The organism is Tenacibaculum sp. 190524A02b, from assembly GCF_964036645.1.
Taxonomy (GTDB): domain Bacteria; phylum Bacteroidota; class Bacteroidia; order Flavobacteriales; family Flavobacteriaceae; genus Polaribacter; species Polaribacter vairaonense.
Genome location: NZ_OZ038525.1, coordinates 3,787,402 through 4,710,147, shown reverse-complemented (window position 1 = coordinate 4,710,147; position 922,746 = coordinate 3,787,402). Strand labels below are relative to the sequence as shown.

General features: G+C 30.9%; 742 protein-coding genes, 9 tRNA genes, 4 pseudogenes and 1 riboswitch (2 of these 756 cut by a window edge). Of the genes and pseudogenes, 357 read left to right on the top strand and 398 right to left on the bottom strand.

The window, feature by feature from the left end:
- A protein-coding gene (locus ABNT65_RS19190) for a tRNA1(Val) (adenine(37)-N6)-methyltransferase (RefSeq protein WP_348707264.1) crosses the window boundary here: on the top strand, positions 1-69 show its 3' end. The gene continues 651 nt to the left of window position 1, outside the view; only the last 69 of its 720 coding nucleotides appear in the window; its start codon lies beyond the left edge, outside the window; it ends in the stop codon at positions 67-69.
- Between the two features lie 6 nt (positions 70-75).
- On the opposite strand, the gene ABNT65_RS19185 is transcribed toward ABNT65_RS19190, so the two are convergent.
- Positions 76-1,446 carry a saccharopine dehydrogenase family protein gene (locus ABNT65_RS19185; RefSeq protein ID WP_348746594.1) on the bottom strand — a complete coding sequence of 457 codons (1,371 nt, stop codon included), beginning with the start codon at positions 1,444-1,446 and terminating at the stop codon, positions 76-78.
- Positions 1,447-1,529: 83 nt separating this feature from the next.
- Between ABNT65_RS19185 and ABNT65_RS19180 the strand changes: the two genes are divergently transcribed.
- Complete coding sequence (locus tag ABNT65_RS19180) at positions 1,530-1,916, top strand: DUF423 domain-containing protein (RefSeq protein WP_348746593.1); 387 nt, start codon at positions 1,530-1,532, stop codon at positions 1,914-1,916.
- An 80-nt stretch (positions 1,917-1,996) separates the two neighbouring features.
- Positions 1,997-3,610 (top strand): phosphoenolpyruvate carboxykinase (ATP), encoded by a 1,614-nt coding sequence (pckA, locus tag ABNT65_RS19175; protein WP_348707261.1) that lies wholly within the window; start codon positions 1,997-1,999, stop codon positions 3,608-3,610.
- Positions 3,611-3,675: 65 nt separating this feature from the next.
- Here pckA and ABNT65_RS19170 read toward each other — a convergent pair whose 3' ends face one another.
- From ABNT65_RS19170 to ABNT65_RS19155, 4 genes are all read right to left on the bottom strand, one after another.
- Complete coding sequence (locus tag ABNT65_RS19170) at positions 3,676-4,566, bottom strand: T9SS type A sorting domain-containing protein (RefSeq protein WP_348707260.1); 891 nt, start codon at positions 4,564-4,566, stop codon at positions 3,676-3,678.
- A gap of 239 nt (positions 4,567-4,805) precedes the next feature.
- Positions 4,806-6,113: a UDP-N-acetylglucosamine 1-carboxyvinyltransferase gene (murA, locus tag ABNT65_RS19165; protein ID WP_348746592.1), complete on the bottom strand. Its 1,308-nt coding sequence runs from the start codon at positions 6,111-6,113 to the stop codon at positions 4,806-4,808.
- Complete coding sequence (locus ABNT65_RS19160) at positions 6,114-6,740, bottom strand: DUF4290 domain-containing protein (RefSeq protein ID WP_348707258.1); 627 nt, start codon at positions 6,738-6,740, stop codon at positions 6,114-6,116.
- A gap of 96 nt (positions 6,741-6,836) precedes the next feature.
- Positions 6,837-9,167, bottom strand: coding sequence for an ATP-dependent helicase (locus ABNT65_RS19155; RefSeq protein ID WP_348707257.1), 2,331 nt, complete (start codon positions 9,165-9,167; stop codon positions 6,837-6,839).
- 196 nt (positions 9,168-9,363) lie between these two features.
- Between ABNT65_RS19155 and ABNT65_RS19150 the strand changes: the two genes are divergently transcribed.
- Together ABNT65_RS19150 and ABNT65_RS19145 are read left to right on the top strand one after the other, a co-directional pair.
- A complete protein-coding gene (locus ABNT65_RS19150; RefSeq protein ID WP_348707256.1) occupies positions 9,364-9,876 on the top strand; it encodes a hypothetical protein in 513 nt (170 codons plus the stop codon).
- Positions 9,877-9,891: 15 nt separating this feature from the next.
- The gene (locus ABNT65_RS19145; protein WP_348740176.1) at positions 9,892-10,578 is read left to right on the top strand and encodes a hypothetical protein; all 687 of its coding nucleotides are present in this window, start codon (positions 9,892-9,894) and stop codon (positions 10,576-10,578) included.
- Here the strand turns inward: ABNT65_RS19145 and ABNT65_RS19140 are convergent.
- On the bottom strand, positions 10,575-11,915 hold the full coding sequence (locus ABNT65_RS19140) for a retropepsin-like aspartic protease (protein ID WP_348740174.1): 1,341 nt from the start codon (positions 11,913-11,915) through the stop codon (positions 10,575-10,577). The two genes, ABNT65_RS19145 and ABNT65_RS19140, sit on opposite strands and share 4 nt — an antisense overlap.
- Before the next feature lie 160 nt (positions 11,916-12,075).
- Here ABNT65_RS19140 and ABNT65_RS19135 point away from each other — a divergent pair, with 160 nt between their 5' ends.
- Both ABNT65_RS19135 and murB read left to right on the top strand, forming a co-directional pair.
- Positions 12,076-13,266 (top strand): pyridoxal phosphate-dependent aminotransferase, encoded by a 1,191-nt coding sequence (locus ABNT65_RS19135; protein ID WP_348740173.1) that lies wholly within the window; start codon positions 12,076-12,078, stop codon positions 13,264-13,266.
- Position 13,267: 1 nt separating this feature from the next.
- Complete coding sequence (murB, locus tag ABNT65_RS19130; RefSeq protein ID WP_348707252.1) at positions 13,268-14,269, top strand: UDP-N-acetylmuramate dehydrogenase; 1,002 nt, start codon at positions 13,268-13,270, stop codon at positions 14,267-14,269.
- Positions 14,270-14,491: 222 nt separating this feature from the next.
- Here murB and ABNT65_RS19125 read toward each other — a convergent pair whose 3' ends face one another.
- The 5 genes from ABNT65_RS19125 to aqpZ all read right to left on the bottom strand — a co-directional run bounded on the left by ABNT65_RS19125 (position 14,492) and on the right by aqpZ (position 18,602).
- Positions 14,492-15,160, bottom strand: a complete 669-nt coding sequence (locus tag ABNT65_RS19125; protein WP_348707251.1) for an SCO family protein — start codon at positions 15,158-15,160, stop codon at positions 14,492-14,494.
- Complete coding sequence (locus ABNT65_RS19120; RefSeq protein WP_348746591.1) at positions 15,144-15,713, bottom strand: hypothetical protein; 570 nt, start codon at positions 15,711-15,713, stop codon at positions 15,144-15,146. The genes ABNT65_RS19125 and ABNT65_RS19120 overlap by 17 nt, the downstream gene beginning before the upstream one ends.
- 3 nt (positions 15,714-15,716) lie before the next feature.
- On the bottom strand, positions 15,717-16,493 hold the full coding sequence (locus tag ABNT65_RS19115; protein WP_348746590.1) for a YHYH protein: 777 nt from the start codon (positions 16,491-16,493) through the stop codon (positions 15,717-15,719).
- A gap of 7 nt (positions 16,494-16,500) precedes the next feature.
- Positions 16,501-17,808, bottom strand: a complete 1,308-nt coding sequence (locus tag ABNT65_RS19110; protein ID WP_348746589.1) for a sulfatase-like hydrolase/transferase — start codon at positions 17,806-17,808, stop codon at positions 16,501-16,503.
- 107 nt (positions 17,809-17,915) lie between these two features.
- Positions 17,916-18,602: an aquaporin Z gene (gene aqpZ, locus ABNT65_RS19105; protein WP_348707247.1), complete on the bottom strand. Its 687-nt coding sequence runs from the start codon at positions 18,600-18,602 to the stop codon at positions 17,916-17,918.
- A gap of 112 nt (positions 18,603-18,714) precedes the next feature.
- On the opposite strand from aqpZ, the gene ABNT65_RS19100 reads away from it, so the two are divergent.
- From ABNT65_RS19100 to ade, 6 genes are all read left to right on the top strand, one after another.
- The gene (locus tag ABNT65_RS19100; RefSeq protein WP_348746588.1) at positions 18,715-18,918 is read left to right on the top strand and encodes a membrane or secreted protein; all 204 of its coding nucleotides are present in this window, start codon (positions 18,715-18,717) and stop codon (positions 18,916-18,918) included.
- A gap of 13 nt (positions 18,919-18,931) precedes the next feature.
- The gene (locus tag ABNT65_RS19095) at positions 18,932-20,038 is read left to right on the top strand and encodes a glycosyltransferase (protein WP_348746587.1); all 1,107 of its coding nucleotides are present in this window, start codon (positions 18,932-18,934) and stop codon (positions 20,036-20,038) included.
- Entirely contained in the window at positions 20,029-20,592 is a 564-nt protein-coding gene (locus ABNT65_RS19090; RefSeq protein ID WP_348707244.1) for an RNA polymerase sigma factor, read from the top strand. Before ABNT65_RS19095 ends, ABNT65_RS19090 begins: the two co-directional genes overlap by 10 nt.
- A gap of 83 nt (positions 20,593-20,675) precedes the next feature.
- Positions 20,676-21,893 carry an Nramp family divalent metal transporter gene (locus ABNT65_RS19085; RefSeq protein WP_348746586.1) on the top strand — a complete coding sequence of 406 codons (1,218 nt, stop codon included), beginning with the start codon at positions 20,676-20,678 and terminating at the stop codon, positions 21,891-21,893.
- A gap of 41 nt (positions 21,894-21,934) precedes the next feature.
- On the top strand, positions 21,935-22,804 hold the full coding sequence (gene lipA / locus ABNT65_RS19080) for a lipoyl synthase (RefSeq protein ID WP_348746585.1): 870 nt from the start codon (positions 21,935-21,937) through the stop codon (positions 22,802-22,804).
- 279 nt (positions 22,805-23,083) lie between these two features.
- Positions 23,084-24,706 (top strand): adenine deaminase, encoded by a 1,623-nt coding sequence (gene ade / locus ABNT65_RS19075; protein WP_348746584.1) that lies wholly within the window; start codon positions 23,084-23,086, stop codon positions 24,704-24,706.
- A 334-nt stretch (positions 24,707-25,040) separates the two neighbouring features.
- Here ade and ABNT65_RS19070 read toward each other — a convergent pair whose 3' ends face one another.
- Complete coding sequence (locus ABNT65_RS19070; protein ID WP_348707240.1) at positions 25,041-25,787, bottom strand: response regulator transcription factor; 747 nt, start codon at positions 25,785-25,787, stop codon at positions 25,041-25,043.
- 144 nt (positions 25,788-25,931) lie between these two features.
- Positions 25,932-26,672, bottom strand: a complete 741-nt coding sequence (locus ABNT65_RS19065) for a Bax inhibitor-1/YccA family protein (RefSeq protein ID WP_348746583.1) — start codon at positions 26,670-26,672, stop codon at positions 25,932-25,934.
- Between the two features lie 47 nt (positions 26,673-26,719).
- Here ABNT65_RS19065 and ruvC point away from each other — a divergent pair, with 47 nt between their 5' ends.
- Genes ruvC through ABNT65_RS19050 form a run of 3 tightly spaced genes read left to right on the top strand, consistent with a single transcriptional unit; the run spans position 26,720 to position 29,195 of the window.
- Entirely contained in the window at positions 26,720-27,271 is a 552-nt protein-coding gene (gene ruvC / locus ABNT65_RS19060; protein WP_348707238.1) for a crossover junction endodeoxyribonuclease RuvC, read from the top strand.
- Positions 27,272-27,304: 33 nt separating this feature from the next.
- Positions 27,305-28,429 (top strand): radical SAM family heme chaperone HemW, encoded by a 1,125-nt coding sequence (gene hemW / locus ABNT65_RS19055; RefSeq protein ID WP_348746582.1) that lies wholly within the window; start codon positions 27,305-27,307, stop codon positions 28,427-28,429.
- A 13-nt stretch (positions 28,430-28,442) separates the two neighbouring features.
- Entirely contained in the window at positions 28,443-29,195 is a 753-nt protein-coding gene (locus tag ABNT65_RS19050; protein WP_348746581.1) for a cyclase family protein, read from the top strand.
- A 280-nt stretch (positions 29,196-29,475) separates the two neighbouring features.
- On the opposite strand, the gene ABNT65_RS19045 is transcribed toward ABNT65_RS19050, so the two are convergent.
- Positions 29,476-30,000: a GNAT family N-acetyltransferase gene (locus tag ABNT65_RS19045; protein WP_348740152.1), complete on the bottom strand. Its 525-nt coding sequence runs from the start codon at positions 29,998-30,000 to the stop codon at positions 29,476-29,478.
- Positions 30,001-30,281: 281 nt separating this feature from the next.
- Between ABNT65_RS19045 and ABNT65_RS19040 the strand changes: the two genes are divergently transcribed.
- Entirely contained in the window at positions 30,282-31,514 is a 1,233-nt protein-coding gene (locus ABNT65_RS19040; protein ID WP_348707234.1) for an MFS transporter, read from the top strand.
- Positions 31,483-31,860: a VOC family protein gene (locus ABNT65_RS19035; protein WP_348740148.1), complete on the top strand. Its 378-nt coding sequence runs from the start codon at positions 31,483-31,485 to the stop codon at positions 31,858-31,860. Before ABNT65_RS19040 ends, ABNT65_RS19035 begins: the two co-directional genes overlap by 32 nt.
- A 76-nt stretch (positions 31,861-31,936) precedes the next feature.
- On the opposite strand, the gene metK is transcribed toward ABNT65_RS19035, so the two are convergent.
- Complete coding sequence (gene metK, locus ABNT65_RS19030) at positions 31,937-33,190, bottom strand: methionine adenosyltransferase (protein WP_348740146.1); 1,254 nt, start codon at positions 33,188-33,190, stop codon at positions 31,937-31,939.
- A 299-nt stretch (positions 33,191-33,489) separates the two neighbouring features.
- On the opposite strand from metK, the gene trxA reads away from it, so the two are divergent.
- From trxA to ABNT65_RS18975, 11 genes are all read left to right on the top strand, one after another.
- Positions 33,490-33,807 carry a thioredoxin gene (gene trxA, locus ABNT65_RS19025; RefSeq protein WP_348707231.1) on the top strand — a complete coding sequence of 106 codons (318 nt, stop codon included), beginning with the start codon at positions 33,490-33,492 and terminating at the stop codon, positions 33,805-33,807.
- A gap of 73 nt (positions 33,808-33,880) precedes the next feature.
- Positions 33,881-34,804: a DUF58 domain-containing protein gene (locus ABNT65_RS19020; protein WP_348746580.1), complete on the top strand. Its 924-nt coding sequence runs from the start codon at positions 33,881-33,883 to the stop codon at positions 34,802-34,804.
- 55 nt (positions 34,805-34,859) lie between these two features.
- Positions 34,860-34,933: transfer RNA gene (locus ABNT65_RS19015), tRNA-Asp, on the top strand.
- 92 nt (positions 34,934-35,025) lie between these two features.
- Positions 35,026-35,099: transfer RNA gene (locus ABNT65_RS19010), tRNA-Asp, on the top strand.
- Positions 35,100-35,480: 381 nt separating this feature from the next.
- A complete protein-coding gene (locus ABNT65_RS19005; RefSeq protein WP_348707229.1) occupies positions 35,481-36,431 on the top strand; it encodes a hypothetical protein in 951 nt (316 codons plus the stop codon).
- Positions 36,424-37,872 (top strand): threonine synthase, encoded by a 1,449-nt coding sequence (thrC, locus tag ABNT65_RS19000; protein ID WP_348707228.1) that lies wholly within the window; start codon positions 36,424-36,426, stop codon positions 37,870-37,872. Before ABNT65_RS19005 ends, thrC begins: the two co-directional genes overlap by 8 nt.
- A gap of 8 nt (positions 37,873-37,880) precedes the next feature.
- The gene (locus ABNT65_RS18995; protein WP_348707227.1) at positions 37,881-38,822 is read left to right on the top strand and encodes a phosphotransferase; all 942 of its coding nucleotides are present in this window, start codon (positions 37,881-37,883) and stop codon (positions 38,820-38,822) included.
- Between the two features lie 380 nt (positions 38,823-39,202).
- Positions 39,203-40,027: a prephenate dehydratase gene (locus tag ABNT65_RS18990; protein WP_348707226.1), complete on the top strand. Its 825-nt coding sequence runs from the start codon at positions 39,203-39,205 to the stop codon at positions 40,025-40,027.
- Complete coding sequence (locus ABNT65_RS18985) at positions 40,024-41,166, top strand: pyridoxal phosphate-dependent aminotransferase (protein ID WP_348707225.1); 1,143 nt, start codon at positions 40,024-40,026, stop codon at positions 41,164-41,166. The genes ABNT65_RS18990 and ABNT65_RS18985 overlap by 4 nt, the downstream gene beginning before the upstream one ends.
- Entirely contained in the window at positions 41,167-42,015 is an 849-nt protein-coding gene (locus tag ABNT65_RS18980) for a prephenate dehydrogenase (protein ID WP_348707224.1), read from the top strand.
- Between the two features lie 25 nt (positions 42,016-42,040).
- The gene (locus ABNT65_RS18975; protein ID WP_348707223.1) at positions 42,041-43,123 is read left to right on the top strand and encodes a bifunctional 3-deoxy-7-phosphoheptulonate synthase/chorismate mutase type II; all 1,083 of its coding nucleotides are present in this window, start codon (positions 42,041-42,043) and stop codon (positions 43,121-43,123) included.
- A gap of 85 nt (positions 43,124-43,208) precedes the next feature.
- Here ABNT65_RS18975 and ABNT65_RS18970 read toward each other — a convergent pair whose 3' ends face one another.
- On the bottom strand, positions 43,209-43,664 hold the full coding sequence (locus tag ABNT65_RS18970) for a hypothetical protein (protein ID WP_348707222.1): 456 nt from the start codon (positions 43,662-43,664) through the stop codon (positions 43,209-43,211).
- A 123-nt stretch (positions 43,665-43,787) separates the two neighbouring features.
- Here ABNT65_RS18970 and ABNT65_RS18965 point away from each other — a divergent pair, with 123 nt between their 5' ends.
- The 6 genes from ABNT65_RS18965 (at position 43,788) to ABNT65_RS18940 (ending at position 48,061) form a co-directional block, all read left to right on the top strand.
- On the top strand, positions 43,788-44,543 hold the full coding sequence (locus ABNT65_RS18965) for a DUF5995 family protein (RefSeq protein WP_348707221.1): 756 nt from the start codon (positions 43,788-43,790) through the stop codon (positions 44,541-44,543).
- A gap of 39 nt (positions 44,544-44,582) precedes the next feature.
- The gene (gene rsgA / locus ABNT65_RS18960) at positions 44,583-45,524 is read left to right on the top strand and encodes a ribosome small subunit-dependent GTPase A (RefSeq protein ID WP_348707220.1); all 942 of its coding nucleotides are present in this window, start codon (positions 44,583-44,585) and stop codon (positions 45,522-45,524) included.
- A 12-nt stretch (positions 45,525-45,536) separates the two neighbouring features.
- Positions 45,537-45,989: a D-aminoacyl-tRNA deacylase gene (dtd, locus tag ABNT65_RS18955; RefSeq protein ID WP_348707219.1), complete on the top strand. Its 453-nt coding sequence runs from the start codon at positions 45,537-45,539 to the stop codon at positions 45,987-45,989.
- Position 45,990: 1 nt separating this feature from the next.
- Entirely contained in the window at positions 45,991-46,635 is a 645-nt protein-coding gene (locus ABNT65_RS18950; protein WP_348707218.1) for a TatD family hydrolase, read from the top strand.
- A complete protein-coding gene (locus ABNT65_RS18945) occupies positions 46,632-47,348 on the top strand; it encodes a tRNA threonylcarbamoyladenosine dehydratase (protein ID WP_348707217.1) in 717 nt (238 codons plus the stop codon). Before ABNT65_RS18950 ends, ABNT65_RS18945 begins: the two co-directional genes overlap by 4 nt.
- A 71-nt stretch (positions 47,349-47,419) precedes the next feature.
- The gene (locus tag ABNT65_RS18940; protein ID WP_348707216.1) at positions 47,420-48,061 is read left to right on the top strand and encodes a YceI family protein; all 642 of its coding nucleotides are present in this window, start codon (positions 47,420-47,422) and stop codon (positions 48,059-48,061) included.
- A 54-nt stretch (positions 48,062-48,115) separates the two neighbouring features.
- Here ABNT65_RS18940 and lipB read toward each other — a convergent pair whose 3' ends face one another.
- Positions 48,116-48,814 (bottom strand): lipoyl(octanoyl) transferase LipB, encoded by a 699-nt coding sequence (lipB, locus tag ABNT65_RS18935; RefSeq protein ID WP_348707215.1) that lies wholly within the window; start codon positions 48,812-48,814, stop codon positions 48,116-48,118.
- 67 nt (positions 48,815-48,881) lie between these two features.
- Between lipB and ABNT65_RS18930 the strand changes: the two genes are divergently transcribed.
- On the top strand, positions 48,882-51,896 hold the full coding sequence (locus ABNT65_RS18930) for a reprolysin-like metallopeptidase (RefSeq protein WP_348707214.1): 3,015 nt from the start codon (positions 48,882-48,884) through the stop codon (positions 51,894-51,896).
- 68 nt (positions 51,897-51,964) lie between these two features.
- Here ABNT65_RS18930 and ABNT65_RS18925 read toward each other — a convergent pair whose 3' ends face one another.
- Together ABNT65_RS18925 and ABNT65_RS18920 are read right to left on the bottom strand one after the other, a co-directional pair.
- Positions 51,965-54,697, bottom strand: coding sequence for a carboxypeptidase regulatory-like domain-containing protein (locus ABNT65_RS18925; RefSeq protein WP_348746579.1), 2,733 nt, complete (start codon positions 54,695-54,697; stop codon positions 51,965-51,967).
- Positions 54,698-54,755: 58 nt separating this feature from the next.
- Complete coding sequence (locus ABNT65_RS18920; RefSeq protein WP_348740133.1) at positions 54,756-55,598, bottom strand: GLPGLI family protein; 843 nt, start codon at positions 55,596-55,598, stop codon at positions 54,756-54,758.
- 124 nt (positions 55,599-55,722) lie between these two features.
- Between ABNT65_RS18920 and ABNT65_RS18915 the strand changes: the two genes are divergently transcribed.
- The 3 genes from ABNT65_RS18915 to ABNT65_RS18905 are packed head-to-tail and all read left to right on the top strand — an operon-like array spanning position 55,723 to position 58,681.
- A complete protein-coding gene (locus tag ABNT65_RS18915) occupies positions 55,723-57,342 on the top strand; it encodes a HAMP domain-containing sensor histidine kinase (protein ID WP_348707211.1) in 1,620 nt (539 codons plus the stop codon).
- Positions 57,332-58,012 (top strand): response regulator transcription factor, encoded by a 681-nt coding sequence (locus ABNT65_RS18910; protein WP_348707210.1) that lies wholly within the window; start codon positions 57,332-57,334, stop codon positions 58,010-58,012. Before ABNT65_RS18915 ends, ABNT65_RS18910 begins: the two co-directional genes overlap by 11 nt.
- Before the next feature lie 54 nt (positions 58,013-58,066).
- Complete coding sequence (locus ABNT65_RS18905; protein ID WP_348707209.1) at positions 58,067-58,681, top strand: deoxynucleoside kinase; 615 nt, start codon at positions 58,067-58,069, stop codon at positions 58,679-58,681.
- Here the strand turns inward: ABNT65_RS18905 and ABNT65_RS18900 are convergent.
- Entirely contained in the window at positions 58,678-59,415 is a 738-nt protein-coding gene (locus ABNT65_RS18900) for an RNA methyltransferase (protein WP_348707208.1), read from the bottom strand. The two genes, ABNT65_RS18905 and ABNT65_RS18900, sit on opposite strands and share 4 nt — an antisense overlap.
- A 71-nt stretch (positions 59,416-59,486) precedes the next feature.
- Between ABNT65_RS18900 and ABNT65_RS18895 the strand changes: the two genes are divergently transcribed.
- From ABNT65_RS18895 to ABNT65_RS18875, 5 genes are all read left to right on the top strand, one after another.
- Positions 59,487-61,961, top strand: coding sequence for a BamA/TamA family outer membrane protein (locus ABNT65_RS18895; protein WP_348746578.1), 2,475 nt, complete (start codon positions 59,487-59,489; stop codon positions 61,959-61,961).
- Positions 61,962-62,052: 91 nt separating this feature from the next.
- Positions 62,053-63,111 carry a class II fructose-bisphosphate aldolase gene (gene fbaA / locus ABNT65_RS18890; protein WP_412766832.1) on the top strand — a complete coding sequence of 353 codons (1,059 nt, stop codon included), beginning with the start codon at positions 62,053-62,055 and terminating at the stop codon, positions 63,109-63,111.
- A 57-nt stretch (positions 63,112-63,168) separates the two neighbouring features.
- Positions 63,169-64,026, top strand: a complete 858-nt coding sequence (gene accD, locus ABNT65_RS18885) for an acetyl-CoA carboxylase, carboxyltransferase subunit beta (protein WP_348707206.1) — start codon at positions 63,169-63,171, stop codon at positions 64,024-64,026.
- Between the two features lie 147 nt (positions 64,027-64,173).
- Positions 64,174-64,443: a 30S ribosomal protein S15 gene (gene rpsO, locus ABNT65_RS18880; RefSeq protein WP_348707205.1), complete on the top strand. Its 270-nt coding sequence runs from the start codon at positions 64,174-64,176 to the stop codon at positions 64,441-64,443.
- A gap of 190 nt (positions 64,444-64,633) precedes the next feature.
- A complete protein-coding gene (locus ABNT65_RS18875) occupies positions 64,634-66,802 on the top strand; it encodes a polyribonucleotide nucleotidyltransferase (RefSeq protein ID WP_348707204.1) in 2,169 nt (722 codons plus the stop codon).
- 211 nt (positions 66,803-67,013) lie between these two features.
- On the opposite strand, the gene ABNT65_RS18870 is transcribed toward ABNT65_RS18875, so the two are convergent.
- A complete protein-coding gene (locus ABNT65_RS18870; RefSeq protein ID WP_348707203.1) occupies positions 67,014-67,145 on the bottom strand; it encodes a hypothetical protein in 132 nt (43 codons plus the stop codon).
- 218 nt (positions 67,146-67,363) lie between these two features.
- Between ABNT65_RS18870 and ABNT65_RS18865 the strand changes: the two genes are divergently transcribed.
- Positions 67,364-69,937, top strand: coding sequence for a TonB-dependent receptor (locus tag ABNT65_RS18865; protein WP_348746577.1), 2,574 nt, complete (start codon positions 67,364-67,366; stop codon positions 69,935-69,937).
- An 81-nt stretch (positions 69,938-70,018) separates the two neighbouring features.
- Positions 70,019-71,143 (top strand): 2-amino-4-hydroxy-6-hydroxymethyldihydropteridine diphosphokinase, encoded by a 1,125-nt coding sequence (folK, locus tag ABNT65_RS18860; protein WP_348707201.1) that lies wholly within the window; start codon positions 70,019-70,021, stop codon positions 71,141-71,143.
- A gap of 35 nt (positions 71,144-71,178) precedes the next feature.
- Here folK and gldC read toward each other — a convergent pair whose 3' ends face one another.
- Positions 71,179-71,517 (bottom strand): gliding motility protein GldC, encoded by a 339-nt coding sequence (gene gldC, locus ABNT65_RS18855; RefSeq protein WP_348746576.1) that lies wholly within the window; start codon positions 71,515-71,517, stop codon positions 71,179-71,181.
- Between the two features lie 3 nt (positions 71,518-71,520).
- Positions 71,521-72,453, bottom strand: a complete 933-nt coding sequence (gldB, locus tag ABNT65_RS18850; RefSeq protein WP_348707199.1) for a gliding motility lipoprotein GldB — start codon at positions 72,451-72,453, stop codon at positions 71,521-71,523.
- Between the two features lie 122 nt (positions 72,454-72,575).
- Here gldB and nadE point away from each other — a divergent pair, with 122 nt between their 5' ends.
- The gene (nadE, locus tag ABNT65_RS18845) at positions 72,576-73,364 is read left to right on the top strand and encodes an NAD(+) synthase (RefSeq protein WP_348707198.1); all 789 of its coding nucleotides are present in this window, start codon (positions 72,576-72,578) and stop codon (positions 73,362-73,364) included.
- A gap of 228 nt (positions 73,365-73,592) precedes the next feature.
- Here the strand turns inward: nadE and dnaG are convergent, their stop codons facing one another.
- Complete coding sequence (gene dnaG / locus ABNT65_RS18840) at positions 73,593-75,593, bottom strand: DNA primase (protein WP_348707197.1); 2,001 nt, start codon at positions 75,591-75,593, stop codon at positions 73,593-73,595.
- 130 nt (positions 75,594-75,723) lie between these two features.
- On the opposite strand from dnaG, the gene ABNT65_RS18835 reads away from it, so the two are divergent.
- Entirely contained in the window at positions 75,724-76,629 is a 906-nt protein-coding gene (locus ABNT65_RS18835; RefSeq protein ID WP_348740121.1) for a hypothetical protein, read from the top strand.
- 88 nt (positions 76,630-76,717) lie between these two features.
- Here the strand turns inward: ABNT65_RS18835 and clpX are convergent, their stop codons facing one another.
- From clpX to ABNT65_RS18810, 5 genes are all read right to left on the bottom strand, one after another.
- Complete coding sequence (gene clpX / locus ABNT65_RS18830; protein WP_348707195.1) at positions 76,718-77,956, bottom strand: ATP-dependent Clp protease ATP-binding subunit ClpX; 1,239 nt, start codon at positions 77,954-77,956, stop codon at positions 76,718-76,720.
- 90 nt (positions 77,957-78,046) lie between these two features.
- Entirely contained in the window at positions 78,047-78,706 is a 660-nt protein-coding gene (gene clpP / locus ABNT65_RS18825) for an ATP-dependent Clp endopeptidase proteolytic subunit ClpP (RefSeq protein WP_348707194.1), read from the bottom strand.
- Positions 78,707-78,831: 125 nt separating this feature from the next.
- Positions 78,832-80,163 (bottom strand): trigger factor, encoded by a 1,332-nt coding sequence (gene tig / locus ABNT65_RS18820; protein WP_348707193.1) that lies wholly within the window; start codon positions 80,161-80,163, stop codon positions 78,832-78,834.
- A 136-nt stretch (positions 80,164-80,299) separates the two neighbouring features.
- Positions 80,300-80,653, bottom strand: a complete 354-nt coding sequence (locus ABNT65_RS18815; protein WP_348707192.1) for a phage holin family protein — start codon at positions 80,651-80,653, stop codon at positions 80,300-80,302.
- A gap of 481 nt (positions 80,654-81,134) precedes the next feature.
- The gene (locus ABNT65_RS18810; protein WP_348746575.1) at positions 81,135-81,512 is read right to left on the bottom strand and encodes a hypothetical protein; all 378 of its coding nucleotides are present in this window, start codon (positions 81,510-81,512) and stop codon (positions 81,135-81,137) included.
- A gap of 144 nt (positions 81,513-81,656) precedes the next feature.
- On the opposite strand from ABNT65_RS18810, the gene ABNT65_RS18805 reads away from it, so the two are divergent.
- On the top strand, positions 81,657-81,917 hold the full coding sequence (locus ABNT65_RS18805; protein ID WP_348707190.1) for a hypothetical protein: 261 nt from the start codon (positions 81,657-81,659) through the stop codon (positions 81,915-81,917).
- Positions 81,918-82,013: 96 nt separating this feature from the next.
- Here ABNT65_RS18805 and ABNT65_RS18800 read toward each other — a convergent pair whose 3' ends face one another.
- Positions 82,014-82,781, bottom strand: a complete 768-nt coding sequence (locus ABNT65_RS18800; protein ID WP_348740115.1) for an alpha/beta fold hydrolase — start codon at positions 82,779-82,781, stop codon at positions 82,014-82,016.
- A 9-nt stretch (positions 82,782-82,790) separates the two neighbouring features.
- Positions 82,791-83,504, bottom strand: a complete 714-nt coding sequence (locus ABNT65_RS18795) for a pyridoxine 5'-phosphate synthase (RefSeq protein WP_348746574.1) — start codon at positions 83,502-83,504, stop codon at positions 82,791-82,793.
- A 91-nt stretch (positions 83,505-83,595) separates the two neighbouring features.
- Between ABNT65_RS18795 and ABNT65_RS18790 the strand changes: the two genes are divergently transcribed.
- The 8 genes from ABNT65_RS18790 to murI all read left to right on the top strand — a co-directional run bounded on the left by ABNT65_RS18790 (position 83,596) and on the right by murI (position 91,575).
- On the top strand, positions 83,596-84,255 hold the full coding sequence (locus ABNT65_RS18790; protein ID WP_348707187.1) for a CBS domain-containing protein: 660 nt from the start codon (positions 83,596-83,598) through the stop codon (positions 84,253-84,255).
- 36 nt (positions 84,256-84,291) lie between these two features.
- Positions 84,292-85,188 carry an NAD kinase gene (locus ABNT65_RS18785; RefSeq protein ID WP_348746573.1) on the top strand — a complete coding sequence of 299 codons (897 nt, stop codon included), beginning with the start codon at positions 84,292-84,294 and terminating at the stop codon, positions 85,186-85,188.
- Positions 85,189-85,294: 106 nt separating this feature from the next.
- Positions 85,295-85,975, top strand: coding sequence for a DUF6089 family protein (locus ABNT65_RS18780; protein WP_348707185.1), 681 nt, complete (start codon positions 85,295-85,297; stop codon positions 85,973-85,975).
- A 2-nt stretch (positions 85,976-85,977) separates the two neighbouring features.
- On the top strand, positions 85,978-86,730 hold the full coding sequence (locus tag ABNT65_RS18775; protein WP_348707184.1) for an isoprenyl transferase: 753 nt from the start codon (positions 85,978-85,980) through the stop codon (positions 86,728-86,730).
- Positions 86,723-89,284 (top strand): outer membrane protein assembly factor BamA, encoded by a 2,562-nt coding sequence (gene bamA / locus ABNT65_RS18770; RefSeq protein ID WP_348707183.1) that lies wholly within the window; start codon positions 86,723-86,725, stop codon positions 89,282-89,284. Before ABNT65_RS18775 ends, bamA begins: the two co-directional genes overlap by 8 nt.
- Positions 89,285-89,347: 63 nt before the next feature.
- The gene (locus ABNT65_RS18765) at positions 89,348-90,148 is read left to right on the top strand and encodes an OmpH family outer membrane protein (protein WP_348707182.1); all 801 of its coding nucleotides are present in this window, start codon (positions 89,348-89,350) and stop codon (positions 90,146-90,148) included.
- 40 nt (positions 90,149-90,188) lie between these two features.
- Entirely contained in the window at positions 90,189-90,698 is a 510-nt protein-coding gene (locus ABNT65_RS18760; RefSeq protein WP_348707181.1) for an OmpH family outer membrane protein, read from the top strand.
- A 70-nt stretch (positions 90,699-90,768) separates the two neighbouring features.
- Positions 90,769-91,575 (top strand): glutamate racemase, encoded by an 807-nt coding sequence (gene murI, locus ABNT65_RS18755; RefSeq protein WP_348746572.1) that lies wholly within the window; start codon positions 90,769-90,771, stop codon positions 91,573-91,575.
- Here the strand turns inward: murI and ABNT65_RS18750 are convergent.
- Both ABNT65_RS18750 and ABNT65_RS18745 read right to left on the bottom strand, forming a co-directional pair.
- Positions 91,572-92,543 carry a type IX secretion system membrane protein PorP/SprF gene (locus tag ABNT65_RS18750; protein WP_348707179.1) on the bottom strand — a complete coding sequence of 324 codons (972 nt, stop codon included), beginning with the start codon at positions 92,541-92,543 and terminating at the stop codon, positions 91,572-91,574. The genes murI and ABNT65_RS18750 overlap by 4 nt on opposite strands.
- An 85-nt stretch (positions 92,544-92,628) precedes the next feature.
- Positions 92,629-93,468, bottom strand: coding sequence for an AraC family transcriptional regulator (locus tag ABNT65_RS18745; RefSeq protein ID WP_348707178.1), 840 nt, complete (start codon positions 93,466-93,468; stop codon positions 92,629-92,631).
- 147 nt (positions 93,469-93,615) lie between these two features.
- On the opposite strand from ABNT65_RS18745, the gene ABNT65_RS18740 reads away from it, so the two are divergent.
- From ABNT65_RS18740 to ABNT65_RS18705, 8 genes are all read left to right on the top strand, one after another.
- Positions 93,616-94,545, top strand: a complete 930-nt coding sequence (locus tag ABNT65_RS18740; protein ID WP_348707177.1) for a dihydrodipicolinate synthase family protein — start codon at positions 93,616-93,618, stop codon at positions 94,543-94,545.
- Positions 94,546-94,634: 89 nt separating this feature from the next.
- Positions 94,635-96,239 carry an aldehyde dehydrogenase (NADP(+)) gene (locus ABNT65_RS18735; protein WP_348707176.1) on the top strand — a complete coding sequence of 535 codons (1,605 nt, stop codon included), beginning with the start codon at positions 94,635-94,637 and terminating at the stop codon, positions 96,237-96,239.
- A gap of 168 nt (positions 96,240-96,407) precedes the next feature.
- The gene (locus ABNT65_RS18730) at positions 96,408-97,415 is read left to right on the top strand and encodes a 4-hydroxyproline epimerase (protein WP_348707175.1); all 1,008 of its coding nucleotides are present in this window, start codon (positions 96,408-96,410) and stop codon (positions 97,413-97,415) included.
- An 87-nt stretch (positions 97,416-97,502) separates the two neighbouring features.
- Positions 97,503-99,764, top strand: coding sequence for a S9 family peptidase (locus ABNT65_RS18725; RefSeq protein WP_348707174.1), 2,262 nt, complete (start codon positions 97,503-97,505; stop codon positions 99,762-99,764).
- Between the two features lie 3 nt (positions 99,765-99,767).
- Positions 99,768-101,015: an NAD(P)/FAD-dependent oxidoreductase gene (locus tag ABNT65_RS18720; RefSeq protein ID WP_348707173.1), complete on the top strand. Its 1,248-nt coding sequence runs from the start codon at positions 99,768-99,770 to the stop codon at positions 101,013-101,015.
- Between the two features lie 71 nt (positions 101,016-101,086).
- Positions 101,087-102,544: a Na+/H+ antiporter NhaC gene (gene nhaC / locus ABNT65_RS18715; RefSeq protein ID WP_348707172.1), complete on the top strand. Its 1,458-nt coding sequence runs from the start codon at positions 101,087-101,089 to the stop codon at positions 102,542-102,544.
- Complete coding sequence (locus ABNT65_RS18710; RefSeq protein WP_348746571.1) at positions 102,531-103,712, top strand: aminotransferase class I/II-fold pyridoxal phosphate-dependent enzyme; 1,182 nt, start codon at positions 102,531-102,533, stop codon at positions 103,710-103,712. The genes nhaC (ABNT65_RS18715) and ABNT65_RS18710 overlap by 14 nt, the downstream gene beginning before the upstream one ends.
- A gap of 4 nt (positions 103,713-103,716) precedes the next feature.
- Positions 103,717-104,391, top strand: coding sequence for a metallophosphoesterase family protein (locus tag ABNT65_RS18705; RefSeq protein ID WP_348707170.1), 675 nt, complete (start codon positions 103,717-103,719; stop codon positions 104,389-104,391).
- On the opposite strand, the gene ABNT65_RS18700 is transcribed toward ABNT65_RS18705, so the two are convergent.
- A complete protein-coding gene (locus ABNT65_RS18700) occupies positions 104,388-104,894 on the bottom strand; it encodes a hypothetical protein (protein WP_348707169.1) in 507 nt (168 codons plus the stop codon). The genes ABNT65_RS18705 and ABNT65_RS18700 overlap by 4 nt on opposite strands.
- Before the next feature lie 556 nt (positions 104,895-105,450).
- Between ABNT65_RS18700 and ABNT65_RS18695 the strand changes: the two genes are divergently transcribed.
- From ABNT65_RS18695 to ABNT65_RS18660, 8 genes are all read left to right on the top strand, one after another.
- A complete protein-coding gene (locus tag ABNT65_RS18695) occupies positions 105,451-107,142 on the top strand; it encodes a hypothetical protein (protein WP_348707168.1) in 1,692 nt (563 codons plus the stop codon).
- Between the two features lie 204 nt (positions 107,143-107,346).
- On the top strand, positions 107,347-108,372 hold the full coding sequence (locus tag ABNT65_RS18690) for a hypothetical protein (protein WP_348707167.1): 1,026 nt from the start codon (positions 107,347-107,349) through the stop codon (positions 108,370-108,372).
- A gap of 11 nt (positions 108,373-108,383) precedes the next feature.
- Entirely contained in the window at positions 108,384-110,990 is a 2,607-nt protein-coding gene (locus tag ABNT65_RS18685; RefSeq protein ID WP_348707166.1) for a hypothetical protein, read from the top strand.
- 11 nt (positions 110,991-111,001) lie between these two features.
- Positions 111,002-111,244 (top strand): hypothetical protein, encoded by a 243-nt coding sequence (locus ABNT65_RS18680; protein WP_348707165.1) that lies wholly within the window; start codon positions 111,002-111,004, stop codon positions 111,242-111,244.
- Between the two features lie 84 nt (positions 111,245-111,328).
- On the top strand, positions 111,329-112,903 hold the full coding sequence (locus ABNT65_RS18675; protein WP_348746570.1) for an SAM-dependent methyltransferase: 1,575 nt from the start codon (positions 111,329-111,331) through the stop codon (positions 112,901-112,903).
- Between the two features lie 614 nt (positions 112,904-113,517).
- The gene (locus tag ABNT65_RS18670; protein WP_348746569.1) at positions 113,518-114,261 is read left to right on the top strand and encodes a hypothetical protein; all 744 of its coding nucleotides are present in this window, start codon (positions 113,518-113,520) and stop codon (positions 114,259-114,261) included.
- A complete protein-coding gene (locus ABNT65_RS18665) occupies positions 114,261-115,313 on the top strand; it encodes a glycosyltransferase family 2 protein (protein ID WP_348740095.1) in 1,053 nt (350 codons plus the stop codon). The genes ABNT65_RS18670 and ABNT65_RS18665 overlap by 1 nt, the downstream gene beginning before the upstream one ends.
- 12 nt (positions 115,314-115,325) lie before the next feature.
- Complete coding sequence (locus tag ABNT65_RS18660) at positions 115,326-116,216, top strand: alpha-1,2-fucosyltransferase (protein ID WP_348740093.1); 891 nt, start codon at positions 115,326-115,328, stop codon at positions 116,214-116,216.
- A 57-nt stretch (positions 116,217-116,273) separates the two neighbouring features.
- On the opposite strand, the gene ABNT65_RS18655 is transcribed toward ABNT65_RS18660, so the two are convergent.
- From ABNT65_RS18655 to ABNT65_RS18590, 14 genes are all read right to left on the bottom strand, one after another.
- Positions 116,274-117,941 carry an ABC transporter ATP-binding protein gene (locus ABNT65_RS18655; protein WP_348740092.1) on the bottom strand — a complete coding sequence of 556 codons (1,668 nt, stop codon included), beginning with the start codon at positions 117,939-117,941 and terminating at the stop codon, positions 116,274-116,276.
- Positions 117,938-118,702 carry a methyltransferase domain-containing protein gene (locus ABNT65_RS18650; RefSeq protein ID WP_348746568.1) on the bottom strand — a complete coding sequence of 255 codons (765 nt, stop codon included), beginning with the start codon at positions 118,700-118,702 and terminating at the stop codon, positions 117,938-117,940. The genes ABNT65_RS18655 and ABNT65_RS18650 overlap by 4 nt, the downstream gene beginning before the upstream one ends.
- The gene (locus ABNT65_RS18645; protein ID WP_348740090.1) at positions 118,702-120,078 is read right to left on the bottom strand and encodes a B12-binding domain-containing radical SAM protein; all 1,377 of its coding nucleotides are present in this window, start codon (positions 120,076-120,078) and stop codon (positions 118,702-118,704) included. Before ABNT65_RS18645 ends, ABNT65_RS18650 begins: the two co-directional genes overlap by 1 nt.
- Entirely contained in the window at positions 120,075-120,857 is a 783-nt protein-coding gene (locus ABNT65_RS18640) for a class I SAM-dependent methyltransferase (RefSeq protein ID WP_348740089.1), read from the bottom strand. Before ABNT65_RS18640 ends, ABNT65_RS18645 begins: the two co-directional genes overlap by 4 nt.
- Positions 120,850-122,316 (bottom strand): radical SAM protein, encoded by a 1,467-nt coding sequence (locus ABNT65_RS18635; RefSeq protein ID WP_348746567.1) that lies wholly within the window; start codon positions 122,314-122,316, stop codon positions 120,850-120,852. The genes ABNT65_RS18640 and ABNT65_RS18635 overlap by 8 nt, the downstream gene beginning before the upstream one ends.
- Complete coding sequence (locus ABNT65_RS18630) at positions 122,309-123,211, bottom strand: nucleotidyltransferase domain-containing protein (RefSeq protein WP_348740086.1); 903 nt, start codon at positions 123,209-123,211, stop codon at positions 122,309-122,311. Before ABNT65_RS18630 ends, ABNT65_RS18635 begins: the two co-directional genes overlap by 8 nt.
- Positions 123,212-123,630: 419 nt before the next feature.
- A tRNA-Met gene (locus ABNT65_RS18625) sits at positions 123,631-123,703 on the bottom strand.
- 228 nt (positions 123,704-123,931) lie between these two features.
- Positions 123,932-124,540: a hypothetical protein gene (locus tag ABNT65_RS18620; RefSeq protein WP_348746566.1), complete on the bottom strand. Its 609-nt coding sequence runs from the start codon at positions 124,538-124,540 to the stop codon at positions 123,932-123,934.
- Positions 124,541-124,566: 26 nt separating this feature from the next.
- The gene (locus tag ABNT65_RS18615) at positions 124,567-125,379 is read right to left on the bottom strand and encodes a matrixin family metalloprotease (RefSeq protein ID WP_348746565.1); all 813 of its coding nucleotides are present in this window, start codon (positions 125,377-125,379) and stop codon (positions 124,567-124,569) included.
- 18 nt (positions 125,380-125,397) lie between these two features.
- Positions 125,398-126,324: a T9SS type A sorting domain-containing protein gene (locus ABNT65_RS18610; protein WP_348746564.1), complete on the bottom strand. Its 927-nt coding sequence runs from the start codon at positions 126,322-126,324 to the stop codon at positions 125,398-125,400.
- Between the two features lie 187 nt (positions 126,325-126,511).
- Positions 126,512-128,179 carry a thiol-activated cytolysin family protein gene (locus ABNT65_RS18605; RefSeq protein ID WP_348746563.1) on the bottom strand — a complete coding sequence of 556 codons (1,668 nt, stop codon included), beginning with the start codon at positions 128,177-128,179 and terminating at the stop codon, positions 126,512-126,514.
- 377 nt (positions 128,180-128,556) lie between these two features.
- Positions 128,557-130,215 (bottom strand): thiol-activated cytolysin family protein, encoded by a 1,659-nt coding sequence (locus ABNT65_RS18600; protein ID WP_348746562.1) that lies wholly within the window; start codon positions 130,213-130,215, stop codon positions 128,557-128,559.
- A 305-nt stretch (positions 130,216-130,520) separates the two neighbouring features.
- Positions 130,521-131,048: an AraC family transcriptional regulator gene (locus tag ABNT65_RS18595; RefSeq protein ID WP_348740067.1), complete on the bottom strand. Its 528-nt coding sequence runs from the start codon at positions 131,046-131,048 to the stop codon at positions 130,521-130,523.
- A gap of 476 nt (positions 131,049-131,524) precedes the next feature.
- Positions 131,525-131,597, bottom strand: a tRNA-Met gene (locus tag ABNT65_RS18590).
- Between the two features lie 136 nt (positions 131,598-131,733).
- On the opposite strand from ABNT65_RS18590, the gene era reads away from it, so the two are divergent.
- On the top strand, positions 131,734-132,615 hold the full coding sequence (gene era / locus ABNT65_RS18585; RefSeq protein WP_348707148.1) for a GTPase Era: 882 nt from the start codon (positions 131,734-131,736) through the stop codon (positions 132,613-132,615).
- Positions 132,616-132,703: 88 nt separating this feature from the next.
- A complete protein-coding gene (der, locus tag ABNT65_RS18580; RefSeq protein ID WP_348707147.1) occupies positions 132,704-134,014 on the top strand; it encodes a ribosome biogenesis GTPase Der in 1,311 nt (436 codons plus the stop codon).
- A 268-nt stretch (positions 134,015-134,282) separates the two neighbouring features.
- On the opposite strand, the gene ABNT65_RS18575 is transcribed toward der, so the two are convergent.
- The 17 genes from ABNT65_RS18575 to ABNT65_RS18495 all read right to left on the bottom strand — a co-directional run bounded on the left by ABNT65_RS18575 (position 134,283) and on the right by ABNT65_RS18495 (position 150,543).
- Positions 134,283-135,131 (bottom strand): CPBP family intramembrane glutamic endopeptidase, encoded by an 849-nt coding sequence (locus ABNT65_RS18575; protein WP_348740064.1) that lies wholly within the window; start codon positions 135,129-135,131, stop codon positions 134,283-134,285.
- 12 nt (positions 135,132-135,143) lie between these two features.
- The gene (locus tag ABNT65_RS18570) at positions 135,144-135,476 is read right to left on the bottom strand and encodes a DUF3291 domain-containing protein (protein WP_348707145.1); all 333 of its coding nucleotides are present in this window, start codon (positions 135,474-135,476) and stop codon (positions 135,144-135,146) included.
- Positions 135,477-135,486: 10 nt separating this feature from the next.
- Positions 135,487-135,885 carry an NUDIX domain-containing protein gene (locus tag ABNT65_RS18565; protein WP_348746561.1) on the bottom strand — a complete coding sequence of 133 codons (399 nt, stop codon included), beginning with the start codon at positions 135,883-135,885 and terminating at the stop codon, positions 135,487-135,489.
- 55 nt (positions 135,886-135,940) lie between these two features.
- Complete coding sequence (locus ABNT65_RS18560) at positions 135,941-136,342, bottom strand: hypothetical protein (RefSeq protein WP_348707143.1); 402 nt, start codon at positions 136,340-136,342, stop codon at positions 135,941-135,943.
- An 11-nt stretch (positions 136,343-136,353) separates the two neighbouring features.
- On the bottom strand, positions 136,354-137,004 hold the full coding sequence (locus ABNT65_RS18555) for a metallophosphatase domain-containing protein (protein WP_348746560.1): 651 nt from the start codon (positions 137,002-137,004) through the stop codon (positions 136,354-136,356).
- 196 nt (positions 137,005-137,200) lie between these two features.
- The gene (locus ABNT65_RS18550) at positions 137,201-137,569 is read right to left on the bottom strand and encodes a hypothetical protein (protein ID WP_348707141.1); all 369 of its coding nucleotides are present in this window, start codon (positions 137,567-137,569) and stop codon (positions 137,201-137,203) included.
- 223 nt (positions 137,570-137,792) lie between these two features.
- On the bottom strand, positions 137,793-138,872 hold the full coding sequence (locus ABNT65_RS18545; RefSeq protein ID WP_348746559.1) for a DUF4932 domain-containing protein: 1,080 nt from the start codon (positions 138,870-138,872) through the stop codon (positions 137,793-137,795).
- Positions 138,869-139,444 (bottom strand): hypothetical protein, encoded by a 576-nt coding sequence (locus ABNT65_RS18540; protein ID WP_348746558.1) that lies wholly within the window; start codon positions 139,442-139,444, stop codon positions 138,869-138,871. Before ABNT65_RS18540 ends, ABNT65_RS18545 begins: the two co-directional genes overlap by 4 nt.
- Positions 139,445-139,462: 18 nt before the next feature.
- A complete protein-coding gene (locus tag ABNT65_RS18535) occupies positions 139,463-140,158 on the bottom strand; it encodes a hypothetical protein (RefSeq protein ID WP_348746557.1) in 696 nt (231 codons plus the stop codon).
- A gap of 120 nt (positions 140,159-140,278) precedes the next feature.
- Positions 140,279-143,935 (bottom strand): ShlB/FhaC/HecB family hemolysin secretion/activation protein, encoded by a 3,657-nt coding sequence (locus tag ABNT65_RS18530; RefSeq protein ID WP_348746556.1) that lies wholly within the window; start codon positions 143,933-143,935, stop codon positions 140,279-140,281.
- Positions 143,936-144,033: 98 nt separating this feature from the next.
- The gene (locus ABNT65_RS18525; protein WP_348707135.1) at positions 144,034-144,615 is read right to left on the bottom strand and encodes a nucleotidyltransferase family protein; all 582 of its coding nucleotides are present in this window, start codon (positions 144,613-144,615) and stop codon (positions 144,034-144,036) included.
- Positions 144,616-145,638 (bottom strand): XdhC family protein, encoded by a 1,023-nt coding sequence (locus ABNT65_RS18520; protein ID WP_348740050.1) that lies wholly within the window; start codon positions 145,636-145,638, stop codon positions 144,616-144,618.
- Positions 145,639-145,710: 72 nt separating this feature from the next.
- Positions 145,711-146,859: a hypothetical protein gene (locus tag ABNT65_RS18515; RefSeq protein ID WP_348746555.1), complete on the bottom strand. Its 1,149-nt coding sequence runs from the start codon at positions 146,857-146,859 to the stop codon at positions 145,711-145,713.
- A 5-nt stretch (positions 146,860-146,864) separates the two neighbouring features.
- Complete coding sequence (locus tag ABNT65_RS18510) at positions 146,865-147,263, bottom strand: hypothetical protein (protein WP_348746554.1); 399 nt, start codon at positions 147,261-147,263, stop codon at positions 146,865-146,867.
- A gap of 91 nt (positions 147,264-147,354) precedes the next feature.
- Positions 147,355-148,920 (bottom strand): protein adenylyltransferase SelO, encoded by a 1,566-nt coding sequence (locus ABNT65_RS18505; protein WP_348746553.1) that lies wholly within the window; start codon positions 148,918-148,920, stop codon positions 147,355-147,357.
- A 184-nt stretch (positions 148,921-149,104) separates the two neighbouring features.
- Complete coding sequence (locus ABNT65_RS18500; RefSeq protein WP_348707130.1) at positions 149,105-149,743, bottom strand: hypothetical protein; 639 nt, start codon at positions 149,741-149,743, stop codon at positions 149,105-149,107.
- Positions 149,744-149,973: 230 nt separating this feature from the next.
- Positions 149,974-150,543 (bottom strand): hypothetical protein, encoded by a 570-nt coding sequence (locus ABNT65_RS18495; protein WP_348746552.1) that lies wholly within the window; start codon positions 150,541-150,543, stop codon positions 149,974-149,976.
- A gap of 290 nt (positions 150,544-150,833) precedes the next feature.
- On the opposite strand from ABNT65_RS18495, the gene ABNT65_RS18490 reads away from it, so the two are divergent.
- The 3 genes from ABNT65_RS18490 to ABNT65_RS18480 all read left to right on the top strand — a co-directional run bounded on the left by ABNT65_RS18490 (position 150,834) and on the right by ABNT65_RS18480 (position 153,713).
- Positions 150,834-151,262 (top strand): hypothetical protein, encoded by a 429-nt coding sequence (locus ABNT65_RS18490; RefSeq protein ID WP_348746551.1) that lies wholly within the window; start codon positions 150,834-150,836, stop codon positions 151,260-151,262.
- A gap of 117 nt (positions 151,263-151,379) precedes the next feature.
- Positions 151,380-152,969, top strand: a complete 1,590-nt coding sequence (locus ABNT65_RS18485; protein ID WP_348707127.1) for a HAMP domain-containing sensor histidine kinase — start codon at positions 151,380-151,382, stop codon at positions 152,967-152,969.
- A gap of 6 nt (positions 152,970-152,975) precedes the next feature.
- Positions 152,976-153,713, top strand: a complete 738-nt coding sequence (locus ABNT65_RS18480; RefSeq protein WP_348707126.1) for a response regulator transcription factor — start codon at positions 152,976-152,978, stop codon at positions 153,711-153,713.
- On the opposite strand, the gene ABNT65_RS18475 is transcribed toward ABNT65_RS18480, so the two are convergent.
- The 10 genes from ABNT65_RS18475 to msrB form a co-directional block, all read right to left on the bottom strand.
- Positions 153,714-154,049, bottom strand: a complete 336-nt coding sequence (locus ABNT65_RS18475; protein ID WP_348707125.1) for a cyclic-phosphate processing receiver domain-containing protein — start codon at positions 154,047-154,049, stop codon at positions 153,714-153,716.
- A gap of 34 nt (positions 154,050-154,083) precedes the next feature.
- A complete protein-coding gene (locus ABNT65_RS18470; protein ID WP_348740042.1) occupies positions 154,084-154,578 on the bottom strand; it encodes a hypothetical protein in 495 nt (164 codons plus the stop codon).
- A 27-nt stretch (positions 154,579-154,605) separates the two neighbouring features.
- Complete coding sequence (locus ABNT65_RS18465; protein WP_348746550.1) at positions 154,606-155,733, bottom strand: serine hydrolase domain-containing protein; 1,128 nt, start codon at positions 155,731-155,733, stop codon at positions 154,606-154,608.
- Positions 155,730-156,638: a hypothetical protein gene (locus ABNT65_RS18460; protein WP_348746549.1), complete on the bottom strand. Its 909-nt coding sequence runs from the start codon at positions 156,636-156,638 to the stop codon at positions 155,730-155,732. The genes ABNT65_RS18465 and ABNT65_RS18460 overlap by 4 nt, the downstream gene beginning before the upstream one ends.
- 2 nt (positions 156,639-156,640) lie before the next feature.
- On the bottom strand, positions 156,641-157,297 hold the full coding sequence (locus ABNT65_RS18455) for a hypothetical protein (protein ID WP_348707121.1): 657 nt from the start codon (positions 157,295-157,297) through the stop codon (positions 156,641-156,643).
- 58 nt (positions 157,298-157,355) lie between these two features.
- Complete coding sequence (locus ABNT65_RS18450) at positions 157,356-157,739, bottom strand: hypothetical protein (protein WP_348707120.1); 384 nt, start codon at positions 157,737-157,739, stop codon at positions 157,356-157,358.
- A 708-nt stretch (positions 157,740-158,447) separates the two neighbouring features.
- On the bottom strand, positions 158,448-158,900 hold the full coding sequence (locus tag ABNT65_RS18445; RefSeq protein WP_348740035.1) for a DUF3291 domain-containing protein: 453 nt from the start codon (positions 158,898-158,900) through the stop codon (positions 158,448-158,450).
- Positions 158,901-159,023: 123 nt separating this feature from the next.
- The gene (locus ABNT65_RS18440; protein WP_348746548.1) at positions 159,024-160,016 is read right to left on the bottom strand and encodes a Gfo/Idh/MocA family oxidoreductase; all 993 of its coding nucleotides are present in this window, start codon (positions 160,014-160,016) and stop codon (positions 159,024-159,026) included.
- A gap of 5 nt (positions 160,017-160,021) precedes the next feature.
- Positions 160,022-160,555 (bottom strand): peptide-methionine (S)-S-oxide reductase MsrA, encoded by a 534-nt coding sequence (gene msrA, locus ABNT65_RS18435; protein ID WP_348740031.1) that lies wholly within the window; start codon positions 160,553-160,555, stop codon positions 160,022-160,024.
- Positions 160,548-160,997, bottom strand: coding sequence for a peptide-methionine (R)-S-oxide reductase MsrB (gene msrB / locus ABNT65_RS18430; protein WP_348746547.1), 450 nt, complete (start codon positions 160,995-160,997; stop codon positions 160,548-160,550). Before msrB ends, msrA begins: the two co-directional genes overlap by 8 nt.
- Before the next feature lie 105 nt (positions 160,998-161,102).
- Here msrB and ABNT65_RS18425 point away from each other — a divergent pair, with 105 nt between their 5' ends.
- The gene (locus ABNT65_RS18425) at positions 161,103-162,299 is read left to right on the top strand and encodes a Pycsar system effector family protein (RefSeq protein ID WP_348707115.1); all 1,197 of its coding nucleotides are present in this window, start codon (positions 161,103-161,105) and stop codon (positions 162,297-162,299) included.
- A gap of 673 nt (positions 162,300-162,972) precedes the next feature.
- Here the strand turns inward: ABNT65_RS18425 and ABNT65_RS18420 are convergent.
- Positions 162,973-165,375 (bottom strand): GAF domain-containing protein, encoded by a 2,403-nt coding sequence (locus ABNT65_RS18420; RefSeq protein WP_348746546.1) that lies wholly within the window; start codon positions 165,373-165,375, stop codon positions 162,973-162,975.
- A gap of 222 nt (positions 165,376-165,597) precedes the next feature.
- Here ABNT65_RS18420 and ABNT65_RS18415 point away from each other — a divergent pair, with 222 nt between their 5' ends.
- Positions 165,598-165,963 carry a DUF423 domain-containing protein gene (locus ABNT65_RS18415; RefSeq protein ID WP_348705017.1) on the top strand — a complete coding sequence of 122 codons (366 nt, stop codon included), beginning with the start codon at positions 165,598-165,600 and terminating at the stop codon, positions 165,961-165,963.
- Between the two features lie 316 nt (positions 165,964-166,279).
- On the opposite strand, the gene ABNT65_RS18410 is transcribed toward ABNT65_RS18415, so the two are convergent.
- Both ABNT65_RS18410 and ABNT65_RS18405 read right to left on the bottom strand, forming a co-directional pair.
- Positions 166,280-167,134, bottom strand: a complete 855-nt coding sequence (locus tag ABNT65_RS18410; RefSeq protein WP_348736567.1) for a hypothetical protein — start codon at positions 167,132-167,134, stop codon at positions 166,280-166,282.
- Between the two features lie 67 nt (positions 167,135-167,201).
- Positions 167,202-168,212 carry a glycosyl hydrolase gene (locus tag ABNT65_RS18405; protein WP_348736569.1) on the bottom strand — a complete coding sequence of 337 codons (1,011 nt, stop codon included), beginning with the start codon at positions 168,210-168,212 and terminating at the stop codon, positions 167,202-167,204.
- Between the two features lie 648 nt (positions 168,213-168,860).
- On the opposite strand from ABNT65_RS18405, the gene ABNT65_RS18400 reads away from it, so the two are divergent.
- The 7 genes from ABNT65_RS18400 (at position 168,861) to ABNT65_RS18370 (ending at position 174,302) form a co-directional block, all read left to right on the top strand.
- Positions 168,861-169,346, top strand: a complete 486-nt coding sequence (locus ABNT65_RS18400; protein WP_348703840.1) for a GyrI-like domain-containing protein — start codon at positions 168,861-168,863, stop codon at positions 169,344-169,346.
- 207 nt (positions 169,347-169,553) lie between these two features.
- Positions 169,554-170,216: a hypothetical protein gene (locus ABNT65_RS18395; RefSeq protein ID WP_348736571.1), complete on the top strand. Its 663-nt coding sequence runs from the start codon at positions 169,554-169,556 to the stop codon at positions 170,214-170,216.
- A 95-nt stretch (positions 170,217-170,311) separates the two neighbouring features.
- Positions 170,312-170,737 (top strand): RNA polymerase sigma factor, encoded by a 426-nt coding sequence (locus ABNT65_RS18390; RefSeq protein WP_348746545.1) that lies wholly within the window; start codon positions 170,312-170,314, stop codon positions 170,735-170,737.
- Positions 170,734-170,826, top strand: coding sequence for a hypothetical protein (locus ABNT65_RS18385; protein ID WP_348747836.1), 93 nt, complete (start codon positions 170,734-170,736; stop codon positions 170,824-170,826). The genes ABNT65_RS18390 and ABNT65_RS18385 overlap by 4 nt, the downstream gene beginning before the upstream one ends.
- 3 nt (positions 170,827-170,829) lie before the next feature.
- Positions 170,830-171,750 (top strand): FecR family protein, encoded by a 921-nt coding sequence (locus ABNT65_RS18380; protein WP_348703844.1) that lies wholly within the window; start codon positions 170,830-170,832, stop codon positions 171,748-171,750.
- Between the two features lie 12 nt (positions 171,751-171,762).
- Positions 171,763-172,338, top strand: coding sequence for a carboxypeptidase-like regulatory domain-containing protein (locus tag ABNT65_RS18375; protein WP_348746544.1), 576 nt, complete (start codon positions 171,763-171,765; stop codon positions 172,336-172,338).
- A 68-nt stretch (positions 172,339-172,406) separates the two neighbouring features.
- Positions 172,407-174,302: a TonB-dependent receptor plug domain-containing protein gene (locus tag ABNT65_RS18370; protein ID WP_348746543.1), complete on the top strand. Its 1,896-nt coding sequence runs from the start codon at positions 172,407-172,409 to the stop codon at positions 174,300-174,302.
- 45 nt (positions 174,303-174,347) lie between these two features.
- On the opposite strand, the gene ABNT65_RS18365 is transcribed toward ABNT65_RS18370, so the two are convergent.
- The 9 genes from ABNT65_RS18365 to ABNT65_RS18325 all read right to left on the bottom strand — a co-directional run bounded on the left by ABNT65_RS18365 (position 174,348) and on the right by ABNT65_RS18325 (position 183,054).
- Positions 174,348-175,148 carry a TPM domain-containing protein gene (locus ABNT65_RS18365; RefSeq protein WP_348703846.1) on the bottom strand — a complete coding sequence of 267 codons (801 nt, stop codon included), beginning with the start codon at positions 175,146-175,148 and terminating at the stop codon, positions 174,348-174,350.
- Positions 175,149-175,586, bottom strand: coding sequence for a TPM domain-containing protein (locus ABNT65_RS18360; RefSeq protein WP_348736579.1), 438 nt, complete (start codon positions 175,584-175,586; stop codon positions 175,149-175,151).
- A 5-nt stretch (positions 175,587-175,591) separates the two neighbouring features.
- Positions 175,592-176,176 (bottom strand): LemA family protein, encoded by a 585-nt coding sequence (locus ABNT65_RS18355; RefSeq protein ID WP_348736581.1) that lies wholly within the window; start codon positions 176,174-176,176, stop codon positions 175,592-175,594.
- Positions 176,177-176,195: 19 nt separating this feature from the next.
- Entirely contained in the window at positions 176,196-176,525 is a 330-nt protein-coding gene (locus ABNT65_RS18350) for a MerR family transcriptional regulator (RefSeq protein ID WP_348703849.1), read from the bottom strand.
- Positions 176,526-176,531: 6 nt separating this feature from the next.
- Entirely contained in the window at positions 176,532-177,500 is a 969-nt protein-coding gene (locus ABNT65_RS18345; protein ID WP_348703850.1) for a M23 family metallopeptidase, read from the bottom strand.
- A 269-nt stretch (positions 177,501-177,769) separates the two neighbouring features.
- Positions 177,770-178,606: a DUF4249 family protein gene (locus ABNT65_RS18340; RefSeq protein WP_348746542.1), complete on the bottom strand. Its 837-nt coding sequence runs from the start codon at positions 178,604-178,606 to the stop codon at positions 177,770-177,772.
- 4 nt (positions 178,607-178,610) lie between these two features.
- Positions 178,611-181,334: a TonB-dependent receptor gene (locus ABNT65_RS18335; RefSeq protein ID WP_348703854.1), complete on the bottom strand. Its 2,724-nt coding sequence runs from the start codon at positions 181,332-181,334 to the stop codon at positions 178,611-178,613.
- Positions 181,335-181,497: 163 nt separating this feature from the next.
- On the bottom strand, positions 181,498-182,502 hold the full coding sequence (locus tag ABNT65_RS18330) for a FecR family protein (protein ID WP_348703855.1): 1,005 nt from the start codon (positions 182,500-182,502) through the stop codon (positions 181,498-181,500).
- A 51-nt stretch (positions 182,503-182,553) separates the two neighbouring features.
- Positions 182,554-183,054 (bottom strand): RNA polymerase sigma-70 factor, encoded by a 501-nt coding sequence (locus ABNT65_RS18325; RefSeq protein WP_348703856.1) that lies wholly within the window; start codon positions 183,052-183,054, stop codon positions 182,554-182,556.
- A gap of 269 nt (positions 183,055-183,323) precedes the next feature.
- Here ABNT65_RS18325 and alaS point away from each other — a divergent pair, with 269 nt between their 5' ends.
- The 5 genes from alaS (at position 183,324) to ABNT65_RS18300 (ending at position 189,066) form a co-directional block, all read left to right on the top strand.
- Positions 183,324-185,939: an alanine--tRNA ligase gene (gene alaS / locus ABNT65_RS18320; protein WP_348746541.1), complete on the top strand. Its 2,616-nt coding sequence runs from the start codon at positions 183,324-183,326 to the stop codon at positions 185,937-185,939.
- A gap of 211 nt (positions 185,940-186,150) precedes the next feature.
- Positions 186,151-186,891 (top strand): DUF4272 domain-containing protein, encoded by a 741-nt coding sequence (locus ABNT65_RS18315; RefSeq protein WP_348746540.1) that lies wholly within the window; start codon positions 186,151-186,153, stop codon positions 186,889-186,891.
- A gap of 88 nt (positions 186,892-186,979) precedes the next feature.
- Entirely contained in the window at positions 186,980-187,456 is a 477-nt protein-coding gene (locus ABNT65_RS18310) for a hypothetical protein (RefSeq protein ID WP_348746539.1), read from the top strand.
- A gap of 42 nt (positions 187,457-187,498) precedes the next feature.
- Positions 187,499-188,119 carry a hypothetical protein gene (locus ABNT65_RS18305; RefSeq protein WP_348746538.1) on the top strand — a complete coding sequence of 207 codons (621 nt, stop codon included), beginning with the start codon at positions 187,499-187,501 and terminating at the stop codon, positions 188,117-188,119.
- A complete protein-coding gene (locus ABNT65_RS18300) occupies positions 188,116-189,066 on the top strand; it encodes a GSCFA domain-containing protein (RefSeq protein ID WP_348746537.1) in 951 nt (316 codons plus the stop codon). The genes ABNT65_RS18305 and ABNT65_RS18300 overlap by 4 nt, the downstream gene beginning before the upstream one ends.
- Positions 189,067-189,152: 86 nt before the next feature.
- On the opposite strand, the gene ABNT65_RS18295 is transcribed toward ABNT65_RS18300, so the two are convergent.
- Complete coding sequence (locus ABNT65_RS18295; RefSeq protein WP_348703867.1) at positions 189,153-189,461, bottom strand: rhodanese-like domain-containing protein; 309 nt, start codon at positions 189,459-189,461, stop codon at positions 189,153-189,155.
- Between the two features lies 1 nt (position 189,462).
- Entirely contained in the window at positions 189,463-191,220 is a 1,758-nt protein-coding gene (locus ABNT65_RS18290) for an aromatic amino acid hydroxylase (RefSeq protein WP_348746536.1), read from the bottom strand.
- A 115-nt stretch (positions 191,221-191,335) separates the two neighbouring features.
- Between ABNT65_RS18290 and ABNT65_RS18285 the strand changes: the two genes are divergently transcribed.
- Positions 191,336-192,121: a M48 family metalloprotease gene (locus ABNT65_RS18285; protein ID WP_348746535.1), complete on the top strand. Its 786-nt coding sequence runs from the start codon at positions 191,336-191,338 to the stop codon at positions 192,119-192,121.
- Between the two features lie 99 nt (positions 192,122-192,220).
- On the opposite strand, the gene ABNT65_RS18280 is transcribed toward ABNT65_RS18285, so the two are convergent.
- The 8 genes from ABNT65_RS18280 to ABNT65_RS18245 all read right to left on the bottom strand — a co-directional run bounded on the left by ABNT65_RS18280 (position 192,221) and on the right by ABNT65_RS18245 (position 197,939).
- Positions 192,221-192,604 carry a DUF393 domain-containing protein gene (locus ABNT65_RS18280; RefSeq protein WP_348746534.1) on the bottom strand — a complete coding sequence of 128 codons (384 nt, stop codon included), beginning with the start codon at positions 192,602-192,604 and terminating at the stop codon, positions 192,221-192,223.
- A gap of 81 nt (positions 192,605-192,685) precedes the next feature.
- On the bottom strand, positions 192,686-193,636 hold the full coding sequence (locus ABNT65_RS18275; protein ID WP_348746533.1) for a hypothetical protein: 951 nt from the start codon (positions 193,634-193,636) through the stop codon (positions 192,686-192,688).
- Between the two features lie 17 nt (positions 193,637-193,653).
- The gene (locus ABNT65_RS18270; protein WP_348746532.1) at positions 193,654-194,280 is read right to left on the bottom strand and encodes a hypothetical protein; all 627 of its coding nucleotides are present in this window, start codon (positions 194,278-194,280) and stop codon (positions 193,654-193,656) included.
- Between the two features lie 53 nt (positions 194,281-194,333).
- Complete coding sequence (locus tag ABNT65_RS18265; RefSeq protein WP_348736606.1) at positions 194,334-194,630, bottom strand: hypothetical protein; 297 nt, start codon at positions 194,628-194,630, stop codon at positions 194,334-194,336.
- 662 nt (positions 194,631-195,292) lie between these two features.
- Positions 195,293-195,598, bottom strand: coding sequence for a hypothetical protein (locus tag ABNT65_RS18260; RefSeq protein ID WP_348736608.1), 306 nt, complete (start codon positions 195,596-195,598; stop codon positions 195,293-195,295).
- A gap of 232 nt (positions 195,599-195,830) precedes the next feature.
- Positions 195,831-196,778 carry an HTTM domain-containing protein gene (locus ABNT65_RS18255; protein ID WP_348746531.1) on the bottom strand — a complete coding sequence of 316 codons (948 nt, stop codon included), beginning with the start codon at positions 196,776-196,778 and terminating at the stop codon, positions 195,831-195,833.
- Positions 196,779-196,801: 23 nt separating this feature from the next.
- Positions 196,802-197,497 (bottom strand): hypothetical protein, encoded by a 696-nt coding sequence (locus ABNT65_RS18250; protein WP_348746530.1) that lies wholly within the window; start codon positions 197,495-197,497, stop codon positions 196,802-196,804.
- 88 nt (positions 197,498-197,585) lie between these two features.
- Positions 197,586-197,939 (bottom strand): hypothetical protein, encoded by a 354-nt coding sequence (locus ABNT65_RS18245; protein WP_348746529.1) that lies wholly within the window; start codon positions 197,937-197,939, stop codon positions 197,586-197,588.
- A 769-nt stretch (positions 197,940-198,708) separates the two neighbouring features.
- Here ABNT65_RS18245 and gpmI point away from each other — a divergent pair.
- The 8 genes from gpmI (at position 198,709) to ABNT65_RS18205 (ending at position 208,568) form a co-directional block, all read left to right on the top strand.
- Entirely contained in the window at positions 198,709-200,226 is a 1,518-nt protein-coding gene (gpmI, locus tag ABNT65_RS18240; RefSeq protein ID WP_348746528.1) for a 2,3-bisphosphoglycerate-independent phosphoglycerate mutase, read from the top strand.
- A 14-nt stretch (positions 200,227-200,240) separates the two neighbouring features.
- The gene (locus ABNT65_RS18235; protein WP_348703880.1) at positions 200,241-200,771 is read left to right on the top strand and encodes a thioredoxin family protein; all 531 of its coding nucleotides are present in this window, start codon (positions 200,241-200,243) and stop codon (positions 200,769-200,771) included.
- Positions 200,772-200,800: 29 nt separating this feature from the next.
- The gene (gene map / locus ABNT65_RS18230) at positions 200,801-201,610 is read left to right on the top strand and encodes a type I methionyl aminopeptidase (RefSeq protein ID WP_348736612.1); all 810 of its coding nucleotides are present in this window, start codon (positions 200,801-200,803) and stop codon (positions 201,608-201,610) included.
- Between the two features lie 5 nt (positions 201,611-201,615).
- Positions 201,616-201,927 carry a cupin domain-containing protein gene (locus ABNT65_RS18225; RefSeq protein WP_348703885.1) on the top strand — a complete coding sequence of 104 codons (312 nt, stop codon included), beginning with the start codon at positions 201,616-201,618 and terminating at the stop codon, positions 201,925-201,927.
- A gap of 6 nt (positions 201,928-201,933) precedes the next feature.
- On the top strand, positions 201,934-202,704 hold the full coding sequence (locus tag ABNT65_RS18220; RefSeq protein WP_348746527.1) for a class I SAM-dependent methyltransferase: 771 nt from the start codon (positions 201,934-201,936) through the stop codon (positions 202,702-202,704).
- Between the two features lie 66 nt (positions 202,705-202,770).
- On the top strand, positions 202,771-205,647 hold the full coding sequence (locus ABNT65_RS18215; protein WP_348736616.1) for a two-component regulator propeller domain-containing protein: 2,877 nt from the start codon (positions 202,771-202,773) through the stop codon (positions 205,645-205,647).
- 7 nt (positions 205,648-205,654) lie between these two features.
- Positions 205,655-206,272, top strand: coding sequence for a response regulator transcription factor (locus ABNT65_RS18210; protein ID WP_348746526.1), 618 nt, complete (start codon positions 205,655-205,657; stop codon positions 206,270-206,272).
- 109 nt (positions 206,273-206,381) lie between these two features.
- Positions 206,382-208,568 (top strand): leucine-rich repeat domain-containing protein, encoded by a 2,187-nt coding sequence (locus ABNT65_RS18205; RefSeq protein ID WP_348746525.1) that lies wholly within the window; start codon positions 206,382-206,384, stop codon positions 208,566-208,568.
- A 141-nt stretch (positions 208,569-208,709) separates the two neighbouring features.
- Here the strand turns inward: ABNT65_RS18205 and ABNT65_RS18200 are convergent, their stop codons facing one another.
- The 3 genes from ABNT65_RS18200 to ABNT65_RS18190 form a co-directional block, all read right to left on the bottom strand.
- Positions 208,710-209,513 carry a hypothetical protein gene (locus ABNT65_RS18200; RefSeq protein ID WP_348746524.1) on the bottom strand — a complete coding sequence of 268 codons (804 nt, stop codon included), beginning with the start codon at positions 209,511-209,513 and terminating at the stop codon, positions 208,710-208,712.
- A 16-nt stretch (positions 209,514-209,529) separates the two neighbouring features.
- Positions 209,530-210,015 (bottom strand): hypothetical protein, encoded by a 486-nt coding sequence (locus ABNT65_RS18195; RefSeq protein WP_348746523.1) that lies wholly within the window; start codon positions 210,013-210,015, stop codon positions 209,530-209,532.
- Between the two features lie 124 nt (positions 210,016-210,139).
- A complete protein-coding gene (locus tag ABNT65_RS18190) occupies positions 210,140-211,132 on the bottom strand; it encodes an FAD:protein FMN transferase (RefSeq protein ID WP_348746522.1) in 993 nt (330 codons plus the stop codon).
- Between the two features lie 132 nt (positions 211,133-211,264).
- Between ABNT65_RS18190 and ABNT65_RS18185 the strand changes: the two genes are divergently transcribed.
- The 10 genes from ABNT65_RS18185 (at position 211,265) to ABNT65_RS18140 (ending at position 220,415) form a co-directional block, all read left to right on the top strand.
- On the top strand, positions 211,265-212,113 hold the full coding sequence (locus ABNT65_RS18185) for an OmpA family protein (protein ID WP_348746521.1): 849 nt from the start codon (positions 211,265-211,267) through the stop codon (positions 212,111-212,113).
- Between the two features lie 170 nt (positions 212,114-212,283).
- A complete protein-coding gene (gene rplM / locus ABNT65_RS18180; protein ID WP_348703905.1) occupies positions 212,284-212,739 on the top strand; it encodes a 50S ribosomal protein L13 in 456 nt (151 codons plus the stop codon).
- Positions 212,739-213,125, top strand: a complete 387-nt coding sequence (gene rpsI, locus ABNT65_RS18175) for a 30S ribosomal protein S9 (protein ID WP_348703908.1) — start codon at positions 212,739-212,741, stop codon at positions 213,123-213,125. The genes rplM and rpsI overlap by 1 nt, the downstream gene beginning before the upstream one ends.
- A gap of 121 nt (positions 213,126-213,246) precedes the next feature.
- On the top strand, positions 213,247-214,005 hold the full coding sequence (gene rpsB, locus ABNT65_RS18170; protein ID WP_348703911.1) for a 30S ribosomal protein S2: 759 nt from the start codon (positions 213,247-213,249) through the stop codon (positions 214,003-214,005).
- Positions 214,006-214,086: 81 nt separating this feature from the next.
- A complete protein-coding gene (tsf, locus tag ABNT65_RS18165) occupies positions 214,087-215,049 on the top strand; it encodes a translation elongation factor Ts (RefSeq protein WP_348703913.1) in 963 nt (320 codons plus the stop codon).
- A 106-nt stretch (positions 215,050-215,155) separates the two neighbouring features.
- Complete coding sequence (locus ABNT65_RS18160; protein ID WP_348745824.1) at positions 215,156-215,563, top strand: helix-turn-helix domain-containing protein; 408 nt, start codon at positions 215,156-215,158, stop codon at positions 215,561-215,563.
- On the top strand, positions 215,499-216,434 hold the full coding sequence (locus ABNT65_RS18155) for an IS3 family transposase (protein WP_348746520.1): 936 nt from the start codon (positions 215,499-215,501) through the stop codon (positions 216,432-216,434). Before ABNT65_RS18160 ends, ABNT65_RS18155 begins: the two co-directional genes overlap by 65 nt.
- 193 nt (positions 216,435-216,627) lie before the next feature.
- Positions 216,628-217,335 carry a UMP kinase gene (pyrH, locus tag ABNT65_RS18150; RefSeq protein ID WP_348702666.1) on the top strand — a complete coding sequence of 236 codons (708 nt, stop codon included), beginning with the start codon at positions 216,628-216,630 and terminating at the stop codon, positions 217,333-217,335.
- A 60-nt stretch (positions 217,336-217,395) separates the two neighbouring features.
- The gene (gene frr, locus ABNT65_RS18145; protein ID WP_348702665.1) at positions 217,396-217,950 is read left to right on the top strand and encodes a ribosome recycling factor; all 555 of its coding nucleotides are present in this window, start codon (positions 217,396-217,398) and stop codon (positions 217,948-217,950) included.
- Positions 217,951-218,048: 98 nt separating this feature from the next.
- Positions 218,049-220,415: an efflux RND transporter permease subunit gene (locus tag ABNT65_RS18140; RefSeq protein ID WP_348736630.1), complete on the top strand. Its 2,367-nt coding sequence runs from the start codon at positions 218,049-218,051 to the stop codon at positions 220,413-220,415.
- 249 nt (positions 220,416-220,664) lie between these two features.
- Here ABNT65_RS18140 and ABNT65_RS18135 read toward each other — a convergent pair whose 3' ends face one another.
- A complete protein-coding gene (locus tag ABNT65_RS18135) occupies positions 220,665-221,363 on the bottom strand; it encodes a hypothetical protein (protein WP_348746519.1) in 699 nt (232 codons plus the stop codon).
- A gap of 240 nt (positions 221,364-221,603) precedes the next feature.
- Between ABNT65_RS18135 and ABNT65_RS18130 the strand changes: the two genes are divergently transcribed.
- The 11 genes from ABNT65_RS18130 to ABNT65_RS18080 all read left to right on the top strand — a co-directional run bounded on the left by ABNT65_RS18130 (position 221,604) and on the right by ABNT65_RS18080 (position 240,471).
- Entirely contained in the window at positions 221,604-222,131 is a 528-nt protein-coding gene (locus ABNT65_RS18130) for a nuclear transport factor 2 family protein (protein ID WP_348736634.1), read from the top strand.
- 295 nt (positions 222,132-222,426) lie between these two features.
- Positions 222,427-223,341: a tail fiber protein gene (locus ABNT65_RS18125; RefSeq protein ID WP_348736636.1), complete on the top strand. Its 915-nt coding sequence runs from the start codon at positions 222,427-222,429 to the stop codon at positions 223,339-223,341.
- 18 nt (positions 223,342-223,359) lie between these two features.
- Complete coding sequence (locus tag ABNT65_RS18120; protein ID WP_348746518.1) at positions 223,360-231,900, top strand: LamG-like jellyroll fold domain-containing protein; 8,541 nt, start codon at positions 223,360-223,362, stop codon at positions 231,898-231,900.
- 125 nt (positions 231,901-232,025) lie between these two features.
- Positions 232,026-232,940, top strand: coding sequence for a hypothetical protein (locus ABNT65_RS18115; RefSeq protein ID WP_348702659.1), 915 nt, complete (start codon positions 232,026-232,028; stop codon positions 232,938-232,940).
- Positions 232,941-232,942: 2 nt separating this feature from the next.
- Positions 232,943-233,389, top strand: a complete 447-nt coding sequence (locus tag ABNT65_RS18110; RefSeq protein WP_348746517.1) for a hypothetical protein — start codon at positions 232,943-232,945, stop codon at positions 233,387-233,389.
- 354 nt (positions 233,390-233,743) lie between these two features.
- Positions 233,744-235,558 carry a sensor histidine kinase gene (locus ABNT65_RS18105; protein WP_348746516.1) on the top strand — a complete coding sequence of 605 codons (1,815 nt, stop codon included), beginning with the start codon at positions 233,744-233,746 and terminating at the stop codon, positions 235,556-235,558.
- Positions 235,548-236,198, top strand: a complete 651-nt coding sequence (locus ABNT65_RS18100) for a response regulator transcription factor (RefSeq protein ID WP_348746515.1) — start codon at positions 235,548-235,550, stop codon at positions 236,196-236,198. Before ABNT65_RS18105 ends, ABNT65_RS18100 begins: the two co-directional genes overlap by 11 nt.
- Before the next feature lie 83 nt (positions 236,199-236,281).
- Positions 236,282-236,680 carry a hypothetical protein gene (locus ABNT65_RS18095; protein ID WP_348736648.1) on the top strand — a complete coding sequence of 133 codons (399 nt, stop codon included), beginning with the start codon at positions 236,282-236,284 and terminating at the stop codon, positions 236,678-236,680.
- A gap of 201 nt (positions 236,681-236,881) precedes the next feature.
- Entirely contained in the window at positions 236,882-238,324 is a 1,443-nt protein-coding gene (gene asnS, locus ABNT65_RS18090) for an asparagine--tRNA ligase (protein WP_348736650.1), read from the top strand.
- Positions 238,325-238,408: 84 nt separating this feature from the next.
- A complete protein-coding gene (rpoN, locus tag ABNT65_RS18085) occupies positions 238,409-239,872 on the top strand; it encodes an RNA polymerase factor sigma-54 (protein ID WP_348736652.1) in 1,464 nt (487 codons plus the stop codon).
- Complete coding sequence (locus ABNT65_RS18080; RefSeq protein WP_348702652.1) at positions 239,872-240,471, top strand: hypothetical protein; 600 nt, start codon at positions 239,872-239,874, stop codon at positions 240,469-240,471. The genes rpoN and ABNT65_RS18080 overlap by 1 nt, the downstream gene beginning before the upstream one ends.
- On the opposite strand, the gene ABNT65_RS18075 is transcribed toward ABNT65_RS18080, so the two are convergent.
- The 6 genes from ABNT65_RS18075 to ABNT65_RS18050 form a co-directional block, all read right to left on the bottom strand.
- Positions 240,466-241,140, bottom strand: a complete 675-nt coding sequence (locus ABNT65_RS18075; RefSeq protein WP_348746514.1) for a porin family protein — start codon at positions 241,138-241,140, stop codon at positions 240,466-240,468. The two genes, ABNT65_RS18080 and ABNT65_RS18075, sit on opposite strands and share 6 nt — an antisense overlap.
- A gap of 104 nt (positions 241,141-241,244) precedes the next feature.
- Positions 241,245-241,715: a biopolymer transporter ExbD gene (locus ABNT65_RS18070; RefSeq protein WP_348736658.1), complete on the bottom strand. Its 471-nt coding sequence runs from the start codon at positions 241,713-241,715 to the stop codon at positions 241,245-241,247.
- 21 nt (positions 241,716-241,736) lie between these two features.
- A complete protein-coding gene (locus tag ABNT65_RS18065) occupies positions 241,737-242,366 on the bottom strand; it encodes a biopolymer transporter ExbD (protein ID WP_348736660.1) in 630 nt (209 codons plus the stop codon).
- 6 nt (positions 242,367-242,372) lie between these two features.
- Complete coding sequence (locus ABNT65_RS18060) at positions 242,373-242,813, bottom strand: hypothetical protein (RefSeq protein WP_348736662.1); 441 nt, start codon at positions 242,811-242,813, stop codon at positions 242,373-242,375.
- A gap of 11 nt (positions 242,814-242,824) precedes the next feature.
- Positions 242,825-243,550: a MotA/TolQ/ExbB proton channel family protein gene (locus tag ABNT65_RS18055; RefSeq protein WP_348702647.1), complete on the bottom strand. Its 726-nt coding sequence runs from the start codon at positions 243,548-243,550 to the stop codon at positions 242,825-242,827.
- Positions 243,551-243,798: 248 nt separating this feature from the next.
- Positions 243,799-244,833 carry an asparaginase gene (locus ABNT65_RS18050; RefSeq protein ID WP_348736664.1) on the bottom strand — a complete coding sequence of 345 codons (1,035 nt, stop codon included), beginning with the start codon at positions 244,831-244,833 and terminating at the stop codon, positions 243,799-243,801.
- Between the two features lie 78 nt (positions 244,834-244,911).
- Between ABNT65_RS18050 and ABNT65_RS18045 the strand changes: the two genes are divergently transcribed.
- The 6 genes from ABNT65_RS18045 (at position 244,912) to ABNT65_RS18020 (ending at position 251,174) form a co-directional block, all read left to right on the top strand.
- Entirely contained in the window at positions 244,912-245,607 is a 696-nt protein-coding gene (locus ABNT65_RS18045) for a zinc metallopeptidase (RefSeq protein ID WP_348702645.1), read from the top strand.
- 166 nt (positions 245,608-245,773) lie between these two features.
- A complete protein-coding gene (locus tag ABNT65_RS18040) occupies positions 245,774-246,220 on the top strand; it encodes a hypothetical protein (protein ID WP_348746513.1) in 447 nt (148 codons plus the stop codon).
- 160 nt (positions 246,221-246,380) lie between these two features.
- The gene (locus ABNT65_RS18035) at positions 246,381-248,747 is read left to right on the top strand and encodes an outer membrane beta-barrel protein (RefSeq protein ID WP_348746512.1); all 2,367 of its coding nucleotides are present in this window, start codon (positions 246,381-246,383) and stop codon (positions 248,745-248,747) included.
- A gap of 33 nt (positions 248,748-248,780) precedes the next feature.
- The gene (locus tag ABNT65_RS18030; protein ID WP_348746511.1) at positions 248,781-249,332 is read left to right on the top strand and encodes a hypothetical protein; all 552 of its coding nucleotides are present in this window, start codon (positions 248,781-248,783) and stop codon (positions 249,330-249,332) included.
- Positions 249,322-250,329 carry a sensor histidine kinase gene (locus ABNT65_RS18025; protein ID WP_348702641.1) on the top strand — a complete coding sequence of 336 codons (1,008 nt, stop codon included), beginning with the start codon at positions 249,322-249,324 and terminating at the stop codon, positions 250,327-250,329. The genes ABNT65_RS18030 and ABNT65_RS18025 overlap by 11 nt, the downstream gene beginning before the upstream one ends.
- Positions 250,330-250,412: 83 nt before the next feature.
- Positions 250,413-251,174 (top strand): LytTR family DNA-binding domain-containing protein, encoded by a 762-nt coding sequence (locus ABNT65_RS18020; RefSeq protein ID WP_348736678.1) that lies wholly within the window; start codon positions 250,413-250,415, stop codon positions 251,172-251,174.
- 68 nt (positions 251,175-251,242) lie between these two features.
- Here the strand turns inward: ABNT65_RS18020 and ABNT65_RS18015 are convergent, their stop codons facing one another.
- The 3 genes from ABNT65_RS18015 to lepA form a co-directional block, all read right to left on the bottom strand.
- The gene (locus ABNT65_RS18015) at positions 251,243-251,416 is read right to left on the bottom strand and encodes a hypothetical protein (protein WP_348746510.1); all 174 of its coding nucleotides are present in this window, start codon (positions 251,414-251,416) and stop codon (positions 251,243-251,245) included.
- Positions 251,417-251,424: 8 nt separating this feature from the next.
- Entirely contained in the window at positions 251,425-254,280 is a 2,856-nt protein-coding gene (locus ABNT65_RS18010) for a T9SS type A sorting domain-containing protein (RefSeq protein ID WP_348746509.1), read from the bottom strand.
- 189 nt (positions 254,281-254,469) lie between these two features.
- Positions 254,470-256,266, bottom strand: coding sequence for a translation elongation factor 4 (gene lepA, locus ABNT65_RS18005; protein ID WP_348702637.1), 1,797 nt, complete (start codon positions 256,264-256,266; stop codon positions 254,470-254,472).
- A 263-nt stretch (positions 256,267-256,529) separates the two neighbouring features.
- Between lepA and ABNT65_RS18000 the strand changes: the two genes are divergently transcribed.
- From ABNT65_RS18000 to dusB, 5 genes are all read left to right on the top strand, one after another.
- Positions 256,530-256,874, top strand: coding sequence for a hypothetical protein (locus tag ABNT65_RS18000; RefSeq protein WP_348702636.1), 345 nt, complete (start codon positions 256,530-256,532; stop codon positions 256,872-256,874).
- 15 nt (positions 256,875-256,889) lie between these two features.
- Complete coding sequence (locus ABNT65_RS17995; RefSeq protein ID WP_348746508.1) at positions 256,890-257,420, top strand: YceI family protein; 531 nt, start codon at positions 256,890-256,892, stop codon at positions 257,418-257,420.
- Positions 257,398-257,781, top strand: coding sequence for a hypothetical protein (locus ABNT65_RS17990; RefSeq protein ID WP_348702634.1), 384 nt, complete (start codon positions 257,398-257,400; stop codon positions 257,779-257,781). The genes ABNT65_RS17995 and ABNT65_RS17990 overlap by 23 nt, the downstream gene beginning before the upstream one ends.
- Positions 257,766-258,644 (top strand): DUF5777 family beta-barrel protein, encoded by an 879-nt coding sequence (locus tag ABNT65_RS17985; protein WP_348702633.1) that lies wholly within the window; start codon positions 257,766-257,768, stop codon positions 258,642-258,644. Before ABNT65_RS17990 ends, ABNT65_RS17985 begins: the two co-directional genes overlap by 16 nt.
- A 95-nt stretch (positions 258,645-258,739) precedes the next feature.
- Positions 258,740-259,720 carry a tRNA dihydrouridine synthase DusB gene (gene dusB / locus ABNT65_RS17980; protein ID WP_348702668.1) on the top strand — a complete coding sequence of 327 codons (981 nt, stop codon included), beginning with the start codon at positions 258,740-258,742 and terminating at the stop codon, positions 259,718-259,720.
- 40 nt (positions 259,721-259,760) lie between these two features.
- Here dusB and ABNT65_RS17975 read toward each other — a convergent pair whose 3' ends face one another.
- From ABNT65_RS17975 to ABNT65_RS17950, 6 genes are all read right to left on the bottom strand, one after another.
- A complete protein-coding gene (locus ABNT65_RS17975; protein WP_348746507.1) occupies positions 259,761-260,963 on the bottom strand; it encodes an ABC transporter permease in 1,203 nt (400 codons plus the stop codon).
- 81 nt (positions 260,964-261,044) lie between these two features.
- A complete protein-coding gene (gene rbfA, locus ABNT65_RS17970; protein WP_348736687.1) occupies positions 261,045-261,440 on the bottom strand; it encodes a 30S ribosome-binding factor RbfA in 396 nt (131 codons plus the stop codon).
- A gap of 155 nt (positions 261,441-261,595) precedes the next feature.
- Positions 261,596-262,243: a response regulator transcription factor gene (locus ABNT65_RS17965; RefSeq protein WP_348702667.1), complete on the bottom strand. Its 648-nt coding sequence runs from the start codon at positions 262,241-262,243 to the stop codon at positions 261,596-261,598.
- A gap of 44 nt (positions 262,244-262,287) precedes the next feature.
- The gene (locus ABNT65_RS17960; RefSeq protein ID WP_348702630.1) at positions 262,288-263,034 is read right to left on the bottom strand and encodes a sensor histidine kinase; all 747 of its coding nucleotides are present in this window, start codon (positions 263,032-263,034) and stop codon (positions 262,288-262,290) included.
- The gene (locus tag ABNT65_RS17955; protein WP_348746506.1) at positions 263,010-263,603 is read right to left on the bottom strand and encodes a hypothetical protein; all 594 of its coding nucleotides are present in this window, start codon (positions 263,601-263,603) and stop codon (positions 263,010-263,012) included. The genes ABNT65_RS17960 and ABNT65_RS17955 overlap by 25 nt, the downstream gene beginning before the upstream one ends.
- 15 nt (positions 263,604-263,618) lie before the next feature.
- Positions 263,619-264,311, bottom strand: a complete 693-nt coding sequence (locus ABNT65_RS17950) for a hypothetical protein (RefSeq protein ID WP_348736691.1) — start codon at positions 264,309-264,311, stop codon at positions 263,619-263,621.
- A gap of 279 nt (positions 264,312-264,590) precedes the next feature.
- On the opposite strand from ABNT65_RS17950, the gene mce reads away from it, so the two are divergent.
- The 5 genes from mce (at position 264,591) to truB (ending at position 267,805) form a co-directional block, all read left to right on the top strand.
- Complete coding sequence (mce, locus tag ABNT65_RS17945; protein WP_348702628.1) at positions 264,591-264,998, top strand: methylmalonyl-CoA epimerase; 408 nt, start codon at positions 264,591-264,593, stop codon at positions 264,996-264,998.
- 149 nt (positions 264,999-265,147) lie between these two features.
- Positions 265,148-266,026 (top strand): cell division protein FtsX, encoded by an 879-nt coding sequence (locus ABNT65_RS17940; protein WP_348702627.1) that lies wholly within the window; start codon positions 265,148-265,150, stop codon positions 266,024-266,026.
- 37 nt (positions 266,027-266,063) lie between these two features.
- Positions 266,064-266,306 (top strand): DUF3098 domain-containing protein, encoded by a 243-nt coding sequence (locus tag ABNT65_RS17935; RefSeq protein ID WP_348702626.1) that lies wholly within the window; start codon positions 266,064-266,066, stop codon positions 266,304-266,306.
- A 2-nt stretch (positions 266,307-266,308) separates the two neighbouring features.
- Positions 266,309-267,103: an undecaprenyl-diphosphate phosphatase gene (locus tag ABNT65_RS17930; protein ID WP_348702625.1), complete on the top strand. Its 795-nt coding sequence runs from the start codon at positions 266,309-266,311 to the stop codon at positions 267,101-267,103.
- Positions 267,104-267,805: a tRNA pseudouridine(55) synthase TruB gene (truB, locus tag ABNT65_RS17925; RefSeq protein WP_348746505.1), complete on the top strand. Its 702-nt coding sequence runs from the start codon at positions 267,104-267,106 to the stop codon at positions 267,803-267,805. It begins immediately after the preceding gene.
- Here the strand turns inward: truB and ABNT65_RS17920 are convergent.
- Both ABNT65_RS17920 and ABNT65_RS17915 read right to left on the bottom strand, forming a co-directional pair.
- The gene (locus tag ABNT65_RS17920; RefSeq protein ID WP_348746504.1) at positions 267,802-268,287 is read right to left on the bottom strand and encodes a hypothetical protein; all 486 of its coding nucleotides are present in this window, start codon (positions 268,285-268,287) and stop codon (positions 267,802-267,804) included. The two genes, truB and ABNT65_RS17920, sit on opposite strands and share 4 nt — an antisense overlap.
- A 9-nt stretch (positions 268,288-268,296) precedes the next feature.
- Positions 268,297-268,569, bottom strand: a complete 273-nt coding sequence (locus tag ABNT65_RS17915; protein WP_348702621.1) for a hypothetical protein — start codon at positions 268,567-268,569, stop codon at positions 268,297-268,299.
- Positions 268,570-268,663: 94 nt separating this feature from the next.
- Here ABNT65_RS17915 and ABNT65_RS17910 point away from each other — a divergent pair, with 94 nt between their 5' ends.
- Positions 268,664-269,197 carry a hypothetical protein gene (locus ABNT65_RS17910; protein ID WP_348746503.1) on the top strand — a complete coding sequence of 178 codons (534 nt, stop codon included), beginning with the start codon at positions 268,664-268,666 and terminating at the stop codon, positions 269,195-269,197.
- Between the two features lie 71 nt (positions 269,198-269,268).
- Here ABNT65_RS17910 and ABNT65_RS17905 read toward each other — a convergent pair whose 3' ends face one another.
- The 4 genes from ABNT65_RS17905 to ABNT65_RS17890 all read right to left on the bottom strand — a co-directional run bounded on the left by ABNT65_RS17905 (position 269,269) and on the right by ABNT65_RS17890 (position 278,438).
- Positions 269,269-275,469: an Ig-like domain-containing protein gene (locus ABNT65_RS17905; RefSeq protein WP_348746502.1), complete on the bottom strand. Its 6,201-nt coding sequence runs from the start codon at positions 275,467-275,469 to the stop codon at positions 269,269-269,271.
- Positions 275,470-276,177: 708 nt separating this feature from the next.
- Entirely contained in the window at positions 276,178-276,657 is a 480-nt protein-coding gene (locus tag ABNT65_RS17900; protein WP_348702618.1) for an ABC transporter ATPase, read from the bottom strand.
- A 131-nt stretch (positions 276,658-276,788) separates the two neighbouring features.
- The gene (locus tag ABNT65_RS17895) at positions 276,789-277,379 is read right to left on the bottom strand and encodes a thioredoxin family protein (protein ID WP_348702617.1); all 591 of its coding nucleotides are present in this window, start codon (positions 277,377-277,379) and stop codon (positions 276,789-276,791) included.
- 99 nt (positions 277,380-277,478) lie between these two features.
- On the bottom strand, positions 277,479-278,438 hold the full coding sequence (locus ABNT65_RS17890) for an NAD-dependent epimerase/dehydratase family protein (RefSeq protein ID WP_348702616.1): 960 nt from the start codon (positions 278,436-278,438) through the stop codon (positions 277,479-277,481).
- 142 nt (positions 278,439-278,580) lie between these two features.
- Between ABNT65_RS17890 and ABNT65_RS17885 the strand changes: the two genes are divergently transcribed.
- Together ABNT65_RS17885 and ABNT65_RS17880 are read left to right on the top strand one after the other, a co-directional pair.
- Complete coding sequence (locus ABNT65_RS17885) at positions 278,581-279,126, top strand: hypothetical protein (protein WP_348736706.1); 546 nt, start codon at positions 278,581-278,583, stop codon at positions 279,124-279,126.
- Between the two features lie 116 nt (positions 279,127-279,242).
- Positions 279,243-282,665, top strand: a complete 3,423-nt coding sequence (locus ABNT65_RS17880; RefSeq protein WP_348746501.1) for a T9SS type A sorting domain-containing protein — start codon at positions 279,243-279,245, stop codon at positions 282,663-282,665.
- A gap of 51 nt (positions 282,666-282,716) precedes the next feature.
- Here the strand turns inward: ABNT65_RS17880 and ABNT65_RS17875 are convergent, their stop codons facing one another.
- Genes ABNT65_RS17875 through ABNT65_RS17860 form a run of 4 tightly spaced genes read right to left on the bottom strand, consistent with a single transcriptional unit; the run spans position 282,717 to position 285,412 of the window.
- Positions 282,717-283,187: a regulatory protein RecX gene (locus ABNT65_RS17875; RefSeq protein ID WP_348746500.1), complete on the bottom strand. Its 471-nt coding sequence runs from the start codon at positions 283,185-283,187 to the stop codon at positions 282,717-282,719.
- Between the two features lie 4 nt (positions 283,188-283,191).
- Positions 283,192-283,593, bottom strand: a complete 402-nt coding sequence (locus ABNT65_RS17870) for a heme-binding protein (RefSeq protein WP_348746499.1) — start codon at positions 283,591-283,593, stop codon at positions 283,192-283,194.
- 36 nt (positions 283,594-283,629) lie between these two features.
- On the bottom strand, positions 283,630-284,340 hold the full coding sequence (locus ABNT65_RS17865) for a LytTR family DNA-binding domain-containing protein (RefSeq protein ID WP_348702611.1): 711 nt from the start codon (positions 284,338-284,340) through the stop codon (positions 283,630-283,632).
- 1 nt (position 284,341) lies between these two features.
- The gene (locus ABNT65_RS17860; protein WP_348746498.1) at positions 284,342-285,412 is read right to left on the bottom strand and encodes a sensor histidine kinase; all 1,071 of its coding nucleotides are present in this window, start codon (positions 285,410-285,412) and stop codon (positions 284,342-284,344) included.
- A 304-nt stretch (positions 285,413-285,716) separates the two neighbouring features.
- On the opposite strand from ABNT65_RS17860, the gene ABNT65_RS17855 reads away from it, so the two are divergent.
- The 3 genes from ABNT65_RS17855 (at position 285,717) to ABNT65_RS17845 (ending at position 289,869) form a co-directional block, all read left to right on the top strand.
- Positions 285,717-288,038 (top strand): outer membrane beta-barrel family protein, encoded by a 2,322-nt coding sequence (locus ABNT65_RS17855; protein ID WP_348746497.1) that lies wholly within the window; start codon positions 285,717-285,719, stop codon positions 288,036-288,038.
- A gap of 283 nt (positions 288,039-288,321) precedes the next feature.
- On the top strand, positions 288,322-288,843 hold the full coding sequence (locus tag ABNT65_RS17850) for a hypothetical protein (RefSeq protein ID WP_348746496.1): 522 nt from the start codon (positions 288,322-288,324) through the stop codon (positions 288,841-288,843).
- A 192-nt stretch (positions 288,844-289,035) separates the two neighbouring features.
- Positions 289,036-289,869: an FkbM family methyltransferase gene (locus ABNT65_RS17845; protein WP_348746495.1), complete on the top strand. Its 834-nt coding sequence runs from the start codon at positions 289,036-289,038 to the stop codon at positions 289,867-289,869.
- A gap of 74 nt (positions 289,870-289,943) precedes the next feature.
- On the opposite strand, the gene ABNT65_RS17840 is transcribed toward ABNT65_RS17845, so the two are convergent.
- From ABNT65_RS17840 to ABNT65_RS17825, 4 genes are read right to left on the bottom strand one after another with little or no spacing between them, the layout of a single operon-like run.
- Entirely contained in the window at positions 289,944-293,408 is a 3,465-nt protein-coding gene (locus ABNT65_RS17840) for an efflux RND transporter permease subunit (protein WP_348736722.1), read from the bottom strand.
- 16 nt (positions 293,409-293,424) lie between these two features.
- Entirely contained in the window at positions 293,425-294,597 is a 1,173-nt protein-coding gene (locus ABNT65_RS17835; RefSeq protein WP_348746494.1) for an efflux RND transporter periplasmic adaptor subunit, read from the bottom strand.
- Between the two features lie 7 nt (positions 294,598-294,604).
- Positions 294,605-296,020, bottom strand: a complete 1,416-nt coding sequence (locus ABNT65_RS17830) for a TolC family protein (RefSeq protein ID WP_348746493.1) — start codon at positions 296,018-296,020, stop codon at positions 294,605-294,607.
- A 2-nt stretch (positions 296,021-296,022) separates the two neighbouring features.
- On the bottom strand, positions 296,023-296,634 hold the full coding sequence (locus ABNT65_RS17825; protein WP_348746492.1) for a TetR/AcrR family transcriptional regulator: 612 nt from the start codon (positions 296,632-296,634) through the stop codon (positions 296,023-296,025).
- Positions 296,635-296,769: 135 nt separating this feature from the next.
- Here ABNT65_RS17825 and ABNT65_RS17820 point away from each other — a divergent pair, with 135 nt between their 5' ends.
- A complete protein-coding gene (locus ABNT65_RS17820) occupies positions 296,770-297,741 on the top strand; it encodes a polyprenyl synthetase family protein (RefSeq protein WP_348736726.1) in 972 nt (323 codons plus the stop codon).
- 53 nt (positions 297,742-297,794) lie between these two features.
- Positions 297,795-297,868, top strand: a tRNA-Ile gene (locus ABNT65_RS17815).
- 37 nt (positions 297,869-297,905) lie between these two features.
- On the opposite strand, the gene ABNT65_RS17810 is transcribed toward ABNT65_RS17815, so the two are convergent.
- Together ABNT65_RS17810 and ABNT65_RS17805 are read right to left on the bottom strand one after the other, a co-directional pair.
- Positions 297,906-299,426, bottom strand: a complete 1,521-nt coding sequence (locus ABNT65_RS17810; protein WP_348746491.1) for a patatin-like phospholipase family protein — start codon at positions 299,424-299,426, stop codon at positions 297,906-297,908.
- Positions 299,427-299,940: 514 nt separating this feature from the next.
- Complete coding sequence (locus ABNT65_RS17805; RefSeq protein ID WP_348736730.1) at positions 299,941-300,540, bottom strand: riboflavin synthase; 600 nt, start codon at positions 300,538-300,540, stop codon at positions 299,941-299,943.
- Positions 300,541-300,598: 58 nt separating this feature from the next.
- Between ABNT65_RS17805 and pdxA the strand changes: the two genes are divergently transcribed.
- The 9 genes from pdxA to ABNT65_RS17760 all read left to right on the top strand — a co-directional run bounded on the left by pdxA (position 300,599) and on the right by ABNT65_RS17760 (position 307,855).
- Positions 300,599-301,636, top strand: a complete 1,038-nt coding sequence (gene pdxA / locus ABNT65_RS17800; RefSeq protein ID WP_348736732.1) for a 4-hydroxythreonine-4-phosphate dehydrogenase PdxA — start codon at positions 300,599-300,601, stop codon at positions 301,634-301,636.
- Positions 301,637-301,706: 70 nt separating this feature from the next.
- Positions 301,707-302,249, top strand: a complete 543-nt coding sequence (locus tag ABNT65_RS17795; protein WP_348702595.1) for a DUF177 domain-containing protein — start codon at positions 301,707-301,709, stop codon at positions 302,247-302,249.
- Between the two features lie 8 nt (positions 302,250-302,257).
- On the top strand, positions 302,258-302,452 hold the full coding sequence (gene rpmF, locus ABNT65_RS17790) for a 50S ribosomal protein L32 (protein WP_348702594.1): 195 nt from the start codon (positions 302,258-302,260) through the stop codon (positions 302,450-302,452).
- Positions 302,453-302,604: 152 nt separating this feature from the next.
- On the top strand, positions 302,605-303,600 hold the full coding sequence (locus tag ABNT65_RS17785; RefSeq protein ID WP_348702593.1) for a beta-ketoacyl-ACP synthase III: 996 nt from the start codon (positions 302,605-302,607) through the stop codon (positions 303,598-303,600).
- Between the two features lie 24 nt (positions 303,601-303,624).
- A complete protein-coding gene (gene accB, locus ABNT65_RS17780) occupies positions 303,625-304,110 on the top strand; it encodes an acetyl-CoA carboxylase biotin carboxyl carrier protein (protein WP_348746490.1) in 486 nt (161 codons plus the stop codon).
- Positions 304,111-304,188: 78 nt separating this feature from the next.
- On the top strand, positions 304,189-305,526 hold the full coding sequence (accC, locus tag ABNT65_RS17775) for an acetyl-CoA carboxylase biotin carboxylase subunit (RefSeq protein WP_348702591.1): 1,338 nt from the start codon (positions 304,189-304,191) through the stop codon (positions 305,524-305,526).
- A gap of 69 nt (positions 305,527-305,595) precedes the next feature.
- The gene (locus tag ABNT65_RS17770) at positions 305,596-306,840 is read left to right on the top strand and encodes a 3-deoxy-D-manno-octulosonic acid transferase (protein WP_348746489.1); all 1,245 of its coding nucleotides are present in this window, start codon (positions 305,596-305,598) and stop codon (positions 306,838-306,840) included.
- Positions 306,841-306,879: 39 nt separating this feature from the next.
- Complete coding sequence (locus tag ABNT65_RS17765; RefSeq protein ID WP_348702589.1) at positions 306,880-307,431, top strand: YeeE/YedE family protein; 552 nt, start codon at positions 306,880-306,882, stop codon at positions 307,429-307,431.
- 10 nt (positions 307,432-307,441) lie between these two features.
- Complete coding sequence (locus tag ABNT65_RS17760; protein ID WP_348702588.1) at positions 307,442-307,855, top strand: YeeE/YedE thiosulfate transporter family protein; 414 nt, start codon at positions 307,442-307,444, stop codon at positions 307,853-307,855.
- On the opposite strand, the gene ABNT65_RS17755 is transcribed toward ABNT65_RS17760, so the two are convergent.
- The 4 genes from ABNT65_RS17755 to ABNT65_RS17740 are packed head-to-tail and all read right to left on the bottom strand — an operon-like array spanning position 307,852 to position 310,820.
- Positions 307,852-308,445, bottom strand: a complete 594-nt coding sequence (locus tag ABNT65_RS17755; RefSeq protein ID WP_348746488.1) for a DUF4230 domain-containing protein — start codon at positions 308,443-308,445, stop codon at positions 307,852-307,854. The two genes, ABNT65_RS17760 and ABNT65_RS17755, sit on opposite strands and share 4 nt — an antisense overlap.
- 60 nt (positions 308,446-308,505) lie before the next feature.
- Positions 308,506-309,078 carry a lipoprotein signal peptidase gene (locus ABNT65_RS17750; protein ID WP_348746487.1) on the bottom strand — a complete coding sequence of 191 codons (573 nt, stop codon included), beginning with the start codon at positions 309,076-309,078 and terminating at the stop codon, positions 308,506-308,508.
- Between the two features lie 54 nt (positions 309,079-309,132).
- Positions 309,133-309,846, bottom strand: a complete 714-nt coding sequence (locus tag ABNT65_RS17745; RefSeq protein WP_348746486.1) for a LytTR family DNA-binding domain-containing protein — start codon at positions 309,844-309,846, stop codon at positions 309,133-309,135.
- Positions 309,846-310,820 (bottom strand): sensor histidine kinase, encoded by a 975-nt coding sequence (locus ABNT65_RS17740; protein WP_348746485.1) that lies wholly within the window; start codon positions 310,818-310,820, stop codon positions 309,846-309,848. Before ABNT65_RS17740 ends, ABNT65_RS17745 begins: the two co-directional genes overlap by 1 nt.
- A 215-nt stretch (positions 310,821-311,035) precedes the next feature.
- On the opposite strand from ABNT65_RS17740, the gene ABNT65_RS17735 reads away from it, so the two are divergent.
- Both ABNT65_RS17735 and ABNT65_RS17730 read left to right on the top strand, forming a co-directional pair.
- Positions 311,036-311,899: an ABC transporter ATP-binding protein gene (locus ABNT65_RS17735; RefSeq protein WP_348746484.1), complete on the top strand. Its 864-nt coding sequence runs from the start codon at positions 311,036-311,038 to the stop codon at positions 311,897-311,899.
- Positions 311,900-312,023: 124 nt separating this feature from the next.
- Positions 312,024-313,553, top strand: a complete 1,530-nt coding sequence (locus tag ABNT65_RS17730) for an ABC transporter permease (protein WP_348746483.1) — start codon at positions 312,024-312,026, stop codon at positions 313,551-313,553.
- Between the two features lie 38 nt (positions 313,554-313,591).
- On the opposite strand, the gene ABNT65_RS17725 is transcribed toward ABNT65_RS17730, so the two are convergent.
- The 8 genes from ABNT65_RS17725 to ABNT65_RS17690 all read right to left on the bottom strand — a co-directional run bounded on the left by ABNT65_RS17725 (position 313,592) and on the right by ABNT65_RS17690 (position 348,893).
- Positions 313,592-315,484, bottom strand: a complete 1,893-nt coding sequence (locus ABNT65_RS17725; protein WP_348746482.1) for a peptidase M61 — start codon at positions 315,482-315,484, stop codon at positions 313,592-313,594.
- A gap of 103 nt (positions 315,485-315,587) precedes the next feature.
- Positions 315,588-316,232 carry a hypothetical protein gene (locus tag ABNT65_RS17720; protein ID WP_348702580.1) on the bottom strand — a complete coding sequence of 215 codons (645 nt, stop codon included), beginning with the start codon at positions 316,230-316,232 and terminating at the stop codon, positions 315,588-315,590.
- A 63-nt stretch (positions 316,233-316,295) separates the two neighbouring features.
- Positions 316,296-316,673 carry a TraR/DksA family transcriptional regulator gene (locus ABNT65_RS17715; protein ID WP_348702579.1) on the bottom strand — a complete coding sequence of 126 codons (378 nt, stop codon included), beginning with the start codon at positions 316,671-316,673 and terminating at the stop codon, positions 316,296-316,298.
- A gap of 4 nt (positions 316,674-316,677) precedes the next feature.
- Positions 316,678-320,085, bottom strand: a complete 3,408-nt coding sequence (gene ileS / locus ABNT65_RS17710; RefSeq protein ID WP_348746481.1) for an isoleucine--tRNA ligase — start codon at positions 320,083-320,085, stop codon at positions 316,678-316,680.
- A gap of 125 nt (positions 320,086-320,210) precedes the next feature.
- Positions 320,211-322,157: an OmpA family protein gene (locus ABNT65_RS17705; RefSeq protein ID WP_348746480.1), complete on the bottom strand. Its 1,947-nt coding sequence runs from the start codon at positions 322,155-322,157 to the stop codon at positions 320,211-320,213.
- Between the two features lie 13 nt (positions 322,158-322,170).
- Positions 322,171-323,094, bottom strand: coding sequence for a type IX secretion system membrane protein PorP/SprF (locus ABNT65_RS17700; protein ID WP_348704993.1), 924 nt, complete (start codon positions 323,092-323,094; stop codon positions 322,171-322,173).
- 30 nt (positions 323,095-323,124) lie between these two features.
- Positions 323,125-347,292, bottom strand: a complete 24,168-nt coding sequence (locus ABNT65_RS17695; protein WP_348746479.1) for a gliding motility-associated C-terminal domain-containing protein — start codon at positions 347,290-347,292, stop codon at positions 323,125-323,127.
- Positions 347,293-348,137: 845 nt separating this feature from the next.
- Positions 348,138-348,893 (bottom strand): TerB family tellurite resistance protein, encoded by a 756-nt coding sequence (locus ABNT65_RS17690; protein ID WP_348738472.1) that lies wholly within the window; start codon positions 348,891-348,893, stop codon positions 348,138-348,140.
- Between the two features lie 1,206 nt (positions 348,894-350,099).
- On the opposite strand from ABNT65_RS17690, the gene ABNT65_RS17685 reads away from it, so the two are divergent.
- From ABNT65_RS17685 to ABNT65_RS17655, 7 genes are all read left to right on the top strand, one after another.
- Positions 350,100-350,510 carry a BrxA/BrxB family bacilliredoxin gene (locus ABNT65_RS17685; protein WP_348746478.1) on the top strand — a complete coding sequence of 137 codons (411 nt, stop codon included), beginning with the start codon at positions 350,100-350,102 and terminating at the stop codon, positions 350,508-350,510.
- Positions 350,511-350,610: 100 nt separating this feature from the next.
- Positions 350,611-351,072: an Lrp/AsnC ligand binding domain-containing protein gene (locus ABNT65_RS17680; protein ID WP_348702857.1), complete on the top strand. Its 462-nt coding sequence runs from the start codon at positions 350,611-350,613 to the stop codon at positions 351,070-351,072.
- Positions 351,072-351,653 (top strand): HupE/UreJ family protein, encoded by a 582-nt coding sequence (locus tag ABNT65_RS17675; RefSeq protein ID WP_348746477.1) that lies wholly within the window; start codon positions 351,072-351,074, stop codon positions 351,651-351,653. Before ABNT65_RS17680 ends, ABNT65_RS17675 begins: the two co-directional genes overlap by 1 nt.
- Before the next feature lie 61 nt (positions 351,654-351,714).
- Positions 351,715-352,143: a dCMP deaminase family protein gene (locus tag ABNT65_RS17670; RefSeq protein ID WP_348702855.1), complete on the top strand. Its 429-nt coding sequence runs from the start codon at positions 351,715-351,717 to the stop codon at positions 352,141-352,143.
- Complete coding sequence (locus ABNT65_RS17665) at positions 352,130-353,689, top strand: S41 family peptidase (protein ID WP_348746476.1); 1,560 nt, start codon at positions 352,130-352,132, stop codon at positions 353,687-353,689. The genes ABNT65_RS17670 and ABNT65_RS17665 overlap by 14 nt, the downstream gene beginning before the upstream one ends.
- Before the next feature lie 77 nt (positions 353,690-353,766).
- Positions 353,767-354,102: a YciI family protein gene (locus ABNT65_RS17660; RefSeq protein WP_348702853.1), complete on the top strand. Its 336-nt coding sequence runs from the start codon at positions 353,767-353,769 to the stop codon at positions 354,100-354,102.
- An 11-nt stretch (positions 354,103-354,113) separates the two neighbouring features.
- On the top strand, positions 354,114-355,343 hold the full coding sequence (locus ABNT65_RS17655) for an RNA polymerase sigma factor (protein WP_348746475.1): 1,230 nt from the start codon (positions 354,114-354,116) through the stop codon (positions 355,341-355,343).
- A gap of 9 nt (positions 355,344-355,352) precedes the next feature.
- Here ABNT65_RS17655 and ABNT65_RS17650 read toward each other — a convergent pair whose 3' ends face one another.
- Positions 355,353-355,712: a helix-turn-helix domain-containing protein gene (locus ABNT65_RS17650; RefSeq protein ID WP_348702850.1), complete on the bottom strand. Its 360-nt coding sequence runs from the start codon at positions 355,710-355,712 to the stop codon at positions 355,353-355,355.
- Positions 355,713-355,961: 249 nt separating this feature from the next.
- Here ABNT65_RS17650 and ABNT65_RS17645 point away from each other — a divergent pair, with 249 nt between their 5' ends.
- The gene (locus ABNT65_RS17645) at positions 355,962-356,501 is read left to right on the top strand and encodes an NAD(P)H-dependent oxidoreductase (protein ID WP_348702849.1); all 540 of its coding nucleotides are present in this window, start codon (positions 355,962-355,964) and stop codon (positions 356,499-356,501) included.
- Between the two features lie 75 nt (positions 356,502-356,576).
- On the opposite strand, the gene ABNT65_RS17640 is transcribed toward ABNT65_RS17645, so the two are convergent.
- The gene (locus ABNT65_RS17640) at positions 356,577-358,070 is read right to left on the bottom strand and encodes a hypothetical protein (RefSeq protein WP_348702848.1); all 1,494 of its coding nucleotides are present in this window, start codon (positions 358,068-358,070) and stop codon (positions 356,577-356,579) included.
- A gap of 275 nt (positions 358,071-358,345) precedes the next feature.
- Here ABNT65_RS17640 and ABNT65_RS17635 point away from each other — a divergent pair, with 275 nt between their 5' ends.
- The 3 genes from ABNT65_RS17635 to ABNT65_RS17625 all read left to right on the top strand — a co-directional run bounded on the left by ABNT65_RS17635 (position 358,346) and on the right by ABNT65_RS17625 (position 361,037).
- A complete protein-coding gene (locus ABNT65_RS17635) occupies positions 358,346-358,669 on the top strand; it encodes a helix-turn-helix domain-containing protein (RefSeq protein ID WP_348702847.1) in 324 nt (107 codons plus the stop codon).
- Positions 358,670-358,758: 89 nt separating this feature from the next.
- Positions 358,759-359,787 carry a hypothetical protein gene (locus tag ABNT65_RS17630; protein WP_348702846.1) on the top strand — a complete coding sequence of 343 codons (1,029 nt, stop codon included), beginning with the start codon at positions 358,759-358,761 and terminating at the stop codon, positions 359,785-359,787.
- Between the two features lie 272 nt (positions 359,788-360,059).
- Positions 360,060-361,037, top strand: coding sequence for a hypothetical protein (locus tag ABNT65_RS17625; protein ID WP_348746474.1), 978 nt, complete (start codon positions 360,060-360,062; stop codon positions 361,035-361,037).
- A gap of 148 nt (positions 361,038-361,185) precedes the next feature.
- On the opposite strand, the gene ABNT65_RS17620 is transcribed toward ABNT65_RS17625, so the two are convergent.
- From ABNT65_RS17620 to ABNT65_RS17610, 3 genes are all read right to left on the bottom strand, one after another.
- A complete protein-coding gene (locus ABNT65_RS17620) occupies positions 361,186-362,103 on the bottom strand; it encodes a PhzF family phenazine biosynthesis protein (RefSeq protein WP_348746473.1) in 918 nt (305 codons plus the stop codon).
- A 43-nt stretch (positions 362,104-362,146) separates the two neighbouring features.
- Positions 362,147-362,563: a hypothetical protein gene (locus tag ABNT65_RS17615; RefSeq protein ID WP_348702843.1), complete on the bottom strand. Its 417-nt coding sequence runs from the start codon at positions 362,561-362,563 to the stop codon at positions 362,147-362,149.
- Positions 362,564-362,638: 75 nt separating this feature from the next.
- Positions 362,639-363,064: a hypothetical protein gene (locus ABNT65_RS17610; RefSeq protein WP_348746472.1), complete on the bottom strand. Its 426-nt coding sequence runs from the start codon at positions 363,062-363,064 to the stop codon at positions 362,639-362,641.
- A gap of 282 nt (positions 363,065-363,346) precedes the next feature.
- Here ABNT65_RS17610 and ABNT65_RS17605 point away from each other — a divergent pair, with 282 nt between their 5' ends.
- A complete protein-coding gene (locus ABNT65_RS17605) occupies positions 363,347-363,652 on the top strand; it encodes a hypothetical protein (RefSeq protein ID WP_348702841.1) in 306 nt (101 codons plus the stop codon).
- 108 nt (positions 363,653-363,760) lie between these two features.
- Here the strand turns inward: ABNT65_RS17605 and ABNT65_RS17600 are convergent, their stop codons facing one another.
- Both ABNT65_RS17600 and ABNT65_RS17595 read right to left on the bottom strand, forming a co-directional pair.
- Positions 363,761-364,489 (bottom strand): DUF3667 domain-containing protein, encoded by a 729-nt coding sequence (locus ABNT65_RS17600; RefSeq protein ID WP_348746471.1) that lies wholly within the window; start codon positions 364,487-364,489, stop codon positions 363,761-363,763.
- Between the two features lie 140 nt (positions 364,490-364,629).
- Positions 364,630-365,196 (bottom strand): hypothetical protein, encoded by a 567-nt coding sequence (locus ABNT65_RS17595; protein WP_348746470.1) that lies wholly within the window; start codon positions 365,194-365,196, stop codon positions 364,630-364,632.
- Between the two features lie 136 nt (positions 365,197-365,332).
- Between ABNT65_RS17595 and ABNT65_RS17590 the strand changes: the two genes are divergently transcribed.
- The gene (locus ABNT65_RS17590) at positions 365,333-365,902 is read left to right on the top strand and encodes a class I SAM-dependent methyltransferase (RefSeq protein WP_348746469.1); all 570 of its coding nucleotides are present in this window, start codon (positions 365,333-365,335) and stop codon (positions 365,900-365,902) included.
- Positions 365,903-366,011: 109 nt separating this feature from the next.
- On the opposite strand, the gene ABNT65_RS17585 is transcribed toward ABNT65_RS17590, so the two are convergent.
- The 18 genes from ABNT65_RS17585 to ABNT65_RS17500 form a co-directional block, all read right to left on the bottom strand.
- The gene (locus ABNT65_RS17585; protein WP_348746468.1) at positions 366,012-367,136 is read right to left on the bottom strand and encodes a T9SS type A sorting domain-containing protein; all 1,125 of its coding nucleotides are present in this window, start codon (positions 367,134-367,136) and stop codon (positions 366,012-366,014) included.
- Between the two features lie 7 nt (positions 367,137-367,143).
- Positions 367,144-368,046 carry a hypothetical protein gene (locus ABNT65_RS17580; RefSeq protein ID WP_348746467.1) on the bottom strand — a complete coding sequence of 301 codons (903 nt, stop codon included), beginning with the start codon at positions 368,044-368,046 and terminating at the stop codon, positions 367,144-367,146.
- Between the two features lie 435 nt (positions 368,047-368,481).
- A complete protein-coding gene (locus tag ABNT65_RS17575) occupies positions 368,482-369,093 on the bottom strand; it encodes a hypothetical protein (RefSeq protein ID WP_348738500.1) in 612 nt (203 codons plus the stop codon).
- A 418-nt stretch (positions 369,094-369,511) separates the two neighbouring features.
- Positions 369,512-370,063: a hypothetical protein gene (locus tag ABNT65_RS17570; RefSeq protein WP_348746466.1), complete on the bottom strand. Its 552-nt coding sequence runs from the start codon at positions 370,061-370,063 to the stop codon at positions 369,512-369,514.
- A 140-nt stretch (positions 370,064-370,203) separates the two neighbouring features.
- Positions 370,204-370,614, bottom strand: coding sequence for a hypothetical protein (locus tag ABNT65_RS17565; protein WP_348746465.1), 411 nt, complete (start codon positions 370,612-370,614; stop codon positions 370,204-370,206).
- A 115-nt stretch (positions 370,615-370,729) separates the two neighbouring features.
- Positions 370,730-371,332 carry a hypothetical protein gene (locus ABNT65_RS17560; protein ID WP_348746464.1) on the bottom strand — a complete coding sequence of 201 codons (603 nt, stop codon included), beginning with the start codon at positions 371,330-371,332 and terminating at the stop codon, positions 370,730-370,732.
- 237 nt (positions 371,333-371,569) lie between these two features.
- Positions 371,570-372,295 (bottom strand): SMI1/KNR4 family protein, encoded by a 726-nt coding sequence (locus ABNT65_RS17555; RefSeq protein ID WP_348746463.1) that lies wholly within the window; start codon positions 372,293-372,295, stop codon positions 371,570-371,572.
- A gap of 162 nt (positions 372,296-372,457) precedes the next feature.
- A complete protein-coding gene (locus tag ABNT65_RS17550) occupies positions 372,458-373,288 on the bottom strand; it encodes a YwqG family protein (RefSeq protein WP_348746462.1) in 831 nt (276 codons plus the stop codon).
- Between the two features lie 214 nt (positions 373,289-373,502).
- Entirely contained in the window at positions 373,503-373,727 is a 225-nt protein-coding gene (locus tag ABNT65_RS17545) for a hypothetical protein (RefSeq protein ID WP_348746461.1), read from the bottom strand.
- 32 nt (positions 373,728-373,759) lie between these two features.
- Positions 373,760-374,041 carry a hypothetical protein gene (locus tag ABNT65_RS17540; protein WP_348738508.1) on the bottom strand — a complete coding sequence of 94 codons (282 nt, stop codon included), beginning with the start codon at positions 374,039-374,041 and terminating at the stop codon, positions 373,760-373,762.
- Positions 374,042-374,266: 225 nt separating this feature from the next.
- The gene (locus tag ABNT65_RS17535; protein ID WP_348738510.1) at positions 374,267-374,632 is read right to left on the bottom strand and encodes a hypothetical protein; all 366 of its coding nucleotides are present in this window, start codon (positions 374,630-374,632) and stop codon (positions 374,267-374,269) included.
- A gap of 140 nt (positions 374,633-374,772) precedes the next feature.
- Positions 374,773-375,330: an MOSC domain-containing protein gene (locus tag ABNT65_RS17530; protein ID WP_348738511.1), complete on the bottom strand. Its 558-nt coding sequence runs from the start codon at positions 375,328-375,330 to the stop codon at positions 374,773-374,775.
- Positions 375,331-375,352: 22 nt separating this feature from the next.
- The gene (locus ABNT65_RS17525; RefSeq protein WP_348746460.1) at positions 375,353-376,849 is read right to left on the bottom strand and encodes a GH3 auxin-responsive promoter family protein; all 1,497 of its coding nucleotides are present in this window, start codon (positions 376,847-376,849) and stop codon (positions 375,353-375,355) included.
- A gap of 31 nt (positions 376,850-376,880) precedes the next feature.
- Positions 376,881-377,771, bottom strand: a complete 891-nt coding sequence (locus ABNT65_RS17520) for a M23 family metallopeptidase (RefSeq protein ID WP_348746459.1) — start codon at positions 377,769-377,771, stop codon at positions 376,881-376,883.
- Positions 377,772-378,350: 579 nt separating this feature from the next.
- Positions 378,351-379,229 carry a hypothetical protein gene (locus ABNT65_RS17515; RefSeq protein ID WP_348746458.1) on the bottom strand — a complete coding sequence of 293 codons (879 nt, stop codon included), beginning with the start codon at positions 379,227-379,229 and terminating at the stop codon, positions 378,351-378,353.
- Between the two features lie 67 nt (positions 379,230-379,296).
- Positions 379,297-379,731 (bottom strand): hypothetical protein, encoded by a 435-nt coding sequence (locus ABNT65_RS17510; RefSeq protein ID WP_348702824.1) that lies wholly within the window; start codon positions 379,729-379,731, stop codon positions 379,297-379,299.
- A gap of 62 nt (positions 379,732-379,793) precedes the next feature.
- Positions 379,794-380,174, bottom strand: a complete 381-nt coding sequence (locus tag ABNT65_RS17505) for a hypothetical protein (RefSeq protein WP_348746457.1) — start codon at positions 380,172-380,174, stop codon at positions 379,794-379,796.
- A 6-nt stretch (positions 380,175-380,180) separates the two neighbouring features.
- On the bottom strand, positions 380,181-380,744 hold the full coding sequence (locus ABNT65_RS17500; protein WP_348746456.1) for an RNA polymerase sigma factor: 564 nt from the start codon (positions 380,742-380,744) through the stop codon (positions 380,181-380,183).
- 176 nt (positions 380,745-380,920) lie between these two features.
- On the opposite strand from ABNT65_RS17500, the gene ABNT65_RS17495 reads away from it, so the two are divergent.
- Together ABNT65_RS17495 and ABNT65_RS17490 are read left to right on the top strand one after the other, a co-directional pair.
- Positions 380,921-381,328: a helix-turn-helix domain-containing protein gene (locus ABNT65_RS17495; protein ID WP_348745824.1), complete on the top strand. Its 408-nt coding sequence runs from the start codon at positions 380,921-380,923 to the stop codon at positions 381,326-381,328.
- Positions 381,264-382,199 carry an IS3 family transposase gene (locus tag ABNT65_RS17490; RefSeq protein ID WP_348746455.1) on the top strand — a complete coding sequence of 312 codons (936 nt, stop codon included), beginning with the start codon at positions 381,264-381,266 and terminating at the stop codon, positions 382,197-382,199. The genes ABNT65_RS17495 and ABNT65_RS17490 overlap by 65 nt, the downstream gene beginning before the upstream one ends.
- Positions 382,200-382,256: 57 nt before the next feature.
- On the opposite strand, the gene ABNT65_RS17485 is transcribed toward ABNT65_RS17490, so the two are convergent.
- From ABNT65_RS17485 to thiL, 8 genes are all read right to left on the bottom strand, one after another.
- Positions 382,257-383,120, bottom strand: a complete 864-nt coding sequence (locus ABNT65_RS17485) for a hypothetical protein (protein ID WP_348702821.1) — start codon at positions 383,118-383,120, stop codon at positions 382,257-382,259.
- Positions 383,121-383,185: 65 nt separating this feature from the next.
- Positions 383,186-383,773 carry a nicotinate (nicotinamide) nucleotide adenylyltransferase gene (gene nadD, locus ABNT65_RS17480; protein ID WP_348702820.1) on the bottom strand — a complete coding sequence of 196 codons (588 nt, stop codon included), beginning with the start codon at positions 383,771-383,773 and terminating at the stop codon, positions 383,186-383,188.
- A 5-nt stretch (positions 383,774-383,778) separates the two neighbouring features.
- Positions 383,779-384,381: a guanylate kinase gene (gene gmk, locus ABNT65_RS17475; protein ID WP_348738517.1), complete on the bottom strand. Its 603-nt coding sequence runs from the start codon at positions 384,379-384,381 to the stop codon at positions 383,779-383,781.
- Between the two features lies 1 nt (position 384,382).
- Positions 384,383-385,237, bottom strand: coding sequence for a YicC family protein (locus tag ABNT65_RS17470; protein WP_348746454.1), 855 nt, complete (start codon positions 385,235-385,237; stop codon positions 384,383-384,385).
- A gap of 43 nt (positions 385,238-385,280) precedes the next feature.
- Positions 385,281-386,177, bottom strand: coding sequence for a DMT family transporter (locus ABNT65_RS17465; RefSeq protein WP_348746453.1), 897 nt, complete (start codon positions 386,175-386,177; stop codon positions 385,281-385,283).
- A 218-nt stretch (positions 386,178-386,395) separates the two neighbouring features.
- On the bottom strand, positions 386,396-386,866 hold the full coding sequence (gene lysM, locus ABNT65_RS17460) for a peptidoglycan-binding protein LysM (protein ID WP_348702816.1): 471 nt from the start codon (positions 386,864-386,866) through the stop codon (positions 386,396-386,398).
- Positions 386,867-387,028: 162 nt separating this feature from the next.
- Positions 387,029-387,829 carry a hypothetical protein gene (locus ABNT65_RS17455; protein ID WP_348746452.1) on the bottom strand — a complete coding sequence of 267 codons (801 nt, stop codon included), beginning with the start codon at positions 387,827-387,829 and terminating at the stop codon, positions 387,029-387,031.
- Between the two features lie 139 nt (positions 387,830-387,968).
- Positions 387,969-389,015 (bottom strand): thiamine-phosphate kinase, encoded by a 1,047-nt coding sequence (gene thiL, locus ABNT65_RS17450; protein WP_348746451.1) that lies wholly within the window; start codon positions 389,013-389,015, stop codon positions 387,969-387,971.
- Between the two features lie 169 nt (positions 389,016-389,184).
- Here thiL and ABNT65_RS17445 point away from each other — a divergent pair, with 169 nt between their 5' ends.
- The 9 genes from ABNT65_RS17445 (at position 389,185) to ABNT65_RS17405 (ending at position 398,927) form a co-directional block, all read left to right on the top strand.
- Complete coding sequence (locus tag ABNT65_RS17445) at positions 389,185-390,651, top strand: choice-of-anchor B family protein (RefSeq protein ID WP_348702813.1); 1,467 nt, start codon at positions 389,185-389,187, stop codon at positions 390,649-390,651.
- Between the two features lie 2 nt (positions 390,652-390,653).
- The gene (locus ABNT65_RS17440) at positions 390,654-392,006 is read left to right on the top strand and encodes a hypothetical protein (protein WP_348746450.1); all 1,353 of its coding nucleotides are present in this window, start codon (positions 390,654-390,656) and stop codon (positions 392,004-392,006) included.
- Positions 392,007-392,010: 4 nt separating this feature from the next.
- A complete protein-coding gene (locus ABNT65_RS17435; RefSeq protein WP_348702811.1) occupies positions 392,011-392,769 on the top strand; it encodes an MbnP family protein in 759 nt (252 codons plus the stop codon).
- Between the two features lie 7 nt (positions 392,770-392,776).
- Positions 392,777-393,835 carry a cytochrome-c peroxidase gene (locus ABNT65_RS17430; protein WP_348702810.1) on the top strand — a complete coding sequence of 353 codons (1,059 nt, stop codon included), beginning with the start codon at positions 392,777-392,779 and terminating at the stop codon, positions 393,833-393,835.
- 114 nt (positions 393,836-393,949) lie between these two features.
- The gene (locus tag ABNT65_RS17425; RefSeq protein WP_348702809.1) at positions 393,950-394,279 is read left to right on the top strand and encodes an iron-sulfur cluster assembly accessory protein; all 330 of its coding nucleotides are present in this window, start codon (positions 393,950-393,952) and stop codon (positions 394,277-394,279) included.
- Between the two features lie 30 nt (positions 394,280-394,309).
- A complete protein-coding gene (sufB, locus tag ABNT65_RS17420; protein WP_348702808.1) occupies positions 394,310-395,758 on the top strand; it encodes a Fe-S cluster assembly protein SufB in 1,449 nt (482 codons plus the stop codon).
- Between the two features lie 63 nt (positions 395,759-395,821).
- Positions 395,822-396,574: a Fe-S cluster assembly ATPase SufC gene (sufC, locus tag ABNT65_RS17415; protein ID WP_348738524.1), complete on the top strand. Its 753-nt coding sequence runs from the start codon at positions 395,822-395,824 to the stop codon at positions 396,572-396,574.
- A 64-nt stretch (positions 396,575-396,638) separates the two neighbouring features.
- Positions 396,639-397,952 (top strand): Fe-S cluster assembly protein SufD, encoded by a 1,314-nt coding sequence (gene sufD / locus ABNT65_RS17410; protein WP_348702806.1) that lies wholly within the window; start codon positions 396,639-396,641, stop codon positions 397,950-397,952.
- Between the two features lie 261 nt (positions 397,953-398,213).
- Positions 398,214-398,927, top strand: a complete 714-nt coding sequence (locus tag ABNT65_RS17405) for a DUF547 domain-containing protein (RefSeq protein ID WP_348702805.1) — start codon at positions 398,214-398,216, stop codon at positions 398,925-398,927.
- A gap of 78 nt (positions 398,928-399,005) precedes the next feature.
- On the opposite strand, the gene ABNT65_RS17400 is transcribed toward ABNT65_RS17405, so the two are convergent.
- From ABNT65_RS17400 to ABNT65_RS17370, 7 genes are all read right to left on the bottom strand, one after another.
- Positions 399,006-399,380, bottom strand: coding sequence for a VOC family protein (locus ABNT65_RS17400; protein ID WP_348702804.1), 375 nt, complete (start codon positions 399,378-399,380; stop codon positions 399,006-399,008).
- Between the two features lie 49 nt (positions 399,381-399,429).
- On the bottom strand, positions 399,430-400,056 hold the full coding sequence (locus tag ABNT65_RS17395; protein WP_348702803.1) for an NAD(P)H-dependent oxidoreductase: 627 nt from the start codon (positions 400,054-400,056) through the stop codon (positions 399,430-399,432).
- 19 nt (positions 400,057-400,075) lie between these two features.
- The gene (locus ABNT65_RS17390) at positions 400,076-402,739 is read right to left on the bottom strand and encodes a carboxypeptidase-like regulatory domain-containing protein (protein WP_348746449.1); all 2,664 of its coding nucleotides are present in this window, start codon (positions 402,737-402,739) and stop codon (positions 400,076-400,078) included.
- A complete protein-coding gene (locus tag ABNT65_RS17385; RefSeq protein WP_348746448.1) occupies positions 402,726-403,481 on the bottom strand; it encodes a GLPGLI family protein in 756 nt (251 codons plus the stop codon). Before ABNT65_RS17385 ends, ABNT65_RS17390 begins: the two co-directional genes overlap by 14 nt.
- An 86-nt stretch (positions 403,482-403,567) precedes the next feature.
- Positions 403,568-404,041 (bottom strand): hypothetical protein, encoded by a 474-nt coding sequence (locus ABNT65_RS17380; protein ID WP_348746447.1) that lies wholly within the window; start codon positions 404,039-404,041, stop codon positions 403,568-403,570.
- A 246-nt stretch (positions 404,042-404,287) separates the two neighbouring features.
- Complete coding sequence (gene odhB, locus ABNT65_RS17375) at positions 404,288-405,493, bottom strand: 2-oxoglutarate dehydrogenase complex dihydrolipoyllysine-residue succinyltransferase (protein ID WP_348702798.1); 1,206 nt, start codon at positions 405,491-405,493, stop codon at positions 404,288-404,290.
- Positions 405,494-405,540: 47 nt separating this feature from the next.
- Positions 405,541-408,267, bottom strand: a complete 2,727-nt coding sequence (locus ABNT65_RS17370) for a 2-oxoglutarate dehydrogenase E1 component (RefSeq protein WP_348738526.1) — start codon at positions 408,265-408,267, stop codon at positions 405,541-405,543.
- Positions 408,268-408,536: 269 nt separating this feature from the next.
- Between ABNT65_RS17370 and ABNT65_RS17365 the strand changes: the two genes are divergently transcribed.
- Positions 408,537-408,610, top strand: a tRNA-Asn gene (locus ABNT65_RS17365).
- A gap of 61 nt (positions 408,611-408,671) precedes the next feature.
- A tRNA-Asn gene (locus ABNT65_RS17360) sits at positions 408,672-408,745 on the top strand.
- Between the two features lie 125 nt (positions 408,746-408,870).
- Here the strand turns inward: ABNT65_RS17360 and ABNT65_RS17355 are convergent.
- The 10 genes from ABNT65_RS17355 to ABNT65_RS17310 all read right to left on the bottom strand — a co-directional run bounded on the left by ABNT65_RS17355 (position 408,871) and on the right by ABNT65_RS17310 (position 422,299).
- Complete coding sequence (locus ABNT65_RS17355) at positions 408,871-410,502, bottom strand: MBL fold metallo-hydrolase (RefSeq protein WP_348738527.1); 1,632 nt, start codon at positions 410,500-410,502, stop codon at positions 408,871-408,873.
- A 314-nt stretch (positions 410,503-410,816) separates the two neighbouring features.
- Positions 410,817-411,728: a cupin-like domain-containing protein gene (locus ABNT65_RS17350; protein WP_348738529.1), complete on the bottom strand. Its 912-nt coding sequence runs from the start codon at positions 411,726-411,728 to the stop codon at positions 410,817-410,819.
- A gap of 173 nt (positions 411,729-411,901) precedes the next feature.
- Positions 411,902-413,296 (bottom strand): aspartate aminotransferase family protein, encoded by a 1,395-nt coding sequence (locus ABNT65_RS17345; protein WP_348702794.1) that lies wholly within the window; start codon positions 413,294-413,296, stop codon positions 411,902-411,904.
- Between the two features lie 402 nt (positions 413,297-413,698).
- Positions 413,699-415,078, bottom strand: coding sequence for an aspartate kinase (locus tag ABNT65_RS17340; protein WP_348738531.1), 1,380 nt, complete (start codon positions 415,076-415,078; stop codon positions 413,699-413,701).
- A gap of 213 nt (positions 415,079-415,291) precedes the next feature.
- Positions 415,292-415,957 (bottom strand): 4'-phosphopantetheinyl transferase family protein, encoded by a 666-nt coding sequence (locus tag ABNT65_RS17335; protein WP_348738532.1) that lies wholly within the window; start codon positions 415,955-415,957, stop codon positions 415,292-415,294.
- Positions 415,958-415,986: 29 nt separating this feature from the next.
- Positions 415,987-416,508, bottom strand: coding sequence for a UpxY family transcription antiterminator (locus ABNT65_RS17330; RefSeq protein WP_348702791.1), 522 nt, complete (start codon positions 416,506-416,508; stop codon positions 415,987-415,989).
- A 655-nt stretch (positions 416,509-417,163) separates the two neighbouring features.
- On the bottom strand, positions 417,164-418,492 hold the full coding sequence (locus ABNT65_RS17325) for a hypothetical protein (RefSeq protein ID WP_348746446.1): 1,329 nt from the start codon (positions 418,490-418,492) through the stop codon (positions 417,164-417,166).
- 11 nt (positions 418,493-418,503) lie between these two features.
- Entirely contained in the window at positions 418,504-419,433 is a 930-nt protein-coding gene (locus tag ABNT65_RS17320) for a hypothetical protein (protein WP_348746445.1), read from the bottom strand.
- Between the two features lie 62 nt (positions 419,434-419,495).
- The gene (locus ABNT65_RS17315) at positions 419,496-420,236 is read right to left on the bottom strand and encodes a hypothetical protein (protein WP_348746444.1); all 741 of its coding nucleotides are present in this window, start codon (positions 420,234-420,236) and stop codon (positions 419,496-419,498) included.
- A 95-nt stretch (positions 420,237-420,331) separates the two neighbouring features.
- Positions 420,332-422,299 (bottom strand): putative porin, encoded by a 1,968-nt coding sequence (locus ABNT65_RS17310; protein WP_348746443.1) that lies wholly within the window; start codon positions 422,297-422,299, stop codon positions 420,332-420,334.
- Between the two features lie 70 nt (positions 422,300-422,369).
- On the opposite strand from ABNT65_RS17310, the gene ABNT65_RS17305 reads away from it, so the two are divergent.
- Positions 422,370-422,969 carry a ribonuclease HII gene (locus tag ABNT65_RS17305; protein WP_348702786.1) on the top strand — a complete coding sequence of 200 codons (600 nt, stop codon included), beginning with the start codon at positions 422,370-422,372 and terminating at the stop codon, positions 422,967-422,969.
- Positions 422,970-423,465: 496 nt separating this feature from the next.
- On the opposite strand, the gene ABNT65_RS17300 is transcribed toward ABNT65_RS17305, so the two are convergent.
- Positions 423,466-423,993, bottom strand: a complete 528-nt coding sequence (locus ABNT65_RS17300; protein ID WP_348702785.1) for a hypothetical protein — start codon at positions 423,991-423,993, stop codon at positions 423,466-423,468.
- A 59-nt stretch (positions 423,994-424,052) separates the two neighbouring features.
- Here ABNT65_RS17300 and ABNT65_RS17295 point away from each other — a divergent pair, with 59 nt between their 5' ends.
- Positions 424,053-425,102, top strand: coding sequence for a nucleoid-associated protein (locus ABNT65_RS17295; RefSeq protein WP_348738539.1), 1,050 nt, complete (start codon positions 424,053-424,055; stop codon positions 425,100-425,102).
- Positions 425,103-425,196: 94 nt separating this feature from the next.
- Here the strand turns inward: ABNT65_RS17295 and ABNT65_RS17290 are convergent, their stop codons facing one another.
- A complete protein-coding gene (locus tag ABNT65_RS17290) occupies positions 425,197-426,639 on the bottom strand; it encodes a hypothetical protein (RefSeq protein WP_348746442.1) in 1,443 nt (480 codons plus the stop codon).
- Positions 426,640-426,881: 242 nt separating this feature from the next.
- Positions 426,882-427,472, bottom strand: a complete 591-nt coding sequence (locus tag ABNT65_RS17285) for a PhnA domain-containing protein (protein WP_348746441.1) — start codon at positions 427,470-427,472, stop codon at positions 426,882-426,884.
- A 61-nt stretch (positions 427,473-427,533) separates the two neighbouring features.
- On the opposite strand from ABNT65_RS17285, the gene ABNT65_RS17280 reads away from it, so the two are divergent.
- The gene (locus ABNT65_RS17280; protein ID WP_348746440.1) at positions 427,534-428,037 is read left to right on the top strand and encodes a GNAT family N-acetyltransferase; all 504 of its coding nucleotides are present in this window, start codon (positions 427,534-427,536) and stop codon (positions 428,035-428,037) included.
- Between the two features lie 38 nt (positions 428,038-428,075).
- Positions 428,076-428,504, top strand: a complete 429-nt coding sequence (locus ABNT65_RS17275) for a c-type cytochrome (RefSeq protein ID WP_348746439.1) — start codon at positions 428,076-428,078, stop codon at positions 428,502-428,504.
- A gap of 380 nt (positions 428,505-428,884) precedes the next feature.
- Here the strand turns inward: ABNT65_RS17275 and rimM are convergent, their stop codons facing one another.
- The 3 genes from rimM to ABNT65_RS17260 all read right to left on the bottom strand — a co-directional run bounded on the left by rimM (position 428,885) and on the right by ABNT65_RS17260 (position 430,286).
- A complete protein-coding gene (rimM, locus tag ABNT65_RS17270) occupies positions 428,885-429,421 on the bottom strand; it encodes a ribosome maturation factor RimM (RefSeq protein ID WP_348746438.1) in 537 nt (178 codons plus the stop codon).
- Between the two features lie 14 nt (positions 429,422-429,435).
- Positions 429,436-429,939, bottom strand: a complete 504-nt coding sequence (locus tag ABNT65_RS17265) for a 30S ribosomal protein S16 (protein ID WP_348702779.1) — start codon at positions 429,937-429,939, stop codon at positions 429,436-429,438.
- 155 nt (positions 429,940-430,094) lie between these two features.
- Positions 430,095-430,286: a cold shock domain-containing protein gene (locus ABNT65_RS17260; protein WP_348702778.1), complete on the bottom strand. Its 192-nt coding sequence runs from the start codon at positions 430,284-430,286 to the stop codon at positions 430,095-430,097.
- Positions 430,287-430,521: 235 nt separating this feature from the next.
- Here ABNT65_RS17260 and dnaE point away from each other — a divergent pair, with 235 nt between their 5' ends.
- From dnaE to ABNT65_RS17230, 6 genes are all read left to right on the top strand, one after another.
- Positions 430,522-434,850 (top strand): DNA polymerase III subunit alpha, encoded by a 4,329-nt coding sequence (gene dnaE, locus ABNT65_RS17255; protein ID WP_348702777.1) that lies wholly within the window; start codon positions 430,522-430,524, stop codon positions 434,848-434,850.
- 6 nt (positions 434,851-434,856) lie between these two features.
- Positions 434,857-435,219 carry a hypothetical protein gene (locus ABNT65_RS17250; protein WP_348746437.1) on the top strand — a complete coding sequence of 121 codons (363 nt, stop codon included), beginning with the start codon at positions 434,857-434,859 and terminating at the stop codon, positions 435,217-435,219.
- Positions 435,220-435,432: 213 nt separating this feature from the next.
- The gene (locus ABNT65_RS17245; protein ID WP_348705341.1) at positions 435,433-435,804 is read left to right on the top strand and encodes a hypothetical protein; all 372 of its coding nucleotides are present in this window, start codon (positions 435,433-435,435) and stop codon (positions 435,802-435,804) included.
- A gap of 8 nt (positions 435,805-435,812) precedes the next feature.
- Positions 435,813-436,712 (top strand): IS3 family transposase, encoded by a 900-nt coding sequence (locus ABNT65_RS17240; RefSeq protein WP_348746436.1) that lies wholly within the window; start codon positions 435,813-435,815, stop codon positions 436,710-436,712.
- Positions 436,713-437,230: 518 nt separating this feature from the next.
- Positions 437,231-438,097 (top strand): hypothetical protein, encoded by an 867-nt coding sequence (locus ABNT65_RS17235; protein ID WP_348746435.1) that lies wholly within the window; start codon positions 437,231-437,233, stop codon positions 438,095-438,097.
- Between the two features lie 99 nt (positions 438,098-438,196).
- Complete coding sequence (locus ABNT65_RS17230) at positions 438,197-438,703, top strand: hypothetical protein (RefSeq protein ID WP_348746434.1); 507 nt, start codon at positions 438,197-438,199, stop codon at positions 438,701-438,703.
- 211 nt (positions 438,704-438,914) lie between these two features.
- Here ABNT65_RS17230 and ABNT65_RS17225 read toward each other — a convergent pair whose 3' ends face one another.
- The 13 genes from ABNT65_RS17225 to ABNT65_RS17165 form a co-directional block, all read right to left on the bottom strand.
- Positions 438,915-440,264, bottom strand: coding sequence for an ATP-binding protein (locus ABNT65_RS17225; RefSeq protein WP_348746433.1), 1,350 nt, complete (start codon positions 440,262-440,264; stop codon positions 438,915-438,917).
- A gap of 316 nt (positions 440,265-440,580) precedes the next feature.
- Entirely contained in the window at positions 440,581-441,402 is an 822-nt protein-coding gene (locus ABNT65_RS17220; protein ID WP_348746432.1) for a hypothetical protein, read from the bottom strand.
- A gap of 1 nt (position 441,403) precedes the next feature.
- On the bottom strand, positions 441,404-442,060 hold the full coding sequence (locus tag ABNT65_RS17215) for a hypothetical protein (RefSeq protein WP_348746431.1): 657 nt from the start codon (positions 442,058-442,060) through the stop codon (positions 441,404-441,406).
- Between the two features lie 3 nt (positions 442,061-442,063).
- Positions 442,064-446,095, bottom strand: coding sequence for a hypothetical protein (locus tag ABNT65_RS17210; protein WP_348746430.1), 4,032 nt, complete (start codon positions 446,093-446,095; stop codon positions 442,064-442,066).
- A 13-nt stretch (positions 446,096-446,108) separates the two neighbouring features.
- Positions 446,109-446,804, bottom strand: coding sequence for a DUF4157 domain-containing protein (locus tag ABNT65_RS17205; RefSeq protein WP_348705585.1), 696 nt, complete (start codon positions 446,802-446,804; stop codon positions 446,109-446,111).
- A gap of 11 nt (positions 446,805-446,815) precedes the next feature.
- On the bottom strand, positions 446,816-447,676 hold the full coding sequence (locus tag ABNT65_RS17200) for a DUF6734 family protein (protein WP_348705583.1): 861 nt from the start codon (positions 447,674-447,676) through the stop codon (positions 446,816-446,818).
- A gap of 11 nt (positions 447,677-447,687) precedes the next feature.
- Positions 447,688-448,296, bottom strand: a complete 609-nt coding sequence (locus ABNT65_RS17195) for a hypothetical protein (protein ID WP_348746429.1) — start codon at positions 448,294-448,296, stop codon at positions 447,688-447,690.
- Positions 448,263-450,197, bottom strand: a complete 1,935-nt coding sequence (locus ABNT65_RS17190; protein WP_348746428.1) for a contractile injection system tape measure protein — start codon at positions 450,195-450,197, stop codon at positions 448,263-448,265. The genes ABNT65_RS17195 and ABNT65_RS17190 overlap by 34 nt, the downstream gene beginning before the upstream one ends.
- Positions 450,184-454,158: a hypothetical protein gene (locus tag ABNT65_RS17185; RefSeq protein WP_348746427.1), complete on the bottom strand. Its 3,975-nt coding sequence runs from the start codon at positions 454,156-454,158 to the stop codon at positions 450,184-450,186. The genes ABNT65_RS17190 and ABNT65_RS17185 overlap by 14 nt, the downstream gene beginning before the upstream one ends.
- Before the next feature lie 11 nt (positions 454,159-454,169).
- Entirely contained in the window at positions 454,170-456,881 is a 2,712-nt protein-coding gene (locus ABNT65_RS17180; RefSeq protein ID WP_348746426.1) for a hypothetical protein, read from the bottom strand.
- Positions 456,869-460,180, bottom strand: a complete 3,312-nt coding sequence (locus tag ABNT65_RS17175) for a baseplate J/gp47 family protein (protein WP_348746425.1) — start codon at positions 460,178-460,180, stop codon at positions 456,869-456,871. The genes ABNT65_RS17180 and ABNT65_RS17175 overlap by 13 nt, the downstream gene beginning before the upstream one ends.
- Before the next feature lie 17 nt (positions 460,181-460,197).
- Positions 460,198-460,608 carry a GPW/gp25 family protein gene (locus ABNT65_RS17170; protein WP_348705573.1) on the bottom strand — a complete coding sequence of 137 codons (411 nt, stop codon included), beginning with the start codon at positions 460,606-460,608 and terminating at the stop codon, positions 460,198-460,200.
- 157 nt (positions 460,609-460,765) lie between these two features.
- On the bottom strand, positions 460,766-461,056 hold the full coding sequence (locus tag ABNT65_RS17165) for a PAAR domain-containing protein (RefSeq protein ID WP_348705571.1): 291 nt from the start codon (positions 461,054-461,056) through the stop codon (positions 460,766-460,768).
- A 7-nt stretch (positions 461,057-461,063) separates the two neighbouring features.
- Here ABNT65_RS17165 and ABNT65_RS17160 point away from each other — a divergent pair, with 7 nt between their 5' ends.
- Positions 461,064-461,300, top strand: coding sequence for a hypothetical protein (locus ABNT65_RS17160; RefSeq protein ID WP_348746424.1), 237 nt, complete (start codon positions 461,064-461,066; stop codon positions 461,298-461,300).
- 57 nt (positions 461,301-461,357) lie between these two features.
- On the opposite strand, the gene vgrG is transcribed toward ABNT65_RS17160, so the two are convergent.
- From vgrG to ABNT65_RS17120, 8 genes are read right to left on the bottom strand one after another with little or no spacing between them, the layout of a single operon-like run.
- Positions 461,358-463,103 carry a type VI secretion system tip protein VgrG gene (gene vgrG / locus ABNT65_RS17155; RefSeq protein WP_348746423.1) on the bottom strand — a complete coding sequence of 582 codons (1,746 nt, stop codon included), beginning with the start codon at positions 463,101-463,103 and terminating at the stop codon, positions 461,358-461,360.
- Positions 463,103-463,834 carry a LysM peptidoglycan-binding domain-containing protein gene (locus tag ABNT65_RS17150; protein WP_348705565.1) on the bottom strand — a complete coding sequence of 244 codons (732 nt, stop codon included), beginning with the start codon at positions 463,832-463,834 and terminating at the stop codon, positions 463,103-463,105. Before ABNT65_RS17150 ends, vgrG begins: the two co-directional genes overlap by 1 nt.
- Before the next feature lie 10 nt (positions 463,835-463,844).
- Positions 463,845-464,009: a DUF5908 family protein gene (locus tag ABNT65_RS17145; protein WP_348705563.1), complete on the bottom strand. Its 165-nt coding sequence runs from the start codon at positions 464,007-464,009 to the stop codon at positions 463,845-463,847.
- A 1-nt stretch (position 464,010) separates the two neighbouring features.
- Complete coding sequence (locus ABNT65_RS17140; protein WP_348705561.1) at positions 464,011-464,445, bottom strand: phage tail protein; 435 nt, start codon at positions 464,443-464,445, stop codon at positions 464,011-464,013.
- Positions 464,446-464,455: 10 nt separating this feature from the next.
- On the bottom strand, positions 464,456-464,899 hold the full coding sequence (locus tag ABNT65_RS17135; protein ID WP_348705559.1) for a phage tail protein: 444 nt from the start codon (positions 464,897-464,899) through the stop codon (positions 464,456-464,458).
- 38 nt (positions 464,900-464,937) lie between these two features.
- Entirely contained in the window at positions 464,938-466,923 is a 1,986-nt protein-coding gene (locus ABNT65_RS17130; RefSeq protein WP_348738560.1) for a phage tail sheath family protein, read from the bottom strand.
- Positions 466,924-466,951: 28 nt separating this feature from the next.
- Positions 466,952-468,028 (bottom strand): hypothetical protein, encoded by a 1,077-nt coding sequence (locus ABNT65_RS17125; RefSeq protein WP_348746422.1) that lies wholly within the window; start codon positions 468,026-468,028, stop codon positions 466,952-466,954.
- 7 nt (positions 468,029-468,035) lie between these two features.
- Positions 468,036-468,611: a DUF4255 domain-containing protein gene (locus tag ABNT65_RS17120; protein WP_348746421.1), complete on the bottom strand. Its 576-nt coding sequence runs from the start codon at positions 468,609-468,611 to the stop codon at positions 468,036-468,038.
- A gap of 693 nt (positions 468,612-469,304) precedes the next feature.
- Between ABNT65_RS17120 and ABNT65_RS17115 the strand changes: the two genes are divergently transcribed.
- Positions 469,305-469,520 (top strand): hypothetical protein, encoded by a 216-nt coding sequence (locus ABNT65_RS17115; RefSeq protein ID WP_348746420.1) that lies wholly within the window; start codon positions 469,305-469,307, stop codon positions 469,518-469,520.
- 155 nt (positions 469,521-469,675) lie between these two features.
- Here the strand turns inward: ABNT65_RS17115 and ABNT65_RS17110 are convergent, their stop codons facing one another.
- The 32 genes and pseudogenes from ABNT65_RS17110 to ABNT65_RS16955 all read right to left on the bottom strand — a co-directional run bounded on the left by ABNT65_RS17110 (position 469,676) and on the right by ABNT65_RS16955 (position 501,510).
- Entirely contained in the window at positions 469,676-470,158 is a 483-nt protein-coding gene (locus ABNT65_RS17110; RefSeq protein ID WP_348746419.1) for a hypothetical protein, read from the bottom strand.
- Positions 470,159-470,376: 218 nt separating this feature from the next.
- Positions 470,377-470,787: a hypothetical protein gene (locus ABNT65_RS17105; RefSeq protein ID WP_348746418.1), complete on the bottom strand. Its 411-nt coding sequence runs from the start codon at positions 470,785-470,787 to the stop codon at positions 470,377-470,379.
- A gap of 231 nt (positions 470,788-471,018) precedes the next feature.
- Positions 471,019-472,313 (bottom strand): IS3 family transposase gene (locus tag ABNT65_RS17100; RefSeq protein ID WP_412766822.1). Its coding sequence is split into 2 segments (ribosomal slippage): positions 471,019-471,947 and positions 471,947-472,313, totalling 1,296 coding nucleotides; the frame shifts between segments, so codons are not numbered across the junction.
- A 414-nt stretch (positions 472,314-472,727) separates the two neighbouring features.
- A complete protein-coding gene (locus ABNT65_RS17095) occupies positions 472,728-473,672 on the bottom strand; it encodes an RHS repeat-associated core domain-containing protein (protein WP_348746417.1) in 945 nt (314 codons plus the stop codon).
- Between the two features lie 266 nt (positions 473,673-473,938).
- Positions 473,939-474,415, bottom strand: a complete 477-nt coding sequence (locus ABNT65_RS17090; RefSeq protein WP_348746416.1) for a hypothetical protein — start codon at positions 474,413-474,415, stop codon at positions 473,939-473,941.
- Between the two features lie 6 nt (positions 474,416-474,421).
- Positions 474,422-475,414 carry an RHS repeat-associated core domain-containing protein gene (locus ABNT65_RS17085; protein ID WP_348746415.1) on the bottom strand — a complete coding sequence of 331 codons (993 nt, stop codon included), beginning with the start codon at positions 475,412-475,414 and terminating at the stop codon, positions 474,422-474,424.
- A 116-nt stretch (positions 475,415-475,530) separates the two neighbouring features.
- A complete protein-coding gene (locus ABNT65_RS17080; RefSeq protein ID WP_348746414.1) occupies positions 475,531-475,962 on the bottom strand; it encodes a hypothetical protein in 432 nt (143 codons plus the stop codon).
- A 3-nt stretch (positions 475,963-475,965) separates the two neighbouring features.
- Positions 475,966-476,130 (bottom strand): hypothetical protein, encoded by a 165-nt coding sequence (locus ABNT65_RS17075; protein ID WP_348746413.1) that lies wholly within the window; start codon positions 476,128-476,130, stop codon positions 475,966-475,968.
- 183 nt (positions 476,131-476,313) lie between these two features.
- Positions 476,314-476,799 carry a hypothetical protein gene (locus tag ABNT65_RS17070; RefSeq protein WP_348746412.1) on the bottom strand — a complete coding sequence of 162 codons (486 nt, stop codon included), beginning with the start codon at positions 476,797-476,799 and terminating at the stop codon, positions 476,314-476,316.
- A gap of 2 nt (positions 476,800-476,801) precedes the next feature.
- Positions 476,802-477,674, bottom strand: a pseudogene (locus tag ABNT65_RS17065) (RHS repeat domain-containing protein); the annotation flags it as partial.
- A 486-nt stretch (positions 477,675-478,160) separates the two neighbouring features.
- Complete coding sequence (locus ABNT65_RS17060; RefSeq protein ID WP_348746411.1) at positions 478,161-481,859, bottom strand: DUF6443 domain-containing protein; 3,699 nt, start codon at positions 481,857-481,859, stop codon at positions 478,161-478,163.
- Positions 481,860-481,863: 4 nt separating this feature from the next.
- Positions 481,864-483,840, bottom strand: a complete 1,977-nt coding sequence (locus ABNT65_RS17055; protein WP_348746410.1) for a hypothetical protein — start codon at positions 483,838-483,840, stop codon at positions 481,864-481,866.
- 379 nt (positions 483,841-484,219) lie between these two features.
- Positions 484,220-485,248 (bottom strand): hypothetical protein, encoded by a 1,029-nt coding sequence (locus ABNT65_RS17050; RefSeq protein WP_348746409.1) that lies wholly within the window; start codon positions 485,246-485,248, stop codon positions 484,220-484,222.
- A 203-nt stretch (positions 485,249-485,451) separates the two neighbouring features.
- A complete protein-coding gene (locus ABNT65_RS17045; protein ID WP_348746408.1) occupies positions 485,452-486,264 on the bottom strand; it encodes a tetratricopeptide repeat protein in 813 nt (270 codons plus the stop codon).
- A 26-nt stretch (positions 486,265-486,290) separates the two neighbouring features.
- Complete coding sequence (locus ABNT65_RS17040) at positions 486,291-487,454, bottom strand: hypothetical protein (RefSeq protein ID WP_348746407.1); 1,164 nt, start codon at positions 487,452-487,454, stop codon at positions 486,291-486,293.
- The gene (locus tag ABNT65_RS17035; protein WP_348746406.1) at positions 487,454-488,743 is read right to left on the bottom strand and encodes an HlyD family efflux transporter periplasmic adaptor subunit; all 1,290 of its coding nucleotides are present in this window, start codon (positions 488,741-488,743) and stop codon (positions 487,454-487,456) included. The genes ABNT65_RS17040 and ABNT65_RS17035 overlap by 1 nt, the downstream gene beginning before the upstream one ends.
- 1 nt (position 488,744) lies before the next feature.
- Positions 488,745-490,937, bottom strand: coding sequence for a peptidase domain-containing ABC transporter (locus ABNT65_RS17030; protein WP_348746405.1), 2,193 nt, complete (start codon positions 490,935-490,937; stop codon positions 488,745-488,747).
- 3 nt (positions 490,938-490,940) lie between these two features.
- Positions 490,941-492,077, bottom strand: coding sequence for a hypothetical protein (locus ABNT65_RS17025; RefSeq protein WP_348746404.1), 1,137 nt, complete (start codon positions 492,075-492,077; stop codon positions 490,941-490,943).
- Positions 492,078-492,147: 70 nt separating this feature from the next.
- On the bottom strand, positions 492,148-492,324 hold the full coding sequence (locus ABNT65_RS17020; RefSeq protein ID WP_348705526.1) for a hypothetical protein: 177 nt from the start codon (positions 492,322-492,324) through the stop codon (positions 492,148-492,150).
- A gap of 293 nt (positions 492,325-492,617) precedes the next feature.
- Complete coding sequence (locus ABNT65_RS17015) at positions 492,618-492,806, bottom strand: hypothetical protein (RefSeq protein WP_348705524.1); 189 nt, start codon at positions 492,804-492,806, stop codon at positions 492,618-492,620.
- 22 nt (positions 492,807-492,828) lie between these two features.
- Positions 492,829-492,999: a hypothetical protein gene (locus ABNT65_RS17010; RefSeq protein WP_348705523.1), complete on the bottom strand. Its 171-nt coding sequence runs from the start codon at positions 492,997-492,999 to the stop codon at positions 492,829-492,831.
- A gap of 22 nt (positions 493,000-493,021) precedes the next feature.
- Positions 493,022-493,192, bottom strand: a complete 171-nt coding sequence (locus ABNT65_RS17005) for a hypothetical protein (RefSeq protein WP_348705521.1) — start codon at positions 493,190-493,192, stop codon at positions 493,022-493,024.
- 303 nt (positions 493,193-493,495) lie between these two features.
- The gene (locus tag ABNT65_RS17000; RefSeq protein WP_348705520.1) at positions 493,496-493,687 is read right to left on the bottom strand and encodes a hypothetical protein; all 192 of its coding nucleotides are present in this window, start codon (positions 493,685-493,687) and stop codon (positions 493,496-493,498) included.
- 201 nt (positions 493,688-493,888) lie between these two features.
- Positions 493,889-494,800, bottom strand: coding sequence for a gliding motility-associated ABC transporter ATP-binding subunit GldA (gene gldA, locus ABNT65_RS16995; RefSeq protein WP_348705519.1), 912 nt, complete (start codon positions 494,798-494,800; stop codon positions 493,889-493,891).
- Between the two features lie 42 nt (positions 494,801-494,842).
- Positions 494,843-495,787, bottom strand: coding sequence for a dihydrofolate reductase (locus ABNT65_RS16990; protein ID WP_348705517.1), 945 nt, complete (start codon positions 495,785-495,787; stop codon positions 494,843-494,845).
- Entirely contained in the window at positions 495,769-495,951 is a 183-nt protein-coding gene (locus tag ABNT65_RS16985; RefSeq protein ID WP_348705515.1) for a hypothetical protein, read from the bottom strand. Before ABNT65_RS16985 ends, ABNT65_RS16990 begins: the two co-directional genes overlap by 19 nt.
- 90 nt (positions 495,952-496,041) lie before the next feature.
- Positions 496,042-496,866 (bottom strand): thymidylate synthase, encoded by an 825-nt coding sequence (locus tag ABNT65_RS16980; protein ID WP_348705514.1) that lies wholly within the window; start codon positions 496,864-496,866, stop codon positions 496,042-496,044.
- A 91-nt stretch (positions 496,867-496,957) separates the two neighbouring features.
- Entirely contained in the window at positions 496,958-497,140 is a 183-nt protein-coding gene (locus ABNT65_RS16975) for a hypothetical protein (RefSeq protein WP_348705512.1), read from the bottom strand.
- Positions 497,141-497,248: 108 nt separating this feature from the next.
- Positions 497,249-498,973 (bottom strand): NupC/NupG family nucleoside CNT transporter, encoded by a 1,725-nt coding sequence (locus ABNT65_RS16970; RefSeq protein ID WP_348746403.1) that lies wholly within the window; start codon positions 498,971-498,973, stop codon positions 497,249-497,251.
- An 18-nt stretch (positions 498,974-498,991) separates the two neighbouring features.
- A complete protein-coding gene (locus ABNT65_RS16965) occupies positions 498,992-499,597 on the bottom strand; it encodes a bifunctional nuclease family protein (protein WP_348738583.1) in 606 nt (201 codons plus the stop codon).
- A gap of 148 nt (positions 499,598-499,745) precedes the next feature.
- Positions 499,746-500,699 (bottom strand): electron transfer flavoprotein subunit alpha/FixB family protein, encoded by a 954-nt coding sequence (locus tag ABNT65_RS16960; RefSeq protein ID WP_348705507.1) that lies wholly within the window; start codon positions 500,697-500,699, stop codon positions 499,746-499,748.
- A 70-nt stretch (positions 500,700-500,769) separates the two neighbouring features.
- The gene (locus tag ABNT65_RS16955) at positions 500,770-501,510 is read right to left on the bottom strand and encodes an electron transfer flavoprotein subunit beta/FixA family protein (protein ID WP_348705505.1); all 741 of its coding nucleotides are present in this window, start codon (positions 501,508-501,510) and stop codon (positions 500,770-500,772) included.
- Between the two features lie 263 nt (positions 501,511-501,773).
- On the opposite strand from ABNT65_RS16955, the gene ABNT65_RS16950 reads away from it, so the two are divergent.
- The 8 genes from ABNT65_RS16950 (at position 501,774) to ABNT65_RS16915 (ending at position 513,941) form a co-directional block, all read left to right on the top strand.
- Positions 501,774-502,754 (top strand): pyruvate dehydrogenase complex E1 component subunit beta, encoded by a 981-nt coding sequence (locus tag ABNT65_RS16950; RefSeq protein WP_348705503.1) that lies wholly within the window; start codon positions 501,774-501,776, stop codon positions 502,752-502,754.
- Between the two features lie 72 nt (positions 502,755-502,826).
- The gene (locus tag ABNT65_RS16945) at positions 502,827-505,355 is read left to right on the top strand and encodes a DUF5686 and carboxypeptidase-like regulatory domain-containing protein (RefSeq protein ID WP_348746402.1); all 2,529 of its coding nucleotides are present in this window, start codon (positions 502,827-502,829) and stop codon (positions 505,353-505,355) included.
- Between the two features lie 101 nt (positions 505,356-505,456).
- Complete coding sequence (locus ABNT65_RS16940) at positions 505,457-505,984, top strand: inorganic diphosphatase (RefSeq protein ID WP_348705499.1); 528 nt, start codon at positions 505,457-505,459, stop codon at positions 505,982-505,984.
- 117 nt (positions 505,985-506,101) lie between these two features.
- Complete coding sequence (locus ABNT65_RS16935; protein ID WP_348705497.1) at positions 506,102-508,375, top strand: sodium-translocating pyrophosphatase; 2,274 nt, start codon at positions 506,102-506,104, stop codon at positions 508,373-508,375.
- Positions 508,376-508,443: 68 nt separating this feature from the next.
- Positions 508,444-509,757 carry an anthranilate synthase component I family protein gene (locus tag ABNT65_RS16930; protein WP_348705495.1) on the top strand — a complete coding sequence of 438 codons (1,314 nt, stop codon included), beginning with the start codon at positions 508,444-508,446 and terminating at the stop codon, positions 509,755-509,757.
- Between the two features lie 54 nt (positions 509,758-509,811).
- Complete coding sequence (locus ABNT65_RS16925) at positions 509,812-510,645, top strand: lysophospholipase (RefSeq protein WP_348705493.1); 834 nt, start codon at positions 509,812-509,814, stop codon at positions 510,643-510,645.
- Complete coding sequence (gene tilS / locus ABNT65_RS16920; protein ID WP_348746401.1) at positions 510,638-511,972, top strand: tRNA lysidine(34) synthetase TilS; 1,335 nt, start codon at positions 510,638-510,640, stop codon at positions 511,970-511,972. The genes ABNT65_RS16925 and tilS overlap by 8 nt, the downstream gene beginning before the upstream one ends.
- 4 nt (positions 511,973-511,976) lie before the next feature.
- Complete coding sequence (locus tag ABNT65_RS16915) at positions 511,977-513,941, top strand: protein-disulfide reductase DsbD family protein (RefSeq protein WP_348705489.1); 1,965 nt, start codon at positions 511,977-511,979, stop codon at positions 513,939-513,941.
- Positions 513,942-514,320: 379 nt separating this feature from the next.
- On the opposite strand, the gene rpmA is transcribed toward ABNT65_RS16915, so the two are convergent.
- Together rpmA and rplU are read right to left on the bottom strand one after the other, a co-directional pair.
- Positions 514,321-514,581 carry a 50S ribosomal protein L27 gene (gene rpmA, locus ABNT65_RS16910; RefSeq protein WP_348705487.1) on the bottom strand — a complete coding sequence of 87 codons (261 nt, stop codon included), beginning with the start codon at positions 514,579-514,581 and terminating at the stop codon, positions 514,321-514,323.
- Positions 514,582-514,615: 34 nt separating this feature from the next.
- Positions 514,616-515,233 (bottom strand): 50S ribosomal protein L21, encoded by a 618-nt coding sequence (rplU, locus tag ABNT65_RS16905; RefSeq protein WP_348705486.1) that lies wholly within the window; start codon positions 515,231-515,233, stop codon positions 514,616-514,618.
- Between the two features lie 218 nt (positions 515,234-515,451).
- On the opposite strand from rplU, the gene ABNT65_RS16900 reads away from it, so the two are divergent.
- Positions 515,452-516,768, top strand: a complete 1,317-nt coding sequence (locus ABNT65_RS16900) for a pitrilysin family protein (protein ID WP_348738590.1) — start codon at positions 515,452-515,454, stop codon at positions 516,766-516,768.
- A gap of 19 nt (positions 516,769-516,787) precedes the next feature.
- Positions 516,788-518,845, top strand: a complete 2,058-nt coding sequence (locus ABNT65_RS16895; protein WP_348738591.1) for a pitrilysin family protein — start codon at positions 516,788-516,790, stop codon at positions 518,843-518,845.
- Between the two features lie 46 nt (positions 518,846-518,891).
- On the opposite strand, the gene ABNT65_RS16890 is transcribed toward ABNT65_RS16895, so the two are convergent.
- Positions 518,892-519,767 (bottom strand): DMT family transporter, encoded by an 876-nt coding sequence (locus ABNT65_RS16890; RefSeq protein ID WP_348705480.1) that lies wholly within the window; start codon positions 519,765-519,767, stop codon positions 518,892-518,894.
- A 94-nt stretch (positions 519,768-519,861) separates the two neighbouring features.
- Between ABNT65_RS16890 and ABNT65_RS16885 the strand changes: the two genes are divergently transcribed.
- Positions 519,862-520,359 (top strand): heavy-metal-associated domain-containing protein, encoded by a 498-nt coding sequence (locus ABNT65_RS16885; protein WP_348705478.1) that lies wholly within the window; start codon positions 519,862-519,864, stop codon positions 520,357-520,359.
- Positions 520,360-520,413: 54 nt separating this feature from the next.
- Here ABNT65_RS16885 and ABNT65_RS16880 read toward each other — a convergent pair whose 3' ends face one another.
- Genes ABNT65_RS16880 through ABNT65_RS16870 form a run of 3 tightly spaced genes read right to left on the bottom strand, consistent with a single transcriptional unit; the run spans position 520,414 to position 524,016 of the window.
- A complete protein-coding gene (locus ABNT65_RS16880) occupies positions 520,414-522,222 on the bottom strand; it encodes a lysophospholipid acyltransferase family protein (RefSeq protein ID WP_348705477.1) in 1,809 nt (602 codons plus the stop codon).
- A gap of 41 nt (positions 522,223-522,263) precedes the next feature.
- Positions 522,264-523,529 (bottom strand): aspartate kinase, encoded by a 1,266-nt coding sequence (locus ABNT65_RS16875; RefSeq protein WP_348738592.1) that lies wholly within the window; start codon positions 523,527-523,529, stop codon positions 522,264-522,266.
- A 4-nt stretch (positions 523,530-523,533) separates the two neighbouring features.
- Complete coding sequence (locus ABNT65_RS16870) at positions 523,534-524,016, bottom strand: GNAT family N-acetyltransferase (protein ID WP_348705474.1); 483 nt, start codon at positions 524,014-524,016, stop codon at positions 523,534-523,536.
- 161 nt (positions 524,017-524,177) lie between these two features.
- Between ABNT65_RS16870 and fbp the strand changes: the two genes are divergently transcribed.
- Together fbp and ABNT65_RS16860 are read left to right on the top strand one after the other, a co-directional pair.
- Positions 524,178-525,212 (top strand): class 1 fructose-bisphosphatase, encoded by a 1,035-nt coding sequence (gene fbp / locus ABNT65_RS16865; RefSeq protein ID WP_348705472.1) that lies wholly within the window; start codon positions 524,178-524,180, stop codon positions 525,210-525,212.
- Between the two features lie 83 nt (positions 525,213-525,295).
- Positions 525,296-525,724, top strand: a complete 429-nt coding sequence (locus ABNT65_RS16860) for a hypothetical protein (protein ID WP_348705471.1) — start codon at positions 525,296-525,298, stop codon at positions 525,722-525,724.
- Between the two features lie 93 nt (positions 525,725-525,817).
- On the opposite strand, the gene ABNT65_RS16855 is transcribed toward ABNT65_RS16860, so the two are convergent.
- Positions 525,818-527,029 carry a cysteine desulfurase gene (locus ABNT65_RS16855; RefSeq protein ID WP_348746400.1) on the bottom strand — a complete coding sequence of 404 codons (1,212 nt, stop codon included), beginning with the start codon at positions 527,027-527,029 and terminating at the stop codon, positions 525,818-525,820.
- A gap of 96 nt (positions 527,030-527,125) precedes the next feature.
- Here ABNT65_RS16855 and ABNT65_RS16850 point away from each other — a divergent pair, with 96 nt between their 5' ends.
- A complete protein-coding gene (locus ABNT65_RS16850) occupies positions 527,126-528,451 on the top strand; it encodes a serine hydrolase (RefSeq protein ID WP_348746399.1) in 1,326 nt (441 codons plus the stop codon).
- Positions 528,452-528,455: 4 nt separating this feature from the next.
- Positions 528,456-528,797: an SdpI family protein gene (locus ABNT65_RS16845; RefSeq protein WP_348705466.1), complete on the top strand. Its 342-nt coding sequence runs from the start codon at positions 528,456-528,458 to the stop codon at positions 528,795-528,797.
- 13 nt (positions 528,798-528,810) lie between these two features.
- Here ABNT65_RS16845 and ABNT65_RS16840 read toward each other — a convergent pair whose 3' ends face one another.
- On the bottom strand, positions 528,811-529,491 hold the full coding sequence (locus ABNT65_RS16840) for an SCO family protein (RefSeq protein ID WP_348705464.1): 681 nt from the start codon (positions 529,489-529,491) through the stop codon (positions 528,811-528,813).
- A 163-nt stretch (positions 529,492-529,654) separates the two neighbouring features.
- On the opposite strand from ABNT65_RS16840, the gene rseP reads away from it, so the two are divergent.
- Together rseP and dinB are read left to right on the top strand one after the other, a co-directional pair.
- Complete coding sequence (gene rseP, locus ABNT65_RS16835) at positions 529,655-531,001, top strand: RIP metalloprotease RseP (RefSeq protein WP_348705462.1); 1,347 nt, start codon at positions 529,655-529,657, stop codon at positions 530,999-531,001.
- Between the two features lie 76 nt (positions 531,002-531,077).
- A complete protein-coding gene (dinB, locus tag ABNT65_RS16830; protein WP_348705460.1) occupies positions 531,078-532,160 on the top strand; it encodes a DNA polymerase IV in 1,083 nt (360 codons plus the stop codon).
- On the opposite strand, the gene ABNT65_RS16825 is transcribed toward dinB, so the two are convergent.
- From ABNT65_RS16825 to ahcY, 3 genes are all read right to left on the bottom strand, one after another.
- Positions 532,157-534,070 carry a tetratricopeptide repeat protein gene (locus ABNT65_RS16825; protein ID WP_348746398.1) on the bottom strand — a complete coding sequence of 638 codons (1,914 nt, stop codon included), beginning with the start codon at positions 534,068-534,070 and terminating at the stop codon, positions 532,157-532,159. The two genes, dinB and ABNT65_RS16825, sit on opposite strands and share 4 nt — an antisense overlap.
- A gap of 6 nt (positions 534,071-534,076) precedes the next feature.
- Positions 534,077-534,811 (bottom strand): LytTR family DNA-binding domain-containing protein, encoded by a 735-nt coding sequence (locus ABNT65_RS16820; RefSeq protein WP_348705456.1) that lies wholly within the window; start codon positions 534,809-534,811, stop codon positions 534,077-534,079.
- Between the two features lie 312 nt (positions 534,812-535,123).
- A complete protein-coding gene (gene ahcY / locus ABNT65_RS16815) occupies positions 535,124-536,440 on the bottom strand; it encodes an adenosylhomocysteinase (protein ID WP_348746397.1) in 1,317 nt (438 codons plus the stop codon).
- A gap of 62 nt (positions 536,441-536,502) precedes the next feature.
- On the opposite strand from ahcY, the gene ABNT65_RS16810 reads away from it, so the two are divergent.
- The 7 genes from ABNT65_RS16810 to arfB all read left to right on the top strand — a co-directional run bounded on the left by ABNT65_RS16810 (position 536,503) and on the right by arfB (position 540,333).
- Positions 536,503-537,129 (top strand): 4'-phosphopantetheinyl transferase family protein, encoded by a 627-nt coding sequence (locus ABNT65_RS16810; RefSeq protein ID WP_348705453.1) that lies wholly within the window; start codon positions 536,503-536,505, stop codon positions 537,127-537,129.
- A 102-nt stretch (positions 537,130-537,231) separates the two neighbouring features.
- Positions 537,232-537,696, top strand: a complete 465-nt coding sequence (locus tag ABNT65_RS16805; RefSeq protein ID WP_348746396.1) for a hypothetical protein — start codon at positions 537,232-537,234, stop codon at positions 537,694-537,696.
- 63 nt (positions 537,697-537,759) lie between these two features.
- Positions 537,760-538,203: a hypothetical protein gene (locus ABNT65_RS16800; protein ID WP_348746395.1), complete on the top strand. Its 444-nt coding sequence runs from the start codon at positions 537,760-537,762 to the stop codon at positions 538,201-538,203.
- Positions 538,204-538,438: 235 nt separating this feature from the next.
- Positions 538,439-538,699 (top strand): thiamine-binding protein, encoded by a 261-nt coding sequence (locus ABNT65_RS16795; protein ID WP_348705450.1) that lies wholly within the window; start codon positions 538,439-538,441, stop codon positions 538,697-538,699.
- Positions 538,683-539,312: a nicotinamide riboside transporter PnuC gene (gene pnuC / locus ABNT65_RS16790; RefSeq protein WP_348705448.1), complete on the top strand. Its 630-nt coding sequence runs from the start codon at positions 538,683-538,685 to the stop codon at positions 539,310-539,312. Before ABNT65_RS16795 ends, pnuC begins: the two co-directional genes overlap by 17 nt.
- The gene (locus tag ABNT65_RS16785) at positions 539,276-539,929 is read left to right on the top strand and encodes an ATP-binding protein (protein ID WP_348746394.1); all 654 of its coding nucleotides are present in this window, start codon (positions 539,276-539,278) and stop codon (positions 539,927-539,929) included. The genes pnuC and ABNT65_RS16785 overlap by 37 nt, the downstream gene beginning before the upstream one ends.
- A gap of 2 nt (positions 539,930-539,931) precedes the next feature.
- On the top strand, positions 539,932-540,333 hold the full coding sequence (gene arfB, locus ABNT65_RS16780; protein ID WP_348738598.1) for an alternative ribosome rescue aminoacyl-tRNA hydrolase ArfB: 402 nt from the start codon (positions 539,932-539,934) through the stop codon (positions 540,331-540,333).
- Between the two features lie 33 nt (positions 540,334-540,366).
- Here the strand turns inward: arfB and ABNT65_RS16775 are convergent, their stop codons facing one another.
- The 3 genes from ABNT65_RS16775 to ABNT65_RS16765 are packed head-to-tail and all read right to left on the bottom strand — an operon-like array spanning position 540,367 to position 543,836.
- The gene (locus ABNT65_RS16775) at positions 540,367-541,908 is read right to left on the bottom strand and encodes an acyl-CoA carboxylase subunit beta (RefSeq protein ID WP_348746393.1); all 1,542 of its coding nucleotides are present in this window, start codon (positions 541,906-541,908) and stop codon (positions 540,367-540,369) included.
- Positions 541,898-543,346, bottom strand: a complete 1,449-nt coding sequence (accC, locus tag ABNT65_RS16770; protein ID WP_348746392.1) for an acetyl-CoA carboxylase biotin carboxylase subunit — start codon at positions 543,344-543,346, stop codon at positions 541,898-541,900. Before accC (ABNT65_RS16770) ends, ABNT65_RS16775 begins: the two co-directional genes overlap by 11 nt.
- Before the next feature lies 1 nt (position 543,347).
- Entirely contained in the window at positions 543,348-543,836 is a 489-nt protein-coding gene (locus ABNT65_RS16765) for an acetyl-CoA carboxylase biotin carboxyl carrier protein subunit (protein WP_348705438.1), read from the bottom strand.
- Between the two features lie 100 nt (positions 543,837-543,936).
- A riboswitch (TPP riboswitch) is annotated at positions 543,937-544,077 on the top strand.
- Positions 544,078-544,165: 88 nt separating this feature from the next.
- On the opposite strand from ABNT65_RS16765, the gene ABNT65_RS16760 reads away from it, so the two are divergent.
- Positions 544,166-546,526, top strand: coding sequence for a TonB-dependent receptor (locus ABNT65_RS16760; RefSeq protein ID WP_348746391.1), 2,361 nt, complete (start codon positions 544,166-544,168; stop codon positions 546,524-546,526).
- A 75-nt stretch (positions 546,527-546,601) separates the two neighbouring features.
- Here ABNT65_RS16760 and ABNT65_RS16755 read toward each other — a convergent pair whose 3' ends face one another.
- Positions 546,602-547,306: a Bax inhibitor-1 family protein gene (locus ABNT65_RS16755; protein ID WP_348746390.1), complete on the bottom strand. Its 705-nt coding sequence runs from the start codon at positions 547,304-547,306 to the stop codon at positions 546,602-546,604.
- 395 nt (positions 547,307-547,701) lie between these two features.
- Between ABNT65_RS16755 and ABNT65_RS16750 the strand changes: the two genes are divergently transcribed.
- Both ABNT65_RS16750 and ABNT65_RS16745 read left to right on the top strand, forming a co-directional pair.
- Positions 547,702-548,739, top strand: coding sequence for a zinc metalloprotease (locus ABNT65_RS16750; protein WP_348738602.1), 1,038 nt, complete (start codon positions 547,702-547,704; stop codon positions 548,737-548,739).
- 172 nt (positions 548,740-548,911) lie between these two features.
- On the top strand, positions 548,912-549,886 hold the full coding sequence (locus ABNT65_RS16745) for a M43 family zinc metalloprotease (RefSeq protein WP_348738603.1): 975 nt from the start codon (positions 548,912-548,914) through the stop codon (positions 549,884-549,886).
- 91 nt (positions 549,887-549,977) lie between these two features.
- Here the strand turns inward: ABNT65_RS16745 and ABNT65_RS16740 are convergent, their stop codons facing one another.
- Positions 549,978-551,411 (bottom strand): hypothetical protein, encoded by a 1,434-nt coding sequence (locus ABNT65_RS16740; RefSeq protein WP_348746389.1) that lies wholly within the window; start codon positions 551,409-551,411, stop codon positions 549,978-549,980.
- A gap of 203 nt (positions 551,412-551,614) precedes the next feature.
- Between ABNT65_RS16740 and ABNT65_RS16735 the strand changes: the two genes are divergently transcribed.
- The gene (locus tag ABNT65_RS16735) at positions 551,615-551,908 is read left to right on the top strand and encodes a hypothetical protein (RefSeq protein WP_348746388.1); all 294 of its coding nucleotides are present in this window, start codon (positions 551,615-551,617) and stop codon (positions 551,906-551,908) included.
- A 94-nt stretch (positions 551,909-552,002) separates the two neighbouring features.
- Complete coding sequence (locus ABNT65_RS16730) at positions 552,003-552,509, top strand: ferritin (protein ID WP_348738607.1); 507 nt, start codon at positions 552,003-552,005, stop codon at positions 552,507-552,509.
- Positions 552,510-552,588: 79 nt separating this feature from the next.
- Here ABNT65_RS16730 and ABNT65_RS16725 read toward each other — a convergent pair whose 3' ends face one another.
- From ABNT65_RS16725 to ABNT65_RS16670, 13 genes and pseudogenes are all read right to left on the bottom strand, one after another.
- The gene (locus ABNT65_RS16725) at positions 552,589-553,599 is read right to left on the bottom strand and encodes a TlpA disulfide reductase family protein (RefSeq protein WP_348705427.1); all 1,011 of its coding nucleotides are present in this window, start codon (positions 553,597-553,599) and stop codon (positions 552,589-552,591) included.
- Positions 553,600-553,656: 57 nt separating this feature from the next.
- Positions 553,657-554,673, bottom strand: coding sequence for a TlpA disulfide reductase family protein (locus ABNT65_RS16720; RefSeq protein WP_348738609.1), 1,017 nt, complete (start codon positions 554,671-554,673; stop codon positions 553,657-553,659).
- Positions 554,674-554,820: 147 nt separating this feature from the next.
- A pseudogene (locus ABNT65_RS21065) lies at positions 554,821-555,152 on the bottom strand (ATP-binding protein).
- Between the two features lie 81 nt (positions 555,153-555,233).
- Complete coding sequence (locus ABNT65_RS21060) at positions 555,234-555,329, bottom strand: hypothetical protein (protein WP_412766828.1); 96 nt, start codon at positions 555,327-555,329, stop codon at positions 555,234-555,236.
- A 232-nt stretch (positions 555,330-555,561) separates the two neighbouring features.
- Positions 555,562-556,779: an HlyD family secretion protein gene (locus tag ABNT65_RS16710; RefSeq protein ID WP_348746387.1), complete on the bottom strand. Its 1,218-nt coding sequence runs from the start codon at positions 556,777-556,779 to the stop codon at positions 555,562-555,564.
- Positions 556,751-559,138: an ABC transporter transmembrane domain-containing protein gene (locus ABNT65_RS16705; RefSeq protein ID WP_348746386.1), complete on the bottom strand. Its 2,388-nt coding sequence runs from the start codon at positions 559,136-559,138 to the stop codon at positions 556,751-556,753. Before ABNT65_RS16705 ends, ABNT65_RS16710 begins: the two co-directional genes overlap by 29 nt.
- A gap of 90 nt (positions 559,139-559,228) precedes the next feature.
- The gene (locus ABNT65_RS16700) at positions 559,229-559,540 is read right to left on the bottom strand and encodes a DUF4956 domain-containing protein (RefSeq protein WP_348746385.1); all 312 of its coding nucleotides are present in this window, start codon (positions 559,538-559,540) and stop codon (positions 559,229-559,231) included.
- A 37-nt stretch (positions 559,541-559,577) separates the two neighbouring features.
- A complete protein-coding gene (locus ABNT65_RS16695) occupies positions 559,578-560,324 on the bottom strand; it encodes a polyphosphate polymerase domain-containing protein (RefSeq protein ID WP_348746384.1) in 747 nt (248 codons plus the stop codon).
- Positions 560,325-560,400: 76 nt separating this feature from the next.
- Entirely contained in the window at positions 560,401-563,154 is a 2,754-nt protein-coding gene (locus tag ABNT65_RS16690; RefSeq protein WP_348746383.1) for a lamin tail domain-containing protein, read from the bottom strand.
- 612 nt (positions 563,155-563,766) lie between these two features.
- Positions 563,767-564,612: pseudogene (locus tag ABNT65_RS16685) on the bottom strand (YifB family Mg chelatase-like AAA ATPase); the annotation flags it as partial.
- On the bottom strand, positions 564,582-566,093 hold the full coding sequence (locus tag ABNT65_RS16680; RefSeq protein ID WP_348746382.1) for a recombinase family protein: 1,512 nt from the start codon (positions 566,091-566,093) through the stop codon (positions 564,582-564,584). The gene ABNT65_RS16680 and the pseudogene ABNT65_RS16685, both read right to left, overlap by 31 nt.
- 56 nt (positions 566,094-566,149) lie before the next feature.
- On the bottom strand, positions 566,150-569,227 hold the full coding sequence (locus ABNT65_RS16675) for a type IV secretory system conjugative DNA transfer family protein (protein ID WP_348746381.1): 3,078 nt from the start codon (positions 569,225-569,227) through the stop codon (positions 566,150-566,152).
- Positions 569,228-569,242: 15 nt separating this feature from the next.
- Positions 569,243-569,827, bottom strand: coding sequence for a hypothetical protein (locus tag ABNT65_RS16670; RefSeq protein ID WP_348746380.1), 585 nt, complete (start codon positions 569,825-569,827; stop codon positions 569,243-569,245).
- Positions 569,828-570,145: 318 nt separating this feature from the next.
- Here ABNT65_RS16670 and ABNT65_RS16665 point away from each other — a divergent pair, with 318 nt between their 5' ends.
- The 4 genes from ABNT65_RS16665 (at position 570,146) to ABNT65_RS16650 (ending at position 577,805) form a co-directional block, all read left to right on the top strand.
- Positions 570,146-572,842, top strand: coding sequence for a hypothetical protein (locus ABNT65_RS16665; protein ID WP_348746379.1), 2,697 nt, complete (start codon positions 570,146-570,148; stop codon positions 572,840-572,842).
- Entirely contained in the window at positions 572,839-573,888 is a 1,050-nt protein-coding gene (locus ABNT65_RS16660; protein WP_348746378.1) for a nucleoid-associated protein, read from the top strand. The genes ABNT65_RS16665 and ABNT65_RS16660 overlap by 4 nt, the downstream gene beginning before the upstream one ends.
- A gap of 293 nt (positions 573,889-574,181) precedes the next feature.
- Entirely contained in the window at positions 574,182-575,189 is a 1,008-nt protein-coding gene (locus ABNT65_RS16655; RefSeq protein ID WP_348746377.1) for a hypothetical protein, read from the top strand.
- Positions 575,190-575,456: 267 nt separating this feature from the next.
- Positions 575,457-577,805, top strand: coding sequence for an endonuclease (locus ABNT65_RS16650; protein ID WP_348746376.1), 2,349 nt, complete (start codon positions 575,457-575,459; stop codon positions 577,803-577,805).
- 101 nt (positions 577,806-577,906) lie between these two features.
- Here the strand turns inward: ABNT65_RS16650 and ABNT65_RS16645 are convergent, their stop codons facing one another.
- Together ABNT65_RS16645 and ABNT65_RS16640 are read right to left on the bottom strand one after the other, a co-directional pair.
- On the bottom strand, positions 577,907-578,419 hold the full coding sequence (locus ABNT65_RS16645) for a hypothetical protein (RefSeq protein ID WP_348746375.1): 513 nt from the start codon (positions 578,417-578,419) through the stop codon (positions 577,907-577,909).
- A complete protein-coding gene (locus ABNT65_RS16640; RefSeq protein WP_348746374.1) occupies positions 578,403-578,756 on the bottom strand; it encodes a helix-turn-helix transcriptional regulator in 354 nt (117 codons plus the stop codon). Before ABNT65_RS16640 ends, ABNT65_RS16645 begins: the two co-directional genes overlap by 17 nt.
- Positions 578,757-579,075: 319 nt before the next feature.
- On the opposite strand from ABNT65_RS16640, the gene ABNT65_RS16635 reads away from it, so the two are divergent.
- On the top strand, positions 579,076-580,476 hold the full coding sequence (locus ABNT65_RS16635; RefSeq protein WP_348746373.1) for a DUF3696 domain-containing protein: 1,401 nt from the start codon (positions 579,076-579,078) through the stop codon (positions 580,474-580,476).
- Positions 580,476-581,351: a hypothetical protein gene (locus ABNT65_RS16630; protein WP_348746372.1), complete on the top strand. Its 876-nt coding sequence runs from the start codon at positions 580,476-580,478 to the stop codon at positions 581,349-581,351. Before ABNT65_RS16635 ends, ABNT65_RS16630 begins: the two co-directional genes overlap by 1 nt.
- 176 nt (positions 581,352-581,527) lie before the next feature.
- Here ABNT65_RS16630 and ABNT65_RS16625 read toward each other — a convergent pair whose 3' ends face one another.
- The 3 genes from ABNT65_RS16625 to ABNT65_RS16615 form a co-directional block, all read right to left on the bottom strand.
- On the bottom strand, positions 581,528-582,415 hold the full coding sequence (locus ABNT65_RS16625; RefSeq protein ID WP_348746371.1) for a tyrosine-type recombinase/integrase: 888 nt from the start codon (positions 582,413-582,415) through the stop codon (positions 581,528-581,530).
- 41 nt (positions 582,416-582,456) lie between these two features.
- Positions 582,457-582,530 (bottom strand) — tRNA-Thr (locus ABNT65_RS16620).
- A 314-nt stretch (positions 582,531-582,844) separates the two neighbouring features.
- A complete protein-coding gene (locus tag ABNT65_RS16615; RefSeq protein WP_348746370.1) occupies positions 582,845-583,783 on the bottom strand; it encodes a site-specific integrase in 939 nt (312 codons plus the stop codon).
- Between the two features lie 130 nt (positions 583,784-583,913).
- On the opposite strand from ABNT65_RS16615, the gene ABNT65_RS16610 reads away from it, so the two are divergent.
- The 9 genes from ABNT65_RS16610 (at position 583,914) to ABNT65_RS16570 (ending at position 589,073) form a co-directional block, all read left to right on the top strand.
- Positions 583,914-585,086, top strand: a complete 1,173-nt coding sequence (locus ABNT65_RS16610; protein WP_348746369.1) for a type IV secretory system conjugative DNA transfer family protein — start codon at positions 583,914-583,916, stop codon at positions 585,084-585,086.
- 103 nt (positions 585,087-585,189) lie between these two features.
- Complete coding sequence (locus ABNT65_RS16605; protein ID WP_348746368.1) at positions 585,190-585,657, top strand: JAB domain-containing protein; 468 nt, start codon at positions 585,190-585,192, stop codon at positions 585,655-585,657.
- A 24-nt stretch (positions 585,658-585,681) separates the two neighbouring features.
- Positions 585,682-586,476 (top strand): DNA adenine methylase, encoded by a 795-nt coding sequence (locus tag ABNT65_RS16600; RefSeq protein ID WP_348746367.1) that lies wholly within the window; start codon positions 585,682-585,684, stop codon positions 586,474-586,476.
- Positions 586,477-586,504: 28 nt separating this feature from the next.
- Positions 586,505-586,702, top strand: coding sequence for a hypothetical protein (locus tag ABNT65_RS16595; protein ID WP_348746366.1), 198 nt, complete (start codon positions 586,505-586,507; stop codon positions 586,700-586,702).
- A gap of 89 nt (positions 586,703-586,791) precedes the next feature.
- Complete coding sequence (locus ABNT65_RS16590; RefSeq protein ID WP_348746365.1) at positions 586,792-587,013, top strand: hypothetical protein; 222 nt, start codon at positions 586,792-586,794, stop codon at positions 587,011-587,013.
- Positions 587,003-587,602: a hypothetical protein gene (locus tag ABNT65_RS16585; protein WP_348746364.1), complete on the top strand. Its 600-nt coding sequence runs from the start codon at positions 587,003-587,005 to the stop codon at positions 587,600-587,602. The genes ABNT65_RS16590 and ABNT65_RS16585 overlap by 11 nt, the downstream gene beginning before the upstream one ends.
- Positions 587,592-588,146, top strand: a complete 555-nt coding sequence (locus tag ABNT65_RS16580; protein ID WP_348746363.1) for a hypothetical protein — start codon at positions 587,592-587,594, stop codon at positions 588,144-588,146. Before ABNT65_RS16585 ends, ABNT65_RS16580 begins: the two co-directional genes overlap by 11 nt.
- Positions 588,136-588,570 carry a hypothetical protein gene (locus tag ABNT65_RS16575; protein ID WP_348746362.1) on the top strand — a complete coding sequence of 145 codons (435 nt, stop codon included), beginning with the start codon at positions 588,136-588,138 and terminating at the stop codon, positions 588,568-588,570. The genes ABNT65_RS16580 and ABNT65_RS16575 overlap by 11 nt, the downstream gene beginning before the upstream one ends.
- Positions 588,571-588,755: 185 nt before the next feature.
- A complete protein-coding gene (locus tag ABNT65_RS16570) occupies positions 588,756-589,073 on the top strand; it encodes a hypothetical protein (RefSeq protein WP_348746361.1) in 318 nt (105 codons plus the stop codon).
- 10 nt (positions 589,074-589,083) lie between these two features.
- Here the strand turns inward: ABNT65_RS16570 and ABNT65_RS16565 are convergent, their stop codons facing one another.
- The 6 genes from ABNT65_RS16565 to ABNT65_RS16540 all read right to left on the bottom strand — a co-directional run bounded on the left by ABNT65_RS16565 (position 589,084) and on the right by ABNT65_RS16540 (position 595,670).
- Positions 589,084-589,923, bottom strand: a complete 840-nt coding sequence (locus tag ABNT65_RS16565) for a hypothetical protein (protein WP_348746360.1) — start codon at positions 589,921-589,923, stop codon at positions 589,084-589,086.
- Positions 589,924-589,969: 46 nt separating this feature from the next.
- Entirely contained in the window at positions 589,970-590,422 is a 453-nt protein-coding gene (locus ABNT65_RS16560) for a hypothetical protein (RefSeq protein ID WP_348746359.1), read from the bottom strand.
- 91 nt (positions 590,423-590,513) lie between these two features.
- Positions 590,514-590,921: a hypothetical protein gene (locus ABNT65_RS16555; RefSeq protein WP_348746358.1), complete on the bottom strand. Its 408-nt coding sequence runs from the start codon at positions 590,919-590,921 to the stop codon at positions 590,514-590,516.
- A 14-nt stretch (positions 590,922-590,935) separates the two neighbouring features.
- Positions 590,936-593,683, bottom strand: coding sequence for a hypothetical protein (locus ABNT65_RS16550; RefSeq protein WP_348746357.1), 2,748 nt, complete (start codon positions 593,681-593,683; stop codon positions 590,936-590,938).
- Between the two features lie 11 nt (positions 593,684-593,694).
- A complete protein-coding gene (locus ABNT65_RS16545; protein ID WP_348746356.1) occupies positions 593,695-595,125 on the bottom strand; it encodes a T9SS type A sorting domain-containing protein in 1,431 nt (476 codons plus the stop codon).
- A gap of 365 nt (positions 595,126-595,490) precedes the next feature.
- Entirely contained in the window at positions 595,491-595,670 is a 180-nt protein-coding gene (locus ABNT65_RS16540) for a hypothetical protein (RefSeq protein WP_348746355.1), read from the bottom strand.
- Between the two features lie 219 nt (positions 595,671-595,889).
- Here ABNT65_RS16540 and ABNT65_RS16535 point away from each other — a divergent pair, with 219 nt between their 5' ends.
- A complete protein-coding gene (locus ABNT65_RS16535) occupies positions 595,890-596,288 on the top strand; it encodes a hypothetical protein (RefSeq protein ID WP_348746354.1) in 399 nt (132 codons plus the stop codon).
- Here ABNT65_RS16535 and ABNT65_RS16530 read toward each other — a convergent pair.
- The 5 genes from ABNT65_RS16530 to ABNT65_RS16510 all read right to left on the bottom strand — a co-directional run bounded on the left by ABNT65_RS16530 (position 596,277) and on the right by ABNT65_RS16510 (position 598,847).
- Positions 596,277-596,552 (bottom strand): hypothetical protein, encoded by a 276-nt coding sequence (locus ABNT65_RS16530; protein ID WP_348746353.1) that lies wholly within the window; start codon positions 596,550-596,552, stop codon positions 596,277-596,279. The two genes, ABNT65_RS16535 and ABNT65_RS16530, sit on opposite strands and share 12 nt — an antisense overlap.
- Positions 596,553-597,113, bottom strand: a complete 561-nt coding sequence (locus ABNT65_RS16525; RefSeq protein ID WP_348746352.1) for a hypothetical protein — start codon at positions 597,111-597,113, stop codon at positions 596,553-596,555.
- Positions 597,114-597,486: 373 nt separating this feature from the next.
- On the bottom strand, positions 597,487-598,014 hold the full coding sequence (locus ABNT65_RS16520) for a hypothetical protein (protein WP_348746351.1): 528 nt from the start codon (positions 598,012-598,014) through the stop codon (positions 597,487-597,489).
- Positions 598,015-598,060: 46 nt separating this feature from the next.
- Complete coding sequence (locus tag ABNT65_RS16515; protein WP_348746350.1) at positions 598,061-598,414, bottom strand: hypothetical protein; 354 nt, start codon at positions 598,412-598,414, stop codon at positions 598,061-598,063.
- A gap of 61 nt (positions 598,415-598,475) precedes the next feature.
- The gene (locus ABNT65_RS16510) at positions 598,476-598,847 is read right to left on the bottom strand and encodes a hypothetical protein (RefSeq protein WP_348746349.1); all 372 of its coding nucleotides are present in this window, start codon (positions 598,845-598,847) and stop codon (positions 598,476-598,478) included.
- A gap of 130 nt (positions 598,848-598,977) precedes the next feature.
- Between ABNT65_RS16510 and ABNT65_RS16505 the strand changes: the two genes are divergently transcribed.
- Positions 598,978-599,214 carry a helix-turn-helix transcriptional regulator gene (locus tag ABNT65_RS16505; RefSeq protein ID WP_348746348.1) on the top strand — a complete coding sequence of 79 codons (237 nt, stop codon included), beginning with the start codon at positions 598,978-598,980 and terminating at the stop codon, positions 599,212-599,214.
- Positions 599,215-599,255: 41 nt separating this feature from the next.
- Here the strand turns inward: ABNT65_RS16505 and ABNT65_RS16500 are convergent, their stop codons facing one another.
- Positions 599,256-600,152 (bottom strand): FlgO family outer membrane protein, encoded by an 897-nt coding sequence (locus ABNT65_RS16500; RefSeq protein WP_348746347.1) that lies wholly within the window; start codon positions 600,150-600,152, stop codon positions 599,256-599,258.
- On the bottom strand, positions 600,149-601,462 hold the full coding sequence (locus ABNT65_RS16495; protein WP_348746346.1) for a hypothetical protein: 1,314 nt from the start codon (positions 601,460-601,462) through the stop codon (positions 600,149-600,151). Before ABNT65_RS16495 ends, ABNT65_RS16500 begins: the two co-directional genes overlap by 4 nt.
- 306 nt (positions 601,463-601,768) lie before the next feature.
- Between ABNT65_RS16495 and ABNT65_RS16490 the strand changes: the two genes are divergently transcribed.
- The 3 genes from ABNT65_RS16490 to ABNT65_RS16480 all read left to right on the top strand — a co-directional run bounded on the left by ABNT65_RS16490 (position 601,769) and on the right by ABNT65_RS16480 (position 607,773).
- Positions 601,769-601,930 (top strand): hypothetical protein, encoded by a 162-nt coding sequence (locus tag ABNT65_RS16490; protein WP_348746345.1) that lies wholly within the window; start codon positions 601,769-601,771, stop codon positions 601,928-601,930.
- Positions 601,931-602,028: 98 nt separating this feature from the next.
- Positions 602,029-603,666, top strand: a complete 1,638-nt coding sequence (locus tag ABNT65_RS16485; RefSeq protein ID WP_348746344.1) for a tetratricopeptide repeat protein — start codon at positions 602,029-602,031, stop codon at positions 603,664-603,666.
- A gap of 132 nt (positions 603,667-603,798) precedes the next feature.
- Positions 603,799-607,773: an RHS repeat-associated core domain-containing protein gene (locus ABNT65_RS16480; RefSeq protein ID WP_348746343.1), complete on the top strand. Its 3,975-nt coding sequence runs from the start codon at positions 603,799-603,801 to the stop codon at positions 607,771-607,773.
- Positions 607,774-607,806: 33 nt separating this feature from the next.
- On the opposite strand, the gene ABNT65_RS16475 is transcribed toward ABNT65_RS16480, so the two are convergent.
- Positions 607,807-608,001: a hypothetical protein gene (locus tag ABNT65_RS16475; RefSeq protein ID WP_348746342.1), complete on the bottom strand. Its 195-nt coding sequence runs from the start codon at positions 607,999-608,001 to the stop codon at positions 607,807-607,809.
- Positions 608,002-608,016: 15 nt separating this feature from the next.
- Between ABNT65_RS16475 and ABNT65_RS16470 the strand changes: the two genes are divergently transcribed.
- From ABNT65_RS16470 to ABNT65_RS16450, 5 genes are all read left to right on the top strand, one after another.
- Positions 608,017-608,478, top strand: a complete 462-nt coding sequence (locus ABNT65_RS16470) for a T9SS type A sorting domain-containing protein (RefSeq protein WP_348746341.1) — start codon at positions 608,017-608,019, stop codon at positions 608,476-608,478.
- An 83-nt stretch (positions 608,479-608,561) separates the two neighbouring features.
- Entirely contained in the window at positions 608,562-608,903 is a 342-nt protein-coding gene (locus tag ABNT65_RS16465; protein ID WP_348746340.1) for a LytTR family transcriptional regulator DNA-binding domain-containing protein, read from the top strand.
- A 356-nt stretch (positions 608,904-609,259) separates the two neighbouring features.
- Positions 609,260-611,473 (top strand): cysteine peptidase family C39 domain-containing protein, encoded by a 2,214-nt coding sequence (locus tag ABNT65_RS16460; protein WP_348746339.1) that lies wholly within the window; start codon positions 609,260-609,262, stop codon positions 611,471-611,473.
- Between the two features lies 1 nt (position 611,474).
- Positions 611,475-611,735: a hypothetical protein gene (locus tag ABNT65_RS16455; RefSeq protein ID WP_348746338.1), complete on the top strand. Its 261-nt coding sequence runs from the start codon at positions 611,475-611,477 to the stop codon at positions 611,733-611,735.
- Between the two features lie 115 nt (positions 611,736-611,850).
- Entirely contained in the window at positions 611,851-612,111 is a 261-nt protein-coding gene (locus ABNT65_RS16450) for a hypothetical protein (RefSeq protein WP_348746337.1), read from the top strand.
- 79 nt (positions 612,112-612,190) lie between these two features.
- Here ABNT65_RS16450 and ABNT65_RS16445 read toward each other — a convergent pair whose 3' ends face one another.
- The 4 genes from ABNT65_RS16445 to ABNT65_RS16430 form a co-directional block, all read right to left on the bottom strand.
- Positions 612,191-613,249, bottom strand: a complete 1,059-nt coding sequence (locus tag ABNT65_RS16445) for an exodeoxyribonuclease VII large subunit (protein ID WP_348746336.1) — start codon at positions 613,247-613,249, stop codon at positions 612,191-612,193.
- Between the two features lie 16 nt (positions 613,250-613,265).
- On the bottom strand, positions 613,266-613,685 hold the full coding sequence (locus ABNT65_RS16440; RefSeq protein ID WP_348746335.1) for a hypothetical protein: 420 nt from the start codon (positions 613,683-613,685) through the stop codon (positions 613,266-613,268).
- Between the two features lie 32 nt (positions 613,686-613,717).
- Positions 613,718-614,836: a hypothetical protein gene (locus ABNT65_RS16435; protein ID WP_348746334.1), complete on the bottom strand. Its 1,119-nt coding sequence runs from the start codon at positions 614,834-614,836 to the stop codon at positions 613,718-613,720.
- 227 nt (positions 614,837-615,063) lie between these two features.
- Positions 615,064-616,092, bottom strand: a complete 1,029-nt coding sequence (locus ABNT65_RS16430) for a hypothetical protein (protein ID WP_348746333.1) — start codon at positions 616,090-616,092, stop codon at positions 615,064-615,066.
- A 472-nt stretch (positions 616,093-616,564) separates the two neighbouring features.
- On the opposite strand from ABNT65_RS16430, the gene ABNT65_RS16425 reads away from it, so the two are divergent.
- A complete protein-coding gene (locus tag ABNT65_RS16425) occupies positions 616,565-616,753 on the top strand; it encodes a hypothetical protein (protein ID WP_348746332.1) in 189 nt (62 codons plus the stop codon).
- An 11-nt stretch (positions 616,754-616,764) separates the two neighbouring features.
- On the opposite strand, the gene ABNT65_RS16420 is transcribed toward ABNT65_RS16425, so the two are convergent.
- The 4 genes and pseudogenes from ABNT65_RS16420 to ABNT65_RS16405 all read right to left on the bottom strand — a co-directional run.
- Entirely contained in the window at positions 616,765-617,403 is a 639-nt protein-coding gene (locus ABNT65_RS16420; RefSeq protein WP_348746331.1) for a hypothetical protein, read from the bottom strand.
- An 11-nt stretch (positions 617,404-617,414) separates the two neighbouring features.
- Positions 617,415-618,302 (bottom strand): DNA-processing protein DprA, encoded by an 888-nt coding sequence (locus tag ABNT65_RS16415; protein ID WP_348746330.1) that lies wholly within the window; start codon positions 618,300-618,302, stop codon positions 617,415-617,417.
- Between the two features lie 145 nt (positions 618,303-618,447).
- Positions 618,448-618,732, bottom strand: a complete 285-nt coding sequence (locus ABNT65_RS16410; RefSeq protein WP_348746329.1) for a helix-turn-helix transcriptional regulator — start codon at positions 618,730-618,732, stop codon at positions 618,448-618,450.
- Positions 618,733-618,907: 175 nt separating this feature from the next.
- Positions 618,908-619,609, bottom strand: a pseudogene (locus tag ABNT65_RS16405) (magnesium chelatase domain-containing protein); the annotation flags it as partial.
- A 200-nt stretch (positions 619,610-619,809) separates the two neighbouring features.
- On the opposite strand from ABNT65_RS16405, the gene ABNT65_RS16400 reads away from it, so the two are divergent.
- Genes ABNT65_RS16400 through ABNT65_RS16390 form a run of 3 tightly spaced genes read left to right on the top strand, consistent with a single transcriptional unit; the run spans position 619,810 to position 622,224 of the window.
- Positions 619,810-621,285 (top strand): hypothetical protein, encoded by a 1,476-nt coding sequence (locus ABNT65_RS16400; RefSeq protein ID WP_348746328.1) that lies wholly within the window; start codon positions 619,810-619,812, stop codon positions 621,283-621,285.
- A 20-nt stretch (positions 621,286-621,305) separates the two neighbouring features.
- Positions 621,306-621,758 carry an SRPBCC family protein gene (locus ABNT65_RS16395; protein ID WP_348746327.1) on the top strand — a complete coding sequence of 151 codons (453 nt, stop codon included), beginning with the start codon at positions 621,306-621,308 and terminating at the stop codon, positions 621,756-621,758.
- 19 nt (positions 621,759-621,777) lie between these two features.
- Positions 621,778-622,224: a cupin domain-containing protein gene (locus tag ABNT65_RS16390; RefSeq protein ID WP_348705410.1), complete on the top strand. Its 447-nt coding sequence runs from the start codon at positions 621,778-621,780 to the stop codon at positions 622,222-622,224.
- A gap of 80 nt (positions 622,225-622,304) precedes the next feature.
- Here ABNT65_RS16390 and ABNT65_RS16385 read toward each other — a convergent pair whose 3' ends face one another.
- From ABNT65_RS16385 to ABNT65_RS16360, 6 genes are read right to left on the bottom strand one after another with little or no spacing between them, the layout of a single operon-like run.
- Positions 622,305-622,886 (bottom strand): TMEM175 family protein, encoded by a 582-nt coding sequence (locus tag ABNT65_RS16385; protein WP_348705409.1) that lies wholly within the window; start codon positions 622,884-622,886, stop codon positions 622,305-622,307.
- A 5-nt stretch (positions 622,887-622,891) separates the two neighbouring features.
- Positions 622,892-623,329, bottom strand: a complete 438-nt coding sequence (locus ABNT65_RS16380) for a hypothetical protein (protein WP_348746326.1) — start codon at positions 623,327-623,329, stop codon at positions 622,892-622,894.
- 48 nt (positions 623,330-623,377) lie between these two features.
- Positions 623,378-624,514, bottom strand: a complete 1,137-nt coding sequence (locus ABNT65_RS16375; RefSeq protein WP_348746325.1) for a ferritin-like protein — start codon at positions 624,512-624,514, stop codon at positions 623,378-623,380.
- A complete protein-coding gene (locus tag ABNT65_RS16370) occupies positions 624,489-626,129 on the bottom strand; it encodes a GMC family oxidoreductase (RefSeq protein WP_348746324.1) in 1,641 nt (546 codons plus the stop codon). The genes ABNT65_RS16375 and ABNT65_RS16370 overlap by 26 nt, the downstream gene beginning before the upstream one ends.
- A complete protein-coding gene (locus tag ABNT65_RS16365; protein WP_348746323.1) occupies positions 626,126-626,659 on the bottom strand; it encodes a hypothetical protein in 534 nt (177 codons plus the stop codon). Before ABNT65_RS16365 ends, ABNT65_RS16370 begins: the two co-directional genes overlap by 4 nt.
- A 2-nt stretch (positions 626,660-626,661) precedes the next feature.
- The gene (locus ABNT65_RS16360; RefSeq protein ID WP_348746322.1) at positions 626,662-628,308 is read right to left on the bottom strand and encodes a phospholipase D-like domain-containing protein; all 1,647 of its coding nucleotides are present in this window, start codon (positions 628,306-628,308) and stop codon (positions 626,662-626,664) included.
- A 380-nt stretch (positions 628,309-628,688) separates the two neighbouring features.
- Between ABNT65_RS16360 and ABNT65_RS16355 the strand changes: the two genes are divergently transcribed.
- The 10 genes from ABNT65_RS16355 to ABNT65_RS16310 all read left to right on the top strand — a co-directional run bounded on the left by ABNT65_RS16355 (position 628,689) and on the right by ABNT65_RS16310 (position 636,997).
- Positions 628,689-629,375, top strand: a complete 687-nt coding sequence (locus tag ABNT65_RS16355) for a DNA-binding response regulator (RefSeq protein ID WP_348705398.1) — start codon at positions 628,689-628,691, stop codon at positions 629,373-629,375.
- 108 nt (positions 629,376-629,483) lie between these two features.
- Positions 629,484-631,073: a vitamin K epoxide reductase family protein gene (locus ABNT65_RS16350; RefSeq protein ID WP_348746321.1), complete on the top strand. Its 1,590-nt coding sequence runs from the start codon at positions 629,484-629,486 to the stop codon at positions 631,071-631,073.
- Between the two features lie 335 nt (positions 631,074-631,408).
- On the top strand, positions 631,409-633,595 hold the full coding sequence (locus ABNT65_RS16345) for a peptidase domain-containing ABC transporter (protein WP_348705394.1): 2,187 nt from the start codon (positions 631,409-631,411) through the stop codon (positions 633,593-633,595).
- Between the two features lie 129 nt (positions 633,596-633,724).
- Positions 633,725-633,898: a hypothetical protein gene (locus ABNT65_RS16340; RefSeq protein ID WP_348705393.1), complete on the top strand. Its 174-nt coding sequence runs from the start codon at positions 633,725-633,727 to the stop codon at positions 633,896-633,898.
- A 12-nt stretch (positions 633,899-633,910) separates the two neighbouring features.
- A complete protein-coding gene (locus tag ABNT65_RS16335; protein WP_348746320.1) occupies positions 633,911-634,114 on the top strand; it encodes a hypothetical protein in 204 nt (67 codons plus the stop codon).
- 17 nt (positions 634,115-634,131) lie between these two features.
- A complete protein-coding gene (locus ABNT65_RS16330; protein ID WP_348705389.1) occupies positions 634,132-634,314 on the top strand; it encodes a hypothetical protein in 183 nt (60 codons plus the stop codon).
- A 99-nt stretch (positions 634,315-634,413) separates the two neighbouring features.
- Positions 634,414-635,703 (top strand): HlyD family secretion protein, encoded by a 1,290-nt coding sequence (locus ABNT65_RS16325; RefSeq protein WP_348705387.1) that lies wholly within the window; start codon positions 634,414-634,416, stop codon positions 635,701-635,703.
- 83 nt (positions 635,704-635,786) lie between these two features.
- A complete protein-coding gene (locus ABNT65_RS16320) occupies positions 635,787-635,960 on the top strand; it encodes a hypothetical protein (protein ID WP_348705385.1) in 174 nt (57 codons plus the stop codon).
- A 63-nt stretch (positions 635,961-636,023) separates the two neighbouring features.
- Positions 636,024-636,254: a hypothetical protein gene (locus ABNT65_RS16315; RefSeq protein ID WP_348705384.1), complete on the top strand. Its 231-nt coding sequence runs from the start codon at positions 636,024-636,026 to the stop codon at positions 636,252-636,254.
- A gap of 134 nt (positions 636,255-636,388) precedes the next feature.
- The gene (locus ABNT65_RS16310; RefSeq protein ID WP_348705382.1) at positions 636,389-636,997 is read left to right on the top strand and encodes a superoxide dismutase; all 609 of its coding nucleotides are present in this window, start codon (positions 636,389-636,391) and stop codon (positions 636,995-636,997) included.
- Between the two features lie 36 nt (positions 636,998-637,033).
- On the opposite strand, the gene ABNT65_RS16305 is transcribed toward ABNT65_RS16310, so the two are convergent.
- The 3 genes from ABNT65_RS16305 to ABNT65_RS16295 form a co-directional block, all read right to left on the bottom strand.
- Entirely contained in the window at positions 637,034-637,903 is an 870-nt protein-coding gene (locus ABNT65_RS16305) for a cupin-like domain-containing protein (protein ID WP_348746319.1), read from the bottom strand.
- Between the two features lie 126 nt (positions 637,904-638,029).
- Positions 638,030-639,130: a biotin synthase BioB gene (gene bioB / locus ABNT65_RS16300; RefSeq protein ID WP_348705379.1), complete on the bottom strand. Its 1,101-nt coding sequence runs from the start codon at positions 639,128-639,130 to the stop codon at positions 638,030-638,032.
- A 63-nt stretch (positions 639,131-639,193) separates the two neighbouring features.
- Complete coding sequence (locus tag ABNT65_RS16295; protein ID WP_348746318.1) at positions 639,194-640,351, bottom strand: beta-ketoacyl synthase N-terminal-like domain-containing protein; 1,158 nt, start codon at positions 640,349-640,351, stop codon at positions 639,194-639,196.
- A gap of 119 nt (positions 640,352-640,470) precedes the next feature.
- Between ABNT65_RS16295 and ABNT65_RS16290 the strand changes: the two genes are divergently transcribed.
- Positions 640,471-640,902 carry a cytochrome c oxidase assembly factor Coa1 family protein gene (locus tag ABNT65_RS16290; RefSeq protein ID WP_348746317.1) on the top strand — a complete coding sequence of 144 codons (432 nt, stop codon included), beginning with the start codon at positions 640,471-640,473 and terminating at the stop codon, positions 640,900-640,902.
- Between the two features lie 76 nt (positions 640,903-640,978).
- The gene (locus ABNT65_RS16285; RefSeq protein WP_348746316.1) at positions 640,979-641,845 is read left to right on the top strand and encodes a hypothetical protein; all 867 of its coding nucleotides are present in this window, start codon (positions 640,979-640,981) and stop codon (positions 641,843-641,845) included.
- Here ABNT65_RS16285 and bioA read toward each other — a convergent pair.
- From bioA to nhaC (ABNT65_RS16255), 6 genes are all read right to left on the bottom strand, one after another.
- Positions 641,842-643,107: an adenosylmethionine--8-amino-7-oxononanoate transaminase gene (bioA, locus tag ABNT65_RS16280; RefSeq protein WP_348746315.1), complete on the bottom strand. Its 1,266-nt coding sequence runs from the start codon at positions 643,105-643,107 to the stop codon at positions 641,842-641,844. The two genes, ABNT65_RS16285 and bioA, sit on opposite strands and share 4 nt — an antisense overlap.
- Positions 643,104-643,715, bottom strand: a complete 612-nt coding sequence (gene bioD, locus ABNT65_RS16275) for a dethiobiotin synthase (RefSeq protein WP_348705370.1) — start codon at positions 643,713-643,715, stop codon at positions 643,104-643,106. Before bioD ends, bioA begins: the two co-directional genes overlap by 4 nt.
- The gene (locus tag ABNT65_RS16270; protein WP_348705368.1) at positions 643,715-644,092 is read right to left on the bottom strand and encodes a putative signal transducing protein; all 378 of its coding nucleotides are present in this window, start codon (positions 644,090-644,092) and stop codon (positions 643,715-643,717) included. Before ABNT65_RS16270 ends, bioD begins: the two co-directional genes overlap by 1 nt.
- A 15-nt stretch (positions 644,093-644,107) precedes the next feature.
- Positions 644,108-645,259 carry a pyridoxal phosphate-dependent aminotransferase family protein gene (locus tag ABNT65_RS16265; RefSeq protein WP_348746314.1) on the bottom strand — a complete coding sequence of 384 codons (1,152 nt, stop codon included), beginning with the start codon at positions 645,257-645,259 and terminating at the stop codon, positions 644,108-644,110.
- Between the two features lie 226 nt (positions 645,260-645,485).
- Positions 645,486-645,932, bottom strand: a complete 447-nt coding sequence (locus tag ABNT65_RS16260) for a GNAT family N-acetyltransferase (RefSeq protein ID WP_348746313.1) — start codon at positions 645,930-645,932, stop codon at positions 645,486-645,488.
- Positions 645,933-646,191: 259 nt separating this feature from the next.
- Entirely contained in the window at positions 646,192-647,679 is a 1,488-nt protein-coding gene (gene nhaC, locus ABNT65_RS16255) for a Na+/H+ antiporter NhaC (RefSeq protein ID WP_348738642.1), read from the bottom strand.
- Between the two features lie 80 nt (positions 647,680-647,759).
- On the opposite strand from nhaC (ABNT65_RS16255), the gene ABNT65_RS16250 reads away from it, so the two are divergent.
- Both ABNT65_RS16250 and ABNT65_RS16245 read left to right on the top strand, forming a co-directional pair.
- Positions 647,760-648,782 carry a metal-dependent hydrolase gene (locus ABNT65_RS16250; protein ID WP_348746312.1) on the top strand — a complete coding sequence of 341 codons (1,023 nt, stop codon included), beginning with the start codon at positions 647,760-647,762 and terminating at the stop codon, positions 648,780-648,782.
- A gap of 401 nt (positions 648,783-649,183) precedes the next feature.
- Complete coding sequence (locus tag ABNT65_RS16245) at positions 649,184-650,329, top strand: esterase-like activity of phytase family protein (protein WP_348746311.1); 1,146 nt, start codon at positions 649,184-649,186, stop codon at positions 650,327-650,329.
- Between the two features lie 66 nt (positions 650,330-650,395).
- Here the strand turns inward: ABNT65_RS16245 and ABNT65_RS16240 are convergent, their stop codons facing one another.
- Entirely contained in the window at positions 650,396-651,106 is a 711-nt protein-coding gene (locus ABNT65_RS16240; RefSeq protein ID WP_348746310.1) for a hypothetical protein, read from the bottom strand.
- A 772-nt stretch (positions 651,107-651,878) separates the two neighbouring features.
- Here ABNT65_RS16240 and ABNT65_RS16235 point away from each other — a divergent pair.
- From ABNT65_RS16235 to ABNT65_RS16225, 3 genes are read left to right on the top strand one after another with little or no spacing between them, the layout of a single operon-like run.
- Entirely contained in the window at positions 651,879-655,139 is a 3,261-nt protein-coding gene (locus tag ABNT65_RS16235; RefSeq protein ID WP_348746309.1) for an RHS repeat domain-containing protein, read from the top strand.
- A gap of 4 nt (positions 655,140-655,143) precedes the next feature.
- A complete protein-coding gene (locus ABNT65_RS16230; protein WP_348746308.1) occupies positions 655,144-658,854 on the top strand; it encodes a DUF6443 domain-containing protein in 3,711 nt (1,236 codons plus the stop codon).
- Complete coding sequence (locus tag ABNT65_RS16225; RefSeq protein WP_348746307.1) at positions 658,854-659,267, top strand: hypothetical protein; 414 nt, start codon at positions 658,854-658,856, stop codon at positions 659,265-659,267. The genes ABNT65_RS16230 and ABNT65_RS16225 overlap by 1 nt, the downstream gene beginning before the upstream one ends.
- Positions 659,268-659,425: 158 nt before the next feature.
- Here the strand turns inward: ABNT65_RS16225 and ABNT65_RS16220 are convergent, their stop codons facing one another.
- Positions 659,426-659,626 carry a hypothetical protein gene (locus tag ABNT65_RS16220; protein WP_348746306.1) on the bottom strand — a complete coding sequence of 67 codons (201 nt, stop codon included), beginning with the start codon at positions 659,624-659,626 and terminating at the stop codon, positions 659,426-659,428.
- Positions 659,627-659,984: 358 nt separating this feature from the next.
- On the opposite strand from ABNT65_RS16220, the gene ABNT65_RS16215 reads away from it, so the two are divergent.
- From ABNT65_RS16215 to ABNT65_RS16205, 3 genes are all read left to right on the top strand, one after another.
- Positions 659,985-660,278, top strand: coding sequence for an NTF2 fold immunity protein (locus ABNT65_RS16215; RefSeq protein WP_348746305.1), 294 nt, complete (start codon positions 659,985-659,987; stop codon positions 660,276-660,278).
- 299 nt (positions 660,279-660,577) lie between these two features.
- On the top strand, positions 660,578-660,850 hold the full coding sequence (locus ABNT65_RS16210; protein WP_348746304.1) for a hypothetical protein: 273 nt from the start codon (positions 660,578-660,580) through the stop codon (positions 660,848-660,850).
- The gene (locus ABNT65_RS16205; RefSeq protein ID WP_348746303.1) at positions 660,840-661,376 is read left to right on the top strand and encodes a hypothetical protein; all 537 of its coding nucleotides are present in this window, start codon (positions 660,840-660,842) and stop codon (positions 661,374-661,376) included. The genes ABNT65_RS16210 and ABNT65_RS16205 overlap by 11 nt, the downstream gene beginning before the upstream one ends.
- Before the next feature lie 726 nt (positions 661,377-662,102).
- On the opposite strand, the gene ABNT65_RS16200 is transcribed toward ABNT65_RS16205, so the two are convergent.
- From ABNT65_RS16200 to ABNT65_RS16190, 3 genes are all read right to left on the bottom strand, one after another.
- Positions 662,103-662,396, bottom strand: a complete 294-nt coding sequence (locus ABNT65_RS16200) for a type II toxin-antitoxin system RelE/ParE family toxin (protein ID WP_348746302.1) — start codon at positions 662,394-662,396, stop codon at positions 662,103-662,105.
- Positions 662,386-662,637, bottom strand: coding sequence for an addiction module protein (locus ABNT65_RS16195; RefSeq protein ID WP_348746301.1), 252 nt, complete (start codon positions 662,635-662,637; stop codon positions 662,386-662,388). The genes ABNT65_RS16200 and ABNT65_RS16195 overlap by 11 nt, the downstream gene beginning before the upstream one ends.
- Positions 662,638-663,619: 982 nt before the next feature.
- The gene (locus ABNT65_RS16190) at positions 663,620-664,834 is read right to left on the bottom strand and encodes an aminotransferase class I/II-fold pyridoxal phosphate-dependent enzyme (RefSeq protein WP_348705335.1); all 1,215 of its coding nucleotides are present in this window, start codon (positions 664,832-664,834) and stop codon (positions 663,620-663,622) included.
- A gap of 166 nt (positions 664,835-665,000) precedes the next feature.
- On the opposite strand from ABNT65_RS16190, the gene ABNT65_RS16185 reads away from it, so the two are divergent.
- Positions 665,001-665,468 carry an Lrp/AsnC family transcriptional regulator gene (locus tag ABNT65_RS16185; protein WP_348705333.1) on the top strand — a complete coding sequence of 156 codons (468 nt, stop codon included), beginning with the start codon at positions 665,001-665,003 and terminating at the stop codon, positions 665,466-665,468.
- Between the two features lie 9 nt (positions 665,469-665,477).
- Here ABNT65_RS16185 and ABNT65_RS16180 read toward each other — a convergent pair whose 3' ends face one another.
- Positions 665,478-665,951 (bottom strand): retropepsin-like aspartic protease, encoded by a 474-nt coding sequence (locus tag ABNT65_RS16180; protein ID WP_348705331.1) that lies wholly within the window; start codon positions 665,949-665,951, stop codon positions 665,478-665,480.
- Between the two features lie 45 nt (positions 665,952-665,996).
- Here ABNT65_RS16180 and ABNT65_RS16175 point away from each other — a divergent pair, with 45 nt between their 5' ends.
- Together ABNT65_RS16175 and ABNT65_RS16170 are read left to right on the top strand one after the other, a co-directional pair.
- Positions 665,997-666,761 (top strand): TatD family hydrolase, encoded by a 765-nt coding sequence (locus tag ABNT65_RS16175; protein ID WP_348746300.1) that lies wholly within the window; start codon positions 665,997-665,999, stop codon positions 666,759-666,761.
- Positions 666,754-667,248, top strand: a complete 495-nt coding sequence (locus ABNT65_RS16170) for a methylated-DNA--[protein]-cysteine S-methyltransferase (RefSeq protein ID WP_348705327.1) — start codon at positions 666,754-666,756, stop codon at positions 667,246-667,248. The genes ABNT65_RS16175 and ABNT65_RS16170 overlap by 8 nt, the downstream gene beginning before the upstream one ends.
- 22 nt (positions 667,249-667,270) lie before the next feature.
- Here ABNT65_RS16170 and ABNT65_RS16165 read toward each other — a convergent pair whose 3' ends face one another.
- A complete protein-coding gene (locus ABNT65_RS16165; RefSeq protein WP_348705326.1) occupies positions 667,271-667,717 on the bottom strand; it encodes a nucleoside deaminase in 447 nt (148 codons plus the stop codon).
- 95 nt (positions 667,718-667,812) lie between these two features.
- On the opposite strand from ABNT65_RS16165, the gene ABNT65_RS16160 reads away from it, so the two are divergent.
- The gene (locus tag ABNT65_RS16160) at positions 667,813-668,577 is read left to right on the top strand and encodes a UDP-2,3-diacylglucosamine diphosphatase (RefSeq protein WP_348746299.1); all 765 of its coding nucleotides are present in this window, start codon (positions 667,813-667,815) and stop codon (positions 668,575-668,577) included.
- A 46-nt stretch (positions 668,578-668,623) separates the two neighbouring features.
- On the opposite strand, the gene ABNT65_RS16155 is transcribed toward ABNT65_RS16160, so the two are convergent.
- The gene (locus ABNT65_RS16155) at positions 668,624-671,227 is read right to left on the bottom strand and encodes a TonB-dependent receptor (protein ID WP_348746298.1); all 2,604 of its coding nucleotides are present in this window, start codon (positions 671,225-671,227) and stop codon (positions 668,624-668,626) included.
- A 211-nt stretch (positions 671,228-671,438) separates the two neighbouring features.
- On the opposite strand from ABNT65_RS16155, the gene ABNT65_RS16150 reads away from it, so the two are divergent.
- From ABNT65_RS16150 to ABNT65_RS16090, 13 genes are all read left to right on the top strand, one after another.
- A complete protein-coding gene (locus ABNT65_RS16150; RefSeq protein ID WP_348705320.1) occupies positions 671,439-672,428 on the top strand; it encodes a MoxR family ATPase in 990 nt (329 codons plus the stop codon).
- Positions 672,429-672,504: 76 nt separating this feature from the next.
- On the top strand, positions 672,505-672,834 hold the full coding sequence (locus ABNT65_RS16145; RefSeq protein ID WP_348705318.1) for a hypothetical protein: 330 nt from the start codon (positions 672,505-672,507) through the stop codon (positions 672,832-672,834).
- A gap of 3 nt (positions 672,835-672,837) precedes the next feature.
- Positions 672,838-673,704, top strand: a complete 867-nt coding sequence (locus ABNT65_RS16140; protein WP_348746297.1) for a DUF58 domain-containing protein — start codon at positions 672,838-672,840, stop codon at positions 673,702-673,704.
- Between the two features lie 22 nt (positions 673,705-673,726).
- Positions 673,727-674,815, top strand: coding sequence for a hypothetical protein (locus ABNT65_RS16135; protein ID WP_348746296.1), 1,089 nt, complete (start codon positions 673,727-673,729; stop codon positions 674,813-674,815).
- Positions 674,805-675,809, top strand: a complete 1,005-nt coding sequence (locus tag ABNT65_RS16130) for a VWA domain-containing protein (RefSeq protein ID WP_348746295.1) — start codon at positions 674,805-674,807, stop codon at positions 675,807-675,809. Before ABNT65_RS16135 ends, ABNT65_RS16130 begins: the two co-directional genes overlap by 11 nt.
- 3 nt (positions 675,810-675,812) lie before the next feature.
- On the top strand, positions 675,813-676,856 hold the full coding sequence (locus tag ABNT65_RS16125) for a VWA domain-containing protein (protein WP_348705312.1): 1,044 nt from the start codon (positions 675,813-675,815) through the stop codon (positions 676,854-676,856).
- A 4-nt stretch (positions 676,857-676,860) separates the two neighbouring features.
- Positions 676,861-677,691 carry a tetratricopeptide repeat protein gene (locus ABNT65_RS16120; protein WP_348746294.1) on the top strand — a complete coding sequence of 277 codons (831 nt, stop codon included), beginning with the start codon at positions 676,861-676,863 and terminating at the stop codon, positions 677,689-677,691.
- A 92-nt stretch (positions 677,692-677,783) separates the two neighbouring features.
- Positions 677,784-679,538, top strand: a complete 1,755-nt coding sequence (locus ABNT65_RS16115) for a BatD family protein (protein ID WP_348746293.1) — start codon at positions 677,784-677,786, stop codon at positions 679,536-679,538.
- A complete protein-coding gene (locus tag ABNT65_RS16110) occupies positions 679,538-680,296 on the top strand; it encodes an SH3 domain-containing protein (RefSeq protein ID WP_348705307.1) in 759 nt (252 codons plus the stop codon). The genes ABNT65_RS16115 and ABNT65_RS16110 overlap by 1 nt, the downstream gene beginning before the upstream one ends.
- Positions 680,297-680,353: 57 nt before the next feature.
- Complete coding sequence (locus ABNT65_RS16105) at positions 680,354-680,650, top strand: hypothetical protein (protein WP_348705305.1); 297 nt, start codon at positions 680,354-680,356, stop codon at positions 680,648-680,650.
- A 178-nt stretch (positions 680,651-680,828) separates the two neighbouring features.
- A complete protein-coding gene (locus ABNT65_RS16100) occupies positions 680,829-682,364 on the top strand; it encodes a SulP family inorganic anion transporter (RefSeq protein WP_348705304.1) in 1,536 nt (511 codons plus the stop codon).
- Between the two features lie 129 nt (positions 682,365-682,493).
- Positions 682,494-684,356, top strand: coding sequence for a SulP family inorganic anion transporter (locus ABNT65_RS16095; RefSeq protein WP_348738660.1), 1,863 nt, complete (start codon positions 682,494-682,496; stop codon positions 684,354-684,356).
- 14 nt (positions 684,357-684,370) lie between these two features.
- Positions 684,371-685,000 carry a carbonic anhydrase family protein gene (locus tag ABNT65_RS16090; protein WP_348705301.1) on the top strand — a complete coding sequence of 210 codons (630 nt, stop codon included), beginning with the start codon at positions 684,371-684,373 and terminating at the stop codon, positions 684,998-685,000.
- Positions 685,001-685,070: 70 nt separating this feature from the next.
- Here the strand turns inward: ABNT65_RS16090 and ABNT65_RS16085 are convergent, their stop codons facing one another.
- The 3 genes from ABNT65_RS16085 to ABNT65_RS16075 all read right to left on the bottom strand — a co-directional run bounded on the left by ABNT65_RS16085 (position 685,071) and on the right by ABNT65_RS16075 (position 690,323).
- Positions 685,071-687,020: a DUF3857 domain-containing protein gene (locus ABNT65_RS16085; protein WP_348746292.1), complete on the bottom strand. Its 1,950-nt coding sequence runs from the start codon at positions 687,018-687,020 to the stop codon at positions 685,071-685,073.
- 83 nt (positions 687,021-687,103) lie between these two features.
- A complete protein-coding gene (locus tag ABNT65_RS16080; protein ID WP_348705297.1) occupies positions 687,104-689,356 on the bottom strand; it encodes an inorganic phosphate transporter in 2,253 nt (750 codons plus the stop codon).
- An 82-nt stretch (positions 689,357-689,438) separates the two neighbouring features.
- The gene (locus tag ABNT65_RS16075; protein ID WP_348705295.1) at positions 689,439-690,323 is read right to left on the bottom strand and encodes a metallophosphoesterase; all 885 of its coding nucleotides are present in this window, start codon (positions 690,321-690,323) and stop codon (positions 689,439-689,441) included.
- A 273-nt stretch (positions 690,324-690,596) separates the two neighbouring features.
- Here ABNT65_RS16075 and ABNT65_RS16070 point away from each other — a divergent pair, with 273 nt between their 5' ends.
- Entirely contained in the window at positions 690,597-692,672 is a 2,076-nt protein-coding gene (locus tag ABNT65_RS16070) for a M20/M25/M40 family metallo-hydrolase (RefSeq protein WP_348746291.1), read from the top strand.
- 68 nt (positions 692,673-692,740) lie between these two features.
- Here ABNT65_RS16070 and ABNT65_RS16065 read toward each other — a convergent pair whose 3' ends face one another.
- Positions 692,741-694,150, bottom strand: a complete 1,410-nt coding sequence (locus tag ABNT65_RS16065) for a DUF5689 domain-containing protein (RefSeq protein ID WP_348705293.1) — start codon at positions 694,148-694,150, stop codon at positions 692,741-692,743.
- A gap of 19 nt (positions 694,151-694,169) precedes the next feature.
- Positions 694,170-696,986: a TonB-dependent receptor gene (locus ABNT65_RS16060; protein ID WP_348705291.1), complete on the bottom strand. Its 2,817-nt coding sequence runs from the start codon at positions 696,984-696,986 to the stop codon at positions 694,170-694,172.
- Positions 696,987-697,152: 166 nt separating this feature from the next.
- Here ABNT65_RS16060 and ABNT65_RS16055 point away from each other — a divergent pair, with 166 nt between their 5' ends.
- Entirely contained in the window at positions 697,153-698,205 is a 1,053-nt protein-coding gene (locus tag ABNT65_RS16055) for an endonuclease/exonuclease/phosphatase family protein (protein WP_348705289.1), read from the top strand.
- A 31-nt stretch (positions 698,206-698,236) separates the two neighbouring features.
- On the opposite strand, the gene ABNT65_RS16050 is transcribed toward ABNT65_RS16055, so the two are convergent.
- The 7 genes from ABNT65_RS16050 to tyrS form a co-directional block, all read right to left on the bottom strand.
- Positions 698,237-699,478 carry a PepSY domain-containing protein gene (locus tag ABNT65_RS16050; protein ID WP_348746290.1) on the bottom strand — a complete coding sequence of 414 codons (1,242 nt, stop codon included), beginning with the start codon at positions 699,476-699,478 and terminating at the stop codon, positions 698,237-698,239.
- Positions 699,479-699,530: 52 nt separating this feature from the next.
- Positions 699,531-701,882, bottom strand: coding sequence for a TonB-dependent receptor (locus tag ABNT65_RS16045; protein WP_348746289.1), 2,352 nt, complete (start codon positions 701,880-701,882; stop codon positions 699,531-699,533).
- A 56-nt stretch (positions 701,883-701,938) separates the two neighbouring features.
- Positions 701,939-702,937 (bottom strand): transporter, encoded by a 999-nt coding sequence (locus tag ABNT65_RS16040; RefSeq protein WP_348746288.1) that lies wholly within the window; start codon positions 702,935-702,937, stop codon positions 701,939-701,941.
- Complete coding sequence (locus ABNT65_RS16035) at positions 702,900-703,931, bottom strand: cytochrome-c peroxidase (RefSeq protein WP_348705281.1); 1,032 nt, start codon at positions 703,929-703,931, stop codon at positions 702,900-702,902. Before ABNT65_RS16035 ends, ABNT65_RS16040 begins: the two co-directional genes overlap by 38 nt.
- A 69-nt stretch (positions 703,932-704,000) precedes the next feature.
- Positions 704,001-704,795 carry an MbnP family protein gene (locus tag ABNT65_RS16030; protein WP_348746287.1) on the bottom strand — a complete coding sequence of 265 codons (795 nt, stop codon included), beginning with the start codon at positions 704,793-704,795 and terminating at the stop codon, positions 704,001-704,003.
- Between the two features lie 136 nt (positions 704,796-704,931).
- The gene (locus ABNT65_RS16025; protein ID WP_348705278.1) at positions 704,932-705,255 is read right to left on the bottom strand and encodes a hypothetical protein; all 324 of its coding nucleotides are present in this window, start codon (positions 705,253-705,255) and stop codon (positions 704,932-704,934) included.
- 374 nt (positions 705,256-705,629) lie between these two features.
- Complete coding sequence (tyrS, locus tag ABNT65_RS16020) at positions 705,630-706,934, bottom strand: tyrosine--tRNA ligase (protein WP_348746286.1); 1,305 nt, start codon at positions 706,932-706,934, stop codon at positions 705,630-705,632.
- A gap of 193 nt (positions 706,935-707,127) precedes the next feature.
- On the opposite strand from tyrS, the gene ABNT65_RS16015 reads away from it, so the two are divergent.
- Entirely contained in the window at positions 707,128-708,162 is a 1,035-nt protein-coding gene (locus tag ABNT65_RS16015) for a hypothetical protein (protein WP_348705274.1), read from the top strand.
- 87 nt (positions 708,163-708,249) lie between these two features.
- Positions 708,250-709,260: an NAD-dependent epimerase/dehydratase family protein gene (locus ABNT65_RS16010; RefSeq protein ID WP_348738672.1), complete on the top strand. Its 1,011-nt coding sequence runs from the start codon at positions 708,250-708,252 to the stop codon at positions 709,258-709,260.
- On the opposite strand, the gene ABNT65_RS16005 is transcribed toward ABNT65_RS16010, so the two are convergent.
- The 3 genes from ABNT65_RS16005 to ABNT65_RS15995 are packed head-to-tail and all read right to left on the bottom strand — an operon-like array spanning position 709,257 to position 711,803.
- Positions 709,257-709,745 (bottom strand): DUF4296 domain-containing protein, encoded by a 489-nt coding sequence (locus tag ABNT65_RS16005; RefSeq protein ID WP_348705272.1) that lies wholly within the window; start codon positions 709,743-709,745, stop codon positions 709,257-709,259. The two genes, ABNT65_RS16010 and ABNT65_RS16005, sit on opposite strands and share 4 nt — an antisense overlap.
- The gene (locus ABNT65_RS16000; RefSeq protein WP_348746285.1) at positions 709,745-711,082 is read right to left on the bottom strand and encodes a dihydroorotase; all 1,338 of its coding nucleotides are present in this window, start codon (positions 711,080-711,082) and stop codon (positions 709,745-709,747) included. Before ABNT65_RS16000 ends, ABNT65_RS16005 begins: the two co-directional genes overlap by 1 nt.
- A gap of 1 nt (position 711,083) precedes the next feature.
- Positions 711,084-711,803, bottom strand: coding sequence for a polyprenol monophosphomannose synthase (locus ABNT65_RS15995; RefSeq protein ID WP_348705602.1), 720 nt, complete (start codon positions 711,801-711,803; stop codon positions 711,084-711,086).
- 53 nt (positions 711,804-711,856) lie between these two features.
- On the opposite strand from ABNT65_RS15995, the gene ABNT65_RS21055 reads away from it, so the two are divergent.
- The 15 genes from ABNT65_RS21055 to ABNT65_RS15920 all read left to right on the top strand — a co-directional run bounded on the left by ABNT65_RS21055 (position 711,857) and on the right by ABNT65_RS15920 (position 728,034).
- Positions 711,857-712,528, top strand: coding sequence for a DUF4271 domain-containing protein (locus ABNT65_RS21055; RefSeq protein WP_412766827.1), 672 nt, complete (start codon positions 711,857-711,859; stop codon positions 712,526-712,528).
- An 11-nt stretch (positions 712,529-712,539) separates the two neighbouring features.
- The gene (locus ABNT65_RS15985) at positions 712,540-713,286 is read left to right on the top strand and encodes a uroporphyrinogen-III synthase (protein WP_348705265.1); all 747 of its coding nucleotides are present in this window, start codon (positions 712,540-712,542) and stop codon (positions 713,284-713,286) included.
- Positions 713,287-713,400: 114 nt separating this feature from the next.
- A complete protein-coding gene (locus ABNT65_RS15980) occupies positions 713,401-714,087 on the top strand; it encodes a DUF2064 domain-containing protein (RefSeq protein ID WP_348746284.1) in 687 nt (228 codons plus the stop codon).
- 94 nt (positions 714,088-714,181) lie between these two features.
- Positions 714,182-717,397: a SusC/RagA family TonB-linked outer membrane protein gene (locus ABNT65_RS15975; RefSeq protein ID WP_348746283.1), complete on the top strand. Its 3,216-nt coding sequence runs from the start codon at positions 714,182-714,184 to the stop codon at positions 717,395-717,397.
- A gap of 13 nt (positions 717,398-717,410) precedes the next feature.
- Positions 717,411-718,838 (top strand): SusD/RagB family nutrient-binding outer membrane lipoprotein, encoded by a 1,428-nt coding sequence (locus ABNT65_RS15970; protein WP_348746282.1) that lies wholly within the window; start codon positions 717,411-717,413, stop codon positions 718,836-718,838.
- 12 nt (positions 718,839-718,850) lie between these two features.
- Positions 718,851-720,194, top strand: coding sequence for a sodium:solute symporter (locus ABNT65_RS15965; protein ID WP_348705254.1), 1,344 nt, complete (start codon positions 718,851-718,853; stop codon positions 720,192-720,194).
- Positions 720,176-721,012, top strand: coding sequence for a metallophosphoesterase family protein (locus ABNT65_RS15960; RefSeq protein WP_348746281.1), 837 nt, complete (start codon positions 720,176-720,178; stop codon positions 721,010-721,012). The genes ABNT65_RS15965 and ABNT65_RS15960 overlap by 19 nt, the downstream gene beginning before the upstream one ends.
- A gap of 43 nt (positions 721,013-721,055) precedes the next feature.
- Entirely contained in the window at positions 721,056-721,937 is an 882-nt protein-coding gene (locus ABNT65_RS15955; protein ID WP_348705249.1) for a sterol desaturase family protein, read from the top strand.
- A 25-nt stretch (positions 721,938-721,962) separates the two neighbouring features.
- Positions 721,963-722,565: a TIGR04282 family arsenosugar biosynthesis glycosyltransferase gene (locus tag ABNT65_RS15950; protein ID WP_348746280.1), complete on the top strand. Its 603-nt coding sequence runs from the start codon at positions 721,963-721,965 to the stop codon at positions 722,563-722,565.
- 108 nt (positions 722,566-722,673) lie between these two features.
- Complete coding sequence (locus ABNT65_RS15945) at positions 722,674-723,489, top strand: purine-nucleoside phosphorylase (RefSeq protein WP_348746279.1); 816 nt, start codon at positions 722,674-722,676, stop codon at positions 723,487-723,489.
- Complete coding sequence (locus tag ABNT65_RS15940) at positions 723,489-723,908, top strand: DoxX family membrane protein (RefSeq protein WP_348705241.1); 420 nt, start codon at positions 723,489-723,491, stop codon at positions 723,906-723,908. Before ABNT65_RS15945 ends, ABNT65_RS15940 begins: the two co-directional genes overlap by 1 nt.
- On the top strand, positions 723,905-724,873 hold the full coding sequence (arsM, locus tag ABNT65_RS15935; protein WP_348746278.1) for an arsenosugar biosynthesis arsenite methyltransferase ArsM: 969 nt from the start codon (positions 723,905-723,907) through the stop codon (positions 724,871-724,873). The genes ABNT65_RS15940 and arsM overlap by 4 nt, the downstream gene beginning before the upstream one ends.
- Positions 724,874-725,492: 619 nt before the next feature.
- Entirely contained in the window at positions 725,493-726,824 is a 1,332-nt protein-coding gene (locus ABNT65_RS15930; RefSeq protein ID WP_348705237.1) for a choice-of-anchor J domain-containing protein, read from the top strand.
- A gap of 114 nt (positions 726,825-726,938) precedes the next feature.
- Positions 726,939-727,751 (top strand): hypothetical protein, encoded by an 813-nt coding sequence (locus ABNT65_RS15925; RefSeq protein WP_348705236.1) that lies wholly within the window; start codon positions 726,939-726,941, stop codon positions 727,749-727,751.
- A gap of 58 nt (positions 727,752-727,809) precedes the next feature.
- The gene (locus ABNT65_RS15920) at positions 727,810-728,034 is read left to right on the top strand and encodes a hypothetical protein (protein ID WP_348705234.1); all 225 of its coding nucleotides are present in this window, start codon (positions 727,810-727,812) and stop codon (positions 728,032-728,034) included.
- 51 nt (positions 728,035-728,085) lie between these two features.
- Here ABNT65_RS15920 and ABNT65_RS15915 read toward each other — a convergent pair whose 3' ends face one another.
- Together ABNT65_RS15915 and ABNT65_RS15910 are read right to left on the bottom strand one after the other, a co-directional pair.
- Positions 728,086-729,762, bottom strand: coding sequence for a G-D-S-L family lipolytic protein (locus ABNT65_RS15915; protein ID WP_348738687.1), 1,677 nt, complete (start codon positions 729,760-729,762; stop codon positions 728,086-728,088).
- Between the two features lie 12 nt (positions 729,763-729,774).
- The gene (locus ABNT65_RS15910) at positions 729,775-732,465 is read right to left on the bottom strand and encodes a TonB-dependent receptor (RefSeq protein WP_348746277.1); all 2,691 of its coding nucleotides are present in this window, start codon (positions 732,463-732,465) and stop codon (positions 729,775-729,777) included.
- A 196-nt stretch (positions 732,466-732,661) separates the two neighbouring features.
- Here ABNT65_RS15910 and ABNT65_RS15905 point away from each other — a divergent pair, with 196 nt between their 5' ends.
- The 3 genes from ABNT65_RS15905 to serS all read left to right on the top strand — a co-directional run bounded on the left by ABNT65_RS15905 (position 732,662) and on the right by serS (position 735,318).
- Positions 732,662-733,597: a bifunctional riboflavin kinase/FAD synthetase gene (locus ABNT65_RS15905; protein WP_348705229.1), complete on the top strand. Its 936-nt coding sequence runs from the start codon at positions 732,662-732,664 to the stop codon at positions 733,595-733,597.
- Between the two features lie 152 nt (positions 733,598-733,749).
- Positions 733,750-733,977, top strand: coding sequence for a helix-turn-helix transcriptional regulator (locus tag ABNT65_RS15900; protein ID WP_348705226.1), 228 nt, complete (start codon positions 733,750-733,752; stop codon positions 733,975-733,977).
- Positions 733,978-734,043: 66 nt separating this feature from the next.
- Entirely contained in the window at positions 734,044-735,318 is a 1,275-nt protein-coding gene (gene serS / locus ABNT65_RS15895; RefSeq protein WP_348746276.1) for a serine--tRNA ligase, read from the top strand.
- A gap of 59 nt (positions 735,319-735,377) precedes the next feature.
- On the opposite strand, the gene ABNT65_RS15890 is transcribed toward serS, so the two are convergent.
- On the bottom strand, positions 735,378-735,521 hold the full coding sequence (locus ABNT65_RS15890) for a hypothetical protein (RefSeq protein WP_348738690.1): 144 nt from the start codon (positions 735,519-735,521) through the stop codon (positions 735,378-735,380).
- A 206-nt stretch (positions 735,522-735,727) separates the two neighbouring features.
- Here ABNT65_RS15890 and ABNT65_RS15885 point away from each other — a divergent pair, with 206 nt between their 5' ends.
- From ABNT65_RS15885 to mgtE, 4 genes are read left to right on the top strand one after another with little or no spacing between them, the layout of a single operon-like run.
- Positions 735,728-737,503 carry a tetratricopeptide repeat protein gene (locus ABNT65_RS15885; RefSeq protein ID WP_348705222.1) on the top strand — a complete coding sequence of 592 codons (1,776 nt, stop codon included), beginning with the start codon at positions 735,728-735,730 and terminating at the stop codon, positions 737,501-737,503.
- 47 nt (positions 737,504-737,550) lie between these two features.
- On the top strand, positions 737,551-737,880 hold the full coding sequence (locus ABNT65_RS15880; RefSeq protein ID WP_348738693.1) for a DUF4286 family protein: 330 nt from the start codon (positions 737,551-737,553) through the stop codon (positions 737,878-737,880).
- A gap of 38 nt (positions 737,881-737,918) precedes the next feature.
- A complete protein-coding gene (gene rsmA / locus ABNT65_RS15875; protein ID WP_348705218.1) occupies positions 737,919-738,731 on the top strand; it encodes a 16S rRNA (adenine(1518)-N(6)/adenine(1519)-N(6))-dimethyltransferase RsmA in 813 nt (270 codons plus the stop codon).
- Positions 738,712-740,061: a magnesium transporter gene (gene mgtE, locus ABNT65_RS15870; protein WP_348705215.1), complete on the top strand. Its 1,350-nt coding sequence runs from the start codon at positions 738,712-738,714 to the stop codon at positions 740,059-740,061. The genes rsmA and mgtE overlap by 20 nt, the downstream gene beginning before the upstream one ends.
- On the opposite strand, the gene ABNT65_RS15865 is transcribed toward mgtE, so the two are convergent.
- Both ABNT65_RS15865 and ABNT65_RS15860 read right to left on the bottom strand, forming a co-directional pair.
- Positions 740,048-740,737, bottom strand: coding sequence for a LysE family translocator (locus tag ABNT65_RS15865; RefSeq protein ID WP_348705212.1), 690 nt, complete (start codon positions 740,735-740,737; stop codon positions 740,048-740,050). The genes mgtE and ABNT65_RS15865 overlap by 14 nt on opposite strands.
- 15 nt (positions 740,738-740,752) lie before the next feature.
- Positions 740,753-741,796: a ferredoxin--NADP reductase gene (locus ABNT65_RS15860; protein ID WP_348746275.1), complete on the bottom strand. Its 1,044-nt coding sequence runs from the start codon at positions 741,794-741,796 to the stop codon at positions 740,753-740,755.
- Positions 741,797-741,959: 163 nt separating this feature from the next.
- Between ABNT65_RS15860 and ABNT65_RS15855 the strand changes: the two genes are divergently transcribed.
- The 5 genes from ABNT65_RS15855 (at position 741,960) to ABNT65_RS15835 (ending at position 744,905) form a co-directional block, all read left to right on the top strand.
- A complete protein-coding gene (locus ABNT65_RS15855) occupies positions 741,960-742,298 on the top strand; it encodes a PadR family transcriptional regulator (RefSeq protein ID WP_348705207.1) in 339 nt (112 codons plus the stop codon).
- Between the two features lie 11 nt (positions 742,299-742,309).
- A complete protein-coding gene (locus ABNT65_RS15850; RefSeq protein ID WP_348705205.1) occupies positions 742,310-742,978 on the top strand; it encodes a hypothetical protein in 669 nt (222 codons plus the stop codon).
- A gap of 2 nt (positions 742,979-742,980) precedes the next feature.
- Positions 742,981-743,622, top strand: coding sequence for a hypothetical protein (locus tag ABNT65_RS15845; protein ID WP_348705203.1), 642 nt, complete (start codon positions 742,981-742,983; stop codon positions 743,620-743,622).
- A gap of 3 nt (positions 743,623-743,625) precedes the next feature.
- Complete coding sequence (locus tag ABNT65_RS15840; RefSeq protein ID WP_348746274.1) at positions 743,626-744,318, top strand: hypothetical protein; 693 nt, start codon at positions 743,626-743,628, stop codon at positions 744,316-744,318.
- Positions 744,319-744,823: 505 nt separating this feature from the next.
- Positions 744,824-744,905: transfer RNA gene (locus ABNT65_RS15835), tRNA-Leu, on the top strand.
- 27 nt (positions 744,906-744,932) lie between these two features.
- Here the strand turns inward: ABNT65_RS15835 and ABNT65_RS15830 are convergent.
- Entirely contained in the window at positions 744,933-745,760 is an 828-nt protein-coding gene (locus ABNT65_RS15830) for a universal stress protein (RefSeq protein WP_348705200.1), read from the bottom strand.
- A gap of 157 nt (positions 745,761-745,917) precedes the next feature.
- Between ABNT65_RS15830 and rimP the strand changes: the two genes are divergently transcribed.
- From rimP to ABNT65_RS15810, 4 genes are all read left to right on the top strand, one after another.
- Positions 745,918-746,379 (top strand): ribosome assembly cofactor RimP, encoded by a 462-nt coding sequence (gene rimP, locus ABNT65_RS15825; RefSeq protein ID WP_348705198.1) that lies wholly within the window; start codon positions 745,918-745,920, stop codon positions 746,377-746,379.
- Between the two features lie 14 nt (positions 746,380-746,393).
- Positions 746,394-747,650: a transcription termination factor NusA gene (gene nusA, locus ABNT65_RS15820; RefSeq protein WP_348705196.1), complete on the top strand. Its 1,257-nt coding sequence runs from the start codon at positions 746,394-746,396 to the stop codon at positions 747,648-747,650.
- Positions 747,651-747,769: 119 nt separating this feature from the next.
- The gene (gene infB / locus ABNT65_RS15815; RefSeq protein WP_348705194.1) at positions 747,770-750,736 is read left to right on the top strand and encodes a translation initiation factor IF-2; all 2,967 of its coding nucleotides are present in this window, start codon (positions 747,770-747,772) and stop codon (positions 750,734-750,736) included.
- Positions 750,737-750,875: 139 nt separating this feature from the next.
- Complete coding sequence (locus tag ABNT65_RS15810; RefSeq protein ID WP_348705192.1) at positions 750,876-751,427, top strand: phosphatase PAP2 family protein; 552 nt, start codon at positions 750,876-750,878, stop codon at positions 751,425-751,427.
- A 6-nt stretch (positions 751,428-751,433) separates the two neighbouring features.
- Here ABNT65_RS15810 and ABNT65_RS15805 read toward each other — a convergent pair whose 3' ends face one another.
- The 3 genes from ABNT65_RS15805 to ABNT65_RS15795 are packed head-to-tail and all read right to left on the bottom strand — an operon-like array spanning position 751,434 to position 754,050.
- Entirely contained in the window at positions 751,434-752,423 is a 990-nt protein-coding gene (locus tag ABNT65_RS15805) for a glycosyltransferase family 9 protein (RefSeq protein ID WP_348746273.1), read from the bottom strand.
- Positions 752,424-752,467: 44 nt separating this feature from the next.
- Positions 752,468-753,076 (bottom strand): DUF4254 domain-containing protein, encoded by a 609-nt coding sequence (locus tag ABNT65_RS15800; protein WP_348746272.1) that lies wholly within the window; start codon positions 753,074-753,076, stop codon positions 752,468-752,470.
- Between the two features lie 53 nt (positions 753,077-753,129).
- Complete coding sequence (locus ABNT65_RS15795; protein WP_348705186.1) at positions 753,130-754,050, bottom strand: hypothetical protein; 921 nt, start codon at positions 754,048-754,050, stop codon at positions 753,130-753,132.
- 102 nt (positions 754,051-754,152) lie between these two features.
- On the opposite strand from ABNT65_RS15795, the gene ABNT65_RS15790 reads away from it, so the two are divergent.
- Genes ABNT65_RS15790 through mscL form a run of 3 tightly spaced genes read left to right on the top strand, consistent with a single transcriptional unit; the run spans position 754,153 to position 756,303 of the window.
- Entirely contained in the window at positions 754,153-754,755 is a 603-nt protein-coding gene (locus ABNT65_RS15790) for a thymidine kinase (RefSeq protein ID WP_348705184.1), read from the top strand.
- Positions 754,748-755,848 (top strand): alanine racemase, encoded by a 1,101-nt coding sequence (gene alr / locus ABNT65_RS15785; RefSeq protein ID WP_348705182.1) that lies wholly within the window; start codon positions 754,748-754,750, stop codon positions 755,846-755,848. The genes ABNT65_RS15790 and alr overlap by 8 nt, the downstream gene beginning before the upstream one ends.
- A 53-nt stretch (positions 755,849-755,901) precedes the next feature.
- Positions 755,902-756,303, top strand: a complete 402-nt coding sequence (mscL, locus tag ABNT65_RS15780; RefSeq protein WP_348705600.1) for a large-conductance mechanosensitive channel protein MscL — start codon at positions 755,902-755,904, stop codon at positions 756,301-756,303.
- A gap of 82 nt (positions 756,304-756,385) precedes the next feature.
- Here mscL and ABNT65_RS15775 read toward each other — a convergent pair whose 3' ends face one another.
- Positions 756,386-756,976 (bottom strand): carboxymuconolactone decarboxylase family protein, encoded by a 591-nt coding sequence (locus ABNT65_RS15775; protein ID WP_348746271.1) that lies wholly within the window; start codon positions 756,974-756,976, stop codon positions 756,386-756,388.
- A gap of 125 nt (positions 756,977-757,101) precedes the next feature.
- Between ABNT65_RS15775 and ABNT65_RS15770 the strand changes: the two genes are divergently transcribed.
- The 4 genes from ABNT65_RS15770 to ABNT65_RS15755 all read left to right on the top strand — a co-directional run bounded on the left by ABNT65_RS15770 (position 757,102) and on the right by ABNT65_RS15755 (position 760,301).
- The gene (locus ABNT65_RS15770) at positions 757,102-757,527 is read left to right on the top strand and encodes an OsmC family protein (RefSeq protein WP_348746270.1); all 426 of its coding nucleotides are present in this window, start codon (positions 757,102-757,104) and stop codon (positions 757,525-757,527) included.
- Between the two features lie 32 nt (positions 757,528-757,559).
- A complete protein-coding gene (gene recJ / locus ABNT65_RS15765) occupies positions 757,560-759,245 on the top strand; it encodes a single-stranded-DNA-specific exonuclease RecJ (protein WP_348738707.1) in 1,686 nt (561 codons plus the stop codon).
- A gap of 55 nt (positions 759,246-759,300) precedes the next feature.
- Positions 759,301-759,648 carry a hypothetical protein gene (locus ABNT65_RS15760; RefSeq protein ID WP_348705175.1) on the top strand — a complete coding sequence of 116 codons (348 nt, stop codon included), beginning with the start codon at positions 759,301-759,303 and terminating at the stop codon, positions 759,646-759,648.
- A gap of 110 nt (positions 759,649-759,758) precedes the next feature.
- A complete protein-coding gene (locus tag ABNT65_RS15755) occupies positions 759,759-760,301 on the top strand; it encodes a DUF2911 domain-containing protein (protein ID WP_348705173.1) in 543 nt (180 codons plus the stop codon).
- 96 nt (positions 760,302-760,397) lie between these two features.
- On the opposite strand, the gene aspS is transcribed toward ABNT65_RS15755, so the two are convergent.
- Positions 760,398-762,158 (bottom strand): aspartate--tRNA ligase, encoded by a 1,761-nt coding sequence (aspS, locus tag ABNT65_RS15750; RefSeq protein WP_348738708.1) that lies wholly within the window; start codon positions 762,156-762,158, stop codon positions 760,398-760,400.
- A 165-nt stretch (positions 762,159-762,323) separates the two neighbouring features.
- On the opposite strand from aspS, the gene ABNT65_RS15745 reads away from it, so the two are divergent.
- Positions 762,324-763,022 (top strand): M50 family metallopeptidase, encoded by a 699-nt coding sequence (locus ABNT65_RS15745; RefSeq protein ID WP_348705169.1) that lies wholly within the window; start codon positions 762,324-762,326, stop codon positions 763,020-763,022.
- Positions 763,023-763,145: 123 nt separating this feature from the next.
- Positions 763,146-764,378, top strand: a complete 1,233-nt coding sequence (gene dcm / locus ABNT65_RS15740) for a DNA (cytosine-5-)-methyltransferase (RefSeq protein WP_348746269.1) — start codon at positions 763,146-763,148, stop codon at positions 764,376-764,378.
- Here the strand turns inward: dcm and ABNT65_RS15735 are convergent.
- The gene (locus ABNT65_RS15735; RefSeq protein WP_348746268.1) at positions 764,375-765,082 is read right to left on the bottom strand and encodes a PmeII family type II restriction endonuclease; all 708 of its coding nucleotides are present in this window, start codon (positions 765,080-765,082) and stop codon (positions 764,375-764,377) included. The two genes, dcm and ABNT65_RS15735, sit on opposite strands and share 4 nt — an antisense overlap.
- 250 nt (positions 765,083-765,332) lie before the next feature.
- On the opposite strand from ABNT65_RS15735, the gene ABNT65_RS15730 reads away from it, so the two are divergent.
- Positions 765,333-765,683, top strand: coding sequence for a HopJ type III effector protein (locus ABNT65_RS15730; RefSeq protein ID WP_348705160.1), 351 nt, complete (start codon positions 765,333-765,335; stop codon positions 765,681-765,683).
- A 121-nt stretch (positions 765,684-765,804) separates the two neighbouring features.
- On the opposite strand, the gene ABNT65_RS15725 is transcribed toward ABNT65_RS15730, so the two are convergent.
- The 6 genes from ABNT65_RS15725 to ABNT65_RS15700 all read right to left on the bottom strand — a co-directional run bounded on the left by ABNT65_RS15725 (position 765,805) and on the right by ABNT65_RS15700 (position 771,406).
- Positions 765,805-766,611, bottom strand: a complete 807-nt coding sequence (locus ABNT65_RS15725) for an ABC transporter ATP-binding protein (RefSeq protein ID WP_348705158.1) — start codon at positions 766,609-766,611, stop codon at positions 765,805-765,807.
- A gap of 2 nt (positions 766,612-766,613) precedes the next feature.
- Complete coding sequence (locus ABNT65_RS15720) at positions 766,614-767,585, bottom strand: ABC transporter permease (RefSeq protein ID WP_348746267.1); 972 nt, start codon at positions 767,583-767,585, stop codon at positions 766,614-766,616.
- Positions 767,585-769,135 carry a phosphate ABC transporter substrate-binding/OmpA family protein gene (locus ABNT65_RS15715; RefSeq protein WP_348746266.1) on the bottom strand — a complete coding sequence of 517 codons (1,551 nt, stop codon included), beginning with the start codon at positions 769,133-769,135 and terminating at the stop codon, positions 767,585-767,587. The genes ABNT65_RS15720 and ABNT65_RS15715 overlap by 1 nt, the downstream gene beginning before the upstream one ends.
- A gap of 27 nt (positions 769,136-769,162) precedes the next feature.
- Positions 769,163-770,170: a hypothetical protein gene (locus ABNT65_RS15710; RefSeq protein ID WP_348705151.1), complete on the bottom strand. Its 1,008-nt coding sequence runs from the start codon at positions 770,168-770,170 to the stop codon at positions 769,163-769,165.
- On the bottom strand, positions 770,170-770,838 hold the full coding sequence (locus tag ABNT65_RS15705; RefSeq protein ID WP_348746265.1) for a hypothetical protein: 669 nt from the start codon (positions 770,836-770,838) through the stop codon (positions 770,170-770,172). Before ABNT65_RS15705 ends, ABNT65_RS15710 begins: the two co-directional genes overlap by 1 nt.
- Positions 770,839-770,902: 64 nt before the next feature.
- On the bottom strand, positions 770,903-771,406 hold the full coding sequence (locus ABNT65_RS15700; protein WP_348746264.1) for a hypothetical protein: 504 nt from the start codon (positions 771,404-771,406) through the stop codon (positions 770,903-770,905).
- 169 nt (positions 771,407-771,575) lie between these two features.
- On the opposite strand from ABNT65_RS15700, the gene ABNT65_RS15695 reads away from it, so the two are divergent.
- Complete coding sequence (locus ABNT65_RS15695) at positions 771,576-773,351, top strand: chloride channel protein (RefSeq protein ID WP_348746263.1); 1,776 nt, start codon at positions 771,576-771,578, stop codon at positions 773,349-773,351.
- A 268-nt stretch (positions 773,352-773,619) separates the two neighbouring features.
- Here the strand turns inward: ABNT65_RS15695 and radA are convergent, their stop codons facing one another.
- A complete protein-coding gene (gene radA / locus ABNT65_RS15690) occupies positions 773,620-774,981 on the bottom strand; it encodes a DNA repair protein RadA (RefSeq protein ID WP_348746262.1) in 1,362 nt (453 codons plus the stop codon).
- A 132-nt stretch (positions 774,982-775,113) separates the two neighbouring features.
- On the opposite strand from radA, the gene ABNT65_RS15685 reads away from it, so the two are divergent.
- Positions 775,114-775,476 (top strand): nuclear transport factor 2 family protein, encoded by a 363-nt coding sequence (locus tag ABNT65_RS15685; protein WP_348705142.1) that lies wholly within the window; start codon positions 775,114-775,116, stop codon positions 775,474-775,476.
- A 70-nt stretch (positions 775,477-775,546) separates the two neighbouring features.
- Here the strand turns inward: ABNT65_RS15685 and ABNT65_RS15680 are convergent, their stop codons facing one another.
- Entirely contained in the window at positions 775,547-780,277 is a 4,731-nt protein-coding gene (locus ABNT65_RS15680) for a fibronectin type III domain-containing protein (protein WP_348746261.1), read from the bottom strand.
- 318 nt (positions 780,278-780,595) lie between these two features.
- Entirely contained in the window at positions 780,596-781,987 is a 1,392-nt protein-coding gene (locus ABNT65_RS15675) for a dipeptidase (protein ID WP_348746260.1), read from the bottom strand.
- A gap of 157 nt (positions 781,988-782,144) precedes the next feature.
- Between ABNT65_RS15675 and ABNT65_RS15670 the strand changes: the two genes are divergently transcribed.
- The 4 genes from ABNT65_RS15670 to ABNT65_RS15655 all read left to right on the top strand — a co-directional run bounded on the left by ABNT65_RS15670 (position 782,145) and on the right by ABNT65_RS15655 (position 786,685).
- Positions 782,145-783,434 carry an aminopeptidase P family protein gene (locus tag ABNT65_RS15670; protein WP_348705136.1) on the top strand — a complete coding sequence of 430 codons (1,290 nt, stop codon included), beginning with the start codon at positions 782,145-782,147 and terminating at the stop codon, positions 783,432-783,434.
- A 74-nt stretch (positions 783,435-783,508) separates the two neighbouring features.
- Complete coding sequence (locus ABNT65_RS15665; RefSeq protein ID WP_348705135.1) at positions 783,509-784,855, top strand: alanine/glycine:cation symporter family protein; 1,347 nt, start codon at positions 783,509-783,511, stop codon at positions 784,853-784,855.
- Between the two features lie 281 nt (positions 784,856-785,136).
- Complete coding sequence (locus ABNT65_RS15660) at positions 785,137-785,616, top strand: hypothetical protein (protein ID WP_348705133.1); 480 nt, start codon at positions 785,137-785,139, stop codon at positions 785,614-785,616.
- Positions 785,617-785,800: 184 nt separating this feature from the next.
- Complete coding sequence (locus ABNT65_RS15655; protein ID WP_348738728.1) at positions 785,801-786,685, top strand: rRNA adenine N-6-methyltransferase family protein; 885 nt, start codon at positions 785,801-785,803, stop codon at positions 786,683-786,685.
- 78 nt (positions 786,686-786,763) lie between these two features.
- Here the strand turns inward: ABNT65_RS15655 and ABNT65_RS15650 are convergent, their stop codons facing one another.
- The 6 genes from ABNT65_RS15650 to hflX all read right to left on the bottom strand — a co-directional run bounded on the left by ABNT65_RS15650 (position 786,764) and on the right by hflX (position 796,635).
- Positions 786,764-789,589 carry a TonB-dependent receptor plug domain-containing protein gene (locus tag ABNT65_RS15650; protein WP_348746259.1) on the bottom strand — a complete coding sequence of 942 codons (2,826 nt, stop codon included), beginning with the start codon at positions 789,587-789,589 and terminating at the stop codon, positions 786,764-786,766.
- 36 nt (positions 789,590-789,625) lie between these two features.
- The gene (locus ABNT65_RS15645; RefSeq protein ID WP_348705128.1) at positions 789,626-790,393 is read right to left on the bottom strand and encodes an energy transducer TonB; all 768 of its coding nucleotides are present in this window, start codon (positions 790,391-790,393) and stop codon (positions 789,626-789,628) included.
- A gap of 160 nt (positions 790,394-790,553) precedes the next feature.
- A complete protein-coding gene (locus ABNT65_RS15640) occupies positions 790,554-793,301 on the bottom strand; it encodes a TonB-dependent receptor domain-containing protein (RefSeq protein ID WP_348746258.1) in 2,748 nt (915 codons plus the stop codon).
- A 215-nt stretch (positions 793,302-793,516) separates the two neighbouring features.
- Positions 793,517-794,242, bottom strand: a complete 726-nt coding sequence (locus ABNT65_RS15635) for an energy transducer TonB (protein ID WP_348705123.1) — start codon at positions 794,240-794,242, stop codon at positions 793,517-793,519.
- A gap of 163 nt (positions 794,243-794,405) precedes the next feature.
- Positions 794,406-795,125 (bottom strand): energy transducer TonB, encoded by a 720-nt coding sequence (locus ABNT65_RS15630; RefSeq protein WP_348705121.1) that lies wholly within the window; start codon positions 795,123-795,125, stop codon positions 794,406-794,408.
- A gap of 310 nt (positions 795,126-795,435) precedes the next feature.
- Positions 795,436-796,635 carry a GTPase HflX gene (gene hflX / locus ABNT65_RS15625; RefSeq protein WP_348746257.1) on the bottom strand — a complete coding sequence of 400 codons (1,200 nt, stop codon included), beginning with the start codon at positions 796,633-796,635 and terminating at the stop codon, positions 795,436-795,438.
- 36 nt (positions 796,636-796,671) lie between these two features.
- Between hflX and ABNT65_RS15620 the strand changes: the two genes are divergently transcribed.
- Positions 796,672-797,925, top strand: a complete 1,254-nt coding sequence (locus ABNT65_RS15620) for a Y-family DNA polymerase (RefSeq protein WP_348746256.1) — start codon at positions 796,672-796,674, stop codon at positions 797,923-797,925.
- A gap of 18 nt (positions 797,926-797,943) precedes the next feature.
- Positions 797,944-798,372, top strand: a complete 429-nt coding sequence (locus ABNT65_RS15615; protein WP_348705112.1) for a translesion error-prone DNA polymerase V autoproteolytic subunit — start codon at positions 797,944-797,946, stop codon at positions 798,370-798,372.
- A 52-nt stretch (positions 798,373-798,424) separates the two neighbouring features.
- Here the strand turns inward: ABNT65_RS15615 and ABNT65_RS15610 are convergent, their stop codons facing one another.
- Positions 798,425-798,748 (bottom strand): hypothetical protein, encoded by a 324-nt coding sequence (locus ABNT65_RS15610; RefSeq protein WP_348746255.1) that lies wholly within the window; start codon positions 798,746-798,748, stop codon positions 798,425-798,427.
- Between the two features lie 336 nt (positions 798,749-799,084).
- Between ABNT65_RS15610 and ABNT65_RS15605 the strand changes: the two genes are divergently transcribed.
- Positions 799,085-800,062 (top strand): endonuclease/exonuclease/phosphatase family protein, encoded by a 978-nt coding sequence (locus ABNT65_RS15605; RefSeq protein WP_348746254.1) that lies wholly within the window; start codon positions 799,085-799,087, stop codon positions 800,060-800,062.
- Between the two features lie 35 nt (positions 800,063-800,097).
- On the opposite strand, the gene glmS is transcribed toward ABNT65_RS15605, so the two are convergent.
- Genes glmS through ABNT65_RS15590 form a run of 3 tightly spaced genes read right to left on the bottom strand, consistent with a single transcriptional unit; the run spans position 800,098 to position 804,455 of the window.
- The gene (gene glmS / locus ABNT65_RS15600; RefSeq protein WP_348738736.1) at positions 800,098-801,954 is read right to left on the bottom strand and encodes a glutamine--fructose-6-phosphate transaminase (isomerizing); all 1,857 of its coding nucleotides are present in this window, start codon (positions 801,952-801,954) and stop codon (positions 800,098-800,100) included.
- Between the two features lie 9 nt (positions 801,955-801,963).
- Positions 801,964-803,628 carry a DUF4270 family protein gene (locus ABNT65_RS15595; protein WP_348738737.1) on the bottom strand — a complete coding sequence of 555 codons (1,665 nt, stop codon included), beginning with the start codon at positions 803,626-803,628 and terminating at the stop codon, positions 801,964-801,966.
- Between the two features lie 8 nt (positions 803,629-803,636).
- Complete coding sequence (locus ABNT65_RS15590; protein WP_348705100.1) at positions 803,637-804,455, bottom strand: glycogen/starch synthase; 819 nt, start codon at positions 804,453-804,455, stop codon at positions 803,637-803,639.
- A 95-nt stretch (positions 804,456-804,550) separates the two neighbouring features.
- Here ABNT65_RS15590 and panC point away from each other — a divergent pair, with 95 nt between their 5' ends.
- From panC to ABNT65_RS15575, 3 genes are read left to right on the top strand one after another with little or no spacing between them, the layout of a single operon-like run.
- A complete protein-coding gene (gene panC / locus ABNT65_RS15585) occupies positions 804,551-805,396 on the top strand; it encodes a pantoate--beta-alanine ligase (RefSeq protein ID WP_348705097.1) in 846 nt (281 codons plus the stop codon).
- A 51-nt stretch (positions 805,397-805,447) separates the two neighbouring features.
- Positions 805,448-805,798, top strand: coding sequence for an aspartate 1-decarboxylase (panD, locus tag ABNT65_RS15580; RefSeq protein ID WP_348705094.1), 351 nt, complete (start codon positions 805,448-805,450; stop codon positions 805,796-805,798).
- Positions 805,799-805,800: 2 nt separating this feature from the next.
- Positions 805,801-806,742 carry a lysylphosphatidylglycerol synthase transmembrane domain-containing protein gene (locus ABNT65_RS15575; RefSeq protein ID WP_348746253.1) on the top strand — a complete coding sequence of 314 codons (942 nt, stop codon included), beginning with the start codon at positions 805,801-805,803 and terminating at the stop codon, positions 806,740-806,742.
- Positions 806,743-806,769: 27 nt separating this feature from the next.
- Here the strand turns inward: ABNT65_RS15575 and ABNT65_RS15570 are convergent, their stop codons facing one another.
- Positions 806,770-807,426 (bottom strand): DUF2490 domain-containing protein, encoded by a 657-nt coding sequence (locus ABNT65_RS15570; protein ID WP_348746252.1) that lies wholly within the window; start codon positions 807,424-807,426, stop codon positions 806,770-806,772.
- A complete protein-coding gene (locus ABNT65_RS15565) occupies positions 807,427-808,005 on the bottom strand; it encodes a hypothetical protein (protein ID WP_348746251.1) in 579 nt (192 codons plus the stop codon).
- Between the two features lie 102 nt (positions 808,006-808,107).
- Between ABNT65_RS15565 and ABNT65_RS15560 the strand changes: the two genes are divergently transcribed.
- The 6 genes from ABNT65_RS15560 to ABNT65_RS21050 all read left to right on the top strand — a co-directional run bounded on the left by ABNT65_RS15560 (position 808,108) and on the right by ABNT65_RS21050 (position 815,701).
- Entirely contained in the window at positions 808,108-808,479 is a 372-nt protein-coding gene (locus ABNT65_RS15560; protein ID WP_348738747.1) for a BlaI/MecI/CopY family transcriptional regulator, read from the top strand.
- The gene (locus ABNT65_RS15555) at positions 808,476-809,552 is read left to right on the top strand and encodes a M56 family metallopeptidase (RefSeq protein WP_348738749.1); all 1,077 of its coding nucleotides are present in this window, start codon (positions 808,476-808,478) and stop codon (positions 809,550-809,552) included. Before ABNT65_RS15560 ends, ABNT65_RS15555 begins: the two co-directional genes overlap by 4 nt.
- A 148-nt stretch (positions 809,553-809,700) precedes the next feature.
- The gene (locus tag ABNT65_RS15550) at positions 809,701-810,801 is read left to right on the top strand and encodes a DUF4407 domain-containing protein (RefSeq protein ID WP_348746250.1); all 1,101 of its coding nucleotides are present in this window, start codon (positions 809,701-809,703) and stop codon (positions 810,799-810,801) included.
- Between the two features lie 148 nt (positions 810,802-810,949).
- Entirely contained in the window at positions 810,950-812,860 is a 1,911-nt protein-coding gene (locus ABNT65_RS15545) for a DUF3857 domain-containing protein (RefSeq protein ID WP_348746249.1), read from the top strand.
- A 100-nt stretch (positions 812,861-812,960) separates the two neighbouring features.
- Positions 812,961-814,928, top strand: coding sequence for a transglutaminase domain-containing protein (locus tag ABNT65_RS15540; protein WP_348746248.1), 1,968 nt, complete (start codon positions 812,961-812,963; stop codon positions 814,926-814,928).
- Between the two features lie 119 nt (positions 814,929-815,047).
- Positions 815,048-815,701: a lysoplasmalogenase family protein gene (locus ABNT65_RS21050; protein WP_412766826.1), complete on the top strand. Its 654-nt coding sequence runs from the start codon at positions 815,048-815,050 to the stop codon at positions 815,699-815,701.
- Between the two features lie 59 nt (positions 815,702-815,760).
- Here ABNT65_RS21050 and ABNT65_RS15535 read toward each other — a convergent pair whose 3' ends face one another.
- From ABNT65_RS15535 to ABNT65_RS15510, 6 genes are all read right to left on the bottom strand, one after another.
- Positions 815,761-816,627: an acyl-CoA thioesterase II gene (locus tag ABNT65_RS15535; protein ID WP_348705071.1), complete on the bottom strand. Its 867-nt coding sequence runs from the start codon at positions 816,625-816,627 to the stop codon at positions 815,761-815,763.
- An 8-nt stretch (positions 816,628-816,635) separates the two neighbouring features.
- Positions 816,636-817,844: a GNAT family N-acetyltransferase gene (locus ABNT65_RS15530; RefSeq protein ID WP_348746247.1), complete on the bottom strand. Its 1,209-nt coding sequence runs from the start codon at positions 817,842-817,844 to the stop codon at positions 816,636-816,638.
- Between the two features lie 38 nt (positions 817,845-817,882).
- Positions 817,883-818,623, bottom strand: a complete 741-nt coding sequence (locus ABNT65_RS15525) for a hypothetical protein (protein ID WP_348746246.1) — start codon at positions 818,621-818,623, stop codon at positions 817,883-817,885.
- Between the two features lie 9 nt (positions 818,624-818,632).
- Positions 818,633-818,887, bottom strand: a complete 255-nt coding sequence (locus ABNT65_RS15520; protein ID WP_348705065.1) for a SemiSWEET transporter — start codon at positions 818,885-818,887, stop codon at positions 818,633-818,635.
- Positions 818,888-818,973: 86 nt separating this feature from the next.
- Positions 818,974-821,790 (bottom strand): leucine--tRNA ligase, encoded by a 2,817-nt coding sequence (gene leuS, locus ABNT65_RS15515; RefSeq protein ID WP_348746245.1) that lies wholly within the window; start codon positions 821,788-821,790, stop codon positions 818,974-818,976.
- Positions 821,791-822,076: 286 nt separating this feature from the next.
- Positions 822,077-822,730: a hypothetical protein gene (locus ABNT65_RS15510; protein ID WP_348705059.1), complete on the bottom strand. Its 654-nt coding sequence runs from the start codon at positions 822,728-822,730 to the stop codon at positions 822,077-822,079.
- 285 nt (positions 822,731-823,015) lie between these two features.
- Here ABNT65_RS15510 and ABNT65_RS15505 point away from each other — a divergent pair, with 285 nt between their 5' ends.
- A complete protein-coding gene (locus ABNT65_RS15505; RefSeq protein WP_348746244.1) occupies positions 823,016-824,689 on the top strand; it encodes a hypothetical protein in 1,674 nt (557 codons plus the stop codon).
- 57 nt (positions 824,690-824,746) lie between these two features.
- Here ABNT65_RS15505 and ABNT65_RS15500 read toward each other — a convergent pair whose 3' ends face one another.
- From ABNT65_RS15500 to ABNT65_RS15480, 5 genes are all read right to left on the bottom strand, one after another.
- Complete coding sequence (locus ABNT65_RS15500; protein ID WP_348746243.1) at positions 824,747-825,823, bottom strand: alpha/beta hydrolase; 1,077 nt, start codon at positions 825,821-825,823, stop codon at positions 824,747-824,749.
- Between the two features lie 32 nt (positions 825,824-825,855).
- Positions 825,856-826,824, bottom strand: a complete 969-nt coding sequence (gene gwsS / locus ABNT65_RS15495; RefSeq protein WP_348746242.1) for a grasp-with-spasm system SPASM domain peptide maturase — start codon at positions 826,822-826,824, stop codon at positions 825,856-825,858.
- A 12-nt stretch (positions 826,825-826,836) separates the two neighbouring features.
- On the bottom strand, positions 826,837-827,010 hold the full coding sequence (locus ABNT65_RS15490) for a hypothetical protein (protein WP_348705047.1): 174 nt from the start codon (positions 827,008-827,010) through the stop codon (positions 826,837-826,839).
- A complete protein-coding gene (gene gwsG / locus ABNT65_RS15485) occupies positions 826,994-827,974 on the bottom strand; it encodes a grasp-with-spasm system ATP-grasp peptide maturase (RefSeq protein ID WP_348746241.1) in 981 nt (326 codons plus the stop codon). The genes ABNT65_RS15490 and gwsG overlap by 17 nt, the downstream gene beginning before the upstream one ends.
- Positions 827,975-828,113: 139 nt before the next feature.
- Entirely contained in the window at positions 828,114-828,311 is a 198-nt protein-coding gene (locus ABNT65_RS15480; RefSeq protein WP_348705042.1) for a hypothetical protein, read from the bottom strand.
- Positions 828,312-828,822: 511 nt separating this feature from the next.
- On the opposite strand from ABNT65_RS15480, the gene ABNT65_RS15475 reads away from it, so the two are divergent.
- From ABNT65_RS15475 to ABNT65_RS15465, 3 genes are read left to right on the top strand one after another with little or no spacing between them, the layout of a single operon-like run.
- On the top strand, positions 828,823-830,721 hold the full coding sequence (locus ABNT65_RS15475) for an AAA family ATPase (protein ID WP_348705039.1): 1,899 nt from the start codon (positions 828,823-828,825) through the stop codon (positions 830,719-830,721).
- 5 nt (positions 830,722-830,726) lie between these two features.
- Positions 830,727-833,474 (top strand): AAA domain-containing protein, encoded by a 2,748-nt coding sequence (locus ABNT65_RS15470; protein WP_348705037.1) that lies wholly within the window; start codon positions 830,727-830,729, stop codon positions 833,472-833,474.
- Positions 833,449-834,354 carry a 2OG-Fe dioxygenase family protein gene (locus ABNT65_RS15465; protein ID WP_348705034.1) on the top strand — a complete coding sequence of 302 codons (906 nt, stop codon included), beginning with the start codon at positions 833,449-833,451 and terminating at the stop codon, positions 834,352-834,354. Before ABNT65_RS15470 ends, ABNT65_RS15465 begins: the two co-directional genes overlap by 26 nt.
- Before the next feature lie 1,817 nt (positions 834,355-836,171).
- Here the strand turns inward: ABNT65_RS15465 and ABNT65_RS15460 are convergent.
- The 7 genes from ABNT65_RS15460 to ABNT65_RS15430 form a co-directional block, all read right to left on the bottom strand.
- Complete coding sequence (locus tag ABNT65_RS15460) at positions 836,172-836,777, bottom strand: hypothetical protein (RefSeq protein WP_348738769.1); 606 nt, start codon at positions 836,775-836,777, stop codon at positions 836,172-836,174.
- Between the two features lie 198 nt (positions 836,778-836,975).
- Positions 836,976-837,908 carry a cupin-like domain-containing protein gene (locus tag ABNT65_RS15455; RefSeq protein WP_348738771.1) on the bottom strand — a complete coding sequence of 311 codons (933 nt, stop codon included), beginning with the start codon at positions 837,906-837,908 and terminating at the stop codon, positions 836,976-836,978.
- A 99-nt stretch (positions 837,909-838,007) separates the two neighbouring features.
- On the bottom strand, positions 838,008-858,017 hold the full coding sequence (locus ABNT65_RS15450) for a non-ribosomal peptide synthase/polyketide synthase (RefSeq protein WP_348746240.1): 20,010 nt from the start codon (positions 858,015-858,017) through the stop codon (positions 838,008-838,010).
- A 9-nt stretch (positions 858,018-858,026) separates the two neighbouring features.
- Positions 858,027-874,241 carry a non-ribosomal peptide synthase/polyketide synthase gene (locus tag ABNT65_RS15445; RefSeq protein WP_348746239.1) on the bottom strand — a complete coding sequence of 5,405 codons (16,215 nt, stop codon included), beginning with the start codon at positions 874,239-874,241 and terminating at the stop codon, positions 858,027-858,029.
- 8 nt (positions 874,242-874,249) lie between these two features.
- Entirely contained in the window at positions 874,250-887,290 is a 13,041-nt protein-coding gene (locus ABNT65_RS15440) for an amino acid adenylation domain-containing protein (protein ID WP_348746238.1), read from the bottom strand.
- 12 nt (positions 887,291-887,302) lie between these two features.
- Positions 887,303-906,706, bottom strand: coding sequence for a non-ribosomal peptide synthase/polyketide synthase (locus tag ABNT65_RS15435; protein ID WP_348746237.1), 19,404 nt, complete (start codon positions 906,704-906,706; stop codon positions 887,303-887,305).
- Positions 906,706-922,746, bottom strand: partial view of a non-ribosomal peptide synthase/polyketide synthase gene (locus tag ABNT65_RS15430; RefSeq protein WP_348746236.1) — the 3' portion only. Its footprint extends 9,720 nt past the window's final position; 16,041 of the gene's 25,761 nt are visible here — the last part of the coding sequence; its start codon lies off the right edge, out of view — the gene reads right to left on this strand; its stop codon occupies positions 906,706-906,708. Before ABNT65_RS15430 ends, ABNT65_RS15435 begins: the two co-directional genes overlap by 1 nt.

Sequence of the window (922,746 nt, the reverse complement as noted above, 5' to 3'; positions counted from 1 at the left end):
GAAAAAGAAAGGCACCAGTACACTGATGCCTATATAAATCTTACGAAAGATTTTTATTTAAAAATGTAAAGTTAACTAACCTTTTACACTATCTGGGTTATATCCTAAATACGGAACTTCTTTTTCTATAAAGGTGATTCCATATTCTTCTAATTCTTTTAATATTGGTTCATAAACCTCTTTGTTAATTGGTAATTGAACACCTGGAGTTGTTATTTCTTTATTTAAAATTCTTAAAGTAGCCATTGCTACAGGTAAACCTACAGTTTTAGCCATTGCTGTATAAGTTTGGTCATCTCCCTTAATTACCATACTACTTTCAACCTGATGCTTTTCTCCATTCTTTTCATATCCAAAAATATGGTGCATCACAATCATATCTTTATCTTCTTCTTCTAAAGTCCAAGAATCCATTAATATTTTCTGCAATATTTGAGCAGGCGTAGCATTTTTTAAACCTACTTTTTTATTCGCATTAAAAAGGTCTAACTCTAAAAATTTATCCCACATTAGATCATCTTGATCAATCTTTAAATATGATCTAAATTTCAACTCTACAGAGTCACTTGGTGAATATGCTAAAAACAAATTCGTAAAGTCTCTATAACTCATATTTTCAGAATCTTCGATAGTATAGGTATCATCTGTCATACCCAACTGTACAAAAACATTCCATGCTCTAGAAAAACCAACTTTACGAACTGTTCCTCTATACATTGTTTTTATGTTCTCTAAACCATAAATACTCCTATACTTTAAAGAATCTCTATTAGCATAAGCCTCAAACTTTCCACTTCCATTAATAGTCAAAAATTCAGTTCTTCTAAATAACTTGTGATAAGGTATATATTTATAGGTTCCTTCCTGAATAAACATGGAAGCACCACCTTGTCCAGCTAAAACTACATTTCTAGGGTTCCAAGTAAATTTATAATTCCAAAGATTTGTATCACTTTCTGGAGCTACTAATCCACCACAAAATGATTCAAAAAGTAACATTTCACCATTTTCTTCTTTAATTCTATCAATTACTTGCATAGCACTCATATGATCTATTCCCGGATCTAAGCCAATCTCATTCATAAAGATTAGGTTTTTAGCTTTTGCTTCCTTATCTAAGGCTTTCATATCTTCTGAAATATAAGAAGCCGTGACCATATGTTTATTATAAGTTAGGCAATCTTTTGCTACTTCCATATGAAATCTTGCTGGTAACATCGAAATAACAATGTCAGCTGCTTTTATAGCCTCTACTCTTTCTTCAGGTTTGAAAACATCTAATTTAATTGCAGAAGCATTCTTATGTTCATTAACTTTAGATTTAGCGTTTTCTATAGATACATCTCCAATTGTTATATGTAGATTTTCTGTTGAAGATTTATCAAGTAAGTATTTTATAAGTGAAGAACTTGATCTACCAGCACCTATAATTAATATATTTCTCATATTTAAAAGTGTACTTTTGTTGAAACTCAATTTGGTTCTGCAATATCGTTAAAAAAGTTTAATTTTAAACAATTTAATAAATTATGTATAAAAATTTAACAATAACTGGGTTTCTAGGAATGCTCACTATTATTTTAGGAGCCTTTGGAGCGCATGCTTTAAAAGAAAAGTTATCTCCTGAAGCGATGAATAGTTTTGAAACTGCTGTAAAATATCAAATGTATCATGTTATTTTTCTTCTAATTATTAACTTAAGTAAAGAACTACCTACCTCACTAAAAAATAAAGTTAGCCTTGTTATTTTTTTAGGTATTCTTCTATTTTCAGGATCTATTTATGCTATACACCTTGTTAATATTCCAGCTAAAAACATATGGTTTATAACTCCTATCGGCGGAATTTTTCTTATATTAGGGTGGCTTTTAACTTCAATTTACTTTGTTAAAAAAGTTGTTAACAGCAATGGTTAATAAAATTTTCTGATGTGTAAGTTGTTTACACAAAAAGAACTATTTTTGTCAAAAATAAAACACAACTAAAATATTTTAAGATGACAAATCTTGATGCGAAAACGATTTCGATAGATTATTTAGGTATTAAAGATTCTACGGTTCGTTATCAATTGACTTCAGACGAGTTACATGATATTACTATTGAAAAAGGACAAGGTGAGGAAACTAGTTTTGGAGCTATCGCTGTTAAAACTGGTGAATTTACTGGACGCTCACCAATGGATCGATTTATTGTTAAAGATGACATCACCAAAGATGAAATCTGGTGGGGAGATATAAATATCCCTTTCGATTCTGAGAAATTTGATAAATTATACGATAAGGTTATTGCTTATCTTTCCAATAAAGAGCTTTTTGTAAGAGATAGTTACGCTTGTGCTGACGAAAATTACAAATTAAATATTCGTGTTGTTAACGAGTACCCTTGGAGTAACATGTTTGCTTATAATATGTTTTTACGTCCAACTACTGAAGAATTAAAAGGTTTTTCTCCTGAATGGACAGTGGTTAATGCTCCTGGGTTTATGGCAAACCCTGAGGAAGATGGAACACGTCAACATAACTTTGCTATTTTAAATTTTAGTAAAAAGATTGCGCTTATTGGTGGTACTGGTTATACAGGTGAAATTAAAAAAGGAATTTTTTCTGCTTTAAATTTTATTCTTCCTGTATTTAAAAACACATTACCAATGCACTGTTCGGCTAACGTAGGAAGTGAAGGAGATACAGCTATTTTCTTTGGTTTATCTGGAACAGGTAAAACTACCTTGTCTACAGATCCTAATCGTAGCTTAATTGGAGATGACGAGCATGGCTGGACTTCGGAGAATACTGTTTTTAACTTTGAGGGTGGTTGCTACGCTAAAGTTATAGATTTATCTCAAGAAAAAGAACCAGAAATTTACGGTGCTATAAAACGAGGAGCTATACTAGAAAATATTGTAATGGACGAAAAAGGTAATGTAGATTTTGCCAATACTTCTATTACACAGAACACTCGTGTTAGTTACCCAATTCACCATATTGAAAATATTAGAGTACCTTCTATTGGTAGTAATCCTAAAAATATATTCTTTTTAACTGCGGATGCTTTTGGGGTATTGCCTCCTATTTCAAAATTAACACCTGGTCAAGCTGCTTATCACTTTATTTCTGGATATACAGCTAAAGTTGCAGGAACTGAAGCTGGAGTTACTGAACCATTACCTAGTTTCTCAGCTTGTTTTGGCGCTCCTTTTATGCCTTTACACCCTACTCGTTATGCTGAAATGTTAAGTGAAAAGATGAAAGAAACAGGCGTAAACGTATGGTTAGTTAACACAGGATGGTTTGCTGGGCCTTATGGAGTTGGAAACAGAATGAAATTAAAGTATACTCGTGCTATGATTAATGCAGCTCTTACTGGAGGTTTGCCTTCTGAAATTACTTATGAAGATTATCATATACATTCTGTATTTGGTTTAGCACAACCTAGGAAATGCCCTGGAATACCTTCTGAGTTATTAAGTCAGAGACAAGCATGGAATAATGATGAAGGATATTATGAAACTGCTCATAAATTAGCTGATTCATTTAGAAATAACTTTAAAAAGTTTGAGGAGTTTGCTAATGACGAAATATTAGCTGGAGGCCCTCCAATTATAAAGAAATAAACTATAATATATATACATAAAAAAACCGAGAGATGTCTCGGTTTTTTTATGCTTTATTTCCTTGATTAATTCACTAAAAATGAAACAGTTTCTTTTCCGCTTTTTGCATAATAAGTTCCTTTAACTAAAGACACTTCATCTATATTAAAGTAAGTGTAATTATTTTCTTTTGTTCCATCTAAAATAGATTTTACTTTTTGCCCAAGAACATTATAAATATCAACTCTTTTTGAGTTTTCTCCAAACCTAAAAGTCATTCCTTTATTACTACTTACTGGAGACGGAAACGCATATGGTTTCTTTTCAAAAGTATTGACTTCTTCTATTGATAATGAAGCATCATTATATTTATACATGTCATAAATCCAACCATGAGTAGGTGTTTTGGACCACAAAGTTACATAAATAGTTGAACTTCCATCCGTAGGTATTGTTGAAGACGTGATACTATGAGAAGTTGTTGTTATTACACCAGACACATAATAAGAACTACTATTATATGTTCCTCCAACTTTCAAATCATATTCAGAGGCTGTTCCTCCTCCCCAAGTAAAAGTTGGGGTAGAAGTTGTAATTTCTGAACCAACCGTTGGACTAGTTATTTTAGCTTTTTCCTCACCTCCAAGATTTGCACAGGTATAAAAAAAATCTCCTCCATTTGACCAAGAACCATCCTTTTTATACCAAAGCCTAACATATAATGTAACACCATTAGTTGGTAGGTTATTAAAAGTGTGCGAAAGTTGATCAGTTTGACCTGAAGCAAATCTTCTATCACTTAAATAACTTCCTGCTACAAGTTCATATAATGTAGCACCAGACACCTCATCCCATGTAAAAGTCGCTGAATTACTAGTTAAAGTTGAAAAAGAAGCCGGTGACATTTGTGCTATTAAATTGGTTGAAAAAAATAATAAACCAATGCTATACAATGTAAACAGTATTTTTTTATTCATAATAAAAATTTTGAGTTAATCACATCAAAATTTAAACATTAAACACTGAATACCAAAACATTAAAATAACAAAGTAACAAAAATGTTAAAAAAACACAACTATAAGGTAATATAATACATAGCTATCGTGAAAAAAGCAAAAAAACTAATACTCTGATAATAAAATACCTCTAAAACTACCCCTTAAGCATTTTAACTGACATTTTTAAGCTATTCATAAGTAAATAAAAACCTTTAATTTATATTCTTTCTATTCTCGCTCCAATTGCTCTTAAACGCTCCTCAATATTTTCATATCCACGGTCAATTTGCTCAATATTATGAATAATACTTGTTCCTTTTGCCGATAAAGCAGCTATTAATAAAGATATACCTGCCCTAATGTCAGGAGAAGTCATCGTTGTAGCTTTTAACTGACTTTGAAAATCATGTCCTATAACAGTAGCTCTATGAGGATCACAAAGTATAACCTTAGCCCCCATATCTATTAATTTATCTACAAAGAACAACCTACTCTCAAACATTTTTTGATGGATTAAAACCGTTCCTTTAGCTTGAGTAGCTACTACCAATACAATACTTAATAAATCCGGAGTAAAACCAGGCCAAGGTGCATCAGCAACTGTTAAAACAGACCCATCAATATAACTCTGAATTTCATAACTATCTTGTGACGGAATAAATATATTATCTTCTCTTTTCTCTAACTTAATACCTAACTTTCTAAATACATTAGGTATTTGTCCAAGATCTTTCCAACTTACATTTTGAATAGTTAACTCAGAACGTGTCATAGCTGCCATACCAATCCAACTACCAATTTCAATCATATCAGGTAAAACTCTATGCTCACATCCTTTTAACTCTTTTACTCCTTCAATTGTTAGCAAATTGGATCCAACTCCTGTTATTTTTGCTCCCATACTATTCAACATTTTTGATAATTGCTGAATGTATGGTTCACAAGCCGCATTATAAATGGTTGTTGTTCCTTTTGCTAATACAGCAGCCATTATAATGTTTGCCGTTCCTGTAACTGACGCCTCATCTAACAACATATCAGTTCCTTTTAAACCTGAATCGGTTTCAACACCGTAGAAATACTCTTCACGATTATAACGGAATTTTGCCCCAAGACTTATAAAACCCTCAAAATGTGTATCTAAACGTCTCCTTCCTATTTTATCTCCTCCTGGTCTTGGTATATACCCTTTTCCAAAACGAGCTAGTAAAGGACCAACTATCATAATAGAGCCTCTTAAAGAACTACCATCTCTTTTGAATTCTGCACTTTCTAAATAGTTTAAATTGATTTCATCCGCTTGAAAACTATAAGAATTAGCGTCTAATTTTTCTGTTTTTACACCTAATTCACCTAAAATAAATATCAATTTATTTACATCAATAATATCAGGAATATTATTAATTATTACTTTTTCTGGGGTTAATAATACCGCACAAATAACTTGTAACGCCTCATTTTTTGCCCCTTGAGGAGTAATAGTACCATTTAACTTATGTCCTCCTTCTATTTTGAATGATGCCATTTATTTTTTTCTGTGTTTTTTATTGGTAGTTTTTCCTTTTTGACCTTGAGTATTTCTTTTTCTCAATAAATTTTTACTTTCAGTTAACTCTTCTTCTGTGTTTCTAAGATTAAGTTTTCCTTCAGACAATTCAAATAAATGATCAAAAATCACAGCATCTTCTACAGTATCTTTATTCCAATTTAAATAACATTTTTTCATATGATTAGCTATTGTAAAAACCAACGCTTCTTTCATATCACCATCATCCCATGTTAAGGCAACATCAATCATTGTTTGTATGTTAGTTCCATAAAAACGATATTTAGAAGCAGATTTCGGATACTCTAACTTTGTTGGTTTTTCCGTTAACTCTTCTTTTGATGGTGTTTCATAAGGAGAATCTACATCTAACTTAAAATCAGCCATTATATGTAATTGATCCCATAACTTATGCTTAAAATCAGGGACATCCCTTAAATGAGGCTGTAAATTCCCCATTACATCTATAATTGCTTTTGCCATTTTATTTCTTTCCTCTTTCTCCTCCAACGCCAAACAATGGTTTACTAATTTTTGTATATGTCTTCCATATTCTGGAATAATTAATGTCTCTCTCTCTGAATTGTATTCTAAATCAAACGTCATATATCTAGTTTTAGATGTATGCAAAATAGGTAATTAATGTGGATTAAACAGCTTACTTATTTACAAACATTTTTTGTTTTATAATTTTAGTTAAAGTTACCCGATAACTTTGAGTTTCGCAAATTGCAACAATAACTTCTTTTTACCTATTGTTCCAAATTCTATTTCTGCTTTTTTATTTGGCCCTTTCCCTTCTAAAGACAACACTTTACCTTTACCAAAACGATTATGTTCTACTACATTACCTACCACTATTTCTCCATCAAAAAGATTTGTATTATTAGTAGATGCTTCTGACACTTTTTTTAACCTTCCTTTAGTTGGTAACGTAGTTCCTTTATCCTTTTTAGATAGAAATTCTTTTCTTTTCTTTTGTATAGGTTTTTGAAAACGAAACTTAGATGGTGAATCATCTTCAAACATACTAGCATCAACAAACCTATTAACAGATGATTCAGGAACTTTTGGTGCTAAATATTCAAGGAATTGATCATCTATTTCTTCAAGAAAGCGACTTGGTTCTCCATCAGTTAACTTCCCCCACCTATATCTTGTCTGTGCATAGGTTAAATAGGCAACTTTTTCAGCCCTTGTTAAGGCCACATAAAACAGTCTACGTTCCTCTTCTAATTCATTTCGTGTATTCATACTCATAGCTGAAGGAAATAAATTTTCTTCCAAGCCAACAATATAAACGTATGGATATTCCAATCCTTTTGATAAATGAATCGTCATTAAAGATACTCTTGGTGTATCATCTTTTTCACTATCAAAATCGGTAGCCAAAGCTACATCTTCTAAAAATGCTGTTAAGGATGCATCTTCTCCTGTTTCTATTTTATCTGTAATAAAATCTTTAATACCGTTCAATAATTCTTGAACATTCTCTACTTTATTTATCCCTTCAGGCGTTCCATCTTTTTGTAAATCTCTTACCAATTGTGTTTGTTTCACTACTAAATCGGCTACTTCAAAAGCATTCTTGGTTTGCGCTTCTACTTGAAATCTTTGAATCATCACCTTAAAGTTTTCTAACTTGTTTTTAGTAGATGAATTCAATTTAATATCAACCTTATCCAGATGCTTAATAATATCAAAAATTGATTTATTATAATGATTAGCAGCAATCGTCAATTTATCAACTGTAGTTGCTCCAATTCCTCTTGCTGGATAGTTTATAATCCTTTTTAAAGCTTCTTCATCATTTGGATTGATTAACATTCTTAAATAAGAAAGTAAATCTTTTATCTCTTTACGTTGATAAAAAGAAATCCCCCCATAAATTTTATACTTTATATCTTTTTTACGCAATGCATCTTCTATAGCCCTAGATTGTGCATTAGTCCTATATAAAATGGCAAAATCATTATTCGTTAACTGATGATTCATTTGGTTTTCCCAAATAGATTGTGCTACAAACCTTCCTTCTTCTCCATCAGAAATAGAACGCATTACCTTAATCTTCTCTCCAGAATCATTAGCTGTCCATACCTCTTTATCTAATTTAACTTTATTCTTATCAATAACACTATTAGCAGCCTCTACGATATTAGAAGTTGATCTATAATTTTGCTCAAGCTTAAATGTTTTCGCATCTGAATAATCTCGTTGAAAATTTAAAATATTATTAATATTAGCTCCACGGAAACTATAAATACTTTGAGAATCATCACCAACCACACAAATATTTTGAAATCTATCAGCTAATGCTCTCACTATTAAATACTGTGAATGGTTGGTATCTTGATACTCATCTACCATTATGTACCTAAATCGATCTTGATATTTTGCTAATACATCTGGAAAACGAGCTAACAACTCATTTGTTCTCAACAATAAATCATCAAAATCCATTGCGCCAGATTTGAAACATCTATCCACATATTCTTTATAAATATCCCCTACTTTTGGACGACTGGCTTGTAGGTCTGCTTCTTGTAAATCTGAATTATTAAAGTAAGCTCTAACAGTAATTAAACTATTTTTAAAAGAGGATATTCTACTTAAAATTTGTTTCGGTTTGTACCTATCTTTATCTAAACGCATTTCTTTTATAATAGCTGTAATTAAACGGACAGCATCTTGCGTATCATAAATTGTAAAGTTAGATGGATACCCCAACTTATCTGCTTCTGACCTTAAAATCCTAGCAAAAACAGAATGAAATGTTCCCATCCATAAGTTTTTTGCTTCACCATAACCTACAACACTTCCAATACGTTCTTTCATTTCACGTGCCGCTTTATTGGTAAATGTTAATGATAAAATATTAAATGAATCGACCCCTTGCTGCATTAAATGAGCAATTCTATAGGTCAACACTCTTGTTTTCCCTGATCCTGCTCCTGCTATAATAATCATCGGTCCATCTTTTTGTAAAACAGCCGCTCTTTGTGGTTCGTTAAGTTGCTCTAAATAAGTATCCAAAGAAAAATAAATTGAAAGAATTTAAAAACGGAAAATTAACCATTCTTTTAGGTTTTATAAAATATCATTGCACTTTTTTATTCACATCCTTGTTCCTCATTACTTTTTGCTGCACTAAACTTATGTTTTATCCGTTTTTTTACTTGTGAAATGTTCTACAAGACTTGTATATTAGCAATTATAATTATGTATAATCATGGAAGATAAAATCATTGAAGGTTTTGCTTATGCTTTACCAGCCTTGGTTACTGGTGGTGTAGCCTATTTAATACTTAGTAAGTTTATTTCTTTAGACAGTAATGAAAAAAAATTCAACGCTTTAGTTCAAAAAAAGAAAGATAGTTTGCCTATTAAACTCCAAGCATACGAACGCTTACTTTTATTTTGTGAACGTATAAATCCTACAAAACTATTAATACGAGTAAATCCTATTGGTAATGAAACTTCTAATTACCTACAGCTTTTAATAGCCAATATAGAACAAGAGTTTGAACACAACTTAGTACAACAATTATACATATCAGAAGATTCTTGGAAAGTTGTTTTAGCTACCAAGCTAGCTATAATTGCCAAGCTTAGGAAAGTTGCTGAAACATCAGAAACCGCAAAAGAATTACGTGAAAACACTTTAATAGATTACAGTAAGGAAGAAAACCCTATTGAAACTGCTATAGCGATCTTAAAACAGGATGTAAAAAAACTGATCTAACATAACGTTTTTATTTTGAAAAAACTCATTAAAATACTGCTAAGCATAATAGTAATTGTTTTTTTATTATTAGCCATCTTTATTTATACTAAAAATGAAAAGCTACCTATAGGAACACAAGGTCAAGAAGCAGACATTTTAGCCAATAAAATGTTAACTGCTCTTAATTTTGAAGCTTATAAAAATACTCGTTATTTAGAGTGGAGTTTTAGAAACAAGCATTTTTACAAATGGGATAAAGTACAAAATATTGTTACTATAACATGGGATAATTATAAAGTTCTTATACATACTAAACAACAAAAGAATAGTGAAGTTTTTATTAATCAAAAGTTAACTGACAATCCTGAAATACTAAAAAAAGCTATTAACTACTTCAACAACGATAGTTTTTGGTTAGTGGCTCCTTATAAAATTTTTGATAAGGGAATTAAGAGAAGTATCATAGATTACGACAACCAAAAAGCCTTATTAGTTACCTATACTTCTGGTGGTTCAACCCCAGGAGATTCTTATTTATGGATTTTAGACAAAAACGGAATGCCTATCAGTTATAAAATGTGGGTATCAATCATTCCTATTGGTGGTATTGAAGCCTCTTGGAACGAATGGGTAAAGACAAAATCTGGTGCTTTATTACCCTCTACACACAAACTTCCTATAGGAACTCTAGACATGGGAAATGTAAAAGGTTATAATTAAATTCTAGGCTCTAATCTAAACTCATACTTTAGCTCTACAATACCTCTTTTTACAACCATTTTTATTTTTTTATTAGGTTTTAATTGAAATAGGGAAGTAATTGTTTCCAATGTATACTCATAAAAAGGTTTACCATTAATACTTAAAATAATATCATCTTTTTCAATTCCTGCTCTAAAAGCAGGCGAATCTTTTACGACACTTTCTATTTTGTATGACGGTCTAAACTTATAACTATAACTAGTAACAAACGAAATAACTTTTTTAGTAGTTGCTCCTCTATTTCCTCCAAAAGAATCTTTATCTACGCTACTTACTAGTGAACTCCCTTGTAATTTAACTAACTCTAGTCCATCGTGAACAACATGCAGTCCACTCATGTTATAATAGAACCCAGTTAAAGAACCACTTTTTTTCAGCATTATTTTTTTATTAGGATAATCAACCCAAACTTTAAAACGACTTAAAACATTTCCTCCAATACTACCATTCCTTTTACCAAACTTTCGAGCATCTTTAGTTGCTAAAGTATCTAAAAAAGAAACTGTAGGCTTTTTTATCTTAAACTTTCCTAATTTAAGAGTATTGATTCTACTTCTTTTACCATAAATAGTCCCACTTAACCCCACTCCTAATATATCTACAAAAAATTTTTCAGGAGTTTTGATTTCTCTATTGCTTCCTTCAAACAACCACATAGCATCACTTCCCCCAGAATCAACCAACATTTTAACCGGTACAAAATTCCCTTCCTCATCAACCTGAATTCCTACATCTATATATGGTTTCTTTTTATAAAATTCTAATTTTAATCTTTCACAGGAACGACAACGCGGTTCTTTGTATTTACTTGGTTTATAAAATGTAAGTTTTTCACTCGTATAATTTATTTTCAAAACCACATCTTTCAACAAATCATAACCTATTATTCCATTAATAGTTACTCCCATTTTTGCAGAAAGATTAAACTCATCATGTAAAATAACAAACACTTCTTGATTAGTACCTAAAAGATTTTCTATCCTAAACCTATTTCCTCTAGACAAAATTGCTTCTGCCGGCTCACCTTCTCCTAAACCTTTAATAAAAATTTTCCTCTTGTTATTTAGGGTTATACTATCATTTTGTGTTAAATTAAAAAGTACAGTTTTATTAACACCAGTATCTAAGATAAATGAGAGCTCTTTCCCATTTACATTAATTGGCACAACTATTAGGTTATTTACCATCTTAAACCTAACATCCTGCTTATGAACGCCTTTTAAAAAATTAAATTTTGATTGAGATTGCATACAAAATGCAACACATAACATGATGTAGAGTAATATTTTATTCAAATAAATGTGATTTTAGCCGAGTTTCTTTTCAATATACAACCATATTTTGAGATTTTTAGAAATTTATGATTTTTTTAACCTTTATTTTTTCCTGTTAAACTAATTAATTTTATCAAAATATTTTGCAAATTTGCGGTTCAAACAACTAATTTGATATAAAATGCCATCAATTTCTACCAAAGGAAATTCTATGCCTCAATCACCAATTAGAAAATTGGTTCCTTATGCTGAGGCAGCTAAAAAAAATGGAACTAAAGTTTTTCATTTAAACATTGGACAACCTGATATTAAAACACCTCAAGTTGCTTTAGATGCTGTTAAAAATAATGCTATTGAAGTTTTATCATATGCAAGGTCTGAAGGTTCTGAGGAATACCGAACAAAACTAGCTAATTATTACGGTAAAAATGACATTCATGTTTCTGCTAATAATATTATTGCTACTACAGGTGGTTCAGAAGCATTATTATTTACTATAGGTAGTATTACTGACCCAGGTGATGAAATCATCATTCCAGAACCATTTTATGCTAACTACAATGGTTTTTCAACTGCTTCAGGCGTTAAAGTTGTTCCTGTAATTTCTAAAATAGAAGATAACTTTGCTTTACCTGCTATTGAAGATTTTGAAAAATTAATCACCAATAAAACAAAAGCCATACTTATTTGTAATCCTGGAAACCCAACAGGTTATTTATACAGTAAAGAGGAAATTGAAAAATTAAAACAAATTGTTCTTAAACATGATTTATTTTTAATTGCTGATGAAGTATATCGTGAATTCACCTACGACGGTGAAAAGCACAATTCTGTTATGGCATTAGAAGGTTTAGAGCAAAATGCAATTATGATTGATTCTGTTTCTAAACGTTATAGTATGTGTGGTGCAAGAATAGGATGTATTGTATCAAAAAACGAAGAGTTTATTAATACAGCTATTAAATTTGCTCAAGCTCGTTTAAGCCCTCCTACTTATGCTTTATTAGCAAGTGAAGCAGCTTTAGACACTCCTCAAAGTTATTTTGATGAAGTAATAGAAGAATACGAAGGTCGCAGAAACACACTAATTACTGAACTACAAAAAATAGAAGGTGTTAGAGTTGCTAATCCCAAAGGAGCTTTTTATTGTATAGCGGAGCTTCCTGTTGATAATTCTGAAGACTTTGCTCAATGGATTTTAGAAAAATTTAATCATAACAATGAAACTGTAATGGTAGCTCCTGCTGGTGGATTCTACTCTACTAAAGGTGAAGGTAAAAACCAAGTACGTATTGCTTATGTTTTAAACAAAACCGACCTTAAACGTTGTGTTGAAATATTAAAAATAGCTTTAGAACAATATAATAGTTAATTTGAATATTCAAGAAAACATATCATTAAAAAAATACAATACGTTTGGTATCCATGTGAATGCCAAACGTTTTGTTTCTATAGATTCTTTTTATGATTTACAACAATTATTAAAAAAAGAACAAGATATTTTCATAATTAGTGGTGGCAGTAATATGCTACTTACTAAGGATATTGAAAAACTTGTTGTTCATCTAAATATAAAAGGAATTTCTATTGATAAAGAAGAAGATAATGCAGTATACTTAACTGTGAATGCTGGTGAAAATTGGCATGAATTTGTTCTATGGTGCATTGAACAGGGTTTTGGTGGATTAGAAAATTTATCTTTAATCCCTGGAAATGTTGGAACTTGCCCTATTCAAAATATAGGTGCTTATGGTGTAGAAGTTAAAGATACAATTACCAAAGTTGAAGCACTTGAAATAACTACAGGAAAACTAATTACATTTTCTAACAAAGATTGTAAGTTTGGTTATAGAAATTCTATTTTCAAAAATGAAGCTAAAAACAAATACCTAATCACTTCTGTAAGTTTCCAACTAACTAAAAAAGATCATACCTTAAATACTTCGTATGGAGCGATAGAAAACAAATTAAAAGACATTACATCTCCTACTATAAAAGACGTTTCTAATGCTGTTATTTCAATACGTAAATCAAAATTACCTGACCCAAGTGAAATAGGCAATAGTGGAAGTTTTTTTAAGAACCCTATTATCTCAATTGAACACTATAAAGACTTACTAGAAAAACATCCTGAAATACCAAGTTATAAGGTTTCAGAATCTGAAGTCAAAGTACCAGCTGGATGGCTAATTGAAAAAAGTGGCTTTAAAGGTAAACGCTATGGAGATACCGGCGTACATACCAAACAAGCTCTTGTTCTTGTTAACTATAACAATGCTAAAGGCATTGACGTATATAAACTAGCTCAAAAAATTCAAGAAACTATTAAAGAAAATTTTAATATTACCTTAGAAATTGAGGTAAATGTGATTTAGAATCTATTTCTTTTTTTATTATTTTCAACTCTAACCATAATTGGTTGAACTGACTTATTATTAAAAATAGAATTTAAAATAGATAAAAGATTGTTTACTAAAGAGTTCATAATATTTAATTTTAAGGGGTTTGTCTTACATTTATGACACTTCATTTTCCAGAAGGTCACAAATATAATTAAAAAAAGTCTTAAAAAAACACAAAATCCTAAATCAAGCTACTTACTTTTCTAGTTTTAACATTTTTATATGACGGATCAATCGTTCAATATCTATAGCTAGTGTTCCATTATACACTCCTCTTATCCTTCTTTTTTTATCTACTAAAACAAAATTCTCAGTATGTATAAAGGCTTCTTCATCTTTGGTTTTCACAAAATCTTCATCCGCAAAATACCCTTTTCTAGCAAGATTATAAATTTGTTTTTTATCTCCTGTGACTAAGTTCCACTTTTTACTATCAATATTATTTTTACTGGCATATTCTTTTAAAGCAGGGACAGAGTCTTTAACAGGCATTACTGTATGAGACAACAGCAATACTTCTTTATCTGTTTTAAATTCGTCTTGAAGTCTACTCATATTTTTCTCCAATATGGGACAAATACCAGGACAGCTCACAAAGAAAAAATCAGCTACGTATATTTTACCTTCATAGTTTTTATTCGTTACTTTTTTCCCATCTTGATTTGTTAATTCAAAATCAGGGATAGTATGTATTGATTGATATTTAGGATCATCTTCTTTAATCCATTCAGGTGTAAATAAAGCAGAATTAAAAAAAGGTAACGAATCCTCACTTACTATTGTTTTTCCCTTTTTACATGAAACCCCAAAAATCAACATACTCAAAAAAATAAAATTCTTTATGTGTCTAATTAATTTTTTCATCGATTGTGTTTACTGTATAACATTTTTTCAAGCCAATTAATCCAAAACGATCTCCATTCTTTACTATATAATTGGCTCTTAATTTACCATTAGGTTGCCACATTTGTTGACTTCCTTTTTCTTTTCCTTCCTCATAATTGAAAAACTTACATGGCTGCCCATTTTTATACCATTCTCTCACAATTCCATGATACTCTCCTGTTGTATTAAAATGATATTCAAACTTCAACCCTCCATTTTTCCACCAGCCTTTATGTACTCCTGATTTATTACCCTTAGTATAAAAGCGCTCTTCTGCTAACACTTCATTCTGATACTTCTTTAATTCTTTACCGTGTTTTTTACCCTCTTTATATTCTGATGTATTGTTTGTTTTATTCACTTTGTCAAAAGATAAAAGAACACCTGTATAAGCTTCTTCGTTATAAAACAATACGCCATTTTTAAGTTTAAATTCTTTTGTTAATGATACAACGAATTGTTCTTCTTTAGATTTTTTGATACAACTTAAAAACAAGATTAAAAAAACAACTATTCCTAAAGTTTTCCCCATATATTATTGTGAAATATTACCTGGTGAGCCATAATAGCCATTTCCATTTAAATAAGGATCTTCAGCTGTTATGTGATAATGATAAATTCCATCGGGGAAATCAACGGTAGCGGAAACATGCCCGTGATACACATCTAGATCTGCATTTGTAACTGTGCCTCCATTTTCTTCAGGGCCATATACAGGAAAACCATCTGCTAACAATCCTAGAAAACTAGATTTCCCAAACTTACCAGTTAAATAAGTTGGTTCAATATGGTAATGGTATTGCCCTCTATTTTGTGGATGTCCTAGATATTGATCAAATGAGTTTATCTCATTGGTTAATGGCTGATTATTAGGCCCTGCATATTGATTATAAAAAACCACTCCATTTACTGAAACGCCTATAGGGCCTAAACCTGTAGCTGTTTTATTAGCTGCTTCCTGAGGTTTTAATGGAATTCTAAAAACAATATTTTGAGTACTAATTGTATTTGGATTAAGATTCCAGTTAGGGTTTGTTCCATTATAAGCTTCATACAAAGCATGTCCCTGCTCCCAATAAGGGCTTTTATGATCTGGTAAACCATTGGTTGTTATCTCTACAAAGTCTCCATTTACACTATAGCTTAATCCATCAACATTATCAAATTTCGACAATATTGATGTTATATTGTAACTTGTTGGGTTTGTTGTTACTCCACCTCCATCAACATTTCCTTCATCATCTGAGCCACACGATATAAAAAAAAGACTCACTACTAAAAAAAACTTCGATATTACATGTAATTTCCTCATACTGTTATTATTTTAAATTATTAAGAGATTGTTTTAAACTTTCTAACTCCTCTGCATCCGAATTATCAAGCGTAGTATTTAGTAAATTACTTTGTTCAAAAGCGTCATTCACCAAATCAAATAAAGCTTCACTACCATTAGCAAACTGAATGTATTTGTGTGTTTTATTTCTTATTGTATGCTCTACTCCTTCCTCATTTTTTTGTTCTGTGTATGCAAAATCTCTAATACTACTTTTGTTAGATGATAAATATTCTTTAAAGCTCTTACTATCATTAATGGTTGTTGTATTTACCCCAGCAATTTCTGCTATTGTAGCAAACAAATCGGTTGTATTTACCAAGCCTTCTTCTATTTCATTTTTTCGCCATACGTTTTTCCCTGAAATTACCATAGGTACATTCACGCCTCCTTGATATAAAGTTCCTTTTGCTTTTCTAGGTCTATACTCTTGTACTACTCCTCCAGGCGTACCATTGTCTCCTATAAAAATAATTATTGTATTCTCTTTTTCTTCAATTGACATAGAATTCAACAACCTTCCAATTTGAAAATCCATAGCCTCAATCATTCCCATATAATAAGGTAAAGGATTTGCATCTACACTTGCCTGATCTGCTGGTAAATTTCCTTGTGAATGCATTCCTTCAGGAGGTAAATGAAATGGTGTATGTGGTGTGTTATATGCTAACCACAAAAACCAAGGTTGGCTTTGCTGTTTTACCCAATCAATAGCTAAATCGGTAAACTTAGTTGTTATATATTCTCTAGATGTGATTGTACTTTCATTTTGGGTTAAGTTCCATTCTGAATACGACTGAACACTTCCACTTAAAAGCCCTGCATAATAATCTATTCCCATTTGGTTAGGGTGAGTAACGTTTTTAGATAAATGCCATTTGCCTATAACAGCTGTACTATAACCTGTATTATTATTTTTTAAATATTGTTGAATAGAAACTTCTGAAGTAGACAACTCATCATCTACCTTCATCACATTCGTTCTAAAACCATATTTCCCTGTTAATATACCTGCTCTTGTTGGTGTACAGGTTGGATTAGACCAAACGTTTGAAAACCTCAATCCATTAGTAATTAGATTTTGTAAGTTAGGCATATTTGGCTTTGTTGTACCTACCGAATAACTTGGCGTAGCATCTAAGCCCATATCATCTGCAATGACTAATAAAATATTAGGCTTATCTATTAAGGAAACGGTTCTTATTTGTTCTTCTTGTTGAATTTGCTCCTCATTACTACAAGAAACAAATACTAATAAAATGATAACTAAAAAAGAAAGTTTGGGGAATCTCATAAATATTTATTTTTAAGTTAGACCCGCTAAAACGTAAAAAGTTTAACTTACAAAAAAAGATGCTTAAAACAGCACCTTTTCAATATGATTACGCTTTAAAACACTCATTACTCTTTATCAAACAATGCTTTATGAATAAAACCAGCTACAATTGCCCCAGCTATAGGCGCTACCCAAAACAACCATGACTGTGTTAAATACTCACCTCCTGCAAACAAAGCCTGACTCATTGAGCGTGCTGGATTTACTGATGTATTGGTTATTGGAATACTTATTAAATGAATTAACGTTAATCCTAAACCTATTGCTATTGGCGCAAATCCTTTAGGTGCTTCTTTACTTGTGCTTCCTAAAATAATTAATAAGAAAAATAAAGTTAACATAAATTCAGCTATAAAAGCAGCTCCTAAATTATAGCCTCCTGGTGAAAGTGTTCCATAACCATTGGCAGCAAAGCCTCCAACACCTTCAAATCCAGACTTATTAGATATTATTAAATATAAAGTTCCTGCTGCTAATACAGCGCCAATTAATTGAGAAGCAATATAAGGAACCAACTCTTTAGAAGAAAACTTTCCTCCAGCCCACAACCCAAAAGAAACCGCTGGGTTAAAATGCCCTCCAGAAATGTGTCCTACTGCGTATGCCATTGTTAACACTGTTAAACCAAAAGCCAAGGCTACTCCAGTAAAACCAATTCCTAATTCGGGATATGCTGCTGCAAAAATAGCACTACCACATCCTCCAAAGACTAACCAAAAGGTTCCGAATAATTCTGCGAAATATTTTTTCATTATATAAAGTTTAAATTTAGTTACTATGCTATGAGACCCTATTTTTTTTAAAATGTCACTTTATAAAAATAACTAAATAATAACTTATCTTTGCATTTTTAAAGTTATTAAAATGAAATTAGTTTTTGTTACTATTGGTTTATTAGCCATAGCTTTTGCAGGAATTGCCATTAAAATTTGGGCAAAAAAAGATGGTGAATTTGCTGGTACTTGTGCTAGCCAAAACCCGATGTTAAACAAAAGTGGAGAAGCTTGTGGTTTTTGTGGTAAAACCCCTGATCAATTTGATACTTGCGCCGAATCTCAACATAGTTAAACATTAATCATTTATGCTTTTTACTGTATTCTTCTACATTTTTGTAGCTATTACGGTTATCCAGTTTATTTATTATTTAGTTTTTGGTTTTTCTATAGCTAATAGAAAAAAGAACACGTCTATCACTTCTTTTAATAGTCCTGTTTCTGTAATCGTTTATATTAAAAACAACGTAGAAGATTTACAAAAAAACCTACCCTATATTATAAATCAAGATTACAATGAATTTGAAATAGTTTTAGTAAATCATGCTTCTACAGATAATAGTTCTGCCTTAATTGAAGAGTTACAAGAAAAGCATGCTAATATTAAAGTTGTTAATGTTGAAAATAAAGAAGCTTTTTGGGGTAATAAAAAATACGCATTGACATTAGGTATTAAAGCGAGCTCACATGATTACCTTTTATTTATTGATTGTAAGTTCCAGCCGTTCTCTAATCAATGGGTTAAAGAAATAACTAGTAACTTTAACACTCCGAAAGAAATTATTATTGGTTACAAAAAATTAGCTACCAAAAAATATTCTTTCTCAAATATTTTTGTACGCTTTATAAACTGTTTAACTTTTATCAAAGCTTTATCTTTTTCTAAAATCCATAAACCTTTTAAGGGGTTTCAAGAAAATATTGCATTTACAAAAAATACTTTTTTTAATGTCAAAGGTTTTATTAACCATATAAACATCCCTATTGGAGAAAGTGATTTATTCCTCAAAGACGCAGCATCAATTGAAAATACGGTATTTAGCATACAGACTAATAGTTTTGTTGTTCAACAAGAAAACTTTTCTTTTAAAAACTTTTTAGCCCAATATAGAAATCAACATTTTTTATTTTCTCAATATAATAATAGCCTTAAAATAATTATTTCTCTATTTAATATAACCAAGATATTTTTCTATCCTCTTGCTATAGTTACTTCTATATGGGACTGGAAATTATCTTTACCTTTTATAATCTTTTACTTTTTAATGCAATTTATTGCTTTACTGAAACCCATAAATACACTAAAAGAAAGAAGTTTACTTTATTTTTTACCTATATTAGATATTTATTATACTGTTTTTATAGTTTTAACGACTGTTACAAATACCTTTTCTAAACCTAAACCTTGGAGCTAGATTCTAAAATATTACTAGATCATATACAAAAAGCCAAAAAAGGCAATCAAATTTCCTTCAACTTTTTATTGGACAACTTTTGGGGCAGTGTGTATTACTTTCAGTTAAAAAAAATTGAAAATGATAATGATGCTGAAGATATTACCATTCAAACTTTTTCTAAAGCTTTTGATAAGATAGATACTTTCGATGAAAAATACCAATTCAAAACTTGGTTAATTTCTATTTCTAAAAATATTTATATCGATTTTCTTAGAAAGAAAAACGCCTCTAAATCAATAAAAACAACTAATGAAAAAGAAGAAGAAGCTTTTTATGTTATTGATGATGCTCCTTCCCCTGAAGATAAAATTATTAGAGAGCAAAATCTTGCCAAACTTTTAAAAGACATTAAAAAACTAAAACCTAAATATCAAGAAGTTATTAATTTAAGATTTTTTCAAGAACTTAGCTATAAAGAGATTTCTGAACACATAAAAGAACCTATTAATAACGTAAAGGTAAAACTACTTAGAGCTAAGAAATTACTTGCTGAAATCATAAAACACTCTTAACTTTTTAAAGTTTACTCAATATTCTTATTATACTTATATTTTTTAACTACTTTTAGCTAGTTTTAATTTATATCAACCAAACTGTGAATAAAACGATTTCTTCCTTAGGACCAGGACTATTATTTGCTGGTGCAGCAATTGGGGTTTCTCATTTAGTACAATCTACAAGAGCTGGTGCTGATTTTGGCTTTGGTTTATTATGGGCATTAGTTTTAGTCCATTTATTTAAGTATCCTTTTTTTCAATTTGGCCCAAGGTATGCTGCAGCTACAGGAGAAACACTTTTAGATGGTTATAGAAAGCTAGGAAAAGGAGTTTTAGTTACTTATTACATTTTAAACTTTGCTACCATGTTTACCATACAAGCCGCTTTAACAATCGTTACTGCTGGGTTGGCTTCTCATTTGTTTGGTTTTAGTAATGACTTAGTTCTTTGGGGAGCTATTATCTCTAGTATCTGTATTGCCATATTATTAGTAGGTAAGTATAAAATACTAGACAACCTTATGAAGTATATTGTAATAATTTTAACTATTAGCACCCTTATAGCTGTTACTGTAGCTATTTCAAGTACTGATAAAGGTTTTACATTCACACAAATTATTCCCTCTGGCACAGCTGAAATAACTTTTTTAATTGCATTTTTAGGCTGGATGCCTGCTCCTTTAGATATATCTATTTGGCACTCTTTATGGTCCGTTGAAAAAAACAAAACTACGTTTCAAAAAATCCCCCCAAAACAGGCTATTTTTGATTTTAATGTTGGTTATGTTGGTACTTTATTCTTAGGTGTATGTTTTGTTATATTAGGCGCAATGGTTATGTATCAATCTGGCAAAACCTTTTCTAGTAAAGGAACAATTTTTGCATCACAACTCATTAATCTTTACACTCAAAACTTAGGAGAATTCGCTCATATATTCATTGGTGTAGCTGCATTTACCACTATGTTTAGTACTACTTTAACTAGCTTAGACGCTTCTCCTAGAGCTATGGAAAAAGCATCATCTCTCCTACTTCGAAAAAAAATAAAACTAACTTATTGGTTTTGGATTCTTGTTTTAGCAATTGGCACCTATGTCATTTTAAAATACTTTTTATCAGATATGGGTTTTTTAGTTAAAATTGCCACTGTACTTTCCTTTCTAACAGCTCCTTTTTATGCCATTTTAAACTTTATACTGATTACTGGTAAACATACTCCTGAAAAACATAGACCTGGTAAAGAATTAAAATTTCTCGCTATAACAGGTATTGTTTTTTTAATTGTGTTTAGTATCTGGTTTTTACTTAATTTCTAAAGGTTTATTTGTAACTTTGCAGTTCATAATAACGTAAAAGAATGACTAAGGAGCCTGTTAAACTACCGGAAAGAGCAAAGAAACCAAAGTGGTTGCGCGTTAAACTACCAGTAGGAAAAAAATACACAGAGTTACGTGGACTAGTAGATAAATACAAATTAAACACAATTTGTACTAGTGGTAGTTGTCCAAACATGGGAGAATGTTGGGGTGAAGGTACTGCTACTTTTATGATATTAGGAAATGTATGTACACGTTCTTGTGGTTTTTGTGGTGTTAAAACTGGAAGACCAGAAACAGTGGAATGGGATGAGCCAGAAAAAGTAGCTAGATCGATTAAGTTAATGAAAATTAAACATGCCGTTATTACCTCTGTAGATAGAGATGACTTAAAAGACGGTGGGTCTATTATTTGGGGAGAAACTGTTGATGCTATTAGAAGAGCCAACCCGAATACTACTCTAGAAACTTTAATTCCAGACTTTCAAGGAAACGAAAAGTTAATTGACAGAATTATTGAAGTACATCCTGAAGTAGTCTCTCACAATATGGAAACTGTACGTAGACTTACTCGTGAAGTTCGTATTCAAGCTAAATATGATAGAAGCCTTGGTGTTTTAAAATATTTAAAAGATAATGGTATGCGTACCAAATCTGGTATTATGCTTGGTTTAGGAGAAACCGAAGAAGAAGTAATCCAAACCATGAAAGATCTTCGAGGTGTTGGATTAGACATTATAACGATAGGCCAGTACTTACAACCTACTAAGAAACATTTACCTGTTAAACAATTTATAACACCAGATCAGTTTAAAAAGTATGAAACTCTTGGATTAGAAATGGGCTTTATGTACGTAGAAAGTGGAGCTTTAGTACGTTCTTCATACAAAGCACATAAGCACGCAAGTTAAACTAACAATTCATTATATTTTATTTAACATTTTAACACTTTAAAGTTAAATAATTGTAAAATAAATAAAATTCAAATAATATTGGTTTTAATATAACTAATTTTGGCACAGAATTTGAAAACATAAATTCTGTAAAACAACAAGTTTTGTTTTCATTGTGTAAATTATTTGAATTAGTTGATTAACAAAAGCCCGCTCAATGAGCGGGCTTTTGGATTTCACACCTCAACATTACTATTTTACTAAAATTAAAAACTACTTTAGCTAAAAATTTACACCATGACCATACAAGGAAAAATTGTAGACATTCCAAATAAAAAAATTTTCAAAGGGGAAATCACTATAGAAAATAATACGATTGTTAATATAAGAGAAGTAAATCACACTATAGAAACCTACATTTTACCTGGCTTTGTAGATGCTCATATTCATATTGAAAGTTCCATGCTAGTACCATCAGAATTTGCCAAAATAGCTTTAACCCATGGAACAATAGCAACAGTATCTGATCCTCATGAAATTGCCAATGTACTAGGTGTAAAAGGTGTTGATTTTATGATAGAAAATGGCAATCAAGTTCCTCTTAAATTTAATTTTGGTGCACCTTCTTGCGTACCAGCTACTTCTTTTGAAAGCGCAGGAGCCATGATTGATTCTGAGGATATCAAAAAGATGCTCCAAAATCCAGATATTAAGTATTTGGCAGAAATGATGAACTATCCTGGAGTAATTTATAATGACGAAGAGGTACATAAGAAAATTGAATGGGCTAAGCATTTCAACAAACCTATTGATGGTCACGCCCCTGGTCTTAGAGGAGACGATCTATCTAAGTATATTAATGCTGGAATTTATACTGATCATGAATGTTTTACCTATGAGGAAGCTTTAGAAAAGTTACAAAAAGGCATGAAAGTTATTATTAGAGAAGGGAGTGCCGCTAAAAACTTTGATGCTTTGATTGATTTATTACCCGAACATTACAACAATATAATGTTTTGTTCAGACGATAAACATCCCGATGATTTATTACTTGGGCACATTAATCAACTTTGTGAAAGAGCTATCAATAAAGGGTTCGACATTTTTAAAGTACTTCAAACTGCATGTATTAACCCAGTTAAACATTATAATCTTGATGTGGGACTTTTAAACATAGGAGATTATGCTGACTTCATTATAGTTGAAGATTTAGAAAAATTCAATGTACTACAAACCTATATTAATGGTAAATTAGTAGCTAATAACGGACAATCCATTGTTCCTTCTGTTGCTTTTGAAATACTAAATAACTTTAATACTGAAAAGAAAAATATTGAAGATTTTAAATTCCATTCTTCTTCTGAAAAAATAAAGGTTATTGAAGCACTAGACGGTGAATTAGTAACCAATCAAATTGAAGCTAATTCATTAATCAAAAACGGAAATTTAGTTTCTGACACAGATAACGATATCTTGAAAATGACAGTGGTGAATAGATATCAAAACTCAGATCCCTCTATTGCATTTATCAAAAATTTTGGCTTAAAAGAAGGTGCTATTGCAAGCTCTGTTGGTCATGATTCTCATAATATTATTGCAGTAGGAGTCTCTGATGAAGCCATTTGCAAAGCTGTAAACTTACTTATTAAACATAAAGGTGGTATTTGTGCTTTAACTAATGATGAAGAAAAAATTGTTCCACTTCCTGTAGCCGGTATTATGAGTGACAAACCTGCTAGTGAAATAGGTAAAGCGTATGCTGAACTTGACACTTTGGCTAAAAAAATGGGCAGTACTTTAAGGGCTCCTTATATGACATTATCATTTATGGCTTTATTAGTAATCCCCTCTTTAAAATTATCAGATAAAGGATTATTTGATGGAAATTCATTTAAATTCACTTCAGTTGAAGTAAAGTAAACTACCTCGGGATATTATACCTTTTAGTGGTGCCAATAAAACCTTAGAATTAAAACTTTTAGTTTTCTAACTACAAAACAAGTTCAACTTCAAATCAACCTACTAGCAATTCCCCCTCTAAAAAGAAGGACAGTTATTTTTCAAAAAAACTGCCCTTCTTTTTATGCATCCCTTATCTCATATTACGTTAATATTTTTTTGTACACGAAAAATTTCCGCCAAAAAAAACGTGTACAGTTGGTGTACACGAAAAGTTTCTCCCAAAAAAAATGGGTACAATAGATATTATCAAAAGCACTCCGCTTTTAGTGACTAAACCAACTACTTATAAAATTCATTTAAGTGTTCTTACTTGTTTTACAATTCCCTTATATTTATCACTTAAAGTCACTTTATAATTTCCTGATAAAATAATAAGGTTATCTGACAGTACAATTTCTTCTACTTTATCTATATTTATAATAAAGTTCCTATGGGTTCTATAAAAAAGTGTTTTATCTAAAATATGCAGAATTTTTTTTAATGATATTAACACTACAAACTTTTCTTTTTCTGTTATAATATTACAATATTTTTCTTCTACCTCTATATAAACTATAGATTCTATATCAACTTTTTTTAAACTCTTTCCTTTCTTAACAAATAGATACTCTTTACTTATTATTGTATCATTAGTTCCTTTTAAAAAATCGTTATTGGGTGTATAAAATTTAGACACCGCCATTTCAATAGCATATAATATCTCCAATTCATTAAAAGGTTTCATCAAATAACTATAGGGATGCGTTAGCTTAGCCCTCATAAACACCTCTTTATCTACTGAATTAGTTAAAAAAACAAAAGGTTTTGCTTCTTCTAAATTAGCATGTAGCATCTCTGCAAAAGAAATTCCATCTGGGGTACCGTTGAGAAAAACATCTATAATAACAATATCAACTTTTACCTTGTTGTATACTGCAATAGCTTCTTTAAAACTTCTGGCTACTCCTGTTATATAATATCCATTGGCTTCTAAAAAACTCACTAATCGATTACTTTCTGCGGGGGTATCCTCAATAATAAATACATTTATATTATTCATTGAGTCATCTATTTAATCAAAGTGGTTATTGCACTCTTTATTTTACTACAAAGAGACTCAAATTTTACAATAAATTATTTAAAAAGACGCTAAAGCACAATATATGAAGCATAAGAACCAGATATTAAGGAATAAAGTTTTCTTTCATCGTATTGCTAGTTTTTTTAATAAGCGCAAAACCTCAACGTATAACCAAATTAAGGTTATTAAAAACCCCCATGTTGCTATCCATTCCCTTTCTTTTGAAGCCCTACCAATATACCTGTCTATATAATCAAAATCTAGCAGTAAACTTAAAGACGCCACAATAGCTGTTATCACATTAAATACAATAGCATACCATGAACTTCCCCATAAAAAAGGCATATTAATTTCTAACAACCATAAAATCCAACTTATAAAATATAACATAAAAATAGTTACAGATGCAGAAATAATAATGGATCTAAACTCTCTAGTTACTTTTATTAATCGCCATTTATACAACAATAACATTACAAAAAAAGTAAGTAATGTTACACCAATAGCTTGAAATGGTAAGTTAGGAAATCGTTTATGCGCATAAGCACTGATACCCCCTAAAAAAAAGCCTTTAGCTAAAGCATAAATAGGTAATAAGAATTTTGCAGATCTATACCTATAAGAAATATAGACACTACAAAACACCGCTATTAAAGCCCCTATAGAAGTATACCACTTTACGATAACTCCGCTAAAATACAAATGCCAAGTATAAAAAGCCGCACAACAAACAAGTATTAACATTACTAAGCTTTTAAATATAATGCCACTTAATGTCATTTTAGCTTTTGAGTAACTGTATTGTTTTTTCCAAAAGTAACTTGTAAATGCAGGATTGGAAGTTCTTAACCCGAAAACACTCATATAACTATATATTTGATTAGTTTTGCGTTAGTACAAAGTACAAAAATTTGAAGACAGAAAAAATCATATTAGGCATAGATCCAGGAACTTCCATTATGGGGTTTGGTATTATTAAGGTTATTGGTAAAAAAATGGAGTTCATTCAAATGAATGAACTATTGTTAAAAAAATATGATGACCATTACTTAAAACTAAAATTAATTTTTGAGCGTACCCTAGAATTAATAGACACTTATCATCCTGATGAAATAGCTTTAGAAGCTCCATTTTATGGTAAAAATGTGCAATCAATGTTAAAATTAGGTCGTGCGCAAGGAGTTGCAATGGCTGCTGGACTTTCTCGTCAGATTCCTGTTACTGAATATGCTCCTAAAAAAATAAAAATGGCCATCACAGGAAAAGGAACTTCTAGTAAAGAGCAAGTAGCATTAATGCTTAAGTCTTTATTAAACCTAAAAGAATTACCTAAAAACTTAGACGCTACTGATGGATTAGCCGCAGCTGTTTGTCATTATTACAATTCAGGCACTAAGGTAGGTGGTAAAAACTATACAGGGTGGGCAGCTTTTGTTAAACAAAACAAAAACAGAATAGAATAAACAGATATTAAATTTTGAATATTGATAACTTAAATGGCTGGCATTTATCTACACATTCCTTTTTGTAAAAAAGCATGTTACTATTGTGATTTTCATTTTTCTACTTCTTTAAAAAAGTATGATGAGGTACTTTCAAGTTTAAAAACGGAATTAATACTAAGAAAGGATGAATTAAAAAAGGAAATAATTGAAACTATTTATTTTGGCGGCGGCACCCCTAGCCTACTAAAAGTTGAAGATGTTGAATGGTTAATAGAAATAATTAAAACAAATTATACTGTTTCTGAAACTCCAGAAATCACCTTAGAAGCCAACCCTGATGATTTATCTATAGAAAAAATTGAAGCTTTAGCTAAATCTCCTGTCAATAGATTAAGTATTGGTATTCAATCTTTTTATGAAGAGGATCTGAAACTCATGAACAGAGCACACAACTCTAATGAGGCAAAAAATTGCTTAACAAATGCTACAAAATATTTTGATAATATTACTATTGATTTGATTTATGGTATTCCTAACATGAGCAATGTACAATGGAAAAAAAACTTACAAACAGCTTTTGATTTTGGAATTACACATATCTCTTCCTATGCCTTGACTGTTGAACCTAAAACTGCTTTGGATACTTTTATAAAAAATGGGAAATATCCAAATATTGACGAAACTGTAGCCAAAGAACATTTTGACATTCTTGTAAAAGAGACACACAAAAATGGCTTTATCCATTATGAAATTTCAAACTTTGGAAAACCCGATTACTTCTCCAAACATAATACGAGTTATTGGTTAGGCAAAAAATACATAGGCATTGGTCCTTCTGCTCATTCATTTAATCAAACCCATAGAAGTTGGAATATTGCTAATAATGCAAAATACATTAAAGCACTACAAAACGAAACACTTCCTAATGAGGTAGAGAAACTCACTAAAGAAGATCAATTTAATGAATACTTAATGACAGGACTCAGAACTATCTGGGGCATTTCATTAACAAAAATATTAAATGAATTTGGAGAAACTTTTTGTAGTAAATTATTAAAATCTTCTCAAAAATTTATAGACAAAGGATTATTAATTATTGAAAACAACACGCTAAAAACTACCCCTAAAGGAAAGTTTTTAGCAGATGGACTAGCTAGTGACTTGTTTATTATTTAGTTATTTTTACCCAATGAAAGCTACTATTGAATACCAGTCTAAAATATATACAATTGATTTATCTGAACCATTAGATATTTCAATACCTATTGATGTATCTAAACAAAATATAAATGCTTGGTATATTGACAACCCTAAAATTACACCTGTCTCTTTAGGCGATTGGATAGGAAGTGTAGCAAATGGAGCAGATGTAAACTTCAATAATATTAGTTTTAATCCGCACGCACATATTACTCATACAGAATGCGTAGGACATATTACTAAAAAAGTTTATTCTGTAAACAAAAATCTTTCTCGATTTTTCTTTTTAGCTGAAGTTATTAGTATTACTCCACAGATACTAAAAAACAGTGATGCAGTAATTACTAAAGAACAAATAAGACGTTTAATTGATTTAAAAAATATTGAAGCTATTATTATCAGGACACTTCCTAATAATAAAGAAAAAAAATCAGCAAGGTACTCAAACACCAATCCTCCATACTTATTAGAAGAAGCTGCTACTTATTTAAAAGAAAAAGGAATTAAGCACTTATTAGTAGACCTACCTTCAGTTGACAAAGAGAAAGACGAAGGAAAATTGTTAGCCCATAACGCTTTTTGGAACACAGGTGGCAAAATAAGGTTTGATGCAACCATTACAGAATTTATCTATGTTAATAATGAAGTTAAAGACGGAACGTACTTTTTAAACTTGATGGTAGCACCTTTTGAAAATGATGCTACCCCAAGTAAGCCAATTTTGTATGAAATTGTTATGTAATGTAGGTTTAGCGATTCTCGATTATAAGAGTAAGATATTCTTACTTTATTAGTTTCAATAAGAAAGCATGCTTAGTTACTTTATTTTATATTTTTACTTTGTTAGTAAAGTTGTCATTCTGCAAATGTTTCTTTTTAGGGACCTCTATCTGTTCGGCGAGATTTACTTTATGTTTCATTTACACTACAAAGATACAACCGCTTTTCAAGTTTAATTTTCAATATAAGATAAAATGTAATTTAGTGTCGATGAGTGGTTACTAATATTCTTTTAAAATCAATTAACTGTAGTTATTAATAGATGAGCTTTTATCAATAATATAATAAACTGCTTTATCTACTCCTTCAAAAATTCCTTTCTTCCATTGTTTCATCTCAAGTTTTTCTAACACTCTTATTGAAGCTACATTCTCAATAGATGCTCTTCCTATAATTTCTTTCAACCCTAAACTATTGAACCCATAATATAAACAAGCTTTTGCTGCTTCAGTTGCATACCCTTTATTCCAAAAGTTTTTAAAAAAACGAAAACCTATATCTACTAAATTTTCCTCGTTTCTTTTCAATCCGCACCAACCTATAAAAGTATTAGTATCTTTGCATATTACTGCCCATCTCCCAAACCCATTTTTAGTATAATCTTTATAGTTTTCCAAAAAACATTGAGCCTCCTCTACATTTTTAAAAGGAATATCACCTGTATACTTCATTACTTCTTTATCTGAATTAAGCTCGTAAAAAGATATCGCATCACTTATTATGAATTCACGTAACAACAATCTTTCTGTTTCTAAAACAACCTTCATATTATTTAAAATCAATATAAAAAACTAATATATATTTATTTTTTGGTAAACATATTTATTTTTTTCATAGTTTTGAGGAGCGAAAAAAGCACAAAATAATAAAATGACAATTTTTAATACATATAAGCAATGTTGGTCAACTGTCTTAAGAGATGGTAAACAGCGGGCTTTTTATGTATTATGATTATATAAAAATAAATCATATCTATTACAAAAAGTCCGACTTAACAGTCGGACTTTTTAATTTTACAAACATCAATAAATAACTAAATTTTAGCACTATGAAAAAACTCTATTTAAATTATTTAGACACTTTTAAAGGACTCTCAAATGAAGTTTGGTGGTTATCTTTAATTACATTAATCAACAGAGCTGGTACTATGGTAGTACCTTTCTTATCCTTGTATTTAACTAAAAATTTAGATTTTACCTTAAAAGATGTAGGTTGGATTATGACTTGTTTTGGCTTAGGCTCTGTTTTTGGATCTTTTGCTGGAGGAAAGTTAACAGACAAAATTGGTTACTACAAAGTCATGAAGGCTAGTTTATTCTTAACTGGATTGCTATTCATTGCTTTGCAATTTGTAACCAGTTTTATAGGTTTCTGTATAGGTATATTTTTAGTAATGCTTGTTGCAGATACTTTTAGACCCGCTATGTTTGTTGCATTAAGTGCCTATAGTAAACCTGAAAACAAAACACGTTCTGTAACCCTAATACGTTTAGCTATTAATCTAGGTTTTACAGCGGGTCCTGCAGTAGGTGGAATAATTATTTCTTCAATAGGCTATAGTGGTTTATTTTGGGTAGATGGCGTTACCTGTATACTAGCAACCTTTCTACTAATCAATGTATTAAACCCTAAAAAATCTAAAGTAACAGATGAAGTGGAAGTTAAGAACCCTATTTCTGTATTTTCAGATAATGCCTTTTGGGTATTCTTTGTAAGCATGTTTATTTTTGGTTTTATATTCTTACAATATTTTTCAACAATGCCTCTATATTATAAAGATGGACACCATTTATCTGAACTTGAAATTGGGCTATTAATGGGGATGAATGGTTTTGCTATTTTTATTTTGGAAATGCCTCTAATAAAATGGTTAGAAAATAGTAAATACACTAAGGAATTACTGATGTTCTTTGGTTTATTCTTAACAGGGCTAAGTTTTTTAGTATTAAACTTAACTAGCTGGGCAGGTATATTAATTATAGGGATGTTATTAATGACTATTGGAGAAATGATTGCTTTTCCTTTTTCAAATGCATTTGTAATGGAACGTGCTAAAAAAGGAAAACAAGGAGAGTACATGGCCTTTTATAGTATTGCTTTTTCTATTTCACATATATTCGGGCATAACCTTGGATTACAAATGGTAGATGGAATGGGCTTTAATAATACTTGGACGGTTATGATTGGGCTTTCTTTTATAGGAATGCTATCACTTCTAATTTTAATGAAAATTATAAAAAAAGAGAAACATGCGCTTAAACCAAGTAACCATACCCTCTAACAATGTTAAAAAATCTGTAGATTTTTATAAAAAACTAGGCTTGCATCTAATTGTAGATGCAAGTCCTAGATACGTTCGATTTGAACTTCCAGACGGTGAGAGTACTTTTTCTATTCACTATACAGAAAATCTCCCTAAAGAAAGTAGTATTACAGTTTATTTTGAAGATGATAATCTTGATGAACTTGTAAAACTTTTACAAGGAAAAGGAATTCAATTTACTTTACTTCCAACTGACCAAAATTGGTTGTGGCGTGAAGCTCATTTAATAGATCCAGATGGAAATAAATTAATTTTATTTACAGCTGGTGAAAATAGAAAAAATCCGCCTTGGCGAGTAAACTAATACAAATTAAAATCAACAACTAAAAAAACCTCGGATAATCTCCGAGGTTTTAGCATATATATAATTCTTTGGCTACTTACAATTGAAATGCTTCTTTAACTTTAGCTACATAATCTAACTTTTCCCAAGTAAACAACTCTACATCCATTGTTTTTTGTTCTCCATTAGGTTGTGTAAATGTTTTAGAAACTACTTCATTTACACGCCCCATGTGCCCATAAGCTGCTGTTTCGCTATACATTGGAGTTCTTAATTTTAAACGTTCCTCTATAGCATGTGGACGCATATCAAAAACTTCAGAAACTTTTTGAGCTATTTCTCCATCAGTTAAATCAACTTTAGCGGTACCATACGTATCTACAAAAATCCCCATTGGTTCTACTACACCAATAGCATAAGAAACTTGAACTAAAACCTCATCAGCCACTCCAGCAGCTACTAAATTTTTAGCTATGTGGCGCGTTGCATAAGCAGCAGACCTATCTACTTTACTAGGATCTTTCCCTGAAAAAGCTCCGCCTCCATGTGCTCCTTTTCCTCCATAGGTATCCACAATAATTTTTCTACCAGTCAATCCAGTATCTCCATGAGGACCACCAATAACAAATTTACCTGTTGGATTTATATGATATTTTATATCCTCATTAAATAATCCTTGAATTTCAGGGGTTAATTTTGCTTTTACCCTTGGAATTAAAATCTCTACGATATCTTTTCTAATCTTAGCTAACATTTCTTCATCTGCATCAAAATCATCATGCTGTGTAGAAACTACAATTGCTTCAATACGTTGCGGAACATTATCATCAGAATATTCAATAGTTACCTGACTTTTAGCATCTGGACGTAAATAAGTAATCTCTTTACTTTCTCTACGCAATACTGCCAATTCTTTCAAAATCAAATGAGACAAATCTAATGCTAAAGGCATATAATTTTGAGTTTCATTCGTAGCGTATCCAAACATCATACCTTGATCTCCTGCTCCTTGCTCCTCTTTACTGGCTCTATCTACTCCTCTATTAATATCATCTGATTGTTCATGTATAGCCGATAAAACCCCACATGAGTTCCCATCAAACATATACTCGCCTTTAGTATATCCTATTTTATTAATAACATCACGTGCTATTTTCTGAACATCTAAATAGGTGTTTGATTTTACTTCACCAGCTAAAACTACTTGACCAGTAGTTACCAATGTTTCACAAGCTACTTTAGAATCTGAATCAAATGCTAAAAAGTTATCTATTAACGCATCTGAAATTTGATCTGCAACTTTATCTGGATGCCCTTCTGAAACACTTTCAGAGGTAAAAAAATATGACATAAATAATTTCTTTTAAATATTTACACAGAAAGAAAGTTGATTTGATTGCTGCAAAAAGAAGTAATTTAAATACTGCTTTAGCATTTTTTAATGAGGTTGCAATCAGAACAAATTTCTCCTCTAAATTAATTTAGAGGGCAAATTTAAAGATTATTTATAGATTAAAAAACTTCCTTCAAATAAAAACAATTGATGCTCTGATAATAAAAACCAATTTTCTTAAAATTGCAATGGTAAAATATTTGTTTACTTTTGTACTGTAAACGAGAAATTAACCCTCAATATAAAATATAACATAAATGGCATTAGAAATAACAGATGCTTCTTTTCAAGAAGTAGTATTAAATTCAGACAAACCAGTATTAGTAGATTTTTGGGCAGCTTGGTGTGGACCATGTAGAATGGTATCTCCTATTGTAGATGAAATCAGTAGTGAATATGAAGGCAAAGCCATTGTTGGTAAAGTAGACGTAGATGCAAACCAAGAATTTGCTGCTAAGTACGGTGTAAGAAACATCCCTACCGTTTTAATCTTTAAAAATGGAGAAGTAGTTGATAAGCAAGTTGGTGCAGCACCTAAAAAAACATATACAGATAAAATTGATGCTGCTTTATAATTCTGTTAGCTAACAATAATACTTATAATAAAAGGTTTGGCAGTTGCCAGACCTTTTATTATTTTCGATGCATATGATAGAATTAAACAATGGACTTACTTCCGAAATAAAAAATCTAGAGTTATTAGCTAAACAAGTAGTTGAAGGTTTTATAACAGGAATGCATAAAAGTCCTTTTCATGGATTTTCAGTAGAGTTTTCAGAACATAAGCTCTATAATAAAGGAGAAAGCACTAGGCATATAGATTGGAAACTTTTTGCTAAAACAGAAAAATTATATACCAAAAAATACGAAGAAGAAACTAATTTAAGATGTCATATTATTATTGACAACTCTGCTTCCATGCATTTCCCTACAAGTAAAAACCAAAATATCAACAACTTAAATAAAATTGGTTTTTCTGCTATTGCTTCTGCATGCCTAATGGAAATTTTAAAACGGCAAAGAGATGCTGTAGGATTGAGTGTATATTCTGATACTTACGAATACTATGCTCCTGAGAAAGGAAGCGAACGTCATAGAAAAATGATATTAACACAACTAGAAAAATTAATTTCCAATTCGTCTACTAGTTCAACTCAAACGTACGAGTTTTTGCATGAAATTGCGGAAAAAATCCATAGGCGTTCCCTTATATTTATATTTACAGATATGTTTCAAACGTCAAAAAAAGAAGATGAACTTTTTGACGCTTTAAGACACTTAAAACATAATAAACATGAAGTAATTTTATTTCATACTTATGATAAAGAACTTGAACTTTTATTTAATTTTGACAATACCCCAAAAAAGTTTGTCGATGTTGAAACTGGCGATGAAATAAATTTATACGCCGAAAATGTACAAGAAAAATATAATGAACTCACCTCTGAATACTTCAAGAAACTAAAAAACAAATGCTTGCAATATAAAATTGATTACATTCCTGTAAACATTAGAAAAGGCTATAAAGATATACTTACCAGTTATCTTATCAGCAGGCGTAAAATTTTATAAAAAATTGCTTTTTTAATTAAAAAAAAGTTATATATTTGCATCCGCTTAGCGCAACGGTCTGGTAGTTCAGCTGGTTAGAATACATGCCTGTCACGCATGGGGTCGCGGGTTCGAGTCCCGTCCAGACCGCTAAGATTTTCTCAAAAAAAACGAGAATAGTTCTTTAAAAAATATTTGCAAATACAAAAAGTAATTTTATATTTGCAACCGCTTTAAGCAACGGTCTGGTAGTTCAGCTGGTTAGAATACATGCCTGTCACGCATGGGGTCGCGGGTTCGAGTCCCGTCCAGACCGCTAAAAGCTCTTCAATATTATATTGAAGAGCTTTTTTATGTTTATAAAAATAAGTAAAGACTCAGCACTAAAAGCTCCCAGCTTTAATCTCAAAAATTGCAAGCAAAAAACACATCACTTTTTTACCAGAAATAACTCTTCCCTAACTTTTTATAAAAACCCATTTAACATTATAGGTATTAAATAAATATATTATATTTGTTTTTAACAGAATTATTTCATCATAAATTAATTGATGAATATCAATGCTTTCCATCATTAAGGAAGAAAATAGGGAAATATTGGTACCAGTTATGGAAACCTCCATATACCTTAATCAGCTTAAAACTGATTTAGTATATGGAGGTTTTTTATTTTTAACATTAAAAAATAAAAAAACAAATGGCAGTTATTATTGAAAGGAAAGACATTCAAAACATCCTCCCTAAACTAAAAAGCGTTTCTCTTATGGAAGAGGCTTTTATAAAGTATAGTTCTGGAAAAGCTATAATTCCACCAGTAGCAGAGTTACTTTTTGAAAACCCTCCTGGTGATGTACATATTAAATATGGATACATAAAAGAAGATGATTTTTATTGTATCAAAATTGCTTCTGGTTTTTACGAAAACTCTAAATTAGGGATATCTTCAAGTCAAGGAATGAATCTTTTATTTAATCAAAAAACAGGTGAATTAAAAGCGATACTATTAGATGGAGGAGATTTAACCAACATCAGAACAGCCGCTGCTGGAGCACTGGTAGCAAAATATTTTGCCCCTAAAAATATAAATGCTATTGGTATCATTGGTACAGGAATACAAGCAAAACTGCAACTGCAATATCTTCAAGAACATACTCCTTGTAAAACTGTTTGGGTTTGGGGAAGAAGTATAACAGCTGTTAAAAAATATAAAGAAGAATTGAATACTGATTTTGACATCCATATTGCTGAAACTACTTCTGAACTAGCGAAAAACTGTAACCTCATTATAACTACAACACCTTCAGAAACTCCATTACTTTTGACAAAAGATATTCAACCAGGCACACACATAACAGCAATAGGTTCTGATACTGAAAATAAAAGAGAACTCGAAGGAGAAATATTAAAAAATGCAGATTTAATTATCTCCGACAGTATTTTTCAAAGTAAAACTAGAGGTGAAATTTTTAGAGCTATAAAAGACGGGGTAATTTTACCTGAAAATATTATTGAGCTTGGAAACGCTATACAAACCCCTTCTTTACAAAGAACAAATAATCAACAAATAACTGTAGCTGACTTAACTGGCCTAGCTGTTCAAGATATTATGATAAGTACCGCTACCTATAAAAATTATATAAATGGTTAAATACATAAGCATAACAGGAGGTGGAAAACCTGTAGACTTTGAGACAACTATCCTAGCAGGATATGCTCCAGATGGAGGATTGTACGTACCTCAAGAGCTTCCAAAAATTTCTAAACAACAGTTACAAAAATGGAAAAGCTTAGACTATATAGATTTAGCTTTTGAAATTTTATCGCTTTTCATAGATAGGAGTATTATTTCAAGCGCTGAATTAAAACAATTACTGAAGGAGTCATATGTTACTTTTGAAAAAGAAAACATAATCCCCTTACACCCTTTAAAGTCCATAGAAAAAACCTACATCATGGAACTTTTCCATGGCCCTACAATTTCATTTAAAGATGTAGGACTAGCTTTTTTGGTAAATTTAGTTAACTTTTTTCTAAAAAAACGAAATGAACGTCTTTCTCTTATAGTTGCAACAACAGGCGATACTGGCCCCGCTACTGCACATTATGCTGCAGGAAAATCTAATCTAGATGCATGGGTACTCTACCCTCAAGGAAAAATTACCCAAGAACAAGAACGACAAATAACAACACTACCCCATTCTAATATCCATCCTGTAAGCGTTGCTAACTGTAAAGACGGAGCTGACGACCTTGATGCTGTAATAAAAAAATTTTATGCTAAAAAAGAGTTTAGAGGTAAATTAAAATTATCAAGTGTAAACTCTATTAACTGGGGACGTATTATGATGCAAACTGTTCACTATTTTTATGGTTATTTTCAGGTTGTAGATACTATAGGAGAGCGTGTACACATGTCTGTTCCTTCTGGTGGTTTTGGAAACCTTTGTGCAGGATCATTAGCAAAAGAAATGGGATTACCTATAACAACTCTTTTGGCTGCAAATAATAAAAACGCTTGTCTACATCGTATTTTTTCACAAGGCTTTTTTTCAAAAGAAGACATTCACGAAACAGCTTCATCAGCTATTGATATATTAATCCCTATGAATTTTTGGAGACATTTATTTTTTCGCACCGGAAAAGACCCTTTAAAAATCAAAGCATGGAAAGACCAATTTGAAAGTACAGGTTTTGTTGAGTTTGATAACATTTCTCAAGAGTCTTATAAAAAAGATTTCCTTTCTTATAGCGCCTCAGATAAAGAAACTCTTAATACCATTAAAGAGATTTATGAAAATGAAGGTTATTTATTAGACCCTCATGGATCAGTTGCTGTAGTTACTGCTAAAAAATTAAAGAAAAAATTAGGAGACGGAAAAGTTATTTGTTTAGCTACTGCACATCCATCAAAATTTCCCGATATTATTAAAAATACGCTAGGAATAGAAGAATTACCTAAGCAAGGAAAACATCATTCTATTGAAACTGCAAAAAAACGCTGTCAAAAAGTACACATATGCGATCATTCTCATTTAGAAGAAGCACTACAGTACGCCATGGAGGCCAACTGGGATTTAAATAAAAGGTAATATATCAAATGTCAAAGTATACAATTTTAAATAAAGCTGCTATAAGTTCCATTGTTCAACAATATGGTTTTCAAAACATAAGTGCATATAAACTATTAAAAGGTGGTTCTGAAAACACTAATTACTGCATTGACACTATAAATACTAGGTTCGTATTGACTATTTGTGAACAGAAAACAGCAACTGAGGCATTAATGTTATCTAATATTTTAAAACACTTAGAAAAACATAACTTTACTACTTCTAAAATTGTAGACACTATAGATGGGAAAACATTGGGGACTTATAAGGGTAAACCTGTTTTAATAAAGAAATTTATCCAAGGGAAAGTTCTTAAAGAACTCCCCAATCACCTTTTAGAATTAGCAGGTCAACAAATGGGAAAGCTTCATACAATCAACGCACCAAACTACCTTCCAAATGAAATTAGTTATGGACAAAACCATTTTAATGAAGTAACAAAATATGCCCCAAATAGTTCTTTTGATATATGGTTGAAAGAAATCAAAACTTATATAACTCCATACCTTAAACTCAATCCTGTAAAATCATTAATACATAGTGACTTGTTCCCCAGTAATATTATTATTTCAAGTAAAGAGAAAGACATTATTATTATGGATTTTGAAGAAGCTGCATATTATTATCGAGTTTTTGATATAGGAATGGCGTTAGTAGGATTATGTTCTAAAGAAGAAAAATTAATTTTTAAAAAAGCTAAATGTTTTCTTAAAGGCTACCAAAAAGAAATTGAATTGACTCTTTTAGAAAAAAATGTTTTACAAGCTTTTACTGTATATGCAGCGGCAGCTATGACGTTTTGGAGACATAAACATTTTAACTATACAAAACCATTACCGGAACTAAAAAATCACTATAAAGAATTACAAAACATTACTAATTATATAAAAGACATATCGGTTACTCAATTTAAGACATTAACAAACTAATAAATAAACATCAAGTTCTCTATAGAACATTATTAACACCTTTGAAATAAATCACATCAATTAAATATTAATTTTAAACAAAGACTAAGTATTAGTTAAATTATAAACATAATTAATGTTATTTCCTTAATAAAACACAAGATTTGGAAATAGTTTTATTTTTTTTCACATAAAAAGTTTGGTTATTTAAAAATTATTTTCAAGATTTGTCCCGAACAAATAAAAAGACACAATTCGATGTTAAACAATGTATGGCAAGGTTTCTATTTTTACTTTTACTTTTTTAGTAAGAGCAGAGACTTTATGACATATTTTGAATAACAAAAAAATAGTATAACCATAAAGTCTCGATAACATCGAGGCTTTTTTTTTGCACAACAATGAAAAAAATAGCCATTCAAGGAATACAGGGAAGTAATCACCACATAGTTGCGGAGAACTTTTACGGGAAAAACATTCAGCTAAATGAATGTTTATCCTTTGACATTCTAACTGACAGCCTATTGTCAAAAAGCTCTGATGAAGCTGTTATGGCAATAGAGAATACTATTGCAGGGTCAATTATCCCTAACTATGCATTAATAGACAAATATAACTTACATATTTCTGGGGAATACTATTTACCAATCCATCATCACCTGATGGCTTTACCCAATCAAAATATTGAAGATATTAGAGAGGTATGCTCACATCCAATGGCTTTATTACAATGTAAAGAGTTTTTTAAAAAACATCCTTTCATAAAATTAGTTGAGGATGTAGATACTTCTGCTGTAGCAAAAACTATTTCAGAAGAAAAATTATCAGGTGTGGCTGCTATTGCTCCAAAAATTGCTGCTGATATTTTTGGTTTAGAAGTGATTGAAGATGAAATACAAACTATAAAAAATAACGAAACTCGTTTTGTTATACTACAAACTGAAAAACCTGAAAACAATATAAACAGTATCAACAAAGCTTCTTTACGTTTTGAATTAGATCATAAAAGAGGAAGCTTGGCTACTGTACTAAATGTAATGAGTGACTGTAAACTAAACCTTACAAAAATTCAATCATTACCAATTATAGATACTCCTTGGAAGTATGCCTTCTTTGTGGATACTACTTTTAATGAGTATAGCGATTTTGCCAAAGCAAAATCGATTATTGAAATCATGGCAAACAACTTTAAAATATTAGGCGAATATAAAAACGGAAGATTATGATAACTTTTGCAAATCGTTTACAAACCGTACAAGAATACTACTTCTCTAAAAAACTTAAAGAAGTTAGAGCGTTAGCTAATGAAGGCAAACCAATTATTAATATGGGAATTGGAAGCCCTGATTTACAACCTCCAAAGTCTGTAATTGAAGCTATTCAAAATAGCTTAACAGATTCTGGAGCACATAAATACCAAAGTTATCAAGGATTACCTGAGTTTAGAAATGCTGTAGCTGCTTTTTACAAAAGTAAGTATAATGTTACAGTTAATCCAGATAGTGAAGTACTTCCTTTGATGGGAAGTAAAGAAGGGATTATGCATATTTCTTTAGCTTTTTTAAATGAAGGTGATAACGTTTTAATTCCTAACCCAGGTTACCCAACCTATAGTTCAGTTACTAATTTGGTAGGAGCAAATCCTATTTATTATAATTTAGACGATAAAAACAATTGGCAGCCTAACTTTGATGAACTTGAACAATTAGATTTAAGTAAGGTTAAGCTTATGTGGGTAAACTATCCACATATGCCTACTGGCACTAAAGCTGTTAAAGAAACTTATGAGAAATTAATTTCTTTTGGAAAGAAACATCACATTGTTATAGTAAATGACAACCCTTATAGCTTTATACTTAACGAAGAACCTTTAAGTATTTTACAAGTAGAAGGAGCTAAAAACATTGCTTTAGAATTAAATTCATTAAGCAAATCTTTTAATATGGCTGGTTGGCGTGTTGGAAAGCTCATTGGCTCTTCTAACTTTTTAAATGAAGTTTTGAAAGTAAAAACCCAAATGGATTCTGGTATGTTTTATGGCATCCAAAAAGGAGCTATTGAAGCTTTAGAACTAGACAATCAATGGTTTGTAGAACAAAACAAAATATATAAAACAAGACAGGAGCTTATTTTTAACTTGGCTGATATTTTAAATTGTAGCTACGATAAAAATGCTACAGGAATGTTTGTATGGGCTAAACTTCCTAAAGGTCAGGAATCAGAAAAAGTAGTTGATAACCTACTATATAATAAAAATATTTTTGTAGCCCCAGGTACTATTTTTGGTAGCCAAGGAGAAGGATACATTCGCTTTTCGTTATGTGTCTCAGAAAAACAAATTAAGGAAGCGATAACACGATTTTAAATGAATGTATTTGTAATTGGACTGGGATTAATTGGTGGTAGTTTGGCATTAGACATTCAAACCGAATTTGAAAATGCTACTATTTATGGAATAGATAATAATGAAAATCATCTACTTGAAGCTTTAGAAATTGGTATTATTCAACACAAAGCTACTTTTAAAGATTTAGAAAAAGCTGAAGTAGTAATTATATCTGTTCCTGTTGACGTTTCTTTAAAACTAATAACTAAAGTACTTGAAATTATTGATGATAATACCTTAGTATTAGATGTTGGTTCTACCAAAGAAGATATCTGTGAAATAGTTAAAAATAACCCTAAAAGAAGAAACTTTTTAGCTACACACCCAATTGCTGGAACAGAATTTTCAGGTCCTAAAGCTGCATTAAAGAATTTATATAGAGGTAAAACAAACATTATTTGTGAAGTTGAAAAAACGGCTTTTAAATTACAAGAGAAAGCTTTAACTATTTTTTCAAAAATTGGCATGAGAATTCGATACATGGACCCAAAATCACATGACAAACATATAGCTTATGTTTCTCACTTGTCACACATAAGTTCATTTATGCTAGGAAAAACTGTTATTGAGAAAGAAAAAAATGAGCGAGATATTTTTGATATGGCTGGTAGTGGTTTTGCCTCTACTGTTAGATTAGCAAAAAGCTCTCCAGCAATGTGGACGCCTATTTTTCAACAAAATAAGACTAACGTTATAGAAACCTTAGACGAATACATAAACAATCTACAACAATTTAAAGAGTTGATGTTACAAGATAATTTCCAAGAGATTTATCAAGAAATGGAAAACACCAATCATATCAAACAAATTTTAAACGGAATACAATAAAAAACCTATATAACAACCAAAAAACATGGAGAATTCAAAACAACTAAGAACATGGCTTAACAACATGGAGCTTCCGCATCCATTAGTAATTGCAGGACCTTGTAGCGCTGAAACAGAAGAGCAAGTATTAACTATTGCTCACCAATTAAAAGACTCAGATGTAAACTATTTCAGAGCTGGTATTTGGAAACCTAGAACTAGACCAGGAAACTTTGAAGGTGTAGGCGCTTTAGGTTTAAAATGGCTTCAAAAAGTAAAAGAGGAAACAGGAATGAAAACTTGTACCGAAGTAGCTAACTCTGCTCACGTTGACCTTGCCTTAGAACATGATATTGATTTACTTTGGATTGGAGCTCGTTCAACAGTTAGCCCATTTATAATGCAAGAAATTGCAGAAGCTTTAAAAGGAACTGACAAAACCGTTTTAGTTAAAAACCCTGTAAATCCAGATTTAGCTTTATGGTTAGGAGGAATTGAAAGGTTATATTCAGCAGGCATTAAAAATTTAGGAGCAATACATAGAGGGTTTTCTACTTACGAAAAATCAAAATATAGAAATATTCCTGAATGGCAGTTAGCTATTGAATTCCAAAACAGATTTCCTGACCTACCATTAATTTGTGACCCTTCACACATTACAGGAAAAAGAGACATGGTTTTTGATGTTTCTCAAACTGCTTTAGATTTAAATTTTGATGGTTTAATGATTGAAACACACAATGACCCTGATAATGCATGGAGTGATGCAGCTCAACAAGTTACTCCTGATAGCTTAAAACAAATAATGGAAAATCTTAGAGTTAGAAAAGAAACTACCACAGATGAAACTTATAAAGAAAACCTAGATAATTTAAGAGCTCAAATTAATGTTGCAGATAGTCAGTTAATAGATACTTTAGGGAAGAGAATGAAAATAGCTGACAAAATTGGAGAGCTTAAAAAAGAGAAAAATGTTGCCGTATTACAATCTAAACGTTGGAATGAAATATTAGGAAACATGATTTTAGAAGGTGAGTCTAGAGGTTTAAGCGAAGAATTTGTTTTAAAAATGTTTAAAGCTATTCACCAAGAGAGTATTAACCACCAAGAAAAAATTATCAAAGGGTAATTTTAAAGCTTTCAACAACAACACACAACTAAAAAAGGGTCGTTTAATTAAATTTAAACGACCCTTTTTATATAAAAAAAATTAATTATTTTTTTAATCTTCTAAAGATAAAACGAGTTATAAAAATTCCATTTTTATCTCCTTTACCTCCATAACTTTCAGTTCCACTATTTACAAAAGCTAAATCCCATCCTTCTTCAATCATAGTATTAATTTTTGAAGTAATAACAGCATCATTAGCTACAATGTTTTGAAACCTGATTCCCCCTAAGTTAAAGAAGTTTAATAATTTTGTTTCATCAAAGTTTTTTACTCTAATTTCTGACCTACTAGACTTGTTTCTTTTGTCATTTTCTTCAGTTCTTGAAGATGTAAAATCCTTATAGTTTCTTGCTTCGTTTGATGATAAAAGTCTAGATCTCCCTAAACCATTTGGTATAATTGACTCTACACTTGTTACAATTTTATACTCATACTTTTGAGCATTAATTGACAAAGCTACAAACAAAACAAATACTATTGATAGTACATTTTTTTTCATAATAAATATTTTTAAAATTGGCACGAATATAATCTTTTAGGTTTAAAATCAGCACTTTTATTAAAATAAAAATAAATCTAATTTATTTTGTTTTACTTTACACAAAACCAAACTAAAAAACATATGCCAACTATTGAAACTATAGATGATGTAATAAATACATTAAAAAAAATTATAGATGAAGCCATTACAAACAAAAGTACTACTGGATATTTTGCAGCATTATATTTAAAAGTTACTGAAAAGGTTAAAGAAGGAATTTCAAACAATTTTTTTGAAAACGGAGAACGTATGGAGAAGTTAGATGTAATTTTTGCAAAAAGATACATTGAAGCTTATTATAATTACCAAAAAAACAAGCCGGTAACTTTATCTTGGGAAAAAGCTTTTTCAATTTCTGATAAATACTGGCCTATAGTTTTACAACATTTACTAATAGGTATGAACGCTCACATTAATCTTGATTTAGGTATTGCAGCGGCTCAAGTTTCTGAAGGAAAACCTATTAATGATTTAAAAAATGACTTTAACAAAATAAATACCATTTTAGCTTCTCTTGTTAATGAAGTTGAAAATGATTTATCTAAAGTTTGGCCTTTTTTAAAAAAGATTCTTAAATACACTCATAAAATTGACAACTTCTTAGTAAACTTCAGTATGGAACTTGCCAGAAATGGAGCATGGAAATTTGCTACCAAAGTTGCAAACACTCCCAAAAATGAGATTAGTGAAGTTATAAATCAGAGAGATATTAAAGTTGCAAAAAATGCTTCGATTATTATTTCTCCGGGCTTAATTCCTCAAATACTCTTTAGATTCATTAGAATTGGGGAAAAAGGATCTGTCAAAGATAAAATTGATGATTTAATGCAGAATTAGTCATAAGTACATTCAATTTTTATTCTCATCTTTGTTATTATGATTGGAACGGTATACAAATCTACAGGAAGTTGGTATTGGGTTAAACATGAAACTACATTGTATAAATGTCGTATTAAGGGTAAATTTAGAATTAAAGGGATAAAAAGTACGAATCCTATTGCTGTTGGCGATTTTGTAGAATTTCACCTTGAAACTAAAACGGATGATGAAACTGGAGTTATTACCAAAATACAGGAGCGTAAAAATTATATTGTACGTAAATCTGTAAATCTTTCTAAACAAACTCATATAATAGCCGCTAATATTGATCAAGTTTTTTTATTAATCACTATAGATAACCCACCTACGTTTACTACGTTTATTGATCGTTTTTTAGTTACTGCTGAGGCTTATTCTATTGAAACTATTTTAGTCTTTAATAAAATTGATTCCTATGAAATTGATCAAAAAGCTGAAATCTTATATTTAAAAGACATCTATGAAAAAATAGGGTATACTTGTATAGAAGTTTCTGCTACAAAAAATAAAAATGTTGATCTTGTAAAAGAGCTTATGCTAAACAAAGTTAGTATGTTTGCTGGACATTCTGGTGTAGGAAAAACAACCTTAGTAAATACTATTGAACCTGACTTAAATTTAAAAACTAAAGAAATATCTGAACAGCATAAACAAGGCCAACACACCACTACTTTTGCGGAAATGTTTGATTTAAATTTTGATGCCAGAATTATTGATACACCAGGGATTAAAGGGTTTGGAGTGGTTGACATGGATAAAGATGAACTAGGTGATTATTTCCCAGAGTTTTTTGCATTAAAACAAAACTGTAAATTCAATAATTGTATTCATGTAAACGAACCTAATTGCGCTGTAAAAGACGCTTTAGAAAACGATGAAATTTCATGGTCTAGATATAAAAGCTATTTACAAATTTTAGAAGGAGAAGAAGAGAACTACAGAACAGATATTTGGAAATAAACTTTCTTAAAAATGAAAGCAGTAATACAAAGAGTAAGTAAGGCTAGTGTGACTATTAATAATGAAAAAGTTGCAAATATTAAAGAAGGACTTCTTGTTTTATTAGGGATTGTTAATGAAGACACTCATGAAGACATTACTTGGCTATCAAAAAAAATAGTTAATCTGAGAATTTTTAATGATGAAAATAATGTAATGAACACATCTATTTTAGATTCTTTAGGCGAAATAATAGTAGTAAGTCAATTCACGCTTCACGCTTCTACCAAAAAAGGAAATCGCCCAAGTTATATAAAAGCAGCAAAACCTGATATAGCCATTCCTTTATATGAAAAGTTTATTACTCAGATTGAAAAAGATTTGGGTAAAAAAGTCCAAACAGGGCAATTTGGTGCCGATATGAAAGTTGAATTACTAAATAACGGCCCAGTTACTATAATCATTGACTCTAAAAACAAAGAGTAATATGAACTTTATTGATGTTCATACACACAATATTGATTCAGACACAGACATAACTTCAGTTGTAAATAACTTTCCAAACATAAAGGAACCAAATTCTTTTTTCTCTGTAGGTATTCATCCTTGGTATATAGATAAAAGTACTATCAATTCTGAAATCCAACTCTTAACCCAAAAATTATCTTATAAAAACTGTATAGCAATTGGAGAATGTGGGTTAGATAAATTATCTAAAGTTGATTTCAATATGCAAATTGAAGTTTTTAAACAACAAATTCAGCTTTCAGAAAAACACAATAAACCTCTAATCATTCACTGTGTTAGAGCTTACAATGAGATTATTGCTTTAAAAAAACAATTAAAATCTCAACAAATCTGGGTTATTCATGGCTTTAATAAAAGCGAACAAATAGCTCTTGAGCTGTTAAAAAGCAACATTATATTATCATTAGGAGCCTATTTATTAAACAATACAAAACTCCAAAATACAATTGCTAAAATCCCTATAGAAAATATTTTGCTAGAAACCGATAACTCCTCTCAATCAATTAAAAACATTTATAATACATTTGCCACTATTCAAGGAAAAGATTTAGAAACCGTAAAATTTAAAATAAATCAAAACTTTAATAGAATTTTTATAACATGAGTTGGTTAGAACGTACTGAATTATTAGTGCAAAAAGATGGAATAGAAAAATTAAAAAATGCTAATATTTTAATAGTTGGCTTAGGAGGAGTTGGATCATTTGCAGCTGAATTTATAGCCAGAGCAGGTGTTAATAAAATAACTATAGTTGATGGAGATGTTTTTGATGAAACCAATATTAACAGACAATTACCAGCACTACAAAGCACTATTGGAACCTCTAAAGCTCAATCCGTTGCTAAACGATTAAAAGACATAAATCCTGATATTAAACTCACAGTAATTGAAGAATTTTTAACCCCTGAAAGAGCCTTTGAAATCATGGATCCTTCTTTTGACTATGCAATGGACTGTATTGATAGCATTACCCCTAAATTAAACTTGATGATCGCTGCTAGAAGGAAAAAAGTCAAACTTATAAGCTCAATGGGAGCTGGTGGAAAACTTGATGCTTCTAAAATCAAAGTAAAAGATATTGCTAAAACCAAGAACTGTACTATGGCCAGGCTTTTAAGAAAACGACTAAAGCAACATAATATTAACAAAGGTATTAGAGCGGTTTATTCTGAAGAAGTTCAAATTCCTGAGAGTTTAAAGCTTACAGACGGGGCTAATTATAAAAAATCGTACTATGGAACAATAAGTTATATGCCAGCTGCGTTTGGGTTACAGGCTTCTTCTTATGTAATTAACCAATTATTAAACAAAAAATAATCTCCAAGGAAAATATTTTTTATTTACATTTGTTCTAAATTATAGTAATCAATTATTAAAAATCAAATATCATGAAAAAATCAATTTTAGCTATTGCTTTTGTTGCTTTAGGTGTTGTTTCTTGTAAAACAGACAAAAAAAAGGTAGAGGCAAAAGAAGAAGTAAAGGAAGTTAAAAAAGTTGAAAATGTAATCAACTCATATAAGGCTAACATAACTGAATCTACTTTAACTTGGAAAGGAACTAAGCCTACTGGATCGCATACAGGAACAATTTCTTTAGAAAAAGGGCTTTTAGATATAGAAAATGGAAATGTAAAAGCGGGTAGATTTTTAGTAAACATGTCTTCTATAGTATGTACTGATTTAGAAGCTGGTAAAGGTAAAGAAGACTTAGAAGGACACTTAAAAGCTCCAGATTTCTTTGACGTTGAAAAATATCCAACTGCAAAATTTGAAGTTACCAGTTCTGAAGTAAAAGATGGTAAAGTTAACATTACTGGTAATCTAACAATCAAAGACGTTACTAAAAGTATAACAATTCCTGCTACTATCTCAGAAAAAGATGGTTCTTTAAGCTTTAAAAGTGATTTTAGTATTGACCGTACTGAATTTGGTATTCAATATAAATCTAAAAAGTTTTTTGACAACTTAAAAGATAAATTCATTAATGATTTAATTGAGTTTTCTTTTGATATCAAAGCTATAAAGTAAAACATACTTTATTATATAAATAAAAAAGAGCTGTAAAATACAGCTCTTTTTTATTTATATAAATTCTTCAACCTCGAACAACTCCTTAAAATGTTTTAAGATTTTTTGCTTGACTTCTTCTTCTGGTACTTTCTTACCCAATTCCGCTTCCATTGAAGTTACAGCTTTACCCCTAATTCCACAAGGTATAATATTATCAAAATATCCTAAATTAGCATTTACATTTAAAGCAAACCCATGCATAGTAACCCATCTACTTGCTCTGATACCCATTGCACAAATTTTTCTAGCAAAAGGAGTCCCTACATCTAACCAGACTCCAGTTTCACCTTCACTTCTTTCACCTTTAATACCATACTCTTCAATGGTTAAAATAATTGCTTCCTCTAATAACCTTAAATACTTATGAATATCAGTAAAGAAATTTTCCAAATCTAAAATTGGGTAGCCAACTATTTGCCCTGGCCCATGATAAGTAATATCTCCTCCTCTATTAATTTTGTAAAAAGTAGCTTTTTTTGCTTTTAATTGTTCTTCATTAAGCAGTAGGTTACTTAAATCTCCTGACTTTCCTAATGTATAAACATGAGGATGCTCCACAAATAAAAAATGATTTGGAGTAATTATAGCTTCATTACCATTCCTTCTTTGCCTTTTCAAACTAACAATTTCATCTAACAATGAGGTCTGCAAATCCCATGTATCCTTATAATCTTTTATATGTAAATCTTTTACATGTACTTTTTTATTCATACCTTTAACTCGTAAACCCCTACTTCTATTAGAGATTCATTTTTTATTAGAAACTAAATAATTACAAATGAGAAAAATCACCCTTCTGTTGCTATTAACACTTGCAACTATTTCCAATGCACAAAATTACTGGAAAAAAATAGAAACTAATAGTGTTAATAACAAAACGATTAATTATGAAAGAAAGCACACCCCTAAAAAACATCATTTATTTTCATTAAATCTTAATGAATTCAGTGCCTATCTTTCTTCTAAACCTTCTACATCAAAAACTATAGTTGACTTACCAAACACAATTGGTAAATTTTCTAAATTCTACATTGAAGAAACCTCTATTTTAGCTCCAAAATTAGCTAAAAAATTCCCTACTATAAAGTCTTATACTGCTTATGGTATTGATGACCCTACTGCTACCGCCAAGATAAGTATTGGTATTGATGGAGTTCATGTTATTATTACTTCGGCTAATCATAACTCTCTATATATAGATCCTAAAACTAAAGATAAACAATACTACATTTCATATAATAGAGAAGATTATAATTATGATAAAAGTGATTTTGAATGTAAAGTTAATGAAGCAAAAGAGAAAATTATAGCTAACAAATCTATCAACCAGTACAACCGAAATGCGAATGATGGAAAATTAAGAACTTACAGAATTGCTATTGCTGCTACAGGTGAATATTCAAAATTTCATATTAGTAGACAAAATATACCTGATACAGCCAGTGACCAAGATAAAAAAGCTGCCGTATTATCGGCTATGAATACAACAATGACACGTGTCAATGCTGTATATGAAAGGGATTTAGCTGTTAGAATGATTTTAGTAAATGATAATGACAAACTTATCTTTTTAGACCCTGAAACTGATAACCTTTCAAATAACAGCGCAGGATCTCTAATCAATGAGAGCCAAACTGTATGTGACAACCTCATTGGTTCTAATGATTACGATATTGGTCATACTTTTAGTACTGGTGGTGGTGGACTTGCTGGCTTAGGTGTTGTATGTACTGAAGGACAAAAAGCAAGAGGTATTACTGGTAGAGGACAACCTATTAATGATCCCTTTGACATTGATTATGTAGCTCATGAAATTGGACACCAATTTGGTGCTACTCATACATTTAACAACTCTTGTAACGGTAATAGAACAGGATCTACTGCTGTTGAACCTGGTAGTGGTTCTACCATTATGGCTTATGCTGGAATTTGTTCGCCAAATGTACAAAACAATAGTGATGATCATTTTCATGCGGTTAGTATAAATCAAATGTGGAATTTAACACAAACAACTGCTACATGTGCCGTTCAAACTGATACAAATAACAATGCTCCTACAGCTAATGCAGGATCTGATGTTAGTATTCCTAAATCAACACCTTTTGTTTTAAAAGGACAAGCAACTGATGCAGATGGAACCTCAAGTTTAACTTATAATTGGGAACAAATTGATACTGAAATAGCTGTTATGCCTCCAGTAGCTACAAATACTGGTGGACCTTTATTTAGATCTTTATCTTCTAAAACTACTCCAGACAGATACTTTCCTGCTTTCAATACAATACTTTCTGGAAACACAGCTACACAATGGGAAGTTTTACCTTCTGTAGCCAGAGAAATGAACTTTGCTTTTACTGTTAGAGATAATAAAGCTGGTGGTGGAGCAAGTGCAAGAGATGACATCAGAGTTTCTGTAATTGACGCACCTGCTTTCACTATAAACAACCAAGCTACTTGGGCTCAAAATACTAGTAGAAATATTACTTGGGTCGTTGGACAAACTAACAGCTCACCTATTAATTGTCAAAAAGTTAACATTAAACTATCTACTGATGGTGGTACTACATTTACTATGCTTTTAGCAAACACACCTAATGATGGTAGTCAAAATATTACTTTACCTGCTAATATTCCTGATACTGAAAATGCTATTCTTTTGATTGAAGCTGCTGATAATGTTTTTTACAATATTACCTCTCAATTTAAAATTAGTTCTACACCTGATTTTGCTATTTCAAACATTACTGGTGATGCTTCTGTATGTAAATCAATTACCAATGAATTAACTTTTGAGTTTAGTTATACTGTATCTAATGGTTTTAACGAAACAGTAAACTTCACAGTAACAAAAAGCCCTACAGGCTCTACTACAAGTGTAATTCCTAGTTCACTTAGCACTGACGGAACAGTTACATTGAACATAGAAAACATACAAAATGTTGCAGATGGTGATCATATTATCACATTATCTGCTCAATCTGCCTCAATAAGTAAAACAGCTGAGGTTAAATTAAATATTAAAAGTACAGTTTGTAGTTCTTCAGGTAACCTTTCATATAATACAAGTACAACTTTTGTTAAGTTCAATACTTTCGAAAACAAAACACTTACTAAGAGTAAAGGATATGAAGATTTTAAATCTATTAATACCACTGTAAAGAGAGGACAAACACATCAATTAACAGTAAATACTAATACTGATGATTCTGCCACAACTCAATATACAACTAAAAGTATCGCTTGGATTGATTGGAATCAAGATTGTCAGTTTGACACAAAAGAAATTTATGATTTAGGTACAGTTACAGGTAGTGCTGATGGACAAACATCTTTAAGTCCTCTTAACATTATGATTCCTAATGATGCAGAATTTGGGTCAACAGTTTTAAGAGTTTCTACTAAATATGCAGACGATGGTGATCCAGGTTCTTGTGAACAAGGTTTTGATGGAGAAGTTGAAGATTATACTATTATTGTTGAAGACGAAACAGCTTCTTCCAATAATATATCTTTGAACGAGTTTAAACTATACCCTAACCCAACTAATGGTTCTTTTAAATTGGCTTTTGAAACTTATAATCCAAACAAAGTAACTGTTAAATTATTAGATCTTAGAGGAAGAGTTATTGATACTAAAAAGTTTGTTAACTTAATTGAAATCAAACCTAAAAACACTAGTGCACCTGCTATTTTTAATGAAAAAGTTACTTTTGAAAATGTACAGTCTGGAGTTTATTTAATTCAAGTTGAAAACAATGGTAATAATGCCATTAAAAAATTACTTATTAATTAAATAAAATACTTAAACTATAATTAAAAGGCTAGGTAAAAAATTACCTAGCCTTTTTTTTAAAAAAGAGGTTATAAACTATACTTTACATTTAGTGTAACAATTCTTGGTTGAACTAAATAACTGCTGTTAGTTATTAATAAATCATTACTGAAATTTCTATTAAGACTTTTGGTATCCAATAAATTAGTTCCTGTCAACTTATATTCCCATTTACTATTCTTTTTCCTATATATTAAATCAGCTTTTAAAAACCCATAACTATCTATAGCCCTTGAATTATTTAAAACATGATTGTATGTATATTTAGTAGAAAAAGAAAAAGATTTAAAAAAGAAAGCTTCAAAATTTATATATGGACTATGGGTTGTATACGTATTTTTAATTCCGTTTATATTTGTTTTATTTATTGCAACATTATAAGCTATATCAAAGTTTGGAGCATCTTTCAAATTTGTACTAAACTTTGTTTTATAAAACTGTGTAAACGACTTTGTCAACCGATTTAACAACCTATCAGTAAAGATATCCCTTACTAAACTATTCAATTTAGAATAATTGACATCTCCTCCTAAGGATATTTTAAACTTTCTATAGTCTTTTTGAAAGTTAATATTTGCAGAAACTGTTTCATCAGGAAACATAGAGTTCACTGAACTACTTATTATATTAACTCCTAAAAATTTAGTATTAGATGTAATACTATTTATTTTTTTATTATAATTAATGCTTCCAAAAATATTGGTATAATTAAACCTATTAAAATTCTGGTAACTTAAATTTAGATTGTGTGATAGTGTATTCTCTAAATTCCTATTACCAGCATACAAACTACTGTAATTATTAAGCACATAATTTTCAGCTAACTTTTCTACATCTGAAAAATCTGTTTGCATATTATAACGCAATCGAAGTGTTTCTGAGTTTTTCAGCTTTAATTTTATAGATGCATCTGGTAAAGCTTGTGTAAAAACTTGTTCTGTAACTAATCCTGATTGTATATTTCTTGATAAATATTTGTGAAAGGTAAACCCTTGATTAAAAGTAAATACTCCTGTTATAAATCGATAATTTAAACCTATGTATATATCTCTAAAGGAAAAATCTACATCATTATTAGAGTTTTCATTTTTCACAGCTTTCTTATTCCCATTTAAAATTTCAAAAATAGTTGAGTTAAACTGCTGATTATTTAAAATCCCTCCAATAGTTACATTTAAACTATTTCTATCATTTATTACTCTATAATAATCCAACTTATTCTCTAACCTGTTTGTTGTTACTAATTTACTCTGTCCAACATTAAATATATTATTAACAGTAGAGACTCCAATTAAATTTGCAAATGATAACTGTTCTAATTCAGCATTATAGAAAGGATCTTTCTTTTTCCATAAATGCTGAGCTTCAAATGAAAAAATATTCTTTTCATTTAATGTATAATAATAATTCAAATTTTGAGACAACGAAAAAGGAGATTGCTTTAAAATTTGATTAACCGGAACTCTTTCTGTTTGATTATTAAAATAGCTTCTGCTTGAAATAGTTGACTCTACTTTTTTTAAACCAGAAACTTTAGTAAATACATCATAGTTAAGTTGATTCTCTGAATTAGGTTTATAGGTAGCTCCGATTTTAAACAACCCTAAATTATTCTCCTGATAAACAAGGTTAGAAACACTCTCTTCTTTTATGATAAGACTATTAGATTGGGTACTATTAGTAGTATTTGTATAGATACTATTTGATAATTGTTCTGCATTAGTTTCATTTCCTGAATAAATAGCAAATCCATTAATATCCCATTCTTTTTTAGGCGAATAACTAAAGTTAACAGCTCCAAACTTAGCTTTCATTGCCTTAATACGATCGTTTTGCAATGTTAATAAAGATAAATCCTCATCAAGATTAAAACTAGTTCCTGAACCACTCATTAAACTCTCAAACCCACCTGAAAATTTAATATAATCTCGTATAGTAAATGGAGCTTTCCCTACATTATTAATATCCGTTATAATATTTAAACTATATTTTGGGCTATAATAAAACAACTTAGGATTGAAAGTATACCTTTCCTCTAACATACCTATACCTGAACCTCCTTCTACCTCTCCAAACCAAAAATTCTTTTTACCTTCTTTTAGTTTTAAGTTGATAACTACATTATCCTCATTATCTGTTACACTACTTAACTGATTTACTTCACTATGATTTTTTAACACCTCTATTTTATCAACTGCATCAGCAGGTATATTTTTAGTTGCTAATTTACTATCTCCTTCAAAAAAGTTTTTCCCTTCTACCATAACTTTTTTCACTTTTTTCCCTTCTACCTCTATCTCTCCATCTTCATTTACATTTACTCCTGGTAATTTTTTTAAAACATCTCCTAGTTTCCTCTCGGTACCTGTGGTAAAGCTGTCGGCGTTGTAAACAATAGTATCTCCTTTAATAGTTACAGGCATTTTATAAGATATATTTACCTCATCTAAAGTAGCATCATCCAATAGCACAAAATCTTTATTAATAGCCGTTTCCTTTGTGTTTAATAAATTTTCAGAAGGCTTTTTACCTATATAACTTATTTTAATAGTATAACTGGAATTCTTTTTTAAACTCAACAAGTAATTCCCTTTAGCATCAGTAAAACCATAAGAGTCTAGCTTTTTAGTTTTTTTATTAATTGCTATCACATTTGCCATTTCAAGTGGAGTTCCTATACTATCTTTTACCACTCCAGTCACTTTAATTTGCGCAATGGAAGTCCATGTAGTCATGAAAATGACTATTATTATTCTGATCATTATTTTTTATTTTGATTGTTTAGGAAATACTAAAATTGGCCATCTTCACGACTATCTTCTACCCTTGAATTTCTATACTAAAAGAGCTACCATCTTTACTTTTACGTCTATTTTTAAAACGCTCCATCATTTCCTCATTTTTTTCTCTCATTATTTTATCAAACTTTTCTTGAGTAACTTTTTTACCTTTGGTAGGTTCTTTTATTTCTATTTTTTTTGATGGATTAATTACTATTTCTGAACACACAATAGTTTGTTTCCCTTCTTGAATCTCTAATATTAATCCAGGTAAACCTCCATGCATCCCTGGTCCATTACTTATAGGAATCTCTGGAGTATACCATGCAATTGTTTCTTCTATTTCTTTTTTTCTTTCTTTTTTGTCCTTTCCTTCCTCTGAACTTGTAAAACTAACACTTTCTATTTGTTGTTCTCTTACAGCCTTATAGCATGTATATTTCCCTATGGTTTTGGTTTCTCCTGTCATTTCCCACTTCAAATCTAGAAACTTATCATTTATTAAAAATAATTTACCACTAATTTCCGTTTTGTTTAAATATCTATTTTCGCTTAAATTTTTATATAAAACATCATTAACACTTCCATTCCCTACAATTTCAATTTGTACACCTCCAGTAGAGAATTCAGGTTTTGAAAGTTTTTCTTTTTGTTTATACGTAGATTCTTGTGAGGTAAAACTTAATACATATGTTTTTTGAAATTGTTTTTTTAATTGTTCATTAATCGCTTTTTGAATATCTGAATTCCCCCCTACTTTTTTACTATCCAGCTTTACATCTATTTTTCTATGTGTTTTATAAATTGCTTTTCCTTGAATTTTCTGAGAAAAAATAGGTAGTGTAGCACACATAATTATTATTAACATTATAATTCTTACCATAATTTATCATTTTTTAAAATTTGATTTCACAAAGATGAAACTGATTAATATCTTTTTGAGTTAACTAGTGTTAACTAGTGTTAACACACTCTTTTTATTAACTTTACCTACGTACCTTTGTATTATGAGTATTAAAAAACACAACTGGATCCTCTACTTTATAAGTATAACAATTATTACTACTATTGCTGTTCAATTTTATTGGAATTACAAAAACTATGAACTAAATAAACAAAGGGTTATTAATGAAGTACAATACAGTTTAAATAAAGCTATAGATTTATATTTTTCTGACTTATCAAAAAGTAATTTTTTCGCAATAGTAGAATCCGATAGTATAGCTAACTCAAAAATATCTTTAAAAAATAAAGTATGGAATCAATTCATAACCGTTTCTAAAGATTCTAATAAGCAGACTTTATATAAAAATAAACTACCTGAAGAAGTCACTTCTTTAGATTTTTCAACTAGCGATCAAAAAAAGTTTAAAAAAATTGATTCTCTTTTTTTTAAAACAATCATTATAGATACTCAAAATGAGATACTAAATGATAGTGCCTATAAACAAACTCTTGAGATAAAACAAATAACACAGCTAGATAACAACCTTAAAAAAGGTATAAACATAAAAAACTCTGGTAACATTAATAATGTATCTGTTTTTCATGGTAAAAAAGCTACAGATAGCCTTAAACTAATTAAAGACTTAAAAACCATATTTATATCAATCCAAAATGATAGTTTAGAACTACAAAAAGTAGATTCAATTACCAAAACTATACTTTTGAAGAAAAAAATAAATACTAACTTCTACTTAGATCATTATAAATGTGATACATTGTATAACTCTTCAAAAATAACCAACTCTGCAAATTCATATGGATTAAAAATACAAGCTCTATCTAGTTTTTTAAAAAGCGGAGAAAATATAAATTTAATTTACTCTAACCCTACATTAGAAACTTTAAAAAGAAGTTCTACAGGGATACTATTATCTTTAATACTATCATTAGCTGTTATTGCTAGTTTATTTTATTTATTAAAAATAATTAATCAACAGAAAGAGTTAGCAGAAATCAAAAATGATTTAATTAGTAATATAACTCACGAATTTAAAACTCCCATTACAACAGTTTCTACTGCTATTGAGGCTATTGATAATTTTAACATCATTGATGATAAAGAAAAAACTAAAAAATACTTATCAATTTCTGCTGTTCAATTAAAAAAACTACATCAAATGGTTGAGAAGCTTCTTGAAACTGCAACTCTTGATAGTGAAAAACTATTACTAAAAAAAGAAGAAACAGATATTATTGAACTTATTGAGAAGGTTACTAAAAAGCACCAATTAATTAGTAATGATAAAACCATTCAATTTTTTAAAAACATTAACAACTATTCCATTAATATTGATGTTTTTCATATAGAAAATGCTATTTCTAACTTAATAGACAATGCTATTAAGTACGGAGGAAGTAAAATTGACGTTAATGTTTCTCTTATATTAAACACTATTGAAATTACAATTGCAGATAATGGTAATGGAATTGATAAAAACCAACAATCAAAAATTTTCGATAAATTTTATAGAGTTCCTAAAGGAAATACTCATGATGTTAAAGGTTTTGGCATAGGCTTATACTATACCAAAAAAATTATTGAAAAACACAATGGAGTTATTACACTAAGCTCAAACTCTGAACGTACCATTTTTAAAATTGATTTACCTAATGAACACTAAAATCAAACTTATCTTAGCTGAAGATGAACCTAGTTTAGGTCAAATTATTAAAGAAACTTTAGAAACAAGAAATTTTGAAGTCTACCATGCTATTAATGGTGAAGAAGCTTTCAATCTATATGAAGAAATTACTCCTGATATTCTAGTTCTTGATGTTATGATGCCTAAAAAAGATGGTTTTACGTTAGCTAAAGAAATTAGACAAAATAACAAAAGTATTCCTATCATATTTTTAACAGCAAAATCACAAACTAAAGATGTCTTAGAAGGATTTAATCATGGAGGTAATGATTACTTAAAAAAACCTTTTTCAATGGAAGAACTAATTGTAAGAGTACATTCTTTATTAGATAGAATACAATTAAAAAACAATAATGAATCAATTCCTATTGGAAATTATATATTCAACTATACTAAACAAACTTTACACTTAAATAACAATTCTGAATTATTAACTCATAAAGAGTCTGAATTACTATATCACTTATCACAAAAAAGCAATGAAATACTAGATAGAAGTTTCATTTTAAACAAATTATGGGGCAACGATGATTTCTTCAATGCTCGTAGTATGGATGTTTTTATCTCAAAGCTTAGAAAAAAACTACAAAATGATAGTTCTATACAAATTGTAAACATAAGAGGTTATGGATATAAATTGATTTGCTAAACTCTTTTGAAATCTTTTTTTTTGTGTAATTTTACCGCCGGAAAAACATAAATTATGCACGTAGCAATTGCAGGAAATATAGGCGCAGGTAAAACTACTTTAACTAAACTTTTAGCTAAACACTACAATTGGGAACCTCATTTTGAATCTGTAGATGAAAACCCATATTTAGATGATTTTTATGCTGAAATGGAGCGTTGGTCATTTAACCTTCAAGTATATTTTTTAAACAGTCGCTTTCGTCAAGTTTTAGAATTACGTAAATCTGGAAAAAAAATAATTCAAGATAGAACTATTTACGAAGATGCTCATATTTTTGCTCCCAATTTACATGCTATGGGATTAATGACCAATAGAGACTTTCATAACTATAGTTCTCTTTTTGAATTAATGGAGAATTTAGTAACTCCTCCTGATTTATTAATATACTTACGTGCTGATATTTCAACTTTAGTTGGTCAAATACATAAAAGAGGGAGAGAATATGAAAACTCTATTAGTATTGATTATTTAAGTAGATTAAACGAGCGCTATGAGGCTTGGATTAGTAAATACAATAAAGGTAAGTTACTTATTATTGATGTTGATGATTTAGATTTTGTTGAAAACAAAGAAGATTTAGGTGTAATTATTGACAAAATAGATGCTCAAATCAACGGGTTATTTTAGACTAAACTCCTTCTAAACTCGCTTAATAAAATACTAGTAGCTGTAGCTACATTTAAGCTTTCAGTTTGTTGAACATTTCCAAATCTTGGAATGGTTAACTTTTTATTTATTAAGCTTTTTATTTCTTGTGATATTCCATTAGCCTCATTCCCCATAACAATAATGGCCTTTTCAGGTAAATTTGTTTGGTAAATATTATCTCCTTCCATATCTGTTATATATATAGGAAGGTTTTTCGATTCTAAATAAGCTACCAAATCTACATATTCAATATACACCCTAGTTAACGATCCCATAGTAGCTTGAATAACTTTTGAATTATAACAATCAACCGTATTTTTAGAGCATATCAATTTTTTAACACCAAACCAATCACATAATCGTATTATGGTTCCTAAATTACCAGGATCATTAATCCCGTCTAGAGCCACTTCTATATCTTCCGTTTCCTCTTGAAACCTATTTTTAGGTATTTTAAATATTGCCAAAACTTTATTTGGGGTCTTCAATGTACTTATTTTCTTTAATTCTTCTTCTGTAATAATAGTGATCCTATCACTATTTATTTTTTCAGTACTATCCTCTGTTCCAAATAAACCATAAAGTTCCATTTTAGAGTTTAACAATTCATTTACAACTTTTACACCTTCAGCAACAAACAAACCATGTTTTTGTCTATACTTTTTTTGTTGTAAACTAGTTATTAATTTTATATTCTTTTTAGAGAAAATCATTAAATAATTTTTAACACCATCAAACAGCTAAAAAATAGTATTTTTGGTATTTAATACGAGCCGTAAAGTTAATGAAAAAACTTTCTTTTATTTGTTTATTATTAGGTATACTTAGCTCATGTAGCACTATAAAATATGTAAAAAAGAATGAGCTTTTATTAACTAAAAACATCATTTATATAGATAGCACCAAAACGTCTGATAATGAAATAAATGAACTTATTCTTCAACGCCCTAATGCAAAAACTTTTGGTTTACCATTAGCCTTATACTTTTATAACTTAGGCAATCCTTATGGACCAAAAACTCCAAAAGAATGGGGTAAAAAGCACCCAAAAACATACAATTTCTTTAAAAATATTTTTTCAGAAAAACAAAGTATATCTGTAGCCCAATCTGCTATCAATCTTAACAACTGGTTTATAAAAAGCGGACAGCCTCCTATTATTATCAATGATAAAAGAACAAGAAACACTGTTAAAAACCTTAAGACATATTTTCAAAACGAAGGTTATTTTAAAACTAAAATAAAAGCTAAAAAAGATAGTGTTTCTTCAAAAAAAGGAAAGGTTACTTATTATATAAACAAAGGTCAACCTTTGTTTTTAGATACGATTGTTAAGACTATAGAATCTCCCGTCCTAGATTCTATTAATAAAACAACTCAAAATCAAAGCTTTTTAAAAACAAAACAACAATATAAGGATGCTAATTTTATAAAAGAAGCAAACAGGCTAACTAAATTATTTCGGAACAATGGAGTTTATCATTTTGATAAAAATAAGAGTATCGATTTTTATGTAGCTGATACATCAGGCTATAAAACGAATATTGAACTGTTTGTATCTGATAGAATAATAGAAAGAAATGGTCAGTATATTTCAAAACCATATAAGGTTCAAAAAATTAAAAAGATTAATGTTTATACTGACTATTCCTATAGTAAGAAAGACGAACCTTATAAAGATTCCATTTCTTATTATGGTGTAAATTTCTTTGCTCATGATAAACTTAAGTATAATCCAAAATATCTATCACAATCTCTGTTTATTAAGCCTAATAGTATATATACAGATACTTTAAAAAATTTAACAAGAACACATTTAAGAGGTTTAAAAAATTTTAAATCTACCTCTATTCGTTATAGAGAATTAAATGATAATGAATTAGAAGCTAATATATACTTAAGCCCAATAGAAAAATACACTTTAGGAATTGAAACGGAGCTTTCCAGATCTAACATACGAAATTTTGATGTTTCAGCTAAATTCTCCTTGATTAATAGAAATACTTTTAAAGGTGCTGAAATATTTAAAATTTCTGCTTTAGGGTCATATTTTAACTCTAATAATGGTCCTGGTTGGGAAATTGGTGCTGATGCTTCTTTAGAAGTACCTCGATTTATGGCTCCTTTTGGGTTGCATAAGTTTGTTCCAAAAAGAATGTTTCCTAAAACAAAATTTTATACTGGTATTAGTATTCAAAAAAACATAGGTCTAGATAAACGTAATATTACACTTGGTATTGATTATAAATGGAACTTTACCAACAAAAAAACTATTCAACTAGAATTACTGAACGTTCAATATATACGTAACTTAAATGTTAGTAATTACTTTTCAATATACAACTCTGAATTCCAAAAACTATTACAAATAGGTGAAAATATTAATGTAAACGCTTCAACACCTCAAGACCCGAATGATTTAAACACAGCAATTGTTTATGCAATAGACTTGCTACTATCTACTGAAATTCAAAGTAATCCTCAAAAAATAAAGGACTTAGCTAACATACTGGAAAGATACAGGATAATCACTTCTGATTTCTTAATACCAGAAATCGCTTATAACTTTACCTATAACAATCAACAAAATATAAAGGATCAAAGTTTTTCTTATTTCAAAATACGAGTAGCAAACTCAGGAAACGTTATGGGATTATTATCAAAAGAAAAAAATGAAAACAACAAAACAACTGTATTTCAAATACCCATTGCTCAGTATTTTAAAGCTGACTTAGAGTATAAAAAATATTGGGATTTAGGTAATAACTCAACCCTCGCCCATAGAACTTTTATAGGTGCTATTTTCAACTATAATAATTCTGAAATTCCTTTTTCTAGAAGTTATTTTGCTGGTGGATCCAATGATATAAGAGCCTGGAGAACCTATGATTTAGGTCCTGGAGCTAGACCTCAAGGTATAGAATATAATATTGGAAGTTTTAAGTTTTTAACTAGTTTTGAATATCGTTTTGATGTATTAGGTTCTTTAAAAGGTGCTTTATTTTTAGATGCGGGTAATATTTGGGACATCACAAATCCTGAATTTGATGAATTTGAAAAATTAAATAATTTTGGTAGTTTTTTAAACAATATAGCAGTTGGATCTGGTTTTGGAGTTCGTTATGACTTTAAGTTTCTTATAGCTAGACTTGATTTAGGCTTTAAAATGCATGAACCATATTTAGACACCAATAAATGGTTTAGTAATTTCAGTTTTTCTAAATCTGTATTAAATATAGGTATTAATTATCCTTTTTAACAAAAACGTTATCGTAAAAAAATAATTACAACTTAGCTAAAAAAACGTAGATTTGCGCTAAATAACAACCATAAACTAAAAAATTATAATAATGATTAAAGCTGGAGTTGCCACGGGTAAAGAGGTTCAAGAAATTTTTAAACTAGCCAAAGAAAAAAAGTTTGCATTACCTGCTGTAAATGTTGTGGGGTCTAACACAATAAATACAGTATTAGAAACTGCAAAAGAACTAAATTCTCCTGTTATTATTCAATTTTCTAACGGAGGTGCGCAATTCAATGCTGGAAAAGGATTATCTAACGAAGACCAAAAAGCCGCAATCGCTGGTGCTGTTGCTGGTGCTAAACACGTACATCTGTTAGCTGAAGCATATGGTGTTCCTGTTATTTTACACACAGATCATGCTGCTAAGAAATTATTACCTTGGATTGATGGTTTATTAGATGCTAGTGAAAAGCATTTTTCTGAAACTGGAAAATCTTTGTATAGCTCACACATGATTGATTTAAGTGAAGAACCTCTAGAAGAGAATATTGAAATCTGTAAAGAGTATCTTTCTCGTATGAGTAAGATGGGAATGACACTTGAAATTGAATTAGGGATTACTGGTGGTGAAGAAGATGGAGTTGATAATACTGATGTAGATAGTTCTAAACTATATACACAACCTGAAGAGGTTGCTTACGCTTATGAAGAACTAATGAAAGTAAGTGATCAATTTACAATTGCTGCTGCCTTTGGTAATGTTCATGGAGTTTACAAGCCTGGAAATGTAAAATTAACTCCAAAAATTTTAAAAAATTCACAGGAATATATTTCAAATAAATACAAGGTGGAAAATAACACTATTGACTTTGTATTTCACGGAGGATCAGGATCTACCATTGAAGAAATAAGAGAAGCTATAGATTACGGTGTTATAAAAATGAACATTGATACTGACTTACAATATGCTTTTGCAGAAGGTGTTCGTGATTATATGAAAGAAAAATCTGCATATTTGCAATCTCAAATTGGAAACCCAGAAGGAGATGATGTTCCTAACAAAAAATATTATGACCCTCGTAAATGGCTTCGTGAAGGTGAACAAACGTTTAGAACTCGCCTAAAGCAAGCTTTTGAAGATTTGAATAACGTAAATACATTATAAAAAACTGAAAAAGAAAACCAAATAATAATAAACTAAATAACTAAAGACTAAATTATTATGGCTTGGTTTAAACGTAAAGACAAAGGAATTCAGACCCCAACTGAAGAAAAGAAAGACACACCTAAAGGACTATGGTATAAAACACCTAGTGGAAAAATTATTGATACAGATGAGTTAAAAAAGAACTTATACGTAAGCCCTGAAGATGGATATCATGTAAGAATAGGAAGTAAAGAGTACTTTGAATTATTTTTTGACGATGATAAATTTGAAGAACTAAACCCTAAATTATCTGCAAAAGACCCTTTAAAATTTGAAGATACTAAGAAGTATCCTCAACGTTTAAAAGATGCTCAGAAAAAAACAGGTTTAAAAGATGCGGTTAGAACTGCTGTAGGAAAATCAATGGGTAAAGATATTGTTATTGCAGCAATGGATTTTGCTTTCATTGGAGGTTCTATGGGAAGTGTTGTTGGAGAAAAAATAGCCAGAGCTATTGATTATTCAATTGAGCATAACATTCCTTTTTTAATGATTTCTAAATCTGGAGGTGCACGTATGATGGAAGCTTCTTTATCATTAATGCAATTAGTAAAAACATCTGCTAAACTAGCTCAATTAGCAGACGCAAAAGTTCCGTATGTTTCTTTATGTACTGACCCAACAACGGGTGGTACAACTGCTTCTTTTGCAATGTTAGGAGATATCAATATAGCTGAACCAAATGCTTTGATTGCTTTTGCTGGCCCTAGAGTTGTAAAAGACACAACAGGAAAAGATTTGCCTGAAGGCTTCCAAAGATCAGAATTTGTTTTAGAGCATGGCTTTTTAGATGCTATTTACGAAAGAAAAGATTTAAAGAGACAAGTAAATTTATATCTTGATTTAATTCAGAATCAACCTATAAGAGCATAATTTAAAAACAGCCTTTTGGCTGTTTTTTTTGTATATAAAAGAGACAAGTATTCATTACTTTAAAACATTTATTTAAAAAATAATTGTACATTTGCAGCTTCAATGTAAAAGCATTGAATACATAATAATCATTTAAACAATATTGGCATGTATTTAACAAAAGAAGTAAAACAAGAAATTTTTACTAAGCACGGTAAAGGAGGCAATGATACTGGTTCTGCAGAAGGACAAATTGCTTTATTCACTTTTAGAATTAATCACTTAACAGAACATCTTAAAAGAAATCGTAAAGATTTTAACACAGAACGTTCTCTAGTGAAAATGGTAGGTAAGCGTAGAAGCTTATTAGACTATTTAAAGAAAAAAGATATCAACAGATATCGTGCAATTATCAAAGAATTAGGAATTAGAAAATAATCCTTACAAAAAGAGGCAGGAAATCCCTGCCTCTTTTTTATTACTTTAAATCCAAGAAATTTCATTACTTTTATTTTCGTAATTTATTTTATACAGTTACAAAAGAAAGTATTTATACTTCCATTGAAACAACAACATATACAACAACACAACAACACAAAACGAATTAAAAAATTAGAAAAAAAACTTTATGATTCCAAAAGTATTTAGCCAAGTTATAGAGCTTGGAGATGGAAGGACGATTACGTTAGAAACTGGAAAATTAGCAAAACAAGCAGACGGTTCTGTTGTTGTACGAATGGGAGACACAATGTTACTTGCTACAGTAGTATCGGCAAGAACTGCTAACCCTGGTATTGATTTTTTACCACTTACCGTAGATTATAGAGAGAAATTTGCTGCATCAGGACGTTATCCTGGCGGTTTCATGAAACGTGAAGCTAGACCTAGCAATGAAGAAATATTAACCATGCGTTTAGTTGATCGTGTTTTGAGACCGTTGTTTCCAAAAGACTATCATGCTGAAACACAAGTTATGATTCAATTAATGTCTCATGATGAAAACGTTATGCCAGATGCTTTGGCTGGTTTAGCTGCATCTACAGCTATTCAGTTATCAGACATACCTTTTGAAGCTCCTATTTCTGAAGTTCGTGTAGCTAGAATAAATGGTGAATTTATTGTAAACCCTAGTTTTGCTCAACTAAAAGAAGCTGATATAGACCTTATGGTTGGAGCTTCTATAGATTTTGTGGCTATGGTAGAAGGTGAAATGGATGAAGTTTCAGAAGAAGAAATGGCAGAAGCTATTAAAGTAGCTCATGAAGCTATTAAAGTTCAATGCCAAGCTCAAATTGCTTTAACTGAAGCTGTAGGTAAAAAAGAAACTCGTGAATATGAGCTTGAAGTAACAGACGAAGAACTTGAAGCTAAAATCAAAGAAGCTGCTTATCAAAAATGTTATGATATAGCTAAAAAAGGTACATCTAAACAAGAAAGAGGTCTAGCATTTTCTGAAGTAAAAGAAGAAATATTAGCTACTTTTTCTGAAGAAGAACTTGAAGAAAAAGGTGAGTTAATTTCTAAATATTTTAATAAAGCACATAAAGCTGCAGTAAGAGATTTAACGTTAAATGAAGGTTTACGTTTAGATGGTAGAACAACTACAGATATTCGTCCAATATGGTGTGAAGTAGATTATTTACCAAGAACTCATGGTTCATCAATATTTACACGTGGAGAAACTCAAGCATTAGCTACCGTTACTTTAGGAACTTCTAGAGATGCTAATATGGTTGATAGTCCTACAATTCAAGATGAGGAACGTTTTTATTTACATTATAACTTCCCTCCTTTTTCAACTGGGGAAGCTCGTCCTTTAAGAGGTACTTCTCGTCGTGAAATAGGTCATGGAAACTTAGCTCAACGTGCATTAAAAGGAATGGTTCCTGAGGACTGCCCATATACTGTTCGTGTTGTATCTGAAGTATTAGAATCTAATGGATCATCTTCTATGGCTACCGTTTGTTCTGGTACTATGGCTTTAATGGATGCTGGTGTTCAATTGAAAAAGCCTGTTTCTGGTATTGCAATGGGGTTAATTTCGGATGGAGATAGATATGCTGTTTTATCTGATATTCTAGGTGATGAAGATCATTTAGGAGATATGGATTTTAAAGTAACTGGAACTGCTGAAGGTATTACTGCTTGTCAGATGGATATTAAGATTAAAGGACTTTCCTATGAGATTTTAGTAAAAGCGCTTAAACAAGCTCGTGATGGTCGTTTACATATCCTAGAAAAATTAACAGACACCATTTCTCAACCAAATGAAACTGTTAAATCACACGCACCTAAAATGGTAACCGTGAGAGTAGCTGGAGATTATATTGGTGCTATTATAGGTCCTGGAGGAAAACATATTCAAGAGTTACAAAAAGAAACTGAAACTACTATTGTAATTAATGAAGATGAAGTTACTGAAGAAGGTATTGTTGAAATTTTAGGTACAAGTCAAGTAGGTATTGATAAAGTTATCGCTAGAATTGATGCTATTACTTTTAAACCACAAAGAGGTAGTATTTATGAGGTAAAAGTTGTAAAATTATTAGACTTTGGAGCTGTAGTTGAATATACGGAAGCTCCTGGAAACGAAGTTCTATTACACATATCTGAACTTGCATGGGAAAGAACCAATAATGTTAGTGATGTAGTAAAGATTGGTGATATACTAGATGTTAAATACTTTGGTGTTGACCCAAAAACTAGGAAAGAAAAGGTTTCTAGAAAAGCCTTATTACCAAGACCCCCTAGAGAAGATAAAAAACCTAGACAAGAAAAAAAGGAAACTCAAAAATAATAAACTCCTTTTAATCTTAAATTAAATACAAAAAGGCTACCAAACGGTAGCCTTTTTAAATTAAGAGATTTTTGTGAAATTTAAGATCAAATTCCCCAATTATGACCTTAGCAAAAACCTTACTCTATTAAGAAATTCACATATAAAACAATTGAATCTTGTTTTACCCTACCTAAAAAAATATTTTTTTTCATTTTTTTAGGCACTATACTTAAAACAAGCTTAAAACTGTTAATTGTTTCTTAATTTGCTTATAAGTTCTTCTTCTCTGCCCATTAGAAATTTTAAAAGGTAATGAGATAATTAAGCCAACTAACTCACCTATTTGCGATAACTTTGCCATATACTTTTAACCTTTTATTTAGTTAGTAAATAGTTTTAAAAAAGCCTGTAATTTTATTTTTTTTAATCGACTCTTATTTATATAACTATGTAAAACTATTTTACCCTACCTATTAGCCTCTTTAAAATAAAAACTTTAACCTTTTCAACTAACTAATCAACTGTATTTCCCTTTTTATGTTATATTTAAATTTTAATCCCATAAATCAAATCTTACATTTGAAGAATACTATTACCTTTTTTTTCATTTTAGTGGGCTCTATTTGGGCTACATATTCTCAGGTTTCAAGTAAGTATAATAAATCTTTGAAAGAATCTTTTTTTGAACTAGAAAAAAAGTACAGCGTAAAATTTTCTTTTGCTGATGAAATTGTTTTCAATAAAACATTAACCAAAACTTTAAATAAGAAAACACTAAAAGAAAACCTTCTAATTATTAGTAATGAACTAAATTTAGAATTCAAAAAAATTACTAACAGATATTATACTGTTTCTGCAAGAAGTAAAACCAATATAAATATTTGTGGACACATATACGGATCCCTAAATAAATTACCGCTATCACAAGCAACCGTTAGTATAAAAGGAAAAATTTTAGGTACAGCAACAAATAATAAAGGGTATTTTAACTTAAAAAATCTTAACTATAATGATTCCTTAAAAATATCATATGTAGGCTATCAAACTATTATAAAACCTATTAATTTTTTTAAAAGCCAGCGTTGTCCATCCATTTACTTAAAAGAATCTAGCTCTATTCTATCAGAAGTAATTGTTAATGATAGACTCTCAAGTGGAATTAAAATTGCTGAATCAGGCAGTATTGAGCTTTCATTTCAAAAAATCAAGGCCTTATCTGGCTTAACAGAACCAGACATTTTTCAGACTATTCAACTTTTACCTGGAATTGTAAGCCCAAGTGAATCATTATCGGAATTACAAATAAGAGGAGGAAATGCAGATCATAACCTTGTACTTTTTGATGGCATAAAAATTTATAATTCTTCTCATTTTTTTGGAGCTATTTCTGCTTTCAACCCTCATATTGTAGATAATGTTTCAATTTACAAATCAGGAACAAGTGCCAAATATGGAAATCATATATCTGGTGTTATTGATATTCAAACCAATGACACCATAGCTAAAAAAACGTCTGGCGGTTTTGGCCTTAACCTTATTCAAGCAGATGCTTTTTTGAAAACACCGATTTCTTCTAAAACCAGCTTAAATATAGCTGCAAGAAGATCTATTATAGATGTATTCAACCTAGGTCCCTTTGATAAACTTGCCAATAAATCTTTTCAAAACACTAAAATATCAGATGATCAAAATAATACTTCTCCAACCTCTGTTAACAGAAGTAATTCTCGTTTTATTGATTATAATATGAAGTTTAACTACTCCCCTTCAAAAAAAGATCAATTCTCAATCAACCATTTATACACCAAAAACAATCTTAATCATTTTTTTAATGAAAATCCTGAAGATATTAAAGCATTCAATAGAACTAGTATTTTCAACATAGAAAATTATGGAGCAAATTTTAGATGGTGGCATAAGTGGAGTAAAAACCTTCAACATACTATAACCTCAAGTTATTCAAAATACAATCTTTCTACTGATAATTTTGACAATGATAATATTAATGAATTTCAATCTTTTCAAAAGAGGAATTCTATAAGAGATCTTAATTTTAGGGTTAATTTTGAGCAAAAATTAAACTCAAAAAACACTTTACGTTATGGCTATGAATATGAAAACAACAACTTTTATAATTCAGTGTATGAAATTGATTATGATGGAATAGAAAGGCCAAATAATTTTATTTTAAATAACACTAACAATTACCATTCCTTATATAGTGAGTATGCTTATAATACTAATAAATTCAATATTTCTTTAGGATCTCGATTCAGTTATAATTCATTTTCTAATAGTTATGCTTTTTCCCCAAGAGCTTATATAGATTTATTATTATTCAAAAATATAACACTCAGATCCTCTATTGAGTACAAGAACCAAAACTTTATTAAAGTTAAAGAAAACAGGTCTACTTTTTTCAGGTTAGAAAACTCAATATACCTTTTAACTGGCGGAAAAAACGATATTGCAATTCCTAAAAGTCTTCAATTCTCTTTAGGGTTAGTTATCTTAAATAAAAACAAATGGGTTATTGATATTGACACATATTATAAAATAATTAAAGATTATACTACTCTTTCTAACGGATTCAATATTGAATTTGACAGATATGATGTTGGTAAAAGTGTTTCTAAAGGAATAGAATTTTCAATAAAAAAAGAATGGAAAAAATATAACATGTGGTTAGGTTATACAATTTCTGAAACCAACTTAACATTCCCTAATATTAATAATGGTAAGCCATTTACAGGTAATTTTGACATAACACAAAACCTAACTTGGCTACACAATTTACAACTAGGAGCTTTTGATTTTTCATTAAGCTATAGCTATAGAACTGGAATTCCATTTTCAGAAGTTGGAGGTGCAGATAATAATAACTTTTTAATTTACTTAAGTGAACGAAACTCTAAAAGACTTGCTGATTATCAACGTTTAGATTTTTCTACTTTTTACAATTTTAGTTTCGATTATCTACAAAAATGGAAGGCTAAACTAGGAATATCATTATGGAACTTAACAAATCAAAAGAATACAATTAGCCGTACATTTCTTTATACAAGAGCTCCTGTTGGTCAAGCAGAGTTTTTTCAGTCTGATATTATTGGGCATTCTTTAGTTCCTAACTTGGTATTTAGGGTTAATTTTTAACACAGAAATTAAGTTTCTTGGAAAATAAAAAGCTTTTATCTATTTATTCTTTTTAATTTTATTTTTCTTTGCACCCCGTACATGAAAATACAAAGAATTACATATTTATCCCTAGGTACAAACCAAGGTAATAAGTTAGAAAATTTACAAAAAGCCATTGATTTAATTGCTAATAAAGTAGGTGCTATACTTAAAGTTGCTTCTGTATACGAAACTTCCTCTTGGGGTTTTAGTAGTAACAACTTTTATAACTCTTGTATTAAAGTTTCTACTTATTTACCTCCTGAAAAGTTAATTAATGTACTTCTAGATATTGAAAAAGAACTTGGTAGAATTAGATCAAATACCAATAACTATTCTGATAGAGTTATTGATTTAGATATTCTTTTATTTGATGATGAAATTATTTTTTCAAAAAACTTAATTGTACCACATCCAAGAATGTTAGATAGGAAATTTGCGCTAGCTCCACTAGCTGAAATAGCAAAAAACACTATACACCCAATAACAAAAACTAAGCTTTCTGTATGTTTTGAAAATTGTAATGATGATTCAGAAATAACTTTAATTTCTGAAAAACTAAATCGTCCTATACCTATTACAGAAAAGTATAACTATATAGCTATTGAAGGGAATATTGGAGCAGGAAAAACATCCCTTACTAATATGATGGCGGATGAGTTTAATGCTAAAATAGTTCTTGAACGTTTTGCTGACAACCCGTTCCTCCCTAAGTTTTATAACGATAACGAGCGTTATGCTTTCCCTTTAGAAATGAGTTTTCTTGCTGATCGTTATCAACAGCTTTCAGAAGATCTTGCTCAGTTTGATTTATTCAAAAACTTTATTGTTTCTGATTACTATATATTCAAGTCATTAATTTTCGCTCAAATTACATTGCATGATGATGAGTATACATTATATAGAAAAATGTTTGATATGATGTATAAGGAAATTACTAAGCCCGATTTATACGTGTATTTATATCAAAATACTGAGAGGCTTTTACAAAACATTAAAAAGAGAGGAAGAGATTATGAACAAAATATAGAAGCTAGCTACTTACAAAAAATTCATGATGGTTATAGTAACTTTATAAAAACACAACAAGATTTAAATATTTTAATTATTGATGTTTCTAACCTTGATTTTGTAAACAATAAAAATGATTATGAATATATAATAACCAAAATAAAAAACCATTAAAAAAGCTACCAATTGGTAGCTTTTTTAATGGTTTTTTATTTTTTAACCAGTTCTAATTTTTCCGCAAAATAATCGCAAAAATCTCGCATCGTAGCACTCATTTTCTCATCATTCGTTGCTCTCTCAAAAGTATTTGACATTGACACAAGTGTTTGATGGAAAAACTGCTTCATTTCATCTATAGGCATATCTTTAGTCCATAAATCCATACGCAATGTATCTTTCTTTTTATGATCCCATACAGACAGCATTACTGCTTTAGATGCTTCATTTTTTATACCACCATCTTCAGCATCCCAAGCTATCTCTTCAGGAACTCTATTCTCATCTAATCCAACTGTAAAAGTAATTTTTGAAGTATGTGCTATACTCATTATTTATCGTCTTGGTTTATATTTAGATTTTTTGAAGATTGTCTCTTCATCTGTTCTTATTAACTCGTGCAAAGATACGTCATTATTTCTCATATAGGCTTTTACTATTTGCCATCCTATCCACTCTCCTATTCGTCCTGGAGACCTATTATCTTCTTCCATATAAAATTTTGAAAAAGGAGCTACCTCTAAAAATCTTCTATCTAAATTTTTATCTGTACTAAACAACAAATTCTTCTCAATAAAATACTGCCATATTTGCTCTTCATTTGCTACAGCCCATTTATACTTTTCTTCTGCATACCCTATCTTATATTCATTCAAAACATCAGGTAAATAGCTATCTAATACAAACATTTTTTTGCCTTTGTTAATCATCTTACCTATAAAAGTTCTAGGCATTTTTCCCAAAATCTGTTTGTTCACCAAGTTTCTAGCTACATCTACAACTACCCTTCCTTTATGATTGTTTACCTTTATATATTCAGGATAATCTCCATAAAACTTATGATTTTTTCCAAGGTATGCATCTAAAGAAATTAGTAATAAACTATCTACATAAACAACTCTACTATCATAATCAATATTAGTTAACATAGTAATTACATTAGGACTCTTAAATTTTGGATTGTAATATTTTACATGTTTAAAAAATGAAGTAAGGTTTGCTTTTAACTCTTCAATATTATTAAAAATCTTTTGAGTTTCTTGAAACAGCTCCTGTTCATCTGTATTAATTTTCTTACTATTCCATACACTATCATGAACATTTTCAGGGAATAAAACTGGATATTCTTTTTTTAATTCTTGTAAATTTTTAGCAGAATTATTATAAAAATCCACATCAAATCTTTTTAATGCAAAACTAACGTCTACATTAGATAAATCTACTTTATTCTCTATATCATTTTTGCATGAGTATATTATCAAACTCATAAAAAAAAGTGCTACAATTTTTTGCATTAACTTTACTATATTTACGTTCAAAATTACAACGTCGAAATTACTAAAATAGTTTCATCAAGTAAAAAGCAATTATCTTAATAAATTTTTAGATTATGAATACACCTAAAGTTGTTGATCATATAGTTCACTGGTTAAAAGAATATGCTACAAATGCTAAAGTAAATGGCTTTGTTGTTGGAGTTTCTGGCGGCATTGATAGTGCAGTTACTTCTTCTCTTTGTGCCTTAACAGGGCTTCCAACTTTATGTGTAGAATTACCAATACACCAAGCTCAAAGCCAGGTTAACAGAGCTAATGAACACATTAAGCAACTTAGAAAACGTTTTAAAAATGTTTCTGAAGTAGAGGTAAATTTAACAAGTACCTTTGAAGATTTTAAAACTGTAGTCCCTGAGGTTGAAAGCTCAGCCAAAGTTGATTTGGCTTTAGCTAACACACGTGCTCGTTTAAGAATGACTACGCTATATTATTTTGCTGGGTTAAAAGGTTTATTAGTAGCTGGAACTGGGAATAAAGTTGAAGATTTTGGTGTTGGCTTTTTCACTAAATATGGAGATGGTGGTGTAGATTTAAGCCCAATTGCAGATTTAGTAAAATCTGAAGTTTATAAAATTGGTGAATACTTAGAAGTTCCTGTATCAATACTAGAAGCAAAACCTACTGATGGTTTATTTGGTGACAGTAGAACTGACGAAGACCAAATAGGTGCTTCATATGATGAATTAGAATGGGCTATGGATATGCAAACAAAAGGTAAAACTACCAATGATTTTAAAGGTAGGCAACTAGAAGTATATAAAATATACTCTAGATTAAATAGAATAAACCAACATAAAATGGTAGCAATACCAGTTTGTGAAATACCTACAGAATTAAAGTAGATTAATTGACACCATTTGCTGTTTAATTCTTTTGTAAGCTCGCTTTTTTTGTCCGTTGGAAATTTTAAAGGGGAGTAAAACTATTAGTCCAACTAATTCGAAAAATTGTAGCAACTTTCTCATAATTTAAAATTGATTTCTTGTTCTTCTTGTTGAGGCAAATGTACGAAAAAAAACAACACCTAATAAATCCCTTAAAAAAAACATACTAAACTCAAAAACAAAACGTTATATAACTCTATTCAATTTATCAAACAATAATTTTTTAAGTTCTGTATAGTTCCCTATCTCTTCTAGGTCTGGTGCTACTTGATTTGTTTGCATATCTGTTAAGATTCCCTGTATCTTTTTTTCTATCAAAACCCTTCTTAAATTCAAAATAGCATCTGTTACCAGTTTAGGTAAAATTTTTTCTATTTCTGTAACAAAAACCTCTTTTCTTTCCCAACTGCTTAATGTATATCGTTCTTCATCCATCAAAATATTAGTTACTAAACTTGATATTTCTGGGTTTTCGTGCATTATTAATTCATCAATAACTATTTTCTCTTTTTGATTAATTTGATGTACTAATTCATAATAAGTTAGTCTAAATATTTCATTAGAAAACTCAATTTCATCTTCTTGCATATTTAAATACAATTCATTTGATATTGTATTTTGGTATTCTTCCTTTTCTAAAATAGGTCTACCATGCTTATCATGTGCATCTACCCAATTAACAAACTCTACTACTTCATTCCCATACAATAATAATATTCTAAGAATCTCTTTTTCAAGAATTGATAATTGATCTATTTTTTTAGAGGCTCTTCCTGGTCTTTTTCCTTTTACCAGTTCCATCCCTCTTTTTTCATTCGCTCTTAGCTCCGCCTTAATTCTCCTATCATTAGCTGTATTACTTCTATTTCCTGCCCCTTTATTAAGTAACTGTGCCAGTTCACTAAACAAAACTTGCTCAGAAATATCCATAATTCTAGCACATTCTTGTACATATACTTCTCTTTGAATACCATCAGGAATCTTTGAAATACTTGTTACAATATCTCTAATAAGTCCGGCTTTTTTAACAGGATCATTTTTAGCTTCTTCCATTAACAAAGAAACTTTAAACTCTATAAAATCCTGTGCCTTATCTTCTAAAAACTGTTTTAATTCTGTACTAGAATGACTCTTCGCAAAACTATCTGGATCTTCCCCTTCTGGAAAAGACACAACTTTAACATTTAATCCTTGTTCAAGAATTAAATCTATTCCTCGCAAAGAAGCTCTAATACCAGCCGCATCTCCATCAAATAATACCGTAATATTTTGGGTTAATCTATTAATTAATCGAATTTGATCTGGTGTTAATGCAGTTCCAGAAGAAGCAACTACGTTTTCTACTCCCGACTGGTGAAAAGATATAACATCTGTATATCCTTCTACTAAAAAACAATTATCTTGTTTTGCAATTTCTTTTTTAGCTAAATATAAACCGTAAAGAATTTTACTTTTATGATAGATTTCACTCTCAGGGGAATTTAAATACTTAGCAGCCTTCTTATCATTGGTTAAAATTCTTCCTCCAAAACCAAGAATTCTTCCCGACATACTATGTATTGGGAACATTACTCTACCTTTAAATCTATCAAATTTTTTGTCTTCTGCTCCACCTTCTTTTACAATAGTTAAACCAGTATCTCTAAGATATTTTAAATCATATCCTTTTGCTAATGCAGCCTTAGTAAACCCATCCCATTCATCTTTACAATACCCTAAATCAAACTTCTGAATAATTTCTTCTCTAAAACCTCTCTCTTTAAAATAGGAAAGTCCTATAGCCCTTCCTTTTTGGGTATTCATTAAAATATCATGGAAATAATCTTTTGCAAACTTAGATACCAAAAACATACTTTCTCTTTCATTCATTTGCTGTTTTTGTTCGTCTGACTGCTCAGTTTCCTCTATTTCAATATTATATTTTTTAGCTAACCATCGTATAGCTTCTGGGTAGCTATAATGCTCATGCTCCATTATAAATGAAATTGCATTCCCTCCTTTTCCTGTACTAAAATCTTTCCATATCTGTTTGACTGGTGAGACTACAAAAGAAGGTGTTTTTTCATCTGTAAACGGGCTTAAGCCTTTAAAATTACTCCCCGCCTTTTTTAGCTGTACAAACTCACCTATTACTTCTTCTACACGGGCTATTTCAAAAACTTTATCTATCGTTTGCTGGGTAATCATATAATCTTAAAATACAGTTTGGCAAAGATAGGATTTTTGAACATTTACTTTAAACTTCTATTTTCATTAGTATTATTTTAACTTGACAAAATCAATCAAAATTATTAATTTTGAGAAAATTCCCCTAATTATGAAACTTGTCAGTACCTTCTGTGCATACGCACTTTTTATTACATTCAATTCATTTTCTCAAGAAACTATCATTATTCCAGATATTGGTTTAGAAGAAGCCTTGATTGATTTAGATATTGATTCAAATGGTCTTAATGGAAATATTTTAGTTAGTGATGCTAAATATGTAGTAAACCTAAATATTAACAATCCGCTTGAAAACAAACTTTTACCTAATGTTAATTCTAAAATCAAAGACTTAACAGGTATTGAATACTTTACTAACTTAAAACGTTTGGATTGTTATGGTAATGAAATTACCAAAATTGATTTATCAAAAAACACCGAAATTACCTTTTTAAATTGCAGCGATAATAAAATTGTTGAACTAGATTTAAGTAATAATAATAAGCTTATATCCGTTAGTTGTGACACAAATAAACTAGTTTCCCTTACTTTAGGAAAACAACCAGATTTAGTTGATTTATTTTGCAATAGTAACTTACTTGAATCATTAAATATAGAAAACTGTAACTCGCTTGAGAATTTTGATGCTAGCGGTAATAAAATAAATACAATTGTTATTAATCAAGAAGCTTATAACAAAAGTTCTGAAGGTTGGTATAAAGATGAAAAAACAGTGTACAAGACTAATTTAGAGGCTCCTATTATAGCTACTAAAAATGTTATTTCTGATGAAGTTTCAATAGCTGAACCTATTAAAAAAATTGAAAAGCCAGTTGAAAAAACATATGATGAGGCTTTTAAAAAATTAATAGTTGCTGAATATGAAAAAAGAGTTCTTGAAGAAGCTTATTTAAGATTGAAAAAAGAAGAAGTACAGCGTAAGTATAATTTAAGTGATGAAAAAATAACAAAGTGGATAGATAAATATAGTAAGCTTCCAAAAGTTACTAAACAGTAATAGTTAGTTTCATAAAATACAACAAAACTAAAAAAGCCCTTAAAATCAAATTTTAAGGGCTTTATTTTATATATACATCCTACTTTAACTAAGATGCCGCTTTTAGTTTTGTTAAAGCAGTTTTTGTTAGTTTATTTTCAGCGTACTCAACATCAACAATAAATTCTTTATCATCTCCACTTGGTAGCTCAAACATAGCATCAGTTAAAATTGCTTCACATAAAGACCTTAACCCACGCGCCCCTAATTTATATTCTACGGCTTTATCAACAATAAATTGTAATGCTTCTTCTGTCATTGAAAACTCAACATCATCCATAGAAAACAGCTTTTGATACTGCTTTATAATAGAATTTTTAGGTTCCGTTAAAATAGCTCTTAATGTTTTAGCATCTAATGGATTCATATAACTTAAGACTGGTAAGCGTCCAATAATTTCAGGAATTAAACCAAAGTTTTTTAAATCTGAAGGAATAATATATTGTAATAAGTTATTCTCATCAATTTTATCTTCATCTATAGAAGCGCTATACCCAACAGCTTGCATATTTAAGCGTTTACTTATAATTCTATCTATTCCAGAAAACGCTCCTCCAGCTATAAATAAAATGTCTTTAGTATTTACTTCAATAAATTTTTGTTCAGGGTGTTTTCTTCCTCCTTTAGGTGCTACATTTACTACAGCACCTTCTAATAATTTCAATAAAGCTTGTTGAACACCTTCTCCAGAAACATCTCTTGTTATAGAAGGGTTGTCACCTTTACGAGCTATTTTATCTATTTCATCAATAAAAACAATGCCTCTTTCTGCCTTTTCAACATCATAATCTGCCGCTTGTAATAAACGACTCAAAATACTTTCAACATCTTCCCCAACATATCCTGCCTGTGTCAATACAGTAGCATCAACTATAGAAAAAGGCACATTTAACATTTTAGCAATAGTACGAGCTACTAATGTTTTACCTGTTCCTGTTTCTCCAACTAAAACAATATTAGATTTTTCTATTTCAACTTCATTATCATCATCTTTAGACTGTAATAATCTTTTATAATGATTATATACAGCTACGGACATTGCTTTTTTAGTTTGATTTTGCCCAATAATGTACTCATCTAAAAAAGCTTTTATTTCTTTAGGCTTTTTTAAGGTTAAATCACTAGACAAACTACTTGTTTTAGCCTCTGCTATCTCCTCTTGAACTATTCCGTAGGCTTGCTCAATACATTTATCACAAATATGAGCATCTAAACCAGCTATTAATAAATCCGTTTCAGGTTTTTTTCGCCCACAAAAGGAACATTGTAAGTTTTCTTCTTTCGACATTATCTTGCTTTATTATAATACTATTATAAAAAGACAACAATGAAGTAACCTTAAAAGGTTACTTCATTTTATCTTTTACAATAATTGAAATTATTTTCTTTTTAAAATCTCATCAACCATTCCATATTCTTTAGCTTCTTCTGCTTTCATCCAATAGTCTCTGTCAGAATCTGCATGTACCTTATCAAAAGGTTGTCCAGAATGGTGAGAAATAATATTATATAATTCTGTTTTTAATTTCCCTATTTCTTTAACTGTAATCTCCATATCAGAAGCTTGTCCTTGAGCTCCACCTAAAGGTTGGTGAATCATAATACGTGAGTGCGGTAAAGCAGACCTTTTTCCCTTCTCTCCTGCACACATTAAAACAGCACCCATTGAGGCTGCCATACCAGTACAAATAGTTGCTACATCTGGTTTAATAAATTGCATTGTATCATAAATTCCAAGTCCAGCATAAACGCCTCCACCAGGAGAGTTAATATAGATTGAAATATCTTTAGTAGCATCAACACTTTCTAAAAATAATAACTGAGCCTGAATTACATTTGCCACCTGATCATTAATTCCTGTTCCTAGAAATATAATTCTGTCCATCATTAAACGAGAAAACACGTCCATTTGTGTAATATTTAACTGGCGTTCTTCCATTATATATGGTGTTAAACTGCTAGTTATTTTACCATAATAGCTGCTACTTATTCCGTGATGCTTAGTTGCGTATTTTTCAAACTCTTTTCCGTAATCCATTATATTAAATGTTTTTTCTGGTTATGAAGTTGTAAATATAAGAACTATTCAGTTAAAAAAATAGTGTTCTTTAAAGCAAAAACCTGAACTTGCGTTCAGGTTTGTTTTATATATTTAAGATTTTCTTATTTTCCGTCTACATTGTATACTTCCTTAATAAAATCTTCATAACTCACTTCTTTAGTATCAAACTTCATGTTCTCTTTAAAGAAAGCTACTAACTTTTGAGATACTAACTGTTCTTGTAAACGACGTGCCTCGTCTTGGTTTGATAAAACACGACCCGCTATTCCTTCTAGTTCTTCTTCTTCTGGGTTCATATTTCCAAACTGAGCCATTTGTGCTTTAATAAATCCTTTAGCATACTCAACTAACTCAGCATAATCAACCTTAATTTCGTTATCTTTCATGATTTTACCTTCAATTAATTGATAACGTAATCCTTTTTCAGATTTTTCGTATTCTGCTGCAGCTTCTTCTGCTGTTAACTCTTTTTCACCCGCAGTTTGTAACCACTTTTGTAAAAAATCTTTTGGTAAATCAAACTTCGTATTATCAACTAAAGTTTCAGTTACAGCATTTAATAACTGTTGATCTGCTTGTTGTTGAAATTGCTTCTCAGCATCTTCTTTTATCTTCTCTTTTAACTCAGTTACAGTTTTTACACTTCCATCAGGAAACAACTTATCAAATAATTCTTGATCTAATTCTGCTTTTTCTGTTTTATTTATTTCTTCTACAGTGAATGTAACTTTAATATCTAAATCTTTAGCATCATCATTAGAAACACCTAAAACTTGTTGCAACTTATTATCATCTTCAAAAAGCTTTTTAGTATCTAACTCAATAACATCTCCTACTTTAGCTCCGATTAACTTCTTTTCGTTTTTCTTTCCTTTTAAATCGTTAACTAAAAAAGTAGATTTTTTATTAATTTCTTTTTCTTCATTAACAAAAGTTCCTGTTACATTAGAATGCTCTTCACCTTCCTCTAAAGTAATTAATTTACCATAACGAGTTTGAATGTTTTCAACCTCCTTTTCAATTAATTCATCAGTTGCAACAATATTGTATCTTTTTACTTTCTTAGATTTTAAATCTACATCAAACTCTGGAGCCAATCCTAATTCAAACTCAAAAGAAAACTGCTCAGATTCCCAAGAAAAACTTTCATTTACTTTTGGTAATGGATTACCTAAGATATCTAATTTTTCTTCTACTAAAAATTTATTTAAAGACTCTTGTAAAAGCTTATTAACTTCATCAATCATTACAGCTTTACCGTATTGCTTTTTTACCATTCCCATTGGTACATGACCTTTTCTAAAACCTGGTATGTTAGCTGTTTTACGGTAGTCATTCAAAACTTTTGTTACTTTATCTTTATAATCATCTGCAACAATGTCAACCTTTACAATGGCATTTAGTGCATCTACGTTTTCTTTTGTTATGTTCATCTTAAAATCTGTTTCTTTAAAATCGGGTGCAAAACTACTACTTTTCTTATTGAGAACCAAGACTTTTAGAGAGAAGTAGTAAAGTACGCTTTATTTTACTTTTTTTATTGTTAAATACTGTATATAAGTTATTTGTTTATTTCTTTTTCTTTTTTTCTTTTAAAAATGAAAATAAAAAAGATCTAAATATTGATAAAAGGATACTAAAAAATAATGCAGAAAAAAAACCATAAACCTCAAACCCTGTTACCAATTTCCCTGCAAACAATATTATAACTGCGTTTATTACAAATAAAAATAGTCCTAATGTTAAAATAGTAACCGGTAAAGTAAACACTATTAACAAAGGCCTAACTAACATATTCAAAAGCGCTATAGTTATTGCTACCAAAAGTGCCGTTGTATAATTATTAACTTCAATACCTGGTAAAATATTTGCTAATATTATTACAGCCAATGCAGTTAATAGTATTTTTAAAAATATCTTCATATAAAACCTTTTCTTCTTTCTTGTCTAAAACTATACCAAATAGTTACTTCTGTTAATTTGGCAGACTTTATACATATTATCTTTATTTTATTAACATAAACAATTGCACTTCTTAATTTGAACTTATAATCACTATACAGACTCAACAGCTAGTTTAAATTCAAATTGAACACTTTAAGTTTAGATAACAGAGGAGGTTTAACCATATTTTTTGAATGAGAAATAAAAACATTAAACCAGTATGCTAAAGCTAAAGTTATATTTGCGGCTCTCTAATATATCTTCAATACCTACTATAAAGGAAAGTAGAATCACAGATTTATACCACAACAAACAAGTTTATTTCAATTTTAATAACCTTGACTAATTTACTAAAGTCAGAGCGATTAATTCCTCTGGTTTCTTTTTAACTCGAAGAACCACAAACAACATTACAAATTCAAAATAATTATTCTACTATTAATGGCAAAAACACTTTTACTTATTTATCATTTAAAACTTCTATAATTCGGTTATTCAAAATTTGAAGTATCTCTTTATCCTCAGACAGTAAAACCAATAATTTCTCCTTAACCTTAAACGTTAAATCTATTTCTCCATATGGGTCAGCTGGTTCTTCCGCTTTATTTTGTATCAACATAGTTCCTTGACCAGTTAATAACCATGTTGGGCTTATTTCTGGAAAAGCTTTTAGAATTTTGTTTAACACATTACTTTTAAAAGAAGCTTTTCTTCTTATTGCAGTACCTATAGAATTATTAGAAACATCAATTTTATTCTCAAAAGACCTTATATTCATATTATTATATATAATAACTTCCTCTACTCTTTTATATGTTTCATCAATAAAGTCGCTCATGCAAAATTAACTTTTTTCTAATTTTATTAGAATTATGTTTTAATTATAGAATTTTGTTTGTATATTTGTATCATATTAAGTACAAAACACGTACAAATATAAATTAAAACTAATGTCAACTACCAAAAAGAAACTATAGTTTTTATGATTACTAAAGTGCAACGAGAAGAATTAGAAAAAATAAAACCTTATAAATACCGAGAAAAAGTAAGGAACTATCTAAAAGAGAACAACTATTCTTTTTCTTTAGAAACCATACAAAAGGTATATGCTGGGAAAAGAAATAATTTAATAATAGCCAAAGCCATTATAACAGTTTTCAACAATCATAAAAGAGAAAAACGATTAGTTATTAATTCACATATAAATTCTGCTACAAACATTGATAACAAAGACATCCCTTAAAGATGGACAGAATGAGGAGGACAAAAGTGGGGTAGATTTTTTTCTACCTCGCTTTTAAAACTAACAAAATTCTAAACCAAACAGTGTTTTTAATTACTATTTGAGAAATTTAATTACTTTTTCATAAAACTCCAATGGGTTCTCTGCATGTAACCAATGCCCTGCTTTTGACACTTTTTCCACTGATGAATTTGGAAAATGTGCATTTATTAAAGGGAAATCTTCATTTGATATATAACCAGATTTCTCTCCAGCTAAAAACAACGTTACCCCATCATAAACTGTAAATGAAGGTAGAGCTACTCCTACTTCTTTATTATTTTCAGTTAATGATTTTAAATTGAATCGAAAAGCAAGTACTCCTTTTTCTTTCCAATATAAGCTTTTCAATAAAAATTGTCTAACCCCAACTTCTGAAATTAGTTCTGCCAGTTTTTCATCTACTAGCTTCCTAGAGTTCTGCACATTAAAATCTACTGAATTTAAAGCTGCTAAAATATCGTTATGATGTGGCGGATAATTTCTTGGCGAAATATCTGCTACCAGTAGCTTTTTTACAAACTCAGGAAACTCAACAGCAAACAACATTGCTGTCTTACCTCCCATTGAATGGCCTAAAATACTAACGCTTTCAAGTTTATAGTTCAGAATGTAATTATGTAAATCTTCAACTAATAATTCATAATCAAAAGCCTCTGCATGAAAACTTCTACCATGGTTTCGCTGATCTATTAAATGTACTTCAAAACCATCTTCAGCAAATTTATTAGCATGAGTTTTCCAATTATCACCCATCCCAAAATAACCATGTAATATTATCAATGGCTCACCTGTTCCTATTATCCTTGAATGTAAAACTTTCATAACTTGGAGTTATTGTAATCTATGCAAATACATATTAACTACATTTTCTATTCCTAAATAAATACTCTCTGAAATAAGCGCATGTCCTATTGAAACTTCAGCTAAATTTGGAATATTTTGTTTAAAAAATTGAACATTCTCAAGGTTTAGGTCATGTCCTGCATTAATTCCTAAACCAAGTTCATTTGCTAACATTGCTGCTTTTGTATAAGGTTCTACTGCTTCTTTATTGCCTTTTTCAAATTCTGTTGCATATTTCTCTGTGTACAACTCTATTCTATCTGTTCCTGTTTTAGCTGCTGCTTCAATTAATTTTAAATCTGTATCAATGAAGATAGACGTTCTAATACCTGCGGATTTAAATTCTTGGATTACTTCTTGCAAGTATGATTGATTAGAAATAGTATCCCATCCTGCATTTGACGTTAGCACATTTTCTCCATCTGGAACCAAAGTAACTTGAGTTGGCTTAATTTCTAAAACTAAGTCTGTAAACTTTTTAATTGGGTTTCCTTCAATGTTGTACTCTGTGGTTACTACATTTTTTAAATCATAAGCGTCTTGGTAACGAATATGCCTTTCATCTGGCCTTGGATGAATAGTTATTCCCTCAGCTCCAAACCCTTGAACATCTTTTGCAACTTGTAATAAATTTGGAACATTACCCCCTCTAGAGTTACGTAACGTTGCAATTTTATTTATATTTACACTTAACTTTGCCATGTATAATTAAAAATTTGCTTGTAAATATTTTGTAAACTTTTATAATTGGCAAAAGTAACTTATTAAATCATTTTAAACTATATTCGTACTAATGAATATTAACGATTTTATACTCAACGAAATTAAAGAATTAAGTTTAACTCATACTGTAGGCTGCGCCCAAGAAGTATTTGAAAACTTACCAATTACGCATATTCCTGTAGTAAAAAACAAAAAACTTGTAGGCTGTTTACCTGAAAGTGATATTCAAACCATTGATGATAAAAAAGGATATTTAAAAGATTACGACTATCTTTTAGATCACTTTTATACTCATGAAAAAGCAACTTTACTAGATTTAGTTACCTTATTTGCTGATAATGATTGTAATTTAATTCCTGTATTAGACAAAGATTTAAATTACATTGGTTACTATGAATTAGGTGATATCCTTGATGCGTTTGCTGACAGTCCTTTTTTACACCTAGAAAGTGAAACACTTATAATTCGTAAAAACAAAAATGACCACTCTATGAGTGAAATATCTCAAATTGTTGAAAGCAATAAGGGAAAACTTTTAGGTATGTATATTTCTCATGAAGGTCCTGACAAAATGCAAGTAACTCTAAAAGTAGCTTCTAATGAAATCAATGAAATTATTCAAACATTTAGAAGATATGATTATGATGTAGTTACACAACATGAAGATGATTTTTACTTAGAAGAACTTAAAGACAGAGCTAGATATTTGAGAAAGTATTTAGACATGTAACTTCTTTATTTTACCTACTATTAAATTTTTTAAAAAGTGAAAAAAGTAGCCATTTACGGACAAGCTTATACTATTTCTGCGGAAAAGGAAATAAAAATTCTTTTATCTATTTTAAAGAAATACGGGATTGTTGTTTTTTTTGAAAAGCAGTTTTACGATTTATTAATTAAAAACAAATCATTAGAAAAAAAATACCCAACCTTTACTCATTTTAATGATTTATCAAACTCTTTTGATGTACTTTTCACTATTGGAGGTGATGGAACAATTTTAAGAGCTGTCACTTATATTCGAAATCTTGACATCCCCATTATGGGTATTAATACCGGAAGACTTGGATTTTTAGCTACAGTTCAAAAAAACCAAATTGAAGAAGCTGTTGAACTATTATTAAAAAAAGAATATACAATTCAAGAAAGAACGCTATTACAAATAGAGACTTCTCCTATTGCTGAAGAACTTTCTGAATTGAATTTTGCTCTAAATGAAATAACCATTGCTAGGCGAAATACAACCTCAATGATTGGGATAAACACCTATCTTAACAACGAATATTTAACCAATTATTGGGCGGATGGCCTAATTATAGCTACACCAACCGGTTCTACAGGTTACTCTTTAAGCTGTGATGGTCCAGTTATACTTCCTAATTCAAAAAGTTTTGTTATTACCCCAATTGCACCTCATAATTTAAATGCACGCCCTATGGTAATACCAGATGAAACATCTATTCAGTTAGAAGTTAGTGCAAGAGAAAAAGATTTTTTAATTTCTTTAGACTCAAGAATAACCACCGTTGAACAAAACACTAAGGTCAAAATAAAAAAAGCACCTTTTACAATTAAAAGTATACTACCAAAAAACCAATCTTATTTAAAAACCCTTAGAGGAAAACTTTTATGGGGAGAAGACACTAGAAATGAAGCTTTATAAAAAAATTTACCACAATATTTTAGCAAAAAGGAAGTTAATCAAAAAAGACGGTTTATTAACTTTTTAAAGCAAATTCAATTCCCTATATTTGCACGCTATTTTTACAATGGAAAAACGATTTTTATTTATAACGCTTATACTAGCATCAGTAATCTGTAAAGCTCAAAGTCATGAAATAGGCTTCTTTTTTGGAGGCTCAAATTTCATTGGGGATATTGGTAAAGAAAACTACATTTACCCAAACAAAGTAGCTGGAGGTTTAGTATATAAATACAATTTAAACCCTAGAATTGCTCTTAGGGGAACTTATACTTACATACCAGTTTCAGGAGATAATACTGAATCGGAAAACCCTTACAGACAAACTATTGGAAGAAAATTCACAAATATAATACATGAATTTGCTGCTGGAATAGAGTTTAACTTTTATGATTACAATATAAGTGATTATAAGACAACGTATACTCCATACATTTTTACAGAAATAGCAGCCTTTAATTATAAAAGTCCAACAAAATTACTTTCTAATAACCAAGTACAATTAGAAAGTAAATTCTCTTATTCATTACCTTTTGGAATAGGTATTAAAGGATTACTTTTTAAAGATGTAGCCATTGCTTTTGAAATTGGCGCAAGATATTCTTTTACAGATGAGTTGGATTATAGCACTCCTAAAATAGACGCACTTAACTTTGGCGGTAATGGAAATGATTGGTATGCCTTTTCTGGTTTATCAATTGTTTATACCTTTGGCAGGCCACAATGTTTTAGTGGATTAACAGAATAAATATGGACGAAAAACTACGAAGCATTAACTTACATAAAGTACCAAACCATATAGCCATAATAATGGATGGAAACGGAAGATGGGCAAAAGGTAAAGGAATGCAACGTGTTTTTGGGCATAGAAATGCTTTAACTGCTATTAGAGAAACTGCTGATACTGCTTCTGAACTTGGCGTTAAATTTTTAACATTATATGCTTTTTCTACTGAAAACTGGAATAGACCAAAATTTGAGGTAGATGCTTTGATGAGTTTATTGGTAACTACTTTGAAAAAAGAACTACCTGAATTTATGAGGAAAGATGTGAAAGTTAATGCTGTTGGAAATATCAATAGCTTACCTCAAAATGCTCAAAAAATTCTGAAGAAAGTTATTGATGAAACCAAAAACAATAAAAAAATCACTTTGAGTTTTGCTTTAAGTTATGGCTCAAGAGAGGAAATTGTTAACGCTGTCAAAAACATATCTAAAAAAGTTGTTAATAAAGAATTAGAATTGGAAAAAATTGACGATAAAATTATAAATAATCATTTATATACCTTTAATTTGCCGGACGTTGATTTAATGATACGTACAAGTGGGGAACACAGAATTAGTAATTTTTTACTATGGCAAATGGCTTATGCAGAACTTTATTTTACGGAAGTACTGTGGCCAGACTTTAGAAAAGAACATCTTTTTGATGCCATTTTAAATTATCAAAACAGGGAAAGACGATTTGGAAAAACAAGTGAACAGATTGAAGCAAATGAATAAGTACTCGTACCTTTTAGCATTATTTATAACTGCTTTTACATTAGTAAACACACAAGCTCAGCAAAAAGAAAACAACAATTCATCAACAGTAATTCCTTATGAAAAAGGTAAGGAATATACCCTAGGCGGTATTACTGTTACAGGATTACAAAAATTTAGTGAACAAACCGTTAGAGTTTACACTGGGTTAGTTGTTGGACAACCAGTAAAATTACCTGGTGATAAATTAACTAGCGCTATAAAAAAGCTATATGAAAGTAAACAATTTAGTCAAGTTGATGTTTATTTATCTAAGTTAGATGGAGAAACTGTTTACTTACAATTTGATGTAATTGAACTACCTCAATTATCAAATGTTTCTATTTCTGGATTAAGTAAATCTAAAATTAAAGACATAAAAAAAGAGACCGAGTTAAAAAAAGGGGTTATGGTTACTGATAACTTAATTGTAACCACTCGTAACTATATAAAGAAAAAATACACTGATAAGGGATATTTAAAAACCAAAGTTACTTTAGATACTCAAAAAGACACGTCTGATGTTAATACTGTTAGCATGAGTATTTTTATTGATAGAGGAAACCGTATCAAAATAAAAGAAATTAATTTTGTTGGTAATAAAGCTTTAGCTGATGGATCTTTAAGAGGGGCTATGAAAAACACCAAACGTAAGTTTTTCGGTCGCTTTTGGAAATCATCAAAATATGTTATTGATGATTATAAAGCTGACTTAGAAAGTATTTTAGAAAAATACAGTGAAAGAGGTTTTAGAGATGCTCGTATATTATCTGACAACATTACTTGGAATGATGACAATACTATCAATTTAGAAATTAAACTTGAAGAAGGTCGTCAATATCGTTTTGCTGATATTCTTTTTGTAGGAAATAAAACTTACACAGACGAACAACTACAGAACATTTTGCGTATTGACAAAGGTGATGTTTATAATGGTAAAGTTTTAAAGGAAAGAATATCTGGTGATGGAACACCAACTTCTACCGATATTCAAACTTTATATCATAACAATGGTTTCCTTTTCTCACAAGTAAATGCAGTAGAAACAAAGGTTAAAAATGATTCTATTACTGTTGAAGTTAGAATTAGAGAAGACGAACAAGCCACTATTAAAAAGGTTACAGTTGTTGGTAATGACAAAACAAATGATCATGTTATTTATCGTGAACTACGCGTAAAACCTGGTGATTTATTTAGTAGACAAAATATTATCAGATCTATTCGTGAAATTGGACAATTAGGATTTTTTGATACTAATGTAACTCCTGATGTAAAACCTAATTATCAAGATAAAACAGCAGACATTGAATTTTCTGTTACTGAAAAAGGAGGTAGTCAAATTGAATTACAAGGAGGTTATGGTGGTGGATCATTCATTGGTACTTTAGGATTATCTTTTAATAACTTTTCTATTAGAAATATTTTTAACAAAGAAGCGTATAAACCTTTACCAATGGGAGATGGACAAAGTCTATCTTTAAGATTACAAGCAAGTAGAACATTTAACACGTATAGCTTTTCTTTTACTGAACCATGGTTAGGAGGAAAAACTCCACAATCATTGTCTTTCTCGGTATATTTATCTAATCAATACAGGTTTGACTTTAGATCTAATACTGTTAATAGAGATGAGAGTTTAAGTATTATAGGTGCTTCTATAGGGTTAGGAAAACGTTTAAATTGGCCTGATGATTACTTCCAACTTTCTCAATCTATCAGCTATCAAAGAATTGCTCTTCAAAACTATGGATATCGAGTAGGTTCTTCAAATGCAGTTTTACGTGATGGTGATCTTAACAATTTAGCATATAGTGTAGCACTTACTAGAAACTCTTCTGGTCCTAGTTTAGTGTTTCCTACCTATGGATCTGAATTTACAATTAGAGCAAAAGCTACTTTACCATATTCTTTAATAAGCGGTAGAACATTTGAAAACTCAAATAATTTTATTCAAGGTTCTCCTGAACAGCAAGCTTATTTTGCTGATAAATATAAATGGTTAGAATATTATAAATTATCTGCCAAAGGAAAGTGGTATTCTCAATTAGCTAAAAAGCTTGTATTAATGTCTAACTTTGAAATTGGCTATTTAGGAACTTATAATAAAGAATTAGGATTAACACCTGTTGAAAGATATTTTGTTGGTGGTGATGGAATTGCACAAGGTCAGTTAGATGGTAGAGAAGTTATTGGCTTAAGAGGTTATGAAAATAACCGTATTTCTTCTTTAGATGGAGGTTCTATTTACAATAAATTCCAATTAGAGTTACGTTATTCTATAACAGACAAACCATCTGCTTCAATTTATACATTAGGATTCTTAGAAGCAGGTAATTCATATGACAATTTTAGCGATTTTAATCCGTTTAGATTAAAGCGCTCGGCTGGATTAGGTATTCGTATATTTATGCCTGCTTTTGGACTATTAGGTATTGATTTTGCTCATGGGTTTGATCCTTTACCTGGTCTGGAAAATAGTATAAACCCAACAAAATCTGGTTGGCAAACACATTTTATTATTGGAAGACAGTTCTAAAACCTTACATTTGTAATGTGTCTGGTTTTTTGGCACGGTTTTTTCTAAACACATTATAACAAGATGAAGAAAAACATTTTATCGATCGTTCTTTTATTTTTAGCAACTATTACTTTTGCACAAAAAGGTCAGCGTATTGCATATATAGATATGGAATACATACTTCAAAATATTCCTGAATATATTGAAGCCCAAAATTCCTTAAATGCCAAAGTTGAGAAATGGAAAGCAGAACTAGATAAAGAAGCTAGAAGTATAGAGGTTTTAAAAACTGACTTATCAAACGAAAAGGCAATTTTAACCAAAGACTTAATAGAAGAAAGAGAGGAAGACATTAACATAAAGCAAGAATCATTAAGAAGACTTGAATCTTTATATTTTGGTCCTAGAGGTGATATGTATAATTTAAGAAAACAGTTGATTAAACCAGTTCAAGATCAAGTTTTCAATTCTGTACAAACCATAGCTAAAAGAAAAAAATATGATTTTGTATTTGACAAGTCTGGTGATTTAGTTATGCTTTATTCAAATAAGAAACATGACATTAGTGATTTAGTTGTTAAAATGATTAATATTGATCAAAAACAACAGGCTAAAAAAGATAAAATAGCAGCTAAAAAGGCATTATTAAAAAATGGTGAAGTAAGCGAAAAACAAAAATTATTACAAGAAAAAAAGGCAGCCTTAAAAAAGAAAAAATTAGACGCAAGAGCTGCAAAGGTTAAAGAAATAGAAGAAAAAAGACAGGCTAGATTAAAAGCCAGAGCTAAAAAAAGAAAGTTATTACAAGAAAAGAGAGATGCTTTAAGAAAAGCTCAAGAAGAGAAGAAAAAATTAGAGCAACAAAATAAAGAAAGCAAATAAAATCAAGAATAAAGACAATAATTAAATTAAAACAACAGAGATGAAACATTTTAAAACGTTATTATTAGTTGCAATTTTTACAGTTGGTTTTGGTGGGGTTGTTAGCGCGCAAAAAACTGCACATATTAACACTGATAAATTGTTAGCTGAAATGCCTGCAACAAAGGCTATGAAGGCAGAATTAGAGAAATTAAACAAAACTTACCGTGATGATATCGAAGCTTTATATAAGAAACTTGAAGCTAAGATAAAGAAATATGAAGCTGAAGGAAAAACTCAAACTCAAGAAGCTAATCAAAAAAGAGCAGTAGAAGTACAACAAGATAGACTTAAAATAAGTCAAGCTGAGCAAGCTGCTAGTCAAGAAATGCAAAAAAAATATCAAGAAAAAACACTTCCTATTTTAAAGAAAGCTGAAGATGCTATTAAAGCTGTAGCTGCTGAAAAAGGAATTATTTATGTGTTTGACGCTGCACCAGGTAAAGGTTTAATCGTTTACGAAAAAGGTGAAGATATTTACAACGCAGTTAAAGCTAAATTAGGATTCTAATATATTAGTTAAATATAATTTATTGTTAAAAACCTGCTTTTTACAGCAGGTTTTTTAATTTTGCATTTATATGAAAAGTGAATCTCCTATAGGCATATTTGACTCTGGTATTGGTGGAACCTCAATTTGGCAAGAAATAAGAGCACTTCTACCCCTTGAACATACAATATACTTATCAGATAGTAAAAATGCTCCCTACGGGCAAAAAACCAAAGAAGAAATTGTAAACCTATCTATAAAAAACACTGAGTTTTTATTAGAAAATAATTGTAAAATTATTGTTGTTGCTTGCAATACAGCTACAACAAACGCGATTAAAGTTTTAAGAGAAAAATATGATGTTCCATTCATAGGTATTGAACCAGCTATCAAACCAGCTTCATTAAAAACTAAAAATAATGTAATTGGTATTCTAGCTACTAAAGGTACTTTAAATAGTGAGCTTTTTGAAAAGACTTCTTCATCTTTAGAAAGCGATATAACCATTATTGAACAAGTAGGTGAAGGTTTAGTTGACTTAATTGAAAATGATGAGTTAAATAGTCTTAAAATGGATTATCTCTTAACCAAGTATTTAACGCCTATGAAGCAAGCTAATACTGATTGTATTGTACTAGGTTGTACTCATTATCCATATTTAAAACAAAAAATTCAGGATATTGTTGGTACTGACATAACAATAATTGACTCTGGTTATGCTGTAGCACTTCAAACAAAACGAGTACTAGAAAATTTGAAGTTATCAAATAAAAAAGAAGAAGTAAAAAAAATGTTAGAAGTTAAATACACTTTTTACATTAATAAAAACAAAAATACTCTAGGTAAAATCTTAAAAAATTATGCCACAGAAATTGAAATTATTGAGCATAATTTTTAAAAACTACCATTAATATTTGGACAAGCCGAAGCTCTTCTTTTTCTACATAAAATATTCATTCCAAGAGATATTTGATGAAAATTACCATTAGAGAATATTAAATCTCCTGTTTGCTTGGTGTAAGTATATGCAAACATAAATTTCTTATAATTTACACCCACTATTGGTGTAATGTATTGCGAATTCCCAAACACACTACTATCAAAGTTTTTTCTATAAGAAATAGCTCCCCATAATTGCATGTTTGTCATTTTTTTATACACCTTAAAATTCAAATCCATTATCTTTTCTCCTGTACCTTCTTTAAATTGAAACATTACAGATGGTTCATATTGTAATTTTTCTTCATCACCAAAAAAATATGCCCCACCAATAATAAAGTTTCTCAAATTTAAAGATTCAAAATTATCATCAAGTTTGCTCTTAGCGGATAACAATATATTTTTTATAGTTAAATAAGAAGAAAATCCTTTGTAATGATATCCCAAACCAAAATCAGCATTAAAATAAAAACTACTTTCTATAACCTGATTTACAGCTGGATCATTAAAAAAGCCCGTTTGGTCTACCTCATTTTGAACAGCAGACAACGACAATCCAAATGATAATTGGTTAAACAAATTCTCATTTCCAAAATTAATATGATAAGCGTAAGTCCCTTGAACTGCTCTCTGCGAATGATATCCATTACTATCATTAAATAATACTAGACCATAACCTGTTTTGGAATATTCTCCACCATTAGCATGAAAACTCAATGTTTGTAATTCAGGTGAATTTTTAACACCTACCCACTGCTGTCTGGCTGTCAATCTAATCTTTCCACAATCACCTATACCAGCTGCAGCTGGATGCAATAAGTATACGTTATCTGATAAATAATCAGCATAAATTGGTAAAGTTTCTTGTGCTTTTATTTGAACATAGCAACAAAAAAATAGTATTAGGAAATGTATCTGTTTTCTCATAAAAGAATAATAAGGGTCCCAAATATAAACAAGTTAAAACCTTTTTACCCTAAAAATATTGTGTACAATAGATTTTTTTTCTAAATTAATAAGCCAATCTATACTCAGAAGGTGTAACACCTTTTATTTCTTTAAATTTTCTATTAAAATTAGATATATTTTTGAACCCTGATTTCTCTGATATCTCCGTAATTAAAAACTCTCTATTTTGAAGAAGCTTACAAGCTTTCTCAACTCTAATTTCATTTAAAAAAGTAAAATATGTTTTATTAGTACGTTGTTTAAAGTATCTACAAAATGCATTAGGTGTCATATTTGCTACATCAGCCACTTCTTCTAAATCAATCTTTTTATCGTAATTTGTCAATGTATAATCCATTACATTCCCCATTCTTTTCCCTTCATTATCTGTATATTTTTTTGTATACAAAAAGGTTGATAATCTTTCTATATCAGAGTTTATCATTACCCTTAATATTTTCATAAAAATAATAAACCTATCAAAATCATCTCCTTTAGAAATCTTCTTAAAGTAATTCATCAACTTCTGTTTATTATTCAAAACTTTAAAACTCGTCTTAGCATTATCAAAGAATATTCCTAACTCTTTGAAGTCATCTAACTGAAAAAACACATCACCAAAGGATTCTCTTGTAAAAAAAAGAGAAATCATAAATGAATTTTTAATATTAGTAATATCACTTTTAAAAACATGTGGTTGATTTCCTCCAATAACTAACACATCACCACTTACATATTCATTAACAGAATCTCCGACAACAAGTGCGCCTTCACCTTTAACAATGTAACAAATTTGTATTTCTTCGTGTTGGTGTAATTTATCGTAAAAAAATGCTCCTTTATCTTCCTGATAAATTAGTCCTATATTTTTTGCCTTTGGTATTTTGAATGGTAATACTTTCATGAGATAATTTTCTTTTCAAATCTATTAAATATACACAATAAATCCTCATAAAACAACTTAACCTGTTAAAATAGTACCAACATGAGTTAATGAAATGCTTAAAAGCTATTCTTTTTCAATATAAATTTGTAAAAAAAACAATTTACAATGAGCATTCAATGGAAAGGCGTTATGCCCGCAGTGACAACAAAATTTACAAATGATGATACATTAGACTTAGAAATGTTTGCTATAAACATTAAAGCACAATTAGAAGCTGGTGTACATGGAATTATTTTAGGAGGTACTCTAGGAGAAGCTTCTACTTTATCAGATGAAGAAAAACGTGTAGTAGTTAGAGAAGCTGTACGCGTTGTAGATGGTGCTGTTCCTGTAATTATGAATATTGCTGAACAAACTACTAAAGGGGCTATTGAAGCTGCTAAAAAAGCAGAAGAAGATGGTGCTGCCGCTTTAATGATGTTACCTCCAATGCGTTATAAAGCTGACGCTAGAGAAACAGTTGAGTTTTTCAAACAAACTGCTAACTCTACTAACTTACCTATAATGGTATACAACAACCCTGTTGATTATGGTATTGAAGTTACTTTAGATATGTTTGAGGAATTATTAAACGAATGTCCAAACATACAAGCTGTTAAAGAATCTACAAGAGATTTATCTAATGTGACTCGTATTAAAAACCGTTTTGGTGATAGATTAGCTATTTTAAGTGGTGTTGATACCTTAGCTTTAGAAAGCTTATTTATGGGAGCCGATGGTTGGGTTGCTGGTTTAGTTTGTGCTTTCCCAGCTGAGACTGTTGCTATTTTTAATTTAGCTAAAGCAGGAAAATCAGAAGAAGCATTAGAAATTTATCGTTGGTTCCTACCTTTGTTAGAATTAGATATTAATGCTAAATTAGTACAAAACATTAAATTAGCTGAAGTAGCTACAGGTATTGGTACTGAAAATGTTAGAGCTCCTAGGCTACCTTTAATTGGTGAAGAGCGTGAACGTGTTTTACAAATTATTGAAGAAGGAGTAAAAAATCGTCCTGAATTACCAGACTATAAAGCTTTAGAATTAGCTATTTAAACTAAAAACAACAAACAACTAAGTGGAGGTATTATTTAAATATCTCTACTTTAGTTTTATATAAAAAAGCTTCATCAAAAAACTTAATTATGACTACAATAACCGCAACAGTTACAGGAAAAAACTATATCGGTAATAAACTTTCTGCTAAAGGAAGTGTTACTAACAAAACCTTCAACCCTCAACTAAACATAGAAAATGAATGTGATTTTTACGAAGCAACATTAGAAGAAGTAGATGAAGCGGTTGAGTTAGCTCACCAAGCATTTAAAGAATATAGAAACTTATCTGGAGCTAGAAAAGCTGAATTTTTAGATGCAATTGCTGATGAAATATTAGCATTAGATGATGCACTTATACAAATGTACACAAGTGAATCTGGTTTACCTGAAGGGAGAGCTATGGGAGAAAGAGGAAGAACAGTTTTCCAATTAAGAACCTTTGCTGAATTAGTACGTGAAGGATCATGGAAAAAAAATGTAATTGACACAGCAAACCCAACTCGTGAACCATTCCCAAAACCAGATATTAGAAGAATTAACATTCCATTAGGCCCCGTTGTTGTTTTTGCAGCGAGTAATTTTCCTTTAGCATTTTCAACTGCTGGTGGAGATACTGCAAGTGCATTAGCTGCAGGTTGTCCAGTAATTGTAAAGTCACATTCTATGCACGCAGGTACTGGAGAATTAGTTGCTTCTGCAATTATCAAAGCTGCTGAAAAAACAGGAATGCCAAATGGTGTATTTTCTAATATTGCTGGAAGTGGGCGTGTTGTAGGAGCTGCATTAGTTAAACACCCAAAAGTAAAAGCAGTAGGATTTACAGGTAGTATTGGAGGTGGAAGAGCTTTATTTAATTTAGCTGCTAACCGTGAAGAACCTATTCCTGTTTTTGCAGAAATGGGAAGTATTAACCCTGTTATCATAACACCTGCTTCAATTGCTAATAAATCAGAAGAAATAGCAACTACTTATGCTGGTTCTATTACTTTAGGAACTGGGCAATTTTGTACAAATCCAGGTTTAATTTTAACTATTGATGATGCCAATACACAATCTTTTATAAAAGATTTAGGGGAAAAAGCTACTGCCATTGCTCCTCAGTGTATGTTACACCCAAATATTAAAAGAGATTTTGTTAAAAATGGAGAATCAGTTTCATCTCAAGAAGGTGTTGAAATTATTTCTAAAATAGATGATAGTAACGTAGAGGCTAACTACGCTCCTACTCAAATTGCATCTGTTTCTGGTAAAGAGTTTTTAGCAAACCCAAAATTACATCAAGAAGTTTTTGGTCCTTTCTCTTTAGTAGTTAAAGCTAAAGATCAGGAAGAATTAGTAGATGTAATCAATTGCTTAGAAGGACAATTAACTGGAACTATCATTGCTGAGCCATCAGATTATGAAAATCTTTCTGATGTTGTAAATGCTTTACAAAATAGAGTGGGACGTATTATATTAAACGGTGTCCCTACAGGTGTAGAAGTTACAGAAGCAATGACACATGGTGGTCCTTACCCAGCTTCATCTGACAGTCGTTTTTCGGCTGTAGGAGTAAATTCAATTAACCGTTGGGTACGTCCATTTAGTTTTCAAGGATTCCCTGATGAATTATTACCAGAGGAACTTAAGAATGAGAACCCTTTAAATGTTACTAGAACTATTGATGGTCAGTTAACAAAAGAGACTATCTAAAATAGATTTTAATATTTCTTTAGATAAACTTATGAGTATAAAAAAATAATTTTTGACTTATTATCTAAAGAAAATTGTAATAACGCCAACTTGGAGTTTTCAAAATAGAAAAATAGTGAAGGGGTTTTTCTATAGAGAAATACAAGTTGGCAATTCAATTTTTATACAATGAGAAAAACTTTTTTTTGTGTTGATGCTCATACCTGTGGTAATCCAGTTCGTGTAGTTGCAGGTGGAGGCCCAAACCTTGAAGGGAATAATATGAGTGAAAAACGTCAACATTTCCTTAAAGAATATGATTGGATTAGAAAAGGATTAATGTTTGAGCCTCGTGGTCATGATATGATGAGTGGCTCTATACTTTATCCTCCTCACAATCCTGAAAATGATTTCGGTATTTTATTTATAGAAACTTCTGGTTGTTTGCCTATGTGTGGACATGGTACTATTGGTACTATTACTATTGCTATAGAGGAAGGTTTAGTTACACCAAAAGTGCCTGGTAAAATTCGAATGGAAGCACCTGCCGGTTTAGTTGAAATTGAATATCAACAAACAGGAAAAAAAGTAGATTGGGTACGTTTGACTAATGTTAAAAGTTACTTAGCTGCTGAAGGGTTAACAGTTGAATGTCCTGAATTAGGAGAAATAACTTTTGATGTTTCTTATGGAGGTAACTATTACGCCATTGTAGATCCACAAAAAAACTTTTCAGGAATTCAAGATTTTACTGCTTCAAAAATAATTCAATACTCGCAAATAGTTAGAGATAGAATTAATGAAAAATATCCTGACATGTTTATTCATCCAGAAAATGATACTATTAGAGATGTAAGTCATATGTTATGGACAGGCGATACAATAGATCCTACCTCTTCTGGTAGAAATGCTGTTTTTTATGGAGACAAAGCTATTGACAGGAGTCCTTGCGGTACAGGAACTTCCGCTAGGATAGCACAATTACATGCTAAAGGAAAACTTAAACAAGGAGAGGACTTTATACATGAAAGCTTTATTGGTAGTAAATTCATTGGCCGCGTTGTTGAAGAAACCACTTTAGATGGAAAAACAGCAATTGTTCCTAGCATTCAAGGATGGGCTAAGGTATATGGATATAACAATATTGTTATTGATGATGAAGATGACCCATACGCTTTTGGTTTTCAAGTTATCTAATTTAATTTTTAAATAAATTAAGGCCTGCATTATTATTTATTGGTGTAGGCTTTTATACCCTCATTTATATAACCTATACTCTATATCGTGAAACTACTACAAAACTTATTTATATTATTATTTATTTGTATTTCTTTTGTTTGTTATGGACAACAAATAAGCTCTGAAAACTATAAAAGCGCTGTTAGCTTTATGTATGCAAATTATAATAATAAAACAGCTTTTAATATACATACAAAAACTAATTGGTTTGAAGATGGTTCTGGTTTGTGGTTTACTAATAACAATACTCAAGGTAAAGAGTACTTGAAGGTTTCTTTTAAAAACAACAACGTAACTCCACTTTTTAATCACAAAAAATTAGCTACACTTCTTCAAAAGCAAAACGACCAAAAAGTCACGCCCTATAAAATAAACCTATCTAGCCTAAAAAAGTTAGATAAAAACAAACTTCAATTCAAATTCAATAAAAAACTTTATACATATAATACTAAAAATAATGTATTAAAATTGATTGAGTTAGAAAGTAAAAAAACTGAAAACTACTTTGAATCTACTTCTCCTGATAAGAAATGGATTGCTTATACAAAAGACTACAATCTTTATATAAAATCTACAAAAACCTCAAAAGAATATCAATTAACTTTTGATGGTAAAAAAAATTACGAGTATGCAACTTGGTACGGTTGGTATGACTTGATGGAAGGCGAAAACGGTGAACGCCCAAAGCACTTTTGGGTAAACTGGTCTCCAGACTCAAAATACTTAATGGCTAACTTATGTGATTTAACTAAGGCTAATAAAATGTACCTACTTGATAATAGTATAGACACTTTATATCGTCCAAAATTACTTTCATATTACAGAGGTTCTCCTGGTGATAAAAATATGGTTTACATGCAACCAAAATTTTTTAGTTTAGATACTAAGAAAGAAATACCTACTAAACTTCCTAAAAACACACATATTAATTCTGTTTCTATTGAATGGACAGAAGTATCGGGTATTGCTATTGCAAATTATTCTGAAAGAGGTTATCAAAAAGAATTTGTAAAGAAAGTTAATCTAATAACAAAACAAGAACAAACGGTTATAAAAGAAGGAAGCACTACTAATATTGATGGTTTTAACTATAGATTAATTAAAGATTTAGGTAAAATTGTTTTTTTATCAGAACGTTCTGGGTGGAAACAACTTTACTTGACTGATTTAGAAACCAATGAAACAAAATCAATCACCAATGGAAACTATGTAGTAAATAAAATTTCATTTATAGATTCCAAACGGAAATTAATTTATTTCTTAGCTTCAGGGAAAAATAAAAATATGAATCCGTATCATCAGCAACTGTACAAAGCTGATTTTTCAGGAAATGTAACTTTATTAACTCCTGAAAATGCACATCATATTATTTCTTTTTCTGAAGGTGGTGAGTATTTTGTAGATAACTATTCAACAGTATCTATACCTACACAAACAGTTTTACGCGTTTCTAAAAACGGAGCAATTAAAGCTAAATTAACTAAAGCTAATACTGAATATTTCACTAAAAAAGGATGGAAACATCCAGAAGTATTTTCATTAAAAGCAAAGGATAATAAAACTACTATTTATGGGGCTATGTGGAAACCTACACACTTTGATCCTAATAAAAAGTATCCAATTATAGACAGAACCTATACTGGACCGCATACACAAATGTTTCCAAAATCTTATGGTTCTATTTTCATGAATCAATCATTAGCTGAATTAGGTTTTATTGTAGTAGTTGTAGATGGTTTAGGTACTTCTAGTAGATCAAAAGCATTTCACAATCATTCCTACAAAAACATGGGAAATAATTTAGAAGATCATGTGAAGGCAATTAAGTATCTTAGTAACAAATATAGTTGGATTGATGGCGATAAGGTTGGGATTTTTGGACATTCAGCTGGTGGTTTTGACACTGGTAGAGCTATGCTTGCTTTCCCTGAAACTTTTAAAGTTGGTGTTTCTAGTGCTGCTGACCATGATTTTAGAATGGAAAAAGCCTGGTGGCCAGAAATGTATATGGGATGGCCTGTTGATGAAAGTTATCATAAAACCTCAAACATTACAAATGCAAAAAATTTGCAAGGTAAATTGTTATTAATACATGGAGGAATGGATAATAATGTAAATCCTTCAGCCACGTTTAAACTTTCTGAAGCATTGATAAAGGCTGACAAAGATTTTGACTTATTAATTTTACCAAGTCAAAATCATGGATATAAAGGATTACACAGAAATTATGTCATTAAAAAAAGATGGAACTACTTTGTTGAACATCTTTTAGGACAAAAACCTATATGGAATTTTAATTGGAATTAAACTATGAGTAAAAATGTTGTAGTTATTGGTGGTGGTATAATTGGATTATCTACTGCTTATTATTTACAAAAAGATGGGCATCAAGTTACTGTTATTGACAAAACTGATTTTACAGAAGGAGCTTCCCATGTTAATGCGGGAATTTTAACTCCTAGTCATATTATTTCTTTAGCAGCTCCTGGAATGATTAATAAAGGAATAAAGTGGATGTTTAGCTCTACGAGTCCTTTATCTATAAAACCACGTTTAGATTTTGATTTCATTCGTTGGTCTTGGTTATTTAAACAAGCGTCTACTGCTTCAAAAGTTGAAAGTTCAATTCCTGTAATTAAAGACATCAACTTGCTAAGTAAAGATTTATACGAAGGTATTAAAGCTAGTGGAGATATTGATTTCTTTTATCAAGATAAAGGGTTAATGATGTACTACCAAACTGAAAAAGCTGGTGAAGAGGAATGGAAAGTAGGACAAAGAGCTATTCAGGAAGGCTTAAAAGTAGAAAATCTAAGTAAAGAAGAAGTTCAAAAGTTAGAACCTAATGTTGACTTAAACATTAAAGGAGGTGTATATTTCCATTGTGATGCACATATGAGCCCAAGTGAATATATACATCAATTAAAATCATACCTAGAAAAAAACGGTGTTGCCTTAATTTCTAATGAAGAAGTAACTGATATTAATGTTTCATCTAATAAAATTACTTCTTTAACTACCAAGAATAAAAATTTCACTCCAGATGAAGTAGTTATTGCTACTGGCTCATGGACACAAAATTTTGCTAAAAAATTAGGCATTACTATTCCTGTTCAAGCAGGTAAAGGATACCGTATTAATGTTAAAAAAGAAACTGGTATTACTTTGCCAGCTATTTTAATTGAACGTAAAGTTGCCGTAACACCAATGGATGGTTTTACGAGATTTGCTGGTACTATGGAAATTAATGGAATTAACAATACAGTTAATTCCAAAAGAGTAGCTACCATTGCTAATGCAGCTGAGAACTATTACAATGGTTTACAAATAGACCAAAAAGATATTGCAAATGCCCAACCTGGTTTACGTCCTTGTTCTCCTGATGGACTTCCATATATTGGAAAATTATCTAAGGTTACAAATACAACTGTTGCAACTGGACACGCTATGATGGGATGGAGTCTAGGACCAGCTACAGGAAAACTAGTTTCTGAAATAGTTTCAGACCAAAAAACATCTTTAGATATTACACCTTTTAGTGTTGAGCGTTATAATTAATAAAACTCATAAAAAAGGATACTATTAGTTTAGTATCCTTTTTTATATTTATACTTTTAATCTACTAACCATTGAAAACTAATAAACTTAACACACTTCAACTTTTATTACCAATTATTTTTTTATTTATTTTAATAACTTTTGGGTTAATAATTGGTCCTCGGCTTTTTAACAGTACTCCTATTCCTTTAGAAATTATATTTTTAAGTGCCGCAATTTTTACAGCTGCACAATTACTTTTTCTAGGTTATGAATGGATTGACGTACAAAATGCCATTGTAAAAAAAATAACGCAAGGTTTTCCTATCATACTTATTTTCTTTTCTATAGGAATTTTAATTGGTTCTTGGATGATTTCTGGAACCATTCCTATGTTAGTGTATTATGGTATAAAAATAATTAACCCAGAGTATTTATATATACTTGCTTTTACCATTCCAATTATATTTTCAACATTAACGGGAACATCATGGGGTTCTATTGCCACTATAGGTGTTGTTATTATGGGAATTGCCACACTTGCTAATGTAGATTTAGGAATTACAGCAGGTGCTATTGTAGGTGGTGCTTATTTTGGAGATAAAATGTCACCTTTGTCAGATACTACTAATCTTGCTTCAGCAGCTACTGGAGTTAAATTATTTGACCATATACATTCTATGATGTACTCCACAATTCCTTCAGCAATTTTAGCAGCTATCGGTTTTTTTAGTTTATCTTTTATATACCCTCCATTGGAAAAAGTAGACAGTCAATTAACTTCACAAGAAACCTTAAATGCTATTGAGAACTTATTTAATTTCAATATTCTTTTAATTGTTCCGCCTGTTATTGTACTTATTGGTTCTATAAAACGAAAACCAACCGTACCAGTAATGATTTTATCTGCTTTTGCTGCTAGTTTATTAGCATTTATTTTTCAAGATTATACGTTTGAAAATATTATTCAAACCTTATTAAAAGGTTATAATACAACCATGGCAACTTGGGCGGAAAACATTCCTAATAATATAGGTACGCTTTTTAACAGAGGTGGACTATACGCTTTAAATGAAGCCATATTCTTTACGTTTATGGTATTTATTTTTATTGGTATTTTAGATGAAATTAAAACAATGCCAACCCTGGTTCAAATTGTTTTTAAAAATGTAAAAAAGAAATGGCAGTTAATCATTTCTTCATTAGTGGCAACCGCAGCTACCAATGCATTGACCTCTAACCAAAGTGCTACTAGTTTTATTATTGGTGATGCTTTTAAACCTGCTTATGATAAGTTAAAAGTTTCCAGAAAAGTTTTATCAAGATCTATTGAAGATTATGGTACAATGATAGAAACTTTAATTCCATGGACAGCTTCTACCCTATTTATTATAAATACACTGGGCGTTCCATTTGCTGATTATTGGCACTGGCAATTATTTTCTATTTTTAACTTTTTTATGGCACCTTTATTAGCTATTACTGGAATTGGGTGCTTTTATAAAAAACAACACGAACAAACAGAAAACAACATACATGAAAAAATCTAACATAGAAACCATACTTTCTCACGATGGTAAAAAAGCGCATAGTAAAGGAGCTGTAGTTCCACCTATTTATCAAAATTCGTTATTTACTATGAAAGATTGGGATGATGTTGACAGAACATTTGATGATAGAGTAAATAACTATATTTATACACGTGGGAACAACCCATCTGTTCGCATTGTTGAAGATAAACTAGCTGCTATTTGTGGTGGTGAAAAAGCTAAATTATTTTCATCAGGTATGGGTGCCATTAGTGCTACTATTCTTTCTTGTATAAAAAAAGGATCGCACGTTATTACTATTAAAAATATTTATGGCCCAACTAATACGTTTTTACAACGTTACTTAAAAGAGAAGTTTGAAATTGAAGTTACTTATATTTCTGGTACTGAAATAAGTGAGTTTGAAAATGCTATTCAAGATAATACTTCTTTAATTTATTTAGAAAGTCCTTCTTCTGTTATCTTAAGTTTACAAGATATTGAAGCCGTTGCTAAAATTGCCAAACCAAAGGGTATTAAAACTATAATAGACAATACTTGGGCTTCTCCTATTTATCAAAAACCATTGGCCATGGGTGTTGATTTTGAAATTCACTCTTGTTCAAAATACATTGGAGGACATAGTGATGTGGTTGCTGGTGTGGTTATTGGTTCAGAAAAAAACATTAACAACTTATTTGTACACGAATTTGAATTATTTGGAGCAAAAATAGCACCTTTTGAGGCTTGGTTATTATTAAGAAGTTTACGTACCCTAAAAATTAGAATGGATCAACACCAAAAATCTACCTTGAAAGTAGCACAATTTTTAGAAAAACATCCAAAAGTAAGAAAGGTAAATTACCCTGGGTTAGAAAGCTTTCCTCAATATGAATTAGGACAAAAACAGATGTCTGGTTATAGTGGCTTACTAAGTTTTCAATTAAACACGGATGATTTGGATAAAATTAAAGCCTTTTTCAACGGACTTTCTTTATTCCAAATTGGAGTTAGTTGGGGTGGTCATGAAAGTTTAATTTACGCACCTGCTATTAGTTATTTAAAAGAACTAACTGAAGAGCAATTTAAAGGTTTAGGTATTAATTTAGGTGATATGCGTATTTCTATTGGACTGGAAGCCGCAGAAGATTTAATTAATGATTTGAATGCGAATTTAGAACACCTATAAATTTATGGCTACTTACGCTATTGGTGATATTCATGGTTGTTATACTGCTTTAAAAACTATATTTAATCAATTCATAATCCAAGAAAAGGATACTGTAGTTTTTTTGGGTGACTATATTGACCGTGGTCCTAATAGTAAAGAAGTTATTGATTGGCTAATACAAAACCAGAATAATTACAATTTTAAGTTTATTCTTGGCAATCATGAAATAATGATGCAAACTGCTAAAGTATCGTCAGAAAGACTTTCTGAATGGCTTTACTTTGGCGGTTCAAATACTTTAAGTTCTTATAAAATTGGAAATGATGTAAATTGGGCTGATAAAATTACCTCTTCACATTGGAATTTTATAGATAACTGCCTCCCCTACTTTGAACTCAACAACTTTATTTTTGTACATGCTGGTTTAGAACTTAAAAAAAGTTTATCTCAACAAAACAAACATCATTTATTCTGGAAAAAATTTGAACGTCCAGAAAAGTATATGGAAGGTAAAACTGTTATTTGCGGGCACACTTCTAGAAAAAATGGACAGATCGCTAATTTTGGACATACGATTTGTATTGACACTTATGCTTATGGTGGAAAATGGCTGACTTGCTTGAATGTAGAAACTAAAGACTATATTCAAACTAATAATCAAGGAAGAGTAAGGAAAAGTAACTTGAATAAACCTTAATAATTTAATAAAAACTCCCTCTTTGCTTTTTTTGCTGCTATTTCTGCTTGCAGCATATAACTTTCTTGTTGCTTAGCAGCATACTTTTGTGCTAAGTGTTTTTCCCGCAACTGCAACCATTTTATTTGATGCTCTTTTAAATTGTTAGTATTCTGTAATAGTTGTTCACAAGCATGCATCCCACGTAAGTAACTCTCTATTATTAGGGTATCCTTTTCAATTTGTTCTTGCCCATTTCTAATTCTTCTGTCTAACTTTTTTACAACTGCTGTATAGTCCCTTTTCTGATTAATTTCTTTTCTTAAATTTTTTGACAGTTTTAATTCTTGCACTGTTTTACCCATCTCCAACGATTCAAACAACGGTAACAGTGTGTTTATAATTTTTATAGAAAATGTTCTTCTTCCTACTGTTATAGAGTTTATAAAGTCAACAGATGTCTCTGCATATAATGCCAATAGGGTATTATTTACTTTTAAGTGCTTTTTTATTTCTTTCAACATGTTTGTACAATTTTTTTTAAAGTTTTTTATTTTTTTGTACAGTAGTGTACAACTTTCTAAATAATGTTTTATTTTCTTGTACACTTTTGTACAATGCTAAAAATAAAAAATATTTTTATTGTACAGTTTTTTATATGGGAAAAAGCACAAGGTTCTTTTAGGTTGAAGATAAAAGGTTTCTTTGTTCGCGATCAGCTTTTAGACTATCTTATGTTCCTGATATAGCTTCACTCACTCTGAACTCACCACTCATAACTCTGAACTTTTACTTTCAACTAATAAACAGAAAACACATAACAAAATAATACGTTTGCACACTAAAACAGTACGTCGGCACTCCATTTTAAAACACTTATACATCTAATCATCTCCTTCTGTTTTCTTTTTAAATAATTTTGCTATACACTTACAAAACAAATACTTATATTTATTGTAAGTAACTTATTTTAAATAGAGTAATTGAAATTACGTTTAACAATCACTACTCTATTTGGCTATTTTTTCACTTTCCTCTTGTTATCAACTAACCAAGTTTAATTATTTAAAACTATAAAAAATGGACACAAACACAATTGTCTCAGCAACTACTAGTAGTGATTCAAACTCAACGAATCCCACAGTAAAAATCACTAACAACTTATCTTATACCATTGCTATTTACGATGTTTTTAACCCAAGTAGTGGTACCCAAAAACTTCCTTATCAATACACCAAATTAGGCACTATTGCCGCTGGTGCTACTAGTGAAATCCAAACCATTCATCAAGCTTCTCAATTACAAGCAATGCACACTGGGAACTTTAAAAAATTAAATGATTTTTATTTCTATCAATTTCCTATTAAAGTAATGGCTGCTGTACAATTTTCTTTTGGAAATCCTCCTCCTTTAGAATTTACAATCGCATCTTCTGATGAAGACGCTATGGTACAATCTTTCCTTTTTCATCGATATGCTATGGCAAATCCAAACTCAGCCTTGACTAAAAACTTATATGCTTCACTAAAAAAAGGAAGTGTTGATGATGTAAATGCTTTTTTTAGTGGAACAAAAAACTTTAGCTCTTGTACTTTAAGTTCATGGAATGCCATTTTAACATATCTCCAGATGTTTACTTCACCTTGGCAAGGTCCTTATTACTTATATGAAAAGGCTCCTAATCCTGCTCCAACAGGTTATATTCCTGCCTTAGTTGCTACTATGAATATTACATCAACTGAATCAGGGCAATCAGCTACTTTAAAAATTTGTTCTGAAGATTCAAAAGGCAATCCAATATACCCTAGTAACCCTCAAACCACACAAATTATAATGAATGGTGATGGAACCATGGGAGATAGTGATCCTGGATCTGATGTTTCTGTTAGCTTAACGCCTGTCTGGATGAATGTAATTCAAACCACTATGAAAAACGGCGTACCAAGTTCTAGTTATTTAGCAGGGCCTACTGTTACAGGAACTGTAGCTGGTAAAGAGGTAGTATCATCACAAACAGCACGTCAAATACCTGATAAACCTGCTAATAAAAACAAACAATCATCTTTTGATGCTTCTTTTGGTAAAATTTGCCAAGGAGTTGGTTTATTGGTTGGATTATTAATGCTAGGAGATTTTGCTAAAAAAATATTCTCTTCTGCTAAGGAAAAAATAACTAGTAAAAAAGAATCAGCCTCTTCTGAAAAAGAATTCAATACAGAAGAAGCTTCTATCAATTCAACACCAGATGCTACTGTTGTTTCTGAAGCTAGTAACTCAGAAGCAACATTTACATCGGATTCCTCTGATTTAGCTTCGGTATATTCTGAAACCTCAACCGCGCTTCAAGAAGATGTAATGAAACAGACTATGGAAGATACTATGAGTGATATTCAAAGTGAAATGCAACAACAATTAGAAGATGGCTATACACCTACAGAAAATTATGAAGAAGCTGTGAGTGATTTAAATGAATCTTTTAAAGACGCCCTTTCCGATATTGATAACGGTAATCTTTCTGAAGCAAGTGATACCATGAGTACTGCTTCTGAAAAAATTAATCATACACTTGAAGAAAGTAGTGAATCAATGGCAGAATGGGAAACTTCTTCTTTAAAACAATCTTCTGAAGCTGTTAGTGATGCCGCTGATGAATCTGAAGCTTTGGATACAGCTCAAGAAGATTATGAATCTGATATGTCTAACTCATCTGATGATTCTGGGTATGACTCTGAAGATGACGATTGGCCATCTGCTGATGAAATGGAGTTTTAATTTTAGAATGGTACCCCGAAACAATAAAAGCTTAAGACTTTAAAATACCTCTTGGGCTATAATATAAGCCCAAGAGTATTTATATGATCCTTATATCAATACGTAACTTACTATAATACCTAGTTACTTATTAATATTGGCAATCCACAATACTTTTTCCCTTTTCTCAAAACATTTATACAAACCAATTTAAAACATTATATTATGATTATTACATGGAATACTACCCCAGAAAGCGAAGCTTCAGAAGAAGAAAAACTATCATCTTATTATCAATATGACACTGTTTCAAAAAAACTAGTAAGAATCCGTTTAGAACTAGGAAGAGAAGAATCTACTGGACAGCCTAGGGTTATTTACAATGAAGATAGAGCCGTTGGTTTTTCTGATATTGATTTTATTGAGGAACAAGCAAAATATCCTGACTCAGATTTTACAATTGATCCAGAAACCAAACAATTATTAGTAAAAGGAGAGCCTATGGATACAGAACCTTCCATTGGAGCAAGTGTTGTTGATATGACATTAGGTACTACAAAACCTCATTTTGGGAATGCTGTTTCAGACAACCCTAATCTTCCAGAAGGAATTACCAACACACACTTAAGTTTAATTGCAAACAATACACTTATTAATGGTAAAGGAGGTATCATAACAGGTGCTGATTCCTCTGAAGCAACTCTTTCTGAAACTTTAAAAAATGTAGTTAGCGGTATTGTAAAAAAGCCTTTTGACGAAATTGACGACGACGATTTATTAAAGGTTTTAAAAAATCAAGTTACCAAAATAAAAAACATAGAGACGGCACCTACTAAAACAGCCTTAAGTGATAGCTTAGAAGATGCAAGTAAATTGATTGAGGTAATTCAGGAACAAATTACTGATGAAGGTATGGTTCCTACAGAACAATTTAATAAAAGTTATTCTGACTATGTTTCTAAAGTAACACAAGCAGAAGATGCTTTAAGTTCTGGCACTGGAGTGCAAAATGCAATTGCTGAATTAGCTACAGCAAAAACTGCTCTTAATGCCGCTTCTTCAGAACTTCAAAGTAGTTATTATGAGCGAATGGAAACTCAGTTTAATAGCTCACAAACCGCTATTGACACTGCTGTTACAGATGCGCAAACTTTTGAAGGTATTACTTCCGAATATGAAGCTGCTGAAAATGCAGATACTCTTGATCAATATGAACAAAGTATTGGTTTAGAAGAAACAGAAGCTATTTAAAAAATTGAATTATGAGCAATACAACCACCTTGCAAACTACCAACAATACCACGACGTCTTTTTTTCCCATAACGATTAAAAATACGTTAACAAAAGATATTGTTGTTTATGATGCTTTTCAAAATGACGCTACCGATAAGAGCTTAACCAATTTTTTTGGTACCCTAACCAGTATTACAACAATTAAAGCTGGTGCTAGCAATGAGTTCACTCCTATTCATGGACCTATATCAACCTATATCATTTTTGATGAAGAATACGCCCCAATTACTCGGGTTTTCTCTATGGGAATGCAATCAGAAACATATACTATAACCCAAGATGAGGTTACTATAATGAATTCAACGCAGGATTTTTTGAAATTAATACAAAATAGTCCCACGAATGCAGAAGTTATTCAATTTCAAAAATTGATAAAAAATGGACAGTCTTCTGCAGAAAAGGTGAATGCTTTTTTTGAAAGTACAACAGACTATAAAAACGTTACCTTTATTTCTTATATGCTTGCTGTTGTTGCTTTAGCTAGAACACCTAAAACACGTAATAAACCACCGCAAGAACAAACCTATAGCTTAAGCACTTTAGCTACCTATATGGGCTTTGATTGGCCTTCAAGCATTCCTGACATCACTTTATCACATATTAATTGTTCAGAAACTAATGAAGCTATTAGGGTTGGAGGGCAGTTAAATATTAATGATGTAACCTTCGACACAGGTGTTTTAGAGCATATCCAATCATTTTTACCAAATACAACTGTAGATTTTAAAATAGAGTTTATTTATAATGGTGGTTTATCAACTGGAATGACTTGTTTAATATTTAGCTTAGATAATATTAAAATTCCTATAAGCGATGGTAAAACGTTTGATATTGATAAACCAACTTTACTACTTACACTAAATCCTTTATTTAAATTTGTAATATTTGAAGTTAAGGCAACCATTCCTTTTAACATATTTAAAAGCCCTACTATTGACGCTAATATTGCCATGACTATTGACAATATTGAAGCTGAAATTGGGGTAGATTTACAAGGAAATACCACTAGCTTATTAACGCCTCCAGTAGTTAAAGGTTTGCACTTTGATTCTTTTGGTGTTGGTATGGGACTAATTTTTGAACCTCCTGGGTTTGCTATTGGTCTTGAAGGAACATTTCATATTGGAAACCAAGGTCAGGTAACTTTAACAGATGATAGTTTTGCTATTGTATGTGAAATGGAAGAAGAAGTTCCGAATCCTTTATATTTTGCTTTTTATGTTCCTAAACTAAATCTTGATGAAGTTATTACTATTTTTACAAACACTAGTACTTCATTAGATTTCCCTGTTACTTTTGAACAATTGTCTTTCCGATGGGCAGAAAACCCGATGGAACCTGTAGTTTTACCTGATGGTTCTTTAGCTCCAATGGGATATGGTTTTAGTGGGTTTATGGATCTTTTTGGACTCAAATTCTACGGGTATTTACAAATAGATATGAATACCGGTATACATGGTACTATTACCATGAATAAATTATCTTTTGGTAGTTTATTATCTATTTCTGGAGACGGAAAAGGAGTAACTATTAAAGAAATTAATGGGCAACCTGTTCCAAATAATACCATTCCTAAAACTGCTGAAGCACAAAAGGCTATTAAAAATGCTACTACAGCTACATTAATAACATCTGGTGGTCCAGAAATGAGCATCAGTACTTCTTCTTCTCCTTACTTTACTTTAGATGCTGCTATTAGTTTACTCGATTTAGTAAATGAAAAAATTGATGCAACAATTAGTAAAAGTGGAATTTCTTTTGAGTTAGATTATGGAGCTGTATTACAAACCTCTATGTCTTGTACATTAAAAGATTACCATAACTTTTCTGGTAGCTTTACTTATGGAATAGACATTGACATTCCTTTGCCTTCAATTGCAGGTTTCAGTCTAGGTAAAATTGATTTAAACGCTGATTGTGATGTAAATTTAGGTATTTCTACTTCTACTTCTGATCTTATTTTTTCTGTTGGAGGAGGCTTTGAATTTGATAGTGCTAAATTAAGCTTCGGTCCTTTTAATGCAGATGTAAATATTTCAAGTATCTCTAGTTTATTATCTGCTATAGAGCATGAAATTATTAGTGATGCTAGTTCAATTTTTAAAGATTTTATTGAGGATGCCAGTAAATGGGCTGGCTATGTTAAAAATGCCATTATTCATGGAGTTGAAGATGTTGCGAAAGGGTTAAAGCAAGCCTTTAAAAAGACTGCTTCTGAAGCTGCATCTATTATGCATGGTGCTGGTTATGGTATTCAAGAAATTGGTTCTGCACTACAATCAATATATGGAGCTGGAGCTAACGAAATTGCTTCTATTTTTGGTAGTTTAGGATTTTCTGATAGTGATGTAGCAAGTGTTTTACGAACATTGGGGTATCCTATTGGTGCTATAGCCACAGCACTTCAAAGTGCTTTTAATTTAAGTGCATCAGCTATCAATGATGTCTTGCAAGGTGTTGGTTATTCAGTTAATGAAATTAAAAATGCCTTTGAATCTTTAGGTGGTGATTTTGCTTCTTTTGCTAAAGATACCTGGGATAAAGTAAAAAAAGTAATGAATCCGTCTCATTGGTAAATAGAAACAATATGGAAAATAATTTTGAAAACCTAATTCATTTTTTAGCAACCGATCAAAATTGGGAAAAATTTGGCCCTGAACTCGCTTTAATTTCACCAGGTAATTGGAATACTGTTGTTAAATGGGCTACCAATAAAGGGTTTTGCTTTACAGCTGAGGAAGCCCAATCTATTGTAAAACAAATTAATCCTGAAACTATAGAAGCTATTATAGCACAAGATTCACAACTTAAACAATGGTTTAATTCTTAAAACTTTTACTCAGAGGTTGAATACTAGTTATGATACGAAAATTCAACCTCTTTTTTAATTACAAATAAAAAATATAAAGTCTACATGCAACGAGTTATTGGTACAATAAGTTCTTTACTAGATGTTAATCAAGAAATAACATATGAATGGTCTATCAGAATAAAAGCTAATCAAACAGTCATTAGAGATAAATACATATTATGGCTCCCAAAAAATACTTTTAAACACATTCCTTCTATTTTAAAAGTTCTTAATTGTCCAGAAAAACTTATTGAAACTCAAAAAAAACATGCTCAAAAAACCGTTAATATTGGTTTAGGTATATCAAACAAAGAAAATCAATGTAACGTATTATATATTCATTATTTAGAAAAGAATACCCTAAAGGATATATACAAAGCTTACCAATGGAATACTTCTAAAAAAATTGAAAAGCAGCAATATCACTTCTTCTTTTTCCCTGAAACTCCTAAGGGAATTAAACCAGAAAGCCTAGTTAGTACTCGATTATTAAAAGTTTACTACAAAGCTTATGAAAACTCACTCTTAAAAAAAAGTGCAGGGTTCTGGTTAAGAGAACATCGACAAACTTACAATCAAATTTGTATTTCTTATCCATGGCAACCCAAGCTTAGTGAAATTTTTAATTCACTTTCTTTATTTTCTAACTTTAATAAAAATGACCTTTTGATAAAACAATACAAAAACTTTCATTTTAAACATCTTGCTTTTAATAGAGATGAAAACAACCCGCATTTAACCGTTTACTTCTCTGGAAAAATGCAACTTAAAGAGCTATCTAATCTTAATTACGCAAAAAAAACAGCAAATAACCATACCAAAACTTTACATAAATATATTAAGCAAGGAATATTAGATAAGACCATTACTAACCTCCCTGGAAACAATACCTATCTCAGTGATTTTTATTCTACAGATGGAGTTGAATATTGGAAAAAAGTTTTAGGAAAAAATATGCACTATCATTTCGGGTTGTTTACTGAAAATAATAATGTTCCTAATTTAAAAAACAATACTGCCTTTGATAATGCTATAGAAACCCTTTTTAAATTTATTCCTTCTGGAAGCTCTATATATGATATGGGCTGCGGCTGGGGTGGTCCTGCTAAATTATTAACTGAAAAAAATGCTAATAAAGTTACAGGGATAACACTTTCAAAAACTCAGTTTAAATATTGTAATGATATTGGTATTCAAACCCGGCTTGGTAATATTGAGAATACCCTTCCTCCAGGATATTTTGATACTCTTTTAATGATGGAAAGCTTAGAACATATTCACAATAAATATCAATTATTGAAAAACTTACGATATTTTTCCGATCAGTTAATTATCAGAACGCATTGTCAGAATACCAATACTTCTAATTTGGTTTTTGGCAACACTATGAAAGTTATTTCTTCTGATTTGCTTGTAGATATTTTAACCAAGGCAGGTTGGAAAATAAAACATTTAAAAAATAGAAGAATGGAATCTTTACCTACTATTGATTTATGGAAATCAAGGTTTAAAAATATCCCTAAACAAAATGACCCTCACTTTGAATATTTTAGAAATTTTGTATACCGAGTTAGCAACTCAAAAAAGGAGTGGGCTAAAAATAATCCTCTCATTGAAATTGTTGCTGTTAAATCTTAACTTTTATAATTGTGATTTTTTAATTACGGGTTGTAAATCGCCAAACACTTGTCATACTGAGCGGAGTTTATGGAGTGAGGGAATCTTTTGCTTGGTATTCCTCATACGTAAAACTCGTAAGTGCTATAGTTGTAGGCTCATTTGGTTGGAAGGTTTGAGGCTCATAATTCCCCAATAATAAACAATTACACAAAAATGGTCAAAGCTATTTAATGGCAAACAAAACACAGAGCATAATTCAAAAAAATATCCTAAATAAATTTAAAAAGAATTCAAATTTATTTTTTTTATTTTTCGGACAATCTCTTCTTAATACTTGTACCATATTTTATATAATAAACTCTAAATAACTATTTCACCTCTATGTAATATTTCTTACATTCATAACCTGTTAGTCAAAAAATGTTTACTTCAATACGCATTATTTATTAGAATAACTACTGTTAAAATCTTCTAGTATTCTTACTTTAAATATAAAAATTTGGTTTTTAACCTTTAGCTATAAAGAATCTTTAATATTAAGTTTTTGTTTTTTATCAAAAACTCATAAATATGCACCCTTGACTTCAGTTATCTAAATTATTAATATATTTACTTTATAAAGGAGATCCTTAATGTTGAAAAACGTTGAAAATTTATTACTTACAGACAAACAAATTATTTTAGATGCTGAAAAATTAGTTACTTGGAAAAAATCTAAAAACTTATATAATTTTAAACAGCTCCCAAAAACAGCTATTCTTACTGTATATTCTAGAAAAAACAGCTTTATTTCTTCTTTTTTTAGAAAACCAATAAAAGGGATTAAAGGAAATCATTTTTTAATTGAAAATGGAACAATTCTTTTATGTACTGGATGTGGTTATGGAGCTCCTTATATTGTTAGTTTATGTGAAGAATTAAGAGTTCTGGGGGTTGCTAATTTTATTTTTATTGGTGTAGCTGGTTGTATAAATCAACGATATAAAGAAGGTGATTTGTTATATGTAGCAAAAACCTTTTCTGGAGTAGGAACCTCAAGTTATTATTCACAAGGAGAAATTATTCTCCCTTATTCTAAAAAGTGGAATAATCAACTGCAAAAAAATATACAAGCCCATCCTGTTTCATGCTGGAGTACCGATGCACCTTTTAGAGAATCACTGTCTTTAAAATCTTTTTATAAGGAAAAAGGCGCTCAAATTGTAGAAATGGAATGTGCTGCCATCTATGCTTTTGCTAATTATTACCAATTAAATACCGCATGTTTCACCATTGTTTCTGATCAACTTACCAATGAATGGATCCCTCCTGCTAATCCAAAAAAACTTGTGGCTATAGAAAGAGTTTTTATAAAAAACTTATTAAAAATGTTGTGATGAGTTTAGAACCAAGTAATCAATTAGTTTCTATAATCATTCCTTTTTATAATGAAGAAGATTATTTAGACAGGGCTATTTCTTCTGTTATTGAACAAGCCTATTCCAATATCGAAATTATTCTTGTTAATGATGGATCTACTGATAATTCAAAAACTATTGCTCAAACCTATAAAAAAAACCATAAAAATATAAAACTCATTACTACAAGTAATATAGGACTTGGTAATGCGCGTAATACAGGAATTAAGAATAGTAGTGGCAACTACATTCTATTTTTAGATGCCGATGATGCTATCACTAAAAATGCAGTTAATTTATTGGTGAAAAATATTGTAGAATATAACAGTGATATTTCTATATGTAAATTCAATTTATATGATTGTAATAAAGACTTAATTTCAGTCTCTGGTTTTAAAAGCTCTTCCAAAACTACAGATAATCTATCAGCATGTAAGGCAATGTATACTCATAATATTTCATCAACAGTATGGGCTAAACTTTATAAAAGAACTGTTATTAGTCAAATTCAATTTTTACCATCTGTATGGTTTGAAGACCGCCCCTATTTATTAGAATATTTTTTAAAAACTCAAAAAGTAAGTTTTGTAAATGATGCATTGGCTAATATTTATGCTAGAGAAAACTCTATTAGCAGAAGGTATATTAGTAAACGAAGAATTATAGATCATCATACAATATTTCTTAAAGAACTCAAACTAGTAAAAAAATATCAAAAGGAAAATGAATTATCCTATACAATTTTAGAACACCATTTATATGTTATGTTAGACAATTATCTAATTATTTCTATAGATAAAAATAGCATTTCACCTAGTGATTTTAAAAAATGTAAAAAGACATTTATAAAACATGTAAATTTATATTATGATGTATTAAAAAAAGATAAATACAAACTTAAATTAAAAAAACAAGTTCTCTTATTTTTATTGAAATCATCACAATTTATTCATTGGAATTTATTAGAAATACTTATCTCCAAAATACTTTATAGAACTAGGTATAGAATGATACAACATTTAAAAAATTAAAAATTTTATAAAATGATTGCATTCTCATTATTAGGAAAAAAAGGAAACTTAGGAAATCAATTATTTCAAATAGCTTCAACTATTGGAATTGCTAAGAAAAATAATCATGATTTTTTATTTCCTTACTGGCCATATTCTTATTTTTTTGAACATCAAATTCCAATGGGGGTTATAGACAGTAGTTTTAAAACTATTGTATATAAGGAATTTGAATATACTGAAAAAGAATTTAACAATGAAAGCTATGATATAGAAGGTTGGCTACAAACAGAATATTTTTTTGATACTAAAGCTACTAAACACTATTTTAAATTTAATCAAACTATACAAAAAGATTTACTAAAAAAGTATACTTATTTATTTAATAAACCTACCATTTTAATTACAGTTAGAAGAGGTGATTTTGTTAATAACCCTAAGTTTTATCAATTATCATATAAATATTATTTTGCTGCAATTTTAGAATTTTTTCCTTCATGGAAAGAAAAAAACTTAATATTCACTAGTGATGATATTAGTTATTGCAAAAAACATTTTAAAAATCTTAAAAATGCTTTTTTTATTGACAATCTTTCAGCCATGGAACAGTTAATTTTAACTAGCAATTGTGATGATTTTATTATTAGTAATTCTACTTTCTCTTGGTGGGTAGCTTGGTTAGGTGAAAAGAAAAACTCAAAAGTTATTTGCCCCATTAAAAATTTTTCAAAAGAATATACATTAGAAAACGACAAGGATTATTATCCTAAAAGATGGATTAAATTTGATTATATAGGTTATAAAATTCCTATTAAATATTATAAAATATATTTAGTGGGAAATCTATATGGAGCTTGGAAAAATTTTAAATATCAAGCTAAAAAGATTAAACTCATCAATTCAGCTGTTAAATTATTAAAGTAAACTACCTCTGGAGATTATACTCTTTGCTAGTCCCAATAAAAAACGTTTATTTTTAAATTATAGCAACACAATTTTTTTGTCCTTTACTTCATATGTTTTGTCGTAAAATTTCTCTAATTCCTTATTATGAGAAACTACTATAACTGCCATTTCATTCTGTTTAGCTAGATTATGTATTAAATGAAAAATTTTGTTTTCTAATACGGAATCTTGTTGATTTGTTGCCTCATCTAAAATTAAGAGCTTTGGTTTACTGTACAATGCTCTAGCAATACAAATACGTTGCTTTTGTCCTCCAGAAAAAAAACTATCATTTTGTACAATTTGTGTATCATACTTTTCTCTTAAATTACTAATAGTTGAGGATAGTTCTAATTTTTCACATAAGCTATTTAAATATTCATAATCAACATTTTCTTTTCCCATTGTAATATTTTCTAATACTGTTTTATTAAAAAGATAGGGCTGTTGGTTTACATAACTAGTAAAAGAAAGAAAATGGCAATCAACCTTTTTAGAGTCTACATACCTACTACCTAATTTAGGGTCTATTAACCCCATAATAATTTGTAGTAACGTTGTTTTACCAACCCCTGTAGCTCCTTTGACACCTATAATTTCTGTAGGTTTAATTGAAAAGTTAACATGGTTAAAAACTGCATCACTCTTTTTAAAGCCAAATGATATTTCTTTTAATTGAATTTCTTTTTTAAAACTTATTTCAGTTATTCTTTCTTCTTTTTTCTCTCTATCATATTTTATTAAAATATCTATAGAATAAGAATGCGCTTTAATAAGCGTAAGATAGTTTAATATCTTGTTTAAAGAAGGGATAATTTTAAAACCTATTCCAGCTAAAATCGAAAGATTTATAACACCTAAAGAATTGTTATAAAAATAATACCCCATTAAAGTTATACAAATCACAAGGCATATTTCAAAGTATTTTGAATAATTGTATCCTGTGGCTTCTAAAGTGGACGTAATTTGGTTTAATTCTTTATTTTTTGTTTTAAACCCTTCTATAAAAAAGGATTCACTTTGTGAGCTTTTAATATCAAGTACTCCGTTTAAAATATCTAAAATTATCGAACTAACTTTTGTATGCAGACTAAAAAACTGTTCATTAATTTTATGAATACTCATTCTTTTTTTTAGGTACATACTTATACCAAATATCATAAAAACAGAAAGTAGTAAAAGCATAAACTGCCATTGAATGTAAAAAGAAGTTGCTACTAAAATCAATAGTAATAATAATTCAGAAACCAATTGCATTAAAGGGTATAAAAGTTTAGAACAAAAATGTACCGTAGCTTGCATCACAACATTAATTAGCTCTCCCCTATCATATTCTTTGTAATACAAGTAATCTCCATTAATAAAGTTTTCAACTCTTTTTTCTGCAATTAAACTTTTTAACGTTTTTAAAAACTCTAAAAGGTTTTTATTTATTTTTATTTGAATGCTATTTTTTATGATATAGAAAAAAGTAAAAGCAATTAAAAAGATAATTAAATTAGTTTTTGTTATCCATTCAGGACCAACATTGTACTTTTCTAATAACTCAACAAACTTTTCTTTACTTAAAATTAATGTTATTATAGGTATTAAATAAGCAACTGAAATTAAATCTAATAAATTTAAAAGTAGTAGTTGTCCTTGGTATTTGAATAACGAACTTATCTTATATTGGGGTAATATTTGAATAATTTTATTTATCATACATTAAATAACCTTACCCAATAGAATGGGTTTACCTGTTTTCTTATTATCTTTTGATAAATACTTTTACTTGGCTTATATAGAATATCAAAATTCTCAATATCTTTAATTTGATGATGAAAATAATTCTTTGCCATTTCTGGATATCCTAAGTTAGTATAATAATCTATAGATCTTTGCCTTGCCTTTTCTAATTCATTCTCTTTATAAAAAGGACTATCAATAATATGTAACTCTCCTTTAAATTTTAATAAACTATTTAATTTATCAATTAATCCGTCAAAATTTTGAAAATACTGAACAGATGCATTTAAAACTATTAGGTCAAATTGTTTTTCTATTATTTTATCAAGCTGAAAAACATCTCCATAAGAAAAATTCAAATTCGTTTTTCTAAAAATACGTGCTGCCTGTTCTAACTCTTCTATATTTATATCTAGACCAATTATTTTATTTTGTGTAGAAACTTCAGCCATTAAATTCGTAAACCAACCATTACCGCAACCTAGATCTAAAATAGTAAGCTTTTCTTTTTTAGTTTTTAAATAATTTATAAATCGTTTAGTTGATTGTTGTCTTAACAACCATTCATGATAATGTGGATTATTTTTAGATGTAAAAGGTAGTTTTTTAACTTCATTATCTCCTAAAAACCGTTGTTCCTTATCTCTTATCTCTATATAAGCTTTTGAAAAAGTTTGCTTTTTGGGAGTTAAATAATACACACCGTTAGTACATATAACGTTTTTTAATACTAACATTATTTTGAAAATTTCATTGCAGTTTGCGCCAAAATAGACTTGGCTTTTAATTTTAAACTATGAATATAGTTTCCTTTTAATCGTTGTTTATATTGATTTACCTCACTAATTACATATGAAACGGCATAATCATAAAACTTCCTATCATAGGTTCTTTCAAAATCTATATCTCTATCTGTAGAGGTTTCCCATTTAGGTTGCTTGGTTATTTTTTTCTCTACTTCATTATACAAAGAGGTTCCTTTTATTGGATAGGCTACTGTGATGGTAAAATGTGTTGGGTTAGCTTCTTTTAAATATTGAACTGTATTATTTATATCTGTCATATCCTCTCCTGGATATCCCAACATTATAAACGTTCCGGTTTCTATACCTAATTTATTGGTATTTTGAATCGCTGCTTTAACTACATTTACATCTACGCGTCTATCCATAGCATCTATAATTTTTTGTGAACCACTTTCAGCTCCAATCCAAATTCTATAACATCCTGCTTCTTTTAATAGTTGCAATATCTCATCATTTAAACGCTCGGCTCTTGTTATACATTCAAAAGGGATTACCGCATCTTGCTCTAAAACTTCTTGATGAAAACTCTTTAACCATTTATGACTTACTGTAAAAACATCATCTACAAACCAAATAGTATCTGGCTTATAGGTAGTTTTTAACATTTTCAGTTCTTTAGCAACTAAGTTAGCTGGCCTTCTACGATAACTTTGCCCATACACTGCGGTACTACACCATTTACATGTATACGGACAACCACGTTGTGTGCTTACTGTCATAGAACTTTGCCCATGATGTTTTTTCCAAGTCTCTAAATATCTATGTACAGGAATTGCATCTCTATTGGGTAAGGGTAAGTCTTTTAGTTCTTTTATTTTTACTCTAGGAGGTGTTTTAATAACCTTTCCTTCAGATAAGAATACTATTCCGTTTATTTCATTATAATTTTCATTTTTTAAAATAGCTGAATACAACTCAAAAGAAGTTTGTTCTCCTTCTCCTATGATTAAAAAATCGGCACCTGCACTTAAATAGTTTTCGCAATTATAAGTAACATCTGGGCCACCTAGTACTATTTTTGGCTGCCCATATTTTGGTTCATTTCTTAATATTTTCATTAATCTAATCACATTAATTTTTGTCATTAAATTAGTGTAAATAGCTACTATTTTAGGTTGCTCTTGTTCTATAAATACTAATTGCTCTTCAAAAGAATAAAATGTACTATCATACACCTCATTTTTAATATCCTTTTCATTTAAATAACCAGATACATAGAGTAGTCCTAACGGAGCATACGGACGCATAATTTTTTGCTCCTTTTCATCTTCAAATAAATAATATGCATGGGTTAATACTACACTCATTTTTTAGTCAGTTCTATTAAAAAATGATCTGCATACCTTGCCAGAAACCTATTCGACAATCTTTTTTCTAAATTTTCTAAAATATTCCAAAAAGGTTTTTTCGTTAAAAATGATTTTTCTAAATATGATGGTGGCACTGTTATTCCTACTGGGAAATAATTAGTAACAGAAAAATGTTCTTGAGTAATCTCAACAATATCTTTAGGATTAAAATACCAAGTTGGTACTTTCTCTCCATCTACATTTACTAATAATGATTGATTTGTATTTCTTCTTTTTGCTTTTTTAACAGCTCCTTTTGCCAGAAAGTAAATTTGTTCCCAAGCACAATTTTTAGGCATTAATACCATAAATAATTTCCCTTGGGGTTTTAATAACTGAGATACTGTTTTAATAAAAGTGTTCAGCTCTTCTATAGATAGACAATTTAATCCGCCAAAGTTAGAAAAAACCATATCAAAGGATTCTCTAAAAGTATCTCTACGCAAATTCTTAACATCTAAAACTTTAAAAATTAAATTTTCATGATTATTTCTTGCGCTTGCAACTTTTATCATTTCTTCTGATATGTCTGTAGCTATTACATTATGATTCTTTTGAGCAAAAGTAACTGCATCTACACCTGTTCCACAATTTAGCTCTAAAATATGTAACTGCTTATCTGAAGACAAAACATAGGATAAGTTTTCATACACCTTATTACGCTGTGCTTTCCCTATTTTGGTATAGGTAAACGTATCATCATATGTTTTAGCTGCTGCGTCAAAAAAACTACTCATGCGTATTTTGTAATTTATTTAACTGTACTTTATCTATAGTAGAAGTTGTTATATAATAAGGAAGTAAAAAAATTAAACGCCATTCATGTTTTTTAAGACTTAAAGGAGTTTTAATCATTTTTTTTATGAAAGCTATTCCCTGACTTTTTCTAAAAGTTTTATGAACATACCGCTGTAGTTTTTTATAAAATTTAGAGTTAAATGTTCCTTTAAACATCATTGCTAAATCATCTGAATCTGTCCAATTAGCTTTTAGCTTTAAATCATCTTTTACCTTATCGTAAAATTTTGTCCCTGGTAATGGATAAGATACTGAAACTCCTATATTATCAGGCAACAATTCCTCTATCATGTTTATGGTTAAATCTATATCTTTTTTAGTTTCTGTTAAATATCCAAACTGAATAAAAAAGGCTATTCTAACATTTTTCTCTTTTAATAAACGTGTAGCCTTTTTTATTTGTGCAATGGTAGTTCCTTTATCCATGGCATCTAATATTTTTTGAGAACCGCTTTCTGCTCCAATCCAAACTTCTGTCAAGCCACTTTCAGCTAACGCATCAATCGTATCTTCTTGTAATAACAAGTCTGCTCTACTCTGTATGTAATATTGGATTTTTAAACGCTGTTTTTTTAATAACGTATTAAATTTTTGAACCCAGCCTGGTTTTAGCCCAAAAATATCATCACACATCCAAAATTTTTTAACACCAAAAGATTTATGTAAATAATCAATATGTTTAACAATGTATTCTGGTGAATGTGAATTGTATCGATTTCCATAAATAGGCTTTGCACACCAGTTACATTTAAATGGACAACCTCTAGTCGTAGCGATATTTAAGGTAAATTCATTGCCTCCTTCTTTCCAAATATTTTTATACGATTCTATATCTATTAAGTCCCAAGCAGGCATCGGGAAATCATCAAGTTCTTTATAAACAGCTCTTTTAGGTGTTTCTGTGATTTCTTCATTTGTATTTTTATACACAATACCTTTTATTGATGAAGTATCTTTTTTATTCTTTAAGTTATCTACTAATTCTTTCAGAGTTACTTCTCCTTCTCCCTTAATTACAAAATCAGCTCCAGCTTTTAGATACTTTTCAAAGTGATCAGTTGCATCTGAGCTACAAACAATCACTTTACATTTTTTACCTTTAGCTAACTGAATCATATCAAAAGCTGCCTCACGCATGTTTGTCAAACACATTTTAGTAAGGTAATTAAAACCATCATCATAGATTACAAAAACATCAGGAGTCTTATTTGCTAAAAATGAATTTATAGTACTAATATCTTTTAACAAACAGGTATCGAATAAACTAACATTATAACCATTCTCTCTTAATAATGAAGCTGCGTATATGGTTCCTAATGGAGGAAAAGGCGTTTTATTTTTCCACTGCTTTTCATCAAAAGGGTAAAAATAGGAATGTGAAAAAGCTACTTTAAACATTTTCAGGTGTGAATTTTATATTGTGTTTCTTTTCTATCTCTTTATACTTTTCATTTAATAAGTTTAAAACTTTATTCTGAAAATTCCTTGGATGACTTTTTGATACATTTTCAGAAGATTTAAAAGCTATTTCGAAATCTTTTTTAGATAAATGATTAAACTTACTATTCCATCTTTTTATGGTTATTTTCATAAAAAATTGTTCAAAAAAATCACCTAGCTTAGTATTTAAAATTCTTTCAAGGTTTTTTGAAAAAAGGTTTTTTGTAATATTTTTTACATGACTATTATCTCTTACAAAGTTTGGAAAAAAATCATAAACCCATTTATTTTTTTCTAGAAATTTTTCAAATGTACTTTTTCCGTACATAGGTATTAATGTGGCTATTTCTGTGGCTGTAAACCTATTTTTTTCATCTATTTCTAAATATCCTGAACTCATAAAATAATTGATACAAAAGAACTTATTTGAGTTTAGTAAAAATACTTTTTTGTACGACATTAGTAATGTTCTTGCCACCCAGAGTCTATTCTTTTCTATAATAATAAAAAAGTCAATATCACTTTCATCTTCAAAATATCCTTTAGATAGTGAACCTGATATACATACACTTTTCACATAAGGAAACTTGGCTATAAACTTGGCTATTTTCCATGCTTTAGGCATTATTTCTTCTGCTTTTTTATTCCCTTTTTCTCTTCTAACTATAATTTCTTTATTATTACTATCAGAATAATATCCTTCAGTATTATAAATTACACCTTTGCTTTTAAGTGTTGTTAACTCTTTAGCTAAAGTTTCTTTTTCTTTAATATCTGAATAATTAAAAATTTCTTCTAAGGTCAAAGGGTATTGAAAAATAGAAAAATAAGTAATTGTTTTAAGTGTATTCATATGTTATTAACTGCATATTTTTTATAAGTCGATAATGTTTATTTACTAGAATTATTTTAACTACAGACTTTACCTTCAAGCTTGAAAAGAGTTCTAAGAATGTTACTTTTGTCGTAAATATTTATCTTTTATTTCCAATTTTTAAAATAAAAAACTAACTGCTCTATTAATAACCCATAATTCCTTATTAGATTATATCAGTAATTAATAATTTTAGCGCTACTAAACTAAATCCTGTTTTTGGGGAGAGCAAAAAAGATACTTTTTCAATAATTAAAAAGAATGGAGCATAGTAAATCATTTTTTAGATTAAATTACATCTCCAAGATACTAAACTAATCTAAAAGGACAATAAAAGATATGTGGATTCCTTTTTATTGTAAAGTAAAAAAGCTTCTCAAAAGAGAAGCTTTTTTTAGTAGCGGGAACAGGACTCGAACCTGTGACCTTCGGGTTATGAGCCCGACGAGCTGCCTACTGCTCTATCCCGCGATTTGCGGTTGCAAACATACCACTTTTTATTAGTTTAAAACAACTTTTTATTTACTTTTTAATAACAAATATTTTAAAAAACTATAAAACAACATTTTAAACACCACTCTTAATAAAAAAATAACCTCCAGTATTTTTCACTGGAGGTTTATAGAATCATTTTTATGTCCCCTTAACTATAAACACCTAAAAATTATGTAATGGGAAACAATAAAAAATCTTCTAATTTTATTCTTTTATTACTTTTATAATATTCTCATAAGGGATTCCTGTTAAAAAAGTTACTTCTTGCGCTCCTCTTGGCAGTTTTAATGCTACCATAGTAGCTTGTGCTAATGTTTTTGCATTTAATAACAAGGTAGGATTGTTAAGATTTTTTTTAACGTTTAATTTTTGCCCTAGAACTTCATCTGAAAAAGGAACTTCCATTAAATTTTCTAATTGCATGGTATATAAATACCCTCTATGTTGCCCTCCTGTATCATCATTTAAAGCTGTAGACACATATTCTGGTTGTGGACTAGATATTATTAACCTAGTTAAATCTTGTGGCTTTTTCCCACTTCCGTTTGCTCCACAATAATATAAAATATGCGCTCTTACTTGTTCAATACTTAATGTTTTTCTTGGAAAAAAACCTCCTGCTTTTTCAATATCTTTTGGAGTTCTTGAATCTGATCTATATACAATATCTATAAAACCATCTCGCTGCTGAGTTTGGAGTTTATTTGTTTTATTTTGAACAGAATTAGACTCCATAGTGATTGTATCTTGTTCATTACAGCTTATTAATGTTAATACTAACATAAATGCTGGTATAATATTTTGTAATTTCATTTTATTATTTTTTTACTAATTATTTTTTATTCTGGATATAAAATTTGAACTGCTTTCATATCATATTCTGAAAAACCGTTCCATTCTAATTCTGGAGTACCTCCATTCATTACTGATTTAGGGTCAACTGAAGCTGTTCCTTGAATATGAATTGCAGCTGGTTCACGTAACTCTTTCCAGTTTGTATGTTTTAAACCAATAGCATGCCCTAGCTCATGAACCATATTATATACTCTTTGTGATTCACTTACTGGTTTCCCTGTGGTATTTGTATACTTAGTATTCACTAAAATATGCTTTCCTGCCCTGCCAGACTGTGGAGCCAAAGCAGCAGCAAAAGCATCTTTTGGTAACGTTCCTCTATCTGAAAGCACAACAACATCTGCAGCTTTACTATTAAAAACTTGTTTAAAACGTAAACTTGTATTAGGTATTTTGTTCCACTCTTTAACTGCTTTAAAAATGGCGTCCTCCCAAAATTCATTTGGAAAAGGTGTTACATTCAAACTTTTATCTACATAAACGTTTACACTTTTAGCATTTTTAATATCCATTAATTCGTCAGATCTTGATTGTCTATTTAAAACAGTTACTTTTGAAGTACTTTCTTTTGTAGGATATAAAAAGTCATCGCCTACTAAATAAAAATCTTCTGAAATTTGTTTGATTTGTGAATATTCCCAACCTTTTTTCAAAAGTTGTTGAACAATAGGATTACTCAAGCTAACTTCATATTGGGAAGTTACATACTGGTTTTGTTCTAAGGTTTCTTCATTTTGGCAAGACATTACCAAAAGCGCTGTTGCCATAGTTATAAACAACGGTTTATATTTTCTCATCTAATTAACTTTTATACATTATGGTAATACAACTTGCTTGCTTTCAACTTTGCCTTTACTTGTTACATTAAATATATAAGCTCCAGGTTTTATTGATAAGGGCAATACTTCTCTACTATTACCTATTATTTGTTTATCATATATTTTTTGTCCTGTTATAGAATATATTTTAACACTAGTATTAGGTTCAATTGTTTTAATTATATTTTCTCCTGAAGCATTAAATACTTTAAAAAAACTTTCTTCTTTCACTTTTTTAGAAATACTTGTTCTTTTAGAATTTAAATCCCCCAGAAACTTCAGTGCTTCTCCCAAATCATGGGGCTTGCCTGTTGATTTATAATACTGTATATAATCTACATCTTTTAAAGGTCTAAAGTTGTTATTGAAAACATCTATTTTAAAAAACAATGAAATTTGATTCCAATTGGTTACTATAGGTCTTAAAGGAGCATACATAATACTAGCTGAACTATAACTTCTTCCTACATAATTTCTCATCGCATCTGAACGGACAGATTCAGCAAATACTAAAGCTACTATATGAGCGCTATTAGCTGGAGCAGGGTTTAATAACGCATTTTTAATTCCTCCTAAACCATGCACGGTTGGTAAAACTGCAGGGTATCTTATTTCATGTTCTGGATAAGGAATAATATTAGGCGTATTCTTACCTATTGCTTGACCATGCCCAATGATATAAAAATCTTTTACGCGCATTTGAAAATACGTATACGCTCCAAAGCCTCTATTGTAACGCAATAACATATGTGTTTCTTTATTGTTTACAGCTACTTTTCTTGCATTACGAATATTATTAATTGTATTAATAAAGGTATGTTTATTATCAATCTTTATTTCTGTTCCTAGTTGAGCTTGTGCAGCTCCTCCTACAAAAAGGATTATTATAGCTAATACTTTTTTTAATTTTAGTTGTTTTATCATTGTTTAGGGTATTAGGTATTGTTTGTAATTATAAAATCATTAAGTTTTGTTTATAAAATGCCAAGTGTAGGCTCTTGGCATTACATCCAATTATTATTAACTATAAAAGAAATACTAGGATACTATAAGACCTACAATCCTTGTACAAATATTTCTTCTACTACTAATATTTAAAGAGAGTTTTTATCTAGTTTAACAAGTACAACCATACATTGGCTCTAGCTGAACCATTCCCAGTAAACCCTTTATCTCCAATTTGGTTTGAAGAAAAACTTACAGAGTTTTTCTTATTAACAGTTCCAGTGTATTGATCTGTATAATACCACCTATGTTCACTTCCTGGTCTATATTCAAATACTTTTGTAGTATTTTTATCTCCATACCTATTTTTTGAGCAATTATCTCCCGAACATTCAAATGTTTTTCCAGTAATTCTAAATTTTGCTCCTGGTACAGCTTCTATTTTAAAATCCATTGATCTACCTTCTCCTATTTTAGACTCAGCTCTAACTTTTGTAAACGGATAATGATCTACACGAATGTCAGCTGTACCAGTTCCATATCCCCAATACATACTATTTACATTTCTCCATCTTTGAGATTGTTGATCAAAAACATCAACTGTAATATTTCCATATAGTTCTAATCCAGAAGTTCCATGATCTTCATTTAAATTAGCAGTTGTTACACTGTAAGGCTCAACTCTAATTTTGTCAACTATTACTGGCTCACAATCTTGATAGGTTCCTTTTAATTGACTATATGAGTGCGAATATGTTTTACCATTAGAGGCTATTCCTACATTATATCCAATTGGATATCCTGGATTACTTTTACTAACCACTGCACTTTTTTCTAAAGTTTGTATTATTTTTTTGATATCTCCATCTAATGCATCAATAGTAGCGGCAAAAGTATCTCTTGGATTCCCTCCTATTTGATGTACAGACACACTAGTATTACTTAATGTTTTGTTATACTTAGCTTGCGCACTAGCATTTGCTGTACCAACTCCTTTATACTTAAACTCTAAAGCAGCTGAAATGTCTTTTACACTTTCTGAAGATTCGTATACTAAAGTTAAAAACCTTCCATACGAAATAGATTTCACAAATAATGCTGGATTACTTGCTCTATTTCCTTTAAAGTCTGTTACAATTCCTGTAAAATCTTTTTGATCTACTATATCTGAATTATACCAACCAAATTTTCCTAATAGACCTCTTAAAGGAGAAACTGTTACTTCGTAAAATTCTTGTTTTACTGTTACAGCTACTTTATTTTTTCCATTATTAAAATCCAAGTTCAACTTACCTGACAAAGAAACACTAGGACCTGAATACCCCGCATCCAATGCTAAAGAAACAGTTTCTTTACTTTTTAACTCCGTTACATTAAAAATAGTTTTACCTGCAAATGTACCTGCATCGTTAAAAGCATTGTTTAATATTTTATTAATACTATTACTTACTCTTCCTATATCTGGTCTGTCAACATCAACAAATAAATCTACACTTGTACCAGATAATCCAGTCACTCCAACTTCAATAGAGTTTCTTGCCTTCCCTGGAAAAGGAATTGAACTTGGTTTTCCTTGTTCCAAACTATTTTCCGTAATTATATTACCTGGCCACATGGCTGTTTGCCCTGTACTTAAATCCATAAAAGAAGTTAAGTCTGCACCTGTATAATCATAAGTTTTGGTTACGCAATGTGTATTATTTCTTGCTTGAAACGATTCTGTTTCTATCGATGCTAAATTTTCATTGTCTAACACTATATCGTCATCAACATTCTGACATGAAAATACGGATACTAAAGAGAGCCCTAATAAGGCATAATTCTTAAACTTCATAAGTTTAATTTTTAAATTTTGAGATGAATAATTAAGGTTTATTTTTTGTGATCACAAGACAAAGCTAAATAGCATTAAAGAAACTTTATTTATGAAATTTCACATCGATGGTTTTTGCTAAAAAGTTAAAAGCTTTTGTAAAAAAAATAAACTTTTTTAGTAACATCATAGCACAATAAGAAATTTAAGTTTTTTATTCTACACTTAAAATTGTAAAAAACAAAGACTATTCAATAGTATATCTTGAACTCAAAATATCTCCAATCATAATCTTCACATTATTTTAAAAAAGAAAAACCCTAGAAAAATTACTAGGGTTATATAACTTATTTCTGAAAGTATTATTAAACTAACAATTAGCTTGTATATTGATTAATCTAATTTAGTTTATATAGCCATACATTAATTCTTGCGCTTCCATCACCTTTATCTCCTATTTTTGAAGACCAAAAACTTACTGAATTTTTCTGACCTACTGAATTTCCTACATACTGATCTGTATAGTACCATCTACGTGTTCTATTGGGGATAAATTCAAATACTTTAGTTGTATTATGATCTCCATGATCATCTGCATGACAAGTTTTTGAGCATTCTGAGGTTTGGCCAGTTATTCTAAACTTGGCTCCTGGTACTGCCTCAATATCAAAATCCATGGATCTTCCTCCACCTACGGAAGTTTCAGCTCTTACCTTTGTAAAAGGAAAATGATCTATGGCCATATCCTCAACTATGTAACCCCAATGTAGTTTACGTACATGCTCCCAACTTTGAGTTCTTTGGTTAAACTTATCTACTGAAACATTTCCAAACAATTCTAAACCAGATGTACCATGGTCTTCATTCATATTACTTGTAGTAACGCTATATGGTTCTATTCGAATTCTATCAACTGTTATAGGCTCACAGTCTTGATAAGTCCCTTTTAATTGACTATAAAAATGAGAATATGTCTTTCCATTTGATGCTATTCCTACTGTATAACCTATTGGATATCCTGGATTGCTTTTACTAACAACGGCACTATTCTCTAAAGTTTGAATAATTTTTTTCACATCTCCATCAAATGCGTCTATTGTAGCTGCAAAAGTATCTCTTGGGTTTCCACCTATTTGATGTACAGACACACTAGTATTACTTAATGTTTTGTTATACTTAGCTTGTGCACTTGCATTTGCTTCTCCTACTCCTTTATACTTAAACTCCAAAGCAGCTGAGATATCCTTAACACTTTCAGATGATTCATATATCAAGGTCAAAAACCTACCATAAGAAATCGACTTTACAAATAAAGCTGGGTTATCCTTACGATTTCCTTTAAAATCTGTAACTATCCCTGTAAAATCTTTTTCTTCAACAACATCTGAATTATACCAGCCAAATTTACCTAACAAGCCTCTTAAAGGAGAAACTGTTACTTCATAAAACTCTTGCTTCACGGTAACCGCTACTTTATTTTTTCCATTATTAAAATCTAAATTTAATTTACCTGATAAAGAAACACTAGGGCCGGAATATCCTGCATCCAATGCTAAAGAAACAGTTTCTTTACTTTTTAACTCCGTTACATTGAAAATAGTTTTACCAGCAAATGTACCTGCGTCATTAAATGCTTTATTTAATATTTTATTAATACTATTACTTACTGTTCCTATGTCTGGTCTGTCAACATTAACAAATAAGTCAACACTTGTTCCTGATAATCCAGTAACACCTACTTCTATTGAATTTCTAGCTTTCCCTGGAAAAGGAATTGAACTTGGTTTTCCTTGTTCTAAACTATTTTCTGCAATTAAGTTACCTGGCCACATGGCTGTTTGCCCTGTACTTAAATCCATAAAAGAAGTTAAATCAGCCCCCGTATAATCATATGTTTTGGTTGTGCAATTTAATCTTGTTCTACTTCTAGCTTCTAAATTTTCTGTATCAGATATTAATAAATTTTCATTATTTAAAACAACATCATCTTCAATATTCTGACATGAAAACACAGTTGCTAAAGAAAGTCCTATTAAGACATAATTCTTAAACTTCATAAGTTTGTTTTTTATTTTTTAAAGAATAATTAAGGTTTTATTTTTTGTGATCACAAAACGAAATTATATAAGTGAAGAAACTTTTTATTCTAGAAATGTTAGATCATTTCTTTTTGTAACAAAATAGAAGTCTTTTGCTATAAAAGTTATATTCTCATCTTTCCAAATGTAAAATTAACAACATTAATTATTTTATATTTTATTAAAAACAGTAACGTATTAAAATGGAGTATCAAATATTAAAACTAAAAAAGAGTCACCTAAAAGGCAACTCTTTATTTAAAAACAATTAATTAAGATACTATTTAACAATAGAATTTTTGGAACTTTTTAGGTGAAACCTTATACTTCCTTTTAAATTCAGAATGGAAATAGGATATACTCCTAAAACCAGATAAAAAAGCTACTTCTTTTATACTATAATTAGAATATTTTAACTTTTTTGAAGCATACTGTAACCTATAATGCTTAATAAAACCTATGGCTGTATAATTTGTTATCTTTTTCATTCTTCTTAAAAAAGTATGTCGAGTCATATTTAACTCCTCAGCAATAAACTCTACACTAATATCTTCAGTGATATTTTGTTCAAGTATTTTTACCACTTTCTCTATAAGTTCAGACTGATATCCTTTTACGTAAATAGAAGAATTTAAATTAACTTCATCTAAACTATCAGGTTTATCTATTTTATTTAACACATTTTTTACCTCAGCAGCCTCTTCTGTATAAGAAGATGTTTTTGCCATAAAAAAGTTAAAAAGAGCTGGATTATTTAAACTTTTAAATTGTTTCAATTCATCTTCCAACTTAGTAATTACATTTTTTGTCAAACTTTTAAATTTGTTAGTAGGGGACATATTAATTTTGATTTTAGGGGTGATAGGAATGTTCTTAGTCTAAATCATTTTAATTCTGCTTGAATATAATTTTAGGGTGCTTTCAATATCTTAATTGTTTATTTATTTTTCTTCTATCTCAACATTAGGCAAAAGACATCTCTTGTTTTATAAAAAAACTTCTTTTACACTAAAAAATGTATTGATTGTACTTATGAATCTCACTCTAAAAATTTGTAGAATTAAACAATGTAGCCGTATTTTTAATTCTAAAATCTACTTTTCATATCAAATACAAAAAGTAAAGAATGAGCTTTATTCTGAAACAAAAGAAAAACTAAAAACCCTAATTAATTTTCATAGAAAAAATAAATGCGTAATAACTATTTCTTATACTTGAGGTATATTTTTTTCTTTTTCAAGCAAATAGCTAAAAATAAAAAAGCTTCCCAAAATGAGAAGCTTTTTAGTAGCGGGAACAGGACTCGAACCTGTGACCTTCGGGTTATGAGCCCGACGAGCTGCCTACTGCTCTATCCCGCGATTTGCGGTTGCAAATATAGTGTTTTTTTATTGTTATATCCAAATTATAATGTAACTTTATTAGTTTTTTAACTATTTAAAGTTTTCTAACAAATAAAAATAGGCATACTAAATCAAAAGCACGTATCTTTGTTTTATGACACATAAAGCAGGATTTGTAAACATCATTGGAAACCCCAATGTTGGAAAATCAACCCTAATGAATGCTCTTGTTGGAGAAAAACTTTCTATAATTACTTCTAAGGCGCAAACTACTAGGCATCGAATTTTAGGTATTGTAAATGGAGAAGACTATCAAATAGTTTTTTCAGATACACCTGGTATTATTAAACCAGCATATGAGTTACAAGAGTCTATGATGGACTTTGTAAAATCAGCCTTTGATGATGCAGATGTTTTAATATATATGGTTGAAATAGGAGAATCAGAATTAAAAAATGAAGCTTTCTTTAATAAGATAATTAATAGTAAAATTCCTGTAATTCTTTTATTAAATAAAATAGACCAATCTTCTCAAGATGAAGTTGAAGAGAAAATTAACTTTTGGAAAAAGAAAGTTCCTAACTCTTTTGTTTATGTTATTTCTGCTTTAGAAAATTTTAATGTAGAAACCGTTTTTTATAAAATAATAGAACTATTACCAGACTCTCCTCCTTTTTATCCTAAAGATCAATTAACAGATAAACCTGAGCGTTTTTTTGTTAATGAAACCATTAGAGAAAAAATACTACGTCATTATAAAAAAGAAATTCCTTATTCTGTTGAAGTAGAAACAGAAAGTTTTGTGGAAGAAGAAGGTATTATAAAAATACGCTCTGTAATTATGGTAGAAAGAGATACTCAAAAAGGTATTATAATAGGTCATAAAGGTAGTGCTATCAAAAGAGTGGGAACAGATGCAAGGAAAGACTTACAACACTTTTTTGATAAAAAAGTGTTCCTTGACTTATATGTAAAAGTCAATAAAAATTGGAGATCTAATGAAAAACAATTAAAAAGATTTGGTTACAAGGACTAAAACTTTGCAATTATATATTTTAAAATTATACAACTATTGAACAGTAATCAATAGTTGTTTTGTTTTTTAGAAACACTACCTTTGCAGCATGAGTAATATTATAGCTATTGTTGGAAGACCAAACGTAGGTAAATCAACCTTATTTAATCGTTTAGTTAAACGTCGTGAAGCCATTGTAGATTCTGTAAGTGGAGTTACAAGAGATAGACATTATGGGAAATCTGAATGGAATGGAAAGGAATTTTCTGTTATTGATACTGGTGGGTATGTTATTGGTTCTGATGACATTTTTGAAGGAGAAATTAGAAAACAAGTTCAGTTAGCAATTGACGAAGCTGATATTATTGTTTTTGTAGTTGATGTAGAACAAGGTATCACACCAATGGATGATGCAGTTGCTAGAATTTTACGCCAAGTAAAGAAACCATTATTTATGGCTGTTAACAAAGTAGATAACGCCATGCGTGATGCAGATGCTGTTGAGTTTTACAACTTAGGTTTAGGGGATTACTACACAATATCATCTATAAACGGAAGTGGTACTGGTGAGTTACTAGACGCTATTACTGAAGCTATGCCAGATCCTAGTGATGATGAGGAAGCTAAAGATGAATTACCAAGATTTGCTGTTGTTGGAAGACCTAACGCAGGAAAATCATCTTTTATAAATGCTTTAATTGGTGAGGATAGAAATATTGTAACTAATATTGCTGGAACTACTCGTGATTCTATTGATACTAAGTATAATCGTTTTGGTTTTGAATTTAACTTAGTAGATACTGCTGGGATTAGAAAAAAATCTAAAGTAAAAGAAGATTTAGAATTTTACTCTGTAATGAGAGCTGTTAGAGCTATTGAACACTCTGATGTTGCTATTTTAGTAATTGACGCTACCAGAGGCTTTGAAGGACAAGATGAAAAAATATTTTGGTTAGCGGAAAAAAACCGAAAAGGTGTAGTTATTCTAGTTAATAAATGGGATTTAATAGAAAAGGAAACCAATACTATGCGTGACTTTGAAGCTGAAGTACGTAGAAAAATTGCTCCTTTTACAGATGTACCTATCATATTTACTTCTGTACTAACCAAACAACGTATTTTTAAAGCTATTGAAACGGCTGTAGAAGTTTTTGAAAATAGAAAACGTCGTATTCAAACTAGTAAGTTAAACGAAACGATGTTAGAGATTATGCAACATAATCCGCCTCCAGCTACCAAAGGAAAATTTATTAAAATAAAATACTGTATGCAATTACCAACGCATACGCCTCAATTTGCTTTTTTTGCTAATTTACCTCAATACATAAAAGATCCTTATAAACGTTATGTTGAAAATCAGTTACGTGAGCATTATAACTTTAACGGAGTACCCATTAGTATTTATTTTAGACAAAAATAAGTTTAACATTTTATAGATAAACGCAATAGTTTTTTCTCATCTTTTGTACACTAAACATACTACAATTGACTATGAAAAAACTATTGTTGTTTTTATAACTTTTATAATACTACCAAATATCTTTTTACTAAACCCTATCCTTTTTTAAGTAACAAAAACTATTTAATCAAAAGAAGATCAAAAAGTTATTAAAGCTTTATTCATTCATCATGAAAACTAAAAGACAATGCTAACATTTCTTACACTATATCTAACGAGAAAAGTTTTTCTATTTTAAAGCTGGGTAGGTAAAGAATAAAAAATGAATAAAATTAAATGCAAAATGTAAAAGTATTGAGCTTTCTATTCTTTTAGTTTTGTAATAAATATATCCGTAAAAACCTCCTGCTACTGTAGCTAATATCACATATATAAAACCTCCTTTATAATGAGCAATACCAAATAATAATGAGGCTATTAATATGCTTACCATAGAAGCATACTTACCTTTTAAGGTACTGCTTATTTTTTGCTGTATTACCCCTCTAAACAAAGCCTCTTCTGCTAAACATGTAGAAAATAAATTAACTAAAACCCAAATAGGTGTAAAATACGGTAATTTAGGTTCAAATTTAGAATACCCCAATATAATTGCAAGCGCAAAAAACAACAGCACTTTAAAAAACAAAAACAGTAACACAAACCTTAGTATTTGTGAAATATTAAACTTTATATAATTAACACTAAAAGCGATTACAAATATTCCTATTAAAGTTTTATCTAAATTAAAATATAAATTATAGGGCACTGAATCACTTGTTAAAGATAGATTACTTAAATACTGATAATTATTAAAACCAAGCTCTGGATTATGAAGCATTAAGGGAATTGCTAATGCTAACACTATAAAAAACAATAAAAAATTCTTTTGTTTATAGTAGCTATACACTGATACTCCAAAGATTAATGTATAAACTAATGAAAACAATGAAGCTACTTTAAAAGTTATTGCTGTACTAAATGAAATGGTTAAAAAAAACAACCACAATGGAATTTGTTTAAATAGTTTATAAGGAATCCATGTAGAAATAACACTCAACAATAAAGCTCCGTAAATTAGAATAATATGTATATCCATTCTATATAAAACTTAATAATTATACACTTTTCCTTTTTCTAAAAGTTTCATGGCTTCTTTCCAACTTGGTAGTTTGTCTGTATCAATGGTTATGGTTCTTATTTCTTTAGCTATCTTACTACTTAACTTCATAGCCTCTAAATGCGCTCCACTTTGAGAAAATGCTTTTATCTCATCTTCATTATTCCATAAAGTCATGGTATAATGTTTTGTCCAAAACCCTTTCTTTTTAAAATCTTTACAAGAAGTTGTTTTTAATTGTCTAATTATTTTCAAGGCTTCATTTGAGAGGATAAAAAAACTAAAAAGACCTTTCAATTCTATAGAAGTTATTGTTGCTTTCATCTGTTTGGTATTATACTAACGTTCCTTTTTCTTTTAAAAACTTAAAAATCTTTTTATCTACTTCAGAAATAATATTTAAATCTTTAAAATCTAACCATTTTACTTCTTCAATCTCACTAGCTGGCTTTAAACCTCCTTCATAATCTGCTTTGTAGCAAATCATTTTTACTAAAACACCTTCTTTTGCTCCATCAGATTGTGCTTTAAATGTACCTACATACTCAATTGTTTCTTTTTTTATATCTACGTCTAACTCTTCTTTAATTTCCCTAACTAAGGTTTCTTCATCAGTTTCTCCTAACTCTCTTTTCCCTCCGGGTATATAATATTTTATTTTTCCTTTAGACCTTGTACTTAATACCTTTCCTTCTTTAGTTTCTATAAATGCTATTTTATCAATCTCTTTCATAATTAACGGCACTAAAAATTAATCACTTCAAACTTACTATAAAAAAACCTAATAATTAATCAAACAATTTTATCAGTCTATCTCTTTCTCGTTTTCTCCTAGATGATGCTGTCCAGAAAGGGATAGATATTCCACCATAAATTACGCCTCCAAGAATTACCGAACCTCCTACAACTTCTCCTATTATAGTATTATCTCCAGAAGCTAAAACTGTTCCAGAAACAATACCTAGAGCTGCGAATGAGGTGATTACAATTGCTACTACTTGATTGGTTTTTCTTTTTCTATCTAAACACAGTATTTTTTTTAAATCTTTTTGAATACTTAAATCATTTAGATTAAGACTATCCGTTTTAACCTGCAATGTATTTAGGATACGAATGTCTTTTCCTGATAAACTTTGTGCATTTAAACTATAGCTAATACATATTAAAGCTAGTACTAAAATTGTTCTCATTTTCTTTTATTTTACAATATACTTTTGGTTACTTTTTCTACTTCAAATACAATTGGTGTATTTGCCACTTGGTACTTAAAATTAACAACACTGGCATTTACAAAATCAACTCCAAAAAGATTTCGCTCACCATAGGCTTCATGAATGTGCCCACATATATGTATTTGAGGTTGAACTGTTTTTACTTTCTGTAATAATTCTACGCACCCCACGGATTGCCCTTGTAAGGTTGTATCTAACACTCCGTATGCAGGATCATGTGTTACTAAAACATCTGTATTATTAGGTATTAAATCCCAATGTTTTTTAATTTCACCTCCTCTTCTTCTATTAAAAGCCATATTACAAAACAAGGGTTGTATGGGTGATCCCCAAATTTTTATTCCGTTAATATCAATTCCTGAGTCGTTTAAATAAGTAATATTTTGGGGTATTCTTTTATTGATTTCTTCTTCATTTTCTTGCTCAAAAAAATAATCATGATTTCCTGCTATAAAAATTTTATATTCATAGTCAAGCTGAGTATACCAGTTTAAAAAGTCTATTACTTGATTTTCCCTACCACTCTGAGTAACATCTCCAGCGTGTATAATTACATCTCCTTCAGGAAGTTTTAGGCTATTATGAAAACCATGGGTATCTGAAATGCAAACTATTTTCATCTGATCATATTTATTATTTTTCAATAGTCATATGTAGTTTTTATATCAAAAAATTCCTATCTATTATCAACGACACCTTCACATCTTATCATTTTTAATTACTAACTACATTATGGAATAAATGTAGTTGTTTTTACAAAAATGTACATACTCCTATAAATCTTTCACTTAAGTTTATCAATATGATAACCTCAATTTAATTATAGCTTATTATTGCATCAGTAATAATCAAACTATCTTTTATAAGTATTATTTCTGGAGTATATCCTGGTTCTACATAACTCTTCGTACAAATAGTGTCAATATTTGTGTATACACAGGTTTTAAAAGTTCTTCCTCTATTTTTAAACTTATAGATAAATATATTATTAGTTAACACATCCTTCTTACCTATAAATACAAAGTTTTTACCCGAAGAAAATTCTATTCTTTCAATATTTTTAGTATCCTCAATACGCAATGTTACCTCTACATCTTCCCCACTTCCTACAACTAATGTTCCTTTTGTTCTATTTTTACAATTTAGCGTCAGTAACAAACTAATTAACAACCAATAACTCCTCATATAATTATTATTTACACAGAAATAATGTATTCACTTTTACTAGATGTTTTTTATTTTTAATTTGTAACGTTATCAAACCATTTATTATTACAATATCTACTCTGTTTTGCTCTTGGCGTTCTTGTCTTTTTTTGCATTTTGAACAACAATTTAAAAACACCTTTTCTTTATGCTCTTTTGGTATTCTTATAACTGTGTTTATAAAGAAAGAATCCTTTCTTTTTTATTTTGCCGATTCTCTTATTAGATGTATGCAATCCATGTACACTTTTTCAAACGAAATATCATTTTCTGGCTTATATTCAGCTAATCTTTTATAGATTTCTTTTCTAACGTCTTTGCATTTATTAAGAAAAAAGTTATCTCCCATATTATTTCCATCAAACCTTTTCATCATAAGAGCTTGAATTGGATATACAATCATATGATCAACTTTATCTATTACATCAATATCTTTACATTCTTTGCATATAGGTTTGTATTGTTCTAGTTTTCCTATATGCTTTTTTAGTAATTTATCTGTAAAAAGATGAGAGGTTTCATGGTATAAAATACCACGTCTATCGTTATTCAATTCTAAAAACAAATTGGTTAACATTGGTTTCTTTGGTGTTTTGCAAATATTCCCTAAAATGTAAGCTCTCTTTTTTGGATTGTAACTATCATAAAAAGGTACCGCTCTATTTACAGCATTATTTGTTAATTCAACAAACACTTTCAACTCTAAGTCTTTCTTATTATCCTGATAAAAACTCATCACTTTATTAAACAATTTTTCTTTTGAAACTTGCTTTTCTATTTTAGACATCGCTTTCTTATAATAATCTTTATTATTATTAAAGAATTGGTTAAATTCTGATTTTTGATAGAAATCAATTAATAATGGTTTTATAGAATCTAATGTTTTTATAGTTAGCCCTACAGCTTTTAATTCTTTTTTATAAATGGTATCAAATTCAAATTGTTTTAAGTCTTTATACATTAAACCTGTCACTGAAAAATCAATTCCTATATTTTCACCCTTCTTAATCCAATGTATAATAGGGTGATTTTTAAACTTCAGAAATTGATTATTAACTCTTTTTAAATATTCTGTATGACAAGGGCGGATATCTTCAGGTAAATCTTCTTGAACTGCAATATTGAAAATAGTTCTAAAAAACTCAGTTCGTTCATCAATTTTAAAAACAACTTTGTTTTCTAATTCTGTTATTTTTGATAATGTTTTCTCTTCTTTTTTTTCTTTACAACTTAACATTGTTACAACAATACAATAGCTAATTAACATATATGCTTTTCTCATACTATTTCTATAATAGAATATTTATTTTCATGTTTTGTAATTGAGTATTCTTTTATCCTGTTTTTAAATTTTAACAATACTACTACCTCCTGAGTTCCATGATAATTAGGTTTAAACTCAATGTTTGATTGATATTCAATTTTGTATTTTTCTAAAACTTCATCTATCTCTATTTTATCTAGCACTGAATTATAGTAGGCTTTTCTAAACTCATGTAATTTCTTGTACCCAATTCCTAAAAATGTAATTCCTACTGCTAAACCTCCCAAACAAACTTGTAAAGCATACATACTTGTAATAGCTGTATTTATGAAAGAAAAACCACTAATTATAAGAACACTTCCTATTGAAATAGTTATATAAAAATATACATGAACTGTTTTTTTCTTTTTTCGGATTCTTTCAAACTTTAAATTAATCAATGCTAACGTTTCTTGAAATTTATTTTCTAGTTTAATTTCTGAACATGTGTTTTTAAAGTTAGGCTTCTTGTTTGTTACTTTACAAATAAGTCCGTTTTTAAGATTTACTAACTCGTTTTCACATAATTTACAGTGGTTAGTGTGGTTCATGTGCAATTTATTAATCTTTTATTTTTCATTATCGATAAGCCATGGCCTTTTAAACTCCATTGTTTTTATCAATTCCTTTTTTAATTTTACTCGGTTTAAATACAATTCGGAATATTCCATCCTTTCAAAGAGTAAGTTATAAGCCGATTGATTCAGCCCATATTTTTTTAACATATAAAAATCTAATTTTGCTTTTTCAGAATTCAGATTATCATTATCAAATTCCATTTTTAATAGATCAACTAAAGTATCATTTACAAACTGATTCTCATAACTCTGTATTTTTTTACCCGCTTTTATTGAATTAAATTCTCGTATAATTGCATATACCATTGAGTCATTCTTCTCTACTTTTCTGCGATTCCAAAATTCTGTGTAATATTTGGATTGAATTTCTGGATTGATGTAAGTTAGTTCTAAACTATCCATTAAATCCTTAAAATTCTTTTTTATATAAACACCTTGAATTAAAAACTCATTTTCACTTTCTGAAATTAAGTTCTCTAATTTTTCATAACCGATTTTTTTTAATGATTCGTGGATCATTTTTAGATTTTTGGGGTTTCTTATCCACAAGTTTTTTGTCAAATCTCCATTCCTCAAATCAAAAAATGAAATTTGATTTTCTATATAAAATTCCATTTCACTTTTTTCTTTCTTTACACAAGAAATCAATAATAGAATCAGAATAGTTAATATTAGTAGTTTATTCATTCGAATTTTACACAAAAAAACTGTAATTGTTATTACTTATAATATATTTAAATAAACGGATGCTTCCAAAAAGAAAATTATACAATTATCAAAAAAAGCCTTATACTCTTTGGGTTACAATTAAAAAGCAAACCCTACACCAAAAGCAACTCTATTTTCATTAGCGTTTCCTTGAAAATACGAGATATTTAGCGTAAATAAATCAATTCCGCTTAGCCAAACTGAACCACCATAACTGGTATGCCATTTTTTAGAGTTTGTTGAATACGGACTCCAAACACGTCCGTAATCAAATCCTGCTGAAACACCTGCTTCTAATGGTAAAAAGCTTGTTTTTATTTCTCCAAATCGTACACGTAGATCATTACTATGGTAAAAACTTTCTGTTCCTGTAAATCGTTGACGATTGAATCCTCTTAAAGTGCTATCTCCTCCTAATGTTGCGGCTTGATACACCTCAAAACGATTTCCTATATTGATATGCGTTCCTATTTTTGAAGCCCATACTACAGAACGATTCTGCACTAGATTCTGGTAAATAGCCATGGAACTTTTTATATACCCAAAACGTCTATCAAAATCATTCAACTTTGATTTTGCTCCTATCGTAGTTTCAAAATCCATTCCTTTGGTTGGAAAACTTATGTCATCTGTTCTTTGATGTGTAAAACTCAATTCTCCACCAACAAAATAATTAGTGTCAAAAATATTTATAGGACTTAATGTGTAATTGGTAATGTTCCTATCAGGTGTATTTTGTACTCTAATTCCTTCAATAACTCCTGATAATCGTAATACATTTCCGCCTCTGTATCTTCTTAATAATGATGGCGTAAAACTTAGCTCGCTTCTTTTTATTCTGTAGAAATCTAAATCTTTATTCGTATCAAACTCACTTTCATTTCCCCAACCAAAAAAGTTAATCGCATAATTATCACTGGTAGCTTTAGCCCTTAGTGCTAAATTCCAATTTCCAATAAACTCGGTAAACTCTCCATTATACTCTACATCAAAGCCATTAATCGCTGAAAAATAATTTGCCGTAAATGTGTGCTCACTGGCAAAAGGCTGCTTTTTAAACCCTTGACGTGTATGTACTACAGAAGCACCAAAAAAGAAACCATCATCTGGATTACTTCCTATGCTTGGCAATACTAACGTAGTGTTATTTTCTATATCTCTATGATTATAAGTGTTTCTGTGATAGTTATCCGAACGTAAATCAGCCGTTTCTTTACTTCCGTTTATTGTATTTTTTTTAGATGCGTAATCATATATTTTCGTCTTTTTACTCCAACCAGAAACAGCCGAGGCATCTGTATAAACATCATGATCTTGTCCTCCTATCAATCTAAGCAAAATACTATTATCTACCTTACCAGAAATAGTAAATGTATCTTTTCCGTTTAAACCGTAAAGTTGTATCTCTTTGGTTTCATTGGTTTTAAAAACACGTTCAAATATTTTATGCTTTTTTTGATACACCGTAATCTTAGTTTCCTCGTTATTTACTCTTTCCACAATAAACACATCATCTTTATCTGTTCCTACTACTTGTACTGTTTTGGCTTGTTTTTTATAATATCTTCTAGCAATATCTTGTAATTTATCTCTTCGTGATTTTAGTTTAGCTATCGTTTCCTCTCCATCTAAAGCATAAATTTTAGCAGGTAATTTTTTAATAGCCGCTTCAATTACTTCATCGGTTAAATGTTTTTGAATATATGCTGCTTGCTTCAACCAATCTTTTAACGTTAGTTGATTTAAAAATTCAGCATCAAAAAAACGAGGATAATTATTATACCACTTCATGTTTTTTATATCATGATCAAACGTTTGCATATTCCTCACTAAGGGTGCTAATTGTTTAAATACCGGGATCATTACTCCATCAAACTTTGAAAAAGGTTGATCTCTATCTCTTGGTATTGGTCGGTAATAGGTTTTTCCTTTCTCTGTTTTAAATGAAGCCCAGCGCCATTGATCTTCATGTCTGTCCCAATCACCAATTACCATATCAAATAAACGAGAACGCATTGTCCATTGCTGATCTACAGAATGTTTACCATTTTTACGAAGCTTTTCTAATACATCCATAGTATTAATGATCTTCTTAGATTTTCCAAAACTTGCTACATCTTCTCTATCTCCTGCAGGACGTTCTTCTAATAAATACAAACCACCTCCAAAAATATCATTATAACTTCCCAAAGCTGGTTGCTTAGGCATGTAATACAATTTAGGATTGGTATGATAAATATTTACCGACTCTGCCATATCTGGAATTATAAAAGCTGCATATGGATGCGACATGGTAAAAATATCTTGTACCACATCTATTAAAAAGGTTCCTTTTAAAATTCCACCCATAATACGACTCCCATCTTTATACATGGAACGCAATACATACTGCTTTCCTTCACTATTTTCTAATCGTAAAGAATTGGTTTGGTTTCCACCACCTCTTCGTATTGGTTTTAAACCTCCAAAAACATTTTCTAATTCTAATACTGGTACTTTTATTTGCTCACCGTACTTTGCTCTGTGCAAATCACCCCACATAAATTCATGAAAACCGCTTACTTTAGTGTCTTCTTTTGGATAAATTGAAGCTTCTACATATTTTTTATGGATGTTGTATTCGGTAAAATCAAAACTAGCTGGTATTTTTTTCGGGGCTACTATTTCTTTACTGAATAGTAATGTGTTCCCGTCTTTTTTATTGGCTGCAAAATATTCAATTACAGCTGATCCGTCTTTGTAGTAATTTAATTTTGCGTATCCATGATTTCCGTAAGTAAAAGGTGCTCCATATCCTGCCAAAGCTGGTGATTGTTTTGATCCTGAACCGCTCACAACCTGCTTAAAACCATCATTTTCTATATACTGTAAGTTATGCTCGTGCCCGCTTACAAAAACAATATTATTTTTAAAATCATCAGCTAAAATTTCGATATCCTGAACAAATTCACTGTAACTTTTATTAAAATTATCGGTTTGAATTCCTACATGTGTGCGTAACATATTTTTAAATGTTCCTAAAACAGGAATAGGGCTCATATGGTCTTTAAAAGAATAACTTCCTCCATGAGGTCCGTTACTATATAGTGGATGATGCATGGCAACCACTACATTTTTATATCGATTCTTCTTAAATAAGCTCCATAATTCATCTAAAAAACGTTCCCGAGTTTTGATGTCACAATCTTCATTAATAGTTGGATAGTTGTTCCAATCCGTAATAAACCACTTACTATCAATAATAATTAATGTTAAGTCATCACTAACATCTACCTTCTTTAAACCGCAACCATTTTCTGGTAAGAAAGAATTTTTGCCTAATGCTTTCTCTACCATTTTCTCTTGACGTTTTAATCCTTTTATTCCGTTATACCAATCATGATTTCCTGGAATAAAAATGGGATTTCCTTTATAATTTTTAACAGCATCTATTTGTATTTGTAAACGATGTTCTGCTAAAGCTCTTTCTGTGCTTTCCTTTTTAGGCATTCCTACTGGATAAATATTATCTCCTAAAAACAAAGCGGTACTATTTTTTGTAGCTGTTTCTAAATCTTTTTGAAAGTAATCTAAAGTCAATAAATTTTCTCCTAAATCAGCATTCCCTGCATCACCTATCAAATAAAAAGAATGTACTAACTCTTTTTGAACCTGAATGGTTTTTGGCGCTTTTACATCTGCATACTTCGCTTGATAAGACGCACATCCCCAAAAAGATAATAGTAGTATAAAAACTGTTAGTTTTATAGTTTTCATTAAAAGTGTAATTTGATAAGCAAAAATAAGGCATTTTAAATTACTCCAATCCTCCTTTGGGATTCGTTTTAAAAAATCTCAAGTAATAAAAAGCTATCTTATTCCTTTAAAAGTTTATGATAATTAGTTAAGGTATCTATATCTGTTAAATTGCTATTCAATAAACTTAATACCTCACTTTTTAAAGTTATATTAAGTAACTTTCCTGCACCTTTATCTCCTGTTAACTCTTTTAGTTTTGAAAAGTACTTTTTAGGGAAAATAGCTGGTACTCCTATCTTATCACCATAATTAGATGCTATAATTTTAGCTTGATTTTTTTTACTTATTTCAATCAGTTTCTTTAAATAATCAGTAGTTATTTTAGGTTGATCTGCTAATAAAATGAGTACTTTATCAAAAGTATTTACTTCTATAGTATTGATACCAGTAACAATACTGGTACTCAACCCTTCTCTATAACTTTTATTTTCTATAATAGTTATAGAATAAGCATCTATACTTTTTTTAATCAACCCCATATTGGCTCCGAGTACTACAAAAGTGTCAGCTTCTTTTACAGCTATTACCTGCTCTATTGTCCAACCTAATAAAGTGGTATGCTTATAAGGTAATACTTGTTTTATACTACCCATTCTTGAAGAAGTACCTGCTGCTAATATTAGTATGGCTACTTTCATTTAATTGGTATGGATAGCTCCTGATATTTTTTTTAATGAGAAAACTTCTTTATTTCTCATAACAGATAATATTTCTGCGGTAATTGACATAGCTATTTCTTCTGGAGTTATCGCTCCTATATTTAATCCTGCAGGCGTATGAATTACATCTAAAAAATCATCCGTTACTTCTGGAGTTAATTCTAACAACTCATTTAACATTTTTTCTCTACGTTTAGCTGCTCCTAATACCCCTATATACAACGGTTTTGTTTCTTGTAACCTTACTAAATACCGTAAGTCATACGTGAAATTATGATTCATTATTACAACAGCTGTATGTTGATTTATGCTGGAAAGCTCAACTAATTCAGGCGTTTGTGCAATTACAGAAGTAGCCCCTGGGAAATCAGATAATTGTTTAGGGTCTTTTACTGATGTAATTACTTCTACTTGCCATCCTAATAGCTTAGCTTGTTTACACAATTTTACTGCATCATGTTCCCCACCTATAAGTAATAATTTAAATAAAGGAGCTAATTTTTGTTGGAATTGAATAACTCCAGTTTTCATTTCTTCTCTATTAAAACCATCATATAAATTATACATTCTATCTTCAAAAGATACTATAGAGCCAAAATTACCTGCTATTTCATCCTCTTTTTTATAGTAGGAAGTTATTATAAATGGTTTTCTTGCCTTTAAAAATTCAGCAAAATTAGTAGCTAATGTTACAGAAATGAATATGGGCTCTAGTAAAATATATAATATTCCTTCGCATCCCAATCGGTATCTTCCATCATAGGTAATGACTTTGGCTTTTTTAGTTTTAAATACCGTTTGTGCTCTTCTTTGCACTTCTTTTTCTACACAACCTCCACTTACAGCTCCCACCATTTTACCATTAGATGAAAGTAACATTCGTACGCCTGGCTTACGATATGAAGAACCATCTAAAGCAACTACTGTAGCTAATACATTAGCAATACCTTTTTGTTGATTTACAAATGCTTGTTGAAGAATTTCTTTAAACTCGTGTGTCATGTAGTCAAAAACTTTCTTTAAATGTACAATATTTTACAGATTTAAAGACTACATGATGTTTTTATATCATCTCTACTTAGATATAGGATTTACTGATGGAGAAAAATCTAATCCCCATTGTATTCCTAAAATTGTGGTGGTAGCTGATTCACTTTTAAAGTTTCTACCAAAACCTCCGTGTAACGTTAGTGATTTATTAATTTGATAACGAATGGTTCCAAATGACCTAGTTTCATTTTGCACCCCATCTCTTTGTAAATATTCATAAGCGACTGATAATTTATCCATTTCAAATTCTAATTTCCCTCCATAATCTGTATTCGTTGTTATGAATAATTTATTATCAGCATCTTTATTTAAACCATCTCTTAAATACCTATATATTCCATATACATGAAAATAGTTTGATTGATTAGTTGAAGGAAGTTTCAATGCTAAATCTCCCGAAAACCAAATTCCAAACCTTCCGAAAGCACTTTTAATATCTTGCGAAGCATCTCCCATAAAATGACTATATGCTATAGCTCCGTCTAGAGCAAATACAGGTTTTCCATTTACACTATTATACATAGCATCGTACACTTTTTTCCAACCATCAAGTGAAGTAATTGCTTTATCTAATTCTTCTAAAGTTAATTTTCCACTAGCTTGTTTAAATATTAAATCAGATACTGCAGACGAACTCATAAATGCTTCATAGTCTTTATAACTATTTTTTAATGTTTCTACATGTTTAATACCAACTATAGAAAGTAATCGAGTTCTTACACCCACGGATATATAGGATTGTGGTTTTTCAAAAACATCATAAGTACCATTCATAAAAGCTATAGAAACTGATAGTTTTTTCCATAAGTCTCCTAATGGGTTATAACTTACATAATCATCAACTGTAGGTTTTTGTTTTTTGGCTACTAAATTGTTATAGGTAAAAAAATTAATATCCGTTCGTTTTTTATACCAATACGGTTGTAGTTCAATTGCGTAACTATTAGGTGCTACATTATTATTACTATTCCCTGAAAAAGCATTTAACGTTTGAATGGATAATGCTTGGATACTTTGAGGTGTACTTATGGTAGTTGGTGTTACATCCATTAATACAAAAGCTGGAGAATTAGGTGGCGCTAAACTTTTTAACTTTACTTCCTTAGTACTATTTTGTGCCAAAACATGTCCTGATAGTGTAACTAAAAGTATATACAAACTCTTCTTAAACATCTTTTTTAACTTAAAGTTACTTCTGAATTTATAATACAAACTTTACTAGAGTATAAGGACTCTACTGTAAATGTAACAGAATAGTTAGGTGCATCTCCCCCTGTTAAAAATACTTTATAAGTATCTTTTATTTGTTTTATAGCTAAATTAAAGGTTTCTTCATTTGGAAATGAATTAAAGAAACGTAAAAAAGTAGCTACTTTTAAAGTTTTTCCATTAACTGTTCCTCCTTTATCAATAAGCTTCCATCCTGTTTTTATACTTGGATTGAATGGTGGAATATCTGGCTTTCCATTTTCTTGCCCAGTATCTTCAAGATAGGTATACGTAGTAGGAATTGCTTCTGATTGAACTTCAATTTTTAATTTTATGGGCTTTTTTGAGCCAACAACATAATTATCCATGATGTACAGTTAGGTTAGTTACTAACAAAGCTAACATTTTAAACAACTACATCCTATAGGAAAAAACCTTTTTTACATATAAAAAAGCTTATTATGAACTACAGGATAACATGGAACAACCTACTTTGTTACGTGCCCACTCTGGACGTTTTGTAAACCATTTCTCATAATTGGGTTGTTCTTCATATGGATTCTTTAAGAGTTGGTATAACTCCTCTATTAAACTATAATCTGCTTTGTTAGCTTTATCAATAGCTAATTGCGCCATATAGTTACGTAAAACATACTTTGGATTTACAGCATTCATTGCCATTTTTCTATCCACATCCAAACGTTTTTCTTTTTGTAATCGGTTTATATACATTGTAAACCAGTCTTCCCAATGTTTTTTTATTTCATTCTTATACTCTAATGGGTTGTAAAAAGCTTTTTGTATTTTTTCAATAGCTAAAAGAGCTGTATCATTTTTAGTTACATTTGATAAACATCTAAAAAAGATGGTCATGTCTACTTCCATTAAATGTAAACTTTCTTCCAATCTACCAATTAACTCTTTATCTTTTTCATCTTCCAATAGCAATCCTAATTTCTCTTTCATCATTTGCTCATACTTTACTATATATTCATCGTTATAACTATCCAAAATAGCCTGTAAAGGTTTCGTATCTTCTATTAACGGGTACAATGCATTTGCCAGTTTAAATAAATTCCATAAACCAATGTATGATTGATTGCCAAAACGATACCTCTTATGTTGTGCATCTGTGGTATTTGGTGTCCACCCAAAATCAAAACCTTCTAACCATCCATAGGGTCCATAATCTATAGTCAACCCTAGAATAGACATATTATCTGTATTCATAACGCCATGTACAAAACCTACGCGTTGCCAATGCACTAACATATCAATTGTTTTATGGCTAACTTTTGTTAACAATTCTAGATATTTTTCTTTTCCTGCGGTTTTAATCTCTGGATAGAAATGTTTAATTGTATAATCTGCTAATTGTTTTAAAGCGATATGATTTTCTCTTGCGGCTAAAATTTCAAAATTCCCAAATCGAATAAAACTTGGCGCTACTCTACACACAATCGCTCCCTTTTCATACGCTGCATTTCCATTATACATCATATCACGCAACACCTCATCTCCTGTAAGACTTAACGACAAAGCTCTTGTTGTTGGCACTCCTAAATGATACATAGCTTCACTACATAAGTATTCTCTAATAGAAGAACGTAAAACCGCTAATCCATCAGCAGTTCTTGAGTATGGTGTTTCTCCAGCTCCTTTTAACTGTAACGCCCATTGTTTACCTTGGTATTGTACTTCAAATAAATTAATAGCTCTACCATCACCTAATTGTCCTGCCCAGTTCCCAAATTGATGTCCTCCATAACACATAGCATACGGATGTGTATTATCCAACACCTTATTACCTGTAAAAACTTTTAGAAATTCTTCTGAATTTGCTTCTTCAGGTGTAAGCCCTAATTCTTCTATCATTTCCTCAGAAACATGTAACAATTCTGGTTTAGCTGTTTGCTTTGGTGTTACATATGAAAAACAGGCATCTATTACTTGACGTCTTGTATTTTCTAGGTTTTTATCTGCTGGTAATTCTTGGGTAAAGGTGTTGTTTAGGTTTAGATTCACTATGCTAAATGTATTAAGGGTTGTAAAACAATTATATAAAAAACAAAGTTACAATAACCTTAATTAATTTTTAAAGTTATAGAAAATACTTAAAAGTAAGTTTTTACTATTTTATTTATAATTAATAAAAAATTGATTGAATAGAATACTCCATTCAATCAATTAAATTCTTTTTTGTAAAATATCAACAAACTTTACCTGCTTTTATAGCATCTTCAATAAGCTGCTCTGCACTCATTATAACTAATGCAGCTTCAGCAATAAAAGCAATACCATCAGTAGCAAACCATGCTGTAATTTGTACAACTGCAATAGTTCCTGTCTTAACCCATTCCCACCAGGTCATTTCATCTTTTGCTATTTTAAAAGCAGCTTTAAAGCCTCCTGCTTTCCAAATACCTCCCATTAAAGCAAATAGTGCTTTAGATTTAGCCATAGCTCCTTTGGCTACAGAAAAATTATGAACAGCTCTAGAAAATCCTCTTAACGTACTAGGCCCTAATTTTCTTATCAGTGACCTTGTTAATCGTTCTTGATTAGAAATATGTAATCCTACTAACCCAAAAACAAACATTATAACATCTACTACAACTATAGCAATAGCTTCCTCACAAGCTGTTAAAGATAGTGTATCAAAATTTTCTTGATCTTTAACCGTAACGTGCTTAATTTCTTTAAGTGTTGGATGAACAGGTTTATTTTTATCTAAAAAATAATTGACTATTAATTCTTTATTTACTTCAAGGTTTTCAGTCTCCTCTGGAAACCACTCAATTAGTTTTTTTATCGCATTTTCAACTTGTTGCTTATTTATATCTTTCATAATAAAAATAGTTTTACCCCTACTCATTAGGCTTTTCGGATTCCGCCTCGTTTTTTATAGTTTCTGAACTCTATTTTGTTTGGTTTTTGAAAACTGTTTAACACTATTGATTGTTTTCTTATAAGAAAGTTTTGTTTCAATAAGTTAAACTTCTTAAATTTAGCTTTCCCCGTAAGTAGTTAGTTAAGTTTATAAAAAAGAATCATATTATAAATATGATTCCCTTTATACTATTTCTCAATTATAAATTTAGGATCTACTATAATGTAATTTATAGGCTTCGGATTTTTAGGGTCAGTTAGATCTATCAATATTAATTTCAGATGATAGCTTATCGTATCTCCATAATTGGGACTAGCTAAAACATGTGTATCTGGAACACTAATTTGAGCAGAACTCCCTTTTAAGTACTTATCTTTAGGCTCATCTATATCATCAAATCCGTGTGTTAACTCTACAAATTGAATTTCTTCATTATCTGAACTAGGAAGAGTTAAAGAGCCTTCCCATTTAGAACCTTTAGCAAAGCCATACATTACAATACCATAATTATCATCATTAGTTGGATTACTTGGACTTACAATCCACTTAATTGTATCACGTGGTTTTACCTTTAATTTAAAGTTATTGTCATTCCCTCCTACCAATTTAGATACTTTACCATTTTTATCTACTTTAGTTGCTACAAAATATACATTATCATTAAAAAGCTGGCCTCCTCCAACAGGATGACTCCATGTCCCTCCTTTTTTTACAAGTTTTAAATAATCTGTATTTACAAGCGTATTAATTATCCACATTTTAGTTTGGTTTAATTTCCCTACTCATAAGGCTTTTCGGGTTTCGCCTCGTTTTTTATAGTTTCTGAACTCTATTTTGTTTGTTTTTTGAAAACTGTTTAGCGCTATTGATTGTTTTCTGATAGTAAAATTACGCTTGAATAAGCTTCATTAAATGAACAAGTATGTAAACGACTAGCTAAAATTCGTAAATGCTATAAAAAAGAGAATAAACGTTTTAAATTCAACTATTAACTATTGTTATTCAGTTTAAAACCTAGTATATTGCATGTAACCAAACTTTTATAAAAATGGAAAACACAACTATTTTATATTCGGATATAGTTAAAGAATTTAAAGTTCAAAAAATAAGTGAAGTACAAACTCCTATTACTATTAATAACCACGTATCTCTAGGTCCTTTTGTTAGAATTACTCAAACAGGTAGCGAAAATTACATTTATACAACTTCTTTTTTTGACAGTAATACTATAAAAGGAGAATGTGAGGAATTTCATATTGATCCAATTATATCTTCTAAAAAATTAACAATAAAAATAAAATCAAAAAAAACAACAGATATTCATTCAAAAAAACAAGGTCTATTCTCTTTAATTTTCACTATAGATGATGATACGTTTAACGCTATAAAACAAATAAAAGTTGAGATTGATTTTAATAGTAAATCTAATGAACCAACAAGAGGAACTGTTGTTATACCTCCTGGTTCTACTTTATAAGAGGTGTTTTTTAATATCAGAATTCGTTTTTTTGTTATTTTTCTTTTTCTCAATAATCTTTCTTTTTCTCAACAATCTTTTATCGAAAGTTTTTTTATAGAGAAATGTAACTTTTGTATGAAATCTAATGAATTAAATAGAAATTCCTTTCTTAATAAGAAAGAATACTCTTGGCATAATGCCCATTTAGCTTTCTCTAAAAAAGATTACAAAAAAGTAAATCACTACTTATTAAATGATCATTTAACTAATGATGATGTAAAAACTATTTTATATAGTCATTTATTTTTTCGTTTGAAGCTACATGACAATGCAGAAAAAGAAATACGAAAACTAACTAACAATGATTATTCTCTAATTAAGCTAAAAAGCTTAGGCGATTTTTTTGAAATAAAGAACCAAGATTCTGCTGTTGTTTATTATGAAAGTGTTTTAAAATATGAAAAATTACCTGAACAGCTTTTAAATGAGGTAAATGAAAGTTTAGCTTATATCAACTTAACTAAGAAAAAATTCAAAAAGGCTGAGGCTTCGTACAAAAAATTGTTAAATACTTATAAAACTTATAATGACGTATCTTCTTCAACTAGAGTATACGCCAATTTAGGGAATCTTTATTTTGAACAATATCAAGACCTAAAAGCAAAACAATATTTTGACTCTGCTTATGTAACTTCTAAATCTATTAAGAACCTTAACCTAAAAAGTTCAATAACTCATAATTTATACATTGTTTCTGAGGCTTTAAAAGAACATAAACAGGCTATAAAATATTTAAAAGAACACAATATTTTACAAGATTCTATTCAAAAAGAAGCTACCATTTGGAAAATTGCGGAACAAAAAGAAGCTTTTAATCTAGCTAAAAAACAGGCTGAAATAGATAAAAAAACAGCGCAACGTAATATTCTTATTATTATTTCAATAGCTATTTTACTTCTATTAACCCTTACTTTTCTTTTTTATAAAAAGTTACAACAAAAACACCAACAAATACAAATTTTGAATAATGAGTTGGAGGAATCTAACTTACAAAAGAATCAAATGTTTAGTATTGTTGCCCATGATTTACGTAGTCCAGTAGCTCTTTTAAAACAGAAATTGCAATTAGCCACATCAAATTCAATACATAAAACAATTACTATTGATAACAATGTTATACCTATTATTGACTCATTAAGTTTTTTATTAGATAATCTACTAAACTGGTCATTGAGTCAATCTAATTTATTAGCTATTCAAAAAGACTGGTTTCCTTTATTTCCTGTTATCAATCAAGTAGCGCATCAATATGATTCTCTATTAAAAGAAAAAAACATCCAACTATCAATAAAAGATGTAAATTCTTTTTTAATTTTTGGCGACATGGAATTGTTTAAAATAGTACTTCGTAATTGTTTAGATAATGCTATAAAGTTCACCCCTAAAAATGGTGAAATTTTAATTTCTGGAATAGTTGAGGGTAATTTTTTAAAACTAAGTATTCAAGATTCTGGAGTTGGAATTCCTGAAACTGTTTTGAAAACATTGTTTGAACTACATACAAAAAAAGCGCAAAAAGATACAGAAGGTAGAAAAAGCTCTGGTTTAGGTTTACACCTAGTAAAATCTATGATTGAACTAAATAACGGAACTATCCACATTAAAAATCACCCAAAAGGAGGTACAGTTGTACATATATCTATACCTCATAAAATAATAGCTTAATTATATATGCAAAAGATTAAAATTTTAATTCTTGAAGATGATTTAGAGCAGTCAGAATTATTAAAGCAATTATTGGTTAAAAACTATACTGTCATTGGTTCTGCCTCTAATTATATGGAAGCTGTTGCATTATACCATATGCATGCTCCTGACTTAGCTATCCTTGATATTTTTATAGAAGACAAACGTGAAGGAATCCGATTTGCTGAATACATCAACAAAAACACTCCAATACCTATATTATTTTTAACGAATGCTAAAGACAACATAAGCTTCAGTGAGGCAAAAAACACAAAGCCTTATAATTATCTCTTAAAACCTGTAGATCCTTTTGGTATTAAGTTTACTATTGAATTAGCTATTGAAAAATTTGCCAATCAAGTAGGTCAGCTATCTACCAAGGAAAAAGCTAGTTTAAAAATTAATGATGAACTATTTATAAAAAAGAAAGATTCTTTATTTAAAATATCAAAAAATGATATGTTTTACATTGAGGCGGATGATAAGTATTGTCATATACATACAGAAAACACTCAATTTATGGTACAAAAAACTTTAAAAAGCTTTACTGAGGAGTTTAAAAACATCTTTATTAAAACGCACAGAAAATACTTGGTTAATAAAAGTAAAATAGCTAGAATTGACACTGTTGATTATAATATTATTCTTAAAAACAATATTTCTATTCCTCTGAGTCAGCGCCATAAAAAAGAAGTTATTAAGGCTTTACCTATATTTAAATAATTACTGCTTATTTAAAAAAGTGATATAATTTGTTAACAACCCTCTAATTTGTTCCGCTGCAACCGGGTTGGCTGAATGTACTTTAAATTGTAACCTTTTTAGGTTTAAACCAGATTCATACACCAACCATTTAGCTGCCGCTAAACCATCTGGTGCTACATTTCCATTTTTATCTAAGCCTAAATCATTATCAAAACTTATAAAATCTGGTAATCCATTAATTTTTATATGAGTAACAAATTCTTCATAAGTTCTAACTACAATAAATGTTGATATCTCCATTTCATCGTAAATCATATCTACGGTTCTAATATCATCTAAAAAAAGCTTTTTCATAGTACTCAGTATTTATACTACAAAACTCTAAAATTTAATTCACTTTTTTAATAAAAAACAGTGATATAATGGATGCAAAAATTCCAAAAATTAATGTAGTTATGAAATTTACCAACCCCAATGGATAACTATTTTGTATTCTATTTTCAACATTGGGTTCTAAATTATTAATAAAGGCTAGATAATCTTTAGGAATGGACGCATCTACTAAAAACAATATATAATCCATTAATAAATAAGTAATACATGCTACTAATAATGTTACTAGTACTACATTAGACCTTCTTCTAGACAATTCTGACCTTTTCTTAAATTTTTTAAGCAAATTAGGTTTCAAAAAAGTATAATTAAAAAATAAGGAAAATATAAACAGAAAGACACCGGAAATAACACTCATTAAAATAAATTCTACCTCAGTAAATCCATTACTTTGCCAGTACATTAGTACCATTAATGTGGCAAAAAAAGTTGCTGATCCTGTTAATACACCACTTTCAATTGTTCCACTCCATTTTTTTAGTTTGTTCATGTTTGTTGATTTTTATTTAGTTTGGTTTTATAAATAATCTTCTAATTCATAGAGTAGTTTTTTTGTTATTTTCTCAAATCGTAAATTGGCTGAGTTATCTACCAATATTAAACAAGTTTCTTTTTTAAAATTCTTTATCATTAAAGAGTTTGCCGCTAGCCATTTCCCATTATGCCATATTGAATTGTCTCTATTTAATACCCATCCAAATCCATAATCATTATAAGTTCCATCTTTTAATTGATGTGGTTTATATGCTTCTTTTAATTCTTCTTTACTTAATAATGAGTTATCTTCCCAAATTTTTGACCATTTCTCTAGGTCATTAATACTAGAAAAAATGGCTCCATCTCCAGCTACACCATCAATCCAAGTTGGTTTTAATTTTATAGGTTTACTTTTTAAATAAGCTTCAAAATCTTCAGCTATATTGGCAGTATTCTCAATGGTGTCTTTTGATAATAGATTCCAAACTCTAGTTTGAATTAAGCCTAGTGGTTTACATATTTCTTCTTTTATATATTCTTCAAAAGAAAGTCCTGTTACTTTTTCAACAATGTATGCTAAGAATATATAATTGGTATTGTTATAAACAAATTTGATATTAGGTACTAACTTATCTTCCTCCATAACTTTCAAGACAAGATGAACGGCGTCAGTTATAGACAGGATATAATTTTTACTAGGCTTATTTTTTTTTGCAATAGCAATATAGTCTACTAAAATTCCTGAGGTATGGTTTAATAAGTTTCTAATGGTTATCTGTTTATGTTTAAAGAAAGTTACATGTTCACTTACCAAATCATCATAGTGTATTTTTTCTTTTTTCACCAAATTCATAATCGCAAATGCTGTAAAAGATTTAGATAAGGATGCTATTCTTAGCATAGAACTTTCTGTTAAAGGTTTTTGTGTAGCTCCACTAACTCCCATAACTAGTTTAAAAATTACTTCGCCTTTATGAGTTAGTAAAGCTACTCCATTAAACTTTTTTCTACGTTCCAGTACTTTAAACCAACGTTTTATTGACTTTATTTTAGCTTCCTTATTTCCTTCTTTTACTTTAGGTATTTTAGGTACATTTGTTTCTATTTTCCATAAAATAATGACTAGAATTACGATACTGGCTACAATTAATACACTATAAAGAATCATTTTTTAATAGCGAGCTTTAAGACATTCTCCTTGTAAAGTTCGTATTTATTATTTATAGTTTCAAATATATATTTCCATTCATTATTTGTTATAAAAAAACCTAAAATCAAAATAAATAGGATTTGAAAATCATACAACATCATAAATATTCCTATTCCAAAATGCAAAGACATTGCTAAGAATAGCATGATAAATTTGAGTTTTTTATTCCATACTAAAAAAGGAAATAATAACTCTACTAGTATAGTACCATAAGTACTTAATGTTACAAAAACGCCATTCTTTACTAACAAACTATTCCATGGCGTTCCTTGAAATCTTTCCGATCCTAATACATAATACGTAGCAATTCCATTAAACCATACTTCTGCATTAATCTTGTGAATTGCAGAAATAAAATACACTAAACAAAAATGTATGCATAATGAATACCCTGCTAAATTGGATAGTAAATTAGCTACTTGTTCCGAAAACTCCGTTTTATATTTTAGAGGTTTAAGACTGTACTTATTATAGGAATCTATAAATATGAAGTATAAAATTGCAAATTTTAAAATGTTATCACCTCCATTAAGTGTTAACCATGCTAAGTTTTGTATTACTTCAATACTTATAAACAATAACAAGGCTGTTAGTCTTTTTCCTACTCCAAACATAAATAGGAGTATAAGGATAATATATATTGTATAAAATATATCAAAATTAGCTCTTACTGCAACTGTATTGATATTAAAAAACTCTAAAAAAGGAGCGCCTCCTGGTTCTAAAAAAGATTTTCCTTTATAAACTAAATCATTAAAACGCCACATAGTAATTACGTCTTTTAATAAATAAAAGCATATGAACAATCTAAAAAAAGGTGCGTAAAAGCTAAACTTATTTTCTTGTATAAATTTATTTATCATAATTACAATGTTATTTTATCACTTTTAAAAATTAACTTTTCTCGTACTCTTTTTTCCTTACCCAACAAATCTCTATCTGCAAACTTGGGCATATCTAATTGTGTTATTTCAATAGTTAGGTTATAGTCTTTTATATTTTTAATATTATTCCTTAACGCTACCATTTTAGCATATCTCTTTAATGTTACAAAGTTTGCTGAATTTTGTGTGTAGTCTTTACCTTTTCGTATTCTATCATCTATACTATTTTTTTGCTGAACAGAGTCTACCACCTCATCTTCAAAATTTAATGTTTGGTTTACAGCAAATAATCCATCATTAATATTATGTAATGTACTTGACAATACATAATCCAAAATATCTTCTGATGAGTTAAATGGTGCTTTACTACTTTTTCTTTCTTGTAATTTTTCTATTACTTCAAAAGTATATGATACTGTTGAGTCTTTTTTAGACTCGAAAGTAAAATAAAGCCTATCGTTGTATTTAGGAGGTGGAGCAAAGAATCCCCATTTTTGAAAAAAGAAGGTATCAAAAGTTCCTTGCTGATCAAAAAAAGCTATTTTAATGTAATTATCAGGACTAACAAAAAGTAAGGTAGCCAACCAATAAAAACCAAAAACAGCTACTATTAGCTTAAAAACAATTGTTTTTTTCATGTGTGGTTAGTTTAAATATTTATAAAGGAGTGGCTTGTACAAGCCACTCCATAAAAAATTAGCCTAGTTGTCTAATTTTTTGCTTTTTAAGTTTATTTTTCTCCTTTACATAATTTTCAGAGTGCTTATCAACACTATTAGCAATTACGTATGTAGATGCTGTTAATAATACTTGCTCAAGACCTGGAGCATTTACTCTATATACTTCTCTAGTATATGCTATAGCACGTCTAGTATAACCTACGGTTGCTCTGGCAGCTCTTGCAGTAAGTCTAAGTGCAGTAGCCAATACAGCTACCTTATCTCCTTCTACTTGTTCAACACCTTGTTTATCCACTAAATATGAATCTCCATACATGTCATCCGAAGCAGAACTAAAGCTCATAAATACAAAGGCCAGTGCTCCTAGAGCAATGAAACCTAATGATTTAATTTTCTTCATTTTTATAGTTTGGTTTTAAATTAATACACCTACTCTATTAAGGCTTTTCGGTTTCCGCCTATTATTGCGCAATAATTCTTTGTTTAATTTTTATATTATTTTTAGGAAGTATTTTACAGCTTATGTGACTAATCTATAATTAAGGTTAACACAATTGTTTTATAAAAAATAGAAACTGATAGAACAGTTATTTAGAAAAGTATATATAATACCCTACACATTTAACCTTACGAATTTGGTTAATTTGCTATATATTCAAGGGTAGGTTTGTTTGTTAGTTTTTATGTTTCAACAGAAATCAAATTATAATTATCCTCCTGATAATCAATGCTAAATTATAAACTTATTTATAAAAGTCAAAATTTTAACATCTTTTAACTAACTATCTCACAAACACTTAACAACATCAATAGAACTAAAATCTAGTGATTTACTTTTTATTTTTAAAGTTTAATATATTATACCAATTAAACATTAAAATGACGCATATAAATTCTTTCTTTTTAGTTTATTTGTCGTTTAAAAAAGACAACCTTAACTATGGCTATACTTGCTTTTTTAGCCTAAAACAATTCTAAAATTCAATTGGTATTACATCTAGGCTTAGCCCCAAAATAAAATGTGAATTTGAATAATTAACAGGTTATTTCAAATTCACATTTATTATATTGAAGTGGTTTAAACCGCTTTATTAAAAAAGAGTACTTATTAATCTATTTTAGGTTTAGAAAACCTTTTTCTAAAGTCAAATGCTTTTTCACTAGCTCCATTTTTTTGAAAATAGTCTAATTTTTCAATTGCTTCCTCTACAGTTGGAAATTCACCTTCTTTAATCCACCACAGGGCATAATGTGCCTTTCCATACTTTTGAAACCATTCTTTTCTTCTTTTCAAAAAATCTGTATGAAATGTTTTGTAAGTAAAGTTTTCTAGGGCTTCAACTGTTTCCCATACAGAAATATTAATAATCACTTGTTCATCATTGTACGGATTGAAGCTAGCTGCGTTGTTTGACTCATCTTTCAACCTCCACACAAATCCTTCACTCCCTTCTGCCAATTCATTTACCTTATCCAGATTATCAACAAACTCTTTCATTATGGGATCTTCCATATTTACCCCAACTATTCTACCTATATTTATTTGTGCTAATTGATACATTTAGTTGTTTTACATTGTTACAAGACCAATGTACAATTATGACGATCAGTTGGGTTATTTTATACTGTTATAGTTTTATTAAAGTTTCCTTATTTAAGATATTCACGAAAACTTACTAATGCACTATACTAATCTTCCTAAAATTTTATCCATTACCCAAGCAGTATGTGTTGCAGTTTTTCCATTTGAAGGATGTTTATAATTCTTATCAGAAAACTGTTTTTTCATATTCTGTACATGGTATATTTGAATATGCTTTGGGTTTTCTATAAAAACCTCTATTTCTTTCTCTTCTGTCTTTAGAGATAATGAAACTTCTCCAAAAACAGAAAACTGTACCTTTCCTTTACTCCCTATAATTTCTACTTTATCCTCATAAAAACTAGCTCCAAAATTCCATATTCCTGATCCAGTAGCACCACAGTCATGTAGCCAACAACCTGTAATTGCATCTTTTGCTGTATACAAATTTTGTTGATTGGTGCTTATTCCATGTGCTTCTTTTATATCTCCTAGCAGAAATGTAAATAAATCTAAACCATGACTTGCCAAGTCATCAAAATAACCTCCATAAGCTATACTAGCATCTGTTCGCCAATTTTTCTTTTTTAACGTATCTATTTCCTTTGTTTTTCTACTTAACATCCAGTTGATGTGTCTTACCTCTCCAATACTATTATTCACTAGCCATTCTTTTATTTTTAAAAACCTTGGAAGTGAACGCCTATAATAAGCTACAAATAATGGAATGTTCTTTTCTTTAAAGGCTTCATAAATAGCTAAACTATCTTTATAGTTTGTTGCTATTGGTTTTTCTATACAACAAGGCTTTCCTGATTTGGCTACTTTTAAAGCATAATACATATGAGAGTCAGGTGGTGTGGCTATGTAGATAGCATCAACTTCTTTATCTCCAATTAATTCATCTGCATTTGTATAATACTTCTCTACATGGTGCCTATCCGCATAATCTTTCAATTTCTCAACATCTCTTCTCATTACTGCATACAACTCAAAACCTTCAATTTGTTGGTAGGCTGGACCACTTTTTACTTCTGTAACAGCTCCGCATCCAATAATGCCCCATCGTATTGTTTTAGCTGAATTTAAACTCATACTTTCTAGTTTTTCAATTTATCAGCATATAGTTTTCTAAGTTTTGCTAATTTTGGAGTAATTACAAAGTTACAATAGCCTTGTTCTTTATTTTGATGGTAATAATTTTGATGATAGTCTTCTGCTTCAAAAAAAGTAGGTATTTCCGTTATTTCAGTTACAATAGGGCTTTCAAAATAAGGTTGCACTTGCTGTATTACTTCATTTGCTATGGCTTGCTGTGTATCATTATGATAAAAAATAACCGATCTATATTGAGTTCCAACATCTGCTCCTTGTCTATTTAAGGTCGTTGGATCATGAGTTGTCATAAAAATAGTCAGTAATTCAGCATACGAAATTACCTCTGCATCATAGGTTATTTGTATGACTTCTGCATGACCAGTTAATCCTGAACAAATTTCTCTATAAGTTGGTTTTCCTGGAACATTTCCTCCTGCATATCCTGATACTACTTTTTCAACTCCCTTTATCTCTAAAAAAATGGCTTCGGTACACCAAAAACATCCACCTCCAACAGTTGCTATTTCTTTACCCATCTTTTTCTAGTTTTATAGATAATGAATTAACGCAGTAACGTAATCCACTAGGTTCTGGTCCATCAGGAAAAACATGTCCTAAATGCGCATCACAGGTATTGCATAAAATCTCAACCCTTATCATTCCATGAGTAGTATCTTTATGGTATTTAACCGCATTTTTTTGTACTGGTTGTGTAAAACTTGGCCATCCTGAATGAGATTCAAACTTAATGCTAGAATCAAACAATGGTGTGTCACAACAAGTACAATTATATTTTCCTCCTTTAAAAGACGAACAGTGTTCTCCGCTAAAAGGCCTTTCTGTTCCTTTTAATCTAGTAATTCTATATTCTTCTGGTGATAAGAGTTTCTTCCATTCTTCGTCCGTTTTTTCTACTCGTTTTGTAGGAACAGGAGTACCATGTACACTAAACTCTATAATATGCTTCCATGTTAACATGCTTCTTTTCTTTAATAATTAGTAGTCTTTATTTACTAGTGCTAATTTACGGTTATTAAAAATGATAAACTTTGATTATTTTTACACTTTAAAAACAGCCTATTTATGAGTAATTTATTAGAAAATGTAGAACATTATGTGCTTAATTTTTTAAATACAAATTTAAAAAAGAAGTTTGTATACCATAATATTGCTCATACACAACGTGTAGTTGAAAAGGCTAAAGAGTTAGCCACTCTTGAAGGTTTAAATGAAGAAGACACTCAAAAACTCTTAATCGCTGCATGGTTTCATGACACTGGATACAGTAAAGATCCAAACAATCATGAAGAAGAAAGTGTAAAAATTGCTACAGGCTATCTAAAACAAGAAAATGCTGAAAATTTTGTTGAAGATATTACTCCTATTATCATGGCTACTAAAATGGGAAATACTCCTTCTACACAGCTAGATAAAATTTTAAAAGATGCTGATTGCTCTCATTTAGGAAGTAAAAACTATAATGATTTCTCTGAATTATTACGTAAAGAATTAGAACTTACCAAAGGGTTAGAATTTACCGATCCTGATTGGTTAAATAATAACATTCATTTTTTAACTAATGAACATCAATTCTACACAACAAGTGCTATAAAAACTTGGGAAAAGCAAAAAGGTAAAAATCTAGCACAGTTATTAAAAACTCAAAAAAAAGTAACCCAAGACTTAGTTAAACTAAAACAAAAAAAAGAAGAACTTGCTTTTAAAAAAAATAAAATTGATTTGCCTGAACGTGGTATTGAAACTATGTTTAGAGTAGCGTTAAGAAATCATATTACTTTAAGTGATATTGCAGATACTAAAGCGAATATTTTACTTTCAGTAAATGCTATTATTATTTCTATGACGCTTTCTACTTTAATTCCTAAACTAGATAATCCATCTAATAGCTATTTAGTAATTCCTTCTATTGTATTTATGATATTTACAGTCATATCTATTATTCTTTCTGTTATGGCTACACGCCCTAATGTTACACAAGGAAAATTTACCAAAGAAGATGTTGCTAATAAAAAGGTAAACTTAATATTCTTTGGAAACTTTCATAAGATGAGTTTATCTGAGTTTGAATGGGCTATGGATGAAATGCTAAAAGACCGTGATTATTTGTATGGTTCTTTAACTAAAGATTTATACTTTTTAGGATTGGTTTTAAATAGAAAATATAGTTTATTGAGAACCACTTATACTGTTTTTATGATTGGTATTATTGTGAGTGTATTAGCTTTTGCTATTGCTTTTTATATGCAGAGTGGTGTATAATACTATTTTCGAATACATTTTTATATATGCCAATAGGTAACTTCCTCAACATAACAAAAACGTCTCGCACTAGTGTATAGCCATTACTCAACATAACAAAACCTTCTCGCACTAGTGTATAGCCATTCCTCAACATAACAAAAACGTCTCGCACTAGTGTATAGCCATTCCTCAACATAACAAAACCTTCTCGCACTAGTGTATAGTCATTCCTCAATACAACAAAAGCTTCTCGCACTAGTGTATAGTCATTCCTCAACGCAACAAAAGCTTCTCGCACTAGTGTATAGCATTCCTCAACGCAACAAAACCTTCTCGCACTAGTGTATAGCATTCCTCAATACAACAAAAGCTTCTCGCACTAGTATATAGACATTCCTCAACGCAACAAAACCTTCTCGCACTAGTGTATAGCATTCCTCAACGCAACAAAACCTTCTCGCACTAGTGTATAGCATTCCTCAACGCAACAAAACCTTCTCGCACTAGTATATAGCCATTCCTCAACGCAACAAAACCTTCTCGCACTAGTATATAGCCATTCCTCAACAAGCATAAGAAATTTATTGCAGAAAATACTTTCAATTAGATGAATAAAAAAACTACTGTAAATGATAAAGCAAATGTTATACAACTAAAGTTTGCTTTATTTCCCTATTTAAAAAATTTAATTTTAACTTTTTAACTCTTTTTTTAAGTCCATAAAAAGTTCTTCTACAGAAATTGTCGGTTTCTTATTATTTTCATCATGATAAATCACCTCAACTCTCATAGCTTTTAATCCAGAAACTCCTTGTAAATCTTCCAACTCTAATTGCTCCAACTCTCCCAAAAGATTTTTAGATTGTAAATACTTGATATACTTTGTATATTCTCTAGCATCTTTTTCTTGAGAGTATACAATAGCTATTTTTCCAGGTACTGTTAAACGTTCATTGGTATTTTTAATATAAGCCTTATCAATACGCTTTTTTATAATTTCATAACGGATATTATAAGCACCGTCTACATCAAACTGCTTTTCATCCATTCTAAATTTAATAGCTAGTGAATTACTATGTACTAGGATTAAAGAAGCTACTTTTAAATCATGTGTTAATGTTTTTCTAGTTACATTGGCTAGGTTTTCCATTTCACACATGGTTTGTAGTTGCCATAAACGTAAGTTATACAAATACAAATCATCAAACTTTTTCTGCTTAGTTAAAGCTTGTCCTATATACATATTGTATTCTACTCCGTCCGTTTTATAACGTTCAAAATAGTGAGGAAACATTGCCTGTGCTTCTTCTTGCTTTTTATCTATAAACTTAGCCAATTTATCATTCAGCTTCGTTACACTTTCTTCATATGACTTACGTTTGTTATATACTACTTGTAAGTTTTTATCTAAACTGTTAGTATATGTCTTCACTAAATCTTTTAATGAAGTATCAATTTCTTTAATGTGATTGAATACTGGGTAAATATCTTTCTTTAAAAAGTCTAAAATACCTATTTCATCTCCTGCTTTTAATCCAGTCTTTACCTCATTCAAATATTCTTTAACACGAAACATCAACTCTTCATAGATAGGGAGTTCTTCTGTCTTACATGCTTCACACAAAACATTTATAGCCAATGTTAACTGTGTGGTTAAATCTTCTTTAATTGCTAGGTTTCTTGCTATAGAAGATCCTGAAATATCTATTTGCCCATACAACGGATATACATCTTCAAAAACAATTTGCTCTATTTTAGCATCTTCTTCTTTAGCATATAAAGCATTCTGATAGTTTTCAGCAGCTTCATAAAAACGCCATTTTACTGATGGATGAATGGATGTATAATGTTCTTGAATAGTAGCCTCTAAAATATTTAAAAACTCCTCAGAGTTACGTTCTGCTGCAGCTTCAAAAACAGGAATAATATCTTTTAGTTTTTGCTTATTTACCGAATTTAATTCATAAGCTCTTGGCGATGCTATCTCTAACAAAACCAAATCTTTTTCATTAGTAGTTTTTATAGGTATTAAAATAATACTACCTATATCATGGGCTTCTAATTTTTTATAAAATTGATTCTGATTGGTATTTCTTCCATAAGCTTCTACATCGGAAAGAACTACAGTTTCAGTATCACTAAATATTTTATTTAAAATATAATGACAAAAGAAATCATTACATGCAATAGCCGCTCCTTCTTCAATCACTAAACTTTCTGATTTTTTTACTCTTAATGATTCCGACTGTATATTACTGATATCAAATACAGAAAATCCAACTTTTAAATCTTTAATAGTATAAAATTCTTGTAGACTTGTTTGTAATTTTTCTACAATACTACCATCATCTTTTTCTAATAAATTAGTTCTAATGGCGCTCAATGTTTCATCTGCAGTCACATCAAACAAATTCATGATACCAAATCCCTTAAATATATATGAATTTGGAGGAAACTTTTCTCTCCATATTTCTATATTATCAAAGTTATCTAAAAGTACTTTTATATCTTCTTGAGTAATTTTAGGTGCATTTTCGGTAGGATACACCTCCATAAAATCACCATTAAAAGCTACTCTATAATGCTTCATTATCCCCAATTGCGTATCTGGAATATCAAAAAAGAATGGTCTTTTTAAATCTATAGGATAATTGTATACAATTGCTAAGATTAACGTACAAGAATAAATATACATTAAGTCATCCTCAAAATTCCTAGCTTGCAAATCATAACCTTCTCCTGCATTTTGTATTATACTAGCAAAACGCTCCGTAAACTTAAAAGCTGTAAATGAAAAAGGAATACTTGCCGCTTTAATTTCATTTCCGGATAACATTTCAGGAAATAATGGTTCTAACAATATATCTATAATTTCCTCATATTTTTCTAACAGTGTAAAATCAGAAAAACCTTCAATTAATTCTGGGTATTTTTCAATTTCTTGAATCATTCTTTTAGCTGACTCATGAAAAGGATGTTCCTTTAAATCATTACTAGCATATTTTTGAAACACCTCAAAAACTTTTCTAAAACTAATATTGAGTTGTAAGGGAAGTTCGAAATCTTGTATATCATTGATGTTTCGTATCTTCATTTTATTGCGAATTTCTTAGTGCAAATTTACGAAATTGTCATGGTATAGTCGTTTTTTCCTGATTTTACTTGCATTTAACTTCTCTTTTTTAACACTTTAATCTGTTCTTATTCTTTATAAAATTAACTGATTTAGTAATATTTTATTTAGTATTAACATTAGTACATAACTATACTATTACTTACTGTATATTTGTTTTCATTTTCAAATTAGTAATCTATTATGGAGCAAACCTTATTAATTTTTGGAACTATTTATGGTATGTTGGCTGTTGTTTTTGGAGCTTTTGGAGCACATGCTTTAAAAAAAGTGTTAACTGATGAGCAATTAAAGTCGTTTGAAACTGGAGTGAAGTACCAAATGTATCATGCTATTGTTTTATTAGTAGTTGGTTTTAATCTTAAACAGTTTAATACTTTATTAGGTTGGAGTTTTATAGTAGGAATCTTTTTGTTTTCTTTCAGTATTTATGGTTTAGTACTTTCTGATGCTAAGGGTAAAAAGCTACGTTTTTTAGGTCCGATTACTCCTTTAGGAGGTTTATTATTAATTATAGGTTGGATATTATTACTTGTTGAGGTATGTTGAAAATTAGTAGTTCAGTAGTTCAGTAGTTCAGTAGTTCAGTAGTTCAGTAGTTCAGTAGTTCAGTAGTTCAGTAGTTCAGTAGTTCAGTAGTTCAGTAGTTCAGTAGTTCAGTAGTTCAGTAGTTCAGTAGTTCAGTAGTTCAGTAGTTCAGTAGTTCAGTAGTTCAGTAGTTCAGTAGTTCAGTAGTTCAGTAGTTCAGTAGTTCAGTAGTTCAGTAGTTCAGTAGTTCAGTAGTTCAGTATGGAAAAATAGTTTTCTCCTTTATCAATTATTACAAACTCATATAAATTTTATACAAAAACAACTAACAAACTAATTACTTCAATACAAACTCATATAAATTTCCACCGCTACCATGGGCTTTTTCATCTGTGATATACACAGTTGTATTGTCTTTAAAAGTGACGCCTTCTTTTTGTGAAGTGTGTTTTAAATCATACTCCGTTAACTCTCCTTCAAAAAAATTATCACCTTCAAAATTGGTAAATACCAATAATTTATTGTGATTTAACAATGCTACTTTATTTTTATTTGGCGATATACTTGCTGAAGTTATCCAACAATGCATGTCTTTCATACAAGTTTCAAAAGTGCCTATATAAGTTGCTCTATAATTACCTGATTGTGCAGGTATTTTATACAAACTAGTTTTCCCAAAACTATTTTTTACTCTACTTTTTGTAAAAATGTACAAAGCATTGTTATAATATAGTATGGATTCTGCATCAAAAAAACGTTCTTTTTTCTTTGGAGGAAACTTCTCTTGATTATCGTATTTAAACTTTATTTTTTCTGCACTAACCTTACCCCCTTTAAGTACTTCTTGGTTTTGTACTTTATAAATAACTAAATTTTTACGCTTATTATCATTATTTCCAAAGTCTGCTATATAAAGATTCCCTTCTTCATCTGTAGTAACATCTTCCCAATCTTTGTTTTTTACCTCTAACTTAATTTTTTGTTGAATATTTCCCTCAATATCTACACCATACACCTCAGCTTTATTCCCACTGTCATTATGCATCCAAAGCAAATCACTTCCCTTTACCTTCGTTATTCCTGATACTTCTTCCAACTTATCAGGAACTTGTGTTATTACTTTTAATTGCCCATAATTAGTACAATTTAAGAAGTTTAATGTTAACAAGAATACAGGGATTATTTTTCTCATAAATATAAAAACGGATAGTTACACTAAGAATAAATCTTTGCTCTTAGAACAAAAATAAACAAAAGTTCTATTGTTTTATTGTCTTCAATTCCATTATAGATTCTTTGTTAAGAATTTTATCATCATTCAATAAAGCACCCACACCTTTCTTTCCTGTAAAGCCCCAATGATCTCTCCAAACTAAAAAGTAAACTGCTTCAGGAAACTCTTTATGCAACCAATCTTTTAATACGCTGTAATCAAAGGTGGCAGCCGTTTTTTTATCTCCTCCTTGTACGCAACCATATTCAGAAAATCCAAAAGGTTTGTTGTATTTCAAAATTTCCTTGTAATCATCTAATGCTTTTTTAGGTAAATCTGCTCCATACGAATCTAACCCTACAATATCTACATATTCATCTCCCGGATAATAGTCATGTATATTTCCTGGTCCTGCATCAGGAGACCAACACCAAAGCATATTGTCTAACTTTTTCTCTTCTACTAAATACTTATAGGTAAACTTCCATAACTCTGCAAAACGCTTACTTTTTCCCCACCAAAACCAATATCCATTCATTTCATGGTAAGGCCTAAACATAACCATTACTCCTTTTTCTTCTAGATCAGCAATTCCTTCAGCTATAAAATCTAATTCTTTTAACAAGTTTTTCTGAACCCGACTATTTGGTATAAAAATAGAATCAATATCTATTACATAATCCCATGCACTTGCTCCAGATTGTGGATTATTTATATGAAGTGATAAGTTAACCAATCCATTTTTAGGGTAATACTCTTTTATTGCTTGATTGGCTTTTTGATATATCCCTTTAGGCGAAGGAACAGAGTCTCTAAAATTCCCATAGTAATCAGCACCTAACATTCCTACCCACTGACCAGATAATTCATTAGCTTTTTTCATTTCTTCTAACGAAGCATTATAACTCCAACGAATAAATTGCCCAGAAACGCAACCTTTTCCTTTGATTTTTTTAAAGAAAGTAAGATAATCTTTTTTATTAAGTTTAGTAGATTTTTTGCTATTGCATCCTAATAGTATTACCAAACAAAAGATAATTAATCCTATTTTTTTCATGATTTAGTTTTGAATAGTTGGTTGTTTGTTATTACTGTGCAATATACAATTAAGCATTACTAGTTTAGCACTTGTTTTTACTTTTAACAAATCAAAACTTAATGTAAAAAAAACAAACAATTTTCTCTTTCAGCTTTATAAAACTACATCGCTTTATTAGCACCGCCAAAGGGTTATAATACCCCGAGGGTTGCCTCGAAATTAAACTTATTATCTTATTAAATGTCTCATTGCTTTCCCCGAGGTAGTTTACTTATTAGCAAACAATTAACAAACATTAGCTTTTTGTTTAGTTTGGTTATTTTTAAATTGCATTCGTTATGAAAGTTCTTTTTTAAAAACTTCAAACAAGAATAACTAAAAAATTAGCCTATGAATATTCCATTTTAAAACTGGTTTTTGAGTAAATAGCATACTCATTATTTTATATATAAAAACAACACTAAAAAGTAATATAAACGAAGTTATTCGAGTATAATTACACCTTAAAAATAGTTTTTATTTCATGTTGGTTTTTGGGAAAGTAACCTTGCAGTAATACTACTGTGAGGTTGCTTGTTTTTATAAGTTCTTTTCCTTTAATAGATGGCTGTTATAAAATTGAGTATTTTTACTGTTATAATAACATCATTAATTTTAAAATTAACAATGGGGTTTCCTATACCAAGAATTGAACAACTTAACGAAAAAAAGTTAATCGGTCATCGTATTACTATGAACTTGGTGAATAATAAAACGGGGCAACTCTGGAAGAAATTTTCTCCTAGAATTAAAGAGGTATCTAATAGAGTTTCTGAAGATAAAATCTCCATGCAAATATATCCTCCTTCATATTACGAACAGTTTCTTCCTAACAACGAGTTCGAAAAATGGGCAACTGTAGAAGTCCTTAATTTTGAAAAAATTCCTTCTAATATGGAATCGTTTGTTTTAAGAGCTGGACTTTATGCTGTTTTTGATTATAAAGGATCTAGTGCTGATACTTCTATTTTTCAATATATTTTCTCAGAATGGATTCCTAATTCTCCATATATCATTGATGACAGGCCACATTTTGAAGTACTTGGCATTAACTATAGAAATAATGATCCGAATTCAGAAGAAGAGATTTGGATTCCGATAAGCAAGAAATAAAGAATTACTTCTATATGAACACTGAAAACAAAAACACAATTAACCCACTACTAATCAACACCATAAACACACAAGACACTTCTAATTTAAAACTTTAAAAAAGACATCAAATTCTCCATTCAAAAAAAGAATAATAAAAAAAACGTAGGGAAAAAAATTAGCTATTTGTATTAAGTGTGAATAAATCACAAATTAAAATATTGATAGATGAAAAAATTAATTTTTTTAGCAATGTTAAACGGGGGATTATTGTTTACATCTTGTTCTAACGACGAAAACATGTTACAACCCCAAGACGCTTCTACAGCTACAACCTCCACTGAAAAAGAACTAGTTTTATATGATTTTGAAAGAAACGGTAATGGTTTTTATTTTACAACTACTGATGGTAAAAAAGGAATTAAAAATTTATCTTCATTAGATGCAGGAGATGGTAGATGTGGTCGTATTTATAGAGGTAAAGTAAATGAATTTACTAAATGGAAAGCTTATGATTTCTCAGGAAATAAAACAAATTTTATTGGATATGACATGGGGAAATGTGGAGGTGTATCTGATGGATTTGCTCATAGAGATTTTTCTTTAAGTAAAGATTATAAAAAAGGAAGTTTAAAAATTGCCTTCAAATATTATAAACCAGGAGACTTCACTGGATGGGATAGTTATTACTTTGACATTTATATTTCTAAACGAAATGAAAGTGATGTACTTAAAAATCACATTATTAAAATAGACCCAAAAGAGCACAAAGGTGGTTGGATCTCTTATAAAGAGAATTTAACAAAAGACCTTCCTAAAGGTCGTTATACACTTACTATTAGAGCTGGGGGTAGTTCTGCAATAGATGATATCGCTTTTATAGAAAACTAAGTATAAAGCAGTTTAAAATGTAGCACTAAAAAACTAGTAATCTACCTTAGTGTTGCATTTTTTTCAATTTTTTAAATTATGTATCTTTACTTTTAATGAAAAACACCAAGCAGTCACTATGTGCACCAGAAGTTTTTGAAGATGTATACAAGGCAAATGTACAAACTCTTCGAAACCATATTTATTACAAATGTGGAGATATTGACTTGGCAGAAGATATTGTTCATGATTGTTTTATAAAAATTTGGAATAATTGTGCAGAAGTTATTCTTACTACAGTAACCGCTTTTTTATTCAAAATAGCCAATAATGCTTTTTTAAACTCTATGAAAAAGAAAAAAATAATTCTAAAACATGAAAAGCTTATAAAAAAAGATACTGTTACCATTGAACATCCACAGTTCATTATGGAAGAAAAAGAGTTTTTAAAAAAGTTACAAGAAGCTATAGCTGATTTATCAGACAAAGAAAGAGAAGTTTTTCTATTAAATAGAATTGATAAAAAAAATATAGAGAGATAGCTGTACTATTAGACATTTCAATTAAAACCGTAGAAAAAAGAATGATGGGAGCTTTAAAAAAACTTCGTCAAACTATTGAAGGAATATAAATCATGAGTCAAGAAAAATTCACATATTTAATGAGTAAATGGATTGAAGGCACTCTTTCTAAAAAAGAACTACAATCTCTTGAACAGTTTGAGGAGTTTGATTCTTACAAGAGAATTCTTGAAGGGGCAAATGGTTTTTATACCCCTGAAATTAACAATCATGAATCATATATTAATTTTACAAAAAAAATTAAAAACCCTGCTATAATAAATATTCCAAAAAAGAAAAAAAGTAAATTATATCCTATAATTGCAATTGCTGCTAGTTTAGCTTTATTAATAGCATTCTTTATAGGTTACAATAAACATGAAGTATACAAAACTAACACAGGAGAACAGCTAGCCATTTTATTACCAGATAGCTCTCAAGCTATACTAAACTCAAAATCATCACTATCTTTTTCAAGAAAAAACTGGCATAAGAAAAGAAGTTTGAAACTGCAAGGTGAAGGTTATTTTAAGGTAAAAAAAGGAAAAACTTTTAAAGTATCTACCTCTGAAGGAGATGTACAAGTATTGGGTACAGAGTTTAATATTAAAACATATCCTCAATTTATAGAAGTTACTTGTTTTGAAGGAAAAGTAGCGGTTTCAAGAAATAACTCTAAGTTAATTCTTACTGAAGGTAATGTAGCTCAATGGATTGACACTTTGCCTCCTGAAAAGTGGAATACTATTCAAAAACAACCTTCTTGGCAACTAAATGAAAGTAATTTTAAAAACCTCCCTTTTAAGCTCGTTTTGGCTGAATTAGAAAAAGTATTTGGAGTACATATTATAATAACTAATGTTAATACTACTCAAAAAATATCTGGTAGCTTTCCTAATGACAATTTAAAATTGGCTGTAGAAAGTTTAGCCGAGAGTTTAAGCATTCAATGTCAAATTTCTTTAAGTGATAAAAAAGTACACTTCTTTAAATAAGTATTATTGTAAATGAGAAAATGGTTTGTTTTATTAAGCTGTTTATGTTCAGTTTTTTGTTTAGCTCAAAACCCTAAACCTTTAAAAGATTTTTTAATACAATTAGAAGAAGATTATAACATTAAATTTTCTTTTTCCGATGAGAATATTAACAGTAAATTCATCCTTGTACCAAAAACGTATAACCCAAGTTTAAATGAAGCATTACTACAAATTAACAAGCAAACTAAACTTATAGTAAAAAGAAAAAGTAAGCGATACTATGTTCTCACAAAAAAAAATAAAGAAACTTTTCAAATACTAGGAAAAATAATAGATAGTATTTCTGGGCTTCCACTTAACAATGTTTCTATTTTATATAAGAAAAACAAAGGAGTTGTAAGCAATAACAAAGGAAAATTTGTTCTCCAAAAAATCAGTAAAACCGATACTATAACCATAAGTCATTTAGGGTATCATTCTAAAAATATTACATTAAAAAAGGAAAATTCTTTAGAGTCATTAGTTATAAAACTTGTTGAAAAACCAGACTACTTAAATGAAGTTATTATTCCCAATTTCTTAACATCTGGAATGTTAAAAAAATAGATGGTACTATCGAGTTACTTCCTCAAAAGCAAGGGGTACTTCCTGGATTAACAGAACCAGATGTCCTTTTGAGTACTCAACAAATACCAGGAATAAATAGTCCTACTGAAACCGCTTCTGGATTGTATATTCATGGAAGTACTCCAGATCAAAATTTAATTTTATTTGACAATATTAAATTATATAATACAGCACATTTTTTTGGAGTAATTTCTGCTTTAAACCCTTATATTATAGATAAAGTATTAGTTATGAAAAACGCTACTCAAGCACAATATGGGAACCACATAGGTGGAGTAGTTTCAATAAAAACTCTTGAAAAAATACCAAATAAATCTTCCTTTGGGTTTGGTTTTAATTTAACTGGATTTGATTTCCATTCAAACTTAAAACTATCACCAAAAATAGCCATTCAAGCCTCTGCTAGGAGATCTCTTTCTGACATCTTAGAAACGCCAACAATTAAAAGGTTTTCTAAAAAAGTTTTTCAAAACACAGCTGTAAGCTCTGGCGAAGAATTAGCTAAACTACCTTTTATCGAAAGCATTAACAATTTTCATTTTTTTGACATTAGTACTAAAATAATCTATAAACCTAATCATGATTCTAAATTATCGCTTCAATACATTACCATTAAAAATCAATTAGACTATCAATTAAAAAACGAACAACTTATAGAACAACGCAATGATGGACTTGAAATACAAAATAATGGAGTTGGTTTGTCTTTTAACACCAATTTTAACCCTACTACTCAATTGTCAACAAATCTTTATTATTCCGACTATAACTTAGATTATAAAGGCATAAAAAAAAGAGAAACTGATATTTACGACTTTACTGAAAAAGAAAACAAGCTAACAGAAGTATCCTTCTACACCTACTTACTGAAAAAGTTTAAAAAACACAGATTTAAATTAGGGTATGAATATACTAATCATCAAGTATCATTTAACCTAAAAAAAGAAAATAACGTTGTTTTTTCTGAAATTTTATCTAAAGATGATCGTTTAGAAAATGTAAATGTTTTTGTAGGAAATTACCGATTTCAAAATGATGATATATTCACTCTGAATGTAGGCGCTCGTTATAGTTACTTAACAAAACTGCAAAAAGAAGTTTTTGAGCCTCGGATATTTACTAAAGTAAAAGTATTTCCTTTTCTATGGTGGCATGGTTCTGCTGAATTAAAGCAACAACATACTAGTAAAATTATTGAGTTTTTTACTTCAGATTTTGGATTAGAAAATGAACTTTGGGCTTTATCTGACAATGATAACATCCCTATCCTTAATAGCCAAAAATATAGCTCTGGCTTTTTATTAAAAAAATCGAATTGGTTTCTTGATATAGAATTATATCACAAGAAAATTGATGGATTAACTTCTTTAACTACTGGTTTTAATAATTACAATCGTTCTATATTTAATAGTAATGCTATCATTAATGGATTTGATGTTTTATTAAAAAAAAATTGGTCTTCAAAACTTAGCTCTTGGGTTAGTTACAGTTTTAATAACAGTAGTTTGCTTTTTGAAAACTTTAATAATAATCAATCCTTTTCTGGTAACTTTAATATTTCAAATTCACTTTATATAGCTCAACAGTTTAAACTAAACCGTTGGAATTTTTCATTAGGATGGAACTACCGATCAGGGTTACCTTTCAACTCTTTAGTTAATTTAAATCCAAACAATGGAATTGAAATAGAAAGATATAACAATGCTAACTTACCCGCTTATCATAGATTAGACTCTTCTGTTACATTTGATTTTTACTGGAATAACAATAAAAATATAAAATCAATGCTTGGTATTTCGTTTCAAAACCTGTACAACAGGAAAAATATCTTAAGACGGACTAAAGAAGTTTCTTTCGATAAAGATTTTAATGCCAGTTTACAAACTATTGAAACTTATGGTTTAGATTTCACTCCTAATTTTGTGTTCCGGGTAAAATTCTAGATCTATTTAACTTTTCTATTAATATTAAACCTTAACCCCAATTAATTACCAACCTCCAGTAGCTCCGCCTCCACCAAAGCCTCCACCTCCGAAACCTCCGCCGAATCCGCCTCCACTAAATCCTCCACCAGAAGATCCTCCAAAACCACCAAAGCCGCCTCTTCCAGAGTTGCTTAAGATAATTGTTTCTAATGGATCTGTACCTCGGTAACGTCTTCTTCCTCCTCTATTTCCTTTATTTCCATTGGAAATAATAATAAAAAAGATGATAAGGATAATTATAAAAATGATAAAACTAGGATCAAATTCACTAGATTGCTTTCTTGTTCCTTTGTATTCACCTTGTAATACTTTGAATATGGACTCAACTCCACTGTTTAGCCCTCCATAGAAATCACCTCTTTTAAAATGTGGAATTATATTGTATTCTATAATTTGACGAGAAACATAATCGGTAAGTAAGTGTTCTGTACCATAACCTGTTCTTATGGTTATTTTACGGTCTTTATGTGCTAATAACACAAATACTCCATTATCTTCTTTGGCTTGACCAATTCCCCATTTATGAGCCCAGTTAGTAGCTAAATAACCAATTTCTTCTCCTTCAGTAGAATTTATTACTGCAACTACTATTTGAGTTGAAGTAGTATCAGAATATTTAATTAATTTCTGTTCTAATCTATTCTTCTCTCCTTTAGAAAGTAAACCTATATAATCATAAACGCTTGTTTGATCTTTGTTTCTTTTAGGTTTTTCAGGAATTTTAAAACCCTGTGAAAAAGTATATTGAGCAAACAATATAGTTAGAAAAAGAACAACAATATGCGAAGCTTTTTTCAATTTCATTTAGCCTTTTGATATTTCATTTGACAATTCATCTTCATCATCCACCTGCCAAGGAAAATGTGCTTTTAATTCTTGACCAGCTTTAATTACACCATCAATAATTCCTTGTTTAAAATTGCCTTTTTTAAACTGCTCTTGCATAGTATTTCTGGTTGTATCCCAAAAGTTTACAGGAACTACTTCATCTATACCTTTATCTCCATAAATAACAAATTTATGATCTTCAACAGCCACGTATATAAGTACTGCATTTTGTTGCTTGGTATTAAACATTTTAAGCATTCTAAATACTTCTAGTGCTCGGTTATAATGAGAAATACTTGCTGTAGCCTCAATATGTACTCGAATTTCACCAGAAGTATTTTGTTCTGCTTGCCTAATAGCTAAAACAATTTCCTGTTCTTCTTGAACAGAAAGAAAGTCTTCTACTGTAGACATGTTTTTTAGAATTTAAAATCTACGTTTGGTGCTTTTTCTGAACCTGGATCAGATTTATATCTTGGCATTTGATCGAACCCAAATACACCAGCTAATAAAACTCCTGGAAACCTATCTATCTTTGTATCATATTTATTTACCTCATCATTGTATCTATCACGAGCCACATTGATACGATTTTCAGTTCCTTCTAACTGACTTTGTAATTCTAAAAAGTTTTTATTTGCTTTAATATCTGGATAGCGTTCAACAGAAACTAATAACTTAGACAAAGCCCCGCTTAACCCTTGCTGTGCTTGTTGAAATTGTGCTATTTTTTCAGGTGTAATATCTCCTGCATTAATAGTAGTTTGCGTTGCTTTTGCTCTTGCATTAATGACATCTGTTAAAGTAGACTTTTCAAAGTCTGCAGCTCCTTGAACAGTTTTCACCAAGTTTCCTATTAAATCATTTCTACGTTGGTAAGAACTCTCTACTTTAGACCAAGCAGTCTCAGCGTTATTTCTTAAACCTACAATTCCATTATATCCTGATATTGCCCATAGAACAACTGCTCCAACAATTAGTATAGGTACGATCCATTTTTTCATGATTTTTGATTTTTTGTATTTATAATTGATTTTTGATTTTTATTAATTCTGCTTTTACTGCTTCTAATCTACTAATTATTTCATGATTAGTTACCACTTTATCAGGATTTTTCTTTAGTTTTTGCTTAGCGCCTTCTAAAGTAAATCCTCTTTCTTTTACTAGATTAAAAATAAGTTTGAAGTTTTCTATATCTTCTTTTGTGAATAGCCGATTACCTTTTGCATTTTTTTTAGGCTTGATTACCTCAAACTCTTTTTCCCAAAAACGAATAAGAGAAGTATTGACGCCAAAGGCTTCAGCTACTTCTCCTATTTTATAATATCTTTTTTCAGGTAAATTTACGTGCATTCTGTATTAATCGTACGATTGTCCTTTTTGTTGAGAGGCTTTTTGCATAGCAATAAACTCCTCAGGTGTTAAATCTCCGTAGTAATAATAAATCGGATTTACTGGTCTACCATTTTTATGTACTTCGTAATGTAAATGAGGTGCAGCAGAACGTCCTGTATTTCCAACGTACCCTATTAAATCTCCTCTCTTTACTTTCTTACCTTTTCTGGCAACTATTTTACTCATATGTGCATAAATAGTTTTATAACCGTAACCATGATCTATATATACTACTTTACCAAAGGTAGAACTTCTATGTGCTTTTACAACTTTTCCATTACCAGAAGCAAAAATTGGTGTTCCTGTTGGTGCTGTAAAATCCATTCCATTGTGCATTCTCCATGATTTTAAGATTGGGTGCAAACGCATTCCAAAACCTGATGCCATTCTCTTTAAATCTTCATTCTTTACAGGTTGAATAGCAGGAATAGATGCTAACATTTTTTCCTTCTCTTTGGCTAATGATACAATTTCATCTAATGATTTTGATTGTACTACCATTTGTTTAGACAACACATCTAACTTTTTAGTCACATCTTTTATCATTAAGGTATTTTCAAAACCATCAAGGTGTTTATATCTATTAACTCCACCAAATCCCGCTTTTCTTTGCTCTTCAGGAATTGGGCTAGCCTCAAAATAAGTTCTATATATGTTATTATCTCGTTGTTGTAATTCTGATAAGATCTCAGAACTTTCTTCCATTCTTTTAGATAACAGTTCGTAATGAAGTTTTAAATTCTCTAACTCTCTTTTTTGAGCTCTTTCTTTTGGTGTTAATAAAATTTGGCTAAATCCAATAAACCCTAAAAAAGCAACTAATAGTCCACCTGTAACGAATAAAAAAGCTTTTTTATATTTTTCGCTTTTCCTTGTTTGAATTTTCCTGTAGGATAACGTATCTGGATCGTAATAATACTTAACTTTGGCCATATTTCTTAATACACTATTTTTGTGCCCTTTAAAGCTACATTTTGATATTTGAGGTTTAATTGAGGAACAACAAATTTACAAAATGTTTTAAAATAGCCTTTTTACTTGCCTTTTTTATGTAAAAATTAACATATTATTTTGTTTTTTCAGCATAATAGTTTCAATATTCAACCTAATTAAACCATATCTAAAAAACACATTACCAAACCTTTTATTAATTATTCCATAAGAACCCTACTTATACAATTTACGAATAAAAATTTTGTGTATTAAAAGTTTTTTGTTTTCGTAGTACTATTAAAAATCCCAAAAAAACCTAAAGCTCTTTCTCCTGTTTGTTTATTAATAATATTTCCTTCTAAGTTTGTGGGAGGAGTTGCAAAAAATTGCGAAAAAGGGTTATCTCCATCCGTGGCTAAAGCACTGTTTTGAGCCTCTACATTTTTCATGAACTTGTAAGTATAAAAGTCTACATTCATAACTCTAACTTCAGCTGTTTGCCCTGAATTATCGATTACAGAAAAGCCTAACCCGTTTTCAAAAAGCTCATCATTTGTTATGTTTCTTTGACTTGAAAGTATGCTTCCATTTTGCCCTGTTAAGTAAAAAAAGATTACATAAAAATCCCCCTTTTCAAGTGGATCCTTAAATGTTACTTTGGTCTTATTATCTTCTTTCGTTATATCTACAATCTCAACACTAGGAGCTACTTTTTCAGGAATTGACTCTAAAATAGTTCCATCTGAAAGTTCTATTTCTAACCAATATGAATTTCCTGTAATGGGTCGTATCTTTTCTCTTGTATCATATCTTTTTGCAGAAGTATCAAATACAAACTCATCTGTTACCAAAGAGGTTATTTCGTTAATATCTTTGCTATATAATTTAAGTTTAGCTGTACTTATTGTTTTTACCTCTTTGGAGGTAACCGGAACAGTTTCTCGAATAGTTACAGACACATAACTTTCTACTAGCTCTGTATTGATATTCCCATACACTAAGACTTTAGGTTCAAAAGCATTTTCCAATGGGACTTCTTTCGAACATCCAAAAGAAATTAAAGCTATTACTAATACCGAAAATATTTTAAATAATATTGTTTTCATTTCTTTAGAATTTGAAATTATATGTTATAAATGGAATGGGAGCTCCTAATAAAGAAAACTCTTTTCTTGTTAACTGATTAGCTCCTGAGGTATTAACAGAGTTGTTATAATATGTTGAAAAAACATTCTTTCTCCCATATAAATTATAAACTCCAAATCCCCAACTACTCTGCCAACTTGTATCTGGATTCCCTTTAGGCTCAAAGGTTATTGACAAGTCCATTCTATGCGTATCCTTTAACCTATAAGCATTTCTATCAGAATAAGTTAAATAAAAGTCATTCTCATTTTCAATTGCATTAATTCTCCCTGTAATTAATGTAGTAGGCCTTCCTGCTTGATATGTAAAAAATGTTTCCACACGCCAACAATTAGTTATTTGATACGCTAACATTGCGTTTAATAAATGTGGCTTATCATAATTTGAAGCAAAATAACTACCGTTGTTAATATTCTCATGAATAAACTCACTGGTTGTTTTTCTTCTTGAAACTGAGTATGTATAGTTAACATTTCCAGTAAGTTTTCCTTTATTTTTATAAGCTGCTAACTCAAGCCCGTAAGAATAACCTTTTGCTGGCAATAATTGGGTTTCTAAATTTTCTTTTATAAATAATTCCGCATTATTTATATACTCTACTAGGTTATTAAAATCTTTGTAATAACTATCTATTGTAAAATTAAACATCTTATTAGGCGTATCAAAAGCGTATCCAAACGCCACTTGGTTCACTTCTAAGGGCTTTATATGTTTTCCTGAAAGCTTCCATACATCAAAAGGTAATGCTGCAGTACTATTACTAATTAAATGGATGTATTGATACATTCGGTTATACCCAAACTTAAAAGCTTTTAAATCGTCTATATTATATTTTAAAGAAATACGTGGTTCAAAACCTGCATAGCTCTTAATTATTTCTCCATTGCTATAGTTAACTTCTTTAGAAATGGTATTTAAACTTTTAGGAAACCCATCTATATATTCCGCAACAGTTTGTGCTCCTACATTAAAAAAGAAAGAATACCTAAGTCCTAGATTTACTGATAACTTTTCCCATTTTTTTTCTACCTCTCCATAAGGCGCAGCTACAAATGCTTTCTCAGTCATGAAATTGATATTATTACCATTATCATCTTGATTATCTATCTCTGCTGGTGAAAACCTATAATGCGTTCCATGCAAACCAAATCGTACTTTGGTATCTAAATCCATGAAATAGGTAAAATCAGGTTTTAGTATATAATTATCAATATTAGAGCTCCATTTAAAAGAATTCAACCTCTGTGTTACCTGTGAAGGTCCACCTGCATTAATAGAATTTAAGGAGTAGTTATACCTACTAAAAATTGCAGAAGCGTTCATAAATAACTTACTTGAAAAAATATGATTCCAACGTAAAGTCAAGGTAGCATTGCTCCACCCAAAATCTATTTGCCCATCTGGTTGCTTTACATATTCTCCAGTTTCAATATCAAATCGATCACCTCTCAAGTATTCAGCTTTCATTACATCTTTTCCAAAATAACCAGATAAAAACAATTTATTATTATCGTCTATCTGCCATGTTAACTTTGTGCTCAAATCATAAAAATATAGTTTGTTATCATTAGCATCTTCACCTTGTAAAGCAGGAAGTAAAAAATCGAAATAAGTTCTTCTACCTGAAACCAAGTAGTTTATTTTATCCTTTTTAATAGGACCTTCTAGCGTTAACCTAGAAAATAATAGACCTACTCCTCCTCTGCCTCGAAATGATTTTGAATTTCCTTCCCTTTGTCTCATATCTAATACAGAAGAACCTCTACCTCCAAATCTAGCTGGAATTCCTCCTTTATAAAACTTAATATCTTTTATGGTTTCTGTATTTACTACAGAAAATAATCCCCATAAATGAGAAGAATTATACAAGGGCGCTTCATCTAATAATAATAGATTTTGATCTATGCCACCACCTCTTACATTAAAACCCGCTGTTCCTTCACCAACAGAACTCACTCCTGGCTGTGTTAACACAACTCTTGTTATATCTGGCTCTCCAAAAAAAGCAGGCACTTTTTCAATGTCATCTGGTTTTAAATTCACAGACCCTGTTAAAACATTTTTAACCTGACTTTTAGTATTTGTATTACTAGTTACAATTATTTCTTCGAGGCTATTTTCTTCTGGACTTAAATCTATATTTAACTTTACATTACTTACAAGTTTTATGTTAATTTGTTTTGTAGCAAACCCTAAATACAATACTTCAATAATATAATCTCCTTCAGGTAAGGTTAAAGAATAAAAACCATATTCATTAGTGACTGAACCTTTTTCAGCGCCTTTAATTAAAACATCAGCCCCTAAAAGAGTTTCTCCTGTAATTGCATCCTTAACTGTTCCACTTAGGGTGTACTTTGCCTGTTGTTCTTTATTTTTATTTTTTCTTTTTTTGGAAGACAGTATAATTAACCCATTTTTTATTTGGTAATTTATTTTGGCAGTATCAAACAACATTGGCATTACCTTATCTAGATCTTCATTAAGTACATTTATATCTATTTTTTTAGATATATCTATATCACTATTATTAAAAACAAAACTATAAGATGTTTGTTTTTCTATTTGGTTTAACACCACTCCTATCGGTTCTTTTTTTGAGTTTAAGGTTACTTTTCCTTGTGAAAAGCTATTAAACGCAACCAATTGCAAACAGAACAATAGATAGATTGAAAAAGTTAATTTCATTAAAAAAATATTTTCACGCGAAAACATTTTCAGCCTTATCAAGGCCAAATGCTGCTCAATTTTCATAAATTTGTGGTTGTTAAATGTTATTACTAATTTGTAGAAAGTATCATTAGCAATTTTTAAAAGTGAGAAAATGGCAGTTTTCTCACTTTTTATTTCCTTATTTTATAATCCAACTATTTTTCTCGTTGTCAAAAGTATATTCAAAGCTTTTTGTAATTGTAAGTACTTCTAATATCTCCTTTACTGGCATGTTTTTATTGAAAGCTCCTGTGAATTTTGTATTTGCTATAGTCTCATTTTCAAAACGAAGCTTCACGTTAAACTGATTTTCAAAATCTTCAGCAACTTCTTTAAACGATTTATTTTTAAACTGAATTTTATTCTCTTTCCAAAATAATACGTTTTCTCCTTCAGTTAACTCAGATTTTATAAACGCTCCATTATTTCTAGCTACTTTAACCCTATCATTAGGTAATAATACTACCTTCTGAGAAGTAGTTTTAGAGCTCACCTCAACTTTACCTGTTAGCAATACGGTTTCAGAATAGCTTCCATTTACATAGGCTTTTACATTAAAACTTGTTCCTAATGCTTTTACTAAAACTTTATCAGGTGTTTCAACGGTAAAAGGATTCTTTTTATCTTTTACTACATCAAAAAAAGCTTCTCCTTCTAATAAAATGGTTCTTGGAGTTTCTTTATCATAAGATATTTTACTAGAAGCATTCAACCAAGCTACTGAACCATCTAAAAGTGTTACTTTTTTATGTTCTCCATACCCCGTTTCTATAAATACTGAATCAGATGAAAATCCTTTATAAAACAATAAAGATGTAGTAAAAACTAAAGCAATCGCTGCTGCTATTTGCATAAGCCTTTTCTTAAAACCTATAGTTCTTATCTCTTTTTTTTCTTGTATTTGATTAGTATTTGATTTTGCTTCTAGTTTTGCAAAGAACTCTTTTTTCTTTGCTTGCACATCGACAACAGGTACTTCAATTTCCTCTGTTAGTTTATGAAGTGCTGATAAATCATTGAATAAGTCTTCATCAAAATCCTCAGAAGCTTCCAAATCTTTAATTTTCAACAATTCATCATCTTCAGCCTTACCATTAATGTATGACCAAATGTCCGAATCTATATTATTTTTATGGCCTTCCATAATTATCCTTTTAATATATAACGTTTAACAACTACCTTCACCCTATTTATTTTATAAAAAATTCTTTAATTCTTTTCTTAAAATCACCAAAGCCTTGGATATATGAGCTTCTACTGTTTTTACAGACACTTTTTTTATATCTGCTATTTCTTTGTACGAATGACCTCCATTTCTAGATAACTTAAAAAACTCTAACGTTTTCTCTGGTAACAATGCGTAAGCTTTTTTTATAGCTTCCGTTAATTCCCACTGACTATCTAATTCCTCCTCTACATTTTTATTTACCTTATACAGGTCTAAATTTTTACGTTTGACTTGTTGTTTCCTGTAATGGTCTATTATTTTATTCTTGAGTGTTTTTATTAAGAAAGCTTCAACTGAACGATCTTCATTTTTAATTAAGTCAACCCTTTCCCAAAGCTTCATAAATGTATCCTGAACCAAATCATTTGCGATATCTTCTTCTTTCAGAACCTTAAACGCATAATTAAATAAACGTCCGTAATGCTTATCAAAAATCTTCTCAAAACTTTGTTTTTCTCTGTCTCCCATTAAATATGGTATCTATTAATTTAAAATTGAAACCTCTTAAAAAGTAAAATTTCTCCTTAAACTTTACAAAATCATCTTAACTTTTCTTTATCGCTATTGCTATCTTTCCTATCCTCTTCTCTAGTAATGTTAAATATACTATTTTTGTGCTCGTTTAAGCATCAGGATTACTATTAAATTTGATGTGGGGAAGTCCGCTAAATTAAAAAATGTTTAGCAACTTTCTTTTTTAAACACTTAAATAATTAACAATTAAAAACAGGATTGGCATGAAATCCCAAGAAATCAGGAGTAAATTTTTAGATTTTTTTAAATCAAAACAGCACGACATCGTTCCTTCTGCACCTATGGTGCTAAAAAATGATCCTACCCTAATGTTTACCAATGCAGGTATGGTTCCTTTTAAGGAATTTTTCTTAGGAAATGCCGCCCCAAAAAACACTAGAATCTCTGATTCTCAGAAATGCTTACGTGTTTCTGGAAAACATAATGACTTAGAAGAGGTAGGTTATGACACCTATCACCATACTATGTTTGAAATGCTTGGAAACTGGAGTTTTGGTGATTATTTTAAAAAAGAAGCAATTGCTTGGGCTTGGGAATTACTTACCGAGGTTTACAAAATAGATAAAAATATTTTATACGTTACTGTTTTTGAAGGTGATGAGAAAGACGGTACTAAAATGGATCAAGAAGCATATGACTTTTGGAAAGCAATTATTCCTGAAGATCGTATCTTAATGGGAAATAAAAAGGATAACTTCTGGGAAATGGGAGATCAAGGGCCTTGTGGACCGTGTTCTGAAATACATGTTGATATCCGTTCCGAAGAAGAAAAAGCTAAAGTTGATGGTAAATCTTTAGTAAATGAAGATCATCCGCAAGTAGTAGAAATATGGAACCTTGTATTTATGCAATACAATCGTAAAGCAAATGGTTCTTTAGAAGAACTTCCTTCTAAACATATTGATACTGGAATGGGATTTGAGCGTTTGTGTATGGTGTTACAAAACGTACAGTCTAATTATGACACCGATGTTTTCACTCCTTTAATTAGAGAGATAGAAACTATTACTGGAGTAGCATATGGTAAGAATGAAAAAATAGACGTTGCTATTCGTGTAATTGCAGATCATGTTCGTGCGGTTGCTTTTGCGATTGCCGATGGTCAGTTACCAAGTAATAATGGTGCTGGATATGTTATTCGTAGAATTTTACGTAGAGCCGTTCGTTATGGTTTTACCTTCTTAAATCAAAAAGAACCTTTTATCTATAAATTAACCGAAACCTTATCTCACCAAATGGGAGATGCTTTCCCTGAAATAAGAAAGCAGGATACTTTAGTGCATAATGTTATTAAAGAAGAGGAACAATCTTTTTTACGTACACTAGATCAAGGGTTATTATTATTGGATAGAGTTATTGAAACTACTAAAGGTAAAGAGGTTTCTGGTAAAAAAGCTTTTGAATTATATGACACCTATGGTTTTCCTTTAGATTTAACACAATTAATTGCCAGAGAAAAAGGATATTCTGTAGATGAAACGGGATTCAATGAAGGTATGAAAGCGCAAAAGGATCGTTCTAGAGCGGCTTCTGCAAGTGAAACTGGTGATTGGGTTGTTTTAATGGATGATGAAACTGAAGAGTTTATTGGATATGATACCTTAAGTGCCAATGTAAAACTAACACGCTACAGAAAAGTAACGACCCAAAAAGACGGAGACCAATATCAATTAGTATTCAACTTAACACCTTTTTATCCGGAAGGTGGTGGGCAAGTAGGTGACAAAGGTGCTTTAGAAGCTCCAAATGGAGATCTTATTTATATTACCGACACTAAAAAGGAGAATAATGTAATTATTCACTTTGCTAAAAACCTTCCTAAAAACTTAAATGAAACGTTTAAGGCTGTGGTTAATGATGAGTTTAGAAGGTTATCTGCTAGTAACCATTCAGCTACACATTTATTACACCAAGCATTAAGAGCTGTATTAGGTGAGCATGTTGAGCAAAAAGGTTCTTTAGTAAACCCTAAATATTTACGTTTTGATTTTTCTCACTTTTCTAAGGTAGATAAAGATCAGTTACAGGAAATTGAAGAATTTGTAAATGCACGTATTCGTGAGAATCTTCCTTTGGAAGAAAAGAGAAATATTGCCATGGATCAAGCAATTGAAGAAGGTGCTATTGCTTTATTTGGTGAGAAGTACGGCGACAGTGTTCGTACTATCCGCTTTGGACAGTCTATGGAATTGTGTGGAGGAACACATGTACAGCAAACGGGTGATATTTGGTATTTTAAAATTAAATCTGAAGGTGCCGTTGCAGCAGGAATTCGTCGTATAGAGGCAATTACTAATATGGCTGTAGGTGATTACTTTGAAGAGGTTGAACGTACACATACAAATGTAAAGCAACTTTTAAAGAACCCTAAAGACGTAGTAAAATCGATTACTTCTTTACAGGACGAAAATGCTAGCTTAAAAAAGCAAATTGAACAATTATTAAAAGATAAAGCGAAAAATTTAAAAGGTGATCTTAAAAATCAATTACAAGAAGTAAATGGTGTTCACTTTTTAGCTACTCAAGTTGATTTAGATCCCGCTGGTATTAAAAATCTTATGTTTGAAATAGGTGGAGAAATAGAAAACCTATTTATGTTATTTGCTACAGCTCCAACAAAAGAAAAAGCAATGCTTACTTGTTATATTTCTAAAGATTTAGCAAATGAACGTGGTTATGATGCAGGTAAAGTGGTTAGGGAGTTAGGAAAGTATATTCACGGTGGTGGTGGTGGACAAAACTTTTTTGCTACTGCTGGAGGTAAAAACCCTGGTGGAATTCCTAAAGTATTAGAAAAAGCTGTTGAGTATTTAAATTAAGCTGAATAGCTTTTAATAACTTAATATCACTTAATAATTAAAAATATACAAAAAGTTCAAAAGGAAATATGCTTTTGAGCTTTTTGCATTAAAACATTATTATTCCTCTTCCCGTATATAAACCTCAAGAAATTATCTTTCCTTAAAAGTTTTTTATAATTATTCTTAAAATTTTATTATTGTATCCCATAACAATTCAAACAATTATGCCATGAGTTTTTTAAAAAAATTATTTGGAAAGAAAAACAATTTAGAAGAAACATCTAAAAAAGAAAATTCAGTAACTTCTAACATAAAAGATTTTAGACTTAAAGCATTAGCTACTTGTCATAACGCTGGCTTCAAACCTGCAAGTTCTTTACCTACAGAATGGGATAGACAATTAAGACCTTCTATTGAAATAGCACTAAGACTACATGCTATTAAAGCTCTTGTTTTATGGCTTATGATTCCTGAAGACAATTTACCTTCTAATAAAATTTTAAATTTCATTGACCAGAATAATCTTAGAAATTTTATGACTGATGAAGAAATACTAACTCTAGATTTGTCTAGGACTGATGAAGAGGCTAGAAACTCTATTGGCTGGAAATTTGAAAACGCCTGGTCTTTAGCATGGTATTTTGGTTACAAAGAACCAGATATAAACGGACAAATGATGAGCGGTGAGCAAATGCAGGATATCTTAGTAAACTATACTTGTTTACTTGATGAAAACATAGAAGAATGGGTTAAAAAACAAGAAATTGTATCTGAAGAAAGTGTTATTAATAAAGAAGATTTATTTTATTGTTTACATAATGCTGTTAGAAGTGCTCAACTAGGCCATGAAACTGTTCCAAATGACTTTGACCCTATTGCTAATGGTGGCGTTATTCATGAACGTAGACATTCTTTAACATGGATGCTTTCAAAAAACACGACATGGGACAACACTGATCTAAGTACGTAAACTATATATAAACCAATATTTTATTGTAATATTACTCCTAGTTATTTATTTAGTTTTGTGACTAAAAATAATTGCTAAAAATTACACTATGGAATACACTTTAGAAGGCTATGGAAACAGGTTAGATATTTATTATAAAAACACTAGTATATTTTATGCTATACGTAAACGTCGTTGGTTTAAACCTAATCACATTTATATCTGTGATCAGAATGATAAAATAATTTTAAAATTAGAAAAGGAAGCTCTTTTCTTATCTGATTATGATATCACTGAGTTTAGCAAAAGGTTTTTTTATACAAAACCTATACTCCTCTGGAATAGCTCTGCTTTAAAAACATCAGATAAAAAAATCCTTGAAATTAAAAGCAAATGGCTTCCTTGGTCACCTAAAGACATCAAACTTAATGAAAAAGTAATAGGACACACTAAACACAAACTTTTTAGTTGGGGACAAAATATAAAAATCAACTTCACTATGAAAGAAGAGAGTATTATTACACACTCGTTGATTTTACTTTTAATTAAATACTCTATTATTCATGAACGAAGTGAGCATTACTAAACAAAATGAACCTTTTATATTTGCAGTAAAAGAAAAGTAAAAATGAAGTCTATAAAAAAACTGTTTCACATTATCACACCTTTGATTGCTGTGTATTTATACGAGAATATGTTTAAGAAAGAGGTAGACTTTTATATCAATCTAATCCCTAAAACATACCACACCATTGGGTTAATACTACTTCTTATACTTTGTATTAGTAGTATATTTTTCAAGAAAAAACAAACTGATAAAAACACACTTTTAATTGCTACTGAAAATGATTACCAAAGAACTTATGTTTCTTATTCAGCAATAGTATTACCTTCTATTTTTTTATTTTTCTATGCTATACTTATTTCAATAAAAAACTTTGACTTCAATACTATCTTTACACTTTTAATTATTATAACTTTGGGTATAAAAGGAACTTTTTTACGCAAAACTTCTTCTTTTAAAATTGACAAAGGAAAATTATTCTTTGAACGAAAAAATGAAAAAAGAACTTTTTCAACACAAGACATTCAAGAAATTAAAATTACACCCTATGAAATTACCATACGTTACAACGATTCAGAAAAACTAATCTCTTTTCTTGAGCTAAAACAAGACGATTTTAAAGAAATTAAAACTTGGTTTCAAAAAAGACTTCCTTATATTACGGTTTCTAAAGTTTCATTATGATTTTACAAACGCAAATACCTTTAAAACAACAGCAACATAATACTATACAGTATAATTCAAACATTGTTTTATTAGGTTCTTGTTTTTCAGAAAATATTAGTAACAAACTGAATTACTTTCAGTTTCAAACACTTCAAAATCCTTATGGTATTTTGTTTCAGCCAAAAGCCATTGAACAACTAATAACCAATGCTATTAATGAAAAAGAATATACTGATGCAGATTTGTTTTTACATAATGAACGATGGCATTGTTTTGAGGCGCATTCTAGTTTAAGTGCGACTGAAAAAAACACACTTCTTTCTAATTTAAACACCGCTACTAAAACCACTTTAAAACAGTTAAAAAAGGCTTCACACATAATCATTACCTTAGGTACAGCTTGGGTATATCGACTTATTGAAACAGATAATTTAGTAGCTAATTGCCATAAAGTACCTCAGAAAAAGTTTTTAAAGGAATTACTTTCTGTCACTGATATTTCTGAAAGTTTAGCAGCTATTGATGTCTTAATAAAATCCGTAAACAAAAATGCTTCAATCATTTACACCGTTTCTCCTGTTAGACATTTAAAAGATGGTTTTATAGAAAACCAACAAAGTAAAGCACATTTGTTAAGCGCTATTCATAGTGTTGTTGAACCTAGAAAAAACACTTTTTATTTTCCTTCGTACGAAATTATGATGGATGAATTACGTGACTATCGTTTTTATAAAGAAGATATGATTCACCCCAATAATATCGCTATTGATTATATATGGGGAAAATTTCAATCTGTTTGGATAGATGAGAACTCGCAACAAATCATGCAAGAAGTAACCACCATACAAAAAGGATTGGCTCATAGACCTTTTAATCCTGATTCAGAGCAACACCAAGCTTTCTTAAAAAAGTTAGCACAAAAAAAGGAAATACTTTTAAAAGCATTTCCTCATATGTCTTTTTAATCGCAGGGCGATAGCCAAGTTATATCATTATGATCTATTCAAATAATTCTTAAAATCAGAAAGAATCACTTAACATAACATTTCATCTATAAATACTGATCTACATTTCCCCAAGGACCTCCGTTGATAATATCAACTCCTTGTCCTTGTAAAAATTCAGTTGCTTGTCCGCTTCTTCCTCCACTTCGACAAACAGCAATCACTGGTTTTTCCCAAGACTTAATTTCTTCTACGTTGTTAGGTATGGTATCTAAAACAATGTGTTTTGCTCCTTCTGAATGTCCTTCATTCCATTCTGCAACAGTTCTTACATCTAAAACCACTGCTCCTTTTTCTAAGTATTCTTTAATTTCGTTACTCATGTTTTTATTTCTAAATAAATTAAATAATTTCATTCTATGCTTGTTGGTATGAATGTAACAAATGTAAACCGTTTTCTATTAATGCTTGGTAGCTTTTGTTACTTTTAAGTCCAACTAAATGCGACTTTATTTCTTCTTTTATTGCATAATCTTTTTCCAATGCTAATTCATACAATTCAAGTGGTAGTAACCAATCGTTTTTGAATTTTGTTTGCAATATGCTAAATATTTGCTGTATTTGTTCTTCAGAAACCGTACCATTTTCTCTTAATTTTCTAACAACATCATACTGTTTATACAATTCTTTCTCTGTTTTTGAATACGTTATTTTATGTGTTTTTGTTTCAGAAACCTTTCCTATATCCGCAAAAGAGTCTACATCAGCAGGTCCTGCATACGCTGAGACTAATTCCTTTCCTATTGCCATGTCGTAAATCCCCCATTCTGGTTGGAATAATACGGTATCCTTATATGTTACTCTACAATCTTTTAACGAAACAATTAAAATTTTCCCTCTTAAATTCCTTGTACCTGTAATAGCTTTTCCTTTTACTACTACACCACTTTCAAACTCTAAAGTCATTTCTTCACCTTCATAAATCCCATAAGCTTTTAAATCTCTAGGGCTCATATCCTCAATAGGTAAATTAATTCCTTTTAACTTACCTACAGGACTCCCAAAGCCTTCAGCATGATAATTTACACCATGTCCTATCAATTCTTTATCTCTATTTGCCAAAGCAGTTGGCCCTGTTGTTTGAATATAAGCAACTCTGCCTTTATCATCTTTAATAACATTGGTAAAGATTCCTGAAATTTGTATTCCAGTACTTAATTCAACAGTACCTAAGTTTTTAGAGTCGATTAACTTTTCTACACCTTTCAAACCACCCGTTCTTAATGCCATTGTATTCGCAAATTCATCTAACACTAAGCTTAAATAAGCAAAATCTGGTGTAACAAATAATTGTGGTTGTGGCTTGGTAATATCAAAACTCATATTAGCAGCTTCAATTCCATAAGGTAACTTTTTTACCTCCTCTTGCATACACCATTTACTCTCTCCTATAGAAGACAACAAACCTGCTCCGTAGATTTTAGGGTCATCTACAGAACCAATCAAGCCATATTCAACCGTCCACCAATGTAAGTTTCTTATTTGTGCCATTTCAGACATCTCTCCCATATTGTTTTGCAACCATTCAACTTTTTCTTGAGCTTCATTAATCGCTGCTTCACTAGCGTTAGGATCTTCTTTTAAAATAGACAACAAACGAATGGCTTCATACATTTCATAATCTTTAGCAGAAGATATAGCTTTTGAGCCTATTTCTCCAAAGCGCCTAAGGTATTCAGAATACTCAGGGTTTGCTATAATTGGTGCATGACCTGCTGCTTCGTGAATAATATCTGGCGCTGGTGTGTATTCAATATGATTTATCGTTCGCATATCTGAAGCTATCACCAAAACGTTATACGCCTGAAACTCCATAAAAGCATTAGGAGGAATAAACCCATCTACTGAAACAGCTGCCCAGCCAATTTCTTTTAAGATACGATTCATACCTTCCATTCTTGGAATACTCTCTACAGAAATTCCTGTTTTCCCTAGACCATTCACATATGATTTGTGTGCTACTTTACTTAAATAATCTACATTCATTCGCATTACATAACGCCAAACTGCTTGGTTTTGGGCTGTATATTCACCATAAGGCTGTTTCACAATAAATTTATGTAAATGCTTGGGTAACTTTTTAGTTACTTCATTCCATTCAAAAGAAGCTTCCATATATAAGTAAGTTTTAACACTGTAAATTTAAGTCTTTTATAGCTTACAAAAAATCAACTCCTAAAAATTATATATTTCGTACCTTTAAGCTCTAACACAAAAAATCAGAAAACAAATGAGAACAAGAGGTGGATTTAAAATCCGTTTACTTATTGGCGTGGCTATTGTTGCCTTTGCCTACTTGAAAAAATGCAGCCAACAAGAAGAAAACCCGTATACTGGAAAAACCCAATCTATCAGCTTATCACCTCAACAAGAAATAGCCATTGGCTTACAACAAGCTCCTTCTATGGCACAACAACACGGAGGTTTATACCCTAATAATAATTACCAACAAATTGTAGATAATGTAGGGCAAAAACTAGTAAACAATACTGTTGCTAAAAGATCAGGTTACAAATATGATTTCCATTTACTAAGAGACGAAAGAGCTATCAATGCTTTTGCTTTACCTGGAGGTCAAATTTTTATTACTTACGCTTTATTTTCAAAACTAACAGACGGCAATGGAAGGTTAAATGAAGATATGTTAGCAGGGGTTTTAGGTCATGAAATTGGACATGTACTAGGTAAACATTCTAACGAAAGAATTACTGAAGCTAATTTTTGGAAATTATTAACCATGGGGGCTTCCGTTGGTGCTGATTTAGGGCAATTAGCCAATAGTATTGGACAAAACACTTTATTAAAAAATGGACGTGGTGATGAGTTAGAAAGCGATGAATTAGGTGTAAAATTAATGATTGATGCAGGATACGACCCTCGTTACTTAATTAACGTAATGCAAATTTTAAAAGCTGCTGCGGGACCAAATAGAGTTCCTGAATTCCAAAGTACACATCCTGATCCTGAAAATAGAATTGAAAAAATTAAGGAAACTATTCGTAAATATGGTAGGTAAACCGTAGTTATATAATGTAAAAAAATCCAGAATGTGTTGAAAAACAGCTTCTGGATTTTTTTAATTAATTATATAATATTTTTAATCTTTTCTTACTACTTACTGTACAAATTTTTCTAATAGTTCTTTTGATGGTAATATACAACTATCTTGCTTACCAAAAAGTGCATACCTATTGTTGGCTATTAATTTGTAACAAAAATCTCTAATAAACTTAGGTATCCATAAAAATACATGAGTCCACTCATACCCTTTAAGCTCTTTTGCTATTTTAAGAATAGCGGTTGATTTGGTATAAACCACATCATTATCTATCAAAACAATGGTAGACAAATCATTTATACCAGTTCCTTTCAGTTTTTCTTGAGCAAAGTCCGACTGCAAAGAGGCAAACTTAAATGCATTGTTTACATCTCTTTTTATTACAAATGTAACCGTGTTGTTACACAAGTTACAAACGCCATCAAATAAAATTGTTTTCATCTGTTTTTTGGTTTTTATCCGACGTATTTTTAAGTTGTTAATTTACAAAATTTATACGGTTATTTAAAGTAATTTATAAAATCACATATTAGCTTCACTTATCAACTCTTCTTTTTTATTAGCAAAAAATATTTTTTGAACAAAAGGTTTGCTTTTTGCCTTTTCTACTAATGATAGCCAAAACTTATTACTAATAAACATTCCTTGAACAACAATAAACAAGAACTGAAAATCATATAACATCATTAAAAAAGCAATACCTAAATGTAAAGCAATTGCAGAAAATATAAAAATTAATTTGGTTTCTTTAAACCAAACTAATACTGGGTAAAACAACTCAACTAAAATAGTTCCATATGTAGTTATGGTTACAACAAATCCGTTTTTTGCTAACCATTGGTTGATAGCATTTTCTCCTCCAAAACGCTCAGATAAAAAAGTATAATACGTTGCTACACCATTAAACCATAAATCTGCATGAATTTTATGCATTGCTGACACAAAGTATATTAGACATAGATGTATACAAATAGAATAACTGGCTAAATTTGATAGCAAATTACTTAGTTCTTGCTTCTCTGTAGAATTGAAACGTTGCTTTTTTATAGAAAAGAATTCATAGGAATTTATAAAAATAAGGTACATTAATATAAACTTTAAATAATTATCTCCTCCATTTAATGTTATGCTATTCAAAGCCTGCATAACATCCAGAAAAATAAACAAAATAAAAGCTACTATATTTTTTCCTACACCAAAGAAGAACAATACTATAAAAAAAAGATAAGTAATACTAAAAACACTGAAGTTTTCTATTACAAAATTAGTAGGTATTCCAAACAATTCTAACCAAGCTGCTTGGCCAAAGTTTTTTCCTTCAATTAAAGCTCCCTTTAGTTGATTTGTTAAAAAAATATCTTTTGCAAGATATAAACAAACAAAAATTCTTAAAAAACTTGAGTAAAACGAAAAACTATTCTCTGCAGATAGTTTTAAAATTAATCCGTTTAAAGTTCTTTTTTCTGCTTTCATGATAAAGTTAATATATTTTAAAATAAACGACTTTGAAAAACTAATAACTCCTCCATCTTTTTACTTTCGTTATTTCGTTCACCAAATTTAGGTATAGGTAAATAAGTTAATCGAAGTGATATTAAATGCTCATCTTCATTAATACCGTTCTTCTTAGCTACTTTTTTAGCATAAACCTGCAATGCTTTAAATTGCGGAGCTTCTTCAACATATTTTATCAGAATGCTATCTTTTTCTTTAGCATTAAGTACTCCATTATCTTTTTCCATATATCCGATAAGCTCATTTGCTGCTCTTATTTCATCATTGACCCCTATAAAGTTGTTTGACAATACATAATCCAATAAATCTGCTTTATTATTAAAAGGTGCTTTAGAGATTTTTTGATCTATAACAGGCTTTATTAGCTCTAACACTTTTACTTTAGTGCTGTCTGATTTTTTATGAATAACACAATATAATCTATCATTACTAGTAGGTGGTGGCGCAAAAAAACCCCATTTTTGAAAAAAAAACTTTTTAAAAACACGTCCTCCTTCCATTTGACTTATTTTCAAATAATTATCAGGTGCAGTAAAGAAAAAAGTTATTCCCCAGTAACCAGAAAAAAGAGCTAGTATTACAAATGATACTATTTTTTTCATATTTAAATTATTTTATATTAAAAAGAGGCGGTTACCCGCCCCTTTTAATTAGATTACTTATCTAATTTAGCAATGTTCTGATCTAAAGAAGCTGCATTTGCACCTCTTGGTCCTGGCGCTCCTGGTCTTCCTCCTCTTCTGTAATATCTATACGCCATATAAGCTACACGTGCCGCTACTGCTACTGCTGGTACACCTGCTTCTTGAGCATTAACAACATCTGTATCTGTTAAAGTTGTTTCTTTAGCTTCTCCTGAAACTACTTCCTCTGAAGTTAAGTTAATTGCCCCTAAAGTTAGAGTCCCTACTAATCCTAAGATTAAAGTCTTGTTTGAAAAAAATTTGGTCATTTTTAAATTGTTTTATAATAAGTTCCCCTTATTAACGTATAAGGAACTAACGCCTTTTTTATTGTGGTTTTGGTACCACGTTTAATGCTTTATCTATTAATAACCGGTCTAAATAAATTCACATCGTTTCAAATGTATTTGATAGAGTTTCAAAAAAAAAATGTTAAAACGTTAAAAAAACTACTCAAAAACCCTATAAAAAAGCTAATGGTTAACACTTATACACATAAGTGTTAACCATTAGATCTATTTGTTAAAAAACACTATAAAAAACAAAAAAACAACAATATAACATCAAGTTCTTTTTTTTGTTAAAAAAAACCTAACATAAAAAACCTACTAAATATGGAAGTCAATTTAGTCTATAGCTCCACACAAAAAGTGTGTTTTTTTAACAAAAAAACTAACCTACACACTAAAAACCATAGCCCTCTTTTTAGCTTTTAAGTAAATATGGTTTGTGATAAACTCAAATATTTCCACAATCAAAAGAAAAGCTACATAGCAATAAGTCTTAAGAAACAACTTTTTTAAAATTCCACGTATAATCAATAATATTAAATATCTATTAATAAGGCTCCATGAAGTAAAACTAATATTACACCTAACAATTTTTTACACTAAAAGTAAGTGAGGTAAGAAATCACCTCACTTAAAAACTACTATTTGTCTAATTTAGCAATTTCTTTTTCAATACTTTTACTCAAATAAAGAGCTCTCATAGCTGGTCCTGGCATACCATCTTGTCCTGCTATTCTTCTCTCTGCATCTTCATTTGCTCGAATAACAGGGCGTGTAAAATAAGAAGCAGCTCCTATATCCTGAATACGAACTCTATTATTATCATTTAAATTTATTTCCATAGCTATTCCAGAAATAAGTTCATCAGAAGTCAAGTTAATTGCTCCTAAAGTTAACGTTCCTACCAACCCTAAAACTAAAGCTTTGTTTGAAAATGTTTTAATCATTATTATTTTTATTATTAATACTTTCTTATTAACGTACAAGAAATTAACGCCTTTTTTTGAACATGATTTTGGTATCACTTCTAATGTTTGTTATTTAAGACCGGTTAAAACAAAATTACATCGCTCCAAATGTATTTAATACTTAAATAATAAAAAGTTTTAAAATGTTAAAACTAAATTAAGCAAGCTTCATATATCATTCACTTAAGTCTACATCAAATTATATATTAGCTTAACTTATCAACTCTTCTTTTTTATCATCGAAAAACATTTTTTGAATAAAAGGCTTACTTTTTACCTTTTCTACTAATGATATCCAAAACTTATCACTAATAAACATTCCTTGCAACGCAATAAAAAGCAATTGAAAATCATAAAGCATCATTAAAACTGCTATACTCAAGTGTAATCCTATTGCTGAAATAATAAACAATACTTTTGTTTCTTTAAACCATATTAGTACTGGATAAAATAGCTCAACAAGTATTGTTCCGTATGTAGATAGCGTAACAAATGTTCCATTTTTAGAAAGCCATTCATTAATAGCGTTTCCTCCCCCAAATCGTTCTAAAGACAACGTGTAATAAGTAGCAATTCCATTAAACCATACATCTGCATGAATTTTATGCATGGCAGATACAAAATACACTAAACACAAATGAATGCAAATAGAGTAACATCCTAAATTGGTCATGAAATTATTAAAAGCTGTATTCTTCCTATTTTTAAAGCGCTGTTTATCTATAGAGAAATATTCATATGAATTTATAAAAACCATATAGAGCATTACAAATTTCATTAAATTATCTCCTCCGTTTAGAGTAATCCAAGTGAAGTTTTGGATTACCTCATAAAACATACATAAAAATAATGCTATCAAATTTTTTCCCACTCCAAAAAAATACAATACAATAAGTATAAGATATATTCCATTAAATATTTCAAAATTATCTCTAACAAACTGCGTAGAAACACCTAATACATCAAGCAAAACCGAATTACCTGTTTCTAAATACATTTTACCTTTATAAAAAAGGTCTTTAAACTGCATTGTTATTATTACATCTTTAATTAAATACAGACATATAAATATTCTTAAAAATGCTGCATAAAAAGTAAAGTTGTGTTTGGTTGATAAGTTATCTATTATTTTATCGATAAAAAATCTTCTTGTTTCCATAATCTAGTTTATAAATTAAAAAATTAATTTTCACCATAAAGCTTTGGTTCATATCTATCAATTTTATTAATACTTTTTGAATCAAACAATTTACTTCTAAAAATTAACTCCTCCTTATCTTCATCAAGACTTACCTTTTTATCTCTATCTACAAATTTGGGTATCCTTATCTTAGTGAGCTCTATAGAAATTAAGCTTTCATCTAAATCTACACTCTTTTTTAAAGCAATTTCTTTGGCATATTTTATCAAAGTCTTAAAATGATTGGTTTCCTCTACTCCTTGTGTTAAAATTTCTTTACGTTCTTTTTCCGTTAATTTTCCTTTAGTTTCCATATATGCTATAGTTTTATTTAAAGAAACCATTTTATTATTAAGCCCAACAGTTGATGAAGATATCACATAATCCATTAAGTCTGCTTTGGAATTAAAAGGTGCTTTTTCAAGTTTTTCTTCAATAATTGGAGATACCAGTTCAAATACTCTAGAAACAACACTATCTTTTTTATTATGAATTACACAATACAACCTTTCATTTGTATTAGGTGGAGGTGCAAAAAAACCCCAATTCTGATAAAAAAAAGTTTCAAAAGCTCTATGCTCTTTCAATAGTTTTATTTTTATATAATTATCTGGTGTATTAAAAAAAATAGTAGTGAACCAGTAACATGAAAAAATAGATAAAACCGAATAATATATTATTTTTTGAATCTTTGTCATTTTTGATTAAGTTGGTTATACTAAATAATAATAGTAGTACATTTTAAAAGAGAGGCAAAACCTCACCTCTCTATCTAACACAAATACCTTAGTCTAAAGCACTTATTCTTTCATCCATAATTATTTCTAAATTATTAGAATGATGTGCAACAGGTATATTAAAAGCTGTACGTATGTACTCAGATGCTGCACGTGCATAATGAGGAGTTACTTCTCTTGTAACAACGTATGCTCTTTCTGCTGCTCTATAAACTCTTCGTGCATTACGAGCCAAAAACGCCCAAACAGCTGCTTCTTGAACATCCGCTTCATTGTTAACCACATAAGCAACCTCTTTAACTTCCCCTGTAGATACTTGACTTGAATTGAAGCTAACTGAAATTAGAGTCATGGCAGCTACTAGGGCAACAACTAAAGTTTTCTTTGAAAAAAATCGAATCATTTTTATAGTTTTTATATAAGTTTTCTCCTTAATTAACGTATAAGGAATTAACGCCTTTTTTTAATGTGATTTTGGTATCACATTTGATATCCAAATTATTAATAACCGGTCTAAATAAATTTTCATCCTTTCAAATTTATCTGATGCTTTTACAAAAAAAAAGCAATAAAGTGTTAAAAAAACTACCTAAAAACACTGAAACATCAATAAGGGTTTTCCATTAAACAACTAAGTATTAACCATTAACAAACAAACACTCAAAAACCCCTAAGCCCTCAAAAACATTGAATTGAAAAAGAAAACATTAAAATGTTAAAAAAATCTTAAAATTACAATTGATTCACTTCTAACTTTTCTTATCTTTTATTCAAAAAGTCTTTTTTTTAACAATTTTATATTATTATAAATTTCACAAAACACTAACACAAACACCAAATAAAAAACACACTTACAATAATTTAACTCCTAAAAACAGAACCAAAAACACTACCCAAAAACACTGAAATATTAGTAATTAAAAACCACTAAAAATTTAAGTATTAACCACTATACTCAACTACTCGAAAACACTTAAAAAAACTAATAATGTAGTTTACTAAATACAAGAGGTAGAGTATCATTATAAAACTCACACTATTTTTCTTAGTATGACACCTTCAATTATATGATTTATACTTTTTTTCTCATTAATCCCAATCGTAATCGGTTTCGTTAATTTTTAACTAATCCTCTAAAATCTTTCTTACTTTTACCTTTCAATTTTTAATCAATGAACAAGAAAGTAATTTTAATGATTTTAGATGGTTGGGGAATAACACAAAACCCTGATGTATCTGCCATATACAATGCTAAAACACCTTATATAAATTCACTATACAATAAATATCCTAATGCAGAATTGCGAACCGACGGTGAACATGTTGGTCTTCCTGAAGGACAAATGGGTAATTCAGAAGTTGGACACATGAATTTAGGAGCTGGTAGAATTGTTTACCAAAACCTGGCAAAAATAAACAATGCTGTAGCAGATGGAAGTTTAGCTAAAGAGCCTGAATTAATTAAAGCTTTTGAATATGCTAAAGTGAACAACAAAAATGTTCATTTTTTAGGATTGGTTTCTAATGGTGGAATTCACTCTCACATTAATCATTTAAAAGGATTACTTTCAAGTGCTAATGAGTATGGTTTAAAAGAGGTGTATTTACATGCTTTTACAGATGGTAGAGATTGTGACCCAAAATCTGGTAAGTTTTTCATTAATGATATTGAAAAACATATGGAGCAAACTACTGGAAAGTTAGCCACTATTACGGGTAGATACTATGCCATGGATAGAGATAATCGTTGGGAAAGAGTTCAATTAGCGTACAATGCTTTAGTAAACGGACAAGGTAGTTTCTCTAAAAATGCAGAAAATAGTATTTTAGATAGTTATGAGAATAAGGTTACAGATGAGTTCATTAAACCGATAATTATGGCTGATGAAAACAATCAACCTGTGACTACTATTCAACCTGATGATGTGGTTATTTTTTTCAATTTTAGAACAGATAGAGGAAGACAGTTAACCCAAGCACTAAGTCAAAATGATTTTCTAGAACAGCAAATGGAAAAACTTCCATTATACTTTGTTACTTTAACAAATTACGACGCTACTTTTAAAAACATTAATGTTGTTTACGACAATAAAAATATTGAAAATACTATAGGAGAAGTTTTAGCTAATGCTGGTAAAAAACAGATTAGAATTGCTGAAACAGAAAAATATCCTCACGTTACTTTTTTCTTTTCTGGAGGAAGAGAAAAAGAGTTTGATGGAGAAAAACGTTTATTATGCCCATCACCTAAAGTAGCTACTTATGATTTAAAACCAGAAATGAGCGCTTACGAAATTAAAGATGCTATTATTCCTGAATTACAAAAAGGAGATGTTGACTTTGTTTGTCTTAATTTTGCTAATGGTGATATGGTTGGACATACAGGTGTATTTGAAGCTGCTGTAAAAGCTTGTGAAGCCGTTGACATCTGCGTAAAAGATGTAATTTCAACTGCATTAGATAACGAATACACCACTATACTAATAGCAGATCATGGAAACTGTGAAACTATGATTAACCCTGATGGTTCACCACATACTGCACACACAACTAATCCAGTACCAATGATTTTAATTGATAATGATTTAAAAGAAATAAAAAATGGTATTTTAGGCGATATTGCTCCGACTATTTTACGACTAATGGACGTAGCACAACCTAAAGAGATGACACAACACTCTCTTATATAATACTAATTTAACTAATGAAGAAACTATTTTTTACTTTATCAATTGTACTATTTATAGCTTGTGGTAGTACTCAAAAATTTCCTGCAGCTAAAAACAAAGATGGTCATTTAGTAGGAATTGCTACTAAAAAAGATTTTCAGCAAGAACCTTATGGTAGTGAATGGTTTAATGATTTTTACTCGTATTATGAAGTTGATAAAAATACAAGTAAAAAATTAAAGCAAAACTTAAATAATGTTAGTATTAAAGCTTTTATGGGAACTTGGTGCAGTGATAGTCAAAGAGAAATACCCAATTTTTACAAACTTTTAGATGAGGCAAATTTTGACTACAAAAACCTTGAGTTAGTTACCGTTAATAAAAAGAAAAAAGCCAAAGGTTTAGAAAAAGGTTTTGATATAATTAGAGTACCTACTTTTATCTTTTATAAAAATGGAAAAGAAATTGGTAGATTTGTAGAACATGCCTTGGAAGGAAGTACTATAGAAGATGATATTTTAAAAATAATTTCAGGGCAACCTTATAAGCATCCTTATCAAAAATAACCGTAAATTTGCGCTTCAATATTTTCAAAATGATCAAACCAAAAACTAGAGAAGAAATAGAAATCATGCGCGAAAGTGCTTTAGTAGTATCTAAAACCTTAGGGATGCTTGCTAAAGAAGTTAAACCTGGTGTTACTACTTTATACCTTGATAAATTAGCAGAGGACTTTATTAGAGAACAAGGTGCTATCCCTGGATTTTTAGGATTATATGACTTCCCTAATACTTTATGTATGAGCCCAAACTCACAAGTTGTACATGGAATACCTAATGACACTCCTTTACAAGAAGGTGATATTATTTCTATAGATTGCGGTGCTTTAAAAAATGATTTTTATGGTGATCACGCCTATACTTTTGCTGTAGGTGAAATTGCTCCTGAAACTCAAAAGTTACTAGATATAACAAAAGAAAGTTTATATGTGGGTATTAGAGAGTTTAAAGCAGGAAACAGAGTTGGAGATGTTGGATATGCTATACAAAACTTTACTGAAAAACATGGTTACGGAGTAGTAAGAGAATTGGTGGGTCATGGTTTAGGTAAAAAAATGCATGAAGATCCAGAAATGCCTAATTACGGACGTAGAGGTCGTGGTAAAAAGTTTGTTGAAGGAATGGTAGTTGCCATAGAGCCTATGACCAATATGGGAACTCATAAAATTAGACAACATAAAGACGGCTGGACTATTACTACTTTAGATGACAAGCCTAGTGCACATTTTGAACACGATGTAGCTATTGTTAATGGAAAACCCGAATTACTTTCTACTTTCAAATACATTTATGAAGCTTTAGGTATTGAAAGCAACGAAGAAGACGAATTCAGACAAAACCTATAAAACACATGCATATTAACACTATCAAACCTAAGGAAATAGCTCCTGGTTTTTTGGCTAGATTTATTCACACTGAGACAAACACTATAGGTTATATAGATATCAAATCAGGAGCTATTTTACCAGAACACAGCCACGTTCACACACAAATCACACAAGTTATTGAAGGAAAATTAGAACTTATCATTGATGGCGTGTCTAAGGTTTTTGAACCCGGAATGGTTGCTGTAATTCCTTCAAATATTGTTCATAGCGGCAAAGCGTTAACCGAATGTAAAGTAACAGATGTTTTTTACCCTGTAAGAGAAGATTACAAATAAAATCTATTGAAAAAACTTTTTAAACTCATACTAAACACCATACCTCGTCCATTACTTATAAAACTAAGTTATTGGGTCAGACCAATCATCTCTTGGTGGTTAAAAGGTAAAAACTTTACAGATCCTATTGATGGTAAATCGTTTAAAAAATTACTTCCATATGGATATGGTAAGCAACGAGAAAATGCCTTATCTCCTTCTACACTTTCCTTAGAGAGACATCGCCTTTTATGGCTTTTTCTTCAAAATGAAACTGACTTCTTTACCAGTAACCAAAAACGTAAAGTATTACATATTGCTCCAGAACAATGTTTTTTAAAAAGATTTAGGAATCAAAAAAACATTGAATATATAACCTCTGATTTAGAATCACCTATTGCAGATGTTAAAGCTGACATTTGTGATTTACCTTTTAAAGATGAAGAATTTGATATTATTTTTTGCAATCATGTCCTAGAACATATTCCTGATGACACTAAAGCAATGCAAGAACTGTATCGTGTTATGAAAACTAATGGGTTTGGTATTTTTCAAATCCCTCAAGACATTAGTAGAAAAACTACTTTTGAAGATGATTCGATAACCGACCCTAGAGAACGAGCTAAAATTTTTGGTCAATACGATCATGTCCGAGTTTATGGTTTAGATTATTTTGATAAGCTTCGTAGCATTGGCTTTAAGGTTGATGAAATAAACTACACTCAAAAAACATCTGCTGAACAAATACAAAAGTATGCTTTAATGAAAGGAGAAATATTACCTGTTTGCTACAAGTAAAGCTATCCACACCTATTAAGCAACTTCCTTATTTTATTTTTTGCTGTATCTTGCGCAAAAAAACTATTGAGTTTAAGGCTGCCTCCATATTATTTTATACTATTATTTTTTTTCTCAAGCAAAATAGCTGCTCAGACTCCTATATACAAACATTTTTCTAGTAAAGATGGCTTGCCTCACGATATTACCTATGGTATTATACAAGACAGTAACAATTATATATGGATAGGTACTGATGATGGGCTCACCAAATTTGACGGAAAAAAATTCACCAATTATGGTTATGAAAATGGACTTACGTCTAATTATGTGATTGACATTTTAGAATTAAAAGAAGATAAATTTGCTATTGCTACTTGGGGTGGAGGCCTTCATTTTATGAAAAATGACACTATTTATAAATCCTCACAATATATAGATGACAATAACGAAAAAATAAACCAGCTAGCCGTTTTAAAAGACCAATCTATTTATGCTAAAACAGCAATTAATAGTTTTTCCATCTACAAGAAGAACAAAGAAAAAAGATGGTTTCTTAAAGCAAAGGATTCCTATTTATTATCAAAAAGTCAATTTTTTGCTTCAAGTAACAAAAGCTATGATATTTCTGAAAGCGTTGTTGATAGTATTGTTTTTATTCATAATACCATCAGAACCAAAACAACTCCGAACAGAAAGTCTTTAAAAGGAGTACACCAACTAAGAAACAACCAGTCTATACCTTCTTTTAAACAATTTAAAAACACTCCAGTCTATACTATTTACAAAAAATCAAAAGAGCATAAATACTACACTGGGTCTGATAACACCATATACATATCTAACAAAACTACCATTAGCAAAAGACTTAATTTTAACAATATTGAGCACTCGAAAATCATAAAAATTCTTCCCTATAAAAACTCAATATACTTTATCGCTAACTCCTACAAAACACTTCAAAGAAAAATCTATAAATACAACACTAGCACAAACAAATTATCTTGTTTATCTGAGCTATTAAAAATAGACAAAATGATTTCAGACTTTTTGATTGACAATCAAGAAAACCTATGGATAACTACCTATGGAAATGGAGTCTTTTTTATCCCTTATACCAAAAACAAATTTTTTAGCGATGAAACCTTTAGCAACTCAGATTTAAAAAGTGCCGTTATCATTAAAAATCAATTATACTTATTAGCCACAAATAAAATCTATAAATTAGACAACACAAAGGTTGCCACAACCTTCAACTTTCCTATTCATTCAGAAAGAATTACATATAACAAACACAACAACACCCTTAACATTCTAACCGAACACCAACTAAGTCAATTTAATAAAAAAACAAAAAACCTTAATTATAAAATTACATCTTATGACGGCTACACTATTGACTCTAATGGATTCTTAATAAAAATAGTAGACAACAATATCACTATATACAAAGACAATAAATTAGTAAAAAAAATAGCTAATAAGTTTATAGTTAAGAAAGCAATTATTAAAAACGACATCCTCTACCTATTAACCAAAAGAAAACAACTTCAAGTTTATGATCTACAAAAGAACTTAAAAATAAAAGAATACAATAGAAAATATAAGTTCCCTGCTGAAAAGATTAATAATTTTTTAATTAAAGAGAATGGTAATTTACTATTGGCCACCAATAGAGGCTTATTTAAAGTCACTAAAGACACCATACAACAGTTTACTACTAAAAATGGTCTGGCAAGTAATCATATAAACGATTTAATTATTGATAAATACGGTATTATTTGGCTAGGCACCCAACGTGGTCTAAATGTTATGCATGGAAAACAATTTTATACCATAGATGAATCTCAAGGTCAAAAATCCTCATTTATCACCAAAGTAATTTCACACAACAATTACATTTATGCTACAGGTAATAAAGGACTATTTAGATATGACAATTCAAAACCTTTCAAACCCAATACTCTACCTCCTTTAAAAATCACTCAAAAAAACAGTAGTTTTACTATTTTTCCTTTCAACTTAAAAAACAGCAAAAATGTAAAGATAGCTTATAAACTAGATGATACAAACTGGACAGAAGCTAATAATACTAATTTCAACTTTAATTATTTAGACCAAGGAAAACACTCCATAGTTTTTAAATATAAAGACAACCTAAGCTACTGGAAAAAAACTCCTCCTTATCACTTTACAATAATTTACCCTTGGTATTTACAAAGCTGGTTCTATACTCTACTAACCGTAGTTATTGCTATTATTATAATTATTTTCATTATAAAACTTCTTCAGAAAAGTATTCAAAAAAACAATGAATTAAAAAACACCATCCAAGAAAGAGAAAATTTAAAAAGGACATTAACTACAGTTAGAAAAAACTTAGCTCAGGACTTTCACGATGAATTAGGGAATAAACTAGCAAGTATAACCATGTTAACTAATCTGCTATTAGTAAAAAACCCAGAAAAGAACGACACTTACCTTAAACTTGAAAAAATTAAAGAAGATAGCAATTATTTATATTCAGGCATGAGAGATTTTGTTTGGTCATTAAATAACAATAGTGATAGCTTAGATGAAGTTCTAATTTACTTATCTGAGTTTGGCAAAAACCTCTTTAATAATACTGATATTCATTTCCATGTAGCATCCGAGCAGCCACAAAAAGATACTATCCTTCCATATTATTGGAGCAAACAACTCATTTTTATCTTTAAAGAAGCAATGACCAATGCTTTAAAACATAGTAAAGCTACAGAAGTTACTTTTTTATTTTCAATAATCAATAAAGAACTCTTAATTTCGTTATCTGATAATGGTGTTGGATTTAACATCGAAGAAATTCAAAGACAAAATGGTATTTTAAACATGAAAAACAGAGCTAAAAAGATAAATACACAACTTTTTATTTTCTCTGACAAGCAAAACACCATAATTACTTTTAAAGGACATTTAAATAATTAAAAAAGCTTTGACAAACGTATTAATAATAGAAGACAATCTTACCTTGTTAAACTCATTTACAGAGCTTATAAACTTACAAGAAGAATACAAGGTAACAGGAGCTTACACCTCTTATGAGAGTATCCCTTCAGATTTTGACATTACTCAAACAACAATTCTAATTACTGACATTCAACTACCAGGCATCAATGGTATTCAAGGACTTAAAAATCTAAAAAAAATGCATCCTGAATTAATTGTAGTTGTTATCACTGTTCATGAAGACTCTGAGTTTATATTTGACGCATTGTGCGCTGGTGCTATTGGTTATTTAGTTAAGAACCTAGACCCTACAAGCTTAATCAATTCTTTAGAACAAGCAAAAAATGGAGGTGCACCAATGAGTGCTAAAATTGCAAGAAAAGTAGTTGAATCATTCAACGCAACGCCCGTTGAAAAAAAACTCACGAATCGAGAAAATGATGTTTTACAACTATTAGCTAAAGGTAAAAGTTACCCATCTATTGCTAAAGAACTTTTTATTTCTTTGAACACTGTTAAAGGTCATGCAAAGCATATTTATGATAAGCTACAAGTAAATAGTAAACAAGAAATTATAGATAAGTATGGTACTCCTTATAAATAACAACAAAAACACCAGCACAAAAAAACCACCCTATTCGGGTGGTTTTTTGCTTTGGTATAGCGTCTAATTTTGCCCGCAATAATTAACTCATTTGTAAATACATATAATTATGAAAAAAATTACTTTTTTAGTAGTTTTATTTTTGTCGGCTACAACATTTTCTCAAATAGTTAACATCCCAGATGCTAACTTTAAAAACGCTTTATTAAATCATAATCCTTTAATTGACACTAACAAGGATGGTGAAATACAAATTACCGAAGCAGAAGTTGTTACCGAAATTAATGTTACCAATAAAAACATTAATGACTTAACTGGTATAAACGCTTTTAAAAATATTAAGATATTACGTTGTAGTAACAATAACTTAACCAACTTAGAGCTTACTATACATTATTCCTTAAAATTGTTATCAGCTCCTTACAATCAATTAACTTCGATTAAATTTGGAAAACTAGGATTAACCAATGTTTTTTTACAAAACAACAAATTAACTAGCTTAAATGTAGCACCCTTAGATGCTTTGGAAACACTAGATGCTTCAATTAACAAATTAACCGAAGTACAACTTGCTTTTCCTGTAAATCACATTCCTTTTAAAAGCCTAAACTTATCGGATAATAAGCTGACCTCTATAGACCTAAGCTTACTAACTGAACTTGAAGATTTACAAGTTCCCAACAACTTATTGACCTCAATAAATACTAGTAATAACAAAAAGCTACAAAAACTAATTGCATATACTAATCAAATATCAAGTATTGATATTAGCACCAATAAAAGTTTAGAAAACTTATACCTACAAAACAACCAACTGACAAGTTTAGACATTAGTTCACATACTAATATGCGTGTTTTATTTATTAATGGAAATAATTTATCTTTCCTTAATGTGAGTAATGGTTTTAATGGTGTTTTTCAAGGGTTCAGCGCAAAAAACAATCCAAATTTAAAGTGCATTCAAATAGACAATTTAAACATCTTAAACAACAATAGCGCTGTTTGGAATAACGGAATCAAAGACCCTACAGCAAGCTTTAATATTGATTGTACTCCAAAAACGTATGTACCTGACGATAACTTTGAACAAGCATTAATTGACTTAGGGCATGATTCTGGTGAGCTAGATGATTATGTGCCTACTGAAAACATTAGTAAACTAACCGACTTAGATATAAAACACAAGGAAATTAATGACTTAACAGGAATTGAAGATTTTACTGCATTATCATACTTAGACGCCTCAAGCAACAAACTATCTACAATTAATTTATCAAAAAACACAGAACTAAGAGAACTCCTTCTCAACGAAAACCAATTAACCTCCATTGACTTAAGAAACAACTTAAAACTATGGGATTTAATGATAAGAAATAACAATTTGACCAATTTAGAAATTATCAACAATACCTCATTAAAGGTTTTAACTGCTGAAAACAATAAAATTACTGAAATTAATTTTGGTAGTAACACCTCTTTAAATTCTATTTATATTAAAAACAATGATTTAACAACGCTTAAAAATCTTGATGGATTAAACAGCCTTTCCGTTTTGGATGCTACACAAAATAATTTATCTTCAATTGATTTAACTAAAAACACCAATCTTACCAATCTAAAATTATGGAGTAATCAATTATCAGAAATTGATTTAAGTCAAAACACGAATCTAAAAGTACTTAGTTTAAGCTTAAATCAATTTAGCAATATTGACATATCAAACAATCAAGAGTTAACTAATTTCAGTATTAGAGGAAACTCATTAAACACTATAGATGTTTCTCAAAACACCAAACTAGAAAGGCTTCATATTTATGATAATAAGATTTCTAATTTAGATGTTAGTAAGAATATTAAACTGAAGAGTTTATTAATTTACAATAACCAGTTAACAAATTTAAATCTTAAAAACGGTAAAAACTCTATCCTTACCGACTTTAACGCTACCTCAAACCCGAATTTAACCTGTATTCAAGTAGATAACGTAGCCTATAGTAATTCAAACTGGCCAAGAAAAGATGCAAGTGCTAGCTATAGTGAGAATTGTACTACAGCATCTACTGATAATATAGCTTTTAATAGCTTTTCAATTTACCCTAATCCAGTACATAAAAATTTATTAATAAATACAAACGAAACAATTACCAAAATTAGTATTCATAACTTAATAGGTAAGAAAGTTTATGAAGGAAAAACCAAATTATTAAAAACAGAAAATCTTCCTAACGGAATTTACCTATTGACTTTACAAACTCAATCTGGGAAAACTGGCGTGAAAAAATTCATTAAAAATTAAAAACTCCGACGATAGTTTTTAGACGTTATATTTTTTAAAAGGGGGATAAATATAACAAACTAAACCCAAGCTTATTCGCTTGGGTTTTTACTTATAACTTTTTTATGTGTAAAAAATATTTACACCCCTTTTTAATTAACATTATTTATTCCTCTTAAGAAAGTCTTCTATTTTTTCTAAAGTTTTTTCTTTAATAAAAACTTTACCTTCTTTAATTAATTGATATCTTTTTTTATCTAACCTTTTTATTTTCGTTTTCCCTTTATAACCTTCATTCTCCTCCTCATATTTTTTCTCTTTCCCTTTTTCCGAATACCAAATATCACCTTCTTCCCTACCAAAACTTCTTAACGCTCTTTTATAAAAGCTGCTTAAAAAACCCGTTTGAGAAACCGCTAATAGCTTGGCTTTTTCCTCTTTATTCTCAGTAAACATATAACCAAAAAAAGATTCGTTTTCATTCTTTTCTTTTTCTTTATACAATGAATACACACCACCTCCTAAAGCCTCTCCTAACACATACCATTCTTTATTTATTTTCACTGACCATTTACCATCTTCATCGTCAAACCTATCTATTTTATCGTTCTTTTTTAACTTTTTTAAATACCCTTCAATATCATCTGCTTTTATTTTCTTTCTTTCTTCCAAATCATAAATAAGTGTTTTTAAAACCTTACCCATATACATAACCAAATTACCATTGCCTCTAGGCATTGTAACTACACCATAATTATCAAAATCATCAAAAAATACTGAAGGCTTAGGCAGTAAAAAATCTTCTTTTGTTTGCAGCTTGAGAACTTTGATCTTCGACGGTTCTTTTACTCTATTTTTTAACAACAAATACCCTTCAAAAAACACAGCATCTTTGTAATTTTTTTCTTCCACTAATCTTTCTCCATTATCATCAATTACACCAAGCCACCCATCTTTTTTATACAATGCAACACCATAACTATTAAACGAAAAAATAGTATCTAAATGTAGAGTGAATTTTTCTTCTTTCTTTTTCCAAACATTTTTTTAGAGAGTCAATCCTTCTTAACTCTTTTTCTTTCCTTAGCTTTTCCTCCAACAACTTTTTTTCTTCTTCCTCTTTTTTTAAAACCTCTTCTTCTATCTCTACATACAATTCTAACATCTGATCATAACGATCAGTGGACTTGTTTTTAAATAAAGTAAAAAATTGTTTGGCGTAGTATTTTGCCTTTTGAAAGCCTTTTAGCTCGTAATAGATAAATGTACCTAACTCTGCTATATTAGCATTCGAAATAGTATCTAGTTTACTAACACCTTTATCAAAGTTAGCTTTTGCCAACTTATAATCAATAGCTTCAATAGCTTTTTGGGCTTTTTTAAAATAAACCCCAGCTATTTCTTCATTAGTTTGACCATATAGTGTTAATGACAACAAAAACAACACAATAGATAGTTTTACAGACATAACATATTTTATTATCCTATAAAAATACCACCTATATTTCTTTTTATGTTAACTAATTAATAAGGATTTTTCCTGTATTTAATTTCTTTAATATAAACCTCAAAAATTATTCTTTAAACAACTATTAAATAATAAGTTCTTTTAACTCTCCATCTTCATCTACATATAACAATACCACTTTCAATTCTGGGTGATTTTTCAAAAAAGCTTTCGTTCTATCTAACCCCATAGCTAAAAAAGCTGTAGCATAAGCATCCACATCAGCACAATCTCCTTTTAATCGTACAGAAACACTTAACAAATTACTTTCTTGCGCTAATCCAGTTTTAGGATTTATTGTATGTACAACTTTTTCTCCATTGGCATTTATTTTATACTTCCTATAATTACCAGAAGTTGCCATAGACTCATTATCTAATTCAATAATTTTCTGAATAGATCTAGTTCCATCCGTATTCGGCTTTTCAATAGCTACTTTCCAAAGCTTTCCTTTTTTACTTCCTCTAGCACGAATTTCTCCTCCAATCTCTATCAAATAATTTGAAATGCCTTTTTTTTCTAAAAATCTACCTATTATATCTAATCCATATCCTTTTGCAAAAGCATTTACATTAAATTCGATATTAGGGTGTGCTCTGTAAACTTTTCGTTCTTCAAGCCTCACCTTTTCAAACCCTACTCCAGTCATTAACCCCTTTATTTGATATTCAGTTAAACTCTTTTGCTCTTTCCCCGACCCAAAACCATAAGCATCTATCAACTTGCCAATAGTAGGATCAAAATATCCGTCTGTTTCATTATAAATTCGTTTTGCTTTCTTAAAAACCTCTACAAAAAAATCATCTACCACAACCGTAGAGTCTCCCTTGTTAATTCTAGAAATATCTGATGTAGGTATATATGTTGACAGCGAATGATTTATTAAAGTAAACAAACTATCTATAGAAGACTGGTAATTTATACTATCTAAATACTTAATATGGTATGTTGTACCAAATACACCTCCTTGTAATTTTGTTATTTCATCTCGTTTTTTTTCGGACTCATTCTCTTTATCAAGCTTACAGTTAACAAACAACAATATTCCTATTAAACTTACAAAAATTAGCTTCTTCATGTTTAGTATTTCAATATTCTTGGGCAAAAATAATAGATTACTTCATCATAAAAGATTGTTAATTATCTTTTATCTATTCTCATTTTTATAAATTTGCTTATATTTTTCAATCAGAATAAATTTATTTATAACATGAAAAAAGGATTTTTACTATTCGCTTTAGCTATATTAATTGCTTCTTGTTCTTCTTCAAAAGAAATGGAAGCCTTAAAAGCTAAACACGAAAAAACCAAAGAAGAGTTATTAGCCACTAAAACAAACTTAACCAAATGTTTAGTTGAAAAGGAGCGCTATCAAGAAAAATCAGCTTTATTACAAACTACAGTTGATGATTTACGTAAAGACAAAAAAGAAACTTTAAAACAAGTTGGTGATTTAACTGTTTTAACAAAAGGAGCCAATGACAATATTAAAGAAACATTAGCACAGTTAAGCAAAAAGGACAAATATATCAACAAAATTAGAGCAGCTGCTTCTAAAAAAGATTCTTTAAATTTAGTAGTAGCTTTTCACTTAAAAAAGGAATTACAAGATGGAATTGATGATGAAGATATTGAGGTAAATGTTGAAAAAACAGTAGTATTTATATCTATCTCTGATAAATTATTATTCAAGAGTGGAAGCTATACTATTAATGAAAAAGCCTCTAAAGTTTTAGAAAAAGTAGCAACAGTTGTTAACGGACAGCCTGAAATGGATGTAATGATTGAAGGACATACTGATGATACGCCTGTAGGTAGCAAATCTGCTTTAAAAGATAACTGGGACTTAAGTGTTAAACGTTCTACAGCTATAGTGCGTGAATTACAAAATAAATATAAAGTGGCTCCAAGTAGATTAATTGCCGCTGGTAGAAGTAGTTTTATTCCATTAGTAGAAAATAACTCACCTGCTAATAGAGCTAAAAACAGACGTACTAAAATTATTATTCTACCACGTTTAAATCAATTCTTTGATTTATTAGATCAAAAAGTAGAATAATTTTTTCAAAACATAACATTCTAAAAAGGAGTTACTTAATCGTAATTCCTTTTTTATTTAAATTAAACTAACCTACTATTTGTCAATACAATAAATAATTGTACTTTTGCAGTCCTTTTTAAAAGGAAAAAATTAATATTAATCATTTGACAAAAACTAATCGTGTAATTATGAACACATTAAGTTACAAAACAGTATCAGCTAACAAAGCTACCGTAAACAAAGAGTGGGTTTTAGTTGATGCGGACGGGCAAACATTAGGTCGTCTAGCTTCTAAAGTTGCAAAACTTATTAGAGGTAAGTACAAGCCAAATTTCACTCCTCACGTAGATTGTGGAGACAACGTTGTAATTATCAACGCTGAAAAAATCAATTTAACAGGTAAAAAGTGGACAGATAAGTCATACATCCGTCACACAGGTTACCCAGGAGGACAAAGATCGCTTACTGCTACTGAATTATTCGAGAAAGATCCAACAAGGATTATCGAAAAAGCAGTAAAAGGAATGTTACCAAAAAATAAATTAGGTAGCGCTTTATTCAGAAATTTATATGTTTATGCTGGTGGTGAGCACCAACAAGAAGCTCAAAGCCCAAAAGCTATTAACCTTAACGATCTTAAATAATGGAAACTGTACACAAAATAGGTAGAAGAAAAACAGCTGTTGCTCGTGTTTATGTTTCACAAGGAAGTGGAAACATCACTGTCAACAAAAGAGAGTTTAAAAACTATTTCACTACACCAACTTTACAATATAAAGTACAACAACCTTTAATGTTAACTGAAAACTTAGAGGCATACGATGTAAAAGTAAATGTATATGGTGGAGGTGTAACTGGTCAAGCTGAAGCTATCCGTTTAGCTATCACTAGAGCATTAGTTGCAATTAACGAAGAAAACAAAGCTATCTTAAAACCAGAAGGATTATTAACTCGTGATCCAAGAATGGTTGAGCGTAAGAAATTCGGTCAGAAGAAAGCACGTAAGAAATTCCAGTTCTCTAAACGTTAATCGTTTATTGGAACTGTTATTTTTAAAATTAAATTTTTTATTAACAGTTTAGTATCTAAATATTTCAGACGTAAAACTACTGAAGTATTGCGAAAACAGAACGTAAACACATTTTTTTAAAATGGCAAACATTCAAGAATTATTAGAAAGTGGCGTACACTTTGGTCACTTAACAAGAAAGTGGAACCCTAACATGGCTCCATACATTTATACAGAGCGTAATGGTGTTCACATCATTGACTTGTATAAAACTTCTGCTAAAATTGATGAAGCTTCTAAAGCTTTACAAAAGATAGCTAATTCAGGACGTAAAATTTTATTTGTTGCTACTAAGAAACAAGCTAAAGACATCGTTGCTGAAAAAGCTAAAAACGTAAACATGCCTTATATTACTGAGCGTTGGCCAGGTGGTATGTTAACAAACTTTGTTACTATCCGTAAAGCTGTAAAGAAAATGGCTTCTATTGATAGAATGAAGCAAGATGGTTCTTTTGATGCTTTATCTAAAAGAGAAAAATTACAAATTAACCGTCAACGTGAAAAATTAGAAAAGAATTTAGGTTCTATTTCTGATATGACTCGTTTACCTGGTGCTTTATTTGTAATTGATGTTAAAAAAGAACACATTGCTGTTGCAGAAGCTCAAAAATTAAACATTCCAATCTTTGCAATGGTTGATACAAACTCTGATCCAAGACCGATTGATTTTGTAATTCCTGCAAATGATGATGCTTCTAAGTCAATTGACAAAGTATTATCTTATGTTACTGATTCTATAGCTGAAGGTTTAGCTGAAAGAAAAGCTGACAAAGAAAAGGCGAAAGCTGAAAAGGAAGCTAATACAGAAGCTCCAGCTGCTACAACAGAAGAAGCTAAATAAATCTAAATATTTAAAGGTTTCATTACATTGGAACCTTTATTTTGTTTTAATTTTAACCACAATTTAAAAACAACAAACAAAATGGCAATAAGTGCTGCAGATGTAAAGAAATTAAGAGAAACTACCGGTGCTGGTATGATGGATTGTAAAAATGCATTAGTTGAGGCTGAAGGTAATTTTGATAAAGCAATTGAAATTTTACGTAAAAAAGGACAAAAAATCGCTGCTAAAAGAGCAGATCGTGAGTCTAGCGAAGGTGTAGCTATTACTAAAATTAGCGAAGATAACACATATGGTGTTGCTATCGTATTAGCTTGTGAAACTGATTTCGTTGCAAAAAATGATTCGTATAAGCAATTAGCGTCTCAATTTGTTGACATTGCTTTTACTTGTAAAACAAAAGAAGAATTTTTAGCTGCTGATTTTGGTGGTGTTACTGTAGCTGAGAAATTAATCGAGCAAACTGGAGTTATTGGAGAAAAAATCGATATTACTTCTTTTGAAAGAATTGAAGCACCTTATGTAGGAGCTTATACACACGTTGGTAAAATTGCTGCTATGGTTGGTTTAAGCAGTGCTGTTGATAAAGCAGACGTTTTAACTAAAGATTTAGCAATGCAAGCTGCTTCTATGGGAGCAACTACATTATCTTATAAAGATTTTGACCCTGCATACGTTGCTAGCGAAACTGAAGCTAGAATTGCAGCTATCGTTAAAGATAATGAAGAGTTAGTTCGTTTAGGAAAAACTTTAAAGAACGTTCCTCAATTTGTATCTAGATTACAATTAACTGATGAAGCTTTAGCTAATGCTGAAGAAGCAGCAAAAGAGCAGTTAAAAGCTGAAGGTAAACCAGAGCAAATTTGGGACAAAATCTTACCAGGTAAAATGGAAAGATTTATCTCTGATAACACTACTTTAGATCAAGAACAATGTTTATTAGATCAAAAGTTTATCAAAGATGAAAAGAAAACTGTTGCTGAATATGTAAATTCATTCGGCGATGTTGAAGTTCAAAATTTTGTTAGAATTACTTTAGGGTAATCTTATAAAACATATCTTTTTTAAAAACCATCCATTTTTATTGGATGGTTTTTTTATACCTTAAAGTGTCCCGTCCTAAAATAGCGTTACAACTAAAAGTTATTTTATGGATTCTAGGAAATCAGATTATGTAAAGCGAACCCAAAAGGATTATAGTTTGTCCTTTAAACTACAAGTTGTTCAAGAGATTGAGCAAGGATTATTAACCAGAACTCAAGCGATTGATAAATATGGTATTCAAGCAAGATCTACGATTCGTACTTGGTTAAAAAAATATGGTAAATTTGATTACGATTTTAGTATAAATCAAACCATGTCAAAAACACCTGAACAGCGTATTTTAGAATTAGAGCAACAAGTCAAGCTTTTAGAAAAGCAAAAAGCACGTGCTGAATATTTAGCAGAGCTTGCTGATAAAAAAGTCATCATTTTTGATATGATGATTGATATTGCTGAAGAAGAATTTAATATTCCAATCAGAAAAAGCACGTACCCGAGTTATCAAAAAATATAGTCAAGAAGCCAAAGAAAGCATAACAGCTACCTGTGATTTACTCGGGGTGAATAGGCAGGTATATTATAGAGCTATTCATTCATATAAAGAGAAACAAAAGCTTAGTAAAAAGGTTATTGATTTAGTAAATACTATCCGTATATCAATGCCGAGAATAGGTACAAGGAAATTATTTTATCTTTTAAAATCTGAATTAAAAGCAATTGGTGTTGGTCGTGATAAGTTGTTTAAAATATTAAAAGCTAATAATTTATTAATTCTACCAAGAAAAAAATATCATATAACTACAAATTCTCATCATAGATTTAGAAAACATGTAAATCAACTTAAAAATATAGAATTTGTAAGACCTGAACAAGTATGGGTGAGTGATATTACTTACATTGGAAAGAGAGAAAACCCATGTTATTTAGCGCTAATTACTGATGCTTACTCTAAAAAAATAATGGGGTATGATGTCTCTAATAGTTTAAATGTAGCAGGTTCTTTAAGAGCCCTAGATATGGCAATCTCTAATAGAAATTATAATAAAGAACCTATTATTCATCATTCAGATAGAGGGTTACAATATTGCTCTAATGAATATCAAAAAATGTTAAGTATCAATAATATCAAACCTAGCATGACTGAAAAATATGATCCTTATGAAAATGCTATAGCTGAAAGAATCAATGGGATTCTTAAACAAGAATTTGCAATTGATAAATACGACGTTTCTATACAAATTAAAAAGAAGTTAATTAAAAATGCAATCAATATTTACAATCAAATAAGACCTCATTTATCAAATTCAATGTTAACTCCTAATCAAATGCACCAACAAAAAAAAGTCAAAAGAAAAAGCTACAAAAAACTAAAGGTAGCAATTTAAAAATTACTACCTTTAATATATTAATTATTGTAACGAGTATTCAGGACGTCACAAAGTAAACTACCTCGGGGCAATCCCACTAAATATTTAGTAATACAATAAATTTAATTTCAAGACAAGCCTCAGTGTATTATATAGCCGTGCCAATAAAATCAAAAAAAATCATTAATTTTGCGCAACTTTCAATAAAATTATGCAATACAAAAGAATCCTTTTAAAATTAAGTGGCGAAGCTTTGATGGGAAATCGCCAATACGGAATTGACCCACAAAGATTAAAAGAATACGCACAAGAAATAAAACAAGTAGTTGAAAAAAATATAGAAGTAGCCATTGTTATTGGTGGTGGAAATATATTTAGAGGTGTAGCTGGAGAGTTAAATGGAATGGATAGAGTACAAGGAGACCACATGGGAATGTTAGCTACTTGTATTAATGGTTTAGCTTTACAAAGTGCCTTGGAAGATGAAGGTGTACAAACTCGTTTACAAACCGCTATTGAAATTAAAGAAATAGCTGAACCTTATATTAAAAGACGTGCAAACCGTCATTTAGAAAAAGGGCGTGTTGTAATTTTTGGTGCTGGTACTGGAAATCCTTATTTTACTACGGATACTGCTGCTGTATTAAGAGCTATTGAAATTAATGCAGATGCTATTTTAAAAGGCACTCGTGTTGATGGCATTTATACAGCTGATCCAGAGAAGGATAAAGACGCTGTTAAATTCAATAATATTACTTTTAAAGATGTTATTGAAAAAGGATTGAAAGTAATGGATATGACAGCATTTACTTTAAGTGAAGAAAATAAATTACCAATAATTGTTTTTGATATGAATAAAAAAGGTAACTTAGTAAAGCTTCTTTCTGGAGAAAAAATTGGAACAGTAGTTGATAATTAATAAAAAATAAATATTTTGCCTCTATAAATAAACTTTAGAGGTTTCCTAAATAATAACAAAATGAACGAAGAGATCGATTTTATTATAGACACAGCCAAAGAGGCTATGAATAAAGCTATAGAGCACTTAGAAAAAGAACTAAGAACTATTAGAGCTGGTAAAGCCTCTCCTGCTATGTTAGCCAATGTTCAAGTAGATTATTATGGATCAGCAACTCCTTTAAGCCAAGTAGCTAACGTTAATACACCAGATGCTAGAACTATTTCTATTCAGCCTTGGGAAAAAAACATGTTACAAGAAATAGAAAAAGCAATTATGATTGCTAATCTTGGTTTTAATCCAATGAATAATGGTGAGAACATTATTATTAATGTACCTCCTTTAACTGAAGAACGTCGTAGAGACCTTGCCAAGCAAGCTAAAGCTGAAGCTGAGCATGCTAAGGTTGGAGTTAGAAATGCTAGAAAGGAAGCTAATAATGACATTAAAAAAACAGACGCTTCTGATGATATGAAGAAAAATTCTGAAGCAGATATTCAAAATTTAACGGATCAGTTTGTTAAGCAAATTGATGATAAATTTGCCGTAAAAGAAAAGGAAATTATGACCGTATAATTTCCCAAACTTACTTAGTAAAAAAGAGTGTTTTTTAGACACTCTTTTTTTTTGCTTTTATTATCCTCATTTACCTACCTTTGCTAAAATTTTTTTGGATGACTTTTTGGACTAAAATCGCAGGTTTCATATTGCGAAATCGTTACTTTGTTTTATTACTTATTGCCGTTATTACTGGGCTTTTAGTTACTCAAATGAAGTACATGCGATTCTCTTATACAGAAGCTAACTTATTGCCCTCTGATCATGAAGCCAACGTCCAATACAATAAATTTCTAGACATTTTTGGTGAAGAGGGTAACTTAATTATTCTTGGTATAAAAGATAGTACCATTTTTACGCCAGAAAAATTCAATGCTTGGAACAACCTCACAAAGTCATTTGATAAAACAGATGCCGTAGATTTTACAGTTTCAATCTCTGACGTTAAACAATTAAAAGCCGATAGAAAACAACGAAAATTTGTTGTTGAACCTTTATTTAGTAAACCACCTCAAACTGATGAGGAAATTGAACATATAAAAACACAGCTTTTTGAAAAACTTCCTTTTTACGAAAATTTATTATATAATGATAAAGGTGTATTACAAACTGCCATATACCTAAATAAAGAGGTTGTTAATACGCCAATAAGAGCAGACTTTATTACAGAAACTTTAATTCCAAAAATTAAAGCCTTTGAAGAAGCACAAGGTATTAATGTACGTGTATCTGGAATGCCTTATATACGAACATTAAATTCTTTGAATATTACACAAGAAATGGGAATTTTTGTTGCTGGTGCATTATTAATTACTGCAATAATCTTCTTTTTCTTTTTCCGATCATTTAGAGCAACCTTTATTACACTACTTGTAGTTGGTATTGGTGTAGTATGGGCATTTGGCTTTATTGGCTGGTTTAGATATGAAATTACAGTACTGTCTGCATTAATTCCTCCTTTAATAATTGTTATTGGAGTACCCAATGCTGTTTTCTTAATTAATAAATATCAGCAAGAAGTAAAAAAACATGGAAATCAAGCTAAATCATTACAGCGTGTTATTTCTAAAATTGGAAACGCTACCTTAATGACCAATATTACTACGGCTTCTGGTTTTGCTACTTTTGTTTTTGTTAAGAGTCAATTATTACGTGAGTTTGGAATTTTAGCTTCAGTTAATATTATTAGTATTTTCATTTTAGCCTTACTAATTATTCCAATTATATATAGTTTTATGCCGCTTCCAGAAAAAAAGCATTTAAGCCACTTAGAGCAAAGGTGGATGGAAGATGTGGTAAACTGGATGGAACGTACTGTAAAAGCGCATCGTATAACCATATACATTACTACAGTTATTGTAATTATATTGAGTATGATTGGCTTGTATAAAATACGTGTATCAGGTAGTTTAATTGAAGATATGCCAAAAAGTATGGAGTTTTATAAAGACATTAAGTTTTTTGAAACTGAATTTGGTGGAATTATGCCTTTAGAAATACTTATTGATACTAAAAAAGATAAAGGTGTTATGAAGCTTTCTACTTTAAAAAAGATAGAAAAGTTAAATGAAACCATTGAAACATTCCCAGAATTATCAAAACCTATTTCGGTAACCAACTTAGTTAAATACTCTAAGCAAGCTTATTATAAAGGGAATCCAAAATACTACCAACTACCTACTTCACAAGAAAAGAGTTACATTTTTGCCTATACCAAAAACTCAGGAAGTAATGCTGGAATGCTAAAGAATTTTGTAGACAGTACTGGTAGGTATGCCAGAATTACTACGTTTATGAAAGACATTGGTACGGATAAAATGGATATTATTCAGGAACGATTAAATGCTGTAATTAAAAAACAGTTCCCAGAAGATCGATTTAATGTATCTCTTACAGGAAAAGCTTTAGTATTTTTAAAAGGAACTAATTACTTAATTAAAAACTTAGTAATTTCTTTATCACTAGCTATATTATTAATATCCATTTTTATGGCTTGGATGTTCCGATCACCGCAAATGATATTGATTTCTTTAATACCAAATATGTTACCACTATTAATGACTGCTGGTTTAATGGGCTTTTTTGACATTCCTATAAAACCATCAACTATTTTAGTATTTAGTATTGCTTTTGGTATTTCTGTAGATGACACGATTCATTTCTTAGCTAAGTATAGACAAGAGTTATTAGCCAATAACTGGAAAATAAAACCTGCAGTTTACGCAGCCTTAAGAGAAACTGGAGTAAGTATGTTTTATACTTCTATTGTTCTTTTCTTTGGATTTTTAGTATTTACAATTTCTAGTTTTGGTGGTACAATTGCACTTGGTGGATTGGTATCTGTAACACTTTTATTGGCAATGGTGTCAAACTTATTGTTATTACCTTCTCTCCTACTTTCTTTTGAAAAGAAAATAGCCAATAAAAAGGTATTGAAAGAAACAAACTTTAAGATTTTACCTCCAAAAGAAGAAGATAAGTAAAAGCTATTATTCTAAAACATTTTTGTTTCGATTTTTTTACATACCTATGGAGCAAAATTCACATACGTGTGGAAAAATATTTATACACATGTGTAATAATTTTTTCTCTTAAGAGAAAAAATATTTTCTTCTGTATGTAAATATTCATTCTATAGTTGGTATTAATTCACCTAAAAAAACATCAATTTTTACACTCATAAAAAAAGACTAGCATATAAATGTGTGCTAGCCCTTTCAATCTTATCTTATTTATTTTTTACTTTCTTTCACGGTATTCATCTTCACCAATTTTTCTTCATTCTCTTTAATACTTGTTTCTATTTGGCTAATTTTCTCTTTATTCTTACTCAACCTATTTTCAATTTTTGCCACTTTTCCCATTTTTTTGGTGTATTGTTCCTCTGTTATTTCTCCTGATGCCTTTTTAGTAGCTAAATCAGCTTTCTTTTTTGCCATCATAGCTTCAGTTTCTTTCGTTTTCTCTTTTAATGAAGCTATTTTTTCTTTTTTCTTTTCAATTCTTCTTTGCATCGCTTCCTTCTTATTCTCTTTATACTTTTTCTTATACTTTTTCTTATCCTTTTTTAATTCTTTTCTTTTTTCAGCCGTTCCTTCATGATAAGCCTTTAGCTTTGCTTTTAATTCAGGGTTTTTATCTATATAAGCCTTCTTTTCTTCTGGATTCATCCCTTTCATAGCTTCCTGATGCTCTGCTAAAATTTCTTTTCTTCCTTCTCTTAATTCTTTTTTCCTTTTTGCTAAAGCTCTTTTTTCCTCCTTTAGTGCTTTTCTTTGCTCTTTTTCTGCTTTTCTCTTTTCTTTTTTAGCTAAACGTTTCTTTTTTATTTTTTCTTTACGTTCCTCCTTTGTTAATTCTGTTTCTTGGGCATTAACAGTTCCTACTAGCCCTAATAACATTACAATTAATAAACATTTTAAAAGCTTCATGAGATATTTTATTTTATGGTTACTTGATTTATAAATATTCAAAACAGGCTCTCTTTTCATAAATATACTTATTCAAGTTCTTTTTCTCTAAATCATCAAACCGCATACATCACTGATTATCAATTTACTATTTTTAAATTTATTTATCTATAATAAATCTTTAATTTTTATAAAATATATAGGATTTTCCCAATTCATAAATACATCTAAAAACTACTTGATAATTTGTACCTTAATAAAATGAAATTTAACCACTTTGTTCTGTTATTATGCCTATCTGTAAATGTTCAGTATAACTATTCACAATCTATAAACAACCTAAAAGAAATAAACATTGTTTGGGCTAAATTTTATAAAGCTTTTGAAGCACTAGATGCAGAAATAATGGCTGAAATACACGATAAAGATTTAATTCGTATTTCAGGAGGTAAAAGAATTAGTAATTATACCACTTATATTAATAGTTATAAAAAAAGATTTGCATCAGCCCAAAATAATGGTGTGACCAATACAATAGCTTTGCGATTTTTTGAACGAATTAATAATGATTCCATAGCTAGTGAACGAGGCGTTTATCAATTAACTAGGCTAAACAAACAAAAAAACAAGAAAGTGTACTATGGTCAATTTCATGTACTACTTGTTAAAAAAAATAATACATGGAAAATTCTAATGGATTATGACTCTAATGAATCAAACACCATTACGAAAAATGATTTTCTAAAAGCTTTTCCTATAAATAACATAACGGTTTTTACTTCCAAATAAAGAATTCTTCCTATTCAAAAAAACATCCAAAGAACCTAAAAAAGCAAACACAAATCCTTTAAATAAACTACATACTGCTATGCAGTACGTACGTTCTACGTAGTATCACTTAGTATATACGTACTAGTACTTATTTACTTCACTCTTAATCAAAACTAACTTTGTTTTATCAATTAAAAACATGATAAAATGAAGAAAATTAAAATCAACAACCAACCTAATTTTACCAAAAACAGACAAGTACATAGTACTAATAACAACTCACAATTAAATTAACCAACTTAAAAACACAATCATGAAATCAAAAAAAAACTTAGTATTTACAATACTAGCTTTAGTAACAATACTAACAAGTCAAGCTCAAATATCATTTAGTAATGCAGGCATAGCTGTACAAGGTATAGCTCGAAATCCAGATAACAGTGCAAGAGTCTCTGAGACCTTAAGCCTTAAATTTGAAATTTATGCTAAAGATGGAGGAAATGAAGCCTCTATTGTATCTGAAACTAAAAACTTAACCACAGATGCCTTTGGTGTTTTCTCACATGTTTTAGAAGCAGGATATGCTAACAATCCAGCCATTTCTAATGGTACCGCTTACCTAAGAATTAGCGAAGGAACTACTGTTATATCTGATGAAAAATTAAATCATGTTCCTTATGCTATTTCTGCTAATAATGGTGTCCCTACAGGGTCAATAATGCCATACATAGGCACAACAGCTCCAACGGGATGGGTATTGTGTAACGGACAAAGTTTAACTTCAATAGAAGGATCTGAAAAACTAAGAGCCTTAGTTGGAAATAATGCTCCTAACTTATTAGGTATGTTTTTAAGAGGAACAGGAACCAACCCTACTTACAACCAATCCGGTCCTAATTTAAAAGCAACACAAGATGATACTTATGCATCACATATTCATGATGAAGGATCATTAAAAACTTCTAAAAACGGAGAACATGACCATGATACAAGCAGTGATGGAGGATTTAACAGGGTTTTAAAATTTGATAGTGAAAATACCGCCAAAGATTGGGGTGATAGTGGAGCTGGAGAAGACGAAGGACGTTACGAACCAAACTTAAACTGGTCTAAGGCTATTGATGACGATGGAGACCATACACATACAATTTCAGGAAATACAGGTTCTTCAGGAAGTAGCGAAACACGCCCAATAAATTATGGTGTAAACTACATCATTAAGTTGTAATTAAACCTCAAACTACTTATGAGAAAATTACGACTTTTAAGTTGCCTATGGCTGCTTAGTGCAAGCGTATGGGCACAAATTGAGGATGGTGCTAAGATTAGTACAGCCTCACAGGCAATACAATCAGAAAACTTTACCATTCAGGTAGGTGTTCCTTTTTTAGGGGTAAACAACAATACACATACTGTAAACCCAGTAGACGTTCGTTATCCTTGGGACGTATTGTATTTATTTGGAACATTTGCAGAAGAATCTTTTGACATTTCTAAAGGGTATTTTGGAGATAAAGTTCTTATTAATTGGACTATTAGAAATAACCAAGAAGATATAACTAGCTTAACTTTATACAGGCGTATTTATACCGTAGATAATAGTGAAGTGTTTAAACCTGTTTCTAATATATCTCCCACTACTACTACGTATGAAGACAAGTATGTTGAAGGTGGTGTTTTGTATGAGTACAAGTTAGTAGCAGAAGGCGTTAGTGATATTGAGGAAAAATATACTACCTATATAACTGGTATTGGGTATAGAAATCCTACAGCTGTAGTTACTGGAAATATAAGTTTTGAAGGTGGGAATCCAGTTAAAGATGTTACTATTAAAGCTACTTCAGAAGGGAGTGATATTAATACAGGAAGCGCCTTGTCAATTCCTACTTGGAATACATTAAAGATGGATAATATGAACAATCCAATAACAAACAAGGCAACCTTACAAGCTTGGATACGTTCAAAAGATGATATTGAAGATCCTGTAATGGATTTTTTCAGGTTAACTAATTTTGATGCAAATGAATTTACTATAGAGGTCATACCTGTTAAGACAAATAAGTGGTTATATGTATTTATAGACCGAATTGGGTATACCATTAAAAATTTCTTCCCGTCAGGTACTATTAACGCTAGAGGAGAAGACGAATTACTTTCCATAGAAAATTTTAACAAGCAGTTTGTGCACATTTCAGTAGTGCTAGAAGATGGTAAAACCCCATTATTGTACATTAATGGTAGACCAATAAATGAAGAATATGCAGCACAGGTAAATGCTAATCTTGATGCAGAAGATGAGAACTATAGTGGTCCATATATGGAAATTGTAGTTCCTGAGGAAACATCGGAATTAAGTCTTAACGGAAACGAAACCGTATGGCACGATGCATCCATAGGACGACGTTCAAGTATGATTGTAGATGAAGTGCGTGTATGGAATGATGTATTAGATGCTCAGAGAATACGTACCGATTACAAAAGATTAATTAGTGGTAATGACGCTAGATTAATAGCGTATTTGAGAGCTAACGAAAATGTAGGTGAATATGCCTATGATTTATCAAGAAATGGTTTTGAGTACAACAAAAATCATGGAGAATTTGTTCAGTTAAGAACCGTAAATGAAGGAGTATCTTGGATAAATGGGTCAGGGAATATTCCAACTTCTGATCAATTAGGTGTGCTAGGGGTAAGTGATGAAAACGGTAATTATGAAATTACAGGAATTCCGTATTCGGGAACAGGAGAATCTTTTAATATTACCCCACTATATGGTCAACATAAATTTGAGCCTAACCAACAATTGGTATTTTTAGGAGAAGGATCAGAAGTAGTAAATCAAATCAATTTTACAGATATTTCTTCTTTTGTTTTTAAAGGAAAAGTATTGTATGATACACGCAATGTATTTCCTTCTTATGTAGAAGCAGATGGCTCAGGTATAGAAGGTAACACACAAATTAGTGGCCCAGGTATTCTTGATGAAGGATACAACTATTACCAAAAGGGCAATGAAAAATTTAACAAAGGGGAATACTGGTATAATGATAATAATACACCAGATGATGATACAGATGATTACCTTGAACGTTATGCACGTATTGCCGTTGAAGATGTAAAAGTATTTATTGACGGACAAATTGTCTTAGATGAAAACAACACGCCTGTAACTTCTGATAGTAATGGGTATTTTGAAATCAGTGTTCCTATAGGTAATCACTACATCACGGTTCAAAAAGATGGCCATGAATTTACTTATGAAGGACGTTTCCCTGCCGAATCTGGTACCTTTAAAGAGTTTTTTGAAGACGCAGTAGAAACTACCTTGTTTGTTGATACTACTCGGGTTTCTTTAGTAGGAAAAGTTGTCGGTGGCGCTGTAGAAACTCAAAAAGTAATTGGTTTTGGTGAAAATGGTATCTATACAACTAAAATTACAGATGCCGATGGCAATGAAGAAACCCTTACGGTAAGTGCTAAAAACAATATTGGTACTGCTGATATTACTTTAGATTATAGCCCCATTGGTGGTACTGTAACTAAATATACACAGTTTAATTTTTCTACAAATAGTGAATCTGGAGAATACAGAGTATCTGTGTTACCTCTTGATTATGAAATTAGTTCAGACCAAGGTTTAAGAATACCTTCAAGTACAGCTAACATTTCAATTCTAGAAGCAAATGAAACTGTAAATTTATCAGAAAACGTAGCCCTAACCACCCCAGAATTTTTATATGACGATGAAGTTATTGCTACTGGAACACCTTATCATTTCGAAAAAAGCTTTGAATATAGATCTACCCCTGTGCTTAGAGTTACCTCACAAACATCTGCTGATGAAATAAGTATTGATGATGATACTACCATAAGTACAGAAGGCTTTACCTATCCTGTTTATAAACAATTCAGCTCTTATAATATTACTTTAAGTAGTTTTGAAAGGTATTTGAATGAAGATGGAGCCACACCAACTGAAGATATTGTTCCTGTAGTAGATGGCGAGTTATTAATTACCAACAATTTGGCTTTAGAAGGTTCAGAAGTAACAGAAGTAGATACTGATGATGCTAGTATTACAAATTATACTTTTAAAGCGGGCTTACCTTCTGTGTTTAGTCCATTCACCAAAACAATTAATATAAAATACAGGGTAAAAGGAAAAGATTATGAAGCAGAGAACTATAACAATACAGGTATTATTTTAGGAGGATTATCAGACGGAAGCCAAACCTTTGTTACGGCTGCTCCTGATACGCCAGATATTATTCTTCGTGATCCTCCAGGTTCTAATAGTTTTGCTTCTATAGAGGCTGGTGAAAGTATTTCTTTTACTGTTGATAATGACTTTGCAAGTTCAATCGGTGTATCTGAAAATTTAGAGTTAAAATTAGGAGTGAAATTTGGAGCTGGAGGAGGATTAGCTGGCCCAGTAATTGAATCGGAAACAACCAATAATGTTCAAGCAGGATTTTCATTGAATAGAACATCAAGAAATGGTGAAGATTTAACCAAAACGTACACATTCACACAAACCATTTCTACTAGTGATGACCCTGAGTATGTTGGTGCTGAAGGAGATTTATACATTGGTCAATCTAAAAACTATTTCTACGGTTCTTATGATGATATTCGCCCATCTGATACTGAACCAGCAAATGCCACTTCATTAGAACTTACCAATACTAAAGGTGAAAGCTTATTTATTAGTAAGCAAAAAGCCATGTATTTTGTTGAGGAACCTTCTGAAACATTCTTTACTTACACTCAAAAATATATTTTAACTTCATTAATACCTGAGTTAGAGTTAATTTTAAGTAACCTACAAAACGGAATTATTAGTACTGATGATGAAGGTGTACTTACTGAAGATCAGTATAAAGAACAAATACGTTTGTGGAAAAGTGTGATTAGAGAAAACGAAAGAACCAAGTACTTGGTTAAAAACGATCGTTCTACTTACAAATCAAACTTAACCACCATCGTTAACGACTTTAATACGGAAATTGAAACCATTATTACAAATAGTGAATTAACTTCCTTTTTAGAAAATAATTTAAAAAGTAAATTAACTGCTTCTAATAAAATTAAAACCCTATTAGAAACCAACTTTGAAGATAATATTTCTTTTGATGCTGGTGTAGGTGAGTTTACAAGAAGTGTAGAAACATCTGTTGTTTCTGGATCGTCAAGAGAAATTAATCTTACTATAGATGAAGATTTTGCATTTCAAGTAGGATTTACCTTAAATAAAATGGGATTAATAAGTACTACTTCTGGAATGTTTAATCAAGATATTAATGCTAGTTTATCTGAAGAAGAAACATCTACCACAACTATTAGCTATACTTTAAAAGATAATGACCCAGCTAACTTATTAAGTGTTGATGTAGTAAACTTATATGGCGGAAATGGTCCTGTATTTAGTACTATTGGTGGAGTAACTTCTTGTCCATATGAACCAGCAGAACTATCTTACTTCTATAACCATGACACCTATGATCCAGATGCAGATACTATAACATATATAGAAAACGAAGAAGATAGAGAACAACTAAGTTTTGCTACACAAAAAGCGGAAGCACCATTAATTAGTGTAGAGGTAGCTAGTGTTAGCAACGTACCAGAAAGTCAAAATGCAGAATTTGTTTTAAAGTTAGAGAATACTAGTGATTTTACTAGTGATGCTGCTAGCTTTAATTATTTTGAATTGTTAATAGATAATACCACCAATCCGTACAATGCAGAAATTAATTTAATGCAAAACGCAACTATAGTATATGTTCCTTATGGTCAACCAGTATATTATACGTTAACACTTGGCAAATCTGTTTCTGATGTATATGATTATGAAAACATTCGTGTTGTATTGCAATCTCGTTGTGATCCTGTTAATGTGTATGATGATGTACTTATTTCAGCGCATTTTACCCCATCATGTTCTGAGGTGGCAGTATCTGCTCCGTTAGATAATTGGGTGTATAATATAGATACTGCCTATAATAATGATGGTTCTTCTAATCCTATGAATATTGATTTAACTGAATTTAATACTACATTTAATAGTTTTCAAAAAATAGACTTAGAGTATCGATTAGCAACCGCTCCTACTTGGACTAGATTACACACTTATTATACTACCGAAGATTTTTACAATGCAGCCGATGCTGCGGGTGAATCTGAAATCTCATTGATTTCTAGTGCTACTTTAACACATCCATGGAACATAGCAGATGCTCAATTACCAAATGGGAATTATGAAATTAGAGCTAGAAGTACTTGTACTAATGATACTGAATTTATTTCAGAAGTAATTTCTGGAACCGTAGATTTAGACGCTCCACAACGTTTTGGGACACCTTTACCTACGGATGGAATTTTATCTTCTGGTGAAGATTTAAAGGTTAGCTTTAGTGAAGCTATTTTCTATAACCCAGCCATTAGTGCTATTGAAATTAAAGGAGCTACCAATCAATTACCTATTGATAATAATGTGTCCTTATATTTTAATGGTGTAAATAATACGGCTGAAATTAACAATCCAAGAATTACTTCAGGAGACCTTAGTTTAGAGTTTTGGATGAACAATGCTACAACTGCTAGTACAGCTACCATTATTCAACAAACCCAAGGAATAAACATTCGTTTAAACAATGGAGTGTTAAGTTTTACACTTGGTGGTGTTACAGCTTCTGGAGCTATAGCTACTGATGGACTGTTCCACCATTATACATTTACACATAAAAACAACACTGGTGAAATAGCTATTTATGAAGATGATAGAGAAATAGCTGGGGCTACTGGTAGTGCCAATCTTCAATTTACCAATAATAATACTTTAGTTATTGGAGGAAATAATTTTGTTGGAAACATCCACGCTTTACGCCTTTGGAACAAGTCATTAACCTTAGAAGAAGCCTACGCTTCTAGATTTGACCAACTAGTAGGTAATGAAAATAACTTAATTGGTTACTGGCCTATGAACGAAGGTAGAGGTAACACAGCTATAGATTTAGCTAGGTTTAAGCATGCTGTTATTAATGCTGATTGGGACATTAAACCTAAAGGAAATTCTTATGAATTTGCCAATGGTCAATATTTAGCTTTAGATAATGTAGATTTTGTGCAGCTTACTGATGAAATGGATGCTACTATTTCTTTCTGGATTAAAACTGCCAATGCTCAAAACGCCACTATTTTCTCTAATGGTAAAGGTGATGGTACAGATGTTATTCAATCTAACGGCAAGGCTAACAAATGGGCTATTAATATGGATACTAATGGTATGCTTTCTTTAGCTAGTGAAGGTTCTGAATATACATTAACCAGTAGTTCAATAGCTGATAACAATTGGCACCATGTTACTTTATTGTTTAATAGAATTGGTGCTTTACGTACTTATGTAGACGCTAACTTAGTTTCTTCTAATGAAATCTCAACTATTGGTGGTTTTTCTGGAAATAAAATCTGGTTAGGTGCTCGTGGTAGTAAAGATTTAGCTGGAAATGAATCAGTAGATAGAATTTTTACAGGTAAAATAGATGAGTTCCGTTTATGGAATACCTTAAGAAATGTAGAACAAATTACAAGAGATCAGTATAATGAAGTTTCTTTAGAAAGTATTGGACTAGTATTATATGCTAGGATGAATGCTCCTGAAGCAGCTACAGGAAATGGCCCAAGATATTACCATGCTTATAGCAATCAAACATTTATTCCTAGCAATGCAGTTATGAATACTGGTGTTGTTAATTACAATGATGATGTTCCTCCAATTAAAGGAGAACGTGCTTTAGTAAAGTTTGAAGTAAGTAATGTAATTAATGATGATGAGATGATTATTGAGCCTTTAATTACAGATTGGGCTTCTTTAGAAGGACAAGTGTTAGATATTACAGTTCATAGAATGTTTGATGCTGCTAATAACATACAAGAATCTCCTATTACTTGGACAGCCTATGTAAAACGTAATGAAGTAAGTTGGTATGCTGATGGGTTTGGTGATATTGTGGATATAGTTAAAAATGATGGTGAAGAAACTACATTTAACATCGTATTAGTAAATAAAGGAGGTAACGGACAGCCTTATAATATTAATAATATTCCAAGTTGGTTATCATTAAGCAGTACTTCGGGTACTTTAGAACCTGATAGTAGTGTTACTATTACAGCAACTGTTGATGCAAATTTAACTGCAGGAGAGTATTTAGAAAATTTATACTTAGAGACTGATTTTGGTTATGATGAAAAACTTCAAATAGAAGTTAGGTCTTTAGCTAATGCTCCAGATTGGACAGTTAACCCAACAGATTTTGACTACAGCATGAATGTAGTTGGTAAAGTTAAAATTGACGGTATATTCTCTGCTGATTCCTATGATAAAGTAGCTGCTTTTGTTGGTGATGAAGTAAGAGGTGTTGCTAATTTAGTATATGATGATGCTTTTCAAGAATACTTTGCTTTTGTTACTATATACAGTAATGTAAGTTCTGGTGAAACTATTGAGTTTAGTATTTGGGATGCTTCTCAAGGTGTAGAACTTAAGGCATCAATTAATGCTAGTTCTAGTCTCAATTTTATACAAAATGGCGTTATTGGAACATTAAGTAACCCAGCTATTTTTGAAAACACAGGTACTATTGCACAAGCAATTGAGTTAAACGAAGGATGGACTTGGGTTTCTTTTAATGTTGAAGATGCTAACTTTAATGATTTGAATGCATTTACCAATGGTATGACTTTAGAAACATCTGATAGAATATTAAGTCATGCGCCAGTACAATTAGAAGTTTACAATGAAGATATATCAAATGCTACTAACAATAGTTGGGGTGGAGATATTACAAATCAAGGTGGACTTAATACTCTAAAAATGTACAAAATAAAGTTAGCCAAAGCACAAGCCTTAAACTTACAAGGAAGTGCTGTAAATATTAATACTTGGAATTTTGACATTAAAGAAAACTGGAACTGGTTACCTTATCCTATTACCTCAAATGAAACCGTTAGTGAAGCACTTGCTTATTTTAACGCCACAGATGGTGATGTTATTAAATCGCAAAACTTATTTGCTATTTATGATGAAACCACAGGATGGAAAGGAACATTAAGTTATTTAGAAGCTGGTAAAGGATACATGATAAAGTCTGCAAATGAACAAACTTTTAATTATCCTACATATTTAAATACTTCAGCTAAAAACTTAGGGAAACAAAGTAGGTTACCAAAACAAGAAAAGATAGCTGATAATTTTAAAAAGTATGCACAAAACATGAATGCTATTGTTTCTTTACCCAAAGGATACAATGAACTTTGGGTATATGATACTAAAGGTATCTTAAAAGGTTTTTCTAAAACCCAAGAAGTAAACAATACTGATTTAAGTTTTATAACCATTTATGGTAATGCTCCAGAAAATCTAGTATTCTATGTTTCTAATGGTATTAATAAGTTACCAACTACGTTTGCAACAAGCTTTAAAAACAATGAAGTATTAGGTACTATTATAACCCCAATTACTTTAGAGGTATTAGACAATGCTATTAATGTATTTCCTAACCCTTTTAAAGAGGAATTGTTAATTAGCACCAATGCTACTCAAAGTGAAACTATACATATTCATTTGTATTCTTTAGCTGGTAGAGCTTTACTTTCTAAACAAGTAAAAGTCAATTCAGGTCAAAACATACATAAAATTATTCCTTCAAACTTAGCAACAGGAACTTATGTATTACAGATTGAAATGGCAGGAAATGTTGTTACTAAAAAAGTGGTAAAAACTAACTAATATATAAACTAGTAAAAGTAGTCTAATAAAGTAGTAAAGTTTTATATAACAAGAAAGAAACCTTATTATAACCTACACTATCTTTTATTAACTAATTAGGCTACTTTTCTCAAAAAAGATAAAACATGAAAAATCAAATATATAGTTTAGTTATGGTGCTATTCATTGGAATTAGCTCCTTTGCACAAGCTCCTAACTGGACAGTAAATGAAAATGAGTATGAATATACAATGACCTTTATTGCATTTTTAAATGTAAATGGAAAAACCTTAACAAATACTAATGACAAAGTTGCTGCTTTTGTTAATGATGAAGTAAGAGGTGTTGCAAACCTTTCATACAATAGTAATGCAAATGGGTATTTTGCTTATTTAACAGTATTTTCTAATACAGGAAATGAAACGATTAATTTTAAAATTTACGACGCGGAAAGTAATAGTATTTCCAATGCTGTACAAAGTCAAACTTTTAGTATTAATGAACATTATGGTTCTACATTTCAAGCATACAGTATTGCTAGTCCTGCTTTAAACAATGAAGCAGAAATTACCAATTTTGGTTTTGAAGGTGTAACAATAACCTCTCAAACCATTGCTAATGGACAAATAAATATAGTAGTAGACCAAAGTGTAAACATTACCTCTTTAAAAGCTAATTTTCAAACTAGTAACGGAGCTACCCTTTTTTATAATTCTAATATTGTAGCATCTGGTCAAAACACATTTGATTTCAGCAATCCAATTACTTTTGCTGTTCGATCTGAAGACCAATCTAAGGTTCAAAACTGGACTGTTACCATAACCAAAAGTTCAGGAGTAGTTACCTATTACAAAAAAGATGCTGTATGTTATAATGGTGGAGCTATAAAAGTAATCTTTAATAAAGATAATGCAGTTGTTACTCTTTATAAAAACAATGCTTTTTATGCTTCGCAAACAATTAATAACGGTGAAACTATTTTTAGAGATTTAGAACCTAATAATTACACCATAAACGTTAGCGGAAATAGTAAACAAATAACTATAAATCAAAAGCAATAATTATGATGACTAGAAAAATAATTAACATCGCAATGATAGTCCTTCTTACTATTTCTTTAGGTTGTAGTAATGATGATGAAGTTATAGAAGAAGCTGTTGTAGCAGAAACAACGGCTAAAAAAATAATCATTGGTAAAAATGATTTTATCGACATCCGTTTTGTGCATGAGGATGGAAGTGAAATTTTAGATGGAGAATGTATTGACCCTAATAAAACCTATGGTATTGCTATAGAACTTAGACTTAAAAGGTTTCCTAACTGGAAAACAGAACCTATTTTCTATACCGTGAATGGCGTTCTATACAATATGTCCTTTACTCAAAACGACACAAAAGTAAACCCAATTCGTCTTGAATTTGATACAAATCAAGCACAATTAGTAGAACAAGGAAGATTAGTTGATACTATTACTGTTCTTAATCAAGGTGATTTTGAACTTGTAGAATAATTTTTATTAGAAATCCCTCCGCAAAGGCATCTTTTTCATTTGTTTGACATGAATGAAAAGGTGCCTTTTTTAATTTTTAAAGTAAAAATGTTATTGTTGTTATGCCCGAGACTCGGAATTGTCTTTGTTGATAAAACAAAGGTATCAGCGAGTACCGGAAATAGTTCTTCACTATAAAAAAACCGTCCTCGGAACGTCACGGACGGTTCTATTCATTCAACAGAGGCTTCAGCGAGCCTCGGGGAAGCTTCTATTTTTATTAATTCACTTCAAAACAATTTAAAGTTTTACTATGTAGTGGTTATTATTTATATTTTATATGAATACCTTTGTAAACCAAACTTTTAAACTCTAATGAAGAAGTATTTTATACTATCTTTTTTAATCTTATCCATAAAACTAACTTATAGTCAAAAAGATAACGATTATAATACACTTAAAGAACAACTAACAAAGGCTACTACAGATGAACAAAAAGTACTTTCATTAGTAGCTTTAGCTGAATATTTAGTGTATAGAGATTTTAGCGAAGCAGAAGGAAAAGCTCTAAAAGCCATCAGTATTGTAAAAAGTAATTCAAAACTTTTAAAAGAAGGAGGTTTAGGCTCTCCCTATAACATACTAGGCATTATTAAAAGGAAACAAGGGGATTATGCCAATGCTGTAAACTTTTTTTTAAAAGCTAAAGATGCTTTTTCTACTGTTAAAGATTCGAGTAACATTGCCAACACCATGCACAACTTAGGCATGGTATACAGATCCATAAAAAATTACCCTAAATCCATTGAAAGCTATCAAAAAGCTATTTCAATATTGGAGAAATTAGGAAAAAATAAAAAAGGATTAGCGGCTAGTTATAATATGTTAGGTGTATCTTACAGAAAAATGAAGCAACTAGATAAAGCTTTAACTTACTACCAAAAAGCTCAAAAACTTTTCACCGAATTAAATAGTGAAGAAGATTTATATAGAGTTAAAGGTAATTTATCAGTTTTACATACTATAAAAAAAGAATACTCTAAAAGTTTACAACTTAATCTAGATAGGCTTAATTATTACACTAAAGTGGGAAATAAAGCCTCTATAATTTCAACCAACTATAATATTTCTGGAGTATATAAAAAGTTAAAAGATTGGAAAAATGCATTAAAGCATGCCAATACAAGTGTAAAAATGGCTAAAGCTGAAGGAATAAAACCATCTATCCCAAAATATTATAAAAGAATATCTAGAATATACGCTAAACAAAATAAATTTCAAAAAGCACTTGAAAACTACAAACTCTATAAAATATATTCTGACTCTTTAATTAATGATAAAAATTTAAAGAAAATTCAAAGATTAGAGTTAGAAAGTAAATTTAGAAAAGAAAAGCTAAATGATAGTTTACAGTTAGTAAAAGAACGTAAAATAGCGGAAACCAATGCAGAAGTACTCTTCATTAAAAATAAATTAAAATCGCAATGGATGCTATTTGGTGGTCTATTTTTTCTATCATTATTTTTAATTTATTACTTCATCCAGTCTAGGAACTTTGCCATAAAAAAACAAAAGCTTCAAGCTGAGTTTACTCGAAATTTGATTAAAGGACAAGAAGAAGAACGTAATAGAATAGCTAGGGAGCTACACGATAGTGTAGGTCAAAAATTAGTACTTTTAAGTAAAAAATCACAACATGAAAACAGTGAATTTAACAAAATAGTTACCAATACATTAACTGAAGTTAGATCGTTATCAAGAGGGCTTTACCCAGCTAATATTGATACTATAGGAGTAACCGCTGCCATTAAAGCGCTAATTAATGAAATAGATGCTAACACAAATACCTTCTTTACAAATGACATTGACAATATTGATAATCAATTAAATAAAACCACCTCTCTTCATTTGTATAGAATAATTCAAGAAGCACTTAATAATATTATAAAACATTCAGAAGCTAAGTCAGTTTCAATAACCATTCAACGAAAAAATAATTTTATTAATACCACAATAAAAGATAATGGAATTGGTTTTCAGTTTCAAGAAAAACTCAAACAACCAACCAGTTTAGGAATGAAAACCTTAATTAAACGTGCTAAAATTATTAACTCTATATTGAAAATAGAAAGCGAAATTAATTCTGGTACTACCTTAAACCTTACAACCCCCGTGTCTTATGAAGTCTAAAAAAGATGTTTCAATTGTTATTGCCGATGATCATCCTATTCTATTAAAAGGTCTCCACGATCAACTTACCTCTAATGGTTACAATGTAATTGGTCAAGCAGCCAATGGAATGCAAGCCTTAGAATTAATATTAACCTTAAGTCCAACTATTGCTTTACTGGATATTGACATGCCTTTACTTAACGGTTTTGAAGTTATTAAAACCGCTATAGACAAAAAAATATCTACAAAATTTATCATACTATCCTTCCATAAGGAAACTGAATATATAGCACAAGCAAAAACCTTAAATATTAATGGTTATTTATTGAAAGAAGATTCTTTCATGGAAATAGAAAATTGTATTTTATCTGTATGGGAAGGCAACTCTTATTTTAGTAAATCTTTCAACAATTCATCTTTATTATATGCTGATAATGAATTACGAAAACTACAGTACTTAACGCCTTCCGAAACTACAATCTTAAAATTAATTGCGCAACAAACCTCTACAACTGATATTGCTAATTCCTTGTCTGTTTCTAAAAGAACTATAGAAAAACATAGAAGTAATATTATTTCTAAACTTGAACTAGATAGAGAAACCAACACTTTAACAAAATGGACTCTCAATAATAAAAGTATTATTTTAGACTTATAAAATATCCATACGTACTAGTACGAATTTTTTACGTACCAGCACGTATTTTAAAATACAAAGGATACTCATAGTTTTGTATTACTATGAGTATCCCTGTTAAATTATCGTCTGTTGTCATAGCACACAGCTTACCACTTGTTAATACACATTTAAATACTGTTTTAAACACTTTACATTTTGATATTAAAGAAAATACTAATTCTGGCATAAAAGCTTTGAAAAGTATTCTTATTAACAATCCTGATGTGGCTATACTTGATGCCAACCTACCCTATTTAAATGCTATAGATATTATTAAAATCACTATAAGAAAAGAACTTACAACAAAGTTCATTGTTATTTGTAAAAATAACAATGAATACCTTTTCTTTTCAGAAAGAAAAAGACTAAAAACAATTGCTATTCAACTCAACAACAAAAACATAGAAAATTCCTTAACAACAATTTCAGCATCTATTATAGATGCTCTAAATACGCTATAACTTTTATAGTAAACTACCTCGGGGCAAGCCAACGAGGCATTTAATAAGACAATAAATTTAATTTCGAGACAAGTCTCGGGTATTATACCCTTTGGAGGTACCAATAAAAATATACTCCTATTTCGTAACAGACTAACATTGTTTATGTAGTACTAAAAAAGTATCTTTGCCTCTTGAATTTACTACATTAAATAATTTATAATGATAAAAAGTAGCGTTAAAGAACTATTACAGTCTGATAAGTTTTTACAAGAAGTACACGTAAAAGGATGGGTTAGAACTTTTAGAAGCAATCGATTTATTGCTTTAAATGACGGTTCTACTATTAATAATATTCAATGTGTAGTAGATTTTGAAAATTTAGAAGAAAGTTTATTAAAAAGAATTTCTACAGGTGCTGCAATTAGTATTACTGGAACACTTGTTGAAAGTCAAGGTAAAGGACAAAGTGTAGAGATTCAAACAAATACTATTGAAATTTTAGGTGACGCTGATCCTGAAGAAGTAAAGAATACTATTTTACAACCTAAAAGGCACTCTTTAGAGCTATTAAGAAAACAAGCACACTTACGTATTAGAACAAATACATTTAGTGCTATAATGCGTGTTCGTTCTGCACTTTCATTTGCTGTCCATCAATATTTCCAACAAAATGGTTTTTATTATGTAAATACACCAATAATTACAGGTTCAGATGCTGAAGGAGCTGGAGAGATGTTTAAAGTAACCAATTTTGAAGCTAACAAAGCACCTGTTGATGAAAATGGTAATATTGATTATAGTCAAGATTTCTTTGGTAAAGAAACGAACTTAACAGTATCTGGTCAACTTGAAGCTGAAACTTATGCTATGGCATTAGGTAAAGTATATACATTTGGCCCAACATTTAGAGCTGAAAACTCTAATACAACACGTCACTTAGCCGAGTTTTGGATGATAGAACCTGAAGTTGCATTTAATGATTTAGATGCTAACATGGATTTATCTGAAGACTTTATCAAATATGTATTACAATATGTTTTAGATAATTGCCAGGATGATTTAAAATTCTTAGATAATAGGTTAGCTCAAGAAGAAAAAACGAAACCTCAAGCAGAAAGAAGCGAGATGACGCTTATTGAAAAGCTACATTTTGTAGTTGACAATAACTTTAAACGAGTTTCATACACAGAGGCAATTGATATTTTACGCAATTCTAAACCTAACAAAAAGAAAAAATTTCAATTCCCTGTAGATGAATGGGGTGTTGATTTACAATCTGAACATGAGCGTTATTTAGTAGAAAAACATTTTAAATGTCCAGTAATATTATTTGATTATCCAGCAAACATTAAAGCATTTTACATGCGTTTAAATGAAGATGGAAAAACAGTTCGTGCTATGGATGTTTTATTCCCTGGTATTGGAGAAATGGTTGGTGGTAGTCAACGAGAAGAACGTTTAGATGTTTTAAAAGAAAAAATGGCTGCTTTAGGTATTGAAGAAGAAGAATTATGGTGGTATTTAGATACTAGAAAATTTGGTACTGCTGTGCATTCTGGTTTTGGATTAGGTTTTGAACGTTTGGTATTATTCACCACAGGAATGAGTAATATTAGAGATGTTATTCCTTTTCCTAGAACGCCACAAAACGCAGAGTTTTAAAAAAATCATAAAACTTAACAATATATATCGTCATTCCTCATAGAATGGCGATTTTTTTTTCTTGAATCGTTATATTTGTAAAATATGTTAAAACAAAGTTTACATCAAAAATTACTTCAAAAGTTATCTCCTCAGCAAATTCAGCTGATGAAGCTTATTCAATTGCCTACACAAGCATTTGAAGAACGTTTGAAACAAGAAATAGAAGAAAACCCTGCTTTAGATACAGGTAAAGAAGAATCTGACAATTTTGAAGATACTATTGCCAATGATACTGACTATGACGATTCTGGTAATGAAAAAATAGAAGCTGAAGATATTAATATTGATGAATATTTAAGTGATGATGAGTTTCCTAGTTATAAAACTCAAGCTAATAACTATTCTTCAGATGATGACGAAAAACAAGTGCCTTATGCAGCTGGAACAAGCTTTCATCAATCTTTAAAAAATCAGTTAAATACTTTTAGAATTGATGACGAAGAAAAAGCGATTGCTGAGTTTCTCGTAGGAAGTATTGACGATAGTGGTTATATACGAAGAGAAATTATTGATTTAGTAGATGATCTTGCTTTTACTCAAAATGTTTTTACTACAGAAGAAAAAGTTACTGAGGTATTAACTAATGTTGTTCAAAAGCTAGATCCTATTGGGGTTGGTGCATTAAATCTTAAAGAATGTTTAATTATTCAACTTAAAGCTAAATCTGAGAAAGAAAGTAGAGTTTTAGCAATCAAGGTTTTGGAAAATGCTTTTGATCATTTTGTTAAAAAACACTACAAAAAACTTTTAGACAAATTTGATATTAGTGAAGAACGACTTAAAGAAGTTATTTCAGAAATTAGCAAACTAAATCCAAAACCAGGAAGTTCATACGCAGGTAATAATAAAATAGCAGAACAAATTGTTCCTGATTTTACTATTAGAATAGTAGAAGGCACCTTAGAACTTACCTTAAACGCTAGAAATGCTCCTGAATTACATGTATCTAGAGAGTATAATAATATGCTTAAGGGATATCAAGATTCTAAAGATAAAAGTAAGGCTCAGAAAGATGCTGTATTATTTATCAAACAAAAACTAGACGCTGCTAAATGGTTTATTGATGCTATAAAGCAACGTCAGCAAACATTATTGGTTACCATGAGTGCTATTATGCATTATCAAGAAGAATACTTCTTAACAGGTGATGAACGCAAACTAAAGCCAATGATTTTAAAAGATGTTGCTGATGAAATAAATATGGATGTTTCTACAGTTTCTCGTGTAGCTAATAGTAAATATGTTTCCACTCCTTACGGAACAAAACTTATTAAGGAGTTCTTTTCTGAATCAATGAAAAATGATCAAGGAGAAGATGTTTCAACGAGGGAAATTAAAAAGATTCTTGAAAATGTTATTCAAGAAGAGGATAAGAAAAAACCACTTACAGACGAAAAACTTTCTAAACTTTTAAAAGAAAAAGGATATCCTATTGCACGAAGAACTGTTGCTAAATATAGGGAACAATTAGATATTCCTGTTGCAAGATTACGAAAGGAAATTTAATGAGTTGGCATAAATTCATATCAGGAATATTACACCCTATAGTAATGCCAACTATTGGCATTCTTTTGTATCTTATATTTTCTCCTGCTAACTTAAACCAACAACAGCAATTAACCGTATTAGGTATTGTTTTTGTGGCTACATATATTATTCCTTTACTATTATTAGTATTCTTAAAATCTGTAGGCTACATCAATTCCTATCAAGTTTTTAGCATAAAAGAGCGGAAAGTTCCTTTGTTTTTTATGATTGCACTCCTATTTTCTTTAGCACAATTATTTAAAAAACTAAATGCGGTTGAAGATTTAAGTTATCTTTTTTATGGTATTGTATTGGGCTTAGTTATTACATACCTTCTCTTTTTCTTAAAAATAAAATCTAGTTTACATCTTTTATCTATTGGTGGAGCTACTAGCTATTTTTTAATTTTTCAGATGATTCACCAAATAAATTTAATCCCTGTTGTTATTATCTTTATCTTATTATCTGGTCTCTTAGCTTCTTCTAGGCTTTACTTAAAAGCACATACTGTTAAGGAAGTATATATAGGCTTTTTTTTGGGCTTTACTTGTCAATTTATAGTCTATTACATTTTATAAAAGAAAGAAGCTTAAACCAAGTTTAAAATACTTTGTATCAATTGCTGCTCCATTATAATTTACATTTTTAAACAAGGGCGTTAATCCGTAATACATATAAAAGTTAAAAGCACTATATCCTGCAGACATAGTTAAGCCCATTTGCCACTTATTAAAATCATTTAGATTAGTTATTACGTTTCCTACATTGTTCACATCATATGTAAAACGATTATTTACATTATAAATTAACTTTATCCCTGCATATAATCTCCAAAATGAGTATTTCTTAGCATCAGAAGTTCTAAATCGTATCTGTATAGGCATTTCAATATTATGCAACCTTAATTTATTATTGGACGCTCCTTCTAATACTGGAAAAAAATTTGACTTATTATTTTCTTGTATTACATAAATACTGTGATTAAATGAATCATATCCATAACCTAATCCAACTCCTAAAGCAAGTTTTCCACTTCTCTTTAATGGAATATCTTTAATATACCCCATAGAAATTCCATAGGAAAAACTACTCGCTTTAAAACCTTCTGGTTGATTATATAAAACATTATACGTAAAATCCATGTATAATTGATCTTCAAAATAAGCATCACCAATTTGCAGGGAGTCTTTTTGAGAATACCCACAGAAAGAGACAAATAGTAATAAACATACAACTCTATAATTCATAGTATTGATTCTTTTATCAAATAAAACGTAAAAATATAAAACAATCGTATAAAAAAAGTGCAATCTATCGATTGCACTTTTTTAAATATTTAAAATAAATTAAATTACTTTTTAATTGCACTACCTGTATGTGTAGACAAACTTAGCTTAAGAGCATTTACATCTCTTAACTTCTCACGGATATCAGCTAAAGTACCAACACTTGACTCTCTATCTGCCTTGATTGAAGTAGTCATAAAAGGGATTTCAGCATCAGAAACATTCTCTCTTTCTAAAAAGATAAAAGAAGGTACATCTTCTGGCGTACCAATTTTATCATTTAACTGAATTCTATCATAACTCGTTCCGTATTTTCCGTCTTTTGCTTTACCTACGTATATAGTACTTACCAAGCTTTTACGTTCTAATTTCTTCACTTCAGTTGCACTAGGTAACCTAGGTGAGTCAATTAACAAATCCGTTTCTCTCATCGTAGTTGTTACCATGAAAAAGAATAATAACATAAAAACGATATCTGGTAAAGATGCCGTTGATACAGCTGGCATTCCTTTTTTCTTTTTTCCAAATTTAGACATAATCTATCTTGTTTTTAATTATTATTTTACACTTGTAGGATCTGTATCAGAAATAACTTGAGGATAGCTATCCTTAATATCCTTAACTTTTTTCTTTAAAGCTTCGTCCTTTCTATTACTATCTTTAAACGCTTGTTCTAGTTCAGTAAAACTCATCCCATACTTTTCTTGAGATAATCTGTTACGCAACTCAGTATAAGCTCTTAATAACTCATTCTGAACTGTAACATAAGTACCGTATTCAGTACCTCTATCACTCTCAACAGATATAATTGCTTTATTAGGGTGGTCAGAAGATTCTGGATCTCTTTCTCCCTTACAATAATTACATGGGCCAGTTTCAACACCTTCAACTACTTTACCTACTCCACCTCCGTTATCTATAAATTTAACAGCAGCTTCTTTCAAATCTTTTAACTCCATAATTTCACCTTCCACAAAAAGTTGATTATTACGGTTAATACTAATTTCAAAGATATTTTTCTGCTTAATAATCGGTGGCTTAAAATCAATAGGTGGTTTTTCAGCTAATTTCTTAGAAACACCTGAGTCAACATCCATTGTAGTAGTTACAAGGAAAAAGATAAGTAGCAAGAAGGCAATATCTGCCATCGAACCTGCATTAATTTCTGGGTTTTCTCTTCTTGCCATATTACTTTATGATTTAACTAATCCTTTTAATAAATCTATTATAAAAAATACTCCACCAACTCCTAGAAGGATTAAACTAACCCAAATTCCAGTACTGGTAAGCTTAGAAACTTGCGATTGTGCAGCTGCTATTACCTCTCCATTTGCATCATTAACTTGGTTATCTGGAGATAAAATATATGATACTAATAACACTACAGCTAAAGCTGCAATTCCAACTAATGCCTTTTTTAAAGCTGCAGGATTTTTTAACACTCCTAATAAAGAAGCAACAACCGCAGCAACCACAGCCAAACCTAGTAATGCTATAGAATAGGTTACTAATGGTGAAACTGCACTAGACATAGCTTCTGTTTGATCCTCATCAATACCCGATACTCTTAAGAATAAACCGATACCTACTAAAGATAAAACAGCAACTATAATTTTTAATATTTTACTATTCATAATTGTTATGATTACTTTTTATATTTAGCTAATAAATCGATTAAAGAAATCGATGCATCTTCCATGTTATTTACAATACTATCTACTTTAGATACGATGTAATTATAGAAAATTTGTAAGATAATTGCTACTACTAAACCAAATACAGTTGTTAAAAGTGCTACTTTAATACCACCTGCTACTACTGCTGGAGAAATATCATTTGCAACTGCAATTGCATCAAATGCTCCAATCATCCCAATTACTGTTCCCATGAATCCAAGCATCGGTGCTAAAGCAATAAATAATGAGATCCAAGAAATATTCTTTTCTAATAATCCCATTTGAACTCCACCGTATCCTACTACAGCTTTTTCAGCAGCGTCTAAACCTTCATCAGCTCTTTCTAAACCTTGATAAAAGATAGAAGCAACAGGACCTTTTGTGTTTCTACAAACTTCTTTAGCAGCTTCAACACCACCAGAGCTTAACGCTTCATCTACATTAGCTACCAATTTTTTAGTATTGGTTGTAGCCATGTTTAAATATATAATTCTTTCAATTGCTATAGCTAAACCTAAAATTAACGCAACTAATACAATTCCCATAAAGCCAGGACCACCTTCAATAAAACGTTGCTTTAACTCTTGGTGAAAAGTTTTCTCTACCGCATCAGCTGCTTCTTGAGCGTAAGTTGATTGAATAGCTCCTAAGAACATAAATCCTGCAATAGTTAGGATATTTACTACTTTTTTCATTTTGTTATAATTAATTTTAAATAGTTAACGGGTTAAAAATACAAATTTTACTATGATTTTAATAAAAAAACAACAATAAGTCCTGTATTTAGATACAGTTATTGTATTTTCTATTTTCAGAGTGGCAAGTAACAAAAAAATGTTGGTTATTAAAAAAAAAATAACGGTTTTATCTATTAACACTCGCTAAATAGTCTTTTTGTAACGATTTCAAGCTTTTACCAAAAAATAATTAACATTTTTTTAGGTTATTCGCTTATTTCTCCTCTTAATGGTTTTTCAAAATAAGCTCTAAATTCATCTTTTGTCAAGTTTTCTCCTAACAAATACATCATTTTAGCTACCGCAGTTTCAGTAGTTATATCCTTCCCTTCAATAACTCCAATTCTTTTTAAGTCAGAACTAGTTTCGTAATGTCCTAAAATAACACTTCCTCCTGCACATTGAGTAACACTAACTACATAAATGTTTTTTGCTACAAATTCTTCTAATAGATTTAAAAACCATTTTTTAGTAGGAGCATTCCCAGCTCCATAGGTTTCTAAAACAACTCCTCTTAGTCCTTCTATCTGCATATAACTCCTTACTACCTTTTCTGTAATTCCTGGAAATAGTTTTAGTATGGCTACATTATTATCAAACTTTTTTCTAAATATTAATTCGTTTGATTTTTTTTCATTCCTTAATAAAATTGGGTAGTTGAAATTCAAATGCACACCACTCTCTACTAAAGGTGGATAATTCATAGAAGCAAAGGCTTCAAAATGTTCGGCACTAATTTTTGTTGTTCTATTGGCTCTGTATAATTTATATTCAAAATACAAACCAACTTCCTGAATCACTGGTTCTTCATTTTCTTCCGCTGATGCTATTTGAATAGAAGTAATTAAATTTTCTTTAGCATCTGTTCGTAAATCTCCTATTGGTAATTGAGATCCTGTAAAAATTACTGGTTTTTGTAAGTTTTCAAACATAAAACTTATAGCTGAAGACACATAAGACATAGTATCTGAACCTGTTAACACAACAAACCCGTCAAACTTGGTATAATTTTCTGCAATTATCTCAGCAATATCTACATAAAAATCAACATCCATATTAGAAGAATCGATAGGGTCTTCAAAAGAAATTGTTTCAATATCACAATGTAATTGTTGTAACTCTGGAATTTTATTAGATATTTGACTAAAATCAAATGCTTTTAAAGCTCCAGTATTATAATCTTTAACCATACCAATGGTTCCTCCTGTGTATACTATAAGTATTTTAGGTTTTTTTGTCATTTTGACATTTTATTATTTGTTAGTATATTATGGAATAGTTTATGCTGTAAAAATATCAATTAAAAAGAATAAAAAAATATGGGATTTGAATATTACATCATCATAGGTGCTATTACCTTACTGAGTTCAATTGTAAGTAACACTCTTAAAAGAAAATTTAAAAAATATTCTAAAATTAGCTTACGGAATGGAATGAGTGGTGCTGAAATTGCTCAAAAAATGTTAAATGACCATGGTATTTACGATGTTCAAGTAATTTCTACACCTGGAAGACTTACTGACCATTACAATCCTAAAAACAAAACTGTTAATTTAAGTGAAGCAGTTTATAATGAAAGAAATTCAGCTGCTGCTGCGGTTGCTGCACACGAAGTTGGACATGCTGTTCAACACGCTACTGCTTATAAATGGTTAGAAATGCGTTCTAGTTTGGTTCCTATGGTGGGGATTTCTTCTCAATTTTCTAACATATTAATTATGGCAGGATTAGTTCTTGGAGCTACTTCTGGTTTAGGATATTATGCATTAGCAGGTGGTGTTGCTTTAATGGCCGTAGCTACATTGTTTAGTTTTGTAACCTTGCCTGTTGAATATGATGCTAGTAATAGAGCTTTAGCATGGCTAGAAAACAAAAATATAGTTTCTAGGGAAGAATATGCTGGTTCTAAAGATGCTTTAAAATGGGCTGCTAGAACTTATTTAGTTGCTGCTCTTGGGTCATTAGCAATGCTTGCTTATTGGGTTTTAAAATTAGTTGCTGCTAATAGGGATTAAAAACATTAACAAACATTAACACCTTAGTTATCAGGCTTTTTAAAATATTTTTGTTAGGTTTGTGAATTCAAAACGTCTAATCGTTTAACCCTTAAATATTTTCCCCATGAAAAAAGCATTAATTTACGTTTTTGTGTTTGTGCTTCAGATTTCCTATTCTCAAGACATGACTACTACTAAAATTGGCAACCTTTTAAATAGTGTAAGTGACGACATTGTTAAAAGTGAAAACCAATGGCATTTTAAAATTAAAGAAATTTCTTTAGTTTGTATTGTTGATTCTGACCACAATAGAATGCGAATTATTTCGCCTATTGCAGAAAGTGACAGTTTATCTAGTGAACTTAAAACCGCAACACTTGCAGCTAATTTTCACTCTACTTTAGATGTAAGATATGCAATTGCAGACAATGTTTTATGGTCCGTATTTGTTCACCCCTTAAAAGAACTGACATCACAACAAACCTTAGATGCTGTAAATCAGGTTTATCACGCCAGCAAGAACTTTGGTTCTAGCTTTTCTAGTTCGTCTTTAGTTTTTCCTGAAAGGAAACAAACATCAGAAATAGAACATGTTATTACACAAGAGAAACAGCTGGTTGATAGAATATAAACACCCTTTTCTTTGTATTAAAAAAGTGTTTTCTTTTTGAAAGCACTTTTTTTATTACCCTAAATCCAATTTAACGGAAATTTATCCCACTTCATCAGAATCTTATTTAATTTTTTAAGCTCCTACTTCATCTTTGCTTCAAATTAATTAAGATTCAATTATGCAATATCCTACTACCTTTTTATTGCTTCTATTTTTAGGAAGCTTTTCATTACAAGCACAACACAGTATCACAGGAAAGGTTACTGACGAAAATAACTTAGCTATACCATACGCTAACATTATTCTAAATTCAATTTCTAAAACTGCAACTCCAAAAGGTGTTATTTCTGATGAAAATGGCAACTATTCTTTCAATAATATACCACAAAACAATTATCAATTAGAAGTATATGTTTTAGGTTTTCAGTTAAAAAAATCAGCAACGTTTAATTTATCAGAAGATAAAAAGCTTGATTTCATTTTAAAAGAAGAAAGTCAAACATTAAATGAAGTTGAGATTACAGCTAAACGCCCTATTATTAAGCAAACAGCCGAAAAATTAATCGTTGATTTACAAAAGTCAGACATGGTTAATGCCAACTTACAAGATGTAGTTAAAAGAATTCCTGGTGTTTTAGTAACTAATAACGGAATTAATTTTGCTGGACGTACTGATGTTCGCATTCTTATCAATGGAAAAACCACACATTATATGGATGTTAAAAGCTTGTTACGAGATTTGCCTGCTGACGCCATTGCTAAAGTGGAATTAATTGAACAACCTGGGGCAGAATTTGATGCTGAAGGTTCAGGTCCAATAATAAACATCATTTTAAGTAAAAATACTCGTTTAGGAACTCATGGAACTATTAATGGATGGATTGGCGAAGATCAAGGGTTTGAGTTTGGAAGTAGCGCTTCCATTGCTAGCTATAAAAACAAACTGAACTGGCAAGCAAATATTGGGATATCTAACCCTACATGGCGGGAAGATCTTTTTATTAAACGAACTATAAAAGATACTACTTATGATCAAACCACCATTGAACCATATGCTCCTAAAAGCTCTTGGGCTGGAGGTAACTTGGATTATTATATCAACGATTCCCATTCTATTGGGTTTGGAGCTAGGTTTAACCGTACTAAATCTGATAGAATTTCAAAAAGTACTACTATTATTTCTAGTCTAAACATACGTGAGAATCAAATTTCAGAAAATAGTTTTGACCGAACTAGAAACACTTTCAATTTTAACCCTTATTACGAATATAAAACAGATAAAAACAAGTTAACTATTGACTTTAACTATGTTCGTTATACCAATAATAACATAGACAACATCTACCAAACTTCTGGTAACACAGTTCAATTTGCTAACCAACGTTACCTACAAGATGGTGAGTTTACCATACGTACTTTTAAAATTGATTACAACCAAACGCTTTCTAATCATTTAAAAATTAGTTTTGGTAGCAAATACGCTATTGTTGATACCTCTAGCGATTTAAAATACTTTATTCAGAATGCCACAAACAATGCTTTTGATTTTCAAAAGGATTTAAGCAATATTTTTAAAATAGATGAAAAAATAGTTGCTTTGTACTCAAAGGTAAATTTTAACAAAGACACTTGGTCTTTTTCTGGAGGATTACGATTTGAAAACAGTAATACTAAAGGGTTTTCAAGCAACACTCAAAAATCTAATGATAGAAAAATTACCAAACTTTTCCCAAGTCTTTCTATCAGTAAAAAATTAAACGAACATTTAGGTCTTAATTTTGCTTATAGCTATCGTATTCAACGTCCTTCATACAATAGTTTAAATTCTTTTGCACAATATTATGACCCTTTAACTTCTGAAGTTGGAAATCCCAACCTTAAGCCTTCTTTTACCAACAACTTACAATTCAACTTAACATTTGACAGTCAACCTTTTTTTACAATAAGTTATAGCACAACTAAAGATGCCTTATTTCAATTTATTTCTCAAGACGATACTACAGCACAAGTTCAACGCTCTATTATCAACTTATCAGATAGAGAAAACTGGAATTTCCGCTTGTTTGGCCCTTTAAACTTTATAAAAAAACTAGATGGATTTACTGGATTTATTGTTAACTATAATAAATTTCAATCTGCCAACCTAACTCCTAAATTACTTCTAACAAAATGGAATTACGGATGGTACACACAAGCTAACTATTCATTACCTTGGGACATTAATTTTGAAATATCTAGTTATTTTGGATCTGGAGCATTAGAAGGTCAAATTGATATTGGTTGGATTGGAAATTTAGATTTTTCGATAGGGAAAAAGTTTTTAAATAAAAAATTGAAGGTAAATCTTGGTTTTAACAAAATGCTAAATAGAGGATATGTTGGAACTGTTAATTATAATAACATTAATGCTGCAATTGAAAGTAATGGATCTAGACAAAACATTCAGTTACGTGTAACGTATAGTTTTGGTTCTAAATTTGGCAAGAAAAAATCGAAAAGAAATTCTTCTAAAGAAGAAGAAAATAGAATAAACGACAATAATTAAACCAATACATCAATAATTTCAACAGCAAAAAATATGCAAACGTATTATAAATTTTTATTTGTAATTGGCCTTCTTTTTGAGGTCTTTGGGCAAGTTTTATTATCAAATGGAAATGGTTTTGTTTATGCGCAACAACCTATTGATTTTACACATTGGTTTTTACTTATAGGTGTAGCTTTTATGATTCCTGCAATTGGTTTATTCCCTAAAAATATATATACTTATATTGGGGTTCCAATTATTATAATTGGTATTGTATGTATTATTGGTATGTGTGTACTTGATTTTATTTGGTGGAGTCAACCAACTCAAGAAATAAGAAATGAATTTGCTTCACATATAGCTAAATTTCCAGCTATATGGAAACCTTTTATTACTACTGGCCCTAATTTTTTAAATATTGGTTTATTACTTTTAAGCTTTAATTATTTAAGAAAAAACAGAATAGGCGTAGCGTTCATTATAATAGCTACTTTAATTGTTTATTTTGGTCGTTTTATTCCACACAGACTTATTTATACTTATTTAATTACTGCTATCGGCTATACTATCCTATTTTTTAAAAAACCTCAACATGGATACTAAATTTTCAAAAACCGACTATATAATTCTAGCTATTTTTTACACTGTAAGTGTCATTATAAATATCTTAGATTATTATGAAGATAATGAAGACTTAATAGAATATCTTATAGATATCCCTATGTTTGTTTCTACTTCCTTTATAGGTGTTATAGTATTCATGCATTTTATTATACCTTCTTTTTTAATTAAACAGAAAAAATACATACCTTTTACCTTATGGAGTCTACTAACTATAGTTACTATAGGTATTATTGAACGATTTACTGGTTTTTTGTCAAGTGGACAGGATTGGTCCAAATTCCCTACAACATTTAACTTAATTCTATATAGCATTTTTAATGGTTCTGATTCTATTGGATTACCACTAGGCATTTTGGTAACAAAAAAGTTTTACGAATCTCAAACTCAAATTTCAAATATTCAAAAACAACAAAAAGAAAATGAACTTAAACTTTTACGTTCTCAAATTGACCCACATTTTCTTTTTAACAACTTAAACACTTTAGATTCTCTTATTGACATTGATACTGAAAAAGCTAAAGAGTATATTAATAAATTATCTTCTACCTACAGGTATTTAATAAAAACCAAAGACAGCGAAGTTATGGAGTTAAATGAAGAACTTTCATTTGCTAAAAATTACATTTTTCTTATTAAAACCCGTTTTGCTAATGACTATCTATTTAACATTGATATTCTAAGTTCTGTTAACAACAAGTTTATTCCTACAGGAGCTATACAAACCTTACTTGAAAATGTAGTAAAACATAACATACCCAATAAAAACTCGTCTATTAATACTTTTATCAAAGTAGAAGAAAATTATTTAAGTGTTGAAAATCAAAAATCTAATCAACCATCAAAAAAAGAATCATTAGGAACTGGATTAAATAATTTAAAAACACGTTATGAACTATTATCTGATCAAAAAGTAATTATTATCAATACAGAAACTAGTTTTTCTGTAACCATTCCTATTATTAAACTTAGCAGTTAATTAAAAACACTACTATATGGTAAATTTACTTAAATCAACCATCAAATTAAGCTTTTGAAAATTCAAATCTAACAAAATGTAATATGAAAATTTTAATTTTAGAAGACGAAATTCCAGCCTATCAAAAACTAATTAATTACTTAAATGATTTTTTTAATGAATCATTTCAACACGATTGGGCACGTTCTTTAACAGATGGAAAAGATTTTTTAGAAAAAGAAACCTATCATTTTATATTATCAGATATTCAGTTATTAGATGGTATTTCTTTTGATTTGTTTGATGAACACCCTATTAATTGTCCTATAGTATTTTGTTCTGCGTATGATAACTATTTACTGAAGGCTTTTAATGCTAATGGCATTGCTTATATTCTAAAGCCCTATACTAAAACTGATTTTAAAAATGCCATCAATAAGTACCTAAAACTCTTTAGTAAAAATAAAACTCCTTTACTAAATAAACAGTCGCTTTCTGAATTAAGATCTGTACTTCAAGAGGAAAACACTTACAAAAAACGCTTTGTTATAAAAAAAGCAAATGGAATTCAATTACTAAACACTACTGATATTAGTTTAATCGAAGCTGCTGGTGATTTTTGTATTGCCATTGACAGTCAAGGAAAACGCCATAGTATTTCACAAAAATTAAGTGCTATTAAAATCCAATTAAACCCTGTGAAGTTTTTTAAAATAAACAGAAGTCAAATTATTAATATTGATTTTATTGATAAAATAGAAAACCACTTTAAGAATCGTTTACTTATTACATATTCAGGAGGTCAAGAAAAAGCAATGACTAGTACTGCAATTACCTCTGAGTTTAGGAAATGGCTAGAAAAATAAAACTCCTTTCGAAACACTTCAAAAGGAGTTTACATATTCAATAAATAGCTTTAAGTCTATAACTTTTTTTAATTACTAAACTTTATTTTTCCATACAGTAACAATACTACTCCAATACCAGTTGTTAAACCAGAAAGTAATCCTAACCAGAAGCCACCAATTACATCTATACTCATAATAAATACTGATACTAAAAGTAGCATCCCTCCTAGTACTCTTAAATAATTCTTACTCTTTTTCATACTAACACTTATTCTAAAATTATTTTGTTTGTATATGTATGCGTCCCATCTGTCATTTTTACAAAATAAACTCCTTTAGCACACTTATCTAAATTAAGGTTTAACTGTTTATTCTGTAACCCTCTTGTTTTACTATATACAATTCTTCCTTGTACATCAAATACCTGCGTATATGCTTTAGTATCAGAAAAGCTTAATAATGATGTATCTATAGTAAAAACTCCATTAGATGGATTTGGATATAATCTCATGTTTTTGTTTAACACTATATCTTTTTCTAACCCTAGAGTATCATCTCCTTTTATTATTGCTATATATCCTTGTGAAGACCCACTTTCTGCAAATTGTTTATCCTTACTAAAACTTCCTACACCTCTATAATATCCACCAACTGCTATTTCTCCTTCATTATTAACCGCCACACCAGATGCATTGGTTGTACCAGAAGCAGCAAATGTTTTAACCCATTCTACCTCTCCTAAACCACTATATTTTATGATATAAGTGTTTTGACCATTTTCATACCCTTTATTTAACTCTATATTTTCATTAATAAATAAAGTTCCTTGATATCGACCTGAAACATATAAATTCCCTTCAGTATCAAAATCTATAGAAGAATAATTAAAGAAACGATCATCACTACCAATGGTTTTTACCCAATCAAACTCATTATTACTATTTAATTTTGCATAATAGTGATTCCATCTTTCAGCACGAGAATCAAAAGATGGTTTTATATCTCCGAAAACAAACTCTTTTGATTCCATAGCAAAACCTCCTATAAATTTCACATCTCCCTTTGTAACGATAGAAGTAGGCCAAGAGCTATTATTATAATGACTTGGTGCATGGCCATAATTAAACACATTTAAGAAGTTAAAATCTTTATCTAGCTCAAAAAACACATTGTTTCCATTTTTTGTTTCATCACTTTGAGGTTTATTAAGCACTTCCCCTCCGTAAGTTACTGTATCTCCTACAAGCTCCCCTACAATGAAAGTTTTGCCATTCTCTCCCTTTGTTGCATCTAACAAGTAGATTATTCTTTCTGCTTTTATTTCCGCTGTTTTATTTACTGTTAAATCTGAATTAAATAAAATAATTCTAGCCTTTTCAGTATTTAATGATTGACAAACAACCACCTTACCATTGTCTAATGAAGCTACATCATAGAAACCATGCTTTTCTCCATCGGGAGGAATCATTGTTGCACTATTTGTTATAACACCTTCAGATGAAAATTTTGCTACCATTAGCATTGTTAAATCCTCATTAGTAGTTGTAAAAAAAGTATTTCCTACTACCAATTCCCCTTTCATATTTCCCGCCAAAGTAAGCACTCCATCACTAAAACTGATTGACTCTCCTATTCCAGAAACAGGCATAAAATCTCCTTCTATTTTTTTACTCCAAATAACATTATTATTATAATCCACTTTTATTAAAGTATGTTTTGTGTTATATGCAGTATTAATTTTTCTTCCGTCTTTGATTAAAGCATAATAATGGTTATCATTATCAGAAATCACATCAACAACAGTAGAGTTTTCACTGTTTTCACTAATCAATTCTTTACTCCATTGCTCATCATTATTAATAAACTTAGTGATCGTTAAATGTAAGTTATCTAAATTAACTTTAGATTTAATTTCCTCTCCGTTTAAGCCAAAAATTGATTTATCATTACCACTAATACTCGTAGAAACATTATTAAAAGTCCCTTCTTTAAAGTTTACTTTGTTCAAAGTTGTAGTTGATTGTACTCTATATAGAAAAGTCAATTCATCATTCTCATCATATAAAAAATTGACTTCTTTAACAAAATTATCTAGTGTCTCATATTTATCTTGAGGAAACCTTACTAAATCATTAACTAAACCATCAGTTTTGTTTACATTAATTATAAAAGGAAAGATAGAATTATCATTATCACCTAATGGCTTAATCAATGTGTTGTTGACAGTTGCATTACCACTTGTAGCCCCTGCTAAATATAACTTTCCATTTTTTTCATTAAACTTTCCTAATTTAGATAGTTTCATAAAACCAGTATTTAAATCATACGAAAAAACATGCCCCCAATCTGCTAACTGATCTTCTCCAATAGCCGCGTATACCAAACCAGTTCTTCCTCCTGTATAATCAAGTTGAATTGAATCAATAAGTACGGTTTGTGTGATTTCACCAGTAATAAAAATAGTATCATTAGAATAATGAACATCTGTTAATACTAGATTAGCATCAAAGCTTTTTAATAATGACATCCCCACTTGTTCTAGCTTATGTATTTCATTACCTTTTGCTAACAACACAACTCCATTTGAAGCATTTATACTTAATCTTGGTGTACCTTTTGTTACTTCTGGAAAAACTATTTCATGTATTTCAGACACCTCCCCATCTAATGTGTATTTTGCTAAGAAATAGTCTTTATAAATCCCACTTCCTCCCAATGTACGTCCAGATAATGTATCTTCAGATTTAAAGTCTCCTAAAACATACACAAAACCTCCATGCAACTGGAACTGGTATGCATTAACACTTCCATTTAGCTTACTATCACTGTTTGTTACCCATTGCAATACACCTTCTGCATTAAATTTTGCTAAAAAAATATTAGAATTTACGCCTTCACTATTTATAGTTTGAGTATCAATGGAAGTCTCTCCATAAAAATTCCCCAAAACATATAAATTTCCATCCGTATCTTTTTGCATTTCTATTACGGATTCTATTCCATTTCCTCCAAAGGTTAATACATTTTTCCAATCTGGTGGACTACCATATTCAGACGGAATCACTTGTGCTGTGCTAATTATTGATACAATTGCAAGGATAATTAAGAGTAGATTTCTCTTCATATTACTATTATTTATATTGAATTAATTACTTTTTCTTTACTAACCTCTATTATATTTAGAAGCTGCTATATTCTTAAAACAAAAAAGTCTAAAAGTAAACAATGTCACCTTTAGACTTTTTCAACTTAATTTCTTAGCGGGTGCTAAACTATAACATAAAACCCTAAGAAACAACAGTTAATTTATTTTTTAATCATTTAATTTTAAAACAGCCATAAATGCTTGCTGAGGAATCTCTACATTTCCTACTTGACGCATACGTTTTTTACCTTTTTTCTGTTTTTCTAATAATTTACGTTTACGTGAAATATCTCCCCCATAACATTTTGCAGTAACGTCTTTACGAAGTGCTTTTACTGTTTCACGAGCAATAATCTTTGCTCCGATAGCCGCCTGAATAGGAATATCAAATTGTTGACGCGGAATCAATTCTTTTAATTTTTCACAAATACGTTTTCCTATTGAATATGCATTACTATCATGTAACAATGCCGAAAGCGCATCAACTGTCTGACCATTTAAAAGCATATCTACACGTACTAATTTTGATTTTTTCATTCCTATTGGATGATAATCAAAAGAAGCATATCCTTTAGAAACTGTTTTTAATCTATCATAAAAATCAAATACAATTTCTGCTAATGGCATTTCGAAAATTAACTCAACACGCACAGGTGTTAAATAAGTTTGGTTTATAATTTGCCCTCGCTTTTCTATACACAAACTCATTACTTGTCCAACAAAATCTGATTTTGTAATAATAGAAGCTTTAATAAACGGCTCTTCTACCCTATCCAACTTTGATGGATCAGGTAAGTCTGTTGGGTTATTTACAATAATAATTTCATCCGGTTCTTTTTTTGTAAAAGCATGGTATGATACGTTAGGAACTGTGGTAATAACCGTCATATTAAACTCACGTTCTAAACGCTCTTGAATAATTTCCATGTGTAACATTCCTAAAAACCCACATCGGAAACCAAAACCTAAAGCAGCAGAACTTTCTGGCTGAAATACTAAAGAAGCATCATTCAACTGCAATTTTTCCATAGAATTTCTCAACTCTTCATAATCTTCCGTATCCACTGGATAAATACCCGCAAATACCATTGGCTTTACATCTTCAAAACCTTCAATAGTATCAGTAGTTGGGTTCACAAAATCGGTAATTGTATCTCCTACTTTTACTTCTTTTGCTGTTTTTATACCTGTAATTAAGTACCCAACATCTCCTGTTTTTATTTCTTTTTTAGGCTCTTGATTTAATTTTAAAGTTCCAACTTCATCAGCAAAATAATCATTACCTGTAGCCATGAACTTAATTTTCTGGTTCTTTTTAATTGAACCATCAATAATCCTAAAATAGGTTTCAATCCCTCTATATGAGTTGTATACACTATCAAAAATTAATGCTTTTAAAGGAGCATCAGGATTTCCTTTAGGAGCAGGTATTCTATCAATAATTGCTTCTAGTATATTATCAACTCCAAATCCTGTTTTCCCACTAGCAGGAATTACATCCTCAGGGTCACAACCTAACAAGTCAACAATATCATCTGTTACTTCCTCAGGATTTGCACTTGGTAGATCTACTTTATTTAGCACTGGAATAATCTCCAAATCATTTTCTAATGCCAAGTATAAATTAGATATTGTTTGTGCTTGAATACTTTGTGCAGCATCTACAATTAACAAAGCACCTTCACAAGCAGCAATTGATCGAGAAACTTCGTATGAAAAATCAACGTGTCCTGGGGTATCAATTAAGTTTAAGATGTATTGCTCACCATTGTGTACATAATCCATTTGAATTGCGTGTGACTTTATGGTAATACCACGTTCACGCTCCAAATCCATATTATCTAATAATTGATCTTGCTTTTCCCTCTCTGTTACCGTTTGTGTAAAATCTAACAAACGATCTGCCAAAGTACTCTTACCATGATCTATATGTGCAATGATGCAAAAATTTCTAATATTTTTCATGTACGTTATTCTAATCTACTGATGACCGACAAAGATACGCTATTTAACCATGTTAACAAATAAAACCTTATAGCAATAAAAGCTTTTTTTTAACAAAATCTAAGTAGGGTTTTTAGTTTTCAGAATGTTTTATAATTACCGAGTTGTTATATTTAAAACTTCATTTTATGTAGAAAATTTTACTTATATTTATTCCAAGGAAAATAAATCCTAGTATTTCTTTTCTAAGGAATGTTTAATTTTTAACTTTAAACAATCGTAACATGAACAACAAAACAAAAGTATTAGCATTTTTAAGTTTAGGATTATTTTTAACGAGCTGCTCAAAATCAGAGGTTCCAGTTACCCCTCCTCCAGCCGAAGAAATTACTTATACAAAAAATGTAAAAGTTATTGTAGACAACAGTTGTGCTACTTCTGGTTGTCATGCTGCAACAAGTCCTGCCGCAGGTTTAGCCTTAACAACCTTTCAACAAGTTAAAAACGCTGCCGAAAATGGTAACTTCCATGCAAGAATTGACAATAACACCATGCCTCCCTCAGCCCCACTTGCCTCAGATAAAAAAAGCATTATTGACAAATGGAAAACTGACGGATATCTAGAATAAAAATTAATTAACAATATGAGACTATTAATCGTTTTATTACTTGTTGGGCAATCAATTTTTGCCCAAAAGTATTTTACCAGAACTGGAACTACAGAATTTAAAGCTTCTGTAGACGCTTTTGAGCCAGTTGAAGCTACTAATAAAAGCACTTCTGCTATTTTAACTTCTAGTGGTGATGTCGCTTCACAACTTTTTGTAAACGCTTTTAAATTTAAAATAGCTTTAATGCAAGAGCATTTTAATGAAAACTATATGGATTCTGACACGCATCCAAAAGCTACTTTTAGAGGAAAAATTGAAAGTTTTGATGTTGAGAATATTTCTTCAAAAGCGTATAATTTAAAAGGAAAATTAACCGTAAAAGGTGTAGCAAAAGAAATTACCGTTCCTATTAAGTTAAAAAAGGAAGGTGACAAAATAAACTTAACTGGTAACTTTAATGTAAGTCCTCAGGATTTTAACATCAAAATCCCAAGTATCGTTAGAAAAAAAATAGCTGACAAAATTAATATCTCTATTGATTATGAGCTTAACAAAAAAAAGTAAATGGTTATTCATAATACTAGGAATTCTTCTTATTGGAGGATTCTTAGTTTATAAACAAATATACAAACCTCATAAAACAACTGAGGAGATTGAGGCTATTTACACAGGTTCTTCAACCAACTTTGTAAAAGAACTTGAAAAAGGTTTTGATCAATGGAACAACAAGACTATAGAGTTAAATGGTACTATTACCTCTATTGTTGATAATGGCTTTATTTTAGATGATTTTATTTTTTGTCAACTAAGAGAAGACAACACATTATCAAAAAAACAAAACGATCAAATAACAGTAAAAGGTACTGTTATTGGTTATGATGAACTATTAAATGAATTAAAATTAAACCAATGCATTATAAAATAATTTGTATTAAAAAAGCACTACTTTCTTTAACCTTATTATTAGCATCATCTTTTACTATCTTGGCTCAAGATGATTTATTAGATGAACTTGACAGCGATTCAAGTAATCAAACACAATTTGATTTACCAGCATTTAAAACTTTAAAAATAGGCAACTTACAATCAACTAAAATTGCTGACAAAGGAGATTTATATCTAATTGTTTCTCACAGATTTGGTCCTTTAGAAGAAGGTTTAGAAACATTTTTTGGTTTAGATCAGGCCAACACTAAAATTGAGCTTTTATATAGTTTTTGGGACGGCGTACAATTTAGTATAAGCAGGGAATCATTTGAAAGAACTTTTGCTGCTGCTGCTAAATTTCGTTTAGCTAAACAATCCAATAAATTCCCATTAAATTTAGCTGGTTATGCTACTATTAATAGAAATACAGAAATTAAGGATTCTTCCTTCCCTAATTTCACTTTAAAAGACTCTGATAAATATAGTTATTCTTTACAGTTATTAGCTTCTCGTAGGTTTTCTAAAGAGTTTTCTTTTCAAATAGCGCCAACCTTAATTAGAGAAAACTTACAGGTTTTAGATATTGTTAAAGAAGCCAATCATAATCAATTTGCCATGGGCTTTGGCGGGCGCTACAAAATAAGTAAGCGTGTAAGCTTAAATGCAGAATATGTTTACAATTTTAACAGACATAAAGATTCAAGATATACAAATCCATACACATTTGGGGTTGATATAGAAACTGGAGGTCACGTATTCCAATTACTATTCACCAATGCACAGTCAAGCAATGAACCTGGCTTTATAAGTAAGGCTAGTGGTGACATTGCCTTTGGTTTTAACATTGTAAGAGTGTTCTAAGCCTACTACATTTATTCTACGTTAAAAAGGTTTCTGTAATGGAAACCTTTTTTTTAGCTAAAAAATAAAGAGTAAATTTGCCAAAATTTTTTGGTTTGGTTAAAATAGATAAGATAGAGTTACCTGATTTTCCGCTTTTACTAGCACCAATGGAAGATGTTAGTGATCCTCCTTTTAGAGCTTTATGTAAAGAGAACGGAGCAGATGTTGTTTATACCGAATTTATTTCCTCTGAAGGTTTAATTCGTGATGCCGCTAAAAGCGTGATGAAGTTAGATATTTATGAAAAGGAGCGTCCAGTTGGTATTCAAATATTTGGAGCTAACCTAGATTCAATGCTACGTTCTGTTGAGATTGTTGAAAAAACCAATCCGGATATTATTGATATTAACTTTGGTTGCCCAGTAAAAAAAGTAGTTTCTAAAGGTGCTGGTGCTGGTATTTTAAAAGATATTGACCTGATGGTTAAGTTAACCGAAGCTATGGTTAAACATACTAGCTTACCTATAACTGTTAAAACTCGTTTAGGTTGGGATCATGATTCTATTAGAATCGTAGAAGTTGCCGAACGTTTACAAGACGTTGGTTGTAAAGCTATTTCTATCCATGGACGTACTAGAGCACAAATGTATAAAGGGAATGCTGATTGGAAACCAATTGCTGAAGTTAAAAACAACCCTAGAATGCACATTCCTGTTTTTGGAAATGGAGACGTTGACTCTCCTGAAAGAGCTATGGAGATGCGAGACAAATATGGTTTAGATGGATGTATGATAGGTAGAGCTTCTATTGGTTATCCTTGGTTTTTTAACGAAGTAAAACACTTTTTTAAAACTGGTGAACACTTACCGAAACCTAGTATTGTTGAACGTGCAGAAATGGCTCGTCGTCACTTAGAGATGTCTATTGACTGGAAAGGCGAACATTTAGGTGTTGTTGAAACTAGAAGACATTATACTAACTATTTTAAAGGAATTCCACATTTTAAAGAATATCGTCTTAAAATGGTTACTTCTGACGATCCTCAAGATGTTTTTGATACTTTTGAGCTAGTCAAAGAAAAGTTTGGTTCTTAGTATTAACTAAGAACCTTTTTTATATTGAATATGATTGTTTTTATCTCTCAAGAAATTCTAAAGATATTCTTGAACTTGCAATTTTAGAAGCAATAAAACCAAGTATTGTTATTGTTATTGTTACAACTATTAAGTTTATCCATTTGAACTCTACCGGATATGGTAAACTTTCTGATATCATAATTATACCATAATGTAATTGTAATAAAACTACTACAATTCCTAACAACAAACCTACACACATTCCCACTATGGCTAACAGGAAACCTTGGTAAACAAAAATCTTTTTTATATCCTTTACGCTACCTCCTAAATTCAGCAATGTTTTTAAATTGGTCTTCTTATCAATAATCATCATTATTATAGAACCAATTACATTAAATAAGGCTATAATTATTATTAACGTTGCCATTAGATAGGATATAAAGTTTTCTGTATTTACTACTTTATAATACAAGGCATTTAATTGCCTTTTTGTTTTCACACTAAAAGTTTCCCCTAACTCTTCTGCTAAATCATCTCTTACAGACATTGGATCTATTCCTTCTTTTAGTTTAAGCTCTATTCCTGTTACCTTGTTTTCTTCATATCCTAATAGTTCTCTAGCAAGATTTATATTGGTAAATACAAACTTATTTTGAAAATCTTCCGAACCTGAATAGACTCCTATAATTTGTGTTTTAACTGAATTAAAAGCATTATTAGGGTTAATGAATCCTTTACCTGGTTTTGGGACTAAAACTTGTAAAGGCTCTCCAAAATTCATGATTCCTAAAGATAATTTATAAGAAATTCCATAACCTATAACTGCCGTATTTTTATAATCAGTATTTAGCCAAGAACCAACCACTAAAGAGGAATCTACTTTGACTACTTTATTATAATTTTCTTCAACTCCTTTTATATAAGCGATATGATTTTTGTCTTTATACTTTAAAGAAGCGCGTTGTTCTATAACCGTTGAACTAGCTTGAATATCAGCTTTAGTTTTTAAAACTTCTTTTACCTTATTTGTATACTCAAACTGTTTCCCTTTTGATGCGGTTATTTTTATATCTGGATCAGAAGCTTCTAACAACGAATCACTAAATGTTCTTAAACCAGAAAAAACAGATAACACAATAAACAAAGCCGTAGTTCCAACAACAACTCCAAAAATGGCTATAAGTGTAATGATATTAATAGCGTTGGTTCCGCTTTTAGAAAATAAATATCGCTTAGCTATGTATAAAGAAAAGTTCAATAAATGGGTAGATTATTTGAAATCGTTTTATCATCCAAAATTAGGGATTTTTTCCAACTAACCTACCTTTTTTTGTAATACTTAACGCTTTTGACGTCTTGGTAAGATATCTGGATTTTTGATAGGGTTTTCATCTTCTCCTTTTAAAGACTTGTCGATCTCTTCAATATAATCTAAACTATCATCTCCAAAAAATAAAAGCTCTGGCATTCTACGTAACTGATTTCTTGTTCTTTGTGCTAATTCATGACGAATTAACGGTGTATTTGACACCACACCTTTTACTATTTCATCTCTTTTTTCAGAAGGAAAAACACTTAAGTACACTTTTGCAACTCCTAAATCTGCCGTAACGGAAACTTTAGAAACCGAAATAATTACTCCTTTCATTCCATCTTGTGCAGCACGTTGTAAAACATCTACTAAATCCTGCTGCAATACTCCTGCTATCTTACGTTGTCTATTTGTTTCTTCCATATTGCAAATTTACGGAATATTAGACTGAAATAACGAATAATTTTTTAGCTGTAAACAATCACTTTTTAAGTGATATTTATTTCTTATGGTTTCATAGAGCCTATTTACATTTAATTTACTTAATCTTTAGGAAATTTTTTGTACTAAACTTTTTCTTAAGGTGTATAAATTTTATTTTTGATAGCATACATAACTAGCCCTACTCTATTTCTCACATTTAATTTGGTAAATAAACTATCTCTATAGCCATCAATAGTTTTAGGGCTTAAAAACATTTTATCTGCAATTTCCTTATACGTCAACTCTGAACATGCTAAACGCATAAACGTTAATTCATTCTCTTTAAAACTCACGTTACTTCTACTGTTTTTACCTGATACAGAATCCAACAACAAATTGGTTACTTCTTTTGTATGATAAAAGCCATTTTCCATTAGCTCTAACAATGCTTTTTCTAAAACTTCTTTTTGAGTATCTTTTAATAGGTAACCTACAGCTCCTGCCTTTAGCATTTTTAAAATGGTATTATCTGCATCTTCAACTGAAAGTGCCATTACATGTACCTGTGGGTAATTTTCTACTATCCATTGGGTAGTTTCAATACCATTCATGACTGGCATATTTACGTCCATTAGTACGATATCAGGTACATTTCTGGGTGACCCTAAAAATTTATCCGATACTTCTTGTCCGTTTTTACAAGTGTACAACACTTTAAATTTATCAAAAGTATTTACCATTCCTTCAATGGCTTGTGATAACAACGTATGATCATCAACAACAACGACCGAGTATTTCATAATAATAGTATGGTTTGGTTAGTTATATTTTATCAACTGGGGAATACTTAAAAATAGTAATTAATTGTTAATGTTGTACCTTTTTTTTCTTCGGATTTTAACTCAGCCTCTGCTTTTATCAATTTTATTCTTGCTTTTATGTTTTTTAAACCAATTCCATTTAATGATACTTTATTAACATCAAACCCTACACCATTATCTTTTGCTTTAATATTCAACTTGTTATCCTTAAACTCCAATAACACTTCCAAACTAGTTGCTTTAGAATGTTTTATTGTGTTTGAAAAAAATTCTTGCAACACTCTAAACATAATAATTCCATGTTTTTGATTCACTTCTCTTTTCTCTCCAACTATTTTTAAGCTCGCCTCGATATAATTAAGTCTATTAAATCGTTCAATTTCTAACTGTAAAGCATCTACAAACTTTATATTATTAATAAACTCTGGATTGATTAGCTTAGATAAAGCCCGGATTTCATTTAAACTTTTCCCTATAGTTTCTGTGATGTCTTCTAAGCTTTCTGGAGTAGCATGTTGCAATTGTATTTTTGCTAAGGTTAAGAGTTGCCCAATATTATCATGCAATTCCCAACTAATATTCCGTAAGGTTTCCTCACGGATTTCTATTTGTGTTTCTGCTATTTCTTTTTCAAAACTTTTTTTAATCTCTTCCCTTTCTAATAATAATTTGTTTTTACGTCGTTGAAAAACCGTAAATAATATTACTAGAAATACGACAACTAAAACAATTATTACTGTTGTTACAATTAATACTCTTCCTTCTTGCTCCATAGTAAACCATAAATGATAAATAAGTTCATTAAGATAATTAATATCTTCAAAATGAAAAACAAATCTCTATCTTTCATATATTCCCAAAGTGTAAAAAAAGGAATTGCAGGTAGGTAAAATACTAAAAACCCTACAGAAACCCAAAATGGCATTAATTTTTTATAATTTAAAATTTCATTTGATAATAGTAATTGCCTTAAATAGAAAAACGAAAACATACTCGTACTTACTGATCCCACTATCAAAAGCTTATAAAACAAACTATCATCAAAAAGAGTAAACAATCCCACTAATAACAAAAAAAACAAGAGTATGTTACAAATTAATAAAATAATTTTTCCTTTTAAAATCTCTTTAAACAAAAGATATATAAGAACAAACATTAGTATTGTGTATATATTCCAAATTAATAAAATAGTTCCATCATAATAGCCCCAAACTTCTACAAAAGCAGAAACTACTATAATCACAACCAAAAATCTATAAAAACTTGAAGAATATTTCTTATACAAGAAACAAGAAATTAATGCCGTAATAATTTGTATGATTAGTGTGATATCTTTTAACATCTATGATTTCATTTTTTAATAAGGAGGTTTTCTAGTTCCCCAATTCCCAGCGCCACTTTCACCTTCGGCTCCTCTTAACGCAAAAGACTTAAATTCCTGTACATTTTGTGACTTTTGAGATTCTTGCTTTTGTAGATTCTCTATGCTGTAATTATTATCTTTTCGTTTTCCTTCCTTGTAAGCACCTTCTGTGTCATAAATCCAATTGTAACCATATTCCGCTAACATTTCTCTAAAAGTTACTAACTTACCTCTATTAGCCGATTGTACTGGGTCAAAAGCTATTTGTTCTCCATTCATTGTGGTAGTTGGAATATAAATTAAACTTCCGTATCCTTTTTCTTTCTCATCATGATTTGGTTTTACAGTATTTATAAAACTTATACCTGTAATTCTAATCCCAGCTTTTTTACTCAAATTCTCAATATGTCCTAAATACTTTTTAAACTGTAAAAAATCAAAAGTATTAACTCTGGAATCCTCGTAGCCTAACATACGTTCTACAGGTTCAATCCTTGTTAAGTCATAGTGTTTTAGCATTTCAATTACTTCTGGGTAACTTAACATTTCTTCCGTTCTTCCTTCATCTTTATAACAAAAGATACCTCTTTCACTACCTTTCTCTATACATTCTTCGCAGTCACACTCTTTCCCAAAGAGTCTTTTTAAAAATTCTACGATTATAGTTAGTACGTTTTTTTTGTTCATAATAAATTTGGTTTTTATGTTAGCCAAATATACATGCTTCTATCAGAGAAAAACAAGTTGTTTTTTTATTTTACTAAGTAAATCAACGTTTTACAAATAACTTTCAGGAAAAACCCCTTTCCTTACAAAGCGATTCCCCTGTAACGTTTTTATGGTTTTTACTCTTGATTGTTTTTCTTTTTTAGTAGTGTGATTAGTTTTTCGCTCAATTATCAGTTATCATCGTTCATTCTATTTATAACTATTATGATACTTGAAAATATTATGTACTTTTATCTTATGGATAAAATAGAACACATAGGTATTGCTGTTAAAGATTTAGAAAAGTCTAACAAACTATTTGCTTCACTTTTTGGAGAAGCGCATTATAAAATTGAGGAAGTAGCCAGTGAAGGTGTAAAAACTTCTTTTTTTAAATCAGGACCAAACAAAATAGAATTACTTGAAGCTACAAAAGCGGATAGTCCTATTGCAAAGTTTATAGAGAAAAAGGGAGAAGGTATTCATCATATTGCTTTTGCTGTAGATGATATTGTTTCTGAAATTCAGCGTTTGAAAAATGAAGGTTTTACTGTTTTGAATGAAACACCTAAAAAAGGTGCTGATAATAAGTTAGTGGCTTTTTTACACCCTAAAACTACCAATGGAGTGCTAATTGAATTATGCCAAGAAATAAGTAGGCAGTAAAATTAACTACTTTGTATATATCATAAACATAATCCCTTAAAATTTTATACGAACACTATTAACATTTTGTTATACAAAACATGTACTAATGATACACTGTGGAATAGAAAGTATTTAGTATCTTGCGGAGTTAAAATTTTTCACTAAAAATGTCTACATCTTTTGATTCTTTTCAAAAACGACGCTTACAATCTTCTTACGTTTCTGTAGTAGTAAGTATTGCTTTGGTTCTTTTTATGATTGGTATTCTTGGCTTAGTACTATTAAAGTCAACCAAAGTAGCAAATCATTTTAAAGAAAAAGTAGTTATGACTTTATTTTTAAAAGATAACGTAACTAAAAAGCAAGTAACCGATTTTAAAGCCACTATTCAGAAAGAAGACTTTACCAGAAACTTGGTATACGTTACTAAAGAACAAGCTGCTAAAGCTTACAAAAAGGATTTAGGAGAAGATTTTTTAAAGTTTTTAGGTGACAATCCATTAAAAAATGGTATTGACATATACTTAAATGCCGATTTTGTAACGCCTGAAAAAATGCAGGAAATTGAAAAGAAATACGAAAAAAATAGTTTTGTTGCTGAAGTAAATTATGACAAACCTTTGGTTGAGTTATTAACCAAAAACATTAAACGTATGAGTTTTTGGCTACTGATTTTAAGTGGATTCTTTGGTTTAGTAGCTATCATTTTAATCAACAGCTCAATACGATTAGCAATTTACTCTAAACGTTTCAATATCAAAACCATGCAAATGGTAGGTGCAACCAAACGTTTTATTAGAAAACCTTTTATTTGGCAAAGTATGAGGCTTGGTTTACTAGGTGCAGCTATTGCCTTAGTTAGTTTACTGGGCTTAATTTATTATGTAGACAAATATGTACCTACTTTAGAATTGTTGAAAGATTATGTTGCGTTAGGGTATGTAGCACTAGGAGTTATTTCTATTGCCTTTTTTATAACATGGATTAGTACATTCTTTGCTACACAACGTTTTTTAAACTTACAAACAAACGATTTATATTATTAGTAACTAAAATATTCAACTTATTGTTAAAATTTTCTTTATGAAAGATACTCATAAACCTGAACAAGAATTTTTATTTGGCAAACGTAATTACCTTATTATGCTTATTGGTATTGCTGTTATTGCCCTAGGCTTTATTTTAATGGCTGGTGGCGGTAGCGACAATCCTAATGTTTTTAATCCTGAGATTTATGGGTGGCGTCGTATTCGTTTAGCTCCAACTTTAGTTATTATTGGCCTTGGTATTGAAATTTATGCTATTTTAGCCAACCCAAAAAAATAAGCATGGATGTATTAGAAGCTATAATCCTTGGTATTATTCAAGGTTTAACTGAATTTTTACCGGTTTCTTCAAGTGGTCATTTAGAATTAGCCAAAGCTATATTTGGTGATACTTCTGTACCTGAAGAGAGCTTAACCTTTACTGTAGTTTTACACGCTGCAACCGCATTAAGTACTTTAGTTATTTTTAGAAAAGAGGTTGCTGATATTTTTAAAGGTTTGTTTCAGTTTAAATGGAACGAACAAACAAAATTCTCTTTAAAAATTGTGCTTTCCATGATTCCTGCTGTTATTATAGGTTTGGCTTTTGAAGAGCAACTAGAAAGTTTTTTTGGTGGTAAAATATTACTGGTTGGTGTTATGTTATTAGTTACTGCTGCTTTGTTATTATTAGCAGACAAAGCTAAAAACACCAACAAGAATGTCTCTTTTTCTAACTCGGTAATTATTGGTATTTCACAAGCTATTGCAATGCTTCCTGGTATTTCTAGGTCTGGAGCTACTATTTCTACCTCTGTTTTATTGGGAGTTGATAGGACCAAAGCAGCTCGTTTTTCTTTTTTAATGGTAGTGCCATTAATTTTTGGAAAGGTAGCGAAAGATATTTTAGGTGGAGATATTAATTTTCAAAGCTCTGAAATCTTGCCTTTATCGGCTGGTTTTATTGCGGCTTTTGTTTCTGGATTATTAGCTTGTAATTGGATGATTGCTTTAGTTAAGAAAAGTAAGCTATCTTATTTTTCTATTTACTGTGCTATTGTTGGTTGTATCGCTATTGCTTATTCTTTATTTTCTTAAATGACAGCTGAAGATTTTAAAAACGGACAGGTTTTATTAATTGATAAACCTTTAGAGTGGACTTCTTTCCAAGCGGTTAACAAGTTACGCTGGCACATTCGTAAACAGTTTAATATTAAAAAGATTAAGGTTGGACATGCTGGAACTTTAGATCCTTTGGCTACTGGTTTGTTAATTATCTGTACAGGTAAACAAACTAAAAACATTGAAACCTATCAAGGTCAAATTAAAGAGTATACGGGTACATTTACTATTGGTAGTACAACTCCAAGCTATGATTTAGAGACTGAGATTGACCATACATTTCCTACAGAACATATAACGGAAGATTTACTTCACAATACTACCGAAAAGTTTGTGGGTAAGATTCAACAAAAACCTCCTATTTTTTCTGCTATTAAAAAAGATGGAAAGCGTTTGTATGAATTAGCCAGAGCTGGTAAAACTACTGAAATCAAATCTCGCGAAGTAGAAATTACAGCATTTGAAATTACTAATATTGATTTTCCTAAAGTAGATTTTAGAGTGGTTTGTAGTAAAGGAACTTACATTCGTTCTTTAGCACATGATTTTGGAGCTGCTTTAAGTTCTGGTGCACATTTATCTGCATTAAGGCGCACTAAAATTGGTGATTTTTCTGTTGAAAATGCACAAAGTATTGATGGTTTTGTTTCGTCTTTGACTAATGAGAACCACGATTAGTGTATTGCTTCTATTTCTAACAATTTACTTTTTGCTAAAGAATCATTTGGAAACATCTCCAATGCTTTTCTGTATTGAAAGATTGCATTCTTAAAGTGTCCTTTTTTTAACCATTCATCTCCATCTTGTATAAAATAACTATACTTGGGTAAGTTATCTTGAATGTATTGTTCTTTTTTAGCGCTTATTAACTCTTTTTCTGTCTTATTAACTTCATAAACCATATGCCCCACAACCAACAGAAACATAAACACTAACATAAAAGCAATGCTTCGATGTTTTCTTTGCTCTAAATGAACTTGCTTTCTTATCCTTTTATTTACCTTATTTAGCTCAGATTGATCTATTTTTTTAAATATTAAATCTCCATTACTAGACTTTAAAAATTGTTTTTTATCTCGTGTATATAGTTTCTTTTCCTTAATCTTTCCTTTTATGTTACTTATTGCAACATTTAAGTTGTGCATCTTTCCTCCTGTCATGACTTTTTTTTAATTTAAAAGTAAATACATGAAAGGAAGTACGCAAAGTGTAATAATTATAAAAACCAAGGAATAATAAATCCTTCTTTCTTTTTTAGCTTTTAAAGCTATTTTATTTTTCAGTATTTCTAATTCTTCTTCAGGTAATTTTTTAAACGTTAATTCTACCTTTCTAGCTTTAAAAAGTTCTTCTCTCCCGTTTCTAAATGTACGTCTAATTAATAAATCTTTATTATTACGTATTACCGTAATCATAGCTTGTATACTTCCTTCTCCTCCCATATTTTTTTTATTTATTGGACGTAACTTTTCTTATTTTGTTACAATTACATCATGGAATAGTTTTTGATTCTTTGGAGAAAATTAATTTCTATACATGAAAAAACTACTACTATTTACTACTATTTTTCTACAAACGTATTTATCAGCTCAAAACAAAACTGGTCATGCTTTTTTTACAGGTTCATTGAGTACCACTTTTGGTATTAATCAAAACTATAAACTATCTGAAGAAGGCAATGGTCCTTTTATTGTTCCTAAATCTATTTTATTAAGAACTGGCTTTGGTTATCAATTTAACAAACGTTGGGCATCTAGTATTAATGCTGGTTACGATCATCATTTTTCATATGCCATTAACTCTATTCCCTTATATGGAAGTTTACGCTATAATTTTATCACTAACAATAGTGATGCTTATTTTATTGAAGGGAGTTACGGACAAATGTTTCGTTTATCTACCGAATTCTCTAATGGGGATTATTACAAAATAGGGTTAGGTATGCTATCTATAAGTAGTAATCGTTGGAACGGAGTGCTACGTTTAGATTTCCATAGAAAAAAGATTGCTAACTTCAGAAATGGAAACCTTGATAGTATATCTATTGGTATTGGTTTTTCTTTTCATTAATTGCTTTATACCACATAAAAAAGGTTGGCCAAGAAGCCAACCTTTCCAATTATATTCTATTCAAATAGTAATTATTTTTTTACAAATTTAATTGTTTTATATCCCTCTACTTTTAAAAGATAGATGCCACTTGAAAGTTTATCAACCTCTAACTTTTTACCGTTTAAAATTCCTCTTTCTACTTCATCACCTAAAAGCGAAAAGACTTTATAAACTTTACCGATTGTTTTAGAAGGTAAAACTACATGAGTTTCTGCTGGATTAGGAAATATTTTAAATACTTCCTCTGAAAATGTATCCGTTCCTAACGTACCATTTTTAAGTTCTACAACTGGTGACAATACTTTATCTGTAGTAGTTACAATATTCATAACCTTATTAGCTCCTGAATAGGTTATTCTTTGCTTAGGTACGGTCATTTCAACTTGATATCTCCCGTCTGTTAATGGTTTAAAAGTTCTATTCGTTGCACCTGAGATTCTATCGCCAGAATCCGCATTAATCCATTGATATGCCAATGCGTCTTTAAAAGCTACTTCTAAAATATCATTAATTAATGCTATTGCATTATCAATATTAATTGCATTTAATGTTACGCTAAATGTAGCTGATTGACAACCGTTGCTATCTCTAACCGTTAATACATAAGAACCAGCTTGTAAACCAGCAAATACATTAGACGAAGTAAATACTCCATTATTCAATTGATATTCATATACTCCAGAACCTCCTATAACTCCTACTTCTATCGTTCCACTTGGAAGAATTCCTGACGGGGTTACTGAAACTGAATTAATAGTTACTGGATAAGGTGCAACAATATCTAAGTACCTAGTTAAACTTGTAGTTCCATCTGATACCACAACCGCATAGCTACCTGAATTACACACCGTAAATGCATCATTTACTCCAGTCATTATAGTCGTTCCATTGTATTGTAATTCATAAGTATAATTACCTGTTCCTCCTGTAGCTGCAACTTTTATTTCTCCACATTCTCCTGGGCATTGAATTTGAGTTATCTGTAAATCCATTTCTAATGGCTGACTCACTTCATTCACAGTTACTGTAACCGTTGCAGTATCTGTATCTCCTTTATCATTACTAATTACGTAAGCAAAGGTATCAACTCCAACAAAATCAGCATCAGGTGTATAAGTAATTGTATCATCAGAAATATCTCCTGTACCATTATCATTAATTACTACTTGACCATTTGCAGGTTGCATTATAGTGAAAACATCTGATACAGATATATTTTCATCATTATCAAAAATACTTATTACAACAACTCCATTTTTATCTACCTCAGCCATATCATTTACTGCATTTGGTAATTCTGTAACATCCTCTAATTCAATAGCCATTGCTGCTAAAAACGGCCAGTACACATCACCTGATGTTGTAAACCTTACATCCAAAGAGGTTTGGTTATTTTGTATAATACTATTATTAGGGTTTTCAACATCAAATACATCTACATCAAACCCTAAAGTATTCGTACTCAAAACATCATGCTGATTGTATTTAGTTATTGTACTATTAAAGTAATTATCTACTGGATTTAATGAATTTGAAACATTTAAATACACACCAGTTTGATTTTGAATCTGAAACTGATCTCCTGTTATATAAGCATCACCTTCCAAAGAAGCTGTTAATAATTTAGCTCTTACTGGCCCTGAAGGCAATGTGACAAATCCAGAAAAATTAACGTTGGCATCATTAACTCCATCTACAGTAGCAAAGCCATCAAAAATTGAAAAGCTTTTTAACGATTCGTTTTCATTTTCATAAACAACAACTAAGTTCCAACCTGCAGAACCTCCTAAACCATTAGCTTCGTCTTTACCAACAACAGCTTTAATATTTGCCGCATAATATTCACCATTTGGATTTGTTAATTGAGTTAACTGATTGGTAACATCCTTAAAACAAACATAAGGTGACTGTCCTACTACACCATTATCATAAATAATATCTCCTACTATATCTTCGTAATCTCCCTCTGGAGTTTTAAACTTTATATTATTTACAGTACCAGTTCTCGTTCCTTGAGTTTCCCAACTCTCATAAGGATAAACACCAGCCCAGTACAAGCCTGCAAATACAATTTTTGAATTATCTGGCACATTTAATGTTGATTTTGATGAAGAAAAAGTAAGATCATTTCCTGCTATTCCATCAGCATCATCAACATCTACATAATCCATATAAAACTGTCCATTATTTAAAGGATAGTAAGAACTTCCTTCTTTTACATATAAGTCAGAATTATAAGCTACCTCAGCATTATCATCTCCTGTGTATAAATAATAAGTCCCTGAATCATTTTTATACAATTCTCCTGTTTTTTTAGCATCTCTGTTTAAAATATTATTTGCTGCAAACGTTATATTCCCTCTTACTTGTACCCCTCCTTGTATTCTTTGTGTAAAAGGAACATCTGGTCCTGGTGCATTTCTTTCTACTGTAATTGTTACCGTAGCAGTTTCACAAACATCCGTTGTATCTGTATTGTTACATACTTGATATGCTATAGTAACCGTTTGTCCTCCTTCATTAGAAGCAGGTGTATAAGTTAAGTTCCCTACAGTATCAAAAGTAGCTGTTCCACTTGCAGTTCCTCCAATTTTAGAAATAGTTACTAAATCTCCAGGTAAAAAATCATCATTCACTAAAACATTCACTATTCCACTTTCTCCAACTTTTACATTTAAAATATCATCAGCTGTTGTTGCCACTAGTGGATTTGGATCTGTTCCATCTATATTTCCATCATTATCCGAATCATTATCCAAATGATTAGCTAAACCATCCGCTTCCGTATCTAATAAACCATCTATTCCAGTTCCTGCGGTGCTTGGAATTCCATTATTATTAGTAGCATCTCCATCTGTATCATCTGCTTTTCCATCACCATTTGTATCTGTTCCATAAGTTTCAGCTACATCAAACAAATTGTCATTATCACTATCTAAATCAAAATGGTTTGGTTTTCCATCTAAATCTGCATCGTAATTATCATTTACTCCATCTGCATTTGCATCCACAAATCCTGCTAAGTCTGGATCTACAAAATTTAACACTCCATCATTATCATCGTCTTCATCTGGATTAGGTTGTCCAGCTGCTTCAGTAGTATCTAAAATACCATCGTTATCATCGTCTAAATCTTCCATATCAGAAACACCATCTCCATCATTATCTGTAATAACAACATCTGTTGTAATTATAGCATCCATAGTTATCACACATCCATTTACATCTCTTAGTGCTATATTATAATTCCCTTCTTGTAAATCTGTAAAGGCATTATTCGCTATATAAGTTATTCCTCCATCAATACTATATTCATAAGGAGCTATTCCTCCACTTGCATTAATTATTATGCTTCCATTTGTTCCACCTGAAGCATTTGTTGTTTGAGTACTAGCGCTTAAAGCTATAGCTGGACTTTCAACACTAAAATTAGATGATTGCACATTACAAAATGGGCTATCTATCATTGAAATAGCTACAAAAAAATCACCCGCACCTAATCCAGTAACCGTTGTAATTCCTTGTCCACTACCTGATATTCCAATGGGGTTTGCAAATACATCAAAAACCTCATAATTATAACTCCCTGTATAAGGTGTATTAGGACTGAAGCCAAACACTACGGTTCCTGAGTTATCTCCAAAACAAGTTACACCTGTTATTGAATTTATATCTACTTGATAAGCTGAAGAATCTAAAACTTCATGGATTGCACTTATTTTACATCCAGTAATTGGATTCAGTATATCTATAGTATAAGTATCAGGCATCAGATTACTAAAAACTCCTGTTGTGTTACTTAGTAAGGTTCCTGTTGATGCTCCAGTAACAGTAAAGTTAGGTGTTAAAAAACTTGTAGAACTATACGTCACTGTTATATCTTCTCCTGTAGCACAATCTGCAACTTTATTTACAGTAACTACTAGATTACTTATCTCATTAAATGGTGCAATAGTAGCGCTAGTACTTACTGAACATCCTACGCTATCATAAACTGTTACCGCAACTTCTCCTCCTAATATATTTGACGTTGAAAACGTAAAATTTGAACCATCTTGAATAATGTCATCTGATAAATCTCCCGGAGTACCGTTATTATATTGGAATACTGCCCTAGTGTAACTTCCTGAGCCTCCCGAAATATCGTTAACATCTACATTTACAACTGCTTCATTACTTACATTTCCAGAAGCACATCCAAACTCGGTTACAGTTACTGCTCCATTAAGTAGTATTGGTTCTACTACATTATTAATATCAATTGTTTTAATAGACTCACAATAAGGGAACACACCATTATTATCTCTAACAAAGAGGTCATAAACTCCTGAAGAAGTAAGGTTAAAACTACTTGCATTTGAAAAATCTGCTGATGAAACTATTGTTCCTGTAGGAACGATAGCATAAGCATAGTTCCCTTCTCCACCAAAAGCATTTACTACAACAGTTCCCGAATCACAACTACTATTTGTTAGAGTGTAATCCGCTTCTAGTTTTGGATTAATAACATAGCTATTGGTTATTCCTTCGCACCCTGCACTATCTCTAACACTTACAGTGTAAGTTCCCTCTGTTAAACCTGTAAAAGTATGTGTATTTGCACTTAAAGGCGAAGGTTGTACCCAAGTCCCTCCATTTAAACTAAACTGATAATCTCCATTACCTTCTGTAACTGTAACTGCTATTTCTCCATTTGTGCCATCATAACATAAAGTTGTAATTGCTGTATATGTTATATTTAGTGGTGGGTTAACTGTAATATCGTAACTCGAAGAGAAGCACCCATTACTATCTTTTACTGTAATTTGATATGTTCCTGCTGCAATATCTTCAAAAGTTGAAGAAGTCTGCCAAGCAGTTCCTCCATCAATGTTGTATTCATAAGCACCATTACCTCCTGTTGCCGTTGCTTCAATAGTTGCTCCAGAATCACAACTTACTTCCTTTGTTAATGTTGCAGCAACAGCAATAACTGGCGACTCATTTATAGCAACGCTACCTAAAAAAACTGAACAAGACGGTGTCTCCGATGAACGAAGAGCAACATCATACATACCTGCTGTTAATCCTTGAATCACATGTGGGCTTGTAGTTGCTATACTCCAGTTAGCACCTCCGTCAATTGAATATTCATAACTTCCTGAAAAGTTAATTGTTTCTACTGTAATAGTTCCATCACTATCTCCATTACAAGTAACATCCGTTGCAACCATTGTTCCATGAAGCTCATTGTTACTTATAACTACAGCTGTTATGTTAGTAGTACAATCTCCTCCATAATCTACCTCTACTGTATGTGTTCCTGCTGATAAATTATTGAAAACATTGGAAGTTTGTACTGCTCCTCCATCTAGCGTATACGTATAACTAACATCAGTTGGAGTTACAGTAATATTTCCTGTACCGTCACAATTATAATCCACAGAATACCCTAAATTAGGCTCAGCTGGTAATGGGTCAATCGTTATAGTTGGTAACATTATTTCACAACCATTGGCATCCCTAACTGTTAAATCATAATTACCAGCTGCTAAGTTATCTTTTACTAAACTAGTTGAATACACTCCATTTACTCCATATTGATACGGAGGTGTTCCTCCGGTTGGTAAGGAAAATGTAATTTGTCCTTGGCTTGTACAAGTATAGGGCTGTGCTAAAACAGCTGAACCTGTTAAAAAAGCTGGAGTCGTTAAAGTTACTATTTCTGTGACAATGCATCCATTAGCATCTTGTACAGATACGGTATATGTTCCTTCTAATAATCCTGTAAAAGAACTTGTGGTAGAATATGGTTGTATTACGACTCCCATATAATTATCAAGTTGATAATTATACGGACTTGCTCCTCCAGAAACTGCAACCGTTATATTACCAGTATAGCCACCACAATTGGGTTGTGTAACTGACAAAGTAATTGCCAATGGTGGTATGCTGTTTACTGTTATTACTTCTGTAATCTCAGTATAACCAGAAAGCCCTCCTTTATCTCTAACATATACATCGTAACTTCCTGCAGAAACCTGAAATGTATTCGTTGTTGAAAATGAAGTGGGACTCGCTCCTGTAGCTGCAAATGCATAGACATAATTACCATCTCCTCCAGAGGCATTGATAGTTATTTGTCCTAGGTTACAGCTTTCATCCGTAACAGTAAATGTTGCGGTAAGTTCTTGCGCTTTTAATGATAAAAAGCATAAAAAAAGTGTAAAGAATAGTACTTTTTTTTTCATAGTGCTTGATTGGTTTTTGATTTAAAAAAATGAGTTTAAAAATACGTAAAGTATTCTTTTTATATTTACTGTTTACTATTTTATATTCTAATTATATAGTTGTTCTTTTTTTGTATTGGTGTTACCCAAATATTTTTATATTTTTTATTTATCTCTTATTAACTTGTGTTTACACGAGGGGTTTACAGTCTGTTATTTTATTAAAGCTGAATGATTTTGATTTTGTTTATCTGTACCCATAACTTCTTACTCATCTCTTCCAATTTTTCACACCGTTAGAAAAAATCCTAGCTGAAACGGAACTATTAAAACTTTTTTCATAGTAAGTTAATTTATATGCGTTATATATCGTAAAACTAAATCAAAATCTTAACTTAAAAGAATACAACTCCTATAATTAGCTAAACAGGTGTTGCTTTTTATAAAAAGCATAAAAAAACAAATAACAGCTAGAAATAAATTACACAAACCACATCTCTATAATATTCGTATAAACTATGATTTAATGAAGCCTATAAATATTTATCTGAAAGTTATTTTAAAACAAATCAATTAGATAATGTTTACAAATACTCTCAAAAATTTATATAAAAAAGAGTTTCTAATAATGGAAATAAGCTTTTAATGGATAAAAGCATTTAAAAATGAGGAAATAAAGTTTCCAATCCAAAAAGGGTAGTTTATACCAAAATATCCTTTTCTCAATTATTACAAAAATCGATTATACCAACTTTCAGTAATTGGCACTTCCCAATAATTCTCTAAATCATATTTTGTTTGTATTAGGTTATCAAAAACAATGGTTTTTGGAGATACTGATTTGTTTTTTAGCATTTTTTTGAATTCTTTAACCTCTTTATATTGTACATATTCTCCTTGTTTAAAACAAACGTTCATTTTATCTAACAACTCTACTTCATAACACTGTTGTAACTCTAAAATAAAACCAACTTGTTTATCTAAGTCAGAATTTTCTATCACTTCATTTTCCTCTGCGTAAAAAACAATGAATCTGTCATATAATAATTCATAAGAAGCTTTAAAGTTTTCTTTATCAGATTTCCAATTTTCAACAAAAGTTTTAATCTTTTTATGTACCTCATCTAATTCTTGCGGATAAAACTTCCTACTGGAAGGGTATATCCATACTTTAGCTTCTTCAGACAATAATTTACTATCTATAAACATTTTATATTTTTTGGCAAATATAATGAACTATTAAGTAGTGAAATTATACTTTAATTATTCTCAAACTACTAAAACAAAAAACCACCTAACTATATAGTTAAGCGGTTTTTCAACTTTTAATTCTAATTAAATTAGCTCAATAATGATGTTAAATCTTGTTCAGTATTTCTACCCTTATTTTTATTGTACCAAATTTGCAAATCTTTTTTGAATTTAGCATCCAATTTTCCATTTTTTTCTTTGTAATCTTTAACCATCTTTGTAGCCTCTGTTGGTCTTGGCCCCCAAGTGGCTATCACATCTTTATTTTCATCTAAAGCTATTAACTTAGGTATTGAGCGACCTCCATTTGTTAAAAACCTATCCATTAACACTTTATTCTCATCTCTTAACACTAACTGTAAGTTTATGTTAGTATTTTCCTTAGCCAATTTATTAATTATAGGTAAATTTTGAGCTGCATCTCCACACCATCCTTCTGTTAACACCAACCAAGTTTGCTGTTTATCTATTTTTTTTACTTTCTCTATAGATTCTTGTGATATTTCAATCGTTTTATCTAAACGCTTCATGCGCTTATCATTTAAAACACTATAATTTAAAAGCTCTTCAGACTGATTATCTCCGGTTGACTTCCCTTCTAAAATTAGTGAATTAACTAAACTCCTATATTCTTCGTAAGTGATTGCTTTTTTTAAACTTTCTACTATTATTTCTTTCATTAACTATTAACTTTAAGGCTATAGCTTTAACAAAAACAACACTAATGGTGTTACTTAAGTTAGCGTTTGCAATAATTTAGACGTAACTTTTTATTTTACTTACACTAAAAGATGCTGGTTCTTTTTTAGACTTTCTATAATATCTTCTGTCATTAACCTTAAATCATACTTATGCTGCCACCCCCAGTCTTTTCTAGCTTCTGAATCATCAATTACTTGCGGCCAGCTATCAGCAATTGCCTGTCTAAAATCTGGTTTATAGGAAATTTTAAAATTTGGAATATGCTTTTTTATTTCGTTATAAATTTCTTCTGGTGTAAAACTAATTGCTGCTAAATTATAGGAGGTTCTGACTTTAACCTCTTCTTTACTTACTTCCATAATTTTGATAGTCGCTTCAATAGCGTCTTCCATATACATCATTGGTAGTCTTGTTGATTTTTCTAAGAAACATTCAAAAGTTCCTTTCTTTAATGCATCAAAATAAATATCAACTGCATAATCTGTAGTTCCTCCTCCTGGTAATGTTTTCCAGCTAATAATGCCTGGATACCTTATACTACGTACATCTACTCCATACTTATCATGGTAATAATTACACCAATGTTCTCCTGCTATTTTACTTATACCATATACTGTTGACGGCTCCATAATAGTTTGTTGTGGTGTATTCATTTTAGGAGAAGTATTTCCAAATACAGCCATAGAGCTAGGCCAATATATTTTTTCAATATACTTCTCTTTTGCTAAATCTAAAACAGCTAATAAGGAAGTCATATTTAACTCCCATCCTTTTTGAGGGTACTTCTCTGCTGTTGCAGATAACATAGCAGCCATTAAATAAACATCCGTAACCTGATGCTTTTTAACTACTTCTAAAATCCGTTCTTTATCAGTTGCATCTACTATTTCAAACGGTCCCGATTCCATCATTTCCGAATTTCCTTCTCTAATATCTGATGCTACAACATTATCACTTCCATGAATTGCTCTAAGTCTCTGCGTTAATTCCGTACCTATTTGTCCGCAGGCTCCAATAATTAGTATTTTGCTATTCATTATTAATAATTCAAAAATATACCCTTACAAAAGTACCAAATTTAATATTTCACAAAAGAAAAATATTATTTTTTAAACTTCAATAATAAAACAAAACATACTAACTATTTGAGCATAAATAATAAATCAGTAATTTTACAGCATGAGATATTTAGAAAAGTTTACCAAATTATTTTTAAGAATTACTATTATTTCTATTTTACTATTAAGTTGCTCTGAAAACAAAAAACAGGCTAAAAAAGTTATTGTTAAAAAAGTAGGGATGGATATTCCCAATACTTACAAGATAAATCATCTGGATAAATTATCTACTGAAAAGATACAATCTTGGAAAGAATATTTTGATTTAGCTGACTTTATGAGTATATATGAAAAAACCTCAGCTAAAGAAGCCCTCAACAATGCTTTAGAATTAAAATCTTTGATTAAAAAAGCTAAAGATAGTAATGATATAAACATATTAAAAACGGCTGCTTTTAAAGCCAGAATTAATGTATTTGAAAACGAAATTTTACGATTAGCAGATATGACCTATATTCCTGCTATTAAAGCACAACAAGTAAATGGTCAAATACAGAATATTTTTAATACCTACAACAGTCTTAATTCTAAAATAAGTAGTATCTACAAAAAAGAGTTATTTGACAAGGCTGTAAAGATAGATGATGTGTTTAAAAAAGTTGAATAAACTGGTAGGGATTTTCTATCAGAAAATGTTATACTAATATCAATTATATTGATCCCGTTGTTGCTTTCAATTAGTTAACAACAATAAACTCTTGAAATATTAACCCACAACCCCGAATGAAAAAAACAATTTTCACCTTACTATTATTGTGTTTTGTAGCTACGTTACAAGCACAATTACAAGAAAACGCCCCCTGGGCAAATGATACTGATAAGCTTTATAAAAAAAGCAAACCTACCTTAAAAAGTATAGCAAAATCTGCTGAAAATTACTTTAACACTATTGATAGAAATAAAAAAGGTAGTGGTTTAAAACCTTTTAAAAGATGGGAATATCATTGGTCTAAATACACCAATAAAGAAGGTATTATTGCTCCTCCTCAAGATTTGTGGAAAGCTTGGGCTGAAAAAAATCAACTAAGTGAACAAAACAGAAAAAACAATGGTGACTGGAGAGCTTTAGGTCCTTTTGAAAACTCCAACAGATACAATGCTAGAAACTTCAAACAAAGTGGACAAGGAAGAGTAAATGCCATTGCTGTAGACCCTAACAATTCTAACACCTACTATGTAGGTAGTCCTGCTGGGGGTATATGGAAGTCAACCGATGCTGGATTGAACTGGCAACCTTTAACAGATTATTTACCTCAAATTGGTGTATCTGGTATTGCTATTCACCCTACTAACTCAAACATCATATATATTGCTACTGGTGATGATGATGCTAATGATTCTTATTCAGTTGGTGTATGGAAATCAACAGATGGCGGTACTACATGGAATAATACTGGTGCTATTTCTGGAAACCCAAGGTCTATGAATGAAATCTATATTAACCCTGACAATCCTGAAACGATATTAGTAGCTACTAGTAAAGGCGTTCAAAAAACTACTAATGGTGGTAATACATGGAATAGAGTTCTTAACGCTAATGTATTAGATTTAAAAATGAAACCAGGTAATCCAAATGTGTGGTATGCTGTAACGAAAGATCAGTTTTACAAATCTACTGACGGTGGAAATAGTTTTACTCAAAAAACAATTACTGGTCTATCTAACTCTTCTAGACTTACCATGGATGTTACAAAAGCTAACGCTAATTATATATACATTGTTAGTGCTAGTAATAGTCGTAGTAGTTTTAATGGAATTTATAAGTCTACTGATAGTGGAGAATCTTTTTCAAGAACACAAGAAACCAATGATATTTTCAAAAGCACACAGGCTTGGTATGATTTAGCTTTAACAGTTTCTTCTGCTGACCCTGATATTGTATATGTTGGTGTTTTAAATATTTGGAAATCTACTAATGGAGGAAATTCTTTTACACAATTAAATGAATGGTACAATCCTAACTCTAGCTCATATACACATGCCGATATTCACTTTTTACGTTTTTTAGATGGTAAATTTTTTGCAGGTACAGATGGAGGTATTTATGTTTCTACTGATGAAGGAAAAAATTTCATTGACCTAACTAAACGTCTTGCTATTAGTCAGTTTTATAAAATTTCTGTATCACAACAAGCTATTAATGCAACTATAGCTGGTGGCTTACAAGATAATGGTGGTTTTGGTTTTTCAGGTGACAAATGGTATAATTATCATGGAGGAGATGGAATGGAAGGCCTTGTTTCTCCTAAAAACCCTAATATTTTTTACGGATTTACTCAATACGGTGGTAGTTTAAATATTTCAAACGACGGAGGTAAAAGCCAGGCCAATTGGGTAGGCGCTCCAGCTGCTGAAGTTGATAGAGACAATAATGATAGTGGCGGTAGATGGGTAACTCCTTTATCTGCTAACTCAAAAGGTGAATTATATGCTGGTTATAGTCAACTTTATAAATTAGAAAGTAATGCTTGGAAAAAAGTTTCAAATCATTCTTTTGGAGGTGATTTAAATTTAGTTGAAATAGATCCTAATGATGATAATTATATTTATGTTGTAAGAAACCAAAGTTTATACAGAAGTAGCGATAAAGGAACTACTTTTACAAAAGTTCCTTTTGCTAATGAATATATAAACTCTATTGAAATTAGCAATAATGATTCTAATACAGCATGGGTAGTAACTAACTGGACTGTGTACAAAACTTCTAATATTAGAAGTAACAATCCTAATTTTACTGACATCACCAGAAACCTTCCTTCTGAGTCTAAGACTGTAATTAAACATTACGCGAAAAGTACTGATAATACTGTTTATTTAGGAACAAACTTAGGGGTTTATTATACCAATGATGACTTAAATGAATGGAAAACATTTGATAATGGGTTACCCAATACCCAAGTAAGAGATTTAGAAATTAATGAAGAAGCTGCTACTTTATACGCTGCTACTTACGGACGTGGTGTTTTCTATACAGATATACCTACCCAACAACATGCTTTAGATATAAAAGTAGTTTCTATCAATAATATTAATTCTGATATTATATACAGCCCTAATAGCTTAAAACCTGAAGTAACTGTAAAAAATTTAGGAACAGAAGAAATAACTTCTTTTAAGCTGGAATATAACTACAACGATATCAAAAACACATACAATTGGACAGGAAATTTAAGTTCTGGAAATGAAATAAGTTTTAATATTCCTAAAGTTGACAACCTTCCTTTTGGAAATAACACACTTACCATTAATGCTATTTTAACTAATGAAACTTATACTTCTAATAATAAAACAGCTAAAACATTTTTAGTAAATACTTTTAACAACAATCCTTCTCAAGTAATAACTTTTGAGAATGAATCTGAAAAGTTACTTACCGAAAATGATATGTGGGAAGTAGGCTATGTAAATAAAACATTATTAAAAACTCCATCTGGTAATAGAGCTTACGTTACTAAAAGAGTAGGAAATTACCCTAACAAAGCCAAAGGATACCTTTACACACATTATTATAACTTATCTACTATAAGTAACCCTACTTTAAAGTTTAAAATGGCTTTTGATATTGAAAACAATTATGATTATTTAATTGTTGAGTATTCAACGAATCAAGGGTTAAATTGGACCACTTTGGGTGATGCAAATAGTAATAACTGGTACACTAGTTCTACTACAGTTAACAACCTTCCTGGTAAACAATGGACAGGTGAAGGAGCTAGAAACAATCCTAATGGCGGAAAAAATTCAGATGTACATACTTACATGCACGATTTATCAAGCGTTGCAAATGAAACAAATATCTTATTCAGATTTGCTTTTATTACTGATGACTTAGAAGCTAAAGAAGGTGTGGTTATAGATGATTTAGTTATAGAAGGTGTTTTATCTACTAATGATGATGTTATTTCTATAGACAAAAACATTTCTATATTCCCAAACCCTTCTGAGTCTATTTTCAATATAAAATGGGAAGCAGGAAAAACAATTAACTTAAAAGTTTTAGATATTACTGGTAAAGAAATCATTTCTAAAAAAGACATTACTGGTGAAACTCATCAATTAAATCTTCAAAATTACGCGAAAGGTATTTACTTATTAAATCTTGAACAAGACGGGGCTTTAATTACCAAAAAATTATTATTAAAATAGTTACATAATAATTCTTTAACCTAAAAGCGAGGCTTAAAAACCTCGCTTTTTTTATGATATTATTTCATTGACAGTTTTATAAATTAAGTCTCGTTCAAAACCTTTGTATAAAAGCGCATCAATTACCTTCTTTTTTCTCTTAAAAATATTTTCTTCCTTTATTTGATTGTTTTTCTTTTCTATTAAGTCATACAAAGTACTAAAATACGCTTCTTCATCAATTTCTTTTAAAGCTGTTTTAATATTATAAGTAGAAATATCCCGAAACTTCAACTCTCTAACAATACGATCTCTCCCCCACTTTTTAATTCTAAATTTCCCTCTAGCAAAACTTTTAGAAAATCGTTCTTCATTTAAAAAATCATGTTCCAATAAGTGCAATAAAATATGTTCTCTTGCTTCAGCAATTAATCGATATTCTTTTAGTTTGTTTTCTACTTCTTTATGACATCTATCTTGATAGATGCAGTATTGTTCAATTTTTCTTTTTATCTCCTCTACAGTAAATACTTTCTTAGTCATAAAACTAAACTATAGCATTAGCTCCTGTATTTGCTACCTCAAAATCATTTTCTACCGTGCTTCCACTTACACCAATTGCTCCTATAACTTTTCCTTCTTCATTCTTAATGGGCACACCACCAGGAAAGGTTATTAGTCCTCCATTTGAATGTTCTATATTAAATAAAGGCCCTTCTGGTTTTGATAACTTTCCTAAATCACCCGTATTTTTATTAAATAGTCTTGCTGTTCTTGCTTTCTTTATAGCAATATCTATAGCCCCCAAAAAAGCTTCCTCCATTCTTACAAACGCTAATAAGTTAGCTCCATAATCCACTACAGCTATGTTCATGTTTACACCTATCTCCTCTGCTTTTTCTTCTGCTTTTTGAATAATTAATTTAGCTTGTTTTAAAGTAAGATTCATTATAATTACATTTTTCACAAATGTATTAAAGTAGTCCTATAATTTTTTAATACTATTTAAAAAAGAAATAACCTTTTCTTTATAACTAGCCCCAATGGGTACTTCAATTGAATCTACCTCTATATCATTTAAGGTAAATGCTGATATTTTATTCGTATTAATAATATAAGAGCGATGAACTCGTAAAAAACGTTTTTCTTTTAACTCTATTTCCATCTCTCCTATTTTGTACTTAGCTACTATACGTTTATCGTTCCTTAAATGCACTTTTACATAATCTTTTAAACTCTCTATAAATAATATATCATTTATAAATACTTTATGATGTTTATTCCCTGACTTTAAAAGTAAAAACTCTTCTTCTTCTTTTTTACCAACTTGCTTTACTATATTTTTTGTACGTACAAAACGGTCAACCGCTTTAAAAAAACGTTCAAAAGTTATTGGTTTTAATAAATAGTCCACCACTTCTAAATCGTAACTTTCAATAGCATAGTCTCTATAAGCAGTTGTAAATATTGTTTTTGGAGGATTCTTTATTGTTTTTAAAAAATCTATCCCTGTAATATTTGGCATTTTTATATCTAAAAATAACAAATCAATTTCCTGAGTACTTACAATTTCAAAAGCTTTTAAAGCATTATTACAAGTAGCCACCACTTCTAATGAAGGTATTTTTTCTATATGACTTTCTAAAAGTTGTATGGCTAACGGCTCATCATCTACTAATAAACATTTAATCATCATTCTATACTTTTTGATTAATTTTTAAAACAACCTTAAATTTCTTCTCTCCTACTTGTATTTGTAAGTCATAATCCGTTTTATAAATCAAGTTTAATTGTTTTCTAATATTAGATAACCCTATACTTTCTTTTTTAAGTCTATATCCTTCTGCAATTGTATTTGTTATACAAAACTCAAATGCTTCTTGATTGTTTTTAATTTCAATCCAAATTTTTGGAGCTCCACTATCTTCTCCTGCCCCATGTTTAAACGCATTCTCTACTAATGACAATAGTATCAATGGAGGAATTTCTCTATCATTATCAATAGTAGCTTGAAACTTTACTTGTAGTCGTTCATCATATCGTAATTTCTCTAATTCTATATAATTTTCCAATAATTTTATCTCATTAGATAAAAGCACAAATTTCTGATTACACTTATATAAAACATGGTCTAGAATTTCTGACAATTTTCCTATTGAACTTGGGGTTTTTGGTGAGTTCGCTAATGATAATGTATAAATATTATTAAGTGTGTTAAATAAAAAATGAGGATTTAATTGTGCTTTTAAAGCCTTTAATTCATTAGCCGTTTTTTCTTTACTCAATAGTAAATCACGTTCTTTAACTTTTTTATAATCTAAAAAATACTTTACAAAAAGGAAAATCAATACCACTGAATACATACTAGGCACATAATGCTTTAGTAATTTTTTCCAATCGGTCAATATCTCTAAAATCGGTTCTTGTGTAAATGGAGGCTTGCGCACTAAAGCTTCTCCTACATGAACCACCATAATTCTTTCTAAAGCACTAAAAACATAAGTTCCTATTAAAAACAAAAGTATAACCTGTATGTATTTTTTCTTAATTAAGAACTTGGGAATAACAAAATAAGCATAAAAATAAGCTGCTAAAACTTGACTCACCAAAATACAACCGTGCATTACCAAAATAGTCACAAAATCGGCATTATCCCTCAATACAAGTTGTCTAGGTATATGCAATAATAAAACTGCTATCCAAAACAATAAATGCTTTAATCCTCTTTTCTTCTGAAAATAATTAATGATGTTCGTAATTGTATTCATATTGGTAAAGATACCTACAAGTTGGTTTTTACAGAAAGTTATCGACAAACTTAAACTTTTTACTCCCAAATGCAACCTTTTACTACCTAAACAAGTCTTTATGGTGATTAAATTCATTTTTGTCGATTTTAAATACGTATTCATCTATTTCAAAACATCCACTTATTTATTAACGTCATATTTGTGCTATTAATCACTTCCCTTGTAAAATGTACAGGGAACATAAAATATTTTTTAACCCATCGATTTAAGACATCGAAAAAGTAACTCTTTGACAATCGCGCTGCGATTAAAACTAATTATTATGAAAAACATTTGTAACCTACTCATTTTATTATGCTCTTTAAATCTATTCTCACAAATAAAAATTACTGGAAAAGTAGTAGAAAAAAACACACAACAACCCTTAGAGCTTGCTACCATTGTTATAACTACTACTACTAACAAAGTAGTTTCTGGGGCATCAACTTCTAATGAAGGTAACTTTATAGTAACTGTAAAACCTGGGACTTACCACTTAAAAGCTGAATTTATTGGTTTCAAACCTCATACTATTAACAACATTACTATTACTAACAATAAAAAATTACCTACTATTTTTTTATCTGAAGATGCACAGGCTCTAGAAGAAGTAGAAATTATTGCCGAGAAATCTACTACCGAATACAAATTAGACAAACGTGTTTTTAATGTTGGTAAAGATTTACTCTCTAAAGGCGGTTCAGTAAATGATATTTTAAACAATGTTCCTTCTGTAAATGTAGATACTGAAGGTACTGTTAGCCTACGGGGTAACACAAGTGTTCGTATACTGATTAACGGGAAACCTTCTGTGTTAACTAACAATAATGGCTTAGAACAAATCCCTTCTGAAAGTATTGAAAAAGTAGAAGTAATTACCAATCCTTCTGCCAAATACGATGCTGAGGGAACTGCTGGAATCATCAACATCATTTTAAAGAAAAATAAAAAAGGTGGTTTTGGTAGCTCTTTACAACTAACCACAGGAATGCCAGATAACCATGGTATTAACTACAACATCAATTACAAACAAGAAAAAGTTAATTTATTCTCTAACATACGTTATCGTTACTTATCATTTGATGGTAATAGTTCATTATTCAGAACTGATTTTAACAATAATGCAGCTACTTCTTATTTAGATAGAAAAACTACCAACCATGTAAATTTTAGTGTATTTAATTTATATTTTGGTGGAGATTATTATATAAACGATCATAATACACTTACATTAAGTTACTATTATAGAGGTAATGTAGGAAAGCGTACAATAGATTATTTAATAAATACACTAAACAGCAACCGCCAAATAGAAGAGTCATTTGCCAATACTTTAAACTATAGAGAACCACAAAAAGCCAATCAAATTGAATTGAATTATGTAAAAACATTTGCTAAAAAAGGACAAAAACTTACGGTTAACTTACAATATGATTTTTGGAATGATGATGAAAATGAATTTATTGAAGAAAAACAACTAACGCCAAACGCTAATAATAGTACCTTACAAACTAGAGATATTGAAAGTAGTAAAGATTTTTTATTTCAATCAGATTTTAAATTACCAATTACTAAAAAATCTTATGTTGAATTAGGTATCAAAGGAGAAGTTAGAAATATTGATAGTGATTATAAAGTTTGGGACAATGGCGCTTTATTAGACAGATTTGATAATTTATTAAGATACAATGAAGGCATTTACGGTGCCTACATTCAATACGGAAATAAGGAAAACAAGTTTCAATATTTATTAGGCTTACGTGCTGAACATGCCAATACAGGAAGCACCGACAGGAAAAACATTTTTACTACAGATAAAAAATATACTGACTTATTTCCTACCATACATTTAACGTATAGTTTCAATAAAGCTACCAATTTACAATTAAGTTATAGTAGAAGAATAAGACGTCCGAGATTTTGGCAACTGAATCCTTTTGGAGGGTATTCAGACCGAAGAAATTTCCGCGTAGGAAATCCAGATTTAAACCCAATGTATACCAATTCTTTTGAATTAGGAACATTAAAACGTTGGTCAAAATTTACTTTAAATCCATCTGTGTATTATCAACACACTACCAATTTATTTGAAACCCAAGTAAGCATTGACCAAGATGGAGCTTTGGTGTCTAAACCTATTAATTCAGGAAAAGAAAATAGATTAGGTGCAGAACTTGCCATTCGTTATTCTCCATACAAATGGTTACGTTTATCTAGTGAATTTAATTACTATGCTTTTGACCAAAAAGGAATTTATACCGTAAAAGATCAAACTTGGTTTACACGATTAAATGCGCGTTTAAAATTTTCAAAATTCAACATTCAAACTAGTGTAAACTATAGAGCTGCCAGACAAAGTGGACAAATTTTTACACAAGATCAATATTGGGCAAATATTGGCGCTAGTAAAGATTTTTGGAATGATAAAGCTTCTGTTACCATAAACATGAATAATATTTTTGACACTAGAGTTGTAAAACAATTAATTACTGGAGAAAATTACACTTCAAACACTTTTAACAGAAGAGTTGGAAGAACCACTTCTATCACGTTCACTTATCGTTTTAATAGAACTAAAAAAGACAGAGATCGTTTACCAGACTAACCTCAACAATAAACTTTTTTCAGTAAACTACCTCCCAAATTCACAATGCATTTAATAAGATAATAAATTTAATTTCATGACAAGCCTTGGGGTATTATACCCTTTGACGATGCCAATAAATCTTGTACACGTTTTTTTCTCACAAAAAAAACGTGTACAGTACGTTATATGGTACATCTGTAAAACGTAAAAAAACTTTTTAAAAATCATTCTACAAGACAGTACAACATAAATTTTAAAAAAGCAGTATAATTGTACTACTTTTAATGAAAAACATATAGCTATGACATCCAAAGAAGTATTTCAGAAAATTCATGCTGAAAATAACAGTGAACTTTATGTAAATAATTTTAAAGTGAATGGAGAAATTGGATCATATATTCATATAACCCAATACCGCTTAAAAGTATTTTATAATAGTGATTTAATGGATGTTTTTTATGATTTTGGAAACTCAGACTCTGCTCTGATCACTATAAACTTACCCTCATCACATACCTTTCCTGAATTTCAATTAACTACTATGGATCACATTACAAAACTTTTCTTTTTCAGGAAGAAAAACTGGCGTTTAAAATGTAAGCACCCTCGTTTAAGTAAAAAAATAGAAACTTTATTAAGAAAACACTCATTAATTGACTTGATAGAAAATACCGGTTTTGAACCAACTATTACAGGAAATCTAAGTATTTCATCTTATAAAGTCACAACTAGATTTTCTTTAAGTTACAGTGAAAACATTACTTCTATTAACACTATTTTTGACTTCCATAAAGGATTAATTGATCTAATAAAAGAAAAATAACACACCCTACTAAGACCTAATTTACTTATATTGCGAAAAAAATAATTGGATGAAAAATGAATAGTACTTTCTTTAAAAAATTCTATAAGAAATCACTAAATTCATTACCAGTTAAATTAGTTTTATAAAATAAATAGCATCACTATAAGTTGTATAAATGTTATAGTAACTGACATTGAGTTCATATAAAAAATGATTAAGTATATAAAAAGAAAAATTTTAAAGAAACAATTAAAAAAAACATTTAAGGAATATGGGTTCGAAATCAAAAAGTTTCAAGTCAATCCTTTTGGAACTATTGAATACGCCCAATGGTTACATCCTTTTGAACAACCTAAAAACATTACTGCATCCAATGTTTTATTTTATCAAAAATTAGCACACAAAGGAAGTTTTATTATTGATATTGGTGCACATACTGGCGACACTACAGTACCTATGGCTTTAGCTGTTGGAAAAGAAGGAAAAGTATTAGGTTTAGAACCTAATAAATTTGTTTACAAGATTCTTGAACAAAATTCGCAACTTAACACACAATTTACCAATATTATTCCACAGTGTTTTGCTGCTACTGATAAAAATGGCTCGTTTACTTTTAACTATAGCGATGCTTCTTTTTGTAATGGTGGATTCTTGTCTCAAATAAAACATCAAAAGCACAATCATAATTATACCCTGGAGGTAGAAGGAAAAAATTTACAGGAATACTTGTTAAAAAATCATGCTAATGATTTAAATAATTTGAGTTTAATTAAAGTAGATGCTGAAGGTTATGATAAAGAAATTTTAAAAACCATTCCTAAAATTTTAAGTCAGTACCAACCTTCTTTAATGATTGAATGTTATAAACGTTTAAACAAGGAAGAGCGATTGGAATTATTTGATATAGTTCATCAGCATGGCTATCGACTCTTTCATATAGATAATTTTGAGCTTTTTGATGATTTAAAAGAAATTAAACGTGAAAACATGATGGATAAAAAGCATTTTGAAATTTTAGCCATTCATAAAAGTAAAGAAATATAAACTGATCTCTTTAAACGAACAAGCCAAAATTCTAAACGAATTTTGGCTTGTTTGTGAACAAATTAATCTTACTGTTATACAACGCTACGTAACCACATTTTAAACTTGGTGATTAAATAGAATAATATTGGCACAACAATTAACGTTAAGAACGTTGCTATGAATAAACCGTAAATTACAGTCCATGCTAGCGGCCCCCAGAAAATTACGTTATCACCTCCTACATAAATATGCGGATCTAACTCTGAAACTAGTGTATAAAAGTTAATATTTAATCCTGTTGCTAATGGTATTAATCCTAAAATAGTAGTAATAGCCGTTAATAATACGGGACGTAAACGTGCCTTTCCTCCTTTAATAATTGCTTCTTTTAAATCTTCTACAGGCACATAATCATCTTCACCAACGTTAGTAGCTACTTTTCGTCTATCAATTAGTAGTTGTGTGTAATCGAGTAATACTACTCCATTATTTACTACAATTCCTGCCAGCGAGATAATTCCCATCATGGTCATCATAATTACAAAAGAAGAGCCTGATGCTACAATCCCTCCAAATACACCAATTAAACTTAAAAAGATTGCTAACATGATAATAGCTGGCTTAGATACGGAGTTAAACTGATAAATTAAAATCAAGAAGATTAAACCTAACCCAGAGAAAAACGCTCCCATTAAGAAAGCCATTTGCTTGTTTTGCTCTTCAATTTGCCCAGTATAATCTACTTTAATAGTTTCTGGTACACCTGTAAAGCTTTTCATTTCATTTTGAATTTTAGAAACAATAGCTCCTGCATCTGTATAACCTGGCGCTAAGGCAGAATATACCGTTACCACCCTCTTTCCATCTTTATGTTTAATTGAGCTAAATCCAGATGTGTTTTTTTGACTTGCCAATGCTGAAACAGGTATAGACTTTACTTGCCCACTCGCCATATCTCTAAATGTAATAGTTTGATTAAATATTACACTGGTATTGTATCTATTTTCCTTATTAAAACGAACGTAAATATCATAATCTTCTCCATCTTCTTTATAAACACCTGCTTTTGCTCCAAAAATTGAATTACGCAATTGTTGCCCTACTTGTGCGGCACTCACTCCTAATTCACCTGCTTTCTTTCTATCAACATCCACCAACATCGTTGGCTTAGATTTGTTCACATCTATCTTTAGTTCTGCGATACCCGGAATAGACTTTGTATTAATAAAATCGCGCATTTTTTCAGCGGCATTAATCAATTCTGCATAATCTTTCCCTTCCAATTCAATATTAATTGGATATCCAGCTGGCGGTCCTACAGGGTCTTTTTCAACAGAAATTGACAACCCTGGATAAATCCCTTGTAAAGCTTCTGTAATTTCTTTCTTCAATTCTTTACTATCCGCTCCTTTTCTATACTTATACTCACGCATAGAAGCTACTATTTTTCCTCTATGTGGCATTTCTGCAGTTGAACCTCCATCTGTTTGCGGGTTTCCTGATCCTGCTCCTACCTGTGTAATAGAACTTTCTACTAAGAAATTATAGTCTTTTTCCAAGTATTTAGAAGAATTGACAATTTTTGTCACGCGTTCCTCTAAATCTTTCATGATTAGATTCGTCTTCTCAATATCTGTCCCTTGCGGATATTCTACATACACTACTACTTGGTTGGGTGTATTATCAGGGAAGAATTCAACTTTTGTTCTTTGTGAACCTACTGAAGCTCCAAATCCCATAAACGCAACTATTAATAAAACAAAAGTAACAACTGTAATTATTTGTGGCCTCCAACCTTTTAATGCACCAATAATCATTTTTTCATAAAAACGCTCCCAGCGTGGTAAAATCTTTCTTTGGAAACCATTTGCTGCTGGTCTCATTACAAACCTGTATACCCAAAAATTAACGGCTGCAAAAATTAACAAAGTTCCTAAAGGTCTTATTGCTCCTCCGAAAATGACAATTAAAAGTCCTAAAACTCCTAAAACAATTGTTAATCTTATGATTCTTTTTAACGGCATGTTTTTATCCTCTGTACTCATAAACTGAGACACTAAAACTGAGTTAAAAAAGATAGCCACAAATAATGAAGATCCTAATACCACAGATAAGGTAATTGGGAAATAAATCATAAACTGTCCCATAACCCCAGGCCACATTCCTAGAGGAATAAAAGCAGCTACTGTTGTTGCTGTTGAAATGATAATAGGAAATGCAATTTCTCCAATACCTTTTTTAGCGGCTTGTAATCTGCTCATTCCTTCTTCATCCATTAAACGGTATACGTTTTCTACAACCACAATCCCATTATCCACCAGCATTCCGAGCCCCATAATTAATCCGAATAATATCATGGTATTCATGGTGTATCCCATTAAATTCAGTATCATTAATGACATAAACATTGACATAGGAATAGCAAATCCAACAAATAACGCATTCTTTAATCCTAAAAAGAACATCAATACCGTTACTACTAGAATCACTCCAAATATGATGTTATTTACCAAATCATCTACTTGTCCAATAGTTTTTGAAGATTGGTCATTAGCTAATGTTACTTTTAAGTTGCTTGGAAAAACATTAGCCTCAGCATCTTTTACTATTTCTCTAATTTTCTCCGTAGCTTCCACCATGTTTTTACCTGAACGTTTTTTAACATCCAACATCACTACAGATTGTCCATCTTCTCTTGCATAGGTAGTTTTATCTTTATCTTTAAAGGTAACTACCGCTATATCTTTCAAGTAAATAGAGTTTCCTCTTTCTGATTTCACTACAAAATCATCTAACTCTTTAGGTTTTTCTATTTCTCCTAATACACGAATGGTTCTTCGCTGCCCACTTGCTATAATATTTCCAGCAGAAATGGTGGTATTTCCATTACCAATGGCTTGCATCACATCACCAAAGCTAACCTTTGCCGCCATCATTTTATAGATATCTACAGCCACTTCTACCTCTTTATCTTCAGCTCCACGGATATCAGCTTTCTTTATCTCCTCTAAATCTTCTATTTCATCTTGTAAATACTCGGCATAGTCTTTAAGTTGTTCTACCGTATAATCACCTGAAATATTAATATTTAAAATAGGTGTTTCTTCAGAAATATTTAATTCAAAAACATTTGGTTCTACCTTAGCTCCATTAAATGTTGGCCAATCTTCACCAGATACTTCTTCATCTATTTCATCTTTCACCTTTTGTTTAGCCGCCTCAACTGTAATGCTTTCATCAAACTCAATAGTAACCATTGATACATTCTCTTGTGATGTAGAATTAATCTTAGTTACATTACTTACCGTTTTTAACTTTTCTTCTAAAGGATCTGTAATCAGTTTTTCAATATCCTCAGCTGTATTCCCAGGAAATACTGAGCTTACATATATTTTAGTTTCTTTTATTTCTGGGAAGTTTTCTCTTGGCATTCCTAGGAAAGCTGAAATACCTGAGAACAATATAATCACCATTAAAACATAAATGGTAGTTTTATTATTAATTGCCCAAGAAGATAAACCAAACTCTTTATCTACTTTTTTTTGTTGTTCTGTCATCAGAATACTTTTTTAATTATTTTTTAGCTAGCTCTAAAATTTTAACTTCCTGATTATCTTTTACACTTCTTGCACCTTCATTAATAATTTGCGCGCCACTTTTAACTCCTTCTACTACCTCAATAACATCTCCTTGTGTTTTTCCAGTTTTTATAATCACTTGCTTCGCTACTGATTTACCTCCAGTTTTATTTACCACATATACATATTGCTCTCCTTTTGAGTTTTCTGAAATGATACTTTGAGGAATTAATATGGCTTTAGGATTTGTATAATCGTTAATTTTTAATTTAGCTGTAAGATTAGGTTTTATACTTCTATCTTTATTTGGTACTCCTATCTCTACTTTAAAAGTTCTATTAGCTGGATTGATAAAATTTCCTGCTTGACGAATTTTAGACGCTAGTGTTTTCCCTAATATTGGGAATTCAACTTGAACTTCTTTCCCTTTCTTAACAGTAGAAATATAGCTTTCAGGAACATCTGTTTCAATATACATATCTCCTAAGTTCACCACTCTAAACACTTCCGATCCTGGTCCAGGAGCCACTACAGTTCCTTGTTCTTTAATTACATCATCTACAATTCCTGTAAAAGGTGCTTTAATTACGCTTTTTCCTAATTGTTGCTTTAACTGATTAACCGTTCTAGTTAAGGCTTCGTAATTTGTTTTAGTTTGTAAATACTGAATTTCAGAACCTATTTTTTGTTCCCAAAGTCTTTTTTGTCTGTCATACGTAGTTTTTGCCAAAGCCGCTTGTGCTTCTGCTTGTGCTACTTGTTGACTTAAACCTCCATCGTCTATTTTTGCTAAGGCTTGTCCTTTGGCTACTCGTTGTCCTTCTTTTACATAGATTCTAACTAATTGTCCTGGCATTTCAGGATACACTAGTACATTTTTCTTGGTCTGTACACTTCCTTGTAAATCTAAATAATGAACAAACTCAGCTTCTTGAGCAGCTATTGTAGTAATTAGAGGTACTTTTTTATTTGTATCTAACTTCGCTATTTCATTATTTAATAATTTTATTTGAGCCGCTAACTCTTGTTGTTTTTTGTCTAATTCGTCTTTTTTAGCACGAATTACTTTTAAATCTTTTGTACCTATTACCGAGGCTACAGATTGTTCTTTACTTCCACAAGAAGCAAATACTGTTATTGTTATTATGATAGTTATTATCCTTCTCATTAGTTGGTTATTTAATAGATATATTTAATGCGTTTTCTAATTTTGCTTTCTTTGCAATCACATTTAACATAGATTGCATATAGGTATTTTGCTGTGTGTATAATTGGTTTTGCGCTTGAAGTAAGTCAAAACTTGAAGAGATTCCTTCAAAAAACTTTACTTGTTGTTTTTTCTCTATACGTTCTGCCAAGGCTAAGTTTTTCTTCGCTGTTTCGTAATTTTCAATACTTAATTGATACTCACTTTTTGCTGTTTTAGCTTGTAAGCTTAATTTCTGTTTTACCTCTTCTTTTTTGATATCTGCATTCTCCAACTCAATTCTTGCTCTTGCTGTCTTTGCACGTCTTCCAAAACTACTAAAGATAGGTACGTTTAAACTTACTCCAAATAATGAATAATCAAACCATTGCTGACTACTATCAAAAAAGGTAAAAGTATCTGAGTTAGCATTTGCTCCATAGTTAATAAATGCTGATAAACTAGGTAATGCTTTACTTTGCTCTAATCGTATTAACAAACGTTTACTCTCTCTATCATTCTCTATCATTCGGTAATCAATATGCTTACTTACATCAAACACCTTGGTTAACAAACTTAAATCTGTATTTGATACTACTAGATTATCTAAAGAATCTGTCAAAACTAACTTTGTTTCAATGGCATTTCCTAAAGAGATATTCAACATTTGATACGCTATTTCTTTCATTCTTTTAGCATTATTCAAATTGTTTTCAATATTACCTAAGGTAATTTGTAATTGCTCTACATTTTCAAGCTCAGTTAAACCATTGTCATAAATTTTTTGTGTTTCATTCAAGTTTTTTTCTAAAACTCGTTTATTACTTTCTAAAATCTCAATTGATTTTTCAGTAACTAACACATTTCCATAAGCATTAACAACAGCTTCTCTTGTAGATAACTCTGTTTTTTCTTTAGCTTGCTCAGAAATTTTTAAATAGGTTTTAGCTGACTGTAAGCCTACTAAGTATGAACCATCAAATAACAATTGTGTTAAAGTTACCGATGCATTTACACTTTGTTTCGTACCAAAAGGAACTGCTAAACCTCCTGTAGGAGCATCTGGTATATCTTTAATAACACCTAAAGAAGATAAATCGTAAAAATCTCCTAATTGTCTTATTTGACTAAACCCATCTGCAAAACCAGCTGGGAAAATAGACACCTGCTGTTTTAACCAGTTTTGGTAATCTACTTTACCGTTAATTTGCGGTAACCCCATAGTAGTAGTTTCCCACTTTCTTTCATGAGCTGCTTCAATATTTTTTGAAGCAATCTTATTGTCGTAGTTATTTTTTATAGCGTATTCAATAGCCCCCTGCATTGATAAACGCATCTCTTTTTCTTGTGCGAGTACAACACTCGTTAAAAAGAATACAAATACACTGTATATGTATTTTCTCATTGTTATTTGTTTTGGTTTATTATTTTTAATTGTTTCTCTAACTCTTTCAATCCTTTTTCTGTAGCAATAGCTCTTATATGGTATTCTAATATTTCATATTCTATTTTCAGCACTTCTTGTATTTCATGGCTATACAAATCACTTTCAAATACTCCAAAAATTAATGTGAAATAGAAATTGACGATTAAATCTTTTTTAATATCGCTCCTGTACAAGCCTTGTTCTACTCCCTTTATTAAATTATCTAAATTGCAATCTCTAAACATACATACTTCACGCTCCATTAACTTTGTGTAAGTTTCTGGGTAGTATTTTTTCAATTGGTACATGGGTGATGTTTTCGCATTTTTAAACATTTCTTTAAAAATGGCTTTAACTGCAAATTCTTCCTCAATAGCATTATACTGCTGCTCTTTTATATATAAAATAGTACTATCAATAGCTTTTTGAACAGCTTCTGTAGCAGCATCAACTAAAGCAACTTTATTAGAAAAATATTTATATAAGGTTTTTTTAGATACTCCTAACTCCCTAGCAATATCATCCATCGTAACACTTTTAAACCCGAAGTTTAAAAACATTTCTCCAGCTTTCTCTAAAATCTTATCTTTCATACTTTGATAAATTCGAGGGCAAAAATACAAAAGGAAACTTTAGAAACATAAAAAGTTTCCAAAGTTTTAATTTTTTTTAACATTATATGAGTTTAGCATTTTTGTTTCCTTATTTTTACCAAAATTTTTTCAGATTTGGACTTACTACAATATCATTCAGATTTTATAAATTATTTAGAAAAGCAAAACTTCAATAGAGAGCCTAAAAACTTATACGAACCTATTGATTATATACTTCAACTTGGTGGAAAAAGGATAAGACCCATCTTAACATTAATTGCTGCTGATATTTTTTCTGGTAGCTATAAGGATGCTTTACCTGCCGCGCTTGCCGTAGAAGTTTTTCACAACTTTACATTGGTACATGATGATATTATGGATGATGCTCCTTTACGAAGAGGCAAAGAAACGGTACATGAAAAGTGGAACATTAATACAGGGATTTTATCTGGTGATGCTATGTTAATTTTAGCGTATCAGTATTTCGAAAACTACAAACCTACTGTTTTTCAAAAACTTGCTCAACTATTTAGTAAAACAGCTTTAGAAGTATGTGATGGCCAACAGTTGGATGTTGATTTTGAAACTAGAAATGACGTTACTATTGGTGAATATATAAAAATGATAACTCTTAAAACTTCAGTTTTAGTTGCAGCTGCATTAAAAATGGGGGCAATAGTTACTGAAACTGATGATGCACAAGCTGATTTACTTTATAATTATGGATTAAATTTAGGTATTGCTTTTCAATTACAAGATGATTACCTAGACACCTTTGGGAATCCAGAAACTTTTGGTAAACAAATAGGTGGAGATATTATTGAAAATAAAAAGACCTACCTCTATTTAAAAGCTTTGGAAGTAAGTAATAATAACGATAAAGAAAACTTATTAAACTTCTACAATGGAAAAGAAAAAAATATTGAAGAAAAAATAGAACAAGTCACAGCTATTTTCAATAACAATAATATTCCTGAACACACGGAACAACTTATTGAATACTACACCAATAAATCTTTTGAGTATTTACAAGATTTAGCTATTAGTGATGAGGCAAAGGAGGGATTACGCGCCTTTGGAATGAATTTAATGAGCAGAAAAGTTTAAAAAATTCTTTGGTATTTTAAAAAAGTTTATATCTTTGCAAACCGAAAATAACGGGTCCTATAGCTCAGTTGGTTAGAGCACCTGACTCATAATCAGGGGGTCCATGGTTCGAGCCCATGTGGGACCACCTTTAAAGCTTCACTTTTTGTGAAGCTTTTTTGTTTTTACAAATCCTTCAACCTTTCTCTTACTAAATACTTAGGGTTCTTCTGAAACTCATCCCACAACCTTATCAATTGTTTAAACAACTCAGTTTTTACACCTTCTTCGCCATGATGAATAACAATATGTGCGATTAAATTATAGCAAGCTGTATATTCTCCACAGGCTATTAATACATTTAGCATATCATTAGACCTATCTTTTTTAGTGAACCACAACGTAGTTCCAAAAGCAGCACTTTTTGTTGAGTTTTCAATTATTAAGCCATTAATATCTTTAGTATACACCACTATCTTTTCCCAATTCCTTACTCGTTCTGGTTTTTTAGTTTTTTCTCCATAAATATCTTCACAACGTAATTCATACACGGTTGATGTAGCTATTTTAGTAGGAAATGTACTATACAAGGTTGCAGCATGTTGCCTTCTATCGTTTTTCAGAAAAATAACACTTGCCATACGTAACAAAGACTTCCCTCTGTTAACAATATAGAAGCCAACCCTTTTTGGCGGTAAATACAACCGTTGATCAATTCCTGTTTGTTGTTGCATTAAATTTGACAGTAAAAAAAATCCTATTTGAATAAAAATTAAAAAAGCTAAAAACACTACACTTATCGTATAAGAAACCAACCATTTTTGCAAAAAGAAAAATACTGTTATCACCAACATAAAAAGCAAGGTAAACGCACTAGATACCCAAGAGGCATATTTACTAAACTTATTTTTAGACGCAAACTCAAACCCCTTTCCTGTATAGGGTGATGCTACATCACTCACAAAATATAAATCATACCCTTCATTTGTATTATTTTGAACATCAGACACAAAAACAGAAGTACCCTGATTATCCAAAATCCCACCATCCATTAAACCAATCTCTTCTAATTCTTTGTACTTTTCAGTAAAATCACTAGGAAAACCTATAGGTTCAAATCCACCAGGAAAAGCCGTAGATGCTGCAATAACATCACCTAATTTAATATCATCTAATATATCTTTGTAAGCTCCATGTGCCTTACCATTACCAAATCGTTTCCTATTTCCTTTTATATTTTGAAATCTAAAATGATAGGTTGTATCAAAATCAGTTGCATTAAAAATTACTCTTTTTAAATGTGTTTTCTTTTCCGCTATCATATCCTGAACTTGCCCTAGTGTTACATGATTAGTAGCTTCATTATACTCTATTGCAAAGGCATTGATGGGATTTTTTCTTTTATGTTTATTTTCAGGTTTATTCCAAATCAAAGGCCATCGTAAATGACTTATTGCATTACTTGCTAAATCATCCTTTTCTAACCATTGATAATATTCTTTAAAAAAGACATCAAACCCCTTTTCTTCTACTTGTGATTGTGCATATTTAACACCTGTAATTGTACCGCCAGAAACAGTAGAAATTGCTTTTACATTTTCTAACAAGCCTACTTTTTCTAATAGAGAAAGTGTTCCTAATGAAAAACAAGCCGCTCTATAGCCTCCGCCTGAAAAGCTTAGCGCAATAGTTTGGAATAAATCCATAATAATATAATAGTAGTTTAAGTTAATTAGTTGACAGCATTTGGAAGTAATTATTTTCTTTTACTCCTTCTCCTTTCTAGTCCTTAAAAATACATGTAAACACTTAAATAAAATAGTCTAATAGAATTTAATTCCTTTCTTAAAAAACAAACGGATCCATTCTCCTATAAAAATACCCCAATTATTAAACAAAACTCAACTTACTTACTAAACCGACTTTCACATCAATAAATCTTTACCTCTAAACTTGTACAAGAAAAAATTTGTACAGAATTGTACAATCAGAAAATAAAAACGAAAATTGATTGCACAAAAAAACCACCTTACAAACTAATGTAAAGCAGCTTCTTTTATTACCGTATTGCTTACTCTTACCGCCACGAGAGAGATTTTCGCGGTAGCTTCTTTATTTTTATTACTAATTATTGGGTAACTTAACCCCCTAAGCTCACTCATCAATAAGACAAACTAACATTATCTTACAATCTTTTCTTTATAGTACTTTTTACAACACCTATTGATTAGAAAAATTTAAACTATGCAATCTTGCTACATACTTTCCTATCACATCAAATTCTAAATTCACCTTCGTTCCTATTTCAAAGTTTTTAAAAGTAGTATGTGCTAATGTATAAGGTATAATTGCTACACTAAACTCATTATCTTTTGAGTTCACCACTGTTAAACTAACACCATTAACTGTAATAGAACCTTTTTCTATAGTTACATTCTCACCATCAAAATCATAAACAAACGTAAAAATAGTACTCCCATCTTCATCCTTTATTCTGTTACAAACTGCTGTTTTATCTACATGCCCTTGAACAATATGTCCATCTAATCTAGCTCCCAATTTCATTCCTCTTTCCAAATTCACCTCATCACCTACTTTTAATCCTTCTAAGTTTGTTTTATTTAAAGTCTCTTGTATCGCAGTAACCACGTACTCATCTCCGTTAATTTCAACAACTGTTAAACACACGCCATTATGCGCTACACTTTGATCTATTTTTAACTCAGAAGTAATTTCCGACTGTACACTTATATGAAGATTTCCTTGCTCTCTTTTTAAATCCGCTATAACACCAAGTGTTTCTATAATTCCAGTAAACATTCTCTAAATTTTAGTTACTTTTGTTAGCATCAAAAATACGATATTAGAAAGGTATACTATGGATAAATCAGACAAAATTATTGTTGGAATTTCAATTGGAGATATAAATGGAATAGGAATAGAAGTTATCCTAAAGACTTTTGAAGACAAGCGTATGCTTGACTTTTGCACTCCTGTTTTATTTGGTGCTAACAAAACTATTTCCTTTCACAAAAAAATACTAAAACTAAACAATAGTATTCACGGTATTAATTCTCTTGACAATATTGTTCATGGAAAAATAAACTTATTTAATATTTGGAAAGAAGACGTTAAAGTTGAGTTAGGGAAAAACACAGCTACTGGAGGTAACTACGCCTTAAAATCTTTACAAAAAACTGTAGAAGCCCTAAAAGTAGATAAAATTGACCTTCTAGTAACCGCCCCTATAAATAAAGAAAACATACAATCGAAAGACTTTAACTTCCCTGGTCATACTGAATACTTAAATGATAATTTTGAAGGAGAAAGTTTAATGATTTTAATGACCGAAGATTTACGCATAGGCTTAATCACAGGTCATATACCTGTTTCAAAAATTTCAGAATCAATTACACCTGAATTAATTAAATCTAAGGTTGAAATTATGCATAAGTCTTTAAAAGAAGACTTTAATATTAGCAAACCTAAGATTGCCGTTCTAGGTTTAAATCCGCATTGTGGAGATAAAGGTGTTATTGGAAAAGAAGATGACGAACTTATAAGACCTGCTTTAAAGGAAATTCAAGATACTGGAAAATTAGTTTTAGGTCCTTATGCAGCTGACGGCTTTTTTGGTTCTAAAACCTACCTACAATTTGACGGTGTTTTAGCAATGTACCACGACCAAGGCCTTGCTCCTTTTAAAGCTTTATCTTTTGGAAATGGCGTTAACTTTACCGCTGGATTAAATAAAGTTAGAACTTCACCTGACCATGGAACTGGTTTTGATATTGCAGGAAAAAACAAAGCTAATCCTGATTCTTTTAAAGAAGCATTGTTTAGCGCATTAAAAATACACAAAAACAGAACTGAATATCAAACCCTTACCAAAGAAGCTTTAGATAAAAAACAGTAAAAAAATATATTTTATTAGTACAAAGTAAAAACATTTTTCATATCTTTGCCCGCTCAAATTGATATTGTAGATGAAAGACTTAAAAGATTTCAATGTACCTTTTGTAGGTTTAAAAGAAGGAAGTCATTTATTTGAATATCATATTGACAAGACGTTCTTTGAAGCTTTTCAATTTGATGAATATAATGACAGCAATGTAACTTGTAATATTGAACTAACTAAAAAAAGCACTCTAATGGAGTTCTTTTTTAAAGTAAAAGGAAATGTGAATGTTCCTTGTGATATTACAAATGAATTTTTTGATCAAAGTATAGAAGGAGAATTAAAACTTGTAGTAAAGTTTGGTCATGAATATAATGATGATAATATAGATATTCTTATTATACCTCATGATTCATATCAAGTTAACATAGCTCAATATATTTATGAACTAATTGTATTATCTGTTCCTAGTAAAAGAATACACCCTAAAGTGGCAGATGGTACGATGGAATCAGAGGCTTTAAAAAAACTTGAAGAGTTAAGAATAAAAGACAATAACAACAATACTGTTGAAGAAAAAACAACAGACCCTAGATGGGATAAATTAAAGGATTTACTAACAGATAAATAAGATATAAAATGGCACATCCAAAGAGAAAAATATCTAAAACAAGAAGAGATAAAAGAAGAACTCATTATAAAGCTTCTATACCTCAAATAGCTGTTGACCCAACAACTGGAGAAGCTCATTTATACCATAGAGCTCACTGGCACGAAGGAAAATTATATTACAGAGGTCAAGTAGTATTAGATACTGCTGCTGCTGAAGCATAAAAAATAGTTTTTAAAAAACTAAAACAACCCTCGTATTGAGGGTTTTTTTGTGTTTTCTCAAAAAAAGCCCTCTATTTTGGCTTTTTTTCTTTAAAAAAGTGAAATAATTTTCATTTCTTTGAACACTAGTTTTATAACTAAAGCAAACAACTATGACTAAAATAACTGCAGCTATCACAGCAGTAGGAAAATATGTTCCAGAATATGCACTAACTAATAAAGAGTTAGAAACTATGGTTGACACTAATGATGAGTGGATAACCTCTAGAACCGGAATCAAAGAAAGACGAATTTTAAAAGAAGAAGGTGCTGGTACTTCTTTTATGGCCATTAAAGCAGCTGAAGATTTACTTCAAAAATCAGGAGTAGATGCATCAGAGATAGATATGGTTATCTTAGCCACAGCAACTCCTGACCTTCCTGTAGCGTCAACCGCAGCTTATACAGCCTCAAAAATTGGTGCTGTTAATGCCTTTTCTTATGACTTACAAGCTGCTTGCTCTAGCTTCCTTTATGGAATGTCAACAGCTACTAGTTATATAGAAAGTGGACGTTATAAGAAAGTGTTATTGATTGGAGCGGATAAAATGTCTTCTATAATAGATTACACAGACCGAACTACATGTATCATTTTTGGAGATGGTGCAGGTGCAGCTCTGTTTGAACCTAATACTGAAGGTTTAGGCTTACAAGACGAGTACTTACGTAGTGATGGTATTGGACGTGAATTCTTAAAAATTGACGCTGGTGGTTCAATTTTACCTCCATCAGAAGATACGATTAAGAATAAACAACACTTTGTGCATCAGGAAGGAAGAACTGTTTTTAAATTTGCAGTTTCTAACATGGCTGATGTTGCTGAAAAAATGTTGACTAGGAATAACATTACTAAAGAAGATGTTCAATGGTTAGTACCGCATCAAGCTAATAAAAGAATTATTGAAGCAACAGCAAATAGAATTGGTTTAGAAGGCGATAAAGTTATGATGAATATTCATAGGTATGGAAATACTACCTCAGCTACTTTACCTTTATTACTTGCTGATTATGAAAAAGAGTTAAAAAAAGGAGATAACTTAATATTCGCCGCATTTGGTGGTGGTTTCACATGGGGAGCTATCTACTTAAAATGGGCATATAATTCATAAACCAAACAACTTAAACTTAGGAAAATGGATATTAAAGAAATTCAAAGTCTTATAAAGTTTGTAGCTAAGTCAGGTGCAAGCGAAGTAAAGTTAGAGATGGAAGATGTTAAGATTACCATCAAAACAGGAAGTTCAACACCAGAAACAACTATCATTCAAGCAGCAGCGCCTGTAGCGCAAGCTCCACAAATGATAGCACAAGCACCAGTAGCACAGCCTGCAGCAACACCTGCCACTCCTACTACTGAAACAAATGATGATGATTCAAAGTATTTAACTATTAAATCACCAATCATCGGAACTTTCTATAGAAAGCCTTCTCCAGACAAACCTTCTTTTGTAGAAGTAGGGTCTACTGTTAAGTCTGGTGACACAGTATGTGTTATTGAAGCAATGAAATTATTTAACGAAATAGAATCGGAAATATCTGGTAAAATAGTTAAAGTTTTAGTAGACGATTCTTCTCCTGTAGAATTTGACCAACCTTTATTTTTGGTTGACCCATCTTAATTAATAGTTATTCTTTAACTAGTATTTGTTTCTAAACTACAAATACAACTTTAAATTATAACCTTTAAATTATCTATTATGTTTAAAAAAATATTGATAGCCAATAGAGGTGAAATTGCCTTACGTGTAATTAGAACCTGTAAGGAGATGGGCATAAAAACTGTGGCAGTTTATTCAAAAGCAGACGAAGAGAGTTTACATGTTCGCTTTGCTGATGAAGCTGTTTGTATTGGTCCTGCTCCTAGTAGCGAGTCTTATTTAAAAATGGCAAACATTATAGCTGCAGCAGAAATAACAAATGCTGACGCTATTCACCCAGGATATGGTTTTTTATCTGAAAATGCCAAATTTTCAAAGCTTTGTGAAGAACACGATATTAAATTTATTGGTGCTACTTCTGAAATGATTGAAAAAATGGGAGATAAGGCTACTGCCAAAGCAACTATGATTGCTGCTGGTGTACCTTGTATTCCTGGTTCTGAAGGTATTTTGGATTCTTATGATGAAGCCGAAAAATTAGCCGTTGAAATGGGGTTCCCTGTTATGCTTAAAGCTACCGCTGGTGGTGGTGGTAAAGGTATGCGTGCTGTATGGAAAGTTGAAGATTTACGTGACGCATGGGATTCTGCTAGAATGGAAGCGAAAGCTTCATTTGGTAACGATGGCATGTACATGGAAAAATTAATTGAAGAGCCTCGTCATATTGAAATTCAAGTTGTAGGTGATGCTTATGGTAAAGCTTGCCATTTATCTGAAAGAGACTGTTCTGTACAACGTCGTCATCAAAAATTAACAGAAGAAACTCCTTCTCCTTTTATGACTGATGAATTGCGTAACGCAATGGGAGAAGCTGCTGTAAAAGCTGCAGAATTTATAAAATACGAAGGTGCTGGAACGGTAGAATTCTTAGTAGATAAACATCGTAATTTCTACTTCATGGAAATGAATACGCGTATTCAAGTAGAGCATCCTATTACAGAAGAAGTTGTAGATTATGATTTAATACGTGAGCAAATTTTAGTAGCTGCTGGTGTTCCTATTTCTGGTAAAAATTATACACCTCAACTACATTCTATTGAATGTAGAATTAACGCAGAGGATCCTCATAATGGATTTAGACCTGCTCCAGGTAAAATAACTTCATATCATGCTCCAGGAGGCCATGGTGTGCGTGTAGACACACATGTATATGCTGGTTATATGATTCCACCAAATTATGACTCTATGATTTCAAAATTAATTGTTACTGCTCAAACTAGAGAAGAGGCAATTAATAAAATGAAACGTGCTTTAGATGAGTATGTAATTGAAGGTGTAAAAACTACAATTCCTTTCCATAGACAATTAATGGATCATCCTGATTATGTTGCAGGAAACTATACTACAAAGTTTATGGAAGATTTTGAAATAAAATAATTGATTCAAAATAATATAAAAAAATCAGTGAAAGTTTTCACTGATTTTTTTTATCCCTAAATTCGCCCTATGAACTTCATCTATAACATTGTTATTCATCCAATTTATTTTATTTTAAAAATAATTGCCTTATTTAATTCTAAAATAAACTTATTTGTTAATGGTAGAAAGAAGTCATTTCAACTACTTGAAACTATAAAACCAACAGATAAGACGATTTGGTTCCATGCTGCTTCTTTAGGTGAGTTTGAACAAGGAAGACCTATTATAGAGTATTTAAAAAAGTCTAGCCCAGATTATAAAATAGTTCTTACTTTTTTCTCTCCTTCTGGTTATGAGGTAAGAAAAGACTATAATAAAGCTGATGTTATTTGTTATTTACCTTTTGATACAAAACGTAATATGCAAAAGTTCATTTCTTTAGTTCATCCAGAAGTTGCTATTATTATTAAATATGAATTTTGGCCTAACTTACTTAATCAGCTAAAAAAAGAAAATATTACCACTATTTTGGCTTCTGGAATATTTAGAGAAAAGCAATTATTTTTTAAACCGTATGGAGCTTTTATGAGAAAAAAACTGGAAGCTTTTCATCATTTTTTTGTTCAAAATGAGAGTTCTAAAAACCTATTAAACTCCATAAACTTCTCCAATGTTACTATAAGTGGTGATACTCGGTTTGATAGAGTTTATGATATATTACAACAGAAAAATCATTTAGATTTCATCAAAGATTTTCAACAGAATTGCTTTACAATAGTAGCGGGTAGTACATGGAAAGAAGATGAAGAGCTACTTATTGAGTATATTAATACTAAAATGCAAAATAATGAGAAAGTTATTATAGCTCCACACAATATTAATCATAAAGAGATTGCACGTATAAAAAATAACATTCAAACTAAAAAAGTAATTCTATTTTCTGAACACAACAATAAAAAGCTTTCCGATTATGATGTTTTAATTATAGATACCATTGGTCTATTAACTAAAATATACGCGCATGCAGACATTGCTTATGTAGGAGGTGGATTAGCTACTGGATTACATAATATTCTTGAACCAGCCACTTATGGTATTCCTGTCATTTTTGGTGGTAAAAAACACTTTAAATTCCAAGAAGCCATCGACTTAATCAATCGTAAGAGTGTTACAATTGTTACAGACTTTGAACAACTTTCGTCTATTTTTGTAACTCTTAAAGCTAATAAATCTTTAAGAGAAAGCATGGGTACTCTAAACATTGAATATATTAGAGAAAATATCGGTGCTACCAAACTTATTACTGACTTTCTACACTCTCAACTAAAGTAGTTTGGTTGATTTTGTTTAACATAATTAATAATAACAAAGATGGACTTTTTATTAAATCCGTGGCCTTGGTATGTTGCTGGGCCTTTGATAGCGTTTACACTCTTTTTATATTTTTATTTTGGAAAAAACTTTGGTGTTTCAACTAATTTAGATACTCTTTGTACTATAGCTGGAGCTGGTAAAATATCCAACTATTTTAATACAAACTGGAGACAACGTTCTTTTTCTCTACTATTTATTTTAGGTTTATTTCTAGGTGGAGTTTTAGCTTCAAACTATTTAATTCCAAATAAAAATATTTCACTTAATCCAAAAACTGAAAAGGAATTAATAGATAATTTGAATTTCACGAATGTGGGTCTCTCGTATTTTCCTAATGAAATTTTCAATTTAGAATCATTTTCATCAATACTCTTACTTATTTTGGGCGGTTTTCTGATTGGATTTGGGACTAGATATGCAGGTGGTTGCACCTCTGGTCATGCTATTACAGGGCTAAGTAGTCTACAACTTCCCTCTTTACTAGCCACCATAGGCTTTTTTATTGGTGGTTTACTAATGACATGGATAGTATTACCTTTAATTTTTTAAACAAAATCATATGAAAAATATAAAATTTCTTTTCTTAGGTCTTTTCTTTGGAATTATATTAAGCAAAGCCGAAATTATTTCTTGGTATAGAATTTATGAAATGTTCAAGTTTCAATCCTTTCATATGTATGGTATTATTGGTTCTGCAGTAGTTATTTCTCTACTATTTATGCAACTTTTTAAAAAAGAAAAGGTAACAGACATTAATGGTTTAAAAATAATTCCTAAACAAAAGAAAAGAGGCTATATCAGAACTATTGTTGGAGGAACAATATTTGGGTTAGGATGGGCTTTAACAGGTGCTTGTGCTGCTCCTTTATTTGTTTTGCTTGGCTTTAACTTTTTTCCTGCATTATTAATTTTAGGAAGCGCTTTATTTGGAGCTTTTATCTATGGTATTTTAAGTAAACAATTGCCTAATTAATCTTTCTGAAAAAATAGATTTGATTCAGTATTATTCACCACTTTCCAATTGTATATTTTAGATAACTGATAAATTTTAGATAATTCTTCAAATAAACGGTTTTTAGCGTCTTTTTGTAAATCGGACACCGTTATGGTTGACTTTATCTTTTCTATTGCTTTATCGTTTAGTTTATTTAGTTCTTCCTTTGAAAAACTGTTAAACTTACTCTGTTGTAAATCGAAATACTTGATATCTGGTGTAATTGTTAATTCTTCTTTAGGTATTTTATTAATTATAATTTGTTTTCCTATAGAATCTATTTGAATATCTAACTTAGATAAATCATAGCCTACTTCTACTTTAGCATTCACCGAAAGAATCGCTTTTTTATCAAAACTTAAATAATTATAGAGGTATTTTTTAGAGTCGGAAAAACTATAAACTTCAGAAAAATTTCCTTCAGATACTACTAGTTTACTAAGGTTTTGAATTCCATTTAGAAATACTTTTACTTCTTCCTTTTTATAATCAGGCTCTTTAACATCATACCATAATTTAGCAATTAAAAAACCTAAAATAAAAACGGCTGTGTATTTTATAACGCGCATTAACTTTAAGCTTTGATTATAAGAACTCCAAGATACTAAAAAATTGGAACTAAACTTCCTCTAATCTTCTTTAGGGAAAGCTTCTTTATTAAAGATAAAAAGTATAGCTACGCCAATGGTTATCCAAGAATCAGCTCCGTTAAAAATAGCATTAAAAAAAGTAAAGCTCTCTCCTTCATAAATGGGAAAATAAAGCATGTCTACTACTTTTCCATAAAACAATTCGCCATAAGGTTTGTCTGCAAACAAAGTTGCTACTTTATGCATGGAAGAGTCAAAAATAACTCCATAAAAAACAGAATCGATAATATTTCCAATTGCTCCTGCTAAAATTAAAGCAATGGCAACAATAACAGCATTGTGTGTTTTTCTTTTTATGGTTTGCCATAACCAATACACAATTCCAGTTACAGCAACTAATCTAAATAATGTCAAAAACAATTTTCCTGCCTTCCCTCCAAACTCAAATCCCCAAGCCATACCGTTATTCTCTGTAAAGTGAATTTTAAACCAATCAGCAAAAACAACAACCTCTTCACCCAAAGTAAAATGGGTTTTCACATAAATTTTACTTATCTGATCTATTAAAATTGCTAAGACTACAGTTAATATCGCTATATTTTTTTTTGACATTTTTTTCGTTTAAAATGGAAACAAAAATAAGAAAAGTATTACACTTATTTTTCCTTACTCTATTTCTTTCTCTATTCTATCTAAAAGTTCTTTTCTGTATGATTTGCCCACAGTTACTTTTACTTTATTTTCTAAAACTAACTGATTCCCATCTAACAATTCTATTTTATTAAAGTTAATTGCAAATGATTTATGTACTCTCATGAAACTTGGTGGCAACTTCATTAGAAAATCACTTAACGTTTGTGAAGTCAGTGTCATTGTGGATGTGTAAACTTTAATATAATTTCCGTAGGCTTCAATATGAGAAATCTCATTAAAATTAAGTTTAACTAATTTCTTATCACTTTTTACAAAAATTGATGTTTGTGAATTGTCTTCTTTTTCTATTTCTACACTTTTTATAAATTCTTTTTGAGGCTCCACTTTCATAACTGCTTGCATAAAACGTTCAAAAGAAAAAGGTTTTAGTAAATAATCGGTTACTGAAAGTTCAAACCCTTCAACGGCATACTCAGAATAAGCTGTAGTTATAATTACTGAAGGTTTTTGTTGCATTGTTTTCAATAAACTTAATCCTGATAGCTTAGGCATATTGATATCTAAAAACAGGACATCAACATTTTTTTGTGATACCACCTCCATTACTTCAAAAGCATTTTTACAAGAAGCTACTAACTCTAAATTTGGCAAATCTTTTATATAAGTTTCTAAAACCTGACGTGCTATAGGCTCATCATCAGCAATAATACACTGTAACATTCTCATTAAAAATTCAATTTTAATTCAACAATAAACTCATTATTCTTTTTCCTTATTTTCAATTTATAACGGTTTGGATATATCAGTTCCAATCGTTTTTTTACATTTTGCAAACCAATTCCACTCTTTTCTTTTTCTAAATTATTTTTACTTTTTATTTCATCGTACGTATTTGTACATAAAAACTCTAATGTATTAGATGTTATTTTTAGTCTTATTTCCACATTACTTTTGTCATTTATACTTCCTAAATGTTTAAAAGTATTTTCAACAAATACAATTAAAAGCATTGGTGCTATTTTTTTATCTTCCAGATTACCTTCTTTTACAAAAGAAATAACAGTTTGCTCTTCTAATCTAATTTTTTCAAGGGAAATATAATTTTCTAAATATTCTACTTCTTTTTTCAATGGTACTAAAACTTCTCTTGTTTCATATAAGCTATAACGTAATAGGTCTGACAACTTCAACATTAATTCTGGAAGTTTATCTGACTTCACTACTGAAAGCCCATATAAATTATTTAGTGTATTGAATAAAAAATGTGGATTTAATTGTCCTTTTAGTAATTTTAATTCGGCTTCTTTTTCTTCTTGTCTTCTACTAAAGCTATCTCTTGCTACTTTTAATGCTAAACCAAATAATATAGCTAATACTTCAACTCCCAAAAAATTGTAAAAGAACTTCCAATCATAACTTTCCTGACTCATTATACTTGACAAGAAAAAAGTAGATATCAGTGTAAAAAGTAAAATATTAATTATGGTAAAGAGAATAAAAAGCACTTTATTTTTACGTAAGTAAGGCAGTATTAATAGGTTTTGAACATAAACCGTTGGAGCAAATAGTAAAACTCCAATAGCTCCTGAAACAATTCTATTATGTCCTTGAATTGTTAACGTAAAAATGATAAAAAAGCAGCTCCATATAAAAATATTTTGAGCTAGTTTGTTATCTACTAATGAATCTATTTTAGACATTATTTATCTTTTATTAAGTGCTTTCAAATATAATAGCCTGAAAGTAAAACTTTATTTTTTAATGATGAAAGGCCTATTTTTTATTTTAACCGTATTGTTTTAAATGATAACTGGCTTTTTTTAATTCATCATTTTTTAAACATAGTTCATCATTCTTTTTTTACTCCATAAATCTTTTACTACAATTTTGTATCAGAATTAAAAACCAACCTATTATGCAATTAGAGATACAAAATGTTTCAAAAAAATACACGAATAAAAAACTAGCTTTAAAAAACTTTTCTTTAACTATTAACAAAGGAATTTTAGGCTTATTAGGTCCAAATGGCGCAGGAAAATCGACATTATTAAAAATGATTGCTACCATTAATCACCCTTCTAGTGGTTCAATTATTCTAAATAAGAACAATATTGTTAAAGATGCTAATTACATGCGCAAACAATTAGGTTTTCTTCCTCAAGACTTTGGCGTATATCCCAATTTAAATGCTTACGAGTTTTTAAAATATATGGCGGCAATGAAAGGTATAGGTGGTAAAAGCTTACACTCAAAAATCACACAACTTCTTGAAGGTTTAAATTTAACTGAAGCTGCTAAAAGGCCAATTGGGAGTTATTCTGGAGGAATGAAACAGCGTATTGGTATTGCACAAGCTTTGCTTAACAATCCAAAAGTTTTAATTTTTGATGAACCTACCGTTGGATTAGACCCTGAAGAACGCATTCGATTTAGAAATTTAATTAATGATTTAGCTTCTGAGTGTATTGTTATACTTTCTTCTCATATTGTTTCTGATATTGATACGGTTGCTAATAGTGTTGCAATTATGAAAGACGGACAAATGTTAGCTCACAACTCTCAAGAGGAATTAATAAAATTAATTGCTAACAAGGTATTTGAAATTTCTATCCCAGAAATAGAATTTCACTCATTTAAAATGAAAAACATTGTTGTAGACTTTAGAAAAGAAAACAACAATTATAATATTCGATATATATCTGACCATAATCTTTCTGGTGCCAAACCTCAAACTCCTACACTGGAAGATGCTTATTTATTTTTAACGAAAACCAATTAATTATGAAAAATTTAAAAAATAAAAAAACTATTATTCTTGTTACTATTCTTTTTCTTGTTGCCCTTTTTGCTTTTCTTAAAAAGTTTCACTTTGGTGTTTATTATGCTTATTAATCTGTTTTATCATGAATTTTCTATCTATAATTATTTACGACTTTTTACAACGCTCTAGAACGTATTCATTCCTTATTACACTGTGTGCAAGTTTAGCTATTGCCTATACATTTGTTCCTGAACCTAACGCTAGCTATTCTACTATACGAATAGGTGAATATGTAGGTTATTATAATGCTCCTTGGTTTGGTTATGTTACAGCTATAATGACTAGTATATTTTTATCTTTAATAGGTTTTTATTTGGTAAACGGAACCATACAAAAAGACTTTAGCACTAAAATTGGGCAAATTATAGCTTCTTCTTCTATTTCTAATTTTACCTATTTATTTTCTAAAGTACTGAGTAATTTTTTATTACTTTTTAGCATTGTATTTATAGTTTTTACAATGTCTATTATATTATTTTTCTTGTATAATGATGGTTTTCCTTTTGATTTACTATCCTTTTTAAAACCTTATTTTTTTATCACCATTCCTGCAATGTTTCTAATAGCTTCCATTGCTGTAATTTTTGAAGTTATTTTTAGAAATAAATCTATTTTACAAAATATTGTATTTTTTTTCACCTTCACATTACTAGTATCTTCATTACCAAAGAATAATTATAATTTAGATTTTTTAGGAAGCAAAATTGTAATCCATCAAATGGAACAAAAAATACTTGAAGTTTCAAAAAACACTACTGAAAAAGGATTAACAATTGGTTATGTTTTGGGCAATATAAGTGAATCTAAAAAATTTAATTTTGAAGGTATTTCCTTTCCTATATCTTTTTTAATAAGTCGCCTTTTAGGTGTTTTAATCTGCTTAATAGCTATATATATTATCTCTTTTATTTTCCATCGTTTTAATTTAAGAGAAATTATAAATCGTAAGAAAAATTTGATTGTTCATATAAAAAATCATGCTTCTCTTAATTTACAATCACTTCCAAAAGCAACTATAAACTACAGTATTTTCCCGCTAATTAAAACTGAGTTTCTTTTACTTTTAAGAAAAGGAAAAGTGTATTGGTTATGGATAAATTTAATTGGTATGATTTTATTAGCTGTATTACCAATAAAAACAGGACACTCTATAGTATTACCTATTTTATGGTTTTTACAAGTACATAGAATTTCTGACCTAACTATAAAAGAAATTACAAACAATACGCATCTTTTTTCATTTGTTTCCTACTTACCTTTACGTAGGGTTTTAAGCTCTCAATTTATAGCTGGTTTCTTATTAATGCTTACTTTATCAATTCCTTTATTAGTTAAAACAATTGTTTTAGGGCAAAATTTTTCAGCTATTTCTATTGTTATTGGAAGTTTATTTATTGTATCCTTGTCTTCTTGTATTGGAATGTTTTTTAAGAATAAAAAAGTTTTTGAAGTAGTCTTTTTTACGATAACATATGCTAATCTTAATAGCATTCCCTTTACAGATTATTTTGGAGCAATATACATGAGTTCATCTATATTATTCGGAATTTTAATAAGTAGCTTGTTATTAATAGCTTTTAGCTTCTTAGTTAGAAAAAGACAATTAATCTAAATAGAAAGCCCATGATTTTTAGTCATGGGCTTTTATTTTTATCCTTTTAACCAAGCTTTTCTTAGTTCTTTTTGTTTTGAAGTGGCATTGATATTTTCTTTCAGCCCTTCTCCTTTGGTATAGGATTGTGTCAATTTTGTTTTAATAATTACTTCTTTTCCATTTCTATCTAACTTAACTTCTATATCCTTTCCTGGTTGCCACATATACATTTGTGAAAATATTTGATTGGCATTCTTTTCAGTTAATTCAACTCCTTCAACAACTTTTACAACATCATTAGGTTTTACTCCATTCTCTGCCCAAAAACTATTGTTATTAACAGCATCTGTAAACATTATTGCTTTGGTTTCCTTATCTGCTCTAAAAATAAAAGCACCATTATTTTGAATGTAATTCGTTTTTACTTTTGATTTTTCTACACTTAAACCTGCTTTTTCAAAAAATACGGTGTAATCTATAGGTGTATTTCCTACAACATGTGTATTTAAAAACTCACCTATAGAAGGATAGGTCATTGCGTTAATTTCTTCAATTAAACGATCGTCTTCAAATGGTTTATTCTTTCCATATTTATTTGATAATTCTTTCATTAAAGATAATACGCCTCTATGTCCATTACTTTCTTCTCTCATTAAAATATCAATACACATTCCTATTAAAGCTCCTTTTTGATACACATTGTAATATTGTGATGCGTAAGGTTCTTCTAAAACATTCTCACTCATTTCAGTAAAACTCATTGAATCATTCATTTTAGAAGCTGATTTTATTTTCCCCATTACCTTCTCATAAAACTCATCTTCCTTTACTAAGTCTTGATTTATTTGAAAAAGTGTTGCAAAATATTCAGTAATTCCTTCATACATCCATAAATGTTTTGAGAAAGTAGGCTGATTATAATCAAAATAATGTACATCTTCTGAATGCACACTTAAAGGTGTTACAATATGGAAAAATTCGTGAGAAACTACATCAATCATACTTTTTGCTAACGCTTCATCTGGCATTGCTTCTGGTAATACGACTACTGTTGATGTATGATGTTCTAAAGCTCCAAACCCTTTTGGTGAATTTTCTTTTCCTTCTGATAAATACAAATAAATATCATACCTCGCTGTGCTATTAATACTTCCTAAGTATGTTTTTTGAGCTTGCATCATTTTTTCCATTACCGCTTTAATTTTTTCAGCAGAATGCTTTTTATTTGGTGAGTACACACTCAATACAATTTTTATGTCCCCAACTTTAAACTCCTCTACATCCAGTTCTCCATAAAACATTGGATTATCAGTAATATCAAAGTAACGAGGTGCAAAGTAACTAGACGTTAACACTGAACCATCTTTATTGGTATTTGTAGCTACTTCTTGTAATGCTGATGTTCTTTTAAATTTAGTAGGAGCAACAACATCTAACTTATATTGATTATTTTTTAATGAATCAAAATACCCTATGAATCCATGTAAGTTCAAAACATAATTAGTCTTTTCAATATTTGTTCCTGCTGGTGAAAATGGTGTATCTCCTCCAATTCCTCCAGAAACTTCTATATCAAAGGTATCATTTACTAAATAGGTTATTTTATCTAGTTTTTTTGCTTCGCTTATTTCCCATGTATTGGTATCTATTTTTTTTACAGGTAACTCTTTCCCTTCATAATCTAAAGCCTTTAAATTATCTATATATTTTCCAAAATCACTTACCGAGTATGTTCCTTGGACTACTCTTGGCAATCTATAAATCACTTTATCAGTAGTAAAGCGCCCTGGGTTTATTAAAACAGGTACTTTATCTTCCTGGATATTTGTTAAGTTTAGTGAAGTTTCAATTGGGTTTTTAGTAGCTAAATCATTCACTTTGTTTTTAGTGGAACTACATCCAACTAATAGAACACTAGCTATTGCTACGGTTAGTAAATTTTTATTCATCTTAATTCTCTATTATATATTTGTAATGTGACTGCAAAAATTGCAATCTGTTACGTCATTTTTTTATAACATTTTGTTAATTTTACCCATAAAGCGACAAATATTACCTTACTATGTTAATGTTTCCTAATATAGAAACTATTTTAAGTTCTTGTTTAATATTATCTGTAGTAATGTATGGAGTACTTACCTTTTTCTTGTTAATTTTTATAGCTCCTTTTTTTGTCTCTAAATTCAATCTTGTTTTTTTTACTTCTGCTTTTATGTTACCTTGAAAAACAGATACAAAGGTATTTCCAGATACTTTTTGCAAATCTATATTACCTTTATTTATGAATATATTCAATGTTCCTTCATAACTTCTTGAAGTGACACCTACATTTTCTCCATAAACTGTTACTAACTTGTTTTTAGGTATTTTTATTAGTACACGAGCCCTTTCCAGTCTTTTTGTTATAAACTTTCTAAAAACAGTATTACTTTCTTTATAAATAATAGGGTTTATCTTAAAAGTTATTTCTGTTTTATTGTTAATTTCTTCTACATTAACAATATGCGTATTACTATGTTCATCTAATAAAAAAACCGTTATAAAGTCATTTTCTGATGCCTCTATTACAAGATCATCTATTCCAAATGTATTGACTTCTATTTCTTTAAAAGCAGGCTTAAATTGCTTTGTTATTTCCGTTTGGGAAAAAACAATTGAGCTAAATAGAAATAGATATACCTTTATAACTGTTTTCATATTAAAAAAGGATTCCTAAAAAGGAATCCTTATCAAATTTTATTATTCTTAAAAATGTAAAGATTATTGTTTTCTTTTAGCCTCTATACTTAATGTTGCATGAGGAACTAACTTTAATCTTTCTTTTTGAATTAATTTACCAGTAACTCTACATACACCGTATGTTTTGTTTTCAATTCTAATTAATGCGTTTTTTAAGTCTCTAATAAATTTTTCTTGCCTAATGGCTAGCTGCATATTAGATTCTTTTAGCATGGTATCAGAACCTTCTTCAAAAGATTTAAATGTTGGTGAGGTATCTTCCGTACCATTATCAGCTCCATTTTTATAAGAGTCTTGTAACATTCTTAAATCTTCTTCTGCTGTTTCTATCTTCTTTAAGATAATTTCTTTGAATTCTTGTAAATCTCCATCGGAGTATCTTACTTTAACGTCATCCATAATGCTATATTTTTTCAATTAACATTTTACTTTTAATGGCATCAAACTCAATATCTATGCCACTTTCTAACGCTTCAACAAAAACTAACTCATTGGTTAATGTTTCCGTTTTTATGTAAGATTCATTAGCTAATACCGATTCTTGTAAATCTGCAAAACTTAAGAAAGTTAATTTTATTCTATCTGTTACTTCTAATCCAGATTCTTTACGTGCATTTTGAATTCTATTAATTAATTCTCTTGCCACTCCTTCTTTATGTAAATCCTCTGTTATGGTAACATCTAAAGCAACTGTTAATCCTTCAGCGTTTGCCACTAACCAGCCTTCGATATCTTTTGATGAAATCTCAACATCAGCGGATTCCAATTTAATAATTTTCTCATTAATTTCAACAGTTATTTGCCCTTCTTTTTCAATAATGGCAATATCTTCTTGAGAAAAAGACTGTATCTGACTAGCTATCAACTTCATATCTTTCCCAAACTTTGGCCCTAAAGCTTTAAAATTTGGTTTAATTTGTTTTACTAAGATTCCAGATGCATCATCTAATAGCTCTATTTCTTTAACGTTTACCTCTGATTTTATTAAATCTGCTACTGCTAAAATCTCTTCTTTCTGTGTATTATCTAATACAGGGATCATTATTTTTTGTAATGGTTGGCGCACTTTTATTTTCTCTTTGGCTCTTAATGATAATACTAAAGAAGAAATAGTTTGTGCATTCTCCATTTTACGTTCTAATGATTTATTTACAAAGGCTTCATTGTAAACTGGGAATTCTGCTATATGTACACTCTCAAATGTTTCTTTTTGAGTTGCTCCTACTAAATCTTTATATAACTTGTCCATAAAGAAAGGTGCTACTGGTGAACTTAACTTAGCAACCGTTAACATACAAGTATATAATGTTTGATAAGCAGATATTTTATCTTGCGCATATTCTCCTTTCCAAAAACGCCTTCTACATAAGCGTACATACCAGTTACTTAAATGATCCTGAACAAAATCAGAAATAGCACGTGTAGCTCTGGTTGGCTCATAATCTGCGTAAAACTTATCTACTTTATTAATTAAAGTATTTAATTCAGATAAAATCCAACGGTCAATTTCTGGTCTTTCGTTTAATGAAATTTCTTCTTCGCTATAATTGAATCCGTCAATATTTGCGTATAAAGAGAAAAATGAATAAGTATTGTATAATGTTCCAAAAAACTTACGTTTTACCTCTTCAATTCCTGCAATATCAAATTTCAAATTATCCCAAGGGTTGGCATTTGATATCATATACCAACGTGTAGCATCAGCTCCATGTTTTCCTAATGTTTCAAAAGGATCTACAGCGTTTCCTAAACGTTTAGACATTTTTTGTCCGTTTTTATCTAATACCAATCCATTAGACACTACATTTTTATACGCGACTGAATCAAAAACCATAGTTCCTATAGCATGCAGCGTATAAAACCAACCTCTAGTTTGGTCTACTCCTTCAGCTATAAAATCTGCAGGGTATGATTCTTGATTATCAATTAATTCTTTATTTTCAAATGGGTAGTGCCATTGCGCATACGGCATAGAACCTGAATCAAACCATACATCTATTAAATCACTTTCTCTATGCATTGGTTTTCCTGTTGAAGAAACTAAAACTATTTTATCAACTACATTTTTATGTAAATCGATTTTATCATAGTTTTCTTCTGACATATTACCTATTTCAAAATCTGCAAAAATATCTTCGCTCATAAGTCCAGCAGCAACTGATTTTTGCATTTCCTCCTTCAACTCAGCAACAGAACCTATACATACTTGCTCTGTTCCATCTTCAGTTCTCCAAATAGGTAACGGGATTCCCCAAAACCTAGAGCGAGATAAGTTCCAGTCGTTTGCATTTTTCAACCAATTCCCAAAACGTCCTTCTCCTGTAGACTTCGGTTTCCAGTTAATGGTTTCATTTAAAGAATGCATTTTATCCTTCACCTCGGTTACTTTTATAAACCAAGAATCTAACGGATAGTATAATACTGGCTTATCTGTTCTCCAACAATGTGGATAACTGTGCACATATTTTTCAACCTTAAAGGCTTTATTTTCTGTTTTTAGTTTAATAGCTATTTCAACATCTACCGATTTTTCAGGTGCCTCTCCTTCATTATAATACTCGTTTTTAACGTATTTTCCTGCAAGTTCTCCTAATTCAGGTCTAAACCTACCTTGAAGATCTACTAGTGGTACAGCATTCTCATTTTCATCTAAAACTAACATTGGAGGAACCTCTGGTGAAGCTTGTTTAGCTACTAAGGCATCATCTGCTCCAAATGTAGGCGCTGTATGTACAATTCCTGTACCGTCTTCAATAGTTACAAAATCCCCCGAAATAATTCTAAAGGCGTTTTCTGGATTTTGATAGGGCAATACATAATCTAATAATTGTTCATATTTAATACCTACTAAATCTTTACCTATAAATGACTTTACTATGTAAAAAGGAATTTGTTTTGCTCCTTCTTCATAATTAACTAGATCTTCTTCATTTTCTACGTTGGTAAATTTTTTTCCTGCAAATTGTTTTGCTACTAAGTTTTTTGCTAACACAACTTGTATTGGCTCAAACGTATATTGATTATATGTTTTTACTAAAACATAGTCTATTTTGGGTCCAACAGTTAATGCGGTATTACTAGGTAATGTCCAAGGTGTAGTTGTCCATGCTAAAAAGTGTACATCTCCTTCTACTTGTAAAAATTCTGGCAATGTTTCTTTTACTGCTTTAAACTGCGCAACTAAAGTAGTGTCGGTAACATCTCTATAACATCCAGGTTGATTTACCTCATGTGAACTCAATCCTGTTCCTGCTTTAGGTGAATATGGTTGAATAGTATACCCTTTGTATAACAATTCTTTGTTATAAATTTGTTTTAACAACCACCAAACTGATTCCATATATTTTGGCTCGTAAGTAATATATGGGCTCTCCATGTCTACCCAATATCCTGCCTTGCGAGTCATATCATTCCAAATATCAGTGTAACGCATCACAGCTTTCTTACAAGCTTCATTATATTCTTCAACTGTAATTTTAGTACCTATATCTTCTTTGGTAATTCCTAACTCTGTTTCTACTTTTAACTCTACAGGCAACCCATGCGTATCCCAACCAGCTTTACGTTTTACTTGGTATCCTTTTTGAGTTTTATAACGACAAAAAATATCTTTAATAGTACGTGCCATTACATGGTGAATTCCAGGTAATCCATTTGCCGAAGGTGGTCCTTCAAAAAATACAAATGGCTCGTTTCCTTCACGGCTAGTAATACTTTTTTCAAAGATGTTGTTTTCAGACCAATAGTTTAATATTTCTTCTGCTACTTTTGGTAAATCCAAGCCTTTGTATTCAGTAAACTTTGTACTCATTTTGTCATTATATTAATTGAATGTGCGAAATTACGTATTTTCTTGTAATTGTTAATATTGAAATATAAAAAACGCCCCTATTCTAGAGGCGTTTTCATATTATTTCTATTTTTTGCGTCTATTACTTATTTAAATTGGTTTACCACTTTAATATTCCCTGGGTTTTTAACAATATAAAAGTAAGACCTTCTGTTACGTTGATGCTCAGCTTCTGAACAGTTAGATTGATTTGCATCATCACATTTATTTAGCAAGTAATCTTCTCCATATCCAATAGCACTTTGGATTCTCTCACTTCCTATTCCTCTTGAAATAATGTAATCTCGTGTAGACTTTGCTCTGTTATCAGACAACGTTCTATTATACACTTTTCCTCCTCTACTATCTGTATGTGATTCTATTTTAATAACCATTCCTGGGTTATTTTGCATTACAGTAACTACATTTTCTAACTCGTATTTAGCATCTTCCCTAATAAAGTACTTATCATAATCAAAATATATTGGTGCTATTACTATCTGATCTCCAACTATCAAAGATTCTAACTGTAAATTTGCTGTTACAATCTTATCATCTATATCTTCTGTTCCTGTTTTCTTTTGTGTTGCTTTATAATCTTGCTTAGACGCTGTTACTACAAAATTCTTTTCACAGTCTATCTTTTTAAATGAATAAGCTCCATCTGCTTTAGTTATTTGTTCTGATACTGGCTCTCCTTTTTCATTTATCAAACGTACTTTTACATTGTCTATAGGTGCTCCTGTTCTAGAGTCTGTAATCACTCCATTAATATCTTCTTTACAACTGTAAATTAAAAAGCTATATATATCATCATCTCCTTTTCCTCCTCCTCGATTAGAAGAAAAATAACCGCCTGTTCTTTCTCTATTTAAGGTAAATGCAAAATCATCTAATGGGCTATTAATGGGCGCGCCTAAATTAACTGGTTCTGTTAATTTTCCTTCTATAATTTTTGATTCAAATACGTCTAAAGCTCCCAAACCTAAGTGTCCATCTGAAGCAAAATACAGCGTATTATTAGTACCTACATAAGGAAACATTTCTCTTCCCTCTGTATTTATTTCTTTTCCTAAGTTTATAACATCTCCATATTTATCACCTCCTAAAATAGCAACTTTATAAATATCCGTTGCTCCAAATCCAGCTGGCATATCAGATACAAAGTACAATGTTTTTTCATCTTTACTTAAAGCTGGATGTCCAATTGAATACTCATTACTATTAAAAGGTAGTTCTTTAATATTTCCCCAACCTTCGCCATTTTTTGTGGCTTTATAGATTTTTAAATGCGTGGTTCGTTTTTTATCTCCTCTGAGTTTTTTACCATCGTAATTATCTCTTGTAAAATACATGATGTAACCATCATTGGTTATTACTGCATTTGATTCATGGTATTTTGTGCTTAATGATTGTACTTTTTCAGGCTTATCAACATCCATTATACCATTTTTATCTAATAACTTTTGATTAGATGTATAAATATTCAAATAAGGTTGATTATTCCATCTATATAATTTTGAAGAAACTTTCTTATCTGGTTTGGTAGAAGCAAAATAAAATTTTTCATCTTGAACAAAACCTCCAAAATCAGAATACTTTGTATTAGACGACAAATTATGCACATTTATATATATCTTTTCTTTATTAGAAAACTCTGCAAAATAATCACGATTATTTTCAAGTGCTTCTGCCCTACTGTCTGAAGATTTATCTCTAAGCTTTAAAAGCCAATCATCTGATTCACCTACTTTACCATTACTTTTTAACGATTGAGCGTAACGAAAAATATGTTTAGGCTCCATTTGTTTAGCATATTTATTTGCTAATATGGAATACCATTTTTCGGACTTCTCAAATTCAGCATTGTAATAGTAAGAATCAGCTAGTTTACTTACTACATCGTAAGACTTATCATCTTTTACAATATATTCATATAGCTCTGCTGCTTTTTTGTATGAATATTCTTGAAAATATCTATTAGCAGCATACTTACGCTGTCCAAAACTACTTACTGTAGCTACTAATAATATGAAGAGTATTGCTTTTTTCATATCTAGTTCGGTTTTAAAAGAATCGAGGTGATTTCATGGTTTGTTCTTTAAATATCTCGTATCTCAGCATTAACTCGTGCGTTCCTGAATTATAATTACTATAATTAGAAGTGGTTAAGTCATATGCATAGCCTATTTGCAGGGATTCTGTTATTTGAAAACCTAACAAAGCACTAATTGAGTCATCCCATCTCCAAGCGGCTCCTACTCGAAACCTTTCGTTAAATAAAAAGTTAGCAGAAACATCTAATGATAAAGGTGCTCCAGATACAATTTTGGATAAAACAGCAGGTTTAAACTTAACAGAATCAGACAAATCAAACACGTATCCTCCAATTAAAAAGAAGTGCATTCTTTCTGTTGCCACACTTCCTCCTGCTGCTACATCATCATAATGTTCTGTCCTTAAAATATTAGGCACTGCCAACCCAAGATACCACTTAGGCTTATAATAATATATACCTGCTCCAATTGTTGGCAAAAACCTACTAATATTAGCCTGTAAACTTTGATCTGCTTTATCTCTATATACCCCTTTATTCCAATCAACATTAAAAAAGCGTCCTCCCAACTTTAATCCAAAGGCTAAATTTCCTTCTTCGCTTGTTCTAACAGTATAAGATACATTAGCATCTAAATAGGTTTCATTGGAAGGACCTATTGCGTCATTTACCAAGTTAAAACCTAAACCTACACCACTATATCCTAGCGGAGTATCAAAACTCAATGTTTGGGTATCAGGTGCTCCATCAATACCTACCCATTGGGTTCTTGCTAATACGTTTATTACACTATGACCTTTTGAACCAACATACGCTGGATTCACACTCATTGTATTATACATATATTGAGTATACTGAGGATCTTGCTGTGAATATATGATACTAGAAATTGTTAAAAATATTAGTATACTTATATGTTTAAATAGCTTATTCATCTTTTACTAATTTTCTTCAAATTTATAATTTTAATCTCTATTTATATATATCCATCCTACTTTTGGTTTAGACCCATCTCCTAAATCAAGGACATAATAATACGTTCCTGTTGGTAATTTTTCATCTACTTGAACATTAATTCTACCTTCAGAAGTTCCATCCCAAGAATTGTCATAATTCTCTTTTTTGTACACTGTATTACCCCATCTATTAAATATTTCTAAAGAGTTATTAGGATAATATTCAATTCCCTCTATAACAAATGTATCATTATCTCCATCTCCGTTTGGCGTTAAAATGTTATACTCTGTAACTCCATTACTTGTATCTAGGTAATCAGGTGTTCCATCTCCATCACTATCTTGTGCATCATCAGGGTTTCCATCTGAATTTGGATCAGGGTTTTCATCAACAGTATTTACTCCATCTCCATCATCATCAATATCTAAGTAATTTGGATTGTCATCATTGTCTGTATCATCATCTGTTGGATTTCCATCTTCATCTACATCTTCATTTACTGTATTAACTCCATCATTATCATCATCTAAATCCCTAAAATCAGGTTCATCAGTGCCATCTGAGTTATTTGTATCACTAGCTCCATTATCTAAATTATCATTTGAATCGTAACCATCATTTAAGTTTGTTCCTTCAAAAGCATCATCTAAACCATCTCCATCTATATCTGTTCTCACTGGTATAATATCAGCTATTCCATCTCCATTTGTATCAAAAGCTTCAATAGTATCTAAAACGCCATCATTATCAGAATCAGCATCTAAATAATCTGGTATGCTATCTCCATCTGTATCTATTGGTGTTAATGGGTTTCCTCCTAGATCTGGATCATAAGCATCATCTAGTCCATCTCCATCCGTATCGTCTCCTGTTGGCGCAATATAATTACTTGTTCCTTGAGCTTCAACGTTATCTGGAATTCCATCATCATCCGTATCAAGATCAAGATGATTCGCTACACCGTCTCCATCAGTATCAAAACCATTCTCTACCATACCATCATTATTTCCAATAGTATTATCATTATCATCATCATCTAAATACAATGGCACTCCATCACCATCAGTATCTGTATCTGGATCTACTCCATTTGGTGATTCATCTACATCTAGTATTCCATCATTATCATCATCAATATCATTTGCATTAGAAATACCATCGTTATCATTTTCATCAGAAATAGTAATTGTTACTACTGCTGTATCACAAACGAGTGTTCCTGACTCATTATTACATACCTCATATTCTATAGTAACAGTTTGTCCTGCTTCTGTTCCTAATGGTGTATATAACAATTCTCCTGTATCTGGATTAAATATTGCTGTTCCTGTTGCCGTACCATTACCTGTATTAGTAATCGTTGTTTCACCTAGATTTGTAGTATCATTATTAGGTAAGTAATCATCATTTGCTAAGATATTAATGGTTACTGACTCTCCTAATTCAACAATTCCAACATCATCTGTTGCAGTAGGCGTATTTGCATTTGGATCAGTTGTATCAGAATTTCCATCTCCATCAGTATCTGAATCTTGTGGATCCGTTGTTACTCCATTAGGATCTGCTGTAGTATCAGGATCATCAACACCTGTAGTTTCCTCTCCGTTATTTAATCCATCACTATCACAATCTGTCTCGCTCCATATAGCATCAACTATATTTAAATCTTGACTAGATGCTTGATAATTACATAAGTCATTTGGATCCGTTCCATCTGTTGCTTCCACGCCATCAATCACTCCATCTCCATCGGTATCTGGATCCTGGGGATCTGTTGTATTTCCATTTGGATCTATCGGTGTCGTTGGATCATCTATTCCTGTGATCTCTTCGTTATTAGTCAATCCATCATTATCACAATCTGTGGTAATCCAACTATCCTCTACTTGAGTTATATCTTGACTACTTAATAAATAATCACAAGGGTCGTTTGGATTTGTCCCATCTGTTGCTTCTACTCCATCTGTTACTCCATCTCCATCAGTATCTGAATCTTGTGGGTCTGTTGTATTTCCATTTGGATCTATCGGTGTCGTTGGATCATCAATTCCTGTTGCTTCCTCTTCGTTATTCAATCCATCACTATCACAATCTGCATCATTCCATGCCGCTTCCACATTTGCTAAAATCTGACTTGCAGTTTCATAATCACATAAATCATTTGGATTTGTACCATCCGTTGCTTCTTGACCATCTGTTACTCCATCTCCATCAGTATCTGGATCCATTGGATCTGTTATATTACCACTTGGATTTATTGGTGTTGTTGGGTCATCTATTCCGGTTGTCTCTTCTGCATTAGTTAAGCCATCAGAATCACAATCTGATGTATTCCATGCTGCTTCTACATTTGCTATAACCTGACTCGTAGCTAAATAATCACATGGATCATTTGGATTTGTACCATCTGTTGCTTCTACTCCATCTGTTACCCCATCTCCATCAGTATCTGGATCTTGTGGGTCTGTTGTATTTCCATTTGGATCTATCGGTGTGGTTGGATCATCAATTCCGGTTGCTTCCTCCTCATTATTCAATCCATCAGAATCACAATCTGCATCATTCCATGCTGCTTCTACATTTGCTAAAACCTGACTTGCTGCTTCATAATCACATAAATCATTTGGATTTGTCCCATCTGTTGCTTCTTGACCATCTGTTACTCCATCTCCATCAGTATCTGGATCCATTGGATCTGTTATATTACCACTTGGATTTATTGGTGTTGTTGGATCATCTATTCCAGTTGTCTCTTCTGCATTGGTTAAGCCATCAGAATCACAATCTGCACTACTCCAACCTGCTTCTACATTTGCTATAACTTGACTCGTAGCTAAATAATCACATGGATCATTTGGATCTGTGCCATCTGTTGCCTCTACTCCATCTGTTACTCCATCTCCATCGGTATCTGGATCTTGTGGGTCTGTTGTATTTCCATTTGGATTTATTGGTGTTGTTGGATCATCTATTCCGGTTGCTTCTTCCTCATTATTCAATCCATCAGAATCACAATCTGCATCATTCCATGCTGCTTCTACATTTGCTAAAACCTGACTTGCTGCTTCATAATCACATAAATCATTTGGATTTGTCCCATCCGTTGCTTCTTGACCATCTGTTACTCCATCTCCATCAGTATCTGAATCCATTGGATCTGTTATATTACCACTTGGATTTATTAGTGTTGTTGGGTCATCTATTCCGGTTGTCTCTTCTGCATTGGTTAATCCATCAGAATCACAATCTGCATCATTCCATGCTGCTTCTACATTAGCTATAACCTGACTAGTAGCTAAATAATCACATGGATCATTTGGATCTGTACCATCTGTTGCCTCTACTCCATCTGTTACTCCATCTCCATCGGTATCTGGGTCTTGTGGATCTGTTATATTACCATTAGGATCTGATATAGTACTTGGATCATCAACTCCTGTTACTTCCTCTCCATTTGTCAATCCATCACTGTCGCAATCTACACTATTCCAAGCTCCTGTAACAATACTTACATTTTGATTGACTGCATTATAATCACAAGAATCTTGTGGATTTGTACCATCTGCTATTTCTTGCTGGTTTGTCACGCCATCCCCATCACAATCTGATGTATTCCATCCTGCTTCCACATTTGATAAAACTTGACTTGTAGCTAAATAATCACATGGATCATTTGGATCTGTGCCATCTGTTGCTTCTGTTCCATCAGTTACTCCATCTCCATCGGTATCTGGATTTTGAGGATCAGTTGTATTTCCATTTGGATCTGCTAATGTACTAGGATCATCAATTCCTGTTGCTTCCTCTCCATTTGTCAATCCATCACTGTCGCAATCTGAAGTATTCCATGTAGCTGCTACATTTGCTAATATCTGACTAGTAGCTAAGTAATCACATACATCATTTGGATCCGTTCCATCTGTAACTTCTTGTGCATCTTCTACTCCATCTCCATCATTATCTAAATCGCAGGCTCCTATTAATCCATCCGCATCTAAATCTACTCCTGCTGTAGTTACATCAGCATTCGTTCCTGTACTATAATCCGCTGCTGATACTGTTCCATTGGCATTCACTTCTCCTTCTCCTAATGTTAATGGGTCTCCTGTGCCATACTGTGCTCCGTCTCCTCCATCGGCTGTACTGCTTCCAAAGGCTTCGTTCGCATCATTACAACCGTCGCCATCACTATCGGTATCTAAGAAGTCTGGACTGTTTGGATCCGTTCCGCTATCACTATCTGTTGGGGTGGCAACTCCTGTTCCTGCTGTATTTGGGATACCATTATTATTGGTAGTATCTCCATCAGTATCATCAGCTGTTCCATTTCCATCGGCATCTGTTCCGCCTGTTTCTACTACATCGTAAATTCCATCGTTATCCGAATCTAAATCGAAATGGTTTGGTACTCCATCACCATCGGCATCATAATTATCATTTACTCCATCTGAGTTAGCATCTACAAAACCTGCTAAATCTGGGTCTAAATAGTTTGGTGTTCCATCATTGTCAGCATCAGCACTTGGATCTGGTTGGCCATTGGCTTCTGCGGTATCTAATATTCCATCGTTATCATCATCTAAGTCCACAGCATCTGCTACACCATCGCCATCACTATCGGTTCCAGTTACGGTGATCGTTACTGTTGCCGTTGCACAGATATCTTCTGGCCCTGAGCCTGCTGGCGCCACATCATTACATACCTGATAATTAATGGTTACGTCTCCATGCTCACTTAAAGATGGCGTATAAACTAACTCCCCTGTAGAAGGATCTAAACTTACCGTTCCTGTAGCCGTTCCTGTTCCTAAATCTGTTAAGGTTGTTATTCCTAAGTTAGCAGGATCACTGGTTGGTAAGTAATCATCATTTGCTAAAATATTTATCGTTGTGCTACTTCCTACAGTTGCAGCTCCACTATCATCTTGTGCTACTGGGGTCGTTATATTTGGATCTGTTGTGTCTGGTGCTCCATCTCCGTCTTCATCTAAATCACAGGCTCCTATTAATCCATCCGCATCTAAATCTACTCCTGCTGTAGTTACATCAGCATTAGTACCAGTACTATAATCCGCTGCTGATACTGTTCCATTGGCATTCACTTCTCCTTCTCCTAATGTTAATGGGTCTCCTGTGCCATACTGTGCTCCGTCTCCTCCATCGGCTGTACTGCTTCCAAAGGCTTCGTTTGCATCATTACAGCCATCGCCATCACTATCGGTATCTAAGAAGTCTGGACTGTTTGGATCCGTTCCGCTATCACTATCTGTTGGAGTAGCAACTCCTGTTCCTGCTGTATTTGGGATACCATTATTATTGGTAGTATCTCCATCAGTATCATCGGCTGTTCCATTTCCATCGGCATCTGTTCCGCCTGTTTCTACTACATCGTAAATTCCATCGTTATCCGAATCTAAATCGAAATGGTTTGGCACGCCATCACCATCGGCATCATAATTATCATTTACTCCATCTGAGTTAGCATCTACAAAACCTGCTAAATCTGGGTCTAAATAGTTTGGTGTTCCATCATTGTCAGCATCAGCACTTGGATCTGGTTGGCCATTGGCTTCTGCGGTATCTAATATTCCATCGTTATCATCATCTAAATCTTGGGCATCAACCACTCCATCGCCATCACTATCGGTTCCAGTTACAGTAATGGTCAAAGTTGCGGTTTGACATATTGGAGCATTCACTCCATCGTCACTACAAACCTCATAAATAATTGTTACATCGGTTCCGGCTTCTGACGCTGTTGGAGTATACGTTATCTCTCCTGTATTGACATCGATAACAACTACTCCTGCTGCTGTTCCTCCTGTCTGGGTTAATGTAGTGGTGGTTCCTGCTAATTTCGCTGGATCTGTTTCGCCTACATAATCATCATTACTTAAAACATTAGTCACAACTGCTACTCCTGAATCGGTAGTCGCTGTATCATCTGCTACTGTAGCTACTAATGGGTTAGGATCTGTAGCATCTGGGTTTCCATCACCATCATCATCTAAATCACAAACCGCCGCTGTTCCATCTCCATCGATATCTGGACCTACTGTAGTGACATCTGTATTGGTTCCTACTGTATAATCTGCCGCGCTTACTGTTCCATCGGCGTCTACTCCTGACCCTAATACTAAAGTACCTGTGCCATACGTTCCGTTATCATCCGCATCCGTTGCTGGGTCACCAAAGGCTTCGTCTGCATCGTTACAACCGTCTCCATCACTGTCGGTGTCTAAAAAGTCTGGACTGTTTGGATCCGTTCCGCTATCACTATCTGTTGGGGTAGCAACTCCTGTTCCTGCCGTACTTGGGATACCATTATTATTGGTAGTATCTCCATCGGTATCATCGGCTGTTCCGTTTCCATCGGCATCTGTTCCGCCTGTTTCTACTACATCGTAAATTCCATCATTATCCGAATCTAAATCGAAATGGTTTGGTACTCCATCACCATCGGCATCATAATTATCATTTACTCCATCTGAGTTAGCATCTACAAAACCTGCTAAATCTGGGTCTAAATAGTTTGGTGTTCCATCATTGTCAGCATCAGCACTTGGATCTGGTTGGCCATTGGCTTCTGCGGTATCTAATATTCCATCGTTATCATCATCTAAGTCCACAGCATCTGCTACACCATCGCCATCACTATCGGTTCCAGTTACGGTGATCGTTATTGTTGCCGTTGCACAGATATCTTCTGGCCCTGAGCCTGCTGGCGCCACATCATTACATACCTGATAATTAATGGTTACGTCTCCATGCTCACTTAAAGATGGCGTATAAACTAACTCCCCTGTAGAAGGATCTAAACTTACCGTTCCTGTAGCCGTTCCTGTTCCTAAATCTGTTAAGGTTGTTATTCCTAAGTTAGCAGGATCACTGGTTGGTAAGTAATCATCATTTGCTAAAATATTTATCGTTGTGCTACTTCCTACAGTTGCAGCTCCACTATCATCTTGTGCTACTGGGGTCGTTATATTTGGATCTGTTGTGTCTGGTGCTCCATCTCCGTCTTCATCTAAATCACAGGCTCCTATTAATCCATCCGCATCTAAATCTACTCCTGCTGTAGTTACATCAGCATTAGTACCAGTACTATAATCCGCTGCTGATACTGTTCCATTGGCATTCACTTCTCCTTCTCCTAATGTTAATGGGTCTCCTGTGCCATACTGTGCTCCGTCTCCTCCATCGGCTGTACTGCTTCCAAAGGCTTCGTTTGCATCATTACAGCCATCGCCATCACTATCGGTATCTAAGAAGTCTGGACTGTTTGGATCCGTTCCGCTATCACTATCTGTTGGAGTAGCAACTCCTGTTCCTGCTGTATTTGGGATACCATTATTATTGGTAGTATCTCCATCAGTATCATCGGCTGTTCCATTTCCATCGGCATCTGTTCCGCCTGTTTCTACTACATCGTAAATTCCATCATTATCCGAATCTAAATCGAGATGGTTTGGTACGCCATCGCCATCAGCATCATAATTATCATTTACTCCATCTGAGTTAGCATCTACAAAACCTGCTAAATCTGGGTCTAAATAGTTTGGTGTTCCATCATTGTCAGCATCAGCACTTGGATCTGGTTGGCCATTGGCTTCTGCGGTATCTAATATTCCATCGTTATCATCATCTAAATCTTGGGCATCAACTACTCCATCGCCATCACTATCGGTTCCAGTTACAGTAATGGTCAAAGTTGCGGTTTGACATATTGGAGCATTCACTCCATCATCACTACAAACCTCATAAATAATTGTTACATCGGTTCCGGCTTCTGATGCTGTTGGGGTATATGTTATCTCTCCTGTATTGGCATCGATAACAACTACTCCTGCTGCTGTTCCTCCTGTCTGGGTTAACGTAGTGGTGGTTCCTGCTAATTTCGCTGGATCTGTTTCGCCTACATAATCATCATTACTTAAAACATTAGTCACAACTGCTACTCCTGAATCGGTAGTCGCTGTATCATCTGCAACTGTAGCTACTAATGGGTTAGGATCTGTAGCATCTGGGTTTCCATCACCATCATCATCTAAATCACAAACCGCCGCTGTTCCATCTCCATCGATATCTGGACCTGCTGTAGTGACATCTGTATTGGTACCTACTGTATAATCTGCCGCGGTTACTGTTCCATCGGCATCTACTCCTGATCCTAATACTAAAGTACCTGTGCCATACTGTGCTCCGTCTCCTCCATCGGCTGTACTGCTTCCAAAGGCTTCGTTTGCATCATTACAGCCATCGCCATCACTATCGGTATCTAAGAAGTCTGGACTGTTTGGATCCGTTCCGCTATCACTATCTGTTGGAGTAGCAACTCCTGTTCCTGCTGTATTTGGGATACCATTATTATTGGTAGTATCTCCATCAGTATCATCGGCTGTTCCATTTCCATCGGCATCTGTTCCGCCTGTTTCTACTACATCGTAAATTCCATCGTTATCCGAATCTAAATCGAAATGGTTTGGTATGCCATCGCCATCAGCATCATAATTATCATTTACTCCATCTGAGTTAGCATCTACAAAACCTGCTAAATCTGGGTCTAAATAGTTTGGTGTTCCATCATTGTCAGCATCAGCACTTGGGTCTGGTTGGCCATTGGCTTCTGCGGTATCTAATATTCCATCGTTATCATCATCTAAATCTTGGGCATCAACCACTCCATCGCCATCACTATCGGTTCCAGTTACAGTAATGGTTAAGGTTGCGGTTTGACATATTGGAGCATTCACTCCATCGTCACTACAAACCTCATAAACAATTGTTACATCGGTTCCGGCTTCTGATGCTGTTGGGGTATATGTTATCTCTCCTGTATTGGCATCGATAACAACTACTCCTGCTGCTGTTCCTCCTGTCTGGGTTAATGTAGTGGTGGTTCCTGCTAATTTCGCTGGATCTGTTTCGCCTACATAATCATCATTACTTAATACATTAGTCACAACTGCTACTCCTGAATCGGTAGTCGCTGTATCATCTGCAACTGTAGCTACTAATGGGTTAGGATCTGTAGCATCTGGGTTTCCATCACCATCATCATCTAAATCACAAACCGCCGCTGTTCCATCTCCATCGATATCTGGACCTGCTGTAGTGACATCTGTATTGGTACCTGTACTGTAATCCGCTGCGGTTACTGTTCCATCGGCATCTACTCCTGATCCTAATACTAAAGTACCTGTGCCATACGTTCCGTTATCATCCGCATCCGTTGCTGGGTCACCAAAGGCTTCGTCTGCATCATTACAACCGTCTCCATCACTATCGGTGTCTAAAAAGTCTGGACTGTTTGGATCTGTCCCACTATCACTATCTGTTGGACTAGCAACTCCTGTTCCTGCCGTACTTGGGATACCATTATTATTGGTAGTATCTCCATCAGTATCATCGGCTGTTCCATTTCCGTCAGCATCTGTTCCGCCTGTTTCTACTACATCGTAAATTCCATCATTATCCGAATCTAAATCGAAATGGTTTGGCACTCCATCTCCATCAGCATCATAATTATCATTTACTCCATCTGAGTTAGCATCTACAAAACCTGCTAAATCTGGGTCTAAATAGTTTGGTGTTCCATCATTGTCAGCATCAGCACTTGGATCTGGTTGGCCATTGGCTTCTGCGGTATCTAATATTCCATCGTTATCATCATCTAAATCTTGGGCATCAACTAATCCATCTCCATCACTATCGGTTCCAGTTACAGTAATGGTCAAAGTTGCGGTTTGACATATTGGAGCATTCACTCCATCATCACTACAAACCTCATAAACAATTGTTACATCGGTTCCGGCTTCTGACGCTGTTGGGGTATACGTTATCTCTCCTGTATTGGCATCGATAACAACTACTCCTGCTGCTGTTCCTCCTGTCTGGGTTAACGTAGTGGTGGTTCCTGCTAATTTCGCTGGATCTGTTTCGCCTACATAATCATCATTACTTAAAACATTAGTCACAACTGCTACTCCTGAATCGGTAGTCGCTGTATCATCTGCAACTGTAGCTACTAATGGGTTAGGATCTGTAGCATCTGGGTTTCCATCACCATCATCATCTAAATCACAAACCGCCGCTGTTCCATCTCCATCGATATCTGGACCTGCTGTAGTGACATCTGTATTGGTACCTGTACTGTAATCCGCTGCGGTTACTGTTCCATCGGCATCTACTCCTGATCCTAATACTAAAGTACCTGTGCCATACGTTCCGTTATCATCCGCATCCGTTGCTGGGTCACCAAAGGCTTCGTCTGCATCATTACAACCGTCTCCATCACTATCGGTGTCTAAAAAGTCTGGACTGTTTGGATCCGTTCCACTATCACTATCTGTTGGAGTAGCAACTCCTGTTCCTGCCGTACTTGGGATACCATTATTATTGGTAGTATCTCCATCGGTATCATCGGCTGTTCCATTTCCATCGGCATCTGTTCCGACTGTTTCTACTACATCGTAAATTCCATCGTTGTCCGAATCTAAATCGAAATGGTTTGGTACGCCATCACCATCGGCATCATAATTATCATTTACTCCATCTGAGTTAGCATCTACAAAACCTGCTAAATCTGGGTCTAAATAGTTTGGTGTTCCATCATTGTCAGCATCAGCACTTGGATCTGGTTGGCCATTGGCTTCTGCTGTATCTAATATTCCATCGTTATCATCATCTAAATCTTGGGCATCAACTACTCCATCGCCATCACTATCGGTTCCAGTTACAGTAATGGTCAAAGTTGCGGTTTGACATATTGGAGCATTCACTCCATCGTCACTACAAACCTCATAAACAATTGTTACATCGGTTCCGGCTTCTGACGCTGTTGGAGTATACGTTATCTCTCCTGTATTGACATCGATAACAACTACTCCTGCTGCTGTTCCTCCTGTCTGGGTTAATGTAGTGGTGGTTCCTGCTAATTTCGCTGGATCTGTTTCGCCTACATAATCATCATTACTTAAAACATTAGTCACAACTGCTACTCCTGAATCGGTAGTCGCTGTATCATCTGCAACTGTAGCTACTAATGGGTTAGGATCTGTAGCATCTGGGTTTCCATCACCATCATCATCTAAATCACAAACCGCCGCTGTTCCATCTCCATCGATATCTGGACCTGCTGTAGTGACATCTGTATTGGTACCTGTACTGTAATCCGCTGCGGTTACTGTTCCATCGGCATCTACTCCTGATCCTAATACTAAAGTACCTGTGCCATACGTTCCGTTATCATCCGCATCCGTTGCTGGGTCACCAAAGGCTTCGTCTGCATCATTACAACCGTCTCCATCACTATCGGTATCTAAAAAGTCTGGACTGTTTGGATCCGTTCCGCTATCACTATCTGTTGGGGTAGCAACTCCTGTTCCTGCCGTACTTGGGATACCATTATTATTGGTAGTATCTCCATCGGTATCATCGGCTGTTCCATTTCCGTCAGCATCTGTTCCGCCTGTTTCTACTACATCGTAAATTCCATCATTATCCGAATCTAAATCGAAATGGTTTGGTACGCCATCGCCATCAGCATCATAATTATCATTTACCCCATCTGAGTTAGCATCTACAAAACCTGCTAAATCTGGGTCTAAATAGTTTGGTATTCCATCATTGTCAGCATCAGCACTTGGATCTGGTTGGCCATTGGCTTCTGCGGTATCTAATATTCCATCGTTATCATCATCTAAGTCCACAGCATCTGCTACACCATCGCCATCACTATCGGTTCCAGTTACGGTGATCGTTACTGTTGCCGTTGCACAGATATCTTCTGGCCCTGAGCCTGCTGGCGCCACATCATTACATACCTGATAATTAATGGTTACGTCTCCATGCTCACTTAAAGATGGCGTATAAACTAACTCCCCTGTAGAAGGATCTAAACTTACCGTTCCTGTAGCCGTTCCTGTTCCTAAATCTGTTAAGGTTGTTATTCCTAAGTTAGCAGGATCACTGGTTGGTAAGTAATCATCATTTGCTAAAATATTTATCGTTGTGCTACTTCCTACAGTTGCAGCTCCACTATCATCTTGTGCTACTGGGGTCGTTATATTTGGATCTGTTGTGTCTGGTGCTCCATCTCCGTCTTCATCTAAATCACAGGCTCCTATTAATCCATCCGCATCTAAATCTACTCCTGCTGTAGCTACATCAGCATTCGTTCCTGTACTATAATCCGCTGCTGATACTGTTCCATTGGCATTCACTTCTCCTTCTCCTAATGTTAATGGGTCTCCTGTGCCATACTGTGCTCCGTCTCCTCCATCGGCTGTACTGCTTCCAAAGGCTTCGTTTGCATCATTACAACCGTCTCCATCACTATCGGTGTCTAAGAAGTCTGGACTGTTTGGATCTGTCCCACTATCACTATCTGTTGGACTAGCAACTCCTGTTCCTGCTGTATTTGGGATACCATTATTATTGGTAGTATCTCCATCAGTATCATCGGCTGTTCCATTTCCATCGGCATCTGTTCCGACTGTTTCTACTACATCGTAAATTCCATCGTTATCCGAATCTAAATCGAAATGGTTTGGCACTCCATCTCCATCAGCATCATAATTATCATTTACTCCATCTGAGTTAGCATCTACAAAACCTGCTAAATCTGGGTCTAAATAGTTTGGTGTTCCATCATTGTCAGCATCAGCACTTGGATCTGGTTGGCCATTGGCTTCTGCGGTATCTAATATTCCATCGTTATCATCATCTAAATCTTGGGCATCAACTACTCCATCGCCATCACTATCGGTTCCAGTTACAGTAATGGTCAAAGTTGCGGTTTGACATATTGGAGCATTCACTCCATCGTCACTACAAACCTCATAAACAATTGTTACATCGGTTCCGGCTTCTGACGCTGTTGGAGTATACGTTATCTCTCCTGTATTGACATCGATAACAACTACTCCTGCTGCTGTTCCTCCTGTCTGGGTTAATGTAGTGGTGGTTCCTGCTAATTTCGCTGGATCTGTTTCGCCTACATAATCATCATTACTTAATACATTAGTCACAACTGCTACTCCTGAATCGGTAGTCGCTGTATCATCTGCAACTGTAGCTACTAATGGGTTAGGATCTGTAGCATCTGGGTTTCCATCACCATCATCATCTAAATCACAAACCGCCGCTGTTCCATCTCCATCGATATCTGGACCTGCTGTAGTGACATCTGTATTGGTACCTGTACTGTAATCCGCTGCGGTTACTGTTCCATCGGCATCTACTCCTGATCCTAATACTAAAGTACCTGTGCCATACGTTCCGTTATCATCCGCATCCGTTGCTGGGTCACCAAAGGCTTCGTTTGCATCATTACAACCGTCTCCATCACTATCGGTATCTAAAAAGTCTGGACTGTTTGGATCCGTTCCGCTATCACTATCTGTTGGGGTAGCAACTCCTGTTCCTGCCGTACTTGGGATACCATTATTATTGGTAGTATCTCCATCGGTATCATCGGCTGTTCCATTTCCGTCAGCATCTGTTCCGCCTGTTTCTACTACATCGTAAATTCCATCATTATCCGAATCTAAATCGAAATGGTTTGGTACGCCATCGCCATCAGCATCATAATTATCATTTACCCCATCTGAGTTAGCATCTACAAAACCTGCTAAATCTGGGTCTAAATAGTTTGGTGTTCCATCATTGTCAGCATCAGCACTTGGATCTGGTTGGCCATTGGCTTCTGCGGTATCTAATATTCCATCGTTATCATCATCTAAGTCCACAGCATCTGCTACACCATCGCCATCACTATCGGTTCCAGTTACGGTGATCGTTACTGTTGCCGTTGCACAGATATCTTCTGGCCCTGAGCCTGCTGGCGCCACATCATTACATACCTGATAATTAATGGTTACGTCTCCATTCTCACTTAAAGATGGCGTATAAACTAACTCTCCTGTAGAAGGATCTAAACTTACCGTTCCTGTAGCCGTTCCTGTTCCTAAATCTGTTAAGGTTGTTATTCCTAAGTTAGCAGGATCACTGGTTGGTAAGTAATCATCATTTGCTAAAATATTTATCGTTGTGCTACTTCCTACAGTTGCAGCTCCACTATCATCTTGTGCTACTGGGGTCGTTATATTTGGATCTGTTGTGTCTGGTGCTCCATCTCCGTCTTCATCTAAATCACAGGCTCCTATTAATCCATCCGCATCTAAATCTACTCCTGCTGTAGCTACATCAGCATTAGTACCAGTACTATAATCCGCTGCTGATACTGTTCCATTGGCATTCACTTCTCCTTCTCCTAATGTTAATGGGTCTCCTGTGCCATACTGTGCTCCGTCTCCTCCATCGGCTGTACTGCTTCCAAAGGCTTCGTTTGCATCATTACAGCCATCGCCATCACTATCGGTATCTAAGAAGTCTGGACTGTTTGGATCTGTCCCACTATCACTATCTGTTGGACTAGCAACTCCTGTTCCTGCTGTATTTGGGATACCATTATTATTGGTAGTATCTCCATCAGTATCATCGGCTGTTCCATTTCCATCGGCATCTGTTCCGCCTGTTTCTACTACATCGTAAATTCCATCGTTATCCGAATCTAAATCGAAATGGTTTGGTACGCCATCGCCATCGGCATCATAATTATCATTTACTCCATCTGAGTTAGCATCTACAAAACCTGCTAAATCTGGGTCTAAATAGTTTGGTGTTCCATCATTGTCAGCATCAGCACTTGGGTCTGGTTGGCCATTGGCTTCTGCGGTATCTAATATTCCATCGTTATCATCATCTAAATCTTGGGCATCAACCACTCCATCGCCATCACTATCTATTCCAGTTACAGTAATGGTTAAGGTTGCGGTTTGACATATTGGAGCATTCACTCCGTCGTCACTACAAACCTCATAAACAATTGTTACATCGGTTCCGGCTTCTGATGCTGTTGGGGTATATGTTATCTCTCCTGTATTGGCATCGATAACAACTACTCCTGCTGCTGTTCCTCCTGTCTGGGTTAACGTAGTGGTGGTTCCTGCTAATTTCGCTGGATCTGTTTCGCCTACATAATCATCATTACTTAATACATTAGTCACAACTGCTACTCCTGAATCGGTAGTCGCTGTATCATCTGCAACTGTAGCTACTAATGGGTTAGGATCTGTAGCATCTGGGTTTCCATCACCATCATCATCTAAATCACAAACCGCCTCTGTTCCATCTCCATCGATATCTGGACCTGTTGTAGTGACATCTGTATTGGTACCTGTACTGTAATCCGCTGCGGTTACTGTTCCATCGGCATCTACTCCTGATCCTAATACTAAAGTACCTGTGCCATACGTTCCGTTATCATCCGCATCCGTTGCTGGGTCACCAAAGGCTTCGTCTGCATCATTACAACCGTCTCCATCACTATCGGTGTCTAAAAAGTCTGGACTGTTTGGATCCGTTCCACTATCACTATCTGTTGGGGTAGCAACTCCTGTTCCTGCCGTACTTGGGATACCATTATTATTGGTAGTATCTCCATCGGTATCATCGGCTGTTCCATTTCCGTCAGCATCTGTTCCGCCTGTTTCTACTACATCGTAAATTCCATCGTTATCCGAATCTAAATCGAAATGGTTTGGTACGCCATCGCCATCAGCATCATAATTATCATTTACTCCATCTGAGTTAGCATCTACAAAACCTGCTAAATCTGGGTCTAAATAGTTTGGTGTTCCATCATTGTCAGCATCAGCACTTGGATCTGGTTGGCCATTGGCTTCTGTGGTATCTAATATTCCATCGTTATCATCATCTAAATCTTGGGCATCAACCACTCCATCTCCATCACTATCGGTTCCAGTTACAGTAATGGTCAAAGTTGCGGTTTGACATATTGGAGCATTCACTCCATCGTCACTACAAACCTCATAAATAATTGTTACATCGGTTCCGGCTTCTGACGCTGTTGGGGTATACGTTATCTCTCCTGTATTGGCATCGATAACAACTACTCCTGATGCTGTTCCTCCTGTCTGGGTTAATGTAGTGGTGGTTCCTGCTAATTTCGCTGGATCTGTTTCGCCTACATAATCATCATTACTTAATACATTAGTCACAACTGCTACTCCTGAATCGGTAGTCGCTGTATCATCTGCAACTGTAGCTACTAATGGGTTAGGATCTGTAGCATCTGGGTTTCCATCACCATCATCATCTAAATCACAAACCGCCGCTGTTCCATCTCCATCGATATCTGGACCTGTTGTAGTGACATCTGTATTGGTACCTGTACTGTAATCCGCTGCGGTTACTGTTCCATCGGCATCTACTCCTGATCCTAATACTAAAGTACCTGTGCCATACGTTCCGTTATCATCCGCATCCGTTGCTGGATCTCCAAAGGCTTCGTCTGCATCATTACAACCGTCTCCATCACTATCGGTGTCTAAAAAGTCTGGACTGTTTGGATCTGTCCCACTATCACTATCTGTTGGACTAGCAACTCCTGTTCCTGCCGTACTTGGGATACCATTATTATTGGTAGTATCTCCATCAGTATCATCGGCTGTTCCATTTCCGTCAGCATCTGTTCCGCCTGTTTCTACTACATCGTAAATTCCATCATTATCCGAATCTAAATCGAAATGGTTTGGTACGCCATCGCCATCAGCATCATAATTATCATTTACTCCATCTGAGTTAGCATCTACAAAACCTGCTAAATCTGGGTCTAAATAGTTTGGTGTTCCATCATTGTCAGCATCAGCACTTGGATCTGGTTGGCCATTGGCTTCTGCGGTATCTAATATTCCATCGTTATCATCATCTAAGTCCACAGCATCTGCTACACCATCGCCATCACTATCGGTTCCAGTTACGGTGATCGTTACTGTTGCCGTTGCACAGATATCTTCTGGCCCTGAGCCTGCTGGCGCCACATCATTACATACCTGATAATTAATGGTTACGTCTCCATTCTCACTTAAAGATGGCGTATAAACTAACTCTCCTGTAGAAGGATCTAAACTTACCGTTCCTGTAGCCGTTCCTGTTCCTAAATCTGTTAAGGTTGTTATTCCTAAGTTAGCAGGATCACTTGTTGGTAAGTAATCATCATTTGCTAAAATATTTATCGTTGTGCTACTTCCTACAGTTGCAGCTCCACTATCATCTTGTGCTACTGGGGTCGTTATATTTGGATCTGTTGTGTCTGGTGCTCCATCTCCGTCTTCATCTAAATCACAGGCTCCTATTAATCCATCCGCATCTAAATCTACTCCTGCTGTAGCTACATCAGCATTAGTACCAGTACTATAATCCGCTGCTGATACTGTTCCATTGGCATTCACTTCTCCTTCTCCTAATGTTAATGGGTCTCCTGTGCCATACTGTGCTCCGTCTCCTCCATCGGCTGTACTGCTTCCAAAGGCTTCGTTTGCATCATTACAGCCATCGCCATCACTATCGGTATCTAAGAAGTCTGGACTGTTTGGATCTGTCCCACTATCACTATCTGTTGGACTAGCAACTCCTGTTCCTGCTGTATTTGGGATACCATTATTATTGGTAGTATCTCCATCAGTATCATCGGCTGTTCCATTTCCATCGGCATCTGTTCCGCCTGTTTCTACTACATCGTAAATTCCATCGTTATCCGAATCTAAATCGAAATGGTTTGGTACGCCATCGCCATCGGCATCATAATTATCATTTACTCCATCTGAGTTAGCATCTACAAAACCTGCTAAATCTGGGTCTAAATAGTTTGGTGTTCCATCATTGTCAGCATCAGCACTTGGGTCTGGTTGGCCATTGGCTTCTGCGGTATCTAATATTCCATCGTTATCATCATCTAAATCTTGGGCATCAACCACTCCATCGCCATCACTATCTATTCCAGTTACAGTAATGGTTAAGGTTGCGGTTTGACATATTGGAGCATTCACTCCGTCGTCACTACAAACCTCATAAACAATTGTTACATCGGTTCCGGCTTCTGACGCTGTTGGGGTATACGTTATCTCTCCTGTATTGGCATCGATAACAACTACTCCTGCTGCTGTTCCTCCTGTCTGGGTTAACGTAGTGGTGGTTCCTGCTAATTTCGCTGGATCTGTTTCGCCTACATAATCATCATTACTTAAAACATTAGTCACAACTGCTACTCCTGAATCGGTAGTCGCTGTATCATCTGCAACTGTAGCTACTAATGGGTTAGGATCTGTAGCATCTGGGTTTCCATCACCATCATCATCTAAATCACAAACCGCCGCTACTCCATCTGCATCGATATCTGGACCTGCTGTAGTGACATCTGTATTGGTTCCTGTACTGTAATCTGCTGCTAATACCACTCCATTAACGTTTACTTCTCCCTCTGTTAAAGTTAGTGGGTCACCTGTACCATACTGCTCTCCATCTCCTCCATCGGCTGTTGCACTTGCAAAAGCTTCATTTGCATCACTACATCCATCACCGTCACTATCGGTATCTATATAATCTGGAGTATTAGGATCTGTTCCACTATCACTATCTACAGGACTAGTTACTCCTGTTCCTGCAGTAGCTGGGATACCTGCTGTTCCTCCAGAAGTTCCTACAACTCCATCTGCAATACCATCATTATTAGCATCCGTTCCTCCGGTTTCTATTACATCATAAATCCCATCGTTATCCGAATCTAAGTCTAAATAATCTGGTATTCCATCAGAATCCGTATCACAAAGACTACTAGACTCCAGCACTACGATACCATCAACAAAAGCCCAAGTAACACTTGCAGAAGACTGTGAACCTAGGAAGAAGTTATAAGAACCGGCAACAGTTATACCATGATTAGAAGGTGTAAACACAATCCTTCTAAGCTCCCAAGTTCCTTGTGTACCTCCTGACATACTCAAATTATCTATACTTGAAATTAATTGTCCGTTAGAAGGTGTTGTTGCATCTATTCTAAATCCAACACTAACCGCTGGATCATTAGCGGGAACTGAGGCTGTAGTAGTACCTGGGAATGGATCTGTATATTCTGTATAATAGAATTGAATGATCATTTCTTGATTGGGATCATTAATTACAAGCATATTATACATTCCCTCATCTACAGAAGTCGTTCTAAACCCTGCAAAAGATCCTCCTGCAGGTGAAGAGGCAAACCCTGCTAAATCTGTTCTATTTAAATTAACACCGTTAAAATTAATTTCTGTATCCGATGAACGATCTGGCGTACTGTTTATAGTCCATGGTATAAGAGGGTTACCTGGATCAAAAAATGCTATAGAACCCGTTAAATATGGAGTTCCTTGATCATTAGCATCTACATAGTTCCCATTAAAATCTCCATTTGCTATTAAACTATTAGAAGTGGTTATTTGTGTTACGCCACTAGGACATTCTGTTAAATCTGGAATTCCATCATTATCATCATCTAAATCAACTGCATCACCGATGCCATCTCCATCTATATCATCAAAGGAGGTATCACATGCATCTGGTGTTCCATCACCATCTGCATCTGGCCCTACAGTTTGATAATCTGTATTTACTGGATCTGTATAATTTGTAATCCCTGCAACTACCGAAGTAACTAATCCATTGACCGAATTTACTGTAGCTGGATCAGACCCTAAAACACCTGTGTCTCCTCCATCTGCAGTAGCACTTCCATAGGCTTCATTGGCATCACTACACCCATCACCATCACTGTCTAAGTTCAAGTAATCAAAACTACCATCTCCACCAGTATCGGTGGGTGTTATCCCTGTACCTGCTAGTGACGGAATACCATTACTTGCTGTATTATCTGTATTGTTATCATCATCATCATGAAGTCCATCATTATCATTATCCGTTCCCCCAGCTTCTACTACATCATAAATTCCATCATTATCACTATCTAAATCTAAACAGTTAGGTATTCCATCTAAATCATCATCTGCATCAAATGAAGTATCAAATGTAACCTGAAATCCACCTAGAGAAGCTCCATTTGTCAATCTAACTTCTACTTCATCCCCAGCACTCACATTAACACTAATTACATCAGCTGCAGGTAAACTACCTGTAAACGAATTTATTGAATCTTCTAAAACCCCATTAACGAAAACTTCAGCAAAATCATCAAAGTATTCTCCAGGTTTACCTACGATTAAAGTCCCTGAAGAAATCATTGTTCTTTTATAGATTATACTATAAGTACCTGAAGTACCAACAACATATGAAGGACTTGTTAAAAAGTTCACTCCGCTAGCTATAATACTTGCTATTGGGTCTTCTGGAATTGAATTATCAATATTTGTATCATTAAAAACATATGTTGCTTGTCCTTCAGCTGTGTAACCTTCACCATACAAGGTTGGAGTTCCAGGACTACCATTTTCATCACGAGAAACTTGATCAAATGGATTAACTGCATTAACTACTCCAAAATGACCACCATAAAACAATACTTCCCAAACTCCTGAAGGTGGAGTAACATCTAATATTCCATCTGGGGTTAATCCTAAACCAATCAAACACCCTTCTACTGTATCAATAATCCCATCATTATCATCATCTAAATCCGCTGTATTTCCTATACCATCTCCATCAACGTCTACTATAATAGCTGGACCAGTAGGATCTTCAATTACCCCAGCTATCTCTGTATTATCGTCACCTACTGCATCATCTGTTAAATTATATATTACCGTAAAAACATTAGTTCCGTTAACAGTTTCTATTTGTTGAGAGACTGGTATTAAATCACTTCTGTAATTAAAATCTACACCTCCAGCTGTTGATGGCCCATACTTTCTATAAGCATCTAAAGCATCAAGCGCTGATATTCCATACCAATAATATTTTACTTGAGCTGTCTCTCCATTATTAGCACATGCTAGCGAAAAATCTATTAAACCAAAAGGGTATTGATAATCTGCATCTTCAGAAGCTAAGTCAGACTCATTAACTAATGTTACCGCAGTTATCTGATTACAGTTTTCTCCCATATTTGGAGAGGTTATCTCAAGTGTAACATAACTCCCCCCTACAACAGGCAAAGAAGCTACACTTGATTGTTCCCCGTCTGGTATTCCATCATTGTTCCCATCTCCACCATTAGGCGCTCCATTCTCAACAGCTAAATCAACTCCATCTGAATCTAAAACTACATTTACAGTTAAAGTTGATGTAGCAACTGTACAATTTATTACTGTATAGTCAAAAATATACGTACCTACTGCTAGTCCGTTAGTATCCAATGTTCCTGCTCCTTGAACATAATTAGCTCCAGGTGGATCAGAGCCTACATTCAAACTCCAAGTTCCCCCAGTATCTGGAGAACCAGATAGATTATTAAATAAATCTACAACCTCAGATGGATTAATTACACCAGTTATTGTTGTATTTGTACCCGCATTAGGTGCTGCCTGTACTGAAACGGTTACTGATGTTACCGCGTTTACTGTACATGGTGAAACAGCATTCACTGTATAATCAAAAATATAAGTTCCTCCAGTAGTAGGATCATAAGTGCCTGCTCCTGCACTAAAATCTGCTCCAGGATTATCGGGGGAACTTCCTGATACCGTCCAAGAACCTGTTCCAGCTCCCGTAATTAATGTATTTAAATTTATAACTGCATCTCCTGCACAAGCAAACTCATCTGTACCTGTACCACTATCTGGAGGGTCTGTTACTGTTATTTGCATCACATCTTCTGTTGAACAACCTAACCCGTTATCCATTTGAATTCGATACCAAGTAGTTTCTGTTGGAGCAACTGTTGGTGTAGTTGAGGCATTTTCAAAAGGCCCACTCCATGGTCCTGTTGGACCAACGGTACTAAAACTCCATTCATATCCCCCCACACTTCTTATTCCTATACCTATATTAGGGTTAATACTTATAGAGCTATCTGTTTGTGCTTGAGCAGGATTAAACGGCACTTCATAAATAGAAGCTGTTCCTGCTGAACAAGAATCATCATTTATAGCTACACTAATAGAGCCACTGGTATAGGTTCTTATATCTCCTGCTCCATCATTAAAAACAATCGTGGCACCTGTTAGAACACCAAAATCCTGATTTTCACAATCATATATCTGTACCTTCCAACCACCTTGTCCTGCATCATAGCCTATTAACGAGCTTCCATCAATAGACACAGGTCCAGTAAGTGTAGGTACATATTGGGTATAGTATCTGTTATAAGTGCCTGTTAAAGGAGTAGATGCTGAACACAAGTTGTAATCTGAATTTCCTCCTGAAAAATCATTAGTAAACGTTAAACTTGTTACATCTTGACCGCTATTACAAGCGTGACCTGGTTGATTTGGCGCTAATAGTACTGTTGCCGCTTCATCAGGTGAAACTAAATAAAATGCTAAATCTGACACATAGGTATGTGTAGCATCAAAAGTTACTGAGAAAGTTGTGAGTGCATCTATTTTAAAAGGTCTTCTCACAGGATCATAGTATGTATAGGTAGGATTTAATACAGTACCTCCTCCATTAATCATAATACTATTACCGTTACACACTGCTAAATCTGCACCTGCATTGGCATCTAAACTAGAGTTCCATACCCAAGCTCTTCCCTCGGTCTTAGTTCCTGCATCATCCCTAACAACTAAGTAACCTCCATCCGGTAAGTTTGTTTGTGTTGCAGAAGATGAGCCAATATCATAGTCATCATAGGAATTGGTAGTTGAGTTGTATACATACCAATCATAAGTTGCTCCTGCCGCTGCTTCACATGTAAGTGTTCCTGCATTCCCTGGTGCATCAAAAATATAAATAGGATCATCTGATCCTACCGACAAAGTATTATCTGTGTATTCTGTCATTACATAGGCACAGGCTGTAGAGGAACTCATTTCTAACTCATTACCATCTAACACAATTAACACTACTGTAGTAAAAGCATTATTACATGGAGCTGTACCAGTAACATCATATCTAAAAGTATACGACCCTACATTTATAGCAGGAGAAGTTATATCAACTACACTTCCTGTTAAAGCTCCAGTACCATCAACATCCGTCCATATTCCACCCACATCTTGTGAACCATCTAAAGCCGTTGTTAAATCAGCAGAAGTGTCCGTACTAAAAACCACTAAAGGGCCTGTTGAATTACCTGAATTAGATGCCTCAGTTAGTGTTATAGTTCCTGTAGCTACTATTGATGAATTCCCAAATTGATCATACATTACTACTTCTACTATTCTAGGTGTAGTAGTTTCTGGTGTTGCTGATGTATTTTTATAATATAGTTCGTCTATAATTTCATCATAGTCATCAAAATCATTACTACTTGGATTATTATTAAGAGCCACTACAGTATTAGTTCCATTTCCAGTTATTACAACATCTGGTTTAGTTATTACTACAGATAATTCTTCTTCTCCTACATTTTGCTCATTGGTTAAATTAAACTCAACTCTTTGAATACCATGGGGTGCATTAATTACTAAATCAGTACCATCAAAAGGCTCTGTTCCTGTTGTACAAGCCGTAGTATTTATATTTATCCCTCCAGCTCCAGTAGAATTATCATCATCTAACCTTATAAATGGTGTGGGTGCCAAACTCATTGTAAATGGTTCACCTGCCGCCGCTTCTGTTGCATTTGTAACATAATACTCTACAGATAACGTAGTAATAGCCATATTACTTTCTACTGTCCAATAAGTACCTGCTGTAGTTACCAATGCAGTAGATCCTAAGTGAACTTCAGAAGTATTGTTATTATTTATAAAATGCCCTGTCTGTTCTCCAAACATTTCACCCGTAAAGAGTGCCCCCACATCTGGGCTAGAAATTTTAATATTTTCTGTATTTACTAAATTACTATGTTCTTGCGAACTTAATATAACGTGTACTGGCTCACTAAATGTGTAGGTATAGGTATTTCCTGATACACCTACAGTAGCTCTGGTATTATCAAAACTATTAGCATGTATACTTGTTGGATTAATGGCATTGATTGCGCCTCCAACGGTAGCTGAATTAGCTCTGGTAATATCAACCGTTACATAGGTTGTATTATCACCAACCGCTGATAAACTACTTGTTTGATAACCATTTTCAGGCAATGTTCCTGACAAGCCACCCCAAGTAGTTACTACTTGAGCATTTGCCCCTAAAACAGTGATTAATAATAAATAAAAAATTAAGTTTAACTTACTCAATAAGTTATTACCTCTAGCGTAATTTTCTTTCATAATTGAGGGATTATTTTATAAAGAAATATTTTTGAACTGTACATTATAATAGTAACCTTCCTTTTGGAAGTGATTTATAGACTCAAAAAAGCATATTGATTTTTTTTTGACTCTCTCTATAATTTTTTCAGCTAAATTCCGTTGTCTTAATAGAATATAGTAGGTTTCGTGTAGTAATTTGAAAAAATTAGAACTTCCTTTCTTTATTCTAACCTTTACATTTTTAATTGAAGTAAAATAAAAATTAAACATCTTTTGAACTTTAACAGCTTTGTATTTTCTTTTCTGAAAACCCTCTGCTTTAACTGCTTCAAAAAGCGTTAAATTTTTATTAAAAATATTTTCATCTAAGCTTACTAATATTAAATATAGTAACTTAGCCTTCTTCACAAGGAGACATATAGACATAATAATCTATTTATTTTAAATTGATTGTTATTTACAAACCCTGCTTTTGTTTGCTCGCCAAAGTTTCACAATTGCGGGGTATATATTTTATGTTATTTAAAAATCATGTATTGCTTATTCTTCGCAAACCATGTTTATTATTATTTTATTTTAATAAACAACTAAGAATAAAATCCGTGCAGCAAAAAGTCATTCCCTTATTATATTCTTTGCTATTACAATTTATATAAATTGCATTACTAAGTGTCTTGCACTTAAAATTAAGCTTTTGTGTGTAGTAGTAGTTATAGTAGTTTAGTTCTGCAAAAATAAAAAAAGAAAGCACTTATCAAAATTATTCCCTCGTACAAATTCCTTTACATATATTTCCACATAGCTAATATAATAAATTAACACATGTTAACAAATTTTTAGGAACTATTTTTATATCCATCTATTTAAAATCCTCTTTCTTTTTTAAGTTTATCATATGCCAACTGAATTTCTTGAAATTTTTGCTTTGCTACTTTTTTATGTTCTTCTCCCACATCTCCTAGCTTATCTGGGTGGTATTTTTTTACCATTTTTCTATACGCTTTTTTCACCTCATCATCTGTTGCATTTGGAGTTACCTCTAAAATTTTATACGCACTGTCTACTTCTTTATAAAACATGGCTTTAATAGAAGTATAATCATATTCATTAATATATAAATACCCTGCAATTCTTTTAATCACTTGTTCTTCAGAACTTGTTACTTCACCATCTGATTTTGCTATTCCAAATAAAAAATGTAACAATTGTAAGCGAGAAGAATGCGACATGTATTTACGAATTTGCAAACATACCTGCCTTGTTGAAACATCTTTTTTAACAATACCGTTAAATAATTTAAAAGCATGATTGGCTCTTTCTTTTCCGTATAGCTTTACAAAATATTGCCTTACATAATCAAGTTCTTTAGGGTCTATACGCTCATCTGATTTTATTACTACAGAAGCTAAAATTAATAAGCTTATTTCAAAATCACCTGACTGTACGTAATGACTACCTCTGGTATGTTTTGCTTCTTCATACTCTCGTTGCTCTTGTTTTATATCTTCTACTGACACTTCATCTATAAAACTTCCTACTACAAAACCAATAATTGCTCCAATAGGCCCTCCTAATGTAAATCCTGCGCCAGCTCCTAACCATTTTGCAAATTTCCCCATACTCTGTTTTTTTCTCAAATATACATCTAATCCAACTAGTATTCGAAACTTTTAAAATGAGATTCCTTAATAATAAAAAACCAACTTATTAATAATAAGCTGGTTTTTTCTTGAGTTTAAAAACGACTTTAACAAGTAAATCCTCTTATATAAATGGTTTGTTTTAGTTTATTTACACTTTTAAAAATATAATTATAGAAAATTGACAGGTATTCCCTACTGACAATATTTTAAAAGTTTATATTTAATTTAAACTCAAATTTCATTAAAATCTATGACTGCATTTATATTATTTAACAACCTTAGAACTTAATCTCCTGAAACCATAGTCTCAAGGCTATTTCATTTTTGTTTAGTTTAGCTTGAAACGAGTTTTATGTTAAAAAACAAAAACTGCATTACACCTGCCTTACTTTGCTAATTTAAACATAACCAAACCACAAAACCTATCATTAATGTATATATAGTATCATTTCAATGATACTTGAACCTGAATTCATCATGTGTAGTAATTTTACTAATAAGTTTTGCTCACTTTTTCCTAACAATCAAAATACTATGGATTTTATAAAAACCTATCAATAATTTTTATATATCTCCTAATTCGACAAAAAACAATCTCTACTTCTTTAATTTTAATTTAAAAGTACAAAGGATTATATATAACAAAAAGCTATCAAACAAAACAAAACCATAAATAAAAACACTTAAAAAACAACTATTTTAAAAAGATTTAAAGGACTTTTAAAAAATACCAACCCAACAACAAACACCATAAATAAAAACCACTCTAAGCTTCTTAAATCAACCTTTACTAAATTAAACATCCAACATTAGAAATTTACAATTACTTACAGAACCGCCATGCACAGAAAAACATCAAATTGTAAACTTACAAAACCTTCCTGCACTGGAAAATGCTAAATTGTAAACTTGCAAATCCTTCCTGCATTGGGAAATGACTTTTGTTAACTTACAGAACCGTCATGCAATATGTAATGGCTTTTGTTAACCTTACAGAACCGCCGTGCAACATGGTTTAATTCTGAAGTATGAATGTTTAATTATGAGTTGATGTATACCTAATAATTAAAAAACTTAAAACTGATTACACCTTATATAAAACATTATTTGGTTTTGTTTTTTTATTTTTCTTAGGCTTTGTCTTACAAGTATAAAAAAGTATCTTTGCTAAAATTTTTATTTATGTATCCAGAAGAATTAGTAAAACCAATGCGTGATCAGTTAATTGACGCTGGTTTTGAAGCTTTATATACTGCTGAAGATGTTGACAATGCTTTAGCTAAAAAAGGTACTACCTTAGTAATGGTGAATTCTGTTTGTGGTTGTGCCGCTGGTACTGCAAGACCTGGAGCTATCGCTTCTTTAGGTGCAGATAAGAAACCAGACCATATTACTACTGTTTTTGCTGGTGTAGAAAAAGAGTCTACAGCTAAAGCTAGAGAATACATGGTACCATTTCCTCCATCTTCTCCTGCAATTGCTTTATTTAAAGACGGACAAATAGTACATATGTTAGAGCGTCACCATATTGAGGGAAGATCAGCACAAGCTATTGCTCAAAATTTAGCCGCTGCTTACAATGAATTTTGTTAAAAACTACCTCTATGGTTGTTAACGATAGCAATAAAACACTAAAACCACTCTTTCGAGTGGTTTTTTTTATATTTTTACTTCTTTCTTATCTGCTTACGTTATGACAAAAAAATTAAAAATTGATGGTATTGATAAAATCATCATTAAACGACTATTAAATGATGCTCGTACTCCTATATTAAGTATAGCTAGAGAAGTAGGGATTTCTGGAGCAGCTATTCATCAACGACTTAGAAAACTGGAAGATGCAGACTTGATTGATGGGTATAAAATGATTCTAAACCCTAAAACGCTTGGATACGACACTACAGCTTTTGTAGGTGTTTTCTTAGATTCTTCTAGTTTATACTCCTCTGCTATTAAACGTTTAAAAGAAATCCCTGAAGTGGTAGAAAGCCATTATACTACCGGTAACTATGCTATTTTTATTAAAATAATGTGTAAAAACAACGAGGATTTAATGCATTTATTAAATAAAGATATTCAAACTATTAAAGGAGTTTCTAGAACTGAGACATTCATCTCATTAGACCAACAAATTAAAAGACAAATTAAAATTTAATGAACGATTTTATTTTTTATTTTAAAATGGGCTTGTTCCATGTATTGGATATTAAAGCTTATGACCATATTCTTTTTTTAATTGTATTAGCCGCTGTTTACCAGTTTAAACAATGGAAAAAAGTATTATGGTTAATTACTTTATTTACTATTGGACACTCTATTACCTTAGCTTTATCTACTTACGGTGTTTTAAATGTTAATGCTAAACTGGTAGAGTTTTTAATACCACTTACCATATTTATTACTGGATTAATGAATGTATTAACCGCAAAAAAAGCATCGGTAGGAAAAGAAAATCAAAACTTATTTTTTGCCTTATTTTTTGGTTTAGTTCATGGGTTAGGTTTTTCTAATTATTTTAAAATGATGATTGGAAGAAGCAACGATAAACTAATACCTTTATTAGAGTTTGCTTTAGGTGTGGAAGCCGCACAAGTTATTATTGTTTTATTAATTCTTTTAACAGGAAGCTTTGTACAATCTATTTTAGGAGTTAATCGTCGTGATTGGATTTTAGTAGCTTCTTCTATAGTAATTGGTATTGCAATTCAAATGATGATAGACCGTGTTTTTTGGTAAAAATTAACACATAACCGTTTTTTTCTGGCTAAATTAGCAATTGCCCTAAACATTTTAACGATTGGATAAAAAACAACTTAAATACGACAAGGCTTACTTAAGAATGGCGCAAGAATGGGGAAAACTTTCTCATTGTAAACGTAAAAAAGTAGGCGCTCTTATTGTTAAGGATAGAATGATTATATCAGATGGTTACAATGGTACGCCTTCTGGTTTTGAAAATTATTGTGAAGACGAGGAAGGTTATACTAAATGGTATGTTTTACATGCAGAAGCAAATGCTATTTTAAAAGTAGCGGCTTCTACACAATCTTGTAAAGATGCTACTTTATACATTACCTTGTCTCCTTGCCAACAGTGTAGTAAATTAATACATCAAGCTGGTATTAAACGAGTAGTTTACTTAGATGCTTATAAAGATCCATCTGGTTTAGAGTTTTTAAAGAAAGCAGGCGTTGAATTGACACATTTACCTAATGAACAAGAATAATTTACCTATTTATTTTTCTATTGCTGTAATTTTTGGAATCCTTATTGGAATGTTCTTTGGTAAGGACAATGATATGATTCCTGGCAAAACATCTTCTAATGAACGTAAAATTAAACGATTAATTGACTACATTCAGAGTGATTATGTAGATAATGTAAATACAGATGAGCTTTTAGATGATGCTATTGCTAAAATGCTTGATAAATTGGATCCACATTCTGTTTATATACCTAAAGAAAATTTACAGTTAGTTACAGAAAATATGCAAGGTAACTTTGTTGGAATTGGTGTGCAGTTTAGAATGATTGGTGATTCTATTACTGTTATTGAACCTATTAAAGGTGGACCAAGTATTAAACAAGGTATTAAAGCTGGAGATAGAATTTTGCTAGCTGATAAAGACACTTTGTTTGGTAAAAAATTAGCTTCCAATCAAATTTTAAAACGTTTAAAAGGGAAACCCAATACACAAGTAGCTCTCCAGATTTACAGAAAAACAAATGATAGCCTTTTTACAGTTACTATTAATAGAGGAAAGGTAAATATTAAAAGCGTAGATGTTGCCTATATGCTTAATGATACTATTGGGTATATTAAACTAAATCGTTTTGCACGTAATACCTATAAAGAATTCAAGTCTTCCTTAACTAATTTATTGGGTGAAGGAATGAAAAGCTTGGTATTAGATTTACGTGGCAATGGTGGTGGTTTTATTGATATAGCCAACAAAATTGTAGATGAGTTTTTAGAAGATGATAAACTAATTGTCTATACAAAAAACAATAAAGGTGCTATTAACGAATCATTTGCCACTGAAAAAGGTGATTTTGAAAATGGTGATTTGTATGTTTTAATTGATGAAAACTCTGCCTCTGCCTCAGAAATTGTAGCAGGTGCTTTACAAGACAATGACAAAGGAATTATTATTGGAAGAAGGTCTTTTGGAAAAGGTTTGGTACAACAAGAAATGGATTTAGGTGACGGGTCTGCTGTACGATTAACAACTGCACGCTATTATACACCAACAGGAAGATCTATTCAAAAGCCTTATAAAAAAGAAGAGAGTGCTACAGATTACGATAGTGATATTCAAAGTAGATATTCCAACGGTGAGCTTTTTGACAAAGATAGTATTAAAACTGTAGATAGTTTAAAATTTACAACTCCTAAAGGAAAGATAGTTTATGGCGGCGGCGGTATTATTCCTGATGTATTTGTACCTGTAGATACCTCAGCTTATATTCCAACAATCTTCTTTAGACCGCTTAACAATTTTGCTTTTGAATATGTAGATGGCAACAGGAAAGAATTGGCAAAACTTTCTTTAAAAGACTTTATTGCTAATTTTGATAAGAACCAAAATGTATCTAGTAAATTTTTAGCAAAATTGAAAGACTTTAAGATTTCTGCTCGCACAAAAAAGCAGTTAGAGAAAAACCTTAAAACCCTTATTGCACGCGACTTATTTAATGATGAAGGTTTATACAAACTAAATCAACAAGAGGATAAAATGATTCAAAAAGTATTGGAATTAGAAAAAAAATAAAAAATGTGTCCCCTTTTTATTGCAGATAAACGTCTTACTAGTAAATAACTTTAAATTTTAAAATTATGAAAGATTTTATGATGATTTTTATCGGAGCTGATTACACTGACTTAGGGCTTTCTCCTGAAGAGATGCAAAACCGTATGGGAAAATGGTTTGCATGGAATGCTAAAATGGAAAAAGAAGGTGTGGTAGTTAGCGGAAATGCATTAACCCCTCAAATTCGTCGTATTGTTGGTAAAAATCGTACTGTAACAGATTTAACTTCTGCTGAAGTAAAAGAAATTGTTGGTGGTTACTACTTGGTAAAAGCTAACGATTTTGAAGCTGTTGAAGAAATTGCACAAGATTTTCCTGATTTTGATTTAGGCGGTACCGTAGAGATTAGAGAGATTATGGTATTTGATCAATAATGGATAACAAAATGCTAGACCATCTTTTCCGACATCATAGCGGAAAGATGGTTGCTGTTTTAACACGTATTTTTGGCCTCACACATCTTGAACTTATTGAAGATGCTGTACAAGACACTTTTTTAAAAGCCAGCATTCATTGGCGAAAACAACTTCCTGAAAACCCTGAAGCTTGGTTAACACAAGCTGCTAAAAATAGAGTGGTTGATATTTTTAGAAAGTTACAATCTGAGAAAAAGAATGCTCCTTTTCTTCAACAAGGTATTAACACTGTAGCTATTGAAGAACTTTTTTTAGAAAGTGAAATTGAGGATGCACAGTTACGAATGATTTTTACTGCTTGTCATCCTAAACTTGATGCTAAAGATCAAATAGCTTTTGCCTTAAAAACCATAGCTGGGTTTAGCAGTAAAGAAATAGCTGCTGCTCTATTAACTAAAGAAGAAACCATAAAAAAGCGCTTAGTAAGAGCTAGAAAAACTATTCATAAACACAACTTACAGTTTACCATTCCTCAAGGAAATCAATTACCTGAACGTATTGAACATGTATTAGAAGTTCTATATCTTATTTTTAATGAAGGTTTCCATTCTATAAAAAAAGAAGTATTAGTAAGAAAAGAATTATGTGGTGAAGCCATGCGTCTATGCAAATCTCTATTAAAAAATTCGTTTACTGCTAATTCTGCCAGTTATGCCTTATTTGCCTTAATGTGTTTTCATGCTGCACGATTAGATGCAAAGGTAAATGCGAATAATGAAGTGATAGATTTACAATCGCAAGATCGCAACTTATGGTCTTTCCCCTTAATTCAATTAGGCAATGCTATGATGAATAAAGCAGTTGTAAACAATGAATTTTCATCCTATCATTATGAAGCTGCAATTGCCGCTGAACATATTAAAGCTCCTAATTTTAATATGACTAATTGGACTAAAATTTTACAATGGTATGAATGTTTGTACCAACTAAACCCTTCTCCCTCTCTTTTATTAAACATGGGAGTGGTATGCCTGCAAACTAAAAACTATGTGAAAGCTAATTATTATTTTAACCAATTACAACCTGAAGATTTAGAGCAACGTGCTTATTTATATTATGGAGCCAAAGCTGACTATTTTTCTAAAACCAATAACGTTAATAAAGCTATTGAATATATAAATATTGCATTAACCAAAGTTAGCAACGAACTAGAAAAAACGTATTTAACCAAAAAGAAAACACAGTTATTAGCGCTTTAATAAACACTTTTATTTCTCTAATATGTTTTCACGGTGTTCTACTCCCCAAGCTACCATAGCATCCATAACTTTTGTTATACTTTTTCCCGATTCTGTTAACTCATATTCTATAAGTACAGGTCTGCTATCATATACTTTTCGTGATATTACCCCATTAACTTCTAACTCTTTAAGTTCTTTAGACAACATTCTTGGTGTAATGCCTCCTACATTTTCTTGAATATCTTTAAAACGTTTGTTATTATACAATAACGCTGCTAAAATTGGCAATTTCCATTTACCATTTAATACATTCATGGTATCATTCATTGCTAAAATATAACTCACACAACATTCTTCAATATGCGGGTAGGTTTTAATTATATCCATAAAACATAATAATTACTAACTTATATAGTTCAAAAATACTATTTGATTCTATTTATTGAAAATAGTTTACACCAATTAAATAGCACCATAATTTTCATAAAACTCTTCATACACAACTGAAAAAATAACCATCTAACTACTAATTTGAAAACATAATGATATACTTTAGTATAGTAGCGTTTAACAGTTATTATTATTCATTACAGTACATAAAGAATACTTTTAGCCTATGTATAAAACAAACATATTATGGCTAAATTAGTTATTATAACACACCCTTACTTATCAAACTCCATAGTTAATAAAGCTTGGCTTTCTGAGTTAGAGAAATATCCTAATGACTTTATTCTTCACGATATTTATGAACAATATCCCGACTTAAATTTTGATCTTGAAAAAGAACAACAATTACTAGAAAAATATGATGAAATTATTTTTCAGTTTCCTTTTTATTGGTTTAGTGCTCCTTTTGCTTTTAAGAAATATTTAGATGAAGTTTTTGCTTATGGCTGGGCTTTTGGCCCCGAAGGTGATAAACTAAAAGGTAAAAAATTAAGTTTGGCAGTTTCTATGGGAGGAAAGCAAGAAGCTTATGAAGCTGGTATTTCTGTACATGATTTATTAAACGATATTACTTTAAGCTTTACTTATTGTGGATGCGAAATAGGTAGTACTCATTTTTTCTATGGAGCTGAACATAATCCAGAAATGACTACCATTACTCAAAATGCAAAAAGCTATGTGAATACATTTCTATCTCAAAAAAACACCTACAAAATAAGAGTATAAAATTCTATTAGTAGAAGTAATTATAAATGTTTATTGTAAACATTTATAATTACTTTTATTAAGGTAAGTACTTTATCATTTAAGAGTATTCTTATTGATAAACAGCCTTACAATATCTTTTAGTTTAGAATTATTTTTTTCAATAGACTTAGTTTCTTTATTATATTTCATAAACATTTTTTCGTCATTTATAATACCGTGATACCCATCTGAAACATAAAGCAATGCGCTAGGCGTTAAATTACATTGGTTCTCAATACTTTTATAAGGAATGATATCATCTTGTTTATTTTTCAAGAATAGTAAAGGAATGTCAATTGTTTTAAAAATACTTTCATGTGATTTTTTTAAAGCATCCTCATTTAAGATATATCTGAAATTATCCTTAACATCATTATGGGTTAATTTACTCTCCTTTAAATAATTCTCAAATGCTTTTTCAAACTTATTTTCAGAGTATTCACCATCTATACTAAGTAAATAAAGACCATGATTAATTTTTGATTGGGTCTCAACAATTGAAGGTAAAAACTGTTGAGATATAGAAGGTAATAATCGAAACACTTTTAATAACTTTTCATAATAAATATAGTTTTGACTGTCAGATTCAAAGTCTTGTGAAATTTTATTGATTATAAACTTATTGTATTTTAATGTTTTTAAAAACAAATTTTCCATATCTGCTAAAGAACCTGATAAGGAAACTGTTTTTAAACTACCATCTTCTTGCAACTCTTTAATCTTAAAAGTATAATCATAAGTATTCTTTTGTAACGTACCTGAACCTCCATAATCATTCTCATTAAAAAAACTACTTATATAATCCTTTTCTATAAGCTCTTGAGATAGGTGCCCTCCCAATTTTATTAAAAGGAAATCTTTAGTTAATTTATACTGGTTTTCCAACTCTTCAAGTGTTTCCTTATAATATGCTACCATATTATAGAAACTATTTTTTACAGAATAAGACATTCCATCGTATGAAATAAGCCCTCTAACATCATATTTACTCTTGTTTTTTGTTTTATTATCGTAAGCAAATTGTAACATTAACCAGCCACCCCAACTAGTTGCATCAACAAAGAATTTTTTATATTTAAGGTTATATCTTTCAACTATAGTTTCAAATACCTTATTTGTTTCTGCATACATATCTTCAATTGTAGTGTTTTTTAATTTTTGTTCTAGAGAATTAGCCCCAACTCCATAACTTTCTCCAGAATCACCTCTTTGCAGATAAGAAATAACAAGATAATCTTTATATAAATTACTAGATACTCCATTATAAATTTTTCCTCCTGGCCCTCCATGTATTGTAAATATTACAATGTCAGATTTTTGGTTACCGTAAATTTTAACTGGAATTTGAAGCCCATCATGATTAACTATTGTTTTAAACGGAGCTTTTAATGGAATAATAGCATCTGCTGGTATTGTTGAATTTGTATTAACTGGTTCTTCTTGATTTATAGGTAATTTAATATCATCACTACAACTCAAAAAAAAAGCACAAGAAAAAACAATTACACACCTGAAAACATTATTTTTACACTTTATTTTGAATTTCATTTCTTAATTTTAATTTTAATTCCCAAAAGACAAAACAAGTTAAAATAATATTACCCTACCTAAAAATAAAAAATTAACATATTATTTATAAGCTAAAAACTCGCGCAAAATTTGTCTAATAGCTAATCAACTCAATTAAACGGCTTTTTTCTACTTATTTTTCAAAATAAAATAATATTAACCTCTGCTATGCTCTAGTTTTCTTTTTCTTACAAGTAAATTCCCTAAAAAGCTAGATTAAATTCTATTTTTACAAAAAATACAGATCATATAAAATGGGGACTTATATAAGGAAAACTTCTAAAAAAGAAGATTGTCCTATGGAAAAAACATTAAACATTATTTCTGGCAAATGGAAGTTAGCTTTATTATGTGAATTAAACAGAAATAAACGTAGACTTAGAGATTTAGAAAAACTAAATCCTGAAGCTTCTAAAAGAGCATTAACTCAACAACTAGGCGAACTGATTGAAGATGGTGTTATTGAAAAAAAAGATTTTGAAGTATACCCTAAAAAAGTTGAGTACGCTTTAACTCCTTTAGGTAAAGAACTAATGTTAGTTGTAAAAGTACTAGGTAAATTTGGTGAAAAACTCTAAATACATCATGAAATAATAGGGGTGAATTTGCCCCTTATTGTCTAAATAATTCTTCTAAAATACTTTTGCTGTTCTTAAACACACACAACATGAACAGAAGACTATTAGGAAATTTATTGACTACTATTTTTATAATTTTATCCATATCTGGATGTTTGCTTTACTTTTTTCCATTCCAAAAAAGCATTGCTTCTATACATACTTTTTTTGCGTTATTTTTTACATTAGGCGTTATTTTTCATATCATAAATAACAAAAAAGCTTTAACAAATTATATCTCCGGAAAAAGAGCTTCTTCTTTACAAAAACTACAAAGCCCTTTTATAATAATCTTATCATTTATTTTAGTGCTAAGCCTTTATTATCAACTTCCCCTAATAAGTGAGCTTTATAATTATGGTAATCGTATTAGAAACAAACAAATAGGTAAAAAAGAAAAAGATAACAACTATCAAATTATTGATTTACCAAATGCTATAGGTTCTAAAAATATACTTATTGAATTAAAAAAAGGCAACTCTTTTCAATATCCGCTCTTTGCAATATGGCTTGAAGACCTTAAAGGAAACTACATTAAAACATTATACGTTTCCAGAGTTATTGCTTCTAGTTCTTTTGATTATGGCATAAAGATAAAGAACAAATGGAAGCCGGCTATAGTTCGTCGTCCTGAATCATTACCTGTATGGTCTCATAAAAGAGGAATAATAGAGCAAGACAGTTTATATATTCCTTTGCACAACACTTCAGATTTAGACGCCTATTCTGGAGCAACACCTACAGGAAACTTTATTATAAACTCTAAAACTCATTTTAAAAAAAACACTGGTTATAAAGTATTCTTAGAATTAAATCAGTCCTATGACTGGAATGATTACTATACTAAAAATAAATTTCCTAATGATGCTATCTATACAGGTTCAGGAAAAGTAGGACAACCATCATTAGTCTATTCTTCAACTATAAATACAATAGATGATATTTCCAAAACTAACTATTTAATGGATTTAATTGGACACGGACATCATTCAGGAAATAACGGAAACCTTTATTCTGATTTATCAAATATAACTACTGCTAAAGATATAGCCTCTAGAATTATAATTACTATTCAATAACTTAAAACAGCAAACTCATCACTTTCAAACACTTAAACATTTTTAAATGATCATACAAATCAAAACTACTTTTTAACAAACAGTGTTTTTCCTTTGTATATATTTAGTTAATTTATTATCTTTATAAAGTATTTTAGCCACGCAAAACATTGCTTACTAACATATTAACCCACCCTTTTTAAATTATTTTCTATATAAAACTTAAGTAACCCCAACTTAAGCCATTCCCCAATGGTATTAGGTGATTTAATAACCTAAATATATACTCTATTATGAAACATTACCTTATAATTGTAGGGGTACTCTTATTGTCATTAAATCAAAGTATTGCGCAATGCTTTAGTGGTGGTGGAATTAACAACTACAACAACTTATCAAAAACAACTGGAAATACTACACTTGACGCACAGTTTAATCAAGAAAAAGGACTGATAGAAAATGTATTTAAAGTTTCTGTAGATTTATGGATAATGGATGATGGCAATAGTCCTAATGCTTTAGCTAATTGCCAATCAAGAAACCCAAGAGTTTACGATGGTACTGTACGGTTTGGAAAGAATTTAATGGTTAATGAGCTATACACCATGACAAAAGGTGGTTATGCTGTAGCAGGTATTTTAGCTCATGAGTTTGCACATATTTTGCAATGTAAAAAGAATAGTACATTCAGAGCTAGAGATCGTGAATTACAAGCTGATTTTTTAGCTGGTTTTTACATTGGTAGAAAAAGTTACTTGTACAACACCAATATTAAAAACTTTGCTAATAGTTTATTTGATGCTGGTGATTGGTATGACCCTTCACATCATGGTACTCCTGTGGAGCGTGTGAATAGCATGGTAGCTGGTTTTAAAAGTAGAAATGAATCTGTAGAAACTGCTTATTTAAATAGCATTACTTACATAAATAATGGTAAACGTACAATACTAACAGGTTTAGACAGAGCAAGAATAAAAAGAAAGGTAGCCTGTACACATAAAGTTACTTGCACACATAAAACTACCTGTAAGCACACCATGGCTTGCCAGCACAAAATTGCTTGCCAACATAAAAAAGCTTGTCAACACCGCATGGTTTGTCAACACATTGTACAAACCATTTACGGCCCTAGAAGATCGCATCAATATGATTTACAACATCCTTTTGACATTCAGCATCAATATGATTTACAACACGCTTTTGATTATAAACATCGTTTTGACTATCAACATACTTTTGATTTTAGACATCAGTATGACTATACTTATTAAATAGGTAAACAAAATTCTCTATATCCAGATGTACCCCCCAAGAGTCTCCCGAAAGTCCCCCAGACTTTAAACCTCGCTAATTTTCTGTTATCTTTTAGCGAGGTTTTTTATTGTATTAAATTTTACTATTTATATAAAACTAATTTAATTAAACATTCCAGACACCTTTACTTATTTCAACAACTTTTCCTCCTATTTGAATGCTGTATTTTTCATTTTCAAGTTTTCCTTTTAGCTTTACATAGGATTTTCTTCCCATTTGAAATCCTTGTTCAACTATTGCCGAAATTTCTGAAGACTCATTTTTTAATAAATACCCCAAAAAACAACCATTGGCACTTCCTGTAGCTGCATCTTCTATCAAACCTCCATTTTCTACGCAAAACATTCTAGCATTATAAGTGTGTTGTTTTTCAAATGTTTCTTTAGTGGTAAAAAACAACGATGTTGTTAACCCTGTTTCACTATTGGTTTTATACCTCTTTTTGTCAATTAAAAAATCTATTACCTTTTTAGAATCTAATTGTAGTTCACTTATCTCCTTTAAACCAACTAACGGAATAATAATATAAGGCAATCCTGTACTAATTTCTTCTATTGACTTTTCTTGATCTAACATTTCTAACTCTAATCCCAATCTATTAGCTATCTCTAAATGCTCATACGTAGTTGTAAATACTGGTTGTGCCTGCTCCATTGTAAAGTCGCTTTTTTCAAGATTGGTTAACGTAGCTATATCAATACCAATTTGAGCGTGTTTTAAGTTCAGTGTAATACTTTCTTTAGGATCTGACATTATATATTTTGAAATAATATAAGCTGTTCCTAATGATGGATGTCCTGCAAAAGGAACCTCATATTCAGGCGTAAAAATCCTAACATCAAATTCTTTATTCTGATGATTTCCTTTTATAAATGTGATTTCAGAAAAATTAAGCTCTCTTGCCATTTTAAGCATATTTTCTTCAGAAACCTTATTTTCAAAATCAATAAAAACAGCTAGTTGATTTCCACCATATTTTTGTGATGTAAACACATCTACTAAATAATATTCTATCGCAATCATTTTTTAAATTCAAAATTCGTTTATAAATGTAATTAACCTAAAGTTATAAACCTTCAAAAATAGCACCTATAAATTCTCCAATTCCTTCTAACATGCCCCCAAAAACGTCTCCAAAATCTAACCATGAAGTATCAAGATCTAAATCAGGAATGGCTACCCAACTCGCCGTAACATTATTTGCTAATCCTCCTAACATTTCTGTTTTCATTTTTATGTAATCACAGGTTTCACCTGTTAATAAGTGAAATGCCATAAAGTCTGGACCAGATGAAAATACACACATTGCCCAACAATGCCAATCTATACCTTCTCCTTTATGGTATTTTGATTTCTTAGATGCTTTTTTAACTTCTTCTGGTTTATAATACTTTTTTTTACCATATTCCTTAACCAGTATTTTTCCAATATCAGTTATATACTCTTTTTTATTAATTGGAGCAGATGGGCAATTCGATTCCATATTTATTTTGTTTATTTATTAAATTAAAATGCGCTGACTTAAAACTGTTTTATTATTTTTAAACTTACTCAAACCTTATTCATACCTGTCTCTAAAATCTTTACCGCTATCATATTCTACTGGATTAATGTAAGAAACTACACCTATTTCTGATTTTAAAAAACTTTTTAACTCCCTAAAATATTCAGTTTCTTTTTGCTCACAACCGTCAATAGTTAAACTAAACACAATTTGATTATCAGCCAAAATATTAACTCCAACCATTATTTTATCTGGGTTATTTTCGTATTTATTCCAATAAAACGTTTGATTTACTTTATCTTTCTCTACATAATAATTAATCATTTCTTCTTCTGATTTGAAGATATAATTTATATCGTCAATTTTTCCTGTATAATCTAAATTAAGCTTTTCATAGTCAGGAATAAACTTATTAAGTACCGAAAAGATTAAATCTTTGGATTTTTCTTCAACTAAAACTTGACAAATGACATCTCTCATTTTACTATTTTTCAAAATTAAGTTTAACTATGTATTAAATCTCATTTGAAATCATAACGAATGTAATTAATTTCAATAATTTATTGACTTCAAATAAAAAAAAGAATAACTTTATAAAGTGATTATTTAATCGCATCAAAATAACCTTGTTAGCTTTGTAAAATATTTTTTACTTGTTTTTAAAATAACAATAAATATTAATGCAGCTATAACTATGTATATTACTCATAAGCACCAAGCTTAACGGGTTGTAAATTTTAATTAATTTTTTATCTTTTTTATATGAAAACTGTTCTTTTAGCATTATTCTCAATTATCATGTTTACTACTTCTTATGGGCAAGAATCTAAAATATTAACAGCTACTTTTGATGGTCATGAAGATGGTGTTTATTATTTTTCAGATAATGATGATGATTACAGCTTTGAGAAAATTGAACCTGAAGCCGTAAAAGCTTTTGACTTAAAAAACAACTCTTTCCTTAATAAAACATTTAAAGTTGCATACAAAACTGAGGAAGAAGAAGATGAGTTTGGAAATAAGTATGACATTTTAATTATTATAAAACTAGACACAATAGATCAATAATAAATACGATAGTATACTTTTATAAGTATAGTATTCTAAAAACTAATAAGAACAAGTTAGAATCTTTTTATAGTTTCTAACTTGTTCTTATTTTATATTATTATGTAACTATGATCTTAAAGCAACTATGGCCGCTATTAAAGTTCCTTGTGTAAGAACAAAGATTAGGATAGAAAAAAATGACCTAAAAATTAAACTTCTTTTCTTGTAGCCATATGTTGAAAAAAATTGGTAGTAAAACCAAAAAGAATATCCAAAAGCTAACAAAGGACTCAATTGGTATGCTATTTTTAAAACAGAAAGATCCTTGTAAAAGATAGCTAACAATATTAACGGCATTGTTAAAAGAATTTCGGCAGATGATTTATAAGTACTTAATATGATATTTTCGGCTAAATTAAGTTTGCTTTTTCTAAAAATTAAAAAGCTTGAAATAGCCATTAATGGCACATTCATAATATAAATTAATCTAGGATATTCTTTCATAAACTTCTCAAAAGAAGTAGCAAATTCTTTACTGCTTTCATTCATAACATCGGCTAACTTTAAATTTGTATAAGTATCTAAAAAGTAAGCTACTGTTATTAGTAATAATAGCAAGTTAAATGCATTAAGGTGCTTTACTCTTTTGCCATTAATGTATTCTCTTATACTATGTCCTGGCCTTGTTAACAGTTCTTTCAAAGTATAAAAAAGGCCTTTATTAATCATAAAAACCCCATTTAAAATTCCTTTATCAAACAAATATTTTAAGGAAAACCTGTGTGTAGATACTTTTTGCCCGCAAATTTGACAAAAGTTTTCTTCTACATCATTATTACAATTTAAACACTTCATCTTTTATAGTTATACTTTTATAGCCGCTTATTCTATATGCAATGGTATTATACCCCCCATACTAAAAACATCTAATTTTTACTTTTAGCTATGCATAAGTGAGCAAAGTAAAGCTAAATTTTAAAACAATCTTTATAAAATTACTTTTTCTCTTTTACTAAGATGCTCCCACAAGGAACCTTATAGTTATTAAGGTTGTAAATTAAATTTTGTTCATGTAATTCAAATCCAGCACGTACAACTCCGTTAATTCCTTGAGTTGCTATTACAACTGAATAGAAAAGAAGTGATCCTTTTGCAGGAATATTTTCTATTAATTTAGAGGAAGTATTCAAATTATGATCTAAAAACAACGCTAAGTTCAATCCATAATCTTTTTGTTTTTCTTTTTCTAGCGTCATTTTTTCTGTTGGTATGTACACTTTAAATTCTGTATTTAGTGCACTAGGAATTACAAATGAATGGTTCAATGCTTCAATTTCTATTGTTATATCTGCTTCCATTTCATTAGATATACGTGTCCAAAACACCAAATAAACATATTCTCTTCCATTAGGTGCTTTGTATTTTTGCCCTCCTTTTGGATAACTATTTTGAATTCTAATGCCTTTATTAACAATATCAGCATACGTAACATCGGTATAAAACTCTTGTCCTACTACAAAACAACTCCATAGAAATAGCACACTATTAATTAGAAATTTCATTTAACTGTGTTTATAACTTACAAATATTCCAATATAAGTAATTTTATCATTTTTTAGATTTAACGTTTTTTAGGGTTTTTGGGTATTGTTTCTCCTTTATACTTCTAGTAATTTAGCCTTACTAATCCCATAGAACATGCGTACTGATTATTACAAAACAAAAGCTTCTGTTGCTGAATATATTGAATTGGCTAAATATGTTTCTGGAAAAGATTTGATTGAAAAATTAAAACCTTTTTTACCTGATACTGCTTCTTTACTTGAAATTGGTTCTGGTCCTGGTACAGATTGGAACTTATTAAATACAACTTACAATGTGGTAGGTTCTGATAATTCCGAAGTTTTTTTAAAGCACTTAACTACCCACAATCCAACAGGTGAGTTTTTATTGCTTGATGCCATTACTTTAGATACTGATAAAAAGTTTGATGGCTTATATGCTAACAAAGTACTTCACCATTTAACCAATGATGAATTACTTGCTTCTATCAAACAGCAAGTAGGGCTACTTAACACCAATGGTGTTATTTGTTTTTCTTTTTGGAAAGGTGAAGGTTCTGAAATGTTTAAAGGAATGTTTGTAAACTACCATACCAAAAATAGTTTATCATCTTTTTTTGAAGCGAATTTTGAAATCCTTTTATTAGAAAGCTATCAAGAATTTGAAGCGGACGATTCTCTTTTATTAATAGCTAAAAAGAAATAATATTACTACCCGTTTGAAAGATTTTAAAACAAAAACCACAACATTTTAAAACGTTGTGGTTTTCAATTATTTCACTTTCTCTTATTATCAAATAGTTAAAGTATACGTTTTATTTTTTTATTACTTTTTTACTCTCAACTTTATGATTTATAATAAACATAACATTATAGGCTCCAGATTTTAAATGAGATAAATTTAATTTTTCAATTCCTTTTAAATCATCTCCTTCATACACAACCTTTCCTTGCATATCTGTAACTCTAATTGAAAACGTATTTTTAGTAGGACTTTTAACAGCCAATGTATTGGTAAAAGGATTCGGATAAACACCTGTTGCTTTTATTTCTTCATCTACCTCTTCAATATCTACATTTGTTTCTATGGCTTCTATAGTATCAACCTCCTCTAAGCTCATTAGTTTTTTTGTTGAAACTATGGTATCTCCTTCAATTAAAACAGTACTTTCTTCTCTAGTTAACTTTTCAGGTTTTAAATAAGAACTACATTTTGGTGTTATAAATGCGGAAAAGTTAGCTCCTTGTTCAACTATAAAGTTTTTACTAAGTGTTATTGAATTGGATGCTGTGGTAACATTAGTATCTCCTGATGCTATTTTCTTATTTCTTAAATTCACATCCTCTAACAATACTTTAAAAACCATACTTACTTTATGTTCATCTGATACAATATCAGGAATACCGCATTCAAAATATTTAGATAACGAATTAGGTAATAATGAGTTTCCTAAATTTAGTTCTATTTTAGGTATGTATTGTTTTAAATCTCCAGCTAAAAGCTTGATTACTTTAACCACTTCTTGTAATGGTCCTGAGTATCCTAATTTTGTTACTGTTGGAATTACATGTAAAGAAAATCCATTTGCATTATCTCTTGACACTTTTATTTCACCTCCAATAGTACCCGTAATAACTCCTGTAGCTTTAAATGCAAATACCCATAAATTTAAATCAACACCACCAGTTAAGTTTAGGTTATTAATATTTATGGTATTGTTAGGTTTTATATCAAACCTCGCATTATTAAGACTTACAAACCATGCGTTTAAACCACGTTTATTGCGGTATTCTCCAAAGTTTATTCCTCTAGCATCATTTATAGCTTTCATTGCATTATTCAAATCAGCTTCTGAAAAAACTATTTTTATATCGTTTTGAGAAAACGTATTAAAAGACACTACCAATAGGACAGTAAAAGCAATTATTCTTAATTTCATACTATTTTTAATTTAATACATTTTTAGGCTGTGTATACCCGTTAAACACTGTTTTATACCCTCTTAAATAAAAAGTATTATTGGTGGTATAAAGAATTTTTAAAATATAGGTTGCATAGGCTATTCTACCACTTATAGGTATGGTTAATCCTCCTTTTTTAGGACAAGTTCCTAAATCTACCCCGTGTCTAATTCTTCTTCCATTTAAGTCATAAAGTCCTAATTCTTTAATATTAACTTGGCAACCCGCTCCTATTTTTACAGACAATCCATTTCTATCAGAAAACAAACCTGCTACTAAATATTCTCTACTTTCTAAATAAGTATTTAATCCTATTTTTAATTTTTGAGGATCAATATCAAAACTTACAGAAAAATAAGGCTCCACTATAGAGATGCTTCTTTCTACCAACCAAGGACTATTCTCTAGTTTTTTAGCTAATTCCATAGGGTATACTTCCAACTCTAAAGAATCCCAAGCATTAATTATCAAGGTTTTTAATACAGGATGGAGTCCTAATGCCTTTACCTTGTGTTTAAAAGCTACAGATACACCTTTTACAGTTAACTCATTTATGCTTGGCACGGAAAAACGTATATCATCTTTAAAACTAATTTCTCCATTAAAAACATTTGAGGCAATGTTAAATCCAAACTCTACTTTAGCTTGGTCATTTAATAAACGAATATTGGGTAAATAAAGATCAATATCATAGGTAACCCCACTTAAACTTCCGTTTATATTACTAGGGAAGCCTGCTCTATTATACTGTTCATTAATAAACATGTTTATAGCACCTTCTGAAACCTCAACGGTAGTACCCGTTCTATTAGATGCTTTTACCTTACTCATACTAATTTGTAGTATACATAAGAGTATCATTAAATAATTTACTTTTTTTATTTTCATATTCTATTTAGTTTTAAAACCTGACGGTTAGTTATTTTCTTTAGAGTTACTCGAATTTCATCATGTTAAAATCCGTGTAAGGTGCTATTATTTTGTGAAATAAATTCTAGAAAGTGATTGTACAAAAAGAAGTCTACTCTATTTTATACTAAAAAATATCTGTTAACTTATTTACACAACTATAAAAGGTGTAGTAACCCCTTATTCAATACCCAATTAAAGCTTTAGGTACTCTTTCTTATATAGCCTTAGGCAACACTAAGTAATACACTTTTAATACTTAGTAATACCTGCGTAAAAGTAGCTAAAATCTAAAAACTGTATGCTTCTTATTTTTATTTTTTACACCCTTTTTACAAGTACAAAATTGCAATTCAACTAGCTTACAATAAATACCATGTTTATGGTATATTTTGATAAATATAACGTTTGGTTTTACTTACCTATCATTACATGATAATCTTTCGGAATTTCAATTCCTTTAAACCCATTTGTTAATCCGTAAATCACTACTATTGAAACTACTATTCCTATAAACACTATAAAATAGGCTTGCTTATTTGGGGTAACCCCTAGTACCTTCTTTTTCATTTTTATACTATGAATTGCAGCAATATGTCCAAAAAACGAAATGATGGCCAATACATAATACGGAATAAAAAATAACAAGAAAGGAAATGTATTTAACCCCGCTACTCCAAAATAAATATTGGTATCTAAATTTAAAACTAATCTTCCTACAAATACAGCTGTAAGATGAAATACAAAGAAAATTGCAAGATATCCTCCACTCCATAGTTGTAACTTTTCTAAAAACGAATTTGCCACTTTTCTCTTTCTAAAAAACAACGTTATTCCTGAAACTATTTGTAGTAAAATAGCACAAACCAATACAAATTCTACTATTATATTTCTATAAAAAACACGTAGTATAGTCATTACTTCTAGATGTTTTTCAACCCCCAAAAGACTAAATAGATGGTTTGATAAATGAAGTAGAATAAAAAGGGTTATTGTTATACCAGATATATAGTGTAGTTGTTTCATCTTTTTAGCTACAAAGATAAAGGCTATAGTACTGGTTTCCCTTGACATAAATCAATTTCACACTTGTAATATCAACATTGTTTTAATGGAAACTGGGTTAGACTACTTCTCTGTATTATAATACCTACGCTGCGAAAAAACAAGGAGGTTTTGAAAACAAATGTACTACTGATTATAAGGAATAAAAAAAGGGGAATTTAAAAAACTCCCCCTTTGACATAACGTTTTAAACCCTTCTAAAAATTTAACAGTTATTGGTTTTGAATACTATCAAAAAACATACCAAAGTCTTAAATAAATTATTAAAAAGAAATAATAAAGAATAGACTATGCTAAATCAAAGTAAACGGGTTCATTATTGTTGCTACTTACTCTTATCCGAAGGGAGGACTATGTAGTTTTGTAGCACTATCGTTTTTTAATCAAAAATCAAATTATTAAAATTCGTTTTTTCTATAATTTCTCTAATGGTTACTACTTTTTTATAGTCAAAAGATTCATCTTGATCATTAAAACAAAAGTTATACTTTATTTCTGCTAGATTTAAACATATTTTTTTGTAGAGATAATCTGAATCTCTCGTAATCAATTTTTTAGACTTCTTCTCTATCATTGTTTTAATTTTCTCTTTTCCATGAATTTTTATAAGACTTAACACCTTTAAAGAATCTGATAATTTAGCCTTTATCCAAACTTCTTCAGAGTCTAAAATCTCAATACACCTTTTATAATCAGATTTTAAATACGCCATTTTACTTTCAAGGTATGCTATTTTACTGAATGCCGAAAGTTTAGCATTGCCACAAAACCCATAATCTTGTCTTTGAGCTCTTTTTAATAACTTTTGAACTTTTTTGAAATCAGGTTTCTCAGTATTTAAAATTGCGTTTGCTTTATTTATTAATCTATAATTTTGTGAAAAACAGTTAAAAAAACTAATCAAAAAAATAAATATTAGGTATCGTCTCATTTCATGTTTTTAATATTGTAAAACAACAATTTACACACAAATCTACTAGATTCCTCTTTAATTTAAAAACTATAAAATGTTTGAATATAAATAATAAATAAACTACTATTTTTAGACCACACTTTAACCTCACTAGTTTTTTAAGTAAGAGTTATTAGAATAAATAAGAGTGTTAATATTCCGATTACTGTTGTATATATTCCAACTTTTTTTGATTTAGTCCATCCAGATAAAGAAATCATAGTTGATAGGGAGAATAACCCAATAAAAAAGGCTATGACTCCAATTATTCGTGGAACTAAAAAGTCATTTTCGGTAACGTTTTTTAAATACCCACCAGGTGTTGTTATCATTGATATCTGCATCATTGCAAAAACTGTGATTAAGAAACATCCTGCAGACAATGTTGCTGATTTTAAAATTCGATTAAATAGCTTGTTGTTTTTATCAGATACTAATAAGTTTGCTACAACTGTAATTGAAAACCCACTTAGTAATGAACTTATCAAAATTGTTTGTTTGGCTAATTCATTCCAATATTCTAAAGTCATTTCCTTTTTTAATTTTTAAAATTTAGAGTTAAAACAGTTAAACTTGTGGCGCTGACTTGACAAATACACAACTAACTTCCAGCATAACACATAGGAATATTTCGTTTACATCTTGCTAGGCATTATTTTCTTCTTCTACTGGGTTTTCTGTTACCTCTTTAATAGAGTTTTCTTGATATTCAGTCATTCCAATATCTCCACCACCTGAGGTTATGAAAAATAAATCGATAAAAATCCCCCAGTATTTACCCCATAAAGTCATTGGTTTCCATTCAACTCTTACAACTTTTCTTTGTTCTAACTCTTTTTCAATGTCAAAAATATTATCCCAATTCTTAATGTGTAATCTTCCAAAAGTCTTGAATTTTAAGCTTCTTTTATTTTTTAGTTCAATTTCAATTTTATGTTTGTCAAATTTTCTTTTTCTTATTGAATACTTCAAATTTGAGTAAGTAATTCTTTTTTTATTTTTTTTAAGGTCAAATACTTCAACTTCAGAATCACCAAAATGTATTTCATTAATTATATATCCAACTTTTTTGAAGTAAAAAACATCAAATAATAAATTAATTATTAAGGGAATTGAAATCAATATTTTTGATATAATATGCCAATCCGAATATTTTATAATAAAAATTAATAATCCTAATCCAATTAGAATATAAATCAACCACTTTAATTTGTCCGATTTATTTTTAGTCGCTTTAAATTTTATCATTTATTCAATAATTCCTAATAACAACATAATAGCAATTACTATTATTTCCTTTGTACACTTACAAATCTACTAGATTTTTAACTAATCAAAAACTATAAAATGTTTGAATATCCATAATGAGTAAGCTACTATTTTTTACACCAAACTTAAACGTTACTGATTTTTAAAACTAGCGGTAGCTATACTAAGGAATAGCGGGGCTATGATTTTATATACAGTATTAGCAGTTTGTTATTTTTATTTTCCGAATATCCTCGATAAAAAACCTTTTTTCTTATTCTTTATAACCCAAACCAATTCGGTTGGATGTCTTTCCGTAAATTGATTCGCACCAAACTTTCCCCAAGCAAAACCATCTTTATTTCTTCCTGCTCGCAAATCAGCGACAGTCCATTCGTCTCCGTTAAATTTATTGAGGAAATCTTTGAATTCAGGATTTCGACTTTCAAATTCGCTTTTGGATGAGCATAGTCTGTTTTCATCCCAAATAGTCATCACTGTTTTATCGTGTATTTCATTCAAGTGACATTTGTCTGGACTTTCGTAAAATTCCAAAAGATGACTTAAATATTCATTTAGGTTTTGTGAATTAACTAAAAATACTGCTGGGTCATGACAAGCAAAAAACACTTTATTAGCTTTTCCGTCTTCGCTCAAATCTAGAATCCAGTGATTTCCAAATCCATCGTGGCCAAGAGTAAGAGAATTTGCAGATAATTCCCAAAATCCGAACTGACCAATGGAATCGAAATAAACCATTTCAGGGCCATAACCGTCCCAGCCTCTGGTTTCTTTTAGTATTTCAATTATTTCACCGTCAATATTTTTACTTGGGAATTGTCCTTTTAGTTGATCAATTTCTGAATCGGTCAATCCGTCTTGAAATTCAAGTTGATATTTTTCTCCATCTTCATCTGTGAAAGTGGATTCTTTGAGTTTCTTAATTATTTCAAGATTTGTCATATAGTTTTTCTCTAATAATCGCTAACGCTTGGGGTATGGTTTGTTTTGGTGTTTTGACTGTCATTTAGCTAATAAAACCAAACTTTAAGTTTAGTAACTACTTTTCTAAATAAACTTATTAGCAAAAATAAACTATACCCTCTTGTTGTGTACCGTTTTTTTCTAATGGCATTGTAAACTAAATTCGATTCTTTCCGATTTTTCATCATAAAAGACATAAATTAGTCCAACATCGCCCCACATTATTCCAGCATTATCTTCAGAATCAATTTGAAATAGAAGTTTCATTGGGTTTCCTTCGTTATTTCTTGGAGTTGATTCTCCTTGAACCCATTTTGGATAACCTCCAAGTTGACTTTGATAGTCTTGTTTTCCAATTAACCTTGTCACAATTTGGTCGTAACTATCCCAAGGTTCATTTTCATTTAATACACACGATAATTTCGATGCATTATTTCCAAACAAATCAATTCCTTCCCAATCAGGTAATGTTTGAGTTGGTTTAAATTCTATTTTGCAAAATTTTGACTTTTCTATTTCTACTGGTTTAACAATTAATTCAGCTTTTCCCTTCTCAACTTGTTTGTATGTTTTTACTAACCAGCCATTATCGTTAGTGTCCCATGGAAATTCCTCCCAATCATAAAAGAACTGTACTAATTCTATACCTTTTGGCAACTCCAATTCAGATGAGTTGAAAACTTGAAAAATGAAGTCCAAATATTTTCCGTTTTTACCTTTTGGCCATTCCTCACCTTTTTCAAAGTAAGGGTTTCCTCCGAAATGAGATTCTAATTGAGAATTTTCAGGAGGTCTTGAAGCTGGTTGAATTTCGAGTTTGGTTGTTTGTCTTATTAATGGTTTAACTAAATCTTCTAAATCAGAAATGGATTTTAAATTCAATTCATTTAGTTCTTTTCGATATTTGTCAAAATGTGATTCAGTTTTTGGTTTATTTTCTTTACCACTAAATAATTTTTTCCAAAAGTTCATTCTTTACGTTCGGTTTTTATATGGTACACAACGTAGGGATAAACACAGTGTGTTTATTCCCATTACACTTACAAAGCTACTAGATTTCCTATTAATTAAAAACTATAAAATGTTTGAATCCCCATAATGAGTAAGCTACTATTTTTTACACCAAACTTAAACGTTACTGATTTTTAAAAACTAGTGATAACAATATTATAGGAAAAAGACGAATTTAATCTAATTTATTACGAAATATAGTGTCATGTTCTAACCCTAAAGAATCTATTTTCTTAATAATTTCACACTTAATAGAATCAATAGGATTGATATTCTTTTTTTTCCACTCCTCATTTACTTTTATTATTGCTTTAGTCCCTTGAAGTAACGCTTCTCCAAACCCCACAGTAACCTTGTAAATAAGGATAGATACCCCTAAACACAATATAAAAAATAGCAATACAAATATTTTAATCCTTTTATTCTTCTGATTCATTCTAAACTTAAAAGTATAACAAAAACAATAATTGTTAAAACACAATTCCAAGGATCAGCAATATTCAACATTAAGTATTTTTTACTCCATAGCTTTTTTAATTTTATTAATTGATTGAGTGTTAATAATGAAATCAAGCTTAAAAAAAGCACCTTAATTAAAGTTCCTATTGAAGTCGTAATAAAATATGGTATACCAAACAGTAAGCCTTCAAAACTTTCTGATAATATATCTAAGCTATCAAATATGGAATCAGATTTTTTCTTAGTTTTCTTCATAACAACCCTCACTATTTAAATTAAATTTCAAAGTAAAACTTGATAACTTCTACTTGTAATTTTAGCTTATAAATATAACAATAATTACTGTTACAGCTTAATACTTACTGGTAGCGTAATACCTTAACTTATTTTTTTACAACAATTTTACGTCACTAGTTTTTAAAACTAGCGGTAATAATACTAGGAAATAATATAAGAGTGTTATATACTAACTTCTTTATTTTAAAACTTTTCTAAAAATTCAAGTTGTTCAATTTCATAGGAAAAGTCATCTTCATAACCCTTAATTTTATTCTTATTTATCTTAATCCTTCTTGTCTCATTTTCTTTTGTTGTAAATACAATGTAATAGTCGGGTATAAATTTCATTGGCCCAACAGGTTTTGCATTTTTTAACACCTCTAAAAGATCTTTAGTCTGTTCTCGGGTTAATACCTTTATATTAGCAAACTTACCTTCTGACTCTTTGTCTAGTCTAGTTAATGCTACTTCTCTAATATCTTCCATTTCGACAGGAAAATTCAATTTCTTGTTTGTACCAACACAAGAAGTTAAGATCAAAACTGTTATCAAAAGAAATATTCTCATTTTTAAGAATTAGTTTTTTTCTTATATACAACAAAAATATAATAGCAATTACTATTATTTCCTTTGTATACTTACAAAGCTACTAGATTTCCTATTAAATAAAAACTAATCACTAACAACTTAATACAGCTTACTTTTGGCTACATTCCTTTTTTAGTTCTTTTTTCTTGGTACACTTGTGCAATGGTTGGGTTTTCTGAACAGGATTTAATTTGCTCTAATACATCACCTGTTTGCACATACCCTGTTTGCAATACTTTAAAATACACACCAGGATAATCCTGTTGCCAAAATTGTTTAACAATTTTCATATCATTAAATCGTACTCCTAACTTCATACAAGGTTGTCTTGGTTTAGTTACCTCAATTACCACTTCTCCTATTTTAAACCTATCGCCCACATGGGTTTTGGATTCATCTAAATCATCCATGGTTAGGTTTTCTCCAAACATTCCGTATTGCCATTCTAAATCTGGATATAAAGCTTTCCAATACTTGTAATGTTTTTCTGAATAGGCATATACTGCTTGGTCTTCTCCTCCATGGTGTTCTCGGTTACAAATAGCATCTCCTTTTACCTCTTGTTCATCTAAAAATACAGGTTGATCTACTGGAAATTTATAGATCCCTGTGGTTACCATTTTTCCTTTCCAATTGATTTCTTTACGTTCTCCAAGGTTAGTGGCTATTATTTTCATGATAGAAGGTTTAAGGTTAATTTTAGTCTTTTAAAAAGTTAGTTAATACATCCGCTATTTTACGGTTATCAGATAATTGTGGGATTTTATTTTGTCCTCCAAACTTCCCAATAGATTTCATATACGCATGGAAACCGCCTTTGGCTACTTTACGTATAATTAATGTACGTAAGATGTTTCCATCAATTAAATCTTTATAATAAATGTTTTGAGCTTGCATAGAGGCATCTATCTTTAATGCCAATGCTTCCAAATCTTCTGGTTCATTTTCAAACTCTATAAACCATTCGTGATACGGCAACCCACTTTCTGGGGTAACTTGTGGTGCTACTGTAAACTCACTTACATTTACATTGGTACCTACAATAGCATCATTCAACGCTTTTTCTACTTCTTTTCCTATAACATGTTCTCCAAAAGCAGAAATAAAATGTTTAATACGTCCTGTTACTTTTATTCTATATGGTTTTAATGAAGTAAACTCTACCGTATCACCAATATTATAGCCCCATAAACCTGCAGTTGTATTTAAAATAATTACATAATTTACACCTAGTTGTACATCTTTTAACGAGATACGTGTAGGGTTTTCATTATAAAATTCATTTGCAGGAATAAACTCATAAAACATTCCTGAGTTTAACTGTAACAGCATTCCTTTTTCCGTTTGTGAATCTTGATAAGCTATAAAACCTTCTGAAGCTGGGTACAGCTCAACATAATCTATTTTTTTACCAATAAGACTTTCAAATTTGTTCTTATAAGGCTCAAAGTTTACGCCTCCATATACAAAGAAATTAAAGTTTGGAAATAGTTCAGAAATTGGTTTCCCTGTTTTTTCTATTAGTTTTTCAAAATACACTTGTACCCATGATGGTATACCACTAATTACCGTCATGTTTTCAGGTAACGTTTCTTCTACTATTTTATCAACCTTAGTATCCCAGTCTTCAATACAATTGGTTTCCCAACTTGGCAATCTATTTTTTAATAAATAGTTAGGTACATAATGCGCTGCTATACCACTTAACCTTCCTAATTTCACTCCATTTTTATCTTCTAATACAGGACTTCCCTGTAAAAAAATCATTTTTCCATCTACAAAGCTTGCATTGTTGGTTTCCGCTATGTAAAACAATAGTGCATTGCGCGCTGCCTTAATATGTGTAGGCATAGATTCCTTAGTTATAGGAATGTATTTTGCACCTGAAGTAGTTCCAGAAGTTTTTGCATAATACAATGGTCTACCTTTCCATAACACATTACTTTCACCTGCCACTACTCTATCTACATACGGACGTAAGCCTTCATAATCTTGTATTGGCACGCGTTTTTTAAAATCTTCGTAATTGTTTATTGAAATAAAATCATGATCCTTACCAAATGCCGTTTTGCATCCTTCCGTTACTAAGTACTGAAATACTTTTTCTTGTGTTTTATGTGGGTTATTTGCCCATTTATACACGCTTTTTTTAACTTGTTTGGCAAATGGTTTTGCTAGTTTTGATTTTATTGACATAGGTATTAAATGCTAGTATTAAGCTTGTGTGTTACTGAAAATCTATATAGTCTGTTGGATTTACAGGATATCCATTACTCCATAATTCAAAGTGTAAATGAGGACCTGTAGATAATTCTCCTGTAGAACCTACATTGGCAATTACTTCTCCAGACTTTACTAACTCTCCTTGTTCTTTTAAAAGTGTTCCGTTGTGTTTATAAACAGATATAAATTGATTGGTATGTTGTAACATAATTACATACCCTGTTTCTGCTGTCCATTCTGCTAAAATAACCGTACCATCTCCCGCTGCTTTAACTGGTGTTCCTGTTTGCGCAACTATATCAACTGCAAAGTGCTTGTTATTCATATCAAACTCTTGTGACATGTTTCCTGTTAACGGGGAAAAGAAAATATTTTTTGCTTTACTTAGCCCTCCTTCAGATAAAGCGTAGCGGTCTTTACTTTCAACTTTTTCTCTAAATAACGAATCTTGCTTGGTAGCTAGCAATGTATTTTCTTCCAAAACAAATCCTACGCCATCATTAATAATAGAATCTATTTTTTCTGGTTTAATTTCTCCTGTTAATACAGGTTTTAAAGCTTTGGTATAACGTTCTAATACCGCTAACTTATTAGTTAATGAATCTGCTTTATAGGTTAAACGTGTTGCTTTTCTTTTTAAGGCTGTTGATGAATACCCTGGTATGTATTCTCTTAATGAAGTAAACGCAATTAACAAGGTTGTTAACGCTATGAGTAAAATGGAAAACAAACCACCATAAACAAACACATTTAGCCTAGATAATTTTAAGGAAAAACGTTCTTGAAATGTATCTTCATTTAAAATTACCAGCCTATACTTGTCTGTTAGCTTTTGTTTTAATTTTTTCTTATTGGTTTTAGCCACAGTAGTAAATAAAATAAGTTTGAAATTCAAATATACAACGAAATTTTAGCAATTAATTTCCTGCCTTTATTTTAGCTTATTATTTCATTCTTTTTAAACTAAAAATTTGTTTTTACTGTTTTTACAACACTAAAAAACCACTTGTAAAGAATTGTTTTCCAAAAACACTTAAAAAACTACAAAACACACATTTAACTATAAAACCTTTATTTTTAAACTTATCTTAGCAATGGAAAACAACCTTATTGAAGGCTTTTTACTTCCTTTAATAGTTTAGTTTTCTCTACCAACTTAATTTTTTATAAAAACTACTTATGGCACCACATATGGTGCTGAACAATACATTAAGCCATTAGCTTTTCCTATTGTCACATATAGTCCCTCACTAAATATAAAAGAACAAAAGTTTTTACTTGATGTTTTATGCTTAATGCATACGAGATGTATAATTAATAAATGACTTGTTATTTTTTAATTTTATATATCAAAATAAGTTAACCAAACCGTTCATATAGGTCTTTGGGGGGAGATCAATATTTACTTTTCAAATCAAGTAAAGAGATAGTCCAGCTCATATTAAGAGCTGGATTATTTTTTATTAATACTAAATTACAGTCCTAATAAGTAGCCTACGGAAAACATAAATGTCCCTGTTGTATTTAAGTTAGATTCACCTTCTAATGGCGATGGAAAGTTTACAATATACCCCGCTTCAAAATCAAAATTATTAAACGAGTATTGTAATGGTAAGGTTACTTGTGTATTTAAGAGCCCAAAATCATCACTTTCAAAATACCTTGTAAATTGCCTTCCTCTAAATGTAAATGTTCTACTTAATTGTATGGTTTGCTGTGCTATAATTAAACGTAATTGTGGACGAAATTTTAAGTGGTGTTTTGAGTTTTTAAACAATGTTATTTGTCCGTAAGTAGAAGAGATTACTTGCCAAGAAGTATCTTCTCCAAATAAAATACTAGTGGTAACATCTGTTCCAAAGGTCTTTTTTTGATTTTCTGCTTCTAAACCGACATTAAATCCATTTTTAAAAGGATTGTTACCTGGATCTGAGAAAAAATAACGATCATACGATACTGACCATTGGTATATTTTTTTAGCATCAAAGTTACCGTTATACCCCACCGTTAGTGATCCGTAATCCCACTTAGGATCAAACTCACTAAAATACATCCCTGAAATACCTGCAAAAATACCATTGGAATGTAAATAGGTTATTTGCGGAGTTAGTGTAAATTGATTTATACCAATATCTCTCCCTGAAAAATATGTTTGATTATTATAATCTAAAGAGAAGTATAATACTTGAATTTTGGAATTGACATCTTGTAATACATCATCCATAATTCCTTCACTCAATAAATTATCTATGATTTCATCTTCTTCATTTAAAATATCAAGTTCATCAGTTTCTTGAGCGTATAAGGTTACACAACTAAACCAAAAAACCATTAATAAATACACGTTTCTCATACAGGTACTTAAAATACAAAAAGTGGTTGAATATTCAACCACTAGTATTTTCAAAATTTAAAATATTTTAATTACGTAATCTTTTTCTCCTATCTTTTACTACATTTTTTCTAATGTCTCTTCTTACATTCTTATTACGTATTCGTTTTTTTAATTGGAGTTTTTGCTTTGGTGTTAGTGTTGACCTAAAATTAGCTTTTGCAGTTTTAACGCTTATTTTATTTGATTTTATAATCTTCTTTTGTGAAAGCGTTAAGGTTTTTTTCAACGCTGATTGTCTTTCTACTTTTGTTAATGCTTTATTTTTTAATATCGCCAATTGATCTGGCGTAAGGCTAGCTTTAAACTCTTCTCTATTCTTTTTAATCAACTCCTTCTGTGCTTTTAAAAGCTCCTTTTGTTGTTGAGAAAGATTTAAAGCTTCTATAGATTCTTGTGCTACTATATGTTGCACTCCTAATAAGAATGTTAGTATAGCTAATATGTTTTTTAATGTTTTCATCTTTCTACTTTTAATACTTCCTTCTTCTTTTTAGACCTCATTTTCTTAAAAAAGTTTTATTGTTATTCTAAAAAAACTTCTTCTGTTAATAATTCATCATTTACATAAGCATCTAAAAGAGCATCTGCTTCCGAATCTTCTTCTATTAAAGAGGCTATTAAAATATCTCCTTCTACTATGGCATCACTTTTTTCAAACGGATTGAATACCGCTAAAGTGAATAGTAATGCTACTACAGCTACAGTAGACCATATATAAAATATTTTAGATAAATTAATTACTTTACCTTTCTTTTCTTCTGCTATGGTTTGCGCTAATATAGATTGTTTTGACTTTGCAAAATAATCTTCTGGCACCTTTAACCCTAAATCTGTTGTATGTTTTTTTTCTAAATTCACGTCTAGTGTTTTTCGATGGTTAAAGTTATCATTTTGTTTACTCATAACAAACTATGCTTTAATTTTTTCTATATAGGCTACGGTGGTTATGTTTTTTTCAATATGCCTTACAGCAGCATAGTAATGGGTCTTTATGGTATTTTCGCTTATTTCAAGCAATTCTGCTATTTCTCTAAACTTTAAATTATCATAGTACTTCATTTGAAATGTTCTTTTCTGATTTTCTGGCAACATATTTAAAACTTCTTGTAATTTTATTTGTGCTTCATCTCCATCAAAGTAAGTATCTCCTTTTAAATTCCCTAAAAACTGATCATTTACCTCTTGTAATGAAGAAAAACTTTTCTTTTTTTCTTTTTCTAGAAATCTAATTGATTCATTATATGCTATTTTATACATCCAAGTATGTAAAGAGCTGTCTTGCTTAAAATTTACTAAACTTTTATACACTCTAATAAACGTGTTCTGTAAAACATCATCTGCATTTTCATGCGTCCCAACTATTTTTCTAATATGCCAATACAAACGTTCTTGGTACAACTCTAACAATTTAGCAAAAGCTTTTTCCCTATATTTTTTACTTGTTAGTTCTTGTATAAAAATAGCTTCGTTCATAATAACTAATTGGGGATGTTTTATAGTTAGACCTTAATAGAGTAAAAAAGTTTTAAATATTTTTTTTACAGACATTTAATTTACAGTATAGAAACTAAAAAAACCAGTATTACACCGGTTTTTTTAGTTGCATATATGTCCCGTCCTAAAATAGCGTTACAACTAAAAGTTATTTTATGGATTCTAGGAAATCAGATTATGTAAAGCGAACCCAAAAGGATTATAGTTTGTCCTTTAAACTACAAGTTGTTCAAGAGATTGAGCAAGGATTATTAACCAGAACTCAAGCGATTGATAAATATGGTATTCAAGCAAGATCTACGATTCGTACTTGGTTAAAAAAATATGGTAAATTTGATTACGATTTTAGTATAAATCAAACCATGTCAAAAACACCTGAACAGCGTATTTTAGAATTAGAGCAACAAGTCAAGCTTTTAGAAAAGCAAAAAGCACGTGCTGAATATTTAGCAGAGCTTGCTGATAAAAAAGTCATCATTTTTGATATGATGATTGATATTGCTGAAGAAGAATTTAATATTCCAATCAGAAAAAGCACGTACCCGAGTTATCAAAAAATATAGTCAAGAAGCCAAAGAAAGCATAACAGCTACCTGTGATTTACTCGGGGTGAATAGGCAGGTATATTATAGAGCTATTCATTCATATAAAGAGAAACAAAAGCTTAGTAAAAAGGTTATTGATTTAGTAAATACTATCCGTATATCAATGCCGAGAATAGGTACAAGGAAATTATTTTATCTTTTAAAATCTGAATTAAAAGCAATTGGTGTTGGTCGTGATAAGTTGTTTAAAATATTAAAAGCTAATAATTTATTAATTCTACCAAGAAAAAAATATCATATAACTACAAATTCTCATCATAGATTTAGAAAACATGTAAATCAACTTAAAAATATAGAATTTGTAAGACCTGAACAAGTATGGGTGAGTGATATTACTTACATTGGAAAGAGAGAAAACCCATGTTATTTAGCGCTAATTACTGATGCTTACTCTAAAAAAATAATGGGGTATGATGTCTCTAATAGTTTAAATGTAGCAGGTTCTTTAAGAGCCCTAGATATGGCAATCTCTAATAGAAATTATAATAAAGAACCTATTATTCATCATTCAGATAGAGGGTTACAATATTGCTCTAATGAATATCAAAAAATGTTAAGTATCAATAATATCAAACCTAGCATGACTGAAAAATATGACCCTTATGAAAATGCTATAGCTGAAAGAATCAATGGGATTCTTAAACAAGAATTTGCAATTGATAAATACGACGTTTCTATACAAATTAAAAAGAAGTTAATTAAAAATGCAATCAATATTTACAATCAAATAAGACCTCATTTATCAAATTCAATGTTAACTCCTAATCAAATGCACCAACAAAAAAAAGTCAAAAGAAAAAGATACAAAAAACTAAAGGTAGCAATTTAAAAATTACTACCTTTAATATATTAATTATTGTAACGAGTATTCAGGACGTCACAATATTTATTTCTTACGCTTTCTGTCTCTTAAAGTAATTTCTTTTGAGTTACCACTTGCATCTGTTAAAGTTGCCAAATTATCACATGTCCCATCTCCAAAATCTAAGGTATACGTACTTGCATCTTTTGTTAATTCAATAACGCCACTAACAATATATTTACAAGCATACTCTCTACGTAAATTAGTAGTTATTACCGCTTTTTTAATTTTCCCTTCTTTATTTACAGATTCCCAGTTACCAGATATTGAATATACATCATCTCCTCTTGTATCTGTATCAGCCCCTTCTATCTTTTCTTTTACTTTCTGTCCTTTTTTAGTAATTACTTCTCCTGTTGTTAAAGTAATAGTAATATCTACCATGTGTGTTTTTTCAGGATTCCCACTAGCATTTTCTTTTACTTTTGAAATTGACTTAGTTCCTTCTACACTATTTCCTGCTGCTGTAAAATTCTCAAAAGTTACTGTTTTAGAAAATCCATCACCAGTTCTCACATATTCAATAATTATTTTTCCTGTTAACACTCTTCCTCTTTTTGATTCGCACCCATCTCCAAAATCTAAGGTTACAATCTTTCCCGTGGTAGTTTCTTCAATGGATCTTACCACACATCCTGGGTGGCTATTAGGTGGTGTAACTCCCTTTGCTGATGCTTTGCTAAAATCGGCATCATCATCATCTAAAATATTATCAATATCATCAGAAATATCATCTGCTAAAACTACATTTAATACTTCGTCTTCTGGGATTTCAGTAAGTGTTTCTGGTAACACATCTGCATCACTATTTTGACAAGATGCTGCTATTAATAATAATCCAAAAACAAATAGGTAACGTAAATTCTTTTGTACAATTCTTAAAGCCATAATACTAATTTTTAATGTTAATTAGTTCTTTGACCTTAAGAGTTCTAAAAAGTTTTAAAAAAAGTTTATTTTTTATAAAAATTCATATCGTCAATGTACTTCCAAACCTCATGAGATAATAGTGGACGTACTGATTTTCCTGACTTTATTGAATTTCGAACCATAGTTGAAGAAATTTGCACAATTGGAGCTTCTACTCTATGAATTTTTGCATGATCTGTAAATTGTGTCTCTATTTTTCCTTCAGAAATTCTTGGATATACATACACGTTATAGTCTTCCAAAATAGCCTCATAGTTTCTCCATTTATGAAATCCTTTTAAATTATCTTCTCCCATGATGATACTAAAGGAATAGTTAGGGTACTTTTCAGAAATATGTGCTAAAGTATTAATGGTATAATTAGGTTGGGGCAATTTAAATTCAATATCTGAAGGTTGTATTTTTTCATACTCCTTTGTTGCTAAGTACACCATTTCTAATCTATGATGATTATCTAACAACGTACTTTTCTTTTTAAAAGGATTATGCGGAGTAACAACCATCCATATTTCATCTAAGTCAGAATTTTCTACCATATGATTGGCTATAATTAAATGACCTATGTGAATTGGATTAAAGGTTCCAAAATACAATCCTATCTTTTTATTCATAACTTTTACTCCTCTTCTTTACTTTTTGTTAATCCTAAAAAGTTATCTACTAGTTCTTCTGCTTCTTTTAAAGCTACTTCTAAATCGTAATTTTTTATCGTAGTATCAAACATAGGTGCAGTTGCTAACTCAATAGGAGCTTTTGCTATTCTAGCGGCTATTTTCTCTTCACTTTCTTCACCTCTCTTCTTTAAACGCTTAAGCAATTCATTAATATCTGGTGGTTTTACAAATACCGCTAGAGTTTCTTCTGGGAATTTTTCTTTAATTCGTAAACCTCCACGTACATCAATATCAAAAATAACATGTTTTCCTTGTGCCCAAATACGTTCAACTTCTGTTTTTAAAGTTCCATAAAAGTTATTCATATATACTTCTTCCCACTCTAAAAACTCCTCATTTCTTATTTTTTCTTTAAAATCTTTTACTGAAATAAAGTAATAATCCTCTCCATCTTTTTCATTACTTCTAGGATCTCTTGAGGTTGCTGAAATTGAAAATTTTAAATTAAATCGTTCTTGTTTTAATAAATGACGAACAATTGTTGTTTTCCCTGAACCTGATGGTGCTGAAAATACAAATAGTTTTCCTTTAAAATCTTTCGCCATTTTATAATACGTTTAAAATTTGTTCTTTTATTTTTTCTAACTCGTCTTTCATTTGAATGACTAATTTTTGCATTGGCGCAAAATTAGCTTTTGAGCCCGTAGTGTTTATTTCTCTTCCAATTTCTTGTACTATAAAACCTAATTTTTTACCGTTAGAATCTGGAGTTGCTAATTGCTCTAAGAAATATTCTAAGTGATTTGCTAAACGAACTTTTTCTTCATTAATATCTAACTTCTCTAAATAATAGATTAACTCTTGCTCAAATCTATTTTCATCTACTTCTACCTTTAATTCGGTTAACGCTTTTTGTAGTCGTTCTTTTACATGTACTATTCGCTCTGAATCTAATGTTTTAATTTCTTCCAGTAGCGCTTTTATATTAGTAATACGCTGTTTAAAATCTATTTCTAATGACTTTGCTTCGTCTACTCTATATGCTACAATCTCTTTAACAGCAACCTCTATATGTGATTCTATTTGTGCCCACTCTTCTGCATCTAATTCTTCTCTCTCTACCTTTAACGCATCTGGCATTTTGATAGCCATGTTTAAAAGCTCAATATCTTCACTGTTTCCAGACTGCACTATGTTTCTTAACTGATCCATATAGTCTTTTACCACTGCTTTGTTTACAGTAGTAGAGGTTTCATCTCCTGTTATTTCTACATAAATTGAAAAGTCTACTTTACCTCTCACCAAGTTTTGAGCTAATTTTTTTCTTACATGCAACTCTTTTTCTTTGTAATAAGACGGAATGCGTGTGTTTAAGTCTAAATTCTTACTATTCAATGATTTTACCTCAATTGTAACCTTTTTAGTAGGGAGTTGTAATACGGATTTTCCGTATCCGGTCATAGACTGTATCATAATTTCAATTTAATGAGGTGCAAAGATACATTTATTTATTGGTTGGCTTAGCTTGTTGACTTACTAAAAAAACACCTATAAAGATTAATGATGTTGCTATTATTTTTACAGAATTAATTTGATCACTACCCACCCATAAAGCATATATTGATGCAATTACAGGTTGTAAGTATATGAACACACTTACTGTAGTGGGTTTTAGTTTTGATAAACCATACAAATTACACATGTAGGTTACACATGTAGTAAACAACACAACAAAACCTGCTTTTAAATATATAGTTGTTGGCATTACTTGCCATTGTATTTCTGAAAACTCAGTAATTCCAAAAGGAAAAACTAACACAAGACCAAATAAATACAGCCACTTTACAAAAACTATTGGATGGTATTTTTTTATCAGCTCTTTAGCTATTACTAAATAAAAAGCATAGGATGCTGCATTGATAAACACTAAAAAATTACCTAATGCTCTTCCTTCATTACCTGTGATATTAGTATTTCCATACACAATTAATACCACAGCTCCTATAAGCCCTATAATTACACCAATGATTTTTTTTGCATACAATCGTTCTTTTAGATATATACTAGCAAATACCAATACTAGTATGGGGGAAGTAACCATCATTACAGAAGCACTTATGGGAGTAGTATAACTTAATCCTTTAAAAAATGTAAGCATGTTAAAAGCGACTCCAAAAAAAGCTGCTGCGAGAATTTTTTTATAATCCGATTTCTCTATAGAATTTGCTTTAACAAATAATCCTATTAACCAAAATACAATTGCCGCTCCGCCTACTCTTAATAAAATAAAGCCATAAGGTTTTATATAAGTTGGCATTACTTCTTTAGCTACCGTAAAAGTAACCCCATATATAACTGCCGTAATAAAAACAGCTATTAAAGCCAACAATCTTTGATTCATAAAACACTAAATTTTGAAGGCAAAGATGCGTATTATTATCTTTTTATTTTGTCATACTTATGAAATAATAAAATGTCATATATAATTTGGTATTAATTTTAAGTTGACCATACAAAAAAAGCATTGCAGGTTTGCAACGCTTTTAAATTTTAGTTTTATACCTCATAACAACAACTTAAGATTTAGTTTCCAACATTGCTATTTTGAGATAATTTTGACTAGTCCACTAATGGTGGAATTCTTAATACTTGTCCTGGATAAATTTTATCTGGATGTGATAACATTGGCTTATTAGCTTCAAAGATTACCGGATATTTCATAGCATCTCCGTAAAAAGACTTTGCTATTTTACCAAGTGTATCTCCACTTACTACTGTATGAAACTGTGCCATTTCTTCTTCTTTAATCTCCTCTACTTCAGCAACAGTCATGTTATCTTCTACAGAAGCAATACCTTCTGTATTCCCCACAACTAAAACTACTTTTTCCTTAGTAGCTAAATCTGTTGCTTCTCCATTTACAGTTGCTTTATCATCATCAATATCAATTGACAAATCGGCTACTGATAATTCTAAAGCATTTACAGCATCTACTAATTTGGCAGCTTTTTCTGCAGCTTCTTCTTCTGTTGTTTTTCCTATTCCGAAAACTTTTGCTCCGGCATTTTTAATAAATGAAAAAATTCCCATTCTTTTAATTTTTTGTTGATTAATATTTATTTGTTGTTTGACTAATATACAATATTTATACCATTTTGTATTACTCTTCTACAGAAAACACCTCTACAACACAATAAACAACTATTAACAAACATATTACCTAAAAAACATTTAAAAAAGTCTCGTTATAATTTAAAACATATATTCAACACCAATCGTTAATCCTGATGTATTAACACTTCCTAAGTTAAAATTGTTATACCCTGCAACAATAGCTATTTTTTTCAGATGATATTTTGCATTTGCTTTAAACCTTTGAACACTACTATTATTTATAAAGCTATGTTTCCAAGAAAAATGAAAACTAACAGGACGAAAAGGATAAATTTCTGTTCCTATATTATAAGCAAACCCAAGTTTATTAACTTCATTCCCTATATAGGTTCCTCCCAAACCCCACCAAAGTGAGACATATTTTTCCCTTATTCTATAATAGTTTAACATAAGTGAACTAATATCTAAATAGTCTTTTTTATCGTTTACTTTTTCATTAAACCTTATATGAGAAGCTTCTATTCCTATTAAAGGCACAAACTTATAGCTCCCATATACTTCAAAACCTTTTATTAAATTATTAAAGTAATTCACTCCTATTTTAACATTACTTCTTTTTGTTTTTTCATTCAATGTTTTGGTATATTCTCCATAGTCATAATACGGGTACGGGGTTAACTCTCTCCATTCTGCTTTTCCTGCAACAATACCCAAAGTAGCAGAATAGGCAACTTTAGCTACAAAGCTTTGAAAAGATTCTGAATCATTATCATTTACCCTTGAATTAGAAATAGTACTTGAACTTGCATTTGAACTTGACTCAACCGTAGGCTTAGTAATAGTTGTTTTTGTTGAAAGTTCTTTTTTTGCTTTTTCTAATTTCCCTTGGGCAAATACAGTACACGACAGTAATAAAAATAAGATCATAATTTGTTTCATAACTTTTGTTTTTAGTCTTGCGTGTAGCTACAATTTTTATACCAAAAAAGATGATTCTTATGCAGAATCATCTTTTTAAAATAACTATATCTTATTGGTAATTCAGAAAATTACTTTATAAAATCAATTACTTAGTTTATTACGCGTTAAAAGAATTCCAACCTTGGGCTTTTAAAGCTATTTCTTGATTGGCTCTAGTTATTAAGTTCATACCTTGCGATGCTTCAGTTATGTGCCCAATAACACTTAAATTAGGATTCCCTTTTATCTTTTCATATTCATCAATTGAAATAGTAAATAACAATTCATAATCTTCACCACCACTCAATGCAACCATCGTAGAATCTATATCAAACTCCTCACAGGTGCTTATTACTTGTGGATCTAATGGTAATTTTTCTTCATAAATTTTACACCCTACTTTACTTTGTGTACAGATGTGCATAATTTCCGAAGATAGCCCATCAGATATATCAATCATAGCAGTTGGTTTAACATCTAATTCTTTCAATAGTTTTGGTATATCCTTTCTTGCTTCAGGTTTTAATTGTCTTTCTATTATATAGGTATAATTATCTAAATCCGGTTGGCTTTGTGGATTTACTTGAAACACTTGTTTTTCTCTTTCTAAAACTTGTAACCCTAAATAAGCACCTCCTAAGTCACCAGACACTACAATTAAATCTGTTGCCTTTGCTCCATCTCTATAAACTAAATCTTCTTTATTTGCTTTTCCTATAGCGGTAATAGAAATCAACATACCTTTTGTAGACGAGGTCGTATCTCCTCCTATCAAATCAACCTTATAAGTTTCACAAGCTAATTGTATACCTGAATAAAGAGCTTCTAAAGCTTCCAATGGAAATCTATTAGATACAGCTATAGAGACCGTAATTTGTTCTGCATCTGCATTCATAGCATACACATCTGATAAATTCACCATAACTGCCTTATAACCTAAATGTTTTAAAGGCATGTAACTCAAATCAAAATGCACACCTTCAACTAATAAATCAGTAGTAATTACTGTTTGTTTTTCAGAAGCCTCTAAAACGGCAGCATCATCACCTACTCCTTTAACAGTAGTTTTATGTGTTAATGAAAAATGTTTAGTTAAGTGATTTATCAACCCAAACTCTCCTAATTCAGACAATGATGTCTTTTCTTGATTTTTATCTTCTAACATTTTGCAAAGATACCACTAGTATGCATTAAAAAGCAACATAACACAACAAAGATGAAATTCACATTTTTTCAAAGATAAATTTAGGGTTTTTCCATAGTTAACTGTTAAACTTTTAGATTAACCTAATATATTTTATACATTTGTTTAAAAGTCCCTAAAAAATCATGTCATGAATAAAAAACTACTTTACACACTATCATTAACTATATTAACTACCTTTTTCTCCTTTTCTCAAACTCCTTGCGTTGGTGGAAAAGCTGGTAATTATCCTTGTAACGGATATGACTTAATGTCTAACATTAATACAAGTACGTTATCTGGTTCTGCTTCTGCTGAAGGTGCTGATATTTGGGGATGGACTGATCCTACTACTAATAAAGAATATGCTATTGCTTCAATGACTAATAGTACTGCTTTTGTAGATATAACCGATCCAGTTAATCCGATTTATTTAGGAAGATTAAATACCAATGCAGGTTCTAATTTTTGGAGAGATGTAAAAGTATACAAAAACCATGCTTTTATTGTTGCTGATAATGTTGGTGCGCATGGTATGCAAGTTTTTGACTTAACAAGATTAAGAGGAGTAACCACACCTCAAAATTTTACTTCTGATACAGTTTTCACAGGGGTAAATAGCTGTCATAATATTGTAATTAATGAAGCTACAGGATATGCTTATTTAGTTGGTTGTGGTGGATTCTATAGTGGAGGTCCTGTTTTTGTAGATATTACTGACCCTAAAAATCCTAAAGCAGCTGGAGGATATTCAGCACAAGGATACACACACGATGCTCAAGTAGTAACCTATAACGGCCCTGATACTGATTATACTGGAAAGGAAATATTGATAGCTAGTAATGGTAATGTAGGAGGCACAAATGATGTTGTTGTGATAGATGTAACTAATAAAACATCTCCTAAATTTATATCTAAAATCACTTACCCAAATGCTCGTTATACACACCAAGGATGGTTTACTGAAGATCAAAGTCATTTTATCTTAGGGGATGAACTAGATGAACAAAGAGTTGGAACAAATACAAAGTCTGTAGTTTTTGACTTAACTGATTTAGATGCGCCTAAATTATCATCAACATACTTAGGACCTACAGCTGCAATCGATCATAATGGATATGTAAAAGGAAATGAATTTTTTATAGCAAACTATACCGCTGGATTAAGAGTATTGGATATTTCTAATATCAGTGCTTCAACTAATTCAATGGTTGAAACTGGGTATTTTGATACGTATCCTGAAAATAATAGTACTTCTTTTAAAGGAGTTTGGAGTGTGTACCCTTATTTTGCTAGTGGAAACATTATACTTAATGATATTAACAGAGGTTTATTTGTTGTTAGGAAAAGTGGAACGCTTTCAACTGACAATGTAGACTTAACTAAAAGTAAGTTTACCATTTTCCCTAATCCATCAAATAAAACAACCAACCCTCGTGTTATAGCACAAAATAATACTATAAACTCAATAGAAGTATACAATATACTAGGTAAAAGGGTCTTTTTAGAAAAAAATATTTCTCAAAAGGAATTTACCATCCCTATGAAAAAAGAAGCTAAAGGAGTTTATATCATAAAAATTAACGATAAAATTAGCAAGAAACTAATCCTTAGATAAAATTGAATTTTAGAAAATATACTTTTGTAATTTCTACTTGCTTACTTTTTTTTTCTTGTAGCAATGATCCAGAAATAAACAATACTCCTCAAGAACCTTCTATTAAAGAAGGTTTTTTAGGCCAACTTTCTTTTATTAAAACCTTAGGTGGCAGTAAAAATGACCTAGTTAGTTCCATCATAAAAACAACTGACGGTGGTTATGCTATGACTGGATATACAGCCAGTAGTGATGGTGACTTTAACACCAAAACCAGTGATGATTCTGATTTTATACTACTTAAATACAACGCAAACGATGTATTAGAATGGTTTAAAACTTATGGAGGAAGCAAAGATGATAGAGGTACAAAAATCATCAATACTATAGATAATGGGTTTGCTATTTTAGGCTTTAGTAAAAGTAACGATGGTGACAGTTCTAATAATGCTGGAAATTCGGATTTATGGTTGACCAAACTAGACAGTAATGGAACCCTTACTTGGGAAAAATCTTTTGGTTACTCTGGAGTAGATTTCGGTACTGCCCTAATACAAACTAAAGACAGTGGTTATCTAATAGTTGGAGAGTTAGATGTAACATCTTCTGGAGGACTAGGAAACTCTAAAGCTTCAAAGTCTTTACATGCTGGCGGAGACTTTTGGGCTATAAAGCTTAACAACAAAGGCGAAAAAGAATGGAGTAAATATTTTGGAGGAAATTTCACCGACACTCCGCAAAGTGTTATTGAAACTATTAATGGAGATTTTATTATTGGTGGTACTTCTGATAGTAGCGATGTTGATATTAAAAACAATCAAGGCACTTACGACTTCTGGGTAGTTAAAATTGACAAAACTGGGAAATTACTTTGGGAAAAGTCTTTTGGAGGCTCACAAATTGACGAAAGCTTTGGAATGGTTGAAACAAATGACAATGATTTTGTTTTAGTTGGTAATACTAGAAGTACTGATAAAAACGTTAGTCAAAATAACGGAGCGGCCGACTTATGGCTTGTTAAAATTAACACACAAGGGAATTTACTTTGGGAAAAAACTTTTGGAGGAACAAGCTTTGATGTTGGAAATTCTATAAAGACAATGAAGGATGGACATTTTTTAATCTCAGGAAGTTCAAGAAGTTCTGATAACCAAATTACAAACAAAGGCCAAAATGATGCTTGGATTTTAAAAGTATCTAACCAAGGAAATCTTTTATGGCAAAAAACTTTTGGAGGAAGTGACATTGATTTATGTCATGATGCTATTGAATTAAATGATGGTACTATTATAGCCGTAGGTGAAAGTACCAGCAAAACAGATGACATCAAGGAAAACAAAGGTTTTTCCGATATTCTTATTATTAAACTAAAATAATCCAATGAAAAAAATCACCCTTTTAGTATTATCAATTATTTTATTCTCTTGTAGTTCTGACAATGACGAACCTATAAAAGAAGTTTCTGTAAGCTTAAACTTTACGCATTTTTGGGATTCTAGCACTATAGATAAAAGTGATTTGGGAAAAACTGACTACACTAATCAAAAAGGAACCAAATTAAAAATTGAAAGACTTCGATACTTAATTTCTAGAGTGACTTTAAAAGATGGAAATGATAAGGTATTTCCTTTTAGTGGATATAAACTTGTTGATGTAAATGACTCTGGAAGCTTAATTTTTTCATTTCCTGAAAAAGTTTCCGAAGGCGTTTATAATTTATCTTTTACTTTTGGTTTTAATAAAGAAGATAACAAATCAGATATCTATAAAGATTTAAATTCTGCTACTTGGAATGTTCCTGAGATGTTAGGAGGCGGTTATCATTTTATGCAATTAGATGGTAAATTTATAGATAAAGATGGTGCAGATAGTGCTTATAATTTTCATGCTATACAAGCATATAACACAAGTACAAAAGAAAGTACTGATACCTTTTTCACTGTTGATCTAGGTAGTATTTCTTTAAAAAACAACGCTACTGTGAATATCAAAACAAATATTGCGCAATGGTTTAAAGACCCTAATGAATGGGACTTAAATGAAAAGAGTGTTAAGTTAATGATGGATCATGAAGCACAAATAAAAATGTCTGAAAACGGAAAGAAAAATGTTTTCAGTGTTAGTGGTATAAACCAGTAATTTATAAATGAAAAAATTAAGCATACTTCTCTTCTTGGTTTTAATAAGCTGCTCTTCGAAAAACGAAGAAGAGATGTATGTTCCTAAACCTGCTCAGCTAAATGTTCCTGAAATTTTTCAGCAAAAATTAATAGCTCCTGTAATTCCTTCAACTAACCCTTTAACAGAAGAGGGTATAGCTTTAGGTAAACAGTTATTTTTTGATCCTATCTTGTCTAAAGACAATTCTCAATCTTGCGCTAGCTGCCATAACCCAAAAAATGCTTTTACAGACAACAACCTCAAATTCAGCAAAGGTGTAGACGGAAATTTTGGCAAAAGAAATTCAATGCCATTATTTAATCTTGCATGGAATTTTGATGAACGTTTTGCTTGGGATGGAAAAGAACTGAGTTTGGAAAGACAAGCTTTTGAACCTGTAAGAAACAAAGTAGAAATGCACAGTAAATGGAAAGAGGTAGCTAAAAAACTGCAAAACCATAATCAATATCCTTTACTGTTTAAACAAGCTTTTGGAACGGATAAAATTGACTCCACTCTAGTTACTAAAGCTATTGCTCAGTTTGAAAGAACTTTAATATCTGCCAATTCAAAATTTGATCAGTATCTTCTGGGTAAAACTCAATTAACTCCTGAAGAATTAAATGGTTTTAACGTTTTTATGGATGAAGATAGAGGTGATTGCTTCCATTGCCATGGTAGTAATAGCAACCCTTTATGGACCGACAATAAGTTCCATAACAATGGGCTAGACGAAACGTTTTCTGACTTAGGCTTTGGAAATGTTACTGGAGACCCTAATGATAATGGTAAATTTAGGACTCCTTCTATAAGAAATTTAGCTTATACAGCTCCGTATATGCACGATGGAAGATTTGCTACTTTAGAAGAAGTTATCAACCACTACTCTGAAGGCTTAAAAGATTCCCCAACCATAGACCCATTAATGAAAAAAGCGAGCACAGGAGGTGTTCAACTCACTGATAAAGATAAAGCTGACCTAAAAGCTTTTCTACTCTCTTTATCAGACAACAACTTTATTAACAATCCTGTTTTTCAAGAATAATAGTTATTATCAACAATTCTTATTGTCTTATAAATGATATTCATTCTAAAAAATGATATAAATCATATTTTGTCACTATCTTTGCAGTTGATTTAGATTAAATCTATTAAAGATATGATAAAAGTTTCAGATACAGCAAAAAAGAAGGTTGTTGAATTAATGACTGACGATGGTTACGACGCTATTAAAGATTTTGTTAGAGTTGGTGTTAAAAGTGGCGGTTGTTCAGGTTTATCGTATGATTTAACATTTGATAAAGACCAACAAGAAAATGATAAAATTTTTGAAGACAATGGTGTACGTATTATTGTTGATAAAAAAAGCTTCTTATACCTTGTTGGAACTACTTTAGAATACTCTGGAGGTTTAAATGGAAAAGGGTTTGTTTTTAATAACCCAAACGCCAATAGAACCTGTGGATGTGGCGAAAGCTTTTCTTTATAAAAACTACTTAAAACAGAATACTTAGAACTGATGAGTAAATATACTGAGGACGACTTAAGAGAAGAACTAAAAACCAAAGAATATGAATATGGTTTTTATACAGATATTGAAAGTGAAAAGTTTCCGAAGGGACTAAACGAAGATATTGTACGTGCAATTTCTAAAAAGAAAAATGAGCCTGAATGGATGACAGAATGGCGACTGGAAGCTTTTAGAGTATGGCAAGAAATGGAAGAACCAGAATGGGCTAATGTTACTTATGAAAAACCTAACTTTCAAGATATTTCTTACTACTCTGCTCCTAAGAAGAAACCTAAACTAAACAGTTTAGATGAAGTAGATCCTGAATTATTAGCTACTTTTGAAAAACTTGGAATTTCTTTAGACGAACAAAAGAAACTGGCTAATGTTGCAGTAGATATTGTTATGGATTCTGTTTCTGTAGCTACAACATTTAAAGAAACTTTAGCTGAAAAAGGAATTATTTTTATGCCTATTTCAGAAGCTATACAAGAACATCCTGAATTAGTAAAAAAATATATTGGTTCTGTTGTTCCTCCTACAGATAATTTTTATGCAGCCTTAAACTCGGCTGTATTTTCTGATGGGTCTTTTTGTTATATTCCTAAAGGAGTTCGTTGTCCGATGGAATTATCAACCTATTTTAGAATTAACGAAGGTGGTACTGGGCAATTTGAGCGTACTTTAGTCGTAGCTGATGAAAGCAGTTATGTTTCTTACTTAGAAGGATGTACTGCTCCTCAACGTGATGAAAACCAATTGCACGCAGCTGTTGTAGAATTAATAGCAATGGATGATGCTGAAATAAAATATTCTACTGTACAAAACTGGTTTCCAGGTGATGCTAGTGGTAAAGGTGGAGTTTTTAATTTTGTAACTAAAAGAGGTTTATGCGAAACAAATGCTAAAATCTCATGGACACAAGTAGAAACTGGTTCTGCTGTAACTTGGAAATATCCTAGTTGCGTTTTAAAAGGAAACAACTCTGTTGGTGAATTTTACTCTATAGCTGTAACCAATAACTTCCAACAAGCAGATACTGGTACTAAAATGATTCACTTAGGAAAGAATACAAAGTCTACCATTATATCTAAAGGAATTTCTGCTGGAAAATCTCAAAATAGTTACCGTGGTTTAGTACAAATAAACTCAAGAGCTGAAAATGCTCGTAACTTCTCTCAATGTGATAGTTTATTAATGGGCAATGAGTGTGGTGCACATACATTCCCATATATAGAAGCTAAAAATAAAACGGCGCAAATAGAGCATGAAGCTACTACTAGTAAAATTGGTGAAGATCAATTATTTTACTGTAATCAACGTGGAATAGATACTGAAAAAGCCATTGCTTTAATTGTAAACGGATTTAGTAAAGAAGTCTTAAATAAACTACCAATGGAATTTGCCGTTGAAGCTCAAAAATTATTAGAGATTTCATTAGAGGGAAGCGTTGGATAATTAACCACAACATTAATTTAAAAATTACATTAAGCTAATTGCTTAAAAATAACATAGAGTAAAATGTTAAAAATAGAAAACTTACACGCACAGATAGAAGACAAGGCTATTTTAAAAGGAATAAACCTTGAAGTAAAAGCAGGAGAGGTTCATGCAATCATGGGACCTAATGGTGCTGGAAAAAGTACGTTATCTTCTGTTATAGCAGGAAAAGAGGAGTACGAAGTAACTTCTGGAACTATTGAATTAAAAGGAGAGGATATTAGTGATCTTGCTCCTGAGGAAAGAGCACATGCTGGTGTGTTTTTATCTTTTCAATATCCAGTTGAAATACCTGGTGTAACAGTTACAAACTTCATAAAAACGGCTATTAACGAATCTCGTAAAGCACAAGGGCTAGATGAAATGCCTGCTAAAGATATGCTTAAAAAGATTCGAGAAAAGTCTGAATTATTAGAAATTGACCGTAAGTTTTTATCTCGTTCTTTAAATGAAGGATTTTCTGGTGGTGAGAAAAAAAGAAATGAGATATTTCAGATGGCAATGTTAGAACCTCAATTAGCTATTTTGGATGAAACAGATTCTGGTTTAGATATTGATGCTTTACGTATTGTTGCTAATGGAGTAAATAAATTAAAATCTGAAGACAATGCTATTGTAGTTATTACTCACTACCAACGTTTATTAGACTATATTGTTCCTGATTATGTACACGTTTTACATGACGGTAAAATTGTAAAAACAGGAGATGCTTCTTTAGCTTTAGAGTTAGAAGAAAAAGGTTACGATTGGATTAAGGAAGAAGTGAATGGTTAAAAGTTAAAGTATTGGGTATTTAATCCAACAATGCTTTAATATTTTAAACTTATAACGATTAACAATGGAGTTAAAAGAAAAATTATTATCATCATATGTAGCCTTTGAAAATGGAATCGATATCAACTCTGATATTCACGATATCCGTACCAAGGCACTTCAAAACTTTGAAGAATTAGGTTTTCCTTCTAAAAAATTAGAAGCTTGGAAATACACTTCTTTAAATTCAGTTTTAAAACAAGACTACAGCCTTTTTCCTGATCATGATACTGCTATAGAATTAGCAGATGTAAAAAGATTCTTTATTCATGATATTGACAGCTATAAAATAGTTTTTATAGATGGAAAATACAGTTCTTTTCTATCTGAAACTACTCATGATGGAATGGATGTTTGCTTAATGTCTGCAGCATTATCTAAATCAAAATATAGGCCTATTATTGAAAACTATTTCAATAAAATTGCCAAGCAGGATAATATGACTTCTTTGAACACTGCTTTTGCCAGTGAAGGAGCATTTATTCATATCCCTAGAGGCGTTGAAGTTGAAAAACCTATTCAAATCATTAACTTTACTACTGGTAAAGAAAATGCAACAATGCTTCAACCTAGAAACTTAATTGTAGCTGAAAACAATGCCCATGTTCAAATTATTGAACGTCACCAAAGTTTGACAGACAATCCAGTTTTGACTAATTGTGTTACAGAAATCTACACAGATGTTCATGCCACTGTTGATTATTATAAAATTCAGAATGACAATACCAATGCTTCTTTAGTAGACAATACCTATATAGAACAACAGAGAGAAAGCGTTTGTTCTGTACATACATTTTCTTTTGGTGGAAATATTACTAGAAACAATTTAAACTTCTTCCAAAAAGGAGAACGTATTGATTCTATTTTAAAAGGTATTACCATTATTGAAGGGAAACAACATGTAGATCATCATACTTTAGTTCACCATATTGAACCTAACTGTGAAAGTCATCAAGATTACAAAGGTATTTTTAATGAGCGTTCTACTGGAGTTTTCAATGGTAAAGTCATTGTAGAAAAGGAAGCTCAAAAAACTAATGCTTACCAACAAAACAATAATGTTTTAATTAGTGATAAAGCAACTATTAACGCTAAACCTCAGTTAGAAATTTTTGCTGATGATGTAAAATGTTCTCACGGTTGTACTATCGGTCAATTAGATGACCAAGCTTTATTCTATATGCAACAAAGAGGTATACCTAAAAAAGAAGCTGAAGCACTTTTAATGTACGCTTTTGCGAATACTGTTTTAGAAAGTGTAAAAATACCTGAAGTTAAAAAGAGAATCACTAAGTTAATTGCCAATAAACTTGGTGTTAATATTGGTTTTGATTTATAAAGATTTAATTTCACTATAATGCTTTAATTGCATTTATAAACTTATTAACAAGAGGTGGTATTTAAATATACTACCTCTTGTTTTTTTACACTACAATTTTAATAAAGTTCTCTTTTTTTACATTTTTATTGCTATTATTTTACCATTAAACACCTCTCTAAATCAAACTTTTAAGCTGTATTAACACTTTTTTACAAAACTAAGTGTAAGGTATTTAGGCCCTTATCGTCAAAAAAAGCAGAGAATATCAACCTAAAAATTATGCGAAAAACAATTATTATTTTAACATGCTTATTTTTTATAAGTGTACAAACAAATGCTCAGACTGATGTATTCAATGCATTATTGAAAACTTATGTAGATGCTGAAGGAAAAGTAGATTATAAAGGTTTAAGAAAAAACAAAGCTTTATTAGATATTTATTTAAATCATTTAGAAAAAACAATCCCTGGTAAAAGATGGTCTTCAAATAAAGCAAAAGCTTTTTGGATGAATGCTTATAATGCTTATACGATAAAACTTATTCTAGATAGTTACCCTTTAAAAAAGATTACAGATATTAAACGTAAAGGAAAAAATGCCTGGAAAATACCATTTGCTGTAATTGGTAAGAAAACTTATTCTTTAGACTATATAGAACACAAAATTTTACGTAGATGGCATGATGACGCACGTATTCACGTTGGAATTAACGCTGCTTCTAAATCTGGTCCTAAGTTTGTGAATTTTGCTTTTACCGAAAAAAATGTAGAACAAAAGTTAGAAGAATTAATGAAGGTATTTATAAATGACAAAACAAAAAACAACATTGCTCTTGACAAAGTAGAAGTTTCTAAAATATTTGAGTGGTATCAAGAAGATTTCACTATTAAACACTCATTAGTAGACTATATTAATAAATATTCAAATATTAAAGCAAATGACAATGCTGAAGTCCAGTATCTAGAATATAACTGGGACTTAAATGAAAAATAACCCTTGCTTATTATATATTAAGTTTGTTTAATTTCCCCAAAACACAGACGAAGCATATTTTTATGCTTCGTTCTTGTTTTATATATGTTGATCTATTAAAATAACATTTCCATCTGGATCTTTTATAACTATACTTGCTGGTCCTGAATCATTATTCTTTTCTATTTCTTTCTCTAATTTCACATCACTATTCTTTAAGTTATGCTGTATAAACCTTACATCATCAAAGTCATTTAAAACATTTGCATTTTCGTCCCAACCTGGATTAAAAGTTAAAATATTGTCTTCAAACATTCCTTGAAACAATCCTATTAATGTTTTATCATTTTTCATTATCAAATAATTTTTAGCAGCATCCCCTGCAAAAACATTAAAGCCTAATGTTTCATAAAACTGTTTTGACACCTGTAAATCTTTTACAGATAAACTAACTGAAAAGGCTCCTAACTTCATATGGTAGTGATTTTAAATTTGCTCTATAAATTTAAGAAACAAAAATATACTATTGTCCAAACGGATGTATTTTAGACAATTCTATCAATTCTTCACGGACAACTTTTAATTGTTTTGCATAAATTAATAAAGCCTTTATACCTATTTTAATTCTTGATTGTACTTGTTGAACTCTCCCTTTTGATTCAGGATTCCATTCTTCACTTAAAAAGTTTTCTACATTATTTATTACCGCATGTAATGATATCCATGTAATATGTGTATTTTTTGCTGTGAACCCTTTAATTATTGGAACAGGATTATGTCCTCCTCCAGAAGCAGATATTCCTATTATAAATCCTGGTTTATGTCCTAATGGCATTCCATTAGCGGATCCATTAGCACATAATAAAAATAAGTTAGCCAATGCAGGTGGAATCATTCCTCCCCACTCAGGAGTTACAACAATAAAAGCATCACTATTATATAACTGTTCTAACACTTGTTTTTTAGCTTCTAATAATTCTTGTGATTGCTCTCCATCATAATGATGTAATAAAACAGGGTAATTAGAGATATCTAATATATTTACATCAATATCTCTATAGTTTTCAAAAACGTTTCTTAAAACATATTCAGATGTCTTAAAACTCATAGAGTTTGTTCTATTACTTCCACTTATTATTAATAGTTTCATAAAACTTTAATTTTAACATTTAAAATCTATATTCAAGATTCAAAAGAACTAACCTAGGAAGCAACCTATATGAAGTTCTAGATGTAACAAAATCATTTATTAACACACTCTCAAAAGAATTTGTATTCAACAAATTCCTTCCTATTAAACCAATATTTAATTTATCTTTTATTAGTTCATAATTAGTTTTGAAATCTACGAAGTTATATCTATTTTCTGATGTTAAACCGTCAAAAAAATAACTTTCTGTTTTAACATCCATGCTTATTCCACTTTTAAAAGAGAACGATAAGTCTAAAAAACTAGTATTGTTAGTTAACAATTGTGAGTTTACTACCTGTATTTTACTCGTAATCCAATTAACTCCTAAATGATAATTAAAAAAACCTTTAAAAGCTGAACGTAATTCCATTCCATAATTATAGGATGCTGATTTTACTTCTCTTAATTCAGAATCATTTATAATATTCTTATACTGTACTTGTGAATAATTTAAATTGACTTTAAAATTTGTGTAAACATCTTTTATATAATAATTTATAGAAGAACTTGCATTTAAATAACCTCTGTTTTTTATTAAAATTTTTTCCGAAGTTGTATATGTATTCTCTATATTAGTATTTGTTGAAAAGAAATCGTGATTATGATTGTAGAACAAAAAGGTATTCACTAAAAAGCTATCTCCAAAATTCCCTATCTGATAATTAAGAAATAAAGAAGATTCATTTAAAATATTAAACCTACCAGTACCTTTAGTTAATGAATTATAATTTGTCAATATATAGTTTTTATATACATCCAATATTTTAGCATTCTTAACTGCATAAGAATATGATATTCCTATCTTATTTTTCTTATTTATATTCCAGTTAAAACCTATTTTAGGGTTAATATATAAGAAACTTTTTTCATCGCTTTTACCATAATCTTCTAACCTATTTATCAATTTGTGTACATTAACATTTCCCGTTATTGAAAAGTTTTTGAATGTATGTTTATATTTAGTTTTAAAATATAGGTCGTTTTCATTGTAAATAGCACGATTTCGATAATCCTTTGATAAATCAATTACTAATCCCTCATTTGTATAAGGCATTATATCTGTAGATAACTTATCTTCCCTAAATTCATTTCCTAATTGAAATTCCCATAAATTTTTATTATTTTTTTTTAATAAATGTGCTTGGGCACCAATAAACAACATATCATTCTCTGTTCTTTGTTCTACAGAATCAATATTTTGATGTGCACTAATTAAGTTTTCAAAGAAAAATTGATTTGCATTATATACTTGAGGGATACTTTGCTTTAAAAACCTAGTTTTTATTATTAAAACATCCGAATTATTAAATTTATTGGTGTAGTTGATTTTTTGTTCTAAAAATCTTTTTTTAGAGTATAAGTTTTCATTTAATGGTACTCTATTAAATGTAACTTTCGAAATATCATTTGCATTAATGTTAGTATATCTTGTTTTTGAAGTAAGTATTTTATCTTTAGCTATATCGTAATTAACATCCAATTCAGTAAAAAAAGTTTTGTCATTCTGTTCTAAACTATAATGTTCATTATTCGTTAATTGAAATAAATTTAAATTATACACATCTTGCCTATTCCTTAAAAAAGAATAATTATTAGTACTAAAGAAACCTATAGCACGTGTTTTTATTTTTGAATTTATATTATAAATATTACTTAACGACACTAATTTCAACTGGTTAAAATTAGTTCTTTCTTCTGTTAATCCTGAAGTATATGGCGTAAAGTTTATTATTTGTGAAGCCTTATTTTCTTCTCCAATAGTTAATTCATCTAATTTATTGGTATTAAGCAACCCAGTTATATCTCCCGCATCATCTCCTACATTATTTAAATTACCCAAACCATAGTATTTACTTTTTTTCCCAAAATTCATTACATTAAATGTAACTCCATATTGACTATTTTCATTGAAAACACCAGAACTACCATTTAGGTTACCAAACCAAATTTGTTTAAATTTTTCTTCAATCTTTAAATTTAAAGCTACTTTACCTCCTTTTTTTATTTCTTTTAATAATCTATTACTTTCATAATTTTTAAGAACCTGAACTTCTTCTACTGGATAAGCTGGCATATTTTTAGAGACGACCTTGTAGCCTTTTTCAAAGAAATCATCACCATCAATCATCAATTTTTCAATTTCTTTTCCTCCAATTCTTATTTCTCCACCTCTTCCTATTTCTATACCTGGTATTTTTTCTAAAAGATTTTCCACTGTTTTTTCAGTTCCTTTCGTAAAATATTTCACTTTAAACTTAACGGTATCCTTAGCTATAATTATTGGCTTTTCTGAGTGAATTACGACCTCTTTTAGTGTAGTATTATTTTCTTTAAGTAAAACATTTAAATGTATGTTTTTACCTTCTCTATAATTTACTGGCACCTTCTTTTCTTGATACCCTAAATATGTAAAGACTAAAAAATAGTTTCCTTGATTTTCTATTTTAATTTTATAATTTCCATTAGCATCCGAAAATGTATAAGAAACAATTTCCTCTTTTTCATTTTTTAATAGCGCACTTGCTAGCTCTATAGGCTCTTTCGTTTTTTCATCTAAAACTTGTCCTACTACACTACAACTTTGCCCATTAATTTTAAAGCCTACTAAAAAAAATAGTACCAGAAAACTAATTCTCTTCAATTTCAATAGTTTTTATTTCTGTTTTTACTTCTATCTTTATATTGCGGTCACCTCTACTAGTTAACTTTCTTTGAAGGTCATCAAAAAAACTGTGTATCTTCTTTTTATAAAATTCCTTTGATACTCTTTTTATTTTTTTATCTTTCTTTTGAATAGGCAATTGAACATACTCTATTTTTTCAGCTCTAAACATTACCTCTTTTGTATCATCAGCTATTTCAAGAATTAAACCTTTTAAGCCATGAAACTTATACGGTCCAAATAACACGGGAACTTGAGGTGTAAACCAAGCAGTATAATTCCTTCCTCTAAATCTAGCCAATGCTTTAAAGCATATATATTCGCCTATTTTTTTTGTTTCTCTAGTAATTTCCCATTTTATAGCAGGTAATACCTCTTCAACTATGTAATACGATTTTTTTCCTAAACCTTTTTTAAGTTCTTCACTATTTCCATATAAGTTAGAAACAATAAAATACTCAGTATCATCCTTTATATTAATCTGATACGTCAAGTTACCTCTTTCATCTGTAGACTCTTCTTCCAGGTCATTCTTATATTCTTTTTTATACTTGAAAAAAGCTTGTTTATTATTGCATAATAAAGTACTATTAATTTCTTCATAATTTACCAAATTAAGCATCATCTTATATGACACTTTAATATTGTATTTTTCTTGCCCATGTAAACAAATACCACCTATTATAATCAACAAAAAAGTTAATAATGCTCTATTTTTCATTAAATAAAATTTATTTTTTTAATTACAACACCTCACAGATAAAATCTATGAGGTATTTTTTCATAATGTAAATACAATTATAATATTTAAGATTTATGCCTTAATAATTCTTCTTCAGTTATCCCTTCCTCTTCTGCTCCAATTCTTCCATCTCCGTCTGGGCCAACTTGCTTATCAGTTAACGCCTTCCTTAAATCATCAATAAGCTTATCTACAATTTCTTTAGCCTCTTGTTTAATCTTACTATAATCTCCTTTTACTTTCACAGTAATAGAACCAGTAGCAACACCAACAGTTAAAGAAGCAGTAACAGAAACCTCGCACTCTAAAAGCTCATCTTCATTAGAAATTTTCTCTAATAAAAATGCTTGAACTCTATTCGAAATTTCTTCTTTTGATAAATTAGTAATATCACCTAGGTCTAATTTTAAAGAAATCGTTTGTGACTTTAACTCATGCTTTACAATGAGTTTACTTGGCTGCGAATCAAAGTTTGTGTTTGTATTTGCAAAGGCTAAACTTCCTGCAAATAATCCTAAAGTTAAAAATACTTTTTTCATAATTTTTAAAGTTTTTATAATTAATTTTTACCCTTATAATAAAGGTTTTAATAAACAGTAGTAAAAAAGCAAATGAATTAGCAACTTTTTCAAAAACTACCTAAAAAGATTTACAAAATCTCATGGCCATTTAATTAACAATCTTTTACCCTGTAAATATATATATATCGTAATAAAAAAGCTTTAAACGAAAAAATCCCACACAAAATGTATGGGATTAATATTATAAATTATTACTAATAGAAATTACATTTCTAACGCTTTCTTAGGATTATTATCCATTAATAACTCTAACGGATTTTCTAATGCTTCTTTAACCGCTACTAAGAAACCTACTGACTCTTTTCCATCAATAATTCTATGGTCATAAGATAATGCTACGTACATAATAGGTTGAATTACTACCTCTCCATTTACAGCCATTGGACGATTAACAATGTTATGCATTCCCAAAATACCGCTCTGAGGAGGATTAATAATAGGTGTAGATAACATAGACCCAAATACACCTCCATTAGTAATAGTAAATGTACCACCAGTCATTTCATCAACAGTAATTTGCCCATCACGAGCACGTAAAGCTAAACGCTTTACTTCACTTTCAACACCTCTAAATGTTAAGTTCTCAGCATTTCTAATTACTGGAACCATTAACCCCTTAGGACCAGATACTGCAATAGAAATATCTTGGAAATCATGACTTACTTTATAATCTCCGTCAATCATAGAATTTACATCAGGATACATTTTCAAGGCTCTAACTACTGCTAAAGTAAAGAAAGACATAAAACCTAAACCAACACCGTGTTTTGCTTTAAAGTCTTCTTTATATTCCTTACGTAAATCAAATATAGGCTGCATGTTAACCTCATTAAAAGTAGTTAACATTGCTGTTTCATTTTTTACAGAAACTAAACGTTGTGCCACTTTTCTACGTAACATAGAAAGTTTTTTACGTTCTGTTCCTCTTGACCCCATTCCTGGAGTTCCCATAGAAGGAACTGCTTTTACAGCATCTTCTTTAGTTACACGACCATCTTTACCTGTTCCTTTAACATCACCAGCATTTATTCCTTTTTCAGCTAATATTTTTTTAGCTGCTGGAGAAGCTGCACCTGTTGCATAAGTTTCTTTAGCTGGTTCAGCTTTAGGAGCTTCTTTCTTTTCTTCAGCTTTAGGAGCTTCTTTCTTCTCTACTCCTCCTTCAGGCTTAGCTGCACTCATATCAATATGACACACTACAGCACCAACCTCAACAGCATCACCTTCTTCAGCTTTTAAAGTGATAATTCCACTTTCTTCCGCAGGTAACTCCAATGTTGCTTTATCAGAATCTACCTCAGCAATTGGTTGATCTTTTTCTACATAATCACCGTCTTCAACTAACCAAGTTGCTATTTCTACTTCGGTAATTGATTCCCCCGGAGAAGGAACTTTCATTTCTAAAACCATCAGTTCTAATTTTTATATATCTGAATTATTTTATTTCTATTTATTAATTAATCAAACACTTGTGCTAAAACCGCCTTATGACGTCTTGTATAACGAGCACTTGATCCAGCTGCTGGAGCAGAATGATAACCTCTTGAAGCACATTCTAACCTAGCATTTTCAAATCTTTCTAACATATACCCCCAAGCTCCCATATTTTTAGGCTCTTCTTGTGCCCAAACATAACGTTCTACATTTGGATATTTGTTCATAATTTCTTTGATTTTAGCATTGTTTAACGGGAACAATTGTTCTATTCTTACTAATGCTACATCTTCTCTTTCTAAAGCTTCTCTTTCAGCTAATAAATCATAATAGAATTTCCCCATACAGAACACCATCTTTTTAACTTTAGAAACCTCTATAGTGTCGTCAATTACTTCTTGGAAAGTTCCATTAGCTAACTCTTCCATTGAACTTACTGCCTTAGGTAAACGTAATAAACTTTTAGGAGTAAATACAATTAAAGGCTTTCTAAAATCACGTTTCATTTGACGACGTAAGATATGGTAAATGTTAGCAGGTGTAGAACAATTTGCTATTGTCCAGTTATCAATTGCTGATGACTGTAAAAAACGTTCAATCCTTGCAGAAGAGTGCTCAGGTCCTTGCCCTTCATATCCATGAGGTAATAACATTACCAATCCATTTTGCAACTTCCACTTATCTTCAGCAGAAGATATATATTGATCAAACATGATTTGAGCTCCATTCGCAAAATCTCCAAACTGTGCTTCCCAAATAGTTAATGTATTTGGCGCAGCCATTGCATAGCCATAATCAAAACCTAAAACTCCATACTCAGACAAGTGAGAGTTATAGATTGTCATTTCTCCTTTATTATTAGGGTTCGTATTTAATAAGTTGATTCTTTCTTCTGAAAGTTCATCTCTTAATATAGCATGACGATGTGAGAAAGTTCCTCTTTCTACATCCTCTCCAGAAATGCGAATATCATAACCTTCCTCTAATAAAGTTCCATACGCTAAATTCTCAGCAGTTCCCCAATCTAATTCATTAGTTTCAAAAGCTCTTTTAGCTCTATCTTTTAAAATTTTCTCTGCTTTTCTAAAAAACTTTACCCCTTCTGGAACTGTAGAAATCGTTTTTGCTATTGCTTTTAATTTCTCTAGATCATACGTAGTATCTATAGGCTGAAACATAGCCTCTAATTGCTTACGTATAAACCCTTTCCATACTTCAGGCATGAATTCATTTACCTTAGAAACTTCTTGTTTCTTAGACTCTTGAAATTCTTCCTCTAACATTTCTTTATAGTCGTCAGTTATTTGCTTTACATAGGCTTCATCTAAGGTCCCATTAGCTATTAACTGCTCTGAATATATTACTTTAGGGTTTGGATGTTTCGCTATAGCTTTGTATAAATTAGGTTGCGTAAACTTCGGTTCATCTCCTTCATTATGTCCATATTTTCTATACCCTAATAAGTCAATAAATACATCACGTTTGAATTTCATTCTAAATTCAACTGCCAATTGCATCGCATGACAAACCGCTTCAGCATCATCTGCATTAACATGTAAAACTGGAGATAAAGTAACCTTAGCTACATCTGTACAATACGTACTTGATCGCGCATCTAGGTAGTTTGTAGTAAAACCAACTTGGTTATTTACTACTACATGTATTGTTCCTCCCGTTTTATATCCGTTTAGCTGAGCCATTTGAATTACTTCATACACGATTCCTTGTCCAGCTACAGCCGCATCCCCGTGTACTAAAATTGGTAAAATTTTAGCATCATCACCATTATAATCATTATCTATTTTAGCTCTTACAATACCTTCAACAACTGCGTCTACCGTTTCTAAGTGTGAAGGGTTAGGAACTAAATTCATTTTTATTTCCTGACCTTCTTGATAGGTTTTGCTTAATGTTAGACCTAAATGATATTTAACATCTCCATCAATATCCTGATCTTCAAAGTCTTTCCCTTCAAACTCACTAAATAAATCTCTAACTGGTTTTTTAAAGATGTTTACCAATGTATTTAAACGCCCTCTATGCGCCATACCTAGAACACATTCTTTAACACCATATTTTTCAGCAGCATCACGAAGCGCCATACTAATTCCAGGAATTAGTGTTTCTCCTCCTTCAACTGAGAAACGTTTTTGACCAACATATTTTGTTTGTAGAAAACTTTCAAAACCAACTGCTTGGTTTAACTTGGAAAGTATGTATTTTTTAGTATCAACAGAATACTTAGGGTGGTTATCATTTTGATTTAAACGATTTTGCCACCATTTTAATTCTTCTGGGTTTCTTAGATACATATACTCTACCCCAATACTATCACAATAAATAGCTTTTAGGTGTTCAATAATTTGGGATAATTTTTTAGGGCCAATCCCTAAAATTTCTCCTGCATTGAAAACAGTATTTAAATCATTTTTAGTTAATCCAAAGTTTTCTATATCTAACGTTGGAGTATACTTTCTTCTTTCTCTTACAGGGTTTGTTTTTGTAAAAAGGTGCCCTCTTGTACGATATCCGTTAATTAAGTCGATTACTAAAAACTCTTTACGAACTTCCTCTGGAATTTCTATTGAGTCATCTTCTTCGCTTAATGTATAATTTTCATTAGCTAAATCATAGCCTTGAAAAAAACTTCTCCAACTTGGTTCTACCGCATCAGGATTTCTTTGGTATTGTTCATATAAATCACCAATAAATTCTGTATGTACTGCGTTTAAGAACGAAAACTTGTCCATATATTAATTATACTTTTCTTTATATAAGAATAATGAGTACAAAAGTACAACTTTTAGCAAAACCTAGTATTTTTTTTATTTTTATTTTCAGATATATTTTATTTGTTGTTTTTTACTACAAACTTAATAATTAGCATTACCATTCAAGAATAACCAACTGATTTACAACTACTATTATTTTTTTTCGTTTTTTTTATTAATTTTTATTTGTTGATATTAAAAAAAAGCCTAAATTTGCACTCGCATTTTAAAACAACAATGTTTTAAATTCCTCCTTAGCTCAGTTGGTTAGAGCATCTGACTGTTAATCAGAGGGTCCTTGGTTCGAGCCCAAGAGGAGGAGCAGAAGGCAACTTGGAAGCCGATAATTTCCAAATTTTAATATATAGTTCTTTTTAGAACATTCCTCCTTAGCTCAGTTGGTTAGAGCATCTGACTGTTAATCAGAGGGTCCTTGGTTCGAGCCCAAGAGGAGGAGCTTTAAAACATCGTTTTTTAACGATGTTTTTTTATGCTTAAAACACTTGAAATATTTAAGAAATAAAAAAAACCGACATCTTTAAAATAATATCGGTTTCTTTGTTTTATTAAATAAGTATTACATTATTCTAACACAAGTTTTTCTAATTTTTCAGAATATTTGCTATATAATATCTCTTTTTCTCCATATAGTCTTTCAGCCACTACTCCCTTATCTAAACAATACTCTACTAGCTTATTAGATTGCACAATAGGATGCGATTCATCCGTATACTTTATACTACTTATAAACTCAAGCCAAGGTTCTTGCCCCATAGCATAAACATATACTTCTTTTGCATTAAAAGCTTCTATTAAGGCCTTCCCTCTTTCATAATCTGATCCTGCTAATCTCCTAGAAAAATCCTTATCTCTTTCTATCGGAGTTGTTAAAAGCGGCCCATACAACCAAGATAATGGAGCACCGTCACATTCCATACCAAGAAAAACTACATCTACATCTCCCAATACATTTTGTATATTTTGATAAAGTTGCTTTGCTATATTACAAGAGTCAGCAACAAAAAGCATAGTAAAATCACCAACCCCTACGTGATAGCAAGCTTTTGATTGTATATTTAAATCAGCATGCTCACCAATAAAAGGTACTCCGGTAATCTTACAATCATGAAAGTCTACGGTATCCATCTCATCTATTTCAATTACATTATTAAACCCTACAGCATTTAACATTAATCTTAAACTCGGATCTTGTAAAGCCCCATTAGATGATCTTGGAACTACAATGTTTTTTATTTTGTGGCGTAAAGGTATTAGCGTTTCAAATAAAATATGATCTTGATGATTATGTGTAATCAAAACATAATCTATTGTTTCTGGCAAGTCCATATCTGAAAAACGCTCTACTTCATGATCATACCCATAATAACTAATTACTGGGTCTATCATAATTGATAAGTCTTTTGTTTCAACAAGTATACTTGCATGACCAAAATACCTCATTCGTACTTTGTCTCCTGAATATTTTTTATATTCTTGTGGCTCCTCTGTAGTGAAAAAAGTACCAAAAAGATCCTTTTGATTTTCTGGAACACCTAACATATTTGCTATTTCTTCAAATGAACCAGGGTTTCGTTTCATTTTACTTAAAACATCTAAACCAGAATGGTTAAAAGGAATATCTAAATGAATTTTATCTTCCTCCATCAATCTAGGTGTACTCAACACAAATGGACGTTCATCATTATTTGTTAACCACAAAAGAACACTTTGAGATTCTGGCTTATAATATTTACTATTATATAAAAGCGACTCAAAAAACCTATACGAAGGATTCCCATTTAAATCATATACCAACTCAACATACCCCTTTAATATTTCTGGTATTTCATCATATAATGGAGCTAATGAATAGCCTTTTGCTTTTGTTTTTAAAAGTAAATCCAACTGATTAATAGCTTCATTAAAAGCCAACAAATCTTTTTGTTTTTCTAAAGTTTGTTCTTTTAATTTTTTAATTTCTTCTACTCTTTTTCCTTCATAGTCAATAAAAGGCCCTCCTAACATTTTTGGGTTTGCAACTGCTGCTGCATGAGCAGCTGGTGCTTGAATATACGAATTCATAATCTTTATATGTCTTCCTTTTACATTCATTGCACTAGTAGCTGGAGATATTAAGTGACTCCAAGCATACCACTTATCAAATAAAGGCTCTATAACAACATTAGGTTTTAAATAAACTTTTTTTTTATTCATTATTTTTTATTTAGAAAAGATATTTTACAGTTATTAACTAATACCATTTCTAACTTAAACTCACACCATAAAACCGCTTCTTTTGCTCAACACTTCAAAATACAACAGAATCTTAACTATTCTTTACTATACTTGTATCATTTTTTCTTTTAAGCCAAAATACACTACTTTTTCTCTTGATTAAATTTAAATAAGAACTGGTAAACCACCTCAACACATAGCTTAATGAGGTAGTAAATTGGTTTTATCATAATTTCACAGATAAAACACTAGGGAAGATGAATTTCTTATATGTTAGCCAACTATTAAAACTATTAGCTAATATAATTTAGATATGATTTATAAAGTGGGAAAATTATTTTTTCAGGAACTCCTAAAGCTAAACCAGCATATATTAATGCATTATAAAAAACATTTTGACGCGGAGCTCCTTTCCATAGAGTAGCCACTCCTTTTCTAGCACTTCTCTTAGTATGCCAATCTATATTAAATGATATTGATTTGCTTAATCCATGAACTTGATGCAGCATCCCTGCTGGCATATATAATATATCACCTGGTTCAAGTAAAGCTTCTTTGATTTTTAGATTCTTTGCCTTTGGAAATTTTTCATAATCTGGATTTTGAGGATCAAATTTAGCCCATCTCCAACCTTTGATATAACAATCTTTTTTCTGAGCAGCTTCAATCAAAATAAATTTCTTCCTTCCAACAACCTGAAAAAACAAGTTATTTGTTAACAATGTATCAAAATGTAAAGGAGTTAAACTTCCTGTTGACCCCATAAAAAACTGAATATAGTTTTGCCATTTATTTCGATACCATTTAGGTAGTAACTCCTTAGGAAAAGGTAATATATCAGGTAAATATTCCGGAAACATATAAAAGAGAGGAATATCATGCAAATAACCTGGAATCTCTGCATCTAAACCCATTTTCAAATTTTGTTCAAATTCATCCAATAATTCTACATAGGTACTTAACTGCATTTTTTCTCTTTTACCTTCACTTATCTTTCCTACTTTTATAGATACTTCTTTGCCCTCTTCTTTAGATTTAAAATATTCTGTATTCCAATCTAACGCATGCCAATCTTTTGTTAGACCTCTTATGACTACTGGCTTATCTTTATTTACATATTCTTTGTAAAACTTTTCCCTATTAATTTCTTCTTCAATAGTTATATGTTCAAAAGATTTTATTTTTTTTATATCTACTTGATTCATTGTTTGTGTTTAATTGCAGTTGTTGTTTTTAATGTGTAGCTAATTATTTCTTTCTCTAGACTTAATATCACATTTTTATTCCTCAAAACTCCATCTATTTTTCTTATAGCTCTCTAGCAACTTTATAAAATTATAGAGATACTATAAGTAGTATTATAGTATCTCTATATAACTTATACAAGAGTATATTTTGAGTATTTATTCATACATACAGCTATAGCCTCTTTCATTATTTCTATTGCAGCATCAACAATAGTATGTGTAGTAATTAATGGAGGAACTAAACGTAAAACATTATCATGATGACCACCAACTTCAAATAATAAACCTCTTTGAAAACATTCTTTTCTAAATTCTTTTACAAACTCAGGAAATGGTTCTTTAGATTCTTTACTTTGAACAAATTCAACACCAATCATCATACCTCTTCCTCTAACTTCTCCCATAAATGGGTTGTCTATTTTCATAGCTTCTAGCTTTCCTTGTAAATAACTTCCTATTTCCTTTGTATGCTCTTCAATATTATATGTTTCAATAAAATCTAAAGCTCCTCTTGCTGCAGAAATACTTACTTGATTCCCTCTAAATGTTCCAATATGTGCAGCTGGTCCCCAAGCCTCGATATCTTTTCTATAAATTAATCCTGAAATAGGAAATCCAACCCCTCCAAATCCTTTTGAAAAAGTTATAATATCTGGAACAGCTTTTGTATTCATAAACTCTAAAAACTTTCCTGTTCTATAAAATCCGCATTGAATCTCATCAAAAATAACCAATACACCATGTCTATGAGCAATATCTACTAAACCTTCCAAATACCCCTCTTGAGGCACGATATTCCCTCCTTCTCCTTGAATTGGCTCCACAATAATGGCAGCTGGCTTTAATATACCCGAATGGCTATTACTCAACATTTCTTCAAACTGAGCTAAACCATCTATTTCATTTGTTGATTCTACATCTAATTCACTCCTATAAGGATAGTTATACGGAGCAAAATGTACATTTGGCATTAATGATGAAATATGATTTCTAAACCCTACATCAGAAGTTACCGCTAATGCTCCAGAAGTCATCCCGTGATACCCTCCTTTAAAAGAAATTATCCCGTCTCTTCCTGTTTTAATTTTGGCTAATTTAATTGCTGCTTCTACAGCATCAGACCCTGTTGGTCCACCAAAACAAACCTTATACTCTTCCCTTATATCTTTTGGTAAGTTTTTAACAATTTTTTGAATTAACAACATTTTATTTTCCGTTGGAAAATCTAAAGCATGAATCAACTCTTCTTGTTGTTCTTTTACGTACTCTAATACAAAATCATTACAGTGACCAACATTTAATACACCACATCCTCCAAAAAAATCAATAAACTGATTTCCATCAACATCTTCCACAATACTTCCTTTAGCCTTTTTTATTGCGATAGGCATACTTCTTGGATAGGATACAATACTTCCTTCTATATCTTTTTGAAGTTCTAATAACTGTTTTGATTTTTCACCTGGCAATGAAGAAGTCACTATTTTCGCACCTTCAGCCAAGTGGTATTTTTTTAATAATTCCATAATAATAAATAATTAGTTTGTATATAGTTTTGTTTGAAAAAATAGATTTCAAAAACATCTTACATCAAGGAGAAAATCTACGTTTAAACTGAAATGGTTATTACAAAAACAAGATTTATTCTCAACTTACCCTCAATTACAGTTAACTACCTGTGTATTTTACCTTTTGACAGCACCAAAAATTTCTTTAACAAAAAATCTGTAAGACTAGGTTACCTCAATATTTTTGATTGAAGAACACCTACTACTCAACTACAATTCATTCTATATTAAAGTAGTTCCTTAAAAAGTAATCCACCACAGAACAACCTTACGAGAGGTATTTATAAGATATCAAGTTTGGTTCCGAAGTAAGCTTCTGGATATTGTGCTCTTTGAAGGTAGTAGTAAAATATTTTTAATTTATAGTATCAAACCGTCTTCCAAAATAGCTTCAGACAATTCTTCATGCAATAATGTTAATACTTCTTGAAAGTTACCTTTTTCAAATATCAAAGAAATGGAATTAAAGAATAATCTAGACCCCAAAATACTAATACCATTAGTATTTAATAAGGTTTTAATCCTTCCTAATTCTTGCTTTTTATCCATACTTTGACTTGTAATTGTAATTAATGCAATATTTCTCTTTACAATTTCAATATTTTTTACGCTAGAAAGTAAGGGTAAACTACTTTCGTTCTTACACGTGTCTTTATCAAAAAAATTAACACATTCATCTGCCACAACATAGTAGGATCTTTCATTACTACTAGGAGTTTTCATTCTAAAAAACAAATAGTTTTTATCTAAAATTTCCTTAATTAGCTCTTTAGGCAAACTCCATTCTTTTTCAAAACTTACAAGACTGCATGACTGGTGTAATGACAGCGCTTTTTGAGGAGAAAAATATTGGTTTATAACTTGAGTTCCTGTAAACTCACAATTAAATGTATTTCTAATTAAAAAAGGTATATTGTGCTTTGAAAGTTCATCAATAGACTCAGGATGCACTAAAACATTTGCTCCAAATTTTGACAAGCTTTTAAGCTCATCATAGGTAATATTACTTAATGAATTTGCTTTAGACACCTTATTAGGATCAGCAGTCATAATACCATTCACATCTGTCCATTTAGTTACTTTTTCTGCCTTCAATAATGTACCTAATATAGTTGCTGTATAATCAGATCCTCCTCTACCTAACGTAGTAGTATCTCCATATATAGAACTAGCTATAAACCCGGTTATAACATAGCTTTCTTTATTCTTATGAAAAAATGAAGTTACAGCTTCTTTTGTTAATTCCCAATTAACCTTTGCACTCCTATGAGTATCATCAGTTAAAATTAAGCTTCTAGCGTCTTTAAATAAAAAACCTAACCCATTATCCTGCAAATAGGCAGTTATTATTCTAGCTGAAAATAACTCTCCAAAACTTAGTAAGCTATCATGATCTTTATTTTGCACCTCTTTACTAGCATATATTTCACTCGTTACATCAATTAGGTTTTTATAAGTATATTCAATATCATTTAATAAATCAACAGGCTCATTATCAAATAAAGTATCAATAAAATCATAATGTTTATTTTTTATTATTTCAAGGGTGAGTTTATACTCTTCATCATGCTTAATTAGTAAATTAATTAGGTTTACTAATTCATTTGTTATTCCTTTTAAAGCTGATACTACTATTATTAATGGCGATTCCTCTAAATCATAACCTTTAATTATTTGCAGCATATTCTCTAAAGATCTTTTAGAACTTACTGAAGTTCCTCCAAATTTCAAAACTTCCATATTTTTTCTTTTTATTAATTGATACGTTTTTTAGTCTTTGCTTTACAAATTAGCAACAATACCCTAACCTATTATAAAACAAGCATCATATTCATGACTTTTAAGCAATTTTTGAACACTCAAAATCAACCAAGTAACCTTACTTGAATAAAATTTAAGTTTTATTACTTAATAATTTTCTATGGCTATTTTATAAGTAAGTTAGTTTTTACTTTACATTTCAAACAGTTCTTTGTTTGTAAGCATACTTATATCCAATGTAAAATCTTTTTCAGAAGTAACTAAATGACATTTATAATCATTATGAATGTCAATGTTTTTATAATACCATCTTTTAGTTTCTTGATGAATACAATCTGAATGAATTTTAATAGTTTGTAGCGGAAAGTTCAATCCTCTTCCATCTGCCTTACATACCGATTCTTTAATTGTCCAGATTTTATAAAACTCATCAAATGGAGAGGTCGACTTTACAATATTGTTCTTTTCTGAACTATTTAAAACAGTAGAAAAATCGTCAATATTTATTTCTTTATTTATTTTTTCTACATCAATACCCAAAGCATTTTTCTCTTTAACATAAGCACAAACCACGTATTCTCCTGAATGGGAAATATTAAAAGAGATCGTATCCTCTATGTATGGTTTATTATATTTTGTATACTGAATATCATTAAGCGACTTATTTATTGATAAGTTTTTAAATGCTTTTTGTAATAAAAGCTTACCTAATAAGCTAGCTTGACGATCATTCCAAAACCTAAATTTATTTATTGAGGTATGAAACTCTTTAGGTATTAACTGTAAGCCTTTATCCCATAATTTTTTGGTTAGAGGCTTACAGTTATGCACATACTGTACATATATTATATTACACATAAATTATAATATGTAATTAAAAAAAATCATTATGCAAATTCTAGAATACCAGACATATAATCTACTGGTACAGTTGCTGTAAAATTTTGTCTTAATGACTCTATTCTAACAATAATTTTTCGAGTATTATTTACTTTTAAAACCTCACAATCAAAGCCATTTAAAGGCCCATTAGTTATTTTTCTAACCTCTCCTACTTTAGGTAGCTCATTATTAGCTTCAACGCCTAAAATATTATCATCTCCTACTAACATTTTCATTTTATCTATTTCTTTTTCTGTAACTCTAGCATATTCTTTACCAAAACGTATATAAGAACAGGCTCCGTTTACAGATAAAGCTTTATGCAACTCTGTAGGTGAATTTAGGTTAACAAACACATAAGAAGGCAACAATGGCTTTAATATCACTTTTTTGCGATCACTCCATTGTTTTAGTGTTTTTACTTGTGGAAAAAATGACTCTAAACTTATCTCTTTTAAAGATTCATAGACTTTCTTTTCCCAACGTGATCTGACATATATCACATGCCAACCGTTAGCATATTTCATAAATTTAGTTTGGTTTAGTTTATAGTATTAGTTATCGGTTATAATCAAGGCTTCGCCTCTCTCACTCACATGAGAATTTATTTGGTTTTTAGTTATACTTAGTTTTAGGAACACAAAAGTCCCTTTCACATATTGCAGATAGTTATTTGGTGTGTAGTAGGTAGAGTTAAATAACTATCATTTTTTAATAGTACAATTATAGCGATTTTTTATGTCAAATACATTCTTAAACATTAAGAAATTGTAAAAACGAGCTTATCAACTCCTGCATCAACAACACCTAAAAACCTCACAAACCACTATAAAGCAAACAATTAACAAAACACAAAGTTAACTAAACTTACACTGTTTTTTTTAATTTTTTTAACAAAGTGTTAGAAAAAAGTAGTAGTTACACCTAGTAAACAAAGAGTTCTCAATGTAAAAACAGCAATAAAAATGTTAATTTATTACACATTTACCAACGCATAAGATTACTGTTTTATTATTTAAAAAGCCAAAAAAAGAAATACAATTTTCTATATTATCATAACAAAACACTCTTGATGTGATGAATAACCCCACAGCTATTTTTAGTAGTCAAAATAAAAACTTCATAAAAAAGCCCTTCCTAAAATTAATTTAGAAAGGGCTTTTAATTTAAACGTTATATAAACTATTTATTTTCTAATTTCTCTATTCTTTTTTCTAGTTTTTCAATAACATTTAACAATTGTTTATTAACTGTTTTTGAGTTTTCTATTTCTTTTTTATGAGTTACCAATTGTTTTTCTTGTTGAATGGTGTATAAAGTTAATTCCTCTACTTTTTCTAACAATTTTCTATTCATTTCTCCTAATTCTATTCCTTTATTCTCCTTTACTTCTTTAGCAGATGGAATGTTAGGTAAATGTCCTTTTTCATTTATATGTTTTTCTACTTCTTTTAAGGTTGGTAAGGTGTATTCTTTAGTAAATACATAGTCTGGCCATGTTCTAGATTCTACTTTTATTTCTCTTGCTCCTATTGAACCATCTACTGCTAATTTATATTCCGTTGGTATTTTAGTTGTTCCAATTCCTAATCTACCATCTCTAGTTAACAGCATTTTAGTTGAAGTATCATTACCATCTAAATTATCTGTCAAAAACTTTAAGTTCCCTGAGCTACTTAAAAAAGCGTCATGTGTATTTGATGTTATAGCAAATGCTGCTTTTGCCCCATTAGCTCTCTCTATTCCATATGAAACATAAGGAGTAGATTTTAACAACAAACTTCCATTAACTTCTAACTTAGCACTTGGAGTATTGGTCCCAACACCTACATTAGCCCCAAGAAAAGCAATATCTCCTCCTTTTTCTTTTGCGATAACAAAGTCGTTACTTGAATTAAGTCCTACATATGCTTTTCTGCTTCCACTTTGTTTAAACTGCATGTACTGCCATGAGTTATCTGTATTATTAAAATTTAAAACTGCGTCGTTATTTGTTGTTACATTAATAATCCCATCTATATTTACATCCCCTTGTAAACTAGGATTATTATAAGGTACACTTACCACATTAGTACCCGAAATAACCTCATCTACAGTTGTCCAATTTTCATAATTTGCAGCAATATCATCTTGAACTCTTCCTTTTGCATATGCTCTTACTTGAAATCTGTTAAAATATTCTCTAGAATCTAAAAATATAACCACTTTTCCTCCTTCATTTGCTAATTTAATAGGGGGTGCGTATGCTCCATGACTTGATGCTCCATAACTTATAAAATTACCTTGATAAATATACCAGTTAAGCATTACTCCTATAGACTTTCCTTTTCCATAGTTATACCCTTCAATAATAACTGTTGGCATTTGTGAGCTACTTATATACGGTAAATTTGTTTTTATTTTAATTCCATTTTTTGGTGTACCGTTAAAACTATAACTTAATGGTGTGTAATGTTGCGCGGTTACTCCTATTGTAAGTAGTAAGGTAAAAATGTTAAGTATCCTTTTCATACTCTTGTTATTTAATTAATTGTTATTAAAAATGTGTTACTTTTCTCGCTCTTATTGTTCGCTTTATCAAAAGATTGTACGTACCAGTAATAGGTGTTTTTTTCTAAACTTTCTTTCTTAAACGTTTTATTTGTTCCTTTATCTTTAAAATTTAATTGTGTTAAATTAACATCGTTAAATACATAAATACTATCTATTTCTTCGGTTCCTGCCACATCCGTTCTAGTCCATGTAAAATCTATAGTAGTTTCTGTTTGGGTAGCATTGTTTTCAGGACTTGTATTGACTGGTTTGTTAGGTGCTTTAGAATCTACCGTAATTTTTCTTGCAGTAAACTTTCCGTTTTGTGTATCACTTTGCGGACGTACTTTCCATGTAAAACCTCCTTCTCCAAAAGTATGTGTATAAGCAGTCTCATTAACAATAACATCTTTTACAATAGTTCCTTGATCATCTGGCTGCCAAATTTGCACTCTATACTCAGTAGCATCCGTAACTTTAGTCCAAGTTAAGTTATGGTCTGTTTTATTACTAATTTCACTATCTAACGGTAACAATAATTCTGTTTCAGCATTTCCTATATCTGTATTCGTGATGCTTAGTTTATGTGTAGTATAGCTAGTTTCATATTCACTGTTTTTACCTTTTATACGCCATTCGTATTCGCCTAAGGTTAATTTTTGATTATAGGTATTTTTAGCAACTAAAGTGTCGGTTAAAATTTGTGCAGCGTTCGCAAAAGTTGGGGTTGCTATTTGCAATTGATAGGAATCAGCTTCAGCCAATGCTTCCCATAAAAAAGTTACACTTCCTTCTTTTACACTTGCGTTATCTGCTGGTGCTGTAATGTTTATATATCTATTAGAAATATCTTCAACAAAAACAGCTTCACAAGCTACTATCACCACAATAGCAACTGCTAGTAATACAATTTTTCTCATTGGATTATTTTTTATTTTGAATATATCGTTTTTATGATAATAAAACTAAAGTGTACGTTACTCTAAAACTTTAACCTACGATCTATTAGTTCTTTTTCTAACTTTTTAGGGTTTCTTTTAGTATTTGAAGTACAGTTTTCTCCTTCGTTTAATAAGGTAGCTAACTTAATTTTTTCTCTTTCTGTTATTTCCCAACAAAAAGAAGATACTTGGTATCCAAATATGGTCGTTTTAGAAATATCTAACACACCTATTTGTTTTTCTTTATTAAACAAATATACCTTTTGATTTTTTTGGTTATTTGTTTTTACATACATGGCATCTGCTTGTTGCAATTGTTTTTTAACTTCTGGTGTGCTTACCATTCGTAATGCTGAAACTAACTTAGCTTCTGGTATATTTTTCACATATTTAAATACCGATTCATTTTCTTCTTGATTTAGTGCTTTTATTACCGCTACTTTATCTTCTAGAATAAGATCAATATATGTTGGCTTTACCTCTAAACTATCTATGTAATTTACTTTATGTATGCCTTTTTTCTCTTTGGTTGCATCTAAATAGTTTTTATAAATACTCTTAGTAAAACTTTTTTCTACGGTAGTTACTTTTATTAAGTTTTTATACACTGGTATACTAGTCACATCAAAATCGGTTTTATACACCGAAATTTTTCTATTGCCAACTACACCTAATTCTACAGATTTTGATGTAGCATGGTACGTATTTTTTTGAGGTAATACCCCACAAGACACTAACATCCCTACTAAAAACAGGAAACCAAGCAATTTTCTAACACTCATTGTTCAACTTTTAATGATAATTTAAGGGGCAAAAGTACTAAATATTTTTTTCTAAACTATTTTATACTTCATTAGCTTTTAAACAGATAGTTCTATTATATAAACCAGTTCCAAACTACTCCAAAACGGATTACAAAATCTCTATATGGGTAATTAGGTGCCGAAAAATAATTTTTCTTTAAGAAGAATGAACTTATGTTATCTGCTTTAAAATAAATTCTTGTTCTTCTTACTCTACCATTAACAAACAAGTCAACAGTAGGATACCCTACTTCTGTATCATCTTGTAAGGTAAATTCTCCTAATAAAGGGTTATAAGCATTTGCTTTGTAATTAGTGAAATATTTTAAACTAGCTCCTATTTGTATGAATAATGGGTTTCCTCTAAACCAATTATCTGAATAGTACAATGTATTTCTAGTTACAAAATCTGGCACACGCAATACTTCTGAACCACTAGCTACTTTTTGATACATGATTGTATTATCTAGCGCAAATTTCCCAAACTTAAACTCTCTTCCTACTTTTAATTTTAAGTAGTTTATATTTCCAGAATATTGCTCTGGTTGTCCTTCTTTATTAAAATATGTATAATTATCTATATTTGTAATATCTAGTGAAGCATTTCCCCACTTACTTGTAATTTCACCTCCTAATACTCTAGTTCCAATAGCTCCAAGGTTATTATCCCAATTAAACTTATTGTATACACTTTGATGTAATAAGAAATTAAAATTTGGCTGTTTATTATTAATTCTAAATTTAGCCTTAATAGTAAACAAACTATCTTTTTTATAAAAAGCTTCTGCTTGTAAATTATTACCTGCTAACCTTCCACTACCTGGCGTTAAAGAGGCTGAAGCATTTACGTAAAAGTCTTTCACTTTTCCATTCCAATCTGCACCAACATAAACAGCATCTCCTTTTAATTTATTCTTAGTGTTGCCAACTATATTGTTTTGTAAGTACTGATATCCATAATTATATTTAACATATCCTGATTTTACTCGGAATCTCCCTAACACATATTTTGAATTAAAGTCTAAAAACAACTGGTTATCATATAAAGTTAAATCTGTTTGATTACTTAATTCACTAGGTGCTCTTTCTTCTCCAAACAAATCGGATGGAGAATTTTGTTTGAATTTAAAAAACTTTCCGTCACTTATAAATATATGTCCTACTTTAAGGTTGGAAAAATCTTTATTATTTAAAGTATCTTTATTGGCTAGTATCTTAAAACTTTGTTCTATAAACAATCTTTTACCTTCTAACACACTTTCGGCATCATTTAAATTTACATCTAATCTACCTCTATCAGAACTAAAGTTAGGGTTATCTGTTATAAAGTTTGTTAATGATTCTTCTGTTAAACCTCCATTTTCTTGGTTTAAAAAATCTTGATTTACTGCGTGTCCTCTAATTTCGTATTGTCCTTTAGGCGAACTATAATGAAAACTCAATCTAAAATTTCCAGAACTAGCTAAAGCTCTCCTGTACTTTCCTAAAGACCTAAGCCCTCTGTATGATAATGCTACATTAAATCTTTTTGAAAAGTTAGTTGTAAATAAGGCATCTAATACTTGCCCTTGTTCCAGCCCTCCTCTATATAATATCTCAGAAGTTGGTGTAGGCACTTGATAATACTTTACCTCATCTACATCTATAAAATTAAATTGCTTAGCTCTAAAACCTATATCTGGGAACATAGATATTCTATTAAAATCGTACGCTAAACTATTAAAAGTTTGCCCTTGATTATGAAATGGCAACAGCTCAAAATCATCTTTTCTAATAAAATTAAACTTGTAATACTTCTGAATTGTTAAGGTAGTATCTATAATGGTAGTATCTCTTTTATGAGAAATAATTTTATAATCTGTGTATTTAGTTTTCCCACTTAGTTTCACATCAATCTCATTAGAAGGCAATGTATCTCTACTCTGGTTAACATTACCTATACCTACTCCTCTATCTCCAAAACCACCGCCAACTTCTCTAATTTGCCCCACAGCAAACTGTATAAACATACAGTACAAAAAAACTAACAAATTTTTCTTCATAGCCACAAAAGTATAATAATAAAATGAGAAAAAATGTGAATATTTTCTTTGAAAACTGTTAATTTGTAGCATGTTGAAATTAAACTATAGTGGTTTTTCTTTAGAAGCAGGTACTGATGAAGCTGGTAGAGGTTGTTTATCAGGCCCAGTAGTAGCTGCTGCTGTTATTTTACCTGATAATTTTGAGCATGAATTCCTAAACGATTCTAAACAATTATCTGAAAAAAAACGAAAAGAGCTACGCCCTTATATAGAAGAAAATGCATTAGCTTATGCTGTTTCTTTTGTACACAATGAAGAAGTGGATGATTTAAATGTTTTAAAAGCTTCTATTACTGGTATGCACAGATCTATAGAACAACTAAGTACGGAACCTGAATTTATTATTGTAGATGGAAATAAATTTAATCCCTATAAAGAAGTACCTTATGCTACTATAGTAAAAGGTGATGCTAAGTATATGAGTATAGCCGCTGCCTCTGTATTAGCCAAAACTTATAGGGATGATTTTATGGAAAAGATTCATGATAAATTTCCAGCATATAACTGGAAAAAGAATAAAGGATACCCAACTAAAGAACACCGTGAAGCCATTAGAAATTTTGGTGCTACTGAGTACCACAGAAAATCTTTTAAGCTTTTACCAGAACAGTTGAAACTTGAGCTTTAAGCATATACATTCCAGTTAAATACATCAACACTGCTATAGTAGTTATACCTTCATTAATTACGCTAGTTACTATATTATTTCTCATCTTTTTATGTTTTAGTTTTTGCTATTACAATTAAGTTGGGTTTAATTTTAATAACACTCCAAAATTACCATTTAACTTTCACTCATCTAGTAATTATCGTTCAATGCAATTTTCACTATCGATGAATGAACTTTATCTATAGACAAAGTGTTTTTTCAATGATTAAATGCAACATCAATAATCAATTCAACAAAATTTGTATACTAGCGCATAAAACGAAAATCAAAATGATATTACCCAGTAACAATACTTTTTCACGTATAATTTTGGTATTCATAAAAAAAGTATTAGATTAATGACATTAAATTAGATTTGCAACACAACTCTAAACTAACCTTAATAACTTGTTAGCCAAAAAGAGGAGGTACATTAACTATGATTACCTCCTCTATTTTTATATTTTTAATTAGCCTACTTAGATTTTACTCCAACAAAATTATCTGACTTTAATTTAAACAATACATTAAATGTGGTTAAACTTCCATATATACGAGTTATATACTGCTGTAAATCAATTTTATCTTGATCATCTAATGTTTTACTAGCATTTATTTTTTGTTCCATTACTCTAATACGATCTCGTACCATTACAATTTTATGAAAAAACGTATCAATGGGTATTTCTTTAGACGCTAAATTCGTATCAGCTGGTTCAATAATTAATTTCCCTCCTTTAAATTTATCTGCAATGGGTACTACTTCACTTACATCACTCCATTTTTTCAATAGGTTTCTCAAAGTACTTTCTACCTCATAAAAACTCACTGTATCTACCTCATCATGTACCGCATCTATTACCTCAACATCTTCATTTAGTGTTATGGTTTCTAATCCTTTTTCTTGAAAAGTAACCCAATAATGCTTACTATCTACATTGGTTACTACGCCAAACCCATATTCAGGGTGATTAATTCTGGATCCTATTCCTAATAATTTCATGTTTCAATATTTTAATAGATACTAAAATACGTATTTTTGTGTTCCAATTTTTTAGAAAAATGATTAAAAGAACACGTGTTGAAATTAGTAAGTGTATTATTCATAAAGTAGCTAACAAATATAATAGCGGCCAAAATGCCTTATCTGAGAGCTTAGTTCGTTTTGATGAAGAGAGTTATGAATTATTGGTACCTTTTTTATTAAAACCTTTTGGTTCTGTAACGCAAAGCTATCGATTTAGTCATCATGCCGATGTTAGGTTAAATGAGATCAACAAGTACACTTCTGATATTTTTGAAAATGAAGAAAGTTTTATTGAACACTCTAAAAATATTGTCAACCATTTGTACGAACAATCTAATTCTGCCAATATAAAAACGGGAGATGTTATTGTTGCCTATTTTGAAGGTATTGAATATAAAGATGTTCTTACCGAAGCGGTTGGGGTTTTTAAAATTGAAAGTAAGGTAGATTTTTTTCAAACGTATTTAGATGAAGATAGTTTTGATGTGGTGGTACAAAAAGGAATTTCTACCAAAAAGCTAGATAAAGGCTGCTTAATATTAAATTCTTCAGATACTGAAGGAACCGTAGTACTTTCAGTAGACAATAATAATTACGATGCACAATACTGGATTAAAAATTTTTTAAGTGTTAAGTATGCTGACGATCGTAATTTACACACACAAAACTACCTTGAGCTTTGTAAAGAGTTTTCTGAAGAAATTATAAAACCGGAATTTGGTAAACAAGAGCAAAGTACTTTTTTAGCCAACACAGTAGATTATTTTAAAGAACATGAAAGTGTAGATTATCATAATTTTAAAGATGATGTTTTTGAAGAAGACAAACACAAAGATATGTTTGAGGACTATAAAAAGCATTTTGAAAAATTAAACGATGTGTTAATCCGTAATAATTTTGAGGTATCTGACGCAGTGTTAAAAAAGGAAAAAAGCAAGTTTAAAACCGAAATTAAATTAGATACTAACATCCAAATAAAGATTGATGTAGATGCTCCAGATGCTCCTTCTGAATATTTAGAACGTGGATATGATGATGATAAAAAAATGAAGTTTTACAAAGTATATTACAATGCAGAAAAATAGCTATTTGGCTGTGATTCTAATTTTGTAGCATAAATATAAAAGGAGTAAAATGATGAATTTTACTCCTTTTGTTTTACAACTAAACTAATTTTAGTTATTTTTTAGTTTTCACTAATTCTTGTACTAGTTTTTTTAATTCATTAAGCTCTTCCGATTGCTTTTTTAATTGTTTTTCTTGTTGAATAGTGTACAAGGTTAATTCTTCTATTTTTTGTAATAAATTAGCATCCATTTCTCCTAAAAAGAACCCATTCTTTTTTACTTCTTCTGCGCTAGGAATGTCTTTTAAATGCCCTTTTTCTTTAATATGATTTTCTACTTCTTTTAAGGTTAGTAAATTATAATCTTTAGTAAATACATAATCTGGCCAAGCTCTTGACTCTACTTTTATTTCTCTTGCCCCTATTTTTCCATCAACGGCTAGTTTGTAATCTGTAGGTATTTTAGTAGTACCAATTCCAACTTTACCAGCAAAATAATTTTTAGCAGCTTCTGTACCTGCATATATATCATACCTATTATTTACTGTAGCTTTTTTATAGTCATTCGTTGAAATTTTAATTCCATATACATTTTCAATAGTCACCCCTTCTATATTATCTAGTACTTGCGCTTGTATAGCAGCTGCATAATTAATTTTAGCACCTGATGTTGCTTGATGAACTCCTGCTCTTGCCCAAATGCCATAATTAGAACGTAAAGTTCCTTTAAAATTAGTAGTACTTGCAAAAGAACTTGCATCTAAGCCTATTTTATATCCTAAATCTGTTACTCCAGCTGGAATAGAAAAATTTCCTATACCAGAATAAATTCCTTTATCATGACTTGTTACATTTCCTGTTGTTTGTGTATTTCTAGACACTGCAATACCATTTTTAGAAACTTCCCCTACAGCACTAGAATAATGTACATGCAATTTTGATGCAGGTAAACCTGTACCTAAACCTATTCCTACTTTTCCATCCTTGCTAATCATCACCTTTTCACCTGTGCTATTCCTAAAAGCAATAACATCTGCTCTCGAACTACTTTTTCCATACAGTAAAACATTAGCACCAGAACTTAAGGTAGAACCACTACCAATTCCCGTATAACCAGCATTATCAAAACGCAAAAAAGTATTTGAACCTGGGCGGTAGGATGTAAAATGATCAGAAACTCCTAATGTTCCATTTATGTGTAACTTCTTTTTAGGATCAACAGTCCCAACCCCTATATTACCATTTAATTTAATCACCATCCTATCTGCATTGGTATACCCTGAACCATTCCAATACGTAGTATGAAAACGAAGATCACCATAATATGAGCTTCCTGCTGGATTTGGGTTAACGGAGTAGATTCCTGGACCTCCATCACCAAAACTAAGCCCTCCTCTATAAGTTACCTGCCCTCCTGTACTCGGAATATACTCTCCCGATGCTGTTTCTGTTAGTATTAAAGTAGTTTTTTTTCCTTGTGGAGTAGTTTTCCCTACAGTAGTTCCAATGTACCCAGCAAAGTCGCTATACACGGCAGAGTTCCCTCTAACTTCCAATTTAGCATTAGGATTTGCATCATTTACCTCTACCTTTCCATCTTTTTCAGTAATTACTGTTGTTTGTGCTTGTGCCTACATCCCTAATGCAACCATAGCTAGTGTGTATACTAACTTTTTCATGAGTATTTGTATTTAATTTATGTCTATTTTTTATTAATTATCTGTTGAAAACTAGCAATTCAATAATTTTCACTGAAGTAGTTCTTTTAAGCAATACACTCGTTCTTTTCTTTGTTATTTTACTCTTTATCTGCCATTTTCTTAACATACTCGGTCACAATTACTATTTGTATACCGTTTACTTTCCCTTCAATATACCTAGCATTTTCAGGGTCTAAAGATATTCTACGTACAGCCGTTCCTTGCTTGGCTACCATACTAGATCCTTTTACTTTTAAATCTTTTATCAACACTACATTATCTCCTGCTTGTAATACTGTACCGTTTACATCTCTATGAATTACCTTTTCACTTTCGTCTAAATGTTCTCCAGTAGCTTCAGCAAAACGTACTTCTTCATCATCTAAATACAGCATATCTAACAAGTCTTGCGGCCAACCTTCCTTTTTTAAACGGTGTAACATACGCCAAGCTACCACTTTTACAGCCCTAAACTCGCTCCACATACTGTCGTTTAAACAACGCCAATGGTTTGCATCCATAGTTTCAGGATTGTTTATTTGCTCTATACAAGTAGTACAGGCTAGCAAACTACCATCTACACCTCCTGTAGATATAGGCGGTACTTCATAAATTTCTAAATCAGATTTTGCTGCGCATAGCTCGCATTGTTTACCACTCCTTTCTTGTAACTCCAATAACAACCCCATTTTATGATAATTTTAAAGTGGCAAATGTACGTTTTTATTTGAATTTATCTATTTTTAAGGCATGATTTTACACACAAAAAGATTGATTTTAAAAGAAGTACAAGCCGAGGACGCTGCTTTTTATTTTGCTTTGTTCAGTGATCCCGACTTTATTAAATACATAAACGATAAAAACTTAAAATCAGAAGAAGAAACCAAAGAGTTTCTACAAAACACCATGATTCCTAAATTATGTAAGGATGGCTTAGGTTTTTTTACTGTTATTGAAAAAGAAACTAAGGAAGCTATTGGTACTTCCAGTATTTTAAAACGAGATAAGACTGACTTTTTTGATGTAGGCTATGCCTTTTTACCTAAAGGAAGAGGAAAAGGATATGCTGTAGAAGCTACTCAATGCATAATGGAATATGCTAAAAAAACCTTAAAACAAAATAAAATCATTGCTTTTACTATGCCAGAAAACAAGGCTTCTCAAAAAGTACTAACCACTTTAGGATTCTCCTATATTGGCTTGCAAGAAATTCATGAAGGAGAAGAAGACAGTGTATTTGAATATCGTTTTTAACAATTACAAAAACTCAAACCCATCGCTTTAAACTTATCATGTACTCAAAAGAAAGTAACGTCCATTTATTCATAATTGCTCTACTGCTTTTTTTAGGTATTGTTTGGGTAGTCAATATTCAAGTGAGTCAAAAACATCCCAAAAAAATAGCTATTACTATTATTAGAAAACAGCAAATACAATCCGTAATTAGAGGTAAAGAGCTTTTTAAAAGTGAAAGTTGTAACAACTGTCATAAAATAAATAAAAAACAATGTCCTGATTTAATTAGAGGTATAACAGAAAGACGTTCTAAAACTTTTTTAATGGCTTTTATTAAAAATGAAGACTCACTAATCAAAGCAGGAAACAAAGACGCCATTGCTTTAAAGGAAGAATTTAATGGCACTAACGGATTGCACTATAAAAAACATTTATCTAACTCAGCTATAGAAGACATCATAAATTACATGGCTACCAACAAATAACTGCTATTTTGATAGTTTTAACTTTTTAACATTTTGCCAATTCCTTAAATCCAATATCTTTGTTGCATATTTAGTCCCCACAATATTTATTAACCCAAAGAAAGCTTTTTAAGTTAAAACCAAATGAAACTAACACTATCTAAAAGAAAAGCTCCTTGTTTTAGCAAAAGGAAACGTGAAAAATTTTTACTATTACCTTTATTTTACAACGGTTCTGTGTATTGGCTAGAGAATGTATTGATTAAAAAAAATTTTAACGGTACAAACTACCAAATAACAGATGTAAAAAGAGTAAATAAAGCATGAGTTTTTAACTACTAAGGTTTTCCCCTTTAAATTATCTTAGTAAAACCCCAAACACTCTTTAAATAATAATACAGTTATTGATTAATATAAAGATCTATTAATCCTTCTGGTGTTTCCACTTCTATAGTTTGTGAATTTCTATCTACCTTCTTGATAAAGTCATCAATCATAGGTATAAATATTTCTTTTTCGTCTCTTTCAATCTCAAACAATGGTTGCGCAGAAGTATCGTTAATATTTCTAATAACTCCTACCTCTCCAAAAGCGGCATCTACTACTTTAAATCCTATTACTTCATGATAATAAAATTTATTACCCGATAATTTTGGTAGTAAATTTAACGGTAAATAAATACCAGCGCGTAAAATTGCTTCTGCATCCTGTTCTGTATCTACATCCTCAAACTTCACTCGAAGCATTGTCCCTCTACTTAAAGAAGATTTTTCAATAAAAAAAGGAACCAGATTATTGCCTAAATCGACAAAAACTGATTCCATATTTTTGTAAAGTTCAGGTTCATCCGTATCTAATTTGATTACGACTTCCCCTTTAAAACTATGTTTTTTAACGATTTTGCCTAAATAAAAGCATTCTTCTTTTTTCTGCATCATCGTCTTACACGTTTTTACTCTTCGCTATCCGCTCCGTTCTCAGTTGTAGCATCTTCGCTATCCTCTACTACTGGTGCTTTTGCAGCAATACGAGCTTCATTTACAGCTTTTTCAGCTTCTAAAGCTTTTGCTTTAGCATCTTCTTTAGCTTTTGCTAAACCTTCAGACTTCCCAGCTACTTTAGATTCTTTTTCTTCTAACCAAGCTTTGAATTTAGCCTCAGCTTGCTCTTCAGTTAACGCACCTTTTCTTACACCTCCTGCTAAATGATTTTTTAGCATTGCTCCTTTATAAGATAAAATAGCTCTTGCAGTATCTGTTGGTTGCGCACCATTTTGTAACCACTTTACAGCGCTATCAACGTTTAAGTCAATAGTAGCAGGGTTAGTATTAGGATTGTACGTTCCAATTTTTTCTAAGAAACGACCATCTCTTTTAGATCTGCTATCTGCAGCTACTACCCAATAAAATGGTTTTCCTTTTTTACCGTGTCTTTGTAATCTAATTTTTACAGGCATAATTTTAATTTTTAAGGTACACGTACCTTGATTATAAATTTTAAGTGCGCAAATGTATAACTTTTTTTCTACACTACCTTCTCTAAAACAATCTTTTTACAATAAAAAAGCACCTGAAACACAGATGCTTAAAAAAATTAAAATGTTGTGGTATATTAAATTACTCTAACACTTACAGCGTTTAATCCTTTTTTTCCTTCTTTAAGTTCAAACTCAACAGTATCACCTTCTCTAACCTCATCGATTAAACCTGATACGTGTACAAAATGTTCTGTGTTTGAGTTTGATTCAATAATGAATCCAAAACCTTTAGATTCGTTAAAGAACTTTACCGTTCCTTGTTTCATTGTAAAAAATATTATATTAAAATGCAAATGTAACTTTATTAATTGATAATCAACCACTTTTTAGCAGTTTTATTTTTAGCAATTTTTTCTTATTAAAATCAGGTAGTTATTCAAACAGAATGTCAACATTTTAGACTATAAAGCCACCGTTAATAACTTCTAGTTTTCAACTACTAATTTCTTCGTATTTTTGCACTTTGCTTTATTACAATTCTTCAATAAGAAAACTGCGCAGATGTATTTAATTTTTGACACAGAAACAACAGGTTTACCAAAAAGTTGGAATGCTCCTATTACTGATACCGATAACTGGCCAAGAGCTATACAAATTGCATGGCAATTGCATGATGAAATGGGAAATGTAATTGAGCATAATGATTTTCTTATTAAACCTGAAGGATTTAACATTCCTTATGATGCGGAGAGAATTCATGGTATTTCTACAGACTTAGCCATTGAACAAGGTATTGAATTAGATGAAGGACTTACTTTATTTAATGAAGCATTACAAAAAGCAAAGTTTGTTGTAGGACAAAATGTTGGTTTTGATGTTAACATTATGGGCTGTGAATTTCATCGTTTGGGTGTTGAAAACAATCTAACGGAATTACCTGTATTAGATACCTGTACAGAACATACCGCTAAAATGTGTCAAATACCTGGTGGTAGAGGTGGTAAATTTAAGTTACCTACACTTACGGAATTACACAATCATTTATTCGGAACCGGTTTTGGTGAAGCACACAATGCAACTGCCGATGTGGAAGCCACTACGCGTTGTTTTTTAGAATTAATTCGTTTAAAACAATATACCGAGGAACAATTAGATGTTCCGTCTGATTATTTTAAGCGTTATTCAGAAGCCAACCCAATGCCTATTCAGGTTATTGGTTTAAAACACTTAAACCTAAAAAAGGAAAGTGACAAAATACGTAAACGTAAATCTGCGGAAAGTGAATCTTCTACCACTAAGTCTACTGCTGAAGGTTTAGCCACTTTAAAAGATGTACAGTTTGCACATTTACATAACCACACACAGTACTCCGTTTTACAATCTACTATTCAAATTGGTAATATTGTAAAAGCTGCAGGAGAAGACGGCATGTCTGCCGTTGCTTTAACGGATACGGGAAACATGATGGCTGCTTTCCATTTTGTGAAAGAAGTAATGGGTTACAATAAATCAGCAGAAACTCCTATAAAACCCATTATTGGTTGTGAATTTAATATTTGTAACAATCATACTGATAAAAGTCAGAAAGACAATGGATATCAAGTAGTTCTTTTAGCTAAAAACAAAAGAGGATATCACAACCTTGCAAAAATGTCGTCCATTGCCTTTGTAGATGGTTTTTATTATGTACCTAGAATTGACAAAGAAGTTGTAAAACAATACAAAGAAGACGTAATTGTTTTAACAGGAAACTTATATGGTGAAGTTCCAAGTAAAATATTAAATGTTGGTGAGCACCAAGCGGAAGAGGCCTTACTTTGGTGGAAAGAGCAATTTGGCGACGATTTATATATTGAGTTAATGCGTCATGGGCAAGAAGATGAAAATGTAGTTAACAAAACACTTTTAGAATTTTCTAAAAAACATGATGTAAAAATAGTAGCTACCAACAATACGTTTTACCTTGACAAAGAAGACGCCAATGCACATGATATTTTATTATGTGTAAAAGATGGTGAAAAACAAGCAACTCCTAAAGGAAGAGGAAGAGGTTACCGTTATGGTTTACCTAATGACGAGTATTACTTTAAGTCTACAGAAGAAATGAAGACCTTGTTTGCTGATCTTCCAGAGGCAATCATTAATATTCAAGAAATTGTAGATAAAATAGAACCTTTTACTTTGGCTAGGGACGTTTTATTACCTGCCTTTGATATTCCTGAAGAGTTTAGAGATGCTAAAGACAATGAAGATGGTGGTAAAAGAGGTGAAAATAATTTCTTACGTCACCTAACCTATGAAGGCGCTAAAAAACGTTACGGAGAGTTAACGGAAAACATTACCGAGCGTTTAGACTTTGAATTAGAAGTTATTGAGAAAACAGGATACCCTGGGTATTTCTTAATTGTAGAGGACTTTATTAGAGAAGCCCGAAACATGGATGTATCCGTTGGTCCAGGTCGTGGATCCGCCGCAGGAAGTGTGGTTGCTTATTGTTTATGGATTACCAATATAGACCCTATAAAGTACGATTTACTTTTTGAGCGTTTCTTAAATCCTGAACGTGTATCCATGCCCGATATTGATATTGATTTTGATGATGAAGGAAGAAGTCGTGTAATGGATTATGTAATTGACAAATATGGTGCCAACCAAGTAGCACAAATTATTACCTATGGTACCATGGCTGCAAAATCATCTATTCGTGATACGGCTCGTGTACTAGATTTACCTTTGTTTGAAGCAGATAGAGTTGCCAAGTTGATTCCTGGCATGAAACTAAAGAAGATATTTTCTTTAGATGATAAAGCTTTGAAAGAAAAACTTCGTTCAGAAGAAATTGAATTGGTGAACGAATTAAAACGGTTATCTGACGGAAATGACTTAACTGCCGAAACCATTAATAAAGCCAGAATTTTAGAAGGTTCAGTTCGTAATACAGGAATTCATGCCTGTGGGGTTATTATTACACCGGATGATATTACCAAGTTCGTACCCGTATCTCTTGCTAAAGACTCCGACATGTACGTTACACAATTCGACAACTCGGTTGTAGAAAGTGCTGGACTACTAAAAATGGATTTCTTGGGGTTAAAAACATTAACCCTTATTAAAGATACGGTAAAGATTGTAAAAGCGCGTCATGGTGTAGAGCTCGATCCTGAGAATTTCCCTATTGACGATCAGAAAACATATGAACTTTTCCAACGTGGTGAAACAGTAGGTATCTTCCAATATGAATCTCCTGGAATGCAAAAATACATGCGTGAACTTAAACCAACTGTTTTTGCAGATTTAATTGCCATGAATGCCTTATATCGTCCTGGACCGTTAGAATACATTCCTTCTTTTATTAGAAGAAAGCATGGTGATGAACCTATTGAGTATGATCTTCCTGCTATGGAGGAATATTTAGCAGAAACCTACGGAATTACAGTATATCAGGAGCAAGTAATGCTTTTGTCTCAAAAATTAGCCGATTTTACCAAAGGTGAAGCCGATGTACTTCGTAAAGCCATGGGTAAAAAGCAAATTGCGGTTCTTGAAAAAATGAAACCTAAGTTTGTTGAGCAAGCTGCTGCTAATGGTCATAATGAAGAAAAGCTTGAAAAAATTTGGAAAGACTGGGAAGCATTTGCATCCTATGCCTTTAACAAATCGCACTCTACTTGTTATGCTTGGGTAGCCTATCAAACAGCTTACTTAAAAGCGCATTATCCTGCTGAATATATGGCAGCGGTACTCTCTAACAACATGAACGATATTAAAACGGTTTCTTTCTTTATGGAAGAGTGTAAACGTATGGGACTGGAAGTTTTGGGACCAGATGTTAACGAATCGTTTTCTAAATTCTCTGTAAATAAAGAAGGAGCAGTACGTTTTGGAATGGCAGCTATTAAAGGAGTGGGTAGTAGTGCTGTAAAGGCAATTATAGATGAACGCAAAGAAAACGGAAATTTTGTATCTATTTTTGATATGTCTAAACGTGTAGATTTACGTGTTGCTAATAAAAAAGCGTTTGAAGGTTTAATTTTAGCAGGTGGATTCGATTCTTTTGTTAGTACACATAGAGCTCAGTATTTTGAACAAGATGAAAAAAGTCAAACCTTTTTAGAAAAAGCGTTACGTTTTGGTAATAAATATCAAGAAAATCAAAATTCATCACAGGTTTCTTTATTTGGTGAAGCTTCTGCTGTTGAACTTCCTGAGCCTATTATTCCTGAGTGTGAAACTTGGGGTACTATGGAGTTATTAGCCCGAGAAAAAGAAGTAATCGGAATGTATATTTCTGCACATCCTTTAGATGATTTTAAAAATGAATTAAAGTTTTGTAATGCTACACTCACACATTATAAAGATTTAGCTAAGTATGAAGGCTTAGCCTTAACCTTTGCGGGTATTGTTACCGATGTTCAACATAGAGTTTCTAAAGCAGGAAAAGGTTGGGCAGCCTTTACGGTAGAAGATTATAATGACAGTTTTGAATTTAGAATTTTTGGTGAAGAGTATTTAAGGTATAAACATTTCTTGGTACCAAATTCTTTTATTTTTGTAAAAACCATGGTAAAACCTGGTTGGACAAATAAAGAAGGCGTGAAAGGAGATCCGAGAGTTTCTTTTACAGAGTTTACTTTACTGCATGATATTATGGATAAACTATGTAAAAAAATTACCATTACCATGCCCCTGAAAGATGTAAAAGAAAATACTATAAAAGATTTACAACATTTATTTGTTACTAATAAAGGTTCACAAAGTTTACATTTTACCATTTGGGATGCTGAGGAAAAAATTGAGTTGAATTTACCGAGTAGAAATACCAAGATTAAAATTTCTAATGAGCTTTTAAAAACGTTAGACGAACAGTTTATTAATTATAAGTTGAATTAAAATAGTATGACTCCTACGTATGAAAATAGCTTAGATTTACTTACTGGAGTTTCTAAAGAACCTCTATACCAAGCGCTTACTCATCAGCTGAACAAAGATTTTTATTTAGCGGGTATTGATGTTACTTTAGAGAATAATCAATCACCTCAGCAACTTAAAGAAACGATTGAGGAAATTGTATCACAGCTTATTACTAACGATTTCAATTCCTTTTTAAATTTATTATATCGGATTGATATTCCTGAAAACAAGGTTCTTAATTACGAATCGTTTTCTATAGAAGTGTATACTAAAAAAGTAGCCTTTGTTATTCTTAAAAGAATATGGAAAAAAGTTTGGCTTAAAAATAATTACTCAAAACTAAAATAATAAATGGACACTCTTTAGTGAATAGTCTCGAATAGTATCTTTTCCATAGTTCGCTGATACATTTCCACACTTCGCTAAGGCTTTCCCACGGTTCGCTGATACATTCCCGCACTTCGCTAAAGGTTTCCCTCAGTTCGCTGATGTTTGCAGTTGGTTCGCTGAAGCTTGCAGTCTGTCTTGTCCTGAAATAGGTTTACATTCAAATGTAATTAAATGGAACGATATTCAAAGACATCATCATCTAAGTGGCAAAATAGATATAGTGAAGAATTTAAAAGATTTGTTTGTAATGAGTTTTTAACAGGAACAGCAACTCGTAGAGATATAGAACAGAAATATAGAATTGGTAATTCACGAATTACTTATTGGTTAAGAGAATTTGGTTATAATGATTCCAAATCTACTTTTGTACCTTTACCTACTATGTCACAATCTAAGAGTCAATCTAACATTAAAAAATCTAATTCTGATTTACTTAAAGAATTAGAAGAAGCTAAATTATTAGCTGAAACTTATAAAAAAATGATAGAGTTGACTGAAAAAGAGCTAAAAATTAAGATTGTAAAAAAGTCCAATACCAAGTAATCCAAGAGATGAAAACTAATTATCCCAAAGTAAGTTTAGGCAGGTTCTGCCGATTACTTGGTGTGACTCGTCAAGCATATTACCAACATTTTTGGTATAAAGAACAGTTATGTTTTGAAGAAGAATTAATAGTAAAACAAGTTCTGAAGATACGTCGAAATCATCGTCATATGGGAGGTAGAAAGCTTTATGAAAAGCTTCAACCTTTTTTATTAGAACATCAAATTAAGATGGGAAGAGATCGATTGTTTGATATACTTGGTGCTAATCATCTGTTAGTTAGAAGGAAAAAGAAACAAACAATCACTACAAACTCATTCCATAGATTTAAAAAATATTCTAATCTAGTTAAAAATATGGCTCCAACAGCTCCTAATCAATTATGGGTTAGTGATATTACTTATTGGAAGCTTAATAATAGTTTTAGTTATATAAGCTTTATAACAGATGCTTACTCAAAAAAGATTGTTGGTTATCATTTAGGTTATAGTTTACAAACCTCAGAAACCATTAAAGCTTTAAAAATGGCATTATCTAACTTGCCAAATCATTGTAAATTAATACATCATTCAGATAGAGGAACACAATATTGTAGTAATGAATATGTAAAGTTATTAAAGGAAAACTCTATAAATATTAGTATGACAGAAAATGGAGATCCTCTTGAAAATGCAATAGCAGAAAGAGTTAATGGCATTATAAAAGAAGAATACTTAAATGATTATAAAATTGATAATATTGAAGAGGCTAAGAGTTTACTGGATCAAGTTGTAAAATTATATAATGAAGAAAGACCGCATATGAGCATTGGAAACCTTACTCCAAATCAAGTACATCAGAACAATTTAAAAGTTGAAAAATTATGGAAGAGTTATTATAAGAAAAATCCTATTATTGTAAACCAATAATAGGACTAAATATTAAATGTAAACGTATTATAGGATTAATCTAAAATATGTAAACTTTTTTTAGGACAAGACAGTCGGTTCGCTGAGACTTGCGGTCGGTTCGTTGAGGCTTGCAGTTGGTTCGCTGACACTTGCAGTCGGTTCGCTGACACTTGCAGTCAGTTCGCTGACACTTGCAGTCGGTTCGCTGAGACTTGCAGTCGGTTCGCTGAGGCTTGCAGTCGGTTCGCTGAAGTTTTCCCATAGCCCATTGATACCTTCTTACAAGGTTATTTTGTTGATGTATATGATAAACGTATATTATTCGAATAATATACGTTTATTCTAATTTTTATTTTATTGAATGTAGGTTTATCATAGCTGTGTTTATTGACTTAGTATTAAAGTGTTTGTGAGCTTAAATTGATATTGAACTATTTTATGGTTTTTAATTAGTAAAAAATCTAGTAGCTTTGTAAATATAGTGGAGATAAACACAATGGTGTTTACCACAACGTTAGGTGCAATTAAAATAAACAATGCTAAATAAAAGAACATTACTAGAAATAACACACAATATTGAAAACTGGACAACTGCAGAACTAGACCGTTTTGCCTTAACATTCAATATTGCAATACCAGACCAAATCAATGAATCACCATTATCAAAGGCAAAAAAAGCTAATATTATATTTTCAGTCCTTGATGCCAACAATATCAATGGACCATTTACTGACAATATTCAAATAGATTCTGTTCAATATATTCTGGAAAAGTATATTAGAGAAAATCCTATTCCAGAACAAAACCCACCTAACCTTTGGGGAGAAGTTCTTGAAGAAACTCCTCAAGATTTAAATAAACTTTTCATTGAACATAATTCAAGACTTGTTAATTCTATTAAAAGAGATGGATTTACCATTCGAAATGAACAAATAGTTACTTTACTACCTGAAGAATTAATAGAGTCAAATACTGAAAACGAATTAATAAGACTTCTAAATCATTTTGGATTTAATACAGCCAAAGGACATTTAGAGCAAGCAATTGAAAATCACACAATTGGTAATTGGGCTGGGGCAAACGGACAATTCAGAACGTACTTGGAGTCTTTAATGATTGAAATTTGCAATAATTTAATCCCTGCAAGAAATTGTACAAATATAGGAGATGCAATAACTTGGTTGTCCAATTCTGCAATTTTAAATCCTGTCTTATTACACGAACATTTGAATGAAGTTCCAAAAAATGGACTTAATGCACCATACATAAATGGATTATGGAAGCGTTTGCATCCGACAGGCTCTCATCCAGGGCTATCCGACGAAGAAGATTGTACATTTAGATATCATACTCTTATTGTATTTACAAGATACTTACTAAGCAGAATGGAAAACAGAAATTAAAATAACCACACCTAACAATTTGTATATTGCATGTGCCGCCTTCGGCAGGCAAACGCAACATACAAGCAACGTTCTACTTAATTGCTAGCCAGAAAAAAAATGAGAGTTCTATTATTCACAATCTTACTTATAATTTTAACTTCTTGTACAACAAAAAGTTTCGAGGATTTAGAGAAACTTGCTTGGTCAAATTTGTATGAACTAAAAATTGAAAAAGCTCATTCTCTTTTTGTAGAACTTAATGGAATTAAAAAAACTGAAAAAAACATTCTTGGATTAGCATACACCCAAGCAATACTTGGAAAAGAGAACTATGTTAGAACTTTAAGTGAGAATATAAATGATTCGGACTTGACTTATAATTATGGATTTATGGTAGCTGGTTTTAAAACTTATTATGAGGGAAATCAAGAAAACAACCCTGAATTTTCAATGGAAGAATTTAAAGCATTCCATAACGGAGGAAAGTTTGAGGCAAAAAAAGGATTTAATATAGTAATTGGTGAGTACGAAAACTTAAAACCGAAAGGAATTTGGGAATACTATACTCTTGACAAAAAACTGCTTAGAAAAGTTGATTCTGAAAAAATGTGGAAAAACAACTAAGTACAACATTGGCTCCTATGAAAAGTAATCTTTAGTTTTAGAGTCTATTAATTTACTATTTTATTTTTAAAATCCAGATGGCGTTGATATGCCGTGAAAGTGCTAGCGCAAAAATGCTTTCTGTGCCGAGTATGATAGGCAAAAAACAGTAATTCGCTAAAGGTTTCTCGTAGTTCGCTGAATAAATTTACGCTTGAAATGGCATTAAGGGTTATATATTAATTGTTTTCCCTTCTTTAGCATATTCTCTTTTGACACCTTCTAAAAGAAATTGTTTCTGAATGGTTACATATTCACCTTGAATTGTTTTTAAACAGGCATATTGTACTATATTCATAATATTAGCTCCTGTTATTCCGTATTTTTTTGCCAGTTCTTTTATAGAAACGGTTTCTTCTAGCGCTATCGCTTTTGGCAAGCTTTTTTTCCAAAGTTCTAATCGTTCTTCATAACTAGGGGTTTCAAATTCTATAATGCTATTAAATCTTCTGGTGAATGCTGTATCAATATTATTTTTAAAGTTAGAAGCTAAAATTATTAACCCTGGATGTGCTTCTATTCGCTGTAATAAATAGGATACTTCTTGATTAGCATACTTATCATGTGCATCTCTTACATTGGTTCGTTTCCCAAAAATGGCATCTGCTTCATCAAAAAACAGAATCCAGTCTTTATTTTTAGCTTTGTCAAATAATTTAGAAAGGTTTTTCTCGGTTTCTCCTATGTATTTAGAAACAACCATGGATAAATCTACTCGATATACCTCTTTTTGGGTGTATTTTCCTAACAAGCCTACGGTTAATGTTTTTCCTGTTCCGGGAGGTCCCCAAAATAATACTCGATATCCTGGTTTTATTTTGTCTTTCATTCCCCATTCATTTAGCAAAATATCATTGCATTGCAACCAAGCTTCTATTTCTTTTACTTCTTTTAAGGTAGTAGGTTTTAGTACCAAATCTTCCCAAGACAGTGTGGTTTCAACTAAACTTGCGGGAAAAGAAGCACTTAATTTTGGTTTTACTTCTTTACCTGTAAGTATTTTTGTTTTGTATTCTTCTTGTATTAATAATCGCCCACTAATTACGGGTTCTCCTAAAGGAACCGTTTCTAGTTCTAGAATCGTATTTTGAAATAGGTATGATTCCTTTTGTAAATATTGTAATCCTTTTAAGCGTTCTTCTATGGCATTACCATATAAAATATACAGTGCGGTTTCTCCTGTGGGAAGAATGCCTCTGTGGTTTTTTCCTTTTACACCGCCAAACTCAGGAAACTCACCTCCATTGGGTAAAAAAGAAGTTATTATTTCGTTTATAAAATTTGGTGATATTTCTGGTATAATGGCTAATAATAACAATACAACTTCTTGTTCAGTCAAAGCATGTTTATTAATAAAGGCAGCTATGTAGGAGTCATTATTTTTTAGTGTTAATGAAGGTTTAGGAATTAGTTCATCAGTTAACTCTAGGGTTAGTCGATAAATTATCATCTCCTCTAAATAGTTGCAAATGTCTTTTAAAGAAGTGGTTTGTTGATTTTCTATAATTCCTAAATTGTTCATTTTCTTATTTTTTATACTAATACCATTTACCACTTAAAATTACTGTAAAATAATAACTGGTATAACATCTTGAATTTATTATTACGAACTAATTATTTTTAGATAATAATTTCGTGTAAATTACTGTTCTCTATCATTTTTTTACTGCATTTACACTTCATAAAAAACTGACCTATCCGGAAAGCTTATTCGTAAACCGTAAAAAACAACAAGAAGATTAATTTAATCTCTTCTCGATACAATTTTTCTTCCTTTTAGTCTGAAAAATCACTCAACGTGACATCAAAACACTAGATAGACTAACTACTAATTAAAATTAAACTAACACACTATCTATAATAGTGTCTAAATCATGTTCATCTGATAAATCTCCTAACCAATTTGCAGTATCATGATGATCTAAAAAACTATTTAATGCTTCTCTTACTGCTAATTTATTTTGCTGTGGTAAATCTTCTATTACTTCATTTAAATTATCTAATAAATGAATAGGTGTTGCTTTTTCTTCGCATAGTTTAAAAGCTACTTTTCCTGTAACATCTAAAAACTTTATATAATTAGCTTTTGTGGTGATAGGTGTATGAATGCCTAATCTATTAAATACTTCTTTTACAATTCCAGAAGTTTGTCTACCCCAAATACCATCTACTAAAATTTCTTCTTTGTAAATATGTTTTAAAGCTAGTTGCACATATAAGGTTTCTGATTTTGAGCTTTGATTATAGTCTACAGGCACACTTGTATCTACATGCCAATGATCTTTGTGATTAGGATAATAATAATTCAATACAATTCCGAAATGTTTTCTTAGAAAAGACTCAATACCTAAATACAACTCTTTTTGGTGTACAAAGTTGGTGGTTACTAAAGTTTCATTCTCCCAAAAAATAGCATCTAAATCAAATGCTTTTCCGTGTCTATGTTGCCCTGGTTTATTTACAAATATTCCCGCTGTGGTAATTACTTCTGGTACTCCTAATGGACAATTCTCAAAAACTTCTTTAAGTGCATTTTCTAATATGGTTAAGAAGTTTTCCTCTATTAAAAAGTTGCGTTGCTCTCCTCTTGTTCCATAAGGATGGTTCGTTAATCTTGCATAGTGCAAGGGTATGCCATTGATTTGGTTAATTGTTTTCATTTTACATATTTGCTTTATTATTTCTTACAGTTAGCTTCATTAACTCTTCTTCCAACGTAGACTTTTCGAGCTCATTAATTACAGTTTTAATACTCTCTTTAAAATTAATTTCTTGAGTGTTTTCAATTTTTTGTTTTAAACAAGGAATAAATTCTTTACGTAATGTATTATAAATTGCTACTAACGATAGTTTTTGTATCTCATTTTCTTTATGATGTATATTTACTTCTAAAAAATCTTTAACTTTTTTAGGGAAAGGGGTTAAAAAAGAAGTACCTATCGCTATTTTTAATAAAGCTTCAGGAGTTTCTTCTATTTCTTTTAAATTTATTTCAGTTAAATCTGCTAATGAGTTAATCTGTAGCTTTTCTTCTATTATTTCTTGAGTACAATCGAAAATATTTTCTTCATAAGAGGATAAATCTAAGTACATCATTTTTAAAGAATAATCTATAGTTAAAACAATTTTAGTACCTGTATTTTCATCAATAAAAAAACTTTTCATTAAGGTCTCTTGTTCTAAATCATCTGGTATTTGCTTTAGCTGTATTCTTTTTTTAGCATAAAGTTGATTACATACTTTATCTATATTGTCATAAATTTCAATATCAGAATAATCATTTTTTAAAATATATCTATAAAAAAACTTTTTTTCCATTTTTTACATTCTACCGTTATAGTCTAACATCATTAACATTATTTCATCTTTAAACTTTTTCTCAGCATCATCCACTTCTTTTTGTGCTTTTTCTGCTAATTTAGGGTCTGTTTTTGGAATATTATCAAAATCTATTTTTAATTTTACCCAATCTCTTAAATGTTTTTCTAATGGCTTTAAGTCATAAGTTCCTTCAGCAGGTACAAACACCTCTACATTCCCGGCCATTTTAGCAAAGTCTTTAAAAATATCTCCTGTTCTTTTAAATCTCTTTTGTTCAGCTCCTTCTCTTGTTGTTTTTCTATCTTTTGTTTCTTTAGCTTGAGGTTGCATTGAAGCTCCTTTAGGTGTCATCGGATTTTTACCGTCTGGAGATAATTGATCATTAAGTGTTCTATTTGGATCCGTCTTATCTAATTGATGTTGCATAGCTGTTGTAGCAGCCATTCCGTCTTGTCTTATAGGCTCTAATTCTTGTACTAAAACTATCAATCTATTTAAAGTTCTTTCATATACGCCTATTTTATCTAGAACTCCTTTTCTTGGATCTTTACCTTTACCAACTCCATTTCTATATTCTCTTTCTTTACTTTTTAAGAACCTTAACAATGCTTGTTTTTTAGAACTCCTTGAAGTTGGGTTACCAGTTGACAAAATTCCTTTTATAGCGTTATTCATATAACTAGTTGTTACTCCTGGTACTTTTTTATCTTCAAAAAAACTAGCTATATCTCCACCTATATTTACTAAATCTTTATACTCTCCTATATTTTCAACTTTATAGGTAGCAAAACTTCCTGTAGTTTGATGTGATACCGTAGTTCCTCCACCAACTTCTGTTCTACCTCTTGTTTTTCCTGTTGGTTTTTGCAAGCTCGATTCTCGTAAAATTTGCTGATTAACATCTGGGGCAGCTCCAGTTAAATCAGACTTCCCTTCTTTCATTTCTTTTTTCTTCGCTTCTACCTTAGCTCTCACTTCAGCTTCTCCGTCAATAAAGAGTTCTACATATTCTTGTTCCGCTTTTGCTAAAATAGGTATTAACAATTTTCCTAAAGTTATAGAATCAATGGCATCTAGTTGATCTTCAGGATTTAACTTTAATAGTAATTTACCTCCTTTTAATTCTAGTTTTTTAAGTTTATATTTCTTCTTCCATTGCTTAATTTTCTTTTTTAAACTCTTGGGACCATACCCTTTTTTAAGTTCTTTTTTTATGTCTTTGCTCAGACTCTTTTTAATATCTTTTAATTCATCTTTCTTTTCTTCATTTTCGTTTTTATCTTTTTCCTTCAATTTATCTTTACTTACTTTCTTTCCTTTTTTACCTCTTCCAAAAAGTTTTTTAGCCTTTTTAATAATCTTATCAATAGCTTTATCTATTTTCTTACGGACTTTTTTAATAATTTTCTGCACCTTGGCTGTTAAGCCTGTAATGCCTAATAAAGAGGCTAAGAAACCTATTAATACAGGAATGGCTTTGGCTAAAGCGGTTTCTATACCTTTGGCTACTGCTTTTACATTTCCTGCTGCCAAGGCTTTGATACTATTTACAAAAGCGGTAACTAACTCGAATATTTGTGCGGCTCTTTCTACAAAAAACTTAACTATATCAATAATCATCATGGCTGCTTTTACAAAAGCGCCAGCCGGACTTAATAAGCCCATAATCCATTTGATTCCAGCTTCAATAACTTTAGTAATAATCATATCTCGAATAGCATCCATAACCATTTCTTTTAGGTTATTAAACTGTTCTTTGATATATTCCCAAAGTCCTTTTACTCCGTCTTTTTTAACAATTTTAAATATCTCCACCGCTTTTTCCATTCCTGCTACTACTGGCTCTCCTAATAATTTTACTGCTTTGCTTCGGAAATAATCCCAAGTTAGCCCTAGCATTTGGGCTACTAGATTGAAAATTCCTGATAAGCTAAATAGATTGTCTGGCAACGTAATACCTACATTTCCTAAAGAACCTGTTAACCATTCTATCAATCCTTTTATTAAGTGTTTTTTAATATTGGTTCCAAAATCAACAAAACCTTGTTTTATTCCTTTAATTAGGTTGCTTAAGAATCCTATAGGATCTGCTATAATGGCTCCAATGGCGCTAGCCGCAGCGGCTAATAAATTAAGTAGTAAATCTTTTATTTTTAGAATGGTTTTTACCACACCTGCTAAGGCATTAAATGCAGCACCAATCCAACCTGCACTTACTTTTTCTTTTATTTCATCAAAAGATTCTCTTAATGAATCTACATTTTTCTTATAGGCATTGGCTAAGTCTTGCGCTAATTCATCTTGTTTTTCATATACGGTATCTTCTAAGGAAGCGTATTGATCATTAAACTCTTCAAAAGCATCTTTGGCTAGTTTTTGTTGTGAAGCGTCTAAACTCTCAAACTTTTCTTTCGATTTTCTTTTTCCTTCTTCAATAGCCTCCAACGCTTCATTTAATCCTTTGGCTACTTCTTCTGCAATTTTATCTAATACGCCATCCATAGTTTTGATGAACTTACTTTTTTCAATTTCAAAAGCTCTTTCTATGGCTTCTGTGTCTTCTCCAAAAAGCTTATCATCTAACGTGGTCCATCCGTAAATATCATCTAATCGTTCTTCTACATTTTTTTCAAAGGTTTTCTTCGCATTTTCTGCCTGTACACTAAAATAACTGTCTACTCCTGTAGATAATTTCTCTAGTTTTTCGGTAACTGTTTTTTTAGTTTCCTTGTAAATATTTTCAAAAGCAGTATAAATTTCTTTTTGTTGGTCCTTATCTGATTTTTCTCCTGTTTGTTGACCTTTTAGGACATTTTTCTCAGAAAGCATTTTTGCTGCTTTCATGGAGTCTAAACCTTTAGCCCCGTCTTTAGTTGCTACTTTTGTTGCTTTTGACAGCGTCGCTTTTTCTTTCTTTTTATAGTTTATTGGTGCAAGCTTGGCTTCTGTTTGTGCTTGCGTTTTTTGATCTAAAGCAGTGGTGAATTTAGGTTCGTTAGATTTTGCTAATTGTTTTTCTGTAACCTTATTTTCATCCATATAAGTATCAAGCGATTGACTTTCTTTTTCCATAGAAATCTCTTGCTTGGTTTTTGGCTTTGGCACTGCTGCTTTAGCTACAATAGGTTTAGGTGGCTTTTGAGGAGTAACTGGTTGTAATGGTTCTGCTTCTGTAGTAGGTAATCCTTTATCTTCAAGTGGTTGTTTGGCTTTGTTTTTCATAGGCCCTGCCAACGTATCACTTTGCGCAGTAACTTCTCCTGAAATGCTTTCTTTTACTTTTTGAATTGGTTTTTCTTTCTTAAATTCTTTTGCTTCATCTGAATTACTAGGCAAGTCATTTTCTAAGGCATCTAAATTTTTCTTTAGGGTTTTCTTGAACGATTCCGCAGTAAATGGTTTTCTTTCTTGTTTAGAGGTTTCATCCATTTCAGTCATAAATGCCTGCTGATTGTTTTTACTGCTTTGTGCTTTAGCTGGTAAATGTGAGGCTCCTTTTTGCTCTGTTACTTTGGTTGTTGGTTCAGGATGTTGTGATTGTTCTGTTTTTACATTCTCCGTATGTTTTATTTGTTTTTTAAATGCCGGATCATCTTGTGGACGCGTGGGAGCTTTGGGTATATTTTGTGCTCCTTCTTTTGCTACTTGTTCTTTTTTTGCTTTTTGCTTTCCTTTTCCTACCTCTTCTTTCTTTTTGGGAGCAATCTCAACAATAGTTTCTTTTGGCTCTTTTGTTTCTTTTTTAGCTGCTTCTGTTTTATTTGTTTTTAACGCTAGGTTTGAAGTTCCTGGTTTACCTTTAGCGGCTTCTTTTTTAACGCCTGTTTTAGTAGGTATTGTTGCTTTTGCTTCTGGTTTAAAAAATGTAGTTGCTTTTTCAGGCTGAGCTTCCTGTACTTTCTCTTTAGCTTTGTTTGTAGCTTCTTGTGCATCCTTAGGTTTTACTACCTTCATTTTAGGCGGTATAAACTTATTCGACTTTACCGTCGGTTTAGCACTTGGTTTATTATTATTTTGTTTTGCTACAAACATTACTTTTTTAATTTTAAGATTCTTTTTTCTTTTTCATTCCTTTTTGTTGAATGGTATGGGTTAACTCATGTGCTAACAGGTGTTTTCCTTTTTTAGAATTTGGTTCATATTTTCCTTTATTGAAATAAATATCGTTTCCATGCGTAAAAGCTTGTGCACCTATATTTGAACTCATTTGTTCAGCATTGGTATCTGTATGGATTTTTACGTTACTAAAGTCTGCTCCAAAACCTGATTCCATTTCATTTTTAGTGTTACCATTCATCTGTTTACCTCCACTTCCTTTTTTTAATTGAGAGTTCATGGGTTGTTGCGATGACTTTTGTGATGATAACTTTGACTGTACTTCTTCCTCTTCTTGAGCCTGAACCGCTTCCTCTTCCTCCATTTTTTGTACTTCCTCTTCTTGTTTAGTTTGTAATGTTTCTTCTTCGTTTTTTGTTTGCACCTCTTCTGTATTTTCTTTCTTTTGTATCAATGGTGTTATTGCTGCTGCTAAAGGTTTAGCTTGTACTTCTTCTTCCTTTTTTTGAACACTTCCTTTTTCTGTAGTTTTATTGACTACTTTATCTGCCATTTTATCTGCTTCTACTTCATATTTATCTTTTGAAGTTCTGGTTTTTAATTTGGCTTGTACCTTTTTAAAAAAGGGATTGTTATTCTTTTTTTTATGATGTTTATTTTCTTGATTAAATAAAAAGCTTTTCATTACTGCTAGATTTAAAAAGTTACCTTATAATCATTCATATACTTGCTTTTTATCAGCTCCTTTTTTATTTCTTGATACCAAAAAGGAAAGATATTTTGCAATCGTTCTTCAATTGTTTTTACAATAGTGTCTTCGTATTTCTTTACTCCAAAAAGATGGCTAAACCCTATTTCTTTTGCTTTTTTTGTATGCTGAAAAAGGCTTTCTCCTTCTAACAATAAGGTTGGAGTTATTTTGTGTTTATCTAATAAGCAAGCAAGTGTATATTGTTCTATAACAATACAGGGTTCATATCCTTTTTTCTTAAATGGAATGTATTCTTGTTTAAAATTGGTATACACTTTTTCTACTTCTTGATAGGCTTTTATAAATTGGCTTTTTAACTTCATATCATTAAACCCAATAACACCACAGCTATAGGTTTTTTGTAAATCGTTGTGCCAAAAGGTAAGGTGATTGGTATATGCATTAAAAAAAGCTAATTGCGGTTTGTAATGCCTTTTATAGGAAGCTTCTTTTCTTTCTAATAATACTTTATCAAAATCAAAAGAAACATATTTACTTAAAAATATATCGGTATCAATATGCACAAAAGGTTGGGTTTGCTTTTCAATAGCCTGCATTTTTACTTTCATCCATAAATCGGCATTCCAATTATGTGGAATTAGGGTTACTTTACATGGCAACATGTATAAGTATTTATATGCTGTTTCATCTACATACAGTTCAATTTCTGGATACCATAAATGACTTTGTAATACGCTTAATGCCGTCATATAAATGGTTTCTTTTAATCGATTTCCCATATTCCATCTATTATTAATTAATGGATAGGTATCTAAACTGTATATTATTTTAGGTGACTGTTTCAATGTTTGACTATTTATTTGGTTAGCGCATATCTTATAGGCATTTCATCTTGACTTTTTTTACAGGTTCCATGATAAACAGTGTTGTATAAAGAGGCCTTTATGCTATGTTTATATAGACGTTTCCATTCATATTTTTTTTGCATTACTTCTGAAGTTTGTTTCCCTATTTCTGTATTGTGAAAGGTTCGCATAGCTTCAAAACTTTTGTGTAAGACTTTTTTTCCTAATAATATTGATTCTGTTATTTCAACATCCTCAAAGTCTTTTCGGAATAAATCAAAATGAACTAGCTTCTTTCCTACTGGAATATTTACTACCAGAACCTCATCATGCAAGGACTCATAAAACTTATTCTTATATTTTGTTGCTTGGTTTTCTTTTAAGAATGTTTCTAAATATTTTTCTTCTTCATAAATTAAATCTACATCATTAATTATCATATGATAGTAATCTCTAAGATTCAAGTAGTCTGCAATTCCACCAACAAACACTATTTTAGATAGGTCTATTTTTTCAAAAAGGTAGCGTAACACTTTTTTTTGCTCCTGATAAATTAATCGGTTATCTAATGCTATGTAGTTATTGTTTACCATGCTACTTGTATTAGGTTTTTTATCCATGGAAATTTTATAATGGAAATGTTCCAGTTGATATTGTTTATTAAAATATCTTGTGGTTTGCGTTCTACTTTTACGTGTATTTTTCCTTTTTTAATGGTTAATTTTCCACTTCTTTGTAAAAACTCATTTCTCAACAACTCTATGGATGACGACTCCATTTTCGTCCAATTTGACAACATTGATTTCAACATGTTTTCTACTTCTTCTTTTTCGTTTTCTGTAATGTCTACAAATCTATTTATGGGTTGGTTTTCTGGAATACCACATAGTATTTTTTCAAACAGCATGTTATTTTCATACGCTTTTGTTTCTTTGGTAGCGATGTAGTGTAGTAAGTGTGCTGCTTTTACTGGATTGATTAATTCCTTTTTTTCTTCATCAAACAATTCTAAATTCTTGAAAAAGTATTTTAAAAAAGGATGTACCAAAATAATTCCCACATTTTCAACATATAGTTCTGTATCAGATAAGGTTTCTTGACTCTTTTTACTTCCTATTAATTTATTTTTTAAATGGGTTAAGTTTTCAGAAATCTCTGTATTAATTTTTATTTTTTCTTTTTCTGATAATTCAGGTGGTGGAACTTTTAAAGTTATTTCCGTTGTATAATTTGTTGTTGTTTTTATTTCAAAATTCTCAAAGGTTTCTTTTAGTTTTTTTACAATTTTACTTGTGTTTATGTTTTCTTGATTGCTTATTTTTTCTAGCAATTCTAATCCTGAAGCTATTTTTTGTATTACATTTTCTTCATTTACTATTGTAACTGCTGTTTCTAATTTTACTACTTCTTTACGTTGTTCTTTGGTTAGTTTTTCAAGGTGTGTTTTTGAGAACTTGACAATACTCCCCAAAACTTCTTGTAATTTTTTAGAAACAGGAACTAACTTTATTATTTGCTCTTTATCTTTTGTTCTGAGTATTTTTTGAAGCTCTAAAATAATTTCACGGATTGAAGAATGTTCTTTTTTAGAATTATTTGAAATGCGTTCAATCGTGTTTCCTTTTTGAATTAAAGAATGTACTTGAAAAGCGCGTAATAGCTCGTGTTTTACTTTGTGAAAGTTCAATAACAGTTTTATAACTGATGTTTTCTTACTTTTTTCTTCAATAAACTGTTTTATAAAAAATAGTTGAGTTGTTGTTAAATTTTCTATAGTAATAAGGGCAAAAAGTTGTATTAATTTTTCTAAGTTACTAGTTTGTTTATTGTTAAGTATCAGTTCTAAAATAACGGTATCCCAAAACAAGAAGCGTTCTTCTGAGTTTATCGAAATTTTTTCTATTACTGTTGCATAGATTGTATTTAGGATACTTATAACTTTCAGTTTTTGCTTTTCTGTAAAAGTATTATCTGTTTTAATTGCTCTTACTAAACAACTTACTAATTGATCGTTATTGAACTGTTTTATAAAACGTTCTCTAAATATTTTGGTTTCTAATAATTGAACTTCTAATGTTATAGTATTTAAAAGTGTCGTTATTTTAGTTGTGTCGGTTAATGTCCACCAGGGTAACTTACCAGTTCTTAAAAATGTTTGTAAAATTTCTTTTTGACTGGTATTTTCATTTATTAAAACACTTTCATTTTGAGTGTCATTATCTAATAAATTAGCCTCTATAGCTTTTATTATATTTTTCTCTACAGATACAATAGCTTCTTCTTTTATTTGGCTAAAATCATTAGCAGAAGCAACTTCTATATCTATTGACACATCTTGAAGTCTAATACTGTACGCACTACTTTTTGTTGCAATTGCTTCCAACTTTTGTTCTAAAAGAGGAAACATGGCGTCTTTTAAATACTCTAGAAAGTTGGTTTTAAAATGACGTCCACTTTCTAGAGAATCTGTATTTACCTCTACAAATACTTTATGAATGATATGTGTGTTATGCAACTGCAAAATTCAAATTGTTAAGTGTATTAATTATTGAATTATTTAGTTCAGTGTTTTCACCACATTCTCTTTGTACTTTTTCTAAGAATGATTTTAATCTATTTATTTCATCTATATTGAAATTAATACTTCTAGCAGTTCCTAAAAACTCACGGATATCAGTATCCATTCGTTGTATAAAATCTGAGTTGGGTGTTTGTTCTTTTTTAAGTTTACAACACCACATTAAGTAATAGATATTAATATAGGCTTCTGCTAAAAATCGAACGGCTACTTTATTATTTCCTGTTGAAATTATTTCTAAAGCATTTAGCAAATCGTCAAAAACAGTAGTATTAGGAAAGAATGATTTTATAATTACTTCCACATTTTCATCCGAATCTAATTCCGCTCTAAAATCTTTTACTTTTTGTATGGTTTCACTATAACCGCTCCATAAAGTAGCGACGTTATCATCAAGTGCTCTTCCTATTTCTGCTTTTAAGTTTTCATATTCTTGCTCAAAAAATCCTGTGTAATTATCTAATTCTTTTACACAGCTATTGGTTACAGGAACAGATAGTATCATGGTTTCAATGTCACTTTCACCACAATTTTCACTCACCGTTTGCATAGTCACTATAATTTGTCCCTCTTCAGTATTTGGAATTTCACTTAATAGTAACTCTATTCTTCTTCTATTTCTTCGGGTGATTGCTATGCCATTTACATTCCAGTTATAAGCTTCTGTAATTTCAGACTCATTCTCTAGTATTAACAACTCACCTTCAATAAATGCATTAAATATTGGTGCAGGAATATCTAAAATAGTTAGTATTAAATCAGTTGGGCTTCCATTGGCAAAAACCGTAATTGTAGAAGAACTGGTATTACTTGGTTCAAATGCCCATTGCCCGTTATCGGTTACCGTAATTCCTTCTGCACTTAAGCTTATTCTTATTCCATCTGGTATTTTAAATGGGTAAATGTTATTGTCATTTCTACAAAATGTGGTAGGTTCTATACTTATTTGTGGAGGTACCACTACATCAATAATAATACTTTCTGAATATTCACTTGTACAAACTCCTGCTTTTGCTTGTACTACTACCAATGGGCGTAAACTTCTTTCTCCTAGTTGGTATGTATGTGAAATTCTAGTTTCAGTAGTGGTTTGTATAGGAGTACCATCTCCAAAGTTCCAAGTAAATGAAGTTCCATCAATAACAGGGGTTTGTATTATAATAAAGTTTACTGTTACCCTGTTTCCAACAGGTTCTTCCATAGTATCTACCTCAAACCTAAATGCGGGTTTAGGCCACACGATAATTTGACAATTGGTTGCAAAACCATTTACGGTAAAAGGTATTGGTGTGTTATATAATTCAGGGCTTACCAAATTAGGGTTAAAAATAAATGCACCAACATCATTAGTTGTTACACCTCCGTTTAATCCTTCTCTTACTACAGCCGCTACAATTCCTTTAATAGGCAATACAGCAAAAGCTAATGGCAATGTTGTTTTATCAAAGCAGATTTCTTTTACTGGTAAGCTTAATTCTACTTTTGGTATTTCTAATAGTATTTTTTCGGATATTTTTGTGGAGCATCCATTTTTAACGCCTATTAATGTTACCTCTACTTTTAATTGTTCCTCTTCCACAAAATAATCGTGTGCAATACTTAATTCCGAAGTTGTAATTAATGTAGAACCGTCTCCAAAATCCCAAGTATATTCAACACCTTCTTGTCCATCTTCTTGTTGAATTTTAAAGGTTACTGTAATGATTCTTTCTGGTGTGGGTTCGCTAAGTGTATCTACAATAAATTCAAATTTTGGTTTTTTATTAACTGTAATTACACAATTCGTCTCAAAATTATTAACGGTATATGATATAGGTTTTCCATGTAATTCTTTAGATACTAAATTAGTATCCAACACAAATTCTCCATATTTATTTATGGTAACTCCTCCATTTAATCCTTCTTCTACCTCAGCTTCTACAAAACCTTTTTTAGGCATTACATTAAATGGAATGGGTAGTGTATGTTCATCAAAACAGATTTCTTTTACTGGTAAGCTTAAATGAATATTATTTTCATCACAGCATAAATAAGGTATTGAAAAATCGGCTACTACTGGTGCATTTACAATAATTGGTTCTTCTACATCGTCTCCTATAAAATCTCCTGCTAATGAAACTGATTTTGGATAATTATACGGATAACCATATCCATATGGCCGTGGGAAATCATCATACTCACTATCTATATAAATTAGAATAAAAGTTCCGCCTGGTACTACTCCTGCTTTATGTTCGTATCCATGATTTCTATATAAATAGTCTTTTGTATATGCATGTAAAAAATCTTGACTTTGCTCAGGCGTTGCTTTTATTTTTAAAGCAATAATATTAAAGCTAAGGTTTTTCTTTCTTCTAATTAGTTGAAGTGATTTGATCACCTCTTTATAATTTTTACCTTGATGTCCTTCTATTCTATAAAAATCGGCATCAATACAAATGTCTAACGGCTTTTTATAATCTAAATGTGCTGTATGATAACTTCTGTTTTTTCTTTGTTCATTATGAATTGTTTTTTCAAAATCCCAAAGACTAATTAAATGTTTACCTACATTGTTATAAAAAGGGATGGCTTTTTTACTTAGTTTTCCTAATTCAAAAGACGGTGTTATTCTAATATTAGTATAGTTAGCATTGTAGTTTATTAATAACTGTAAACTTCTTTTTACTAAGCTATATAGTTTGGCTTGTTTTTTATTTTGACTTTGATACAGCCTTTTAATCGTTCCTTCAATATCCCAAATTCTTTCATGTACTGTATGTTCTTCTTGATTTTTTAATGATGCATTGTTAAGTATAGTTTTGCATTCATTAAAAATTGGCGATTTGTAAAAGTTATGTCGATATTCTCCTCTTTTTTCTTCTTGTATTTTTCCTAACATAATGTGCTTAGGAAATGCTTTGATATCAACTGTACAAGATAGGTTGTAATCTATGCAACGTAATTGTTCTTTAATTTCATTATAAGTATCAATAATATCTTTTAAGATATCATATCTATATTGAAAATCTGGAGGAATTTCGGTTTCTGATTCGTATTCAAAAAGATGCTTATAGGCTTTTTCAAACACTTGATACCATGAATTTAAACGTAACAAGCTAAAAAGCTCTTCGTAAGCTTTTAAAGTTCTTTTACTAATATCATTTTTAAAAACATATTGAGTAAACTCTCTTTTTAGTTCTATATAATCAGAAAAATCTTCTGGTTGCATTAATACTCTGTTCGCTATTAAATCAGGAAGATTCTGTAATCCTGTGTTTGAAAGATTCGCCTGGCTATTACTAATAGTATCGTGTTGCATTATTAGTTTTGCTGTTGCTGTGCTTACTAATAATACTTTTAAATTATGATTTACTTCCAAGCCTTGATTATCACAAGAAAGACTTACACATAAATCTTTTTGCTTGTCATATTCCTCCAGATATAACAATACTACGGCATCTTCTATAGCTATCTTATTATCTATTAACTCCTCTAGTTCTTCTGTTTCATCTTGTAATCTTTTAGAAGCATTGACTTGCGGCAAAGTAAATAACTCATATATTTCTAATTGATCTCCATCTTTATAGAAATGAGGTTTGTATTTTGCTTCGTCATTATCATACGGTTTAAAAAACCTATAAATATTTGCATTGGTTTGAATTTCATTATCAGCTCCGTAAAACTTTAACAAATCTCCATCTGTAGTAATGGCTGTTCCTTGAGTAATGATAATATTGCTACTTGATTTTCTATAACTTACTTTAAAACCACATAACAATCCAACACCACTTAAAAATACTCTTGACAACCTATCTTGATCATCAAAATAGTTTACCATTTCATTTAATTGCCCTTCTGTTAATACTTGATTTTGGGTAAATCGACGATAGTTTGTTGTTATATCTAAAAGTTTCGTAGCCATGATTCGTGATTTTAAAGTGATCCTAAGTTTGTTTTCCCTAAAATTATATTTCCTGATAATGATTCGTTGTCATCATCACTACAATCAAATAATCGCCCTGTAGGATATACGTTTGATAGTTGTGTTAGTTTCTGTATAAACTTTATAAGTTCTTCTTCTGGTTGTATTTGTTCTAAGTTGGTTTTGGCCAATAAATAGGCTTTATAAGCTTCTTCAAATTGTAACAAATCGTTCTCTTCTTGATTCTCAATTTCATTTGCTCTATAACCTATCCAACATATTTTGGGTAGAATATGTGATGGAAGTGTTTCTTTAATTATCTTTTCCATATAATTTCTAAAATCGGTATTCATAAATCGGAAGGTGTATCCTGGAATTACAATACTTACTCTGTAAGAATATGGATCAATCGGCTCACATTTTTTACATTCTTCTCTTTTAATAGGTAAGAAAGTTTTAGGAGGGTGATTGTTTTCTGTTACATCGGGACGTAACATAATATGTTCTACTAAAAACAAACCTTCTTCAGAAAAATCGTCTTTTAAAAATTGAATTAAACCTAAAATGGAGGTTTCTAATTCCTCTTGCGTTGGATAATAATTAAAACGTTTTGCTATAATTCTATCCGGATTGTGTTCACTTTTAATAGCTGGATTAATAATATCATACGAATACTTTCCTGATTCTGATTGATGAATTAAAATATTATCAATAATCAACTCTTCTTTAAAAACAAGAGGTTTGCTAAAAACTTTCTTTATTTTATCCTCTGAGGTTTGAATAATTTGAGAAATCGAAAAATATAACTCTCTGTTAGCTGATGATAAATCGTAATATTCTTCTGTAGCAGATAAAATAATTTTTCCTTCATTATCTCTTAATCGCCAACGATAGACTTTTTCACTATCTGAATTAATTAAGGTATAGGTTTCTACATTAGTTTGTTGTGATAAACTTCTTCGGTTATAATTTTTAATTCCTAATAATCTTGCTATTCTTTTTTGTGTACCGCTTACATTATTGGTATTCCATAAAAATTCAGGAGCTTGTTGATAAAAGTTTGCGGCATTTCCTCTGTCTTTACTGGTAACTTTATAATCACTCAAAAAGTCTTCTTTGTTTCTTAACACCATTTCATCTGTAGTGCTACCATAAATAGCGCGCATTATAAATGTGTATTCTGAAAAACGTTCGGCAAATCGTGCTAATAAATGATCTAATAATTCGTTTCTACGTTCTATATCATTGTCTTGTTTTCCAAATAGTTCTTGTGTTAAAAACACTTCGTTATTTACATCATAATTTTCTACCAATTCATCTATTCCATCAATATCTTTAATGGCTTGTGTAAATAATGTTTGTGTTAAGTTTCCTTTTACAGATAACAGGTTACTTACTTCTCCTAAATGTTTAAAATAACTTGCTAAAACTTGATCGAAAAACAACAGATATGCTTTGAGTTGTTTTGCTTGTGATTTACGAGCTGTAGTTGGTTTATCTATTAATCCTTCATTTCCTATTCCGTAAGTTAACGGAAATTCATTTTGAATGGAAGTATAATCTGTTAATTGATATTTTTCTCCCTCTTTAAGTGTGAACGTTTTATTTTCACTTGCTTTTGTTTTCTCTACTTCTTCCTCTTCTTTAAACTCTTCTAAATATTGTGCTACTTTTAGTTTGTTTATGGTTAATGGTAATACACCTTTGTTATAATTGAATACACTTTTGTCACACAATGTTGGCTTTTGATATGCTTTCATACACAACAACCAATCGTCTAACATAGTCGCATCTTGAGCGCAATCTCCCATAGCAATTTCTTTTATGTGTTTTACGCCTGGAATACTCATTATCAATTTTACAATGTCTGATAATCTTACTTCACTTCTTAAATCGGCAGTTGCTAATTCAGCATCATCAATAAATCCATTATCTAAAATTGGTCCATCAAAAATTTCTGTTGCTGTATATCCTTTTTCTAACATTTGCTGAATGGAATAAAAATTTACAGTAGGTGAAAAATATGCATCAATAGCTCTTAAAATTAAAGCATGAATCTTTTCTTCATCTGCCATCGTTTCTACTTCAATATCTGCACATATTTTAATTGGATAGGTTCCAATTGGTTTTACGGTTACAATATCTTCACATAAATTTCTATTGGCATGAAAACGTTTTTTTACTGCTGTATCAACATTCGTTGTATTATCCAATACTTCTTCTTCATAGTCAATATAAATATCATAAAGTCCTTTTAATGTAAAAGCATCTTTAAGATTATTACTTAAATGATTAACATCTGATGCTTTGTAAGATAATTGTCCTTTTTCTAAATCAGCATGCACTTCTTTTTTATGTTGCGTTAACCAGCAATTTTTAACTCCATCAATATCTATAAAAAGCTTGCGATAATCATTTGCGGTTACAGGACTTGTTGGTAGTACTTCAGATGCTTTGAAAAACTGATTATGTATGCCTCCATTTTCATCAGAGGTTAAAATATGTTCAATAGGAAGGTCAATACGCATTCCCAAATCAGTAATGGCATATGAAAGCACTTCTAATATGGTAATACCCGGATCATGCGAATTGAAATCTGTCCATAGTTTTCCTCCTAATTGTTCAATGTATTCAATTCCTTTTTCACGTAAGAAGTAATAATCTAAATCATTTTTAGAACTTACCTTTTTAGGAATACTTATATGTTGGTTTAGTATAGACATTGTTCAGATTCTTCAATTTTAATATCATTACAAGTAGGCACATTCGTAGAAACACTATGAGTTTTAGAAGATACTAATATGTGTTTAGGGCTAGATGGAATCATTGTTTTTTCAAAAGTTACCTTCTTTAAAATTTCTTTATTTCCTTCTGCTAATTGTATATCATCTTCTGCTGAAATCTTAGCCATTTCTAAGGCTACTAAATAATCTACATACGGTAATTTTTCTATATAATCAATAACACTACTACTGTTTAGTTCAATACCAAACACAATATTTTCTGAGGTGTCAAATGCCCAAGGTGATAGTAATTTGGTAATATCTTCTTGCAATTGATCTTTATAAAAATTCTCATCAAATTCTGGATAGAATTTTACACTCACTTTTACATGTACTCTTTCATATTGTGCATTGTCAACCAAAGCTTCTACTTGCATACCATTTAGGCTATTGATATGTTTTTCTATTTTATTTAAAGTGGTTTGACTTAGCCTTGGTTCATAAATATCAAATACATTTCTGTTGATGATATCTGGGATTACAATTACCAATACATTTCCAGGTGCTTGAAAAGATGTTTTTGAGGTATGGTTTAAACATTTGGCTCTATATACTTCTGGAAATTCTTCAAGAATAATGTGTTCATAATCCCAAAGATTAATGGCTCTGTTTTTATGACGTAAACGTTCGCTTACTCGTTGGTAATATTTTACATCCGTTTCTTCTGGTCTTCCTCCAAAAGAACTATATGGCTGATAAACTCCTTTTACTTGTGGTATTCTTGTTACTAACTTTGCAATAGTTTCTGCACTTAATCCATTTTCCAAATGCGATAATTCATTGTTGTCATTTTGAAAAGTGGCAATAGTTGCTTGGGCATGGATTCCGAATACTTTACAAACGGCATCAAAACTTTTGTGCATTTTAGCACGAATCCAAATTACTTCTTCTGAGAACTTCGTATTGGTTGTGGTAGCTTGTTCTGGTATTTTTATTTGAACAATACCCGACTTTAAAAAGTTATCTACTTCATTAATTATTATTTCTTCTTCTAATACTTTCCAGTAATTGTTACATAAAACAGACCAACTTACGCCTTGCTTTCCTTTAAAAGTAGCTACATTAGGATTTTCACTTCCTTCTAATACTTGAATTAGCATAGCTACTTGTTGTAAAGGAACTATATTAGCAATTCCAATATATAATTCACCTCCATGACAATAATCTGGTACTAAATAACAGCTCGTATCTTTTGCTATTATTTTAGCTACTTTGGCTTGCTCTTTTAAATATTTATGCTCTTCATAAGTTCCAAAAACATCATTATGAAATAATTGAATTCGGTTAGTATTGCATATATCTTCTGTAACTTTCTCTAAATCCACCATTTCTTCAGCAGCATAATCTAAACTTATGGTTTCTACCAAAGGTGTGTACGGAGGATTGGGTATTGGTGCTTCATCATTATCTGAAGTAAAAGCTAGCGTATACAATATTGGGTATAGCGTGTGTAAAAAAGATTGATTGGTAGTCAATTTTATAACACCATCTTCTTCTAATTCCTTCTTAGTATTTGTTAAGGTAGTATTTAATATATAGCTACCGTTTTTTTGCTTATTAAATAATACTACTTTTTTATCTTGAACTTTCCATTCTTCCTTTTGAAACAAACTTAGCGTAGCCTTAAAGTCTTCATCTGAATTAATAATTGAGTCGGATTCATTAATCACCATTTTTGTTGAACGGTCTGTTGTTGTCATTCCATCCACTGGTTGATTGGCTTCTTTCACTGGTTCTTCCGCTATTAGTACACCATCTATATAATCTGTTTTGCTAACCTTCTTTAAAAATGATTTTTTATACCCAATATAATGGCTCACAAAACTACTCGGTGTATTCATCCACGTAGCATTTACTTTAATGTCTGTCCATTTTTTCAAGAAAGCTTCTGGATAATTAATTTCAAATGAACCTCCTCTAATGGGTTGACTCGTAAAAGGCATAAATGGCTTTTCTGGATTAATGATTCCAAAATCATTTTCTAGAGCTAAACTCATCACCTCAAAAACAGCTACATTTATTTGTATGCTTTTAACTGCTTTTTTTACTATTTTTCTAAAGAAATCATGACCTTCTTTGGTGGATGTTTTACATAAAAATCGGAAAACTGGTAAATCAGTTGTTAAATTACTTTTTAAACGTTCTTCGTTATAGGCTACAACAGGAGGTAACTCTTTAGGAATTGTTATTACAAGTTGTAGTTTATTAGTAGTAATATTCGTTTTTTGAAATGTTTTTTTCCCTTTTACATGCAACGGAAGTGCTAGTTTTGATAAGCTTACTTCTTGCCAAGCTTTTTTATCACTATAAGTAACTTCTATACACTCCGCTATTTTTTCAGGCGTAAATCCTGTAGCTTCAATTTTGTTTTTAAATGTGATGGTAATGCTTACATTTCTAGTGCCTTCTTGTAAATAGAAAAGCGGAGAAGCAATACTAAACCCTAATTGAGGACTTGGCAATTCTGTATAATTTTTTTCTGAAGAATTGTACCCAAAAGGATACCAAAAAGGAGTCGTTTCTGGTAGTTCTTTTCCTATTCCGTCAAATGAATTGGCTACTGAACTGTATTTAATTTCTCCTTTGTAAATATCATTATACGTACTTTTTAAACTTACAATAGAAGCTTTATTAGCTATAAAATCTTTGTTTAGTTGATAAACTAACTTATTTCCCTCCTTATCTTTTTTAGCATCTAATGCTGTGTTTTTTACTATTTGTTGTTCTGAAACCTTTTTCGCTAATTCAAAAAGAACATGGACTTTATCTTCTTTAGGTGGTAGTTTTTCTATTTTTAAAATGTCTTTATAGAAATAATCCAAATGCCTTTTGGTCAATGCATTGAATCTCTTTTTAGAAAACTCTAATAGTTTTAAAAAACAAACAAATAACGTTAAGTGTGGTGTTAAATTCCCTTCCTTTTCATAACTTGTTAAAACCTCAGCTATACTTTTCTTTAATCGGTTATATTCTTTATTTGTTCTGTCTGGAAACTCCTTATCTGATAGGGCTATCATATCAAAAAATGATTGCCAATCTCCTTCTGGAGTATCCGTATTATCTATTGAAAAATAGTTGACTTGTTTTGCAAAATGGAAAGCAAACAACAACCAATCCTCTATAGAAAAATCATGTAACTCTATATTCTCAGGATTTAATGCATGCTGAACACGATCGGTTTGATTGGTACCGTTTCGCCTAAAAATAACATTGTTTATATGACTGCATTTGTTACACATTTTGCTAGTTTGTTTGGTTATATATTGGTTCCTTCTTCTTTATAAAATGGAAATACAAAATTGGTTCTTGAGTTTGTTGCTCTGACTTTATAATCAATGGCAATAATTAATTTGCCTTCTAATACATCTGTTTCAGAAATATCAATACCTAACACATCTATTCTTGGTTCATGATAAAGTATAGCCGTTTCAATCAATTCTGATACGTAGGTAATTAATGTTCTGTTTAACTTTTCAAATAAGAGCTCTTCTAAATTGCATCCGTACTCTGGTAACATTACGCGTTCTCCTAACTTAGTGGTAAGTAAAATGTGTAAACTCTTTTTTATGTCTTCCTCTTCGGAAGTCATAATTACTTCATTATTTCCTTTTACAAACTCAGGTGGAAATCCCCAACCTGTTCCTAAAAATGCTCTTTTGTTTTCCATCTTTTCTGTTAGTTATTGGCTCTTGGCTCTTGGCTCTTGGCTCTTTAAAGTTTTATTTTCTAAATACTTTACCTCAAAAACAACCTGTTACTTATTATCACTTCTTAACTTTACTCACTGTTTTTCAACACTCAACACTCAATTACCACTACTAATATCACCCTATTAAAACAGTAGGTTCTCCTGCTATAATTGTTCCTCCATGTGCTGTTGAATCTCCCATTCGTGCTGCTGGCATGCCTCCTATTAATACGGTTGCAGAGCCTACAGCTATCGTATCAGGCGGACCAACACACAATGCCATATCTCCAACACGTGCCGCTGGTAATCCTCCAATTAATACTGTTGGTTCTCCCGCAGGTAAAATTGGACCTCCCACATGAGGAATAATTCCTGTTACCATTGGACATACATGCATATCTGTTATTCTTGCTGCTGGATTTCCCATAATTCTTTTGGCTTTTGGCTTTTGGCTTTTGGCTTTTGGCTTTTGGCTTTTGGCTTTTGGCTTTTGGCTTTTGGCTTTTGGCTTTTGGCTTTTGGCTTTTGGCTTTTGGCTTTTGGCTTTTGGCTTTTGGCTTTTGGCTTTTGGCTTTTGGCTTTTGGCTTTTGGCTTTTGGCTTTTGGCTTTTGGCTTTTGGCTTTTGGCTTTTGGCTTTTGGCTTTTTTTAGTTTTTAATGCTAAAAACTAAAAACTTGTTACTGATTATTATTCCTTAACTTTATCTACTGTTTTTCAACACTCAACACTAATTTATCTGTACTAATGAGCCTTTTAAAACAGCAATGGCACTGGTAGAAACTTCTGCTCCTGCAGAACCTTCTGCTTTAAACTCTGCATTGGCTGCAATTGAAACATTGGTTCCTTCAATAGTTACATCTCCTGAGGCTTTTATCGATATATCCCCAGCACTTTCCATCACAATTCCACTACTATCCATAGTAATGATATTTGAATGATCGTCCTCTACTACTATAGTTCCTGCATCTTCATCTAAAGTGACTGATTTCCCTACTGGAGTGGCAATAGTGATCGACTTTTTATCATCGTCAAAGACAACCTTCATATCACTTCGGGTAACAAAACCTTTTTCATGATTGTCGTCACTTGCTGTAATAGGTGATGGCTTCCCACTACTGTGCAACATTCCTAATACCACTCCGTTATTTGGATCTTGATTAATAAAACCTACTATTACTTCATCTTCTATTTCGGGTCTAAATACAGAACCTCTGTTTTCTCCTGCATCTAACAATGCTAATCGGCACCAAATTCCTTGCTCTTCATTATTAATAATGGGGATTTGTACTAGAATACGTTCTTCTCCATCTGGATCTCCTTCTAATTGAGATACAATTCCGATTTGCAATCCTGAAATTGCTGGTAGTAATCCAGAAGCTGGTTGTGCGCTGATTTCAAAAGTTTCGGAAAACCATTCTGGATTCAATCCAAATTGTGCATTTACTACCCAATTTCCTTCTGTTATGGTATGACTTACTGCTGTGATATAAGCATTGCCATTAAAACGGTCTCCTACACCTTCCAGTTTAATAATGGTGTTGGGTTTTACAGTAGGTATTCCTTGAAACTTTACGCGACCTCGTACCTTGGCTAATTGTTGAAACAACCACTTTGCATCTGCCCAATCCTGTAAAGAAGTGTCCTTTACAGCTCCACCATGACGTAATTCATAATTCTCTACCCCAATAGTCTCTGTTAAATCACTGGCGGATAAGTTTCCATTTAAAGAAACCGCAGGGTCTTTAGCTTCTATTTTGATTAATTCTTGATCTGAGAAGTTCCACCCATAAGAAGATATTTTTTCTACTTGATGACGTGCATCTATTTCTGCATCAAAATCTAACAAGGTAGCTCCAAATGAAACTGTTTCTAATTCACTTTGTGATAAGTTGGGTTTTGCTATGGTAACTTTTCCATCGTCTACAAAACATAGTTTACCATTAGCTTGCGCTCTAGACAGCATAAAATCCCAATCTGAGGCATTGTATTGTACTAACTCTAAGTGTTTTTGATTGGTACTTTCTACCTCTTTTTCTAAACCATACTTCCCTAATAATTCTTCAAAAATTTCGCTATCCTTACTTTCAAAGTAATAATTACTTTTTCTACCAATGGTCATTTTAACGGCTTCATCTTTACATTCTATAATTAAATGTGTGGTATTGGCTCTAATTTTTAAATTATGCTTAATAATGATGCCTTTAAAAATGGTTTCTTCATCTGAATGATAACCAGCTGTGATTTCTACTTTTTTCCCTGGAATTAACAATTCTTCATTACTTAATTCGAAATCTCTCGTAGCTGCCTCCCCATCAATTAATACTATCTGAGCAGTAGGTATTCTGTTTACTTCTTTAGTTACCAACATACTTTTTACTTGGTATACTGAAGACAGTTCTTCTCCTTCTACTAATAATTTATAAGTTATTAAGTCTGGACTTTTTGAGGTTGCTATGACTCCACTATTATTCATTATGATATTTTTGCTATTGGTGGAAAAAATAATTCTTGACCAGGCTGTAACTTTCTAAAATTACTCAGGTTATTCACCTTTGCTATTTCTAAATAGTATTTTGGATCTCCATAAATCTTATACGTCATTAAAGGCAAGGTATCTCCATCTTTTACAATTCTATAGTGTGTTAAATCTGGCGATTGGTTATTTTCTTTTGCTACCCTTTTTTTAGGTTCTATATAAGCTATAAATTTTGCTTTAGCTATGGCACGTAATGGTGTTCCATCTGCTTTAAATAGTTTGTATTCAAAAGAAAGGTTAGTGAGTACACAATTAAAATTTAAAGAGCCCCAAATAATTTTTAGGTAATTAGGTTTGTGCTTATCTCCATTATAATCAAACACTGCTTTTTTAAATTTCTCTATATCTTCTATAATTCCTTTGCCATGATCTTTATAGAATTTTTCATCTTGTTTTGCTTCTTTATCGTTTCCAAAATGAGCTATTACTCCAGTTCTATCAAACAAAAACTCTAAATCTAAATCTGAAGGTACGGATCTGGTAAACTTAGGATCTGAATTGCTATTTCCTGATCCTTGTTCTGTTTTGTATTCTGTTTTATACGTTTGTGCGTATTTATCTGGATTTAAAAGTGCTGTATAGCGTAACTCTTCAATCTCGTCTTTTTTCTCAAACGTATCTTCTTTATAACACCTAATTACCAGTTTTTGTAATTTACCTTCGCTCATGATTTTTGTTTTAGCGTTCTTTTTGTTTTTCTAAAAGTTCCATCACTTCTTCAATAGTAGTATTTACTATTGCTTCTTTGTTTTCTTTAGTTTGTACACTTGTATTAGAGCTTTCCTTATTAGGCCCTTCTTTTACATTTATTTTGATGTACAATTCTTTAATTTCTATTGGCATTTTAACTAACAGTAAAATAATTGTAGGATAATTCTATGGTTTCTATAACTACCTTATTTTCTTCGGCATTAAAATCGGCCACATTCCATTTTACTGGATATGCGTGTGCTATTTTCCACGTTTGTAGTGCTTCCTGTTTTTCATTAAGTAAAGAAATGGTTAAGTCAACGGGCTTTATTTCAAAATTTTCCAAGGCTTTTTTACACCATTGAATGATTCCTGAATCAATAAGTAACCCTCTTTTTAAAACTAAATTTGGATACTTTGTTCTTACTGGAATTTTATGTTTGAATCTATTCTCGCCTCCTTCGGCGATTTCTTCGGTTTCAAGATCTACTGAAAGACCTGAAACCGATTGAAACCGATGATCATTATCTTTATTTGCTATGTCTGAAAACTTGACGGTAAATTGAAAGCCTACTGGTGGATAATACATAGCGTTGTTTTTATACGATGGTCAATTTCTCGTGAACAAACTCAGCTGTTTCAATAGCTATCTCGTTTCCATCCGCCTTTAAATCGGTGGGTTGTACTTTGGTTATATAAGCATTTTGTGCTTTCCAAGTTACAGCTGGGTCTCCATTTTCATCTAAAAGACTAATGGTTAAATCGCCTCTAAACTTTTCGCCACTTTCTTGAAAGTAAACTGTTTTTGCCCATTGCTCATAAAACTGTTTGCTTTTATCTACAAAAGTTCCTCTTTTTATGGTAATGTTGCTATACTTAAATAACCCAGGTTGTTTACTTTTATGGTATTCACTATCTGCACCGCCTCTGTATTCTATAGTTTCATTTTGAAAATCTAACCCAGATACTTCCGTACAGTTAATTTCAGTTCCTCCATGTGTCACTTTAAAGGAGAACTTTGGTATTGGATATGCTTGTGCCATGATTTTTATTTTTTAATAATTAGATGTATTGGTTTGTTTTATGCTTCTTGCATTTTATGAGAGAATTTTAGAATGATAAATTCTGCTGGACGTACAACAGCCATTCCTATTTCAATAATCATGTTTCCTTCTAAAATATCTTGTGCGGTCATGGTTTCTCCAAGGCCAACACTTACATAAAATGCTTTATCTGGAGTTGGGCCTGCTAAAGCTCCTGCTCTCCATTGTAGTGTTAAGAAGTTATCAATCATTGCTTTTATACGTACCCAAGTATTTTTATCATTAGGCTCAAAAACAAATTGTTCTGTTGCTTTTTTTATAGATTCTTCTGCCATGTTAAAAAATCTTCTCACCGATACATAGCGCCATTCATTATCATTACCTGCTAACGTTCTTGCTCCCCAAACTAACGTTCCTTTCCCTATAAAGGTTCTAATAGCATTGATTGATTTTCCTGCAATAGTATCTACATTTAAGTCTCTTTGATCTTCGTGAGATACTTGTACTGTTGGTTTAATTACATAATTTACTCCAACATTAGCAGGTGCTTTCCAAACACCTCTATCGGTATCTACTCTAGCATACACGCCTGCCATAGTACTACTTGGTGGTAACTCCAATGGTAAATTGGCTATTTCAGCTAGAATAACATTATAAACGCTGTTGTTTTTACTTGCCAACTCATTTAGTGTTAATCCGTCATACACGCCATCATTATCTAAAGCTTGGGCATCATTCATTGCCGATTGTACTGCTGGAACTAAATCGATAATAGCTTGTATAGTAGTACTGATGTTTGCTATGGCTGCTTTTGCATCTGCTGATGCTGTTTGCTTATCGGCTTTGTTAGCTGCCGCCGCTAAATCATCAATAGCTTGTTGTAATACTGTTTTCATTGTTTGCAAATCACTAGCTCCATCTGTTATAGCAGTATCTAAAGCATCTGAAGCATTAGTAACTGCAACAGATATTACATCTGGATCTTCATCATCAGCCGCTGCAGTTGAAGCAGTGGCAGCTGCTGCAGTAATACTTGCTCCTGTAGTTTCTATATTTCCGAAGAGTGTCATTAAATCCCCTGTAATTACATTTTGATTTGGAATTTCAGGATCTATAGTTGCTAAAGTTGCAGCACCGTCATTTATAATAGCATCACTATCATTTAAAGCTGTTGCTAAGGTAGCAGCATCTGCTAAATAGCCATTTAAAGTGGTTACAGCATCAGAAACCGTAGTAATTTCAGTAGCTAAAGAACTTGAATTATCTGAGCTATGTGCTATGGTAATGCTACTAGCATCATATGCATAATTCAAAATAGTTTTTAAGAAAGGATAATACGCTGCTCCGTATTTTAAATAATCTTTCTCTAAGTTAATTTTATCTCTTAAAATACCAATGTTTGTATCTGTTACACTATCGGCATCATAGGTTCTAGTATCTATAATGGTAAATCGATCTTGTAATTCATTACATTGAATTAAAGCATCTTTAAATAATCCGTAAAAAGCATCATCATTAGTTAATGCCGTAGCATCTGGAAATACTAGTAAGGTAACCTCGTCTACTTTTCTAACCGCAGCTAACCCAGCAGTAAAATCAGTTTCATCGGTTATTGCCGTTACTTTTTGTCCACCTGCTTCATCTCCATATCTACCTACCGAAGTAATATAACAGGGACCACCACCATTAGCAAAATACATTTGTAAAGAGTAGTACATTAAAAATGGTTCTCTTGTTTGTGGTTCAGTTACTACAATAGTTCTATCTTTATCTCCATTGGCATTGGTAACATCTTCAATGCTAACGCCAATGGTAGTTTCTTTTTTTGCAAAACCAAAATAGGTTTCGTACTCCAACATAGAGGTAATTCTTGTTGGGATTCCTTCTAAATCTCCCTTGGTTTTATTTGTTGCTTTTTGTGTGTAACCAATAAAAGCAGGGATGGCTGTTTCTACTTGAGCTACCGAAGGTGGAAACTTTACTATTTCCTCTACGTAAACTCCTGGTGTTTTGTACGCTGACATAATGACTAGTTTTTGGTTTAAATTTGTTTTATATAACTATTTCCGAGTAATACTTTTGTGCTTCTTCTGTTATGCTTTCAGCTGTTGGATTAGGGAAATAATAATCGTTGTTTGGTGGATTATCTAAATCTTGTTTTACAATTTCTACACGCCCATTTTGGGTAAGTGGTTTTTCTTCCGTAGTGGTCATAATTAAATTGTTACTGATTTCTTTATACCTCCAAAACGTTTTTCTATTTTCTACACAAATGGTAAATTCTGGTATTGTTTTTAAAAGGCATTGTTTAGTAACATCAAACTGTTGACTTTCTTTATTTTTCACCAATACATCTTCTACTAATTTTGTATTGTTATTGCCTTCCATTTGTAATTGTATAATACCGATTACTCCTTGACTTTTTTGGACTTTAACGGCGGTATTTAAAACATTCAGGATTTTTTCTTCTTCTTTTGTTAAAGCTATAGCGTTGGTTATTTTATTTTCAATAGTGTCTAGAGTAGTCTGGTCTATATTTGCAATGGTAACCAAGCTTGGCATTGGCAGTTGTGCTTGTTTTGCTATTTCTAACTGATGTACCAAGCTTCTTGTTTCTTTTTCAGACAGAAGAAAGTCCCCCCATTTTTCTGTCTGTGTTGAAGCATCAAAAATATTGGTTACCGTGCTGTTGGTGTTGGATAGTGTATATAGTTGGTGTTGTTTTTTAGTTACAATATTGGTGTAATTTTCAAAAAATGGATCGTGTACTTTTATATAAAAGGTTAATTTGACCTCTGCATTTAACGGGATTTTAGTACTAAATCTTGTTACTTCTAAATTCCCTTCTTCTGCGGTTTCTTTTTGAGCTTCCGCTATTATTCTCAACCCTTTTGCATGTTGCTTTGCTAATAATCTATGATTTTTTAACTGCATTACAGTTTCTGCTGTAGGTACTATGGTTAAAAAACTATTTATATCATAACTTTCTTCTGCCTTCTTTTTCTCTGTTTCTGTTAATGGTGTAATCCCATTATTATTTTGTCCATTAAGTGTAAAAAATGGTCGTTCTCCTTCATTAAGAAAGTAAGTGTGGTAAAGATTAATATTGCATAGGGTTTTATATAACATCTTTTACTTAGTTATTAATTAGGTTTTTATTTTCTACTCCTGAAATCACAACTCCTTGTTTGGTAATTACCTCTCTTTCTATTTCTAGTAATGTTACTTTATATAGCACTGATGGGTATTGCTTTCCTCCTAATGTTCCCCATATAAAATTTAGTTCCTCAAAAGTTGGCGTATATAACTGTGTAATGAACTTGAAACTTTTTAAATCATCTAAACCATCAATACCATCATAATTGGTATTGTTATGGGTAAACACTTTTTTTCCTTGAAAAAATGCTATGATCTTGGTCAGGCTTTTTAACGACTCTGTATAGGTTTGTTTATCTATACTAAACAATACATAGATATTTAAATAAACTTTTGGGTTTTTATAGTTTACGGAAGTACCACTAATACGATTATTAGGTGTGTTTTTTAAAGCAAATTCTTCTTGAAGATTAATTAAGGTTAGAGAGATGTCTGGGCTGTTACCTGGTGAATTACCCTCTCCGTCTGCCATAGCGATGTTAGCTAAAGACACGGCTTTTTCATCCAGATAGTTATTCAACTCTTCCGTTATGATTTGTAGTATTTCAAAAATCATTTGCAGTTAGTAGTTTGGTTATTTAGTTTGGTACAACTCTTTATTAGTTAAAAGAGTCTAGTGTAAAATTACTTTCAGTCTTGTAAAAAATCACCAATGAAAATCACCTTTAAAAAAGTTGTTTCCCCTTGTTTATTTATAGGGGTTATCATTTTAAAAAAAGGGGAAAAACCTATTATTTCTTTTTACAAGATTCCTGATATTGTACTTTTTTTCTTCATCAAGAATTATTTAATTATAATAAGGAAGCACAACGAAGCATAGTGAGGACTATGAACGAAGGGTAGTAAGGAAGAGCAACGAAGCATGGTGAGGACTTACAACGATAACTAATGAGGAAGAACAACAAAGGAAAATTAGTTCTACTTCAATTGGATAAGAAAACTTTTTGACCTTTTTCCTATTTTTCACATGATATAAACATAGGTTTTCTTATCAATTGTTATTCTATTTAAAAAAACGCCGCTCAAATTAAATTAAAAATGTAACATTCCTTATATAATTACCATGGAAAATATACCCTAGATTTTTATAGCTATTATTTTTTTTATTTTTCTCTTTTAAAACAGATTTAACTTAGTTAAATCTGAACGTCTGGTATCGAAAAAAATTGCTATTCGCTTATCCTTTTTACACACTTCTCATACTGAAGTTTTCGTTTTATATAAACATTTAATTTAAACCTTTATAAAAATGAAAAATTTTAAAAATTTTGAACACGCCGTTTTAACTCGCGAACAACGTATGAATATTAAAGGAGGTAACTCTTCTGGAGATGGTCGTCATGATGTAGTTTGTATTGATAAAGATGGTAAAACAATTACAGCTAATAATATTACTGAAGATCAATTCAATAATCTTTTACCTTATATAGAGCATTTAGATGTAACATGTAATTCTCCTTGGTAAGCAGTACCTTTTAGTTTATAGAAGTTAGACAAGAGTCCAAGATTTGTTATTTTACTGTAGCCAATCTTGGACTTTTATTTTTAAAGTTTTTTCTCTTTTACCAGTCATCAATACTGCATATTAGAACACTACTTATAACGAATCAGTAATCTTTTTTATCTAACTTCCAACTCTAACAATATTGTTTGATCTCCCAAACCAAAAGATTTATAATCTCGTATAAGTTTATTTCTTAAAGTTTTAGTTTCTTTACAATAATTAATCACGAGAGAAAAAATTTTTAACAATTGATAACTCTTTTTGTTATTATTATACAACTGATTTAACACATTAATAAAATCTATTTCTGTACAGTTATTTAAATTCAAATAATCAGATATTAATTCAAAACGAACAATAGATTTAAGGTATAAGTCTTCAAAATTATCACTTTCATCTATTTCATAATTTGTTATATTTAACAAAGAATACAGTTCCTTTTTCAACCATTCTTCTAGGTCTTTTAATTTTTCATTTCTTAAGCAAAAGAATTTTACTAAAAATCTATAATTATCATTTATATTTTTTGTAAAATCAATACTCATAGGTTCACTATTTATTCCTTTTACGTAATAGACAAACTGTTCTCTAAATTCCATTTTTATTCTTTGTTAGTGACATTTTTTTAGCGGACTAATTAATAAATTATTAACTAAAATGTTGCTTTTTCTTCAGAAAATCTAGACTTATCTAGAAATAAAAACCACAACATTACTACTGTGGCTTTTTTATAAATTTACATACTATGCTTACTCTTGCTGGGCACAGAAAGCATTTCTGCGCTATCACTCCTGTGACATATCAGAGCGATCGGGTTTTACCAATATTCTAACTCTTCTTTAAGTTTAGATGGTATTATTGAGCTATATTCTATAAATTTTTCTTTAACTAATACAATTTCTTTGAAGCTGGCTTTCTCCTTTTTCCAATATACACTACCTATATCTCCACTATAAAACCATAATCCGTTTTCATCATATATTAAATACCAAGAGTGATATTTGCTAAAATCATATTTTGAAAAAGCAACAATATTATTAGTTCCAATATCTTTTAAAAAATATTTTAAAGTACCATCCTTTTTAGCTTCTATTATTAGTTCGTTATTGTCGTATGTTCTATACTTTCCTGCATTATAAATTATACCTTTTCCATCTTTCCATTCATTAGAAACTTTTCCACAAGAGAAAATAACTAATAGTAGTAATACTAAATAAATATATCTCATAATTAATTTGGTTTATATGTCATTCTATATATTTAATTCTAGTTCGCTATTTATTCCTTTTACATAATAAACAAACTGTTCTCTAAATTCCATTTTTATTCTTTGTAAGTGACATTCCTTTTGTAGACTAATTAATAAATTATTAACTAAAAATGTTGCTTTTTCTTCAGAAAATCTAGACTTATTGACTAGTCCTAAATAACCGTTACAGTTATTTATTGATTAAATATATTAAACATCATCTAAAGTTATAGCTTTAGATGATGTTTTTTTTCGATATGATTTTATTTTCATAATGTTTTGTTGATGTGCTTGGTCAGGAGTTTTAAAATGACATGACCAATGCGGTCTTTTAGAGTTATAAATAGTTATTGATTGTTTTACTATTTTCTCCATTATCTTAATATCTAGATTTGTAGTATTGGTAAAGAACTCTTGTTTCAAGATTCCATTAACCCTTTCAGCTATGGCATTTTGATATGGATCATATGATTCTGTCATACTGCATTTAAGCTTTTGTTTTGACAAAATATCTTGATAGATGTTACTACAGTACTGTATCCCTCTATCTGAATGATGGATAAGTTCCTTCTCTGGATATACTCTGTTTTTTATAGCCATGACCAAGGCTTTTACAGTTGAGTTCACCGCTAAAGTTTTATCCAAATGGTATCCCACAATTTTCTTAGAATATGCATCTGTAATTAATGATAAATACATAGGTTTTTTACGGCTCCCTAAATAAGTAATATCTGCTACCCATACTTGTTCTGGTCGATTTACTTCCAAAGTTTCAATAAGATTAGCATGTTTTCTAAAACGATGATGTGAGTTGGTTGTAATATGGTAACTTTTTTGTCGTTTTATCAATAGTTTATTAGCTCGTAAAATATCAAATAATCGATCCCTTCCTACACCTAAACTGCCTAATTCTTCTGAAAGAATATAATACAGTTTTCTTGTTCCAATTCTTGGCTGTTCCATTCTTACATCCTTAACCAACTCAACAACCTTATTGGCTATGGTGTGAGCTTTGGTAACTCTATAATTAGCTCGATAATACACCTGCCTACTAAACCCGAGTAATTTACAGGTGGAAGAAATACTTTCTTTCTTTTGTAAAACAAACATATCAATTACTCGGTTTTGGAGTTTTTTCTGATAGGAATCTTATACTCTTTCTCAGCTAAATCAATCATCATATCAAATAGTATCGCTTTCTTCTCTACTGCTGCTGCTTGAGCTTTTAAACGATTATTTTGCTTTTCTAATTGACGTAATTTTTGTTCTAACTCTAATAGTTTTTGTTCTGGTGATTTTGGCATAGTAGATGGTGTTTGATGATCCCAATCAAAGTTACCATATTTTCTTAACCATACTAAAACAGTGCTACGACCTTGAATCCCATATTTAAGTTGAGCCTGTTTGTAAGTTAGTTCGCCTTTTTCTACTTCCGATACAACCGAAAGTTTAAAACTCATAGTATAATCTTTCTGTGTACGTTTGCGGTAAATATTGTCATTCATAATGTTACATAATTGTGTAACGCTATTTCAGGACGAGACAATATCTACAAATAAAAAACCACAACATTACTGCTGTGGCTTTTTTATAATTTACATACTATGCTTACTCTTGCTGGGCACAGAAAGCATTTCTGCCTATCGGGTATAGTTTCTTTTTTCTATTCTGAAAAATGTTATAAAAAACAAAGTTAAAAGTATCTGTGTGACCCTGTCAAAAACTTCCACTCCATAAATCAATAAAAAAGAACTGATAAAAAAAAACACTATATACTTATCTATTTTAAACAATAGCTTTTTATTTAAACTAATACATATATTATCTTTTTTAAGTAATAAAGAATGGTTTTTGACTCTATATACTATAGATATAAGTAGAATTATATAAGTTATGTAAAAAATCATATTTAACTATTTCTATTTGCGTTCATAAAGTGTAAAAGTATATGATTTCCCTGTATAATCCTGCATCTTTCTCGACTTGTAAAGTGCACCAAAAGCTAAGTTCAAAATTACAGCCTTTCTTCCTGTTTTTTTTCCAAAAACATCAGCATATATATTTCTTTGTCTTGCACCATAATAAGCAGATGCTGCAAAACCCTGATAAACAAGAATATCCGCCATACGATCAACATATTTCGCAGGTTTATTAAAAAGGTTCCATTCTGAATCACGTATTAACATTTCTTTTACAGGATTAGCTAAATAATCAACTAAATGAGAACTAAAACCTGCATCTGTTTCATGTTTTTTCTCCAAAGAAAAATGACCTCCATCTCCACATATCATACATCTTGAACTCTTTTTATAAATACCTGTTATTAATTTGGTAGACATAATTTTAGGCTTTCCTTCATTTGCTATTATTATAACCTCTAACTCTTCATATCTTTTCTTTCTTTTTCCTTTATCCGTAAAATAAGTTACCCCCGTAATAGTAATTCTATGTATACCTTTTTCGTCATCAAGTAGTTTATATGTGTAATCAACTTTATCTCCAAAAGCAGCTATCTCTCCATAAATACGATCAACTATAGGATCAGGGTTTTCAATCCCTTTATCATAATCACTATCATTAGTATTAGAACTATATAATGTAGTATAATCATCTTCTGTTAAAGTATGCCAATTTCCATTTAAATCTTGAATCTTCATTGTTCCTGAATCTGCTCCACTGGGGTCTACCCAAAAAACTGGGTCATTATCAAACGCTGCATAGGTACTCATCGTATGATGTGTAACAGGGTCAATTCCTGTCCAACGTGCAAGAGCTGGATCATACTGACGCATATCCATTTCCATTAGATTCAGCCCTAGACTTTCATTGTACTCAACTCCGTTGTACCCAAACTTTTGAGCCACTGAGTTTCCATGTGGTTGAACTATGTCATTATACCCTTTATGCTTTAATCCAAAGGGAAAATTAGCTACCTACTATTTTTTGCGCTTTTAAAATTTTTTAGTCATTTTCTAAAGCTTTAAAAGTCATTTCAATAAAGCCACAACAGTACTACTGTGGCTTTATATTTTTTATTTTAAATACACTACTCGCCATTACAAATGACTTTTTAGTACCGTTTTCTATTTAAATTTCCTTTAAATAATTGCCATTACGCTATCGCTAAATGTCAATTAGCAGGATAATCATTACCATAACTTAAGGTATCAATTAAATACTTTTCGTCATTATAGATAAACTCCTTAACATTTATACTTCCTTTATACCAAGACATATGTCCTTTATATTTAATATTATATATACCTCTAATTTTAATTTTTTTACTATTATAATTTAACAAATTATTATCTTTAAAAAAATACTTACCTTTTTGACTCCTTAACTCTTTATAAAAATCAAACTCAAGCCAAACTTTTTCAGAATAGCTTGAATTTTCATTGATTGAAATAGAAGATTCCTCCATTTTAAAAGTAAAAAAACCTTCAACTTCAATAGGTTTATCTTTATAATTATTTGAACTAAAAATTAATTCTTTTAATAGTATAGTTGTATAGCTATTATTTCTACTATTTACTATTGATTTTGGTTGTTTACAAGAATTGAATATGAAAACTAAAAAAAATAAAATGTAAAAACTCTGTTTCATAAGTGTTTAATTAGAAATAAATACTTTCTTTTTTGTATCGTATATTTTTGTAATACCAATAGCACGAGTTGAGACTCTTATATTGTCTTTTTTTATAAGATTACCTTCTCTGCTTGTCGGCGAAATTACATTAGTTAACCTATATACTTCATTTCTTCCTATTGGAGCTTTGTAATTCTTAAAGAAATCAGCAGTTTTACCTCCTAGCTTGTCACCAATATATCTGTCATAATATAATCTCATTGTTGTTTCACCATCCAAGGCTCTTAAATAGTTTTCAAAAGAAACAGCATTTACTTCGGTATCTTTTACACCACTAGACTCAGAAAATGTATCAAAACCTCTATCAACATCATAAGCATGAGCAAGTTCATGCCCCAAAGTTATATAACTTTTATTAAAATTAACGCCATCAGCAGACACTCCTCCTTTTTGAGAGTACTTGATGTTTCCTGAAATTGGGTCTGTAGTGTTAATATTTGCAAATCCAGAACTACTTATATTATAAGCATCTGAGGATTCTTGAAGTTTCCCTATAATTCGTCCTCCCTGTTTGGTCGAACCAACTTTATTCAAATCTTTAACGGCTTGCCTATAAAAAGCAGTACCCTTACCATCAAATTCATCTCCTTTTTTGATATTTCCATTTTTATCTTTCTCTACCCAATAAGTCTTTCCATTTTCATAAATAACATCCACACCAGCTACATCAATAGTTATATAATCTCCATTGTAGTCCATGTATAATACTGGATTATTAGCACCATACTGATATGTCGATATTGGCATAAAACTTTCTGAATATCTATCAATATTGAAAAATCTTCCTAAACTAGCATTATAATTTCTTGCTCCATATTCTAACCAATTTAGCCCTAAACTTTCTTCTAACTCTTTACCATTATACCCAAATTTCTGTGCTGTGCTATTTCCAAGTGAAGAAATGTTGTTATTGTATCCTTTATGTTTTAATCCAAAAGGAAAATCGCCTAAGACCAATTTTTTGACCTCTTTCTAGTTTTTTAGAACTTTTACACTCTAAAAAAACAACTATTTTCAAAGAACTTATGATTCTATTATGAATCCTTAATTTGGAATTACTATCCCTATATTGTTTATCGCTCAAAACCTCTAAACCTTGATATTTCCCTTCCTTGTTCTTTCGTTTTACGATTTTTCTCTAATTGCTTCATTCGTTGTTTTATTATTTTTTCTCTCTTTATCGAATGTAGCTTATCTAATTTTAAAAGCTCTAATGTTTTTTCTTGATTTCTGTGTTGATGAAAAACTCTCGCTATTTGAACTGTTTTGCTTTTCTTTTCCAGAAAATAATGAATTGAATATGGAAAAGAAGAACGTAAAACCGCTCTCCTTTGATTCTTTCCTGTCTGTTGGAAAATCTCTGGACTCTCTTTTATCTTAGAAAGCATTTCTTTGACAGAACTCTTGAAATGCTTTCCAAGGCCAGCTTCTTTTTTATCATATTGTTTAGCTATTATTTCAATAGCTAGTACTGACTCCTCTGATAAAATTAACTTGTAACCCACTTGTTATTCTCTTAACTTTTCTAATTCATCTAAATAGTAATCCAAGTCCTCGAATGCAATATGAGTATTTGGATCTTTTAGTTTTTCAAAACTCTCATCTAAAAGTCTTTGGCGTTCCTCATCAAACTCCTCTTGAGTTACTTTTTTACCGTAATTATAATATTTCATAGTCATAGTTTAAATATAGCATATTTTTAAAACCAATTTAATATTTCAATGAACTAAAGATACTGCTCTAAAAGAACAGTATCAGTTTTTATTTTTTTGATTTTCAAAACCAAAAACCATCATTATTCATTAGGTATTAATTTAACTCCATTACTTAAGAATAATTCTTTGTAAATTATCTTTTTAGTTAGCAAGAGTTCTATTACAATAAATAGCAAACCATTCATTATCTATTTTTTCTAGCCTATCAACAGAATAACTATCAATAAATTTGATATTATTATCATTTTGTAAAATATGTCCTATGAAAAATTCATTAGTTCTTATAAAGTAGTCCTTAGATAAAACTTTATAAAACAAATCTCCTTTTTTAGAAAGGTAAAACTCATTTATATTAAGAATATTTAACAACTCGTTAAGTTTCACATACGAATCTTTATCTAAAGATTTTTTCATATCCGCTTTTAATAAATGATAATCTTTTGAAAATAGGCTTTTCAAAAACAATCGAGGTGTAACTTCATCATCATTAAAAAAATATTTATCATTTTCTTTAACTAACTTTGATAACTCTATAAAGTTTTCTTTTTTACTTTTAAACACACTAGAAATATCTGTATTACAAGAAATTATTATACTAGTTACTATTATTAAAAATATTTTTCTCATAATTAACTTTGTTTTTCTTTCTTTTTAGAATCTCTACTTGTATTAGCAGGATCAAAATTATTTAAATTATAAGGTTTTCTTGATCTATTTTGCGGCACATATTTCCCTGTGCTTAATTTACTTTTATCAGGCTTTTTTGTTTTTCTAACTCTACTTGGTGATGTATCATCAAATTCCATTTCAGTTTTTTCAGGCAACCTTTTTCTATCTTGATCATCCTCTGGTATTTGATTTATATTTGGTGCATCTTCAGGATTAGTTGCTTCAGCACTTTTAAAATGATCTATAATTGCATTTAACAAATCATCTCCTTCTAAACCAGACAAATCTATTTGAGAAGAGAACTCATTAGAAGGCAAATCTTCATAAGAATAGTAGCTTTTATCTGCTCCTTCACCAAAAACATTATCTTGTAAAAATTTATTTCCGCTAGCAGGTTCTAAGGCATCCATAGCAGTTTGACCGTAATGTTGAGTTCCTGCGTAATGAGCTAAATCAATCCAACCATTCTTTTTAGTATATACATACCTTATAGCTTTTCCTCCTTTACCATCAATGTTTTTGTTATTTACAAAACTTTTTATTTGTTTTATACTTGTAACACCATATTCTTTCCATTGAGCCGCAGCTTGTTGAATTGTTCCAGATTGATTAAGTGCAGGTTCAATCTCCCTACCATCTGGGTCTATAAAATAGATAGGATTATTGGAAAAGAAATTAAAAGGGCTTAAATCTTTATATTTTTCTGCAAGAGGATCAATATTCATCCATCTACCTATGGAGGCATCATAATTCCTAGCACCGAAGTCATGCCAATCAATTCCTAACTCTTCGTTAAGCTCTTTTCCGTTATATCCAAATTTTTGAGCAGTGCTGTTTCCTAGTGAAGAAACGTTGTTATTATATCCTTTATGTTTGAGTCCGAAGGGAAAATCAGCTACCTACCATTTTTTGCACTTTTAAATATTTTTAACCTTTTTCTAAAATTTTTAAAAGCTATTTCAATGAACTTAAAAAATCAGTAGTTAGTTTTTAACCAACTACTGACACATTACCCTATAGGGCCTATATTTGATAAAAGTTTAATTAAAAAAAACAAAGAGGTTACTAAAGTAAATGAACTAAATATTATATCAATAATTCTTTTATTCTTTAACGATTTGGTTAATAAAACGACAGAGAAAAAGATAGTAATAAAAAGGCTTATTATAGAGAGCCAAAAAAATAAAACTCGGTTACCCAATATATTTAATAGTACTTTTTTTATTAGATTGACATATTGAATTGACATAAAAAATGATATAAAAATCAAAATTCTAATATGAATCTTCTTATTAATTAGCTTCATTTCTTCTTTAAAATTAATAGTTAAAACCTGAAATTATCGCACGTAAATCTGCTGAAGTATCTTTTCCTCCTTCATTCTTATTAGCAGCATCAATCATTATTTTTTGAGGTAATTTATTTAATTTAGCTCTTTGACCCCACATAAAGTTACCTGCATCTGGAAGATTATATAACATTTTGTTAGATTGAAATCTTATAAAAGGAACACCATCAACATAACCACTTCCATAATATAGTTCAGTCATATTATCTGTTGAAACTTTCAATAAGTCTTGAAGGACTGAAAAACCAAAATCATATTCATAATAAGATGCTTTAGCATACTTAATTTTCCATAATTGTCTTTCAAGCCAATTAAATTCATTTTTATACTCAATGCTTCCAGCTGCTTTCATAAATTTTTGCAACTCCTCTGTAGACATATAATAAAACACTTGATCGCCTTTATTAAATTTCTTACTGAGAATAGGATTATCCAACCCTTCTAAATCATTAATATCTAATCTATTCCCTTTTTCGTCAAAAAATATATTAAAACTATTATCTCTTTCTACAGAGGTAACTTTACCATTTTTATCAAGAGTAATTATATCATCAGGAGTATTATTATTACTCCCGTCTGCATTTCCGCCATTATTAGCATAGTTAAGAGCTTCATCAAAAGAAACTACTTTACCATTTATTACATACTGACCAGTTTTTTCGTTATAAATTGAATCCGCACCCGAAGGGTCAGCCCAAAATACAGGGTTATTATCAAAAGCAACACTAGTTCCTTGTGAATAATGCGTAACAGGGTCTATTCCATTGAATTTTCCAATTGCAGGGTCATAACTTCTAAACTCCATCTCATACAAATTCAATCCTAAAGACTCTTCGTATTCAACACCATTGTACTTAAACTTCTGCGCCGTGCTATTTCCAAGAGAAGAAACGTTGTTATTATATCCTTTATGCTTTAATCCAAAGGGATAATAATTACTTTCTTCTATAATTTCTGTACTAGGCGTAATAACACCATCTTTATTATTATCTATATAAGACAACCTTACATTACTCAGGTGATCTGTATACTGATAAACATACTTGAATTCATTATTAACAGGTGTTATATACCCTTCTGGGTGATTAAAAAATTGTAGGTTATTATTTTCATAGATTTGATTACCTGCATAATCTGTGGTTGTAATACTACGACCTTGTGAAACTACTTTTCGCAATTTAGCTCCAGTAGCATCATAAGTATAAGTAATACTACCTAAGCCTCTTTTACCATCTTTAAAATATACCTGTGTTGGTAAATTTAAATGGTTGTAAAAAATTCTATTAATCTTCTTGTTAAGGTCTTGTATTAGGTTGCCATTAGCATCATAGGAATAATCATCTCCAGTATTAGTACCATCTTTAAAACCTTCATTACTGGTAGCAGTATCAGTTACTTTTTCAAGTTTATTACCAGCATCATAAGTGTAAGTTAAATTATCCATCGTACCAAAGCTAGAAACATCAGCAGTTAGATGTCCTTTTCTTAGTAGAGATAAAATATTTCCATTTTTGTCATAAGTAATAGGAGTTGTTAACGTGCCACTAGCATCAAAACCACCTAAGTTATACCTACCTGTATTATCAATAGCCCCTATAATTCTATTGAGAGCATCATAGGTATATGAATATTGAGTACTCTTAGGGTTTCCTGAGGGGTTTACAGTTAAGCTATTCCAACTAGTTTGGGCGATATTTCCATTATACAAGCGCTTATTCACATCCGTTACATCATTATAGTATAGGCTAAAGTTAAACAAATCATTGTCATTAGCATTAGAATCTTCATTAATATTTTTCAACCAACCACGTACATTATAACTATAATCTACTGTTTGTAAAGGACTGCTAGTACCTCCAACCTCTTTACTTTTTAACTGACCTAGTTCATCATAAGTATTGGCTACAATAGTTTCAGTAGCTTGACTATTAATTTGCTGAGTCTGTTTAGTCATTCTACCGGCATGGTCATAACTAAATACATCAAGCGTTACAATGTCATCTTTTCCAATTTTTTTATGCGTAGTTTTTGTTTCCAATACTTTTCCAACAAAATCCAATTTACTTTCTACAATATCTATAGTTTGTAAATAATCATTTTTACTATACACATAAATAGGTCTTGCTTTTTCATCATAATACGTTACGGTATGTATCCAGTCATTAGTACCTAAAACACGTACTTTATTCACTGTAGCCAAGCCTTTGGTGTTACCTGTAGAGGTTTGGTTATAGTAAGTTGTTATAGAAGCTCCTAATCCTGTTGGTAAATCAACATAAGTATCATAGTAATTTACCGTATGAAGCTCTATAGAAGTTCCCGAAGGATAGGATTGAGTGTAATTATAGTATATTTTTTTAGAATCTATAGTCGTATAATTTGAGGTTCTACTAGAGGCATTTCTAGGAAAAGAGCTAGCAATCCAACTTTGAATGTCATAATAAGGAGCATCATCCCATGTTTTCCCCGTTAAAATAACTCTACCTAATTCATCGTATTTAGTAAAAAGCCAATTTTTAGTAGTTCTTAAATTAGCATCCTGTGTTAAAACAGGTCTGTCTAATTTATCATACACAATATATTCCCATTCCTTGCCCGGTATTTTCTTTTCTGCCAAACGGTTTCTATAATCGTATTTATATTGGTAACACAATTCAGAAAGTTCAGTACTAGAAACTCCACTATTATCACTTATCACTACTTTTGGAGGCAGTACATAGGTTAAATTACCAAAATCATCATAGATATAATACGTATCATGCGCTTCTTCGGTCGCTGAACTTGTCGAAGCAAAAGTACGTTTCAAGATAACTTGCCCTTCTTTGTTTTTATACTCTTCTGTAGTATGTAATTTACTAGCAGTACCATCATGATTTTCATCTTTAGTAATGGTTTTGTATAACTTACCAGCGGCATAATTAGTAGTACCACCTTCTAAAAACGGTACAAACACACCATTACTTTCTGAAGTAGTAACCGTAAATAATTTTACCCCATCAGCATCAGAGTTGGTTTGATAATCAAATTCAATTTCATGACCAGCTCCCAAACGCCAGTCGTGCCCAGGAGCCGCTTGTTTTAAGACACGACTTAATGGCGAGTCCTCTAATAATTTTTGAGAATACGCATTTACGGGTTGCCCAGAAGTTGAAAAATCATTTGGGTATTCAGTAGCATAATAAGCTTGTGTCAACCCTTCAACATAATTAGCCGAAGTTCCCTTAACAATAGCACCTGTGCTATTAGTCCCAACAAACGGTAAAAACTCTTTATCCTGCCTTCCTAAATCATCATAACCAATATGGGTTACAATGTCTTTTTTGTTAGGAGATTGCTTGATACCAATGCTTTGCTTAGCACGTCCTAACCCATCAAAATACGTAATTTGTTCAATAACATCTCGATTACTACGAATGTCATTGGTGTTTTTCAAAGGACTTTGGTACGTACGTGAAAACACATAATTTTCGTCCTCACTTAAATCAATAGCAGTATAAGGATCTTCCACAATATATGCCCAAAAATTAGTGGTGCTAAATCCTGGTTTTAAGACAATAGAGGTAGGCGCATAATGTTCTCCTGTTTCAGGAGTGTTAAGTTCAACTTGTGCCTGTGCTGTAAAGAAAACAGCACTAGTAATATAGCCTAAAAATAATAATAACTTTTTCATAGACTTATTTGTTTTTATAATTATAAGTGTTTTCTTTTAAAATATTTCCATCAGCATCTTTAATCAAATGCAAACGGTTAAAGTCGTCGTATTTGTAATATACTGCTTTACCTCTTATATCAGTAATACTTGTAACACCTACTAATGGGTCGTAAGTAAAAGTAGTTACCTGTGCATTTGGTAGAAAAGCTCTTAGACTATCTAAAGCATTTCTTAAAGCACCTTCACTTCCTTCGTAGTACAAAGTACTATCATTATCAGAATTAGATAAGTTTTTTAAATTGATAATTATACTATTAGGAATATCAGATAAGGTAGCATTCTCTATTTTAACTATGGGCTGAGTACCATTATACCCCCAAATATATACAATGTGTGTCCCGTCTTTTTTACTAACCTCAATAAGGTTTCCCTCAGAGTCATACTCATGAAAAACAATTTGCTCTTCTAAAGGTAAGTTACCTTTAGAAGTTTTAATTTTATTTCTATACGCTATAGAATTAAAAACTTTAAAGTCATTGACTTGATTTGATACCTTAACTCCATTTTTAAATACTTTAGTTTTTATTAATTCCTTTCTGTTTAAAACTTCTAGGTTATTTTTTGAATCACTATCTAATTCAGGTATTTCCTGTTGGGTATTAGCATAATAATTATGAGTTGTTATTATATTTGAATTTCCTATATCGGTTTCTATTTTAGTAGGGTTCAAGCTATTTGTTTCGTAATAAAAGGTAGTTTCATTAATCACATCATTGTTTTCAAAAAAATGAGTGCTTTTTTGCTTATCTAATTGCATATGTCCACTTTGATAAGTATAAAAAGGGGTGTTATGTGTATGATTTCCTTCAACAGATAAAATAGCTAAATCACTAGGACCATCCGTTGGATATAAATCAGTATTAATACCGTGAGCTATTTTCTCTGGAAAAAAAATATTTGGATGTTTTGAAGGCGCATAACTATTAAATTCATCTTTTATACTACTTATTATCCTTTTAGTACTTCCATACATCCAATCATAAGCTGTCGGTACTAAACCTTTTAAATGAGTATTTTGATCTAAAGAACCTTGATTATAAGTGAATTCAAAAGTAGTTTCAATTGATTTTTCAGGATTGTTTATTGAAATCTTCTTCTCTTTAACAATGTCATATCCATAGCTTTTACCATTGACACTCTGTAATGGATGAGCTGAATGAGACATTATTCTTACACCTGAGAGTCTAGGTGGATTTGTAACGTTACTATTTTCATTAGTGTACTTTATTTGTTGAGAAAAAACAGGAAGCTGATATAATTTATCATTTAATGAAATAGGATATTCATATTCTTTTGTTAGCTCTAATTCACCATTACTATTATAAGTATTTATACTTTTAATTCTTAAACCTCCCATTTTTATATCATATAAATTAGGTCTATTTTGTTTCCAGTTAATTGATACTTCAGCAAAATCACTCATTTCATTATAATATTTAGCTAAAATATTGAGGTTTAATTTATACTCACCAGGCTCCAAATTCATTGTCCTACGAAGATCATCGTCAGTTAATAAGGCAGAGTAAATAACTTCTTCATTTGTAGAGGAAGAAATTTTTATAAGTTCAAATCTAATTTCATAAATACCATTTCCAATATTACCTGTTACTCGGTTTGTATAATTTATATTAACGAGACCATTGTCACTAATTTCTTCTGGAATAGTAAAATTACTAGAAGAATAGTTGTAATAATAAATTTTATGTTGGATATTAAAACCTCTTCTTACAAGGTTGTCACGTTCATTTACAACTGACTTCCCTCCTTTATCACTTGGAATATTAAATATATCTCTCAATCCTAGCAACTTATCTAATTCAACTCGTTTCTGATTACATTCAAAAATAAATTCTTGACTTCCTCCTTCGGGATAAAAAATCTTTTTTAAAGTCCCTATTTTTATATGTTCATCAGATACCTCCCTATTTTTATTTTCCATATTAAAAACTGTTTGACTATTACCTCCTTCATCAGTATATGAGCTAAAAATTCTTGGTAAAAAAGTTGATATTGAAGAACTTGCTGACTTTCCATTATAATACCCCCAAATATCCTGTGCATATGAGTATCTATTAGGTAGTTCGTAATCTTCGTAATATTCAAGCCTGTACGAATATGAGGTGCTATTGTTTAAATTCTTATCAAGAAATTTAACCTCTTCTAGTTTTAACCTTTTCTGTAAATGTTCATCTGTGGGAATATAATTACTTAAAAAATTGTCTGAATATATAAACCCTTGTTTATTACTATCCGTTGTTGTAAAATAGCTATGAACTAAATCTATTCTTGAAATTAAATCATTAAAATTATTTTTTATTTCAATAGATTCTAATTTTTTTTTCGTAGCTATCTTGTCTATCAGAATAGTTAAATTCTACTTTACCATTAATCCCTTCTATAGATTTTATTCTAGATGTTTTTCCGTAAGAACTTGAGTAACTCTTGGTACTAAAATGATCATTAGGTTGTAATCTTCTTGTTTCGCTATTAAAAGAAGCCCTACCAAAATTATCTACATTATAGTTAAATCTTATAGTTTGGTTATTTAATAATCTAATTTCTTTTAAATACCAAGAAGTAAAGCATAATAAAGTATTGTAAGTATCATGACCTCCACTATTAGTACTTATATTTTGAGTAGAAGTAAGAAGCTCTGCACCACCTTCGCTTTCAAAGGAACTATAAGAATTTACTCCAAAAAAATACTTTACCCCGTTAGGTGTAGTTATCTCCCAATTAATAATTCTTGTTCCTTCTATTTCAAAATCAATTTTTACGTCTGATTCAGGTAACATAACAATTTCACCATAAGGGTTTTCATCACTTCTATCTTGGTTAAAAACAAACTTTCCAGAGTAACCCATAAAATTATATACAAATTCATCTGGTTGATAATCTAATGTTTTATCTTTCTTTACTTTACTTATCAAACGAATTGTTTCTTCATGGTTGCCATTATTAATCAAGTTAATGTAATCGGTAACTTTATCAGATGTTTTTAAATAACTTTCTTCATCAGGTAACCCTTTTAATACTCTAGTTATATGTCCGCCCACATTCATACTCCAACCTAAACCAATAGAAGAAGCTATTTCATCTACTTTTATTCCTCCTGAATGATAATTTAAACCAATAGGTATGCTTATATCTCTATTTTTAAAATTATAAATAGGAATACTTATGTTGGGCACACCTGAAAAATGAGAAACTGGTGTTTCTTCAAATTTGCTTAATGAATATACATCTGGAGATTGAGGTATAAGTGTAGGTAGTGCCTGAGGTTGATTTTGACAATTAGCATTTGTACATACAACAAATAACAAAATGTGTACTAGTAATTTTCTCATAAATGTTTTGGTTGTTTAGCAATTAATTTGAATTAGGAAATCTTTTTACACTAACAAAGTTATTTATTTTTTTCATATCAACAAACCTTAATTTGTTAATTTACTGAAATACTTATACCTAAAACCTATTAACACAGAATATCAGAAACAATTGTAGTCATACCTCTATAATAACAGAACTCTTAAATACTAGGCCAATGTACTTAAAGTAACTCTCTAAGTTGTTCTTCAATCATATAAGGAAAGACCTCATCAAAACGTTCAAAATAAGGTTCGTTCATTTTGTATTCGGGTATTTTTTGAGCTTTTAAAAAGTATTCTTTTGCTTTTTTATAATCTTTTTGCGCTTTATAAATTAAACCTAATTGATAATAGGCTTCAGGAAACATATTGTAAGCTCCTTTTAAGGATTGATTAAAACAGTCAATAGCATTTTTATAATCTTTCTTCTCTGCATAACATCTTCCTAAATAAAAAAACACTAAATGATTATCACTTATATCAAAACCTAACTTCTCTTCTTCTATGTTTACTATTTTTAGTTCTTCAATGGCTTCATCATATCTCTTTAACTTGTATAAAGCTTGCGCTTTATGTAAACCACAAGGTTCTCCCCAACATGGATTGTATTTATTTCCTGTTATTTTTTCTATGATAGCCACATCTTTTATAGTTCCCTCATAATCTCTATAGAAATATAATAACGACCATACTTTGTACTGTAACGCATCTGCCCTGCCATTTGCAGTATCTTTTTCTACAGCCTTATTCAAAATTTCCATGGCTTTTATATGATCTCCAACTTTTTTATAGGAATAGGAATGTTTTTGAATGTATTCTATTTTATTGGGCAATACTAAACTAGCTGAGTCTTTATACATCCTGTATAATTCAGAAGGCTGCAAATAGTAATTAGAAATTTGATGGTATCTTTCTGCAATGGAATCTTTTTCTTTTTCAGAATAGGAATTCCAGTTTGGTTTGGTTGTTTTGGTTTGACAACTTACTATTGCCATTAAAACGATACTGTATAGGTGTTTTTTTATGGACATAGGTCTGTTATTTTTCCGTTTTCTATTTTAAACATTAAAAAGGCATGTACGTCTTTGTATGTTAACCAATTTTTAGATACCGTGTTTGGCCAGTCTTTTAGATTAGCTACGTTATTGGTAATATGGTGCACTAAAGCAGTGGAGAATTTTGTTTGCGTGTACCTTCTGTTCATTTGAATTAATCCAAAATCTCCTACTTGTTGTTGACAGTTTATATTAAAATGAACAATAATATATCCGTTTTGTTTGTCTTTATCTATTGGTGCATTTTTTCCTATTAAATTTAGCAAATATTCATTTCCTTTTTTATAGGTTACATCATTATTTTTAAAGTAATATTCTCCTTGATAGCCTTCAAAACAGTTTTCAAAAACATTACTTTTTGATATTAACTGCAAAAAGGAATCTTCCTTAATTTCATCTTTTTGTAAGTTGATTGTTTTATCTCTTTGAATTCTTGATCCGAAATCTTTTAAAATCAACTCATTATTTGTTGTTTTTAGTAGTTGATAAATGGATAGAGGGTTTTCTTCATTTTTATATAATGATATAAACACCTTGTCTTTCAACTTAAACAGATGATATTCCATTTTTTGATGTTCTGAAATGACTAATTGATTTTGATAATAGTACTCGGTCAATTCTGTTACAAAAGTTGTATTGAAATTTAGCCTTTTTTGAATTTCAAAATCTTCATTAGGATTGTCATTTTCGTCTTTACTTACTCGGTAAGTCCAAACATTATTTTCAATATTCTTTTTAATTTCTTCTACCGTTTGGTGTATGTTGCTTTCCTTGGATTTTATAAAAGTAGCAGCTTCTTTATAATTGGGTAAGTTTTTGTAAAAGCTATAATTTACGGTATCCAATAAATCAAAAACCGCCAATTTATCTTCTTTATTTTTTAGTACCCACAAATGATGTTTTTTAAACTTTAAAGTATCATTTTGGCCCAGTTTAACATTTGCTATACCATCTAATACAACGCCTTTTTTATCTCTGAGAAATAATGAGTCTTTGGTTTGTTGTAAAATATAAGGGTGCGGTATTAATCTATCTACAATCCGATATCCACCTACATAAATACTATCTGTTCCTTGTGTTTTACATGAAACGAGTACGAATACAAATAAAAATACAGCAATGTTCTTCATTAACTTTTATTAATTATTTTTTTGAATCGGTAAAAAATGCGTTCTACCAATCGTAAATCTTCTGTAATTACTTCGGCTACACCTTGCATTTCTTGAGTAAATTTTAAAGTTTTATTATAAGTAGTTTGTAAACCGTTTGGCAAAATTACATCCAACAAATACATCCCTTTTTCAGTAGGAATTAATGCAATTTTATTTACTCTACCTTTTAAAACCCCAAATTCATGATCTGGATAGCTACTCAATTTTATATTAACCGATTGTCCAATTTTTAGTTTTCCTGCATTGGTTACAGGAACTTGTACTTTACAAATATATGTTGAAACGGTTTCTGGTACAATAGTAAAAACTAAATCGTTAGTATTCACTGTTTGGTTTTTACTCCATACATTCATAAAAGAAACGGTTCCGTTTATATTTGATTTAAACAAATACCTTAGTTCCCAATCTTTAATTACTTTTTTTAATTGATTGAAAGATTGTAATGTTGCTTTTAATAAATTGATTTCTTTTCTAACATTGGCTATATCTGCTTGCTTTTTAGTGGTGCTTGAATTACTTATGCGTTCTTTTATTTGTGATATCGTAATGTTTACATCATTAAAACTTCGTTTAGCTTCTAAATAAGCTAACTTTTTTTGTTCAAAATTTTGTTCGGATATTACTCCTTTATCTAAAAGCCCTTGTAACCTATCTATATCTTTCTTTTTAAATAAGAGTTCTTCTTCGTTTATTTTCCTCTTTTCTTCCGAAGCTTTTAGTCTTAGTTTTAATTGTGCTAATGTATATTGATTATTAGCTTGTTCAAATTGATAAGAGTTGGCTGTTTTGTTAAGGATATATTGTATGTAGTTATTTTCAAAAACAGAAAATGCTGTTTCTATTTCTCCTAGAAAAAGTACTGGTAGTTGAGTCATTGGAAATTGAAAGTTTTCAGCATTCACATGTATGGTATCTACTATAGATTTCAACTGCATTACATCTTCATAATTTGCGGTGTTTTCAATCAATGCTAAGTGTGTGTTTTCTTTTACTTTTTGATTGTTTTTTACAAAAACACGCGCCAACTTTCCTGTTGTTCTTGCATACTCTTTCTGTGGCGGAATTGTGGTGGTTAATACAGCTTGCCCAGTTACAATATCAGAATACTTAATTACATACGATAAAATTAAAATTAGTACAAAAAAGAAAAAAAGTATGGTATTTCCCCACCTGTGTATTGCTTTTGGTGGAGAGGTTAATACATCTTTTACTTGCTCACTATAAATATGTAGTTCTTGTTCTTCCATCTTAATTTCCTAATTCAAGTTGATTTTTCACCAATTCATAATACTTTCCTCTTTGCTGCGTTAATTGCTTATGATTTCCTTCTTCTACTATTTCTCCATCTTCCAAAACAATAATATTATCCGCATTTTTTACCGTACTTAATCTGTGAGCTACAATAACTGATGTTCTATTTTTGATAAAAGCATTTAAGTTTTCCATAATTACTTTTTCATTATTGGCATCTAAAGCACTAGTTGCTTCATCAAAAAAAACAAAAAATGGATTTTTATACACTGCTCTTGCAATCATAATACGTTGTTCTTGTCCTCCACTTAACCGTATACCAGAAGTTCCTAATTCAGTATTGTATTTATTGGGAAGTTTCTCTATAAACCCATTGATATTAGCTATATTAGAAGCTTGTAATAACTTCTCTCTGTCTAAAATTTCGTTTTGTTCAGATTCTGAAATGTTGCCAGCAATAGTATCATTAAAAATAAAAGTATCTTGTAAAACAGCTCCACAATTCATTCGCCAAAAATCATTATTTACCACAGACAAATCTGTAGTATTAACCGTAATACTACCTTGTGTTGGTTGGTAAAATTTTAGTAATAACTTTAGCAATGTAGTTTTTCCGCTTCCACTAGCTCCAACAATTGCTGTAGTTTTTCCTTCTGGTAAGGTGCAATTGAGTCCTTTAAGCACAAATGGTTTGGATTTCCCTCCATATCTAAACCATAAATCTTTGATTACAATATCTTTTGAGCTGGGTAACTCTTTTACTTTATTTTCATTTTTAGCATCTTCATCTTCTTTATTATGAACCTGTAATAATCTTTCTAAGCTAATTTTTGCATCTTGCCAAACTTGGATAAAGCTTATAAAATTACTTAATGGTAAGTTTAATTGTCCTACAATGTATTGGATGGAAAGCATCATCCCTAATGTAATATTTCCTTGTACTACAGCGGTAGCCGATAAAAAAGTAATGAGTATGTTTTTTAGTTCATTTATAAAGCTAGATCCGATAGATTGATATTGTGCTAACTGTAATGAACTTAATGAGGTTTTAAACAAACTTATTTGTATTTGTTCCCACTTCCATCTGTTTTTTCTTTGTGAGTTATTTACTTTGATTTCTTTTACACCATTAATAATTTGCACTAATGATGTTTGACTTTGAGACAGTTCATCAAATCGTTTAAAATCTAACTCAGCGCGTTTTTTTAAAAAGAAAAAAGTCCATCCTACATAAGCTATAGCTCCTATAAGAAAAACCACGAATATTGTTAGGTTGTAAAAAGCTAACACAGCACTAAACACTAAAAATAAGACTAGTGAATATACCATGTTAAAAGTAGAAGAAGACACAAAGTTTTGTATTCTATTATGGTCATTTACACGTTGTAAATGTTCTCCTGTATTCCTAGTTTCAAAATATGGAATGGGTAGTTTTAGCATTTTATATAAAAAATCTGAAATCATTTTTATATTAAACCTACTTGTTACATGCAATAGTAACCACTCTCTAAAAATGCGAACGAGTGTTTGCGACACAAATAAGACTAATTGTGCCATTAGTATTAAATAGATAAATGAAATATCTTGTGTATTTACACCTATATCTACTACCGATTGAATTAAAAAAGGAAGAATAAATTGTATTAAAGTACCTACAGTAAGTCCTATAAATAGCTGATAAATTAGTTTTTTATAGGGCTTGATATAAGGTATCAAAAATGAAAACCCTTGATTTTTTGAAGTGCTTTCTTCTTGCGTATGAAACTTCGCATTGGGTTCTAATAGTAAAACAAACCCGTTATTATCAGGTGCATTTGTCCATGCTTTATGAAACTCCTGATGCGAATACTCTAATAAACCTTGTGCTGGATCTGCTACAAATACTTTGGTTTTGGACGTTTTGTACACCACTACAAAATGTTTTTGCCTCCATGGAACTATAAATGGTGTTGGTGCTTCATTAACCACACTGTCTAATGACAATCGCATTCCTAAAGTACGCATCTCAATAATCTCGGCTGCATCTGCAATACCAGCCATGGTTACTCCTTCTTTTGTTATACTTGCTTTTTCTCTTAAAAATTCTCTTGAAAAGCTTTTACCATGGAATTTTGACACCATGCGTAAACAAGTTGGCCCACAATCTCTATAATCTAATTGTCTATAAAAAGGAAATTTTTCTTTTTTCATTTATTAAAAGTTAAACAGTCCTTCTTTATCTTTTTTTAAAAATTCTTCATAGGCATTTAACTCACAAAAGCTATCATACCTAAAATCTACTTCTCTATTGCTCACATCAAACTCTTTAGTTAGTATTTTATACTTTTTTAAAGTTTCTTCACATTCATTATCTAACTGTTTATAAAACCCCAATCCTTTTGAGGTAAATACTTGGTCAAAATTTAATAGTTCTAACCCAGTTCTAAATCGTTCAAATTGATCTGTAAACCTGCCTAGCAATTCGTGCTTTTCTCTGCCTGAAAAGACATTTTTTTGCAATAGTTGATCAAAATATTTTACGCGTTGCCCTACTGTATACAAGCCATGAAAAGCACCATAAATAGTTCTGTAATCCCAATCCTGACCAGTAAAATTTCGCATAACTAAATTATCTACATCAATCTTAAAATAGTCTTGTCTATTATGAACCACATAATACAAATAGTTATGAGAACCTTGGTGTATTAACTCTTCTATAAAATAAATAAGATTGTTTTTTCCCAATACATAGAAATACAACATTCCTAAGGTTTCAACAGTAGTAAAGTTTAATATTCTTGGGTTGTCATGTAAATATATCTTTCGATTTGCAAAAACTAACTCTTGATAAAACTCTGGTAAGTGTTTTTTAATAATATCTATAGCTTCACATAACTCTTTGTAATTCTCTTTCCATACTGTTTTATGTTTAGGTTCTTTATTTACAATATGGCCTTTAGATACTTCTACAAAGTATTTTTCTTGAGTTGAATGCACTTCTTTTAGTATTTCAAAGTCTCCATAAACCAAGGGTTTTTCAATTTTTTCTTGTGTTTCTTTTTTTAAATATCCTAGTTTAGGAACATAGGCTATATTATTTTGATTGTAAGAATATTTTAGATTTAGTTTTTCTTTATTCGTATAATAACCTTGTAAGATTTCTTGTAAGGTTGTTGATGGAAAAGTGTTATTTTTTTTACTGTTAAAATAAGAGAATAATAAGGGTTCTAAAAAAATAGTATCATTATCAAAGTCTATTTTTTCAAACAAATTATTATCTTCTTTAAAAGTTAACAATTTTAAAGTTTCTATTATTTTTTCTTTGTTTTCTTCTGCTACACTTTTCATCATTTTTATTTTGTATGGTTATTCTATTCTTAAGAGGTTACTCTCTTTTAGAAAGCAACCTCTTTTAGATATTCTATCTAATAATTGGTTTTTTCACTCCAGTATTATCAATTGGTGGATATACAATTGGTGGTACAAGAATTTTATCATGACAAGCATTTTCCAATCCTCCTGAAATAGTGTTTAATAAATTTTCGTTGGCTATTAAGTTTGTCTTTTCCTTAAAGTCGTTAAATGATAACTTATTCATAATTTTAGTTTTTAAATTTTTTGTCTACTCTTTAAGCTTTTCGACTTCCGCTTTTTTAATAGATCTATTAATGCCTTTTTATTTTGTTATTTAAAGACATGGTAAAATTAGATGGATTAAAAAGGGAAATGATTACTAAAAACACTAAACATACACTGTTTAAAAACGGTTTTATTTTTAATTAAAACACTTTCAATTGACAGGAAAAAACCTGTTGATTTAAAAATAACTTTATTAATAAAGCCTCGAAATGAATTCGAGGCTAAAAGATCAATCTTTATCAAAAAACTTCTTTACTTCATATCATTAACGCGAGTAGTTTTTCTTACAGCTGTTCCATCTGCTGCATGAGTACGTATCTCAGGTGGTGGAGTCCTATCATGACATGCATTTTCTGTTCCTCCTGAAATAGCTTCTAATAACTCTATTGAAACTACTGATTCTGCTCTACTTTGTAAAGCTTCTAAACTTAATTTTTTCATAATACAAATTATTTAATTTTAGTTATTGAATAGCATCTTTTACTTTTACTGCTTGTTCTCTTTCGTCTGGAACTGATCTTACAGGTCTATCATGACATGCATCTTCTGTTCCTCCTGAAATAGCTTCTAATAACTCTATTGAAACTACTGATTCTGCTCTACTTTGTAAAGCTTCTAAACTTAATTTTTTCATAATACAAATTATTTAATTTTAGTTATTGAATAGCATCTTTTACTTTTACTGCTTGCTCTCTTTCGTCTGGAACTGATCTTACAGGTCTATCATGACATGCATCTTCTGTTCCTCCTGAAATAGCTTCTAATAACTCTATTGAAACTACTGATTTTGCTCTACTTTGTAAAGCTTCTAAACTTAATTTTTTCATAATATTAATGTGTTTAAAATTGTCCCTACTCTATTTTAGGCTTTTCAGGTTACGCCATAATCTATATTAATACCTCTCATGAGAAAGATAGATTATCTAAATAAAAAAGTAAATTGAAATTGTTTCACAAGCAAATTCACAACTAAACTATTTCTTTTCTGACATAAAACTACAAAAAAAACAAATTCGATTATATTATTTAACTTTTTTAACAAAAACACAAAAAAACCAAACCTAGAAATTACTCTAGGCTCAGTATTAATAATTATAAAATTCTCTTTCTTTTTGTTTTACAACAAAAAATTAGTATCCTAGCCACCAGTGATATACTTTAGTTCCATCTGGCTCTGGGCTTGGAATTGGTTGTAATGGTATTGTAGTTGTTGTTTTATCATGACACGCATTTTCTGTTCCCCCAGAAATAGTGTTTAATAAATTTTCATCAGCTGTTAAATTCGCTTTTGCTTTAAAATCATTAAATGATAACTTGTTCATAATTCTTAATCTTTTCTAAATTCTGTCTACTCTATTAGCTTTTCGACTTCCGCTACTGCTTTTGAATAAAGTATAATCTTTGCAAAGTTTTTCAAATGCAATAGCAAGGTATAGCAACTCTATAAACCTATTCTTTATTTCTTTCTGAATAGCCTTATTTTATTTCCGAATGAAAAAAATTAATATGAAGTATTCTTAATTTTACTCTTTTATAACTGTATTGTTGGTCAGTTCTTGGAATAAGCTTTCCAAGTTTTTGTTCTCTTTATTTAAACCTAAAATTTTAAGTCCGTTTTCTTGAGCAAAATCAAAAATAACTGGGCGCATATCTTCTGAAGAGTCAAAAGTAAGTATCCAATTATTTTCTGAAGTATTTTTAAAAGTGGTTATATTGGGTAATCTTTTTATAAACTGTTCCTCTAGCTTATAATCAAAAGTAACTTTTATAGTTTGTTGGTTACTTGTTTTTAAATCTTGTAAAGGAGTATTAACTACTATTACTCCTTTATTAATGATAATAACTCTATCACACACTGCTTCTACTTCTTGCATAATGTGTGTTGATAGTAACACTGTTTTATTCTTCCCTAATTCCTTTATTAATTCTCGGATTTCTACCAATTGATTTGGGTCTAATCCAGTTGTTGGTTCATCTAAAATCAATACTTCTGGATCATGTAAAATTGCAGCAGCTAAACCAACACGTTGTCGATAACCTTTTGACAGTTGTTGTATTTTTTTATGTGATTCTATCTCTAAGCCTACTTTTTTAACAACCTCAGCAATTTGATTTTTGCCTATTTTATGAATTGATGCTTGGAATTGTAAATACTCTTTCACATACATATCCAAATACAGTGGGTTATGTTCTGGTAAATAGCCAATATTCTTTTGTGCTTCAATTGGATTTACAATTACGTCTATTCCATTTACTAAAACAGCCCCTTCTGTAGGTTTTATAAAACCTGTTAATATTTTCATTGTCGTTGACTTCCCGGCACCATTAGGACCTAAAAAACCAACAATTTCTCCTTTGCCTGCTTTAAAAGAAATATTGTTTACAGCTTTTTGAGTACCATAATGCTTACTTATTGAAGAAAGTTCTATCGACATAATTGTTTCTGAAATTACTGAATGTATATTGTTATGCTTTTTCTATTTTCTACTGTAAGAAACGAAACTATAGGCGTATTTATTTTTTTCATCAGCTTTAAAATCTTCTCTTTTTACTTCCTTCCATAGCGCTGTATCTATCTCAGGAAAATAAACATCTGCTTCAAAATCTTGATGAACATGTGTTATATCTAATTTATCCACATAATCACTTTTTAAAACCTCAGCATATATTTGTGCACCTCCAATTATAAATATCTCATCATCACCTTTTGCTAACTCAAGTGCTTCTTCTACACTATGGGCTATTAAGCAATTCTCTTTAGTATAACTTTTATCTCTTGTTATGATAATTGTTGTTCTATTGGGTAATGGCTTCCCTATACTTTCAAAAGTATTTCGCCCCATTAAAATATGATGACCACTAGTCGTCTTTTTAAACCTTTTAAGATCGGCTGGTAAATGCCAGATTAAATCATTTCCTTTTCCTAGTTCATTATTTTTACCAATAGCAGCTATAACTGTAATCATTTTAGGTATTATTTGTTTTGCGTGATGCTTAAAGTGTTGAATATAATCTTCTATAAGCTCGGCAAAAGTATAAATCTCTTCTTTATCTTTTGATACATTTACTCGAGATTTCACTTTTTCTTTAGGAAAATTAAGCCATATAACAACTATTTGCTTATTGATAGCGATCCATAAAGTTATAATATCTTCTACTTTTACATTTTGCCAATTTTGTAACTGTACCCATTCATTTTGATAATAAACAATATGTGGTACTTCTTCATATTGTACACGAATATAACGTTGCAAATTATTAAAAGCTGAATCTACAAGATGCCCTAAAACTTCTTTTTTACTCCACTTACCTTGTCTTTTCTCTGTCCATTCTTTTTCAGAAATAAAAGCTAACTTCTTAGGGAAATATTCTATTATATCAGTTAAAGCCTGAATATGTTCTTCTACATATTTTTCACCCATTCTTTTATATAACTTGTAAAATCTTCTTTATTAGTAATTTTATCATCACTACTATTATCTATATTTTCAATAATAGTCTGGATAGCTATTAATACATTTTCATCATTAATTTCAGCTATTTTATCGTATATACTTTCTTTTATGGCATCTATTTCTGCAGTCATTTTTATTTTGTTTTGGGTTAAACAATCTATACTAAAATAACAACTCTATTTTTAAATTCTTTTATTAAAAACTATAAAAGAACGTTAAAATTAAACAGCTACTTTACCTTTTATATGCGGGTGAGGTTCGTAATTTAATAATTCAAAATCTTCAAATGTAAAATCTTCAATATTTTTTATAGCAGAATTAATCTTTATTGTAGGTAGTGTTTTGGGTGTTCTAGATAATTGTAACTCTAATTGTTCTTTATGATTGTTATATATATGAGCATCTCCAAAAGTATGAATAAACTCTCCTGCTTCATATCCACAAACCTGAGCCATCATCATCGTTAATAAAGCATAAGACGCAATATTAAATGGAACTCCTAAAAAAATATCGGCACTTCTTTGGTATAATTGACAAGATAACTTTCCATCAGCTACATAAAACTGAAAAAAAGCATGGCAAGGAGGTAATGCTGCTTTTCCATTAGCTACATTTTCAGAAAAAGATTTTGAGGTGTCTGGCAGTACAGAAGGGTTCCATGCAGAAACTAACATTCTTCTACTATTAGGATTCTGCTTTAAAGTTTCAATTACTTCTTTTAGTTGATCTATTTCATCACTATTCCAATTACGCCATTGATGCCCATATACAGGTCCTAAATCTCCTTTTTCATCCGCCCATTCATTCCATATTCGAACCCCATTCTCTTGCAAATACTGAATATTCGTATCTCCTTTTATAAACCATAGTAATTCATAAATAATAGATTTTAAATGTAGTTTTTTAGTAGTAACCATAGGAAATCCTTTACTTAAGTCGAAACGCATTTGATAACCAAAAACACTTTTTGTACCTGTGCCCGTTCTATCTCCTTTCTCATTACCATTTTCTAAAACATGTTTTACTAAGTCTAAATACTGCTGCATTTTATCTATTATTATTTTGAGGTAAAATTAAAAAAGCATTCATAAAATTTATGAATGCTTTTGAAATTGTTTTCAGTAAGTTATTAACTGCTTACGCCCAAACACATTGCCCGTTACCCATACAGTAACCATAATCACAGAATTCTACTCCTGTAGAAATTCTTACACAACACTTTCTTGGCCCCCCGCAGTAAGTTCTAAACCCACCGTTTACTTCATTTTGTTCTTTCCTAGAAAGAACTTTCATTCCTTTTAAATCTTTTAATTTTTTCATGGTTAGTTAATTTAAATAATTTAATTCATTATAAAATTATTAAAAAAAACCTGCAGAAAAAACTAAATATAAACTAAAACAGAATTTAATGTTATAAAATCTTAAAATTTATCCTATTATCATTCCTGCTATGGTAGCTGACATTAAAGATGCGATCGTACCACCTATAAGTGCTTTAATACCAAACTCAGATAATGTTCTTCTTTGTCCTGGAGCTAATGAACCAATACCTCCTATTTGGATACCTATTGATGCGAAGTTTGCAAAACCACATAACATATAAGTTGCCATTATTATTGATTTATTATACGTTAAATGTGTCGCATTTGCTACATCTTTCAACTCTGCTAATTGAATATACCCTACAAATTCACTCGCTGCTAATTTAATACCTAATAATTGTCCCATTAATGCCATATCTTCACTAGCAACACCAATTAACCACATCAATGGAGCAAACAAATACCCTAAAATAGCTTCTAAAGAAAATTTAGCATAGGGTGTATTTTCTGCCATCCAACCATTCAAAGAAGTAACATCACCTATCCAACCAAAAATCCCATTAATCATAGCTATAAAAGCCACAAAAACTAACAACATAGCTCCCACATTCATTGCTAACTGCAAACCTTCTGTTGTTCCATTAGCAATAGCATCTAATATATTTGACCCTATCTTTTCCGAAGAAACTTTTACATCTGTGTTCACTTCTTCTGCTTGCGGGTATAATATTTTTGAAATAACTATGGCTCCAGGAGCAGCCATTACAGAAGCTGCTAATAAATGTTTAGCAAACTGCAAACGTAATGTAGGGTCATCACCACCTAAAAAACCAATGTAAGCTGCTAATACTGCTCCCGCTACCGTTGCCATACCTCCTATCATTACTAATAAGATCTCTGAACGATTCATTTTCTCTAAATACGCCTTAATTAGCAAAGGTGCTTCTGTCTGCCCTAAGAATATATTTCCTGCTACTGATAAGCTTTCTGCTCCAGAGATTTTTAAAGTTTTACTTAACAACCAAGCCAATACTTTTACAACCTTTTGAATAATTCCTAAATAAAATAGAAGTGATGTTAAAGCAGAAAAGAAAATAATTGTTGGTAATACTTGAAAAGCGAAAATAAATCCAAAAGTATCCATATCAACTACTAAGCCTTCAAATAAGAATTTACTTCCTGCTCTTGTAAAATCTAAAATGCTAACAAAAACACCTCCAATAGCTTCAAATATTTTCTGAATAAATGGAATTTGCAGTACGCCAACAGCTATTAACAACTGAAAAGCCAATCCAAGACCAACAGTTTTCCAATCAATAGCTTTTCTATTCGCACTAAAAACAAATGCCAAAAACAACAACGTAAACATACCTAACATACCTCGCCATAAACTATTTATGGAGAAACCCTGACTAGCTATAATTTCTGATTTTTTATTTTCTTTTTCAACAGTTTTTAAAGGAACTACACTCTTTTCGATAACCTTATTAGCTGAAAACCTATAGAATACGCTCTTCTCAGATAACACTAACGATGTATCTGTTAACTGAGCTATATTATAATACCTTACGGTATCTTTGGGCTCTTTGTAATTAAATATTAATAAATTATTCTGATGGATATATGTTCCTGAAGCTTTTAGGTTATCTTTTGCAGTTAACGAATAGTTAAATTCACCTGATGACAACTTCATTGTATCTAATTCTGTAACTGAAAATAATTCAGTACCATTAGTCGTAGTAATCGATGAAAAATTCCACTTTCTATCTATGTTTTGACCAAATGTTAACAATGTAGCGCAAAACACTATAAGTGTAAATAATTTCTTCATTCTAAAAGTTTTAATAAATTAAGATCGTTTGCTAATCTCATCTCGGATTTTAGCGGCAAGCTCGTAGTCTTCATTTGACACGGCCTCTTTCAATTGCTCATTTAATTCAGCAAGAGATATTTGACTAAAAGCTTCCTCCTCTGCTCCTTCATCAAAAGAAAGCTCAAACTCACTTTCTTCAACTTCAGTTTCTTCAGAGATATCTTCGTCTATTTTTAAATAAATCCCAGCTTTATCTAATATATTTTCATAAGTAAATATTGGTGCTTGAAATCTTACAGCTAAAGCAATAGCATCTGAAGTTCTTGTATCAATAACTTCTTCAACACCTTCTCTTTCGCAAATCAAACTTGAAAAGAAAACACCATCTACTAGCTTATGAATAATAACTTGTTTCACATTTATCAAAAACCTATCAGCAAAAGTTTTAAACAAATCGTGAGTTAATGGCCTGGGAGGTTTTATTTCTTTCTCTAGAGCTATAGCTATAGATTGCGCCTCAAAAGCTCCAATAATTATAGGTAACGTTCTCGTACCTTCCATTTCACTTAACACTAAAGCATAAGCTCCACTTTGAGTTTGGCTATATGAAATTCCCTTAATAGTTAGTTTAATTAAACTCATGTAAACATCATCATAAAAACAATAAGACTGTCTATAACTTAGGCTTAAAGTTTGTAAGTTTTAGACAGCCCTATTTAAGTGGGCACAATTTACTAAAAATTATGTGTTATTTTATAAATTCTTTTAAAAAGAAAATTATACTTTTTTATTACCCTTGCTTAAACACTTTAAGCTTTTCTATTAATTGAGGTACAACTTCAAAAGCGTCTCCCACAATACCATAGTCAGCAGCTTTGAAAAATGGCGCTTCAGGGTCATTATTAATCACCACTTTTACTTTAGAAGCATTTACCCCTGCTAAATGTTGAATAGCTCCAGATATTCCTATAGCAATATATAAATTTGACGCAACAGGCTTACCAGTTTGCCCTACATGCTCACTGTGAGGCCTCCAACCTAAATCTGAAACAGGTTTTGAACAAGCTGTAGCCGCTCCTAAAACGTCTGCTAACTCTTCAACCATCCCCCAATTTTCAGGCCCTTTCAATCCTCTACCAGCAGAAACCACGACATCTGCATCAGCTATAGTAACTTTACCTGTAGCCTTACTAATAGACTCAGATTTCACTCCTAATTCAGGTAAACTAGCCTCAAAACTCTCTACTGAACCAGAAACAGCATTTTCATGGGCTCCAAATGAGTTCTTAGCTACTCCAATCACTTTTTTATCAGTTGTAACCTCCGTATTATTAAACCCTTTATTAGAGAAAGCTTTTCTTTTAACTACAAAAGGTGCTGTACTTGACGGTAAAGCTACCACATTAGATGCATAACCAGCCTCTAAACCAACAGCAACTAAAGGACCAACAGTTAATCCATCTACACTAGAGTCTATAACTATTGTACTTGCAGATTTTGCTTCTGCCACTTGTTTAATTATTGAAGCGTATGCTTTACCATTAAAAGAAGTTAAATCATTCTTAACCTCTATTACTTTATCTGCTCCATAAGCATTTAACTCTGAAGCCTCTCCACCATTAATAGTTAATGTCACTAAATCAACACCTAACTGTTCTGCTACTTTTTTTCCGTATGAAACAACTTCAAAAGCTGTTTTCTTAAATTTCCCTTCCGATGAATCGGCAAAAACTAATACAGACATATATTTTATATTTTTATGCAAATCTTTATTAACTACAAAAGACCTGACTGAATTTTTATATTATTTTTATTTAAATTGCTTTTGCTTCATTGTGCAACAAATCTATCAAAGCGTCTACGTTATCAACCAATTTTACCGCTCCTTTTGGCGCTGGCTTTTCAAAAGTCTGAGTAACAGTTGTAGTTGAAGCTCCAACTGGTTCAACAACACTCAAAGGTTTTTTACGCGCCATCATAATTCCTCTCATATTTGGAATACGTAAATCTTTTTCTTCAACAATACCTTTTTGTCCAGCAACAACTATTGGTAAAGTAGAAGACACTTTTTCTTCTCCTCCATCAATTTCTCTCTCTAAGCTAACGTTTGTTCCATCTACTTCAACCCCTACACAACCATTTACAAAGTTAAAGTCAATTAATGAAGCCAACATGCCAGGAACCATTTGACCATTATAATCTGCAGACTCTTTCCCTGCCAAAACTAAATCATATCCTCCATTTTTCACAACTTCAGCTAACTCTTTAGCAACCATAAAACCATCAGTTGGGACAGCGTTAATTCGTATTGCATCATCTGCCCCTATGGCTAGTGCTTTTCTTAAAGTTGGTTCAGTTGAAGCTTCCCCAACATTTACTACAGTAACTGAAGCTCCTTGCTTTTCTTTAAACCACATTGCCCTAGTTAAACTAAACTCGTCATAAGGATTTATAACAAATTGCACTCCATTCGTATCAAACTTTGTATCATTATCTGTAAAGTTAATTTTTGAAGTGGTATCAGGAACATGACTGATACATACTAATATTTTCATATATTGTTGTTTTAAAGAATCTTATTTTTTACTCGACGAAGTTACGCATTTTTTTTAAATTTACTATGCACGCATAGTAAATTATTTGTTTTTTCTTTATTTAACACCTCTTACACATACAAATTTAAGTAATACACTCAATAATTATCCTCATAAACTAATAAAAACTATACATCCCTTCGTTTTTAAGAAAAATGTAACCTTTTATTTACAGCTATTTTTATTACTTTTGCACTCTTGATAAACAACTACTTATAAAACGTATGAAAACAGTACAATTTAGAGAAGCCGTTTGCGAAGCAATGAGTGAAGAAATGCGCAGAGATGAAAGCATTTACTTAATTGGTGAGGAAGTTGCAGAATACAATGGTGCCTACAAGGCTAGTAAAGGAATGCTAGATGAATTTGGTGCTAAGCGTGTAATTGATGCCCCTATTGCAGAGTTAGGTTTTGGTGGTATTGCTGTTGGTTCAGCAATGAATGGAAATCGCCCAATTGTAGAATACATGACTTTCAACTTTTCTTTAGTTGGAATTGATCAAATTATAAATAACGCAGCTAAAATTAGACAAATGAGCGGTGGACAATTTAATTGCCCAATTGTCTTCAGAGGCCCAACAGCATCGGCTGGACAATTGGCAGCTACGCATTCTCAAGCTTTTGAAAGCTGGTATGCGAACTGCCCTGGATTAAAAGTTATTGTACCTTCAAACCCATATGATGCTAAAGGCTTACTTAAAGCAGCTATTAGAGATGATGATCCAGTTATTTTTATGGAATCAGAACAAATGTATGGTGATAAAATGGAAATTCCAGAAGGAGAATATATTATCCCTATAGGTGTTGCTGATATAAAACGAGAGGGAACAGATGTAACTGTTGTTTCTTTTGGTAAAATTATTAAAGAAGCATACAAAGCTGCTGAAGAGCTTGCTAAAGAAGGTATTTCAATTGAGATTATTGACTTACGTACTGTAAGACCTATGGATCATAAAGCTATATTAGAATCTGTAAAGAAAACTAATAGATTAGTAATTTTAGAAGAAGCTTGGCCTTTTGGTAGTGTAGCTTCTGAAATTACTTTTAGAGTTCAGGATGAAGCTTTTGATTATTTAGACGCTCCTATTAAAAGGATAACTACAGCAGATACTCCTGCCCCATATTCACCGGTCTTATTAGAAAAATGGTTACCAAATTCTAATGATGTAGTCAAAGCTGTAAAAGAAGTTTTATACGTCAAATAAAATAATTGAAAACGAAAAAATAAAATCCTTTTGGTTGTATAAACCAAAAGGATTTTGCAGTAAAATACTAAAATGAAAAAAAAGCTTTTATTTTTACTTTTTATCGTAACATCCTCAGTTAGTGCTCAATTAACATTAAAAGGAAAAGTGGTAGATGAATTCGATAACCCTTTACCTTATGTAAATGTTTTTTTACAAAACACTAATTACGGAACCACTACAGACGATAATGGTAAATTTTTCTTGAAAACGAAAAAGTTCAGAGGTACTTTAGAAGTATCTTTTGTTGGCTTTGAAACACAAACCATTAAGGTTAATCAAAAAACTAAACATCTTAACATTGTTTTAAAAGAAGTTTCAAACGAGTTAGAGGAAGTAATTGTAGTAACCAAACCTAAAAAAAGACTTAAGAAAAAAGAAAATCCCGCATACAAAATATTAAAAGAGTTATGGAAACGTAAAAGAAAACTTGGACTAAACCTTGTTGACCATTATCAGTATAAAAAAAATACAGCTATAGAAATAGGGCTAAATAACTTAGATACTGTATTTTTAAAAAGTATTTTCAAAGAAAATTACCAAAAAGACATTAAACAAGTAAAATATGATAGTGATGGAATTAACTATTATATACCTGTATACTTAAACGAGCAAGTTACCAATGTTTATGGTGATAATATTAATAATAGAGTAAGAGAAGATATTGAAGCTGAACGTGAAGAAGGTTTAGGTGCTCAGGGTTTTGTTTTTGACCGTATGTCTATGACTTTTCAAAATGTTGATATCTTTAGAAACAACATTACACTACTCCAAAAATCATTTGTAAGCCCACTTTCATCAGATGGTTTTGCTACTTATGACTATGTACTGTACGATAGTATTGTAAAAAATAAACAAAAATTATACAACATATATTTCTTTCCTAGAAGAGATGGTGATTTAGCTTTCCAAGGTAATGTTTGGATAGCAGACAAGAACTACTCTATCAAAAAAATTAAAATGAGAGTCCACAAGAGCATTAACCTAAATTTTGTTAGAGGACTAAGTTTTGAAAAAGAATTTAAAGTTGAAAATGATAGCATATATCTTCCTACAAAAAATGTTTATGAGGGTGATTTTACTTTAGTTGATAAAAACGAAAGTAATAAAGGGCTTACTATTAAAAAATCCATTGCTTTTGATCAGTATATTTTAAACAAACCTAAACCTGCTATTTTCTACACTCAAGAAATAGAAAAAATCAGACCTGATCAATTTAAGAAAGAAGAGAACTATTGGAACAAAACTGTAAGTAATGTAGATAAAGAAACATACTCTTTAATTGAAAATGTAAAAAGTAAAAAGAAAATTCAAAACATTACAGGCTTCATTAACACAGTAGCTAATGGATACCTCAACACTAGATTTGGCGTACAATTTGGTCCTTTTTGGACACTTTTTGCCAACAACCAAGTAGAGGGCTTTAGAACGAAGTTAGGATTTAGAACTTTTAAAACAAAAGATGATCGTTTTAGGTTAAGTGGGCATGTTGCCTATGGTTTTAAAGATAAAAGAATAAAATACGGGGCTGAAGCTAGGTATTTATTATCTTACAAACCAAGAATAGCTGTTGGATTAGCCTATCAAAATGATATTGAACAATTAGGTAGTGTTTTACTAAACACAACACAATTATTAGGTAGGAGCTTTGGTACAACTGCCCTTTTAAACAGAGGGGATAATTTCTTCCTTTCAGATGTTAAAAAAATAGCTGCAAATTTTGATTACCAAGTTAAACAAAATTTACATATTGGACTAAACTTATCTCATGCAAGAATAAAATCTGCATCTGAAAAACACTTTTCTATGAGCTACATAGATCAGCAAGGCCAATTGAGATCTCAAATTACAGATGTAGCTTCTGATATTTATGTCTCATATACACCAGGGCGATTTGTTTATGGTTATGGAGTAGAAAGACGCTTTGGTAAAAATATTTTCCCTACTCTAGTTTTAAACTACCGTAAAGGATATAAAGGGCCTTTTAACGGATCTCATAGTTATGATAAAATTCAATTCAAATATAGCCAACCTATTTTACTAGGAAAATTTGGTTTATTAGACGCTACAATTGAAGGAGGTAAAACTTTTGGCACAGTACCTATTGGATTACTCAACCCTGTACCTGCTAACCAATCATTATCGTTAGTTAAAAATACTTTTTCGTTATTAAACTATTACGATTTTGTAACTGACACATATGCTGCGACACATTTAGAGCACCATTTTAATGGTTTCATTTTAAATAGAATTCCTTTATTAAAAAAATTAAAACTAAGGAGTTTAGTAACTTTTAGAGCAGCCTATGGTACAATTTCAAATGAAAATAGAGCTATTAATGATGGGATAGTTAATACAAGAGGAATTGCTAACATTAACTATAATACACCTAATAAACTTTACTACGAATACGGTGTAGGTATTGAAAATATAGGATATGGTAATTTACGCTTTTTACGTATTGATGCTGTATGGAGAAGTAATTATACTCCACCAAATGGCTCTATAATTGCTCCAACACCTAAATTTGCTATACGCATTGGTATTAAACCTGGCTTATAACCATATATTTAACCCTAAAATAACACATAACATAGGCAATAAGGTGTCAAAAATTCACTACTTTTGCCTTCCAATTTTAGAAACGAAGATAAGATAATTATATGACTGCAAAAGAAAGAAAAACAGTTGATGTTTTAATAGAAATCCCTAAAGGAAGTAGAAATAAATATGAGTACGACTTTGATCTTGGAAAGATACGTTTTGACAGAATGCTATTCTCTTCTATGATGTATCCAGGTGATTACGGATTTATACCTCAAACACTTGCTTTAGATGGAGATCCATTAGATGTATTAGTATTAGGTGCTGAACCTACTTTCCCTATGTGTGTTATGGAAGTTAAGCCTATTGGTGTTTTCCATATGGCTGATGAAAAAGGACCTGATGAAAAAATAGTATGCGTCCCTGTATCTGACCCTATTTGGAACAAATACAATGACTTATCTGATTTAAACCCACATAGACAACAAGAAATCACTCACTTTTTCCAAGTTTATAAAGACTTAGAGAAAAAGAAAGTTGATATAGGCGATTGGGGTGATGCCAATGAAGCTTATGAAATTTTACAAAAATGCTTAGACAGATACGAAGAAAGCGAGCATAAGAAAGCTGGTAACTTTGTTATCTAAAAATAAAATATTTTTTATTTACATTAATAAAACCTCTAATGCTCATTAGAGGTTTTTTGTTTAGCTATTGATTTTGTTATATTTACAAACACATATAACTAATCAAATAGTAAAAACATGAAACAAAACATGATCTTTGTGCCAATAATATTGGCAATTTTAGGACTTATTTTTATGTATATAAAAATGGTCTGGGTAAAAAAACAAGACGCTGGTAGTGACAAAATGCAATCTATTTCAAAAAGCATTAAGGAAGGTGCACTTGCTTTTTTAAATGCCGAATATAGATTACTCTTAATCTTCGTTGCAATCGCATCAATAGCACTCTTCGGAATCTCTCAAATTGTTGATACTACAAGCATCATGATTGTTCCAGCTTTTATAATTGGAGCAATTTTTTCAGCTCTTGCTGGTAATATAGGTATGCGTATTGCTACAGATGCCAATGCTAGAACAGCTGAAGCTGCTAAAACAAGCTTACCACAAGCTCTTAAAGTATCATTCAGTGGTGGTACTGTAATGGGACTTGGTGTAGCTGGATTAGCTGTATTAGGCTTAAGTTTATTTTTTTTACTTTTTATATCTCAATTCATCACCCAAGAAGGTGATTTCTATAATGAAATGACTATTGTATTAGAAGCTTTAGCTGGTTTCTCTTTAGGTGCAGAATCTATTGCTTTATTTGCTAGAGTTGGTGGTGGTATTTATACAAAAGCAGCTGATGTAGGTGCCGATTTAGTAGGTAAGGTTGAAGCAGGTATTCCTGAAGATGACCCCAGAAACCCAGCTACAATAGCTGACAATGTTGGCGATAATGTTGGTGATGTTGCTGGAATGGGAGCTGATTTATTCGGTTCCTATGTAGCCACGGTTCTAGCAGCAATGGTATTAGGTAATTATGTCATTAGAGACATGTCTACTACTACAAAATTCGAAGATGAATTCAATGGAATGGGGCCTATTTTATTACCATTAGTTATTGCTGGTGTAGGAATTATTGCCTCTATTATAGGCACTTTTCTAGTAAATATAAAAGATAATAATGCTAAAGAAAGTCAAGTTCAAAAGGCCTTAGATACTGGTAACTGGACATCTATAATAATTACTTTAATTGCCAGTTATTTTTTAATAAAATGGATGCTTCCAGAAACTATTCAGATGAATTTCTTTGGAGAAGGTATAAAAAGTATTTCCTCTTCTAGTGTTTTTTGGGCATCTTGTATTGGATTGGCTGTGGGAGCTTTAATATCTATGGTTACATCATATTATACTAGTTTAGGAAAAAAACCAGTATTAGATATTGTACAAAATAGTGCAACTGGAGCCGGAACTAATATCATTGCCGGTTTAGCCGTAGGAATGAAATCAACCTTCTTATCTGTTTTACTATTTGCAGCTGCAATATATGGCTCTTATTTTTTCGCTGGTTTTTACGGGGTCGCTTTAGCAGCTTCAGCAATGATGGCAACAACTGCTATGCAATTAGCTATCGATGCTTTCGGACCAATAGCCGACAATGCTGGTGGTGTTGCAGAAATGAGTGAACTAGAAGAACATGTAAGAGAACGCACTGACATTTTAGACTCTGTAGGAAACACTACAGCTGCAGTTGGTAAGGGGTTTGCAATTGCATCAGCAGCATTAACTGCTTTAGCTTTATTTGCTGCTTATGTTACTTTTACAGGTATTAATGGAATAAATATTTTTAAAGCCGATGTTTTAGCAGCTCTTTTCATTGGAGGGATGATCCCTGTTATTTTTTCAGCCTTAGCAATGCAATCAGTAGGTAAAGCTGCCATGCAAATGGTTCATGAAGTGCGAAGACAGTTTAGAGAAATCCCAGGCATCATGGAAGGTACTGGTACACCTGAATACGCAAAATGTGTTGATATTTCAACAAAAGCTGCACTTAAAGAAATGATTTTACCTGGCTTAATTACCATTATTACTCCTATTATAATTGGACTGGTTTTTGGTGCTGAACCTTTAGGCGGGTATATGGCGGGAGTTTGTGTTTCTGGTGTAATGTGGGCTATTTTTCAAAATAATGCTGGAGGCGCTTGGGACAATGCTAAAAAATCATTTGAAGCTGGTGTTGAAATTAATGGAGAAATGACCTACAAAGGCTCAGATGCGCACAAAGCAGCTGTTACTGGCGATACTGTTGGAGACCCATTCAAAGACACCTCTGGACCTTCTATGAATATTTTAATAAAACTTACATGTCTAGTTGGTTTGGTTATCGCACCTATATTAGGAGGTCATGCTTCAAAAGACCATGCACATAACAAACCTGAAAAAGAAATAAAAATAGAGCTAAAAAAAACAGAAAATGTTTCTCTAAAATTAAATAAAGATAAAAAAGAAATTAAACCTCAAAAAATAAGTTAAACTAAATATTAAACTAAAACTCAAAACCCGATAGTTACTTTTTCTATCGGGTTTATTATTTTTGCCTAATGATTAGAACGGTTCGTGAGTTTTCAATAGACAATCCAAAGGAGTTTAAAGAAAAGCTTTTTATTTGGAGTACACAATTTGACACCTTTGTTTGGTTAGACTCAAACAATCATGACCAAACATATACTTCTTTTGATTGCGCTTTAGCCATAGAAGAATTTACATCAATCAAAACTGACTACCATAATGCTTTTGATAAATTAAAAGAATATCAATCTTATACTAAGGATTATATTTTTGGATACATCTCATACGATGTTAAAAATGATGTTGAACAATTATCTTCCAACAATTTCGATGGGTTAAATTTCTCTGATCTTTATTTTTTTCAACCTCAAAAATTAATTTTCATTAAAGAAAGCACTGTAGAGTTTCATTATTTACAAATGATTGATGATGAACTAGAAGAAGATTTTGAGGAAATATATGAAACAAACCCTAATAGTTTATCTCTAAACAAACCACAAAGTTCTGAAAAAATAAAAATAAAGCTAAGAATTCATAAAGATGAATATCACGAAAAAGTAAGTAAGGTTTTAGAACACATTCATCGAGGCGATATTTATGAAGCTAATTTTTGTCAGGAATTTTATATAGAAAACTCTACAATTAACCCTTACAAAATATACAAACACTTAAATGAAATTTCTGAACCCCCTTTTGCTACTTTTTTTAAAAATAACGAACAGTATGTGATTTCTGCAACACCTGAAAGATATATCAAAAAAGTGGGAAATAAGATTGTTTCTCAACCAATAAAAGGAACTGCTAAACGTTTAATTAATAAAATAGAAGACGATAAAATAGCTTTTGATCTAGCTAGAGATGAAAAAGAAAGATCAGAAAATATAATGATAGTCGATCTAGTTAGAAATGACTTATCAAGAACAGCTAAAAAAGGAACTGTAAAAGTTGAAGAATTGTGTAAAGTGTACTCATTTAAACAAGTTCATCAAATGATCTCTACAATTACTTCTGAAACTGCACCTAATATTCATCCTGTTGATATTATTAAAGACACATTTCCTATGGGTAGTATGACAGGAGCTCCAAAAATATCTGCAATGGAAATCATTGAGAAACTAGAAGAAACCAAAAGAGGATTATACTCTGGAACTATTGGATATTTTACTCCTGATAATGATTTTGACTTTAATGTAATTATCAGAAGTATTTTATACGACCAAAACAAACAATATATTTCGTATTCTGTTGGAGGAGCAATTACAGCTAAATCAATCCCTGAAAAAGAATATGAAGAATGTCTGTTAAAAGCCAAAGCTATGAAATATGTCTTATTAAACTCCAAATAGTTTACTTATATTTACTAATAAACAGAAGCCTTCTATTAACTTAAAATCTACTTAATGATTCACAAAGAATTTAATTTCAACTATCATAAAACTACTTTTTTTGGACAGTACTGGAAACCAGAATCAATTAAAGCTATTATTGTAATTATCCACGGAATGGGTGAACATTCAGGACGTTATGCACATGTTGCTCAAAAGCTTGCAGAAAATCAATTTGGAGTTATTGCTTTTGATCATTTTGGGCATGGAAAAACCAAAGGTAAGAGAGGTCATAATCCAGGTTATGAATACGTATTAGAAAGTATTTCTATTCTTATAGATAAAGCTAATGATTTTTTTGAATCTAAACCGATATTTTTGTATGGTCATTCAATGGGCGGAAATGCAACTATAAATTTTACATTACGAAAGAAACACCAATTATCAGGACTAATAGCTACGAGTCCTTTTTTAAAACTTGCCTTTCAACCTCCAAAATGGAAATTATCATTAGGAAAAGTAATGCAAAAAATTGCCCCATCTATAACATTAGGAAATGAAATTGAGACTCAAAATATTTCAAGAGATAAAATTGAAGTTAAAAAATACATTGATGATCCATTAGTTCATGACAAAATAAGTCCGAATTATTCATTAACCTTTATAGATTCAGGTCAATGGGCTATAGAAAATGCATCATTACTTAAAACTCCAACATTATTACTTCATGGTACTTCTGATAAAATAATAGACCATAAAGGCACAAAAGAGTTTGCAGACAATACTAACTACGCAACAATTAAGTTATATGATGGCGGTTACCATGAACTACATAATGATCTATGTAAAGAAGAAATGCTAAATAACATTATTGATTGGTTAAATAAACAGCTAGAAACGAATGCTTAAAGAATTTGAACAACATTTAACTACAAAGTTTCCTTTTCTGAAAGAAAAGAAAACTTTAATAGCCATTTCTGGTGGAGTAGATAGTGTTGTACTAACCTGTTTATTAAAAAAACTAAACTACCCGATAGCTTTAGCTCATTGTAATTTTCAGTTAAGAAACGAAGAAAGTGATGAAGATGAACTATTTGTAAATGAACTAGCAAATGAGTTAGATTTAGAAATATTTAACATTAGATTTAACACTAAATTACATTCTAAAAAAAATAAACAATCAACTCAAGTTGCAGCAAGACACCTTAGATACAATTGGTTTAAAACAATCGTTAGTACAAATAATTTCGATTTTTTAGCAACCGCACATCATGCTGATGATAATATAGAAACCTTTTTAATTAATTTTACTAGAGGAACTGGACTTGAGGGATTAACTGGTATACCAGAAATAAATAATTATATAATTAGACCTTTATTACCCTTCTCAAGAAAAGAAATAATTCAATTTGCTAAAACTCAAAATATCTCTTGGCGAGATGATAGCAGTAATACTCATACTGAATACTTAAGGAATAAAATACGCCATAAAGTTATACCTATTTTAAAAGAAATTAACCCAGGACTTACGAAAACATTTAATAATACAGCTACATTCTTAAAACAAAGTCAACAAATAATTGACGAAGGTGTTTCGTTAAAACACTCAAAAGTTGTATCTTATGACAAAAATACAACTAAACTTAGCATTAAAGAACTCAACAACTTAAACAACCCAAAAGCATATCTTTATTACTTTTTAAAATCCTATGGTTTTACCGAATGGAATGATGTTTATAACTTAATTAATGCACAATCAGGAAAAATGATTCTAACAAAATCTCACATATTATTGAAAGACAGAGATTTTTTATTACTTTTACCGTCTGATAAAAAAACAACCACTGATAAACAGCACTTTACAATAACTTGTAATACAAAAAAAATCAGTGAGCCTATAAATTTATCATTTAAAAACGTTCAAAAAAAAGTATCTTTAGATAAAAACACTATATATGTTGATAAAAATTTACTAAATTACCCCCTAACTTTACGCAAGTGGAACGATGGTGATTTCTTTTACCCCAAAGGAATGAAAGGTAAAAAGAAAGTAAGTAAATTTTTCAAAGACGAGAAAATATCACTAATTGAAAAACAAAATATATGGTTGCTTTGCTCTGATAAAAATGAAATTATTTGGATTTTAGGAAAACGTCAAGATAGACGCTTTTTACCCTCAGACAAGACAACTAATATAGTACAAGTTAAGTATATATCAACCCCTGTAAACAATTAATAGAATGAAAAAACTCTTTACTCTGATTTTATTTTTTATAGGTTTCGTTACATTCTCCCAGACAGATGATAACCCTCTTTTGGTTACGCCTACTGTTGAAAAAGTTTCGGACACCGAATATGATTTAATTTTTAATGTTGTAATTGCAGAAGATTGGCATCTATATTCCCAATATAACCCAGAGGATGCTTCACTTCCCATGACAATTACACCCGCTGAAGGGCAATCAGGTTATACCTTAAGTGGTAAAGCCAAAGAAAGTGAGACTGAAACAGAATTCAGTGAAATATGGGGAAAAGATGAAATTTTCTTTGTTGAAGAAGCTACTTTAATCCAAAGAATAAACCTTACAGATCCATCTTTAACTCAAATCACTCTTAATCTAGACGCCCAAGTATGTAAGGAATACTGTTTGCCTTTTGATGAAGATTTTACATTTTCATTAACCGGACAAAAAGTAGAACAAACTGTTGCTGAAGTAGATGAAAAAAGTGAGATGTTATCTCAATCGTTAAAACTTGACTTAAAAAACACCGCTTTATTAAAAAGCTCAACAGAACAAGCAACTGAAAAACAAGGAGACAGCTTATTAAATATTTTTTTATTAGGTTTTGTAGGAGGTCTTTTGGCTTTCTTAACACCTTGTGTATTCCCAATGGTTCCTTTAACAGTTTCATTCTTTACAAAGAGGTCTGAGCAAAAAGGGAAAGGCTTAGGAAGCGCTATAATGTATGGGTTCTTTATCGTTCTTATTTATGGTTTATTAAGTTTACCTTTCCACTTCTTAGACACATTAGATCCAGAGATTTTAAACAACATTTCAACTAATGTATGGTTAAATGTATTCTTCTTTTTAGTACTTATCTTCTTTGCTGGTTCTTTCTTTGGATTTTACGAATTAACTTTACCTAGCTCATGGAGTAATAAAGCAGATTCAGCTTCTGGAATTGGAGGAATAATAGGGATTTTCTTTATGGCATTAACTTTAGCTATTGTTTCATTTTCATGTACTGGTCCTATTTTAGGTTCATTATTAGCAGGTTCATTGACATCTAATGGAGGTGCAATGCAATTAACCGCTGGTATGGTAGGTTTTGGTGCTGCATTAGCTTTACCTTTCGCTTTATTTGCAATGTTCCCAGGATGGTTAAATTCTTTACCAAAATCCGGAGGATGGTTAAACACTGTAAAAGTTATTTTAGGTTTCTTAGAGTTAGCTTTTGCTTTCAAATTCTTATCAAATGCAGATTTAGTAGGTCATTGGAATATCTTAAAACGTGAAATTTTTATTGGTATTTGGGCCTTATTAGCCTTATTAATGGCATTATATCTTTTTGGATTTATAGGCAAGAAATATGGAAAAATATCTTTCTTTAGAATATTACTAGGTATATTATCATTAGGTATAGCTGTATATTTAGCACCTGGTGTTATGCAAAAGCCGGCTTGGGATCAAGGTAAAATATTAAGCGGATTTGCACCACCTCAATTCCATAGTATTTATCAACAAGACAATCAATGTCCATTAAATTTAAATTGTTTCAAAGACTTTAATGAAGGTGTTGCATACGCTAAATCTGTAAACAAACCTATACTACTAGACTTTACAGGATGGGCATGTGTTAACTGTCGTAAAATGGAAGAAAATATTTGGAGCCAACCTGATGTATATTCTGTTTTAAATAATGATTATGTATTAATATCATTATACGTAGATGATCATGAAAGAGTATTACCTGAAGCAGAACAGTTTGATTACATCAAGCCTAATGGTAAAATAAAAAGAATAAGAACCTACGGAGATAAATGGGCTACATTACAAATAGCTAACTTTAAAACTGCTTCACAGCCATTTTATGTATCTTTAAGCCCTAATCTAGAAGTATTAAACACACCAGAACAATACACAGACAAAGACACATACTATAAGTGGCTTAAAGATGGGTTAGATCGCTTCAAAGGAAATTAAAATATTTATTAAAACAATATTCAAATAAAGGCTTTCATTAAAAATGAAAGCCTTTATATTTTTATACCTTTAATATTTTATATTTTTCTAACTACTAAAAATAATTAAGTTCTTATTTAACTTAATCAAAAAATATTATTACACATTAAAATATATTTTATTAAAAGAATTTATTTTAACCATAAAAGACTAATACAGTACCAAAACAAACTAAATTCAACCTATCCCATATACACTATTTGTTTTATGCCTTTTACAGCTTATAAATTATGTAATAATAAAAAACAAGCATCTTATTATTCATCAATCAATAACAATAAAAAAGAGCTGTAATTTTAAAAATTACAGCTCTTTTTATATAAGATATTAATAGTGTTTCCTAAGCTTCAAATGGAACTATAGAAACATAAGATTTATTATCTCTTTTCTTTTGAAATTTCACAACTCCATCTACTTTTGCATGTAAAGTATGGTCTTTTCCCATATATACATTTTCACCTGGATTGTGTTGAGTTCCTCTTTGACGAACAATAATATTACCTGCAATAGCAGCTTGTCCTCCAAATATTTTTACTCCTAAACGTTTCGATTCCGATTCACGACCGTTCTTCGAACTTCCGACACCTTTCTTATGAGCCATCTTAATTGAGTTTTTTTAGATTAAACTTACAGGTTTATTTTTCAACGCCCCCGTCTAACTTATCTTGTAATACTTTTAATTCGTCCCACTTACCATCTGCAGCTAAACCAGCTTGAGTAGGCCAAGTATCTGTAACATGATTACCACGAACTCCTGCAATAATTTCAGAAATTTTAGCTGGCTCAGTTTTTGCTAACTCAGCAAAAGTTGAAATCCCAGCAGCAGTTAATGTTTCAGCGATCTTAGGACCAATTCCTTCGATTTTCTTTAAATCATCTCCTTTTTTTGAAGCCTTTGGCGCTGCCTTTTTAGCTTCTTTTTTTGGAGCTGCTTTGGTTCCAGACGCAGAAATACCTTCAATTTGAATTTCAGTTAAATATTGTCTGTGTCCATTTTTCTTTTTGTAACCTTTTCTTCTTTTCTTTTTGAAGACGATTACCTTATCACCTTTTAAGTGACCTAAAACTGTTGCAGTTACACCTGCACCTTCTATAGCTGGGGCGCCAATAGTAACGTTTCCTTTATCTTCAATTAGCATTACTTTATCAAAAGTTACTTTTGATCCTTCTGCCTCTTGTAAACGATGAACGTATACTTTTTGGTCTTTTGCTACTTTAAATTGCTGCCCTGCTATCTCTACGATTGCGTACATACTTATTATTTTGCGTTTATACATTTAACTTCAATCCATTCAACATGAATTGAGCGGCAGCAAAGATAAGTATTTTATTTTACTAAACAACCTTAAAAACAGAAATATACCCTCTAAAAACAAACACTTTAGATATTCTTAATTATTTTCATATTTGAATTGTAACAAATTTAAACATTACCCGTCGTATACAACATATATTAACTAAATAGTACGCAATGAAGAAAAGCTTGATAACTCTTTCTACAACTTTACTACTTGCCATTACAGCAAATGCACAAAAAGTTGAGTTCGAAGAGTACAATTTAAAGAATGGAATGCATGTTATTTTACATCAAGACAATACTGCTCCTGTAGTTACAACGTCAGTAATGTATCATGTAGGCGCTAAAGATGAACAGCCCAACCGTACAGGAATGGCTCATTTTTTTGAGCATTTATTATTTGAAGGAACAAAAAATATTAAAAAAGGAGAATGGTTTAAAATAGTTTCTTCTAATGGAGGAACTAACAATGCAAACACTACAGATGACAGAACATATTATTATGAGGTATTCCCCTCAAACAATCTAGAGTTAGGACTTTGGATGGAGTCAGAAAGGTTATTGCATCCTATTATTAAACAGGAAGGTGTAGATACACAAAATGAAGTTGTAAAAGAAGAAAAGCGACTTCGAGTTGATAACCAACCCTATTCTCGTTTTTTAGAAAATGTTAAGAAAAACATGTTTAAAAAACACCCATACAAAGGGACAACTATTGGTAAAATGGAACACCTTGATGCGGCAACTTTAGATGAGTTTTTAGCTTTCAATAAAAAATTCTATGTTCCAAATAACGCTACACTTGTTGTTGCTGGAGATATCAATATCTCTCAAACAAAAAAATTGATTGAGGCTTATTTTGGATCAATTCCTAAAGGAAAAGATATTCGTAGAAATTTTCCTAAAGAAGATCCAATTACTAAGGAGTTTTATGCCAAAGCCTATGATCCTAACATTCAAATACCAGCTATTGTACAAGCCTATAGAACTCCTTCTATGAAAACGAGAGATGCAAGAGTTTTGGATATGATTTCAACATATTTAAGCAGTGGAAAAAGCTCGGTCTTATACAAAAAGTTAGTAGATACTAAAAAAATGTCTTTACAAGCAGGTGCTTTTAATTTAAGCCAAGAAGATTATGGTACTTACATAATTTATGCACTTCCTTTAGGGAAAAACACATTAAATAGTTTAACAAAAGAAATTGACGAAGAGATTATTAAGCTTCAAAATAATTTAATTAGCGAGAAAGACTTCCAAAAATTACAGAACAAATTTGAAAATGATTTTGTGAACTCAAATTCAAGTGTGGAAGGTATTGCCAACTCTTTAGCTAGATATAATGTCTTATATGGAGATACCAACCTAATAAATAGCGAGATCGAAATTTACAGATCTATAACTAGGGAAGAAATAAAAAAAATAGCTAATAAATATTTAAATAAAAACCAAAGACTGGTAATGGAATATTTACCAGAATCAAAAAAATAACACAGTAATAAGACATATTATGAAAAAAATAATATTATCAGCATTAGCAGTTGTTACAATGTCTTTTGCTGTAAATGCTCAACAACTAGATAGAAGTATACAACCTAAACCAGGGCCAGCTCCAAAAATAAAATTAGGAAAGCCTGAAAAATTCAGCTTACCAAATGGGCTAAAGGTTATAATGGTTGAAAACCATAAACTTCCTCGCGTTTCTGCTTCTTTAACTATTGACAATACACCAATTACTGAAGGGAATAAAACTGGAGTTTCTAACTTAATGGGAAGCTTAATGGGTAATGGAACCTCTAAAATTTCTAAAGATGACTTTAACGAACGTATCGATTATTTAGGCGCTACTGTTTCTTACAGAAGTAATGGTGCTTCTGCTAGATCTTTAACCAAGTATTTCCCTGAAGTTCTTAAGTTAATGGCTGATGGAGTTAAAGATCCAAAATTCACTAAAGAAGAATTTGATAAATCTGTTGAAAGGACTTTAGAAGGAATTAAAGCCAATGAAAAAAACGTAAAAGCTATAGCTGGAAGAGTAGAAGATGCTCTTGTTTATGGTAAAAACCATCCCTATGGAGAATTTGAAACCAAAGAAAGCATTAAAAATATTACTTTAGAAGATGTAAAAAAACATTACAACACGTATTTCAGACCTAATAATGCGTATTTAGTTATTGTAGGTGATATTACACCTAGCAAAACCAAAAATTTAGTTAAAACCCTTTTTAATAATTGGTCTAAGGGTATTATCCCGTCTAAGGCATTAACTACTCCTACAAATGTTGATACTACAGAAATAAATTTTATAGACATGCCTAATGCAGTTCAATCTGAAATAGCTGTAGTTAACTCTTTAGACTTAACGCTTGGTGATGATGATTATTACGCAGCTTTATTAGCTAACAATATTTTAGGAGGTGGAGGTACTGCTCGTTTATTTATGAATCTTCGAGAAGATAAAGGATATACTTATGGCTCATACTCAAGTATTTCTCAAAACAAATTAAAAGGTGTTGGTAAATTTAGAGCAGGTGCAGCAGTAAGAAATATAGTTACTGATAGTGCTGTAGTAGAGATCCAAAAAGAGATTAATAAAATTAGATATCAAAAAGTAACTGCTGAAGAACTTAAAAATTCTAAAGCTGAATATATTGGTAGCTTTGTAAGAAATGTTCAAAAGCCTTCAACAGCTGCTCGTTTTGCATTAAATATAGCTAGATATAACCTTCCTGAAAATTTTTATGAAAAGTATTTAGAAAACATAAATTCGGTAACTTTAGAAGATGTTCAAAATGCGGCTCTTAAATATTTCAAAGGAAATAAAGCTAGAATTATAATTACAGGGAAAGGAATTGATGTTTTAAAAAACTTAGAAAAAACAGTTGATTATAATATCAAATATTTTGATAAATATGGAAACCCGTCTTCTAAACCAGCTATGAGTTTACCTATTCCTTCAGGAGTTAATTCTAACACAGTAATTGATAATTATTATAAAGTTATTGGTGGGAAATCTAAAGTTTTATCTGTTAAATCTCTTGCTATAAAGTCTAATGCAACTATACAAGGTATGGCAGTTAGTTTAAGCCAAAAATCTTCTTTTCCTAACAAACAATCAACTGTTGTTTCTGTTATGGGTAATGTAATGCAAAAAACTATTTTTGATGGCTCTAAAGGGTATCAAGAAGCTCGAGGGCAAAAAACACCTCTTGAAGGCAAAGAGCTTTCAGAAATGAAAAGTGCAACTTCTCCTTTTTCTGATGAACAATACAGAAAAGGCACCTTAGATAGAATTGAGCCTATAAATGGTAAAAATGCATATGTTATAAAATCTGGAGAGAATGAAGTATTTTATGATGTAAAAACTGGTTTAAAAGTTAAAGAAGTTAAAACAATGAAAGGACCTCAAGGTGATATGAAAGTTCCAATTACTTACTCTGAATATAAAGATGTAAATGGAATTAAATTTCCTCATAAAATGTCTCAAAAAATGGGACCAATGGAAATGGAATTTACCGTCAAAGAAATTAAAATAAACGAAGGTGTTTCAGATGCAGACTTTCAATAAATAACTCTTAAATAAAAAAGTCAAGTAATTTACTTGGCTTTTTTATTTAAGAGTTTTGTTTGTTCACTAAATACACGCCAAATAAAATAACTAACGCAGCAAACAACTGAATTAAACTTAATTTTTCCCCGTCAACAACTCCCCAAATAACAGCTACAATAGGTATTAAATAAGTTACAGATGTAGAAAATATAGGTGATGAAATTTGAATTAATTTATTAAACATAATTTTAGCTAACCCTGTTCCTACAATGGCTAAAATAAAGATATAAACCAAAGACAGTTCTGTTTTTTCAGTTAGCTCGAAAGAGGTAAAAAATCCAGAAAAAATAAGCACTAACAATGCTGGTATTACAATCAAGACAAAATTACCTGTAGTAATTGCTAAAGCTTCTAGATCCTGTAAATATTTTTTTATAATATTTACATTAAATGCATAACCTAAAGAAGATGCTATTGGCAACAATGCATACCAATAATTTTGATGTGGGTTTAAATCAGCTCCTTTCAATATTAAAATAACAGTACCTAAAAGCCCTATTAAAATTCCAACTATTTGACTTCTCTTAAAAACTATACCAAAAAATATTGCTCCTACCCATAAAGCATTAAAAGGGGTTATTGAATTAAGAATTGACGCTATTGAACTATCAATACCTGAAATAGCATAAGCATATAAAAATGAAGGAAAAAAAGTTCCTAATAACGCACTTATCAAAACCCATTTCCATTGATCCCTTTTTATTTGCTTTAACTTTTTAAACCCAATAAAAAAAAGAAAAATAGCTGTTATAATTACTCTAAACGCTCCTAATTGTATTGGGGTTAATCCAACTAATGCCTTCTTCATTAAAATAAAAGAGCTACCCCAAATAAGAGATAAAACAATTAAGTACATCCATTTTTGCTGATGATTATTCATTTTCTTGTTGAATTTAAATGCAAAAATCGGATATTAATAGTTAGAAAACTTATTTTATTGATAAATTTGCGATATAACCCAATAACACAAAATAATGAGTATTAAAAAAATAACATTAATTTTTACTTTAATTAGCTTTTTAGCAATTAGTTGTAAAAGCCAAAAGGAAGATGCTAAAGAAATTTCATTAAGTATTTCAGGAATGACTTGTGAAATAGGATGTGCTAAAAAAATTGCCTCTGATTTATCTAAAAAAGAAGGAGTAATTGATGCTAAAGTTATTTTTAATGATAGTATAGCTAATATAAAATATGATGCTAACAAAACTAACAAAGCAGATTTAATTGCATTTGTAGAAGGGATTGCTGGAAACATGTATAAAGCTTCTGAGATAAGCTCAAAAAAAGAAGGAAACTTAAAGAAATGTAAAGCTAATTGCGAAATGGCTTGTTGTAATAAAACTGAAAACAAAGAAACCAAAGGATGCAAAGGTGATTGTGAAAAAGAATGCTGTAAAGCAAAAACAGAAGAAAAAACTAAAACTGCTTGTGCTTCTGATTGTAAAAAAACATGTTGTGATAAAACAGCCTAGATATAAAATATATAAAACTCCAAAAATGAATTTGGAGTTTTATATATTTTATATCTATTTATTTAATATTTCTGTAGCCCTTTTTTCTAGCTCAGCCTGAAACTCTTCCATTACTGGTTTTACTGTACTATCAGGTATATCTGCCACTTTAATATACATTAAACCATCTATAGCATTATTAAACTTTGGATCTACATTAAAAGCTACTAATCTTGCATTTTGTTTAACATACTTCTTAATTAAAACTGGAATTCTTAATGCTCCTGGTTCTAACTCATCTATAATCTTATCAAACTTTTGCATATCTGCTTCGGTTGCATCAAATACAAAATCTTTGTCAGCATCTTTAAGTTTTACTTTAAACTCTTTTTTCGGATGTATATATTGTGCTACGTAAGGATCATAATAATGAGACTTCATAAATTCAATCATTAAAGACTTTGAAAACTCTGAAAACTGATTACTAATACTTACGCCTCCCATTAAATATTTATATTTTGGATAACGTAATGTTACATGAACAATTCCTTTCCATAATAAAAACAATGGCATAGGCTTTTGTTGATATTTTTTAGATATAAAAGCCCTACCCAATTCAATAGTGCTTTGCATCATTGTATGCAATTCTGGTTCTATTCTAAACAAAGTTTGAATATAAAAACCGTTAATTCCATACTTTTTGAAAATATCTTTCCCCAATCCCATTCTATAAGCACCAACTAATTCTTTTTCATCATTGTCCCATAAAAATAGATGGTAATAATACCTATCAAACTTATCTAAATCAATAGGTTTATTAGTTCCCTCTCCTACTTCTCTAAAAGTAACTTCTCTAAGCCTACCGATTTCATGTAAAATATTTGGAATTTCCCTTGCATTTGCAAAAAACACCTCATAATTTTTACTCATTAACAACCTCTTTCCATCATCTCTTAATTTATCTACTTCCTTGACAAATAAGTCTGGAGCTTTTTGAGAGGCTATTTTTTTTACTTTTTTAGGGATTTTTAAATTTTGTGTAGACAGAATCTTTTGAGGTGTCTTCTCAAATGGATTTGCCAACATATAAGTTTTTTTACGTAAAAATTGATAAAAATCGGTAATTTCAGAATAGGCGTCTTGATCTTTTACAGAAATAGGCTTCCCTATTCTAACTTTTATAACTCTATTTTTTTGAGATAATAATTCCGAAGGTAATTTTGCTGTACGTAATGTATCGCTTATTTTAGATAAAAAATAAAAAAGCTTACTATTCTTTGCATGGAAGTATATTGGAATTACAGGCACTTTAGCTTTTTTTATCAAACGAACTGCACCTTGTTCCCATTCTTTATCTACCATTAACTTTCCATCTCTGTATGTAGATACTTCTCCAGCTGGAAATATACCTAATGGTTTACCTTCTCTGAGGTGTAATAATGCATTTTTTATACCTGCTACACTTGATTTAGCATCTTTATGCCCCTCAAAAGGATTAACAGGCATTACATAAGGCTTCAACGGCTCTATTCTATGTAATAAAAAATTAGCTATTATTTTATAATCAGGTCTTTTTTCAACCAATAACTTAAGTAATAATATCCCATCAATCCCACCTAACGGATGATTTGAAATTGTTATAAAGGCTCCATCTTTAGGAATACGTTTTAAATCTTCCTCTGGAATTTCAAATTCAATTTGAAACTCTTCTAACAATCCATTTAAAAATGGTAAATCTTTTTTATGCTTGTGTTTATTATAAACCTCATTGGCTTTAGAAATACGCAAAATCTTCATTAACAACCAGCCCGATATCGTTCCAAACACTCCAAATTTATCGGCACTAATTGCTTTTGCTATTTCTTTAGGTGTTACTAATCCCATATTAGAAAGCAGTTAGACATAACTGCAAATATAGCGTAAATTTATGAGCTTTTCACTTTTTCTTGTATGACTAACTGTGCTGTTTCTGTATTAATTTGTCTAATAATTGCTTGTCCTCTTTTTCTAATAGAAGCAATAGCCTCATCCGTAAAATGCCTTATTGTAAATAGGGTAACATCTTTATAAGAAGTTATCAAATATGTCTCCTGAAGTTCTTCATACAGCGCATCAAAATTCCCAAACTTATCTTCTACACATACTGAAAAACTTAAAGCTGAGTTTTGAATTAGATTAACTTTTAATTTAAAATCATGAAGTCTTTTAAAAACATGGCTAATATTATCTTCCACCATAAAAGAAAAGTCCTTAGCAGATACTGATATTAAAATTTGATCTTTCTTAACAATGTAACAAGAAGTTAATGGCTTTAACAATACCCCTTTACTAATTTTAGTTCCTTTTTTATTTAAATCATCGAAAGAACGGACATATAATGGAATATTTTTCTTTTCTAAAGGTTGAATTGTTTTTGGGTGTATTACAGAAGCCCCATAAAAAGCCATCTCTATAGCCTCTGCATATGATATTTCTTGTAATAGTTCAGTTTCAGAGAATACTCTTGGATCAGCATTTAAAACACCTTCTACATCTTTCCATATAGTTACACTCTCAGCATTTAAACAATAAGCAAAAATACCTGCCGTATAATCAGAACCTTCTCTACCTAGAGTAGTTGTTTCATTATTGTTTCGTCCTAAAAAACCTTGCGTTATGTTTAATTTTGCTACATCAATATTATCCTGAATTGTTTTTTCTGTAAAATCCCAATCCACTTTTGCATCTCTGTAATTAGTATCTGTACGTATAAAACCTCTTACATCCAACCATTCATTATCTACATCAATAGTTTTTAGATATTCACTAACAATAGTAGTAGACAACAACTCTCCATATCCAACAATTTGATCGTAAATATAATTGTAATTAACTGATTTATTACGAATCATAAAACCGCTAAGCTCTCCAAACAAGTGATCTACTTTAGCATAAGCATTAGCTTTTTCATCCGAAAACAGTCCTGCCAGCATATCATGGTGAAAGTTCTGTATAAATAATAAAGCATTATTTATGTCTTCCTTTTTATAAAAATAGGCATCTACCAATTTTTCAAAAGCATTAGTCATTTTACCCATTGCGGAAATAACTACTAATGTATTTTCTGTTCCTTCATGTTTTAAAACACGAGCAACATTTTTAACTCCTTCTGGATCTTTTACTGAAGCTCCACCAAACTTAAATATTCTCATTCTTTTAAATATTCTCAATAAATTCACGTAATTTTTCTTCTCTCATTTGTACCACTTGCCAACCATCTAAAATTTTAGCACCAGTACTTTCATAAAACTTAATGGCTCCCTCATTCCAATCTAAAACCTCCCAAGCTACTCTTTTATAACCATTATCATGAGCATACTTTAAAACTGCCGCATATAAAGCTTTTCCTGCCCCTATACCTCTTTTAGATTGTGTTACCATTAAATCTTCTAAATGGATAGCTTTTCCTTTCCATGTTGAATAGCGTTCATAAAACAATGTCATTCCTATAATTTCTTTATCATCTTCTTCTGCTACAAACGTCTTAAACTTAGGATTAGACGAAAAACCATCTCTTAACAAATCTTCTACTGTTAAATCCACTTCATTAGGCAACTTTTCAAAAACTGCCAATTCAATAATTAAATCTAAAATTTGTTGAGCATCTCTTGCTTCTCCTTGTCTAATAATAAAACCCATGTACAAATAAATTTGTTGTAAATATACTTTGAATACCTATGCCTTAAAATAAAGCAAAAAATTAAAACACATCATTTTTATTTGTTGAAAATTTTAAAATACGAAATCGTTGTAGAAACGTAAAAAAGTTGGCATCTTTGTACCAAACACAAAGATCTAACATGAATAACAAGCACACGACTCTTGGTGAGTTTATTATTGAGAATCAAAAAGACTTCAAATATTCTTCAGGTGAATTATCTCGCTTAATCAACTCTATACGACTAGCTGCTAAGGTGGTGAATCATGAAATTAGAAAAGCGGGGTTAGTAGATATCACTGGTGCAGCTGGAGATATAAATGTTCAGGGAGAAGCACAACAGAAACTAGATGTTTTAGCTAACGATTTATTTAAACAAACACTTATTAATCGTGAAATTGTTTGTGGAATTGCTAGTGAAGAGGAAGATGATTTTGTTATAGTTGAAGGTAGAAATAAAACCAATGAAAATAAATATGTTTTATTGATGGATCCTTTAGACGGTTCTTCAAATATTGATGTTAATGTTTCTGTGGGTACTATTTTTTCTATTTACAGAAGAATTTCTCCTATTGGCACACCAGTTACAAAAGAGGATTTTTTACAAAAAGGAAGTGAGCAAGTTGCTGCAGGTTATGTTGCCTATGGAACTTCAACCATGTTAGTATTTACAACAGGAAATGGTGTAAATGGATTTACCTTAAATCCTGCTATTGGAACTTTCTACTTATCACACCCTAATATGCAATTTCCTGAAATAGGAAAAATATACTCTGTAAGTGAAGGTTATTTCACACATTTCCAAGAAGGAATGAAACGTTTTTTAATTCATTGTAAAGAATTAAACAAAGAAGACAACAGACCTTATACTGCAAGATATATAGGATCTTTAGTTTCTGACTTCCATAGAAATATGATAAAAGGAGGCGTTTATATTTATCCTGCTACGGCTATTGCTCCTAAAGGAAAACTCCGTTTATTATACGAATGTAACCCTATGGCTTTTATCTGTGAACAAGCTGGTGGTAAAGCTTCAGATGGTTTTACTCGTATTTTAAACATTCAACCAACTGAGTTACATCAAAGAGTTCCTTTTTATTGTGGAAGTAAACAATTAGTTGAAAAAGCGGAGAGTTTTATGACCGAGTTTTCTTCTGATGAAAAACCTATTTATTAAATTACTATAAAACAATATAGATTCTAGTATAAAATTATTAATAGATATTTTATTTTTAAATTAGTAAGCTAAAACATTTAAAAATGAAATATCTATTAAAGATTATTATTGTTATTCTATTCTTAGGTACTCAATCTATTTTTTCGCAAGACAAAAACATTACTGGTTTTGATGAAATTATTTATAGAGCATCCACTAGAGGAACCTCTATAATGGTAAAAGTACACCCCAATAAAGTTCAGTTTAAAAACAATGAAAAAGATAATGAGTTTAAGATTTCAAACTATAATCAAAAGAAAATAGTAAATCTTTTAAATAAACTTAACCTTAAAGAAATTCATAATTTAAAAGCACCTACCAACAATAGAGCATCAGACAAGTCTTTACATGCTACAATAACTATCAATACCAATGGTAAAACATACAAGTCTGCTACTTTTGATGCAGACAACCCTCCTAAAGAATTAAAAAGCTTACTAAAAGAAGTTTGTAGTTTAGGTAAACCAGAGTAAAATAATAGCATTTAAAATCTAAGTTAATAAAAAATCCAGTGTTTAAAACTCACTGGATTTACTATTTTCTAAAAAATGATTCGTTATAGATTTTTAACTTAACATCATTTTAGCTTTTTTAACAGCCTTAACTAAAGCATCTATTTCTTCCTTAGTATTATAAAAAGAAAAAGAAGCCCTAACAGTTCCAGGAATACAATAAAAGTCCATAATTGGTTGTGCACAGTGATGCCCTGTTCGAACTGCAATTCCTAACTTGTCTAAAATAGATCCTATATCATAAGGATGAATACCTTCTATATTAAATGAAATAACAGACGTTTTATTTGTAGTTCCATAAATTCTTAAACCATCAATTTTTTCAAGTTGTTCTGTTCCGTAGGCTAACAAATCATTTTCCTGCTTAGCTATTTCATCAAACCCAATAGCATTCATATAGTCAATAGCTACTCCAAAGGCAATACCGCCACAAATATTTGGTGTTCCTGCTTCAAACTTATGAGGTAATCCAGCATAGGTAGTTTTTTCAAATGTAACCGTTTCAATCATTTCTCCTCCACCTTGATAAGGCGGTAATTGCTGTAATAATTCTTCTTTACCATATAAAACACCCACTCCAGTTGGCCCGCACATTTTATGTGCAGAAGCAACATAGAAATCTACATCTAATTCTTGAACATCTGGCTTAATATGCGGACAAGCCTGTGCTCCGTCAATTAATACATATGCTCCAAATTTATGCGCTGCATGAATAATTTCTTTAATAGGATTAATAGTCCCTAAAGCATTAGATACATGGTTACAAAAAACAAGTTTTGTTTTTGCATTCAATAATTCTTGAAACACATCCATACGCAAAGAACCATCCTCATCCATTGGAATTACTTTTAAAATGGCACCTGTTTTTTCACATAACATTTGCCAAGGCACAATATTAGAATGATGCTCTAAAGCAGAAACTATAATTTCATCATCTTTTTTCAATATTGAAGCAAATCCAGACGCTACTATGTTTATACTATGAGTAGTCCCTGATGTAAAAAGAACCTCATAGGAATGTTTAGCATTAAAATGATGTTGAATTTTTACCCTTGCTTCTTCATATTTATCCGTAGCTTCTTGACTTAAAGTATGTACTCCTCTATGAATATTTGCATTATAACCTGTATAATAATCTACAATAGCATCAATAACTACCTGAGGTGTTTGTGAAGTTGCTCCGTTATCAAAATACACTAGAGGTTTACCATGAACTTCTCTTTTAAGAATAGGAAAATCAGCTCTAATTTTATCAATACTAAACATATAAATATTAAATTTTCAACAAAGGTAATACTTGATTAGTAAAAAATGAGTTCTATATAATTAAAATATATATATTAGCCGTAAAAAACGTTGACCATGAAATTATTAAAAAAGTTTTTATTTGCTATTTTAGTTTTACTTGTTATAGCCTTTTTTTATAATTACCCAAAACTTAACATCCTAGCAGGATATTCAGCTAAAAACACTGCTTCATCTGTATATGTTGCTGGTAGAACTTTAGCATTTACAGACAGTACCGATAATAATTTTTCGCCAATTAATTTAACTGATGACTTTATAAATAAAAAAGAACAAACAGCTATAGGTTCTGCTTTTGGTCTTTTAAAAAGAAAAGCGGTTTATAGAGAAGGCTTAGGTTGCGTATTGGTTTCTGATGATTTTGATCCTACAGAAAACTATCTAAGACCAAAAAGAGTAAAACCAGACAATATCACCCCTTTTCCATACGGTAGTGGCATACCAAAAGATACTGTTTTCAATAATATTAATTATAGAAAATTACACAATGCTGTTAAATCTATCTTTAATGAAACAAACAAAACAAGAGCTGTTGTTGTTGTGTATAAAAACAAAATAGTTTCTGAAAAATATGACTCTGGGTTTGATAAAAACTCAAAGCTTTTAGGCTGGTCTATGACCAAAAGTATTACCTCTACTTTATTTGGAATTTTACAATGTCAAGGTAAAATAGATGTAATGACAAAAGCTCCTATTGAAGAATGGCAAAATGATGAAAGAAAAAATATTACCATTCATAATTTACTACAAATGAATTCTGGTTTAGAGTGGGAAGAAGATTATAATTCAATATCTGATGCAACAAGAATGTTATTTTTAGACAAAGATGTTACAAAAACACAGATTAATAAACCTTTAATAGGAAAACCTAACGAAACTTGGAATTACTCTTCAGGAACTACTAATGTATTATCAGGCATATTACGTAAACAGTTCCCTACACATCAAGAATATCTTGATTTTTGGTATAGCAGTTTGATTGATAAAATAGGCATGAGTTCTATGGTTGTTGAAGCTGATATGAGTGGAAATTATGTAGGTTCTTCATACGCTTGGGCTACACCTAGAGATTGGGCTAAACTTGGTTTATTATACCTAAACAACGGAAATTGGAATGGAGAAAATTTATTTGATAAAGATTGGGTGAAGTATGCAACAACACCTACCCCCACTTCTAAAGGTTGGTATGGTGCGCAAATATGGTTAAATGATGGCGGTAGATATCCAGATGTACCTAGGAACATGTATTCTTTTAATGGGTATCAAGGGCAAAACGTTTTTATATTACCAGACCAAGAATTAGTAATTGTAAGAATGGGATTGACTAAAAATGCAGATATTAATGTATTTTTGAAGCGAATTATTTCGTCTATAAAAAATTAACATCATGAATCCGTATTATTACGTATTATCTATTAATGGATTACTATTCTTGTTTAGTATTGTTTTTTATTTTTTTCCTCCTAAAAAAATAAATGGATTTTACGGATACAGAACCAACAAAACCATTAAAAATGAAAGCATTTGGCAATTTGCCAACAATTATTTTAGCAAACAGTTTTTAATTTATGCTGGATTATCCTTTATAGCTGCGTTAATTTTTGTGTTTATTTCTAAAGAAATAAGCTGGCAACCTATGGCTATTATGTTATTAGCATTGGCTGTATCTGTAATTAAAACTGAACAAGAAATAAATAAAAATTTTGATGAAGAAGGGAACTCTAAATAGTAAATACTAGTTTTTATTTACTTTTATACTCCTCTTTTAACAAAGAAATATCAGTAATAATTTTTTGTATATTTTCAAGCTTAGTGCCATCATAAATTCCTCTTATACGACGTTCTTTATCAATTAAAATAAAGTTCTCGGTATGAATAAAATCTTGATCACCACCATCACCTTCATCTAAAACGGCAAAATAACTTTTCCTAGCCAACTCATAAATATGCTTTTTATCTCCAGTAGTAACATTCCACTTACTATCAATAATTCCTTTTCTTGTTGCATATTCTCTTAATACAGATACACTATCCATTTTTGGCGTTACAGAATGTGATAAAAACATTATGTCATTATCATTTTTAAAATGTTCTTGTAATTTACTCATATTATGAGCCATAGGAATACAAATCCCTTGACAAGTAGCAAAAAAGAAATCTGCTACATAAATTTTCCCTTGGTAATCTTTTTCTGTAACTATTTTCCCATTTTGGTTTACTAGAGAAAAATTAGCTATTCTGTGATTTTTTGTTAGATTTCTTATAGAAAAATCTACCAGTTTTGGATTAATATCAGATGGATTATAAATAGGTAATTTAGGGTCAACTTTTACCAAGAAATAAAATACTGGTAAGCATATAGCCGAAAAAATGATAAAAAAAAGTAAAGTGTTCTTTGATTTTTTAAAGAATTCTATATCCATCTTAACTAAAGTTTCAAGCAAAAATACGACTTAAAACAACCTTTGTAAATCTCTATAGTAAAAACTTTGTTAAAACAAGCTATCAATAACAACACAAACTTTTAGAACTCTTTTTAAAAACGTACATTTGTCAGATTTTAAATTTTAGAAGCAACTACCATTTATGGAAATATTTATAAAAGCATCACAATTTATTTTAAGTTTATCTCTCTTAATTGTGTTACACGAGCTAGGGCATTTCATCCCTGCTAAGTTATTTAAAACCAAAGTAGAAAAGTTCTATTTATTCTTTGATTATAAGTTTTCGTTATTCAAAAAGAAAATAGGTGAAACTGTATATGGAATTGGTTGGATACCTTTAGGAGGATATGTTAAAATAGCGGGTATGATTGACGAAAGTATGGACACTGAACAAATGAAAGAAGAACCTAAACCATGGGAATTTCGTTCTAAACCTGCTTGGCAACGCCTTATTATTATGCTAGGTGGTGTATTTGTTAATTTTGTTTTAGGTATTTTAATCTACATCTGTTTAATGTGGGCTTATGGAGAGAAATTTTTACCTAATGATAGTGTAAAAGATGGTGTTTGGGTGCAAGACCAATTAGCTAAAGATTTAGGTTTACAAACTGGTGACAAAATTGTAAGTATAGATGGTGAAAAGGTTAATAAGTTTGATGCGCTTCCATTAGGTTTCATTAATGGAGAAAAATATACTATTGAACGAAACGGACAAACTGTACAAAAAGAGATTCCAACGGATTTTATATCAAAATTAGTAGATAGAGGTAAAGATGCTGGAAACTTTATATCACTTAGACACCCTTTTGTAATTGCTGAGGTTTCTAAAGATTCTCCCAATATAAATAGTGGATTACAACCAAAAGATATAGTAGTAGGTATTGGAAATAGTTCTATCAAATATTTTGACCAAGCAAAAAGTGAATTACAAAAACATAAAGGGCAAGAAATTAACCTTACTGTAAGAAGAAATAATAACAATGTAGATATACCTGTAAAGGTTACTAAAGAAGGTAAAATTGGTGTTGCTCTAGCTGGTTTATCTTTGCCTGATTTAGAAAAATTAGGCTATTACAAATTAGCAAGTAAGTCTTATTCTTTTACTGAAGCTATTCCTGCAGGCTTAAACAAATCATGGACTACCTTAACAAACTATATAAAACAAATGAAAAAAATTGTAAATCCAAGTACAGGAGCATACAAAGGCTTAGGTGGTTTTATTTCAATAGGTAGTATCTTCCCTTCTGAGTGGAGTGCACAAAGCTTTTGGGGAATCACGGCATTTTTATCAATCATGTTAGGTTTTATGAATCTATTGCCTATACCAGCTTTAGATGGTGGACATGTAGTGTTCACTTTATGGGAAATGATTACTGGTAAAAAACCAAGTGATAAATTTTTAGAGTATGCACAGGTGGCTGGATTTGTTTTATTATTAGCCTTACTAATTTTTGCTAATGGTAATGATATATTCAGGTTATTTAAGTAGTAAAGAAAATTTTCAATAAAATATTTAAGCCTTAAAAGAGTCTATTTCTTTTAAGGCTTTTTTATATTTTTAAAGGATGGATTTACAACCTCCTTTTAGAAAGATTATTCATGTAGATATGGATGCATTTTATGCTTCTGTAGAACAACTGGACAATCCTGAATTAAGAGGTAAACCAGTAGCAGTAGGAGGTGGCGGAAAAAGAGGCGTGGTTTCTGCCGCAAGTTATGAAGCAAGAAAATTTGGAGTTCGGTCAGCAATGAGTGGCGTGTTAGCCAAACAAAAGTGTCCTCAGTTGATTTTTGTACGACCTAGATTTGATAGATACAAAGAGATTTCTTCAAAAATTAGAACTATTTTCTATGAGTATACAGACTTAGTAGAACCGCTTTCTTTAGATGAAGCTTACTTAGATGTTACCGAAAATAAAATGGGAAACCCTTCTGCTAGTTTAATCGCCCAAGAAATCCGACAAAAAATATGGGAAGAACTAGAATTAAGAGCTTCAGCTGGAATATCTATTAATAAATTTATAGCCAAAGTAGCTTCAGATATTAATAAACCAAACGGACAAAAAACAATAAAACCTAACGAGGTAATCTCTTTTTTAGAAAACTTGCCTGTCAATAAATTTTATGGAGTAGGAAAAGTTACCGCAGCCAAAATGCACAATCAAGGTATCTTCACAGGAATTGATTTAAAGAAAAAAACATTAGAGGAATTAATTAAACTCTTCGGTAAATCTGGATTACATTATTATAATATAGTTAGAGGAATTCATACTAGCAGTGTAAAACCCAACAGGATTCGAAAGTCTATTGCTGCTGAAAGAACTTTTAAAGAAAACTTATCTTCTGAAATTTATATGTTAGAACGTTTGGAGCAAATTGCTGAAGAATTAGAACGTAGAATGAGTAAATCTAATACCAAAGGAAAAACATTAACTTTAAAAATCAAGTATAGTAATTTTACACAGCAAACAAGAAGCAAAACAGTAACAGAATATATTTACCTAAAACAAGATTTTATGCCTATTATTAAAGAGTTGTTATACCAAGATACTTTATTAGAATCTGTAAGGTTACTAGGAATTTCTTTCAGCAATTTAAATACTGAAAAGAAGACACCTGTTTGGGTACAATTATCTTTTGACTTTTAAACAAGTGGTATTTTTAAAGAAACCTTGGTTCCTGACGGCTTTCTATTTTCATCAACTAAATCGATATATATTAACGAATAATTGTTTTTATATCCATCTGTAAAATTCTGCAATCTTTGTTTGGTTAACTCAATACCTATAGATTTTCTTTTTAATGATTTACTCTTTTTTATTTTCATTGCCTCTGCCCTACCAATACCATTATCTATTATTTCAATTTGAATAAACTCATCAGTAGACTTCTTGACAGATAAATCTACTTTTTTACTTCCTTTTTTAGAAGACAATCCATGCCAAATTGCATTTTCTAAAAAGGGCTGTAATATTAATGGTGGAACCTTTACCTTTTCCAAATTTATCGATTCATCAATACTTTCTGTATAAGCTATTTCATTTGAAAACCGGATATTTTCAATACTCATATATAAGTTCATTGTTTTTAGCTCATCACTTAAAGGCACTTCTTTTGTTTTTGATGATTCTAAAATACTTCTAATTAATTTTGAAAATTTATTTAAATAATAAACCGCATTTTTTTGTTCATTATTTATAATGTAAAGCTTAATAGAGTTTAGTGCATTGAATACAAAATGAGGATTCATTTGACTTTGCAATGCTTCTTGCTCTAACATTAATATTTTTTTATCGTTATTAAGCAATCGCTGTCCATAAATAGCATACAACAATACGCCAAACAATGCTATAGAAACTAAGGCTATGATTAAAATATTTCTATTTCTGGTGAGCTTTAGTTTTGTTATTTCATTTTCTTTCGCTAAGTTTTTTATTTGATTATTTTTAACCTCATTATCATACTTATTAATAAGGTTATTTACATACATAATATTTCTATCATTGAATGTTTTATGATTACCATCAATAGCTTTTTTATAATATTCATAGGCTTTTTTGTAATCTTTTTTCTGTTTATAAATTTCAGATAAGTAATCGTAAGATTTATTGGTATTTGTAGGAATACCATGTTTTAAAGAAATATTTAAAGATTTTTTTATGTATGTTTTAGCTTCTTTTAAATTCCCTAATTTAAATTGAGAATACCCTAAGGTATTATATACTCTAGAAGTATAAAACTTGTTTCCTATTTGTTCAGACAACTGTTTTACTTCATTAATATACTTAAAGGCCTTTTGGTAGTTTCCCTGAAGAATTAATACATTACTAATACTATTATGACATATGACTTTACCAATTTTTGAATCACTTTCTAAATTGTATTCTAATGATTTATTATAATTAGTTAAAGCACTATCTAATTTTCCTAAATTTTGATATGCAAAACCAATATTTTGATGATTTATAGCCAAACCTCTTTTGTCATCTAACTCTCTTTGTATAACAATAGCTCTATGAAATTTTTCAAGAGCTAATTTGTATTGTTTAAGTTTTAAGTAAATATTACCAATACTATTTTCAGAAACACTTTTACTAATTTGAATATCTTTTGAAGGAGCATCTATCTTATTAGCTAATTCTAATGCAAATTGGTGGAAATTTAACGCACTCCTAATTTGATCTTTTCTCCTGTATATAACTCCAATTTGATTTAACGTAACAATCTCAGCATGCAAGGCCTTTTCTTTTCTAGAAAGGTCAAGTGCCATTGTATAATACTCCAAAGCTTTTTCATAATTCGTATTATTTCTATAATACCTTCCTAACATATTATAGGCATACAATTGCCCTAATCTATTTTTATTTTTAGTAGACTTTTTCAAAAGAAGGTCTATTTGTGTTTTATCAAACCTGTATTTATTAAAGAAATGTTGCACTTTAAAATAGCCCGTTAAATTTTCTTTAAAAAAGGCGTTAATAATACTATCATTTTTAACACTTTGAGCAGAAACAATAATAGTAGAAAGTAGTAGTAGGTTTAAGAGGAGGCGTTTCATTAAAGTTTAAAATTTGTCTAAAAAATCGGATTTTTTTTGTCTAGAAACCGGAATTTTATGATTGTTTTCCAGTATAACATATCCATCAGACTTTAAAAATTCTTTTATCTTATTTAAATTAATAATGTAAGAATTATGGATTCTGAAAAAATGATCTTCAGGAAGTAAGGTATTAACTTCTTTTAATTTTTTAGTTATTACAATTTTTTTATTGTTAGTTGTATGAATAGAACAATAGTTCCCATCTGACTCAACAAATAAAATTTCAGATTGTTCTAGAAAAATAAGCTTTCCATCTGTACTAATAGTTATTTTGCGTCTGTTAAACTTTTGGTTAAAACTAGATAAAATTTGATCAAACTTACTAACACTGCTTGTTTTTGAATGATAACTTTTAATTCTATTTAACGTTTCTTCTAAGTCATCAGAGTCAATAGGTTTTAGCAAATAATCAATAGCTTGATTTTTTAAAGCTTTAATAGCATACTCATTATAAGCAGTAGTAATTACAATTGCAAAATCTTTTTTTTCTAACTTTTTCAGCAATTGAAAACCGTCCATTGTAGGCATTTCAATATCTAAAAACAAACAATCTATTGTGTTTGAGTTTAAATAATTAATGGCTTCATCCGCTTCATTAAAGGTGGTTATCACCTCTATATCATTACTGAAGTTTGACAACTCCCAAGTAAGCCCTTGTATTGCCTTAGGTTCATCATCTACAATTACAGCTTTTAACATAATACCTTTACCTTTCTATTTGTATCAAATGTAACCCATAAAATCTTAAAATTAAAATGGGCAACACAGTAAGATACTAAAAAAACAAGACAAAAAAAACCTGTTATAACATTAAAATTACCAATTATACATGTTAAAAAGCAGAATATACATTAAGCTTTTATTAAATTATATTTTAGTCCCATATTTGTGGTGTAATATACAAGGGGAATCATTTTGATAATTGGGGGATTAATCAATAATGATAATTAAACTGAAAAAGACTGTCTTATTAAAGACAGTCTTTTTGATTTTATAGAAATTATTTATTTTCTAGTATCTGTAGTGCTCAGGTTTGTATGGTCCTTCAATAGTAACACCAATATATTCTGCTTGGTCTTGGCGCAACTCAGTTAACTCAACTCCAATTTTAGCTAAATGTAATTTTGCTACTTTTTCATCTAAATGTTTTGGCAACATATACACTTCATTTTTATAAGCTTCTGAATTTTTCCACAATTCAATTTGAGCTAATGTTTGGTTGGTAAACGAGTTAGACATTACAAAACTTGGGTGTCCAGTAGCACAACCTAAGTTTACTAAACGTCCTTCTGCTAAAACTATAATATCATTTCCTTTAACTGTATACTTATCTACTTGAGGTTTGATTTCAACTTTAGAATCTCCATGATTTCCATTCATCCAAGCCATGTCAATCTCATTATCAAAATGTCCAATATTACAAACTATCGTTTTGTCTTTCATTGCTTCAAAGTGCTCACCACGTACAATGTCTTTGTTCCCTGTAGTAGTAATTACAATATCAGCCTTACCAACAACTGTTTCTAGTTTCTTTACTTCAAAACCATCCATAGCTGCTTGCAACGCACAAATTGGATCAATTTCAGTAACAGTAACAATACTTCCTGCCCCACGGAAAGAAGCTGCGGTACCTTTACCTACATCTCCATATCCACAAACAACTACACGTTTTCCTGCTAGCATTACATCAGTTGCTCTACGAATAGCATCTACCGCAGATTCTTTACAACCATATTTGTTATCAAACTTAGACTTAGTTACAGAATCGTTTACATTGATAGCTGGCATTGGTAATGTACCATTTTTCATACGCTCATATAAACGGTGTACTCCTGTTGTAGTTTCTTCAGACAATCCTTTAATTCCATCTACTAAATGAGGATATTTATCTAATACCATGTTTGTTAAATCTCCACCATCATCTAAAATCATGTTTAAAGGCTTTTTCTCTTCACCAAAAAATAAGGTTTGCTCAATACACCAATCAAACTCTTCTTCGTTCATTCCTTTCCAAGCGTATACAGCAGTACCAGCAGCAGCAATAGCAGCAGCAGCCTGATCTTGCGTAGAAAAAATATTACATGAACTCCAAGTAACTTCTGCACCTAAAGCTTGTAAAGTTTCAATTAAAACAGCAGTTTGAATAGTCATGTGTAAACAACCAGCAATTCTAGCTCCTTTTAAAGGTTGCTCATCTTTATACTCTTCACGCAAACTCATTAAACCAGGCATTTCAGCCTCAGCTAATTCAATTTCTTTTCTACCCCAATCCGCTAAAGAAATATCTTTAACTTTGTGCGGTACATATGTTGTAGCATTTGTGCTCATATTTTTGTATATTTATTATCGAATTTTCCGAGCTACAAAGTTACGGAATAACTTTTTAATTTATGCCTCTATATAAAACAGCAACAGTTACAGATACTACTAAAGCCTTGATTTGGAAGATTGAGGAATCTTTCTCTGATTTATCAGAAGGAATTCAACTAACTGAAAGTAGTTTAAACCGTGTAAATGGGATGAAATCTGAATTGCATCAAAGAGGTTTTTTAAGTGTACGCCATTTATTAAAAGAGGTTGGATATTCTGATAATGATTTAATTTATGATGAGTTTGGGAAACCTCATTTAAAAGACGGAAAATTTATATCTATTACACATTCTTTCAATTTTTCAGGTATTATTATTTCAGATGACTATCCTGTAGGAATTGATATTGAAAAGCAGCGTGATAAAATTGTAAAAATTGCTAGGAAATTTACACCAATTGAAGAATATAGAACTATTGCTAATCATAACGCTTTAGTTAGTAAATTAACAATTGTTTGGGGAGCTAAAGAGAGTTTGTATAAGATATACGGAAAGAAAAAACTACTTTTTAGAGACCATATTTATATTGAAGATTTTGCTTTTGCTGATGGAAAAACTACTGGAAAAATAAACTACAAAGGAGATTCTTCTGATTACAGTATTAACTTTTTAGAGTTTGATGGGTTTACATGTGTGTATGCGTATTAACACTTATTAAAATTAAAAGCTCACCTATAAATTGAATACCTATAGTTTTTTGGTATAGGTTTTGTTAAAGTAACCACTTTAATTTAACACTTATCAATTACTATGAAACTACACTACTTTTTAGTACTTGCTTTTTCTTTAAGTTTTAGCAACTGTAAAAAAGAAAACCAAGAACCTTTCATTCCTAAAAACTACTTAGCGAATTTTATAACCGAAAAACCTCAACTTTTTAATTTAGACACCATAGAGTATAAAGAAGTTATTGGCAAACATGGCACAAAAATATTCTACTCTAGAGATTTTTTTGAACTAAAGGAAAATCAAAAAGTACAACTAGAATTAATCGAGTTATACGATTTTAAAGAAATTCTATACAGAAACATTCAAACGGTAACTACCGATAATGAACTGCTTGAAACTTCTGGTGTTTTAAAAGTTGTATTTACTTCCAACGGAAAAAAACTGAAACTTAAAAAAGATACTAACATTATTGTTTATCCGCCTAAAGGAAAATTAAAAGATAATGATATTTTTCTTTCAGAAACCGATTCAATAGGCAATATCTAATGGGAAATTACCAATCAAAACTATGTAGAAGCTCTAGAAGACGTAGGAGGAGGAATTAGTATAATGCATAGAATTTTAGAAGACTCATTACCTTCATTCAAAAAAAGAGTCTTAGTTAAAAATACCATTAGGAAAAAAGTTAGAGATTATTTTGTTTTAAATAACAACTCATGGAGTTGGATTAATATTGATCGTTTTGTAAAGGATTTACCTCGAATTAATTTTTCATTAAAAGATAAACTCAATAAATTCTCAGGTTTTGGGATGTATATAAAATATGATAGTTTAAAATCCTTCGTTACTTTTTCAAGACTTAAAAATGACTTACTCTTTGAAGATATTCCTGTAAGCAACAGAACGAATATTATAATTTTTGGAAGCTCAAAAGACCAAACATACTACGACAAAATTGAACTACATGAATCTCACAATAACTCAGAATTAAAATTAAACATGAAAAAGATCAGTGAAAAAGAACTACAAAGAATAATCAACAAAAATATATAAAGGTTTTTCAAACACACAATTCATCACTAAAGAATACCCATGTTATTTTTGTACAATCTTTTTTGAAAAAAAATATTTGATTGTACAGATGTGTACAACGAAAAAAAAAGTTTTAAAAATAATTGTACACTTTTGTACAATGAAAAAATAAAAAATATTTTTTCTTGTACAGATTTAAAAATACAAGTATTAGCTGATTAAATTTATCTTTGCTATTCACATTTTTTAGAAATACATGAAAATTTCAGTAGAATTAACATTAACCCCACTTCAAAATGAATTTGAAGAACCAATAATTAACTTTATTAAAAAATTGAGGGCTTCTGGTTTAACTATTTTAGAAAATCCGTTAAGTACGCAGGTATATGGCGAGTATGATGAAGTAATGCAGTTAGTTACTTCTGAGTTAAAAAACTCGTTTGAATTAATAGACAATGGTATTTTATTAATGAAAATTGTTAAATCTGACAGGAGTAATTATGAACCAAATTTTTGATTTCCTTTTTGGGCAATACGCTACTTATAATCCTATAGATATTTGGCTAGAAATTATTGCCGTTTTTTTTGGTTTTTTATCAGTTTGGTGTTCTAAAAAGAATAACATCTGGGTATTTCCTACAGGAATGATTAGTACCGCTATTTTTGTATACTTACTTTTAAAATGGGAGTTGTTAGGAGATATGATGATTAATGCCTACTATTTTGCTATGAGTGTGTATGGTTGGTATATATGGACTCGTAAAGTAGATGATGAGCGGGTAACTCCAATTTCAAGAACTACCACTAAAGAGAAAAAAATTAGTTTAATTATTTTTGTAGGAACTTTAGTGTTTGTGTATTTAGTATATGTAAGTTTTGACAAATGGAATAACTGGACAGCTTATATAGATACGGTTACTACTGCCATTTTCTTTGTAGGAATGTGGTTAATGGCTAGAAGAAAAATTGAAAATTGGATATATTGGATAATTGGCGATATTATTTCAGTTCCCTTATATTTATATAAAGGATTTACCTTTACTAGCTTTCAATATTTATTATTTACGGTTATTGCAATTTTAGGATATTTAGCATGGAAAAAAAACTTAAACAACAACCAATTAACTTAATTAAAGTAGTTTTATTTGGTCCAGAAAGCACTGGAAAAACCACTTTATCAAGGCAATTAGCACGTCATTACAATACCGTTTGGGCACCTGAGTTTGCCAGAGATTATTTGCAAGACAAATGGAATAATGAGCGTAAAGTATGTGAACAATCAGACATATTGCCTATTGCTGAAGGTCAAATACAATTAGAAAATAGTTTAGCTAAAAAGGCAGATAAAATTCTAATTTGCGATACCGATTTACTGGAAACTAAAGTGTATTCTGAAGAATATTACGGTGGATTTGTGGATCCAATATTAGATAAAGCGGCAGTAAATAACACCTATGATATTTATTTTTTGACCTATATTGATACACCTTGGGAAGAAGATGATTTAAGAGATAGACCCGAGCAACGATTAGAAATGTTTATGGCTTTTGAAAATGCCTTGAAAAAATACAACAGGCCATATGTTTTATTAAAAGGAGATAAAGAAACCCGGTTACAAAAGGCTGTAAGTATTATTGATGATTTATTAGCTACTAAAGAAAACTTATATTCTTTTTCTGATACTTTAAATGATTTTGATATGCATTTTATGCATCAACAAGGAGATATAACCCATTTCTCTTTCTAGTAATGAATATTAAGCAATTAATTAACGAACTTTCTTTTAAAGCTGTTAGAAGCTCAGGAGCTGGTGGACAACATGTAAATAAAGTATCTACTAAAATTGAGTTGGTTTTTAACGTACAAAAATCACAAGTACTTTCTGAAACAGAAAAAGAATTGCTCCTTAAAAATTTGACTCGTAAATTAACGATAGAAGGTAACTTAATCATAACTTGTCAAGAAAGTAGATCACAATACCGAAATAAGGAAATTGCTATTCAAAAATTTGTAGCACTAATAAAGGAAAGTTTAAAGAAAAGAAAAAAGAGAAAACTAACAAAACCTAAAAAGTCAGCCATTCAAAAAAGATTAGATCAAAAAAAGATACTATCAGAAAAAAAGTCTAATAGACAAAAACTTAAATTCTGATAGTACTTTATTGTTAGTTGTATAACCTTCTAACTACAAAGGAATATTCCCATGCTTTCTTTTAGGTCTATCCACTTTCTTGCCTTCTAACATGGCAAAAGCTTTTATTAATTTTCTACGGGTTTCTTCTGGTAAAATAACCTCATCTACAAATCCACGTTCAGCTGCTGTGTAAGGATTTGCAAATAAATCCGCATACTCTGCTTCCTTCTCTAATAGCTTCGCTTCTTTATTTGCTGCTTCCGCTATTTCTTTTTTAAAGATAATTTCACTAGCTCCTTTAGCTCCCATTACTGCAATCTCTGCAGATGGCCATGCAAAATTCATATCAGAACCAATATGTTTAGAGTTCATTACATCATAAGCTCCTCCATAAGCTTTACGTGTAATTACACTAACTCTAGGTACTGTAGCTTCACTAAGCGCATATAATAATTTTGCTCCATTGGTAATAATAGCATTCCATTCTTGATCCGTTCCTGGTAAAAACCCTGGTACATCTACTAATACCAATAAAGGAATATTGAAGCAATCACAAAAACGTGTAAAACGAGCGGCTTTTTTGGAACTATTTACATCTAAACATCCTGCTAAACTCATAGGTTGATTAGCCACAATTCCAATACTTCTGCCTCCTAACCTAGCAAAACCAACCACAATATTTTCCGCATAGTCTTTATGAATTTCAAAAAAAGAATCCGTATCGGCAATACCATTAATCACTGCACGCATATCATAAGGTTTATTAGCACTATCAGGAATAATAGTTGCTAACTCTTGTCTATATTCATCCGCCAACGTATAGGGCAGTTTTTGCGTTACTTCTTGATTATTTTGCGGCATATAACTCAATAATGTTTTAATATCTTCCAAACATTGTACATCATTAGCTGCTGTTAAATGCGTTACTCCCGATTTAGTTGAATGTGCACTTGCACCTCCTAATTCTTCAGAAGTTACTTCTTCATTTGTTACTGTTTTTACTACGTTAGGCCCAGTAACAAACATATAACTTGAATTTTCAACCATGATTGTAAAATCCGTCATGGCAGGAGAATACACTGCTCCACCAGCACAAGGTCCCATAATAGCTGAAATTTGAGGAATCACTCCAGAGGCTTGCACATTTCTGTAAAAAATATCAGCATAACCACCTAATGATCGAACGCCTTCTTGGATTCTTGCACCGCCAGAATCGTTCAAACCAATTAATGGCGCTCCTACTTTCACTGCTAAGTCCATAATTTTGCAAATTTTCTCAGCATGTGTTTCTGATAAAGAGCCTCCAAAAACTGTAAAATCTTGCGCAAAAACGTAAACTAGTCTACCATTAACAGTACCATAACCTGTTACTACACCATCTCCATAAAACTTTTGATTTTCCATACCAAAATCGGTAGTACGATGCGTAACTAAGATGCCTATTTCTTCAAAAGAACCTTCATCTAAAAAATAATCGATACGTTCACGAGCTGTTAACTTTCCTTTTTTATGCTGACTGTTAATACGCTTTTCTCCTCCACCTAATTTGGCTTCGGTTAATTTATGTTGTAATTGTTCTATTTTAGATTTCACGAGTAGGTACTTTTAAAAGTTGTTGTTCATTTAAATAGTGTTGCAAAGCAATTTTTGCAGCAACTGAAGCTTCTGCTTTATAGGTAGTCTCTAAACTTTCTTTTGAATAATACTTTTTTACAAAATGTGTATCAAAATTACCAGAAATAAAGGCTTCATGCTCACAAACAAATTTCCCAAATGGTAATGTGGTAGCAATTCCTTTAATTTTATAATTATCAATTGCTTTTTTCATAAGTTGAATGGCTTCTTCTCTTGTATCTCCATAAGTAATCAACTTAGAAATCATTGGGTCATAATAAATGGGAATTTCCATCCCTTCTTCAAAACCATCATCTACTCTAATATTTTCTCCATTTGGAATTTTATACGTTTCCAAAGTTCCTATACTTGGCGTAAAACCATCTAAAGGATCTTCTGCATAAACACGAAGTTCTAATGCATGACCCTTAATAGTTAAATCTTCTTGCGAAAAAGACAAAACCTCACCTCTAGCTATTTTTATTTGCTCCTCTACTAAATCTACCCCAGTAATCAATTCTGTAACTGGGTGCTCAACCTGTAAACGCGTATTCATTTCCAAAAAGTAAAAATTTTTATTTTCATCTAATAAAAACTCTACAGTTCCTGCACCCAAATAATCACAAGCTTTTGCTACTTTTACAGCAGCCTCCCCCATCTTTTCACGAATTTCAGGTGTTAACACACTAGAAGGTGCTTCTTCTACTACTTTTTGATGACGTCTTTGAACTGAACACTCTCTTTCAAATAAATGTACAATATTTCCATGGCCATCTGCCAATACTTGAATTTCTATATGACGTGGAGAGCCTACATATTTTTCTATAAATACAGAACCATCACCAAAAGCAGAAGTGGCTTCTGAAATAGCTCGCTCCATTTGTTCTTTTATATCTTCTGCCTTTTCTACTACACGCATTCCTTTTCCTCCGCCTCCAGCAGAAGCTTTAATTAAAATAGGATACCCAATTTCATCTGCTATTTTAGCAGCATATGCTACATCTGTAACTGCTTCTTCTATGCCTGGAACCATAGGAATATCATAAGCTTTTACCGCTTCTTTGGCTGCTAACTTACTCCCCATAACTTCTATAGCCTTAGACTTTGGCCCTATAAAAGTAATTCCATTACTGGCTACAGCTTCTGAAAAAGCAGCATTTTCACTTAAAAACCCATACCCTGGGTGTATGCCATCTACCTGTAATTCTTTGGCTACAGTTATAATTTTTTCACCTAATAAATACGATTCATTAGAAGGAGCTGCCCCTATACAAACCGCTTCATCTGCAAAAGAAACATGCGGTGAATTTCTGTCTGCTTCAGAAAATACAGCTACAGTTTTAATTCCCATTTTTTTTGCAGTACGCATTACCCGCAAAGCAATTTCTCCTCTATTGGCAACTAATATTTTCTTCATATTATGCTTCTATTTCAATTAAAATTTCATTTTTTTCAACTTTATCTCCAGAATTTACAGAAATGGATTTTACAACTCCATCTTGTGGTGCAACTAGTGTATTTTCCATTTTCATGGCTTCTAAAACCAATACTCCATCTCCTTCTTTCACTTCTTGATTTAAGTCAACGTTAATAGAAACAATAAGCCCTGGCATAGGTGCTTTAATAGTATTCTCTTTTTTATTAGAAGAGGCTTCCATACCCAATTCACTAATCAACAAATCAAGCGAATCTGCAATTTTCACATTGTAAACATTCCCATTTACTTCAACAGTGTATTGTTTTTGATTAAAGTTACTTTCTAGAATTTGGGTTTTATAATTTCGATTTTCATTAATTAAATGATATTGATTTTTAGACTTTTTACTAATATCTAAGTCCTCTAAGTCTGTTTGTTCAATATCAAATTGATATAAAGAATTAACGGTAGTTTTAAAAGATTTACTCATATATATTGTATGATTGTGCCTACTAAAATATCAAATAAAATATCAACTTTTGGTACTTTTTTACCATTAATAATTCAAAAAACAGTTTTACCTTTGCGACATTCTCATAAAGGGGTGCCGTAAAACAGTGATAATAGTTTATTTAAAAACTTATAAACTTTTACTACTCAATGATGGCTGAGATCATACCCATTGAACCTAGAACAGGTAATGCTGTTTAGGGATTTTGATTGTCATTACTAAGAAAACCAAGTAATGATTTTGGTATGTGTTATAAATAATCAAATTAGAATAATCACCTCTTTTTGTTCGATTTTATTTAATAAAAAATGAAACCGATTTTTGTTATTAAAAAAGTGAAGACAGTAGCTTTTTTAATGGTATTATTTGTGTCGTCTATTATAAACGCACAAAATTTTACGTTGTCAGGAAAAGTTGTTGATAAGAAACAACAAGGGCTAGAAGGAGCTACCATTGCAGTTAAAGCTTTAAGAAAGGGAACTATTACAGACTTTGAAGGTGGGTATAAGTTGAGTCTTCCAAAAGGAAAACATTTAATTACAATTTCCTATGTAGGGTTTAATACCTTAGAAAAAGAAATTACGATTACAAGTAATCAAAATGTAACTTTTGAATTAAATTCTGAAGATAATTTATTGGAAGAGGTTTTAGTTTCTGCTGTAAGAGTAAAAGCCAATGCTCCAATTGCACACTCTAACTTATCAAAAAAAGAAATAGCAAAACGTAACTTAGGTCAAGACATTCCTATTTTAATGAATTACTTACCTTCTGTTGTTACCACTTCAGATGCTGGTGCAGGAGTTGGTTATACGGGCATTAGAGTAAGAGGTTCTGATGCTACAAGAGTAAATGTAACTATTAATGGTATTCCTTATAACGATAGTGAAAGTCAAGGAACTTTTTGGGTAAACATGCCTGATTTCTCCTCTTCAACTCAAAGTATCCAATTACAAAGAGGTGTAGGTACTTCTACCAATGGTGCTGGGGCTTTTGGTGCTAGTTTAAATGTATTAACAGATGTAGATTCTGATGAAGCTTTTGGAGAAATAGCTACTTCTTTTGGTTCATTTGGTACTCAAAAATATACGGCTAAAGCTGGTACTGGTAAATTAAACAACCATGTTAAGTTTACTGGACGTATTTCAAGAATTAAATCTGATGGGTACATTGACAGAGCTTCTTCTAATTTAAAATCATATTTCTTACAAGGGAGTTATGTAAGTGATAATACTTTAATTAAGGGACTTGTTTTTGGTGGTCACGAAATTACCTATCAATCATGGAATGGAATTGATAAAGCTACTTTAGAAAAAGATAGAACTTTTAATTCAGCTGGAGCTTTATATGATAGTAATTGGGATGTTACTGGTTATTATGATAACGAAGTTGATAATTACAAGCAAGATCATGCACAATTGCACTGGAATCAGAAATATACTGAGCATATTTCTTCTAATATTGCTTTACATTACACTTTTGGGAGAGGTTTTTTTGAGCAATACAAACAAAATGAAAGTTTTGCTGATTATAATTTAACTCCAATCAATATTGGTGGACAAGAGGTTAACACTACTGATTTAATAAGAAGAAGATGGTTACGCAATGACTTTTATGGAATTACTTATAATATGAATTATAAAGATGACCATTGGGATATTCTTTTAGGAGGAGCTTGGAATCAATATAAGGGAGATCATTTTGGAGAGGTGATTTGGGCTCGTTATGCTTCTAATAGTGAAATAAGAAGTCGTTATTATGACAACTATGGTAATAAAGAAGATTTTAACTTATTTATAAAAGCAAATTATAAATTGAGTGATGCTTTAGAGTTATTTGTAGACTTACAAAATAGAAATGTAACTTATGAAGCTAATGAAATACAACCACAATTGGTAAATGATACTTTTAATTTCTTTAATCCAAAAGGAGGTATTAACTATCAATTAAATGATGCCAATAATTTTTATTTTTCATATGCTAGAGCACAAAGAGAACCTAATAGAAATGATTACGAAAATGGAAACCCAAAACCAGAAAAATTAGATGATTTTGAATTAGGATGGCGCTTTAACACCTCTAATTTTAAAATAAACACTAATGTTTATTATATGTTATATCAAGATCAGTTAGCATTAACTGGCGAAATAGATAATACTGGGGCTTTTGTAAGAGCCAATATTGGTGAAAGTTTTAGATTAGGAGTTGAAGTTGATGCTTTATTGAAATTTACAGATTATTTAAGCATTACACCAAATTTCACTATTAGTCGTAATAAAAATGTTAGTTTTAAAGAAACTGATGGAACTGTTGTTACTGATTTAGGAAATACTGACTTATCTTTTTCTCCAGAATTTATTGCAGGTAATGCTATTAACATTACTCCTATAGAAAACCTAAACATATCTTTATTATCTAAATATGTTAGTGATCAATTTATGAGCAACAATGAGTTTAAAGATTCTAAGTTAGAAGGTTACTTTGTAAATGATTTAAGTGTTAACTATACTATAAAACCTAAAACGATATTAAAAAGTATTGTATTATCTGGTTTAGTTAATAATATTTTTGATGAAGAATATAGTTCTAATGGTTATATGTGGGGAACTACTCCATATTATTACCCACAAGCAGGAACTAACTTTTTAATTGGTGCTACTTTAAAATTTTAATCATAAAGTTCATACCAATAAAAAATGCAACGGCTTTCACCGTTGCATTTTTTATGTTTATTAATATTTTGTTTTTTAGTCTCTAGACATAAATATTTGCAATACATACCAAAATAAAAGCATTAATGAAGCAAATAAACCTAATGCTGCTGGAATATAATCATCTGTTGAGTAATTATGAACTAAATTAGAAGTTTGATACAAAATAGAACCTCCTGCTAATACACACATTCCTACTGAAAACCATAAACCAAGGTTAAAACCAAACAAAGTTCCAGCAATAAGTAATGCTATTGCAATAAAAAATCCTACCGACAAACCTGCTCTCATAAAAGAGAAATCTTTTTTAGTAATAAATACAATTGAAGAAATACCTGCAAATAACCCTAAAGTTACAATTCCTGCTTGCTGTAATACCTCAAAGCTATTCGTATAACTTATAGCAATGTAAATAAGTGGTATAAAAATAAAGGCTTGGGCAAAGATGTATCCAGAATACGCTAAGTATTGTAAATTCTTATCTGTAGTTTTTAATGCTGTACTTTCTGCATAATTTGTCACTAACATAAAACCACCCAATAATAATAACCATTTGTAACCTTGGGTCATAGACAAGGCAAACTCTACAATTGTTGCACTTTGTAAAAATAGGTATTCAAATAAAATAAATAAGAATACACCACCAGCAACATGTGCATACGTTTTCTTATAGAAAGCTACTCTTTCTGCTTCTGAAACTTGTGATACTAAAACTCTGCTGTTGTTGAATGAATTTTCCATAATACGTTTTTTAATTTTTGAGCAAATATATCTAATAATTAAAAGACTCAAAAACACCAACAAATTATTATTGTTTATTTTTTAACAAAAAATATAATTTTTGTTCATTTTTTTAACTAACATAACACAAACTTGACGTTTTACAACCTCATCAAGTAAACTAACAATAAAATAAAATCTTAGATAAAAAGTTGCTCGCTAGTGATTTTTAAAGGGCTCTTTAGACACAACCAATGTTAAAAAAAAATGTTTTTATCATTAATAAAAAGTTATATATTACATATCATTAAAAAAAACCTAATATTTTTACATTATACACAATACATTAACATACTTTAACTTTTAAAGTATTAATTAGGTTTTTAAGGGGAATTTATTAAACTTTAATTTTAAACATGAAAAAATCGATTTTAGCAATAGTAGCTGTCGCTGCTATTTTAGTGGGATGTAATGAAGAATCAAAAAATGATGCTGTGTTAGTACAAGAACAAGAAATTGACATGAGCAATTTTTATGTAGAAACTGAAGAACTACAACACCGAGGAGCTTCTAACAAATGTCATTCAATGTTAGTATTAAACCGACAGTTAAAAGAGAACCCTGGGCTGTATAAAAAAATGTATGATGTAGAATACGCTACTAGAAAAACATTAGCTAAAAAAGGCAAACCAGGTGGTAATGGTGGCAGTGGTGATGTAGATATTACTCCTATTGCAGATGGTTTGGGTATAATTAATATTCCTATATACGTACATGTGGTTTATAGTAATTCACAGCAAAACATAAGTAACACACAAATAGCTTCACAAATTAAAGTTCTAAATGACGATTTCAGAGCTAACAATAACGACTTAAACTTACCTTCTGGCACTACTTTTGAAAATGATGTAACCGATGCTGAAATTGAATTTACTTTAGCTGGTACTTATAGGTATTCAGATTCAAGAGCTGAATGGGGAACAAGAGATGATGTTAAAAAGGCTTATCCACCGATTACTCCGGAAACACATTTAAATATCTGGGTAGCTAATATTGGTGGAGGAATATTAGGATACGCTCAATTTCCAGGTGGAACACTTACTACTGATGGTGTTGTTTGTGCCCCTCAGTATTTTGGTAACACTGGTTATGTTGAAGCTCCTTTTAATAAGGGACGTACTATGACACATGAAGTAGGACATTACTTAAATTTACGTCATATTTGGGGAGATGGGAGATGCCGTCAGGATGACTTTGTTGCTGACACTCCTAGCTCAGATGCTCCAAACTATGGATGCCCTTCTTACCCTACAACCAACTGTAAAACTACTGATATGACTATGAATTACATGGATTATACTAATGATGCTTGTATGTACATGTTTACTGATGGTCAGCGTAACAGAATGAGAGCTATCTTTGCTGCAGGTGGAGCAAGATCTTCTATGATATAAACTAAACATTAAATAAGAGTGTTTAGTTTAACCTCTAAACACTCTTCATTTCAATAACAACTTAAACCCTTCTTTATAAATTCTATTATAACCTTCGGTGGAATTTATCAAAGTTTAGCGTTTATAAAGCCTACTGGCAATTAATTAATCACTTAACTTTAATTTTTTTACAATGAAACGAATTGTATTATCATTAGCATTAGTAGCTAGTGTATTCATTGGATGTCAAAACAATGAACAAAACCCAAACGACCTTAACAATGAACTTCCTGAAAACCCTTTAGCAAAAGCTGAAAAGCAATGCTTTACTATGGATGTATTGGATGCAAAAATGGCTAACGACAAATCTTTAAAAGGAAAAATGGAAGCTGTTGAAAATTTCACCAAAAATTATCTTGCGAAAGTTAAAAAAGGAGAAATTGCCCAAAGATTGGTTAACGGAAAAATTCAAATCCCTGTAGTTTATCATGTAATATATAGACAGGCTAGTGAAAACTTACCTCTTTCTGTATTACAAGATCAAATAACGGCCATGAATGAAGACTTTAATTTACAAAATCCCAATAGAGGTGCTTTGCCTGCTGAGTTTTCAGGTGTAGAAGCCAATGTTGCTATTGATTTTGTAATAGAAGATGTCATTAGAGTTCAAAACACTAAAAAAAGAAGTTGGAAACCTAATGACGATATGAAATTTACTTCTAAAGGTGGAAGTGATGTTGTAAATCCACAAGAATTCTTAAATTTTTGGATTGTTAATTCAATGCCATATAGAAGAGGACAAATCTTAGGATATGCTCAATTTCCAGGAGGAAGTTGGTCTACTGATGGTATTGTTTTAGGGCACAGATTTGTTGGTCGTAACCAAAGAACCGCTACTCATGAAGTAGGACACTGGTTAAACTTACGTCACATTTGGGGTGACGGTGGATGTGGTGCTAGCGATTTTGTAGCTGATACTCCTGATGCCGACGAACCTAGTAGAGGATGTCCTTCATACCCTACTGTAGAATGTGGTAGTAATAACATGACTATGAACTTCATGGATTATTCTGATGATAATTGTATGTACATGTTTACGAATGGTCAAAAAGCTAGAATGGATGCTGTTTTTGCTCCTGGTGGTTTTAGAGCAACTATGGCTGACTAGAAACTAAACTAGGTTATTATAGATTATTTTTTAAAAGTAAAAACCAGCGGTTATATAACTGCTGGTTTTTCATTTATAAATTCTTGTCTTCTTATTTATTTAAAAACTGATTTACCATTTTTTCTAATTTATCTAATCTTTCTTTTAAGTTTTTATTTTCTTCTTTTAACTCTTTTAATTGTTTTATTTCTTTTTCTTGTTGAATAGTATATAAGGTTAACTCTTCTATTTTTTCTAATAATTTAGCATCCATATTACCTAAAAAGAAACCTTCTTTTTCAACTTCTTTAGCACTTGGTATATTTTGTAAATGCCCTTTGGTTTTAATATGGTTTTCTACCTCACTTAATGTTGGCAATTCATAAGTGTTTTTAAAAACATAATCTGGCCAATTTTCATACTTTGCTATTTTAACTTCTGTTGCGGCTACTCTTCCATCTACTCCTAGTTTAAACCCTTTTGTATCTGTTGTACCAATACCTACGCTACCTCCATCTTTTCTATCAATAACTAACTGTGCATGTGCTAAATCTGTTTTTCCTATGGGTAAATTTCCGCTTGATGTTCCAATACCTAAACCTACTTTTTCATCTTCTGCATCAATAGCAATATCAAAATATTTAACTGCTCCTTGAGTGTTTTTTGAGTTTAATCGAATTCCTCTTGTTTTATCAGAAGCATCTCCATTTTGAAAACGGGCTATTAAATCTTTATCTGTAGAAACAGATAAACGAGCATCCGCATAAGTAATCCCAATTCCCACATTACCAGTTATACGATTCATAGACATTATATACTTACTATTTACCACATCCGTATCACTATGAGTTCTTATATAAAAACTTTTACCGTCATTATGCGCGTTAAATAGCCAGTCATTTTTATCCTTTCCATTTACAATTAATGCTCCCCAATTACCATCTCCAGCTCTTAAACTTCCATTGACATCAAATTTTGCCCCAGGTCTAGTAGTATTTACACCAATTGACTTTGAGTTTAAATCAACATGAAGCAAATTACTAATAGTTACATGATCTCTAGTTTCATTATTTGGAACTGTTGCGGCACTAGTAATAGTTATATTATTTGTATCATATGCAACTACACTTAATCCCTCTACTAAAACACGAGGAGTATTCCCTGTTTTTAAAAGGTGGTAAATAGGTACTCTTAAGTTATTATCAACAAATTCCATTTCTCCTATTTTCCATTCAGCTCCAATATGACCAAAATTAGTTGGTACTTCCGAAGAGTGAGAAAAATAACCTCCTTGACTAACTGGGTTTTTAGCTATCTGAAAACGTTTCGTATACTTTCCACTAGTAAGCCTATGCCCGTAACCTCCTGTAATAGTAACTTCTACATACCCCCACAACTTTGCATCTCCAAAGTTAATATAAGCCACTTGATTTTCTAAACCATTTTGAAATGACCCAAGGCTTTTATTCCAATCAAAATAATTTTCTTGCCCTACCACAAGAAAATTTGCTAATAAAAAAGCAATTACTAAAATTTTTGTTTTCATATTTTGTATCATTTTGTTTTCTTTTAAATAAATTGAAAAGTGGCTAGCATTATTTTTGTAAAGGATAATATCATAGCTCTTTTTCGGGGGTAAATTTATAAAACACTGTAAAGTACGCAACTATTTTTTCAGCATTTTAATCATCAATTTCTTAACACAAATTAAGCTTGTTTAGATTTATTAAAAATAACTATATTTGTCCCATGGATTTATGCATTGAAGATTTACAGTATACATTAACAGTTGGAGGAAGAAATTGTTATCAATTAGACTTAGGATTTAAGGTAATTGATTTTACTTTTTGCCAATTATTAGCCTTCCGTAAAAAAATATTGTGGTATACTTCATACGAATCTATAGAAGCTATTATTGAAGGCGATAACTTTCTTTTGCTTTCTGTGGCTGACAATCAGCATATATTGTATATAGAAATCCCTCAACTTTTAGCTTTACGGAATGTTGTTTTAGCAGCCTTCAATACGCCTGAACTCACTTAAAAAGCTTTACTAAGACTACTTTTAAATTACCTCTACTGCTTACTTTGCGCGGTTATAATCTGTATCTTTACTAAGTACCTAAAATTATAGAAACATGGAAACAGCAATAAGAAGAGATATGATCTTACATGTGGAGATTGTAGACTTGTTAAATCATCAAATTATGATGGAACAAAAGGCTTCTTCTAAGTATTTGGCAATGGCTTCTTGGTGCGATCAACGAGAATTAAGAAATAGCGCGAAATACTTTTATAACCAAGCAGAAGAAGAACGTACACACATGATGAAAATTTTTAAGTTTGTGAACGATAATGGTGGAAATGCACTTTCTCCTACTGTTACAGAAGTTCCTCACGAATTTGAAAGTTTACGTGCCATTTTTGAAGCTTCATTAGATGCAGAGATAGAGGTTACAAACTCTATACATCATGCCTTTAAAACAGCCAGACAAGTTGGTGATTTTACCTCTGAAATTTTCTTACAATGGTTTGTTACTGAACAAGCAGAAGAAGAAGAAAAGGTAAGAGATATTTTAGATATGATTGGTTTAATGGGAGATATGCCTTTAAAAATGATTGATGAGCGTATTCCTACGGAATAAATTTTCATTTCATAGAAACACAAAAAAAAGGAAGTTCAAAAAATTGACTTCCTTTTTTATGCTTAATTCTAAAATCTCTTTAGATATTTAAAGACTTAAATAAATCTAATAATTTAGCATCAGATGGTCTTGGTGCTCTTGCATCAACAATATTTCCTTCTGGGTCAATTAAAATAAAACGAGGAATTCCATTAATTGCATAATCGGTAACAAATTTTGATTGCCAGTTATTATCTGCAAATAATTGCACTCCTACCATTTCTTTATCAACTATCATTTTTTTCCAAGCTTCATGATCTTTCTTATTATCTATTGAAATACTTACAAATTCAATATTCTTATCATGAAACTCTTTTTCTACTTTCTTTAAGTGTGGAATTTCATTTTTACAAGGCTTGCACCAAGTAGCCCAAACATCAATGTATACATACTTTCCTTTTAAATCTTCTAATGACGTTGTTCCTCCAGCATTATTTTCATAGTCCACAAATTTTGGAGAAAGTTTTCCTTGAGCAAGGTTAGTCTTAATATATTGCTCTTGCTCATAATTTCTATTAACATATTGCTTGAAGTTTTCAATACTTTCTTCTTGATTTTTAACAAATGACTCTTCAAGTTTTTTTGCGCTTAATAAAGATTTAAAGTCATTAACATAACCTGTTACTTTACTATCAAATTCCGCTTTAGGCAATTTTAATAAGTTCTCATCATTAAAAAAACCTTCACGTAAAAGCGCAGATTTTGCTAAGAAATTATTCTCTTCAGATCCTGCTCCAGTATACGCAATAGTTTCATCAAATTCTTTTGTATCAATGGTCATTTTAATATCATCACCATTCTTAAAGAAAATAGAAGTATACTCTTTTCCATCAAAAAGATTGTAAACTCCCTTTTCAACTTTCAAGGTATCTTTAAAGGATCCATCTTCAGCTACTTCTATAACTTTTTTATATCCAGCTCTGTTGGTAATTGTTAAAGCGTTAGAGTTTTTATTTGTTATTTTACCAGAAAAAGAGACATAGTCCTTTGGTTCCTGCTTACATGATACCAATCCTATTAGTACCATTGCAAAAAGAGTGAGTTTTCTCATTAGTTATTTAGTTTAAGGTATTTATTATCTGTTAAATATAAGTACATTGTTTTAAGTTTATATTTCCAAAGAATTAAATAATTCTATTAACCTTGGATCTGAAGGTCTTGGCGCATCTGCATCTACAATATTCCCTTGTGGGTCTATCAATATAAAACGTGGTATTGAATTTATAAAATAGGCTCTTGAAAACGATTGATCTTCATTTGCATATAACTGAACTCCTCCCATTTCTTTATCTTTTATCATCTTCTTCCATGTATCATAATTTCTTTTTGCATCCGTTGAGATACTAACAAAAACTATATTTTTGTTATGATATTGTTTTTCAACACTTTTTAAATAAGGAATTTCCTTTTTACAAGGAAAACACCATGTTGCCCAAACATCTATATAAACATACTTCCCTTTTAAATCATCCAATGACATAGTTCCTCCTTCATAGTTTTCAAACTTAGTAAACTTAGGAGAAGGAGTACCTTTATTCAATTTAGTAAAAATAAAATTTTTCTTAGGGTATATTCTTTCAACATATTGCTTTAATCTATTGGCATTTTCTTTTTGTTGGGCAATAAATAATGAATCCTTTGAACTTTTTCCAAGACTACCATTAAAATCATTGATAAAGTCATTAACCTTAGCGTCAAAATTGTTTTTGGTAAGTTTAAATAGATTTTCATTTTCCAAAAACTTTTTATTTGACTCCATTGATTTTACCAAAAAAGCGCTTTCTTTATAACCTATACCAGTTAAAGAAAGGGTTTCATTTACGTTATTAGCATCTGAATTTATATTTATACTATCTCCATTTCTAAGAAAAAGAATTACTGGAGTTGCTCCTACTTTTAGTGAATAGATTCCTTTTTTTAAGCTAAAAGTATCTTTAAAAACACCGTTCTCATCAACCTTAATGTTTTTTTGAAAACCTAATTGTGAATTTGCTAATAATAAAGTCTTAGTATTTAGGTTAGCTATTTCCCCGGATAAAGAAGCATAGTTCTTCACGTCCTTTTTATCATTTTTACAAGATGTTAATGCACCTAACAACACAATAAGGCAAAGTAGTTTTTTCATTTGAAGTTTCTTCTAATATTAGCCAACCAAGTTAAGGAATATTCATTAAAGTCCCACTCCTATCTAAAAAGAGTTATCAAGCTTGCCTCATAAAGAAAATCTGTAAAACTAAAACCACACTATAATCTAAACAAAGAGAATATAAAGCTATCCTAACCACCCTTCCCTATCTAAGCTCCTGTATTGAATTCCCTCCATAATGTAATTAGATTCAATGTTTTCGGTTCTTGATAAATCTGCAATAGTTCTTGATACTTTAAGAATTCTGTCATAAGCTCTAGCAGAAATATTTAGTTTTCCATGGCATTTTTTAACAACTGTTTACTCTCACTAGATAGTTTACAAAACTTACGAATTTGCCTCACATTCATTTGAGCATTATAATGGATATTGTTAAACTCCTGAAATTGTAGCATTTGAACTTCTCTTGCTTCAGTTACTCTCTTTCTTATTTCTGCACTACTTTCACCTTTTCTAATATCAGGTAACTTATCAAAAGGTAATGGAGTTACCTCTATATGAATATCAATCCTATCAAATAAAGGTCCTGATATTTTACTTTAATAACGTTGCACTTCTGCTGGTGAAGAAACCACTGGTGCATCTGAATCATTAAAATATCCTGATGGGCTTGGGTTCATACTTGTTACTAACATAAAACTACTTGGATATCCCAAACAAAAAATGCCCTACTAACATTAATAAATCAATCACTAAAACATATATCTAAACATTAGTTTACCTTTAATCTCTTGGCTAAAAAATTGATATGGATAAAAGTATAATAGCTCGATTTTAAGCAAGGAATTAATATAAAAAGAAATCAGTTGATATGATTAAAAATTATATTAATGAAACATGGTCGTTTGAATAAATTAAATTTATTATTCATTCTAATTTTGAAAAAATTTTCTTAAAAATATACTCGTATGTTTTTAAATGTCCTACAACAATAGTTCCTTTAATACTGTAATCTGTTTTTAACTGAATATTTGAATTCATTTTGTTAAAATCTACAATACAATAAAAATTCCCTTTTTGTTTCGTAGGGGAAATATAGTTTATTTTTCCTTGGATACCTCCGTATTTATAATAATTATATGCATTAAAGTTTAACTGTACTTTTTGTCCTTTTTTTAGATATAAAATATCTTGTTCCGCCACATTAATTTTTGCATAAAAAGTTTCTTCTTTTGGTGAAATAGTTACCAATGGTATTCCTTTTTCTATCTCTTGTAAGTTCTGTTTGGTGTTGTATATAAAAGAAATAGAACCGTTTGTTGGCGCACAAATAAATAGTTTGTCTTTCTTTTCTTTTATATATTCTTGATTGTATTGAATCTTTTTCTTATTCAAATTTAATTTTTCAATCTTCAACTTATTAAATGCTATTATTTTATCTAAATTTAAAAGTTTAGTCTCTATATTTTTTTCTGTTTCAAACTCTTTATTTACTAAATTTTCTAATTCATATTTCTTTTTTTGAACTATAGATTTAGCTCCTATAAATGATTGTTTTTCTGATAGTAACTTTTTATGTTCTTTTTCAAAGTTAATTCTAGAAATTACTCCTTTTGTATATAATATAGAATCTGTTTTAAACTTGCTTTTAGCAATGGTATAACTTTTTGCGGCTAAATTTATCTTTTCACTCCAATCTATAAGTTCTTGTTGTAAGTTTAATCGTTTTAAATGAAACATTTTAGATTTAACCTGTCGTTGTTTTTCATAAATAGATTTCTCTTTATTAGCTTTTATAATTGCTTCTTTTAAATAGCTAATATCTTGCTCTGTTGTTTCTTTTTCTACATAAGAAATATAATAGTTAGATATTACTTCTTTATTTTGAAGAACAAGTAAAGTATCTCCTTTTTTTACTTCTTGTCCTTCTCGTATTTTTATCGTTGTAATAGTTTCTGATACTGGAGAATTAATTTGCGTTTTAGGATTTTTAGAATACACTAAACCGTTATTAAAGTAAACTGTATCATCTACATTCAAAAAGAAAAGAATACCCAGAAAAAGGATTAAAAAAAGTAGTGTTACCTTAAATAGTAATGCGATAATTCGTAGTGGTTTAGTTCTGTATAATATTGAGTTTTCCATGGGTCAATTCATATTTTTTTGAAAAAGAAATGTTTTTTACAGGTTCGTGAGATACAATAATATATTTCCTATAATCTTCATTTATATGGGTTTCAATAGCTTTTCTACTCTCTGTATCTATCCCCGATAAAACTTCATCTAATATTAAAACTTCTGCAGATGAGAAAAAGGCGCGTAGTAATAAGATTTTTTTTCGCTGACCTGTAGATACATTTTTACCATTGTTTACTATCATAAAGTCAAAACCTTCGTCTTTTGTTGCTATAAAATCATAAAAACCTATTTTTTTTGATACGCTAATAATTTCAGAGATTGCTATTTTATTCCCTAAACAAATGTTTTCTAACACAGTATCATTAAATAACAAATCATCATTTGTAGATAGCAATATTTTACTGCTTAAAACTTTCGCGTCATAAAATTTTGAAAGTGTATTATTAATTATAATCTCTCCTTTTTCTAATTTATATAATGCTGTTATTATTTTACTTAAAGTAGATTTCCCTGAGCCATTAGTTCCTAAAATTTGAATTTTTTCATTACCTTCAACAGCAAAACTTACATCTTCTAAAACTATGTTGGTATTAGCATAGCCAAATGTTATGTTTTTAACTTCTAACCGGTTAATTGAAAAACCTGAAATTCCTTCTGTAGTTTTATTTTGTTGTATTTTTTCTTCAAAATCAAAAAACCTCTTCAGAATAATTTGATTTTCTTGTAATGTTAAATTCTGACTTAAAATACTTTTGAAGGCGCTAAATATTTTACTAGATAAAGCTATAAAAGTAATAATTTGTCCTAACGATATACTTTGTGTTCTAATTGCGTATTTAGATAATAGTAGAATTATCAGTATAGACATAAATCCAACAATTACAGCTACTACAGTGGTATTTATTAAGTTTAGGTATCCGTTTTTTAATTGTATTCTTAAATAAGAGTCTATGCTTTTATTAATTTTTTTCGAGGATTTTTTTTCTATTCCAAAGCTTTTGATAATCTGAATGGCTTCTATTTTTTCTATCACTTTAGAAAGGAAGTTTGCTTTTTCATTAAATCGAACTCTTTCGTTATGTTTTAATTGTGGAGTTATAAATACAAACCAGGCATAAAAAATTATAAGTACTCCTAAAATTAATAGTGATAATTGCCAGTTGATGAAAAAAAGAATGAATAATGAATATAATGAGATGGAGATATCTATAAAAACGTTAATGAAAAACTTAGAAAAAAAACGTTTTAACTTCATTGAATCTGAAACTCTTTCTACTAAATCTCCTTTTTTATAAGATTGAATAAACTGTAACGAAAAAGAATTAATTTTTGTATCGAATTTTTGAAGAAAAAAACGATCTAATTGATTTTTTAAATGTATTCCTACAAAACGTTTGTATGTTGATGTAAAAATGTTGAAAATTTGATATATGCCCAAACCTATACAGAAAACAACTAGTGTTCTCATATGATATGTAGGCAAAATATGATCGATTAACAATTGATTTATAAAAACAGCTAATTGTGTAACAAAAGCAGAGAAAAAAGCAACAAATATGTATATAAACCATAATTTTTTGTGTTCTTTTAGCTGTTTAAATAATTTCCAATAAATATTTTCTTTCTTATGTATATCATTACTTTTTCTATAGATTTGATCTGGCTTTTTTACAGTTAAAACAACAGGAACTTTAAAGTTTAATTTTTCTTTTTTGAAGTATAGGTTCTGAAATTCTTTAGGAACTATTAATCCTTCTTGATTTTCAAGAACATCTATTAAAAAATTATTCGCAGATCCTTCGTTTTTAAATCCAAATGTTTCTTTTATATATTTAAAATAAGATAATTTATTTGCAAGGTTATCTATTGTATTTGTTTCTAATATTACTTCACTATTTATACCATAAACCTCTAATTCTTTTGCTATAATTGTTTCGTAATACGATTCTTGTTCTATTAAATTTTCATCTGTTTTACTATATGTTATTTGAGATTCAAGCTCTTTTGATTTTAAAAAATATGTTGTTCCATTTCTAGGATCATAAATTTTAAATTTTTCTCTTTTCTGTTCCTTTATTACTAAATAATCATCGTTTTTTTTTCCTTTAATTGGTAAAATAAACGGGAAGTCTTTATTAGAAAAATGATCTGATGTACTCTTCCATAGTTTATATTCTACTTTAAAATCATCTTCTGATAAAAAGTTTTTTATCTGCGCTAAAGAAATTCCTTTTTTTGTAGGTTCTAATACTTGTTTTATTTGATCTCTACTGGTATGTATTCCTAAAATGTTATAAATAATATGTATAGCAGCAATTCCACAATCGTTAGACTGTAATTGCTGTTCTGTTGTTTTAAAAAACATATAGTAAATTGGTTTAATGAAGTACTATTATGTGGTTACAGACTTGTTTACAGAAAAGTTTTTTCTATTTCTTTTTTATAACTTAATTATTTAATTTTTTATTCTGTTTAATGCTGGGGTTTGATAGGTATTTGTAGTTTCTTTTTTAATAAGAGCTGATGTTTTTTTATAATATAGAGTTAATTCAGCAGTGTCTTTTAAAAAGTCTATATGATGTATTTTATAATTAATAACATCAATTCCTAAACGTTCTTTCAAATCTTTTTTTAATGCTTCTCCTTCATTTATATGAATATTCTCTATTTTTTCATAAACCATATTTAATACTTTGGTTCTTGAAAAGAATCCTTTACTAAATTCCGTTATATCTTTGATTTTTATACTTAAAAAGATAATTAGCATATTTAGAAAAATACATGTTATCATAAAAAGTTCTTCATTAATGTTCATAGGTATTTATCTTATTCAGTGTTTTTAATTGGTGTTTAAATCTGTTGTATTTTAAATTGGTATTTGTAATACACATTCCTATACAATATTTGCTAAAACTAGCTTGTTTTATAGATGCTAGTTTTAAAATTTTAATTAGCGGTGTATTAAGTGTGTTTCTTCCATCTATCTTTATTTCTAACACAACAATATTATCAAGAGAAAATGTTTTATTATTTGCTCTAAAACAAATATTTAAATCAATAGTGCATCGTTCTTTAAAATTTTTATTAACTAACGTAATTCTATTAAACTTATTAAGTAAACTTGGAGTTAAATCATCACTATTCCATAATGTATTTTGATTGATAAATTCTTTATCTACATTTGATAAATACTTTCTATCATCACTTTCAATTCTTTTTTTAATAGTTCTTCCTTTATTGGTCTTAAATTTTATTTCTGAAAAACTAGTATTTGTGTTTACATATGTGCGTTTTCTTATTTTTAATCTCGTTAGTTTATTGTTATGATGTGCTAAATAGAAATCTTTTGCAGGAGTATCAAAATACAATGTTTTGTAATCAAATACTTTTCTTTTATCTATCGTTAAAATAAAATAGTGATTATTTAATTTTCTAAGTATCGTTTGAAAGTTTTCTAAATGAAAAAAATACTTTAAATCTACTCTATTCATTAGATTAACTTCTTCTATTTGATCTAATGTGATTGTATCAAAATCGCGTGAAAAATTCATTTAATTCTTCTCTAAAAAAAGAAGAGGTTGAATTCTAAGTTAACAACCAAATAATTCAGCCTCTTCAATATTATTTTTATTGTTTAATAACTTTTAAATTCTTTTTATTATTAATGTTCAAAAAGTAAAGTCCTGTTGAAACATTATCTAAATAGATTTTTTTATCTGTTCCAGACTTAATAAGCTGTCCATTCAAATTAAATAGCTTCCATTTTAAATCTGTAAATGTTCCTTGAATTGTAATATTATTTGTTGTTGGATTAGGGTATATTCCTATTTTATTATTAACAACATCTATATCATCTGTACTTAATACATTTCCATTTGTAGCTCCTGGAGTTGGTATAGTAAACGTAATATAATCCGCATCTCCATCTACTTTGGCTCCATAAGAAGTACCTGTATCTATATCGGTAAAAGAAATTTCTTGAATTTTTGTGGTAGCATCTGGAGCTGTTAATATGACTTGATCTGTTCCTTTTAATTTAAAATCTAAATGATTTGCTCCTTGTTCTAAATCCTTATCTGCCCACAGTAACAAAAATCCATTTGCTGGCACTGTTGTTTTACTAGCGTCAGTATCTGGAATTTTCCATTTTAATGGTTCTGATAATTTATCTGAAATGTAATACCCTGCAAGATTTACAGGTGTACTATTCGGGTTATAAATTTCAATCCAATCATCATATTCACCAGCTTCGTCTGTTATTGTAGTATCGTTTTTACCTTGAACTTCATTAATTACAAGATTTGTACTCGTAACTGCAATAGGTTCAAAAACTGCTTTTAAACTTGTATTTGTTGTAAATGTTGGGGTTATGTTTTCATCTGTACTATTTACAGCTCCTTCCCATCTTACAAACTTATATCCTGGTAATGCTTCTGCTGAAAATTTAATAGGAATATTACTAAAATAGGTTCCTGTAAAAGTTTCTTTAATTGATTTAACATTGTGAACTCTTATAAAACCTCTATTAATATTTGAACTTTCATACGTTACTTGAATTGGATCTTCGATTCCTTGTGCATTTTTAATTCTCGTAAAAATATTTGCATCGATTCTTTTTTCTACGTCTTTTCGTAATGCCGCTATATTTGCTTTCCATTCAGTTAAGTTGGCAAAAGGAGCTGGTGATGATCCAGAGCTACCATCGTAACCTTGTTCTAATCCTAATGCTACGTTTGCAATTGCATGTGCAGGAATTTCGCTTTCTAATTCCTTTTCCATTGCATCTAAAATTTTTAATGTACGATCTTTATTATATACATGATTAATTAAAGCGGCTATTAATTGTAATCCTTCTGTTTTATAAGGTTCATGCGCTCTCATTTCTGATGGTATAATTTCATTTACTGACATAGCATTAGTTAATGGTACATGCTCAAATCCTCGTAAACCAAAAGTTGCATCATAATCGTGCATAAAATAATGATTTTGATGTGGTGTTTTTCCAGATAAGTCTTTCCAACTTCCAAAACCATATTCATTTAATTCTGCATAAGAAATTAAGAATTGTACATTTACATGATGATTGAAATTCAATATTTTATCTAATTCTGCTCGATCTGTTGTAAAAGTATATAGAATAGGATCTCTACCATTCTTTTCAAACTCACCAGTTTTTAACCCGTAATTATCTTTAATGTAAGAGTTATCATCATCTTCTCTTACATTAATAATTCCTTGATATTTTCCATTTACATATAATGCAGCTGGACGATATCCTTCAAAAGGAAAATCAGTTAAATTATCTTCGCTTAAAACTCTAGAAACAAAAGCATCTCTAAGATGTGTTTCTGCCCAATCTTGACTAGAGTTTCTTAATAAAAAACTTCTGAATTCATCTAATTCTTTATTTGGAAACATTTTATAATCAAAATCTTTATCTCCATAAACAGCATCTGCCTCTACTTTACCGTTTAATTGTGGCATGCCTCTAGAAGTTTTTCCCGATGCTCTAAAACTCGCATATTGATTAATAGCTACTGTTCCATCTTTTTCTATAAATATAAATTCTACTCTACCATCAATAACTTCTTTATTCCCTGAGTTTTTAGATGAATTGTCAGATGTTAATAATATTACGGGTAAATCGTGTGAAGCACCAATAATATAAGATCTATTTTCTGTAATACTATATTCTGAAGCTGATTTAATCACTTTACTCTTTAATATAGTGCTTTTACCTATTGTAATTGGCCCAGAATATGCTGTAGTGCTAGTTGTAGGCTCTGTTCCATCTAACGTATAATACAATGTTCCTTCTCCTTTGAATGTAATTTCTACTGTTTGATTTGTATCATACAATCCTGAAGGAATATTAATATTAATTTTTGAATCTAAAATGGTAAATGCAGAGGCTTCATCGTTGGCAGCATGTGGTGTTGGTTTACTTAATAATGTATATGCCCCATCACTTTTTCTTCCATAAGAAATATCTTTTTGAATTTCTGGAAATTCTATCCTTTGGATTTCGGTTTCATCATTTTTAGAAAAAACAAGTGTTTCTCCAGAAGCTGATAGTTTAAAATTTGTACTTAACCAAGAGTTTGTTCCATCTACATCTATCAATAACAACCCATTAGCCGGAATAGATATACCAGATGGGAATTTCCATTTTTTAATATTATCTGGATCATCACTTAAATAATAATCACTTATATCTATTGGATTACTTGTTATATTTTTAAATTCTATCCAATCTGAATATTCAAATTTAGAATTCCTGTATGTAGTTAAATTTTTAGATTGAATTTCATTGATTACAACTTCTTGAGAATATAAAGAAGTAGTTAACAGTACTAATAATAAAAGATATTTTTTTTTCATGTTGATATTATTTGACTGTAATACAATTCAACTTCTATTTTCCCTATAGAAAAACAAAAAAAATCAGTTACCCTATTAATTCTTTGAATCCTTTTACTGAAGTTGGGCAACCAATATTTTCATGTTTTTGTGCAAATTTACAATTGGATTACCACCATTTCCTATAAATATTCCAAAAGGAAATCTTATTTCTTCTTTCTTTTTATATCTCGAAAATCCATTAACAATGCCCTTTTTAATAAAAATACTTGGTTCACAATAATGAAAAATATTTGCCTATATTATCATAGAAAATGGAGAACCATAGATAATAGATATTCAACTAGAATAGTATATATGAGGAGGTCTTTTAATTATGCATTCAAGTTCTCCTTTTATTACTAGCACTCACAATGCAAATCTTTAATAAATCAAACTTTACTTTATTAACAACATTTTTACTCTTGAAAGACTCTACATAATGACACGAAGTGCATTGGTAAAAATGGAATACGTTACCAGCATAACTATATATGCAATCACATTTTAGATGAAACAAAAACACTATAAAATCAACCTATTGTATTAATTAATGTAAATTCTTTTTAGAAGAATTTATAGTATAAAAATGAACTATCCTAACCAACCTTCTCTATCTAAACTTCTATATTGAATTGCCTCCATTATATGATTTGATTCAATAGCAGCTGAATTTGATAAATCTGCAATAGTTCTTGATACTTTAAGAATTCTGTCATAAGCTCTAGCAGAAAGATTTAGTTTTTCCATGGCATTTTTTAGTAATACCTTGCTTTCATCTGAAAGTTTACAAAACTCACGAATTTGTCTCACATTCATTTGAGCATTATAATGGATATTGTTAAACTCCAGAAATCGTAGCGTTTGAATCTCTCTTGCTTCAGTCACTCGCTTTCTTATTTCTGCGCTACTTTCACCTTTTCTATCATCAGATAACTTATCAAAAGGTACTGGAGTTACCTCTATATGAATATCAATCCTATCTAATAAAGGTCCTGATATTTTACTTAAATAACGTTGCACTTCTGCTGGTGAAGAAACCACTGGTGCATCTGAATCATTAAAATATCCTGATGGGCTTGGGTTCATACTTGCTACTAACATAAAACTACTTGGATAATTTACAGTAAAACGCGCTCTTGAAATAGTAACTTCTCTATCTTCTAAAGGTTGTCGCATTACTTCTAAAACGCCTCTTTTAAACTCTGGTAATTCATCCAAAAATAATACGCCATTATGTGCTAAAGATATCTCTCCAGGTTGTGGATGGCTATTTCCTCCTCCTATAAGTGCAATATCAGATATTGTATGATGTGGTGATCGAAAAGGTCTGTTACAGATTAATCCTGAATCTTTCACTTTTCCTACTACCGAATGTATTTTTGTGGTTTCTAATGCTTCATGTAAACTCATTGGCGGGAGTATCGAAGGAAGGGGTTTTGTCCCCCATTTTCCCCTAATTCGGAAAACCCTGAGCTGGGCAGGGTAAGACGCTTTAAGTTAAAGCTAATAGTGTCGTGTCCAATAATTATTGTATCGAGTACGGTTTCTATAATCTCTCTTTTATTTTTCCTATCATAGCTATCCCATTTACTATATATTTCTTTTGAATTATTTATAATAAAATGAGTTGAATTTTGATGTATTGAATCATTTGCTATTTCACTTTCTAGGTTAAGTATTTTTTGTTCTAGCTTTTTTGATTCCTTGTATGGTTTATCATGATACTCTTTAAATGCCTCTGTCGGTATTTGACCACTCGTGTGTAATTGTAATAAGTTTTGTAGTTCTTCTTTTTGTTTGCCTAATTCAGCTTTGAGTGTTTCGTATTTCTTCTCTTTATTTTTGAGTGCTTTTTCTGAGTATTGAAAATATTTTGCGAGTTCTTGTTTGTTTTGAAGAAAACTATTAAGTCTACTTTTAAATGCTTCTTCTAAATCATCTCTCCTGATTTTGTTATTACATTCTTTGCTCACACATTTGTAATGAGTTGATCGAGACCGAACATTCATACGACTACTACAGTGACAAAATATATAATTAGTGAATATGTGAACTTTACGATTAAGTACTGGTTTTCTATTACTATCCTGTTCATCAAGAATGTCATTTACTTGTTGCCATAGTTCTTCTGAAACAATTTGGGGACAAGGGTGAAAGTACCATTCTTCTTGTGGTTTTAATTCTGTTGCTTTAGTAATTGGATTTTGTTGGGAAAAATTTGACCTACGCATTCCTTTGGAAATAGGGTCGCGTAGCCATCGTTTGACCACACCTCGTGAAAACTTTGCTCCACTTCGTGTTCGGTATCCCATATCATTAAGCATATTAGCAACCGTAGTTTTTCGTTCTTCTTTGAGAAAGAGTTCATACATCATCTTGCGAATAGGGGCTTCTTCAGGGTGTAGCTCAAGTTCATTCCCATTCCACTTAAAACCAAATTGAGCTTGTCCTCCTATCTTTTTACCTAATTTTGCTCTAACTTCTACAGACTGCTTAACACGTGAAGCGATTTCTTCTCTTTCCCATTGAGCCATAGCGGCAATAAGGGTATAGAATAGTCTTCCAGCAGGGGTTGAAGTATCAATACTTTCATAAATAGAAATAAGGTCAGCGTTATACATTTGAAAGTAATCTGCAAAGTCAAGAAGTTCTTTAGTATTTCTTGCAAATCTGGCTAGTTTGGAAAAAATAAGACCTGTAATATGTCCTTGCTTAATATCATTAAGCATTTTTTGGGTTTGCTCAAAATTAATTACAGTTTTACCAGATTTTCCTGATGAATCATATATTTCTTTAACTTTCCAACCTTTGGCTTTGGCATAAGCTAATGCTCGCTCTCTATGGTGTTCGGGTGATTCTCCTTTGGCTTGGTCATCAGTTGAAACGCGTATCCATATACCTACCTCTTTTGTTTTCATATTTAGTTGTTTATAGGTCTAAGTTAACACTCAAAAGTAACACATGAAAGGGTGTGTTACTTTTTCTTTTTAAGTAAATTTTTGAGTTTTGAAGCAATATTTTTACTTGGCATATTTTTGGCGTCATCAGGGTGGTAATTCACATCAATACGCCAACCTTTAACCCTTTTTGGTGGAGCTTTTGTGTCTTCTTCTGTAGGTATATCAAGATACTGAACCAGTTCATCAGGTTTAATATAAAAAACTCTTTTCTTCTCTTGAGTATTTAGAGTTTTTGAAACTTCTTTTTTGATATTCTTTAAATGTACTTCGCTTTCTGAAACAAGGTACACTAATTGATATCCGTGGGTTATACACTTCTGTATGTTTTTTACTTCATAGCTATTGGAGTTACTCACGGCTACTTCTATAGCAATGCGTATATCATTTTTAACAAGTCCAACATCAACACGCTGTCCATTTGGTAATTCTTCTTCAAGGTGAACACGATAACCTCGCTGATGAGCAATAGTTCTGATAAAGTTTTGAATAGAGCGGTGTTTGCGTAATGTTTCTTGCTCTTTTGCTTGTTTAAGGTAATTTTCCTTTTGTTTTTCAAAATCTGTTTGGTCGCTAGTTTCTTCTTTAACTTCAGAATCAATGTTTACAAGCCTTGTCTTTTTCTTTTCTTCTACCTCTTTTTTTACCTCTATATCTTGTTGAACCGTTTTCGTCTCAACTTTAATATCATCGGTATCTTTGTTTTTTTCTTTTTGTATTTCCTTAATTTTAGGTAATAGAGATTCAAGTATTTCTTCAACTTCTTCTCTCGGTGTTGCATATCTCTTTCTAGTGTTATCAATCACATACTCTCGCACTGTTTTTGCTGATTCTGCTACTTTGGGTAAAGGAAAGGTTGAAATATTACAATCTTTGTTTGAGCTACCAATACGGATAATGGCTTGTCCTGTTCCTAAGCTTTGTAAATCATCTGTATCAAAAAATGAAAAACCAGATTCTAACTTTTTAGCGTCAATATCTCCCAACCTAAAACATACTCTTGTATGTGGATTAGAGATAACAGAATTCAGAATTTTTGTGTCATCAATCTGTCCTAATTCTTGGTGGGCAAGGATTAACCCTAGTCCATATTTTCTAGCACTTGATAAGATTTTTGTAACATTTGGTGTAATAAAATTCTGAAACTCATCACAGTAGATATAATAGGGATGTCGTTGTTTTTGAGGTATATTTTGTCTACTAAGAGTTACTTGATTAAGTTTAGATAAAAAAAGAGAACCTAGAATATAGCTATTCTCTTCACCAATTAAACCTTGAGATAGTTTGATAAGTATAATCTTCTTTTCGTTAATAGACTTTTGGAAATCAACCCCAGTTTTTTGAGCCATTATACATCTTATTGTTTTAGGGCGGAGAAAGGTGTCTATTCTTGTAAGTAATGGGGAAATCCCTTTACGCATAATAGGATATTCATTATTCCAATAATAGTGAAACGAGGGGTTGTTAACATATTTTAGGAAGTTTTGCCTAAAAGCATCCTCCAAAAGGAATCTTTTTAACTCAATTAAGGTCCCGCCTTTGGAGCTTTCAAGAAAAGTATTAATTGCATTGGATAAAACAGCAGTCATATTATCACCCCAAGCAGTAGCGTGTTGCCTAAAAGTATTAACCAAATCAGAGCCTAATACAATTTTTTCAATATCTGAATTTGCATTCAATAAATTAAAGCCAATAGAAAACTTTTCATCTGATGGATCTATAACTATTACATCATCTTTTCGGTGTTGTGGAATGCGAAGCAACACATCTTCAACGATGTCTCCATGTGGATCGAACAAGGTACAGCCATTACCAGCGTTCATGTCTTCTATCATCATATTGGCGATAAGGGTGGATTTGCCAACACCTGTAGCTCCGATGATATGGGTATGACGCAATCGCATTTCATCGTTTAAGGTAACGTTTGTTTCAATACCATTATGGGTATTAATCCCTAGAATATATTTTTGCTTAATAGCTTCTTGGGGAACATATTTTGTCTTTTCGTTACCGATCCCGAGCTTTTGAGATACCAGCGTTTTATTCGGATAATGAACAAAGGTATTCAGTTCTTTGCTATTGAGGATAAAGCCTAAACGGTTACTTAAACGATGATGTAAATTGTATGTATGAAAATCATAATCATATCCCTCATTAGAAAGAGGTATTAATTTGTTGTACTGAGATTGCGATATGCTCGTAATACTTCTAGCTAATTCTTGGGCTAAATATTGGCTCTCTCTATTATTTTCCCCTTGAGTAGCCATACGCATAACGACTGAAAACAAAGGATTGGATATCTTATCCTTTGCACAGATTGGCATTTCAGGGGAATCACTAAAAAATGAACCACCTGCTCCGTCGGAAACTGCATATATGGTGTCTTTGGCAAGTGGGGAAGTAATACCTTTGAATAATATTTGTAGTACTGCAACTTCATTACCTTGCAAAGATTCCATAGTAGCGATAACGGAAGTTAAGGGATCAATACTAAATGATTCTGTGGTATGAATACTTCGCATATATTCATCATTCAGTCCAAAATCTGCAATTGCAATCTCTTTTTCTTCATTAAAACCAAATTCAGTAATGTCAATATCTCGTACTATGGCTGTAGGAAAATATGCCTGTATTTGTGAGCGTACTCTCCCGATATCATATTCACCACAGACTATTTGAATAGCTATGGTGTCTGAACTTCCTACAATCTCAAAAGAAACCATATGTTCAGTAAATGACAGCATATTCAGAAATTCAATATTTCTCTGTACGTTTATTTCACTTCCTTTAGGAAAGGAAAGAGAGAAACCTACTAAATTTGGTTTTTCACTAAATTCTAAAAACCGAGGTATGACCTCGGTTAGTTCTTGTTTTGGCTCTTCTTGCTTTTTGGGTGGAGCAAGTAATTTACCTATTTGTTGAAAGAGCGTTGGCACACGTCCATCGTCGATAACAGGGTTTGTATATGTTCCGTGATGAAAGGGAACATACGGAACTTCTATATCAATTGGAGTTTCAAAATGGTAATAGCCACGGTGACGATATTCCCAGTTATAGAAATGGAGGGTTGCTTGTTCGCTTGCGGTTAGTTCCATGTTTATCTAAGGTTTTTAGCGATTAAAAATATTATTCAACATTGGCTTACGTTCAGCTTCAGTCAAAGCACGAACCCCTTTATCATTAGTTATATCATCAATAACTTTGAGTACTGAATTTTGTGCGTAGGACATAAACATACTTGCCGTATCTACACGGTAATAGGTAATAGGGAACCACATTTCAGCTATCCATTTTCCCACAAAAGGAATTAATGAAATCAACATTTTCATAAAAGAGTTCTTATAAAGTAGCCACCAAGAGATAAAGAAACCGTCACCAAATTTACTCGCACAAATATCATATTGATATCCTCTCCATGTAGCACGTAGATAAGTTCGGTAGCGAGACATAGGTCCACCCTCTGCTAAGTACTCTGTGGTAACTTTAATGTTTTTTATTCCATGTGATAACAGCTCTTTTGATAAGAGGGAATAGAAATCAGTGGGGGAATACTCAAAGTTATCAATTAAGGTGTTCCAATTAGAATGGTGTTTTTTAAGATGTTTATTCATCAAGTATCTGATGATAAAAATCAGGAAAATAATAGAGATTATTATAACTGAATAATTAGCTATAAAAGAAAGAAAATCGTCCATAAATTAACATGTTTAAAGGTTAGTTATGATGAAAATTTACAGAGTGTTTTTTAAATGACAATGGAAAAATGACAAGAGGGCTTTTTCAGAGGACAACAGGTTGGGATTTGGTGATTTGTTTATAGCGTTTTTAAAAAATGCTTATTTACGGATATCCATAATACCTTTAATGACAAAGTAAATAGATTTGAAAACTATAATTAACATTACTTTATATAATTTGTAATTTTTTTGATAAAAAAAAGCAAAAACTTTTCCCAAATAAAAAAATAAAGTATTTTAATCGAATTAAATTAACTAAACACAAACTTTTAACTTATGGGAGGACAAGCTGGGCTAAGAGGCTATATGGCTCAAACCTTAGTAGCAATAATTGACTCATTAAATGAAAAAATAAATTGGAAAACTGTTACACTCGAGTCAAATGAGGAATCTGAAAAAGTAGATATTGTATGGGTATTTAAAGATGAAACTAAAAAAGTTGTACAAGTAAAATCAACAAAAAACGAATTTAGTTATGCAAAAGCAGTAAAATGGATAGCGGAATTAAAAGAGAAAACACTTGATGCTTCTCATTATGAGTTGTTTCTAGTTGGAGATTTACAAAAAAAACTAAAAGACAATATAATTAACGACAAACTTAATGGGGCCTTTGTTAAAAAAATACCTTTAAGTTTTAATTATTTTAATTCAGTCATTACTGAAAGAATAGATATTTTTTTATCATCTTTAAATAAACCTAAGGTACCTCATTCACTAAGATCATTCATTGCCAGTAATCTTAAAAATGAATTTATAGAGAACTCTATAATCGGTAAAGAATTAACGCCCGAAAGGTTGAAAATAGAATTGTTAAAGTTATTTGAATCGTTTAAAGAATATTTACAAGCCAGCCCTTACGCACTTCTTATCGATAGTGAAAAAGTAAATGATAATGAAATTGAAGAAAGACATTTACTAACGCACCATTTCTTAGAATTAATTGGTTGGAAAAACTTCAATTATAAACAGACTTGTAGTGAATATAATGAGCGAACTGATGAAGATGATAACTATGAAGTAGATTATTGTGGCTTTAAGCCAAGTAGATTAAAAAGTAGCGAAACAGACTATATCTATATCAAATCAAAAGTAGTTGATAATTATGATAGAATTTATGAAGAAAAAAAAATGCTAAAAGAATTTAGTCTTTCTTTTGATAAGGTTTCAAAAAGTTTTGAACAAGATGAATTTGATAATAAATCAAACACAAAGCGTTTTTTTGTAAACTTATTTTTTTCATTAGATAACGAACAAAATAATGAATATATTATTTCAGAAATTAATAAGTATTATAATAATTTAAATAATAATAGTATTTACTATTTATTAGATAATAAACAATTAAATTTCATAATACGCTCTATAATTACAGCTAAATCCTTTAGAAATGATTGTGCTGTTAAATTTCTATATCCGATAACAGAAGATAATATGAAAGAAGATAAAATTGGTAAGCGGGATTTTTATTTACCCCCTCAATACCTAAACTCTTCTATTTTACCTATAGTAAAGGAAAACAATGGTAGAATCTCTGTATTAATATTTTGTAATGATACTTATAACCAAACAAATTTGAGAAAAATAATCTGGCTAACAGTTGCTATAACTACCGGATTGGCTAATGAATATTTAATTTATTTCCCTGATTACTCTGATAAATATAAAAATGAGGTTTTTAATGTTTTAAGAGAGTTTAAGGATGAATTATTAATACAAAAAACAAAAGTTTATAGGTTAGAAAATGTTACACTAAATCAATTAAAAACTATACCGACTTCAATTAAAAAGACCGAAAACTTTAAAAACGATATTGTAAATGAGTCTGTACTAGAGGAGATTAATTATAAACCTAATAATGATTTTTTAAATAATTATTTGCCTTATGGAAGTATAATTAAACCTTTCCTTGATAGCCAAGAGATAGATTCTGATGACTTAAAAGATTTTTTATCAAAAAAGGGGATATTATTTAAGAATAAAAATAAGGAACTAATAATTGATCTGATGACTAATTTATTATATAGTCCAAATGAGATACAAGATTTGTCTAATAGCATTAAAAATAAAAAAGGAAAATCGAAAAAAATCGAAAAAGGAAGCTATATAAAATCAAAAGACTTTAATATTTCGTCTCTTGAAAATACTATCAATTCTGCTCTTACTACTATAAAACCTATTTTGAAAGAAATTGCAAAAGAAAAGAATGCAAAAATTTCTTCAATTCAGCCTATATCAAAAAATAATACTATCGAAATAATTATTAGTTATGAAGAATATAACCCAAATAAACAAGCTATGATTAGTAGATCCACTCAATTTGCAAAAGTGGTTTTTAAAAATAGTGCAAAAGAAATAGAGCCAAAACAGGTTTTTAGTAATAGCCTTGGGAGAAAAATGAGTAAAAAAGTTCTATCATCTATAGAAGATAGACTTAAGAGGGAAAATAAAATTGTCGAAATAACCCAAGATATAAAGTTTTCAAATTTTAAAAGTAACGAGGAAAGAATTGAGTTTCTTTTCAGTTTTTTGGATTTAGATAACAGCTTAATTTTTACTAAAGCAAATTTAAAACATTCAAGGTATGGGTTTGATGAAATTCAAGATATTCCAAAGGAGTTACATGACAAAATAGGCAAAAAACTTAGAGCAAAAGTAAGTGGGAATGATATAAAAGATATAAGAGAATTTTCAGATTTAGATTATAGAAAGTTTATTTTGCTTGAAAGTGTTAATATCTCCCTAGAATATGATTTGCAAGGAGCTAAAGGTCTTCTTTATGTAGATATTGATTTTTCAGGAGCTTTAAAAAATGAATTTCATCCAGAAGGAATCTTAACTTTTAGTACAACTAGTAGACCATATTCATATCATAAAAAAAATAAAATTCAAAACCTTGATAACTTTAATAAAAAAGTAGATGAAGTGTTTTCTACATTTAAGAAAAGTAAATTAAAAAAATTTAATTTAATATGATTTCATTTGCTGAAGCTGTAATAGAAGATTTATATATTCATGAAGTTGGTAATAAATTTAGAAATGATGGAGTAATCATTCATGATAATGGTGTAAATATAGAGAACAATGATAATTTAAAATATGCACTTAACACTTACTTTTTTTCTTCATTTCAAGGTAATGAATCCTTGTATCAGTTTTATCATGAGGTAGATATTTACATGAACGAAGTATTTGTATATGTTAGTAATATTTTTGATAATCATTCTAAAATGAGGCAAGAATCTATAAATATTTCTAAACACTTATATAATTCTAGTTTATATCCTAATATAAAGACAGGAGAACTATGTGTAGTGTTAGTTAAAAATATATCATACAAGAAAGAGTACTATGATGGGATAGGGTTATTTAAATCTGAAAATAAAGATACTTTTTTAAAAATAAAAAAAGAACCTCAAGGCATAAATATTTTAGATGAAAAAGGTATAGATATCAAAAAAATAGACAAGGGGTGTATTATTTTAAATAAAAATAAAAAAAATGGATATGTAATATCATCTATAGGTACTACAAATAAAAAAGAAGAAGCTAAATATTGGATCAACGAATTTTTAAACTTAACCTCTTTAAAAAATGAATTTCATCAAACTAACAAATTCTTGGGCTTAACAAAAAAATTTATAACAGAGCAGTTAGTTCAAGATTTTGAGGTTAATAAGACTGATCAAATTGATTTTTTAAATCGTTCTGTTACTTATTTTAAAAAGCATGAAGAATATAAAAAAGATGAATTTGAGGAAATAGTTTTTGAAGATGATAGTATTATAGAATCTTTTAGGGATTTTAATAATAAACAAGATAATTGTGAGAATGATAAGTTACCTGAAAAGTTTAAAATTTCAGAAAATGCTGTAAAAAAACAAGCTAGAGCTTTTAAAAGTATACTAAAGCTTGATAAAAACTTCCATGTTTACATTCATGGTGATAAAAGTAAAATTGAGAAAGGTGTTGAAACTGACGGGAGGAAATATTATAAGATATATTATGAGAATGAAAGGTAGTACTAAATTTATTAGGTAGTCCACCCGAAGTATTTACCTGAAATTAAAAAAAATAATTATACAATGAATAATCAATCAAGTAATGATAGTTTTATCGAACTTCATAGAATGGGTAAGGATTACTTCCAGGTAATTGATAGGGCTAATAACAATAATTCAATTTTTATTCGTTTTACGCACAATGACTCTGAAGAGATAAGAATTAAAAAGATAAATGAAAGCAAGGAGAAGCTAATTGTTGAAAGAATAAAATCGACCTTAAAAACAAAAAATCAGTAGTTAGACTTTTCAATATGACAATTCAAAATTATACAGAACACATAAATCAATTAGTTCAAGAAATTGGAGTTTCAGAGGCTGAGATATTTAACCCTGAATTTTCTCCTAACCTTGAAGAGTATCTAAATATTTTTTCATTTTATCAAGAGGCATTATTGCACAATAATGATTTTGGTATTGAACCAGCTTATTTATTTTTCAAGAATGACTTCTCTCTTAATGCAGCTGCAACAAAAACGTTAAATGATGTCTACTTAGTTTCAATTAACATGGGTACTATTAATTGGTTAATTGATCGATTAAAAACCAATAGTGCATTGGTTGAAGAAACAGATATTAATTTGTTCAGAATATTGTCACCCTATCTTGATATACCGATTAATAGATTATTATATCAAGCTTGTTGTCATTTTACTTTTTATCATGAAATGGGGCATCTAATTCAGAATTCTGATTTATTATTAGATACGTTAAGAGAGAATCCTAATGGTAATGTAAATTATGATTTTAATAGACATTTGCTGGAAATAGACGCAGATACATTTAGTGCCTTATGTTTGGGGACTCATATATTCCAATATTGTGATCGTCTTTTTGGTGAGAATTTTTCTCAAGAACAGTTGGAAGGTTTGGTCGTTTTATTTTCAATATCTATATTTCTTTATTTAATTTCTTTTCCAGGTAACTCTTGTGAATTTTATTTGAGAGAATCTACACATCCACACCCTGCCCTCAGAATAACAAATTTATTGATGGTTTTAACTCACTATTGTAATAATTCACTTGACTCGAGAAACAGTGGTTTCACGATTAATCAAGGAAATATGTTTATTTACGCAATGGAAATAGCGGAAGAACTTCAAGATTTCTTCTTTGAAGCACCGTTGGTTAGCAATTATAGACAAACTATGATTGATAATAGGATAGAAGCAATCACATACTTATCAGAAATAGTAGATGCAAATAATGAGTTAGAAATTACGGCTACAAGTAAATGGAATATTAGGCATGCTAATCAATAAAAAGGACAGTTTGGGTCTGTCCTTTTTTTATTTGTGTTGTCTATTATTTCGAATAAATTTATTCTCTTAAGTCAACAACAATATCGCTCTCTTTTATGATAAATAGTGAATTATATGATGTTTAACCGTACTTCGAGTGCTATATATTGTAATGTTATATATAAAGTTAACATTAAAGAAAGACTAAGTTAATACCTATATTAATTCTCATTTAGTCAGTGAATCTATTTTTGTTACTGATTTTTAACAATAATAATTTACTACTTTATGACAAGAAAACTACTAACCTTACTATGTTTATTTGTGAGCATATTTATATATGCACAAATCCCAACATATTATAATGATGTAAACCTATCTCAAACAGGTAATTCATTAAAAAATGAACTAGCAACTAAAATAATTGCCACCCACACAAACTTTTTAAGTTATACACCTGAAGTGTGGAATGCTTTGAAACAATCTGATTTAGATCCGAACAATAGTAATAAGGTTTTACTAATTTATGGATATAATGATAATGACGGAGTTTTTAAGACTGATAGAACTAGAGATAAAAATGATAATGGCGGTACTGTTGGTACTTGGAATCGCGAACATGTATACCCCAAATCTTTAGGGAATCCTAATTTAGGTACTTCAGGACCTGGGTCTGATGCTCACAGTTTACGTCCTTGCGATTCTCAGATGAACTCAACAAGAAATAATAGAAAGTTTGGAAACGGAAATGGAAATTCAGGTATACAGTCTTCAGGTGATTTTTATCCTGGAGATGAATGGAAAGGAGATGTTGCTAGAATGATGATGTATATGTATTTACGTTATGGAAGTCGATGTTTACCTAAAAATGTTGGTACTGGAACATCTGTTTCTTCTGATAGTAATATGATTAATTTGTTTTTACAGTGGAATGTTGAAGACCCTGTAAATCAATTTGAAGATAGACGTAATAATATACTTTCAGGTATTCAAGGAAATAGAAATCCTTTTGTAGACAATCCTGCTTTTGCTACTCAAATTTGGGGAGGTCCACAAGCGGAAGATCGATTTGGTATTGGTTCAGGTAATGATACACAAGCTCCAAGTGTACCTCAAGGCTTAATTGTTTCTAATGTAGGTAGTACTTCTGCTACTTTAACTTGGTCTACTTCTAGCGATAATGTAGGAGTTGTTGGATATGACGTGTACAGGGGAAATACTAAAATTGGTTCTACAGGTTCTACAACTTTTACGGTTACGAGTTTGAGTTCTAATACTACTTATACTTTTAAAGTTATTGCAAAAGATATAGCAGGTAATGTTTCGAATGCAAGCTCGACGGTATCGGTTACAACTCTTGGAGGTGGTTCATCTCAAGAGCTTTTCTTTTCTGAGTACATAGAGGGGTCTTCATATAATAAGGCTATAGAAATTGCAAATACAAGTGGTAGCTCTATCAATTTATCTGGCTACTCTATCAAGAAACAGACTAATGGTTCAGGTGGCTGGTCAAGTACCTATAATTTAAATGGCTCACTGAATAATGGCGATGTTTTTGTAATAGCACATAGTTCTGCTTCTTCAGCTATATTAAATGTAGCTGATGTTACTACTGGTAATGGTATTGTTACTTTTAATGGTAATGATGCTATTGGTTTGTTTAAAAACAATGTGCTAATTGATATTATAGGTGTATTTAATTCTTCAAATACTTTTGGTGCTAATGTTACCTTACAAAGAAATACTACTAGCCCTAATATTACCTATACCATTTCTGAATGGAATGTATTTGATGTAAATACATTTAGTGGTTTAGGTACTTTAAGTGGTGGTGGAAGTTCTGCTGATACCGTTGTTTTGAATCAGGCTAGTTTTGAGTCTGGTTGGGATAGTTGGTCTGACGGAGGTGGAGATTGTGCACGTTATTCAGGGTCTCGCTCGTATGAGGGAAGCTACTCTATTAGAATTAGAGATAACTCAAGTACAGCTTCATCTATGACTTTAAATTCAGTTAATATTAGTTCTTATGATTCTGTTGAGGTAACTTTTAACTTTTATGCTTACAGTATGGAAAATGGCGAGGACTTTTGGGTACGATATAACGATGGCTCAGGTTGGGATACAGTAGAATCTTTTGTTTCGGGTAGTGATTTTGATAATAATAATTTCTACTCTGCTACCGTGACGTTAAATAGGAATAATTACAATTTTGTAAATTCAGGTAGTTTCAGGTTTCAATGCGATGCTTCGTCTAATGCAGATCAAGTTTATATAGATAATGTTACTATCCGTGGTGTATCTGGTAGCTTTTCAAGGAGTGCTAAAGCTAATATAGTTTCATCTAATGTTACTACTTCTATTGAGTATTTATATAGTTTAGATACTAATAATAATCTTAATGATTTAGAGGAAGATTTTGTTGTTTATCCTAATCCTGTTACTTCTAATGAATTAAATATTAGTATTAATGACGCACCTGATGTTTCATACAAAATAGTGAATATGATTGGACAAACGGTGAAAACAGGAATAGTTAATATTAATCCTACTGAATTAGATGATTTAAAAACTGGTCTTTATGTTATTGAGGTAAATGACGGTGATGAATTAATGAGTAAGAAATTTCTAAAAAAATAAAGGTTAAAAACTGCCCGTTAGTCTCGGGCAGTTTTTGATTATAAAATTGTAATTACTTAAGATATATAAGCTCCAATTTATTGAGTAATGAAAGGGAAATATTAGTTTTTATAATAATGCGTTATACCCAACGAAATTGCATCAAAAATAGCCATTGAATAGTGTTCTGGCTGATGAGAAAGTCTTCTTTGTGGTAATTCAACAGGTAATTGTTTTAAATTTTCACTTATCACTTTAGCTATTTCATATTTAGAATGTGCATGAAAAGAATTAAATACAAATCGAATATCATTACGTGAGTATTTATGCACATTAAGATTATTTAATAAGGCATGGTTTTCTATAAGTTTTATTACTTTTTGAACTCTTTTAGATTTTCGAGAACCATAACCTTTTGAGTTTTCAAGAATAACAATTTCAGGTAAATAGAAATCTATCTTTTCCTTTATTTTTTTTAAAAGAACTTTGTTTTTAATAGGGTATTTATGAATTACCACATTATAAGCATTCAGGACGGTTAATGCGTCTTCAAAAACAGCTATTGAAAAACCTCTTGAGTGTACAAAAAATGCTACTATAACCCTTGTTTTTCTTTTGTTAGGTTGTTGACTCATACGATGAATCAGTGATTATTTTATTGACAATTTCTTTTAGAAAAGATACTTTATGCTTGCTTTTAGGTGATTCTTCCATTTCTAAATCTGCTATAAGGTTTTTTATTCTAATCATTAATACATCAACCGTTTCTTTATATATAGAAGCAAAAAGATCTCTTAATGAAACATCGAAAAGCATATGATATACAAGTTGTAATTCAGGCGTAGGATTTCTGTGTCCATGTTCATAACGGACAAGATTACTTGGCTTCATATCAAGAAGCCTTGCCATGTCTTTTTGATCAAGAGGAGATTCTGTGCGTAAATTTTTAAGTAGTTTTTTTGAATGTGTCATATTAAATTAAAGTGCCAGTGGGATTAAGCTCCACTGGCACTTTGCATTGTAACGAAGTATATTTTTCGATTCTATTATGCACACTGTATTCATAAAATTACCCAAATGGATAATTTTTTCGTGGTGCGTACAATATTCAACAACAAACTCAATACTAAATGGTTCGCTAGGCATCTTTATAAACTTCAAAAATAATTTAATTATCAGACACTTAAATTTAATCAGTGTAACTTATTTTGAGTGTTAAATAGATGAGTATAGGAATAAACTTGAAAATTCTTTACTTTCGTAAGGTATAAATATTGAACTACCCAAGAATATGAAATTACGTGTTGAGAATTATAAATCTATAATAAGTGATTCTTTTGATTTCTCTCAAATAAATATTTTGATTGGAGAAAATAGTGCAGGGAAAAGTAGTATTATTAAACTCTTTCTTTTATTAAAACAAGGTATGATGGGGTATAAAAACCGTACTTCATTCAATTTAGCTTTAAAAGGCGAGTATTTTGATTTTGGAAACTTTAAAGATTTAATATCATTTAACAAAGTAGATGAAAAAATTGTTTTTGAATTTGAATTTGATAATTATCATGAGTTTTATGTAGAGTTTATAAATGATTTTTTTGAAAATTATATAATTCAATACGATCAAGAGGTGAAAGATTTTATAAATTTTACTATTGACAATGTAGTTAAATTAAAATTTGAATTTGATTCAAATATAAAACATCATTCAGGTGTGGTTACAACTATTTATAATGAGTATATAGGAGAAATTACTTTAGAGTCATTTGTTAATGAAAATGTTACTTTTAAAACAGATTCTTGTAATTTATTATTTAATGAAAAAGGAAAAGTAACAGAATATTCTTCTATTGAATTCGAAAAAGAATCTTTTTATAAATATTTAAAGTCTGATTCTTTATTAGAAGTTATAAAAAAACAAGAAAGCAATCTTAATGATAAAGAGATTTTTATAAAGTTTCTACCTATTTCTTTTTTATTAATAAGTCAAAATTATTTAGAGGTCATATTGGATAGAATTACTTATATAAATCCTATTCATTCTAGCCCTAAAAGATATTTTATTATTGACGATCCCAATACAATAAGAGATGATAGTTTAGAATCAATGGTAAATTTATTAAATGATGAAGAAATAATAACTCCAGAAACCAAAGTTCAACTTTTAAAAAGATTAAATGATGCAATTAATTTTCTAGGAATTGCAAATGAAATTAAACTTGAAGAAGCTTCTAATAATATTCCAGTAGTAGAAGTAAAAGCCAAAATAAGAAATTTTTGGAGTAATATTATGGATGTAGGTTATGGATTGTCTTTACAGTTACCCATAATATTTAAAATTATTATGAATGGTATTATTGGAAGAGGAAATTTAATAATCATAGAACAACCAGAAGTTCATCTACACCCCCAATTACAAGCTAAGTTTATTGAAACAATCATTAAATATGGAGGAGAATGTAGATTTATTATTGAAACACATTCAGAGCATATTATAAGAAAGCTTCAATTATTAGTAAAAAATAAAGAATATGGTTTAACTCATAAAGATGTATCAATACATTATTTCAAAAGAAAAGAAGAAGGTAGTCAAATATCAAATCATAAAATATTAGAAGACGGGAGGTTGTCTAAAAATTTACCTTCTGGATTTTTTGATTCATCTTATTTACTTGCTAAAGAATTATTATAATGATTTTTACCCCCGAAGTTGATGTTTTTTTAAAATATCTAGAGACAAGAAATAAATTCAGAAAATCAAATACAGAATTAATAAGACAAAATATATTTGAATCTCCTGAAAACATTATTGTGTTTAATAAAGACTTTATAAACACTATTGAGTCTATTATTGATGAAGACCATTATTTAAAGGACTCTTGTAATCAATATATAAAAAAATTAATTGATAGTATAGATAATGGTAGTATAAATGCTGGGTTAAACCTAGATATATTAGAAAAAGAAATAGTGTTTAGGCAATTAAACCAATATGAAAGTGAAAATGTATTAATTGGTGTCTCAGAAAAAAAAGAGAATTTAGAAGAAAACAATAGAATTCTAAATTTAAATAATATTGTTAGGTGTAATAAAAATTATATTTTTTCAAAGTTACTTACAAGTCAATACTGCAAAATTAGTTATTTAGATTTTGAAGAAAATTCAAGTGTAATTCCTGTACTTAATCATGTTTATTCACTATACAATGAAATTAATAAAGTAATTATCATTGATAGATACAGAAATTTAGATCATCAAATCTATGATGGTCTAATTGAAAAATCTCCCATATTTGACTATTACACAAAAAATATTGATTTAATTGGAGTTAAGTCGATAAGAGATAAATTAAAGAGGTATAAAATCTATAATACAAATGACCCAAACTTGATTCATCAGAGAATGATTATATTCAATAAGGTTTTAATCACTATCGATGAAGACCCTTATAATATTTTGTCAAGAAACACTTGGACTTTCACGATAGAATACTCAAGTGATTCAATTAGTAAAATAAAAGAGAATACATGTAATTATTTCACTTCTACTCTTCATACTAAAAGTTGAATATTTCTTTGACCTCTACATCTAAATTTTTAACTTGTTTACTAAGAGCCTTTCGATACTTAATAAGTTCTTTTTGAAAAAAGGGAACGGGTGACTATACGTCAATACTAATCTATGTGCTTGCTTAAAAGGTACAATTTATATGTCAAGTGTAATTTTACTTTAAAAAGAATGTTTTAGTTTAAGGGGTGCTTAAACATCTGACCTCTTAAATGCTCGGCAGTTGTAGAAAGGTAAATAGTTGTTGTAGTAATATCACTATGTCCCATCATTTTTGAAAGGGAATAGATGTCACAACCTCCCTCAATCATAAGAGTAGCAAAAGTGTGTCTAAGACGATGAATGGTAAAATCTATTTTTGTTGCATCTTTTAATTGACGGACTAATCTTTTCAATCCACCGTCAGTATATCCTTTGTTCCTATTAGAAGAAACAAAAAATTCGGGACAAGTTTTTTTAAGTTTTTTCCGCTCTTTTAAATAACGTCTTAAACTTAAAGCTAAAGTATGGCTAATTGGAATAATTCTGTCTTTACCTCCTTTACCACTTCGTATAAATATAGTGAGGTTTTCAATATCTACGTCACTTAGTTTTAATTTAAAAAGCTCACTCTTGCGTAAACCAGCATAAAGAAAGGTAGCAAAAATTGCGTGGTTTCTATAACGCAAAAAGTCAAAATTATACGGGTAATTAAGTGCAACATCGAGCAGTTTTAAGGCGTCTTCTTTTGCGATTTTTTTAGGGAGGGATTTTTCAATTTTAGGAGTTTCAATCTCTTCAATATAGTTCCTTGGTAAATAGTCCTTGGTAACGCAAAAGCGGAAGAATACAATTAAGGACTTGTGATAAGTTAAAAAGGTTCTTGGTTGCCAATTTCTTTCAATACGTCCATTAATAAAAAACTGTCGAGTGTTCTGTTCATTAATTTCTTCAACGTTTGTAATATTTAATGATTTACAAAAGAATTTAATTGCCGTGCGATAGCTACGAATCGTCTCTTTTGAATACCCTTTGATGTATAATGAATAATCACAGAATTGTTCTGCTAAAATATGTATGTCCATAATAAAGTAATGTGTTAATTATCTACACTACTTTTTAATAGAGCCACCATTGGGAATTGAACCCAAGACCTCCGACTTACCATGCCGACGCTCTGACCAACTGAGCTATGGTGGCGGTATAATTTCGTAAAACCCAGCCCCTCGTTATGAATGGAGAGGTCGGGAAAACGCTAAAAAAATAAAATCAGCCTTATATCATAAGCTAATCCAGAAAATGGAACTTGCCCAAAGAATTACCATTTAGATGCTCTGGGTTAAATCTCCATATTTTGTTATTTTATAAGGCTCTTAGCGTGATTTTGGGGTATTGTAGAGCGCATATCTCACGACCCTCTCCCGCCAATCTTTTACGACGTTCTATTAAAAAACAATGAAATAATTATATTTAATTAATAAATGTTTTTCTGGATACTTTGTAGTATATATGAGCTAATATGAATCATCAATATTTAATTTAAGGATGTCATCTACTAAGTGTTCTACATCTAATGAGCGTAAATACCTTTCAGTCATACGTAAATCGGTATGTCCCATAAGTTTTTGTAGATTGGGTAGGCTAATATTATTTTTAGCCAAGTTACAAGCAAATGTGTGTCGTAATTGATGAAGATGAAAGTTAACTCCTGATATTTTTTTCATGCGTTTTACCCAGTGTTTAATCCCATGCTCAGTGAGTTTACTGTCTTTATTATTAGATACAAAAAGGGCTTCCGATGTATATCCTTTTCTTTCTTTGAGATAATCTTTTAAATGCATTTTTAAAATTGGATTGATAGGGATTCTCCTTGTCCTCTTAGATTTTGATGTTTTGCCTCTTATGGTAATTACACTACTCTCTAAATCAATATCTCTAACTTGCAGAGAGAGAAGTTCTGTTTTTCGAACACCAGTAAAAAATAATGTGCTAATGATTGCAGTATCTCTCCGAAGTAAAAAGGTACTTTGAGAATGTAATGTGATGCTTGAGTATAATTTCTCAACATCACTTTTTTTGATAGCAGGTTTGTTTTCATATATTTCTTTTGGCTTTGAAATATTAGCTAAAGGACTTTTTTCTATATGTTTATTAGCTTCCAACCAAACAAAAAAGGGATTGAGTTTATTCCAGTATGAGGCTATGGTCGTTGCTTTAACTCCTACTTTTACGGTATCTTTTCCAACAATTCTTTTTCTTGTTTGTAATGACTTAAAAAACATATTTATCTTAGTTTCTGATAAATGATGTGGGTAAACAATATCAGGCACAAGGCTGATAAGGTGTTTGTATGAATTTTTATAACTTTTAATGGTTGCAGGTCTACGTCTGAGCGTATACTCGCATATTTGGATATATTCATTAAATAAATCATCTAATTTTTTATTTTTCATATACTGTGACGGTACACTGGATAGAAATAAAATCAGGATACCAAAGAGCTATACATGTACCTATACACATGAATTTGTGTTGGTATAAGTGACCTCTAAAAACATTTATCAAAAAGATCATACTAGGTGTATGAATTTTTGGAATCCTTATGTTAGTTACTTTGCAAAAACCAATTTCCGTAATGACGGAAAACTTTTTGGTATTTTTCAAAAAGACCGTTTAATGCACATGTATATCCTTGGAAAAACAGGAACAGGGAAGACTAATTTACTAACAACTCTTATATTACAAGACATCATACATAACCGAGGTTGTGCTGTTTTTGATGTACATGGTGATTTACTTAGCAACATTCTTAATTGTATACCTCCAGAAAGAATAAAAGATGTTATACATCTTGATATTTCAGACCCTTTTTTAGTGTATCGGTATAATCCACTTCGAAAAGTTAGCGAAGAAAAAAAATCATTAGTAGTTGGAGGTTTATTAGATGCTTTTAAAAAATTATGGAAAGGAGCCTGGGGAGTAAAATTAGAGCATATTTTACGCTATGTTATATTAACCCTTATTTCACAACCTAAAGCCAGTTTAGCTGATATTCCTAAAATCATTCACAATATTTCATTTAGGAACGATTGTGTAAAGAATATAGAAAATAAAGAAGTTTTAAGATTTTGGAAAGAAGAATTTCCGAAATATTCGAAGAATGATATTGTTCCTATTCTTAACAAGGTTGGTGCATTTTTAGCTCATGCAAGTGTTAGAAGATTTCTTATTGAAAATCCTAAAGATATTTCATTACGCAAATGTATGGATAGTTCAAAAATACTTTTGATTGATATTTCAAAAGGGAAGATAGGTTCAGATGCTTCACATCTTATAGGTTCTATCCTTATCACTTCCTTGGCAAATGCTACTTTCACAAGGATTGATACGGAAGAAGAAAAAAGAGTTCCTTTCCATGTATTTTTAGATGAATTTCAGAATTATACTTCACCGAGTATCTCTAATTTTTTAAGTGAATTAAGAAAGTTTAAAGTATCAGTAACACTAGCAAATCAGTATCTCTTCCAATTAGATATAGATATTAAAAATGCTGTTCTTGGCAATGTAGGAACATTAATAGCTTTTAGAACAGGACAGCAAGACGCTAAATATCTTGCTCAAGAATTTTATCCTGAGTTCCAAGCATCAGATTTTACTAATCTTGAGAATTACGATGTCTATTTAAAACTAATGATATCAGGAAAGCCCAGTAAACCTTTTTCAGCTACTACTGTTCCGTATATAAAAGTTTTATAGAGTAATAACTTTTTGGTTATGCCTGTGGTGGGTATTGTGGTGTCCTGATCTATTTTTAGAGTTGATATACACTGATTTCAAATAATCCTTAATTAAATACATTATGAAATCAAAAACAACTAAAATCTTATCAGCCCCAATTCACACTGTTGAATTACATTACAAACGTCCACCGATTGAAAAACTTGTTCATATTACCAATTCTAAAGAAGCAGAAGAATATATACGCAGACACATTAATACCCAAAGAATCGATTTAAAAGAGTTCTTTTGGATCGTACTCATGACTGGCAGTGGACATGCGTTAGGTTTTGCTGAATTAGGTTCAGGAACAACCAACCATGTATCAGTAAGTATTCGCGAGATTTTCCAGTTAGCACTGATTTCAAATGCTTCTGGAATTATACTTTGCCACAATCATCCCTCGGGAAAACTAAAAAGCTCTCTCGAAGACAAAGCTTTAACAGGACAAATCGAAGAGACAGCCAGTATTTTTTCTATTAAACTTATCGATCATTTAATCATTACCTCAGAATCCTATTATTCGTTTCAAGACGGAGGATTGTTATAAATCTTAATCTACGTTCTCATTGCTATGCCTAAGACACCCATTACCTATTACGGTGGAAAACTAAATATGCTTAAAGAAATTTTACCGCTGATTCCTGAACATAAAATCTATGTTGAACCCTTTTTTGGAGGCGGAGCTGTTTTCTTTGCTAAGAAACCATCAGAATCTGAAGTTATTAATGACACCAACAGTTTGGCTATTACTTTTTATGAAGTAGTAAAAACAGATTTTGAAAATCTCAAAGCAAAAATTGAGGCAACACTTTTTTCACGAGCCACACATTCTGTTGCTTGGAGTATTTACCGAATGCCTCATTTATTTGATCGGTTACAACAAGCATGGGCATTTTATATTGCCACCTGTATGGGGTTTGCTTGTAAAATTTCGTCCTCATGGGGATATGATAAATATGGAAAACGGGTAAAAGCATTTCGTAACAAGAAACTCATTTTTAATACCGAAATAGCAAAACGATTAGAGCATACACAGATTGAAAACAACGACGCTTTAAAAGTAATTCAAAGCCGAGATACAGAAGACTCAGCATTTCATTATGTTGATCCGCCATATATCAATAGCAATCAAGGACATTATGGCGGATACTCTGAACAAGACTACATCAACCTATTAGACACCTTATCCAAGGTCAAAGGTAAATTCCTCCTCAGTTCTTATCCAAGTGAAATTTTAACCAAGTATATCAATACACACGGTTGGTATAGTAAATCTTTTGAAAAACCACTTTCGGCAAGTAAAGCAACTAAGGGAGTAAAGAGAAAACGAAAGGTGGAAGTTTTAACCGCTAATTATCCGATATAACAATGTCTAAACATTTAAATAATTACCTATGAAATTTACACCTATTACTTTCGATCCGAATTTTCTCAAGGGAGAAGAAGATAGTACCATGCTCGCTCATTTTTGTTATCACGCAAGAGGACAAGGGTGGAGTGAACAAGAGATTGATAACTTCATTCGCATTGCTCTTAATGGAGATGATGACCACCTCTTTAATATGATTAAAGAAAACTGTAGACCAAACTAAATATTACAGTGTATATCTGACAGCTAACTGTCTGATGTAACAAAAACAAATATTCACCTGTGGTAATTTGCCACTAAAATTTAATACTTATGAAAAAACTCATTGACAAAACCGTCAACCTGAATTTGGTTGGCGTAAATGGAAATGCCTATATGATTCTTGGCATATTTAAAAGACAAGCCAAACTTGAGGGTTGGACAGATGATGAAATTAACACCGTACTCACCGAAGCTGAAAATGGAGATTATGTTCATCTACTCGCTACCATCGAAAACCATTGTGAACCTAAAGATGAAACTGATGACGATTAAAGAGCGTAAACGGATTCTCTATTTTTTAGAAACCTTAATGGTAAATATTGAAAGTGTAGAGGAAGATACTGTTAATCCTGAATTTCTGAATCTATTTTCAAGAAAAGAACTCGTTGATATGGTGCTATGGCTTCATACTAATTATGACAAAAGTATACTCACAGAAAAAACAGATGCTGAGTTACTAACATCACTTAGTGATGATGCCAATGTACTTGCGTATGTCATTGAAAAATGGAAAGCAGATACTATTAGAACCCCAACACTTTCACAGGAAGAAGTACATGAGTTCTTTGATCATTTTAACCTCTGGTCTCATTACTTGAAAAGCAAACCCGTTGAATCTTGGGATGCATATGACGTCAGTAATTACTATTCCATACTCTACAGACATGGAAAGACACGGCGTGTGTTTGCCATTTTTACAACAGACGTCAGAGATGAAGATAAATATGTCGTAACCACAGAACCGAGTTATTTTTTTGATACAGAGGAAGAAGCTCAAGAAGAAATACAGCGATGTATTGAACAAGAAAACTTCACAGAGGGAGATTTAAAAGTACTACCTCTTTGGAAAATTGATACCTAACATTTTAAAATTACATACCATGAATAATTCAATAGTTGATGTTCTTATTCAGAACATCCAAACCGACCAAAAATTACTTGAAGAAACAGAAGCTAAAATTGATGAAATCAAAGAAAGCAAACGTGCCATTGCTGATCGTTTAAAAGACCATCGCAGAGATATTTCTGTAATGCTTAAATATGCCAACGTGGAGCAAGTAAAAAAGATTGAAGAACTAGGTTTTGATTCTACTGAAACCAGTACAGGATTGAATCCTGTAGCTACCATTGCCTTTGATATTATTCTTCAAGCTAAGGATACCAAGCTAACCAATGACGCTTTGTACAATGCCTATGTAAAGAAAGAAAAGAATAAGGAAAACGTAGTTAATTACACTGAGTTTAACATCAAATGTCGTTCGCTCTTTAATTCTCAAAAATTAATCAGAACGAAAGGTAAAGACCCTAAAAGTTCACGAGATGATATCATCTCTTTAAATGGTAGTATACAAAAGAAACCAGTAGAGAAATCTACACCAAAACAACCTTTAAAAAATGAAAAATGATAACTATTTGGATCTTTTCAAATCCAAACAAAATGCGATTTATCACGCTACTTGGATGAATTTCAAATACCGAGTAGCCAAGATTATCTCAGGGGTTCTGTATGGTAGAGATGATTGCTTTGCGGTATGCGAAGAAGCAACAGCAAAAGAAATGGGACGTACTTTTTTAGATATTCTTCCAGATTATTACAGTAATCTTTCTTATGACGATATCCAAGAAATACGAACTGATGTAGAACCTGTAATGCCTTGGGAGGAAATTTGCGGATTATTCTCAGCTACTGACGGAGAAACCCTAATGTATATTATCAAAATGAAGATACCTCTTGAAAAGCTTATCCGCTATGAATTGGCTTTAAGAGAGCGTAACGAACATAACCATTTCTGTGGTCTTGAAAAAGCTAAAGAGATTTGGTTGAAATAACTGAATATGAAAACACCTGAAAGGGTGTTTTTTTAACTCTTGCTAGTTATTGGGTATTTATATATACTAAACTTGCTCAATTAAAACTTTTATTCGGTCTAAATGCCAAAATGAGGCAACAGAGGGTTTTTATTGAGCAATTTAGATCTTTTTTCTGTTGTCTCTTTTTGGTGTCCAAATATAATATGACAACCCAAAAACAGATTAAAATGTTAGTAGCTTATACCAATGGAAGCAATCCAACTAAAGCTGCTATAGCAAATCAAGTTCTTAATAATTTTGAAAACACAGACATTATTAACTCTTTCTTTGATGATTTTTGTTCATCAGAATTAGATGAGTTAGACCTCTCTCAATTGTTAGGGGTAGATGCTTACAAATTTTATCTCAATAACAAGAAACAAATAAGTCTTGAACCAGATGACAATAATTGGATTGCTTTAACTCGTTTACATGTCGATATGGTGCTTAAAGAAATCACACAAGAGCTAAAGGTTTTTTAAGTGAAATAAGTTAGTCCTTTTTTAATTTAAAATTTTGTTTATCTAATGATTTTTGAAGTTCTTCTGAAATTTCAATAAAAGGAATGTCTACTTTTTCTTTCCTGTATGTTTTTATGATAAAAGCAATAGCATTAAAATAATCCTTATAGTCTATATTTTTATTACATTTTAAAAAGTATACATCTAAGGACTCGATAATTTCTTTAAATTTTACGTTATCGTTTGTGGTATAAACGTTACCGTCAATTTTAAGCTTATTGTTGTCTAATATTTCAACTACCTTGTATCTAAAATTTGATAAACTGCTTTGTACCTTTTCAAATTTTTGATTGTATAAATCTTCATGAAGTTGAATAATAGGGGAAACAGATAGTTCTATAATTTCTTCGAAAACCTCCTCTTGTTCACTGTTGGATTCTTTTATTGGTTCTTTTAAATAATTTAAAGACTTCACATTTTTTAAACGCAAACCACTAGTGATATCTTCAATACTGTTGGTTCTGTATATAACACTATTGATTCCTGCGCTACTAATTTGTGTTTTTAAACTATCTACAAAAGAAAAATCAGTGTTAATATCAGCAAGTATATGTACTTGCATAGAGTTTCTGAATTTAAAAGGCTGTTTTAGCTTTTCTCTGAAAAGAATAATACCGATTTGTTTTATGGAAGCTTCTTGATTTTCTATATAGGTATTTCCATTTTTATCTATGTATATACTTATAAAATAAGTTACTTGATTGAAATCTATGTTAAACTCATTATCGTTAGGTAATACTATAGTTTGTTTTTGAGCAAAACATAAATTATTGAATAATAATATTATTATGAAAAATAGTGTTTTTTTCATTATTCATTTAGTTTTTAAAATATGTGGTATTTAGTTTATGAGATAACTAGCAAATAAGTTCTTTATCTCCTGTTTTGGCTGTAGCCACTTTTTGAATATAGCCTTTAAAAAAGAAAGGAATATTGTCTTCATAGCCATTTTCAATACGTTGTTTTACTTTTTCAAAGGCTAAAATTGATATTTCAAAATCAGGCTGACCTGTTACTAAGATAGGTTGATCTAATTGTTCATGCCAATAATATTTACCTCCATAGTTTCTTCTTGCTACTTCAAAAATATAACTACCAAATTGGGCAATAGCGTCTTCTTTCATAGCCTCATCTACATCGTGTAAATTTTCATGAAATAGGCTTAGCAAATCATTGTCTATTACTTCTAAACTTTTAACACTGTAGTCTAATGCACCATTAAGTCTATCATTAAAAGCTTCTATAATTTTTTCTGCATTGTAGATTGCTTCTTCAATAAATTCTTTTTGGATATTTTCTGTTTCTTTCATTATTCTTTTTCTTAAAAATTAACATCTTTTTATTTAAACACAGCCCATTTTTGTGGGCTGTGTTTAATAGGTAACAAGTTTGTTGATATAACTATAATTTTATTACATCATCTTTTTTAAGCTTCTCTAAAAGTATATTAGTGTCAGTAACCCCGTCAATAAATATCCAATCAGATAGAACTCCAGAAGTTTTGGAGTATCTCTTTTCAAGAGCAGAAGTATTTTTCTCAATTAAAGCATCATTACCTAAATTTTCTACAATTTCTTTAATAAGAATAATGGCTTCTTTATCATTAATTTCTTTCCAGTTTTCTATAGGAGAAGCCAAAAGTCTATTAATAAAATTATCAAGGCTTTCAGATTTCCAGTAGTTATCTAAACTATAAGCATCAAGATGAATCGTTGCTATTTTGTTGATTTCAGAAATAGCGGTTTCTATACTAATTGAGCTATTTTCGTAATTAATTATAATTTCTTTTAATAGTTTACTTTTTTCCATAAATTTTGATTTATTTAATAACCGTAACCATAGTGATACTCTGGTAAAAGTATTTCTTTGTGGTATTTCGGGGTAACAATAACTAAATTATCAACATCGTAAACCGCACCACCTCTATTTATAGGGGTTTTATGATGCAAAACATACGATGTTTGCCCTTTTATTTGTTGACTAGAGGCTACTTTAGGAGCTAATCCACTTTTCATTCTTGAAATATTTGAGCTACTAAACTGATTAGCTAAGTTAGGTGAATTTCCAACATTTTTCCAAAAATCTATTCTAAAACTATCAAAGCTACTATATGTTTTATTTCTCATTTTGTCTGCTATTTCCTTAGGAAAGAAACCAGCATTGCCATGAGATCCTTTTAACCATTTTCCTTTAATCTCTACACCATGACCTATAGCTTTTCCTGCAATTTTACGAGCATTTTTTAAAACATTTGCAGCTTCACCCGATTTTTTTAAACCAAAAGCTATGATTTTACCCCCAGCTTGTGAAACAGCACCCCACGTTTTACTTGTGCTGGCAACTTTATTAACAATAACAAAAACTTTTTTAGTAACTACTGCTACTTTTCCTATCTGAGCAACTTCTAGCAACAAGCTTCCAGCCGCTTTCCATCTAGCTATTTGTTGTCCGTCAAAATCTCTTCCGTCAATCAGTATTTTAACATCTTCAATAGGTATTACATAACGACCAAGACTTTTACCTAGTTCAACTCCTGCCAGTTTAAAAAGGTCTTCAAGCTCACCTCCTAAATTACTTGGGTTAAAAAGCATTTCTGACCATGGTTCTCCATTTGCTAATTTTATGTAATAGAACCTTTCATTCATAGGCATATTAGAATTATCCCTATACTTATCTATTAAATCCCCCGAGTTAGACACTTTTTTTTCTATACCACTAGCGACAATAACAGAACCATCAGTCATTTTAAAATAGGACTGTGTTCTTGCATGATCATGATATACATGTGTAAACTTTAAGTGTGGATTCCCTTCTAAAGTACCAGAACTAGCTCTCCATGGAATATTTCTAGTTTCTTTTTCTAATTCTAATTGACCATTAACAAAATGTTTGGCTTTATCTTTTAAATAGGTGTTTTTTACAATATCTGTAATTTGTTTTACAAAGTCTTTTACATCACTAGGAATACTACCACTAACCTTATTATCATTAACAAATTTTACAATTTGATTAGCTTCGTGTGAATTATCATATAAAAAACGCTTTTGTTGTTCGTTTGTAATACCAACTTCACGCATCATTTTTACAACCAATCCACCAGCTTTAATTACATCTTTTATATAGTCAGGTGAATCAGATTGAACAATAAGACTGCTACTACTACCACCTAAGTTTAAACCACCACCAGGAGTATTGCCATATTCTAAATTACTTAAAGCAATTTTGTAGCGTTGTATAGCTGCCTTAAAATGATATGCTCTTTGTGGACTGGCATTTAACCAAGTACGTTGGTCAGGATCAGTAATATTTAGGCTTCTAGTAATATCATCTACACCTATACCACTACCAATTGAAGTAGATTTTAATTTAACATTTAAAGCCCTTGCTTTTTGGGATCTATGTTCGTTTTGAGCTTGAAAAGTTAAATGCGCTAAGTCTTTAGTATATTGCTGAGGGTTAAAAATATAAAACGGGTTTGATGTTTTATAACCTTCTAATATTTTTTTCCAATAATCTTTATCAAAAACAGATAACCCGCCTGTTCTACGTTCCAAAGCATATTTTTCTATTGATTGCGCATTTTGTGTTTGATCTGCAAATTTAGAAGCAAGGCTTTGAAAGGTAGCGCTACTCGCTATAGGAGCAGGTAAATTTCTATACATTTCTCCAAAAACAAAGTATTGTAAAAAATCTACTTTGTCCATGTTGTCTTTAGTTTTGTTATAGAAATTTTGTTTTTTACTTAATAAATAGCTGTTGTACACAGGAGTGTCTCCCATATTATTGTACAGCATATTAATTACATCACTTACAATGTGTAGTCTAGCTTCATTGGGTTCAAAGTTTCTAATAATAGTATTACGAAGATTTTGTATGGTATGCACATCTCTAATATTTTTTAGAGGGGTACTACCTATTTTAAAATCTGGATAAAAAGAATTGTTTACACTTCCATTCTTAATCTCGTTTTCACGAAAATGCAAAGCTTTAAGTTCTTTTAAATACGTTTTGTTTTTAGGTGTTAGGGTGTTTTTTTCTCTATTGTATTTTACCTTAACAGGATATGCTGCTGCTGGGTATATATTTTTTTCAGCTTTAATAAATAAGGCTTGCTTAGCGGCATCAAAGCTGAAGAACTTTTGATTAAAGAGTTTTTCTATGGCTGGTTTCATTACATCAGTTTTTTGTCTGTCAAACCATTTGTTATACTCCTTATTCCATGCTGCTCTTGTTAATTGTTGGTTTAATAATAGTGTGTTAATGCTTGGGTTTGTTGTAAACTCAAAACTTATATCGTTTACATCACACTCACAATCATTGCTACTATTATTTAATCCTCCAGAAATACCTCCAATGCTACCTCCGCTACCTTTAACACCGCCACCAGTAAACTCATCAGGTACTTTGTCATCAGGATTAGGATCAGGTATTGGAGTTCCTGGATCTCCTGGATGATCAGGTTCTATAGGACGATCTACACCAATATTTCCGCCACCTCTTTGTTGGGCTTGTGTATTTACATTATATAAAGTAGCAACTAGTACAAGTGCTATAAATAGTATTTTTTTCATCTTTTTCTTATTTAATTTTTTACAATTATTTTAGTGTTTCTTTTGTTGTTTGTGGTAACGGTAACTACATACAGTCCACTTGGTAAATCAGTAGCTTCTATAAAATAACGATGTGTTCCTGCCTCTTGTAATTCAGTAGGTCTTACAATACGTTCATTATTTCCATTAATATCAGCAATCTTTACCTCGGTAGTTTGATTGGTAGCTAGGTCATAAGAGACTATTAAATCCTTTTCAAAAGGATTCGGATATAACTGTATAAAATCATTTTTTTGTGCAGCTAATGCTTGGATTGCTTCTTCTGATAGTTCAGTATCTGCATTGTCTACTACTTCTTTTTTAGTCAGTACAAATCGCATAGGTACACCTTGTTCTTTCCAAGCAGGGATATGTGTTTCTATATTTCCCGTTAAATAGCTTCTGCCTGCTAACGTTTTTAATTGGTAACTGGCTTCTAAAATGGTATGAGATAAAATATTAGGAATATCCTTTTTTAAGGTAGTGTGTGGTAGGTTTAGCGTAAAATTATCGTAATATAAACTGTTTTCTATTTGTGTAAAATCAGGCGTAATTTCTTTGTTGTTAATTTTCCAAATAGTCTGTAGTGTTCCATTATCTTTTTCTTCTGTAAAAGTTAAACTTACAGGAATACTATGTTCTATATGTTTTTTTGACCAATCTAATAGTAACATGCTACCTTGCCATGTTCCTTTTAAATCGGTGTTACTTAAAGTTGCCTCAAAAGTAGTATTGGGATTAATCCCAGATAGTTGAATTTTATTTTGTTCAACTTCCTTATTGCTTTGGGTTATTACACTATTATTTACAAGCTCATTAAAATTAGTATCTAACAGTTCATTGGCTTTTGCTATATTTTTAGGAGTTCCATAGCCAAAATAATTACAAACACCTAGCCAGTACTTAGCCATAGGGTAATTGCTTTTTTCAAACCATTTTACCGCCTCGGTGTAATCTTGTTTAGTATTTCCTAAGCCTTTCAAATGTAGATAGCCTAGACTATAAGCAGCTTTATCATTACCTAAAGCCTGCGCTTTGGTGTACCATTTTTTAGCTTTGTTAAAGTTTAAATTACAACCTTTACCATATTTGTATAACTCTGCTAAATCTGCCATAGCAACTATATTACCTTGCTCAGCAGAGGCTTTTAATAATTTAAAGGCTTCTTGGTATTGAGTTTCTTCGTTACTATTTAATAAAAGTCTAGCTTTGATAAGTTGCGCATAATCGTTTTGCGTTTCTATACATGGCTTCAATAATTGTAAAGCCTTTTTTTCATCTTTTTTATAATAGGTGTTGCCCTCTAAATAGTATATGGCTCTTTGCACATTTACATTACAATCTGTTGTTGTGGTTTGTGCATTGGTAAAGTTATGAGCAAGGCACAAAGCGATGACACCTAACAGGTGTGTTCTTTTTCTCATGATATTAAATTTTTTAAAGTTTAAAGGCAAAATTAAATAGCCCTTTTGTAAAAGAGGTACTTTTTTCCATTACAAAAAGTAATCGAAAAAGTTACTTTTTAGCCGTTTTCAGTCTTTTTTAGCTGATTTATGTTAAAGAAATGTTAATTAGTTAAAAATGCGATTCTAGGAAAAAGCCTCCTATGTTTCTTAAGGATTCGATAACATAGGAATGCTTTTAATTGTGTAGTTTAGTCAACCAAAAGGCGTGCAACCGATATTGTGTACTAAACCAAACACAAAGCACACCTAATAGTTGACCTGTTGCAGGGAAAAATCGGCTAGTGTTTATTATAAATACCTTTCTAAATTCATAAGACACTAGTCTAATTTGGAAATATAAAAAAAGGTGTTCCTCCTTGTTTTTGTATTTCATGGGCGTCACTCAACGTATCAATGATTTCCTTTTGCAATACTACATTTTGTAAATCGTCACTATACACACTGGGATAGGCTTCTACAATAGCTAACAATCTGTAATGATTGTGAAGTATGGTTGTTTTCATAAAGCATGGGGATTGGTTGTTGATGGTTTGGGTGGTTGATAAACATTTTTTAGTTATTAATAAGGTTACTTTCTTTATTCTTTTATTGTAAACATGCCTGTACCTCTTATAAGGTTATATTTACATATATTTGTTGTTATTAGATAACAATACAAATATACAAACTTTTCTAACTTTACAAACAAAAAAGTTAGTTTTTATTTATTTTTAATTATAGATATGGTTAATATTGATTTATATATTGAATGGCTTTTAAAATTTAAATCAGAAAATAAAATTAGCTATACTAGGCTTGGAGAAGCAATTAAATACAGTGATGTTGGTATAAGTAAGGCTATTAAAAATAAAACCATATCTATTAATCAGGTATTAATAATATCTGAAAAATTTAATGCTCAAAAAGATTTAGAAAAGTATGTTTCTGAAAATAAAAACTTTCAACTTCCAATAGAAGTTAATAATAAATTTGATAATATCACTGATGATGAGTTATCTTTATATATCCTCAAGAATAAAGATCGTATTTTAAATAATGAAGTGATAAAAATATGGATTGAAAAACTAGCCATAGAAAAGGCTAAAGAATTTCTTAAAAGAGAAATTAAATTAAAGATTTAATATAAATTTTTTTTCTTTTTCATTTAACTTTTGGTTACTCTCTAGTTTTTGCTTTATCTGAATAAGTAAATTGACCTCCTTTACACCTTTTTCTATTTCAAGTTTCATTTCTTGTATTTTGTCTTTTTTTAAATTCGATATTTCACTCTTAAGGAAAGCAGAGTATTCTTTATCATTTATATACCCTTTATCATGATTAATTGAGTTTCTTTCTAACTCAATTATTTTTTTCTTTAATTGCTCAATCTTTTGCTTATTTTTCATTTAACTGTTAATTTTTGAATCTACATATTCAATTCCTTTTTCGAGAAGTTTTTCTTTATATAAAAAATTTACTTTTAAATATTTTATATATTCCATTAACTTAAAGATAAGATATACAGCTATAAAAGAAACACAAAGTCCTATGAAAACATAAGCAAGTAAGTTAAAATTAACTCCAGGTATAAATACCCATGTCATAAAAAACATAGCTGAAATAAAAGGAGATAATAAAGAAAATTTAAGAGTATTTTTATAATAATTAATATTATCCTTGTCTATAAGTGGCAACAGTATTAAAAAACCAACAATAACAAACAGTAAGCTAGCATGAGTCCCTAGACTATAAAGAAATCGATGCATACTTGAAAAACCAAAAAATTTAGATTCTAATTTTATATCTTCAACTAAAACGTGTACAAAAGGTAATATCCCACTGAGGTATATTAGAATATTACCTATTATTTCAAAAGTTAAATATTTTAAAGGCTTATCCTTTAGTTGTAGGGGTTTCGACGTTGTCTTTGTCGATAAACTGCATTCTTTGTTGCTCTCTGTTTTCAATTTCGTCTAATGAATTATCTGTACAACTATTAAACAATGACATACCTGCAATAACTACAAATCCTAATAATATTTTTTTCATGTTTACATTGGTTTTTAAATTAATAACTAATGTAAATATAAAGGTTAATTAAGTGGAGTTTAGCTCTTTTTTGTGTTGATTGTTAGCTAGTTGTTTTCTAATTTAAATGCCCAAACTTATAGGAATTTTACTATATCTACAATACCCAATATCCCTGAAATTTATCTAAGGGAAAACCCTTAGGTAGTATTTGTTAATTAGCTTTTGTTATGAACAAAAACTGCCTAACATAAAATTTAGGCAGCTTTAATTACAAATAAAATTATAAAAAATATTACAAAGGGAATAGGGTCATAACTTAAACGAAATACCTACTTTTAATAGAGATAATCCATATCCTACCTCAGAATTAAGCGCAAAACTATCACTAAGATTATACCTCGCTCCTGCGTGCATTTCATAAAGGAAACGAGCGGTTAATCCACTTGCATAACCAATTGATCCACCAAGATAAAAATCAAATTCATCCCCATTAGCTAAATAGAAATTAAGTAATCCACCTCCTACAATATTTGATATTTCTTCTTCACCTTGTTGTAATCCTTGACCATTTACATATTGTAATGTTTCTAAGCTTAGTGGAGCATAGCCACCGATAACACCAATGGAAATATTGTCTCTCACAAAATATTCATAGCTTCCGTAAAAGGATGGTGTTTTAACATTGGTAGCTTGGATTGATCCTTTTATTCCTGCTTGGAGATTTATATATGAATCTCCTTGTTGTGCTTGAATAGCATAACAGCTAATAATGAGAATAAATGTTAGGAAATATTTTTTGTTTTTCTTCATCATTACATTTAGTGTTGATTGTTTCATGATATTTAGTTGTTGATTTGTTTCTTGTTTGAATAGTAGGTAGGTATTATTCTTTTTGGAATTTTTCAAAGGCTTCAATGAACCTATCTGTTGCTTTTATCTTACCAATAACATAGCGTCCAGCAGGAACTACCGAAGTAACCTTTAATTTATTCGACCCTGCTTCTTTGATAATTCTTGCTGTTACTTCAACACCTGTTGAATGAACAAGCCCAACGATAATAGCATTGTCTCTGTCTTCGCTAATAACTTTCCCAATCTCCCACATAGCTTTTTTAGCATTATCATACATTTTATTGAATGCATAATTTTGGTAGTTAACAGATTTTTCGATTGCTTTTCCTCCCGTGGCACATGATGCAAAAAGTACCATTGTGATAATTAATAGAATGTTTCTCATTTCTTTTAGTTTAAATTTACCTACTTCAGAATTTAGTTGGCTTTTCGGCTTATTCCCAACGTTATTGTTTTCGTATATACACTTTTCCTCCCCAAAATATCTTATCCTGATTTTTAGAGTACTTGGCATCAGGTATCAGAGAATTACCAAAAGAAAAAGAGCCTTTCTTGTAGCTCGTTAAATATTGATTCTTGGTAATTTTAAGTCCTCTGCTAAATGTTTCTATGAGATATGAATCTCCGTCTTTACTTATGGTCATTTTAGTTTCAAACCTTGAATCTGGAACAATCCAAACTCCTAATAATGAATCTGCTTCGGAAACCGCTACAACTGGTTGTTTTGTTGTTTCTTCCTGTTTTGCTTTGTTTTCTTGTTTACATCCGTAGATTACTAGGATTATTAGAAAGTATTTGATGATTAGTAGTTTTTTCATGATTTAAAATTTAAAAACCAAACATTTATGTTGGTTTAATGAAGTCAAATATAGAAATAAAACACAAGCCAACAAATATGTTGGCTTTAAAATTTTAGATAACCGCTACATTCCTTTTAAATTAAAAGAAATGAAGCAATATAATTCTGAAACATTTGTAAAACTTGTAGGGAAACAGATTAAAAAGCTACGCAAAAAGCAAGATATGACCCAGCTAGATTTATCAATAAAATCAGATATGGAAGAAAATGCCTTGCAACGTATTGAAACGGGTAGAACTAATCCTACCTTAAAGACATTACTTAAAATAGTAAATGCTTTAGGTATAGATTTTAAGGAATTATTTGAGTTTTCTGACGAACTGTAAAAGAAATATTTAAATAATTCTCCTGAAATCCCGAACTATATTTATCTTTTGGTTCTTCGAAGGTTTTTACTATCAGATATCTTATAAGAAAGAGACTGACACTTTTCTATTCTAAAGGTTCCTCCAGTTTGAGGCCCTAAAGTTGTCCTTAGATTATTCTTAAAGAGTTTAAACTCGTATGTTCCTTCTGGTAAATCATAAAAACAAACATCTTGACCTGCATAAACACTAGCCGTCTTTCTAAAGTTATTACGATTACCGTATATGTTTATGCCATACATATTTTGACTAGTATTTGAAAAACAATAATCTCCTGTTCCTAATGTTTGACATTTTTTATTAGTTGAACGAGAGTTATTTTCATTCTCCATATTATTAACTCTCTTATCATTTGATAATTTGACTGGTTTATAGAAACCTGTTTCCTGAAGAGTAATTTTCATACTATTATCGATAGGTATGTTACGTAATGCTGCTGCAAAATGAATACCAGTTTGTGTATCTATAACCTTAATACGAATACGCACTCTATGAATACCAGCATCAACGGTACCAGTAATAACTGCATCAGCGGCATGAATCATACCTACTTTTTTTGCTGTTTTGGGGTCAATCAACCCTGCTTCAAGGTTTAAGTCATGTTCTTTAGCTAAAATATTTAATTCTTCTCTTGTTATAACTTCCATGCCATCACTTGCATTAGTAAAATGAATAGAAAAATCGTCTCGTACATAATTACCTAGTTCATTTGTTTTTTTTAGGCTATTAGTAAAATCCCATACACCTATTTTTATTTTACCTTTCTTTTTAATTCTTGAAGCAAGTTCTTTAGATATGGAAATCATGGCTTTGTCAAAATTGGAGTACTCCTGTGAATGTGATAGATGAGAAAAATAAAAGAAAATTATAAAGGTAATAGTTGATAATGAAAGTTTCATAATGAGAATTTATTGATAGTATTATTTTTTGCTGAGGCGTTAGATGAGCCATACCCGCTGATAATATTAGAAAAATTATTAATAATTTCTCCTGTAACAGTAGATATTATTGAATATTCAATATACATTTTACAAGTAATTTTTCCTTGTAGTACGGGGTTAGGTGAAAAAGAGTATTTAGTATTTCCTATAAATATATAATCTGTTTTAATTATATTATCCTTATTAAGGTTTCCAATATCTCCGTTTTTCAATAACAGTATATTTTTAGGGTTAGTTAAAACTTCTTTATTGTTATAAATAGTGTAATTTTTATTTCTTAGTTCTTGTTTTATGTGACTTGAAAAGTAGCTATCTGTCTTACCAATTGAATCAAGAATAAAAACACTAATACTATTTATTTTTTTGGGGATAAGTTTTTCTTCCTTTGGATTACTTATTTCTTTTGCTTTAGTTGGATATATAGTTTTTGTATAAGGAATATTTTCTTTTTGAGGGATTTTATTTACAAAATGTGTGTTAATTACTTCTCTTGTTATAGGTCTGTATATTTCTTGGGTACTGGGGTTTTCTGCTTGATTAAAAAAACGATATTCTCCATTATTACTAGCATACCAAACAATAGGTTGTTTATTATTATCAAAAAATTGTGTTTTAGCTGTAGGGTAAATCTGTCTAAAATCATTGTTTATTTCAACACCTCCAACATTTATATTAGTATCGCCTTTTTGGTTAAAAAAATAAAAACTAGTTACAGCAATAATTGCTAAAACAAATACAATAACATAAAAAGGTAATTGTGAATTGTTAAAAACCGTAGTTTTCTTACTATCAATATGAGTACTATTATCTGAAAACCCAATATTGTTATCACTATCATTAATATTTTCTATATAGCCCTCTTTAACATTCTCGTCTTCCTTTTCTGTTTTCTTACTTTGAATTGTGTCGTGGTTGTGTTCTAAGTAATAAGAATAAGGTCTGTTGTGGAAATCAATTAACCAAGCTGTAAAATTATAACTTTCTTCAAAGCGTAAACCGCTTTTTCCTTTTAAAAAATTTTGAATAGGCTTAAACTTATCTATACCCAATTTTTGCAATTCAGAAATAAAATTCTGAGAGTTAATAGGTTTTAATTTTAAAAAGCTGATAATTATTTTGTAATCTTCTTCATTTGGTGAATTTTTAAGTATAGTTAACATTCTATTTTTAATACTTAGAGGGGTAGGGTCAGGCAGAAACTTTTTACCATTTTCATCAAAATATTTTTTAATTTCCTTACCAAAAGAATCTAGATTTTTAATCTTCATTATTTTTTCTTTCAAGAGAATTTCACGGAATTTAAAGGTGTTTCAATTAATAAATCAATGATTTATCAGAATCCTACGGAACCCCACATATTCTCATCATCTCACCTTAAATACTTCATTTTATTTGCAACAGAAATATTTCAAAAACTAGTTTGATTTCTCTCCGTACAAAGGGAAATAAATGTACAAATAAAGTGAAGACCGTACAACTTCATTTTAAAAAGAGAAAGCAAGAGGCTTATTAAAGGAAGTGGTACAGACCTCTTCTTTCTCTTCAACACTTCCATTAATCTAAAAATTAGAATAATGAGAATTTTAAAATATTTTTTTGTAATAGTAATATCAATAGCAACATTAACATCATGCACCGATACTAGTGAAGAACAAATTAAAACACAAATAGAATTAACATCTGATACTGGTGGACAAGATGATGATTATATAGACCCTGAAAATGAAAATGATTAATATTTAACATTTATGATTTAACCCTTTGTTTAATGCAAAGGGTTTTTCTTAAAGAATTAAATATTTTTATTTTTGAGTGAAAATAACCTGATAAGAAAGTGAAATATACCACATATATTATAATCTTTTGTCTTTGCTTTGGTGTTTATGGACAAAATAATGATAACAATAAAATACAATACCATAATGATTCGCTTTATACTTCTGCTCTAAAAAAAAAGAACGATTCTCTTCTCAATAAAATATTGGCTTCTTATGTAAAAGGTTACTACACAAAAAAAGATAGTTCATCATTTTATAAATGTGCAAAGGAACATATTAAGTTAGCTACCAAACTACAAGATACAAGTTCTCTTACTTCAACCATAAAAAAGATTGCTACTTTTTACAGGAGAAATAATAAAATAGATAGTGCATATTGTTATTACCTCAAAAATCTCAAATTATATACAGCAATAAATGATTCCTTGAATATAAGTTTTACACTGACTAACCTTGGAATAATTCAGAAGAATTTAAGAGATTATCCTAACAGTATTCATAAACTGAAAAAAGCATTTAGATATATAAAAAACAAAAATAAGCCTAGAGCTACTGCCTCTGTTTTTGACGCCCTAGCCAATAATTATCAATTGTTAAAGGAGTATGATAGTGCCTTAGTTTATCATCATAAAGCTATAGAAATTAGAAAAACTCTTAAAAACTCTATTTACTATGTTAAAAGTTTAAATAACATTGGTCTAACCTATAAAAAGCAACATCGGTATTCCGAGGCTGTAAACTATTTTAATAAAGGTTTAAAGAATCCTAAGGTAATAACAATTAATCCAAGTTTGTATGCGAAATTACTTGATAACAAAACTCATGCTTTATTCTTACAAAATAGAGATAACAAGGAGCTAGAGATTAATTTTATCAAAGCTCTTTCCATTAGAGATAGTATTAATGATGCCTATGGAAAAGTAATGAGCTATATGCATCTTGCTGAATTATATAAACACACTAAAGACAAAGAAAAGGCTACTTATTATATACATTATGCAGACACTCTAGCAAAAACAATCCATAATCATCAAGATCGTATAAATATATTAGAACAACAAGTGCTTTTATTTGAAGGGGAAGCTAAAGAAAAAGCAATGGCTAATTATACATCCATTAGAAATAGTTTAGATTTTGCAGATAAAAAAAGGCTTTCAAAATTTTATGATATTGAGGAGGAAATAGATAAAGCTAACCTAACCATTTCAAAAGAGAGAGAGGGTAATAAAAACAAACACAATACGATTATTACCTTATTCTTTCTTATAATAATCCTCTCCGCTATTTATTTTGTTTCACTAAAGAAAAAACGCAAAAAAGAACTAGGGTTATTAAAGGTAATTGAATCTATTAAAGATGTTCAAAACGAAGTTTTTTGTTCTTCAGATTTTAGCCTCAATGAAGAAAACAAAAAACAGTTTCAAGAATTGTTAAAGAAGAAACTTGATGTAAAAGATATACATATTGAGTTTTGGGAATATCAATCACAAGGGTTATTGGAAACAGAAATAGTGAAAAAACTTGCTGAAGAAAAAATGACCATAGTAACCATTGATGCAGTTAAAGGAAGAAGAAAAAAACTCTATAAAAAATTAAGAGATTATTACAACCTTGATGAAATAGACAAGGTTAAGTCAATAGAAATATACAGAAGAGAATTGAAAAAATTTGGAGATACACTAAGTAAAATTTAATAAGGCTAAAAACAGTTATATAAATACACTACCCCTAGGGGTACAATTGATAAGTACAGGGTAATAAACCATTCAAAGCCTTGTTTTTTAAGGGCTTGTTTTGGTAGTTTTGAACAAACTAATCAAAACATCATGAAAAAAATATTATTCTTATTTTTTGTCTTTTTATCCCAATTTTTGTCGTATTCCCAATACAAACTACCTAGTAGTAAAGAGGAAATATCTCGAGGAGTTTTAGCGGAATTAATGTTTAACTTAATATACGGAGAGAATACTGACGTATATGATTACGATGCGGCAAATTTTCCCAATCCTTTTCTTGATTTACAAGAAAATACAGAGCAAAACACCAAACTAAAAGTCCTATCTTATTTACAGTATGATAATGGATTGACTGTTTACAATTATTTTAATAAGCCAACCGCTTCATTTAAAATACATTCAAAAATCACCAAATTTGAAGCACTCCTCTATATTATGGAGGCGTGGAATATTGCTCCAGATTTTAGCAGGACATCAACACCTTATAGTGATATTCCTAATACGTCACTTTTTACAGGTTATATTAATGGAGCATATAAACACGGAATAATTCAAGGTAGCGGAAAGTTTTATCCTTTCAGTTATCTTACGGAAGATGATACTGTTCAAATAATTTATCGTGTTTTAAACAATCCTAGGTTACACCCAGTAAAAGAAGATTTATCTGATATTAAAAACTATTTTATACCTAGTAATTACTCACCACAGAATTTATCTCAATTCAAAGGACTTAATCAAGGGGTGTTCAATCATTACGCAAAAAACAGTTTTGTTATCCCTGACCGAAAAATGAATCTTAATTTTTCCCATTTCTACAGTACTCAAATGGTAGAACTTCCTGACGGATATTTCCCTATTAAACCATTAGGTAGAGGTTGGACACACACATACAACTCTTATGTTATTTTGGAAGAAAATGTTATAGGGAATGAAGATGTATATAATATTGTGTGGCCGGACGGAACTATTCATTTATACAATGAAAAGAAAAAAGAATATATCAGTAAAGGTGTTTACGATGAATTCTATAAACGCTCCTCAAGAGAGCTGCGCATAACCAAAAAAGACCAAACACGTTATACGTATAAAAAACTAGACTCAGACAGACCAATTTATTACTTAATCGAAATAGAAGATTCTAATGGAAATGAAATTGAAATAGACTACGAATCAGCCGAAGAAAAAGATACTCGTAGAATAGATTGGGTAAAAGCTCCGTCAGGTAAAAAATTACATTTTAGATACATTAGTAATTCAGATTTAATAGAACGAGTTACCGACCCGATCGGAAGAAAAATATATTTTGAATATTCAGACTTATGGAAAGGTTATTACAAAACACTTGTTGGTTTTGATGACGCCAAAAGTAACACAACAACATATCAATACTATATAGATAAAAAAGCTCGCCAATATCTACTTAGACGTATTGATTTACCTAAAGGTAACAAAATAGAAGCACAATACGATAATAGAAATAATGGTAAATTAGAACGATACATTGTTAATGGGAACAAAGCAACCGAAGTTGATTTAGACTTTAAATATGGTTCATCAAGACCATTAAGATCCAAAGTAAAAGTCCCAATGCCAGAGGGTGGGGATCAAAATTTTAGATTTGAATATAATCGAAATGGAGCTTTAACTCGCTACAGAAATGACACTGATGATATAAAAATAGATTACCCTACATCTAATTCCAGCCCTACACCTTTTCTACCTAGTCATACTAGTACTAATGGACTAGATATAGAATATGATTATGACCGCAGAGGTAATGTAACAAAAATAGATATCGAAAACGGTAAATCAATTAAAAGATACCGATACGACAGCGACAATAATGTAACTGAATATACCGATCCCGAGGGAAGTGTTACCAAGTTTAAATACGATAGTGATGAAAATCTTATCGAAATAGAAGACGCATACGGAAACACTATAGATTTCAAATATGATAGATACGGTCAATTAACATCAGTAACCAATCAAGAGGGAATTACCATAGCTTATACTTATGAAAATGACGGAGCAGTTTCATCTATCAATGCTCCAGAGGGTATTTCAGCAACCTTTGATTATGATGAAATCAATCGTTTACTCCGAAAAAGAGTCAACGGTCTAACAACCCGTTATCGATATGATAAAAATGATAATATAACTTCATTTACAGATACAGGAGGGTACACAACCAGTTATGATTATGATAAAAACGATAATCTAACCACTATAACAAATGCAAAAGGTGTTAAAACCGCATTTTATTATAACGACAAAGACCAAGTAACAAGTGAAAAGTTCGCCAACCTAGAAACAAGATATCGCTATAATGATGACGGTAGTTTAGATAGATTAACCAAACCGTCAAACAACCGAGTTAATTATAAATACGATAAAGAGGGAAGACTTAAAGAAACAGGTACTATAACAGATATTGACTATAACAGCCGAAATCTAATAGAAGATATAACCAACCAAACAGGTAAAATAGTTTTTAAATACGATAAACTAAATCGTCCTGATAAAATTACTACAGTACATGGTTATAAAGTTGAATATGACTATGAAAAAACAGGATTAGTAGAAGAAATAGAGTACCCAACAATTAATGGTGTTGAATTAGAAGTACGTTACAACTATGATAAAAAAAACCGTCTAAGGTATATCCAATTGGAACGTAATGTAGGAGAAAATGGGATTCTCTTATCAGAATATGAATATTACAAAGACGATAGACTAAGACGAACAGATTTTGCTAATAATACACGTAATCTATACTTGTATGATGATGCAGGGAGGTTAAACCATATTCATTCAGTAAATAGAAATCAAGGAGCTTTAATAATTTACGACGGTAAACTAACCTTAGATGAACGAGGTAATATTCTAAAAGAAGAAGAAAAATTTCAACCAATAGGAGCAGGTTATGGACCTAACGGTTCAGGAAGTGAAAATAATGATTACTCTTATAACCATAATAACCATGCGCAGTATATAGACGGCACTCGCCACTATGTTAACAGAGACGGTAACACGGTAAAAATCGGTTCAAACGAAGATTTTGTTTACAATATAAATGACCAACTTGTCAATTATACAAATGTTGACAATACTCACGATTTTAAATATAATCCATATAACCAACGAGTACAAGCCACCCGAAACGGAACAACCACCAAATACATCCGTGATGTATTAACCGACAACGTCCTCGTTGCGTTAGATGAAAATAACAACCCAATATACTACTACATCTACACACCACATGGACAGTTAGTAGCACGAATGAATACAGTAGGTGAACTACAGTATTACCATGCTGATGTACGTGGTAGCACGGTTGCTATTACTAATGATAATGCAGAAATAACTCACCAATACCGTTACGATGATTTTGGTTCACTTAAACGTGTACGTGAGCCTGAAAATGACTTTAACCCATATCGTTATGTAGGAACCTATGGCGTAGAATACGAAACTAATGATTTGTATTATATGCGAGCTAGGTATTACAAACCGTCAGTTGGTAGATTCTTAACTGAAGACCCTGTATGGCATACTAATCTATATCCTTATGCAGATAATAATCCGATTAGTAGGGTTGATCCATTGGGTAAAGATTCATTTTTTTCAAATGAATGGTTAGCAAATAAATTTTATGAAAATGGATACGGAGATGCGGTGAATTTACTGTCTCAGGAAAATGAAGCTTGGGATTTTGCTTTGAATAACCCAGAAATATCAGGTGGGATTATAGGTTTAGGGGCAGCAGCAGCAGCAGTTGGAATTACATATGGCGGATTAGGAATAGCAAATTTAATTTCAAATGGAAGTAAATTTACATATCAATTTACTATTTCACAAGGTTTGAAATCAGGTGGATTAGCATATGGAGGTGTAACATCACCTATTAAGGGACAAAAACTATTTCAATCATTAGGAAAGGTAGAAGATGGAGATAATAGTTATATAAAACCTGCTATTGTAAATGGAGCTATGCTTATTTCTCCTCTGTATAGATTTAATAAAAAATTACTTAATAATTACAGTCATTATGCTAGATAATACACTAATCCTTTCAAATAATTTAATTATTCTTTACCTATTATTTGGAATTTCATTATGTATGATAAGCATTTCATTTCTTCTAAGCATAAAAAAGGAAAGAAAAATATTCCTAGAAAGACTTAATAGACTATCAGAATCTACAAGTATTGATTTTAGATTAATTATCTGGTTTCTTGAAGGTTTTCCATTATTTGCTTTGAATTTACTACTGATTATACTAATCATTTTAATAAAATATTAATGAAAACAACAATTAAATACCTAATATTCCTAATTAGCATCACTGTAAATGCTCAATTAGAAAAACAAGAAAAGACATGCAGTTATGACAACCTGAACCGTTTGGTAAAGGTTGTTTTTAATGGCAAAACAGAAAAAAAATATGTCTACGATGACCTCGGTAATCGAATAGCTTTAAACATAAAAACTCTACATATTGATACCGAAACTTTAAAAAATACCATTACCGTTTACCCTAATCCAACAGACAGTTTCTTAAATGTAAAACTACCTGAATCTATTATAGATAATAAAACCATTATCAAACTATATGATGTAAATGGTAGGTTAATACATAATCACCAAACAACAATCAAAGACAATTCTGCAAACATAAATGTTGAAGAGTTATCTAGTGGTGTATATCTATTACATCTTGTTAACGGTAGTACTAAATACTCTAAACTGTTTATAAAAAAATAGGGTAAAAGATTTCGGGGGCAAATCTTGATAAAGGGTGTCGAAACTTTCGATGCTCTTTATCTTAAAAACAATCAAACAATAATATGAAACAACATAATTGGTTTAGGACTCAACCCAATCAAAATGATAAATTAAATCAACCTAATTACATCAAAGTAAAATGCAATAACATCCTCTATGGAACAACCTGTTCCGTTAAAAATATAACCAAAATTGTTCTTGATAATGGAACAGAAGTTTTTGATAAAACAAGTTTAGGTAAACTATGCGAATCATATCCCTTTTTAGAAAGAATTAAAAAAGATGTAGTTATTAATTTGAACAAGATTTTTCAAAGACAAGATTACAATGTTGTATGGTTGAATGAAGAAACAAAATTTAATGTATCTCGAAGATACAGAGATAATTTAAAACAACACCTGTAATAAAAGCCCTTTTAATTGGGCTTTTATTACAAGTGCTGTACTCTACTAATTACATAATATTACCTATTTCTTCTTATTATTAGAAATAGGATTTCATAGCGTTTTAAAAAAGAGACAACGGAAATAAAGATTTAAGTAGTCACACTAAAAATCGGATCCGTTGCCTCTTTCTTTTTTAAATCTTTTTCTTTTTTAGTGTGACTATGCGAGTATAGCATAAAATGCTTTCAAGTAATAGATGTAGAAAGACTCTTGATTAAACATATTACATTTTAAATATGTAAAAACACAAAATAAAATTATTCTATATTGTATTTTGTTTTATATTTGTTAAATCATATTACAAAATAAAATCTATGAATTCATTCAAAACACTCGAAGAACTCAACGAGTATAAAAAGCAAAGTTTTGAGCAGGTTTTCGGAAAGGTAAAAATACAACGCCCCGAAAGCCCATTTAAAAAAGGAACTTTTGAAGATTTGCAATTCAATGCCCGTCCGCATGAAGTGTTTAATTTAGATTGGTCTAGTTATTACAGTGAAGATTTTGGCAATAGATTTCTTCCTTATGTCAAAGACTTTGTCACCGCCAAAGGAAAAGAAACTTATGACGGAGCTAATTTGTTAAAAGGTATTCCAAAATCAGAGAGAAAGCTCTTTCTTTTTGATGACCACAAGTACTTAATTTTCTTAGTTAATTATACCTATCCAAAAGGAGTTTTAGCGGAACAACGAAAGAACAGGGCTTTGGCTACAGAAGACGAAGTACTAACGTTTATTGAATTAGAAAAAGATGACACAATTGACATCCATTTTAAATTTGGAAGACGTTTTAAAGAGTATTTGATAGAAGCGATAAAACAAAGCGGAACAAGTAAATCCATTTCCTCTCTTGAAGAAAAAGTTTATAAAACCGATGTGAAAAAGTTTAAATTATTCTTTAAAAACGGGATGGTACACGATACCATGATGCGATATATACTTGGTATCTTGGGTGTAGAAAAAGAAGCCGTAGCATTCTCTGAGTACAATGCTTTATTTACTAAAAAGGTAATTTCTTTTGTAGAAGATTTTACCATTGCAGGAAAATATAAGCCCTATGTTTTTATCGAAAAATCACAAAGAGCAGTACAATTAAAAACAGATCCTACGGTTGACGGAGGGACGAAAATAAAACCAAATGTTAATGAAATTTATATTTGGTTAGTACATAAAGACAGCTCGTTTATAAAAGTTCAATTAGGAACTAATGTAGCCAAAGATTTAAAAGAAAGAGAAATAACTCAAGAGGCTATTGAACAGATTATTATTAATGAAATCAAAGCCGAGTTAGAAACTAATGTTTATAGTAATAAAGCTATTGATAGAGCCACACATAAAGGTCTTGGAGATGCATTAATACAGTTATGGATTTTAGATAGAAAAGAAAGTAGTGAACTAAATACAGAAATATTTAATACGAATCCTGCTTTATTTCTTGCTTTACAAGCAGCTAGTTTTACTATGGAAAAGATTGAGAGTTACAAGTTCAAGGAGTATCATTGGAATCCAAAGTTAGAAAACTATTTACCTTTTATTGAGGGAGACACGTTATTTAATGCTCAGGTTTGCGGTTTTGTAAATGGTATTATAGATCAGGTAAAAGCCATACCGGAAATGTTAGCTTTTTTCTCTAAAATACTAGGAAGTGAAAAGGAAAAAGAAGCGTTTATTAAAGGTTTAAAAAAAATATTTGAGGAGGGCATTGTTCAAGTAATTATAGAAAGTGCTACAAAAGAGTACAAAAAAGCAATACAAGAGGGGAATGTTGAAAGATTATATTATAATTTAGCTCATGATGTTATACAGATTGTATCTCTGTTAATTGGTATATTTCAATTAGCAAAAGGGGTAGCAAGTTTTGTTAATTTTACTAAGAAAGGTTTAAGGTACATTAAACGATATGGTAGAAAAGGAATTGATGATTTAAAAAAGCTTAACAAACGACAAGTAGAAGAAATTTTTGACAGACTTGATTCGGGTTCAGGAGGTTTTTATAATTATAAAAAAATCATATCAAGAAATATGATAAAGCAAGAAGAATGGATGTCTTGCGCTGCTGCATGTTTAGTAAAATATGCTGATGATTTTAATATTAAAATTTCTGAAAAGAAAGCTAGAATACTTGCAAAGACAACTGAATCTGGAACTGACGGCAAAGATTTATTCTTTGCTATGAGAAAAGTTTTTGAAGATGTAGATATTTTCGCTAAAACGTATTTTGATGATCTTGATGATTTAAAGAATTTTAATCAAATGATAAATGATGCAAACGGAGAAAGTTTTATAACCAACATAGGACGTTATCCTAATAAACATACTATAATTGTAGATAAAATAAAAGGGAAAGATGTGTTTATTAGAGACCCTTGGCCTCTAGAAGTAGATGAGGCTTTCAATAATGGATTAAGAGGTTTAGAACTGGAAAATGTTTTTAATAAGTCTCAAAATGGAGTTGAGGCAATTCTAGATTTACAAGATTTTCAAAGGTTATGGGCTGAGGGAGGTAATATTATATTTAAAATAAAATAAGATGAAAGAATTAAAATTATTAAGCGATAAGTTGAATAAAAGAGGTTATACTACTTTTCTAAAAAAGGAAGATGATTTAATTTATCTCAAGGGAGGGTATTCTGGTGATGATCCAATAAAAAGCTTGACAATAGATATTAAAGTTTTACTAGAAGAGGGAGAGTTTGTTTTTATTGATTGGGAAAAACAAGTTTCTCAAAGAAAAACATTTTCTAGTATTATAGAAACGGTAAAATATATAGAAGAAAAATACCCTATTTAATAAGTGAATCAAATTGATAGTTTAGATAATGTTGTTAAAAAAATATTTAATATAAGTTTTGAAAATGAAAAAGTTAGCAAAATATGAAGCAATATGTGTCTAAGGCATAAAAAATATGACTTTAAAGAAATTAAAAAAAGAAATAGAAAAGAAAGGGTACAAATCTTTTCTACGTAAAAACGATAATGAAGAATGGATTATGTCGGGAATACATGATTCAGAGACTAATTTGAAATTTGGATCAGCATTTCAAATTAGAATATTAGAAAATAAGATGTTATTATCATATTTAACAGGTCAATCACTTGTAAATGTTAGTTTTAGTTCATTAAGTAAGCTTTTTGAATATATAGAAAATAAATTTCCTATTGAATAACTTTTGACTATCAGGTATAGAATTTTAAACAAAACCAAGAATCTAAGTCTCTTGGTTTTGTTTGTTATATATAAAATATCTAACTCGCAAGTAAATAAATGCCTAGCAAAATAAAAACAGCCATTAATATTATTGCTATTATTAATTTTCTGATAAGGTTTTTGTCTCGAAGCCTTTGTTCTGAATATAGCTTTTCCAATTGCTGTTTATCATTCTCATGTCTTAATTCCAATTTTTGTTGTGATTCTTCAAGGGATTGAATCTTTTTATTCAGGTTATTAATACTTGTATCTCTACTTTTTAACTCTTGTATTTCTTGTTCATATTGTTGTTGAATAGAGTTGAGAAATGAGCCAAAAGCTGTAGGTGTAGCAAATCCACGGTCAGCCATTCTCTCAACTAATGTCAAATCAGATTTATGACCTAAAGCAGTAACAAAAGGCAATTTAAATTGAACAACTTTTTCAGCTAGATTAGTATCATTAAATATATCTAAGCCCAATCCACCACCACGCATACATACGATAAGATCAATGGCTGACTTTTCATATGAAGAAAGGGTATTTACTATCAATGAGCTATTACTAAAATTAATTCGTTCTTCAGTTATGTTAAAAATATGGTCTTGTTGTAACTGGTCTTTGTAATCTTCGTCTACGATTGAAGTTGAGCCAAGAATTACATGGATATTAGGTTGATTTCCTTGTCTGATAATTTTTAATAAATGGCCTTGAATATCTACTGAATCTTTATCAAATCGCTTGCGAACAAGATTGAATTCTGTTTTGGAAATAAAATGGTAATCATCAATGTGGTCAATAACTTTTGTAACCCAATATATTAATTGAATAGCTCCATTTTTTAATTGTTGGTTTCCACGGTTTACAAAACCATGAAAACGGTAATATTGTCCAGGTATTAAACGTTCACGGAGATTAGGTTTTATGATTATTGTTATACTATGAGTTTTCTGCTCATTACATAGTTTATCGTAATAACCATGTCTATATTGTGGTTTGTTTTCTCTTAAATAAAATCCCTCAAGTGTTACAATTTTTTCATCAAATGATGTCCTGATATTATTCTTATATAAATGAATAACAGATTCAACTGTATGTTCAGAAGATAAAACTGTCATAATTTTTTAAATAAAATTAATGTTTTAATTGCCTAAAGTTATCTTCATCATCCCCATAAATAATATTTGATATTTTCTCAGGAAGCGTAAAGTGAACATTAACAGAAATACCTTGTTGGTAATGAGGTGTATTAAGTGCTTCTAAATTTAAATCAATACTTCTTGTACCAAATAGATCAATAATAGACTCAAAGCTCATTGCTCTTTGGTATGTGCCTTTAGATATGACTTGTAATTCCACTTCAGGAAAATTACTTTCACTCTCACCTGTAATCTCTTTATATAACCAGTTAATTAATTTATCTTTATCTTGGTATGAACCTCTTGGTGGGCTAGCACATCTAGCATGGCATTTTTCTAATATCTCATAACACATAGGAATAGTTCCTCTAGGACAAGTTCCTGAACCTCCGTTATTACATTCACATGTTTCCAATTTTATAAGTATTTAAGTTAATTATAATTCCTTTATACTAAATGATAATTATTACCTATGATTTCTACATTATAATAGGGTAGTGTTTCTGTACGGTCATAATTTCGTAAATTCATTAAAACCTGATAGATATTACTTCCCTTTATTTCTCCTTTTACATTTATAGGTGTTTCAAGAACTTCTGTAGTAAATTTATCTTCATCAAATATAATTCTCCCTCGTTCGTTTTCATTCAAATATTCTTTCTGTATAAGTATGTCATAATGATTATTTAAAACCCATTCAGAGATAGCTTTAAAACTATTATTCTTTTCTTTAATGATATTGTCTGGAACATAAATTTGCACATTTTTAAGTACCCAATCTTTAGTAGTATGTTGAGTTACTAAAATTTTTAGTTCTCTTTTCAACCGAGTAAGTAATGGGTGATTATCTTTTTCTGGGGTTAAGATAGAAAAATGAGTATTATCAGTAACGAAACCATTTTCTTTATTTATTCCATGAGGTATTGCTGAATTTTCATTAACTACTCTATCAAAATTACCAGCTTGATAAATACAATAAGGTGGTGGTATTTTTAGACTTGCAAAATCAGAGTTTAAAGAAGTAATAAACTCTCCAAATAATGCTAGGTTTCTTATCTGAGGGTTACCCAATAACAAATTAAAAAATCTAATAAATATATTGTTAGGGAGTTGAGCCCCTAAGTGTGGAACTGAAAGAGAAAAATAAATAGGGACTTTTTTTCTTAATTCTCCCATAATCACCAAGGCTTTTTTACTCACTAAACCTCCCATACTATGACCTACAATTATAATTGTTTCATGTTCTAATTCTAATTCTTGAAGATATGTCAAAAGAGAATTGGAAACCTGTCGAATATTGTTGTTAAATCCTCGTCGATATACTGGCAGGATAGTGGTTAATACATGTCCAAATTTATTAACTTTCAACTTTTTTGTATGATAAGAAAAGGTATATAATCGATAGTGATTAGAGATTTCATCGTCACATAATAATCTATTTATTATTCTATGTGGATTTTTTTCGTCATACCAACTTTTTACCCCTCCAAAAAGACCATGAACAAAAACAATAGCTCTTGTACGATTTTCGGGTGTAATTGGTTTTGAATGTTCCTTGAGAGACATATATAGTTTTGGTTTAGTTGATGGGTATTTAAATATAAGAAAAGTATATTATATTTCAATTTTCTGTATAAGCTCTGATTTTGCTAATCGGTTGTGTTTAAATTTTATTAGAGTACTTTCATCTAAATACAACTATGATTCTATGGAAGATATTGGCTAAAACAGTTACTCTCCTCTTGTTTAATAGGGAAGTATTAGAAAGTGTTATATAAATGTTTTCCTTAAGATTAGTTTGTTGACTTGGTATTATCCAAAAGACCAGATACAACATTAAATGTTTTAACAAAGTTTAAGCCTATACCAAAATATGCTTTACCACTATTTGTTCCATTTAAATTAAAACCTACTCCAAGTTTAATAATGTCATATGCCGTTGTGGCAAAAATTCCTAAACCAATATTTGTAGTGTTATCTTCTGTTTGATAGACATTAAGTTCAGGTCCAAATCCAGGTGAAAAAAAATGAGCACCAAAACTTCCTGAGCGTCGAGGTATATATCTAAAAGAGTAGCCAATTGTTCCAGCAGGGACAAAATTTGAATTCGAGGATGATGTTTGCACAAATGATAATCCTCCAATTTGTTTTTGTTGCCATCCAAAATCATCAAATACAAGTGTAGTAGAGAAACCTACGTTATTGTTTTTTTTATTTTGAACAGTAATGATAATTTTATCATCCACACTTATTTCTTCCCAAACAAGTTTTACCTCAGCCGAAAATGATGTTTCTTTGGATTTGAGAAATTTTACTTTATAGTCTTCTTTTACATCAACAATGTCTGTTCCCGCAGTAGTGCTTCTTCCAGCAGCGTACAATTGCTTATGCTTAAAATCTTCTGTAACCTCTGTAAAACCATTTACTTCTAAAGGCTTTATTGTTTTGTCTTTTCTTATAATATAGGCTATTACTTGAAGCTCTAATTCATTTTTTTTTGTTAGGTTGTACACGAAATTTTTATCAAACTCTATATGTACTTCAGAACCTCTTTTTATATAGTCCAAGCTACCTCTATTTAAAATTTCATAGCTTGAGATTTTACCATTAGATGCAGGCATTCTTTCTTCTATAGTGGTAAAATTTATTGGATTATATATGTCGTCTGTATGAAAATTCTTAGAATCCTTTTTAAGTTCTTTAATAAAGTGGTTAATAAAATCTACTTTAGGTTTAGCTGTAACCGATTCTAAATCTTCTTGGCTGTAAGCAAAATTAATCATAAGTAATGTGACTATGATTAATGGTAGTATATTTTTCATAATTTTAGGTTTGGTTTAAAAACTTAAATATAAGAATTTATAGAAATAAGCATTGTGTAAGGCGTTGTTATTTATCGTGTTGTGTTTCGTTTCGGGAAATATTTTGTGTTTTTAATACTAATCAAACTTAAAATTATGAACTTCCAACAAATATTTTTAATAATATTATTTTTCATTTGCTTTATTTTCTTGTGTTTGTAAAAAATCTGTGACAACCTAATCTCGGGGTGAAATACCACAACGTACATTATTAAACAGTTCTTCAATATCAACTTCAAACAATACTTCTGTTGATTCATACTTTTGGAGTTCATACTCTAGTAGTAATTCTTCACATATAAAAGTTACTTGTAGTAATTCTAAATCAGAAATTAAGCAAGCCTATATTAACCACCTTAATAGAGGTTTGGGTATTGATATGAATTGTGAGGATATTACTATTTCAAAACCATTTATGAAAAGTGAAAAAAAAATGAAAATTCATATTTCTTTTAAAAATAAAGAAGTAATATTATATGGATTTTATGAAGGATGGTCTCCTAACTCAGGAATTAACTGGAAAGTAATAGAAAGAGGGGATACTCTGATAGGAACTCCATGGTGGGAAGTGATGCACTCCTTTTCTCATATTGTTGATAACCCTAGTGGGAAGTGTAGATAGAACAATTAAATTTAATTACCAAAAAAGACATTTTCATTATCTTTAATAATTTCTCTTCTAGCTATAAAAAGCCCTAATATATTAGCTTCTGGTGAAAATTCCTTAATTCTCTTTTTGCAAGCTTTAAAGTGGGCCCCAGTAGTAATAACATCGTCAACTAAAATAATATTGTTTTTTAAACCTATACAAATAGAGTTGTCAATATCCAAATTATTATACAAATCATCAATTGATGGACGTATTTCAGATTTATGAGAAGAAAGCATACTCTTTTTCTGAATTAATACATCTTGTATGTCAGCTTTTCTTTCAAAAGCCATCAAAAGAGTTTTTACCATTCTATCATCATACTCTTTATCTGTTCTGTTTTTTGATGGAGGTATTGGTATAAAAGTAGCTTTCTTAATGACATCGGGAGGGATTGTATTCTTTAGTGTTTCAGCTATTTTTTTTATGGCGTCAAGCTTATATTTCCATTGTTTTGAATCTTTTTTTGATGGAGGAATTTTAAAGTTGTAAATTAATTGATTTGTACTATTATGCCATGGTACTTGGTAGGCGGTATAAGTATGAAAAAAATAACAACTATCATCTTCACAAAGAAAATAGTGGTCTTTAATAGTTGTTTCATCAATTTTTGTTATCCCCAAAATTAAAGTATTTAAAGATTATTCACGATATCTTCATATTCTCTAACTTTAATAGCTCCCATTTTTTCAAATCTTTCAGGCCATGTAATATTGGGGTTCTCAAAACAACTTTGTAAAATAAATAATTTTCTACCTTGTTTTAAAGCAGCTCTTGCCTGTATTAAGGTACCTGAAGTTTCTCCTGCTTCAATTATAACAGTAGCTTCACTCAAAGCTGACATAGTCTTATTCCTTTCAGGGAAAAATAATTTATTACCTCTAATGCCTTGCTTTGAATACCTATAAAATGGAACTTGACTTATTAAAAGGTGCTTTTCAGAGATGAAATTCTGTAATTTTTCATTCTCTTTAGGGTAATATTTAGTTAAAGGAGTTCCTAATACAGCTATCGTTCTTCCCTCATTTTTTATGGCAGTTGTATGAGCTTGGGTATCTATACCCTGAGCTAAACCAGAAATAATAGTATAATCATCTTCAACTAATTTTTTTACAAGTTTTCTAGTTCTTCTTATTCCAAAATCAGTAGGTTTTCGTGTTCCTACTATAGCTATTGAACGTGTATTTAAAAAATCAATATTTCCTGAATAATAAAAAATCTCTATTGGCTCTGAAGCATCCCTTAATCTTTTAGGATAATCAAAGGAATTATTTATTATTGCTTTTACCTTTATTTCAGAATCTTTTAATAGAACAAATTCACGCAAATAAGTCATATATTCCTGTATGTCTTCCTCGCTAACTAATTCTGATGGATTTATATTGGGATACTTAGCAAAACGTTGAGATAGTTTTTTAAAACTAGTATTTTGATTCATCCACAAAGATTCATAGGCGGCCATTTCCTTTATAGGTGAAATTGAATCATTAAAAAGTAAATCTGTTTTTTCAGAACTAAACATATATCAAGAAAAAATATTCAAAAATACTACATTTAAGCCAATATAGTTATTTTTTTTAAAGTAGTAAAGTAAACCTCAAAATAACAAAACGTTTTGACATCTTATATTATTTCAATAAATAAACCAAATTCTTATACAATCTGTATCATTTTTCAATAATTGGTAGTTGTGAGTCTGATAAATAATTTTTAATCTTTTGGATTGACTCATCTTTTGCTTTTCCTCCTTGTTCAAATCGAGCTATAGTACTTTTATCTAACCCAATTTTTTTAGCTAAGGTATTAAAGGTAAATCCATGTTTAATTCTATGTTCAAATAATTGACCTCTTAAATTTGTAGTATCTATTTTTAGAGTAATAGGAATGTACCCTAAAAATAAATAGACTTTATGCAAGGCATAAATGGTATTTGTGTGATGATTAAGTTCCATTTCGTACACAAAATTTCGATTAACCTTTATCATTTTTGCTACCTGATGTTGTGTTAATTCTCTATCAAGTCGAACACTACGAAGTTCGTCTCCTACCGTTAAAATCTCCTTGGGGTAGCGTGAATGCTTGGGTTTTTGGGACTTTAACTCTAGTGGTAAAATGGGGGACAAAACGTAGTCTTTTAGCTAACATTGTTTTTCCGGCACCGGGTGGTCCAATTAAAATAATATTATGACCTCCTGCAGCAGCAATTTCCATACAACGTTTTATAGATTCTTGCCCTTTAACATCAGAAAAATCAAACTCAGGAAAATCAATATTTCTATAAAACTCAGCGCGAGTGTCAACAACAGTAGGCTCTATTTTTTCATCTCCATTGAAGTGATTGATAACTTCCATAATATTTTCAACTCCTAAAACTTCTAAATCGTTAACTATGGCAGCCTCTTTCACATTTTCCTTTGGAAGAATTAAATATTTAAACCCTTCTTCTCTTGCCTTAATAGCTATGGGTAAAGCGCCTTTAATAGGTTGAATACTCCCATCTAATGAAAGTTCTCCCATAATAATATAATCTTCAATATTATCAGATTGGATTTGATTAGACGCTGCTAAAATACCAACAGCCAGAGTTACATCATAGGAAGCTCCTTCTTTTCTTATATCAGCAGGAGCCATATTAATAATTATCTTTTTACCTGGTAGTTTATATCCATTATTTTTTAAGGCTGCTGAAATTCGATATGAACTTTCACGTACAGCATTATCAGGCAAACCAACAAGGTGATATCCTATACCTTTATCAATATTTACCTCAACTGTAATTGTGGTAGCTTCAATTCCAAAAACTGCGGATCCATAGATTTTTACTAGCATATTTTTTTTAGGATAAAGATATAAAAATTTGAGGTTATTTATTATAAACTCACCTCAATTAATTAGAAATCAGGAATACTTAAAACAAAAACACGAGAAAATCATACATAAAATGATTTTAAATAGTGATTTTTTCATTTTTTTAAGACAAATAATACTATATTTATAATGTAGACTTTCAAAAACTAACCAAAACTATAATGAATATTAATTCTACTTGGCCAGTTATAAAACTGAGTCAATCTAAAATGGATATTGATAACCCAGCCTTTTCTGAAGTTTTTAATGATATACAAGGGAACATTCTTAAAAGTCATGGTAGAACGCATTCAAGACATTTATTTCTACAATTTAAAGGCAGTATTGACACTAATAGGAAATGGGTTAATACGCTTGCACAAAATTTAACCTCAGCCTTAGAGCAACACCATACTTCATTAGATTATAAAAAAGCAGGTAATGAACATTTATTTACAGGTTTTATGCTTAGTTATTCTGGCTATAAAGCTTTAGGTATAGATGATTCAAAAATCCCTGATGATAAAGCTTTTCGTGCCGGAATGAAAGACACTTCATTTAGATATGATACTGGTCCAGAAGGAGTACATAAACGTACGGTAAACCCTTTAAACGATAAACCAGATAACTGGGAGTTTCCGTTTCAACAAAAAATTGATGCTTTATTAATTTTAGCCTATGGTGGAGATAACTTAGACAATAAAGTCAGTGAAAGTTATCTTGATAATGAGATTCAAATCATTAAAAACGAAACGCATGACGTTTTATCTATTTTAACCATTGAAAAAGGTTATGTTTTAAGAAATGAACAAGGAATGGTTATAGAACATTTTGGTTTTGTTGACGGTTTAAGCAATCCCGTATTTTTAAAATCTGACTATGAAGAATGGGAAAAAGAAGGTACAGATACATATGACCCATCTGCTCCTTTTGGACTTGTTGCTGTAAATGATGCTAATGGCAAAAATCCTGACATTAGCTTTGGTTCTTATTTTGTGTATCGAAAAATGCAACAAAACTTAAAAGGGTTTAAAAATCAATCTAAAGAGTTTGCTTCTGAACTTTCTAATAGTTTGAACTCTAGAGTTGAGGAAGAGTTTGCAAAAGCACTAGCTTTTGGTAGGTATAAAGATGGAACACCTTTAGTGAAAAACTCTAAAGCTATACTAAACAATTTTGATTATCAAAACGATATGGAAGGACTGAAATGCCCTTTCCATTCTCATATTAGAAAAACGAATCCTAGAGGAGACACTAATAGAAAGAGTAATACTCCTTTGAGAAATGAGCGAAGTAAGCGTATTGTTAGAAGAGGTATCAGTTACGGTTCTAAAGATTTAGATCCAAAAGAAGAATGGACAGATGCTGGCTTACTCTTTTTATCTTGTCAAAGTGATATAGAACAACAATTTTTAGTAATGCAATGTGGTTGGTCTGATAATGCTAACTTTTTAAACGAAGGAGTTGGACATGATCCTATTACAGGAGATCAAAATGCAAATACAAACGAAAAAAATAAATCTTGGAATCTTGAAATAAACGGAAAAAAGATAACCACCAATTTTAGATATAAAGACTTAGTAAAAGTTAAAGGTGGTGAATATTTTTTTGCTCCAAGTATTTCTTTTTGTAAAAACTTAATAAATAATAATACGTAACCCAAAAATCAACAATCATTATGGAAGAAGTAGGATACAAAGATTGGAGAGTTGTCCAATCAGTCGAACTTGGCGCTTCAGCCAAAGAAGTATGGGATGTTATCGGTGGTTTTTTCACCATTCATGAATGGCACCCAGACATTACTGAACTAGAAGTTTTAAAAGAACAAACTGAAACTCGTGAAATACGAAGATTATTAACCTTTCCTGGGCAGCCTAAAGCCATTGAAGAGCTAGTAATGATGGATAATGAGAATTTTCATTACAGATACAAATGGCATTGGGGTCAATGGGGAGAAGCAATTCATAAATATTACTCTGATTTACGTGTAATTGACCTAAAAGGCGGAACTAGTATGGTACAATGGGTAGCTACTTTTTATTATAAAGAAGATGCTATTTCTGAATTTTACCAAAGAGGATTTGATGAACTCTTGAGAAGATTCCCTGTAAAAACTACACAACCAGTATAACCTAAACTTATTATAAATCATGAACGATACTAAACTTCTAACACCTACTGAAGGTGATAAAACAAAAATCACAGGGTTCGATGCGGTATATAAGACCCACAAAGATGTAACTGGTGATTTACTTGACTATTTTGAATTAAAAGTACCAGCAGGAAAAGGAGCTCCTTTACATATTCATCATAAAAATGATGAGACATTGCATGTTATAGAAGGGGAATTTACTTTTCAAGTTGATGACAAAGAGTCAAAAGCTCCAGCAGGAACATTTTTATACATCCCAAGAGGCATTGCACATAAATTCACAAATGTAGGTAATACTGAAGGACGTTTAATAGGAACTTTTACCCCATCAGGTACTTTTGACTTTTTTGATAAGCTTACAAAAGTAGGTCAAGACGACTTTGAAGAAATTCAAGAGTATTCTAAAAAATACGGACATGAAGTTCTAGAGGAAGGCGTTTACTAGTCCCCTAAGATTAAACTCTAAAAAACCAACAATTAAAAATTATTAAATTGTTGGTTTTTATTTATTTAAAGAAGGGTTATTTATAATTGATTATGCATATAATCATATACTTTTTTTAACTCTACAACCTTTACTATTCCTGCTATTAAAAAACAGACTAAAGGTATATAATCATTAACACACATTATTGACAAACCTATAATATGGATTCCAAAAAAAAGTGTGTTTTTACCATTTTTATTTAAATGTTCACTTACTCTTGATGTTTTTCCATGGCACTTTACAATTGTATTTTTTAACAATAAAAAAGAAACTTCACTAAATAGCAACACAATACCATATAGCGCTACTGGTATGTCATCAATATGATTATCTCCAACCCAAGATGTTGTAAATGGAATTAGTGACAACCAAAACAGTAAGTTTAAATTAGCCCATAATATTTTACCATCTATTTTTTCAGCTATTTTAAACAATTGATGGTGATGGTTCCAATAAATACTTACATATAAGAAGCTTACCAAATAACTAATAAAAACAGGAAACTTACCTAGTAAAGCGACAATTGTTGTTTCATGTGGTGGTTTTAATTCTAAAACCATTACGGTTATGATAATAGCTAATACTCCGTCACTAAAAGCTTCAAGCCTTTCTGATGTCATTTATATTAATTAGATATCTCAACCGTATTATCTATAGTTGATTGTTTAAAATAATTTCGATCGTCTGGTGCTTCATTTAATGTAAATGTATGTTGATATTCTGGATCATACACATTTAATATCGTATAAGTACCTGAAGTAATCCAAGACTTCCCATCCCAACTACCATCAGGATTTAATTGTTTTTCTATTTGTTGTGACTGTATTAAAACACGTCCCCAAAACAGCCATTTCCCATCAATATTATGCACATAATACACACGTACTGGATCTAATTGAAAAATTCTTGCACTTGGCTTATTTTTAAATTCAAACACTTTTCCTTCAACATCTTTAAGTGTTATTGGATTTTCTCTATGCTTTTCTAGATTAAATATTTCAGCAGGAAACCCCTGCTCAATAGTTAACTCTAAAGTATCATTAATTTCTACAAAACTTCCCATTTTATATAAGTTTTAAGTTGATTAGTATTTTTTGTTGTCTACAATAAATTATAACATTCTGAAACATGGACCGTAAGTTTGACCATTTTCATTGCCTGGTATTTGAATTTTCATTAAAGGAATTCCAAACTTCTCTAGCTTAAACATTACTTCAATAGCATTTACTAAAGCTGCTTGTCCTCTTCCGTTAATAGCCCAAGCATCTTGTAAAAATTTTACTAAATCTGTATACACTTTATCAAATTCATTTACCAAATGCCAAACCTCCGGAGAAACATCTTCTTCCTTATAGCCTCCATCTGGCACTCTAGCCACGTTATAAGTTTCTGGTCTAGGCATTGGATCTTTAAAATAGTATTTCCCATCTTCTTCAATTAATCTCTTTTGATAATACACTTCCCAAAAACGATAAAAATGTGCTAAATTATCTCCTTCTACTACTGGAGATACATTTTCAGAACCTTCTCCTTGTTCTTTAATCATTTCAATAGCTTTGGAAACACTATTAGCATCTGCCATTACCCACCAAGCTAAAGGCCCAGCTAACTGGCGTTCAACATCCATTTCTGGTTGAATCTCTTGAAAAAGTTCATTTATCCTATCATACAATTCACCAATAGTAGTATTATGTTCATGGCTATGTTTATGGTTTGGATCTATCTCTCCTTCCTGATTGCAAAGACCTCCTAAAGTGACTAACTCTTTAGTTTCATAATCATAAATCTCAGCTATTCTATCTGGTAATTCTATTTCAATAAAGTTTCGTAATGAGCAATCATTCAAGCCTTCTAAATGTAAAAATAATTCAGGGTGTACTCCTCCAGGCAACCCCGCTGGAAACTTCAAACCATTTTCTGGGTCATAAATTCTAGGCTCTCCGCCTATCCCTACAATCATATTACACACCATTGCCATGTGTAGCATTTCTTCTTGAAAAATATTTCGAATAGATTTAGCTACTTCACAATTATTATCTTTTATAGACCACATTGCTTGTAAGTATATAGGAATCGTTGCAAATTCTAAAATTACCGCACTATTTAATAATTCCTTTAATACATATAATTTATCTTCATGATTATCATCTTCAACTAATCTTGAATGTTTAATTAATGTTTCTACATGATTGGTTGTAAATGCTTTTTCTTGAAAAGCATTTTTAAATGCGTACGTATGCGTTGTCATGTTCTGTAGTTGTGGTTTTTTTATTTTTATTAATTAGATGTTTAACTAAACGAAATGCCATCGCCGTTAATGTTAGTGTTGGGTTTACGGCACTTCCTGTAGGAAATGCTGCATTTGAGCATACATAAAGATTTTCCGTTTCGTGAACTTTCATGTCTCTATTCGTAACACTATTCTCAGGAGATGTTCCCATTCTTGCTGTTCCCGTTGTATGATGTCCTCCAGGTTTATCAACTTTAGAAGTTACTATTTCTAGTCCCATTTTTTCTAATATCTGCTCTAAAAGCTTTAAACGATCATTGGCATTTTTCATTTCTTCATCTGTTCTACTAAAATGCACTGTAGTTTGAGGTAAACCAAAACGATCTACACCTGGTTTTGCTTGTAAACGGTTACTATGCTTCCCTTTTTCTTCTAAAAATGCTTGTAAACGAACGGTCATTTCACCGTAAACAATTTCATCAATCTCTTCTCTAGTTTTTCCTTCAATCATCAATTGTGCGATATCTACGTTTGGAGTAGTACGATCTTTAAACATAAAAATCTTCCCTTTCTTTTGATGTTCTTTGGTATTATAACTATGTGACATTAATGTTGGAAAATCATACTCTTGAAACCATCCGTTTGGATTAGACTTAGCCTTTCCTACTACATTTAACATAGAGTGAGAAACTACATATCTTCCTACAAGGTCATTATCATTTCCAATTCCATTATTCCAAAAATCATTTTTTGACGCCATTAAAAGCTTTGGAACATTGTAAGCCCCTGAGGCTAAAATTATAGTATCACCATATACTATTTTTTGCTCTCCACTTAAATTGTCAGTATAGGTTACAGACTCTATTTGTGATTTGCTTTTTGCATTTACTTGATGAACAGGTGAATTTACTCGTACTTCGAAATTAACAAAGCGTGGGTCGTTTTTTAAATCATCTAACACATATTGCGCATTAAATCTTCCTCCAATAGGACAATACTTACAAGTACCTGTTGTCATACATTTTCTATAACGAGCAATAGGCATTTTTCCCGACTTTATTTTGGATTTAGTACCAGGGTCTATGTCTCCTTCTTGATAAACAACATCTAGTTGTTCCCAAGCTTTTATCATTTCTCCATCGGCAGCTGTCCATTCAAAAGGTGGAACTGTATAAGGTTTTGATCTAGGAATCCACCCCGCCTCACTATCACCACAAACCGATAAAAAAGCTTCGGCATCATTGTAAAAAGGTTCCAAATCTTCATAATTTATAGGCCAATCTGCACCTTCTCCTGTATTTGTATATAGATTGAAGTCTTCAGGACGAAAACGCAAACACCAAGCTCCCCAATGCATCGTAGAACCTCCATATGCCTTTACTCTAACTCCATCCGTTTGATAATCTATATTACCTGTTGAATCTGCTTCAAATTTTTGATCGTAAGTAAACGTATAAGGTCTTTCTCCTCTTGTAATATAATCCCACCAAAAACGTCTGTCCTTTGCTATAATTTCTGGGCCAGCTTCTAATATTAATATTGAAGTATCGTGTTTATTTTCTAAAAGCCCTTTTGCCACTGTTGCAGCAGCTACTCCACCTCCAACAATTACATAATCAAATTGTTCTTTCATGATTCCTCTTTTTTAATATTATTAGGCTCATAAGCACGAACCCTTGAAATTCTATTATATCTACTTCCTCCTAAGAAACCATGATAATTCCTAGCTCTTTCTCCTCCAAATTTGGTTCCCCAACTTTTAAAACCACCTGCTGTTACTTGCATTCTAATAAACTCATTAACTACAAATATTTTACAATGTGCTAATCTTGTTGTAGGTGGCGCATCATTATCTACTCCACTTTCAAAAAATAGTTTTTTATAGGCTTGTTCTTTACCATATATTTCATACAGTTCATTTAACACATAAATAGCATTAACATATTCTCCTGAATAATTAGGTGCATTTTCAGTTTTTGCCTTCAACATTTCATACCAAGAACTTCTTTGATTATTGGAGTGATAGGTTGTATTCCCCCAATTTTCTCCTATAGCTTCAAAAAGTTCCCATAGTGCTTCTTTATTTTGGTGCGTGAGATCCTGCCCTTCAGCAAAAATTAAACTTGCCGAAAGTTTCTCTGCACATACAGAGCCTCCAATCATAATTAATGAATTTTATATAAGTTAGTTGTTGTTAATTTGCTAAACAGTTTACGTTCTCTTAAATGTAATGTTCCTTCTTTAAAATAGACATCTGTCCATGAATCGTCTGTAGCTAAAAAATCACTAAACTGAATATTATCTTCTTCTTTACCATGACTCTTCATTTCATCTCTAAATTCAAAATGATTAAATAACCTCATAAATTCAGTTAAATAAATATCTACCACACCTGTGTCTCCTTTAATAATAATCATATTTTCATCATTATTTTTAGTAGAAGCTTCAGAAAAATTAGCAGATCCTGTAATTAACATTGGATCTTCTGTTAATGGATCTATAAATAAGTATTTTGTATGCAGATATTTAACATGGTCATTTAAACCTGTTAAATGTTCAGCTTCCCAACCAGTTAAATGTTCTTCTTTTATTTCATCCTGGGTTAAAGTAGCTCCTAAAGCAATTTTATTATTTGGAGTATCTTTAAAAGTATCAAAAGTATGCCCTTCATGCTCTAAAAGAATATATCGTAGAGAATTATCATCTTTGCTCATAATATCAGCAAACTCTTGATTTACACCAAAAGCAGCAGTAAATCCAATAGATTGTTGAGCTTCTTCTATTTGTTTTCCATACCAATCTAAAGCACTTAAATCTGGTCTTGGACTAAATATTGGTGTTATTCCTTTTTTAACACCTTCTGTAGGTGTAGGTGAATATTCTTGGTTTAAAGGTCGGATTTCTTTCATTTCTGGGTTCTCAGATAAACGTGTCCAGTATTGAAAATAATCATTCGCTATTTTTTCATCTCTTACAATGTGTCCAACATTCGATTGTCCAAAAATTCCTCCTTTGGTAAAATTAGTAGACCCCATCCAAACCTGAATTGGCTTCTCCTTATAAAGTAATACAATATATTTATTATGTTTAATTGAAGAGTTTGCACTTCTTGGTATCATTAACTTTTCAACTCCAGGTACATTTTTAATAGCATTATCTGTATTTTCCCAAGGCCCTCTTTTTGAGCGATCATAAATAATTTTTACATCAGCTCCTTTTTTTGAGGCATCGTATAACGCTTGAATTACTGGAACATAATCAAATTCATATGCAGCAACTCTTAACTCATAATCTTTATTTTCTGCTTGATTAATAAAAGCTAGCATAGCTTCTTCAAGCCCTCTAGACAACCACTTGTAAGCTTCATTATTAGGTACTAAATCTGGGTTTTTATTATCAAATTTTCTAGCATAAGCTTGCCCCACAGTTCCTCTATTAAAAAATACGCCATGCGTTCCTGAACCAGGGTCTTCTGTTGAAATTTCGACCTCTACAGCCTCTCCTTTTTCCATATTTTCAGGATTCCCATAAACTGGAATTACCTTATACTTGTATTCTGTATTAGGATTAGCTTGATAATCTCCCCATAAAAATGCTTGAATTAAATTAGTATCTTCTTTTTCTGGTTTATTTTCAAATTCTTTAAACCCACTTAAATTGGTAATATTACCTGTTTTTAAATCTTCTCGAGATAATAAAAATCCTAATAAATTTTTGCGAGAGCCTTCATCTATATCTATACATAACAATGCAACATGTGTCCCACTGATTACGTGTAATGAAACACCATTGGTTTGATTCCATTTTCTCATAAGTTTGGTTTTTTGACGTTATTAAAGGTTTTTCCTTATGTGAAGAAAAAAAGTTAGTGATTAGTTAAAATATTCCCCCTTTCTTATTGCGGGTTTATTATTTATAGTAAAGATAAAAAGAAAAACAATTATTAATACATCAATAATTTAACTTTAAATCATTCTAAATAACAATCAAAAACACAAATAAGTTAATTATTTAATAAAAATAATTAACATCTTTTGAATTAATACAATTTATAAATATTTTTATCTCCTCTATAATCAACTATTCAGTTAATTATAGTGGCTATATTTTCAAAGAAACTACAATACTAGTGTTTACAAAGTGTAATATGGAATGATACCTAATACTTTCAAATATTATTTATTCTGCTATAATGAAAAAAGAAAAACTGACTACATTAATTATTAATGATTATCCTTTAGTTTGCGAAGTACATAAAAGTGCTTTTACAAGTATCAGTAAATCATGTAAAAAATATGTTCTTGAATGTATAACTACAAACTCTTGTAAAAATGCTATACAAATTATTAATTCTTTCTCTAGTAAGAATACCAAAAGTATAGACATAGCGTTTTTAGAATTAAAGCAAGATACAAGCAATTGTAACATAATACCTACTAGCGATGATCTTGCTTATTTTATAAGAAAAAAACATCCTGATTGTAAAATTATTATATCAACAACTGATGACAATAAGTACAAAATTCATAATATTTTTAAAAGTATTAATCCAGATGGATTACTTATAAAAAAAGATATTTCTTACGATGAATTTATCTATGCCATTAAAGAGGTTATAAATGACCCTCCATATTATAGTAAATCAGTACTCAAACTTTTAAGGAAAAAAGTATCATCAGAATTTTCATTAGATGAACTTGATAGAAAAATATTGTATGAACTATCACTTGGAGCTAAAGTTAAAGATATGCTAAATTACATCCCTTTATCTGTAGCTGCCATAGAAAAAAGAAAACGTCAATTAAAAAAGTTTTTTAACATTGAAGAAAAAGGGTATCGAAAACTTGTAGTAAAAGCCAAAGAAAATGGGTTTATTTAATACGAATTAAAAAAGTAAGGAAAAACATTACTTTTTTTATCAGAAAAAAATAATTACTTAAAATTTAATTATATATTTTTAACCAAAAACACGCTAAACATACTAAAATTGGAAAAATCATTAACTTACTTAGTAGAGCTATTGCTTAAAAAAAATAAAATTTCTTATGATAAAAAAGAGTTAAACTTTCAAATACAAAGTCATCCTTCTTACCCAAGCTTACATGCTATAACCGGGGTTTTAACTCACTTTAATATTGAAAATATTGCAGCAGACGTTCCTGTTAATACTGAAACTTTACAGCAACTTCCTAATTGTTTTCTTGCACAAATAATAACAGACCAAGGTAAGGATTTAGCTATCATAGAAAAAAAGAACAGTTTATATTTTGTTTCTAACTCTACTACCCAAAATAAAGAATATAAGGAAAAAGATTTTCTAAAAGTATTCACTGGTATCATTGTTGCTGTTGAAGAAAACAAGGACAACACCAATTCTACAAACCAGTCTAACTTTATCAAACCAATTACTATTTTTTCTATAGTAGTTCTTACTTCTTTTTTATTATTTAAAAGTTTTCCACAACTAACCACTGTACTACATTTAATTCTTTCAATTACTGGGGTAATTATTAGTGTTGCCATTCTAAAACAAGAACTTGGTTTAAAAACAACTATTGGAAATGCTTTTTGTTCTGGAACTGATAATAAAAAAGATTGTGATGCTGTTTTGAGCTCAAAAGGATCTGAAATAACTAAAAACTATAAACTTAGTGACTTAAGTGTATTATATTTTTCTTTGTTAAGTATTACAACATTTGTTCTAATAAAAGAACCTAGTATTCCTTATTCAATAGGTTTATTAGCCATTCCTATTACTTTCTATTCAATATATTATCAATACGCCATTATAAAAAAGTGGTGTTTACTTTGTTTAAGTATTGTTGGTATAATATGGGCACAAGCAATTATTCCTTTTATTAATCAACCACTTAATATTAACTTTTATTTAAATGACATTTTAATTTTTGGAATAATTTCTATGACTATATGGTTGGCTTGGCAATATATTAAACCCTTAGTTTCAGAAATAACTGAACTAAGAAAAGAAAAAATAGAAAGCATAAAATTTAAAAGAAACTTTGAATTGTTTAAATCTCTATTTGAAAAATCACCTCAGTTATACACTCAATTAAAAGATAGTAAGGAAATTATTTTTGGTAATCCTAATGCAAATTTGGAGTTACTAATTGTTACCAACCCTTTTTGCGGACATTGTAAGCCTGTTCATAACCACATTGATGAAATTTTACAACGTTACCATGATAATGTAAAAATTAAAATCAGATTTAATATTAACCCAGAGAATACTAATAGTGATGTTGTAAAAATAACCAGTAGGTTGTTGGAAATTTACAATAAAGAAGGAGCCGAAAAATGTTTACAAGCCATGAGTTCAATATATGGAGGGGAAAAACCAAATAATTGGTTAAAAACATGGGGAGAATCAACCCCAAAAGATATATATCTAGAAGAACTTTCTAAAGAGCAAGATTGGTGTAAGGAAAATGCTATTAATTTTACTCCTGAAATTTTAGTTAACGGAAAAGCCTTTCCTAAAGAGTATAATAGAACTGATTTAATATTCTTTATTGAAGATTTAGAAGAAATATACCAAGAACAAACCGAAACAGTATAATCATAAAAAAAGCTCCTAAAAGATAAGAGCTTTTAATAAACATATTCTCTCGCGAAGAATAGACACATAATGAGTATCCTTAAATGTTCGACGCAAAAGTAATCTTAATATTTTAATAATGAAAAATCAATTTTAAAACCCCAAAAAGCGAATCAATGGAGGAATTAACTATACTACTATACATATTTTGATTGTTATAGAAGTATGAAAATTAGCAAAAAATATATTATACTTGGAATCATGTATGAAAAGAGGACATTATAAAAACTTTGTAACAACTAACAATTAATTATAGAAGAGGAATAATTTTTCCTTTATACAATATAAATTAGACTTTGAAAAAATTCCCAAACTACAAACAAACTGAAGCTAAGGATTGTGGACCTACTTGTATTAAAATTATAGCAAAACACTATGGGAAAACCATTAATACACAACAATTACGCAATCTTAGTGAAACTACTAGAGAAGGAAGTAGTTTATTAGGATTAAGTGAAGCTGTAGAGTCTATAGGCTTTAAGTCACTTGGTATAAAACTGGCTTTTAACAAATTAAAAGAAGCCCCATTCCCATGCATTATTCATTGGAACAAAAACCATTATGTAGTTCTCTACAAAATAAAAAAAGATACCGTCTACATCTCTGATCCTGCTCATGGATTAATTACATTCTCTTCAAAAGAATTTATTCAGCACTGGATTGGTAATAATGCCGATGAAAATACCGAAGAGGGAATTGCTTTATTAATTGAACCAACTCCTAAATTTTATCAAGAAGAATTTGAAGAAGATGAAAAGTTTGGGTTTTCTTTTATTTTCAAGTATCTTTTTAAATACAAAAAATTTATAACCCAATTAATCATTGGGCTTCTCGCTGGAAGTATACTTCAACTTATCCTTCCATTCTTAACACAAAGTGTGGTAGATGTAGGTATAAAAAATCAAGATCTTAACTTTGTATACTTAATACTTTTTGCTCAATTATTTCTCTTTATTGGTAAAGCCTCTTTAGAAATTATAAGAAGTTGGATTCTACTTCATTTAAGTACTCGAATTAATATTTCATTAATTTCTGATTTTTTCATCAAACTTATGAAACTCCCTATTTCTTATTTTGATGTGAGAATGACTGGAGATTTATTACAAAGAATTAATGATCATAAACGCATTGAAAGGATTTTAACAACCTCATCATTATCTGTATTATTTTCTTTCTTTAACCTTATTATCTTTAGTATAGTACTTGCTTATTATAGTATTCAAATTTTTGGAGTTTTTGTTCTAGGTAGTATTTTATATTTTGGATGGGTGCTATTCTTCTTCAAAAAAAGAAAAGAACTAGACTATAAACGTTTCTCACAAATAAGTCAAGAACAAAGTAAAGTAATTGAACTTATTAATGGAATGCAAGAGATTAAACTCCATAATGCAGAAAGAAGAATGCGTTGGAACTGGGAATACGTTCAAGCAAGATTATTTAAAGTAGCTACTAAAAGTTTAGCTTTAGAACAAACACAAAGTGTTGGTTCCAATTTTATTAATGAACTTAAAAACATGTTCATTACTATTTTATCTGCGAAGCTAGTTATTGACGGACAAATAACCTTAGGTATGATGATGGCTATAAGCTACATTGTAGGACAATTAAATGGCCCTATAACCCAATTAATCAATTTTATGCGAGATATACAAGACGCTCAAATATCTCTTGATAGGCTAGGTGAAATCCATAACATGGAAGATGAAGAAAAACCTACTGATGAAAAAGTAACAAATATACCTGATAATGTTGCTATTAAACTTAACAATATTTCTTTTAGATATACAGGAGGTTTAGATCCTGTTTTAAAAGACCTGTCTCTTGAAATACCAGCAAACAAAACTACGGCTATTGTTGGTGTTAGTGGTAGTGGCAAAACTACTTTAATGAAACTTCTTTTAGGATTTTATCAGGTTGACAACGGAGATATTAATGTTGGTAAATTTAATCTTAGAAGTATTTCTCAGAAAGAATGGAGAAGAAACTGTGGTGTTGTTATGCAAGAAGGCTATATTTTTAATGACACTATTGCTAAAAATATTGCTGTAGGTGAAGATTATGTTGACACTAAAAAACTTGCTCATGCGGTTAATGTAGCTAATATTACCGATTACATTGATGGGCTTCCTTTAGGCTATAACACCAAAATTGGAAATGAAGGAAGTGGGTTAAGTACTGGTCAAAAACAACGTTTATTAATTGCTAGGTCTGTGTATAAAAATCCTAAGTTCTTATTTTTCGACGAAGCAACTAGTGCTTTAGACGCTAACAATGAAAAAGTAATAATGGAAAAGTTAAATACTTTTTTTACTAATAAAACTGCCGTAGTAATAGCACATAGATTAAGTACTGTTAAAAATGCGCATCAAATAGTAGTATTAGACAAAGGTAAAGTTATAGAAAAAGGAAATCATGAAGAGCTTATACGATTAAAAGGAAGCTACTATCACCTAGTTAAAAACCAATTAAATCTAGGTAAATAACACACAACATAAAAAGACATAAAGTACTTATGTCTAAAAATATTCTCTCGCAAGGAATAGACACAAACCTTGAGTGTCTCTAAATAGTTCAAGGCTTTAATAAACCAAACCATATTAAATTATTTTATTATGAAAAAATCAATTTTAAAGCTAGGTAAAATTTTAAACAAAACAGAACAAAAAACAATTAACGGAGGTAATGTAACTTGTTCTACAGGCCACCCTCCAATAATGACCTGTAGCGGTAATGTTTTATGGGCGTATTGTGGGCCTGGTGAAGTTACATATGTAAGAAGATGCTAAATATTGCTAATTATGAAAAATCAAATTTTAAACTTAGGAAAGCCTCTAAAAAAAGCAGAGCTAAAACAAATTACTGGTGGTAAAATTTATAGATGTAATACCAACCCTGATTGTCCTTATGCTCCTAACGGATGTTGTGTTGGTCATGGAGCTAACTGTAGAGTTACAGATCATAATGGATCCAATTGGTGCTCTTTAGTTTATATAAGAGATTAAACAATATTATAGTTAACATGAAAAAATCAATTTTAAAACTAGGGAAGGCCTTAAATAAGGAAGATCTTAAAATTATTAACGGACAAGGTAACTCTTGTCGTAGATATTTTGATTGTAGCTTATACAGTAGATGTTGCTGGCAAAACGGTACTGGAATCTGTATTCCAAATGATATGTGGGAATATGGATGTACAGGCTAATATACCAGATTTATCAATTTATATTTAATAAATTTTAAAAACTTTAATGGAAGAGAGAAATAATAATTCTATTTTTCTCTTCTTTAAATTAAAAAGTAAATGCCACAAAATAATAGAGACATTGAAATAAGAAGTGAAGAAGTACAAGAAATATTAACACATGTTCCCAATTGGATGATTCGTTGGGGTAATACACTATTATTATTACTAATAGTTATGCTGTTATTTATCTCTTGGTTTGTAAAGTACCCTGATGTTATAGCTACTGAAGTTATGATTACAACTCCTTCTCCTCCTGAAAAAATCTATGCTAAATCTTCTGGTCAATTTGAAGTTTTTTTAGCCTCAGACGGTAAAGATGTTACTAAAAATCAAACGTTAGCCATTATTGAAAATAGCTCATCTTACAAAGATGTATTACTTTTAAAAAGTATTACTGATACTATTGAAATACATCAAGAAAACTTCTCCTTCCCCATAGAAAAATTACCTCCTCTAATCTTGGGAGATATTACTTCTAGTTTTGCTCAATTTGAAAACGATTATTCTGAATATGTTTTAAATAAGAAACTTACCCCTTATAAATCTGAAACTTTTGCAAATAAAATGTCAGTTATTGAAGCTAAAGGAAGATTACAAATACTATTAGCTCAAAAGCAACTAAATAAAAAAGAATTAGCCTTTAAAAAAACTGACTTAGAAAGAAGTAGAAAAATGTTTCAACAAGGCGTTATTTCTGCTAAAGAAAAAGAACTTAAAGAGATTGAGCTACTACAAGCAAAACGTAGTTATAAAAGCGTAGAAAACTCTATTTCTCAAATAAGAGAGTTGATTAATAATTCTTCTAAAAACTTAGAAGGCACCTCTATTAAAAAAACACAAAATGATATTCGTTTGGAAAAGAAAGCAAAACAATCCTTTCTATATCTAAAAAAAGCTATTAAAGACTGGGAAAAACAATATGCTCTAGTATCTTCAATTGATGGAAAAATAGCATTTTTATCATTTTGGAATGAAAATCAAACAGTTAAAACGGGAGATTTAATTTTTACAGTTATACCTCAAAAAAGCAATTCATTTATAGGGAAAATTAAAGCACCAGCGGCTAACTCTGGTAAAATAAAAGTTGGTCAAAAAGCGCAAATAAAGTTATTAAATTATCCTTCTGATGAATTTGGTGAATTAAACGGAGTTGTGAAATCTATTTCTTTGCTTCCTGATCAAGAAGGGAATTACCTTATAGATGTTAATCTTCCTAAAAATTTAAAAACAACTTATGGAAAAGTAATTGACTTTAAACAAGAAATGACTGGTACCGCTGATATTGTTACAGAGGACTTGCGATTGATAGAACGTTTTTTCTATCAACTTAAAAATATAATTAAATAAAAAATTCTTTCGCGAAGAATAGACATAAACCTTGAGTGTCTTTAAATGATCAAGGATTTAATAAATAGTTAAATTCATAAAAAATGAAAAAATCAATTTTAAATTTAGGAAAAGCTTTAGGAAAAATAGAGCAAAAAGAAATTAACGGAGGTGGGTCTTGTTCGGTTAGGGTAGCGACTTATGATAATAATGGGAAATATTTATACTCAACTTATTATTCATGTAAGAGTTATAATGCTAGTTTAGCTCAACAATAAATAAAGTTATCTCTTGAATACTATTTATTCAAGGATTTAATAAATAATTAAATTCATGAATAAATGAAAAAATCAATTTTAAAATTAGGAGAAGCTTTAGACAAAAAAGAGCAAAAAGAAATTAGTGGAGGAGGAAAACCATCAACTAGACATTGTAGGTATTACTGTAATGGTACTACTCAAACTTTAGCTCCAGGACAAGGACCTGATTGTTATCTATATCTTCCTTACCTAATCACAAATTCACTTAAATGTGGTGGTGCAGGTAATGAAGATGGAGGTGATTGGGCATAACATTAAATTTCTGAATAAACATCATTTATAGTAATATAAATATTGTGTAAGGCAAACGGTTGTTTGCCTTATTTTTTTGCTTTAACTTTACACTTGTAAAACAAAAAAATTAACCATTTAAAAATTAAATAATTATGGCCTTTGAATTACCAGAATTAGGATACGCTTATGATGCTTTAGAACCAAATATAGATGCTAGAACTATGGAAATCCACCATAGTAAACACCACAATGGATATACTACCAAATTAAATGCTGCCATTGAAGGTACTGATTTAGCTGATAAATCAATTGAAGATATCTTAACAAATTTAGATATGAATAATGGGGCGGTAAGAAATAACGGAGGAGGTTTCTACAATCACTCTTTATTTTGGACAGTTATGAATCCTGAAGATAGAGGTTATTTGTCTGGTGAACTAAAAGATGCTATCGAAGCAGAATTTGGTTCTAAAGAAGCTTTTATTGACGCTTTTTCTAAAGCTGCAGCTACACAATTTGGTTCAGGATGGGCTTGGTTATGTGTACACAAAGGAGGTAAAGTAGAAGTATGTTCTACTCCAAACCAAGACAATCCTTTAATGCCAGGAGTTACTTGTGGAGGAACCCCTATTTTAGGTTTAGATGTTTGGGAACATGCTTATTATTTAAACTATCAAAATCGTCGTCCTGATTATATTGAAGCTTTCTTTAAAGTTATCAACTGGAACGAAGTTGAAAGAAGATATGCTGAAGCTAAATAAATAAAAAAGAGGTTGTTTTAAAACAACCTCTTTTTTTTATCTAATATTATTTATTTTATTTGTTTTGACAATTGCTTGTTCATTTTTCCAATCAATCCACTTTTGACCTTTTATTCTTCTCATTAAATTATCAATAGTACGCATGATAAAAACATTGTAAACAGCTTTTCCTAAATTCTTAGGGTTTCTTGCAATTGCTCTTAAACTCATTGAAAATCCAGGCGTAATATAACGCATATAATGCCAATATCCTTCTGGCATATACAAAACATTACCGTGCTCTAATTCTGCAACATGCCCTTTAGCATTTTTCAATGCTGGCCACTTTTCAAAATCAGGGTTATTAAAATCAATATCTTCCCTTGTTATTAAAGAATGAGGTATTTTGTATAAAAATTTATTCTGCTTTTGATCAAATAGAATACACTTCTTCTTTCCTTCAAAATGAAAGTGGAAAATATTTGCTAAATCAATATCATAATGCATAAATGTATACGAATCCCTACCTCCAAAAAATAACATTGGTAATCCTTTCATCAGTTTTAAGCCAAAATCAGGAAAACTAAAGTCTTTTTGTAATTGAGGTACTTCCTTTAAAATATTCCAAAGGAATATTCTAAATTTTGTAGGCTCTCTTTTTAATAGATCAACATACTCACTCATTTTCATGGTAGCATGCGGTTCATTAAAACCATCTTTATAATCAACAGGTCTATCATCATATAAAGGAACCGTTTTATCTCCAGCTACTTCTTTCATATACTCTAATGACCATTTAGAATACGCAGGCCAATCTTCAATAAAACGTTCTATAACCACTGGTTTTTGTGGTTTGAAATAATGTTTGATAAAGTCTTCTTTGGTTATGGTTTCAACTCTATCTATTTGTTGCAATTGTAATCCCATACATCCAATTTTTTGCGAGGATCAAAGTTAAGAAAATGTTATGAAGTATTTTTTAAAAAATGCTTCAATTTAAAAAACACCCATTACAAACCAGTAATAAGTGTTTTATATTTTTAATTTAAAAGTTTATTGCTTACGCAATTCTAATGCTTCTTTCTTTTTTAGTTCGTTTCTTTCAATCTTATGCTCAGGTCTTGTCCATTTAGGTTTTTCACCTAATGCCTCATACTCTGAATCTTTAGCTTCTACTGTTTGCGGCTGTACCTTTTTTGTAAATGGCTTTTGAGGTTTTAACCCTAGCATTTCAAACATCTTCATATCTTCACTTACATCAGGATTTGGAGTAGTTAACAACTTATCTCCTGCAAAAATAGAGTTTGCTCCTGCAAAGAAACACATTGCTTGTCCTTCTCTACTCATTTGTGTTCTTCCTGCACTTAAACGTACTTGCGTTTCAGGTAAAACAATACGTGTAGTAGCTACCATTCTAATCATTTCCCATATTTCAACTGGCTTCTCATCTTCTAAAGGTGTTCCTTCAACAGCAACTAAAGCATTTATAGGTGTAGATTCTGGTTGTGGATCTAATGTTGAAAGTGCCACTAACATTCCTGCTCTATCTTCAACAGATTCACCCATACCTATAATTCCACCAGAACAAACAGTAACATTGGTTTTACGAACGTTATCAATTGTTTCTAAACGATCTTCAAAACCACGTGTAGAGATAACTTCTTTATAATATTCTTCAGAAGAATCTAAATTATGATTATAAGCATATAAACCTGCTTCAGCTAAACGTTTTGCTTGATTTTCAGTAACCATTCCTAATGTACAACAAACTTCCATATCTAGTTTGTTTATAGTTCGGACCATTTCTAATACTTGATCAAATTCAGGCCCATCTTTTACGTTTCTCCAAGCAGCTCCCATACATACCCTAGAACTACCTCCTGACTTTGCTCTTAATGCTTGAGCCTTTACTTGCTGTACAGTCATTAAATCATTTCCATCTACATTGGTATGATAACGAGCAGCTTGCGGACAATACCCACAGTCTTCTGAACAACCTCCAGTTTTTATAGATAATAACGTAGATACTTGTACTACATTAGGATCGTGACTTTTTCTATGTATTGTTGCTGCTTCATATAGCAGCTCCATTAAAGGTTTATTATATATCGCTAAGATTTCCTCTTTCGTCCAATTATGTCTTACTTCGCTCATAAACTTAGGTTTACTAGTTAGTCATTTGAAGAATCAAATGTACATAATAATATGTAATATGTATTATTTTTTACTTAATAAAACGGATACAGCGTTTCCTCCAAAACCTACTGCATTTACTAAAACTTTGCTTATTTGTTTAGGCTCTGATTGTTTAGCTACAAAAGGAACATGCACAACCTCTTGATTTTTTAGCATTAAAATGGCTAATTCTAAACTCAATAAACCCGAAGTAGCAAAAGTATGTCCTAACTTCCACTTGTTAGTTGTTAAGAATGGTTGATGACTTCCAAATACTTTTTTTATAGCATTTATTTCTGAAAGATCTCCTTTTATTGTGCCTGGTGCATGCATTACAATAGCATCTACTTCCTCTACGTTTACATCTGACAAAGCCATTTTCATTGATTTTTGAAAACACTCTGCATCTGAAGAAATAGATATGTTATGTTTTAATATTTCTGTTGCATATCCTACCCCTTCAATTAAAGCTAAAGCATTTTCTTGAATTCCTTTTTCTAAACAAACTACCGAAGCTCCTTCTCCAACAACCATCGTATTACTTTGTTTGTCTAAATCTAACGCTTTACAAGGGTATTTATCTTGATTTCTAGCATATACTTTTAACGCTTGCATTTGCGCTATTGTAAAATCGGTTAAAGCGGCTTCGCTTCCACCAACTAAAAACTTCTCACTCATTCCTGATTGTACCCAAGCAACTCCATTAAGAAGAGAATGCAACCCTGTTGAACAAGTTATGGAGTGAGAAATTTCTGGCCCATTCGTTTGTAAATCATGTGCTATCCATGAAGAAATATTTCCAAGTGTAGTTGTAGGTGAGCTTAGAGTTGATGATTTCCCTGTTTGTAAAAATTCTTTATGGTATTTTTCAAATAAAGAAGTAGCTCCACGTGAAGAACCAATATTAATACCAAAATCATCAAAAGAATTCCAACCAGCTTCTTTTACTGCTCTTCTAGCACAAAACAACGTATATAACACAGAAGCATCTAATTCTTTATACCGTGCATCAGAATTTCTTATCTCTTCTATTTTTAAATTATCTTTTGCTGTTATTTGAGCTACCCAAGCCTCAAACTCAGAAAACTTTTTTACACTTAAAAAGTGGTTGTCATTTTTATAGTTATCCCAAACCTCATTCAACAAACTTCCTATCGCTGATATTGATGCTATGGAAGTTATGGATATTTTTTTCTTCAAAACCTAAAAATTTCAGCAAAAATATAACTTCTTATGCTTTTAAACTCTTAAATAGTATAACTGTTTTTCTTACTTGTAACATTTTAAACGTTTTTAAGTCTTATTAATAAAAATTTAATATGTCTCATCAAGAACAAAAAAGTTGGTTTAGTAGAAATTGGTTATGGTTTATCCCTTTAAGTGGTTGCTTAGGCATTCTCTTATTGTTTTTTATAGGGGTTGGCACTCTTATTTTTGGTGTTTCAAAAGCATTTACCAATGCTACACCTATTGAATACGCTATGGAACAAGCTTCTAAAAATGAAAAGGTAATTCAAGTATTAGGTGATCCTATTGAAAAGGATGGTTTTCCAAATGGAAATATTTCTCTTAATAATGATGATGGTGAAGTTGATTTTTCACTTCCTGTTAAAGGTTCTAAAGGAAAAGCAACGATTATTATTAGAGGTATAAAATCAAACGGAAAATGGATTTTTGAAGATTTATATATCACTATAAAAGAAACACAGGAAGAAATTAATTTGCTTGAAAAAGTAATGGAAAGTATATAAATGTTACTACTCTCTTTATTTTAAACTTATAGGGTGTTTTGTTTTGTCTTCGTCTTATATAGAAAACAAAACATTTATGAAGATTTTAATTAAAAATTCTGGACTATTACTTTTATTCTTTATAACTTTTATCTCTTGTGATAAAAAAGAAGATGAGATAATTATCGAACCTAATTTTAATGAAATTAGTAATATTGCTACCTTTTATGGCAATAAAAACGCTGAGATAATTATAGTAAATACACAAGGAGGTCCTACTACTGAATTAGCTAACGAAGATATAAAAGACATTGCTAAAACTTCTTCTCTTGCACAAAAAGCTCTTTTTGTAAATGTTCATCAAGCGCAAACAAAAACACCTTCCAACTTTAAAAAGGAAATTACTTTTGAAAAAGCTAAAAAGTATGATAAAGAAAGCGTAAAAATGTTAAAAAAAGTAATTGATTATTTCAAAAAACAGCCTAATAAAAAAGTGTATGTTCTTGGGATTTCTTTTGGGGCTTTTATGACTCAAGAACTAATTGCTACTTACGGTATCTCAACTGCAGATAAATATTTAATAGCTGTAGGAAGGCTAAATATTGATAAAGGTACATGGATTCCTTTTAGTCAAGGAAAAAACACTAAATATGTATTTAAAAATGATGGTACTTATTCTATTGAAGTATTTAACGCGAGAAATGAAGAAGGTAGAAGTATGGCCAAACTTGCAGCTGGATTAGGTTACAATAGATACACCGAAAAGCTTGCTTCTATCAAAGACTTATCAAAAGTAACCTATGTTTATGGTGATAGAGATGAAGCAGTTGGTCCTTTATCTAAAATTGAACTAGATTTTTTAAAGCAAAAAAAAGCAACTATTGTATTAGATGTAAAGGGAAATCACTTTACTGCTTCAGACAAAGCTATAGCAATGATGAAGCAGTATTTTGATATTAATTAAAATAATGTTAATGCTTCTTTAATAGCTGCATACACTTTATTCAATTGTTCTTTGGTTATTACAAAAGGAGCAAGTATATATATGGTATTTCCTAGTGGACGTAAACACACACCTTTACTCATAAAAAAGTCAAATAACTGATAACGTAAATTGCCATAACGTTCCATTTCAACATTTAAATCAAGCGCGTAAATAACTCCTAGTTGACGCGTTTGTTTTATTTTAGGGTGACTTTTTATTTCTTCATTAAAAGCTTGATGTGATGCTATTATTAACGCTATATTCTTCTGTATTTCTTTTGACTGTAATAATTCTACCCCAGCTAATGCCGCTGTACACGCCGTTGGATTTGCAGAATAGGTATGTCCGTGAAAAAATCCTTTTCCTAATTCATCACTTAAAAAGGCATCGTAAACTTTTTGAGAACAACTTGTTATTGCCATGGGTACTAAACCTGCTGTTAACGATTTAGAAAGACATATAATATCTGGTTGGTTTTGTAAATATTCTGAAGCAAAGTTTTTACCTGTTTTTCCAAAACCTGTCATTACTTCGTCGGCAATTACTAAGACTCCTTCTTTTTGCGCTAGACTTATTAACTCATCTAGAAAATGTGTTTCATACATTTTCATCGCTGCAGCACCTTGTACTAATGGTTCATAAATAAATGCAGCTGCGTTATTTTCTTTAATCAAGCTTGTAAACCTAGTTTTAACTTCTTCGAAGTTAGCTTCTGTAGGTACTGGTATTCTTTCAACATCTATAAAGAAATCTTCAAAAGGCCCATTATATACTGATAAACCTGAAACCGACATTGCTCCAAAGGTATCACCATGAAAACCGTCTTCTAACGCAATTATCTTTCCTCTTTTTTCTCCTTTATTAAAATGATATTGTAATGCCATTTTAATAGCAATATCTACTGATGTTGAACCATTATCCGAAAAGAATATTTTTTCCTGATTATTGGGTAGGATTTTTATTAACTCTTCTGACAACTTAATAGCTGGCTCATGCGTAAATCCTGCAAATACAACATGATCTAATTGTTGCATTTGTTTGTAAACTTTTGAGGTTATATATTCATTACAATGTCCATACATACAGGTATACCATGACGCTATTCCATCTATGTATTCATTTCCTTCGTCATCATATAATACTGCATCTTTTGCTTTGGTAATTGCAATATGATTTGGGTGTAGTTTATGTTGTGTTAATGGATGCCACAAGTGCTTTTTGTCACGCTCTTTTAATGTCATAGTTTGTCTTTAAATAATTCAGCATATTCTTTGATTACATTTTGATCAAAATATGGCTCTTCTTCAATTCTTCCAATTACAGGGACATTGGTCATTTTTTGAATGATTCCTTCTGTAGTTTTATGCTCATTTCCTGAGAAAATAACAGCTACATCAAATCCTTTTTCTTTAAGAAGGTTTACTGTTAGTAATGTATGGTTAATACTTCCTAAATAATGTCTTGACACTACTATTACTTTATACTCTGGCTTTATTATGTCTAGAATTGTAGTTGTATCATTTAATGGAACTAATAATCCTCCTGCGCCTTCAACAACTAGATTATTTTGAGTTTGAGGTTCTATTATATCCTCTAAACGAATTGTTACCTCATCAATTTCAGCTGCTGCATGCGGACTCATTGGTGTTTGCAATGCGTAAGCATTTGTATGAAAAACACTTTTATTGTTAGTTACTAACCTTTTTACTTTATGTGTATCTGAGTTTTCTAAATCACCCGCTTGTACTGGTTTCCAGTAATCAGCTTCTAATGCTTCTGTTACAATGGCTGAAGCTACTGTTTTTCCTACCTCGGTAGATATTCCTGTGATAAAATATTTTTTTTGCATTAAAACACGTTTTTGCATTCGTTACAAATGAGTCTTCTTTTTTCAAAAAAAGGAAACAACATGTAAAATATATTTTTTCTTTGCACTGGTGCTACTAATATTTTTGTTGAATCACAACTAGCACAGTGTATTTCATTCCCTTGATTATCTTTTTCATAAACTCTTATTTCATTATATATTGTTAAGGCTTTGTCTAAATCATTATTTTGAACCAATAACTTTACGCCGCCTATAGCTTGGCTAATTAAGGGATCAGAATCTATTGTTTTTTCGTCCATTAACATGGTTCTTATATTCTCTGAATCTAACTTAGCTTTTATTATTTGTGCTTCTGTTGAATATTCAAAAACTGCTAAAATGGTATAATCGTCTCTCATGCTATTTTATTTTTATTATGATACAAAAGTAACAAGGTTCTCTAGAACTTCTGTTATTTCTTTTTTGGTGTTATAATTATGTAAACAAAAACGCAATCTTTCTTTATGTATAGCTACTGTTGGAGAAAGTATTGGTTTTATATCAAATCCTATTTTTTGTATTGCTTTTGCTATTTGTTTTGTTTTTGTATTTCCTCCTATTATACAGCAGTGAATGGCTGTTTTACTAGGAATAAAGTTTAATTGCAATCTTTGTGTTTCACTAACAAAATAAGTGATTTTCTCTTGTAAATCTTTTATTTGTTCTTTGCCTTTTTCACTTGCTAATTCTTGGTAGGCTATTTTTATAGTTGCTACAGCATGTGGTGGTAAGGCTGTTGTATAAATAAAACTTCTGGCATAGTTTATTAAATATTCTTTTAACTCATTAGCTCCTAAAACCACAGCTCCATGACATCCTAATGCTTTACCAAAGGTGATGATTCTTGCAAAAACTTTTTCTTCTATTTCTAAATTTTGCACAATTCCCATGCCATTTTTTCCTATTACACCCAAAGCATGCGCTTCATCAATAATTAAACGAGCTTTTAGTGCTGAACATACTTCTACCATTTTTAATACATCTGGTATATCTCCATCCATAGAAAAAACAGACTCAGTAACTACGTATATCTCTACCTCATTTGTAACTTCCTTTTTATGTTTTAAGATTAACTCTTTTAAGTTTTCTACATTATTATGTTTAAACTTATAGGCTTTTGCATTCGATAATTGAATTCCATCACGAATGGAGGCATGGATTAATTCATCATATAAAACAACATCGCCTCTTTGTGGAACTGCAGCAAAAAAGCCTACATTGGTATTGTATCCTGAGTTAAATAGTAATGCTGCTTCTGCTCTGTGATAGGTGCTTATTTCTTTTTCTGTAGTACTGAATAGTTTATGATTTCCAGATAATAAACGAGATCCTGTAGCTCCGTTAGTGTTTATTTGGTTCTCCATTAAAAACTGATGTGCTTTTTCAAACAATTCATTAGATCTTGCAAAGCCAAGATAGTCGTTGGATGAAAAGTCTACTAAATCACTAGTTTCTTTAAGACTTCTTAAGGCATTGTCTTTTCTTCTAGTTTGTAGTTTTTTCTGTAATTTTTCTGGAAAATTCATACTACAAAAGTACAAGAGTTTTTATTGTTATTTACTATTCTTTGATAAAAGGCACAAGACCACTTCGCTTATAGAAAAAAGAAACTTAAAAACTTTTATTACATAAAAATCATTTAATACTATTTATGGATAATAATTTTGTATAATTTTATCTGTTCTCGATAATTTTTTTACTGCTTTAACACTTCATAAAAAACACTCGAACTAACATTAATAACTAGTTATGTTATAGTTCTTTTTTCATTATCGGTAAGTATCTATTAGGTATGGAGCTTTCTTTTTTATCAATTATTGTAAATCCTTGTTTTTTATAAAAAGGAACTGCATTGGGATCTGCTAATAGCGTTATTACTGTTGCTTCTAATTGTTGGGCTTCATTAATTGCATGTATTAATAGCTTTTTCCCTATTGATTGCCCTATAAACTCTGGTAATACGAATAGCATTTCTAATTCTATACTTTTATTTTCTGGTGGGTTTAACATATAGAAACCTGCTATTGTAGCATTTTGTTCGAATAGATTTACTTTGGTGTTTTTTAGCATTTGTATTGTTACCGTTAGGTCTTGACGCCAACTTTCTATGTCTGCTTCTGAATACCCCCAATAGGCTTTCGATTTTAATGCTAGCGCTGTTAGTATTTCTGCTTCTGTTTGTTTTGCTTTTCTTATCATAAAAGAGGTACCAATTAAATATTAATATATCTCATAATGTTTGCGCTTATGGATAATTATTCCATGTAAATTAACTGTTCTCGATAATTTTTTATTACGTTAACACTTCATAAAAAACACTCGAACTGACGTTTGTGAAATTTTTTTTCGTAAATCGTATTATTTAATCTTTAGTGTCTACCATACATTTCCTTATTACACACATGTTGTATGTAATAATTGATACTAAAAAATTAAACTTCGTATAAATAAGATTTGTTTATTGTTTTTTTGCTATTTGTCTTATTTTTATTCTAAATGCTGCAAATAATAAGGTCATGAAAGGGCTTAACCAGTTAAACATTGCATAAAAGGCATAATCTACCACTGGTACTCCTAATACTCCTGAGTGGTAGGCTCCACAGGTGTTCCATGGTATTAATACCGAGGTTACTGTTCCTGAATCTTCTAAGGTTCTACTTAAGTTTTCTGGCGCTAATCCTTTATCTTCATAGGCTTTTGCATACATTTTCCCTGGTACTACAATGGCTAAGTATTGATCTGATGCTGTAAAGTTTAATCCTATACAAGTTCCTACGGTACTGGCAAATAATCCAAAAACAGAATCAAACAAACTTAACATAAAGCTACTTATTTTTGCTAAAGCACCTATGGCATCCATAATTCCTCCAAATACCATTGCTAGTAATATTAACCACACCGTTCCTAGCATTTTTTTCATTCCTCCTGCGGTAAATAGATCTTTTAACACTTCGTTTTCTGTTGCTACTGAAGTTTCTACTGTAATGGCTTGCATTACTCCTTTGTAGGCTGAATTTATATCTAACTTTTCTACACCTGCTATTTGTGCTACTACATTGGGTTGAAAAATTAATGCGAAAATCCCTCCTAATAAGGTTCCTGCTAATAAGGCTATTAATGGTGGTGTTTTTTTAATGATTAAAAATATAACTAATACGGGTACTAAAAACAACCATGGTGTTATGTTAAATGCTTTACCTATATCTGCTAGCATTGCTTGGGTATCTGCTTCTCCTGTGGCTGTTTGTGTAAATCCTAAGATTACAAAAAATACCATGGTTACTATAAATGTTGGCACGGTTGTATATGCCATGTATTTAATATGGGTAAATAAATCTGTTCCTGCCATAGCTGGTGCTAAATTGGTAGTGTCTGACATTGGCGACATTTTATCTCCAAAATAGGCTCCAGATAGTACAGCTCCTGCTGTCATTCCTAATGAAATTCCAAGTGCTTCTCCTATTCCTATTAATGCTATTCCAACCGTTGCCGCTGTTGTCCACGAGCTTCCTGTTGCTATAGAGATTACTGCACAAATGATTAAACAGGCTACTAAAAATATGGTTGGGTTTAATATTTGTAATCCATAATAAATCATTGAAGGAATGATTCCACTTATTAACCATGTTCCTGCTAATGAACCTACCATTAAAAGTATTAGAATGGCTCCTGCTGTTGATTTTATATTCTCGGCTACTTCTTCCATCATGGTTTTATAAGAAACTTTGTTCTTAAAACCTACAATGGCGGCAACTGCTCCTCCTAATAGTAATACAAACTGGTTACTTCCACTCAAAGCATCGTCTCCAAATACGTACACATTGTACGCTAGCATAAGTACTAGTGCTAAAACAGGAATTAAGGCTTCCCATATACTTAGTTCTTTATTGGCTATGATTTTCTGATCTTCAATTTTTATTTCGGATAGGTTTTTATCGTCTTGCATTCGGTAGTAATTTGGAAGTGTAATGTTACGATTTTGTAAAGAATTACACAAGTAGAATAGGTTTAGTACATTTGTTTTCTATGGATTCATTGACGCAAATTGTTTTGGGTGCCGCCTGTGGTGAGGTAGCTCTTGGTAAAAAAATTGGTAATAAAGCGATGCTTTTTGGTGCTATTGGAGGTACAATTCCTGATTTGGATGTTATTATTGGTAGTGTATTGTATGGTAATGAAATTGATGCTATGGCTTTTCATAGAGGTTTTATGCATTCTATTGTTTTTGCCTTTTTGGGTGCTTTTGCGTTTGGATGGCTTACTTTTAAATTGTACAACACTGGAAAACGTGTTGGTACTTCTACTTTAAAGGGTTGGATTCTTTTATTCTTCTTGTCCATTTTTACACATCCTATTTTAGATAGTTTTACGCCTTACGGAACGCAATTACTTTTACCTTTTTCAAATTATAGAGTTGCTTTTAATACCATTTCTGTGGTGGATCCGCTATATACTTTACCTTTTTTGGTTTGTTTAGTTGTTGCGCTGTTTTTTAATAGAAAAAGCACTAAACGTTCTCGTTGGGTAAAAACTGGTATTTATATGAGTAGTTTTTATTTGTTGCTTACTATTGGGAACAAATTGTATATAAATAGTGTTTTTAAAAAGTCTTTTGATGAATCTACTATTGCTTATAGTCGATTTTCTGCGCAACCTACGCTTTTAAACACTATTTTATGGTATGGGATTGCTGAGACCAGTAACAATTATAAAGTTGGTTTTTACTCTTTATTAGATACTAAAAGTGTAGTGGATACTATTTTGACGATTCCGAAAAACCATACGTTACTTGATATGCAGCATCCTGATTTGCAAACATTGTCTTGGTTTAGTAATGGGTATTTTAATTTGGTGCCTAATGATAGTTCTTCAGTGATTGCGTATTTGGATTTGCGTTATCCGCTTATGAATCCGAAAGATATTCATTCTTCTGTTTTTCGGTTTGCTTTAAAAAAGGATGGTAAGCGTTGGGATATGATTCCTAATTATGGGAATCCTCCTTCTAAAAAGGATTTTGAGGCTTTTTATGCACGTATTTTTGGGAAGTAATTTTAATTGAGTTATTGTTCATTTTTTTGCTTGTCCAAAAAAACGAACCAAAAAAAGGACACTTCTTCAATGAATTTTTTAGCTGAAGCTAAAAACCGAATTATCATTTCTAAAATCTTTCCAAGGCTTCAAGATTTTTTAACGAAATAAAATTCTATTCTGCGAAGAAGAGTTGAAAAGCGCCGCTTTTAATCGCTTATAATCATTATATGAATTGCACATAATGGTTTATAAAGTTTATCTTTAAATAGGTTCAGTGAAAGATTTAATGCTCTTATTAGAAAACAATAAAAAGTGTCATAGGTATTTTTAACTTTTTCGATATTGAAGGTTAACTTGCTTTTAACCTTATAGTCATTCTTTTTGGTGTGATTTGGGGTTTTAACCCAATATATTATTATATGAAAACAATTATCAATTTTACATTCCTCTTTTGTTTTTTGCTTTTTTTTGTTTGTTGTAACTCGGATAACGATACTCCTGATGCTCCTACTTCTCACAGTATTAGTGGTTTTAAATTTATTGGTGAACACATAATTCCTGATGGTACTTTGTTTAACAACGAGGTTATAGGTGGGCTTTCTAGTATTGATTATCACGATGGTGTTTATTATTTGATTAGTGATACTCCAAAGGCTCCCATTCGTTTTTATACTGCATCATTAGATTTTAATGCTTCTGAATTTAACGGTGTGAAAGTTTTAAGTCAGGTTGAATTGCTTACTAAAACTGGTGCTTCTTTTGGTGAACAGCAAGTAGATCCGGAAGCGATTCGGTTTGATGCTGGTACGAATGCTATTGTTTGGGCTAGTGAAGGTTTTGTAAACAACCAAGTGGATCCTTTTGTTAGAACGGCTTCTTTACAAGGTGGTTTTACTTATGAATATGCTTTGCCTGAAATTTTTAAGGCTTCTTCAGTAAAAGCGGATACTGGTGCTAGAAATAATGGTGTTTTTGAAGGTTTGTGTGCTAGTTTTGATAAGAAAGGGTATTGGGTAGGAATGGAACTTCCTTTAAAACAAGATGGTGTTGCGCCTGTTTTTGGTGAAAAAACAGATTCTAAAGTACGTATTGCTTATATTGATAAAGCTACCCAAAAATTTGGTCGTCAGTTTACTTATAGCTTAGGTTCTGTAGTTAGAGATGGTGGATTTACTGTAAATGGTCTTGTGGAGATTTTAGCGTATGATACGGATCGGTTTTTAGTTTTAGAGCGTTCTTTTGCTTCTGGTACTGCTGATGGTGGAAATGATGTGTTTATTTATAAGGTTGATGCTTCTAAGGCTACGGATGTTTCTTCTTTAAACAGTTTAACATCAAATGTGGTACCTGCTACTAAGGAATTGCTTTTTAGCTTTAATTCTATTCGACCAAAATTGTCTTCTGTACCTGGTAGTACCGCTAAGGTGGTGGACAATTTAGAGGGAATGACTTTTGGCCCTACGCTTCCTAATGGTCATGCTTCTTTAGTACTTGTGGCAGATAATAATTTTAGTGCTTTTGGTGCGCAATTAAATCAGTTTATTGTTTTAGAGGTATTGCCTTAGAGCATTTTTATACTATAAAAAGGTCGCGTGTTATTTGCGACCTTTGTTGTTTGCTGTTTTTTATTTTTATACGGCAAGTCCTTTAATTTGTTTGTACTCATTTGAGGTTAATCCGTATTGTGCTTTGACAAAGTTTTTAATGGTTTGTACTTGGTTTTTAAGGTTTTCAAAATTTGTTTGTCTTGCTTCAATAATTGGTTTTAATAAACTCAATGCTTTGTCTACTTCAACGGTACTTTGTGCTGCTTTGATTGCTAACTCATTTAATGCTGTAACCGTTATCAGCTCATTAGGTGGCGTGTAAGCTTCTCCTAAACTGGTTAGTAGATCAATAATGATTTTAAAATTTGTGATTCGGCTTGCATAGGTTCTTTCTACTTGACTTATTACCGTGGTTTCACTTTCAGTATCCGATACTGGTTTGGGGTTTGCTTTTCCTCTTATTTTTTTAATCACCGTTCCTACTTGTTTTAGTTCTACGCTTTCTTTACCTTTTAAAGCTTCTATGAATCCTCTAATAGGTGCTAAACGTTTTTCTAGGGCATCTTCATTGTCTGAAAAGATTTTTTTCCTTTCGTTTGTTACTAAGGTGTAACTTAATGTTGCGGTATTGTACTCTTCTTGTATTTGCTCAATGTTTGTAATGGTTTGTTGCAAATTTTCTACGGATGCATTGGGTACTGGTGGTTGGTAGTCTGTAAATGTTGCTACTATTGTTGCCATTTTTTTCGCATTGCCCAATCTACTGGCATACGACTTCTGAGAAGTTGATGTCATAACAATTTATTTTTATAATTAATGGGTTAAACTTACTAAACACCTTTTTAAAAATCAAGTGTTTAACATTTTTTTTAATTTTTATTTTTCATTTCTCTTAATGTTTTCTTTGAATGTGTTAATACTATTGCTTTGTTATTGATTCCTCTTGCTATGTTACGAGTTCCTGATGCCTTGTTGCTAACTTCTCTTGGCTTGTTGCTGTCTCCTCTTGCTATGTTACGGACTCCTGTTACCTTGTTACTGATTCCTCTTTGCTTGTTACAGACTCCTGTTGTCTTGTTACTGATTTCTGTTCCCTTGTTACTGACTGCTTTTGGGTTGTTATGGACTCCTATTGGAGTTTGGTAAAAAGTAGAAGGTTTGAGGTTTAGTTATGAGTTATGAGTTATGAGTTATGAGTTATGAGTTATGAGTTATGAGTTATGAGTTTAAAACTAAAAATTAAACACTAAGCATTAAAAACTAATTACTTGAACTATTTATTAACCGACAAACAGATTCCTTCACTTCATAAACTGCGTACGGAATGACGAAATGGGACGTCACTGCTTAGCTAATGATTATTTCACTCCGTATACTACGTTCGAATGACCAAGCAATAGTCGTACTCATTACTCTATAATTTGATTCTTACTGAATACTGCTACTGACAGCTATTTTCATTAAATAGTTAGAAAAAAGTTTGTTAGCTTGTAAAAAAGGTATAATTTTGCCCTTGAAAGGATTTATTAACGTTTTAAAATTAATTGCTAAATAATCAATAGACATTATGAAGAGAGTACTGTTAAGCATTTTTACAATGCTAATTTATGTTGTGGTGTATGGGCAGGAAGCCCCTAAAACACCAAACTTTTCTCCACTAACACCAGAGGCTGCAAGTTTGGGGAAGTATGGTTCTTACCCTGTTAATTACAATACTGGTTTAACTAATATTGCTATCCCATTGTATGAAATAAAGGTAGATGAAGTTTCATTACCTATTACACTTAGTTATCATCATTCAGGTATAAAAGTAGATGATATAGCAAGTAATGTGGGTTTGGGCTGGACTCTTCAAACTGGCGGGGTCATAAATACCCAAGTAATTAATGGAGAGGATTTGTACTATGATATAAAAGATGTATATACCCCTTCACAAATAGAGGCAATACCTGGTGTTTATGATGCTGCCAATGATATTCTTATTCCAAGCTCTAAAGGTTTTACAAATAATCGACATGATATTTATTCGTATAACTTTTTAAATTATTCAGGGCAATTCGTGTTACATAATAGAAGTGAAGGGAAAAGTTTAAATGAAGATAATCTTAAAATAAAAAGAATCCCTAATGGATTTGAAATCACTGCTCCTAATGGGACTATATACCTATTCTCTATTAGAGAATCAATTACAACTACAACTCATCCAGGACCAACAATAAGAACCTTAGAAGGAAGTAGTATTTATTTGTCAAAAATTATTACAGCAAAAAAAAATGAGATTACTTTTGAATATAGTGAAAACAGAACAAATGATAATAGAATAAGTTCTCATAGTCACTCCTTAGAAAGTACAATTCCCAATTTATATCAATACACTGGTAATAATTACTCCTACAGTAACCTTATTCATGATGAACAGCTATTAAAGACTATAAAATTTAATCAAGGAAAAATAGTGTTCACACACAGCAATAGATTAGATGCTATAAACGGAAGTAAAAAAATAGATAAGTTTGATATTTATAATCTAACAACCACAGACAATTATACTTTAACTAAACAAGTTGTATTTGATAATGATTCCTATTTTGATAGACCCGTACAATTAAATACTTTGAATTTGGGGCGTAATGTTTCAGTATTTGATTCTAGTAGAAATATAAAGAGTCTAAAATTAGAGAATGTACTTTTTAAAAACAAGAATAATGTTATTGAAAAAATGTATAAATTCAAATACAATGCTACTAAACTACCAGCAAGGGAAACTACAGGGCAGGATATATATGGATATTATAACGGTAAAAATGATAATAAAGATTTAATAGAAAAGAAAACAACTCAGTATTTTCAAAATAATTTAGGTATCACAATAACGAATGCTAATCATATCGGTGAAGCTAATAGATCAGTAGACTCCAATTTTAGTCAAGCAGCTATGTTAGAAGAAATCGTATACCCTACAGGAGGAAAAACAAAATTTGTTTATGAAAATAATTATATATTAAACGAAGAAGATAAATACGCTTCACAACCAGCCCCAGCAATTAATGTTATGGCAATAGGTAAAAAAATAGGTAATATCCCTAATGTAAGTGTTCATTCTGATGAAAAAATATTTACAGTTACCGAAGAAGTAGATAATAATAAACCACAGTTTATAGATGTTTTTTTCACAAATATCACTGGGGGTACTACTTTACCATCAGTTAAGTTTTATGATATTACAAATGGGACTTCTAATTTATTATATGGTTATACTCATTTAGTTCCAACATCTTGTTATAGTAATAGATTTATTACAAATTTAAAAAAAGGGCATACTTATAAACTTTCTGTAAACATAGGTCCTTCAGTAATAAGTAATGGAACTTGTTTTATTAATAATACTGCATATGTGTCAGCAAATTTAAATTATTCAACAAGAAGTTTAATAACTGATATTACTAAAATAGAACCAAGCTTAGGCCCTGGCTTAAGAATTAAAGAAATCATTTCATATGATTCTGAACTTGAAAATAACGTATTAGGAAAAAAAATATTTGATTATGGAAAGGTAAAATATGGAAAGAATAAAATTGGTATAGCCTCATTGTTAAAGCACAAACCTCAGTATTATTCCTTAACAACAAGAGTGGAAGGGTCAGAAACTAAACCTACTTTTCTTGTTAATCAAATGGCTATTGTAATGAATCAGTTTCAAGACATTAACCCTAATGGAAATTTAATTGAATATGATTATATAAAAGAAAGATTAATAGGTAGTGATAACAACAATGGTTTTACTGAGTATATATATAGGCTATCAATACCGGAAGCATATGAAAGAAATGCTCATGCGTACAATACATTTCCTAAAATAATATATCCTTTATGGAAAGGAGCTAGACTGATTAATAAATCAATATATAAAGAAAATCAAATTACTCCTATTTATCAAGAGACTTATGAATACCAAGAGCATTTTATAGAAACATTTTTAAATTTGGAAGTTAGGCAGATTGTAATTGGTTTCTTGAATTCATTAACAGAACATTTTGAATATTTTAACTATGAAAACACTAGAGGTAAGCAATTATTAAAAAAGAAAATAGTTACAGAAAACAATGGAAGTCGAACGATTAGTCAAGAAACAAATTATAAGTATAATTCTAATTTACTAGTATCAGAAACAACAACAACAACCAGTAAAGGAGATGTTTTAAAATCTAAAATATATTATGCTAATGATTTAAACGATACTAAATTGATTAATGAGCATCGTATTACAGAACCTTTAGAAACAATTCAATTTAATAAAGGGGTACAAATATCCCGTCAAAAAACAGAATATTCAGATCAACACAATCCATCCAATTTATATTTACCTTCAGTAATTAAAACCTCAAAAGGAGACCAAGATTTAGAAAACCGAATACTTTATATCAGTTATGATACTAAAGGAAATCCTACAGAGGTAAGTAAACAAGACGGAACTTCTATTACCTACTTATGGGGTTATAACTATACACAACCTATTGCCAAAATAGAAGGGGCAACTTATGCTCAGGTAATGGCTGCTTTAGGTAAAAATAGTGATCATGATTTAAGTTATTTACAGAGCTATACCGAAAGTCAGTTACAAACTGAAATGGCTAAAGTGCGTACTGGACTCCATAACGCCTTGGTAACTTCTTTTACATATAAACCGTTAATTGGTGTAAGCACCATGACGGATGCTCGTGGTAGAGTTACTTCGTATCATTATGACGCTTTTAACCGTTTGCATTTGGTTAAAGATGCTGAGGGAAATATTTTAAAAGAAAACACTTATAATTATAAAAACAAATAAGTCTATGAAAAAGTTATTATTATTTTTAGGCTATATTACCAGTGCTGTTTTCTTTACAGTACAGGCACAAGTTGAACTTAACACTCCTGAAACAGGAGAACATTATGCGCCTACTTCTATTGTCTTAAAACCAGGGTTTAGTACCACTAATTTTTGGGCATATATTGTGGAAGACCCTTATACTGCTATTGATTTAAGTGAGGACGAAAACTATGTGTTTTCACGTACATACCAAAGTCCTTTGAAAAACACCAATGATATTCGTAGTAACAGAGATGTTATTGAGCAAATTACGTATTTTGATGGGCTAGGGCGCGCTAAGCAAAGTATTGGTATTAAACAATCTCCTAACAAAAAAGACATTGTAACCCATATTGGTTATGATGATTTAGGAAGGCAGGATAAAGAGTTTTTACCGTTTGTTGGGGCTAACAGTACAGGTGCTATTGTTAAGGGAACTTCTGCTAATTATGTTGAAGGGTTGACACAAAATTATTATGCGGCTGAATATCCAAATGATTTTTCAACAAGTGGGCAACCCGTAAATGCGTATTCTCAAAAATTATTAGAGGACTCGCCATTAAGCCGTGTCTTAAAACAAGCGGCTCCTGGGCATGACTGGCGTTTGGGAGCTGGTCATGAAATTGAATTTGATTATCAAACCAACTCTGATGCTGATGGGGTAAAATTATTTACGGTTACTACTTCAGAAAGTAATGGTGTGTTTGTACCGTCTTTAGAAGGTGGTACTACTAATTATGCCGCTGGTAAGTTATACAAAACCATTACTAAAGATGAAAATCATGATGGTACTACAAGTAAATTACATACTACAGAAGAATATAAAAACAAAGAAGGACAGGTTATTTTGAAACGTACTTTTGCTTCGATAAACTCAGCAGGCTCTTCAACAAGTTCAGTGACCGAAGAAGCGCATGATACGTATTATATTTACGATGATTTTGGTAATTTAACCTATGTACTGCCTCCAAAAGTAGTGGTAAGCGATAATAGTGGAGTTTCTAGTACTGAACTTTCTGAATTGTGTTACCAATATAAATACGACTATAGAAACCGTTTGATAGAAAAGAAAATACCAGGCAAGGAATGGGAATATATTGTGTATGATAAATTAGACAGACCTGTTTTAACACAGGATGCTAATTTAAGAACTACTAAAAATTGGCTTTTTACTAAATACGATGAATTAGGTAGAGTTATTTTAACGGGGAAAACATGGGATGATGCTCCTTATTATGACATTCAAAGTTGGATTGCTAGCTCTTTTCCTAGGAATACCTCTAGTAGAACCTCAAATTATACGACTATAGATTCTAAAAAAATATACTACAATTACACTCAATCCTATCCTTCGGGAACTTCTATAGAACTTCATACCGTAAATTACTATGATACTTATGTTGATTTACCAACAGGATTAGGAGCTTCTATAACAACTTACTATAACCAAACCTCTACAGGTAACACCAAAGGTTTGGCTACAGTGAATAAAGTACGTATTTTAGGTACTAATGACTGGATACATACCGTAACGTATTACGATGAAAAAGCAAGACCTATTTATGTGTATAGTAAAAATGATTATTTACAAACTGTAGATATTATAGAAAGTAAATTGGATTTTGTTGGGAAAGTATTGGAAACTAAAACTACCCATAAGAAAACTGGAAAAGATGACATTGTAACGCTTGATGTATTTAGTTATGACCATGCCGGTAGAATGACTAAACAGACTCAGCAAATTAATAGTCAAGCTACTGAAACTATTGTAGCTAATACTTATGATAAACTAGGTCAGTTAAAGAATAAAGAGGTTGGAGGTACTAGCAGTCCTTTACAAACAGTAGATTATAGCTATAATGTACGTGGTTGGTTGAAAAATATTAATGAAGACTCTAATGCTAATGACAATGATTTGTTTAACTTTAGCCTATACTATAATGATGTAACAGATGTGAATAAGCGTTTGTATAATGGAAATATCGCCCAAACTAGTTGGAATAGCTCAACTGTAAACTCCTCAGGAAACCCTAAGAGTACTCAATATTCGTATACCTATGATGCTCTCAATAGAATTATAGGGGCTATTGATAACACAGGTAGGTATAACTTAGGTGGTTTTGATGCTAGTGGTGTGTTAACAAACCCTATTAGTTATGATAAAAATGGAAATATTTTATCTTTACTAAGAAAAGGACATCTAACTGCTAATGTTTCTAGCTTTGGTACAATGGATAATTTAGCTTACACTTATGACGCTGGTAACAAACTTGAAAAGGTAACTGACAGTGCTACCAGTAATGAAGGTTTTAAAGATGGTGCTAATAGTACTAAAGAATATGAATATGATGCCAATGGTAATATGATAAAAGACCATAATAAAGGGATTTCCAATATTATTTATAATCATTTAAATTTACCGACTACTGTTCATATCGGTGCTAGTAAAATAGAATATGTATATGATGCTAGAGGTACTAAGGTAGAAAAAAGAGCCTATGTAACTGGTAATGGAGCGACAAAAACACAATATGCTGGTAATTTTATTTATAAAGTACAGCCATCAACACCTAAAGGAGGAAAAACAGGAACGTCTATTCCTACCCTAGAGTTTTTTAATCACCCTGAAGGATATGTAAAACCCGTCATTGCGAGCGGAAGCGTGGCAATCTCATCATTCGATTATGTCTATCAATATAAAGACCACTTAGGAAATGTTAGATTATCTTATACGGATGCTGACAAAAATGGTAGTATTGCTACTTCTGAAATTATTGAAGAGTCAAATTACTATCCCTTTGGTCTCAAACATAAAGGATACAATAATATCACTAACTCCCTTGGAAATAGTACCGCGCAGAAGTATGGGTATAACGGAAAAGAGTTAAACGAAGAATTTGGACTAAATATGTTAGATTTTGGTTGGAGAAACTATGATGCCTCTTTAGGCAGATGGTTTAATATTGATCCTCATTCGGAGAATTATTACCAGGTATCTACCTATAACTATGTTGCTAATTCTCCAATCGTAGCTACTGATCCAGATGGTAGAGACATAAGAATAACTACATCGGTAGACGATGATGGAAATGTTACAATTAATTTTGTGTTAACTGGAAAAGTTATAGATCTGTCTTCGTCGAGAGTAAATACTAAAAACTATGCTCATAACTTGTCTTTGAGATTAAAAAAGGCTTTTTCCTCTAAATTTAAAGGAGATAACGGAGGTAATGTAGAAGTTAATTTTACTGCAAACCTTTCTGTAGCAGAAACAACTGATGATATTGGAGAAGATGATCACGTTTTTGGAATCGTAGATGAGTTAGGGGAGCAAGAATTTGAAGATGGAGAAAAAGATCCCGCTGGAGTTGCTCAAATAGGTGGTAACATTACCCTAATTGAAGCGCGTTATGTTAATAAGGGTAACACAAGTGAACACGAAACAGGTCATTTATTAGGTTTACCAGATACAAAAGATAAAACAGTAATGAATGGTACAGTTGGAAACAGCAAACATTTAACATTGAAACAACGAAAAATAATGTTTGGTGCATATCAAACAATCAGAGGTAAGGGAGTTCATATGAGAAATGCTGATGCAGATGATTTAGGGGATGATGATAGTAAAGACCAATTAAAGAATGCATTATACGATTGGAAGGCAATATATAATTTAAAAAAATACTATAAGTGATGAAGGGTGCTTTTATATTAATTCTTATTACAGTTCTTTCCTGTAAAAGTCAGGTTTCAAATAAGAATTTAAACGGAGAATGGGTAATCAAAAAAACAGCTATTTCCAGTTTTCCATTGCATAATAATTGCAAAGAAATTAGTTTAGGGGATAAATTTATATTTACTGATAATGATTTAATTGTTTTAAAAAAAGGAAAAAAATGTACTAAAATGCGATATATTATTAGGAATAATAAAATTAAGTTCCTGTACTCTGATTTCAGTTTTAAATTAAAGATCAAATTACAGGAAAACAATAATTTAATTTTGATTTCTAAGATACTTCCAGAAGAAATGATGGTTAATTGGAAGGAGGAATATTGGAAATATAAGAAAGATGGTTATGAAATAAACTTATTGAAAATTAAATAAATAATGGTCATCCCCGATAGCGCATTCTATGGATAAAAGCAAATAAAAATTGATGTTTTTTATGGGGCATTATTGAAATAGCATAACTTTTTTAAAACTTCGTTTCAAAAGTTATTGCCAGTTCAACAAGCCAAAATTAATATTATTTTTTAAAAAAATTAGGCAGCAAAATTGTGTGTATTAACATAAGGCTGCTGCCTTTTAATTACGGCAAAAATGCGATGCAAAAGTTTGTTCTTAATATTGTTTAGAACAAGCATTTTATTTTTTCCTTTTTCTACTTTCTCATCAAAATATTTTTTGAGTTGATAGTCATACTTTTTAGCATTAAGAGCACACATGTTTAAAAGTGCTTTCAATCCCGATAGCGCGGATTTAACGTAGTGTAATCCGTGCCGATAACGAGTAAGAAATACAATTTTAAAATAACCAAAACCATAGCATTAATTTGTTATGGTTTTGGTATTTTAGGAATATGCCTATACCAGTCTAGAAATAGATGGTATTCGTTATATAAATAATTTTATGTACCACTCGATGAGAGTCGAGCGTTAGCTAGGAAACGAAAACAATAAGTATAGAAGTAGCAAGTGATCCTGACTAACCTAAAAGGAAAAATAATATTAACCCAACTGACACTAAACTATATAAAGAAATAGCAGTAGAGAAAGTAAAAGACAAAAGGTTAATTTTATTGAAAATGTAATAATAAATAGAATGAAAAAAAGTATAATTTTTAGCCTATTATTGGCATCAATAGTACTCGTTTATTTTTTTAATAAAAACAAGAAATGTATAGCTTCAAAAGCTGATGCAATAAAGTTAGCTAAAAATGAATGGATTAAAATCTTTGGGTCAGAAATTCTAAAAAAGAAACCTTTTGTTCTAGTTAATTACAATAATGATATTTGGCATATAGAAGGAACTTTACATACCGATTCAGGTGGTGTTCCTCATATAAAAATTAGAGGAAAAGATTGTGAAATAATAGAAATATACCACACTAAATAAAATATCCGATAGCGCGGATTTAACGTAGTGTAATCCGTGCCGATAACGAGTAAGAAATACAATTTTAAAATAACCAAAACCATAGCATTAATTTGTTATGGTTTTGTTATTTTAGGGATATGCTTATACCACTCTAGAAATAGATGGTATTGGGTTTATAAATTAACTTCATGTGTCACTCGACGGGAGTCGAGCGTTAGCTAAGAACTATTAACAGTGTTGTTAGAAAACTTGTGAAAAAGCATAATAAACAAGTAGCAAATAACCGTTATAGAACTAAAAATTAATTTTAAATTATAATGAAGAAAGACCATTTAAAAAACTTGTTTTTTTTAACAGTATTAATAGCAATTATGCAATCTCTTTTTTTGAGTTATATAACTAGTGATTATGCTCGCCCTACAGTTGATAGAGTAAATATATTTAGAGAAGAAATAGGATTACCTACAAGACTTACATATTCAAATTGGAATCCGAAAAGCCCAGGAAGTTTAGTTTTTAATAAAGATGGTAACAGGATAGAAGTTCCTATTATAATGCATAATGTAAAAAATATAAAAAATGAAAATTAAATTAATTACCTATTTTATGTTTATTCCACTTTTTTTTAGCTGCAATAAAAATGAATTAAAACTAAATAATAGTGAAGCTAATTTAATGGAAGATGCTATCGATTATATAAGAAATAAAAACCATTTAGGAATGAAAGATTGTTATATCGTTAGCCCTTATTTTAATTATTATAATCTTTCTGATTTTTTTGATTCTAAGGATAAATCATTTGTTAATTATTTTGAATCAAAGAATAAAAATAAATTAATAGAGAAACAAAAGAATATTAATGATAAATATTGGAAGAAAAAAAGTAGGCAATTAGGAAGTTTTTCAAAATGTGATTCTAGTAAATATGTAATTCGTTTTTCAGGCTTGGATGATTCAATTATAATAGCCTACCTTGAAGAGTTTGAAGACAAGAAAAACTTGAGTTCATTGAAGCCAAAAGAAAAGTTAATTAATAGAGAAACAATTTTTTATTTTTTCGTACTAGATAAAAATAAAAAAATTGTAAAAGTACTTGAAGATGCTGTTAGTTGGTGACGAAGTACTGCCCGATAGCGCGGATTTAACGTAGTGTAATCCGTGCCGATAACGAGTAAGAAATACAATTTTAAAATAACCAAAACCATAGCATTAATTTGTCTATGGTTTTGTTATTTTAGGAATATGCTTATACCACTCTAGAAATAGATGGTATTGGGTTTATAAATTAACTTTATCTGTCACTCGACGGGAGTCGAGCCCGAAATAATAGCAAAGCAGAAAAAAAACACAATATGAATAATGATTTTTACATGGGACTATGTTTGTTTATTTTAGGAATTCTTTATATGATTTATATTCTTTCAGAGAATAAAAAAGAAGAAAACTTAATGTTAAAGCTAAGTCGTATGAACAGCTGGGGATTAGTCATTCTTTTTGTTTTAGGTGGAATTATAATAATGTTTAAATAATTAAAACTTATTTCATAGAAAAAACGGTTGTCTTAACAAAAACAAACCCGATCGCACTGATATGTCGCACACGTGATAGTTCAGAAATGTTTTCTGTGCCGAGTATGAGTAAGCAGACCAGCTAAACAAGAAAAACTGGAAAGAGTTAGTTAAGGGTAAATTAATTGATTTAGGATTATCTCAAGTTAATAATAAAAAAAAATATTTCGGAAATATATAAGGTTTTAATTGATGATAAGTTAAAACTACCCAAGTAATTCATATCTTAAGGATAATTATTTGAAAGTTTTATAAAGCTAAAAATGATAGATGTTTATTTTCTTTTTTTACTAGGATCTTGATCAGTATTAAATACTGAATACACGATAATTTCATCTTTATACTGTTCATAAATAATTACAAAAGGAAACATTTTAAGAGGTAACTCTCTAAAAACAGGTTTTCTTTTTAATTCAAATGTAGCTTTGCCATTTTTTAATGTCTGAAAATATCCGTCAAGGTAATTGAAAAATTCAGCACCTAACCCAACTTTATTGGATTCATAATACTCAATGGCTTCCTCAATTTCTAATTGTGCTTCGTACTCGACAATCAGTTTAAAACCCATATTTATTCTCTATCTGCTGTTTTAGATTATCCCAATTTGTACCATTAGTTTCACCAGAATGAAACCTTTGTCGACGCTGCTCGACTTTTTTATAATGACTTTCAGGAATAAGTGAAGAGGTAGTTGATGGGCTGGTATTAATAGAATCAAATATACCAGACAACGTATCTAATTTAGATTCGTCTTGTAAAAAATTATTGAATTGGTCTATTAACTTATTTCTTAATTCTGCTGCTCCCATACTACTAACATTTATAATTCAAAGATAATTAAAATATACCAAAATAGGTAACATAAACTATACCGAAGTTAAAAATCTAAAAACATTAGATCACTCTTAAACAAGTATTTATATTTACTTTAGAAGAGAAAGTTCATTGAAATAAGTTGCTTGAGAGGTGGAAAAATTCTGCATAAGGGGCAAAAAACCCAATAGCGCGGATTTAACGTAGTGTAATCCGTGCCGATAACAAAGTAAGAAATACTGTTTAAAAATAACCAAAACCATAGCATTAATTTGTTGTGGTTTTGTTATTTTAGGAGTATGCTCATACCAGTCTAGAAATAGATGTATTGGGTTTATAAATTAATTTTATGTGTCACTCGGCGGGAGTCGAGCTCTAGCTAGGAAAAAGCTATTGATAATCATAACGCTGCACTAGTAAGCACTTACTAACCGATAAACAGATTCCTTCACTTGTAAACTGCGTTCGGAATGACGAGTCGAGCTCTAGCTAGGTAAGTAAAAACAGTAAATAATTATCAAATTAAAAAGTACATTTCACTACCTAAAAGACTACCACAAAAACTCCATTTTATTACGTTATTTGGCAGTGGCGTTGAAAGTAAAATGGCTAACCCCTTATTTTTCATTCAGCACAGCAAAATAAAATAACTTTTTAATCGAGTTACAGATTGCTTTACAGCTTATAATAGGCTCATTTAAAAACTATTATTACAATCCATATAAAAAGCCACAGTTTCCTGTAGCTTTTTGTTTTACACTAACTTAAATACAACCAATACTAAAGATTAATTGTAATTTTTAAAACTTTTAAATTAAAACCCTCACTAACATTGGATTCATATCATTAATAATCAATCGTTTCATCTATAAATAGTCGAACTTAAAAGAAATATTGCTAATTACTTGAAAACGTCTCGATACAATTTCCTATCCTTTTAGTCTGAAAAATCACACGACGTGACATTCAAAAAAAATATTAAACGGTTGCTTTTTCCAAGACTCCTACCTCTAGCATACATTCTTTCATCATTTTGTAGGTACGTTCAATATCATTGTCTAATCCTATAGAAAAACGAATCAATCCGTCTGTTAAGCCCATTTCTTTTTGTTCTTCTTCTGGTATTTCTGATGAAGTGGACGTTCCTGGTGCGGAGAATAATGTTTTATAAAACCCTAAACTTACCGCTAGGTATCCTAAGTTTTTCTCTTGCATTAATTCCATCAACGCATTGGCCTTATCTAATGAGCCTGCATCTATGGTTAACATTCCTCCAAAACCATATTCTTCATTCATCATTTCTTTAAAAATTTCATGTGATGGATGTGAAACTAATCCCGGATATACTGTTTTTACACCATCTGCTTGAAATTGCTCTGCTAAATACATTGCATTTTTACTATGCTGTTTTATACGTATGTGTAACGTACGCATGTTTTTCATAATAGAAGCTGATCGTAAAGAATCCATAGATGCTCCTAATAACATGCTAGCACCATCAATTACGCTTTTTTGCGCCGTAATAAATTCAGAAGATGCACAAATTACACCTCCCATAGTGTCTGAACTACCGTTGATGAATTTTGTTAGACTGTGAATTACAATGTCTGCTCCTAATTGTGCTGGTGATATTGATAATGGCGAAAATGTATTATCTACCACTAATTTTAAATCGTGTTTTTTTGCTAATGCAGCCAAGGCTTTTATATCTGCTACCTCTAATAAAGGATTGCTTACTGTTTCGCAATAAATTATTTTGGTATTTTTATTTATTGCTGCCTCTACTACTTCTAATTTGGTAATATCTACAAATGAAGTAGTAATATTCATTCTTGGTGTAAAGTTTTTCAAAAAAGCATAGGTTCCTCCATAAATGGTTCTACTAGATACAATATGATCTCCCGCTCCACATAATTGCATAATAGTAGGTGTAATTGCGCCCATTCCTGAACCTGTTACATGTGCTGTTTCTGTTCCTTCCATTGCCGCTAAGGCTTCTCCCAAGTATAAATTTGAAGGTGAGGTATGACGTGAGTATAAATAACATCCGTCTGTATTCCCTTCAAAAGTATCAAACATTGTTTTGGCTTCTAAAAAGGTATAGGTAGATGAATCTGAAATGGATGGATTTACCCCACCAAATTCTCCAAAATATTGTAGGTCTTGTATATTATTTGCGGGTTTAAATTTCATAATAACGTGAATTTTGTTGTTTTTAAGATTACTAAATACCGTTATTTTTGATAAAAAATCAATAGAAAACACTTATTATAGTTTTTTTTTCTATTTTAAGCTTTTAATTATACAAATTCCTTTAAAAAAGAGTTGTTTTAATACAAAACCATAGATTATTTTTCATATGAGACTTGATAATACCGATAAAAAACTTTTGACTTTATTGCAAAACGATAGTAAACAAACTACTAAAAGCTTGGCTTTACAGTTAGGTTTATCAGTAACAGCTGTGTATGAACGGATAAAAAAACTAGAGAAAGAATCGGTTATCAAACAATATGTTGCTTTGGTAAACAAAAATAAAGTAGACAAAAATTTGTTAGTGTTTTGCCATATAAAACTAGTAAAGCATACTAAGGAGTTTATTGCTGATTTTGAAAAAGAAATTAAAAGTTTACATGAGGTTACCGAATGTTTTCATGTGAGTGGTGAATATGATTATGTTTTAAAAATATATATTAAAGACATGGATTCTTATCGAGAATTTATGGTAAATAAAGTAACGGGCTTAAAACATATAGGAAGTACTCATAGTGTTTTTACTATTGGAGAAGTAAAGAACACTACTACGATTTCTATTTTAGAGTCTTAAGCTATTAATTTAAAAGGACAATTTTAAAATCTTTTTCTTTTTTGGCTTTTTAAGGTACAAGTATTTTTTATTGTAATCTATAAATGCTTTTCCGCTTTCTAAAATGTCTGCTCCAATTATTCCGTGTACTTCTTTTGCTTTATGCTGGGTTAATGCAGTATTTACATGGGTTAAATCAAACAGTACTAAATCGCATTTTTGAGTTTTCCACTTTCCTATGGTAAGCATATTGTTATCAGACCTCAAGGTTTCCATATCTGTTGCTCCTGCTCCTGCTGCTTTAATATCACTTTCTTCTGAAACTAGTTTAAAATAATCTATTAAATCTATTCCTACGCATGAGTTTGAAGCACCTGTATCTAAAATAAAACGACCTTTAACACCGTTGATAGTCGCTTTTAATTCTAAATGGTTTGTCACAATTTTTTTGAGTTTTATTTTTATGTATTTCTTTTTCTTTAATACTTTTTTCAAACTTGCCATTTCTTGTACTTTTGTCGCACAAAGATACAACGCAATTATTAATAAATGATTACTGATACCCATACCCATTTATACTCAGAGCAATTTGATGAAGATAGAAGCACAATGATTACTAAAGCTAAAGAAGCTGGTGTTTCTCGTTTTTTTATTCCTGCTATTGATAGTTCTTATACAGAGCGAATGTTAGACTTGGAACAAAAATATCCTGATGATGTATTTTTAATGATGGGATTGCATCCTACTTCTGTTAAGGAAAATTATTTAGAGGAACTAGCCTTAGTTAAAGAATGGATTGATCAACGTAATTTTTATGCAATTGGTGAAATTGGTATCGACTTATACTGGGACAAAACTTTTTTACCACAACAACAAGAGGCTTTTAAAACTCAAATTCAATGGGCAAAAGAGAAAAAATTACCCATAGTTATTCACTGTCGTGAAGCTTTTGATGAAATATTTGAGGTTTTAGAAGAAGAAAAAAGTGATGATTTATTCGGTATTTTCCATTGCTTCACCGGAACTTTAGAACAAGCAAAACAAGCTATTTCTTACAATATGAAATTAGGAATTGGCGGCGTAGCTACTTTTAAAAATGGAAAGATTGATAAGTTTTTACATGAAATAGATTTGAAACATATTGTTTTAGAAACTGATGCGCCTTACTTAGCTCCTACTCCATATAGAGGCAAACGAAATGAGAGTAGTTATATTACGAATGTTATAGATAAATTAGTGGATATTTACGGGTTATCTTTCCAAGAAATTTCCGAAATTACCACCAAGAATTCAAAAGACGTTTTTGGTGTCTGATACACAAACTACATATTATAAAACTCCTTTAGGCATTGCCAAAATCATTGGAAATAATGATGGTATCCAGTCTGTTTCTGTTTTAGATGATGATTTTACAATCCCTAAAAATACAGAAACTGACTTAGCAAACCCTTTGGTAAATTGTGTTTTGCAACTTGAAGAGTATTTTAATGGTCATCGTAAAGAATTTGATTTAAAACTGAATCCAAAAGGCACGGATTTTCAACAAAAAGTATGGGAAGCACTTTTACATATTCCGTATGGAAAAACACGTTCTTACCTAGAACAGACCAAAAAACTAGGTGATATAAAAGCCATTAGGGCTGTAGCATCAGCCAATGGTAAAAATCCTATTTGGATTATTATTCCTTGCCATAGAGTTATTGGCTCAGATGGTTCACTAACTGGTTATGCTGGCGGTGTGTGGCGTAAAAAATGGTTATTGGAACATGAAAGTGGTAGTAAGCAACAAACTCTTTTTTAATTACTGAAAGATCATTAAAGATTTAATTGAGGTTTCTTTTTTCTATAAAAAACTTCTTCAACAAGAAACTACATTCTTTTTCTAACACACCTGAAATTACTTTTGTTTTAGGATGTATCTTGGTATTTAACACACTAAACCCTAATTTAGGCTCACTTGCTCCGTACACTATTTTCCCTATTTGCGTCCAATAACTAGCACCTGCACACATTTGACATGGCTCTAATGTAACATACAGCGTACAATCTTTCAAATATTTTCCTCCTAAAAAATCAGCTGCTGCTGTGTATGCTTGCATTTCTGCATGTGCTGTTACATCATTTAATGTTTCGGTTAAATTGTGTGCTCTTGCTATTATTTGCTGCTTAAATGTTATTACTGCCCCAACTGGTACTTCTCCTTTATCAAAAGCTGTTTGAGCTTCTTGCAATGCTTTTTTCATAAAATAAACATCATCAAACGGATTCATAGTATCTATTATTTAAAGTAGTATAGTAACAAATGTAACTAAAAAATAAGTGTGCAGTCTGCATTCAAATTACTTATTTTTGTCAAAAAAACGGTTTGATATCTATACGTATTCCTGAAAACAAAAAAGTTTATTTTGCTTCTGACCAACATTTAGGGGCACCTACACAAGAAGCTAGCTTTCCTAGAGAACAGCAATTTGTTCGCTGGTTAAATAAAGTTAAAGAGGATGCCGAAGCTATTTTTTTATTAGGTGATTTATTTGACTTTTGGTTTGAATACAAAACAGTTGTTCCGAAAGGTTTTGTAAGGGTTTTAGGGAAACTAGCCGAAATTAGAGACAGTGGTATTCCTATTTACTTTTTTGTTGGAAATCATGATTTATGGATGGGTGATTATTTTGAAAAAGAACTAAATATCCCTGTATATCATAGTCCACAAGTTTTTAAATTAAACGATAAAACCCTATTAATTGGTCATGGTGATGGGCTTGGCCCTGGAGATAATGGGTATAAACGAATGAAAAAAGTTTTTACTTTTCCTTTATTTCAGTGGATGTTTCGCTGGTTACATCCAGATTTAGGAGTTAGACTAGGGCAATACATGTCTGTTAAAAACAAATTAATTTCTGGAGATGAAGATGCAAAATTTTTAGGCGAAGACAATGAATGGCTTGTTCAGTACTGTAAAAGAAAACTAACTACCTGTCATTATGACTATTTTGTTTTTGGCCACAGACATTTACCACTAGATATTACTTTACAAGAAAATAGTAAATATATAAATTTAGGAGATTGGGTAAAATACTTCACTTATGGTGAATTTAAAAACAACATACTCACTTTAAAAGAATATAAATAAAAAAAGCGCCATTAAGGCGCTTTTTTGCTTTCATATAAACATAATTCTATTTGAACTTAAACGTAAGTCCTCCTTTAAAAGACATTCCGTTAAATCCAAATTGATTCACTTCCCAAGGATATCTGAACCTTCCTCCTAAGTCTGTAACAGGATCTCCTAAGGTTTCAATTTCATCTGGAAACACATCAAATAAGTTGTTTACTTGCGCCCTAAATGAGATCGTATCAGAAAACTCATATCCTATAGATAAATCTGTTACTATTTTACCTGTAAATGTTTGATCTTTGTTTGGATCTGATGCATGTAACCATGTTACTTCTCCGAAATACGTATTATTAATATTAGCCGTTAAATCTCCAATTTTATAATTAGCTCCAAATAAGAACTTCATATTTGGTCTTGCACTAATAATTCTCGATTGCTCTTTTCTATTAAAGATTTTGTTTTTGTAATTTGCTAAACTTTCAGGAGTTTTAACCTGTCCCTCTATCTCCGTTCTATTTACATTTAATGCTGCATTAAATCCTAATTTACCAGAAGCAAAATCTAAATTTTTTAAACGCATCGTATAATCCAATCCTTGTGTAATTGTATTCACTGCATTAACAAAAAACTTAATACTGGTAACACTATTGTCATCTAGAACTTGTTGTACCGCCGCATTAGGATTCCCATTATCATCCACACCGGTAATTTCTCCAGTAAATAATACTCTATCATCTACTCTTACATTGTAATAATCTAACGAGATAGAAAAGTTACTTGATGCTTTAACTGTTATACCTGCTGATATATTTTTAGATGTTTCAGCAAATAATGGCGCTACTCCCAAACCTCTAATAACAGGACTTATGTTATTAAAAGTACCTTGGTTGGATATTGTATTATTAGAAATTAATGTTTGTACATTACTTAAATATACTTGATGTAATGAAGGCGCTCTAAAACCTGTACTATACGAGGCTCTCAATACTCCTGCCTCTCCTATTTTTTGTCTAGCATTTACCTTCCATGAAAAATTATCTCCAAAATCTGAATAGTTTTCATAACGAATTGCACCTCCAATTAATGTAGCTTCAGAAATATCCCAATCTAAGGTTCCATAAGCACCAATATTGGTTCTTGTTTCATTTAAAGCATTACTAGGCTGTAAACCAGGAAAAGATTGTGCACCTCCGTTTACATATGACTCCTCTTGACCCGCCGTCACTTTAAAACGCTCTTGCCTTGCCTCAATTCCAGCTCCAACACTCACTTGTCCAAATGTTCCGTTCACATCTAAATTTCCTATTATATTACTAAAATCATAGGCACCAGCATCAAAACTAGTAGGACTATTGGCTCCTAAACTTGGGTTTATTGTATTCCCTATTGTATAATCTACAGAGTTTCCTCCATAAGTAGCACTTAAATCTGCATTTAAATCACCTAGCTTAAATTTACCTCCAGCAGTAAAATTTAAGTCCATTATATCTGTTTCAAAAGTTGGTTGAAATCCATTATAAGTCTGTCCTGACGGAGTTAACAAACCAAAATCATCAGTAATCCAATAAGGTGTTCTGTACAACGCAAAACTTTTACCTTGTCTTATATTTCCTCCACCAAATGCATATAGTTTTGTATTATCGTTTAAAGGATATTCACCATTAAAATATAAATCTCCTTTTTTCATTTCTGGCTGACCAACAATCATCCCTAATGTTGGATTTTCTTTAGTCCATTGGTTATTAACACCAAACAAGTCATCTCTACCTGGTTCACCAGCTCTATTTGTATAGTCTTGGTAGGCTGCTCCTATTGTAGCGTTAATAAATCCTCCATTATCAAATGATACCGTATGGTTTACATCAACATCAGCATTAAACCCATCTCCTCTAGAAGTTACTCCTGAGTTTAAATTAACTTGAGTAAAATCAACATCTTTCTTTAAAATGATGTTTACAACACCAGCTACTGCATCAGAACCATACTGAGCTGAAGCTCCATCTCTTAAGATCTCAACTCTTTCAATGGCAGCTGTTGGGATACTTTTCATATCTGTACCTACCTCACCTTTACCTGGTGTATCATTTACATACACTAATGCACTTTGATTTTTACGTTTTCCGTTAATTAACACCAACGTTCTACTTGGTCCCAATCCTCTTAAATCGGCTGGATCAAAATGTGCCGTTGCATCTGAGATTGTTTGATTAGTTGAATTGTAAGACGGCACTGTATATGTAAGCATTTGATCAATATTTGTTTGACCAGTTGCTTGAAGTTCTCTTACTCCTACATTATCAATAGGAACTGCCGAATCTAAAATTGTTCTCGGTTTAGCTCTGTTTCCTGTTAACACTACCTCATCTAATATTCCACTATCTTCTTCTATTACTATAGTAATACCTGAAGTAGCATTAACAGTTCTTTCCACCGTTTTAAAACCTATGGAAGAAAAAACTAATGTTGCTGGTAGCTTTTTAACATTTATGGAAAAATCTCCATCATCTGAAGTGCTAACCCCATTTGTTGTTCCCTTTTCAATTACATTGATAAAAGGAACACCTCGTCCGTTTTCATCTGTTACCTTCCCTGTTATTACTTGCCCCATAACTGGATAAAATAATAGCATAGTAAAGACAACTAATAGTCTGGTTACTAATCTCATAATTTATACGTTATTGTTATAAAAAAATTTAACACCTTATAAATATAATAATAAAAGCCTCAAAACTTCGTTATATACTCTTCAAAACTCTTAAAAAAATAATTTTACACAATTTTTACGTTTTTTTTAGGTTTAACCTTACTTTAACAATAGTTAAATTCTTAATATTGTAGTTTTGTTCACCAAAAATGCGAATTTAATTCAAACATATATGGATGTAGATGTAAGAGCTATTAATGAAAAAATTGAGCAGGAAAGTGCTTTTGTAGATTTACTGACCACCGAAATGAACAAGGTAATTGTTGGTCAAAAACATATGATAGAACGCTTACTTATTGGACTTTTGGGAAATGGTCACATCTTATTAGAAGGTGTTCCTGGTTTAGCAAAAACACTTGCTATTAATACGCTTTCTAAAGCCGTTCAAGGTAGCTTTAGTCGTGTTCAGTTCACACCAGATTTATTACCTGCTGATGTTGTAGGTACTATGATTTATAATGTGAAGGAAAATGATTTTTCTATTAAAAAAGGACCCATTTTTGCTAATTTCGTATTAGCTGATGAGATTAACAGAGCTCCTGCAAAAGTTCAATCTGCTTTATTAGAAGCCATGCAGGAACGTCAAATAACTATAGGAGATGAAACCTTTAAACTGGACGAACCTTTTTTAGTGATGGCTACCCAAAATCCAGTTGAGCAAGAAGGAACTTACCCTTTACCTGAAGCACAAGTGGATCGTTTTATGTTAAAAACAGTCATTGACTATCCTAAACTACAAGATGAGCAATTAATTTTACGTCAAAACTTAAATGGTAGTTTTGAAAAAGTAAACCCGGTTGTTTCTATCAACCAAATTATCAAAGCCCGTGAAGTTGTTGGGGAAGTTTACATGGATGAAAAAATTGAAAAGTATATACTAGATATTATTTTTGCTACACGTTATCCAGAAAAATACAACTTAGCCAAAATACAACCTCTAATAAGTTTTGGTTCTTCTCCTCGTGGAAGTATTGCTTTAGCTAAAGCAGCAAAATGTTATGCTTTCATAAAAAGAAGAGGCTATGTTATTCCAGAAGATGTTAGAGCTGTAGTTTATGATGTATTAAGACATCGTATTGGAATCACATATGAAGCTGAAGCTGAAAATATTTCATCAATAGATATTATAAATACAATAATTAACGAAGTTCAAGTCCCCTAAATAACGACATTGCAATAACCATACTCTACTACGAAAGAAAAAGTTTTATTAACCCCCTTAAATTATTAGCTATATTATGGTTTATAAATTAACAACGTACAAAACATTAACAGGAACAAAACAAATTTTAGAATTGCAAAAGAAAAAAAGAACAGAGGCCATTGTTTACAAAGGAAACCAACCTGCTTTTTTTGTAGACTGCTTTGATTTACAAACAGAATCAAACGTAAAAATGAATAGCTTAGTTCTTTGCCAAAAAAGAAGTATTGAAGAAGTAATTAAGGATATTAGTAAAAGAAACAATATTGATTTATCAGTAAAAGAAGCTCCCCTCTTCTCTATTGAAAAATCTTATGAATATAGAGAGGTGGAACTTCCCCCTTTACCTGAAAATTGGTTAAACTAATTAATGGACACTAAGGAGTTACTTAAAAAAGTTCGTAAAATAGAAATAAAGACACGTAGGTTGTCTAATCATATTTTTGGAGGAGAATACCATTCCACTTTTAAAGGGCGTGGTATGACATTCTCTGAAGTAAGACAGTATCAATACGGTGATGACATTAGAGCTATTGACTGGAATGTTACTGCTAGATACAATGAACCCTACGTAAAAGTTTTTGAGGAAGAACGCGAATTAACCATGATGTTAGTTGTGGATATTTCTGGTTCTGAATTTTTTGGAACTTCCCAGCAATTTAAAAAAGATACCATTACAGAAATAGCAGCTACACTAGCTTTTTCTGCCATCCAAAATAACGATAAAGTTGGTCTAATTCTTTTCTCTGAAAATGTAGAATTATTTATTCCTCCCAAAAAAGGAAAAAGTCATGTTCTACGTATTATTAGAGAATTGATTGAGTTTGATCCAAAAAGTAAGAAAACAAACATTAACGAAGCGCTTAAGTTCTTATCAAATGTTATGAAGAAAAAAGCTATTGTGTTTGTCCTTTCTGATTTTATGGATGATGATTATGAACGTACACTTAAAATTGTTGGTAATAAACATGATGTTACAGGGATTAGAGTGTATGATAAACATGATGAAAAAATTCCTAACTTAGGAATGGTATCTATGGTTGATGCTGAAACTGGTGAGGTACATTTTGTAAATACAAGCTCCTCTTCTATTAGAAACCAATACAAACTTAATGCTCACCGTTTAGCGGATTACTTTAAAAATACGTTTAGAAAAAGTGGTGCTGGAGTTATCAATACTCGTGTTGATGAAAGCTATGTAAAAAAGCTTTTAGGATATTTCAAACAAAAAGGATAATTATTGAATGATGATTTTTAAAATGAGATATACATTATTTTACATATTACTTTTAGCTTCAACTATCCTTAGCTATGCTCAATCATCTTTAGTTAAAGCAGAAATAGATACAACTAGTATCCGAATTGGTGAACAGTTTGAATTTAAAATAACGGTAAATGAAACCGAAAGCGTTATCATTCCTAAATTAGATAATTTACAAAGTTTAGAAGTTGTTGATTCTTTAAAAATAGATACCATAAACAATAAGCTTATAAAGAAATATATTCTTACAGGGTTTGATAGTGGTGCTTTTTACATACCTAGACAGCAAATCTTTATAAAAAATCAAGCATATTTAACCGATAGTTTATTAGTAAACGTAGCTACTGTAGCTATTGACACTACTAAAATAAAAAAATTCCCTATTAAAGGAATAAAAGGAGAACCTTATCAGTTTGATGATTTTAAGAGTTATGTATACTGGGCTTTAGGTGTTTTAGCTATTGTTATTATCTCTTTATACTTTGCTTTAAAACGTTCTGATAATAGTAGTACTGAAACATACATTCCTAAACTAGCTCCTTATCAAGAAGCTATAAGAAATTTAAAGCTTTTAGATGAAAAGTTGCTATGGCAAAATAACCAAACAAAACAATATTACAGCGAACTAACCAATATTGTTAGAAACTATATAGAACGTGAACTTTCAATTCCCGCTTTAGAGCGTACAACAAATGAAGTTATTGAAACATTACATGATTTTAACAATGCAAAATCTATAGTAACTGACACCAATACTATAGACAATTTACAGAGTTTATTAAAACAATCTGACCTTGTTAAATTTGCTAAATCTAAACCTATTGCAAGTGAAATTGAAGGGGATAGAAACATAGCTGAACATGTTATCAATAATTTAAAACCATTGGTAACTGAAGAGGTTTCTGAAACGAGTTATAGTAAACCCGTAACTTTGGTACAAAAACCAACTATTAAAAAAACGTCTACTATTTCAAAATTAATAATAGTTGTGTTATTAATAGCAACCATGTTGCTTTTTTCTTTTGGAATTTCCAAACTAATTAGTATGTCTAATAATTTAAAACCATCAATAGAAAATGTTCAATAATTTTGAATTTCATAGTCCAGAATTTTTATGGCTTCTATTGATTATTCCTTTATTAGCTATATGGAGTTTTTTAACTCGTAAAAAAGATAACGCTCATTTAAAAATAGGGAGTATTAAAGGCTTCACTATAAAAAAATCACTTTTATCTAAGCTCAAACCGCTATTATATGTACTAAGGCTTCTAGCCATAGCTGCTATAATAATGGGATTAGCTAGACCTAGAAATGTTTCTATTAGTAAAAAAACTAAAACTAACAGAGGTATTGATATTGTAATGGCAATTGATGTTTCTGCAAGTATGTTGGCAAAAGATTTAAAACCTAATAGGCTTGAAGCACTTAAAAGAGTGGCTACTGATTTTATAAACAGAAGACCTAATGATAGAATTGGAATTGTAGTTTACGCTGGTGAAAGTTTTACACAAACTCCAATAACAAGTGATAAATCAATTGTTAAAAGAACTATATCTGAAATTAAATGGGGACAACTTGAAGGAGGTACTGCTATTGGAATGGGATTAGGTTCAGCTGTAAATAGATTAAAAGAAAGTAAGGCAAAAAGTAAAGTCATTATTTTACTGACCGACGGTGTAAACAATACTGGATTTGTTGATCCTAAAACTGCTACAGAATTAGCTAAAGGAAACAATATTAAAGTATACACTATTGGGATTGGAACAAATGGAATGGCACCTTTTCCATGGACAAAAGATCCAAGAACTGGTAAGATTTCATTTAGAAACCAACAAGTTGAAATTGATGAAACTTTGCTAAAACATATAGCCAAAGAAACTGAAGGAAAATACTTTAGGGCAACTAACAACACAAAGCTAAAAGCTATTTATAACGAAATAGACAAACTTGAAAAAACCAAAATAGAAGAATTCAAGTATTATAATTACACTGAAAAATATCGTTTTTGGGTATTCATTGCTGGTATATTATTACTATTAGAATTTGTTTTAAAGAACACTATATTTAAAAGCTTTATATAATTTATGTATAAAATTGAAGAGCCAATATATTTTTACCTTTTTGCAATTATTCCAGTTTTAATTGTTGTTTTCCTATTGGTTTTATGGTGGAAAAAAAGAACGCAAAAAAAGTTTGCATCTCAAGAGTTATTAGTTAAACTTGCTCCAAATTCATCAAACTTTAAACCTACTTTAAAATTAATTTTCTTTTTACTTGGATTATCTTTTTTAATACTTTCATTAGTAAACCCTAAAATGGGAACTAAATTAAAAACAGTTAAAAGAGAAGGAGTAGATGTGGTTTTTGCTTTGGATGTTTCTAAAAGTATGCTTGCTGAAGATATCGCTCCTAACCGACTTGAAAAGTCTAAACAGATTATTTCTAAAATCATTGATAAATTAGGGAGTGATAGAGTAGGAATTATTATTTATGCAGGAAACTCTTATCCGCTTTTACCTATTACTACCGACCATGCCGCAGGAAAAATGTTTTTGCAAAACGCAAATCCTGATATGGTTTCGAGTCAAGGTACTGCAATTACTGAAGCTTTAAACTTAGCTAAAACCTATTATAATAATGATGAACAAACCAATCGTTTCTTAATTATCATCTCAGACGGAGAAGATCATCAAGAAGAAACAAAACAAATTGCTCAAAACATTACTAATGAAGGTATAAAAGTGTATACAATTGGGGTTGGCTCTGAAAAAGGTGGTCCTATTCCTATAAAATTAAATGGCTCACTTATTGGTTATAAAAAAGATAGAAAAGGTGAAACTGTAATCACACAAAGAAAATCTAATGTTTTGCAAGAAATTGCTGAAATAGGTAGCGGAAGTTATATTGATGGCAATAAAACTGAAACTCCCGTAAAAGCGATTGCTGACATCATAGCAAATGCTCAAAAAAGTGAATTTGAAACCAAACAATTTTCAGATTACAAAGACCAATTTCAATGGTTTTTAGCCATTGGTTTGCTGTTTTTAATTATTGATGTTTTCTTTTTTGAAAGAAAAACTAAATGGTTAAAGAAAGTAGATTTATTTAATGAGGAAACTAAAAAATAAAAAAATGAATATCCGTTATACTTCTGTACTTATCTTTTTATTTTTTCTAATTACTAATACTATAGTAATTCAAGCCCAACAGGATACATTAAAACTACATAGAGAGGCTCGTTCTCTTTTGCGTGAAGGTAACAAACTATATAACAAACAAAAATTTAACGAAGCTTCTATTGCTTACCGAAAAGCCTTAAGTAAAAACAGTAAATATGATAAGGCTAGTTATAACTACGGAAATACTTTATATCAAAATAAAAACTATAAAGAGGCTATTTCTCAATTTGAATTAACTGCAAAAACTGCAAAAGATAAAATTACAAAAGCTGAAGCATATCATAATATTGGGAATGCAATGCTAGAACAAAAACAGTATCAACCTGCTGTTGACGCTTATAAAAATGCATTACGTAATAACCCAAACGATGATGAAACTCGTTACAACTTAGCTGTTGCTCAAAAAGCATTAAAAAAAGAGCAACAAAATCAAAAAAACAATAACGACAAGAATAAGGATCAGAAAAACAAAGACGACAAAAATAAAAAAGATAAAGACAACAAAAACAGCGAGAAAAATAAGGATCAGAAAAAGAAAGACGATAATAAAGATAAAAAAGATCAGGACAAAGACCCTAAAAAGGATCAAGATAAAAACAAACAAAACCAAGATCAGAAAAAACAAAAAGATAAACAGCAACAAAAGCCTCAGCAGGGTAAAATGACTCCAGAGCAAATGAAGCAATTACTGGAAAGCTTAAATAATGAGGAGAAAAAAACACAAAAGAAAATGAATGTAAAAAAATCAAAGGGACGTAAGGTTAAGCAAGAGAAGGATTGGTAAAATGTTAAATTTTATCAAATCTTTAAGCATTACTATTTTGCATTAAAATACTTAAACTACTATTTTTACGGCGGTTAAAAATGAATAGCATTTTGAAATTTTACATATTATTAATTTTAAGCGTATTTTCTCTTAACTTATCAGCTCAAGAAGGTGTATTACAAGCTTCTGTTAGCAAAAATAAGCTTGGAGTTAACCAAAGGCTTCGGGTACAATTTACCATAAACAAACAAGGCGCTGATAATTTCCAAGCTCCAAACTTTTCTAATTTTAAAGTTGTTGGAGGCCCAAGTCAATCTGTAAGCCAATCTTGGATTAATGGTAAAGTATCATTCTCACAATCTTACACCTACATTCTACAACCCAAAAGTAAAGGTGAATTTAATCTTCCATCAGCATCCATTGAAATAGATGGAAAAACTATAAAGTCTAATACTATAAAAATTATAGTTTTAGATGCTGTTAAAGTACCTACAAATCCTAATGACCCAAACTATATTGCAGCGCAAAATATACATTTAGTAGCAGAGGTTTCTAAATCTAAACCCTATGTTGGAGAAGGAATTTATGTTGAATACAGACTGTATGTAAGTAGAAATGTAAATGTATATGATTATGCAGTTACTGAAGCACCTCAATATAACGGTTTTTGGAATCAAGAATTAAAAAGAGTAGACTCTAAAGTAAAAATGGGAACTTATAATGGAGAACGCTATCGATATGTAGTTCTACAAAAAACTTTATTAATCCCTACTAAAAATGGTAAACTTACTATAGATCCTATGAAAATGGATGTTGCTATAGGTGTTCCAACGGGTAGAGCAGACTTTTTTGGAAATGTAATTACCAAACAAGTTCGAAAAGAATTTGCTTCTGCTAAAAAAGTAATTAAAGTTAAATCACTTCCTTTAGATAATAAACCAGAAAACTTTAATGGAGCTGTTGGACAATTTTCTTTTGATGTTTCACTAAGCAAACAAATATTAAAAGCAAATGAGTCTTCACAAATTAAAGTAACCATTAATGGTAAAGGGAACTTAAAATTATTTGAATTACCAACTATTGAAACTCCTAAAGAATTAGAAGTATACCAACCTGAGCGTAAAGAAAATGTAAGTATTACTTCTACTGGGTTAAAAGGAACAATTACGAATAACTACACCGTTGTTCCTGAATATAAGGGTAAGTATAAAATACCTTCTGTCTCTTTTTCTTACTTTAATCCAAAAGAAGAAGTATACCAAACAATTACTTCAGAAGATTTATATGTTGACGTTTTAGAAGGTAAAGAATTAGTTTCTAGTAGTAATAATACTGTAACTAAACAAAATATTAAAGTAACTGGAAATGATTTTAGGTATATTCAAACAGATTCAAGTTTTAACTCTGGAAAACCTAATGATTTCTTTAACTCTATACTTTTCTACCTTTTTCTACTTCTTCCAATTATAACAATACCTATACTTATTTTCATTTATAAGAAAAAAGAAGAAAGAGACAATGATGTGTTAGGGAACAAACAAAGAAAGGCTGACAAACTTGCTAAAAAATATTTATCAGAAGCTTCAAAACAACTAGGTAATAAAGAGGCTTTTTATGAAGCTTTAGAAAGGGCTTTACATAATTATTTAAAAGCAAAACTAAAAGTAGAAACCTCTGACATTAGCAGAGAAAAAATAACATCTCTTTTAGAAGATAAAAACGTTGAGCCTACAACTATAAAACAACTTATAGAGGTATTAAATGATTGTGATTTTGCCCGTTATACCCCAATAGACAACGTACAAATGAATCAAGAATTTGAAAAAGCAAAACAAATAATTACCCAATTAGACAAACAGTTATAATGAAAAATATTGTTGCATTTTTACTATTGTTCACAAGCATTATTTCTGCACAAAATGCTAGTAATTTATTCAGTGAAGCGAATAAATTATATAAAGAGGGTAAATATCAAGATGCCCTAGATTTATATAAACAAATTGAGGATCAAAAAAGCTATTCTTCTGAACTTTATTATAATATTGGAAACTGTTATTATAAGTTAAATCAAGTAGCTCCCACAATATACAATTACGAGAAATCACTAGTACTTAACCCTCAGAATGAAGATGCTCAAAATAATTTAATTATTGCTAAAAGATTAACTTTAGATAGAATTGAAGAACTACCTCAAACTTTATTTCAAAAGCTAGACAAACAGTTTTTTCAACAATTTCATTATGAAACCTGGGCTGTTATAACTATTATTTTTTCTATTATAGCCAGTATTTTATTTTTACTTTTTTATTTCTCAAATATACCTTCTAAAAAACGATTGTTCTTTGTTTCTAGTACCGTTTGTTTTTTATTGTTAATTTCAGCTTTACTAATTTCTTACCAACAGTACAACACTACATCCAATAAGGTAGAAGCTATTATATTTTCAAAAGAAACAGCAGTAAATAATGCACCTACTATGAATTCTGAAGAAGTTTTTGCTTTACACGAAGGAACTAAAGTCCGTGTTTTAGATACCGTTGATGATTGGAATAAAATAAAACTAGTTGATGGAAAAATAGGTTGGATTTTAAATAAGAACCTAAAAATAATTCATAATTTTTAAGGGTTTATTAACATAAATAAGCCATTTATAGCTTATATTCGTGAATTGTAAAAAATTATGGGCAAATATATTTTCACATATTCTTTAATAGCTATCCTAACTACATCGATAGTTTTGCCTACTTATTTTAGCCTTTCAGAAAAAAAATGTGAAACTTCACTTGTTATTAATGATACTGAGAATGACGGTGATGAAAACATGAAAGAAGAGTTAGAATTAAAGTTTTTTTATAATAACAATATAATTTCTTCGTTTAAAATTAAAGAAAGTCACAAACCTGACTTATACTTCTTTAAAGTTTACAACTCTGTTTCTAAGAAATTAGATTCTCCACCACCTGAAAGTCTTGTATAAGAAAACAATCTTTATTGATTCTTTAAATCATAAAATAGCACTTAAGAATAAAATAAATTAGGTGTTAGCTACGTATTACAAAGCTCTTTGACACTAATTAGTGCTTGAGTTTAAATCATTTAATTAAAAGTTTATTATTAAATCATCAGCTAAAAAAGCTGATAAAATATTTTTGAATATGTTCAAAACAATTAAAAATGACATCCCCGCAAGTATTGTCGTATTTTTTGTTGCCTTACCTTTATGTTTAGGTATTGCTTTGGCCAGTGGGGCGCCATTATTTTCTGGTTTAATTGCTGGAATTGTAGGAGGTATTGTAGTTGGAGCCATTAGTGGTTCTAAAATTGGTGTTAGTGGACCTGCAGCAGGATTGGCCGCTATTGTATTATCTTCTATTGCTACACTAGGTGGTTTTGAAAACTTCTTAGTAGCGGTAGTAATTGGAGGTGTATTTCAAATAGTTCTTGGTTTTTTAAAAGCAGGTGTAATTGGTTATTATTTCCCTTCATCTGTAATTAAAGGAATGCTTACTGGTATTGGAATTATCATTATCATGAAACAAATTCCTTTCTTTTTTGGTTATGATAAATCTGTTGAAAGCTTTTCCATGGACGCTATAAGTATAGGTTCTACTGTTATTGGTATAATTAGTATTGGAATTTTACTATTGTGGCAACAAGTTTTAACTAAAAAATCTAAAATATTTCAGTTAATTCAAGGACCTTTAGTAGCTGTTGTAGTAGGAATTCTATTTTTTGTATTAACACAAGGTAACGAACAACTAGCTATTAATGTTAAACAATTAGTAAGTGTTCCTGTACCTGATAGTATTGATACATTTTTAGGTCAATTTACTTTTCCAAACTTCGGTGTAATTGGAAATAAAGATGTATGGATTACCGCTTTTACAATTGCTATTGTAGCTAGTTTAGAAACCTTATTATGTGTTGAGGCAACAGACAAATTAGATCCAGATAAAAATGTTACTCCTACCAATAGAGAGTTATTAGCACAAGGAGCAGGAAATATTGTTTCTGGTTTAATTGGTGGATTACCAGTTACCCAAGTAATTGTAAGAAGTTCTGCTAATATTCAATCTGGGGGTAAAAGTAAAATGTCTGCAATTATACATGGTTTCTTTTTATTAATTTCAATTATTTTAATTCCTACTTTATTAAATAAGATTCCACTATCAGTATTAGCTGCTGTATTATTTATAGTTGGATTCAAACTAGCAAAACCATCAACTTTTATAAATATGTACAAGTTAGGATGGAAACAATTTATTCCGTTTATGGCAACTGTATTGCCAATGGTTATAACTGGTGATTTATTGTTAGGTATTGGTTTAGGACTTGCTGTAGGAATAGTTGTGATACTTTTCAAAAGTTACCAAAATTCACATTTCTTACATATTGAAGATAAAAGTAATGGAGTTCACAAAATAAAAATGACTTTAGCTGAAGAAGTAACTTTCTTTAACAAAGGAGCAATTTTAAAAGAATTAGACAAATTACCTGAAAATACATATCTAGAACTTGATGTTAGAAAAACTCGTTACTTAGACAATGATATTATTGAAATTTTAGAAGATTTTGCTTTTAAGGCTAAAGAGCGAAATATTGATATTAAATTGTATTCAGAAAGAGGAATTGTAGAAAATCCATCAAGTTTTATTGACTTTTTCAAATTAAGGCCTAATAAAGCTGCCTAACCTTATAAAAATAACTGTGTTATTTCTTTTATAACACAGTTATTTTTTACTAACAGTACCTATTCACTAAGTAAGCATAAGAAGCCTACTAACTTTTTAGTATCTTTAAGTTCTATATTATCTAAAAAAATGAAACAACTATTTTCAAACTTAAAAGGAGACCTTTTTGGAGGTATTACTGCTGGTATTGTTGCGCTACCATTAGCACTTGCTTTTGGTGTAAGCTCTGGTTTGGGACCAAGTGCTGGATTATATGGAGCTATTTTTATAGCTTTTTTTGCTGCATTATTTGGCGGAACAGACACCCAAATATCTGGGCCAACTGCCCCTATGACAGCAGTTAGCATGGTAGTTATTGCTTCTATTATTGCTGTTAATGATGGTAATATTGAGCAAGCTTTACCAATTATACTTTCTGTATTTTTATTAGCTGGAATTCTACAAATAGTATTAGGCTTACTAGGTTTTGGTAAATACATTCGTTTTATGCCTTATCCTGTGGTCTCTGGTTTTATGACTGCAATTGGAGTTATCATTCTAGTTACTCAAATATTACCTGCAATTGGTTATTATGCCAAAGAAGACAGTGCTTATGTAGAAAAGTTTAAACCTATAGCTGAAGAAATCATTTTAGAAAATATTTTAAAAGATGAAGCTGGTGAAGGAATTTTGGTTCTTGAAGACTTTAAAGAAACTATCAATCGTGCTAATAAAATTACTCAAGAAGACATTATGAAAGAAGCTAAAACATTAGCTGGAAAAGAATCTTCTGGAGTTATAGGTACTTTTAAAGTATTGCCAAAAGCTCTTAAAAACATTAATCTTTTAGAGTTAATTTTAACATTGGCCACCATATTTATCATTTATGGTTTTAAAAGAATTACTACAGCTGTTCCAAGTACATTAGTGGCTTTAGTTGTTATGACTGCTATTGCTTTAATTTTTGATTTAAATTATAGACCTATAGAAGAAATTCCAAGTGGTCTTCCTATTCCAAATCTAGAAATTTTTACAGGTTTTAGCTTTTCGGCTATTACACCTTATTTATTTACCGCTTTTACGTTAGCTTTACTAGGAGCTATAGATTCTTTATTAACCTCTATAGTTGCTGACAATATGACTAAAACTAAACACAAGCCCGATAAGGAGTTGGTTGGTCAAGGAATAGGAAATAGTATTGCTGCTGTTTTTGGTGGAATTCCAGGTGCAGGTGCTACTATTAGAACTGTAGTAAACATTAATTCAGGTGGAAAAACAAAGTTATCTGGAATGATTGCTGGGGTTATGTTATTAATGGTTTTATTACTCATTGGTCCAACTGCTTCTAAAATACCTGCTGCTGTATTAGCGGGTGTATTAATTACTGTAGGTATTGGTGTAATGGATTATAAAGGATTAAAAGCTATTCCTAATTTACCTAAAGATGTAAAACTAGGCCCTTTTAAAGTAAGTTCTGAAGTTATTATTATGTTTGTAGTGTTACTTCTTTCTACTTTCTGGGATTTAGTATATGCTGTTGGTATTGGACTAGTGATTGCTTCGTTAATTTTTATGAAAAAAATTGGGGAAGTTACTGCTAAACGATCTGATGTAGTAACACTGAAAGAAGAAGCTTGGGATGATGAAAGTGAATTCCCTATAAATCTTGCTGAGGAAGTTTTCATTAAACATATTAATGGACCATTATTTTTTGGATCAACTAATGATTTTCAACAATTAGCAAAGCAAATACCTAAAACTGCTAGCGTTGTTATTATAAGAATGGGTAAAATGCCTTACATAGATCAATCTGGTTTGTTTACGCTAGAAGATATTTTAATCGATTTAGAAAAAAGTGGTGTGCGTGCACTTTTTGTAGATGTATTAGAGCAACCAAATTACATGATGGAACGTATTGGTATTATTCCTGATTTAATACCAAATGAACGCATATTTAAAACCTTCTCTGAATGTTTAGAGTGGGTTAAACAAAACATAAAAGACAAATATTAAAAAGAATTATTATAATGAGAAACACAGCATTATCAAAAGAATTACAAATAGATTTAACACCTACATCAGTATTACAAGATTTATTAGAAGGAAACCAACGTTATATTTCAAATAACTTAACTGCTTCAGATGTGACTTCATTAGTAAAGCAAACTACAGGAGGGCAATTTCCTAAAGCTGTAATTTTATCTTGTATTGACTCAAGAGTGCCAGTTGAAATGGTTTTTGATCAAACTATTGGTGACGTTTTCGTTGCTCGTGTAGCTGGAAACTTTGAAAATACCGATATTTTAGGAAGTATGGAGTATTCTTGTGCAGTAGCTGGAAGTAAGCTTGTTTTAGTATTAGGACATGAAAGCTGTGGAGCTGTAAAAGCTGCTTGTGATGGTGTAGAATTAGGAAATATTACTGCTATGTTAGATAATATTACTCCTGCTGCTAAAATGGCTTCTGAACAGGTTGAAGGTGTTGCTGACTCTTCTAATCCTGCATTTGTTGCTAAAACTGTTGAAAACAATGTTAAGTTAACCATTGAAAGAATCCGTGAGAAAAGTAAAATATTACAAGAAATGGAGGATAATGGAGAGATTAGTATTGTTGGAGGTGTTTATTCTTTACAAACAGGGAAGGTTACGATGTTATAAAACATATATATAACTTCATATTAAATAAAAAAGAGTTGATTCTACAATCAACTCTTTTTTAGTATTAGTACTATTCTTTTACTATTTCTAAAATCATATCTTGTGATTTTATAATATGTTTAAAGTATTTCTTTAATGCAAAGTATTCTGCACTATTATACAACGGCTTGTTTATATTCCACCTACAAAACAAGGTTAAAATATTTTTTTTAAAAGTTGAATTTATTATAAAAGTTCCTCCATTTTGAGGTAAAGCCATCGCTTTATTTTTAATCTCTTCCTTTATTTTGTATCCATCTGGTATTTTCAATGATAATACATATGTATTTTCTATTGGATAGCCAAAATCTACAGGATAATCTCTCTTTTCAAGCTTAAAAGGGTTTATTGTTTTTCTACTTATCAAATACGGATTGATATAAAAGCTTCCATCTCTATAAACATCCTCTAGGGTAACCGAATATTTTTCTTTTAATATTTTTTCAGGCGCTTCTATATTTTCAACAGTATAATCATCAACTTCTAAATACGGATATTTAGATTCAAATAAAGCAACTCTATCATCATAACTTTTATTTTTTAATTCTTCTCTTTTATCTAAAGCATAATATCCTCTTCTTGTAATAACAAAATCAGTTTTAACAGTACCATCTTCGTTTAAAACTAGTTTAGCTTTTGTATTTTTAAATGTTTTATTCTTAATATTAATTTCCTCCCAAAAACTTCCTTTTTTAAAATCTAATATACGTCCCTGCCCATTCAACGCCTGAAATTGTACCAAGCCAAACGGTAAATACTTATTAGAAGCATCTAAGTAATAAACTTCACCTTCAACTGTAGCTTTCACGAACAAATAATTAAAATCATTGATTATTGGATGTAATTTAGTGGGCTGCGCTCTATCTCTAGTAGCTGTTAAAACTAAATTACAATCAACTCCAATAGCTTTTAAAGAATTATATAAGGATAAATTAATATCGAAAATAGTTCCTGATTTATTTTCAAAAGCATTCTTAACTCTTATTTTTTGAGATGGCCAATACTTTCCATTCCAAGTATAGTGCTTTTTAATAAAATCAAATGCCTTTTTCGCTTTCTCTAATTCAGAACTTTCTAAAAATATATGCTCTGGCAACTTCTTTTTAAAAAAACTTTTTTTAGACCCCTGATTATCTAAAAAGTTAAAGCGTAATTTCTTATCAGCATCCTTCCAAGTTTTAGTATATTTTTCTATTCCTCTACTTGGGTGTGTAAACGATTTTAGCTCAAATACCAACTTCGATTTAAAGTTTTCTGCACTCAGCATATAATCTTCTTCTTTAAATGCTGGAATATCATCTAAACCGTACTCCAAAATTAAACAATCTCCGGTACCTATACCTGGCATATATAGACAACTCTTTTTTACAGAAGCATCATTCCTTTGTAATTTATGATAACCTATAATACGAACATTATATCTCCAATTCCCTAAAATTGATGCTGTAAAATCACTTTTAACTTTTGGTATATCTGACTGAAACTCCCAATCATCTATTTTAGAATAAGGAGAAGTTACTGAGTACACATACTCTATAACACTACCTTCCTTTATGTTGGGCATAGTAAATGTTTTTTCTTTCCATTTTGCACTCAACTCTTTTGTATAAACATTTGTATCTACCAAATGAGTTTTTGTAACCTTCCCAGATTCACTTAAATTATATGTTATTCCTTTTATATGATGTACTTTCTCATCTTTATAAAATGGAATACTAATAGTAGCTTTCTCAAATGCTTCTGCATTTATTATTTTAACTTTAAAATAATAATCTGTAGTCTTTTTATAATCTCTTCTTTCATCCAAATAATAATTCCCATGCTCGAACAAAACTACTGCATTGGCAAGTGTATCTTTTTCATATAAAGCCATTTCAACCTCCTCTCTAGAAACATTTCCTAACTTAGAAGATTTACTTTTTTGTGAGAAACAAATAGATAGATTGATACTAAAAATAAAGAGTAAGTATATCCTTTTCATTTTCATTGATTTAATTTCCAGCAAAAATAAAAACCTTGGATCAAATTCCAAGGTTTTATTTATAACAATATTTATCTTTTTAATTATACTACACTTTTGGTACTAACATGAAACTCTTCATAAGTTTGTAATAAACTCATTAGTCCTGAAACCAAATCTTGTGTTTCAATTAATAAACTAAAGTAAAGCGTGGTGTTTTTAGGACTTGTTTCATTTGTTCTAATTCTGTCTACTTGTTTTTCAATTGAATCAGAAACATCTTTTAATAATGCTCTTTTTTCGTCTATAATTTGTGACAAGTTATCAAACTCTCTACTTTCAAAAGTTTTACTAATATCTTCTAATAATTTAGACAAGCTATTATCTATATACTTTAGATCTTTAATTTGTTCTTTTTTAAGATTTTTATGGTTATTATGAACGTGCTTAAAAGTAGATCTAGAAATATAACTAATAGATTGTGCTACGTCTTGTAAATACCCTAAAATTAAAATATAAAATCTACTTGCTTGTACAGATGTTTCATCTAGAGATTTTATAAAATAAAATACACCATCTTTCAAACTATCTATTTCGTCATTTAGCTTCATTACGTGTTTGTCTGTTTTACGTAATTTATTTAAATCATGATTTGCTAAATCATTTACCACATTTGAATATAATTTGTTAACTCTTTCAGCTACTCCTGCAATATGATCTGAGCTCTCATCAATCACCCCATTAATAGAAATCAGTTCAGCTCTTTCAACAAATAATTGCTTTTTTTCTTCTTTCGCTTTCCTAGAATACATAATACTTGTTCTAGTTAATAAACCAATAACAAGCAATAATAATACTGGTATCATTGAAATATGCCAACTAATTAAGTAAGCTACTATTCCTGCTGCGGTGAAAGCCACTATAGCTGTTAAAAACCAACCTCCTACTACATTAAATACTCCAGCAACTCTATATACGGCACTTTCTCTTCCCCAAGCTCTATCTGCTAATGAAGTACCCATTGCTACCATAAAGGTTACATAAGTAGTTGAAAGTGGTAGTTTCATAGAAGTGGCAATAGATATTAATACACTAGCCATAATAAGGTTTACGGAAGCTCTAACTAAATCAAAAGCAGGTAATTCATATGTTTTATCTTTTGGTAATTTTATAACTGGTTTTTCAAATTTTGAATTGATATATACTTGAGTTCTTTTAGGTATTAAAAGATTAATTCCTTGATTAGCAAACATTGCTAATCTAACTACAGTTCTTGATAAATTATTTGGTTGAAACTTCTCTTGACCTTCTCCTTGTCTTGATAAATTAATTCCAGTTTCAATTACAGCTCTTGCCTTCTTCGATGTCCATAAAGTAATTACCATTATTAAACCTGCAGCTAATAAAAGTAAAGTATTTGATGGTACTTTTTTAGCTAAAACCCCCATTGAAAACTCATTAGCACCTAAACCAGAAGCTTGCCAAGCATCATAAGAGTTTAAAGCTGCAATAGGCACACCTATAAAATTAACTAAATCATTCCCTGCAAATGCCATTGCCAAAGAAAAAGTACCTACAGCAATAATGGTTACTAATATATTAACCTTAAAAAACTTAATAAGTGCATATGAAACTGCTGACCATAAGGCAAAACTACCTACTACAATAGCCACAGAGTTTCCTTCAATGATTCCTTTCAGGTTTCCATAAAAAGGTGTTCCTTTTAGACCTTTTATAATTATAAAATAAGTAATAGCAGTAATCGCAAACCCTCCAAATAAAGCATTAATATACAATGGTCTTTTTTCAAAATCGAAAGAATAAATAACCCTTGAAAAGTACTGTACAATGGCTCCTACCGTAAATGCGACTACGACGGAGAGTATAATACCTAATATAATTTCAATGGCTTTTTTATCGTTAATATATGACCAAATATCTGCAATTGTTTGTGTATCACTAGCTGAAATTTTAATTAAAGCTATGGCTACAGCTGAACCTAACAACTCAAAAACAATCGATACTGTGGTAGATGTTGGCATTCCTAAAGAGTTAAAAACATCTAACAATAAAATATCTGTAATCATTACAGCCATAAAAATGTACATGATCTCCTCAAACATAAACATGTTTGGGTTAAATATACCTTTTCTGGCTACTTCCATCATACCACTAGAGGTAACTGCTCCAAAGAACACACCTACGCTGGCAATAATCATTATAGTTTTAATAGGAATAGCTTTCGACCCAATTGCCGAATTCAAGAAGTTTACTGCATCATTACTAACTCCAACAACTAAATCTAATATTGCTAATGCCCCCAATGCGACTAGCATTAAAATAAACGGATCTCCCATTCTATGCTTTTAATTTAACCCGACAAATTTAAGAAAACACAGTTGATATATAATATTATTTTAATGTTATGAAAATAATTTTTTAAATATAATCCGTTATATTATTTGGTCCTTCTAACTTTGTTCTGGTTATCTGCATGGTTCCATCATGTTTTGTTAACACGTGCCACTTTATTAAAGTTATTTTATTATCCTCAATTTCCAACCCTGTTATGCATCTTGGATGTACACAGCTCCCATCATTAAAATGTGGTAATTCATTCTCTGCAGGAAATCTAGGTCTGTGTGTATGGCCAGTAACAATCATTTGATTGTTATTTTCTTTTATCCATTTTTCTAATCTTCTTTCTACTTTTATTAACCCTCTATAGTTTTGAGCTGGACTAGTTGGATCTTTAATACCAATTATTTGCAATGGTCTCCATAATACTCTTACCAAAAAAGCACTGAATCGCCAAAAAAGATAATTAAACCAATCTGCTTGATGTCCATGTAGTAAAAATATAGATCTCCCATCTTCTTGTTCTAATCGAATAGCTTCCGAGAATGAAGCTCCAATCATTAACTCCTTTTCTTTATCATCCGAAGTATCATAGTAATAATGTAGATTTTTTTCAATGTTTTTAGGGTTTCTATAATCCATATCATGATTTCCCCAAATAAAATGAAGCTTTCCTTTCTCATGAAATTTTTTCAACAACAAATAGATATCTTTATTCGCATTAAAAATTGCTTTAAAAGAATTCTCCCATAGTTCATCTCCATCTCCCAACTCAATATAAGTGAACTCTTTTTCTAAATAATAAGACATTGCATAGTGATAAATTTTTCTATTATGAGAAAAATCATCTGCAAAACTATTATCTCCTCTATGACAGTCTGAGAATAATATATATTTTGATTCAGATGACAACGGCAGCCTTTTTGCATTCTTAAAAGCTCTAGTTATTCTGGTATTAGAAGACATTGTACTTTTTTTGATGGTATAAATATGCAGATTTTTTAATTATGCGCCTATATTTAGTTGAATATCTATACTATTAATTCCTTTCAATTGTATTGGGAACACTTCAATAGTTACCGAAAACATCTCAACCGCGTTGGGAATATTTACAAATTACAAAAACAATACATTATTTAAAAAAGGCATTAGAAACTCATCATAAAACACTGATTTAGAATATTTTTTCATTATTTTTATTCAAACTAAACTAAAATTAATTTTTTAAACCCCTTCAAAATGAAAAAAAAGTATTTTTTTATCACGTTGTTATTGCTATGCCTAAACTTTTCTACCATCTACAGTCAACAAAAAGAAATGTTTTATGGAACTATTGAAACAAAAGACGCTGTGAAACTTAAAAAATTGTCTCCGCAAGACATTATGATCCTCTCCTCCTCCAATGGTTATAGCGCAGTAAAACTTAGTGAAGATGCTGCAGAAAAATTACACCACATGATTCTTACACATGGGCCTGGTTTTATTTATGAAAACTCAAAAGAAGATGCCATTAAAACTATTAATGCGCTTCAGAATAGAAGAAAAGGGCAAAAAAGAGGCTCTTTTTCTATTAATCAAGATCAGGTAGTTAAACAACACATCAACTTGGTTAACAATATGAATATTGCTAATCATATTAAAGAGCTTGAGGGCTATGGTACTAGATATCATACTACCCAAAGTGCTAAACAGTCTGTGTTAGATTTAAAACAAAAATGGGAAAGCATGGCTACTAATCGAAATGATGTTTCTGTAAGAATTGTAAACCATAACAGTTCCAGTATGCCTTCTGTAGTTATGACAATTACAGGTAGTGAAAAACCAGATGAGTTTGTAATTATTGGTGGGCATATTGATTCTATTAGCCCTGAAAGAACAACGAATGCTCCAGGAGCAGACGATAATGCTTCTGGGATTGCTACTATTACAGAAGTAGCAAGGGTATTACTTTCAACCAACTTTAAACCTAAAAGAACTATTGAATTCATGGCTTTTGCCGCTGAAGAAATTGGTTTAAGAGGCTCTAAAGAAATTGCTCAAGACTACAAAAGCAGAAACGTAAATGTTTTGGCTTATGTACAGTTTGATATGACCAATTATAAAGGTTCTTCAAATGATGTTTATGTATCAGATGATAGCTATAACAGTAGCTCTTTAAATGCTTTCTTAGTACAATTAATGGATCATTATAATGCTTCGGGTACTCATAAATTTACTTATGGATATACTAGATGTAACTATGGTTGTTCAGATCATTATAGCTGGGCACAACAAGGCTATGAGACGGCCTTTCCTTTTGAAGCTACTTTTAACGGATCTAGTCCATACATCCATACCGTTAACGATACTTCTAGTCGTTTTCCTACAGCAAATGCAACTCATGCTGCTAAATTTGCGAAACTCGGTTTGGAATTTTTAATTGAAGTTGCTAAAAGTCAAGGAACCTCTGAACCGGTTACTTATTGCGCTGCTAAAGGGAATAACGTTTCTGATGAGTACATTCAAAAAGTAGCAATTGGTAGTATTAATAATCGTTCAACAGCTCAGACGGGTTATCAAGATTTCACTAGCTTATCTACTGACTTACAATTAGGAAGTCCGCAAACAATTACAATTACTCCTAAATGGACTGGCAGAAAGTATAACGAAGCGTATCGTGTTTGGATTGACTACAATCAAGATGGAGACTTTGAGGATAATGGCGAGCAAGTTTACAGTAAAGGTGCTAATCAAGATGCTTCAGTTAGCGGAACATTTACCGTTCCATCTAGTGCTAAGTCTGGTAAAACACGAATGAGAGTTACAATGAGGTACAACACATTACCTTCATCTTGTGGTTCCTTTAATTATGGTGAAGTTGAAGATTATTCTGTTAACTTAACTAATGGTAATAATATTAAAAATAATTCTTGCAATGCTCCTATCTATAATCCTTCTGTTAATTATTCTTCTGGAGATAAAACATTATATAACAATATTATTTATGAAAGAACAAACAGAGGATGGAATAGATTAAGTGTATGCTATAATCCTAGAGCAAGAACAAACACTCATAAAGTTCTAGTAAATGATAATGAGGTAGTATTATTTGCGCCTAATCCTGTAAAAGGAAATCAATTGTTACTATATATAAACAACGAATTATGGCAAAATAATGCTGTTATTATTAATGATATGAACGGAAAAACTGTTGCTAAAGTTGAAATGAGCTCTGAAAAAAACACTATTGATGTTTCAAATATAAATGCAGGCATCTATTTTATTTCTTTAGAAAATACAGATAAGAGATACACTCAAAAGTTAATTAAAAATTAGAAAACTTTTACACACAAAAAAACCGAGCTTTGAAGCTCGGTTTTTATTTATATAATAATTAGTATTTATTATTTAACAAATACTTTTACATCATCAATCATATAAGAACCATCTAAATCAGTGTCAGTACCAGATGCAACTGATTTAAATGCTATATGTAACTTACCTGTATAACTTGATAAATCAATCTCTCCAGAACCTTGAAATGCATACCAACTACTATCTTTAGTAGGTAAGGTAGCTGTTAATTTTGTCCAAGTAGCAGTTGCAACATTAGTTCCGTCAAAATTAGTAGAAACTAACACCTCTAAAGTATTATTATCTGAATCACTTACGTGATGTTGAGCTGCTTTAAAAGTTAAAACTTCTCCATCTTGCGCATCCATATCAATTGCAGGAGAAATTAACCAACCTATATTACTAGCATCTCCAGTTCTAAACCCACTAAACTCAGCATAACCATTTCCTCTAAACTCTTGCTCAGACCATAATTCACCACCTACTTCAGCAATATTGATCCATCCATCAATATTTAAGTCTGTATTATCTTCTGCTGTTTGGAAATCTTCACCAAAAACAGGATCACATCTTTGCCCATCAAATTGAAGTGCATCAGGAGTATTTACTATTGCTACTAAGTTTTCTGCTCTAAAGTCTTTTGTTAAAACAAACATCATATCTCCTCTTCCTTGAGGTACAATATTTGATTTAAAGCTAGCAAAAGTACTTGTTTGTAAGTTCATTCCTAAACCACTAGCACATTCAGTGAAAGCTCTTAAGCCGTCAAAACTGTCATTAGCTTCTCCAGAAAAAGTTTTAACTAACTCTCCTTTTTCAAATTGAGCTCCTTCAATCTTAACAAAAGTATTAATATGATCTTCTTTAATATCAGCTACAGAGATTAAAGTAGGTACAATAGTCTCTTTAGTAGCAGAAGCAAAAACATGTTTTGCAACTCTTGGTTGAATTACCTCATCTACTCTATCACCAATTAATTGCCCTAAAGTAAATTTACCAGGAACATCGTTATCAAAAGCAATTGTTCTCTCTCCATCATCATAAGTAACCGTTAACCCATCTAACACTACGTATACTTTTCTCCCAGCTTCATAAGATTGACTTAAAGAAGTATTATCCAATAAAATTTCGATACCATGAGTAGGTTCAGATGGTTTATCTTGAATAGTTAATTTCTTATAAAAGTTCCCTGTAGCATCACTAGAAACTACATATCCTTCAATTACAGCTAATGGCGCTGCATTTGGAGCATCTGGGGTTGGGAATGTATAGACTAACTTATTATTACTATTAAACTCTTGCTTTAAAGCCTCTTTAACTGCTTTTATAGTTGAGTTTGCTTTAATATTTGGCTCATTAATTTCTGTGCTAGGCAATGTAAAATCACCATCTTCTACACACGATACTAACCCTAAGAAAAGAGTTAATAATGCAATGATATTTAATTTATTATTTTTCATGATTTTGTATTTCGTTTTATTAGAATCTATAATTTACATTTAAAAAATAAGTAGCACCTCTTGCGTACCAATACCTATTACCAAAAACTGGAGTATCTAAAGCACTATCATCTCTTAATGATCTGTAATTTGCATTTCTAGATGCTTCAAAACCTCCTGTTCTATATTCTGTATCAAATAAGTTAGTTACACTCGCAAAAATACTAATGTATTTATTATCTCCAACCTTCCATGATTTCCCTCCAATTAAATTTACAGTGTTGTAATTATCAAACTTTTCTTGCTGTAATAATCTTCTTGCAACTGCAGGATCATAATCTCCAAAAGTAATTCCATTTGGATCTTGTGTAAAACTAGCTGTTCTTAATATTGGTGCAGCGTCTACATACACATTGTCAAAGAAGTTAATAGTAGCTCCTACCCACCAATAATCAGGATCACGGTATTCAAAACCTACCGAATAAGTTGTTTGTGGACCAGCTGCAACTTTGTAATTCTTTAAATTAGCTTCACCATAATTCCTTGTTCCATTAATAGGACTAAAACCTGAACTCTGAAATTCTAAACTTTTACTTACATCTGTACTTAAAGTTACATTTGGATTATTAGTGTATGTATATTGACCATAGTTTGCAGCACCTTTTAATTTAATAGTAGGTGTTACTTTAGCTTCAAAAGCAAACTCCGCTCCAAAATGTTGCTTATCAACACCTGTCATCGTTTCTTGAAATAACGCTTCTAATCTTAACCCTTGAGCAAAGTAGAAACTTACATCTGTAGCATCCTGAATTTTTGTATAATATCCTGTTAATTTAGAGGTGATAAAAGGAGTTCTTACAATATAACTTGCATCCGCAGTGATTACTTTTTCTACTTTTAAATCTTCAACAATATTATTTGTTTCTCTAGCATTATAGAAAACATTTCTTAATAAAGGCGCTTTAGTAATGTATCCTCCATTAAAATCTAATAAATGACGTCCTGAGATTTTGTAAGTAAAACCTGCTTTTCCACTAAAGTTTGTGAAGTCAATTTTATCAGATAATCCTAATGAGTTATTAGCAAATGCACCATTTTGATATAAACCTTCTCTTTGATGTGTTGTTTTATTTACATCCGCTGCTACATAAAAATCTACTTTATTATACTTGAACTGTGCTTGAACAAAACCATTTAATACTTCGGAGTTTAATTTATAATTATATCTAAAACGATCTCCAACTTTAACAGACCTGTATGGGTTTTGCAAATCATTTTGTCTTTCGTTATCAAATTCAGCAAAACCATCAATATCTAAAAACTTTTCTCCACCTAATAAATCTAACATATAAGCAAAGTTTTCAGATGAAAACTTAGAATATTGCGCTTTAGCATTTAATGTGATATTATCGTTCAATTGTGTATTTAAAATTGTATTCACATTAAACTGCGTATCATCGTTTCTATCTTCGTATAAAACATAAGAAGAGAATCCTTCATTTGCTGACCTTGTATTCGCTCTGTATAAATCACTCCAATTTATTTGTCCATCATTCACAAAATTTTGTTGTACTTCATAAACTAATGGATTCCCTTGTCTGATAGCATAACTTGGTAGCTTTTGATAATAGTCTGCTGAAGGATTACTACCTCCTAAATCTAAAACATAAGGGTTTCCTGTATTAGAATCAATTCCTCCTAATTTATGTCCTCCAAAATCTATACGACTATTTCCTGTTTCTCCAAACTGGTATCCCACATTGGTATTTAAACTTGTATTTTCTGAAATATCCCAATAATGACTTAACATTATTATTGGTTCTTCAACTCTTTTAATACGAGAGTTACGGATTTCATCTCCTTGATATCCCCAATAAGAATTATACTTTCTCCCTTTTAGATTGAACACTTCTTCAGTATTTGAAGAAGATTTACCCCTTCTATTTTGTGCGTTAATAGCCGTAAAGTTTAAGCTATGATTATCTCCCAACTGTTTTTCAATAGAGAAAAATATAGAGTGCGCATTATACAATGTTCCGTCGGTATAACCTTCATCTGCATATCTCTTACTACCAGAAGCTGCAATGGCCCAACCATTTTTTAACAAACCAGAAGCATAGGTTGCCATTAAACGATGGTTATAACTTCTATTAGATGAAGCGTAAGATACTCTACCACCTTTTCTATATTCTGAGGCACGTGTACTAATATTTGTAGAACCTAAGGCTCCACCAAAAGTATAGTTAGATGGTGCTAAACCGTTACTAAACTCCTGATTACGCATTACATCATTTAAACCTCCCCAGTTACTCCACTGTGGTCTTCCATTGTAAAGTTTATTCATTTCAATTCCATTCATCAAAACTTTACCATTATCAGAATCTAAACCTCTAACTCTGTAAAATGAACCACTCCATTCAAAAGCTGCAAAGTTTAAATACGTGTCTCTACTAGCTTGCAATAAACCTGAAATGTTATCAGCAGCACTAGTATCACCACTTAATTCATCATCTGTAATAGTAATAGTACTTAAGTCTTGATCTTCTGATATATCTTCATACATCATAATCATACCTAAATCTACTGTTTTACCAGACAATTCAACTGGAAAGTTTTGGGTTTCATACCCTTTTAATGAAATAACTACAAGTTGTCTTCCTTCTGGTACATTTTGCAAAGTAAAACTACCGTCCCCCGATGTAGTTTGTACTATATCCGCATCTTTTACACTAACAGAAACACCTTGTAGAGGTTTTTCAGAATCGCTATTTATAACGATACCTTTTACAATGTTTTGTGCACTTACACTTAAACTAAACATAAGTAGCATAAACATTGTTACTCTAAAATTTCTCATAAAATACTGGTTATAAAATATTTATTTAATCCCCTTTCGTTAACCCAAAAGGGAGGCAAAATTACAAAAACCAAAACACTTTATCATTAAAAAATTGTTATGTATTTAACAATAATTGAATTTTGGTGTATTTTTTGTATTATTTTTGCGCAGTAAATTTAAATAAATGAAAAAAACTATATCCTTTCTAATATTAAGCCTAATGTTATCTTTTTGTTATGGACAAAAGAGCGGCAAACAATTTAAAATAAGAACTGTTGGTTTTTACAATCTAGAGAACTTATTTGATACTGAGAACGACACTGAGAAAAACGATGAAGCCAGTCCTATTATGGAGCTAGAGGGCGATAGAGAAAAAGTTTATAACGATAAATTAGACAAGTTAAGCTCTGTTATTGTTCAGTTAGGAAAAGAGAAATCAAATACAAGTCCAGCTATACTTGGTGTTGTTGAAGTTGAAAATAGAAAAGTTTTAGAAGATCTGGTTAAAACAGAAAAGTTAAAAAAGAAACGTTATGAAATTATTCATTTCGATTCACCAGATAAAAGGGGTATTGATGTAGCTTTATTATATCAACAACGTTATTTTAAACCAATTCATTATGAAGCATTCAACCCAAATATTTATAATGAAAATAAAAAAGTTTATACTAGAGACATATTATTAGTCTCTGGTTATTTAGACGATGAACTAGTTCATGTAATAGTAAACCACTGGCCTTCAAGAAGAGGTGGCGAGGCTAAAAGTAGACCTTTACGTGAAAAAGCTGCTTATAAAGTAACTCAGATTATTGAAAAGATTAAAGAAACCGATCCTAATCCTAAGGTTATTATTATGGGTGACTTTAACGACGACCCTATTAATTCTAGCTTTAAAAATAAATTAAAAACAAAAGCTAATAAGAAGAATGTAGCTAAAGGGGAGATTTACAATCCTTATGAAGACATGTTTCGTAGAGGTTTTAACACTTTAGGATATAGAGATAATATTAATTTGTTTGATCAAATTATGTTTACTTCTCCATTACTAGATAAAGGGAAAAAAGACTTTTCTACTTATAAAATGTTTAAAGCAGGAATTTTTAATAAACGTTTTTTAACTCAAAAGAAAGGCAGATACAAAGGATATCCTTTTAGAAGTTTTTCAGGCGGTAAATATACGGGAGGATATAGTGACCACTATCCTGTGTATTTATATTTAATCAAAGAGAAAAAATAAACTAAAAAAAGCTGCTTAACGCAGCTTTTTTTTAGTTCGTAACTACAGCTCTTTTCTTTTTTAAATATTCATATATAATCAACAAAACTAAACTTACTCCAAATAATGGTAATACTATAGCAACAAGCCCTATTAAAACCACAAAAGCAGTTGATAATTTAAACCCTTTAGAAACTTTAGGAACTCCAAAATCATCTTTAGGTTTTCTATACAAGTAAGAAATAATTGCTGCAAGACTCATGATTGTCAAGACAATTGCTATTCCAAACATCAACCACCAATTCCAACTTCCAAATTGACCTTGATGAAAAGCCATTACCCACATTCTAGCCCTCATTAAAACACCTACATCACTCCATACATGTGATTTAATTAAAGCTCCTGTGTATTGATCAAAATGCAACATTTTTCTAGCTCCTAAATTATAGGTCTCATTTGAAACACTAAAAGTACTTGCCTCAGACTTGGGTAATCCTATGGAAATAACTCCTTCTAAATTCTGTTTTTTAGCTATCAAAAACATATCATCTAACGACAAAGGTTTTTCACCTACTTCTGATTTCAAACCTCTTCCACTCCATGTTTTAGGATACCCTGTATTGGTAACTTTTTGCACCCATTTAAAGTTCCCTCCAAAAACATCTGTCCAAGGCAAACCTCCAGCTAACGTTAACAACAAAAGAAGTGACATCCAAAATCCCAACACAGCATGCATATCTCTAAACAGAATCCGTTTACCTTCTTTAAAACGAATGGTAAAAACCCCTTGTATTCCTCTTTTGAATGGCCACCATACATAAAGTCCTGTTATAATCAATACAATCATCCAACAAGCTATCAATTCCACAATCTTAGTTCCTACTTTCCCTCCTAATAACTCACCATGCAACTTCCTAACCGTATACATCCAAGTACTTTTTGGCGAAAAGCTTCCTATAGCGTTACCTGTATACGGATCTACGAAAAGAGAACTTTTATGGCTAAATCTTCCTGAAACAAATTCAACTCCCATTCCTTTTTCGTTTGGAATTATCATTGCAGTAGGACGTTTTTTCATATTCTTCTTAGCAGCTTCCCACTGCTTTTGATATGAAATAAGTTTTCCTTGTTTTTTGGACACTAACTGCGCTTTACTCTTAACCTCTTTTTCTACCTCCGGATTAAACAAATAAATAGCTCCAGTAATTGATAAAACCAACACAAAAGGCAACGAAATAATTCCCGCTAAAAAATGCCACTTCCACAACCATTGGTTGAGTTTTCTGTTTTTCATGACTTAAAAATTTAAAAACCCCATAAAAGAATTTTATGAGGTTTTAGATTCTTTAAAATTTATATTTTACCCCAAAATGAAATGCCCTAGGGTTACCTATACTATACGTATTTGCTTTATCCCATCTACTATAAGAAGCTCTGACAGCATACAACTTATTAAAAACATTCAATGCTTGCCCCCAAATCTCAAAGTTTTTCCATTCAAAATTAACTCTAAAATTAAACACATGATGTCCTGCATAAATTGAAGTGCCTAAAATATCATTACCCGAACCATCGACACCAATAATTGCTTGACCTTCAAAACTTGTATTGTATTTACTTACTTGCTCATGCTCTATAGCCAATAATAAATTAGTTAATGGTTTATAAGTTAATGTTGTATTTGCAATATAATTTGGAGCCGTTTGCATGTCTGTATTTGAATAGTCTACATTATTGTCAAAAAAAGATAAATATTTGTGTGTAGCATAACTACCACTGTAGTTTACATATAAATTATCTAACAAATTATACCTAACCCCTAATTCAATTCCAGTTGAACGCGTTTTACCTGCATTCTTTTGCACAAAATTCCCATTATCATCTCTAATAGAAATTAATCGGTCAATTCCATCTAATTGATAAATCGCCAAATCAACTTTTAATTTAGACGGCACTATAAAATACCCTCCTATTTCATAATTATGAAACTTTGCTGGGTTTAAACTAAATGCTTCTCCAGTTTTATTCTTACCATTTCTAAACAATGTTCCAACTTGTGGTGGTGTAAATCCCTTAGAGTAATTTGAATACACTCCTGAATTTTTAGATATATTTAAGTTCACCCCTAATTTAGGAGCAAAATTTTCATATGAAATTCTAGTATCACTAACTCCTGAATTCCCTTTATCTAAATTATTATAATCATAGGTAAAAGCATCATAACGTAATGCTCCTGTAACTTTTATTTTTTCTAATGGCGATATTTCAAATTGAGCATAACCAGCGTGGTTAAAAATATCTGCCTCATATTTTAATATATAATCTCCATTTTTCACTGAATAACCCGTATTTTGAGCAGTATTAACATCAACAATTACATCAATATTCTCTGCCTCATAAGTTTGGGGAGAAAAATCAGTGGTAGCTCCTAAAATCAAACTTGCATTGGCAAAATTAAAATTCATTTTATGCTGAATTAACCCAACATAACTCTGAAATTTATTGGAATTAACTTCTCCTTTTCCCGTTCCATTTAAAACTCCATTTGTTCTATTTTGTCTTACTCTATATGAAGGAATTTGATTCATTTCATTATTTCGATACAAGAAATTAAATGATGTTTTATTTTTTTCATTCCATGCTTTATCTAATGATGATCTAAATCTAAAAGCTTTAGCTTCACGTTGTGTAAAAGTTTGATTGCTCTTATAGTCTCCGTCTGAATAATTTTTCTCTGAAATAGAACCTGACATATCCGAACGATAATCTATAAGTGTAAAACTATTTACCCATTTTAAATTTTCTGAAAAGTCATTTACATTTTTAAATGATATTGCCGTTTTCTCATAATCAGAATGTCCTACTACTCCATTATCTCTTCTCGCATGGTGTCCTCCCACATAAAATCCATATTTTTCGTTGACAGTAGTAGATGCTTCTAATTCATATCTAGTAAAACCTAAATCATTAGCTTGCACACTCACAGACCCTCCAAAATCTTTTTTAGGATTCTTTGTAATAAAATTAAAACTTCCTCCAATAGCTTCACTTCCATAAATACTAGACGCTGGACCTTTTAAAACCTCAACTCTATTGAAAGTAGTATTATTCATTTCTAATAAAGCATTATGATTAAACACAGCCACGGGTCTTATAGGTAAACCATCTTCAATATATAAAAACAATGATTTGGTTGATATAGGCGATCTTGTTGCCATAAAATGTTGTTCATTACTTGAAGCTTTTGACGTACTCATAAAAACACCTGGCACTTGATTTACCAATTGCTCAACACCAAATGCTTTTGTTTCTTCTATCTGACTAGCAGTTAATAAACCTATTGAAGCTGGAACTTCTTTTCTTTGCTGCACTTCCCTACTTGCCGATACTACAATTTCTTCTAGATTTTCAGTGGCAACACTTAAGGTAATGATTGTTATTTTTTTTGGATTTAAAATTATATGTTTTGTTTCATATCCAACCATTGACACTGTTACTTCTCCTTTTTTTAACCATAAAGAAAAACTCCCTTCATTATCTGTTATGGTTCCTTTCTTTTTTTCTTTATTAGATATTATTGTTGCTCCAATTAATGGTTTATTTTTCGAATCTACTACCTTCCCTTTAAAAATGGATTGTGCATTGGATGTTATTGTAATTATAAAAATTGCTATAATTAGTATATAGTTATTTTTCATTGTTGTTTTTTAATCTGTTAAATACTTTAGTAGGTAAAGAAATCAATTAAGATTCCTTAAAAATTATAATTTAAATAGACACTCGATCTATATTCCACATTAATAGCACCTTGTGCTAGTTTTTGTTGAATAGGATACATTGCTAATACCCCGAACGTTAAACTTTCCGTATTATATTCAGCTCCAATACTTGAAAATAATACGTATCCATTTGTGTTTTTCACAGGTAGATTAAACACTTTATTCTCCTCATAAAACTCTCCAGAAACCCCAAAAGAAGGCACAAAATTATGATTCTTATCATCTTTTAAAACATAAAAAAATGTGCTATTAAAGTTAAATTGGTTTCCAAACTTGTATGATTTGTTATTAGTTGTTTTTAGGTAATAATTAAGGTAATTAGTAACTCCTAAGTCATTGTATTTATACACATATTGAAGATTAGTTACCACATCAAAACTCCCTGTACCTAATTGAAAACTTGGATTTATAGAATTATTTATCGCTTCATTATAATTCCCTGTAGGCAATTTTAATCCTGCTCCTATTTTTAGTAAGTGATTTGATGAACTTACTTTATCTTTTAGCTCGTTATAGTTTCCGTTTTTAGCATTTAAAACTGTATAATTAACTAAAAAAGACAAGTCTCCTAATCCATTAATAGCTGTAGTTTTATCAATATAATCTCTCGAATGAAAATGATAAGGAACAAAAACTTGCAGTTCCAATTTCTCTTTTAATACAGGTATTCTAGACCATACTTGAATGGTATTAAAATACTCGTTAATTAATGGTGAATTATCAAATATTCCATCTTTTGATTGATACTTTTGATGTAAATACCTAACTCCTATAAAATTATTATCTACAACTCCGCCTAAACCTAAACTTCCTCCGTTATTACTACAGCCACAGGCATCACAATCTTCCAAAAACCATTTATAGTACTTTGGAAAAGGGTCGTTAGCAAAGGAAACAGTAACGTAAAAAAGCATAACAACTACTATTAAATTCTCTTTATTCAGCAAATCTTTTATCTGTAATAAACTTTTCATCTGTTAATGTTTTTAAAAAAGAAATTATATCCTCTTTTTCTTGTTTATTTAATGCTACCCCCAGTGTTCCATCCTTCTTTTTAAGTATCGGGTCTAAATTTTCCGTTTCTCGAACTCCATTTTCATAAAAATTCAATACAGATTCTAAAGAGCCAAATCTTCCATCATGCATATAGGGTGCCGTTAACTCAACATTTCTTAAACTTGGCACTTTAAACTTAAATTTATCCTCTTCTAATAAAGTTACGGTCATCCTTCCCAAATCATTGATACTTGAGTTAATTGGTAAACCATTATTTCTAAAAGAGTCATCTGTAAACAAATCTGAAGAATGACAGGAAGCACATTTATCTTTAAATAATTTTAACCCTTTTTTTTCTTTGTCAGAAAAGACACCTCCCTTTTCTCCTCGAACATACTTGTCGTACTTACTATCAGCTGAAACCATCATGATCATAAATTGAGACATTGCTTTAAAAGTATTATCAGCAGTTATCTGTCCATCGTCAAATGCTTGAGTAAATAATTCTCTGTAACTAGCATCTTCTCTCAATTTATTAAGAACATTCGTTACAGATTCATCCATTTCATCAGGGTTTGTAATAGGAATTATTGGAAAAAGATCTAAATGAAAAGCTGCTCCATCCCAAGAAAATTGTTTTTGAAATGCCATATTTTGAATTGGCTGTGCATTTCTTTTTCCTTTTCTATCTTCAACACCATGACTAAATTGATGTCCGTGATGTGTAAAAGCAAACTTTTGCTGGTGGCAAAAACCACAAGACACTACGCCATCGGAAGATAACTTACCTTCATAAAAAAGCTTTTTTCCTAATTCAAATCCTTTTTCTGTAATTGGATTTGAATTCAAATCATAATATGGTTCTGGAAAATTACTTGGCTTCTCAAACACTAATTTTACTTCAGTGTATATTTCTTCTTTCTTACAACTAAACAAAAAACAAACACTGAGTAGTAGTATTATTTTTTTCATTACACTACTATTTTAATCTATAAAACAAACAAAAGAGCAGTAGTTATCTACTACTACTCTTTTATTTATTTAATGATGATTAGCGTTATGAACGTGATGTACCATAAACATAGCCGTATAGTTATCTGCTATATTTTTAGCCTTATCACCTCCCATAATAGTAGCTCCTTCAGATAATTTAATCTTGGTAGTTCCATCTAGTATTTTTCCTGCATCAACCTTTACATGTAGTTGAGGAGACTGACCTTTACCTACAATTGCCACATCCATTGATAATTCTACTTCTTTATACAAATCTACAGAAGTACCTCTACTTGCAATGTGTAACATATATGGTGAATCAGCTCCAGAAGCTTTTTCTTTAAAATTACCTTCTAAAACAACAAACTTATAACCAGCTTGCCAACTCCAAGTTAAGTTATAGCTTTCAGCCAAAGTCCAAAAACCTTCTTGAGCTGCTTGCCCTTGCTTAAATCTTTCTTGGTCTACTCCAATTCCAAATTTAATTTTATTGTATTTCCCAGCAGGAATATCTTCAAGAGAAATTTGAACATTTTTAGCTTTACCATTTCCTCCTTCGCTAATTATGAAGTAGCTTTTATTTTTTGGATACACATGTTCTGTACCATCTTCAGCTACCAACACAAAATTACTCACAATATAATCTAGCGAGCTTATAGCTAAAACTTCATCATTACTGGTAGCATGTGATGAGCTTCCTAATAATATTTTATCATTATTAAATCCGTTATCAAATTCAATTACTACTTTGTTTTTTCCTTCTAACTTTTCTTGTAACTGTTCATTATCATTACATGCTATAAATGTCATAGCTATTGCTATGATTGCAACTATTTTTTTCATTTGTTATATTAATTTTAATGTAGAACAAGCTATCACTTAGCTTTAACTAGTGATTAAACCTCTCTAAATGTTTTTATTTTTTCAATAAGGTATTTTAAGCTATTAGAAATAGCTTAATAAAAATTCTATATTAAAATTAAATAGCAGGTGGGTGGAATACTTCCTGATTAAATAGGTAAGAATAGTCTTTTTTATATTGGAAGTTTTGTTTTCTTTTAAAAGGAATTAGCTTTTCTTTATCAATTGTTAAAACACTTACAAAACCTACAGGGTATTCTTCCATAGAAATTCGAAGCGAGTTGAAGTCTTCTTCTTGCTGCTGTTCAAGTTTCTTCATTAACTGACACGTTCCCTTACAGCTCATTTCAGGTTTATCTTTGTTTATACATAACACTTTAGCAATATAATCGTAATTAATTGCATACTCAACAAATGGTGCTATAGGTCTAAGCATTGCCATTAGGTAGAGAAATACAAACAAATAAACTGTTATTGTCTTAAACAAATTAAACTAATTTTATAAGGTTGCAAAGGTACTTTTCTATTCTTTTTTCTACAAAAGAAACCTTTTGTTTTTTAATTTTAATTTATTCTAAATAAAAAACTTATATTTGCATCGGAATTTTAGAAAGGATTATGATTGTATTTTACACTGAAAACAAAAAAGTTACACCAATAGTAAGTATAAAAACCCCTCCAGCTATTACGGCTTGTGAGAGTTCTTGTACTGCAAATTGTATCAAACCTAAAAGTAAGTGTTGCAATAAATACCAAAAAAAAGGCATCAACTGTAAGCGATGCCCTTTAACTTTTAATTTAAAAGCGGTTTCTTAACTATTCTGTTTTTAATAAGAAATAGTTTTTCTTTCCTCTTTGTAATAAAACATATTTATCTGCTATTAAATTAGCTTCTGTTATTGTAAAATCTTCTTTTACCTTTTCCTTATTAACAGATATTGAATTTTCCTTTAAAGCTCTTCTTGCATCTCCATTTGACTTTAAAAAACCTGTTTTTGCCGCTAAAGCACCAATCATATCCAATCCATCATTAATATCCGACACAGGAACAGTAGCTTGTGGAACTCCATCAAAAACATCTAAAAACGTTTGCTCATCTAAACTCTTTAAATCATCAGCTGTAGACTTTCCAAATAAAATATTTGATGCAGCGATTGCTTTGTCTAACTCTTGTTTTGAATGCACAAAAATAGTTACCTCTTCCGCTAATCTCTTTTGTAAAACTCTTTGGTGCGGTGCTTCTTTATGCTCTTCTATTAATGCTTCAATAGTTTCTTTATCTAAAAAGGTAAATATTTTTATATATTTTTCAGCATCCTCATCAGAAGTATTTAACCAAAACTGATAAAATTTATACACGGATGTTTTATCTGCATCTAACCAAACATTCCCTCCTTCAGATTTCCCAAACTTAGAACCATCTGCTTTAGTAATTAAAGGACAAGTAGCGGCAAAAGCTTTGGCTTCTTCACCTACATTCATCCTTCTTACTAATTCAGTTCCAGTGGTAATATTCCCCCATTGATCGGAACCTCCCATTTGAAGTTTACAACCATAGGTTTTATGCAAATGATAAAAATCGTATCCTTGAATTAATTGGTAGGTAAACTCAGTAAAACTCATTCCTCCTCCTGATTCACCTGAGATTCTCTTCTTAACAGAATCTTTAGCCATCATATAATTTACCGTTATCCTTTTTCCTACATCTCTAGCAAATTCTATAAAAGAGAAGTCTTTCATCCAATCATAGTTATTCACCAATATTGGAGAGTTCTCATTCCCATTATCAAAATTTAAAAAACGAGCTAACGTATTTTTTATTCCATTAACGTTCTTTGCTAATGTTTCTTCATTTAATAAATTTCTTTCGTCAGATTTTCCAGAAGGGTCACCTATCATTCCTGTTGCACCCCCAACTAAAGCTACTGGCTTATGCCCTGCTTTTTCTATATGTACTAATAAAATAATTGGCACTAAACTACCGATATGCAATGAATCAGAGGTTGGATCAAAACCAATATAAGCAGTTGTCATTTCTTTTTGTAATTGCTCTTCTGTTCCTGGCATTATATCGTGAATCATTCCGCGCCAACGTAATTCTTCTACTAGATTTTTGGTCATTTTTGTAATCTTTTTGGATTACAAATATAGCATTTACAAAACTTTATACCTTATTAACTTTTATTTAAAAATAAACCTCAAAAGTTATTACAATTTAATAGCTTCTTAATCGTTTTTATTCTTTTTTGACTAACTTAGTGTGACCTCACTACATACTTTGTGTCAAAAATTAAAATAATTAAAATTAAACGTAATGAGAAAAATTTTTAAAAACTCGTTTTTACTTGCTTTTGTAGCAGTTTCATCTTTTTTAACTAGTTGTAGTAGTGGAGATGGAAATGAAATTTTTAGAGATAATGAAGAATTAGAATATAATATTATTGTAAATCCTAATAACGCATCTACAAATGAGAGATCTATAGAAATAGTAGCCACTCCATCTAGTCTTGTTAAAGTTAAAGTTAACTTTACAGGTGATAAAAAAATGCGTAGAATTTATATGACTAAAAATGTGTACAGTAGTAATCAAGGCCCTCAACCTTATGAATATCCTTTAGGTAGCAAGAAAAGTGATGGCTCTATTGATTTAGATGGTGATGATAAAGATACATTTAACTACACGTTTAATTTTGATGCTCCTACAAGCGCTAACGATGTAGTTCAGTATATTATTTGGACTACAAATGATAGAGGTGACTTTAGAGATGTTTCTAAAAGGAATTCTATAGCTGATGATGCTTTTGGAACAGTTACCATTAAAGCAAGTGCTAACGCTGATACTAGCGTTAATGGTGTAAAATCTTTTTCGCAAGTTTTATTAGCCGCTCCTTTAGCTGACGGTTCTTCTAAAACATTCCTTTCTTTATTTGACAATAAAACTTATGCTATAAATCAAGGCGTAGAAGTTGCTGCTTTATGGGATTTTGGATACTATTATGGAAATACTGGAAAAGCTTCTTTTGCTTCGGCTTCTAATTACCCTACAGATATTGTTAATGTTCCAAGCATTGGTGGCACTACAGAATTAAACAACTTTTATTTCAAAAAATCTGACAAAACCATTGCTGATTTTGATGCTATCACTAAAAAAATTGATTTAGATTTTATTACTAAACCGACTACTGAACGTGTAAACAATCTTTCAGAAAATGATATTATTGAGTTTGTTGATGCATATGGCAATAAGGGTCTAATTAAAGTCGTTAAAATTACTGGAACAAATGGAACTTCTGGTTCTATTAAATTTGATGTAAAAGTTCAAATTAATGCCGAACCAATCAAAGCATAAACCCAGAAACAAATTTTATATAAAATCCAAGAAGGAGTCCTTTTAAAGGACTCCTTTTTTTATATTTGATTGTTATTTATATTAATTATGATTTTAGTTACAGGAGGAACAGGTTTAGTTGGTTCGCATTTATTATATCATTTAGCTGTTGCTAATGAAGAAATAATTGCTATTTATAGAACTGAAGACAGAATTAATAATGTCAAAAAAATCTTCTCTTATTATACTAAAAACACCTCTAGTTTGTTAACTAAAATTAAATGGATTAAAGCAGACATTACAGACATTCCTTCCTTAAAAACAGTTTTTTCACATGCTATCACCAAAGTTTATCATTGTGCAGCCTTGGTATCCTTTAATCCTAAAGATTATAAAAAAATGCGTAGAGTTAATATTGATGGCACTGCTAACATTGTTAACTTTTGTATTGACTCTAATATTGAAAAACTATGTTTTGTTAGCTCTATAGCTGCTATCGGCGACTCTATTAATGGTAAGCCAATTACAGAAAGTAACGAATGGATTGACCATGAAGAAAACCATGGTTACGCTATTACTAAATACGGTGCTGAAATAGAGGTTTGGCGTGGTAGCCAGGAAGGAATTAATATTGTTATTGTAAACCCTGGTGTTATTTTAGGAAGTGGTTTTTGGGAAGAAGGCTCTGGAAAACTATTTAAACAAATTTATAATGGGTTTAAATTTTATACCGAAGGAGTAACGGGGTTTGTAGCTATACAAGATGTTGTAAAGGCTATGATTACACTTACAAACTCAACTATCACAAACGAAAGATTCATTTTAGTTTCTGAAAATAAATCATTTAAAGAAATTTTATTTTCTATTGCTGATGGGTTTAAGAAAAAAAGACCTTCAATAAAAATTGGTAAATTTACTAGCAATATAGCTTGGCGAATAGATTGGGTATTAAGTAAAGTGATAAGAAAATCACCATTATTAACTAAAAATTCCGCTAAATCTGCTCATAATAAAACTTACTATTCTTCTAATAAAATCAAAAAAAGCAATATTTCATTTGAATTTACTCCAATTGAAGAAAGTATACATTCTATTTGTGCAGATTACACTCGGAACTAATTAGTTTTTTTGTTTTTTTTAACTGGCACCTTTAACACTTCCTCACTAAGTACTTGTTTTTCGCTTTTTCCTTCGTAGACTTCTTTCATTGTTTTTTCATCTGGTTCATACCTAGTGTTTGGCCTATCTAAAGAATCTTTAACACGTTGTTTTTCATCATAAAGCTTAAACAAACTATCAATATTATATTTCACCTTGTTTAACATAGCTGAATACTCATCAATTCTAGAAGTGTAATATTTATTACTAGCATCAAACCTTACCGTATCAATTTGATATTTTTTATAAACCAATACCATATAATTTGACTCCATTTTTAAGTACTTATTCTTAATGTTTTTTGCTGATGACGCTATATACATATCTGTCAACAAACTAACCATAGTATCTTTAGGAATTAAATCTTTTGGTTTCTTGTAAATTGTATTACTTGTACAAGAAACCAAAAATAGTATTGTAATAAAAAGGAATGTTAATTTATTCATTACCTATCAAACGTTAATCGCTCTCCTTTAGTTTCTTCATTAAATACTCCTTCATTATACATTAAACATCCATTAACAAATGTATGTGTAATTGTACTTGAAAACTCTTGTCCTTCAAAAGGAGACCATCCACATTTGTATAATATATTTTCTTTTTCAACGGTCCAAGGTTTATTGGAATCTACTAAAACCATATCAGCATAAAAACCTTCTTTAATATAACCTCTTTTAGCTACTTTAAATATTTTAGCAGGATTATGACACATTTTTTCAACTGCTTTTTCAATAGAAATAACACCTTCTTTTACCTTTTCTAAAATGGCTACTACAGCGTGTTGTACCAATGGTCCACCGCTAGGTGCTTTTGTATATACATTATCTTTTTCTTCCAATGTATGAGGTGCATGATCTGTGGCAATAATATCTATCCTATCATCTAATAACGCCTTCCAAAGTCCATCTCTGTCTTTTTTAGTTTTTACAGCAGGATTCCATTTAATATGTGTTCCTTTTTTCTCATAATCTGCATCCGTAAACCATAAATGATGTACACAAACTTCAGCTGTAATTTGTTTTTCTTCCAATGGAATATCATTTCTGAATAAATCAGTTTCCTTAGCCGTTGATAAATGAAACACATGTAAACGTGCTCCTGTTTTCTTTGCTAGCTCTATAGCTTTAGATGACGATAAATAACAAGCCTCTTCACTTCTAATTATCGGATGGTATTTTATTGGAATATCATCTCCAAATTTTTCTTTATACTCTTGTGTATTTTTTCGAATTGTACCTTCATCTTCACAATGAACAGATATTGGTAATTTTGTTGATGAAAAAATCCTTTCTAAAACTTCTTCATTATCAACCAACATATTACCTGTTGAAGAACCTAAGAAAAGTTTTATTCCTGCAACATTCTTAGGGTCTGTTTTAAGCAACTCTTCTAAATTATCATTAGTTCCCCCAAACATAAATGAATAATTTACATATGAAGTTTTACTTGCAACACTAAACTTTTCTTCCAGTAGTTCTTGAGTTGTTGCTTGTGGCACTGTATTAGGCATTTCTATAAAAGAAGTAATACCTCCAGCTAACGCCGCTTTACTTTCCGTTTCTATATTAGCCTTATGAGTTAACCCTGGCTCTCTAAAATGCACCTGATCATCAATCATTCCGGGTATTAAATACTTCCCTTCTGCATTAATAACATTTACGTTTTCTGCCTTGATATTCTCTGCTATTTTTTGAATGTATGATCCTTCAATTAAAACATCGCCTTTAAAAACCTTGTTTTCACTAACGATTTTTGCATTTTTTATTAAGTATGATGATGCCATATTATTTGGGTAGTCCTTTTAATCTCATTTTAATTACTCCAAAAAGAGCTTCATATACGATACCTCCACTCATTTTAGATTCTCCTTTTGTTCTATCAGTAAAAATAACTGATACTTCTTTTATATTAAACTTATGTTTCCAAGCTTTGTACTTCATTTCAATTTGAAATGCATATCCTACAAATCTTACTTTATCAAGTTTGATTGTTTCTAATACTTTTCTTTTCCAACATACAAAACCTGCTGTAGTGTCATGAATAGGAATACCAGTTATAAAACGCACATATTTAGAAGCAAAATACGACAACAACACTCTATTCATTGGCCAATTAACTACATTTACGCCTACAGAATATCTAGACCCTACAGATACATCAGCTCCTTCATTTGCACAGGCTTTATATAACCGAACCAAATCATTTGGATTATGAGAAAAATCAGCATCCATTTCTATAATATATTCATATCCTTTATCCAATCCCCATTTAAAACCATGAATATAAGCAGTACCTAATCCATTTTTACCTTGTCTTTTTTCTATATGGAGTTGTTCATTAAACTCTAACTGCAATTTCTCCACAATGGAAGCTGTTCCATCTGGTGAATTATCATCTACTACCAATACATCAAATTCCTTTTCTTGATTAAATGTAGCTCTAATTATTGCTTCTATATTTTCTTTTTCATTATATGTTGGAATAATGACTAAGGTATCTGACATCATAAATTTCATCTAAAATAAGCACAAATATACACTAATTTATTACTAATTTTGTGTTAAGGAAAAGCATAAAGCAGTCGGTTTTGCAAGCAATAGAACTTAATAACATTGATGATAGTTGGTTTACATTAGTAATAATTTTTACTATCATTCTACTTGCTATTTTAAAACTTATAAAACCTAGCCATCTATTTGGACATACAGTTGCTTTCTTTACTCCTGGTTTTTTCCAAAAAAAAGCTGAAGAAGAAATATCTATTTTCAATCCATTTAGCTTTACGTTATTCTTGTATAGCTCTATCATTATTGCCTTATCAATCTTTGGATTTACATGCAAAAAAGGACTGATGGACAACAACTTTACTTCATTTTCTGTACTACTAATTTGTGTATTTATTTATCTATTAAGTAAATTTATTATTGAAATGTTTATTGTAAATGCTTTAGCTATAAAAGAGCGAGTTAATTACTTCTTGCACCTTAAATATGGTTATTTATTTACAGTATGTCTATTAATTTTACCAGTACTTATAGTGTACAAATACGCTATTAACAGCAATCTTTTTTTATTTACATTTCTGGTAATCTTACTCATTTTCAGGGCAACTTTAATCATCTTTAATAATAAAAACATTGTTATTAGCAAGTTATTTTATTTTATTTTGTACTTTTGCACACTTGAAATAGCTCCGCTATTATTACTTTATAAAACAACAACTACGTAAAGAGAAATTTTATGAAAGTGAAAACTATTTTAGTGTCTCAACCAGCCCCAAAAACAGAGACTTCGCCGTATTTTGATTTAGCGGAAAAACAAAAAATCAAAATTGATTTTCGATCTTTTATACATGTTGAAGGAATTCCTGTAAAAGAAGTTAGAACTCAAAAGATAGATTTAAACAATTATACAGCTATTATTTTAACAAGTAGAAATGCTGTAGATCATTTTTTTAGAATAGCCGAAGAAATGCGCTTTACCGTGCCTGACTCAATGAAATACTTTTGTCAATCAGAAGCTGTTGCTTACTACTTACAGAAATATGTAGTATATAGAAAACGTAAAATTTATGTAGGAAATAGAACTTTTCCTGAATTAACTAAGTTAATCAAAAAGCATAAAGATGAGAAATTCTTACTACCTTCTTCTGATAAATTAAAATCACTAATTCCTACAGAGCTAGATAAATTAGGTGTTGATTGGAAACGTGCTGATTTATACAGAACCGTAGTAAGTGATTTATCTGACTTAGAAAATGTTTTTTACGACGTACTTGTTTTCTTTAGTCCTTCTGGTATTGATAGTTTGTTTAAAAACTTCCCTAATTTTAAACAAAATAATACAAGAATCGCTGTATTTGGAAATTCAACAATAAAAGCTGTAGAAGATAGAGGTTTACGTGTAGATATTGCTGCACCAACTCCTGAAACCCCTTCTATGACAATGGCCTTAGAAAAATATATTAAAGACGTTAACAAGAAATAGAAATAACATCTTTTTAAAAATATTTAAACCGTTAAGAAATTCTTAGCGGTTTTTTTGTAATGATATGAATTATAACACGACTTCTTTAACCATAACTTAAAGTAAAACACTTAAATGCCTCACAAGCAAAATGATGTAGCTGTTTTAATTTTTGCTAATTCTTCTTCTCAAGAAACTAAACAAAAAAGTGTACCACAGGGAAGTGAATTATTTGATTACTTAAACCATAGAGTAGTACAAGTAGCAAAAAAAACCAGTTTTGATATAGTTTTATTTGATGAAACACTTCAAAAAGGCAAAACTTTTGGAGAGCGTTTTACCAATGCTATTGAAACAATTTTCGCTAAAGGCTACCATAAAGTTATTGCTATTGGAAATGATAGTCCAGATTTAAAAACAAAGCATTTAAAAAAAGCTTTTACACAATTAGAAAACCAACAAAGTGTACTTGGACCATCATTAGACGGAGGTGCTTACTTAATTGCCTTTCATAAAAAGCATTTTAACAAACAACAATTCTTGCAACTTCCTTGGCAAACCAATTTTCTTTTTACAGCATTACATAAACTACTACTACAACACAACCAGGTAACATCCCTTACTTACTTAAAAGATATTGATTCTTGTGATGATTTAAAATACTTTCTTTTTCGTTTTAACACTGAAAAAATATTACATAATATTATTAGAAAAATCATTTCCTCATTCAAGGTAGTATTTTATTATTTTTCACCTATTCAAAAGATAAATTATCTCCAAAACATCTTTAATAAAGGTTCACCAACTTATCTTTCTTTATAATTTCTTACATATTTTTTTTACAAGATTTAAAAACAGTCCAGTCTAAATAGACTTGGCAATTAATTCAATTTTAGAAAACATCTAAAAAAGTCACATGAAACAATTATTACTTGCATTAGCAATTTGCTTTTGCGCTATAATAAATGCACAGCATATTATTACTGGAAAAGTAACCTCAGCAACAGACGGAAACCCTATACCTTATGTTAATGTAGTTCTTAAAAATACCACTATAGGAACTACCACCAACGAAAACGGTACTTACACAATTAACACCAATAATAAAAACAACATTTTGGTATTCTCTTCTGTTGGTTACAACACACAAGAAATTAAAATTGGACTTCAAAAAAACATCAACATTTCTTTAACCGAAGCAACTACAGGATTGAATGAAGTGGTTATTACAGCATTAAACAAGAAAAGAACTAGTAAAGAATTAGGTTACACAATTCAAAGCATAAAATCAAAAGACATTTCTGATGTTAAATCGGTTAACTTTCTTGATAATTTAACAGGTAAACTAGCAGGTGTTACTATTACAAGTGGAAATGCTACAGGTGTTGGTTCTTCATCAAAAATTACTATTCGTGGTGAACAATCTTTCACTAATAACAATCCTCTTTTTGTTATTGATGGAACCCCAATAAACAACAATACTATTTTCAACTTTACCTCTGAGGCCGCTGCAGGATTTCAAGAAGTTGATTTTGGTAACGGAGCCATGGAGATAAATCCAGATGATATTGCATCAGTTTCTGTTTTAAAAGGAGCTAATGCAGCTGCATTGTATGGTACAAGAGCCTCCAACGGAGTAATTCTTATCAATACTAAAAAAGCTACCGATAAGTTTAATGTAAGTTTTAATTCTTCTTTATTTATTGAAGAAGCTTTTCGTTTACCTCAGTTTCAAAATTTATACGGACAAGGAAACTCTGGAAACTTTGAATTTGTTAATGGACTTGGTGCAGGCACAAATGATAACATTACTTATAGTTGGGGACCTAAATTAGACCAAGGAAATTTAATTCCTCAATTTGACAGTCCTGTTACCTTAGCCAACGGGCAAATAGTAAGAGGTGGTGATACTTCTTTATATAATGGCTTACCAATTACACCAACTCCTTTTGTTTCCAATCCAGATAATTTAAAAAACTTTTATCAAACTGGTGTAACTACCATTAATAATATTGCTATAGGTTCTGGGTTTAAAAAAGGAAACTATCGTTTTTCTTTTACTAATTTAAATAGTGAATCTATTATCCCTGGAGTAAACTTAGAACGTTATACCGTTGCTACTAACTTAAATTTTAAACCGTCTAAAAAGACAACAATTACTACTCATATAAACTATGTAAATAGTAGTAGTGACAACAGACCATCAAACGGTTACGGATCAGAGAACGTTAATTATTCTTTAGTAGCTTGGGGACCTCGATCTTTAAACATAGACAACTTAAAAAACTATTGGCAACCTGGCTTGGAAGGCAGACAACAATTTTCTTTTAACTATACCTTCTTTGATAATCCTTATTTTATTCTTTTTGAAAACAGAAATAGTTTTAATAGGGATCGCGTTTTTGGGAATTTTTCTCTTAAACAGGAAATTGCCAAAAACCTAAACATTACACTACGTACTGGAATGGATTACTCTAGTGAAAAACGTACATTTTTGAGAAACTTTAGTACCAACCGATTTAGAAACGGTGCATATGCAGAACATAATGTTACCTACCGAGAGTTGAATACTGATTTTTTAATTAACTACACTCCTAAAATAGATGATTTTACATTTGATATTTCGTTAGGAGGAAACCGATTAGACCAAAAGGCAAGTACCACTCAAATACAAACCACTCAACTTGCTCAACCAAGTATTTTTAGTTTTAACAATGCTGCATCGCCTATTGAAACTTTCGATTTCAATTCTAAAAAACGCATTAATAGCTTATATGGGTTATTTAAAGTAGGTTATAAAGACTTTTTATTTTTAGATATAACAGGTAGAAACGATTGGTCTAGTGCTTTAGCTACGCCAGTATCGGCAGAAAACACGTCTTTTTTCTACCCTTCTGCATCCACTAGCTTGGTTTTAAACAAAGTATTGAGTTTACCTAAAATTATTTCTTTTGCTAAACTTAGAGCCAGTATAGCTCAAGTTGGTAACGATACTAACCCTTATCAAACCTCACAAACATTTATCCCCACAACAACGGTTAATTCACAACCAAGCTTTACCAGTCAAGATTTTATCTCTAATCCAAACTTACAACCAGAAAAAACAACCTCGTTTGAAATAGGTACAGATATACGTTTTTTTAATGATCGATTAAATGTAGACTTTACCTACTATAACGCCATTACGAAAAATCAAATCCTATCCTTACCTATTCCTATTTCTTCAGGCTTTAAACAACAAGTTATTAATGGCGGAAAAGTTCGTTCTGAAGGAGTTGAAGTAGTTTTAAATACAACTCCTATTAAAACAAGTAACTTTACATGGAATACCACAGTTAACTTTAGTAAAAATATTTCTACCGTGCAATCTCTTCCGCAAGACAGTGGAAGAATTACGTTAGCTTATTCAAGAGTTTACAACAACCCTGACCAAACCGTTTGGTTTCAAGTTGAAGAAGGCGGGCGTATTGGTGATTTTTACGGAACTGGTTACCTAAAAAATGAAAACGGTGATTTTGTATTAACTCCTGAAGGTAGATTTATAGCAGACCCGACACTAAAAAAACTAGGGAATTACAATCCAGATTTTATGGTAGGATTCAACAATAGCTTTACTTATAAAAACTGGAACCTTAACTTTTTATTCGATTGGCGTCAAGGAGGCGAACTAGTATCAAGAACATTATCTTTAGCAGGTGTAGCAGGTCAATTAGAAGAAACTGCTTACAGACCTGAAACTGGCATTATCGCAGAAGGTGTGGTAAACACAGGTACTACACAAAATCCAATCTATACACCTAACACCACAGCTGTAACCCCCGAAAGTTATTACAGGCAATATTACGATAGAAACCACGAGGAAAATAATGTATATGACGCTTCTTTCTTAAAACTTAGGCAATTTTCATTAGGCTATACTTTTCATTTAAAAAACAATGCTTTTGGTTTTGTAAAAAATGGTGCTGATGTTAACCTTTCTTTTATAGGTAGAAATCTTTTTGCTATTAGCAACACACCTCATTTTGATCCTGAACAACTAGCAGTTCAAGGACAAGGAATTGTAAGTGGTGTAGAAGACATGTCGTACGCTACTACAAGAAGTTTTGGTTTTAAACTAGGTGTTAATTTCTAAAAAAGAATTTAAAATGAAAAAAATTATATACATAGCTATTGCATTACTATTGGTAGGATGCACAAAAGATTTTGAAGACATTAATACAAACCCAAACTTCCCTGTAGATGTTCAACCTAATTTATTACTTAGAAAAGTAATATATAACTACGGAGAAGCCATGTCTTACGAAGGATTTGTTGCTGGAAACCTACTAAGTCAACAACTTACCGCCTTAGATTTTAACTTATTTGACAGACATGCTTTAAAATCACCACAACTAGGAGGAAATCCTTGGGAGATTTTTTACACCAATCTTCGAGATAATGAAATTATTCTTAATAAATCACAAACCAACACTGCTTTTAAAGTTTATGAAGGTCCTGCTTTAATTTTTAAGGCCTATATGAGCATGGCTTTAACCGATTTATTTGGTGATGTTCCATATAGCGAAGCTTTTTCTGGCGATAAAAAAACAGCAACCCCAAAATATGATTCGCAAGAAAGTATTTACCTTAGTAATGGTGGAATTATAGACAACTTAAAAAAAGGAATTACTGCTATTCAAAACTACAACGGAAACCTACCTTTAGAAGGCGATGTATTATATAACGGTAACTTAAACAATTGGATTAAGTTTGCTAATTCATTACATATAAAAGCGCTAATTAGAATTTCTTCTAAACAAAATGTTTCTACTGAATTACAAACTCTTGTAACAGAAAGCAACTATATTAAAACGAATGCCGAAAATGCTATTTTTCAATTTACTAATAGTGAACCTAACAATTTTAGAATGGCACGTTTAAGAGCTGGTGATTTTAACAACTTTGTAATGTCTGAAACTATTGAGGAAGTATTATACACTCTTAACGATCCACGAGTAGCCATACTATTTCGTCCTTTTGGCAACGCTACTGGCAATGAATACAACGGGTTAATTAACGGAATTGATGCTTCACAAACCACCATTTCTTTAAGTGATTATTCTTTAGCTGGCACTATTTTCAGAGAAAACACTGGAGATCTTAAAGCAAATTACATGACAGCTTGGGAAACTAATTTTTTATTAGCTGAAGCTGCACACAAAGGAATCATTAGTGCAAACAGCAAAGAACTATATGATTTGGCAACCACACAAGCTTTTGAGTATTGGAACATTACACTTCCAACTGATTATTTAAATACAACCGCTGCTTTTGATACCACTAAAGGACTAGAGCAAATTATTACTCAAAAATGGATTGCCAATACTATTAACGGATATGAAGGATGGATTGAATATCGTCGTACAGGATTCCCTAACCTAAAACCAGTTTCAGCAAGTTTAAACAACGGACTAATTCCTATTAGAATGCCTTATCCTGCTGAAGAAGAAACTTTAAACAAAATAAATTATACAAAAGCAGCACTAGCTACAGATAATAACAGTATCAACTTTAAGGTATGGTGGAATCAATAGTTAAAAATATTTATGAATGAATCTATACAAATATGGCAATGGGGACTTTTAATAGTTTCTAGCATTTTGTTTTTAGTTTTTGCACCTATAGCTAAAACTAAAGAAGCATTTTTTAATGCTTCTAAAAAAAACAAAGCTCCCAATGCCATACTATTAACTGGAAGCTTAGTTATATCTTGGATTTTTGCCAAGAGTATAACCAACGCTGCTAATTTAGGATTACACTTTGGTTTAGTTGGCGGTATTGCATATGCAGCTTACTATCTATCTTTTGCCGTTGCAGGTATAGTTATATACCAATTACGTACCCAAGGTAATTTTAATAGTATTCATCAGTTTTTAAACACAAGATTTGGCAATACCTCCATTCTTGTGTTTTCAATAGTAATACTTATCCGACTTTTTAATGAAATTTGGTCCAACACCATGGTAATTGGTTCTTATTTTGGCAATGCAGGTAGCACTTCTTATTACAGTGCTATTCTTGTTTTCACTTTATTAACCTTAGCTTATGCTTTAAAAGGTGGGCTTAGCAGTAGTATATTTACAGATGCTGTTCAAATGGTGTTTTTTGCTATCCTTTTAAGTATTATTCTTTGGACTATTTTTTCTACCGATAATTTCACTGTAAACACCATTACCAATTCAGGCACATGGAGTATGGCTTTAGGAGGCAACCTAATTATTGCAGCGCTTATACAATCTTTCAGCTACCCGTTTCACGACCCCGTATTAACAGACCGTGGGTTTATTAGCAACCCTAAAACTACTTTAAAAAGTTTTCTTTGGGCAACTGTTATTGGCTTTGTTTGTATTGTACTATTTAGTTTTGTGGGTATTTTTGCGCAATCTAAAGGATTAGAAGGACAAGCCGCTGTAGCTTTCAGTAAAACTTTTGGTATTGGTATTTTACTAGTCATTAATTTTATTATGATTACCTCAGCAGCCTCAACACTAGACTCTACTTTTTCTTCTACCGCTAAACTAATAGCTATAGATCTAAACATAAAACCTACTGTTTCTTTTGGTAGACTAGTTATGGTTGCAGTTACCATCATAGGAACTATCCCTGTGTTTTTGGATGCCTCTATCCTATCAGCCACCACTATTAGTGGTACTATGGTTATAGGCTTAGCACCAGTTTTTATACTTTGGAAAATAAAAGCGCCTAAAATTAGCTTTTACCTCTCTGTAGGTGGTGGACTCGTTTTTGGCTTTTTACTCGTTTTTAACACATTTCCCTCTTCATTAATTTTCACCTCTGGTAAATATGCTAATTTATTATGGATTAATGTTTGGGGAAGTATTACTTGTTTCATTCTTTATTTAGTACCTGTATGGATAAAAAAACAATAGATTTAGGAACCATAAAAGGAAAACTTCTGCTTTTTGGGGGAGTTTACAGCAACCTACAAGCACTAGAGGCACTTATAAATATTGCAGAGCAAGAAAACATTTTGCCAGAAAATTGTTTTTGTACTGGAGATATTATAGGCTATTGCGCACAACCGGAACAAACCTTAGGTACGTTTATTAAATGGGGTGCGCAAAGTATTATTGGTAATGTAGAGCAACAATTACGAAACGGAGATACCGATTGTGGTTGTGATTTTAAAGCTGGTACTCGATGCGATACTTTTTCTAAATCTTGGTATCCTTTTGCACAACAACAGTTATCTAAAACTTCTATTGATTGGATGCAATCTTTACCAGATCATATTAGCTTTACTTACAATCATAAAAAATGTACAATAGTACACGGAAGCTATCAACATATTTCTGAGTTTGTTTTTAAATCTACTCCGTGGAACACCAAACAAGCTTCTTTTACTGCCACAGATAGTACTATTATTATTGCTGGGCATTGCGGACTCCCTTTTACACATACCAACAAAGATAATTTATGGATAAACCCTGGCGTAATTGGTATGCCTGCTAATAATGGAAAGCCTCATGTATGGTATGCTATTATAGATGATACAAATGGTTTTAACTACACCTTTAAAACCTTAAATTATAACTACAAAGAAGCCAATAGGTTAATGACTTTATTTGGACTACCTAATGCCTATGCTAAAACATTGATTTCTGGTATTTGGGACAACATGGAAATACTCCCTACAGAAGAACGCCAATGGAAAAATAAAGACTTGACAACATTAATAAATAACTAAATCTTATAAATTCACTATTTTTAAAGGATGATTAGAATGTAACATGAATGAATATTTAGAACTTATAAAAAACTCCTATACTGGCTATTGGAACTACCTAAAACAATCCGTATTATTTCAAACCCAATGGGATAATTACTTTTACGGTCTTATTATTATTTCCCTAATAGTATGGATATTAGAATTAGTATTTCCTTGGCGCAAAAACCAGTCGGCTTTTAGAAAAGATTTCTGGTTAGATACTTTTTATATGTTCTTTAATTTCTTTTTACTTAATCTTATTGTATTAATCGCACTTTCCAACACTACCGAAAAGCTATTGAATGATCTCCTTGGTTCTTTTAACCTATCGGTTGCTAGCTTTCAATTATTCGACATTAATAGCTTTCCTTATTGGTTACGATTAATAGTGTTTTTTGTGGTACTTGATTTTGTGCAATGGTTTACACATACTTTATTACATAAATACCCTTTTTTATGGAACTTTCATAAAGTACACCACTCGGTAAAACAAATGGGATTTGCCGCACATTTAAGATACCATTGGATGGAACCTGTTGTGTACAATTCTATGAAATATATCCCCTTAGCTATTATGGGCGGTTTTACAGCACAAGATGTAGCTATTGTTCACTTTTTTAATATTACCATTGGACATTTAAACCATGCAAACATCAATATAGATTATGGCATTTTAAAATACATTTTCAACAATCCTAAAATGCATATTTGGCACCACGCCAAAGAACTACCACCTGAAAGACAAAACGGTGTTAACTTTGGAATTACCCTAAGTATTTGGGATTATCTTTTTAATACCAACTATATTCCATACAACGGACGTGATATAGAAATTGGTTTTGAAGGTGACGAGCATTTCCCTAAAGATTTTATTAATCAAGAACTTTACCCTTTAAAAAAGTAACACAACTTTAGTGTACTAAAAACTTATGTCAAAAAACTTATTATTAATATTTACCCGAAACCCAGAACTAGGCAAAGTAAAAACCAGACTAGCTAAAACTATTGGAGATGAAGCCGCTTTAGCCATTTATAAATTCTTACTAAACCACACTAAAACAGTAACCACTTTTGGCGCTTTTGACAAAGCTGTTTACTATTCAGTAAAAGTTAGAGAAAACGATATTTGGGATACCAACACTTACCTAAAGTTTCCACAACAAGGAAGCAACTTAGGCGAACGTATGAAAAATGCTTTTCAAGATGCTTTTGATAACAACTACGATAAAGTAGTAATTATTGGTAGTGATTTGTACGACTTAAAAGCCCATCATATAGAAGAAGCTTTTGAAAAACTTTCTACCAACGATGTTGTTATTGGTCCAGCAGAAGATGGTGGTTATTATTTACTGGGCTTAAAAAAGGTACATACAAATATTTTTGAAAACAAAGCTTGGGGTACAGAAACTGTTAGGAAAGATACCTTAAACGATTTACAAAACGTTTCCCTACATTTGCTAGAACCTCTTAATGATATTGATGTGTTTGAAGACATTCAAAACACACCAATATTCAATCAATTTTATAAGTAAACTCCTCGGGGGAAGCCCACGAGACATTTAATAAGATAATAAATTTAATTTCGAGGCAAGTCTCAGGGCATTATACCCTTTGCGGTGCCAATAAACATATACCTTAACATGAAAAAGCAACAACTACAAGAAACTAAAACATACTTACAAAACAAAGGCATCACAAACCCTGAAATTGGTATTGTATTAGGTACCGGCTTAGGTAAATTAGTAGATGAAATTTCTATTGAGCAAACCATTCCATATGCAGAAATCCCACACTTTCCACAAGCTACAGTGGAATTTCATTCAGGAAAACTAATTTATGGAGTACTTGCTGGGAAAAAAGTACTCGTAATGTCTGGAAGATTTCACTTATACGAAGGGTATAACCTATGGGAAGTTACTTACGGAATCCGTACCATGCACCAACTAGGAATTAAAACCTTATTAATTTCTAACGCCGCAGGTGCTGTGAATTTAAACTTCAAAAAAGGAAATTTAATGCTTATTGAAGATCATTTAAACCTGCAAGGAAGCTCTCCTTTAGCTTTTAAAGGAGCTTCAGAATTTGGCGATTTATTTGCAGACATGCTTGAACCGTATTCAAAAGATTTGAATACTAAAATGAAAGCTATTGCTAAAACTAACGACATAGATTTGAAAGAAGGGGTTTATGCTAGTGTTGTAGGCCCACAGTTAGAAACAAGAGCTGAATATAGAATGTTACAAATTTTAGAAGTAGACGCCGTAGGAATGAGCACCGTACCAGAAGTAATTGTAGCCAAACACTTACAGTTACCATGTGCTGCGGTTTCTGTATTAACTGATGAGTGTGACCCTAAAAACTTACAACCTGTAAATATTCAAGAAATAATAGAAGTAGCAGGTAAAGCGGAACCTAAAATGATTACCCTATTTAAAGAATTAATAGCGGATATTTAATGATAAGAAACCAACAAATTGCCGTACTTCTTATACGACTTATATTAGGTCTCATATTCTTTTTTCAAGGGTTTGGGAAAGTCTTTAAGTTTGGGTTGCAAAATGTATATGAAAACTTTTTTCTAAAAGGTTATGGAGATTTACTCCCAAATTTCATACTATTACCCACAGCTTATTACACGTCTATAGTTGAATTAGTTGGTGGATTACTCGTTATTATAGGGTATAAAAGAGACTACGCCTTGTATTTTTTAGCTTCTGTTTTAGTAATTGTTACTTTTGGTCATGGACTTAAAGAGCCTATTTGGAATCTTTCTCATGTTTTTTACAGAACCACCTTACTAGCAAGTTTACTTTTACTACCTAAAAAATTAGACATCTATTCAATAGATTTTTTATTAAACAAAACCGTTAAATGAGTTATTTAGAAACTACTAAAAATGTATACAAAGAAGCAGCCTTAACACCAGATGTTGGTTTATGCTGTACTACCAATCCTATTTGGGAATTACCAGGATTAAAAATTCCAAGAATAATGCAGGAAATGAATTATGGATGCGGCTCTACAGTACACGCCCGTGATTTAACCAACAATCCTAAAATATTATATGTAGGTGTTGGTGGCGGTATGGAATTATTACAGTTTTCGTATTTCTCTCGTCAAAAAGCAGGTGTTATAGGTATAGATGTGGTAGATGAAATGTTAGCAGCTTCACAAAAAAACTTTTTAGAGGCAGAAGAACAAAACCCATGGTTTAAAAAAGAATTTGTTGATTTACGCAAAGGAGATGCTTTGCGTCTTCCAGTAAAAGATAATAGCATTGATGTTGCTGCACAAAATTGCTTGTTTAATATCTTTAAAACGGAAGAATTAAAAAAAGCGATTGCTGAAATGCATCGTGTACTCAAACCTCACGGACGTTTAGTAATGAGTGACCCTACTTGTGAACAACCTATGAACGATACTTTACGTAATGATGAACGTTTACGCGCCTTGTGCTTAAGCGGTAGTTTACCTATTACTGAATATGTGAAAATGCTAACTGATGCTGGTTTTGGTACTATTGAAATAAGAGCTAGAAAACCGTATCGTATTCTAGACCCAAAAAATTACCCTACAAATGAATTAATCTATATAGAATCTATTGAAGTAGCCGCTATTAAAGACCCAATGCCAGAAGATGGGCCTTGTGTTTTTACAGGAAAAGCAGCTATTTACTATGGTAAAGAAGATTATTTTGACGATAAAAAAGGGCATACTTTATTAAAGAACCAACCTTTAGCCATTTGCGATAAAACTGCTAAAGCATTAGCAGACCTTGGTAGAGATGATATATATATTAGTGAATCTACTTTCCATTATGATGGTGGTGGCTGCTGTTAAAACACTTAGTAAATATTCAATTATACTTCACTCCTCCATGTATTGGAGGAGTTTCTTTTTATCTCAATATAGAAGCTACAAATCAATTTTTATTAAACTGAATATCTACTAAAAATTAAACAGAACGCTCCGCGAAGGTCGCTGAAAGCTCTGTTCACTCAACTGAACGTTCCCCGACACTCGCTGACGCTTCTGTTCAACAAAAAAAGCTTTCCCGAAAGTCGCTGACACCTCTGTTCAACAAAAAAAGTCTCTCCAACACTCGCTGACACTTCTGTTCTCAATAAAAAAGCTTTCCCAGCCTTCGGAGGAACTTCTGCTAAGTTTCAAACTTATTTCCACACCTCAAACATACTTTTACTCAACATTTCTTTACCAAATAGATAACACTTCTTATGACTCAAAAACAAATATTAATGAGTTTTTACCTTTTAAAATTGGAAACTATCAAATTAATGTTACACGCTTTTATATAAGATTAAATTACCTACCCAAAATACAATATTACCACATATACAATACATGTGTTAAATTAATTAGGGCACAAGATTAATTAATTGTTAATAAAACAACAATAAACCCAATTTAATCTACAATTATGAAATATTCAAGCAAAAAAATGAGATTTCACTCAATGAAAACCTTTTTCACTATAACTTACGCAATCCTACTTTTCATCTCTTGTAATGACACAAATGAAGTAGACCTTATAGAAACACCTGAAATACAACAAGAATTACTAAAAACTGATTGTTTTCATACTTCTACAAAAGGAAACACCAACACTCAACAAAGAGACATAATACAAAACGACTTAAATTATTACTGGACAAATAATACGGTTTCATTAACTAATTCACAAAATATAACGTATCGCTTAGCAGGAAATCATATTAATACCTACGAAAATGCTATTAGTAACGCTGCAGCTGTATTAAATGCATTATCTAATAGCATTAACATAACTCTAGCTCCTACTAATGCATTAGCAAATACTGTAGATATTACTATAAACTGTAATGATACTGGAAGAACTTGGGGGCAGTTTCCTAATAATAACAATATAGGCCGTCAAATAGACTTAGGTGAAGGTGCTTTTCGAATTAGAGATAACCAAAGATGGTTAACGCGTTTAATTATTCATGAGTTTCTACACACTTTAGGACTAAGACACCCAGTAAACAACGTACCTACTAACTCAAATCGTATCAACATTAACTCCCAAATTACTAGATCAACCATCATGTATTCTCCCGGGGTAAATAGTGTTCCTGGAAATATAGGAAATCTTAATGGCACTGACACTGGACATTTTACAATTGCTGACTTAGAAGCTATTAATACAAGGTATCCTGTAACAGCAATCCCTAGCATTACTAATACAGAAAATGACGGTTCTTTTATGATTCATTGGGCAGACTTCACAAAAACTAGTTTAGGAGACTGGACAGCACTTAACAATAGTGAGCCTCAAGGCGCATTAAGCAGTTTTAGATTTGATAATGGTAATGGTGCTAGATCTAATAAAACAACCAGTTACATAGTAGGTACTTCAGAAACAAGCAACTGGTTAATTAGCCCAAAACTTTATATAAAAGCAGGAGACCAAATCACTTTTAGAGTAAGAGCGGCAAGCGGAACTACAGAATCCTATTTTGAATTACGTTTAAGTGATGCAGTAAATAATATTCAAGGACCAACTCCAAATAACAACAATGCAAATGATGTAGGTAGTTTTAATACTATACTTAGAACTACTGTACAAGGAGCTTCGGGCGCATGGAATTTTCCTAATAATAATGGTTGGCAACGATACACTGTTACTATTCCTAATTCTGCAGGAAATAATCGCCAATTAAGAAAAATAGCCTTAATACATAAGTCTGACAATGATAAAAACACAGGAGTATTTCATATCAATTATGTTGGTATCACAGGAAGTAGTTTCTAAAAATGAAAGAAACTAGTTTTTACAAAAAAAATAAACTATTGTTTAAAGTTAAAATAAAAAAGAGGATGGTAGTCATTCTCTTTTTTTTGTACTTTTAGACTAAAATTTCGTTCCATGAAACGAGTACAACTTTTTGAATTTGAAGACTTTTCTTGGCTTCCCAAATTTATACGAGCTAGTATTACCAATTTATTAGCCTTATTATTAAAAAAATTAAAAATACAAGAAATTATTACCTCCTTACTACAAGATATTCAAACTAAACATTCATTCAATCAAATTGTAGATTTAGGTGCAGGTTCCGGTGGTGTTATGCTAGATGTGGTGGAGGAATATAATAAAAACAGAAAACTCCCAATTAAACTATTACTCACTGATTTGTTTCCGAATCCTAAAATAATTAATCAAATTAATAATAGTACTCCTGAATATATTTATTACAGCTCTGCTCCTACCAATGCTACTAATTTTGAAACAGTTCCAGAAGGGTTAAAAACAATGATGAATAGTTTTCATCATATGTCTCCTGAAAATGCTAAAAAAATATTGAAAACGGCCCAACTAAACAAACAACCTATTTTAATTTATGAAATGGGTATTAACAATATACCGCTAGTATTTTGGTGGTTATTCCTCCCTATTTCAATACTAATAATGTGCATTATGGTATTTTTTATGACCCCTTTTGTAAAAAACATAACTTTTAAACAAGTTATATTTACTTATTTAATACCTGTAATACCATTAATTTACGCGTGGGACGGACAAGCTTCCTTAGTTAGAATGTATACTTTTAAAGATATAGAAACCCATTTATTAGCTAATTTACCTAAAGACAATTCTTATACATGGAAAATAGACACTGCTAAAAATAGTGAAGGAAAAACACAAGGATATTATATTTTAGGTTTACCTATTGCTGAGTAAAAATTAATTTCAGAAACAATACATTTGCATAAGAAACTATTTTGCAAAACCCTATACTATGAAAGTTTTAGTAACCGTTCTATTCATCATTTTTATACTTTGGATGATTACTGGAAGTTATTTACTTCAAATTACACATCCAAAAGCACAAATAGTCATGGGGCTTGGTGTATTTTTCATGGCCTTTATTTTAATGCCTGTTTTTATTTACTACAGGTATAAAGATGGGAAATACAAAAAGTATATTATGAATAATAATAGTGATGATATAAAAAAAGACTGAGAAAATTCTCAGTCTTTTACTTTACAAAATAATGTTAGTTTTTATTCTGTTTTATTTTAAAGCAGGTGAATAGTTTGTTGGATAATCAGCCGCTTTAGCAAAACCATTGGTAGCATTTTTAAAGTTAGACCCAAACTTACTATCAATTGCTTCTAATATTTTATTAGCCATTAATGCATATCCTCTTCCTGTTAAATGAATTCCATCTAAACCAACTAATCCACCAAACACCAAGCTTGTATTCACGTTAAATTCATCAAACATAATTCCTTTAGAAGCTTCTTCTAAAATAGCTTTAAAATCAACTAAAGCAACATTAGCATTACCAGTTACTAAACTTTCAATAGTTGTATTGTATGCATCAGTAGCCGTTTTAATACTTGCTTGCTCTTGCGGTGTTAACACCCATTGATCAGCTAAAGGTAATGTAACCCCTTCTGCTGAAAACTGAGCTGCTAAAGCATCTGGTAAGCCTTGTGCTTTTAAAGCATCAACATTTGCTGCATTCACCTCCCCAATAATACCACTACTTGGTAATACTATTAAATCTTCTTTTGTTGCAGGTCTTGCTTTACCATAGGTAGCTCCTAATAAATTAGCTACATTTGGTGCTGCTGCTGCTGGCAATCCAAACTGTTGTACAAAAGCTGGAAACTGTGGATTATTGTTTAAAGCAGTTATAATTGTAGTTGTTAAATCAGGTGCATCCTCATCAATAATAACAACTGGATTCCCTTCAGTGTACTTAAATTCAATAACTCTATCCGTTTGTCCAACTGCTGTAAATACCGCATTAATAGCTCCATACACCGTATTTAATGTAGGTATTTGTGCTTTTAAACTTGCATTAGTTCTTGGATCTAATGGGTTATGAGGTACCGTTGTAAAATAAGGTAATGAAGTAATATACGGTACTGTTGCCACTACTCCTTTAGCTCCAGTTCCTGTTAATGCATTTACCATTCCTGAAAACACTCCTGCAAAAACGGTAGGATCAGTAATATCATTAGATCCATAAGCGCTTAAAGGATTTCCTTTTCCAGTTTGATCTATTCCTATACCTCCAGAAATTGCATATCCAAGTACATCATTTCCTCCTACTTCAGACATTGTAAAGAATGTTGGTGCTTTGGATGCTGCTTCTGCTATAACTGTTGATTGTGTTGGTGCCATTCTTACAAAGTAAGGATTAGCTGTAGGTGGTACAGTTACTAAACCAGCTGCACTTCCATAACCAGGCGCTACAAAATGATAACTTTTAGCTCCTGGAATACCATAATTATGAAAGTTAGGTGCATTAGTTGCAGGTGCTCCAAGTATGGTACCAGGTTTATCAGTTAACCTTTTAGGTGCTCTTGTTGTTGGATCAAAATAAAAACGAGGTTCTGCATTAGGAGCTGCCATATTCGTAGCAGGGTTTAATAAACCTCCAATATTATCCCCCATTAAAGGTTGATTGAAATCTCCACCATTTCCCATCTTAAATTTTGAAGCCAAAATGTTAGGAAAAGAGTTTTGTTGTCCTATTGCAAATAATGCTCCATCAGTAAAACCTGCTGTAAAAGAAGCTCCAACCGCAATATAGTTTGAAAAATCAGCTGAACCTTTATCTAAGTTAACAACTGCTGTTTCAGGGTTTTTAATTTCTGGTAATGTATTATCTACATCACAAGCTGCTAATCCTAAAAACAAAGCAGAAATGAATGTATATTTTATTGTTTTCTTCATGTTAAGTCTTTTTTAGTTATTAATAGTCCAAGAAACGTAGTACTGAGATCCAATTGCTCCAACCCCAGGGGCACTTAAATATTCTTGTCCTGTTAAATTAGTTCCACCAATTTTAAATGTAGATTTAATAGATGGTACATTGTAGTTCATTTGCGCATCAATTACTGTTCTTGCATCAACATTTCCTTCTAAGAAGGTAGACTGCCAGTAAAATTCATTTTGCCAACGTGCATTAATATTAAATCCAAAGTTTTTAAATAAATTTGGATGCCCAAACTGCATTTTAACTTTGTGTTCTGGTGTATTAAAACCTGCTTCAAAATCTGGATCTTTAGACTGATCAAAATCAAACTTAGACCATGTATAATTCATCCCTATATTGAATCCTTTAAAGATTTTTGTATTCAATCCAATTCCTAAACCATAAGAATTTACATCAACTACCGAGTTTGTTTTTACACTAAACGTTTTAGCCAAATCTCTATTAGACAAATTTGCTACGGTAGGAAGGTCATTAGGATTCACTAACACTACAACATCTTTATTAGCAATAAAGTCCGAATACATATTATAATATGTACTAAAATCAACCGACAACTTATTATCACCTAAAGGTAAAGCTGCACGGTAACCTACTTCAAAAGATTTAACTTTTTCTGGTTTTACAAATGCAGTTTCAACCAACTCTGGATTTCCATTTCTAACTGAGCTTGCAGAATAACCTCTTGTAAATGCATCATTTCCTGATAGGATAAAAGAATTACCATTACTATCTACTACTGTTGAAGAAAATCTATCTAAGTTATCAGGTGCAGTACCTAATATAAAACCTGCACCAGTTGCTAAACCAATATATTGATCTTGCGTAGTTGGGTTTCTAAAACCTGTTTGAAAAGAAGCTCTAAAGTTGTGGTTCTTATTCTCTCCAGCTGCATATGCTAAAGATACTCTTGGTGTAAAGTTTCCTTCAAAATTGTCTGACTTATCATAACGGATAGACCCAGTAAATTTTAAACGATCATCTAACATCTTCTTTTGAATTTGTGAATAAATACCAAATTCTCCATACTCAATTGGTCCTCTAGCATCTGTATAAATGGTTCCAAAAGAGTTTAAACGATACAACCTATAAGAACCTCCAAATTGAACCTCTGCCCAATCAATATAGTCTCTTAAGTTTAAGTTACCATCAGCATGATAGTAACTTGTATTATCTTTAAACTTAGACCCTGTCATTAAATCAGGATCAGAAGTAACTTCATTAAGCAATTGGTTAAATGTAGCAGAACCAGGCTTAGGCCTACCTGTATCAGCAATTTGTCTAGCTAAAGCATGTGAACCTGTGTTTAAATAAGTTACTGCATATTGGTTAAACCAATCTGTATTTGACTTCCACTTACTATTCATGTTAATAGCTGCAAAACGTGTATCATAAGAATTTCCTGCGTCCTCTCCAGCATAATAACCTCTAATAAAGAAACTCTTCCCTCTCACTTCTAATTTATGCTGTTGCATAAAGAAGTCTTTTAAGCTATATCTATTTTGTCCTTGATAAATTGTATTACCTGTTCCAAACTTAGAGTTCCAAATAATTTCAACTCTATCATTTCCTAAAGGGCGAAAATGTAAAGCTCCATTAAACTTAACACTCTTAGCTTCATTATTCATTAAATCTACCTCTCTATATCCTGTTCTACTAACTTTTCCTATAGCACCTCCTAAATCTACAGATACTTCATCTCCATAAATGTTAGCTCCGTCATAATTAGGATCATCAGTATGATTCATCCCTGGAATATAAGTCCCTCCAATACCAGTGGTATTTCTATAATCAGTAGCATGCCATTCTTCACCTTTCAAGTAAGACATACTAGCTTTTACTGCAAAATAGTCATCAAAAGCATGCCCTAGACGAATAGTTGTATCATAAAACATATTATCTCCTGCAGCTTCTTGAGAAGTTAAACCTGTTTTTAAACCTACTGTAATTCCTTGCTCATTAAATGGGTTTTTACTACGCATCAACATAATACCATTAAATGCATTAGCACCATATAATGCAGATGCGGCTCCAGGTAAAATCTCAACACTCTTTACATCTACTTCAGAAATTCCTAATAAGTTACCAATAGCAAAGTTTAAAGCTGGTGAAGCATTGTCCATACCATCAACTAACTGTACAAAACGCTCGTTTCCAAAAGTTGCAAAACCACGAGTATTTACAGTTTTAAATGTTAAACCTCCCGAGTTAATATCAATTCCTTTTAAATTCTCTAATCCGTCATAATAAGAAGCGGAAGCAGTATTTTTAATGGCTCTAGAATCAAAACGCTCAATCGTTACTGGTGATTCCATAACACGTTCTGGTGTTCTTGATGCAGAAATCACTACCTCATCTAAGGAAGTGGCATTTTCTGTTAAGCTCACTTCTACAACCTGATTATTTTGAGTTATTTCTACCTTTTTTGTTTGATAACCTAATGAAGTAATCTCTATAGTAAAAGGAGGAGTATCTGTTACTTTTAAAGTAAATTTCCCATCAAAATCAGTAGAAGTCCCTACTGTCTTTCGGGCTACTTTAATGTTTGCACCCGGTAAGGGGCCGCCTAATGATGCGTCATTCACCGTACCTGTTATAGTAGTTTGTGCAAACATCATACTACTACATAGCGCAAATGCAACAAGCAATAATCTTTTTATCATAATGTGTAAAATAATTTGTTAACTTACCGCAAAATACGATTTTTTTTCATTTTCAAAATATTTGTGTTAAAATTTATTAAAAAACAAACAATTAGCTAACAGCTGATATAAAAATGATAGTATCCTATTTTTAATGTTAACTATACTTTACTTTATTTTGTACATGTTGTACATTTGCTAAAATTTATTCATCGAATTGGAAATAGCACACTCAATTTTTGATTTTATTCCAACACAAAAAACATTTGTAACCATTGGCACTTTTGATGGTGTTCACATTGGACATCAAAAAATAATACAAAAACTAGTTACAGATGCAAGAGCAAATCATAAAAAATCCGTTTTACTTACCTTTTTCCCTCATCCAAGGATGGTACTTCAAAAAGATGTAACAATACAACTTATTAATACCATTAAAGAAAGAGCACAACAATTGGAACAATTAGGTTTAGATTACTTGATAATTCATCCTTTCAGTAAGGAATTCTCTAGATTAACTGCACTTGACTTTGTCCGCGATATTTTGGTTAACCAATTAAATATTAGCAAACTTATTATAGGATACGATCATCATTTTGGAAAAAATAGAGAAGGGAATATTGAGCAACTTACTGAATATTCTTACTTATATGATTTTGACGTAGAAGAAATACCTGCACAAGACATAGATGATGTTTCTGTTAGTTCTACTAAAATAAGAAGAGCGCTTTTAAATGGTGAACTTAAAACAGCTAATAAGTATTTAGGGTATAATTATCCGTTAAAAGGTAAAGTTGTTAAAGGTGAAAACTTAGGAAGTAAAATAGGTTTCCCAACAGCTAACATAGAAATTCCAGAAAATTATAAACTTATTCCTAAAACTGGTGTTTATGTAGTTCAATCTTTAATAAATGAGCAATCATTTTATGGCATGATGAATATAGGTAATAGACCTACAGTGAATGGACAAAACCAAACTATTGAAATTCATTTTTTTAATTTCAATCAAAATATATATGATAAAGAGATTACAGTTGAATTACTGTATTTTTTAAGAGATGAAGAAAAATTTGATTCTATTGAAAAGCTAACCCAACAACTACAACAAGACCAAATAAACGCTAGAGCATTCCTAAAAAGTTACGCCAACTAGTTAGTATTGCTGTATTTAAGTCCCCCCGAAATTAAATATACAATTTGGTTTTTGACGTAACTTGCAAGCAAAGTTACTCGTTTTAATTTATTCATAATGACACACTTGTCATTATGAAATCCATATGTTTTTAAGAATTTGTCTCGAAAAAGATGATACTAACTAAAGATGAGATAACTTTAAGAAAAATAGCACTTTGTGTTAAAACATTACGTAGTGAATATAATGTAACCTTAAACGAATTTTACATTGACACTGGGATTCATTTAGCAAGAATAGAGCAAGGCAAAACAAATGTGACTGTATTTACGCTTCAAAAAATATGCGATTATTTTGATATAACCATGTCAGATTTTTTTAGCATGATTGAAGAAATTTAGTATCAAAAACACATTGTTTAAATCTACTACTTCCTTTATCTTTGCCTTTCTTAAAAATTAAAAAAGATGTTACAGGTTCAGTTTATTAGAGAAAACAAACAAACTGTTTTAGAAGGGTTAGCAAAACGAAACTTTGCTAATGCTGAAACAATGATTGAAGAAGTATTAACTATAGATGAAACTAGAAGAGCTACTCAAGTTTCATTAGATAATGTATTGGCTGAATCTAATAAAATATCCAAAGAAATTGGGAATCTATTTAAATCTGGTGAAGTACAGAAAGCAAACCTATTAAAGAAAAAAACAGGACAACTAAAAGAACAATCTAAAGAGTTAACGGAAAAGCTTAACAATGCTTCGGACGCTTTATTAAATTTATTGTATCAAATTCCAAATGTTCCGCATGCATCTGTTGTTTCTGGTACAAACGAAGAAGATAATGAAGAAATTTTCAAAGAAGGAATTATTCCTGATTTAGGGGAAAATGCTCTACCTCACTGGGAATTAGCTAAAAAATATGACATTATAGATTTTGATTTAGGAGCAAAAGTTAGTGGTGCTGGTTTTCCTATATATAAAGGTAAAGGAGCTAGACTACAAAGAGCTTTAATTTCTTATTTCTTAGATAAAAACACCGCAGCTGGTTACACTGAGGTTCAAGTACCTCATTTAATTAATGAAGCTTCTGGGTACGGAACAGGACAATTACCTGATAAAGAAGGTCAAATGTATCATATTACAGTTGATGATTTATATTTAATACCTACTTCTGAAGTACCGATCACTAACATGCACAGAGGAGATTTGTTACAAGAAGCTGATTTACCAAAATCTTATACTGGATATACTCCATGTTTTAGAAGAGAAGCTGGAAGTTATGGAGCACATGTTAGAGGTTTAAACCGTTTACATCAATTTGATAAAGTTGAAATTGTTAGAGTTGAACACCCTGATAATTCTTATCAAGCATTAAATGGCATGGTAGAGCATATAAAAGATATATTACGTGAATTAAAATTACCATATCGAATTCTACGTTTATGTGGAGGAGATACTGGTTTTACTGCTGCTTTAACTTTTGATTTTGAACTATATTCAACGGCTCAAGAGCGTTGGCTAGAAATTAGTTCTGCTTCTAACTTTGAAACATTTCAAGCTAACAGATTAAAATTACGTTTTAAAAATAAGGAAGGAAAAAGCCAATTAGCCCACACTTTAAATGGTAGTTCTTTAGCATTACCTCGTGTGTTGGCTGGTATTTTAGAGAATTACCAAACAGAAGATGGAATTAAAATTCCTGATGTATTGATTCCTTATTGTGGTTTTGATAAGATAGATTAAAAACAGATAAGATATAAACAATAAATAAAAGTAAGTTTCTTATAAGGAAACTTACTTTTTTAGTTGGCAACTATAGCAACCATTAATCTTTTATATTTATTCATCTCTAAAAGAGCTTCAAAATATTGAGCTATTTGCCCTTTCTTCATAAATTCATTAGCTCTTTGTCTTGACATTTCGTATTTTCTTGATAAGTTTTTCATGTTATAATAGTTTAGTTACGCTACCATTAAGACAAAGTTCATGCCAAAACGTTACAAACTTCTTAAAAAAAAGCATTGTTTTTAATAAACCTTTAACATTTAAACCTTACAAGCACTCTACTTTTAAAAGCTAAATATTTGATTATATGCTGTTTTTTCAAGAAGTTTGTATAAATTGTACTTAACACTAAATACATTAACTTTTAATGAAGAAAGTTTTACTCATATTTGTTTTTTTTACTGTGTCACAATTCGTTTTTTCTCAAAAAAACAATTTTATAATTGCTGAAAACTACTTTAGAAATAGTGAGTACGAAAAGGCAATACAGCTTTACAAAGAACTATACAATAAAAGCCCTTATAATACTACCTATTTAAAAAGGCTAGTAAGTTGCTATCAAGAAACCTCGCAATTTACAGTTGCAGAAAATTTACTGCAAAACAAATTAAAAAGGTATCCAAAGCAAACATATATCTACACCATGTTGGGCTATAATTTTGAGCGTCAACAACAATCAGACAAAGCCAACAAACAATACATAAAAGCACTAGAGTCTGTTAAAAATAACAGTGGCTATGCAGGTATTATTGCTAATCTTTTTAAAAGCTACAATAAACTGGACTATGCTATTAAAGCTTACAATAGCATCATGCTTAATAACCCAAAAGCTAATTATGGGTTTCAACTTGCTCAAATTTATGGTGAAAAAGGCGATTTTGAAAAAATGTTTATTTCTTACGTAGATTTAGTTGATAAAAATGAAAACTATCTTAACAACATAAAAAGATATACTAGTAAATATATAAATGATGACCAAGAAAATGAAAGCAACGTTTTATTTAAAAAAGCACTTCTAAAAAAATCCATTAGCAACCCCAAAAATATATGGAATGATTTGTTAGCTTGGTTATTTATTAAACAAAAACAATACTCAAAAGCTTTAATTCAATATAAAGCTTTGCTGGCTAGAAACGGAGACAACCTAAGAAACATTAGTAACCTAGGGCAAATCACATTTCAAGATAAAGATTACAATACAGCTACGGAATGTTATGACTTAATTATTGAGAAAACGAATCACCCTACTGATAAATTCCTAGCAATTCAAAAAAAAATAGAGATTGACATAGCCACTAAACAACCCAATATTGAGGAAAAATTCGATACTATTTTCAAGCAACACGGCATTAATAAAAACACATTATTTATTCAGCTTGCTTACGCAGATTATTTAACATTCACTAAAAACAATCCTGAAAAGGCCATTGCAGTTTTAGAGAAAGCTATTAAAGTAGCTAATTCAAAATTCAACAAAGCTTCAGTAAAGTTAAAACTAGGAGAGGTCTTAGTTTTTAACAAACAGTTTAATAAAGCTCTTATTTATTTTTCCCAAGTACAAACTCAGTTTAAAAATCATTTTTTAGCTCAAGAAGCTCGTTTTAAAGTTGCTCAAGCTTCTTATTTTAAGAATGATTTTAAATGGGCTAAAGCACAACTAAAAGTCCTTAAAGGTTCAGCAACACAATTAATTGCCAATGATGCAACAGAGCTTTTTTTAACTATTACTGATAACCAACCAAAAGATAGTATATCAACAGGTTTAAAAGAATATGCTAAAGCTGACCTATTAGCCTACCAAAACAAAAACAAAGAAGCTATCAATTTATTATCAAATGTTATTACCAACTATAAAAACCAACCTATTGAAGACGAAGCTTTATACAAACAAGCTACTCTTTATATTAAGCAGAAAGAATATGGTAAGGCTATAAACAATTTTGAAAAAGTTTTACAACTAGACCCACAAGGGATATTAGTAGATAATAGTCTTTACCAACTAGGAGAAGTATACAATAACGAATTAAATAATCCAGAAAAGGCTTCTGAATACTATCAAAAGATTATTTTTGACCACGTTTCTAGTATTTACCTTGTTGATGCAAGAAAAAAGTTTAGAAAACTTAGAGGCGATAACATCTAACAAAAATGCAGTAAAGTATAACTTAACCGCATTAATGATTTTAATTTATGTATATATATAACGTAACAGTAAACGTAGACGAAAGTATCCATGCTGAATGGTTAGTTTGGATTGAACAGCATATTCCTGAAGTATTAGCTACCGGACATTTTGTAAGTGCTAAAATGACTCAAGTCCTAGTTGATGAAGAAATGGGAGGAATCACATACTCTATCCAGTACTCTGCTAAAACTAGAGAAGATTTAGATAATTATTATAAAAATGATGCTGATAGATTAAGGCAAGATGGTTTGATTAGATTTCAAGGAAAATCATTAGCTTTTAGAACAGAACTAAAAGTAATTAACGAGTTTTACCCTACTGCAAAAAGTAATTAACCAAACATAACAGTTCACCCCTTTTTCTATTAAAAAACATGAGTGTAAGAGCAAAAAAACATTTAGGACAACATTTTTTAACCGATGAAAATATTGCTAAAAAAATAGCAGACTCCTTAACTGAAAATGGATATAACCATGTATTAGAAATAGGACCTGGAATGGGAGTTTTAACAAAATACTTATTAGAAAAAGAGCCCAAAGTAACTGTTATGGAATTAGATAGTGAATCTGTTTCTTATTTAAAAGATACCTTTCCTTTAGAAAATATAAAACTAGACACTTCTTTAGATAAATTTAATATTATTGAAGGTGATTTTTTAAAACAAAACATCTCTAAAATTTTCAATAATGAACAAGTAGCAATTATTGGAAATTTCCCTTATAACATTTCTTCTCAAATTGTTTTTAAAGCGATTGAGAATCGTGATTTTGTACCTGAGTTTTCAGGGATGTTTCAAAAAGAAGTTGCTCAAAGAATCGCTGAAAAAGAAGGAAGTAAAACATATGGTATATTATCTGTTTTAACACAAGCTTTTTTTGATGCAGAATATTTATTTACCGTTCCTCCAACTGTTTTTAATCCACCTCCAAAAGTAGACTCTGGAGTTATTCGTTTAATAAGAAAAGAAAACTACACGTTACCTGTTGATGAAAAATTATTTTTTAGAGTAGTAAAAACTTCATTTAACCAACGAAGAAAAATGCTTCGTTCTAGTTTAAAATCCTTCAATCTCTCGGATACCTTAAAAGAAGACCCTATATTTGCGATGCGTCCTGAACAATTGTCAGTACAAGACTTTATAAACTTAACGTCTAAAATCGCAAACAATGGCATTAGAAATCACTAAAGAGCTCTTAGAAAATGTACAAGACTTAATTAAAAATCAAAAAGACACTACGCTTTCTGATTTTTTTTCTGATGTTCATCATGCTGATATTGCTGAAGTTTTAGATGAACTTTCATTTGACCAAGCAGTTTATATCATTCGTTTATTAGACTCTGAAACTACTTCTGAAGTATTAATGGACGTTGATGAAGATGTTCGAGAGAAAGTTCTAGAACAATTATCTGCAAAAGAAATAGCTGAAGAAATTGATGAGTTAGACACTGATGATGCTGCTGATGTTATTGCTGAGCTTCCTGAAGGCAAAAAACAAGAAGTAATTCAAAAAATTGAAGATAAAGAGCACGCTAAAGAAATTGTTGAACTTTTACGTTATGACGAAGATTCTGCAGGAGGGTTAATGGCTAAAGAACTAGTAAAAGTTAATGAAAACTGGAATGTTTTAACCTGCGTTAAAGAAATGAGGCAACAAGCTGAAGCTGTAACGCGAGTACACTCTATTTACGTAATTGACAACCACGGTAAATTAAAAGGAAGACTTTCATTAAAAGATCTTTTAATGGCCTCTACTCGTGCAAAAATTGCTGAAGTTTATATCCCAAATGTAGATTTTGTCAAAGTACACGATAAAGCTGAAGAAGTTGCTAATGTAATGCGTAAATATGATTTAGAAGCTATTCCTGTTGTAAATGAATTAGGCGTGTTAGTTGGACGAATTACTATTGATGATATTGTTGATGTTATTAAAGAAGAAGCAGAAAAAGACTATCAATTAGCTGCTGGTATTACTCAAGATGTAGAAGCAAATGATTCCATTTTAGAATTAACAAGAGCAAGATTACCTTGGCTATTTTTAGGTCTATTAGGAGGAATAGGAGCTGCAAGAATTATGGGTTTTTTTGAAGGTGCTTTGGAAAAAAACGCAATACTTTTTATGTTCACACCTTTAATAGCTGCTATGGCTGGCAATGTAGGTGTACAATCATCAGCAATTATTGTTCAAGGTTTAGCTAATGATGATGTTAAAGGAAGTATTACTAACCGATTACTGAAAGAAGTATCACTAGCTATGGTAAATGGATTGGTATTATCTATTTTACTTTTCTTTTTCACCTGGATTTGGAAAGGTGATGTCATTACCGCTACAGCTATTTCAATCTCATTATTTGCCGTTATTATTGTTGCTGGACTTATAGGTACTTTTATTCCACTTTTCCTTGACAAAAGAGGTATTGATCCTGCCATTGCAACAGGCCCCTTCATTACCACATGTAATGATATTTTTGGAATTTTAATTTACTTTTGGATTGCTAAAGTTATTATTGGGTTTTAGAAGTCGTTTTCTCTACTTTCTCTAAAATTGTATTAATTTTTTCTTTAGGAATAAATCCTTTTAACATAAACAAAGCACCAAAAACAATTAACAAAACCCCCATACCTCTTTTTATACGATATATCACTAAAGGAGTTAGCTTACTTTTTAGTTGCTTTGCTAACAAAATTTTAATCAAATCCGTTACAGCATACCCTAAAATTATCACTGCAAAATACCAAAATATAGCATTAGGATCCATATTTAAAGATGGCCCAACAACTAACATTGTTCCCAACCAAAAAGCCAACACTCCAATATTAATGAAATTCAAGAAAAAGCCTTTTAAAAGTAACTTTAAATAATTATCACTATCTGGCACCTTTACATCTGGGGCTTCCGTTTCTTTTTTATTATTTTTATCTAAGTAAGTTATTAAACCATATATTATCAAAACTAACCCTCCAATTAAAAATAAACGAGGATCGTCTTTTATCTTTTCTAATAAACTTCTACTACCATAATAAGCAATTAACATAAATGAAATATCTCCCAATATTACACCTACATCAAATGCAATAGCTGCTCTTGCTCCTTTTAAAATACTAGTTTTTATTAACATAAAAAAAACCGGCCCAATCATAAAGGACATGAAAACACCTGCTAAAAAAGCATTTTTAAAATCGTAGAAACCCATAGTAATTTATATTAATTAAACCTCATCAAAATCAACAGTAATAGTAGGAGTTGTTGGATGTGCCATACAAGTTAACACCAAACCTTCTTCTAATTCATCATCTGTTAAAATAGAGTTTTTAGTCATTACCGCTTTCCCTTCTGTAACCAAAGCTATACAACTACTACACACTCCTCCTTGACAAGAGTAAGGTGCATCTAACTTATTACGTAAACTAGCCGCTAAAATAGTGTCAGTTTGCTTCATAGTAAAAGTAGCTTCCTCATCATCTAACATTACTTTCACCTCTGTTTGACCTTCTTTTATAGCGTCAATATTCTCCTCTTTTTTAGAAGCAGTAAATAATTCAAAATAAATAGTACTTTTATTCATTCCATTATCCTGCATTGTTTCAGAAGCTATTTGAATCATTTCTTCAGGGCCACATAAAAAGGCACCGTCAAAAGACGTTTCTTTGTAAATATTTTTCACAAAATAATTCACATGCCCCTTATCAATTCTTCCAAACAACTCACCTTCTTTTCTCTCTCTACTAAAAACATAATGTACCTTGAACTGTTCTGAATACAGTTCTTTTAGTTTATTTATTTCTTCAAAAAATATAGTATCGGCTATACTTTTATTCCCGTAAACTAATGTGAAATTACCCATAGAGCTTTCTAAAACAGACTTTATCATTGATAAAACAGGGGTAATTCCACTACCCGCAGCAAAACCTATATAGTTCTTACCTTGCTCTGGCTTTAATATAAACTTTCCCTCAGGTGCTGTAACCTCTAGCTCTTCTCCCTCAGAAAGCTTTGAAATTGCATATGTAGAAAACTTTCCGTTTTCAACCGCCTTTACCGCTACTTTTAATTCATGACTTTTTGGAGAAGAACAAATAGAATATGCCCTTCTAACTTCCTCGCCATTAATTTCTTTTTTTAGAGTTATATATTGCCCAGCTACAAAAGAAAAAGTTCCTTTTAAACTTTCAGGTATTGTAAACAAAATAGAAACAGCATCTGCAGTCTCTTTTATAATTTCTTTTATAGTTAGTTTGTAAAATTTTGCCATTCTGTATGTAATAAGCTACAAAAGTAACAAACAATTAAGTAATGAAACGTTAGAGATTGTATAAAATAATACCTAAGAAATTTATACATAAGAAAATTATGCATACATTTGCAATGTGATAAACACAAGCATTTTTTAATGCTATGATTAAACAAAAATTAACATGGGAAACAAAAAACTATACAAGGGTTCTTTACAAACCATTATTTTAAAGCTATTAGCACAAAACAGCAAAATGTATGGCTATGAGATTACTCAAAAAGTAAAAGAACTGACGAAGGGAGAATTGCTCATTACGGAAGGCGCATTGTATCCTGCTTTGCACAAAATGGAAGCAGAGGGCTTATTAGAAGTTGAAGTTGCAAAAGTAGGAAACAGGCTGCGTAAATATTATAAACTTACTGAAAACGGCACCAAAGAAACCGTTAATCGATTAGCTGAAATGCAAGAGTTTTTAAAAACCATGCAACAGTTAGTAAACCCTAAGTTTAGTTTAGAATAATTTTTTTTGCTATGGAATTAACCAATAATCAAGTACGACAGATTAATAATTTCTTAGAAGCTATAAATATTGAATACATTGATATTAGAATGGAAATGGTAGACCATATAGCTTCTGAAATTGAAAATGAAATAGAAGACATCCCTTCTTTTTTTGAAGACAATCGTTTACAATCTACTTTTCTAAAATACATGTTAGGCAGAAAAAAAGAGTTTCTGACTAGATACGATAGTATTGTTAAACAAAAACTTTGGTCTGATATAAAGTTAATAATAAGAGATATTTTTATTCAACTAAAAAAACCTACACACTTTTTATTTTTATTATGTTCTTCAGCAAGCACTTATTTCCTTATTCCATTTATTAATCCCGAATATTTAATTTACCTACCATATAGCTATATTATAATCATATCACTACACTTCAACTTATTAACTTATAAGTTTATTAAAAGATATAAAGAACTAAAAATAATACATTCATATAGATATTTTATTGGATTTACAACTTTCCCTATAATGATTATCCCTTCCTATTTTGAAATAGCTGCAAAGTTTTCATTTAGTGACTTCTTCATGGTTTTGTCAGCTATAAGCTGTGGTGTTTATTACTTAGCTACCTGTAGTTTTATATCAAGAAAAAAAGAATTTGAAAACAAATATCAACAACTAATTAACTAGCTATGGAACTAACTCAACAACAATTAGATTACATAAATATTTTTTTAGATAAAAAAGGAATCGACTACATAGATTTTAGAATTGAAATTTTTGATCATATAGTTACTGAAATAGAAACCTTATTACATAATGAATCTATAGATTTTTACACAGCTTTTGAAAACACTATAAGCAAGTGGGAGACACCTCTACAAGAAACTCACAGCTGGCTTTTTGGTTTTCTTTTTAAAGCCCCTCGTTTAGTTATTAAAAAGGCCACTAAACTATTTTTTCCTACCAGTGCAGTTCTTTTTTCCTTATTCTTTTTTGTTTTCTACACTATTTACAGTCAATACGAATTCACCTTTATTTATCTATTATTAGAAAAACCTATAAAAACCATATTTTTACTTGGAAGTTTTTCTTGGCTTTTTGTCACATATAAAATACTAGCCGACACAAAAAAAACAGTTTATAGTTTCATTATAAAAACTCAAGCTATAGGTATTGTAATAATCCCCACAATAGTCTCTCTAAAAAACCCAACTATCAATTTATTTATTGCAATAACACTACTAATACTTATCATCTCCACAATAAGCAATGCTTGGTTTTACAGAAAACACCTAATAGAAAAAGAGAAATACCAATTTTTATTAAAATAACCTATGGAACTAACCGACAAACAAATTCAAGAACTATACGATTTTACTCAAAAACATTATGTGGAACACTACGACGTGCAATCAGAACTAGTTGATCATTTAGCAAATGATATTGAGAGAATTTGGGGTAAACAACCCGACCTACCTTTTGAGATTGCTAAAAACATTTCATTTAAAAAATTTGGAGTTTATGGTTTTATGGATGTAGTAGAAGAAAAACAAAAACAATTATCAAAAAAGTATTTTTCTGTCATTCTTCAATATACTAAAGAATGGTTTACCTTACCCAGAATGATTTTTAGTTTAGTAGTTTTCTATTTATTATTTACAATACAGATTTTTTCGCAAGCATATGCAATTTATACTACTATTTACTTACTTATAGCTATTATTGAAATACGATATATTTATCTTTTTAAAAAAAGAATACAAAAAAAGGCTATACAAACAGGAAAAAAATGGATGTTTGAAGATACATTGTTAACACAAGGAATAGGAAATGTAGCATTTTTGTTTTTTTCCATTCTTAATTTTGTCATTCCTTTGGATCATGATTTCACTTCAATAAACACATTAGGAAGGTTTATAATAGCACTTTTATTAACACTTTCCTGCTTAACAGGTTATATATGCCTATTTGTAATACCTAAAAACACTCAGTTTATATTAAAAAAACACTATCCAGAGTATCAGTAATAGTCTTGTTTTAATAGTTAATTAACGAAAACCATCTATTGAACCAAACAACACCATGGATTTAACCCCCAATAACAAGCAATTAAAAAACACTTAATTAATATAAAACATTTGTGACTTTTTACATTTTTACCACCTCTAAACAATACAAATATTCATTTTTTTTATAAATTAAATTGAATATGGATTTTTAGTTTCCTCTTAAATGTATTTTCCCCTAAAGTAAGCCACACCTAAGAGTGTGGCTTATCGTTTTTTTTAAAAACAATTAATTATTAATTAACATTTCAACCAAAGAAATTATAGATTTTTGTCGCTCATTAGTAATCTATTTAAAAATTTTTAGAAGGGTTTTAAAATAGAATTAGTTGGCTCTCCTTTAACGGGAGAGCTTTTTTATTTACAATAAAAAAACATTTGTTTAAAAACGAAAAGTAAAAAACACAAAAAAGGTGTTTGTTTATTGAATTGTTTATGTATATTTGCAGGCACAATTCAAAAACACGCGGGTGTGGTGGAATTGGTAGACACGCTAGACTTAGGATCTAGTGCCGCAAGGCGTGGGGGTTCGACTCCCTTCACCCGTACAAAGCGCAAATTTATTTTGCGCTTTTTTATACCCTAAAAGTCAAAACTGGTTTTAAAACATTTTTTGATAAATTTAAAGACACACTCCCGTTAAAAAAGCGTGACAAACCACTTCTACCATGGGTTGCAAGCGAAATCAGGTCTACACTTTCTTCATTGGCAAAATTTAAAATCCCTTCTTCAACTGATGACTCACTATAAATATTAATTGAATAATTTTTAAGATTATATTTCTCTATAAATTTTTCAACTTTCTTTCTAGATTCAGTTGTACTTTGAAACTTTTGAGGAGTGTTTATTTTCAAGAACATTATTTCACAATCAAAATTTCCAGCAAATTCCAAAAAGCCTTCAAGAGCTTTAGCCTCATCTTTTTCGAATGTAGATGCAAAAGCAAGCTTATCAAATTTAAAATCATCACTTTCTTTTTTAGTTACCAGCACTGGAACCTCTAAACTCCTTACTGTTTTCTCGGTATTAGATCCAATTAAAATTTCTTCCAACGCAGTATGCCCTTTTGATCCCATTATAACTAAATCCGCACCTACTTTTTTACCATAATCACGAATTCCTTCATACGGATTCTGAAATCTTATAGCATGATACACATTCTCTATATCAGAAAAGTACTTAGCTTTAAAATCTAAAAGCCTATCCCTTACCTTTCTAATATAAAGCATACTTTCTGGGATACTAAAATTACTTCCAGCTCCCATATCAACTATACCAGTAGGCAACTCTACCATATGAAGTAAGTGTACCTCACTATTAGATCTCTTTGCTATTTTAGCAGCTAAAACAGATGCATAACCAGAGTGTCTTGAAAAATCAACAGGAATTAATATTTTATTCATAATGTATCTAGGGTTTTATAAAAAAGAAATATCTTAAAAATACAAAATAAAATAAACAAAACCTACTTGTATATTAATGAATAAGTTACTATATTTGCAGTGAATTTTAAGAATTAATTGATGCAGGGGACGTAAGTCCCCTCTTTTTATACCTAGAATGAACCAAAACAAAGTAAGGGAGTTAACACAGGAAGCATTAGATGAAAATGAATCATTGTTTTTAATTGATTTGCAATTTCATAAAAACAATAAAATCACAGTGATTGTTGATGGAGACAATGGTGTTCCTTTAAGTGAATGTGTACGTATAAGTAGAAATATTGAACATAACTTAGATAGAGAAGAAGAAGATTTTTCTTTAGAAGTTACTACTCCAGATATAGCACATCCTTTAACTGCTAAAAGACAATATAAAAAAAACATCAATAGAATTCTAAAAGTCAAAACCGAAACAGAAGACTTTGAAGGTACTTTAACCCATGTTACTGATGAAGAAATCACTATACAATGGAAAACTAGAGAACCCAAACCTGTTGGTAAAGGAAAGCATACAGTAGAGAAAACAAAAACACTACCTTATGCTAATATTAAAGAAGCAAAAGTGAAGATTATATTTTAATTTAAGATAATGAGATGGAAAATATTGCGTTAATCGAATCGTTTTCAGAATTTAAAGACAACAAAAGCATTGATAGAGTAACACTTATGTCTATTTTAGAAGAAGTGTTTAGAGCTGCTTTAAAACGTAAGTTTGGATCAGATGAAAACTTTGACATCATCATAAACCCTGATAAAGGAGATTTAGAAATCTGGAGAAATAGAGTTGTAGTTGCTGATGGAATGTCTGAGGATGATAACGAAGAAATTGAATTATCTGAAGCAAGAAAAATAGAACCTGATTTTGAAATAGGTGAAGATGTGTCTGAGGAGGTTAAATTGATTGACTTAGGTAGGAGAGCAATTTTAGCTTTACGTCAAAACCTTATTTCAAAAATTCATGAGCATGATAGCACCAACATCTTCAAACAATTTAAAGATTTAGAAGGTGAAATTTATAGTGCTGAAGTGCATCATATACGACATAATGCCGTAATTTTATTAGATGACGAAGGAAATGAAATTGTATTACCAAAAGGTGAACAAATTAGGTCTGATTTCTTTAGAAAAGGAGATACTGTCAGAGGTGTTATTAAATCTGTAGAGCTTAGAGGTAATAAGCCTTCAATTATTTTGTCAAGAACTGCACCTAATTTCTTAGTTAAATTATTTGAGCAAGAAATTCCAGAGGTTTTTGATGGTTTAATTACTATTCAAGGAGTAGCTAGAATACCTGGAGATAAAGCTAAAATAGCTGTTGACTCTTATGACGATCGTATTGATCCTGTTGGAGCTTGTGTTGGTGTAAAAGGATCACGTATACATGGTATTGTTCGTGAATTAGGTAATGAGAATATTGATGTTATTAATTTTACTAAAAACGAGCAATTATTTATATCAAGAGCACTAAGTCCTGCGAAAGTAATTTCTGTAAGTATTGAGAAATTTGAAGAGGAAAAAGGAAATAAAAAAGGACGTGTAAATGTATTATTAAAACCAGAAGAAGTATCTAAAGCAATTGGTAGATCAGGTGTAAATATACGTTTAGCAAGTGAATTAACAGGATATGAGATAGACGTACAACGTGAGGGAATAGAAGAAGAAGATGTAGAATTAACAGAGTTTTCAGATGAAATAGAAGCTTGGGTAATTGAGGAATTCAAAAAAATTGGATTGGACACAGCCAAGAGTGTACTTGAAAAAGATGTATCTATGTTAGTTCAAAGAACAGACTTAGAAGAAGAAACTATTGTTGAAGTACAACGAATTTTAAAAGAAGAATTCGAAGACTAAAATATAAAAGGTAGTTAGTTACCTTATTGTTTAACAATAAAAACTAGCAAACAAAGAAAAAGAACGTAACTATAGTACAGTATAAAGTGTGTTCTTTAATAAAAAGTATAAAATAATTTATGGCTGAAGGCAACATAAGACTAAACAAAGTTTTAAGAGAATTAAATATTTCTTTAGATAGAGCTATAGAACACTTAGCTAAACATGGCTATGATGTTGAAGCTCGTCCTACCACTAAAATATCTAATCCGGAATATCAAGTACTTCTTGACGGATTCCAAACAGATAAATCTAAAAAGGTAGCTTCTAAAGAAGTAAGTGAAGAGAAACGAAAAGAGAAAGAAGCTATTCGTCAGCAACTAGAAGCAGAACAAGAAAAGAAAAGGCAAGTTGACGAAGCTAAAAAACAAGAAGTATTAAAAGCCAAAGCAGCTAAGTTAGAACTTAAAACTGTAGGTAAAATTGATATTAAAACAGGTAAAGAAGCTGTAGAAACTCCTAAGAAAGAAGTTAAGAAACCTGAACCTGTAGAAACTCCTGTACAAGAGCAACCAAAAAAGGAAGAAAAGAAAGAGATTACTTCTCCTCCTACTAAAAAGGTAGAAAAAACTGAAGTTGTTAAAAACGAAAATAAGCCTTCACCAAAAAAAGACAACAACAGTAACAAACCTCCGGTTGAAACTAAATCACCAAAAGTTGAAACACCTAAAACTGTGGAAGGAAACACTGTAAAAAAGGGTATTGATAAAGCCGTTGAGCAGATTCAAACACAACGTAACAAAAAAGTTGAAAAACCTAAACAAGTTACAAAACAAGCCGAAGTAACACCTGAAAATGCTGAAAAAATAAAAACTCAGTACAAAAAGTTAGACGGCCCAAAAATAACTGGTCAAAAGATTGATTTAAAACAATTTGAAAGACCTAAGAAGAAAAAGCCAGACCCTAAAAACGATAATAAGAACGACGGAGATAGAAGGAAGCGTAAGAGAATTAGTAAACCTAATACTGGTACTGACAATAAATCACAACAAGGTCAAGGACAAAATCGAGGTGGTGGTCAAAACCGTGGTGGTGGACAAAATCGCCCAGGTGGACAAAACCGTGGTGGCGGACAAAATAGAGGTGGAAATAATCGTGGAAACCATAGAGGTAGGAGGCCTGTTGTTCAAAAGGAAGAATTAACAGAAGCTGAAATCCAAAAACAAGTTAGAGAAACTTTAGAAAAGCTTCAAGGTAAATCTAACAAAGGAAAAGGAGCAAAATACCGTCGTGATAAAAGAGATCAACACCGTCAACAAGCCGAAGCTGAGCTTAAAGCACAACAAGAAGAAAGCAAGGTATTAAAAGTAACAGAATTTGTTACTGTTAGTGAAGTTGCTACCATGATGGACAAACCAGTAACAGATATTATATCTGCTTGTATGATGCTTGGTATGATGGTAACAATGAACCAACGATTAGATGCAGAAACACTTCAAATAGTTGCTGAAGAATTTAATTATAAAGTAGAATTTGTTGGTGCTGAAGTTGAGGAATCTATTGAAGAGGTAGAAGATAAACCTGAAGACTTAGCAACAAGAGCACCTATTATTACTGTAATGGGACATGTTGATCATGGTAAAACATCTTTACTTGATTACATCCGTAAAGCTAATGTAATTGCAGGTGAAAGCGGTGGAATTACACAGCATATTGGAGCGTATGGAGTAACACTTGATGATGGTCAAAAAATAGCTTTTTTAGATACACCTGGTCACGAAGCCTTTACGGCAATGCGTGCACGTGGAGCACAAGTAACCGATTTAGTTATTATTGTAATTGCTGCTGATGATGATGTAATGCCTCAAACTAAGGAAGCAATATCTCATGCTCAAGCTGCAGATGTTCCAATTATTTTTGCCATTAATAAGATAGATAAGCCTAATGCTAACCCTGACAATATTAAAACTCAATTATCTTCTATGAATTTATTAGTAGAAGATTGGGGAGGAAATATTCAGTCACAAGATATTTCTGCTAAAACAGGACAAGGTGTTGATGAACTTTTAGAAAAAGTTCTTTTAGAAGCTGAAGTATTAGAACTAAAAGCTAACCCAGATAAAAATGCAGTAGGAACTGTTGTAGAAGCACAACTAGATAAAGGTCGTGGTTATGTTTCTACAATATTAGTACAGGCTGGTACTTTAAGAATAGGAGACTATCTACTAGCTGGTAAACATAGTGGTAAAGTAAGAGCTATGTTTGATGAGCGTGGTAATAAAGTTAAAGAAGCAGGTCCTTCTACTCCTGTATCAATTCTTGGTTTAGATGGAGCTCCACAAGCTGGTGATAAGTTTAATGTATTTGATGATGAGAGAGAGGCTAAGCAAATAGCTGCTAAACGTTCTCAATTACAACGTGAACAATCTGTAAGAACTCAGAAAACGTTAACATTAGATGAAATTGGACGTCGTATTGCTTTAGGTGACTTTAAAGAGCTTAACATTATCCTTAAAGGAGATGTGGATGGTTCTGTAGAAGCCTTAACTGATTCTTTCCAGAAATTATCTACTGAAGAAATTCAAGTGAATATACTTCATAAAGGAGTTGGTGCAATTACTGAATCAGACGTGTTATTAGCAACAGCTTCTGATGCTATTATTGTTGGATTTAATGTTCGTCCTCAAGGAAATGCTAGAACGGTGGCTGATAAGGAAGAAGTTGACATCAGAACATACTCAATTATCTATGATGCTATCAACGACTTGAAAGATGCAATGGAAGGAATGTTATCTCCTGAAATGAGAGAAGAAGTTCTTGGTAATGTTGAAATTAGGGAAGTTTATAAGATTTCTAAAATTGGTAACATTGCGGGTTGTATGGTAATGAGTGGTAAAATCACTAGAGATGCTAAAGTTCGAATAATTAGAGAAGGAATTGTAGTACATGATGGTTTATTAGCTTCTTTAAAGCGTTTCAAAGACGATGTTAAAGAAGTTACTAAAGGATACGATTGTGGTCTTCAAATTAAAGGTTATAACGACATTAAAGAAGGAGATACTATCGAGGCTTACACAGAAGTTGCTGTTAAGAAGAAACTTAAATAAGAGAATATTTTTTATATACAAACAAAGCTCAGTTTTATACTGGGCTTTTTTGTTCTTATTTTTTACATTAAAAAGTTTAAACTAAATAAATCACTAATTATTAGATTATTATTAGTACTTTATAACTTAAAATTTTATAATGATAAGGCTGAGTATTTTATTTCTCATTTTAAGTAACTTTTACTGTATAGCACAACAGTCATTGACAAGTAGTCAAAAGTTTCATAAAACATCAGGAGATGTTTTAGTAGCTACTTTGCCTGCATTAGCATTAGGCTCTACATTTATTTGGGATGATGAAACTAATGGTACATTGCAATTTACTAAAGCCTTTCTATTAACAACAGCTACTGTTTATGCTTTAAAACTAACTATTGATAAAGAGCGTCCTAATGGAGATAGTTTAAATAGTTTTCCTTCTGGACACACTGCTATTTCTTTTACAAGTGCTGCATTCTTACAAAAAAGATATGGATGGAAAATAGGAATTCCTGCTTATATATTAGCTTCCTATGTGGGTTATTCTAGAATAGAGTCCAAAAATCATGATGAATGGGACGTTTTTATAGGAGCCATACTAGGAACAGGTATTGCCTATTTATTTACAAAACCCTACAAACCAAATCGGTTAAATATTTCATTAAACACTATAGATAGATATACGACTGTAGGTATAACATATACTTTTTAATAGCTTTTAAATATATTTTTTTACTCTTGAAACTATAGTCTGAACATCAATTGTATTGAAACACTCTAGGTAACCATCAGGGTAATCTTTCCCATAAACTGAAGTTGGAATTAATGGATATTTTTGTAAATCTGGTAGTATTTGATTCTCTTTTGGTTGATTATAGGGAGTAAACCCTAAATAAGGATGTGTTACACCCCAAATTGTTATTACGGGAACGTTATACATAGCTGCAATATGTCCATTTCCTGAATCCATTGCTATCATAACATTTAAATTACTTATCAAGTCAAGTTCTTCTTTAAAACTTCCCTTTCCTACAATTGAAATTATATTATCGTAGTTGTTTGCTAAGCCATCTAAAATTACTTTTTCCTTATTTCCGCCTCCAATAAGTAGAATAGTTACTTCATCAATATTCGCTAGATTTTTTATTAGCTCTTGTAATTTATCAATTGGTAAGGACTTACTTTCATAAGCTGCAAAAGGGGCTAAACCTATTATTTTTTTTGTAGCAATTCTCTCTTTAATAAAACTAGGAATCTCAGTCTTTTTAACATCTACAATAGTTTCTATATCAATAGTAAACCCTAACTTACTAAAAACATCAGAATATCTGACGTGCATTGATTTTAGTGGTTTTAGAATTTTGTTAGATTTCTTAACTATAAGTTGTTTCTTTTCGTTTCTCCCTTTATCTAACTGAACGCAAGGTATACCTCTTAATTTAAATAAGGTTACAAGGACATTAGAGCGTAAAACATTATGCAAATCTGCAACACAATCAACACCTAACTCCATTAACTCCTTATGGAGTTTTACCAATCCTAAAATGCCTTTATGTTTACCTTTTAAATCGGGTATAAAAACCTCAACATTATCAAATTCACTAAAAAAAGGGGCAAAAAAGGCACGGGTTAAAACTGTTATTTTAACATTGTTATTTTTTGCAATGAAAGCTCTGATAACTGGTACAGTCATAGCAACGTCTCCCATAGCAGAGAGACGTATTATTAAAATGTGTTTCGTTGAATTCAAAATTATTTTTGTGAGCGTAAAACAGGATTTAATTCATCATCATTGTACATCTTCATCTGCTTATACACCTTCATGTATTTATCTCCTTTTTCTATATCAGAAAGTAAAGTATCTATTGCTGTAGATAAATCAACTTGTTGTTCTAATAAAACATCTAATTTTTTTTGACAGTTATTTCTATGTTCTTCTGAAGCATCTTCTCTAGTAGCTTCTTCTTTCATATGGTAAACTTTCAATGCTAAAATAGATAATCTATCAACTCCCCAAGCTGGGCTTTCTGTATTTATAGTTGCATCACTTTTGGGATTTACTTCTTTATATTGTTCTAAAAAATAAGCATCAATATACTCTACCATATCAGTCCGATCTTGATTAGATGCATCTATTTTTCGTTTTAAATCCAAAGCAGCTACTGGGTCAATATTAGGATCTCTAATAATATCTTCATAATGCCATTGTACAGTATCAATCCAACATTTTCTATATAGCAAATGTGAAATTAAATCTTCTTTCTCATCATATTTATTTATGAAACTCTGATAAACGTCATCAATTATATGATAATCATTTATAACTTCTTCAAAAATTTTATTTGCTTTTGCAGTAAACATATTTCGTTACATTTTTAAATGTCAAAGGTAGTATTTAATCAATAAACAAAAATCTAAGCAAATCTTCGTTCAATAATTTCTAACAATCTTGTTTCATACTCTTCTTTATCTGACCAATCGTAGTCAGGTTTAACCAGTTTATTTATAAACTTTTTAGCCTCTTTTTCAGTTTTACAAGTATTTAACTGAGAGATTACCCTATTAAAATCCGTTTGATTTCCTTCAAATAAGTTTTTCACAAAAGCAATACGATCATTTAACCCTATTTGTATTGTACTTTGTAAATGATCATTTAATGATTTTTTAGGCTCTGCTTTCTCAAACAAGTTCGCCATTACATCTACTGGTAAAGTATCCTTTAACTCATCTTCCAACGTAGGTGTTTTACGTTCACCAATATCTCTTACATCATCTTTAGTATTATCATCACTAAATAAAAGACTCTGCAATTCATCAAAAGGTTGTTCTATTATTTCTTCTACCACTGGCTTCATTTCTAACACCTCTTCTTCTTTTTCTTCTTCCTTAATAACTTTTTGTTCTTTTGTCTCAACTATTGGTTCGGCTTCATCAACCATTTCTTCAACAACCTCTACTTCTTCTTCAACTTGTGATTCAATATTAACAATATTATTTACTTCCTCGTTACTTTCGATAGTAGTATCAGTTAAAGTAGCATCTTCTACTACTACTTCATGAGCATGTTCTTCAAGTTCTTCTATCACATTTAAAGGCTCTTTAATAATAGCTACTTCCTTTTCTTTTTCAGCCTTTTCAATTTTAGCGACAAGTTCTTCCTTAGTTTCTTCAGCTTGAGGTGTATTGTTAATATACTCATCTACATAGGCTAACACAGATAATTTTTCATATACTTCATATGCCTTCTCTTTTAATAGCAACACATCTTCTTTATTTTTCATTTGTAATATGCTGTGCGCTAAACTGATTAAATCGGATGCTAGTTTTTTGTGCATAAGTTGTTATTGGTTTTTAAGTTTTACTCTTAAATTTTAATAAATTTGTCCCTCATTTTGATAGTAAAAACAAATATTAATAACAGAGCTTAAAATTACAAAATGTTTCTTGAAAATACGGTAAATCATACAGAACAATTTGGGTGGATAGAAGTAATTTGTGGCTCTATGTTTTCTGGAAAAACAGAAGAACTTATAAGACGCTTAAGAAGAGCACAATTAGCAAAACAACGTGTTGAAATCTTTAAACCAACCGTTGATACCCGCTACGATGAAGAAGAAGTAGTTTCTCATAATGAAAACAGAATTAGGTCTACTCCAGTACCAGCATCTTCCAATATTAGATTATTAGCAAACAATGTAGATGTTGTAGGAATTGATGAAGCACAATTTTTTGATGATGAAATCGTTGCCGTTTGTAATGATTTGGCTAATAGAGGTATTCGTGTAATAGTTGCAGGTTTAGACATGGACTTTAAAGGAAATCCTTTTGGACCAATGCCTGCTTTAATGGCTACTGCTGAATATGTAACCAAAGTACATGCTGTATGCACACGAACTGGAAATTTAGCTCATTATAGTTTTAGAAAAGCACAAAATGATGATTTAGTTTTATTAGGAGAAACGCAAGAGTATGAACCTCTTAGTAGAGCTGCCTATTATAAAGCTATGAAGGCACTTAACAAAGAATCAACCAATGAATAATCATGTAACTGTATTAGAAATTAATGCCCATGCTGTTTTGCATAACTTGGCATACTTCAAACAAAAATTACAACCTACTACTAAAGTATTAGTTGTAGTAAAAGCTTTTGGCTACGGAAGTGAAGCTGTAGAAATTGCCAAAATTGTACAAGAACATGTTGATTATTTTGCAGTTGCTTATACTGATGAAGGTGTTATACTTAGAGAAGCTGGAATAAAAACACCTATTTTAGTTTTACATCCACAACTTCCTAATTTGAATATACTTGTAAAGTACCATTTAGAGCCTAATCTTTATAATTTTAAAATTTTTGATGCCTTTTTAAAATTAGCAGATGAGAAACCTTTAATGAACTACCCTATCCATATTAAGTTTAATACGGGATTAAATAGGTTAGGTTTTTGGCACTCAGATGTCCCTACTATCATTAGTAGTTTAAAAAAATCTAACAACGTAAAGGTACAATCTATATTCTCACATCTTGCTGCTAGTGAAGATTTAAACGAACAAGAGTTTACAGTAAATCAAATTAACAACTTTGCTTACATCATAAAACAAGTATATCAACACTTAGGTTACGAACCTATGATTCATATTTTGAACACTTCAGGTATTATAAACTACCCAAAGGCTCAATTTGATATGGTCCGATTAGGTATTGGCTTATATGGTTTTGGAAATCATCCACAAGAAACGGCAAACCTAAAAAACACACACAGTTTAAAATCAATTATTTCTCAAATTCATATTGTACAACCTGGAGAAACTGTTGGTTATAATAGAGCTTTTGTGGCAAGTCAATCAACTAAAACAGCTACAATACCTATAGGTCATGCAGATGGTATTTCTAGAAAACTTGGTAATAAAAATGGATTTGTTATTATCAATAATCAACCCGCTCCTATAATAGGTAATGTTTGTATGGATATGATTATGGCTGATGTTACCAAAATTGATTGCAAAGAAAATGACGAAGTCATTATTTTCAACCACCAACAACATATAGAGTATATGGCACATAAATGTGAAACTATTCCTTATGAAATATTAACCGCCTTATCCCAAAGAATTAAAAGATTAGTAAAGAAGTAATTTTTTTTATACTTTAGATTTTCAATTTAACTATTAAAATCAAAAATATGGGAATGCTCAAAGAGTTTAAAGACTTTGCCATGAAAGGCAACCTAGTGGACATTGCAGTAGGTTTTGTTATGGGTGCTGCTTTTAACAAAGTAGTTTCTTCATTTACTGGAGGAATTGTTTCTCCACTAATCGGTTTAATTTTCAATGCAGACTTTAAAGATTTAAAGTATGTTATTAAGGAAGGAGTAGCTGATGACGCAGGCAAAATAACAGGAGAAGTAGCCGTTTTATATGGTGAATTTTTAACCAATGTTATCGACTTTATAATTGTAGCATTTGTAATGTTTATGATTGTTAAAGGAGTGAATGCAATGAAGAAAAAAGAAGAGCCAGCTCCAGAAGCTCCAAAAGGGCCATCTCAAGAAGAGTTATTAACTCAAATTAGAGATTTATTAAAGAAATAAACTAAGCTAGACACTTATCTAAAAAGCGGGTTAAAATTAATTTTAACCCGCTTTTTTTATTGTAAACTATCTCTACACTTGTCTAAACATGCTTTCCTTTTTCCCATCCATGTTTTCCTAAATATTGCTCACCGCTTTCTACAGCACCATCTTCAATACTAGTTCCCATAGAATCATTCCATCTATTTAAGTAACCAAATAAAGAAATTACACCTAGCATTTCTACAATCTCTCCTTCATTCCAATGTTTGTAAAGTTCTTCTTTTATTTTTTCACCCACCATATTAGGCACTTGACTAGCAGCTAATGAAAAATCTAAAGCTGCGCGTTCAGCGTCATTAAAAGCTGAATGTGTTTTGTATTCCCAAATATTATCTAGTTGCTCCTGCTCTGCTCCATAACGTTCTGCCGCTCTAATAGCATGTGCTTGGCAATATCTACATCCAGTAGCATTACTAGAAACCCAAGCAATCATTCTTTTTAAAGCAGAAGTTACCCTACCTTCATTCGCCATTACTGCTTTATTAAGGTTTATGAAAGCTTTAGAAATGGCCGGTCTCCTTTGCATTGTTAAAACAGAGTTTGGACAAAAACCTAAAGTTTCATTAAAAAATTCGGCTAATTCTTTTGTTTCTAAATCATGGTCAGCAGATAACGGTGTTACTAATGGCATTGTTTCTTGTTTTTAGTTTGTATTAATGTTTTTTAATGTAAGTTTGTTTTACAAACCTCTTCTGAAAAAGAAGAAATTTGGACAACAATATACAACTTACATTAGTAACAAAAAAAATATAGATTATGGCACAACATACTGTAACTACTACTTGGAAAGAAAACATGCAATTTGAAAGTGATAATCCTAGTGGACATAAGATAACCATTGATGCAAATGCTGAAAGCGGAGGTAATGATGCTGGATTAAGACCTAAAGCACTTATGTTATCTTCTTTAGCTGGTTGTTCTGGTTTAGATGTAGTTTCTTTATTAAAAAAAATGCGTATCACGGTTGATGACTTTAAAATGAATGCTACTGGTGAGCTTACAGATGAACACCCAAAGTATTACCATACCGTTACCCTTAACTATCATTTTACAGGTACAGATTTAGATGAAGACAAAATAACTAAAGCCGTAAATTTGTCTATTGAAAAGTATTGTGGTGTAATGGAAATGTTTAGAAAATTTGCCACTATAAAAACTAACATCCATTTTCATCAGAAATAATTATAAACCTCATTAAAGTTGTTATTTAATTTATGCGTTGGACTTATAAAAATGAACCTGAAAAAGAAATTATTACAACATTAGCTAGTCAATTAAATATTGATATGGTATTGGCTAAATTACTAGCTCAACGCGGTATAACTTCCTTTGATGAGGCTAAACAATTTTTTAGACCTTCTTTAACTGACTTACATGACCCTTTCTTAATGAAAGATATGGATATAGCTGTTAAAAGGATTACAAATGCTATTGAAAAAAATGAAAATATTTTAATTTATGGTGATTATGATGTAGATGGCACTACTGCCGTTTCTTTGGTTTCATCTTATTTAAAAGAAAGTTATCCTAACATAGCAACCTACATTCCTGATAGATACCAAGAAGGTTATGGTGTATCTTTTCAAGGTATTGATTTTGCTCATGACAATGACTTTTCTTTAATCATAGCTTTAGATTGTGGTATCAAAGCTATAGATAAGGTTGCCTATGCTAAAGAAAAAGGAGTAGACTTTATTATTTGTGACCACCATAAACCAGGAAAGGAAATCCCTGATGCAATTGCTGTTTTAAACCCTAAAAGAGTAGATTGTAACTACCCTTATAAAGAATTGTGTGGTTGTGGAGTAGGTTTTAAATTAATCCAGGCGCTAGCAACTGAAAAAAAAGAATCATTAGAGATTATTCTACATTATCTAGATTTGGTAGCTACAGCTATTGCTGCCGACATTGTTCCTATCACTGGAGAAAATAGAATCTTAGCTTATTATGGATTACAAGTTATCAATACTATTCCAAGAAATGGTATTAAAGCTATTATACACCAACTACAAAAGAAAGAATTAACCATTACCGATGTTGTTTTTATCATAGCACCAAGAATTAATGCTGCTGGAAGAATGAAGCATGGTAATTTTGCTGTAGATTTATTAACGGAGCTAGATTTTGATACTGCAACTAAAGTTGCTGCCGATATAGAGAAGTTTAATTCAGACAGGAAAGAACTTGATGCTCAAATAACGCAAGAAGCACTTTTGCAAATTGAAAACAATGAAGAGCAAAAAAATTATACTACTGTTGTTTTCAATGAAAATTGGCACAAAGGAGTTATTGGAATTGTTGCTTCACGATTAACTGAAACGTACTATAGACCAACTTTGGTTTTCACCAAAAGCGGAGAGAAATTAGCAGCTTCTGCCAGATCAGTAAAAGGGTTTGATGTTTACAATGCTTTAGAAGCTTGTTCTGAATACATAGAACAATTTGGAGGTCATAAATACGCTGCAGGGTTAACCTTACTACCCGAACAATATGAAAATTTTAAAGCTAAGTTTGAACAGGTAGTAAAGGAAACAATAAACCCTGACTTATTAATACCTGAAATTACTATTGATGCCGAATTATCTTTAGCTAACGTTACACCTAAATTCTATAGAATTTTAAAACAAATGGCTCCTTTTGGCCCTGAAAATAGAAAACCTGTATTTATAACTACTAATGTTAGAGACAATGGTTATGGTAAACAAGTAGGTGCTGATAAAAGTCATTTAAAACTTAGCATTTTATATGGTGCTGATAAAAAAACGTACAACGCTATTGGTTTTGGCTTAGGTAATAAACTTGATTGTATTAACAATGACTTTGATATTTTATATAATTTAGATGAGAATACTTGGAATGGATACACTTCTCTACAATTGGTATTAAAAGATTTAAAATAATTTTATTTAGAATAATTCTAAATTAATTATATTTGTTCCATAACAAACAGCAATTATGGAAAGCATCTATAAAATATACGATAATAGCATTGGCATATCTTTTAAATGGAAAAATGTTAAAACCAACTTAACTCAAATTATTTTTAGAGATACTGGTTTTCACTTAACCACTGAAGAAATTGAAATTTTTATAGACAAAATATGTGATACTAAAAGTCAAAAACCTTGTAATGCTTGTGGCTTAAATAGTATTGACTGTAGATCATTACTTTTACAAACTCCATCAGATAAAGTAAGTATGGCTATCTCATATAGCGAATTAAGTGAAATTGAAGATTTATTACGAGGTACACTTTTTCAAATTAGAATGAACAATTATTTAAGTGATTTGTGTAAAAACTAAATAACAGTTAAATCATTCCTTACTATTTTCACATAATATTAATAAAATTTACTGTAAGGTTTTCTAAATTTGATGAACTATTAATACTTTAATAACTAAAACCAGTACCCATGAAAAAATCAATTTTATCCGTTATTGTATTTACCATTGCTTTAGTATTTTCTAATGAAGTAAATGCACAAAAGTTTTCGGGTTTAGATAAAAGTCCAATGGATGCCGCTGCATTTCCTGCAAGCTATCGTGTATCAGACAAACAAGTAAAAATTATATATAGCCGTCCACAATTAAAAGGAAGAAGTTTAAGTAAACTTGCCCCTGCTGGAAAAGTATGGAGAACTGGAGCTAATGAAGCTCCTGAAATTACTTTTTATAAAGATGTAACCTTTGGAGGTAAAGCTGTAAAAGCAGGAACTTATACGTTATTTACTATCCCAGGAGAAAAAGAATGGACTGTTATCTTAAGTACAGCAAAAAATGTTTGGGGATCTTATTTCTATAAAGAATCAGAAGATGTAGTACGTGTTAGCGGATCTGTTTCAAAAGCTAAAGATACTGTTGAAGCTTTTTCAATTGCTTTTGAAGGTGAAGACAATGCTTATAACATGTATTTAGGATGGGGTAACGTAGTAGTAAGTGTACCCGTAAAAGGATAATTAATTGTTCAAACCCCTTTTTAGGGTTGATATATATACAAAGAAAAATCCGAGAAGTTATTCTCGGATTTTTTATGCTTTAAAAGAAAGAACTTTTTATGCTTTTTCTTGAAGTGCTAATTGAATACTTAATTCTTCTAATTGATCATCATCAATAGTAGCTGGTGCATCTATCATTACATCACGTCCTGAATTATTCTTAGGGAAAGCAATAAAATCACGAATTGTTTCTTGTCCGCCTAAAATAGCTACCAAACGATCTAATCCAAATGCCAAGCCTCCATGTGGTGGTGCCCCGTACTCAAAAGCATCCATTAAGAAACCAAATTGTTCTTTAGCTTCTTCAGGTGAAAACCCTAAATGCTTAAACATAACAGCTTGCGTTTCTTTATCATGTATTCTAATAGATCCTCCACCTATTTCATTACCATTTAAAACTAAATCGTACGCATTTGCTTTTACTGCTCCTGGATCTGTATCTAATAGCTCTAATTGTCCTGGCTTTGGAGAAGTAAACGGATGGTGCATTGCATGATAATGTCCCGTTTCCTCATCTAATTCCAACAATGGAAAGTCAATTACCCATAACGGTGCAAACTCATCAGACTTACGTAGTTCTAAACGCTCTGCCATTTCCATACGTAAAGCACTTAATTGCGCTCTAACCTTAGTGGTTTTACCAGAAAGTACGCAAATTAAATCACCAGCTTTAGCTCCAGTTGCCTCTGCCCACTTAGCTAAATCTTCTTGATCATAAAACTTATCAACTGACGACTTGAAAGAACCGTCTTCATTGCACTTTACATAAACCATTCCTAAAGCTCCCACTTGCGGACGCTTTACCCAATCTATTAATTTATCTATTTCCTTACGTGTATATGAAGCACCTCCAGGTACTGCAATTCCTACTACTAACTCTGCTTCATTAAACACTTTAAATTCCTTGTGCTGTGCCACCTCATTCAATTCTCCAAACTCCATCCCAAAACGAATATCTGGCTTATCATTACCATACTTACGCATTGCTTCATCAAAAGTAATTCTAGGGAATTTTGCTACCTCAACACCATTAATTTCTTTTAATAAATGACGCGTCATTCCTTCAAATATCTCTAAAATATCTTCTTGTTCAACAAATGCCATTTCGCAGTCTATTTGCGTAAATTCTGGCTGACGGTCTGCACGTAAATCCTCATCTCTAAAACATTTTACAATTTGGAAATATTTATCCATACCACCTACCATTAATAACTGTTTAAAGGTTTGTGGACTTTGAGGTAATGCATAAAACTGACCAGCATTCATACGTGAAGGCACTAAAAAATCTCTTGCTCCTTCTGGTGTTGACTTAATTAAATATGGAGTTTCTACATCAATAAATCCTTTATCAGAAAGGTATTTACGAACTTCCATAGATACTTTATGGCGAAAAACTAAACTCTCTTTTACAGGGTTACGACGAATATCTAAATAACGATACTTCATACGTAAATCTTCACCTCCATCCGTTTCATCTTCAATTGTAAATGGTGGTAACTTCGCCTCGTTTAAAATAGTTAATTCAGAAACTAATACTTCAACATCACCCGTTGGAATATTTGCATTTTTAGAAGCACGCTCAATTACAGTACCTTTTACTTGTACAACAAACTCTCTACCTAAAGTTTTAGCCTGCTCCATTAATTCTTTTGAAGTACGCTCTTCATCAAAAATTAACTGTGTAATTCCGTAACGATCACGTAAATCAATCCAAATCATAAAACCTTTGTCACGTGATTTTTGTACCCATCCTGAAAGGGTTACTTCTGAATTTATGTGCGATGCTCTTAATTCACCACAAGTATGCGTTCTGTACATTTCTTGAATTTTAGATGCGCAAATTTAACTATAAATGTTAGTATGTGAAAAATTACTATTTATTAGTTTTATTAGAAATAAATGTACCTTTATAAATTAAATATAAAAAAGCACTTTTTACATTGCTTTACCTAATAAATTGACTTTGAAATTTAAATAACCCATATGACTAAACAACTTCAATACATTATTTTTACTGTATCAATTCTCATTTTTATTTTACTCCAATCTCCTTATTTAGTGAGTTATCAATATCCTTTTCGTTTACTTGGCACTTGGTTTCATGAAATGGGACACGGTCTTACTGCATTATGTATTGGCGGTAGTTTTAAATATTTAGAGATTTATGAAAACGGTGGTGGTGTTGCTTACTTTACATTAACTAATAAATTTGTACCACTAAATATAGGGAAAGCCATTACCGCCGCAGGTGGTTTGTTAGGCCCAGCTATTGCAGGCACTATATTAATTGCAGGTGCTAAATCTACTAGAACAGCTGCTATATTATTACGAGTATTGGTAGGTGTTATTATTCTTTCTTTAGTTTTATGGATTCGTTCATATTGGGGAGTAATCGTTCTTTCTCTTTTTGCACTCCTCTTTTTCATTATTACTTTACTAAAAAATAAAAAAATTGAAGTTGCCACACTTGTCTTTTTAGGCTTACAATCCATCCTTAGTAGTTACTTACAATTAGATTATTTGTTTACCAAACAGTTTGAACGACATGGTGCTATTCAAAATTCAGATACACAAGTCATCGCTGAAAACACGTTTGGCACCTATTGGCTTTGGGGTCTTCTTATTATTTTAGTAAGTGTTTATTTAATATTTAAAAGTTTTCAATATTACTTTAGGAAGTAAATATTAAAAAATCAAAGCATTGACTAACCACTAGTAATAAAGCACAAGAATTAGATTTAGTAAACTCTTTTTTTATTCCTTTATTTAACTTAATTTTGTAACCATTGTATAAGGTTGTATAAGATGGTTACTAAAGATTATTATTCACTTTCAGAAGCTGCTGAAGTATTAGGAAAAAGTAAGGAAACATTACGTAGATGGGATAGAGACGGGAAGCTGGAAGCCTTTCGTGAGCCTGTAAGTAATTATAGAGTATATAAAAAAGAACTTATAAACTCTTTAATTAAACCTTTATTAACTGAAATAGATAATAATATAGACAATACTGAAATATCTTTAAAAGAATATAAGGTTCTAGAGTTATTTGCTGGCGCAGGAGGTTTAGCTATTGGCTTAGAACAGTCAGGGATTAAATGTGTTGCTTTAAATGAGATAGACAAATGGGCTTGCCAAACGTTAAGAGAAAACAGACCTAACTGGAATGTTTTAGAAGGAGATATAAAAAAGTTTGATTTTACTAAATATAAAAATCAAGTTGACATTGTAACAGGTGGTTTTCCTTGCCAAGCTTTTAGTTATGCAGGAAAAAAATTAGGGCTTGAAGATGCTAGAGGAACTTTATTTTATGAGTTTGCAAGAGCTGTACAAGAAGTAAATCCATTAATTTGTGTAGGTGAAAACGTAAAAGGTTTGCTTTCTCATGATAAAGGAAAAACGTTACAAGGAATGATTTCTATTTTAGATGAAATAGGATATAAAGTAGTGCCTGTAGAAGTATTGAAAGCCATTCATTATAAAGTCCCTCAAAAAAGAGAACGTCTTATTTTGGTTGGTGTAAGAAAGGATATTAATATTAACTATGAATACCCAACTCCTTATAACAAAATATATAACTTATCTGACGCACTTAAAAAAGGCGAACTATATAACTGTAATGTACCTAAGTCAGAAGGTTCAAAATATCCTGAACATAAAAAACAAGTATTAGACTTAGTGCCTCCTAAAGGGTATTGGAGAGATTTACCTATTGATATTCAAAAGGAGTATATGGGGAAAAGTTTTTATTTAGGCGGTGGTAAAACAGGAATGGCTAGAAGAATTGGCTGGGATGAACCTAGCTTAACTTTAACATGTAGTCCAGCACAAAAACAAACAGAAAGATGTCATCCAGATGAAACCCGTCCGTTTACAGTAAGGGAATACGCAAGGATACAAACCTTCCCAGATAGTTGGAAGTTTTCAGGCTCTATATCTCAACAATATAAGCAGATTGGAAATGCTGTGCCTTGCAATTTAGGTAAGGAGTTAGGATATTCTATTATTAAGTTTTTAAATCGTGTTTATTCAAAACACTAACTGTATTTTTCTTTAATCTCTTTTGCAAGTTTATCAATGGTTTCTTTTACAACATTACTGGCATCAACTTCAAGAGCGACTTCACCAATAGCATCAATTAACTCAAAATAAAAATCTTCTTGCCCTGTCAATCTATGCCAAAAATCTTTGCCAACTATGACTGGGAATGACTCCTCTATCCTTCTGTAATGTGAACTTATTTCGGAATTTTCACCATAAACAACCCCTACAATCATATCATCAATTCCTATATTCAGATTATTTGTCCTTGCTAAATTTCTAACCCCTTTAAAATGATTAATAATTGTTATAACATCATCTTTATTAATTGTATTTGGCCCAGCTTTTAATTGGCAATATTTTTTTCTGTTATCAATAACATCAACAAATTCAATATCTATTCCTTGTGTAGTAGAACCTAGCCCCTGAAATAGAGTACTTATTAAAGTTTGAATTTTCATACCAAAAGAAGTGGTTATTGATGGCCCAAGTATCCTTGGTAAAACTAATGCTTTTGCAATACTTTCTGGCTTGTCATTTCCTGTAAGAAAGTTCGCTAAGTATTTAATTAAAAATGGGTTTATATTATATTCAGACAATTTACTTGCTTTATCACAAGCTTTATTAATATGACTTTTTACAATTTCTTCTCTAAAAAATTTTTTTGCACTTTCTATTATTTGATTCCTTCTGTTTTCTTCCATTTTGATTATTTGAGACGAATTTAGAAAATATTATTGCTTTCTAAAAACTTTAGTTTAGCACATAACAAGACATTAAATAATTACTTTATTTTTTTATTCTATTCTAAAGAAAATACAAACCCCAATCAAATACTGTTCATAAAAACACCTCAACCTAAATTTAACGATAACAAGAAGTATGTAAAATTCTTCTATTCATTAGCTTTGAGTATGAAAAATATGTTTTTTTGTAATTCCAAATCTTAACCCCATGAATTTAAAAACATTTAAACAAACACTACAGAGTACTCCTAAGAGTATTAACTTCACAGATACCATTACTATAATAGAAGAACTATATCAGTTTACACCTGCAGCTTTTACCAATGGTACTTTATACAACAATGCCAACCAAAATAATGGTTCTTGTAAAGTATTTGCTTTTGCTTTAAAACAACAGTTAACAAAAGAAGAAACATTAGCTTGTTTTGGTCAGTATTACTTTGAAGATGTGCTTCAAAACCCTACAGGAAACGATCACCAAAATATTAGAAACTTTATAAATACAGGCTTTGAAGGCTTACGATTTGAAAAAGAACCTTTAATAAGAAAAAATAATTAAAAATAAAAGAAGTTGTCTAAAAACCAATAACAGTTTCTTTATTTAAAAGGACATCCAATACGCCTTTTCTATAGATTTAAGAAACTATATCTTTTAGACACTCTTTTACTAAAGTTAAGAATTAAACTCCAGCATCAATCTGCATCATAGCATCTTCAACATGATGTACTAACTCGTCAAAATGAGCCAACCTTTTGGTTTCTCTTGTTCTATTAAAAGGCAAATCTACATTAATGTGCTTCACAAAGTTTGATGGCGCATGTTTCATAATGTAAATATCATCTGCTAAATAGACCGCTTCTTGTATATCATGCGTAACAAACAATATGGTTGGACTAAACTTTTCCCAAATACCAATTAATAAATCTTGCATTTGTAACCTTGTTTTTACATCCAAAGCACCAAAAGGTTCGTCCATTAATAGGATTTCAGGATTAGACATTAAACTTCTTGCAATAGCTACACGTTGTAATTGCCCTCCAGATAAATTAGGGTATTGCGCATATTTTTTTTCATGCCCATCTAAACCTACCAACTGAATCATTTCCATCGCACGTTCGTCTCTTTCTTTTTTTGAGATTCCTTGGAAACGTAAACCTAAACCTACATTGTCTAATACTGACATCCATGGCAACGAAGAGTATTGCTGAAAAACCATACTTACTCTATTGGTTTTACTAACCGGTTGTCCTTTAACTAAAACAGTTCCAGACGTTGGATCTTGCAAACCTGCAATGTATCTTAAAACGGTAGATTTACCGCAACCAGACATTCCTAAAATGACAGCAAACTGTCCTTGCATAGGTTTGTCTTCAATAAGTAAATCAAGATTTTCTATGATTTGAGTTTTACCATTATTGTAGGATTGATGAATGTTGCGTAACTCAATAATATTGGGTGATTGTGTATCTGTAAAATCTAATGCCATAGCTAATGTTTGTTACCTTTATTTATATGTTTAAACGGAAAAAGTAATTTGTCTATCATTACAAACAAACGATCTTGTAATACACCAATAATTACAATAATAATTAAAATAGCAAAAGCTTTGTCAATTCTACTTTGTCTTTTGGCTGTCCAAATCAATTCTCCAATTCCTCCACCTTTATTCAACATTTCTACAATAGTAATATAAGTCCAAGAAATAGCGGTTAATACACGAATATCATCTATTAATTTTGAAAAAACATAAGGCATATAAACCGTTTTAATAGTTTGCCAAGGAGAAGCTCCTAAAGTAAAAACAGTATTTAAATATACTTTCTGAACTTCATCTATACGTTGAACTACCACAGGAATTAAATACACAATAATACCAAAGGCTAAGAAAGACACTTTCATTTGACTTCCTAAACCTAACCACATAATAAATATTCCAGTGACGGCGGTTAATGGGATAAAGCGATACGAATCGATTATTTTACTGAACACCCCCCTAAACAAAGGAACAAGACCTAATAAAAAGCCAATAGGAATAGCCACTAATATGGCTAATAAATAGCCCAATACGTTTAATTTTATAGAAAAGAAAGTATTTCCTATTACATCATCATCTTTATTTAACTCGGGAAAGGATTTAATAACCTTAGTTGGTGAAGGTAATAGTGGATATACTTTATTTTTTACCAATCCGTATTGATTCAATTCTTCTTTGCTTAACAATTCTAACTTGTCATAATTCGCGACTAAAATGGAATCATTTTCATAGTACAATTTGTTTTCTTCCTTTAAGGTAGATGAAGTTATCGCTTCATTTTGGGTAATCACAGATTTAGATAGAACCTCTGCCATTAAAAACCATACTAAAACAAGAATTACGCTTCCTATAACAGTCAGCGTAATTTTTTGTTTCGATTCAAGTTCTCCGCGTAACTCGAACAACTTTTTTAGTGTATTATTCATTAGTCAACTACTAATTCAAAATCCGTTCTTCTATTCTTCGCCTTACAGTTAGCATTCTGATTAGCTTCACAACCAGGAACAGGTTTGTCTGGGCCATTACCAACAATAATAAATCGATTGGTTGGCATATTGTGTTCACTGATTAAATACTGCGCAACAGAATTTGCTCTTTTCTTTGATAAGGCAATGTTTGAACTTCTACCTCCTACATTATCTGTGTTACCTTCAATTCTAATACGAGCATTAGCAAAAGCTCTTGCAATTGGCGTAAATTGAACATCTATTAACTGCTTAGCATTTTCACTTAATAAGTATTCTCCTGTTCTAAAAGTAATACTTACTTTTTTTGATGATAAGGACTCCTTTTTAGCTATTTCTTCATTTACAGCAGTAAATTGTTTTTGCTTTTCTGCGGTATGATTAGCACCAGATAATGATTTTGTTTTTGAAACTAAATCTTTGGTAGAAAGTAAACGCCAGCTTTTAGCTCCAGAAGTATTGTATCCTAGATTATTATACTTCACTTTCATTTTGTTGTATAAGTCTTCTCCTGTTACTCCATTGTAGCTTTGGTTTAAACCAAAGAAGTTTAAATTATCTCCATGTGTAGCTAAACGTACGTTGTTAATAGCGTCGTAACAAAAATCTTCAGGCTGAGATAATCCTTCTGCTAATATTTTAGCAGCTTTTCTTTTATTGGCATCAGAGCTGTTTAATTCAGACGCTCCTATCATCCAACCTTCATATAAATCTTTTAATTGTTCCTTATTTTTTTCTACAAAATCTTTTTTAGCAATAAAAACATCGGCAATAATATGTGTTGCATTTTTGGTACTTTCTAATACTCTAGAGCCAGCTACTTTACTAACACAATCTGCATCATCTGGACTCCAAACTACAGCAGCATCAACCGTTCCACTTTTAAAAGCATCAGCAGCGTCAATGGCACTTGGCACTTCTACTATTTTTACTTGTTTTGTACTAATGTCTCCCGCTTCCAATAACCAAATAAGGAAAGAATGTGAAGGTGTCATTGGTGCCACTGCAATTTTTTTACCTTTTAAATCACTTACTTTACTAATACCTCTACGCGCTACAATAGCATCTCCACCACGACTCCAATCTGCTTGAAAAACAACTTGAGGTTGGTATTGTGCTAAACCTTCAACTTCTGTAGGGAAAGCATCAATAGTTGCCCACATTAAATCAATATCACCGTTTTTAAAGGCATCTCTTGAGGCATCAAAATCATCAATTACCTTAAAATTTACTTTAAATCCGTAATCTTTATAGAATCTTGAATTGGTATTCGCTTTAAACCCTTCATTAAAGTATTGTCCTCCAGCATAACCTCCCCAAGTTACTACTCCAATATTAATGGCATCTTTATAACCATCTTTAGTTTTTGAATTAGTGGCTGCCGCGGTTACTTCATTAATCTTTTCTTTTACCGCTGGTTTTCTTAATTGCATTAATAAATAATAGGCTGCTCCTACTATAGCTGCAACAATTAATATTTTAGATAGTGGCGTTAATCTACTTCCTGCCATGATTTATAATTTGATTTTTGTTATTTGTTAAAAGTTAAATAAGTCTGAGTATTGATTGTTTTGATCATTTCTATTTTGTTTTAAAATAGGCGCATCTAAATCTACACTATGACTATCGTTTACTAAAATATCTTTTTGGTTTCCTAAAATTAGAGAAACTCCTTCTTTTTCCCACTTTTCAAGTAATTCTAAGCCTTCTTCTTCAAAAATTCCATTTTGTAAATCAATAGAATCCATAAAGTTGTTAGACATTTCCATAAAACGCTCCATTTCTCCAATTTTCATACTTACATCATCTGCTATTGCCTCTAAAGCTCTATCAAACATTTCTTTTTTACTGTTGTTTCCTGAAATAATGTCCATAGCAGATTTCATTGCTGAATGACTAGCGCGTATAGCTTTTCTTTCTTGTTCTTTTACCGTTACTTGATCCTCTATATCTTCTACTAAGATTTCAGAATTTTCATACATTTTTGTAAGTACTCTATATAAAATTTCTAATTTTCTATACAACTCATCTAAACGTATGTTAGATTCTTTTAAACGCCCTGCTTTCCTTGATTTCAGAATCATAATTCCTTTCTTATCATTCTGTTTTGCTGCATTGGCAAGCTTTAAATTGTTGTTGATATTTTTATTATTGTCATTTATAATTTGTTTTAAACGACGCATTTGTCCTTTTAAAACAGCAATTTGCTTGTTCATTTTCTTCAAATTGCTTTTCAAATCATCAATATAACTTTTTAAGATGCCAATTGGGTCAATTTGAATGAATAAACCAGTTATCCAACGCATAAATGATTTATACATATAGAAAATAAGGTTTCGCATTTTAGGATCTAAGATCATATAAATAATAACCCCTAATGCTGCTAATAAAACACCAAGATATAGTGTATTTTCTACAATAGTTATTAAATATGGAAGTACTTTGTAAAGTCCATACAAAGCGCCACCACCTAATAACCCCATAAACAGCATTCCTGTTTTTCCTTCAGGCTTTTCCCAAAACGATTTTGGTTTAATATTTTCCATTATTTTAAGTATTGTTTCATTTTTTCAACATCTTGCTCTAACTGCGTACGTAAATGCAAATAAGAAATCTTAAAGTCATTTTTAGTTTTATCTATTTTCGATTTACTTTCATCAACCACTTTTCTTAGTTCTTCTATTTGCTTTTGATGCTTTGTTATTTCATCAGTAAGTTGTTTAATTTTAGCCGATTTTTCTTTAATAATGGCATCAAATTGAACAATTTCTTTTTCTTTATTACCAACTTTAAAAGTTAACTGACCTTCAAAAGCTTTTAAAAAAGTATCATTTTCATTATCTAATACACTCATGTAATGTCTAGTTGAACTAACTAATTTGTCTAGAGTGGCTCCCATAGTAGAAGCAGTAGCAAATGTAGATTTATATTTGGTAGCCTCATCCATAGGTATTTTCTCTAAAGCTTTAATGGCTTTTTTAAACTCCAAATAATCAAAACCATCTAAGTTGTTTTTTTCAATAGCCTGAAGTAACTTATCAATAATGGCATTATCAATAGCTCCTTGTGTATTAGTTGCATTATTTATAGGTGTGCTTGTTTGAGGAGTAGCTACTTTTTTATCAGTAGTTTTTTCTTCTTTTTTGGTTGTAGGTTCTTTCTTTTCTTCCGAGGAATCATCTACAATAAATAGTGATTTTAAATTTTTTAGCATAGGTGTCAAATTTTAACAAATTTAAAAAAAATAACCAATTGATTACGATGTTGCTATTACATTACTATTTTACAAATTTATTCCACCCTATTTTTAGCAAAATGAGTAGTATAATGAAAATACCAAGCAAATGCGTAATACTTCCAATAAAAAATATTCCGATAAATATTTTTTGAATAAAATAAGTAATAATAAAGGCTATAAATATGATAATAAATAAGCCTGAAAGTCTATCAAACCCAGGTATTCGTTGTAACGGTATTGTTTTTTTAATAATTAATAATAATACTATCATTGCTATAATGGGCAAGTAGTAAGTTATAATTTCAAGATGAATAAGATTTTTTCTTAAAAAGAAAAAACTATACACCACTAATATTACAGATAATAAACCAGGAATTACAGCGGCATAAATCAATACGCTGTAAATATAATTAATGGGGTTTTTAAAATTTTGATTAGTAATAAACAGTAAACCGCATAAAGATATCACTAATAATACTACATAATAATTAATAATTACTGATGAGTTGTTACTTAGTAAATTTATAAGGTCTTGTACTGTCATTTTTAAAGTTTTATAAGTTTACAACAAAAGTATAAGATTTTTTAAATGTGATTATAGCGCTAACTATAGGTATACTTTTAGGGTAATTTGTTACTTTTATTTTATATAAAAATAAACGTTTTACCATTAGGTAAGATGAAAACGGCTTCTTTTTTAACGAAATAGATAAATGACTCAAACAAAAAAAATACTAAAACGACTTCTTATTTGGCGTTATAAGAATATTTCTGAACGCAAATTTGTATATGTGTTAAGTGTTTTAGTAGGTTTTTTAGCAGGAATGGGAACAGTAGTTTTAAAAAACTTCACTTATTTTTTTCAATATTTATTAGAAGGAAAGTTTATAAAAGATGTACACTATTCGTTTTATTTTGTATTTCCTATAATTGGACTTTTTTTAGTGTATTACATTAAGAAAAAACTAATAAAAAAGGAAATAGGACACGGTATTTCTACTACTTTACATGCAGTATCTAAACGAAGTGGTATTATTGAACGGTACAAGATGTACGCTTCCTTAATTACTGCGCCTATTACGGTTGGTTTTGGAGGTTCAGCGGGATTACAGGGACCAGCAGTTAGTACTGGTGCTGCACTAGGTTCTGGAGTGGCGCAGTTGTTTCATATGAATACAAAAACTAGAATGCTGCTTATTGGTTGTGCTACGGCAGGTGCCATGTCTTCTATGTTTAAAGCGCCAGTAGCGGCAATTATTTTTGCTATAGAAATTTTTAGCTTAGACTTAGCTTTTGCCTCTTTAATTCCATTGCTTTTAGCTTCAGTTTCAGCAGTAATTACTTCTTATTTCTTTTTAGGTAAAGATGTGCTTTTAGGTTTTGAACTGCAAGACGATTTTTTAATTAAAGATTTACTGTTTTATATTTTATTAGGAGTTGTTACAGGTATTGCTTCTGTTTATTTTTCTAAAATGTATTTTAAAATCACTAAGTTTTTTAAACTATTTAAAAATCCGTTACATAAACTCATCATAGGCGGTGTAGCTATAGGGCTAATGCTATACTTAATTCCACCTTTGTACGGTGAAGGATATAATATTATCAATAATTTATTAGAGGGGAATACCAAAGGAGCTTTACAAGATTTACCTTATACAATTGACTATAATAATGTTTGGGGAGTAGTGATTATTTTATTACTAATTTCTTTGTTTAAGGCTATTGCCATGACCACAACATTTGCTGCTGGTGGAGTAGGTGGTATTTTCATTCCAACCTTGGTAATGGGAAGTTCTCTAGGAAATGTATTTGCTAAAATCATCAATCAATTAGGTGGAGATGTTTCAGAAAGTAATTGTACACTTATTGGTATGAGTGGATTAATGGCAGGTGTATTACATGCGCCTTTAACTGCTATTTTCTTAATTGCAGAAATTACAGGTGGGTACGATTTGTTTGTACCTTTAATGCTAGTGGTGGCAATTTCTTTTGCTTTTACAAAGTATTTTATCTCTAATTCTATTTATACTATTGAATTGGCTAAACGTGGTGAGCTAATTACGCATAATAAGGACAAAAATGTAATGATGATGATGCGTATAGATTCTTTAATTGAAAAGAATTTTAAAATAATTCATCCTGAAATGACTTTGGGCGAAATGTTAAAAACAGCAGTCGCAAAATCTTCCAGAAATTTATTTCCTGTATTAGACAAAGACAATCGTTTTATTGGAATTGTATTGTTAGATGATATTCGTCCATTAATGTTCGAACAAGAAATGTATGATAAATTAACAATACAAGTTTTGATGAAAAGTGCTCCTGCTATTATATTTTATGAAGAAAGTATAGCGGAAGTAATGAAAAAATTTAAAGAAAGTGGTGCATGGAATTTACCGGTAATCAAAAACAATAAATATATTGGTTTTATTTCTAAGTCAAAATTACTGTCTGCTTATAGAGCTAAGCTAATTGAGCTTACTGTTTAAAATTGAAAATAACGCCTACAAAATCTTAGTTCATAGTCTTTCTTTAGCTCTTAGCTTTTGGCAACTGACTAATAGATGGCTGTTTGACTTGAAAGGTTTTGGGCGAAAGTTTTTCAATTGTTGCTTATAACTGAACAGAAAAACGCTGAATTACTGACTCCTTAAAAAATAATATTTCAAAACCGTCTCAACCATATTGAGAAGCTTTCAACAGTTACCAAAATCGTCTCAACCATGTTGGGAAGTAAATTTTACATTAGTAATAGTACTAGGCAAACAACGTAGCAAAAGCCTCTTCAATTTTACTAACTAAAATAAGCTTTATACTGTGGTTTTTAGAGGTGATTTTATTATATTTTGAAGCAACAAACGTTTTGTAACCCAATTTTTCAGCTTCTAATATTCTTTGATCAATTTTAGAAACTGGTCTTATTTCTCCAGCTAAACCTACTTCGGCAGCAAAGCACACGTCTGGATTAATTGCTAAATCTTGATTAGAAGATAAAATAGCTGCAACAACTGCTAAATCAATAGCCGGATCATCAACTCGAATACCACCAGTTACATTTAGGAACACATCTTTTGCTCCCAGTTTAAAGCCTGCTCTTTTTTCAAGAACCGCTAAAATCATGTGTAAGCGTTTTAAATTGTAACCTGTAGTGGTTCTTTGTGGTGTTCCGTAAACAGCCGTACTAACCAAAGCTTGTATTTCAATCATTAAGGGGCGGATTCCTTCTAAAGTAGAAGCAATAGCCGTTCCGCTTAAATCTGCGTCTTTTTTAGAAATTAAAATTTCAGAAGGATTGGATACTTCCCTTAATCCATCAGAAAGCATTTCATAAATCCCTAGTTCAGCAGTAGAACCAAAACGATTTTTTTGCGAACGTAAAATTCGATAAGTATGGTTCCTGTCTCCTTCAAATTGTAGAACTACATCTACCATGTGTTCTAAAATTTTAGGACCAGCAATATGCCCTTCTTTATTAATATGTCCAATTAATAAAACAGGAGTTGAAGTTTCCTTGGCAAATTTGATGAGTTCTGCGGAGGTTTCTCGTATTTGTGAAATACTTCCAGGAGAAGCTTCAATAATATTGGTGTGTAATGTTTGAATAGAATCAATAACTAAAACATCAGGCTGTACTTCTTCAATATTTTTAAATATTTGCTGTGTGTTGGTTTCTGTAAGAATTAAACAATTAGAGTTTTTAGAAACCAATCGTTCTGCTCGCATTTTTATTTGCGATTGACTTTCTTCTCCAGAAACATACAATACTTTTTGAGAAATTTGTAGAGCAATCTGTAAAAGTAAAGTAGACTTACCAATACCAGGTTCTCCTCCTAGTAAAACAACAGCACCTTTAACTAATCCACCACCTAAAACGGTGTCTAACTCCTGATTTTTAGTACCAAAACGTTCTTCGGGATTTAATTGAATTTCTTTAACACGTAAAGGCTTAGAAACTCTTTTTTCTTTGTTTGATGGTGTTTTCCAACTTCTTTTCTCTTCTTTTTGAATCACTTCTTCAACAATAGTATTCCATTGTTTACATACATTACATTGTCCAACCCATTGTGCATGTTGCGTACCGCAATTTTGACAGAAAAAAGTAGTTTTAGTTTTTGCCATTGATGAATTCTTAGTATTGTTTTTTACAAAAGTAGACTAAACAGATGAGATAATTAATGAAATAGCAACTTGTAATCATTTTAAAAAGTCTTTTTATTTTTTTAGCTTAGAGAGAATTTAAATAAATTAATTATGACAACACAAGAGGTAGCAAACCAATGGAAACAAATGTGCCAAGAAGGAAAAAATTTAGATTGTATAAATGAGTTATATGCAGAGAATGTAGTGAGTAAAGAAATGCCTGGAGTACCTTATGGAGAATTAGTTTCTGGTAAAGAAAATGTTATAAAAAAAGGGGAAGAATGGTTTAGTAATGTAGTTGAGTTTCATTCTATGGAAATTTCAGAACCAGTAGTTGCTGGCAACCATTTTACATCAAAAATGAATTTTGATATAACCTTTAAAGATAGAGGAAGGCAACAAATGGAAGAGGTTTGTGTTTTTGAAGTTAAAGAAGGTAAAATAGCCAATGAACAATTTTTTTATACAATGTAACTATTGTAATAACAAAAGCCTTGAGTTAAACTCAAGGCTTTTTGGGATTAATCAATATTACAATAATCTATTATTGTTTTATAATCTTAAGTGTTTCTGTTTTACTCTTAGTTATTATTTTAACAAAATAACTTCCTGAAACTTCAAGTTCATCCCCTATTAAGATGCTACCTGGGTTTCGAGAGTATTCTTTAGACATTAATTCTTTACCTAAAATATTATATACACTTAAAGTAATCTTTTCATTTCCTAATGAAGATAGGTCAATTGTTGATTGGTTATTAAAAGGATTTGGATATGCTTTTAATTCACTAAAAACTTGTTGTTTTGCTTCTTCTTTAGATTTTCCTACTTTACTTGAAGTACCTGCTGGTCTTTGAGCTATCAATCCTTCTCCAGCAGTGCTATTATATGCATAATCTTTAAATGTTACTGAATTACCATCACTTGAAACAGTTAAATATAACCATCCATAATGTGTAGCTCCACTAATTTTAAAGCTAAATCCAATATATCCTGATTTCCCATGCCAATCACTATAAGAATTAGAACTTAATGTTAATTGACTCTCTGTATTAAAATTACTAGATGAACCTACGGTTGTTCCTTCTGTTATATAAGTTACATTTCCAGTAGTTCCATTAGTTACTAATGGCTTGTTATTAGTATAAAGCATTCTTAAACTATTACTTGTATACCAAGTATAAAAACGAGTATCTCCATCTCCTGTTTCCATTTGGAAAGGAGACCATGTAGTACCTGAGTTTATAGTAACATCATTCATATCAACATACACAACATTACCACTAGCAGGACTAGATGTAGTAACATTAATAGCACTACTTAACCCAGAAGAGTTTCCTGCTGCATCATTAGCTTTTACAGTAAATGTATATGTTGTTCCTGCTACTAGACCAGTAGCGTTATAAGCTGTTGTATTAGTAGTACCTATTGAGTTTCCATCTCTATACACTTCATAACTAGTAACCCCAACATTATCGGTAGAAGCTACCCAATTTAAACTAAGCGTTGTTTCCGTAATATTAGAAGCAACTACTCCTGATGGTACTGAAGGAGCTTGTGTATCAACTACTGCTCCACCTACAGTTATTGTGTAGTCTTCAACTTCTCCTAAATAAGTATCTGCTCCACAAGGTGTAATCTTAGCCTCTGAACCATATCCTACTCTAACCCTCATTCTTACAGAATTTCCTGAAGCTGAACTTGGTGCTGTAATATTTGCTGTATATGGACCAGCCGCAAATTTAGAGTACACTTTTTCTCCTGCATCTTCAAAATTCCCGTTATTATTCCAATCTATCCATACGCCCACAGCATTAAATGTCCAATGACCGTTATTTAAATTTACAGTTAAAGGAGTTGCTTCACCAACGTTTAAGTTAGTGGAAATATTAGTATGATTAGAATATGCAGTATATCCAGTTGAATTATCAATACCTCCAAATTGTACTCTAGTTATATGCAAACTACCTTGTGCATTTGAAGCTTCACAATAAGTTACTGGAATCCCTATATCTCCACCTAATGTCTTAGTGTTAACAACATTACTAGCACTAGATTCATTTCCAGCTGCATCTCTAGCTTTTACAGAGAAAGAATAATTGGTATCAGGCTGTAGTCCCGTTACAGAATAATTTGTTACTGCTACTGTAGCTATTTTATTAGCTCCTTGATATACATCATATCCAGTAACTCCAACATTATCAGTAGATGCAGTCCAATTTAAATCTAATCCTGTTTCAGCTAAATTAGAAACTGTTAAGTTACTTGGTGCTGTTGGTGCTTGTGTATCGCTATCTTCGGTTGTTGTAACACTAACTTCATTACTAGCAGCTGACTCGTTTCCTGCTGCATCTTTCGCCTTTACTGTAAAAGTATATGATGTTCCTGATGTTAATCCATTTACTTGAAAGCTTGTAGTTGTAGAAGTACCTATACTTGTTGCTCCTCTGAAAACTTCATAGCTAGCTACCCCCACATTATCGGTTGATGCTCCCCAACTTAAACTAAGTATTGTTGTTGAAATATTAGACGCAACTAAATTTGTAGGTGCTGTTGGTGCTTGTGTATCTGCGTTATCTTCTGTTGTTGCATTCACTTGATTACTTGCTATAGAAGTATTACCAGCAGCATCTTTTGCCTTTACAGTAAATGCATATGAAGTAGCTGGTGTAAGTCCACTAACATTAAAAGATGTTGTTGTAGAAGTACCTATACTTGTTGCTCCTCTGAAAACTTCATAACTAGTTACACCCACATTATCAGTTGATGCTCCCCAACTTAAAGTTAAAGATGATGTAGTAATATTAGTAGCTGTTAAATTAGATGGTGCACTTGGTGCTTGTGTATCATCATTACCACCTCCAAAGTTAATTATAAAATTTACTGTTTGCGTAGCGTTAGCACTATTACATCCATTGGTACTTGTAATAGTAGCGGTATAAGTACCTCCATGAATACTTGCATCCGCACTATCTGTAATTTCAATTGTACTAATATCTGATGAGAAATTATTAGGACCAGTCCAAGCTATACTTCCATTAAATAAATTTTGAGGGATTTTTAACCTAATTTTATCTCCTTCATTAATTGTTAAAGTATTGTTTGTTGCGTTTGTATACTGAGCTTCATTTAACTGATATTGTATTTTATTTGATAAATCTTCAACACCTACCTTTACGGTAACAATAGTCTCTCCATAACATCTTCCATTATCATATTCAATTTTATAATCTCCTGCATTTGAACCGTTAATATTATTAAAAGTCCAAAAAGTATGCTCATTTGTAGTTGTAGAAGTTCCATCTGGACGTGTTAACTTAAGTGGTTTCCCTGCATATTTATTATGTGTTCCTATCGCAATATTATCTCCAGCACAAGCGAAAATAGTATTGCTTTTAGTCCATTTATTAGCATTATCTCTTACATAACCCTCTAATCCATTATTAGTAGGTCTAATAACTAGGTCTACAGATCCTGAACATGATGCAGGATCATTCCAAGTAATTGTATAAGTTCCATAATGTTGATCAGTAATACTTGTAAATTCAAATCCAGTTCCTACATCTGGTGTACTATCAAAGAAACCATTTGGCCCAGTAATCGTAACATTTTGTGTCCCTATATTTTGCATACCTAAATGTACTTTATCACCAACACAAGCCTCAACAAAATCTCTTTGCACCCATGCATTGTTTAATGCTACCCATGGAGTTAACTTATTTTGGGTGATTACTTCAACTTCAGTTGTATAAGAGCAACCTCCTAAATCGTAAATTAGAGTATAAACACCTGCATTTGCATTTGTAATATTATTAAAAACCCACGAACCATCGTTATCAGCTACATTATGTATACTTCCATTTGGTAATCTTAATGATTTTGTTCCTGACAAACCTGAAGGCATAGCTATTGTTATGTTTGATCCTGGACAAGCCTTCAATTTATCACCACTATACCAATCATCATCATTAACTTTCAACCATGAAACCAATTCAAAACCAACTTGAATTCTTACAACACCAAAACCTGTACCTCCGTTATTATCTTTATATTTAATCAAATAAGTACCAGCATCATTAGCTTGTACATTATTTAGATTCCAAAATGTACTTCCATCTGGAGTAATATCTTTACTTCCATTAGGCTTTATTAATTCTACATTTTGTAATCCTACGTTCTGCATACCTATTTTAACATTTGTCCCTGGGCAAACTGTTAAAAATTTAGTGTTTTCTTTCCAAGTATTACCATCATGCATTCTTGGAGTTACTGCTAAACTTCCACCTGTACCTGTTGCTATTAAATTAGCATTTTGCCAAAGAGGAAAACGTGCTGAGTGGTTTAAAGCTGCATACATTCTATCTGTTTGACCTTTTGTAAACATTTTTGCACATCCTCCAGCTGAGTCATACCCCATATAATTCTCATAATTAATCAAAGAATCACCACAATCGGTAGCCCCTACAATACAACCATCATCACTTGACGCTTTATCTTCTTGAGGTGTATCACTCACATAATCTTGAGTTAAACTAGCACAACCTCCTTCAAAAGTGTGTAATAAATTTAACCAATGACCAAATTCATGTGTTAAAATCGAAGCAAACTCATCATCTGTATTTCCTTTTAAATAACGTCCATTATATACAACTCTTGCTAAATTTGCATCTGAGTCTTTTTTACTAGGATACCAAGCAATTCCTGATCGAGTACTATCTTTGCCATCATCATGAATTTTTTCAGTGATATATACATTCATATACTTATAATTATCCCATGCATCTGCAGCTACAATTGGACTATTATAGTTTCCTTGTCCTCCAGAAGCTGCATGATCTACAATTCCCGTTGTTGGGTTTCCATTAGGGTCTATTGCAGCCAGCTTAAATAAAATATTAGTTTTTGATTTTCTTCCTACAAACAATGGATCTACAGTATCAAAGTCTGGATTTAAACCTTGAAAATCTTCATTAACCATCTTTAAAGAGTTAATTATATTCTCATCAGTTATCGTTGATCCATTTTGAGTTCTTCCATAGATATGAAAAACTACAGGGATTATAATCGTACTTGAAGCTAATCTAGCTTGTGTTTTTGATCTTTGTTTACCGAAATTTTTTGAATACTCATTGAATTTTAAAAATTCTTGATATTCTTTAGGATGTTTTTTAAAGTGATCGTTCATTACTGTTGATGTAGTACAGCTACCCTCTTTATTCTGGGCGGTAACATACATCGAAAAACATAGAAGTAATAATATAGTAGGTATTATTCTCATAAGAAAGGGTTTAATTATGTTTAATATTCCAAAAAAGAATGCCTTAATAAAAATGTTATTTTTTTACAAAAACACTAATTTTTCAGCTATATTAATGAAAACCCCTAAAAGAATTGCAAGTTTTGATAATATGATATTTATAGTAGTTAATATACAACTAATTTAAAGTTATAAAAACAATTTCACCCATATGTTACCAAATAGTTATCATTAAACCCAAAATATTTATAACCTCTAAATATTTCTCAGCAAAAATTATAAAAAAAACAAAAAGGAAAACTATATAGCTTCCCCTCTATTTTAATTAAAATTTTAAGTCTATACTTTAAATAAATCTGTGTAGTATTTATAAAAATAAGGGATTGTTTCTATTCCTTTTAGATAATTCCATACTCCAAAATGCTCATTTGGAGAATGAATAGCATCTGAATTTAAACCAAACCCCATTAAAATAGTTTTACTTTCCAATTCTTCCTCAAATAATGATACTATAGGAATACTTCCACCACTTCTTTGCGGTATGGGTGTAACTCCAAAAGTTTCAAAATATGCCTTACTTGCTGCCTGATAACCAATATTATCTATAGGTGTTACGTATCCCTGACCACCGTGATGTGGAGTCACTTTTACTTTAACTCCTGCTGGCGCTATACTTTCAAAATGTTTTTTAAATAATGCTGTTATTTCTTCCCAATCTTGATTTGGTACTAATCGCATAGATATTTTCGCATATGCTTTACTAGCAATTACCGTTTTAGCTCCTTCACCTATATATCCTCCCCAAATTCCATTCACATCTAAGGTAGGTCTAATGGAATTTCGTTCGTTAGTAGTATATCCTTCTTCACCATAAACTGCATCTATATCTAACGCTTTTTTATATTCTTCTAGAGAAAAAGGAGCCTTTCCCATCTCTTCTCGTTCATCTTTTGATAATTCTTCAACTTTATCATAAAAACCTGGGATTGTTATATGATTATTATCATCGTGTAATGACGCTATCATCTTTGTCAATACATTAATTGGATTAGCTACTGCTCCACCATATAAGCCTGAATGTAAATCCCTATTAGGTCCAGTTACTTCAACTTCTACATAACTCAACCCTCTAAGTCCTGTTGTTATCGAAGGTATATCATTCGCTATCATTCCTGTATCCGAAATTAAAATAACATCATTTGCTAATTTTTCTCTGTTTCTAGGTACAAACCAAGCCAAACTTTCTGAACCCACCTCTTCTTCTCCTTCAATCATGAATTTAACATTACATGGTAAGCTTCCTGTTTCAGTCATATATTCCAAAGCCTTCACATGCATATACATTTGTCCTTTATCATCACAAGCACCTCTAGCATAAATAGCTCCTTCGGGATGAAGTACAGTTTTCTTTATTATTGGTTCAAAAGGAGGAGAATCCCATAACTCAATAGGGTCAGCTGGTTGGACATCATAATGCCCATAAACCAATACAGTTGGAAGTTTAGGGTCTATAATTTTTTCTCCGTACACAATAGGATACCCAGGTGTTTCACAAATTTCTACTTTATCACACCCTGCTTTTTCTAAGCTTTCTTTAATTGCATCAGCTGTACTTAATACATCTTGATTATACGCTGGATCGGCACTTACAGAAGGAATTTTCAATAATTCTATAAGTTCATCTATAAATCGTTGTTTATGGTTAGTTATATATTGTTTAATAGTTTGCATGTGTAAGTAATTAATTATGCTAATTTAGTTTATTTTTATAAAATTAGTTATTATTGAGTCTTTTCATCGTTCTCTTTTCAATTTTTACTTTCTAAAACAAGTTTACAATCTCTATATTATATATTTTTGAAAAAATACTGCATTAAAATATATAAACATGAAATACCATACAATAAATAAGGATTTATTTATTAAAAATAGAAAAAACTTTAAAGCTAAAATGAAACCTAATAGTTTGGCTATTTTTAATTCTAATGACATTTATCCTGTTAGTGCTGATAGTACTCTACCTTTTGAACAGCACAGAGATATTTTTTACTTAAGCGGCGTAGATCAAGAAGAAAGTATTTTAATTTTATTTCCCGACTGCCCCAAAGAAAGCTTTAAAGAAGTTCTTTTTTTAAGAGAAACCAATGAGCATATTGCTATATGGGAAGGTGAAAAATTAACAAAAGACAAAGCATTTATTACAAGTGGTATTAAAACAGTTTTTTGGCTACAAGACCTGGATAAAGTTTTAGCTCAAATGATGTCATATGCAGAAACTATTTATATAAACACGAATGAACATTATAGAGCTACTATAGAAACAGAAACACGTGAAGCTCGTTTTACAAAATCATTATTAGAAAAATACCCTGCTCATTCTGTCGCAAAAAGTAATCCTATACTACAGCGTTTGCGTTCTGTAAAAGATCCTATAGAAATAGATCTTATACAAACCGCTTGTAACATTACTGAAAAAGGGTTCAGAAGAGTGTTAGACTTTGTAAAACCTGGTGTATGGGAATATGAAATTGAAGCTGAATATATTCATGAATTCATTAGGAATCGTTCAAAGAAATTTGCCTATACACCTATTATCGCTTCAGGTAATAATGCTAATGTTTTACATTATATAGAAAATAATCAGCAATGTAACGATGGAGATTTAATCCTTATGGATGTTGGAGCTGAATACGCAAACTATTCCTCAGATATGACTAGAACAATACCAGTTTCTGGAAAGTTTACACAAAGACAGAAAGAAGTATACAATGCTGTAAATCATGTAAAAAAAGAAGCTACTAAATTATTAACTCCAGGAACCTTATGGGATGAATACCATATTGAAGTTGGTAAAATAATGACTTCTGAACTACTAAACTTAGGTTTATTAGATAAAGCTGACCTTCAAAATGAAAACCCTAAATGGCCAGCTTATAAGAAGTACTTTATGCATGGAACTTCACATCATATGGGGTTAGATACTCATGATTATGGTTTATTACACGAACCTATACAAGCTAATATGGTATTCACAGTAGAACCTGGAATATACATTCCTGATGAAGGTTTTGGTATTAGACTTGAAGACGATGTAGTTGTCCAAGAGTATGGGGCTCCTTTCAATTTAATGGAAAACATCCCTATTGAAGCTGAAGAAATAGAAGATCTAATGAATTAAGAACTATAAAGAACGATTGTTAAATTAGCTATCGTTCTTTTTTTATAATACATTAGTGAAATATTATTTGACTTATGCAAGATTTAATAGCTAGTTTCTCTTCTTGGATTTGGGGTATCCCTTTATTAATTTTATTAATTGGAGGTGGTCTTTATTTATTCATCTATTCTGGATTAGTACCTTTTAGATATATTGGACATGCCATAGCTATCCTAAGAGGAAAGTATGACAAACACGACTCTCCTGGTGATTTAACTCATTACGAAGCCTTATCTTCTGCCATTGCTGCTACTGTAGGAATGGGAAATATAAGCGGTGTAGCTATTGCTATTGCTACAGGTGGTCCAGGCGCTATTTTTTGGATGTGGATTAGTGCATTTGTTGGTATGGCTACTAAATTTTTTACCTGTAGTTTGTCTGTAATGTATAGAGGTAAAGATACAAATGGAAATGTTAAAGGAGGCCCTATGTATGTTATTACTGAAGGCTTAGGGTTAAAATGGAAACCTCTAGCTATCTTTTTTGCTTTTGCTGGGTTATTTGGTACACTACCTGCTTTTCAAGCAAATCAATTAACACAAACTTTAGTTGATGTTTTTCAAGTAAATAAAAGTAACATTTTTATAGCCAAGTTACTACTTGGTATAACAATAGCACTTATTACTGGTGCTGTTATTTTTGGAGGTATTAAACGTATTGGTAAAGTAGCGAGCAAACTTGTACCGATTATGGTTATTATTTATCTTATCACTATATTAACTATACTAACCTTAAAAATAGAACAGGTTCCTTATATATTCAGTTTAATTTTTTCAGATGCTTTTTCAGGTAATTCTATTTTAGGTGGTGCATTGGGTACTTTAATTATTACTGGTGTTAAAAGAGCTGCTTTTTCAAATGAAGCGGGTTTAGGAACTGCGCCTATGATGCACGGAACGGCAAAAACTAAAGAACCTATTAGAGAAGGTTTAGTTGCGATGCTTGGCCCTGCTATTGACACTTTATTAGTTTGTACATTAACTGCTTTAGCAATATTAAGTTCTGGTATCTGGAAAGGTTTCAATGGTAATGGAATATCTATGACCCTGGCTGCTTTCGATGCTGTTTTACCTACTAATATTGGTAGTATCATTCTAACTGTTTGTGTTTTAATTTTTGCTTTCTCAACGTTATTTACTTATTCCTTTTATGGTTATAGCTGTTTAAATTATTTATCTAATTATAAAATGGGGAGATACTATAACTATGTTTATATAATTACTATAGTGTTGGCATCTATAATAAAGTTAGAATTTGTAATTAATTTAATAGATAGTGCTTATGCCTTAATGGCTATACCTACTGTAATTTCAACCTTAATTTTAGCTCCTAAGGTCAAAAAAGCTGCTTTAGTGTATTTCTCTAAACTAAAAGAAGAATAAATAAAACTTCTCGCACTAGTCTATACTTTGCTCAACGCAACAAAAATTTTATCGTTAACATATATGATTCTCCATTCTGAGTTAATCTTTTATGACTGTATACTTTATTCATATTATATATATTATTAAAAGAATGAACTGTTCCAATACAAAACAACAATGAATTATACCATACGATTATCTCTCTGCAATTGTAATGTCGTATAATGCTTAAGTCATCATTTGACACCGTAAATAAAATATAGTATATTTATATGTAAACAACTTAATCATAAACAATTATGAAAAAAAACACACTCCTTTTCGTTTTTTTATTAGCAACTTTACCTCTCATTAGCTTTACGTATTCAGAAAATACTTTAAAAAGTAACAAGAATGAGCAATCATTAGAACAGAAAAGAAAAGAAAAACACAACAGAGTTGTCACTTCTCTACGTGACAAAAACACTACTAACCTCAAAGATTTACTCAGCGAGTATCAAGATTTCACATTAGCAGATACACAAAAGATTATTGACGATTTAAATACTTATTGGGGGGATTTAACTAGTTCTGTTGAATCTACTCCTGTTCCTATAAAAAAAGGAGCCTTAACTAACAAAGTACGTATACAATTTGTTGCTTCTACTGAGTTTGGTGAATGGGTTTACTTAAATGATAATAGAAATTCAGACTCAACTCTTAGAATAGGTGTTCTTTTTGAAAAAAACAATGATAAAGTAGGTGCTTTAATTATTTCTCTAATAGATAAAACTAGATAAGTTAATAATATTTTTTCTTTACTAGGGTAGTATATCATAATATTTAACAAGTAATAAAACTATTTTTTAACTTATTAAACGGTAACTATAGTGTTCTAATAAACTTCTTAATTCTATTGAGAAGTAAAAAAATATGTATTTCTTTACACCATTAAAGTAAAATATTTATTATTAAGGATATAATATGAATAAAGAACTGTTTGAATCAATTATAGATAATTATGAACTTTTAAAATATGGTTTATTAGAAGCGCAAACTTTTAACGAATCACATTTTGGTTTTCCTGAAATTTACTATAAAATAATGGAAACCGATAAGCAAAGAGTAAACGCCTTTAAAAAAGCTTTTGAATTAAATAATAACTTTAAAGATGCAGTAGTTTGTGAAATTGGCGTAGGAACATTACCTCTTACTAAACTTTACATGCCTTATGTTAAAAAAGCTTATTTAATAGAAAATAATCCTGACCTAATTCCCTTCATAAAAAAGGAAATTTCACAATATCCTTGGGCTAATAAAGTAGAAGTTATTTTTGCTGATGCTATGACCGTAGATTTACCTGAAAAAGTAGATCATATTATTGGAGAGTTAATGAGTATTTATTGTGCCAATGAGTTTCAAGTCCAAATATTTCAGCACATGCGTAATTTCCTTCAGCCTGAAGGGAAGTTATTTCCTAATAGAATTGTAAACTTTGCACGCCTATGTGAAGCTGAAATAGACGAAGATATTCATCATTATCCAGTTATGTTTACAAGGCATCAACCAATGTTTTTATCTCAACAATTTTTAGTTAACGAAATTGAATTGTTAAAAGAAAAAAAGCAAGGAGTTAAATTAAGTTTTTCTGTACCTGTATTATTTACAGGAAAAGTAAATGCCCTATATCTTGAATCTTATGTTGAAGTAACTGAAGGAGCTAACTTTACAGGAACAGATAGTTTAATGCCTCCTACTGTTTTAAAAACCACCAATGAATTAGAAGTAAAAGCTGGAGACTTAATTCATATTGATTTTGAGTTTAATTATGGCTGTTCTTTAGATAAAATAAGCTGTACATTATCTTAGTTATATCAACACTTAGATAAGCATAAAAAAACACCTAAATCATAAGATTTAGGTGTTTACTTTTTAAAATATTTTTTCTTAGTTATTAATAATCCAAGAGATATAATATAACTGACCTATTCTTCCTGCACCAGGAGCAACCATGTACTCTTCTCCAAACAAATTAGTTCCTCCAACTTTAAACACAGATTTAAAACTAGGTATACGATAATTTAATTGTGCATCAATCACTGTCCTTGCATCAATATCTCCTTTTACATAAGGAGACACCCATCTATATTTATCTGTCCATCTTGCATTAATGTTAAATCCAAAGTTTTTAAACAATTTATCATTTCCAAATTGAACTTTAGCTGTATGCTTAGGTGTATTAAAGTTAGGTTCAAATAAACCTAAATCTAAATCTTCGTACCTATAATCAATAAAATTATAGTTTACACCAATATCAAAATTTCTAAATAATTTAGTATGCATACCTATCCCAAAACCAAATGATTCTACTTCTGATTTTGCATTTGTTATTAAGTTGAATTCACGAACATGACCATTATTAAATGCTATGTTTGCAACTGGATCTAATACTACTACATTATCAATTGCAAATGCCCCTTGATTTGCAGGTAAAGCTAACTCTGCATCTGTCAATTTTTTAGTACCGTTAGGATAAACAGTTCCATAATTAGGTACAACAACATCTTGGAAGAAAACAAAATCTTTATGCTGGCTATAAAAAGCATTGATATCTAAATCTAAATTTGTATTGTTATTTAAACGAAGTATACTTCTATAACCTGTTTCAAAAGTTTTTACACTTTCAGGTTTTATTTCAGTATAATCAGACTTTAAATAAGTTTGTGAATCATATACTGATTTAGTTAACAAAGCATTATTTATAATTTCATCTCCAGTAGTTGTACTTGCAAAGAAGTCATTTAAAAGAGGAATAAAATCTACATTATTATACTGAATTCTATCTAAATTATCTTTAGTAGCTCCAACATTTGTCTTAACCCCTGCATTTAAAAATAAATACTGTTCCTGGATAGTTGGGTTTCTAAAACCTGTTTGATAAGATGCTCTTAAAATATGCCCCTTATCTTCTCCTAAAGCATAATTTACAGCAAATCTTGGTGAATAGTTACCTTCAAAGTTTTGAGATTTATCATAACGTAAAGAAGTAGTTATTTTAAGTCTTTCATCTAAAAACTTCTTTTGAATCTGTCCATATACACCATATTCATTTATTTTAATAGACTCATTAGCGTCATTAAAAATAGTTCCTTGTGAATCTGGATTATATTGTCTGAAAGAACCTCCTACTTGAATATCAGCCCAATCATTTACTAAACTAGCAAAATTGTAATTTCCATCAGCATGTATGTACGAACTTCTATCATAAATCTTAGATCCTCCTTCAGTTATTTTAGTACTTGTAATTGTATTAAAAGCATTTTGGAAGGCTTCCGTTCCTGGAGTTAATCTATTCGCATCTGCAACTCTTCTTGCACCTACTATACTCCCAATGCTTCCTGTTTTTACTAATTCATTGAAGTAACTGTTTAACCATACTCCAAAAGGCGTTGATGCTTCATTTAAAGCAATACCCGTAGTAGTTAAATCATAACTATTCCCAGCATCATTTCTTGTATAATAAACCCTCGCGTAGAAGTTATCTCCTTTAACTTCAAACTTTGATTGACCTATATAATAATTACGTTGTGCGTACCTACTTGTACCTTGGAAAAGATTATCTCCCATAGCTAATCTTGTAGCTAAAATAATCTCTAAAGACTCATCTTGAAAAGGCCTAAAATGTAACGACCCAGAAAATTTTAAATTATTAGATTCATAACTTTCTAAAAGTTCTCTTTCTCTATATCCTGTTCTTCTAATTAAGCTTCCTGCAGGAAATGCGTTACTAAAGAAAGATAAATCACTAAAAATTTCATCTCCATAAGTATTTACTCCATCATAATTAGGTGTAGAATTTATATCTCCATTAGTAATTTCATTCGTATCAACCTCTCTATTTCTATAGTCATTAGCGTGCCATTCTTCAGCTTCAAAATAAGACAAGTTTGCCTTAGCAGCAAAATACTCGTTAAATTTATATGCCATACGTATAGTAGCATCATAAAACGGGTTCGTTCCTGCTGCATTTTGGTTTGTAACACCACTCTTTAGTAACACACTAATACCAGTAAAATCAAATGGGCTTTTAGTATTCATTAGCATAATACCATTATAAGCATTTGCTCCATATAAAGCTGACGATGCTCCTGGTAATATCTCCACACTATGGATGTCTAATTCAGAAATCCCTCCTAAGTTCCCTGGGCTAAAGTTTAAAGCTGGAGCGGCAGTATCCATACCATCTACTAATTGTACAAATCTAGAATTACTAAAGTCAGAAAAACCTCTAGTGTTAACAGACTTAAAACCATAACTACCTTCTCTTGACTGAATACCTTTTAAATTAGTTAATCCATCATAAAATGAATTAGAGGTATTTCTCTTTATATCATTTATTCCAAAACGCTCAACAGTTACTGGCGATTCAATAATACGTTCAGGTATTCTCGAAGCAGAAATAATTACCTGATCTAATAAAATATTTTCTTTAAGAATTACATTTACTTTTTTTTCTAAAGAAGTAATTATTACTTTTTCCGTTTTATAACCAAATGCTGACACCGTAATTGTTTGCGGTAATACATCACTAGTTAAAACAATTGAAAACTCTCCATCTGTATTAGATGCAGTGTAGTTTTTACCATGAGTAACTTTTGCACCATAAAATGGCTCTAAATACTCATCATAAACTAATCCGTTAATTTTTACTTGCGCATAACTAGTAAGCATACACAACGTAAAAACAATCATTGCTAATTGTCTTTTTAACATTTTTTTGTAAAGTTTAAATTATAATATATAGGGGTTTTATTCCTCGAGAGAGAAATTAATGGGGAATCCATATTTAACAGACACTGGCTTACCTTCCTTTCTTGCGGGCTTAAAATGTGGAAGTTTAGTTACTACTCTTCTAGCCTCTTCATTCAGAATTTCACCATTATCAGGACCTAAAGTTTTAATGTTTCTTACATATCCATTTTTATCAATAATAAAACGTACCCATACTTCTCCTTCTATCTGATCACGAACAGCTTCACCAGGATAACGGAAATGTTTTTGAATATGACTTACCATTTCTTCATTAAAACAATCTATTCTTTCATCTTTTTTAGCACTGATACACTTAGAAAAAGCTGGTATTTTATCTACTGTACTAAATCTAGATGCCTTTCTAACTTCTTCTTTAGAAAGCTTAGCTTTTAAGCTTGCTATGTTGTCTTTAAAATCTTTGTTTTTGTTTATTTTAGAAGAAGATGCTACTTTAGCTTCTTTTATATCACTCTTAACTTCACTAGAAGTTGCTATAGAAGAAACTCCAGAAGTACTTAAACTACCTACTCCTGAAACAGCTTGTTTTTTTGCGGCTCTCTTTTTTAAGAAGCGTCTACTAGCAGAAACCTTTACTGTAATCTGTCTAGTTTTCTTATCTTTTCCGTTCTTTGAAGGTTTAATAGTACACTTAGTTATACTATTTAAATCCAAAGCGTCTTCTTCAGGTGTTGCACATACTTCTTGTGCTGTTATGTTACACACTGAGAAAATCATTATTACTATTAACGAAAGTATCTTATTCATACTAAGGGGATTAATTAATAATTAATTTTATTTGTTAAATAGTAGTTTGATAGTTATAATTGGCGCGCAAATGTACGATTTTTTTTTCAAAAAAAATGTTTTTCAAAAAAAAAGTGGTTAAAACCACTTTTTATCTGTTATATATTAAACATCTTAACTATTAATCATTTATTGTCCAAGACAAATAATACAAAGAACCTATATTACCTGAGCCTGGCGCAACAACGTATTCATTCTGAGTTAAATTAGTTCCTCCTAATTTAAATCTTGATTTCATAACTGGTACTCTATAATTTATTTGAGCATCTAATACCGTTCTTTGATCCACCATACTATTTATAAAACTTGACTGCCATAAAAACTCATTTTGCCAGCGAGCACTAATATTAAATCCAAAATTTTTGAACAAATTTGGATTACCAAACATTAACTTCACTTGATGCTCAGGAGTATTAAAACCAGGATTAAAATTTGGATCTGATTCTTCATCAAAAATCATTTTGGATAATGTGTAATTTAAACCAATATTAAATGTTTTTAACACTTTTGTATTTAACCCTAAACCAACACCATATGAACTAACTTCTGCTAAAGAGTTAGTATTTAATACGAACTCTGTTAAATCACCATTTGCAAATGCACTCTGCGCTTCTAAATTAGGCAACCCATTTACTATTTTACCGTAATTAGGTACTATAACATTCTTAAAAGCTACAAAATCATCATATTGATTGTAATACGCATTTATATCTAATTCTAATAAGTTTTTATCGGTTAAACCAATAATACTCCTATAACCTATTTCATAAGAAGCTACTTTCTCTGGTTTTATTGGAGCTACATTTGCCTGTATTGGAGTTCCGTTAATAACAGAAGAACTCAAAAAAGCATTACTAAATGCATCTCGTCCTGTTAGTGTGGTTACACTTCCATTATTATTATTTATAGTTGTAGAAAATCTATCTAAATTCTCATCAGCTGTTCCTAAAATAAATCTATTAGCACCTGTTCTTAACCCAAAATACTGTTCAGTAATACTAGGATTCCTAAAACCTGTTTGATAAGAAGCTCTTAACACATGGTCATTACCTTCTCCTAAAGAATAATTTAATGCAATCCTTGGAGAAAAGTTACCTTCAAAATTCTTAGATTTATCATAGCGAATTGATCCTGTAAACTTTAATTTATCTTCTAAAAACTTTTTTTGTAATTGAGCATAAGCTCCATAATTATCAAACCTAATTCTACTAAACTTATCTGTAAATAAAGTTCCGTTAGAGTTTACATTATGAATTCTATACGAACCTCCTATTTGAACCTCACCCCATTTAATTATGTCTCTAAAATTATAATTGGCGTCAGCATGATAAAATGATGTTTGATCTATTAAAGCTGCTCCACCTTCATCAATAGGCTTATTAATTACTTGATTAAGTAAATTTTCATATTGATTAGATCCAGAAACTGGTCTATTAGCATCAGCAAAATCTCTAGCAGCAACGTGGTTAAAACCAGAAGCTATATATCTATTTAAATATTCTCCAAACCATTGTATAGAAGGTTTGATTAACTCATTCATCGCAATACCAGCAAATCGAAGATCGTAACTATTACCTGAATCATTTCCTGTATAATAACCTCTTAAAAAGAAATTCTTTCCTAAGAACTCTAATTTATATTGTTGAACAAAATAATTTTTTTGAGAAAACCTATTAGTACCTTGATATACATTATTTCCTCTTGACACTCTAGCATTTAAAACAATCTCCAAATCCTCATCTCCCCAAGGTCTATAATGTAACGCTCCATCAAATTTAACATTTTCTCCTCCGTAATCAGCTATGTCTTTTTCTTCAAAACCAGTTCTAGTTATTCTTTGGTCTGGATCTGGCAATAACCCAATTACTTGTGGTACTCCACCTAATTCAGCAATTTGCCTTAAAGAAAAAGCAAAATCATCGCCATACACATTAAGCCCATCATACCCAGGGTTACTTCGTGTTCCTGTTATAATCTCACCACCAGGTCCAGTTGTATTAGCTAAACTATTTGCATGCCATTCTTCTGCTCTAAAATAAGTTAGATTAGCCTTTGCTGCTAATTTATTACTAAACCTATGAGCCATTCTAATACCTACATCGTAAAACGAATTATTACCTGCTTGCTCTTGAGATGTATATCCGCCTTTTATGTAAGTACTAATACCATCATAATCAAAAGGATTTTTACTTCTCATTAATAAAATACCATTAAAAGCATTTGCACCATATAATGCAGATGAAGCTCCTGGCAGAATTTCAATATCTCTAACATCCAATTCAGAAAGACCTACTATATTTCCAGCTGAAAAATTTAAAGCTGGTATTGACGTTTCTACACCATCAACTAATTGAACAAAACGTGTATTGTCAAATGTAGAAAACCCTCTTGAATTCACCGATTTAAAACCATAATTAGCTTCACGAGATTCGATTCCTTTTAAATTTACTAATCCATCATAAAAAGAAGCTGAAGAGTTTCTTTTAATATCAGAAATCCCCATTCTTTCAATAGTTACTGGCGATTCAATTACTCTTTCAGGCGATCTAGAAGCAGATATTACAACTTCGTCTAACGAAGTATTTTCCTTTAATACAATGTTAATCTCTTGATCTTTTGAAGTTATTTCTAGGCTTTCTGTTTTATATCCAAATGCGGTTACTTGAATAGTAAAAGGAAAAGCCTGTTCTGTCTTCAAAGAAAAACTACCGTCACTTCCAGAAGTAACATTAGTATCTAGTGTTTTAATTTTTGCATTAGAAAAAGGTTCTAAATATTCATCATAAACGTTACCTGTTATGGATATTTGAGCATTTACTATAGCAAAAGAAACCATAAAAAGAATGGTTAATAGTATTTTTTTTCCCATAAAGTTTTGGTTGAAAAGTTAATTTTTGATTTTTGTTCTAAGTATGAAATTTATTTATTCGATAGATAATAATGATACATTTTACTTATTCTTTTTGATTTTACGAAAGAATAAACTAAGCCCAAAGAAAGATACTAAAAAAATTAAAACCCAAATTATAATAACCCCTAATTAATGGATTAAAACAAAATTAAATAATGAAATGTTATAGATAACTATTCATCTAAAGAAAAGGTAATAGGAAAACCATATTTAACAGCTACACGCTTACCATCTTTTCTCGCTGGTTTAAACTTAGGTAGGTACGCAACTACTCTTTTTGCCTCATTATTTAAAATCTTACCATTTTTAGGCCCTAATGTTTTTATATTTCTAACCTCTCCATTTTTATCAATGATAAAACGAACCCAAACCTCGCCTTGGATTAAATCTTTTACAGCTTGACTAGGATATTTAAAATACTTTTGTATATGTTTTACCATCTCCTCATTAAAACAACCAGCTCTATCCTTGCTTTTTACACTACTACATGCTTCAAAAGCAGGAATTCTATCTACAGCACTAAATTTAGAAGCCATTCTAACTTCTTCAGCAGATAACTTATTTTTAACGTCTTCTATGTTACTTTTTAGTGCTAATGAACCATCTATACTTGTGCTTTCATTAGAACTACTTATACCTGAACCGTTAATTCTCCCTAATGTGTTTGCATTCTGTTTTCTAGCTACTTCTCTTTTCTTTAAATATCTTTTACTTGCAGAAACTTTAACAGCTATTTGTCTTGTCTTTTTATCTTTACCATTCTTCGATGGCTTGATAGTGCATTTTGTGATACTATTAAGATCAGAAGAAGCTTCATCTGGAGACTCACAAACTTTTTGAGAGAATAAGTTGGTAGTAACAAGCATTACTCCAACTATTAGTAGGAATGTTTTTTTCATAATTGGGGGTGTTTAATTATTTCTAAAATAAATTAACTCTTAAGGTTAGTCGATTCATTTTAAACAAAATAACAAACAAATGTAATAAAAAATTATTAAACTACTAAAAACCACTCTTCAAAATAAGAATTTAGCAACCTTTAGTCTAAAAGTAAAAGAGGATTTATTCTAAATTTTGAAGATTAAAACTTATAGGAAATTTATAAGTTACATTAATACTTTTGCTATCCTGTTTCCCTGGTTCAAAAACCGGAAGTAACGAAACAATCCTTACTGCTTCTTCTTTTAAAACATCAGTATTTTCTGGGCCTTCAGCCATAATATCTTTAATTGAACCATTACTTGTTATTACAAAACTCACCCAAATATCCCCTTCAATTTTCTTCTTTATTGCTTTTGCTGGGTATTCAATATTATCCATTAAATGCTTTTGCATTTCATAATTAAAACAATCAACATCATCTAATCCTCCATCTGCACAAGAATGAAACATTGGTATTACATCAACAGTATCAAACGAAAAAGTATTATTTTCTTTTTCTATTCTTTTATTTAATTCAATTATTTTCTCTTTCAAATCTCTCATAGTAACATCTGGGCTATTTACAGCTTCAACAGCAGTAACATCTCCAGAATGAAGTTCACTTACAGCTTTCACCTCTTCATTGGCAAACAACTTCCTCTTATGATGTCCTCTGTTTGATATCACAGTTATTTTTAAAGGATTTTTTGCGTTTTTGGATTTTTCAACTGTAACTGTACACTTCTTTATATCTGAAATAGAGTTAAGGTCTTCAACTCCATCTCTACTTGAAGTACACACTTCTTGAGAAAAGGTTAAATGGGATATTAATATAAAAAGTATAGTTAGTCTTCTCATCATATGATTATTTGCATCCTAAAGCAACTAATCGGTATAACTCACAAATAAAATTTAATTTCCTTTATGCAATTACAACGAAACCTTTTTGTTATAAAAAAAGTTACTAGAAGGACAAATTAAATATTTAGGTGTTTGATTTTAAGAAAACTCTTATACTGTAGTTTTTTACTTCATCATGAACATAAGTTCTTGTTTTTGAGAGGATATGTCTTTTTTTCATTTTAGAGGGGGATTAAAATGTTAAACTATTTTAAAGGGACTTAAAAGTAATAAAAAAAATACAATTAAGCAATATTAAATATATTTATTTTTATTCATCTTGATATAAGAAATCATTATAAGGAAAACGTTGAACATGAATATTTCTTACTTCACTATACACTTTCTCTTTAAATTCTTCTAAATTACTTTTATTGATTGCGGATATAAATATACTTTCTTTTTGCATATCATTCATCCAAGTTTTCTTCCAATCATCTAATGTATAATGTGCTTTTGTTTTTTCAGTAATCATATCATCTTCATCTATTGTTTCATGTTGGTAAGCATCAATTTTATTAAAAACCATAAGCGTTGGTTTATCGACACTTTTTATTTCATCCAATATTTTGTTTACAGATGAAATATGATCTTCAAAATTAGGATGAGAAATATCTACAACATGTAATAACAAATCTGCTTCACGAACTTCATCCAAAGTAGATTTAAAAGACTCTACTAATTGTGTTGGTAATTTTCTGATAAACCCTACAGTATCTGTCATTAAAAAAGGAATATTTTTAATAACCACCTTTCTTACAGTTGTATCAAGAGTAGCAAATAACTTATTTTCTGCAAAAACGTCACTTTTACTTACTACGTTCATTAAGGTTGACTTACCTACATTTGTATACCCAACCAAAGCCACGCGAACCATTTTACCTCTATTCTTTCGCTGGACAGCCATTTGCTTATCAATAGTTACCAACTTCTTTTTTAACAAAGTAATCTTATCTCTAATAATACGACGGTCTGTTTCTATTTCTGTCTCACCTGGCCCACGCATTCCAATACCTCCTTTTTGTTTATCAAGATGCGTCCACATTCTAGTTAATCTAGGCAACAAATATTCATATTGAGCAAGTTCTACCTGTTTTTTTGCAGAACTAGTTTGCGCTCTATTTGCAAAAATATCAAGTATCAAATTTGTCCTATCAAGAATCTTACAATTTAATATTCTTTCTATGTTTCTTAATTGAGCTGGCGATAATTCATCATCGAAAATAGCTGTACCAATATTGTGTGTTTCAATATATGCTTTTACATCATCCAACTTCCCAGTTCCTAAAAATGTTTTAGGATTAGGTTTTTCTAACTTTTGAACAAATCGCTTTACAGCAACTCCTCCAGCAGTAGAAGTTAAAAACTCCAATTCATCTAAATATTCTTCTGACTGATTTTCATCTTGGTTTTGGGTTATAATACCTATTAGAACCGCTTTCTCTGAAATTGCCTTACGTGTTTCTATCATACAAGTGCAAAAGTACAAATTTCTTATCTTTACACTATGTTTGCTTTAGTTGATTGTAACAATTTTTATGCTTCCTGTGAACGCGTATTTAACCCTAACTTACTTAACAAACCTGTTGTAATTTTAAGTAACAACGACGGTTGTGTTATTTCTCGTAGTGATGAAGCTAAAAAATTTATCCCAATGGGAGCTCCGGCTTTTAAATTTAAGCAAGAGTTTAAAAAACATAATATAGATGTGTTATCATCTAATTATCCTTTATATGGTGATATGAGCGAACGCGTTATGAATATTCTATATCAATTTACACCTGATGTAGAAGTATATTCTATAGATGAAGCTTTCTTAGAGTTCAAAGGTTTTGATCATATTAATTTTGAAAACTACGGTATTGAAATAAGGAATAGAATTAACCAATGGGTTGGAATACCTACTTGTGTTGGCATTGCCCCAACCAAATCCTTGAGTAAAGTTGCTAATAAAATAGCCAGGAAGTTTCCTCAAAAAACAAATGGAGTTTATATTATAGATTCTGAAGAAAAAAGACTAAAAGCATTAAAATGGACACCAATAGAAAAAGTATGGGGAATAGGTCATAGATTACAAAAAAGATTAAAAGTCAAAGGCTGCACTAAAGCTATTGATTTTGTAGAATTAAATAGCGAATGGGTTAGAAAAAACTTCTCTATTACTGAATGGAAACTTCAACAAGATTTAAAAGGCATTTCTAAATTGAATTTAGATGAAAATACTTCTAAAAAAGCAATAGCAACTACGAGAAGTTTTGAATCTACTTTTTCGAACATTAATGATATTAAAGAACGTGTTTCAACCTTTGCCATTTCATGTGCTGAAAAATTAAGAAAACAACACTCTTGTTGCTATATGATTATAGTTACACTTAGCAGCAATAGATATCAAAACAATATTGATAGATATAAGGCTAGTAAAACAATTGTTCTTTCAACCCCAACCAACTCTTCATTAGTTATTAGTAAGCAATCCGTTAAGGCTGTTGAAACTATTTTTAAAAAAGGAGTTAAATTTAAAAGAGCAGGTGTTATTGTTACAGGATTAGTTCCTAATAATAACTATCAATTACATCTATTTGAAAAAGAACCTAAAAAACATGTTCATTTAATGAAAGCTATTGATAAGGTAAATAAAAAATATAAGTCTGATAAAATAAAACTAGCAAGACAAGATTTAAAACGTACTTGGAAAATGAAACAAGAGCACCTTTCTCCAAAATACACTACAAATATTAATGAAATAATTAAAGTAAAATAAATCTGTAAAAAATATACAATGTCAAAATCATTAATCTTTTTTTCTCCAAAAACATCAAAACAAAAAGGTAGTTTATTTATTGATACAGGCATTTCTGCTGGCTTTCCTTCTCCTGCTGATGATTTTAAAGAAACCAGAATTTCTTTAGATGAAGAGTTTATAAAAAACAAAGAAGCTACATTTTTTGCACGTGTTAGTGGGCAATCAATGATTGGTGCTGGCTTAGATGATAATGATTTATTAATTATTGATAGAAGTATTACTCCTGAAAACAATAAAATAGCTGTTTGTTTTTTAGATGGAGAATTTACAGTAAAGCGCTTACGTGTGGAAGGACAAAAAGTATGGCTACAACCTGAAAACCCAGACTATCCTATCATAGAAATTACCGAAGAAAATAATTTTATAATTTGGGGTGTTGTAACAAATGTTATTAAAAAAGTGTAAAATAAAAAACCTCGCTTTTTAGCGAGGTTCTTAATTACACACAACTAAAAAGTTAGTTTTTAACTATTGTTAAAGGCATCTTATATACCTTTAAAGATGTATTTAATTTCTTATATACCTTTTTATAGTTAAGCTTACTTTTAATGTAGCTACAAACCTCTGGGCTTGCGCAATCTATTTCTAATATCACTACTTCTCCTTTTTTATTTATTAAAAAGTCAACAGTAGTTTTTACTTCTTCCTTAATTGTAAGATTAACTCTACCTAATAACTTTACAATTTTAGTTCTAATTTCGTCTTTTACTGGGATTTCATTGTTAGCAAATGTTGATAAACTCATCATTACTACAGTTACAAATAATACTAGCTTTCTCATTTTTTTAGTTTTTACTGATTAAAGGGTTATATTTTGTTTTTATTTTACGATGTAAAAGTACTGTAACACAAACTATTAATCACAAAACGAAATGTTATCTTAAGTTATTTTTTACGTTACACAATGCCTTACAAAGCAAATAGTTACAAAAAATTAACATTGATTAATTAATAAAATTCTTTTCATATTTTCGTTATTATAGAAGCTAGACTATTTTAATTTTAACTATTTCACATTTAATTTAAAAAAATTAATAAAACCTTTTCAAAATCTAATGTTAGTATTATGTTTATTCTTTTATAATCCTCTAAAAAAAATATAGATTTTTATATAAGTATGCCTAACGAAATAAGAAAAAAAACGATCACTATTGCTTGTTATAATGTTGAAAATCTTTTTGATACTTTGAACGACCCTTTAACACTTGATAATGAATTTACCCCTAAAGGCAAAAAGAAATGGTGCAATAGAAGATATAAACAAAAAATAAAAAAAATTAGCTCTGTAATTTCAATCATAGGCACCAATTATTCAGCATATTCTCCTGCTATTATTGGCCTAGTTGAAATAGAAAACAAAAAAGTACTCCATGATTTAGTTAGACATAATAATCTTTTAAAACAAAATTACAGCTATATTCACCATAATTCATCTGATAAAAGAGGAATCGATGTTGCATTACTATATAAAAACAGATTATTTACTCCTCTATCTTCTAAAACCTACCCTATAATTATAAATGAAGATTCTAAAACAAACGAGAAAACTAGAGATTTATTAGTTGTTGAAGGTATTCTTAATGGAGATTTAGTTCATATATTGATTAATCATTGGCCTTCAAGAAAAGATAAAAACCTAATTTCTAAACACAAACGAATTGCAGCAGCAAAGAAGGTTCAAAATATAATTAACTCAATAAAACTAAAAGATAAGGTCAATTCAAAGTTTATTATTATGGGAGATTTTAATGACGACCCGTCAAGTGAAAGTGTCGAAAAACATTTGGTTACCAAAGATTTTCATAACCCCATGAGTGAATTACACTCTAACAATAATGGAACGCTAACTTTTAATGGAAACTGGCATTTATTTGACCAAATAATAATTTCCAAAAGCTTTTTTAAAACTGAAAGTAGCTTGGCTTTTATAAAAGCAGGTATATTTAAAAAGCCTTGGATGAAAATTCATAAAGGAAAATACAAAGGAAGCCCATTCAGAACTTTTATAGGGCCATGGTATAAAGGTGGTTTTTCAGACCACTTTCCTGTTTATATAGTTCTGAGACAAAAAGAAAAAAACTCAGGAAAGCCCTGAGTTTTTTAAAAATATTTTTCCAAAAGTAAAAATCTTTACTCTACTGTAACTGATTTTGCTAAATTTCTCGGTTGATCTACATTTTTCCCTAACATCACAGCTATATGATAAGACAGCAACTGTAAAGGAATTGTAGTTAACAAAGGAGTAAAAGCCTCCTCAGTATCAGGAATCTCTATTACATGATCGGCTATTTCTTTCACTGTTACATCACCTTCAGTAACAATTGCTACAATTTTACCACTTCTAGATTTAATTTCCTGAATATTACTTACTACCTTTTCATAGTGCCCTTTGTTAGTAGCAATAACAAAAACAGGCATATTCTCATCTATTAAAGCTATAGGACCATGTTTCATTTCAGCCGCAGGATATCCTTCTGCATGAATGTATGAAATCTCTTTTAACTTTAAAGCTCCTTCAAGTGCTACAGGGAAATTAAACCCTCTTCCTAAGTACAAACAATTACTAGCCTCCATATAAACAGATGCAATATGCTTTACCAAACTATCTATTTCTAAAAGCTTTTCCACCTGAGCAGGTATTTGTTGTAACGCCTGTAAATAATTGTTTACTGCAGAAACAGACAAAGTTCCTTTAGCTTGCGCTAATTTTAAAGCTATTAAAGAAAGTACAGTAATTTGGGTTGTAAAAGCTTTAGTAGATGCAACACCAATCTCAGGACCTGCATGGGTATAAGCACCCGCATGGGTTTCTCTAGCAATAGAAGAACCAACTACATTACATACTCCAAAAACAAAAGCTCCTTTTGATTTTGCTAATTTAATAGCCGCTAAGGTATCTGCAGTCTCTCCTGATTGAGATATAGCTATTACAATATCATTTGGTGTAATAATAGGGTTTCTATACCTAAACTCAGAAGCATATTCAACTTCTACTGGTATTCTTGCCATATCTTCAAAAAGATACTCTCCTACCAATCCTGCATGCCAAGAAGTACCACAAGCAACAATAATAATTCTATTAGCATTTAAAAACTTAGGCATATTATCATCAACACCAGCCATACGAATAATTCCTTCATTAGGTAACATTCTTCCTCTATATGTATCTGTAATAGCTTTAGGTTGTTCATAAATCTCCTTTAACATAAAGTGATCATAACCTCCTTTTTCTATTTGCTCTAAACTTAATTGTAATTCTTGAATATTAGCATCTACCTCTTTATCATTATCAATCTTCCTAACCTTTATACCTTTATCCTTTTTAATAATAGCTAATTCTCCATCCTCTAAATAAATAGCATTTTTAGTAAACTCAATAAAAGGTGAAGCATCAGAAGCTACAAAAAACTCTTCATTATTCTTACCTACACCAATAGCTATTGGGCTTCCTAATCTAGCAACAACTAATTCATTTGGCTTTGTTTTATCAAATACTGCAATTGCATAAGCTCCAATAACATTTGTAAGTGCTAATTGCACCGCTTTTCCTAATTTACAGTCCTCATTTTTCTTAACCTCCTCTATTAGATTAATTAAAACTTCTGTATCGGTATCACTTTTGAACTCGTAACCTCTTCCTATTAATTCTTTTTTTATCGTATCATAATTCTCAATAATACCATTATGAACAATAACTAAGTTTCCTGATTGTGAAAAGTGAGGGTGTGAGTTTGTATCATTAGGCACCCCATGAGTAGCCCATCTAGTATGTCCAATACCAATTCTACCCTTTTTACGTTCTTCTTCTTTATTTGTTATAACCTCTAGGTCTGAGACTTTACCTTTTGTTTTAGACAAATGCATCTGACTACCATCATACATCATAATCCCAGCACTGTCGTAACCTCTGTACTCTAAACGTTTTAAACCATTAATAACTATAGGATAAGCATCTCTATAACCTATATAACCTGTAATACCACACATGTCAATTCTTTATTTTTTTTCTGAATATGAAATTTTTAGCACTGCTCTTTTTTCCCCATTTGATGACTCATTCTCATTTAACAATGTAACTCCTCTAGGGTTCCAATTGTAACCTTTTACATTAACATCCACAACTCTATTAGCTTTATTGGGATTATCTGTAGGGTTATTATAAACTTTTAAAACAAGGGGTGAAAAATTTGTAGTAGACTTATCTAATAAATCTGATATGTAGCGGGTAATTCTAAACGTATATTTTTCTGGTAAATTATCTGTTACATCTATGTTACCTCCATAGGTGCCTGATTCAAAGTAAGAATCAGAAATATGAGTAGGTTTACTATCTGTAAAACCGTGTAGTAACAATCTTTGAGGCACTATATTTTTATCTGTATTAACTGTTTGATTTATATAAAATGATAAAGTAGCATCATTTACTAACAACCCATACTCTCCTCCATTAGTATTTCTAATATTTGCCAATTCTTTTAAATCTAAATAACCGTTATTATCAGCATCTTGATCTTCATGCTTCAATAAAGTATTATTAGGGTCATTTTGTTTTAGTTTAACTAAGTTAACTCCCAAAACTTCTATTTCAACTGAAGAACCAGCAGTTCCTTGTACTGAAAAATTATCAGCAGGAACAGCTACTGTTGCAGGAGACATTTTATAAATACTATTACTAACTCCTCTTAATGGAAATGAGAATTTTGTGGGAACTGTATCTTTATAAGTCAATGCAGCATCATCCGTTTTCTTCTCTGTTCTGGTAATTGTATAGAAGAAATCCATACTGGCAGACTCGCCTGTACCAGCAAAACTTAACGGTACCGCAACACCATCAGTGCCTTCTGCTTTCACAACAATACCTTTAAAAAACTCATTAAAAACCTGTGAATTTGCAAATTCAGGATCACTAAATTTGTCCCAAAACATAGTTTTCATTTTATCTTTATCTAGTGTTATTGCTAAAAAAGGCGCTTTACTTATTAATTTCTCTTCACTCTCAAAGGTTCTACCATCGCTATAACTTCTTGTTATAGTAATCATAGTATCAACAGCCTTAGGTATAAAAGAAAAGTTTGCATCTTCACTTAACAAATCAACTTCTGTATACGAATAATCATGATTCGATAAAAAAGTATTTTGTTGTGTAGGGTTTCCTGGATCTAAAGCATTTAAAAAAGTATTATTCCTATAAACCTTAACATTAGTAGCTAAATTAGGATTACCTAACACAGAGTCTAACCTAAATTTTGGCTTACCATCACTCTCTTTACCAATACTTGTAGCCGTATAAGGTAATTTTAAAATAACTTTATCTAAAACAAAAGCCGAATCAATTTCATCCTTCTTTTCTGCTGCTTTAGTGTCACTTGTTTTTAAACTACTAGGCAAACCCAATTGACTTACAAAAGAAGCTTCCATAGTTTTATAATTACCACTTTTATAAACACCTAACCAGTATTCTGAAATAGTAGCTCCTATATTATCTGCTCTAACATTTTCAATATCTTTTGGAGTAATTTTCAACTCTAAATCTATTTGATTCGTGTTGAATTTTGTGTTTTTTACTACACCAGATCCAATATCATTAAAATCTTTTTCACATGAGCTCACTAGAGCTAAACAAAATAGGCTAATACCTATAACACCAATTTTTCTAATCATTCCTTTAATTATTCGCTTAATTCTAAAACGTTTTCTTTATAAAATTCTAAATACGCTTCTGTTAAAGTTTCTTCAGATTGAAATTCTAAAACTTTTACATCATTACCTTCTATAAAGTTTTCAATTTCTTCAGGAAGCTCTTCACTTCCCTTAACTATTGCATCTGAGTTTTCAATAGCGCTTTTTAGTATATTTATATGATTTGGTGTTTCAAATATGCTTGCTTGTGCCTCGTTAATTTTATCAAAACGAACTTTATTTGACAATTCATTATTCAATTCACCTTCAAAACCATTATTATATAGCGAAGTTACTATCTTACTTTCGTTAAACAATGGTTCTTCTTTATAAAATTCTCTTAAATAAAGTGGCAATAAAGAAGCCATCCATCCGTGAACATGAATAATATCTGGCGCCCAATTTAATTTCTTAACTGTCTCAACAACACCTTTCGCAAAGAAAATCATACGCTCATCATTGTCATTAAACAGCTTATCGTCTTCATCTGAATACACAGCTTTTCGCTTAAAATATTCATCATTATCAATAAAGTAAACTTGCATTCTTTCTTTCGGAATTGAAGCTACTTTAATGATTAAAGGCATATCCATATCATTAATGATTAGATTCATCCCTGATAAACGAATTACTTCATGCAGTTGATGCCTTCGCTCATTAATCACCCCGTAACGAGGCATAAAAATACGTGTTTGAACTCCTTTAGAATGTGCTTGTTTAGCTACATTAAATGCGGTAGACGATAATTCTGTTTCTGGTAAATATGGTATTACTTCCGAAGAAACATATAATATTCTCTTATCCTTCATTAAATCGAACTCTTTTATAAAGACGCAAAACTACGAATTTTTATGCTAAAATCGTGTTAAATTGCTAATTTTGCACACATTTCAATGATAAACCAATGAATATTTTTCATAAAAAAAAGGAAATTATAGCCTTTTTAACCCAACAAAAATCAAAAAAAAAATCTATTGGGTTTGTTCCTACTATGGGTGCTCTTCATAAAGGTCACCTATCTCTTATTGAACAAGCACAAAAGAAGAATGATATTGTTGTAGTTAGCATTTTTGTTAACCCTACACAATTTGATAACAAAGAAGATTTAGTGAAATACCCTAAAACTTTAGGGAAAGATATTGAGCTTTTAGAAAGCATTAACTGTAATATTTTATTTGCTCCTACTGTGGAAGAAATATATCAGGATAATATAACATCAGAAAAATTTGATTTTGATGGCTTAGAGGATCAAATGGAAGGGAAATTTAGAGATGGTCATTTTGATGGAGTTGGCACTATTGTGAAAACACTTTTTGAAATTGTTACTCCTGATAAAGCTTATTTTGGTAAAAAAGATTTTCAACAACTACAAATTATTAAAAAGTTAGTAGAAAAACATAATTTACCTGTAAAAATAAAAGGAAGGCCTATTTTTAGAGAAGAAGATGGTTTAGCTATGAGTTCAAGAAATGCAAGATTAACCAAAGAACATAGACAAATTGCTCCGTTTATATATAAAACCTTAAAAAAAGCTAAGAAAAAATTTGGCATGAAAAATGCTGAAGAGTTAACGCAATGGGTTGTGAAACAATTCAAAAAACAACCTTTATTAGAGTTAGAATACTTTACAATTGCAGATGAAGAAACCTTAGAAACCCCAAGAATTATTAAGCCAAACAAAAAATACCGCGCTTTTATTGCAGTTTTTGCTGGTGAAATCCGTTTAATTGATAATATTGGGTTATCATAAATTCATCTTAAAATACAATATTAATCATTAAAAAACAACTATTTTTGCCGTATGTTAGTCCAAGTTGTAAAATCTAAAATCCACCGTGTAAAAGTTACTGGTGCCGATTTAAACTATATAGGAAGTATTACCATTGATGAAGATTTAATGGATGCTGCAGGTATTATTGAAGGTGAACGTGTTCAAATTGTGAATAACAACAATGGTGAGCGTTTAGAAACTTATGCTATTCCGGGTCCAAGAGGAAGTGGAGAAATAACACTTAATGGAGCTGCTGCAAGAAGAGTTCAAAAAGGCGATATTTTAATACTAATTGTATATGCTTTTATGGAATTAGAAGAAGCTAAAAACTTCAAACCTAAACTAGTATTCCCTAACGAAGCTGATAACACATTAACTTAGTTGTGGATATAAAAAAAGTACTTAAAACAATACTACCTCTCATTTTGGGAGGTTTTTTAGTTTGGTTTTCTTTATCGAAAATTTCAATTGAAACATTGCTCCAATATTTCAAAAATGCCAATTATTGGTGGATAGCACTTGGCTTATTTTTTGGAATTTTAAGTCATCTTTCTCGTGCATATCGTTGGAAATACTTATTAGAACCTATGGGATATAAGCCAGACTTTGGAAATAGTACCATGGCTGTGCTAGTTGCCTATTTAGTTAATTATGCTGTACCAAGAGCTGGAGAGGTCTCTAGAGCAGCTGTAATGACCAACTATGAAAATATACCTTTTGAAAAAGGCTTTGGTACTATTGTAGCTGAACGAATAGCTGATTTACTAATGATGTTATTAATTATATGCATAACACTTTTTGTTCAGTTTGAGTTTATTTCCCAATTATTAACTCAAAATTTTTCTATTGAAAAAATAGCCATCCTATTACTTGTTCTTATTGTAGGTTTTTTATTGTTTTCTAGATATGTAAAAAAAGCCAAATCTGGAATAGGTTTAAAAATCAAAACTTTTATCTCAGGACTTGTAGAAGGAGCTACAAGTATTTTTAAAATGAAAAACAAATGGGCTTTTATCTTCCATACTGTTTTTATCTGGTCAATGTATGTTGCTATGTTTTGGGCAACTATTCCCGCCATAGAAAATTTAAATGTTCCTTTTGGTGCCGTATTAATTGGCTTTATAGCTGGAGGGTTTAGTATAGCTGCTACTAATGGAGGTATTGGTTTATATCCAATTGCTGTCGCTGGAGCTTTTGCTTTATTTAATATCCCTGAAGAACCTGCAAATGCTTTTGGATGGATTATGTGGACGGCACAAACCGCCATGATTATTGTATTTGGAGGGCTTGCCTTTTTATTACTTCCAATTTATAATAAAAAATAACTTATAACCTGAATTTAATTAATAGAACTACAAAGAAATATACCAAGTAGTTCGAAACCATAAATTATGTGAGTTATAACTGTTTGTTAAACCTCCTAAACGGTAATCCAAACCAAATTCTAACTTATCTTTTTTAGATAATTGATAACCTAAATAGGGTGACAACCTTATTTCTATATCCTCTTTATTGAATTGCCATAAATATTCATTCGTAAATTTAAAATACCACTCTTTAACATCTACTTTTTCACCACTTAAAGCTTTTTGCAAAGCAATCCTATATCTTGTACGAAATTGAGGCGTTTCTTTATCTTCAAAAAACTGTTCAACACCAAGTCTATGACCTATTTTTAGAGCTTCATAGTTTGTTATAATTAAATATTGCTGTGTGAGCCTATGAACAGTTTTTTCTCCTTTAAAACGTATAATGTACCCCAAATTGGCAGATTGGTTAAGATTAGTTTTTACAGAAACAATAGAAGAAATATCTAATAAGCTATGTGTAAATTGGAAATTATCCTTGTAAGCAAGCTGTCTTGCTTCTATGCTATTTACCCATTTAACTGTTGAACTGATTTTTTTAGAGAAGTTAACTTTAGGAAGCCAACCATTACTAAATGTAGTCTGTGATAAGCTTGCATTACTAATTCCTGCAAGAATTAAAAAATAGAAATACTTTTTCATTTAAAACTCTAAATTATCTGAATTTGAAGGTGTAAATTTTAGCTCTTTAATTAACTCTCCTTTATTACTTATCAAAAACTCATACTTACTATAACCATTACTAGTTTTTCCTTTTATTATAAGCTCATAATTTGTTGCTAATTGTTCTAAAATAGTAATATCATCAGATTTTATGAGTGTATTTAAAGAAGTAGTTTTTTGGGGTTTAAATTGTATTTGTGTTTTTTTAATTTTGAATTTTTTAAACTTTTTAAATAATACATTTTTAATAATTTGTTGCGTTTTTTGGCTTAAGAGTTTAAAATTAACTTTTATCTCAATATCTATTAGTTCTCCCTTCTCTGTAAATTCACAACTATGCTTTCTCCCTTTATAATATGATTTTGCTTCGTATGTTTTTCCATCTTGACTTTCTTCTGCATACCACTTAATCTTTTTTTTGTAACCTAGATTTTTAATGGTTTCAATAGATTTTAATGGAGCTTCTTCTTGTGAAACTCTATATTCTCTTTCGTATTTAACTTGACAAAAACTAAAACAAGTATATAGTAACAATGTTATGAATAGCGTATTTCGCATGTTATATTTTTTTTCAAAAGTACTATTTTTCAACTCTACATTTGTAGAATATAAAAAATATCTCTACATTTGTAGAGCAAAAATAATTATAGAGCTACAAACATGCAATTATCTAAGACAGAAGAACAAGTAATGCAATACCTATGGAAATTAGAAAAGGCTTATATGAAAAATTTGCTAGAGCTATTTCCTGATCCAAAACCAGCTACTACTACTGTTGCTACATTATTAAAAAGAATGAGAGATAAGGGTTTTGTAGATTATACGTTACATGGAAAAACGAGAGAGTATTTTCCTTTAGTTAAAAAATCTGATTACTTTTCTACACATGTTAATGGTTTGATAAAAAAGTTTTTTAACAATTCAGCAAGTCAATTTGCTTCCTTTTTTACCTCAGAAACCAATCTTTCTGTTTCAGAATTGGAAGATTTAAAAAAGTTAATTGATAGTCAAATAGAAAAACAAAAGAAATGATTTTATATTTACTCAAATCTACAACATGCCTTCTTTTATTACTGGCATTCTATTATTTTCTTTTAGAGAGAGAAAAAATGCATCAATTCAATAGATTTTATTTGTTGGGGGCTGTCGCTTTTTCTTTTTTAGCTCCATTATTTACAATCACTATCATTTCAGATAAACCTATAGAAACTAGTGTTTACACAAAAAATTTATCAGAAAGTAATTGGAAAAGTTATTTACTAATCTTTAGTTTAATAATATCAATGTTATTATTAATACGATTCATTAAAAATGCCAGTTCAATGGTAAAAATGGCAAATGAAAATGAACAGATTTCATATCAAAACACCACTTTAGTATTAGTAGAAAAACCGATACTTCCATTTACATTTTGGAACTATATATTTATCAATAAAGAAGAGTTTGAGAAAAAAAGAATAGAAAAAGAATTATTGACACATGAGTTAACACATGTTAAACAGAAACATACCATAGATATAGTTCTAATTGAAATTTTACTCATACTATTTTGGTTTAACCCCATATTTTATTTCTTAAAAAAATGTATACGATTAAATCACGAATTCCTAGCGGATAGTAAAGTGATTGATTCCCATAAAAATATTTCCGAATATCAGCATTTATTATTAAGTAAAGCTGCATGGAACAACAATTATTACTTGGCCAGTAATTTCAATTATTCATTAACAAAAAAACGTTTAGTTATGATGACTTTACAAAGTTCAAAGAACAAAGTTTTATTAAAAAAACTAGCGGTTATTCCGTTAGTGGCTGGTTTTACTTTTCTTTTTGCAGAAAGAGTTCAGGCTCAGAAAGCAAGTAAAAAAGAAATAACAGAGTTTAATGTTTTAGCTACAAAGTATAATGAGCAACCTAAAAACAAAAAGGTTGTAAAATTAACCGAGTTAAAGCGTATGGAGTGTTTATATGCTAAAATGGATGACAATCAGAAAAAAGGAGCAGTATCTTTTCCTGAGTGTCCACCACCACCAAAAGCTCCAATGGTAGCAAAAGGAGAAAAAACATGTATTCCTCCACCTGAATGTAAAAAAGAAAGTAAATAAAAATTAACTATCACGTATTTAAAACACGTATAATCAAGTTAATATTTATTACAAAACTTTCTAACAAAGTTCTCTATTAATTTAAAAAAAGTCTCATCTAATGAGGCTTTTTTTGTAACATTTATTTAAAACAATCGTTCTTATATATATGTTGAAACAGTTTTTTCTTATTTGTTCGGGAGTAGATTTAGATATTATAAAAAAATGTTCTAATGGAGAACAAAATAAATACGTTGGCATAGGTGCTACCGTTTTTTTTACTGCTTTGATGGCTTCACTTGCTGGAAGTTATGCTCTGTATACTGTTTTTGATAATATATACTCAGCTATATTTTTTGGATTTGTTTGGGGCTTATTAATTTTTAACCTTGATAGATTTATAGTTTCTACCATACGCAAAAAAGAAAACTTTCGTACAGAGTTTATTCAAGTAGTGCCACGTTTATTACTAGCAACTATTATTGCTATTGTTATTTCAAAACCTTTGGAACTAAAAATTTTTGAAAAAGAAATAAACCAAGTGTTATTAGAAGAAAAAAATGCAATGACACTTCAAAACAAGGAGCAGATATCAAAGCAATTTTCAACGGAAATTCAAGGACTTCAAACAGAAATTCAAGGGCTAAAAAATGAAATAAATGAAAAAGAAACAAGTGTTAATGCATTATATGAAACATACATTGCAGAAGCTGAAGGTAGAAAAGGAACTAAATTGTTAGGAAAAGGACCTGTTTATAAAGAAAAAAGAGAAAAACATGACAAAGCATTATTGGAATTGAATGAGTTAAAACAAAAAAATGCAGAAAAAATTAAAGAGAAAGAAAGCATAATAAAAGAATTAATAGCTAGTCAAAAACAAAAAGAGGCGGATACTCAACCTATAATTAGTAGTGTTGATGGATTAATGGCAAGAACTAAAGCTTTACAAAAGCTGCCTTGGTTACCTTCTTTTTTTATATTCCTGCTATTTCTAGCTATTGAAACTGCACCAATATTTACAAAACTTATTAGTGCCAAAAGTGAGTATGATTATAAATTTGAAGAGCAAGAAGCAGCAGTAATAACTTGGATAAAACAACAAACTTCTCAACAAGAATTGTTATTATATACAGATAAAAACATTAACAATAAGGTTTATAAAGATCTAGAAGAAGAGGAAGAACTGTACAACTACAAAAAACAAAAAGCTGAAGCATTATTAAAACTACAAGCCGATACTTTTTATAAAAAACAACAAAAAATCATATAATTTCAAAATGCTTTCAACGACGATGATGACGTCCACATAAGTCACCTAAACAGCTTAAAAACAAAAAACTACATTTTTCCATAAAACATTTTTATGTTTAAAAAATTTCATTAATTTTGCCAGCGTTATTTTTTAAACTTTAAATTGCATGAGACTTATAAAACAAACAATTGCTATTGTTTTCTCATTATTTTCAACAATTATTTTAGCACAAGAGCCAACAGATTTTTCGGCTACTTTATTTTCTGAAACTTTAAAAGAAAATGCAGATGCTATTATACGTTATAACAAGAAAACAATAGAGGTGCTAGGAGTAGATAAAATGATTGTTAAACAGAAAAGAGTAATTACTGTTTTAAACAAGTTAGGCAAAAAGCATGTAAATGCCTATTTACATTATAATGAAGACACCAAAATTTCCAAATTAAATGCGGCTATTTATAGTAGTACAGGAAAGAGGATAGAGAAATATTCTAAAAGTGATTTTCAAGATGTAAGTGCTGTAGATGGAGGAACTTTATATTCAGACTCTAGAGTAAAGTATTTAGAATATACACCAACTTCATATCCTTATACTGTAGTTTTAGAATGGGAATATAAAAATGCATCTACGGCATTTATTCCTTCATGGTTTCCTGTAGAAAGTTATAATGTTTCTGTAGAAAAAAGTATTTATGAAATACATAACCCATTAAATATTTCTTATAGAAAAAGAGAAAAGAATTTTGATGGTTATGCTATAAAAAACACTACTAATGAGACTAGTATTAGTTATGGAATAGCTAATCAACCAGCCATCAAATATGAAGAAAGAACGATAAGTTTTAATGAATTTGTCCCTAATTTAACTATTGCATTTGACGTATTTGCTTTAAAAGGGGTAAAAGGAACTGCTAAAAACTGGAAAGAGTTTGGGAAATGGATGTATGAAAAGTTATTAAAAGGTAGAGCTATGTTGAGTCCTGCAACAGTAGCTAAAGCAAAAGACTTAATAAAAGACATTAATGACTCAAGGGAAAAAGTAAAAAAAATATATGAGTTTGTACAAAGTAAAACACGTTACATAAGTGTTCAAGTAGATATTGGCGGTTGGGAACCTATTTCTGCTAATAAAGTAGATGAAGTGAGTTATGGAGATTGTAAGGGCTTAACAAACTACACTAAGGCATTGTTAGATGCTGTAGGAATTGAATCTCATCATGTTATTATTTATGCTAAAAATAAAAGAAATATAGATAAGAACTTTACCTCAATGCAAGGAAATCATATGATTTTGAATGTGCCTAACAACGGAGAAGATATTTGGTTGGAATGTACCAGTCAAACTACACCATTTGGTTTCTTAGGTAATTTTACAGACGATAGAGATGTATTAGTAATTACTCCTGATGGTGGTGTCATTAAAAGAACACCAAAGTACAACAAGAACAATCAACAAGATATTAAAGCAACCATTACTTTAAATGAAAATGGTTCCGTTGGAGCTTCTGTAAAAAGAACTTCGTATGGTGTTCAATATAATGACAAATACCACATAGAAGGTTATACTGAAAAGGAACTAAACAAGTACTATAAATCATATGTTTGGGACTATAATAACAACCTTGAGTTATCTAATATCCAATTAAGTAATGATAAGGAAGCTATTGAATTTACAGAAGACTTGTTTGTTAATGTTAATAGTTATGCTACGGTTAATGAAACAAGTTATTTGTTTAGAGTTAACTTACTAAATAAAACAACTAACATTCCCAAACGATATAGAAACCGTAAAAGACCATTAAAAATTCATCAAAGTTTTGAAGATACAGATACGTATACGATAAAGCTTCCTAAAGGTTTTTCAACAGATTTATTACCACCAAAAAAGGAAATTAAAAACAAATTTGGAAGCTATACAGTTACCTTTAATAAAGTAGATGAAAACACTATTTCTTACAACAGAAAATTTTCTTTAAATGAAGGAGTATATCCAAAGGAAGATTATAAACCCTATAGAAAATTTATAAAAAGTGTTGCTAGATACGATAACTTAAGAATTGAACTACAAAAACAATAAAAGTTATGAAACCATTCTATTTAAAATAATTACCATACTGATTTTAGTGATTATTTTAAATGTCAAAGGTTGTTATATGATATTAAGTAAAATAAAAAACATGAAAAAACTATTAATCTGGTCTATTGTATTTATTCATACAGTAGCTATTTCCCAAGAAATTAAATTTGGAAAAGTAAGTAAAGAAGAATTAGAAGAGAAAGCACATCCTATAGAACCCAATGCAGATGCTGCTTATTTGTACAAAAAAAGAAGAACCTATTTTGAATACGATTCTAACAAAGGTTTTATGTTAATAACTGAGGTACAGGAGCGAATTAAGATTTACACCCAAGAAGGTTTTAAGTATGCTACTAAAAAAATTAATTATTACAAACCAAAATCAGGTGAACAGGAGAAAATAACAAATGTAAAAGCGTATACATTTAATTTAGTTGATGGAGAAATAACCAAACAAAAATTAAATAAAAAAGACATTTTTGATGAGCGTTTGAATAAGTATAGAGGGCAGAAGAAAATTACATTTCCTGAAATAAAAGAAGGAACTGTAATTGATTTTAAATATAAATCTACCTCTCCAAGTTATTATATTAAAACATTGTATTTTCAATATGGAATTCCAGTAAATAGACTAGAAGCTAAAGTTGAAATTCCTGAATATTACATGTTCAACAAGCGATCTAAAGGATATTATAGCGTACCTTTGAGAGAATCTGCTAAAAGAGGAACTATAAACTTTGGAGGGTATGATAGAAAAATGGATTATACGGCTAAGACATATTCTTTTACACAATCTAATATTCCGTCTGTAGATGACAGTGAACCTTATTGTGGTAACATCAATAATTATAGAGGAGGAATAGAATTTGAGTTGTCTGGCACCAGATTTCCTAATTCAATGTTTAAGAACTACTCTACATCATGGGAAGATTTAAGTAAACAAATATATAAATCGTCAAGCTTTGGTGGACAGTTAGATAAAACGAGTTATTTTAAAGATGATTTGGCTGTGGTAACAAAAGACGCAGCTAATGGTTTGGAAAAAGTTATTGCTGTCTTCAATTTTGTTAAAAGCAAAGTAAAATGGAATGAATATAATAGTAAGTATGTTGATGAAGGTGTAAAAAGAGCTTATAAAGATGGCGTAGGAAACGTGGCAGAAATTAACTTAATACTAACAGCAATGTTACGCGAAGCTGGTTTAGACGCAAATCCTGTATTAGTAAGTACAAGAAGCCACGGAATTCCACTATTTCCAACTAGCAATGGATTTAATTATGTAATAAGCAAGGTGAATTTCCCAAATCAAACGTACATTTTATTGGATGCCACTGAAAAATATGCTACACCAAATATGTTACCTGTTCGTTGTTTAAATTGGAATGGTAGAGAAATTTTAAAAGACGGAAAATCTGCATGGATAAACTTAACTCCAGAAGTACATGCTAAGAAAATAAATACATTATTTGTAAAAATAAATGATGACACAACTGTTAATGGAATGCTAAGAACTACCTTAACTAATCATGGTTCTATGTTATATAGACAAAGGAATAATGTTAAAAAAGAAGAAGATCTTATTAGTGAAATAGAAGATGACAATAATATAGAAACAGAAGGTTTCAAGATATTAAACAAAGAAGATTTAAGTAAGAACGTTGTACGTTCTTATAAGTTTGAAGGTGAAGATTTTGTTGAAGAAATTAATGGTAAATTATACATTAATCCGCTATTATTTTTAGCTGAGAAAGAAAACCCTTTTAAATCTAACGAAAGAAATTTTCCAGTTGATTTTATCATGCCATGGCAAGACAAACATACAGTAACCATAAGTATTCCTAAAGGTTATAAAGTAGAATCTGTTCCAGAAGCTTTAGGTATTGCTTTGCCTGACAACTTAGGAGTATTTAAATTTCAAATTTCACAAGCAAACGGAAAGGTAAAAGCATTATGTACGTTACAAATGAATTCAAACATAATATCACCTGAACATTATGTAACCCTCAAGGGCTTTTATAAGCAATTAGTAGCTAAACAAAATGAGAAAATAGTACTTGTAAAAAGCTAACAATTTTAAAAAGCATAAAGAAAAATACCCTATAAGTTTTTATTGGGTATTTTTCTTTTACACTGTAAAACATAGTAATATAATTTATTTCATGATTAAAATATTTTATATTTACTTCTATGCTAGCAAAAATTAACACATATACTTTACTTTATTTTATAGCTTCCATATTGTCTTTATTTTTCATAGACAATGACTCCATGACGGAGTTAATTCTAAAATTGTTTGCATTAACCTTTTTATCTTTTTTATATTTAAGTGAGACTCAAAAAATAAATTATTGGTATGTTTTAGTTTTGTTGTGCTCAATAGCTTCTGATGCCTTTTTTATTTTTGAAGATGACTTTTTAATTGTTGCTGCAGCTTTACTTTTTGTAAATAAAATTTTATACATAATAATAGCAAGAAGAGCACTGTTTCAAACCAAATTAAAAACACTTTTGTTCTACTTTACAGTCTGTTTATTAGTTTTTGTTATTTTTTATGTGATGCTTAAACCTTACGTAGAACAAATATCATACACGTTTATTCTATTAGGAGTATCTAATACCTTAGCTATTTTATTTGCATTTTTAAACTATCTGAACAAAATGAATAAAGAAAATAAACACTTCTTATTTGGAATTTTCTTAATTATATTTTGTGATATACTCATGGCATTTAATAAATTTTTAGAGTACCAAATACTTTATGTAATCATTTATACTTCTATTTATTATGTTGCTAGATATTTAATCTGTAGATCCTTGATAATAGAAAAAAGAATTAAATAAAAAAGCCTTGAACTAAAATCAAGGCAATCTAATTGAATAAATTTATGTTTAAAATGGTATTATTTTCTCATAGGACGCATAAGTCCTTCTTGTGCCACAGAAGCAACTAACTTACCATCTCTTGTATAAATATTTCCGCAAGCAAAACCACGAGCTCCAAAAGAATTAGGACTTTCTATAGAAAATAGCATCCAGTCAGTATAATCAAAATCTCTATAAAACCACATGGAATGATCCAAACTAGCCATTTGTGTATTCCCAAAGTGAGCCTTACTAGCATTAGGGTACAAACAAGCCGTTAAAATATTATAATCCGAAATATAGGTTAATAATTGTTGCTTTATAGGCAATTCTAAGCCATTTGCGTCTCCTTTTAGCTTAAACCATACATCTACAACTGGAGGTAAATCTTCTTGATCTAAAGGATTCACGATTTGAACAGGCTTAAAATCAATAGGACGTTCAATACTCAAAAAAGCTTTCATTTTTTTTGGTAAAAAAGCTCCAAATTGATCCAGCATATCTGTCCAACTAAATAACTCCTCAGGTTGCTTAATCTCTTTTTTAATTGGCATTTGATGCTCATGCCCTTCTTCTTTTTTATGAAATGAACAAGCTAAAATAAAAATAGTTTTATCGTTTTGATGTGCCGTTACTCTTCGGGTAGAAAAGCTACCACCATCTCTAATCGTTTGTACATTATAGGTTATTGGAATTTCCAAATTACCTGCTTCTAAAAAGTAAGAATGTAAGGAGTGTAAAATACGCTCTTGAGGAATGGTTCTATAAGCTGCATTTAACGCCTGTGCTAATACCTGACCTCCAAATACATTAGGGCTTCCTATGTCTTTACTTACACCGTTAAAATTACCATTACCAATATCTGTTAACGTAAGAATTTTTAGTAGTTCTTGTGTGTCTTTCATTTTGTTAGTTATGCTTTTTCTATCAAACTTTTATCTTTAAAAGGGTATTTTTGTTTAAACTCAGTAGGTTCAATTCTATTTAAAAATAGACTTAATATTTTATTTGGAATTGTTTTTTTATGGCGCAAGTAAATAGTCATTTCTTGTGGTATAGCACCAATTGAACTTTTAATTTCACTGGCAGTTCTACCAAAATTCACTACCTGAAGTTTTTTTGAAATGGCTACATCTACATAATCATACAACATACGTTGGTAAATGGCATATTGCCTATTCTTAGTATAATCAATACCAACAAAATGCGCATCTAAGGTATTTTGATTAATAATACCTGATAAAAAACCAACCAACTTACCGTTTAACCAATAGCCTTTTAAAATGTATTTATCTTGTAAATTAGCCTTTAAACTTTTATAAGTTTCACTATTAAAATCTCCTAAATTAAAACTAGCTTTATCTGCAACAGTTTTATACAATTTAGTCATAGATGGCAATAAAGTATCTATATCTTCTATAGAAATATCATCTACTTTTAAAGTATTACTTTGTTTCAAGGCCTTTTTAGCTTTCACTCGGAATTTTGTTTTCATAGCCGCTAAGTAATCCTTAAAAGCAATCCAGTCTTCATCAATAGTTAATGTCATGTTTGGATCAACTTTAAATGAATAATAGCCAGCATTGTGTAACTCATCCGTAATAAATAAAGATTCTTTAATAAAATCTTTTATCATAAAAGCGTCTACCGTATTTTTTAGCGTAGTGTGTGTATTTACAAAGTGAATCAATGCTTTCACAAACTGCTGTAAAACTGCTTTTTTGTTTTGATCTTGACGAAGAAAAATTCCATGTTCACCAGTTACAAATGTATTGCCACAAGTGAGTATTTTAAAGGGAATTTCAGGAGAAATTAACCTTAGTTTTCTACCTAAGCATTTTACTTTTTGTAAAATAGTTTCTTTTCCACTTTGAACATCATCAATAAAAAAATCAATAACTTGAATAGTAGAAAAACCAATAGCTTGTTCATCATTATTGAACAGCACAATGTAGAAAAATGTTATTTGCGGATTGTTTTTTTCAAGCGCATGTAAATATTGTGAACTAAAATAAAGATTATCACTACACTTTAACTCCTTAAAAACGGTATCGGGAATAGTAGTTACCGATGAAAAATAACGAGCATTGGGCGCATTTTTATTACAGAATAGAATATTCACTAAAGCCTTTTTGTTTTGAGTGTAAAATACTAAAAACTTTACGAATTTGCCTTCATTCTTCTTTTAATCTTCCTAATAGTAGGTGAACTTAAGTAAAAAAGATAAAAACCTGAACCAATAGTAAACAAACCTAAAACTGAAAAAACACGAAGTACCCAATTGGTAATATGATCTCTTGTTTCAAAATCCATTACATGTAACATCCATAAAAAATCAAACCTACGCCAGTTATCATTCCTTACAGAAGTTATTTTAGCTAAAGATGGATCCACATATACTTTAGTATTGGTTTCATGTGCCAAACTTACTGCATATACTGGCAACGGTTTGCCTCTATACTCATGTGTTTTGGAAATATCTTTTTCATTTAATAAAGAAATTTCTTTAATAGCAATTGGAGTTTTTAATCGGCTTTTTACAAAGGTAATCACTTCCTCTTCTGTTATTTTTTTCTGTGAAGTAATTTGTTGTGTGTCTAGTTTTAGTAATTGAAACCCATTGACTGTTTTTACACGTAAAAAACGATTGTTATTTACTTCAATACCTTCTATCTTCTCTATAGGTTGCTTAATAGTTTTTAATGCTTCTTGTATAGCAGCATTGTACTGAAAAGAAAAGGTATGTTCTGTTTTATCTAGCAAGGTTTTTCCATGAACATCTTTCATGTTATTCCAACTAAAATACAAACCGCCAACCGTCCAGAATAAAAACTGAACACCAATAAAAAAACCTAAATAACGATGTGTTTTACGAGTTGTTAAATGAAGTTTTCTAGACATTGGAAAAAGTTATTTATACTTTAATTTCATAATTATTAAAGCAAACGCAGAAATCCCTGTTACCGTATTAGCCAATATAATAGGAAGGCTATTTAAATATATACCATAAATTAACCAACAAACAATACCTGTAAAGAACATGCTATACATGGTAAGTGATAAACCTTCCGTAGATTTTGTTTTCCAAGTTTTATATACTTGAGGCACAAAAGAAGCGGTAGTTAAAAAAGCAGCCATGTAGCCTAAAAATTCTTGTAATTCCATAGGGTGTGTTTTAAAGAGGTCAAAAATAACAAAAGACTGCTTGGTTCAATCACAAAGCAGTCTTGTTTTTTATAAGTACTAGGTGTTTATCCTACAATATTAATAATTTTACCAGGCACAATAATAACTTTCTTTGGCGCACGCCCTGCAAGTTGTTGTTGTGTTTTTTCATGTGACATTACCGTTTTTTCAATCTCTTCTTTACTCATATCTAACGGTAAGTTTAATTTAAAACGCATTTTACCATTAAATGAAACAGGATATTCTTTTTCTGATTCTACTAAATGTTTTTCATCAAAAGTAGGGAATGCAGCAAAAGCGATAGATTCTTCATGTCCAAGCTTACTCCATAACTCCTCAGCTACGTGTGGTGCATACGGAGAAATTAAGATTAACAATTCCTCTAAAATAGCTTTGTTATTACATCCTTGTTTAGCTAACTCATTAACAGCAATCATAAATGTAGAAACCGACGTATTAAACGAGAAGTTTTCAATATCTTCTTCTACTTTTTTAATGGTTTTGTGTAATGTTTTTAAATTGTCTTTAGTAGGTTCTCCTTCTGAAACTTCAAAGTTTTCTCCGTTGTGGAATAATTTCCATAATTTTTTCAAGAATGAATATACCCCAGAAATACCTGAGGTTTTCCATGGTTTAAACTGCTCTAGAGGCCCTAAGAACATTTCAAACAAACGCAAACTATCTGCACCAAATTCCTCACAAATATCATCTGGGTTTACAACATTAAACCAACGTTTAGACATTTTTTCTACTTCACGTCCAACAATGTATTTTCCATCCTCAAGTTCAAACTCAGCATCTGCAAATTGAGGCTGCCAATTCTTTAATCCTTCAACATCCAATTCATCAGAAGAATTAATTAGCTTTACATCTACACGTAGTTCTTCTGTTTTATCATAATTATCTTTAAGACCTATGGATACATATTTATTAGTTCCAGAAACTCTATAAACAATAGCAGAAGTTCCTAAAATCATTCCTTGATTAATCAACTTTTTAGCAAACTCTTCTACAGGCAAGAAACCTCTGTCAAATAAGAATTTTTGCCAAAAACGAGCATATAATAAATGTCCTGTAGCATGTTCAGAACCTCCAATATATAAATCTACTTCTTTCCAATACTCAACGGCTTCTTTACTTACAAATTCACCTGTATTGGTAGCATCCATATAACGGTTAAAATACCAAGAACTTCCCGCCCATCCTGGCATAGTGTTTAGTTCTAATGGAAATACTGTTTTGCTATCAATTTTATCATTTGAAACTACTTTATTTGTAGTAGTATCCCATGCCCATTCTGTAGAGTTTCCTAAAGGTGGTTTCCCATCTTCCGTAGGTAAATACTTTTCTACTTCTGGTAATTCAATAGGTAAATGCTCAGTAGCTATCATTTGAGGCATTCCATTTTTGTAATACACTGGAAATGGCTCACCCCAATAACGTTGACGACTAAATACAGCATCACGTAAACGGTAATTTATTTTTCCATAGCCAAAACCACGTTGCTCCATTTCATAAATTACAGTTTTCATTGCTTTTTTATAATTCAAACCATTTAAGAAATCTGAATTTGCAATGACTGTTTTTTCTTTATCAGCAAAAGCCTCTTCAGAAATATCTACTCCTTCAAAAATATTAGGGATTTCTATGTTAAAATGCTTTGCAAAATCATAATCACGTTGGTCACCACAAGGTACTGCCATAACTGCTCCAGTTCCGTAACTTGCCAATACATAATCCCCAATCCAAATAGGTACTTGCTTTCCAGAAAATGGATGTAACGCATAAGCTCCTGTAAATACCCCAGAAATTGTTTTTACATCAGCCATTCTATCACGCTCAGAACGTTTTGCAGTAGCTTCTACATAAGCTTCTACAGCTTCACGTTGTGCTTCTGTAGTAATTTTTGTTACCAACTCATGTTCAGGCGCAATGGTCATAAAACTTACTCCGTATATGGTATCAGGTCGTGTAGTAAACACGTCAATATTCGCATCATGCCCATCAACTTTAAAAGATACCATTGCTCCTTGTGAACGACCAATCCAATTTGTTTGAATATCTTTTAGAGGTTGTGGCCAATCAATTCCATTTAATCCATCCAATAAACGTTGTGCATAAGCAGAAATTCGCATAGACCATTGGGTCATTTTTTTACGAACTACTGGATGTCCACCACGCTCAGATACACCATTTACTATTTCATCATTCGCTAATACAGTTCCCAATGCTGGACACCAGTTTACTTCTGTATCTGATAAATACGTTAAACGGTATTGTAATAAAATCTCTTGTTGTTCTGTTGATGAAAAACTTTTCCATTCATCCGAAGAGAATGTTTTTATGTCTTCATCACAAACAGCATTCACTGTAGCATTTCCTTCCGCTTCAAATATAGCGATTAACGTACTAATATCTTCAGCTTTATCAGTATCTTTATTATACCAAGAGTTAAATAATTGAATAAAAATCCACTGAGTCCACTTGTAATACTCAGGATTAGAAGTACGAACCTCACGAGACCAATCAAAAGAAAAACCAATTTTATCTAACTGTCCTCTATAGGTTTTAATATTTGTTTCTGTAGTGATAGCAGGATGTTGCCCTGTTTGAATAGCATACTGCTCAGCTGGTAATCCAAAACTATCATAACCTTGAGGGTGTAATACATTAAACCCTTTATGACGTTTGTATCGTGCATAAATATCACTAGCAATATACCCTAATGGATGTCCAACATGCAGTCCTGCTCCAGATGGATAAGGAAACATGTCTAATACATAATACTTAGGTTTATCAGAATTATTACTGGCTTTAAATGTTTGGTTTTTTGCCCAATACTCTTGCCATTTTTTTTCTATTTCTTGATGATTGTATTGCATGGTAACGTATTTACTCTTGTTCTTATAAAACTTTCTTTACTCACTAAGTGAGATTTAAATGAACCGACTAACCTGTCGGAATTTAAAAACAAATTCCTTAAAGTATCTCATAAACTTGTTCCGAGATAGTTGACAAGGAATTTTCATTTTAAAGCAGCAAATTTACAGTTATTGTTGTGAAGTAAAAAAATCTACTAGTATAAAAAAGACCTCTTGTAACAAGAGGTCCCTCAATAGTAATCAGTTCTTATTCTAAAAAGGTTAAAATAAGCTTGGTTTGCTGTGTTTATGCAGGTACAACGTCTGCTAAAATAACTTGTAAAGTACCACCTCTACCAGGTCTTTGTACATTACAAATTCTTTCTTTTTGCGCTGGTCCTTCTGGTAAAACAGGACAAGGCTTGTCCCCAACTAAACGAATACAATCTGTACAGTTTACTGGAAATACACCTGGATTACCCGAATTTTCTTGTAATCCTTTATTGTAAATACTATCAATAGGTGTGTTGTTTGGTCCGTAGTACCAACCTTCATCTTTACCAACTTTCATTTGAATATAGCTATTCACCCCATTTACACAACTAATATCAAAAGCTTCATCACATCCATCGTTCGGATTTAACGTAAATTCGGCAATACTAGTTCCTTGTGCACCATGATGAAAATCTGCCCCCTCTACTGGACATTGTGGTTCTATATAGAAACAAATGTTTCCACTAAAGCAATCGCCATTTGAGTCAAATTCTTGCGTGCTATTTGCCGCTAAGGTAAATTTTCCCATTAAAGCATTTACTTCAGTTAAAAATGAAAAATCGGCAACTTTTGCAGGACTAGGGCAGCACTTATTAGCAGCATTAGCAGCGGCAAACGTTACAAATACATCAACAGCTTCTTTAGTTTGGTTAGTTACAGATAGTGTAGTGTAGGTTTTGCTAGACATAGTATACGTTATTTAAGGTTATAAAAAAGTATGTGTACCAAATTTCCTTTTTATTTTATCAGAAAATGATAAAAAAACCATGAGCGTAGTATATCGTGTTATGAGTGAAAAAATGTTTGATTTGTTTTTTCTAATAAAGACTTCTCTTATTCGTATTTTTTATACGTGAGAACGTAAATCATTGTATAGTAAATGAGCCTTTGATAAGATAATTTCAAATAGCAATACTTGCCTATATATAAGAAAACGAGTAAGTTTGCCCCGTTTTAAATTAAAAATTAAATTATGAAAACAAAAATCAAAATTGCTATTATTGCAATGATAGGTATTTCTTTTAATGTTAAAGGTCAAATAGACTCAAATAATGATTTAAAAATAGAGTACAAGCATAAAATTTATAGTGGAGCTTCTAATCTTTTTAAATTTGAAATGATTCCATTTGGTATTAGTGGTCATACTCAATTTAAAAATTATTATGCAACAGGTAATTATAAGTTTTATGTATCTAACGGAACTCATGGAAGTAGTGACTTACTTGGATTGTTAATTAAAGAAAATGGTAATGTTGGAATTGGAACAGAAAATCCTTCTGCTGGACTTGAAGTTTTTAAAGGGAATACAAATAACCTAGCCTTATTACTAAAATCTTCAGGGGCTGGATGGGGATCAGGACTTCAACTACATAATACTTCGTCTAACAATAGATTTGGCATCTATTCAGGTAGCGATGGAAAATGGCACTTCACACATGAAGGTTTTGGAGATAGAATGACCATTAATTCTAATGGAAATATAGGCATTGGAAGTACTAATCCAGATGCAAAACTAAGAGTAGAAGGAAGTAAATCTTTAGCTAGATTTAAAACTGAAGATGATGGTTTTTTTGAAATACAAGCCACTAGATCCACCCCGCAAAGCGCTGGTACTAGTTTAAAATTATCCTCACAGAATCATATTATTTTAGATCCTAATGCTTTTGGAACATCAGGGAATGTTGGAATTGGAACTGAAAGTCCTAATAGCTCGCTAACTGTTGAAGGTAAAACTAATAAAAGCTTAATGGAGCTTAAAATTAAAAATGAGAGTAGTACTTGGAAAGACCAAGTTAAAGTTATTGGAGATTTAAACACTCCGTATGGACTTGCTTTTATTGGTAACGGACATCATAGAGGTGGTTTATATGCTAAAAACTTAGCTACTGGAGGAGACGGAGAAGTTACCTTATGGTCTAGAAATAATGGAAAAATAGTTTTAGATGGAAATGAGATAGAGGTAAAAGGAAATGTGGGTATTGGAACACCTACTCCATCTTCTAAATTAGAATTGATGACTGGGAATGATGGTATAAGCCTTGACGCAAATGACCACTGGATTGGTATAGGTTTTAATAGAAGTGTAAAAACTGGTCAAATATTTGACACAAATAAACCTGGGTGGCAATTTACAGCGAGAAGTGATCGATTTTCTCTAGAAGGATATAATGGTGCTTTTAGTAACTTACTAAATATTTTAAAAAATGGTAATGTTGGGATAGGAACTACAATCACAGACTCACATAAATTAGCTGTTGCAGGATCAATCGGAGCAAGAGAAATTAAAGTGCAAAAATTCCCTAACTGGTCTGATTTTGTATTTGAAAATGATTACTATTTACCTACACTGAAAGAGGTAGAAAACCACATTAATACCAAAGGGCATTTAAAAGATATCCCAAGTGCTAAAGAAGTAGCTAAGAACGGTTTCTATTTAGGTGAAATGGACGCTAAACTTTTACAAAAAATTGAAGAGTTAACCTTGTATACTATTGAACAGGAGAAACAATTAACTTCTCAAAATAAAGAAATACAACAATTAAAAGCACAAAACACTAAAATTGAGCAACTAGAAAAAGAGAACAAAGTATTAAAATCTTTATTAGAAAGAGTACAGAAATTAGAAGAAAAAGTAAATAAAAATTAAACTTTTTTAAATACTTACATGAATGCTCCGATACAAGTATCAGTAACATTCAATAATTTATTTTAGCTCCTTTTTTAAGGAGCTAATTTGCTTTTGAAACCCTTCTATTAAATACGGACTCTTATCATTCTTTTGTTCGGTTTTTAATGCCTTTTTATAATATTTTAATGCTTTCTTTTTATCGCCTTCTGTTAAATACGCTTCGGCTAAACTATCATAAACATTTGATGAACACGGATACAAAAGTGTATTCTTTTCAAAAACTGAAATCGCTTTGCTGTATTGTTTTTCTTCTAAAAAGTAATAACCTAACGTATTATAATCTTCCTCTGAAGGAATGAGTTGCTTACCATTCTTTTTAGACAACGTGTCAAAATAATCATAGAAATAATCAGGCTTTTTCTCTTCTTCAATTTTTGTCCATAAGTTCTCTGGTAAGTTTGCTTCCCAATTTTGATACAGAAAACCTAATCCTTTTCGTATTCCTATAAGAATGGATGAATTATGATCTTCTTCTAAAAATTGTTTCATCTTTAACTTTACTCCAGCATCTTTTTCTAAAAACGTACTTAATTCTTTTACACCTTTTTTCAATCCTTTGTTTTCATTTTCACCATAACCTAAAAACAACTGTTTATTTACTTGTTTTTGCTTTTCTATTTCTGACCAAACTGATTTTTTATGTATTCCCCAAATAGTAGGGCTAATAGCAATTCCATATTTTATTTTTTTATTTTTAAATAACGTATTCAATGTAAAAACGCCACCAAACGAATGTCCTATTAGTGTGTACATAACATTTGTTCTGTAGTTTTTTTCTATATAAGAAAGAAGTTCTTCGTTTACGAAATTAGAAAAATTCACATTTTTATCTTCTTTACCCTCAATCGATACTAACTCTTCATCTCTTTTTATCTGATGCACGCCAACTATGATTGATGGAGGATACACATCGTAATTATACTTAAATAAAGAAGTTACATAATCCGATAGTAGTTCGCCATCAAATACAATAATTACAGGGTAAGTTGCTTTTGAGCACTCATAACCATCAGGTAAACGAATATTTACTACTCTTTTCTCATTTAAATAACTGGAAGTAAGCTCCAACTCTTGACTAAAACAATTTGACATTGTTATTTTTATTACAAAAAGAAATAATACAACTACCAAGTAGCGGTATATGGGTTGTACGAGCATAAAGAAGTTTTTAGTTTTATTTCTTCTTCATTTTTAATTAATGAAGGGCATATATATCTATGTTCACAATCCTTACAAATTTCAACTTGATCTTTAGTAACATTCCAAAATCTATTAAAATCAGTTTGTGAAATAACGTCTTTAATCTGAACCTTATCTATATGACCATAGTTTTTATTAAATGAAGTGGCATTTTTTATATATCCTAATTTATCTATCACTACTTTCCTATTCAAGTAGTTATTATAATGAGTAGATTCACTAATAAACTGTAGACTTAAATTAAACGAATTGACATCAACTTTAAAGGTATTTTTATCTTCAATCCTCTTTGTAGAAGTTTTTAAAGCTGTCATACCATCGTTAGAAGCCTGTATTAGTTCATTTTTACTAGTATTTGTCAGCGTTAAAGTTCTAATTAAAGGACGTGAATTAATTAGTTTGGTTATATCTTTTATGTTCTCCTCAGATATTGGCATCAATACATCAATATTATTAAAGCCAAATATTTCTAACAAATCAAAAAACGTATTTAAAACTGCTATTGTTTGCTTTTTATAAAACTTAATTAACACATTCTTACAAGCTAGTTCTGACAACTCATGTAATGACTTTTGAAGATTGTAATCTCCTATATTTTCAATTTCAAGAACGGCATTGGTTATTTCTGAACTTGTTTCCCATTTTAAATCTATTTTTGGAAAATTATGACTTTGTTCAGTCAAAAAACCTAATTCATTCTCCATCAAAAAATCAAAATACTCTTTAATTACGAGGTCTGTGCTAGACGTTAATAGTTCTGGAGAATTATTTAAAACATTATATAAGTCATTTGGTATATAATACGATTCTCTTCGCTGTGTATCAATAATAATAGATCTTCTTGCTCCTTTCACTAGAATACAACAAGAGAAAAGATGAAATGTTTTTTTCATAGGTGTTTCATTTTATAAAAAATCTATCTCCTTATAATAGGGAGCTGGGCTAAATTTATTGGTTTGATAAATATCTGATTTTACATAAGTAACAATACCTTCATTACTTACTTCAAACTTATTTATCTCCATATATAGATAACTAACAGGAAAAACCTGTGCATTTTTTTTAATTGTTTCTTTCAAAATATACTAGTTTATCTGCAATAACTTTTTCTAAATTATAATTACAAGGAATTGAAGTCATAGAAAATTGTCCTACAGGGTTAATCTCTAAAAACACATACTCATTATTTGTATTATAAATTAAATCTATTGAACCACAGTTCAAATCCATTTTCTTCATAAGTTTATTAATGCTCTGCTCAACTTTTTCTGGTAAAATATAGGGTACACATCTATTAGGTTTTCTTTCATCATATTTTCTAAAATCTGTAACAGTATTCTCATTTTTTTGAGAAAAAATGGCCATACTATACATTTTTTCAAAAAAATAAAAAGTCCTAATTTCAAATTCTTTGTCTATTTTTTGCTGAAACTTAGATGGAAAAAAAGTATCAGGTACATTGTCTATATCTACCTCTTCAGTATATACACTATAAAACTGCTCATCATCTCCAAAATGGATAGATTCATCTATACCTTTGGTAATAACTGCTCCATATTCCTCTTTAAATTCTTTTAGTACTGATTTGGAGCTTGTAATTATAGTTTTGGGTATATCTAATCCACAATTTGCTGCCTCTTTTAGCATCCATAGTTTATTAGGAGTGGATGTAAAAAAACTATTAATACTATTTTTATCAGAAAGTAAAGTATATAAGTAGGTTGAAATACTTTTCTTTTCGTTCCATAAATCAGAGTTTAGTTCTCTTTTTGCTATAACCGATGCTGAAAACTCTTGCCAGTTAATTTGTTTTCCAAGATTAAAATAACCTCCTCTTCTATACCATACTCCTTTAATAGTATCAGTATCTATTTTTTGTCCTTTGTAATAAAGCACCGCACTATTAGTATCATTATTAATACATATATCTATATCAAAATTTTCATCAGTATTTATTCTAACAAAGTCAACTTTTTCTTTTATCAACCAATCTATTACATCACAGGTACTACTATCAGCCTGATCACTAAAAATCACTATCACTTTTACATTCTTATTTTATTAAAACCTTTTTCTTTACTACCTCTTTTTATATTTTTAGGTTAAAACAACATCCTTAAATGAAATAGCCAATAAAAGCTCGTAAACTTTTATTGGCCTTTCTATCTAACTTTACAGACGTTTAAAAAACTTCTGAATCTTCAAGATTCATTTTTATTTTCGGGTTTTCCTGAGAAGCTGCAGAATCCTTATCTTGAGCAGTTTCTTTTGTTTTAGTTCCTTTTGTTTTGGTTTGAGCAAAACCACCATATACTGATCTCATTTCCTTTTGATCAATAGTTTGGACTTTTCCAAAAAATTCACTTTTAATACTTTCCATAATTAAATTTTAAAAAATTAGTTAGTGTCTACTCTATTACAAGGCTTTTCGACTAACGCCTATTGTTGCAACAAATATTTTTGGTTTTTTTATGACAAAAAAGTGGAGAGAAATCCCACTCTACTAGTTAACAATTTTTCACGTTTTATACATGAAAAACATAATAACATCTACTAAAAAACTATTAACTGTTAATTTAATATCTCATTATTAAAGAACAACTAGGCGTCGTTTTATATCAACACCTAACCATTATGTCTTAAAATTTTTCACAAAAAAGAGGAAAAATCAATTTTTATATAACCTTTTTCTCTAATTACTTTGCCAAGTAATTTAATATTTCGAAGTAAAATTATAATTTTTTTTAATATTAAACAATTTGTAACTACTAAATTTAGATAAAAAATATACAGCCTTGAGAACAAACTAATAAGGTATTTTTAAAGAATATTTTATTATTTTACTATTTTTGATTACGGATATAATCTTCCTCATTATCATATACACAGCTATGTACAGTACAAAACACTATAAAATTGTTGATCGTTTTTTTCAGAAGTTAAATGCAACCGATCAGTTTTATTTTTTCAAAGGTAAAACCGTTAATCCTATCAAAATACTACGTCTTTCAGAAAGTTTTCCTTCGTTACAATTAAAGGAAGAAGATCTATTATTACTGTATTCGACAAAGAAAGATGGCAATCAGTTAGATTTTATCTTAACAACTAAAAGTATTCATACTCAAAACAATGTATTTCCTTTAGCCATAGCTTCATTAGACGATTCGGATTTTAAAGGCATATCAACCGAGCATACTTCATATATAAAAAGCTTATTAGAAGATTTACAATTACAAAAAAAACAAGAGAAGAAGAATCTTGATTATTTCACTAATAAGTTTAAAGACTTTGTAAATCAAAAAGAAAGTAATGATAAAACCTATGCAATTGATTATGAGTTTCTAGAAATTTTAAAAGAAGAAGGAGAAAAAATACAAGATCTTGTTGAGGATTTGAATCAAAACAACCATTTTTCTACTGTTATTAATACGATTGTTTCTAAGTCTGACGACGCTATAGAGTTTAAAGCAGAACATGTGGTTTTACAAGATATTATTAAAGTATATAACAAAACGTATGTTTTACACGATGCTACTAAGGAAGAAGCTACTTTAAAGGTAAAATTTTTATTAGCCTTTTTATTTGAAAAACTACAAGGAAATGATATTATTAGTAGCTTAACTATGGAACGAATTAACAAGTTTGTTACTTCTAATAGTTTTGATAAAAACATTGCCATTATTCAAAAAGCTTCTTTGTTTGATTTAGGGGAAGATTATAAAAATGAATTTTTACTTCCTATCATTCTGAAAAAACTCAATAATAAGCATTTTACCAATTCAGGTGCTTTTTTATACCGTATTGCTTCTTTAATAGCAAAAGCAGACGGGACTATTTCAGAAGATGAACAAAATGCGTTAAAAGCCATTAACAATGCTGTTCTACATCCTAAACAAAAACTACAAGGTGTAAAACAAACGGAAGTAAATGAAAATGAGACCTTACAGGATGTTTTGGACGAATTGCACGAGTTAATTGGTTTAGACAATATAAAAACGGCTGTTCAAGAGTTGGCAAATTTTTTAAAAGTGCAAAAACTCCGTGAAAAAGAAGGGTTAAAATCAGTAAACAATTCCTTGCACTCTGTTTTTATGGGACCTCCTGGAACGGGTAAAACTACCGTGGCTCGTTTGGTTTCAAAAATATACAAGCATTTGGACTATTTGGAGAAAGGGCATTTGGTAGAAACTGATAGAAGTGGAATGGTAGCAGGTTATGTGGGACAAACTGCTTTAAAGGTAGAAGAAATTGTAAACACTTCTTTAAATGGTGTTCTGTTTGTAGATGAAGCTTATGCTTTAGCCAAAGACAACAAACAGGATTTTGGTAACGAAGCTATTGAAGTACTGTTAAAAAAGATGGAAGATCACCGAAAAGAATTGGTGGTTATTGTAGCTGGATATCCTGATGAAATGAAAGCGTTTATCAATTCTAACCCAGGATTACAATCTCGTTTTAATCGTTATTTTACTTTTGATCATTACAAACCAAGTGAACTCATTGGTATTTTTGAGTTGTTTTGTAAAAAGAACGACTTTTTACTAACGGAAGATGCTAAGGAAAAACTTCATTTTATTTTTGATAAGTTTTATGAGCAAAAGGATAAAAACTTTGGAAATGCCCGTGTAGCTAGAAATTTATTTGAAAAAATTATAGAATATCAAGCCAACCGAATTGTAAGCATTACACCTATTACTGCGGAGGTTTTAAAAACCATTAGTGAAGAAGATATTCCACCAGTAAATCAAACCGTTGAAAAATATTTACAATTTCAAGAAAACGAAGAATAGATAATATGATGCATATTGAAAAAGTAATCTCGTATTACCAAAGTTGCTATAAACAAGAATTTAGAGATAATGATGTACTTAACTTTTTTGGAAGTAGTGTTTATAAACGATTTTTCTTTAAGAATAGTACCGCAATACTCCAAAATAATAATCACGAACTTAATTTTTCTTTAGGCGAAGAATTATATCGTTATTTAGAAATTCATAAAAAAGACAAAACGTTAATTACTTGTAGCTTTTTTATTACCGGAAAGCTTACTTTTTTAGGTAAAAAAAGAGCTATATGTGCACCGCTTATTGTAACTCCTGTTGAATTAAAATTAAACTCCAATGGTGTTTATTTTTTTGAATACAATTTTGCCGCCAATAGAGTTAATGAAGCTTTATTAAATACCATTAAACAGAATTTTAATTTAGATGATTCTTTTGTACTTGCTATAAAAGCTTTAGTAAATGAAAAGAGTTTAGAAAAAGAAGGGATTCAACACATAGCGAATACACTTGCAGAGTACATTTCTTTAAATACTCAAAAACTAGAGCTACTGCCTAACCTTACCACTAAAGAAGAGTTAAAAAAAGAGCAAAAAACAGCAGCTATACAAATTCATAACGCCATTACACTTGGTGTTATTGATAAAACCAAATCTAGCAGAAATGTGTTGTATGAAATTGATACTATTAAGGAACATCATTTGTATAATACTGCTTTAGAGGCTTTATTTTCTAGAAATAAAAACACCAATTACACCTCAGCGCTCTATAACGGTGAAGAAATTTATGTTCCTTCTAATTTAAGTGAAACTCAAAGTGCCATTATTCATGCCGCTAAATCTGAAGCACCTTTAAGTGTAGTAGTTGGTCCTCCAGGCACAGGAAAATCATATACCATTGCTTCTTTGGCCATTGATATGGTGTATAACAATAAAAGTGTATTAATTTGTTCAAAATCTGATCAAGCAGTAGATGTTGTGTATGAAAAAATCACCAATGATTTAGGTATAAAAGGCTTATCCGTACGTATAGGAAGTGGAAGAAGTTATAAAACCAGATTGAGAAAAAAGTTAGCATCAATTTTAAATTTTTCTTCTCGAAGAAATATTAACCAAGATACCATTGAATACACCAAAAGAGAACTCAAAAGAACGAATGAAAAAATTAAAGAAATTGAAGAAGAGATTACCCGAAGGGAAACTAAGGAAATAGAGAATGCTCAGTTGTTTTTAGATTATAATCCGTCTTTTTTTAAGCGAATAAAAAAGACTTATATTTCTAAAAAGATATTGAAAGAAGTTCCTTTTTGGCAGCTTATTGAGCTTTTAAACAATTACATTCAAAAAAGAAATGCTACCATTAAAAAAATAGTGATGGATAGTACTTCTTATAAAAATCAGCAAACCATTACCTACAATAGAGGTTTATTTAAAGATTTATTGGAATTAGCTAAATCTAACGATCCTGAAATTAGAAAAAAGTTATTTGAATCTATCAGCTTTAAATATTTGTTAGAGTGTTTACCTATTTGGATTTCTAAAAACACAGATGTTAGCACGGTACTGCCTTTAGAGAAGGATATTTTTGACGTGGTTATTATTGATGAAGCTTCCCAGTGTGATATTGCTACCATTATTCCTGTAATTGCAAGGGCAAAAAAAGTAATTGTTGTAGGAGATCCTAAACAACTAAAACATGTATCGTTTTTATCAGAAACTGCTATGGAAAATACGGCTACAGGTTTAGGTTTACTATATAACACTGATGTTTTAAATTATAGAAAACATAGTTTTTTAGATTATGTATTACAGCGTATAAACTCGCAAACAAACATGTTCTTTTTAGATGAACATTACAGAAGTGTGCCTAGTATTATAAAATATAGTAATGATAAGTTTTATGATAATAAACTAAAAGTAATGTCTAGTATTAACGTACATAACCAAGACGTTGCTGTTTATTGGTATGCTATTAATGGTACTAAAGATAAAAAAGGAACTAACTTACAAGAAGTTGAACAACTTTTACAAGATATATTACAAATTGTAGCTACTGAAAAAGAATTGCCTCAAAATGTAAGTACAAGCATTGGTATTTTATCACCATTTAGAGATCAGGTTACGTATTTACAAAAGAAGCTTGAAGAGTTTGATGTTATAGCGCTTAAAAAGCATAAAATTACGGTAGGTACTCCTTTTGATTTTCAAGGTGAAGAAAGAGATGAAATGTTTATTTCTTGGGTAATTGACAACAATACTACTCATAGTACTTTTCAGTATTTAAACAGGGAAGATGTATTTAACGTGGCTATTACCAGAGCTAAAAATAAACAGCATATTTATTATTCTTTTCTGCCTAAAAACTTTAGTAATACAAATTTGTTGATTGAATATTTTTCCGAATCCAAACAAGTAGATACACTTGAAAATCAATCTTATTTTATGGATGATTTTGCAAATGAAGTAGTACAAAAATTAAAAAGTTTAGGCATTGATAATCATAAAGTTCTACTTAATCATACTATAGCGGGTTATTTTTTTGATATTGTTACTTCCTATAATAACAAAACTGTATGTATTGACTTAATTGGGTATCCTGGTGAAATGGAAAAAACCTTTTCTATTCAGCAATATAAAACTTTGTTTAGAACACAAACTCCAATAATTTCTATACCTTACGCCTATTGGCTTTTGAATAAAAAGGCTTGCGTTGATTATATTTTAAAAAAACTAGGACATGATTACGGAACAAGAACTGTCTAAACAACTTAACAGAACTATAAAATCACCTATTCGTATTGCAACTCTTGCTGAAATAGGAATCAATACGAATACTTTTTTAAGTTATTTTCAGCCTTTGTTTGAAAATCTAACAGACGATTTGTATTTAGTAAAAGAAAATCAAATTGCATTTTTAAAATCTGTTTTTACAGAAGAACTAACTGCCATTCAAAAGATACATCAACCTTATTTTTATGGAGAAACAACTAGTGAAGCACTACAACCTTGGCTTAGTAGATTAACGCCACCACAACAGGAACTTTTCAAACTAAGTTCTACGGTTACTAGACAACGTAGCATTGCTACTTTTACTGTTGAAAAAAAGGGTGATGATTATACTATTGAAAGGATTACTGCTGATAGTTTTGCACAAAAAGTAGAAGACTTTAGAAGCTGGAAACGTGTTTTTACCCAAGCTACACCTGAGGCTGTAGAACATGATTTGTTTTATAGCTTATTACAAAAAGCTTTTGAATTGGTTATAGCCATTCATCCAAACATTCAAAAACTTAAAATTACTGCTCACTTTATGCGAACTATTACGCAGGGAGTAATAAAAGGTGAAAACTCTCCTGAAGGAATGCATGAAGATGGCGCACCTTATATAATTTCTGCCTTAGTGGTAAACCGAAAAAACATAACAGGTGGTGCTACTCAAATTTTTGAAAAATTGGAAGAGAATCAAGAGTTGATTTTTAATAAGGAATTAGCTCTGGGTGAGTTTGCTTTTCAAGCTGATACTGGTGAGGAAAAAACATTTGGTAATGATTTATGGCATTATGTAACGCCTATTCAACCTATTGACATTACTAAAAAAGGAATTAGAGATATTATTGGTTTTGATATTGAAATAATAGATTAGATTATTATGATTTAATCTCGTGTATTTTACTTAACTATTACTTCTTATAGTAATATAAAGACCACTCACCTAGAAATGCTTTCATTTAAACTTTTTTCAATTAATAAATAACAATCCTATTGTATCTTGCACGTGTAAACAGAGATTATTTTTAAATAACACATAAATAAGTACCCCCATATTTAGTATTTAAAACAAACCATGTCATAAAGATGTGGTTTTCTTTTTGATATATTTTAGGCTTACATTTTATATCAATTCAATTGTTTAAAAAGCTTTTTTGTTAAACAACAATAATAACGCATAAAAAAAGAAGTAATCCCCCTCAGAATTACTTCTTTTCTAAACTAACTAAACAATCTAACTAACTATACTTTATCTAAAATGAAATTTTAATTCTTAATTACATTGTAAAGATAATTTATAACCTAATTAAACATTTCTGATCTTAGTTGTAATGCTTATATCTATAGATAATTGGTAGCAAAAAATAGTTTAAATACCAACATCTACTTTTTTATTAAATTATATGCAGAACACTATTATAGTAGCTTCTTCTTATCTACTAATCATTCTCTTTTACAGTTGTTTATACAAATCCATATTTATCGTTGTTTTATAGCCTTATAAAGGCTATTCAACTACAGATACTCTCCCTTAATCGTTATTGTCAATTACCATTTATAAACCTATAGTATCTTGCATACAGAAAACAGAGATTCCCTTAAGTAACACATAGATAACAGCCGCGTATTTTCCCTTTGAAAACAAACCACATCCATTACACGATGTGGTTTTGTTTTTTAATTCATTTTTATAATCATCTACTTTGTACACGAAAATTTCTATCAAAAAAACGTGTACAAGTTTAGTTCATGCTCTTAAAAATTTTCTGAATTAATGACTCAAAATAATTGAGCATAAAAAAAGAAGTAATCCCCCCGGAAATACTTCTTTTTTTTACTAATCTAAACAATCTAACTAACTATACTTTATCTAAAATGAAATTTTAATTCTTAATTACATTGTAAAGATAATTTATAACCTAATTCAGTATTCTCATTCTTAGTTATAATGCTTGTATCTATAGATGATTGGTAGTAAAAAATAGTTTAAATACCAATATGTGTTTTTTAATTAAATTATATATAGAACACTATTTAGGAGCTTCCTTCTTATCTACTAATTATTCCCTTTTACAGTTGTTCATATAAATCCATATTCATCGTTGTTTTACAGCCTTATGAAGGCTATTCAACTAAACATACTTTCCTTTAATCGTTATTATCAATTACCATTTATAAACCTATAGTATCTTGCATACAGAAAACAGAAATTCCCTTAAGTAACACATAGATAACAGCCGCGTATTTTCCCTTTGAAAACAAACCACATCCATTACACGATGTGGTTTTGTTTTTTAATTCATTTTTATAATCATCTACTTTGTACACAAAAAATTTCTATCAAAAAAAACGTGTACACCTACTGTACACGAAAAGTTTCCGCCAAAAAAAACGTGTACAAGTGTTAGTTTATACTAATACAAGCTCTTAAAATTTTCTGAATTAATGACTCAAAATAATTAAGCATAAAAAAAGAAGTAATCCCCCCGGAAATACTTCTTTTTTAAACTAATCTAAACAATCTAACTAACTATACTTTATCTAAAATGAAATTTTAATTCTTAATTACATTGTAAAGATAATTTATAAGTTAGTTACGTAATCTTACTCTTAGTTGGAATACTTATATGTGTAGATGATTGGTAGTAAAGGATCGTTTTGAATAATGATATTATTTTTAATAATAAACTATCATTCTTTCTTTTTTCTTTTCTTTTTTCTCTTTTTGGTAGGTTTACAACTATAACAAAAATCAGAGAGTTCATTTATCTCTTTCAAAACTTTTTTATGTTCTTGTTTTAATAACTCTTCGTCTTTCCCTGCTTCTGTTGCTTTTATTACTCGTGCATTTTCAGCATTCATTTGATTTTGCAACTCGTTATATATAGGCTGAAAAAAACTTGCTCCTGAAAAGGCTTTTTTCTTTTCATAGAGTTCTTTTCTAAATCTTCTTGCGTACAACTCCATTGCATCAAATTCATACTGCCCTAATTTAACTAATCGGTTTGCAATTATAGAGTCCGGAGCTACAATAACCGCTGCATTCTTATTTAAAATTGTCTTTACCTTTTTATTAAAGTTTTTTGTAAACATAAATGCATATGAACTCATTTGAAAGCTAAAATCAATTTGAGCTCCTGAACTTATTGAATAGGTATTTAAACGATCATTTATTTCAGTTTGTGGTGAATTAAAATCATTTAAACTTAATTGATAATCAGATGACCAATTTATTATGGTTTGACTATAGCAAAGGTTTAATACAAAGAGTGTGATTATTGTAAAGGTAATTTTCATAAGCTTTTTATATAAACACAATTAATGAATAATTTTTATTGTAATTAGCTGCAAATATACATTTTAATAATAGCTATATGATTTCTAGATTTTGATTTCGCCGGTCCTCAATCTGACATATAGAGTATCTATTATTTTTTAGCATAAAAAAGGGATATCCAACCTATGAATATCCCTTTATATATTAAAGTGATTTACTTATACCTGAGCTTTTAGTTTTTTTGCTTTTTTAAATTTCTTTTTTAAGAACAAAATAATATCACGCGCATTGGCATTATCTTTTATTTCTCCTTTCAAGAAAAACTTAGCGATTTCTAATTGATCATCATTGGGATTTTGTGCAATGTGTTTGCAAACAATATCTAACTGTGTTTCATGTACAAAATTCCATGTAATAGAAATACTATCAGTTTCACAGGTTACATCATGAAACCATCCTGAAGGGAAAAAAACGATTTCTCCTGGAGATAATGTATCTTCATAATCATGTGTGATGTTTTTATAATCAGGGAATTTATCATGATCAGGATTTTTAACATCAACAAATGCTCCGTCTTTCATTACACTTGCCTCTTTACTTGGGGCAAACAAGTATATTTTCTTTTCTCCATAAAATTGACATAAAACGGCATTACTAGTAAATGGATCTTTATGAAGTCTTGTTCTTGAGCCTTTCCCTGAAATGAATAATCCTTTATATGGATAATGAAAATCAGTAATAACTCTTTCTTCTGCCTCTTTATTACTAGGAATTACCAAAGAGGTATTGGGTATAAAGTATGGATGGCTCCAAGCATTTTTTAAAGCATCAAAAACTTGATCTGACCAATAATATTCTACTTCTTTTAATTTTGTGTACCATCTCATATATTGATCAGACAAACCATCTTCTTCATTTCTGAAGAAATTAGCATCTATATATTCTTTTAAAGACTGAATATTTTGCAAATTGAATAAGTCATCATATACCTGTACTTTTTCTTCTCCAAATGCTTCTTTAAAATATTCAGGTGTAAACTTACTCATATCCCAGTTTTCCATTGCATCTGTTACAATAACTGGTTTATTACCTACTATATATTCTTGAATAAATTCTTCTTGTGTTATGTTATTAATTCTTGGTATTTTCATGTGTTTACTTTTTAATGATCACATATAACCTACATGTTTCAAATAATTATTTTCACATGTAGGTTTCATTTGGTTATTTTTTTATTCGTTCAAATTTAATTAAGAGATAGCTTCTTGTCTATTCATGATACATTCTGAGATTTTCTCAAGATGTTGTGGCTCTAAAATATCAATATGAGTTCCTGGTATAAGATGTATTGTTACTTCCTTATTTGTATAACGATTCCAATCATAATCATACGCATCATATTCAGTATTTGGTACAACCTCTTCCTTATTATCTTCAGAAGGCATATACATTGCTTTAAATAAAATAATTTTTGCGTCTAACTTCTCTTCATCTCTAATAAAATATTGATAGTTTTCATTAGTAAAGGCAACCTCAAAGAACCCTTTTATTTCTGCTTCTATGGCTTCTGCTTCAATCTCTTTAGCCAATGAGTAAACTATATCTAATTGTTCTGCTTTTGTTTTTCCTTTTAGTTTAAATATTGACTTATTAAAATCTTCACCTAATAGGTCTTCCATTTGCTCTAACAAGAATTCTCTAAATAAAGCATCTTCATCTTCCATTTCTCTAGTATGCGTATCTAAAAGAGAACTATCAAACATAATCAATTCTTCTACTTCAAAACCTTTAGCTCTTAATTGTAATGCCATTTCATAAGCCACTACTCCACCAAAAGAATATCCACCTAATCTATATGGCCCTTTAGAATCAACTTTTTGTAATTCAGTAATAAAAGTTGATGCCATTGCTTCAATAGATTCTGCAATTGGTAACTTTCCATCAACTCCTGGACATTGGAAAGCATATACTGGTTGATCTTCTCCTAATTGTTTTACTAGGTCTATGTAACAATTATAAAATCCTCCTCCAGGAGGTGCTAAGAAGATTGGTTTTTGAGTTCCTTTATCTTGTAAGGCTGCAAGTATATTGGTATCAAAAGTTTGCTTCTTCGATGATCTATTTTCTAAGAAACCTGCAATGGTTGGGTATTCAAATACGTTAACTATATTTATATTAAAGTTGAATACTTCATTGATGCGAGCTACTAGTTTTATTACTAACAAACTATGTCCGCCCAGCTCAAAGAAATCATCATGTACACCCACCTTTTCTACTCCTAATAATTCTTGCCAAATAGCTGCCAATTGTTCCTCTTCTTCATTCCTTGGCGCTACATATTCTGCACTAGATAATCCTGTAATATCAACTTCTGGCAATGCCTTCTTATCTAACTTTCCGTTGCTTGTTAATGGTAAACTTTCTAATGGTATCCATAAACTTGGAATCATATAATCTGGTAAACTAGCTTTTAATGCCAATTCTATGGCTTCTGTTTCTAATCCTTCTTCTGAAACAACATAACCTACTAATCGTTTATTACCTACTCCATCTTCTTTAGCTATTACACAGCTTCCTTGAATTCCTGACACTTCTGATAGCACATTTTCTATCTCTCCTAATTCAATACGATAACCGCGTATTTTTACCTGACTATCCTTTCTTCCTACAAACTCTATTACTCCTTCTGGTAACCAACGAACTAAATCTCCTGTTTGGTAAATCGTTTCTCCTGCTTTAAATGGGTTAGCGATAAAACGCTCTGCTGTTAGCTCTTCTCGATTTAAATAACCTTGTGAAACTCCACTTCCTGAGATATATAATTCCCCTATAGCGCCTATCGGAACTAATTCTTTACTTGAATTCAATACATAAAAACCTGTATTACTTAATGGTTTTCCAATTGGAATGGTTACTGCTTCTGATGCAATCTCGGATATTACTTGACAGGATGCATACGTAGTAGTTTCTGTTGGTCCATATACATGCAATATTTTATTTGGCCCTAAACCGGATAACATTTTACGAACCGGAGATACCGATACCTTTTCTCCTCCAAATAATAATAAGCGTAAACTTGATAATAAAGAGGCGTCATACTCTGATAATCCATTAAATAAAGCCGTTGTTATGAAGATAACACTTAACTCTTCTTTAGCTATAACCTCTGATAATGCAGATGCATCTGAGGCTACTGAACTAGGAATTAAATAAAGCGTTGCCCCATTTAATAAACTACCAAAAATCTCATAGGTACAACCATCAAATGCATAATTTGACCATTGCAATACTCGATCTGAACTATTGATAGCTATAGCACTGGATGGATTATTTATCAACGTAATGATATTCTCATCGTTGATACTTATTCCTTTAGGAACTCCTGTAGTTCCTGAAGTGTACATTACATAAGATACTGAGGTTAATGGTCGTTCTATATCTTTTTCTAAGACTTCATACCCTTTTGAGTCGTCTATATTCAATGATTCAATAGCTAATGAATCTGGAATAATTGATACTAAAGATGCTTCCTTATAAACTACATGTGTTATACTCGAATCTTCTATAATATGTGATATTCTATTGATAGGTAAAGATGGGTCTAATGGAACATAAGCGCATCCTAACTTAAGGATTCCTAACATACTTATAACCATATCAAAACTTCTATTGAATAGGATACCCACATGCATATTGGCTGCTATCCCTTTTGATGCTAAATAACAAGCTAGTTCATTAGAGCGTGCTTCTAATTCTTGATATGTTAATACAGATCCTTCAAAGGATAAAGCTACTGAATCTGGAGTTTTTGATACTTGATCTTGGAATAAATCAATTACAGATTTATCTTTTCTATACTCAAAAGTAGTCTCATTAAATACATTCAACAGTTGATTTTCTTCTTCCAATGGTAGCATAGATAAACTACCTATAGACTGACTAGCATCTCTTACAATATTACTTAACAATGTTTGATAATGAACTAACATCCTATCAATTGTTGATTGTTTGAATAATGATGTATTATACACTATTTCTAATGAATAGTTTTCATCCTCTTCAGAGATATTTAACGTTAAATCAAATTGTGAGGTTACAGCTCCAGAATCATAAGGAGCTATTACCACATTACCCATATCTACTTCTACATTTTCTTTTGATTCAACTTCTTTTGGCTCATCAGAGAAACTAGAGGTGTTTTCTAGTGAAAACATTACTTGAAATAATGGAGTTGTACTCATATCACGTGTAGTAACAACGCTATCTACCACTCTTTCAAAAGGCGCCAACTGATTATCATAACTCTTTAATGTTGTTTGTTTTATTTGAGTTAATAATTCTCTAAAACTTACATTGTCATTTACATCACTACGCAATGCTAAAGTGTTTACAAAGAATCCAATCATTCCTTCTAACTCTGATTGCGTACGATTAGCTATTGGTGTTCCTACACAAATATCTTCTTGACCACTGTAACGTGATAACAACACTTTAAAAGCAGATAATAAGAACATAAATGATGTTACTCCTTCTTTCTCACAGAATGGTCTTATTGAAGCACTTACCTTATCATCTAATTCTATAGTTATATTAGCTCCTTCTGTATTATGTACTGAAGAGCGAGCATAATCAGTAGGTAATTCTAAGGCACTTACTCCTGATAGTTTTTCTTTCCAATATGATAGTTGATTATCTAAAACTTCACCTTCTAAATATTTACGCTGCCATATAGCATAATCAGAATATTGTAAACTTAATACTGGAAGATCTACTTCTTTTCCTGATTCTAAAGAGCTATAAAACTCCATAAATTCATTAATCAAAATATTTTCAGACCAACCATCACTTGCTATATGATGAATAACAGCTGCTAATACATACTTTTCATTTCCTAAATCATACAAACAAGCTCTAAATTTATAATCAGTAGCTAAATCAAAAGGATTGGTTAAGTAAATTCCTAAATGCTCCTCTAATACGTCTTCTGATATTTCTTCTTGAACTAATGACCAAGCATCTGCCTCCATAACCTCCTGATAACCTGCTCCTCCTTCCGATAGAATATTAGTACGTAATACTTCATGGCGAGCAATAACCTTTTTGAAAGATTGTTCTAAAATTGTTGGATTCAAGCCTCCTTCTAAACGTATTACCAAAGGCATATGGTAAGCTACAGTACCTTGTAACTCATCTAGGAACCATAAACGTTCTTGACTAAATGATAATGGAATTCGTTCTGGGCGTTCTTCAACAGTTATAGCTGGAAGTAAAATTCCTGATGACAATGTAGCTACATACGCTGCTAAATCAGACATTACTGTGTACTCAAAAACATTAGCTATTTCAACTTCTTTCTTCAATATTTTACGAATCATTGAAACTAAACGAGTAGCCAACAAACTATGACCTCCTAATTCAAAGAAATCATCATGAATACCTACTTGCTCTATACCTAATAAGTCTTCCCAAATAGCAGCCATTTGTTTTTCATCTTCATTTCTAGGAGCAACATATTCTCTACTTGATAACTCTGAACTATCTGGCTCTGGCAAAGATTTTCTATCTATCTTCCCATTGGCTGTTAGTGGCATTTCATTCAACTCAACCCAAATCATTGGAACCATATAATCCGGTAAACTAGCCTTTAATGCTTCCTGAGTTCTCTCCTTATTAAAATTACCCTCAACAACGACATAACCTACTAAACGATTTGTTCCAATAGTATCTTGCTTAGCTAGTACACAACTGTTTTGAACTCCTTCTACAATTGATAAAGCATTTTCAATCTCTCCTAATTCTATACGATATCCTCGAATCTTTACCTGATCATCTGAACGTCCTACAAATTCTAATGTACCATCTGGCAACCATCTTCCTAAGTCTCCTGTCTTATATAATCTCCCTCCTTCTGAAGTAAATGGATTGGTAATAAACTTCTCCTTGGTTAATTCTTCTCGGTTTAAATAACCTCGTCCTACTCCTATTCCACTGGTCCATAATTCTCCTACAACTCCAATAGGACATAAATTATCAAACTTATCTACCACATAAACATCCATATTGGCTACTGGCTTTCCGATTGGAACTACAACTCCACTTGGAGACTCATTCATGATATGTAACGTGATATCATCTGCTGCCTCTGCTGGTCCATAAGCATTTACCACAGGTACGGATGGATATAATGAGAACCATTTATCTAATAATGATTTTGTAGCTGCTTCTCCAGTTACTAAGAAATATGCTAGATTGGATAAACCTGCTACTTCTTCTCCGCTTTCTAATAAACTTGCTACATAAGAGGGCACTAATTGTAAATGACTTATATTATTTTCTGATAATGAACTTTGGAAACCTTCTAAATCTAAAATCTCGTCTTCACTGTATATGGCTATACGACCTCCGCATAATAATCCGCTTAACAATTGCCATACGGAAATATCAAAGGTAAATGGAGCCGTAAAGGCAACTACGCTTTCATTAGTCATTTTCAACTCATCAATCATGATCAACAAGTGATTCAATAAACCTGCATGTTCAATCATGGCTCCTTTTGGTAATCCTGTACTTCCAGAAGTATAAATTACATACGCTAAATTATTAGGACTGTACGATAACTCTAATCCTTCTGATGGATATTCCGACTCTAAAACATCATCATCATCTAATGCTATTAGATTAATTGTATCTTCTTCAAATAATGACTCTAACACAAATTCATTTAAAGAATCTGTAACTACTATAGTACAGTTTGTATCTTCAATAATATAAGTGATACGATCCATTGGGAAATCTGGCTTAATAGGTACATAAGCACCACCAGATTTCAAAATAGCTACAATACCAATTAACATATCTAATCCTCTCTCTAAACAAATCCCAACCAAATCATCAGGTTGTACACCTTGCTCAACTAAATAATGTGCTAATTGATTTGAACGTTCATCTAATTCTTGATAAGTTAACTCCTCACCTTCAAATACAGCTGCAACAGCATCTGGTGATTTTTGTACCTGATCGGTAAATAAGTCTACTATTGTTTTATCTAAAGGATAATCAACCGTTGTATCATTGAAAACATTTAATAACTCTGTTTCCTCTTGCTGAGTAAGCATTGATAAATTATTAATAGGCTCCTCAATATTAACAATAATACTTCTTAACAGCTCCTGATAATGCGCTAACATTCTCTCAATAGTAGCTTCTTTAAATAAATCTGTACAATACACTATATTCAAAGAAATATTTGATTCGTCTTCGTTTACATTAAACATTAAATCAAATTGTGCTGTTGTTTCAGAATATTCATATGGTGCTATAAAGATATCCTCTAAACCTTTATTTTCAACTTCTTCTCCTTCAGTTTTTTCAGTATCATTATTATAATCAAACATCACTTGAAATAATGGAGTCATACTCACATCACGAGCAGTCACTACTCTATCCACTACTTTTTCAAAAGGAGTTAATTGATTATCATATCCTGCTAAGGTTGTTTCTTTTACTCTTTTTAATAAATCTCTAAAGCTTATATTCCCACTTAAATCACTACGCAGAGCTAATGTATTTGCAAAGAACCCAATTATTCCCTCTAACTCATATTGTGTACGGTTTGCTATAGGCGTACCCACACATATATCATCTTGTCCGCTATAGCGTGCTAACAATACTTTAAAAGATGATAGCAAAAACATAAATGATGTAACACCTTCTTGCTGATATAGTTCTTTTAATGATTTGCTTAGTTCTTCATCTAATTCTAATGATAAGTTAGCTCCTGCCATACTCTGTACAGATGGACGTATATAATCTGTAGGCAGTGCCAACGTACTTACACCTGTAAGCTTATTTTCCCAGTATGACAATTGTGCTTCTAATACTTGTCCATCTAAATATTTACGTTCCCAAATAGCATAATCTGCATATTGTAGATCCAGCTCTGTAAGAGCAACTTCTCTTTCTGATTTTAAAGCATCGTATAACTCTACAAATTCATTGGTTAAAATTTCTTCTGACCAACCATCACTAGCAATATGATGGAAAATACAAGCTAACACATATTTATTATCTCCTAAATCATATAAACAAGCTCTTAACTTATAATCACTTGATAAATTAAACGGAGTAGTTAGATTGGTATGAATCTTTGACTCTAAAGCACTTCCTTCAGTAGTAACTTCTCTATCTAAAGCCCAGTTATCTGCACTAACAACTTCTTGATATCCTATTCCTTCTTCAGAATATAAATTAGTTCGTAATACTTCATGGCGGTTAACAATTGTTTTTAAAGCTAGTTCTAATACAGCTATATCGAGTTTTCCTTCTATACGAATTATTGTTGGAATGTGATAAGCTAAGGTGCCTTCAAATTGGTCTAAAAACCATAAACGCTCCTGGCTAAAAGATAATGGAATTTGCTTTGGGCGATCTTCTGCTACAATAGCTGGTAATGATACTCCTTTAGATAACGTTTTTACATACAAACTTAAATCTTCTATTGTAGTATATTCAAATACTTCTCTAATAGCAATTTCTTTCTCTAATTCTTTACGAATTAAAGAAACCATTCGAGTAGCTAATAAGGAATGTCCGCCTAGTTCAAAGAAATCATCATGTACACCAATTTTTTCTACTCCTAATAACTCTTGCCAAATAGCTACTAATTGTGCTTCAGTTTCGTTACGTGGAGCAACATATTCTTTAGTAGATAACATCGAGCTATCAGGTTCTGGTAATACTTTTCTATTTAATTTACCATTTACAGTTAATGGCATCTCCTCTAATTGAACCCATAAGGCAGGAACCATATAGTCAGGTAAACTCTCCTTTAACTCATCTTGTATAACATCTTTATTAAATTCACCTTCTACTACTACATAACCGACTAATCGTTTACTACCTATAGCATCTTCCTTGGCCAATACACAACATTGAGTTACTGAGTCTACAGAAGATAAAATATTTTCTATCTCACCCAATTCAATTCGATAACCACGAATCTTAACTTGGTTATCTATTCTTCCAATATATTCAATGGTACCATCTGGTAACCATCTTGCCAAATCGCCTGTCCTATATAAACGACCACCTTCTTTTAATGGGCTGGCTACAAATCTTTCTGAGGTCAATGCTGCTTTATTATGATAACCTCTTGCTACCTGAACTCCGCCAATACATAACTCACCTGCCACACCTACTGGAACCAAGTTCATAGCTTCATTTAATATATGTAGACTTGTATTGGCCACAGGGCGCCCTATTAATACTTTTGATATTGGTTCATCTAAAGGAACCGCCCAGTAACTAACATCTATGGCTGCCTCTGTTGGTCCGTATAAATTATGTAACTCAACATTAGGTAATTTTTCTTTAAATAGGTTTACATGATCTACTTGTAAGGCTTCTCCACTACAAATAACTCTACGTAAACTACTACAATCTCCTGTAGCTATCTCTTCTAAGAAAACACGTAACATTGATGGTACAAAGTGAATTGTAGTAACTGTCTCTGCTTCTATTATTTCTTTTAAGTAACGTGCATCTTTATGTCCTTCTGGTTTTGCAAAAACTAATCGTGATCCACAAATTGAACTCCATAATAACTCCCATACCGAAACATCAAAACTAAAAGTAGTTTTTTGTAAAATCGTATCATCTGATTTTAGCTGATACTCTGACTGTGTCCATAACAGGCGGTTTACAATACCATTATGCTGGTTCATTACTCCTTTTGGATTACCTGTACTTCCTGAAGTATAAATTACATAAGCTAAGTTTTCTGAGGTGATAACATTACTTAGAACCTCAGATGAATAACTAGCAACCGTACTCCATTCTCTATCTAATGAAATAGCAATAATTCCTTCTCTATTTCCTAATACTTCTTGACTAACCTTATCAACTGTCAATACAATGCTCATATTGGCATCACTCAACATATAGTCTATACGATCTTGTGGATATTCAGGGTCAATTGGAACATAAGCTCCGCCTGATTTCAAAATTCCTAAAATACCTATCAACATCTCTAAACTTCGTTCTAAACAAATACCTACTAATGCATCTGGTTTTACTCCTTTAGCTCGTAAATAATGTCCTAATTGGTTTGAACGCTCATCTAACTCTTGGTAAGTTAAACTTTCATTTTCATAAACTACCGCTATTGATCCTGGTGTTTTAGCTACTTGCTCTGTAAATAAATCTACCAATGTTTTTTCTAGTGGATAATCTACAGTATTTGTATTAAAGCTTTCTAATAATTTAACTTCCTCATTTTGTGTTAGCATTGATAACTTGTATATAGTTTTATCAATATCCTTTATAATATTAACTAACAATTCTTGATAATGAGAAAGCATACGTTCTATAGTACTTCTATTAAATAATGTAGTACTATATATCATTTCTAATAGATAATCTTGATTTTCTTCCGAGATATTAAAGGTAATATCAAACTGAGAGTTAACAATATCAGATTCATATTGTGAAACTAAAAGTTCTTTTGTTTCTTCTACATCTTCGGAAGTTCCTTCCTCATTCTGTAATGTAAACATTACTTGGAATAAAGGTGTCATACTCATATCACGAGTAGTAACTACTCTATCTACAACTTTCTCAAATGGTGCTAATTGATTATCATATCCTTCTAAAGTTGTTTCTTTTACTCTTAACAACAACTCTTTAAAAGTTGGATTGTCACTTAAATCACTTCGTAATGCCAACGTGTTTACAAAGAACCCAATGATATCTTCTAATTCAGATTGCGTACGGTTTGCGATAGGTGTTCCAACACAAATATCCTCTTGACCACTATAATGACTTAACAGTACTTTAAATGCTGTCAATAAGAACATAAATGGCGTTACTCCTTCGCGTTCACATAATGGTTTTATTAAAGCACTTAGCTCTTTATTTAACCTTAAACTGACACTAGAACCTTCTGTACTTTGAGTTAATGGGCGGTTATAATCTGTAGGTAAAGCTAAAACACTTGTCCCTCTTAATTTTTGTTCCCAGTATGATAGTTGATTTTCTAAAACTTCTCCTTCAAAATATTTACGTTGCCATATTGCATAATCTGCATATTGTATATTTAACTCAGGAAGCGGAATTTCAATTTTGGAATCTAAAGCACTATAAATAGTTGTAAATTCATTAATTAAAATATCTTCTGACCAACCATCATTAGCTATATGGTGCAATACGCATGCTAGAATATATTTATTATTTCCTAAATCATATAGGCAAGCTCTTAGCTTATAATCGTTTGATAAATCAAAAGGAACTGCTATAAATTCTTTTATACTTTCCTCTATTGATTCTTCTTCTATTGTTTCCTGAGCCAAAGACCAATTATCAACAGACATTACTTCCTGATAACCATATCCTTCTTCTGATAGAATATTAGTGCGTAATACTTCATGGCGAGCAATAACCTTTTTGAAAGATTGTTCTAAAATTGTTGCATCTATTACTCCTTCCAAACGTAATACTATAGGCATGTGATACGCTAAAGTACCTTGTAATTGATCTAAAAACCATAAACGTTCTTGACTAAATGACAATGGAATACGCAAAGGTCTTTCTGATGCTACTATTGTTGGTAACATTGCTCCCTTAGGTTGCGCAGATATATGAGCTCCTAATGAAGAAATGGTAGTATATTGAAAAACATCTCTGATAGAAATTTCTACTTTCAATATTGTACGAATCATCGAAACTAAACGAGTAGCCAACAAACTATGACCTCCTAACTCAAAGAAATCATCATATACTCCTACTTTATTTACTCCTAATAAAGTTTCCCATATTTTCACCAATTTTTCTTCAACGTCATTGCTAGGTGCTACATATTCTCTACTTGACAACTCTGATAGATCTGGTTCTGGTAAAGATTTTCGGTCTATCTTACCATTGGCTGTTAATGGCATTTCATCCAACTCAACCCATATAGATGGAACCATGTAATCTGGTAAGCTAGTCTTTAATGTCTCTTGAATATTCGCTTTACTAAACCCATCTTCTAAAACTATATAACCTACTAAACGGTTTGTACCAATGGTATCTTGCTTAGCTAGTACACAACTGTTTTGAACTCCTTCTACAATTGATAAAGCATTTTCAATCTCTCCTAATTCTATACGATATCCTCGAATCTTTACCTGATCATCTGAGCGTCCTACAAATTCTAATGTACCATCTGGTAACCATCTTCCTAAATCACCTGTCTTATACAATCTCCCTCCTTCAGAAATAAATGGATTGGTAATAAACTTCTCCTTGGTTAATTCTTCTCGGTTTAAATAACCTCGTCCTACTCCTATTCCACTTGTCCATAATTCTCCTACAACTCCAATAGGACATAAGTTATCAAACTTATCTACCACATAAACATCCATATTGGCTACTGGCTTTCCGATTGGAACTACAACTCCGCTTGGAGACTCATTCATGATATGTAACGTGATATCATCTGCCGCCTCGGCTGGTCCATAAGCATTTACCACAGGTACGGATGGATATAATGAGAACCATTTATCTAATAATGATTTTGTAGCTGCTTCTCCAGTTACTAAGAAATATGCTAGATTGGATAAACCTACTACTTCTTCTCCGCTTTCTAATAAACTTGCTACATAAGATGGTACTAATTGTAAATGACTTATATTATTTTCTGATAATGAGCTTTGGAAAGCTTCTAAATCTAAAATCTCGTCTTCACTGTATATGGCTATACGACCTCCGCATAATAATCCGCTTAACAATTGCCATACGGAAATATCAAAGGTAAATGGGGCTGTAAAGGCAACTACGCTTTCATTAGTCATTTTCAACTCATCAATCATGATCAATGAGTGATTTAATAATCCTGCATGTTCAATCATAGCTCCTTTTGGTAATCCTGTACTTCCGGAAGTATAAATTACATACGCTAAATCAGTAGCTTTGTGTGACAACTCTAATGCTGTAACTGGATACGCTGAATTTGATACTGCTTCTTCTAAGACAACTAAGTTAACCGTACCTGTTAAAGAAGATAAAACTTCTTTACTTGTGGTGTTTGTTACTAATAAAGAACAGCCTGTATCCTCTAAAAGATAAGCAATACGATCCTTTGGAAAATCTGGTTTGATAGGTACATAAGCTCCTCCTGATTTTAATATTGCTAAAACACCAATGAGCATATCCAATCCTCGATCTATACAAATTCCTACAAGATCATCTGCTTGTACTCCTTGCTCTACTAAATAATGAGCCAACTGGTTAGAACGCTCATCTAATTCTTTATAGGTTAACTCTTCTCCTTTAAAAGTTGCGGCAACTGCTTTTGGTGATTTTTGAACTTGAGCTACAAATAAATCAACCACTGTTTTATCTAGTGGATAATCAACCTTATTCTCATTGAAAACTTCTAATAATTCTGTTTCTTCTTCCTGAGTAAGCATTGATAAATTTCCTATTGATTTTTCAGTATCTTTTACAATACTCAACAACAACTCTTTATAATGCTTTAGCATTCGTACAATAGTGTCCTCTTTAAATAAAGCAGTACAATACCCTATATTAAGCAACATATTTTTCTCCTCTTCAAAGACACTCAACGTTAAATCAAATTGAGCAGTAGTTTCAGGGTTTTCATACTGAGAAATTGAAAGCTCCTCTTCTTCATTTGCCTTTACTTGCTCTTCACCTGATTCCTCTTCATTATTCTGATAATCAAACATTACTTGGAATAACGGTGTCATACTCATATCTCTATCAGTTACCACGCGATCCACTACCTTTTCAAAAGGTGCTAACTGGTGGTCATAAGCTCCTAAGGTGGTTTCCTTTACTCTTGCTAATACTTCTTTAAAACTTGGATTATCGCTTAAATCACTACGAAGTGCCAAAGTATTTACAAAGAACCCTATCATTCCCTCTAACTCAAACTGTGTTCTATTTGCAATAGGTGTACCTACACAAATATCATTTTGCTCACTATAACGTGATAACATCAATTTGAAAGCGGATAACATGAACATAAATGGCGTTACTGCTTCTTGTTTGCATAGGGAGTTTATAGTTGTTGTTAACTCTTCGCCTAATTCTAAAACTAAGTTTTTTCCTTCATTGTTTTGTATAGCGGGACGAGCATAGTCTAATGGTAGCGACAATGTACTAACTCCTGTTAGTTTTTCTTCCCAATAAGACAGCTGGTTTTCTAAAACTTCTCCATCAAAATATTTTCGTTGCCAAATAGCATAATCTACATATTGTAAACTTAACTCTGGAAGTATTGCTTCTTTACCTTCCTGTAAAGCGCTATATACTTCCATAAATTCATTCATTAAAATTCCTCCCGAAACACCATCACTTGAAATATGATGTAACACACAAGCCAATACATATTTGTTCTCTCCTAAATCATATAAGCAAGAACGTAACATGTAGTCTTTAGATAAATTAAATGGTGTGCTAATAAAACTACCTATCTCTTTTTCTAAATCTGCTTCTTCAGAAGTAACAACTTTCTGCAATGACCATTCATGAGATGGGATTGTTTTTTGATATCCTACTCCTTCTTGCTCATAAATAACGGTACGTAGTATTTGGTGTCGATCTATAATTGTACGTAACGATTCTTCAACAGCTTTTATATCTAGATTTCCATGTAGGCGTAGTACAATTGGAATATGATATTCTATACTATTTCCTTGTAATTGATCTAAGAACCATAAACGTTCTTGGCTAAATGATAATGGTAAATTTCCTTCTTTATCTTGTATAATTACAACTGGTAAAGTTGTTCCTCTTGAGCAAGTTAGTAAATGTAACCCTAAACTAGCAATAGTGGTATACTCAAAAATATCTCGGATAGCAACCTCAATTTCTAACTCTTTACGAATCATTGAAACCAATCTTGTTGCTAACAAACTATGCCCTCCTAACTCAAAGAAATTATCATATACTCCTATACGTTCAATTCCTAATAACTCTTGCCAAATAACAACCAATTGTTCTTCAGTTTGATTTCTTGGTGCTATATATTCTCTAGTTGAGAAATCAATTCCTTCAGGTGCTGGCAATAGCTTTCTTGCTATCTTCCCATTACTTGTAATTGGCATTTCCTCCAATTCTACCCATAAGGTAGGGATCATATATTCTGGAATGTGTAATTTAAGTGCTTCTTGTAATTTTTCTTTATCAAAAACTTCTTCTGAAACTACATAACCTACTAAACGTTTATTAGCTCCTTCTCCTTTAGCTAATACACAAGATTGATGCACCGATGTCAATGAAGCTAAAGCACTTTCTACTTCTCCCAATTCTATACGATATCCACGTATTTTAACCTGATTATCTTTTCTACCTATAAACTCCAAATTTCCATCAGGCAACCATTTAGCTAAATCTCCAGTTTTATATACTTTTTCTCCTTCTTTAAAAGGACTATCGATAAACTTTTCTTTAGTTAGGTTTTCCTTATTTAAATACCCTCTAGCAACTCCAATTCCTCCAACACATAACTCACCCACAACGCCTAGTGGTAATAGGTTATTGGCTTCACTTAAAATGCAAATCTGTGTATTATCAATAGGTTTTCCTATAGGTACTATGTCTTTTATTTCCCCATTAAAAGTTGTTGCACATATACTTGTTTCTGTTGGACCGTAAGCATTTACATACTTATATTCAGCTGAAAAATCCTTTGCTACTCCTAATGGAATGGCTTCACCTGCTGTAACTAATGTTTGTAAGCCTACTAAATCTTCAACTTCTAATAATTGTAAAAAAGCAGGTGGTAAAGTAGCAAACGTAATATTGTTTTGTTGAACAAACTCTTTGAAAAATGCTATATCTGACTTTCTATTTTCTTCAATAATGCATAAGCTAGATCCGCTTAAAAGTGCTATTCCTATCTCCCAAATAGAGGCATCAAATGATGGACTTGCAAACTGTAAACAGTTATCTTTAGAATCAATAGAAAAAGCCTCTATTTGAGACAAAATTGTATTAATGATACTACGATGCTCAATCATTACCCCTTTGGGTTTCCCTGTACTTCCTGAAGTATAAATTATATACGCTAAATCACTTGATTTCACCTCAACATCAAGTGTATCAACAGAGTATCTTGAATTATTTTCTTTAAATGAATTTATGACTACTTCATCTATGACAAAAATACTTCCACTATCTTTAATAATGTATTCTTTTCTTTCCTCTGGATACGCTAAATCAATCGGCACATAAGTTCCTCCTGTTTTTAAAACTGCTAATAATGATATTATTAACCACTCGTTTCGTTCTAAGGTTACTCCTATTGGATTCTCACTATTAATCTTATAATTGGTTATTAAATAATGAGCTAATTGATTAGAAAGTTCATCTAATTTTTTATAGGTAAGTTTCTCTTTATTATAAATTAAAGCTATTGCTTCTGGAGTGGCTTTAACTTGGTTTTTAAATAAATCTATTAATGTTTTATCTTGCGGATAAGCAACAGTGTTATTATTGAAAACCTCTAATAATTGAGCTTCTTCTTCTTGAGTTAATATAGATAGGCTATCAACAGTAATTCCTTTGTTTAATCCTTCTAAAAGTTGCGTTAATATCACTTCCATATAAGAAAGTATACGCTCTGGATTAATACTAGGATCCATTTGTGCAGTCATTCCAAAATCCTCACCCAAGTCATCTATAGATAATGAAAATGGATAATTTGTACGCTCATGATTCCCTATAAGTTCTACACCTGGGTCAATTGAAGTATTTTCTTCTAGCTCATTTTCTTCGGTTTCAGAAGAAACAAAAGAGTGACGATAATTTAATAATGAACTAAATAATGATACTTCATTTGAAATACCTGATAATCCATGAACTCTTGATAATGGTGTTTGTTCATACGGTAATAACTCCCCTAATCTTAATTTTACTTGATGTAAATATTCTACAACAGTTCCTTCTATATTGAATACTAAAGGTAATGTATTTATGAATAATCCTAATGAATCTGCTGCTCCTAATGCACCTTGCAATCTTCCAGAGAATAAAGACCCAAACAGTGCTTGTTTCCTGTTACTACTCATCCCCACTACAATTCCATACGCTGCATGGAATAAAACTGCAGGAGTCATTCCCAAGTCAGTACAAACACTTCGTATTTCTTTACTTAATTTTTCTGGCAACATAATACTTGCTTCTATAATTTCAGTACCATTACCTCGAATGTCAGATAAATTAAACGGATACGTTGGCTCTTCAATATCTCCTAATAATTCCGTAAAATAAGTTTCACTATCATTAGTTGATTGTTGGTGTAACGTATGACCTATAAAATCTCTGTATAAAACAGGATCTGGAAGTGTATTTTTCTCACCTAATAAATAGGTAGTTATTTCTTCCATTATTTTCTCCAAACCAACATGATCCATTATTAAGTGATGATTGTTAATTAATAAATAATAACTATCATTATCTGGATCATCAGAGTACTTTAATTCCAATAAAGGAGCTTTTGAAACATCCATCCACTGTTTTCCTGATTCAACTATTTCTTGTAGTTGAGACGGTATATCTCTAGAGGAGTCTGTTTTTATTTCTTCTATTGACAATGGTGCTTCATGCAATACTACCTGAACTGCTTCAGGTAATCCTTCATTTAAAATACAGGTGCGTAAAACATCATGGCGGTTTACTACAAATTGTAAAGCTTCTATAAAATCAGCTCTTTTTTCTTTCTCTGTAAACAGTAATAAATTAGGTAATATATATGGATCTCCTTCATTTTTATCACTCATTAAATAATGAAAATAAATTCCTTCTTGTAATGGTGATAATGGATATATATCTTGAATATTTGAAATTCCACTTGGAATAGCATTTACAACCTTATCTATCTCTTCCTGAGAAAAGTTTAACAAAGGAACCATCTCTGGAGTAATACGATCTATTCCCTTAGTAATACCATTTGCTGGAACTTGATAAGCTGTACCTGCCGACAATAGTTTGTCACTAATAGCTGCAATAGTAGGTTTTACAAAAATATCCTTAACCTCAATATGGTAACCTTCTTTTTGAATACGAGCTATTAATTGAATAATTAATAAACTATGTCCTCCTAATTCAAAGAAATCATCATAAACTCCAACTCTTTCTACTCCTAATAGCTCTTGCCATATAGCCACTAATTTTTCTTCTACTTCTGTACGAGGTGCAACATATTCCTGCGTAGACAACATAGAAATATCTGGTTCTGGCAGTCCTTTTCTATCTAGCTTTCCATTACTTGTTAAAGGCATTGCTTTTAGTTCAACCCATAGCTTTGGAACCATATAATCTGGTAAACTTGTAGTTAATTCTTCCTCTATAAGTTCTTTATTAAAAACTCCTTCTGGAACTACATACCCTACTAAACGTTTATTACCATTAGTATCTTCTTTAGCTAACACACAACTTTGGCTTACTATAGCTAATCCTGATAAAGCTTCCTCTATTTCTCCTAATTCAATACGGTAACCTCTAATCTTTATCTGATTATCTTTTCTACCTATAAACTCAATAGTACCATTTGGTAACCATCTGGCTAAATCTCCTGTTTTATAGATTCTATCTCCTTCTTTAAATGGATTAGCAACAAACTTTTCTCTTGTTAATTCGCCATTATTTAAATATCCTCTTCCTACTCCATTTCCTCCAATACATAATTCACCTACTGCTCCAATAGGTAATAATTGATCTTCACTGTTTAAAATATAAACCTGTGTATTATGAATAGGTTTTCCAATAGGTGGTTTTAACATCGAAGTGTCACATGGTGCAACTTGACAACTTGTAGCTACTACAGTAGTTTCCGTAGGGCCGTAGTTATTATAAATTCTAAGATCTGTAGCCTTCGTTAATTTTAAAGTATCACCTCCAGTTAAAATGGTAATGTTAGGCAAAGAAATGTCTTCCTCTACAAAACGTTCACATAATAATGTTGGAATGTAAGCATGTGTTATAACATTCTCATTTAAGAAACTTGTAAATAAGTTCAGATCATAACGAATGTTATCTGAAACTGGATATAAACTTGCTCCTGTGAGTAAGTATGGATAAATTTCCCAAACACTTGCATCAAAACCAATACCTGCAAATAGAGTTCCTTTACTTGATGAGGTTACTGAATATTCTGATTGATGCCAGAAACATAAATGGACTAAATTTTTATGTTCAATAAGTACTCCTTTAGGTTTCCCTGTACTTCCTGAAGTATAAATTACATAGGCTACATCAGAAGGATCAATTGTAATTGCTGGTAAGTTTTCTGGGTACTCTGATTGTGTTTCTGCAAATTCCTTAATAAAATCAGTATCAATAAGAAGTTTGCTTTCACTATTACTAAAAATATATTCTTTTCGATCTTCTGGATAAGCTGGATCAATAGGAACATATGCTGCTCCTGTTTTTAAAATTGCTAAATATGAAACAATTAACCAATCACTTCGATCTAAAACTACTCCAACTAAATTTCCTTCCTTAAGATTATGATTTTCTACTAAATAGTGAGCTAATTGATTAGAACGGAAGTCTAAATCTTTATAACTTAACTCTTCACCTTCATATACAACTGCTGTAGCTTCTGGTGTATTTTTTACTTGTTCTAAAAATAAATCTACAACCGTTTTATTTTCTGGATAAACTACTGAAGTTTCATTGAAAGTTGTTACTAATTTTGTTTCCTCTTCTTTTTTTAGCATTGATAAGTTACCAATAGGCTGTGTAGCATCTTTTACAATACTTCTCAGTAACTCTTGATAATGACTTAATAATGTTTCAATAGTAGCTTTATTAAATAAAGCTGTGCTATATATCATTTCTAATGAGATACCTTGAGAATTTTCTGTCGCGTTTAATGTCATATCAAACATGGCACTAACCGTATCAAACTCATATTCAGAAATAGCAAGGTTTTCTGAAACATTCTCCGTTTCATTTGACTCTTCTACAGTATCATTTCCTCCAGTGTTTTGTAATGCAAACATTACCTGGAACAGAGGAGTCATACTCATATCACGAGTAGTTACTACTTTATCTACAATCTTTTCAAAAGGTACTAGTTGGTAGTCATATCCTTCTAAAGTAGTTTCCTTTACTTGTTGTAATACATCTGTAAATTTAGGGTTCCCACTTAAATCATCACGAAGTGCCAAAGTATTCACAAAGAACCCAATCATTCCTTCTAGTTCTGACTGTGTACGATTTGCAATAGGAGTTCCTACACAAATATCTTCTTGTCCGCTATAACGAGATAATAATACTTTAAAAGCAGATAATAACACCATGAAAAGTGTTACTCCTTCTTTCTCGCACAAAGCATTAAGCAATTGAGTTAATTCCTTATCTAACCCAAAAGAGACGTAATCTCCTGCTGTACTCTGTTCAGAAGGTCTAGGGTAATCTGTTGGTAAGGATAAATTATTTACATCTTTTAATTTTTCTTCCCAATATGAAAGTTGAAAGTTTAAAACTTCTCCTTCTAAATACTTACGTTGCCATACTGCATAATCCGAATATTGTAGGCTTAATTCAGGTAAGTTTGCTTCTTTACCAGCTTGCAATGCATCGTACATTACTGTAAACTCATTCATCAAAATATCTTCAGACCAACCATCACTCGCAATATGATGAAATACAGCTGCTAAAACATATTTTTCACTTCCTAAATCATACAAACAAGCTCTTAATTTATAATCAGTAGATAAGTCAAAAGGAGTAGTTAAATACATACTCAAATGTTCTTCTAACATATCTTCTGATACCTTTTCCTTAGCTAATGTCCATTTTTCCGAACTTATAATTTCTTGATAACCAACACCTCCTTCTGATAAAATATTAGTACGTAATATTTCATGACGTGAAACAACACTTCTAAAAGCTTGTTCTAAAATTTCTACTTCTAATTCACCTTCAAAGCGAAGTACAAAAGGCATATGATATGCCTCTGTTCCTTGTAGTTGGTCCACAAACCATAAACGTTCCTGGCCAAAAGATAATGGAATCTTAGTAATTGTTTCTCTATCATAAGGAGTTACCTTTTTTAAGGCACTTGTTTTATTTTTAGATCTAAGATTCTCAATATATTTAATTATATGTGGTTTATATTCTTTTATTTTTTGAAGTAACTCAGAATTAATAGGAGCCACAGACTTTACCGTTAAGGAATCTCCTTTAACGCCTATTTTTACACCTTGCTGTTTTGCTTCTTTTAGGATGTTTAAAATTTCTGTATTCATTACTTAAAATTAGATTTCAATAGTTTCTATATAGTTTTCTTGGTCAATTTCATCATTATCATCGAGGTATGATTTAAAAATCTCGACAAGTGACGCTTGTTCTTCTACTGTGGTTTGTTCAAATATTTCTCGAATAGATACTTCTGTAGCTAACCTTGTTCGAATCATAGATACTAAACGGGTAGCTAATAAACTATGACCTCCTAATTCAAAGAAATCATCATAAATACCTATTCGTTCTATTCCTAATAATTCTTGCCAAATGGCTACAAGTTCTTCTTCTGTTTCATTACTAGGCGCAACATATTCTTTACTAGATAATTCAGAAAGATCTGGTTCTGGCAGTGATTTTTTGTCTATTTTACCATTTGGTGTTAATGGCAACTCTTCTAACACTACCCATAATTGAGGAATCATATATTCCGGTAGGCTTTCTTTTATACCTTCTTGTATTTTTTCTTTTTCAGCTTCCTCTTCTACTACTAGGTAGGCAACCAATCTATTAATTCCTGACGGGTCTTTCTTAGCTAATACGCAACATTGGCTTATAGACTCTAAAGATGTTAAGGTATTTTCTATTTCACCTAATTCAATACGATATCCTCTAATCTTTACCTGATCATCTGTACGTCCTACAAATTCTAAAGTTCCATCTGACAACCATCTTCCTAAATCACCTGTTTTATACAAACGATCACCTTTTGTAGTAAATGGGTTGTTTATAAATTTCTCTTGGGTTAATTCTTCTCTATTTAAATATCCTCTTCCAACTCCTATTCCACTAGTCCATAGTTCTCCTACTACTCCTACTGGACACAGGTTTTCATATCTATCAACAACGTACACATCCATATTAGCTACTGGTTTTCCTATTGGAACGATATTTCCGCTTGGAGCTTCATCCATAATATGCAATGTAATATCATCAGCAGCTTCTGCTGGTCCATATGCATTTACTACTGGGACTGATGGATACAAAGTGAACCACTTATCTAATAATGATTTTGTGGCCGCTTCTCCCGTTACTAAGAAATAAGATAAGTTTGACAACCCTTGTGATATAGTACCGCTTTCTAATAAACTAGTAACATAAGAAGGTACTAATTGAAGGTGACTGATTTGATTTTCTGACAACGAAGATTGGAAGCCTTCTAAATTTAAAATTTCATCTTCGCTATAGATTGCTATACGTCCTCCACATAATAATCCACTTAGCATTTGCCATACAGAAATATCAAAGGTAAATGGAGCTGTAAAAGCTACTGTACTATCACTTGTCATGTTTAATTCATCAACCATGATTAACAAGTGATTTAATAATCCTGCATGCTCAATCATAGCTCCTTTTGGTAATCCTGTACTTCCTGATGTATAAATCACATAGGCCAAATCATTAGCTTTAATTGATACATCTACCGTAGTAATTGGATAACCAGAGCTTAAAATTGCATCATCTAATACAATGGTATTAACAGTATCAGGTATTGATGTTAAGATGGTTTTGGTTGAAATATTTGTAACTAATAAAGAACAACCTGTATCCTCTAAAAGATACGTAATACGCTCTTTAGGAAAATCTGGTTTGATAGGAACATAAGCCGCTCCTGATTTTAAAATTGCCATAACACCGATTAACATATCTAACCCTCTGTCTAAGCAAATTCCTACTAAATCATCTGGTTTTACTCCTTCTGCTACTAAATAATGCCCCAGCTGATTAGAACGTTCATCTAACTGTTTATAGGTTAATTCTTCGCCTTTAAATACTGCTGCAATAGCTTCTGGAGATTTTTGTACCTGCTCAGAAAATAAATCTACGACTGTTTTTTCTAAAGGATAATCTACTTCAATTCCATTAAAAACATCAAATAATTGCGTTTCTTCTTCCTTAGTAAGCAGTGATAAGTTGTTTATTGGCTGTTCAATATCTTGAAGTATACTTTTCAGTAATTCTTGATAATGATTCAACATACGTACAATTGTAGCTTCTTTAAATAAATCTGTACAGTATCCTATAGTAATTGGCGTGTATTCACCTTCTTCTGAAATACTAAACATTAAATCAAACTGAGCAGTAGTTTCAGAGTTTTCATATTCAGAAATCTCAACGCCTTCCACTTCTACATCTTCTCCTCCTGAATATACCTCATTATGATAATCAAACATTACTTGGAACAAAGGAGTCATATTGGTATCTCTATTAGTTACCACTTTATCTACTACCTTTTCAAAAGGTGCTAATTGATTATTATAACCTTCAAGTGTTGTTTTTTTAACTCTATCTAAAACTTCTTTAAAGCTAGGGTTGCCACTTAAATCACTTCGCAATGCCAATGTATTCACAAAGAAACCTATCATTTCTTCCAGTTCTACCTGAGTACGATTAGCTATAGGTGTTCCTACACAAATATCGTCCTGCCCACTGTAACGTGATAATAAAACTTTAAAAGCGGAAAGGAAAAACATAAATGAAGTTACTCCTTCTTGTTTACATAAAACTTTTAATTGAGCACTCAATTCTTGATCTAGTAGTAATGAAGTTGTTGCTCCTGCACTACTTTGTTCAGTTGGTCTTACATAATCTAATGGTAATGCTAATGTATCTACACCTGTTAGCTTCTCTTTCCAGTAATCAAGCTGTGTTCCTAGAACTTCTCCTTCTAAATATTTACGTTGCCAAATAGCATAATCTATATATTGTAGACTTAACTCTGGAAGTATAGCTTCTTTTCCTGACTGGAAAGCGCTGTACAACTGCATAAATTCATTCATCAAAATACCTCCAGATACACCATCACTAGCAATGTGATGTACTACACAAGCTAATACATATTTATTTTCTTTCAGTTTGAATAAACAAGCTCTAAACATATAATCACTTGATAGATCAAAAGGAATTGCTAAATACGTTTTTATGCTTTTTTCAATGGTATCTTCGTTTACTTCTTCTTGAGTTAATGACCAATTCTCTGCATTAATAACCTTTTGGTATCCTACTCCATTTTCAGAAATAAGCTTGGTACGTAGAACTTCATGACGAGTAACAATTGTTTGTAATACACGTTCTAAGATTGGAACTTCAACAGCTCCTTCTAAACAAATTATTGTAGGAATGTGATAGGCTAACGTTCCTTCAAACTGATCCAAAAACCATAAACGTTCCTGACTGAAAGATAAAGGAATATTATCAGGACGATTTTCAACCTCAACCGCTGGTAATATAGCTCCTTTGGTTTGTGTTTCTAAATATTTTCCTAAATCTGATATTGTTGAATACTCAAAAATGTCTGCTATTTCAATTTCTATTAATAATTCTTTACGAATTGCAGAAACTAAACGTGTTGCAAGTAAACTATGTCCTCCTAATTCAAAGAAATTATCATAAATACCTATTTGTTCAATACCTAATAATTCTTTCCAAATTACAACTAACTCCTCTTCTGTTTCATTAGTTGGTGCTACATACTCTTTATTTGATAAATCAGAACTATCTGGTTCAGGCAACGATTTTTTATCTAATTTACCATTACTTGTTAATGGTATTTTGTCTAATGCAACCCATAATTGAGGTACCATATAATCTGGTAAGCTTACTTTTAGTTGTGTTTGAATTTCTTCTTTATCAAATTTACCCTCAGCCACAACATAAGCTACTAAACGTTTATTTCCACTAACATCTTCTTTTGCTAATACTCTACATTCTTGAATATTTACTAATGAAACTATCACGGTTTCAATTTCTCCAAGTTCAATACGATATCCTCTTATTTTTACCTGAGTATCTATCCTGCCTATAAACTCTATATTTCCATCAGGTAACCAACGAGCTAAATCTCCCGTTCTATAAATAACCTCTCCTTCTTTAAATGGATTTGCTATAAATTTTTCCTTAGTTAATTCCTCCTTATTTAAGTATCCTTTAGAAACTCCCGTTCCTGAAATACACAATTCTCCAATTGCACCTACTGGTACTAATTGTTGATTTGGGTTTAAAACATAAAATTGAGTATTACTCAAAGGACTTCCTATTGGAATTGTTTTTATGCTTTCTGGTATTTCAGAAATCACATAACTTGAAGCATAAGTAGTAGTCTCGGTTGGACCATATACATGTAGTATTTTATTTGGCCCTAATTCTGCTAACATTTTTCTAGTTGATGATACTGATACCATTTCACCTCCAAACAACAACAATCTTAAACTAGCTAATAATGATGGCTCATACTCTGCCATAGAATTGAACAGTGCGGTTGTAATGAATATAACACTTAATCCTTGTTCATGTACTACTTGAGTTAAAGCTTGTCCGTTTGAAGCTACCGAACTTTCTATTAAATGAAGTGAAGCTCCACTTAATAGTGAACCATAAATTTCATATGTTGAACCATCAAAGGCATAATTAGACCATTGTAATACTTTATCTGAACTTGTAATAGAAATAGTACTTGATGGATTATTAACAAGTGTAAGTATGTTTCTATCACTAATTGGAATTCCTTTTGGCTTACCTGTTGTTCCTGAAGTATACATAACATATGCAGTAGAATCAAGATTTCTATCTAATTTCTTTTCAGAAGATTCATATGAGTATGATTCTTCAATATTCAAGAAAAATATAAAATCTGAAACTGATAAACTTGATAGTAAAGATTCTTCTTTATATACTAAGAAAAATGCTCCAGAATCTCCTAGGATATGTGACAATCTATTAGAAGGCAATGATGGATCTAAAGGAATATAAGTACTTCCTAATTTTAAGATTCCTAGCATACTAATAACCATGTCAAAACTTCTATTAAAAAGTATGGCTACTCGAGAATCTTTTACAACTCCAACAGACTCTAAATAATGTGCTAACTGATTAGATTGTTCATCTAACTCTTTATATGTTAACACCTCACTCCCAAAAGATAAAGCAACTGCATCTGGAGTTTGTTCAACCTGTTTTTTAAATAAATCTACAATTGTTTTATCCTCTGGATAATCATATGTAGTGTCATTAAAAACTTCAACTAACTCTAACTCTTCTTTTTCGCTTAGTATTGATAAACTACTTATAGCTACCGTACTATCTTTTACAATACTACTTAATAGTTCTTTATATTGTAGCAACATGTTGTTGATAGTGGTTTTATCAAATAAAGCGGTACGATACCCTAAATCTAATGTTATATTTGTACCATCTTCGTCAACATGTAATGTAAGGTCGTATTTTGAAACTTTTGATCCAACCTCATCATAAGCTGACATTGTAAACTCATTTTCTTCTACTAATTCCTCCTCTACTTTTTCTTCAATAATTTCTGGAATATTCTGTAAAACAAACATTACCTGGAATAAAGGAGTAATACTTCTATCACGAGTTTTTACTACTTTATCTACTACTTTTTCAAAAGGTGCTAACTGATTATCATAACCTTCTAACGTAGTTTCTTTTACTCTTGCCAATAACTCTCTAAAACTTGGATCTCCGCTTAAATCACTACGTAATGCCAACGTATTTACAAAGAAACCAATCATACCTTCTAACTCTAATTGTGTACGATTTGCTACTGGCGTTCCGATACAGATATCATCTTGATTACTATAACGAGCCAATAACACATTGAAGGCTGACAATAGTACCATGAATAAAGTAGTGTCCTCTTCTTGGCATAATTTTTTTAGTGAACTTGTTAATTCTTCATCCAACTCTAAGACAATACTATCTCCTGTTGTGTCTTGTACAGCAGGGCGAACATAATCCAACGGTAATTCTAATGTACTTATATCTGTTAACTGATTTTCCCAATATGATAATTGAGCTTCTAGTACTTCTCCTTCTATATATTTACGTTGCCATATAGCATAATCCGCATATTGTAAACTCAATTCTGGTAAAGAGGTTTCTTTACCTAATTTTAAAGTATTATATAACTCTGTAAACTCATTCATTAAAATATCTTCAGACCAACCATCACTAGCAATATGATGGAAAACAGCAGCTAACACATATTTCTCATTACCTAGATCATATAAACGTACACGTAATTTATAATCATTTGACAAATCAAAAGGAGTAGAAAGATATTCTTCTAGAGCTTCCCTTAATTGATCTTCTGAAACTTTTTCTTTGACTAAACACCAATTGTCAACACTCATGATCTCTTGGTAACCAATACCTTCATCTGACAAAATATTGGTACGTAATACCTCATGACGCGCTACAATTGTTTTAAAAGTTTCTTCTAATATTAAAGGGTTAATTTCACCTTCTAAACGGAATACAAAAGGCATTAAATAATCTGCACTGCCTTGAAATTGATCTAAGAACCATAAACGTTCTTGACTAAATGATAATGGTATTTGAACAGGTCTTTCTTCTGCAATTATTGTTGGTAATAAAACCCCTTTTGACTGAGCTGATAAGTAATCCGCCAACGTAGAAACAACTGTATATTCAAAAATATCTCTAATAGAAACTTCAACCTCTAGCTCTTTACGAATTTTAGAAACTAAACGAGTTGCTAATAAACTATGACCTCCTAACTTAAAGAAATCATCATGAATACCTATCTCATTTACTTTTAGTAATTCTTGCCAAATAGTAACTAATTGTTTTTCTATTTCATTTCTTGGAGCTACATATATAACTGAATTCCCACTACTTAATGTATCTTCATTTTCTTCTAAGTACTTTTTAAGTAGTTTTTTACCATCTACTTTATCACTTAAGTTCACAGGAAATTCTGATACTAAAGTATAATGTGTAGGATGCATATATGCTGGTAAAGACGCTCTACATAACTCTAATAACTCTTCTAAAATCTCATTATATGCCTCATTATTATTTGTTAATTCATGATCTTTAGGAATCATAAACGCAATGACATAAGCCTGATTGTCTTTGTCTTTATGTACTAATGCATGTGCATTCTCTATAGCTTCATGATTACGTAATACAATTGCTATTTCATCTAGTTCTACTCTGTGTCCTCGAATTTTAACTTGATGATCCTCTCTTCCTATAAACTCTATATTACCATCAGGTAACCATCTACCTAAATCTCCTGTTTTATACATGACATCACCATATAATTCAGGATAAGGATTTTTTATAAAGCTCTGTGCTGTTCTTTCTGGTAATCCTAAATAACCTGCTCCGACTCCATCTCCAACTACTCCTATTTCTCCAGCAATACCTATAGGACATAAATTTCCTTCTTTATTAAAAATTGCTACAGACATATTAGGTATTGGTCTACCAATTGGTACTCGTAAACGATTGGTTGGTATTTTTTCCTTGATTTCATATTGAACTACATCATCTGAAGCTTCGCAAGGTCCATACGCGTTTAATAAACGAATAGATGGATATAAATCTCTTAAAGTATTTACCATAGCAACCGGTATTGCTTCTCCAACTAACATTATCCAATGTAAATTAGTTAATGAAACAGGTTGTTCTTGCTCTTGAATATGTAACAAAAGTCCGTTCATATAAGTTGGTACAAACTCTATTACATTTACTTCACGGTTTACCAATAGTGCTAATACTTTATCATAGTCTAATAAATCAAATTTATCTATTATTACACAAGCTCCTCCTTTTAATATAGGTCCTAAAATTTGCCATACAGAAATATCTGAACCAATTCCTGCGCTTTGTAAAAAGCGGAAATTATCTTCTAATTCCATTTCTTTATATTCTGCTAACAAATGATTTAAAGCTCCTTTATGGTGAGTGATTGCTCCTTTAGGTGTTCCTGTTGATCCAGAAGTAAATAACACATATGCCCAGCTATCCATTTTATTTACATTTTCTGGATTTGTTATTGCTTGAACATCTATAAAATCTTTATCTCTTATTAAAATAGTTTCTGAAGTTACTTCTGTTGAGCCTTCATCTAATAATAACGCTACTTTAATATTTGGCGAACTTAATTCCTGGAATAATTCGGCTGTTGTTATTAAATATGGAAAGATCCCATCTGATAACATTACTTCTATTCTAGATGCTGGATTTTGAGTATCAAAAGGAGTATAAGAAGCTCCCGCCTTCATAATGCCTAACATTCCAGCTATTAATAGTGGTGTTCTTTCATCATAAATACCCACACAATCTCCAGGAGAAACTCCACTTTCTAATAATGTATGTGCTATTTTATTCGCATAGATGTTTAGCTGCTTAAAAGTCCATTCAACATCATTATGTATAACAGCAATTTGATCTTCATTTTTTGCTACTATTTCTTCAAAAAATACATTAATAGGCACTGTATTTTCTAAATTTTCAGTTTTTGGATTAAAATACAATCCTTCAGCTGTACAGTCTTTACCTAATAATAAATCCTCTTCATGCTTGGTAAGTATAGATAAATTACTAATTGGCAATGTTATATCATTTACAATATTTTTTAGTAATTCTTGATAATGCGCTAGCATTCTTACTATTGTAGATTCATTAAATAATGCTGAGCAATAGCTAATAGCTAAAGAAATGTTATTTTCTACTTCTGATACATTGAATGTTAAATCAAACTGTGCTGTAGTTTCAGTATGCTCATATCCTGAGATTACAAAATCGTCTATTTCTGCAACTTCTTCGTTTAAATTACTAGAATCATCTCCTTCATTTTGGTAATCAAACATTATCTGAAACAAAGGAGTTGTACTCATATCACGAGTAGTAACTATCTTATCTACAACTTTTTCAAAAGGAGCTAATTGATTGTCATAAGCTTCTAAAGTAGTTTCTTTTACTCTTTCTAATACTTCTTTAAAACTTGGATTTCCACTTAAATCACTACGTAATGCCAATGTGTTTACAAAGAAACCAATCATACTCTCAAGTTCAGATTGTGTACGATTAGCAATAGAAGTTCCCACACAAATATCATCTTGCCCACTATAAAGAGATAATAATACTTTGAAGGTAGATAACATAAACATAAATGGTGTTACTCCTTGTTCTTGACATAATGTATTTACAGAATCTACTAGCACTTGATCTAATAGTAATGAAACTTCTGAGCCTTCCTTACTTTGGATTGAAGGACGAATATAATCTGTTGGTAAATTTAAAGTGCTTACTCCTGTTAATTTTTCTTTCCAATATAATAATTGACTATCTAATTTTTCTCCTTCTAGATACTTTTTCTGCCAAATAGCATAATCTGAATATTGTAAACTTAATATTGGAAGATTTACTGTTTTTTGTTGTTTTAACGCACGATATAACTCTACAAACTCATTTGTTAAGATTCCTGATGACCAACCATCACTAGCAATATGATGAAAAACACATGCTAATACATATTGATTATTACCCAAATCATATATACAAGAACGTAGCATATAATCTTTAGATAAATCAAATGGTTTATTTATAAAGTTTGTAATTTCTTTTTCTAAATCCACTTCTTCAGAAGTAACAACTTTATGTAATGACCAAGCTTCCGCTGATATTACCTGTTGATAGCCTACACCTTCTTTTTCATAAATTACTGTGCGTAATATTTCATGACGATTCACTATGGCTTGTAAAGCATTTTCTAATATTTCTATGTTTAAATCTCCTTCTAAACGAATTACCGTAGGAATGTGATATTCTTCACTGCTTCCTTGTAATTGATCTAAAAACCATAACCTTTCTTGACTAAACGATAATGGTATGTTTTCTTCTTTTTCTTGAATAGTTATTGATGGTAAAGAAGTCCCTTTTGAATAAGTTAGTACTTGTAAACTTAGATTTGCTATTGTTGGGTATTGGAATATATCTCTAATAGCAATTTCTATATTTAATTCCGTTCTTATTTTCGAAACCAAACGTGTTGCTAACAAACTATGTCCGCCCAGCTCAAAGAAATCATCATGTACGCCCACCTTTTCTACTCCTAATAATTCTTGCCAAATAGCTGCCAATTGTTCCTCTTCTTCATTCCTTGGCGCTACATATTCTGCACTAGATAATCCTGTAATATCAACTTCTGGTAATGACTTCTTATCTAACTTTCCGTTGCTTGTTAATGGTAAACTTTCTAATGGTATCCATAAACTTGGAATCATATAATCTGGTAAACTAGCTTTTAATGCCAATTCTATGGCTTCTGTTTCTAATCCTTCTTCTGAAACAACATAACCTACTAATCGTTTATTACCTACTCCATCTTCTTTAGCTATTACACAGCTTCCTTGAATTCCTGACACTTCTGATAGCACATTTTCTATCTCTCCTAATTCAATACGATAACCGCGTATTTTTACCTGACTATCCTTTCTTCCTACAAACTCTATTACTCCTTCTGGTAACCAACGAACTAAATCTCCTGTTTGGTAGATCCTTTCTCCTTCTTTAAATGGATTACTTATAAAACGTTCTGCTGTTAGCTCTTCTCGATTTAAATAACCTTGTGAAACTCCACTTCCTGAGATATATAATTCCCCTATAGCACCGATTGGAACTAATTCTTTACTTGAATTCAATACATAAAAACCTGTATTACTTAATGGTTTTCCAATTGGAATGGTTACTGCTTCTGATGGAATCTCGGATATTACTTGACAGGATGCATACGTAGTAGTCTCCGTTGGCCCATATACATGCAATATTTTATTTGGCCCTAAACCTGATAACATTTTACGAACTGGAGATACCGATACCTTTTCTCCTCCAAATAATAATAAGCGTAAACTTGATAATAAAGAAGCGTCATAGTCTGATAATCCATTAAATAAAGCCGTTGTTATGAAGATAACACTTAACTCTTCTTTAGCTATAACCTTTGATAATGCAGATGCATCTGAGGCAACCTCTTTAGGTATTAAATAAAGCGTTGCTCCATTTAATAAACTACCAAAAATCTCATAGGTACAACCATCAAATGCATAATTTGACCATTGCAATACTCGATCTGAACTATTGATAGCTATAGCACTGGATGGATTATTTACCAACGTAATGATATTCTCATCGTTGATACTTATTCCTTTAGGAACTCCGGTAGTTCCTGAAGTGTACATTACATAAGATACTGAGGTTAATGGTCGTTCAATATCTTTTTCTAAGACTTCATATCCTTTTGAGTCGTCTATATTCAATGATTCAATAGCTAACGAATCTGGAATAATTGATATTAAAGATGCTTCCTTATAAACTACATGCGTTATACTCGAATCTTCTATAATATGTGATATTCTATTGATAGGTAAAGATGGATCTAATGGGACGTAAGCGCATCCTAACTTAAGGATTCCTAACATACTTATAACCATATCAAAACTTCTATTGAATAGGATACCCACATGCATATTGGCTGCTATCCCTTTTGATGCTAAATAACAAGCTAGTTCATTAGAGCGTGCTTCTAATTCTTGATATGTTAATACAGATCCTTCAAAGGATAAAGCTACTGAATCTGGTGTTTTTGATACTTGATCTTGGAATAAATCAATTACAGATTTATCTTTTCTATACTCAAAAGAAGTATCATTAAATACATTCAACAGTTGGTTTTCTTCTTCCAATGGTAGCATAGATAAACTACCTATAGACTGACTAGCATCTCTTACAATATTACTTAACAATGTTTGATAATGAACTAACATCCTATCAATTGTTGATTGTTTGAATAAATCTGTACAATATTCTACACTTAAAGAAAATACTAAATCATCTTCCGAAATATTCATTGTCAGATCGAATTTAGACGAAATGGTATCAAAATCATATTCTGAAATTTCAACATTTCCTAAATCAAATCCTACCTCTTCTTTTTGTGACATTACAGATGTATTCTGTAAAGCAAACATTACCTGAAATAAAGGAGTTGTGCTCATATCACGTGTAGTAATAACGCTATCCACTACTCTTTCAAAAGGTACTAATTGATTATCATATCCTTTTAAAGTTGTCCTTTTTACTTCCTGCAATAAGTTTCTAAAACTTGGATTACTACTTAAATCACTTCTAAGTGCTAAGGTATTTACAAAGAAACCAATCATACCTTCCAAGTCTGATTGTGTACGGTTAGCTATTGGTGTTCCCACACAAATATCATCCTGACCACTATAATGAGACAACAATACTTTAAAGGCAGATAGGAAAAACATAAATGGTGTAACTCCTTCTTTCTGACATAAAATTTTGATTGCCTTTGTTTGTGCTTCGTTTAAATCTAAATAAGCACTGTCTCCTTTTAAACTTTGTATAACAGGACGCGTATAATCAGTTGGTAGTTCTAAAGTACTTACGTCTGATAATTTTTCTTTCCAATATGACAATTGGTTATCTAAAACTTCTCCTTCTAAATATTTACGTTGCCATATTGCGTAATCTGAATACTGTAAATTTAATGTAGGAAGACCAACTTCTTTTCCTGATTGTAAAGAGCTGTATAGTTCTAAAAATTCACTAACTAAAATATCTTCTGACCAACCATCACTTGCAATATGATGAAATACACATGCCAATACATATTTACTATCTCCTAAACTATATAAACATGAACGTAACATATAGTCATTGCTTAAATTAAACGGAGTGTTTATATAAGATTGTAAATTATCAATTAACTCTTCTTCAGATATAACCTCTTGTTTATTCAACAACCAATTATCAGCACTAATAACTTTTTGGTATCCTACTCCTTCTTCAGATACAATATTAGTACGCAATACTTCATGACGCCTAACTATTGTTTTTAAAGCTTCTTCTAAAATAGCTGTATTCAATTCTTTTTCTAAACGAATTACTATAGGAATATGATATTCACTTGTTCCTTGTAACTCATCTAAAAACCATAAACGTTCTTGACTAAACGATAATGGAATTCGTTCTGGGCGCTCTTCAACAGTTATAGCTGGAAGTAAAATTCCTGATGACAATGTAGCTACATACGCTGCTAAGTCAGACATTTTTGTATACTCAAAAACACTAGCTATTTCAAGTTCTTTCTTTAATCTTTTACGAATCATTGAAACTAAACGAGTAGCCAACAAACTATGTCCTCCTAACTCAAAGAAATCATCATACATTCCTACCTTTTCTACTCCTAGTAAATCTTGCCAAATAATTGCTAATTGCTCCTCTACTTCATTTCTTGGTGCCACATATTCTCTACTTGATAACTCTGATAGATCTGGTTCTGGTAAAGATTTTCGGTCTATCTTACCATTAGCTGTTAATGGCATTTCATCCAACTCAACCCAAATAGATGGAACCATGTAATCTGGTAAACTAGTCTTTAATGTCTCTTGAATATTCGCTTTACTAAACCCATCTTCTAAAACTATATAACCTACTAAACGGTTTGTACCAATGGTATCTTGCTTAGCTAGTACACAACTGTTTTGAACTCCTTCTACAATTGATAAAGCATTTTCAATCTCTCCTAATTCTATACGATATCCTCGAATCTTTACCTGATCATCTGAACGTCCTACAAATTCTAATGTACCATCTGGCAACCATCTTCCTAAGTCTCCTGTCTTATATAATCTCCCTCCTTCTGAAGTAAATGGATTGGTAATAAACTTCTCCTTGGTTAATTCTTCTCTGTTCAAATAACCTCGTCCTACTCCTATTCCACTTGTCCATAATTCTCCTACAACTCCAATAGGACATAAGTTATCAAACTTATCTACCACATATAAATCCATATTGGCTACTGGCTTTCCGATTGGAACTACAACTCCACTTGGAGACTCATTCATGATATGTAACGTGATATCATCTGCCGCCTCGGCTGGTCCATAAGCATTTACCACAGGTACGGATGGATATAATGAGAACCATTTATCTAATAATGATTTTGTAGCTGCTTCTCCAGTTACTAAGAAATATGCTAGATTGGACAAACCTGCTACTTCTTCTCCGCTTTCTAATAAACTTGCTACATAAGAAGGCACTAATTGTAAATGACTTATGTTATTTTCTGATAATGAGCTTTGGAAACCTTCTAAATCTAAAATCTCGTCTTCACTGTATATGGCTATACGACCTCCGCATAATAATCCGCTTAACAATTGCCATACGGAAATATCAAAGGTAAATGGGGCTGTAAAGGCAACTACGCTTTCATTAGTCATTTTCAACTCATCAATCATGATCAATGAGTGATTTAATAATCCTGCATGTTCAATCATAGCTCCTTTTGGTAATCCTGTACTTCCAGAGGTATAAATTACATACGCTAAATCAGTAGCTTTGTGTGACAACTCTAATGCTGTAACTGGATACGCTGAATTTGATACTGCTTCTTCTAAGACAACTAAATTAACCGTGTCTGTTAGAGTAGATAAAACTTCTTTACTTGTGGTGTTTGTTACTAATAAAGAACAGCCTGTATCCTCTAAAAGATAAGCAATACGATCTTTTGGAAAATCTGGTTTGATAGGTACATAGGCTCCTCCTGATTTTAATATTGCTAAAACACCAATGAGCATATCCAATCCTCGATCTATACAAATTCCTACGAGACCATCTGCTTGTACTCCTTGCTCTACTAAATAATGAGCCAACTGGTTAGAACGCTCATCTAATTCTTTATAGGTTAACTCTTCTCCTTTAAAAGTTGCGGCAACTGCTTTTGGTGATTTTTGAACTTGAGCTACAAATAAATCAACCACTGTTTTATCTAGTGGATAATCAACCGTATTCTCATTAAAAACTTCTAATAATTCTGTTTCTTCTTCCTGAGTAAGCATTGATAAATCTCCTATTGACTTTTCAGTATTACTTACCACGCTTACTAATAACTCTTGGTAATGAGATAACATACGTTTAATAGTAGCTTCTTTGAATAAGTCTGTACAATAACTCAAACTTAATGTTATTGCTACATCATCTTCAGAAACATCCATTGTCAAATCAAATTGCGCAGGAACTTCTGAGCTTTCATATCCTGATACAGCAAGATCTTCAATACCAACGTCTCCACTTTCTTCTTCTAAAATTGATGTTTCATTATGGTAATCAAACATCACTTGAAATAATGGTGTCATACTCATATCTCGAGTAGTCACCACTTTATCTACTACCTTTTCAAAAGGTGTTTGTTGATATTTATAACCTTCTAAAGTTGTTGTTTTTACTTTTGCTAATACTTCTTTAAAGCTTGGGTTTCCACTTAAATCACTACGCAAGGCTAAAGTATTTACAAAGAAGCCGATCATTCCTTCTAATTCAGATTGTGTACGATTGGCTATAGGTGTACCTACACAAATATCTTCTTGATTACTGTAACGAGCTAATAATACTTTAAAAACTGACAACAACAACATAGACATTGTAACACCTTCTTGTTGACATAAGTCTCTTAGTGAACCACTTAATTTCTCACTTAAATTTTTTGATATGCTTGCTCCTGAACTACTTTGAATTGAAGGGCGAACATAATCTAAAGGTAATGACAATGTACTTACACCTGCTAACTTTTGTTCCCAATAAGTCAAATGAGCTTCTAAAACTTTACCTTCAAAATATTTACGTTGCCAAATTGCGTAGTCAACATATTGTAAATTTAATTCTGGAAGCATCGCTTCTCTACCAGATTGCAATGCACTATATAATTCTATAAATTCACTGGTCAAAATATTTCCTGACCAGCCGTCACTTGCTATATGATGAAAAACACATGCTAATACGTACTTATTATCTCCTAAATCATATAAACACGCTCTTAATTTATAATCTTTGGATAAATTGAAAGGAGTATTTAAATAGCTTTGTAAAGCAGATGTTATAGCCTCTTCATTTGAAACTATTTCTTTATCTAAACTCCAATTATCTTCACTAACAATTTCTTGATACCCTATTCCTTCTTCTGACAAAATATTAGTACGTAATATTTCATGACGAGCGACAATTGTTTTTAAAGCTACCTCTAATAAATCGACATTAAGTGTTCCCTCTAAACAAATTACTGTAGGAATATGATATTCTTGACTACTGCCTTGTAACTGATCTAAAAACCATAATCTTTCTTGGTTAAAAGATAAAGGTATACGTGTAAAAGCACCTCTATCATAAGGCTCTATTTTTATATCAGATGATTTAAGAGTACTATCTTTTTGATGTTTTTCGAGATAACTAATTAATACTTCTTTTTGATTTTTAATCTTTTGAAGTAAATCCGAATCAATACTAGTTTTCTTCGTTTTTATACTTAAACCACCATTTTCTAAAACTAACTTAATACCTTCCTTTTCGGATATTTTTAATATCTCTAAAATTTCTAAGTTCATTGATTCTTTTATATATTAATTGTTGTTACATACTCATCTTCATTCTCTATTTTATTAAGAGAAATAACACCGATGTAATTTGCTAATTGCTCAATACAGTCAAATTCGAAAATATCTACGATTTCAACTTCTATTTCTAATTCTTTATTTATCATTGAAACTAAACGAGTAGCTAATAGAGAATGACCTCCTAACTCAAAGAAATTATCATGTACCCCTATTTTTTCTACTCCTAATAGTTTTTGCCAAATAGTTACCAATTGTTCTTCTATTTCATTTCTTGGCGCTATATATGTTCTTGTTGACAACATAGTTCCATCTGGCTCTGGTAATGCTTTTCTGTCTAACTTACCATTGACAGTTAATGGCATCTCCTCTAACTCAATCCATAAAGTAGGAACCATATAATCTGGTAATACTTCCTTTAACTCTAACTGAAGCGCTTCTTTATCTAAATCTAAAGCCTCTTCTAAAACAACATACCCAACTAAACGTTTACTGCCAATACTATCTTCCTTGGCTAAAACACAACTCTGAGTGACCATAGATAAGTTCGATAAGGCATTCTCTATCTCTCCTAACTCTATACGATATCCACGTATCTTTACCTGATTATCCTTTCTACCTACATACTCTATATTACCATCTGGTAACCATTTCGCTAAATCACCTGTCCTATATAATCTCTCTCCTTCCTTGAATGGATTCGATATAAACTTTTCCTCTGTTAACGCTGCTTTATTATAATAACCTCTTGCTACCTGAACTCCGCCAATACATAACTCACCTGCCACTCCTAATGGAACCAAATTCATAGAATCATTTAAAACATACAAACTTGTATTAGCCACTGGACGACCTATTAATACTTTTGATATTGGTTCTTCTAATGGAACTGACCAGTAACTAACATCAATGGCGGCCTCAGTTGGTCCATATAAATTATGCAACTCTACATTAGGTAATTTCTCTTTAAATAAGTTTACATGATCTACTTGTAAAGCTTCTCCACTACATATAACTCGACGTAAACTACTACAATCTCCTGTACTTATCTCTTCTAAGAAAACACGTAACATTGACGGAACAAAGTGCATGGTCGTTATATTTTGTTCCTCTATTATTTCTTTTAAATAACGGGCATCTTTATGTCCTTCTGGTTTTGAAAAGACTAATCGTGATCCGCAAATTGAACCCCATAATAATTCCCATACAGAAACATCAAAACTAAAAGTAGTTTTCTGTAAAATAGTGTCATCTGACTGTAACTGATACTCTGACTGCGTCCATAATAAACGATTCACAATACCATTATGCTGATTCATTACTCCTTTAGGCTTTCCAGTACTTCCTGATGTATAAATCACATACGCTAAATTTTCTGATGTGATTACTTTATTTAACCTCTCTGATGAATAAGTTGTAATGATTGTTTCCCATTCTGTATCTAATGAAATAGTAGTAATTCCTGCTCGGTTTGCTAATACTTCTTCACTTACCTTTTCACTTGTTAGTACCATATTTATGTTGGCATCAATCAACATATAATCAATACGATCTTGGGGATATTCTGGATCAATTGGAACATAAGCGCCGCCTGATTTTAGAATTCCTAAAATTCCCACTAACATTTCTACACTACGTTCTAAACAGATTCCTACTAAAGTATCTGGCTCCACTCCTTGTGCTTGTAAATAGTGACCTAATTGATTGGAACGCTTGTCTAATTCCTGATAAGTTAAACTTTCATTTTCATAAACTACAGCTATAGCTTCTGGGGTTTTGGCTACCTGTTCTGTAAATAAATCTACCAACGTTTTTTCTAAATCATAAGCTACATCTGTTCCATTAAAATCTTCTAGTAATTGAACTTCCTCTTGATTAGGTAGTATCGCCAAATTATCAATAGATACTATTTTTTCACTTTTGAAACCTTCAACTAATTCAATTAATGTTTTTTGCATTAACTCCAGAATACGGTCTGGACCAATACTTACATCAATTTGAGCTGTTAATCCAAAAGCAATTCCAAAATCATCTACATTTAATGTGAATGGATAGTTCGTTCGTTCATCAACACCTAACATTTCTACTCCCAAATCAATAGTAGTTTCATCTTCTTGATCAGGTGATATAGAAGAATGGCGGAAGTTTAATAACGCACTAAATAAAGGCATTTCATTAGAAATACCACTCCAGCCTTGAATATTTGATAAAGGAGTTTGTTCATAAGGCAATAATTCACCTAATCTTCTTTTTACTTGATTTATGTATTCAGATAAACTCCCTTTTAATTCTATAAAAAACGGTAATGTATTTATAAATAACCCTAATGAGTTAGACGCTCCTAATGAGCCTTGTAAACGTCCAGAGAATAATGATCCGAAAATAGCATAGTCTTTATTACTACATTTTCCAATAACTAAACCATACGCAGCGTGGAATAAAACTGCTGGACTAACTCCTAATTCAATACTAACATTACGTATTTTTGTGCTTAATTCATCTTGTAAAATGATTGTGTTTTCCTTAATATCATTAACATTTCCTCTGGTATCAGATAATTCAAACGGATATGTAGGTTCATTAAGACTTCCTAATAGTTTTTTGAAATAAGATTCACCGTCATTAGTGGTTTGTAAATGTAAGATATGGCCTATAAAATCTCTGTATAAAACAGGCTTAGGTAAACTTGATTCTTTTCCTGATAAATACACTTCAATTTCTGCGGTAATTCTTTCTAATCCAAAATGATCTAATATTAGATGATGTTGATTAATAATTAAATAATATTTATTGTTTTCAGAATCATCAATTGATTTTAAATCTAATAAAGGTGCTTTAGATACTTCCATCCATTGTTTACCTGGAATTGTTAATGTTTTCAATTCTGATAGAATATCTTTCGAAGAATCAATTATTAATTCTTCTACAACCAATTGGGCTTCTCTAAGTACTACTTGAACAGCATTTGGAAGTCCTTTACTTAGAACGCAAGTACGTAATACATCATGACGATTTACTACAAATTGTAACGCTTCTATAAAAGACGTTCTTTTTTCGTTATTAGCAAACGATAATAAATTAGGCAGAACATATATATCTCCTTCCTGTTTATTACTCATTAAATGATGGAAATACATTCCTTCTTGCAAAGGTGACAAAGGATATATATCTTGAATATTGGAAACACCTCCATGAACACTCTCTGCAATTTTATCTAAATCTTCTTGTTGAAAGTCTAATAAAGGAACCATTGAAGGAACGATACGATCTGCATCTGCTGTAATTCCATTTTCTGGCACTTCATAAATTAGTGAAGATGATGATAATTTCTCTTTGATATCAGCTATATTAGGGCTTGAAAAAATATCTTTTACTGTTATGTAAAAACCTATTTTTTGTAAACGAGAAATTAATTGTACAACTAGTAAACTATGCCCTCCTAGTTCAAAGAAATCGTCATGAACACCAATCTTTTCTATACCCAATAGTTCTTGCCAAATAATTACTAATTTCTCTTCTGTCTCATTACGCGGAGCAACATATTCTTTTGTAGATAACATTGATCCATCTAGCTCTGGTAATGCTTTTCTGTCTAACTTACCATTGACAGTTAATGGCATCTCCTCTAACTCAATCCATAAAGTAGGAACCATATAGTCTGGCAATACTTCCTTTAACTCTAACTGAAGCGCTTCTTTATCTAAAGCTCCTTCTAAAACTACATAACCAACTAAACGTTTACTGCCAATACTATCTTCCTTGGCTAAAACACAACTCTGAGTGACCATAGATAAGTTCGATAAGGCATTCTCTATCTCTCCTAACTCTATACGATATCCACGTATTTTTACCTGATTATCCTTTCTACCTACATACTCTATATTCCCATCTGGTAACCATTTCGCTAAATCACCTGTCCTATATAATCTCTCTCCTTCCTTGAATGGATTCGATATAAACTTTTCCTCTGTTAACGCTGCTTTATTATAATAACCTCTTGCTACCTGAACTCCGCCAATACATAACTCACCTGCCACTCCTAATGGAACCAAATTCATAGAATCATTTAAAACATACAAACTTGTATTAGCCACTGGACGACCTATTAATACTTTTGATATTGGTTCTTCTAATGGAACTGACCAGTAACTAACATCAATGGCGGCCTCGGTTGGTCCATATAAATTATGCAACTCTACACTAGGTAATTTCTCTTTAAATAAGTTTACATGATCTACTTGTAAAGCTTCTCCACTACATATAACTCGACGTAAACTACTACAATCTCCTGTACTTATCTCTTCTAAGAAAACACGTAACATTGACGGAACAAAGTGAATTGTAGTGACTGTCTCTGATTCTATTATTTCTTTTAAGTAACGGGCATCTTTATGTCCTTCTGGTTTTGAAAAGACTAATCGTGATCCGCAAATTGAACTCCATAATAATTCCCATACAGAAACATCAAAACTAAAAGTAGTTTTCTGTAAAATAGTGTCATCTGACTGTAACTGATACTCTGACTGCGTCCATAATAAACGATTCACAATACCATTATGCTGATTCATTACTCCTTTAGGCTTTCCGGTACTTCCTGATGTATAAATCACATACGCTAAATTTTCTGCTGTGATTATTTTATTTAACCTCTCTGATGAATAAGTTCTAATGATTGTTTCCCATTCTGTATCTAATGAAATGGTAGTAATTCCTTCTCGGTTTGCTAATACTTCTTCACTTACCTTTTCACTTGTTAGTACCATATTTATGTTGGCATCAATCAACATATAATCAATACGATCTTGGGGATATTCTGGATCAATTGGAACATAAGCGCCGCCTGATTTTAGAATTCCTAAAATTCCTACTAACATTTCTATACTACGTTCTAAACAGATTCCTACTAAAGTATCTGGCTCCACTCCTTGTGCTTGTAAATAGTGACCTAATTGATTGGAACGCTTGTCTAATTCCTGATAAGTTAAACTTTCATTTTCATAAACTACAGCTATAGCTTTTGGAGTTTTGGCTACCTGTTCTGTAAATAAATCTACCAACGTTTTTTCTAAATCATAAGCTACATCAGTTGCATTGAAATCTTCTAATAATTGAACACTCTCCGCTTCTGTTAAGATTGGTAAATCATCTATTGGTTTTTCAACATCATTTACAATGCTTGTCAACAAGTTTTTATAATGTTCAAGCATCTGTAAAATCGTAGTTTCTTTAAATAAAGCTGTACAATAATCTACATTTAGTGATATATTAAGACCGTTTTCACTTGCATTCAGTACCAAATCAAATTGTGTTGTTGTTTCTGAATGTTCATATTCTGAAATTTCAACTTCGCCTAAATCAAAGCCTGAGTCTTTTATCTCAGATACTACAGGTGTATTTTGTAATGCAAACATTACTTGAAATAAAGGACTTACACTCATATCCCTAGTAGTCATCACTTTATCTACAACTTTTTCAAAAGGAGCTAACTGATGATCATATCCTTCTAAAGTAGTTTGCTTTACTTGATTCAATAATTCCTTAAAACTAGGATTATTACTTAAATCGCTACGTAATGCTAACGTATTCACAAAGAAACCAATCATTCCTTCCAATTCTGATTGAGTACGATTTGCAATAGGCGTTCCTACACAAATATCATTTTGACCACTATAACGAGATAACAATACTTTAAACGCTGATAACAACAACATGAATAAAGTTACTCCTTCTTCCTTACATAACTCTTTAATAGATGTTGTTAACTCTTCATCAAAGATTAAAAAAGTATTTGCTCCTTCTATACTTTGCACAGAAGGTCTAGTATAATCTGTGGGCAACTCTAATGTACTAACCCCTGTTAACTTTTCTTTCCAATAAGACAATTGATTTTCTAAAACTTCACCTTCTAAATATTTACGTTGCCATATTGCATAATCTGGATATTGCAAGCTTAATTCAGGCAATCTAGCTTCTCTACCTGATTGTAAAGAACTATACAACTCCATAAACTCACTTATTAAAATATTTTCTGACCAAGCATCACTTGAAATATGATGGAAAACACAAGCTAAAACATGTTTATCATTTCCTACATCATATAGTTTTGAACGTAGCATGTAATCTTGAGATAAATCAAAAGGTTTTCCTAGAAAGTCTCCTATATTATCAACCAATAATTCCTCTTCAATTATTTCCTTCTCTAAAAACCAACCACTTGAAGGTATAACTTTTTGATAACCTATTCCATCTTGAGGTATAATGTTTGTTCTTAATACTTCGTGACGAGCTACAATTGTTTTTAATGATTGTTCCAATAATGCTACATCCAATAATCCTTCTAATGAAATTATTGTAGGAATATGATATGCTTGTGTACCTTCCAATTTATCTATGAACCATAAACGCTCTTGACTGAAGGATAGTGGAATATTTTCTGGACGATCTTGAGTAATAATAGCGGGTAGCATTATCCCTTTAGATTGCGTTGAAATATGTGTTGCTAAATCTGATATAGTAGCATGCTCAAATACACTTTGAATAGAAATTTCTATTCCTTGTACTTTACGAATCATAGAAACCAAACGTGTTGCTAATAAACTATGGCCTCCTAATTCAAAGAAATTATCATGTATTCCTATTTTTTCTATTCCCAATAAGTTTTGCCAAATAGCAACTAACTGCTCCTCCGTTTTATTTCTAGGAGCCACAAATTCCTTACTTGATAATATAATTCCATCAAATTCAGGTAATCCTTTTCTATCTAACTTACCATTACTCGTTAAAGGCATTTCATCTAAGGAAATCCAGAAACTAGGAATCATATAGTCTGGTAAAAACTCTTTTAACTCTTCTTGAACCAACTCTTTATCAAACGTTTCTTCACTAACTACATAACCAATCAAACGTTTGGCTCCTGTAGCATCTTCTTTAGCTAAAACACACGAATGACTTATTGAAGTTAAACTAGATAAAGCGTTCTCTATCTCACCTAACTCAATTCGGTAGCCTCGGATTTTTACCTGAGCATCTTTTCTTCCTATAAATTCAATTGTCCCATCAGGTAACCATTTTGCTAAGTCACCTGTTTTGTATAATCTATCTCCTATCTTAAATGGATTCTGTATGAAATTCTGTTTGGTTAGTTCTTCATTGTTTAAGTAACCTCTTCCAACTCCTGAGCCGCCAACTAACAACTCACCTGCAACACCTACTGGTACTAAATTCAAGTCTGAATCTACGATATAAACGTAACTGTTTTTAATAGGATAGCCTATAGGTAATGTACTTGTTGACTTTTCAATAGTATAAGTGGTCGAAAATGTTGTATTCTCGGTTGGTCCATATCCATTAATAATCTTCAAATTCGGATACAAACCTTTTAACTTGTTAGTATAATTAAATAGCACAGTATCTCCTCCAACTAACAAGTATTTTAACGTCTCAAAAACACTTGTATCTTCTTCTACTACTTGATGAAACCATGAAGCTGTCATCCATAAAGTATTCACCTTCTTGGCCTCTATTAATTCTTTGAAAGTAGTAGTATTTAATAAAGTTTCTGTACTGGTTAATACTAATTCTCCTCCATTTAATAAAGTTCCCCAATATTCTATGGTAGTCGCATCAAATGAGATGGATCCTGTAGATAACCAAACCGTATCACTATTTAATGAAATATAATCACAACTGGTACATAAACTAACTACATTTTTATGTTCTATTTGAACTCCTTTTGGACGTCCTGTACTTCCTGAGGTATAAATTACATAGGCTAAATTAGAAGGAGTAATTGTTGTTGCAGAACTTTCTATTGAATATTGAGCAATTGTACTCCATTCCTCATCCAATGTTAGTGTTGTTAAACCTTCTATTTCATTTAATATTTTACTACTAGACGTACTACTTAATACTAGGTTAATCTTTGCATCTTCTAGCATGTAGTTTATTCTGTCTTGTGGATATTCTGGATCTATAGGTACATACGCACTACCTGACTTTAAAATTCCCAAAATACCTACAATCATTTCTAAACTGCGCCCGATACAAATCCCTACAAAAGCCTCTTCGCATACTCCTTGAGATTCTAAATAATGAGCTAATTGATTAGAGCGTTCATCTAAATCTTTATAACTTAATACTTCTCCTTCATAAACTATGGCGGTAGCTTCCGGTGTTTTTTGAGCTTGTATTTCAAATAAATCTACAATTGTCTTTTCTTCTGGGTATGCAAGTTCAGTAGCATTGAAGTCTTCTAATAATTGACTAATTTCTGCTTCAGATAAAACAGTTAAATTACTAACAGGTGATTTTTCTTCTTTTAAGGCTTCTAATAACTCAACTAATACTCCTTGCATATAAGAAAGTACCTTTTCCGACTCAATACTTTCATCTGCTTGAACTGTTAAACCAAAAACAACTCCAAAGTCATCTACACTTAACGTAAGTGGATAATTGGTACGTTCATCACTACCTATAATTTCAACACCTAAATCAATAGTTGACTCTTCTTCCTCTTCCAATGAAATAGGAGAATGACGAAAGTTTAATAAAGCACTAAACAAAGGTATTTCATTAGAAATTCCACTCCAACTTTGAATGTTTGATAATGGTGTTTGTTCATGAGGCAATAACTCTCCTAATCTTTTTTTAACTTCATTTATATACTCAGATACGCTTCCTTTCAACTCTACAAAAAATGGTAGGGTATTTATAAACAACCCTAACGAATCTGCGGCTCCTAAAGAGCCTTGTAAGCGTCCTGAAAACAAGGAACCAAATAGTGCATAATTTTTATTACTACATTTACCTACAACAATTCCGTATGCTGCGTGAAATAAAATAGCAGGACTTACACCTAATCCTACACTAATATCACGAATTTTTTTACTTAATTCTTCTGATAGAACACTATTAGATTCTTTAATCTTTTTTCCGTTTCCTCTAATATTTGACTGTTCAAATGGATACGTTGGCTCATCAATACTTCCCAATAGATTTTTAAAATAAGAGGCACTATCATTTGTAGTTTGCAAATGCAATATATGCCCTATAAAATCTCTATATAAGACAGGTTCTGGAAGATTGGATTCGTTTCCTGACAAATACAGTATAATTTCTGATGTAATTTTTTCTAATCCAACATGATCTAGTACTAAATGATGTTGGTTAATAATTAAATAGTAATTATCATTAGCTAAATCGTCTGCTGACTGTAACGCTAACAAAGGAGCTTTAGAAACATCCATCCATTGATTTCCAGGAGTTGTTAATAATTTCAACTCAGACAAAATATCTTTAGAATTATCTATGACTAATTCTTCTACTGATAATGTAGCTTCTCTAAGTACCACTTGAACTGCTTGTGGTAATCCTTCATTCACAATACAAGTACGCAAAATGTCATGACGATTTACTACCAATTGTAATGCTTCTATAAAATTAGCTCGCTTTTCTTTATTGGTAAAAGCTAGTAAATTGGGTAAAACATAAGGATCTCCTTGTGCTTTAGTACTCATTAAATGGTGAAAATAAATTCCTTCTTGTAAAGGTGATAATGGATACATATCCTGAATATTGGAAACTCCTCCCTCAACACTAGCTACAACTTTATCAATATCTTCTTGCTCGAAATCTAATAATGGAACCATTGATGGTACAATACTCTCTGTATCTACAGTGATACCATTCGCTGGTACTTGATAAATAGACGATGAATTCGATACCTTTTCACTTATACTTGCTATGTTAGGATTCGAAAAAATATCTTTTACTGTGATATGATAATCTATCTTCTGTAAACGCGATATTAACTGAACTACCAATAAACTATGTCCTCCTAATTCAAAGAAATCATCATAGATTCCTACTTTTTCTACTCCTAATAAGTCTTGCCAAATAACTACTAACTCCTCTTCTGTCTCATTTCTTGGGGCAACATACTCTTTAGTAGACAAGATAGCTCCATCTATATCTGGTAAGGATTTTCTGTCTAATTTACCGTTACTCGTTAATGGCATTTCTTCCAACTCAACCCAAAAACTAGGAATCATATAGTCTGGTAAAAATGCTTTTAAATCTTCTTGAAGGGCTTCTTTATCAAATTCCTCTTCGCTAACCACATAACCTACTAAACGTTTGTTCCCTGCAGTATCTTCTTTGACTAAAATACAAGAATGGCTTACAGATGCTAAACTAGATAATGCATTCTCTATCTCTCCTAACTCGATTCGATAACCTCTTATCTTGACCTGAGCATCTTTCCTGCCTACAAATTCTAAATTCCCATCTGGTAACCATCTTACCAAATCTCCTGTCTTGTAGATTCTCTCTCCTTCCTTAAATGGACTGACAATAAACTTCTCTTGAGTTAACTCTTCATTGTTTAAGTAACCTCGGCCTACTCCTGAACCTCCTACTAATAATTCGCCTACAACTCCTAATGGTACTAAATTCAAGTCTGCATCTGTTACATAAGCTGTACTGTTCTTGATGGGTGATCCAATAGGTAATGAACTATTGCTTGTCTCAATAGTATATGTGGTTGAGAATGTAGTATTCTCAGTTGGTCCATAACCATTGATAATGGTCAAATCTGGGTACAACTCTTTTAACTTATTCGTGTAATTAAATAGTACTACATCTCCTCCTACTAATAAGTATTTTAACCTTTTAAAAATACTTGCATCTTCTTCTACTACTTGATGAAACCATGAAGCCGTCATCCATAATGTATTCACCTTCTTGGCTTCTATTATTTCTTTGAAGTTTGTAGTATTTAATAAGGTATCTGTACTGGTTAATACTAATTCTCCTCCATTTAATAAGGTTCCCCAGTACTCTATAGTAGTCGCATCAAAGGATATAGAGCCTGTTGACAACCAGACAGTATCATTATTTAAAGAAATATAATCACAACTGGTACATAAACTAACTACGTTTTTATGCTCTATCTGAACACCTTTTGGACGTCCTGTACTTCCTGAGGTATAAATTACATAGGCTAAATTAGAAGGTGTTATAATTGTGGTTAAACTTTCTTTTGAATGTTCAGCTATTCTATTCCATTCTTCATCTAAAGTGATTGTGGTTAATTCCTCAATATCAGACAAAATACGATTACTTGAAGTGTTACTTAATACCAAGTTGATATTGGCATCTGCTAACATGTAATTAACGCGATCTTGTGGGTATTCTGGATCAATAGGAACATAAGCGCCTCCAGACTTTAAAATACCCAAGATGCCTACCAACATTTCTAGACTACGTCCGATACAAATTCCTACAAAGGTATCTGTTGTTACACCTTGTTCTTGTAAATAATGAGCTAATTGATTAGATCGTTCGTCTAATTCTTGATAACTGAATGCTTCTCCTTCATAAACTATTGCTGTTCCATTTGGTGTCTTTTCTGCTTGTTCTTCAAATAAGTCGACAATCGTTTTTTCTGATGGATATATTAATTCTGTAGCATTGAAGTCTTTTAATAATTGGTTCTTTTCCGACGCTTGCAACATTGGTATATCACCAATAGGTTGTGTAACATCATTTACAATACCTTTTAATAATTCTTGATAATGCGATAGCATTTGTTCAATAGTTCCATCTTTAAACAAAGCTGTACAATATTCTAGATTTATAGCAATACCAAAATCATTTTCTGATATGTCTATTGTAAGGTCAAACTTAGAAGTAACAGTATCAAAACTATATCCTGAAATTTCAAGATTTCCTAACCCGAATACTTCTGTTTCATCCCCTTGTGATATTGCAGATGTATTTTGTAAAACAAACATTACCTGAAATAAAGGAGACCTACTTACATCACGAGTAGTAAGTACCTGATCAACCACCTTTTCAAAAGGCACTAATTGGTTATCATATCCTTCTAAAGTTGTAGTTTTTACTTGATTTAATAATTCTTTAAATGTTGGATTCCCACTTAAATCACTACGTAATGTTAACGTGTTTACAAAAAATCCAATCATACCTTCCAAATCTGATTGTGTACGATTGGCCACTGGAGTTCCTACACAAATATCTTCTTGACCACTATAACGTGATAATAATACTTTGAAAGCAGATAATAAGAACATAAATAAAGTAACACCTTCTTTCTGACATAAAGATTGTAACGAATCTGTCAATTTTTTATCTAATAAAACGGATGTGTTTGCTCCAGCATTACTAGGAACAGAAGGTCTTATGTAATCTAATGGTAAGGTTAAAGTACTTATGTTTTTAAGTTTTTCTCTCCAGTAAGACAATTGATTATCTAACACTTGCCCTTCTACATGTTTGCGTTGCCATATTGCATAATCGGCATATTGTAAATTTAATTCTGGAAGGTTTGCTTCTTTACCTGATTCTAAAGAAGTATAAAATTCCATAAACTCATTTATCAAAATATCTTCAGACCAACCATCACTAGCTATATGGTGAAAAACACAAGCCAATACATACTTTTCATTTCCTAGGTCATATAAACATGAACGCAATTTATAATCAGAAGATAAGTCAAAAGGAATGCTAAGATAATTTTGTATACTGGTAGCTAAATTTTCTTCATTTTCTACCTCTACTTGATCTAATGCCCAATTATCTGATTTAATAATTTTTTGATAGCCCAAACCTTCTTCTAATAGAATATTCGTGCGTAATACCTCATGACGCTCAATAATTGACTTTAATGCTTGTTCTAGCGTGTCTATTTTTAAGGTTCCTTCTAAACGAATAACAGTAGGCATATGATACTCAGTGCTTCCTTGTAATTCATCTAAAAACCATAACCTTTCCTGATTAAACGATAATGGAATATGACTTAAGTTTTCTTTATCATAAGGAATTATTTTTTCTAATAATTCATCTGTAGAGTCTTCATCTTCATAAGCCTTTAAATGATCTATTATCTGTTTTTTATTAGACTTTATTTCTATAATTATTTCTGGATTAATTTCAGTATCTGACTGTATACTTAGTGAGTCATTTTTTAAAACTAATTTTATCCCTTCCTCATCAAGTCTGTGGAAAAAACGTATTATATCCATGTTTGGTTAAATTTATATCTCAATGTTTATACTGTATTCCTTTTTATCTTCCTTAAGCGTACGCTCTTTATAATCCAAATAAGAGGCTATTTCTTCTATTGTTGTGAATCTGAAAATATTTCGAATTGACACTTCTATTTCCATTTCTTTTCTTATTGTGGAAACTAGACGAGTTGCTAATAAACTATGCCCTCCTAATTCAAAGAAATTATCATGAACTCCTATTCTTTCTACTCCTAATAAATTTTGCCAGATTTTCACTAATCTTTCTTCTGTTTCTGTGCGTGGAGCTACATATTCAGCAGTTGCTAAATCTGATAAATCTGGTTCAGGCAAAGCTTTCCTATCTATTTTTCCATTGGCTGTTAATGGCATGCTATCCAATTCAACCCAAATCATTGGAACCATATAATCTGGTAAACGATCTCCTAACTTTTCTTGAACAAATTCTTTATCTAATTTCTCACCTGTAACTACATAACCTACTAAGCGATTAATACCACTTACATCTTTTTTGGCTAAGACACAACTATTATGAATACCTTCTACAACTGATAAAGCATTTTCTATCTCACCTAATTCAATACGATATCCTCGAATCTTTACCTGATGATCTGTACGACCAACAAATTCCAACGTTCCATCTGGTAACCATCTTCCTAAATCACCTGTCTTATATAATCGTCCTCCTTCTGAGGTAAATGGGTTATTAATAAACTTTTCTTTAGTTAGTTCCTCTCTATTTAAGTATCCTCTTCCAACTCCTATTCCACTAGTCCATAATTCTCCTACAACACCTACTGGACATAAGTTTTCAAATCTATCTACAACATATACATCCATATTTGCTACTGGTTTTCCAATAGGAACTACAAGACCTTTTGGTGATTCCTTCATTATATGTAACGTTATATCATCTGCTGCCTCTGCTGGTCCATAGGCATTTACCACCGGTACGGATGGATATAATGAGAACCATTTATCTAATAACGATTTTGTGGCTGCTTCTCCAGTTACTAAAAAGTACTCTAAGTTTGACAAGCCTTCTACTACTTCTCCACTTTCTAATAAACTTGCTACATAAGAAGGTACTAATTGAAGATGGCTTATTTGGTGGGCTGATAATGAAGATTGGAACGTTTCAATATCTAAAATTTCCTCTTCACTATATATTTTAATACATCCTCCACTCAATAAACCACTTAATAACTGCCACACTGAAATATCAAAGGTAAACGGAGCAGTAAAAGCAACTACACTATCTTTAGTCATCTTCAAATCATCAATCATAATTAATAAATGATTTAATAATCCAGCGTGTTCAATCATGGCTCCTTTTGGTAACCCTGTACTTCCTGAAGTATAAATTACATATGCTAAACTAGTTGCTTTATATGTTAACCCTAATCCTGTTATTGGGTAATTCGAAATAATAGATGCATCATCTAATACAATTAGATTTGTATTTTTTAAGGTATTTAAAACTACTTGACTTTCTTTATTTGTTACTAATAAAGAACATTTAGTGTCTTCAACAATATGTGAAATACGATCTATTGGAAAGTCTGGTTTAATTGGAACATAGGCACTTCCAGACTTTAGAATTCCTAAAACCCCAACTAACATATCTAATCCTCTATCTAAACAAATTCCTACTAAATCATCTGGTTGCACTCCTTTGGCAACTAAATAATGTGCTATCTGATTAGATTTCTCGTCTAATTCTTTATAAGTAAGTTTTTTCCCTTCAAATGTAGCTGCAATAGCATTCGGTGATTTTTCTAATTGATTTGTAAATAAATCAACAACTGTTTTATCTAATGGATAATCTACTGTTGTATTATTAAATGTTTCTAATAGTTGACTTTCTTCTCTAGGTAAAATAGCTAATTTATTAACTACTAATTGTTCTTTAGTTTTTAAGCCTTTTAATAATTCTACTAACGTTTCTTCCATATAGGTAAGTAGTCGATTGGGCTCAACATCTCCATCAATCTGAGCTACCATTCCAAAGTCAGTACCATAATCATCTATGTCTAATGTAAATGGATAATTAGTACGTTCATGTCCTCCTATAAGGGTAATTCCTAAATCAACTGTAATTCCATCTTCTTCTGAATTGGCTGAAACTGGTGCTGAAGAATGACGGTAATTTAATAAGGCACTAAATAATGGCATATCATTAGAGATTCCACTCCATCCTTGAACATTTGATAAAGAAGTTTGCTCATATGGTAGTAACTCACCTAATCTTTTCTTTACATTATTTAGGTATTCTACTATGGTTCCATTTAGCTCCAGTATAACTGGTAATGTATTAATAAACAAACCTAATGAATCTGCTGCTGCCAAAGATGCTTGTAAACGACCCGAAAATAAAGATCCAAAAATTGCATAATCTCTATTACTACACTTTGCTACTACAATTCCATATGCTGCATGGAACATGACAGCAGGGCTAATTCCTAATGTAACGGAAACGTTACGTATTTCTTTACTTAAATCTTCTGGTAAAATAATAGAAGACTCTTTAACACCATTTCCATTACCTCTGATATCTGATAATTCAAATGGATACGTTGGTTCATCAATTCCTCCAAACAATCCTTTGAAATAGGTTTCACTATTGTTAGTTGACTGAAGGTGTATTGCATGACCTATAAAATTCCTATATAAAACTGGAACTGGAAGATTTTCTACCTGTCCTGATACATACATTTCTATCTCTGAAATAATTTTCTCCAATCCTACGTGATCTATTGCTAAATGATGTTGATTAATTATTAAGTAATAATTATCATTATCTAAATCATCTATAGATTTTAATTCTAACAAAGGAGCCTTTGAAACATCCATCCACAAATTAACAGGAATTGTTAGTTTTTCTAGTTCTGCTAAAATATCTAAAGATGGATCTAACTCTAATTTTTCTATATGTAATGGTGCTTCTCTAAGTACTACTTGAACAGCATGCGGTAATCCTTCACTTAAAATACAGGTACGCAAAACATCATGACGGTTAACTACAAACTGTAAAGCTTCAATGAAAACGTTTCTTTTTGTTTTATCTTTAAATGATAATAGATTTGGTAAAATATAAGGATCTCCCTGTTCTTTATCACTCATTAAATAATGGAAATATATTCCTTCTTGTAATGATGATAATGGATACATATCCTGAATATTAGAAACACCTCCAGGAATATTTTCTACCACTCTTTCTATATCTTCTTGCTCAAAATTTAACAAAGGAATCATTGACGGAATAATACGATCTACACCAGATACAATACCATTATCAGGTACTTCATATACTGATGATGATGATGCTAATTTTTCACTAATCCCTGCTACTGTAGCATCAGAAAAAATATCTTTTACCTCTATGTGGAAACCTAATTTTTGCAAACGAGCAATTAATTGCACTACTAGTAAACTATGACCTCCTAATTCAAAGAAATCATCATATACTCCTATCTTTTCTACTGCTAATAAATCTTGCCAAACAATTATTAATTGTGCTTCAGTCTCATTCCTTGGTGCTACATATTCTTTAGTTGACAACATGGCTCCATCAGGGGCTGGTAAAGATTTTCTATCTAGTTTACCACTTGCTGTTAATGGCATTTTTTCTAATTCAACCCAAATCATTGGAACCATATAATCTGGCAAGCTTTCTTTTAGTTTCTCTTGTATTGTTTCTTTATTAAATACTTCTTCAGTTACTACATAACCTATTAATTGTTTATTACCACTAACATCTTCCTTAGCTAAAACACAACTATTTAATACATAATCTACTTCCGCTAATACAGTTTCTATTTCTCCCAATTCTATTCGATAACCACGAACTTTTACTTGATTATCTTTTCTTCCAACATATTCAATAGAACCATCGGGTAACCATTTAGCTAAATCGCCAGTTTTGTATATACGATCTCCTTCTTTAAATGGATTGTTAATAAACTTTTCTTCTGTAAGATCTACTCTGTTTAAATATCCTCTAGCAACTCCTTTTCCACCTACATATAATTCTCCTACTACTCCTATTGGTAATAATTCATTTGATTCATCTAAAATATAAATTTGGGTATTAGAAATAGGTTTTCCTATTGTTTGAACTCCATTTATTAAACGCTTAGTGAAAGTACTATAAGTAGTAGCTTCTGATGGACCATATAAATCATATACCGTTTTTACTGAACTCTCTTGATAAATACGATTTACTAGGCTAGGTGCTAATGGTTCTCCTGCTAAATTAATAGTATGTACTGTATCTGGAATGGTGCCTGATTCTAGTAAACTTAATAAAACACTAGGAACTGTATTAATTAATGAAACTGAGATTTCTTGAGTTTCTAATACTGAAAGTAAATTATCAACTAAATAAAGTTTAGAACCTGAACATAACGATGTAAAAATCTCAAAAACTGATAAATCAAAGTTGATTGAAGTACTTGCTAAAACTCCTAATTCAAGGCTATCTTCAAAGTTAGATAAAGACCAATTAACTAAATTAAACATATTACCATGCTCAATCATCACTCCTTTTGGTTTCCCTGTACTTCCTGAAGTATAAATAATATATGCTAAATTACTAGGAGTTGAAACTTTACCTATTTTTTGTGTAGAAAAACCTGAAATAATTTCCCAATCCCTATCTATTAATACAACATTAATTTCTGGTGTATTAACTAGTACATCTTGACTAATTGTACTACTTAATACCAAATCAATTCCTGTATCTTCAATCATATAATCAATACGATCCTTTGGATAATTAGGATCAATAGGTACATAAGCACCTCCTGATTTTAAAACTCCTAAAATACTTACAATCATTTCTAAACTTCGTTCTAAGCAAATACCTACTAAAGTATCTACCTTTACTTTTTGATCTCTTAAGTAATTAGCTAATTGATTTGATTTTTCATCTAAATTTCTATATGTTAATTCTTTTCCCTTATAAACGACTGCAATAGCATTTGGAGAGTGTTTAACTTGATTTGAAAATAAATCTAGAATCGTTTCATCTAATGGATAAGTAACTTCTGTGTTATTAAAAGTTTCTAATAGTTGTTTTTTCTCTTCGTTTTTTAATATTGTTAGCTCATTAATAGGCTGTGTAACATCTTCTATAATACTACTTAACAACTCTTTATAATGTACTAACATTCGATTCATTGTAGCTTGATTAAATATTGCTGTACAATAATCTATATGTAAAGAAAAGTTTGAGTCATTCTCTGATACACTCATTGTAAGATCAAACTTTGATGTAACACCATCAAACTCATATGGTGAAATATTAAGTCTTCCTAAATTTAATTCATCATTACCTTCTGAAATTGTAGGTGTATTTTGTAACGTAAACATTACCTGAAATAAAGGAGTCATACTCATATCACGAGTAGTAACTACTCTATCTACTATTCTTTCAAATGGTACTAACTGATGATCATATCCTTCTAATGTTGTTTGCTTTACTTGATTTAATAAATCTCTAAAGTTTGGATTTCCACTTAAATCACTACGAAGTGCTAAGGTATTTACAAAGAAACCAATCATACCTTCCAAGTCTGATTGTGTACGGTTAGCAATAGGTGTTCCTACACAAATATCTTTTTGACCACTATAGCGAGATAATAAAACTTTAAATGTTGTTAATAGAAACATGAATGGTGTTACTCCTTCTTCCTTGCATAATTTTTTAACTGACGTTGTTAAGTTTTCATCCAAATCTAAAAAAGTACTGGCACCTTCCATACTTTGTATAGCTGGACGCGTATAATCTAAAGGTAGTTCTAAAGTACTTGTTCCACCTAATTTCTTTTCCCAATAAGACAATTGAGTATTTAAAAATTCATCATTCAAGTATTTACGTTGCCATATTGCGTAATCTGAATATTGTAAGTTTAATGCTTGTAGGTTGGCTTGTTTTCCTGATTGTAAAGAGCTGTAAAGCTCTAAAAATTCACTTATTAAAATATTTTCCGACCAACCATCACTTGCAATATGGTGAAATACACATGCTAATACATATTTCTCATTTCCTAAGTTGTATAAACAAACTCTTAATTTATAGTCATTTGATAAATCAAAAGGAGTTGTTAAATACGAATCTAAACTTTCTTCTAATTTACTTTCTGATATTGTTTCTTGAGCCAAAGACCAATTGTCAACATTTACAATTTCTTGATACCCTAGACCTTCTTCTAATAATATGTTTGTGCGTAATACTTCATGGCGAGCTATAATAGTTTTAAAGGAACCTTCTAATGCCTTTGTATTTAATGCTCCTTCTAAACTAATTACAATAGGCATATGATAAGCTAATGTACCTTGTAATTGATCTAAAAACCACAAACGTTCCTGACTGAATGACAATGGAATATACCCATCAAATTCTTCAACAGTTATCGCTGGAAGTAATATTTCTTTAGACTGTAATGAAACATGAGCTGCTAATGAACCAATTGTAGTAAACTGGAAAATATTCCGAATAGAAACTTCTACCTTTAGTATTCTACGAATTGTTGAAACTAAACGAGTAGCCAACAAACTATGTCCGCCTAACGCAAAGAAATCATCATATATTCCTACCTTTTCTACTCCTAGTAAATCTTGCCAAATAATGGCTAATTGCTCCTCTACTTCATTTCTTGGTGCCACATATTCTCTACTTGATAACTCTGATAGATCTGGTTCTGGTAAAGATTTTCGGTCTATCTTACCATTAGCTGTTAATGGCATTTCATCCAACTCAACCCAAATAGATGGAACCATGTAATCTGGTAAGCTAGTCTTTAATGTCTCTTGAATATTCGCTTTACTAAACCCATCTTCTAAAACTATATAACCTACTAAACGGTTTGTTCCAATGGTATCTTGCTTAGCTAGTACACAACTGTTTTGAACTCCTTCTACAATTGATAAAGCATTTTCAATCTCTCCTAATTCTATACGATATCCTCGAATCTTTACCTGATCATCTGAACGTCCTACAAATTCTAATGTACCATCTGGCAACCATCTTCCTAAATCTCCTGTCTTATATAATCTCCCTCCTTCTGAAGTAAATGGATTGGTAATAAACTTCTCCTTGGTTAATTCTTCTCTGTTTAAATAACCTCGTCCTACTCCTATTCCACTTGTCCATAATTCTCCTACAACTCCAATAGGACATAAGTTATCAAACTTATCTACCACATATAAATCCATATTGGCTACTGGCTTTCCGATTGGAACTACAACTCCACTTGGAGACTCATTCATGATATGTAACGTGATATCATCTGCCGCCTCTGCTGGTCCATAAGCATTTACCACAGGTACGGATGGATATAATGAGAACCATTTATCTAATAATGATTTTGTAGCCGCTTCTCCAGTTACTAAGAAATATGCTAGATTGGATAAACCTACTACTTCTTCTCCGCTTTCTAATAAACTTGCTACATAAGAAGGCACTAATTGTAAATGACTTATGTTATTTTCTGATAATGAACTTTGAAAACCTTCTAAATCTAAAATCTCGTCTTCACTGTATATGGCTATACGACCTCCGCATAATAATCCGCTTAACAATTGCCATACGGAAATATCAAAGGTAAATGGGGCTGTAAAGGCAACTACGCTTTCATTAGTCATCTTCAACTCATCAATCATGATCAATGAGTGATTTAATAATCCTGCATGTTCAATCATCGCTCCTTTTGGTAATCCTGTACTTCCAGAAGTATAAATTACATATGCTAAATTATTAGGACTGTACGATAACTCTAATGAAGTAGTAGGATGGTTCAATACTGAAATATCATCCAATACAATTAAGCTAAGACTATCTGATAAAGAAGTTACCACCTCTTTACTTAATGTATTGGTGACTAAAAATGAACAATCTGTATCTTCAAGAAGGTACATAATGCGATCTTTTGGGAAATCTGGCTTTATAGGTACATAAGCTCCTCCTGATTTCAAAATAGCTACAATGCCAATTAGCATATCTAACCCTCGATCTATACAAATTCCTACGAGATCATCTGCTTGTACTCCTTGCTCTACTAAATAATGAGCCAACTGGTTAGAACGCTCATCTAATTCTTTATAGGTTAACTCTTCTCCTTTAAAAGTTGCGGCAACTGCTTTTGGTGATTTTTGAACTTGAGCTACAAATAAATCAACCACTGTTTTTTCTAATGGATAATCAACCGTATTCTCATTAAAAACTTCTAATAATTCTGTTTCTTCTTCCTGAGTAAGCATTGATAAGTTCCCTATAAGCTCCTCAGTATTACTTACCACGCTTACTAATAACTCTTGGTAATGAGATAACATACGCTTAATAGTAGCTTCTTTGAATAAGTCTGTACAATAATTTAAACCTAATGTAATTACTGTTTCACCTTCAGACACATCCAATGTTAAGTCAAACTGTGCTGGAATTTCTGAATATTCATAACCAGATATATCAAGATCTTTTATTGCTTCATTTTTACCTTTTCTACTCCCTTCTATAACTGAAGTCTCATTATGATAATCAAACATCACCTGAAATAACGGTGTCATACTCATATCTCGAGTAGTCACCACTTTATCTACTACTTTTTCAAAAGGTGTTAATTGATAATCATAACCTTCTAATGTAGTTTCTTTTACTCTTTTTAATACCTCTTTAAAACTTGGGTTTCCACTTAAATCACTACGAAGTGCTAAGGTATTTACAAAAAAGCCGATCATTCCTTCTAACTCTGACTGTGTGCGATTGGCTATAGGCGTACCTACACAAACATCTTCTTGGTTACTATAACGAGCTAATAATACTTTAAAAACTGACAACATGAACATGAATACGGTAACACCTTCTTCTTGACATAAAGCTTTTAAGGATAAACTTAGCTCCTTATCTAAGGAGATAGATATATTAGCTCCTTCATTACTTTGAATTGAAGGACGAGCATAATCTAAAGGTAATGACAATGTACTAACGCCTGTTAATTTTTCTTTCCAGTAGGTTAATTGATTTTCTAAAATATCTCCCTCTAAATATTTACGCTGCCAAATTGCATAATCAACATATTGTAAATTTAATTCTGGAAGCATTGTTTCTCTACCAGATTGCAACGCACTATATATTTCTATAAATTCACTGGTTAAAATATTTCCTGACCAGCCATCACTTGCTATATGATGAAAAACACATGCTAATACATACTTTTCATTTCCTAAATCATATAAACAAGAACGTAACATATAATCTTTAGATAAATCAAACGGTAAACTAATAAAGCTTCCTATTTCTTTTTCTAAATGTGTGTGCTCAGTAATAATTGTCTTATTTAATGACCAATTATTTGGCGATATTATCTTTTGATAACCAACTCCTTCTTCTTCATAAATAACCGTATGTAATATTTCATGACGAGCAACAATTGTTTTTAAAGCTTCTTCTAATAAAACAATATTCAGTGTTCCCTCTAAACGGATTACTGTAGGAATATGATATTCTTGGCTACTTCCTTGTAATTGATCTAAAAACCATAAACGTTCTTGGCTAAATGACAAAGGTGTATGTTTAGGTCTGTTTTCAATAACTACTGATGGAAGTAATACTCTTTTAGATTGAGTTAGTATTTGCAAACCTAAATCTGATATGGTAATATATTCAAATACTTCTCGAATAGTAATTTCGATTTGCAATCTTTTACGAATCATAGATACCAACCTAGTAGCTAATAAAGAATGACCTCCTAATTCAAAGAAACTATCATAGACTCCTATTTGTTCTATTCCTAACAACTCTTGCCAAATGATTACTAACTGCTCTTCTGTTTCATTCCTTGGCGCTACATACTCTTTAGTTGATAGCATAGAACTATCTGGGTCAGGTAGAGATTTTCTATCCAACTTACCATTATTAGTTAATGGCATCACCTCCAAATCAACCCACAAATTAGGCACCATATAATCTGGTAAAACTTCCTTTAATTGTGACTGAACAGTTTCTTTATCAAAAGAATCTTCTACAACTACATATCCTACTAAACGTTTATTCCCGTTTGCATCTTCCTTAGCTAATACACAAGATTGATGAATAGTTTCTAAATTTGATAAAGCGTTCTCTATTTCTCCTAATTCAATACGATATCCTCTTATTTTTACTTGATCATCTTTCCTTCCTACAAACTCTATATTACCCTCTGACAACCATCTTCCTAAATCACCTGTTTTATATATTTTTTCACCAATTTTAAACGGATTATCAATAAACTTTTCTTTGGTTAATTCTTCTCTATTTAAATAACCTGGTGATAACCCAATTCCTCCAATACACAACTCACCTACAACTCCTTTTGGAACTAATTGATTATATGAATCTAATATATAGATAGACATATTAGCCATTGGAATCCCAATTGGGAAATTGGTTATAGATGAATGATCCTCCAATGTATTGAAAATATTAACTGTACAACCTACAGTAGCTTCTGTAGGGCCATATTCATTAATAATTGTTGCCGATATATTTAAATCTTTAAATATTGATAAGTGATTCGGTTGTAAAGATTCTCCTCCTAATACGTATCTATATGATAAAGTTTCAGATGATTGCTCTAAAACTGACGATAATAATTCTAAATGTGATGGTGTTAACTTTATAAAATCATACGGAGCATATTTCCATAAATTTTCATCTTTAAAAATATCCAAACCTTCACCACTACTAATAACCAAATGTTTACCATTTACTAAAGGTGTAAATATTTCTGTCATAGAAGCATCAAAAGACATTGAAAGATGCATATATCCTCCTGAAATTCCTTCACCTATATATGTGTTACTACTAGTAGTTATATAATTGATTAAACTCTTATGGCGAATTGGAACTCCTTTTGGTTTCCCAGTACTTCCTGAGGTATAAATTACATACGCCAAGTTATTTGACGATATTTTTTCAATTTTAGTTGTAGAAAAACTTGAAATAGTATCCCAATCAGTATCTAACGAGATTACTGTGATTTCTTCTCGATTTCCTAACACTTCTTGACTTACCTTATTACTAGTTAGCACTAAGTTTATGTTGGCATCATTTAACATGTAATCAATGCGCTCTTTCGGATAATTAGGATCAATTGGCACATAAGCACTTCCTGATTTTAAAATCCCTATAATACCTATTAGCATTTCTAAACTGCGGTCTAGGCAAAGTCCTACTAAATTTGTTTTTACTCCTTGTTCTATTAAATATTGAGCTAGTTGATTGGAACGTTGATCTAACTCTTTATAACTTAACTTTTCTTCTTTATAAACTAATGCAATTGCTTCTGGTTTATTTTTAACTTGTTCTTCGAACAAATCCAAAACTGTTTGATTTAATGGATATTCAACTTCAGTATCATTAAAATCTTTTAATAATTGTGTTTCTTCTTGCTCAGATAAAATAGTTAATGCTGTTACAGGTATTTTTTCTTCAGATTGCAAACCTCTTAATAATTCCTGCAAAGCTTTTTGCATATAGGCTAACACTTTATTAACATCTATACTATCATCAATTTGAGCAGTTAACCCAAAATCAACTCCATAATCATCAACATTTACTGCAAATGGATAATTAGTACGTTCACGATCTTCTATAATAGTAATTCCTAAATCAACGGTATTTTCTTCTGAGTTTTCTGGAATTGAAGAATGACGAAAATTTAATAAAGTACTGAATAAAGGTATTTCATTAGAAATACTACTCCAACCTTTAATATCTGATAATGAAGATTGTTCATAAGACAATAATTCTTGTAATCCATTTTTAACATTAGTTACATATTCAGAAACATCACCTTTCAATTCTATATAAAATGGCAAAGTATTGATAAATAATCCTAACGAATCTGCAGCTCCTAAAGACCCTTGTAACCTTCCTGAAAATAAAGAACCAAATAATGCATAATCTCTATTACTGCTTTTACTTATAACTATTCCATAAGCTGCATGAAATAAAACTGCTGGACTAATACCTAAATTTGTACTAACCTCTCGAATTTTTTTACTTAAATCCTTTGCTAAAACAATATTAGATTCTTTTATTTCACTACCATTCCCTCGTACATCTGACAATTCAAATGGGTAAGTAGGTTCATCAACTGTACCTAATAGCTTTTTAAAATAAGATGCACTATCATTCGTTTCTTGTAAATGTAAGGTATGGCCTATAAAATCTCTATATAAAGCTGGTGTTGGTAAAAATGATCCTTTTCCTGATAAATATTGCTCTACCTCAGATACAACTTTTTCTAAACCTACATGATCTAATACCAAATGATGTTGGTTTATTATTAAGTAATAAGTTCCATTTTTTAAATCATCTATTGATTTGAGTGTTAATAAAGGCGCTTTAGACACATCCATCCATTGACTTTCTGAAGATGCTAATGCTTTTAACTCTGATAGAATATCTAAAGATGAATCTAACACTAATTCTTCTACTGATAATGGAGCTTCCCTAAGTACTACCTGAACTGCTCTTGGTAAATCTTCACTTATAACACAAGTACGCAATACATCATGACGATTTACTACAAACTGTAAAGCCTTTATAAAATCAACCTGTTTTTCTTTATTGGTAAATGATAATAAACTTGGTAAAACATATGGATCTCCTTCATTTTCATTACTCATTAAATGATGGAAATACATTCCTTCTTGTAATGGTGATAATGGATACATATCCTGAATATTTGATACGCCTCCTTGAACTTGAGAAACAATTTTATCTATATCTTCTTGATCAAAATCTAACAACGGAACCATTGTTGGTACAATACGATCTGTATCTATTTCTATTCCATTTGCTGGTACTTGATAAACTGACGTACCTGAGGCTAATCTTTCGCTTATTTCTGAAATAGTAGCATTTGAAAAAATATCTTTTACTCCTACGTTTAAATCTAGCTTTTGCAAACGTGATATTAACTGAACAACTAATAAACTATGACCTCCTAATTCAAAGAAATTATCATAAACTCCTACCTGTTCTACTCCTAATAAATCCTGCCATATAGCTACTAAAATCTCTTCTGTCTCATTCCTTGGCCCTACATATTCTTTACTAGATAACAAAGTAATATCCGGATCTGGTAATCTTTTTCTATCTAACTTACCACTTGATGTTAATGGCATCTCCTCCAATTCAACCCATAGCATTGGAACCATATACTCTGGTAAACTTGCCTTTAACTCTCTTTGAACCGTTTCTTTATCAAATGAATCTCCTTCTACAACTACATAACCTACTAATCTCTTGGTACCTGATATATCTTCCTTGGCTAATACACAACTACTTTGAATTGTACTTAATCCTGATAAGGCACTCTCTATCTCTCCCAATTCGATTCGATAACCTCGTACTTTAACCTGATCATCCTTTCTTCCTACATACTCTAAAGTTCCATCAGCTAACCATTTCGCTAAATCACCTGTTTTATAGATTCTTTCTCCTGCTCGAAATGGATTATCTATAAATTTATCTTGGGTTAATTCTTCTCTGTTTAAATAACCTCTTGTTACTCCTTTACCGCCTACACATAACTCACCTACAACTCCTTTGGGTAACAACTCATTTGATTCACTTAAAATATAAATCTGTGTGTTAGATATAGGCTTTCCAATAGTTTGAACTCCTTGTAAACTTCGTTTGATAAACGTACTATAGGTAGTGGCTTCTGATGGTCCGTATAAATCATAAACCGCTTCTACTGAACTTTCCTTATAAATACGATCTACCAAACTTGGTAATAAGGCCTCTCCTGCTAAATTAATCGTCTTTACCGTATCTGGAATTGAACCCGATTCTAATAAACCTAATAATACACTTGGAACGGTGTTTATCAAGGAAACTGAAGCCTCTGAATTCTCTACTAAAGACAGTAAGTTGTCTACTAAATGTAGGGTTGAACCACATGATAAAGTGGTGAATATCTCAAAAATAGAAAGATCAAAGTTTATCGAAGTACTTCCTAACATTCCTACTTCTAAAGAATCCTTGAAGTTAGTTATTGCCCAATTTACTAAGTTGAACATATTACCATGTTCTATTAATACGCCTTTTGGCTTACCTGTACTTCCTGAGGTGTAAATTACATAGGCCAAATCACTTGTTGACATTGATTTGTAACTCAGTCCTCGAGTTGAATAATCTGAAATAGCATCCCAATCACTGTCTACTAATACAATCTTTATTCCTGACTTAGCCTCTAAAATAGAGCGATTGGATTCATTACTTAGTACTAAGCTAGTAGCTGTATCTTCTATTATAAAATCAATGCGTTCTTTTGGATACGATGGATCAATAGGTACATAAGCTCCGCCTGATTTCAAGATTCCTAGTATTCCTACAATCATATCCAAACTACGATCCATACAAATACCAACTAATGTATCTGACACTACTCCTTCTTCTCGTAAATAACGAGCTAATTGGTTAGAACGTTTGTCTAATTCTTGATAACTAAGTTGCTCTCCTTGATAAACTACAGCTATACTTTTAGCGGAACTCTTAACCTGTGTTGAAAATAAATCTAAAAAAGTAATATCTGATGGATAGCTTACTGAGGTATCATTAAATACTTCTAATAATTCTTGTACTTCTGACTCTGGTAAAACATTTAAATCTGACACTTGAGACGCGTCTGCTTTTAACCCTTCCAATAATGCTCTCAGGGTTGCTTCCATATAAGATAATACTCGATCTGATCCTACACTGGATTCAACCTGAGCGGTTAATCCAAAGTCTACTCCATAATCATCTACATTTAATGTAAGCGGATAATTGGTACGTTCCTCACTGCCTATTACTGTGATCCCTAAATCAACAGCATCTGCTGGTACTTCTTCTAAAACACTTGATGAGTGACGGAAATTTAATAAGGCACTAAATAAAGATACCTCATTTGAAATTCCACTCCAACCTTGAACAGATGACAATGGTGTTTGCTCATATGATAATAACGTTCCTAGTCTGTTTTTTATCTCTGACACATAATCCGAAACACTTCCTTTAAGTTCTGCTAAAAATGGTAAGGTATTGATAAATAAACCTAATGAATCTGCAGCTCCTAAAGAACCTTGTAAGCGACCTGAAAATAATGAGCCGAAAATTGCATATTCCTTATTACTGCATTTTCCTATTACCAATCCATAAGCGGCATGGAATAAAACAGCTGGACTCATCCCTAAATTGGTACTAATCTCTCGAACCTCTTTGCTTAAACTAGATGCTAAAACTATGCGAGACTCCTCTATATCATTTCCATTTCCTCGAATATCTGATAAACCAAATGGATATGTTGGCTCATCAATATCTCCTAATAATTCCTTGAAATAAGTAGCACTATCATTGATAGATTGTTCATGTAAAGTATGACCTATAAAGTCTCTATATAAAACTGGTGTTGGTAAAATAGATTCTTGACCTAATAAATAGGCCTCTACTTCTGAGATAATTTTTTCCATTCCAACATGATCCAATACCAAATGATGTTGATTAACCACCAAATAATAATTACTATTCTTTGAGTCATCTGCTGATTTCAATTCCAATAAAGGTGCTTTGGAAACATCCATCCATTGGTTCCCTACCGTACACATTTCTTGAAGTTCTGATAATACATTTATCGAACTATCAATAACTAAGGTTTCTACTGATAATATTGCTTCTCTGAGTACAACCTGAACCGCACTTGATAAACCTTCACTTAAAACACAGGTACGTAATACATCATGACGGTTCACTACAAACTGTAATGCTTCTATAAAGTTAGCTCGCTTTTCTTTATCGGTAAATGATAAAATGTTTGGTAAAACATAAGGATCTCCTTGTGCTTTAGTACTCATTAAATGGTGAAAATAAATTCCTTCTTGTAAAGGTGATAATGGATACATATCCTGAATATTAGATACTCCTCCCTTAACACTAGCTACAACCTTATCTATATCCTCTTGTCCAAAATCTAATAATGGAACCATTGCTGGTACAATACGCTCTGTATCTGTAGTGATACCATTCGCTGGTACTTGATAAATAGACGATGAATTCGATACCTTTTCACTTATACTTGCTATGTTAGGATTCGAAAAAATATCTTTTACTGTGATATGATAATCTATCTTCTGTAAACGTGATATTAACTGAACTACCAATAAACTATGCCCTCCTAATTCAAAGAAATCATCATAGATTCCTACTTTTTCTACTCCTAATAAGTCTTGCCAAATAACTACTAAATCCTCTTCTGTCTCATTTCTTGGGGCAACATACTCTTTAGTAGACAAGATAGCTCCATCTATCTCTGGTAAGGATTTTCTATCTAATTTACCGTTACTCGTTAATGGCATTTCTTCCAACTCAACCCAAAAACTAGGAATCATATAGTCTGGTAAAAATGCTTTTAAATCTTCTTGAAGGGCTTCTTTATCAAATTCCTCTTCACTAACTACATAACCTACCAATCGTTTATTACCTGTACCATCTTCTTTCACTAAAACACAAGAATGGCTTACAGATGCTAAACTAGATAATGCATTCTCTATCTCTCCTAACTCGATTCGATAACCTCTTATCTTGACCTGAGCATCTTTCCTGCCTACAAATTCTAAATTCCCGTCTGGTAACCATCTTACCAAATCTCCTGTCTTGTAGATTCTCTCTCCTTCCTTAAATGGACTGACAATAAACTTCTCTTGAGTTAACTCTTCATTGTTTAAGTAACCTCGGCCTACTCCTGAACCTCCTACTAATAATTCGCCTACAACTCCTAATGGTACTAAATTCAAGTCTGCATCTGTTACATAAGCTGTACTGTTCTTGATGGGTGATCCAATAGGTAATGAACTATTGCTTGTCTCAATAGTATATGTGGTTGAGAATGTAGTATTCTCAGTTGGTCCATAACCATTGATAATGGTCAAATCTGGATACAACTCTTTTAACTTGTTCGTGTAATTAAATAGTACTACATCTCCTCCTACTAATAAGTATTTTAACCTTTTAAAAATACTTGCATCTTCTTCTACTACTTGATGAAACCATGAAGCCGTCATCCATAATGTATTCACCTTCTTGGCTTCTATTATTTCTTTGAAGCTTGTAGTATTTAATAAGGTATCTGTACTGGTTAATACTAATTCTCCTCCATTTAATAAGGTTCCCCAGTACTCTATAGTAGTCGCATCAAAGGATATAGAGCCTGTTGACAACCATACGGTATCACTATTTAAAGAAATGTAATCACAACTGGTACATAAACTAACTACGTTTTTATGTTCTATTTGAACACCTTTTGGGCGCCCTGTACTTCCTGAGGTATAAATTACATAGGCTAAATTGGAAGGTGTTATAGTAGTGGCTAAACTTTCTTTTGAATATTGGGCTATTCTATTCCATTCTTCATCTAAAGTGATTGTGGTTAACTCCTCAATATCAGATAAAATACGGTTACTTGAAGTGTTACTTAATACCAAATTAATATTGGCATCTGCTAACATGTAATTAACGCGATCTTGTGGGTATTCTGGATCAATAGGAACATAAGCGCCTCCAGACTTTAAAATACCCAAGATGCCTACCAACATTTCTAGACTACGTCCGATACAAATTCCTACAAAGGTATCTGTTGTTACACCTTGTTCTTGTAAATAATGAGCTAATTGATTAGATCGTTCGTCTAATTCTTGATAACTGAATGCTTCTCCTTCATAAACTATTGCTGTTCCATTTGGTGTCTTTTCTGCTTGTTCTTCAAATAAGTCGACAATCGTTTTTTCTGATGGATATATTAATTCTGTAGCATTGAAGTCTTTTAATAATTGGTTCTTTTCTGACGCTTGCAACATTGGTATATCACCAATAGATTGTGTAACATCATTTACAATACCTTTTAATAGTTCTTGATAATGTGATAGCATTTGTTCAATAGTTCCCTTTTTAAACAAAGCTGTATTATACTCAACTCCTATAGAAAATTTTGAATTACCCTCAGAGATACTCATTGTTAAGTCAAACTTAGACGTAACAATATCAAATTCGTACCCTGAAATTTCTACACCTCCTAAATCTAAAGCTTCTCCTTCTTCTCCTTCCATATCAGGAGTGTTTTGTAATACAAACATTACCTGAAATAAAGGAGAAATACTCATATCTCGAGTTGTAATTACGCTATCTACAATTTTCTCAAAAGGAGCTAATTGGTTATCATATCCCTCTAGAGTTGTAGTTTTCACTTTATTTAACAACTCTTTAAAGCTTAGGTTTCCACTTAAATCACTACGTAAAGCCAATGTATTTACAAAAAATCCAATCATACCTTCTAAGTCTGACTGGGTACGGTTGGCTATAGGAGTTCCTACGCAAATATCTTCTTGACCACTATAACGAGATAACAATATTTTAAAAACTGTCAATAATAACATAAATGGTGTAACACCTTCTTGTTGACATAAAGCTTTTAAAGATTTGCTTAATTTTTCATCTAAATCTAAAGAAGTATTAGCACCTTCGCTACTGGGTACTGAAGGACGAACGGCATCTAACGGTAATTCTAATGTACCAACACCTTTTAATTTATTTTCCCAATATGATAATTGATTATCTAAAACTTCCCCCTCTATATATTCACGTTGCCAAACTGCATAATCAGCATATTGTAAATTTAAATTAGGTAGTGTTATTTCTTTTCCAGCTTGTAAAGCACTATATAATGTTGCAAATTCGTTTCTTAAAATACCTTCAGACCAACCATCACTAGCAATATGATGTAATACACAAGCTAACACATATTTTTTATTTCCTAAGTTGTATAAACATGAACGTAGCATGAAGTCCTTAGATAAATCAAAAGGCACATTAATGAATTTGTTAATTTCATTTTCTACGTTTATCTCTGAAGAAATGGTTATTTTATCTAAAAGCCAATTAGTTGATGAAATTGTCTTTTGATAACCAATTCCTTCTTCTTGATAAATAATTGTACGCAATATTTCATGACGATCAACAATTATGCGTAACGTTTCTTCTACTGCATTTATATCTAAATCACCTTCTAACTCTAAAACAACTGGAATATGATAGGCTTGTGTGCCATCAAGCTGATCTAGAAACCATAACCTATCTTGATTGAAAGATAAAGGAACTTTTTTGATAAGTTCTCTATCAAATGGTTGAATTGCATCCTCATCAAGCCCTTTATGATTCTCAAACTCAAACTTTTTAAAATGCTCAATAATAAGTTCTTTATTAAGCTTTATATCTAAAAGCAAAGAATCATCAATATGTTCATTTTCTGACTTTAATACTAAAGAACCTTCTTCTAACTCTAGCTTAACACCTTTGCTTTGTGCCTTTTGTATAATACTTAATGCCTTATTCATTATATTTTTACTATTTTTTTATAGACTACGTCTGTATTTTCTTGTTTTTTGATCTTCCTATGCTCTAAATAAGTACCTAACTCTTCTATGTTTACAAATTTGAATATGTCTTTAATCATAATATCAAATTCAAACTTTTTACGAATTATGGATACTAAGCGAGTGGCTAATAAACTATGTCCTCCTAATTCAAAGAAATTGTCATAAACTCCTATTTTTTCTACACCTAATAACTCTTGCCAAATAGCTACTAATTGTTGTTCTGTTTCATTTCTTGGAGCAACGTATTCTCGTGTTGACAGCATTTCTCCATCTGGATCTGGTAAGGCTTTTCTATTTAATTTACCATTATTAGTTAAAGGCATTTCTTCCAATTCAACCCATAAATTAGGAATCATATAATCTGGTAAGCTTGTCTTTAACTGAAGTTGAATAGCTTCCTTATCAAATGTTTCTTCGCTAACTACATATCCAACTAAACGCTTATCTCCACTTGTATCTTCTTTAGCTAACACACAACATTGACTAACAGTTGGTAGCTTTGATAAAACATTTTCAATTTCACCTAATTCTATTCGATAACCACGAATTTTTACTTGATCATCTTTTCTACCTACATATTCTATATTTCCATCTGGTAGCCATTTTCCTAAATCTCCAGTTTTATATATTTTATCATCTTCCTTAAATGGATTCTCTATAAATTTCTCTTGGGTAAGTTTTTCTCTATTTAAATAACCAGATGATAATCCCACACCTCCAATACATAATTCTCCAACAACACCTTTTGGTACTAATTGATTCGAATCATTTAAAATATACAGTTGCATGTTTGGCATTGGAGTTCCTATTGGAAAACTATTTACAAATGAATGCTTATCTAATGCATTAAAAGTATAGGTAGTACAACCTACTGTTGCCTCTGTTGGGCCATATTCATTGATTATTGTTGATGAAATATTTAAGTCTTTGAAAGCTGATAGATGACTTGGTTGAAGCGCTTCTCCTCCTAAAACATATTTATGAGATAAAATGCTATTATCTTCTTCCAAAACAGATGATAATAATTCTAAATGTGATGGTGTTAATTTTATAAAGTCATATGGTGCATGCTTCCATAAGTTTTTATCTTTAAAAATATCTAAACCTTCACCACTACTAATTACTAAAAGTTTACCGTTTACTAAAGGTGTAAATATTTCTGTCATAGATGCGTCAAAAGACATGGAAAGGTGCATATATCCTCCTGAAACTCCTTCACCTATATAAGAGTTACTACTACTTGTTATATAATTTATTAAACTTTTATGGCGAATTGGAACTCCTTTCGGCTTTCCTGTACTTCCTGAAGTATAAATTACATACGCCAAATTGTTTGGTGATATATATTTAGCTTTATCTGTAACTGAAGTTGAAATTGCATTCCAATCATTATCTAATAAAATGATTGTTATATCTGATTGTTCTCCTAAAACTTCTTTGCTTACAATTGTATTACTTAATACCAAGTTAATGCTTGCATCGTTCAACATGTAATTAATACGATCTTGTGGATACTTAGGGTCAATAGGTACATAAGCACTTCCTGACTTTAGAACTCCTAGAATACCCACTAGCATTTCTAAACTACGATCTAAACAAATACCTACAAAATCATTTTCTCCAACTCCTTTGTTTATCAAATATTGAGCTAATTGATTAGATCTATTATCTAATTCTCTATAAGTCAATTGCTCTTCTTTATAAACTACTGCAATAGCTTCAGGTGTTTTTGCTATTTGTTCTTCTAGTAAATCTAAAACCGTTTTATTTTTAGGATATTCAACTATATTATCATTGAAGGTTTCTAATAATTTTACCTCTTCTGTTCTAGATATAATAGTTAAATTTTCAACATTCAATTCTTTTTCTGATGTTAAGCCTTCTAATATTTGAACTAAAGCTTCTTGCATATAAACAAGTATACGATCTGCTCCAATACTTCTTTCTATTTGGGCTTTTAAACCAAAATCAACTCCGTAATCATCAACACTAAATGTGAATGGGTAATTGGTACGCTCGTGACTATCAATAAGTGTAATTCCTAAATCAACAGTAGTTTCATCTTCTTCTGAGTTAGATGAAATTGAAGAGTGTCTATAATTTAATAAAGCACTAAATAAAGGTATTTCGTTAGAAATATTACTCCATGTTTGGATACTTGATAATGGTGTTTGCTCATAAGACAATAGTTCTTCTAAACCTTTTTTCACTTTTGAAACGTATTCTGAAACGTTTCCTTTTAACTCTACAAATATTGGAAGTGTGTTTATAAATAACCCTAATGAATCTGCTGCTCCTAAAGTTCCTTGTAAACGTCCTAAAAATAAAGAACCAAAAATGGCATAGTCCTTATTACTACATTTTCCTACAACGAGTCCATAAGCCGCATGGAATAAAGTAGCAGGACTCATTCCTAAACTAGTACTAATTTTTCGAAGCTTTTTACTTAATTCTTTTGGTAAAAGTACTTTCGACTCTTCTATATCAACTCCGCCTCCTGTAGTATTTGATAATTCAAATGGGTAAGTAGGTTCATCAATATCACCTAATAAATTCTTGAAATAGGCAGCGCTATCATTAATAGATTGAGAATGTAACGTATGCCCTATAAAATCTCTATATAAAGCTGGTACTGGAAGATTTGATCCTTTTCCTGATGCGTGTATTTCTACTTCTAAAATAATTTTCTCTAGTCCTACATGATCTAATACTAAATGGTGCGCTAAGAAAATTAAATAATAGCAATCATTATCTAGATCCTCTGCCAACTTTAACCTTATTAAAGATCCCTTAGAAACATCCATCCATTGGTTTTCAGGAGAGACTAAAGTTTTTAACTCTGATACTATATCTTTAGAACTATCGATTACCAACTCTTCTACTGGTAGTTTAGCTTCTCTAAGTACAACCTGAACTGCACTTGGTAAATCTTTACTTAAAACACAGGTACGTAAAACATCATGACGATTTACTACAGATTGTAAGGCATTTATAAATAGCTCTCGCTTTTCTTTATCTTTGAAAGACAGTAAACTTGGTAAAATATAAGGGTCTCCTGCTTCTTTATCACTCATTAAATGATGGAAATACATTCCTTCTTGTAAAGGTGATAATGGATACATATCCTGAATATTAGATACTCCTCCCTTAACACTAGCTACAACCTTATCTATATCCTCTTGTCCAAAATCTAATAATGGAACCATTGCTGGTACAATACGTTCTGTATCTGTAGTTATACCATTCGCTGGTACTTGATAAATAGACGATGAATTCGATACCTTTTCACTTATACTTGCTATGTTAGGATTCGAAAAAATATCTTTTACGGTAATATGATAATCTATCTTCTGTAAACGTGATATTAACTGAACTACCAATAAACTATGCCCTCCTAATTCAAAGAAATCATCATAGATTCCTACTTTTTCTACTCCTAATAAGTCTTGCCAAATAACTACTAACTCCTCTTCTGTCTCATTTCTTGGGGCAACATACTCTTTAGTAGACAAGATAGCTCCATCTATATCTGGTAAGGATTTTCTGTCTAATTTACCATTACTCGTTAATGGCATTTCTTCCAACTCAACCCAAAAACTAGGAATCATATAGTCTGGTAAAAATGCTTTTAAATCTTCTTGAAGGGCTTCTTTATCAAATTCCTCTTCGCTAACCACATAACCTACTAAACGTTTATTCCCTGCGGTATCTTCTTTGACTAAAACACAAGAATGGCTTACTGATGCTAAACTAGATAATGCATTCTCTATCTCTCCTAACTCGATTCGATAACCTCTTATCTTGACCTGAGCATCTTTCCTGCCTACAAATTCTAAATTCCCATCTGGTAACCATCTTACCAAATCTCCTGTCTTGTAGATTCTCTCTCCTTCCTTAAATGGACTGACAATAAACTTCTCTTGAGTTAACTCTTCATTGTTTAAGTAACCTCGGCCTACTCCTGAACCTCCTACTAATAATTCGCCTACAACTCCTAATGGTACTAAATTCAAGTCTGCATCTGTTACATAAGCTGTACTGTTCTTGATGGGTGATCCGATAGGTAATGAACTATTACTTGTTTCAATAGTATATGTGGTTGAGAATGTAGTATTCTCAGTTGGTCCATAACCATTGATAATGGTCAAATCTGGATACAACTCTTTTAACTTGTTCGTGTAATTAAATAGTACTACATCTCCTCCTACTAATAAGTATTTTAACCTTTTAAAAATACTTGCATCTTCTTCTACTACTTGATGAAACCATGAAGCCGTCATCCATAATGTATTCACCTTCTTGGTTTCTATTATTTCTTTGAAGCTTGTAGTATTTAATAAGGTATCTGTACTGGTTAATACTAATTCTCCTCCATTTAATAAGGTTCCCCAGTACTCTATAGTAGTCGCATCAAAGGATATAGAACCTGTTGACAACCATACGGTATCACTATTTAAAGAAATGTAATCACAACTGGTACATAAACTAACTACGTTTTTATGTTCTATCTGAACACCTTTTGGACGTCCTGTACTTCCTGAGGTATAAATTACATAGGCTAAATTAGAAGGTGTTATAATTGTGGTTAAACTTTCTTTTGAATGTTCAGCTATTCTATTCCATTCTTCATCTAAAGTGATTGTGGTTAATTCCTCAATATCAGACAAAATACGATTACTTGAAGTGTTACTTAATACCAAGTTGATATTGGCATCTGCTAACATGTAATTAACGCGATCTTGTGGGTATTCTGGATCAATAGGAACATAAGCGCCTCCAGACTTTAAAATACCCAAGATGCCTACCAACATTTCTAGACTACGTCCGATACAAATTCCTACAAAGGTATCTGTTGTTACACCTTGTTCTTGTAAATAATGAGCTAATTGATTAGATCGTTCGTCTAATTCTTGATAACTGAATGCTTCTCCTTCATAAACTATTGCTGTTCCATTTGGTGTCTTTTCTGCTTGTTCTTCAAATAAGTCGACAATCGTTTTTTCTGATGGATATATTAATTCTGTAGCATTGAAGTCTTTTAATAATTGGTTCTTTTCCGACGCTTGCAACATTGGTATATCACCAATAGGTTGTGTAACATCATTTACAATACCTTTTAATAATTCTTGATAATGCGATAGCATTTGTTCAATAGTTCCCTCTTTAAACAAAGCTGTACAATATTCTAAATTTAATGTAATACCAGTAGCATTCTCTGATGCGTCTAGGGTTAAATCAAATTTTGAAGTGACGGTATCAAATTGATAGCCTGAAATATCAAGCGCTTCTATATCTGATGACTTATCTTTTGATAAAATATCAGTTGCATTTTGTAATACAAACAATACTTGAAACAAAGGAGTTATACTATTATCTCGTGTAGTAATTACGCTGTCTACAATTTTCTCAAAAGGAGCTAATTGATTATCATATCCTTCTAAGGTTGTTGTTTTTACTTGATTTAACAACTCTTTAAAACTTATTCCGCCGCTTAAATCGCTTCGTAATGCCAATGTATTTACAAAGAATCCAATCATACCTTCTAAATCTGACTGAGTACGATTGGCTACTGGTGAACCTACACAAATGTCTTCTTGACCACTGTAACGTGACAATAATACTTTAAAGGCTGATAATAACACCATGAATAAAGTAACCTCTTCTTCTTTACATAAAGTTTTAAGTAAATTTGTTAGCTCTACATCAATATTTACTGAAACTCTAGCTCCTTCTGTACTCTGTATTGAAGGTCGAGTATAATCTAAAGGTAATTCTAATGTACTTACACCTGTTAACTTTTCTTCCCAATAAGTTAATTGATTTTCTAAAACTTCTCCTTCTAAATATTTACGTTGCCAAATAGCATAATCGGCATATTGTAAATTTAATTCTGGTAAGTTAGCCTTATTACCTGAACTTAAAGAGCTATATAACTCTGTAAACTCGCTAATTAAAATATTTTCTGACCATCCGTCACTAGCTATATGATGAAAAACACAAGCTAATACATACTTTTCATTTCCTAAATCATATAAACATGATCGTAACATGTAATCTTTAGATAAGTCAAATGGATGATTTATAAAATTGCTTGTTTCTTTATCTAAGTTTGCTTCTTCTGATGTAATGACCTTCTGTAGTGACCAGTTATCTGGAGAAATTACTTTTTGATAACCAATTCCTTCTTCTTGATAAAGAACTGTACGCAATACTTCATGACGAGAAACAATGGTTTTTAAAGCTTGTTCCAATACAGCTATATCTAATCTTCCTTCTAGACTAATTATTGTAGGTATATGATATGCTATAGTTCCTTCTAATTGATCTAGAAACCATAAACGGTCTTGACTAAATGATAAAGGAATATGTTTTGGTCGATCTTCAGCAATAATAGCTGGAAGTAATGCTCTTTTATGTTGATTTGAGATATTTAATGCTAAATCTATAATAGTTGGCGATTGAAATACCTCTTGAATGGTAACCTCTTTTTGTAATTCTTTACGAATCATAGAAACCAATCGGGTTGCTAATAAAGAATGGCCTCCTAATTCAAAGAAATTATCATAAACACCTACTTGTTCTATATTTAATAACTCTTTCCAAATTGTTGCTAATTGTTTCTCAACTTGATTTCTTGGCGCTACATATTTTCTACTTGATAATTCTGTACTATCAGGTTCAGGTAATGACTTTCTATCTAACTTGCCATTGGCCGTTAAAGGCATTTCTTTTAACACAATCCAAATCATAGGAATCATATAATCTGGTAAACTACCTTTTAATTTTTCTTGTGTTAATTCTTTATTGAATTCTCCTTCTGTAACTATATATCCTACTAGACGTTTATTACCATTAACATCTTCTTTGGCTAATACACAAGATTGATAAATGGTTTCTAGATTTGATAATGCATTTTCTATTTCTCCTAATTCTATTCGATAACCACGTATTTTCACTTGATTATCTTTCCTTCCTATAAACTCTATGTTTCCGTCAGGTAACCATTTAGCTAAATCTCCAGTTTTATAAAGTTTATCTCCTTGTTTAAATGGGTTGTCAACAAAAGATAATTCTGTTAATTCTTCTTTATTTAAGTATCCTTTGGCTACTCCAGTACCTCCAATACATAGTTCTCCAACTACACCTACAGGCACTAAATTCATTGCTGAATTTGTAATATAAACCTTAGTATTGTCAATAGGTTTACCTATTGGAATTTTAGGTATTGAAGTATCATCTACTTTATAATTTGTAGCAACTACTGTGGCTTCTGTAGGACCATAGTTGTTGTAAATTGTAAGTTCTGTTGTTTTATTTATAGATAAAGTATCTCCTCCTGTTAAAATGGTAGTATCTGGTAATGCAATTTCTTCTTCTATTAAGCTTTCACATAATAAGGTTGGTATATAGGTATGCGTAATTTTATAATCTTTCAAAAAGTTTGAAAGTATATTCAAATCATACCTGTCTTCTCCTGAAATTGGGTATAAACTTGCTCCAACAAGTAGGTATGGGTATATTTCCCAAACACTAGCATCAAAACCAATACCTGCAAATAAAGTACCTCTACTAGATTTTGTTAATGAGTATGCAGATTGATGCCAAAAGCATAAATGTAATAAGTTTTTATGCTCAACCATTACTCCTTTTGGTTGCCCTGTACTACCTGAAGTATAAATTACGTAAGCTACGTCAGAAGAATTAACATGAGTTAATGGTAAGCTTTTTGAGTAGTCGGATGCTTTTTCTTTAAATTTTTCTATAAATGAAGCATCAATAATTAGACTACTACCGCTATCTCTTTGAATATACTCTTTACGTTCTTCTGGATAGTTAGGATCAATAGGAACATAAGCGGCTCCTGTTTTTAAAATTGACACATAAGAAATTATTAACCAATCGCTTCTATCTAAAACAACTCCTACAATATTTTCTCTACTAATATTATGATTGGATAGTAAATAGTTTGCCAACTGATTTGAACGGTTATCTAATTCTTTATAGCTTAATTCTTCTCCTTTAAAAACTACTGCTATTCCATTTGGTCTATTTTTAACTTGTTCTTCAAACAAATCTAAAACGGTTTGATCTAATGGGTATCCTACTTCTGTATCATTAAAAGTTTTTAATAATTGTATTTCTTCTTCCTTTGGTAAAAGAGGTAATGCAGCTACAGGTCTCTTTTCTTCAGATTTTAAACCTATTAACAACTCCTGCAAAGCTTTCTGCATATAAACGAGTACTCTATTTGCTTCAATGCTATCGTCTATCTGAGCGGTTAACTCAAAATCTACTCCATAATCATCTACGTTTAATACAAATGGGTAGTTTGTACGCTCCTCACCTCCAATAACTTCAATACCTAAATCAATTATTCCTTTGTCTTCTTCTTGTAATTCTACGTGAGAATGACGGAAGTTTAATAAAGCACTAAATAAAGCTACTTCACTAGAAACTCCACTCCATTCTTGAACACTAGATAGTGCTGTTTGTTCATAAGGTAGTAATTCATGTAATCTTTGTTTTACCTCTTTAATATACTCTAATACGCTTTTATCTAAAGAAATATAAAATGGTAATGTATTGATAAATAAACCTAAAGAATCTGCTGCTCCTAAAGCACCTTGTAAGCGTCCTGAAAATAAAGAACCAAATAATGCATAATCACTATTACTAAATGTTCCTATTACCATTCCATAAGCTGCATGAAATAAAACTGCTGGGCTTATTCCTAAGTTTGTACTAACTTCTCGAAGCTCTTTGCTTAAATTTTCTGACAAGAGCACTTTTGCTTCTTTGATATCACTACCATCACCTTGAACATTAGATAAATTGAAAGGATAGGTAGGTTCTTCAATAGTTCCTAATAATTCCTTGAAATATAACTCACTATCATTAACAGCTTGTGAATGTAAGGTATGACCTATAAAATCTCTATATAAAGCTGGTTTTAGAAGACTTGATTCTTTTCCAGACAAATGCATAGCGATTTCAGAAACTATTTTCTCTATTCCTACATGATCTAATACTAAATGATGTTGGTTTATAACTAAATAGTAATTGTTCTCAATTAAATCATCTACAGATTTTAATGTCAATAATGGTGCTTTAGATACATCCATCCATTGATTTCCTGACGATCTTAATTCCTCTAAATATGGTAAAATCTCGACAGATGTATCTACTCCTATCTCTTCTACTGATAATGGAGCTTCCCTAAGTACTACCTGAACAGCTCTTGGTAAATCTTCACTTATAACACATGTACGCAATACATCATGACGATTTACTACTAATTGTAATGTTTCTATGAATAATCTACGTTTCTCCTTCTCTTTAAATGAGAATAAATTTGATAAAATATAAGGGTCTCCTTTTTTCTTGTCACTCATTAAATGATGAAAATACATTCCTTCTTGTAATGGTGATAATGGATACATATCCTGAATATTTGATACGCCTCCTTGAACTTGAGAAACAATTTTATCTATATCTTCTTGATCAAAATCTAACAACGGAACCATTGTTGGTACAATACGATCTGTATCTATTCCTATTCCATTTGCTGGTACTTGATAAACTGACGTACCTGAGACTAATCTTTCGCTTATTTCTGAAATAGTAGCATTTGAAAAAATATCTTTTACTCCTATGTTTAAATCTAGCTTTTGCAAACGTGATATTAACTGAACAACTAATAAACTATGACCTCCTAATTCAAAGAAATTATCATAAACTCCTACCTGTTCTACTCCTAATAAATCCTGCCATATAGCTACTAAAATCTCTTCTGTCTCATTTCTTGGCCCTACATATTCTTTACTAGATAACAAAGTAATATCCGGATCTGGTAATCTTTTTCTATCTAACTTACCACTTGATGTTAATGGCATCTCCTCCAATTCAACCCATAGCATTGGAACCATATACTCTGGTAAACTTGCCTTTAATGCTCTTTGAACCGTTTCTTTATCAAATGAATCTCCTTCTACAACTACATAACCTACTAATCTCTTGGTACCTGATATATCTTCCTTGGCTAATACACAACTACTTTGAATTGTACTCAATCCTGATAAGGCACTCTCTATCTCTCCCAACTCGATTCGATAACCTCGTACTTTAACCTGATCATCCTTTCTTCCTACATACTCTAAAGTTCCATCAGGTAACCATTTCGCTAAATCACCTGTTTTATAGATTCTTTCGCCTGCTCGAAATGGATTATCTATAAATTTATATTGGGTTAATTCTTCTCTGTTTAAATAACCTCTTGTTACTCCTTTACCGCCTACACATAACTCACCTACTACTCCTTTCGGTAACAACTCATTTGATTCACTTAAAATATAAATCTGTGTGTTAGATATAGGCTTTCCAATAGTTTGAACTCCTTGTAAACTTCGTTTGATAAACGTACTATAGGTAGTGGCTTCTGATGGTCCGTATAAATCATAAACCGCTTCTACTGAACTTTCCTTATAAATACGATCTACCAAACTTGGTAATAAGGCCTCTCCTGCTAAATTGATCGTCTTTACCGTATCTGGAATTGAACCCGATTCTAATAAACCTAATAATACACTTGGAACGGTGTTTATCAAGGAAACTGAAGCCTCTGAATCCTCCACTAAAGACAGTAAGTTGTCTACTAAATGTAGGGTTGAACCACATGATAAAGTGGTGAATATCTCAAAAATAGAAAGATCAAAGTTTATCGAAGTACTTCCTAACATTCCTACTTCTAAAGAATCCTTGAAGTTAGTTATTGCCCAATTTACTAAGTTGAACATATTACCATGTTCTATTAATACACCTTTTGGCTTACCTGTACTTCCTGAGGTGTAAATTACATAGGCCAAATCACTTGTTGACATTGATTTGTAACTCAGTCCTCGAGTTGAAAAATCTGAAATAGCATCCCAATCACTGTCTACTAATACAATCTTTATTCCTGACTTAGCCTCTAAAATAGAGCGATTGGATTCATTACTTAGTACTAAGCTAGTAGCTGTATCTTCTATTATAAAATCAATACGTTCTTTTGGATACGATGGATCAATAGGTACATAAGCTCCGCCTGATTTCAAGATTCCTAGTATTCCTACAATCATATCCAAACTACGATCCATACAAATACCAACTAATGTATCTGACACTACCCCTTCTTCTCGTAAATAACGAGCTAACTGGTTAGAACGTTTGTCTAATTCTTGATAACTAAGTTGCTCTCCTTGATAAACTACAGCTATACTTTTAGCGGAACTCTTAACCTGTGTTGAAAATAAATCTAAAAAAGTAACATCTGATGGATAGCTTACTGAGGTATCATTAAATACTTCTAATAACTCTTGTACTTCTGATTCTGGTAAAACATTTAAATCTGATACTTGAGACGCCTCTGCTTTTAACCCTTCCAATAATGCTCTCAGGGTTGCTTCCATATAAGATAATACTCGACCTGATCCTACACTAGATTCTACTTGAGCGGTTAATCCAAAGTCTACTCCATAATCATCTACATTTAATGTAAGCGGATAATTGGTACGTTCCTCACTGCCTATTACTGTGATCCCTAAATCAACAGCATCTGCTGGTACTTCTTCTAAAACACTTGATGAGTGACGGAAATTTAATAAGGCACTAAATAAAGATACCTCATTTGAAATTCCACTCCAACCTTGAACAGATGACAATGGTGTTTGCTCATATGATAATAACGTTCCTAGTCTGTTTTTTATCTCTGACACATAATCCGAAACACTTCCTTTAAGTTCTGCTAAAAATGGTAAAGTATTGATAAATAAACCTAATGAATCTGCAGCTCCTAAAGAACCTTGTAAACGACCTGAAAATAATGAGCCGAAAATTGCATATTCCTTGTTACTGCATTTTCCTATTACCAACCCATAAGCGGCATGGAATAAAACAGCTGGGCTCATCCCTAAATTGGTACTAACCTCTCGAACCTCTTTGCTTAAACTAGATGCTAAAACTATGCGAGATTCTTCTATATCATTTCCATTTCCTCGAATATCTGATAAACCAAATGGATACGTTGGCTCATCAATATCTCCTAATAATTCCTTGAAATAAGAAGCACTATCATTGATAGATTGTTCATGTATAGTATGACCGATAAAGTCTCTATATAAAACTGGTGTTGGTAAACTTGATTCTTGACCTAATAAATAGGCCTCTACTTCTGAGATAACTTTCTCCAAACCTACATGATCCAATACCAAGTGATGTTCTAATAAAACTAAGTAATAATTATTATTTTCTAAATCATCTGCCGATTTTAGTCTTATTAAAGGAGCCTTAGAAACATCTATCCATTGGCTTCCTGGAGCTGTTAAATCTTTTAATTCTGATACTATATCCTTAGAGCTATCAATTGTTAAACTCTCTACTGATAGTTTAGCTTCTCTAAGTACCACTTGAACTGCCTGTGGAAGACCTTCACTTAAAACACATGTTCGTAAAACATCATGACGGTTCACTACAAACTGTAATGCTTCTATAAAGTTAGCTCGCTTTTCTTTATCGGTAAATGATAAAATATTTGGTAAAACATAAGGATCTCCTGCTTCTTTATCACTCATTAAATGATGGAAATACATTCCTTCTTGTAAAGGTGATAATGGATACATATCCTGAATATTGGAAACTCCTCCCTCAACACTAGCTAAAACTTTATCAATATCCTCTTGCTCGAAATCTAATAAAGGAACCATTGATGGTACAATACGTTCTGTATCTACAGTGATACCATTGACTGGTACTTGATAAAGTGATGTTGTCTCTGATACCTTTTCACTTATACTTGCTATGTTAGGATTCGAAAAAATATCTTTTACTGTGATATGATAATCTATCTTCTGTAAACGTGATATTAACTGAACTACCAATAAACTATGTCCTCCTAATTCAAAGAAATCATCATAGATTCCTACTTTTTCTACTCCTAATAAGTCTTGCCAAATAACTACTAACTCCTCTTCTGTCTCATTTCTTGGGGCAACATATTCCTTTGTTGATAATTTAGCATTATCTAACTCTGGCAAGGATTTTCTGTCTAATTTACCATTACTCGTTAATGGCATTTCTGCTAACTCAATCCAAAAACTAGGAATCATATAGTCTGGTAAAACAGCTTTTAATTCCTCTTGTAGGGCTTCTTTATCAAATTCCTCCTCACTAACTATATACCCTACCAATCGTTTATTGCCTGTACCATCTTCTTTTACTAAAACACATCCATTTTGAATATTAGACACTCTTAACAAAGCATTCTCTATCTCTCCTAACTCGATTCGATACCCTCGAATATTTACCTGTCCATCTTTTCTTCCTACAAATTCTAAATTCCCATCTGGTAACCATCTTACTAAATCACCCGTCTTATAGACTCTCTCGTCTTCTTTAAATGGATTGGCGATAAACTTCTCTTGAGTTAATTCTTCATTGTTTAAGTAACCTTTTGCTATCCCTAATCCACTAGCCCATAATTCTCCTACTACACCCAATGGACATAGGTTCCCTAAATCATCAACTACGTATAAACTTGTGTTAGCTATAGGTTTTCCAATTGGGATACTATCAGTTAGATCAGTTACTTTAAAGTAACTTATACAAACAGTAGCTTCTGTTGGCCCATACGAATTGTAAATTGAAATTTTTTCATAAATATTATCAATATAAGATGGCTTTAAAACATCTCCTCCACTAATGATTGCTTTTAATGAAAGTGATTCAATATCTACAGTTGTATTTAAAAATTCAATTAAAAAAGGATTGGTGCTCAATAATGTTATAGCATGCTTTTTACACAAAGAAATAATTGCATTAAAATCTTTATTATTATCTGCTATAATTAATTTTCCTCCAACACTTAATATTGGAAAAATCTCTTCTATGGAAGTATCAAATGAAATAGTAGATTGACTTAAAATAGTGTCTGAACTTTTTACTTTAAAATAAGTAGAAAAAGTTTGCACATAGTCCACTAAGGAGGCGTGCTCAATCATTACTCCTTTAGGTTTCCCTGTACTTCCTGAAGTGTAAATTATATAGGCTAAATTTTCAGGTGCTAATGAAACTAATGGTTTTTCTGAACTCTCTTTATCTATAATTTCCCAGTCCTTATCTAAAAGTATAGTTGAATATTTACCTCTAGAAGAAACTAAACCAATAGTATTTATATCTGTTAACACTAATTGTATACCAGCATCACTCAACATATAATCAATACGATCTTTGGGATACATTGAATCAATAGGAACATAAGCACTTCCTGATTTTAAGACTCCTAAAATACCTATTAACATTTCTAAACTACGATCTAGGCAAATCCCTACTAAATCATTTGCTTTGATTCCTTTTCTAAGTATATAATGAGCCAACTGATTAGAACGATGATCTAGTTCTTTATAACTTAATGTTTCTTCTTCAAAAACTACAGCAATAGCATCTGGTGTTTTTTCTACTTGCTCTTCAAACAAGTCTATAACAGTTTTATTTAAAGGATAATCAACTTTAGTATCATTGAAAACAGTTACTAATTGGTGTTCTTCAAACTCTGTTAATATTGATAAGCTATTAATAGGCTTTTGAATATCGTTTACAATACTAGTTAACAACTCTTGATAATGAACTAACATACATTGTATTGTTTCTTCTTTGAATAAAGCCGTGCAATAATTCATAACTAATGAAATGCATGATGCATTTTCACCTGCAGATAAGCTTAAATCAAATTGAGAAGTTTTTCCTTCAAAGTTATATGGGTAAATATCTAAACCTTCTATACTGGAAGTTCCTTGATCTGTTGTATTGTTTAGGTCAAACATTACCTGAAATAACGCAGTAGTACTCATATCTCTAGTAGTAACAACTCTCTCAACTACTCTCTCAAAAGGAGCTAACTGGTTATCATAACTTTCTAATGTATTAGTCTTTACCTTTTTTAGTACTTCTTTAAAACTTGGAGTTTTACTTAAATCACTTCGTAATGCCAGTGTATTGACAAAGAAACCTATAATCCCCTCTAATTCAGCTTGTGTACGGTTTGCAATAGGCGTTCCTACACAAATATCTGTTTGGCCTGTATAGCGATATAGTAATACTTTAAAAGTAGCTAGTAAGAACATAAATAAAGTAACACCTTCTTCTTTACATAATTCTTTTAAAGAAGAAGTTAATTCCTCATTCAGTTCTAATGAAATACTTGCTCCTTCTGTACTCTGGACAACAGGACGAGCATAATCAGTAGGTAACCTTAAAATACTTACCTCATTTAATTTTTCTTCCCAATAGGTTAACTGAGACTCTAATACTTCTCCTTCTAAGTATTTACGTTGCCATATTGCGTAGTCCGTATATTGTAATGTTAACTCTGGTACTAAAGCCTTACGATTTTCTTTTAAAGCATTGTATAACTCTATAAACTCATTTGTTAAAATTCCTGATGACCACCCATCACTAGCTATATGATGAAAAACACAAGCTAGTATATATTTATTATTTCCTAAGTTATATAAACGTGATCGTAGCTTATAATCTTTTGATAAATCAAATGGAATACTTAGATAATTTTCTAAACTGGTAGCTACTAATTTTTCATCTAAAATTTCTACTTGTTCTAATGACCAAGTGTCAGCGCTTATTAAATATTGGTAACCTACTCCTTCTTTTGATAAAATATTAGTACGTAATACTTCATGACGAGAAACAATTGTTCTTATTGATTCCTCTAGTATTTCTATATCAAGCTCACCTTCTAGATGAATAATTGTAGGAATATGGTATGCCAATGTCCCTTCTAATTGATCCAAAAACCATAAACGTTCTTGACTAAATGATAAAGGAATATATTCTGGATGTTCCTCTACAACTACTGATGGAAGTAGAACTTTTTTGAATTGAGTTAAAATATGTGCTGCTAAATCTGATATGGTAGTATGTTCAAACACATCTCGGATTGAAACTTCTATTCC

What these genes read in the sequence shown, in the direction of transcription:
- ABNT65_RS18760 (WP_348707181.1), top strand. Translation starts at nt 90,189, where the DNA reads ATGAAACATTTTAAAACGTTATTATTAGTTGCAATTTTTACAGTTGGT.
- pckA (WP_348707261.1), top strand. Translation starts at nt 1,997, where the DNA reads ATGACAAATCTTGATGCGAAAACGATTTCGATAGATTATTTAGGTATT.
- ABNT65_RS16710 (WP_348746387.1), bottom strand. Translation starts at nt 556,779, where the DNA reads ATGGAAAACTCAATATTATACAGAACTAAACCACTACGAATTATCGCA.
- rimM (WP_348746438.1), bottom strand. Translation starts at nt 429,421, where the DNA reads ATGATGCAGAAAAAAGAAGAATGCTTTTATTTAGGCAAAATCGTTAAA.
- ABNT65_RS17600 (WP_348746471.1), bottom strand. Translation starts at nt 364,489, where the DNA reads ATGAAGTGTTTAAATTGTAATAATGATGTAGAAGAAAACTTTTGTCAA.
- ABNT65_RS18990 (WP_348707226.1), top strand. Translation starts at nt 39,203, where the DNA reads ATGAAAAAAATAGCCATTCAAGGAATACAGGGAAGTAATCACCACATA.
- ABNT65_RS17020 (WP_348705526.1), bottom strand. Translation starts at nt 492,324, where the DNA reads ATGAATAAGTTATCATTTAACGACTTTAAGGAAAAGACAAACTTAATA.
- ABNT65_RS16110 (WP_348705307.1), top strand. Translation starts at nt 679,538, where the DNA reads ATGAAAAATATTGTTGCATTTTTACTATTGTTCACAAGCATTATTTCT.
- ABNT65_RS16085 (WP_348746292.1), bottom strand. Translation starts at nt 687,020, where the DNA reads ATGAAAAGGATATACTTACTCTTTATTTTTAGTATCAATCTATCTATT.
- rsmA (WP_348705218.1), top strand. Translation starts at nt 737,919, where the DNA reads ATGAGTGTAAGAGCAAAAAAACATTTAGGACAACATTTTTTAACCGAT.
- ABNT65_RS18475 (WP_348707125.1), bottom strand. Translation starts at nt 154,049, where the DNA reads ATGAAAAAGCTTTTTTTAGATGATATTAGAACCGTAGATATGATTTAC.
- accB (WP_348746490.1), top strand. Translation starts at nt 303,625, where the DNA reads ATGGATATTAAAGAAATTCAAAGTCTTATAAAGTTTGTAGCTAAGTCA.
- ABNT65_RS16010 (WP_348738672.1), top strand. Translation starts at nt 708,250, where the DNA reads ATGATTTTAGTTACAGGAGGAACAGGTTTAGTTGGTTCGCATTTATTA.
- ABNT65_RS16960 (WP_348705507.1), bottom strand. Translation starts at nt 500,699, where the DNA reads ATGTCTGTATTAGTTTTTGCCGATTCATCGGAAGGGAAATTTAAGAAA.
- ABNT65_RS17955 (WP_348746506.1), bottom strand. Translation starts at nt 263,603, where the DNA reads ATGTTAAAAGATATCACACTAATCATACAAATTATTACGGCATTAATT.
- ABNT65_RS15715 (WP_348746266.1), bottom strand. Translation starts at nt 769,135, where the DNA reads ATGGCAGGAAGTAGATTAACGCCACTATCTAAAATATTAATTGTTGCA.
- ABNT65_RS18075 (WP_348746514.1), bottom strand. Translation starts at nt 241,140, where the DNA reads ATGAATTATAGAGTTGTATGTTTATTACTATTTGTCTCTTTCTGTGGG.
- ABNT65_RS18420 (WP_348746546.1), bottom strand. Translation starts at nt 165,375, where the DNA reads ATGAAGATACGAAACATCAATGATATACAAGATTTCGAACTTCCCTTA.
- ABNT65_RS17940 (WP_348702627.1), top strand. Translation starts at nt 265,148, where the DNA reads ATGTCTACATCTTTTGATTCTTTTCAAAAACGACGCTTACAATCTTCT.
- ABNT65_RS16480 (WP_348746343.1), top strand. Translation starts at nt 603,799, where the DNA reads ATGAAAAAAATATTATTCTTATTTTTTGTCTTTTTATCCCAATTTTTG.
- ABNT65_RS15440 (WP_348746238.1), bottom strand. Translation starts at nt 887,290, where the DNA reads ATGGATATAATACGTTTTTTCCACAGACTTGATGAGGAAGGGATAAAA.
- rplM (WP_348703905.1), top strand. Translation starts at nt 212,284, where the DNA reads ATGAACACATTAAGTTACAAAACAGTATCAGCTAACAAAGCTACCGTA.
- ABNT65_RS18330 (WP_348703855.1), bottom strand. Translation starts at nt 182,502, where the DNA reads ATGGAAGGCCATAAAAATAATATAGATTCGGACATTTGGTCATACATT.
- ABNT65_RS16490 (WP_348746345.1), top strand. Translation starts at nt 601,769, where the DNA reads ATGAGAATTTTAAAATATTTTTTTGTAATAGTAATATCAATAGCAACA.
- ABNT65_RS16720 (WP_348738609.1), bottom strand. Translation starts at nt 554,673, where the DNA reads ATGAAAAAACTACTTTGCCTTATTGTGTTGTTAGGTGCATTAACATCT.
- ABNT65_RS16210 (WP_348746304.1), top strand. Translation starts at nt 660,578, where the DNA reads ATGAAGAAAGACCATTTAAAAAACTTGTTTTTTTTAACAGTATTAATA.
- ABNT65_RS18050 (WP_348736664.1), bottom strand. Translation starts at nt 244,833, where the DNA reads ATGACAAAAAAACCTAAAATACTTATAGTATACACAGGAGGAACCATT.
- dtd (WP_348707219.1), top strand. Translation starts at nt 45,537, where the DNA reads ATGAAAGCAGTAATACAAAGAGTAAGTAAGGCTAGTGTGACTATTAAT.
- ABNT65_RS18035 (WP_348746512.1), top strand. Translation starts at nt 246,381, where the DNA reads ATGCAATATCCTACTACCTTTTTATTGCTTCTATTTTTAGGAAGCTTT.
- ABNT65_RS17870 (WP_348746499.1), bottom strand. Translation starts at nt 283,593, where the DNA reads ATGAATCTTACTTTAAAACAAGCTAAATTAATTATTCAAAAAGCAGAA.
- ABNT65_RS15535 (WP_348705071.1), bottom strand. Translation starts at nt 816,627, where the DNA reads ATGAAAGACACACAAGAACTACTAAAAATTCTTACGTTAACAGATATT.
- bioA (WP_348746315.1), bottom strand. Translation starts at nt 643,107, where the DNA reads ATGACATTAAAAGAGCGTGACAAAAAGCACTTGTGGCATCCATTAACA.
- ABNT65_RS16005 (WP_348705272.1), bottom strand. Translation starts at nt 709,745, where the DNA reads ATGAATAAATTAACATTCCTTTTTATTACAATACTATTTTTGGTTTCT.
- ABNT65_RS18415 (WP_348705017.1), top strand. Translation starts at nt 165,598, where the DNA reads ATGGAGCAAACCTTATTAATTTTTGGAACTATTTATGGTATGTTGGCT.
- ABNT65_RS15450 (WP_348746240.1), bottom strand. Translation starts at nt 858,017, where the DNA reads ATGAATACAGAAATTTTAAACATCCTAAAAGAAGCAAAACAGCAAGGT.
- vgrG (WP_348746423.1), bottom strand. Translation starts at nt 463,103, where the DNA reads ATGAATAATAGTGGAGTCATAGCAACCTCAAAAAGTCCAGACTTAATA.
- ABNT65_RS18730 (WP_348707175.1), top strand. Translation starts at nt 96,408, where the DNA reads ATGAGAAAAACTTTTTTTTGTGTTGATGCTCATACCTGTGGTAATCCA.
- ABNT65_RS16945 (WP_348746402.1), top strand. Translation starts at nt 502,827, where the DNA reads ATGAAAAAAAAGCTTTTATTTTTACTTTTTATCGTAACATCCTCAGTT.
- ABNT65_RS16450 (WP_348746337.1), top strand. Translation starts at nt 611,851, where the DNA reads ATGACTTTAAAGAAATTAAAAAAAGAAATAGAAAAGAAAGGGTACAAA.
- tyrS (WP_348746286.1), bottom strand. Translation starts at nt 706,934, where the DNA reads ATGACCAAAAATCTAGTAGAAGAATTACGTTGGCGCGGAATGATTCAC.
- ABNT65_RS18675 (WP_348746570.1), top strand. Translation starts at nt 111,329, where the DNA reads ATGCAACGAGTTATTGGTACAATAAGTTCTTTACTAGATGTTAATCAA.
- ABNT65_RS17655 (WP_348746475.1), top strand. Translation starts at nt 354,114, where the DNA reads ATGCTAGACCATCTTTTCCGACATCATAGCGGAAAGATGGTTGCTGTT.
- ABNT65_RS17930 (WP_348702625.1), top strand. Translation starts at nt 266,309, where the DNA reads ATGGATGTATTAGAAGCTATAATCCTTGGTATTATTCAAGGTTTAACT.
- ABNT65_RS19005 (WP_348707229.1), top strand. Translation starts at nt 35,481, where the DNA reads ATGGCAGTTATTATTGAAAGGAAAGACATTCAAAACATCCTCCCTAAA.
- ABNT65_RS18930 (WP_348707214.1), top strand. Translation starts at nt 48,882, where the DNA reads ATGAGAAAAATCACCCTTCTGTTGCTATTAACACTTGCAACTATTTCC.
- ABNT65_RS15525 (WP_348746246.1), bottom strand. Translation starts at nt 818,623, where the DNA reads ATGTCTAGAAAACTTCATTTAACAACTCGTAAAACACATCGTTATTTA.
- ABNT65_RS18080 (WP_348702652.1), top strand. Translation starts at nt 239,872, where the DNA reads ATGAGTTGGCATAAATTCATATCAGGAATATTACACCCTATAGTAATG.
- ABNT65_RS19120 (WP_348746591.1), bottom strand. Translation starts at nt 15,713, where the DNA reads ATGGGGAAAACTTTAGGAATAGTTGTTTTTTTAATCTTGTTTTTAAGT.
- rpmF (WP_348702594.1), top strand. Translation starts at nt 302,258, where the DNA reads ATGGCACATCCAAAGAGAAAAATATCTAAAACAAGAAGAGATAAAAGA.
- ABNT65_RS17235 (WP_348746435.1), top strand. Translation starts at nt 437,231, where the DNA reads ATGCTAAATAAAAGAACATTACTAGAAATAACACACAATATTGAAAAC.
- ABNT65_RS18615 (WP_348746565.1), bottom strand. Translation starts at nt 125,379, where the DNA reads ATGAGAAAATATAAACCGTTGTTTATAACTATGGCAACAGCGCTTTTG.
- ABNT65_RS18910 (WP_348707210.1), top strand. Translation starts at nt 57,332, where the DNA reads ATGAACACTAAAATCAAACTTATCTTAGCTGAAGATGAACCTAGTTTA.
- ABNT65_RS18405 (WP_348736569.1), bottom strand. Translation starts at nt 168,212, where the DNA reads ATGAAAAAAATAGGATTAATTATCTTTTGTTTGGTAATACTATTAGGA.
- clpP (WP_348707194.1), bottom strand. Translation starts at nt 78,706, where the DNA reads ATGGATTACGGAAAAGAGTTTGAAAAATACGCAACTAAGCATCACGGA.
- ABNT65_RS17090 (WP_348746416.1), bottom strand. Translation starts at nt 474,415, where the DNA reads ATGAAACAGAGTTTTTACATTTTATTTTTTTTAGTTTTCATATTCAAT.
- ABNT65_RS17725 (WP_348746482.1), bottom strand. Translation starts at nt 315,484, where the DNA reads ATGAATAAAAATTTACTAACCGTAGCAATAGCTAGTGTTCTATTAGTT.
- ABNT65_RS18380 (WP_348703844.1), top strand. Translation starts at nt 170,830, where the DNA reads ATGAGTCAAGAAAAATTCACATATTTAATGAGTAAATGGATTGAAGGC.
- ABNT65_RS17720 (WP_348702580.1), bottom strand. Translation starts at nt 316,232, where the DNA reads ATGAAAACAGTTATAAAGGTATATCTATTTCTATTTAGCTCAATTGTT.
- ABNT65_RS18190 (WP_348746522.1), bottom strand. Translation starts at nt 211,132, where the DNA reads ATGAAGAAGCTAATTTTTGTAAGTTTAATAGGAATATTGTTGTTTGTT.
- ABNT65_RS16175 (WP_348746300.1), top strand. Translation starts at nt 665,997, where the DNA reads ATGATTACTGATACCCATACCCATTTATACTCAGAGCAATTTGATGAA.
- ABNT65_RS16030 (WP_348746287.1), bottom strand. Translation starts at nt 704,795, where the DNA reads ATGAAAAAAATAGTTGCAATCATAGCAATAGCTATGACATTTATAGCA.
- ABNT65_RS18835 (WP_348740121.1), top strand. Translation starts at nt 75,724, where the DNA reads ATGAAACTTGTCAGTACCTTCTGTGCATACGCACTTTTTATTACATTC.
- aqpZ (WP_348707247.1), bottom strand. Translation starts at nt 18,602, where the DNA reads ATGAAAAAATATTTCGCAGAATTATTCGGAACCTTTTGGTTAGTCTTT.
- ABNT65_RS17040 (WP_348746407.1), bottom strand. Translation starts at nt 487,454, where the DNA reads ATGAAGAACATTGCTGTATTTTTATTTGTATTCGTACTCGTTTCATGT.
- ABNT65_RS17570 (WP_348746466.1), bottom strand. Translation starts at nt 370,063, where the DNA reads ATGAGACGATACCTAATATTTATTTTTTTGATTAGTTTTTTTAACTGT.
- ABNT65_RS17960 (WP_348702630.1), bottom strand. Translation starts at nt 263,034, where the DNA reads ATGGAGCAAGAAGGAAGAGTATTAATTGTAACAACAGTAATAATTGTT.
- ABNT65_RS18780 (WP_348707185.1), top strand. Translation starts at nt 85,295, where the DNA reads ATGGAAAAACGATTTTTATTTATAACGCTTATACTAGCATCAGTAATC.
- ABNT65_RS17675 (WP_348746477.1), top strand. Translation starts at nt 351,072, where the DNA reads ATGAACGATTTTATTTTTTATTTTAAAATGGGCTTGTTCCATGTATTG.
- ABNT65_RS17070 (WP_348746412.1), bottom strand. Translation starts at nt 476,799, where the DNA reads ATGAGAAAAATATTTTTAATAATAGTAACTAGTATAATAATTTCTTGT.
- ABNT65_RS18535 (WP_348746557.1), bottom strand. Translation starts at nt 140,158, where the DNA reads ATGAATAAACTACTAATATTAACTATTCTGATTCTATTATTGATTTCT.
- ABNT65_RS15975 (WP_348746283.1), top strand. Translation starts at nt 714,182, where the DNA reads ATGAAACAATTATTACTTGCATTAGCAATTTGCTTTTGCGCTATAATA.
- ABNT65_RS18460 (WP_348746549.1), bottom strand. Translation starts at nt 156,638, where the DNA reads ATGATAAATAAATTTATACAAGAAAATAAGTTTAGCTTTTACGCACCT.
- ABNT65_RS18055 (WP_348702647.1), bottom strand. Translation starts at nt 243,550, where the DNA reads ATGAAAAAAGTAGTAAATATCCTAACTATTGCAGGATTTATGTTCTTA.
- rpmA (WP_348705487.1), bottom strand. Translation starts at nt 514,581, where the DNA reads ATGGCTCATAAGAAAGGTGTCGGAAGTTCGAAGAACGGTCGTGAATCG.
- ABNT65_RS17950 (WP_348736691.1), bottom strand. Translation starts at nt 264,311, where the DNA reads ATGAACAAAAAAAACGTACTAACTATAATCGTAGAATTTTTAAAAAGA.
- tig (WP_348707193.1), bottom strand. Translation starts at nt 80,163, where the DNA reads ATGAACATAACAAAAGAAAACGTAGATGCACTAAATGCCATTGTAAAG.
- ABNT65_RS17060 (WP_348746411.1), bottom strand. Translation starts at nt 481,859, where the DNA reads ATGAAAAAGTTATTATTATTTTTAGGCTATATTACTAGTGCTGTTTTC.
- ABNT65_RS17215 (WP_348746431.1), bottom strand. Translation starts at nt 442,060, where the DNA reads ATGGAAAAAAAGTTTTTTTATAGATATATTTTAAAAAATGATTATTCT.
- ABNT65_RS19070 (WP_348707240.1), bottom strand. Translation starts at nt 25,787, where the DNA reads ATGAATAATATAAATGTATTTATTATTGAGGATACCCCCGCAGAAAGT.
- ABNT65_RS18160 (WP_348745824.1), top strand. Translation starts at nt 215,156, where the DNA reads ATGGATTCTAGGAAATCAGATTATGTAAAGCGAACCCAAAAGGATTAT.
- ABNT65_RS16700 (WP_348746385.1), bottom strand. Translation starts at nt 559,540, where the DNA reads ATGCTAATTATCTTTTTAAGTATAAAAATCAAAGATATAACGGAATTT.
- ABNT65_RS17010 (WP_348705523.1), bottom strand. Translation starts at nt 492,999, where the DNA reads ATGAAAAAATTAAGTTTAGAAGCTTTACAAAGTAGAGCAGAATCAGTA.
- ABNT65_RS17225 (WP_348746433.1), bottom strand. Translation starts at nt 440,264, where the DNA reads ATGAACAATTTAGGAATTATAGAAAATCAACAAACCACTTCTTTAAAA.
- ABNT65_RS16665 (WP_348746379.1), top strand. Translation starts at nt 570,146, where the DNA reads ATGGGAGGACAAGCTGGGCTAAGAGGCTATATGGCTCAAACCTTAGTA.
- ABNT65_RS16335 (WP_348746320.1), top strand. Translation starts at nt 633,911, where the DNA reads ATGAAAAATCAAATTTTAAACTTAGGAAAGCCTCTAAAAAAAGCAGAG.
- thrC (WP_348707228.1), top strand. Translation starts at nt 36,424, where the DNA reads ATGGTTAAATACATAAGCATAACAGGAGGTGGAAAACCTGTAGACTTT.
- ABNT65_RS19040 (WP_348707234.1), top strand. Translation starts at nt 30,282, where the DNA reads ATGAAAAAACTCTATTTAAATTATTTAGACACTTTTAAAGGACTCTCA.
- ABNT65_RS15960 (WP_348746281.1), top strand. Translation starts at nt 720,176, where the DNA reads ATGGATAAAAAAACAATAGATTTAGGAACCATAAAAGGAAAACTTCTG.
- ABNT65_RS17760 (WP_348702588.1), top strand. Translation starts at nt 307,442, where the DNA reads ATGAAAAATATAAAATTTCTTTTCTTAGGTCTTTTCTTTGGAATTATA.
- ABNT65_RS18375 (WP_348746544.1), top strand. Translation starts at nt 171,763, where the DNA reads ATGAGAAAATGGTTTGTTTTATTAAGCTGTTTATGTTCAGTTTTTTGT.
- ABNT65_RS16305 (WP_348746319.1), bottom strand. Translation starts at nt 637,903, where the DNA reads ATGGGATTACAATTGCAACAAATAGATAGAGTTGAAACCATAACCAAA.
- ABNT65_RS16135 (WP_348746296.1), top strand. Translation starts at nt 673,727, where the DNA reads ATGAGATATACATTATTTTACATATTACTTTTAGCTTCAACTATCCTT.
- ABNT65_RS18605 (WP_348746563.1), bottom strand. Translation starts at nt 128,179, where the DNA reads ATGAAGTTTAAGAATTATGCCTTATTAGGGCTCTCTTTAGTATCCGTA.
- ABNT65_RS15710 (WP_348705151.1), bottom strand. Translation starts at nt 770,170, where the DNA reads ATGGAAAATATTAAACCAAAATCGTTTTGGGAAAAGCCTGAAGGAAAA.
- ABNT65_RS16590 (WP_348746365.1), top strand. Translation starts at nt 586,792, where the DNA reads ATGAAAAAACTCATTGACAAAACCGTCAACCTGAATTTGGTTGGCGTA.
- ABNT65_RS17630 (WP_348702846.1), top strand. Translation starts at nt 358,759, where the DNA reads ATGAACAGAAGACTATTAGGAAATTTATTGACTACTATTTTTATAATT.
- ABNT65_RS17295 (WP_348738539.1), top strand. Translation starts at nt 424,053, where the DNA reads ATGATTAAAAGAACACGTGTTGAAATTAGTAAGTGTATTATTCATAAA.
- ABNT65_RS18925 (WP_348746579.1), bottom strand. Translation starts at nt 54,697, where the DNA reads ATGATCAGAATAATAATAGTCATTTTCATGACTACATGGACTTCCATT.
- ABNT65_RS16705 (WP_348746386.1), bottom strand. Translation starts at nt 559,138, where the DNA reads ATGTTTTTTAAAACAACAGAACAGCAATTACAGTCTAACGATTGTGGA.
- ABNT65_RS16840 (WP_348705464.1), bottom strand. Translation starts at nt 529,491, where the DNA reads ATGGATATAGAATTCTTTAAAAAATCAAAGAACACTTTACTTTTTTTT.
- ABNT65_RS18815 (WP_348707192.1), bottom strand. Translation starts at nt 80,653, where the DNA reads ATGAAGATATTTTTAAAAATACTATTAACTGCATTGGCTGTAATAATA.
- ABNT65_RS17990 (WP_348702634.1), top strand. Translation starts at nt 257,398, where the DNA reads ATGAGCTTAACAAAAAAAAGTAAATGGTTATTCATAATACTAGGAATT.
- ABNT65_RS15500 (WP_348746243.1), bottom strand. Translation starts at nt 825,823, where the DNA reads ATGTCAAATTGTTTTAGTCAAGAGTTGGAGCTTACTTCCAGTTATTTA.
- ABNT65_RS16930 (WP_348705495.1), top strand. Translation starts at nt 508,444, where the DNA reads ATGATTAGAACGGTTCGTGAGTTTTCAATAGACAATCCAAAGGAGTTT.
- ABNT65_RS19135 (WP_348740173.1), top strand. Translation starts at nt 12,076, where the DNA reads ATGCCATCAATTTCTACCAAAGGAAATTCTATGCCTCAATCACCAATT.
- ABNT65_RS15655 (WP_348738728.1), top strand. Translation starts at nt 785,801, where the DNA reads ATGAATAAAGAACTGTTTGAATCAATTATAGATAATTATGAACTTTTA.
- ABNT65_RS17555 (WP_348746463.1), bottom strand. Translation starts at nt 372,295, where the DNA reads ATGACAAATCTTGAAATAATTAAGAAACTCAAAGAATCCACTTTCACA.
- ABNT65_RS18480 (WP_348707126.1), top strand. Translation starts at nt 152,976, where the DNA reads ATGCAAAAGATTAAAATTTTAATTCTTGAAGATGATTTAGAGCAGTCA.
- ABNT65_RS17265 (WP_348702779.1), bottom strand. Translation starts at nt 429,939, where the DNA reads ATGCCTGTAAAAATTAGATTACAAAGACACGGTAAAAAAGGAAAACCA.
- ABNT65_RS17510 (WP_348702824.1), bottom strand. Translation starts at nt 379,731, where the DNA reads ATGAAAACATTAAAAAACATATTAGCTATACTAACATTCTTATTAGGA.
- nhaC (WP_348738642.1), bottom strand. Translation starts at nt 647,679, where the DNA reads ATGCAAGACGATAAAAACCTATCCGAAATAAAAATTGAAGATCAGAAA.
- ABNT65_RS16315 (WP_348705384.1), top strand. Translation starts at nt 636,024, where the DNA reads ATGAAAAAATCAATTTTAAAATTAGGAGAAGCTTTAGACAAAAAAGAG.
- ABNT65_RS17400 (WP_348702804.1), bottom strand. Translation starts at nt 399,380, where the DNA reads ATGAAGTTAGGAGCCTTTTCAGTTAGTTTATCTGTAAAAGATTTACAG.
- ABNT65_RS17835 (WP_348746494.1), bottom strand. Translation starts at nt 294,597, where the DNA reads ATGAGAAGGATAATAACTATCATAATAACAATAACAGTATTTGCTTCT.
- nusA (WP_348705196.1), top strand. Translation starts at nt 746,394, where the DNA reads ATGGAAAATATTGCGTTAATCGAATCGTTTTCAGAATTTAAAGACAAC.
- ABNT65_RS15520 (WP_348705065.1), bottom strand. Translation starts at nt 818,887, where the DNA reads ATGGAATTACAAGAATTTTTAGGCTACATGGCTGCTTTTTTAACTACC.
- alaS (WP_348746541.1), top strand. Translation starts at nt 183,324, where the DNA reads ATGAAATCCCAAGAAATCAGGAGTAAATTTTTAGATTTTTTTAAATCA.
- ABNT65_RS17145 (WP_348705563.1), bottom strand. Translation starts at nt 464,009, where the DNA reads ATGCCAATAGAAATTAAAGAATTGTACATCAAAATAAATGTAAAAGAA.
- ABNT65_RS18525 (WP_348707135.1), bottom strand. Translation starts at nt 144,615, where the DNA reads ATGAAAGTAGCCATACTAATATTAGCAGCAGGTACTTCTTCAAGAATG.
- ileS (WP_348746481.1), bottom strand. Translation starts at nt 320,085, where the DNA reads ATGAGTACAAAGTTTACTGAATACAAAGGCTTGGATTTACCAAAAGTA.
- ABNT65_RS18205 (WP_348746525.1), top strand. Translation starts at nt 206,382, where the DNA reads ATGAAAAAAATTACTTTTTTAGTAGTTTTATTTTTGTCGGCTACAACA.
- ABNT65_RS18620 (WP_348746566.1), bottom strand. Translation starts at nt 124,540, where the DNA reads ATGAAATTACAAAATATTATACCAGCATTTATGTTAGTATTAACATTA.
- ABNT65_RS18105 (WP_348746516.1), top strand. Translation starts at nt 233,744, where the DNA reads ATGAAGAAGTATTTTATACTATCTTTTTTAATCTTATCCATAAAACTA.
- ABNT65_RS16445 (WP_348746336.1), bottom strand. Translation starts at nt 613,249, where the DNA reads ATGACAGTTTTATCTTCTGAACATACAGTTGAATCTGTTATTCATTTA.
- ABNT65_RS18610 (WP_348746564.1), bottom strand. Translation starts at nt 126,324, where the DNA reads ATGATAAAACAACTAAAATTAAAAAAAGTATTAGCTATAATAATCCTT.
- ABNT65_RS18325 (WP_348703856.1), bottom strand. Translation starts at nt 183,054, where the DNA reads ATGGGAGACAGAGAAAAACAAAGTTTTGAGAAGATTTTTGATAAGCAT.
- ABNT65_RS15700 (WP_348746264.1), bottom strand. Translation starts at nt 771,406, where the DNA reads ATGACAGTACAAGACCTTATAAATTTACTAAGTAACAACTCATCAGTA.
- ABNT65_RS16375 (WP_348746325.1), bottom strand. Translation starts at nt 624,514, where the DNA reads ATGACAACGCATACGTACGCATTTAAAAATGCTTTTCAAGAAAAAGCA.
- ABNT65_RS17755 (WP_348746488.1), bottom strand. Translation starts at nt 308,445, where the DNA reads ATGCGCGTTATAAAATACACAGCCGTTTTTATTTTAGGTTTTTTAATT.
- ABNT65_RS17595 (WP_348746470.1), bottom strand. Translation starts at nt 365,196, where the DNA reads ATGAAATTTCTAATTAATAGTGTGCTATTTCTATGGAGTTGTTTTGTA.
- ABNT65_RS15445 (WP_348746239.1), bottom strand. Translation starts at nt 874,241, where the DNA reads ATGAACTTAGAAATTTTAGAGATATTAAAAATATCCGAAAAGGAAGGT.
- ABNT65_RS18465 (WP_348746550.1), bottom strand. Translation starts at nt 155,733, where the DNA reads ATGATTCTTTATAGTGTATTAATTGTAGCCAGTATCGTAATTCTAGTC.
- mgtE (WP_348705215.1), top strand. Translation starts at nt 738,712, where the DNA reads ATGGCATTAGAAATCACTAAAGAGCTCTTAGAAAATGTACAAGACTTA.
- hflX (WP_348746257.1), bottom strand. Translation starts at nt 796,635, where the DNA reads ATGATAGAAACACGTAAGGCAATTTCAGAGAAAGCGGTTCTAATAGGT.
- ABNT65_RS17680 (WP_348702857.1), top strand. Translation starts at nt 350,611, where the DNA reads ATGACAAAAAAATTAAAAATTGATGGTATTGATAAAATCATCATTAAA.
- ABNT65_RS19065 (WP_348746583.1), bottom strand. Translation starts at nt 26,672, where the DNA reads ATGAGTGTTTTCGGGTTAAGAACTTCCAATCCTGCATTTACAAGTTAC.
- ABNT65_RS15720 (WP_348746267.1), bottom strand. Translation starts at nt 767,585, where the DNA reads ATGAATAATACACTAAAAAAGTTGTTCGAGTTACGCGGAGAACTTGAA.
- ABNT65_RS16070 (WP_348746291.1), top strand. Translation starts at nt 690,597, where the DNA reads ATGAAAAAAAAGTATTTTTTTATCACGTTGTTATTGCTATGCCTAAAC.
- accC (WP_348746392.1), bottom strand. Translation starts at nt 543,346, where the DNA reads ATGAAGAAAATATTAGTTGCCAATAGAGGAGAAATTGCTTTGCGGGTA.
- gmk (WP_348738517.1), bottom strand. Translation starts at nt 384,381, where the DNA reads ATGGCGAAAGATTTTAAAGGAAAACTATTTGTATTTTCAGCACCATCA.
- ABNT65_RS17035 (WP_348746406.1), bottom strand. Translation starts at nt 488,743, where the DNA reads ATGGAAGAACAAGAACTACATATTTATAGTGAGCAAGTAAAAGATGTA.
- ABNT65_RS15680 (WP_348746261.1), bottom strand. Translation starts at nt 780,277, where the DNA reads ATGAGAATAATACCTACTATATTATTACTTCTATGTTTTTCGATGTAT.
- ABNT65_RS16925 (WP_348705493.1), top strand. Translation starts at nt 509,812, where the DNA reads ATGATTCACAAAGAATTTAATTTCAACTATCATAAAACTACTTTTTTT.
- ABNT65_RS17135 (WP_348705559.1), bottom strand. Translation starts at nt 464,899, where the DNA reads ATGGCACAAGCATATCCAATACCAAAGTTCTCCTTTAAAGTGACACAT.
- ABNT65_RS18985 (WP_348707225.1), top strand. Translation starts at nt 40,024, where the DNA reads ATGATAACTTTTGCAAATCGTTTACAAACCGTACAAGAATACTACTTC.
- lipA (WP_348746585.1), top strand. Translation starts at nt 21,935, where the DNA reads ATGACTAAGGAGCCTGTTAAACTACCGGAAAGAGCAAAGAAACCAAAG.
- ABNT65_RS16990 (WP_348705517.1), bottom strand. Translation starts at nt 495,787, where the DNA reads ATGGGTGAAAAATATGTAGAAGAACATATTCAGGCTTTAACTGATATA.
- ABNT65_RS18235 (WP_348703880.1), top strand. Translation starts at nt 200,241, where the DNA reads ATGAAGAAACTATTTTTTACTTTATCAATTGTACTATTTATAGCTTGT.
- ABNT65_RS18775 (WP_348707184.1), top strand. Translation starts at nt 85,978, where the DNA reads ATGGACGAAAAACTACGAAGCATTAACTTACATAAAGTACCAAACCAT.
- ABNT65_RS18135 (WP_348746519.1), bottom strand. Translation starts at nt 221,363, where the DNA reads ATGAAGCTTTTAAAATGTTTATTAATTGTAATGTTATTAGGGCTAGTA.
- gldC (WP_348746576.1), bottom strand. Translation starts at nt 71,517, where the DNA reads ATGAGTATAGCACATACTTCAAAAATTACTTTTACAGTTGGATTAGAT.
- ABNT65_RS15455 (WP_348738771.1), bottom strand. Translation starts at nt 837,908, where the DNA reads ATGAAAATACCAAGAATTAATAACATAACACAAGAAGAATTTATTCAA.
- ABNT65_RS17770 (WP_348746489.1), top strand. Translation starts at nt 305,596, where the DNA reads ATGAACTTCATCTATAACATTGTTATTCATCCAATTTATTTTATTTTA.
- ABNT65_RS16355 (WP_348705398.1), top strand. Translation starts at nt 628,689, where the DNA reads ATGAAAAAAGAAAAACTGACTACATTAATTATTAATGATTATCCTTTA.
- ABNT65_RS17610 (WP_348746472.1), bottom strand. Translation starts at nt 363,064, where the DNA reads ATGAGAGATGTCATTTGTCAAGTTTTAGTTGAAGAAAAATCCAAAGAT.
- ABNT65_RS16465 (WP_348746340.1), top strand. Translation starts at nt 608,562, where the DNA reads ATGAAACAACATAATTGGTTTAGGACTCAACCCAATCAAAATGATAAA.
- ABNT65_RS16615 (WP_348746370.1), bottom strand. Translation starts at nt 583,783, where the DNA reads ATGAAAAATAAAAAATTAGATGATTTATTTAATGAATATATCCAAATA.
- ABNT65_RS16860 (WP_348705471.1), top strand. Translation starts at nt 525,296, where the DNA reads ATGAAATATCTATTAAAGATTATTATTGTTATTCTATTCTTAGGTACT.
- ABNT65_RS18635 (WP_348746567.1), bottom strand. Translation starts at nt 122,316, where the DNA reads ATGTTTAAAGTAGCTTTTTCACATTCCTATTTTTACCCTTTTGATGAA.
- ABNT65_RS15950 (WP_348746280.1), top strand. Translation starts at nt 721,963, where the DNA reads ATGTCAAAAAACTTATTATTAATATTTACCCGAAACCCAGAACTAGGC.
- ABNT65_RS18520 (WP_348740050.1), bottom strand. Translation starts at nt 145,638, where the DNA reads ATGACACACGAGTTTAAAGAAATTCTTCAACAAGCATTTGTAAATCAA.
- ABNT65_RS16630 (WP_348746372.1), top strand. Translation starts at nt 580,476, where the DNA reads ATGATTTTTACCCCCGAAGTTGATGTTTTTTTAAAATATCTAGAGACA.
- rpsO (WP_348707205.1), top strand. Translation starts at nt 64,174, where the DNA reads ATGTATTTAACAAAAGAAGTAAAACAAGAAATTTTTACTAAGCACGGT.
- ABNT65_RS17260 (WP_348702778.1), bottom strand. Translation starts at nt 430,286, where the DNA reads ATGAAACAAGGAACGGTAAAGTTCTTTAACGAATCTAAAGGTTTTGGA.
- ABNT65_RS16310 (WP_348705382.1), top strand. Translation starts at nt 636,389, where the DNA reads ATGGCCTTTGAATTACCAGAATTAGGATACGCTTATGATGCTTTAGAA.
- ABNT65_RS17810 (WP_348746491.1), bottom strand. Translation starts at nt 299,426, where the DNA reads ATGGATTTATTCCAAACTATTGCGCTAAGCTTTTCAGGCGGAGGCTAT.
- rpoN (WP_348736652.1), top strand. Translation starts at nt 238,409, where the DNA reads ATGTTAAAACAAAGTTTACATCAAAAATTACTTCAAAAGTTATCTCCT.
- ABNT65_RS17055 (WP_348746410.1), bottom strand. Translation starts at nt 483,840, where the DNA reads ATGGAAAATAAAAATAGGGAGGTATCTGATGAACATATAAAAATAGGG.
- panD (WP_348705094.1), top strand. Translation starts at nt 805,448, where the DNA reads ATGTTAGTCCAAGTTGTAAAATCTAAAATCCACCGTGTAAAAGTTACT.
- dnaG (WP_348707197.1), bottom strand. Translation starts at nt 75,593, where the DNA reads ATGATTACCCAGCAAACGATAGATAAAGTTTTTGAAATAGCCCGTGTA.
- ABNT65_RS16820 (WP_348705456.1), bottom strand. Translation starts at nt 534,811, where the DNA reads ATGTTAAAAGCTGTAATTGTAGATGATGAACCTAAGGCAATACAAGGG.
- ABNT65_RS15540 (WP_348746248.1), top strand. Translation starts at nt 812,961, where the DNA reads ATGAAAAAACTATTAATCTGGTCTATTGTATTTATTCATACAGTAGCT.
- ABNT65_RS18575 (WP_348740064.1), bottom strand. Translation starts at nt 135,131, where the DNA reads ATGGATATACATATTATTCTAATTTACGGAGCTTTATTGTTGAGTGTT.
- ABNT65_RS17425 (WP_348702809.1), top strand. Translation starts at nt 393,950, where the DNA reads ATGATAAAAGTTTCAGATACAGCAAAAAAGAAGGTTGTTGAATTAATG.
- ABNT65_RS18310 (WP_348746539.1), top strand. Translation starts at nt 186,980, where the DNA reads ATGGAATACACTTTAGAAGGCTATGGAAACAGGTTAGATATTTATTAT.
- ABNT65_RS18545 (WP_348746559.1), bottom strand. Translation starts at nt 138,872, where the DNA reads ATGAGAAAAGCATATATGTTAATTAGCTATTGTATTGTTGTAACAATG.
- ABNT65_RS17530 (WP_348738511.1), bottom strand. Translation starts at nt 375,330, where the DNA reads ATGAAAATAATAGCCACTAACCTTGGAGAACGTAAAGAAATCAATTGG.
- ABNT65_RS17715 (WP_348702579.1), bottom strand. Translation starts at nt 316,673, where the DNA reads ATGGATGACGTTAAAGTAAGATACTCCGATGGAGATTTACAAGAATTC.
- ABNT65_RS18555 (WP_348746560.1), bottom strand. Translation starts at nt 137,004, where the DNA reads ATGAAAATAGTTTGCATTTCAGATACCCATGGTTTTCATAATAGCCTA.
- ABNT65_RS16215 (WP_348746305.1), top strand. Translation starts at nt 659,985, where the DNA reads ATGAAAAAAAGTATAATTTTTAGCCTATTATTGGCATCAATAGTACTC.
- ABNT65_RS18345 (WP_348703850.1), bottom strand. Translation starts at nt 177,500, where the DNA reads ATGGCCAAAGTTAAGTATTATTACGATCCAGATACGTTATCCTACAGG.
- ABNT65_RS15795 (WP_348705186.1), bottom strand. Translation starts at nt 754,050, where the DNA reads ATGCACAAAAAACTAGCATCCGATTTAATCAGTTTAGCGCACAGCATA.
- ABNT65_RS16290 (WP_348746317.1), top strand. Translation starts at nt 640,471, where the DNA reads ATGTCTCATCAAGAACAAAAAAGTTGGTTTAGTAGAAATTGGTTATGG.
- ABNT65_RS16190 (WP_348705335.1), bottom strand. Translation starts at nt 664,834, where the DNA reads ATGAAATTTAAACCCGCAAATAATATACAAGACCTACAATATTTTGGA.
- ABNT65_RS16425 (WP_348746332.1), top strand. Translation starts at nt 616,565, where the DNA reads ATGAAAATTCATATTTCTTTTAAAAATAAAGAAGTAATATTATATGGA.
- tilS (WP_348746401.1), top strand. Translation starts at nt 510,638, where the DNA reads ATGCTTAAAGAATTTGAACAACATTTAACTACAAAGTTTCCTTTTCTG.
- ABNT65_RS18360 (WP_348736579.1), bottom strand. Translation starts at nt 175,586, where the DNA reads ATGTCTACAGTAGAAGACTTTCTTTCTGTTCAAGAAGAACAGGAAATT.
- ABNT65_RS18485 (WP_348707127.1), top strand. Translation starts at nt 151,380, where the DNA reads ATGAAATCTAATGAATTAAATAGAAATTCCTTTCTTAATAAGAAAGAA.
- ABNT65_RS16575 (WP_348746362.1), top strand. Translation starts at nt 588,136, where the DNA reads ATGAAAAATGATAACTATTTGGATCTTTTCAAATCCAAACAAAATGCG.
- ABNT65_RS18875 (WP_348707204.1), top strand. Translation starts at nt 64,634, where the DNA reads ATGATTCCAAAAGTATTTAGCCAAGTTATAGAGCTTGGAGATGGAAGG.
- ABNT65_RS17665 (WP_348746476.1), top strand. Translation starts at nt 352,130, where the DNA reads ATGAACAAGAATAATTTACCTATTTATTTTTCTATTGCTGTAATTTTT.
- ABNT65_RS16885 (WP_348705478.1), top strand. Translation starts at nt 519,862, where the DNA reads ATGAGTATTAAAAAAATAACATTAATTTTTACTTTAATTAGCTTTTTA.
- ABNT65_RS16400 (WP_348746328.1), top strand. Translation starts at nt 619,810, where the DNA reads ATGAATATTAATTCTACTTGGCCAGTTATAAAACTGAGTCAATCTAAA.
- ABNT65_RS16530 (WP_348746353.1), bottom strand. Translation starts at nt 596,552, where the DNA reads ATGAAAAATAAGCAAAAGATTGAGCAATTAAAGAAAAAAATAATTGAG.
- ABNT65_RS17185 (WP_348746427.1), bottom strand. Translation starts at nt 454,158, where the DNA reads ATGGCTACGAAACTTTTAGATATAACAACAAACTATCGTCGATTTACC.
- ABNT65_RS17220 (WP_348746432.1), bottom strand. Translation starts at nt 441,402, where the DNA reads ATGAAAACAATTAACCAAATCAATGGCATACCCTTGCACTATGCAAGA.
- ABNT65_RS18640 (WP_348740089.1), bottom strand. Translation starts at nt 120,857, where the DNA reads ATGAGTAGTTTTTTTGACGCAGCAGCTAAAACATATGATGATACGTTT.
- ABNT65_RS17205 (WP_348705585.1), bottom strand. Translation starts at nt 446,804, where the DNA reads ATGAAAAGCTTTTTATTTAATCAAGAAAATAAACATCATAAAAAAAAG.
- rimP (WP_348705198.1), top strand. Translation starts at nt 745,918, where the DNA reads ATGAACCAAAACAAAGTAAGGGAGTTAACACAGGAAGCATTAGATGAA.
- ABNT65_RS18000 (WP_348702636.1), top strand. Translation starts at nt 256,530, where the DNA reads ATGAACAACAAAACAAAAGTATTAGCATTTTTAAGTTTAGGATTATTT.
- thiL (WP_348746451.1), bottom strand. Translation starts at nt 389,015, where the DNA reads ATGTTAGAAGATAAAAATCAAGAAAAGACATCATTGTCTGAATTAGGA.
- ABNT65_RS15725 (WP_348705158.1), bottom strand. Translation starts at nt 766,611, where the DNA reads ATGGCATTAGATTTTACAGATACACAATCACCCAATATTATTGAGTTA.
- ABNT65_RS16235 (WP_348746309.1), top strand. Translation starts at nt 651,879, where the DNA reads ATGAAGAGAGTACTGTTAAGCATTTTTACAATGCTAATTTATGTTGTG.
- aspS (WP_348738708.1), bottom strand. Translation starts at nt 762,158, where the DNA reads ATGTACAGAACGCATACTTGTGGTGAATTAAGAGCATCGCACATAAAT.
- ABNT65_RS16670 (WP_348746380.1), bottom strand. Translation starts at nt 569,827, where the DNA reads ATGGACGATTTTCTTTCTTTTATAGCTAATTATTCAGTTATAATAATC.
- ABNT65_RS18720 (WP_348707173.1), top strand. Translation starts at nt 99,768, where the DNA reads ATGAGTAAAAATGTTGTAGTTATTGGTGGTGGTATAATTGGATTATCT.
- ABNT65_RS16245 (WP_348746311.1), top strand. Translation starts at nt 649,184, where the DNA reads ATGAAAACAATTATCAATTTTACATTCCTCTTTTGTTTTTTGCTTTTT.
- ABNT65_RS17465 (WP_348746453.1), bottom strand. Translation starts at nt 386,177, where the DNA reads ATGAATCAAAGATTGTTGGCTTTAATAGCTGTTTTTATTACGGCAGTT.
- gldA (WP_348705519.1), bottom strand. Translation starts at nt 494,800, where the DNA reads ATGTCGATAGAACTTTCTTCAATAAGTAAGCATTATGGTACTCAAAAA.
- ABNT65_RS16120 (WP_348746294.1), top strand. Translation starts at nt 676,861, where the DNA reads ATGAATATCCGTTATACTTCTGTACTTATCTTTTTATTTTTTCTAATT.
- ABNT65_RS15620 (WP_348746256.1), top strand. Translation starts at nt 796,672, where the DNA reads ATGTTTGCTTTAGTTGATTGTAACAATTTTTATGCTTCCTGTGAACGC.
- ABNT65_RS18530 (WP_348746556.1), bottom strand. Translation starts at nt 143,935, where the DNA reads ATGAAAACTATAAAACTAACAGTTTTTATACTACTATTATCTTTTTGG.
- bamA (WP_348707183.1), top strand. Translation starts at nt 86,723, where the DNA reads ATGAATAAGTACTCGTACCTTTTAGCATTATTTATAACTGCTTTTACA.
- ABNT65_RS17000 (WP_348705520.1), bottom strand. Translation starts at nt 493,687, where the DNA reads ATGAACAAGTTATCATTTAATGATTTTAAAGCAAAAGCGAATTTAACA.
- ABNT65_RS15920 (WP_348705234.1), top strand. Translation starts at nt 727,810, where the DNA reads ATGAAAGTTTTAGTAACCGTTCTATTCATCATTTTTATACTTTGGATG.
- ABNT65_RS17585 (WP_348746468.1), bottom strand. Translation starts at nt 367,136, where the DNA reads ATGAAATTAAGAATAATTGCTTTTACTGTCCTATTGGTAGTGTCTTTT.
- ABNT65_RS16535 (WP_348746354.1), top strand. Translation starts at nt 595,890, where the DNA reads ATGGTTAATATTGATTTATATATTGAATGGCTTTTAAAATTTAAATCA.
- ABNT65_RS16250 (WP_348746312.1), top strand. Translation starts at nt 647,760, where the DNA reads ATGGATTCATTGACGCAAATTGTTTTGGGTGCCGCCTGTGGTGAGGTA.
- ABNT65_RS16330 (WP_348705389.1), top strand. Translation starts at nt 634,132, where the DNA reads ATGAAAAAATCAATTTTAAAACTAGGGAAGGCCTTAAATAAGGAAGAT.
- ABNT65_RS16515 (WP_348746350.1), bottom strand. Translation starts at nt 598,414, where the DNA reads ATGAGAAACATTCTATTAATTATCACAATGGTACTTTTTGCATCATGT.
- ABNT65_RS16225 (WP_348746307.1), top strand. Translation starts at nt 658,854, where the DNA reads ATGAAGGGTGCTTTTATATTAATTCTTATTACAGTTCTTTCCTGTAAA.
- ABNT65_RS16585 (WP_348746364.1), top strand. Translation starts at nt 587,003, where the DNA reads ATGACGATTAAAGAGCGTAAACGGATTCTCTATTTTTTAGAAACCTTA.
- ABNT65_RS15735 (WP_348746268.1), bottom strand. Translation starts at nt 765,082, where the DNA reads ATGGAAGAAAACAGAAGGAATCAAATAATAGAAAGTGCAAAAAAATTT.
- ABNT65_RS16545 (WP_348746356.1), bottom strand. Translation starts at nt 595,125, where the DNA reads ATGAGAAAAAGAACACACCTGTTAGGTGTCATCGCTTTGTGCCTTGCT.
- ABNT65_RS16165 (WP_348705326.1), bottom strand. Translation starts at nt 667,717, where the DNA reads ATGAATCCGTTTGATGATGTTTATTTTATGAAAAAAGCATTGCAAGAA.
- ABNT65_RS16145 (WP_348705318.1), top strand. Translation starts at nt 672,505, where the DNA reads ATGGTTTATAAATTAACAACGTACAAAACATTAACAGGAACAAAACAA.
- ABNT65_RS18015 (WP_348746510.1), bottom strand. Translation starts at nt 251,416, where the DNA reads ATGAAAAAGAGTAAGAATTATTTAAGAGTACTAGGAGGGATGCTACTT.
- ABNT65_RS18270 (WP_348746532.1), bottom strand. Translation starts at nt 194,280, where the DNA reads ATGAAAAAAATAGTATCATTTGTAATACTAGCTCTTTTTTCTGGTTAC.
- ABNT65_RS18020 (WP_348736678.1), top strand. Translation starts at nt 250,413, where the DNA reads ATGAAAATTTTAATTTTAGAAGACGAAATTCCAGCCTATCAAAAACTA.
- ABNT65_RS15945 (WP_348746279.1), top strand. Translation starts at nt 722,674, where the DNA reads ATGAAAAAGCAACAACTACAAGAAACTAAAACATACTTACAAAACAAA.
- ABNT65_RS18800 (WP_348740115.1), bottom strand. Translation starts at nt 82,781, where the DNA reads ATGAAAGTTTTACATTCAAGGATAATAGGAACAGGTGAGCCATTGATA.
- ABNT65_RS17050 (WP_348746409.1), bottom strand. Translation starts at nt 485,248, where the DNA reads ATGAGAAAATTACTAGTACACATTTTGTTATTTGTTGTATGTACAAAT.
- ABNT65_RS17380 (WP_348746447.1), bottom strand. Translation starts at nt 404,041, where the DNA reads ATGAAAAAAGTATTTTTAACTTTAGGATTATTTGCAGGAAGTTTAGCC.
- ABNT65_RS18630 (WP_348740086.1), bottom strand. Translation starts at nt 123,211, where the DNA reads ATGAATACACTTAAAACAATTACTTATTTTTCTATTTTTCAATACCCT.
- ABNT65_RS16675 (WP_348746381.1), bottom strand. Translation starts at nt 569,227, where the DNA reads ATGGAACTAACCGCAAGCGAACAAGCAACCCTCCATTTCTATAACTGG.
- ABNT65_RS17650 (WP_348702850.1), bottom strand. Translation starts at nt 355,712, where the DNA reads ATGGATATAATTAAAACCTACCCGCATATTGAAGAATGTTGTGTGAGT.
- ade (WP_348746584.1), top strand. Translation starts at nt 23,084, where the DNA reads ATGACCATACAAGGAAAAATTGTAGACATTCCAAATAAAAAAATTTTC.
- ABNT65_RS16095 (WP_348738660.1), top strand. Translation starts at nt 682,494, where the DNA reads ATGAAACAACTATTTTCAAACTTAAAAGGAGACCTTTTTGGAGGTATT.
- ABNT65_RS16565 (WP_348746360.1), bottom strand. Translation starts at nt 589,923, where the DNA reads ATGAAAAAAACACTATTTTTCATAATAATATTATTATTCAATAATTTA.
- ABNT65_RS18495 (WP_348746552.1), bottom strand. Translation starts at nt 150,543, where the DNA reads ATGTGGATAATTAATACGCTTGTAAATACAGATTATTTAAAACTTGTA.
- ABNT65_RS17625 (WP_348746474.1), top strand. Translation starts at nt 360,060, where the DNA reads ATGAAACATTACCTTATAATTGTAGGGGTACTCTTATTGTCATTAAAT.
- ABNT65_RS18945 (WP_348707217.1), top strand. Translation starts at nt 46,632, where the DNA reads ATGAGTTGGTTAGAACGTACTGAATTATTAGTGCAAAAAGATGGAATA.
- ABNT65_RS15900 (WP_348705226.1), top strand. Translation starts at nt 733,750, where the DNA reads ATGATACTAACTAAAGATGAGATAACTTTAAGAAAAATAGCACTTTGT.
- asnS (WP_348736650.1), top strand. Translation starts at nt 236,882, where the DNA reads ATGATAAAAAGTAGCGTTAAAGAACTATTACAGTCTGATAAGTTTTTA.
- ABNT65_RS16870 (WP_348705474.1), bottom strand. Translation starts at nt 524,016, where the DNA reads ATGGGTTTTATTATTAGACAAGGAGAAGCAAGAGATGCTCAACAAATT.
- ABNT65_RS16150 (WP_348705320.1), top strand. Translation starts at nt 671,439, where the DNA reads ATGGATGTAGATGTAAGAGCTATTAATGAAAAAATTGAGCAGGAAAGT.
- ABNT65_RS18120 (WP_348746518.1), top strand. Translation starts at nt 223,360, where the DNA reads ATGAGAAAATTACGACTTTTAAGTTGCCTATGGCTGCTTAGTGCAAGC.
- ABNT65_RS15470 (WP_348705037.1), top strand. Translation starts at nt 830,727, where the DNA reads ATGATGCATATTGAAAAAGTAATCTCGTATTACCAAAGTTGCTATAAA.
- ABNT65_RS16650 (WP_348746376.1), top strand. Translation starts at nt 575,457, where the DNA reads ATGACAAGAAAACTACTAACCTTACTATGTTTATTTGTGAGCATATTT.
- arfB (WP_348738598.1), top strand. Translation starts at nt 539,932, where the DNA reads ATGAATATTAAGCAATTAATTAACGAACTTTCTTTTAAAGCTGTTAGA.
- ABNT65_RS17535 (WP_348738510.1), bottom strand. Translation starts at nt 374,632, where the DNA reads ATGAGAATATTTCTTTTGATAACAGTTTTGATCTTAACTTCTTGTGTT.
- ABNT65_RS18695 (WP_348707168.1), top strand. Translation starts at nt 105,451, where the DNA reads ATGGACACAAACACAATTGTCTCAGCAACTACTAGTAGTGATTCAAAC.
- ABNT65_RS16950 (WP_348705503.1), top strand. Translation starts at nt 501,774, where the DNA reads ATGAAAACAGTACAATTTAGAGAAGCCGTTTGCGAAGCAATGAGTGAA.
- ABNT65_RS17370 (WP_348738526.1), bottom strand. Translation starts at nt 408,267, where the DNA reads ATGGACAAGTTTTCGTTCTTAAACGCAGTACATACAGAATTTATTGGT.
- ABNT65_RS18340 (WP_348746542.1), bottom strand. Translation starts at nt 178,606, where the DNA reads ATGAAAACAATATTATTTAAAATATTTTCGGTATTAGTAATAGCTTTA.
- ABNT65_RS17115 (WP_348746420.1), top strand. Translation starts at nt 469,305, where the DNA reads ATGAAAAATTTTAAAAATTTTGAACACGCCGTTTTAACTCGCGAACAA.
- ABNT65_RS15730 (WP_348705160.1), top strand. Translation starts at nt 765,333, where the DNA reads ATGAATTTAAAAACATTTAAACAAACACTACAGAGTACTCCTAAGAGT.
- ABNT65_RS18335 (WP_348703854.1), bottom strand. Translation starts at nt 181,334, where the DNA reads ATGAAATTAACTTTTTCAATCTATCTATTGTTCTGTTTGCAATTGGTT.
- ABNT65_RS17765 (WP_348702589.1), top strand. Translation starts at nt 306,880, where the DNA reads ATGGACTTTTTATTAAATCCGTGGCCTTGGTATGTTGCTGGGCCTTTG.
- ABNT65_RS17300 (WP_348702785.1), bottom strand. Translation starts at nt 423,993, where the DNA reads ATGAAATTATTAGGAATAGGATCCAGAATTAATCACCCTGAATATGGG.
- ABNT65_RS17245 (WP_348705341.1), top strand. Translation starts at nt 435,433, where the DNA reads ATGGAACGATATTCAAAGACATCATCATCTAAGTGGCAAAATAGATAT.
- ABNT65_RS18980 (WP_348707224.1), top strand. Translation starts at nt 41,167, where the DNA reads ATGAATGTATTTGTAATTGGACTGGGATTAATTGGTGGTAGTTTGGCA.
- ABNT65_RS18490 (WP_348746551.1), top strand. Translation starts at nt 150,834, where the DNA reads ATGGAAAACACAACTATTTTATATTCGGATATAGTTAAAGAATTTAAA.
- ABNT65_RS18195 (WP_348746523.1), bottom strand. Translation starts at nt 210,015, where the DNA reads ATGTCTGTAAAACTATCTATTGTGTTGTTTTTGTTGTCATTAACACTA.
- ABNT65_RS15970 (WP_348746282.1), top strand. Translation starts at nt 717,411, where the DNA reads ATGAAAAAAATTATATACATAGCTATTGCATTACTATTGGTAGGATGC.
- ABNT65_RS17285 (WP_348746441.1), bottom strand. Translation starts at nt 427,472, where the DNA reads ATGGGGTTGTTATTGGAGTTACAAGAAAGGAGTGGTAAACAATGCGAG.
- ABNT65_RS16785 (WP_348746394.1), top strand. Translation starts at nt 539,276, where the DNA reads ATGGAAAAAAAACTTAAACAACAACCAATTAACTTAATTAAAGTAGTT.
- ABNT65_RS17615 (WP_348702843.1), bottom strand. Translation starts at nt 362,563, where the DNA reads ATGGAATCGAATTGCCCATCTGCTCCAATTAATAAAAAAGAGTATATA.
- ABNT65_RS17575 (WP_348738500.1), bottom strand. Translation starts at nt 369,093, where the DNA reads ATGAAACAACTACACTATATATCTGGTATAACAATAACCCTTTTTATT.
- ABNT65_RS16265 (WP_348746314.1), bottom strand. Translation starts at nt 645,259, where the DNA reads ATGAATTTTCCAGAAAAATTACAGAAAAAACTACAAACTAGAAGAAAA.
- ABNT65_RS15675 (WP_348746260.1), bottom strand. Translation starts at nt 781,987, where the DNA reads ATGCAAACTATTAAACAATATATAACTAACCATAAACAACGATTTATA.
- dnaE (WP_348702777.1), top strand. Translation starts at nt 430,522, where the DNA reads ATGTATTTAATTTTTGACACAGAAACAACAGGTTTACCAAAAAGTTGG.
- ABNT65_RS18645 (WP_348740090.1), bottom strand. Translation starts at nt 120,078, where the DNA reads ATGAGTGTAGTATTAACCCATGCATATTATTTATTTGAAGATGAAAAG.
- ABNT65_RS16755 (WP_348746390.1), bottom strand. Translation starts at nt 547,306, where the DNA reads ATGGAAAATTCATTCAACAACAGCAGAGTTTTAGTATCACAAGTTTCA.
- pdxA (WP_348736732.1), top strand. Translation starts at nt 300,599, where the DNA reads ATGGATAAATCAGACAAAATTATTGTTGGAATTTCAATTGGAGATATA.
- ABNT65_RS16050 (WP_348746290.1), bottom strand. Translation starts at nt 699,478, where the DNA reads ATGAAAAACAGAAAACTCAACCAATGGTTGTGGAAGTGGCATTTTTTA.
- ABNT65_RS17505 (WP_348746457.1), bottom strand. Translation starts at nt 380,174, where the DNA reads ATGAGTAAACAAAATGATAACTTTAACCATCGAAAAACACTAGACGTG.
- ABNT65_RS15850 (WP_348705205.1), top strand. Translation starts at nt 742,310, where the DNA reads ATGGAATTAACCAATAATCAAGTACGACAGATTAATAATTTCTTAGAA.
- ABNT65_RS17315 (WP_348746444.1), bottom strand. Translation starts at nt 420,236, where the DNA reads ATGAGTGTTAGAAAATTGCTTGGTTTCCTGTTTTTAGTAGGGATGTTA.
- ABNT65_RS18895 (WP_348746578.1), top strand. Translation starts at nt 59,487, where the DNA reads ATGAAAAAACTTTCTTTTATTTGTTTATTATTAGGTATACTTAGCTCA.
- lipB (WP_348707215.1), bottom strand. Translation starts at nt 48,814, where the DNA reads ATGAATAAAAAAGTACATGTAAAAGATTTACATATAAAAGATTATAAG.
- ABNT65_RS17030 (WP_348746405.1), bottom strand. Translation starts at nt 490,937, where the DNA reads ATGAAAAAAGAAAAATTTCCTTTTTATAGACAATTAGATTATAGAGAT.
- ABNT65_RS16460 (WP_348746339.1), top strand. Translation starts at nt 609,260, where the DNA reads ATGAATTCATTCAAAACACTCGAAGAACTCAACGAGTATAAAAAGCAA.
- ABNT65_RS16810 (WP_348705453.1), top strand. Translation starts at nt 536,503, where the DNA reads ATGCCTCTATATAAAACAGCAACAGTTACAGATACTACTAAAGCCTTG.
- ABNT65_RS16475 (WP_348746342.1), bottom strand. Translation starts at nt 608,001, where the DNA reads ATGATTAGTATAATCAGTAGTAAATTCAAAGCAAATAATGGAAAACCT.
- ABNT65_RS16655 (WP_348746377.1), top strand. Translation starts at nt 574,182, where the DNA reads ATGACAATTCAAAATTATACAGAACACATAAATCAATTAGTTCAAGAA.
- ABNT65_RS17890 (WP_348702616.1), bottom strand. Translation starts at nt 278,438, where the DNA reads ATGAATAGCAAAATACTAATTATTGGAGCCTGCGGACAAATAGGTACG.
- ABNT65_RS16015 (WP_348705274.1), top strand. Translation starts at nt 707,128, where the DNA reads ATGAGAAAAATTTTTAAAAACTCGTTTTTACTTGCTTTTGTAGCAGTT.
- folK (WP_348707201.1), top strand. Translation starts at nt 70,019, where the DNA reads ATGAAAATACAAAGAATTACATATTTATCCCTAGGTACAAACCAAGGT.
- ABNT65_RS17875 (WP_348746500.1), bottom strand. Translation starts at nt 283,187, where the DNA reads ATGACTAAGAAAGTATTTACTGTAGAGGAGATAAAAAGAAAAATTGAA.
- ABNT65_RS17860 (WP_348746498.1), bottom strand. Translation starts at nt 285,412, where the DNA reads ATGAATACAATTACGAACATCATTAATTATTTTCAGAAGAAAAGAGGA.
- ABNT65_RS18140 (WP_348736630.1), top strand. Translation starts at nt 218,049, where the DNA reads ATGACTTTTTGGACTAAAATCGCAGGTTTCATATTGCGAAATCGTTAC.
- ABNT65_RS16000 (WP_348746285.1), bottom strand. Translation starts at nt 711,082, where the DNA reads ATGGCATCATCATACTTAATAAAAAATGCAAAAATCGTTAGTGAAAAC.
- ABNT65_RS15985 (WP_348705265.1), top strand. Translation starts at nt 712,540, where the DNA reads ATGAAAGTGAAAACTATTTTAGTGTCTCAACCAGCCCCAAAAACAGAG.
- accC (WP_348702591.1), top strand. Translation starts at nt 304,189, where the DNA reads ATGTTTAAAAAAATATTGATAGCCAATAGAGGTGAAATTGCCTTACGT.
- ABNT65_RS15930 (WP_348705237.1), top strand. Translation starts at nt 725,493, where the DNA reads ATGAGATTTCACTCAATGAAAACCTTTTTCACTATAACTTACGCAATC.
- ABNT65_RS19045 (WP_348740152.1), bottom strand. Translation starts at nt 30,000, where the DNA reads ATGAAGGTTGTTTTAGAAACAGAAAGATTGTTGTTACGTGAATTCATA.
- ABNT65_RS15845 (WP_348705203.1), top strand. Translation starts at nt 742,981, where the DNA reads ATGGAACTAACTCAACAACAATTAGATTACATAAATATTTTTTTAGAT.
- ABNT65_RS17395 (WP_348702803.1), bottom strand. Translation starts at nt 400,056, where the DNA reads ATGAAACTATTAATAATAAGTGGAAGTAATAGAACAAACTCTATGAGT.
- ABNT65_RS21060 (WP_412766828.1), bottom strand. Translation starts at nt 555,329, where the DNA reads ATGTTAGTAACAAGTATGAACCCAAGCCCATCAGGATATTTTAATGAT.
- ABNT65_RS18365 (WP_348703846.1), bottom strand. Translation starts at nt 175,148, where the DNA reads ATGAAATTGAAAAAAGCTTCGCATATTGTTGTTCTTTTTCTAACTATA.
- ABNT65_RS17560 (WP_348746464.1), bottom strand. Translation starts at nt 371,332, where the DNA reads ATGATAAAATTTAAAGCGACTAAAAATAAATCGGACAAATTAAAGTGG.
- ABNT65_RS16140 (WP_348746297.1), top strand. Translation starts at nt 672,838, where the DNA reads ATGGACACTAAGGAGTTACTTAAAAAAGTTCGTAAAATAGAAATAAAG.
- tsf (WP_348703913.1), top strand. Translation starts at nt 214,087, where the DNA reads ATGGCAATAAGTGCTGCAGATGTAAAGAAATTAAGAGAAACTACCGGT.
- ABNT65_RS19185 (WP_348746594.1), bottom strand. Translation starts at nt 1,446, where the DNA reads ATGAGAAATATATTAATTATAGGTGCTGGTAGATCAAGTTCTTCACTT.
- mscL (WP_348705600.1), top strand. Translation starts at nt 755,902, where the DNA reads ATGCTCAAAGAGTTTAAAGACTTTGCCATGAAAGGCAACCTAGTGGAC.
- ABNT65_RS16880 (WP_348705477.1), bottom strand. Translation starts at nt 522,222, where the DNA reads ATGGGATTAGTAACACCTAAAGAAATAGCAAAAGCAATTAGTGCCGAT.
- ABNT65_RS17445 (WP_348702813.1), top strand. Translation starts at nt 389,185, where the DNA reads ATGAATAAAAAACTACTTTACACACTATCATTAACTATATTAACTACC.
- ABNT65_RS18510 (WP_348746554.1), bottom strand. Translation starts at nt 147,263, where the DNA reads ATGGATAATTATGTTGTTGGCTCAAAAAAGCCCATAAAATTAAAAATT.
- ABNT65_RS18315 (WP_348746540.1), top strand. Translation starts at nt 186,151, where the DNA reads ATGAGTTTTTTAAAAAAATTATTTGGAAAGAAAAACAATTTAGAAGAA.
- ABNT65_RS17140 (WP_348705561.1), bottom strand. Translation starts at nt 464,445, where the DNA reads ATGTATTATCCACCAGTAGGCTTTCAATTTACCGTCAAGTTTTCAGAC.
- ABNT65_RS17015 (WP_348705524.1), bottom strand. Translation starts at nt 492,806, where the DNA reads ATGAAAAAATTAAGTTTAGAAGCTTTACAAAGTAGAGCAGAATCAGTA.
- ABNT65_RS15630 (WP_348705121.1), bottom strand. Translation starts at nt 795,125, where the DNA reads ATGATGAGAAGACTAACTATACTTTTTATATTAATATCCCATTTAACC.
- ABNT65_RS16900 (WP_348738590.1), top strand. Translation starts at nt 515,452, where the DNA reads ATGAAGAAAAGCTTGATAACTCTTTCTACAACTTTACTACTTGCCATT.
- ABNT65_RS17350 (WP_348738529.1), bottom strand. Translation starts at nt 411,728, where the DNA reads ATGAATCAAGTAGATATAAAAAAAATAAAATCTTTTGAACATATAACT.
- ABNT65_RS18540 (WP_348746558.1), bottom strand. Translation starts at nt 139,444, where the DNA reads ATGAACCACACTAACCACTGTAAATTATGTGAAAACGAGTTAGTAAAT.
- ABNT65_RS16075 (WP_348705295.1), bottom strand. Translation starts at nt 690,323, where the DNA reads ATGTCTTCTAATACCAGAATAACTAGAGCTTTTAAGAATGCAAAAAGG.
- hemW (WP_348746582.1), top strand. Translation starts at nt 27,305, where the DNA reads ATGGCTGGCATTTATCTACACATTCCTTTTTGTAAAAAAGCATGTTAC.
- ABNT65_RS16500 (WP_348746347.1), bottom strand. Translation starts at nt 600,152, where the DNA reads ATGAAACTTTCATTATCAACTATTACCTTTATAATTTTCTTTTATTTT.
- rsgA (WP_348707220.1), top strand. Translation starts at nt 44,583, where the DNA reads ATGATTGGAACGGTATACAAATCTACAGGAAGTTGGTATTGGGTTAAA.
- recJ (WP_348738707.1), top strand. Translation starts at nt 757,560, where the DNA reads ATGCGTTGGACTTATAAAAATGAACCTGAAAAAGAAATTATTACAACA.
- ABNT65_RS18440 (WP_348746548.1), bottom strand. Translation starts at nt 160,016, where the DNA reads ATGAGTTTAAATTCAGCTAAAACAATACGATGGGGCATTATTGGATGC.
- ABNT65_RS18275 (WP_348746533.1), bottom strand. Translation starts at nt 193,636, where the DNA reads ATGAAAGCAGAAAAAAGAACTTTAAACGGATTAATTTTAAAACTATCT.
- ABNT65_RS17935 (WP_348702626.1), top strand. Translation starts at nt 266,064, where the DNA reads ATGAAAGATACTCATAAACCTGAACAAGAATTTTTATTTGGCAAACGT.
- ABNT65_RS16520 (WP_348746351.1), bottom strand. Translation starts at nt 598,014, where the DNA reads ATGAAACAATCAACACTAAATGTAATGATGAAGAAAAACAAAAAATAT.
- ABNT65_RS16985 (WP_348705515.1), bottom strand. Translation starts at nt 495,951, where the DNA reads ATGACTGCAGAAATAGATGCCATAAAAGAAAGTATATACGATAAAATA.
- ABNT65_RS17120 (WP_348746421.1), bottom strand. Translation starts at nt 468,611, where the DNA reads ATGATTTTTGAAATACTACAAATCATAACGGAAGAGTTGAATAACTAT.
- ABNT65_RS16270 (WP_348705368.1), bottom strand. Translation starts at nt 644,092, where the DNA reads ATGAGAGACGATTATACCATTTTAGCAGTTTTTGAATATTCAACAGAA.
- bioB (WP_348705379.1), bottom strand. Translation starts at nt 639,130, where the DNA reads ATGAGCGAAGTAAGACATAATTGGACGAAAGAGGAAATCTTAGCGATA.
- ABNT65_RS19035 (WP_348740148.1), top strand. Translation starts at nt 31,483, where the DNA reads ATGCGCTTAAACCAAGTAACCATACCCTCTAACAATGTTAAAAAATCT.
- ABNT65_RS15650 (WP_348746259.1), bottom strand. Translation starts at nt 789,589, where the DNA reads ATGTTAAAAAGACAATTAGCAATGATTGTTTTTACGTTGTGTATGCTT.
- ABNT65_RS16505 (WP_348746348.1), top strand. Translation starts at nt 598,978, where the DNA reads ATGAAGCAATATAATTCTGAAACATTTGTAAAACTTGTAGGGAAACAG.
- map (WP_348736612.1), top strand. Translation starts at nt 200,801, where the DNA reads ATGATCAAACCAAAAACTAGAGAAGAAATAGAAATCATGCGCGAAAGT.
- ABNT65_RS15705 (WP_348746265.1), bottom strand. Translation starts at nt 770,838, where the DNA reads ATGCTAAAAAATTTAAAATCACTATTTATTGTAGATGATTCCTCGGAA.
- ABNT65_RS16395 (WP_348746327.1), top strand. Translation starts at nt 621,306, where the DNA reads ATGGAAGAAGTAGGATACAAAGATTGGAGAGTTGTCCAATCAGTCGAA.
- ABNT65_RS18410 (WP_348736567.1), bottom strand. Translation starts at nt 167,134, where the DNA reads ATGAGAAAAATAATCCCTGTATTCTTGTTAACATTAAACTTCTTAAAT.
- der (WP_348707147.1), top strand. Translation starts at nt 132,704, where the DNA reads ATGAGTAATATTATAGCTATTGTTGGAAGACCAAACGTAGGTAAATCA.
- ABNT65_RS15685 (WP_348705142.1), top strand. Translation starts at nt 775,114, where the DNA reads ATGACAACACAAGAGGTAGCAAACCAATGGAAACAAATGTGCCAAGAA.
- ABNT65_RS18920 (WP_348740133.1), bottom strand. Translation starts at nt 55,598, where the DNA reads ATGGTAAGAATTATAATGTTAATAATAATTATGTGTGCTACACTACCT.
- ABNT65_RS18805 (WP_348707190.1), top strand. Translation starts at nt 81,657, where the DNA reads ATGATTACTAAAGTGCAACGAGAAGAATTAGAAAAAATAAAACCTTAT.
- ABNT65_RS16090 (WP_348705301.1), top strand. Translation starts at nt 684,371, where the DNA reads ATGAGAAACACAGCATTATCAAAAGAATTACAAATAGATTTAACACCT.
- ABNT65_RS18975 (WP_348707223.1), top strand. Translation starts at nt 42,041, where the DNA reads ATGGAGAATTCAAAACAACTAAGAACATGGCTTAACAACATGGAGCTT.
- ABNT65_RS17840 (WP_348736722.1), bottom strand. Translation starts at nt 293,408, where the DNA reads ATGACAGAACAACAAAAAAAAGTAGATAAAGAGTTTGGTTTATCTTCT.
- ABNT65_RS17275 (WP_348746439.1), top strand. Translation starts at nt 428,076, where the DNA reads ATGTACTCAAAAGAAAGTAACGTCCATTTATTCATAATTGCTCTACTG.
- ABNT65_RS17825 (WP_348746492.1), bottom strand. Translation starts at nt 296,634, where the DNA reads ATGAAAGATAAGATTTTAGAGAAAGCTGGAGAAATGTTTTTAAACTTC.
- ABNT65_RS18250 (WP_348746530.1), bottom strand. Translation starts at nt 197,497, where the DNA reads ATGACAAAGATTCAAAAAATAATATATTATTCGGTTTTATCTATTTTT.
- ABNT65_RS16040 (WP_348746288.1), bottom strand. Translation starts at nt 702,937, where the DNA reads ATGAAAAGTTTATTACAGATAAAAGATTTGCTGAATAAAGAGAATTTA.
- ABNT65_RS16725 (WP_348705427.1), bottom strand. Translation starts at nt 553,599, where the DNA reads ATGAGAAAACTCACTCTTTTTGCAATGGTACTAATAGGATTGGTATCA.
- ABNT65_RS15805 (WP_348746273.1), bottom strand. Translation starts at nt 752,423, where the DNA reads ATGGGAGACGTTGCTATGACTGTACCAGTTATCAGAGCTTTCATTGCA.
- ABNT65_RS19150 (WP_348707256.1), top strand. Translation starts at nt 9,364, where the DNA reads ATGGAAGATAAAATCATTGAAGGTTTTGCTTATGCTTTACCAGCCTTG.
- ABNT65_RS17565 (WP_348746465.1), bottom strand. Translation starts at nt 370,614, where the DNA reads ATGACTTTAGAATATTGGAATGAATTAGCCAAACAAACAATTTTGATA.
- panC (WP_348705097.1), top strand. Translation starts at nt 804,551, where the DNA reads ATGAATATTTTTCATAAAAAAAAGGAAATTATAGCCTTTTTAACCCAA.
- ABNT65_RS16640 (WP_348746374.1), bottom strand. Translation starts at nt 578,756, where the DNA reads ATGACACATTCAAAAAAACTACTTAAAAATTTACGCACAGAATCTCCT.
- ABNT65_RS16555 (WP_348746358.1), bottom strand. Translation starts at nt 590,921, where the DNA reads ATGGAAAAAAGTAAACTATTAAAAGAAATTATAATTAATTACGAAAAT.
- ABNT65_RS17730 (WP_348746483.1), top strand. Translation starts at nt 312,024, where the DNA reads ATGAATTTTCTATCTATAATTATTTACGACTTTTTACAACGCTCTAGA.
- ABNT65_RS18065 (WP_348736660.1), bottom strand. Translation starts at nt 242,366, where the DNA reads ATGGCAAGAAGAGAAAACCCAGAAATTAATGCAGGTTCGATGGCAGAT.
- rpsI (WP_348703908.1), top strand. Translation starts at nt 212,739, where the DNA reads ATGGAAACTGTACACAAAATAGGTAGAAGAAAAACAGCTGTTGCTCGT.
- radA (WP_348746262.1), bottom strand. Translation starts at nt 774,981, where the DNA reads ATGGCAAAAACTAAAACTACTTTTTTCTGTCAAAATTGCGGTACGCAA.
- ABNT65_RS16360 (WP_348746322.1), bottom strand. Translation starts at nt 628,308, where the DNA reads ATGAGAAAATGGAATCAAACCAATGGTGTTTCATTACACGTAATCAGT.
- ABNT65_RS16155 (WP_348746298.1), bottom strand. Translation starts at nt 671,227, where the DNA reads ATGAGATTAGTAACCAGACTATTAGTTGTCTTTACTATGCTATTATTT.
- gldB (WP_348707199.1), bottom strand. Translation starts at nt 72,453, where the DNA reads ATGAGTTTGATAATATACTCATGCAAAAATGATATAGAGAATAAAGTA.
- sufD (WP_348702806.1), top strand. Translation starts at nt 396,639, where the DNA reads ATGGAGTTAAAAGAAAAATTATTATCATCATATGTAGCCTTTGAAAAT.
- ABNT65_RS18500 (WP_348707130.1), bottom strand. Translation starts at nt 149,743, where the DNA reads ATGAAAGATATAAATAAGCAACAAGTTGAAAATGCGATAAAAAAACTA.
- ABNT65_RS16915 (WP_348705489.1), top strand. Translation starts at nt 511,977, where the DNA reads ATGAAAAAACTCTTTACTCTGATTTTATTTTTTATAGGTTTCGTTACA.
- ABNT65_RS18660 (WP_348740093.1), top strand. Translation starts at nt 115,326, where the DNA reads ATGATTGCATTCTCATTATTAGGAAAAAAAGGAAACTTAGGAAATCAA.
- ABNT65_RS18650 (WP_348746568.1), bottom strand. Translation starts at nt 118,702, where the DNA reads ATGTTAGTATTAAAAAACGTTATATGTACTAACGGTGTGTATTATTTA.
- glmS (WP_348738736.1), bottom strand. Translation starts at nt 801,954, where the DNA reads ATGTGTGGTATTACAGGTTATATAGGTTATAGAGATGCTTATCCTATA.
- ABNT65_RS17195 (WP_348746429.1), bottom strand. Translation starts at nt 448,296, where the DNA reads ATGGATAAAAAACCTAATACAAGTAGCATGGTAAACAATAACTACATA.
- ABNT65_RS18550 (WP_348707141.1), bottom strand. Translation starts at nt 137,569, where the DNA reads ATGAGGAGTTATTGGTTGTTAATTAGTTTGTTACTGACGCTAAATTGT.
- ABNT65_RS17340 (WP_348738531.1), bottom strand. Translation starts at nt 415,078, where the DNA reads ATGGAAGTTTTGAAATTTGGAGGAACTTCAGTAAGTTCTAAAAGATCT.
- ABNT65_RS18750 (WP_348707179.1), bottom strand. Translation starts at nt 92,543, where the DNA reads ATGAGAAAACAGATACATTTCCTAATACTATTTTTTTGTTGCTATGTT.
- ABNT65_RS15550 (WP_348746250.1), top strand. Translation starts at nt 809,701, where the DNA reads ATGTTGAAACAGTTTTTTCTTATTTGTTCGGGAGTAGATTTAGATATT.
- ABNT65_RS16645 (WP_348746375.1), bottom strand. Translation starts at nt 578,419, where the DNA reads ATGAGTCAACAACCTAACAAAAGAAAAACAAGGGTTATAGTAGCATTT.
- ABNT65_RS18685 (WP_348707166.1), top strand. Translation starts at nt 108,384, where the DNA reads ATGAGCAATACAACCACCTTGCAAACTACCAACAATACCACGACGTCT.
- ABNT65_RS18735 (WP_348707176.1), top strand. Translation starts at nt 94,635, where the DNA reads ATGACTACAATAACCGCAACAGTTACAGGAAAAAACTATATCGGTAAT.
- ABNT65_RS18290 (WP_348746536.1), bottom strand. Translation starts at nt 191,220, where the DNA reads ATGGAAGCTTCTTTTGAATGGAATGAAGTAACTAAAAAGTTACCCAAG.
- ABNT65_RS16365 (WP_348746323.1), bottom strand. Translation starts at nt 626,659, where the DNA reads ATGATTGGAGGCTCTGTATGTGCAGAGAAACTTTCGGCAAGTTTAATT.
- ABNT65_RS17105 (WP_348746418.1), bottom strand. Translation starts at nt 470,787, where the DNA reads ATGAGATATATTTATTTAGTATTACTACTATTAGTTATTTTCTCTTGT.
- ABNT65_RS17125 (WP_348746422.1), bottom strand. Translation starts at nt 468,028, where the DNA reads ATGTTATATAAAACCCTATGCAATATTAATCTTTACCACACTTACTTT.
- ABNT65_RS17995 (WP_348746508.1), top strand. Translation starts at nt 256,890, where the DNA reads ATGAGACTATTAATCGTTTTATTACTTGTTGGGCAATCAATTTTTGCC.
- msrA (WP_348740031.1), bottom strand. Translation starts at nt 160,555, where the DNA reads ATGGGTAAAGAAATAGCAACTGTTGGAGGTGGATGTTTTTGGTGTACC.
- ABNT65_RS15640 (WP_348746258.1), bottom strand. Translation starts at nt 793,301, where the DNA reads ATGGGAAAAAAAATACTATTAACCATTCTTTTTATGGTTTCTTTTGCT.
- ABNT65_RS15570 (WP_348746252.1), bottom strand. Translation starts at nt 807,426, where the DNA reads ATGAAAAAGTATTTCTATTTTTTAATTCTTGCAGGAATTAGTAATGCA.
- ABNT65_RS15555 (WP_348738749.1), top strand. Translation starts at nt 808,476, where the DNA reads ATGATTTTATATTTACTCAAATCTACAACATGCCTTCTTTTATTACTG.
- ABNT65_RS16540 (WP_348746355.1), bottom strand. Translation starts at nt 595,670, where the DNA reads ATGAAAACAACCATACTTCACAATCATTACAGATTGTTAGCTATTGTA.
- ABNT65_RS18740 (WP_348707177.1), top strand. Translation starts at nt 93,616, where the DNA reads ATGAGCATTCAATGGAAAGGCGTTATGCCCGCAGTGACAACAAAATTT.
- ABNT65_RS17500 (WP_348746456.1), bottom strand. Translation starts at nt 380,744, where the DNA reads ATGAACGAAGCTATTTTTATACAAGAACTAACAAGTAAAAAATATAGG.
- ABNT65_RS15560 (WP_348738747.1), top strand. Translation starts at nt 808,108, where the DNA reads ATGCAATTATCTAAGACAGAAGAACAAGTAATGCAATACCTATGGAAA.
- gwsS (WP_348746242.1), bottom strand. Translation starts at nt 826,824, where the DNA reads ATGAAAAAAACATTTCATCTTTTCTCTTGTTGTATTCTAGTGAAAGGA.
- ABNT65_RS16240 (WP_348746310.1), bottom strand. Translation starts at nt 651,106, where the DNA reads ATGACATCAACTTCTCAGAAGTCGTATGCCAGTAGATTGGGCAATGCG.
- ABNT65_RS17880 (WP_348746501.1), top strand. Translation starts at nt 279,243, where the DNA reads ATGAAAAAAACAATTTTCACCTTACTATTATTGTGTTTTGTAGCTACG.
- ABNT65_RS15610 (WP_348746255.1), bottom strand. Translation starts at nt 798,748, where the DNA reads ATGAGAAAGCTAGTATTATTTGTAACTGTAGTAATGATGAGTTTATCA.
- ABNT65_RS17325 (WP_348746446.1), bottom strand. Translation starts at nt 418,492, where the DNA reads ATGAAAAGGATACTTAACATTTTTACCTTACTACTTACAATAGGAGTA.
- ABNT65_RS18745 (WP_348707178.1), bottom strand. Translation starts at nt 93,468, where the DNA reads ATGAAAGTATTACCATTCAAAATACCAAAGGCAAAAAATATAGGACTA.
- ABNT65_RS17695 (WP_348746479.1), bottom strand. Translation starts at nt 347,292, where the DNA reads ATGAAAGAAAATTACGCTAGAGGTAATAACTTATTGAGTAAGTTAAAC.
- ABNT65_RS17435 (WP_348702811.1), top strand. Translation starts at nt 392,011, where the DNA reads ATGAAAAAAATCACCCTTTTAGTATTATCAATTATTTTATTCTCTTGT.
- ABNT65_RS16745 (WP_348738603.1), top strand. Translation starts at nt 548,912, where the DNA reads ATGAAACGAATTGTATTATCATTAGCATTAGTAGCTAGTGTATTCATT.
- ABNT65_RS17745 (WP_348746486.1), bottom strand. Translation starts at nt 309,846, where the DNA reads ATGAGAATGTTACAGTGTATTATTGCTGATGATGAGCCTATAGCACGT.
- ABNT65_RS17405 (WP_348702805.1), top strand. Translation starts at nt 398,214, where the DNA reads ATGCGAAAAACAATTATTATTTTAACATGCTTATTTTTTATAAGTGTA.
- ABNT65_RS17515 (WP_348746458.1), bottom strand. Translation starts at nt 379,229, where the DNA reads ATGAGAAACGTGTATTTATTAATGGTTTTTTGGTTTAGTTGTGTAACC.
- ahcY (WP_348746397.1), bottom strand. Translation starts at nt 536,440, where the DNA reads ATGAGCACAAATGCTACAACATATGTACCGCACAAAGTTAAAGATATT.
- ABNT65_RS18515 (WP_348746555.1), bottom strand. Translation starts at nt 146,859, where the DNA reads ATGTTTAAGAAGAGTTTGTATATACTTTTAGTTACACTATCAGGACAT.
- ABNT65_RS15955 (WP_348705249.1), top strand. Translation starts at nt 721,056, where the DNA reads ATGAATGAATATTTAGAACTTATAAAAAACTCCTATACTGGCTATTGG.
- ABNT65_RS17470 (WP_348746454.1), bottom strand. Translation starts at nt 385,237, where the DNA reads ATGACCGGATACGGAAAATCCGTATTACAACTCCCTACTAAAAAGGTT.
- ABNT65_RS16750 (WP_348738602.1), top strand. Translation starts at nt 547,702, where the DNA reads ATGAAAAAATCGATTTTAGCAATAGTAGCTGTCGCTGCTATTTTAGTG.
- ABNT65_RS15890 (WP_348738690.1), bottom strand. Translation starts at nt 735,521, where the DNA reads ATGAAAAACTTATCAAGAAAATACGAAATGTCAAGACAAAGAGCTAAT.
- ABNT65_RS18245 (WP_348746529.1), bottom strand. Translation starts at nt 197,939, where the DNA reads ATGATTCGATTTTTTTCAAAGAAAACTTTAGTTGTTGCCCTAGTAGCT.
- ABNT65_RS18905 (WP_348707209.1), top strand. Translation starts at nt 58,067, where the DNA reads ATGCACGTAGCAATTGCAGGAAATATAGGCGCAGGTAAAACTACTTTA.
- ABNT65_RS17005 (WP_348705521.1), bottom strand. Translation starts at nt 493,192, where the DNA reads ATGAAAAAATTAAGTTTAGAAGCTTTACAAAGTAGAGCAAAATCAGTA.
- ABNT65_RS15965 (WP_348705254.1), top strand. Translation starts at nt 718,851, where the DNA reads ATGAATGAATCTATACAAATATGGCAATGGGGACTTTTAATAGTTTCT.
- ABNT65_RS16970 (WP_348746403.1), bottom strand. Translation starts at nt 498,973, where the DNA reads ATGAAGAAATTATTTACACTTATAGTGTTTTGCGCTACATTGTTAACA.
- arsM (WP_348746278.1), top strand. Translation starts at nt 723,905, where the DNA reads ATGAGTTATTTAGAAACTACTAAAAATGTATACAAAGAAGCAGCCTTA.
- ABNT65_RS15465 (WP_348705034.1), top strand. Translation starts at nt 833,449, where the DNA reads ATGATTACGGAACAAGAACTGTCTAAACAACTTAACAGAACTATAAAA.
- ABNT65_RS19180 (WP_348746593.1), top strand. Translation starts at nt 1,530, where the DNA reads ATGTATAAAAATTTAACAATAACTGGGTTTCTAGGAATGCTCACTATT.
- ABNT65_RS17865 (WP_348702611.1), bottom strand. Translation starts at nt 284,340, where the DNA reads ATGATGATTAAATGTTTATTAGTAGATGATGAGCCGTTAGCCATACAA.
- ABNT65_RS18560 (WP_348707143.1), bottom strand. Translation starts at nt 136,342, where the DNA reads ATGAGAACAATTTTAGTACTAGCTTTAATATGTATTAGCTATAGTTTA.
- ABNT65_RS19020 (WP_348746580.1), top strand. Translation starts at nt 33,881, where the DNA reads ATGATAGAATTAAACAATGGACTTACTTCCGAAATAAAAAATCTAGAG.
- ABNT65_RS17025 (WP_348746404.1), bottom strand. Translation starts at nt 492,077, where the DNA reads ATGATGAAAAGTGTAGCAGAAGAAAACAAAGAAAAAATAATAGAAACT.
- bioD (WP_348705370.1), bottom strand. Translation starts at nt 643,715, where the DNA reads ATGCAAAAAAAATATTTTATCACAGGAATATCTACCGAGGTAGGAAAA.
- ABNT65_RS17795 (WP_348702595.1), top strand. Translation starts at nt 301,707, where the DNA reads ATGAAAGACTTAAAAGATTTCAATGTACCTTTTGTAGGTTTAAAAGAA.
- ABNT65_RS15460 (WP_348738769.1), bottom strand. Translation starts at nt 836,777, where the DNA reads ATGAAAATTACCTTTACAATAATCACACTCTTTGTATTAAACCTTTGC.
- ABNT65_RS15940 (WP_348705241.1), top strand. Translation starts at nt 723,489, where the DNA reads ATGATAAGAAACCAACAAATTGCCGTACTTCTTATACGACTTATATTA.
- murI (WP_348746572.1), top strand. Translation starts at nt 90,769, where the DNA reads ATGAAAAGTGAATCTCCTATAGGCATATTTGACTCTGGTATTGGTGGA.
- ABNT65_RS16455 (WP_348746338.1), top strand. Translation starts at nt 611,475, where the DNA reads ATGAAAGAATTAAAATTATTAAGCGATAAGTTGAATAAAAGAGGTTAT.
- ABNT65_RS17985 (WP_348702633.1), top strand. Translation starts at nt 257,766, where the DNA reads ATGCATTATAAAATAATTTGTATTAAAAAAGCACTACTTTCTTTAACC.
- ABNT65_RS16975 (WP_348705512.1), bottom strand. Translation starts at nt 497,140, where the DNA reads ATGAAAAAATTAAAAGATTTAAAAGGAATGAAAGTTCTTTCTAGGAAA.
- ABNT65_RS17805 (WP_348736730.1), bottom strand. Translation starts at nt 300,540, where the DNA reads ATGTTTACTGGAATTATAGAAACACTTGGTGTTATAGCGGATTTAAAA.
- ABNT65_RS17705 (WP_348746480.1), bottom strand. Translation starts at nt 322,157, where the DNA reads ATGAAAAAAGCAATACTCTTCATATTATTAGTAGCTACAGTAAGTAGT.
- ABNT65_RS18965 (WP_348707221.1), top strand. Translation starts at nt 43,788, where the DNA reads ATGCCAACTATTGAAACTATAGATGATGTAATAAATACATTAAAAAAA.
- ABNT65_RS18710 (WP_348746571.1), top strand. Translation starts at nt 102,531, where the DNA reads ATGAAAAAATCTAACATAGAAACCATACTTTCTCACGATGGTAAAAAA.
- ABNT65_RS15855 (WP_348705207.1), top strand. Translation starts at nt 741,960, where the DNA reads ATGGGAAACAAAAAACTATACAAGGGTTCTTTACAAACCATTATTTTA.
- ABNT65_RS15910 (WP_348746277.1), bottom strand. Translation starts at nt 732,465, where the DNA reads ATGATAAAAAGATTATTGCTTGTTGCATTTGCGCTATGTAGTAGTATG.
- ABNT65_RS18095 (WP_348736648.1), top strand. Translation starts at nt 236,282, where the DNA reads ATGAGTATCCCTGTTAAATTATCGTCTGTTGTCATAGCACACAGCTTA.
- ABNT65_RS16130 (WP_348746295.1), top strand. Translation starts at nt 674,805, where the DNA reads ATGTTCAATAATTTTGAATTTCATAGTCCAGAATTTTTATGGCTTCTA.
- ABNT65_RS17310 (WP_348746443.1), bottom strand. Translation starts at nt 422,299, where the DNA reads ATGAAGAAAAATTTGTTAGTTTTTTTGTACTGTATGTTTATACAGTTT.
- frr (WP_348702665.1), top strand. Translation starts at nt 217,396, where the DNA reads ATGAACGAAGAGATCGATTTTATTATAGACACAGCCAAAGAGGCTATG.
- clpX (WP_348707195.1), bottom strand. Translation starts at nt 77,956, where the DNA reads ATGTCGAAAGAAGAAAACTTACAATGTTCCTTTTGTGGGCGAAAAAAA.
- ABNT65_RS18100 (WP_348746515.1), top strand. Translation starts at nt 235,548, where the DNA reads ATGAAGTCTAAAAAAGATGTTTCAATTGTTATTGCCGATGATCATCCT.
- ABNT65_RS16680 (WP_348746382.1), bottom strand. Translation starts at nt 566,093, where the DNA reads ATGAAAACAAAAGAGGTAGGTATATGGATACGCGTTTCAACTGATGAC.
- ABNT65_RS18565 (WP_348746561.1), bottom strand. Translation starts at nt 135,885, where the DNA reads ATGAAAGAGATTGATAAAATAGCATTTATAGAAACTAAAGAAGGAAAG.
- ABNT65_RS17180 (WP_348746426.1), bottom strand. Translation starts at nt 456,881, where the DNA reads ATGTCTATACTAAACCAACATATAAGTATTCCTAAAAAGGTAAGTTCT.
- ABNT65_RS18125 (WP_348736636.1), top strand. Translation starts at nt 222,427, where the DNA reads ATGAAATCAAAAAAAAACTTAGTATTTACAATACTAGCTTTAGTAACA.
- ABNT65_RS18445 (WP_348740035.1), bottom strand. Translation starts at nt 158,900, where the DNA reads ATGTATCAATTAGCACAAATAAATATAGGTAGAATAGTTGGGGTAAAT.
- ABNT65_RS16550 (WP_348746357.1), bottom strand. Translation starts at nt 593,683, where the DNA reads ATGAAAAAAATACTATTTATAGCACTTGTACTAGTTGCTACTTTATAT.
- ABNT65_RS15635 (WP_348705123.1), bottom strand. Translation starts at nt 794,242, where the DNA reads ATGAAAAAAACATTCCTACTAATAGTTGGAGTAATGCTTGTTACTACC.
- ABNT65_RS17855 (WP_348746497.1), top strand. Translation starts at nt 285,717, where the DNA reads ATGAAAAACATTTGTAACCTACTCATTTTATTATGCTCTTTAAATCTA.
- ABNT65_RS15605 (WP_348746254.1), top strand. Translation starts at nt 799,085, where the DNA reads ATGCCTAACGAAATAAGAAAAAAAACGATCACTATTGCTTGTTATAAT.
- ABNT65_RS17550 (WP_348746462.1), bottom strand. Translation starts at nt 373,288, where the DNA reads ATGAACTTTTGGAAAAAATTATTTAGTGGTAAAGAAAATAAACCAAAA.
- ABNT65_RS17895 (WP_348702617.1), bottom strand. Translation starts at nt 277,379, where the DNA reads ATGAAAGAAATAATAGTAGAAAGTTTAAAAAAAGCAATCACTTACGAA.
- ABNT65_RS16980 (WP_348705514.1), bottom strand. Translation starts at nt 496,866, where the DNA reads ATGCAGCAGTATTTAGACTTAGTAAAACATGTTTTAGAAAATGGTAAT.
- ABNT65_RS17250 (WP_348746437.1), top strand. Translation starts at nt 434,857, where the DNA reads ATGACTCCTACGTATGAAAATAGCTTAGATTTACTTACTGGAGTTTCT.
- nadE (WP_348707198.1), top strand. Translation starts at nt 72,576, where the DNA reads ATGAATACACCTAAAGTTGTTGATCATATAGTTCACTGGTTAAAAGAA.
- ABNT65_RS18810 (WP_348746575.1), bottom strand. Translation starts at nt 81,512, where the DNA reads ATGAGCGACTTTATTGATGAAACATATAAAAGAGTAGAGGAAGTTATT.
- leuS (WP_348746245.1), bottom strand. Translation starts at nt 821,790, where the DNA reads ATGCAATACAATCATCAAGAAATAGAAAAAAAATGGCAAGAGTATTGG.
- ABNT65_RS21050 (WP_412766826.1), top strand. Translation starts at nt 815,048, where the DNA reads ATGCTAGCAAAAATTAACACATATACTTTACTTTATTTTATAGCTTCC.
- ABNT65_RS17130 (WP_348738560.1), bottom strand. Translation starts at nt 466,923, where the DNA reads ATGTCAGCGTACAAAACACCAGGAGTTTACGTAGAGGAAATAGTAAAG.
- ABNT65_RS19160 (WP_348707258.1), bottom strand. Translation starts at nt 6,740, where the DNA reads ATGACGTTTGATTTAGAATACAATTCAGAGAGAGAGACATTAATTATT.
- ABNT65_RS17885 (WP_348736706.1), top strand. Translation starts at nt 278,581, where the DNA reads ATGAGATATTTAGAAAAGTTTACCAAATTATTTTTAAGAATTACTATT.
- ABNT65_RS17580 (WP_348746467.1), bottom strand. Translation starts at nt 368,046, where the DNA reads ATGAAAATAAAAAAAGTAAATTATTTAATGATACTCTTATGTATACTA.
- ABNT65_RS16635 (WP_348746373.1), top strand. Translation starts at nt 579,076, where the DNA reads ATGAAATTACGTGTTGAGAATTATAAATCTATAATAAGTGATTCTTTT.
- ABNT65_RS18110 (WP_348746517.1), top strand. Translation starts at nt 232,943, where the DNA reads ATGATGACTAGAAAAATAATTAACATCGCAATGATAGTCCTTCTTACT.
- ABNT65_RS17240 (WP_348746436.1), top strand. Translation starts at nt 435,813, where the DNA reads ATGAAAACTAATTATCCCAAAGTAAGTTTAGGCAGGTTCTGCCGATTA.
- ABNT65_RS17320 (WP_348746445.1), bottom strand. Translation starts at nt 419,433, where the DNA reads ATGAGAAAAATTGTATTACTAGCAGTTGCTATTGTGGTGATAGTAGCT.
- ABNT65_RS18705 (WP_348707170.1), top strand. Translation starts at nt 103,717, where the DNA reads ATGGCTACTTACGCTATTGGTGATATTCATGGTTGTTATACTGCTTTA.
- ABNT65_RS18070 (WP_348736658.1), bottom strand. Translation starts at nt 241,715, where the DNA reads ATGTCTAAATTTGGAAAAAAGAAAAAAGGAATGCCAGCTGTATCAACG.
- ABNT65_RS17785 (WP_348702593.1), top strand. Translation starts at nt 302,605, where the DNA reads ATGACTAAAATAACTGCAGCTATCACAGCAGTAGGAAAATATGTTCCA.
- ABNT65_RS16660 (WP_348746378.1), top strand. Translation starts at nt 572,839, where the DNA reads ATGATTTCATTTGCTGAAGCTGTAATAGAAGATTTATATATTCATGAA.
- ABNT65_RS18030 (WP_348746511.1), top strand. Translation starts at nt 248,781, where the DNA reads ATGCAAACGTATTATAAATTTTTATTTGTAATTGGCCTTCTTTTTGAG.
- ABNT65_RS19110 (WP_348746589.1), bottom strand. Translation starts at nt 17,808, where the DNA reads ATGAGATTCCCCAAACTTTCTTTTTTAGTTATCATTTTATTAGTATTT.
- dinB (WP_348705460.1), top strand. Translation starts at nt 531,078, where the DNA reads ATGGATTTACAACCTCCTTTTAGAAAGATTATTCATGTAGATATGGAT.
- ABNT65_RS15860 (WP_348746275.1), bottom strand. Translation starts at nt 741,796, where the DNA reads ATGGCAAAATTTTACAAACTAACTATAAAAGAAATTATAAAAGAGACT.
- ABNT65_RS17915 (WP_348702621.1), bottom strand. Translation starts at nt 268,569, where the DNA reads ATGGGAGGAGAAGGAAGTATACAAGCTATGATTACGGTAATACGTAAT.
- ABNT65_RS16875 (WP_348738592.1), bottom strand. Translation starts at nt 523,529, where the DNA reads ATGAGAATATTTAAGTTTGGTGGAGCTTCAGTAAAAGATCCAGAAGGA.
- ABNT65_RS16825 (WP_348746398.1), bottom strand. Translation starts at nt 534,070, where the DNA reads ATGAAACGCCTCCTCTTAAACCTACTACTACTTTCTACTATTATTGTT.
- ABNT65_RS16690 (WP_348746383.1), bottom strand. Translation starts at nt 563,154, where the DNA reads ATGAAAAAAAAATATCTTTTATTATTAGTACTGTTAACTACTTCTTTA.
- ABNT65_RS18255 (WP_348746531.1), bottom strand. Translation starts at nt 196,778, where the DNA reads ATGGAAACAAGAAGATTTTTTATCGATAAAATAATAGATAACTTATCA.
- ABNT65_RS17230 (WP_348746434.1), top strand. Translation starts at nt 438,197, where the DNA reads ATGAGAGTTCTATTATTCACAATCTTACTTATAATTTTAACTTCTTGT.
- ABNT65_RS16845 (WP_348705466.1), top strand. Translation starts at nt 528,456, where the DNA reads ATGAATCCGTATTATTACGTATTATCTATTAATGGATTACTATTCTTG.
- ABNT65_RS19050 (WP_348746581.1), top strand. Translation starts at nt 28,443, where the DNA reads ATGAAAGCTACTATTGAATACCAGTCTAAAATATATACAATTGATTTA.
- ABNT65_RS16595 (WP_348746366.1), top strand. Translation starts at nt 586,505, where the DNA reads ATGAAATTTACACCTATTACTTTCGATCCGAATTTTCTCAAGGGAGAA.
- gpmI (WP_348746528.1), top strand. Translation starts at nt 198,709, where the DNA reads ATGAACAAGAAAGTAATTTTAATGATTTTAGATGGTTGGGGAATAACA.
- ABNT65_RS18870 (WP_348707203.1), bottom strand. Translation starts at nt 67,145, where the DNA reads ATGGCAAAGTTATCGCAAATAGGTGAGTTAGTTGGCTTAATTATCTCA.
- ABNT65_RS17750 (WP_348746487.1), bottom strand. Translation starts at nt 309,078, where the DNA reads ATGTCAAAAAAAAATATAGCGATATTAACTGTAGTCTTAGCAATTTTA.
- ABNT65_RS16800 (WP_348746395.1), top strand. Translation starts at nt 537,760, where the DNA reads ATGCATAGAATTTTAGAAGACTCATTACCTTCATTCAAAAAAAGAGTC.
- ABNT65_RS17495 (WP_348745824.1), top strand. Translation starts at nt 380,921, where the DNA reads ATGGATTCTAGGAAATCAGATTATGTAAAGCGAACCCAAAAGGATTAT.
- ABNT65_RS18045 (WP_348702645.1), top strand. Translation starts at nt 244,912, where the DNA reads ATGGGATTTGAATATTACATCATCATAGGTGCTATTACCTTACTGAGT.
- ABNT65_RS17900 (WP_348702618.1), bottom strand. Translation starts at nt 276,657, where the DNA reads ATGTTTATAGATAGTAAATTATTGTCTGAAGAAGCTAAAGTATGGATA.
- ABNT65_RS18300 (WP_348746537.1), top strand. Translation starts at nt 188,116, where the DNA reads ATGATTTTACAAACGCAAATACCTTTAAAACAACAGCAACATAATACT.
- ABNT65_RS15665 (WP_348705135.1), top strand. Translation starts at nt 783,509, where the DNA reads ATGCAAGATTTAATAGCTAGTTTCTCTTCTTGGATTTGGGGTATCCCT.
- ABNT65_RS16065 (WP_348705293.1), bottom strand. Translation starts at nt 694,150, where the DNA reads ATGAAAAATAATAAATTAAATATCATTGCATTATTAACTCTTTTCTTA.
- fbp (WP_348705472.1), top strand. Translation starts at nt 524,178, where the DNA reads ATGAATAACAAGCACACGACTCTTGGTGAGTTTATTATTGAGAATCAA.
- ABNT65_RS17735 (WP_348746484.1), top strand. Translation starts at nt 311,036, where the DNA reads ATGCAATTAGAGATACAAAATGTTTCAAAAAAATACACGAATAAAAAA.
- ABNT65_RS17640 (WP_348702848.1), bottom strand. Translation starts at nt 358,070, where the DNA reads ATGAAATTCAAAATAAAGTGTAAAAATAATGTTTTCAGGTGTGTAATT.
- ABNT65_RS15695 (WP_348746263.1), top strand. Translation starts at nt 771,576, where the DNA reads ATGACTCAAACAAAAAAAATACTAAAACGACTTCTTATTTGGCGTTAT.
- ABNT65_RS16185 (WP_348705333.1), top strand. Translation starts at nt 665,001, where the DNA reads ATGAGACTTGATAATACCGATAAAAAACTTTTGACTTTATTGCAAAAC.
- ABNT65_RS17165 (WP_348705571.1), bottom strand. Translation starts at nt 461,056, where the DNA reads ATGGGAAATCCAGCAGCAAGAATAACAGATATGCATGTATGTCCAATG.
- ABNT65_RS18900 (WP_348707208.1), bottom strand. Translation starts at nt 59,415, where the DNA reads ATGATTTTCTCTAAAAAGAATATAAAATTAATAACTAGTTTACAACAA.
- infB (WP_348705194.1), top strand. Translation starts at nt 747,770, where the DNA reads ATGGCTGAAGGCAACATAAGACTAAACAAAGTTTTAAGAGAATTAAAT.
- ABNT65_RS16035 (WP_348705281.1), bottom strand. Translation starts at nt 703,931, where the DNA reads ATGAAAAAAATAATACTACTACTCAGTGTTTGTTTTTTGTTTAGTTGT.
- ABNT65_RS17170 (WP_348705573.1), bottom strand. Translation starts at nt 460,608, where the DNA reads ATGGAAAACAAAAGAGCATTTTTAGGAACAGGTTGGGGATTTCCACCT.
- ABNT65_RS16100 (WP_348705304.1), top strand. Translation starts at nt 680,829, where the DNA reads ATGTTCAAAACAATTAAAAATGACATCCCCGCAAGTATTGTCGTATTT.
- ABNT65_RS16055 (WP_348705289.1), top strand. Translation starts at nt 697,153, where the DNA reads ATGAAAAAAACTATATCCTTTCTAATATTAAGCCTAATGTTATCTTTT.
- ABNT65_RS16045 (WP_348746289.1), bottom strand. Translation starts at nt 701,882, where the DNA reads ATGAAAAATAACTATATACTAATTATAGCAATTTTTATAATTACAATA.
- ABNT65_RS18690 (WP_348707167.1), top strand. Translation starts at nt 107,347, where the DNA reads ATGATTATTACATGGAATACTACCCCAGAAAGCGAAGCTTCAGAAGAA.
- ABNT65_RS18390 (WP_348746545.1), top strand. Translation starts at nt 170,312, where the DNA reads ATGAAAAACACCAAGCAGTCACTATGTGCACCAGAAGTTTTTGAAGAT.
- ABNT65_RS16435 (WP_348746334.1), bottom strand. Translation starts at nt 614,836, where the DNA reads ATGTCTCTCAAGGAACATTCAAAACCAATTACACCCGAAAATCGTACA.
- ABNT65_RS15545 (WP_348746249.1), top strand. Translation starts at nt 810,950, where the DNA reads ATGAGACTTATAAAACAAACAATTGCTATTGTTTTCTCATTATTTTCA.
- ABNT65_RS18260 (WP_348736608.1), bottom strand. Translation starts at nt 195,598, where the DNA reads ATGATTAAAACATTTTCAAACAAAGCTTTAGTTTTAGGGTTGGTAGGA.
- ABNT65_RS18115 (WP_348702659.1), top strand. Translation starts at nt 232,026, where the DNA reads ATGAAAAATCAAATATATAGTTTAGTTATGGTGCTATTCATTGGAATT.
- ABNT65_RS15995 (WP_348705602.1), bottom strand. Translation starts at nt 711,803, where the DNA reads ATGTCAGATACCTTAGTCATTATTCCAACATATAATGAAAAAGAAAAT.
- ABNT65_RS17590 (WP_348746469.1), top strand. Translation starts at nt 365,333, where the DNA reads ATGCGTACTGATTATTACAAAACAAAAGCTTCTGTTGCTGAATATATT.
- ABNT65_RS16320 (WP_348705385.1), top strand. Translation starts at nt 635,787, where the DNA reads ATGAAAAAATCAATTTTAAATTTAGGAAAAGCTTTAGGAAAAATAGAG.
- ABNT65_RS17850 (WP_348746496.1), top strand. Translation starts at nt 288,322, where the DNA reads ATGACATCCAAAGAAGTATTTCAGAAAATTCATGCTGAAAATAACAGT.
- ABNT65_RS18185 (WP_348746521.1), top strand. Translation starts at nt 211,265, where the DNA reads ATGAAAAAAGGATTTTTACTATTCGCTTTAGCTATATTAATTGCTTCT.
- ABNT65_RS15475 (WP_348705039.1), top strand. Translation starts at nt 828,823, where the DNA reads ATGTACAGTACAAAACACTATAAAATTGTTGATCGTTTTTTTCAGAAG.
- accD (WP_348707206.1), top strand. Translation starts at nt 63,169, where the DNA reads ATGGCTTGGTTTAAACGTAAAGACAAAGGAATTCAGACCCCAACTGAA.
- ABNT65_RS18570 (WP_348707145.1), bottom strand. Translation starts at nt 135,476, where the DNA reads ATGAAAGCAACAATAACTTCTATAGAATTGAAAGGTCTTTTTAGTTTT.
- ABNT65_RS18970 (WP_348707222.1), bottom strand. Translation starts at nt 43,664, where the DNA reads ATGAAAAAAAATGTACTATCAATAGTATTTGTTTTGTTTGTAGCTTTG.
- ABNT65_RS16430 (WP_348746333.1), bottom strand. Translation starts at nt 616,092, where the DNA reads ATGAAAAATATACTACCATTAATCATAGTCACATTACTTATGATTAAT.
- ABNT65_RS16060 (WP_348705291.1), bottom strand. Translation starts at nt 696,986, where the DNA reads ATGAGAAATTTTAGAGTAACAATGTTTATGCTACTTATGTTTAGTTTA.
- rbfA (WP_348736687.1), bottom strand. Translation starts at nt 261,440, where the DNA reads ATGGAAGAAACAAATAGACAACGTAAGATAGCAGGAGTATTGCAGCAG.
- ABNT65_RS16260 (WP_348746313.1), bottom strand. Translation starts at nt 645,932, where the DNA reads ATGATAAGAAAAGCAAAACAAACAGAAGCAGAAATACTAACAGCGCTA.
- ABNT65_RS18025 (WP_348702641.1), top strand. Translation starts at nt 249,322, where the DNA reads ATGGATACTAAATTTTCAAAAACCGACTATATAATTCTAGCTATTTTT.
- ABNT65_RS16200 (WP_348746302.1), bottom strand. Translation starts at nt 662,396, where the DNA reads ATGGGTTTTAAACTGATTGTCGAGTACGAAGCACAATTAGAAATTGAG.
- ABNT65_RS16025 (WP_348705278.1), bottom strand. Translation starts at nt 705,255, where the DNA reads ATGGCAATGCTTAGACCTATAGCACCATTTGTTGAGTATGCAATTAAT.
- ABNT65_RS18795 (WP_348746574.1), bottom strand. Translation starts at nt 83,504, where the DNA reads ATGGCAAAGTTAAGTGTAAATATAAATAAAATTGCAACGTTACGTAAC.
- ABNT65_RS15480 (WP_348705042.1), bottom strand. Translation starts at nt 828,311, where the DNA reads ATGGAAAGTATTAAAAGTGAATTTTTTGGAAAAGTCCAAACTATTGAT.
- ABNT65_RS16895 (WP_348738591.1), top strand. Translation starts at nt 516,788, where the DNA reads ATGAAAAAAATAATATTATCAGCATTAGCAGTTGTTACAATGTCTTTT.
- ABNT65_RS15840 (WP_348746274.1), top strand. Translation starts at nt 743,626, where the DNA reads ATGGAACTAACCGACAAACAAATTCAAGAACTATACGATTTTACTCAA.
- ABNT65_RS16610 (WP_348746369.1), top strand. Translation starts at nt 583,914, where the DNA reads ATGAATTTTTGGAATCCTTATGTTAGTTACTTTGCAAAAACCAATTTC.
- ABNT65_RS18940 (WP_348707216.1), top strand. Translation starts at nt 47,420, where the DNA reads ATGAAAAAATCAATTTTAGCTATTGCTTTTGTTGCTTTAGGTGTTGTT.
- ABNT65_RS15660 (WP_348705133.1), top strand. Translation starts at nt 785,137, where the DNA reads ATGAAAAAAAACACACTCCTTTTCGTTTTTTTATTAGCAACTTTACCT.
- ABNT65_RS17345 (WP_348702794.1), bottom strand. Translation starts at nt 413,296, where the DNA reads ATGGAATTATTAAAAAAATACCACTTGGCTGAAGGTGCGAAAATAGTG.
- ABNT65_RS18010 (WP_348746509.1), bottom strand. Translation starts at nt 254,280, where the DNA reads ATGAAGAGAAATCTACTCTTAATTATCCTTGCAATTGTATCAATAATT.
- ABNT65_RS15980 (WP_348746284.1), top strand. Translation starts at nt 713,401, where the DNA reads ATGCCTCACAAGCAAAATGATGTAGCTGTTTTAATTTTTGCTAATTCT.
- ABNT65_RS17305 (WP_348702786.1), top strand. Translation starts at nt 422,370, where the DNA reads ATGTTGAAATTAAACTATAGTGGTTTTTCTTTAGAAGCAGGTACTGAT.
- ABNT65_RS16495 (WP_348746346.1), bottom strand. Translation starts at nt 601,462, where the DNA reads ATGAAGATTAAAAATCTAGATTCTTTTGGTAAGGAAATTAAAAAATAT.
- ABNT65_RS19125 (WP_348707251.1), bottom strand. Translation starts at nt 15,160, where the DNA reads ATGAAAAAATTAATTAGACACATAAAGAATTTTATTTTTTTGAGTATG.
- ABNT65_RS16740 (WP_348746389.1), bottom strand. Translation starts at nt 551,411, where the DNA reads ATGAAAACAAAAATTTTAGTAATTGCTTTTTTATTAGCAAATTTTCTT.
- rseP (WP_348705462.1), top strand. Translation starts at nt 529,655, where the DNA reads ATGGAAATATTTATAAAAGCATCACAATTTATTTTAAGTTTATCTCTC.
- ABNT65_RS16730 (WP_348738607.1), top strand. Translation starts at nt 552,003, where the DNA reads ATGGAAACAGCAATAAGAAGAGATATGATCTTACATGTGGAGATTGTA.
- ABNT65_RS15885 (WP_348705222.1), top strand. Translation starts at nt 735,728, where the DNA reads ATGAAGAAAGTTTTACTCATATTTGTTTTTTTTACTGTGTCACAATTC.
- ABNT65_RS16625 (WP_348746371.1), bottom strand. Translation starts at nt 582,415, where the DNA reads ATGGACATACATATTTTAGCAGAACAATTCTGTGATTATTCATTATAC.
- ABNT65_RS17455 (WP_348746452.1), bottom strand. Translation starts at nt 387,829, where the DNA reads ATGAAACAAATTATGATCTTATTTTTATTACTGTCGTGTACTGTATTT.
- ABNT65_RS16180 (WP_348705331.1), bottom strand. Translation starts at nt 665,951, where the DNA reads ATGGCAAGTTTGAAAAAAGTATTAAAGAAAAAGAAATACATAAAAATA.
- rplU (WP_348705486.1), bottom strand. Translation starts at nt 515,233, where the DNA reads ATGTACGCAATCGTAGAGATAGCAGGGCAGCAATTTAAAGTAGCAAAA.
- ABNT65_RS18655 (WP_348740092.1), bottom strand. Translation starts at nt 117,941, where the DNA reads ATGATAAATAAAATTATTCAAATATTACCCCAATATAAGATAAGTTCG.
- ABNT65_RS18470 (WP_348740042.1), bottom strand. Translation starts at nt 154,578, where the DNA reads ATGAACAAACTAAAAAAATGGAGTGGAACAATTGAAAGTGGTGTATTA.
- ABNT65_RS17700 (WP_348704993.1), bottom strand. Translation starts at nt 323,094, where the DNA reads ATGAATAAGCTATTTAAACATATAAGTATACTAATATTTTTAACAATT.
- ABNT65_RS18265 (WP_348736606.1), bottom strand. Translation starts at nt 194,630, where the DNA reads ATGACCAAATTTTTTTCAAACAAGACTTTAATCTTAGGATTAGTAGGG.
- ABNT65_RS18915 (WP_348707211.1), top strand. Translation starts at nt 55,723, where the DNA reads ATGAGTATTAAAAAACACAACTGGATCCTCTACTTTATAAGTATAACA.
- ABNT65_RS19115 (WP_348746590.1), bottom strand. Translation starts at nt 16,493, where the DNA reads ATGAGGAAATTACATGTAATATCGAAGTTTTTTTTAGTAGTGAGTCTT.
- ABNT65_RS15760 (WP_348705175.1), top strand. Translation starts at nt 759,301, where the DNA reads ATGGAAAGCATCTATAAAATATACGATAATAGCATTGGCATATCTTTT.
- ABNT65_RS18700 (WP_348707169.1), bottom strand. Translation starts at nt 104,894, where the DNA reads ATGTTGAAAGAAATAAAAAAGCACTTAAAAGTAAATAATACCCTATTG.
- ABNT65_RS15925 (WP_348705236.1), top strand. Translation starts at nt 726,939, where the DNA reads ATGAAACGAGTACAACTTTTTGAATTTGAAGACTTTTCTTGGCTTCCC.
- ABNT65_RS16380 (WP_348746326.1), bottom strand. Translation starts at nt 623,329, where the DNA reads ATGGGAAGTTTTGTAGAAATTAATGATACTTTAGAGTTAACTATTGAG.
- ABNT65_RS18295 (WP_348703867.1), bottom strand. Translation starts at nt 189,461, where the DNA reads ATGAAATTATTTAATTTATTTAGAAATAAAAACATGAGTAACGAAATT.
- ABNT65_RS16390 (WP_348705410.1), top strand. Translation starts at nt 621,778, where the DNA reads ATGAACGATACTAAACTTCTAACACCTACTGAAGGTGATAAAACAAAA.
- ABNT65_RS17660 (WP_348702853.1), top strand. Translation starts at nt 353,767, where the DNA reads ATGATGATTTTTATCGGAGCTGATTACACTGACTTAGGGCTTTCTCCT.
- trxA (WP_348707231.1), top strand. Translation starts at nt 33,490, where the DNA reads ATGGCATTAGAAATAACAGATGCTTCTTTTCAAGAAGTAGTATTAAAT.
- mce (WP_348702628.1), top strand. Translation starts at nt 264,591, where the DNA reads ATGGATAAAATAGAACACATAGGTATTGCTGTTAAAGATTTAGAAAAG.
- ABNT65_RS16735 (WP_348746388.1), top strand. Translation starts at nt 551,615, where the DNA reads ATGGATTTATGCATTGAAGATTTACAGTATACATTAACAGTTGGAGGA.
- ABNT65_RS16470 (WP_348746341.1), top strand. Translation starts at nt 608,017, where the DNA reads ATGAAAACAACAATTAAATACCTAATATTCCTAATTAGCATCACTGTA.
- ABNT65_RS17620 (WP_348746473.1), bottom strand. Translation starts at nt 362,103, where the DNA reads ATGATTGCGATAGAATATTATTTAGTAGATGTGTTTACATCACAAAAA.
- ABNT65_RS16890 (WP_348705480.1), bottom strand. Translation starts at nt 519,767, where the DNA reads ATGAATAATCATCAGCAAAAATGGATGTACTTAATTGTTTTATCTCTT.
- ABNT65_RS16410 (WP_348746329.1), bottom strand. Translation starts at nt 618,732, where the DNA reads ATGGAACTTAATCATCACACAAATACCATTTATGCCTTGCATAAAGTC.
- ABNT65_RS17845 (WP_348746495.1), top strand. Translation starts at nt 289,036, where the DNA reads ATGATTAAGTATATAAAAAGAAAAATTTTAAAGAAACAATTAAAAAAA.
- ABNT65_RS16570 (WP_348746361.1), top strand. Translation starts at nt 588,756, where the DNA reads ATGACAACCCAAAAACAGATTAAAATGTTAGTAGCTTATACCAATGGA.
- ABNT65_RS15810 (WP_348705192.1), top strand. Translation starts at nt 750,876, where the DNA reads ATGATAAGGCTGAGTATTTTATTTCTCATTTTAAGTAACTTTTACTGT.
- ABNT65_RS17485 (WP_348702821.1), bottom strand. Translation starts at nt 383,120, where the DNA reads ATGGCTTTAAGAATTGTACAAAAGAATTTACGTTACCTATTTGTTTTT.
- ABNT65_RS17150 (WP_348705565.1), bottom strand. Translation starts at nt 463,834, where the DNA reads ATGAGCGAAGGTAAATTACAAAAACTGGTAATTAGGTGTTATAAAGAA.
- rpsB (WP_348703911.1), top strand. Translation starts at nt 213,247, where the DNA reads ATGGCAAACATTCAAGAATTATTAGAAAGTGGCGTACACTTTGGTCAC.
- ABNT65_RS19095 (WP_348746587.1), top strand. Translation starts at nt 18,932, where the DNA reads ATGCTTTTTACTGTATTCTTCTACATTTTTGTAGCTATTACGGTTATC.
- ABNT65_RS18355 (WP_348736581.1), bottom strand. Translation starts at nt 176,176, where the DNA reads ATGAAAAAATGGATCGTACCTATACTAATTGTTGGAGCAGTTGTTCTA.
- ABNT65_RS16510 (WP_348746349.1), bottom strand. Translation starts at nt 598,847, where the DNA reads ATGAAAAAACTACTAATCATCAAATACTTTCTAATAATCCTAGTAATC.
- ABNT65_RS17690 (WP_348738472.1), bottom strand. Translation starts at nt 348,893, where the DNA reads ATGGGGAAATTTGCAAAATGGTTAGGAGCTGGCGCAGGATTTACATTA.
- ABNT65_RS15615 (WP_348705112.1), top strand. Translation starts at nt 797,944, where the DNA reads ATGTCAAAATCATTAATCTTTTTTTCTCCAAAAACATCAAAACAAAAA.
- ABNT65_RS17635 (WP_348702847.1), top strand. Translation starts at nt 358,346, where the DNA reads ATGGGGACTTATATAAGGAAAACTTCTAAAAAAGAAGATTGTCCTATG.
- ABNT65_RS16605 (WP_348746368.1), top strand. Translation starts at nt 585,190, where the DNA reads ATGAAATCAAAAACAACTAAAATCTTATCAGCCCCAATTCACACTGTT.
- ABNT65_RS15755 (WP_348705173.1), top strand. Translation starts at nt 759,759, where the DNA reads ATGAAAAAATCAATTTTATCCGTTATTGTATTTACCATTGCTTTAGTA.
- ABNT65_RS17645 (WP_348702849.1), top strand. Translation starts at nt 355,962, where the DNA reads ATGGCTAAATTAGTTATTATAACACACCCTTACTTATCAAACTCCATA.
- ABNT65_RS16285 (WP_348746316.1), top strand. Translation starts at nt 640,979, where the DNA reads ATGAAGATTTTAATTAAAAATTCTGGACTATTACTTTTATTCTTTATA.
- ABNT65_RS16340 (WP_348705393.1), top strand. Translation starts at nt 633,725, where the DNA reads ATGAAAAAATCAATTTTAAAGCTAGGTAAAATTTTAAACAAAACAGAA.
- ABNT65_RS18225 (WP_348703885.1), top strand. Translation starts at nt 201,616, where the DNA reads ATGCATATTAACACTATCAAACCTAAGGAAATAGCTCCTGGTTTTTTG.
- nadD (WP_348702820.1), bottom strand. Translation starts at nt 383,773, where the DNA reads ATGAATAAAAAGATAGGATTGTATTTTGGAACCTTTAATCCAATTCAC.
- ABNT65_RS15865 (WP_348705212.1), bottom strand. Translation starts at nt 740,737, where the DNA reads ATGGGTTTCTACGATTTTAAAAATGCTTTTTTAGCAGGTGTTTTCATG.
- ABNT65_RS16080 (WP_348705297.1), bottom strand. Translation starts at nt 689,356, where the DNA reads ATGGGAGATCCGTTTATTTTAATGCTAGTCGCATTGGGGGCATTAGCA.
- ABNT65_RS18400 (WP_348703840.1), top strand. Translation starts at nt 168,861, where the DNA reads ATGGGGTTTCCTATACCAAGAATTGAACAACTTAACGAAAAAAAGTTA.
- ABNT65_RS17385 (WP_348746448.1), bottom strand. Translation starts at nt 403,481, where the DNA reads ATGAAAAATAGAGCATTATTAACTTTTTTGTTGATTATAATAGGTGGT.
- ABNT65_RS16415 (WP_348746330.1), bottom strand. Translation starts at nt 618,302, where the DNA reads ATGTTTAGTTCTGAAAAAACAGATTTACTTTTTAATGATTCAATTTCA.
- ABNT65_RS18060 (WP_348736662.1), bottom strand. Translation starts at nt 242,813, where the DNA reads ATGAATAGTAAAATATTAAAAATTATAGTTGCTGTTTTATCTTTAGTA.
- ABNT65_RS19170 (WP_348707260.1), bottom strand. Translation starts at nt 4,566, where the DNA reads ATGAATAAAAAAATACTGTTTACATTGTATAGCATTGGTTTATTATTT.
- ABNT65_RS16765 (WP_348705438.1), bottom strand. Translation starts at nt 543,836, where the DNA reads ATGAGTAAATCTTTTAAAACTACCGTTAATTCTTTATATCAATTTGAT.
- ABNT65_RS18950 (WP_348707218.1), top strand. Translation starts at nt 45,991, where the DNA reads ATGAACTTTATTGATGTTCATACACACAATATTGATTCAGACACAGAC.
- ABNT65_RS17740 (WP_348746485.1), bottom strand. Translation starts at nt 310,820, where the DNA reads ATGTCTAAAATAGATTCATTAGTAGATAACAAACTAGCTCAAAATATT.
- ABNT65_RS18995 (WP_348707227.1), top strand. Translation starts at nt 37,881, where the DNA reads ATGTCAAAGTATACAATTTTAAATAAAGCTGCTATAAGTTCCATTGTT.
- murA (WP_348746592.1), bottom strand. Translation starts at nt 6,113, where the DNA reads ATGGCATCATTCAAAATAGAAGGAGGACATAAGTTAAATGGTACTATT.
- ABNT65_RS17920 (WP_348746504.1), bottom strand. Translation starts at nt 268,287, where the DNA reads ATGACAGGAGGAAAGATGCACAACTTAAATGTTGCAATAAGTAACATA.
- ABNT65_RS16940 (WP_348705499.1), top strand. Translation starts at nt 505,457, where the DNA reads ATGACTGCAAAAGAAAGAAAAACAGTTGATGTTTTAATAGAAATCCCT.
- ABNT65_RS16205 (WP_348746303.1), top strand. Translation starts at nt 660,840, where the DNA reads ATGAAAATTAAATTAATTACCTATTTTATGTTTATTCCACTTTTTTTT.
- ABNT65_RS16195 (WP_348746301.1), bottom strand. Translation starts at nt 662,637, where the DNA reads ATGGGAGCAGCAGAATTAAGAAATAAGTTAATAGACCAATTCAATAAT.
- ABNT65_RS15670 (WP_348705136.1), top strand. Translation starts at nt 782,145, where the DNA reads ATGAAATACCATACAATAAATAAGGATTTATTTATTAAAAATAGAAAA.
- ABNT65_RS15800 (WP_348746272.1), bottom strand. Translation starts at nt 753,076, where the DNA reads ATGTTTACTGCAAAAGCAAATAAAATTTTTGAAGAAGTTATAAATGAT.
- ABNT65_RS17175 (WP_348746425.1), bottom strand. Translation starts at nt 460,180, where the DNA reads ATGTGTAACAAATGCAGTCATATAAACAATGTTATTTTTAGGCGAAAC.
- ABNT65_RS17910 (WP_348746503.1), top strand. Translation starts at nt 268,664, where the DNA reads ATGAAAAAACTACTACTATTTACTACTATTTTTCTACAAACGTATTTA.
- ABNT65_RS18280 (WP_348746534.1), bottom strand. Translation starts at nt 192,604, where the DNA reads ATGAAAACAATTTTATTTGATGGCGTTTGTAACTTGTGTAACAACACG.
- pyrH (WP_348702666.1), top strand. Translation starts at nt 216,628, where the DNA reads ATGCAATACAAAAGAATCCTTTTAAAATTAAGTGGCGAAGCTTTGATG.
- ABNT65_RS16935 (WP_348705497.1), top strand. Translation starts at nt 506,102, where the DNA reads ATGAAACAAAACATGATCTTTGTGCCAATAATATTGGCAATTTTAGGA.
- sufC (WP_348738524.1), top strand. Translation starts at nt 395,822, where the DNA reads ATGTTAAAAATAGAAAACTTACACGCACAGATAGAAGACAAGGCTATT.
- era (WP_348707148.1), top strand. Translation starts at nt 131,734, where the DNA reads ATGACACATAAAGCAGGATTTGTAAACATCATTGGAAACCCCAATGTT.
- msrB (WP_348746547.1), bottom strand. Translation starts at nt 160,997, where the DNA reads ATGTTAACATGGAAGCATATTATAGAGTTTAGTGTACATGGTACTCCT.
- ABNT65_RS16105 (WP_348705305.1), top strand. Translation starts at nt 680,354, where the DNA reads ATGGGCAAATATATTTTCACATATTCTTTAATAGCTATCCTAACTACA.
- ABNT65_RS15435 (WP_348746237.1), bottom strand. Translation starts at nt 906,706, where the DNA reads ATGAATAAGGCATTAAGTATTATACAAAAGGCACAAAGCAAAGGTGTT.
- ABNT65_RS15915 (WP_348738687.1), bottom strand. Translation starts at nt 729,762, where the DNA reads ATGAAGAAAACAATAAAATATACATTCATTTCTGCTTTGTTTTTAGGA.
- lepA (WP_348702637.1), bottom strand. Translation starts at nt 256,266, where the DNA reads ATGAAAAATATTAGAAATTTTTGCATCATTGCACATATAGATCATGGT.
- lysM (WP_348702816.1), bottom strand. Translation starts at nt 386,866, where the DNA reads ATGGGAATTTTTTCATTTATTAAAAATGCCGGAGCAAAAGTTTTCGGA.
- ABNT65_RS17605 (WP_348702841.1), top strand. Translation starts at nt 363,347, where the DNA reads ATGAAAACTGTTCTTTTAGCATTATTCTCAATTATCATGTTTACTACT.
- ABNT65_RS16760 (WP_348746391.1), top strand. Translation starts at nt 544,166, where the DNA reads ATGAAACCGATTTTTGTTATTAAAAAAGTGAAGACAGTAGCTTTTTTA.
- ABNT65_RS17540 (WP_348738508.1), bottom strand. Translation starts at nt 374,041, where the DNA reads ATGAAGAAAACTAAGAAAAAATCTGATTCCATATTTGATAGCTTAGAT.
- ABNT65_RS17045 (WP_348746408.1), bottom strand. Translation starts at nt 486,264, where the DNA reads ATGGCAATAGTAAGTTGTCAAACCAAAACAACCAAACCAAACTGGAAT.
- ABNT65_RS15830 (WP_348705200.1), bottom strand. Translation starts at nt 745,760, where the DNA reads ATGAATAAAATATTAATTCCTGTTGATTTTTCAAGACACTCTGGTTAT.
- ABNT65_RS15645 (WP_348705128.1), bottom strand. Translation starts at nt 790,393, where the DNA reads ATGAATAAGATACTTTCGTTAATAGTAATAATGATTTTCTCAGTGTGT.
- ABNT65_RS18350 (WP_348703849.1), bottom strand. Translation starts at nt 176,525, where the DNA reads ATGCACGTAAATTTACCTGAAAAAAGATATTATAAAATAGGAGAAGTA.
- ABNT65_RS17210 (WP_348746430.1), bottom strand. Translation starts at nt 446,095, where the DNA reads ATGTTTGTAGCAAAACAAAATAATAATAAACCAAGTGCTAAACCGACG.
- ABNT65_RS19100 (WP_348746588.1), top strand. Translation starts at nt 18,715, where the DNA reads ATGAAATTAGTTTTTGTTACTATTGGTTTATTAGCCATAGCTTTTGCA.
- ABNT65_RS17110 (WP_348746419.1), bottom strand. Translation starts at nt 470,158, where the DNA reads ATGGAATTTAGAGAACAGTTTGTCTATTACGTAAAAGGAATAAATAGT.
- ABNT65_RS15565 (WP_348746251.1), bottom strand. Translation starts at nt 808,005, where the DNA reads ATGCGAAATACGCTATTCATAACATTGTTACTATATACTTGTTTTAGT.
- ABNT65_RS18395 (WP_348736571.1), top strand. Translation starts at nt 169,554, where the DNA reads ATGAAAAAATTAATTTTTTTAGCAATGTTAAACGGGGGATTATTGTTT.
- ABNT65_RS18450 (WP_348707120.1), bottom strand. Translation starts at nt 157,739, where the DNA reads ATGAAGAAAATTAAATCATTAGGTTTCATTGCTCTAGGAGCACTGGCC.
- ABNT65_RS17525 (WP_348746460.1), bottom strand. Translation starts at nt 376,849, where the DNA reads ATGTCAATAAAATCAAAACTAGCAAAACCATTTGCCAAACAAGTTAAA.
- odhB (WP_348702798.1), bottom strand. Translation starts at nt 405,493, where the DNA reads ATGGTTTTAGAAATGAAAGTTCCTTCTCCGGGGGAATCAATTACCGAA.
- ABNT65_RS17355 (WP_348738527.1), bottom strand. Translation starts at nt 410,502, where the DNA reads ATGAATAAAAAAAAAGTTTATTTAAAACCTAATGTTGTTATAGAGCCT.
- ABNT65_RS17075 (WP_348746413.1), bottom strand. Translation starts at nt 476,130, where the DNA reads ATGAAATATTATAATTACGGTAAAAAAGTAACTCAAGAGGAGTTTGAT.
- ABNT65_RS16600 (WP_348746367.1), top strand. Translation starts at nt 585,682, where the DNA reads ATGCCTAAGACACCCATTACCTATTACGGTGGAAAACTAAATATGCTT.
- ABNT65_RS18305 (WP_348746538.1), top strand. Translation starts at nt 187,499, where the DNA reads ATGAAGTCTATAAAAAAACTGTTTCACATTATCACACCTTTGATTGCT.
- dcm (WP_348746269.1), top strand. Translation starts at nt 763,146, where the DNA reads ATGGTTACTAAAGATTATTATTCACTTTCAGAAGCTGCTGAAGTATTA.
- truB (WP_348746505.1), top strand. Translation starts at nt 267,104, where the DNA reads ATGACAGCTGAAGATTTTAAAAACGGACAGGTTTTATTAATTGATAAA.
- ABNT65_RS16805 (WP_348746396.1), top strand. Translation starts at nt 537,232, where the DNA reads ATGAAACTACACTACTTTTTAGTACTTGCTTTTTCTTTAAGTTTTAGC.
- ABNT65_RS18790 (WP_348707187.1), top strand. Translation starts at nt 83,596, where the DNA reads ATGAATATTAACGATTTTATACTCAACGAAATTAAAGAATTAAGTTTA.
- ABNT65_RS16370 (WP_348746324.1), bottom strand. Translation starts at nt 626,129, where the DNA reads ATGAAAGAACAATTTGATTATGTAATTGTTGGAGGTGGAGTAGCTGCT.
- ABNT65_RS16125 (WP_348705312.1), top strand. Translation starts at nt 675,813, where the DNA reads ATGTATAAAATTGAAGAGCCAATATATTTTTACCTTTTTGCAATTATT.
- ABNT65_RS16695 (WP_348746384.1), bottom strand. Translation starts at nt 560,324, where the DNA reads ATGAATTTTTCACGCGATTTTGATACAATCACATTAGATCAAATAGAA.
- ABNT65_RS16325 (WP_348705387.1), top strand. Translation starts at nt 634,414, where the DNA reads ATGCCACAAAATAATAGAGACATTGAAATAAGAAGTGAAGAAGTACAA.
- sufB (WP_348702808.1), top strand. Translation starts at nt 394,310, where the DNA reads ATGAGTAAATATACTGAGGACGACTTAAGAGAAGAACTAAAAACCAAA.
- ABNT65_RS15590 (WP_348705100.1), bottom strand. Translation starts at nt 804,455, where the DNA reads ATGAAGGATAAGAGAATATTATATGTTTCTTCGGAAGTAATACCATAT.
- ABNT65_RS15595 (WP_348738737.1), bottom strand. Translation starts at nt 803,628, where the DNA reads ATGATTAGAAAAATTGGTGTTATAGGTATTAGCCTATTTTGTTTAGCT.
- ABNT65_RS15745 (WP_348705169.1), top strand. Translation starts at nt 762,324, where the DNA reads ATGACTAAACAACTTCAATACATTATTTTTACTGTATCAATTCTCATT.
- ABNT65_RS15770 (WP_348746270.1), top strand. Translation starts at nt 757,102, where the DNA reads ATGGCACAACATACTGTAACTACTACTTGGAAAGAAAACATGCAATTT.
- ABNT65_RS16855 (WP_348746400.1), bottom strand. Translation starts at nt 527,029, where the DNA reads ATGTTTAGTATTGATAAAATTAGAGCTGATTTTCCTATTCTTAAAAGA.
- ABNT65_RS18680 (WP_348707165.1), top strand. Translation starts at nt 111,002, where the DNA reads ATGGAAAATAATTTTGAAAACCTAATTCATTTTTTAGCAACCGATCAA.
- pnuC (WP_348705448.1), top strand. Translation starts at nt 538,683, where the DNA reads ATGAACCAAATTTTTGATTTCCTTTTTGGGCAATACGCTACTTATAAT.
- ABNT65_RS18285 (WP_348746535.1), top strand. Translation starts at nt 191,336, where the DNA reads ATGAGAACAAGAGGTGGATTTAAAATCCGTTTACTTATTGGCGTGGCT.
- ABNT65_RS17905 (WP_348746502.1), bottom strand. Translation starts at nt 275,469, where the DNA reads ATGAAAAAAAAAGTACTATTCTTTACACTTTTTTTATGCTTTTTATCA.
- ABNT65_RS17280 (WP_348746440.1), top strand. Translation starts at nt 427,534, where the DNA reads ATGATTTTACACACAAAAAGATTGATTTTAAAAGAAGTACAAGCCGAG.
- ABNT65_RS18665 (WP_348740095.1), top strand. Translation starts at nt 114,261, where the DNA reads ATGAGTTTAGAACCAAGTAATCAATTAGTTTCTATAATCATTCCTTTT.
- ABNT65_RS18765 (WP_348707182.1), top strand. Translation starts at nt 89,348, where the DNA reads ATGAAGAAAAACATTTTATCGATCGTTCTTTTATTTTTAGCAACTATT.
- ABNT65_RS16230 (WP_348746308.1), top strand. Translation starts at nt 655,144, where the DNA reads ATGAAAAAGTTATTATTATTTTTAGGCTATATTACCAGTGCTGTTTTC.
- alr (WP_348705182.1), top strand. Translation starts at nt 754,748, where the DNA reads ATGAATAATCATGTAACTGTATTAGAAATTAATGCCCATGCTGTTTTG.
- ABNT65_RS17830 (WP_348746493.1), bottom strand. Translation starts at nt 296,020, where the DNA reads ATGAGAAAATACATATACAGTGTATTTGTATTCTTTTTAACGAGTGTT.
- ABNT65_RS15790 (WP_348705184.1), top strand. Translation starts at nt 754,153, where the DNA reads ATGTTTCTTGAAAATACGGTAAATCATACAGAACAATTTGGGTGGATA.
- ABNT65_RS17430 (WP_348702810.1), top strand. Translation starts at nt 392,777, where the DNA reads ATGAAAAAATTAAGCATACTTCTCTTCTTGGTTTTAATAAGCTGCTCT.
- ABNT65_RS17335 (WP_348738532.1), bottom strand. Translation starts at nt 415,957, where the DNA reads ATGTGTAATATAATATATGTACAGTATGTGCATAACTGTAAGCCTCTA.
- ABNT65_RS18040 (WP_348746513.1), top strand. Translation starts at nt 245,774, where the DNA reads ATGACTACTACTAAAATTGGCAACCTTTTAAATAGTGTAAGTGACGAC.
- ABNT65_RS16795 (WP_348705450.1), top strand. Translation starts at nt 538,439, where the DNA reads ATGAAAATTTCAGTAGAATTAACATTAACCCCACTTCAAAATGAATTT.
- ABNT65_RS15775 (WP_348746271.1), bottom strand. Translation starts at nt 756,976, where the DNA reads ATGCCATTAGTAACACCGTTATCTGCTGACCATGATTTAGAAACAAAA.
- ABNT65_RS18600 (WP_348746562.1), bottom strand. Translation starts at nt 130,215, where the DNA reads ATGAAGTTTAAGAATTATGTCTTAATAGGACTTTCTTTAGCAACTGTG.
- serS (WP_348746276.1), top strand. Translation starts at nt 734,044, where the DNA reads ATGTTACAGGTTCAGTTTATTAGAGAAAACAAACAAACTGTTTTAGAA.
- metK (WP_348740146.1), bottom strand. Translation starts at nt 33,190, where the DNA reads ATGTCATATTTTTTTACCTCTGAAAGTGTTTCAGAAGGGCATCCAGAT.
- ABNT65_RS18130 (WP_348736634.1), top strand. Translation starts at nt 221,604, where the DNA reads ATGAAATTTAACCACTTTGTTCTGTTATTATGCCTATCTGTAAATGTT.
- ABNT65_RS18670 (WP_348746569.1), top strand. Translation starts at nt 113,518, where the DNA reads ATGTTGAAAAACGTTGAAAATTTATTACTTACAGACAAACAAATTATT.
- ABNT65_RS18455 (WP_348707121.1), bottom strand. Translation starts at nt 157,297, where the DNA reads ATGAAAAAAACAATTGTTTTTAAGCTAATAGTAGCTGTTTTTGGTTTT.
- ABNT65_RS15880 (WP_348738693.1), top strand. Translation starts at nt 737,551, where the DNA reads ATGTATATATATAACGTAACAGTAAACGTAGACGAAAGTATCCATGCT.
- ABNT65_RS17685 (WP_348746478.1), top strand. Translation starts at nt 350,100, where the DNA reads ATGTATCCAGAAGAATTAGTAAAACCAATGCGTGATCAGTTAATTGAC.
- ABNT65_RS17330 (WP_348702791.1), bottom strand. Translation starts at nt 416,508, where the DNA reads ATGAAATATGCTAACGGTTGGCATGTGATATATGTCAGATCACGTTGG.
- ABNT65_RS18425 (WP_348707115.1), top strand. Translation starts at nt 161,103, where the DNA reads ATGAGTAATTTATTAGAAAATGTAGAACATTATGTGCTTAATTTTTTA.
- ABNT65_RS16965 (WP_348738583.1), bottom strand. Translation starts at nt 499,597, where the DNA reads ATGAGTTTAATTAAACTAACTATTAAGGGAATTTCATATAGCCAAACT.
- ABNT65_RS15510 (WP_348705059.1), bottom strand. Translation starts at nt 822,730, where the DNA reads ATGTCTAGCAAAACCTACACTACACTATCTGTAACTAACCAAACTAAA.
- fbaA (WP_412766832.1), top strand. Translation starts at nt 62,053, where the DNA reads ATGATTAAAGCTGGAGTTGCCACGGGTAAAGAGGTTCAAGAAATTTTT.
- ABNT65_RS16560 (WP_348746359.1), bottom strand. Translation starts at nt 590,422, where the DNA reads ATGAAAGAAACAGAAAATATCCAAAAAGAATTTATTGAAGAAGCAATC.
- ABNT65_RS16955 (WP_348705505.1), bottom strand. Translation starts at nt 501,510, where the DNA reads ATGAAAATATTAGTATGTATCAGTCATGTTCCTGATACCACTTCAAAA.
- ABNT65_RS16385 (WP_348705409.1), bottom strand. Translation starts at nt 622,886, where the DNA reads ATGACATCAGAAAGGCTTGAAGCTTTTAGTGACGGAGTATTAGCTATT.
- ABNT65_RS16850 (WP_348746399.1), top strand. Translation starts at nt 527,126, where the DNA reads ATGAAATTATTAAAAAAGTTTTTATTTGCTATTTTAGTTTTACTTGTT.
- ABNT65_RS15505 (WP_348746244.1), top strand. Translation starts at nt 823,016, where the DNA reads ATGAAAACAAAAATCAAAATTGCTATTATTGCAATGATAGGTATTTCT.